This window comes from Psychrobacter fjordensis (genome assembly GCF_904845995.1).
Lineage (GTDB): Bacteria > Pseudomonadota > Gammaproteobacteria > Pseudomonadales > Moraxellaceae > Psychrobacter > Psychrobacter fjordensis.
Genome location: NZ_CAJGYP010000002.1, coordinates 57,672 through 980,417, shown reverse-complemented (window position 1 = coordinate 980,417; position 922,746 = coordinate 57,672). Strand labels below are relative to the sequence as shown.

Below are 922,746 nucleotides of genomic sequence, written 5' to 3'. Positions count from 1 at the left end.
ATTGATTCTTTATGTAAATCAGCTAAAAAACCTTCAACACTACTTTCATTTTTGAGGTAGTTAACGGATATCGGTGGTTTAAGAGAGTTTTCGTTCTTCTGAATCTTTAGATGATTCATTAGTGTAATAGGATTTATTTGAGCCACGTCTCTAAATTTATACCTAATCTGCTCGTTCAGCAACTGAGGGTTGTCTAGTAGATAGCTCTTTAAAATGTTCTTATCAACGACATGTGGATAATGGTGAACCTCAAAAAATTGATTCATCCCAAGCGCTTTAGCACTTAACATCTGAGCAACGGTATGTTTGGGTTGAACGGCTTTACCCGATAATTTTTGTAGAGATTTCCGATAGTTTAGCTTGGCTTGTAAAAGAGCACTTTTTCTCCAATGTCCATAAATAATAATATTGTCATTGTCTAAAAAGTCTTCCTGAATAGCAGGCTGATTAAAGAAAAAATCATCATTCATATATATAAAGTAGTCAGATAGACCTGAGATATTCCATAGCATGGTTTCAATAGATCTGGTGTTGAAGGTCGGCAGAAATTGCTCGTATCCAGAAAATATTTCTTTATGATCGACAATACGTATTTTATCTTTAGCACAAATACCTTGATTGGCAAATTCAGAGATAAGTGCTGGCTGCTGTTGGTCTGTAACCACATAAATATAACGACAAAAAGGAACGTATTTTAAAATAGAGGCAATGTTGTAATAAATCTCATCATTACTAGCGAATCGTGTTGAGCTGACGGCGTCAGAGGCAGCGCTCGTTGTTTTTTGATACTGTGCTCTTTTTTGTTTAAGCGCTGGATCATCACCATCTACCCAAGCAATGACAATATCTATTTGTTTTTCATTATCTGACTTCATGGTTTATCCCCTGTTCGAGCCTATCGCCAATAATCTTTTAGCCAAGGACTTGGCTTAACATGACGATACCATTTGCCGCCACTACCGTTGATGGCATCTGGTGGATTAATCTCACCATGAAAGATAACAATCTTTGCGTTATCAGGCAGAGTAGGTGTACGCACAAAATTGAATGGAATGGGGGCAATGCACTGGTACTTGAAGCTGACACACCAGGTTTTATCCCAGTACTCTAAATGATGATGCTCACGCAAATAGTTGGATAAATAAGCTTGCTCGTGGCGCACTTGTTGACGAATGGTGTCGAAGTTCCGCTCAAAGTTTGCAAGCAAATCAGGATAAGTGCCCATACCGATGTTAAAGCGATACACGGAGCTGTTACCAATCATTCGCCATGGCTTTTTCCAATCACGAATAATCACAACACTGTCTCTATGCGCAGCTTCATAAGTGAAAAAAGCATCGATATTATCGACAATCACAATATCGATGTCTAAAAACAGCGCGACCCCTTTAAGGTCATACAGCTCTGGTTTAAACGTCGTGAGTTTTTTCCAACCACGCTCAGGACCCGCTGGTAGATCCATCTCTGGGATAGGGTGGCACGTAATAGCAGGATCAATGCCCGTACTATCATCGGTGAGACAGACCATTTGAAAATCTAAGGTAAGGTGGCGGCTGACCATATTATAAAGGCGATTGACGTATTCAGGACCGTATTTATCACCCCATTTCATACAGATAACATAACGCTGATCAGCAACTTTAAGCTTTGCTTTCGTGTGGTCTGTCGATGAGGTCTTCGTTACGTCAGTTGCCATAATGCACTCATATTGATTTCAATAAAAAATGGTTAATAAAATAAAAGATTTAAAAGTTAGCTAATATTAGCACGACTACGATTCACCACCTCTCTAAACGCTTAACTGATTGTACGGTTATTACTCATTGCTATTGGATTTGGCCGTATCACTAGCGTTATAATCGTGATGAATAGACTGCTTATTATTGCGAATGAATTTCGCCAAAGTTTCTTCATTGGCGTTATAAGGATTTCCCAATGAGGGAATGCGCTTGAAACGTCGATAGCCCCACATATAGTGACTACATTTGCTCTCAATCATCTGTTGCATGGCTTGGTTCAGCGCATGAGCAGCTGTTTCGGCATTGCGGTCGTAGAGTGCTGGGTCATCGAGTTTATAACAATAGATATCAAACCCATGACCATCTTTACGGCGAATACAAGATATGCCGACTAGCGCACATTTGGTTTTGCTAGCGAGTTTCGAGGCCAGCGTACTGGTCAATGTTTCTACCCCAAAAAAGGGTACAACCACACCGCCCGATGGGTCAGGTACATGGTCAGGAAGCACAATACTAAAACCACCTTGCTTAAGCGTTTTAAAGACAGCTTTGACGCCGCTACCATCAGTAGGAACTAACGTGGCATTGAGCCGTGAACGACCTTGTAAGACGAAGTCATTGGTAATATTGCCCTTGACGGGCTTATACATGATGGTCGGCGAACCAAACTGGTTAAGCCAAGCATTCATCATCTCCCATGTACCGAGATGTGGGACGATTGCAAGCATACCGTTAGGGTTAGCAAGTCCTTCTAATAAAATCTCTTTATTATGGACATCACGAATTTGAGCGATACTCCATTCAGGAGACATTGCCCAGCTTTTGATCGATTCAATACTGGTTAAACACTGGTGATAGATGATTTCTTTGGTTAACGCTTGTTTTTGCGTAGTGGATAATTCAGGGGCAATCAGCGCCATGTTGGTACTGACAGTACGCATAATACTTAAGCTGGGTATCTTTATAATCACCCACGCAACAAAACGTGCCAGCATCTGCAATACAGACAATGGCACGATTCTAAAAATATGATACGGATTCATGACCATTCACACAGTGATGAATCACGTAACCAGTTAGATAGCAAAGAACTAAACATTATTTTAACTATTTACTGTGCAGGTTGATTGGTGTCAGCCTGTGCTTTTTCACGCACACGGATACCAAGCTCACGCAGTTGCTTGCCATCAACGCCAGCAGGTGCTTGAGTTAGTGGGCACTCAGCAGTTTTAGTTTTTGGGAAGGCAATCACGTCACGGATAGAGTCAGCGCCTACCATGAGCATAATCAAACGATCCAAGCCAAATGCTAAGCCACCATGCGGTGGTGCACCGAATTTCAATGCATCAAGTAAGAAACCAAATTTGTCTTCAGCTTCTTGCTCGCCGATACCTAAAGCTTCTAATACGGCCTGCTGCATATCGTAAGTATTAATACGTAAGCTACCACCACCAACTTCTGTACCGTTCAATACCATATCATAAGCGATAGAAAGGGCAGATTCTGGGTTGTTTTTCAACTCATCAACTGAACCTTTAGGCTTGGTGAACGGATGATGCATTGATGTCCAACGACCATCGTCAGTCTCTTCAAACATTGGGAAGTCAGTGACCCAAAGTGGCGCCCACTGGCAGGTAGTCATTTCAAGGTCTAGCCCGATTTTTTGACGTAGCGCACCAATTGCATCGTTCACGACACTGGCTTTATCGGCACCAAAGAAGATAATATCACCATCTTCTGCAGCAGTACGCTCGATTAGGCTGACAAGCACATCATCAGTCATGTTTTTGATGATTGGAGACTGTAGGCCAGACTCTTTGTCCACACCGTTGTTGATGCTGCTAGCGTCATTAACTTTGATATAAGCCAAACCACGTGCACCATAGATGCCAACGAACTTGGTGTAAGCATCGATTTGCTTACGGCTTAACGATGCGCCACCAGGGATACGTAGGGCAGTCACACGACCTTTAGGATCATTAGCAGGACCTGCGAACACTTTGAAGTCGACATCTTTCATCAAATCTGCAACGTCGACCAATTTTAGTGGAATACGTAAGTCGGGCTTGTCTGATGCATAGTCACGCATGGCTTCTGCGTAAGTCATACGAGGGAACTGTTCAAACTCAACGTCCATCATAGTCTTAAACAAATGCTTGATAAGGCCTTCGTTGATATTCATGATTTCTTCTTCATTTAAGAAAGAAGTCTCAATATCCACCTGGGTAAACTCAGGCTGACGATCAGCACGTAAATCTTCATCACGGAAGCATTTAGCGATTTGATAATAACGGTCAAAACCTGACACCATCAATAACTGTTTAAACAGCTGTGGCGACTGTGGCAATGCAAAGAAGTTACCTGGGCGAGTACGCGATGGTACTAGATAATCACGCGCACCTTCTGGCGTCGCACGAGTCAGAATAGGTGTCTCAACATCTAAGAAACCATGATCGTCTAAATAACGACGAATTGTTGAAGTCGCTTTGGCTCGGAACACCATACGTTCTTGCATTTGCGGACGGCGCATATCGAGATAGCGATACTTAAGACGCAAATCTTCTGATACGGTAGTCTTCTCATCGTTCAATGGAAATGGTGGTGTTTCAGACTTGGCCAGTACTTCAATCTCTTTGCCTAGTAGCTCAATTTGACCACTGGTCATAGTAGCGTTTTCAGTGCCTTCATAACGGCGACGTACACGACCAGTGATTTTTAGTACATATTCAGGACGTACCGCATCAGCAGTAGCAAAAGCTTCTGGGGTATCAGGATCGACGACTACCTGCAAGATACCAGCGCGGTCACGCATGTCTAAAAAAATCACGCCACCGTGATCGCGACGACGATGTACCCAGCCTACGACACTAATGGTTTGCTCAATTAAGCTTTCGGTTACAGCTCCGCAATATTCGTCTCGGTATTCGCTATGCGTCATAATATAGTTATCCAGTTGTCAGCCCAATTCGAAATACAATAATGCAGCCATTACTGCGCGATTCAAGCTATTCGCTAAAAAAACGCACAAACAACGCGATTAAGACAAATGGTCATCACGTCGACTGCAGAAAATTTAATGTAAACGCGTATTATGCCTAATCTGCCCTTGTTATACAACCAGCTGAGTCCAATCGAGGTATAGGAATGCTTAGGTATCGGATGTATTTGTGCCCAAACATTTGTATTGGGTTAAAAATTGTCATTTTGCTTGAAAACCTGAGTGACTGTGCCTATATCAAGCTCACTTATAAAATTCTATTGATCCTATTACTACTGATCTTATTAAAGTTATCTTAATCATGTAAGGAATACTGTTCATGCTTTTTCATCCTGCCAAAAATCCTGTTGAATTGCGCGTCATTCATCTAAACAAAAACCAAGAGCAACGCCGTGAAGACTTAATGGAAGCCACGCAAGGTAAAGCGGCGCTCAAGCAGTTCAAAAAAACGATGGCTAAGAAAGCCAAGCAGGCGCTAAAAGTAAAAACCAAAAATAAGAAAAAACATGCTGATGATAAAGCACAAGTTTTTGTCCTTGATTTTGATGGTGATATCAAAGCAACGGCAGTAAAGCATCTACGCGAAGAAATCAGCACGCTTATCAGTGCTACAAATAAAGGCGATGAAGTCGTCGTGCGTCTTGAGTCAGGCGGCGGTGTGGTGCATGGTTATGGTTTGGCGGCAGCGCAATTGGTTCGCTTAAAAGATGCTGGTCTAAAGCTAACTGTCTGTGTTGACAAAGTTGCAGCGAGCGGTGGCTATATGATGGCTTGCGTCGCAGATAAAGTAGTGGCGGCACCGTTTGCTATCATTGGCTCAATTGGCGTGGTCTCACAATTACCAAACTTCCATAAATGGCTAAAAAACCATGATGTAGATTATGAGATGTTTACCGCAGGTGATTACAAGCGCACAGTTACTGTGTTCGGTGAGAACGATGCTGAAGATCGTGCCAAATATCAAGAAGAACTAGAGCAGACGCATGAGCTATTCAAACACTTTGTCAATAACTACCGTCCAACACTCGATGTGGCAAAAGTGGCCACTGGAGAGCACTGGTATGGAGAAGATGCGCTAAAACTTAATTTGATTGATAGCTTGCAAACCTCAGACAGCTATATTCTAGAGCGTATGGAAGACAGTGAAGTGTATGCACTACATTCACGTCAAAAACCAACACTCGCTGAAAAGCTAGGATTGGCGCAAGCAGCTGAGGCAACGTTGAGTATAGGAGTTGATAAATTGCCTGATGCACTCGCACGTTTTGATTTAAACAGCCGCTTAAATATTTTAAAATAATGTTAGATATCATTATGATAGTGAACCTCTAGTACTTTAGAGTTCAAATAGTTTTTTATACATTGTTTGTATTTTGTAAAAGGCGTGGCCTAGCTGGTCGCGCCTTTTTGCTGTTTATTGATAATTGCTGTGATATAAATGTAGCATACAGAAAACAGTATACGTACGTGCACTATAGTCATTTCAATATAAAAGTATTACTGCATTAACCTCGCTTGAAGTATCACATATACATCTTCACTCGGTTGTCTTGTACTACTTTCAAATTGAATCGACTATAAGGTTCTCATGGAGCTTTTTATTAACACTTGATTTAGACGATCAATAAAGAAAAGGAAGTCATTTATGTCTAACGATAATTTAATGTTTACCGCAACAGAACATGGTCAAGCCATGCATGCCAAAGTCAAAGCGTTTATTGAAACGCACATTGAGCCAATCGAAGCACAATTTTGGGAAGATTGTCATAAGAAAAACCCTGATGGTAATTGGGAAAACTGGGAGTGGCCTGAAGCTTACGAAAGCCTACGTAAACAGGCCCGTGAAGCTGGCTTGTGGAATTTATTCTTGCCTGATGAAACGTTAGGTGCAGGGCTTTCAGTCACTGATTACGCGCCTATCGCAGAGTTAACGGGTCGCAGTTTGCTTGCGCCCCATGTATTCAACTGTAATGCGCCTGACAGCGGTAATATGGAACTATTGTGGCGCTACGGTACTAAAGAGCAGCAAGACAAGTGGCTGACACCAATTCTAGAAGGTAAGACGCGCTCTGTGTTCTGCATGACTGAGCCTGATGTGGCATCAAGTGATGCAACCAATATGGAAGCAACCGCTGTAGTCGATGGCGATGAGATTGTCATAAACGGTAGCAAATGGTGGTCATCTGGTCTTGGCGATCCTGCGGTTGATATTCTAATTGTCATGGCATATACCGCTGATGAGACCGCAGACCGTCATCATCAACATTCGATGGTGCTTGTACCAGTCAAAACGGCGGGTGTGAACATCAAGCGTATGCTCAAAGTGTTTGGTGATTATGATGCACCGCACGGACATGGTGAGATTAGTTTTGAAAATGTGCGCGTGCCAGTCAGCCACTTTATTGGTGGACCAGGTAAGGGCTTTGAGATTGCACAAGGTCGTTTAGGGCCAGGTCGTATTCATCATTGCATGCGTTGTATCGGTGCTGCTGAAAAGTCTCTAGAGTTAGCAGTTAAGCGCGGCATGTCACGTACTGCCTTTGGTAAGCCATTGCTACAATTAGGTGGTAACTTTGAGCGTATCGCTGAAGCTCGTATTAAGATTGATCAAGCTCGTTTGATGACCTTATATGCTGCACAGAAGATGGATGCGCACGGCACCAAAGCAGCATTGACTGAAATCTCTGCTATCAAAGTCGTGGCACCAACTGTATTGCAAGAAGTCGTCGATATGGCGATTCAGATTCATGGCGGTATGGGTGTCTGCCAAGACACATTACTACCGAATTTCTATGCGCAAGCACGTGTGCTACGTTTGGCAGACGGTCCTGATGAAGTACACAAAACCATGATTGCCAAACTAGAACTCAAACGTCAGGGCTTTAGCCGTTCGACTAAATCTGACAAAGCTTAATCTTAACAAACGGTTGTGTGAGTCAGTCTTGATCTGCTCATGCAACCTTTATTAGAAACAAGCCAATCGTAATGCTAATTGAAAATTCACTATTAACGACTTAGTAGTGAATTTTTCATCACTACTGATGTTTTATCACTAGGGCGTATCCTCATTTCAAAAATAGTAATAAGCATAAGATAAATTGAATTGAGGGCTAGCTCTCATATCTGTTATAAAAATAAAAGACCACATGATAAGGAATATTTCATGGCAACTGATAATAAAGTATTAGACCAAGGCGGTATGGTACGTGAGGGCGAAGAGCTCGATGCCCAAGCAGTTAGTGAATGGCTTCGAAGCCAAGGTATCGATGTAGTAGGCGAGCCTACCGTCACTCAGTTCTCAGGTGGCGCATCAAACTGGACCTATCGTTTACAGTACGAAGGCAACGACAAAAACCAAGATTTGATACTGCGTCGTCCACCAAAAGGTACCAAAGCAAAATCTGCCCATGACATGGTGCGTGAGCATACCGTTCAAAAAGCCTTAAAAGAAGCCTATCCTTATGTACCAGAGATGATTGCTCTGTGTACCGATGAAGCCGTTATCGGTTCAGATTTTTACGTGATGGAGCGCATGGAAGGCATTATTCCTCGTGCAGAATTACCAGAGGGTATCGATCTAGATCCGGAGCAAACTCGTCTACTTTGTACCAATGTCCTAGATGCCTTGGTTGAGCTACATCAAATAGATTATACCGAGCACCCTGATTTGGTGAATTTGGGTCGAGGCGATGGCTATTGCGTGCGTCAGGTAAGTGGTTGGGACAAGCGTTATGTCAAAGCAAAAACCCCCAATGTACCCAGCTTTGCGCTAGTCAGAGAGTGGCTTGCCAAGCACACACCTGCTGATAGTAAAACCTGTATTATCCATAATGATTGGCGTTTTGATAATGTGATACTTGATGTGGCTGACCCCACTAAAGTCATCGGCGTTCTTGACTGGGAGATGGCAACGCTTGGTGATCCATTGATGGATTTGGGTAGTGCATTGGCTTATTGGATTGAAGAAGATGACAATGTCGTGATGCAGCAGTTCCGTCGTCAGCCCACCCATCTAGAAGGAATGATGACACGTGACGAAGTGGTTGCTTATTATCTAGAGAAATCTGGATTAGAGATAGACAACTGGACTTTCTATGAAGTATTCGGCTTGTTCCGCTTGTCAGGTATTATTCAGCAGATTTATTATCGTTATTACCACAAGCAAACGACCAATTCTGCTTTCAAAAATGCGTGGCTTGCCATACACGTGATGCATGCTAAATGTCTTAAATTAATTGCGCAATACGAAGGTGAGGCGCTGTTTAATGAGTACGTCCAGCCAAATTTAGAAGACATAAGTGTAGATGCTGCTGCTATCGAACAGTTACCAAGCACTGTTCAACAAGTTGTCAAAAGTATTTTACCGAAAGGTTATTTTGCAAAAGCACCTCATTCTCCAGAAGCTTGAGCATTCAGAAAACCGTATTTTAGCAAATATGATAAAAGGTAATAATTTATGACAACCATACTTTTAGCACGTCATGGCCAAGCATCTTTTGGACAAGAAAACTATGATCAACTCTCAGAGTTGGGCGGTATTCAGGCGCAGATGTTGGGTCAGCACTATGCGACAACCCAGCGCCGTATCGATGCGATATTTACTGGCAGTTTGGTAAGACAACAAGACTCTGCACGGCATTTTTTGGCACGTTATCAATTGTCTGTCGCAGCTGATGATATGCCTGTATTGCCTATCATGAATATGAATGAGCCTAATAGTTATATCCTGCCGCAATTTGATGAGTTTAATCACAAAGATGTATTCATTAAATCTGATCCTGACTTCATGAATAAAGGTGCAATCACGGCTGAGGTGGCTAAGTCAGAGATGCCAGCCACGCGTTTGGCTGAGCTATTTGATCAGGCGATGCAGCGCTGGCATGGTGGCAATAACGATCAGGACTATATTGAGAGTTGGCCGCAGTTTAATGACCGTGCACAGCAAGCGCTTGAACAGGTGCGCGCACAAGTAGCAAGTTTAGGGTTAAGTCGTGACAGTACGGTGTTGGTATTCACCTCAGGTGGTGTCATTGCAGCTATCACTGCACAGCTGCTCAAGCAAGGCAGTCAGACGGCTTATCAGTTGAATAAAAGCTTGGTCAATACTGGGGTAACCTCGGTCACATTCAAAGATCAAAGTACTCGCTTGATGTCACTCAATGAATATAGTCATTTATTCTCTGATGGTAATTCTTTTGTGACGTGGCGTTAAGCTAGCAACCAGTAAATAGAGTTAAAAGCAAGGTAAAGCAGTTACTTAAAATAGTTAGCCACCTTTTATTCGATTAAGATTAGCCGTCGTAATTGTTGAGTACTATGAATTTATTTTGATCACTGACAAAATCAACCTATAAATTTGCGATATGATAGATTATTGTTTTGATCTCATGTCGATATGAAAAGGACTGTCCATGCAAAATAGATTGATAAATTTAGTCACTAAAAGCGCTAAACAACGTAAAGACCAGATAATCGGTGCCGTTCAGCCATCACGTTATTTACGAAAATTAAATAAGCAGCAGGTTGGACACGACAAGACTGTACTCATTACAGGGGCGAGTTCAGGTTTGGGTGAAGGTATGGCCAGACTCTTCGCTAAGCTTGGCTACAACCTTGCGATATGTGCTCGTCGTACTGATCGCTTAGAGAGCTTACAGTCAGAACTAGTAGCGGAATATCCTAATATTCGTATTGAGTACCGAGCTTTAGATGTCAGTGACTATGATGCCATATTTGAGGTGTTTGATGCGTTCACTACGGATTTTGGTCATATCGATAAAGTGGTTGTGAATGCAGGTATTGGCGAAAGTCGCCGGATTGGTAAAGGTCGTTTTGAGACGAACCGCCGCACGGTTGAGATTAACTTTATCTCAGCATTGGCGCAATGTGAAGCCGCCATGAATATTTTTCGGGCGCAGAGTAGTGGCCATTTAGTGGTAATATCAAGCATGTCAGCCATTCGTGGAATGCCCAAGCATTTGACAGCCTATGGTGCTAGTAAAGCTGGTTTGGCGCACTTAGCAGAAGGCATTCGTGCTGATATGCTACTAACTAAATTACCTATCAAAGTTTCTACTATTTACCCAGGCTATATTCGTACTGAAATCAATGAAAATGCGAAGCCACTGCCGTTTGAAGTAGATTCTGATACAGGTACCAAGGCAATTGTTGCAGCGATTGAAGCAGGTGTTGACGAAGCTTGTGTACCAAGTTTGCCATGGTCGATCGTGGGACAGGCGATGAGGCATATGCCACTACAGGTGATTAATAAGGTAAACAAGTAGCTAGGGCATGTCATCAATTACCACGTTAGTACATTTAGTGGCCTTAAAATGGCTAAATTTTGCTAAACATCGTCAGTAATTTTGCCAATATGTTCATATTAACGGCAATTTATTCCTTGTTTATCTACAATTTTTCTCATTTTAAGCCTCACAATCTAATTGATGATACGCCCTAAAGTAAACGTATTAAACAGAATAAAAAAAGCCCTTTACCTAATTAGGTAAAGGGCTTTTTTTATTCTTTCTATTTTTAAGTTTACAGCGCTTAAAAATTAAAGGGTTTGAGGATTGTCTGATATATGCTTTTCACGGAGTTTTTGACGCAAGACTTTACCAACAGCACTCTTTGGTAGTTCACTTACGAACTCAATATGACGTGGACACTTATAACCAGTGAGGTTTTCCAATGCAAAATCTTTAATATCACTTTTGGTGACATTATTATCAGCAGGAACGACATAAATTTTAACGGCTTCGCCTTGATGTGCATCAGGAATACCAATGACTGCGCAATCAACGATAGCTTTGCAATCTAGCATGACAGATTCAATTTCGTTCGGGAATACGTTAAAGCCCGAAACCAACACCATGTCTTTTTTGCGATCAAGTAGGGTGATATAGCCTTTTTCATCCATGCTAATAATATCGCCAGTGCGGAAATAACCATCACTGGTAAAGTCATTGCTACTGTCTTTGTTGAAATAGCCTGAAGTGACGTTAGGGCCTTTGATGCACATTTCACCCGCTTCATTTAGCCCCATGCGTTTGCCGTTATCATCGACTACGATGACATCAACACTAGGGACTGGTATGCCAATAGTGCCGTTGAATTTACGGTCAGTGATGACGTTGGCAGTACCTGCAGCTACCCCTTCAGTCATACCCCAACCTTCAACCATAGGACAGCCAGTTACTTCAAGCCAGCGTGCTGCTGTCTGTTCAGTCGCAGCCATACCGCCCGCTTGAGTGATACGTAATGAGCTAAAGTTCAAATCTTTAAAGTTTGGCTGATCAAGCAAACCTTTAAATAGGGTATTTACCGCAGGGAAAATATGGAACGGTTGCTTTGATAAAGTTTTGATGAACCCTGGCATATCGCGCGGATTGGGTATCAATATAAAGGTGTAGCCAGAGCGCATACCGAGCAGACTTAGCATAAACGCAAATATATGATATAGCGGTAGGGCCATCACCATATTGATATAGACTTCATTAATATCTGAGGTAACTGGGCGGTACCATGCTTCTGACTGCATGGCAGCAGCAACGATGTTACGTTGAGTTAAAACAGCACCTTTAGACAGTCCAGTCGTTCCGCCCGTATACTGCAGAATGGCTTTTTGTTGCATGGTGGCTTTTGGTGACTGAACAGGTAGGTGCTTACCTTTTTTGAGTACTTCAGGAAACTTAGTAACATGGTACTTAGGATCATTAAGATTATATTTAGGAACAAGTCGTTTAACTTGACGGATAACCGTATTGACCAAGATACCTTTGAGACCCATCATATCGCCCATTTTTGAGAGGACAATGCGCTTGATGTTGGTCTCTTCGATGACTTGCTCAAGTGCTTGGGCAAAGTTGTCAACCACAAAAATAACCTGAGCGCCCGAATCATTCAACTGATGGCGCAGTTCACGACCAGTATAAAGTGGATTAATAGGCGTACACACGTATCCTGCGCGCAAAATACCAATCATCGTAGGCAAGTATTGTGGAACGTTTGGCATCATCAATGCCACCACGCTGCCTTTAGGAATGCCTTGTGCTTGTAACCATGCTGCAACCGCCATTGAGGCTTTATCAACATCGCCATAAGTATGAGTAACACCCATACAGATGGTCATAGGATGCATACGGAATCGCTCAAAACACTCCTCATACAGCTCTATAAGACTGGTATATTGATCAGGGTTAATAGTTTTGGGTACGTTTTTTGGATATTGAGCAAGCCAAGGTTTATCTACTGTCATACTTGAAGTCCCTAAGTGTTGAAATAAGTTAAGGTTCTATAAAAAAGTAGTCACATCCGTGTCAACAATATTTTATCGCTAAAATAGCAATAAATTGTTGAGTGACATCATAGTGATTCACAGACTGCTAGAATACGGTGGCCTTTACATGTATAAAGTTTTTAACTACAAATTGATTTAACCGCAAAAGGTAAGAATCTGAGTAGATTAAACGGCGGGTTATTTCTTTACTGCCAAAAAAAGTGAAGTAACTTATTTTGGTAATACATTAACATAACTACAATTGATTTCGTTATGACAATACAAGAACTTGATAGTTTATACTTAAATTTGATAAAAATAACAATATATGTTGTAACTAATACTGAGATAAACGGTTAAAAAAACTGATAAACGGTTTATTTTCGAGAAATTTGTTAAATTATTATACCAAGTATCTCTCTGGTAAAACAGTTCGCTACATAATTACTTTGATGTCATTGTTACAATCCTGCAATTTTTTTAATAACAATTATTAGCCCTGCACAAAAAAGCGCTCTATATTGATATAGAACGCTTTCTTATTATAGAACTTCTATCTAAGGTTTCGGATTGTCTGATATGTGTTTTTCACGTAGTTTTTGACGCAATACTTTGCCGACATTACTTTTTGGTAGCTCGTCAATGAACTCGATATAACGTGGACATTTGTAGCCAGTCATATTATCTAGAGCAAATTCTTTAATATCACTTTTGGTGACATTTTTATCAGCAGGAACGACATAAATCTTGACGGCTTCGCCTTGATGTTCATCTGGAATACCAATGACTGCGCAATCAACGATAGCATTACAATCCAACATGACAGATTCAATTTCATTCGGGAATACGTTAAAACCTGAGACTAAAATCATGTCCTTTTTGCGATCAAGTAGGGTGATATAGCCTCTTTCATCCATGCTGACAATATCACCGGTACGGAAATAACCATCACTGGTAAAGTCATCACTACTGTCTCTATTAAGGTATCCAGAGGTGACATTGGGCCCCTTGATGCACATCTCACCCGTTTCATTGATACCAAGATGATTGCCCTCATCATCGACCACAACGATATCGACGCTCGGGAGCGGCAAACCAATAGTGCCATTAAATTTGTGATCCGTCACAATGTTAGCGGTACCTGCTGCCACACCTTCAGTCATACCCCAACCTTCAACCATAGGGCAGCCAGTGACTTCAAGCCAGCGTGCAGCTGTTTGCTCAGTCGCAGCCATACCACCCGCTTGAGAGAGACGCAGGGAACTGAAATTTAAGTTTTTAAAGTTTGGATTATCGAGTAAGCCCTTATACAAAGTATTAACTGCTGGCAATATATGGAATGGTTGCCTTGATAGTGTTTTGACAAATCCTGGTATGTCACGTGGATTGGGTACCAATATAAAGGTGTAGCCGGAACGCATGCCTAACATACTGAGCATAAATGCAAATATATGATATAGCGGTAGGGCCATAACCATATTGATATAAACCTCATTAATCTCTGAGGTAATCGGCCGAGTCCATGCTTCTGACTGTAAGGCTGCCGCAACGATATTACGCTGCGACAAAATCGCACCTTTAGACAGTCCAGTCGTTCCACCTGTGTACTGCAAAAATGCTTTTTGACTTAATTGCATGGCTGGTTTATGGAACGGAAGAACTTTACCTTTTTTGAGCACATCAGGGAATTTGGTCAATTCGTGCTTAGGGTCGTTCAGCTTATATTTAGGAACGAGGCGTTTGACCTGACGGATAACTGTATTGACCAAGATACCTTTGAGACCCATCATATCGCCCATTCTTGAGAGGACAATGCGCTTGATATTGGTTTCATCAATGACTTGCTCCAGTGCTTGGGCAAAGTTATCAACCACAAAAATAATCTGCGCACCTGAATCATTCAACTGATGGCGCAATTCTCGACCGGTATAAAGTGGATTAATAGGTGTACATACATATCCTGCGCGTAAAATACCAATCATCGTAGGCAAGTACTGTGGAACGTTTGGCATCATTAGTGCGACGACGCTGCCTTTAGGGATACCTTGTGCTTGTAACCATGCCGCAACTGCCAGTGAGGCTTTATCAACATCACCATAAGTATGAGTCACGCCCATACAGATGCTCATAGGGTGCAAACGAAAGCGATCAAAGCACTCTTCATATAGGTCTATGATGCTGTTGTATCTATCGGGATTGATCGTCTTAGGCACAATATTAGGATAATGGGCAAGCCATGGTTTATTCGGCGTCATAGTCAGCGTCCTTGAAATTTACTATTTAAAGTTGTGATGTGGCAGTCGTATCCGTGTCAATGATGCTCATCAGCGCTGACGTGATCGTTTGCTGTTGAGAGTGATAAATTCTTATCGATTGACTGACTGATGGGTTTGTTTCATTGTTGTATAATGGAATCTAGCTATCATTCAAAAAAATAAATCATTCGAGAGAATGATTTTTAGAAAGTATAATTTATCATTAAGAGCGTTGAAAAAACAGATGCCTTAATAATAAAAAAGTCTATTTTATATGGTTGAAGTATCCAAAAATAAATAGATATCTATTCAACACATTAGCACGAATGTGGCTTAAGGAAATATTGGTTTGCAGCACTGGTCAGTACATAAATTGAGCTCAAATATATAGCTAATATTAAATATATAGAGGTGTGTTTAAAAAATGAGGTAATTTTAATAACTAGACATTAATACCGCAGTATTTAAGGTAGGATAAATTGATGTTTTTTATTAAAAAAACGTCGATAGATAAGCAATGCATTGATTGTACAACCGAGCGTGCTACTCACACATATCAAAAACATGGTCACAATCTGATAGCGAACCGCTTGAGTAGGATCGGCGCCAGCAAGGATTTGACCTGTCATCATACCCGGTAAACTGACGATACCAACGACTAACATTGAGTTTAACGTTGGCGTCATGCCGTTGATGATCGCGGCACGTATAGGCTCGTGTACGGCTTCAAATGGTCGCGCAGATAAGCTGAGCATCATCTCGATGCGCCCGCGTTGCTCATGAAAGGATTCAATCAACTGGTTGCTGGTCAAAGAAATGGCAGTGAGCGAGTTACCCAGTATTAAGCCTAGTATAGGAATGATGAACTGCGGGGTGTACCAAGGCTGCACCCTCAAAATAATAAGAATTGCGATTGCCGTAACGAATACTGCTGAAGTACTGACTGCGATAAACGTATCGGTGAATAAGCCTTTATAGCTACGCTTGACCCGGTTTTTGGCAGCGCTGCCTGCAATTAAGGTCATGATGGTTAAAATGAGGAGTACTTCATACCATTGTTCACGTGCAAAGATCCATGCCAATATCAAACCGATGAAACTAAGCTGGACCACGGTACGAATAGCAGCGGTTAATAGTATCTTAGTGAGATGCAAGCGCAGTTGCCATGATACGAGAAGTACGATGAGAATTAGACTGCTAGCTAAAGCGACATCCCCATAAGTCAGAACCATCTGCATGTCATCCGTATCACTCATAAGTGCTCATTATTGTAATATAAATATAAGATAGGACCAGTCAGTGAAGATATGAAATGAGGGGAGGTGTTGACTGGGTGCTGGTATTAAAAAACTTCGGTTAATACGCCTGCTTGCATATGCCAATGATGATTGGCGAGTGGCATGATATCTTGCGTATCATGAGTGACCCATAGTAATGTGCGCTGCGTATCTAGTTGTAGCCAGCTCAGTAGTAGCTGTACCAGCTGTGCAGAAGTGTCAATGTCTAACGCGGCTGTAGGCTCATCCAGTAATAATACCTGTGGATTTAACTGTAAAAGGCGTAAGGTATTGACCAGTTGCCGCTCACCACCTGATAAGTGATAGGTATCTTGCTGTAAAAAATCAGCGTTTCGTTGCAAGCGTTCGAGCTGTGCGATGTGCCAATCTATATCAAAATCGAGATGCTGATGAGCTTGTAGGCGATAGGGTGTTTTCAGATTGTCAATGACACTGCCTTCTAGCAGTTGCGGGTGCTGTGCGAGCAGAGCAACTTGCGTGCGCCATTGTGTGGGTAATGTATCGTGAATACTCTGAGACGCATTGACATTTGATGCATCATTTTTTAGGTAGACGTCACCGTTGCTCATTGGCAATAGTCCCGCTAATACTCGTAACAACACAGATTTGCCACTACCAGAAGACCCTGTCAACACCGTGACTTGTCCTGATAGCAATGTACCAGTCACGCCATTTATCAATACTCGCTTATCAGCAGGTAAGATAGGATCTGACCTTACTGTTTTTCTTAGTTTGTCAGACCATTTTTGATAAATATTAGATGGCGTAAAGGGGTTTGTTTGAACGCTAGTGACACTATTAGACACATTGTTAGATGCATTGTCAGAAGAAGATGAGGTCGCTGTACGTCTGCTGTGTACCCAAATATTTTCGAATGTAAGCATAACTTCAAACTCACCCTTATCAACCACACCTTTGTTATGGAGCACGCTCATCTATTAGGATTATTGACTACCCATTTGCTCGCTAATAGCTTGCTCGATAGCACTACGTAATTTCTGTGGCACACGGATAGGGCGCATGGGTGCATTGTTCGCAACGGTAGCATCTGATTTATCATTAGATATAGGCTCTGCTTGAACTTGATTTTGTACACAGGCGATAACGATTTTACCGCTACTTAGTAAACTGTTGCTGCTGTCTGTAGCGGTGCTACCTACCATATGGCGATGAATACTTTGATAAAAAATCATACTGGCAGGTTTCAATTCGACTTTATCGACACGCACGCTGATCACTTCATCTAAGAGAATGGCTCGTTTGTATTGCAAGTCTGCCTGACTCACGACAAAGTGCTGTATATCACCATTGTCCGTCTGTAGAAAATAACCATTCAAACCAAGTTGGCCAAACCAATCACGGCGGCAGTTTTCAAAAAACACCAAATGATTGGCGTGGTAGACTATACCACCGGCATCAGTATGGTTAATATAGACGTTATAATCTTTAGCAAATAATGGCGTCAATGCGGCAGTTGAGTTTTTGCTGTTAGTGGTTGTCATAATCATGCTCAGTATTTTTTATCAGTATAAATAAATAGAAATGGCTCAAAGTTTTTGCTTAATAAAAGAGTAGGGCGTGTCTTCAACTCACTCGTTAGTCATCTAAATGGGCTAAAAATGGCTAAACATCGTCAAATAGCTGGTTAATATCCCGATATTATCTGCGCTATTTTTCTTATTTGACGGCAATTTATCTCATTTTTATCACCATCTTTAAAATGAAGACACGCCTTAGTATTGCCTTTTGAATAAATAACAATACTGCTTTTAATAATAGGGTTTTGACGATAATAAAGCGTCATTCAAAACTATTATAGAAATAACAGTTAATAATAAGAGCTACTCTAGCTTAAGATATCAGGACACGCAATAGTTAGGTTGCTCTGCGTCTGTTATCATATAGTCATTCCACTATAAGAATATTATTGCGTTAACCTTGTTTGAAGTATTTGATATACATCGACACTCGGTTGCCTTGTACTACTTTTAAATTGAATCGACTATAGTGGTTTGTATCTTTTGCCTCTCAACTATTCGTATTAGCACCGTATTTCATCAATCAGTATAGGATAATTTATGACCCGTTTTGTCAGTTTTAATATTAATGGTATTCGTGCTCGCCAACATCAGCTTGAGGCTGTGCGAGACGTCATCGATCCTGATGTGATGGGTCTGCAAGAAACCAAAGTACACGACGAGCAGTTTCCCTTAGAAAATGTAGAAAGCTTGGGTTATCACGTAGAGTATTTCGGTCAAAAGGCGCATTATGGTGTTGCACTCTTGTCTAAAGTCGCGCCTATTTTTGTGCAAAAAGGCTTTCCGGGTGAAGAGGAAGAAGCACAAAAGCGTTTCATTCATGCCCGATATGAGTTTGAAGGTCGTGAAGTCGATGTGCTTAACGGTTATTTTCCGCAAGGAGAAAGCCAAGACCATCCGACCAAATTTCCAATGAAGCGTGCTTATTACGCAGATTTGATGGCTTATATTGATACGTTAAAAGCAGAAGGCCGCTCGCTTGTAATTATGGGTGATATGAATATCGCTCCAGAAGATATCGATATCGGCATCGGTGAAGTCAATGCCAAGCGCTGGCTGAAAAACAGAAAGACTTCATTTTTACCAGAGGAGCGTGAGTGGTATAGTGCATTGATGTCGCGTGAGCTGACAGATACGTATCGTTTGCATTATCCAGAAAGTACTGAGCTCTATAGCTGGTTTGATTACCGCAGTCGTGGCTTCAATGACGAGCCTAAGCGTGGACTGCGTATCGACCATATTCTGTGTACTGCAGACCTAGTTGAAGCATGTGTTGATGCAGGTATCAGCTATGATCTGCGTGCTATGGAAAAACCGTCTGACCATGCACCAATTTGGTCAGCATTTGACTTAAAAAAATAGCAATACGTTTATAGTGGAATGGCTATATATAATTAATCCTCTATAAATTGGATACGGTGTTAGCTTCCTCGTATCCAAATTATATTGAACAGACTATAGTATTTATCAAAACATAGTCTATAAATCATAATAAGACTTGAACAATAAGGATGTAATGATGGCTGTCGGAAATATTGAAGTACCCAATACGATCTATCCTATCGAAGGTATCAAGCTAAGTGCGACTGCAGCGGGTGTGCGCTATAAAGACCGTGACGATTTAGTCGTCATAGAGATAGCTGCTGCTGCGACCACTGCAGTTGTAACCACAAAAAACACTTTTTGTGCGGCACCTGTACGAGTATTGCGCGAACACTTTGCTAAGGCAAGCCCTCGCTACTTGGTGACCAATACAGGCAATGCCAACGCAGGGACGGGTGCTGATGGCAAGCGTCGTGCTGTCGATATCTGTGCTGCATTGGCTCATAAAGCTGGTGTAGATAGCAATACTGTATTGCCATTTTCTACAGGTGTCATTGGTGAGCCACTAAATAGCGACGCAGTGATCGCAGGCTTAGACAATGCACTTGCTACTTTAGCCCCTGACAGTTGGCTTGCTGCCGCGAATGGGATTCGTACCACTGATACCATTCCTAAGCTTGCCAGTCAAAAAGTTGATGTAGCGGGTACCAGTTATCACATAACAGGCATGTCAAAAGGCTCAGGTATGATACGCCCGAACATGGCGACCATGTTGGGTTACGTGGCGACGGATGCCAACATCGCTGCTGACTTGTTACAAGAAATGCTAAGTGCCATTAATGAGCAGTCTTTTAATCGTATCACTGTCGATGGTGATACTTCTACCAATGATTGCTGTGTATTGATAGCCACTGGCGCTGCTAGCTCAGAGATGATCGATAGCCCAGAACATCCACATTATCAGTCAGTATTCACGGCGTTGACAGAAGTGTTTGTGCGTTTGGCGCAATTAATCGTGCGTGATGGTGAGGGTGCAACTAAGTTTATGACAGTGAAAGTCACTGGCGGTCAGACGACGAAAGAGTGCTGCGATGTGGCATATGCAGTGGCACATTCACCACTCGTAAAGACTGCGTTCTTTGCCAGTGATGCCAATTGGGGTCGTATATTGGCTGCGGTTGGTTATGCGGGTATCGAAGATTTAGATACAGAGCAAGTCGATGTGTATTTGGATGATGTGATGATTTGCCAAAGTGGTGGTGTTGCGCCTAGCTATACGGAAGAGGCGGGCAAGGCAGTCATGAGTCGTCCTGAGATTACCATTCATATTAATCTTGCACGCGGCGATGCCAGCGATACGGTATATACCTGTGACCTATCTTATGATTACGTTAAGATAAATGCTGATTATCGTAGTTAGAAGTTGTTAGGTGTAAAATTATTGTTGAACAGGTTTACGATTGAGCCAGAGTGACTGTCACTCTGGCTTTTTGCTGTCTGACGCTTACTCAGTATCAATTTTCCCTACTAGTTAATACGTGTCATTAACATCAGTTGCAAAAGCTGACGTTACTTTACAAAGCAGTTATAGAGGGATAGAGGGCTCGCACCTTATACTAATTTTAGTAAATAACACACGGCAGGGCTCATAAATTTTGATGACACATTTCTTTATGACGAACTTGTAGTGCCGTACTTACTACTAAAAAGATTGGCTATTACAAAGACCAACTATTACAAAGATTAGATGTAAAAAAATAAATTTAAGCAAGCCACTTATAATTAATAATAACTCACTGAGGATTTTATAATGAAAAAATTAGCACTCGCAGCATTGATGACGACTTTTGCACTCTCTGGTTGTTCTACCATGGACAATGAACGTACAATGGTTGTTGAAGGGCAGCCTATGAATGTAAAAGTGGTTAATATTCCAAGTTTTGAAGTAGAAGTTGCACCGCGCAAAGCCGTATGTGATTTGACGGCAACTGATGGCTCTATGGTTGAATCTCAGTGCTTGCAGTATCGTCAAACTTATCAGAAAAACTACACCACCTTAAACGGCAATATCCAAGGCTTTACTTATGAGCCTAACTATCGTTATATGCTCGATATACGCCAAGAAGCAATGACCGAAGAAGGATCTGACGTCGTACAGCCTGTTTGGATCTTAAATAAAGTTATCTCAAAAACTGCTGAGTAAAACTTGCTTGGTTTACTGAATGTTTTGTAACTTCTCTATAAAAAAGACAATAAAAAAGGCCTCTAATAAATTAGAGGCCTTTTTTATTGTCTTTTTTTAATCAATTTTTAATCAATTATTGAGTAGTTTTAACACTGGCTGTAATTAACGGTAAAGCCGCGGGTTGCCGTAGGAATGCGATTGTCTGCATAGACAGCAAGTCCGCCACGTGATGTTTCTTTATACTTATCAAGCATATCAGCACCGGTTACTTTCATCGTCTCGATTACTTTATCTAAAGAAACGAAGTGCTGTCCATTACCGCGGCAGGCAAGGCGTGCTGCGTTCACAGCTTTTACCGCACCCATCGCATTGCGCTCGATGCAAGGCACTTGCACTAGTCCGCCAACAGGATCACAGGTGAGACCTAAATTATGCTCAATACCAATTTCGGCAGCATTGAGACATTTAGCAGGATCGCCACCTAGGATTTCAGCCAATGCCGATGCAGCCATCGCGCAGGCTGATCCAACTTCACCCTGACAGCCGACCTCAGCACCAGATATGGAAGCGTTTTGTTTGATTAAGCTACCGATAGCAGTGGCATTCAATAAAAACTTGCGAGCGCCTTCTATGCTGTAAGTTGATAGGAAGTCACGGTAATAATGCATGACAGCAGGAATAATACCTGCAGCGCCATTGGTAGGAGCGGTCACGACATTACCACCATTAGCATTTTCTTCGTTGACGGCTAGTGCGTATAGATCAATCCAATCCATTGCCGCAAGCTTATCGTTTTTCGTCACAGGTTGATTTTTTTCAGCGCATAGTTGTAGATGCAGCGCTTGAGCACGACGCTTCACATCTAGGCCACCAGGTAATATACCGCTATTTTGACACCCGCGTGTCACGCAATCCTGCATAGAAGCCCAAATAGAATCGAGATAAGCGAATACTTCTGTTTGATTGCGATAGTGACACTCATTGGCCAGTACCAGATCGCTGATGCTTAGACCATGCTGACGGCACTGCTCTAAAAGCTCTCCGGCGCTATTGAATGGGTAAGGAACCACATCAATCGTTGGGCTGGCATGATCTTCATCTGGATTGGTGGCATCTTCTTCATTAATCACAAATCCGCCGCCGACTGAGTAATAAGTCTGCTGATAGTGAGTACCGTCTGTCGATATGGCTCGAAGCATCAAGGCATTGGGATGATAAGGAAGCACCGTATCGTCATACCAATAAATATCGCGCTCCGTATCAAAGTTAATAGCATGAATACCCGATACATTCAATGTCTTGTCAGAAAATATAGGCGATAAATAATTACTGGTCATGCGTGTATCAATGGTGCTAGGAGCGTGTCCAAGCAAACCTAGCAATATGGCAGTATCGGTGGCATGTCCTTTGCCTGTCGCAGCCAAAGACCCATAAAGTTCAATTTCAATCGCTTTAATCGTTGTCAGTTCTTGATGCTTACTTAGTGAAGCCAAAAAAAGATTTGCAGCAAGCATCGGCCCGACGGTATGTGAGCTTGATGGCCCTATGCCGATTTTAAATAAATCAAAAACACTGATCATAATAAGTTACCAAAAGTTTTGAGTGCTTTAGCCTGTTGTATTGATTGCTTTAGGCACTTTTATTGAGAATATGATAGACAGCCACCACCCCTATGCACCGAAAGCAAACGTGTGCAGGGCAACACCTATGAAAGTATTAGCGTAAAGGGGTACAACTGGTGATTGAATAATAACTTTTATTTATTTTGAAACTCCGTTATCATGCTCGGAGTCAACTGCCGTGTAACATCCTGTAAGTTGGTTGTCGCTATAAAGTACGTTGAGTACATAACGGCCGAAATCGTTTTTAGTAGAACATATCCGACCTGATACATCTAGCAAAACATGGTCATCATACCAAATAATACTTTTGGTTTGCCATATTGCAACATAAATGAATGAATTAGGGCGACATATTATAAATGAAAGGATGTGGAGCTTGCTATAGTCATTCCACTATAAAAGCATTACAGCGTTAACCTCGCTTGAAGCATTTGATATACATCTGCAGTCGGTTGCCTTGTACTACTTTTAAATTGAATCGGCTATATTCATCTTTACCTACATCTCTTTGTCTACTGAATTCACGATTTGACTCAGTTTTGATTCCATCATTTATTGTCGCCTATTATTTTAGCTCAGCTCACATAGGATAAGCGCATGCCCTCTCAAAAAGACCCTTCCTCGCATTCAGAAAATAGCGCCCAAGAGCAATCGGCTCACAACGCACTAGAAGCTGCAGGTATTGATTCAGTAGCTATGAGCTATCCAAAAAACCCAGATTTTGAAAATGGGCGCTGGTTCCCAACATGGCGACCTTATAAGGGCGATCTGGATCGTGATCCAGTCGGCATCAATGACTATTTGCCACCATCCAAGAGTATATTACTCGGTGTGCAGCATACGTTTGCGATGTTTGGTGCGACGGTGCTTGCGCCTTTATTAATGGGGTTTGACCCTAACTTAGCCATTCTGATGTCCGGTATCTGTACGGTGATGTTTTTTATGATCACTGGTGGACGCATGCCGAGCTATTTGGGATCAAGCTTTGCTTTTATTGGCCCAGTCATTGCGGTGACCGCTTATGCGGGTGCAGGGTTCAATGCCAATTTGAATGTCGCGTTAGGCGGTATTATGGCCTGCGGTATCATTTATGCATTGATTGGCCTGCTGGTGATGAAAACAGGTACTGGCTGGATTGAGCGTTTGATGCCGCCTATCGTCACCGGTGCCATTGTCATGATTATCGGTTTGAACTTGGCACCTGTGACCATTCAAGGCGTGTCTGCCAATCAGTTTGATGCTTGGATGGCCACTTTGACGGTACTGCTCATTAGTGGTGTGGCGGTGTTTACCCGTGGCATGTTGCGCCGTCTGTTGCTCCTCGTGGGCTTGGTGCTGTCGTACGTTGCTTATTTTGTGATGACCAATATTCTAGGCTTTGGTGCTGCGATTGACTTTAGTACAGTAGCCGCGGCTTCATGGTTTGGCCTGCCAAGTATTCACACCCCGCGTTTTGAGATAGGCGCTATTATCCTGATTGCACCTGTGGCTTTTATTTTGGTGGCTGAAAATTTAGGCCATTTTAAGGCAGTAGAGGGCATGACCAAGGCTCGTGTAACCCCTTATATGGGTCGAGCATTTTTGGCAGATGGTTTGGCCACCACTTTTTCAGCAGGATTTGGCGGTACAGGTGTCACCACTTATGCTGAGAACATTGGTGTCATGGCAGTCACAAAAGTATATAGTACGACGATATTTGTGATAGCAGGTTTGGTTGCTATCATATTGGGTCTGTCGCCAAAGTTTGGTGCCATCATTCAGACGATACCAGCGGCCTTATTGGGCGGCGCTTCTATCGTAGTCTTCGGCCTTATCACTGTCGCTGGGATAAAGATTTGGATCGATAGCCACATTGATTTTAGCAAAAACAGCAATCTGATTATTGCCGCTGTCACTGTCATTATGGGCACAGGTAACTTTAGCTTGCACTTAGGTGGCTTTGATTTGGGCGGTATCGGTACTGCTACTTTGGCAGCTATCGTATTAAATGCTTTGTTTAATCAAAGTGCTGAGATGAAGGCTGCTAATAAATCGTTAGCTAAATAATAGGTTAAGTTTCAGAGTATTTATCGAATATCTGAACTAAACTGATAGTTTTAAAAAAGCACCCATCATGCTATCGATAGCATGGGTGCTTTTTATTGGCCTATAATGTTAGCGCTATTTATATCTACGTTTATAAAAACGTGCAAAAAACCGATAACGGCGTAGGGCGCGTGGTTTGGGCTTTAACGATCCTAAATAAATGGCAAACATGGTCAATAAGGCACCGCTCCATTGTAAGGTGTTGATAGGTTTGTCTAGCCAGCTATAGTCAATTATTAATGCGGCCACCGGCTCACTCAACAGAAGTAGCCCTGTTAGTGCCAGTGACATCTTGGGGATAGAATAAGCAATGAGTCCCCATGCCAAGCATTGCATGACCGCTCCATAAATGAGTATCCACCCAATCTCAGACCATGTGTTGGGTAATATGTGTCCCATATCAAATATGAACATCGGTACAATCATGGCTAATACGCCACCAATACTGACCAATTGCATCAATACAAATATGGGCGTGGGCTCTGTGTCGTGCGTTTTGCGAATAAAGGTCATAGAAGCGGCTAACATGGCTCCTGACAAAATGCCCGTCACAAATCCCCAAATGGCATCTGTATTATGCGCAAATTCAGGGCTACCAATCATGGCTACACCCAACATGGCAAGGCACAAGCTGATCAGTTGCAAAATAGACTGACGCTCCGCAAAATACAAAAATCCGATAGCGGCTAAAAAGAAAATCTGTAAGCTATTAAGCAGGGTTGAAATACCAGGTCCGACCGCATAAATACTCTCATGCCATAGCGCCAAATCTAGCCCCAAAAATGCCCCAGACAACAAACCATAAATGATGGCACGCCTCGAACGTGGCATATGTTGCCCTGTTAGTTTGGCTAGTATGGCAAATATGACACCTGAAATGGCCAATCGCCAAAAGGCCATTGCCCAACCGCCCACATCCACATGAGCCACAATCAAACTACCCAAGCCAAAAATGACACAGCCGATGACCAAGCCGATAGATGCAGAGCGCGAAGAGGTCACTGCCATAAATTATCCTTACTTTAATACTTATGACTAAAGTGATGTTACGTTGGGAGAGTGCTATCATTTATAGACAATAAAATGATGGTTATAGTGCGATGAGCTGGTATGAATAATACTTGATTTTATATAGGCTCCACTGTAAACGTTTTGGCTTAAAAAATGAATGCTTTGCTGAGTAATTAGTAAACATTTTTACAGAAAAAACTAAAAACCTGAGAAAAAATAACATCATGATTTTTTATTTTGACGTCTGCACGATAGTATGGTCATGCGAGCCACCCTAAGTAGCTATTCGCTATTTATCAATGTGAAGGTTTATAATGATCATAAATCATAAGGGTGTGTCATTAATTAGCACATTAATACATTTAGTGGCCTTAAAATGGCTAAGTTTCGCTAAACATCGTCAGTAATTTTGTCAATATGTTCATATTAACGGCAATTTCTTCCTTGTTTATCTACAATTTTTCTCATTTTAAGCCTCACAATCTAATCGATGACACGCCCTAGCGTGTGCTTACTGTATTCACTGGGTGACGGCACTATATTAAGTGTGTTGATCGCATTAAGTGCGATATTAGTGCGAAGTGAATTGTCAGCCAGTCGTGAAGGTTTAAAACGCCACCATACTTTTAGCTTAGGGTTATTTATGCGTCAACGTTCTTTGTCTTTTTTGCCATTACCTGCTTTAGTCCGTTTATGGTCATCTCCAACATATGCGCTTTACCTGTGTCTTGGGGTTTTATTGGCCATTGTGATAGGTATGCCCGCGCATGCTGCAAGTTGTAAATTGCCCAAGAGCTATTATAAAAACGTCTCTTGTACGTCAAGTAGCGGTTATTTTTTGGCAATAAAAGATTTTGGTGCGCCAGTGGCTTTGATTAATAGTAAAGGCAAAGCTGTCGTTGATTTATCACGCTATCAAGAGATCAAGGCAGATAAAATCGCTGGCGGCCTAATTCCTGTCCAACGCAGCAATAAAGTTGGCTATATCAATATGCAGGGCCGCGAGGTTGTGCCGGTTGTTTATGACTTATTGGGCGAGTCTGCAGGCTGGGCAAGAGGGGTTTCGGAAGGCCGTATCGTTGTGAAAAAAAATGGCAACTACGGAGTGATTAACACAGCCAATAAAACCATCGTGCCATTTTCGGCAGCGATTAGTGATATCGATGATTATCGAGGCGGCGTAGCTCGCGTCAATAAAAGCCGAGCAATCAGTTGGTTGGACAAAAACGGCAACACGACCAGTGATCCAAATGGTAAAGATGGTGATGAATCCAATTCATCAAAATCCAATTCTGTTCAATCCGGTCTTGCCCAATCAAAGTCAGCACCTCTCAATCGTTTTACGACATTGCAGCCGAGCCAGCAAGATGGCAAGTGGGGTTTTGTTGATGACAATAACGTGATTATGATTACGTATTCATTTGATGAGGTGCAGTCGTTTTCTGAGGGCTTAGCTGGCGTACGAATTGGTAAAGATTGGGGATTTCTCAGTCTTGGTGGTGAGCTTGTGATTCCTTTTCGTTTTTCTGATAGCGGTGTGTCTGAGAATGATAGTTACAAGGGCAAGCCTGCGTTTGTATTTACGGATGGTAAAGCGTGGATTGGTAATCTAAAAAATGGCAATAAGATGTGCATTGATAAAGAAGGGACTAGTATCAGTTGTTAGAGGCTGCCCTTATGTTTAAAACCCAACATGAAGTATTTAGGTCGTATCCTAGCAATAAAAAAGAGTGTAAGCCTATGAGTCGATAATAGGTTTTACACTCTTTTTTATGTGAAGCAGTCAAGCTACTAGCGTTTTAAAAACTACTTTTCTAATAAGTGCGAGCCAATCAAATCAACCATATATGGCTGGTAGTACTCAGGAATGTCATGTGCCATCCCTTCGATCAAGTGGAACTTGGCGTTAGGAATGGTCTTGGCAACCACGCGACCTTGCGAGGCAGGTAGCAGGCCATCTGCGCTACCATGTAGCACGATGGTCGGTGCTTTGACTTGTTTGCTAAATCGGCTGATAGAGCCTGATGCCAAAATAGCGTTGAGCTGCTGCACCGTACCGAGCGGATGAAAATTGCGTTGATAGCGAATTTTGGCAATTTCACGCACCATACGCACATTGACATGTCCAGGTGTGCCGACAGTCTTCATAAACCAGACACTATGACGTACAATATCACGCTCAGAATGGCTTTCAGGACGATTAATGAGTGTATATAGCTGCTTTGGTTTTGGTGGTTTTAAAAAAGCACGGTTGGTCGTGGTAAACATCAATGCCATGCGTTGTACTAGGCTTGGATAACGTGCTGCCACAATTTGGGCAATCATACCGCCCATAGAGGCGCCTAGAATGTGTGTTTTACCCAACTGCAGTGCCTTAATCAAGCGCACGGTATCCTCTGCCATGTCTGTCAAATTATAAGCAACTTGTGTGCTTTTATTAGAAAGCCCAGTTTGCAAACGCATCATCATTTTTAGCTGACTGATACGTGGTAGACCATCAATTTGAACTTTAGAAGACAAGCCAATATCACGATTATCAAAACGAATCACAAAGAAGCCCGCATCAATGAGGCGTTTGATGAAGTTATCTGGCCAAAATATCATCTGTGAGCCAAGCCCCATAATCATCAGCAGTGGTGGATTATTAGGGTTGCCACCAGCCTCGACACAGAGTTCAATACCATCACCGATGTTAATCATTGACTGATACAGGTGTTTGCTCAAGTCAGAATCGCACCATTGATGCGCGCCAAACTTTTGCCACTCAGCAGTAGGGTAGCTCCCTACGCTGTCATCAAGGCTTGCAGATGGCTTGGCACTTACTTTGGCATTATTGATATCATTTGATATAGTCATGAAGTGTCCTAATTAGCGAGTCGTCTACTACAGCTCAATCATCTCAAAATCAAGCTTTCCTACACCGCACTCTGGGCACGTCCAGTCATCAGGGATGTCATCCCATTTGGTACCTGGTGCGATTCCTTCTTCTGGGCAGCCGAGCTCTTCATCATATATCCAGCCACAGACAATACATTCATAACGTTTCATAAATAGTCCTATCGATCATTACTAGTGTTACAGTGCGCTATTGACACTTATATTTGGGATTACAGTCATTATATTAGACTGCGAAAGCGCACGTAGTTTAGCATATAACCGTGATTTTCGTAGTTAAGTTTACACTTGTATATTGAGATTGCTTTGCTTTTATCAAGAGAGAGATTGGTTCTGTCCCAAAACTGATAAGCGACAAGCCTGATAGCCTAGCCTCAATGCTAATATCGATATGCTATAATGACTGCCACTAAACTCACCGTATTAGCCATCATTTATCGTTGATACATTATCATCCAGTTACTATTCAGTTATTGTCTAAGCCATATAAGCTAAGGGTTGTCCATGAGCACTAGTGCCGCTGCTACATCTACAAACACCGAAAACGAGCCGTCTAATATGCTCAATACCGATCATCCATTTTGGCAAGTTATTCGCACAGTACCAAACTTCCCAAAAGTTGGCATTGATTTTTATGATATTACACCGTTACTGCGCAGTCATATCAACGAGGTCATTGATGCATTACTTGCCGCACTGCCAGAAGGGTTGATGGACGAGGTAGATTGTTTTGGGGCTGTAGAAGCACGTGGGTTTGTGTTTGCAAGTTTGCTGGCAGGCCGTTTGGGCAAGGGTATGATTTTGCTACGTAAACCCGGTAAGCTGCCACCACCCGTTGCGAATAAAGCCTATGCTTTAGAGTATGGTAAAGATACGCTGGAAATGCAAAATAATTTGCCACCTGAGCGTGTATTACTGGTTGATGATATCTTGGCGACTGGTGGTACGTTGACTACGGCTTATGAGCTGTGCCGCTCAGCAGAACATACTGTCGTTGGTGCTTTGGTATTGCTAGATTTGGTTGATTTGCATGGTGAATTTCCAGTACCTGTTTATACGGTGTTGAAAGCTTAGCAGTAGTATTTACAGGCTAAAATACGCCCTAGGTATTTAAAATAAAAAAGCGCGCTGATATTATTCAGCGCGCTTTTTTATTTTAAGCGGTTTCTTTGGCTTGCTCGTAGTTTTCACAAGCTTGTTCTACTAGTGTCCGTCCGACTGTATTGGGCGTCGTGGTTTTAAAGTCCTTGGTGGTTAGTATTGGCTTTTCTGATTGCCAAGAGGCCAATACCTTATCCTTAGCCCCGTAGTTCACATAGGCACGTCTGTAGTAACTGGCATCTTTGCAAGAGATTAGTAGTTGCTGGTCGCTATGATGAATGTTGTCTTTTTTTGCTTTGTCTTTCTTGACGTTATCTTTTTTTGCGTTATCTTCTTTCGGCTCATTCGTTTGTGTAGGATAGGTTCGACGAATAGACACAGTGATATTTTCGACGTCTTTTTCGTCTATGATATTGATGTCGGAGCCTTCGATAGATTCCAAGTCTAAGCTAAAAATTGATCCAGTTTGACTCTCTGATACTTTTGACCAGTCCACTGCATGCGCACTGACTGCGAGAGCACCGCTTACTAATAACATTGATAGCCGCTTCATAATCAAGCCTTGCTTCTGGTTGTTGGAAATGGGCCATAATAGCCAACTTGCTATTAGCAGGCAACTTTCTTTTATTGCCTGTTGTTACAGTTTGCAGAGTATTATCGCTATTAGTGGCTGCGCCAGTGACTGCATCAGTGATTGTGAATCTTAACTTCGTGTTTTAACTTCGTGTCTTAACTACGTATAGTCGCTAGCATCTTAGCAAGCTCATCACGCGCATTGATAAAACCATCGATACCTTTTGGTAGTAAGTCTTGTGTGACCGTATCTTTTTGATAGGCCGCACTGAACTCTTCGTGCGTCAAACTCACGCGGGTCATATCTGCCATATCCAATGACATGCTCGATGACAGCTGCTGCACGACTTCAGTGTCCATCGCTGCAAGCTCATCAATGAGATTAGGTGCAATGGTTAATAGGTCACAACCTGCTAGCGCCAGTATCTGCTCTGTAGAGCGGAAGCTTGCTCCCATGACTTGGGTGTAATAGTCATGCTGTTTGTAGTATTGGTAGATACGCTTCACTGACTGTACGCCCATGTCGTCAGAGGCTGGCACGTTTTGGCGATTCTGTTGGCGTTTTTGCCAGTCTAGGATACGACCCACGAACGGTGATATCAATGTCACGCCAGCATCGGCACACGCAATCGCTTGGTGCTGTCCAAACAATAGTGTCAGATTACAGTGGATATTTTGGGTCTCAAGATAGCGAGCAGCTTCAATACCCTGCCAAGTCGCGGCCATCTTAATCAACACACGGTCTGAGTTGATACCTGCCTTTTGATAAGCGTCCATAAACGCTAAGGCTTTATCAATCGTTGCTTGAGTGTCATAAGACAAGCGTGCATCGACTTCGGTAGATACTCGGCCTTCGATGAGTTCTAGAATATCACAGCCAATCTGAATGGTAAGTGCATCAATCACAGCATCTATATCGCCATTATGGCGGCTCATGGTTTCTGATAGCATGCCTTGATTATCAGGATGGATGAGTGCCTTGGTGATTAAGCTTGGGTTGGTGGTTGCATCGATAGGTTTTAGACGCGCAATGGCGGTAAGGTCTCCGGTATCAGCGACAATGGTGGTCATGGTACGAAGCTGTTGTAATGCGTTCATCTAATATCCTCTATTTTTCAATTTATAATGCCATTCATTAATTGGTTGTTTTCTTATTTATAGTGCTATCTGTTGTTGGTTTTAAACTGTAACACAGTTTTGAGCCAATATTGCCCCATAGTTTGACCGTGCATTTCTGTCATATCTTATAACTTTGCTAATATTCGCGGGTTTACACGTATTTACACATGGGCACTGACCATAGTTTTTGTTATAGTAGAGCGGGTCAGTGGTTTGGCCGCTACATTTGATAGCTGACGTGTCGTTGGCCTGTCGTAACAGTGCTAAACAGGTTTAGGCAGTTAACATGTTTTTGATAAATTATTCGATGGAATTTCATTTATCTTAAGCATTATTGCTAGAATGCTTTATCTTAATAGCGACTACCTAAACATTTATGAATTTTGACGATACGCCAAGCATTTAGAACCAATATATTAGTATTTATTAGCAATACCTAACAGTTATAAAACTCAGTAATAATATTAGAAAAAGGATGGGCGGTAATGAGTGAGCAGTCACCAGAGCAAAATATAGACAACCTAAATCAGGGCATTGCAGGCACTAGCGATACCGCGACTGAAAAAGAGTTTTTGAATAATATCCGTCAAAACATCGATGCAGTAGACTGCGAAATTCAGACGTTGATTAATAACCGTGCCAAGCTGGCTCAGCAAGTGGCAGCAGTTAAGAAAAACCACATTGCTAATAGCTCAGCGACCGAAAGTAGCAATCCTATTTTTTATCGTCCTGAGCGCGAAGCTCAAGTGTTAAAAGCTGTCATGGAGCGTAACGCTGGCCCAATCGCTGATGAAAAGATGGCACGTTTATTCCGTGAAATCATGTCAGTTTGCTTGGATTTAGAAGCGCCGCAACGCATTGCGTTCTTGGGGCCTGTCGGCACCTTTACACATGCTGCCGCGCTCAAACATTTTGGCAAGGCTGCTGATACGGTACCGATGACGACCATTACCGATGTGTTCCGTGAAGTGGAAGCGGGCACAGCGATGTATGGTGTGGTACCTGTTGAAAACTCTTCAGAGGGTGTGGTCAACCATACTTTAGATGGCTTCTTATCGTCTACCTTAAAGATTATTGGTGAAGTTGAACTGCCTATTCATCAGAACTTCTTGGTCGCTGAACACACTAAGGTAGAGGCGTTAAGCCGTATCTATTCTCATCAGCAATCATTGGCACAGTGCCGTCATTGGCTCGATGTGAACTTTCCTAATGTTGAGCGTGTTGCTGTATCGAGTAATGGTGAAGCAGCACGTCGTCTGAAAAACGAATGGCACTCAGCTGCGATTGCGGGTGATGTAGCGGCGGCAGAGTATGACCTACATAAGCTCTACTCAAACATCGAAGACAATCCAAGCAATACCACACGTTTCCTTATCATTGGTCATGAAGCGATTGCGCCATCAGGACAAGACAAGACCTCTATAGTCGTCTCTGCCCATGATAAAGCAGGCGCACTTATCGAGATACTCAAGCCATTGTCTTATCATGGCGTGTCTATGACCAGTATCGAAACACGTCCTGAACGTCCTAATAAGTGGGCATACGTGTTCTTTATTGATATGGACGGTCATATTGACAATCCAAATGTCAGCGCGGCCATCAACGATATCCGTCCATTAGTGAAAGATTTACGTGTATTGGGCTCATATCCAAAAGCAGTATTATAGATCTCATAAGCGCTATCGTTATACGCTATTGTCTTTAAGCTACTGTCTTTAAGCTATCGCCTTTAAGTCGTAGCGTATAACAACTGGCCACCACTAAGATTCACAGGCTTAACCCATAATAGATGCGTTCTCACATCTAAGGATAAATCATGCAATCATCTCAGTCGATAGAGTCAAGCTTGTCACCGCTTGTACCTGCCTATGCCAGTATTTTATCATTGGCACCTTATCAGACAGGCAAGCCAGTAGAAGAACTCACGCGTGAATATGGCATCTCAGATGTGGTGAAGCTTGCGAGTAATGAGAATCCAGTAGGGTGCTCGCCGAAGGTCACGCTAGCGATTACTGAGCAACTAGGTCAGTTGGCACGCTATCCTGATGGTAATGGTTACTATCTCAAGCAAGCATTGGCTGATTTTAATGATGTGAATGTCGACCAAATCACCTTGGGTAATGGCTCTGATGATTTGCTTGATATCTTGGCGCGTAGCTTTGTTGGTGCTGGTGATGCCATCGTTTATAGTCAATATGCCTTTGTGGTGTATTCGATGCTAGCGAAGATGCAGGGTGCTATGGATGTTGAAGTACCTGCACAGCGCTTTGGTCATGATCTAAAAGCGATGAGCCAAGCAGTTCAAGACAATCCTAATACTAAGCTCGTGTTCATTGCTAATCCTAATAACCCAACGGGTACTCAGCTTGCGCATAAAGAGTTGCATGCGTTTGTGGCGAGTGTGCCAAGCTCAGTCTTGGTGGTGCTAGATGAAGCCTATATCGAGTACAGCCCTGAAAGTAACAATCGGGCGCTGCTCGACGAGTTTGATAATGTCGTCATCGTACGTACTTTCTCCAAAGCGTATGGGCTGGCTGGCTTGCGCGTGGGTTACGCACTAAGCTCAGTCGCCGTTGCTGATCTACTGAACCGTATTCGTCAGCCATTTAATGTCAGTCGTATCGGTTTGGCAGCCGCAGCCGCCGCACTTGCGGATCAGGACTTTATTGAAAGAACGCGTCTGATGAATGATGAGCAAATGCGTTGGTTGGAAAAGCAGTTTGATGCGCTAGGGTTAGGGTTTATCAAGTCACATGCTAACTTTATTATGGTAAAAATAGAGGTTGAGATGGAAGATATAACTGCTGCTTCTATCCATGAAGCGTTACTAGAGCAGGGTGTTATCATCCGTCCATTAGCTGCTTATGGTCTACATAACTGGCTACGTATCACTGTTGGTTTAGCAGAAGACAATCTACGTTTGATCGATACGTTGCGCTCTATTTTAACTGACGATTAAATAATAAATACTATCCATGTATTTTTTAAAGTAAGTCAAACTATCCTTAAATTTATAACAAGAACGTGAGTTTTTTCGACACTGATATATCTAAACGGACGTTAATTTGTTCAATGAGAAAAGCCGTGAATAGCCAAAAAGACAGTCAACAAAATAATAAAAAATCGCTTACCAATACCCAGATGCCACGATTCAAGCAAGTTTGTGTCATTGGACTTGGACTCATTGGTGCCAGTCTTGCTCAAGCCATCAAAGACAATGGTCTCAGTGAGCGTTTGGTCGCTGTTGATAGGCACGCGCCAAGCATCGAGGAGGCCATTCAACATGGCTTGTTAGACGCAGGTAGCTCAGCATTGAGTGATGTGGTCGCTGGTAGTGATCTGATCGTCATCGCTGTGCCAGTACAAGCTGTACAAGCAGTGCTCGTCGATATCAAAACTGCGATGGATAACGGTCAACTGGCGACTGAGTGCATTATTAGTGATGTTTGTAGTACCAAGGTCAATATCATTGATGCCGCCAAATCGGTGTTTGGTTCGCTACCGACAGGACTAGTGCCAGCGCATCCGATTGCTGGTGCTGAGAATTCAGGATATCAGGCCAGACGCGCCACCTTGTTTGCCAATCATAGTGTCATTATCTGTGAGCTACCGACGACCAGTATCGTCGCGATAGATAAGCTAAGGCGGTTATGGGAAGCAGTGGGTGCTAGCGTGATGGCTATGGATGCTGAGCATCATGACTCAATCTTAGCGCATACCAGTCATTTACCGCATTTACTCGCTTTTAATCTGGTTGAACAGTTAGCCAGTCATGATGATAATTTAGATATGTTTCGCTATGCAGCGGGCGGCTTTCGTGACTTCAGTCGCATCGCTGCCAGTGATCCTAAAATGTGGCACGATATATTTTTTGCCAACGAAAGCGCGATTGTTAGCGCCCTTGATGAGTATGGCGTCTATCTACAGACCATGCGTCAGCTTATCATTGATAAAGATTCAACCGCCCTGATGGGACTTTTAGGCCGAGCGCAAGCCGCACGGCGACATTTTGGCCATATGTTAGCCAGCACCCCTTATACGGATACTTCTGCCATGTCAGCATCTTATAATATTACTCCTAGCAATACCGTTTCAGGCACCATTACCATCCCTGGTGACAAGTCTATCTCTCATCGCAGCATCATGCTTGGCAGCCTTGCAACAGGTGTCACACATGTCACTGGATTTTTGGAAGGGGAAGATGCACTTGCGACCTTGCAAGCATTTCGTGACATGGGTGTGACGATTGAAGGGCCTGATAACGGCAAATTGACCATTCATGGTGTTGGTATGAATGGACTCAAACCAAGTAAGACACCGTTATATATGGGCAACTCAGGCACGAGTATGCGTCTGCTATCGGGTATCTTGGCGGCACAGTCATTTGATAGCGTATTGACAGGTGATACCAGTTTAAACAAACGTCCGATGGAACGTGTGGCTGCACCACTTCGCGCCATGGGTGCTGTGATTCAAAGCACAGGGCATAGTGGTACCGCACCACTTAGCATCACTGGTCGTGATACGGTCGGTAAGCCGCTGCAAGGTGCGGAATATGATATGCCAGTAGCATCTGCACAGGTCAAGTCTTGCTTGCTATTAGCAGGGCTGTGGGCGGAAGGCACAACGACTGTCATTCAACCTGAAGTCAGCCGTGACCATACCGAGCGTATGCTATCCGCCTTTGGTTATCCAGTGACGGTAGAAGGTAATCGTATCAGTGTCACAGGTGGTGGTCAGCTAACGGGTGGCGATATCGCCGTGCCTGCTGATATCTCCTCTGCAGCATTCTTTATGGTCGCTGCTGCGATTAGCCAAGGTAGTGAGTTGACCTTAACGCAAGTAGGTATCAATCCTACGCGTACTGGCATCATCGATATCCTAAAGCTGATGCAAGCCGATATTAGCCTAAGCAATGAAACGCATGTTGGTGGTGAGCCAGTCGCTGATATTACGATTCGTGGTTCAAATTTGCAGGGTATTGAGATACCAGAGCATCTCGTACCACTAGCGATTGATGAGTTCCCAGTATTGTTTATCGCTGCTAGCTGTGCAAAAGGCCGTACGGTATTGACTGGTGCCAAAGAGTTGCGCGTTAAAGAATCTGATCGTATTGCGGTCATGGCTGAAGGGTTGCACACTCTCGGTATTGATTGTACCGTTACAGAAGATGGGCTAATTATTGAGGGTCAAGGCACAGAAAGTGAGAACGGCGAAGTCAATAACAGCCAGCCTGTATTCGGTGGTGGTCACATTATCTCGCACCATGACCACCGTATCGCTATGAGTTTCGCCGTTGCTAGTTTGCGTGCGTCTGAGCAGATCACTATTGAAGGGGTTGAGACTGTTAATACCAGCTTCCCAGGATTTGCAGAATTGGCCAATCATATTGGTATGTCTATTCAAGTTGATAGCACTAATGGCTAGGCTAGTACGCTAATTGATTGAGCTTTACGTAAAATAGTTTTTTGAAACAGCGTTTATCGTTAGCAATGTGTTGATGCCCAAACTGGTATCAACGCATTGCTTTTTTACTTTTTACCTTATCTGTAGTAACCCTGCGTTCTTGCTTTGATACTTCTATTGTTTGTAGAAGCAGGTGAGATCGCGCTTTGCTCTAACACGTTGTATTGTATTATGACCACCCAAAATGTTGTCAAAAAACCCGTAGTCCCTATCAAAACGACGAGAAGCGGTATCATCACCGCGCTTATCGCTTTCTGTATTTGGGGTGCTTTTCCCCTTTATTTTAAACAACTGGCTGCCTACAATGCGACAGAAATTATCGGTCATCGTATTGTTTGGACGTTTGCATGTTTACTCATCGTAGTGGTCGTGACCAAGCGCTGGCAATGGATAGATACCCTGAAGCAAAATCCAAAATGGATCGCATTAACTTTTATATCAGGTATTATCATTGCGACTAACTGGCTCACATACGTATGGGCGGTCAATCATGACCGTATCCTTGAGGCAAGTTTGGGCTACTTTATTGGTCCGCTCGTTGGTGTCGCGCTATCGATGATTTTGTTCAAGGAGCGCCTGCGACGCTTGCAGTGGGTCGCTATCGGATTTGCACTATTGTCTGTGGTCATTCAAGTGGTCATGATCGGTAGTTTACCATGGCTATCGCTTGTGCTAGCCTTCAGTTTCAGTACTTATGGTACGATTCAGCGTCAAACACCGCTAACGCCTGTCGATGCGATGTTTATCGAAACCACGATGCTTGTCCCTATTTTTCTTTGGTGGTTTTGGCAATCGGATGTGGTCAGTAGCCAGTTGAGTTTTTGGTTTACGTCGGATATTTGGCTGTTAATGATTGCGGGGCCTATTACACTGATACCATTATTATTATTTAATAAATCGACAAAGCTGGTCGCGTTTAGTATTTTAAGCTTTATGAATTATCTGACCCCGACCTTTATTTTCTTTTTGGCTGTGTTCTATTATAAAGAGCCATTTGATTTACATCGTTTAGCGGTCTTTGGCTTGATTTGGCTAGGTCTGCTATTATTCAGCATTGACTTATGGCGCCATCGCCCAAGCAAGGCCTTAAAAGCAGCGCGTTTGCGTGAAGAAGCACTGCAGCAAACTAATTAAAAAAACTGAGTTCAAAACTCTAATTAAACACTTAGCAAGCAAGGATGAGAGCATGTTTCATACTGAATCTGATGTGGTATTTGTAAAAGGTTTAAAAGTAGAGGCCGTCATCGGTGTCTACGATTGGGAGCGGGCGATTACGCAACCGCTGCTGATTGATATCGCGCTTGAAACCGATATCAGCGCTGCTGCTGTGTCAGATGATGTCGATGATGCACTGAACTATAAAGCAGTCTGCGATGATGTCAGCGAGTGGTGTAAAGAGATTAAAGCGAAACTACTGGAGCATCTGGCAGGTCAAATCGCTGACAAGCTACTCACGAAATATGCTTGCCATAAAATAACGTTAAGCGTTGCGAAGCCAACTGCTATTGCACAAGCGGATGCGGTTGGGGTGCAAATCACGCGCTATGCATCAGCGTCAATAGACAAGCTAGCTACTAAAGAAGCTGCCAAAGAAGCGGACAATAGCCAATCTGATGATGCATAAAGTGTCAGTTGATTTGAATGTAGAAATGCTAAAAAAGCAGACGCCTGAACAGCTGCAAGCGCAGTCTGTGACGGCGGTGATGTTGGCACTGGGTAGTAATTACCAAGCCGATAAGCACTTGCCACGTGTTCGTAAGGATTTAGCAGCCCTAGGCGAGATACAGTTATCAACGCCGTTTCAAAATCCTGACTTTACAGCGACTATCGAGCTACCAAAACCTGACTATACCAATCAGTGTGTCTATTTACGTTTGGCAAAACCTGTGACATTGCAACAGTTGCAAGCGTTGTTTAAGCAGATGGAAGGTGAGTGCGGTAGAGAACGTTTGGCAGTAGCAAAAACGTCAGTCAAGAAAGTCACCATGGATATTGATATTCTGTTGATAGAAGTAGTTACTGATAAAAATAGCCTAAGCAAAAATTCGTTTTCTGATCACAAGTCCGAATGGCTAATCATGGCCGATCGCTATCCGTTTAAAGCGCATGAACGCGCAGGGGTTGAGGAGTTAGTTTAGAATCATCTCTAATTCACTGGCTTATTATCTGTACCCCCATGGTTAGTAGCCTGCTACATTCTTCTTGCTTGAAAATCCTCGTTTTTTAAAACAATATCAATTTCATCTGTGTAGTAATCGCAAACTAAAAAACTATACACGTATGTAAACAATTGTTAGTATTAGTTACTAATTATCTCTGAAATTCTTCCGTTCATGCAAAAACTCATTAATTTTCTGAAGATAAAACCAATCATGAGTTTAGCAATCATACTCATGATGTTTACTTTGTCTGCCTGTGATAAATCCCCTTCCGAGCATCTTCAATCCTTGAATGAAGACAAATATCCTGTAGCAAATATGCCGTTAGGACATTCAGTCGTCGTTAATCCCAAGTTAACTAATTTTACCGTTGGTAAACGCCAATTGGACACCCGTACCTAAGGGTTGGACGGTGTTAGATCAATTTAACTCATTAGCATCAGATTGCTCTATGCAAGCGGTATAAACAAGAGTAATAAATCACTCTCATTATTAGAGAAGATATGACATGACATTAAAATCCTTCCTCAAACCCCTGCTACTAGCCCTAACACTACTACCACTCTGTGCGTGTAGCTCTTTGTTTAAACCTGACCGTATGACTATTGAATATGATGAAGAGGTCAAGTTGCATGATGGTGAGATGATATGGGTACATATCACACGGCATTACTTTTTGACAGGTGGTGCATTAGGTGACTCTGCTACGCTAAGCTCGAATTATTTACCAAGCGATGTCGAGATTAGCTGGGATACGGGTTTTGAGGGGGTGGGGCGAAAGTCGGTTTATTTTAAAAGGCAGATATTAACTATAGATAAATTTAATAATGAATGGTATGTCTATGGAGCGACCGAAAGAAATACGACAGGATCATACAATCAGTCTTTTATCTGTAATGATATTGGAACACTATATTTTAACGGAAGTACTTGTTTAGTAAAAATTAGTACTTCAGGAGAGTTCTTAAGAGCTGATAAAGATGAAATTTATAAATTAAAAAACCTAAATATTTTATTTTCAGAAAGTGTTGAAGAAACTAAAAAATTAGATAAACAACGAATAACATGGCAGAAAAAGTTGGACATGCAATACGGAAAATCTAAAGAAGACCAAACAATTAATTTAAAGCTTTTTTCTGAACAAGGTAAATAGTTATGAGTAATTTGACCAATGCGCAAAAAGCTACTTATGCTTTGCTTGCCGACAATGTTTATTGGGATGTCAGATATGGCTATGATGAAAAAACAGGCGACTTTAGCAACTCCAACTGGATACCCTTGCCTGAGGATTGGACGGTATAGGGCCAATTTAACTCATTAGCGTCAGATTGTTCTATGCAAGCGGTGTAAACAAGAATAATAAATCACTCTCACTATCAGAGAAAACATCACATGACCATAAAATCCTTCCTTAGATCCGTGCTAATAGCCTTGTGCTTGCTATATTCTTCTTGCTTGAAAATCCTCATATCAAAAATTTAGTATTAATACGGCTAATATAAATATTACTCGCCTATGATCAAAATCCCTCCAAACACGCGCCGCAATTAATCATTAAGCTTGTCTCCTTTCTTTTTCTTATCTTAGATATACTTTCAATAGCTTCCTACTCAATGATTTCAGTTTCACAAGTGCTATCGTTAGCACTGACTGATATTATTGTATCTGCATTATGATCGAAATCTATAGCGTCAAAATATTGACAGTTAAATGATTGAATTTCGAGGGTGTAGGATCGATGTTTTGGGCTAAGTTCTTTATGAATCTTTCATATTTATATTATATTTTTCAGAAAGGTAAGGTTGAATGACTTTTATATTTAGAGAAATTACGGACGACGACTTAGATTTACTTTTCGCTTCACCAGATGTTAAAGAAGCGCTCTATGGTATATTTTTTGACAGACAACATGCCGAAGACAGAGTTGAAAATGGTGGGAGTATGACCGTAGTAAAGCAAACAGGAGAAATGATTTTTAGTTTAGGTGGTTTTTCGGGTCTAGAGGGAGAATCGCCACGTTACGCTTATCTATTTGAGGGACGCATCTGCACTATGATTGAAACAGCAGAGGGTTATGAGCTGTCCATATATTATTGTTCTTCTATATTGCGGGAAAGCCTGCCTCACATCAAAGAAGTGATGACGCAAGCGCTTATTTATGGTGGAGAAACGCTAACGGGAAACAATCTTAAGGGGTTGCCTGAAGAGATAAAACGTATCGCTATGAGTAGAACTTATACATTTATTGAAAGCAAACAACGGCACTTTCGTTAATCCTAACCACTTTTATTTATACCTATAAAACACATGAGATAAACAATGACTTTTATATTTAGAGAAATTACGGACGACGACTTAGATTTACTTTTCGCTTCACCAGATGTTAAAGAAGCGCTACATAGTATGTTTTTTGACAGACAACATGCTGGATGCCTGATTGATTTTAGCTGGAGAGTAGCTGTCATTGAAGCAACAGGCGAGATGATTTTCAATATAGGTAATTATTCGTCTATGAAAGGAGATACGCCACGTCACGCTTATCTGTTTAATAAGGGTATCTGCACTATGATTGAAACAGCAAAAGGTTATGAGCTATCCATATACTATTGTTCTTCTGCGCTGAGAGAAAATCTGCCTCACATCAAAGAAGTAATGACGCAAGCGCTTATTTATGGTGGAGAAGAGCTAACGGGAAACAATCTTAAGGGGTTGCCTGAAGAGATAAAACGTATCGCTATGAGTAGAACTTATACATTTATTGAAAGCAAACAGCTGTACTTCTCTTAATCCTACCCACTTTTAAATTAATTATTAAAAGAGAACACGGTGAGTGATTATATCTATAGAGAAATCACCAAACGAGATATCGCTCAATTATATGCTTCGAGAGATGCTGAGAAATGGCTAATTCCATACTATCAGGGTCCAAAGACCTACAATGATGTTGGAAAGGAAAGCATAGCAGAACCTATAGCGTCTGAAGAGTGGAAGTTGTTTCGTTTTTCAGAAAATTTCGAACGTTATGATACAGCAGCGTGGTTTATGTATTTAGAGAAAGATGGTTCTTTATTAATTATGCAAGATAGATGGCCATTAGAAAATGATAAACACCCTATGTATCCCAATAGAGAGCAAGAGTTCGTTATTCTTTTTTATTCTAAATCGCTTGAAAATACGATTCAAAAGATTTGTGAGTTGGTGGTTGATATTGCCACCCAAGGGGGCGTCTACTTAACAGGAAAACCCGAACCTGATTATTGGGTTGATCCAATTGTTACTTACAGAATGGCAGAGCCTAATGATACAGGAAGAGATTTATAATGAACATTAACGAGATGAGTAAATATATATCGGGACATTACAGAAGAAGATTTAGACGAACTCTACGCCTCACCAGAGGCTGAAAAGTGGTTAATACAACATTATGATAATAGACGAGGTGCGACTCTAGTAGAACCTAGTGTAGCGAAAACATGGAAGATATTTCGCTATATGGAGAATTACGAAAGAGGAAATGAAATATCAGATTGGTATGTTTACTTGGATAAAGACGGTTCTATGTTAATTATGCAAGAGAGATTCCCTATGTCGCCACCTTATGAAATATATTCAATAGATGATAACCGTGAGCAACAGTTTGTGGTGCTGTATTGCTCAGAAGTCCTTGAAAGTGATATTCAGGAGATTTGTGAACAAGTCGTTGATGTCGCAACGTCATCAGGTGGGAAATACTTAACAGGTGAGTTCGAGTCAGACTTTTGGGAAGACCCTATTATTTCATACAAGATGGCAGCACCTAACGACTACGGGAGATACTACTAATGAATATTAATGAGATGTCAGAGCAGCAGTTAATTGATTATATTAACAATGCTGATAAGCAGTTCAGAGACCATCCTAGATTCTGTGTAACTGCCATTTAGATTAAATGCTTACTAATACGGTCATCAAACATAATCATAAAGCGATTCAAAGCAGACGTCCAGTTACGAATGGGCATCGACCACTTCTTGGATGCCTGCTGGGTTGCTAAATACACCACTTTGAATGCTGCCTGATCAGATGGGAACACCTTACGCTTATTCACCGCTGTCCGAATCACGCTGTTTAGCGACTCTATCGCATTGGTGGTATAAATCACTTTTCTGATGTCTTTAGGATACTCGAAGAACACCGTTAAGCCCTCCCAGTTATTACGCCAAGACTTGATGATATGCGGATACTCCTTGCCCCAAGTCTCATCAAAGTGCTCAAGATTGGCCTCTGCCATCTCAAGCGTATCAGCGCCGTAGATGGCCTTTAAATCAGCTGCTACGGCCTTCTTATCCGTCCACGGTACGAACTTCATTGAGTAACGCACCATGTGTACGATACACAGCTGAACCTTGGCTTTGGGATAAACCGTGTTGATGGCATCGGGGAAGCCCTTTAAGCCGTCGACACAGGCAATGAGGATATCTTGTACCCCGCGGTTTTGTAGTTCAGTGAGAACGCCTAGCCAGAACTTGGCGCCCTCATTTTCTGATAACCACATACCAAGCAGCTCTTTTTTACCATCAAGCCCCACGCCTAGCGCCAGATAGATAGCCTTGTTGATGATCTGCTTGTCTTGACGTACTTTAACGACAATGCAGTCCAAATAGACGATAGGATAAACACTGCTCAGCGGCCGGTTCTGCCAAGCGGTGATGTCCTCTAAGATGTTGTCAGTGACTCTTGAAACTAAGCTGCTTGAGATGTCGACGTCATAGAGCTCTTTGATGGTTTCGACAATCTCGGTGGTGGTTTGACCCTTGGCGTAAAGGAATATGATCTTGTCATCGAGACCTGAGATACGGGTTTGATGCTTACTAACGAGTACAGGCTCAAAGCTGCCACCGCGGTCTCTTGGGGTGGAGATCTCAAGATCGCCTGTGTCACTGCGGACGGTCTTTTTAGTGTGCCCGTTACGCTTATTAGGTTTATCCGCCTTTTCATGCTTGGGATAGCCGAGATGGTCTTCCATCTCAGCTTCAAGGGCAGTATCAATAAAGGATTGCATGAGCTGCTTTTGAAAGTCTTTGATGTCATCAAAGCTGTTCATGCTACCAGCCATTTGCTCGGCCAGTTTTTTAAGGTCAGATTGAGTAGTCATTGCTTATTCTCCGGTTAATGGATTATAAGCAGTTACACAGTTTTTAGGAAAGGCTCGCAGTTCACGATTCAAGAGCTAAAAGACATTGTTCAGCAAGCATCTAAGGCGCCACTGATGATGCAGCATATTAAATAAAACTTACTTCTGCTTAGAACTTCTCTCATCAGTCTCATCTTTACCAATCACATCGAACTCTTCTAAACACAGTTTGTCATATTCTTTTTTACAAAAACTAGGGTCGATTTTGCACATGGCAGCTTGTAATTGATCGAGGCGGTTTTCTGATTGCTGAATGTGTTCTAGCATTTTAGCAAAAGCTTCTGCAACAGGATCTTGTGAGGTTGGATCGATACCATAAGCCTGAAATGCCGTATCGCGTGCAGTAGCTTGTTTTGAGGTCGCTGTTTTTTCTTGTGACTTAGCGTCTGGTGATTTTTCGGCAATCAGGTTGCCTTTTTCATCATGATGATCAGAAATCATACGAGCTGCATTACCAACCATCGTAGCGCCTGCTGGTACCGGTTTTACCACCACCGCATTTGAGCCGATTTTGGCATTTTTACCCACCGTAAATGGGCCTAACACTTTCGCACCAGCGCCAACCGTAACGCCATCTTCTAGCGTGGGATGGCGTTTGCCATTATTCCATGATACGCCGCCAAGGGTAACACCATGATACAAGGTGACATCGTTGCCAATCTCAGCCGTTTCACCAATCACCACACCGACACCATGATCAATAAAAAATCGTTTGCCAATCTTGGCAGCAGGATGAATCTCGATGCCTGTTATGATACGTGAGCCATAAGAGACCACACGTGCGGCCAGTTTCTGTTCGTTATTCCAGAGACAGTGTGCCCCGCGATGTAAGATAAGCGCATGGATGCCAGGGTAGGTCAATATGACTTCGAGACTATTACGCGCCGCAGGGTCACGTTTGAATACCGCATCGATATCTTCTTTTAAATCCTTTTTGATGCTAGTAAGCGTTTTCAACAATTTGGTTGGCAATGACATAAAGCGTCCTATCTATTTGTCGGTAGAGTGTCGTTACTGAAATAGCGATCTCTTTCATTTATAGTTGTTGGATTTTAATCGTTATTAAGTCTGCGTAAGTATTGGGTTTTACTTACGCTAAGGTCTTTCAAGTTATAGCAGTTTTACACGATAAAATATAGTGATGAGCTATTAAATACTCACAAACCCATCGATTAATATGAGTTTGCGAGTATCGATTTTATATTTGGTAGTAGTCCTAGGGCATGTCATCAATTAGCACATTGATACATTTAGTGGCCTTAAAATGGCTAAATTTTGTCAAACATCGTCAGAAATCTTGTCAATATGTTCATATTTACGGCGAGTTCTTCCTTGTTTGACTGCAATTTTTCTCATTTTAAGCCACACAATCTAAATGATGACACGCCCTAGATAAGTTCTCTAGTTTTTTGACAGTTTGGCAATCAATGCACTTAGTAGTTGATACTCTTTTTGATCAAGCTGTATACGCGAACCCAGTCTAGACAGTCGTGACGGCAATGATTTTAGATGTTCGCTATCTGCTAGACCGCGCTGAACCATAAGGTCAGTCATACGCTGAGTCAGTTGTAGTAGTTGCTGCTGGGTGATGGCTGGCTCATCCCATTGCTGACGCAAATGAATATCTAACATTGGCTGAGCAGTTGTACTGACATCGGTATTTGAATGATTAGCAGCCATTTTTGTATGCGTCTGTGCGTAAGCAAAGATAAAGCTGGCGATCACTTGCACTGCTGATGCGACATTCAATACAGGATAAGCAGGATTGGCATCGATTTGAATATGATAATCTGCATAAGCCAACTCTTCATTGGTCAAACCGCGATCTTCACGACCAAATAAGATAGCGATATTTGGTTTACCGTGAACAGCGGTGTCTTGCTGATCAATAAAGTCAAACATGATTTTGGCTGCCTGCGTGGGTGTGACCACAGGACGAGGCAAGTGACGGCTGCGACTACTGGCAGCGAACACGAGCTGGCAGTCTGCAATGGCAGACTCAAGATTTGGGGTGATAGTCGCTGACGAAAGCAGCTCACTGCCACCTGCGGCATGAGAGACACTGGTGTCATCAATCGGCAGTTTGGGCTCAACGACCGTTAGGCAAGATAGCCCCATAGTGTGCATTGCGCGTGCTGCTGAGCCAATATTAGCGGGCAAAGTCGTATTAACCATGACAACTTGCACAGCGTCTAGGTAATCACTCACGCTATGAGCCGACGGTTCTGAGAGAGTTGGTAACGCTTCAGATGATGGAGTCTCGCTACGCATTTATTGCTCCAATCTTAGGTTTATTTCTTTTTCAGCGCGTTCTAATGCGGCTGCGATGTCTTCAATCAGTGCAGCCTGCTCACCGATACAGCGCTCACGGCAGCACTCCTGTAATTGACTGCTAAGCTTGACCAGTTGTGTTGTTCCCAAGTTAGCGCTAGCGCCTTTTAGAGCATGAGCGGTCTCATAACCGTTAGCATGATCGTTTTCTTGCTGAGCGGTTCGCAGCGTTGCGACACGTTTTTTACTGTCTATAAGATACACTTGTATTAGGTCGGCAAAGTCTTCTTCGAGCAGGTCACGCATGTCTTCAAACTGCTCGTGATTAATAACTTCTTCAGTTTGCTGAGTCATATTGTTATTTGGGTTATTTTCCATAATGTTATGTCCAATTGTTAAAAGTTAAAGCAATAAGGTTATAGTCAAATCCTCTATAAAGTGGATACGGTGTCAGCCTCGCTCAGTCTACTATTTGTAGTACTTTAACTTAGCTTCCTTGTATCTAAATTATATTGAACAGACTATAAGATGTATTGAACGTACCTTAATTGATGATAATAGGTTTTTAAAACTGAGAAAGACATTAACTATAATGAAAGTGTAAATTGTCTTCACTAATCATGTTTCTCAACTGCTGTAAATTATCATCGTTAGGGTAGATTCGCCAATGCTCTGATAGTCCCACATTAGCAATACCAAACTCTTCATAAATGCTCAGCCCAAGCGGTAGACAATTATCATTAATAGAAGTGTCCGTATTGCTTAAGGCACTATTAGCATAATTTTGGTCGGTAGGGCTGCCATTGTCTAATGCCAGTAAATCATTGCCGTTTTCATCGTATAAACTGCCGCCTATCGCAGGGTCGTAAGCGCCATTACCACTGTTACTGTCTTGCTCATCCTGATCGCTATTATAAGCCAAGCGCGGTGCAGGTATAATGTCGGCTTGTGCTGATTTGAGTAGTGGTTGTAGATGCATGAGCAACTTAATGTCGCTACCATGAACTTTAATGCTTATTTTTTTGAGCCAACGCAGGCGTGCATCAACCATACTCATGGCACTATCAAGACGGGCAAAGAGACGACCGTCACGCTCACGAATGCTGCCTTTAATGATGACCACTTCGTCGACTTTTAGCTGGTCTTTTACGCGGTTAAAACGCTCCGCATAGCAGCTAACCTCTAACCTTGAGGTCCCATCGTCTAAGGTAATGACGTTGCGAGTACCAAAGTTAGCGATGTCTATAATCAACCCTGCAAAATAGCAGCTACCGTTGTAGCCAGTATCTGTTAGCTTATCAAGTCGTGTGCCTGAGGTATAGCGTTTGAGCTCTTCTAAGTATTCATTGATTGGATGACCTGTTAAGTACAGTCCTAAGGTGTTCTTTTCTGCTTTTAGGCGATGCTTGTCACCCCAGATTAGCTCTGGTGTCATGACGAGTGGCGGTGCGGCGACCACACCATCCATTTCACCAAACAAATCCATCATACCGATTTCACGGTTTTGACGATCTTGTTCAGCGGCCTGTACGGCGCTTGGCAATTGACTCATCAATGCACCACGAATCTCGTAAGCTTCGTCGCTTGGCAAGTCAGGTCGCAAGGTTGCAGCAAAGTCATCAAAACAGCCCGCACTGACCAATGCTTCAAGGGTGCGCTTATTGACTTTTTTAATATCGACACGGCGGCAAAAATCATATAAGTCTTTAAATGGCCCTTCTCGGCGGCGTGCATCAACGATAGACTCAACCGCACCTTCACCAACGCCTTTAATTGCGCCCAACCCATAAATGATATTGGTTGGCGTGTCAGCGACGAAATGCCATTCACTGCGATTGACGGATGGATTCACCACAGTCAATTCAAAGTTTTCGCGGCAGTCATTGATAAAGAACACCACGTTGTCCGTGTTGTTCATATCAGAAGTTAAGACCGCTGCCATAAATTCGGCAGGGTAGTACTGTTTTAGATAAGCCGTCTGATAAGCCAAGACACCATAAGCGGCAGAATGCGATCGGTTAAAACCGTAACCGGCAAACTTCTCCATCAAATCAAACACACCGCCTGAGGTGACTTCGTCGATGCCTTGTGAGGTCGCGCCAGTGACAAAGATATCGCGCTGTTTGGCCATCTCTTCGGGTTTCTTTTTACCCATCGCACGGCGAAGCATATCAGCACCGCCCAAGCTATATCCCGCCATGACCTGCGAGATTTGCATCACTTGTTCTTGATAGACAATAACGCCGTTGGTGTTTTCTAAAATTGGCTCAAGATTCGGGTGATCATAGATGACTTCCTCGCGACCATGCTTACGGTCGATATACATCTCTACCATACCAGCATCAAGTGGCCCTGGACGATATAGCGCACACATGGCGATGACATCTTCGATGTTGGTCGGTTGCAATTTGGCCAGATACTTTTTCATGCCCATACTTTCTAACTGAAAGACGGCAGTGGTTTTGGCATCTTGCAATAGCTTATAAGCTTTTTTGTCATCTAACGGCAAGTCTTCTAGGATCAATGCGTCTTTGCCTTCTTTGGCACGGCGTAAGTTGATGTTCTCAACCGCAGCATTGATGACAGTTAAGTTACGCAGACCCAAAAAGTCAAACTTCACTAGCCCAACGGCCTCGACATCATCTTTGTCAAACTGGCTGACACGGTGACCTTCATCATCACAATAGATGGCGCTAAAATCAGTAATTTTATGCGGGGCAATCAGTACACCACCGGCATGCTTGCCGACGTTTCGGCAGACGCCTTCTAGCTTGATTGCCATCTCCCAAACTTCAATGGCATCTTCATAATCCATATTGTCAGGATTCGAAATTAAGTCTTTGAGCTGTGGCTCTTGCTCGAGTGCCTGACTCAGTGTGATACCGGGTGTTTTAGGGATAAGTTTGGATATTTTATTGGCGAGGAAGTATGACTTACTTTGTACGCGCGCCACATCACGTACCACGGCTTTTGCGGCCATCGTACCAAAGGTGATAATCTGCGAGACTGCGTCACGGCCATAAGTTTGCGCCACATAATCAATGACTCGGTCACGACCTTCGATACAAAAGTCAATATCGAAATCGGGCATCGATACCCGTTCAGGGTTCAAGAAGCGCTCGAATAACAGATCATAATGAATTGGATCAAGGTCGGTAATGTTTAGCGCATAAGCGACCAGCGAGCCAGCACCAGAACCACGGCCCGGTCCAACGGGTACGCCATTGGCTTTCGCCCAGCGGATAAAGTCCATAACGATTAAGAAATAACCCGGAAACCCCATTGAAAGGATAATTTCAAGCTCATATTCTAGGCGCTCGTCATACCTCTGGCGAAAGTCGCTCCAATGTTCAGTACGCTCGGCGACAGGGAAGAGCTTATCCAAGCGATTATTTAGACCACGTACAGACTCTGCCCGAAAGAACGATTCAATCGTTTCCCCTTCAGGCACAGGGAAGTCGGGCAGGACGTTAATGCCCAGTGTCAACGTCACATTACAACGGGTGGCTAAACGTAAGGTATTATCAATAACCTGTGGAATATCAGCAAATAGCTGCTCCATTTGAGCTTGAGTCTTTAGGTATTGCTCATCAGAGTAAGTCTGCGGACGATTGAGATCAGCTAATACATAAGATCCTGCAATGCAGACACGTGCCTCATGGGCATCAAAATCATCTTGCTCTAAAAACCGCACATCGTTGTGCGCGATGATAGAGATGTGGTGTTTGGCACCCGAGTGAATAGCCGCCTGAATAAAGGCATCTTCACCTGAGCGACTGGTACGCTTGATGGCGAAATATAATCGATCAGCGAACTGTGACTGCCACTCGGTAATCAGCTCATCAGCCTTCTCTGGCATCGAGCTAACCAATGCTTGGCCGACATCGGATTTTTCGGTAAATAATACAATCACGCCTGCCGCATGTTCCAAAATATGGCTGCGTTTCACGACTGGTACACCGTGATTGGCATCATCGGCACGCCCTTCGGTAAAGCCAAGGGATACGATACGAGTGATGTTTTGATAACCTTCATTGTCCATCGCGAGTAAGGTCAGTCGTGTGTCTTCATTTTCCATGATGACTTCGCTGCCGATAATAGGCTTGATACCAGCGCCTAGGCAGGCACGGTAGAATTTCACCGTGGCATAAAGGTTGGATAAATCGGTCAATGCCAGCGCGCGCTGATTGTCAGCCGCCGCCGCTTTAACCATCGGCTTAATACGCACGATAGAATCAGTAATTGAATATTCGCTGTGAATGCCAAGGTGTACAAATGCCATAGAAGACTCTTACGGATACGATCGGAAAATAGGCTGATAAGAAATAAATTTTTAATTATCAATGGCTTAAGATTTTAATTTAGTCTGAAAATATGTTGTTCACCGTATTTTCTGGTTTCAAATCAGGTCGTTAATAATAGCATTATTTGCCGCAGACAGCCACTGATTCCAAGCTATTAGGCTAAGTAATAAGGTTGGAAATATTCGTTAGGTATGTGCTATTTCTGTTCCATTAAAAGACCTTCGCTATCTTACTGCAGTGTAATAGACATGATACAGGCAAGATTTTTTGCTAGAGAAAGCATTGTTTTTCTATCAAAAAACCGCTGACATTCTTAACGATGAAAGCGGTTATTTATGAGATATTCAGAAAGAAATATTAATCTGTTTGGAGGTGAATACTTTTTAGAGATTTGAATTATAATCCAGCCCATTTACCTTCAACCCAGACTGGGTTGGCGGAGTTACCCTCTCTATTCATCCATTTATCACCTTGCCAATAACCGATTAGGTAGTCACTTTCTTTACATTGTTTTGCATAATATGTTGAAGTTTCATTACCATAGCATTTTTTGGTATCTTTGTCGGGTGGGCAAAAGCCAGTTTGTACGTCGCAATTGGGTGCTTGTCCAGGTAGGTAAGCTCTACCTTCTTTACAGACATAGTCTACCGTGCCATGAGGTAGGTTATTATAATCCCAAAAATAATCGCCGTCAGAACCCAAAGGACGGTTTGTTACACAGTCTAATGCCCAGCCGCCTTTACTATTCAGAATGTATTCATCAGGCTTTGAGTTATTAATCCCCGCTATATTATCTATACAGCCTGTTAATAGTACTGCGGTGAGTCCGCTGGCGATGAGGTATGATGTTTTCATAAGGTGTCTTATTTTAGTTTTGTATAACAAGTTTTAGAATTGTTTAGACATTTTTTTGCATGAATAACCGCTGACCTCTTAACGATGAAAGCGGTTGTTTATGACATATTCAGAAAGAAATATTAATCTGTTTAGGAGTGAACGGCTTTTAGCTATTTGGGTGATAAACTAAACCTCATATCATCTGTCCTAAATTAGTTGACCCCTATAAGTATATGAGTCTTCTTATTCGAGTATCTCTATATGTCTAGACCAAATTTATTAGAACCATTTATATTCATCCTCTTTTAGTAGACGATAAAAACTACCATGTAAGGGTACATTTTGCTTGGTGACACCATCAACGGTTAGGTAAGCAACCAGCTCACCATCAACAATGTTGACCATTAGTGCTGCAGGCTCTTTGTTTTCCGCAAAAAAAGTTTTAAAAATCTCAAACTGCTCTACATCGCCATCGGGCATTTCTTTGGCACTTGGAGAACTTTGGCTAAAGCGAATAATGGCTTGATACCGTTGGCCCTCGTGTTTAAAGTATAGTCGATACCAAGCAGGCACTGCTTTTTCACTCTTGTATGTGGTTAAGTCTACTTCAGACTGTGGGATAAATGTCGTGTTCCCATTAATCAAGAATTCTGTGTAACCGTATACATCAAGCGGCGTGGAGAGATACCATGGGAACTTTTGGGTATTAAAGGCTTTCCATCTGCCAATAGGAAAGGTACCGTTGGCTGCTTGCGCTTGTATCTCTTCGGGCTGATCCTCAACAAACCCTGATAGATATTCTTCTTCACTCAGGCCTTCAGGGTTAAAATGATTGGCCTGTGCAAAATACTCCCACGGAATATTTATCTCTTCTGCTTGAAACTGTGCCACCTCTACAACTTCTGCCCAACCAAGACGTACAGAGACGAAGCCACCAGGAGCCAGCGCCAGCTGAATCTGCTTAAACTGTTCAGTATCTGGTGTGTCTTCGAAATCCATAGTGAGCTTGCGCTTAAACTTTTTTTCTATCTCTGCTTTGGGCAGTCTGGCTCTGACATGATAGTATTTGCCTTCTATGGGCGCCAGCCACGTGAGATTAATGCCATCAGGAATGCGAGAGCCACCTGACGCATCCGCACCAGCTGTACGCCACCCACCGCCTGCGTGCGCATAAAAACCGCGTCTTGAACCATCGTCATACATCCAAAATGATTCGCCTGCGACTAGCTCGATAGGGTAGTAGCGCGGTGCGTGTATAGCTGTTGTCCAGTTGACTTTTTTTTCAAACATCAATGAGTTTTTGATTCCACCTAATATGTGTCCACTAGGAGATAGACAAGCTGATAATGATATAATTAGAGATTATAATAGTGAAAGTCTGAGTGCATTCATAATCCAAAGTTTCCTTACAGCTCATAGGTAGTACTGTTGCTTTTCAATTAGTGATTCTTATATGATTTTGGGATACCGTTGTGACAATCAAACTCTACTGAACCAACCATTAAATCATGCTTCTTCCAGTATCGACGCAGCTGTGGCGTAGTCAGTGAGTTACCTTGACAGTCTTTGGGCAATAAGGCCTTATCTCCTTCACAGGTAAAGTATAAAGTGCCTTTTGGTAAATTATTATCTCGCCAAAAAAATTTTTCATCAGCTTTAGGTAATGGGGAGAACAGAGGTTTTCCTGTTTGTCTATCTTTTTGAGTAGTACATTCAGTAACTACTCCCAAGTCATTTTCTAAATATTCAGTTTGCATACCAAAGAATTGTGCTGGATGGCTGATACAAGCTGACAGGCCTAATATGCTGGTTAGGAGTAGAGATAGTTGTATTGATTTCATAATTGTATCCTTGTGTTTATGATTAATACCCAACTACCGCTGCATCAACGATACGTGGATCAGACGAGCCGTAAACACCACTTGGCGTAATCATAATAGATTGCGTTGAACCCATTGCTGATTGCGGACTCACCGTGTGCCCCATAGATTCGAGCTTTTTGATGGTATCGATATTCAATGCTTTTTCGATACGGATTTCATCAGGCAACCATTGATCATGAATGCGCGGGGCATGCGTGGCCTCAGCGATATTCATATCGTGATCAATCACGTTAGAGATAACCTGCGTCACGGTCGTAATAATACGACTACCACCGGGACTGCCCGTTACGATATAAGGCTTACTGTCTTTGAACACGAGCGTTGGACTCATAGAAGACAGCGGTCGCTTGTCAGCTTCGACACTGTTTGCTTCACCGCCTAATAGGCCATAACCATTGGGCACACCAGGCTTAGCAGAAAAATCATCCATCTCATTATTTAATAAGATACCTGTGCCATCAGCAATCAGCCCAGTGCCATAAGAAAAATTCAACGTATAGGTATTGGCGACGGCATTGCCGTCTTTATCCACGATAGAAAAATGTGTGGTTTGATCACTCTCGTACGGTAGTGGGTTATTGGCTTTGATGGTAGCGGCTGGCGTGGCTTTGTTTGGATCAATCAGTGTACGCAGTTTATCAGCATACGGTCTGGCAGTGAGACCGCTCACAGGGACATCTACAAAATCAGCATCACCCAAATATTCAGCACGATCTGCATAAGCCAATTGCATCGCCTCAGCCATTAAGTGAATGGTCTGGGCGCTGTTTTGTCCGTAGTCTTTGAGTGGATAGCCTTCTAATATGTTTAAAATCTGAATGATATGAATGCCACCAGAAGAAGGAGGTGGCATAGAGACAATCTCATAACCACGATAGTTGCCTTTGACAGGCGTACGGGCCACGGCATTATAGTTGGCCAAATCCTGTAGGCTCATACGGCCACCTGCTTCATTGACAGCTTTGACAATTTTACTGGCCGTTTCTCCTTTATAAAACCCATCAGCGCCTTGTGCGGCAATCAGCTTTAGCGAGCGAGCAAGCTCTGGTTGCTTTAAACGTTCACCCGGTTGACAGGCACTGCCGTCGGGTTTAAAAAACACCTTTTTAGTACTGGGCCATTTTTGCAAGCGATCGCTTAAGGCAGTGAGCGACTCGGACAATCCTGCTGTGACTTCGATACCGTCCTCTGCCAGTGCAATCGCTGGTGCCATGACTTGCCCGCGGCTCATCGTGCCGTGTTCATCTAACGCTTTGAGCAGTCCTGCCACTGTGCCCGGTACACCAACGGCTAAACCATGATAACGAGATAAGTCGCTGACGGCATTGCCTTCGGCATCAAGATACATGTCACGTGAGGCACTACTGGGTGCTTTTTCACGGTAATCTAACGCCACTGTTTTGCCTTGTTTGGCATCATAAATCATCATAAACCCGCCGCCACCGATATTACCGGCACGTGGCAAAGTAACAGCCAATGCGAAACCAACGGCAACCGAGGCATCAACGGCATTACCGCCTTGTTTAAGAATCTGTAACCCAATATCTGAAGCGAACGCTTCTTGCGTGGCAACCATGCCATTTTTTGCCCATACTGGATGATGAATGGCATCAGCAGAATAAATGGCTTGGTCACTATTTGTGTTATTAGTCGTGTTAGTCGTAGCGGTGAGCTTACTTGATTTGGCGGTCGTAATGCGTTTGGTTTCAGACAGTATGGTTGGGTTATCAGCCATTACGGCTAGGTTTATCGCACTGGTGTTAATTGAGGTGTTATTAATTGAGCTGTTATTAATGGAGTTGGTTGATGCTACTGGTTCCAGCGCATGAGCAGATACAGACAGTAATAACGCCCCTGTAATCAGTAGCGTACTAGGGTTAAGTAATAATTTTTTCTTGACTTTGGGTTGCTGAGTAGTGTGATGTGGATGTGAGGGCATTTGTGACATCGTAAAGTCCTTTTTATGAGAGAGGTTAATCAACAAGTATATAGACAAGCAATAGATAGATTATAGAGAGGTATGTCACGCAAAATAACAGAATAACATGAGAATAGGGAGTTGCTATCTACATATGTCTATAAAAATATGAAGAAATGGTGGTTTTAAAATATATTTTGTTCATTGTGCTACTGCTTTTTATTTTTATAGAGACAGATAGCTGTCTAATATGAGAACTTTTTAAGCGTTCAGTGAATAAATATCATGGTGAAACCCAATGATTTATGGAAACTAAATGAAAAATTGCGCTATTATCGCTAGCTAGTAATGTTTTGTGATATAAATAACGCTACCAATACGATACTTACAATTGTTTGTCAGCTTAGATTAAGGAAGTCTCATGTCACCGCCTATTTTTCGTAAAAATGACCAGCCAACTTTACCTCAATCATCCGCTCACCAGTCATCGAGCACTAGTAAGCGTCAGTCGATAATGATTGCTGGCTGTGCCATTTTGTCTGTGGGTGCGACGACCATGGTGACAGGCTGTCAATCAAACCCGACCGTCTCATCATCTGCTGCCGTATCAGGAAAGATGATTGATTTTGAAACGGCAGATACCGTACAAAGCCAAGCACAGGGCCGTGCATTTAATGCCAGTTTACATGCCAAGTCTGAACGCTATGCCCAGCTGTTTGACCAAGAAAAATATCCCAGTACAGAGAATCAAGCCAAGTCACATTTATTGACCGCTATTCGTCAGCATTTAGCAACGGAGCATGTGTCAGTCTCGCAAGCCAACTATCAAGCAGCCCCTTTTATCAGTCCAGATAGTATCGATGCCGGCGCTAGCAGTTTGTTTAAGACTATTTTAGAGACCTATGTTTATAAAAAAGAAACCTCAGGCGACTATGACTCGGATGACGAAGTCGTCGAAGAATATGCCTACGACTCAGATGACGACTATGTAGATGCTGCAGAAGTCGTCGTCGTAGAAGATGCTGATGAGCCAGATGACAGTGAATACGATGAAAACGGCTATGACGAGTATGGCTACGATTATGAGGGTTACGACAAAAATGGCTATGACGACTATGGCTTAGATCAAAATGGTTATGACTGGTACGGCTATGATGCAGATGGCTATGATGCAGATGGCTATGATGAAAACGGTTATAGTCGCAGTGACTATGCTACAGAAGCCTATGAAACCGATGATTATGAATCGGACAGTGCTTTTTCAAAGTTATCAGAATTAAACCCCAAAAGCATGACAGAACAATATGAAGCCATGCAAGCGGCTAAGCAGCGAGGAGAGACTACTAATGTAGAAGATGAGTTTTCAGGTTCTTCTTCAGCAGCAGGCGTGATTGGCAAGCTACTCAATATGATGAATCGTACGCCTGAGCAGATAGCTGCATCAAATGAATATCAATATAAAAACCTCATGTTCAGCAGTGTCAGTCAATACAATCCTAAGCAGCGACAAATACAAAGCGTCTACAGCTATGATTATGTGACACCAACGATTAGCGCATCGGTACAAATACCACTCGCGCTTGATTTTGACAACAGTCGTATCACGGTCGATCCTTCAGTCATTATGCCCATCATGGCAATTGCCAATCCTGACCATACGCCACTACCTAATGAGATGGCATCGCATACCGTCAGTTTTGGTTTGCCAGAGAGTATCACGGAGCAACTGCCGCCAGCAGTACTTTATGACGCGGCGATTTCTGCGATACAGGACAGTATGGCAGAGCTGGCGCCTGAGCATTTTAGCGCGGTTGATATTCGTAATGATCGGTTTGCCAAAGAAGTCGGTGCTAGCCGAGCGGTAAAAGTATATTTCGGTAGCCAACAAAGCGGTGAGATGATCGGTAAAACGCTGAAGTACATGTCCAAGTCATTACAAGATTATGTCGATGCCAATCCAGAAAAATATCCTGATGGTGCGATGCTAAAAACAGCCATTGAAAAGTTACAGCTATACAATAAGGGCTATCAAAGTGCAGATGTGGGGTCGCTATTACAGTTGATTGAGGCTATCGGTCCTATCTCGTTTAATCAAATAAACTACTACTATTTAGACAGCTCAGACCGTCTGCTTGCCAAGCAGCAACGTATGAATATTGGTGGTGACTTAATGGGCTCTACCACCACCGTACTAAACCAGGTGCGCTACGATAAAACCAGTTTTAAAAATCATGTATTAACGCCTTTATTGGCAGAGTCTTTCGGTGAAAACGCCAAACCTGCTATCGATGGCAATGCGTGGATGGCAGAACAACGTCAAGCAGAAGATAGGCTAGATACTGCCCGTTATGCCCGTTATGATTACGATAGCGATTATGCTGATGCCAGTGACGATTATGCCAGTGATGCGTCAGAGTATGACTCTAGTGATTATGATGACTATGACACTGACTATAGCGAAGACTACAACGATGCTGAAGATGATACGGACAACCGATAGAGCGTCATTAACACTATTTTCGGTTCAAGCCCATGTTTATTAAGGACAAAAAATGAAAACAGTACAACAAGCCATCGTAGGTCGTCTGCCGTCAATGCTCAAAAGCCACACTTTATTCACCAGTGCATTCATAACAGGCGCACTATTATTAACAGGTTGTCAATCTACTAGTCTCGGCCAGTCTACGGCTATCACGGCACAGCAAACGCCAACCGCGGCCAAAACAGCATTGGCAACCGCGTTACAAAAACAGCGTCGCCAATCATTCAGTTACCACGGCAATATTGAGATTAACAACGATCAGCAGATTGCCAATGCAAAAGAGGAAAAGTCGGTCGCGTCAGGTTATATAGATGATTACTGCGAAGACACACACGATCAAGCTTATGCTGACTTAATTTCTCAGGCCGACACGCAAAATAAAGATGTTTTGGATGCGGAGTATGATGCTCAGAGAACGACACTAAAAGACAGCTACCTTGAATGTTCAGACGCGTATGAAGCGTGGGTAGACAGTCAGTATGATAGCGATATTACCGTGCCAGCATCGTACCAGCAGCTGTTTGATAATTATGATGACCAATCAAAACCAGTAGACGTGAAAAAAGCGAAGCTACTAGATGCTTATCTATTAAAGCCGCTGTCTATCAACTCTCAAGGTGTCTATCAGCCAATGGCTGGCAAGGCTACCATGCTCGCTAGTGTGCAGTATCAAGCACGCAATCATCACAGTAGCATCAATCAGCCTATTTATATCGATTTTAAAAATGGTGATATCTATCTATGGGCAGATAACTTTGCGATGTTTAATTCAGATTTATTAGATGACAAGCTCGGTACAAAATGGCGAAATAAGTGGCTAAAGATAGCGATTGACGATGGCACGCTGCCTAAAGGTTTCGGTAGTGAGGTGATAAAGAGCCATTTTGAGGCGTTAGATCGTACCTTTGAAGCCGCACCTGTTAGTCAGTTTGATTATGTCGCGCCCAACACACTGGCATCATTGTCTCCTAAATTACCGGAACATCAGTTACCAGTTATGCAAGCAAGTGCTCAAGTGATTCGCCGTGTGCAAAGTGCTGAGAGCTATGAGCAATTTCATCAAGATTATATGCAGATATTCTACGATCGTATCAGTAAGCAATATCCTGAATTGGTCCAAGATAGTGATGCGTCTTATGAGGCAAGCGACACAGAGACTGATAAATTAACCAGTAAAGCGTTGGTACAGCAAGTATTGTCAATGCTAAAAGACAGTATGAATAAGGATGCTGAGACGGACGAGTCAGAATTATTAGACAATACGACTGTAGAAGAACTGTATGGGTTTGACAAACGTGGTCAGCTCAAATGGCAGCATTCGCGTAGTGCGTTCCCAAGCAAATATCAGTCCGCTGATAATAAGTCAGGCGGCATCGTAATGGACGCTTTGCAGCAGTATTCTTCTATCAGCTCTAAAGACATGGCATTCCCAAATTTGCCAAGTGATGTGCAAGTGCCGAATGCCAGTAATAGTATTGATGCGCGACAGTATGGTCGTGAGCTGATGCAATATTATCGTGATGGCAATGGTACGACGATAGGCAAGATGGTATTTGATAGGTTACTGATGGCTGAAAGATAGTTTGCTGCTATTGAGGATGGTATGGAAAATTGTATTAAATAAGGGAATATATAGTGAACTTTGTGACTATTGATGTTGAAACTGCAAATAGTGATATAGGGTCTATTTGCCAAATAGGGTTGGCTAAATATTTAAACGGTAAGTTGATTGATACCTATTGCACTTTAGTTACACCTCAGACCTCCTTCAGTCGTCAAAATATAGAAGTGCATGGTATTACCAGCAGTATGGTGAAAGATGCCCCATCCATGCATGACATCTATGGAAATATACTGAAGTTTATCGGTGAAAATATTGTGGTTAGCTATACGAATTTTGACCAAAGGGCTTTAAGGCAAAGTCTTGACAACCATAAGTTGCCGGTACCAGAGCTACAGTGGGTAGATGCGACTGTATTAGTGCGTAGGACTTGTCAGCGCTTTGCGGTTCAAGGTTATAATCTAGCGAATGTATGTAAAGAATGGAATTATCGATTTACTCATCACGATGCCTTAGAGGATGCTAAAGCATGTGGATTTATCACCGTAACTATCCTCAGAGAGAATAGTCTATCGATCCGTGATTGGGTAGAAGCTAGTGAGTATAATAGTATTTATCATCAACAGCGACGTGTAAACAATAAGAGTTATCCACGTAATATTACCAAAACTGGAGATGAAGCAGGTCAATACGCAGGACTTAATATTTGTTTTACGGGAGACTTGAGTATTGGTAGAGCAGAGATTGCTGAGATAGCAGCCAAGAATGGGTTTAATGTGAAAGCAGGTGCTTCAAAAAAGCTAGATTACCTCGTGGTTGGTGTTCAAGATTTAACATTGCTGGCAGGCCACGAAAAAAGTAGTAAGCATCGAAAAGTAGAAGAGCTTATACAGAGCGGTATAGATATTAAGGTTTTGGCAGAGAAAGAGTTTTTGAAATTAATTAAAATATCAGATTGATTGAGCCTTTCCTAAAAACTGTGTAACTGCTTATAATCCATTAACCGGAGAATAAGCAATGACTACTCAATCTGACCTTAAAAAACTGGCCGAGCAAATGGCTGGTAGCATGAACAGCTTTGATGACATTAAAGACTTCCAAAAGCAGCTCATGCAATCCTTTATCGATACTGCCTTAGAGGCTGAGATGGAAGACCATCTCGGCTATCCCAAGCATGAAAAGGCGGATAAACCTAATAAGCGTAACGGGCACACTAAAAAGACCGTCCGCAGTGACACAGGCGATCTTGAGATCTCCACCCCAAGAGACCGCGGTGGCAGCTTTGAGCCTGTACTCGTTAGTAAGCATCAAACCCGTATCTCAGGTCTCGATGACAAGATCATATTCCTTTACGCCAAGGGTCAAACCACCACCGAGATTGTCGAAACCATCAAAGAGCTCTATGACGTCGACATCTCAAGCAGCTTAGTTTCAAGAGTCACTGACAACATCTTAGAGGACATCACCGCTTGGCAGAACCGGCCGCTGAGCAGTGTTTATCCTATCGTCTATTTGGACTGCATTGTCGTTAAAGTACGTCAAGACAAGCAGATCATCAACAAGGCTATCTATCTGGCGCTAGGCGTGGGGCTTGATGGTAAGAGCTGCTTGGTATGTGGTTATCAGAAAATGAGGGCGCCAAGTTCTGGCTAGGCGTTCTCACTGAACTACAAAACCGCGGGGTACAAGATATCCTCATTGCCTGTGTCGACGGCTTAAAGGGCTTCCCCGATGCCATCAACACGGTTTATCCCAAAGCCAAGGTTCAGCTGTGTATCGTACACATGGTGCGTTACTCAATGAAGTTCGTACCGTGGACGGATAAGAAGGCCGTAGCAGCTGATTTAAAGGCCATCTACGGCGCTGATACGCTTGAGATGGCAGAGGCCAATCTTGAGCACTTTGATGAGACTTGGGGCAAGGAGTATCCGCATATCATCAAGTCTTGGCGTAATAACTGGGAGGGCTTAACGGTGTTCTTCGAGTATCCTAAAGACATCAGAAAAGTGATTTATACCACCAATGCGATAGAGTCGCTAAACAGCGTGATTCGGACAGCGGTGAATAAGCGTAAGGTGTTCCCATCTGATCAGGCAGCATTCAAAGTGGTGTATTTAGCAACCCAGCAGGCATCCAAGAAGTGGTCGATGCCCATTCGTAACTGGACGTCTGCTTTGAATCGCTTTATGATTATGTTTGATGACCGTATTAGTAAGCATTTAATCTAAATGGCAGTTACACAGAATCTAGGATGGTCTCGATTGATTTAAATATTTATATTAGCAAATAAAAAAGCGCCTCTATCAAATAGGGGCGCTTTTTTATTTAAAACTTATATCGCTAGATAAAAATCATACTTTTCCGGAGTAGATTATTACATGCCTGGTTGTGGACGTTCGCCACGTGGCTCACGATCACCTTTTTTATCATTTTTTCTTTCTTCTTTCATTTGTACAAGTTCGGCACGTTGCTCAGCAGTCAATACTTGAGCAATTGCATGCTGGGTTTGTATACGTTCAATAAAGCGTTGCTTCTCTTTTGCTGCTTGTTGATCAGCCAGACGGCTTACTGCGGTGTTATTCAATGTGCGGGCATTGGTCAATGCTTGAATCTGCTGATGCATTTGAGCGCGTTCTGCTTTGTTTTCTGTACGATCCGCTTTATTATCGCCATGCTGTTTTTGCATGATGGCTTTAATTTGTGTTTGTTGTGCTTCGGTCAGATCCAGTTGTGACAATGGGCCTCTCATACCACCTTTTTTCATGTCGCCCTTTTTCATACCGGCTTTATGCTGTTTTTGCATTTTGGTGGCCGATGGTGTGGTATCCGTGTTTGCATTGACGCTGCTACAGGCGGTGACAGTAAATACGCTAGACAATGCTAATACTGAGCCCAATAGTAATTTTTTCATAACAATACCTTTTATTTGATTGATTTGGTTAAGCAAATATTAAACGGTCATCTAGCAAATATTACTTTTAAGTGCTGTAGATAAACACAATACCTGCTGTTGATAGGTGCTATCTTACGACAGTTGAAGGTTACGAACATTTATGAAGTATTAAGAAAAGTAACGTTTATAGCGAATCGCTAAGCTCTTGCCTGATAATATAGATAACAAAGCGATTCAAAGCTAAAGGAGAAAAATATGCCAAATATATTATTAGGCGACGATGACGAAGAGTTGACTCAATTATTACAAGAGTACTTACACAATCACGGCATCCAATGTGACTGCGTTCATGATGGTGAAGCTGTTATAAAAAAACTGAAAATGGCGAGTACTCAGGCGCCTATTTATGATTTGCTAGTGCTTGATATTATGATGCCAAAAATGGATGGGCTCAGCGTACTGCGCCAATTACCGAATATTATTGATATCCCTGTCATTATGCTGACGGCAAAAGGCGAGGAGATTGATCGTATTATCGGTCTGGAGCTTGGCGCTGATGATTATATTACCAAACCCTGTAATCCTCGAGAGCTGCTGGCACGTATCAATGCAGTGATTAAACGTACCAATGCGGCGGTGTCAGATCACACACCATTACCAGAAGGTCGCTTGCATCTCGATCAAAATCAGCGAAGTTGTCAAATAGATGGTATTGAGCTGCAAGTGACGGGTACAGAGTTTGATCTATTGGTGGCGCTCCTCAAACAAAAAGGCGAGGTAGTCAGTAAAGAATGGCTATCAGAGCATGTATTGCAACGTGAACTTCAACCTTTTGACCGTAGCTTAGATGTGCATGTGTCACGCCTGCGTAAAAAACTTCAACCTTTTCATGACGAGCCAATAAAAGCGGTTCGTGGTAAAGGTTATCAGCTAGTACTTTAATAATGGAATCATCGATGAATACTCCTAAATTTAAGGTGCGAATCACCCTGTTTTGGCGGCTGTTTTTAAGCCTATTAGTCACCATTCTGGTCACTTCTATCTTATCGGTAATGGTAGAGCGTTGGTTGAGTGAAAAAGCGCTCACCGCTCTTATGGATGTGCAGGTCGATACGTTATTGACTAAGCGTCAAGAGATGGTTACGGCACTAGAAGCTGGCGACTTGACAGCCGTCAAGCAGATGTACCATCAAGACCGATGGCTGATGAATCAAATTAGAGTCTATGATGAGCAAGGTGCCATTATATTTCCGCGTTATCGCGATAGGGATGAGCTGAGGCCGGAACTTAGGCCATATGGTCAGCAGGCGATAGAGCCAGACTATTATCGTGATGGAGAGGAGCCAAGACCAAAAAGTAGACCAGAGGGTCAGCAGGCAACAGAGCCACCATCACTAGAGCCAAAGCTGCCAATACAGCCTAGACGTGATAAAGATATGTCGAATGTTCAACCATCGGCATTAAGCTATCTTTTGCCGCCTATGATTCCGAGTAGCGCGACGATAGCTGATTCTGAGAATCGTCCTGAACTGGCTGATGTGACTGTGGCTCTACCAGATGAGCAAACGGTTATTATACAGTTGCGTCCGCATTTACGTTTTTCTGACGTAGTAGAGCGGCAGCATAGTAATTTTCCCATACGTCTGTTATTGATTATTATCTTTAGTATCTTGGTTTGTATTTGGCTCAGTCGTACGATGACTCAGCGTATTCGCCGTGTACAAAACACCGTGCACCGTATGATTGATGGTGACTATCAAGCCCATCCAAATTTATCGAAAATGGGAGATGACGAATTGGGTTTACTTGCTAATGATGTGGTCAAGCTGTCAACACGATTGGCTGAAAGTGAGCTGGCACGCAAGCAGATGTTGAGTGACATCTCGCATGAGCTGCGTTCGCCATTGGCACGTCTGGATGTCGCGACTGAGCTGACTCGAGATTTTGCCCCTAATGCCAGTAGCTATCTAGATCGCATAGACAAAGAGTCAGCACGAATGAATGAGTTGATTGAACAAATCATTCATATCCAGTCACTGCAAATGCAGCAATATACCATCGACAACTTAGAAAACGACACGGTCGATATTGCTGAAATTATCAGTGAGATTGGGCAAGACGTCTGTTTTGAGTTTCAAAATAAAGACGTGCAATGGCAGTGGCAATCGCCCGATTCTGCACTATTAGCAGCGTCAACAACCTCTTTGACAGTGTTAGGCAATCAAGAACAGCTGCATAGCGCCCTTGAGAATATTATTCGCAATGCCTTTATGCATACTGCATCTGGTTCCAAAGTTATTGCTGAAATTAAAGAAATAGAGACAGAGGATAAGACACCTGCGATTCAGATCAGCATAACGGACGAAGGCGGCGGTGTGGCAGAAAAGGATTTAGAGCGTATTTTCCAACCATTTGTACGGCTGGACTCTGCGCGGCATCGTGAAACGGGCGGTTATGGACTAGGACTGGCCATCGTTCATGCAGTAGTGACCGCTCACAAGGGTTATATCCATACTTATAATCGTAAAGATGGGGTACAAGGGTTGGTGGTACAGATAGTATTGCCGATAGGATCTAAAGAGGGCTAAGAAGTCATTATAATTAGCCCTATATAACTTGGATACAGTGTTAGAATTACTTATTTTAAATTTCTATAGTTAAATTCTAAAGCCGTAAACATATTGAACCGACTATCATTAGCATAGTAAAAACGCTCTTATCTTATATCTTTGATATATCGATAAGAGCATATTTTTCAGATAAAAAAGTAGACAATTGTATTTCGTATAGCCTCATACTATCCTTTATATTCATTTTTAGACATATATAAGACAGTCGGTATTAAAGTCAAGACAAACGGCATTGTCTCTCTGTATATATTCGGTAATACTAATATATACAGAGAGTAATAAAGATTTCAAGAAATAAAATGTCTTGTTTTTCAATGATTAACACAAACAATAACCTATAAAGGCCTCATTGCTATAAGCTCATAAATCATTTTATTTCGTCATAACAACTCTCTACAAGATGGATCTTGTCTTTGGTTTTTAATTCTAACCATTCTGTAAGGGAGTACATGTCATGAACCGCATTTATAAAGTCATCTGGAATGAAGCCTTAAGTTGCTTTACCGCAGTCGGTGAGTATGCGAAGGGGCGTGGTAAGTCTTCCAAATCTAGTGTGAACGCTAATGCTACCATCAATACAATATCTAACCTGTCTTCTATTCATACCTTGCGCTTGAGTGCGATAGGTCTTGGGCTGCTTGCGGCTGGTTTTGGCATGCATGCAAATGCAGTAGGCACCTATTTTGCCGGAGATGATCCAGCACGTGAGATTTATACCAATCCTTTTTATCATCAGACTTTGACCATCCAAGGTGGTGAAACAATTATAGGAAGCCCAAACACCAAAAATATCAGTGTCACGGCTAACAAGCATGATAAATCACTCACGATAAAGCTCGATAAAACTGTCGATTTGGGTACTGACGGTAGTCTTAAAACAGGTGATACGCTGGTTGATCATTCTGGTGTCAAGATAGTAGCTAGCAATTTAGTCAATACTGTCATGCTTGGTCATAGTGGGCTAAATAATGGCAATAATAAAATCATAAATGTCGATGATGGTGACATTACAGCAACGAGTAAAGATGCTGTGAATGGTTCGCAGTTAAACAGCTTGACCAATACAGTTGCAGCCAATAAAACCAAATACTACAGCGTAGATTCAAACGCTAGCGGTAATTTAAACAATGATGGTGCAACAGGCTATAACGCCATGGCCATGGGCGGCAACGCAAAAGCAACTGGCAGTCAAACCATTGCGATTGGTAGCTCGGAATCTGGGCAACAGACGATGGCGAGTGGTGAACAATCTATTGCTATCGGTGCAAATGTCGTCTCACGAGGTGGCTCTTCTATTGCCATTGGTGGAGACGATCTAAACCTAGCATCGATATACAATCTCGATGGTACTATCACTGACACCACTCTGAATAGTGGGACAGTAAATACCGCATTTAACGAATATGCTGGTCGAGATTTATTGGATCTAAGCGATCCTTATACTGGAAATACCGAATCGGGTGGTGCAGCTTCCATAGCAATCGGTGTTAAAGCCCGTACAGAAGGTCATCTTGCGACAGCGATAGGTACACATGCTAGCGCTTCTGAAACCGCTTCATCCGCATTTGGTGTGGCATCTTCCGCTACCGAAAAAGGTGCGTTGGCTCTTGGTGCAGGTGCTCAATCTGCTACCCAAAATGGTGTGGCACTGGGATCAAAATCCATTGCTAATGTCGCAGGTGGAGCCGCTGGGTTTGTACCAATAGGAACTTTATTAATTGATGAAAATGCCATTATTGCGACAAAAAGTGTGACACTCGGCGCTGTATCAGTTGGTACTGGGTCAGAAGGCGGTAACCGTCAGATTGTCAACGTTGCAGCGGGCACTAGTAATAGTGATGCAGTGAATGTCGCGCAGCTAAAGGGGCTGCAAAACGGTATCAACAGCACACTTGATAAAGGTATGGATTTCGGCGGTGATACTGGTACTCCTATCAACCGTAAACTCGGTGAACAGCTCATTGTAAAAGGTGGGGAGACGGATAGTGCAAAGCTGTCTAATAGCAATAATATTGGTGTGGTTGATGATGGATCTGATACTTTGACTCTTAAACTGGCAAAAGACGTCACAGGTTTAGATAGTGTTACTACAGGTAATACATTGCTAAACACAGCTGGCGTTAGCTTCCTTGGTGGCAGTACCGTCAGGTTGAGTAGCAATGGCCTTAATAATGGTGGTAATCGAATCACCAATGTAAATGATGGTGAGGAACCTATGGATGCTGTCAATGTTAGACAGCTAGCAGGTGTTACAGAAACAGCCAATAGAGGCTGGGATATCAGTGCGCAAGGTAATAGCGCTACTAAAAGTACTGTAGGACCTGGCGATACAGTTGACTTCAATAGTAAAAACAGCAATATCACTGTCTCTAAAGACACAACCAGTAATGACGTCTCGTTTGAGCTAAGCAACAACCTTGATCTAGGTCATTATGGTAGCGTGAAAATGGGTAGTAGCTCACCCTTTGGACTGGGACCTGTTACGACTGTTAATAAACTGGGCCTTAAAACAGGTAATGCACTGCTTAATACTACTGTTAGTGGTTTAGGTATTGCAGTATCCTCACCTTTATCTACAACTCTTATATCCAGTGATGGTGTCAATATTATTGGTGGTCCAAGTGTCACTAAGAGTGGCGGTATTGATGCTGCTAATAAGAAAATCACAAACGTCGAGGCGGGTACAACTACTCTTGATGCAGTGAACTTTGGTCAATTAGAAGATGTATCAAATGTGGCAGATAGCGCTATACAGAATGTCATTACTCAAATAGATAGTACTGATGTCAAAACACTCAATAAAACTGACAATACCGCCAATTTCCTAACAGGAGATAATATCGTTCTCACCGCTGAGGATGGTGGTATTAAGGTCGCTACAAAAAATGAAGTTGCTTTCACTAGCGTCACTACAGGGGATACATTGCTAAACACAGCTGGTATCAGCTTCCTTGGTGGCAGTACCGTCAGATTGAGCAGCAGTGGCCTCAATAATGGTGGTAATCGAATCACCAATGTAGCGGATGGTAGCGCATTAGGCGACGCCGTTAACATTAGTCAGCTCAACAGCTCATCTGCCGCTGCTAGAACCAAGGTTGTCAAAGGAACCAACGTATCTAGTGTCGATTTTTCAACCAATGGTGTCACAGGGCAAGACGTCTACACAGTCAATGCCAATGGCGTGACTACCTCAGCAGGATCTTCGGCCGTCACAGTTACCGCAGGTGACAAAGACACGGCGACTAATACGACCGACTATGCAGTCGACTTGAGTGAATCCAGCAAAGCCAGCTTAGTGAAAGCTGACAGTGCCATACAAACGGTCATTACTCAAATAGATGGCGCTGAGGTAAAAACGCTTAATCAAACTGACAACACGGCCAACTTCCTCACAGGTGATAACATCGTTCTCACCGCTGAGAACGGTGGTATTAAAGTGGCGACAGCAGATGAAGTTGTTTTCACTAGCGTTACTACAGGCGATACATTGCTAAACACGGGTGGTGTCAGCTTCCTTGGTGGCAGTACCGTTAGATTGAGCAGCAGTGGTCTGAATAACGGTGGTAATAAAATCACTAACGTAGATGATGGTGAGGAAGATACGGATGCTGTCAATGTTGGCCAGTTAAATGCAACCAATAGCACCGTTGATTTGGGTTTGAGCTTTACCGGAGATGATACCGCAGTTGTCGTCAATCGCAAACTAGGTCAGACATTGACGATTCAAGGCGGCGCAACAGAATTAACTGAGAACAATATCGGTGTCATCGCTGATGATGAAGGTAATCTCAATGTTAGATTGGCTGAAGATGTAATGCTTGGCAAAAATGGTAGCGTGAGAATGGAAAACACGGTACTGAATAATGCAGGCATAACCATCACTGATGGCCCTAATCAGACCATTACGCTTAGCAATGAAGGGCTTGATAATGGTAATAATAGAATTATCAAAGTCGCTGAAGGAATTGCACCAAGTGATGCCGTCAACTTTGCACAGCTCACAACGACCAATAATGAAATTGCTAAAGGTATCAAAATAGGTGACGGTAATAGCGACAATGATCAGCAATTTGCATTGGGTGATACTATCAATGTCACAGGTGATAGCAATCTGACTACTATTGCTTCTGAGACCGGTGTTCAGGTTAAGCTAAATAATCAGCTAGACCTAGGGGATACTGGCAGTATGCAAGTAGGTAATAGCATCATGAGTGATGCAGGCTTTACCTTCGTTAATAATGGCTTAGGTAGAATGGTCTCACAGGTCTCATTGAGTAGCCATGGCTTAGACAATGGAGGCAACACTATCCGCAACGTTGGGGAAGGTGTGCTAGATACAGATGCTGTAAATGTTGGGCAATTAAAAGAAGTGACTATTGCCTTAGATCAAGGGTGGGGAGTTACGGCTCAAGGTGATATTGCTACCATGGTCAAACAAGGAGATGCTCTCGATCTGAACAGTAGAGATGGTAATATCAAAGTATCTAGAACATCAGTGAATGATGCCACTGCCTTTGCTGCTAGTACGGGACTACAAGATGCAGCAATACCTACCAATGCTAATGATATTAGCTTTGATCTAAACCCAGATATTATCTTAGATAGTGTAACCACTGGTGATACCATTATGAATGACAATGGGTTGACCATTGCAGGTGGTCCAAGCATCACGAAAAGTGGCATTGATGCCGCTAATAACAAAGTTACTAACGTCCAAAACGGTGAGGTAACAGCCGGCAGCCAAGATGCTATCAATGGCAGTCAGCTTTATGCACAAGGGAGTGGTATCAGCAGCATTATCGGTGGTGACACTGTCTATGATTCTGAGAGTGGTACGTTCACCAATAGCAACATCGGTGGGACAGGTGAGGGCAATATAGATGGTGCGATTGCTTCTATCAGACAAGGCACCATTGAAGTCAATGAAAATGTGCAAGTCAACACCACGAACATTGCTACTAACACAACCAATATCTCCACCAATACAACTAATATTGCTACGAACACTAGTAATATCACGACCAATACAAATGATATCGCTATTAATACTAGCAATATTATGACTACCACCACGAACATTAAAACCAACACGGACAAGCTTGATGCTGGGCTCAATTTTGGTGCAGATAGTGGCGCTAATATCAATAAGCCAGTCGGAGATGGCAGTGTCCTGAGTTTTACAGGTGGTAATAACATAACCACTACCGCAGAGGGCAGTAGTATTAAGTTTGATTTGAACGGTAACATCAGTGTTGATAGTGTCACAGTGGGTACGACGGTTATCAATAGTAGCGGCATCAGCATGCAAGATGGCCCAAGCATGACTGCTCAAGGTCTATATGCTGGTAATCAGCGCATAACAGGTGTCGCTGATGGTGTCGAAGCGACAGATGCGGTCAACTACAGTCAACTGAGCGCGCTAGATAGTAGACTCAATAACAATATGAGCGATCTAGGCTATAAAATTGGTGAAGTCGAAGAGAATGCTAATGCTGGTATTTCAGCAGCAATGGCGATGTCTTCATTACCGCAAGCTTATATCGCAGGCAAGTCAATGATTAGTGGTGGTGTCGGTACGTATAATGGAGAAAGCGCGGTTGCTGTTGGTTTCTCCAAATTATCGAATGATGGTCGTTGGGTCATGAAGATAAATGGTACCGCAGATACTCAGGGCAATGCAGGCGGCGCGATTGGCGCAGGCTTCCATTTTGATTAAAGAGGTCGTTCAATTATGATTGTCAATCAAATATAAAAAAGCAAGACATCGAATGTCTTGCTTTTTTACGGGTAAATAATAGGCGTTTTATGCAATTATTAAGCAGTAAATTCTAAGCAATAAAAAGCGCTTGTACCTTACGTCGTACAAGCGCTAGTACTTATTATAGAAGTCACATTCATATAGTTGAGTTCAAACAATTTCGATACTTTTGATACAAGGAAGCCGAGTGCAAGCTATACATTAGTATGTTTAGCGAGGATGACAATGTAGCGGATTTGTATGGGTTTGACTATACTCTAAACATCGCAGCATTTGGTGTTAGTCCAACATAAGCCATGCCTGCTTGATTCATCCAATGAGGCTGCACGATGCCATGCTGTAAAATCGCATGAATGTCTCTATGCGCTCTTTCTATTTTATGTTGTTTATACAATGAAGCAGTGCCAGCCACCGCATAAATTTCAGATACCATCGCTCGAGCTTCTCTGGCAGCCTCACATGATGCCGCCCAGACATCCGAAAGTTGCACATCGGTAAAGATGTTCTGTTGCTGCGCTTCATTCCACAATGTCTCGACGCTACTATGTAACTGTAAGCGCTTAGATGCTAATAGGGTTTTGCTCTTTGCGATGGTAGCTTGTACGGTGGCGCGGTCGCGTAGATCTGGGTTCTTACCAGGCGTGACTCTCTCAAGACACATATCAATCAAGTCGTCCATCGCAGCATTTAATACACCTAGAGACATGGCAGCGCAACCTGCTGCATTGATACAACCAATAGGTAGGCGACTATAAGTATTATCGATGGCGACAGGACTATCAAACCCAACAGCATAAGCTTCTTTTACAAAGGCATCGTTGATGACTATGTCGTGACTGCCTGTGCCATTCAATCCGCCAACATTCCACGTATCAATGACTTCTACTTCTGTCTTTGGAATAAAAAACAGTTTTAGATTTGCTCCTGGCCCTAAAGTGGTTGGAGAGCCTTCTGAAACCACCAAACAGCGCAGCACAAACCAATCAGCCAATTCACATCCGGATACTAGTGTCCATCGACCAGATACCATATAGCCATTATCGACCACTGTGGCAACGCCCTCGGGACGTGCTGAGTTGGCATAGACGTTGGAGGAGTCGCCGTATATCTCTTTCATACTAGACTCGTCTAAAAACCTGCCAAACGTACACGCTAAATGGTTATTCCAAACGATCCAAGCCACCGAAGCTTCAGCACTGGCTAATGTCTCATATACTTTTAAGGTTTCTACAGGATTGCCTTCCCATCCTCCCAGTGATTTTGGCAACCCCATTCTAAACAAGGCGGATTCTGAAAGCTGTTTGACCACGGTCGGTGCAATTTTTCTAGCGGCTTCCGTGTCTTCTCTAGCGGATACAGCTAATGGAAAAATCTCAGTAGCTGCGTCAGAAGGTAGAAGGTCTGTCTTGTTTAGCGAAGTGTTATCGTCCATTATCCCCAACCTTTTATAATTGATAAAACAGTGTAATTATTTATAATCAATGAATTTTAATTAATTCTATATTTGATATATAAAGTATTTTATCAAAAATATCCAACAGTTGCTCACTATATAATCAATAATTTGCATATATTCCATATTGTATTGAAAGATGAATGATTAGAAGGAATGTAACGATATTGGCTAGTAATCTTTAGCGACTTATTGAGACTTTGGTGCATCAGATTGCTGCATAGGTTCCGCGTCTGCAAAGGCTTTTAGCGTGCGGCAATGCGCATCAATTTCTATAATATTGGGATAAGCGCTGAGCTCTACTTTGAAACGGCGAGCCGAAGCGACTTGCGGAATGAGATAGCAGTCTGCAAACGTAGGGCTGTCACCGTAGCAAAATTTTCCACGAGTTTTATCTTTTGCTAGTATTTTTTCCAAAGCGGTAAAACCTTCAGTTATCCAGCGACTGCACCATGCAATGACATCTTCCTCGTCTACCGAAAGCTCATTACGTAAATATTGTAAGATACGGCGGTTATTAAGGGGATGGATGTCACAGCCAATCATAGCGCTAATGGCACGTACTTGCATGCGTCCAGACGCATTTTTAGGCAATAGGGGGCTTTCAGGATAAGTATCCTCTAACCACTCCAAGATAGCTGGGCTCTGATATAGTAATAAATCGTCGGCTTGTAAGACAGGCACCAATCCCTGTGGATTGAGTAATTTAAATGCGCTTTCTAATTGCTCGTCTTGCGCCAAGTTGACCGCGATGTAGTCATAATCCAAGCCCTTTAAGTTCATCGCAATACGAGTACGGTAAGAGGTGCTACTACGAAAGTAGCCATAGAGTGCCATCATTATGAATTCCCTTTTATTATGGTATGTTGTGAGTGAAATAAGCGGTTATAATTCGTTATAGCATTCTTATTTAATGCAATTAATATAAGTATCTTGATATTAAGTCTTTATTTCAATGATGTTTATTTGAATTAATCTAACAAATCATTAATCGAGCAAGCCATGCCAGCAGCTGAAACCCTTATAGACAAACCTGCTACCACCAATAAAAACCAAGGTGGGGTACAGTCACTTGAGATTGGGCTGTCGATACTAGATGTGCTTATCGACCGCAATGAACCTATGATGCTAAAGGACATCGCTGAAGCCATGCAAATGCATCCGGCAAAGTGTCACCGGTATATGGTTAGCCTCATCCGCAAAAATTATGCTCGGCAGCTAAATGATGGGCGCTATGGTTTAGGCATTCGAGTCAATGCACTTAGTCATAACGGGGTCAGTTCAAATAACATCTTGGAGAGACTGACTCATGCAGCCAATGAGATAAAAGATATCCTCAACTGCGGGGTGCAAATTGCCAAATGGTTCAGCGAAGGCCCCATCATTATTCAGTCTGTTGAGCCAGACAGTCCAATCAGTATCATTACTCGCATTGGTTCACGTATGCCACTGACGACGTCGGCGACAGGTCAGCTGTTTGCTAGTTATCAATCTGATGAGATTATCCAACCATTGGTTATGGCTGAATGGCATGCAAGCAATAAAACCATTAAAGTAGAGCAGTGGCAAAATTTTACCCAGCTACAAGCCAAAATTCGTACCCATGGCTATGCAACTGTCACGGGTGATATGGTGATGGGTATTAATGCCATTACCATTCCTATTATAGTACCTCAGCTGACAGGTGATATCGCCAGTCAGCCTACGGTTACTGCTGAGTCAGCTACTCAGAGCTTGCCATTAGAGTATGCCATTACGGTCATCGGAACCACAGAGCAGTTACCGATGAGCGAGCAACATCATGTGGTCGAACAAATATTAGCGATAGCACAGCGTTATCAACTAGCGTAGCCAGTATTTTGTGCTATAAGCTAAACGGCTATCGCATCGAGAAATTTATTTTCGAACATCATCTAATAATGTTCGTTCTCTAAACCATACAGGCGTTACTGGCCGCTTTTGCTTTTTCGTAAAGCGATAATTAATCAGTCATATGAAAAAAGCTAGCAAACAGAATGATAGGGCAGTTACTCACCGACGGGCGCGATTTCTCTTGCTTCAGCCAACTCTTCACTGTGCAAAAACTGCGTATGTGCTGGCGCGCGTTTGGTACGAGACCACTCATCTAGCATGTCTTGCTTGATGGCGTCTGTAATCATCGAGACTTTGTCTTCTGAGGTTGGGTCATCATAGGTCAGCTCGAGGCGATGCCCATTGGGATCAAAGAAGTAAATCGAGTGAAAGATACCGTGATTGGTCACGCCAATGACGTCAATGCCACCTTGTTCTAAATGCGCTTTGGCAACTAGCAGCTCATCACGGTCCTTAACCTTTAGCGCCAAATGCTGCACCCAATTTGGGGTGTTTGGATCAAAGCCCATCTCAGGTTGATTGGGTACTTCAAAGAAAGCCAATACATTGCCACTACCAGCATTCAAGAAGACATGCATATAAGGGTCAAAGGCTTTGGTTGAAGGCACATGGTCTTCTGCGAATGCTAAGATGAAATCCATATTCAAATGCTGTTGATACCATTCAACGGTTTCTTTGGCATCTTTGCAGCGATAAGCCACATGATGAATTTTTTCAATGGTAAAGCTCATATCAAACTCCTTTTGATAGGGCGTATCGTTAATATCGATAGACAAACTGCCAGTGCTGATAGACGGTATGTCATTATTTTCTGACAGTTTGAATCTACTTTTACGCCTTTTTTATATACGGTTGTTATTTATCAAAATCAAAGCTAAGCGCTGGTAATACTTTGCCGCGAACTTCACCAAAGCCAACACGAATGCCATCTTTTTCGCTATAGCCTTTCATAATGACCGTGTCACCATCTTCGATAAAGCTGCGTGTCTCGCCGCCTTTTAGCGTGACTGGTTTGGTAGCGTTCCAAGCAATTTCTAGCATCGAGCCATAAGAGTCAGGCGTTGGCCCTGAAATAGTACCTGAGCCCATCATGTCACCGACTTCCACTTTACAGCCTGTGATGGTGTGGTGGGTGAGCTGCTGTGCCATTGACCAATACATATATTTAAAATTGGTCTCGCAAATGACGGTCGCTGTTTCTGCATCTTTAGGTAGTAGCTCAACGGACAGATTGATGTCAAAGCTGCTATCGCTCGATTTTTCATTTAAATAAGCAAGGGGCTTGGGTTCTTGTGCTGGACAAGCTGTTTTAAACGGTGCCAATGCATCCATCGTGACAATCCAAGGAGACACCTCAGACGCAAAGGTTTTGGCATTGAATGGACCTAATGGCACATATTCCCACTTTTGGATATCTCGGGCTGACCAGTCGTTGAGCAGCACCATGCCAAAGATATAATCAGAGGCTTCATCCACCGCAATTGGTTGACCGATATGATTGCCTTTACCAACGACAAATGCGGTCTCTAACTCAAAATCAAGACGCTTACAGGCAGAGAAAATAGGGCGGTCGTCAGGGCTAGGCTTTAGCTGGCCGGATGGGCGTACGATATCCGTCCCGCTAACGATGACAGTGCTGGCGCGTCCGTTATAACCAACTGGCATTTCGGTCCAGTTAGGTAGCAGGGCGTTGTTTGGGTCACGGAACATGGTGCCGACGTTGGTCGCGTGCTCTTTAGAAGAGTAAAAATCAGTAAATCCGGGCACTCGAACAGGGAGGTGCATGGTGACTTCTGCTTGCTTAAACAGCGCCTTTTTCTGTAAGTCTGCATTGTCACGTAAGGTGTCATTGTCGCTAGACAGTAGCGTTTGAATGGTCGTACGTGCCTGCGACCAGTTGTCTCGACCAGAATCAATAAAAGCATTCAGAGTGGATTGATCAAAGTATGGGCCACCATCTAAACTTAATAACCCTTCTGTCTCTAGCACAGATAGATCCAGTACGTGCTCACCGATGGCAATGCCTGCACGGCGCTTGTTATTACCAGCAGCGTCTTTGGTATCGCTAAAAATACCGTAAGGGAGATTGTAGATTGAAAAGTCAGAATCAGCGGCGATATTGATAAATGAGGTGAGGGTACTGTCAATCGTTGACATGGTTTGCTCCTTGCTAATATAAATTATTAATTACGTTATAATTAACTACTTACGTATAATGTAATTTATTGACATATCGATTGCAAGTTTTTTGTGCAATGTCTTCCGTAAAAAGCTTCTTTGAAAAGTTATTACCGTTGTTTTGACTACATGGTTTTGACTAGGGCATGCCCTAAATACTGCACACAAAAAAAGGCTGAGCAATCGCTCAGCCTTTTTATTGGTATCTGTTCTTTACTAAGTTACGTTTTTAACGCGTGATTAAATCAGTCTTTTAAGACGTCAACCATTGCATTGGCAACATAATCGATATTGCTGCTGTTCAAGCCCGCAACACACATACGCGAGTTAGATACCATGTAGATACCAAACTTGGTTTGTAGCTGTTCGACTTGCTCAGGAGTGAGGCCAGTAAAGCTGAACATACCGTTTTGATCGGTCAAGTAATCAAAGCTACGACCAGGAATTTTAGCTTCTAATACTGATTTTAGCTTGGTACGCATAGATTTGATACGGTCACGCATCGCGTAAACTTCACCAACCCATTGCTCATGTAACACTTCGTCGTTCATCACGATATCGACGACACGGCCACCATGTGATGGTGGGCTTGAGTAGATGCGGCGCACAGTCGCATTTAGCTGACCGAAGACGCGTTTGGCTTCATCTGCTGTTGGGCAAACGACAGATAGACCGCCGACACGCTCGCCGTATAGCGATAAGTTTTTAGAGAATGAGTTGCTCACAAACAGTGGCAGACCCATATCTACGGCTTTACGGATAGCGTAAGCATCGCTGTCCATGTCTTCGCCAAAACCTTGGTAAGCAATGTCCATAAATGGAATCAATTCACGAGCTTGGATGACGTTTAGCACGGTATCCCACTGCTCACGGGTCAAGTCCATACCGGTTGGGTTGTGGCAGCAAGGGTGTAACAAAATGACGTCGTTCTTGTTCAATGTCTCAAAAAACGCAATCATCTCGTCAAATTTGATGCTACTGGTTGTTTTGTCGTAGTACGGATATTTACCGACTTCAACATCAGAGCCTTCAAAGATAGCAATGTGGTTGCCCCACGTTGGATCACTCACGTAGCACTTGGCTTGTGGGAACCAGTCATGCATGAACTCTGCGCCTACTTTCAACGCACCAGAACCGCCGATAGTCGCGGTGGTCGCAACCAAATCGTCTTTTAAGATTTGAGCGTCTTTACCAAACAGCAATTCCTGACAGCCTTTACGGTGTCCTGGTAAGCCAGCCATCGGTAAGTATGGACGAGGAGATACTGGGTCTGCAATACGCTGCTCAGCGATTTTTACACACTCGAGTACTGGCAATTTGCCATCCTCATCATAATAGACGCCCACGCCTAAATTTACTTTATCTGGGTTGTTGTCTGCTGCAAACTTGTCCATCAATCCTAGGATTGGATCACCCGCATAATAATCGATACGTTCAAACATTTTTTTTCCTTACAAGAGATATAAATTGAGGCGTTAAAAAGAATAGAGCAAATCGGCCGTTAACTCAATATCAGATTCAGTTATTCTGGTGAATTTATAAAATAATTAACGAAGGAATGCCCTCAACTCAATCAATGGCCAGCTAAATGGGTTAAAAATGATCAAATCTTGCCAAACAGCATCAAATAGCCAGTTAGCGTTTCGATATTATCTGCGTCATCTTATCATTTGCTTTACCTTGCTCATTTTCTGAGTCGCCCAACAATAATACTCAAATACGCTGTAAATCGTTAAAGTGGCTCGAAAAATACGTTTGTAAAAACATCTTAAACGCGATGGTCGCTGGTGACAAAGCACGAGACGCCCGTTGATAGATAAAGAACTGACGCATTCTAACAGGCTGTGCCAGTGGCCGCATCTGTAACCCGTTGGCACTTACCCAGTCGATAACTTCGGGCATGTAGGGCAGGCACAGCGTAATACCAAATCCTTGACGGGTCATCTCAAGCGCCGTAGACATAAAATTGACTTTATAGCGCGCTTGCTGAATATGAGTGGTGATACGCTCATCCAGTTCTGCGGTCACTTGTTCTATAAATGGCCCTTGCAGTGTGATGAGTGGAATGTCTAACAAATCCTGCCATGTAATCTCAGTTTTTTGTGCCAATGCATGGCTATCTGGCATGACCACGCAAAATGGCAACTGATATAACAAATCTGCCCTGATGTCATCCTCCGTCTCCGTAAAGTCAAGCTCGGTACCGACTCCTAAATCTACTTCGATATCTTGGATATGTCTCAGTAAGTTCTCTGCAGAGCAATCCACCAACGACACGCTAATCTCGGGATGCTTTTTGGCAAACTGAGCGATGACTGCTGGCATAGAGGAAGCTGCGAACTGGGAAACGGCCAGTCGCACTTGACCTTGCGCTAAGCTAGTCAAGCTACTCGCTTCATTTTCAAACAGTTGCATCTCATTCAAGATGCGCCGTGCTTGTGGCAATAGATGCCGTCCGACTGCGGACAGAGATAGCTGGCGGGTCGTACGGTCGAATAACACGATACCCAGACTAGATTCCAATTCTTTAATCAAACCACTAACGGCAGATTGGGTCAAATGCATCTGATCGCTGGCACGAGTGAAACTGCCATTATCAGCGACTTGGATAAATGCGGTCAATTGGCGAATGCTGATATTCATAAGTAAACCTGATAAATAAATCATAAAAAACAATTAGTCTTATAAATAAAGCTAATCTAATATAAATACAACGTCAACAATAAAGATTGATTACCAATCGTTTTATGGACTTTTACTACTAACCGACTTTTTACCACCAATTGAAATTAAGGATGATTACAATGGCAGATTTATTTGAAAACCCAATGGGACTAAATGGGTTTGATTTTGTTGAATTCGCCTCGCCTAAACCAGACGCTGTCGATGCATTATTTAAACAGCTTGGCTTTGCCCATGTCGCCAATCACCGTTCAAAAGATGTGGCACTCTACCGTCAAGGTGACATCAACCTTATCCTAAACCGTGAGCCAAAAAGCCAAGCCAGTTACTTCGTTGAAGAGCACGGCGCTGGTGCTTGTAGCATGGGCTTTCGAGTACAAGATTCCAAAAAAGCCTACGAGCGTGCTATTGAGATGGGCGCGCAACCAGTAGAGGTGCCAACTGGCGTGATGGAGCTGAGACTGCCCGCAATTAAGGGCATCGGCGGCTCACTGATCTATTTGATTGACCGTTATAAAGATGGTGAGTCTATCTATGACGTCGACTTTGAGTTTTTTGCAGACATCGATAGACGTCCTGTCGGACATGGCTTCAAAGTCATCGATCATTTAACCCACAACGTTTACCGTGGTCGTATGGCTTATTGGGCCAACTTTTATGAGCGCATCTTTAATTTCCGTGAGATTCGCTATTTTGATATCAAAGGTGAATACACAGGGCTGACCAGTAAAGCCATGACGGCGCCTGATGGCAAAATCCGTATTCCGCTAAATGAAGAAGCCAAGCAGGGCGGTGGACAGATCGAAGAATACTTGATGCATTTCAATGGCGAAGGTATTCAGCACATTGCTCTGGCCAGCGATGATTTGTTTGCCAGTATCGATAAGCTAAAAGCGGCTGGTATTCCGCTCATGACCGCACCAAACGCTGCTTACTATGACATGCTGAGCGAGCGCTTACCAAACCATGGCGAAAATGTGGCTGAATTGCAAATGCGCGGTATCTTATTAGACGGTACAACGGAAGGCGGTGCACCGCGTCTACTACTCCAGATTTTCTCTGAAACCATCTTGGGTAGCCCAGTGTTTTTCGAGTTTATCCAACGTAAAGGCGATTATGCAGATGGGTTTGGTGAAGGTAATTTTAAGGCATTGTTTGAGTCGATAGAACGCGATCAAGTACGTCGCGGCACGGTTGGTCAGCCAGAGACTGAAACACCATAAAATCACTCTACACTCAAAAAATTTAACAACTGGACAAGACAAAAGGAGTTTGGCTTGTCCTCATGTACTCTTCAATAGGTACGTTACTTAAAAGCACGAGTATAAATGTCACGAGTGCAAAGGTAACGTACGGATTGCGATAAAAGGAATGCAGGCATGGAACGCCTATCACATATAGACTCTCTCAATACAGCCATCGGTACCAATAGCTTTGCGACTAATAAGCAAAGCGACGATGTGTCTAGTCACCATAACGTGACAGGTAAAAAACAACCTTACATATCGCATCAGCCAGATAGTAATGGTCATATTCACTACAGTGATGATGAAAATGGCATGTGGCAAGCGTTGCTAGCGCGTCAAGCTCAGCATATACCCAATCGCGCTTGCTCAGCGTATATAGAAGGTTTGAACAAGTTAAACCTACCGACCACACGTATTCCACAACTACATGATATTGACGAAATATTACAAGCCACTACAGGTTGGCAGACAGCTGCTGTGCCTGCGCTCATCAGCTTCGGAAAATTCTTCAAATTATTGGCAAATAAGTCTTTTCCGGTCGCAACCTTTATCCGTCGATTCGATGACATGGACTATATCGAAGAGCCTGATATCTTTCATGAAATCGTCGGACATTGCCCACTGTTGACCCATCCTGCGTTTGCGATGTTCAACGAAACGTATGGCAAGCTGGGGCTTAGTGCAACGAAAGAAGAAAGATGGTTTTTGGCACGGCTCTATTGGTTCACCATCGAGTTTGGATTGGTTGGCAGTCGCGTGGAAAATCGTAGAATCTATGGCGGCGGCATTTTAAGCTCACCGTCTGAAACAGTCTATGCGCTCAAAGAGCATTCTGATCAGCAAGGTGAAAGCCTACATCAAGTAGAGCGCCAACCAGAGCATCGTGCGTTTGATTTACTCGATGTGCTCCGTACCCCTTATCGTATCGATCATATCCAGCCGATTTACTATGTGATTGATGATTTGGATACGTTATTTGACATCGTCGATAGCGATATCATGGGGGTGGTCAAAAAGGCCATGTCAATGGGGCTATTTGAGCCAAGTTATACGATATAACATGCAGTAGTGAAGTATAAGCGTCAACATGGACGTACATTTATCTATCAACGAATATAAAAGGACATAATAATGACGACATTATCACAAGACAGCTGCGAAGCCTGCCGTATCGGCGCACCGAAAGTTGATGATGCTGAGGCGCGTGAGCTGTTACAGCAGATTCCTGATTGGTCGTTGATTGAAGTGGATGGTATCAAGCAATTACAACGTCAATATAAATTCAAGAACTTCGTCACGGCAATGGCATTTGCCAATCAGTTGGCAGACATTGCAGAAGCAGAGGGGCATCATCCGGGCATGCTGGTAGAGTGGGGCAAGGTGACCGTCACTTGGTGGTCGCATAGTATCAAAGGTCTACATCGCAATGATTTTTTCATGGCGGCTAAGACCGATCGCTTGCTAGATCAAGCGTAAAACGACTCGTCAATTCGAAAACTAAATTTAACTGGCAACATAAGGATGTGTGATGCCTCCAAGAATTCTCACCTATATCTCCCCTCAGCAAGCCTTCATCATATCAGCCATCGTCATCGCCATCATGGGTGTTACCATGATCGGCTTTGGCTGGGTGCCGCATCTCTCATTGATACTCGCCATCTGTGTCCTACTAGGCATTGGCGTCTTTAAAGGACTGAGCTTTGATGACATGCAAGCACAAATGGCCTCGGGCATCATGCGTGGTATCGGTGCCATCTACCTCTTCTTCTTTATTGGTCTGATGGTCGCCGCTCTCATGATGTCTGGTGCCATACCTACTCTTATGTACTTCGGCTTTCAGCTTATCTCACCAGAGTATTATTATATTTCTGCCTTTGTACTTACTTCCATTATTGGTATTGCCCTGGGTAGTAGTCTAACCACAGCGGCAACGCTTGGTGTGGCGTTTATCGGGATGAGTAATGCCTTTGATGCCAATGTAGCGATAGCGGCTGGTGCCGTCGTCTCAGGAGCGTTCTTCGGCGATAAGATGTCCCCTTTGTCTGATACCTGTACTATTGCATCCTCTGTTGTCGGTATCGATCTGTTTGAACACATTCGCAATATGATGTATACGACAGTGCCTGCATGGATACTGACAGTGATACTGTTTTGGATGTTCTCAGGGCAGACGACCAGTGCGGATCTGAGCCAAGTGACTATCCTACAAGGGCAGTTGATTGATAGCGGCTTGGTGCAGAATTATGCGGTATTGCCGTTTGTGGTGTTGGTCGGACTGGCGGTCTTTCGAGTCAATGCCATCTATACGATTATCTGCACCATTGCTGTGGCGCTTATTATCACTTATATACATAGTAGTCCAAGCTTTGGACAATTGGGTGGTTACCTGTTTGCAGGGTATGCACCGGCTGAGTCATTAGAGCTAGGTGAAGTAGGGGGAATGCTATCGCGCGGCGGTGTACAAAGTATGTTCTTTACGCAGGCGATTGTGATATTGGCACTGAGTCTCGGCGGGTTGCTCACGGCATTGGGTGTGTTACCAGCATTGCTATCTGGTATCAAAGACACGTTGACGACGTCAGGACGGGCGATCTTTGCGGCGGCGATGTCAGCACTGAGTATTAATGTGCTGATCGGTGAGCAGTATTTAAGTATTCTATTGTCAGGGACGGCTTTTCGTTCGACGTTTGAGCGCTTGAACTTACATCCAAAGAATTTGTCTCGTACGATTGAGGATGCGGGGACGGTGATTAATCCGTTGGTGCCTTGGAGTGTGTGCGGGGTATTTATCAGTCAGGCGCTAGGGGTGCCGGTGTTGGATTATCTGCCTTATGCGTTTTTCTGTTATTTGTCTTTGCTATTGACGCTGCTCTTTGGCTTTACAGGGCTGACTATTAGTCGAATAAAGAGCCATTAGGTGTTATCTGCTCACTATTGCTCTGATGCTATTCTTACTATAAAGCTGTCCCAAACAATATTTAGGACAGCTGTTAATACTAGGGCGTGTCTTCAATTCACTCGGAAAATGAAGACACACCCTAGACTTTAGTACCGATTAGAATTTATAGTTGATACCCATGTAAAATGAGCGACCTGCACCGGGAACGGCCGTGCCCCAGTTAGAGCCTGTGGTTAGCTCGTTATTGATACCCATGGTACTGCCTTGACCCATATACGCACCGCCTAGTGGTAATGCGTAGTTCTTATCCAATATATTATCAATACCGGCCTCAACGCTAATCGCATCCCACTGATAACCAGTGCTCAGGTTTAACAAACCGTAGCCAGCTGTTTTAATCTCATTACGCGGTGTCGACACCTTGTTTTTAGCAGCGACGGCAACCACTTCGACTTGGTTCCTCCAGTTATTGTTTTCGTGATTGAGCGCAATGCTAGCATTGAGTGGCATGATGTTGTATAGGTGGGAGCCTGTGTCTTTATTTTTGCCATTGGTATAGCTCAATGAGCCTGTAAGTTCCCAATCACCCCAAGCATTAGATGCCAAGTCACGGTCTGCTGTGATATCTAAGCCATATATTCTTGCATCTTGGTTGGTATAACGCATCACGTTATACTGGTCGCTGGTTTGGGTAGTTGCGGCGGTATTGGTTGCTGAATCCCATTGTATGGCATCAACATAATCATCGATGTGTGAGTAATAAGGCGTTGCTTTGACGCCCCAGTCGTCATCAGCGCCGCGCCAATCGAATGTTAGAGATAGCGTGTTAGATTTTTCTAGACTCAGATCAGGATCACCGAAATAGCCGTTACCATCACCCACGGTATTGTTCATAATCGATGCCATGCCCCATGTCGACCATATATAGCGCTCGTATAGGCTAGGGGTGCGCTCTTTGTGTGCGACTCCTATCTCTATTGATCGCTGAGTGTCGATGTCGTAGCGTGCAATGGCAGTGGCGTCAATATTGTTGTCAATTGTGCTACGGTCGCTTGCGTTGAAAGCAGCACTATCTCGGGCTTGATTGGCCATCATATTATAGCCGCTGACTTCGTCAGCACTGGTACGCACGTTTTCGTAACGAGCACCCAGCTGTGTGGTCCACTTTGGTGCTATCTGTTTTTCCCACTCGCCATAGACACCGATACGTTCGCGTTCGCCATTATTGATATTTTGGAACTCACCAGGCCCCATCATGCCAGTACCAGAGGCTGGCCATAAGTCATCGAGGGTGTAGTCTTGATACTCAGCGCCTACGGTCACAGTGCCTTGGTTAGTCAAATCGATAATGCCTTTGAGGTTAGCACCGATGGTTTCACTGTTGGTATACATAGGCATACCAGGAGCCGTACCGTACAAGAACTGTTTGTCTTCACCAAAGTTCATATAGTGTTCGACGTCTTCATGATACGCCTGTGCTTCTAATTGTCCCCAGCTTAAATGGCCTTTGTATCGTAGATTGATGCGGTCGAGCTGGTTGTCGAGCATGTCCATACGCTGGTTTGGGTAAAGCTCTTCTGGCACACGTTGCCAAAGATAGGTACCTTGCAACAGATGATCGCCATTTTGATAAGCCACATTGACAGACTGAGTCTGGCTTTCAAAGGCAGTCGAACCAACTTCATCTTTGGAGAGTTCTTTGCCGTCGCCACTCGCATCTGTGTAAGACTTAAAGTCACCACCAGCGTCGTAATTGTCTGATTTGGCGTAGCTGCCTTTATAACTGAGGCTTAAAGTATCGTTAGCGATAGTGGTTTCAATGTTGGCACCGTAGCCATTACCATTACTTCGATAGAATGTGCCAACCTCGCCTGACGTCACAACGGTACTGTCTTCTGAAAACGTTGGCTCTGCTGATTCTACTACGATGGTGCCGCCAATACTGTTACCACCGACACTCACGGGCGTGACGCCTGCATAGACTGTGGTTTCTTCCACGGCGCTAGGCGATATGTAGGATAGCGGTGAGTTCATACTGTTTGGGCAAGAAGCGATGGAGTCAACACCGTCCACTAAAATGCGCAGACGATTATCAGCCAGTCCTCTAATGACGGGCAAGTTTGAGATGCCACCAGCACTCTGCACATTTATGCCTGGAATTTTGGTCAATATGGTTGCAGTATCACTGGTTGCTACCTGTTTGTTGTCGATATCATTTTTATTAAGCGTCGCAGATGTACCAAGGTTACTGGCATCTGATGCGGTTGCCATTACTGTAATAGTGGGCAGGTAGGCCATTGGAATATCGTCAGTATTAGAGTGATCCTCTCCATTGTGGGCATAGGCATTACTGATTTGAAACAAAGCCATTGCCAACACGCTAAGCTTTAGAGCAGGGGTCGTACTTTTTAATGGTTGTAACATATTCTTTTCCTGAAAACTTTAAAAAACACATGATAAGAGGATTGTATTTTTGGTGATCAGTCACGGTCAGGCAGCGCATTAATAATGATAATAGCTCGCTGTACGACGCTATATACGGTCGTCAGTTATGCTCTCAACGTTTTATCGTTGAGCGGGTTACCAACTGTTAAATCAGCTGTCAATATTATTGGTAGTGACTGATTAAGCAATCAGGATAAAGGGAGGGGCACGGGAGAATGGTCGTAAGAAGCCAGTTGCATAATAGACCTCTATCGTAGGTGTTATCATCGCTACAATAGTAGTTAGCTCAATGAGATTGAATTCAGGTGATTTGATGATAAGCGGAGTGATAACTGCTGACATGGATGTACAGATGTCACAGCTATTATGTTGTTGCGCGTTGTGCTCAGAATGTGAGGCTGGCTCTGCATGTACAGATATTGCTGCTTCAGAATGATGCTGCGAGTGCATGCTATGATCATGAGAGGCTGATACGACAGGCGCAAGCTCAATACAAATGCCATGACCCAGACTGGCGTTGTCACTCCATAAAGGCGTCAATAATGGAGTAGTGTGCAGCAGCCATGCAAGACATGCCAGTAGCATGCCTGTCCACATCATTGCTGGTGATAATAGTGAATATCGCCGCGCATTATTGGGTTGTTTTAGCGTCATAGTATGTTCATTGCACTAGGGCATATTCTTAATTTAATCGATAGCCTTATCACTGATACAATCAAAAAAGAAAAATTAACAAGACTTATAAGGAATGCTATTCTACGGTAATTACCTTACTCATTACAAGGAATAAAATATTGAAGGTGGTATTGATAAAATGGCAAAAAAATACCCCGATACGTCTTTTATGAGACGCATTGGGGTATCTTGTTTATCTATACTAGAAAGATGTTTTTACGCTTACTTTTCTGCATTTTTGTTCAAGGTTTTTTTCAAAAAATGATCGAATACAAATGGTCCAAAGGGTAAAAATGATCCAAGGACGCCTGCAGGCATGGCCCAGAGTGGCATTTTTATTCTACCGACAGTAATTAGTAGGACAAGGATATAAGCGATAAATAATATGCCGTGTGCCATACCGATATATTTTACCGCTTCGGGCATGCCCATCATATATTTAAGTGGCATGGCAATACCCATTAACAATAAGAAAGAAGTGCCTTCTAGATAGCCGACAACGGTTAATACCTTTAACGATGAATGCTGTTTTTTGCTAAGGCCAGTTGTTTCACTGCTAGTGGGGCTGGTGGTCTGAGCTTGTGACACGTTGTGTTCCTTTCGGTATTATTGAATGCACCATATGATACTGGCTTTGTTCCATGCTTTGAAGGATTGCTTTGTGTCAGTGACTATATAGTCCATTATTAGGGTAGACCCCAGAACATGTTCTCACTCCAATCTCTTCAAAACTTGTGTATCTCTCATCTGCTCAGCATCATTCATATAGACTCAGCTTTTACTGTCTTAGCTTTTATTATATTAGGCTTTAAGCCTGCTTCAGTCCTGACGCCAATAGACTTTAACGACCGCATCAGCGCGCTCTAATGTGAGTCTTTGTTTGAGTAACCGACGCAGTGATTTTGCGGCACCTGCTTCAAGCGCTCCCCAGACCTTATCAATTTTTAGCGGATGCGTGGCTAGATAGTCGCCCACCGTATTGTCTATCAATGTGGCTAGCTCTTTTCCTGAATTTACCTGACCTGTCACTAATGGCAGTACTATAAATTTATTATCTGTATTGCTTTCTATGTCACTGCTCATGTTATCAGTGTTTATTTTGACGTCATTAAAATAAGCCTGATCTTTTTCATCTTGAGTAACACAGAGGATAAGTGGTGGTAGAGGATTGTCCCACAGCTCCAGTAAGCGTGCTACGGTCGGCATCGAAGTCTCATCTGCTACTAGCAGCGCTTGGCCTTCATGCAGATGCTCAACTTTCTCTGGAAACTCGCGCTTACTGATCACGCTATCACCTGCTTGCAATGAGCTCGCCCAATTGCCGCCAGAGGTATCTCCGTGTAGGAACACATCAACCCATGCCTGCATACCGTCCGAGGTTGACCATGCTTTTCTTAATGTGTAATAGCAATGAGAGCGCGAAGGGCGATCATGCTCATCAGTGACGTTATGCTCTAAATCAAATAAGTACGCATAACCTGCTTCATTAACGGGTACCGGATTAGAGGTATTGGTTTCTGGTGCCGTTAAGACCAGACGCAGCATGTTTTCGCTGACCTGATAGCTGTCTTGTACGATGAATTTTTGCTCGGTCAATTTGATGGTTTTTTTGCCGAATTTTTTATCTGCGCGTTGTTTAAGCAAAATGTATTGCGTCTGTAGTTCGCTAAGCTGTGTGATAGGCGCGGTAAAGGGGATAAAAAAATCATGATCTTGAGCGGCTGTATTTTGAGCATTTGCGCGCGGATGCGCTGAATCGTTCGGCTGTACTCGTAACGCGATACCTTCAGCATAAATATCAGTCAACTGTATATCTGCGTTATCCATCTCATCGGTCGTCAGGGAAGTAAACGCCTTCAAAAATCCGAGTAACTCGTCGAAATGCTCTTCATTGATATGAGCAATGGTATGGGCAAGTTCTGGGATATCTAGAGGAGTGTAAACGTTCGATTGAATATCAGGCTCATTTTTAGCAGATGAAATAGAATAGGTCATATATGTACTCACGAACAATTGTGCATGAAAGATTAAGAGAGTTGTATTTTATCTTAATGATAATTGTTTTTATTACGGTTTACGAGTAAAATCGGTTTTTATTGGCTTTCCAATATAAATACCACGACTTAAATTAATGACGAGTATCGCTATGTTACGTGCAAACCAACTGACTATCAGTCGTCAAGGAAACACCTTGCTAGACAATGTGAGCTGTGAGATTGATACCAATCAATTGGTTGCTTTGGTGGGACATAATGGCTCTGGCAAGTCAACTTTGATCAAAGCGTTGGCAGGCGAGATGATAAGTAATGGCGGTAGCGTCAGCTTAGATGATCGTCCTATGAGTAGCTACAGTAGCAAGGAGCTGGCACGACAAATGACATATTTGCCGCAGCAACTGCCTGAGGCTGCTGGGTTTACGGTACGTGAGCTGGTCATGCTGGGGCGTTACCCGCACCAAAAATGGCTACAAAAACCCACTCAGATAGACAAAGATAAAGTCGCAGAAGCGATGCGTACCACACAAGTTGAGGCGTTCGCTGACCGTATTACGGCCACATTATCAGGCGGGGAGCGGGCGCGTGTTTGGCTGGCGATGTGCCTGGCGCAAGACACTCGATACTTGCTATTAGATGAGCCTTTGGCAGCACTTGATATGCATTATCAGCTTGAAGTGATTCAACTGATTCGTCGTTTGGTGGATGAGCAGGGCTTGAGTGTGATCATTATTGTCCATGATATCAATCTGGCCGCGCAGTATGCTGATCGAGTTATCGCACTGAAAAACGGCCAAGTGTGCCACAACGGTGATATCCAAAGCACCATGCAACCAGACATATTACACAATATCTTCAATGTCGATATGCAATTGCTCAGTCATCCTATCACTGGGCAACCTGTCGCCATCGCTTAATATTTGCCTCATCTTTTTTATTCGCCTGTTTCATCTTATTCGCTCAAAAGATAGGTCGCTATGTTCCCTGCTCTTTATAAAAATAATATCTCAAAAAATATCTCAATAAATGCTATCAAACCGTCAATCAGAAACTGCTCACCAGACTCTCCAAAGGTGCGACTAAAGCGGTTGTCTCTTGTCGTCAGCTTGGCATTAACCACTATGCTAACTGCGTGTCAGGAGCCAGTGACTGAGCAAAAAGATGTTCAGGCAACTGCTCAAACAGCTGCTCAGGTAGACGGCGCGCCGCATGTGAAAATTAATATTGCCTCGCCTGATTGGGGCAACGCAGCAACCTTGACGGCGATGGGCTATCCACCGATTGCCACGGGCGATGTGAGAGTATGGGACAGATGGGTAGGGACGCCGACATTACCGCCAGCGACGATTGATTTGGGTATTCGTTATCAGCCTAATGCCGAGTTGGTAGCGCAGTTGCCAGTTGATTTGGTTGTAGACAATTCATTTTATCAACATGCCCGCAATTTATATGGTGATGTCCCTGCTGAATCTGTGATGTTCGCAGCCAAAGGGGATACTGCGACATGGGCCGATTATACTGAGCCAACTCGCAAATTAGGTAAGCTGATTAACGAGCCAAAATTGGCTGAAGATTATATTGCAAAAAGTAATGACGACATAGGTATTGCTGGTGAACGGCTACAACAGCGCTATCCAAATGTAAAAAAATTCGCTGTGGTTCAGTTTGCTGATGCCAATAATATGCGTATGTATGTGGCAAACAGTTTGTTTCAGCCTGCATTAGCGCACATGGGCAAAGAGCTTGATGTGTTAGGTAAGGGCAATCAATGGGGTTTTGTGCCAATACGTATGGGTGATTTGGCTACGTTAGATAATGATACTTGCTTATTGATTATTAATCCTTTGAGTCCAATCACGCGTGCTGAGATTGATGACAGTTTGATATGGCAGCGTCTAAGCTATGGTCATGATCGTTGTGTGGGCGAGTTACCGCCAGTATGGATCTATGGCGGTATGGCATCACTGGTCGGTTTGGCAAATAATTTATCAAATGTCACACTAAAAGGTGGTGCAGCCTCATGAGCATCCATACCGCCGAGCATCCTCATAACCTGCCTGCTGACAATACTACTAATAATGTTGATTCTATGTCCTCACTTTCATCGCCTTCGTTGTCTAAGCCGTTAAAGAACACGAAAAATCCAACAAATCCATTACCCCCATCTCCAGAGTCACCTCGGTCAGATGCCTCTGCTAGCTCATGGCGACTATGGAGCATGTTCATTGTGCTTCTGGCCTTGTCACTATGGAGTGGTTGGACGTTAATCGTGCAAGAATGGACACGACCGATTGGTGATCTGTTGATGCCAAGCTCACAGCTGGATATTGCCAGTATGGCGACACAGCTGCACTTGGTCGCAACCAGTATCGTGGCAATATTGGCAGGTGGACTGCTTGGGGTCGTCAGTATTTTACTCCAGCAATTGGTCAAAAACCCATTGGCATCAGACACCACTTTGGGTGTGGGTGTGGGTGCGCAACTGGCCATGCTAATCGTGACCCTGTTTTTGCCAAGCTTGGCAATTTATGGTGGTATTTATGTGGCGTTTGTCGGTGCGATTATCAGTATGGGCTTGGTATTTGCCTTGTCAGCGCCCAGTCGCTTTAACCCGTTGATTTTAATACTTGCAGGCTTAGTGGTAAATATCTTACTCGCTGCGGTGGCCAATGTCTTGGTGTTATTTTTCGCTGAGCGCAGCAATGGTATGTTGTCATGGGCTGCAGGGTTTTTGGCACAGAATAGCTGGCATACCAGTACGACGCTATCGATAACCGCAGTTGTGATGTTGGTCGTATGCCTGCCACTGTTAAAACCACTGACGCTGATGAGCTTAGATGACTTGCAAGCCAAGCGTTTAGGCGTACCTATTAATAGTATTCGCGCGCTAGTGGTGTTGCTCGTCGCTATCGTAACTGCATTGGTCGTGAGTGAAGTTGGGCTGATTGGCTTTATCGGATTGGGTGCTGCTAGTCTGGTCAATGCGTTGGGTATTTCTTCTATTAGCAAGCGTTTAGTCATCGCCTTCGTATTGGGTGCGCTATTACTATGGCTGACCAGTAATGTTGCGTTATTGCTAGAGCCTATACTTGACATGCAGATTCCAGCAGGTGCAATGACGGGCATCCTCGGTGCTCCGTTAATTATCTGGCTGATTTTGCGTCAGCGCCGTGAGCAGATAGAGACGGTAACCCCAATGATTACCGGTAAGGATAAGCCGGTCGTATTATGGCGCTGGGGTATTGGCGTGGTTGCACTCATCGCGTTGGCATGTTTGTTCGTCCAAGATATCAATGGCTGGGTATTCAGTACCGACTGGGCCATTACTCAGCAATATCGACTGCCTCGCAGTTTGAGCGCGGCGGCAACGGGTCTAATGCTTGCTATCGCTGGTGTACTATTACAAACGCTCACGCGCAATCCAATGGCGAGCCCAGAAGTATTGGGGGTCAGCTCGGGCGCTGCGCTTGGCGTTATTTTAGGGTTTTTGCTGCTGCCTAGTTTGGGGCTGTCCGCAGGTGCGGGTACGTTGCTTATCTCAGGATTGTCTGGTGCCATGGCGGTGTTGCTATTGGTTATTTGGCTGGCACGTCGAGTAAGTTCAGGCTATCTATTATTGGTCGGTATTGGGATCGCTGCCATGATGGATGGGGTGATGCATATGGTGAAGATATCTGGCGATCCGCGTCTAGAAGCGATGCTTAGCTGGCTATCAGGAACGACCTATAGCGCCCAGCCTAGTACGGTTTGGTATCTTATTGCGATTGCCTTTATTCTGTTTGCACTAAGTTTGCTGGTGATAAAACCTTTGCGTATCCTCGGTTTGGGTACAGGCGTAGCTCGTAATTTGGGCGTCGCCGTCAAGCCCGTGACCCTTGCATTGTTGGTATTGGTAGCGGCACTGAGTACGGCCAGTACTTTGGCTGTCGGGCCACTGAGCTTTATTGGCTTGATGGTGCCACATTTGGCGACGTCGCTAGGTGCGATAAAGATTGAGCGTCAATTGCCATTAGCCGCCTTGCTCGGTGCAGGTGTGATGGTGATAGCAGATTGGATTGGGCGTTATGTTATCTTTCCTTATGAGCTGCCTGCGGGTACTGTGGCGGCTATTATTGGTGGCGCATATTTCTTATGGTTGATTCGCAAAGTACCTGTTTCTGCGAGTTGATGGTTCTCGTATTGGTAACTCTGTTCAGTGCTAAAGATATAATGAGTAACCTTTGAGCTTGTATGTTGATATGTGAATAGTATTAAGCCCCATTTTTCTATAAACCAGACGAATGGGGCTTTTTTGTGGGTTTAATATGCCATGCTTTGCTGTATGTCATCTGTTGCGTTTAATGCAACCGCTACGAAAGCGGCAGCCGTTGCACTGTTATTGGTCTGCTTGTATTGGATATGCACGGGTATGTGTGTGCTGACATTGTTTAGCATCATAAAGTGACAGCCCTCGCTATACAGTTTGCGTACGCAATAAGGCGCAATCGCCACGCCTAAGCCTGCAGCTACTTCGGTTACCAATGTCTGCATGTGCTTGGGTTGACTGATAATATTGGGCGAAAACCCAGCTTGTTTACATAGCATGATGGTTTCATCAAATAGACCAACCGCTTCATCACGGTTAAAAATAATAAACTTATCATCTTTCAGCTGCGCCAAGTCAATGGTTTGTTGATCGGCCAATGCATGGCTCTGGTTCACAATCGCCACTAATTTATCGATATAAATACTGTGGCTAACAAAGTCATTAGCAATAGCGCTTGGCAATGGCCTAGAAAAACCAATATCGATGCGGTCATTATTAAACGCTTCTATCTGTTCGGTCACCGTCATCTCAAACAAGGACACATGCACGTGCGGAAATTTTTCTTTATAACTGCGTACCAATGTGGCCATGAAGGTCAGACATGCTGAGCTTAAATGCGCAATATTGAGCGTACCTACCTGTCCGTCATGGGCTCGTTTAACTTGTGTCTTCGCTTGCTCTGCTAAGCTCAAAATAACAGCGGCGTCTTTCAATAGTTGCTCGCCAGCGGGTGTGATAGTCACTTCACGAGAAGTACGGTTAAACAGAACAACACCCAATTCTGTCTCTAACGATGAGATATGGCGACTGATGGCAGGTTGTACGGTATACAGCTCACGCGCTGCTTCCGAAAAGCTCTGGTGCTTGGCCACTGCCATAAAGCTTTTGAGTGTTTTTATATCCATATCATCAATCCCTTTTATTAATATCTTTCATCAAAATCTTGCTCAATCTTAGTTTTTTATCTATACAGTATTTGTATGGATTCAATCATATACTATCATTTTTGTTATGGTTTGATAGGCTCTATACTTGCGGCATGATTTATTAAGCCGAGATAACAATGGATAAGCCAGTACCAGCACTAAACCAATCGTCAAGCCAGTCGTTAAGCAGATTTATTCTACTGTTAATGACCGCCGCGATTGCCGCAACCGCCGCCAACCTTTATTACAATCAGCCGATTTTACCGCTCATTGGCCATGAATTTGATTTGACCGACTCACAACTGGGCAGTATTCCGGCATTGACGCAGTTTGGTTATGCCTTTGCTTTACTGTTCCTCTCACCATTGGGCGATTCGATTGCGCGTAGACGCCTGATTGGTATTCTGTCGTGCTTATTAGTAGCAGCTTGTGTTTTTGCAGCGATATCACCCAGTTTACCTGTACTGCTGCTATCGGTGTTTTTGATTGGTGTCAGCGCCAATATTACCCAGCAGCTCATTCCGTTTGCCGCATCCATGGTATCTCCTGAAAACAAAGGTGCAACCCTTGGTACTCTCATGATGGGTTTGACCATAGGTATTCTGCTATCTAGAACATTAAGTGGGTTTGTAGGGGAGCAATTCGGTTGGCGCAGCGTGTTTGTGATGTCTGCAGCGCTTGCCGCTATCTTTGGGATATTACTGCGGGTATTTTTGCCAACCAACACCCCGCAAACCACACTGCGTTACTTTCCGCTTATCAAAAGTAGCTTGGCACTGTTTATAAAACACAAATCCCTGCAAAAATTCACCCTTGCAGGCGCATTTTGGTTTGCCTCATTCAACGTACTGTGGGCAACACTGGCGATTTATGTCAGCGATGCGCCTTTTAATTACAATGCACAGCAAGCAGGACTATTTGGTGTGATTGCGCTGGCAGGCGTGATAGGGGCTAAATCCTCTGGCAAATGGGTCAATAAATTGGGTTCTAAAACCTTAGTAATGATTGCGTTGGCATTAGCTGCCACAGGCTTCGCTATTACAGGATTGTTCGCAGGTAGTTTGGTATCGCTGATTGTCGGTATTATTTTAATCGATTTTGCTGTATTCAGTGCGCAAGTGGCCAATCAGGTTCGCGTTTTTAGTATCGATCCGGCAGCTCAAAGCCGCATCAACGGTATTTATATGTTGGGTTACTACACAGGTGGGGCATTGGGGTCTATGGCGGGTGTCAAAGCCTTTGCCTTATACCAATGGCCAGGAGTAGTGGTGGTCAGCATCGTCTTTATCATCATCAGCGCAATATTCAATTCATTCGCCAAAAAATAAGTGATATCAGTACAGTTATATTCGTACATGGATATCGAAACGACTAGGGACACATATGAACCAATTAAAAACCGCAGGTAGTTTTACCTTACTGTGTATTGCCAGTTTGACCATTATGGTCGGCACGTTACTGGCACCTGGCTTGGTCAGCATTTCGGCAGGCTTGGGCATTACCGACAACAGCGTGCTATTAATCACCTTGCCGTCATTGGGTGCGGTGGTATTTGCGCCACTGGCTGGCAAGTTAATCGATAAATATGGGGCGTATAAGCTCTTAATAATCGGTTTGTTTTTATACGGGCTTGCAGGTGCCAGTGCTTATCTTTTACATGGGCCAGCACAGGTGTTTAGCAATCGGTTTTTATTGGGCGGTATAACATCGGTTGTCATGGCGAGTTGTACGGTATTAATCTCTACGTGGTATCAGGGTGAAGCACGCCTAAAGATGATTGCTAAACAAGGCATGGCAGTAGAGCTGGGTGGGGTCATATTCTTATTTTTAGGTGGGTTGCTGGCCTCACAGTTCTGGGCATTACCGCTATCGATTTATTTAATGGCGTGGGTATTTTTGGCCATGCTATTACTGTTTGTACCACGGCATCATGCCGCTACAGCAGAGAATACACAGATTGCTGAAGACGATAGCAAAACCGTCATTAGTGGCCTATCTCTAAAAAATGTTTATCTTATCTCAACCTTAGCGATGACCATCTTTTTCACCTCAACCGTGTTATTACCCATCACCATGCATGAGTTGAGCTATAACGAATCACAAATCGGTCAACTATTGGCCTTTATCTCTTTGGTTGCTGTCGTTACCGCAGGCTTTATGCCCAAAATAATCAAATGGTTAAATGAACCCAAAGTATTGGCATTGGCATTTTTAGCATTTGCGTTATCGTATATTTGCTTTACGCAAACCAGCACCTTGCTATTAGTATTAGGCGCGCTATTGATCGGCATTGGCTTTGGTTTTAGTATTCCGTTGTTGAACCACATGACAGTCGAGTTGAGCGCTGCTAACGTACGTGGCCGTAACTTATCCTATTTTACGATGGCAGTGTTTTCGGGTCAGTTCTTCACATCATTTATGGAGTACATGCCGGGCAGCGCACATAACGTGTTTATTATGTGTAGCGTGTTGAGCGTCATCATTAGCATGGTGTTATTTGTGAAAGGCCGTAAAGCTACTTGAGTTAGCACTTATACTTTTAATGAAAGAACATGAAGGAAGCAGCTTAGAGTCATCAACAGACACTGAGCCAAACAATGATGCTCTTGCTCTTTATATTACAATCACAATCACAGCATCAGTTAGCCTGTGGGTCGTGTTAAGCCAGTTGCTTTTTAAGCGTTCTTAAGCGACTTTTAAATTCTGAGCGGTCAACATAACAGCCTTTGAGACGACGCTCACCGACGTTTTCATCAAAGGCATTACGCCCATGCAGGACTCGGCGGTTATCAAAAACCACCATTTGACCAGCTGCTAGTTTTAACTCAATTTTATAGCGATTGTCTTTTAGTCGAGCCATCAGCTCTCGATAAGCGAGATAGTAGTCGTACATAATATCGCTTGGCAAATCAAAAACATCTGCAAGATGCGCATTGTATTTGATTTCGACAATATTGCCAAAGTTGTCTAGATTGATGACGGGGTGGTGCTCACGGATATCATGGGCGCTGTCATGAAAACGAAAGGGGATGGCATATTCTGCAAGCAAGCGAAAATACTCAGGCTGCTCTTTTCGTAACCCTTCTAACACCTTTAACCCATCTACGAAAGTAGATTCACCGCCTATGCTTTCATTACTCAAAAAATGCAAAAATTGATAGCCTGGAGGCAGTTCCTGATTTGGCAAGTCGGTATGCAAAGGTAATGAGAGCGAGGTATAAGCCAAATTAATCGGTGACTTTTCTGATATCACATCAAAGGTCATGCCAAAATTGGTCTGCCGTAAATAATCAACTCGCATGGCTGTCTGCACACCAGCATCAGAGTCATCTGGCATATTATCAATAATGGTAAGTCCATATTTATCCAGCGCACTCATCCACTCATATAAAGCGCTGTCACTGGTCATGATGCTCTGCTGGTCATACATGGGGATGTGGTCAATAAACGTGCCATCCCAACTTTCATAAGGACTGCTATGGTCCTTGGCCAATGCGCTAGAATAACCAAACTCACGTAACCAGCTTTGTTCAAAGTAGCTGATATGCGCTTGTTCTGACCATTCAATCGTCAGCGTTGTCTCATCAAAAGAGACAGATAGTGGATGGATATCTTTTGAGATACTCAGTAAATCAAAGCTACGCTCGCCAGTTTGGGGATGGAAAGCCGATGGGCAGTTATCACGCAGCCAGATATAGTGATAGGTGCTGTCGACACCATCATTCCAGCGTATTTGAATGGCGCGGTCAATGAGCGCAATTGATTCTATTTGATAGTCATTTGCTGCGATGTCTAGAGATGGTGTTGCTTGAGGCGTTTCCATTGGAGCAGACCCTACATATACATGAAGTAAAAATATATTTTACGGTATCTTGTTAGGATCGGTTATTCAAACACTGAATTACGAATCACCTAATAGGTAATATCAATCAACACAGTACTAAACTGCGATTGAGATCTAGTAAGCTGTTTTCTGAAGGGTTTTAAAAAAATTGAGGCTTCGCGAACGAAACCTCAATTGGTAGAAGTGTTTAATTTGTCCCACAGCTGCTCTTAACCAGTATTACGTAAACCCGCTGCCAGTGCATTAATACTACGGATTAATGGGTCTTCAACTTGCAAGTTATTCAGCTCGCTGCTGGCTATATTATCTGATCCATCTGCTTGTCTAGCACGCTTCAACAGCTCAATCTGTATATAGTTAATCGGGTCTAGATAAGCGTCACGCCATTGCAGGGATGAAGCAAGGTTTTGCTGATTGGATAATAAAGAGTCTTGTTCAAGCAGAGAGTTTAAGCCTGAATTGGTCAGCGTGTGTTCATCGGTGACCGCTGTCATGATTTTTTCGCGTAACGGCTCATCATCACACAGTTGGCTATAAGCCTCGGCAATATTCATATTGGCTTTGGTAAAGGCCATTTCGATATTACTGATAAACACGCTAAAAAATGGCCAGTGCTTATTCATCTCTTTCATCAATGCTTCGTCTTTTTTGACGCTATCTAACGCACTACCGACGCCATACCAAGCAGGTAGGGTAAAGCGTGCCAATGACCAGCCAAACACCCAAGGAATCGCTCGCAAGGTGGTTTTACTTGGTAGGCCTTTTTTGCGATGGGCTGGACGTGATCCAATGTTTAATAGAGAGATTTCTTGTACAGGGGTGACCTCGGAGTAGAATTTATAAAACCCTTCGGTATGATCGGTCAGCTCGCGATAGCGTTGTTCACCTGCGTCTGCTAAGCGTGCAAACAGCGCTTCGTAATTTGGTAACTCAGTAGGTTGCACCACAAATCTGGACGAGCAGGCTTTGAGTGTGCCCGTGATACCCATGGTCAGCTCAAACACAGCGGTGTCAGTATTGGCATACTTAGCATATAGCACTTCGCCTTGTTCAGTCACTTTAATCTGACCATGTAGCGTGCCAGCGGGCTGTGCAGCGATGGCATTATGCGTTGACCCACCACCACGGCTCACCGATCCGCCGCGACCATGGAACAGTCGTGTTTTTATGCCATATTGCTCAGCGATATGGTTGATGGTTTGCTGTGCACTATAAAGCTGCCACGCCGAGGTGATGATGCCGCCATCTTTCGATGAGTCTGAGTAACCCAACATGATCTCTTGCGTATTATCGGTATTCTGTAGCAGTCCACGATACAGCGGATTATCTAACACGGCAGGCAAGATTTTATCGATGTTTTTAAGATCTTCGATGGTCTCAAACAACGGTGCGACAGGTAGGTCAGCAGACAATTGACCGTCAGCATCAATCGTACATAAACCTGCAAACCGCATTAATAGCAACACTTCTAGTAGCTGACTGGCATTATTAGTCATTGAAATGACGTAACTACCAAATGTGTCTTGACCAACCAATTTGCGTAGGGTGGCGACTGAATTCATCAGCGCTAACTGCTCGCGTGTTTTGTCTGCTAGGTTGTCAGTATAAATGAGCGGTGTGCCCGGTTTTTCTAGCAAGCGTGTCAGCCACTCTCGACGCTCTACTTCACTGAGCGCTTGATAGTCTGGTAGGTTAGAGGCACTGGCAAAAATATCAGCAATGACTTCGCTATGATAAGACGACTCCTGACGGATATCGAGCGCTGCCAAATGAAAGCCGCAGGTTTTGACCAGACGAACGACATCGAGCAATAACCCATCTGCATGTGCTGTGTCATGAGTATTCACGCTATGACGGATAATGCGTAAGTCTTCTAGTAACGCTTCTGGGTTGGAATACGCATCTTTTTCGGCCTCGATATCCGTACCTTTGCTTTGAATACGGCGATTGGTGGCTTTGACTTTAGTCAGGATGATAGAGAGCAGTCGACGATAAGGCTCGTTGCTGTAATCATCGAGATTGTAGTCAAATACTCGCTGATCGAGTTCATCATAACTTTTGATTTTGGCATACACCTCAGGCTCGACTGTCACGATCGTATCACTGTGAATGAGCTGGCGGCGCAGTTTTTTGATCAATACTTGATAGTGGCGCAACACCGTGTCTGCATGCATCAATACAGCACGTTCTGTGGTTTCAAAAGTCACAAAAGGATTGCCATCTCTGTCGCCACCGATCCAAGAGCCAAAGCTAATAAATGCAGGTAACGGATAATCTGTCAGCTCTGGGTAGATATCGATGATGGCTTTTTTAATATTGCGATACACTTTAGGAATGGCATTAAACAAACTGGCATTAAAGTAGTGCAGTCCATTATTGATTTCATCATAGACCAGTGGCTTACGGGTACGCACTTCATCAGATGACCATAACAAGTCAATCGTTTGTGCGGTTTGGTCTTTTGCCTGCTCGTAAGCGACACTGTTTTTATCCAGATTGTTTAGCGCATCGCTGTGTGTGAATAGGCTTTGTAACATGTTCATCGTCGTGCGGCGACGAGCTTCGGTAGGATGGGCGGTGAACACTGGGATGAATTTTAGCTGATCAATCAGCTCTTGCATTTGGGCAGGTTCGATATTGCGCTCACGGCACTCAAGTAGCGTACGACGGAACGAGCCTTCCCAGCTATGTTCTGACTGCATGCGTTGAGCGTGGCGTTGCTCACGTAAGTAGTTCTCTTCACTTAGATTGGCTAGGAAAAAATAGATAGAAAAGCTACGAATAACATTTTTTAAGGTTTGATTGTCTAGAGAGGCAATGAAGTCGATGAGCTGCTGCTTATTTTCTTCGTTAGGCTCGCGGCGTTGTTGAATAAAACCTTTGCGTAGAGTTTCAATCGTATGAATTGTTTTTTCGCCAGTTTGGCGAGAAATCGCATCGCCTAAAAATGATCCTAATAAGCTGATGCGCTCACGTAATACGTTATTATCTATAGTCATCATTAACCTTCTCATTAAATGGGTTGGCAATATATGAAAATCATGATTTTAATATATTGTTATTGACGGGTATTCATTGGCTGCTTTTATTATTTTGACTGTCCAAGCAATTTACCACATTAACCATAGCAAAACTAATGTGCTACTGGTATAAATTTTTCTCGCGAAATGCATTTAGAATTTATCAAAGTTGTCAAATAACTCACATTAACTCTACGACAGTACTTCAAAATGAATTAACTGTCGTTTAATAAATTTGCTTTAAGATATGAAGTTGCGATCAAGGGTATTGCTCTTGAAGTAGCTGGCTAGTAGCCAATAATCTAGGGCGTATCATCATATAGATTGTGGGTCTTTATATCAGAAAGATGGATGACAGGCCCTAGCGTAGTGCTTTCAGTCTTACCTTTTTCAATATTAACTATTTTTGATGGGTTTACCAAGATCTACGATGGCTTCCGCATCGATAGTAGTAGGGGACTTTGCTTGCTGACGTTTATCCCACCAAGCAAAGATATTTGCCAATACAGAGCCGGATACAGAATGCCAGATACAAGCAACGGCAGCAGCGATGGCTGATTCTGCATTACCAGGGAAAAACTTGGTACTTAGACCTGTGGCTAAACCTGCATTTTGTACACCAACCTCAATAGATATGGTGCGTTTTTTGGCTTTATTCATACCAAAGAGTGCGCCTGAGTAGTAGCCCAATACATAGCCGATGATATTGTGTACGGCAATGGCTAAAATGACGACCAATCCTGATTGTAAAAACTGACTGCCAAATACGGCCGCAACGCCACCGACGATAGCGGCAAAAGCCAAGACAGCAACGCCTGGCATAATGGCACGTACATCATTAAACCAGTGCTTGTTGTGAAATAAAATATTTAGCATAGAACCAATAGCGACTGGTAACAACGTCACTAGAAGCATAAAGCGGAACATGCCCCAGCCATCCATTTCGACTGATTGACCCACCAGATAGTTCAACCAAAGTGGCGTTACTAAAGGCGCAATGATGGTCGAGACAGTGGTCATACCTACTGAAAACGCCACATCACCTTTAGCCAGATAACTCATGATGTTCGAAGACACACCACCTGGACAAGTGCCGACTAAGACCAAACCCAGTGTCAAGCCGGGTGAGAGATCAAAAAGGCGAGCCACGCCAATGGCCAATATTGGCATCACGGTATATTGAATGATAGAACCAATAAAAATATCTAGTGGGCGCTTGGCCAATACTTTGTAATCTTCTTTGCCTAACGTCATACCCATTGCTAGCATGATGACACCCAGCACAATGACTTGGGTATCGCCTGTCACCCAAGAAAAAGTCGCAGGCTCTATAAATGTCACTGCCGCTGCCAAAATAATAACCAATGCTGTAAATCGACTCAATTGCTGACTTATCATCCCTAAAAACTGCATCTCTCACTCCTTCTAAGTCGAAAAATACTAAAGTATAAGTTTAAAGCCGTTGTATTTCCAATAGGTTTGGGGTGTTTTTAGCCAACAATAAGTTGCTATTATGACAACTTTAAATATTTTCCATTTTTGATACAGAGGGGACTATTTGATCAAAATTACGGATAGCTGACCATATCGTTACCTTTCTTTAACTTCCACAATTTTAGATGCCGTTATAATTGCTTATAATTTAGTGTATGTAATCTAAATAACACTTCATTTATGAAGCATATGTATAAGGTGCTATGCAAATTAACGTTATTCTTTGCAGTAGAATTATTTCACAATAGCATCATATTGTTAGTATACTAACAATTAACATGCTAACTAAATGATATCTAATATGCCTAATCAACCTTATCAGTTTCACTTTTTTTTGCATTGTGGTCATCTCATCGAAGAGCGTCTGCGTACCAAACTGACCCCTTTAGAGATTATGCCGCGTCAAGCACGCGTGTTAGATGCACTCGGAAGAATGGGGCAAGCATCACAAGTGCAATTGGCTGACGAGTTTGGATTGTCTGCTGCAAGCATGAGCACGATGACAGCACGTTTATTGACAGCGGGTTTAATCGAAAGACGTGTCGATGAGCATGAGCTGCGCAGTAACATCCTCAAGCTTTCCAAGCACGGGAAAGGTTTATTAACACAGATTTATGAAGTATGGCGCGAATTAGATCAAGAAATATATGAGGCGATAGGGTCTGAAAATGCGACGCAACTTGCCAAAATTACTCATGAGTTACGCAATGCGTTTGGTGGTTTTACACCAGGTGAGAATAGCTCGAATTCAGAAGAATAAGCGCATAGTTAGTTAATTAAGTTCAACACGCCCTAGTATTTTTATAAGAGATTTTTCACCTATTCAGTCTAACCAGCTATCAGGAACCTTACGATGTCGACTTCTATTCAATCACTTGTTCGATCAAAAAGTATTATCAAACACCTATCTTTACTGACGTTACTAACCACGTCTTCTTACGCCTTTGCGCTCGATGTAAATTTTGTGGACAGCAAATGGGATGGAGCAACGATACCCAAGGGGCAACAGTGCCAAAAATTTGATGGGGTCAATCCAGGCACACCCAAGCTGAGCGTATCTGATATTCCGGCAGGGTCAGACAGCGTAGTGTTAGTCTACAGTGACCGCGACTCTAAAAAAATGAACAATGGTGGCCATGGCATTATGAATTACACCCTACCAAAAGGCTCAACTACGGTTCAGTTGCCGATTGTGGCTGGACACAGTTATGAGATGCCAAAAGGGTTTGAGATAATTGGAGAGCATCGCGGTGCTGGCTGGGACAAAGAAGGGGCGTATATGCCGCCTTGCTCTGGTGGTAGTGGTCATGAATATTACGTCACGGTTCAAACCTATAAAGGCAATACGGTCACTGCTGAAACCGTGTTAGAGCTAGGTAAGTTTTAATCAGTAATGTGGTATTGGTTATAAAAAAATTTAATCAACTATTTATATAAAGGGGATACTATTTATGCAACTTTCTACTGCTAAATTCGGCTTAAGCTGCTTAGCCTTGACACTCGCATCGGGCGGACTGTTCGCTTGTAGTAGCGAGGTGTCGAACACTAGTGAAAGTACGTCTAACAGTGTATCTAGCAAAAATGCAGATACCGTCATGCCTTCGGTACAACCGTCTTATTTTTTGAGTGATGGCTTGGTTGAGCCTATTAGTAAGGTGTCATGCTCATTGTCAGATGGCAGCACTGGTGAATGCTATAAAATCGTTACCGAAAATAAGCCAAGTGACGTTGGTATGGGGCCGTGGTGTCCGAGCAATATTTCAGATGATGCCTCAAAAGGTGGGATTTGGCTAGAAGGCGGCGAAGTCCATGATGTTGATGGCGAGTTCGTTAAAAACTTAGCAGAGTTCTATGGCGATAGCAACTGGAATATGTATAACAAAACCACTGGGAAAATTATAAAAACATCAACGCTTGAGGACTGTGTCGCTGCGGCCAACCCCAACGTCGGTGCAGAGTATCGTAACTATTGTGTGGAGTGCTTGCCAGAGTACGCCGCAGATTTGACCGATACTTTCTATATACCAGTGACGCCAAAAGCCTCAGCAAGTATCACTGAGTTCGGTGGCCCAGGCCCTCAATCGAGAGGTCCATCGGTACGCGGTATTGCCTTTAATGGTGTACGTTTTGATGCGCCAGCACCTGTCAGTAATATCTTAGGCGCTTATACGCTTGCGCCGTTTGACGATGCTGGTGGGCATATCAACTCTCATGAAGGTTACCATTATCACGCTGCCACTGGTCTAACGACTAAGATTGAACAAGAAGACGGTCATGCACCAATGATAGGTTATGCACTTGATGGTTATGGCATATACGCTAATACTGATGCAGAGGGTAATGAATATACCGATCTGGATGAAGCACGTGGTCATTATGATGATGTGAGAGGGTATCACTATCATGTGGACAAAGCAGGCAATAACAACTTCATCAACGGATTGCGTGGTGTGTATGCTGAAGACTAGTTTGTCATCAACGACGGTTGCGTGCTTAGCTGCATTTGGACTGAGTATCGTGAGCGTCAATGCGACTGCCCACAACCCCAATACCTCGATTTTTATACTGTCGAAAGCGGCTGATGGCAAATATTTGGTGCGTCTAGATGGTGCTTTAACTGGAGTAGAGGCGCAAATTAACGAAACGTACTCGATCGACGCGTATAAAACGGCGGAGGAGTTTCAGCAGTTAGCCAATGAGCACTTTGTTAAGTCATTGGCTTTATCTATCAATGACCAGCCCATTAAAGTAGTGAACCCCAATGTACAGCTGGGCCACGGCACACAGTTCTCTGCCGAGGCGCAGGGTATTGGCGATACGGTCGAATCTATTGATTTGACCAATACGTTCTTTAAAGACTTGCATGGCAACCGAATGACGGTCGTATTGCTGTCTGATCAATTTCCAAAGACGCAATATACGCTTAGTGATAGCAATGAGCATCATTTAAGTTTACAGTTGGTTGATGGTCAGTGGCAACAAAATAACAGCGATGCATTGCCTATGACAGCTGATGGTGCTCAACCGCATACTCATGATGAAAGTGGTCAAGAGGGAAACCCTCATGATGAAGGCAGCCATGACGAAGACGGCCATGACGTAGATAATCATTCGCATGAATCTGCTGATGATCTAGCACTAGATAGTGTTTTAGATGATGATAAAATAAAATTAGCAAGCACGCCGACATTGGCTGCAGCAGACAAGAGCTTGTTTGGTTCTATCTATGTATTGGGTATTGGTGCTGTAATAGCATTGCTGATAGGTGCAAGGTGGTTTTTTAAGAAAAAACAGTAGGAGCATGGCGTGTGGTGTCAATCTAGACATCACGCCCAGAGCTTTTCCCAAACAATATAAACAGGTCAGCATATTTCAAGGCTATTTAATTGAACACTGTGTCTACGCATCTTTTGTCTACGACTCGTGCGCCATCGAAATCAACACGTCTTAGACATCTGGCTCTTGCATTATCCATATTTTATCTGCTCTATAACGTGACGACTTTGTATAGTGTTTCATTATATAAACTCTACCCATCGACAATTCATAATCTCGCCATGCCGTTCGATAGCGCCATTCCTTTCATTCCAGCTATGATTGTTCCTTATAGCTGGTCGTTGATTTTATTTGTTGTCAGCTTTTTTTTAGTACGGACATCCACGCAATTATCTTTATTGAGTTATCGCCTAATCTTAGCGACCATCTTTGCCTGTTTGATCTTCTATTTTTATCCTGCTCGTTTTTCATTCAGTCGGCCGATACCTGATGATTGGACGCAGTTCGGCTATCAGTTTTTGCAATTGGTAGACAAGCCATTTAATCAATTGCCATCATTGCATGTCAGTTATGCCATATTGCTTGGCGTGTCATTATGGGATATTGCAGGGTCTAGAAAATCATGGGTTTCAGGGGCTTATCGGTTATTGCTTACTGGCATATGTACATTGATTGCTCTTTCCACGGTGTTGACGTATCAACATCATTTGCTAGACATGCTAGGCGGGGCAGTATTGGCCATTTTGGTGCTTATGCTGTCGAATCGAATCCGTAATGCACTGGTAATCAAGTATTTGGCAGTGGGTAGTATCGGGTTTTTGTTAATAGCGATTGCAGGGTTTTACCTTGCCAATATGAGTATGATAGTGTCTGAAGTTGTAGAAAACTTAGCCATTATTATTGCTTCATACTGGCTGATCAGTTTTATAATGTTGGCTTGTGCCTATCAACAGGCCAAGCCAATACGGGATACACGCTGGTTTCAAAAGTCCAATAGTGGAAGACTCACCATATATACTTGGATGAAGTTTGCGCCAATCATTATCATTTATAATGGTATGTCATTTTTGGGACAGTGGTATTTTAAAGTTGCCTCGAAAAGTCAAAGACATCTGCTCACACCATATGCTATTAATGATAGGGTCAAAGTTGTGGCTTCCCCTCGATTGAGGCAGGCTGATTTGCATAGCCATTTAGCGCATTGGCTGTTTGACTGCACTTCATTAGAATGGCCGAGTTTGCCAGAAAAACTGCCGTCCTCAGTTCATTATCAGATTATCGTCATTGATTTAGCTGCTGAGATATCTAGTCATGTTTATCATCTTGAAGTAGCTGCTAACGGTATCACTAAGATGCCTGTTCATTACTTATATTTGCCTTTACTGGACTTGCAGCCATTGAGTGATGTATTGCTTAAAGACTATATTGATCTATTTAAGCGACTTGAAGCTTTGACACAATCAGCAGAAACGCGAGCGATAAACGCTAATAATGAGAGTCAGGTAGAGGGTAGTCAGGTAAAAGATGGTCAGGTAAAGGATAGCCTCACTACGATTATCAATTTCCATTGCGTGATGGGGTTATCACGTAGCATCGGCGTGCAGGTTTTATATTTATTATATTGTGGTACGCTAACCATTCATAGCTATCAATCGTGGATTGAACAGCATTATCCACATGCGCATCTTTCAGAGCATTATCTGCCACAGTCATTGGTAGAAGCGGTGGCCAATTATAAATCTATCGAATATCCAACAACTCCTTAATGCACATTGATGTCAGTGGGTCTGTGTCTACTGGCTTCTCTTTATTTACTCTTTACCTACTGTTTAATTCCTATTCAACTATGGAAATATCTATGAACGCTTCACTGCCTTGCTTGTACTCTTTTCGTCGCTGTCCCTATGCTATGCGTGCTCGTCTTGGTTTATTATTTGCCGAGTTACCGGTAGAGCTACGAGAAATCACGCTAAAGAATAAGCCAGAGCAGATGCTAGCGATTAGTCCAAAAGGTACGGTACCAGTATTACAGCTTTCAGATGGGTCGGTGATTGAAGAGAGTGCAGAGATCATGATGTGGGTGCTTGAGCAAAAAGATCCGCAAGGACTGCTGGATGAAAGCGTTTTATCTCAGGGCAAATCTTTGATGGCACAAAACGACAATGAGTTTAAACAGTGGCTAGATCGCTACAAATATGCCGATCGTCATCCTGAAATGACTCAGACAGAGTATCGACAAAAAGGTGAGGTTTTTTTGCAGGATTTAGAAGCGCTACTGATTAAGAATACGTATCTACTAGGCAATAGCGTGACTGTTGCTGATATTGGTATTATGCCGTTCATTCGTCAGTTTGCCCATGTAGATCGTGATATCTTTTATAGTTTGCCTTATCCGAAATTGCAACTATGGCTAAAAAATTGGTTGGCGCATCCATTATTCATACAAGCCATGACGAAGTTTCAGCCATGGCAAGAGGGAGATGCGGTAGTGGTTTTTTCTTCTTAATATTAGGGCGTGTCCTCAATTCAAACGAGTGTCCTCTAAATGGGCTGAAAACAGCTAAATTTTGCCAAACATCGTCAAATAGTTGGTCAATATCTCGATATTATCTGCACTATTTTCCTCGTTTGACGGCAATTTATCTCATTTTTATCACCATTTTTAAAATGAGGACACGCCCTAGGGTCTGTCATCAGTAGACCCAAAGCTGTAAGTCTAATACAGTCGTGTAAATAGACATGAATAACAGCTCTCTTTACTTATCCATGTTTTCTATCTTGTTCGAACTTACTATCTTTGTGCTTTGTTTTGCTGTCATGATGCGCGTCTTTCTGCTTAGCTTTTTGTTTTGCTCGCAGCTCTGCATCATGCTTGGCTTTTTGTTTCGATTTCAGATCTGAGTGATACTTTGATTCTGCCTTATGTTTAGCTTTGGCTTTAATTTCTGCATTGTGCTTGGCTTTTTGCTTGGCCTCTATCGAATTTTTTTGTTTTTGGGTCAAATGATGCGTATCTGGTTGGGGCGCAGCGTTTGCTTGACCAATCGCAGCAAAGCAAGTAGATACAGCAATTAGTGAGCTGATGGCAATGTTTTTCATGTTGAATTTTTTCATGGTAAAGCCCTTTTAAGCTCATTATAAGCATTTATTAAGTGGTTAAAGAGGTATGAATATAAATTTGCTCTATCGAACGACGACCACTTTTTTTGTTGGATGTTTTGCTTTCGCTACGACAACTTGCTTGGCCTTATGTTTTGCTTTAACAACGACCACTTTTTTCGCTTTAGGCTGGACTTTTTTAACGACTACTACTTGTGTTGCTTTAGGTTTTTCTTTGACAACGATCACTTGTGGTGCGGCATTTGCTGTGCCGACCATTGCAAAGCAAGTAGATACAGCAATTAGTGAACTGATGGCGATATTTTTCAAGTTAATGTTTTTCATAGTAAGGTCCTTTTAATCTCATTATAAGTATGAGTATTTATTGAGTGGTTAGAAATATAAATAGAACGTCGCTCTATCGAATAAGGAAATCATAACGGATTGCAGTGTTACGTACGTTTATGAAAGTTAAAGAAAGGTGACGTTTTCTAGCCAATATTCAATCATTCACACTAACGCACGTGAGTTGTGCGAGTGATAGGAAAATTAGCAATACTCTAGAGAGGATACTTACTCAAGACCCTCACTTTGTTTTCCCCTTTAAGGGTCTGATACATTCTGACAAGCTTGTTAGTTACTCTATTAAGAGACTAAATTATTAATGGATTGTGATACGAATAGAGTTTGCTGTTATGACAGCGAGCAATAAGCTGGCGAATGATATGTTGCTTGGTGAGTATCCAGACCATCATTGAGAGATGAGTCAGACAGCATGTTGGCAATAGGCAGGGGGTACGGAATTTAGAAGAGTTGCTAGCTGATAGTACTAACTTATTATTTATACAAGAAAGCCATGACTGAGTTTCAGCCATGGCAAGAGAGAAGTGATGTGGTGGTTGTTCCTGTTTAGTACTAATTAGCACTGAGTTTTTCTAACCCATCGTTAACGTACCGCCATAATTTAGATGGCTCTCACTTAAATTAAGCCCTCAATAGCTCAACACTGACTTGAAAGTAATAATCATCTTTAATAGTCACGCTGACATTACCTTTATGAGCTTGTGCAATCGTTTGGACGATTGATAACCCTAAGCCCGCTCCTGTGTGCTTGTTATCTGTTTTATGATGACGATAAAAACGCTCAGATAATTTATCTGCCTCTAGCGGGGTCATTGGCTCATCTAAACGATTGGTCATCACGATTTTTAGAGAAGATTGCTTCAATGCAGGTGATGATACCTTTTGTAGACCATTCCTAGTTGTATGCGTCATCGTCGAATCTCCAGTCGAAAAGGCTTCAATAGTGATGCTACTATCACTCGCTGCATAATAAGTGGCATTTGATATCAAATTGGCAAATAATCTCTGCAATAAACTTTCATCTCCCAATACGGCTTGGAAGTTACCTGTCTTTTGAAAGGTAATGTTACGCTCTTCCGCTACCAGCTCATAATAAGAGATAAGGTTGGTCATCATTGACTCGGTATCGATACGATTGAGCTGTGAATCAGACAGCCCTTTTTGGGTTTTTGCGAGTAGTAGCATGTTGTTGATTAGCGCAGATAGTTGCTCGAGGGTGTCATGCTGATGATGCAGTTGTTCGACGTATTCATTACAGCTTCTATTTTTGCTGAGCATCACTTGAGTTTGAGTGCTAAGCGTGGCAAGCGGAGTACGCAGCTCATGCGCGATATTATCCGAAAAGCGAGACAGCGATTCAAAATTGCTTTCAAGGGTTGCCATCATGAGATTGTAAGATTCAGCCAGTGGTCGTAGCTCTCGAGGCATATCAGTAACGATGACCCTTTCATCCAAGCGCTCAGGATTAATGCCTTTCATTTTTTGGACGATGGTAGATAACGGTGCAAAACCCCAGTAGACACTCATGGCGGCCACTGATATCAGTAGCAGTGTGATTATCCCTAAAATAATACTTAACTGACGATTGAAGTGTAATAGGTATTGCTGATGGACATCGATAGGTAAGGCAATCAGTGCCAATGTTTGGTTGTTTTGAATAATAATGGCATGGTAGTTTTTACCGTTCATTGCCAATGAAAACTGTTGCTCATGGTAGGTGTCCCATAATGGCAATACTTGAAAGTCTTCGGGTAAAAAGGCTGAAAATCCGCTAGGGGCGCTCGATAGTAGTTTTCCATTTTTATCAAAAATAAGGGTTTTTATATCGTAATCAAGCCATGAAGTATGCAGGTGGTCCGCATCAGCAGGTGAAGATAATGTCAAAGCATTAGATAGAGTCGTTTGTTCATCAGTGCTATTGACACGTTTGCGCAGGTTGAAGGCGGCATGAGACAGCATTTCAGTATCCATTTGATCGAAATGGTTACTGACAGAGCGCTGAACCCAGATATAGATGATGGCTTGAGAGATAACGACAAATATCGTTAGTAAGAAAATAGTACGCCATAACAAAGGCAAGCGCCGATTGTGGATATTACTCTTCATTGTGTGCGTACTCAGCGTTGTCATTGCTATCGTCGGGTACATCTAACTTATAACCCATACCTCGTACGGTATGAATCAGTTTTATATCAAAGTCATCATCGATTTTTAGACGCAAACGACGAATGGCAACATCAATGACGTTGGTGTCACTATCAAAGTTCATATCCCAGACTTGAGAGGCAATGACAGAGCGCGGTAATACCTCGCCATGGTGCTCTAAAAAGAACTGCAGTAGAGAGAACTCTTTAGCAGTAAGTTTTATGGTGGTGTGACCTCTATTGACTGTGCGCTTGGAGAGATCCATCTTTAAGTCTGCGATTTGCATGATGCTGCTTTTATAATCTGCTTGATTAGCACGGCGTAGCAAACTCTTGATTCTTACAATCAATTCAGCAAAAGCAAAAGGCTTGGTCAGATAGTCATCACCACCAATCTCAATACCTTTGATTCTGTCGCTCAGATCATCTTTTGCTGTCAAAAACAGCACAGGCGTATAGTTTCCAGCCGCTCTATAATTGCGGATTAACTCAAAGCCGCTAATGTCTGGCAACATGACATCCATGACTACCACGCTGAAATCATCCGTCATCAACGCATGATGACCATCTAAACCAGTCATATAGTGGTCTACAATAAAACCTGCTTCGGTTAATCCTTTTTTAATATATTCACCGAGTTTTATTTCATCTTCAACCAGTAGTACTTTCATATTTTCTCTATTTAGTATGATGTGCGTATTTATCACAACTGAAGTGCATGGGCATGAATAGGGTAGATGCCATTAATGCTATCAGGTGTTTAGGATTCAAGTTATATTAGTTTTTGATACGTCAATTCTGTGTGGCAGTATATGTTTGATAGAAATCATACAGCTGACATAATCATAGGGTTTCAACGTCATATTAAAGGAAACGGTCGCGCATTAGAATCCAAAGACACCAACATGACAAAATTGTCATGTTGGTGTCATCTATCAGTCAGAATCAACCGTGTATGCTCCATGCTGATTTAATGGACTGTAATACCAGTCCTATCACTTTTATTAGCATCGAATCAAACCAATAGAACTCCCTGATGTGGTCATTCAAATCAATGGCGGCTTGATTGGTGCATATTGAAACACAAGCATATCTCAATATTAAATTAATCTTGGTACGAAACAAATTAGAGGCGGTCTTATGAGACACGAGAGTAGTACTTATACATATAGGCATCGCAAGATATCGAGTCATATTTTATTAGTGGCGCTGACATCGTTACTCTTTGCTTGTAGCCAACCAAGTACGGATGCACAGAATATACAAAGTATATCAAACGATAAATCTGCCACTACTGACTCGCAAGCAGTACAGACAAGCGCTGCTGAGATAGAGCCAGTCATGACTCCTGTAACCGACTCGTCTACATCACTTAAAAATGTTTCAGCCACTGTCTACAAAACGCCAGATTGCGGCTGCTGTGAGGACTGGATAGAACACATAGAAAGTCATGGTTTGGATGCAAGTGTTCAACACCCTGAAGACTTGTCTTTATTTAAAGATCGTTATGATGTTCCGCAGCAGATGCGTACTTGTCATACCGCTGTTACCGCAGATGGCTACGTCTTTGAAGGTCATGTGCCTGCAAAATATATGGCGCAGTTCTTAGCGAGCCCGCCCGCCCAAGCCATTGGCCTTGCCGTACCGGGTATGCCAGTGGGCAGTCCTGGTATGGAGCAACAAGATAAATTTATGCCGTACCAAGTAATGCAGATGAATAAAGATGGCACAACAGAAGTATATGTTGATATTACGTCTGCTCAGCAGCAACTATAGCCCTGTATAGTGTGATCATTATCAAGTATTAATATCGAGCACCTTATACCTATTATTATTAACAAAACAACCTATTGAAAATGAAATGCTTTAACATCATTTTTGATATCAGTACTATAAATTTAGAACCATGGAGAAATATAATGATGAGCGATACCGCTATGAATGGATCAATGATGAACGGAACCATGATGCAAGGTATGGGCATGGGTGGCATGATGATGTGTATGCTATTTGCACTATTGCTATTTGCAGTACTCATATTAGCTGGCATCGCACTGATAAAACACTTACGCAAGCCAGCAGCAATTGCATAATAAACGACCGTATCTGGCAGCAGGGGATAGAGATAATGTGTCTGTCCCAAGTTGTCAGAGGTTGTTTTAAGCTGATGGTTCTCGACGGAGCGTTTGATTCAGTGTGATATACCATAAATAGAGATGAACAATTTAATAGGGCTGGCAATTTAATAAAATTGCCAGCCCTAATGGTATGGTGATGACGTCATTTAATATATTTTCTAATGCTCTGCTATCAAATGCTTATTAAAGGATTGCCAGTTATAGTCAATCCTCTATAAATTGGGTACGGTGTCAGTCTCGCTTAGCCTACTACTCGTAGCACTTTCACTCGGCTTCCTTGTATCCAAATTATATTGAACCAACTATAGTAAAAAAGGTTATTCAGGGTTGTCATTAATGAACGTAACCAAAAGCTCGCCCAATGTTTCACCTTGATCTTCTTGAAGGAAGTGCCCACCATTAGTAATAATCGTATGGTTTTGGCCTTTAGTTCCCGGAATAAGCTTTTGCATTATCTTATCACCACCGTTAGTGACCGGATCTGAATCGCTGAACAGAGTGATGAACGGTTTTGTCCATTTACTCAGTTCAACCCAAGCCGCACGGTTATTGTTTGAGGCAGGATCATTCGGTGTTGTAGGTACGAGTACAGGGAACTGTCTAGCGCCTTCTTTATAAGACTCATCAGGGAATGGTGCGTCATAAGCGTCGATTACCGCCTGTGATAGCTCTGTGGTAGTACCGCTCTTGATAGCACCGCCTACATTGAATAGTGGCGTTTCTTGTGAGAATTTTTGCCATTTGCGAAAGCCTTCCCCTGGATCATGGTCGCCTGTAGGGAGCATGGTATTACCAGCGGCTACCCGAGTAAATTTATCTGGGTGTGCGGCTACAAGACGAAGTCCGATCAGACCACCCCAATCTTGACAAAACAGGGTAATGTCCTTCAAATCTAATTGATCAAGTACCGATTGCATCCAGTCGACGTGACGCTGGTAGGTATAGTCTTCACGAGACGCAGGTTTGTCTGAACGTCCAAAACCAGGAAGGTCTGGGGCAATCACACGATGACCAGCGGCAGTTAATATTGGGATGACTTTGCGATATAGATAAGACCATGAAGGCTCTCCGTGTAACAATAATACTGGAGCGGCATCTTTTGGGCCTTCGTCGAGGTAATGCACACGTAGTTCACCCCCTTCGCTATCGTCGACCATTAAGTAGTTCGGCTCAAAGTCGTAATCAGATAGGTTCGCAAAACACGAATCAGGGGTTCTAAGTACTTTCATATATCATCCTTGTTATCGTTTAGGTCCATTAAATGTGACTTTAGGGTAGGGCTTTTGGTACGTGATGTAATAACTATACTCTATCTACTTCGACGGGTAGTCATCTTAATCAGCAGAGGTATCTACTATAATGAACAAGCTCGCCTTGTATATTTAAAAAACACTTCAAATAAAGACTATATCTTACATACCTTTGTTCATGCAACATAGAGAGTGCTGAAAAAGGTATGAGTGATATGGCGTATCAATAGGGGTAAATTCAAACTTCATTAATAAATGGATTGTTGTATATAGGCTTTATTATTTATGAACAAGCTTGGTATAGGCTTTACCTAATACCACGCCAAAGACGAGATGTAGCATCAAGGTTGCGATAGGTATCATAAAACCGCTTGGCATATCTAAGCCAAACATTGCTTTGCCCATTATTGGCATCACGGCAACCATCATCACAAGCCAACCTACAAAACCTATCCCGATACCGAGCCCGACGAAGTTTCTATGTAAATTATTACCAGATGCTAATGCGATGCCAATACCGTAGCCGATAGAACCAATCATAAAGTGAGCCACCAAAGCGATGGCTTTACTACCACCCATTTTGGATGCGATCATCGCGATGATGTCAAAATCAGGCATTAGTCCCATCATACTTTTGAACATGAGGAGTAAAGACATGACGATAGTAGCGATAAAGCCTGCAATTATTCCTGCTATATATTTATTCATGATAAATATTCCTTTTTTATAGTTTTAAGGTTATTTTTTCTTCTTTGAGATAATTTGCTCAACCAGTGTGACAAGATCTGACGCTATAAAGTTAGGAGTTGGAACATTAGGCGCGGGTAACATAGCGTTGTAAGGTCTTGTGAGAAAAGCCCCCTGGCAACCAGCTGCTTGTGCACCAATCGTATCCCAAAGATGAGAAGCCACTAGGCACATATCAGACATCTCCACTGATAGCTCGTTTGCCACCATTTGATAGGTCTCAGGTGCAGGCTTGAACTTCGCTACTGTCTCAACGCTAAAAGACTGCTCAAAAAACTCACTCAATCCTGCTTTTTCAAGTGGTGTAGGTGATGTGCTGCTCGCTGAATTGGTCAATGTCACGAGTCTAAACCCTGCTGCACGTAGTTTGGTCAATGCAGGCGCAGCGTCAGGATGAGCGGGCATATTACCCATGCGAGTTTTGAATTCTTGGATATCATCATCGGTGAGTGTGATTTGATGGATATCAGCTGTCATCTGTAATGCGCCAACACCGAGCTCACCGAAAGATGTATAAAGACCGGATAAGGTCATGGCTTGCGAATACAGCACCAACTGAGCGAACCATTCTCTTAATATATTTTCGTTGTCGAACAGACGAGAAAATAAAGGTGTGAGGGTGTCGATATCTAGTAATGTCTCATTAACATCAAATACGATGATTGAGGGAGATAGGTTAGAGGGCATAAAAGCTCCTTTTAATATATAAATATTTTGAATATAGGTGCTTTGCAGTTATAAGTATTAGAGCAACAGCATCAGTAGCTATTACAGTAACTGGACTTAAGCAAGCATTCAAGTTAATTTGAGTAATCACTCAAATTTAATGGTTAAGCTCAATCGAGATTTTTAAATAGCTCGCTTCGCTTAACTTGCTTATATTCTTTCGCTTAGAAGACTTGGTTATATATCACTGAAGAGCATTGCGAAAGTTTTGAAATTCTTCAGATTGATCAAGCAGACTGCTGCCAAGCGAGCGCAAATCATCGACTTGCTCAGGTTGCAAGTGAAAAGTCGTTGGCATTGCATCGAACTTTGCACGTTCGTTTTTATCTTTCACTTGATCAAAGGTTAATACCGAAAAATGCACCTCAACTTGAGGAGAGTCTGAGTCGCGCTGAGCATTCACATGCTCACCCCATTGCAAAAACTCTTTTTTAGCCGATGAGACAGTCTCGTTATTCAAAGTACCTAATGCGACCTCACTAGCAGCGGAAATGGTATCAAGAAAACTAGGATCTTTACTCTCTATTGACCACTCATGCTCTGAGTAGGTTTGTGCATTGGCAATGACGATTAGCACTTGTTTGACCTGACGCAATTTGTCAGGGCTAAATGCACCAGCCATATTCGGGACGTCGCCATATTGAGTCACAGGACTCATCATCGAGCCACGAACGCCTAGATTATCGGTGACACCGCCATCTACCAACCGAAGGACAGGCATGCGATCTGGCTGTGAATATCGGTCTAATGCACGGGCAATTGCATAACTGCGCGGTAGATGATCGTCTTGATTTAAAGCCTTATCCACCCAAGGTTGCCCACGCTCGGAGCAGTCAGAAAAGTTACGTAGGGCGATGGGAGCAAAGATGCCAGGCACAGACGAAGAGGCCATCACTGCATTGGCCACGGGATAGCTCGATAAATCTGAACATAAAAAATCAAACTGTTGCTGAGTGAATGAGAACGTCATGGCGTTATTTAGGTCACTGGCATTGAGGATGACATAAGGCAGTTTACCCCGACCCATATCCGCAAAGGTCTTTTGCTGAAACAGACTGCTGTCTAAGTTATCCGCTACCAGATCGCCTCGATTGTATTCAGAGCTGCTCATAGCGATTAGGCTTTTTGGGCGTAATGCAAGCTTGATCAGCCGAGACTGCCAGTCTTCATACAGAAACTCTGGTGCAAACCGCTTAAAAATATCATCACCAAACAAGCCGTAATAAGCAGCGGTGTAACTACCGCCTGATACTGAGGAGATAACATCCACCTCATCTAACAGTCGGCGCTCGACGCCATTGATAGTCACGGGTGTATCACGCAGTTTTTCGAGCACGCCGTAGCTAAGCGCCGCTGCCCGTGTGCCACCACCAGAAAAGGCGAGCACCACAAAGACATCATCTGAGTTTTGGGGTAAATTATTATCAAAGTCATAACGAGTGGTGGTTTTATCTGCTATGGGTTCGTTCCAGACTCGTTGCGTACAACCCGTCAATAGGCTAGATATAAGGATAAGCATTAAGAGGAAAAGGTTGAAGCGTAATCGAGGCGCAGCTATGTAGTGTGATAGCCTTTGAAGTAGGCGTTCGTAGTAAGTAGATAGATATATACGCATGCAAACTACCTCAAAATATATATAGTTAAATTTACATAAATTCGCTACACCGTCACCCTCGCTAACCATATTAATGTATAGCTTGCACTCGGTTTTCTTGTATCGAAATTAATTGAACTCAACTATAGGTCAGGTCTCTTGTCTCTCAGTTATTTCAAAGCGGCTATCCGTGACACTTTTTATGAATTTCTAGAGAGAGCTTGACGCTTATTATATTGACCTTTCTTATAATAGATAGCTGATGCGTACGGTTTACGGTTGATAAATACGCTTGCTGAATATAAACAGTAACGGCATAGCAATGGTCAGTCAAGATAAAATTAAGCCGTCCTTCAATTTTGATAGCGATGTGTTTAAGATTAACGTATTAAGGAAGTAGATGTTTTCATTTGAATATAGAGATTGTCTGTTTTAAGCAGTGCTAGACAATTATGCTGAAGCCCAAAGTTTGATGATTGAGAAAGGCTGTATATCAGCCGTCGTCAGCATACTTATTCGCTAGGATCGGAGCCAGGTGGAAAGTCATGACGCAGCTGAGATACATTGTCAGTTGTCACTATATCAGTATAGTTATTTAAATCGCTATGCACATATTGAGTAACCGCAGCTATCTGCTGATCATCCATCATGCTATGAAAAGAGGGCATACCGCGTAATCCGTTGATAACAATGCTAATGATGTAATATTTAGACTCCATTTTACTGTTGTTGGCCAATGGTGGGTAGTAACCCGCTCCCTGTGCACCTTCACCTTTGAGCATATGACAGCCTGCACATGAGTCGTCATAAAGCTTCTTACCATTCGTAGCGAAAAACCCAGTTTTGCCTTGTGTACTGCCTTCAAATTTGGCTAGCCATTTTTGCAAGTTAGCATCGTCACTCATTTTTGGTATAGCACTGACATCGACGATATCCATAGGCGGGCGTGTCAGTGCTTCTTTTGATAGATAGACGCCGCCCCAAGCCCCATTATTGCGGCTAGCTTGGTCGTCAAACACCATGGGCGCTGTTTGCTGGCTGGCGATAGTAGCGGCGTTCTCGGTTCTATGCTGACTACAGCCTGACAACGTTATTAACGCTATCGATCCACCAACAACGAGGGTCATTATTGCCTTACCCGAGCTCAGCGGGCTAGATGATTGGATTGGGTTTGATGTCACCATATTCATGATTGTTCCTAATGTGCCTAGTCTCATTGTTATCATTCTTGCTTCAACGCCAGACTTGTTAACCAAAGACTTATTATTTAAAGACGTGCTATCCAAGTTTCTTGGCTTTTTGATGTAGGCGCTTGGCTGCGTCTAGCCCTGATAGGATTGCGCCTTCTTGCCAGGCAGGGATATGAGAGCAATGCTCACCCGCTAATACAATACGATGGTCAATACTGCAAAGCGACTCGTAATACTGCTGACGGCTCGACTCACTCCAAATGCCATAGCAGCCGAGTGACCAAGGAATACGATGCCAAGCGACTGATGTACCTGCACGGAACTCTTTGGTGTATTGCGGATGAATCTGTTTGCCATAGGCGAGAGCCGCACTGATACGTTCTTTTGGTGTTAACGCATTGAATTTATAAGACGCTTCTCCAAAGCCATAAGCACCTAGTAACACGCCTGAACCTGAGGTGAATAAGTCTTGTGAAGGGTAGGAGATTTGGGTAATGGGGAGATCCGTATAAGTGATGCCACCGTATATCCATTCATCTTCTTCCCAAAACCGACGCTTAAACTCAAGACCTACTTTGTAGGAGGTGTCATAAGGAACGGCAGCCATAGCTTGCTTCATTGGCTCTGAGACATTGATGTCAATTTGGGTCAATACTGACAGTGGAATATTGCAAATACACCAATCAGCACGAATACTTTTAACACCACTTGTTAAGTTGCTGCTTTCAGAGTTGCTGCCTTTAGAGTTATTGGCATCGACATAATCAACCGTGACACCCGTTTCATCTTGATGAATCTTAGTTACCTTAGCATTGAACTGAATCATATCGCGGCATTCACGAGTGAAAGCATCGCCGATTTTACCCATACCACCAACAGGTTGAAACATGGCGGGTTGATGCACATGAACCGTATAGTTGTTATAGAGATCAGACCACATGCCTGAACTGAGCAGCTTGTCCATTGGAATGGGCGTAGAGGGTTGGGCATCGGGCATCAGCCCACCACCTGGATAGACGCTATAACCACGATGTTTCCCCGTTTCATGGCTTTTGACATAGCGGTAATCAGTATTGAGCACGCCCCAGCCTTTGAGACCTTCTAACAGTTTTTCTTTGTCTTCTTTAGTCACCGTATCATCCAAGCTGCCTTTATTGACGGCTTTGGATAATAGCTCTGATACATAGCCACGAATATCACTTTGCACGTCACCTAAGCGCTGCGGCGCACCATTGAAATGGTTGGTACGATGCAGATAAGCACGATCATTGGTTTGAATAAAGGGCTGTAATGCCACATTGAACTTTTTGCAATAATGAAAGACCGCATAGTGATGCACAGGCAGTCGCCATGGACCACCATTGAAGTAATTGCCTTTTTCGAAGTCGCAGGTGACTTCTTCGCCTCCTAATTCCGTGTATTTATCCCCACTGTTTAGCGTCCAACTGCGTCCGCCGCCGCGATTCTGGTACTCAAGGACGGTGACTTTATAGCCTGCTTTGCGTAATTCATAAGCCGCTGTCAGTCCACCTAAGCCCGCACCAAGGATTACGATGCTGGCTCCAGCAGGGGCGCCTTTTAGATCTATTTCTTTTTGAAAGCTAGACTCTGAGGCAAATCCCAATGTGGTCATTGCCTGATACATGGCCGTCGCGCCAGCCGTCTTACCAATCATCGAGAGCAGTTGTCGCCGTGTAGGGGAATGCAGCAAATCTTTCATTTAATTATCCTTGTGGTGCTCAATCTCTATATTAGTATAATCAATCCTCTATAAAAGAGTGGCAGCGTTAACCTCGCTTGAAGTATTACATATACATCTACACTCGGTTGCCTTGACTCTCTTTCAAACTGAATCAACTATATAAGAGGCAAACAGTCCGATTTATTTTTGGGGTTAGCCTTTCTCTTTTATGACTCGCTTAACCTCGTCACCACTTACATCACTACTGGATAGACCGCCAAAGTTGATTCGCACATAATTGGTAATACTAGCAATCTGTGCGTGGCTCAAGTCTTTTTCAAAGCCAGGCATCTTGGGTGCGGTATTGAATGCACCTTTTGCCCCAAATGCAATCACGCCAATAAGTGCATCAGGCTTAGCGCGGCGGATGCTACTGAGACCGACGATAGCGGCATAGCGGGCATCAGGTTGAGCGTAACCATCGACACCGTGACAGCTGGCGCAATGAGTCAGATATAGGGATTTTGGTGAATTACTACTTTCTATGCCTCTATTTTGACTGCTGCTTTGATTACTGCTTTGATTACTGCTTCGATAAATAGTGACATGAGGCGTGTCAGCTTTTGCCTCCGCCAAATAATCCTTTTGCTCGAGTAAATCATAGGTGATAGACGTGCTTTTCGGGCTAGGGAGTCGAGCGACATTGACTGGTATGAGGTAATCATCCGTCCTGATTGCTGGGACGACTTTTAGATAGTTAGCCATCGCACTCAAGTCTTCATCAGTGAGATAGCGTGTACTATGTGCTACCGCTTCGGCCATAGGGCCACCGGCATAAGCTTGCTTATCAAGCTTTCCAGTACGCAAATAAGTAACGATGTCACGCTCAGACCAACGCCCAATACCCGTATCGTTGTCAGGTGTGATGTTAGGGGCAAACCATTTACCGAGCGGTGCTCCAGATAGATAGCGATCTTTATCGAGACCTTGGGTAAGATTGCGCGGCGTATGACAAGTGCCGCAATGCTCTAGATTATTTACCAAATATTCACCGCGTTGCTGTACGGGAGTCAGTCCTGAGCGATTTTCGGTAGAGGGTACATTGATGACATTCCATGCCAGCATTAAGCTGCGGATGTTTAATGGAAATGGCAGATGAGTAGTCTTTTCAGGAGGTTTATCAATGATAGGCACTGTCTGGAAATAAGCGAATAAAGCGCTAATGTCAGCGTCAGACATGCCGTGATAGGATGGATAGGGCATGGCGGGATAGATTTGATGCTTTGGCGCACGACCTTTTCGCAGGGCATTTTTAAAATCAACTTCGGTATAGTTGCCGATACCATACTGCGTAGAAGGCGTAGTATTGGTTGAATAAATATTGCCAATAGGCGTCTCTATCGGTACGCCGCCGCTATAGTCTTCACGGTGGCAAGCCATACAATCTGCCGTACGTGCCACATAAGCCCCGCGATTGGCAAGATCACTATTAAGTGGACTAACATTCGGCAGACTAGTTCTAGCAGGCAGAGTCTCTCTTGGGAAACTGACAGTGTCTGCCATCGCCACCGTAGAGATTGAGCTGAGCCCTAGTGTTAGCATTAGCGTTATTGCTGAAGAAAACGACCATGCTGGCATGACTGTAGAAAGTGGCTTCGTAATGTCCTTATAATGCTGATCAATCATTCTTAGTCCCTTTTCATAAGATGTCCGCAAGTCACCGATAGTGTCTACCAAAATAAAGCAAAGTGATAAAAGTTCATATTTTAAAAACGCAATGTCGTAAAATTAAAACTGACTGCTACAGCCTAGCGGCTTCAACTTTAATGTTTAAGTTAAGGTTTTTAGTCAATCCAAACCAGCCAAATTTGTTTATATTCCATTTTGTTCGATCAATCGTCGCAGTGAAGTCGCCACCGCAAACATCTTTTTTGAGGCTGGGGCTTAGATAACAATCAAACTTCGTGGCTGTTAGGCTAATAGGGTGTGTCTCACCATGTAGCGTCAGCTTGCCATCTACTCTTGTTACCTGTGGGCTTCTCTTATTTTGATCAAAATACCATTTCGTCGACTTAAATCGCGCTGAGGGGAACTTTTTTGCATCAAAAAAATCAGGCCCCGTTAGGCTGTTATTAAAAGATGGGTTGCCTGTATTGAGTGAGTCTATCGGTATGATTAATGAGATGTCACCTGTTCTTAGAATCGGGTCATATTGCAATTGACCTTTGATATCATAAAAGCCACCAGTAGTAGCAGAGGTTCTGAAGCGTTCAATGGCAAACCGTATATGAGTGCTGGCAGGATTGATAGCATAACTGGCGGCATGACTGTCATCTATAGTGCTGACAAGCAGTAATGGGATAATTGACAAGGAGTAGAGATGCAGGGGTTTTTGATCAATAAAAAAGAGGCGCATAGCTACATTCCTTTGCGGGCTATTGATATATAAAGCGTTTATCAATGAGCACCATCCATAGTTCTGCTTAACGATAAGGTGGTTATTGTTTATTATTTATACATTATTTTTCAAATGGTTAGTAGTGCTATTTTGGTAAATATATCAGCATCAGTTCCATTTATACCCACAAGCTCATTTTAAGTATTAGATGTTTCAATATCAGACAGGCTGCTGTTGGCATGTCTTTTATTACTATTGGCACTTTTGGCTTTTTTCGTTATCGAGTCTTTAAAGAAAAAGGTGGCGAGCGCACACGCTATGGTCAGTGACAGCAGCATCGACACTAATGTATGACTAAAAAAATGGTCACCAAACAGCATTTTGTACAGCCCCATTGTCCAGCCTAAGACCGTCACGCTCTCAAATATTCTATAACGATATTTTTTTAGGGTGGGTAAAAATGCCAAACCATACAAAGAAAATCCTGCGCTCGCATGTGCGGCTGGAAAGCATTTGGCTGGCGTGTCGGCGACTATGTTTTGCCAAACATTTAGATACGGCAAACTCCCACCAAAGAGTGTTAAATGGTTGGGGCAACTCACATGTGTTACCCCTTTTAGTAACGCAATAAAAGTAGGGACTACGATAAGAATCGTCAAAAGATAGCTTATCTCACGAGTAGATAAAGGAATGATAAGTTTACGGAGCTTACTGCTATTGGTTGTAAAAGTACTATGCAGAGATTGTCTGTATTTCAAGACTAATACGGTAATCAAATAGAGTGCTAGGAGAATCAATAAGGCTTTAGGTCCATCATAAAAGATGAAAGCATAAGGCTGTGCATCCTTTTGGATGAGCCATTGCCCATGGCTATAAAACAGCTCACTAATACGAATATCAAATTGGCTATGCTCAAAAGTTAAAGCCACAATAATCGTTAAGCACAAGAGTTTAAGCCAAACCCAATCCGTTGAATTATCCTCTAGAATCATTTAAAACCTCAACTAGTCCTATAGTCAATTCTCTATAAAAGAGTTACCGCGTTAACCTCGCTTGAAGTATCACATATACATCTACACTCGGTTGCCTTGTCTCTCTTTTAAACTGAATAAACTATACATACATTATGGTAGTGATACTGCTCACCAAATACTGTTTAAGATAAAAAGGTCGATAATGCCATTAGCCACAAAACAAACAATAACAGTAATGCTAGAAACTGAGCAGCTGAACCGACGTCTTTGGCTATTTTTGCTAATGGATGTTGCTCAGTAGAGGTATGGTCGACACTCGCTTCGATACCAGTGTTTATAAGCTCAACGATTAAGGACAAGAAAGAGGCGAACACAAGCATCATTTTGACGCTGATAGCAAAAGGCATAAATATAGTGACTATGAACAGCAGTAGATTGAGCCAAAGAACTTGTCTGAATGCGGCTTCAAACTTATAAGCAGCACGGAAACCATCTATAGAATATCCTGTTGCGTTTAGGAGTCGATCCAAACCTTTTTTACCTTTTGCACTGCTCGCAAAGCTGTCGGATATCACAAGAGTATCAGGGGTGCTGTTATTTATAGAATAGGAATCTATCTGTTGATGCTCGATAGAAATGGTTTCGACATTGTTCATATTGATGGCTCAATCGTTATGGATATTTTGAGTGTATGGCAAGGAGTACGTAGTGCTTTCACTCGCCTTTCTTATCTCTGAAAATATAGAGTAAGTGCAATCATTTCTATAATTATTGTTTTAATGATCCCAGTGTAGGAGGTCACTGGTTAGCACTTGGGTATCAGTATGAGCGGGGCGCTGTTAAGAAAGCGTTAAGATGGGATGCTTTTGCTTTTTTATATTTATGCGATGTACGTATGCGATTGTTAAGTGTAGATGCAATACTTCAAGCAAGGTTAACGCTGTCACTCTTTTGTAAGGGATTGACTATAGAAATAGAAGAGGCTACGTATAATAAATACTAAATGTACTACCCTCAGCCTCATTGGCTTGGTGCGTTAGTTGCCAGTCCATATGAGTCATGATGCGTTGCACGATGCTAAGCCCCAAACCGCTGCCTTCCACTTGGTAGCTAGACTGACCTTTTGACAATAATGTGGTATCCAGTTGTTGGTCATTGTTCTGTTGCTCTAGACGCTCAAATCTTTCATATAGCAAAGGCATCATCACTTCAGGAATACCAAGCCCTGTATCCGTGACTGTGATTTTTTCGGCATCAATCGTAATGACTACCTCGCCATCATCAGTATATTGAAATGCATTTTTTATTAGATTGCCCAATGCCATTTTTAGTAGCTCGGGCCGTACGTACGCGAAATATTCTTGTTCAGCCATTACGGTGCAAGTCACTGCCTTATTGCGTAGCAAGTAACTCAAGCGTGCTACTTCATTTGAGGCAATATCGTTGATGGATGTTTGCGGTGTGTCTAACTTTTCAGGCGCACGAGAGAGTAATAGTAAGGCACTGATAATCTCAGAAGTTTCTTTAGCGGTATTGCTAATGCGGTTGGTAAATTCACTTAAGTGACTGTCATGTTCTAATTGTGAGGCCAGTACCTCTGATGCCCCCATGATAATAGTCAAAGGGGTGCGCAGCTCATGGCTGACATCGCCTGTAAACAACTGCTCACGCTTTAGATATTGCTCTAGCTTATGGTTTTTATCATCGATAGCTCGAGCCAAGACGCCAACTTCTGAAGGCATATGTGTCAGTTGAGATAGGTTTTGATGATCGGTTTCTACGGCTTTTTTTAAATCTAATAGTGGTTTGGTGATTTGCCTAGAGGACAGCTGAGAGAATATCGCTGCGATTAATAAACTCAAAATGACAGCCGCTCTCAAGGCATTGGCAAAAATATCTTCTAAGCTTTCGAATATTTCTAAAACCGGATAATGACTCATTACCATCTCAACCCCTTCTACGTAGGTCAAGATATAAGCTTGCTCACCCTGCTGATCGATAAAAAAATGAAGGTTGGCGTGAGTTTTGCCAGACTCATCGTTGATAGTGACCGATATTTCTTGCACTTTTTCATTCGCCAATGCTTGTAGATTGGCAGGTGCAACATCGTAGCGGTAAATCTTAATACCTGGGTCGGCAGTGTAAATAGGCTGATCGCCGTACTTCTCTTGACTGAGATCAAGCTGCTGTAATAGACGAGCCTTGACCAACTCCTGTTCTATTCTGCTCTCCGCGTACAGAAAAATACTGACGAAAGTTGCGCAAAGCAATAAGGCAAACAAGAAGTAAGAGATTCGAAACTTATTAACGATGGAGTCGATACTAAACATGGTATTTACTTCGTAATGAAAGGCAGAAAGAAAGAGAGAGGTTGTCATACAAATAGCTAAATATTTTTTATCACAAGGACAGGTTGTTAAAGCTATCAGCGAATTTTATACTTTATCTGGATCAATGATTTGATAACCCACACCAGGTATCGTGACTATCATGGCTTGTACAAAAGGTTTATCGACTTGTGCACGTACACCATGCATATGTGTGCGCAGGGCATCGCTACTAGGAATGTCCTCACCCCATACCTTTTCTTCTAGCTCGTTTTTACTGACGACTCGAGGCGAAGTGCTCATGAGCACATTTAGTATCTTAAAGCCTGTTGGCGTGAGTTTTAGCGACTGTCCTTCACGTGTGATGGTGTGCTCTTCCGTGTTTAACGACAGCTTGCCGACTTCTATACTATGCCGGAAGTGGTCGTCTTGATGTCGACGTATAAGGGCTTTGGTGCGTGACTCTAGTTCCACTAGAGAAAATGGCTTAACCAGATAGTCATCGGCACCACTATCGAATCCTGCGACTTTATCTGAAATAGTATCGCGCGCCGTCAGCATGAGTACAGGAGTTTTATTATGTAGCTCATCTCTTAGCTTTTTACACAGTTTTGTACCATCCATGCCAGGTAGCATTACATCTAATAGGATCACGTCATAACGATTATTAGCAGCGAGCGTTAAGCCGCTAATACCGTTATGAGCATTGTCCAACTCAAAGCCTTTTGGCTCAAAAAAAGCATAAATATTGGCCACAATATCAGGATTATCTTCAATAATAAGTATTTTGTACATAGATGTCTCGTGCATAAATGCCAGTCGTGTATGGATTAAAAGGCTAACTGGCCAGCTGAAAAAAGGTGGGTTCTGCTGCCACTTCATCGGTTATGATACCGAAGAAACTGAGTAAAGTGGGCGTAATGAAATCATGTGACACAGGTTGATCAGTCATACGAGCAAGACTATGATTATCAATACTGTTACTAGTAGGCGACCAAATAATGACTGGCACCTGCTTCTGGGCATCGGGTGCAATACTATAGGGTAAACCATGCAAATAAATATTGTTTTCCCCCAAGCTCTCGCCATGATCGCTGATATATACCATCACCACATCATAGTCTTGCTCATAATTTTTTAGCGTATCAATAACGTTATCTAAGAAGTAATCGGTATAACGAATGGCATTATCGTAACCATTGATAACAGACTGGTCATCGCATTTGGCCAGCTCATTGGTCATACAGACAGGGTTAAACTCTTCAAACTCGTTAGGGTAACGCTGGTAATAAGCAGGACCATGATTGCCCATTTGATGCAGTAAAATAAGCGTATCTTTAGGTGTCTCGCCTGATTTGACAAGTTTGTCAAAACCATCGAGCATACCAATATCTCGGCATTCAATATCGCAATTAGGGTTAGTCTCAGCGGTTTTATAATCTTCAAAAGTAACTCTATCCGCTACGCCTTTAGAGCTTGAATTGTTATCACGCCAAATGACGTTGACACCTTGTTTATGTAGCGTGTCCAGTACGTTTTCATTATAGTCTGCATTTTTAGAGTCATAGTTTTCTCTATTGGCATAACTGAACATACAAGGTACCGAGTAAGCGGTAGATGTCCCGCAAGAAGTGGCTTTTTTGAAACTATAAATGTCTGGCTGGCTAGCAAGTAAGGGCATGGTGTCGCGCTTATAACCATTGAGACTAATATGATCGGCACGGGCGGTTTCACCGACGACAAAGACCATCAGCTTAGGTTTTGCGGCATTAGTGCCCGTCGCAGTGACAGGTGCTAGGCGTTTGGCATCGGTCGCATGCAGTATCAACGTGTCAGGCCGACGTAGTTCATCAACGTAATCAGTGCCCAGTTTGATAACAGAATAAATAGGGGTGATGGGGTTGGCGTAACTACGGATTATTTTGTGCTGACGAAAAAAGGTGGCATATTGATCGCCTAAGGGCAAAAGGCATGTGCCTATAAATGCGAGCGACAGTATCAAAGTCATGATGCGTTGTAAGATGGCACGACGTAGAGGACTGCGTTTTATAGAGGTCTTGGCAATAATAAAAGCGGGTATGATGCCCAATAAAATAAGACGAATAAAAAAGCTTGGTGCCATCAGTCCCGCTGCTTCAGCTTGGTCCGTTTCCATACTATTGATCAGCATGTTTGTGTCAAATATCGTCCCGTAAGCATCCGTAAAGTACCCGCATACAGCAGCTATCAATACCATCGCAATAAGCACGATCTTTGCAATTGGTCGATAGCATAATAGCTGAAACAGTAGCCACATGAGTCCGAATAACAGACCTGTGAGGGATGTTATAAAAGCAATATGCGTTCGAAAAGGATAAATATTCAGCACTTGCTCAAAAAAGCCGATATTCGCTGTGGCGACCAAATAGAGCGCAACGATTATAATCAAATAATTGAGATTAATCTCGCGATTAGACACTTTGCTTATTGTGCTTATGTCGCTATTTTTATTATAAGTCTTAGTATCATTGGTGCTCATTAATTGAGGTATTGACATAATCTGGCTTCTCAACAGCGTTATAGGGAATATATTCCTCACCATAACAAGGGGCCTGTTAAGAAGACGTTAAGGTAGCTGAGTTAAATAGTCTTATAAATGATTAGCATTAGGCTTTTGGTCGTATCTAATGCAAGACGCCTTGATTTTAGGTCTTGGTTTTCTTATTCAGAGTAAACCTTGCCACTCTACAGCCAGTAGTTTTCTTGAACATACGCAATACAGAGATTATAAAATGCTTGGGCGGGCGGAGAGATAGATTTATTGGCGAGTTTAAAGATACCGATCTGTCGGTTCAAGGATGGGTCAACTAAATCTATCCAAACCAATTCGGGCTCATTAGCAGGGAAGGCAAGCTTGGGTAGAGTAGTGATACCAAGATCATTACGCAATAAAGAAAATAGCGATGTGATGTTTTCTACTGTATATCTTGCTCTACGATTGAGCGCCTCGGCCGGTGTGTTTTCGAGCAATCTGCAAGTGCCGTTATAGATAAACGGCTGCGACATGAGCTGCTGCCATGTTAGCCCTTGCGATTGATTTAACTCGTTGTTCAGTTCATTGGCTTTAAGGCAGACGACGCCAATGGGGTCTGATATCAATAAGGTGAAATCTATATTTGCTTTATCAATACTGGTGCAATTGCCCAATGCCAAATCTATCTCACCGGCCAATAACCGATTGGCCACACCAACAGAATTGTCATCTATCAATACAATCTCGATATCAGGATATTTCTTTGAGTATTCGACCAACACGCTAGGTAATAATTTAGTCACTAGTGATGGCACGCTTGCAATTCTAATTTTACCTTTATCACCAGATGCAGAGGCTTTAAGATCGTCTTCTAGTGATTGATACACGCCAAGGAATTGCTCGATTTTTGGTAAGGAAGCTTCACCAAAGGGCGTCAGTATCGCTTTGTTTCCAACTTCAAATAAACGCTGACCTAAGGTTTTTTCTAATTCCTTTATCGAGGCTGATAAAGCGGCTTGCGAACGGTTAGCGCGATCAGCCGCCGCACGAAAGCCGCCTTCTTCTACCACAAATAAAAAATGACGTAATTGCTGTAGCTTCATATTCAGACCATCCAAGACTATTTTTCCATAATTTATCTTAAATGATAGATTAAATCTATCAAAACTCAAATTTAATTAGTTAGATTTATCGTTGTTAATTAAGTAGGATAAGTTATATAGCAGCTGGCAATGATTAAATAAATTTCAGATTGCTTACTGCTGAAACCACTTATCAAAGGATCTGACGACATGACGACTCACTCAACCAAACAAGCCATCAAAACCTCACTCTATGCGTCTAAAGCCCCTTTAGAATGGGCGATAACCAGCAATGGTACCTTGTACACTGCCCAAATTCCTATCGATGAAAATGGTGATGTGGTTGCAGGCGGTATTGAAGCGCAAACTCGCCAAACGCTAGACAATCTTAAGCACACGCTAGAATGTGCCAATGTTGGCATGGATGCAGTTCTACAAGTAATGATCTATGTGACCGATCGCGACTATCTAAAAACTGTCAATCAAGTTTATGCTGAATACTTTGAAGCACCATACCCAAATCGGGCAGCGCTGGTGATAGCCGGATTGGCTCGTGAAGAGATGCTGGTTGAGTTGGTCGTATATGCCGCTGTGCCCTAAATTTTGAATGTACTCTAGGGCGTGTCCTCAATTCAAACGAGTGTCCTCTAAATGAGCTAAAAATAGCTAAATTTTGCCAAACATCGTCAAATAGTTGGTCAATATCCCGATATTATCTGCACTATTTTCCTCGTTTGACGGCAATTTATCTCATTTTTATCACCATTTTTAAAATGAGGACACGCCCTAGTCAATAAATAAAATATTTAACACTTTATCAAGGAAGCTCTTATGTCAGCTCACACCGCCCAACAGATATTGCAGCAAGACCCAACCAAATCACTTTACATCAATGGTGAATGGCAGGCAGGCGTAAATACCGTTGCCAATATTAACCCATCTGATATCACTGAAACTCTCGGTGAGTTCGCACAAGCGAGTAGCGATCAAGTCAAAGATGCCATCGCTGCGGCGCGTCAAGCTCAACCAAAGTGGGAAGCGACTCCTTTAGAAAAAAAGCAGTCTATCCTACAAGCGATTGGCGATGAAATGATTGCTCGCTGTGATGAGCTAGGTACGCTGTTGTCTCTTGAAGAAGGTAAGCCGTTTGCGGAAGGTCGCGGTGAGATTTACCGCGCAGGCCAGTTCTTTCATTACTATGCGGCGGAAGTATTACGCCAAATCGGTGATAGCGCTGATTCAGTACGCCCAGGTGTCAAGGTCGAAGTTACCCGTGAAGCAGTCGGAGTGGTCGCGATTATCTCACCTTGGAATTTTCCAACTGCGACTGCTGTATGGAAAATCGCGCCAGCTTTGGCCTTTGGTAACACTGTCATTTGGAAGCCTGCAAATTTAACGCCTGCCAGTGCGGTCGCATTGGCTGAAATTATCCATCGTCAAGGTATGCCAGAAGGTACGTTTAATCTGCTATTGGGTGGCGGCTCGTCAGTCGGTGATGCGCTCATCAATTCTACAGATATCGATGCGGTTAGCTTTACGGGCTCTGTACCCACAGGTCGCAAAGTTGCTGCTGCGACTGCGCCAAACTTTATTCGTTGTCAGCTTGAGATGGGCAGCAAAAACGCCTTGGTCATCGCTGATGATGCTGATCTGCAAGTTGCTATCGATGCGGCGGTGGCTGGTGCGTTCGGCGGTTCAGGGCAGAAATGTACGGCTTCTTCACGCCTCATCGTGATGGACAGTATTCACGATGCGTTTGTAGACGGTGTGATTGCCAAAATGAAAACCTTAAAGGTCGGTCATGCACTTGAAGACGGCATCTTTATGGGCCCTGTCGTCGATGACAAGCAGCTGGCATCAAACATGGACTGGATTGAAAAAGCCAAGCAGTTTGGTGCTCATTTAGCGTTTGGCGGTGAGCGTTTAGAGATGCCGCATGATGGCTACTATATGTCGCCGACGTTGTTTACTGAGACGGATAACAGCTGGGATATCAACCAAGAAGAAGTGTTTGCCCCGCTGGCGTGTGTATTGCGTGTCAAAAATCTAGAAGAAGCGATTGCGATGACCAATGATACGCGCTTTGGTCTGACGGGCAGCATCATCACCCAAAGCTTGCGCAGCAGTGCGATGTTCAAAGAGCAAGTACAAGCAGGCTGTGTCATGGTCAATCTAGCGACTGCAGGTACGGATTATCACGTACCATTTGGTGGCCGTAAACAGTCAAGCTTTGGCCCGCGTGAGCAAGGTCAATATGCCAAAGAATTCTATACCATCGTCAAGACCGCTTATCAAAAAGCGTATTAGAGACCTTCTTGACAAGCATGTTAGCCGCTATCGACGCGACAGGGTGTGAACACGCACTGAATAGCGAATGATAGCGGTCACTTATAAAAGCATTAAAGGGAATTGATATGTACCAAGACCATATCGTCATTGACGGATTACAGTATAGCCATTGGGATCGCGACTATTTTAAGATGCTACAAGCCAGTGGTATCAATGCGGTACATGCCACCTTGGTCTATCACGAAGATGCTCGTCAGACCATGACCCGCTTTAGCGAGTGGCACACACGCTTTGAGCAAAACTCAGATCTTATCTTGCCCGTGTACTCAGTGGCTGATATCAAGATGGCAAAAGAGCAGGGCAAAGTTGGCATCTTTTTTGGCGCGCAGAATTGCTCACCAATCGATGATGAAATTGGTCTGATTAGCGTGATGCGCCGCTTGGGTCTATTGATCATGCAACTGACTTACAACAACCAGAGCTTACTGGCAACGGGTTGTTATGAGCAAAATGATAGCGGTATTACCCGTTTTGGTCAGCAAGCCATCGCTGAGATGAATCGTGTCGGTATGATTATTGACATGTCACACAGCGCTGAGCGCTCAACGCTTGAGGCGATAGAAGTGGCATCGCGTCCGATATGTATCAGCCATGCCAATCCAACCACGGCTCATGAGGCCTTGCGTAATAAATCGGATACGGTCATCAGTGCCTTGACTCAAGCAGGCGGGTTGTTAGGGTTTAGTTTATATCCGTTCCATTTGCCAAATGGCAGCGCATGTACGCTTGATGACTTTTGCACCATGATTGCCAGTTGTGCTGATAAATATGGCGTCGAACATTTAGCGATTGGCAGTGATTTATGTCTCAATCAACCGCAAGCCGTGCTTGAGTGGATGCGCAATGGTCGCTGGTCAAAAGCGATGGATTATGGTGAAGGCAATGCCAATAATTCAGGTTGGCCAGATACTTTGCCATGGTTCGCTGGCAAAGACGGCATGGAAAATATCTATAACGGTCTGCTAAAGCACGGTTTTAATGAAAGTGATGCTGGAAAAGTCATCGGTCAAAACTGGTTCGATTTTTTAGAGCAAGGCTTAAAGCCTTTGTCTTAACCACTCAGTCTGAAAATAGTGTTTCAATCAACGGTTACTCGAAATCGCTATAAGAAGACAGACGTTTTATAGCATAAAACCTTTTGAAGTAGACAGTATAGCGAGGTTGTTTAGATATATCATCATTGCTATGCACCTGATTTAAATAACGAAACGTTAGCATATGGAGCCACATCATGGCCGATTTAAAGGGATTTAATCAAGATGAGCAAGGACGCTCAAGCGCTGCCAATACAGATACAGAGGCGGAAAAGGTCACTAGCACATTAATTTCTACAGATGCTGACACGCTAGGGCTTAAAAACCCTGCATTTTGGTACAGTGGCGGATTTATTACGATCTTTGTGCTCATGGCGATTTTTGCAGAAGCGCAGTTAGCCACGATCGTTGATGTTGGTTTTCAATGGTCGGCTAATATTTTCGGTCCTTTTTGGCAAATTTTGCTTCTTGCCACTTTTGTTATCGCGTTAGCGGTTGGCGCAGGTCGGACTGGCCGTGTCATCTTGGGCAATTTACCAAAGCCTGAAATGGACAATTTCAAATGGATGGCTATTCTGTTTTGTACGTTGCTGGCTGGCGGCGGGGTTTTTTGGGCTGCGGCAGAACCCATTGCTCATTTCGTTTCAGCACCTCCATTATATGGTGAATCACCAGACTTACAACAACGGGCTTTCAATGCCTTATCACAGTCTTTTATGCACTGGGGATTTTTGGCGTGGTCGATTGTCGGTAGTTTGACAGCGATTGTGGTCATGCATCTGCATTATGACAAAGGCTTACCGCTGAAACCTCGTACGCTTCTTTATCCTATGTTTGGTGAGCGCGTACTCACTGGTCAAACGGGCGCGATTATCGATGCTTGCTGTATCGTCGCCGTCGCCGCTGGTACGATTGGTCCTATCGGTTTTCTGGGTCTACAAACCAGCTATGCACTCAATACCTTGTTTGGTATCCCTGATACGTTTACCACTCAGCTCATCATTATTGTATTTGCTATTGCGCTTTATACCTTATCAGCGATCAGTGGGCTTGCTCGAGGCATGCAGTTACTCAGCCGCTTTAATGTCATATTGGCGGTTGCCCTGATGCTCTTTATTCTGATATTTGGGCCGACCAACTTTATCGTGAATGGTTATATCCAAGGTGTCGGTACGATGGTCGATAACTTCATCCCAATGGCGACGTTTCGCGGTGATGAAGGTTGGCTTGGCGGTTGGACAGTGTTCTTTTGGGGTTGGTTTTTAGGCTATGGCCCGATGATGGCCATCTTTATCGCTCGTATTTCACGTGGTCGTACGATTCGCCAATTGATTACCACCGTTTGTATTATTGCACCGCTCGTGACGTGCTTTTGGTTCACTGTCGTTGGTGGTTCTGGTTTAGCATTCGAGATTGCCAACCCCGGTAGTGTCAGTAGTGCATTTGAAGGCTTCAATCTACCCGGTGCATTATTAGCCGTCACGCAGCAACTACCATTTCCTTTGATTACCTCGATATTGTTCTTGATTTTGACGACGGTATTTATCGTGACCACTGGCGACTCGATGACTTATACCATCAGTGTGGTCATCAGTGGCGAGCGTGAGCCGAACGCCATGATTCGCACCTTTTGGGGCATCATGATGGGTGTAACGGCGATTGTTTTAATCTCTCTAGGTTCGGGCGGCGTGACAGCGTTGCAGTCCTTTATCGTGATTACCGCCGTGCCAGTCTCTTTTGTATTGTTGCCTTCATTATGGAATGGGCCACAGATTGCTCAGCAAATGGCACGAGAGCAAGACTTGTATCGTCCCAATAAGGTAGAAACCAGACATAAAATTAGTGAAGAAAAACGTGCTCAGGAAAAATTGGCTGAAAAAATTGATTGAAGCATTGAATCACTAAACGGTAAATATGAGACAGCCATCATCTACACCGCTAATTTTATATTTACCAATAGATATCATCATTGAGATTATTAACGAAGCTGCTGGCTCAGTACATTAGGTAAGGTAGTGAAATTATGAACATGGTTTATGCAAATAACGAAAACAGTAACGTCAAACCACCTTCGCTTAGTACGGGTTTTCGTACTCGTGACGTGATTATGAATGCAGAAAGATTGGGCGCAATGCACCAGACCCGTATTAGCTTTGTGCGCACACTACTACGTAAAATTGACAAAGAAAAATGGACACTCAGTACGCACTTATGGGATTTGGATGAACAAGGTTACGGCAAAGTTATCTATCGCCTCAATACTCCAGAGCACTTGTATCATCTGGTGGTTTTCTGTAATGAGCTGGCTGATGAAGAGCGTAACGATAGGGTGATTGCCCAAAAATGGGATGTGACCTTTGGGCTTGTGTTTGGTGAGATAGGTGAAGAATTATTAGATAATCTCCAAGCCAACGTGCCATTACAAGAAGCAGGTCGCAACTCTAATATGGTGATGGTGCTGGCACGAGCAAATAAGAGCGTCAGGGTCTTTGGTCATATTGTGAGCTCACTCGCTGCCGGTCAGCAACCAGATTTGGATGTACTCGCTCAAGTGGGTTATATCTTGCGTACCACTGCTGTCTATGGCAATGGTAAGTTTGGTATTTATGATTTTAAGCCGTTGGAGCACAGTGAAGACTTTGATCAATCGTTTCGGGCACAGATGTGTGCCGTCTACCTGCTGCGCGAGTTTAGCTTAGATTGGGTTGATTATTTGGCAAAGCAAAAGGGCGGTAGCAAAGCGGTGGCGCTCCATCCAGAGATTAAGCGTTATCTTGGGATTGGTAATGCTACGGGTCTGGGTATGGCACCGTACTTAATCAACCATCCTTGTATCGTTGACCAATGGCTTGCGACGCGTGAAGAGGCATTGCAAGCGACATTGGTCTGTCAGGTGGAACCCAAAGAAACCGCGTATTTTGCGAGTTTAATCAAACGTGCCATTCAGTATTTTAGCGAAATCGTTACTATCAATGAGCAGCAAATAAAACTCAATGAAGCGGTCGTCACAGAGTTAACAGTACTACAAAACAATTTGATGATAAGTATTAATAATTACGCGACATGGGCAGAGTTTTTGCAAGCCCACGATTACCTGAGTTTTGAGAGTCAAGAAGTCATCATATCCTGCTTAATGGAGTTGTATCCTGAGCGTGTCGATGCCTCTCAAAAAAAGGTAAATGCTGATGAAGCTTTGTCGTTACCGAAAGGAAAGGTGATTCAAGATTTAATTGATGTATTAGAGCTGTATTATCAGTGGGCGATTGATATTGATTTTAGCCAGCCTGAAAACAGCTATTGGTTTTGGTATCGTTCAGTGGATAAAGAAGAGCCGCGCATGGGTGTACGCGGGCAAGAGCCTGGCGCTGATCGTGAGCTGGCATTAGACATTGCACGGCAAGCAAATAGGTTGTATTTTGCCCTCAAACAAGCCAACACCCAACAACTGATTTCCGAGTTTATCTTAAATCAGCCCAAATATCGGGCAATTGCACGTCGCGTTTGGACAATGGGGCATAAATCATTGGGTGATATTCAGATGAATGTCTTGCATAAAACCGCATTACCCATGCATCTATTACGGTGTAAATTATCGATGTTTGGTGCGACCAAGTTTGATCCGAGATCAGATCGTTGGGTGCGGATTACCTTGTTTCAAGGTGCGCCTTTATTTGCAGAAGTGCATAGTGATGAATGGCTGTTTCCTCTATTACCCGATTTGTCGACAGAGCAGGGAGGTTTGACTCATGATCGTATCGCATAATGAAATCGTCGCGATGGTATACAAAGCCTTTACTGGGCTGCACCGAGAGGTTGGCGAGGCTGATGTGATTGCCACTATGGTCGCTGAGCTACAGATGGCGGGCTTGGATGGTATCAGACACTTTAATAACGCCAGTCCGTATATCTTGAACGAGGTTGATACGCCAATTAACATCATCCATCAAGAGGAATGTGCTATTCGCTTAGAGTTGCATGGTAATAGTTTGGCTTGTCACTTGCCGACCATCATTGACTATGCGCTTGAAAAAATGGGTGATCTAACGCATTTTCATATTTATTTGCAGAACTGCCATAACCGCTGGCTGGCTTATAGTGAGCTGGTAGGATTGGCAAGCAAGGGTTTTGCCTGTCTGGCTAAATGGGACAATGGCTCTGTACCCAAACAAACGTTATTCACGTTAAATCAAGGTTTTATCTATCCTGATTTATACTTTTTTGATAAAGCACAAGCCAATTATAATACCAATGATATGATTATCGAGATTGCGACTCAAAACTTTGATATTGAAAACGATATTCAGAATTTCGATCGTAAAATATCAACAGATGAGCTGCTTTCAACCCATCAGCGCGCGTGGAAAGAAGGTATCTATGTCGATGATGAGCAATGGACGATACTCAAAACAACAGCCACCGCGATATTGGTCGAAAATAGTGAAGCATCAAGTAAAGGCGCGGGAGGCGTATAGCATACAAAGCCAGATTTCTAATTACTCTATCAAATATCTTTATGTATAGTTGGTTCAGTTTAAAAGAGAGACGAGGCAACCGAGTGCAGAGGTATATGTGATACTTCAAGCGAGGTTAACGCTGTCACTCTTTTATATAAGGTTGGCTAGATATTAATAAGCAATTAGCTATTTGGCGCTTGCGTGATGTGCTCATCCCAATATGGCGGCGCGCCATAATAGTCTGTCATAAAGTCAATAAAACACCTGACTTTATGGGGCAGCAGCTTTCTATGAGCATAGACGGCATACAAGCCCAAAGGGTCGGGCTCATACTCAGGCAACACTACGACCAACTTACCAGTATGTAGTGCATCACTAGCTATAAAAGTCGGTTGTAATATTAATCCTCCACCTGCAATAGCCGCCTCAACGAGTACGTCACCGTTGTTACTGCGGAATATACTATGCTCCTTGAATTGTTTCGTCTTTAGGTACTTATAAATTTGCCCCTTGGTTTCAACATTCATATAGCTGTAATGCAAATAGCGATGCGCTTCTAAATCTTCAAGTTTCTTAGGCACGCCGTGGATTTTTAAATACTCAGGCGATGCGCATAAAACCACGCGAATAGGTGCAATTTGCTTAGCGACGAGTGATGAGCTGTCGAGCTGTCCGATACGCAGTGCAATATCAAAGCCTTCTTCAACGATATCAACTTTCCGGTCGCTTAGCTGAAGGTCAACAGTGACGGAAGGATATTTTGCTTGAAAATCAGTGATCAGTCTTGCCATATGCTTTAAAGCAAATGAGACAGGCGCACTGATTCGCAAGACTCCCTTAGGGTGCTGCTGTAGGCCGCCTAATTGCGCCGCCATTTCATCAATGCTCAATAAAACCTGCTGCGCATGCGTAAAATATTGGCTACCAGCCTCAGTTATACTCACTTTACGGGTAGTGCGATTAAGCAGGCGAGTATGTAGTTCCTCCTCTAGCTTTGCCACATACTTGCTCACCAGTTGCGGCGAGAGCTGCATAGTGATGGCAGCTTTGCTAAAACTACCCTCTGTCACGACTGCTACAAAGGCGCGCATCGCATCGATTCTATCCATGTTTTTTCCTGTATTTATCCTAATATCAAATATATTATAAACAATACATTGATAATTATTCAATATAACTTAGCTTACTCTTTTATATCGTTGATAGTAAAGTGTGCCCATATCATTTCCGACACTATTTATCTTAATCATACATTCTGGAGTAAGCATCAATGACAACATCACTACTAAATAAAATTTTGACATCGAACGCTGGAGCAGCGGCATTAGTTCTTCGTATACCAGTTGGCCTGATTTTGGCAGCCCATGGCGCCCAGAAGCTATTTGGTTGGTTTGGTGGTAATGGGCTAGCAGGTACGGCTCAATGGTTAAGCAGTATGGGTATGGAGCCTGGTTACTTAATGGCGATATTGGCAGGCGGCGCTGAATTCTTCGGTGGTCTTGCTCTGGTATTGGGTTTGCTAACCAGACCAGCCGCTTTAGCCGCAGCATTTACCATGTTGGTGGCTATTTTTTCTGTCCATATCAGCAATGGATTGTTTGCTGATAATGGTGGTTACGAATACGCGTTGACATTGATGGTGGCTTCGCTCGCGTTAATGATACAAGGGGGCGGAAGTTTCAGTATCGACAAAATGCTATCAGGAAAAGTCGAGCAGACTTAATAGCTGTCAGCAGTTTAAAACTTGCGTCATCTAGAGCCATTTCTCAGCTTAAACATTGATATTTATCATTGGATTATTGAGCATTAAAGTGAAGCATAAGGGAGTAGAAGCTAATGGGCAACGAATCGATTTCAGTCACACAGCCAGTATTCTTTATCCCTCATGGTGCAGGGCCGTGCTTTTTCATGGATTGGCAACCGGCTGATACGTGGAATAATATGGCTACATTTTTAAAAAGTATTTCTGATCGACTGCCTGAGCGTCCCAAAGCTATTTTGATGGTTAGTGCGCATTGGCAGATGTCTGAATTTAGTATTACCGCTGGCACGAAACCTGAGCTCATTTATGATTATTATGGTTTTCCTGATCATACCTATCAACTGACTTACACTGCATGTGGCGCGCCAGTATTGGCTGAGCAAATCAGCAGGCTACTGACAGAGGCAGGTATCACTAATGAAAAAAATACCACGAGAGGCTTTGATCACGGGACTTTTATACCCTTAAAGCTGATGTATCCTGAGGCCGATATTCCAGTGGTGCAGTTATCATTACATAATGATCTAGACCCGAAGGTGCATCTGGCTGCAGGCCGAGCGTTAGCATCATTGCGTAAAGAGGGAGTGCTAATCATCGGTAGTGGCATGAGTTTTCATAATATGCGTGGCTACAACGATGCAAACTTTACCGCACCTTCAGAACGTTTTGATGAATGGCTGACTAATACTGTGGAATCGGTAGATTCAGATGAGCGACTTGTAGCCCTTGCGAATTGGTCAAAAGCGCCTCACGCGCTTGATTCACATGTATTGGATGCAGAAGAGCATTTACTGCCGCTTATGGTGATAGTAGGGGCAGCAAGTCACGATGATGGTCGGAAGGTTTATTCTGAACAAGTACTAAAAACGCAAATATCAGCTTTTCAGTTTGGCTAAATATGTTGAAACGTTTAATGCATGGTATTTCAGCGTGGTTGTCAAAAATAAAACATCCTTTGAATCTCAGACTCAAAGGATGTTTTAGATTAATACAGCAATTATTAATGACATATCAAAGTTGTCAAAGTGAGAGATAACGTCGCTTATTATTCGTAGTTTGCCACCACATTATTTCCATCAAGTTTGAATTTATAAGTATTGAGCACAATACTCTCATCATCTAAACACTGACCAGTAGCTAGGTTAAAGCGTTGCTTATAGATGGGCGAGGCCACATAAAGGACTTCTTTTGCTGTTCCTGTATCATCTGTAATCGTGGTGCCACCAATCAAACCTCGAGACAATACATTGGCTTGACTGAATGGATCGTAGTTATCAAGAGCAAATAAATCGTTCTGTTTGGTACGAAAAATAGCAATTTGTTTGCCATCTATCAGGGCGCAGACACCGGTTTCAGGAATGATATCGTCAAGTGTACAAATAGTCTGTTGGTTCATGAGGCGGTATCCTTAGTGATGATAATATTGCTCTGTATGAGTGGTAAATCATGAGTGACAAGCTGCAAGTCACAAAAACATGAGTCAAAAAACAGCGCCTTGCTTTTTGTGATAACTAACAAGGCACTCCTCCTTGGCTAGGCCAATTCAACCAGGTTGATGGTTGCTTTTTCCGCATCAGTCGCTGGGCGAATCTGCTCACGATCAGTCACGAAAACGACATTATCATCGCCTTTCTCACTGTTTACAAAATGACGGAAACGTTTGAGTTTTTCGGTGTCGTTAATCGTCGCCGCCCACTCACACACGTAATTGTCGACCAATAACTGCATTTGTGCTTCGAGCTCATCTGCTATGCCCAAGCTGTCTTCAATAATGACGGCTTTTAGATAATCAAGCCCGCCATCTAAGCTTTCACGCCATTTTGAAGTACGTTGTAGTTTGTCCGCTGTTTTGATATAGAACATAATGATGCGGTCGATATATTTGACCATGGTTTCGGTGTCCAGATCGGTGGCGAACAGCTCGCCATGACGTGGGGTGATACCACCATTACCACAGACAAATAGATTCCAGCCATTTTCAGTCGCAATCATGCCAAAGTCTTTACTTTGCGCTTCCGCACATTCGCGCATACAGCCTGACACACCCATCTTGATTTTGTGCGGTGAGCGTACGCCTTTATAACGATCTTCTAATCTCAAGGCGAGGCCAATACTGTCATCGACGCCGTAGCGGCACCAGTTGTTACCGATACAAGATTTCACGGTACGTAAAGATTTACCATAGGCATGGCCAGTCTCAAAGCCTGCTTGCACCAGTTGCGTCCAAATATCAGGCAATTGCTCCATGCGTGCGCCAAACAGATCGACCCGCATCCCACCAGTGATTTTGGTGTACAAATTAAACTGCTTCGCCACTTGGCCCAGTACGATGAGCTTGTCTGCAGTGATTTCACCACCCGGCACACGCGGTACGACGGAATAAGTGCCGTCTTTTTGGATATTACCTAAGTAGTAATCGTTACTGTCTTGTAGTGGTGTCAGCTCGGTTTTGAGTACGTAGTCATTCCAGCATGATGCCAAAATAGAGGCGACCGTTGGTTTACATATCTCACAGCCATGGCCGCTGCCATGTTCAGTCAGTAACTCATCAAAGGTTTTGATACCGTGCACGCGAATCAGGCTATATAAATCTTGACGAGAATAAGCAAAGTGCTCACACAAGTCATTGTTTACTTCAAAGCCCATGGCAGTGAGTTGATAGCTGACCGTATCTTTGACCATAGGGGCACAGCCGCCACAGCCACTACCAGCACTGGTCATGGTTTTTACATCGCTGACGGAGTATGCGCCGTTTTCAACGGCCGAGCAGATAGCACCTTTGGTCACGTTATAACAAGAACAAATCGTGGCGGTATCTGGCAGATTGTCGATGCCCATCACGGGTTTTTCGACATTGGGTAGTATCAGACTTTCTGGGTGTGCAGGTAGGTCAATGTCATTTAAATACAATTGCAATAGGTTGTTGTAGTCTTCGGTGTCGCCTACCAATACGGCACCAAGCAAGCGCTTGTTATCCGGTGTAGTAACCAGTTTTTTATAGATGCCCTCAGCAGGGTTTTGATACAGATAGCTTAAGCTGCCTTCGCTTGTGCCATGTGCATCGCCAATACTACCCACATCAACACCCATCAGTTTTAACTTGGTGCTCATGTCAGCACCCGTAAATATCTGCTTGCTATCACCAGCAATTTGCGCGGCACAGATACTGGCCATATTGTAGCCGGGAGCCACCAAGCCAAATACTTTGTTGTCCCATACTGCGCATTCGCCTACGGCGTAAACATGATCGGCATTGGTGCGACATTGCTCATTGATCAAAATACCACCACGCCCGCCCATTTCGATACCACATTCTGGGTTGTTTTTAATAAGGCCATCTTGCGGTCTAATACCAGCGCTAAACACAATCATATCGGTCGTTAGAGAGGTGCCACCTGTAAACTCCATGGTTAAATGTTGATCATCACCGTTGGTATCATCAGAGTTCGGCGCAGTATTAGACAGAATCTCTTTGGTGTTTTTCCCCGTCAGCACTTTGACACCCAGTGCTTCTATTTTTCGCTTTAAAATCTCACCGCCAGCGGCATCGAGCTGAACGCCCATCAATTGCGGCGCGAACTCGACCACATAAGTATCAAGCCCTAGCGTCACGAGCGCTTTTGCGGCCTCAAGCCCCAGTAAGCCACCACCAACCACCACGCCTTTTTTAACAGTGGGCAGCTCAGCAATCGCTAAAATCTCATCTAAATCCGCAATGGTTCGGTATACGTGGCAATGCGGATGCTCGCGGCCTGGGATGGGCGGCACAAAAGGATATGAACCAGTCGCTAGCACCAACTCAGAGTATTCAATAATCTCGCCTGCCTCAGTAGTAATACGCTGACTGGCCGAATCGATATCTACAATGCACTGATTCAAATGCAAATTAACTTTTGATAATTCATAAGCTGTTAAATCTACTAGGTTCAGCTTACTGGCATCTTTATGTTCAAAATAGCTCGACAAATAAACACGGTCATAAGCAGGGCGGTCTTCTTCAGCAAATACATGAATGTCAAATTGCTGGTGTAGTCCTTGCTCAATTGCTCGTTCAATAAAGTGATGACCGACCATACCGTTGCCAATCACCACCAAATTGCCTTTACTTTCTGTGCTCAATGCAGTGCTACTCATGCGTCTGTCCTTAGTAATGGGGCTGGTTGGATACGGTCATCGTTTATTTTTTTATCACGCTATAAACGGTTTCGTTTCTCAACAACAGCTGATAAACAGCATTTAATACCTACTATTACAGAGCATTCAATAATCATGCCATGGCACTTTGATTGACTGAGTTTTTGCGCGTTGCTATTAGATAGAAAGGTATGCTTTATCAGGACCAGTCGCTTATGTACAAAGGTTTTTACATGAGTATGGCTAGCTCCATTACTTACCAAAAATCAGGATAGATACCGTTGTTGCCGACTGCAATGTCAGAAGTTAATGCACCAAAATAGATACTGCTGTGCCCCACGTTGGATGTTATTGCTGTTTATAAGGGAGGCTGATGGAGTGTTTTAAACCTGCTGTGTTAATGCTTTATTAGCATAAGCGTCAGGTGTGATGATGGTTATAGACCCGCCAGTAAAGGCGCCTAGAGACTCAATAAGCGTTGGTCTTTATACAGATTTGGCAGCGTACACAAATAACTGGCATAACCATTGCACCGCCTGAAACATTGCTACTTATCATATTTGAATACTGCATTTTTTGAACACTTAGTACCTTTAGTACGTTGTCAGAACCCTGAAGTTAATCATTTGAGGAAGTTGCCTATGTCATCATCAGCCCCCGTTGCACCTAGTAAAGACAAGCTTAATGTTTTGTCATTTACGGGTAAAAATAAAATCCTTCATTTAGGTTGGATGGCATTTTTCCTTACCTTTTTTGTATGGTTCAACCATGCACCATTTTTATCAGCGATTGGAGAAACACTCAATCTGAGTAAAGACCAAATCAAAACGTTACTCATTTTAAACGTAGCATTGACCATTCCTGCCCGTGTGATTATAGGGATGCTGACAGACCGCTTTGGCCCTCGCATTGTTTATACCGCCATTTTAGCCATTGGCGCTATTCCTTGTTTTACCTTTGCGTTCGCGCAGGATTACAACACCTTGGCGCTGTCTCGGTTTTTGCTGGGTTTTGTTGGTGCAGGTTTTGTGGTAGGTATTCGTTTGATGAGTGATTGGTTTCCAACCAATGAATTGGGGACGGCTGAAGGTATCTATGGCGGTTGGGGTAATTTTGGCTCGGCAGCAGCGGCACTGTTATTACCGACTATAGCGATTGGTGCAGCAGCAGTGTTCGGTGGTGATGAAGGGTGGCGCTATGCAACAGCTACATCAGGGGTCGTGATGGCGCTTTATAGCATCATTTTTTATAAGATGGCGCGTAATACACCCAAAGGCGCTACTTATTTTAAACCCAAAAAATCAGGTGCCATGATGGTGACGTCATCAGGTGATTTTTGGTTAATGATGGTTTTTAAACTGCCTATGTATTTGGCATTGGCATTATTGGCATGGAAACTATCACCTGATGGTGTGAGCTTGCTGAGCCAGTCTAGTGTCACCATGGTCTATATTGGCCTTGCGATACTGTATGTTTATGAGTTCATCAGTAGCTACCGCTTTAATAAAGAGGTTTTCACCACGCCTGTACCAGTGGCGCATCGTTATGATTTTAAGCAAGTAGGTATCTTAAATATTTTGTATTTTGCTACGTTCGGCTCAGAGCTTGCCGTCGTGTCGATGCTACCTCTGTTTTACCAAGAAACTTTTAGTTTATCGATTGTGATGGCAGGGGTATTAGCATCGAGCTATGCCTTTATGAATCTCATGTCACGTCCAGGCGGCGGTTGGCTCAGTGATAAGTTTGGTCGCAAAATTACTTTATTGATTTTGACAGCTGGTTTGGCCATCGGGTATCTGTTGATGGGCTTCCTTGACTCAACGTGGCCACTTGCATTGGCATTGTTAATCACAATGTTTTGTTCATTCTTTGTACAAGCAGGTGAGGGTGCTGTTTTTGCAGTGATTCCTCTGATCAAACGCAGTATGACAGGGCAGTTTGCAGGGATGACAGGCGCGTATGGCAATGTTGGATCAGTCGTGTATTTAACGGTGCTGAGTCTGGTGTCTTATCAGGTGTTTTTCTTTGTGATTGCCGCGACAGCAGTGGCTGGATTCTTTGCCTTGTTTTTCTTAAAAGAGCCAGAAGGTATCATTATTGAAGAGATGCCAGATGGTACATTTGCCGAAATACAAGTGAGTCATAGATAGTACGAGGTGAAAACAGATGACGATAGCACACGCAGAAAATGCCAATAGAAACAATAGTCAAAATGCTGATGAGATGGTAGCTAATGTCAATAATTCGTCATCTTTGATAGAGTCAAGTCAGTTTGTTGCTATTGATGAGACTGATGAAAGTAAGAGTATTGATGATGGCAGCACTGCATTATGGTGGCTTGATTTTTTTACTATGGCAGGTCGCAAGACGGAAAACCAAGACAGTTTACTTATCACCACCTGTCTACCATATCAATGTTCAGGTACAGAATCATCTGGTGCCAATCGCCCAATGTCTCACGCAAGATCCTACCCACCCTCATCAGCACCGTTATTGGTGCTCATGGCAGATGGGGTCAGTGCTTGCCAGTTTCCAAAACAGGCAAGTCGAATGGTGGTGAATACCATTGCTCACAAAATTACATTGGGTTTGACCGAATTGGCACACTCACAAGATGAGTCGCCATCCATCAGTTTTGACGATGATCAAGTCGCTAGTATCATCAAAACAGCAGTCAACAAAGCCAACGATATCTTATATTTTCCTCAAGCGTATCAACGGGTGCCGCCGTTGTTATCTACGTTATCAGGCTTGCTCTGTATTGGTGACCGTATTCACCTGTTCCATACAGGTGACTCTCGAATATACCGCGTTGGGGTAGATTGTTTAACAGTATTGAGCAAAGACCATCGTGTGCATCGCGGCCAAGACAAAGGAGCGCTTGCTGCAGCTATCGGTGCAGATAGCCAGTTAGAGCTACAACAATCGGTATTTACCCTTCATCAAAACGAGTGTTTGGCCATCATGACGGATGGGGTTTATGAGCATATAGAGCCCACAGAGTTGCAATTTGAGCTGTGCAGCAGTGCGACTGATATATTTCAGTTGATGGCCACCACGCACAAGTTACCGTTAGGGTTTAATACCAGTCAAGCCGTATGCGAGCAAGCTTTTACTGCAGGCAGTCATGACAATCTAAGCATGGTCATGCTGAGTATGAACACACGCTCAGCCCATTTTACTTCTATCAATAGCGCTAAGAGTACTGGTCATTTTGATGGTATTGACTTTGATAATCTGGATACGGTCATACATGATGTGAATCGCTACCAGCTGCCAACCGATTTACAGATAGGCGATCATATTGACGGCTTTACTGTGATTGGTATCATTGCCCGCACGGCTCGCAGTCACGTGTACTGGGTACAAGATGAATACAACCGCGACTTTGTTTTAAAATCGCCCAGTTTAGACTCTGTTGCCGATGGTCACTATCTGCGTGATTTTTTAAAAGAACGTAAAATTGGTTTGAGCCTATCAAAACATCGCCGCGCGGGTGAGTCGGCTTACAATCAAGCTGACCCCAATCGATTGCCTGTCAATCCTGCATCCAACAATATCGGTCATAACGTGGGTTCTGGCCTCAGTGAGTCGGGGCTACTGCGTTATTATCCGGTACCAGCAAGTACCACATACTTATATCATTTGACTGAATATATCGCTGGTGAGAGTTTACGGGACTTTATGGATCGTCATGCACCTTGTGATGTGTGGCAAACCTTTGATTTGCTAACCAAAATTGGCATGGCGGTTCGAGTCATGCATCGCAACTATCTGTTGCATCAAGACATCAAACCCGAAAACATTCTTTTAACCAAATCTGGCGCCGTCAAACTCATTGATTTTGGTTCCGCCAGCTCATCTATCTTAAAAGACAGCACTCGACCACCAAATGGTGATTTGCACTATGCTGCACCAGAATATTACACCGATGCACCAAAAGGCGTGCATTCTGACTTGTTCTCGATTGCAGTGATTGGCTATGAATTGCTGACAGGACAATTGCCATTTAATACCCAGACACTAATGATGCCAAACCAAACATTACTGATGCCCGCGCAGCCGCTACGGCAGCAGAACGTACCTGACGCTAGCCAACAGGCACTCATGCGTGCGCTGCATGTCAATACTAACGCGCGCTATCAAGCCATTGGTGAGTTTTTACAGGATTTTAACCCCGATAATAAGGCACACAGCCGCGACCCAGAACCACTCATTAAGCGTAACCCTCTACTGGTATGGCATGGCATTTGCTTCATAGAGTTTGTCATCATTTTATTATTGTTGGCATACTTTTCATGACACGCTGTTTTGCATTCAATGCTGCTCCGCGCGGCTAAGGGACTTACTGTTTATGTCGTTATCTATATCGCAAGCCACCACTACGGTAGATACTCATACCAACAATCACGCCTTAGCATCAGGTCATCAAAAAAACGCTGGCATCGTTATTATCGGGGCGGGCATGGCAGGCAGTCGTTTTGCCATTGAGCTTGCTCGCACACAATCGAATGATGATAAATCCCGTTTGCCAATTACGTTAATCAGTAAAGAGCCGCACGTGGGCTACAACCGCATTATGTTGTCACCCGTATTGGCTGGCGACACAGCGTTTGAAGATACTTATTTATATGACAACTCAGAGTATGAGCAGCTGGGTATCACCGTACTGGCTGGGGTTGCGGTAGAGACAATAGATACCAAGTGCCAGTGTATTGAGCTAGATGATGGGCAAACACTCAACTATGCCAAGTTAGTAATGGCCACAGGATCAACTGCCCGAGTCATTCCATTCCCCAATCACACAGCTAAGGGCGTGCATGTGTTTCGAGACCTTGCCGATGTGACCGCTCTGATGGACTATGCCCGCCAAGGAAAAACGGGGTTGGTGATTGGCGGTGGCGTACTGGGATTGGAGGCTGCCTGCGCGTTGGCGGCACAGGGCGCGAGCATGACGGTCATTCATATGGATGGTTATGTACTCAATCGTCAGCTAGACCTGCCAGCCGCCGAGCTTTTGCAAGCTGAGCTCAGTCGCCGAGGGGTTGGTCTCGCGGTTTCTGCCCATACTGAGGCCATTGAGATGAATGATGCAGGAGAAGTATGCGGACTATCTTTAAAAGACGGGCGCACGCTAGCGGCCGATTTTATCGTGATGGCAGTGGGCGTGATACCCAATACAGCGCTTGCTAAGCAAAGCGGACTCGAGGTCAATCGCGGTATTGTGGTCGATAATTTTATGCACACCAGTTGTCCCAATGTTTATGCCATTGGTGAGTGTATAGAGCGAGAGGGCGAGCTATTTGGAATGGTGGCGCCGGTCAATCAGCAAGTGGATACGTTGGTCACGGTTTTAAAAGATGACTTGATAGAAAACAATACAAATATGACAGATAGTAAAACAGCTGTGCCAGATCACTGGGTTCCTTTTGTGAGCAAACCGCTGTCATTAAAATTGAAAGTATCGGGTATGTCGGCATTTTCTGCAGGGCAAATCGCTTTTGATGACGAAGCCGCTGATACTGTTGAAACCCTGGTATATCGTCAGCCTGCCTTAAACCATTATCACTGTCTGTACCTCAAAGAAAACAAACTTATTGGCGCTGTGCTTTATGGGGACACCAGCGACGGTAGCTTTTACAGTCAGTTGATTATAGATAATGTTGATATTACGCCTATCAAAGACACACTCATATTTGGCGAAGCATATTGTCATTTGGACGAAATCACGCTCAACAATTCGCCAACTACGGAAGTAGATGTAGAATTTAATGATACAGACAAGAACGTCAATCATCATAAAGTGGCCGAACTGTTAGAGGATGCATTATGAATGATGCTATTGCTAATCAATCTGCTGCTAGCAAAGTAGTGTCAGCTAATAAATCGAACAATCTGCCTAATAGCATGCAAAAAACAACAGACTGCGTCATTGAAACACATGATATAAGTGCTGCCAAACATATCAAAAAAGCACCGTCGTCATCTAATGGTGATTTGATTGATGCTTCGATCACTACTATCCGCACGACGTGCCCTTATTGCGGAGTGGGGTGCGGTGTGTTAGCGAGCGTGAATGCAACAGAGGTGCTGAGCGTCAAAGGAGATCCTGAACATCCGGCTAACTTTGGTAAATTGTGCTCAAAAGGGAGTGCGCTGGCACAAACATTGGGCACCGCACGCCGCTTGACCGAGCCATATTATCAAAACAAGCAAGCAGCCATGCAACAGCATCAGCCTATGCAATTGGGTAATGATTTTAATGCTATAGACGTATCCGACAAGCCACTGATAGAGCAGACAGACTGGGACACCGTTTTAGATGACGTAGCCAGTCGTTTAAATGACACCATCGCCAAACACGGGCGAGACAGCATTATGTTTTATGTCTCAGGTCAATTACTGACTGAAGACTATTACGTCGCCAATAAATTCATTAAAGGGTTTATTGGTAATAATAACATCGACTCCAACTCTCGGCTGTGTATGTCATCCGCAGTAGCTGGGCACAAACGTGCGTTTGGCGCAGACCTTGTACCGGGTAATTACGAGGATTTGGAGGCTTGTGATTTATTGGTACTGGTAGGCTCCAATATGGCGTGGTGCCATCCTATTTTGTTTGGTCGATTTTTAGCAGCCAAAAAAGCCAACCCTAATAAAAAACTGATTGTGATAGACCCACGCCGTACGGACTCTTGTGAATTTGCCGATTTGCATTTACCAATTGCTGCGGGTACGGATACACATTTATATAATGGGTTGCTACATTACCTAGATCAGAAGGGTTGCCAAGATGATGAATATGTTAGCCAAAGCTTGGGCGTTGATGATGCGGTGAATGCGGCCAAAGCATGGAGCATCGATGAAGTCGCCAGTGCCTGCCAAGTGTCTGCGGATAGTATCCGCCAGTTCTATGAATGCGTTGCCACCACTGATAAAACAGTCACTGCCTTTAGTATGGGCGTCAATCAATCACAAAGCGGAACCGATAAGGTCAATGCCATCATCAATACCCATTTGTTCACAGGGCGTGTGGGCAAAGTAGGGGCCAGTCCGTTTTCACTTACTGGACAGCCTAATGCAATGGGCGGACGAGAAGTAGGCGCCCTTGCTAATCTGTTGGCGGCGCATTTAGAACTAGACAATGCTGATCATCGTCAGCTCGTGGCAGACTTTTGGCAGTCGCCTCAACCTATCTCCCCAAACGTGGGTGTCAAAGCCTGTGATGCTGCCGCTGCCATATTGGATGGTCGTATCAAGGCCATCTGGATTATGGCCACCAACCCTGTGGTCAGTTTGCCAGATGCGGATAATTTTCGCCAAGCGCTTGCTGAATGTAATTTGGTGATTGTCTCTGACTGCTCGGTAGATAGTGACACGGTGAAGTGTGCCGATATTGTATTGCCTGCTCAGGGGTGGGGTGAAAAATCTGGAACGGTCACCAATTCTGAACGGCGTATCTCTCGGCAGCGGACATTAACACCTGCGGTGGGGATTGCCAAACCAGACTGGTGGATACTATCTCAAGTTGCCACACGCATGGGATTAACGGGGTTTGATTACCAACACCCAAGCGAGATATTTAATGAGCATGTGGCATTGACGGCTTATGGTAATACGCATAACCAAAGCGCATCTCATTCCAATAAGACCTATCCTCGCTACCTCAATCTTAGCAAAGACTTGTCTGCTTTAATGACAGATGAGGTGCCAGCCGATAAACCTGTTCAACAACATATTAGCCAGCATATTAATCAGAACGGCAATCAAATACATAAGCCAATCGCACTCAGTCAGCAAGCATACGAAGAGCTGTTACCATTTCAATGGGGTGGTACGCGTATCTCTATGATTGATAAGATAAAATCTTTAGAAAATGAGATCATTAATTCCGAGGCTGCTGTTACCAAGTCACAGTTAATCGCTATTACGCCCTCTGATGAAGCGAGCGTAGCCAATGTGCATCGACGTCAAAGAAGGCAAAAACCCCAACTGATTGGTGAGAGTCAACCGCCCTCTAAACACGAGTTTGAGCATGATACTCAACCTGAAAACCAAGTGGTTCATTTACGCCTGATTACGGGCAGGCTTCGCGATCAGTGGCATACCATGACTCGTACTGGCCTTGCACCGCAGTTAAACCAACATCAGCCAATACCAACACTGACCATACACGCTAACGATGCACAGCAACTGGGCGTTCAAGACAATGACTTTGTGCAACTGCATCGCAGGTATGAAAGCTACGAAAAGTATGAACGCTATGAGAACGGCGTGACCAGTGATGGCATAGTCAGTGATATCGCGATGAGTACGGCTAAGGATAGTAAAGAACCAGTGAGTACCGTAATGGCGCAAGTTGCCGTTAGCGATACGTTGCGGGTTGGTGATGCATTTATGCCTATGCATTGGAGCAATGCTTTTGCTAGCTTCGCTCGTGTAGGCCCCCTTATTCCAACAGTAGTCGATCCGCATTCAGGGCAGCCAGAGCTCAAAAATTCGGCGATTAGTGTCACGCCCGTTCCTATGCAATCATTTGGCAAGATTTTGGTGCATCCTGAGTGGCAAGACGCCGTTATAGTGCAATTACGTACTATTCTGGCCAATTTTTCTGCCAAGGCGTCAGAGAAAGAATTGTCTGAAACAAAATGCGAAGCACGTTCAAATAATATTTTGCCAGAGGCATTACCTGCACTTACTTGGAGTTTGAGTCATCAAAATAATAGTGTATTGATTAATCTCGCTAGCCCGATGGTGGAGGCTAGCAGTACCTTAGCATGTCCCGATTTTTGGCAGCAGTTTATGGCCTCTATGCAATCATTATCACAGCCAAACTTTCAAGAGCGTGTCATGCATACGGCGTTTACGGTCGATAATGTACAGAATCAATTGCGTTTTATTGTGACGCAATCTGCGCCTGAGATAGACTCAGATAACACTGCTATAAATAGTGAAGCATCTGATAATGAAAGGCCTAGCACACAACTGATTATGGCTGTTTATGTTGCCCCAACGCAAAAGCAATTACCGAGTGTACGCTGGCTCGATAGCTGCTTTATGGATACTAGCCAAATACCTGCCAATCAACGATATAAATGGTTACTCGCGGGGCGGCCTGCCAGCGGTTATGTCGATCCAGGACCCTTGGTATGCTCTTGTATGTCAGTTGGAAAAAATATCATTCTCAACGCTATTACGCAGCATGGTTGTACTAGTGCGACGGCAGTGGGTAAGCAGTGCCGAGCAGGTACCAATTGTGGATCTTGTGTGGGGCAAATCAATGCATTAATTGCAGAATGCGCCCCATTGGCGCAAGCTTAAATGATGTTATGGCACGTCGCTTGCAGCCTTTTATATGTAATTACTGGTTGAGTGTTGTGTTATGAACAATAAGCCATTTTAGAGTAGGGGTTTATTGACAACTTTGCTTTTGGTTGCCCATTTTGCTGTATTCACGCTGTTATTAGGAGTCACCATTATGACCAATATATCTGCCGCTACCTCAACGCATGAGACCTATCAGCTAATGGGTCAACACTGCGCAGAAAACGTGCAAACTTGCACCAAAAGAGGCACTGTGCATCTGATTGGCGCAGGATCTGGTGACCCTGAACTCTTAACCTTAAAAGCGTGGCGAGTGATGCAGCGTGCAGAGGTAGTGTTGTATGACAGTCTGGTGTCTGAAGATGTTTTGGATATGTGCGCGACTACGGCTGAAAAAATATTCGTTGGTAAGCGCCGCGCCAACCATGCATTGCCACAAGAGAGTATTAACGAGCTACTGGTCAAACACGCGCTGGCAGGTAAAATAGTGGTTCGTCTAAAAGGTGGCGACCCCTTTATTTTTGGACGCGGTGGTGAGGAGCTACAGGAAGTGGTGCGTCATGGCATTCATTTTGAGTCTATTCCGGGTATCACTGCTGCAAGTGCTGCTGCTAGCCGTGCAGGAATTCCACTAACGCACCGTGACCATGCTCAGTCGGTCAAGTTTGTCACTGCTTGCAAAAAAAATGGCGCGCCTAATAATGATTATAGTGAGCTAATGGACAGCAGTCAGACAGTTGTGTTTTACATGGGTTTGCACCGTTTGCATGAGATGACACAAGGATTGATAGCAAGTGGGCGTGACAGCGAAACGCCTTTTGCCATTATTAGCCATGCCAGTATGCCAACGCAGCAGGTACTTATCGGTACATTAAGTGATATCGCTGATCAGCAAGCTGAAGCAAAACTACCAACACCTGCACTTTTAATCATGGGTGATGTGGTCGCTTTATATCATGAGTTTGCAGGCTACAACCTTGGCAATCTGGATAAAACGTCATTTATAGATGTGAACGAAGTCATAGACAGTGAAGGTTTAGCACCCAGTCTTGCGAGTGTTGTATAAGTGAAGGACGCCTAATAAAACAATCCTAAAAGTGTCTACAGCTAATCATCTCATACTGGGTTAAAACGAGCAGAAAGCTAAAACCAGAATTTGACCCCCGCAGTCAAACTACTGTTATCAACCGATTCATCTTCTTGACGTCGTTGACCACGAGCCTTGCCAAGCGCTGTCTCATAACTAACACCTACATAAGGGGTTAGCTGGCGACTGAACGTCTCATAAGTCAGCCTAACCTCAGCTTCCATCTCATTAAAGCCCTTGGTAATACCATTATCATGATCGTCTTTACTAAAGGCAGTCAATCCCATCTCCGGTATGACCACCCAATGCTGATCCAAACGCCATTCGTACTCTGCGCCCAAATCAAGACGAAGTTGACCATCGGTATATAAGTAGGCTCTCGCATCCGTTTCGATAAAATAAGGCGCGGTGCCGACAATACCTGCCATCACGGCAGCGTTATCGTTTTCAGTATCGTAAGCGACACCAGCTTCACCATTCCAAAAAATGCTCAGTGGTTTCCAATAAGCAAGGGAGCTCAAGCTATCGATTTCTTTATTATCTTTAGTCTGAGCACTACCTTCGGTACGTAGTCTTATACGATTGCTATCAGTACCATACCAACCCGTCGCCTCAAAGTTGATTTGGTCTTCATCAAACTGATAGCCCAAGTCGTCTACTGACACTCCCCATAATGGCATGCTGCCCATCATCATTGGCTTACCATACTGTCCGTAGGGAACCCCATTTGAATAGTCTGGACTGCGAGCATCGGCTGGTGGCTGCCCACCTTGCATACCAGACATATCCATGCCACTGTGATCCATACCAGACATATCGCCCGACATATCCATGCCACTGTGATCCATACCAGACATATCGCCCGACATATCCATGCCACTGTGATCCATACCAGACATATCGCCCGACATATCCATGCCACTGTGATCCATATCAGACATATCACCTGACATATCCATACCGCTATGATCCATACCAGACATATCGCCCGACATATCCATGCCACTGTGATCCATATCAGACATATCGCCCGACATATCCATGCTGCTGTGATCCATACCAGACATATCGCCTGACATATCCATGCCGTTGTGAACCATATCAGACATATCGCCTGACATGTCCATGCCGCTGTGATCCATACCAGACATATCGCCTGACATATCCATGCTGCTATGATCCATATCTGTCATCTCAGCAGCTGTTGCAAAAGATGATGTGAGCAAGACTAGCGATGACAAACCAATGAATGGCAGATTTTTCTTAGATGTTTTCATAATAAGCCTCATATTTGAAGGTTTGTTAAACAACGGCAACTTCTCGGAACATACCGGCTTCCATGTGATAAAGCAGATGGCAATGCCACGCCCATCGTCCAAACTCACCCGTCACATCAAAGCTAATCTTTTGCGCAGGCTGCACCACAATCGTATGCTTACGTACCTGAAAGTCTCCAGATGGGGTTCGCAAGTCACTCCACATACCATGTAAGTGCATCGGGTGATTCATCATCGTGTCATTGACTAAGGTGATACGAACGCGCTCGTTAGGCCTAATATTGACAGGCGTTGCATCTTTAAACATGACACCATCTAAGGCCCAAATATAGCGCTCCATGTTACCCGTTAAATGTAGCTCGATCTCTCTAGTAGGCTTACGCTGCTCTGCAAATATGGCCTCATCGACAGAGCGTAATTGGTCATAAGTTAAAACCTTTCTATCAATCTCACGCAGGTTAATACCGGGGTCATCGAGGTTCATACGTGGACTGTCGACGCGCATATCAGATTTGAAATCATACTCGGTCTTAGCATGCTTTGCTTTGTAGCCTTTATCACCCATCGCACCCATCATATCGGCCATGGTCAGCCATTCGATCTTATCCATAGCAGGTATTGCAGCACGAGCGCCTTTTTTGGTCGCAAGCGTGGTCGCGACATAGCCTGAACGATCGATATTTTGGGCAAATATGGTATGCGCATCTTTGGTCGGCGTGACGATGACATCATAAGTCTCAGCCACCCCAATACGGAAATCATCAATCGCAACGGGCGCGACATCATTGCCATCCGTTGAGACGACAGTCATTTTCAGACCCGGTATACGCACATCGAAGATGGTCTGTGCTGAGCCATTGATAAAGCGCAGTTTGACGGGCTGTCCCGCTTTCACTAGCTGCGTCCAATTGGCTGCTGTGGTCTTACCGTTCATTAGATAGGTAAAGGTTTTTTCACCAGACAAATCCGTGAAATCTGTCGGCATCATGCGCATCTGATTCCACATTTTGCGCTTGTCATGAGCTGATTCTAGATCTGTTGCGGCGATATCAGCCAATAGCTTTTTGAAGTCTGGTAGATGATAATTATCAAAGTCTGCGCGCTGTTTGAGCAGCTTCAGTAGATTGTGCGGATCGCGGTGTGTCCAGTCACTAAGCACAATAACGTGGTCTTCCTCGATTGGATGACGCTCACGGCCTTTGGGCTCAATCACAATGGCACCCAGCATACCGGTTTGTTCTTGGAACCCACTGTGTGAGTGATACCAATAGGTGCCTGATTGCACTAGTTTGAATGTATAGGTAAAGGTGCTGTTCGCAGGAATACCATCGAAACTGATACCTGGCACCCCATCCATCTCAAACGGAACGAGCAAACCATGCCAATGAATAGAGGTCGATTCATCCATCTGATTATGAACACGTATCACTACGGTATCGCCTTCACGCATCTTTAGCGTCGGTGCTGGCAGCGAGTCATTAATGAGTGTCGCCATACTCGACTTGCCATTGACAGTAACGGGCTTCTTGCTGACATACAGGTCAAACTCGTTGCCCGTTAAGATGGGTACGATATGGTCAGCTTTATCACTGTTGACGGCTACATTTTGTTGCCCTTTACCGAGCGCACTATTAGCAATAGACGGCAGCGTAGATAGCATGGATGCCCCTAGCAAAGTAGAAGATCCTGTTAAGAAACGCCTGCGATTGAACATATTCTTGTTCATAATAATTTACCTAACTTAATCCGTGAAATGGGAGTTGAGTTCATATAACTGTTGGCTCATTAATAGAACAGAATGAGCTATTTTAGCCGTCAATCAAAATATGTCTGATGCTGCGGTGAGTCAATAGTTGCATAAATAACTATTGAGATAGCCTTGTTAAGCTGCTTCACTTTATAAGGCATAGACATTTTTTATTTAGCAGCTTTTTACTTAGAGGTCTTGTACTTAGAAGTATTGTATTTAGAATTCTTATATCTAATAGAATTGAGTCTGTGTATGGTCAAAGCAATAGGGGTTTTAATATATGTTGCTTAGTGAACCATAGTCGCATCAGTGAGTGAAACATCTAATATTTCTTCATCGAATCTAGTGGTCAGCATCGTATATTGATCTGTATTCAGTTTGGGTAATTCTCTGATAAAAGCCACCATTGCCCACATTCTTTCATCATCATGAGAGGCTCCCCAAGCTGGCATGCCAGATGCCATAATGCCATGTTTGATGGCCCAAAACCCTTGTCCTGCACCAGCCTCGCTTTGATAGCGCTCAACGATATCTGCATTGGTAAAGTTTGGCGGTTTTGGATAGAGGTTATTACTCAAGTCTGTACTTGTGATACCGGGTGATAAATGACAGCCTGCACACATATCTTTATAGTCTGCGCCACCTGAGCTTATCATTTCTACCTTTTCTAAATTTGGAACCAAGATATCTTTACTTGCGCGTTGAATTGAGTGATTGCGAGCGGTTTCTAACAAGTTGTAGACGATTGGACTGTGTTTTTGATCGGCACCAACGTTGACGATACCACTTGTGATGATAATAAAAATGCCAATTACGATGGCTACAATAGTGAATACTACGCCCAATAAAAATTTCATACGTTCATCCAAAAAAACTATTTTGTCACTCACCACTATCTAATGAATAAAATCGACTAAGTAATGATGAGTGTTGAACAAAGTTATTTCTTAAGAAGCGCTGTTATTGGTAACACAGTGTTTTTTATACATCGCTTTCATTTTTTCCATATTGGCCATCATTGCTTTCATTGATGGATCGTTCATATCCATCTTGCTATGATCCATTTTTTCCATCATCTGCATGTGCTTTTCCATTTTTTCACAATTCATCTGATCTTTTTCAGCATGCATTTTTGGATCATGTGCCATAGCAGAGGTTGAAACGACTAAGGCAATAGCTGTTGCTACGATTGATTTAGATAACCACATAATTAATCCTTTTTTGGTTTGATAATAGTATTGATAGTTGAAGTTATTGAATCTGTCTAAAGTATAAATAAAAGTTTCTGACAGGAGCATGACTGCAAAATGACAATATTGTCATTTTGTAAGTTTTGAACGATGTTAAAAGCGTAGTGGGTTTGGTGAATTTGTGACTTGAAAAAGAATTTGCCATGACCAAAAAGAGATAGAGTGACAGCATTGAGGCAAAACAGACACACACTATTCAGTATTGTGGAGTGTAGCTGGTGAGTATTTGGGTTAGGAAGAGCAAGGAATACGTTATCCAACTGGCAGAATCAAATGATTGGAAGTAAACTATTTGATGGCGTTGCTAGAGCGAAACAGGCTGGCGCACTCTATTACATCTTTATATGCTTTTTAAGGCACAACTATAATAATTTATTAAGGAAAGAATATGCATATCACGGCTAATTTTGATGCAGGTAATATTGATATTATTAATTTAGACGATAAAAAAGACATACAATTAGCGATTCGTCCAGACGTCGGTGAAGAGTTTTTTCAGTGGTTTAACTCTCGTCTGTCCGGTCAGATAGGCGAGCAGTACGTTCTCAATATTATGAATGCAGGGGAGGTATCTTACCTTGAAGGGTGGGAGAATTACCAAGCAGTTGCGTCTTATGACCGTCAGGAATGGTTCCGTTTGCCAACCTCTTATACAGATGGCAAATTAACCATCGTGGCAGAGCTGGAATGCGAAACCATTCAAATTGCTTATTTTGCGCCCTACAGCTATGAGCGTCACCAAGATTTATTGGCGGCAGTACAAACGCATCCATTGGTAACGCTAGAGTATTTAGGCGAAACGCTTGATAAGCGCGACTTGACGCTAGTTAAAATTGGTGATGGGGCTGCTAACAAGCGCAATATATGGATTACCGCTCGTCAGCACCCTGGTGAAACGATGGCTGAATGGTTGGTCGAGGGTTTATTGTATAGCTTGTTAGACAGTGATAATGCGACAGGCAAACAGTTACTAGACAAAGCAAACTTCTACATCGTTCCTAATATGAATCCCGACGGTAGCGTGCGCGGCCACCTGCGTACTAACGCGGTAGGAACCAATTTAAACCGTGAATGGGAAAGCCCAAGCTTAGAGAAAAGCCCTGAAGTATTTCATGTGATTAATAAAATGAAAGAAATCGGCGTTGACCTCTTTTATGATGTGCATGGCGATGAAGCACTGCCGTATGTATTCCTTGCAGGCTCTCAAGGGACGCCCAGTTATAGTGGCCGTCTCGCACATTTACGTGATAGATTTTCAGACGTATTAAAGTTAGCCAGTGCTGACTTTCAGTCTGAAGTTGGCTATGAGATTGATGCACCGAGTACTGCTAATATGACGGTTGCAACCAATTGGGTTGCTGAGCATTTTGATTGCCTTGCTAATACGTTAGAGATGCCATTCAAAGACAATGATAATTTGCCTGATGAGGAGGCGGGTTGGTCACCAGAGCGCTCTGCTAAATTAGGTGAAGCGTCATTAGTAGCTATGCTTGCCGTGGTGGATGATTTGCGTTAATAAAAGCATTAGCGGGCAGTCGGCTTATTTTAAGTCTTAAAAACCAAATGATGATGCAGCTATGATGTTTTAGCTAAAGCCAATAAGAAAGGGTTATTCTGTCAATATGTTGGCAGAATAATCCTTTAATACTTATGCATGAGCGGCAGTAATTTTTTGAATATTTAACAGACTTTAAGCCTTAATAAAAATAGCTTCTTCACTCAAGCGTGACTTAGGTATCTTGGCGTTAAAGTCTTCATCACTGCGGTACCCAAATGATACCACTGCCACGGCAAAATATCCCTTGCTACGTAAGTCGAATTCTGTATCAAGGGCCTGTAAGTCAACACCTTCCATCGGTACGATATCAATGCTTAACAGACCAGCCTTCAAGTACGATTTTACCGTGAGCTTCTCTGTTCTCTAGCATTTGATGGGCATGGCGTAAGTTATTAGCAGTAATCGCACCAAGCTCATGAGCCACCGTGGTTTTTAGTTGACCGGCATCAATCATGGTGGCCACTTGATTTAATAGGCGATGCTGTTCGATCATATCCGGTGTATTAAACATCGACCGGGCAAACATAAACTCCCAATGCAGGCTTAAGCTTTTTGGTTTCAATGCATTGATATCTAAGGCTTTAGGGTCATCAATGAGTCCCAATTTGCCTTGAGGTTTTAGGCATTTGATGATTTCAGCGTAATGCTCTTCGGTGTTGTTAAGGCTCACCACATAATCTACTTCGGTAATGCCTGTATTTTTTAGCTCGTCTGACAATGGATTGCGATGATTAATCACATAATCTGCGCCTAACGTTTTTAACCAATTCACGCTCTCATCTCGTGATGCTGTGCCAATAATCACCGCCTGCGTCTTGGTTTTTAATAACTGCGTCATGATTGAACCCACACCACCGGCTGCGCCAACCACCAAAATAGTCGGACGGCTTTCCGTCGTGTTTGTATCATCAGAATTTTCGCTAGGGGTAACAGGTAATTGCAAGCGGTCAAACAACATCTCCCACGCTGTGATGGTGGTTAAGGGTAGGGCGGCGGCTTCAGAAAACGACAGCGACTCAGGCATATGCCCAACAATCCGCTCATCAACCAATTGATACTCGGCATTGCTGCCTGAGCGGGTCAAATCACCAGCGTAATAGACGCGGTCGCCTACCGAAAACAAGCTAACATCTTCGCCAACGGCTGTGACCACGCCTGCGGCATCCCAACCAATAATGGCAAATTCACCCTCTGCTGTAGGTCTTGCTTCACGGATTTTATAATCGACAGGGTTGACCGAAATGGCTTTTACTTCTACCAAAATGTCACGACCTGAGGCTACAGGCTTGTCTATCGTGATGTCTTGTAATGCCATCTCATTATTGATGGGTAAGTTGTCTTGATATCCGATTGCTTTCATAGTCATAGTCCTAAATGTATGTGTCTGTGGATATGGAAGAAACGTTATAGTGCAGGCGATAATACCTGTTGGGTGTGTTGTATCAGCGTATTAATAGCCGTTTCGTTCAAGGCATCGCTATGAGGTGTGCCAAATTCACCTCTCTCATCACCATGCTCGCCATCTTTAATGTCATTATCAAAATACTGGCCAGTTTGGGTGGTAAACGCATCGTCCGCTGCCAAGGCGACCAAAATATTGGCCCCTTTATCTGCTGGAGACCAATACTGTCCGTAAGCTTCACTGACCATGCGAGTATTGAGCAATGAGCCGGGGTTGACGGCAATCACGTTGATGTTATCGCTCGCTACCTGATCGGCCAGTGCCATGCTCCACATGGTCAATGCCAGTTTGCTCTGTGCATAAGCGTCTTGATCGCTCAGCTTTGTATCTCCTGCCATGGCAGCTAGTGAAACGGTTTGCTGCGCCGCCGAGCTTAAGTTGATAATACGGGCAGGTATGCTGTCGCTAGGTGTGTTGGTAGACTCTTTAACGTCTGATGCACTCATTATAGGCAACAACGCTTGAGTCAATAGGTAAGGGGCAAAGTAGTTCACTACAAAGCGCACATCAAACCCTTCTTGGGTTTGAGAGTTTGCTACTTTAAACACGCCTGCGTTATTGATTAGCACATCTAAGTGCAAGCCTGCCGCAGTAAACTTGCTTATTACTGCATCTGCCATATGTTGAACATCGGTTAATGACGAAAAATCAGCCACGAAGCCATCAACGTCTATTTGCTGATTGGCTTGGGTCGCAGCGGCTTTGGCTTCTGCAATCACATCGGCAAGCTTATTGGCATCTCTACCATGCAGATAGATATTGTGACCCAGTTGTGCAAGTTTTATAGCGGCTAATTTACCAATACCATCGGTACTGCCTGTGATTAAAATAGTCTTTTGCATTTGTTGTCCTTATATATTTTAAGAATTCTTATCCATCTGCTGTTCTTAATGATGACTCATAGTAATGCGTTTGATTAAAGTTAAACAGTAGCCGTCAGCGAAAACACTTTCAATATATTTTTGAAAGTCTGTATATAGTATGCTTGGCTGCTTGTTTTGTTGGATATTGATAACAGAGTTAGGCTGTTTTATAGCATTCACGAAGCGTGTCTAGAGGTGTAGGTAGCCTCTATAGGCACATGCTATCATCATGAATAGGTTTGATAATCAGCAGATATAAAGAAACCGTTATAACCAAAGTGATGACACAATGAAAAATTTGCAGGATTTACGTATTTTTATTGAAACTGCTCGCTTAGGTAGCTTGTCTGCCTGTGCGCGCCACTTAGATCTGTCACCAGCAGTGGTGAGTGCAGCAGTAAAACGCTTAGAGGCCGAAATCGAAACGGTATTGTTCATTCGTTCAACCCGCAGGCTACGTTTGACCAGTAAAGGTGAGCAGTATTTAACACAGTGCAAAGATGCCATGGCTATTTTGGACAACGCTTATGCAGGGTTGCATGATAATGATGCCGAGCTGATGGGCACGATTCGGTTATCTGCATCGTCAGATTTGGGGCGAAATTTGGTGTTGCCATGGTTGGATGATTTTATGCAAATCCATCCAAAAGTGACGGTGCAGCTACATATGTCAGACAGCTATGTCGATCTATATGGACAACAGATTGATTTGGCATTGCGCTATGGTGCGCCAAAAGATTCATCGCTCGTGGCATTACCCATTGTGTTGAATAATCGTCCGATACTATGTGCTTCAAAGGCGTATTTGGACAAGGTTGAGCGTAGTATTGGCTTGCCAAAAATTCCTGAAGATTTAACTCAGCATAATTGCCTGTGTTTGGGACATGATGAAAAATATTTGAGTGAGTGGACTTTTGAAAAAGAAGGCAATACCAAACGTGTGGCCGTGGCTGGTAATCGGCGCAGTAAAGATGGCGATGTGGTACGGCGCTGGGCCGTGGCAGGTCAGGGTATTGCACTGAAATCACAGTTAGATATAGCTGCAGATTTAAAAGCAGGGCGATTGATTGAAGTGGCGCTGGACGGCTGGCAAGTGGCCAACTATCCGTTATATTTGATTTGTCCAGAACGGCGATTGATAGATCCGCTGTTTAATGCGGTTAAAGAATATCTGATTGAGCGGGTAGAGAGAGTGTTGGCTTAGGTTTTTAGACAACATAGCCGTTGTCACAGAATATTTTAAGTGATCTATCCATTGATTCGTTAATGGCACGCTCTAGTGTAAACCGATAAACTTGCTGATACGTAATAATGCGCTAACAAGACAGTTCACGCAGTTTATCCTTTAGTTTTGGAGATGTGAATTCCAAAAAGCTTTTCATCTTTTGTGGCAAATATTTTCGAGTCTTGTGCAGCAAATGTATAGGGATTTCATCAGGTTCAAACTCAGCTAGTATGATATTAAGATCGCTTTCATCTATCGCCTCTTTCACTTGATAATGCAGTTGTTGAGTGATGCCCATACCCTTTATAGCAGCATTAACCGCAGAATCACTATCATTGACCGTGAGTCTTGGTAAAATATCTACATGAGCGGTGAGTCCAGAATTAGGAAGGTTGTAGCTCCAATAGGGAGGTGCCTTTGCCGTGTCTAACAATATGCAAGAGCATTGAGTTAAGTCGTAAGGTGACTCTAATTTAGGCTGTTCCGACAGGAATTGTTGGCTTGCACAGGTCAAGACTCGCATACTTCCTACTTGAGTGCCTATCATTGTGCTATCTGGCAACTTACCTATTCTAATTGCCATATCTACATCATCTTCAAATAAATCAATATTTCTATCCGATAATAGGAGCTGCACGTTTATATTTGGATATAAAGACAAAAACTCAATAATAATTGGTAGTACGTACAACCTTCCAAACATAATAGGGGCTGTTATTACCAAATCTCCTTTTGGCTCTAAGTACTCTCCTTTTGCCCTACCTTCTGCCTCTTCAACCTGTTCCAATATTCTTTTACAAGATTCTATATAGTCGTATCCAGAATCTGTCAAAGACAGCTTTCTGGTGGTTCTATGCAATAAACGAACACCCAACTGATTTTCAAGTTCAGATATCTTTCTACTTAGGGTTGGCAGTGATACCTTCAAATTTTTGCTTGCCGCAGAAAAGCTGCCAAGTTCTACGACTTTAATTAACATAGACATTGCTTGTAATCTATCCATGATTGTCTCATTTATTGAAAATATGATTATCAAATTTACAGTATTATCTTTGAAATGACAAAGTGTCATACTGATCATGTCGAAATCAATAGAAGGACTATCTTATGAGCATCTTATCTCAGGCAAATTCACAGGTTGCGATTGCCTACGATCATGTTGGCATTAGAGTCAGTAATAGACAAGAAGCGGTTACGTTTTATGAGCGTCTTGGATTTAAAGAAACCTATCGCATACCTGAGGGTGAAGCGAATGAAATGGTCACTTCGGCTGGTGTACGGATCAATCTTATTTTTAATGGCGCAAAAACAAAAGATCAAAAAAATGTCCTACTGGATGAACCGATTAAAAGGCCAGGCATGACTCATCCAGCTTTTATCATTCACGACATAGCTGCATTACAGAACTGGCTATTTAAAGAAGGGATAGAAATAACAGAAGGCCCTAAAAAACTAGGTCCAAGAAGGATTACGTTATTCATCCGTGATCCAGATGGAAATGTACTGGAATTTAATCAACTACTGTCTGAGGAAAAAAATTATGAAACTTTATGATTTAGCGCTATCAGGAAACTGCTATAAAGTAAGGCTATTTGCCTCGTTCATCGATACGCCTTTAACGATTGTGCCTGTTGACTTCATGAATGGCGAACATAAAACAGAAGCAATACTTAAATTAAATCCTTGGGGAGAAATCCCAATTTTAGAAGATGGATCCGTCATATTAAGAGACTCACAAGCCATCTTGGTATACCTAGCCAATAAGTATGGTGGTGAAGCATGGTGGCCGAGTGAAGCACATCTGCAAGCTGATGTGATGCAGTGGTTGTCTGTTGCTTCTAATGAGATAAAATATGGTCCCAACGTAGCACGTTTGATTAAGAAGTTCGGTTTGGAAAGTGATTGGGCGCAAGCTTCAGAGCGTTCACATAACATTTTAACCTTAGTAGACAATCATCTTGGTAGTCACCATTGGCTAGCCGCCAGCCGTCCTACTATTGCTGACTGCGCAGTTTATCCATACATTTCAACGGCACACGAAGGCGATATTGATATAGACAGCTATCGCAATATTCAGGCATGGATGAATCGTCTACAGCAATTACCAAATTATATCTCTATGCCTGGGAACTAACCTTGGTTCATGATAAATACGGTGCTGTGTCTTGGATGGCAGTACTCTTTTTTGCCAATACATGGCGAAATTGTTTAACCTAAAATGACTAGGCATCAAAAATTTCACTGCATATTGTCTAAAAAACAGTCACTGCCAGCACCACATTTGAGCACTCAACAGACCCTAGTTATTTTTAGAGCAAGTTACCAATCATCTAGCCCCTTTAAAGCGCAGTAAGCGTAATGCATTTAACGTGACCAATACGGTCGCGCCAGTATCAGCCAATACAGCGATCCATAGCCCAGTAATACCCAGTACAGTAGTGATTAGAAATATGGACTTTAGACCAAGCGCAAACATCACATTTTGATGAATGTTGGACATGGTGGCACGTGATAGGGCAATGAGATGAGCGACGTCCGTGACGCGACTTTTTAATAGGGCGATATCGGCCGTTTCGATGGCGACATCTGTACCGCCGCCCATGGCGATACCAACATCTGCGGTTGCTAGTGCTGGCGCATCGTTAATACCATCACCAATCATCGCTACTTTGCTATGACCTTTCATCTCATTCAACAAGCGCAGCTTGTCTTCGGGCAACAGCTCAGCTTCCCATTCTATCTCTAAATGACTAGCAAGCGCCTGAGCGGTTAGACGGTTGTCACCTGTAAGCATCACAGAGCGCACACCCATCGCTTTGAGCTGAGCCACGCCTGCCTGAGCATCATCTCGCAACTCGTCTCGTAACGCGACCAACCCAAGCACTTCACGGCTCTGCTCATCGAACAGAACGGAGACCGTCTTACCCTCGTTTTGTAGTGCTTCAATTTGTGCATTTTGTTCTAGTGATATCGATGTTTCAGTAGCAGCATAAACAGGTGATCCGATGGCCAGCGTCCGATCAACTACCGTCGCATGTACTGCTTTGCCCGCAGTGACATAAGCCTTGGAAGCTATCGGTATAGAGATATTAGCGGCTTTGGCGTGATCAATGATCGCTTTTGCAAGTGGATGACTAGAGGTGGATTCAACGCTGGCAAACAGCGCTAGTATCTCATTCTGATCTGCAGATCCTATATACTCTTGTACTGATTGCTTCTGTGTAAAGGCAATCACGTTGGTCACCTGTGGCTTGCCTTCAGTCAACGTACCTGTCTTGTCAAAAGCCACAACATTCACGCGACCAATGGTCTCTAAAGCGCTACCGCCCTTGATGAGTAAGCCGCGACGTGTACCGACAGCCAACCCTGACGCGATGGCGGCTGGAGTGGATAGGACGAGTGCGCAAGGACAGGCAATTAGTAACAGTGCAAAACCTCGATACAACCAAGTCGCCCATTCTCCTCCCATCGCTAGCGGCGGTATGATAATAACCAGTGCGGCAATCGCCATCACCGCTGGAGTGTAATAACGACTGAATTTTTCAATGAAACGGGCAGTAGGGGCTTTAGAGGCTTGCGCTTGCTCTACCAGAGTAATAATGCGCGCAATGGTGTTGTCAGCAGCTGTCTTTTCTACGCGGACGTGCAGCACTCCCTCCATGTTGATGGATCCTGCAAATACTGCATCGCCTATCGCTTTAGCAACGGGTATGGATTCGCCAGTGATGGGCGAATCATCAAGACTAGAGTCACCTTGAGCAATGACACCATCAGCAGACACCTTATCACCAGGTCGTACCAGTACCAAATCATTAATCTGCAATGAGACAGCAGGAACATCACGCTGTCCGCCTTGTGCATCAAGCAAAATCGCAGTCTTTGGAACCAATGATGCCAATGCTCTGATGCCAGCGCGGGCACGATCAGCCGCCACACTTTCTAGTAATTCACCGACTGAAAACAAGAAGACAACGGCCGCAGCTTCTTCAGCTTCACCAATGATAAGCGCACCAATTGCTGCGATAGACATCAGCATTTCAATTGAAAACGGGGTGCCTGTCATCGCCAAGGCCATAGATTTTCGGGCAAAGGGAAAAACGCCCACAATGACGGCAATAGCGAATGCCCACATTCCATAATCGGGAAAAATTAGTGCTAACGCGTAGGCGACGCTCATCAGGATACCGAGACCAACCACTTGCTTGCCTTTTCGGGTTTGCCACCAATGCTGTTGCTGCGTATCTAATTGTTTGTCACCAGTGCCATCTTCTGCGATTGCTTGATCAGTAGTGGCAGATATACCAAAACCAAGGCGCTTGATGGTTTTTTCGACATCATTTAACTGAGTCTCTGAATCAGAGGCCAACGTTAGCTCTAACTTTTCAGTCGCAAAATTAAGCTGTATGTCAGAGACACCGGGCATACGTGCTAATGCAGTTTCAATCTTTCTAACGCAACTGGCACAGTCCATACCTTCAATACGATATTGCATAATAATTCGTCCTACTATAAGCGTTCTTTTGATAACGCTATTGTGAACCCTCTAGCGGCTTCAGAGTCAAGGCCATTTATCTGTAATTGTATAAACTTGATTTTCTCAGCACTAAACCTTATAGTTACTTTAATTTTTTCAATTTTGAGATGACTTTGAAATAACTTCAAGAGAACTGTGAGATAACTTTGGAATAACTATGCTAATAAAAATTGGAGAGCTCGCTAAGTGCACTGGTGCCACCGTGGAGACCATTCGCTATTACGAAAAAGAAAAGCTATTACCAGAACCTTCCCGTAGTGAAGGGAATTATCGCTTATATCGTGAAAGCCATATTGAACGTCTACAGTTTATCCTGCACTGTCGCACACTTGATATGACGTTGGATGAAGTACGAACCTTACTGCAGTATTGGGAAGAACCTAACAGAGACTGCGGTGATGTCGATACCTTATTGGATGAACATATTCATGCGGTGGAAGTACGTATAGAGGAATTAAAGCAGTTGAAGCAGCATCTAAATGTTTTGCGGCAGAAATGCGTCAGTAGGGCGCCAGCGAAGTCATGCGGCATATTAAATGCGCTTGCCGACAACTCCTGCCATAACGAATAATATGGATAATAGTTGTTAATGCCAGCGATATTGCCAAATAACTATGTGGATTTATATAGGCAGTAGATTGATCCGCTGTTTAATGCTGTCAGAGCATACTTGATTGGGCGGTTAGAGGGAGTATCCGTAGTCTATTTTAAGTGGTTCCATTATATTGGTCTGTTTTGAGTGGTCTGTTAATAGGTTTGAAGAGTGAAATAGCTAGTTCCGCTAGGGTATGCCTATATCGAACCAGTCAGGTACTTTCACTGCTTCGGTTCCTTAGTGAGAACTTGAACATCCGACTCTATAATATTGCTATCAAGAGTTTAATTTTTTGAGATAGTAAGAGGGCACTTGTTGAAATGGCTGATGTTGTTCAAAGTCACTGCTGCTGCTGCTGCTGCTGCTGCTGAGAAGAAGGAATGGTGAAATTCGTGAAAGCCTTATTTCACTTGATGTAGCGTGCTTTTAGATAAATTTAGTTAGAAAGGTAGTTTTTAATCAATTCAGTGCGTAAACCTTTTTCCCAGATGTCTTTTGCATAGACCTCTGCTTTGCTATCAGCTGTATTTTTAATTAAGTACTCATCTATTTTCTTTATCACCAGCTTAATTTCATTCCTATCCAATCGATAGAATTCGTGATATGGAAAGAATTCAACACATTTACTATCAATTATTTTATTAAAAATTTCTGGATATGGATCCAATATTGCTTCTTCCAGAAGCTTAATAAACCCTCTACCAGCGAACTCACTATAATCGAAACATATACACTCATCACCCTCTTCAGGACTTGTTATATAACTTGTGGAAAAGACTGACATAGTTGCTACCTTTGTAATAAGTTGCTTAATAATAACCTATGCTATCGATTTCGTAATCATGCAATCCATATCTAACATGAGTAGTTCGACTCCTGTATAGCGCACCGAACAGGATTTAACATTAATAAGCTCTATTACAATTAGTGTATTTACGACTTATTAAATCAAATTCATACCAGAAATCCCACATGTATCTATCATCTGCATTGAATACTATCCTAACTCCACGTTCAACTTCCCAACACCAGCTAAATATAAGCTTAAGCTTTTGATAATGCATTTCAACCTCGGGAAATGGGATAGTTAATACATAATTACCTGCTTTATCATATACCTTTGCTACAAAGTCTGTATTTCTAGAGAATGTTTCTTTATTAAAAATCAAAAAGTAATCGAAATTATCCAAAAGCGTAACATCACCATACTCGAAGTCGATTTCAAAATTATTCAGTAGTGCTAATTTTTCGCGATTATTTAAATTCATTTCTCTTCTCCTCTCTTTTAGAGCTAGTTCATTAGTAAAATTTCATAATTTTATGGATAGCTCAAGTGGAAATTAGGTTCGTTATAACAAATCTTAGAGATAATTTTTTTTCGAAAATCTCACATGATGTACATTACCAAGTACACCGCGACTACCTAAGTAACTCAAGATACTGATACCATTAACCTACAGCCAGAGATTCAAGTCCTCACTAGGGTATCGCCCTTGTTACAACAACCCTATGTTTAAGAAAATCAAATATTTTGGTTGTCCTATAGTGATAAACTTAGCTTTGATAAGTATCAAACTAAATTTGTAAGGAATAGATATGGTGACGAGTACAAGTTTATTTGCTGTATTCCTAATAGCATTGGGAATTGTTTTGTCTCCCGGACCAAATATGATGTATCTGGTTTCAAGATCTATATCACAAGGACGTATTGCAGGAATGATATCTCTAGCAGGCATTGGGGCAGGGTTTTTATTCTATATGATTGCCTCAGCTATCGGCTTAGCTACCTTGTTTAAAGCAATTCCAATAATGTATGACATTATAAGAATTTCAGGTGCTATATATTTAGGTTACTTAGCTTGGAACATGATTAAACCGAAAGGTAAATCACTATTTGTAGCTGAAGAGCTTAAACCTCACTCACCCCTAAACTTGTTTTCAATGGGATTCGTCACTAATTTATTAAACCCTAAAATTGCACTGATGTATGCAGCTCTCATTCCACAATTCATTGATCCAGCCAACGGCTCTACTTTTAGTCAATTTATACAGTTAGGTATGGTTCAAATAGTGATAGCTATTACCGTTAATGGACTTATTGTACTCAGTGCTTCTACAATCAAAAATACGATAGTTAAAAAACCCTCTGTAATGCTTGCACAAAGATGGGTATCAGGTACGGTACTTGGTTTATTTGCCCTCAGCATGTTAAGACAGAAATCACCTACTGGCTAAAAAAGTAAATGAGCACTCAAAATAGCCGACTGTTCCCATAAACACACGTTATGATAATTTTTTTTAGCGGAAAAAGTCGGTTTAGGGTGGTCTGATTAAGCTATTGAGATAGTCATCAAAACACCACTAACACTTCGTTTGTACCATCAAGCTTATTTTGTTTGAAAGAATGTTTTAAAGCGCCGGAAGAAGAAGCACAGTTAGCAATATGAAGGGTAAGCATGCGACATATCTTATTTGAAACAATAGGCGTCAAAAAGAAAAGATTAATATGTCATCGAGCACTGTTCTTAAGCTTCTTTATCTATGATTGCTTCGCTTATTTTTTATATATTGTTTGATTGAAATAATAATTAAAGCTATTAAAACTGGATAAATAATGAAAACATCTACTCTTATTATTGCCCCAACTTGTGTTTTAGACCATATATCGATATAAATTTCCCATACAATATATAGGAGTATGGCAACTATCGTTACCATTTGCATTTTGGTTATTTTTTTCACAGGTCTTCTCTCTTATTTACTTTCAAGATATGTTGGAAATGCATAAGTATGCGCAAATACTTTAGCTTGCTCATCCCATTTCCAGTATTTTTACGTTTCTTCAAATACAGTATTAATAGCTGTAGGTTGAATAAAATCCACCTTTGTACAGGCAGTTGTGAATACAGTTAATGCTAAAATTAACTGTATTTCAAAGTTTTTATATAGCACTTGCTTCATTCTATTACCTAGTAAACTTTTAAGAGGTGTTTAAAACTCATTAACCGTGTCAACCACAAACTGACGAGTAGCCTCACCCTCTATCATATGATACTGAATTTGGCGTGTTTTACCTTGTGGATTGGCATTGCTATCGTCTTCTAAATAGAGTGGGAAACGTCTAACCAATACATTCTCAACCAATGCAAACGCATCGTGCCCCATATAACCTTGTTTGAGTGTATCAGTCAGCTCTGGATAAGAGACTTCACTCCATGACAGCCCTTTATTGCTCGAATAAGCAATCACGTCACCATATGAACCGCTACCCACACTTTGAGTGAATACTAGAATTTCAGGATATCCATCGCCATTCATATCACCCACATCGGCACTAACAACAGGATCGCTAATTGGTCGCTCGATAATGTCTTCACCCATGGGCTGAATCTGCAAGATATAACCACCATTGCCGTCAGAGGTACTGGTCACTTGAGTAGAAAAATCACCATAGTTGAGTGCTGTAGCGTATTGCGAGTTGTCCAATTGTTGAGTATCCAGCGTATCGCTTAATTTTTGATATACGCCACCAAGCGTTGCACCGCCGCTACAATAAAAAGCTGTTTTTTGTAGATGTGATGTTTCGCCTTCAATGGATAAGCTATTGTCATCAAAGCGCAAATAAACGGGGTTATTATCTACCCAAAACTGATACCGTCCATCATTCGCTTTATGAAGTACGGTGTCTAATGTACAAGTAGGTTTCTTTTTGTCTATGCGAGAACGAATAGACAAACCAATAGTGTCTGGACCAGCATCACGTATGCTGATCGCAAACCAGTCGTAACCCTCGTTACGTTTTGTATAGCCGTCTGTGACGTAATCGCCCGTTATATTGTTAGTATACTTATCGGTTGCGGTTGTCGTCGGTAGGTCGTTTTGTAAAACCGTTGTTGTCTCGAGGCTCTGCTTATTGGTGTTCTGGCACGCAGTCAGACTTAATATCAGTATGCTGAGCAGTAACGTTTTTCTCATAATAATTTTTAGTCCTTCAGAAGATTGTTATATAGGCAATTCATAATAAATTCATTACAGCCTATATCATTTGGCAATTTAAAAAACCATTATTCATTCTTGGCGTAGAATATTGGTTTGTACCCATTTTTTCTAGATGGGATCTAAGTCAGGGCACTAGGATAGTGGAGTTCAAAGCCTGTGACCGTGTCTATTCAGTAACCTTTTTACTTGTTTATGAAAATTTGATGATTAGGCATAAGCTGCGTTTTATGCTTGGGAGAAGCAGTGATTTTGCATATAAAATGACAATAACGTTGCATTATTTTTTGCTTTCCCGTTGCTAAAATAGAGTAGTACTCGATGCTTTCAAAACGATTCAAATTATCATTCGTAATACATCAGATTTATCTTTACAATCTCCCCTCATTTACACTATCAGATAGATTTAAGGTGAGTATTCCATGCTTTTGAGTATAGTTTACATTATTGGTATTACAGCAGAGGCAATGACAGGTGCACTAAGTGCGGGACGACAAAATATGGATTGGTTTGGCGTTATGCTTATCGCGAGTGTAACGGCGATAGGTGGTGGTAGTGTAAGAGATATCCTACTTGGTAATTATCCCTTAACTTGGGTAGAACATCCTGAGTATTTATTAATTGTTTGTGTGGCTGGGCTTATAACGACCTGGTTGGCGAGATGGGTTGTTAAATTTAATGGTGTTTTTATGCGTTTGGATGCTTTGGGGTTAGCGGCCTTTAGCATTATTGGTTGCCAAGTAGGGCTTAACATGGGACTTCACTATGGTGTTTGTGTGGTTGCTGCCATTGTAACAGGCGTCTTTGGCGGGTTGCTGCGTGATTTAATATGTCGCCAAACTCCATTAGTTTTGCATCATGAGTTATACGCTTCAGTTTCTTTGATCGTTGCGTGTTTATATTTAACACTCCAGTACTTTACTGTTAGTAGCAATATCAGCGTCATTGTTAGTTTGGTTGCTGGTTACTTAATCCGTATGGCAGCGGTTAGAGCAAAGAGGCGATTACCCGTATTCCATTTGTTAGAAACTTCCAAATAAAATAGTGATCCTACCGTTATAAGGGTGTCTACGAGCGAGCTGTGTTATTTTAGAGAGTCGTTACTACCTGTGAACACCTCGTTTTTAACACAGCTATTTAATACAGTCTGGCTGCAATTTATCTCATTTTTATCGTCATGTTCAAAATGAGGACACGCCCGAATACTGCTATACAGTGAGTGTAATTTTACCCACTGCTTTACCTGATTCAAGATGGTCATGCGCGCGTGCTATTTCCCAAATAGAGTAGTTACTATCGTCTATGATAGGCGTGATTTTGCCACTATCAACCAGCTCTGCAATCATTGTCAGGATACGACCGTGCGATTCATGGTTGATGCCATGAAATAATGGAATGAGCACCAAAACACCGTGAAAGGATAAGGCTTTGAGAGCAACTTGCAATGGGTCAGCAATAGGTAAAATAGTGGCGACATGGCCATTGAATCTAACGGCTTGAAAAGATTTTTGAATATTATCACTAGCCACCGTATCGAAAACTTTGTCAAAACCCACGCTGTCAGTATACGTCGCCACATAATCATCAACCTCCGCTGTTGTATAATCCACTAGATAATCCGCGCCTAGTGTTTGTGCTAGTGCACTATTAGCAGGAGAGTAGGTAGCGGTGACTGTCGCGCCAAGTACTTTTGCTAGCTGAACGGCAATATGACCAACGCCCCCTGTTGCACCATGAATCAAGACGTTATCGCCTTCTTTGACATTCATTTTTTGTACGAGTGCCTCATAAGAAGTGAGTGCGACCAACGGCAGGGCTGCGGCTTGCTTCATACTGAGAGTTTTAGGCTTTTTCGCCATTAAACGCACATCAACTAACATGAATTCAGCAAGTGCACCATCAATACCGTTGAGGCCACCAGCCATACCATAAACTTCGTCACCAACACTAAATTCAGTGACGTCGGCACCTATCTCGCTCACAATGCCAGCTACATCACCGTGTAGTATCTCTGGCAAATTCTCCGACCAAGGCAGCTCGACTGAGCGCAGCATGGTATCAATAGGATTCACACTAGTGGCTTTCACTTCCACAACCATATGACCTAGTGTTGCCGTTGGTTTTGGTTTTTCTGCCAATTGAAAAACTGCAGTTGTACCGATTTCTTTAATGATCATCGCTTTCATGTTATTACCCTTTACTGGTGTGGATGTCTTATTGTTTGTTTCAGGACAATCAGTTTAGACGTTGCTAATCCAGCAAACCATTACCTAGTAAACAAATTACTTTTGCTTTTTGAGCAAGCCATGGTTACAGTTAAATGGAATACCTACCAACTTAATAAAGGAGTGGCGATGAGCTCAATAAATCGACTGGCATATTTCAATAGTGTTGTCGAAACCGGTAGCATTTCAGAAGCCAGCCGCATCTTTGATGTACAGCCGTCTTCCATTTCACGGCAGTTAGCAGTGCTTGAGAAAGAGTTGGGGGTACGTCTACTCAATAAAACGACCAGAAACACCAGTTTGACTGAAGCAGGACACAAATATTATGAATACTCTCAGCGAATTGTGTCAGAGTTTGATAATGCCAAAAGAGCCGTTAATGATTTACAAATAACGCCACAGGGTAAGCTTAAAATCAGCATGACAGTCGGTTTTGGTGAAAGCATGGTATTACCGTTAATACCGAAATTTATGTCGTTATATCCAGATATTGATATAAAAATTGAGTTAACAGAACGGGTTGTAGATCTTATAGAAGAAAATATTGACGTCGCTATTCGAAGTGGACGCTTATCTGATTCGACCATGATTGCCAGACGCTTGGTATTTAATGATTTTCTACTGTGTGCAAGCCCCCAATATTTAAAAAATAATGGCACGCCTCGTAGGATTGACGATCTAGCTGATCACCAATGTATCCGATATGGTTATAACGGTTGGAAAGAGTGGTTTTTGATAGCAGAAGATAGTAAAAAGTTGATGATTAATAGTCAGGTTTCAGTGAACTCAGTGAATGGTCAGAAGCAGCTGGTATTGAATCATACAGGTCTGACGCTAATACCACTGTGGGCTGTTAAAGATGAATTGGCGAAAGGGTCATTAGTTCAAGTCATGCCAGATCATATTTTTAGTCCCTATGAAGAACTGAGTGCTACTTACGCTATTTATTTAAAGCGAGATATGGTTTCACCAAAAACACGCGTTTTTTTAGATTTTCTAGTAGAACAGATGATAGTGATTTGAGTTTGGATCTACAGCTTGATCTCACAAGTTTTTATAGTCAACGACCGATAAATTTACTTTCATGAATATTGATATTTTTAAAGACCGAGTATGAATAGTTTATGAAAAAATAGGAGCTCGTCCAATCTGCTTATTATTTCATATACGATATATGCCTAGGCACTCATGACTTGATGAGTGCTTCTAGAATTAAAATAGATTATTACTTTTAACTATCAGCCTATGGAGTTTTCATGACATCTAAATTATTTATCAGTGGCTCAATTATGCTGGCCCTCGCTACACTGTCTGGACTGATGGAAGGCTTATTTTATGGTGACATTGGTGCTGATGGCGTGCTCCAAGAAAGCTTGTTTTTACCTCTGACTTTTATTTTTTTAGCCTTAGCAGTAATTCTTTATTGCTTATCACTAATCATGCAGGTAAAAACAAGCGTGACAGGTACTCACATGAACTAAATGCTTATTCCGCAACCACATTATCAACCAGCGTCATCTCTTCGCCCGCTTTAAACGTCAGAGCATGAACACTAGACCTGACGTTTTTATTTTGGTCGGTTTCTGTTGGGTACTGACGTATAGTGACAAAGATGAATATAATAAATATCAAATACTAAATCAACAGTAACTCTCTTTAACCGTCAAGTATTAACGTTATGTATATTATGAAGTAGCTTACTACTATCTCAACAATTCAAACTATTGGTGTCATTTGCACATAGAGCCGTAGATTCAAGTCCTCACTAGGTTACCAAACCAGTGAAGGCACATGACTGGTTCAACATAGGTATACTCAAAATAACAGATATTAGAGTAGTTTTATCATTCTGACATCTGTTATTTTGGTGCCTTCGTATAGCTCTTCATGACATTGGCCGTCAGACTCAAAACCAAATTTTTCATAGAAATTAATCGCAGATAGATTGGTTTGTAAAACCCATAAAGATAGACTAGAGCAGCTATTACACTGAAAAGCATCAATTAGAGCTGCGTTCATTAACTTAGTACCTATCCCTAAATTTTGATATTGCGGTAGAAGATATAGAGTGGTTATTTCACACTTGGAATCTTTCTTAAAGTAAGAAATAAATCCTACAGTGGTATTATCAGCATCATATGCTATCCATGTGTTCACACCAGAGCTAGGTAATACTTTCCCCCACATCTCCATTTTTTGAGATAAGTTATTTTCCTTGTCTCTATACATTTTGGGTAAAAGCTCCGAATACGTAGCATTCCAACTTTCAAAGTGTATATTAGCAATATCTGATACATCGGTCTGGTTTGCCTTACGTGTAAAAAACATGTAGCACTCCATAGTTGAATGTTAGGATAGTACTACAGCGTAGCAAAAAATACATCATCTGAGGTTTCTAAACAATCCCGAAATTGTCGAAGGCCAAAGCTCCTTCATCGAATCGTATAACAGACGTTATAACAAATGGCTTCCATTCAAAAAATCATCCGTTTGAATGACAGAAAATAGACGAGTACGACAGATATCAAGTAGAAGTATGTATTTAAAAAGAGTATAAAAAGCATTATTTATTTGCTATAACTGTAAAGGCTTTATAAATTCACGGTTAGGAGATGAAAAATGTATAGTGGATAATGAACTAACAGGGAGCAATTTAGCGCGAGCCATGCTGAAGCGTGGTTACAAAAAAATATGGTGTGCTGTCACTGATGAGAACGACCGACAGGCAATCACTTATTTAAATGGTAATGATTTTACAGCTTATATCGTAAAGTTTGAGAATGAATGTTTTTATTGTGATGCCGGAATGGAATGGTTGTACGCTGTACCCATTAAGATAAGGGAAATAACACAGAAAGAAGCAACTTCTATCAAAAAGACCTGCTAGCGACTGCGGGTTTTTTATTGCCTAAAATATACGTCGCATCATGCCAAATATGCACTGTGATTATAGTTAATGTGAGCAATAAGTAAGTCATTGGTAGAAAATTCAAGGCTATCTACGACGAGCTGACGCCACCATAGATATCAATGGTGAAACCTCTTTTTGACACATATTTTTTAGGTGTTGTGCCGATTTGATGCTTGAGATAACGAATCAGATGCGGCTGGTCACTAAAACCAAACTCGAAAGCGATATCAACCCAATCTACCTGAAAATGCTCTTTGCAAGGGAATAGCTACAACGTTAATCACATTATCTAAGATAAGGTAGCATTTATATCGTTGATTCAGTTTAAAAGAGAGACAGGGCAACCGAGTGTAGAGGTATATGGGATACTTCAAGTTAGGTTAACGCTGTCACTCTTTTATGAAGGATTAACTATAGCTCAGCTTTTTATACTGGGTCATAACCATTTATAGGGCTTTATACTGACGCTAATGCCTGCTTACAAGCTTCAGCCAAATACGTATCGACCGTATCCTGTTTGAGCAGCCATTTTAGATATCCCGCACCATCCGAATGGGTAACTAAATCTGCAATAGCTTCACCCTTAAACTTACCAAAACTTAAATGTGTGGGTATGCGTGCCATTTGACTAAAGGTATATAGGCTCTCTACATCAGTAATGACATGACCTTGGCTATTTGCTAAGTCAATTAGGCTGCCAAGTACCAGTTGAGTGAAGTAAATATCATAGATAGCAGCGTGTGCATGCTTTGCTTGAGCACGTGCTGCATCTCGGTGGAAATGATAGAGCAGGGATACCAGTTTATGACTCTCAAGAGTAGGAAGGAGATGATTGGACATTGCATTGGTACAGATTAATTTAGGGGTATGGGTCACGCCCGCATTTTTTAGAACGCCCATATCATAATCAATATTATGACCAATCAAATATTCAACACTACTAGGCAATCTAAAGTCAGTATGAGGTGGCTCATTCACGACGTCTTCTTCACATATATGTGATACAGCCATAGATCCTAAACTGATTTCTTTTAGAGGATTAAAGCGCTTAGACCTTGGTTCTTGGATTACCTCTACGTTACCGTTATTTATATCAATAATAGAGTAGGCGGCTTCAGTCATGTGAGGTTCAACAAGACCTGTGGTTTCGGTGTCGAGTATATATGTGGTCATAGTGTCCGTTTATAGTTTTGAGCTAGGTGTGAGTGGTAAAGGCGTAAAAGCTTTGACATTGATAACAATGACTAAGAGAGTTGTTAGCCATTAACAAGCAAAAATATCAATTGCTAACAGCGATAATTGATTAGATTGCTTGCTGCATAAATAATCGCTAACTATACCAGTCTTAGCGGCTCTAATACATATTAGATTATTAATAAAGAAGTGATCTGCCTGTGCAAAGACAACCGTAAAGATGGCTGAACTAAAAAAAGACCCATACTGAATCTAACCAGTACGGGCATTATACTTACTGTTTTTATGAGTTGAACTGACTCTGGCAACGTTTAATTTACTCTAAGTGATGCACTTCTTGCAGGCCATATACAGGTGTCTCTAAACCTTCCATTCGGGCTTTAATTTGTAGTGATAAGTATTGAGAGTAATGTCGAGACTGGTGTAAGTTTCCACCATGGAACCATAAGGCTTCTTGCTGTGTCGGTTTCCACATGTTTCTCAACTCGCCTTCCCAAGGGCCTGAATCTTTAGCAGTATCTGAGCCCATTCCCCAACACTTACCAACTTTATCTGCTACTTCTTGGGAGATTATTTTTGCAGCCCAGCCGTTCATAGAACCAAACCCAGTGGCATACACAATCAAATCAGCCTCTAGCTCTGTACCGTCAGTTAGTACGACCGATTTGGGTTTGATATGATCAATACTTACATTGGGTTTCAGCTTTATTTTGCCTTCTGCGACAAGCTCAGAGGCACCTACATCGATATAGTAACCAGAACCTCGACGTAAGTATTTCATAAATAGACCAGTGTGATCTTCACCAAAATCGAGCATAAAGCCTGCATCGGTTAGCCTCTTATAAAAATCAGCGTCTATCTCTGCTACTTTGCGATATACAGGCTCATGAAATTCCGGCATGATTTTGAAAGGAATGGAACCAAAAGTCAGATCTGCTTTATAGGTAGTTATTCCGTTTTCAACGGCTTCTTCTGAGTACAAACCACCTAACACCTCATCCATCAGAGTATTAGATTTAATAATATGCGTTGATGAGCGCTGTATCATAGTGACGTCTGCGCCATTTTCCCATAGGGCAGCACAAATATCATGCGACGAGTTATTAGCACCTAAGACAACACACTTTTTATCTCGATATGCTTCACCACCTGGATGCTGGCTAGAATGATGTTGCTCTCCAGCAAAGTCCTTCGCCCCTTTAATTTCAGGAATGTTTGGTAATCCGGACATACCTGTCGCTAAAACCAACTGTTTAGGATGTAATACTAAACGTTCACCCGCTCTATCAACCTCTACATTCCATTGCTGTAACTCTTCATCAAAGGCCGCACTGACACATTCAGTTGATCCCCAATAGTTTAATTCCATAATCTTAGTGTACATCTCTAACCAGTCACCCACCTTGTCTTTTGGTGTAAATACTGGCCAGTTGTCAGGGAAAGGAAGATACGGCATGTGGTCGTACCATACAGGGTCGTGCAAGCATAATGATTTATAACGGTTGCGCCATGTATCACCGGCTCTCGGCTGTTTATCAATGACAATGGTAGGAACTTCTAGTTGTCGTAAGCGAGCTCCTAGACCGATTCCACCTTGTCCGCCACCAATAACCAAGCAATAAGGTTGCTCGCTATAACCAAGGTTTTTCTCTTCAAGCTCACGTTTTTCTTGCCATGTTAAACGATTAGGATCTGCACCGTGTTCAGCCCCTTTTGAGCGTAATTTTTTGCGCTTTTCAGGGAAGTCTGTGAGCTCAGTCATCGTGGTCAGTAATGTCCAAGCTTTGCCATTACGTAGTCGTAAATGTCCATAGCCTTTCGATACTTTGGTCTTAAAAGAGATCCAAGCTTCTATTACGCCATCGTTTTCTACCGCATCTCCATCAAGCTGCCAGTCGTATGGCTCAGTTGTTTCTAATGTATGCGAAAGCATTTCTTTGATTTCATCTTGTCCCTCTAGCGTTTTGATATTCCAAGTAAAAGAAACTAAGTCACGCCAGTAGCCTTCTTTTTCAAAGAATTCAGCAGCTTTGTCGATGTTTTTGGTACGTAGGGTTTGATCGAAATCTTGTAGCCAATTAGTGACTTGTTGGCTTGCGGATAACGTATGGTCTGATTTTTGAGCAGTCATAAAATTCCTCTCCCTGGTTATGTTTATTACTCTACCGCCGAACTCCATGTGCAGCAGTAAAAACTCACAAAATACCAAATAGCATGCTTTACGAATTGAATTAAAAGTCTAACTGATTGATATTATTGAGTGTTATCTCAAAAAATAAAATCACTATACTTGAGAAAAAGCATAGTCTGTAAGGACAGCGTCTCTTTAGAAGAGTGATAGTCCGTAAAGACTATATCTGTTATAAACAGATGTTGTCAATTATGGTGTATGGTTGTTCTCTCAAACACCCTAAGATAATGTACTTGCCGAGCGAAAAAAGGGTGTTGTGTGAATCTTATAATAGGTCAGGGGTCATTATGTCGCATGGGATTAGTGAAAGCACCCCATGATACCTATGTGCGATAGCTTGGAGATGGTCACTTCCCCTCACACATCAATTGAAGAAATTATCGACTTTGATATATCTTTTTAATGGACTTCCAATTTTAGGATCGTATCCAAACACTGATTTTTGCAGCATCATGTAGGAAAAGTATAAGTAAAATTAGAGTTGTTTCGAGCATGCTCCTATATCATCGATACTCTCAATCTCGAGACAACGTTATGTGATTTACCTTATAAATTATATAACATATCAGCATTCACTTTCTTGATACTATAACAACCGAGCACTTACGTATTACGCGACATATATTAGAAAATAGTCAAGCAAATAGCAAAAAATTATTAGAAGGCCAGCCTGTATAAAGCATCAAATAATTGCTTAAATTTACAAGTCTGATTTAATATTTCGAGCAGATACGTTGGAATTGCTTAAATTTATTTGAAATAATTATAATACTTAAAAATAGGAAAAATTTATGAACACTCAAGCGAACAGACCGCTCACCATCGTTGCCACTGTCAAAGCCAAGCCTGAGCACGTCGAACAAGTAAAATTAGAGCTTCTCAAGCTAACAGCAGCTTCACAAACTGATCAAGGTTGTATCCAATATGACCTGCATCAAGACAATGCAAATAATAATGGCTTTATCGTTTATGAGATTTGGGAAAACAATGAGCTGTTGCAGAAGCATGTAGAAAGCCCGCATTTTCAAAACTATGTAACAGTAACAGATGGGATGATCGATGAATTTGTTATAAATGAAATGACTATTATCTCGTAAGTTTTAAAACGCTCAGACTGAAAAAGTCTTTTAAGCTATGATTTATACGGCTTAAAAGGCTTTTTTAGTTTTAAAGAAGGTTGTTGTCATGAGCTATTACATCTAATGTAGAAAAAAGAGCCACTCAGTCAGAGTTAGCAAAATATGGTTGAATAAAATTTCTCTGGTTCCTGCACCACACAACAGGTATAAATTAACAAAAGTAAAAAGAGCACAGGTCAAAATTGGCTATCGCTATTATTACTTACTATAGGTTTCTCAACTGCTCAATCAACCAGCGATGTATACCACTGTCGCTGGTACGTGGATGCCATGCCGCGATGACTTTAAAAGTAGGCGGCAAGGCTTCAACCTCAAGCTCTTTGACTTTGCTGTTCGGCAATAGCCGCGAAGGATAAAACGCAATCATATCTGTTGTGTGCAAAATATCTGGTACGGCCGAAAAGCTAGGCACCGACATCATAATATTTCGTTTTAGACCTTTTTCTGCAAACCATTGATCATGAGAGCCGCGTAAATTAGCACGCGAGGGTGACACGACCAGCTGCGCGTGTGCGGCCACTTGCGCCAGTGTTAATGCCTTTGTTGCAAAGGTATTTTCACAACCCGTAATGCATAAATGCTGCTCTTCAAACAGAGTGACATACGATAAGTTATCTGGGATGAACTCGGGGAAGGTAATCAGTAAATCAAGCTCGCCTGCTGCAATCAGCTGATTGATATTGTCTGAGGCAAAGTCACGGACGATCAGCTTCAGATCTGGCGCGTCGCGTCGCGTTATACTAAACAATTGCGGTAACAATGCCTGCGTCGCATAGTCAGTCGCACTAATCGTAAATACGCCTTTGTATGTGTGCGGCATAAAAACCTCTGGCTCTAACAAATCCTCCAACTGTTTTAGGATATCGTCAAGGGATTGCTCCATCGATAGCGCCTTTGGCGTTGCCACCATGCTATTGCCTTGACGAATAAACAGGCGATCATCAAACACCTCACGTAACTTACGCAGCTGCTCACTGATGGCTTGTTGGGTCAGCCCCATTTTACGTGCGACTTGCGAGAGGTTTTTTAGATCAAGCAGCGCCTGTAATACTCTAAGTTGCTTAATATCGAGCCGATTCATTCCATTCATAATGCATACCATTAATAGTTGTATCTTAAACAATAAGTGGTTGTTTCTAATTGTACCCTCAAAACGCTATGCTGACTAACATTGCTTAAGTAATCATTAGATTGGTTATTAATCATCAAAACAGGCCAAACACCTTTAATAACAAGCCATCAGCTGCTTTAAAAGAGACACTTATGACACCAACCATTCTAAATACAAATACACTATTTTCCTCTGTAGAACTTGGGCCTTATACACTCAAAAACCGTATCGTAATGCCACCGTTGACACGCTCTCGTAGCACGCAACCTGACAATATCTCTAATGACTTAATGGCCAGCTATTATGCACAGCGTGCTACAGCAGGCTTTATGGTGACTGAAGGTACGCAGATTGAACCAAGAGGCCAAGGCTATGCTTGGACACCGGGTATCCATTCACCAGCCCAAGTTGAAGGTTGGAAAAAAGTCACGCAAGCAGTACATGACAAAGGCGGTATTATTTTTGCTCAGCTTTGGCACGTGGGCCGTGTGTCGCACACCAGCTTACAACCTAACGGTGCTCAGCCGGTAGGACCGTCTGATATTACCGCTGATAACGTCAAAGTATTTATTGAAACAGGTCCAGGCGAAGGTGCTTTGGCCGATCCAAGTGAGCCACGTGCACTCAGTACCGATGAAGTTGGTGAGCTAGTAAATATGTATGCGGCAGCTGCACGCAATGCGCTAGAAGCAGGGTTTGATGGGGTAGAGCTGCATTGTGCCAATGGTTATTTGGTCAATCAGTTTATTTCTGAGCATAGCAACACCCGTGATGACCAATATGGTGGGTCATTGACCAATCGTCTGCGCTTCTTAAAAGAGATCGTCGCTGCTGTCAGTGATGTGGTCGGTGCTGATCGTTTGGGCGTGCGTTTTGCGCCATTATTTGCCAGTACCACTGAGACACGTGTGTATTTGGGCTTGGTAGAGTCAGATCCCCATCATACGTATATTGAAGCGGTCAAAGTGCTTGAGCAAGCTGGCATTGCTTACTTGTCTATTGCAGAAGCAGATTGGGACAATGCGCCTGATTTACCAGACACTTTTTATCAAGCGGTCAGAGAAGAGTTTTCAGGCCGTATTATTTATGCTGGCAAGTACACGGTACAAAAAGCTGTGAACATTTTAGAAAAAGGCTACGGTGATTTATTCGCGTTTGGTCGCCCTTTTATTGCCAATCCAGATTTACCAGAGCGTATTGCCAATAACTGGCCATTGAATGAAGCAGACCCTGCCACTATGTATGGTGGTACTGATGTTGGCTATAGTGATTATCCTTACTATCGTTAATCCTCTATAAAAGAGTGACAGCATTAACCTCGCTTGAAGTATCAGATATACATCTACACTCGGTTGCCTTGACTCTCTTTTAAGCTGAATCAACTACATTAATAATAGTGAAGCATTTAAAAAGTGAATGAGATAAGGCCATTGATGGCCTTATTTCTATTTATAAACTTAATGCTTTTATATAAGCAGAGGCTTAATCATCAATCGGTATCATGCCATGAATCAAAATACTAAAGAAAGACTGATACGTATATTGGTAGGGTATGTCGGACTTTATCCAACGCTCCTGATCGTATTGACGTTATTGAAGCCTGTGACTCAAGGCTTAAGCCTACCAGTGGTGGTATTAATTGAAGCTATCATACTCGTTCCGCTGACACAGCTAGTTTCTTTCCCACTAGCAGGTAAGCTGATTGATATGCTAAGAAGAGAGAAATAATCGTTCTTTACATAGCGCATTTACCGCAATACTTGTGTTTACCAAGCTGATTCCTAACGAACCTCTAATGAACTCCAAAGCTTTGTTATACAGGTTTGACTGTAAGGTTATTCTTCTACATATTAAAAAAGACCTTCAATTGCTTGAAGGTCTTTTTGGTTTTATAAGTAATGTGAGCTTTCTAAGCATTTAACATAAAATTCATGCTAACAAATTCTTATGAATAAAGAGCGGTTTTTCATTTCAAAAAGTCAGGTTGCATAAAGGCAGGGTTTGGATAAGTATAAAATCCTTCTCCAGTTGCCGCACCCATTTTATTTTGATCAATCATCTGCTCTTTCAGATATTTAGCGGCCTTTAATCTTGCAGGGTTTTGAGTCGTTTCAGCGGCTAGCTTAGTGATGTTGTAGGCCGTGTTTATACCGATGGTATCCAAGATGCCAAATGGTCCTACAGGCGCACCAGTCACTATCATCCATGTCTTATCAATTGTATGCGGGTCTGCAACCTCTTTGGCTAATAATTGCAGTCCTGCGTCTATAAAGGGCGCTAATAAACTGTTCATTATGTAGCCGGGTTGTTCTTTATACAGCGGCATTGCAACCATACCAATGGCAGTAGCAAAGGCAACAACGTCATTAAACACCTTAGGATCTGTGCCAGGATGTCCCATAATTTCAGCGACATTATGCATCCAAATCTTATTGGCAAAATGTAGGGCCAAAAATTGAGCAGGTCGTCCCGTTGATTCCGAAAACTGGCTAGGGAGTAGGGTTGAGGTATTGGTGGCAAATATGGTCTTCTCTGGCGCTAGTTTGGCAAGCTTTTCATAAAATTCGATTTTAATGTCAGGAATCTCAGGAATGGCTTCAATCATTAAATCAGCATCTTTGACTGCTTCTGCTAAGTCTGAGGTGTAGCTGAGATTATCAAAAGCCTTGTCCAACTGCTCTTGAGTTGCCCTCAAATCCTTTCGAAAAGCTTTGCACATCAATTGAAATTTTGACTTTGCTTTTTCTAATACCTCGTCATTAATATCGTAGACACTGACATTAAAGCCATGGAACGCGGCTTGAAAAGCAATTTGATAGCCTAGGATGCCGCTTCCAGCGACAGTTACATTTTTATACGTCATTGTATTAATTTCCTAAAAGTAGTGGATATAGGTCGCTAGATAAATGTCTAGAACTTATAGATCTATTATTAGACTGTTTTACTTTATTATTCAACCTTCATTTTTATAAACACATTAAAGGTATCCCAAAAGTATTGCTAGGCAAGCATTAGCTAATTTCACACCACTTGACTTATTATTTTGTTAAATAATTCAATAACTTGCTGTTAGTGCTTATATGTTTACACCTGATTATTGTACGATGATTGAAGGTTGTTTTGATATCATAACGGCATTTTTAATGACTACTGATGTCAAAGTATTGTGCAGAAAGTTATAGCAGAGGGGTGGGTGATATATTGGCGGTCATTTATTCAAGCCGTTTCACTTATAGTCAAAGAACTCTAAAATGGGTACAAAGCAGCCGACTGCAGATTGTATAAGTAGTATATCTAAGGAGAATAATGCCGTAGCGGTTTAGTAATTCACCGACTATATCATTCGCTGCTATAGCTACATCACATTGCAATCACACAAGCCTAGTTACCGTCTCGAAGCTGTTTTGCTCATACATAGTCGTAAACATATGAGTAGGGGTTTTTTCTTGTAGCTGCCGGTCACCATTCCAAAAATAAATAACCTGTTTGTATTTGGTCTTTTCTTGTTGAATGGGGAGTTTGATGGTCTTAGCAAAAAGCTTGCTCGTCAGACTGTTTTTATCTTTGGTTTGCGTTTGTTTACTCAAACGTTTACCAAACACATCTGTCAGAGAGGCCGCTGAACGACTATGCAGTGGGAGATTAGTGATGTGTCAAGAAGGGGGGTATGATTTGGCGTCGACACCTTATATGGGGCTTGGCGTTATTGAAGGTTTGAGTGGTATAACACTTGATTTAGAAAATCCTTTTCAAGTTTTTGGTGATTCTCTTGGCTACACTAAAGAAGTATTACCTCATCAAGCAGCTGTTATTGAAGTCGCTGGAAAGCAGGTCAAAAATATAAATATTTAGCATAGAACTGATGGTTTTAGCTAAATAAAAGGAAAAAGCAGTGAGTATATATTCTTCATTACTTAAGTAAGGTCATGAGAATGATATAACCACTGCTTCATGTATCTTAGCCGCCCTCGCCATTTTTACTGACAGGGTTTTACGCTATTTCAGCTGTTCTAATAAATTCTCTAAAAACAAGTCACACTTATTCATTTCAGAGATTTCTACATATTCATTGGGTTTATGTCCTTGTTCCATTGAACCTGGCCCACAAACAAAAATAGGGCTATCAAAGGTTTTAGAAAACAAACCACCTTCTGTACCAAAAGATATTTTCCCAACGGTAGTATCATCGGACAGCAATGACTTTAAGAATTTCAATTCAGGATGCTCATGACTGGTACTCAATCCTGGATAAGCATTCATAAAGTGAATGTTGGCATACTGGCTATAAGCGTGTTTTTGTAGGTTTGCATTGATGATATCGGTAATCGTGTCAATACTGTCTTCTGCTATGTGGCGTATCTCATAATCTATGGTACAGCTGGCTGAAACCTCGTTTAACGCGGTACCGCCTTGGATTTTTCCAACATGAATAGTGGTGTAAGGAATATCATACTCTTCATCACGTTGTCCGCTACGTGCTAATTCATTTTGGCTATCTATTAATGACGTTATCACTTGGGTGGCAACATGAATCGCATTACGGTAATTGGGTGCCATAGAAGAATGCCCGTTTTCTCCACTACAGTGCGCTTGATACACGGCTTTACCTTTATGCCCTAACGCTATTTGCATAGAAGTCGGTTCACCAATCACACAAAACCGTGGCGTCTTCATCAAAGTTGGTAACTTAGGTAAGATATTTCTAACGCCTAAGCAACCAACCTCTTCATCAAAAGATAAACATACATGCAGCGGGATAGTCAGTTTCTGCTGGCTGGCTTGGCACATTATTCGTATTGCACAAGCGATAAAGCCTTTCATGTCCGTCGAACCGCGCCCGTAAATTTTATCATCACGTTCATCAGCGATGAAAGGATCACTCTCCCAGTGGTCTTTATTAGCAGGAACCACATCGGTATGCCCTGATAATAAGACACCATGTTCCCCGATTGGACCAGTTGTAGCAAATAAATTGGCTTTGTTGCCTTCTTCGTTATAATCGACAACTACAGAAATTCCATAGCTGTCGAATAGAGATTTGATGGCTTCGATTAAAGATAGGTTGCTTTTATAAGAAGTCGTGTCAAAACCAATCAGTATTTTTAATATTTCTATGCTGTTGTCTTTCTTTATTAATGACATAAATAACCTCTTAAATTTGAATGTTATTGGTCTTTATTGTTAGGTGTCTTAGGTTCGGGGGGGTAGCCTAGGAATATTGCCATCGTCAACGTATTGCTAATAGTGATAAGCAAAAGGTTATAGCAATACTGCGTTACTACGTTTTGGATATTAAGTGACAACGTAATACTTATTTTTATTGGCATTGGCATCATATGACTTACAAATCGCCAGGCACACCGTAACTTGGTGCAGTCGTTGGATCTACTGCTCTTGCTATGTAGTCATTCATTTGTGGCTCATAAACCTCCCAAGCAGTCGCTAGATCATCAATTGGGTTTTCTGACCAGTCTATCCGTAAGTCAACGATAGGCCACTGTATGTCTTTAGCCATGATCATCAATCCCACCGAATGGACAGGACCAGCTTCGCCGCCAGCAGCTAAACCGGCTTTCATCGCAATCAAAAGACGTTCTGCAAGTTGCCCACTAGCCTGTTCGAACGCCTCAGCAATCGCTTGTGGTACAGAGGTGTTGTCGAGCAAGTTTCCCGCACTAACAATATCTTCACCTATAAAATGCCCATGAACGCCTAACGTATGCTCTCCACTGAATACCGCGCCTTTGTCTCCATTGTTCAAGGCAACCAATTGGCGATACTGTATAAAGTCTTCATTTTCAACCAAGCGCTGAATCGTATTCTCCGGCGTATATCCTTGCTGTAACGCATCAAGAATTTTTTTACCTAGGATAGGGTCAGTAATATTTTGACTCATTACCATGCCAATCCCAGCGCGACCATGTAGACAGCGTGACGCAACTGCAGGTGAAGAAGATGATACTGCACCTCCAATTTGGCCTGTTTTTTTACAGCGAGCAATAATAGAAAAGGTCATGTTAATCTCCAAATTTAATAGTGTTTACTCAATAATCTAAATTAGTCAGGAATGACAGCAGTGGCATCTACTTCTACTAACCATTCAGGCCTTGCTAACGCTGTGACTACGATACCTGTAGAGACAGGGTATACGCCTTTCAGCCACTTGCCGACGACACGATAAACCTCTTCACGATAGCGCGGGTCAATAATATAAATAGTGATTTTGCAGATATCTTCTAGTTCACCACCTGCTTCTTTCAATAGCATGTCGATGTTGTACATCGCTCTTTCCGTTTGTCCTGCTGCATCAGCCAGACAAACACTTTCTGTAGTTTTGAGGTTTTGTCCAATTTGACCTCGTAGAAAAACAGTACGCCCTTTAGCCACGACTGCCTGACACAGATCATTGTCTATATTTTGCTCGGGATAAGTTTCTTTGGTATTGAAGCAGCGAATCCTGTCATGTTTCATATTCTGTACTCTCTAATGATATGAATGAAGAGAATTTAGTATAGGTAAGCGCTGAAACCTTATCTATTCTGATTTTTTGTACTGCTGATTCAGAAATAGTAAACCAGACAAAATATCTGATTTTAGGCCGTGGCATTCACATGCTGTTTTCGGCTGATTTTGTTTTTCTGAATCAATAGTTATTTAAAGAGTTATTTCAATTGTTGTTGTTTCACATAGGATGTAAATAGATATTAATTCACTGGAGAGAACAATGCAGACAACGGATACGTTAGTGATTGGGGGTGGACAAGCTGGTATTGCAATGAGCGAACACCTGTCCAAAGAGGGTATTGATCATATTGTCTTGGAGAAAAACCGTATTGCAGAAGCGTGGCGTACTCGTCGTTGGGATTCTTTAGTTGCCAACGGACCTTGCTGGCATGATCGTTTTCCTAGCATGCCGTTTGAGGATGACCAAGAAGGGTTTATACATCATGACAAGGTTGCTGATTATTTCCAAAAATACGCCGAACATATTGATGCACCTATTCAAACTGACGTTGCGGTGACCAAGGTTACTCCTTTGCAAGGCAAGCAAGGCTACCACATCACTACCTCAAAAGGGGAGCTAGAAGCCAAGCGAATCGTGGTAGCAACAGGGGCGTTCCAAGTACCTTCTATTCCACCGATTATTCCTTCAGCCGCTAATGTGCAGCAAATTCACTCAGATAGTTATAAAAATCCTGAACAGTTACCAGAGGGTGCTGTATTAGTGATTGGTAGCGGTTCATCGGGCGTGCAGATCGCCAAAGAATTAAATTCTGCTGGCAAGACGGTTTATTTATCAGTTGGCGCGCATGAACGTCCACCACGCCGTTATAGAGGTCGCGATAATGTTTGGTGGTTGGGTGTATTAGGAGGTTGGGACAGAGAAAAACCAAATGATGGACCATTAAAAGGCTTTGCTGTCAGCGGTATGAACGGCGGAGAGACAGTTGATTTCCGTAAATTGGCCCATGATGGTATTCACTTATTAGGCTTAACAAAGTCATTTTCTGACGACACCTTAACCTTCAACGATGATTTATTCGACAACGTCAATGAAGCAGAACAAAACTACTTGGCGCTTTTAGATGTGGCAGATAAATACATTGAAGACAATGGTCTAGAGCTACCTGAAGATCCAGAAGCACGGGCGTTCTTAGAGCTACCTGAATCTATCAGCAACCCAACTTTATCAATAGATTTTAGTGAAAGTAACATCACCAGCGTTATTTGGGCCACTGGTTTTAAGTATGACTACAGCTGGTTAGAAGTTGATGTGTTGGATGATGTCGGTCGACCATTGCATAACCGCGGTGTTACCTCAGCAACTGGCATTTATTTTGTTGGTCTACCTTTCTTATCAGGGCAGGGGTCGTCCTTTATTTGGGGTGTTTGGCATGATGCTGGACGCATCGCTGAACATATCGCTATCAAGAAAAAATATCATGAGTATGGTTAGTGACACAACACATGTTAATACACAGTATTTCTATAGGAGTAACTGATGAATACGTATAACGAACTTTATATTGATGGAAAATGGGTAGCACCATTAAACGGAGCCACCATCGCTAGTATTGACCCTAGTAATGAAAGTGTGATTGCAGAGATTGCTAGTGCTACTGTTAAAGATGCAGAAGCTGCTATCAAAGCAGCTAGAGAAGCGTTTGATAACGGTAGCTGGTCTGGACTCACAGGTACACAACGTGCTGAGTATCTGCGAGCCATTGCCAAAGAAATTAACGATAATTTGGATTTTTTGGCAACGCTAGAAGTACAAGATAACGGAAAACCTTTTACTGAAGCTCAGCTAGATATGAGTGGTGTGGTCGCTTGTTTTGAGTTTTACGCCAATCTAGCAGAAGATTTCGATAACAACCAAGAGTCTGAGGTAGAGATTCATAGTGAGGGTTATAGCTGCTTGGTTCGTAAAGAACCGTTAGGTGTCGTTAGTGCCATTATTCCATGGAACTTTCCTTTAGATATGGCTGCTTGGAAAGTCGCTCCTGCTCTCGCAGCGGGTTGTACGATGGTATTAAAACCTTCAGAAGTTACCTCAATGACTGCTATAGAGCTCGGCCGTATCTGTCAAAAAGTTGGATTACCTAAAGGCGTATTAAACATAATCACGGGTCATGGCTCAGAAATAGGTCCTATCTTATGTGAACATCCAGCCGTTGATAAAGTTGCTTTTACTGGTAGTGGCCCAGTCGGCAAGCAGATTATGAGATCAGCCGCAAATACGGTCAAAAACATCAGCCTTGAGCTTGGTGGGAAATCTCCACTGATTATTTTTGATGATGTCGATATTGAAACAGCAGTTGAATGGATCATGTTTGGTATTTTTTGGAACCAAGGCCAAGTTTGTTCTGCAACCTCCAGAGTACTGGTTCATGACAGTATCTATGACGAACTGACAGCACGCTTAGTGCAAGAGGCTGAAAAAGTCGTCATTGGTCATGGTATGGATCAGGACGTTCAGTTAGGCCCTGTTGTCAACAAAAAGCAGTACGATGCCATTATGGCCACGCTTGAACGAGGTAATTTAGATGGTGTCAATGTACTAACTGGCGGCAAACGAGCCAGCGGATTTGATAAAGGGTACTTTATTGAGCCGACCGTTTTTGGAGATGTTCCTGAGGATCATCCTATCTGGACAGCTGAAATTTTTGGACCTGTCGTTGCCCTTCGTCGTTTTAAAGATGAAGCAGAAGCCGTCGCGAGTGCTAATGATTCCGAGTTAGGTCTGGCTGCTGGTGTTATTTCTAAAGATATCGATAGAGCCAACCGTGTCGCTCGAAATCTACAAGCAGGTATTATTTGGGTTAATTGTTCACAGCCTTTATTTTTACAAGCGCCTTGGGGTGGTTATAAACAGAGTGGTATAGGGCGAGAGTTGGGCACTTGGGGTCTTGATAATTACTTAGAAACCAAACAAATCACGACATACCACAATGAAGCTCCGTTGGGCTGGTACTTAAAGTAGGGGTTAATTCCTGTTTAATTCTTTCATTGGGCATACCACGCTTTTTTAACAACATTAACCAGTAATAGAGGCATCTATGAATAATAATGATGGGCCGACGAAAACGTCGATAAGTATGGAAAAAAGAAGCGTTGAGTTTATTCCTTTAGATGAACGTACAGGAAGTTCGCGCGAATTGTTTGGCATCTGGTTCGGTTTTAACATGGTGCCTTTAGCCTTGATTACCGGAGCAATCGGTATCGTTAGCGGATTGTCTTTTTGGTGGTCCGTATTAGCGATTATTATTGGTGGGCTTATCGGTGGAATTACGATGGGTCTTCATGCATCACAAGGACCGAAGCTTGGTGTGCCACAGATGTTACAAGCTCGAGGGCAGTTTGGATCAAGAGGTGCAGGGATACTGACTGTAATTGTTCTCTTGATACTTCTTGGCTTTTTTGTTTCGAACTTGGTCGTTGCTGCACAGGCCTTACAACTGGCCATACCAGGAATACCAGCCTCATATGTCATTTTGTTTGCTACATTGACCAGTTTGGTTATTACTATTGTTGGATACTCGCTTGTTCGATATCTGTCATCAGTTGCCGCTTGGGTAGTAGGGATTATCTTATTATTGATTGCAGCAGAAGCCGTTTTCAATATAGGAGACTACTCAAGTCTTACTGAAGTGGGGAACTTTACGGTTGCTTCATTCTTTATGGTGATGATGATTACTGCGTCTTGGTTGATTGGGTTTGCTCCTTATGTATCTGATTATTCAAGATATATGTCTCCAGATAGTGATGAAGTTGCCGCATTTTGGGGAACGTATTTGGGATGTACCCTAGGTGCTGTCATCGTCATGATAATCGGCGCGTTTTTGGGATCACAGATAGCAGCTGGTGACCCGCTTGTAGCACTAAAAGAGAATTATGGGTTTTTTGGGCTATCTATTCTTGTTGTCATGTTCGCTGCAACCGCAATGGTCAATTGCATTAACTCTTATACCGCCACATTGAGTATGTTGACCGTGTTTAAAGGTGTATTTCCCAAATCGGATATAAGCACGTCAATACGAATCTCTACTGTCGTTATCTTTCATGTGATTGCTTTTTTTATGGCAACGGCAGTGGGTGATGACTTTTTGACCAGCTTTACAAACTTCATCTACCTTCTCATTTACTTCTTAGTCCCTTGGTCCGCAATTAATCTGGTTGATTACTTTTTGATTCAGAAGGGTGAATATCATATACCGTCCTTTTTTGAAGAAGGAGGCGGGATATACGGACGCTGGAATGTTAATGCGATGGTGGTTTACGGGTTAAGCATACTTATTGAAGTACCGTTTATGGGTATTAGTTTATATACCGGCCCATTGTTCGAATTGCTTGGCGGAGTAGATATTGCCTCGATAATAGGATTTATCTTTGCAGGTGCTTTGTATTACTTAGTCAACAAAAACAAGAAAATAGACGTTAATGCATAATTTTTCTATAGAGATGGTTGGTTCAATTTAGGTGTGTTATGTCGTTAATCTGGCTTGTGGTACAACGTGTACGATCTTGACTTGGTAGCTTCACACTTTGGTTGTCTTGGACCGACTATATTTTTTACATATTTTTTAAGAAGGATTTAATCATGACTTATGACTATATAATCGTTGGTGCTGGTTCGGCAGGATGTGTGTTGGCCAATAGACTAAGCGAAGATCCGAAGGTCAAAGTATTGTTATTAGAGGCCGGTACTTGGGATACCAACCCATTAATTCATATTCCAGCAGCACTGCCAGCCGTAGCACCCGATGAAAAATTAAATTGGGGATATATCACTGAAAAAGAAAGTCAACTAAATGATCGTGAACTTGTTTGGCCCAGGGGAAAAGTAATTGGTGGATCAAGCTCTATAAATGGCATGGTATACACCCGTGGCAATGCTGGTGACTACGATAAGTGGGAAGAATTGGGTGCAACTGGCTGGTCTTATAAAGATGTATTGCCATACTTCAAAAAAGTAGAAGCCAATGAGCGTGATGATGATGTTTATCATGGCAAAACAGGCCCTTTACATGTTTCTCGTGGTTTTCGAACATCAGAAATATCTACTTTGTTCGTTGAAGCGGGTAAGCAAGCTGGGTTTAAATTTGCTGATGATTTCAACGGAGACGATCAAGAAGGTTTTGGTGAATTTGATGCGACTGTACACCGAGGCAGACGCTGGAGTTCAGCTACTGCATTCTTGAAACCTATTAAATCAAGAAATAATCTTTCTATCATTACTAGTGCCTTGGCAACTAGGGTGTTATGGGATGGAAATCGTGCTATTGGGGTAGAGTACCAAAGTCAAGCTAAACTACACCAAGTCCATAGCAGCAAAGAGGTCATCTTATCGGGTGGTGCGATTAATTCTCCTCAGTTATTGCAACTCTCTGGCGTTGGTCCAGCAGAACTATTGAATGAACTTGGTATAAAAGTCGTTGCTGATCGTGCTCAGGTTGGTGAAAATCTCCAAGATCATCTTTGTGTTTGTGTGACATCTAGAGTGATTAAGCCGATTAGTCTTTATCGTTATTTGAATCCATTCCGTGGCGCAATGGTTGGTCTGCAATATCTGATGGGTAGGCAAGGCATGGCTGGACGAGCACCACTATCGACAGGCGCATTCCTAAAAACAGATCCAAGTTTGGCTTACCCAGATTTCCAACTTCATCTCACTCCTGCTTTGGTGGTGTCACATGAGGGGTCGTGGCCCACAGAGCATGGATTTACGATTTATGTTAATCATGGCCATCAAAGAAGCCGAGGCTCAATAAAAATCTCTAGTAAAGATCCTAGTGTCCACCCTCGCATTTTTGCTAATTACTTCTCTGATCCAGAGAACGAAGACCTTATTCTTCTTCGTGAAGCTGTAAAAATAACGACCAATCTTTTACAACAGCCAGCATTCGAAGGTATATTAGGAGAAGGCATAGGGCTTACCGATCCCAATGCAACAGATGCTGAGATTGAGGATTTCATTCGTGCCAATGCTGAGACAGAGTATCATCCAGTCGGCACTTGTAGGATGGGTAGCGATGATGAGGCTGTCGTCGACCCTCAATTGAGAGTAAAGGGCGTTGAGGGATTGCGTGTTGTTGATGCTTCAGTAATGCCTTCGCTGATGAATGGCAATACGAATGCGCCGACGATTATGATTGCGGATAGAGCAGCCGATATGATTCTGAATCAAGTGTAGTTTGCATATAAAAAAACCACTCTAACTTGAACAGTTAGGGTGATTTTTTGAGTCCACGTAGTGATATAAGTAGCATGTTAGCTACGTATGTATAGCAAAATTTTGATTTCTTACAAAGACAGAGCTTCTATGAAATACCAACTGATTATAAGAACACCGACACAGGTGATATTCTTAAATAGATATCAGTCATTTTTTCTTTTTCGTACGCCATCTAAAATAAGAGCTTTCAATAAGCTAACTGCCATCAAAATAATGATGAGTGAAAAGGGTATTGCGGCAATAATCATAGCCGAGGTAATAGCACTCAATCCTCCGGCTAATAACAATGCTGCAATAACGGAAGCTAGAGCAAGACCCCACACGATGATGTGTTTTTGGCCATTTTCAACTTCGACCTCACCTCCAGCATTTAGCATATTTACAACTAGCAGAGCAGAGTCAGCAGAAGTAACCAAATAGGTTAATAGCAATACCACCACCATCGCTGATAATATTTTTGCCATCGTTGGCTCTAACATAAAGCCAATAATCTCGAATAGCTGAGCGGTTAACCCTGACTCAAATATTTTGCCACCAGCAATACCACTTAATTCTAAATCGATGCCAGTACCACCAATGAAAGAGAACCAGACAAACAGTGTCAAACTAGGCGCTACGATACCAATCAATCCAAATTCACGAATAGTACGGTTTTTGGAAATACGTGCTAAAAACATACCAACGAATGGTGCAAAAGCAATCCACCATGCCCAGTAAAAAATAGACCAACTGGTTTGCCAGCTACCCAATTCAGTATTGGGTTCCCAGACGGTAAATACCATTGCAGGCAAGTGCACGACGTAGGTGAAAATCCCTTTGCCTAGCATTTCTAGGGCGAACATAGAGGCCCCAAAAATCAAGAAAAAAGCTAAAAGGGAAAATGACAATATCATATTGATATTACTTAACCACTTGACGCCTCGTCCAACACCTGACAAAGCAGAAATCATCGCTAGGCACATGACCACAAACAATGATAGTAATAATGCTCCAGTGGTTGGCTCAGGGTTATTGGTATTAGTCACCAACCAATTAATACCAGTAATACTGTATAGCCCAGAAGCAAAAGAGCTTAAGCCAATACCAATTGTTTGTGCAATACCAAATATCGTGGCAATTACTGCAGATATATCAATGATATGACCCAATAACCCTTCTAAGTGTCTACCAAATAAAGGTGTTAATGCTGAGCGCATTGTTAATGGTAATCCACGAGAATAACTGAAATATGCCAAACAAATACCGACTAAGCAATAAGTTGCCCAAGCACTGATACCCCAGTGAAGAAAAGAGTAGCGAAAGGCTGCGTCTAGTGCTGACTCAGTTTTGGGTAATACTACGCCATCGATAGCAGTTAAAGTACTGGCCGCCACTTGGTTTTGATAAAAATTGAATACATCAGCACCTTGAGGTAGCTTGAGACCATTAGCATTCAACGCTGACATGATTATTTCTTTTGACATAATAGTGTCAGGATTGTTTGCCAAATGCCAGATAGGTTCGGCAGCACTATAGGTGAGTACACCAATACCAATACCTGCCCCAAAAATCATTGAAAACCATGAAAAATTTGAAAATTCAGGTTTCCCATTAGGGTCTGAGCCAAGTTTAGTGCGTCCAAACGATGGCCATAAAATAGCGGTCAGGCAGACAAATATATAAAAAGCGACAGAATACGTATAGTAGCTATTGAGATTGGTATAAGACCAGTTTTTCATATTATCCAGAATCGCACCGGAACGATCAATGTCGCTTAAAATCCAGATAACAACTAATGTCACCAAAATCTTCGATGTTATGGTGACAATACGGTTAAAACCTTTGTAGAAACCTTTGTCATGAGTTTTTATATTTAACTCTGTCAATGGGGGACGAATAGGCATAGTTTCTTCCTTAAAACTAATGTAGTAGATTACATCGAGTGGTTACCTCATGACAAAAGGATTAGCCATCGGCTCCGCCGAGATATTAATCCATGTCGTTTTTGTGCGAGTATACTGAAGTACAGATTCGCTACCAGCTTCACGCCCATAACCTGATTGATTGTAGCCACCGAAAGGTGCTGTAGGAGAGATAGCTCGATAGGTATTTACCCAGCAAATACCTGAACGAATCTGTTGTGAGACACGGTGCGCCCGAGCTAAGTTTTGAGTGAATACACCAGACCCCAAGCCATAGACGCTGTCATTTGCCATAGCAATAGCTTCTTCTTCAGTGTCAAAAGCAACTAAAGACATAACAGGTCCAAACATCTCCACACTTTGTGTTTCAATGTCAGTATTAGGACATTCTACTAAGGTAGGCGTAAAGTAGTTACCGCTAGCTAAAGCAGAGTCAGTAGGCGGCTGGCCACCGAAACGAATGGTCGCGCCTTGTGAGACTGCCTTTTCAAGAGTATCTTTAATACGATCTACTTGAGCCTTAGTGCATAAAGGGCCTACGTGAGTATTGGTATCAAGAGGATTGCCAATGACAATATTTTTGGCTTTTTCTTCTACACGTTTGATAATTTCAGGCAAGATAGAACGGTGAACAAACCCGCGAGATCCCGCCACACAAGACTGACCTGAAGCGCCAAAATTACCAGCAATCAATCCATTGGCCGCACTTTCTAAATCAGCATCATCAAAGACAATAATTGGTGATTTACCACCTAACTCCAAGCTCGTTACCGCAAAGCTATTGGCAGAATTTCTGACTACATGCCTTGCTGCATCGGGCCCACCAGTAAATGCGATTTTGTCTACATCAGGGTGGCTGGTCAATGGAATGGCACAGTTTTCAGCATCACCTGTAATGATAGATACGACACCTTTAGGGAAGCCTGCCTGTTCCACTAGTTCAGCAAAAGCAAACATAGGGCAGGGTGCTATCTCGGAAGCTTTCAAAATGATAGTACAGCCTGCTGCTAGCGCTGGGCCTAGCTTAGTCGCTGTTAAAAACATTTGTGCATTCCATGGCACAACAGCAGCGACTACGCCAATAGGTTCGCGTGTAGTAAACACGTGCATATCCGGCTTATCAATTGGTAGTGTAGCGCCTTCTACTTTGTCAGCCAGTCCTGCAAAGTAACGATAATAGTCGCTGACATAACGTGTTTGAGCCACAGTTTCATGAGCCAGTTTGCCACTATCCGTTGTTTCAATTTCCCCTAGTTTTTCGGCATTTTGCTCAATCAGATCTGCTAAGCGGTACAATAACTTACCGCGTTGGGTGGCAGTCATTTTTGCCCATTCAGGATTATTCAGTGCAGTCTTAGCACCATCGACAGCTCGTTCGACATCAGCAGGGCTAGCACAGGCGAATGTTGCCCATGCTTCATTCGTTGCAGGGTTATAGCTGTCTAGGACTTGGTTAGTGCTCCCTTCGCACCACTCGCCATTGATATAGAGTTGATAATGAGGTTTAGCCATAGTGGTTCTCCAAATTTCTTATTGGGTTATCTGTTTGTCATTTACTAGAAACTAAGTATGGTTATGCAAATGCTGGCATAACGTCATTGATAAAACGGCGCAAGGATGCCTGTTTCTGCTCATAAGTCATACTAGAGTCAATCCAAAATGCAAACTCGTCATAACCCAATTTTTCATATACTTTGAGTTTTTCAATGACCTGATCAGATGTGCCAATAGGCATGTTTTCTAACATTTTTTCAGGAGCATACATGTCGATTTTTGCCATTTCTTCTTCGCTTAATGGCTCAAGTAGCCCTTGATGGATAGGGCGTTCGTTTTTGAACCACGCGCCAAAATAGCAGTAGAAACGGCTGATACATTTTGCCGCTTCAGCAACGTCATTCGCATCACTACCAACGTAAGCATGTTGCAAAAGCATAATTTTCGGGTTTTTACCTTCGCCATGCTCAGCTTTGGCGTTTTTAAAGGCTGTCATTAAATTTTGGATTTCTGCCATGCCTTGCCATAGTGGGGTAACTTGCACGTTGCAGCCATGTTCTACTGCAAAGTTGTGGCTGTGAGGGTCACGTGCTGCAATCCACATGGGTACGCCACCTTTTTGTAAAGGTTTTGGTGCTGAAGTGGTTGATGGAAATTGGGTATACTTGCCATCATGAGCGTAGTCGCCTTTCCATAGTTGCTGTACTGCAGGGACAAGTTCACGCATGCGACCACCTGCTTCCATTGCATCCATACCAGGCATCAAGCGCTCGTACTCAAAATTATAAGCACCGCGAGCAATTCCCAAATCCAATCTGCCGTTGGTGACAATGTCAGTCATGGCCGCTTCTCCAGCCAGTTTAATCGGATGCCAAAACGGCGCAATCACCGTACCAGTACCTAGACGTACGTTTTTGGTGTGATGGGATAGATCAATCAGATTTAAAAATGGGTTTGGGGCGATGGTAAAATCCATACCATGGTGTTCGCCAGTCCAAATAGCATGCATTCCGCCTTGGTCGGCTATTTTTGCCAACTCAATGAAATCATCATGTAGCTGTTGATAGGTTTGTGATTCGTCGAGGCGTTCCATGTGTAAAAATAGTGAAAATTTCATGAGGCAAATCCTTTGCTGTGTATTTTTAATTAAATGTGAAGTTTAGTGGACGTTACCGTGTTCTTCTTGGCCAACATACACGCCATAAAGGCCGTTTTCGCTTTCAGTTGCATAACGTGTCATCATCGAATTCATGGCAGGAGTAGCAAAATCCTGTTCCGCGATATCAAAAATTGAGACGTATTCGCCGAGCCCTTCGGTCTCTGATGAGTTTGCAATAGCGCGATAAAAAATATAATTGGTATTTGTTTTGGCATTCTCATAAATAGAGAAGACCGCACCCAACTGCGCATCAATACCCTTGTCTGCCAAAAACTGTTGGATCGTGCTGACGGCATTGGTATTGTCATCGGTAGTCGTACTGGGTAAGGTAGTCTTACCATCCTTTTGACTGAGTAATACTTTTCCATTGTGCTCTATGATCACACCCACATTGACATGTTTTTCTTGCGTACTGATTTCTGCTGCTTCACGCTCTAATGCTAAGCTAAAATAACCACCAGACGCATACCCTAAGCCATACCCCTCACGAGATGAAAAATCAAGCACCTCACCAACTAGAAGGTGGTGATCACCAGCCTCTAGATTACGATCTGTTTTGCAAGAAAAATGCGTCAAGGCGCCTTTTATGATTGGATTGCCATGTTCATCTTTATGCCATTCAATTTGACTAAAGCGTTCGTCTTTTGAGCCCGCAAAGATATTCGAAATATTCTGTTGATCTTCACTCAAAATATTGACAGCAAAATGATCACAGTTAGAAAATACATCAAAACTGGACAAGGATTTTGCTGGGCATACTAATAGGAGCGGTGGATCCAGTGATACCGACGTAAAGGAATTAGCAGTAAAACCGACAGGTTTACCGTCATTAGATATAGCAGTTATGACAGTAACGCCAGTCATATAGCTGCCAAAGGCATTGCGTAGAGTTTTAGGATCAAGTTGTTTCATGAGAACCTCTTTTTAAAAATAGACATGCTTTTGGATTAAGCAAGCGTCATATTGTGTGAGTCACATTGAGTAAAAAATGTTGCCAATGCAGCGTTAACCATATTCGAATGTGTCATTTGAGTCATATGACGGGCTTCTGGTACGATAACGGCATCAGCATTGGGTAGTATATTTGCCATTGCCAGTGACATTTTAGGCTTAGAATTAACATCCAGTTCGCCTGTTAAAAATAACGCAGGTGCTGTAATGGATCGCAAGTCCACTTCTGCAATACCACGTAAATGTGCAAACATCTGATAGGCTCGTGCATATCCTAAGCGACTGCCATTATCTAACCATTTTTGACACAGCTCTGCCTCTGAGCGGTATTTAGGATTGCCATCAAACCATCTGGCTATCGGTTGCTCAGTAACATTTTGATTGAGATCGTTTATGAGCGATTCAGCTCTAGCTTGTACATCTTGAGCCGCCTCATCTGGACGATTATAAATCGCATTTAATGCAGCGATACCAAGTACTACTTTGGGAGACGATACAGCAGTCTGTAAAGCCATCATCGCGCCTAATGAGTGACCGACAATGATTGCTGGTTGACCCACAACATCATTAATGAATGTTGTTAGCACATCAGCAAAATCTTCCAACGTCAGGACAGAGTTAGATAATAAATCGCTCTCTCCATGTCCTGGCATATCAATCGCATAACAATGATAGTGTTTAGTAAATACAGATAGTTGTTTGTTCCAACTCTCTGCTCGTAAGCCCACACCATGGATAAAAACAATAGGGGTAGATTTTTCATTAACGCTGTCATTGGCACTTATACTGTAATGATAAGCGACTCCGTTGGATGTTTTACGTGACCACTTCATTAGTATCTACTCCCTATACGGCTGCTGGATTATCTAGATCGCGGCCTAAATCTTCTAAGTCTTGATAACGATCACCAATACGATGATGCGGACGGCCACCAGTCGCACCTCCTAAGACGATGACTACCTCATCATCACGAGGGGCATCTGGAATGGCGAATTGAATGGTCAGATAATGTGAGCGTCGACCGACATCATCTTTATCCATCAACGGTACCATGATGGGGGAGTTTGCCCCGCCGCGCATATTAGTAAACGATAAATAACTACTGGCAGACAAAGCTTCACGATAAAAGTTGCCAAAACGCAGCGTATGAATCAGGCCTGAGGCGTGTTCAATTTCACCATTAAGTCCAACGACAGCCGCTTTACCATACGCTTGTATCTTGTCTGCACCACCAGCTAAAGCAATTATTTTATCGGTCATTAGCTTACCCAATATAGGACCGAACGCTTGAATCTCAGGTTTTAAATCTTCGACATATCTTCCAGCCCACGGATTGGTAATCACTGCCGCAACAGCAAACATTCGAAGCGGTATATCAGCTGCCTTGAATCCTTCAATGAACGTTTCTTCTTCAAAAGTTACGATTTTTCTGATTTCTGGTTTTAGCATTATTAGTTCCCTACAGTGATGAATAATCTTTAACAATGTTGGTATACCATAATACGGTATTAAATTAATTACTAGCTTTTTTTTGAAAAAAATATTATGGTATACCGTAGTACTATATTAAAGCGTACTGTTTTTTTGCTTCACAGTCGTTATACTCTGCATTTACATCTTACAAAATAGAGGTCGTATGTTAGAGAAAGTGGAAAAACCAAAAACGTTGAAAGAGACAACACTAGAACAGCTACGCTTAGCGATCATGATTGGACAGCTTGAACCAGGTAAGCGTTTGGTTGAGCGCACAATTTGTGAGCAGTTAGGTGTCAGCCGGACTGTTGTACGTGAATGTATAAGACATTTAGAAAGTGAGCACTTGGTGACGTTTTCTGCGGGAGGATCTTCAGTTGCTGTTTTAGAAAGTGATGAGATTCGCCAAATTTACCATTTACGTACGATGCTAGAGAGCGAAGCAGTTCGCTATTGTGCTGAGCAAGTGACACCTGAGCTAGTAGATAAGTTACAAAACCACTTAGTCCAGATTCGAGAAAACTTACATGCAGGAGATGTGGTGGAGGCACTTGCACATTCTTATTCATTTTACGAGCATTTATTTGTGACGGCTGGTATGACGGTCGCATGGGAGTTAACGGAGAGATTGAATGGACGTATTGGTCGTTTGCGTTTTATGACTTTATCTACACAAGAGCGTGCTGCTAAAGGTCCTAATAACTTGCAAGATATCGTCAATAGTATTGCCAAAGGTGACAGTAAGTCGGCAATCGAAGCTTGTCGAAAACACATTGATGAAGCCTGCCATATGGGGTTGCATCTTAATAAACAGTAATAGGGAGTAGTAATGGACAAACAACGATTTGAATTGGGGCTTACTCAACGCAAAGCCACTTTGGGTGCTGAGTACGTCGAAAAAAACCTACAAGCTGCTGACGATTTTAACCGTCCATTCCAAGAAGCTATGACCGAATGGTGCTGGGGATTTGGATGGGGCGATGAGACGATTGATGCCAAAACCCGTTCGTTAATGAATTTAACTATGATTGCTGCCTTGGGGAAAATGCATGAATGGGAGTTGCATCTAAATGGAGCAATTAATAATGGTTGTTCTGTTGAAGAGATACGCGCTGCTATACATGCTATTGCGATTTATTGCGGTGTACCACAAGGTGTAGAGTGCTTTCGAATTGCCCGTGAAGTGCTGACCACACGCGGATTGTTGTAGTCCTAAAAAACCAGTTGGAGTGAGAAATGCAATTAAAGAATAACGCGTTGTTTAGACAACAAGCCTTTATCAATGGCGTGTGGTGTGATGCTGATAATAAAGGAACCCATGAAGTACTGAATCCTGCAACGGGAGAGCTGATTGGTACTGTACCAATGATGGGAAGTGACGAGACTCGACGCGCCATTGAAGCTGCAGATATCGCTCAATCAACTTGGTCGAAAAAAACCGGTAAGGAACGTAGTAGCATTTTGCGTCGTTGGCATACGCTGATTGCTGAAAATATGGAAGACTTGGCTGTCTTAATGACCCATGAACAAGGCAAACCCATCGCTGAAGCAAAAGGTGAAATACAAAGTGGGCTGGATTACTTAGAATGGTTTGCTGAAGAAGCGAAACGTATCTACGGTGATTTTATCCCTGGGCACATGCCAGATAAGCGTTTAGTCGTGATTAAACAACCTGTTGGCGTCACTGCAGCCATTACCCCATGGAATTTTCCGCACTCTATGATCAGCCGAAAAGCAGGTCCTGCGCTAGCAGCGGGATGCCCGATGATTGTCAAGCCTGCAATGGAAACGCCTTATTCTGCGTTAGCAATGGCTTATCTGGCTCAGAAAGCTGGTGTTCCTGACGGTATATATAGCGTAGTCACAGGTGATCCGATAGCGATCGGAGAGGAGATGACGACAAACGCTTTAGTTAAGAAAATCAGCTTTACTGGGTCCACGCGGGTGGGGAAAATTCTAATGAAACAGTGTGCTGATACTGTCAAAAAGATGTCATTAGAATTGGGAGGTAATGCACCTTTCATCGTTTTTGATGATGCAGATATAGATGCTGCTGTGATAGGCGCAATGATGAGCAAGTATCGTAATAGCGGTCAAACATGTGTATGTGCCAATCGTCTTTTTGTACAGGCAGGTGTTTATGATGAGTTTACCAAAAAATTAGCAGAGCAAGTACGAGATATAAAAATTGGTAACGGTTTAGAAGAAGGAATAACACAAGGACCTTTGATTTCTCAGTCTGCAGCAGATAATGCGGAGGCGCTGGTTGCTGATGCGAAAAGTAAAGGAGCAACTGTATTATGTGGTGGTCAAAGAGTTGAGGCTGGTAGTAATTTTTTTGAGCCAACTATTTTGACCGACGTCAACAACGATATGCGCGTCGCAGATGAAGAAATTTTCGGTCCTATTGCGCCAATTTTTAAATTCGAGACAGATGAAGAGGGTGTTGCTCTCGCAAATCGTACTGAATATGGTTTGGCAGGTTATTTCTATAGCCGAGATATCGGGCGTGTATGGCGTATTGCTGAAGCACTCGAAGTGGGTATGGTCGGAGTCAATACTGGGATGCTGACGACAGAGTTGGCGCCGTTTGGGGGTATCAAAGAATCCGGCTTGGGACGTGAGGGCTCAAAATATGGTATCGAAGAGTATGTTGAGACTAAGTATATTTGTTTAGATATTAATTGATGCGAGGAAAAATACTAAGATTATGATTCTTATCTAGATAAAAACACGTGACTGATAGAGCCTTTTGAGCTATGACACATAAAGCTTGAAAGGTTTTTTGTATTGGGCAATATTGTAATTAAGATAGTCAGAAATTAATAGTTATGACTATTAAAAGATAATGAAAAACCCTCAGCAACTGATGTTACTTGAGCAACAGTAGCTTGTGCCTTGTTTTTTTAATATCAGCAAGTTAAGCCCTCCCATTGCTTAACTACCAATATAAGCGAGGCGATCTAAGACATTGATTGGCGTAGCATGATACATTGTTTTTCGAAAGAGCCTATCCTACCGCCTTGACAGACTCAATACGAACTACAGTTCTGATACCGATTTCAGGTCTTTCAGCTAAAATTTCTTTAGTTAAGTTTAATAACAATCGTTGTGTTTTTAAGCGTTCACCTAAAATCTCGGAAATCTCACTTAGCATATAAAAATCAAACCTAAAATTCATAATTTAATCAATCATATAAGAATGTTAAACCACTATTTCAGCACTTAGTCATTCAAATATGAATGCTTGTTTTTATAAGGCTAATAATTATAAAAAAATACTTGTAATAAGTACCTGTTCTATACATAAGTCCACCACTATAAAAATGGTGGACTTATGTATACAAGTATTTTGAGAACAGATATAGCTGGCCCCACTTTAAGCCTTTTAACGGTCAGTATTGTCAGCATTTGTATGGGTGTCAATGCCAATGCGATCACGCCTGAGCAGTACCAAGAGCAGCGTAGTGAAGCCTTAAAACAGCAACAATTGGTTAAGCCTAATGTCAGTATAAATACTGATACGTATCAACAAGCACCTTCCACTTCTATAATGCCCGCCAGTTCTCAGAACACTGGTTCCGCTTCAACCCCTTGTTTCGATATCGACCATATTTACCTAACAGGTGAGCTGAGCGAAAAATTTACTTTCGCACTTATGCCTTATACCAAAGGTCAATCATCCCTACTGGGTAGCTGTCTATCAGTCAATGATATCAACCAACTGGTCACCAATGTACAGAACCGGATTATCGAAAAAGGTTACGTCACCACTCGGGTATTGGTGCAAAACCAAAACCTCAAATCTGGTCACTTAACGCTTACCCTCATTCCCGGTCGTATTGACCAAATCACTGCCATCGAGCCCAAGCTGATTTCTTTAAGGGGATTAAAACGCTTGGCTCTCGGCTCCTGTAGTACTTCTACCTTGCCATCAATGATATCAATAATAGAGTAGGCGGCTTCAGTCATGTGCGGCTCAATAAGCCCTGTGGTTTCGGTATCGAGTATATAAGTGGTCATAATAGGCCTTGTGCAACAGTGAGTTTTTGATAATTATAATTGATATAGGGTAAGGTGATAAGTAGACATGAAAAAACCCCGCAGCATAAAGTTTTCGGGGTTATATTTGGTATTACGTCATACTAAGGCGTGTCTTCAATTCAATCGATAAACATCTAAGATGAGCTTAGTGAACGCTTTTTTAATCAGGGTCTTGTGCTTGATTTTATTATTTTTAACAACAAATTTCACAAGCGGATTCTACAGCAATTTGTGATTGGGTCAACATATGCATGCAACGTAGGTACTGCTAGCACCACATTTGAATCTCAAACATGCCCTAATATCCGACGGTCTTTATCCTCTTAAATATAATAAATAAGCACTTAGGCAGTCAGCTGTTTTCAAAATAATATTGAAAGTGTTTCCAGTTATGGCTACTGTTTACTTAAGCATGCTTTTATTACAATAGGCGCTATGACGAAGCATCACTGATCAAACAACCAAGCAGGCCATTTATGATTTTATCTGCCAATGAAAATAATGCAATCGCATACTACAAGACAGCCTTCGAAGGCAATCCAAGACAAGCAGTTGCGGACTATGTCGGAGAAGAGTATATCCAGCATAATCCTGTCGTCGCAGGAGGTAAGTCGGGTTTTATTGAGTATTTTGAGCGTATGCAAGCAGAATATCCGAATAAATCAATCGAATTTAAACGCTGTATTGTAGAAGATGACTTGGTTGCCTTGCATACCCATCAAGTTTGGCACAATGCAGATCAAACAGTGGATGAGTACGTCACAATGGATTTTTTTCGATTTGACGAGCTAGGTAAGATAGTTGAGCATTGGGATTCTATTCAGCTCATACCAAAAATATCAGCCAATAGCAATAAGATGTATTAGAGTATTTTTAATGTTCAACAGACCCTAATAGGAGAGAATAAATGAAAACCATATTAATTACTGGAACGTCTTCGGGAATTGGACGAGCAGCTGTTATGCGATTTCAACGTGCAGGTTGGAACGTGGCCGCCACGATGCGTAATCCTGAAAAAGAAACGGAACTGCAAGCGCTCAACAACGTCCTTGTTTTTCCATTAGATGTAACGGATCAAAGCAGTATCAACTTAGCCGTTGAACAAGTGCTTAAAGAATTTGGACAGATTGACGTCCTACTTAATAACGCGGGATATGGACTGGCAGGTCCGTTAGAAGCAGTAGATTCAGCACAACTCGAACGCCAGTTCGCGACCAATGTATATGGTCCAATCTACATGATACAGGCTTGTCTTCCTCATTTTCGTATGAAATCAGCTGGCTTGATAATTAATGTGTCATCGATTGGCGGTCGGCTTACCTTACCATTCAACTCTTTGTACCATGGTACAAAATTTGCGATTGAAGGGATTTCTGAATCCTTAGCACAAGAGCTTGCACCGCAAGGTATTGGTGTAAAAATTGTTGAACCAGGCGGTGTTAGAACTGATTTTGCAGGGCGTTCTCTCGAGTTTATGCAAAAACCTGACCTTCACGCTTATGACAAGTCCATTCAAGGGGCAATGGCTGTTTTTTCTTCTGCTGATCGGGGTAATGACTACTCTGAAGCAAGTGATATAGCTGAAACAATCTATCATGCAGCAACGGATGGCACCAATAGATTGCGTTATCTGGCAGGTGAGGACGCATTAGCCATGTCTGATAATCGGTCTAAGATGTCGGATGAAGAATACATAGAATGGTCTGTTGCTCATTTTAATCTTTGAGGGTGATTATAGCTTAGCATCTGTAGCCCTAAGATGTGTTGAACATCAAAATTTTTGATCTATTCTCAAAAAGCCGTACTCGCAGTAAAACTAGAATTCAAAAGGATTTGGGCTATAAATCGCCAACACAGGTGTGAGCGATTATTATCGTTGAGCTGCGTCACTAAACCCTCCCAAATCCGTAAATTTACCCTGCGTAAGTAAAATATTTATTCGCTTATTTGCACCAGTACCAGTAAAATGCGAGACTGTTTTCTACACGAGTTTATGAGTAACCAATGATACGTTTAACTGAAATTAAATTGCCATTAAATCATGCACCTGAAGATCTAACGACTGCTATAACGACAAAACTTAAAATTTCTGCTGAGCAAATGGCGTCATTTGTGATGTTTAAACGTGGTTATGATGCCCGTAATAAAAGAAATATCCAATTAATTTATACGCTAGACATCACACTGACCGACTCGGATTTAACCCATGATTTACTGGTTCAATTTGATTCAGACAACCATGTTAAAGCAACACCAGACACCAGTTATAAATATGTAGGTGCAGCGCCAGATAGTTTAACTGAGCGTCCTGTTGTTATTGGTTTTGGACCTTGTGGTTTATTAGCAGCACTTACCTTGGCTCAAATGGGTTTTAAACCTATTATCATTGAACGTGGTAATGAAGTCAGACAACGCACCAAAGACACCTTTGGTTTTTGGCGTCAGCGTAAATTAAACACAGAATCTAATGTACAGTTTGGTGAAGGCGGAGCGGGTACTTTTTCTGACGGTAAACTATATAGCCAAGTGAAAGATCCCAATCATTATGGCCGTAAAGTCATGACTGAATTTGTAAAAGCTGGCGCACCAGATGAGATTTTATTTGTTAGTAAACCGCACATAGGTACTTATAAGTTAGTCACCATGGTAGAAAAAATGCGTGCCGAGATCATAGCGCTCGGTGGGGAAGTCCGTTTTGCGACTCGCGTAGACGACTTGCACATCACTGACTCAAAAGTAACTGGCGTGACACTTAATAGTGGTGAAACCTTAAAAACTAGCCATGTTGTTTTAGCTGTTGGTCATAGCGCCCGTGATACCTTCCAAATGATCCATGATAAAGGCGTGTATGTTGAAGCAAAACCTTTCTCGATTGGCTTTAGGATTGAACATAAACAGTCAACCATAGACCAAGCACGCTTTGGCGACAATGCTGGAAACGAGATACTTGGCGCTGCGGATTACAAACTGGTGCATCATTGTAAAAATGGTCGTTCTGTCTATAGCTTCTGTATGTGTCCAGGCGGGACCGTGGTTGCCGCCGCATCAGAAGAAGGCCGTGTTGTCACTAACGGTATGAGCCAATATTCAAGGAACGAGCGTAACGCTAACAGTGCTATTGTGGTAGGCATCGACCCAGAGCGAGATTACCCAAACCACCCACTTGCCGGTATCGACTTACAAAGACAGCTAGAAACCTTAGCGTTTGAATTAGGCGGCAAAGACTACAGTGCACCAGCGCAAACTATTGGCGACTTCTTAAAAGGTAAACCAGACTCAGAATTAGGCGATGTAAAACCCTCTTACACACCGGGCATTACCTTAACCGACTTAAGCAAAGCACTGCCAGACTTTGCCGTAGACGCCATACGTGAAGCCATTCCAGCATTTAATAAAAAAATCAAAGGATTTTCATCTGATGATGGTTTACTCACTGGCGTAGAAACGAGAACATCGTCACCAATCAGCATTAAGCGCAATAAAGAGTTCCAAAGCATTAACACTAAAGGACTATTCCCGGCTGGCGAAGGCGCTGGGTACGCAGGTGGCATATTATCCGCAGGGATTGATGGCATTAAAGTGGCCGAAGCTGTGGCAAAATCGATGTTGAACATAGAGTAAGAGCGGCTCTAAACTGTAAGCAAATACTAATATTAAAACGCTTACCTAGATAAAAATATGCGATCGAAAAAGCCTTTCAAGCTATGAGATATAAAGCTTGAAAGGCTTTTTTGATTTTGGGTAATATGGCAATTAAGATAGTAAGCAATTAGTTGTTAAAAGGCAATAAAGAATCCTTGTGAGAGGCTTACAAGGGTTTAGATAATTACTAATCATATCTTAACTGGTGCGCTTGTTAATAGTAAGCGATGGTCTTAATGGTCTTTTATACCAAGCTGTATTTTACGGAAGTGTTGAAAGTCCATTTCGTATACATGTCTACGGTTAATTCTCTGTAATGGCGAACGGCACAATAAAAACGCTACATCGAACAGAAATATAGCATTTCTGTTCGATGCAGCACTGTGTTGTATGTCTCCGTACCACTCGTACTTTAGCTTAGAAACTGGTTGATATGCTCACCAATTTCATCAGGCTTCTCATCAATTAACCAATGAGCGACATCTTTAATCCAGACAAGCTCTGCGTTTGGAATCGCTTCTGCCAGCTTTGGTGCATATTCCGGTTTCTGGAAAGGGTCTTTATCACCCCACATGATGAATGTCTGATGCGGAAGGTTGCTAAGTTCGTCAGTAATGGCCTGAGTATATTCTTTGTTCAACCGTCTGAGATTGCGAAAAAAGGCATGCTTGCCATCTTCAGTTGACCAAGGTTCGAGATACATCTCAATAAGCTCATTCGTCATGACGCTCTTATCATATACACCTTTTGGTAGGAAGCCTCGCATCATACTTAAAAAGTCCTCTAGACTCATCTCCGACTCAGCACCAGGTTCCTGTAGCGGCTCAAAATCTGGGATAGGCCATGAATCGAAGCAGATGCTATCTATCAAAACAAGCTTTCGAACTTTCTCTGGATAATTGACAGCTATCAACTGAGCAACACCTCCACCAATATCATGCCCAACAATATCTGCTTGCCGCGCACCTAAGACATCCATGAGTTTTACAATCATGTTGCTTTGCGCATTAATGGACACATCTGCGCTTTTTGGTTTTGCAGATTTCCCATAATTGAGAAGGTCGGGGGCGATGACCCGATGTGTTTTTGCAAGTTGTGGAATAATATGTCGCCACATGAGGCTATTTGTTGGAATCCCGTGCAGCAGGATTATTGGACTACCTGAACCCTGTTCCAAAAATGCAATCTTATGCCCGTCAATGTAGGTATGGTTTTCTGTTATTTGGGTGCTCATAGCATCCTCCTAAAGATGAATGTTAATAATCGTGAAATCGTTCTACGGAAAGGGGAGACAGTTTTTGTCAGCTAAGACAAGCCTATAACCGACCCCAACGTTATAATAGTAATGTGAAGGAATTCTTCAGGAAGTATGCGGTCTCAGTGATCAACGGCAACACGGCTATCAAAAATAGCACCAACTGTGTACGGATCTTTGTTTATAAGAAGCTTAGTATAATCCCATTATTTCCTATTCTTCGTGCTCAATAAAAAGCCTAATGCAATGGCTTCATTCAAATAACGCGACTGTATCAAAGACTGTCGTACTGAAAGTTGTACTGAAGTGAGATAAACCAACCTGATGAAAGTGATATTAATCATACATCAATAACAAAAGTATTATGGCATCGGCCGTTATAGGTTTGTACCTCAACCGTTAGTAGTTTGTTGAAAGGTGTAAGAGATTTATAGTGTTAAGGCCTGGCTTAGATTTAGAAAACCACCTTCAGTCCCAGCAACGGTAATAGATATCGAAATTAAAAACATTGATATTGAGAAGAGAAAATTAGCAGATACCGTCAAATTTGAGCAAACCAATATCAGACTGCTGAGCCGGTTATTTCAGGAACGACTCAAAAAATATTTTATATTGTAAAACTACAGATTAAATCGAGGGTTTACTCTGTGTTCTTCGTAGATACAGCGGCATATGTGAGACCTTCATACTCCGTTGAGACAAGAGTACCGCCACCTCCTTCAAGTGTCTGACCAATATTGGTCAGTGAGCCGATAATAGCGGTGTTTCCAGTAGCACGCGCAAACTCGCAAGCCGCTGCAACTTTTGGTCCCATAGAGCCCGCAGGAAGATCAAGCTCACTTAATGCATCTGGATGCGCCTGCAAGATACCTCGTTGTTTGTCAGTCCCAAAGTCTGTATAAACATACGCCACATCCGTGGCAATCACCAATAACTCACATTCAAGGCTACGGGCAAGTAACGATGCGCACAAATCTTTATCGATTACTGCCTCGACCCCTTGTAAAAAGCCGTCTTCATTAAATGCCGTTGGGATACCACCACCACCTGCACAGATCACAATCGCGCCTTTTTCAAGCAGCCACTGTATGGGTTTTAGCTCAAATATTTTTTTAGGCTTAGGGCTTGCAACCACTCGCCTAAAATATTGACCATCGGCTTTAACAACCCAGCCTTTTTGCGCACTTAGCTTTTCTGCTTCCTCTTTTGAGTATACAGGGCCAATAGGCTTGGTTGGGTTGTTAAAAGCAGGGTCTTTACGGTCGACTTCTACTTGAGTGAGTATGGTGGCAATGGATGAGACTCTCGGCAGGACATTCCCAAGCTCTTGCTCGATGATGTAGCCAATCATACCTTCCGTTTCTGCGCCCAAAACGTCTAATGGGTAAGTATCGACTTCAGTGTAAGCCGCGCCTTGCAACGCAAGCAAACCGACTTGAGGGCCATTACCATGAGCAATGACTAACTCGTTACCCTCCGTGACCTTGCTGATTTGTTCAGCGGCCGTCTTGATATTTTGGCGTTGGTTTTGAGCAGATAACGGCTCTCCACGTTTTAATAAAGCATTACCACCTAAGGCAATTAGTAACCTCATGATATTTTCCTACGCATTATCTTCAGTTAACGTCATATCAGTAGCACGCGTTGCTAATGTTATACATTAGATATTACCAAGCGCAGAGACTAGAACGGCTTTAATCGTATGCATACGGTTTTCGGCTTGCTCAAATGCGATGTTGTAAGGTGATTCAAATACCTCTTCGGTCACTTCGATACCATCTGCGAGCTGTGGATATTTTTCAGTAATTTTTTTACCAACCTCGGTATCTGAATTATGAAAAGCGGGCAAACAATGCATAAATTTCACTTTTGAGTTACCAGTGGCTTTTATTAGATCCATATTGACTTGATAAGCCATTAGCGCATCGATTCGCTCAGCCCAGCTCTCAATAGGCTCACCCATCGATACCCATACGTCGGTATGAACAAAATCAACCTCTTCTGCCGCCGTTTTTACATCTTCGGTGATGGTAAGACGCGCACCTGATGCTTTGGCAAAGTCTGCACAGGTGGCCAAAAAATCTGCTTCAGGCCATAAGTCTTTAGGGGCGCAAAGGCGTACGTCCATACCCATCTTAGCGCCCATTAAATATAATGAGCGGCCCATGTTATTACGTGCGTCACCAAAATAAGCATACTTAATCTGATGGATTGGTTTGTCGGTATGCTCACGCATGGTCATTACGTCTGCTAGCATTTGTGTGGGATGAAACTCATTCGTTAGGCCATTAAAAACAGGAATATCTGCATATTCTGCTAACTCATTGACAATCTTTTGACCGAACCCGCGATACTCGATGGCATCATACATACGGCTCAACACACGAGCGGTGTCTTTCATGCTCTCTTTGTAGCCTATTTGTGATGAGTTCGGGCCAATAAACGTCACATTGGCACCTTGGTCATATGCCGCTACTTCAAAAGCACAACGAGTGCGGGTTGAGGTCTTCTCAAAGATCAGCGCAATGTTTTTGCCCAAAAGATGTTTTTGTTCTGTGCCCGAGCATTTTGCTCTTTTTAGGTCACGAGCCATATCCAAAAGATACGTAAGCTCGCGTTCACTATGATGCATAAGACTCAGTAGATCACGATTGTGAAGATTGAAACTCATGATGGTTCCCTAATTTTTAGTATGTGTTTATTTTGGATGGACTATCACTGTATTTGGCACCGCTATGAGCAGGTAGGGTTCAATATGCCCTAATCTGTTGGATCACGAATGATAGGACAAGTCATGCAGTGACCACCGCCACGGCCACGGCCCAGCTCGGAGCTTGGAATCGTAATCACTTCAATGCCTTGTTTACGCAGTAACGTGTTGGTATAAGTATTGCGGTCATAAGAGATGACAACGCCTGGCTCAAGGGCAAGGACATTGTTACCATCATCCCATTGCTCACGCTCAACTTCGTAGCTATTGCCGCCTGTTTCGACCACTCTTAATTTATCGACCCTTGCGGCTTCTTCTATCACTTTCAAAAAATGTCTGTCATCTTCGCGCACATCTATACCGTGTGGCTTGCTTTCATCAGGACGAATATGAAAGGTCGTAATATGATCTGTCACTGCTGGAAACACGCTGACTAAATCAATATCGCAAAACGTAAACACGGTGTCCAAATGCATTGCAGAACGTTGCTTAGGTAGGGCCGCTACGATGACATGGTCAACCGAACCATCGATGAATAAAGTTTTGGCCAGTCTGGTAATCGCTTGTTGTGACGTTCGCTCACCCATACCAATCAGCACGGTTTTGTTGCCGATAGGCATGACATCACCACCTTCTAAACTACAGCCACTGAGATCTTCTTCAGTGTCATCCATCCAAATTTTGAAATCAGCGCCTTTAAAGTCTGGATGAAATTTATAAATAGCAGAAATAAGGAGCGTTTCTTGCTGGCGAGCGGGCCAATACATCGGGTTGAGCGTCACACCGCCATATATCCAGTTTGAGGAATCGCGAGGAAACTGAGTATTGGGCAGTGGTGGCAATACAAACTCAGTCGTACCTGACAGTGCGGATAATTTTTTGAGTGACGCCCCAATATCATTCGGTAACTCTTCAGTGGTGACACCGCCAATTAAAAATGAGGACAGTTTCTTGTGCTCAAGTTTGGTCAACCAATCTCTCACTTCGCCAGCCAATAAAGTACCGACATGATTATCAGTGATTTTATGATCCATAATCCACTGCATGGCATCACTATTATCAAGGGTTTGTGCAAGCAGTTGATGCATCTCAACCACCTCAATATCGCGATCTCGCATCTTTGTGACCATATCATAATGATCACTTTTGGCTTTGCTAACCCACATGACATCATCAAACAATAAATCATCGCAGTTTTGTGGTGTCAGTCTTTGATGGGCAAGACCTGGAGAACACACCATAACTTTGTGTAATTTACCGACTTCTGAATGAACACCTAAAGATTTGTCAGACATTTTTGTATCCTTATGCGGTTTGGGTGCAAGTATCTCACCACTGTTTAGAGGACGAACAATCTAAAAAAGTAACTGATGTGACAATTACGACGAACGGATTTTCTGGTGATTACAACGGTAAGGCATTTTATTTAATAGGGTCACTACAAGCTTAACGTACCGCTGTAGAGGCCATAGGCTGCATAGATGGCACTGACAGTAATGACGGCCAGCACCACTTTTTCGGCTGTATTGAACAGCTGATGCTTGTGCTCTCTGCGTGCTTTTATATAGAGAACCACACCAGGAAGATACAACAAAGCGGATAGTAAAAAGTACTGAATACCAGCGGCATACAACAGCCAAATACTATAAAACAGCGCGGTTACCCCAATAACAATGTCTTTTTTGGCACTCTCGGATGCTTTGTAGCCCTCTTTGCGATAGGCCACCAAAAATCCATAGGCAGCAGAAAAGAAATAGGGAATCAAAATCATGGAAGTGGACAGATAAAAAATATTGTTATACGTGCTTTTACTAAAGTAGGTGATGACTAAGAATAACTGTGTCGCTGCAGAAGACACCAATAGTGCATTTACCGGCACATCAACGGCATTTGTTTTATAAAAGAACCTCGGCATGGTTTCGTCTTTGGCGGCAACGAATAAAACTTCGGCACAGAATAGCGTCCAAGCCAATAAACCACCGAGCAGCGAGACGACCAAACCGACTGAGATAAAGGTCGCGCCCCACGGGCCAACGGCATACTCCAGCAAATAAGCCATCGAAGGGTTTTTCATCGCTGCCAGCTCAGGGAGTGATCTAACACCCATTGCTAAAAAGTTAACCAGCATTAATAGTACTAACGTAAAAATGAACCCCAATACGGTGGCTTTACCAATATCGGAGCGTTTTTTGGCGCGTGCAGAATAGACACTGGCCCCTTCAATACCAATAAATACCCATACCGTCACCATCATCATGTTTTTAACTTGATCAGGGACTGACCCTAGATCCGTCTCTCTGCCCCAAAAGTCGCTATTAAAAAGATCCATATTAAAGACCGTAAAAATAATGACAATAAAGGTGAACAACGGTATCACTTTGGCGATCGTAATCAACGTATTGACTGAGGTAGCCGTCTGGATACCTTTGGTAATCATGAAGTTGTATGCCCACAATAATACAGAGGCACCCACCAATGCCGTTAGGGTATTGCCATCTCCAAACACATTAAAAAAATAACCCAGCGTACTAAATATCAGCACGTAGTAACTGACGTTGCCCAACCAAGCAGAGAGCCAGTAGCCCCATGCAGAGTTGAAGCCCATATAGTTACCAAAGCCTGCCTGCGCGTAGGCATAAACCCCACTGTCAAGTTCAGGCTTGCGATGTGCTAAATTTTGGAACACGAAGGCAAGCATCAGCATACCGATGCCAGTGATGATCCAACCAATCAAGGACGCACCAGGGCTTGCGGTTTCAGCGATGTTTTGTGGTAATGAGAATATACCGCCGCCTATCATAGAGCCTACGACAAGGGCAATGAGTGCAGTAAAGTTTAGGTTTTTTTCGGATGGATTATGCGTTGTTTCAGACATGGTGACGACCTTTTACTCTCTGATTGAGAAATATATGAAAGCAACAAAATAGATATGGCCTTGAAGAATACTTAAAAACATTGTTTAATATATGAAAACCCCATAATATTAGCATGGATTATTATACATTTGCTAGATGAATGATTTTTGCTTGTAATTTCTATGTGTCTATATCAACCAAACAGCCGTGATATTTGACGGCAAAGGTATTTTTCACGGCAGTATCTTTTGTAAAAGCTATAACTCAGATAGGCTAAAGCTCATAAGGTTAGATTTTGTGGAACGTATGATGATTGAGAATAGATTCAGTTTCTGATGGTTTATTGAGGTGGTATCGAGTACCATAACCACAATAAAATTATGGATTTATTGGTATTTCTGACTAGGTCGTGTCCTAATCGGCCCAATATCCGATGAATCAACTGTATTGCCGAACACCTTATATACATCACTCAGCATCCTGCATTAGCGTAAAAAGTGTCTTGTGCTCACAAAGCGCTAATATTGCCCGTCATGGTGATCGACACGAGGTGTGCTTGAGCTGATTTCCTACACTCAACACGCCCTATACTAAAAATCATTAAAATTTTTAAATTGAGGACATGCCCTAATACGGTTAAAAGACGTATGGGTTGGTTATTTTTTGTTTTATTTCCGCATATAAATAATATATAGGAACCGTTATGAAAAAAGCATGGGTTTTGATTCTATTGCTTGTCGTGGCCGCCGCTGCTGGTTGGTATTACTGGCAACAGCAGCAGCTTGCACAAGCCCTGCCGCTAGGAATAGTCAGCTCAAACGGTAGATTGGAGCTTGAGCGGTTTGATATTGCTAGCCTTTATCCAGGCAGAGTCGAGCAAATGCTGGTGGCGGAAGGAGAGGATGTCGAAGTCGACCAGCTGCTTGTGAAGCTGTCTTCCTCACAAAGCGAAAGTCAGTTAGTGGCGGCACAGGCAACCGAGCAGCGTGCACATGAAATGGTGTCGCAGGCACGGGCGGGTCGTAAGCAAGGAGAGCAGGCAATGGCGCGTGCTAACGCCCAAATCGATGCGCAGATTGAACAGCAAAAAATAGCCAAAATGGAGTTGGATAATGCTCGCAAGATGCGCCGCGAAGATTTGGTGTCAGATTCAGAAGTGACCAAACGCCAAGCGGCCTACAATGGCGCGGTTGCGGTCGTGCAGGCGGCGAGAGCAGCGTATGCAGAAGCACAGGCAGCTGTTCAACAAATTGACGCTCAAGTAGCGGAAGCAAACGCTGGTGTCAATCAGGCCAAAGCTCAAGAAAAATCTGCCGCATCGATGAATGACGATATGTTGATACGCAGTCCTAAAGCGGGCCGTGTGGAATACCGAATTGCCGAGGTTGGTAGTGTGATTGCAGCAGGTAGCAAAATGGTCAGCCTGCTAGACACAGAAGATGTATCTATGACTCTTTTTTTACCTAACGGGCAGATGAGTGGCCTACGAGTCGGTAACGACGCGAGAGTCGTGCTGGATGGTCTGGACAGTGTGTGGCCCGCAAAAGTATCGTTTATTGCATCACAAGCACAGTTTACGCCCAAGTCAGTGGAAACACAGAACGAGCGCGAAAAGCTCATGTTTAAAGTGCGTATCAAGTTACCTGTGGCAATAGCCAAAGAATACAAAGGCCTACTCAAAGGCGGCATGACAGGTAATGGTTATGTACGTAGCAATACCGACGTAGTATGGCCGAGTAATCTTGCTATAAACCTTCCCAAAAAAGGCCAATCCTAGTTTCTCACGCTCGAGTATGACAGCAGAAAATGAGGTCATAAATTATTCAGAGGGTTTTACAACCGAAGAGTTATCTTTATGAATAAATTAACGATACAAACTGTGAGATAACGTATGGATAGCCAACATACCGCCGTTGAAATTAACACTGTGTCACATACATATGGCAAGACGGTTGCTCTTGATAATATTTCCCTAAATATTTTAGAAGGGAGCACCGTTGGGCTAATTGGTCCTGATGGTGTCGGAAAATCAACGTTGTTGTCTCTTATTGCAGGGGTCAAGGTCATTCAAAATGGCTCCGTGCAAGTATTCGGTAAGGATATGGCAGAAAAATCTGCACGTGAGGCGCTGTCAAAACATATCGCCTTTATGCCACAAGGCTTAGGGCATAATCTTTATCCAACCCTGTCGGTATATGAGAATGTGGAGTTTCATGCGCGACTGTTTGGATTGAATGCGCATGAGCGCCATGTGCGAATAGCCCGTTTGCTTGAGGCAACAGGGCTAGCACCGTTTCCTGATCGTGCGGCTGGCAAGCTATCGGGCGGAATGAAGCAAAAACTGAGCTTATGCTGTGCGTTGGTGCACAATCCTGACTTATTGATTCTTGATGAGCCAACCACAGGGGTAGACCCTCTATCACGCCGTCAATTCTGGTCATTAGTGGCCTCGCTACAAGCTGAACGTCAAGAGATGACGGTCATCGTGTCGACAGCCTATATTGATGAAGCCAAAAATTTTGAATACCTGCTAGCGATGGATGATGGCAAGCTCTTAGCCAATCAGCGGACGCAAACCGTCATGACAGAGCTGAATGTCACGTCACTTGAAGAGGCTTACATCAAGCTATTGCCACCAGAGAAACAAACGAATGCAGGCGCGTTGGTTATCACGCCATTTGTCCCTGATCCTGATGCACCGCCCGCTATTGAGGCAAAAAATCTAACCAAACGTTTTGGAGATTTTACAGCGGTTGATAATGTCAGCTTTTGTATTGAGAAAGGTGAGATTTTTGGTTTTTTAGGCTCTAATGGTTGTGGTAAATCGACCACGATGAAGATGCTGACTGGATTGATTGATAAAACAGAGGGCTCAGCCAAACTGCTGGGTCAATCTATCGATGCAAATGATATAGCGACAAAAATGCGTGTCGGCTATATGTCGCAGTCTTTCTCGCTTTATGAAGAATTGAGCGTACGTCAAAACTTAGAGCTGCATGCAACCCTTTATCAAATAGAAGGAGAGCGTGGACAGCAAGCTGTAAAGGATGCGTTAGATAAGTTTGACCTCAGTGCTGTGGCGGATACAGCGCCAGCCTCGTTGTCACTGGGTATCCGCCAACGATTACAGTTGGCAGCGGCTTGTCTGCATCATCCGGAAGTATTGATTTTGGATGAGCCAACCTCAGGCGTCGATCCTGGTGCTCGTGATATGTTTTGGCGACAGCTATTGACGCTTTCACGAGAAGATAAAATCACGATATTTATCTCTACTCATTTTATGAATGAGGCCAGTCGATGCGATCGCATCTCTTTTATGCACCGTGGTCGCGTGCTGGTCGTTGGTACACCGACAGAGCTGACACGTAATAAACAAGCAGAGGATCTCGAAGAAGCCTTTGTAGAGTATCTGCTTGAAGATGAGAAAAATAACACTGAACCCACCAGCCCAAAAGACTCGACTGAAAACACACCAACAGAATCAGCGACCATAGCGTCTGAACCTGATAGTCAAACCAACGAAACCGACACGTTTAAGTATTGGTTTACCACTGTTTGGACATTTGCCACGCGTGAATTTAAAGAGCTATTACGCGATAAAATCAGGCTGTTTTTTGCTATTGTTGGACCCATTATTTTGATGGTCATGACTGGTTGGAGTATCTCGTTTGATGTGCATGATTTACCTTATACGATACTCGATCAAGATCACTCTGTACAAAGTCGACAGTTAACGGAGTACTTTTCGGGCTCAGAATATTTTACATCTACGTCACCCGTACGCTCTATAAAAGCAGCCGAATACGCGCTTAGAAGCTCTGAGACGCAATTGGTCATTGATATTCCAGTGGATTATGGACGTGATTTATTGGCCAATAGACAACCAGAAGCGAGCTTTTACATTGATGGGACAGTGCCATTCAATGCGGCCAATATTGAGGGCTATGTAGGAGGGATTATGACGATATATATCACAGACCTTCTTCAAGATACTGGCTTGCCTATTGATTTAGACCCTGCCGCTGAAGTGGTTCCGCGCTTTATGTATAACCAAGACTTTAAAAGCGTGAATGCAGTCATCCCCAGTGTGCTAATGATGATACTCATGTTGATTCCAGCAATGATGACCACGCTGGGAGTGGTGCGTGAGCGCGAAATTGGCTCAATATCAAACCTTTACACGTCACCAGCCAGTGTGCCTCAATATTTGCTCGGGAAGCAGCTGCCTTATGTCGCTCTAGGGCTGATCAATTATCTCATACTTGTGCTCATGGCCATATTTTGGTTTAAAGTGCCTATCAAAGGCTCTTTTTGGGCAATGTCTTTTGGCGCATTGCTGTTGGTCTATGTGTCAACAGGATTGGGGCTTTTAGTGTCTAGCTTGGTTCGCACACAGGTGGCAGCGCTGTTTGTTACCGCTATCGTTACTCTGATACCCACCATTAACTACTCTGGGTTGTTGTACCCGCTATCTAGTATGGACGGCTTCGCTTATGCCATTGGTGTTGGGTTCCCCGCATCTTGGTATCAGCGTATCAGTATTGGCGGCTTTACCAAAGGGCTGGGTTGGTCTAGCTTTTTGACTGAGTATATGGTCTTGACAGCTTTTGCCTTGGCATTTATCACACTTGCCTCTATTTTCCTGAAAAAGCAGGAGGTATAAATGCAGACTTTTAAAAATATCTGGACGTTGACCATCAAAGAATTACGCAGTCTATTTGGAGACAAGATACTGTTTCTCATGATTGGCTTCGTGTTCTCTGTCACTATTTATACTGTGGCAGAAGGCATCAATACGGATGTACGTAATGCGCCTGTAGGTATTATAGATTTAGATCGCACAGCACTGACCAGACAAATTCAGTATGCCCTACAACAACCTTACTTTCTACTTCCTGTCGATGTAAAACGCGAAGATGTTGGTGAATTGATGGACAAAAGTAAGCTGATTTTTGTGTTGGAGTTTCCACCTGGATTTGAAAGAGATGTACTTGCTGGACGAAAACCGCAAGTTCAGCTGCTAATTGATGCGACCACCATGACTCAAGCAGGTATTGGGCAGGCTTATATTATCCAAATATTCAATCAGGAAGTGAGTAATTTTTTAAAACAAGCAGATCCACCATTATTGGTCAAGCCAGTACTAAACATGGTATTTAACCCAAATGGAGACAGCTACTGGTATACACCAGTTATGGAAGTGTGCAATATGATTGCGCTCTTGGCAATAGGGCTGTCTGGTGCTGCCGTTATCCGTGAACGCGAACGTGGCACCATCGAGCACCTTTTGGTGATGCCCGTTAATACAATAGAAATCGTGATTTCAAAAATACTTGCCAATGGCTTGGTGATTCTATGTGCCTCCATGTTATCGATGGTTTTTGTAGTCCAATATCTGCTTGGTATTCCCATTAACGGATCACTGCTTTTATTCGGTAGCGGTGTGGTCGTGTATCTGTTCTCCATATCTTCTCTAGGCATTATGCTGTCAACCATAGCACCGAGTATGCCGCAGTTTGCCTTACTAATGTTGCCCGTCTTGGTCGTATCGTTACTCTTATCTGGCTCTATAGCACCGCGCAGCAATATGCCCGAAGCGGCACAAATGATAAGCGAGTATTGGCCTACGACTCAGTTTGTCAGCTTTACTCAAAATGTTTTATTCCGTAATGCTGGCTTGGACATTGTTTGGCCTGAGCTATTAGTCATGACAGGTATCGGCGTCGTGTTTCTTATTTTTGCTTTAGTACGATTTAAAGCAATGCTTGAAAAGCTAGGATAATGTGCAAAACAGGCTGGCCCAATTTGGCTCAATAAAAGTCAGTTATACATATAACGATATCTTAAGAGACGTTATAGGGCGTGTTTGATATTCGACCATGGCACTGAATTAAAAATAATGATAGAGAATATAAGGAGAAGAAGCGCATGTTTCCATTATCCAAAATTGTGAGTTTGGGAGCATTGGTCTTGATCTTAAGCGCCTGCCAAAGCACACAGGTTGTACGCCAAAGTGACATTTCTATTCCGACAACATTTGACGAAAACAAAGCGGCGAAGGGCAGTCCAGAAATTAGCCACTGGTGGCGACAATGGCAAGATCCGCTATTAAGTCGTCTGATAGAGCAAGGCTTACAAGACAGCCCCGATATCCGTATCGCTGAAAGTCGTTTTGCAGAAGCAGTGGCAATCAGTCGTCTTGCCACTGCTGATCTTGGGCCACAAGCTGGCGTCAATGCTTCAGCGGGCATTATAAATGGTTCGGCTCATCTGTCTGCAAATGACAACCTCAGTCGTCTATTGGGTGCTAGTACAGCGCTGCTGGAGACGCACCAAGATATAGACAGCAGTCATGCTAATGCGGGATTCTCTGCTGCGTGGGAGCCTGATATATTTGGCAGAAAACAAAGTGATGCTGATGCCGCCCATTATGCGGCGTTGGGTGTACAAGAAAAAGTATATGGCGCGCAAATGTTATTGGCAGATCAAATTGCTGATCACTATTTTCAAGCCCGTGCCGCCCAGCAGCGTGAAGTCATTACCGCCCGCAATGTAGAGATATTGACGCGCTTTGAGCGATATATAAAAGGGCGTTTTCAAGCGGGTCAAGTCACCATGTATGAAGTCAATAATGTCCAAAGTAAGCTCAATGCCATGCGTGCGAAAAAAAGCACAATCAATGCAGAATATGCCACACACGTACGTAGCATTGCCGTACTTATTGGGGAAATACCGCAAGGTTTTGAGTTGCCTTCCGCGACTGTAGACATTCTCAATCATCAACCGAGTGCGCCCAGTGGCCAAACGCCACAAGGGTTGCTAGAACGTCGTCCAGATCTGCGTGCCTATGGCGCACAAGTCAATGCCTATTCTGCCAAACTGGCAAGTGCCAAAGCCGATCTGCTGCCACGTTTCTCCATTCGTTTTTTAGGTCAAGGCGGGCGTATTGACGTTGATAGTGATGTGCCAGATTTGAAAGGTTGGGGCAGTATATTGAGTGTGGGTATACAGGTTCCCATTTTTACAAACGGTCGGATTAAGGCCAATATTGACAGCGCAGACGCTCGTTTGCAAACGGCGCTGCTACAGTATGATCGAAGGCTACTGCTCTCGCTTAGTGAGGTGGATAATACCTATCAAGCACATCAGGCACTAGAGCAGCAACAAAAATTGCTGAATAAAGCGTATCAGCAGTCTGTAAAACGAGCAAATGATGCTGAAAAACTGTTTCGTTATGGTTATCAAACGTTAGATGAAGCTCTGACAGCGCAGCTCGACTCGGAACAAATACAAGAAAACTTGATTTACTCGCAGCTTGCTCGAGCACAAATGCTACTGAACCTTTATAAATCACTAGGAGGAGGGTGGATGGAAAATGTCACTGCGGAGGCATCGTAAATTCAGATAGCTTATGAGTGATCTATGTTGAAAAAACTGTAGAACTATCACCAAGACTACAAAACAAGGTTCGAAGCCATCAGCGATATCACTAAAAATGCAGTTTAGTTATTATCGTCTGGCTGCGTAACTATGATTTTCCAAGTTAATGCCTACAAATATAGCCCATAATTTAGTTAGTTAATTTAAATATTTATTTAAGATAAATATTACTTTGTTTAACAATAACATAACTGTCATATAAATTTAACTTAACAATAAGGCAACATATTCTAAACTTGCAAAGGTATCTAATATTTATAGGTCGACACACACAATGATTTTTCAATCATATAAAGGAACGTTAGATTATGCCTTTACACAACCGAAATCGGATAGATCCTATTAGCGAAGACGTTTACGAAGACCCAATGAGTAATACGCTACTCAATAAATTTCAATTGCCTCAAAATAGTACCCAGCCAGAAGTTGTTGCTCAGTTTATAAAAGATGAGCTGCTTCTCGATGGCAATGCCAAGCAGAATCTGGCTACATTTTGTACAACATGGATGGAAGATGAGGTTCATGACATCATGGACTTATGTGTCGATAAAAATATGATTGATAAGGATGAATATCCACAGACTGCTGAAATGGAAGCACGTTGTGTTCATATCTTAGCGGATCTATGGAATAGTCCACAAGCTCATACGACTCTCGGTTGCTCAACTACGGGCTCATCAGAGGCTTGCATGCTTGGCGGATTAGCCATGAAGTGGCGTTGGCGTCAAAAACGCGAAGCAGCAGGATTAGATGCCTCAAAGCCCAATTTGGTCGTTGGGCCAGTACAGATTTGCTGGCATAAATTTGCGCGGTATTTTGATGTTGAGCTTCGCCAAATTCCACTTGAAGGTAATGAGGTTAGTACCAATCCCGAAAAAATAAAAGACTATGTTGATGAAAATACCATTGGTGTCATTCCTACCTTAGGTGTGACTTACACTTGTGTGTATGAAGACGTCGCTGCGATGGCGAAAGAGCTAGATGATATTCAAAGCGAAAAAGGATGGGACATACCTATTCATGTAGATGCCGCTTCGGGTGGATTTATAGCGCCCTTCATTCAACCTGAACTTGAGTGGGATTTTCGTATCGATAGAGTGAAGTCTATCAATGCGAGTGGTCATAAATACGGTTTGGCACCACTAGGTGTCGGCTGGGTAGTCTGGCGCTCAGAAGAAGACTTGCCAGAAGATTTGATATTCTATGTCGATTATCTAGGTGGAAACATGGCAACCTTTGCGCTTAACTTTTCTCGACCAGGTGGTCAAATTGTCGCGCAATACTATAATTTTTTACGATTAGGCTTTGAAGGTTATAGAGGTGTTCAACAAGCCTGTGTAGATACCGCTCAATGGTTAGCAGACGAAATCTCAAAGTTAGGTCCGTTTGAGATGTTTTATGATGGACGAGGTGGTTTACCTGCCCTTAGTTATACCCTAAAAGAAGGAGACTGGGGTTTCAATCTCTATGATTTATCTGACAAAGTTCGCCAGCATGGTTGGCAAATAGCCTCTTATCCACTACCAAACGATCGTCAGGACACCGTCATTCAACGTATTCTAATTCGTCATGGTATCAGTCGAGATATGGCCGCGTTGTTATTACGTGATATTAAAGCCGCTGTTGGATACTATAAAGCGCATCCAGTTTCACACTCTAGCTCTACTCGTACCTTTCATCACACATAGAAGAGCATTATGAGTAATCCTACTGTAGTCGGTCAGATATTCGATAAGATAGAGCCTGTTACTGCTTCAGGCTTACATGGATTTTTTCAACTGCTGGATAATCAGCCCATAGTATTTATCTTGTTATCATTAGCTTTAGGTACTTATATTGGTAATCGTAGCATCAAGAATATCTCTTTAGGGTCAACAGCGGGTACTTTGCTGGTGGGGGTTGTGCTTTCGATGATTGCACAATCTGCTTATGATATTACTTATGCCATACCAGGGGTTCTTTCAACCTTTATGCTCCTTCTTTTTATGTATGCTTTAGGGCTTAAAGTTGGACCTCAGTTTTTTTCTGGATTAAAAAAAGGCGGTTTGGCATTCATTAGTATCGGCGTCATTGTTTGGTCATTAAACTGGGTTATCTGTTTTTTTGGGGCAAAGTTTGCAGGCTTAGCACCTGGATACGCAACAGGACTTATCTCTGGCAGCTATACCATAACGGCCATACTAGGAGTGGGGCAAGGCGCTTTATCAAGTGGTGCCTATATACCACCGTCAGGAATAACCGCGGAAGAAATTGGTGCTAATATGGCCGCGGCCTATGCCGTTAGTTATGTCTTATCCACTGTTGGTATCATTTTACTCATTCGCTATTTACCTAAGATTTTTGGTTACAACTCTGTTGAAGAGGCTAAAGCCGCTGAAGCTGATTATAATGGCGGCGCGACAGACCCTTTACCTGGAGCACCTCAGGCGTTAACGCTGGGTTTTTCAGCGTATGATTTACGCGCCTTTTATGTGACTCACAAAAACATTCTTGGCAAAAGTATTTCAGCGTTAGTCAAAGAATATCCGCAAGCGCCTATCTTACGTTTGGTTAGAAATGGCGCGATTGTAGAGTTGTCAGATGATCCTATCGTTCAACTGAACGATATCGTTACGGTTAGAGCCAATATTCACGATTTGATTTTTGTAGACAATGAGCTCATCGGACCTGAAGCGGATGATCAATTGGCCCGCAATGTTCCTATAGAAGTTGCAGATATTCACATTGGCTCTCATGATATTTCAGGTCAAAATATTGATGACCTCAGCGAGTCTGGAATAGGAGGCGTCACGGTTCAAGCTTTATTTAGAGCAGGTAATGAAATCCCTTTAGGTCCTAAAACACAGATTTCTTTCGGCGATGTGATTAGATTGGCAGGTCCGGATGTGGCCTTAAAAATGGCAGGGAAACGCTTGGGAGGACGAGTAATATTACCAACCATGAAGTCTGAAATAATTTATCTTGCCGTTGCGATGGTTATCGGATATTTAGTCGGTATTATAACGGTGAAAATTTCAGGTATCCCATTTGCACTAGGAACTTCAGCAGGGTGTATTCTTGCTGGGATTGCCGTTAGTTATTTTCGCAGTCGTAACCCTGAGTTTGGTGGTCCGATACATGAAGGCGCAAGAAGTTTCTTGCAAGATTTTGGTTTAAACGTTTTTGTGGCAGTTTTAGCTGCTAATGATGGGCCTAAAGTCATTACAGCCTTACATGGTGACACTCTATTATGGCTAGCAGTAATTGGAATAGCAGGTGCGTTAATACCACCGCTCGTTGCCTTCTGGATAGGGGTGAAATTTTTTAAACTTAACTCAATCATTGCTGATGGTGCCGCCACTGGCGCTAGAAATAGTACACCTGGACTAAATGCAATTATGGAAGGGTCAAAAAGTTCAGTTGCTGCTATACCTTATCCCGTCAGTTATGCGCTTACGACTGTTTTAGCCTTGATTGGTGGTTATATTTCGATGATTTTATCTTGAGTTTTTAGGACTGAAGTTAGTAGAGGATAGTTATTTCAAAACCCCGATATTGATAAGCTTACCTAATAATAAAGGCCTGAGAAAGCTATAGATCTTATACTGAACTGCCCCAAGATTTTTGGAGCATCAATACCCTAAAGAATGAGCGTTGAAATTAACGTTTCAGTATCCTGTTTAAAAGTATGTTCAGATACCTGCTAGAATTCCTTTGAAATGCTTTTATGCAAAAGTATCGTAAGTTATGATTTTGACATATTAAGACATTAAAAAACCCCACAGCGTATAGGCTATGGGGTTTTTTAATGTCTTCTAATATTATTTGATGGTGCGCCCACCAAGACTCGAACTCGGATCGATCGCTTAGGAGGCAACTGCTCTATCCTGTTGAGCTATAGGCGCATTATGGAGTGACATTGTAGAAAAAACCAACTATAAAAGCAATCAACAAAACATAAATAAAGACAATTTATGCTCACTCGCCATTGCTAAGGGCATCAGCGACATTGGTTGATCCAGTTTCCGATACTTGTTGTGTACGTGATGTTGGATTAAATAGATCATTGACGCTGTTTTTATAGCCTTCAATATTATAATAATCGTATTCTTTTAAGATATCTTGTCCTGTGCTTGAAAGTAAAAAGTTGCGGAACGTAATAGCAGCCGTATTATCTGTCAAAATAACCCCTTCAAGCGTTTTCTCATCTTTTAACGCATAGCTAAAAGAATTCAGAGTGCGTGCTTCTATATTAATATTACCCTCAGTATCTCCCTCATCTTCATCACTAAACAGATTTTCTTGACTGAGCTCATCTGCACTGTTGGTAAGGATGTTACTTTTCTTGATTTTATCTTGAGCAGCTTTAAGCTCTGCTTGCAACGGTGCGAGTCTTTCTGTCGATAACCTATCATTAGCGATAATCATATCGACATCAAATATAAATTTTGACGGCTTGCTAGTATCGTTATCTACTAAAGTTAGTATGTCGCTTGCAGGGACGTAGTTTGCCACTACCTGTATGTGAGGATATCGAGACTCGAATCTAGCAATGATATCGTCTAGAGGTATCTGTAGACTTTTTTCCGCTTGCAAATATATAGCACTATCATTCAGTGAATTTGCATCATCTTGAGTAGTGGTAGCTGTCGATTCATTTTTGTTTGCCATGATTGGTAAAGGGTCTGTATTTTTGCGGTTACTGGTATATAACCAAGCAAAGATGGCAATGAAGATGACGAGTAGTAGTAAAATCAGCCCGGCTAGCAGCAGTTTGTAGTCTTTCATGTATGACTGCTCTTTTTTTAATTATTTTACGTTGGGATTAAATAAAAAGTTGTGATGGATTTATAATATATTTTAGATCTTTTGATGCAATACCTCATCCGCTAAATCTGCGAGCATGTCTGCGAAAACATCTGTTTCTAAAGGTAGCGTTGTTTTTTGCTCGTTATTGTCCTTACTTAGCTGGTTCTCTGTGTTTGATGATACAGGAGGGGAGTTTGAAGACGAAACAGATGGATTGTCTGTTGTTCTTGCAGGTGTTGTTTGATGCGCAGCTAAAGGTGACTCACCTGAGATAAGTTTGTCTGTCAGCCATTTAAAGCCATGTGCTTCCCACCATGCTTCAAAGCGTGGTAACGTGCTCCCGCGCACAGCGACTGGTAAGTTTAATGTGCGAAGCTTTTGTGCCAGTATAGGGTCGCTAATGGCTTGATGAATACTAAGATAGAGCGATTTACTATCATCAGTGTAAGGTTGCCTGTTTTGCCATGATCTATCATCAATTTTCATACGTGGCAATTGCCACAGTTCACCGCGATAGTAAACAACGTACAAACGTCGTTTAGGGTGAACAAAAATGGCATCAATAGGGCGCAAGGGCATAATATTTCGTTATCCCGTTGATAAAAAAGGGTGAGGGTCGATAAACTAGAACATTTATTTTGACACAAATGACGATAGTGTTTTTTGATTATTACCATTCGACTGAAAACGACACTAAATGTCGCGAACAGTTATAATGCTAGCATATATACTAGTAAACCATGGCTATCAATGGCACACTAATCATCAGCGTATTTTCATCATTTTTGTGGGTCAATAACCAACGATAGCTGTCGTTATCTTTATAGTATATAAAACCGCAATATTAGCAGAAATAAATGCTGACCACGACTGCAAAATATAGATTAACCAGTGTCGTTCAGTATATCCTTACTTTCGCTTTATATACCTAAATAGTTTTTCAAATCTAAGAATGACATATTTACATGGTTATTATAACAAGTTTATTTTATCTAAATTTTTGCTAAAACGATAGATACCTCAAGACCTCCAAGCAAGATTCGTTCGTTTTGCGCTTCCATACTTCCAATCAGATTAGTGTCTATGTTTACCATTATTCAATCACACCGTACCGAAAACCTTGTAGATCAACTGCTTATACAATACCAGTCTAAGGAACAGCCTGTTTTTGAGCCTTTTATTGTCATTGTACCCTCAATGGTATTGGGGGATTGGTTGGATAAGACGATTGCCAGTCGCGCTGGTATTAGTACATTGGTGCGGACTAAGTTTTGGGGTCAGTATCAATGGACATTGATGCAAGATGTGTTAACCCGCCATAACGCTTCTTTACTAGCGCAAAATCCTGAAACGGAAACTCTGAATGTGCCAGAAGTGGCGGTGTTGTCACCAACGGTAATGCAATGGCGACTGTTCGGGTATTTGACTTATTATCAAGAGTCGATTGTGGCAGATGAAAAACATCCGGTTCATCCATTACTGGCGTCTTTGATTGATGAACCGCAGGCAGGCGCTCAACAAGACAGCTTACAACAGAACAATTTACAGCAAGACAGTGTGCTAAAAGACAATGTGCGACAGGATAAAGCGCAACAAGATGCCCGTATTTGGCAGCTGGCAAGTGATTTGGCGAGGGTGTTTAACCGCTATTTGACCCATCGTGAAGATTGGCTAGCATTATGGTCGCACAACGAGCCGCTGAATGTAGATGAGTTGATAGCAGATAAAGATGCACTGTCACTGCGCTTTGATAAATATGCGCGTGGCACGCCTGAGTGGTTGGTCGAGCATTATGTTGAGTTGGAAGTTGCCCAACGATTCTTGTGGGCGCATTTGTTTGCTGATGTTCATCTACACCGTGTGGCACTGGAGCGTGCGTTCTGGTCGGCTTTAAAAAGTAACAAGGCGAATGAGCGTGACCAGTTGCCAACCATACTACGTATTTTTACCATTCAGCAATTACCACAGACCGAGCTGGACTTTCTACAGCGCTTATCGCAATACATGAATATCACGCTATTACATTACAATCCATCAAAGCTGTTTTGGGCAGATATCGTTGATAAATCATGGTTACAACGCCAGCAGATTATTAATCCCGAAAGCGTGTTTTTGCGTGATTACGGCCACAGCTTGCTGTCGCGCTTGGGTAAGCAGTCGCGTGATGCTTTTGCCATGCTTGCCAACTTGTCGGGTAATGAGCAGTACGACGATGCACTGGTTGAATGGCAAGATAGTTTTGATAGTGGTTTCAATGATGAGGTTGCTGCTGAGTATATTGATGATGCTAGTAGCGCTCAAAATAGTCCAAGTTTGTTAAGGCGTTTACAGAACGATGTGCTGATGCTTGATGAGCAATCGACCCAGCAAGCAACGGCTGCTACAGTCTCGCAAGCAGTGAGCAAGCAACTAGATCCGAGCTTTGATGAAGATAAGCCAGCAACGGCTTGGTATGAAGATGAGGCGTTAGAGAATAAGCGCTTTGAGATAGACCGTTTTTGGGCAATCTCTTCTCAAGATAATAGCCTAAGCATTCATTCGTGTCATAGTTTGCAACGTCAACTTGAAGTGTTGCGTATCATGATTGGCCGCTGGTTGAACGAACCTATCAAACTGGGTGAGAATAAACGCCATATCTCTGACATTGTTGTGCTGCTACCCGATGTTGAACGTCATCATGCGCTGATTGGCTCTATCTTCGTCAATGGTAAGGGTCAAGACGGTTTGACCTTGCCTGCTAAAGTGACGGGTGTTGTCGATGCAGATATTCGCCAGTTATGGGAAGCCATTATCGGTTTTTACAAACTATTGGGTAGTCATAGTGCCCGTTTTGAAGCGGCTGAAGTCTTGGACTGGCTCATGTTGCCTCCTTTATTTGAAAGCTTTGGGCTGACTCATGAACAAATGAGCCGTGGTTGTGACTTGTTGGTAGAGGCAGGCTTTATTCGCGGTTTCGACGAGCTGCATCTTAAGCAAACGTTGGACAGTAATGATTACGACTATCGCTTTAGCTTTGCGCAAGCATTAGATAGATTGACCTTAGGTCTGGTCATGCCAGAGGCTGAGTTGAGCGGCTGCTTGTATCCTTTAGATGAGGATGAATGGCCAAGTACAGCTTTACCAGAAATGACCTTACCGCTACCACAAGTGAGCCTAAATGATGCGCTGATTGTTGAAGCGCTTTGCCGTATTTATACTGGCTTGGTCGCACGACGTGATGACCATACACAAAAAATGAAAGCGGAAGACTGGCTCGAGCAGATTGAGACACAAGTTATCCATCGCTACTTTGGCGATGTGGACCAAACGCGTACCATGCGCGCCATTTACAACGCGATGAATGGTTTTAAATCAAGTCTACGAGCCAATCGTCACTATAGACAGTACGCTAGTGGTGATATCGACAACAGAGAAGTGGAGCAGAGGCTGGCAGGTGTGGAACAATTGCCGCTCAAGCTGAGCTTTATGCTAGACAGTATCGAAGCGGAGCTAGAGAGTCAGCAGGTCAGTGCTGAGCCAACTGGGGTAATTACCTTTGGTCGGTTTGGTGCATTAAGAAATGTGCCGTTTGAGCTGGTGGTTATGCTCAATATGGATCTCTCTGAGTTTCCTGGGCGTGACCGTGACAACCGCTATGATTTGATGAAAGCGACCAATGCCCGCCGCGGTGACAGAGTTAGTGAAGATGATGACAACGGCGCATTTTTAGATGCGCTATTGTGTGCGCGCAGTGCTTGCTGGATGTTTTATAACGGTCAAAGCTTGACGGACACCCATGAGCATCTGCCAGCCAATCCAGTGAGCGAGCTATTACAGTTCTTGCAAGGCGAGGTGCAGTGGCAGGTGAACTCGCTTGAGACATTGCCTGAGAATATTGATCCCACCACCGAAAGTCTCAAGCGCTATTTGCCTAAATTGATTAAGCAGTGGCTAGTGACTGAGCATCCTGCATTGCCTTTTCATGAGAGTCTGTTTGAGACAGAAATGGAAGGCGATGATGTTTTTGAGCAAGCGTCTCCTGATATTGATGCTAATGCTAATGCCAACGTTAATATCAATGCTCAGGAGACTAACCCTGCCGATATGATTGATGAGTTGGATACTTTATTAAATACAGCCATGCGCAAAACCAAACTGGCTCAGAAAAAACAGTTTCCGCCTGCGCCGCTTTGGCAAGCGGTGTTTGATACATTGAAGGGGAGAGTATCTAGCGAGCCTATGCAACTGGTCGGCCTACCCACAAAAGCGCAGTATGAATCAATCGCTCAGGTGCTTGGTCAAGGCTTAGGTCAGCTAGGTCAAGTAGACAATCAAACCTTGTCTGCATTGGCTGAATTGTTGGCGCTAGATACAGCTGTTGATGCTAGCGATGTCAGTAGCATGACGGAAGCGCTCATCCAAGATTTATCTGATAGCGTATTTAACATCGGAGAGATAGATATTGAAGGAGTGTTGGCTTACCAAGTGCGCCATCCTGCCAAAGCATTCTTACGGTCTCAAAAAGTGCATGTGGTGCAAGGTGAAGAAGCGCTGTCGCAGCAAGAGCCGCTATTCTTGGACAGTCTGACTACCTATCAAATCAAAGATCATTTGATTAAACAGTTGGTTACTGATGAGAATAAGAAGAATGATAGTAATGCAGCGGCTGAAACCATCACTCCAATCCTGATGTATCAAAAAATCATGCCCGCTGGTGTCGCTCGCCAGACCACGCTACCCAATCAACAAAAGAAACTGCAACAGCAATGTCTAGACTTCAAAGAGCAGTTAATTGCTAATGGCTTTGATGAGAGCAGTATTCTCAATGAGGGTGAAGCAGATAGCGCCATTATATTACAGCTATTGACGCCAACCGCCGAACATCCTGTTCAGATAGAACTAAAAAATATACTGAGTAGCACTGACAACGAGTCAAGTAATCAGACGAATATAGAGGGTATAGAAACACTGTTTAAGCTGTTGCCGAAAGTCATTAAGATAAAGGGCTCAGTACCAATATCAGCACCCATATCAGTTATTCAGGCAGGCGTGCCTTATGCTCAGCAATCGCCTAAGCAATGGTTAAATATACTGCCCAATTCTGCTAGCCCTAGGCATTTGCTCAAGTTTTGGTTATCACATTTGTATTGGCAAGTGGCCAGAAGTACCACTGCCGAGCAAGTGGCATTAAATGATGGCGTAAGTATTTGGCGCTTCAATAAGGCCAGCTCGCAGGTTAAAAAGTATGACAAAGCAATCGCATTTAAACTAAGCCCAATTGTCTATGAAGACGCAGTAATTGAGCTGATAAAATGGGCGTTTTTTGGCAAGTTAACGGGTCAAGTGCCTATTACGCTATTACCAGAATATGCACTGAATTACCTTGATAAGTGCGCAAAAGTCGAAAAGGGGGTTAGCTATTGGCCAAAACGTGCCGACTTCTCGGACTGGTTAAGACCTAACTATAATTCAGATACGGTATACGATACTTGCTCGCAGCATGCCATTTGGCAATACGTACTGCGTGACCAAGATGCGTTTAAGGCTTTGTCAGCAGCGTTGACTACATTAGCTCAGCCACTGTATGAGCCGATGTTTAATGCGTTAACTAACTTAGATGGTTAGCTCATTATCTAAAGCAGCCCCTAATTAATTTTTGCTATTTTGTTCTAATAAATAATAATTAAAAGTATGCGCCCATATGACAGACTTTACCGACCCAACCAATACCACTGACTCGTCTACACAACCGAATTTATTTGATGAATATTCAGATGAGCTGACTTTATCTGCTGTGCCTGAACGTAAAAATGATGTCATACCGGCAGTTGATGTTGATCTGACGGGTAAACACCTGATTGAAGCCTCAGCGGGCACGGGTAAGACTTGGACGCTGACTGGTATTGTACTGCGCCTACTGATCGAAGCGCGACGTGCGCCAGAGCAAATCATCGCCACGACTTTTACTCGAGCTGCCGCTGCCGAAATGCGTCAACGTATTCATGATCGTTTGGTGGATTTCTATCAGTTATTACAATGGGTCAATAGCCTAAGTGCTGATACTAGCAATAAAGAGAATCTCTATCCCAACATACTGCAAGTTATGCCTGAGAGTAATAAAGACGCAAAAGCAGGCAGTAATTCAGACGTAGACACAAACGTTGATATAGGTATTGATGATTTAAATCAAGTCCTTGCTGCTGATAAGCAAGCGGCGGTTGAGCAACGTAAACAAGCAAAAAAAGATCGTGAAGTTTGGCTGGTTAATCAGGCCAAATATGTGCGTTTAGATGGCATCATGCAAGATCCTATCAACTTGCATCTCGTCGGCTATTTGCTAGATCACGTGTACAGTTACCCCATGGCGGAAGCTATCAGGCGTACTGCATTGATACTAACCACCTTAGATAAGCTGTTCGTAGGCACGCTTGATAGCTTGGCACAAAAATGGCTGACTGAGTACAGTAGCGAGACAGGTCATCAGCAGGGCATGGGGATTATTGAAGACAGCAGTATTGAGCAGGTGACTGGCAGTATTATCCATGATGAGCTGCGTCAGTTTCAAAGCCGCTTATACTATGAGCAGCCCAAACTCTATGCGCTAATGGATCAGCAAGGTAAGCTGACTGCAGTTGGCGATCATAAGAAATATGTGACTCGATCGCTTAATTTTATCTCTGCACCGATTGATGAGATAAGGCATGAGAAAAGCTTTGACTTTGATGCATACGAAAAGCTAATCAACGAGTTTTCCCAGTTAGATTTAGCCGATATCCAGCCTTATTTGAATCCTGATTATAGAAAGTCTCAAGGGTTTCATGGTGGTTCTAATCTAACCAAACAGTTTGCTGCCATTATTGAAGTGCATCAAAAGATATCGCAGTATCAGCTAGCATTTAATAGCTATTTAAATGAGAGCGAGAATAAGATTTTGACATCATTGCAAGATGCCAGATATTCAGATGAAAATGGCAAAATTAAGAACTTTAATAAGAATAAAGAAAAAGAGCATCAGACGCTTTTTGAGCTAGAAACCATTAGTAAGTTAATGGTTCTCTTAGATATGCTAGACAGTTTAAATCAGCATATATTGTTGGTATTGGCCAATCTTAACCGTCATATTGTGCTGGCTGTGCGCAATAGGCTGCCAGTCATTTTAGAAGAGCGCGGCGAGACGACCTTTAGTTTGCAGATGGTACGCTTAAACCAAGCATTGACTGGCCGTCAAGGAGATAAGCTGGCGCGTTATATTCGTCATCATTACCCAGTGGCATTGATTGATGAGTCGCAAGATATCAATGGCGAGCAAGCCATTATGATTGAAAGCATCTATTTGCCAAAGAATAAGCGTAAACAGTCGGACAGTGATAAGCAGGCAACCACTAAGAAAGCAAATCATGAGTTTCTGTTGTTGGTTGGTGATCCGAAACAGGCTATTTATGGGTTTCGTGGTGGCGATGTGGCCAACTATAACTATATGAAAGCCCAATTTGATAAAAGTGCTCTTTGGACGCTTGATATCAATCGCCGTTCGAATGCTGGTGTGATTAACGCATTGAACTGTTGGTTTGGTATGGCTAATGCAACAACTGTTGAGAATAAGCTGTCGCAGTTGGGTACTGGTATTCATTATCAACATATCAAAGCAGCAAAACCGGAATATGAACTATCTTGGTTTAATGCGTCAGATAGCTTGGATGATGTACTGGTGACAGAAGTGCTTTCTGCTCAGCCAGTAAGCTTATTGCACTTGCCTTATGACAAGGACAAAGAGTTTGATTATGATGAGCATGAAATAACAGCTCGCCATATAGCCACTTTGCTTAATAGTGGTCAGACACTTAAAGGTAAACCGATTCAGCCCAGTGATATTGGGGTGCTGGCACGTGCCAAAAAAGATCTGAAAAGGGTCGAAGATGAGCTGGTAAAACTTAATGTGCCGACCTTGACTACCAGTGATGTCAGCATCTTTGAGACTATTATGGCAGAAGATGTGGCGGCGCTACTAAGTGCCATGCTATACCCGTATCGTCATGACATGATTAATCGGGTGTTGACCAGTCATCTATATGGACTGAGTATTAAAAACATCAAAGCCATGATGACGGACCATGAGTCAGGCATTACTGAGGGCAGCAGTACAACAAGCTTCCATTCACAAAACTCTAATTCGAAAGACCTCCCAGCCAATGAAGCTACGGATAATAAAAAGAGCTATCAAGACTTTATTACCTATTTAAAAGAAGGTGCACAGCGTTGGCAGCACTTTGGCATATTATCAGCACTACATTATTTATTAGATAAAAGCCCTGTGCAGCCGCAAGGTGTTTGGCAGGCCTTAGCTGCACATCCAGAAGGTGACCGTCATATTATGGACTTGCGTCATGTGATGGACATTTTGGCGCAGTATGGTCTAGGCATGGGTGAACATGAGCTACTAGCTTGGTTCAGGCAGCATATAGATGCAGCGCCTAATAGTGATTGGGCTAAGCAATATCCGCTACCGACAGAGTCTGGTGTGCAGCTAATGACCATTCATAAGTCAAAGGGGCTTGAGTTCCCTATTGTCTATGTACTGGGAATGGGTGATGCCAGTAGGAAGTCTGGGAATAAGGAAGACTATGGGCTGTATCTATATAACGCGCAACAAGCGCCTTCAGCGCTAGTGCGGCAGTCGATAGAAGTACAGCAGTCGACAGATAATCAATCGGGAAATCAGCGCCGCTTCTCACCACTGCAAGGCTCTGCCACGGTTGAGGATTACTATACTGATATCGAAACACAAGAAGGTTTTGATGAGATAAGACGGCTTGGTTATGTGGCATTTACTCGGGCCAGTGAGCAGCTTTATGTGGTGCTGCGAGATCCGAGTAACAAGACAGGGTTTGAGCTAAAGCCAGTGTTTTATTGGTTTGAATCGCCAGAAGCAAAGTTCGAGCTACCAGATAGGCTCAAAGGCATCGTAGACATGCTCAGAGGGTATAAGGTTAATGAGTTTTATGACAATAACTACGCAAGCAATGATGCCAATTCAGCAGGTATAAATGACAATGTTCAACTGGTCGCCACCAAGTCAAATGCTCATAAGCCTACAACAGAGGCTATTGAGTACGCGCCATTTTCTGAGGTGATGAAAACCAATTATTTTTATGGTTGGGCTAAGACCAGCTTTACGGCTTTGGCACGTCAGCTAGATGAATCTACACAAGCAATGGCGATAGTGGATGAGCGTATTGATGATGCGATAGACATTGATATGACAGAGTCTTCTGTTTTAGACCTCTCTTCACTGAATAGTAAAGAGTCTCTCGAACAAGACAGTGAGCTAAGCCTCAAGTCAGAAGAGGATATCCGCTTTACCTTTGTAAAGGGTGCTAATGCCGGTACGTTCTTGCATGAGATATTTGAACAAATAGACTTTACCAATAAAGCCCAGTGGCCTCAGGTTATTGATAGAGCGATTAGTAGCTATCAGTTGCCGCTTATATATAGCAGTGCTGAACAACAGAGCCGCAGATTGCAAGGCAACAAACAAAGAAATAGCGATGGGTTTGATCTTGAGTCAATAGATACAACGAAGCATGAGGCATTAATTAATTGGATTGAAGAGGTGCTACATGCGCCGCTATTATCTTCTAATCAATCCTTGATTTCTCTTGATAAAGATAAGCGATTTGCTGAGTTAGAGTTCAATATGGGGTTGTCAGAGAACTTCAAAGCCCAGGATATCAGTAGGCTTTTTCAACAGTATTTACCTGATGAGATAGATAAGCATGTCACTCTAGTTCCGCAAAACAAGGCACATCTATATCGTTATCTGCGTGGTGAGATTGACTTAGTGTATGAGCATGCTGGCAAGTATTATGTGGTCGATTATAAGAGCAACTTTTTAGGAAATAGCCTAAGCGATTATAATGAAAATACGCTCAAACAAGCAATGTCTAAAGCGGGGTATTGGCTACAAGCAGCGATTTATCAAGTAGCTTTACATCGGTTCCTTGCGATGAGAATCAGTGATTATGCGGGTAACGAAGATAAGTACTTAGGCGCTGTAGAGTATGTGTTTTTACGCGGCGTGTATGATCCAAATGCTAAAATCGTTGACACTACCTCTCAAGATAATAATAAACCTAGCAGTAACAACTTAGAGAATTATGGCTGCTATGGATTGGTCACTTGGGATATTCCCATCGACTTTGTTAAAGGTTTAGACGCACTATTTGGCACGCCAGATTAATAAACTTTATATGACAATTAGATGGGCAAAAATTGTTATAACATTTAATCAGATCAAAAAGAGACAAGCACACGATGAGTAATAATAACAACAAGAGCAAGTCAGCCATTAGCTTACAAGAGAGTTGGGCCAGTAATCTCAGTGATTATATTTTGCTGCGTCGTCAGCAAACGTATGTAGCGTATAACGTGACAGATATAAAAGTAGAGGCTGAGAGTAAGCATATCGGTAAGACAGAGGATAATGGCTTATTTACGGCTCTATTCATTATGTTGGCCACTCATTTGGAGGAGGGTCATACCGTATTGACCATTGAGACAGCTGAGCATGACACACCGCTACAAGGTCAAATCAATGGTGAGTTGGTCGCACTATGTGCGTGGCAGCAAAACTTACTAGAGATGATGGCAACGCCGATACTCGCATTGATGGATGCTCAAATAGACACGCCATCAAAAGATGATTCTTCAATTGAGCTGCCATTATTTGGCTCATTAGATGCTTTGTTTAGTAAACGAGCTCAGCTATGGGCGCAGCTAGCACTTAGCAGCCATGAAAGAGAAATGATGGTCAAACGGTTTGATACGATAGTTATGCTATATCAGCGCCTAAAAAATACGGACTTAACGACTTTCCTTCAGTTAATTTACGAGCATGAGTTGTTTTCTGACGTCAATATAGATAATAGCAATATTAAAAATAGCCTAAGCAAAAATAAACCTATTATATACCAAATACAGGAAATCGAAGCAGGTAACGAGACGAAAATATCGATCACCTTTTGGTTACACCGTGCTTGGCAAGCAGAGTTTAATTTAGCAAAAAATATAAACAACATCTTAAATCAGCAAGTAAGCCCTTTACAGATAGCAATACCTGAAAATCTTCATGAACATCAAGTAAAGGCGATCAATGTCGCTAATAACAGCGCGTTTAGTATTATTACTGGTGGCCCAGGTACAGGTAAAACCTACACTGTTGCTCAGTTAGTCATCGCGTTGCAACAGGCGACAGAGAGTAGGGGCGATGATCTTGAGAACATTAGATTCAGTACGGACAGTGCCAGTCTGGCATTGGCAGCACCAACTGGTAAGGCTGCTCAGAGAATGCAGGAGTCTCTGCAGGCGGCTCTAGACGCGGCGAATGTTGAGCTACAGTTGCAAGAAGCAAAAACCATTCATCGCTTGTTAGGTATTGGTCGGACAGGCAGGCCGCGTTACAATGCTGATAACCCACTAGGGGAAGATATCATCATTGTTGATGAAGCATCCATGCTTGGGGTTGAGTTGGCCAATTATCTTGTGAGTGCGGTAAAACCGGGTGCAAGGCTGATACTATTAGGCGATGCGAATCAGCTAGCAGCGGTAGATGCAGGGGCTGTACTGGCTGATCTCTGTCGTATTCCACGACTACAAGCCATTCATGCAGAACTAACCGAAAGCCGGCGATTTAGCGCAGAGTCGGGAATAGGAAAGCTTGCCTCTCAAATTAATAAAGCAGAGGTAGATATACAAGCCATTTGGAAGTTGTTAAGACAAGATGAAGCGTTGAGCTTTCAATATGTCAATACGCTGCAAACGGAGTCTATATTAAATGATAAAAAAGAAAATAGCCTAAGTAGTGAAAATTTATTATTAAATATCAGCAAAAATTACCATCCATACGTAAGTAAAATCCAAAATTTACTGGAGAATCCAATAGAAAAATCCATGCCAGAGTCGGTAAAAAATACTATAGCCCTATTAATGAAAATATTTAATCAATTTAGAGTCTTAAGTGCTGGCCATAATGGCGAATGGGGTGATCATTATATTAATAATTATCTCACTCAGTGGCATCTTGCTGAGCTAAAGCTACCATTAGGTCAAAACACATGGTTCCATGGTAGACCCGTTATGATTCTACAAAACAACTATGAACTGGGCTTGTTTAATGGTGATATTGGTTTTTGCTTGCAGACTAGCGATGATAGAAGCCGACTAGAAGTGTTTTTTGAGAATAAAACACAAGGGATTGCGGTCAACTTGCTAAATGAAGAAGTGATTGCCACTGCATATGCGATGACCATTCATAAATCACAAGGGTCTGAGTTTGATCATGTGGCCGTTACTTTTGATAATAGTCATGCAAGATTACTAAGTAAAGAGCTTATATATACAGCAGTGACTCGTGCTAAGAAACAAGTGACCATTTATAGTACCAAACACGCCCTAGAAAAAGCGGTTCAAACCCCAACTGAGCGTCATACAGGTTTGGCATTACAGTTTTAGTCGCTATCGTGAATTGACTTTATTCGTGACACAATATTCATGGCACAATAAAAAAGCATCCGATTCGGATGCTTTTTTAGGACTTAAATGTTTTTAAGTAATTAAGAATAGGACTTAAACTTTATCTTCTTTAATAGCATAAATGCCTGGCAAGTGACGTAAGTAACCATGGAAATCCATACCACAGCCATAGACATAACGGTCAGCGACATTGATACCAACAAAATCAACGTCAAACCCTTCAACTTTACGATCGTGCTCTTTGTTGAGCAAAACGCAAGATTCTAGTGATAAAGGCTTTTCTTTACTTAGTTCTTCAACGACTGTTTTTAAGGTAATGCCTTCGTCAAAAATATCATCAATCAGTAATACGTGCTCACCCTCGATGCTAACATCAGGTTTGTATTTCCAATCTAACTCATTAGTACCTTCGTTATCGCGATAACGTGTCGCATGGATGTAATGCATGCGATGGTAAAAGGTTAGGTGAGTCAATAATTGACCTGCTGGGATAAGTCCGCCATTCATAACGACCATGACGATTGGGTTTAGACCAGCATAATGCAGGTTAAGTTGAGCAGCAAGACGTTCGTAAGCAGCAGCAACTTCGATACTGCTGATAAGGCACTCTGAGTTGCGTAGTGTTTTTTCGATTTCTTGGTTACTGATTTGGGTCATCGGATGCGCCTTCGGTAAAAAGTGCCGCTTATTTTAGCAAATTTTAGTGAAATTTCCCAATAGCATATGACTTTTGGGGCAAATTTAATCTAATACAGGGTCTTATTCTGGTTTTTCTACGATAAAAGGGCGATAGTAGTTCGCTAAACGATTTAATGAGCTATCAGGTAGGTCAGGCAGTAGCTTATTCAGTGCCATACTCATACCTTTATCAATGGCAGCTTTAGCGACTGGCACTGATTTGCGTTTAATCATCCCCAACTTTAAAGTTTCAGCATAGTTACTAATGAAATGCGTCAATGTTTGGTCATTCATTGTTTCAAGTGCTGTTTTAAACGCTTTTACATCTACATGATCAGGGGTGATGGCAGAAAAACCTTTATTAATAATTTGGCCATCTGCCTCAGATAACTTGAAACCTACTCGTGTTATCCCGTCATTATCAATAAAAGTTGCTCTGTCTCTCAAAAAATGAAAGCTAGGGAGTACTTCTTCGTTATTTTCTTTACCGAGCAAAATATTGAGCAGTGTGTCTGCCGTTTTTTCGACGGTAACGACTATCTTCTGCATAGAGGCTTTGCGTTCAGGGTTTGGTGTAATCTCAACCAGTCCAACCAGTAGATTGTCGATCAAATCACGTGCCGTTTGATGGGTGAGTGCATCACGATAAGGGTAGTAGTCTACGGTCTCATTTGAAGCAACGACTTGTTCGGCTTCCTTCACCAATACTTTTAATTTATCTGAGGGTACGAATCCAAAATATTGCGCCATGATGCTTCCTTTGTTCGCTGTTTCGATGGTTGCCTGATGTTATATCTATCATTAAATAAGTACTACTTTTACAGGATGCTTATTTAAACCTGTGCCGAGTATTTACTCAAAATTTATCACAATACGTCTCATTTAGTGACTTTTTATAATTGTACAGTCTAGGTTTTTTAGCTAGTAATCATATTAAAATATCGCTATTATTCTGCTACAACGGGGTGGGCTGCTCGCGGCACACTAATTTATCATATTTTTAATATTTTGATTTAAAAAGCTTGAACTCATAAGGCTATATGCCACTTGTCTAGGGAGAGATAAGATGAATAGTGCTATTGTACTACTATTTGGCGTCGCCGCCATGCTCTGCGGTTACGTGTTTTATTCAAAGTTTATCGCCACAAAAATTCTAGCACTGGATGACAGTCGTCCCACGCCAGCTCATACTATGAAAGATGGTATAGATTATGTCCCCACCAATAAATATGTATTGTGGGGACATCATTTTACGTCAGTCGCAGGGGCAGCACCGATTATTGGTCCTGCTATCGCTGTCATTTGGGGTTGGTTACCTGCCATTATTTGGATTGTGTTCGGCACAATCTTTATGGCAGGCGTACATGATATGTCGGCTATTTGGGCAAGTATGCGTAATAGAGGCCAGTCAATTGGTTCTATCGCTGGTACCGTTATGGGTACCCGTGTGCGCAGTCTGATGATGATCGTCATCTTCTTGTTATTGCTGATGGTTAATGCCGTATTTGGCGTTGCTATCGCTAACATGATGATCAAGACCCCATCTGCTGTATTGCCAGTTTGGGGCGCTTTAGTCGTTGCCTTTATCATTGGCCAGTGTATTTATCGCTACAATATGAATTTGGTTTGGGTATCAATTATCGGAGTAAGTGCGTTATACGGACTTATCTATCTTGGCCCTATGTTCCCTATTGTATTGCCTGAGACTATTTTCGGGTTGCCTGATAATGCAGTATGGATTCTTATCTTGTTTGCCTATGCAGCAGTTGCTTCGCTACTGCCTGTATGGATGCTATTACAACCACGTGATTATATTAATGGTTTACAGTTATTTGTCGGTTTGATTTTATTATACGCTGCGATTTTTATCGCGACGCCTGATATTGTTGCGCCAGCTATTAATACATCATTACCAATGGACACACCTTCACTGATGCCGTTGTTGTTTGTCACGATTGCTTGTGGTGCTATTTCAGGGTTCCATGGTTTGGTCGCGACAGGTACGACTTCTAAGCAGATTGATAAAGAAGGAGACGTCCGTTTCGTTGGTTACTTTGGTGCATTGGGTGAAGGTATGCTCGCACTGGGTGCCGTTTTGGCCGCAACCGCAGGTTTTGCTACGCTTGGTGATTGGGAAGCAGTTTACCAAAAATTCGGCGACGGTTCGATTGGTGCCTTTATTGATGGTGGTGCAACCATCTTGAATGCTGGTGTTGGTATTGATATGGTGCTATCACAGACCATGCTTACGGTAATGGCTGCATTGTTTGCAGGTACTACGATGGATACTGGTGTACGTCTGCAACGTTATATCTTCCAAGAATTTGGTGAGATTTATAAATTGCCTGTACTTAGTAAAAGTATTGTCGCAACATTGCTCGCAGTCGGAACTTGTCTATTATTAGCATTTGGTGCTGGTGGTATTGATGGTGCTGGTGGTATGGTTATCTGGCCACTATTTGGTACAACCAATCAGTTAATGGCTGCCTTAACCTTAATGATCGTAACGGTTATCTTGTTACGTAAAGGCAAACCTGTCTGGTTTACCTTAGCGCCGTTGTCGTTCCTATTGGTCATGACCGTATTCGCACTATTGATTCAGCTTAAAACTTTTTTCACGGATGGAAATTGGCTACTTATCATTATGGACATCATCATTTTGATAGCGACTATTCTAGTCACGTTTGAGAGTCTATCTGTATTGCGCAAAGAATGGTCGTTACATAAAGGTAAAGGCAAAATCGAAGATGATGCCTAATATCTGATACCTAATAAGTGTCAATCATTTAAGTGCCATCGAGTATTTAATTAATAGGCCAGTACATATATTGTAAAAAATAAAAAACGCTAGCAGCCATTGCTGGCGTTTTTTGTATCAAATAGGCATGATAGATAACAAGACGTAGGAGATGAAAAGTTATGGACGATACCAATATGTCAAATAATGCTAAACCAAGCGATACCATATCGAACGATATGCCAGATATTCAGCCATGGTGGAAACGGTTTACTGCTGGGCTAAATGAGTTTTATCATGCGCCATACCGTCAGACGATGGCACGTGCAGCACGTGATGAAGAAGATTTTTTTATGCTACTCATGTTTGCTGAGAGTTTAGGTATTGATAATCCTGCCAGCTTTTATACGCTAGAGTTGCAGCCTTTATTTTTAGAAAACTTCCACGAATGGCATACTAGAATGGGCATGGATAGATGTCCCTTTGACCACGTTGGATGTTGCTAATAGCAGCTATAGTCAAAGAACTCTAAAATGGGTACAAGGCAGCCGACTGCAGATTGTACAAGTAGTACATCTAAGGAGGATAACGCCATAGCGGTTTAGTATTTCACCGACTATATATTGATTAAAAAAGAGAGATAAGCATGGCATTACATTCTTTACAGGCATTGGTAGAGCAACTAGTAACACAACCGATTATATTTATCGGTGGAAAAGGCGGTGTGGGAAAGACTACGACTGCCGCTGCACTTGCCAGTTACTATGCCAGTCAACAGAAAAAGACCTTAATTGTCTCAACCGATCCAGCACACAGTTTAGGCGATGTATTAAATGTTCGACTGAAGAACGAAAAAACAGCGATATCACCTTATTTGGATGCGATTGAGCTAAACCCTGACACTATCGTTGATGAGCATTTTGCACAAGTTGAGCGCACCATTACAGCCTATGCCAATCCAGATATGATGCCCAAGATTCGAGAGCACCTGAAACTATCAAAATCAGCACCAGGCGCACAAGAAGCGGCGATGCTTGAGTCTATGTGCCAGCATTTAGTGAACGCTGCAGATGCAGATTACGATCACATTATTTTTGATACGGCACCAACAGGGCATACTCTGCGGTTACTGGTGCTACCAGAGATGATGGGTGCGTGGACGGACGGACTGCTTGCACAGCAGCGCCGACAGTCTAAATTGCGCTCGGTGGCAAACCATTTAGACAGTCACAATCAAAAAAATGATAAAAATGATGTGGCAAATCCTTTTGCAGCAAAAAAATCCGACCGTTGGGAGCAAGCTGTATCTGTGTTAGAGAAACGCAAGCAGCTGTTTCGTCAGGCAGGAGTACTGCTTCATGACCGTACCCAAACAGCGATTGTATTGGTTATGACCGCCGACGTATTGCCATTGGCTGAGACCAGACGTGCTATCAAACAATTAGAAGAAAGTAAGCTCACACCAGCAGCGATAGTCATCAATCAACTAATAACGCCTACTCAGTCTGATAACTTTTGGCAGCAGCGTGCGGATAGACAACAGCAAATTATGCAAGATATAGAACAAAGCTTTACCAAGTATCCGTTATATCCAATTTATCTGCAGCAAACGGATGTACGCGGCACTGCTGCACTAAGTGCTTTATTGCGACCAGTGCGACCAGTGCGATAGACCTTCAATAATAACAACGCTGGCAGTTCTTTTATTTACCAAGTGTGTAATTATGATCAGTTTGGCTAGTCATTATTATACGACTGCAATTTAGCTGAAAGCGACCATGCCATATCTGCTCGTAATAGTTGCGCTTGTTCGGATTTCCCACTACTAAGTGATGACCATTGCGGCTTGCCACGTGCTTTTTTTAACTCACTTGGTAATTTATGCGTTGGCCATGGCGTCACTAAGTTGTCGTCTTCATTTTGTTCTGATTCAACGTTATTTTTTTCGCCTTTATATATCAGCTGGGTCGCATCTGTGGCAGCATGTCCACGATGACGTAGTGCCGTGAGTAAATCTATCGAGCGAGTGGCTAATAGTGTCAACGTAGCAGGATCAATGTATAAGCGTTTTACCCCAGTAATCCTATCAGCAATACTACTAGTATTAGACAACAACCCTCCTGCAATACCACCAATCGCTGCACCCAACCCCAATGTGGTGCCTAATGCTGCTGCATCAACACCTAAGCCTAATAGTGCGCCGGCTGCTGCCCCAGAAGTCGTGCGTATGCCATAGCTTTTTAGCAGTTCAGGGTCAAATGGGTCTTGCTGGTACGCTTGTAATTCAAGTGGCGTGGCAGCAACTGCATTGTCATAAAACTTATATAAGTTAAGCAAATTATGCTGCATAGCACGCTCGCTTTGGCGAACAGCTTCCTGCATTTGTGCCAACACTGGCATAGGATCGTCGCTGTCATTAATCTCACGAACGAAAGCGGCGACATTGATTAGAAAGTCAGAAATGATAATATTTGCTTCATCACTCAATTGTGCCCAATTTTCCGTTCGGCGCTGCATCAATTGCTCAAGCATTTCAGAGTGGGTGAGCATAGTCGATAGATTTTTCCACAGCCGCATCTCATCTTCAAACTCAAAAGCAACTGAATCAAAACGCGTGGATATATGCAAGTTTCGTCTTGCCAGCATTGTCTGCCATTCGTCGATATTGGCATCTTGACTGTCCGTGAAATTAAAGACAGGCATCACAGGAATAGCGGCCCAAGACAAAATAGCCAGCTCATCTTTATACTTACCTAACACTGGCTCACGCGCATCAACGACATAGATGGCCATATCGCTTGCCAGCAGTTGCCGAATTACTTTGGCTTCTTGGCTATAGTCATAGTTGTCTGAATGGTCTACACCTTGAGCAATATCCGACGCCAAAAACTGCTGCAAGCGTTCAATACCATCACGTCGACTGGCTGTATTATCCTCTAACCAATCCATCAATCCTGAGGCATCTTCTAGACCAGGCGTGTCATATAGTGCCACTAAGACTTCGCCAGTTTGGCTATCTGTCAGTTGCGCCTGCTCGACATGCCGTGTGGTGGCAGCCTCGTTTTTAACTTCACCAAAATCAACGTCACGTAACAAGGTACGCAAAATAGACGTCTTACCGGTATTGGTATGACCAACGACCGCCAGTTTGAGCGCTTCACCACTGGCTACCGTTTTCTTAGTCATCGTGGCATCAGCAGTAACAGCATCAGGCGCTACTGCATACCCTTTATCCGCAAAGAGTCCAGCTGGTTTGTCATTGTTTTTATTATTATCATAATTGTCGTCGTTATTCATAATAGAATCTTATATTAATGAGGAATATTCAAAAGCGTTATGCGGCACTGGGTAGTCTGAGCAATACTTTTAACTTCTGCTTAAATCCTTTGGCACGAAAGACACGCTGCCACATACGATAAAACACTCCAAAGATTAAACCAATAATATTATCGTGACTGGCTTCACCAACTGCGCCGTATTGCACGGGATTATTGATGGTATCTTCTTCTACATAAGTACCAAACCAGCGATCAAAAACAATAAGGACGCCGCCGTAGTTTTGGTCAATGTATTCATCGTTGGTACCATGATGAGCACGGTGATTGGAGGGTGTATCAAAAATATACTCAACCCACTTCGGAAATTTACCAACGGTTTCGGTATGGATAAAAAACTGATAAATAAGATCAAGCGCGTAAAAGAAAAATACCCATACTGGATGTACACCAAGTAGCATCAACGGCACAAAGAATAACCACCAACCTGTGACTGAGTACAATAAACTTTGGCGCATCGCAGTGGATAGGTTCATATTATCATCAGAATGATGCAATACATGGGCAGACCAAAACCAATTCATCCGGTGTGAGGCACGATGGAACCAATAATAGCTAAACTCAACCGCGATAAATATAGGAATAGCCGTTAGCCAAGTGACCTCAATGGTAAATAATCGATATTGATATAACCATAAACAGATGGGTACGACGATAATTGCTTGTACCACCAGCTCAAAACCCAAGTAAGAGCCACCCAAGCTAAAGTTGGTCATCGCACGTCTCCAACTGAAGCTCTGACCATTACCACGCTTAGATTGATAAAACCACTCTGCTAGGAATAATAAGAAAAATGGTCCACCTGCCAGCGGTAATAACCACTCTTGCCAGTGCGCAGGCAAAATACTTGTTAGCATTGGGTGCCATGACTCAGGAGAAATGGTCAAAATCGTTTGATTCAGCGCCTCTTTATAACCATCCAATATCTGACCATATTGACCTAGCGTCATCAGGTCGTTATCTGCTGCTGTCATACTGGACTCCTTTCCATTATGAGTTATCCTTATTCTATCAGCGAGCTTTGAAATACCTTTCTCTAACTCTCAGCATCCACCAAACCGATTTTTCGAGCAGAAAGCGCTGTCTGCCACTGCTGATAGCGAACGCCTTGGTTTTCCACTTGTTGTGATGCCGAAGCATTTGCAATGTTTGAAGTCTCATTATTCACGTGATTGGCAGTCGGGCTAGCATCGCTAAGCAGTTTTACAATCAGTCCCTCTGTTGCATGACTGGCAATCTGATCAAGCTTACGCAATGTGCCACGGTCAGGTAATGCTTTGTTATGAATACCCAGTACAACTTGTACTGGGTGACTGTCTAAATACGTCTTTAACCGTGCCATATCATCACGATCATCTAATATGCCAAAATTTTCCACATCATCTTCAAGTATGTTATCAAGACCTGATTGCCACCAATTATCTTGCTCGGTTGGATATTCAAGTAGCGCAACCAGTTTCTTGCCAGCACTCACGGTGGCTTTTGGCGCGACAGGGGCAGGTGCTTCATTAAAATCATCAGCGTCTACCACATGACGTTGCCAAAAATTAAAAATCTTCTGATAGTAGGGCAGTTTGATATCCAAACGCATTTTTTTACGGCGGAACATCAAGGCACAAAACGCCCAAGCAATCGCTCGTGGTACGATGCCATACATCAGCAAGCTACCAACCAATAACCCCGCCCATTGCCGTGCAACAGATAGCGGCATGGCATCTGTCACCAATCTGCTCTGTGCGATAGCGGTACTGTCCGGCACCCCAAATCCCACCATACTAGGTAGCCAGCCCAATACATGAGTCAAAGTAATAAGCGCCTGATCAGACAGCAAGGTCGACTCCCAACTAAAGCTGTACTGGCGCACAATCAACAAAAACACAATCGCCAGTAGCATACCGGTCAACGTTGCTAGCCACAATTGATGGCTAAATCGACCGAGATACCATCGCATACCACTATGCTGCAATTGACGTTCGTACAAGTTAACAGCTGCCTTAGTCACATCATCCTTGCCACGTATTAGGTAACTGGGACTGACAAAACTGGCAAACCAATTAGAAGATTGCTTGCCTTGATTAATCAGCGTCATGGCCAGCCAGCCAAAGAGCATAATAGTATGAAACCCTAATAGACAAACCAGCACATAAAAGAAGTTAACCACATTAGCCTGTAATAGCGTAAACAGCCCTAAAAATCCTGAAATACACCATACCACGCTCATCACGACCATGATGCCTTTGATACGGCCGTCAATTTTACCCAAAACTTGTGCCAACGCACCGTTACTATCGATACGTGAGGCTCGACGATGCAGCTTTTGGATGGGTTTGCCATCTTCGCCTTGCAGTTTTTCTGTGATGAGTAGCGGGTCAGTGGCAAACACATGCTGCTGTGTCTCAAGCGTGCGTACCAACTCAGTCAATTGGTCTTGGGGTGATAGCATAATGCGATAACATCCGTATAAAAGCGTTGATTTAGAATGGTCATAATTGATTATTGTAGCGTATATATAGGGTCTGTTGAACACTCAAATATTAGGGCTGCTGATTGCTAAAATTGCACCAGACTAGGCGCAAGCCGACGATGATGTCCAGACCTTAGCTAGGAATTGCAACAACGTTTGGAGTGATTTTAGCGTCAGCCCTTTGGGGCAGTACTATTTTTTGCCAATATATGGCGAAATTGTTTTACCTAGAATGACTAGGCATCAAAAATTTCACTGCATACTGTCTAAAAAATAGTAACTGCCAGCACCACATTTGAATGTTCAATAGACCCTAATAACGATAGCCTCTATATCAACGATTTTATTTTTAGAAAAATTGAATCCATAAAGGTCTTATAGTTGGCGGGCTTCATTCGTAACTACCCACCCTTTAAACATTTCCATCATGGTAAAGACCATAAAAGTACGCCAAAATGAACCGTATATACGACAACAAGAACGATAAAGTTTATAAAAGCTCAGTCAAAAATAATCCAAAAAAGGAATCGTCATGAATAATAAAACCTATCTAATTATCGGTGGTACAGGTGGCATTGGTAAAGCCATGATAGAGCAGCTAACCGCCAGTACAACACCGGACACGCTTGTCTTTGCTACTCACCATAAGAATATACCTGATTTTGAAGCACCCAACTTACATTGGATATCGATGGATGTCTGCGATGAGAGCAGTATCGAGCAAGCGGCTGACATCATTAAGCAGCAGACCACTCATATCGATTGGGTCATTAACTGTGCGGGATTATTGCATACTGACACGCAGCAACCGGAGAAAGCCCTACGTCAGATGGAAACTGATTTTTTCTTACAGAATATGCAAGTGAATGCCTTAGCCAGTTTGCTGATTGCCAAGTATATGAAACCACTACTGGCAAAAGCCACACGTAGCCATGACACGCCCGCAATTTTTGCGACGATATCAGCGCGAGTGGGTAGTATCAGTGACAATCAGCTAGGCGGTTGGTATAGCTATCGGATGAGTAAGGCGGCACTCAATATGGGGATGAAGAACCTGAGTATCGAATGGGGAAGGTCGCTCAAAGATGTATGCGTGGTTGTCATGCAGCCAGGAACGGTCAATACGCAACTCTCAGCGCCTTTTCAGAGTAATGTGGCTGACGGACATTTATTCTCGCCAGCCTATAGTGCAGAGTGCTTGTTAGAAGTACTGAGTAATATGACCGCCACTCAATCAGGTAGCTTTGTAGATTGGGCTGGAGAGTCGATACCGTGGTAATTATAAAGATGGTTTCACGAGATTGATTTAGGTCATTAAATATAACAAACCTAAAACAAACAAGGCCGCCATAATCAGTAGTAAAAAGCTCAGCACTTTACTTGTCGTAGAGGACGCACCTGTACTTTCCTTTTTTACTTTAACTTTTTTGACAACATGCAAAACCATTTTTACATGCTCGATATTGTCTTCGAGATAATGCTCACCCTCTGGTACAAACCCTAGAGATTCGTAGAAGCTAATCAAGTAAGCTTGTGCAGAGATGATAATAGGGCGCTTTTTACCGTATTTTTTACGGCAATGCGCAATGGCATGATTCATCATATCTCGTGCTAAACCGTCCCCTCGATGCGCGGCTAACACCAGCACTCTGCCAATAGAGGACATAGAGGTATCGCTTACTTTGGTCGTAGCATCGGATGATGATAAGTTAGACCGTAACTTATTAAATTCAGGCGGGATAATGCGGCAATACGCTACCAATGCCTCGTTCTGATGTGCAATCAGATGCAGACAATCAAAGTCCAGCTCATCCATATCTTGATAAGCACAATTTTGTTCGACCACAAACACTTGTGAGCGAGCTTTTAAAATATGATACAGGTCAACGGAGGTTAGCTCATCGAACGTTTTAATAGAAAAGGTACAGGTCATAATTAAGCAGCTTTTAACGAATTGATTATTGAGGTTAAGTACAATATTAAATGGCGATTAAACATCGGAACGGTTCAAGTAATGCGCATTATAACGATTTAAGTACGTATTAACCATTCCTAACCATGTAGGGTTTGACTGATTTTATCCAAGTTCAAGCTATCAGACATGGCGCTAAAAATCTCAAAATACTTACCACGTTTTTTATACAGCTCTTCATGCGTGCCTGTCTCTACCACTCGGCCATTTTCTATCACCACCAAATCATCGGCATCAATGATTTGCGCAATATTGTGCGATACGATAATCACGGTTCGATCTTCTTTAATTAAATCCAAGCTTTTTTTGACTTGCTGACTGGCAATTGCATCAAGGCTGGCCGTGGGCTCATCCAAAAAAACGATGGGCGGATCCTTTAAAAACATTCTTGCCAGCGCAATACGTTGCTGCTGACCACCAGATAATGATTTTGCCTCGCTCTCATAACCCCGTGGTAGCTGAATGACTTGCTCATGGATAGAGGCTTTTTTGGCAGCAGCTACAATGTCTTCATCGCTCGCACTCATGTCACCATAACGAATATTTTCACCAATCGTACCTGAAAAAATATGGTTACTTTGCAATACAAGCCCAATTTTTTGGCGCAATGCCTGCGTATCATAGTCGTCTAAATTATGGCCATCTAAGCAAATACTGCCCGCATCTGGCGCATAAAACTTCACCAACAAGTTGATAATAGTGCTTTTACCAGCGCCACTTAGACCCACTAGTGCAGTAATACGGTTGGGTTTTATGGCGAAGCTGACATCGGTTAGGGCTTTTGTGCCATTAGGATAGGTAAAATCGACATTTTTAAGTTCGATATGACCTTGCAATTTATCACTTTGTAAACCGCCAAGGGTTTCAATTTGGCTGTCATCTTCTAAAATATCGAAGAAGCCTTCTGCATAAGTTAAGGCATTATTGATTTGGTCATAAATGCGATGCAGCTGACGGATAGGGGCGGCGACATTTTGAAACAACATGACATGAAACAAAATCATACCGATGGTCATCTCACCCTTTAAGACAAAATACGCGGTGAGTAAAATAATGACCACCACGCCAATCTGTTCGATAAAAGTTTTGATGGCATCATAAATAAAGGCAATGCTACGAATACGCAGCTGATTGTCAGTCATGTCTTTTTGAATGACTAAATGCTTTTGGGCTTCGATTGGCTCACGTACAAAAGATTTGACCACGCTGATGGCATTAATCAAGGAGATGACCAAGCCGCTTTTGGCTTCGCGATAGCCGCGCATTTGTCGCCGAAATCCTTGTAAACGATTGGCTTGTTTTTGACTGATAAAGAAATAAATGGGCACAATAATAAGCCCAACCATACCTACCCAAAAATTGGTCGAAAACATGATAACAAGTGACACAATGGCACTGGCAAACAGCGGCAGCATATCAATAAAAAAGTTTTGTACCAAAGTGGTGAGACTACTTACGCCTAGATCGATACGGGTTTGTAGTTTGCCACTGTCGTTATTGCTACTGGTATAAAACGACATGCGATAGGTCAATATCCTCTCGACCACCTTTTGAGACAAATCCCTTGATAGATTGATGCGGATTCTTTCACCAAAATAGCGCTGCCCAAACGAGATAAAAATGGACAGTAGCTCTTTTATAAGTAGCACGGCGCTAATAATACTCAGCATACGTACACCAGCTGCCCAAGGGTCAGCAAGGATAGCGATATCGGTTAAGGTATCTACGGTATAACGCAAAACAAAAGCATTGACCTGCGCGGTAAAAGAGCCGAGTACAGTCAATACTAAGGTCAGTAAGATTAATGCTTTGTAAGGTGCAGCAAACACGGCCAACTTTTTAAGGATAGACCACAGCAAAGCGCCCCGTTCTACTTTATTGGTGGGCGGCTTGTTATTAAGTGGTACACGGCGCGGTGGTGTTGGCATATCGAAAAACAAACCTAACGTTTAGGGTGAATTTTTAATCTAGCTCAGCTCGCAAAAATAAGGTCAGATATCAGTTTGTCATCTTCACACGCTTGCTTAAAAGCTAAAATGAAAGCGCTTAAGGCCTTTTTATCTGAAGAATAAGCCACAAACATGCTGCCCTCCGGATCAAATTTTACTAGATTATCCCATTCAGGATGCTGTTCTTGCAAAAATACAGCGGCTAAACTTTCCCAGTCATAACCATTGCCTTCAAACCCTTCATCTGCACGTGTAGCGAATATATCCGCTTTATAAGAGCCGACGTCACTCAAACATACCGACACGCTATCTTCATGCTCTACCCAAAAAAAAGGGCTGATTTTTTGCTCAAAATCTAGATCACTCATGATGCTATACCTTTTGATATTAAAATCTCAGAATGTATAGCATATTATCAGAATTATCGGAGAAAGAGAGTGGTTCATCCATTTTAGATATGCGATATCATGATTGGCAACCTATTATTATCGATCTAAAATGCATCGGCTGGCACAAAAACCTCACCAACCATTATACGGCGGGCTGAGCGACTCATTGATACTTTTTTTGCCTGCCAGCGGCCGTCGACTTGCTCTGTTTTTCCACCGACCAGCAACGTACCTGATGGGTGACCAAAACGTACTTCATCGAACTTCTGACCACCAGCGGCCTCATTTACTAAGGTGCCTTGTGTGGTTGCCGCTGCTGCAATGGCGACGGCTGCTGTACCCATCATGGCATGATGCAGTTGCCCCATACTCATGGCACGTACCACCAAATCAATCTCGCCAGCATCGACCGATTTACCACTAGAGGCGGTATAGCTCTGTGCTGCGCCTACCCAAGCGACTTTAGGAATGTGTTGACTGGTTTGCGCCTCGCTCACATCTTTAAACAAGCCCATCGCTACACCGCCTTTGGCACGGATTTTCTCAAGTTTGGTAAGTAGCTCGTTGTCACCATTGATGTCACCTTGCAACTCAGTACCCGTAAAGCCTAAATCTTCTGCTTTCAGAAAGATGGTCGGGATGCCTGCGCTGATAAAAGTGGCTTTGACGCTGTCGGTAGTTAAACCGTAGCCAGATACATCGAAGTCATCGACCAAGTTACCAGTGGGGAACATATCGCTAGTGGCATCCACAGGATCAATAAACTCAATTTTGACTTCAGCAGCAAGGAAGGTCACACCATCTAATTCAAAATCGCCCGTCTCTTGAACTTGTACTTTGTTATTTGCGCCTTTATAGACTGGCACATGGGCAATGATGGTTTTTCCGATATTTTCTTGCCAGATACGTACTTCACAAATACCGCTTTCAGCATTGTCATTGATGCTGTTATTGATCTTGTCAGCATCAACCAATCCCATATTAATGGCACAGGCACCAACCGCTGCGGTTAAATTGCCACAGTTTCCCGCCCAGTCAATCATAGGTTTGGCTATATTGACTTGTCCAAACAGGTAATTCACATCGTGATCTGATTTATCAGAGGCCGATAAAATAACCGTCTTTGAAGTGCTAGAGCTACCATTACCCAACCCATCAATTTGTTTGCCGTAAGGGTCGGGGCTGCCTATGACACGTAATAAGAAGTTATCACGTGATTCACCAGCGACTTGGCAACGCTCTGGTAGATCCGATAGTTTAAAAAATGTACCTTTGGAGGTGCCACCGCGCATATAGGTAGCAGGAACGGATAGTTGCGGGGCGAAAGCTGTTTTATTTTTTGAAGTTACTTGGGTCATTACATGGATTCCTTTTTTATGCTTATTAGAGTGATAGTCGTTGATATAGTATTTTTGTGGTAAAATACCACAAACGTCAATATTTTTTGAATATGGAGAATTTTATGTCCACTGCAAGCATACGTCTCAATAAAGCATTGGTTGATAAAGCCTATGCAATATCTAAAGCACAACATCGCACCCCGCCAAAGCAAATAGAACATTGGGCAACCATTGGACAAATTATGGAAGACAATCCTGATCTATCTTATGAATTTGTTCGTCAGCTTTTGATTGCGCAAGCAGAAGTGGATGCTGGTATGGTTGAACCTTACGAATTTGGATAATGTATTTTGGATAAACAATGACTCAGTCTTTAAGTATTGTTCAGTCACATAGTTTTAAAAAAGCGGTTAAAAGATTACATCAAAACCAGAAAGCTGATTTAGATAATGCTGTACGTACCATCATTGACGATCCTGATATAGGTGTGCAGAAAGTAGGCGACTTATCGTCCGTACGTGTCTATAAGTTTAAAATGCTAAAGCAGTTAACATTATTGGCTTATATAATTGATGATGGTCAGCTTGTCCTTACTTTGTTAATGGTTGGCACACATGAGAATTTTTATCGTGATGTTAAATTAATGCTTTAATAATCGCTATAAAGCATTAGTCTCATTATTTGTCACATCTAGAGACTAAAAAACCGATGCCATATCTCCATATAACATCGGCTCTTTGATTACTCAAAACATATAATACTTAGACAATATCTAGCGTACCTTCGATAAACTCTTTAGCAAAACGCTGTAGCATACCGCCTGCATTGTACATTTTGACTTCATCAGCAGTATCAAGTCGGCAGATAATAGGCGTCTCAGTGGTGCTACCATCAGCACGATGGATCACTAGAGTCATCAACCCGCCAGCAGAAACTTCGCCAGTCACATCAAACACTTCGGTACCATCAATGCTTAAGGTCTCGCGAGTAACGCCTTCTTCAAACTGTAACGGTAGCGCACCCATACCCACTAAGTTTTGACGATGAATACGCTCAAAGTCCTCAGCGACGACCACTTCTACACCAGCGAGACGTACACCTTTGGCAGCCCAATCACGGCTTGAGCCTTGACCATAGCCGTCACCTGCGATGATGATGAGTGGCTGCTCACGGTTCATGTAGGTTTCAATCGCTTCCCACATGCGCATGACTTGACCTTCCGGCTCTACACGCGCCAGTGAGCCTTGGATAACCTCACCATCTTCATCGCGCACCATTTCGTTCAATAGTTTAGGGTTGGCAAACGTTGCACGCTGCGCAGTCAAGTGATCGCCGCGATGGGTTGCGTATGAATTGTAATCCTCGGCAGGCAAGCCCATGGTATCCAAATACTCACCAGCAGCTGATGCACCCAAGATCGCATTTGATGGCGACATGTGGTCGGTCGTGATGTTATCACCCAACACTGCCAACGGACGCAAACCTGTTAGCGTATTCTTTTTCGACATTTTACCTTCCCAGTACGGTGGGCGGCGAATATAGGTCGTCATTTCACGCCAGTCATACAGTGGACTTAACGCCTTACCCGTGTCTTTTTTGGCTTCATCAAACATAGGGATATAAACGGCATTGAATTGCTCAGGCTTAACTGCTTTGGCTACAATGGCGTCAACCTCATCATCATCAAACCAAATGTCTTTTAGATAGACATCATTGCCTTGTTGATCTTTGCCCAATGAGTCTTTTTCGATATCAAAACGGATGTTACCGGCGATAGCATAAGCGATAACCAGTGGCGGCGATGCCAAGAATGCTTGCTTGGCATACGGATGGATACGACCGTCAAAGTTACGGTTACCAGATAGCACTGCCGTGGTAAATAAGTCGTTATCGATGATTTCTTTTTCGATATCAGGGTCCAGCGCGCCACTCATACCATTACAAGTGGTACAAGCGAAGCCGACTACATCAAAGCCAATCTCTTGCAATTCTGGCATCAGACCAGCTTCTTCTAGGTACATTTTGACCGTTTTTGAGCCGGGTGCTAATGATGATTTTACCCAAGGCTTACGTAACAAGCCTTTAGCATTGGCGTTACGGGCGACGAGGCCTGCAGCTACCATATTGCGTGGGTTTGAGGTGTTGGTACAACTGGTGATCGCCGCAATAATAACCGCGCCATCTGGCATGAGACCATCTTTTGGTTCTGGTAGCTTTTCATCAGCGCCGTGAGCGATACCTTTAGCAACCAAGTCCGTAGTCGACACACGTGCATGCGGACGCGAAGGGCCTGCCATATTACGTACCACTGCTGATAGATCAAACTCAAGCACGCGTGCGTACTCGGCTTTTTCCATGCCGTCAGCCCATAGGCCAGTTTGCTTGGCATACTGTTCAACCAATTTAATCTGAGCCTCAGAACGACCAGTTAGGCGTAGATAGTCGATGGTTTGCTCATCGATATAGAACATTGCTGCGGTGGCACCATATTCAGGTGTCATGTTGGAGATAGACGCACGGTCACCGACGGTTAATTGGCGTGCACCGTCACCGAAGAATTCAATATAAGTAGACACCACGCCGGCATCACGCAAAAACTCAGTCATCGCGAGTACCAGATCCGTACCCGTAATGCCTTTTTGCAGTTTGCCCGTTAGTTTGACGCCAACGTAATCAGGGAGGCGCATATATGATGGATTACCCAGCATGACGCTTTCAGCTTCTAATCCGCCAACACCGATGGAGATAACACCCAAGGCATCAACCATTGGCGTGTGACTGTCAGTACCGACTAAAGTATCAGCAAACGCGACCTTTTCACCGGCTTTGTTTTGCACCACCTGTACTACAGGCGACATTTTTTCTAAATTGATTTGGTGCATGATGCCATTGCCTGGTGGTACGACATTCACATTATCAAAAGCGTACTGGCACCAGTTGATAAAGTGAAAACGGTCATCATTACGGCGCTCTTCAATCGCGCGGTTCTTCTCAAATGCATCTACTTCAAAGCCTGCGTGCTCAACGGCTAGTGAGTGGTCAACGATGAGCTGAGTTGGCACGATTGGATTTACTTTTGACGGATCGCCGCCTTGTTCAGCGATGGCATCACGTAGGCCTGCCAAATCCACAAAAGCGGTCTGACCCAAGATGTCATGACATACCACGCGGGCAGGGTACCAAGGAAAGTCGAGGTCTTGTTTGCCTTCGATATGCTGCTTTAGTGCATTGGTTAACTCTTCTGGTGGGCAACGGCGAACCAAATTTTCACACAATACTTTTGAGCAGAATGATAGCTTGTCATACGCGCCAGCTTCGATGTTTTCAACAGCCTCACGGGTATCAAAGTAATACAAATCAGTATCGGGCAGTGGCTTTTTAAAGGGTTCATTCATTGGTTGTACTAGTGCATTGTCCATAAGTCACCTTTGGCGGTTGGCTGGTTGGAATAGGAATGTTTTTATTAAAAAATCAGATAGATATTCAGTTTATAGTTACTTGTTGAATCTTTTGTTTATCTCTAATAAATCATATCTGGCATCATTGAAATTTTTTCTAAACCACTGATTGAAAGCTATCAGTACCTCAAACTTATTATCAAAATTTAAGGAAATAAAGCTGAGATATTCATCCTCTGTCAACAGGTACTCTTTATTATCTAAAGTATAAAGGTAACTTTCAAAATCCAAGCTCGTAATAAAACCGATGGCGTAACCAATAACATTTTGCTCAAAAAAACTCAAATTGCTTGGAATACCTAATATTTCAAAAAAATCAGGTATGTAGTCTGTTTCATACCAATCATCTAAGTTTTCATATATTTGTGTTAATGGATAAGGGGGGATTTCAGTAGCCTGCTTGCGAGTTAGATGCACAACGCAGACTTGGTTTGAATGAGTAATCTTAAATAACCAATCATCACCTATACCTTGTGCAAGAGCTTCAACTTCAAATCCATATAGTGGATGGCCTATATAAAGCTCTCTTTCTAGTTCGTCTGTGAAAATCTTCTTAAAATCCTTACTTTCTTTGGTACAAGACCACCAAGTATGCAAAAACGGTGCATCTTTTAATGCCGATTTAATATCGAAAGTATTGTCGAATATCATAGCATTTCAAATGTTTTAAAAGTAATGATAGAGTGCATCAAATCGGTACACTCTACATAGCTTCTATATCAAGAAAAATTAACGCGCACTCATATCCGGTACTGGACGTAACTCTTCACCCGTATATTCTGCACTTGGGCGAATGATGCGGTTGTTAGCACGTTGCTCAAACACGTGAGATGCCCAGCCTGTTAAGCGAGAGCAAACAAAGATTGGTGTGAACAGTTTGGTAGGGATGCCCATAAAGTGATAGGCAGAGGCATGGAAAAAGTCAGCATTACAGAACAGTTTTTTCTCGCGCCACATAACTTCTTCACAGCGTACTGATACAGGGTATAGCACTTCGTCACCAACGTCCGCTGCCAGCTTTTCAGCCCAACCTTTAATCACGACATTGCGTGGATCTGACTCGCTATAGATCGCATGACCAAAGCCCATGATTTTGTCTTTGCGTGCCAGCATAGCCATCATTTCTGTCTCAGCTTCATCAGCTGAACCAAAGCCTTCGATCATATCCATCGCGGCTTCGTTCGCACCGCCATGCAAGTGACCACGTAATGAACCAATCGCGCCTGTGATACAAGAATGAATGTCAGATAAAGTAGAAGCACAAACGCGAGCGGTAAAGGTTGAAGCGTTGAACTCGTGCTCTGCGTACAAGATAAGAGACACGTTCATCACTTTTGTGTGTAGCTCGTTTGGTTTCTCACCTTTTAGCAGATGCAAGAAGTGACCGCCGATGGTTTCATCATCCGTTTCGGTTTCGATACGCACGTTATCATGCGTAAAGCGATACCAGTAGTTGATAATCGATGGGAAAACAGCAAGCATGCGATCGGTTTGATCGTTTTCTTCTGCAAAGTCAGTCTCGGTCTCAAGGTTACCAAGCATAGAGCAACCAGTACGCAATACATCCATTGGATGTGCAGTCGCTGGGATACGCTCTAATACGTCTTTTAGTGATTGTGGCAGACCCCGTAAGCCTTTTAGTTTGGTTTGATAAGCATCAAGTTGGCTCTGACTTGGCAAGTTGCCGTACAGTAGCAAATACGCCACTTCTTCAAAGATGCATTTGTCTGCCAGTTCTGACACGTCGTAACCGCGATAGGTTAGACCTGAGCCTGATTTGCCAACAGTAGATAGTGCCGTCTTGCCAGCGACTTGACCGCGTAAACCTGCGCCTGAAAGTTCTTTTTGTGCTGCCATGATTAAATTCCTTTTGTGGGTAGCTTTTTTGGGTAAAAAACGGTGTTTCTGATAATGAATTTATTGGTTAATAACTGACTATAGCGGCCAGTTGAGCGTTACGCAGGCTGTTCAGGCTGTGGGCCACCTAAGTCGACATTGCAACGCTTAAATTCGGCTTCGATAGGCACGTTTAGCACTTCCATTGCACTGCCTTCGCCTTCTGCATTATTAATCTTCATATACTTAACGCCAAGCGGTGACTCCATAAACGTTTGAATTTCCGTCATCTCTTCTGGAGTAGGTTCAGCCATTGGCGTTGCGATTTCTTCGCCATTCATGACGAGCAATTGCTCATTGCCAAAAGCAATCAACTTTTTCCCCACATCTGATGTATAAAAGTCATCCAACTCTTGCAGCTCTGCATCGGTAAACTGACTCTTATAGAAGCTGTCGACTTCTGCTTTACCTAAGTCTTCATCGCGCGACTCAAGGCAGCTTACTTGCTCTGCGCTGAGTGTACCGCTATTGATAATCGGTGCAAATAATAGCTTGTTGACAGTGTCTAGCGTAATTGTTGTCATTACTAGGTCGTCTTGAGTGGCGGGTGCAGCAGCCTTATCTGTAGCAACGACTTCAGCAGTGCTTGCATCGCTAGTCGTGTCGTCAGCAGTTTCTGGTGTTTTATCACAGCCCGTCGTAAGCAACAACGCAGCGAGCGTGCAGCTAAAAATTGAAGATTTAACGATAGAACTAGGGGTAAAAAATGACATAAATAACCTAAAGGTAAGTGAAGAGGAGTATCGTAAAGATAACAGCAGTAGCAATGTATCTTTTGGCGTTGCTAGGTGCTAATTAAGATCACTAATTAAACTAACTAGCAACTAGCTGCTAATCATTAACTATTTGTTATCAGCGAATAGCTTGTCTAGCGTTTGCTCAGACTCATGATAATTCAAGAAATCATACAATTCCATACGAGTCTGCATGGTATCGACAACTTTGTCTTGTGTACCATCGTTCAGTAAATGCTGATAGACATTCAATGCCGCTTTGTTCATCGCACGGAATGCTGATAGCGGATACAGCACCATGTCAACTCCAACGCCATGCAGCTGATCAGTGGTGTACAAATCAGTCTGACCAAACTCAGTCATATTCGCTAGCACAGGAATGTCTAGTACATCGGTAAACTTACGATACATCTCGATATCGGTTAACGCTTCAGCAAAAATCATATCTGCGCCAGCTTCTTGGAAGGCAACAGCACGTTCAACAGCAGCATCTAAACCTTCTACAGATAAGGCATCTGTACGCGCCATCACCACAAAGTCAGGATCGGTTTTGGCATCTAGTGCGGCTTTTAGACGATCAACCATCTCTGAGATACTAACGATTTCTTTATTAGGGCGATGACCACAGCGCTTTTGCGCCACTTGATCTTCGATATGTACTGCCGCGACGCCTGCCTTTTCCATTTTTCTGATGGTCTGAGCAATATTAAAGGCGCCACCAAAGCCAGTATCAATATCAACCAGTAGCGGTGTATCAACGGCATCGGTAATGCGGCGGGCATCTTCTAGGACGTTATCAAGACTGGTCATACCCAGATCAGGCAAGCCAAATGACGCATTGGCCACGCCAGCACCAGAGAGATACAGCGCTTGATGACCAACTTGGGTTGCCATCATCGCAGTATAAGCGTTAATAGCACCAGCAATTTGTAGTGGTTGGTTGTTATCGTTTTTTTGTTTTAAGGCACTACGGAAGCGCGCGCCAGCAGATGATAAAGTCATGTTGTAATCCTTACTTGGAGGGATGATATTCTCTTTATTGTTATCGATTATACCCAATTATCAGTCACTGGGAAGGGGGTTTTTGCTGTCATTAATTATATAATTTAAATTATGAATTAAATAAAATTAATATTATTTGAATAATAAATAATGGTATCCATAAATCAACGGTTCATATGCATTACTATTCATTTTAGTAAAACGACTTCATTGATTGACCTTTAATATTTACATTTACTTACAAAGATAGGCTAAGTACTTGTCACGCTTTATAAATATTACGCAAGAAAAAAGCCCTGATAGCAAGGCTAAAAGGGCTTTATAAATGATTAGACGTACTCTAGATAAGCGTCTAACCAAAGAGACCGGCAAGATTGGCTAAGAATAACAAGGCAACGCCACCTAGGAACAGTAAGCTTATAATTGAATAAACATTCATACCTGCTGATAGTTTTTTATGTTTTTTGACCAATGAATAATTTAACCAACCAAAAATAGGCGCAGACACAAACGCTGATATCATGGCGAACTTCAGCATGGCACCCAATTGTCCGGTGAAGAAAGTGATAATCACTAGACCACCACCGATGGCATAAGTCGTCCAAAAGGCGACTTGTTTTTTATTAATCTCGCTTTCACCTTTCAGTAGACGCCAGCACTCAGCATTCGCACGGCCATAGCCGTCAGCACAGGTAATCGTCGTGCCGAACATACACATAAAGGCGATAAAGGCGACCAGAAGCCTTGACCATTCACCGATGGTCGCCGTATACATGTTGATGAGCTGATCAATATAAGCGACGCCTGCGGTTTGAATTTCTTGACCAGAACCATACTGAACGAATACACCTAATGATAAAAAGAACAACGCTAAAATAGCAGAAACCAAAAATCCCACATTAAAATCAAGCAAACCTTGTTTGAGAGTGGTGTGGTCAGCTTTTCGCTTTGCAGATGTCCACATTGAGGTAATAGCAGCAAACTCAAGCGGCGCTGGCATCCAACCCATGAGCGCTACTATAAAGCCTAACGTTGCTAAATTCCAAGGAGAGGTAGGAATAAAATCAGGCGTCATCACCGTTGGCTTGCCAGCAGCAATCAGTACTGCCAATACTGTGGCGGAGACCAAAGCAATCATAATCCACTTAGTCACACCATCCAGTAGTTTATAGTGTCCAGCAAGTAGAAAGAACCAAGACACTCCCACTATGATCAATGACAGTGCCATCGTTGATAGACCAAGAGACGCGGGTAGCATAAAGCCCAGTATCACCGCAGCAAGCAGGGTCACCGCTCCTGTACTAATCACCGCAGATAGGATAGACAAGATAAAGTAAATCCACAAATATGCTTTTGAGCGTTTGGCATAACCTGCGATCAAGCTTTCGCCCGTATCATAGACATAGTCAGTGCCGAAGCGAAAGAAAGGATACTTGAATACATTGGCTAAGATAATCATGATAGCCAACTGCCAGCCATAGATAGCACCAGCCTGCGTAGAGGAGATAAGATGCGAGCCACCAATAGCAGCAGTCGCCATTAAAATACCAGGACCAAAAATGCGCCAGCTAAAGCCTTCTTGGGCAGTGCCAGCCATGTCGGAATTGTTGAGTTGTTGTGTGGTCATGAGTCCCTCGAAATAGTTAAATAGCCAGCCATCACGTCCTGTGATGTACTGCCAGCAACCATTACAGCAATGTGTACAAAAAAATAAGCGGTGACTGTATCACACCTTGTACTGCTCGTAATAATGATAATTTTTACGGTCAATACCAATAGATAGTTAACGATTGACCGTTTTTTACTGGGCGTGATAGCGAGATTAGCACTTAACAGTCAAGGTTGACAATACTCACATAAATTTCTGCTGACGATAAGTAATACCGCGCTGCTCATAAACGTGATAAATCGCACTGAGTAAGTCAGGAATACTAGGGTGAACGAAGTCTTTGAGCGTATGTAGATAGATAGGTGAGGTAACATTCTCATGCACCAAGCTTTGATAACTAATTTGCTCAGTGCGCACCGTTTTTAGGCTGGCAGGTACGAGGGTAATACCTTCACCAGCAGCCACCAAACCCAGCGCTACCTGTAAGTCACTTACTGTTGTGGTCATAAATGGTGAAATACCGTATTGTGCAAACAAATGTAGTAATGGCTCGGTAATAGGTGTATTAAGTGTGGACTGCTTGTTGGTTGTACGGTTGTTTTTTGTATGAGCGGTCAACTTTGCGCTCTGTGTGTTCGAAGTCGATACGGTTGTGGCTATTGGTAAATGCGTTTGATGGTATAGGATCAAGCGGTTGTTTGCCAAGTCTATCAAGCGCTGTTCACGGATATGCGCTAAGGCGTGTGCTTTTGGTAGCGCGACGACGTAACGCTCATGACGTAGTAATATCTGCTGAATCCACGGGTCTTTGTGAGCAAAGCGACCAAAGCCGATATCGATTTCACCAGATTTGAGTGCCTCTATCTGCTGATATGAACTGATGTCTTTTAGATTGACTTCGATGTCGGGGCTGGATTGCTTGAGCATCGCGATTATTTCAGGAAGCAAGCCATAAAGCACAGAGGGCACAAAGCCAATGTTTAAAATACTACTTGGTGCAGACAGTCGTTGAGTCATACTGGTAACGGTATCAATCTCAGTCAGTATGGTACTGATTTTATCGTAAAAAAACGCGCCTGCTTCAGTCAAATCTAGCGGCCGATGATAGCGATCGATCAACTCTACGCCCATATCTGTTTCGAGCTGTTTTAAGAGGCGGGAGAGGCTAGGTTGTGACAATCCTGTTTTGGTTGCGGCTGCACTAAAGCTGCGCAAATCTGCGATAGCGATAAATGCATTAAGCTGTTTTAAGTCCATACCCTTAAACCTGTTTTTATATATTGTCTTTATATTCATTAGCATATTGACGATATTATGCTGGATATATTTACAAATATTATTAATATCAAATAAATTGTGCTTGAAGATAATATGGTGAGCAACTATATTGTTTGCTTACGCTATAGTTACAATTTGGTGATAAATATCACAACTCATTCTAGCAGTCATTTAATACCAGTAGAATAAACTGGTTTGGTATTATTCTATGAGCGACAAAAAAACGGATATCGAGACAGATTTTGAAGAGAGGTTGGCGAAAATTGCCAACAAAAAATCGCGTACCCGTACCAACAACGATATCTATGATCGCTTCATCAGTCGTGTTCAAAGCACTGAAGATGACAGCCGTGCTACTGGCAATATAAAGACACGAGAGAAAGCATTAGATATAACCGCGACCGACACAGATACTGTTTTTGATTTCTCAAATTCAAACTCACTTGTAGAAGAAGAAACGTTCAATATCGATGAATCATTAAAGATAGAATCTGATGATACTCATACTCAATTGAATAGTGACTATAACAAAGTCATGGATTCAGAAGCTGAGATGCAATCTGACGCCAAAGCGACTACCTATAATGATGACTGGGCCACTCAAGAGGCGCAGATACAGGAAGTCGTTAATGAGCCAGCAGCAACAGCACAGAACAAGCTGGCAAGTAGCAAAAAACCGCTTATTATTGGTATCGTTTTTGGCTCATTATTAATTGCTGTTATCGTCGCAGTGCTCATTTTCACTGGTGTTCTATCCACTTCAACAAATACCACTATGCCTGATAGTGCAAGCTCAACTCCCAATAATAATGAGACAATTGAGACAGAAGTAACGACAAACAGTATACCTGTTGAAGATATTGAATCGGAAACAAGCGTAGATGAGACAGAGCCAAGTACGGCAGATACGCCAGTAGCAGCTACAAAACAAGGTGAGGCTACTAGCGAGAATCAAAGTAGCACAACCAATCAAACTGAGGTTGCTGAGGCACCATCATCTGCATCTAATGATCCACAGGCTGATACTGCTATCAGTTATGAGGTATTTAGACAAGAATCACAAAATACAGTGTATCGTGAGACCAACGACTAGGTTTCACCCACTATTTCAATAGACGCCTCTCTACACTGCCACACCGAATAAACGTCCAATCATCGATGTGGCTAGCATTGCAATCGCTCCCCACGAAACGATCCGAACGATAGCAGGTATGATGGGCGCGCCGCCCAAACGGGCAGATATCACACCCAACAGAACGAGACCAAGTAAGGTAATAGATGCCAGTGACCAAACCAATGCCTGCGCTGGTAATACTATTACACCAATCACAGGCAATATCGCCCCAGCAATGAACGATAATCCTGAAGCAACGGATGCATGAATTGGCTTTGCTTGGCTAAGATCGGTCAAACCAATCTCGTCACGGGCATGGGCTTCAAGGGCATCATGTTCCGTTAAAGCCACCGCGACTTGATGAGCCAATGTGTGATCAAGTCCGCGCGTCTCATAAATTTTCGTTAATTCAAAGAGCTCACGATCAGCATTATGTGTCAGCTCATACTGCTCTTTGGTCAAATCAGCCTTTTCGGTATCTGCTTGCGAAGATACCGAAATATACTCGCCAGCTGCCATTGATAACGCACCTGCTGTTAATGCTGCCAGTCCGGTCAATAGCATTGTCTGACTACTAGGATTTGCCGCTGCAACGCCAACCAGTAAACTGGCAGTTGAAATCAACCCATCATTCGCACCTAACACGGCTGCTCTTAACCAATGGTTGCGGTTGCTAAGATGAGGCTCGTCATGAATAGAGTGATGCATAGATATCCTTAGAGAGTCGTTAAACACTTGAGACTTAATTATCTACTATTACTCAGTTTTTTATACAGGAATATTTCCTTAGCTTCATCACTAATTATAAATTTACTATCACAACATTAATCAAATTTTTGCAACCAATTTATAGCTCTGATAATGTTTTTTTATGTCTTATATTTCGCAATACATTGTTGTTGGTTTTGACCGTAAAACCCTTCTTGTTCTTAATTTTGACAATATTTTGTACTTCCACACCGGTTGCAACGAGTGGATCAATCATCTTGGCATAATTTTCAAAATATTCGGCGACTTCATTGTGCGGGACGAAACATTCTAGGTTATGAGGAAAGTGCATATTTGGAGAATTGTCATGCCAGCAAAGCCCATTAGCTACTAACGAATCCCATATACGAGTCCTTCATACCTTAGCAATTCTGTTCTTTTCCAAAACTATATGTTCAATACCTAGTTTGCTCAAATACTCACTCATCCTCATACCAGGTTGACCCGACCCAACCACTAGCATGTCTACATTTTTATTGTTGATTGACATACGACCATTCTCTTTCTAAACAAAAATTAATATTTTCAATAGCAACTCTACATAGCTCAAAGTCTCTAAATAGATCATATCTACTAAAGTCATCGTAATTTTTCTTCATATCAAAGGACAATCGTATGTCCTGAACTCTTACCTCAAAAAACCGAATCAGCTTTGATATGGCTGAACCTAATCATTGGAAAGGAAATCTTAATTTGCCTTGAAATCGATTTGCTACATACTGTTTATAAGGCAGTCAAACATAACTTCCCTATTAGATATCGCCCATCTTATTCGAACCTGATATGAGGTAGTCCATGAAACACACACGTATTCGACCCTTTAATACAAAAGATACTTACCCTGAGCAAAATATTGATAATGACTTGTGCCAAGCAGTGGTTGCAAAAGGCAGCACGGTATTTCTAAGAGGGCAAATTGGCCAAAATTTAGAGACCAATGAAAGTGTTTGTATTGGGGATGTAAAAGGTCAAACAGAACAAGCCATGTCTAACATCAATCAGTTACTGAAAGAGGCCGGTGGAGAGCTAGAGGATATCTGCAAAATCACTATCTACATCATAGATCCTAGATATCGTGAAGATGTTTATCGTGTGGTTGGGCGTTGGCTAAAAGGCGTCCATCCAGTGTCTACTGGCATTGTGGTGTCTGCTTTGGCTCGTCCTGAGTGGTTGGTAGAAGTTGATGCTACCGCTGTAATCTAAAACTATATTTCTATTAAGGATAGATGATGACCTTTTCTATTATTGCTCGATGCACAAAAACAGGACAGTTGGGTGCGGCGGTTAGCTCTTCATCACCAGCGGTGGCGTCTAGATGTATTCGTGCTAAAGCAGGTGTCGGTGTGGTAGCGAGTCAAAACATTACTGATCCCAATTTGTCTCAAATATTGATTGAAATGATGCAATATGATTTAACCCCAAATGACGCGGGTCAAGAACTGATAAAAAGCACAGAATTTATCCAATATCGCCAATTAATGGCTTTGAATACCACAGACGCGTCTTTCGTGTTTAGTGGTGAGCACACCTTAGGCACATTTTCTACCGCTCAAGGCAAACACGCTTCTTGTGCTGGAAATATGTTGTCAAACACCTCTATACCAAAAGAGATGCTAAATACTTTTGAAAAAAGTGAGGGGTCGCTTGCCAGCCGACTGCTTGAGAGCTTAGTATCTGGCTATAACGCAGGTGGGGAAGAAGGGGCAGTACATTCTGCAGGCTTGCTAGTGGTCGATAAAACCACATGGCCGATTGTAGACCTTCGAGTTGATTGGTCGGATACTCCCATAGAAGACTTGCAGCAATTGTGGAAGGTCTATGAACCTCAATTGGGCGATTATGTTATGAGAGCTTTCAATCCAACCATGTCACCGAGTTATGGAGTACCTGGAGATTTGTAAATACTATTTAATAAAAAGGATCTATCGTGTTAAGTCGCATCACTCTACGTCAAATGGAATACTTTGTCACCACAGCAGAAAGTGGCAGTATTATTATTGCTTCTGAAAAGATCCATATCTCATCTCCCTCGATATCAGCAGCAATCGCACACATGGAGACTGAGCTTCATGCACAGTTATTCATTCGCCAACATGCCAAAGGGTTGCTGTTAACAGAAATCGGAGAGCAGGTAAAAGATGCTTGCAAAGTGATATTGGCACAATCGTCTGATCTTTATTCTATGTCAGCTGACTTCACAGGCGTCATGCGCGGAAAAATAAAAGTTGGGTGTTTTTCAGCATTTGCCCCTTTTATTTACGCCGAAATCATACATGGATTTTCGAATTTATATAAGCAGGTAGAGTTAGAAGCCGTCATAGAGGATCACCATGAATTATTACAAGAGCTGATAAAAAACACGTTAGATCTTGCATTATTGTATGACTTGCATATCGATGAGAACCTAATCAACTTTACGCCATTAGCAGATTTACCTCCATATGTTCTATTGGCTGAATCTCATCCATTGGCCAAAAACCAAGCAGTTACGTTGGAAGAGCTCACTGAATATCCGATGATACTGCTAGACATGCCATACAGTAATGATTATTTCCTCTCTCTTTTCCGCACTAAGAATCTAAAACCCAATATTAAAGAAACCTGTAAATACTTGGATGTCATTCGTTCCATGGTGGGAAACAATATTGGTTATACCATTCTCAATGTTCGTCCAAAGACGGATTTTTCTGCCGATGGCAAAAAAGTGGTTATGGTCAGAATATCGGGAGATGTACGCCCCATGAAAATCGGTATTGCGACGCCTAAGAACGCCAGACTAACCAATGTTCAACAAGCCTTTTCTAGTCGTTGTCAGGCTTTTATCTCTAATCAATATATACCAGGCATGAGTGTTTCGTATTTTTCGGAAGCTCATATCAGAAGCGAAAAAGAATGAGAAAAGCTCAGTTCCACAGCACTAGAATCGTATTCAATACGGAAGTTGATCCGTTTCACCAGTATTTCGACTCTCTGATTTTAGTTTGTGGACTCAGGCTCAATCGAAGTTACATACTAACCCAATGAATACCTTGCTACTGGCTGATTAAAAGCTCGTAGCAGCCTTCTAAACAGGCATATTGAAACATTATCACAACTCAGTTGTTAACTAATTTTAGAGGATAGATCATGCAATTTGATTGGGTATATACGTTTAGTTTGTTAAAAGACAAAAACTTTTGGCAAGCCACCTTAACCGTTATTGAGCTCAGCGTCTTAGTATGGCTTTTAGGTATAGTGTTAGGCTTTGTATTGGCATTGGGTAAAAAATCTAAAATAAAACCCGTCTCATTATTGAGCAGATCCTATATATGGTTATTCCGTAGCATCCCTCTATTAGTGTTACTAATTTTTATCTATAGCATGCCTCAAGTATTCCCACAAACCAGTGTTATCTTATCATCGTCGTTTATCTCAGGTTTAATTGCATTAACCTTATGCGAGTCAGCGTATATTGCTGAAATTCATCGTGGTGGACTCAATGCTGTACATCAGACCCAAATAGAGGCGGGCAAAGCTTTGGGTATAAAACCAATGGGTATTCAAAGGCTGATCGTGGTACCACAAGCATTAAGAATTGCTTTGCCTACCTTAAGCAACGAGTTCGTGGTCATCGTGAAATTAACCTCATTGGTCTCTGTTATTTCTTTAACAGAAATATTACTGGTTGGGCAACGGTTGTATTCCCAAAACTTCTTAGTGCTTGAGACCATGTTAGCAGTTGCCTTTTACTACGTCCTCATCGTTACCGTCTTTGGATTTTTGATTCAGAGGTTTGAAAAATTCATCGACATCACTCAAAAAACCCCTTCTATTTTAAAAGAAGGTGAGTTGGTCAGTAGCATCTCTGCCAATAAATCTTTGAACAATTACAAGGAAATAAATAACGAAAGAAAAGGCGATTATGCTCTTGAAGCCACTGATATCCACAAGTCATATGGTGAACATCATGTGTTAAAGGGCATCGATCTAAAGGTAAAATGGGGCGAGGTGGTTTCTATCATTGGACCGTCAGGATCAGGTAAAACAACGTTTATTAGAACCTTAAACAGCTTAGAGGCACTGAATAAAGGCACGGTAAACTTGATGGGTAATCCATTTTTGAAAGACACGGTATTAACGGACAAGTCCAAGCCCTTTAAAGAGCAAATTGTGCATATCGGTATGGTTTTTCAGAACTTCAACCTATTCCCTCATAAGACAGTCTTAGAAAATATTATGCTGGCGCCTCAGTATCATAAAATGCATGACAAAGGTATCAACCAACTGACAGCGATTGCAATGTTAGATAAAGTAGGTATGAAAGCACATGCTAAAAAATACCCGCACCAGTTATCAGGTGGTCAACAACAACGTGTCGCTATTGCTAGAGCATTGGCTATGGAACCCTCAATCATCTTGTTTGATGAGCCAACCTCTGCATTGGATCCAGAACTGGTGAGTGAAGTATTAAAAGTCATGGAACAACTCGCCAAAGAGGGCTTAACCATGATTATTGTGACTCATGAGATGAGCTTTGCCTTTAATATTTCTGACAGAGTTATCTTTATGGAAGGTGGTCATATCATAGAGCAAGGATCTCCTAAAGAACTAGAAAACAGTTCAAATGAGAGGTTTAATCAATTTGTACAAAATATTGATCAGTAATCATTAAAATGGGTTGTCTTATCTTGACCGCTATTCAGTCATTTTATTACCATCAAGCAATAGGCCGATATATTGCATATGTCGGCCTATTGCTTGATGGTAAATTAACTTGTATGTCTCGCTAATTTATTTATTCCTCCCTCTCAATCGTAGTCATAGTCAGGTAAGAGTCTGCGGATATCGTAAAACAAAAAAACGAACCAATATTCTTGATTCGTTTTATGAGACAAAGCGAGGAATGACACCGTAAAAAAACTAACATAGTGCTTAATCAATAAAGTCAGGCTCTTGTGCTAACAGCAATCTTTTTATTTCCTCAAAATGTGCTTCGCTAAAATCTTCGATACCTTCCCAATCTTTAGCCGTCTTTTCTGCGATGTCATCAGGAATGATGTTTAATGTCTGATTGGTAGCATAGGCAGTCACCAATATCTGACAAGACCTTTCAATCGTATACATATCATCAAACGCCACACCAATACTATGTGTGCCGATTAATATCCCATGATTTCCCATCATCAGACGACTATGATCACCCAATAATCCAGCCAGTCGCTTACCTTCTGCATTGTTATCAGCCATACCTTGGTAGCATCTATCATAATTCACACGATTGAAATAACGTGCCGTATTTTGGTCAATAGGTTTGATTACAGGATCTTTCAACGTCGATATGGCTGTCGTATAAATAGGGTGCAAATGAAGCACGCATTTGATGTCAGGTCTCAAGAGATGGATTTGACTGTGTATGGCCCATGCGGTTGGGTCAATGTTTGCCAACAGTTCTTCATCAGGGTTATTGGTGTCTAATAATATTAAATCGCTGGCTTTGATGGTTGAGAAATGCTGCCACTTTGGATTTATCAGAAACTTACTACCGTCTTCAGACACTGAAGCACTGAAATGATTGGCAACCGCTTCATGCATATTGATCCTTGCAAACCAGCGAAAACAAGCTGCGAGGTCAATACGTGCCTGCGCTTCAGAGTTCATAGAGCTGCTTATTAAGTTCGTCATAAAATACTCCTATGGGTGTGATTATTACTATACAGAGAGTATTGAAAGCAGCACTGTGTTTTTAAATAGGATTTACAATAGTAGTGCGTAGGTTTTTCAAAATTGCTTTTGATAGGGTATTTTTAGTATAACTAGGTTAAGAGATATTAATGTTATCAACACATCAAATACTGTCGTTCAAACTCACTAACCCTCTAGGAATGAATACGATGAAGCAACTAAAACTTATATTACTCTCTGTCACTGCAGGTTTAATGTTGAATGCTTGTTCGAATGAAGCCCCTTCAAATAGCGACGCAAGTAGTGATACTGCTACGAATACAAGTGTTGATAAACAGGTGATTACGATAGGGTCGGACATGACTTTTCCACCTTATGAATATTTGGATGAACAAGGAAATCCTGGCGGGATAGATGTAGAGATTATGGCCAGAGTGGCTGAGCTTAATGGCGCCATTACGCCTAAATGGGAAGATACAAGATGGGCCAATCTGATTCCTGGCTTAAAAGGTGGCAAGTTTGATGTGCTGTACTCATCAATGTATATCACCAAAGAACGCCTAGAACAAATTGATATGATTCCTTATTATAAAACGGATATTTCTTTGCTCGTACGCGGTGACTCGGATATTGAACCTAAAGGTGCAGACGACTTATGTGGCGAAACGGTCGGTTCAATGAAAGGCACTGCTTTCTCTACTCAATTGGCAGAAATATCTCAAAAATGTATCACACAAAATAAAGCTGCTATTACCATCAATGAGTATGAAAACTCACCTCAAACCACACAAGCGCTATTATCTAGAGCGGTTGATATTCAGTATGATGATGCGGCAGTTATGAAAGAGGCTTCTGCAAAGTTGGGTGATCGAGTTAAGGTGACCTCTACACAAGAGTTCTTTCCCATCGTTGGTGGTATCGGCATCAAAAAAGGCGACACTGAGACCTATAAAATTATTGAAGATGGTATAGAGCAAATGAAGCAGTCGGGCGATCTAGAGAAGATACTAAGTGCCCACGGACTTACTGTTCCAAGCCAAGCAGACATTGATCAAACTATGAATTAACCGATTGTCAATTCGATTAGTAAAAGCAACGGTGTGGCGGATTTATTGGTATTTTACTATAAGCAAATAGAAGGAATTTAAGATGTTAACAAACGAACAAATTCAGAAGTATTATGACGATGGTTATTTGGTTGTAGAAAATGCAATTGAGGCTGCTGAGCTGACAGAACTGTTGGATCAGATAAAATCTTGGATTGATGAAAGTAAGACGCATACCGAAGCGTGGGGAGCGACACTGGATGGTAGAGCAAGGTTTGATGTTGATCCAAAGGATCATAGTGCCGACAACCCTTCTTTAAGACGTATCACATCTCCTACAGAGATATCTGATAAATTCTCTGATATGGCACTTAAATCCACCATGTCAGAAATGGCAGGTGACTTGATTGGCGGCAATGGAACACGCTTTCATCACAGTAAGATAAACGCTAAGCTACCCAATACCACCACCACTGTCAAATGGCATCAGGACTTTCCATTTACACCTCACACCAATGATGACATGCTGACAGCACTACTCATGATTGGAGAGGTCACGATGGAGAATGGACCACTACTGGTTGTTCCTGGTAGTCATAAAGATGAGCTATTTTCGCACTGGGAAAATGGCAAGTTTGTGGGCAAAGTGAGTAACGATGTAGAAAACGAAAAATGCCAACAATTTGTTCCTTGTATTGGAAAACCTGGTTCGATCTGTTTTATGCATAGCAGATTACTGCACTCGTCTGGCCCCAACAAAAGCGAGTTGCCAAGATATTTGTTCATCTCTGTTTATAACGCAGAAGATGCACATGCGCTATCGCCAAATCCTTTGCCAAGTAAGCATGAAGGCTCGTTGGTAAAAGGTATCGCCAGCGGCAATGTCAGATTGACAGCAAATAATATCCAGCTGCCAGAAGTACCTGATGGTGCCTCATTTTTCACTCAGCAGGAACTGGCCACTACTGCTTAATTAAACTATAAATTAAGCAGAAAGAACGATTCCCCATGACCTAATAGCATGATAAAAAAGCAGATACTAATGGTAGTATCTGCTTTTTTATACATTAATAATTGAAATCAGCTGATTAATAACACCCTAGTATGATTCTTCGAGATAATTACACAGCGTATCAATATAATCTGCCCAATCTTGCATCATTTCTACTCTGGTATCTATTTCTTAAAGGCAATTATACGCGCCGCCATGGGTACCTTTAATACGATGACCTAGCTGCTCATAAAACGAGCTTTTATCTCATCCAGTCATTTTTTGTCTCATACTAAATAAATGAATTATTTAGCCATCGCACTTTCTAATATCGTATAGGCCGCTTTGACCCTATCTGCATTAGGATAGTTCTTATTTGCTAAAATGACGATGCCTGATTTTTTGGTAAGGATATAAATGACATGCCCGCCAAACCCATTGGTAGCGCCTATCTTGTTGACCCACACGTTTGTTTAAGACGGATGTCGGATGGTTTCCTTTTAATAATAAACATTAATAAATTTACCTCTGTATCTTTGCTCATATAATATATGCTTCTAGCTAGTCTCTTGAATTGCAATATTAGGCTTTTTAGCAATGTCCATTTCTCAAGGTATTCAATGTTTATTAAAAAATTAAGCCAGATTGTTCTTATAGCTGTGAGCGCTACTCTCATGACATCTTGTATTGGTAGAGCGCCTGCAAACTATATTGGTGATTTAGGTGGTCTCCCCGTTGAGTTGCCAAGAAATATCGTAACTTTCGTTGCGTATAACGGTGACCCTACATTTGGCAAAAAACGAGAGGGTAAAAAGCCCACACGCAGCTATGAATCAGAGATAAATAGTTTTGGCTTTGATCTACGTTATACCGACAACACCATATTCGATAAGAGCAATAAAAGTCATAAATATGCTTATGATAAAGAACAGTACTTGCCTAATGACCCCTGGGTATCAGTCAGAGTCTCCTCTGGCGATAAATATCATGGAGTAGGCGCTATTCACCGTATCGGCGATGGAACAATTAGTGCAAATGGTGTAGACCCTGTTTATACGTATGAACAGCTTGATAACGATCAATACGGATTGGAATTTTATGCACCGCCGGGTATAGACCCTAAGACTGACCGTCCTTATCGTGAAGACAGGTATGCAGAAGATGTGTTTATCCAAAGAGATAAAAATAGCCAAATTACAACCTATATAAGGTGCAGTAATAGAGATGTGCCTAGGCCACCTTGTATTCATAACTTTGATTTAGAGCCAGAAATGGCTTTATATGTCAATGTGCAATATTCACGTCATAACATCACTGACTGGCAACAAATTGAGCAGGTGGTCAGACAACAGATTTTAAACTTCCGCAAAGTATCATAAGTGTTGCTATAAAACTTAAATTATTCAGGTATTCAATGTTTATTAAAAAATTAAGCAAGATTGTTCTTATAACTGTGAGTGTTACTCTCATGACATCTTGTATTGGTAGAGCGCCTGCAAACTATATTGGTGATTTAGGTGGTTTCCCTGTTGATCTACCAAGAAATCTGGTTCATTTAGTTGAGTATGACGGTGATCCTGCATGGGGTAAAAAACGAGAGGGTAAAAAGCCCACACGTAGCTATGACTCAAGGATCAATAGTTTTGGCTTTGATGTGCGTTATACCGATAACACCATATTCGATAAGAGCAATAAAAGTCATAAACATGCTTATGATAAAGAACAGTACTTACCGAATGACCCTTGGGTATCGGTCAATGTCTCCTCTGGCGATAGATATTATGGAGCAGGTACTATTCATCGTATGGGCGATGGAACACTTAATCCTAGCAAAGAAGCAGGTTCTGTTCATCAATATGAACAGCTTAATAACGATCAATACGGATTGGAAGTTTATGCGCCGCCTGGTATAGATCCTAAAACTGACCGTCCTTATCGTGAAGACAGAGATGCGGAAGATGTGTTTATCCAAAGAGATGACAAGGGAGAAATCATAACTTATATAAAATGCAGCAATAGAGATGTGCCTAGGCCACCTTGTGGTCATCGCTTTGATCTAGAGCCAGAAATGGCTTTACATGTCAATGTGCAGTATTCTCGCCATAATATCGCTGATTGGAAACAAATTGAGCAAGTGGTCAGAGAACAGATTTTAAACTTTCGCAAAGTATCGTATGGTTAAAGTGTTTTACAGGACGTAAGGGCTAGGACTTTGATTGTGTAGTCAAATTTCTATAAAACCAAGTCAATAAAAAAGCAGATACCATAATCAGTATCTGCTTTTTTGTATAAATGCTTTCAGGTTTTAATTAAGCCTGAGGCGTGATTAAGTATTTCTCACCTGTTGCTTGTTTGCCATAGGCGGCGATTGACTGTAAGTGTAATACTTCAGCCAATGAAACTTCATGTGTGTAGCTGCTTGCAAATGTGGTTGTGATTTCTTCTGCAACACGTTGGCGCATTTTTACGACGGTTTTGGTGCCCAGTTTGCCTAACGCATTGAACAGTAGGAAACCATTCACACCCCAAGAAAAACCAAAGTTACGGTTTAGCGTGATAGGGCCACGGTTTAATGCGCCATAGATGTACGCTTGTTTGAACGTATTAGAGCCGTAGACGCTGTATTCTTCTACGTCAACATTGATAGCCGCTTCCATGCAGTTCAAAATATCACTGCTTAACTGCCCGCCGCCGATTGGATCAAACGAAATGGTAGCACCTGTTTCAGTAATGGCCGCTGTTAAATCAGCAATGAATGTCTCGCTGCTTGAGTTGACCACATATTTTGCACCCATATCGCGCAATAGCTTTTCTTGCGAGTCTTTACGAACGATATTCACTAAGTCAACACCATCTGCCATACAGATACGGTTTAGCATTTGACCCAAGCTAGATGCCGCTGCTGCATGAACGATGGCTTTGTGGCCTTCAGCGCGCATGGTTTCGACCATAGCTAGAGCAGTAAGGGGATTCACGAAAGAAGACGCGCCTTCTTTAGCTGTGGTGCCTTCTTTTAGCTCTAAGCAGCTCTGTACGTTTGCGCGAAGATACTGACGGTACGTACCACCACCGATCACAGCAACGGTTTTACCCATGAGTGCTTGTGCAGCATCTGATGATCCTGCTGCGACCACTGTACCTGCGCCTTCATTGCCCACTGGCGTGTCTTTACCCACACGAGTTTTGACAGATGGCATGAACTTAGCTGGCACGTCAGCAGTGATAACTGGGTTTTTGTCTGTGCCTGATTGCGCGGCAGTTGACATGTCAGCGACGCTGAAGAGGACGGCTAAATCAGATGGGTTCAATGGTGCGGCTTCAATACGAACAACAACTTCGTCGGCACCCGGTTGTGGCATGTCGATTTCTTGCAAAGCCAAGGTTAGTTTATTGTCTTCGCTGATGGTTGAGGTCAGTTGGATATTTTTATCGGTCATAAGGTTTGCTCCTGCAAATAGTTATTTTTTGGCCAATCACGTGATGGCATTGGCCCTATTTTTTGGTCGTTTAGTTGTGAGTAAGAATTTCAATAGCAATTGTTTTATCGTTAAATACTTTTTAGAATTGAACTTGTTAACATCGAACTAGCCAGCGTTCGCGGCTTTAATTTGGGCAGTCACATGCTGCATGAACTCAGGCATATTCGCTTGGCTATCTGCCTGAACGCTTTGTGCGATGTCGGTTTTACTCATGGCCTTGTTCCATTCTTTCATGCCTTCCACTTCTGCCAGTACATCCCACTCAAGCTGAGTAGATCCAAAAGCGTTGACAATGGTGTTGACATGATGCACATAGATGTCGGCCATGGTGAATTGCTCGCCTGCAATCCAAGGAGAGAATTTACATAGGCGATTCATGGCAATAATACCGCGGCCCAATACTTGACGTACTTCCTCTTTGATTGCGTTAGGTGCTTGAGTACCAGAAAACACATAAGGAATCAGTCGGCGGCATGGTAGCTCAAAGTAAAGCTCTGCTATTTTCATAATCTGACGTACAGCCGCGCGTTCTGCTGCATTGGTAGGGTATAGCGGCTTTTCAGGATAGGTTTCTTCAAGGAAGTCACAAATCACGCTAGATTCCGACAGATTAAAACCGTCAGGCATCGTGATTGCAGGTACTTTACCCACTGGACTGACGGTTAGTAGATCATCACTACCAGCGTACAAAAGGTCCTCTTGGAATGGAATGCCCTTATATAAAAGAGCGTGTTTTACGATGTTGTAATAGTTGCTTGCAGCAAAGCCGTGCAAAGTAATCATAAGTCATTCTTCCATTGTTGACGTAAAGGTTATTTTTAATCGTGTTTTCATTGCGACGTTTAAGTTAACCACATTATTACTGGTTTTAATGTGGTTATATATAAGGAATAACGTGAATCACTATTGCTATTAAGACAATAATAAGGCGAAAATACTCAAATATTTATATAAATGGAGAGGTCAGTTGGATCAATTACGTGCGATACGGTATTTCAGCAAAGTCGTAGAAACAGGCAGTTTTACTAAAGCAGCAAGTGCGTTTAATGTGCCACCATCTTCACTATCTAGACGGGTATCTGATTTGGAGAAAAGTCTGGGCGCGACATTATTAAAGCGCTCGACTCGAATCGTTAAACTGACCGAAGTAGGGCAGGTTTATTACAATGATATGCAGCACATATTGAACCAACTAGAACAAAGTAAAGAAACGGTGCGCAGTTACCAGACCACGCCAATGGGGCGCTTACGAATCAGCTCGATGGTGGGTTTTGGTGAAAAGATACTGCTGCCGTTGTTAGACGAACTTGGTAAGTTATACCCAGAGATTGTACTGGATGTCAGTCTCAGCGATGAGCTATCGGCATTAGGCCGTGACGATGTAGACATTGCGATTCGTGGGGGTTACGCACCCAATGAGCGTGTGATTGCCATTAGGTTAATGGACAATGGGTTTATTCCCGTTGCGTCGCCCAGTTATTTGGAGATGCATGGTACACCCAACCATGTGATGGAGTTAAAAGAACATAAAGGCCTGTATTTCAAAGCGCCAAATGGGCCTACGCCTTGGTTATGTCATGTGGATGATCAGTGGCATGATGTCTCGGGGCCAGCCGTTGCGATCTCAAATAATGGGCCATGGCTCGCCAAAAAGGCTTGTAACGGGGAAGGTATTTTAATGTCTACCCACTGGGCGTTATCGTCATACCTTGAGTCGGGCGCATTACAAGAGATTAAATTTGAGCATCCGTTAGCGATTACGCAACATGCTGATATGGCTGTGTATTTGCTGTATCAAAAGCAGCGTTATCTCGTACCAAAAGTGAAAGCCGCCGTCGATTTCATGATTGAGAGGATAAAGGTAGTTAAAACAGAAATGTAGCGGTTAGTTTATTTAGGGAATGAGAGGTAGTTTTGAAATTTAAAGAGTTGATGAATCTTCATTCAGACCAAGCAGGAAACATAGATATTGACGAACTGACCTTAAAACTGCCTAGTACACCAAAAGATGTGCTAGAGCAATTTTATCAAGATCATGGACGTAAAGATCAGTTTCAAAAGCAATACTCCGAATTAGACATTTCCAATTTAAACTGGGAGCTTATTAGTGTCACTTTTGATGAAATATCATGTGCTACAATTTTTCCTGATTTTCAAGATTGGGTAAATACCTGCTACATAAAATCTTGTGGCGTTTCTATAGGTTCAGACTGGAAGCATATCGGGCATACAAAACCGACTATAACGTACTGGAAGCAGTATCACACGTGGAGAAGAGCACCACTTTTCCTAGCGTTAGATTCTAAGTTGCATTTAGTCGAAGGTCACTCAAGGTTTGGATGTTTAAAAGGACTTGTAAGCAAAGGGTTGATTCCTAAAAATAAAACCCACAAGGTATGGTTAGCAAAAAACGTATAGCAAAATATTCAGACGAAACAATTTTTTTGCTATTATTTTTTCTTAGAGTTGTTACCAAGGTTAATATTTACTCTATCGGAACCGATCTTTTATATTTAACAGACTCTCGTGTGGCGAGCCAGATAAGAGGGATAATGATCAATGCTGAACCTATCAATAAGCTGATATCGGGTATCTCATGGAACCACACAATGCCGATGAACACTGCCCCTAACAGACCCGTATATTCTGCACTAGATATTTTATGGGCTTCCACTGCTCGGTAGACCAGTACGCAGATACCCGCATAAATCAAAATAAACAAATTTGAACCGGCTGCTATCCATAGCGCATACCAACTCAAAGGGGCATTTTCCCAAATGGCCAAACTAAGCCCAAATGGTATTCCGACTAAATTGGTCAAAAACAGTGTTTGTGCAACGGTGTGATTCGAAGGTAATTTTCGCACTAGTAGGTTGTTCGTCGCCATGGTTAAGGCCACTATCAGTGCAAAGATAGCGCCTATATTAATTTGCGTTGGCTTTACAATGATAAGAATACCGACAAAACCCAATATTGCCACAATGATGCTTGGCGCGGTGAGTCTGTCTTTATAAAACAAAAACCCTAACGGCAACATCATCAAAGGAGCGGTATAAAAAATAGCATTCACCGTTGCCAGCGGCAGCGCTTGAATAGATAACACCATAAATACCGCACCAAATAACCAAATATGCCCACGTACAAAATGCCATTTTATATCACTAATCAACTTGGTTTTTTTATTCAAAAAGCAAAAGGGCAGTAGCATCAAAACAGCTGTCAGCTGACGTAGTAGGACAAATTGATAGACCGCTGCGCCATCTGGCAATTCTTTGATCAACGCATCTGATAGGACGGCAATCATATTCCCCACAACCAATAGAATCATGGCAAACCCAACACTCATCTTTGGCATAACAACCCTCAGCGTTACTCTAAAAACAGTTAGAAATTGACATCAAATGACATTCATTTAATACTTGAGTAAGCAGTATATTCATATATTTACATGACGTATAATGATATAAAGCCCTTTAGTATTAGCTGAGATAATAATGAAACTACCGCCATTGCGCGCGATACAATGCTTTGAATCCGTTGCAAGACTGAATAGCTTTTCAAAGGCAGCAGAAAGCCTCAACGTGACGCAAAGCGCCGTGAGTCATCAGGTTCGAACGCTTGAGGAGTACCTTGGAGAAGCATTGTTTTATAGGCAGGGTCGGACACTTTCGTTGACAGAAATAGGGTCGCGTTATTTCACAGAAGTAAATCAATCGCTGACGGCTCTGTCCAATACCAGTCAGGCTATTCGAAATGACCAGCCTGGGCATATTCGCCTAGCACTGTATAGCTCGGTGGCTGTTAATTGGCTGATTCCTCGATTAGAAGACTTCCATACACAACACCCAGAAATTGAGCTCACCTTAAACATGGTGACAGACCAAGACGATTATAATGAGCAATGTTCTGACTGTTTTATAACCGTCCATCCGCCAAAGCGTAACGTGGTCAGTACGTTTTTATTCGCTGAAAAGCTATTCCCTGTCTGTGGTCAAAGGCTGTGGGAGGAAATAAAAGACCAACCGTTGCCTGAGGCGTTATGGCAGCATCCCATACTGTCCGTAAAATACGCTGGAAAAAGCGAAAATGCGGCCAATGATTGGCTAAAGTGGTGCAAAGCAGGTGGGTTCGAGTTACCAAGCAATGTAAAAATCAATCAGTTTAGCCACGTACTTCTTGCAGCACAGGCCGCGCGTTATAACTTAGGTATTACGCTTATCGACAACTATATGATGCTAGAACAAACCCATCAGCAAAATCTCGTTAGAATCCCAATGCATGAATTACTCACTGGCGACAGTTTCTATTTCTTTTATAATGATTTAAAGTCAAATCAAGCTGACATTATTAAATTGAGCCGTTGGTTGGAATCCCAGTGCTATAATAATGAGAATAAAATTCTATGAAAATCGTCATTAACCAGATTGATATCACCGATTATCAAGTGTCGGTAAATGCCGCCTTGATATTGAAATCCATCAATGAGCACAAAGACTGTCAAGGTTTTATGATTTTTCCAGAGCTCGCTTTTACAGGATTTCCGACAGCAGATAATATTGACTCTTTATGCAGTCAGTCACAATCACATTTTGAAGACTTATTAATAGCCAGCAAAAATACCGATTCAACCATCATTGTTGGGCATATTGAAAAACACGATCAACGGTTCTACAACGCATGCTTTTTTATAAAAAACGGCGAAATCATTCATAAGCACCGAAAATCAAAACTTTGGCTTGATGATGTTGGCGTGTTTACCAATGGGGATGAGTTTTCCGTCGTTGAAATTGACAATGTGGTTTGCGGTGCTCAGATTTGTTTTGAGCTAGAGTTTCCAGAAGGTTCAAGAGCACTGGCAAAGAAAGGTGCAAAAATTATTTTTATGCCAAACGGCAACATGTCTCCCTATGCGAATGTCCATTATGTATTGACTCAAGCGCGTGCTATTGAAAACCAATGTTTTGTGATTACCTGCAACGGTGTGGGCGCCGGTCATGGCGGTGAGTTTGTAGGAGAGAGTCTGGTCGTCTCTCCTACAGGAAGCATTATAAAAAAACTTGGTTCGACGCAAGAAATAGCAGTGGTGGACATCGATTTAACAGATATAAAACAATCTGAGAAAAACTACCGCTATATAGACTTAGCTTGATTCAACCATAGAGTTTAATGATTAAATTGAGTGGCAAGGTGATTTTCTGGAATAGGAAACACCTTGTCGTAACTTAAGTTATAGAAGAAGGCATAGACCACATAGAAAGTAGCCATTGCAATATCCATCATAAAGGCCTGCCATAGGCTGATGCCTAAGTACCATGCAATCATTGGTAAGAATAACAACAGTAGGCCCCCTTCAAATAAAAAGGCGTGTAGCAATCGTATTGGCACCGTCTTATGCACATTCCCACGCAGCTTCACCATAGAATGGTCAAACAGTAGGTTATAAAAATAATTCCAAACTGTTGCAATGATGGATCCAGCCACCGCAATCAGACCTATCGCATGAATATCAAAGCCAAATAACCAGCTTGCCAGCGGTACAAATATGATTAAGCCAACTATCTCAAAACCTAGCGTATGGCGAATACGGTCTTTAGTAGTACGCATCGAACTTCCCAATTGAATTAGTGATTTATCGGGCTATTGTATCTGTTAAAATCGGATAACCAAGTTGGGACCTATAGGATATACAGATAGATGAGCTTTTCATTAGAGCAACTAAAAGCCTTTGTAGCGACCGTGGAAACAGGGTCATTCTCAGCAGCAGCGCGGCAACTGGGTAAGGCGCAATCAGTCATCAGCACGGCTGTCTCAAATTTAGAAGTCGATGTAGATAGTAGTTTATTTGTACGCAGTGGCCGTTATCCAACGCTAACGCCCGTTGGAGAGCGGTTACTGGTCGAAGCTCGGGTGATACTTGAGCGTTGTGAGCATTTTCGCGGGGTTGCACAGAGTTTGGGTGAAGGAGTAGAGAGCAGGCTGGTATTAGCGGTTGATGAGCTGTATCCGGAATCCAAACTGGGCACACTAATGGAAGAGTTCTCTCGTCGCTTCCCCAGTGTAGAGCTAGAGCTACTGTTTCCACTGATGGAGGATGTCAGCCGTTTGGTATTAGAAGATCGCGCGGATTTGGGCATTATGTGGCGTCAAGAAATCCTTCCTTCAGCATTGAATTTTCATACGCTTGGCTGGGTATCATTGACATTGGTATGCGCGCCAGAACATGAGCTGGCACATCAGCCAGTCGCATGGGAAGAGCTAAAACGCTACAGACAGCTAATGGTAGCCACACGCAATCACAGCGATGAAAAAGCCCGGTTACGAGTTGCTTCTGATGTCTGGTGGGTGGAGAGTCAGTGGGTAATCGTTGAATTGGTACAGCGCAATCTAGGCTGGGCGTTTGTACCTGAGCACGTGGTTGCTAGTGCCTTAGATAATGGCTATCTGGTCGCACCGAAATTGGATTTCGACGATCATGATTGGCCAGTCGCATTAGAGCTGATTTGGCACAAGCAGCGCTCTTTAGGCAAAGCGGCAACTTGGCTAAAATCAGCAGCGATTGCTTTAAATAAGTAGTATGAGTAAATGCGAATAAAAACATTTGTTGGCCATGTGTATGACAAAGACTGAACATGTGCCCATACCTAGAACCAACCCTTCTTTGACTGTCCTTATTTATGTATCACGTGCGCTTATTTGCAACGCTTACGTCTTGTTATTTTAAAAATGTTCTGCTAGGTTACATAAGGATAATATGATTATTTATATATAAAATATTGTTAAAAAGTACCAACTTCGTACAGATTTTATTAGAGGATTTTTATCTGCTAGCAATGACAAAACGTAAGAGGTTGTAATCATGTTAGATTTAGCAAATATGACGCCACAAGAGGTCAGAGCACTAATTGGTAAGAACGAAATCAACAAGCCGACTTCTGGCATGTGTAAAGGTCACATACAAGCAAACCTAGTCATAGTACCCAAGAAATTGGCCTATGATTTTTTATTGTTTGCACAAAGAAACCCCAAATCTTGTCCTATTTTAGACGTAACAGATGTTGGTAGTTCGGAACCACGACTGATGGCGAAGGGCGCAGACTTAAAGTCTGATGTCCCAAAGTATCGAATATATGAGTTTGGCGAGCTAGTAGCTGAGGTCTCAGACCTAACAGACTATTGGAGAGACGACTTGGTTTGCTTTCTTTTAGGATGTAGCTTTTCCTTTGAGTCTGCCATGCTCAATGCATCCATTCCTGTCAGACATATCGAAGACAGTCACAATGTTCCGATGTATATCACGAATATAGAAACTGAGCCTGCAGGACAGTTTCATGGAAAAATGGTGGTCAGTATGCGACCGATACCTTATCCATTAATCACCAGAGCCGTACAAGCCACCTCTCGATTTCCGCAAGTACATGGCGCGCCTATCCATATTGGAGACCCTAGTGTCATCGGGATCACAGACATTCACTCTCCCGATTTTGGTGATGCATCACTCATAAAGGAAGGCGAAGTGCCTGTATTTTGGGCTTGTGGTGTGACGCCTCAAAGCATCGCAATGACCAGTAAACCAGAACTGATGATCACGCATGCTCCGGGGCATATGTTTATCTGCGATCCAAAGGATGAGGATTTGGCAGTTTTGTAATTTTGGATGGCAACGCTATTTTAAAAAACCTTTTTAGAATGTAAGGGTGTCCAATCTCATTTGCCCACAAAGCTTTCAATAAATAAAAACGTAGTGTTTAACAGTAAGGCCCTATTTATATCAGTTACATCATGTATATCGCACAGATTTTTCATAAAAAATAATTACTTACTTTCACCCTAATGGAATAGCCAATCATATGAATATAAATTTTACGGATCTAGAAAAGCTAATCAAGATCGCAGAAAGCGCTGATATACAATCATTAGAAGTAACCGATGGTGATGCACGCATCTCTATCGTTTGTCAGGCTAATGGCAATACCTCTCACTCAAAAACTGCTCTTCCAGAACCACACACAGTAAGCTCCCACAATAACACTCCTAATAATACCAGTGCAGACAACAGCTCTATGGATGAAACGGTGACGACAGAGGTCACTAATTCATCTAGCTCTTCATCTTCATCCCAAGTATTGGCGCCTATGCTCGGTACTTTTTATCTTCGCTCTGAGCCAACCGCTGAGGCGTTCTTTAAGGTGGGCGATCAGGTAGCAGTAGGGCAGACCCTATGTATTATTGAAGCCATGAAAATGATGCATGAAGTAAAAGCAGAAGCTAACGGTACGATTCAAGAAATTCTGATCGATGAAGGTGACGTCGTAGAATATGCACAGCCCTTATTTATTATAGCGCCAGATAGTTAAAGTCAATCAATAGCCACTCAATATTGTATAGACGCTGCACAAACACTGTATTTGACACTATATTTTTAAGGGAATAAACATGTTCACAAAAATCTTAATTGCCAATCGTGGCGAAATTGCGCTACGTATTATCCGAGCTTGTAAGCAGCTGGGTATTCAGTCAGTCATTGCGCACTCTGAATCAGACAAAGACTCGTTACCCGTACGCCTAGCCGATGAAAAAATCTGTATCGGGCCTGCCAATGCCACACACAGCTACCTCAATCAAAGAGCGCTCGTCTCTGCTGCAAAAATTACCAACGCACAAGCCATCCATCCAGGCTATGGCTTTTTGTCTGAAAACGCAGACTTTGCGGCCTTGATTGAAGACTCAGGTCTCACGTTTATTGGCCCAACGGCTGACAATATCAGAAACATGGGCGACAAGGTTGAAGCCAAAAAACAAATGACGATGGCGGGCGTGCCCTGTGTGCCTGGTTCTGATGGCGCTTTGCCTGCTGATTCAGAGCAAGTTATCAAAATCGCCCGTGACGTTGGTTATCCAGTCATCATCAAAGCAGCAAGCGGCGGCGGCGGGCGTGGTATGCGCGTGGTCGAAAAAGAAGCCGACTTACTCTCTGCGATTTCTATGACGCAAACAGAAGCCAAAGCCAATTTTGGTAGCGCTATCGTTTATCTTGAAAAATACCTACAAGCACCGCGTCATATCGAAGTGCAAGTCATGTCTGATACCCACGGCAATGCGATTTATTTAGGCGAGCGTGATTGCTCTATGCAGCGCCGTCATCAAAAAGTCATTGAAGAAGCGCCAGCACCCGGTATCACCGAAGAGCAGCGCCAAAAAATCGGCCAAGCCTGTGTCACAGCTTGTGAGCAAATGCAGTATAGAGGCGCCGGCACATTTGAGTTTTTATATGAAAACGGCGAGTTCTTCTTTATCGAGATGAATACTCGTGTGCAAGTGGAGCACACCATCACTGAGATGGTGACGGGCGTCGATATTGTGCAAGAACAGATCAGAGTGGCTGCAGGGCTTCCATTGGCATACAAACAAAGTGATATCGCCATTACCGGACACGCTTTTGAGTGCCGTATCAATGCTGAAAACGCGCAGACATTTTTACCAAATGCGGGGCGCATAGACTACTGCCACATGCCAGCAGGGTTTGGTATCAGAGTGGATAGCCATGCTGAGTCGAACTACACTGTGCCGCCATCTTATGACAGCTTAATTGCCAAGATATGTGTACAAGACCGTTCAAGAAAAAAAGCGATAGAAAAAATGCGTGCGGCTCTATCGGAAGCGCAAATTACGGGCATTGATACCAATATTGGTCTGCATCAACGACTGTTTGAAGATGAGGTGTTTTGTGAAGGTCAAATGAGCATTCATTATCTGGAACAGTGGATACAAGATAATATATAAATCAGTTCTTGCCCGCAAAAATGAAAACCAAATCTGATATTAGCGTCAGAAGCGTCAGAATCAAGATATAGTCGGTTCAATATAATTTGGATACCAGGAAGGCGAGTGAAAGTACTACAAGTCGTAGACTAAGCGAGCCTGACACCGTATCCAATTTATAGAGGATTTGACTATAGCAGATAAAAAATAATGGAGTACGTGCTAATGGAACTACAATGGCAACTATGCAGTGAAACCAATCTAGCGTTGTTTTTTCCTAAACCGATCACCTTAGAAAAACAACAAAAATGCTGGGCTTTATCAGACAGTATCCAGAAAATGCCAGAAGTCATCGAAGTGGTGATTGGTATGAATACGCTCAGTGTATTCATCGTGCCATTAACGTGGGCTGAGCTTACTACCTTTAAAGATAGGCTGTCAGATCTGCTCAATGATATCCCTTCAAAAACCATCCAAGGCAAGCACGTCGAGATACCCGTGCAGTACGGCGGTAAGTATGGCCCCGATCTAGCGGCCATGGCGAATGACCTAAACCTCTCGGTTGAAGCCGTTGTTGAGCTACATACCAAAGCCACTTATACCGTTTATTTTATCGGTTTTCAGCCAGGGTTTCCTTATCTTGGCGGCTTGTCTGAGTCGCTGTACTTTCCAAGACACGCCATCCCTAGAACTCAAGTGCCGGCAGGCTCAGTGGGTATCGGCGGCGAGCAGACAGGGGTGTACCCTTTTGAGTCTCCAGGCGGCTGGCAGTTACTAGGCCAGACGGATACTGCTTTATTTGATTTAACCAAGTCTTCTCCGACGTTGCTTAACGCAGGCGATACTTTGACATTTAAAGCGATTGATATCCATCAATAAGCGATAAATAAAAGATGCATGAATCAAAAAGACAAAAAAACAGGTGGTATCAATGAAAATTTTAACCGCAAGTGCCCTTGCCAGTATCCAAGATTCGGGACGACTGGGTTACCGAAGCATGGGTGTGGGTAGAAATGGCGTGATGGACAGCTGGGCGCTACAAGCCGGCAACGCTTTGATGAAAAACGAAGCCAACGAACCCGCTATTGAAATAGCACTGGGTGAGCTAACCATACAGTTTGAAGAAAGCGTCAGCTTTTGCTTAACAGGCGCTTTATACGAGGCTTATCTAGACGACAAGCGCGTTCCTTGTTATTGGCGTATCAATGCAACAGCTGGGCAGACGCTCAAACTTTTGCGCCCGCTACAAGGCATGTATACCTATCTATGTGTGCATGGCGGCTTTGATATCGAGCCAGTATTACAGTCGGTCAGCACCAATCTCAAAGCAGGATTTGGCGGATTTGAAGGTAGATACTTAAAAGCCGATGACAGCTTAACGGTAAAATCCGAATCGAGTCTGCCTGTCATTGGGGTGGCTCGACTTGCCCCAACCGAGGTTATTCGAGTGATAAAAAGCAGTGAATATGACTGCTTCACTGAGTCGTCTCAACAAGCGTTTGAAAATCAGCCTTGGAAACTACAAAGCAGTAGCAACCGTATGGGTTACCGCTTAGAAGGAGCTACAGCGCTTGAATTTAGTAAGCCAGTAGAAATGAGCTCACATGGCGTTGATATTGGCATGATTCAGGTGCCACCACAAGGACAACCGATTGTGTTAATGGCAGATGGGCAGACGACGGGTGGCTACCCTAAAATTGCAACTGTGATTCGAGCAGACATAGGTCTGATGGCACAGATTAGATTTGGCAAAGCCTGTCAGTTCGTCGTTGTGTCGTTAGAGCAGGCGCTGCATGAACAACAGAAAAGACAACATTACATCGATCAAATAAAGGAGTATGCCAATGAAAATTGATTTAAATGCTGATGTGGCAGAAGGCTGCGGGCAAGACGATAAGTTATTGACGATAGTCAGCTCAGCGAATGTCTGCTGCGGCTTGCACGCTGGGTCTTATAGCGAGATGCTAGCAACGTTGCAATTGGCAAAAGCAAACAACGTGAGCGTAGGCGCGCACCCTGGTCTAAACGATAGAGAAAACTTTGGTCGTATTCATCAGCCGTTAAGTGAAGCCGACTATCGCGCGCTATTGGTATATCAATTGGGCGCAACCAAAGCACTTTGTGACTTAGTCGGCGTGACTTTGGACTATGTAAAACCGCATGGTGCGTTGTACAACCAAGCCGCTATTGATGAAGACTTATCAGATATCTTGGTGAGCGAAATCAAACGATTTGATCCAAATCTAAAAGTCATGGGTTTGTCCGGCGGCTATTTGGTCAAGTCAGCTAAGAAACATGGTCTAGAGGCGATATCAGAAGTGTTTGCCGATAGGAACTATGAAAAAGACGGCTCATTGGTCTCTCGTAGCAAAGACAATGCGCTAATAACCGATACGGATGATGCGGTTAAGCATGTATTGCAGATGATAACTGAAGGGACTGTCACCAGTGTCTGCGGTCAAACCGTACCCGTAGAGGCGCAAAGTATCTGCCTACATGGTGATGGTGAACACGCTATTTTGTTTGCGCAAGAGATAAAGAAACAACTAGAGCTCAAAGGTATCACTATATCTGCCCACTAAATATCCGCCCACTAATCATTTGATTAAATAATCCCATATAGCACAAGGATGTTTATGAGCACTATAAAAAAACACAATACCGCCATTTTAGGCGCGGCCTTCCTGATGGCTACATCAGCAGTAGGGCCAGGGTTTTTGACCCAAACGGCCACATTCACCGAAAGCCTAATGGCGAGTTTCGGTTTTGTTATCTTAATATCTATTGTTATGGACATCGGCGTCCAGCTTAACGTTTGGCGAGTAGTCGCTGTCTCCAAAAAACGTGCACAGGAAATCGCCAACTTGGTGTTTCCTGGTGTCGGTTACTTGCTCGCTTTCTTAATCATTGCCGGTGGTCTGGCTTTTAATATTGGTAATATTGGCGGTGCCGGACTTGGCATGCAGTCCATGTTTAATATATCACCCATCACAGGCGCTTTGATCAGTGGTGTGATTGCCGTAGCGATATTTTTAGGCCGAGAAACGGGGCCTATGATGGATAAGTTCGCTCAATTAATGGGCTTTATCCTGATTGTATTGGTCATTTATGTGGTCTTTAAATCTGATCCGCCATTAGCAGAAGCCGTCAGCAAAACGATCATGCCTGACAAAATTGATGCAGTCGCTATCGTGACGTTAGTCGGCGGTACGGTTGGCGGTTATATTACTTTCTCAGGTGCGCATCGCTTATTAGAAGCAGGCGTGAGTGGAGAAGAGAATTTAAAATCAGTGACCAGAAGCTCGGTCTCTGGTATTTTGATTGCCTCTGTGATTCGCGTGTTTTTATTCCTTGCAGTATTAGGCGTGGTATCTCAAGGCTTTGCATTGGATCCCGCCAACCCAGCCATGTCGCCGTTTCAGTACATTCTAGGAAATGCGGGTAAAGTTATTTTTGGTATGGTGATTTGGGCGGCTTCTGTGACCTCGGTGATTGGTGCTGCTTATACCTCTGTGTCTTTTATGACCAACTTCCATCCATTCATTGAAAAGCACAAACGCTACTTCATTATTGGTTTCATCGTGATCTCAACAATGGTGTTTGCCACTATCGGTAAACCGGCCCAAGTATTGGTATTGGTCGGTACGTTAAATGGTTTGGTATTGCCTATTGCCATGGTTATCATCTTAATTGCCGCCTACAGAAAAAATATCGTTGGCAATTATAAGCATCCTATTTGGATTGCGGTATTTGGTTGGTTAATCGCCATCGTTATGAGCATCCTAAGTGTCATGACCATTGCTAAATATCTGGGCATGAGTTAAAAAATTAAGAGAAGGAATGTATTATGGATATAGAGCAAATAGAACGTGTGGTCAAACTAGTTGAAAGCAGTCAGCTGCACGAAGTCACGATTGCAGACAATGGGCAGTCTATTACGGTGGTTAATAATCTAAGTGCGCAGAATAATGTGAGCGCTAATCCTATAGAGGCCACGCCTAATAATGAGCCTGAACAGACTAGTAGTGATGTCTTGCAAGTAGGTGCCACCTACGTAGGGCAGGTATACTTAAGTGAAGACGATGCAACAGACAACTTGGTTAAAGAAGGCGACCACATTCAAAAAGGTCAGACCATTTGCTTCATTGATGAGTTGACCCGTTTGCAGCCAGTGATTAGTAACAAAGAAGGTATGGTCACAGCAGTTTTGGTTGAAAATGGCCAGAACGTTGAATACGGACAACCTATTTTCGAGTTAGCCCGTAGTTAAAAACCGTTAACGTAGTTTTAGTTAAATCAAAATATAAACCCTTTAAGCGTCATCTGTCGCTTAAAGGGTTTTTTATGTGCTGAGTATTTGTATTAGCCTCGTCATGTATTTCGTGCATCTGATATAAGCTATTTGCTCTGTCCTAGATCTTCTAGAATGGTACAATTCGGTGATGCTCTTAAAAGGCCACTGGTGCACTCTGCATTGGTCTGATTCCTACTATCAAGTTAAAGACACTGAGCTTTTAAGTCATAACAAACAAATTAACTACGCTCTTGAAAGCCCATACGCAGTAAGGATGCGCTGGTTATTGAGGCGTTATATTAAGAAGGTAACTCATGAGCACAGAACTAGAGAGTAGATTGGTATTTATTGATACTTCTGCGTATGAAAGCAAAAATTTCCAATTTAATGAACATGCGTTAGGTAAGCTTTGTGATTTTCTTGAATCTGAAAGACTCCATCTCCTTATTACTCAAATTACAATTAATGAAATAAAAGCTCATTTATTATTAAAATCGGAAGAATCAGCAAGAGCTATAAAGAAAATACAAAAAGATGCAATGTTCTTGAGAAATACTCCTAATCTTGCTTGCCATGGAATTTTTGAGAAAGTCAAAGCCGAAGAGATTTACCAAATTGCTTTAGCAAGTTTTGAAGAGTTTCTTGATAAAAGTTCAGCTGAAATTGTTGACATAAAAAATGTTAATGCTTCTAGTGTTTTCGATAAATATTTTAAATCAGAACCTCCCTTCGGAGGAGCAAATAAAAAATCTGAATTTCCTGATGCCTTTGTTCTCGAAGCTGTAGCTAAGGTAAGCAAAGATAGAGGGCATACTTTATATATCATCAGTGATGATGGTGATATGGAGAAATATGCGAACACTTTAGATAATTTGATTCATTTAAGGAGAGTTGATGATCTCTTGGATTTAGTTGTTCGTAAAGAAGAAGAGTTGAAAGAACCTGTCAAATTTGCAGATAGTATTCTTGAGCAGCTGAAAGAAGAATTAATTGAAAATGCCAAAGAGAAAATTGATTCATCAGAATTCTATTCAGACGAGATGAATGAATTTGATGATGAAATATACCAAATAGATATTGAGTCAGTTTGTATAAATCACAAGAATATAATTTCGGTGTCAGATGAGAATGTTGAGTATGAAATAGATTTTGAGGTTGTTCTAAAGGCTTATTATTCAATTGCTGATTACGGTCGCTCACCGTGGGATCCTGAAGATAAAGTTTATATGTTTGTACTGCGTAACGATATTGTGAAGAAACATACTGAAGTTTTTTCAGCCTATGTCAGTATTGATTACATGAGTGGGATAAGAGCTAATGCTGAAATTTTAGAACTAGACTTTACTGACTCAGTATTTGAACTAAATGAAGATAATAGTGAAATAATCAGCGTGAAACATTTAGATTTAAGGGGTGAATAAAAACTCACTTAAGTGAAGTCGTGATATAACAATAGGTTAAAGTTCCGAACATCTGCTTATGGCACTGAAATGACTATTAATATTTGATCTGTGTTAATACTCACTTCTCTTTTAATGATGTGAGAAAATAACATAACCGAGGAGACCATCCTAGATTCTGTGTAACTGCCATTTAGATTAAATGCTTACTAATACGGTCATCAAACATAATCATAAAGCGATTCAAAGCAGACGTCCAGTTACGAATGGGCATCGACCACTTCTTGGATGCCTGCTGGGTTGCTAAATACACCACTTTGAATGCTGCCTGATCAGATGGGAACACCTTACGCTTATTCACCGCTGTCCGAATCACGCTGTTTAGCGACTCTATCGCATTGGTGGTATAAATCACTTTTCTGATGTCTTTAGGATACTCGAAGAACACCGTTAAGCCCTCCCAGTTATTACGCCAAGACTTGATGATATGCGGATACTCCTTGCCCCAAGTCTCATCAAAGTGCTCAAGATTGGCCTCTGCCATCTCAAGCGTATCAGCGCCGTAGATGGCCTTTAAATCAGCTGCTACGGCCTTCTTATCCGTCCACGGTACGAACTTCATTGAGTAACGCACCATGTGTACGATACACAGCTGAACCTTGGCTTTGGGATAAACCGTGTTGATGGCATCGGGGAAGCCCTTTAAGCCGTCGACACAGGCAATGAGGATATCTTGTACCCCGCGGTTTTGTAGTTCAGTGAGAACGCCTAGCCAGAACTTGGCGCCCTCATTTTCTGATAACCACATACCAAGCAGCTCTTTTTTACCATCAAGCCCCACGCCTAGCGCCAGATAGATAGCCTTGTTGATGATCTGCTTGTCTTGACGTACTTTAACGACAATGCAGTCCAAATAGACGATAGGATAAACACTGCTCAGCGGCCGGTTCTGCCAAGCGGTGATGTCCTCTAAGATGTTGTCAGTGACTCTTGAAACTAAGCTGCTTGAGATGTCGACGTCATAGAGCTCTTTGATGGTTTCGACAATCTCGGTGGTGGTTTGACCCTTGGCGTAAAGGAATATGATCTTGTCATCGAGACCTGAGATACGGGTTTGATGCTTACTAACGAGTACAGGCTCAAAGCTGCCACCGCGGTCTCTTGGGGTGGAGATCTCAAGATCGCCTGTGTCACTGCGGACGGTCTTTTTAGTGTGCCCGTTACGCTTATTAGGTTTATCCGCCTTTTCATGCTTGGGATAGCCGAGATGGTCTTCCATCTCAGCCTCTAAGGCAGTATCGATAAAGGATTGCATGAGCTGCTTTTGGAAGTCTTTAATGTCATCAAAGCTGTTCATGCTACCAGCCATTTGCTCGGCCAGTTTTTTAAGGTCAGATTGAGTAGTCATTGCTTATTCTCCGGTTAATGGATTATAAGCAGTTACACAGTTTTTAGGAAAGGCTCTAACCGAGAACGTTTTCATGGAGAAGTGCTCGTTAAAAGCTCTATTTAGCTTGCCCAAGATCCTCTAAGATAGCGCAATCTGCATTATCGTCGCCTGCACAATGATCAAAAGAGTTCTGTAGCGAGTTAACCATTTCCTGCAATTGAGTGATTTTTTGGTTTAACGTTTCGATATGCTCTTGTGTCAGTTGCTTAACATCCGCGCTCTGACGATTGGCATTTTTGCGCAGATACAGTAACTCTTTCATTTGCTTGGATGAGAACCCCAAGTCACGAGAATGTCTTAAAAAACATAAGTCGTCGATATCGTCTTTAGAATACAAGCGATAACCTGAGTTCGAGCGATTTACGGTTTCTAACAAGCCAATCTGCTCATAGTAGCGAATCATTTTGGTAGAGATACCTGATTGCTTTGATGCTTGACCAATATTCATATTTATCCTCCTAATCTAAAAAGGGTTTAAATAACCTGTGTATTTAAACCCTATATGGATATCCTTTACGATTCTACATTCACTCTGTAGCGGTTTAGTAGTTCGCTGACTATGCTTTAAAGTACTTGAGGCGTAATGCATTACCCAAGACGAAAACAGAAGAAAGTGCCATGGCGCCTGCCGCAAAAATAGGTGAGAGCAGGATACCAAAGGCGGGATACAAGACACCTGCGGCAATCGGGATTAAGGCAACATTATAAATAAATGCCCAAGCTAGATTTTGTCTGATATTACTGATGGTAGCTTTACTCAAGGCAATCGCAGTAGGCACGCCTTGCAAGCTACCTGACATCAATACAACTTCTGCGGCTTCAATCGCCACATCTGTGCCTGTACCAATGGCCAAGCCAACATCGGATTGAGCCAATGCAGGGGCATCATTGATACCGTCACCAACAAACGCCACTCGGCCATACTGTTCTTGCAACTGGCGTATTGCATCGACTTTGCCTTCGGGCAACACTTCTGCTACTACCTGATCGATATTCAATTTTGCGGCAATCGCTTGGGCGGTATGGCGATTATCACCTGTAATCATGGCCACTTTTAAGCCTAACTGATGTAGTGCGGCGATGGCGGCATGAGTCGTTTCTTTAATAGGGTCGGCAACGGCAATGATAGCAGCCAACTGCTGGTCAATCGATACATAGAGTGGGGTTTTACCTTCTTGCCCCAAACGTAGCGCATCTTGTTCAAAAGGCGCGACATCAAGCCCCAATTGTTGCATATAACGATCTGCGCCAATGTGAATCACTTGTCCTGTCACGTTTGCTTGAATACCCAAACCTGTCATTGCTTCAAAGTCAGTGATAGGTAGCAGTTGAACATTCTGTTGTTCTGCGGCTTGAACAATGGCCAAGGCAATGGGATGCTCAGATTTTGTTTCAACCGATGCCACCACACGTAAGACTTGTTCTTTCTCATACCCTTGTTGAACTTGGAAATCCGTTAAGGTAGGTTTGCCTTCAGTCAATGTGCCTGTTTTATCAACGGCAACCACGCTCACATCCTGAAGCATTTGTAGCGCTTCACCTTTACGAAATAGCACACCCAACTCTGCACCGCGACCCGTACCGACCATAATAGAGGTGGGAGTGGCCAATCCCATTGCACAAGGGCAGGCTACAATGAGCACGGCAACCGCATTGATTAAGCCAAAGGTCAAGGCAGGGTCAGGACCAAAAATTAACCAAACTATAAAGGTCAATGCTGATAAAAACATCACCGCTGGTACAAACCACATGGTGACTTTATCCACCAATGCTTGAATCGGTAATTTAGAGCCTTGGGCTTGTTCTACCATACGAATGATTTGTGCCAAAACAGAATCTTCACCGATAGCCGTTGCCCGAATATTCACGGTGCCATTTTGATTGATAGTACCGCCGACCACTTGATCGCCTGCTTGTTTTTTCACAGGGACAGGTTCACCCGTAATCATAGATTCATCAATATAACTGTGACCGTCGACGACTTCGCCATCGATAGGCACACGCTCGCCTGGACGAATCTCAACTATCATTTTTGCGGTGACATCTTCTACAGAGACTTCAATGACTTTGCCATCTTGGTGTACACGGGCGGTCTTTGCCTGCATGCCCACTAAATGCTGAATGGCTTGAGAAGTACGTCCTTTAGCCTTTGCTTCAAAATAACGACCTAATAATATCAAGCTCACAATCATGGCAGCGGCTTCGTAATAGACGTGCACCGTGCCTTCAGGTAACGCTTGCGGGATAAATGTCGCTATGAGGGAAAAGCCATACGCTGCGATAGTACCAATCGCCACTAGCGAATTCATATCTGGCGCAAAACGCAATAAGGCTGGCACGCCTTTTTGATAAAAGCGTCGACCTGGAAAGAGTAGTACCAGTGTGGTCAAAACAAACTGTATCAACCAACTTTGCTGAGTACCGAGGTTATTCACTACCCACATATGAAAAGCGGGAATCATATGCGAGCCCATTGCTAGAATGAATACGGGCAGTGATAACAGCGCAGAAAGTCCTAAATCTCGTTTAAGCTGATTTTGCTCCGAGGCTTTTCTATCCTGCCGGTCACTTTGATCTTGTTCTACCAGTTTGGCCTCGTAGCCCGCTTTTTTAACGGCATCAATCAATTCACTCGTTTGTATTTGAGCATCGCCTTTAATCCAAGCGCGTTCAGTCGCAAGGTTTACCGTAGCTTGTTGCACGCCAGCGACTTTGGCCAAGGATTTTTCTACTCGTCCAACGCAAGAGGCACAGCTCATGCCTTCTATAGATAGCTCGATAGGCTTGGTTTCAGTCACCTTATAACCTGCGCGCTCTACCGCTTTGTTTAACTGGGCAACATCTAAGGGCTGCGATGAATAAACAGTCGCCTGTTCAGTGGCAAGATTTACCTCGGCATTTTCAACGTGTTCAATATTTTTCAATTGTTTTTCGATACGCCCAACACAAGAGGCGCAACTCATGCCTTCAACGCTAAGTATTTCTTGATAAATAGGGGCTTTAGTATTTTTTGTTTTCATAACAACCTCTGTCGTTTTTAATTCTATTTTTAATCTATAGTGACAGCATATAGGTTGACATCATGGTAAGGTCAAGCGTATTTCTATAATACTTTCAAAACATTACTCCTGAACCGTGTTGTGATGATGAAGTAAAGGTGCGGAAGGTTAAAATGAGAGGAGTGGTAGATAACAAAGAAAGGTATTGCCGATAACTTATCTCATGGAAACAAGGGCGGTTCCCTAGTGAAGATTTGAATACTTGGCTGTGTAAATGTAGTGAGCTTTTCGATGTTGAATCGCATTACTGCTACTTGTATTAAATAATTTAGCAGGTAGCCTGATAGGTACTACACTAGTAGTCACCGTAATTCATTTTCAAGAGCAATAAAAATGAGTAGCTTAGTCAATTATGATAAAAACATATCCATTCAGCTTGCACCAGTTTCTTATAATGAGTTTGGCGTAATGTGCAGCTTGGAAGTAAAAGCAGAGCTGATATGCTTGGATTTTAAAAATGTTAATGAAGTAAATAGATATATGTCATATGAGAATATAACTTATCTGAAAAAACAACTTACAAAGCTGGATAATTTAGATCAGTTTGAAGATGAGGATGAACTAGTCTTTTCTATCTATCCTATTGATATGTTCTTTACTATGGATATCTTTAAATCAAATGACTACTTGTTGTTTATCAAGCTAAGAGTGCCTGTTGGAGTTTATACAAACGGTAAAATTACAGGATATGACTTTGGTTTGGATTTTTCCGTTAGGGCAAGTGCTTTTAAATTATTTTTAGAGGATTTTCTCAATGAATGCCAAGAAATTTCGATTTCTTAATAATCTATCTGTAAGTGAGGTGTACTTATGGCGAAACAATCATGTGCTTTCACTGGTTTGGTGCGCTATACAGGCATCAAACTATATTATGAAAATTTTCCAAGTCAACTTCTACGAGATTAACGACATGGGTCAGATGTAAGGATAGTTATAATGAAATATATCAAACACTTTGTAAATTCTTATGGAGAGCATACTTGGGATTTTACGTATTACTATCATGAAGTAGTTCCTAAGATCCTTAAACGTAGGGAGGATTTGAGCCCGATTTTATCAAGTGATTTAAACGGAATAGATAATAGAGAGAAGACGCTTAATAAGGGCATAATCAAGACGATTTATTATGATTTAGAAAATGATAGGATTTCGTTGAAGATCGAGCAAAGACAAGGCAAAGATTTAATAGAAATCATCTATTCCGATATTGTGAATGTTAATATCAATTGTTGTATATTACCAATCACAATAATGGTACATGAAGTAGACGTAACGCCTGATAGTAATATCATACATTCACTATTTTTATTAGGTGATACAGAAATAGTTTTTGAATGCAAAAAAATAGAATTAAAGACTATACGTCTTGAAAAAGTCACAAGTTAAGCTAAAAATTAAGAGCCTTTCCTAAAAACTGTGTAACTGCTTATAATCCACTAACCGGAGAATAAGCAATGACTACTCAATCTGACCTTAAAAAACTGGCCGAGCAAATGGCTGGTAGCATGAATAGCTTTGATGACATCAAAGACTTCCAAAAGCAGCTCATGCAATCCTTTATCGATACTGCCTTAGAGGCTGAGATGGAAGACCATCTCGGCTACCCCAAACATGAAAAGGCGGATAAACCTAATAAGCGTAACGGGCACACTAAAAAGACCGTCCGCAGTGACACAGGTGACCTTGAGATCTCCACCCCAAGAGACCGCGGTGGCAGCTTTGAGCCTGTACTCGTTAGTAAGCATCAAACCCGTATCTCAGGTCTTGATGATAAAATCATATTCCTTTACGCTAAGGGTCAAACCACCACCGAGATCGTAGAGAGCATTAAAGAGCTCTACGATGTCGACATCTCAAGCTCTCTTGTCTCAAGAGTCACCGATAACATATTAGAGGACATCACCGCTTGGCAGAACCGGCCGCTGAGCAGTGTTTATCCTATTGTCTATCTAGACTGCATTGTCGTCAAAGTACGTCAAGATAAGCAGATTATCAACAAAGCCATTTACTTAGCGCTAGGTGTTGCTCTTGATGGTAAAAAAGAGCTGCTTGGTATGTGGTTATCAGAGAATGAAGGCGCTAAGTTCTGGCTAGGCGTTCTCACTGAACTACAAAACCGCGGGGTACAAGATATCTTCATTGCCTGTGTCGACGGCTTAAAGGGCTTCCCTGATGCCATTAACACGGTTTATCCCAAAGCCAAGGTTCAGCTGTGTATCGTACACATGGTGCGTTACTCAATGAAGTTCGTACCGTGGACGGATAAGAAGGCCGTAGCAGCTGATTTAAAGGCCATCTACGGCGCTGATACGCTTGAGATGGCAGAGGCCAATCTTGAGCACTTTGATGAGGTGTGGGGTGATAAATACCCGCACGTGATCAAGTCTTGGCGCAGCAATTGGGAGGGCTTAACGGTGTTCTTTGAGTATCCTAAAGACATCAGGAAAGCGATTTATACCACTAATGCGATTGAGTCGCTAAACAGCGTGATTCGGACAGCGGTGAATAAGCGTAAGGTGTTCCCGTCTGACCAGGCGGCGTTTAAAGTGGTGTACTTGGCAACCCAGCAGGCATCCAAAAAGTGGTCGATGCCGATTCGTAACTGGACGGCTGCTCTTAATCGCTTTATGATTATGTTTGATGATCGTATCAGCAGGCATTTAATCTAAAGGGCAGTTACACAGAATCTGGGATGGTCTCAAAATTAACCGCACTGTCTAATTGATTATGTCAATATCAAAGCATATATTTTGGGTTCAACTCATCAAAATATATAGCAAGAAACTTTGACTATACCCCAGCGGAACCAGCTATTTCACCCTTCAAACCTATTAACAGACTACTTAAAGCAGACTGTTAACATGGAATCACTTAAAAAATCCTAATAACCATGGGGGTTTTCTCTATGCAAAACATTAAGAAGCAGACCACAATATCGAGCCTAGACTTTAATAATCTACGCAAACTCATGGATGCCTTAATTAATCTAAAAAAAATTGATGATCTAGATTCTCTTGATGCAGATTACAGTTTTGAATGGCAAGAAGATGCCAACGAGATGATTGATGGTATCAATAAGTATGTAGAGCAAACGTTAGCTAGCCTAGAGGCGGAGAGCTACCAAAATGCCCACTGTAGTCTGACTTCTTTGAAAATACGCCTACAGGATTTAAATGGCACAATAAATGAAATCACTAACGATACTATCTTACTGCACTGTGATGATAAAGAATTCACTTGGCCACCATTGAATGAAGATTGTCGCCTTCTTGAGTGATGGCGCGAGCACTAATACTCTAAACAATCCTTAATTGAACGTTTCTCAAATTGTGAAGCGTCCTTAGATAATTATTTATTAATATTCTAAATTCATAGCATCACCTCATAACTCGTACTACGTCCTGAGGCATCAGATTTTTTTAACATGCCTTTTTCTACCAAGTCATTAATGTCTCTTAATGCCGTATCAGCCGAGCACTTGGTTATCGTTGCCCATTTTTTGGTGGTCAGTTTGCCATAAAAACTCGTTAGTAAGGTATTAAGCATAGCTACTTGTCTTGTGTTTAGAGCTTGTTGACAGTGTGTCTGCCAAAACTTTGCTTTGCTGATAATCTTATTGGTTGTGGTCTGAGCAGATAGCAGTGCTTGCTCTAGCGTCTGTAGAAACCAAGTTAGCCACTCAGTCACATCCGAGTCGCCTTTTTGTGTGCGCTCTAGTATTTTATAATAGTCATTGCGCTGCTGGAGTATCTGAGCCGACATACTATAGAAACGCTGCTGACTATTATCACTTTGCGCTAGCACCCGCTCAGTGATGGCACGAGTTAAGCGGCCATTGCCATCATCGAAAGGGTGCAAGGTGACAAACCACAAATGAGCGATACCTGCTTTGATTACCAGATCTAAATTGTCTTGCTCATCTGCTGCTGTATTGAACCATAACAAGAAACGTTCTAACTCTATAGGCAGCCTCTCAGCACTTGGCGCTACAAAATGAATCTGTTCGCGCCCATAGCCGCCAGATACCACTTGCATAGGGCCCTTGCTATCATCACGGATTTCTCCAGTGTTAATACGGTACAGACCGCTATATCCTGTTGGGAACAAAGCGTGATGCCATCCCAGCAAATCAGTCAGGGTCAGCGGCGATTGATAGCCATAGGTAGCGGCAAGCATCATCTCAACGATAGCATCAATCTCACGCGTCGCGGCTGGCATGTCGTTAGTATCTATACCCAAGTGACGCGCGACAGAGGAGCGTACTTGCTCATTATTCAGCGTTTCACCTTCAATCTCAGACGTTTTAACCACTTCAAGCGTCACCGCATCCAACTGTGCTTCAACGTTTAAGTCAAACCCTAGTGTCGATAGCTGCCCGAGCAGATGGCCTTGTAATATACGCACACGGCTCACCAATGGCAGCAATTGTTTATCTGACCAGTGCCACTGTGTCCAATCTGATCGCTCATGGTTGTATGTCACATATTTCATAACTTTCTCATAGATGCGGTGATTAATAATGCTATTCAATGCATATTATGCGGAGATTATCACGGTTATTCAATGCATTTAGGATAAAGTAAGACGAATATAGGTCAAATACACTGCTTATGTTTACACCATGCAAAGCATTGATGCAAAAAACTCGGTAAGGTTATCAATAACCTTGAAATAGGGTAGGATAAATGACTAAGAATAAGATAAACTGCCTCCGCGAGCGTTGACTCGGTTCATCGCATTTCAGATTGAGCAGCGATATTTTATTACTAGAAAGCAAAACCCCAATAATAAAGAACGTTGATAGCAGTGACAGAGTCAGCTGTCATAAGCATTTTTGCTAGACTAATTATGAAAGCATACTTTATACAAGACCATTGATATTAAGGCACATCACTATGGAAGAAGTACCAAATACTATAGAACAAAGACCCGTATTCATGCCCAAAGTCAACAGTGACAATTTGGTAAAAACAGACATGGTTATGTTTGAGCGACATGTGGGATTTGCGAGCAGACAAAAGAAAAAGTCCATCAATGACCTACAACAAGTCATTCGCAAAAAATATGGATTTAAGCAAGTACTCGAGCTCTCTAGCAAGTCTGGCAATAAACTAAGTTTTCCGCTAAGCCCGTTCAGCTTACAGATTACAGATGAGCATGATGGCAATCCATACAGTGTCGAAAATGCCTTTCAAGCCAGCATGATATTTGAAGATGGTGGTCCTTATCTTGATTTGCTAACAGTAGCGCCAAGACAAGCCCGCAAAGATGAGCGACTCACGACATCAGGTGAGCTCATTGGCTATAATTATTTTGGTATGGAGTGGGGCGTAGAGCCATTGACGACGTTTTATGACTGGCTGTACGTGAATGCTCTAAAGCAAAACCCTCAGCTACATGAGGAAGTGATTCAATATCAAGGGTTCACTGATATTACTTTTAATCCTAAAAAATCCATCCATAGTGCGGCGTATGCGTTAGCGTTATTTGTGGCGCTGCATAAACGAGAGTTGCTCGAAAATATTGAGGATCCGATGACATTTTATGATTTATGCAACGGTTTCAAAGTCAGTAATACTGAGCATCTATTGGAAGATGGTTGGGTTTAATAGTTAGACTACTGCATCCGTTAGTAGTTAGTAGGCATTAGATAGCAGGCAGATATAATAAAAGAGCACAGAATATCTTCTGTGCTCTTTTTTCGTTTATCAATTCAACATTCGCGCTAATTTCCCCTCGTTTGACGGCCATTTATTTTATTTTTGTCTCTATTTTTGGAATGAGAACACACCCTAACATATCGAAAAAACCAATAAGTAGGGGTTGACAGAAAATAATCAGAGGTAGATACTACGCCTCATTAATAATAATGATTATCATTTACATTATTATTCAATATCAATAAGTAGTATTTTAAGAAGTAAACATCAACACTTACTTTTGAATGTTTATCCAAGACGACTGACAATAAATAATAAGGCTGAAGCTATGGACACGATCCTTTTAGACAAACCACTTGATAACGAATGCTACTTACACCGTCAAGAACAATTTGAATCGAAGGTTCGTAGTTATCCACGTAAGCTACCCTTTGCGATTCAGTCTGCAAAAGGCGCATGGATTACCGATGTGGAGGGTAATGAATATATAGATTGCCTATCAGGCGCTGGCACGCTGGCACTTGGGCACAATCATCCCGTAGTTATAGAAAGCATCAAAGCGCTATTAGACAGCAATCTACCGATGCATACATTGGACATTACCACCCCGTTGAAAGACAAATTCAGCGAGTTCATGTACAAGCTACTCGCCACCAATAGCGATGAGTATTGCTTGCAGTTTTGCGGCCCGACGGGTGCTGATGCGGTAGAAGCCGCTATTAAACTGGCCAAACAAGTCACGGGTCGTTCAGGTGTTGTCAGCTTCAGCGGTGGCTATCATGGCATGACACATGGCGCGCTGGCTGTGACAGGGAACTTAGCACCTAAACAAGGTATCGAAGGTCTGATGAGCTCGGTACAGTTCTTACCTTATCCCAATATGTATCGCTGCGCGTTTGGCTTGCCTTTTGAGCAAAGCATCCAGGCCCATATGAGCTACTTTGAAAACTTCCTAAAAGATGTAGAGAGCGGCGTAGTAAAACCAGCAGCGGTCATTTTAGAAGTCATACAAGGGGAAGGTGGTGTTAACCCTGCGCCGATAGAGTGGCTAAAGCATGTGCGCCGAGTGACAAAAGAGCTGGGCATCATGCTGATTATCGATGAAGTACAAACGGGGTTTTGCCGTACAGGACGTTGGTTTGCTTATCAATATGCGGATATTGATCCTGATATGATTGTGATGTCAAAGGCAATCGGTGGTGGTCTGCCACTTGCGGTATTGGGTATCAAAAAACAATACGATGTATGGCAGGCGGGCAATCATTCTGGCACGTTTAGAGGCAATCAATTGGCGATGGCAACTGGCCTTGCTACCCTTAATTACTTAAAAGACAACAATGTTGCTGACTATGTTTTAGAAATAGGCGCATGGTTTATGGCGCAGTTAAAAATACGCCAACAGCGCTATCCAAAAATGGGGCAAGTCAGAGGGCGTGGTCTCATGATTGGCATAGAGATTATCAATCCCAGCCTGCCCAAACAAAATGACGGTAGCTATCCGGCAGACAGTGAGGTGGCTGCCAAAATCCAGCAATCATGTTTTAAGCATGGATTGGTGATTGAAAAAGGCGGGCGTGGTGGCACCGTACTGCGATTATTACCGCCACTCAATATAACCAAAGATGAGTTGCAACAAGTCTTGCAGAGGCTTGATATGGCGCTAGAAGACAATCAATAGTCTTGCCAGCGCTTTAATATGACTCACACATTTATAAAAAAACTCTGATAACGATTCTGATAACAACTTTAATAACAAGTCACTTATTTGCGATTTATACAATCGTAGAATAGACAAGTGAGGACATTTTGCATTTATTAAACCAGCAAACCAGTGAGCAATATGTCACGCATATGCAAAAAACCAGCGCTGTCATAAAACAGTGGCTAGACGACAATAACGTGTATTTGGGCGGCACGCCGCAACAAGTGCAAGCGACCAATGCCTTTAGCATCCGTGAGCAAGGCCGAGACATCGACACGATACTCGCTGATATTCAAAGTAAGTTTTTACCCAGTTGTGTGTCGACGGCCAATGCGAATTGCTTAGCCCACTTGCATCCGCCCACACTAGTCATCGGTCAGATTGCTGAGATGATTATCGCGGCTACTAACCAAAGTATGGACTCGTGGAACCAAAGCCCAGCAGCGACCTATATTGAAAAAGACTTAATCCATTGGCTGTGTCAACGTTGTCAGTTTGGTGATATCTCTGATGCCTTCTTTGATGAACAGACAGACCATAACGCTGGTGGCGTCTTTACCAGTGGTGGTACGCAAAGTAATTTGATGGGATTACTGCTGGCACGCAATCAATTCTATAAGACTAAGGGCGTTGATGTGCAAAAGGACGGCCTGATGGGTCAGCCTAGCGGCAACATCCTATGCTCAGACCAAGCGCACTTTTCTATTGAAAAAAACGCGGCGCTACTGGGCCTAGGCCAACGTTCCGTCATCAAAGTAGCGACTGATGCATCAGGTGCCATGCTGATGTCTGACTTACAACATCAGATAGATAAGCTAGGCGCTTGCAATGTGATGGCTATCATTGCAACGGCTGGCACAACGGATTTGGGTGCGATTGACCCTCTAATCGCTATCGGTAAAATCTGCCGTGATGAAAAAATATGGCTACATGTCGATGCGGCATGGGGCGGGGCATTGCTACTATCACAGCGTTATCGACACTTGATTAACGGTCTGAATCAAGCTGACTCTATCACTCTAGATTTTCACAAGCATTTCTTCTTGCCGATTAGCTGTGGTGCTTTTCTCTTACGAGACAATCGAAATTTCGAGAGCATTCGCCATCATAGCGAGTATCTAAACTCTGCTGATGACGAACAGGAAAACATTCCAAACTTGGTCACGTACTCTTTACAGACCACACGCCGTTTCGATGCCTTAAAGCTGTGGATGGCGCTGGACCTACTAGGGACAGATGGCTATGCATCCTTGATTGATAACTGTTTGGATACTGCTAAGCAGGCGGCACAGCTGATTGATGCAAATGAAAATTTCGTGCTGGTACATGAGCCCATTATCAGCAGTGTTTTGTTTTACTTTACACCTAAAGATACCGCGTTATCTGATGACCAACTCGCTCAGCTCAATCGCCACATTGCTCAAGCGTTACTGGTCAATAATATCGCTAATGTGGCCACCACCCAGTTTGAGCAGCGCCTTTGCCTTAAATTCACCATTCTAAATCCCAATACCCAAATCAATGATATTGCAGACATCATTGAGCAGATGGCTATTGCTGGTTTTAACCGACTCAATTCTGACAACCTCAACGTTGATGGGAAGAAATAACATGATGCAGCACAAAACGCTTGATCGTCTTACACTACAAAATCTAATCAATGCTTACTGTTTTGAGACTGGGCGCGGCGATATTATTGCCGTAGAGCAACAGGATGATATACAGAAGCAGGCCTCACAAAATAAGCCTCTATTAGTGCTAATGCTATTGCCTTCGAACACGGTAATGGTCGTACCTGTCGACAGAGTGAGCCAATTGGGTCAACATCGTTTGGCGGGCACGCCGCTTACATTGAATAAGCAGGTAAGCATACGATCAGACTCGAAGCTAGACACGCAACTGGACGACCCTTTGCAAAACAGCCGATGGATAAAATCCTCTGCTATGAGCCTAGCGTCTTTGATTATTGAAGACATCGTGCATCGTTATAAAGACAAAGCAACGCTAGATGCCAATGGTGTATTAAAGCGCTGGATTGAGAGTTATGAGGGGCTACAGATTATTTTAGAGCATCGCAATGATGAGATTGATGATATCGTTGACTATCAGCAAGACTTCATTCAGACCGAACAAAATCTTATTTACGGTCATGCTATGCATCCTACACCCAAAGGCCGCGCAGGATTTTATGGCGACGAGTGGGCGAAGTATGCGCCCGAGACCAGTAGCAAAACCCAGCTGCATTATTGGCTAGTGCACCCCAGCTGCATTACAGAAGAATTCGTAGATGGCGAGAGCATTACCACAGCGCTAAAATCTAAATTACAAGCTGATATGAGTGGCTATCAACAGCAACTTGTGGATGAGCATCCTGACTATAAACTGTTGCCATTGCACCCTTGGCAAGCAAGGTTTTTGCAGCAGCAGCCGTGGTATCAAAAACTGCTAGAACAAGGTCAATTGTTTGATTTGGGTGAGCTCGGTTGGTATCTACATCCGACTACATCGGTACGCACGCTAGCGGCCTTTGATGCGCCTTGGATGTTTAAACTGTCGTTGTCTGTGGCGATTACCAATTCTGTGCGAATTAACCTGCCCAAAGAATGTAAACGCGGGATGCATGCCTGCCGAATCTGGCGTAGCGACTATGGTACCCAGCTCAAAACCGAGTACCCTACGATTGCGGTATTGAATGACCCTGCTTGGATTGCCTTACGTATCGATGGAAAAATCATTGATGAGACCATTTGTATCTTACGTGACAACCCTTTTACAGAGGATACGCAAGTCACCAATCTTGCCAGCTTAAGCCAAGACCATCCAACCCGTCTTACCAATCGCTTAGAGACACTGTTTAAGTCTATCCATAAACAGACAGATGAACCTTTAGAACAGGTGGCTGTCCAGTGGTTTGACACTTATTTGCAAGTTGGTTTTATACCGCTGGTTCATATGTACTATCAGCATGGTATTGGGTTTGAGGTACATCAGCAAAACAGTCTCATCGAGCTAAAAGACGGCTATCCTACTAAGTTTTGGGCCAGAGACAATCAAGGGTTTGGTTATATTGCAGAGTATGCTACGCCGCTCATTGACGCTTATCCCGAGCTTATTAGCGAAGGAGAGTGTGTCATTCCAGAAGACTTTGCTGACTCACGTTTTGCCTATTATTTAGTTGGCAACAGTATATTTGGTCTTATCACTGCCATTGCCCGCACTCAGCTTGTGAGTGAGGAGACATTAATCACGACGTTTAAAGAATGTCTAATAGCGTTAGAGCAACAATACCCGCATCGTTCGTTATTTGACTTGTTGTTGCGTAGCCCTACATTGCCGTTCAAGGGCAATCTACTCACCAGACTCTATGCACTCGATGAGCTGACCGCGCCTGTTGAGACCCAGTCTATTTATGTCGATATCCCAAACCCTATGGTGACGTAGCAAGTCATATTGAGACGGCAAAGATAAAAGTTAGGGTTCAACAAGAACGTGCATCAGAATTAACGTGACTATCAAATCACTACTACCAAATCACTAAGGGGCGACCGTGTTAGATATTATTGGAATTGGCGTAGGGCCGTTTAATTTAAGTTTGGCAGCATTACTGACAAAGACCGACGTAACCGCCAAGTTTTTTGAGCAAAAAGCTGAGTTTAATTGGCATAAAGGCATGATATTGCCAAACACCACACTACAAGTGCCTTTTATGGCAGACTTGGTGACATTGATAGACCCAACCAGTCCGTATTCTTTTTTGAATTATTTGCATACTCAGCACCGATTGCTCAAGTTTTACTTTTTAGAAGAATTTAAAATTTATCGTAAAGAGTACAATCATTATTGCCAATGGGTAGCAGAGCAGCTGGATAGTCTGAATTTTGATGCGGCAGTGATAGACGTGGCGTTTGACGATAATAATGATGGGTTTGTAGTGACAGTCTCTGAACAAGGCAAACAAAACAACTATCATGCTAAAAATTTAGTCATAGGTACGGGCACACAGGCCACACTACCACCATCATTGCAGGACATTGCCAAACAAGCACCCAACCGCTGTATGCACACCGCCCATTTTGCAGACAATTTTGACTTGGATAGCCTCACTAGTAGCCTTGATCTGAATAGCACCAAGACAGACAACAAGCTGACCAAAATATTGGTGTTGGGATCTGGGCAGTCCTCAGCAGAGGTGTATCGAACGCTGTTTGATCAGCAGTTTGATGGCGATGATAGTACTAATGACGACCCTAAGTTTCAGCTAGATTGGATGACTCGCTCGGCAGGATTTTTTCCCATGGAGTACTCCCCATTAGGTTTAGAGCATTTTAGCCCTGCGTATACAGATTACTTTTATCATTTAGACTCAGCAACCAAACCTCAAGTTACTGCCAAGCAAGATCTGCTCTATAAAGGCATGGGCTTTGAGACCATACGTGATATTTATCATCGTCTCTATGAGCGCAGTATTACCAATCAAGATCTGTATTCGACGTTGCTGTCTAACTGTGAAGTGGTTGAGGCAACGCTGACAACAATGCTAGAAGTGCCAGAGCCGACAGACATCATAAAACTGGTGGGTAGACAGCGTGAACAGAATCAAGATTTTACTGCTGATTATGACTGTGTTATTGCTGGCACAGGCTATCGTTACGGTCTGCCTGAGTGTTTAAACACGATACTGCCTAGCATCGCGCACGATGATTTTGATCAGCCAGTCATTGATAGAGACTATGCACTGAAATATGCACTGACGCATCAAAAAGACATCGCGACTGATGGCAAGATTTTTGTACAAAACCAAGAGGTGCACACACATGGCGTTGGCGCACCAGACTTAGGGCTGGGTGCTTATCGAGCAGGATGTATCATCAATCAGTTAACAGGTGAGCAGACTTACGACACTGACGCCTTAAAAGTATTTCAAAATTTTGGCGCGTAATGTTTTATAAGACTCGTATTTCATAAAAATCCTATTAATCACATAACAATATAACTGTATAACAATCAGGAGTCAGTCATGCCGACCATTACCCAAAACCTACCCGATACCTTTAGTATTGAGGCTTATCAAAAGACGTTTGCGTTGAGACCTGTCAAATATCCAGATGATATGCCATTACTGTATAAATGGATGCATGCTGAGCATGTGGTCGATCAGTGGCAGCTACATCTCCCGATGCCACAACTAAAAACCCATTTTGAAAAAATGCTGGCCGATGATCATCAGCGTCTCTACCTCATACTTTGTGATGATAAGCCGATTGGCTATACAGAGATTTATGAAACGGCTCGTGACCGGTTATCTCATTATTACAAAGCCAAAGAGACGGACATGGGCTGGCATATTTTGCTTGGCGATCCAGCGGTGGTTGGCAAAGGCTATCTAAAGCCAACGGGTTTGATGATCAGCAAGTTTATATTTGAGCATACTGAGGCCAAAAAAATCGTGGGTGAGCCCGATAGCAAGGTTGAGGTGTATCAGTGGGTGGCCGATAGCTTTGCCTATAGAGTACAACGCCTGATTGAGATGCCAGAAAAGACCGCCGTCTTGTATTTTTGCAATCGCGATGAGTTTTTAGAATCTAGAGGTTATCTCAGTTTTTATGGTGTCACTGCTTAATGAGCAAAGCACTTATAAATAAGGCATCTACCAATGAGTCGCCTATAAACGAAGCCTCGAATAGTAGTAATGGCTTGAGCGACAAACAGGTACAGCAGGTGTTATTGACATTACTGCTCGGCGGTACGGTGGTCAGCTTTAGTAATAGCGCGCTCAATCCAGCGATTCCTGTCTTTATGTCGGTGTTTGATGTCGACATTGTGATGGGCGGCTGGGTGCTAAATGCGTATGTATTGGCCATGAGTGTGGGGCTGATGCTAAGCGGCTACTTAAACAAAAAGTTTCCTTTTAAGCATGTTTATTTGGCGGCAATTTTTGGATTTATGCTGGGCTCAGTCATTGGGATGCTGGCGTCTAGTATGAGCTTTGTCATCATTGCCAGAGCCATACAAGGGCTGAGTGGCGGTCTGATTATTCCACTGTCTATTGGCATGCTGTATCAGATTTATCCGCAGCAGCAGCACGGCAGAGTAATGGCGCTATGGGGCATTGTTATTATGATGTCATTAGCGTTTGGCCCTTTGGTCGGTGCTTATTTGGTTGAGCAGTTTGCGTGGTGGACACTGTTTGCCATTACCTTGCCACTCAGTGTGGCGGTCATGGCGATGGTATGGTGGCTAATACCTGACATGCGCTCACATGACAAAAAAAGCCCTTTCGATACCATCGGGTTTATCAGCTTACTCACTTGGCTGCTTGCGATGATGGTTTGGCTAAGCACGCTGAAAATAGATTTTACTGGTAGATTATTCAGCAGTGACGGATTATTAAAGATAGCCACGTTGGGTTTATTGTCTGTTGGATTTTTACTGTCCGCGATGGTTTGGTGGGCATATGAGCGGCGGCAGAAACATCCATTATTAAACGTGCGCTTGTTCAATAATAAGACCTATTTGCATAGTAATATCATTAGCATTAGCCAAACAGTCGGTTTGATGCTGTGTCTCTTGTTATTACCCGTGTTGATACAAGATGTGATGGGTGAGAGTGCCTTATGGACAGGCGTTGTCCTAATGGTCGCGACGCTCGTGGCCAGTATCACCACGCATTACGCTGGCAAGATGGTAGATAAGCAAGGTGCCAGAGGGATTGGCATCGTAGGAATTGCGATTAGTGCGCTGTCTACTTTGATGCTGGCATGGTGCTTGTATCAGCCCACGCTTTGGCTATTAATGTTGATTATGAGTATGCGAGGCGTTGGAGTGGGTCTGGCATACCTACCAACCACTACCGTTGGGTTTAGCAGCTTACCCAAAGACTCTGTCACTGAGGGAGCCGCACTTAATAACATCAGTCGCCGCATCATCTCTACCATATTTATCACGCTGTCCACCCTTTATATAGGCAGTCGAAGTGCGCAGTTATTAGCAGCAGGTAGTAGTGACGGCATGGCAAGCGCGATCCAAGAAATACTGGTGGTCATCGCGGTGATTTTATTATTCACGATTCCTTCAGCGTGCAAATTACCACGATCCCCATAAACAAATACCCCGTATCGGGGTTTACTTTAACTTATTAACGTAAATAATTATCATTCGCTTTACACGCATCTCTAGTGATACATTAACTCGATTCAATTTTCAGACAGGAAGCTTATATCTATGTCCAATAATCTAGCAAACTTTACCAAAAACAATAATAGCAATCATAGTACTGACGTCACTTATGCAACTAAACCGTGGCAATCATCTGTCGATTCTAAAATCATGGCACGCGCTGAGCAACGGGTGATCAAGCAATTGCTACAAGCATTGCTATATGAAAATATCATTGATTTTGAATCTAAAAGTGCGAACAACGCTAATGACAGTGTTAGTAACGAGACGCTGCTGAATTTTGTCATACAAGCAAGTGATGATGTCCGTTATACCGCGCAAGGTTATATTCATTACAGTTTTGACATCATCCGTTTAAATGACTTGAATGTGCAGCGAGTGGTTAACGGTGTTGCCGAAGACGCTATTCTTGAGCATATAATCAGTGATATCTTGCTCAATATTGAAGGTGCAGAACTCAAAGACAGCTTTATCAAAGAGCTGCGCCATACCTTAGTGAACGAAATACAAGCTCAGATACTGATGTCTAATATACCTGTACCTATTGATACGCTCACTTATGAGCAACTCGAAGGCTATTTGACGGCAGGGCATCCTTATCATCCGTGTTTTAAGTCTCGTATTGGTTTTGATTTGCAAGATAACTATGACTATGGCCCAGAGTTTGATCAAAACATCGGCGTGGTGTGGTTGGCGGTCAAAAAAGAGCTACTGGTGAGCAATACCACTACTGGTATCGATATCAATGAATGGGTGAAAGATTATGTGGGTGCTGATGAATTTGATGCACTTAATGCCAAACTCACAGAAGTACTTACAACCACAAATGAGACGGCTAATAATTATTGCCTAATACCTGCACATCCTTGGCAATGGCAAAACACCTTAATTCAAGCATTACAACCATTGATTGCCACGCAAGAAGTTATCTATTTGGGTGATGCAGGTCATCAGTACCGCGCTCAGCAGTCTATTCGCTCATTGACTATGCTTGGTAATAGCGATGACAATGGTAACAATGACACTATTAATGATAAAGCCTACCTAAAACTAAGTATGCATTTGATTAATACCTCAAGCACGCGAATACTAGCAAAGCATACCGTGATGAATGCCGCTGTTGTCACTACGTGGTTAAACCAACTGATTGCAGACGATAAGAGCGCTCAAGCATTACCCATTGCGTTTTTAGGTGAGACCGTTGGCGTTAGTCTAGACCATGAGGCGTTACGCGCGCGTGGCTATCAGCATCCAAATATGTATGGCGGGCTAGCTGCGATTTGGCGAGAAAACGTGAACCAGTATCTATCTAAAGATCAAACAGCATTCCCGCTCAATGGTGTCAGTTATATCAATGCTGACGGCTCGCATCTTATAGCACCTTGGCTTGATAAATATGGCGTAGAAACATGGATTGCGCAGTTAATTAAGGTCACTGTCACCCCTTTATTGCATATCCTATTTGGTTATGGTGTGGCATTAGAGTGCCATGCGCAAAACATCGTCTTGGTACATGAAAATGGCTATCCCATAAAAATATTATTAAAAGATTTGCATGACGGGGTTCGCTATTCACCCACGCACTTAACCCAACAACACTTGCGTCCGGATTTTTATAGCTTGCCGCCTGCACATGCAGCCTTAAATAGAGGCTCATTCATCGAGACCGAAGATACAGATGGCATTCGGGATATGACGGTTGCTTGCTTGTTTTTTGTGGCGTTGTCAGATATTGCGATTTTTATGCAGACGCATCATAACTATGCTGAAGTGGCGTTTTGGCAACAGGTTGCTGACTGCGTGACTGACTACCAAACCTCTCATCCAGAGCATCAAGTACGGTTCGACTTGTTTGATGTATTCGCTGAACAAACGCGCATTGAGTCATTGGCTAAGCGCCGATTATTCGGAGATAAAGCATTCCCAATTAAATATATCAACAACCCATTGTTTAAAAGTCGGGGGTAAGACGATGCATACCTTATTTCCTGTGCAAACTTCTGCGAAAAACAGCCACCTTGATGCAAACCCTGAGCCAGATATAGAGGCCATTCAATGGTCGCTGATTAGTCATTTGGTAGAGTGCTTTCTATTAGAGCAGTGGGTGGATGAGCATTTTATTCAAGTGACAACTACCACTGAGTACTTGGCAAATCATCAGACGACTCAAGCTCAAAATGTACGTCAATCTTTAAAAATGCTATCAGAGCAATATCGAGATTTCTTTGACCAAAATAACCCGTTAATGGTGATGCAAGTTGACCAAGATAGACAGTTATTACTACTGGTCGAGCCTGCTTATTCTTCACCATGGCGATTATCTAAGTCCTGTCTGCCTGTCGTACATAACAAGCATCATATAGATAGCGCTTTGCTAGAGCCAGTAGGCTCAGCACAGCAGTTGTTAAATATCTTTTTATCAATGATGAAGTCTGATGTCGGTGTCTTAAAGTTAAAAGAAAGCTTAGAGGTTTCATTTATAGCGCAGCAACAGTCAGCGGTGGCAAACATCACGACGGCAGTTTGTCAGTATCCGCATTGGCATCAAACCTTGATTGCAGCGGAGCAGTGGGCTTCACTGATGGATCGTCCTTTTCATCCACTGGCAAAAGGTAAATTGGGCTTTACGGCAACAGAATACAAACGCTATATGGCAGAGTTTAACCAGCCCATTACGCTGACATGGGTCGCCATTGCCAAAAGCCATGTCATGGTGGCAGAGCATGTTCAAGACACAACAACGCAAAATCCAGCGAAATATCTTTTGGATACTACGCAGCAGCAGAAGTTGATGCGAGAGCTAGACGATAAAGGTATTACGGAGACGCACATTGCGATGCCCGTACACCCTTGGCAAATGACTCATGTGATTGATGACATGTATGCCGACGATCTTGCCAATGGCACAGTTGTCGCCCTGACTTTTGATGCACTCATCACTTATGCCAGCTCATCCATGCGCAGTATGTTAATTGATGCTGATACGCCAAATAGCATTAAGCTACCTATAGGTGTGTACGCACTAAACTCAAAGCGTTACTTGCCAGCCCTCAAGCTGATTAATGGTGAAAAAAACCAAGCCATATTGATGCAGGCAAGAACGTTAGACCCTGTACTATCAGCACAGCTACGGTTATGGGATGAGCGCCTATGGTGGGGTTATATGTCGCCCTCTCATTTGCATGATAAAAGCGCTATCAATCCTTATTTTTATCAAGAAAAACCCACGCATTTAGGCGCGATGCTACGTCAACTGCCAGAAGATCTGTGTGACGATACGATTGAACTGTTACCGATGGCAAGCTTGGGTATGTTGGTTTACAAACAAGGTGTCAGCCATCATATTTTTGACGGCATTGTTCAGGAGGGCATTCATAGTACTAACCAGAATAGTAGCCAGGACAGCATCCAAGAAGTTGCGCCACAGAATAAAAAAACCGCTGTCATAGCGTGTTTTAAAAATCTTTGTGATGTGTTTTTGGGAACGATGCTGCGCTGTCTACGCCTAGGGTTTGCGCCTGAGATGCACGGGCAAAATATTGTTATTGTATTAAAGGATAATCGTTTCACGAGTCTGTTACTACGAGACCATGATTCCGTACGCATCCATCTACCATGGCTGGCACGCCAGCAAATATCAGATCCTGAATATCTAAGCCCGCCAGATTTTAAAAATCGTCTATATCGCGAGACGCCGCAAGCGCTAATATTTTATCTACAGTCGCTAGGGTTATTAGTTAATATTCGAGCGATTATCGAGTCACTGGTTGAGCACTATCATATTAATGAAGATACGCTGTGGCACGAGGCAATGATAAGTATTGAGGAATCCTTGGTGACTATCGATTTTGATGACGATCAACGTCAGGTTATCCGTGATGAGTTATTGAACGGTTCACATTATCCGCATAAAACATTGCTATTGCCCGTTATTGCCCGTGGCGCTGATCCTCATGGCAGTATGCCAGCGGGAGAAAGTAAAACGATCAATCCTTTCAAGCGTGTCAAGAAAAGTAGTTAAAATTATGAAATACCATGATGAGAACATAATGAATGATATTGATATTCACGACCTTATAGACGGTTATAAAGAGATAGGCACCTCAACCATTGGTCATCTGACTGGGGAAGGGTATTTACCAGATATTAAACCACTCAATCCCTGCACGGCTACCATAGTAGGCCGAGTGTTAACAGTCCAGCTAACCTCTGACAACACTAATGTGATCAATCAGGCACTCATTCAAGCAGCGCCTAATGATGTGTTATGTATTGATGCTCAGGTATTGGGCGTCACCGCGTGTTGGGGAGCACTGCGAACTTGCGCGGCTATCTATGAGAAGCTATCCGCCGTCATTGTCATTGGACAGGCAACGGACTCAGTACAGATTCAACAATTGGGATTTCCTGTATTTGCACAAGGTATCAGTGCTGTGACCACATTTAAAAGCGATCACATACAAGGCACGCTAGCATCCGATATTGTCTATCGCTTTGGTGAGCAGACAACGATTATCCGTTCAGGTGATATCGCTATGATGGATAACGATGGTGTGTTTATATTGCCTGTTGATGTAGCGCAGAAGTTATTACCAGATTGTCAAAAAAAGCACAAAGAAGATGAGGTGAAGTTTCAGATATTTTTTGAGGCTTACCGTAATAATCAGTTGGATAAGTTGTTTGAAAGCCAGTGAAGTTATTAATAATAGAACGACTCAAGCGCACCTAAAATTGGCATATATTACTACTTACAACAAGGTAAAAATTCATCTGGAAATAAAAACAATTATCATTTACAATGCTATTCACAAAGTTAGTACACACAGTATTATTAGCTAAATATAACTGATACCACTATTTGACGACCCAACTAAGTGAAGTAAATATGAAAAGCCATCATCAAGTTGCTCTATCCGTTCTTACCCTCTGTATTAGCCAGCAGTTATATGCACAAACCAATGATAATACGGCATCTGTGGCCGAAGATACTTCAGCAGAGCTGGCGTCGAGTGCGGCATCAACTGATACGCCTAATGTGACTTTAGATACCATTAAAGTCACTGCTAGTGCCAGAACAGGTACTGCACTGGCTCAGAAGATTAGTGAGATGCCTGCCGTCACGCAAGTGATTACTGAAAGTGAAATTCAGATGCAGGCGACGGGCAACCGTACCACTGGTGACGTATTGGCACAGCTGATTCCGAGCTTGGGTACCAGTAGTGGTTCGACCAGTAACTACGGCACTACCATGCATGGCCGTCCAGTACAGTTTTTGCTAAATGGTGTACCATTAAGCGGTTCACGCAGTCTTTCACGTGAGCTTAACAGTATTGATACGTCACAGCTTGAGCGGGTAGAGGTGCTTTCGGGTGCCACTAGTATCTATGGTGCTGGCGCGTCAGGTGGTCTGATTAACCTTGTGACTAAATCTCTGGTGGGTTATGGCCCTATTAGACAAACAAGAGTGGGCGTTAGTAGCAGTCGTGACTTTGATTCAGATTCATTTGGCTATAATGTAGGGCAATCTTTAGGATATGGCGGTGAGCGGGTTTATGGGCGCCTAGATGTTGATTATGAGACCAAAGGTGGTAAGTTTGATAGCAAAGGCGACCGAGTTAGCCCTGATGTCTACCAAACGGATCAACAAGATACCGAATCACTAAGTGTGAACGGCAGCTTAGGTGTAGAGCTAACGGACACCCAACGTCTTGATCTCGCAGTGACTTATTATAAAGATAAGCAAGATACTGACTATGGCCCAGACTACGGTGATGGTTTAGCAGTGTTGAGTGGTGCTAGCCCATCTTTAGTAGCAATTGATGGCGCCAACATAGAAAACCAGCCTTATACCGAAAAAAGCTCAGTAAATTTAAATTATAGTGATGATGATTTTGTAGGATCAGGTTCGAGCTTAAGCTTGACTGGTTACTACAGAAATGAAAAAGGCCGTTTTTACCCTTCAGTTAAAACTGTAGAAGTACTAGACGATTATGTTCCTTACGCAAATGGTAATCCATATTTTATCACTCAGTCAGAAGCAGAAATTGATGTCATGGGTCTGCGTGCCGCCATGCAAACGGAAACTGAAATTGCTGGCAAAAAGACACTGTTTAGCTACGGCGCTGATTTTGAACGTGAAAACAGCGAGCAAACCTACGATGGACAAGACTTTACGGCATTTTATGTTAGCAATGGCTTAACGGCTAAAACAAACGGTCTCACCTACAATGCTGGACCAGATACCACCATTGATAAACTGGGTGCTTTTGTCAATGCAGATGTGGATTTGACTGATAAGTGGCATACCAGTGCTGGCGTGCGTTATCAAAAGCTGTCATCGGATACTGATGCCTTTGTACCGATCTACGAACAAATGATGGAAGAGTATTACGCTAATGATCCTACAAATAATTATGAAGCAGGAACGGTAGAAGCAGGCAGTACCGACCATGACAAAGTACTCTTTAATCTTGGTACCAGCTATCAGATAACACCGAAAGATCAATTATTTGCCAATTTTTCACAAGGTCTTGATACCGCAGATATACAGCGATCTTTACGTGATGTGCGTGCCGGCTACGTGGTTAATTCAGACAATGTTCAACCGATTGCAACCAACAACTACGAGTTTGGTTGGCAGGGCAAACACGGTGATACAGCGGCACGCTTGAGCGGTTTTTATAACGAATCAGATAAAGTAGTACGCTTTACAGACAGCTATACTGTCGAGGTTGTGGATACTGACGAGCGAGTTTATGGCGTAGAAGGCTCACTGACTCATGACCTTAGCGATCAGTGGCAAGTAGGTGGTAGTGTGGCCTATACCCGTGGTCAATATGACTATAATGGCGACTGGTTAGAGCTAGATGCTGTGCGCCTAACACCACTAAAAGGCACCGCATTTGCTCAGTATAACTTTGATGAAGGCAGTAACATACGTCTGCAAGCATTGGCCGTTGGCGGTGATGACAGAGCCTCTAAAGATCAACAAAAAGACCCTGATTCTAGTGCATTGCCAGTTACGGGTTACATGACATTGGATGTGTTGGGACAAGTAGAAATGCCAGTAGGCCGAGTAGGTTATGGTATTTATAACCTACTTAATAAAGACTATTTAACGGTTTACCATCAAACCACTTACGGAGACCTGAACCGCTTACCGGCAGCAGGCACCACTTATGGTTTAAGCTATACCGTCGATTACTAAAAACAGAACGTATAAAAAACCCTTCACGCTATGAAAATTTAGCGTGAAGGGTTTTTTTATGTTTTGATTATCGGACATACTGCTATCTACTCATTGAAAAATCGTCATTATTAATTTTTAGAGCTATTTCGGAGCTCATCTATATAATTTGCCCAATCCTGCATCATCTCTACTCTGATATCTATCTCATCGAGTCTATTGTAAGCACCACCATGCGTGTCTTTGATTCTATGACCCAGCTGCAATTCTGTGACGATATCCGAATAACGTAACTCCGGCTGTTCCATCAGCAATGTTTTAGCCGATGCCCGAAATCCATGCGCACATTGGACGTCCTTGTATCCCAACCGATGAAATATCTGCACCAACGTGGCTTTACTAATATAAGCATTGCTTGAACCGTGCATCGAAGCAAATACATATTCCTTATGGCCTGTGATGGACTGCATGTTTCTTAGACGTGCAATCACTTGTGTCGCCAATGGCACGACTAAATGCGAGACCATATCATCACGACCTTCACCTTTAATAGGGGAGAACGACCATAAATTATTATCCCAATCTATATCACTCCAACGCATAGAGCGTAAATCTATACTACGTACAAACACATAAGGTAATAAGTTCATCGCCTCTAATGTAATCTTACTTGCACCTCTAAAATCAGACATATCTTCTAGCAGAGTCGCAAATTGATCTGGCTTGGTAATGGCTGGCAAATGATTGCCTGAGTTGGCAGGTGCAAGCTCACCACGTGTATCAATCGCCACATTTCTCTCACACAGTCCTCGTGCGACAGCGAATGAAAACACCTTTTCAGTGTATAGCCGAGTGCTTGCACCAACGAAAGTCGCTTGGTTGTCATTGTTTTGAATCGACTCACACACGCTTAGTATCATCTCGCAGGTGATATCATTCATTCTCAAGTCGCCAATTTCACGACACATATATCCGAGACATAAATCCCAAAACTTAAGCGTTGACTCACTAAATGACGGTTTTTTAGATTTGCCTTGTTGGCGACCTGATGTTTTGTGATCTCGCCACGCTTCTGCAATCTCAGCAAACGGTGCGTTTTTTAGGTGCGCATATTTATTGGTTTGCTCTTTTTTCTGAATGGCTTTGGGGTCAGAGCCTTTTGCGACCGTATTAAGGATGGTCTCTGCTTTATACTTAACCTCATGCAGACTGATGTCTTCAATCTTACCCAACATCATCCTAGGGCGTTTGCCATCGATGTGCGGATGAGAATAACGCAGGTAGTATTCCTTTTTGCCATTTGGATAAATACGAAGACTTAAACCAGCCACGCCTGAGACGCTGACCGAATAGTCTTTATCTCGGCATTCAAGTTTGTTGATGTCATTTGCATTGTCGACAGCCATGATGTGTATCCGTAAACATAGTAAGTAAGGTGAATGGTAGGTTTAGGGTTTATAACTTATGAAAAGCGTCTTATCTATAAACATAAAGAACTATTGGACACTGGCATGGACACCGGTATTTATAATAATAATCAAAGAACCCTTTATTTATAGCGGTTATAACACTTAATTATCCCCAAGGTTAACTTGGGGGTAATTATAGCATAATGGTCAAAATAAGGAGTAGACCACGTCGATATTGGCTTACATCTCATTTTTGCTAGTTATTTCGATAGATAATTAAACGTCATTTTAGGGCAGATAGCCCATTGGGTAAGCAGTTGAGAGGGTTTTCAATAAAATCCATGCTCCTGTACTCGCACATAATATAAAAATTAGGGTCATAGTACTATTCTGTGCAAATTTAAGAGAGGTCAATTTAACGAGTAATATATAAAATACATAACAGAAAGAGAAATACGTTAAAAATTATCAATGAATAATTTATTCGCTTTAGAATGGTCTTAGCGATAGGAAGCAAATAGCTCAAACTCATAGAAGCATAAGAAATATTTAAGTCAGCGCTAACTAACACTCTAATCTGGCTTTTAATTGAAATATGAAAAAGGATGGGTACGATGGCTTGGATAGATAATACTCAAGAGCGATATATAACTAATAAGAGCATTCGAGGGATTTATGATATTTAGTGCAATTGTTGCAATTAAACTTAGATTGGTGATATCAGCACATATCCAGATTAATAAATGATAATTACCGTTAATAGGTTATTAAGGTATCCATACTAGGAACTTAGTCAGCGAGTATATCTAATCAATAAATGAGCTAGCAGTCATGATCATGAAGAATAAAAAGCTAACTGTGTGTTCAGATATAAATAGATGGTCGATACTGTAGAGGGTTTAAAATCTCTATGCCTGGTTGTATAAAACTTTGGAATTTAAATGTTTGATAAAAGATAAAAGTGGCCGTTCCAACAATACATATATAAAAGACTTTTGAAAATAACCCTCAACATGCGCGAGCGACAGTCAAAGATATTTCTGAATAATCAAACAGGATGACGTTGGTCGGTGAGAGCTGGGAAACTGGATAAGAATTCGATGATTAAAAATATGATGAGAAGTACATGATTGCTGCGATTTTATAGTTGATACGCCATAAACCTAATGCTCAATAGAGTCTATTTAACATAATATACATTATACGAAAACAAACCAACGGTTTGAAGTGGTTTTGAATAAATATTCTGAACAGCATAAAAATCCTCTTTACTAACTTGTTCCAGTATTTTTATGCTAACGTCTAATCATACCTGATCACATATTTAAGGATATTTTTATGACAAGAGCATCTTTTTCAAAACTGTCCACTATTGGGATTTTAGCGCCAGTATTATTTATCACTGGTTGCCAGTCTTTGACGACAAAATCTGATATTCATAACAGCAGTCATTCATCTGAAAGCCACGCTACACTGGAAAACAACCAACAGACACTGATGCAGCAAGCCACACATATTCAGCAGGCATTAGCGAGTCAAAAATATGCTGCTATCATTGATGATATTCATCCAACACGCGGCGTTCGGTTTTCGATGTACGCTTATGTGCGTCCAGAGACTGATAAAGTCTTTAGTCGTGAACAATATGCGCAGTATCTACAACAGTCCAAAATTCGCTTCACTTGGGGCGAAAAAGACGGCACTGGCGATCTATTAATCACGCCACTACCAGCATATTTAGATACTTGGGTTGCAGCCAACAAGTTTAATAGCGTTACGCCTAGCAGTAATGACCTTAAGTCTCATGGCAATATGATTAATAACATAGACAACATATATCAAAAATCAGATGTTGTAGAGTTCTATCATAAAGGTACAGAAAAATACGCTGGAATGGACTGGCGCGCTCTACGCCTAGTATTTGATGAATATCAAGGAAAACGTTATCTGGTGGCGATTATTAATGACCAATGGACGGTTTAGAGCGTATAAAAATGATTAACTGACCACTTTTGTAAGGCGCGTTTAAAATGGCAGCCTACGTCATCTGATTATAAATACCATATATTCAAATATTAAGATATATTTTGCAACTTATGTTACTTTGTTTTTGGTATAGTTTTTAATGACAAGCTTTTTCATTAGCCCTCTAACGACAGCATATTCATAATCAATTTGATCAGAGTCTCTTTTTGATTGGGGTCAGATTCAGCGACCAATAAGGTTAATGCCGCAAGCCCTGTATTATTGATGACCATGTCGCCTTTATCATTCAGCAGTCGGTGATTACGGTGCAAAAAATCCACGAATAAAAAAGCGCCGCTGCGTTTATTACCATCAGTAAAAGGATGATTTTTTACCATAAAATACAGTAGATGTGCCGCTTTACTCTCGATAGTCGGATACGCAGGCTCACCAAAGACAGTTTGTTGTAAATTACCCAATACACTATCCAAACCATCACCACGAGGCTTGGCAAATAATTCAGTCGCCTCACCCCTATCTATCAGCTGCGCTTTCAAATCAGTTAACGCTGCCATCGCCTCAGTCGTACTTGGTAAGATACCGCCATCTTGTCCTGTAGGATTATCCAGTAAACCTTCATCATAGCGCTGCAACCATAAAAACGTCTGCGTGTAACGACTTATAATCTCAATCAGTCCGCGTCCTTCGTCGGTGTTAAGCTCGGGACTTTGTGCGGTTTTTTTGATTAGTTTTAGCGCTTGTTGCAATTCAATAGAGTTTTTATCGAAGCGCTGTTGATTAAGCGTATAGCCTTGTACCAAGTATTCACGTAAGCGCTGCGTCGCCCAACGTCTAAATTGCACACCTTGAGGAGATTTTATGCGATAACCGACTGATATAACAACATCTAGGTCATAAAAAGTCACCGGACGGTCTGAATTTGCAATATGCATTTTTTGCATATTGCTTTTTTCATCGATTTCTTTATCTTTTATGGCATTGGCGATATGACGAGAAATTACTGATTGATCACGACCAAACAACTCAGTCATTTGTGCTTGTGACAGCCAGACTGTCTCTTTCTTGAAACGCACATCTACTTGCGCCTTTCCATCAGCACTTTCATAGATTTCTACTTTTGCCACATTATCACTTATAGTGTTAATCACCTCATCTTCCTAATTCCAACTTGCTTATGTTGTCTTGAATACAGTTTACTGTCACCATCTCTATAAATATCACTCATAACGGCGTCTGACGAAAGAATTTCACCATAATCTCATAAATATCAGGATAGGCATCGATGAGCTTTTGCGGTGTTTCAAAAAACACTTCACTCAGAACCGCAAAAAATTCCGCAGGATTGGTCGAACCATAACGATCAAGCCCTGATTTACGATGGGTTTGAAAATCTTCAAAATCTCGCGACATAATCTGCGTCCACCGAGCAGGATCCATATCAGGTTGCAGTGGCGGAAAGCCATTGGCACGACCATTCATCATATCGAGTTTATGTACAAACTCATGAATGACAACGTTGTGTCCATCACGCTCACCTGAATGTTTGGCGTCCTTCCATGAGAGAATGACAGGTCCTCGCAGCCATGCTTCCCCGCTACGGTGCTGAGTGCCTTCGTGGACGATACCAAACTCATCTACCGTGGTGCTATCGCTCTTGTACGAGCCAGGATAAATGATGATGGATGACCAGCCAGCATACCAATCGAGACTTAGGTTTAAGATCGGTAGGCACGCTTGCAGTGCAATCGACTGTCTGACAGCATCAGTAATCTCAAAACCTTGTGCACCAGTGATGGACTTATCAGCCAAAAATAACGTTGCTAGCTCAAACAGGTTTGACATCTCATCGGTACTTAATCGATCCAATATGACAATACGCTCAGCTGCATGCATCCAATCGGCATGGGTAAACTCGCTATTATCTAGTATGCGCTGCTCACGCCAATCCTTTATGATGTCAAACATATACGCCACCCCTATTCTTTTAATATTTCGCACACATTGGTATTACTGAATCTGAGTACTGTAGCTGCAATCAGTAATACGCACTTATAATTAATATATTGACATGCATAAGCAAGAAACGCTGCTCATAAATGAATTATTGAGCAGCGCAGGCTTACATTCACACATTGAGATTTAAAATTGATATTGCAAACCTAGTTGTACTGAGCTGTCCTTATCGTCACGCGCAAAGGTGGTATCGCCATTCAGATACGCATAAACGTTTTTATGAACCTTATTACTCACACTCAACTCAAAACGTCCATAGTCGTCATCTTTATCTGTTTGGGTGATGCTAACCTCTCTTGTTTGTCCATCAGCTACAGACGTTGTCGATAAACTGTCTATTAAACCATCATTGATAACATGCACGTAAGCGATTTTACTTTGAAGTTTGGCAGGCGTGCCCATCAAATCAAAGCCATATTGTAACTGGTAACCAAGCTCTGAATCCCATGCCTCGCTAGAGGTGCTATCAACCTTTAGTGCAGTGCGAGAATTGGCATTGCCACTGGTATAACCATCTATATCTGTATCACTGTAATTCAGACCCAAAAATGCACCATGCGCGACGTTTTTCTTGATAAGAAAATTATAGCCAAGCTCATTGTATGCGCTAAACACATCGGCATCCGCATCACCGCGTTCGCTATTGTTGATGATGTTTATGCCGTCATTACCATCCAGTTTTACAGTTCTGTTAACGTCTAAGTCATGTTTAGATAAGCTCAGGGATGTGGTGTTCCACCAAGCCGTGTCTTTTCCGCCCAATAAAGAATATGCCTGAACACCGTAACTCGTATCTTTTTTAATACCGTTTTCTACGGTGTTATTGTTTTGGTTGGCCGCTTGCACACCTGCGCCAACACGCCAGCTCGGCTGTACCATATATTCGCCATATAGACCAATATTGGCGCGAGTGCCCTCTTGCACCTCATCAGCATCCACGTAGCTTTGAGAACCATCTACCCAAACCTGAGTACGCGACTCGGAATCAAAAGACTCCGCATCATCGAGAGTATGTAATGCCAAAGCATTGGCGCGCTCAAGCACCGCTGAGTGCGAGTCGGTGGCATTAATTTTTAACGCAGCACCCATCGTATTTTGCAGATTGAGCGCACTTTTGGTTGATGCGATGATATCAGCATTGGTTTGCTCAACAATCAATCTGCTGATGATACGAGAGTAGTCACGCATTCTTTGCGCTATGCGCTCTTCACCAAAGGCAGCAGTAAGCACTTCTTCGTTATCTAATGCAGGGTTATGCCACGTATAGCCACCTGGAATATCCGGGTTTTCAGTTTGTGTGTAACCATCATAATCAGGCCCAAGGCCCCAGTTAGTAGCCTCAAACCCTACGACCTGCATGACACTATCAAAAGATTCCTGATCGCTACAGCAGCCAACGCCATAAGGCTCGTATGGCTCTGTCTCACCTGGTGCAATAATGGCTGGATTGACTTCTAGTGTAATACCAAGCTCTTTTGCAATGCGCAGTGCGTTTTCACGCAAACTTACATTGGCAGTCACTTCATTGCCATCATTGTCGTAAGCATTTCGGCCTGCATTGGCATACATTTTATCGCCTGTAATCAGACTGTCTAGGTTAATCATGCCCAGTGCTGTTGATTTTTCTGCGTCCGTTAGCTGATCAACAAATGCCTTTGAACCATTGAGACCGCCCTCCTCTGCACCAAATGCTACAAACTGGATATCATGCTCTGTCTCAATGCCAGTCAGGTTTCTGGTCAACTCAGTTAAGACGCCAGACCCAGAAGCATTATCGTCCAGTGCTTCTAGGTTTTCGTAATTTGGATAGGCGACGGCAGAATCATAATGTGCGCCGACAAATAGCGTTCTGTTGGTATCAGCACTGCCCTTTTGAGTCACGACAACGTTATTACTCGTTAACGTTTGACCTCTGAATAAACCACGAGGCGCTACGAAATCAAAAGTTTGACGATCGACTTGGTTGTTACTGCCATCGATTGTCATACGCTGCTGCATATAATCAGCAGCTTGGACTTCTTTATCTGAACCTGTATAACGACCAGCATAGTCACGGGCAAGCGTCAGCGCCGTTTCTGTACCATAACCACCGTACTTGGCCTCTGCAAATACTTGCGAGCCTGTAAGCAGTGTCAGCGCCGCAACCACTGAAATCTTAAGCGGTGATAAGTTAGTATCCAAACTGCTTCTCCTTGGTTAAAGAACTGCAATCAATACTAAAAAATAACCTAAAGCAATGTAGTTTACAAGATAAAAGATATATGTTTGTTAATTAACTTTTTAAGCAAAATGGTGGCCCATCAAAAAGCTCTCTGCATAGCTATAATCAATACTTACGGATCGCTGTTTAATATTAATTTCACCCTCCATACTGCTGATTTATCGGTTCATTTAGGAATGCTTTACTGATGCTTAGCTTTAGTTATGTCAATGGCATCCAATTGTACTTCTACCACTCGTAGCGCCATTGACTTCCAGTCCAAATTTATATCATCAGTAAACACCATGTGGTGACTGATACTCACGTACCCATGTACGATGGCCCAGATATCTAGCGCTATTTGTCTGCGCTCCTCAATAGTCGCACCATCTGGTAGATACGAACCAGCCACCCGTACCAGTTTCGAAAACGCACTGTCTCTAGCAGCAATGGCCTCGATTGAGGGCTGATATCCTGCATCAGACTCCCCAAAAATCAGCCGATAGTGTGCCTCGTGTTGCTCGCCCACATTGAGATAACCCAAGCACGCTTCTAATACTTGCTCTTTACATGCTTTACCCTCTGGAATCACATCCATGGCTTCACGGACTAGGTTAAACCCTTCTATATACAGCGCATCTAGTATACCCTGCTTGCCTTGAAAATGGCTGTATATACCGATGGTGGACAGTCCTGCCCGCTTGGATATACCACGCACGCTTAAGGCATCCCCGCCTCCTTCTAAGAAAAGCTCTGATGCAGCATTTAATATTTTGGTTCTGGCATCCATTAGATTCTCACTAGGTCTTGACAATTATAACAGTGTTATTTTAGTATATAACACTGTTATGTACAAACAGTTATATAAGATTTATATGGATAAATTCAACTTAAGAGTAAGGATGCTATGAATACTCAACACCTAGAAACAGATTACTTAATTATTGGCAGTGGCGCGGTGGGCATGGCTTTTGCTGATGTACTACTCACAGAGACTGATGCCAATATTATTATTGTCGATAAACATCATAAGCCAGGCGGTCATTGGAACGACGCCTATTCATTTGTCACCTTACATCAGCCGTCGTCTTTTTATGGTGTCAGCTCGCGTGAGCTTTGCGGCGGTATGGTTGACGAGATTGGCTTGAACAAAGGCTTGTCTGAGCTGGCATCAGGGGCAGAAATCATGGCCTACTTTGATAGAGTCATGAAGCACACGTTTTTACCAAGTGGCCGTGTGAAGTACTTCCCTATGTGTGAATACAAGGGCGAAGGGAAATTCTCATCCCTCCTGTCTGATACCAGCTATGAGGTCAAGGTCAATAAAAAAATCATTGACGGTACTTATTTCAAAACCTCAGTGCCAGCTACCCATACTCCAAATTTTGAGATTGTTGAAGGCGTTAAGTTTGAACCATTAAATAACCTACCAAGTCTAACCAAACCTCGTGATGGTTACGTCATCATTGGTGGCGGTAAAACAAGTATCGATGCGGTATTATGGCTATTAGAGAACCATATTTATCCAGACGATATAACATGGATTATGCCCAGAGATGCTTGGTTTATCGATCGTAAAAATACTCAACCTTCTCGTGATTTTTTCGTTCATACCATGGGTGCACAAGCCACTCAGGCAGAAGCTATTGCTGATGCTGAAAACATCGAAGACTTGTTTGATCGTTTAGAAAAAGGTGGCGTATTAATGCGTCTTGATCCAAATGTGCGCCCTCAAATGTTCCATGGCGCCACCATTAGTAGTGATGAGCTGACACAGTTACGCCGTGTTAAAAACATTGTGCGTAAAGGCCGTGTGACCCGTCTGGATACTGATAGAATCTATTTTGGTGATGACAGTGTTGCTACTACCACCAATACCATGCATATCGATTGCTCTGCACGGGCAGTACCAGTGACCGAGACGTACGATGTGTTCAAAGGCAATACGGTGGTCATTCAAACGGTGCGTACCTATCAGCCCATATTTAGTGCTGCGTTTACCGCTCATGTCGAGGCCAACTATGATGACGAAACGATAAAAAACGAGTTATGCCGCGTGGTGCCTATACCAAACCATGATACAGACTGGTTGGTTGGTGCTGTGGCACAAATGCAAAACCAAATGCGCTGGTCAAAAGAGCCTGAGCTACGTGAATGGATGATTGGCAATCGCTTAGATGGCTTCACCAAACTGGTACAAGCCAGCGAAGACACAACACCTGAAGAGCTGGCCATCCTTAAGCGTCTAAAAGCAGCAGGGCCAAAAGCCGCTGCTAATATGCCTAAACTGATGGGTGAAGTTATGCAAATAACGGCAGCACGTCAAGCCAACACCGCTAATGCCTAAAAAGTAACTAGTAATAATAATTATCAAGAACAACTGTCAAGGAAGAGACTATGCAAGAATTTCAGACCAACAAAACAAACTTAACCCAAGCTCGCCTACAAGAGACGCCTGTACATACCCTCGGTGATGGCGAAGTACGTGTAAAAGTCGATCGCTTTGCTTTTACTGCTAACAACATTACTTATGCAGTCATGGGTGACCAATTGCGATACTGGCAGTTTTTTGCGCCAAATGGCGATGAACCCGAAAAATGGGGCATTATTCCAGTCTGGGGTTTTGCCGATGTTGTTGAGTCCAATAGTGATGCGCTGCCCGTCGGTGAACGACTATTTGGCTATTTTCCGCCTGCCAGCGAATTAACTATTACCCCCAAGCGAGTCACGAAAACCAGCTTGCTCGATGGTAGTGCCCATCGTGCCGAGCTGCCGCCTGGCTACAATATGTATCAGCGCGTTAACCACGAACCAAACTATGACCGCGCCCATGACAATCAGCGCATGCTACTGTTCGTATTGCACTTAACCTCATTCTGCTTGCATGATTTGTTGAAGCGCAATGACTGGTTTGGCGCAGAACAAGTGGTGATTATCAGTGCCTCTAGTAAAACCAGTATTGGCCTAGCATATGGCCTCACTGATGATAAGGACGCACCGCACGTTATCGGCCTCACATCAAACCGTCATATAGATTTCGTCAATTCAATCAACGCCTATGACAGTGTGCTTAGCTATGACACGCTTGAGCAGATTGACGCCAGCAAACCAACAGTCATCGTAGATATGTCAGCCAATACTGACGTGCTTAGCCGTCTACATAGACACTTAGGCGATAACATGCGCTACACCAGCAATGTTGGTCTTACGCACTGGGACGAGCCACGTCATGTAGACGGTATCATTCAAGAACGTAGCCAGCAGTTTTTTGCGCCCAGTCATGTACAGCAATGCATGAAAGAATGGGGCCCTGAAGCATTCAACAAACGCTCCATGCGCTATATCATGAACAGCACCGCGAAAACCAATGCATGGCTAAAAATTCAAGAGCTTGACGGGGTTAATGGCTTGCTGGAAGTGTATAAAGACATTTGCGAAGGTAAAATAGCCGCTGATGAAGGTTTAGTAGTCATCATAGGCGACAATGAATAACATGACTGGGCTGTAAAGGCCTGACTATAAAATTTGTTTATTCGTCATTAATAAAAAGTAGAGCGTCTATTAACTAGGCACTCTGCTTTTTCCGTATTGTACTCTAGATTCTAGATTCTAGATTCTAGATGCCAAACGCATACGCCCTACTTACACTTTTCAAGGTTAATATTCGCGGCTTAATGTACCCAACCTTCCTCTTTTAAATAACCATGCAATCCTTCGGCGAACTGTCTATAGCCTTCCGCATTGGCATGAATTCTATCAGATTTTAATGCGTCATCTGACAGAATAGTCGACCAGCCATCAGAGTATAGCGGTATGTCTTCAGCTTCCGCAATATCTTCATACAGTGGGTTATCACTGGCTTTTCCAAACAAGGCGCTGGTACTGATATGCGGTTCAGCAATTAGGACAACATTAATATTTTTAGATTGTAAAGTATCGATAGTCGCGATGATATTAGCCCGCGTCGTATCAGGTGCAATGCGCTGCAATACGTCATTGCCGCCCACACCCAATAATACCAAATCAGGACTTTGCTCAGTGATCTCATTCACTCGAGTCAGTACATCTGCAGAAGTGTCACCATTGACACCCGCATTGATAACCCTCCATTTGCTTAGCTCTGCCAGTACCGTAGGGTATGCTGTTTCAGTATTTGCTCCATAGCCATAGGTCAGCGAATCACCAAGTGCAATCACCGTACTGCCTGCAGGTAAAGCCGTTTGCATTGGTTCACTATCACAGCCTGTCATGCCAATAGCTGCAGCAAGTCCTATGCTTGCCAGCGCTAAAAATCTACCACCTAGACTCATATCTGTTCCACTCCTATATTGTCAATAATTGAGCTAAATTTGTTTGAATAAATAGGTCAAACTTGCTTAAAATCTATTATTTAACTTTTGTTGTATATCAATCAGTATACGTTGTATAGTTAATAAAGGAGATAGATTACCTGTTCAGCGCAATACCATTGCTACGCGGCTTAGCATAGACAGTGTATTCATCATAAAGTATAACTTTACCAAGAATACGTGAGGTTTTTATGAATAAAACAGCATCTCAAAGTCAGTCTACCGATAACACCCAAAACAAAGAAAGCTCTGAAAATCAAACCCAGAGTCAATCCATAAAAGCATCTGACTCCAATACCAATACCAAAAACTCTACTTCAAAAACAGTAAAAGACACTTTAGAAAAATCTGAGAAAAAAGCACAAAATAAAGCACAAAGCTTCGACGAGCTACAGATAAGCAAAGGTCAGTATCGCCCAGTGGCAAAGGCCGTTGGAAACTGGCTTGATAACATCAACATGGATGCCCTCAACTACCTCAACGAACAAGCCGAAAATATCTTTTATCGTAAAGGCGTCACCTTTACCGTCTATAGCGATGCCAAAAACATCGAGCGAATGATACCGTTTGACATTATCCCCCGAATTATCGCTGCCAGTGAGTGGCGACAGATAGAGGCTGGTTGTAAGCAGCGCATCACTGCCCTCAATGCATTCTTGCACGATATCTATCATGACCAAGCGATTATGAAGGCCGACATTGTGCCTGCCAGCTATGTCTATGCCAGCGGCTGCTATGAGCCTTGGATGATGGGTATTGAACTGGACAAACCCATCTACTCACACATCAGTGGTATCGACCTGATCCGTGATGAGTCTGGCAAGTTCTGTGTATTAGAGGATAATTTGCGTACCCCGTCTGGCGTCTCATATATGCTTGAGAGCCGTAAAATATCAGAGACGCTCTTGTCTGATATGTTTTCTGACACTCCTATTATGGGCATCAGCGATTACCCCAATCGCCTCAAAGCCTGTCTTGCCAGCTCAACGTCCAAATACGATCCACAAATCGTCATCTTGACACCTGGTCGCTTCAATAGTGCCTACTATGAACATGCTTTTTTAGCACACGAGATGAATGTACCCTTAGTACATGGGTATGATTTGGTGGTTGAGGACAGTAAGGTATACATGCAGGGTATTCGTGGCAAGGTACAAGTCGATGTTATCTACCGACGCATTGATGACCCCTATATCGACCCGCTAGCCTTTCAATCTGACTCGATATTGGGTGTCTCAGGGCTGATGAGCGCCTATCGTGCTGGTAATGTCGTTATTGTAAATGCGCCAGGTACAGGTGTGGCTGATGATAAGAGCTTATATCCCTTTGTACCAGATATGATTAAATTCTATTTGAATGAAGAGCCTATTTTACCCAATATAGAAACCTATCAATGCCGTAAGCCTGATGAGCTTAAATACGTGCTTGATAATTTGGATAAGCTGGTCGTAAAAGAAACCCAAGGTTCAGGTGGTTACGGCATGCTCATCGGTCCAACCTCTACTAAAAAGGAGATTGAAGAGTATCGCCTGCGTCTACTTGAAAATCCAGCTGGTTTCATTGCCCAGCCGACTATCTCACTATCTACCAATCCTACTGCTGTCAGCGATGGCATCGCACCGCGCCACATTGATTTGCGTCCCTTTATCCTAAGTCACGGCGATGGCTCGGTAGATATTGTGCCAGGTGGTTTGACTCGTGTGGCCATGGTTGAGGGCTCCTTAGTCGTCAATTCATCTCAAGGGGGCGGTATCAAGGACACGTGGGTCGTCGATGACAGTCACTTGCAGTCTTCGACTAAAAAACCAAACTGCAATGGTCAAGCTGGCAAATGCTCGCCTTTATCATCAGAGACCAATACCTCAGATCACGCCAACTATTATGATCGTGTGCAGCCTCTAGAAGCGGGCTATGAGATGCTAGATGACGCACCCATGATCCTGCTACTCTCCACTGCCAGTTATCTAATATGGCTGGGTCGATACAGTGAGCGCCTGTATTACTATGATGATGTCATGAAAAAACTGGTCAAAGATGATCTTAAGAAATCACAGCTGAAGCACTTAATCAGCCATTTAGGTTTTGACGCGGACGCAGATGAATCGTTTAAGACCATGAAAGCGCAGATGCTGTCTGATTTGGAACGAAATATCATACCCAACATCGTTCAATCGATAGATGACAATGTACAGGAGGCCAAAGGCGTCATTGGTAAAGATACTGCTGAGTTATATAATTTGATTAAGCGGCTTTCAAGCGCTGGTACTTATCGTGCTGCGACCTTACAGCTACATGCATGTAACGCCGCTATGAAACAAGAGCATCCAACGGTGACTTGTTTCTGGCAATTAGGGCGTCATTTTGAGCAGCTTGAGCGTGCTGTGCTACTGGAAGAGGACTCAATAGAAGTCAGTCTTGAATTTAAGTACTGGATCAATGAGCTACCGGAGAACACGCGCTGGCGTGAGCTGACACGTCTGGCCAATCAGATGATTAGATCGAAGAAATTTAGTGATTTTGAGCTGATTAGCAAAGAGTTTAATATCATCTTGCGTCAAGGTGTCTAGCCGAAAAATGATGACAAGCGCTAATGATACAGTCAATTCGATAGGGTTTGAAAGCAAGGAAGGCGCGTAAAGGCACTAACAATAGTAAACTAAGCGAGCCTGACACTGTATTCGATTTATATGGGATTGACCATACATATGAAATAAACAGAAAAATAGGAAGCTATCATGAAACTTCAAATCAGCCATCAAACCAATTACTACTACGGCGAGCTTGCACAGCGCAGTGTCCAGTATATACGTATGACTCCCATGCAGATGCCGCATCAAATTATTCATGAATGGGAGGTAATGCTCCCTAAAGTGGCGACCAATCAAAAGGATGGCTTTGGTAATGACTGGCTCACGCTAAGCCGTAATGAGGCGCATAATAATTTGCAAATGCAAGCGTCAGGTATCGTGGAGATTGATACAGAGACCCAACGTTTAGAGGATATGGCTCATGTCCCCTATCTGCTGTTTACCGTACAAACGCCATTAACCAAATGTTCACAAGAGATGCGTGAGTTTGCAGCGCCTTATCTAAAGAAACCCACCCATGACAGCCTAAAGGCGATGGCTAATGCCCTCATCATGAAAATGCCGTTCGTAAAGGACGTGACCCATGTAGGTACGACAGCTGCTGAGTCTTTTGCGACGAGCGCTGGCGTGTGTCAAGATCATACTCATGTGTTTTTAGGCTGCTGTCGTGATCAGCATATTCCAGCCCGCTATGTATCAGGCTATCTGTATGACGATACCGAAAACCACATGGCAAGTCATGCGTGGGCAGAAGTGTGGTTAGATGGCTACTGGTATACCTTTGATATATCAAATCAGCTGTTTCAACCAAGCTCTCACGTCTACGTCGCTATTGGTAGAGACTACTTAGATACAGCCCCTGTACGCGGTGTACGTATGGGCGGCGGTTACGAAAATCTTTACAGTCAAGTACTGGTTTCGAGACTATCATAGGCTATTTTTAAGCCTATTCCACTAAGGATAAGTTATGACTTACTGTGCCGCTATACGCCTGAAAGAAGGGATGGTTTTTGCTAGCGACACGCGTACCAATGCTGGGGTTGATCACATCTCAACCTTCAGAAAGCTCTATCAGTATGGCATTGAAGGCGAGCGTTTTATAGTATTGCAAACAGCTGGCAGCTTAGCGACATCGCAGGCGGTCTTTAACAAACTGCAAAACGATATTGATCAGCGCCTTGAGAGTAATCTTAATACAGTAGCCACTTTATTTGATGCCGCCCAAATGGTTGGTGAATGTATGCGTGACATTATGAATCATGCAAAAGCAGTCGCTAATGCTAATGTCGATGGCGCGTTTACCAGCTCTTTTATGCTCGGTGGTCAAATCAAAGGGCAGCCGCCTGAGCTTTACATGATTTATCCTGCAGGTAATTGTATTAAAGCCACTGAAGACACACCGTTTTTCCAATTGGGTGAAAGTAAGTACGGCAAACCAATTCTAGATCGTTCTGTCAGCTACAATACGGATGTGAGGCATGCAGCACGTGCGTTGATGCTGTCATTTGATTCAACCATTCAATCCAACTTGTCAGTAGGCATGCCCATAGATTTTGTACTTTATGACAATGACAGCCTAACCCTGCCTAATGGCCGACGTATTGATGAGAATGATGAATATTTCAATAGCATTCGTCGTCAATGGTCAGAGGAGCTCCGCCGTATTTTGGTTGAATTGCCTAAATGTCCTGATGGTTATTGGGGATAAAAGTTCCGTATAAAATCATATTCTCTGCACTAAAAAGCCCTTTGTCTAATACAAAGGGCTTTTTTATTATCAACTAATAATTAGGCAATAAAAAACCGGAGTATGACTGAATAAACAGCACTACTCCGGTTTTGCTTTAAAGACCTTGAATGCCATCATAGTGATGTCACACTCAATTGTTGTGTAATCTACCTCATGACCTGGTACATGGAAGACTCACTGGACTGCACCTAGATAAAGGCCCTAGTGCATTAGCTCAATCACGATTGCGTGATTGCGCCAGCGAGCTAATGACACTAGGGCCTTTATCTAGGTATTAGCAGGACTGAAACAGTCTTCCTTGGGTAAAATGTAATGGCTTGACTCGTGGACGACGCAACGTCGCCCATCACCGTAAACGGTGAAACGCTAAATCTCACAACCCGTTAAGTGTGCCTCATAACAGTTAGTACTGTCAATACATAATTGCCCACTTTCTTTGCTTGCGACATCTGTTGTCGCCAGCTATTTATTTTGTGACAAAAGTTCTTGATGTTTGTTACAAAACGCGGTTACATAGGGCATACAAATACATCGTAAGCTGACAAAATAAAAATTAAGGCAAATTTCTATGAGTCTGTCCTTCGCACAAATTCAGCAAGCTTGGCAAGCCCAAGACCCTAGCTTGGTTGATAAGTTATGTTTATTAGCAACACAAGTTGATGATATTCCTGAGTCGCCCATCCCCGAGCACGAACTGACATTTGAGCGATTTTTGGACAAAATTCTAAGTCATCAGTTCCGAGAGCAAAACCCCGAAGTACAGTTTGCAGAGCGTGTGGCAATGATTGCCAAGCTTGAGGCAGACGAAGGCGTCTACCCTCTCCCTGATCGCTACAAAATCCATTTAATATTAACCGCACTGTGGGAAGATGGCAGCGCCTATTCTAGAACCATCTTAAAACAAGCAATTACGGCTTTGCCAGTCAGCTATGGTGTGTGGAAAGGTTTGAAGCGTATTTACAAGCAAGCGGAATTTTCTCAAGATTATGAGATATTTGGACAAATTGCCGCCAAGATCGATTTACAACGCTTCAATCAAACCGCTAATTCTACTGTCAGCCTAGCCACCAAAACCTATATGAGCCTCAGAGCATGGCGTTATCTGCGGCAATTGGGTCAGCAGATGCCAATTGGCTATATTGATGCTGCCCTCTCTGTACTCGCCAGCTATGACGAAACCATGACAGCTGGCAGCCCTGAACAAACGAACAGCTGGGTGCTCAATCACATTTGCTTCCACAACAGTCTTGATTATGGCGTCAATCGATTCAGCAGTCGCTCCCCTCGCAAGCTCTTTGATACCAAAGGTCGCGCTTTCGCTGAGGCGTGGCAACGAGACCCTGAACCGCTTATTAAGTTACTGGCTATCGCCAAAAACGAGGCTGTCAGACAGTTCGCAACCGATAGCCTAAAGCACGACTTTAAGACCCAATTACGTGATGTGAGTGGTGAGACGCTACAATATTTATCTGCCGGACAAGCGCATAGCAAAGCACGTGATGAGATGATTGTTTGGCTATTAGAAAACTCACCGCATTTTGAAAAGTCTAAATTTCAAACATTGGGCTTGCATCAAGTGGTGCTACAACTACTCCATTCACACTATCCTGCCGCCTATCAGTATGCGATTGGCTATGCCAAAAGCTACGCTCAGGACTTATCACTCACTGAGCTGATGCTACTGGCCATGTCAGATTATGAGCCTGTTAGAGCATTTGCCATCAACAATATCTTAAGTCATGACCCTGTTTCTGATATCGGTGTCAACGGTTGGGGTCAGCTGTTAGACACAGAGCATCACTATCAAACCGCGAGCAAACAACTTAGCAAACACTTTACAAGGCGCGATTTAACCCCTGAGTGGTTCTTTGAACGATTGACTAGCGGTAGAACACACAGCGTAAAATTTGCGATAAAAAAACTGCCTGAGCTTTATAGCGCCAAAGAGCTAGGGACTGAATACTTTATTCGCGTTGCCCAGCAGTTAGATATACCAGAGCAACAGGACTTCTCTGCTCATAATGGCAGTTACTACAATGCTAGTGATTGCAATGACAGCGACTGCATGGATTTTGCGTTGGACCAGCTCAGACGTTTGGATTTGAGCCAAGTAAACGCTGCCGTATGGCAAACACTGTTATTAAATCCACTGTCGCAAGCGACTATTACCGATTGGTTTGATGAAGATGTACTGTCAGCGGTGACGCTTGATATGAGCTATTGGCATGCACTTGCCTATGAGCCTGATTGGCAAGTGAGTGAATATATTGAACAATCAAAATCTGCTGACACTCCTATTAAAAACTGGCAAAAGCACTTGGCCTTTGATGAATATCTAGCAGGAAACGTGAGGGGTTGGCTATCTGATGTGCGTCGGTTTGCACCGATAGATTTAGGTTTCGACTGGCTTATGAATCTTGCGCATAGCGAACAAGCACTCTATCGTGAATTTGCGATTGAACGCATTAACAAAGGGTTTTTGCCTGCCGACTTTGTCGCTTATCTCGACAGCAATGAAGGCGACTCTACTGACAACGCTTCCAGTAATAGCACTGACAATAAAGACTCAAATAGCGACGCTACTACTGAAGTAGATTTAACCGGACAACGCTATTTATTCACGGGCAAGATGCAAAGCATGACTCGTGGCGAGGCCGAAAAAGTTGTGAAAGCGGCTAATGGTGCCATCAGTGGTGCTGTCAACGGCAAGTTGGATTACTTGGTCATCGGTGATGATGGTTCACCGTTATACGGCAATGGCCGTAAAGGTAGCAAGCAAGTTAAAGCCGAAAGCTTAATCGCTGATGGTGCACCGCTAAAGATTATTTCCGAAACTGCCTTTTTACAGATGCTAAGTGGTCAATCGAGAGAGGTGTCTGAAGACGATACTTTTGCAGGTGCCAATGCACTGTGGCATATGGCAACAGATGACGGTACTGCACCTATCAGTGAGCTTGCGATCAGCTACCTCAGTCATCATCATGAACAGATTTGCATGGCACTGACAGACAGACCAGTCGATCCCGATGCGATTATCCCTTCTTCATTTTTTGATGCGGAGCGCGTCATTCCTTTACTGCAACACCGTAACAGCCAGCTGCGAGCATTTGGCTTATTACTGAGTGAGTATGAGATGGCGACGTGGCAACCAACGCCAGCCCTATGGCTGATGATGGCAGAATCTCCCTATACGGATATCACTCAACTGCTAAAGCGTGCGCTATTGGACAAGCCATCCGTTGCCAATCGACGTTATCACGTTCAGTCAGCACAATTGAATGCTGGCATGCTGAATGCGTTGATTGAAAGCAAAGCGCGAGTCGCTCGCCAAATCGGTATCACCTTGCTACAGCGTCATGCCAATTTCCAAGATGTGCAGTCTCTATATCGATTGACCCAAAGCACAGACCGCGAAGTACGCTATGCCGCCGTGACCATGCTATGGAAACACTATAAGGCGCGTCACGTGTCGCCAAACTGGCAGCCAACCAGTAGCGATAGTAAAGATAAAGATGCTGTACGAGACAAAGACAGCCGCGCACAACCAGTCATAACAGAGCAGTCAGATAAACGTTTGGCAAGCTTGCCTGCAGAGGTCGATCAGCTACTAATGCTACTACGTCGTGGTCTATTCGAGTTACCACCTGGTCGTCTAGGCGGTTCGCAAGAGCCCAATGTTAGTGACAACAGTAAGCATAAACAACAACGCTACTCGGATAAAACCTCATCAGAGCAAACTGAGTCAGATAGCAATATCACGCTAAAACCTATATCTGCGAGTCGTGCCAAACTGGCATTGATTGAGACCTTTCGTGATGTGGCATTGGCTGACAGCACCTTTGCGGCACTCATTATGCCCACACTGTTCACCTTTACGCACTCGGCAGGCAAGATGGAGCGTCATGCGTGTTTGGTTGCTGTCACACGGTTATTGCATCGCTATCCTGAGCTATCTAAAAACCTGCAGCCAGTGGCATCGGCTTAACGGCTTTGGCCGATATAGATAAATAGATACTTTAAAAAATATGACGTCACCTCAACTGAGATAACACCATGAAAACAATAACACTCCCCTATTGGGGTCAAATTATTGGCTTAGTCAGTAAGGCCAATAGTACTCGAGCGGCAACTCAAAAGACAACCAAGCAAGATGGGCGCAGTCTTTTTATTACTCGCCAGCAGCAAGCAGCTGCCACGGTCTTATACGTCCTCGATCAACAAGGTGAGCAATTTAGCTTATCGACAACTGCGCTGCCTTGTGCGATGCAAGCCATCACCAAAATAGATGACAGCACTATTGTGATGATTGGTGATGATGGTCATCTTTACCAAACGGATTGGCAAGCAAAGAAAGTTAAGAAAACCAGTGCTACATCCTTGCTCGATGGACCTGAAAATAATAACAATGATATAGGCCGTGCCGTAGCCATGGCGCCGCTACAAGATGCGCTGGCTATCCTATATCCAAAACACATCGTGGTATGGCCTTATCAGGACAGCCAGGCCAGCAGTACTGTCATTATTGAGCCTTATTCGTCTTCTATAGCATCAAGTAAAGAGTCTGTATTGACAGCGCTAGCAACCTCAAGTGATGGCTCGTGGCTTGTAATAGCAGATAAAGCGGGAGAGGTTAGTAGCTATCAATGGGTATCAGATAAAGCTCAGCTCAATCTAAGTAGTCGCAAACAGCTCCACCAAGGTAAAGTAAACGCGCTTTGTTTTGAGCCAGTCGGTCAGTACTTCTTCTCAGCAGGCGCAGATAAATGCTTATACCGTACTCATGTCCAAGGCGACCTGCACCCTGTTGATAGAGCTAAGTCTAGCCAACACAGCGAAATGATCACGGCGCTTTGTGTCTCAGACACTCGGCTATTCACTGCCGCCGATGACAAGAGCGTCAAATCATGGGCATTTGATAAAGGTCAGCCAAACAGCTGTAAAGAGGATCTAACCAAGTCTCGACAGATCGTCTTATCTTCTTACGCTGAACAACCGACGCTCATCGTCGTCAGTGCCGATCAGAGCCTACGTTTCATACCTATTGACCATACTCAAAGTACGTCAAAGAATAGCACCTCACAAAATAGTACGGCAAAAAATAGCAAGCTGTTACCAGTCAATTATATTATCAAAGACGGTTATCAGAGAATCAGCAAGCTACTTACCGATACGTCAAACAATAATGATGTGTCGTTTAAAGAAGGCTTGGCGCTGCTACAGGCGCAAGCAGATAACCAAACGTTAGAGCTGGTTAAAAAATTACTTGCTGATAGCGACACGCTCACGGCTAACCAAGCATTGCAATTGGTACAGTGGGTTGCTACTACTAATCTTGATAAAACTGCACAGGTTTTAGAGCAGGAACTAAGCTCGGCGCACAGTGCAAACGTACGTCTTGCTGCTTTTCATGCCTTAGCCGACCGTGCAAGTACGGCGAAGAGCCCGCTGCATTATCTAGAAGAAGCCTTTAAAAACCGTTACTACGAAGAAGTGGTGGCTTCTGCGTTACAAGGTTACCTAAAGGTCGCGATGAAGGATGCCACGAGCCAGCGCCGCATCTTACCTATTTTAAGAGACGCGTTGTCACACAGTTTTGCGAATATTCGCAAGCAAGCATTGGCCTCACTTGAGACACTGTTGCCAGAGAACAGTCCTCAAGCAGACTTGATGGCATTAGACTGCAATCAATCAGACATTGTCCAGTCAGGACTGATTCGTCTGTATCAGCGCGGCATGCTAAATCACCTTGAAGTCTCACGTCAATTGATGCTGCTACAGAATCATCGTAATACAGAGATTAGGCAAACAGCGTTTTACGTCTCATTGCTGTCTCAGCCTAAGTTGATAGAGGCGTTGAAACAGCAAGGTGACACGCAAACATTGCATACCCTGACTGACTTTGATGACTTTCGCTTACTACGTGGCACGCTATTAGATAACGCTAACAGCACAGCGGCAAATGATAAGAGTGTTAAAGAATCCGATGAGGCGATCCGTTTAACCTTATCTACGCAAGATTTTATCTCGCAAGCAGATAATACCCAAGCATCTAAGAGTAAGGCTAAAACGGCCAAATCCAAGAAGCCTACTGCTGAATCCATAAATCTAAGCAATGACACGTTAGAGCCTTTATTACAAAGCTTAAGCAATAGTCACGAAGATATCAGTTTCCGAGCGGCTTATGCGCTGGCTTGCCTACAAGACAAACGTGCGTTTGGCACCCTAATTAGTCTGATGAGCCATGAAGACAGTGCCATCATCCGTGCTGGTGTGGCCACCGCGCTTGGTCATTTAAATATAGAAGACGCCAAAGCAGTCCTACCGACATTACTAGACGATAAGGACGCTGGCGTGCGTCAGGTCGCCATGCAAGCCTATGGCAAATTGGCAGACAATGCATTGTCTTGGGCAGCGACAGGTTTTGCGTCTAAACATCAAGATATTCATGAGCAGTCTTTAGCGCTGTTTTTAAAGCATGTTGCACCAGATAGCGCAAATAGTGGTGATAGCAGTGATAAAAGCGTTCAGATGTCGTCAGAGATGACAGACACACTGCTACAGGCATTGAACAACCCTTTTACCAGTATTCGGTTGGAAGTGGTTAAAGTCTTGTTGAACCGCCAATTTGAGCAGTCATCTGACACTATTTCTAAAAATGTTTCTGATAGTGCCATCGTTGACATCATTGAGCTATTGCAACAAAGCCTCTTTGAAGATGTGCATCAAGTTGCGATAGAAGAATGGCAACGACTGCTGCTAGCGATGAATTCGAAGCATAAAACAAATAAAGTTGAAGAAACTGATAGTCAAAAGACCAATCAAGCTGTCTTAACCTTGTTTTTTGCAGATGCGTTTGCCGCTATCCGTAAGCAAGCCTTTGACATCGCACTTAAGCAAAGTAAGCATTTAGGGTTTGCTGACGTAATGCTGAACGCGCTTGCCAGCCCTTATGCGGATACCAAGAAACTGGCTCTTACGACAGTGCAAGCCAGAGCAAATATGACTCAGCTGACACAACTGATGCCAGCGCTCGTGGCCATGTTCGCTGATGACAGTATTGAGCTGCGTAAGCAAGCCTTGACGGGCGCTTTGGCACTGACAGACTTACAGTCTACTATTTTAGCGGATGACAGTAGCCTAGATGATAGTAGCACCGATGATCAATCGAATCATCATAAAGCATTAATTAAAGCCGCCCTCAACAGCCCTTATCCTGATATTCAGCTAACAGTCGCTCAACTACTGGCCAGCCAATCACGCCTATATGCTGATGAAGAACAGGCACAGCGAAGTGATGAACAAGCGTATCAAGTCTTTAAACACTATCTAGAACTGCCTATGCCCTCTCAAGGCAAGAAAAATGACAGCTATAACCAGTGGCACAGTCATGTTAGCCAAGCATTGTCTGGCTTGTCTAAACTGGCATACCCATCAAAGCATGATGCACTAGGTTGGTATGCTAAATATCTACACCACCCTGATGCTGATTTTAAACCTCTTGCACCAAAGATTACGCAGATAGTTTCTTTTTCGGACATTGATCTACTGGTGAAATGGCAAAAAGATGAGCGCGCCATTATCAGTCAATCAGCCAGTTTGTGTTTGGCTATTTTGGGTGACGCTCGCGGGCAGTACTTCCTTACTCATGATATGGGAGACGAAACAGACAATCTGAGTACGCTTGTTGCACCGATGACGCCTACGCATTGGCTACAAGCGCAGCACGGTTTAGGTATTACACATGCACGGCAATTACAGCCTTTGTTTGAGTCAGAGTCCTATGCCATAGCAGCCAGACTGTTATTGATATTTAACGACTTAAAAGTTGGCTTGCAAGGTGGCAGGCAAGTTCCTGAAACGACCGCTACTAGCACTGGTCGACCTAACCGACTGATAGAAGCCCTAAGCTTTGCCGATAATGACACGGCAGTAGTCTACGCCAACATACTCGCTCGTTACCCAAATAACGTACAACACCCTAATAACCAGCAAGCACTATCGTCAACGTGGCAGTACCTAAGTGATTACTTGTCACGTCAATTAGGCAGTGTTTTATCGTCTCACTCTGAAGTCATCACGATGATGATGGATGCTATACCAAACGCGGCAGATAAAGGTGGTGTTAAAGGACAGTCGAATAATACGGCCTCTATCCGAGCAAGTATTCTAACGACGGTGAGTACCGAAAACTTACAACAGCTCGCCAACCTCAGTCGCCATCAGCAGCCATTGGTACGCGCCCAAACCATTAGTGTCATTTGTAACTTATCTGAATTACTCGCTCATGATTATTATGACGATGAGGACGATGTTTTTGAGACATTACAAAAATGGCAACGCAGTTTACAGGCATTGTTAAGTGCTCACCCAGTTACGGCCACCGTTAATATGGCAGGCGATAGCTCTCCTACTGACAAACAAGACAGTTCTGAGGTGCATTATCCATACCAGTCCCTTGCTTTTGGCGCTTGGATTGGCGTCATACGCGCAGGCGATGATTATTATGCTAATAGCAGCACCACAGACCAAGCCATTCGAGGACTGATGTGGCTTGCTGCTCAATCATCGCAGCTTAACACCAATAACAACACTAATAACGATGAGGACTGGCGAGATAGTACCAGTCGCGTGTTGTTGCCACTACTCAACCACAGTAGTTTTGACACTCGTGAGTTGGCTTGGGCATGCTTGTATAAGCTGGACATGCCTGCCAAAAAGCTGGCTGACTATGCCATGAGCACGCCCTACCGTGATATGGTCAAACGCGGCTTGGATCTATTGCTAGATACCGCAAATAACAATGTCGTACAGCAGCAAAGCAAATCATCGGATACAGCTACTGTCAGTAGTAGCGCTGATCAACAACTCATTGATTTGTTAAAAACCAATAATCACACCTTAGCAGAAGAAACCTATCAGCTGCTAAAAGGCCGACTAGGCCATCTACCTGCTAGCTTACTTGGACTACAGACTTATTGTCAGTCGTTACTGCCTCAGATCGTTGCTGAATGGAAACAAGTCATCGTCACGCCCTTTGCAAACAGTCAATCGCCGTCAGTGCAGCGCCAAGACAAGCTGACGTTTTTGCTGCATGCTGTGAAGAGTGATGATTGGAATGCAAAATATCAAGCACTGAGTCAACTGGTCGAGTTTCATGACGTACTCTTTGCGGACAGCACGCTATTTGATGACTTGTTTGATTTTGCTGAAGACGCTCAGTCCAGTAATGAGAGATATCGTAGCTGGAAATTACTTACTGAGGCACTCACGTCGTACCAATTCATCAATAAGAACACTTTAGAGGGTCGTTTAAAGAATGGTTTAGAGAGTAGTTTTGATATTGCGACTGCTGAACAGGTCGCCAATGAAGCGCACTTACGATTATTAGCCTTACTTGATGATCCACATATCAACAAACCTAAGCAGTTTATTTATTGGGATATCGCTGACCTACGTAACACGAATCTCGTGGCGCCATTACTACAGCGTTTAGAAAGTCTGTTTGAGCACACGCCGCAAAAAAATAAAGAAGAGCGTAAATATTTATTTGATACCTTAGTAAAAATCAGTGGTTACGATCAAAACATTGAGGATTATTTGGAGGAGCGTGAAGACACGCGCTGGTTGCAACGTCAGCACCCTAAAGACTCGCAAGTCTTGTTATCGCTGTTTACTACGCTTATGAATCATAGTGATTATGCGCTTGCCGCGCAGCTATTACCGTCACTGGCATGGGTACAATCGGACAACAGTAATTTATCCTCGCGCATTGATACTACTTTAGCGCTAGCCTACGAGCAGATGCCAGCTAACCATACCTTTAAATTGGTCGAGGCACTGGCATATCGAGCCAAAAGACGACATAGCAGCATTGCCTCATTACAAAACGCTCTACGCAATAAAGACGCTGATGTGCAATTTGCCGCGGCTGAAGGATTGGCTAAGTGCGGTCACGCTGATGGGGTCAACATCTTGATGGCCACGATAGATTACAACCCTGATGCTGAATTCCGCAGCTGCAGTGTGTTAGCCATTGGCGAACTACTAGGCAGCAGTGACCATCAAAATCAAAATCAAAGTGATAACTCGCCTAATGCCAAAGCGCCTGTGAACAATGCTGATAAAAACTTACAGATTCATACTTTGTACAAAGCCTATGATAAGTTGATCAAACTGGCCGAAGACGACGAGCATTACCTGCAAGACGTGGCTAGCGAAGCCTTAGGTCGCCTTGCACAAGGTGGTGATTTTGAGCATAGCCCGCATATTTTTGAGCTATTAAAATCACACTTGTCAGACCCCGCAGTCCATTTCACCAATCCCGCCATTGTCCATTGGTTAAATGGACTGCGCTGGCTCAACACAACGCCTGCTTGGGAACAAATCCGCAGCTATATACGCCTTCATCTTGATAAAGCCATATTTTTCCGTCCGCAAAGGCATGCAGTATGGCTATTGCAGATGAATAATAACGATGCCAATAAAGCATTAATCTTAGATATTTTAAAGACGAGCAATTTAGACCGTGCTGTGCTTATGGCGGCTTATACGGCGGCACAGAAAACTTGGGGCAGTCTCGCATCGCAGGTTTACCCTTATGATTGGGCAGCCATTCAAAGCCATAATAATGACTTTATAGAAGAGACTGAGCATTTGAGTCTAAAGCGTATCATTGATAATAGCAGCATCGATGAGCTGGCAGCATTTATCACCCAGCATGGCGCGCACTTACCAGCCGACACCTTGATGGCACTGCAAAATGCCATTATGGCCAAGCAAAACATGCCAACATCGCAGCTTACCGCGTTGATTACCAGTAGTAACATACTGACACAGCATATTGGACTGTGCTATCTGACCCAATATCCGACCACTTATCTTGATAAAGAAATGGTTGCGACATTACAGCAGCGTTTTGACACTGCAAGCGAGCAATGGCATACGCTGATCGATACCATCAACCGCAGTCCAACGACCATCAATAATAGTCAGTGGATTGATATGGTTGAGCAAGTAGGTGGCACCATCAGACAACTGGTTTGGCTAATCATGCGTCATATAGCCATTACAACTGCCAAAGGAACTGTCGATAAAGCAGCTACTAAGCAAATCGCGGCAATGCTTGATTGGCTCAATGATGCTCGTCAACCATTGACCATCAACTCTATTCCACTGCTCTCTACGATGGTTAGCGGTTGGTGGCAGCAAGCGCTGTTAGGACTACTGGCCAGACCAGTCGCTGACGATAAGGTGCTATCAAGTATCTTGCCAACATTGAGCAGCGTATCAACTACGGTTCAATCGCCGCTCACTTATGACAACCAAACCTTACTATCAACGCTACTAACTCGTATTGAACAAAGCGATACATCTACCCAAAAATCCATAATAACTGTAGTAAAGAATGCGCTGAAACATAAAGGCTCGTCTACCGAGATACCAATCAATCAACAGCTGCTACAGTGGATCAAAGCAAAAGACACTGACGCACTTTATCATTGTGCAAGTAATGACAACATGGAGCTGACGGTTCGTATCCGTGCCATCGAAGCGCTTGGACAGCTACATGATCCAAATATTGAACAATGGCTGACGACGCTCATGGCACATGAAAACTCAGACATTCAGAAGCTTGCTTATAAAGTACTACGCCGCTGGCAACGTGCCATGATACGAGCGCAGCAAAAGCGTCCGTTGTCATCTGTCAATATAGAGGCGCAACCTAGCTCGACCATCGCAGCACAAAATAGTCAGGACAGCAGTCAAAAAAGCAATCAGGGTGAAGGAGACAGTCAATGACTATAGATAATCAATTAGACCAAGCATCAGAAACAGAGTCAGAAATAGTGGCAAACACTGATGGCCTGATGATGCAGTTGGACTACGCCGCCCCTAGCCAAATCAGTCAAGTTAACGAATCGTCAGATTCATTGTCGGAGGCGCAAACAAGAGAACACACTCAGCATGTGGCACTATTTGCTCAGCTGAATCGCTCGGAGGTTAACTTCCACGGTAAGGTCAAATCTCCCCTTGTCTTTCGTGACAGTTTGCTAGCGCTGTTTGATGTGGTGAGTAGTGACTACCGTTATGTGCCAAAAGACCGCTCAGCGTATACGGTATTTATGCAGATGCGCCGTGCCAGCAGCAATAAAAACCTATTTACTGCGCAGTGTGATTACTTCACATGGCTATTCGACAATGACCCGCTCGCCTTTTGTATTTTGGACCCGATTATTCAGGTGCATGAGCAAGGTGTTAGCTTTGAGGTATTTAGCCGTGATGAAGGTTGCTATGCTCAATTGACATTGACCAATGAGATTTTTGAGCAAAGTGCTAAACCTACCCTTGGTACCACAAGTATTGATTACAGTGCGGCGTTGTTTAACGGTATTGAGAAAATTCGCGATCATCAACAAACGATATTAGACATTGGTCATGAAGCGGTCGGCTTACAATTACTCGAAACCATGCCAGAGACAGCTGAAGCAGATACTGATAGTACAGTGGCCACGCCCACCGTAAAAAAACAGATCATAGAAAAGCGCATCAATGTGCCCAAAAGCTGGATCAGAGCACTGCTACAAGTACAGTCTGCAGGTCAATTGCCACAAGACACCATTCATCTTGATCCAATCGCATTGTATAACGTGCTATTTGAGCTGCGTATGCATGCTGACATCAAAGGCAAGCGCCGAGGATTGTTGATTGAGCTTAGACCTCAGCAGCTGCCGGTGATTATATTAGAACCTTTTGACATCACTGTCACAAGCCAAGTTAGCCAACAGCAAAAGCCCTATCAAGGTCAACAAGCAAAACTCATTCGCTTATGGGGTCGCCGTCGTCTCAGCCTATTAAAACGCCTGTTGCCACATACTGACAGCGTTTCAGTATCGATACTGGGTCAAGGCATGCCAAGCTATTGGACATTAAAAGGCAAAGGCTTTCATTTCACCTTTGCTATGACAGGCTTTAGCCAAGCTAATTGGTCACAGTCATTAAACTTTGACTTGTTACTACCCAAGCGCCCATTGCGTAATACATTAGCTGCCAGTGAAGGCTTATCAGACAGTAGTAAAGCAACTTTAAATGACAGCAATAATGATAGTAACGATGAGCATAATGGTTTGTCTGTATTAATTAAAACACTGGAAAATACCCCCAGCAATCTAGAAGACTTGGTAAAGTCGCTATCAGCAGATGCTTCATTAACGTCTGTGCCTGTTTCTCACTCACAAGTACAGCAGTGGTTACTGTCAGGTACTCAGCAAGGCTTAATTCGCTATGAGATGGCGACGCAGCTGTATCACTACAGACCTTTGAGCCAAGTGCCGCTTGATATGGCACAGTTCGCTTACCACAATGAAGCAGAAAAACAGGCCTTTGATTTGATTGGCCGTGCGGATGCCGTGCAGAAGTTCTCTGTCGAGACAGTCGCTACTAAAGGCGTGAGCATCAGTGCTGATATCTATGTTGAAGAGGATCGACGTACTTACCACAGTCAGCTACAACTGGGCGATGAAGCACTGGTCAGCCGAGCAGAATGTAGCTGTCCGCAGTACTTACAACACCGACTCACACACGGTGTGTGTACGCATCTCATCGCATTAAGGCTTAGTTATAACAATTACGATAGTACCACTGCCAAAAACGACAGCTGGCATGACACTCGCATATTGAGTCAGCGTGTGCCTGTTCGCCACTCTATTCGCCATTCCACTAACGCTGACACTCAGTATAAAAACGAGGCGATCACAGCACCTTCAGATCTGGTGATGGACTTATCTGCATTGGCGCAGCCCTCAGAACCATCATTAGATAATAAGACAGACAATATCAAAGACAAAGCGATTGCCGCAACAGATGAGACTTGTATCACTTATATCTATCTGACCATCGCACATAAAAAAATAACGATCGAGCAGACCACGGGGGATGACAGTACACATCAGCATTTCGTGTTTAACCAACCTGCTCAAGCCAAAGTGGCTTATTTACAACATATTGCCAGATTTGAAGCCAAAGGCTTTATCGAAAACCAAGGGGTGTAAGGTATGACGACGCAGACAGAGCAGCAGAATGATTATATAACCCCTGTGCCTAATGCCACGCCCTTTGAGCGACAGTGGCAGCAACTATGGCAAGACATTGAGCTGGCAGGCGGACGCTATCAATACGTTCAGCAGCAGCTGGTGAAGAACGGCTTTATGGTAGATCGCCAACCTGTCGATAATATGAGCCCAAAAGAACGGGATCGCTATAAAAAAGCCTTGAAAAAAGAGGCAGCAGAAGAAAGAATCCTCAAGAAATCAGCGTGGCAAGCCTATAAAGCCCATCATATTGTCCATCTTGGTCACCAAGTTTACTGGTCAGATGACACCAGTACCGATAAATGGGATATCAAAGACGCTTCCAATCGGCTTATTGAAAATAAATTGCCACTACTCAACAAGCATACTGAGCTGGCAGACGCAGTTAACCTAACCGTGCCCCAGTTGAAAGGACTCTGCTATCAAAGGGACGTCGCAACCAATCTGGCCTATTCGCATTTCACTATTGCCAAGCGCAATGGAACAGCGCGTCAAATTTGGTCGCCCATACCGCGTTTGAAGTTTGTACAGCGCTGGATTTTGAATCAAGTCTTAAACAACTTAACGACGCATGATGCCGCACATGGTTTTGTTCGTGGCAAATCCATCGTGACCAATGCAGCCGTACACAGCAATAGCGAGCTGCTTATTAAGCTGGATGTCAAAGACTTTTTCCCTAGTGTCAGTTGGCGCCGCGTCAAAGGCGTATTCCGTCATGCCGGTTATCAAGAACAAATATCCACGCTACTGGCGCTATTGTGCACCGAAGCACCCAGACAAATCATCAAACAAGATGGCGTTACCTACTATGTGGCATTGGGTGATAGAGCTTTGCCACAAGGTGCACCTACTAGCCCTGCACTATCCAATATCGTCTGCTTAAATTTAGATCGACGCTTAACGGGACTGGCTGACAAAATTGGCTTGCGCTATAGCCGCTATGCCGATGATTTAACGTTTAGTTTGCCAGTATCCAATCAGAAATCCAACACTGCAAAGAGCGATTCAGACACTAAGCACAACCAATTGATTGGTCAGCTCTTAGGATCAGTGAATAAAATATTGCGAGAAGAAGGCTTTGCACTAAATAATGATAAGACACGTGTGATTCGTAAAGGCAACCAGCAACAAGTGACAGGCATGGTGGTCAATGGTAGCGGCGTGCCAAGGGTATCTCGTCAGATTAAGCGCATGTTACGAGCAGCCGTTCATAACTTAGAGTCAGGCGGCACATTACGCGCCGATGAGACTTTAAATACGCTGTCAGGATATGCTGCTTGGATAGCCTCGGCAGAGCCAGAGTTGGGACATAGTTATCTAGATAGAATTGAGCGTTTGCACGTGCAGCAAGAGACATCTGCATAGATATTTATTTATATTTATAAAAAATGAGTATTAGAAAAATTCTATTTCTAATACTCATTTTTACATCAGTAACATGTAATGATGTAAAGACACTGATATAAATATAGCGCCATTACACCAATAAAAATGGTGCAGTACGGCTGTCTTTTGACTGAGAAACGTCATATGGCGTACCTTTAGCAACAATCATTCCGCCCGCATCTCCTGCCCCTGGCCCGATATCAATGATCCAATCGCTATTGCTCGCCACTTGCATATCATGTTCAACCATAATGACGGTATTGCCCGCATCGACAAGACCATTTAACTGCGTCATGAGCATGGATACATCAGCAGGGTGCAGGCCTGTGGTTGGTTCATCCAATATATATAGCGTGTTACCTCGTTGCACACGCTGTAGCTCTGTGGCAAGCTTGATTCGCTGCGCTTCGCCGCCTGATAATTCGGTGGCGGGTTGACCCAGACGTAAGTAGCCAAGCCCTACTTGTAGCAGTGCCTCTAATGCACGCAAAATAGGTGCCTCATCAACGAAAAACTCATGTGCTGCTTCCACTGTTAAATTCAGTACTTCAGCGATGTTTTTGTCTCGATAAGTGATTGCTAGCGTCTCCTCGTTATAGCGTTGACCATGACAAACCTGACAAGGCGCATAGACGCTTGGCAAAAACAACAGCTCAACACTGACAAACCCTAAACCTTCGCAGTTTGGACAGCGGCCTTTTGTGGTGTTAAATGAAAACCTGCCAGCATCATAGCCGTGTGCTTTTGCTTGTTTGGTGGCCGCAAACAATTTACGTACATCGTCAAACAAGCCAGTATAGGTTGCCAAATTAGAGCGCGGTGTACGCCCAATCGCTTTTTGATTGATATTAATAAGACGGCGGACGTGCTCCATGCCAGAGACGATTTTACCACCAGTTACTGACTCAAGCTCCTGCTCAAGTAAGTCCGCCTCACCGACAGGCGCTTCTGTGACTGTTTTTTGTCCCAATGCTTCATTGATAAGCTCTACCAACGCTTGGCTGACGAGGCTTGATTTTCCTGAGCCCGAGACACCTGTGACACTTGTCATCACCCCAAGCGGAAACTCAACGTCTAGTCCTGTGATGTTATTTCGCTCAATGTTGGCCAGCTTGAGCCAATTTGTCGGCTGCCTTGTGCTAGATTTTGACTGTGCGTTAGACGTAGCATTGGCAAAGAGATATTGGCCAGTATGCGACTGCGTAACCTCACGAAGACCATCTACAGGACCACTATAGACAATCTCGCCACCATGCGTGCCCGCCTTTGGCCCGACATCGACTACCCAATCAGCATGTCTAATAACACTAACGTCATGCTCAACGACAAACACCGAGTTACCAGCCGCGATTAGCTCATCCAACGCCCCTAACAATGCTTGAGTATCAGCGGGATGCAGACCTGCCGATGGTTCATCAAGGACATATACCACGCCAAACAACTGCGAGCGAATTTGAGTGGCTAAGCGCAATCGCTGTAACTCACCAGGAGAGAGTGTCGGTGTGGTACGCTCAAGCGAGAGATAGCCCAACCCTAGCCTTGTCAGCGCTTCAACACGAGAAAGAATGTCACTAGCGATACGCTGAGCAACGATAGTTTTTTCGCGGTTTGGTGTCTCGTTGGCTACCTTGGTACGAGCGGTTGTTTCTAGTTTTTCCGCCATTTCTGTTAGCGTTAGCTGTGATAACTCACCGATATCTAGTCCTGCAAACTTAACCGATAGCGATTCTTTCTTCAATTTTTTACCATGACATTCTGGACACTCAGATATTTGCATAAATTGCGAGACGCGTTTTTTAGTTCGCGGGCTTTGGGTGGTGGCAAAAGAATGCAAAATGAAGTTTTTGGCACTGGTAAAAGTACCCATATAGTTTGGCTTTTCGCCTTTTTCTATCGCATCGCGCGTTTGCTCAATATTGTATTCAGGATAGACAGGCACTGGTGGCGTATCATCTGTAAACAAAATCCAGTCGCGTGTTTTTTTCGGCAATGTGTGCCATGGTTTATCAATATCGTAACCCAATGTGGTCAATATACGGCTGAGGTTTTGACCTTGCCACGCTGGTGGCCATGCTGCAATCGCACGCTCACGGATGGTCTTGGTGTTATCTGGGACCAGTAACTCTTCAGTGACCTCAAATACGCGGCCAATACCTGAACAAGTCGGACAAGCACCATCTGGCGTATTGGGAGAGAACGCATCGGCATATAGTATCCCCTGATCTGCCGGATATTCTCCTGCGCGTGAGTACAGCATGCGTAGACCATTGGATATCGTCGTCACGCTACCCACAGACGAGCGCACTGAAGGTGTACCCCGCTTCTGCTGTAATGCGACTGCTGGCGGCAACCCTTCTATAGAATCAACATCTGGCTCATCGACCTGATCAATGAGTCGTCTTGCATAAGGGGATACCGAATCAAGATAGCGGCGTTGTGACTCGGCAAACAACGTACCAAATGCCAATGACGACTTCCCTGAGCCTGATATACCGGTAAAGACCACCAGCGCATTACGAGGTAAATCAACATCGACGTTCTTCAAGTTGTGTACGCGTGCGCCTCTGACCTGAATGTTTTCTTGGTCAGGGTTATAGAGAGCGTTCTTTACTGTGCTTGTTATACTTGTTTTTTCTTCTAATTTTTTTGGGTTTGCCATAGTGCTACTGTTCCTATTAACTTTTTGTTTATTCCTAACATGCCTATTTGTCTTTATTCAATTAGCAGAAAGGTTAACACGTACTCATGCAAGGCTATGGCTAAGCTTACGTATCAATAGCATAGATAGACAAAACGATAACTCAAGTCACCCAATCATTAATAATAAAAAACCCGCATCAATGCGGGTTTTGTTTAGCAAAAAACACTATTAGTAAAATGACAAATTAGAGATTAAGACACCACCAAACGCATCAATTGGGTGCTGATATAGCCACCAAATGTCCCTACTGCATACCCTAAAATACCTAAGAATACGCCAACTGGAGCCAGTGACGGATGAAAAGCCGTTGCCACAATTGGTGCAGAGGATGCACCGCCAGTATTAGCATTGGAGCCAACCGCCAAAAAGAAAAACGGTGCTCGAATGAGTCGAGCGACAGCAAAGATAATCACGACGTGAATACTCATCCATAACAGACCGATTAGTAATAGTCGCCATTGCGAGACGATACCGGCCAGATTAATTTGCATACCGATCGCGGCGATTAATACAAAGATAAATACCGTGCCTATTTTTGATGCACCAACATGATCAAGCCTGCGAATCTTAGTAAAAGAAAAGATGACGCCTATTAAGGTGATAATCACCACCATCCAAAAGAACGAGCTGGCAAAGCTATACTGGACTGCCCATTTGTATGGGGCAAAAAACCCTGCAATCTGTCCTCCGACGAAATGCGCCACTCCGACCATCGCAAAACATAAACCAAACATCACCATCAAATCATTGATGGTTGCTGGGCGCGCATGATCACGCTCATAGCTCTCGACGGCTTTAATAACCTTATCGATACTACTGGTATCCGCGCGTAGAAAACGGTCTATCTTGTCACTGTGTTTTGCCATCACCAAGATAGCCAATAACCATAATGAGGCATTGGTAGCATCAACCAAAATCATCATACCAAACAAATCATCACTGACCCCGAATAGCTCCTTCATCGCGGCTTGATTGGCTGCACCGCCGATCCAACTACCCGCCACCGCTGAAAATCCGCGCCATAGCGTGTCATCTGTGAACATACCAGGCGATATCCACTTAGCCACTCCTAAACTGATTGGACCGCTGATGACGATGGCGATACTCGCAGCGAAGAACATGGCGATCGCTTTCCAACCTAAGCCCAATATCTTGGGCACATCCATCGATAAGGTCATCAACAGCAAACTTGCTGGCAGTAAATAAGTCGCAGTAAAACCGTAAATCTGTGAGCCAATACCATCAGCGAAAACGCCTAAGCTATTCAGAGTGGCTGGTATAAAGCAGCACAACACAATACCTGGTAGTACCGCATAAAACCGTCGCCAAAACTTACCCGGTAAGCCTTGGGTATAAAAAACCAGACCAATAATGGCCATGATGATGCCAAAAGCTAATGGCAAATTATCAATTGCTAAATTTGAGGTGGCAGACATCAAGGTGCTCCAAGTGTTACAACGGGCAAAAGTAAATCAGTATAGACAAGGCAAAAAACTCATACAAGGACAAATACAGAATTATCAAACGCAAAAAAGCCAGATAACAAGTATCTGGCTTTTCAATGCTGCGTTATACGATTAAATTAAGTGATTTTATTCAGATCATTATTAACCGTTAACGATAGCGTTATTACGAGTTGTTACCACGGTTGCCGCCGTTTGGACGACCTTGGCCACGGCTGTCAGAACGACCAGCTGGACGACCTTGGCTGCCGCTTGGACGACCGCGACCAGTTGCAGCGCGCTCACCACGTGGAACGCCAGTGCTATCACCGCGGCTAGGGCCACCAGTGCGCTTACCTTGATAAGGCTTGCCACCTGAACGCTCATTTGGCTTACCAGATGAATCACGTGGCTTACCTTGATAACCGCTATCATTGCTAGCACGTTGACCAGTTGATGAGCTGTCGCTTGAACGACCACGAGCATTAGCAGGATTACCTTGATAGCCACCGCTTGAACGACCACGGCCTTGACCATTACCACCACCGTTAGAGCGACCACGACCACGGCCACGACCATTACCTTTGTTTTCGCTAGGTACGTAAGTTTTCTTAGGCTCCATGCCTTCGATGATACATACTTCCATTTTGCGATCTAAATAACGGTTGATAGCGTTTAGCTGTGGACGGTCATCCATGCTACATAAGCTGATAGCGATACCAGTACGACCAGCACGGCCACAACGACCGATACGATGGACATAATCTTCAGTTTGGCGTGGAAGATCATAGTTGATTACGTGCGAGATTGCTGGGATGTCTAGACCACGAGCAGCAACGTCAGTCGCTACTAGGATTTTAACTTTACCATTACGCAAATCTTGAACAATACGGTTACGCTTGCTTTGTGGCAAGTCACCATGTAGGAAGCTTGCTTTATGACCAGCTTCTTGTAACTGTTTTGCTAGTTTTTCAGTGCTACGTTTGGTAGCAGCAAAGATAATGATCTGTTCCATATCTTGCTGGCAAACGATTTTGTCAAGTAAACGGTTTTTGTGATCGAAATCATCACAGTAGTACACTTTTTCTTCGATGTGTGCAGATTCTACTTTGATTGATACACGCTCAGGGTTCTTAGTGAAGCTGGCAGCGATTTTACCTACTGGGCCATCCCAAGTTGCAGAACACATGATGGTTTGACGATCAGTAGGAGCAGCGCGCAAGATGTCACTGATGTCATCAGCAAAACCCATGTCTAGCATGCGGTCAGCTTCATCAAGTACCAATACTTCTAGGCTTGATAGATCAACACGACCAGCATTGATATGGTCAAGTAGACGACCAGGAGTTGCAACGATTACTTGAACGCCTTTTTTCAAAGCAGTGATCTGACCATTGTACGGTGCGCCGCCAACTAGTGGTACACAGAACAGACCGCGCATATCTTTAGAGTATGTACGAACGCTGTCATGTACTTGCTGAGCAAGTTCACGCGTTGGCGTTAGGATAAGTGCTTTGGTTAATTTGTCAAAGCTAGTAGCACGGCTCAAACGATCAAGTACTGGGATAACGAATGCGGCAGTTTTACCACTACCCGTTTGCGCTGACAATAAAAGATCACGACCTTCTAGAGCAAAAGGAATAGCTTGTGCTTGGATAGGCGTTGGGTTGGTGTAACCACTGCGATCAAGTGCAGTTAGAATAGGCTTAGCGATGCCAAGATCAGTAAAAGTAACTTGGTTTTCGTCAACAGCGTCAGTAGTAGCCGCTTGAGTGTCAGTGTTTGGGGTGTCAGTGCTTTCGATGATACCGTTTTCAGCGGCGATTGCAGATAAGATGTCAGTCATAGTAATCCTTGGTAAGTATAAGCTGCTGTAAATTCAGCAAACTTGATGCATACCACTGATAACCGTTCACCACGCTGCCTTTATTAAAGAATTACCGGACCACTGTAGGAGTGTCGATAATCAGAAACCCAGCCAATAGAGCTGTCGTTTCTACAATAAATGCGTTCGTGCTGTCTGACGTATTTTGGTGGTAGTGCCGAGTGTCTTATCCTTGCTTGATATACGCGCATTATCGATGCTTTGTCTAAAGCAGATAAAGGCAAACAGCAACCAATCTAATCCATACTTATGGAACAGTAGATAAGATATGAGTCAAAAATAACGGATATTTTAAAAGGTTATTTAAGTACACAAAATCATCGGCAACAATTACTTATGGTCATCCTAGACCCAAAATCGCAGGCGATGTTATCAATCTCATAATTCACGAAAGCTATAAGCTAACGTGGCGACGTAGTATATCATAATAAAAGTACAACTATACCTATTTTTTCACATAATTATTAAATAAGACTTAGCCAATAACAGCTCGATGTTTAAGTATCGATATGATTCAGCAGGTTATCGTTTATATTCAATACTATTTACTTGTTTTAACTTCTGTCACGTAGGTCGGTAGCTGCCACGCCCCACCTGCTTCAATCATGCGGCACAGCCCAGTACTGCTCTGATGGCTTTTTTCAAACGATTTTCCCGTCCATATCCAGTCAGTCTTAGTTAAGCAGTCACCGATACCACGACCTTTTTGTACTGAAGTGACTATACCTTTATCGTAGTCAGTCGCGTTGGTCGTTACCAGTGTTGGATTGTAAGGTTTGGTGTCATTGATGACCCAGGCACCCGCCCCTGTATTATAAGCGCTCGTCCAACAATCATGCTGTGCTATTAATTTCGAGCTGTTCAAGCGACTAACACGCCATGGTGATTTATCTGACAAATTTGGGCAGTCATCATCGACATCTTTGATAGTGCCTTTCATCAGTGCGGCCAATTGCGACGACTTCATGACAAACTTTTTCTTATCATTCACGGCGGCATTTGGTTTAGGTGCGACAAAACGTAATGTGGGTGCCGCTTTAGGTGCTAACACACCGCTATTAGGTTTAACCGCACTAGCATGATCAATAAAAGCGCTCGATGTCCCTACTCGCCCCTGTGCTTCGTCCGCTTTGAGCATAACGGCACTCGCGCCTTTATCAGATAGCTGCCAACGTGAGTTGCGCAGTACCAGTTCGATATTGCTTGATTTGGTCAGCGCCTCTAACAGTGCGGTCACTTGTGTTTTAGTCAATTCGGCACTGCCTGCTGTGGCCGAAAACGGCTGAGTTTCACCGTAGTCTTTGTCATTAATAAACAATGATATACGGTGACGGTTACCCAGTTTCATCAAGGCTTTAGATGAGCTTTCTTTGGCACCGCCAATTTTTACTTTGCCATCCACGCTTGCATTCGCACCTGCGCGGCGTGTGAGTAATACAGATATAGGGAATTCGCTATTGTTTTCTGCTTGATAGCCTGCCAGTCGGCACGTACGGGTGTTATCACAAGCAACTTGCCAATCTTGGCTGGTCAGCTCAACGCCTGAATGTGCCATACTTGCTGTGCTAAATAAGGTGGTGCTGATAGCAGCAAATAAAGATAATCGTATTTTATTTTTTATCATTAATAAGGGTGTCTTTTTTGTTTTTTTAGAATTAAGTCTTAGACGAGTGGTATCGTTCGTTTGTAAGTATGGAGAGACGTTTATATGTCGATAGTTCTGAGCAGCCTTGATCTGAGAATAGCAAACAGCAAAGCGATTATTGCTTGTCTGTAGTGATATATCCATCAGCTTACGGTTGTCGTCATTCATAGTCATTACTCATCAATAGAAGCAGTACAAGTACCTACCCATCAAGGCAGTGTCTGCTATCTTAACGTATCAATGTTTCTGTCTGTTATACTAATGTACTATTATGTAAACGGGCAAGTATATGATTATTTTAATATAACCATATATAAATACAGAATAACTGCGAGTTGAATGGTTATAAATGTCTATAAAATAAGGCTGATAAGCAATCCGCTTATCAGCCTTATTATTACGCTGTGTACTGCTCAACTATGGTCTAAGAACGCTAAAATGGTACAAGGCAGCCGACTGTAAATTGTACACCTAGGAAGGCTAACGCCGTAGCAGTTTAGTCGTTCTCTAATTATAGTTAATCCATTGATTGTAATGGCAACTCTACAGCACGCTTGATCGCTGGTCGCTCAGCAATAGCCTCTGCCCAACGTTTTACGTGAGTATAATCATCTACTTGTAAAAACTCTGCTGCGTCATAAAGCTTACCAAGCACTAGCTGACCATACCATGACCAAATGAGCATATCCGCGATATTGTAATCCGCTTCATCGTTACCACACATGTACTTGTTGTCTTTTAGATGGATATTGAGTACATCAAGCTGACGTTTGGCTTCCATCGTATAGCGGTTGATTGGGTACTCTAATGGTTCGGGTGCATAAGCATAGAAATGTCCAAAGCCGCCGCCGAGAAACGGCGCACTACCCATCTGCCACATCACCCAAGACAGACAGTCGGCACGCGCTTTGCTAGCCGATAAAGGGATAAATTTGCCAAACTTTTCTGCTAAGTACATTAAGATGGCGCCAGACTCAAAGATCGCAATAGGCTCACCGTCGTTTCTGTTAGAATGATCGACCAAAGCTGGGATTTTTGAGTTGGGGTTTATTGTCACAAAGCCAGAGCCAAATTGCTCGCCCTCAGAAATGTCAACTTTATACGCATCGTACTCAGCGCCTTTGACACCAATTTCGGCCAGCTCTTCTAGTAGCATGTTTACCTTGACGCCATTCGGTGTATTCAGCGAATACAATTGTAGTGGCGCATTACCTACTGGTAGCTCTTTATTAAAACGTGCGCCAGCTGTCGGGCTATTGATGTTGGCGAACTTACCACCGCTTTCTTTATCTTGCGTCCAAATTTTTGGTGGTACATATTTATTATTATCCTGACTCATAATTTATCCTCAGTTTATTTTTATAAATGTAGGGAGTGCTTACTATAACGACAACCACTCCCTACATTAAAGTCCTCTCTTGTAATCAATGTAATTGCGGTTAGGTTTTTTATTTTTCCGCTTTGACAGCGCACCGTTACCTTGAGTCACTTTTATTATAACGCTCTAGTCGTTAATATACTTTTTGCTTGTTTTATAATCAGATATCCAATGAGATTTACATGGTAACGCTAACCCCAACGCAAGATAAATACTTACCCTATGTGCTAGCGGTAGCGCTGTTCATGCAGATTTTGGACGCCACTATTTTAAACACGTCCTTACCGCAAATGGCACAGGCGTTGGGTGAGTCGCCACTGAAGATGCAATGGGCAGTGATCAGTTATGCCTTGACCTTGGCTATATTCATTCCTATCAGTGGTTTTTTGGCGGATAAATATGGCACACGTCGGGTATTTCTATCGGCCATCGTCATTTTTTGTATTGGCTCGTTGCTGTGTGCTGCCTCACCTACGCTAGATTTTTTGATTGGCTCACGCATCGTGCAGGGTATTGGCGGTGCGATGATGACGCCCGTTGCTCGTTTGATACTGGTTAAGTCTTATCCTCGCAACAAGCTCTTGACTGTGATGAACTTTGCGGTGATACCGGCATTGGTCGCGCCTTTGGTTGGCCCAGTATTGGGTGGTTATATCGTACAATATGCCAGCTGGCATTGGATATTTTTAATTAATATTCCGATGGGTATCATCGGTTTTATTATGGGCAAAAAACTCGTGCCTGCATTATTTGAGGATACTAAGCGTCTAGATTGGACAGGGTTTTTATTGTTTGCGGCAGCCGCTTGTGGGTTTACGTTGGCGGTAGAGTTCGGCTCACAGGCAGGACGAGAGCTTTATGGGTTATTCTGTGGTTTGGGTGCGGGACTGCTGATAGGTGCTTATATCTGGCATGCCAAAAAGCGGGATGCGCCACTGTTTCCTTTGAGCCTATTTGACATTCGTACCTTCCGCATTGGTATTACGGGTAACTTATTTACGCGACTCGGTATCAGTGCGGTTCCGTTCCTACTACCGCTACTATTACAGGTGGTGTTTGAGTACTCACCATCACAGGCGGGTTGGTTACTGGCCCCTATCGCTGTAGGTGCCATCGGTATCAAGCCATGGGTGAGTAAAATCATTCAGCGTTACAGCTATCGCACTGTTTTGGTTTACAACACCTTTTTTATGGGTTCGCTTATCATCGTATTGGCACAGTTCAATGACGCATCACAATGGCTGTGGTTCATACCCATCTTGACTGTCATGGGCGCTTGTAATTCTATGCAGTTCAGCGCAATGAATACCATTACTATTGGCGACCTTCATGGCACACAGACCAGTAGTGGCAACAGCCTAATGGCGGTCAATCAGCAATTGGCCATTAGCTTTGGTATCGCCTTTGGTGCAGCAGTACTTAATTTGCTGCGTGATAGGTTCGAGCTAGATACCTTGGCTGCATTCCAAACCACTTATTGGATACTTGGTATTTTAACCATTCTCTCAGGATTGTACTTTTTACGCCTAAAGCCTGAAGATGGTCGCGGTCTATATTAAAGAGTACCGGATAGAGTCTGTCAAATTTCAGACATAATAATGCCAGCTCATGTTTTGGTTTATGACCAATCATAGGCTGGCAAGTTTAGAAAATATGATCTATTTATCTATCACATCATCTTATGGTGCGTCGTCATCACTCATTTGTGATTGGATGTATCGTTCCACCCCGACACTCTTAATCAAATCTTCTTGCGTGTCTAACCAGTCTTCATACTCTTCATTACCATCTTTTAAGATGACCAATAACTGGCGAGATACGTAGTCAGATTTTGTCTCACATAACGTGATAGCGTCCGTAATAATTGCAAATTTTTGCTTTTCTAAACGCAAATTACAGTCAATCATTTCAGGCACATCTTCAGCGATGAACATTTTGCCATAATCTTGCAAATTCGGTAAACCGCCTAGCAATAAAATCCGTGCAATCAGATCATCAGACCATTTCATTTCAGCAATAGACTGCTTATAAAAGCTTTCATTAAGGGCTTCTAATCCCCAATGACGTGCAATGCGAGCATGTAAAAAGTACTGATTAATAGCAATCAGCGACTGTCCAAGTACTTTGTTTAAAGCACGAATGACCTCTTTATCCCCTTTCATTATCTTTCTCCCTATTCATTTATTATTTAAGCTAAACATTATTCATCTAATTATCTAGGACACGCCCTAGCATGGTGTTAGATGAGATTAGGAGTGACTTCAGCCATTTGGCTTTGTAGATAATTGGGCAGGCCAATCATATCAATTAGGCGCAGTTGTTGCTCAAGCCAATGAGCATGGTCTTCTTCAGTATCTTTTAGTTGCTCGACCAGCATCTCACGTGTGACATAGTCATGCTCTGCTTCACAGATAGCAATGCCATCCTTTAAATGCTGCTGTACTTGATACTCTAGATTAAGGTCAAGCTGAAGCATTTCGGGAACAGTAGCGCCGATATTGATCGCATCAACCGTCATTTTAGGCGTGCCACTTAACATTAAGATACGGCGAATGATGGCTTGGGCATGCAATGTTTCATCAGCCATCTCATGATGGATGCGATCATACAACTTGCCATAATGCCATTCAGCATACATTTCTGAATGAATAAAATACTGATCACGAGCGGCAAGCTCACCACCTAATAAAAAATTCAAATAATCAATGACTTTTGGGCTACCTATCATAACTTATACTCCCCTATTTATACTTTACTACTCACATTGCATCCATAATTACCCATATAAGGATAGTGTTATTAGCAAACTGAGTAGTAGATATCAAAACCAACAAAATGCCTTACAGCGTCAGACATATATAGTAGCATAACGGCTCTGATATCGCTTGTAACGTTAGGAACTAAGAATAAGATGCTAATTGAGAACAATAATTAGCTAGCGTTAATTCTGATTATTAGAGGTGCTTAAAATAGGTGTATTAGCGAAGTTATACGGACGCTTGCAACTACCCTTTATATATAATAGTTAAAGCGTAAGTGAAGTCTGTTAGATATTTTGTGTGATGCTAAAGCCTATTCTTGATTTTAATATTAAAAGTTGATGCTGCTTAAACGGCGTAAGCTAAGACATCAAGTTTCGCATGGTGCTCTTCTAAGTAATCATTGACCATAGGTTCACAGCAGCCACAGCAAGTCGCTACATCAAGCGTGTCTTTTAAACCATCAAGCGTATCAATGCCTGAGGCAATAGCTGCTTTAATTTGCTTTTCTTTTACGTCGTTGCAGATGCATACGTACATGAACTAACTCCTACGAATATCGCTATCCAATAACTACTGGCTAATCATTTTTACTGCTTGACCTATAATAACGATAACTATTATCATTTTCAATAGTATTTGATATATTTTAATGACAGCGAAGTTTTTTTAAAGGAAAGGTATAACTTGGCAAGAATATTGCAACAATTAATCTATGTAAGCGAATATAAATATTTATGTTATGATATAGATGAATGGTAGTAAATTTACGATAAACTGTAATTTAGCTTATTTTTTAATCGATTTTGTAGATAACTACTGCTATATTGACCATCTATCAACAATAACCCCATAGGGATTATTTTATGTCTGATAATAATTTTACGATACGACCAATTGAATTATTTAAAGTTCTATCCGATCCAACGCGTTTAAAAATATTTCAAATTCTTTTTAATAAACAATCACGTTGCGTGGGAGAGCTAGTAGAAATATTAGATCAACCTCAACCAACGATATCGCGTCATTTAAATCATTTGAAAAAATTAGGTATTTTGAACTGTGTACGTGATGGTACATGGATGTGGTATGAAGTTGCCGATGATTTACCAGAATGGTGCCAAGAGGTTTTAGAGATTACTTATAAGCAAATATCTGCCAATGATGTTGCGCTACCAAAAGCAGGCTAAATGTGATTGGTATTAAGAAAATCTGAGGCATCGTTTAACGCAAAAAAGACCTATTTATCATAGGTCTTTTTTATGTCTGCTAACAATGTGACTATGAGAATGTGGCTGTAATGACATAACTCTAGTAACGTGGCTTTAGCAATATGGCTATGCCATATTCAATTATGTCAGATCTAAAAACTCACTGATAAAGGCACTGGCTGGCTGGTGTATCAGCTCTTCTGATGTTCCTACCTGCTCCACTCGCCCTTGGTTCATGACAACGATTTCATCCGATACCGCACGGGCTTCTTCTTGATCATGTGTGACCATGATACTGGTGATACCTAGCTCATGATGAATATTTTTCAACCAAGTGCGTAGCTCTTTTCGCACCTTGGCATCCAGTGCACCGAACGGCTCATCAAGCAATAATAGTTTAGGCTTCACTGCAAGCGCTCGTGCGAGTGCAATGCGCTGACGCTGACCACCTGATAGTTGGTGTGGATAAGCATTGGCAATTTGTGGCAGCTGTACGAGCTCTAACAGCTCGGCCACACGCTTATTGATGTCAGCTTTGCTTGGTCGCTCATGCTTTGGCAGCAACGTTAGACCAAACGCGACATTATCAGCGATGTTTTTGTGACGAAATAAGGCATAGTGCTGAAACATGAAGCCAATATGACGTTTTTGCACAGGCGTATTGGTCACATCCAGTTCATCAAACAATATTTGCCCTGAGTCAGCATACTCAAGACCAGCGATGATACGCAATAGCGTCGTCTTACCACAGCCTGAAGGCCCTAGTAATGTCGTCAGCTTGCCGGTAGGTACCGTGATATTGATATTGTCTAAGGCGGTAAAATTACCGAATTTTTTATTAACGCTGCGAATCTCGATGCTCATAATAGTATCTCTTATTATATTTTTTGTCGTATCGTGACTTATTTATCACTGCTATTTTTAGTCGTAGCAACCGTAGCATTGGCACTCACTGATAGCTCAGGTATATTGGCCAGTCGCTCAGATTTAGCAAACTTACGCTCTTGTAGCTTAGTCATAACTTGCTGAATGAGTAGCGTCACGAGAGCCAATGCAGCAAGTAAGCTAGATAGGGCAAAAGCGGCGGTAAAGTTATAATCGTTATAAGCAATCTCGACTAATAGCGGCATGGTATTGGTCTCACCGCGAATGTGACCTGATACCACACTGACAGCACCAAACTCACCCATCGCCCGCGCATTGGTCAAAATCAAGCCATATAACAGTGCCCACTTGATATTTGGCAACGTTACATGCCAAAAAGTCTGCCAACCAGTCGCGCCCAACGTTAAGGCTGCTTGCTCTTCACTGTCGCCTTGAGTCTGCATAAGCGGTATCAGCTCACGTGCCACAAACGGAAAGGTGACAAATAATGTCGCCAAGACAATACCAGGAACGGCGTAAATGACTTGGAAACCCATGCTTTCGAGCCAGCCACCAATGGTAGAGTTAAGCCCAAATAGCAATATGAACATCAAGCCTGCGACCACTGGTGACACTGAAAATGGCAAATCAAGTAACGTAGTGACCAACTGCTTCCCTTTAAACTGATAACGTGTGACCAACCATGCAATCGCGATGCCCATCACCATGTTAATCGGCAAAACGATGGCAGCGGTAATTAGCGTTAGCTTAATGGCTTGTAGCGCTTCTGGATCGACCAATGAAGCAACATACAACTGCCAGCCACCCTTAAAGGCTTCATAGAACACCGCTAGCAAAGGTATTACTAGCATTATCACCATGAACAGTACAGCGATACCGATAAAGGTGCGGCGTATCCATGGCGTATCTTTGGTTGCCGCATTACTTTGGTAGTCGTAGCTATTGGATATTTGCATGTTAGCGAGCTCCTACACGGCGCGACAGCTTCCACTGCACAATATTAATGGTTAATAAAATTACAAACGAGATGAGCAGCATAAATAGCGCGACCGCAGAGGCGCCTTGAATGTCAAACTGCTCAAGCTTACTGATAATAATCAGCGGTAAAATCTCAGACTGCATCGGGATATTGCCCGCGATAAAAATAACTGAGCCATACTCACCCGTCGCACGGGCGAACATCATACCCGCACCCATTAATAGTGCTGGTAGCAGCTCTGGTAATATTACTTTACGGAAGGTGGTGAAACGATTGGCACCCAATACGGCTGCCGCCTCTTCAAACTCAACTGATAGCTCAGCGAGTACTGGCTGCACGGCACGGACGATAAAGGGGAAGCTGACCACGACCAGCGCCAACCAAATACCTATCGGTGTAAAGGCCACTTGAATATCAAATTTGGCAAACCACTGCCCCATTAGACCGTTAGGCGCATACAGAGTGGCAAGCGAGATGCCAGTGACAGCCGTTGGTAAGGCAAATGGTAAATCAACCAAGGCATTGATCAAGGACTTGCCCCAAAACTCATAACGTACCAATACCCAAGCGACCAATGTACCAAACACCATATTGGTGAGCATCGCTAAAAATGACATCCATAAGCTCAGCTTGATAGCAGCAGTCACTTGCGGCTGGCTAATGGTTTCCCAAAAACCCGTCCAGCCCATCTGCGTGGTCGTATAGGCCATCATGGCAAACGGCAGCACCACCAATAGCGATAAGCTAAAAACAGTAATGCCCATGCTTAGACCAAACCCTGGCAGCACATTGCGTTGACGCAAGCGTGTCAGCCAACCTTTCTTAGGAAGGGGTTTGCTGGTAGAAGATGTGGGTGCACTCATAATGATATCCTGTTGCCCAACTGATGGTACTTATCGTAAGACCATGTTATATCGAACTTATTATTAGGCCGTGTCTTCATTTCAAAAATGGTGATAAAAATGAGATAAATTGCCGTCAAACAAGAAAAATAGCGCAGATAATATCGGGATATTAGCCAGCTATTTGACGATGTTTGGCAAGATTTAGCCATCTTTAGCCCATTTAGATGACTATCGAGTGAATTGAAGACACGCCCTAGTATGCTTACGGTATAAAGGACATAGTGCGTACGACCATGTCCTTTATGGAATTTCTTATGAATGACTACATCACCTGATTTATAGCAAAGTAATCACCTTTACTAAATCGCTACTCAGTGATCATTCTTGTCTTAGTCATTTGCTACTGCGGTGCATTGATGGCCAGTTGGTCAAACACGCCACCATCGCTGAAGTATGTACCCATGATGTCATCCCATGAACCAAAGGCATCATTCGGACGGAACGTTTCAACTGGTGGTAATTTATCACCATTTTTATCAAGCACGCTTTGCACGCTAGGACGTAGATAAAGATCGGCGGCTAACTGTTGAGCTGGCTCGCTCCATAAGTAATCCAAATAAGCTTTTGCTGCGTCCGTTGTGCCTTTTTTATCCGTTACTGATTTGACAATCGCCACTGGGCTTTCTGATTTAATCGAGTATTTTGGATAAACGATATCGACTTGACCAGCGCCGAAATCAGTTGCTGCAAGGTTTGCTTCGTTTTCAAAAGTAACCAAAACGTCACCGATACCACGCTGAACGAATGTAGTCGTTGCAGCACGTCCACCATTCTCATAAACTTTGACATTTTTTAGCATGTCTTTGACGTAGCCTTTAGCCTTGGTTTCATCTTGGTTAAAAGCATGCAGACCATAGCCATAAGCACCTAAGAACGCATAACGACCATTACCCGTGACTTTCGGGTTTGCCATCACAATCTCAAGACCGTCTTTGGTCAAATCGTCCCAATCATTGATACCTTTTGGGTTGCCTTTACGTACCAAAAATACGATGGTGCTGGTAAAAGGTACGGCGTTGTCAGGGAATTTGCTTTCCCAATCTGATTCAACCAAGCCTTTTTTCTCAAGCAGCTCAATATCAGACCCTTGGTTCATAGTGGCAACATCCGCTTGTAGACCGTTAGCGACAGACAGTGCCTGTTTGCTTGAGCCACCATGTGACTGTTTGATTAGGATGTTACTGTTTGGGTTTTCAGCTTTGTAATGCTCAACGAATAATGGGTTGTAGTCTTTATAAAAATCACGTGCCACATCATAAGAGACATTTAACAACTCGATATCTTGAGTTTCTGTTGCTGCGCTACCACTTGCATCTGTCTGCTCGCTGTTGCTACAGCCGACCAGACCTAAAGTTAATGCAACACCGGCAATACTTAGGACGTTCAGTGTTTTACTCTTTTGTTGATAGCGCACAGCGTATGTCATAAATCCCTCAAAGATATCTGTTAAGTAATGCAAGTATGCTAACAGCGCCATCTTATTATGTTTAATGATGAATATGCGTATGTTATTGCCAAAACGGAATAACAAGAGCGTAACGTTAAACTTATCAATCAGTTGGCAAAATCCTACTAGAAGCGCCTCGTTTATAGAGACTCAAAAGCGGATACGATTGACGGTATTTTTTATCTGACAGCTGGCAAGTTATGCATGACTTTATATATTGCTTTATAGATTACTTTACAGACTACTTTTTCACACTTGCCAGCTGATCGAATCGTCCACCATCGACAAAGAACGTATCCATAATCTGCGTCCAAGCACCAAAGACAGCCACTGGCTCAAAAGTCGTAATCTCAGGCAATGTGTCTCTATGAGCAGCCAGCACTTCTGCATTACTAGGGCGCATATACATCTCTGCCATGAGCTCCTGAGCAGGTACATCCCACAGACCTTGTAAGTAAGCACTTGCGGCATCTGTCTTACCGCTCTTATCCGTAACGGCTGTGACGACCGCCACTGGATTGGCAATCACAATAGAGTAGCTTGGATAAACGATATCGACTTTTCCTTTAGCAAATTCCTTGGCAGCCAAATGTGCTTCATTTTCAGTCGTAATGAGCACATCCCCTAACCCGCGCTGGGTAAAGCTGGTCGTCGCCGCACGCGCACCATTGTCATAAGTGACCACGTTTGCCAATAATTTCTTGATAAAGTCATCGGTTTTGGTAGGCGTTTCCACGCTTTCTTTGAATTGATGCAGACCGTAGCCATAAGCACCTAAAAAGGCATAGCGCGCTGTACCACTGGTTTTTGGGTTCGGTATGACCACATCGATATCATTACGTGCCAGATCTGACCAGTCTTTGATATTTTTTGGATTGCCAGAACGGACCAGTAGCACCATCGTGCTGGTATAAGGCACCGCATTATCCGGAAATGCCTGCTTCCAATCAGTGGCTACCAGCCCTTTTTCTACCAGCAGATTCATATCGCTTTCTTGGTTTAAGGTTGCCACATCTGCTTGCAGACCATTGGCAATAGACAGCGCTTGCTTGCTCGATCCGCCATGTGACTGATTTACCTTGATCTTGCTACCTGGATGCTCTTTTTGATAACTTGCACTGAATAGAGTGTTGTAGTCTTTATAAAAATCGCGTGATACATCATAAGAGACATTCAATAAGCTAATATCTTGCGAGTCTCCTGCTGTCGATGTGTCTTGCGATGTAGATTCATTAGAGTTACAACCTGCTATGAGCACCGTAACGGCCAGTACGCTACCCACTTTTAAGGTAATATTAGACAGTTTTGATTGTATGGCTGATTGCATGATTTTCTTCTTAATAGATGGTTGGGCGTTAGCAAAATAGTGGGCACTTTATTATTAATATTGCAGCCCAACGTATTTCGAAAATCACCCTATGGATAATAAAAGATATGCTAGCAGTTTGTGTACCGGACTCTTAGTGACGAATTCGCTTATCGAGTGGTTAACTTGGCATAAGCAAATTTTTCGACTGCCTTTAACTGTCTGTTTTTACTTAATTTTATAAAAAATATAAAGATATGAGTTTTCTGACTAAGACTTCATAGAAAAGGGACCAAACGATAATCGTATGATCCCTTCCTTTAAAGACAGCTTTTTGGATATCGTTAAATACCGTAGTCAGTCAGATGCTGTTATATAGTCGGTTCACTATAATTTGGATACAAGGAAGGCGAGTGAAAGTACTACAAGTCGTAGACTAAGCGAGCCTGACACCGTATCCAATTTATAGAGGATTGACTATACCGCAGAAGCACCTGTCAACTTAACTTCAGCACGTTCTTCTTTTGCGATACCTGCATAGTAATCACGCAATATTTGTAGCACTTCTGGACGACTGAAGTTTTCTGGCACCACTTCGTCTTCTGATAGTGCTTTACGTAGTTTTGTTCCAGATACTTTGACATGCTCAGAAGCATCATGCGGGCAAGTTTTGTCTGAAGCCATTGCATTACAAGCGTTACACCAGAACGTCCAGCCAATTTTTAATGGTTGAGTAATGAGGTCATCTTTACCCACGTGATCAAAGATGGTCTGCGCATCAAAAGCACCATAATAATCACCAACACCTGCATGATCACGACCCACAATTAGATGGCTACAGCCATAGTTTTGACGGAATAGCGCATGTAACAACGCTTCACGTGGGCCTGCATAGCGCATGTCTAGCGGATAACCGGCTTGGATCACAGTGTCTTGTCTAAAGTAATTATCAATCAAAGTTTTGATCGCTTCTTGACGGACGTCTGCTGGGATATCACCAGGCTTCAATGCGCCCAATAATGAGTGAATCAATACACCGTCACAAATCTCGATGGCAATCTTGGCAAGATATTCGTGTGAGCGGTGCATCGGGTTACGCGTTTGGAATGCTGCAACTGTTTTCCAGCCTTTGGCGTCCAATATTTCACGTGTCTCAGCAGGGGTTTTATAAATCTCAGGATACAGTGTTGGAAACTCGCCTTCGCTTAATACTTCTACACTACCTGCGATATTAACGTCATCTTGACTCAATACTTGCTGTACGCCTGGATGCTCGCTATCAGTTGTCGTAAAGACTTGCTGACACTCATGCGCTTTATCGATGGTATAGGTTTCTTCTACCGTTAAGATTCCCATGACTTCACCATCTTGGGCGACCAATGCGACTTTGTCACCTTGGCTTAAGCTATCGGCAATGGCTTTAGGTGCTGACAACGTAATAGGAATCGGCCAAAACAAGCCTGCGTTGTCGCCACTTTGCAAGCGCATTTTGTCAACGACACCTTGCCAATCCGCTTGATTCATAAAGCCGTTCAGTGGTGTAAAGCCACCAATACCGAACATAATCAAATCACCGCGCTCACGAGAGCTTAAGGTAATGGTCGGTAATGTGCTGGCAAGTGTCAGCGCTTCGCTGCGAGCGTCACCGTTTAATAATAGTGGTTTTAGTACATCGCTGCCATGTGGAGGAACGAGTTGTGATGGCTTTTGATTAGAGATAGTAGATGTCATAGTAATTTTAAAACCTCAATGTATAGAAAAAAGAGTTGAATAACAGCAAGTGAATGGCTTAAAAGGTAACTTTATGAATAAGATGCTAACGATCGTCAGTTAAAATCATGCATTACCAGATATTAAATTTTAGGGGTTAAATTTGATAAGCATAGGCTACCTAACTTTCGTTATGAAAATTTATGCTGTGTTTGGATATGTATATGTCTTAAAGGAATTTATGTTTTGAAGCACAAGCTTATATGATGTAAAGCTGAACGGTACACATTGCGATCGACAACAAAATATATTACACACGCAAATCATTTTCGTCGCTGCTTTTAAGTCTAAAAACAAATTTGAGATTACGTCATGTATCAATATAACTACGCTGACCAAAACTTAGTAGAGGAACGAGTCGCCCAGTTTCGCGACCAAACCGAACGGTTTTTGGCGGGTGAGCTGCCAGAAGAACAGTTTTTGCCACTGCGTTTGCAGAATGGTCTTTATATTCAGCGTTATGCGCCGATGTTACGTATTGCTATTCCTTACGGTCTACTAGCCAGCTACCAGTTGCGCAAATTGGCAGAGATTACCCGTAAGTACGATAAGGGTTACGGACACTTCACGACCCGTACCAATATCCAGTTGAATTGGCCAAAACTTGAAGAAGTGCCAGACATATTGGCGGAGTTGGCATCAGTACAGATGCATGCCATTCAAACCTCGGGCAACTGTATTCGTAACACGACTACCGATCCTTATGCGGGTATTCATCAAGAAGAGATTGCGGATCCACGCCCTTATTGCGAAATTATCCGTCAGTGGTCTACCTTTCATCCTGAATTTGCTTTTTTACCGCGTAAATTTAAGATTGCTGTCGTTGGTACTGCCAATGACCGCGCGGCGACGCAAGTACATGATGTCGGATTACATGTAAAAACCAATGACGCAGGCGAGATTGGTTTTGAAGTATTGGTGGGTGGCGGTCTTGGCCGTACGCCAGTGATTGGCAAAGTGATTAACGAATTCTTGCCACGTCAGCATCTACTTAGCTATCTAGACGCTATTTTGCGCGTTTATAACCTACATGGTCGCCGTGACAATAAATACAAAGCCCGCATCAAGATATTGGTCGAGAGCATGGGCGGTCCTGCCTTTGCTAAATTGGTCGATGCTGAGTGGGAAGCCCATACCAAAGATGGTCCACTGACCTTGAGCGATGCAAACTTTGACACGGCTATTGGCTTCTTTAGTGAGCCTGACTATGTTGGTTTTGATGCGCTACAAGTACAGTCTGACTTGCAACAGCAACTCAATGCGAATAAAGACTTTGCCGATTGGTATAACCAAAATACAGTCGCGCATAAAATAGCAGGCTATCGCGCCGTCGTAATTTCTCTAAAAGCAGGCTTGGTCGATGGAACCTACGTACCATCTGGTGATGTCAGCGAATCACAAATGGATGCTCTCGCTGATCTGTCAGACAAATATAGCTTTGGTGAGTTGCGCGGTACTTATCAGCAAAACCTCGTATTCTCTGATGTGCAAACCAATCAACTATATGAGCTATGGGAACAGTTGGCGGATTTGCATTTAGCACGTGCCAACATAAACACGCTAACCGATATGATTGTTTGCCCAGGTTGGGACTATTGCTCGCTCGCCAATGCCACGACTCACAACATCGCTGAGCAAATCGAAAAGAAATTTGATGATCTCGACTACCTTTATGACTTGGGTGAAATCCGCCTAAATATGTCTGGCTGCATGAACGCCTGTGCTCATCACCATACCGGTGATATCGGTATCTTGGGTGTTGATAAAAAGGGTGAGCATTGGTATCAAATCAGCCTAGGCGGTAACTCTAGCAACGATGCCAAAGTCGGTAAAATATTGGGTAAAGCAGTACCAGCCGAAGATGTGGTAATCACCCTACAAAAAATACTGGATGTGTATTTAGAGCAGCGTGTGAGCAATGAGAACGACGTAGAAGCCTTTAGTGACTTGGTCAATCGCGTTGGCGTGGCACCTTTTAAGGAGAAGGTCTATGGGTAATCATCACGTATTAAATAACAATGGTATCGATATCAGTCAATCCGATACGTGGCTAGCACTCACTACTAATGAGCTACCAGAAGGTATTGCCCTAACCCACACATCACTGCTTGAGCTATTACATAAATCAGAAAAAACAGATGTGCTATTGCCACTTGATGATTTGCTAGACGCTACAGGCAAGATTGCCGGCGGACTATTACAACAAGTACGCGAGTTGTTGTCACAACACACTAGCCGTACAGGCGTTTGGGTGACATCGGACAGTGACACGGATGTATTGGTTGGCTTGTCAGAGTTTTTATTACAGCAAGACTTAATTGTCATTCATGTGCCATTGTTTGTCGATGGTCGCGGCTTCAGTTTTGCACAGACGTTACGCCAAATGGGTTACGAAGGCGAGATTCGTATGGCTGGCAAGTTTGGCCGTGACCAAATCGCTTATCTGTTACGTTCTGGTGCAGATAGCTTTGTGCTCAGTGAGCATGATATGCAATCGATTTCTGATATTGGTCAAGCATTTAACGCGCTTGCCAGTAGCTACGATGGTCGAAACGCTGCTGCATTACCGATGTTTGCTAACGTTTAATTTACCATCCATTATTTATTTAACTTTTACCAAATTTATTGTTAAACCAATCCCATTGTAAGGAATGTATCATGAGTCAATTACACCCAAACCTAGATATCGATCAAGCCAACCAAGAGCTAAACGGCAAGTCGCCAGAAGAGATCGTTTCATGGGCACTAAGCCAAGCTAAAAACCCAATCATTACTACTAACTTTCGTCCTTATGAATCAGCGATTTTACATCTAGTTGCCAAGCAGCGTCCAGATATCACTGTATTATGGGTAGATTCAGGCTATAACACGGATGCGACGTATCAATTCGCTAATAAAGTCATTCGTGACCTCAATCTAAATGTCGTTACTTATATTCCTAAGCAAACCGCTGCGCATCGTGACGCGACCATGAACGGTATTCCTGGTATTGATAATCCGCAGCATGATGAGTTTACTGACCAAGTAAAACTTGAGCCATTCCGCCGTGCATTAGATGAATTGAAGCCTGACGTTTGGTTCAATGCGATTCGTAAAGATCAGACGGAATTCCGTCAAGGTCTTGATGTGCTTAGCCTGTCAAAAGATGGCGTGTTGAAAGTAGCACCATTATTTGAAAAAACAGATGCTGATCTGGACGTGTATCTTGAAGATCATAACCTACCAAATGAGTTTGACTACTTTGATCCAACGAAAGTAGAAGAAAGCCGTGAGTGTGGTTTGCATACTCAGCTGTAATTGTAGCGTTTTCTGAATATCCAAAGCCCTCTCTTAAATTTAAGAGAGGGCTTTTTAATTTTTATAGCCGATTCAATTATTATCTAGCCACTTTGTGCTCGTTTAGTCGTTCTTGTTCAAACTGAGAACACACCCTAGTATCAAATTAACTGCCAACTCCCTTTAGCATCTCTTTTCCCCATTACTGCCAAAACCAACACCAGACTCAATATCAGCAACAGATACCAAGAGCCCAGCTTCCCCCAACCTACCATATGCCATAAATTTTCTTGTGATGGATAACGCCAAATATTTGCAAAAGTAGCAATGTTTTCTGCTAACCAAATCAAAAAAGCTAGAAACAATAGTAATGGTAAAAAAGGTAATTGATATTGTTTGGCATCACGTAATTGCAAATTGGTTTCGTGATTAATTTGAAAAAAAACTCTGGTTTTCCAGAACAAAATTATTGAAGCTATGAACAGTGCATTGCGAATATCGGGTACAAAAAATTTAGTAAAGAAGTTAATATAAGAAGAAACAACCAATAAACTTACCCATATTAAACTTGGCAAATTGGTAAAGGATGCATTAAACAGTCTTAGGCCACGTGCTAAAAAACTACCCACTGCCGAATACATAAAACCAGCGAAAAGCGGGACATTGGCAATTCTAAAAATTGCTTGTTCGGGATAATACCAAGAGCCAATTTTGGGATGGGTTAAAAAAAGCTCTAGGGCCATGGCCATAATATGAAAAATGGCAATAACCCATACTTCACGCGGTGTTTCTAATTTAAAATAAACTAAAAAAACCTGAATAACCAAAGCATATGCCAACAACATATCGTAGCGATAGATACCAGAAATGGACCAGCTCATTTGATGAGTCAGTACAAAAGCCAATAATAAAAGAATGCCAAATACCGCAGACGCCAAACTCAGCGCACCGCTACGTAAAATAATATTCAACACCTTAAATTAGCACTACAATCATGTCGACTACCAATTCGCGTGAAAAATTCATTGCTGTATTATGAATTACTTAAGTTTCAAACAAATGCTAAAAAAATTAATTTTCGGTTGTTTTATATTTATCTAGGAGTATTACTCTTCTTAGATTTTTTAGTATCATAGCTTCTTCTGTTTCTAGTATGCAAGCTAATAAGAAAAGGCAACTCTATAATGCATTCGATTGAATAAATAACGTTTTTTTAACGTCTTGTGGTATAACATTACGTTATTCTATGGTTTATCTTTGAGGGCTGTGCGCCATCATTCCATTAAGCCAACCCTTTCACACCCAATTACGAACGAAATTGCCATCTTTGCAGATAATCACGCGCATCGCGTTACTCAAGACTGGTAATAGTTTTACCGCACTCATCAATATGGATATTTGTTATGCCCTCTATACAAAAAAATGACTCACTCTACGAAAAGCTCCACGATAAATTGCCTCCTGTCGGTAAAGCTGCGTCTTTTCTGACTGGTGCCAGCGTCCTTACTGCCAACAGCATCTTCGTTGGTTTACCTATTTGGACTTTGGGTGCTGCGAAAGTATTAACCAAGTCAAAATACGCCGACGATGCACTCATTGCGATTACTAAGTACTGGATTAATAGTAATAACGCTGTGATCAATCATGCGTTGCCTCATAAAGACTGGCGTATTAATATGCCTGACGATCTGAGCGAGGATAAACAATACCTACTCGTGAGCAACCATCAGTCTTGGGTTGATACCAGTATCGTGCAATACATTAGCCAAGATAGATTGCCTTTGACACGGTTCTTTACCAAGTTTAATTTGATCTATATTCCTGTTATCGGTCAAGCTTTTTACTTCTTAGACTTTCCAATGATGAAGCGCTTTTCTTCTAAAGCGATGGCAAAAAATCCAGAACTTAAAAAACAAAATTTAATCGAAGCTAAGCGTGCGTGTCGCCAATTAAAAGACAAACCCTTTGCGCTACTTAATTATCTAGAAGGTACGCGCTTCACCAAAGAAAAACATGACAAACAAGACTCACCTTACCAGCATCTATTAAAACCACGGGCTGGTGGTCTGTCATTGGCAATCAATGCGTTAGGCGATCAGTTAGATTCGATTTTAGATGTCACTATCGTGTATCCAGATGGCACTCCTGACTATGATGACTTATGGAAAGGTAATATCCGTCGTCTAGGTGTTGATGTGACTCGCCTAAAGATACCTGATGAGCTGTTTGCCGCGATTATGGATGGTGGTTACGACCGTGATGAAGCCACGAAAAAGATGATGTTTGATTGGTTAGAAGATATCTGGCAACAAAAAGATGCACGTATGATTAAAATGCTCAGTGAGTTTGAGTAGGTTTTAGCATAAGACTGCATATATGATTGCGAACATTTTGTAAACGTTATAGCCAGAGCACTTAAGTATATCGCTTTGGCTATAATATTCCACCTTCATTCATACTTACCCTCTACCACCTTTGATTGCTAAGTATCGCGATGTGATTTAGCATTATCAACAACTTAAACAATGAAACACCCTTAAAAAATATTGCTATATACAGATGTATTCATTTTTTTATTTGGTTCATCTATTCCTTTTCCTATCAAAAATCACACCGCTCATATCAAAAACGAATATACTAATGCCAATTCACTGCGTGAGACGTCGCGCACGATACCTCATAATAGTGGTATATTTTACATTGAATGAATTGCTGGTGATGCTATGAACACTTTTCCATTATTTTTTAAATTAGAAGACCGCAAAGTGCTTATCGTTGGTGGCGGTGACGTGGCGCTACGCAAAGCGGATCTGCTTAGTCGTGCTGGGGCGGCAATCACTATCCTTGCCCCCGTTATTAGTGATGAGATACAATCCTTGCTCAATGATAGTAAGCATCAGCTCATCTATGAAAATTACAATAACACCTATATGTCAGGCGCACGCGTCATTATTGCGGCTACTGATGACGAAACGCTGAATCATCAAATCCATGCTGATGCCACTGCACTGAACATTCCAGTCAATGTGGTTGATACGCCGCATTTATGCGACTTTATATTCCCAGCCATTGTTGATCGCAACCCTATTGTGATTGGTATCTCATCTAACGGCAAAGCACCAGTGCTAGCACGTTTGCTACGTGCCCGCCTTGAGACGTTGATTCCACAAGGCTATGGCAAATTGGCCAAATTGGCAGGCGAGTTCCGTACTGAGGTAAAAGCTAAAATCCCTACCTTAACGGGGCGTCGCCAGTTTTGGGAGCGAGCTTTTGAAGGTAAAGTCAGTGAGCTCATGTTTGCTGGTAATGAAGTTCAAGCCACTGAGCAGCTACAAGCCGATTTAGATAGCATTGCTGCGAATGTTGCCAGTGCCAATGAATCACCAACCCATACGACTGTGGTAGCCACTCCTGTAGTCGACAATGATATCTCTGCTGAAACTACCATTCAAGTTGGCGAGGTTTATATTGTGGGCGCAGGCCCTGGTGACCCAGAGCTGCTAACTTTTAAAGCGCTACGCCTGATGCAGCAAGCAGACATTGTCTATTATGATGCCTTGGTCTCGCCACAAGTCTTAGATTTGTGCCGCCGTGATGCGGACAAAGTGTTTGTAGGTAAAAAACGTAGCAATCATGCCGTTGCTCAACTTGGTATCAATGAGCTGTTGGTAAATAGCGCTAAAGAAGGTCGCCGTGTGGTTCGTCTAAAAGGTGGCGATCCTTTTATCTTTGGGCGCGGCGGTGAAGAGATTGAAAGCTTACGGGCACATAGCGTTCCTTATCAAGTTGTACCAGGCATTACTGCTGCCAACGCAGCTGCTAGCTATGCAGGTATTCCACTTACCCATCGTGATCACTCGCAATCGGTACGCTTTGTCACTGGGTTTTTAAAGGCTGGCGCACCAAACAGTAACTTTAAAAACTTTTTGAATACCGATGAGACGGTTGTTTTCTATATGGGTCTGCACTCTTTGCCTCGTTTGACCGAAGGCTTGATTGATGCCGGACGAGCTGATAGCACTCCTATTGCCATCGTATCCAATGCTAGTATGCCCAATCAGCAAGTATTAACCGGCACACTTGCCAATATTGTTGAGTTACAGGAGCAAAATCAACTACCAACGCCAGCGCTACTTATCATGGGAGATGTGGTCGCCCTACATCATGATTTGGCTTGGTACAATCTACAAAATCAGCAGCACAATCAAAACAGTAACGATCTAGCGAAGAACTGGTTACGCGAAGGATCAAGAGGTAAAGTAGAAAAACAATCGATAGACCAGCAAGCACATGCGCTCTCTATGATCTCCAGTTTGGCAACACAGCAAGAAGAAGGTTTGGAACAACTGATTATTGATTAACTGTTGTCTTAGCAATCAAAAAGCCACGTTAATTGTTATTAGCGTGGCTTTTCTATGTCATGAAATCATTGATCGATGGAGTAACTAGCTTCGGTAGCTACTCATAAAATAGTGTTAAGTGTATAGGGCCAAATTTCATCTTTTGGTTCAACCATATACCAATATCTCTCTTCGATTATACTTAAAGGCCTATAAATTAAATGAGCAAAAAAACTGGCATAGAGTAAGCGCGGCTGTAGTAACCCTACAACATCACCCGGTGAAATTTTATGACCGTTAGTAAGTTTAACCCCGTCATAGTTTGAAATAAAACCTGAGCTATGTACAAGTAAGTGATTACGTCTGATCTCAATATAACCCAACAGATAAATTATAGTGAACATTATAATAATATATTTTTTCATTGTTTTTTTACACCGTAATTTGTCTTATCATGACAATCTATAATAGACGCTGCACATTTGATTCACTTCACAATACATGCAGTGCTGCTATGAACTTTAAACAGCCTATGAGCACATTGGTATTAAAGTATCGATTTTAATATATACAGCACCTATGGTAGACAAAAGGTTGTAATTTTTATTTAGTTATTATTATTTTTGCAGTAGGAAATAAGGTTAAATAACCCCTCCAAATACAGAAAAATATAGATTTTCTTGCTAGAATGACAGCTTCCCATTAACTGTCTTTAAGTGCAATTATGTCTACACCTGCCACTTCCAATTCAATGCCCACTCGACCATTAACTATCCTACATACCTCAGATTGGCATTTGGGTCGTAGGCTTTATGGTCGCATGCGCTATGAGGAATTCGAGGCGTTTTTGAGCTGGCTTGAAGAGACAATTAGCATGCAAAAAGTCGATGTATTAATCGTTGCTGGTGATATCTTTGATACCATGACACCAAGTAACAGAGCCCAAGCGTTGTATTTTGAGTTTTTAGGTAGAGTGTCAAAATCATGCTGTCAGCACGTGGTGATAGTCGCGGGCAATCACGACTCCCCTACTTTTTTAGATGCACCCAGTCAGGTGCTTAAGTTCCTAAACGTTCATGTGATTGGTACAGCCTGTGACGATTTAAACAACGAAGTATTGATTTTGGATGATGGAAATAGTTCGCCACATTGTATTATCGCTGCCGTCCCTTACTTGCGTGACCGCGATGTGCGTAGTAGTAGCGTTGGCGAATCTGCGGATAGCAAAGATGCCAATGTCATAAAAGGTATTCGTGCACATTATGATGAAGTGGCTGCCATTGCAAAATCCAAGCAATCTGAACTTATCGAAGCACATAAGCGGCATATTCCTATCATTGCGACGGGGCATCTATTTGCCGCTGGCGGTACCACGACCGATGATGACGGCGTACGCGAGCTTTATGTCGGCTCACTGGGTAAAATCTCTGCTGATATGTTCGATGAAAGCTTTGATTACGTTGCGCTTGGGCATTTGCACGTGCCGCAGCGGGTCGGAGGTTGTGAGCATATTCGCTATTCAGGCTCCCCTATTGCCATGGGTTTTGGAGAGGCCAAGCAACAAAAACAAGTATTGCTAGTAAAGTTTGGTACCACAGATAACTTCGATAATGAAGTCTTAGGGGTAAACGTTACGCCTGATAGTAATACCTCTCAGCTTATCAATACAACCTCTCATGTTAAAACGGCCAAGATTGAACAGCCAGTAGAAAAAACCGCTAAAAAAATAACAAATCAGGCAACGCCTTTTATGGATGACTTGTTTGGTTTTGATGAGCCATCAGCCAATGAGAATAATGATGATATTGTAAAAATTACTGTCACAGAAAACACTCCTGCTCAGCAAGGTCTAAATAATCAATCAGTGCCTATTCCTGCCACCACTACCAATAAAATAATGCATCACGATAATTTGAATCAGATGCAAGTAGTTGCCTTACCCATTCCCAAGTTTCAGAAACTGGCACAAGTCTCAGGTGACTTAGCGTCTATTCATCAGTCTATTGATAAAGCCATTCAATCACTTGATTCAAAAGAATCCGTTTGGCTAGAAGTTATTTATACCGGCGATGATATTGTTAGTGAATTACGTGAGCATATTCAGGCCATGGTAGAAGGCTTGCCATGTGAAGTATTAAAAATTAAGAATACTCAAACTTATAATAAAGTCCTTAACCAACAGCAAACTTCTGAGACATTACAAGACCTAAATGAAGAAGAGGTATTTGAGCGTTGCTTAACCGCTCATAGTATTCCTGATGAGCAAAAATCAACCTTGCGTGATGCGTACGATCAAATCGTCTACAACCTACGTCATGCAGATAGCCATGCCGAATAATATAAGTTATTCAACATACATAGCTTCTAACTTTTAATTGCTAATAACTGATGCCTTTAGCTTTCTCACCTTTCAACACTGCCCTATATCAAAATAAGACCTGCCCATGCGACTGATTGAACTGCGACTCAAAAATTTAAATTCCTTAAAAGGCGAATGGCACATTGATTTTAGTGACCCCGCTTTTCTCAATGAGGGCATTTTTGCTATTACTGGGCAAACAGGTGCTGGCAAGACCACCATACTGGATGCCGTTTGCTTAGCGCTATACAGTCAAACGCCAAGATTGGGTGATATTACGGGTTCAACGAATGAGATAATGACCCAAGGTACGGGTGAATGCTCAGCAGAAGTTATCATTGAAATAAACTCTAAACGTTATCTATGCTATTGGTATCAACATCGTGCCCACAAAAAAGCTAAGGGCAACTTATTACCCATTAAGCATGAGATTACTGATGTTGAAACAGGCGCTATTTTAGAAGAGAAAAAATCTAAAACATCTGCCTATATCCAAGATTTAATCGGCATGGATTTTAATCAATTTACTCGTTCCATCATGTTGGCACAAGGCAGTTTTGCCGCATTTTTGAAGTCTGATATTGGTGATAGAGCCGCTATTTTAGAAAAAATAACGGGTACGGCCATCTATGCCAAAATATCGTTAAACGTGCACGAGAAAAAACGCTCCGAGGAAGAAGTGCTTGGCAATTTACAAGCAGGCGTTAATAGCTTATCCCTATTAAATATTGAAGATGAAAAACGACTGGCTACAGAGTTAGACACTCTGAATCAACAGCAAATCAAACAACGACAAACATTCAAAACCCTGAGTGAACAACTACAGTGGCTGGATAGCGTCTATCAACTACAACAAAACCTCTCGGTTTATCAGACTGAGTTCGCAACAGCGCAACAGGCACAGAAAGACTTTATCCCAGAAGCACAACGCTTAAATATTGCGACTAAAGCCTTAGAGATTGACAGCCAGTTTCGTGCGCTGTGCTATAGCCGAGAGATGGTCAGTAGATTGGATGCTGAACAACAGGAATTGCTTAATAAGATTCCGGCACAGCAAGAAGCGCTCGGGCAAGCTTCTATTCATCTAAATGAGGCGAATACTTTTGAAAAAAACGCCATAGATAACTTACAAACCGCTTTACCCATTATTAAGAAGGTGCGTGAATTAGATGCTGATATACAACAGCAAGCTCATGTTTTATCACATGACAATCAACGTAAAGGCGTACTGGTTAATAATACTCAACAATTACGTCAAGAAATAGCTAGCCATAAACAAACAAAGCAGGATACTAAGACTCAATTTGACAGTATCGAAAAATACTTTAATGACTATCCAGAGGTAAACGATCTCGATACAGATACGGCAACCTTTGATAGCAGCTGTAGCCGATTAAAGGCATTGCTAGAAGACAATGTGCGCTTAGCTGCCAATAAACGAACACATGACCATCAAGCCAGCCAACTACAAGCAAGTTTCGATCAACTGTCTAAGCAGCAAAACGCTGATACGTCATTAATAACACAACAGCGTGAGCAACTTGCCAGCGTACGACAGCAGCAAGCAGCACTCATCCAAAAACAATCGCTGGCTAGTATGCGTCGTGATCAAGAACATGTTGATCAAATTAATAACCAAACTGAGCAGGCTCGCTTCAAGTTACAACGACTGTCTGAACTTACTAGCCAAATAAAAACAACCACGCTTTCGCTACCAGCACTTAGCCAAGCGTTAACGAATTTAGAAGAACTAATTACCAGTCATCAATCAGACATTCAAAATACCAAGCTCAAACGCCAAGACAAACAAGAGCATCTAAATCTATTACAGAAAGTCGCTAAGCTTGAAGACTATATAACAGAACTACAAGACGGATTGCCCTGCCCACTTTGTGGCGCTCATGAACATCCTTATGGTAAACACCATCCGTTATTAGACAATCATATCGACGACAATGCCAACCAAAGCCAACTGTCTGAAATACAAAATATTCAACAGGAAATGGCGGCACTAGAAACTGTTATAGACAATCTTGAGCAGACGGTATCAAAACTGCATATTGAACATGCTACAAAGAAAGAGACGCTCAATAACCAACAACAGCTATTAGCGCCGTTACAGCAAGAGACAGAGACCTTATCTACTGATATTCATGTTTATCTGGCCTCATTACTTGATGATAAAAATAGTTACTCTGAATCCATTGCAGCGACCATTCATCCGCTTACTCAAATTACGGATAACATCAATGGTTCGATTGACGTAGACAGCTCTCTATCTGTATTGGATTCCGCCAAACATAACCTGATTGATTATAAGCAGTCTCTACAAACCATGATGGTCCAATACGATGTGCTGACACAACGTATGGCACATATTAGTACTACAATCGAAACCGATGAAAATCAGCAACAAGTACTTATTCGCGACATCAGTAATTTGGCAACTGATATTAAGCTTAATGCACAGAAAATTGAGAGTATTAAAGAAAGTATCGCTGCCAACTTCTCTGAATTAGCACCTACTATGACCACTGTTTCATCTCTAGCGCATAAATACCCTATAGATAACCATAAAGAGTATTTATCTATAGCTTTTAATGCAGTAGACATTCAAGATGCACTTAAGCAACTAAGTAATAGTGTTACTAAGCAGACTGTAGTAGATAGCTCAGACTACGACCCTCATATCGAAAGACTGCGTCAACAGCGTGGCGCCCTAAGTCAGTTAAAGCAATATTGCCATGAGCAAAAAAATAAACAACAGCAGCTAACCAATACGATAAGCGGCTTAACAGCACAGATTGAAGCCAAACAAACACAGCTTACCAATGACAAAAAATCGCTCGAAGAATTAGAGCGCTTAACTACTAATAAAACCAATACTATCGAGCAATTAAAGCAAGAGAGAAAAAAGCTTTTTGCAGATAAAGAGGTAGATGCTGAGGAGGCTCAATTACGAAGTGCGGTCGATAAAGCTCAAACTAGTAAGGTAACGGCACAAAGGCAGCTAGATACCATTCAGCAGACATTAGAACAATTAAAGGTTAGACAGCAACAGCTAGCAACAGAACTACAATCTGCAACTGGTACGCTCAATATGCAACAAAGTGAGTTTTCTGATTTACTATCAGACTCACAGTTCGTCGACGAAGCTGCTTTTGTAAGTGCTCGCCTGCCTAAAGAAGAACGTGACACACTACACATACGTAAATCGACTATCGACAATGCCTTGCAACAGGTGCAGTCACAGCTAGATAGTACTCAGCAATTATTAGCGCAAAAACTTGCTGCTCCTATGACAGATAAGGATAGAGAAACGCTTGCTGGCGAGTATCATCAAATACAGATAGATATTGATCAACTCAGTCAGAAGATAGGTGCAATTGACCAAAAGCTCAAAGATAATGACAATCAAAAAGGCGAACAAGTAGCACAACTCGTGGCTATCGATGAGCAAAAACAAAAGCTACAAGTTTGGCAGCAGCTACATACGCTAATTGGGTCAGCTGATGGTAAAAAATATCGTACCTTTGCTCAAGGGTTAACGTTTGAAGTTATGATTAGTCATGCCAATACGCAATTGCAAAAAATGAGTGACCGTTACCTACTCATCCATGACGACCACAATCCGCTTGAGCTCAATGTGATTGATAACTATCAGGGTGGCGATGTTCGTAGTACTAAAAACCTCTCCGGTGGCGAAGGTTTTATCATTAGTTTGGCACTCGCATTGGGGCTATCACAAATGGCCAGTCACAACATTCGCGTTGATTCGTTATTTTTGGACGAAGGCTTCGGCACACTGGATGAAGAGTCACTTGATATCGCCCTCGATACGTTAACGAGCTTGCAACAGGAAGGTAAGTTAATTGGTATTATCTCCCACGTGCAGGCATTAAAAGACCGTATCTTAACCCAAATTAAGGTTGAGAAAATCTCTGGTGGCTTTAGCCAAATTAGCGGTCAAGGGTGTCAGAGAGTTGTCGGTGAAAAAGCCTCTTAAATCTGATTTTTCATAATAGAGTTTCTGTAATCAAGAGCTAAATACTCTGACTCTTGTTTAATTAGACAATAAAAAACCACCGTTAATTAATAACGGTGGTTTTTTTGAAACAGTATTTTATTCAGTCAACGATTTATTTAATCGCTCATTTAGTTACTTACTTAGTAACTAAACCACTCAGCTCACTCATCAACACGGATAGTGTAGACAGGCTGATTTGACTGTCTGCATCATTAGCATGAAGCTGATCTAGCTTGCTCATCTCTGATGTGACAGATTCCAGATGATCTAAGTGACGTGAGCGCCACTCGCCAAACGCTTGTTTCGCATCCGGTTTAGATAATATGGCATCCATCAACAGACGCAAGCTACGTGACAGCTCATTCATCAATGCATGGCGTGCACGACGATCCCAGTAATCTTGCTGTGGTAAAGTGGCGATGTTGTCCATCATCCAGTCTAACTGCAAGACATGATAGGCTTCGAAGTATAGCGTTGCAATCTCATCAACAGGACGCTCGTACAGCTCTGCCAACAGCGCAGCATCGAGTGCATCCACATGATAAGGTAGCATAGCAAACAACGCAGCATCGCTATTAGACAGGTCTTCCTGCATCAGGCTGGTCGTATCTTCTTGCAAGTACGCTGCAAATTGTTGCTCAATGAAACCACCTGGTTTCGTTAGCTTTTCAACACTATCACTAAAGCGGCTAATCATGTCAGCGACTTGCAAGTCTTGACCAAAGGCATTGATAAACCACACAACACCGCTCTCAAGTGCGTCACGCAGGCGTAGCTCAAGGTTCAGCAGTAACTTAGCATCGACTTGATTGTCCAACGACTCAAGCGTTTTCCAAGCTTTTGACACATCAAAGACATCACGGCTAATCGCATAGCCACGCACGATGGTGGCTAGTGATTGATCGGTCTCTTCGAACAGACGGAACAGTGCTTCGATACCCAAACGGTTGACCACGCTATTGGTCAGATAAGTACTGATAATCTCACGATGTAAGCGATGCTCTGTCATCTCATCAAAGAAGCGTGACGCTAGCTCATCAGGGAAGTACTTACGTAGCTCGTTGATGAAGTATGGATCATCTGGCAAATCAGAAGACAATAAGTTGTCATACACCCACATCTTGCCGTAAGCCATTACAACGGCTAGCTCAGGATTGGTCAGGCCAGCATTCGATTTTTGACGTTTGGCAATCTCTTCATCTGATGGCAGATATTCGATTGCACGGTCGAGACGTCCTTCGCCTTCTAGCATCTGAATAAAGCGTTGATGATCGCTTAGGTTCGCTGATGCACGAATGTGGCTCAGTTCAATTGCTTGAGGCTGTAGGTAGTTTTGGCGTAGTACCAACTCTGCCACGTTATCGGTCATGCTCTCTAACAACTCATTACGCTGCTTTAAGGTCATGTCACCTTGCTCAACCACTTTACCCAATAAGATTTTAATATTGACTTCGTGATCCGAGCAGTTAACACCGCCTGAGTTATCAATAGCATCCGTATAAATGCGTCCGCCCGTTTGAGCGTATTCAATACGTCCTTGCTGCGTGAAGCCTAAGTTACCACCTTCACCAATCACCGCACAGCGAAGCTCATTGCCGTCGATACGTAGTGAGTCATTCGCACGGTCGCCGACATCAGCATGGGACTCATTAGCGCTTTTGACATAAGTACCGATACCGCCGTTCCAGATGAGATCAACAGGCGATTTCAATAACGCACTGATTAAATCATTGGGTGCGAGACTGTCTTCATGGATATCAAAGATTTCTTTCATCTCGGCACTGATAGCGATTTTTTTGTCTTGGCGTGAGAATATACCACCACCTTGGCTGATTAATGAGGTTTCATAATCTGCCCATGATGAGCGTGGTAACTCAAACAAACGTGCGCGCTCAGCATAAGAGGCCGCAGTGTCTGGATTAGGATCAATGAAGATGTGTAGATGGTTAAAGGCAGCGACCAGTTTGGTATGCGTTGATAGCAGCATACCGTTACCGAATACATCACCACTCATATCACCAATACCGACGACAGTGAAGTCATCACGGTTTTGGATGTCCATACCGCGCATACGGAAGTGACGTTTGACCGACTCCCAACCACCACGTGCCGTGATACCCATCGCTTTATGGTCATAACCTACTGAACCACCTGAAGCAAAGGCATCATCAAGCCAAAAGTTGTATTCTGCTGCTAAGGCGTTGGCGATGTCAGAGAAAGTCGCTGTACCTTTATCTGCAGCAACAACCAAGTATGGATCGTCTTCATCATGTCTGACTGTATTGGCTGGCGGGACAATCACGCCGTCTACGATGTTGTCTGTGACATCGAGCATACCGCGCAAGAACGTCTGATAACAAGCGATACCTTCCGCTTGGAATGCTTCACGACCATCCGCCATGGTTTTGGTTTTGACGATGAAGCCGCCTTTTGAACCAACAGGCACAATCACTGCGTTTTTTACCATCTGTGCTTTGACTAGGCCCAGTACTTCAGTACGGAAATCTTCCATACGATCTGACCAGCGCAAACCACCACGGGCAACTTTGCCACCACGTAAATGCACAGCTTCAACACGCGGTGAGTATACAAATATCTCAAACATCGGTTTAGGCTTAGGCAAGTTCGGAATGTCTGCTGCCAAAAACTTAAACGACAAACGATCTTTACGCTGACCGTCGGTATCAGTCTGGTAGAAGTTGGTACGTACCATCGCGTTAATCAAATCCAAGTACCAACGTAGGATACGGTCTTCATCGAGACTGTCTACATCTGCTAGCGCCGCGATAACTTTTTCTTGCACCTGAGCCGTTTTCTGTTTGCGTTCATCTTCATTGTATTTCGGATTCATGCGAGCATCAAACAGGCTGACCAGTGCCACACTGATATCGCTGTTTTTTACCACAGTTTGTTGAATGTAGTTACTAGAGAATGGTGCGCGGGCTTGCATCATATAGCGTGATAGCGCTCGTAATAACACCACTCCATAAGTATCCAAGTTGGTCGTTAATACCAATTCGTTAAAGGAATCACTTTCAACTTTTCCGGCCCAAATCTGCTTGAGACTGTCTTCGAACTGACCGCGTACCACTTGCATGTTAACGGTATCGACATGTTCTAGCGTCAGCTCATACTCTTGCATCCAAATCGGTTGCTCTGGCAGATCAAACTCATAGGTTTGTGCTGAAATAACCGACACACCAAAGTTTTCAAGAATTGGCAGGACTTTGGATAAAATGACAGGTTTCTCACGACCGTAGAGTTTTAGATGCAACTGGTTGCTTGCATCACCCGTTGATTGGTACAAGTGCCAAATCATCGGTTGCTCTGCGGTCAATACAGCCAAGCGCTTGGTATCTTCAACCGCTGTACGCGCATCGAAACGCTCTTGATATGCAGCAGGGATATAGTTCAAAAAGCGACGGTTTAAGGCGTTGGCATGCTGCTCACCGACGTTATCAAGCAGTACTCTTTGATAGTCATCACTCCATGACTCCATCAATGCTGACAACTTGGCTTCTAGTGCTGTCGTATTGACGTCGTTCACTTGACCAGGCACTGTGCGTACATGGACATGCACACGAGCATGTGCAGATTCATTGAACTCAGTGGTAAATCCTGATGAGGTTCCACCATAAGCATCTTTTAGCACGTTTTGTACTTTGATACGCAGCTCAGTGTTGAACTTGTCACGTGGGATGTAAACCAAGCACGAGACAAAACGCTGATAATGATCAATACGGCTGAATAGACGCAAGCTCTTTTTGTCTTGTAACTGGCTAATACCAGATACGATAGGATATAACTCTTCGACACCGGCTTGGAATAAATCATCACGCGGTAACGTGTTAATCACGTGCATCATTTTATGATGAGCATGACCGTCACGTGGCAACTCTGCCATGGCCATAATCTTATTGGCTTTTTCACGTAATAATGGTATTTGCTGCACGGTAAGCTGATACGCTTGTGATGTCAGTAGACCGATGAATCGATATTCACCAACCAATTTACCGTTATCATCAAACTTATGAATACCCAAAAAGTCCATATATACAGGACGATGCACAGGTGATACACGGCTTGATTTTGATAGCATCAATACGCGTGGTTCAGTCAATAATTGCTTTAACACTTTAGGCAACTGACTAAAGCTTTCTGACAATTTGTCTTCTTCAGCACCGCGCAATAAACCAAGACCACTATTGCCAATGGCAAATAAATCTAAATCCACAGAATCGGTATCAACTTCAACAGATTTTCCACCCTCTAGGCGGTATTCACGATAACCCAAGAAGATAAAATGATCGTCTAATACCCAATCTAAAAACGCTTGAATTTCTTGCTGTGAATAAAACACTTCTGGCAATGGTTTTGTAGACAGCTCTGCTTTAATATCTGTCAGCTTCGAGCGCATTTGCGTCCAGTCACCAACGACTGTATCTAGCGTATCGATTTTAGCCAATAGCATTTGTTGTAGCGCGTCCAAATCTTCGTCATTTTGATAAGCAATCTCGCAATGAATCAAAGACAGATGTGAAGTGGCACTTTCATGTGCGCCTTCGATATGCGTAATATCGCCATCATCGTTACGATCAACGCTAACAATGATATTGTAAGTACGATGTACATCGATACCCTCCGCTTCGAGACTCATCAAAATCGTATCGACTAAGAACGATCGGTCATACGCCACAATTTGGATTACTGTGTGCGAACTGTGAAAATGCTGCTCTTCCGCTTTAGGGTTGAGTACAGTCAGTTGTGGTCTACTGCGGTCATAGGCTTTGAGCAAAGTAAAGTGATGTAACGCCATGCCTGCCAAATCAGCATTACTGATGGCTTTTGCCGTTTCTTGGTGGAGCGGCTGGTAATAGCTATGGATAAAATGATCAAACAACGACTTATCTTTTTGTACATAACTGGTCGCAATATCGCTTATCTGACTGATTCGCTCTGTTGCGATACTAAGAGAGCTTGGCATGTTCTTTATCCTTTTTTATAGATCTAGTCTATCTATTATTTATTTGAGTTTATTAATGAGTAACATCACTGGTAGCGCATAAATATATTGAATACTATTGATGCCGCGAGGCAGTATATCCATATATAAAAATTATTCTAATTATTTCTTACTTTTTTGAGTTTTTCTCCTATATTTACTACTCTTTTTCGATGACATGCAGCAATCAGGATATAACGCCATTAATCTAGTGAAGTGTAACGCAACTAGGGCGCTAGCTGAAGTGTGCAACATCATTTCATGAATCAGCAACATGTCGATAACATTTGCTAATGAGATAAAAGTATACTTTTGCTAGTCTTTGTTATTGATTGGCTGCAGGCAAGTGATACTCATGGTAATCAGTACGACTTTTTTGTTAGAATATGCCGGTATATTTGAGAGTGTGTGACTAACTCATTATTAATTTTAATGCTAAGGGCGAGACGTATGATGAATATTTTGGTAATCGGTTCAGGTGGTCGCGAACACGCGCTGGCATGGCAGTGTGCAAAAGACGATAAGGTCAATAATATCTACATCGCTCCTGGTAATGCTGGTACTGCACTCGAACCTAAATGCCAAAACGTAGTCTTAGAATCTACTGATGATGACGCTAGCGAACATAGCGCAGTGATAGCGTTTTGCCAAAATAATGATATCGACATGGTCATCGTTGGACCAGAAGCACCTTTGGTGACTGGTATCGTTGATGCGTGTCGTGATGCTGGTATCAAAGCATGGGGGCCAACAGCATATTGTGCACAACTAGAAGGCTCAAAAACCTTTGCTAAAGAATTTATGGCGCAAAACAATATCCCAACAGCTGCTTATCAAGGCTTTACAGATGCAACAGCAGCCAAAGCTTATATCGATGAGCAAGGTGCACCAATCGTTATCAAAGCTGATGGTTTAGCTGCTGGTAAAGGCGTCATCGTTGCTGAAACGATCGAACAAGCACATGATGCAATCGACGACATGCTAGCAGACAATAAATTTGGTGATGCAGGTAGCCGTGTGGTTATTGAGCAGTTTTTGCAAGGCGAAGAAGCCAGCTTTATTTGCATGGTTGATGGCGACAACATCTTACCGATGGCAACCAGCCAAGATCACAAGCGTGCTTTCGAAGGTGATACAGGGCCAAACACGGGCGGTATGGGCGCATACTCTCCTGCACCAGTCGTCACTCAGGATGTACATGACAAGGTAATGACTCAAGTCATTCAGCCAGTGGTTGATGCCATGAAAGATGCCGGTCATCCTTATACGGGCTTCTTATATGCTGGCCTTATGATTGATGAAGCAGGCGATCCTTATGTGATCGAATTCAACTGCCGCTTCGGCGATCCAGAGACACAGCCTATCTTGATGCGTTTACAGTCATCAATGGTAGATTTGGTCGCTCAAGGGCTAGCAGGTCAGTTGCCTAGTGATGCTAAATGGGATGCCCGCCCTGCTCTCGGTATCGTTGTTGCGTCTAAAGGCTATCCAGAAACCTCTTCAAAAGGTGACGTTATCGCTGGCTTGCCAAAGTTAGATAGCAGCAATGACAATGCCGTTAAAGTATTCCATGCGGGTACTGCATTTTCTAACGCTAATGAAGCCAGCACTGAGAATGAAGTGGTGACCAATGGTGGCCGTGTGTTATGCGTGACTGCGCTAGCAGACAATATCGCTGATGCTCAACAAGCTGCATTGGCCGTAACAGGTGCGATTAGTTTTGATGGTGCACAGTATCGTCGTGACATTGGCCATCATGCCATTGCTCGTGAAAATGCTCAGTAAATTAATTACCGTAAAATCAGTTAGTCATCTAACTGGGTAAAATCCTTCTATTCTATTATTCGACCTAGCAACATGCTAGGTCTTATTTTTTGATACAGTTTCGTTTTCCAAACACACCCTAGTATCTTTCTACAAAATGACACCCAATAATTTAGCAAAAATTAAATGTTAACATAAGTATTAAAGAGGTTATTCAACCTTAGTATTATCAACAGACTCATCAACCAGATATGCTTTATATGATACAATTTTACCCTTATGCATCGTATCTCCCTTGTATTGTAGGTTCCTAACCCACAAATCAATACCAACCGGATGAATGATTATATTTATGGCAAATGATACGTCTAAACCTTCTAGCAATAAGCAATCAATCGATAACTTAAAAACCTCAGGGTTTGAGCGTCGAATGTCGATTGCCAAAACTTCCTTAAACATTGGTCGTCGTTGGGCAGGTAATAGCGTGTCTGGCATGTTTTTGAATAAAGAGACACGTACAGCGCGTAACCAAGCTTTTATGGAAGAACAAGCGAATTATCTTGCATCAGAGCTTGGTAAGCTAAAAGGTTCTGTCGTAAAGATTGGCCAAATGCTGGCAATTTATGGTGAGCACATTTTGCCACCTGAAATCACACGCGCGCTCCAAACCCTAAACGATGATACGGCCACGTTGTCATGGCCAACGATAGAGCTTACATTACGTCAGTTGTTGGGTAAAAAGTTAGATGAACTAGAAGTTGACACTGTCCCTATTGGAACCGCATCACTTGCCCAAGTACACCGAGCAACAGTCATCGAGACTGGCGAGCAAGTAGTACTGAAAATCCAATATCCAGGTGTGGCTGATGCTATCAACTCTGACCTTTCTCTATTTAAGCAGTTATTAAAAGTTAGTAACATCGTTCCCCAAACTCGCTCACTCGATGCGTGGTTCGAAGAGATACGTGACCTACTTCATCATGAAGTCGATTATGAAGCAGAAGCATCAACCACAGAACGTTTCTATGAGCGCCTAAGTAACGATCCGCGTTATGTCGTTCCTAAGATTAACCGAAGTTATTCAAAGAAGCGTCTGCTGTGTATGTCTTATGAGCCAGGTATTACGGTTGTATCTGATGCCCTACAATTACTCCCTCATGAGCGCCGCAATGCCATTGGTCAAGCTGCTATCGAAATCATGATGCAAGAGATTTTTGTTTGGGGTGAAATGCAGACAGATCCAAACTTTGGTAACTATCTAGTTCGAGTCAGTGATGATGAAAACGATATAGATAAATTAGTATTATTAGATTTTGGTGCGATTCGCCAGTTTGATAATAACTTGTTAACCATTGCCCACGGCTTGTTAAAAGCTGGCTACCGCCATAACCATCAAGCGATGAAGCTAGCAATGACTGGCTATGATTTCTTTGATAGCATGAGTGGCAAAGTACGTTCTGATATCGCCTCGCTATTTCTGTTGGCGACAGAGCCATTCAGTGATCCAGCGATGAATCCTGATATTCCGTCTGACTGTCTAGATGAAGGCAACCGCTATATTTGGGCGAATAGTAAGCTGCACTCGCGCCTTTCTACAGAAGCAACGCGAGCAATGCAGTCTTTCGAATTTAACCTGCCACCAAAAGAATTTATGTTTATCAGCCGCAAATTTATCGGAGCCTACACTTTTTTGACGGTTTTGGATGCTTATACCGATTCTAATAAGCTCGTTAAACCCTATTTATAGTATCGAATAACGACCTATTTTTTGGCCGTCTTTTAGCGACGGTCTTATTTTCAACAAATTTTATTTGCTTAGGCTATTTTATATTTATTAGTTTTGACTATTTCAGTCCCTCTTCATATTCATATTATTTTTACTTAGGCTATTCGCCTTCGCTTATATGGCCAACTTGCCATTCATCAAACCTTGTTTTATACCCTTCTGGCTTACGCATGTTCAGCTCCCAACATGTTTCTCCACGCGCTAGATACTTCACTTCAAAATGTGTACGCTGGCTGTCAGTCGCTACTGTATATCGAGTGTTTGGTAAGCACCATACCTTAGTTGCCTGCCGCTCTGCATTATCCATATACGCTTCTATATTGGTTACAAGTATTACTTCGCCGTTTACCTGCAAGCGTGATAATAAAAACTCAAAAAATGGCATATTTAACCACTGTTGGTTGGGGTTATGCTGTTCAGGATTGGGATAAAGAATAAATATTTTTGCCAAACTGTTCGGCTTGATAGCGTGCACCGTCCATGCAATGGCATCAGCATGAATCGCATCTAGGTTCGGTGAAACTTGTATTGCTGCCAGTTTGGCAAACGCTTCGAATTTGTTGCGTGTACGCTCAATTGCTATTAGATGCTTATCAGAATTTTGTACTGCAAAACCAAGCGCGTGCTTGCCCTTCCCTGCACCAATCTCTAATAACAAAGGCAGATCGTTTTCGTTTTCACCAATGATGCTTGGCAAGATAAAGTCACGTGGTGCTGAGAGTCTCTGTGGTTGAAATGCACGCTCTTGCTGATGCGTAATCTCGATATTGTCAGTCATTTACTATCCTTAAAGTATTTGTCTTTTGCCATTATTCGGCTGCATGCTATTATATAGTCAATCCGCTGCAATAGTAATATGACGACAGCTAGCAATGCTAAAACCGTCTATTAATCATCACGTAGGCAAACCTACTGACTGTCATTCACTATTAATAATTCAAATAAATCGAGGGTGCTTTCACTCTTATTATGACTGACCCTACCCCCAATACACCACCCAAGACTTATCCTTGCCCACGCTGCGGCACCCAAACAGCATGGCAGGATAATAAATATAAGCCGTTTTGTAGTAGTCAATGCAAACTTATCGACTTAGGTTCATGGGCAAATGAAGACTATACTTTGCCTGCGGAAACCACGCCATTCTCTGACGAGCTATAACCAATCACTTTTCTTTTTACTCACTGTTCCTCTTAAGGATGTTTTATATGTCTGCTACTTACCTGATGCCCACTTATAACCGCCAGCCAATCAACTTTACGCGTGGTTCGGGCAGTTGGTTATATACCAAAGATGATACGCCTTATTTAGACGCACTGACTGGCATTGCTGTCTGCGGATTGGGGCATTGCCATCCACAGGTGACCGATGCCATTCAGCAGCAAGCAGCGACTCTAGTGCATACCAGCAATCTATTCGGTATTGACTGGCAAGAGCGTGCAGGAGAGATTTTATGCACAGCAGCTCGAATGGATAGCGTGTTTTTTGCCAATAGTGGCGCTGAAGCAAATGAGGCAGCATTAAAACTGGCAAGACTATACGCACATAAACAAGGCTTTAAACGTCCAAAAGTTATCGTAATGGAACAATCATTTCACGGCCGTACATTGCTGTCGTTGTCTGCCACTGCCAATCCAAAAGCGCGTGAAGGCTTTTACACATTGGATGATGACTTTATTCGTGTTCCATTTGGCGATATCTCAGCTGTTAAACAAGCGGCGCTCGATTATGATGACATTTGCGCTATCTTTGTAGAGCCTATACAAGGTGAAGGTGGTTTGAACACCGCTGCCAACGGGTTTACGTATCTTGAAGAGATACAAGCAGAGTGTGAAGCTAACAACTGGCTATTTATGTTAGATGAAGTACAGACAGGTAACGGCCGTACTGGTAAGTATTTCGCTTATCAACACAGCAATGCGCGTCCTGATGTATTAACAACAGCTAAGGGATTAGGCAATGGTTTCCCAGTGGGAGCCTGTATGGTACGCGGACGTGCTAATGGTTTATTTGGTGCAGGTAGTCACGGCTCAACGTATGGTGGTACGCCATTAGCAAGCCGCGTGGTTCATACTGTCTATGATGTACTCGGCAACAGTGACATAATGGAAAACGCCGTTACTGAAGGGCTATTCATTCGAGAGACGCTAGTCGATACACTTGGACAACACGGCGTGAGCAGTCGAGGTGCAGGGATGATGATTGGTATCGCCTTGCCTGAAGACATGGACTGTAGCCAGCTGGTAGATCGTGCACGTGATGAGCAAAAGCTAATCATCAACATCACTGGTGGTCATGTGATACGTTTGCTACCGCCACTGAATATGAGCCGAGATGAGAGCACACAAGTGGTTGAACGCTTGGTTGATTTATTACAACCGGCTTTTTAGGGTGTGACTGATAAATACCATAGTTAATTCACAATCATTTGAATATGTGCAAGTCAGATTAGCAAAAGCACTATAGATGGCAGACTAAACGATAGCATTTTTAAGACTCTATCCAGTTGATATAGAACTAAATACCATAAAAAAGCCTATAGATATAAACTATCTATAGGCTTTTTGCTGACTGCTGAACTGCTAGCGTGTCGTTAGATTAGCACTCAAGATTTAATTGGCATGAAAATACTTTTTCAAAACTTCTAAACAGCGAGTTATTTTAGCGGGTTGCTGTTCACCATTTAAGGTAACTGCATATAGCACAAAGCTTGGTAACTGATAACCAGTTAAAACTTCAACCAACTCGCCACTCTCAAGCTCTTTCTTGATATCCATTTCCAACATTCTAACCAAACCATGGCCTTCTTTGGCCAAAGTGGTTGCCATAAAGACATTGTTGGTATAAATGCGTGAGTTCATTTTTGTACGGGTTTTTTTACCCGTTTCAGTTTGAACCAAATCAATTTGATTAGCATCTTTCATGATTTCAATACAAATTAGCTGATGATCGGCCAGATCTTTAGGTGTCTGAAGCTTAGTATGTTGACGTAGATATTGCGGTGAAGCAACGAGCATTTGGCGCACGTCTGTCAAAGGATGACTGCTCAGACTAGAGTCATTCATCGATGGGCTCATCCGTATCGCTATATCGATACGCGCGTCAATCATGTCAACATAATGATTGTCTGCCAAATAAGTGATGCTAAGGTCATCATGTGCTGCCATCCACGTAGATAGTGCTGGCAAAATATGGTTCACACCCAGTTCTGGCGTCGTAGCCACGCGTAAGCTGCCTGCTAACTCATCACGCAGTTGATTGACCTTGATTCGGCCTTGTTCAGCCGCACTCACCACATCTTTTGCGGCCTCGTAAAAACTCTCACCCGCTTCTGTTAAGCTCAGCTTACGAGTTGAGCGATGTAATAGCACCACACCCAAATCATTTTCTAATGATCTGATTTGCTGACTCACTGCACTGGTAGTAATACCTAGCTCACGAGCTGAGCCACTAAAAGAACCATGTCCGACCACACTGGCAAACACAGCCATACCGCGTAAATTATCCAACATACTTTCACCTAAGCTACATTTCAATTTTTAATATAACTTAACCACTATAACGAATTTTTAATTTCCTTATGGTAATTAAGCATACTTCTATTATTCAGATTTATCCATTTTATAAGCAATAAAAGTAAAAACATCAAGACGATAGTACAATATCACCTTGATGTTTTGTGTAGTAATTGCGTCTGACAACTATATAGAACTTTAAATAATTTTAACAATATTTTTTCTGACTGCTTAATACAAATGTACTTTACCCATTCTTCCTTCACCACGCTCAGTTAGGTATTGCATCACTGGAGTATTTAGCAGTTTTGACTCTGCTACAGCCTTAGCTTGTACCAGGCGTTTTTGCTGGCGACGTTCAGGTGTTTTATCTTCAGCCATCATGACGCTACCATCAATTTTCAGGTCAATATCTGCATGAGTAAACTGCTGTTGTAGCTTAGCTGCTAACTGTTGAAAGGTGGTTTGTAAGTGACGGCTATCTACACTGGTCACAAAGACTGCCTGACCATCGCATAAACCTGTCATCATGCCTTGGCGAGCAAGCGCCAACTCATCTTGGGCCAAGACATCTGCCTCACGAGCCGTCTGTAACCAATAATCCCATTTCTCTGGTGTCCACTCACCCATCAGCTCTTGTGTCGGGCAACGTAGCAAGGTACGAGGATCATCAATGTGTGAGGTTAACTGAGAATTATTTACGCCAGGCTCAACAACTGGTTCAGGCTCAACAACTGGTTCAGGCTCAACAACTGGTTCAGGCTCAACAACTGGTTCAGGCTCAACAACTGGTTCAGGCTCAACATCGGTTTCAGGCTCAGCAACTGTTTCAGGCTCAACAACTGGTTCAGGCTCAACAACTGGTTCAGGCTCAACAACTGGTTCAGGCTCAACAACTGGTTCAGGCTCAACAACTGGTTCAGGCTCAACAACTGGTTCAGGCTCAACAACTGGTTCAGGCTCAACAACTGGTTCAGGCTCAACAACTGGTTCAGGCTCAACAACTGGTTCAGGCATGATACTAGTTACTGGCTGTGCTAGGTTTTCATCATAACTACTGCTTTGGAGATCATCATAATCTTGTGCTTGATAATCCACATCATATGACTGTAATGGCGGTGCTGAAGCTTCATGCTTGATAGCATCTGTAGACGGTATAGAAGCAACTGTTGCTACAGCTGATATTTCTGTAGAGGATACCTCACTGTCATAAGTGTTGCTCAATACTTCATCGACTGGCAATGGACGAAAGGCCAGTAAACGTAGAATACACATCTCAAGCGCTTGCATAGGTGTGCTAGCAAGCTTCACGCCTTCACGTGCTTGTACCACGATTTCATAGTAAAGTTGCAACACATCTGGATTAATATGCCGCGCCAGTACAGTAATATTCTGTGCCTGTGCTTCATTTACATTGAGCGCGACTTCAGGTAATAACTGTGTCAATGCCAACTGGTGAAGTAGTTCAGCGAGCCCATCAAACATACTGGTGGCATCAACCATCTGTGCACGCATTTGCTCAATATGAGCAGCAACGGCAGATTTATCATGATTGTATATGTCTGTAATTAAACTGACCAAATCAGCTGCATCAATCAGACCAAGCATCGCATTAACAGTGACATCATCTAACGCACCTTGACCAAAAGCGATCGCCTGATCGGTCAATGACAACGCATCACGTACTGAGCCTTTAGCAGCACTTGCCAACTGCCAAATGGCTGGCTGAGTATAGGCCACTTGCTCTTGGGTAAGGACATTTGCCAAGTGTTCGCTAAGTAATGTCTGTGGTAGCGGACGCAGCACAAACTGTAAACAGCGTGAGATAATAGTGATTGGTAGCTTTTGTGGATCAGTCGTCGCTAGCAAAAACTTTACGTGCTCAGGTGGCTCTTCTAAAGTCTTGAGTAGCGCATTAAAACTGTGCGTAGACAGCATATGCACTTCATCAATCAGATAAACCTTATAGCGACCCTGACTTGGCGCATAGGGTACATTATCAAGCAGCTCACGCGTGTCTTCAACTTTAGTGCGAGACGCGGCATCAATTTCGATCAGATCAATAAAACGTCCTTGATCGATGGCCACGCAATTATCACACACACCGCAAGGCGTACTGGTGATACCCATGTCACAATTCAAACACTTGGACAAAATACGTGCAATCGTCGTCTTACCCACACCGCGCGTCCCAGTAAAGAGATACGCATGATGCAGGCGATTATAATCAATCGCATTAATCAGCGCTTGCGAGACATGCGTTTGCCCAATCAACTCGTGAAAGTTTTTGGGGCGATATTTTCGAGCTAAAACTTGATATTGCTGCGTCATAGTAAATGCCAGTATAGGTAATACAAGTAGTATAAATAGAGATAGCGAATTAGATTCAGACTGAGGACACGCCCTAGCGTCTGTTCACTGTAATGTGGATACCAGAAAGGCGAGTAAAGATACGACAAATCGTAACTCGTTTATCAAAGAAACAATGTCAGGCGAACCTGACACTTTCTTTGATAGAGATAAGGTTGGCTATAATTGCGCTTGAAGTTGTGCCAACCGTTCGTGTAAACGCTGAGTATTTACATCAATAAATGCGCCTGTTTGATGAAAAATATCTAAGTACACCTCAGTGTTTACACTGTCTTCACAAGCTCTAAACTCTACGCCAATCAAAAACAGATCATCCATCACTGGCGTTTGCATCTGAGCATTGAGATCCGATAACAAATCTTGATGAGACAAACGAACCTTCTCTGCACTCAACGAGCTACTATCATCTTGCGCATAAAACACCATAAGATAATGACGCCCAAAGACATGATAAGAGTGCTCATGACGAACATAACCATTCCAGCGTGAATCTTGGTCAACCATTCTATATGCTAGTATTTTTTCTACTAGACAAGCATAGGTATACATTGACTCATCTGCCAAAATATCGACCTGCGCAGTAGGCAGTGATTGTCCCGCTTCACGATAACGCTTGAGCAAGCTATTGAATAGCTTATACCACATTCGAGTATTTCTTTGAATCTCAGCCATCAATGCATTGGCAAATTCTACCTGATTGGGTTCTACTGCTTTAAGTAAGCGTGGCTCGATTTGATCGATTAGCTCACCCTCAAGCAACTGCTCTTGAACCCTGATCGCTCTTTTATGAAAGTCAGGAGACTGTAAAAATTGTGTAAGGAGTGTCGATTCATTTTTGAACGATACAAAACTTGTCAATTGATCACGGTGAAAACTTAAAAACGTCGTCAGATCACTTGGTGTAGCCAATTGACTGAGTATCTTGGCAAAGTTTCGATGACTAAATATTTGCAAGACACTCTGTTCATCATCCAAGTCTAGAACACAATCTTCAGCAAAAAACTGACTGCCATATTCATAATCAATAGTATAAGAGGATGATCCTGATTTATCGTCTTGATGATTGATAGAGAGTGAGGTTAAGCCAACAAAATAAACGGCTTTTTGATCTGTCGCTATGTCACCATCAGCCATCAACTTATCGTTTTTCTGATAAAGCTGAGTGTGACGTTTGATTAATTTATTAACAATCTCTTTTTTCCACTCGCGAACTTTGTCACTATCAACATCTTGCTTATTCGCTTCCGTTGTCACATCATTGACAACCAAGTAGATAATGGCACTAGAAAACTCAAAAACAAAATCGTAACCCTGAAACTTTTCAGGATCAGCGCTTACTTTATCATCAGGTAGTTCATACAATGATAAAGAAAATTGTTGAATCATCTGTCGCCATAGTGAAGGCGATGCTTGCTGAGTATCCATAACGCTCCTATAAATGAATTTTCATAAAAAAGCTTACACCCGTTTCATTGAAAGAAGTAAAAGCTTTTTATATTTAGTTGAATATCATTGCGGATTACTAGCAAGCAAATCCACTTTAGCCTTCGTGCTTGCGGCGCATGTGTGGGAACAAAATCACATCACGGATACTAGCAGAGTCTGTCAATAGCATGACTAAACGGTCAATACCAATACCTTCGCCTGCGGTTGGTGGCAAACCGTAAGACAAGGCTTCAATGTACTCTTCATCAAAATGCATGGCTTCATCATCGCCCGCGTCTTTTTCAGCAACCTGACCGCGGAAACGCTCGGCTTGATCAGCAGGGTCATTAAGCTCACTAAAGCCGTTGGCCAGTTCACGACCACCAACGAATAGCTCAAAACGATCAGTAATCTCAGGATTATCATCACTACGGCGCGCTAGTGGTGAAGTCTCAGCTGGATACTCAGTGATAAACGTTGGTTGGCGTAATTGATGCTCAGCAGTTTCTTCAAAGATAATTGTTTGCAATTTACCCACACCAAAACCGTCTTTTACTTGCTGCTTTAGTACCGTTGAGGCGTACTCTGCTAGATATTCACGATCGTTGATGCGCGCCATATCGAAGTTTTCTGCATATTTTGCAATCGCATTAGACATAGACAGACGTTCAAACGGTGCTTTTAGGCTAATGGCTTCTTCTTGATACGTGATTTCAGTGGTATCTAATATATCCAATGCCAATTCGTTAAATAAACGCTCAGTCAAATCCATCAAATCATGATAATCAGCATAAGCCTGATAAAACTCAATCATGGTGAATTCAGGATTGTGGCGAGTAGAGACACCTTCGTTACGGAAGCTACGGTTAATCTCAAATACTCTCTCAAAACCACCAACAACCAAACGCTTTAAGTAAAGCTCAGGCGCAATACGCAGATATAGTGGCATATCTAATGCATTATGATGAGTTTCAAATGGACGCGCAACAGCACCACCTGGAATAGGATGCATCATTGGTGTTTCAACTTCCATGAAGCGCTCATTCAACATAAACTTGCGAATACCGCTAACGACCTGACTACGGATCATGAACGTATCACGAGTCGTCTCATTGGTCATCAAATCAAGATGGCGATTGCGATAGCGAGCTTCTACGTCAGCCAAACCATGAAACTTGTTCGGCATTGGGCGTAGTGATTTAGTGAGAAGGTTGAACTCCTCAATATGTACGTATAAATCACCTTTACCCGAGCGACCGATGTAGCCAGAGATACCAACGATATCACCCAAATCTAATGATTTAATAGAAGCAAGTGTTTCTGGATCCAACTCTTTGCGTGCAACATACAGCTGGATGCGACCCGTCATGTCTTGAATGACAATAAATGAGCCACGATTGAGCATCACACGCCCAGCAATATTAACCTGAGTCTTGTCGCCATTTGCGGCTTTTTCTTCAATCTCTTGCTTAGAGATACCATCAAAATCAGCTTGTAAGTCTTTAGCATAATCAGTGCGCTTAAACTGATTGGGATAAGGCTGTTTACCAGAAGCCGTAATATCATCTAATTTGGCCTGTAATTGAGCAATCAGCTCATTGGCTTCTTCTAGTGTTGGGGCTTGTTCTTCTTGGGCTTGATTATTCTGGTTTTGCTTTGACATAACACTCTCAAATTTTGATAAGTTAAATTGTAGATTTGGAAAATTATATGGTTAATCTATACACCACAACCCTCTTGCTACACTGCTTTGAGTAATCTGACGATAACCACAAGGTTTATCGTCAGCAGCATAGGTTTCAATTAAGTTTTGTCTACTGACTTTATGGTTATCGCTTTACTTACTACTAAAGCTCTATTGATCACCACCGCCGATACTCGCCATTAGATCTGCTTGATGCTCACGTAACAACGCATCAAGAATCTCATCCAAGTCGCCTTCCATAATAGAGTCGAGCTTGTACAAGGTAAGGTTGATACGATGATCAGTCATGCGACCTTGTGGAAAATTATAAGTACGGATACGCTCTGAGCGATCACCACTACCGACCAAGTCACGACGTATAGAGTCAGCTACATCGACCTGCGCTTGCACTTTGGCTTGTTGGATTTTTGAGACCAACATCTTCATAGCATGTGCACGGTTTTTGTGCTGGCTACGCTCTTGCTGACACTCTACCACGGTACCCGTTGGAATGTGGGTTAAACGTACGGCTGAGTCAGTTGTGTTAACGTGCTGACCACCTGCACCACTTGAGCGGAAAGTATCCATTTTTATGTCAGCAGGATTGATATCGACGGTATCATCAATCTCAACTTCTGGCATGACCGCAACCGTACAAGCTGACGTGTGAACACGACCTTGGCTCTCGGTTTCAGGGACACGCTGTACGCGGTGAGCGCCTGATTCAAACTTTAGGCGACCATATACACTATTGCCAGATACACGTGTGATGATTTCTTTATAACCGCCATGCTCACCCTCATTGGCTGACAGCACTTCCACCGTCCAACCTTGAGTTTGAGCATACTTTTGATACATACGGAACAAATCACCAGAGAAAATCGCTGCTTCATCACCGCCTGTACCAGCTCGAATCTCCAAAAATGCTGGCACTTTGTCATTAGGATCTTTTGGTAGCATCATGACATTGAGTGCTTCTTCCATCTCTACGATGGTATCACGCGCGTTATCAATTTCTTCTTGCATCATCTCTTTCATGTCAGGATCTGAAGCATCTGTCAGCATAGCTTCTGCATCGGCCTGATCCGTTTCCGCCCCTACATAGTTCTGCCATAAAGTAGTGATATCCATCAAGTCGCTGTGCTCGACAGACAATTCACGGAATTTATTATTATCGCTGATGACACTAGGGTCTGATAATAAGGCGGTGACCTCTTCATAACGGTCTACCATCTGGTCTAAACGCAGGCGTAAGGATTCTTTCATAAAAGGACTTTTAATTGGATAAGAGGAATAAGATCGTGATTATAGCAAATTTTTCACCGTAAATTAAAACCTCTGAGTAATCTTGTCGTTATTCTAAGCAATCTAGCCATTATATTGCTCAACATCTCCACTTATTCTGAAATACCCTCACTTTGTTTCATTATTCAAGTATTTGCAATATGTATGTCAAAACATTCAGACAAAAAAATAGCCAAGATTGCTCTTGGCTATTTTTATCGTTACAACAGCTATCTAATGACAGTATTAAACCTTACGAACCAATACTGAACCAATCGAGTAACCGGCACCGAATGAGCAAATAACACCCAAATCACCTGATGCTAGTTTGTCTTTGTAGCGATGGAATACAATCATTGGACTGGCTGAACTGGTATTGGCAAACTCAGCGATGACGCTCGGTACGATGGCTTTATCAGCTTCTTTACCGACGACCGTACGTAGGATTAAATCTAGCATATTGGCATTGGCTTGATGTAACCACATCATCTTCACATCACTGGCTTGTAATTCATTCTCAGTCAAATGCTCAGTGATAATCTCTGATACTTTTGGACAGACTTCACGGAATACTTTGCGACCATTTTGAAGGAACAGCTTGTCCGTCACTGGTGCTTTGATATCTGGGTACATTTCAGTCTGTGCGGCTAAATACTCTGAGCGATCCATAAAGCCATATTCGTTTTTGATGTTGGTCGAAAACTGTGTAAATAGCTTAGAGTTCAGAATCTCATAACCTTTTGGCGTGTCCAGATCTTCAACGATAGATGCTGTTGCGACATCACCAAAGATGAAGTGGCTGTCACGGTTACGCCAGTTAAGATGCGCTGAGGTAATCTCAACGTTGACCACAGCGATACGCTTGGCCAGACCAGAAACGATAGAACCATGCGCTTGTGATAGACCAAACGTCGCTGCACTACACGCAACATTCATGTCATAAGCAAAACCGCCAATCATACCAATCTCGTTTTGAATCTCGATGGCGACTGCTGGGTAAGTACGCTGAAAGTTTGAGCACGCAAGGATAATACCATCTAAGTCATTAGCTTCTAGTCCAGCGTCCGCCAATGCATCTCTTAATGCAGCGGCGCCCATTTCTGCCATAACAGACAGCTCTTCACCTAGATTGCGATAAGCAATCACTGGCGCCATGATTTCAGGATTCAAAATACCGTCTTTTTCCATCACATAACGTGATTTGATGCCAGACACTTTTTCGATAAATGCGGCTGATGAAGGCTCGAGCGCCGTAACCGTCTCTGCAGCTATCTCATCAGCATGCTCTGTATTATAATTTTCAACATACTGGTTAAATGAATCAACTAACTCTTCATTACTGATGCTATAAGGTGGAATGTATAGGCCTGTGCCTGTGATACAAGTCGTCATGATAAGCTTCCTTGTCTACTACTATAGTGCTTAAAATAAGCATAAAGGTTAAAAAATAATAGCCATTTACTTTCGGTGAATGACTGTAAACTTAAAATCAGTGGCTTTATTATGCCTGAATATTATAATTTTTCTAATACTTTGTTACAAATAACCTGTTTGTTGCGAAAAACAAGCAAAGATTGCCTGTTTTTTATAGCAGCTACGTTATAATTGGCCCTATTTATGCTTCCAAAACTCACCAAAATACATATACAAGCTAATATTTGGAAATGCTAATGGCAGAACTTCTCAACTGGTTGTTTGGGCAATACGCTGACTACACCACTTTATTCATTGTTCTCGAATTGATTGCTGTTATTTTTGGCGTATCAAGTGTCATTCTCGCCAGAAAAACCAACGTTCTGGTCTTTCCTATTGGACTGGTAAGTACTGCAATATTTGTTTATTTATTATGGAAATGGCAGCTATTCGGCGATATGTTCATCAATGCTTATTACAGTATTATGAGCATCTATGGATGGATTAACTGGTCAAAAAACAAAGACAGCAAAAAAAATCAAGAACAACAGACTCCCACTAGCCAGCAGCAAAATGTGTCGTCAACAGACAGTGATGCTCAGAGTAGCATTCAAGTTGAACGCTTGAGCAAGACAGATATCCCCATATTGGTCACACTAGCTACGGCGACTGTCGCCTTTGTCGCTACCGTTTATTACTTCCGCCCAGTGATTAATAATGGTTTTAGCTTCGACGGTGCCGTCCTCGGTCTAAATTTATTTACCTGGGTAGACTATACTGACATGCTAACCACTGCACTGTTCTTAATGGCAATGTGGCTCATGGCGCGACGTAAAATTGAACACTGGTTACTATGGATCGTCGCCGATGCTATCTCTGTGCCTTTATACTTCTATAAAGGTTTTACCTTTACCGCACTACAGTATGTGGTTTTCACTCTTATCGCAATCTGGGCTTATTATGAATGGCAACGACGCTATCGCACACAACATCGCAGACAATCTCAGACAGCGTACGCCTAAATCGGTCACTAAAATTGCAGTGTTAGGTGCAGAAAGTACGGGAAAGACCACCTTATGTCGCGATTTGGCAGTGCATTTTAATAGCCCTTGGGTACCGGAGTATATGCGCACCTATCTACAAGCCAAATGGGACAGTGAGCAACTGACTTGTACGTGGAATGACCTGCTCCCTATCGCCCAAGGTCAGATAGCGTTAGAAAATAAACTCGCCATACAAGCAGCTGAAACATCACAAGGCAACCACTATCTGTTTTGTGATACCAGTCTGTTTGAATTAATGGCGTATTCCAACTGGTATTATGACGACTGCCCTGCAGCACTGACTCAGGCCGCATTGACGCATCATTATGACTTAATCCTATTAACTGAAGTGGATATCCCGTGGGTCGCTGACGATTTACGAGATAGCCCACATCAGCGTGATGAGATAAGCGACTATTTTGCAAGCCAGCTAACCCATCATCAAAAGCGGTTTCATCGTATCGGTGGTGATAGAGAGCAACGAGTGCAACAAGTGGCTAGACAGCTTGCTCAAATGCATCATATTTGACGTTATACATATATGTATTATAGCCTTACTTTTAGGAATCTTAAGAGATATCCATGCTAAAAAATATTGAATACTACTTAGAAAAAACCATATTTAACAGCCGCTGGATACTGGCGCCTTTTTATTTAGGATTGGTTTTAGGCATTGTTTTATTATTTATAAAATTTATCCAAAAACTTTGGGGTATGTTTGCAGATATTCTTGTCGCCTCTGAAGCAAGTGTGATCGTAGACATACTAGTCTTGGTCGATATTTCGCTGGTTGCTAGCTTACTACTCATCATCATATTCAGTGGGTATGAAATATTTGTCTCAAAAATTGACACGGGCGATCACGTTGACCGGCCTGGCTGGATGGGAAAAGTAGATTTTTCTGGGCTTAAATTAAAGGTCATTGGTGCCATCGTCGCCATCTCTGCCATCGATCTTTTAAAGTCATTTATGGATATCCCTAGTGAACTGAGTGATGCTGAGGCCGACAAGCTTATGTGGAAAGTCATCATTCATATGACCTTTGTGGTATCAGGATTATTGTTTGCCATCATGGACAAGGTGGTTGGCGATACCAAAAAACACTAGCGCTTATTTTTCCACACACTCTCCACTGTTCTTACATATTTTTTCTTCATCCCTCCTCTATCCTTTTCTTTAAACCTGCTGACTGTTGTATTGACAGTTTTGGACTAAAGATTTATATGAGGAGCTCCCATGCAAAAGACACTACTGATTAAATTATCCATCATCGCGGGGCTGTGCGTTCTGTTTGCCATTGGTCTCAACATGATTGGCTCGGTCATCTATGAGAGGCAAAGTTTTTCAGAGTCGGTTATCAGAGAAATCGCTCAACAGCACGTCAACCCGCAAGAAGTCATTACGCCATTTATCGCCATTCCGACCACGGTCACACCTGAATGTGAGATTACAGGGTCCGAAGCAACCAGTAACTGTGCCGCCTCCTACTCAAAAATTGAAACTATTTTTGCCAATCAAACCCAAGCAGCTCAAGATCTTGAGGTAAACACGGACACCTATAAGCGCGGTGTTTATCATGCGACCAGTTATAACGGTGCGCTGAAATTTGACCAAAACTATACTTTTGATTCAACCCTTAGTAGCTTAAACGAGCCTAATAATACGAATAACCAAGCATCAGATTTAGTCGATACCGCTACAAACCCCTTTATCAATAAAATAAAACCTGAAAAAACCATCATTCACTGGAATAAAGCCAAATTAATTATTCCTGTATCAGACCTACGCGGTGTAGCGACACTACCAACAGTGACCATTGATAAAAAATCAATACAAGCAACATATCCGCAAACACCCATGCTGAAAGAGCTGACCTATGTAGAGGTGGCCATTCCTCAAGATTTATTGAATCGTCCAGCGAAACCTATTGCTAGCCCGCAGGATAACGAAACATTATCTGGTACAGACTTGACCAATCAGCCATCCGATACCGAAAGTACTCAAGCGATTAGTATCATAGTAGACTTACCTTTAGCAGGTATTAGTAATTTAAATACGGTGCCTACTGGGCAGAACTTTAGCCTAACCATGCGCAGTAACTGGCATGCGCCCAACTTTATTGGCAAAGCCCTTCCAAATGCCAAAAAGTTCACCACGAAAGGCTTTGAAGCCAATTGGCAGAATCAGTATTTGACCGTCACTAACAACCAATATTTATCACATTGTATCGGCATCGCCAATAATGAATGTGCTGTTACGAGTCAAGCCAGCCTTGATACTAGCAGTCAGTCGATGTCTCGTAATGACTTGATTGCAGTAGAAGGTGGTGCAATGCCTGATAGTATGCGCCTCAGCAGCTTTGGGGTTAGTTTTGCCGAGCCCAATGATGTGTATTTACAAACCCAACGAACCATGAAATATGCGCTGCTATTAATCTTAGTATCGTTTGGCACTTTCTTCTTATTTGAGGTGATTAAATCGAGCCGTATTCACCCGATTCAATATCTATTGGTTGGTTGTGCACTATTCGTCTTTTATGTGTTATTGCTACCACTTGCTGAGCAGATAGTGTTTTGGAAAGCGTATGCCATTGCGGCCAGTGCCTGTGTCGGACTCATTGGCTGGTATACTTACTACGTGTTCGGTGGCGTAAAACGAGCAGCGATATTTACCGTTACACTCGCAGGATTGTACGCATCGTTTTTTGGTATTCTCACCACAGAAGACATGAACTTATTGCTGGGTGCCGTCTTCTGTTTTGTACTGCTCGCCTGCGTGATGGTCATGACTCGTAAAATTGACTGGTATAAAGTCGCCTAAGTTCATTAAAATATCTAGAAAGGATGACACCTTAAATAATTGAAATTTGGGCTGTTCCTATCTGTGTAATAGGTCTGCATAAAAATACAGAGAACAGCCCAAGCATTTTATCATCTCACAATTTCACTCTTCAACGCTGTTGCCCAGTTTCGACAGTCATCCTCACAGCGTATACACAGCTGGTTGGCGTCAGAGATAGTGTCAATATAGCCACAATGCATACAAGCATAATAAACGCCTGACTCTACTTTCTCGACTGGCTGGTACTGCTTGGGGAAAAGTGGCATGCCATAGCCTGTGTTTTCGGGTGGGTATAATAAGATACTAAAGTTGCCATCTGTCTCCAAAAGCCCCGTACGCACTTGACCCAAATGCTCAACGCCTTGTTGACGCATTTCAGCAAAAAACTCATCATGCGACATCTTGCCCTTTTTAATCTTTTCGAGTACCAATAATCCATCTTCGACGATATATAACGACTTACCCTCTAGTAAATCTTCGAACGGCTGAAACTTCATCATGGCCCATGTGCACAGTCGATAGAGAAAGATGACCGTACTCATGATCAATACTGCCTGAATAATTGGCAGATCTTCTGTAAACATTGGATCACCTGCGATAGAGCCCAGTGATAAAATGATGGTTAACTCAAAGATTGACAACTGACGGACACCACGCTTGCCAGTAAAGCGTAAAAATAAAATAATGAGCACAAACATGACGGTGACACGTACTAATATTTCAAGTGCAAATGCCCACGTTGTGTCATAAATAAAAATACTTGCCCAATCCATGTTATCGTTTCCTGCGTATCTTTTTTATTTGATTGATTGACTAGTTGATTGAAACTATTGAAAGGTTGCCGATAGTAATTTTGACCACTTATTTCACTCATAAGCCTTATCATCAATGCAACTATCGTTATTCTAATTTAAAAGAGACTTTTTGTCGCAAGTACGACAAAATATCGTTCCTTGTGAGATAACCATCAATTGGGTTTTTAGAGTCTTAGCCCTCATTTCCGATAAACGATGATTGGCTGTTATAAAAATATATCTAAAAAATTAACGTTAAAATCATCTGCTCGCCTATTTCAAAATCAACTTATTTATTGTAGGAATTATTGTGAAAGCCACGCTTTATACTGTTATCGCATTGATCGCCTTTGCCGCAAATTCTCTTTTTGGAAGAATGGCGCTAGCAGCAGGCTATATAGATGCCTGGAGCTTTACGATCATTCGCTTGGTGAGTGCGGCTGTTTGTTTAGCTATCATCATGATGGTCTATACCTATCGATTACGACGTCAAAAGCTCAATCTAGGTAGCACCTCTTATGAGGCTATTTTGAATGATAAAGGCAGTTGGCTTAGTAGTGCAAGCTTGGTGATTTATGCACTTTGCTTTTCGATTGCCTATGTAGAACTAGATACGGGTACTGGCGCATTGATTTTGTTTTCAGCAGTTCAGCTCACGATGATTGGCTGGGGCATCTATAAAAAAGAACAATTAAGCGTCTTACAATGGGCTGCCTTTATCGTCGCAGTGGTCGGATTTATTTATTTGATGCTACCGTCAGCAGCAGTGCCTTCGTTACTAGCAGCGACGCTCATGGCAGTCAGTGGTGTGGCTTGGGGTATATATAGTATACGTGGAAAATCATGTGTGTCACCGCTACGCGCCACCGGCTTTAACTTTATTCGGAGCCTTGTTGCTGTTCCTATCCTGTTATTAATCGGCATGGTGTATCTCGATAATATCGGCTTGGAAAACATCGATTTAGGTAATATTACTGTCAAAGGAATACTGTTGGCATGTGCATCAGGGGCGATCGCATCGGGTATGGGCTATAGCATTTGGTATATGGCAATGCCGCTGTTAAAAAACACTCAAGCAGCAGTGGTACAGCTGTGCGTGCCTGTGCTTGCAGCCATACTGGGCGTGGTGTTTTTATCTGAGCAATTGACCATGCAATTCGTCGTGGCAAGCGCTGTGATATTGGGTGCGGTGTTGGTATTTATTTTGAATAAAAAGACAGTGAAAATTTAAAAATAGCAATGTGAGCCTATCAAATGTTCACATTGAAAACATGTCTTTTAAAATTGAGCATTTAAAACAGGTCACTGAATACTCACATTTTTATCTAAGCAATCACCAGCATCACATACAATATCGAACCGATAAACCATGTCGCATTCACTGCTATACCTGAGTACCACTTTAGTTTGACCTTTGAATTTTTATTATCAAAAGCGGCTTGGCGCGCTGCGGTGACAGGCAACACGTTATATGGGTTATCTTTTCCATCCCACATGAGCCGACGCTGCACCTCAGGATGTAATGCTGGATTGGCGCTAGATTGATAAATATTACCTTCTGCTAAGTCTAAAAAGCTAACTGTACAGGCTCGCAACCAGCCCATAATCGTCACTTCATGACGCAGACCAGTTAAGCCTTTGCCTTTCTTATCTTGAGCGATGTCAGGACAAGCCAATAGCGAGGTACTGATATCTGTCGGACAAGCGTGAGCGTATCTTGGATCAAGCGGTAGCTCGTCTGCTGGACGTTCCATATAGGTTCGGATAAATGTCCATTGATCGTAGGGGCTGAGCTGCATGTCTTCAAGATTGATGCTTTGAATGGTTTGGTTTGTTTTAGGATCAATCACATGCAGATTCAAGGCTTCAAAGACAACGCCTTTGTTACGTCTAACCGACGCGACAATATCTTTGTAGTTAATTAAATGGAAAATAGGCTCTTGCTTACGGTTGTGTTCATAATAGGCAACTTGTTGGGTCTGTTTCAAAAATACTATTTTGTTGTAATAGGATTTTTTGTTTTTAAGTTGCTTTAAAACTAAGTATGATGCAAAACCTAAAACTATTAAAAATAAGATGAGCATACCAATGGGAAACAAAGACAATACTTCAAATTTCTCAATTATCAAATAATTAAATGTTACTACTAAAAACAAGAAAAGACCTTGCCCAAACAACCAACTAAAAGCATAAGCCATTAAAAAACCAACCAATTGATGCGAGTTAATAATCGGGTGAAACAATAGATAATCTGGGTTTACCTCATGCACATCACGGCTCAGCTTTTCTATACTCGCTACTTTTTCTCGATACGCAGGTATGCTTTCTTCCCAAGGTCGACTCAGGAGATTTTCGATAGGATGAGTATTGTTTGGAGGATTGTAGATCATAGTTATACAGTATTTAGTTAGCCAACAATTTTAGCTAGCTATTATATGCAAGCGTTACCCAATAAAACAAACTAATGTTAATTAATATCACTACTATCCATCTGATATTTACCTGTCAATCCTTGTCATCAAAAGCTAGAAACGTTACCTCATCAATCTCAACGAATGATTATCTAGGATTTGTACACGCGTTCTACTGAGCCAATTAACCACACCATTTAAGAGCACTCTGAAAAACCACCCCTTTCGTCGCAAGAAAAAATAGATAGAATGATCCTAACATGATAAAAAAAGCAGCAACTTTCATAGTGGCTAGCGGCCTATTGACTACCCTAGCCAACGCTATCATCCATTTGGAATCCGCGAACATAAACAAACACAATATTTGCATATAAATAGCATGTAATAACTGTCCATAGATAACTGCTCCACAGGTTTGTTCAACAAAGAGAAAAATGATTATATCTACGACAACAATAATAAAAAATGCATCTCCATTCCATAATTGATAACCTTTGGGGCGCTTTACTCTTTTCTTTTTCATATAATTAGTAGTAGGTTGAATATCCATCGGATTGGTTTCGTTAAAATACCAAATGGTTTGCCATATATCTATAGTCATATCTGGCATGATATTACCTGCTTGAAAGTGTTGCAGCTCTTGACTCGCAGGTGACCACCAATATCCTGTCTGTGGACAGGGGTTATCTGCCTCACAACTTGAGTATTCTGATACTGCACTACTCCCGCCACCACTATCAGCGATGCGCTCAACGAGTATCCACGTAACAGGAGCGTCATCGACAGCATGTGTCGTATCAGGGTCATAACCGACGTGAGCTTCATTTGCTAGCATGCCATCTAGTAACACTTGGGCACTGGCATCTGCTCTATTCGGTATATAAACACCTGCTACAGGAACTACCTCATCTGTCTTAACCGTATATTGTAGGTTTAGACAATAGATGGGCCAAGATTCAGGTGGATTAAGCGGTCCTCTTGATTCAATACTGTAATTTTCTATTAAGCCGTAAAGGCACCAACCAAAATAGCTGGTTATTTCCATGTTAAAAGCGCGTAAGCTTGCCTCTCTCCGCCATTTCTCATAATCCAGTTGTTGCTGCTCAGGCATCCAGTCGAAATCATAATCCATACTGATAGCGCGAAAATCACTCTCAACATTACCGCCATATCTTATCGCCGCTAAATCCCCTTTTAACAGTTTTTGATAGCCGATATTAAGGCTATCTAAGGTGCCGCGTAAATTCGGCAGCATGCGCTGGCCCCAAACAATATCAGGCTGACGATTGATGGGTCTATTACGATAGTCGCTGGGTAAGTCTCTCATAAACAACTTTAATGCTTGTTCAGCCGCCTCTAGCATATGAGCAAAGGCATCACGCATCTCTTTAAAGTAGGCAGATGAACTATAGCGCTCTAACAAATAAATCTCTTGCGGTCGTATTATGTATTTATCCATAGGACAGTTGGTATCCCTTTATAGTCACTCCACTATAAAAATATTACTGCGTTAACCTTGCTTGAAGTATTTAATATACATCTACACTCGGTTGCCTTGTACTACCTTTAAATTGAATCGACTATATCTCTATTTTATACCATCACTTTTTGGGTTGTAACGGCCCCATATTTAGTATTTAACTCGACAATCAAAAGCCCCTGAGTTTCATATAAAAGCTAACAATAGTCAAGTTTAATATAAAGCGTGACTCAGTCTTATTAGAGTTATATAAGCATTGTTATTTTTGCAAAGATAATTAAAAGAACAGCTAACTTGTATATTCAACTTATAACATATATAGTATATTCATTATTATAGAATTATTATAATAACTTTCTCTACATGCCATTATCAAAATACTTTGGGAGAAACTAACATGATTCGTTTAAGCTATACTCTCAAATGCTGGATGCTGGGTATCACCTATTTTTCAGTATTTTACTTCATAGTTGTAATGAGCGACCCTAGCTTTGCTAAGTATCTTTATGCATTAGCACTAAGCACTTTACTCTTCCCTATTGCCAAACGTGCAGTCGATGTGATGGTAGAGTTTTTTGCACCAGATACTGAATTATTCAACGGATTATTACCATCTATCTTGATTAATGTCGTCATCTGGGTGTTTACCCCAGTTATTGTCGCGCTAACCGTAGTTGCCTATGCACTTTATAGCATGGGTGTGATGACAGAAAATATCAGTCATTAATTGTTAGAATGATAAGTCTAAAGCATAAGCTAAAAAACACCTTGAACTCAACACTACACTACTATCAATCTTTGACAAAAGATTGAAGTACTAAATCTTTACCTTAATTAGACTATATTCTGTCTTCAGTTGGTTTTTTACAGACAATAAAAAGCGCCCCTAATTTAGGAGCGCTTTTTTACTGTCTATTCAATAATGTTGTCATCTATAGCTGTTTGGACATAGTCATCATCATAAAGTGCAGAACCTAAACCATGAGAAAGAGCCATTAGATTATTAGGCGTTTCATTATGCTGCATCTTATATTCAACAGCGACTGATTGAGAGTTACCATTAAGATCAACGTTGAAATTCAGATCTAGATTGGTCTCAAACTTGATTTCTTCACCTGCACCTTGGTAGATAGTATTTTCGTAAGTGATATATCCTGCAGGCGCAGTATTGTTTGCGAGTCTACTCCAATAGATAGCTTCATCTAGGTTGTCAATGTAAGTATTACCATCTGGCGCTGTATTGTGGCATCTTGTTCAGCAAACAATTAACCAATAGTACCGCCATAGTCTCTAGATGAGACGGTAGCACCCGTATTTGCAGCATCAACATTATTAGGAACTAGACAACCTGCTTGGGTTGGTGTAGTAAATAATGAGTCAGTAAAGCTTGTTTGTAAACCTATGATAGTAACGGTTTCTTGTTGAACATCAATATTCCAAACCACTGGCTGAGGTGCAGGAGGATCATCTTCGATGATAGCTAACAGCTCATCAGACTTGGCTAATGTATCTGTGGCAGTCACATTTTTAAATACTTCAATAGCAAAATCAACTGACAAAATGCCTTCGATATCGTCACCTTAAGTATGACCTACAGGCGCACCCAACGTGACATTATATCCAAATTGAGGACAGCTGATTTATAAAAAGCAACCCTTCATAGTATGAGACACTAGGCTATGCTGGTGGCTATTTTACTTGTGAGCCTATTCAAACGATACTCTCTTTAATTATGATCGAATATCTATCATCTCCATACATAAAAATAATCTATAAGTAAATAAAGGCTAGCAACCATTCGACGAAGGCTTTACTAAAGCCTTCGTCGAATGGTTGCTAGCCTTCTTATATTATATTCAAATAACCAAAAGCGGACTACGAAATACTACGAATATCATAACGAGTCAAAGGGGCGTTATATCAACCGAACCCCTTAGCCCTGTTTAATAGTTATCGTTAAATAATATTGACATCAGTCTGAATCAGTATTTCATGCACTCCACTTCCATTAACATCTGTAAAGTTATAGACGTCATAGTCTTTACCATCTTGCTGTACAGTAGTATTGGTATTGTTCCAGTCAGTTCCTGTCAACTGTACGGTATCTGTACTATCGCCATTGATGGTAAGACCTTTATTTAAGACAACCGTTTCATCAATGATATCAAGCACATCACTAGTCGTGAGATTGCTCAGTGTTTGTGTACCACTACCCGTCATCTCTATAACCTCAATGCTTCCAAACTTCGTGGTATCGAAAGTACTAAAGTCAATATCGATACCATTATTGTTGATAATTAAGGTATCGGTACCATCGCCGCCATCCATCAAGACATTATCTACTTGGAATATGAGCGTGTCATTACCAGCACCCCCTGTGAGACTATCCGCTCCAGTACCACCACTAATGACGTCATTACCATCGAGTCCATCTAGTACGTTGTCATTGTTATTGCCTAATAAGAAGTCGTTACCAGCAGTTCCTGTAGTCACTGGGAAGAGAATATTCAGTTCTATAGTATTGTTAACGCCGTCTCCATCGTTGTCCAGAACTGAAAAGGTTAACGTCTCAGTATAGGCAGTAGTGGCATCATTTGGTACATCATACTGATAGTTACCTGTGCTGAAATTGACGATGAGTGAGCCACCTGCTGCAGTTGTGATAGTAACGGTAGTAGTCGATTGATCATAACTATAGGTAGATGCGTCAGCGGCAGTTGTAAGCTGACCTGTTGATTTATTAAAGTTATAGTTAGAACCATCGATATCCACTTCACTTAGATAACCACCATCAGCACCAAAACCTGTGTTGGTTGAGCCACCTGCGCTCACTAAATTGCCCGTTGAATTTCTTGCGTCAATACCATCTAATATCGTCTGCTCTAGGGTCGCAGCAGTAACCATGACACCATCAGCATCGACATCATTACGGCCATCATAAGCGATGGAATTCAAAGACGTTTCGGCAGTACTACCAGAGGCGAAGTCAATAATCGATAGCGCTGATGAGTCAATACTATTAGCTTTTAGGAAATCTGTCCAAATAACCTCTTCTGCTGCTTGAATACCATAATCAGCAGAGCCTGTACTTACTGTTCCAGAAAGCTGAGTAGTGTCACCAAGACCTCTATTAGGTACACCATCAGTAATAAAGATAGATTTATTTGTAGGGTTATTGAATGCTTCATTACCCTGACTATCGACGATCGATACTGGTTCAAGCTTACCTACATCGTCAAACGCATCGATAGCGCTACCCAATGCAGCATCATAGTTAGTGACTCCACCAGCAGTTAGAGCATTAATCTGGGTAATGGCATCAGCAGACGACACCCACTCGGTACCAATAGCTTCTCCATTTGAACTAAAGGTGACCAGTCTAACTTTAACATCACCGAACTCTTCATACTTGTCAATAGCTTCTATCAAAGCGTCTTTCGTTGCCTGCAGTCTACTGACACCATTTTCAGTAGTGTTCATACTACCTGACACATCCACAATCAGTAACAAGTTAGTATTAACTGGCTGTAAAAGAATGTCGGTATTTGAGCTACTAGCATCCGGTGTATCGTCTTCTACAGAAATGACAAACGCCGATGAGGCTGAGTCATCTATACCATCACTAACGGTAGCCGTAAAGTCCAAATCCAGACTGTCTTCGCCAGTAGTATTCGGATGGTCTATGGACTGTAGTAAGGTTGTCGTATAGTCAGCTGTATAGTTACCGCCACCATTGTCAGTGAATGCACCAATAGTTACAGTCGCAACATCTACTACTACGCTATCAATCGTCGCTGTACCTGTGAGCGTATCACCGACTTGCGTCCATGTGACAGGCTCGCCTTGTGAAGTAATACCAATAGGACCATTCAATGTCACAGATAGGTCATTTACGCTAGCTAAGTCAGTGTCTGTTACAACGATGGTACCTGTCTGCTGAGCTCTATTGGTAGTATCAGTAAATCCTGCTAACGCATTACTATCAGCAATACCACCTGCTAACCCTTCTTCTGACACAGCAATATTACTAAAAGTGACTATTGGTGCATCGTTAACGGTGATGTCTAAGGTGGTGCTGTCGGTGTTGCCATCAGGATCCGCCACCACGTAGTTGACGGTCGGTACAGTACCATTGAAGTCAGGTGCTGGATCAAAGGTGTAGCTGCCATCAGCATTCAAGGTCAAGTCACCAATCGGAGCGCCAGTGCTGTCTTCGATCGCCGTTGCAGTACCTAGCACCAATGCAACTTGGGTGCCACTACCATCAATGTCTACGGTCGCTGATTGAACCGCTAGTGTGGTGCCATCTTCATCTGTGTCATTAGTAAGGACATTGTCAGTCAATATCGTGTCTTCAGGCGTGATTTCAACTTCAGGATTGGCTTCAATGTCATTCACAGGTGTTACAGTGATGGTTTCTGTGGCGCTCACTGCTGTCGTGCCATCGGTGATGGTGTAGTCAAACTTGACTTCGCCATTAAAGTTGGCATCAGGGGTGAAGCTGATTTCACCTGCCGCATCAATATTCACCAAACCATTTGGTACGGTGATGCTTTGAGCTGTACCTGGGGTCAAAGTGGTCCCATTGATATCAGTGATGGTTAGAACGTCGCCATCAAAGTCGCTGTCAGCGATGCCAGTAGTAAGCGGGGTTAGTACTACGGTGCCGTCTTCTGCTACGATATATGCATCATCGATGGCCACTGGCACATCATCGACTGGCGTAACGGTAATGGTCTCTGTTGCTGTCGCCGTTTCGGTACCATCTGTGATGGTGTAGTCAAATTCGATTTCGCCATTAAAGTTGGCATCAGGGGTGAAGCTGATGACACCTGCGGTATCTATGTTCACTACACCGTTTGGTACGGCGATGGTTTGCACGGTACCTGGGGTTAGGGTGATGCCGTTAATCTCGGTGATGCTGAGGGTGTCGCCATCGAAATCGCTGTCAGCGTTTAGTGGGTCAAGCACTACGGTACCATCTTCCTCTACAGTATACGCATCATCTACTGCCACGGGGGCGGTTGGTGGATAGTCGATAGTGACAGTTGCTTCGTTTGACGTCAATCCCGTTCTGTCATCGACCGTGTAGCTGATTGGCGTTGGGTCATCAGTGAAACCTGTTGTTGGCGAGAAGGTGATAACACCTGTGTCTGGGTCAACACTCCATGAACCTTCACCTGGTACGTCAACTGATTTTCCATCAGCGGCGATGGTGCTGCCTGCTGCTGGTGATTGGGTGATGATGACGGTAGTTGGGTCAAGATCATTTTCAGGATCAGTATCATTGGCTAGTATGTCAACTGATACAGGCGTATTTAAAGGACCTGCTTTTAAATCGTTACTTGCCACTGGCGCAGTTTGCGGATAATCGATGGTAACAGTGGCCTCATTTGAGGTTTCACCAGTATTGTCATCGACCGTGTAGCTGATTGGCGTTGGGTCACCAGTGAAGCCCGCTTCTGGTGTGAAGGTGATGGCGCCTGTGGTGCCATCAACACTCCATGTGCCTTCGCCTGCCACAATAACCGATTTGCCGTCAGCTGCGATGGTGCCACCCGCTGGTGACTGGGTGATAATGACGCTGGTTGGGTCTAAATTGGCTGAAGCTGCGCTGTCGTTATCAAACACAGGGACCACAACTGGACTGCCTGAGGTGCCAGTCTGAAGGTCATTTACCGCTTGCGGATAATCGATGGTAACAGTGGCCTCATTTGAGGTTTCACCAGTATTGTCATCGACCGTGTAGCTGATTGGCGTTGGGTCACCAGTGAAGCCCGCTTCTGGTGTGAAGGTGATGGCGCCTGTGGTGCCATCAACACTCCATGTGCCTTCGCCTGCCACAATAACCGATTTGCCGTCAGCTGCGATTGGCGTTGGGTCACCAGTGACCCGCTGGTGACTGGGTGATAATGACGCTGGTTGGGTCTAAATTGGCTGAAGCTGAAGCTGCTGTCGTTATCAAACACATCGACCACAACTGGACTGCCTGAGGTCTTAAGTCTGAAGGTCATTTATCGCTTGCGGATAATCGATGGTAACAGTGGCCTCATTTGAGGTTTCACCAGTATTGTCATCGACCGTGTAGCTGATTGGCGTTGGGTCACCAGTGAAGCCCGCTTCTGGTGTGAAGGTGATGGCGCCAACACTCCATGTGCCTTCGCTCAACACTCCATGTGCCTTCGCCTGCCACAATAACCGATTTGCCGTCAGCTGCGATGACCCGCTGGTGACTGGGTGATAATGACGCTGGTTGGGTCTAAATTGGCTGAAGCTGCGCTGTCGTTATCAAACACATCGACCACAACTGGACTGCCTGAGGTGCCAGTCTGAAGGTCATTTATCGCTTGCGGATAATCGATGGTAACAGTGGCCTCATTTGAGGTTTCACCAGTATTGTCATCGACCGTGTAGCTGATTGGCGTTGGGTCACCAGTGAAGCCCGCTTCTGGTGTGAAGGTGATGGCGCCTGTGGTGCCATCAACACTCCATGTGCCTTCGCCTGCCACAATAACCGATTTGCCGTCAGCTGCGATGGTGCCACCCGCTGGTGACTGGGTGATAATGACGCTGGTTGGGTCTAAATTGGCTGAAGCTGCGCTGTCGTTATCAAACACATCGACCACAACTGGACTGCCTGAGGTGCCAGTCTGAAGGTCATTTATCGCTTGCGGATAATCGATGGTAACAGTGGCCTCATTTGAGGTTTCACCAGTATTGTCATCGACCGTGTAGCTGATTGGCGTTGGGTCACCAGTGAAGCCCGCTTCTGGTGTGAAGGTGATGGCGTGTTTGCCGTCAGCTGCACTCCATGGTGGTTGGGTGATAATGACGCTGGTTGGGTCTAAATTGGCTGAAGCTGTCGTTATCAAACACATCGACCACAACTGACTGCCTGGACTGCCTGAGTGCCAGTCTGAAGGTCATTTATCGCTTGCGGATAATCGATGGTAACAGTGGCCTCATTTGAGGTTTCACCAGTATTGTCATCGACCGTGTAGCTGATTGGCGTTGGGTCACCAGTGAAGCCCGCTTCTGGTGTGAAGGTGATGGCGCCGTGCCATCAACACTCCATGTGCCTTCGCCTGCCACAATAACCGATTTATCAGCTGCGATGGTGCCACCCGCTGGTGACTGGGTGATAATGACGCTGGTTGGGTCTAAATTGCTGCGCTGTCGTTATCAAACACATCGACCACAACTGGACTGCCTGAGGTGAGTCTGAAGGTCATTTATCGCTTGCGGATAATCGATGGTAACAGTGGCCTCATTTGAGGTTTCACCAGTAAATCGACCGTGGCTGATTGGCGTTGGGTCACCAGTGAAGCTTCTGTCGTTATCAAACACATCGACCACAACTGGACCACAACTGGACTGCCTGAGGTGCTGCACCAGTATTGTCATCGACCGTGTAGCTGATTGGCGTTGGGTCACCAGTGAAGCCCGCTTCTGGTGTGAAGGTGATGGCGCCTGTGGTGCCATCAACACTCCATGTGCCTTCGCCTGCCACAATAACCGATTTGCCGTCAGCTGCGATGAGTGAAGGCTTTATCGCTTGTCGTTATCAAACACATCGGATAATCGATCATTTATCGGTAATCGAGGTAACAGTGGCCTCATTTGAGGTTTCACCAGTATTGTCATCGACCGTGTAGCTGATTGGCGTTGGGTCACCAGTGAAGCCCGCTTCTGGTGTGAAGGTGATGGCGGCGGCTGCGATGGTGCCCCCGCTGGTGACTGGGTGATAATGACGCTGGTTGGGTCTAAATTGGCTGAAGCTGCGCTGTCGTTATCAAACACATCGACCACAACTGGACTGCCTGAGGCCAGTCTGAAGGTCATTTATCGCTTGCGGATAATCGATGGTAACAGTGGCCTCATTTGAGGTTTCACCAGTATTGTCATCGACCGTGTAGCTGATTGGCGTTGGGTCACCAGTGAAGCCCGCTTCTGGTGTGAAGGTGATGGCACAGCCTTCCATGTGCCTTCGCCTGCCACAATAACCGATTTGCCGTCAGCTGCGATGGTGCCACCCGCTGGTGACTGGGTGATAATGACGCTGGTTGGGTCTAAATTGGCTGAAGCTGCGCTGTCGTTATCAAACACATCGACCACAACTGGACTGCCTGAGGTCTTAAGTCTGAAGGTCATTTATCGCTTGCGGATAATCGATGGTAACAGTGGCCTCATTTGAGGTTTCACCAGTATTGTCATCGACCGTGTAGCTGATTGGCGTTGGGTCACCAGTGAAGCCCGCTTCTGGTGTGAAGGTGATGGCAGTGCCTTCGCCTGCCACAATAACCGATTTGCCGTCAGCTGCGATGGGTGATGTGCCCCGCTGGTGACTGGGTGATAATGACGCTGGTTGGGTCTAAATTGGCTTGCCGTCAGCTGCACCCGCTGGTGACTGGGTGATAATGACGCTGGTTGGCTAAATTGGCTGAAGCTGGAAGCTGCGCTGTCGTTATCAAACACATCGACCACAACTGGACTGCCTGAGACCACAACTGGACTGCCTGAGTCAGTCTGAAGGTCATTTATCGCTTGCGGATAATCGATGGTAACAGTGGCCTCATTTGAGGTTTCACCAGTATTGTCATCGACCGTGTAGCTGATTGGCGTTGGGTCACCAGTGAAGCCCGCTTCTGGTGTGAAGGTGATGGCGCCTGTGTGCCATCAACACTCCATGTGCCTTCGCCTGCCACAATAACCGATTTGCCGTCAGCTGCGATGGTGCCCCGCTGGTGACTGGGTGATAATGACGCTGGTTGGGTCTCAAATTGGCTGAAGCTGCGCTGTCGTTATCAAACACATCGACCACAACTGGACTGCCTGTCGTTATCAAACACATCGACCACAACTGGACTGCAATGAAGGTCATTTATCGCTTGCGGATAATCGATGGTAACAGTGGCCTCATTTGAGGTTTCACCAGTATTGTCATCGACCGTGTAGCTGATTGGCGTTGGGTCACCAGTGAAGCCCGCTTCTGGGTGTGAAGGTGATGGCAGCCTGTGCTGGCCATCAAACACTCCATGTGCCTTCGCCTGCCACAATAACCGATTTGCCGTCAGCTGCGATTGGCTGGTGACTGGGTGATAATGACGCTGGTTGGGTCTAAATTGGCTGAAGCTGCGCTGTCGTTATCAAACACATCGACCACAACTGGACTGCCTGAGGCTTAGTCTGAAGGTCATTTATTTGCCACTGGCGCTTGCGGATAATCGATGGTAACAGTGGCCTCATTTGAGGTTTCACCAGTATTGTCATCGACCGTGTAGCTGATTGGCGTTGGGTCACCAGTGAAGCCCGCTTCTGGTGTGAAGGTGATGGCGCCTGTGGTGCCATCAACACTCCATGTGCCTTCGCCTGCCACAATAACCGATTTGCCGTCAGCTGCGATGGTGCCACCCGCTGGTGACTGGGTGATAATGACGCTGGTTGGGTCTAAATTGGCTGAAGCTGCGCTGTCGTTATCAAACACATCGACCACAACTGGACTGCCTGAGGTGCCAGTCTGAAGGTCATTTATCGCTTGCGGATAATCGATGGTAACAGTGGCCTCATTTGAGGTTTCACCAGTATTGTCATCGACCGTGTAGCTGATTGGCGTTGGGTCACCAGTGAAGCCCGCTTCTGGTGTGAAGGTGATGGCGCCTGTGGTGCCATCAACACTCCATGTGCCTTCGCCTGCCACAATAACCGATTTACCGTCAGCTGCGATGGTGCCACCCGCTGGTGACTGGGTGATAATGACGCTGGTTGGGTCTAAATTGGCTGAAGCTGCGCTGTCGTTATCAAACACATCGACCACAACTGGACTGCCTGAGGTGCCAGTCTGAAGGTCATTTATCGCTTGCGGATAATCGATGGTAACAGTGGCCTCATTTGAGGTTTCACCAGTATTGTCATCGACCGTGTAGCTGATTGGCGTTGGGTCACCAGTGAAGCCCGCTTCTGGTGTGAAGGTGATGGCCACAACTGGACTGCCTGAGCCTGAAGGTGTAATCGATGGTAACAGTGGCCTCATTTGAGGTTTCACCAGTATTGTCATCGACCGTGTGGTGCCATCAACACTCCATGTGCCTTCGCCTGCCACAATAACCGATTTGCCGTCAGCTGCGATGGTGCCGCCCGCTGGTGACTGGGTGATAATGACGCTGGTTGGGTCTATGTCGCCATCAGGGTCGGTGTCGTTACCCAATACGTCAATCAATACGGGCTGGTTTAATGGGCCTGATCCTACGTCATCTACTGCAACGGGGGCATCATTCACAGGCGTGACGGTGATGGTTTCTGTGGCGCTCACTGCTGTCGTGCCATCGGTGATGGTGTAGTCAAATTCAACGTCGCCATTAAAGTTGGCATCAGGGGTGAAGCTGATGACACCTGCGTTGTCTATGTTCACCACGCCGTTTGGTACGTCAATGCTTTGAGCCACACCTGGGGTTAAGGCGGGTTGGGTCTAAATGGCTAATGTGTCAGTGATGCTGAGGGTGTCGCCATCCAAGTCACTATCAGCGATGCCAGTAGTAAGCGGTGCTAGTACTACGGTCGTTTACCGTCTTCTTCTACGGTATATGCATCATCTACTGCCACGGGCGCATCATTCACAGGCGTGACGGTCTGAAGCTGCGCTCATGGTTTCTGTGGCGCTAACTGCTGTCGTGCCATCGGTGATGGTGTAGTCAAATTCAACGTCGCCATTAAAGTTGGCATCAGGGGTGAAGCTGATGACACCTGCGGTATCTATGTTCACCACGCCGTTTGGTACGTCAATGCTTTGAGCCACACCTGGGGTTAAGGCAGTGGCCTCATTAATGTCAGTGATGCTGAGGGTGTCGCCATCGAAGTCGCTGTCAGCGTTTAGTGGGTCAAGCACTACGGTGCCGTCTTCTTCTACGGTATACGCGTCATCTACTGCCACGGGTACGGTTGGTGGATAGTCAACCACGATGGTGGCTGGGTTAGATGGCTCACCTGTGATGTCAGAGACTACATAGTCTACTGGCGTTGGATCTTCTGTGAAGCCTGACTCTGGGGTGAAAGTAACGGCGCCAGTGGTTGGGTCAACTTCCCATTCGCCTTCGCCTGGTACGGTTAATGTTGTCACTTCAGAGCCATCAGCCGGATCAATGAGCTTGACGCTGGTTGGGTCTATGTCGCCATCAGGGTCGGTGTCGTTACCCAATACGTCAATCAATACGGGCTGGTTTAATGGGCCTGATCCTACGTCATCTACTGCAACGGGGGCATCATTCATAGGCGTTACAGTGATGGTTTCTGTGGCGCTCACGGCTGTCGTGCCATCGGTGATGGTGTAGTCAAATTCGACTTCGCCATTAAAGTTGGCATCAGGGGTGAAGCTGATGACACCTGCGTTGTCTATGTTCACCACGCCGTTTGGTACGTCAATGCTTTGAGCCACACCTGGGGTTAAGGCGGTGCCATTAATGTCAGTGATGCTGAGGGTGTCGCCATCCAAGTCACTATCAGCGATGCCAGTAGTAAGCGGGGCTAGTACTACGGTGCCGTCTTCTTCTACGGTATATGCATCATCTACTGCCACGGGCGCATCATTCACAGGGGTTACCGTGATGGTTTCTGTGGCGCTCACGGCTGTCGTGCCATCGGTGATGGTGTAGTCAAATTCAACGTCGCCATTAAAGTTGGCATCAGGGGTGAAGCTGATGACACCTGCGGTATCTATGTTCACCACGCCGTTTGGTACGTCAATGCTTTGAGCCACACCTGGGGTTAAGGCGGTACCATTAATGTCAGTGATGCTGAGGGTGTCGCCATCGAAGTCGCTGTCAGCGTTTAGTGGGTCAAGCACTACGGTGCCGTCTTCTTCTACGGTATACGCGTCATCTACTGCCACGGGTACGGTTGGTGGATAGTCAACCACGATGGTGGCTGGGTTAGATGGCTCACCTGTGATGTCAGAGACTACATAGTCTACTGGCGTTGGATCTTCTGTGAAGCCTGACTCTGGGGTGAAAGTAACGGCGCCAGTGGTTGGGTCAACTTCCCATTCGCCTTCGCCTGGTACGGTTAATGTTGTCACTTCAGAGCCATCAGCCGGATCAATGAGCTTGACGCTGGTTGGGTCTATGTCGCCATCAGGGTCGGTGTCGTTACCCAATACGTCAATCAATACGGGCTGGTTTAATGGGCCTGATCCTACGTCATCTACTGCAACGGGGGCATCATTCACAGGCGTGACGGTGATGGTTTCTGTGGCGCTCACTGCTGTCGTGCCATCGGTGATGGTGTAGTCAAATTCAACGTCGCCATTAAAGTTGGCATCAGGGGTGAAGCTGATGACACCTGCGTTGTCTATGTTCACCACGCCGTTTGGTACGTCAATGCTTTGAGCCACACCTGGGGTTAAGGCGGTGCCGTTAATGTCAGTGATGCTGAGGGTGTCGCCATCCAAGTCACTATCAGCGATGCCAGTAGTAAGCGGTGCTAGTACTACGGTGCCGTCTTCTTCTACGGTATATGCATCATCTACTGCCACGGGCGCATCATTCACAGGCGTGACGGTGATGGTTTCTGTGGCGCTAACTGCTGTCGTGCCATCGGTGATGGTGTAGTCAAATTCAACGTCGCCATTAAAGTTGGCATCAGGGGTGAAGCTGATGACACCTGCGGTATCTATGTTCACCACGCCGTTTGGTACGTCAATGCTTTGAGCCACACCTGGGGTTAAGGCGGTACCATTAATGTCAGTGATGCTGAGGGTGTCGCCATCGAAGTCGCTGTCAGCGTTTAGTGGGTCAAGCACTACGGTGCCGTCTTCTTCTACGGTATACGCGTCATCTACTGCCACGGGTACGGTTGGTGGATAGTCAACCACGATGGTGGCTGGGTTAGATGGCTCACCTGTGATGTCAGAGACTACATAGTCTACTGGCGTTGGATCTTCTGTGAAGCCTGACTCTGGGGTGAAAGTAACGGCGCCAGTGGTTGGGTCAACTTCCCATTCGCCTTCGCCTGGTACGGTTAATGTTGTCACTTCAGAGCCATCAGCCGGATCAATGAGCTTGACGCTGGTTGGGTCTATGTCGCCATCAGGGTCGGTGTCGTTACCCAATACGTCAATCAATACGGGCTGGTTTAATGGGCCTGATCCTACGTCATCTACTGCAACGGGGGCTGATTGTATATAGTCAACGGTAATGGTCGCTTGGTTAGATTTCAAGCCAGTACTGTCTGAAACCACATAACTAACAGGAGTTGGATCGCCAGTAAATCCTGTTTCTGGCGTAAAGGTAACCACACCTGTGTCTGGGTCAACGATCCATTCGCCTTCGCCTAGTACGGTTAATGTTGTCACTTCAGAGCCATCAGTCGGATCAATAAGCTTGACGCTGGTTGGGTCTATGTCGCCATCAGGGTCGGTGTCGTTAGCCAAAACATCTATAACTACAGGTTGTCCCACCGTACCGCTTTGGGTTTCACCTATTGCTGATGGTGCGCTATTCTCGTCATTATCATCACTACTATTATAGCTAGCAATCAAACCTACCAAACCGATCCCTGCTGCTGCAGGAATCCACCAAGGTATGGCTGCAGCAATATATTCTTCTCCACCCAAAGCTTGTCCTTCTACGTCACCATTTTCTAATTGCGTGACATAGTCATACGTTTCACCAGTATCTGGAATGTAGTAATAATATTCTCCATCTTCAGCAATACCGACTAATGCACTGTCTGGATTGTCATAAAATCCTTCTATGATGAGATCGCTATCTTCACCATTTTCTTCAAATGAGACATGTAAATCATTCTTAATGCGTTTGGTAATGATGTGATTAGGTGCACGGTTAATCGCGGTATCATGAAACTCGTAATTGACCTTATCTGTCGCTTGGATGACTGTTGGCACGCCATCTTGGGTAACCACTTCTATTTGGTTGATGGTCTTATGCACATCGTTCGTTTTTACGATTATAGTATTCATGTTATTACCTTCTTTTTTTAATTCAGTGATACCGCTTAGTATTTCTAATTAGGCAAGTGTGGTTGCCTATGCATCATTTTTTATTAGCTGCTTGTGCGTTCTTCAACTACTGCAACCACACGGCGGTTAAGCTGTCGGCCTGCTGCATTATCGTTACTGGCTCTTGGCTGAGATTCACCATAACCAATGGCAGTTAAGCGCTCAGGCGCAACTGAGAACTGTGTTATCAACACTTCTTTGACGGCATCTACGCGGCGCTGTGATAAAGCTTGGTTGTAGCTGTCACTGGCACGGCTATCGGTATGACCTTCGATGGTCACGACAGTATTAGGATATTTCACCATAAACGCGGCCAACTCAGATACTTTAGAATAATATTCAGGGCGTACTATGGATTTGTCTGTCTCAAACAAGACTTCAAGTTCAATGGTTACTTTTTCAGCGAGTACAGGTACAGTCGGTTGCACAATAGGTGGCGGTGTTACGACAGGCGCTGGGCAGTTAGGTACCACTCGGCTGATTTGATGCGTTTGATAGCGTTTAGCATCTAGTAATGGTAAGGCACTTTCAGCGGTTATCTGATCAAGCTTACTTTTGCCTGTGTCGTCCATATCTACATAAAAGAAATAGGTTTGACCGCCTACCAGCTGATAGTCTTTTTTGTCTGCTAGTAAGTCATTGTCTTTAAAGCCAGTAGCATGTGCACTAACTTGATTGGTACCAACACAAGAATTGACGACGGTATAGTTACCAGGATGCAAGCTGACTTGGAATCTGTTGTTAATGGATACATTGGCACTGGTTTGTTCTACATCATCATCATTTTTGCGAATAAAGACCAGTCTCGTTTCATCAGTATCAACGTTAGTAGCCAAGATTTTTTGGAAGTCAGTATCCACTTGGTTGTTCCATGTTACGTTACCCACTCGCCGGCTGTCGCCTTCATTATCAACACTACTGTGACCAGTCATGGCGCAAGCTGACAGACTCAATAAAAGGGCTGGCAATACGATAGCCGCTGTCATATTCTTGAATACTCTTTCCATGGTTCATTCCTAATTCATCAATGATTTGTGGGTAACTTTTCTGAGTTTTTCTAACAATACGCTATATTTGAGCTATGAACTTACATTAAGACAGTTTTTTTATGAACATACTTATTCAAAATAAGTATATCCGTATTATATTTGGCAAAAAAATACACATAATTTATGTGTAAGAAAGTAATAATGTATAATTACACATAACTCTGATGTATTGATTATATATCAATACTCACAATTCGTCATGTAACACAGCCAAACATTAGTCTAATTTTTCAAATGAAATGTTCACTCACTCAGGATATATATAGCTTGGCTCGAGAAAAAATTCTTAATATTATCTAATAATTTTTATAAAAATAAATTACTTAACTTTTATTATTCTATTGATTCTTTTTTTCCAACAAACTGCACGACAGCGCTAAGTCCTTGATGACGCTTTCCCTCTGACACCATACGCAGTCGTTCAATACCAATGATTTCCTTAAGCGCTACAAGCTCACTTTGTAAGTTCTCTAACGACCCAAAACGCTCTATTTGACTCGCAGGCGGTCCTCCGACAGCATCTGCCTCAAGCTGTGCTTTGGTATAGGCTTCAACGATAAACACACCATTTGGCTTCAAAGCAGTGACAATCTGCGCATGCATATGGTGACGTAACGCGTCAGGTACATGTGCCCAGATAGAGACAATAGCATCCCATTTATTGGTACCAAAGGGGTAATCAGCCAAATCTGCCACTTGAGTTGTAATTGTCACTCCTCTATCTTTTGCCAATTGCGTCGCTTTTATCAGACCCACTTCGGACATATCCATCGCAGTAACGTTATAGCCTTGCTGCGCTAAGAAAACGGCATTCCTACCCTCGCCCTCTGCCAGACATAATACGTGCCCACCTGTGGGAATCTGCTCAAACGTTTCTCTCAAAAAATCATTAGGTTCTTTACCAAATGCAAATTCTGTGCCGCTATAGCGTTCGTCCCACATGTTTATCATCCTTTTTGTTTGAGATTATCTCTTACTTTGACGGTAGCTTACATAAGATAAGCACAAAGCATTAGTGAAATAATCACTGTCAAATTAGTGGTTTAAAATTCGTCACACTACCAAATTTTAAAAAAATTATGATTGTTTAGCACTATAACTCTCTGACTAACTCACTTTATCCCACATCTTACTTAGACGCTTCGGCGATACTGCCATACGGGTTTTCATAGGTTGGGCGAATAGCTGAATACGATACTCCTCCACCATCCAGCGGTAGTCACTAATGGCGTCTTTGTCCGCACGCCCTGCTAGTCGCTCCATATGTAAATCTAATGCATAGACGCCATCCAGATCCGCATCCAGATTGTGCTCAAGGCGTTCAAGACGAACCTCTAATGCTTCTAGATAACGTGGATACTGTTGCCAATGGCTATAATCCATACGATAGACAAAATCAGCCAAATGTAAATCTTCTAGCTGATCTTCAATATCCTCGATAGACTCACCAAATATCTCCCTATCTAGCATCAATAATCCTTGGCGAATACGCTGCCATCGGGTATAGACGTTTTTCAGGGTTTTTATCACGCTTTGACCAGTCAATAAGAAGTTGCCAGCCACGACCTCTAATGTTTTCTCATACTCTACTGAGGTAAAAGGCAACTCCTCAGCAAGTGCCACTGCAGTATCATCTGCATTTTCAGGCAAGTCTGTACTATGATCGAACAATATATAATGCTCTTCAAGCGCCGCGTCTAATGCCGCATCGATGATGATGGTCTTAAGCTTACCCATATCACCAAGTGGTGCAAATGCCAATTTAAAGATACTGTCAACTTGACTGGTGAGCTGTTTTTTCTTTGCGCCAAGCTTGCTCTTTATTAAGGCTAGTACCCCGATACGATGCGCCTGTAGTGCCGCATTAACATCCGTATATTGATGAATCGATACCGCTTCGCCTGCTTCATCAGCGACCAAAGCCGCAAACTGCTTCATCACCACGCCTGCACTATGATGATTTTTGCTAAAGGCAAAATGTTCAGGGAACTCAGTGTGTGCTCCTTGCTGCTCATTAACGGCTTGACGGGTTTCACTGGCATGTCGAATCTGCAACGTTTGCAGGTCACGACCTTTTTCGATAATACGGTTTTTATCATCGACCACACAGATTTGGGGCTGTAAGTAGCGGTCAATCGTAGACGGATTAAATTTATCTGGTGTCACTGACATAATACCGCGACGATTCAACGCTTGGCAGAGCTGCTTCAATAGTCCTTGTCCACCAGCAGGTTGCAACTCGTCAAACAAACCATCAGCCGTATCAGGAATAGGAACTATCTGACGACGGATATCTTTGGGTAACGACTTAAGTAATTGCAGCACTAGCTCATAGCGCCAGCCAGGCACGCCCCACAATAGCTCGATGGCATCAAGCTGCGGCAACGCGACAAGCGGCACACGAATGGTCACACCATCATCATCACTTGCTGGATCAAAGATATAACGTAGCGGTAGTTTTAAATCACCCAACTTCCATACTTCTGGGAAGTCTCCCGTGGTCGGTGCTTGGCTATTGAGTACGTCATCATCGGTAAAAAATAAATGCTTGGTGTCAGATTTTTCAACCTCAGCGCGCCAATCTTCAAAAGATTTACGACTGGCAATGTGCTCAGGGATTTTTTTGTCATAAAACTGGTACAGCGACTCTTCATCGACCAACAAATCACGGCGGCGTAATTTATCTTCAATACGTTCGATGTCTGCGATTTTATCCATATTGTGCTGTAAAAATGGCGCTTGACGACCCAAGTTACCAGTGACCAGACCATCACGGATAAAGATTTCACGTGACTCGCTTAGATTGACTTGCTCATAATTGGTCAGCTGCTTACTGATAATAATCAGACCAAATAAACTAATCTGTGCGTAGGCTTTGACGCGACCTGTTTTCTTCGACCAATGCGGCTCAAAGTAGTGATACTTCAACAAGTCACCAGCAGCGGAGATAATCCATTCTGGTTCAATCTTGGCCACCGTGCGCATAAATACCTGAGAGGTTTCTACCACCTCAAACGCCATCACCCATGGTGGTATCTGCTTAAATACCGTACTGGCTGGAAATATCTTGGCTTTTTGCTGGCGAGCCGCGAGATATTCGCCACGATTTTCAGTTTTGTGAGCAATAGTAGAAAGTAGACCTGTCATCAACGCACGATGCAGGTTCGCGTACTTAACTGCCTTTAGCTCTTCATCTTCAATCGCCGTAGGGTCGCTAGTAGTAGCCTCTAGCGCCTTGCCCTTAGCAGCAGCTTTGGCATCATTGACATCGGTAAGCTTTAAATCAGTGACCATTTGCACCAGTTGGCGATGCGTCTGATGCCACTCTCGTACACGTGGAAAGCTCAGATAATTTTTCTTAGTAAACTGCTTGCGCTGATTACCAGACAACTTATTGCCGTTTTCGTCTTTTTCAAACAACGCTTTCCATAGGCTTAAATAGAATAGGAAGTCAGAGTCATCTTGACGAAACTCAGCATGCTTTTGATCCGCTTGCTGACGTTTATTAACAGGACGCTCACGTGGATCCTGAACTGCAAGTGCGGCGACAACGATGAGCATTTCACGAATACAATCAAAGTCAGAGCCCGCGACCAACATACGTGCCAGCCTTGGATCGATCGGCATACGTGCCATCTTTTGACCAGTAGCTGTCAAGGCGAGATGATCAAGACCTTTTTTTGGTTTTGGTTTATTGGTTTTATTCGTAGAAGTGGCTGCAGTTTTAGAAGTAATAGCTCCTAGCTCGTCGAGCAATTTATGCCCGTCCGTGACCAAGCGACTGTCAGGTGGCTCGATAAATGCAAAATCATCGACACTACCTAAGCGCAGATTGGCCATCTGCAAAATGACTGACGCTAAGTTGGTTCGTAGAATCTCAGGTTCAGTGAACTCTGGACGACCGCTAAAGTCTTCTTCACTATATAGACGAATACAGACACCCGGCGCAACTCGACCACAACGACCTTTACGCTGATTGGCTGCGGCTTGTGAAATTGCCTCAATCGGCAAACGCTGCACGCGTGAGCGGTAGGAATAACGCGAAATACGCGCAAATCCTAGATCAATAACATAGCGAATACCGGGTACAGTCAGCGCTGTCTCAGCCACGTTGGTAGCGATAACGATACGTCGACCACGACCGGACGGCTGAAAAATACGCTGCTGCTCTTCATAGGTCTGTCGCGCAAACAAAGGCAGCACTTCGGTGTGCTTAGGTCCATGACGCTCTAGGACTTCTTGTGTCTCACGAATCTCAGCTTCTGTCGCGGCAAATATCAAGATATCTGCCTGATCAGCATGTCCTTTGCTTTGTGCATCACTAAAGCATTCTTCTACTGCAGCAACGATGGCACGTGGCAAATTCTCTTCAAAGTCATCATAACTGTCATCATCGGAGCTCGTAACAGGCTCATCAGTGAGTGGACGATAACGAACCTCTACCGGAAAGCTTCGACCTTCGACATTAAAGATGGGCGCAGGGACTTTGCATTTAAGTTTGGCATCGTAATGACTAAAATACTCACTAAAGCGTTTGGTATCTAACGTCGCTGAAGTAATAATGACTTTTAAATCAGGGCGTTTGGGTAGCATCTTTTTCAGATAACCCATAATAAAGTCAATATTTAAGCTACGCTCATGCGCCTCATCAATGATAATCGTATCGTACTTGCTCAAAAACCGATCATGACCCAGTTCAGCCAACAAGATACCATCCGTCATGAGCTTCACAACGGATTGCGCCGATCCTTGCTCATTAAAACGAATCTTAAAACTAATGGTGTTGCCTAAGGGTTCGCCCAATTCTTCTGCAATACGGTTTGCCACACTTCTCGCTGCTAGACGCCTTGGTTGCGTATGCCCTATCTGCCCTTTGATGCCACGTCCTGCCAGCATCGCAAGCTTCGGTAACTGCGTCGTCTTACCAGAACCTGTCTCACCTGCGACGATAATGACTTGGTTATCGATGATGGCTTGAATCAAATCATCAGCACGTTGACTCACGGGCAAATCAAGGTTTAGCTTGGCTGGCAAGTCTGCAGGAATACTATCAATACGTGCCTGTACTGCTTCCTGAGATCGAGTTTTTATTTTGTCGTATTGCTCGCGTTTTTTCGTTAACGCTTCATTGGCTTTTTCGTTATTCTCTTTTTTACTCGACACAACGGCACGTGCCAGCTCTCGCTCTAGACGCGTTAAGTAATAGCTGTCTTTGGCGAGTACTGGCAAATCAGCGGCTATAGGAGATTGAGCAGCTGCTTTATCATTGCTCGGCATGGCACTGTTTGGTGTGGCACTACGCGATGTAATACGTAAATTTTCGTGATTTGTATTATCACTTTTTTTATTCGGATTTATAGTGTTATTGGTTTGACGAGCAGCATCTTCGTTAGATGCTTGTGTGGTATTCTCAGAATTATTGGGCATATTTACTTAGGCTATTTATTATTTAAAAGTGTTTAGATTATGGGGGTAATTTGAGTGCGATTCAAGTTGGTTCTGATGTTTGGTTGGTAACCAAAAAGGCTTTTATTGATTTTCAAAGCGCTCAGCCAAAAGAGACTCAAGCTCGTCAGTCATAGGTTTAAATTTAAAATGCTCTGGCTCCATTTGAGCAATCAAAGCATACTGATCATTTTCAATCGAGTTATTCTCACAAGAAAAATGATTCATCTCCTGACCAGTGATGGCATTAATGATATAAAAAGAGGTATCGCCGTCTTCGTACTGTGTCAAATTATAATAATTATTCGGATCCCGCATAGTGATATCAGTAGAATTGAGGTACTTCACATAATAGGCATCTTCAGTAGCTTGCTGTGCTTCTAGCTTTAAAGGGTTACCTTGTGTAGCAAAATAGTACTTGAGCATATAACCAATATCGCTATTAATCACATCCAAACGTAAATGCTCGCCGTCTTCCGTGACACATTGATATATTATAAAGAGTTCATACACACGTGGATTAGTGGTCGTGTTTTCATCTTTCACACTCTCCCATTCCATGCCCATAATAGGTGCATCTAACATGACACCTCCCTCTTCCATCAATTTATAACCTATCGGTACGTCTTGAGCATTTACTATAGATTGAGAGCTTGATAACTCACTGTTATCTTCTATAGCACTTTCAACCTCGTTACTTGATACTGCTGTAGTGTCATCAGATTTTTCTAGTTCATTCTTATTATTCCAAAACGCTACAGCCACTAGAACAATGAACAGTCCTATTCCAATGCCCATACCTGCAATAACCCACTTAAAAATCCTTTTATGAAATTTTGCAAATCTGCTCGCCCTATTTTGTTTTTGTGAATGAATTATTTATTTAGTCAGCTTGTTAATCATACTTATTAATCATAACGCCAATTTTTTCAAATTCTTGATACTCAAATAGCCAACATACTCTTTATCTGCTAAATCCTCATCTATTGCATTATCGACACCATTAATAGGTTCAATCACTAACTGAAGGTCTGATATTAGATCATTCACGTTATATATATCGTCTATATCTACCTCAAACTTATCATCAATATGTGACGCAGCATCAAAAGGAGAGCTACTGTCTTTAAAAGTAAACTGCTGATAAAAAGCACTCTGTTTTGCTTGTTTGATAGCACCTGCTTGATTGGGGGCAACGATGAGTAACTTATAATGAAATTCTTCAAAACTGCCCTGCTGGTATCCACCGAGATTAATGAAAAACAGCTTTAGGCTTTTACTATGGTCTGTTTGATTGTCAATTTTATTACTGGGCTCAACCAGTTTAATAGCATGACCATCAACGTTGGTAACCGCACGATACGAGTCAATATGCCATTTGTTCTTTACTTCTGGCCAATGGTCATTGATATCTGCGATTAACTCACTCACCTGGTTGGCCACACCAAAGAAAATATCGTGCTGTTCAATCAAGCGACCTTTGGGCCGAGCGCCCAGTTGAATCATATATAGGGTTGGCATAAATTATTGCCTTATAGGTAAAGTTATTAGGATGCACTTTGGCTTTGAACAACTGTCTTACCATTATTATCTTCAGCATATGAGCATGCTGCCAATGATAGAATACTTATGTATATTTTCAAAACTCTAGCTATCATGAGAGTTTTCTCTACATTCTTAATAAAGCGCAATCAATCATAAAGAAGACTCTAGATGAAAAAGTCGTTACCAGTGGTAAAAGTAATGTTTGCAGCAATCATGACTTTGTTAGCACTGTTTCCAATAGAGACTTTCTTTCAGAAAGAGTTAAAACTCACATTTAAGGCCACTTATCACAATATTATTAAAGTCGAGGTTAAGTACCCTGATTCGAAAAATACAATATTGGTTTACGACGTACAACATCATCCTGAAAAAATTACCGCCATAGTCAATGACATAAATAAACAAAGCTACGAGTCATGGATAAAGGTAAATGGTGGTAAAGAAGCAGGCAATATCATCGGAATTTCTTTTTATGACGACTCAAAGCAGCTAGTTACTAGCTTCTCTTTAGCTCCAGATATGCTACTGGAACGAGGAGAAAACCATAGACAGATTGGTGTCAGTGGTTTTTATAGAACTATAAATCTAAAAGACTACCTAGCATTACAAGAAGTCTGGTGCAACCCTATAAATACTAGCACTTACAACAGCTTGGTACGAAACAAACTATGCTGAATACAATGCAAAATATCAATTATTACTCTAAATAACGAGCTTACAGCACACACCCCGTTCTCAGTGCAAATGCCCAATCCTCACGACCATTCTTTGAAGCTGATTGAGCAGCAGCCTCATAATCGTAAGGCACCTTAATATGCTCTGCTTGCCAGCACCTCCCTCGCTCGGTATCAACACATCTAATGATTGCATAACTTGCATGAGGAGAATAGGTCTGCATTCTATGGACATTAGGTAATTCATCTTTATAGGCGGGATAACCAATGCTACCAGTATTGATAACTATTTGATCGGTCGATAGCTTTACCGTACGCGGGATATGGGTGTGGCCACATACGACAACCTTACTATCAATACCATTGAGCAATGCCAGAATATCTGCATCGCTACGTACTCTCGGTTGACCTGTTTCTATATTTTCTAACAGATATATCATGTCATCCGTCGGCGACCCATGACACAGATAAAAGTCTTTGCTTAAATGGCAATCAAAAGGCAAGTTTTGCATCCATTTCATTGCGGCGGCTGGCAAGTTATCGATAATAAAACCTAGCGTTGAATTACTCTCAATATCTGCCGCTGTCGCCTCGTATATCTGTCTATCTTGGTTACCAGAAATAGCAATAATATCGTCTCGATAGGTCATCAGTAGCTCATAAGTTGCTTTCGGCGCAATCGGACCATATAAAATATCACCAAGATTGACGATTTGTTCTACATTGCGCCGCTTTATGTCTGCAAGAACCGCCTCTAGAGCAAAGACATTACTATGAATGTCAGAAATTGCAGCGATGGTATTTATCTGCTGATCATCAAGGTTCATGATATTACTTACCTCTTCTCACCAATAAAGTTTTATACAAATATTAAAAAACAAATATTAAGAACCTCAAAAAGTAAAAAACCCGATGTTTAAGCATCACTTAAAACATCGGGTTTGGTTTCATTACTATATTATTTGCTAAGCTATATTAAGAAAAAATATGCCCACAGCCCCACAACAAAGGTGGCGATAATATTAAGAATGATACCGGTACGAATCATCTCTGTTTGCTTGATGAGACCTGTACCAAACACAATAGCATTCGGTGGCGTCGCAACTGGTAGCATAAAAGCACATGATGCACCAATACCAATGACCAATACCAACACTTCATGTGGCAAACCCATCTGCTCTGCAATAGCAGCAAATACTGGCACCAACAATGCGGCAGATGCTGTGTTAGAGGCAAACTCAGTTAAGAAGATAATGAACGCAGATACCGCAATCATCACCACAACCAGTGGTGCCGAAGACAACGCATTAGCGACCGTTTCACCCAGTACTAGAGATGCACCTGATACTTTCAACACTGTCGACAGCGCAATACCGCCACCGAACAGCATGAGTACACCCCAATCCGTATTGTCAGAGACTTGCTTCCAGGATACCAATCCTAAACTCACCACTGCTGCAGCCGCTGATAAAGCAATAATGGCATCCGTATCAGTGATATCTAGTGCTTCACCAATTTGTTTGGAAAATATCCAACTCAACGCAGTCACAATGAAGACAATAATCGTCACCACACGCGGTTTATTCCAAGCAATAGGCTCATCTTCTACGATCACGATTTTACGATTTAGATTAGGTTTGAGGAACACATACATCGCACCTAATAATAGTGGCAATAGCACCAACATCATAGGTATACCAAACTTCATCCAGTCAATAAAGGCGATATCCAGTGCCTTTGCTGCGATAGCATTAGGTGGCGAACCAACGATAGTACCTAAACCACCCAGACTTGCCGAGTAAGCAATACCTAGTAGGACAAATACAAACGTACCGCGATCTTTCTCACGATCGACTTGTGTCAATATACCAAGCGCTAACGGTAGCATCATCGCCGCAGTGGCCGTATTCGATATCCACATTGACAAAAATGCCGTCACGCCAAATATCAAAAACACAGCGGTGTTTAGCTTACCACCTGACATCGATAAAATCTTTAATGCGATTTTTTTGTCCAATTGCTGTACATGCAAGGCGGCTGCCAAAGCAAAACCACCAAAGAACAAATAAATCGTCGGACTAGCAAAGCTCTCTAAACCAATTTTGGCATCGAAGTCTGGTATACCAATCAGTGCACCCACGACCACGACCAATAGCGCAGTAATGGTAACGTGTACCGCTTCCGTCAACCACAACACGCCAATGAAAAACAACAAGGCTAGCCCTTTATTGGCATTGATATCGAACGGCAACACATTATAGATAATCATAGCGACAATCGCCGCAATAGCGACAACAATCAATCCTTTACCAGTACCCTTTGGAAAGGTATCGGTAAATAAATACTCATTACCATCGTTAGGTAGATGGCTGTCTAGTTTTTGCTCTGACATAAAACGTCCTTATTTCCTCAAAGACAGTGTGAAAATGCCCTACATATGAAGGCGACTATATATAGTATTCACTTTGTCATTAACCCAAAAAAATACGTGGCTATCATAGCAGATATATGACAGAAAAATTAATTGACAAATTACTTAATAAACTTATACCAGAATATTCTTTTAACCATTCTTAATGCTGACGTATTTATTCGCAATAAGTTCTATGTTAACTGTGGCGTAATTATGCCTTTTATCTGTGCGTTAGAAATAGAAATACACTATTTAAAGCCTATATAATTTCTGGTTACATATATTCACTAAACAAGTGTACACCGTATGTATACAAGAGTATAGCCGTCTCTCATACTGACAGTCGAGCCAAATAATAGTAGACATCTCAAAGCCTATCTCTATTAGAAATTTATGCTAGAAATACATAAAAATAAACAGGAGCACTTTATGACAGACGCAAATAAAACTGACTCAACCACGAAGATGGCACCGACAGATATAAATCAAGACGGTCTAGCCAAAGAAGATCAGCAACGTACCGATGACTCTGCATTAGATATGATGCGAGGTATGCACGAACATGAAAACCACAGCGAAGAAGACGATAAATAAATTAACGCTTCATGTTTAAAGCAAAAGAGAATAGGCGCTTATTATGATGATGAGCGCTTTTTATGTCTTGGCAGTCTTTTTTCTGGCAGGTGGTCTGACGCATAGTTATATATAAATGCTGCTGTCAGTACGATAGTGATAGGCACTAGTAACGCGCCATAGCCTACTTTGGCATACAAAAATGCCCCTACTACGCTACCACCGCAAAAGCAGTACCAGATAATAGCCTGAAAACCTAGTGTCGGCTTGCTGATTGAACGACCTGCTAACCAATTACCAATCGCCGCTCCCATGTCTGACGTCAATCCTGTGAGATGAGTCGTACGAATGACGGCACCACTATAAGTTGCCACCATGGCATTCTGTAATCCACACGCCATCGCAGCGGCTAACTGCCCTAAATAATCATGCTGCTGGTATAACCAATAGCTGACTACTAGCAGAAATGCTTCGAGATATAACGCACGGCCATAACGTTTACCCAGCTTTAAAGGCGCTTGTCCAATCACGAAACCACTCAAGACCGCACCCGCTAAAAAAGACAGCAGCAGCGCACCAATATACAAAATACTGTGCACATCTAAATAAGCAATCGCTGATGCAAATAAGCTCACATTACCAGTAACATGAGAGACTGATAAATTAGCAAAGCCCATTAATGCAGCAGTATTGACGCAGCCTGCACTAAACGCAAGCACTGCACCACCCCACAATATCCACTTTGGTAGTTTAGTTATCATATCTACTGCCTGAAGGCTAACTTAAAAATGGCCTCTAGTATAACCAAAAAAGGCAGCCAATTGGCTGCCTTCCTTATTTCTTAAACGCTATTTTTTAAACAATGCTATTAATTACCTAAGAATGCTCTTACTAAGTATAGTTACTTTGGTTCGTCCAGCATCATTAACTGCTCGCTGATGGCAACGGTATTAAAACCTGCATCGACAAACATAATCTCTCCAGTAATACCGGATGCCCACGGAGATAGTAAGAACAATGCAGCATTGCCTACTTCTGTCTGGGTAATGTTACGCTGTAGTGGCGCGATTTTTTCGCTGACATCGAGCATTTTACGGAATGATTTGATACCACTAGCAGCAAGCGTACGGATAGGACCTGCTGAAATCGCATTAACACGGATGCCTTCACCGCCCATAGAGGTCGCAAGATAGCGAACACTGGCTTCAAGACTGGCTTTTGCCATGCCCATGACATTGTAGTTCGGCAATACTGAGATACTACCTTCATAAGTTAGTGTCAGCATAGAGCCGTGACGCATGGCTAATAATGCACGAGCTTCTTTGGCCAATGCAACAAAGCTATAGCTTGAGATATCGTGCGCAATGTGACTGCCTTCACGAGTGGTCGCGTTGACAAAATCGCCGTCGAGCTGATCCATCGGTGCAAAACCAATTGCATGTACCACACCGTCAATACCATCACCCCAATGAGCAGTCACTTGCTCAAAGCAAGCAGCAATAGACTCGTCAGATGCTACGTCACACTCTAGTACCAAATCTGCTTCGAACTTTTCTGCAGCCATATCCACACGTTTTTTTATCTTATCGTTTGGATAAGTCAAAATTAGTGAGGCACCTTCACGGTGTAGTGCTTCTGCGATTGCCCAAGCGATAGAGAGTTTGCTTGCAATGCCCGTTACGACAAATCTTTGTCCTTGAAGTAGCATAGTGTTTCCTTTTGAATCGATCAAATTTATTGATATTAAAAAATTATTTAGAGTTGTTATATATGACAGATAGCCAGTGATAATTAAACACAAATGATAGGTGAACTATTATACACGAATTAATTTAAGTAAACAGTCGTAAACTAGATTTGCCTACAATGGCGTCTAATATTGATTAAACATTGAACTACGAACCACAGCAGTATGAAGTTAAGCAGATTTCAAGTATAATCACAGCCCTTCCCAGCTTGCACAATTTTTATAATAATCCTTTACAACCGTTGTTTGTAAACAAGGATTTAGCGTTAAGCTACACCCACATTTTGGATGGCTGCCAAACTTATGAGTAACACCCTAACAATAACATCAAATTACCAAGAGAGCGCTGAGTCTTATCGCCAATTGATCAGCTCAACTGGTGAAGACTTACACCGCCCTGGTCTTGAAGATACACCCATGCGTGCCGCAAAAGCTTTTGCCCATTTAACCCAAGGCTATCATCAGAACTTAGATGAAGTCGTCAATGATGCGCTGTTCCCATCAAGCAATCGTGAACTCGTATTGGTACAAAATATTGAGTTTTACTCATTATGCGAGCATCATATGTTGCCATTTCATGGTGTTGCACATGTCGGCTATTTACCTAACGGACAAGTCTTGGGCTTATCAAAATTTGCCCGTATCGTTGATATGTTTGCCCGTCGTTTGCAAGTTCAAGAGAACCTAAGCGAACAAATAGCACAAACTATTATGGAAGTCACTGGCTGCCGCGGCGTCGCGGTCGTGATGGATGCAGCACACATGTGCATGATGATGCGTGGTGTAGGTAAACAGCACTCCACTACACGTACGATGTCAATGTTAGGTGAGTTTGTCCATGACAATCAAGCACGTACGGAATTTTTGAGCGCGATACCTAAGCGTCAACCTGCTTTTTAGTTATTAAAATAAATAGTCATTAAATATAGAGTCATTAAATATTCATAAATAAGAAAAGGACGCATTAGCGTCCTTTTCTTTTTTTAGTTCTGTCAAAAGTTAAGAAGCAATTGGTTTTACGTCATCAATCCAATCACCGTAACCTTCTTTTTCCATATCTGCTAATGGTACAAAACGCAGTGCTGCTGAGTTCATACAGTAGCGCTTGCCTGTTGGTGCAGGGCCATCATCAAACACGTGACCGACATGCGAGTCAGCATAGCGACTACGTATCTCGGTACGAACGGAGAATATACCGCGATCTTCTTTTTCAACGACCATATCTGTGCTTAATGGACGAGTAAAGCTTGGCCAGCCTGTTCCAGACTTGTATTTATCACGAGAAGAGTACAGCGGCTCACCTGATATGACATCGACATATAAACCAGGCGCTTTGTTATCCCAATATTCATTATCAAAAGCGCGCTCAGTGCCCTCTTCCTGAGTCACCTTATACTGAATATCACTGAGTGATTTCTTTAATTCACTCTTGGCAGGTTTTACAAAGGTCTTTGAATTAAAACCAGTAGTAGCCGCTGCGGTATTTGAAGGTGTGGTTGATGTATTTACTGTCACACTACCAGCAGCTGGTTTGAACTGACTAAAGTCCAACTCATAGTTTTTACCATATACGCTCTCGATAAACTGGTAACGACCAGAGTTGAAGGTATACGCTTTATAACGAAGTGGGTTCTTTTTATAATAATCTTGATGATAATCTTCTGCCGGGTAGAAGGTGCTGGCAGGAACGATTTCTATCACCACTGGCTTGTCATAGACGCCAGAGTCTTGCAGCGCTTTTTTCGCCGCTTCTGCTGTTTGCTTTTCTTGTTGATTATTATAGAAAATAGCAGGTCGATACTGGGTTCCACGATCTACATACTGGCCGTCAGCATCGGTTGGATCAGCGATACGCCATAATGCTTGTACTATGCCATTATACGTTATTTTCGTCGGATCATAATATACTTGTGCCGCTTCAGTATGGCCGGTGCCACCTGCTGATACCTGTTTATAAGTTGGATTCTGAGTCTCACCGCCTGTATAACCTGATACCACTTCCACAACACCAGGTATCTTCTCATAACCCGCTTCTACACACCAAAAACAGCCGCCAGCGACTGTCGCCACAGCCAAATTAGGATCTGTAGGCGCATAAGGGTTGTTACCAGTGGTTGGTGGCGTGGTCTTCGCAGTATTTTCAGTGGCAGCACAGCCAACAAAGAAAGTACTGCTCGCCGCAACAACCATAGCAGCGACCTTGGTGTTTAGTTTGAGGTTCATTAGAATATCCTAAAAATAATGTTATGGAGTGAAGCTACACAGTTATCATAACCCTTGTGTGTCACTGGAATACACCTAGTTTGTTATAAAAATTTAACGTAGATTAAAAACTCTGTACTTAAACTGAACAATCATCGTCTAATATTTTTGGTTTAAGCTATTTTTTAGGTTTTTACTTTTCGAATAGCGGTTTTTTGAGTATTTATAAGCTAAACCCATACAGCGTAATAACGGAAAAAGAGCACGCTACACTGGTGGTAGCATGCTCTTTTTATACCGCATTTATATATCTTAGGCTACTTTAGTGCTTTCTGTTTTGTCATTCATACAGTGATCACTTGCCTGCTTGATCTTTATCAAGATATCTTTTATTTCAGATGCTGTGAGGTAAAGTGGTACTGCATAGGTATCACTGACTTCTTTTGCAGCGGCTTTAGCAATATTATCAAAATCACTGGTTTGTAAGCCATCAATAGTGGGATCGATATTTAAGTCTGTAATTAGCTCACGTACTTGAGCGATTAGATGATCGGTTATCGCACTGTCAATACTGTCACTTCCAGCTGCTTGATTTGTGTTTACTATGCCAGTTTTTCTAGCCAATGCTGCCAGTCTTTTTTGGCTTGCTTGACGGTTCACATCCAAAACGTAAGGCAATACAATAGCATTTGCACGACCATGAGGAATACGATAATACGCCCCTAACTGATGAGCAATCGCATGCACATAACCGAGGCCCGCTTTATTAAAGGCGATACCACCATAATGAGCAGCCACACCCACCGCTTCTCTTGCTTTCAGGTCGCCACCGTCCTTATAAACTATGGGTAAGTAATGCATAACAGACTTGACCGCAGAGGCCGCATAATAGTCGGTCTCTACACTAGCGTTCACACTCATCCATGCCTCTAATGCATGTGTCAGTACATCGATACCCGTATCAGCGGTAATATGAGCTGGCATGCCTTTCATAATAACCGGATCAATCGCGGCTGCCAATGGCACCATTCTAGGATCAATAGAAAGTGCTTTTTGATGCGTCTTGTCATCAGACACTACCGCACCGAGCGTGGCTTCCGAGCCAGTACCAGCCGTCGTAGGCACACAGTACAATGGGATGGCTGGTTTTCTTGCTTTGAGAATACCAATGAGTTGCTTAGGTTCGCAGTGATTACCCTGCGAAATCGCCATCATTTTGGCAGCATCAATGACCGAACCGCCACCGATGGCGATGATTGCATCGCACTTTGCTGCTATAGACTGGCTTAGACCTTCTTCGATTACCGTAAAAGTAGGATCTGGTGTAACACCATCGTAGACATGATAGCTGATATTTTTTTCTTCTAAATATTCAGTGACTTTCGCAGGTATACCAAGCTTATTTAATACCGCATCAGTGACAATAAATACGTTGGTGCTTCCTTCGTTGATGAGCATATCGCACAGCTCATGACAAGCAGACTCACCGACGAACAGCATTGGTCTTCTGATAGGTATCACATAAGAGACAGCTTTAAGCACTTTGGCACGAGTCTTAGCAACGGCGACATACCCTGCATGTTGCAATCCAGTGCTACCTACTAATTTAGAAATACTATTTTGCTTCTTCATGGGTAAACAGTCCTTTTTAATCATACCAAAATAGTAATAACAACCATTTTAATCAGCGACTAAAAGTCACTATTAAAGTAATAACATATCTATAACGTCAAAGCGTGCCTGAATATTTATGCTGAAAAAACGTTGCTCTATCCTTAGTTTATCACTGCCATCTATATGATATCGCTATTAATATGAACTGCTACAGTCAATTCCATTTAGGTAAGATGTGTTGTCACAACTAAGTGCTACTCGCCTGTAGCAAACGCCTAACATACGGATGTTGCGGATTATGAAAAATATCTTCAGTACTCCCTGACTCTACACACGCACCGTCTTTTAATACCATAATTTTTTGACATAGCGCCCGCACGACTTTTAGGTCATGGCTGATAAATACATAGCTGATTTGCAGTTTTTGTTGAATCTCACGTAGCAGGTTAACAACTGTCACCTGCGTGGTACTGTCGAGCGCGGAAGTCGGTTCATCCAATATTAATAGACTTGGCTGCATGATAAGCGCGCGTGCGAGTGCCACGCGTTGTCGCTGACCACCAGACAACTCATGCGGATAGCGCTGCGAAAACTCAGTTGGTAGATGTACAGTAGCCAAACTATCAATGACCGCCTGCTGACGAGTGGCCTTATCGACACCTTGGACGAGCAACCCTTCTTCAACGATTTGCATCACTGTCATACGAGGATTGATACTGGCAAATGGGTCTTGAAACACCATCTGAATCTGCGAGCGAAAAGTGCGCAGTTCACGTTTCGATAATGCCGCAATATCTTGCCCATTGACAACTATCTGTCCGTCAACACGCGCCGTGTTACCAAGTAACTGACTTAAAGCAAGCGCTGTCGTCGTTTTGCCAGAGCCGGACTCACCCACGATACCCAATGCCTGTCCTTTATGCAGCGTTATATCTAAACCTTTAACTGCTTCAAACCAACGCTTGGTACCGCCAAATAGACTTTTTTCCATTGGGAACTGTACTTGTAGCGTGTTTACTTGCAGTACCGTTGACTGCTCATTTTCATTTTTATTGTCAGTTGAGATAGTCAACGCTTGGCCAAAATCCTGCTGGATAAGCGTGCGGGTGTATTCCGCTTTAGGCTGATTAAATACAGCGGCCGTTTGTCCTTGTTCAATCGTCTTTCCTTGGCGCATAACGATGACATCATCACTATAACGTCTGACCAAGTTGAGATCATGACTGATAAGCACCATCGCCATATTATGCTGACGCTTTAGATCATCTAACAGCTCAAGAATCTCATGTTGCAACGTTACATCGAGTGCCGTCGTCGGCTCATCAGCGATTAAAATATCGGGCTGCTGTGCCAATGCCATCGCAATCATGACGCGCTGACGCTGACCACCTGATAGCTCATGCGGATAGCGATTCAGCTTATCAGCAGGGTCGGTAATATTGACATCATCTAACAAGGCGATACTTTGTTCGCGCCATTGCTTTTTAGGAATACCACTTAGGCGCAGTGACTCAGTAATTTGTTTAGCGACCGTATGTAGAGGGTTAAGCGCCGTCATGGGTTCTTGAAATACCATACCAATACGCTGTCCACGCACAGCACGTAATGCCGTGTTCCGCCCTTTTCCATTAGCTATCGGTAAGGTTGTCATACCTGCTGAATCTGCCAGCTGCACCTTGCCCGTAATAGTTAAGCTATCTGGTAATAATCCCAATAGCGCGAGACTGGCTATTGATTTACCAGAACCTGACTCACCAACGATAGCTAGGGTTTGCCCTTGCGTCAGCTCATAAGACAACTCATCCACCAAAGGCACGCCCCCATCGGTATGAATACTGAGCTTATCTACCGACAGTATGACTGTGTTTGTTGCCTGACCATCATTTTCATTTAATCTATTATTTTTATCAGTCATCATTGTCATATTAAGAGCGCCTCGGATCAAATGCATCACGCAGCGCTTCGCCAACGAAGATGAGTAGCGATAAAATAAAGGTCAAACTGAAGAACCCAGATAAGGCCAGCCACGGTGCATCCAGGTTATTTTTGCCTTGTACCATCAGCTCACCAAGTGATGGTGAACCCGGCGGTAAACCGTACCCTAAGAAGTCTAGTGCCGTTAAGGCAATAATATTCGCCGTTAAAATAAAGGGCAATTGAGATAAACTTGAGGCCAAAGCATTCGGCAAAATATGTCTCAGCATAATCTGACTGTCCGACACACCAAGATTGCGAGCAGCTCGGACATAATCAAAGTTACGCGCGCGCAAAAACTCTGCCCGTACCAAACCCACCAGACCCATCCAGCCAAACAATAACATCAAGGCAAACAGCATGGTGATACTCGGACTGAATAAACTGACCAGAATAATAATCATAAACAGCTGAGGCATCCCGCCCCACACTTCCATAAAACGCTGCCCAATCAAGTCTACCCAGCCACCGTAATAGCCTTGGATGGCACCAACGATAATACCAATCAATGCGCCTGCAAGTGTCAATGCCAAGCCAAACAATAAAGACACTCGCAGCCCATAAAGTATGCGCGCCAGTACATCACGGCCCAAGTCATCCGTACCAAGCCAGTTTTGGGCGTTAGGTGCCGCTGGATAAGGAATGCCTAGCTCTACGTTGGGTGTCTGATCAGCAAATGGAATCGGCGGCATAATATAAAAGCCCTGCTCATCAATCAATGCTTGCACCGCAGGATCTTTGTAATTGGTTTCGGTTTCAAACACACCACCAAAAGTCGTTTCAGGATAAGCCTTTATAACAGGAAAGTAATAGTCACCTTGATACTGCACCAGTAGCGGTTTGTCATTGGCAATCACATTGGCTGCCATACAAATGGTAAATATCAGCGCAAAAACAAATAGCGAGATAACACCAAGGCGATTTTGGCGAAAACGGTTTAGGCGTGCCTGCCAGATAGGATTTAGCCGACGTTTTTTTGGCATAGAAACAGTAGAGTCAGATGAGGGCATTGAAGGTGATGGATGACTTGACATTAGCGCCCCTCAAAATCAATACGGGGATCAATCAGGTGATAACTTAAATCGCTGATTAATTGTAATAACAATCCCACCAAGGTAAAGATAAATAACGTACCAAAGATTACTGGATAATCGCGCTGTTGAATGGCTTCAAATCCGAGCAAGCCTAAACCATCTAATTTAAAGATAATCTCAATCAGAAAATTACCAGCAAAGAAAATACCAACGATAGCGGCTGGAATACCAGCGATAATGATTAACATAGCATTACGGAAAACATGCCCGTATAACACTTGCCGCTCTCCTAAACCTTTGGCACGAGCAGTAAGTACATACTGCTTACCTAATTCTTCTAAAAAGCTAAATTTGGTCAAATAGGTCAAGCCAGCAAACCCACCGACCGTACTTGCTAAGAGTGGCAACGCCAAATGCCAAAAATAGTCTTTCACCTTGCCAAGGGCGCTTAGTTGGTCAAAGTTCTCAGAGGTTAGCCCTTGTAGTGGAAAGATATTCCAATAACTGCCACCCGCAAAGAACACCAGTAGTATGACGGCGAATACAAAGACAGGTATCGCATGACCGATAGCAAGCAGCATAGCCGTTGCTTTATCAATCCCAGAGCCATGATGCATGGCTTTATAGACCCCGAGTGGAATCGCTATCATATAAATTAGCAGGGTACTCCATAGCCCAAGCGAGATTGATACTGGTAGCTTTTCTACAATGAGATCGGTCACTGTCTGACCTTTAAAAAATGACTCACCGAAATCTAGCTGGGCATAATTTTTTAGCATCAGCCAAAAGCGCTCGGGGGCCGATTTATCAAAACCGTATTGCGCATTAATCGCTGCCACCATCTCTTCAGATAGACCACGCGTACCCTGATACGTGCTGTTATTGCTGCCTGCACTGCCTGCGCCAATATTACCAGCTAACGCATTGTCTTTTGCGCCTTGTTCAATAAGCGCCAGCTGCTGCTCAACAGGGCCGCCGGGGGCTGCTTGCACAATGACAAAGTTTGCGAGTAATATCAAAAATAGCGTCGGTAATATCAACAGTAATCTTTTTAAGATATAACGACCCATAACAGCAGCTTCCTAACATAACAAACATGACGATAGAGAAAACGAGCGGTGAACGCAGTTAGAAGTTATTTTTTAACTCACGTAAAGCAGCAAATACGGTCAAAGACTTATCATCGTTGATGCTCATTTTAGCCTTCACACCTGCTATCACACTGGGCTCTTGTGTACGTAAGAATACATTTACCATACGCTCATGCTCTAGGGTCACAGGTAATGTCGGCATACCTTGTGCGGTTTGCGCTTCTGCTTGTGCCAATGCTTGCTGCATTGCCTCATTGGCAGGCTCAATCGATAGCCCAAAATGTAAGTTGCTGGCCGTATATTCATGTGCAGGATACAGTAGCGTCTCAGCTGCTAGACCATTCAAACGCTTAAAGCTGTCATGCAATTGCTCGATTGTTCCGGTAAATACACGTCCGCACCCTGCACTAAATAGCGTGTCACCACAGAAGCAATGCTTGCGCCCATCGATATCCAAGATATAAGCCACATGACTGGCGGTATGACCAGACACATCCCAAACTTGTGCGGAGCAGCCCCATGCACTTACCGTACTGCCATCTTTGATGGTTTGATCTTCATCAACATTATGCTCAGTATGCGCCACTAGGTGCGTCATCGGATAAGACTCTTGTAGCGCTGCGACGCCGCCGATGTGATCATGATGATGATGCGTGGTCCAAATAGACGTTAGCTCTAGATTGTTTTCTTCTAAGTAAGCAATGACAGGTTCAGCCTGACCTGGATCAATGACAATCGCTTGCTTATTATTTTCATTAATCAATGTCCAGATATAATTGTCATTGAATGCTTTAATCGGGTGAATACGAATACTCATGGTAAATCCTTACGAATAGTTATCTTTGTTACTTAATTTTTATCAAACGTTTTTGTGAAACGCTTTAACATTCAAAATTGTTGATTTTTACTTTTTTAAATAGGTATTAATACGAGCTTCTGCTGCCTTGTCCGTCCACCAGTAGTCGATACCAACGGCATTGGTAGGCAGTTTTTCAGTATGGCGGTATTGATTCCAGTAGGCGACATTGGTACCCGACTTTCCATATAGTGGCACTAAATAATGACCAGCACGTAATAAGCGGTCCAGCACTTGGGTATATAACACAATCTCTTCACGGTTCTTAGCGCGGCCCAACTTGTCTATGACATCGTCGATTGCCACGTTTTTAATACCAGCTGTATTTCTATTACCTGCTTGGTCAGCTGCCGCGCCACCCCAAAAGCTGGCCTGTTCAGCGCCAGGTGATAAACTCTGCGCAAATACATCCACCACCATATCATAATCAAAATTGCGCATACGCTCATAATATTGTGGACCATCCACTTGGCGCAAAGTCGTGTCAAACCCTAAACGCTTCAAGTTGCGAATATAGGGCAACAATACTCGCCCCATGGTCTCACCCGTCATCAAAATCTCAATTTGAGCAAGCTGTCCATCAGGTTGATACAGCTTCATATCCTCATAATAGAAACCCGCATCTAGCAATAGCCGCCTTGCCTCTAATAGCCCTTGACGATTAAAACCGCTACCATCAGTAGTAGGCAACTGCCATTCTGCCAATACCGCCTGACGTTGTATGGGTTCAAGTTTGGATAACAAAGGGGTAAGCACTTGCATCTCAGCAGTAGATGGCGTATCCGTGGCAGCAAGCTCTGAGCCATGAAAGAAGCTCTGTAAGCGCTCATATTGCCCATGAAATAAGGTTTTATTCATCCATTCAAAGTCGTAAGCCGCCGTCAATGCCTGACGAACACGAATATCTTGAAAGATTGGCCGACGCATATTCATCACCAGACCTTGCATCGGTACTGGATTTTGACTGCTTATCGTCTCTTTGTTAATCAGCTCCGCTTTTACCGCAGGGAAATTATAACCGGTTGCCCAGTTAGATGCCTTGTTCTCAGGACGAAATCGATATTGACCAGATTTAAACCCTTCAAACGCAATCTCATCACTCTGATAATACACAAACTTAATCATATCAAAGTTATAACGACCGCGATTGACCATCAAATCACGTCCCCAATAGTTGGCATCGCGTATATAGCTGACCGCTCGCCCTGCATCTACACGTCCGAGCTTATAAGGACCACTGCCCATCAATGGCGTTAGACTAATCTTCTCAAAATCAGCATCGATAGAAGATTTGGCAAAGATAGGAAACTGCCCAACCGTTAACAAAATTTCTTTATTCTCATCAGACGCAAAGACAAATTTCACTCGTTGCTCATCCAGAACTTGAACGTCTTTAATATCACCCAAATAACTGCGAATATACATCGGCCCTTTGTTCAATATCGCATCATAAGTGGCTTTAACATCATCGCTAGTGACTGGCGACCCATCCCAAAATCGGGCAGCAGGATTGATATGATAAACAATCCAACTGGTATCGTCAGGATCATACGTCACCTTGCTTGCCAGCTGCGGATACATCGTAAAGGCTTCATTTAATGAGCCAGTCATCAAGGTATCATACAGATAGTCGGTACCAGCCATTGCTACACCAGTGGTCATCCATTTATTGGCAGCATTAAAAGTGCCACGCGCATCGAGCGAGAGCGTGCCGCCTGTCGGTGCATTTGGATTGGCATAAGGCATAAATGGTGCGTCAATATAGTTGGTAGGACTATTATGACCAAGCGCAGTCGTGGTGATTGGCGCTGCGATACTGACAGGTATACAGCTCACTGCGGCAATTAGCATTATGGCTTTTAGCATGGTGTTTTTTATCATAATAAAGTTATAACAAGCCCTTTTGCCAAACTGATGAATATATTTAGAATTTAACTAGGGTCTGTTGAACATTCAAATGTGGTGCTGGCAGTAACTATTTTTTAGGTAATATGCAGTGAAATTTTTGACACCTAGTCATTCTAGGTTAAACAATTTCGCCATATATTGGCAAAAAACAGTACTGCCCTGAAAGGCTGATGCTAAAATCACCCCAAACGTTGTTGCAAACCTAGCTAAGGTCTCGACATTATCGTCGGTTTGCGCCTAATTTGGTGCAATTTTAGTAATCAGCAGCCCTAATATTTGAATGTTCAACAGACCCTAGTGACTGCATGCTAATTGAAAACTCGCTAAGCATGATAAGTTGCACAAAATTTATCATAACAAACTTCAGTTTTTTAACCTAATGGTTTGCCATGCAAAGTGCGTGGTATTACAAACAAGCCACCTATCCATACACCAGCCTAGCAAACAGAGACGTTGATTTTAGACAAAAAAAGACGCAGCTCATAAAGTTGCGTCTTTTTTTCTAAAACTGGTGCTGATTTAAGCGTGCTTTTTTTCAAAGGCAATCATAAAATCAACCAGTTGCTGTACCCAGTCTAGTGATACGGCATTGTAGATACTGGCACGCATACCGCCCACATCACGGTGACCTTTTAGGTTCATCAAGCCTGCGGCGGCTGACTCTTCTAAAAACACTTTATCAAGACTGCTGTCTGCCAAGGTAAACGGCACATTCATAATAGAACGATGTTTAATGGCTACTGGATTGTTATAGAAATCGCTGTCATCAATCGTTTTATAAAGTAAGTCTGCTTTTTGCTGATTAATCTTGCCGATAGCCGCCACGCCGCCTTGCTCTTCTAACCAATCAAAGACCAGTCCTGCCAAGTACCAAGAATACGTCGCTGGCGTGTTTGACATAGACTCTTTTTCAGCCTGATGCTCGTAGTTCATTAGCAGCGGACACCACTCACTAGCCTGCCCCAATAAATCCTCACGAATAATCACAATAATCAGTCCTGCCGGACCAATGTTCTTTTGTGCACCCGCATAAATCATCCCAAATTTAGAGACGTCAATTGGCTGTGACAAAATGCAAGAAGACATATCAACGACAATCGGTGCATGGACTGTTGGCGGCTCAAATATTTGCAAGCCATGAATGGTTTCATTAGCACAATAATGAAAATATGCCGCATTTTCACTTAATTGCCACTCATTTTGATCAGGCACATCAGTAAAGTTGCTTCCTTTACCTGTTGCGACCACGTTAGTCTCGCCCAGACCTAATTTGGCATAGCGATCTGCTTCTTTAATTGCCTTGCCTGACCAAGCACCTGTCGTTAGATAATCTGCGCGCCCACCATTCAATAGGTTTAATGGTATCGCTGAAAACTGCAAGCTAGCGCCGCCTTGTAAAAAGAGCACTTTATAATTATCTGGAATGTCCATCAACGAACGCAATTTTGCTTCAGCTTTTTCCGTAATAGCAATGTACTCTTTACTACGGTGACTTACTTCCATGACCGACATACCGCTTCCCTGCCAATCAAGCAACTCGTCTTGAGCGCGTGATAATACAGCAGTTGGTATCGTAGCAGGCCCCGCTGAAAAGTTAGGCACACGGTTAGGAGCGACGGTATTGATAGTTGATGTGGTGGTCATAGTCATTATCCTAAATATGATGAAATCATCGTTGTTTGTTGGAGCGTAAAAGTTGCCTATCAAAATCACTCTAAAAGTGACTTTCGTTGTTTTTATTTGCTAATGTCTGTTTTTTATGCCGATAGTTTATACAAGTAATTTATGACCGCACCTATGACCAGCTAGCTTAACCAGATAATTTTTCCCAAAGCTGGCGCTTTAAGCTGCTATCAGTAAGCATTTCATCTAACGTAGGCACAGTGGTAAGTGTCGGATGCTCAAGCCCTTCAGGCAACTCAGTCAATGCCACCACTTGTATCTCTTCACTGCGACCAATTTTAAAGACATACCCAGCAAGACTGGCATTGGCGAGCTCTGCGGTATCCATTCCTTCACAAATAGGAAAAGAGGTGGTCTCACAAGTGATTAATAACGCTTGGGTGATATTCTGCCATAGCTTTTGACTGTCATTGTTGAGTGCTTGGATATCAACCAAAACCACCCAGTCGCCATAACGACCGCCTTGCAAGTCGAATGGTGCTATTTTTTTAAAGCTCTCATCGTTGTTTATATGAGCAATAGGGCTCTGCTTGATAGCGGCAGTAGTTTGCTGAGCTATGTTATCTACGAGAGGTCTAACTGCCACATCAGGAGTAGTGGTATCAAAACTATAAGTGACAGGGCTTTGTTCATTAGGTGATTTTAACTCTACATCACTAGCATCATGGTAATAATTGCGCGTGGCGTCATCATCGATGGCCGCTGATACAGAATCAGCAAATGCTATATTTGACATTTCGATGCTCGCGGCATTATTACTTTGCTGCTCTATACTTGGTTGTTCAGTGTTAGTAACAGACGACACAGCCTGAGTAGGCGTATCAATTGTAGAATCAGGAATAGTAGGCGCAGAGATATCTGCCATATTGATAGTGGCGGAGCCTGGCTGCACCCACTGATTGATACCCATCATCGCTAAAATTTGGCGCTGCTGCATACGATGTTGCAATACAATTAGCGGGTCTGCAATGTCACTCATACGTCTTTACTATCCTACTCATCTAAGATGGGTTTACAGAATATCTGTATTAAAAAATGTCAAATAACAACTTAAATCATGCAACTTCTGGCCAGCCCAATACGTGTCAAAAAATGCTTACGCACTTCACTCAGTAACATCACTCAATCATAGTATTCAAAAGAGCTTTCGAACGCCTAACCAGCGCTCTGAAAGCAGCATTAAGCAATCATACTCATCTTGGCTGACTATCGTATCGTGTAACATCACTGTATGCAATGTACTCAGCCATTGCTGATAATTATTGTAGGTGTAACTCTCACCAGTCGTATCATTATAATCTATTTGCTTGAGGCTCTGTTGTCTCTCTTGATAATTATCACTGCGTTTGGCAGCTATTGCAGACGACTTAACGGTAGAGGCTATGCACACAGGCACATTCTCTATCAAGGCCAATAGCTGAATACTATTGAGGTTTTGTGCCATCAACAGCAACCACTGTAGATTGGCATCGCTAATGGCTGCTAAAGCAATATCAATCAAGCGTGCATGGCGGCGCAAGTCCACGATATAGTGGGCCACACTAGCATCGTTATAGTTAAGCATTGAACTATATAGCGCTGATGTCATTTGGCCTTTGACATCTTTTGACAAACGATATGCTAGTAAAATTAGCATCGTTCTCTTAACATCGTTCAGTCGAGCAAACACTTGACCTGAAGGATCAAGTTGAGCATATATACCCTTTGTGCCAGCTCTCAATGTGTGCTGCCATGACTCATATTTTCGTACATGTGACGGCTCATCACTTAGCACCGTAGATAGTACCGGTAACAGCTGTTGTAAATGCAGCGCTTGCCATAATGACAAAATAGAAGGCATCCAAGACGCATCACTTTTGGCGTCAGCTGATTCTGACTGAATACTATGCGTAAGAAAACCTTTATCCGTCATCTTATCCGCTAAGTCTATACTCAGATCAGCAGTTAACTGACCATTAAAGAGTTCAGTGATACCTTGTTGATAGCGGATAAGCATCATACGACATTTTTTTTGCTGACTATAATGCTGATAGCTTTCATTGCTATGGCTACTCTCATGCTTCAGACGTAGCTCTGCAATCACGCTTTCGGATAAATTATGCTGACTCAAATTTTTTATGGCAGTTGTGATTAGCGCACTGTCTAATCGTCGATCAATACTCGCTACGGTTTCTATCAATTTATGGTCGATGGCATGCGGTAGTATTTGCGCTTGGCGATGATCATCGGTTTTATTGGTAGTAACTTCGTACCAAATATCAGCCAAGTCATAAGTGCTCGTCGTTGCTAGGGCTTGACCCTGATGGCATAGCATCACCGCCTCAATCAAAGCCTGTGCGCCTAAGGGGTGGTGACTGTGATTGAGCACATACTGTGGCAGCGAGACTTTTTCAATATCATCAATACTAATCAGCGCTGCCGATGGTAAATCGCTATCAGGTTTTGCCTGCCAAGGTTTTAACTGTTCATGGATATCCATATCTTGCGACGATACCTGCAATCGCCCATCAATGACGACATCTTGCGCTACAACGAAATCTAGCCCTTTCTCTTCTTTCTCTAATTCACTATTCAACGCTTGAGTAGAAAGTAGCTCTGCGTGGGGTAATTGATTGTCAGTATTTTCTTTTTTATTACTACTTAGGCTATTTGTTTTTACTTTACCCACGTCCCCGAGTCGACGCTGCTCATATATTTCTTTTATTTTTTGCTGGTTGATGCGTTTTTCTTTAGCAACTTGTACGGCAAACTTATGGTAAGCATTGGCATTGATAGCACCCATACGCTCGGACAAACTGGGATGAGTCGCAAACCAAGAGACATCCCCCAGGTCTGTGCCACTACTGGCAAAGAAAAAATGACTGAGTCCATTGATATCAGTGATACCTGTCAAGCGTGAACCAAGTGAATCTTGATGAATGGCTTTTAGTGTCTCCATAATCGCAGGAGAGCGCGTCAGCTGCACACTGGTCGCGTCGGCAAGCAGTTCACGCTCACGATTGAAGCTATGTTTGATTAACTGAGCACTGGCCATACTCGAAAAGCTCAACCCATGTAACAACAATGTCCAAACGCTACGAGGCACTTTGCGATCTACTACCGGTTTGTTTTGTAGCCATTTCGACTGACTTTTTGCGGTTGACTGCTGATTTTGCGACTGACTCTGCCAGTACGCCACCCACTCACTATGAGTGGTAAAGCTTGCGGTTTTTGCTTCGGTACTACGAGCATGATTATCGATGGACTTTTGTGATAGAACAAGGTTTTGATTGACGGCATTATCAAAATAATTGCCATTACCGATAGGATCGCTCCAGTCATATAGTATCTGCAAGCCTGCCAACACTACCATCAGCTGCAGATTGAAGGTGGCATCGCCATGGAGGATATGACCATACTCATGACCGATGAGCCCGTACAAAGCCTCATCAGACAACTTATCCAACGCACCTTGCGTCACGACCAGCACCATATCCTGACTATGCCGACCAGCCACGAAACCATTGATGCCTTGCTCATCAGGCAACACATACAAGACAGGCATACTCAAACCTGAAGCAATGGCCAACTGTTGCGCAATTTCATGATAGCGGCGGTAGACTGGTGGAAAGTCACGCTCATCACGAACCGCGATATGACGTGCACTATAGCGAACCTTTTGTACAGGCTCATGCTGATGAGCAATGCCCTCACTGTGCTCCCAAGCGTCTTGGCTATGATCAATAAATAACCTAACAGCACCTACTCGCTGAGCAATAGCACGACCGCCCGCTTTTAGACGACGATACTCTAAAAAACTACCACCAGCGAAGCTACCTAATGTCCAGATAATGACCAGTACTAACGCCCAATAATAAATGCCACCCGTAAATAATGTGAGCAACAATGCCATGACACCGAGCGCCACTGCCATATGCGCAAATACAATGAGAAAAAATAGCCCGTAGAGCAATAGACTGCGCTGAGTACGTGTGCGCTGTTCACCAAAAAAATCCATCTACTTGTCTTACCTAAACTTTATATTGTCTAAACATAGCCGAACGCATGTGAATATCAGCCCATATTGACAACAGGGGCTTGAGCAATCGCCTTTCTATCTTCAAACACCAACTGACTCAATGGGCGAAAGCCAAAAGTCGTGCTAACTAGATTATTGGGAAATACTTCGCGATCGTTATTATAAAACATCACACTATCATTATAGTGTTGACGCGCAAAACCAATCCGATTCTCCGTATTGGTCAGCTCATCCATCAGCTCTTTAATCATACTGTCTGCTTTTAGTTCAGGGTACGCTTCCACGACAGCAGAAAACTGTCCCAAGGCTTTGGACAGCATACTCTCTGCTTTGGCAAATAGTGCCATATGCTCCAGTGAGTCTGGCTGATGCTGGTTAGAGTCTTGCAAGCTTTGGGCATGATTACGCGCGCTGATGACACGAGTAAGCGTTTCTTCTTCGTGCGTCAAATAACGCTTGGCCGTCTCAACAAGATTTGGAATCAAATCATGACGGCGCTTCAATTGCACATCGATCTGAGCAAAACCATTTTTTGCTTGGTTACGGGCGCGTACCAATTTATTAAATATGGATACCCCAAATACCACCACCAACACCACAAAGGCAATAAACAGCCAGACAAACATCTTCATAATCAAATCCTAAAACGTTTCGTATTGATATTAAGGTCTGTTACATACTCCACCATGGCACTGACAGCGACTATTGGTGAATATTCAACACACTCTAATGTTACTAAAAAGTTAATACATTGTATTTTAACTCATATTAATCAATGAAGCTTCGAAATTGATTAATAAATCGAAATATAAATGGATAAAATTCACGCAAAAAAAAGCCCTTTACAATGAAGGGCTTAATACATAATACGAGTGTTTCTGACTGATTATAAAACCAATTATCAAATTTTAGGCAAAAAAAAGCGACTCCAAAAGCACATCCTCGGCACACACTGTGACTATTACCGTTGCTACCTTCCGGTCCTGGCGGGATTCATAGAACAATGTTGCGAGGCTACCAATGGAGCCACCAGTTGCAAATTATACAAGAATTTTTTAATTTTACAACCCCTATCGTAAAACTGTTTTTGTAAGGCAAAAAAATCAGTAACTTAGGTGACAAAATTATCACAGCATCGCGTCTGAATTTTGCTATGTTAGCCTATAAAGCTGAGCATGATGGATAGCAACTAACAAATAAAATGCACCGCTTTTAATAGAGAGAGACAGCGTTTAATGATAGCTTCTCTCTTTATCATTGATATAACTTACTAAGGAGATAGTAATGAAAACCACTCTACTAAACAAAGCAGCCCTAACGACTGGCTCTGCACTTCTATTAACCGCTATGATGGGCAGCGCGCATGCAGAACCAACTGGCTACGACCAGCTTACTTTTCAAACAGAAGTAAAAGAAGAAGCGCAAAATGATGAAGTACGAGCCAGCTTATACAAAAAAGCACAGGCAACTGACTCAAAAGCATTGGCCACCACGCTCAACACCTCTATCAACAATGCCTTGAAAATCGCCAAGCGCTATCCTAGCGTCACTGTCAGCACAGGACAGCAGCGCACTTACCCTAGTTATGATAAAAACAACAAAATCATAGGCTGGACAGGACAAGCCAATATAGATTTGAAGAGTACTGACTTTGCCGCGACCAGTCAGCTCATTGCCGACCTACAAGAAACGCTTGTCATGGAAAATCTCAGCTTTGGTGTGTCAGACACCAAAAAAGATGCGCTAGAACAGAAGCTAATGACCAGTGCCTCTCGCGCGTTTCAGCAACAAGCTAAAAACCTAACTAGCGCATGGAATGCTCGCGGCTATCGCGTGGTGAACGTCAACCTAAATACAGGTAGTAACTACCCGCGTCCGATGTATAGCGCCATGAGCATGAAATCAGACTCACTTGAGTCAGTACCAAGCCAAAGCTTTGAGTCTGGCAACAGTACAATCTCTGTGACGGCAAACGGTACGATTGAGTTGACTAAATAAATCAACTTATACCAGCAGTTGGTTCGTTTATAAATTGAACTATTCATACTAAAAAGGCAAGCACCATTAAGGTTCTTGCCTTTTTTCTTAAGCTGTTATCTATGCTGCCGTTATTCATCAATAAGACAAGCTCTAATCACCTTGACGTAACTTTAGTAATAGTTTTTGGTACAACGATAGATTCTGATAAGCCAACAGCTGCTCTGCCTTTCTTTTATTATCTTGCAAGGTTGTATTGTTTTGGATGACATAAACGGTTCGTGCTACTTGTTGCAGGGTTTTACCTTTATCATTAGTCAAAACTGCTGTGATACTGTGCGATCCCGGTAAAATATCTACCGTTGGGATGGAAGCACTGAGACCCTGCGCCACCTCATTACCATCCAAGTAAATACTCACGTTATCGCCTGCTTGTAAAGATGGCTTTACTTGTACATTTACAGCGATATTTTGGGCAGGTCGACGATAAGCACGCTCTTCGCTAGGCTCAGTGATCGTAAGCTGATAATTGACCGCGGTTTTGACGGTTGAACTATCAGCATCAGGTGTAATCGTCGTCTCTGTGCTAGCAGCTTGAGCAGTACTGCTAGACTGACCACTCGTATTGCTATTGTTACTTGAGTTAAGCGTATCATTTCTAGTCATCACACTGGTCTGAGTGACTTGCTTGTCTGCTTGCTGCTCATAATTCTGTGGACGATCGGTGAAGGTGACTTGACCCGTCTTTTCATCAACGACTTTATAAATAGCAGAGGCATTTGCTAAAGGGGCGTAGAGGCTGGCTGTGAAGACGAGCAAGCCTGTGAATAACATCTTATTTTTTGTATGACTGCGTATGGTCATGGCGGTCTGAATCAAACGGGAATGTTTTGAGAGTGAGTGCATAGTCAGTCAACCTAATAAGTGCGCGTATTTAACAAATATGATAGTACCATTATGGGGTATTTTTCAGCGAATAACACTAGGGCGTGTCTTCAATCTGAGTATTAAACATTGAAAGCTTCATAATAGTGCCTGTTGTTATAATCATGATGGCTGATTTAAGTAATCAGTATTTACTCTATTGGCGATATATTCCACGTTTCTATCAAATCCCATATTGCAGTATCAATTTCCTGCCAGTGTTGTAAGTTGCTAGGATGAAAGTACCATTCGACTTTGATGCCCCCATAGATAGGATCGTATGAAATAGCTTTGATTTTCCCATCATTCAAAAATGAAAAAACTATGCCAGAGACTTGTGGATTAATAGAATTACCAAAGCAGTGTGGTATTCCAATATCATCTCTAGTACGGCAATGTAATCCATACTTTTCTGAAAGCTCTTTTTCGTATTTAGCCTTTACCTCTCTTTCTTCCTTTTCTGTTGCCTCTTTAGTTGTAAGACTAGCTTGATATGAGTTAATCACTACCTTCACCTGATCAGGATGATCTAAAGTATCATTAGACTCAACTACTCTATCCGACGCCTGCACTGTAGAACCATTAAGCATCAGATTAAACTCATATCTTCTGCCTGAGTGCTTAGAGATAGGCATGTCTCTTGCCTCTGACTCGCTTATCTTGTCAAATCCTATAGGCTGATAATCAATAGGAAATTGTCCAAGATAACGCTCATACTGTGGACGATAGAACTCGGCTTCCCCTCTTTTAGAGTGGTTTTCAAGAGAGTGCTCTCGCCTTTGTCCGACTTCAGCTTTTAAAATAAGATGATTATTAATCTTCCAAGTAACGATATCGCCCTCTTTATAAGGATCTTGCTTTTTATCTTGTTGCATACAACTTATTTGAAACAGTGACAAGGTTATTATTACTAAAGAGCTTAACGTTGAAAGCTTCATGGTAGTGCCTGTTGTTATAATTATGATGGCTGATTTAAGTAATCAGTATTTACTCTATTGGCGATATATTCCATGTATCCAGCAATCTCCAAATGGCAGCATCAATCACTTGTGCTTGGTCAAGGTTTTTGCGATCAGCATACCAGTTAATTTTTACACCGTTATAAATGGACTCTCTATATTCAACAAACATTGGAGCTTGCTTAGTTATTGGAATATAAATTTTATAACCTGAAATGAGTGAGTTTTCAGATTGACCAAAACATTTTTGATGGTTATATTCGCCTTTTTCTCCCTTAAACCGATAACAAGTCACTCCATTGTTAGTTTCTGCAGAATCAGCCTCTAACTCTAACATTGTGTAATTATCAAAAGACTGCTTGGTATTCCCCCCTAGAGAATAATTATTTACGATAACTTTCACCTGATCGGGGTGATCTAATGTTTCATCAGATATAACACTTCTATCCGACGCCTGTACCCATGAGCCATTAAGCATTAGATTAAATTCCAAGGCTTGCCCTGGCATAATTGGTGTTACTGGCATCGCTAGCGCTTCTTCTTCGCTAATGGTGTCGAATGCTTTGGGCTGATAATCAATGGGGAACTGACCGAGATAATGCTCTGCGTGTGGACGATAGAACTCAGACTCTCCTCGTTTAGAATGATTCTCAAGCGAATGAGTTCGCCTCTCCCCTATTTCAGCCTTAATTATCATCTCACCCCATAGTAACCAAATAACGATGTCGCCCTCTTTATAGGGGTCTTGCTTTTTTTGTTGCATACAACTTATTTGAAACAGTAACAAGGTTATTATTACTAAAGAGCTTAACGTTGAAGTCTTCATGGCAGTGCCTGTTGTTATAATTATGATGGCTGATTTTGAAACATTGAGCGTTACGACCAGTATTTATTATCGATTATTCATTCTTATAACATTCACAAAAATTAGAGTGGCAAGGAAAACAAGTGCAAGTACTACGCATTGTAGACTAAACGAGTTTGACACAGCTAATCGTATTTTTTGGGTTTGGTATTAATCTCTTATTTTGAGATAATTATTAGGGCGTGTCTTCATTTCAAAAATGGTGATAAAAATGAGATAAATTGCCGTCAAACAAGGAAAATAGCGCAGATAATATCGGGATATTAACCAGCTATTTGATGATGTTTGGCAAGATTTAGCCATTTTCAGCCCATTTAGATGACTATCGAGTGAATTAAAGACACGCCCTAGTTTAAATTCCACAAAAAAAACCAGCTAAGTTAACCTTAGCTGGTTTTTTTGACTCAAAATAACTGAGTGCTTTAGCGACTAATTAGCAGCTGTAGTACATGTCAAATTCGACAGGGTGTACAGTTACATTCAGACGTTGTACTTCTTCTTCTTTCAAAGCGATAAACGCTTCTAGCATGTCTTCAGTGAACACATCGCCTTTTAATAAGAAGTCATGATCGTCACGCAATGCTTGCAATGCAACATCTAAGCTCTCTGCAACCGTTGGGATTTGTGCTTCTTCTTCTGGTGGCAAGTCATACAAGTTTTTGTCAGCAGCTTCACCTGGATGCATTTTGTTTTGGATACCGTCAAGGCCAGCCATCAGCAATGCAGCAAATGCTAAGTATGGGTTCGCTGTTGGATCAGGGAAACGGGCTTCTACACGTACCGCTTTAGGGCTGCTCACGTGTGGAATACGGATAGACGCTGAACGGTTAGATGCTGAGTAAGCCAGTTTAATAGGCGCTTCATAATGTGGTACTAGGCGCTTATAGCTGTTGGTCGATGGGTTGGTAATCGCGTTCAAAGCACGAGCATGCTTGATGATACCACCAACGAAGAACAAAGCTGTTTCAGACAAACCAGCATATTCATCACCAGCGAAGGTATTTACGCCATCTTTAGCGATAGACATGTGCACGTGCATACCTGAACCATTGTCACCAACGATTGGCTTAGGCATAAAGGTAGCCGTTTTACCAAACTGATGCGCAACGTTATGAACAACATATTTCAACTGTTGAACTTCATCTGCCTTACGTACCATGGTGTTAAATGCAACACCAATTTCAGACTGGCAAGATGCTACTTCGTGATGATGTACTTCAACGCTACCTGCACCAACGATGTCTTCGATACGCTCACACATAATTGAACGCATGTCTTGTGAGCTATCGATAGGTGGTACTGGGAAATAGCCGCCTTTGACACGTGGACGATGCGCCATGTTGCCCCACTCATACGTCTCGCCTGTTGACCATGCTGCTTCTTCAGCAGTGATTTTATGGCTAACACCAGACATATCAATTGACCACTTCACGTCATCAAAGATAAAGAATTCAGGCTCAGGACCAAAATAAGCAGTATCACCAATGCCAGTAGACTTTAAGTATTCTTCAGCACGGCGTGCGATAGAGCGTGGGTCACGATCATAGCCTTGTAGCGTTGATGGCTCGATAATGTCACAAGTAACGACAACGGTAACTGAATCAAAGAACGGGTCAACAAAAGCAGTTTCTGGATCTGGGCGCAAGATCATATCTGAGGCTTCAATACCTTTCCAACCAGCTATAGATGAACCATCAAACATCTTGCCGTCTTCCATTACTTCTTCGTCAATGGTATGTGAAGGAAAGCTGATATGTTGTTCTTTACCACGGGTATCGGTAAAACGAAAGTCAACCCATTTAGCATTTGTTGATTTGATAAGGTCTAGTAATTTGTTCGACATAAATAATCTCCGTTGTGTTGATCACGTTATTGCGATTTAAAGTGACTGATGCCATTTACTGGTTCAAGAATATCAGCTGTGTTCTTAATACTAAATAGCGCCTTCAATATTATGCTTATTATCAGCACTGTCAATGTCTTTAGTCAAGACATCCTTTTAATGCTTATTTTTCATTCTAACAACATATAACTCACAATAGTAAATTCTTCCGGCACTTATTAATAATTATTTTTGAATCAATTTTCAGCCATAAATAATCATGAAAGTAGTGATGCAAACGCTGTGCCAACTTATAAAAAAATAATATTTGAGACAATACCCATCAACTTAATTCGCAATTATTACAATTACCTATAACATGATTTATTCTTTATCAAGCATGGCCTATCAACGACCCACTCGCCTATTATTTCTCATTTATAGGTATAAAACATCATATTATTGCACTTTTTCGGTGCTAAAAAATCGCACCATTAACGAACAATGTTCTTTTTTAGTGCATACCTTACAATTAAAAAATATCAGACAAGCCAATAACCAAAGTCTCCTCGTAACTATTTCGTCAAAAGTATTGTGAGGTAAGATAATTTTTACGCATGACTTACTTAGATAGCTTGTACCCTACATTTGATAGACCACAAAATAATGGTAAGATAACCGCGCCTTACAAACGTATGATTCAAGAGACATCTGAATCAAAAAGAACTTGAGTAAAGAGCCTCTAACTATAGATAACTATAAATCTAAAAATACAATCACATCCATAAGTTGAAAACCCAATGATTTTGATGATCGATAATTACGACAGCTTTACGTACAATATCGTACAGTACTTCGGTGAATTACAGCAGGACATCACCGTCTGGCGTAATGATCAGGCTACCATTGAACAAATTCAAACCCTTGCACCAGACGTAATTGTCATTGGTCCTGGCCCATGTGATCCTGATCGAGCTGGCATCTCTTTAGCAGTGATCGAAACATTCAAGGGTGTCATACCGATATTGGGTATTTGCTTGGGTCATCAGGCCATTGGACAAGCATTCGGTGGTCAAGTGGTCAAAGCGGGTGAAGTCATGCATGGTCGGCTATCGGCCGTCTACCATAACGGTCAAGGTGTGTTTACTGGATTGCCTAATCCATCACAAGTCACCCGTTACCACTCGCTCGTCATTGACAAACGCAGCCTGCCCGATTGTCTTGAGCTGACCGCATGGACACAGTATGCCGATGGCAGCATTGAGGAAATTATGGGCATCCGACATAAAACTTTGGCCATCGAAGGGGTGCAATTCCATCCTGAGTCTATTTTGAGCGAGGCCGGTTATCAGTTGCTCAATAACTTTTTGCAAACACATAATTTGGCAGTACTGGCCTCGAACGAATTACCACAAGTCGGCTAAGTATTGTTAAAAAATACATCTAAAATATTAAATTTGAAACCAACTTAATCTAAAATAAACTTATAAAAATAGTAAGCGAGAATATAATGAGTACAACAAGAATAGAGGGTAATCACACTCCAGATAGTATTGCTCAATTGTCTGATGCAGATATTCATAAGTTACTGACGGCATCGTTAGAAAGAATTTTTCAGCACATTGATTTAACCTTTGATGAGATGTATCAAGTAATGCTGATCATCATGCAAGGCAGATGTAGCGACGCCATGATGGGCGCTATTTTGACTGGCTTACGTATGAAAGGTGAATCAATCGATGAGATTACTGCATCGGCCAGTGCCATGCGTGCCTTGGCTTCTAATATCGAACCAAAGAACTGTGATTACTTAGTGGACATCGTTGGCACTGGTGGCGATGGCGCTAATTTATTCAATGTGTCTACCGCCTCTGCTCTTGTGGCAGCAGCGGCTGGCGCGCAAGTTGCCAAACACGGCAACCGCGGCGTGTCTAGCAAGTCGGGTAGCTCAGACTTACTCGAACAAGCGGGTATTAGTCTTGCGCTCACACCTGCACAAGCAAAAGACTGTATCGAAAACCAAGGTATCGGCTTTCTGTTCGCACCCAATCATCACAGTGCCATGCGCTATGCCATACCCGTGCGCCGCGAACTCAAAGCGCGTACGATTTTCAATATTTTAGGACCATTAACCAATCCTGCTGGCACGCCCAATCTGGTCATTGGCGTTTTCACTGCTCAATTGTGTGAGCCTATCGCCAACGTCATGAAAAACTTGGGCGCCCGTCATGTGATGGTCGTGGGTGCAAAAGACGGCTTGGATGAGATTAGCCTTGCTACTTCAACTACTGTCGCTGAATTAAAAGATGGCGAGATATCTGTTTATGAAATGATGCCAGAAGATGCAGGTATTGAATCACAGACCCTGATCGGTCTCGATGTTGACTCTCCAGCACAAAGTCTGGAACTGATTCGTGCGGCACTATCTGGAGCCGACACTCATGACCGCTCTGTACTTAAGGCGCGTGATATGATTGCACTCAATGCAGGTGCGGCAATATACACGGCAGGACTTGCCAGCAACTACGCTAATGGTGTGAGCCGAGCGCAAAAAGCCATTCAAAATGGTGATGCGTTGCTCAAGCTTGAGTCTCTGGCCAACTATACACAGCAATTAGTGGCTCAGGGTTAACTTATAAGCACTCATATGGTGCAAAATTTGCCACCACTGTCTATAGACAAAGAAGTCTAAAACGGATACAAGGCAGCCGACTGCAGATTGTACAAGTCGTACATCTAAGAAGGGTAACGCCGTAGCCATTTAGTAATTCTTTGACTATATTTACATTTAACGATATTCGGATACCAGTATGACCACAACTCACTCAGACATACCTTCAGTATTACAGCGCATTGTTGCAACCAAAATAGAAGAAGTAAAAGCCGCGCGTGAGAGTCTTTCTCTTGAGGATTTACAAGCGCAAGTCGCAGCTGATAATAAACCACGCCGAGGTTTTGCTGCTGCTTTACGAGCGGCCAGTACGAACAAAAACAGTGTCGGTATCATTGCTGAAATCAAAAAAGCATCACCGTCTAAAGGTATTATCAATCATAACTTTGCACCGGCGTTATTTGCCCAACAGTATGAGCAAGCAGGTGCCAGCTGTTTATCAGTGTTAACTGATCGTGATTATTTTCAAGGTGATGATAGCTATCTTCTTCAAGCGGCTAATGCTGCAAGCCTACCAATATTGCGCAAAGACTTTATGGTGGATGTATACCAAATCTATCAATCTTATCTAATGGGTGCAGACTGTATATTACTTATCATGGCTTGCCTTGATGACACACAAGTACACGAGCTGCATGCACTGAGTATCGAGCTAGGTATGGATGTATTGATAGAAATACATATCAAATCTGAGCTTGATCGTGCACTAACATTGCCACGCTCAGCACATAATATTTATGGCATTAATAATCGCGACTTAAATACTTTTGACGCCGATCTGCAAACCACATTAGATCTAAAAAATATTTTGATCGAAGCATTAGCGGTAGACAATACAACCCTTAAACCGCTCGTCGTCACCGAGAGTGGCATTCATAGCAGTGATGATATTCGTTTGATGTTAAGCCATGATATTCAGCACTTTTTAATTGGTGAGCAGTTTATGAAAACGGATCATCCTGGACAAGCGTTACAATCCTTACTTGCGGGCGTCGCAGCAGACGAGTAAAGTAACTAAAATAGCTTAGGCTACGATACGATACGATTCGTAAGCTTATATTAATATAGCACCAGCGACGATATAGACTATCAAGTCATTCATTCATCAACCAACGATACATTAACTTTTATGTCAAATTCTCTGTTTTCAAAAGAAATGCAAGACCAACTTAAAGAGCTAAAAGGCCAACTAAGCAAAGGTCGTGATACCACATCACCTGAAGGTGAGGATCAAAAGCCAACTGAACCTGTGTCATTACCCACGCAAAAGCAAGTCAATAAGACTGTTAAGCAAATGAACAGCGAACATGTTGATGATGATAAAGTGCTGTTTATGCAAGCCATGCATGGCGTCAATCAGCTTGACGATAAAAATGTCCGTTCACCTGCCAATGCAGCAAAAGTGGGCAAACCTGATGCAACCACACTGTCTAAACGTGCGGCTGCTCAAGGTAGTGAAGCCAGTGACTTAGGCGCAGGCTTGTCAGATATGCAAGCGCTGCTCAACCCTGTCGCTGCTGAAGCATTTTTATCGTACAAACAGCCAACCTTGCAAAACAAGATCTTTGATCAACTTAAGAAAGGCAAGCTACGCTGGTATGATGCTGTAGATATTCATGGTTGCACGATAGAAGAAGCTCGTGACGCCATGACGCAATTACTGAGTCAAGCGAAACAAAAAAATGAGACGATGGTAAAAATAGTCCATGGTAAAGGCTCTGAGGCCATTCTAAAAACGTGTGTGAATGGTTGGTTACGTCAATTACCAGAAGTACTAGCCTTCTGCTCTGCCCCGCCTAAAGATGGCGGTAATGGTGCAGTGTTGGTATTGCTCAAAAAGCCTAAAGCTGATGGTGAATAATTTTTATTGCTAGCTCAGTATTAGAAATGAAAAGGACTGCACATGGCAGTCCTTTTTTATATAAATAAATCGTCTATTTCTATAGTAGCAAGCTGTAAGCACATAGCTATACGACTGTCATGCACACATGCAAAACTTTTATTCGAGTGAATCTATCATGAGCATACAAACAATTGAAAGTATTGAAGCACTAAATGAGCATATCACTGCTTTGATTGCTATCGAACCACGATTTGAGCCTGTTCATAAGCAAGTTGACACGCCAAGTCTTAGACATAATACAGGTGGGTTTGAGCAGCTGATGAGAGCAATGGTTGGTCAGCAGTTATCTGTCGCTGCCGCAGCCAGCATTTGGCAACGGTTGGTTGATGCAGGCTTGACGACACCGAATGCAATCATTGAGGCAACAGATGAGACTTTGCGAGCACAAGGACTGTCTAAACAAAAAACTCGTTATATCCGCTCATTGGTCGAGCACGATATAGACTTTAATGCACTAGAGACTATGTTAGATGAAGATGTCATACATACGCTAACTGCCGTCACTGGTATTGGTCGCTGGACAGCTGAGATGTACTTGTTGTTTTCTTTAAAACGCGCAGACGTATTCGCTGTCGATGACTTAGCCATCAAAGTGGCGGCCATGGAGTTGCTAGGTTTAGCAGAGCGACCTACACCGAAACAATTAAAGAACCTGACCCAAGACTGGTCACCACACCGTAGTGCTGCCAGCCTGTTGCTATGGTCGTATTATGGTGCATTACGCAATAAAACTGCAGTGCCTTTATAAAGACCTAGCATTAAAAAAAGTGAGTAAGGCAATCCTTTGAGTCTTATATTGATAGCGACCTCTGTATTTAACACCATTACAAAGGTCTCTTTAATCTTTACCCTAAAATTGGTTCCATATAGAAAAGCTAGGTCTTTTTTTGACATGCTTAAACTTGCTTTTCTTTAATACATGGCTTTTATGTATGAGTCCTTTGAGCGTGTGGCTTTTCTTACTTTTCAATGTTGCCTTCTTTTTTTCATTGAGGGCTTCATCGCTATTAGTACTGTCATTGCCTTTATCTTTATTTAAATCCACAGCAGTATGGTCATCAGAACTGTCATTGCCAACATCAGTATCCTTGCTAATTGATATATCTTTTACCGATTCAATGCTGTTGTTTGCTTGATTATTGCTTTCTTGATTATGGTTTTGATCCTCATTATCAATGTGATCTTCTAGCTCGGCTTGATTGACGATAAGCTGCTGAGTCGGCAATGCATGTTCTACTTTATATTTCGCGACTTTCTTTAATACATCGATAAATAACGTATTTTGCTTGTCATAGAATTCAATGATTCCAGTAGCATTGACATAAGCCTGCAACTGAATGACATAGCAATCTTGACGCAGCTCTAAGATATTGACCTGATTCCACTCTGGGTTGGTTAAATCATGCTCTTTTATGAATTCATCCAAGTCGTTTACCATTTTGAAAATCACATCAAGATCAGCGGTACGCTTCAGATATAAATGATGGAAAAAACGAAACATATCACGAGAAGTAAAGTTTTCAATCTGCATCGATGAAAAGTCACCGTTCGGTACTGTCACGATCGTACGCGTCAATGTCCGCACACGCGATGAGCGAATACCAATATCAATCACCGTACCTTCATAAGTGCCAAATTTACAATAGTCACCGATTCGCACTGGCGAATCTGCTACGACGACGACACTACCGACTAAGTTTTCGATGGTCTTTTGTGCACCCAGTGCCAATGCCAAACCACCCACACCCAATGCGGCAATACCTGTGGTCAAATCAAAACCTAAATTACCAAAGATGACAATCACAGCAAATATCAGCAGCAGCGCTTTAACCACTTTGCGCAGCAGCCCTAAGATTGAAACCCGCTCAGTATAGTTTTTCTTATAGCTCAAATTTACCGCACGAGTAAATATGGCATCGACGACTCGTAGTAGTAACCATGTTATCGCTACCCACGAAGCTATTTCCGTGAAACGATTGACTGGCTCACGCAGGGTCACTGATACGCCAGCGTATACCATTACCTCAGACAGTATCAGTGCCATGATTACCACGGAAAGCGGTAGTATCACCTTATCCGGTAATGGCAATGTCACACCGCGAACATGCGGATAGGTGATTCTCAATAAATGATACAACAGCCAAACCATGATGTAAGTCAGTATAAAGCTACTGACGATCATGGCAAGCGCCGCGACCAAATCAGCCAACTGATAACCGAAAAGCTTTTTGCCGTCCAATGAATCAATGGTATAGCGAGATACCAAAGTTGGTTCAGTGTTCTCTATTACTTCCGGTATCGAGCTGAGCGTATCGCTTGAAAACTGCCAATACTTTTCATTTCTATCAGACGTAACTTTTTCGAGTATCAGTGACACGCTTTTCTCACCAATATTAATCGCACCCACATTTTCTTGATTTGGTGGTAGCTGATCAGTGAGGTTACCCTCAGGCGTATTGCTCAGCTGCAAATCCGGCTGAAAACGTCCACCTGCATCTAGTGCTTGCTTAAATTGCCGTACAATAGTCGTTGGATTGTCAGACTTCGATAAATTTAGATAGTTACTCGCCAGCAGGTAGTCATTTTCACCCAGGGCGCTGATAAACCCTTGCACCGTATTCCTTGGTGTATCTCGCCCGAATGAGTCCGGTCGCGGTGATTTTTCTGACTCTTCACTGCTACTATCACTAATACCCAATGAACTGGCTTCTGCTGCAAAGGTATGAGTTGGCCATAACAAACTCAACAGCAGCACAAGTAAAAATACCATCGCGAGTAATGGTACTTTAATGATTGAGTATGGTGAAGATAACTCGGTGCTGGGAATCAGACGATACTTAGTAGACAAAACAAACCTCTTAGCTTATGGATAGTACAACAGAGAACAATGAAATCCTGACTATGATAGCAATTATTTATCACAGCAGTACTTTTGATTACGCATTTTTGTAGCTATCTATATCAATGACTGCCTAACGATATTGCTTACTAACTTAGCTCAAATCTCTCATAAATATCAGCTTATTTGAAGACCGAAATGATTATCAAATGAATAATTAGCAACTAACCATGAAAGTTACTCATGTTAGCGTGAAGAAAGATTAAGTTAAAGTGGTTTATAAAGTGGTGGTTTTTATAGATAATGAGCATAGTTTTGCTCACTTATTGCTTTTTGTAATTTTTAACCATAGTAGCGTCAAAATGGTTATTTTTTATTTCTGTACTTCTTAATATGATTACTTTGGAATTGACTATGTTTTTACCACGTTCTTCTTCGACTGCCTATCTTCGCTTATGTATTCTGAGCGCACTTGGCGTATTTTCTTTGAATGCAACAGCAGCAACCGATTCTACTGTCGTAAGCAACAACGAAGTACCAGAAGTTGAACTCGATGAAATCGTTGTAACAGCTACCCGCACACCTACTAAGACCAGTAACATCATTGCTCAGACAAGGGTTATTGATAGCGAAGAATTACAGCGTTATCAAGGTCAAACCGTAATTGATGTACTAAAAAATCAATCCGGTATGAATATTGCTCAAAGTGGTGGTACAGGAACCGTCAGCAATTTTTATATGCGTGGGTATGATAGTAAGCAAGTCCTTGTAATCATTGATGGTATTCGCTACAGCTCTATTTCTACAGGCGCGCCTGCACTAAATCTATTATCTGCCGATCAAATCGACCGTATCGAAATTTTATATGGTGCATCAGGTTCTAGTATTTACGGCTCTGATGCGATGGGCGGTGTCATTCAAATATTCACTAAAGGCAATAACGTAGAACAATCTAACGTTTCAACGACCGTTGGTTATGGTAGCAATAATCATTACCAAGTAGGCATAACAGGTCAGCTTAAAAATGAGACTTCTTCATTGAGTCTGGGTGTCAGCCGCAACGAAACAGACGGTTTTAACGCGATTGCTAGTCCTAGTTCTTATGATTACAATGCTGATGATGATGGTTTTAAATCTACCAATGCCAGTCTAGCATTACAACATAAGATCTCAGACTCTCTAAGTGCTGGAATCAGTGCATTATATTCTGACTCTACAACGGATATTGACTCTGCGGGCAACGCTTTTCCAAATGCTTATTCAGATCAAAAAAATGGTAGCGCCAATGTTTTTATTCAACATCAAACACCATTAGCTGTCACTAAATTTAGCTATGGCCAAAGTATCGATAAATCCACTACTCATGATGCTAACTCTATTGATTATCAAGATGGCAGTCAATTCAATACCATTCAACAGCAGGCACGTTCAGAAACAAGTATTAATGCACAACCTGGTACCGTGATTATTGGCGCAGAATGGTTATCACAGAAATTAGATGCATCTGATGTTTTAGATTTTTCAGGTTATCCTGCCCCTGCCACTCAAACTGCTTACGATCCTGAAGATAGAACCGTTAAAAGTGGTTTCGTTGGCTATCAATTATCAGAAGATAATTATGACCTACAAGCCAATTATCGTGTCGATGATAATTCGCAATATGGCAATGAGAACACATATAACATAGGTGCCGCTATACGTCCATTAGATGGCTTGCGTATCGGTGCAAGCTATGCGACAGGATTTCGTGCGCCAACCTTCAACGATTTGTACTACCCTGGTTACAGTAACCCAGACTTAAAGCCTGAGACCAGTAAAAATACGGAAGTGTTTGTAGAGTACAATAAAGGCAATCAAATTTCCCGTCTGACTGGCTATCATACTGACGTTGATGACTTGATTGGTGGTAATACCAACACGAGTGAGGCACAAATCAAAGGCTTAAGTTTGACTTCAGACTGGAGCGTTAGTTCGTTTGTATTTGGTTTGGGTTATGACTATCTAGAAGCTAAAGACAAAACCACCAATAGTGCTAACTATAACAACGACCTTGTATACCGCCCTCAAAATAGCAGTTTGATTTATCTTGGTTATCAGCAACCTGCTTTTGATGTGCGTTTAGAAGCTAAATATACTGATGAAAGATTCTCTGATGCTGCAAATACTACTAAGTTGGATGACTACACTCTACTAAACTTAAGCGGCGTTATCTATCTGACGACCAATCTTCGTGCTAACTTGCGCGTTGACAATATCACTGATGAAGATTACACACTATCTAATCAATTCGGTACAGAATACGCTACTGAGGGCACTAGCTATTTCGGCTCTTTAACCTATGACTGGTACTAAACTGGTCGGAAGTTAACATAGTATTTGCTGCAAACAATAAGAAGGTCATCAATCGATGACCTTTTTTTATGGCCTTAAAAACTTGAAACCAAACATAACACTGCTGTCTATTATTTCTATTAGCCAGTAGGTGACATTTTACCTGTCATCTATTACAATGACACCCTCCGAGAGGTGTTGCGCCATGACCAATAATATTGCATTGAAAGCTAAAATTATGCAAATTATAGGTTGTGTTAGGCTCGGTTAACTGTCGAGTGTCCTATTTTGGTCGCTCACAGCGCAAACAACGGCACCTGCGTTTTTATTCTTTTTATCATAAATTAACCACTGATAGGAGCATATTATGGACGCAGTGTCTAACACCCCATCTGCCCATACGATCGATCCCTCTTTCACTGACTATAAAGTCGCTGACATTAGCCTTGCTGATTACGGCCGCCGTGAAATCACCCTTGCCGAAGCTGAAATGCCTGCCCTTATGGGTCTGCGTCGTCGCTACGAAGCCGATCAGCCGCTTAAAGGCGCTAAAATCGCTGGCTGTATCCACATGACCATCCAAACTGCAGTACTGATCGAGACATTAGTCGCGCTAGGTGCTGAAGTACGCTGGACCTCATGTAACATCTTCTCAACTCAAGACCATGCTGCTGCTGCAATTGCTGCTGCTGGTATCTCTGTTTATGCTTGGAAAGGCGAAACAGAAGAAGAGTATGAATGGTGCTTACGTCAGCAAGTTCACGTTGGCGGCGAAGCATCAGGCCAACTTTGGGATGCCAACCTAATTTTGGATGACGGCGGTGACTTAACTGCTTTGATTCATAATGATTATGCTGAGCTTCTTGATAGCATTCATGGTATCTCAGAAGAGACGACTACTGGTGTACATCGTCTGGTTGAGATGCTTGCTAAAGGCACACTTAAAGTACCAGCAATCAACGTCAACGACGCCGTTACCAAGTCTAAAAACGACAATAAATACGGCTGCCGTCATAGCTTGAATGATGCTATCAAACGTGCTACCGACATGTTCCTTGCTGGTCGCCGTGCTTTGGTTATCGGTTATGGCGATGTGGGCAAAGGCTCTACGCAAAGCTTACGTCAAGAAGGCATGATCGTACGTGTATCAGAAGTCGATCCTATCTGTGCTATGCAGGCATGTATGGACGGCTTTGAAGTATTGTCACCTTACATTAATGGTGACAACACTGGCGGCGCAGAAAACATCAATACGCGCTTGTTAGAAGATACCGACATGATCGTTACCACGACTGGTAACTACCATGTATGTGACAGACATATGCTAGCAGCACTAAAACCTGGTGCAGTTGTTTGTAACATTGGTCACTTCGATACCGAAATCGACACCCAATTCATGCGTGATAACTGGCGCTGGGTTGAGATCAAACCACAAGTGCATCAAATCTTCCGCTCAGACGATGAGAACGATTATTTGATTTTGCTTGCTGAAGGTCGTCTAGTGAACCTAGGTAATGCGACTGGTCACCCATCACGCGTGATGGACGGCTCATTTGCTAACCAAGTATTGGCTCAAATGTATTTGTTCGAAGAAAAATTCGCTGAGCTACCAGCAGACAAGCGTACCGATAACTTATACGTAAAAGTATTACCTGAGAAATTAGACGAAGAAGTAGCCGCTGCGATGGTTGCAGGCTTTAACGGTACTTTAACCAAGCTGACTGAAAAGCAAGCTGAATACTTAGGTGTATCAGTCGAAGGCCCATTCAAGCCTGACGCTTATAAATACTAAAAGGAGCCAGACTGTGAGTAAGCCTGCGTTCTCTTTTGAGTTCTTCCCTGCAAAAACTGAGCAGGGACACGAAAAGCTACTGAGTACTTATGATGAGCTAAACAAGCTGTCACCGAGTTATTTTTCGGTGACTTATGGCGCTGGTGGTTCCACCCGCAGTCGCACCTTAGATATTGTGCAAGCATTATGCACACGTGGTGATACTGGTGTTGCTCCGCATATGTCCTGTATTGGCGATGATAAAAGCGAAATCGCTGAACTATTGACACATTACAAGAGTTTAGGCATCAATCGTATTGTCGCGCTTCGTGGTGACTTACCGTCGGGTCAAGTTGGTATGGGTGAGCTGCCGTTTGCGTTAGACTTAGTCAAGTTTATTCGTGAACATTCAGGTGATCACTTTCGTATCGAAGTAGCCGCTTATCCTGAGATGCATCCACAAGCCCGTAGCTTCGATTCTGATATCGACAACTTGGTCAACAAGTTCCAAGCGGGTGCGGATGCAGCGATTACACAGTTCTTCTACAATGCTGATAGCTATCTATACTTGCGTGACACCTTAGAAAAGCGCGGTGTTGATACGGTTGCTAAACCATTGGTCGCTGGCATCATGCCAATTACTAATTCGAGCAATCTGATGCGTTTTGCTGATAGCTGTGGCGCTGACATTCCACGTTATGTACGTAAGCAATTGGCAGATTTTGGTGATGACCGCAAGGCCATCCGTGAATTTGGCTTTGATGTGGTGTATCGCTTATGTGAGCGTCTCATTAGCGAAGGTGTACCTGCCATGCATTTTTATAGCATGAACAAGGTTGAGCCTAATAAACGCTTAGTCGAGGCCCTAGGTTTGACTGCTTAAACGACCATCCGATTCCTTATCTAATGACTGGCATTCTTCGGAGTGCCAGTTTTTTTGTCAAAATTCTAATAAACAACCATCTATAGCTGTCATAATACAGCTTATCTTATTTAATTTTTAAAAATTTCTTTACTGTGTAATACTGCTATTTTATAACAATCGCTTTTATTAAGAAAAATTCTCATAAAAGAAATGTCTTTAATTGTCTCAAGTGATATTCTATTGAACTAATAATAAGTACGACCAATCAAATAATAGGAATAAGAATACGTGCGACGTTTTTTTTATAGTAGTGACAGTAATGATGATCATAGCTTACTCTCAACTCAACTGGCTACCTTACCGTTAGGTAGTGATATTGAATTGCCAGACAGTATTGTTCATCACTGGTGCCGTGTGCTACGCGCAAACATTGGCGATCAAGGTGTTTTATTCGATGGGTTTGGCGGTGAGTATCAAGTACAGTTACAGACCATTAGTAAAAAGCATGCCACTGTCACTCTATTGGCTCATATAGAGGATGATCGTAGCGCATCAGTACTCACTAAAATTGGTCTGGTAATGAGTCGCGGTGAACGCATGGACTATGCGATTCAGAAGTCAACCGAGCTGGGTGTAACAGCTATTCAGTTACTAAGTAGCCATCACGGTGAGGTCAACCTAAAGCCTGCACAAGTTGAGAAGAAACTGGCACATTGGCAGCAAGTAGCTATTGCAGCCTGCGAGCAATGCGGCCTCAATCGTCCACCGCTCATTCTCGCACCTATCTCTATCCATGACTGGTTAGCCAAAGTAGCAGATAACAATCAAGAGACAGTAGTCAGCCCTATAGTAACCACACTCAGTCAAGACGCCTATTATCATCGGCTACAGCAGCCAGCTGACTTACGTATACAGTTGAGCGTGCCAGCATTAGGACAGCCCGCGATGCCTGAATTGTTACCAGTCACCCTAAAACAGTCGACACCTTATATTGAACTATTAATTGGCCCTGAGGGCGGGCTCAGCGACGATGAATGTCAGCAAGCATCAGAGCTCGGCTTTCATCCTTGGCAAATTGGTACGAGAGTATTGCGTACCGAAACCGCCCCGGTAGTTGCGTTAGCGACCTTACATGCTTTGAGTCATTAGTTATCAAAAGGCCATGTATGTAACCTTATTTATTCTTCAACTTTAATGTTATGGGTCCAATTATGACTAATGCCGCCACTATGCCAATCGCAGACAAGCAACAGTTGCTGGCTCAGTTATGCGAACAACTTGATGACTCTATATTCATCTTAGATGCCAATTTGCGCTATTTATCAGTTAATGCTTGTTATGAGATGACTATTGGTTATACCGAGTCATTTTTACTTGGGCGACCGCTTGGTATCTACGCGGCAGAATTTTTATCAAAAGAAGAGCGAGATATCTTAGCGGATATCACTAGCCACTTAGATACTAATGGTTTTTATGAAAATGACTTTTCGATGGCCAATCGCTATGGAGAGATCGTTGATTGTCATATCACTTATCGCAAACTCTATGTCGAACAGACTGTTTACTATGTTGGTATGCTGCGTGATACCTCTTCTGCCATCAAAGACAAAAAACAATTGGTGCATTTGCTCAATTATGACCAAGTGACAGGCTTGCCAAACCGTAAAGTATTTTTGAGTCAAGTCAGTGACTTGCTATTAGACAGTTATCAAGAGGTCGTCATCGTACGTTTGAATATCGACCGTTATCGCAGCCTTGCAAGCTTACTAGGCCCTGATGGCATAAATGCTTTGATTAACAGTTTTGTCAAACGCGTCAAAAAACTCAAACTCGATAATTTGCATTGTTTTTCCCATTTTGGTGGTGATGATTTTGCCTTATTATTCGAATGCCCTAATGCTAATATCATTCGTCACCAGCTAGACAGTTTAATGCAAATGTGTGAACGGCCCTTTTCTCCAGATAAATCAGAAGCAAAGATATATTGTCACGTATCCATTGGTGTTAGTTACTTTCCTAAAGATGGTGAAGGATTGACAGGGCTGTTGACCAAAGCCGAAAAAGCGCTGCATTATGTCAAGAATCAAGGTGGTGACGATATCTGCTGGTATGACACCGCTATTGATGAAGCCACCACTGATAGTTGGCAGTTAGAGGCTGAACTCAGAGTCGCCGCCTCTGAAGGTCAGTTTATTCCTTATTATCAGCCAAAATTTGAATTAGCGACAGGCGCCATTACTGGTTTTGAGGCATTGGTACGCTGGCAACATCCGACTCGTGGACTGTTGAGCCCAGTACACTTTATCGATGCCATTATCGCTCACAAGCTATCATTTGAGCTATTCTCACAAATGGCCATTCAAATTGCCAAGCAGCTGTCGATTTGGCAAAAACAAGGCTTTCTTCAGCATATCTGTATCAATGCGGACGCCGCGGAATTTAGCCATCCTAATTTTTCTGAGATGGTGAGCAGCCTCCTTACACAGCATGAGATTTCTACGCATCAATTGCATATTGAAGTGACAGAATCTTCTCTCATTCAACGCCATAGCAACGTTAAAAAACAACTGGAGTTACTCAAAGAGTTGGGAATCTGTCTGGCCTTAGATGATTTTGGCACCGGTTATGCCTCGTTAAGTTACTTACAAGAATATCCGTTTGATTTTATTAAAATCGACAAAAGCTTTATCTCTAATATTGAAAATAATCCTACCCAACATGCGATTGTCAAGGCTATTTTAGATTTGGGCAACGCCCTTAATATGCAGGTCATCGCTGAAGGTATCGAAACCGAGGAGCAGCGTGACGTACTATTTGCCATGGGATGCAAGCAAGGTCAAGGCTATTGGCTGAGCAGACCCGTGCCAGCTGACTCTGCAACCAATATGTTAATTCAGCAGTACAGTGTGGTATAACCCAACCTGATTGAACGTCACTTACTTAGTATCACTAATAATTTCATGTGGTTATTCGTCTTTATCTTGAACGCCTAGCTTCGATTACACAACGGATGCAAGGTAGGTTCATGACTTATCAGTCCTGTCACCAAACTTGTATAATCTTCTGTGAAAGCCTATCTTTTATAGTGAATTTGTTAGGTCTTATTCAGCCTCAAGCCGACTCTAACAATCACCACTCTTTTCAATACGATTTTATGTAATCGATAACTTAGTCAATCTGTATTACAGCCTAGCATTTATTTAGGATGTTCAGATTAAAGTGACCAGGACTTTTGCGCTATCTAATAGTGCAGCAACCTACTCTTGACGATTATTGATTATATTCCAAAAAGGACAGGAAGTTATGCAATATAAAGCGCCCTTACGTGATATTCAATTCGTAATGCATGAGTTACTTGATAGCGAAAGCCACTATAAAACTTTACCTGCGTTTCAGGAAGCTGACCGTGAATTGATGGATAGCCTGTTCGAAATGGCTGCAAGCTTCGCTGAAAATGAGCTATCACCATTGAACCAAAGCGGTGATGCTGAAGGCTGTCATTTTGATAATGGCGTTGTTACCACGCCAAAAGGTTTTAAAGAAGCGTATAAAGCGTTTTGTGAGCTTGGCTTCCCTGCCTTGTCTGCTGAAGAAGAGTTCGGTGGTCAAAACATGCCTTTTTCATTATCAACGGTTATCAATGAAATGGTTGGTACGGCCAACTGGTCATTCTCTATGTACCCTGGCCTATCACATGGTGCTATTCAAACCATCGAGCACCATGGTACTGATGCACAGAAACAAACCTATCTCGAAAAAATGATCAGTGGCGAATGGTCAGGTACGATGTGTCTGACTGAAGCGCATGCGGGTTCTGATTTGGGTATCATCCGTACTAAAGCTGAGCCTAAAGAGGATGGCAGCTATAGCATTACTGGTCAAAAAATATTTATCTCTGCCGGCGAGCATGATTTAACTGACAACATTATCCACATTGTATTAGCACGCCTACCAGGCGCACCTGCTGGCACAAAAGGTATCTCATTGTTTATCGTCCCTAAAATGACGGTCAACGAAGATGGTAGCGTTGGTGAAAGCAACAATGTCGTTTGTGGTTCTATCGAGCATAAAATGGGCATTAAAGCCTCTGCCACTTGTGTCATCAACTTTGATGGTGCAACAGGTTACCTAATTGGGCCAGAAAACCGCGGCCTACAGTGCATGTTTACCTTTATGAACGTTGCCCGTATCGGTACTGCTGTTCAAGGTCTAACAGCTGCTGAGTATGCATTCCAAGGTTCACTAACCTATGCAAAAGATCGTCTGGCCATGCGCTCGCTTTCAGGCACTAAAGCACCAGAAAAAGTAGCTGATCCGATCATTGTGCATCCAGCGGTTCGCAACATGCTATTGACTGAAAAAGCCTTTGCTGAAGGCGGTCGTGCATTGGTTTATTACCTCTCACATTTTGCGGATATCGTCGCAAAAGGTGAAGGCGAAGAGCTTAAATTTGCTGACCAAATGTTATCGCTGTTGACACCAATTGCCAAAGCATTCTTGACCGAAACTGGTTTAGAAGCCGCTAATCATGGTATACAGATTTATGGTGGTCACGGCTTTGTGAGCGAATGGGGTATGGAGCAAAACGTCCGTGATACTCGTATCGCTTGTCTATACGAAGGGACGACTGAGATCCAAGCACTTGATTTACTAGGTCGTAAAGTATTAGGTTCACAAGGCAAACTGCTTGGCAACTTTGTCAATATCATTCAACAGTTCTGTGAAGATAACAAAGAAAATGATGAAATGGGTCAATTTGTTCGTCCACTTGTCAAGCACCTTAAAGAATGGGGTGATCTAACGGCACGTATCGGCATGCAAGCGACTGAAAACCCTGAAGCAGTAGGCGGTGCAGCGGTTGATTACATGTACTTCAGTGGCTATGTCACACTAGCTTACTTATGGGCTCGTATGGCACTAGTTGCACAAACTGCTATTGCAGACGGTACTAGCGAAGCCGCATTCTATGATGCCAAAGTAAAAACCGCACAATTCTACTTTGCTAAATTATTGCCACGTACCACCACTCACGTACAGCGTATCAGCACTGGTGTTGAGCCATACATGAGCATGGACGTCGATCAATTTGCTTTTTAATTGAAGACTTTATAAATTAGCTAAGATACATGGTCGGCAACATACTACGGTATGTTGCCGATTTATTTTGTGCCCTTGTTAGTCGCTTTGATATCTTATATCAATGACGGTCTTAGCCCTTGAGAGGTAGTTCAGCATCACAATAGTCGCTACTAACTTTTGGTGCACGCACGATTCACGAAGAAATACACCCGCGCGCAAGCTTATTTGTTAAACTTTAATTATTAATCGCTCAGGTTACATTAGAAAAACAACCTATAACTTTAATACTCTTAACTCTACTCATTTGAACCAAAGGAATGTTTATGGCTGTCTATAATGCCCCTCTTAACGACATGCGCTTTATCTTAAATGATGTGTTTAATGCGCCTAAATTTTGGCAAAATAACGAAAACTTAGCTCATGTTGATATAGAAACTGTCGATATGATTTTGGAAGAAATGGCAAAACTGTCAAAAAACATTCTGTTGCCTATCAACCGCAGTGGTGATGAAGAAGGCGCAACCTTTCATGGTGACGGCGTCGTCACTACCCCAACTGGATTCAAAGAAGCTTATAAGCAATTTGCTGAATCAGGCTGGGTTGGTCTAAGCGGTAACGCTGAGTACGGCGGTCAAGGCTTTCCAAAAATGGTCACTATGTTGACTGAAGAAATGGTTTTTACTGCAAACCAATCGTTTGCACTGTATCCAAATCTGACAGTCGGTGCGACGCTTTGCTTGAACGCTGCTGGCTCTGAAGAGCAAAAACAGACTTACCTCGAAAAAATGTATAACGGTGAATGGTCAGGTACTATGTGCTTGACTGAGCCACATGCTGGTACTGACTTAGGTATCATCAAAACCAAAGCAGTACCTAATGATGATGGTAGCTTTGATATCTCTGGTACCAAAATCTTTATCACTGGTGGTGAGCATGATCTGACTGACAATATTATTCATTTAGTATTGGCAAAAACACCTAGTGCGCCAGAAGGTTCAAAAGGTATTTCATTGTTTGTGGTACCAAAATTCTTGGTCAACGAAGATGGTAGCTTAGGCGAGCGCAACACATTGGCAGTGGGTTCTATCGAACATAAAATGGGCATCAAAGCATCAGCCACTTGTGTGATGAATTTTGACAACGCCAAGGGCTGGATGGTTGGTGCAGAAAACACTGGCCTGTCTTCAATGTTCATTATGATGAACTATGAGCGTGTCACGATGGGTCTACAAGGCCTTGGTGGTTCTGAGCTTGCCTATCAAAATGCCGCTTTATACGCCAATGATCGTGGTCAAGGCCGTAGCGATACGCAACTACAAAGCCCAGAAAAACCTGCTGATGCTATCATTCATCATGCTGACGTACGCCGTATGCTACTGAATGCTAAAGCGAATACCGAAGCTTCTCGTTGTTTTGCCATGTACGTTGCTAAAAACCTCGATGAAGAGAAATTTAGTACAGATCCTGAGTTGGCAAAAGCGGCTGCTGCCCGTGTTGCTCTACTCACGCCAGTGGCTAAAGCATTTTTGACCGATAAAGCGTTAGAGGCCACCGTTGATTGCCAGCAAGTATTTGGTGGTCATGGCTATATCCGCGAATGGGGTATGGAGCAAATTGTACGTGATACTCGTATTGCACAGATTTATGAAGGCACCAACGGTATTCAAGCGCTTGATCTATTAGGCCGTAAAGTCGCTCGTAATAACGGCAAATATGTCACAAACTTCTTGGGTGAAATCCGTGACTTTATCGGTAACATGCAAGCAGATCATGGCATCAAACAAGCCACGTTAGATGCTGCAGATACCATCGAAGCGTTGACTCAGACTGTGCTTGGTAATATTGGCGAGCGTAAAAATGAAGTCAATGGCTGTGCCGTTGATTATATGCATGCCTTTGGCTACCTAGCATATTCGTACATGTTTGCACTGATGGTCGAAGCGGCCAATGGCAAAGAAGGTGATTTTTATACCAATAAAGCCAAGCTTGCTGATTACTTTGTCGGTCGTATATTGCCACGTATCGAGTCTCATGCACAGATGGTACAAGCTGGTAGTGATCCGATGATGAACTTTGATCTTGATTACTTTAATGTACCTGCTAGCTAAGTAATTATCATATAAAATACTCTTAAAAAAGGACAGCCACATTGAGCTGTCCTTTTTTGTGCCAAAATGATTCTCATCATAATTGCTAACAAAATAAGTAACTATCAATGAATGGTTCAGATTAAAATGACGTACGATAAAGCGTTATTTTAACCAAATAAAGAGGTTGCCATATTTTTAGAAAAACGCTTACTGTGACCCATTACATAATAAAAACTACCAAAATAATCATAACAAAGGGTATGACGTGTCAGAAATGAAACACATTTTACAGCAGATTACTGCCTTAAGTGATGTACCCGATAACGCGGTACTAAAGCGTTTAATAGACGAGCTACGGGTAAATGATAAAGAGCCCGCCCTCGCCAACGCAAATATTCAATCACTTATTGACATTCTTCATCAGCATCCAGAATATGCTGATGGACTCTCTAGCTTCGTCCTAAAAATAATCATTCAATACCGTCAAATTGCTCTGTATACCGACACTGGCATCATGTCAGACCAAGGATTCTTTAACAGCTTACGCCGTTTGGTCGGCCATCGTTTTTTACCGATACTACCGCAAGAAGACTCTGTCGTTGAGCTGGTTGGCTACTTGTTTGATAAAAAATCTGATGAACGCTGGCTTGCCAATATCGAAAAAGACAAATGGGATACGTTAATAGAGCTGCTTAAAGTAGAAGAGAAGCATTTAGACTTAGTCGCCACCGTAAAAAACAGTATTTTGAATGCGATTATTATCTTGTCTTATCGCATCAGTGGTATCGGCTTGCATCCTGATTTGATGGACTCTTATCCGCAGATGTTGAATTACTCAGCGTCTTTTGTGGCTCAAAACCAAGAAGCGGTCCTGTTTGTCAATGAATACAGAAAAGCGCATGAGCTTGACACGTTAACGGATATCACTCCTGAACAAGCGGTTGACCCAGCTCCCTTACTCGTGATGATTGAGCAGTGTGAAGATATCGTTGCTACTGTACGCAAACGTATTTACAAAACTGGTATCTCTATTCGACTGACGAATATGATGCTGCGCTTAGATCAAAGCTTACAACGTATGCGCATCTTAACGGAGCTGGTCACAGATGACGATCACAAGCGCGATCGCGCGGTGATTGATTTAATTCAAACGCTGATTACGACTGCCAATCGTCGCTATAGTATTGGTTATTTAATCGATAATAATACCAAGCTACTCTCTCGTAAAGTGACAGAAAATGCTAGCCGCGTCGGTGAGCATTACATTAGCACTGATAAGTCCGGCTACCGAAAGATGTTCAAAAAAGCCTCTATTGGTGGCTTTATCATTGCGTTTATGGCCACGATTAAAATACTGGCTTATCAGTTGGCACTGGCTCCGATAGGTCGAGCGTTCGTTAACAGTATGATTTATGGTTTAGGCTTTGTCTTTATCCATGTCATCCGTGGTACCGTTGCTACTAAGCAGCCAGCCATGACGGCGGCCGCTATTGCCTCTACCATATCTGAAAGCTCTGGTAAAAAATCCCATCAACTGACCAAATTATCAGAGTTGGTCGTCGATATTTTGCGTACTCAGTTCGTTGCCATCATGGGTAATGTGATGCTGGCGATACCCGTTGCTCTCATTATCTCTTTTGCATGGCTGCAATATACGGGTACACCGATGATTGACTCCGAAAAAGCGGGTCACCTACTCCATGATCTAGATCCCTTTCATTCGCTGGCACTGCCCCATGCTGCGATTGCTGGTGTGTACTTATTTTTATCGGGTTTGATTGCTGGTTATTATGACAATTTAGCGGTGTACAATAATATAGGTGCCCGTATCCAACGCCATAAACTACTCATGTACATACTACCGAAATCATGGCTTCAGCGCCTTGGTGGCTTTATAGAAGCCAATTTGGGTGCCATCATGGGTAACTTTTTATTCGGTGTGTTCTTAGGTAGTACTGCGACAATTGGCTTTATATTTGGCTTGCCAATTGATATTCGCCATATTGCGTTTGCCTCGGCGAACTTGGCACATGGTTTATTTAACATATCTGCCGATGAGATAAGTTGGAGCGTTATCTTAGTCTCAATGCTTGGCGTGGCGCTTATTGGTATCGTCAACTTATTGGTCAGTTTTTCACTGGCACTGTTTGTTGCATTACGCTCTAAAGAAGTTCGTTTCTTTGAATGGAGTCGCCTAACAAAATTGGTGTTCGGTCATATTATTAGCCATCCTTCTGACTTTTTCTGGCCACGTGATAAGCCAATGAAATACGCACGTATCGACAGCCAAGGGCATATGATATTTGACGATACCTCAGCGCAAAAAAATGGCAAACATTTACCAAGCAATTATGTCGTACGACGCTTGTCTGATGTCAGAATTTTACCTGAGTCTAAACAAGGTAATGCTCAGTATCCTCAAACAAACACTGATATATATTATGACAATCAACCTGAGGGCGATCATACGCAAGCTCATGCCCCTTCTCACCAAACTGTAGACCTTGACGATGGCTTAATGGATGAAGAGCTCAATAGCATGCCCTACACCAATGATATTCAGTATAATCAAACGGACAAAATGCCGAACAATCATGATTACGATGCTAACAGCGATATCAGCAAAGAACCACATCATGTAGATCCTGATAGTAAAGCAGCAGGCGATGCAAAGACACCTCTGCCAAAACCAAAAAAGCCGCCAAAACTGCCTAATTAATAGGATGGTTTAGGTGGCTTTATACTTGGTTAACTACTGTTCTTATGGCTAATGAGATGGCTAACCATGTTATTTGATACGTCATTGCTCTCACCACCTAAATCTTATCAAGTCACCATAGTTAACCGCTTCGTATGAAATGATGGCATATCTCTGTCGGCTTTGACAACATGAGTCAGCCGAACCAGAACCATCAGTAGCCCTAATATGTACATGTTCAACAGACCCTAACAAGCAAGGCAATCGATTTGAAAATTTTAATGGTGTTGTTTTATGGCCTTAACAAGGGAGCTGGTGTTGAACGCGTAGGTTCTATGATTGCTAACGGTCTATCTGAGGTGGGCCATGAAATAATATTAGCTAGTATTGGACCTTGTGATACACCTTTTTTCCCTCTAAATGAAGATATTAAAATAATTTCACTATCGGATTCTCCGCGCGTTAAGTTAGGTCATACGCCTAATGCTATTTATAAAATAAGAAAGCTGTTAAAAGCAGAGCGTGCTGACATAATAATGGCAGTAGACACAAAGTCTATTCCATACACCTTACCCGCGACTTTAGGCTTGAAAGTAAAGCATATAGGCTGGGAGCATTTTAACTTTGATCCTAGTGAGGGTATTAGCAGAAGCTCTATCGTCAGACATTTAGCGGCACGATATTGTGACTCAGTGGTTACTTTAACCGAAAGAGATAAGGAATATTGGCTAAAAAATACTCGTCATAAATCACAAATAATCGCTATCGCCAATCCTTGTCCGTTTCCTATTCAAGAATATATTGAGGAAAATAAAAAAATAGTATTGGCGGTTGGTCGTCTACATAGAGAAAAAGGGTTTGACTTATTACTTGAAGCTTGGCTTCAGGTAACTACAATGATGCCAGAGTGGACATTAAAAATAGTTGGTGAGGGTGAAGAAAGAGCAAAGCTAACTGAGTTTATTGAAGCAAACCAAATAACTGCGAGTGTGCAATTGGTCGGTGCGACTGATAATGTGGGTCACTATTATAGAGAGGCAGAAATATTTTGTCTGAGCTCTCGCGCAGAAGGGTTTGGTATGGTTTTAACTGAGGCTTTAGCTTTTGGCCTACCTATTGTTAGTTTTGATTGTGGACCTGGCCCCGCAGAAGTTTTAAAAGGTACAGGCTCTATTTTAGTTCCTAAAAATGATGTTGGCGAACTTGCTTCAGCGTTGATTGGTTTGATGAAGAATGATGAGCAGAGAAAAACTATCAGCTTAAGAGGTAAAGAGAAAGTCGAAATTTATCAACCCGCTAATATAATAAGTGAGTGGTTAGATCTACTTAAAAGCTTTGAATAACTCAAAATACTATCTTAATTATCTCTATGACGAGCCTTTCCTAAAAACTGTGTAACTGCTTATAATCCATTAACCGGAGAATAAGCAATGACTACTCAATCTGACCTTAAAAAACTGGCCGAGCAAATGGCTGGTAGCATGAACAGCTTTGATGACATTAAAGACTTCCAAAAGCAGCTCATGCAATCCTTTATCGATACTGCCTTAGAGGCTGAGATGGAAGACCATCTCGGCTATCCCAAGCATGAAAAGGCGGATAAACCTAATAAGCGTAACGGGCACACTAAAAAGACCGTCCGCAGTGACACAGGCGATCTTGAGATCTCCACCCCAAGAGACCGCGGTGGCAGCTTTGAGCCTGTACTCGTTAGTAAGCATCAAACCCGTATCTCAGGTCTCGATGACAAGATCATATTCCTTTACGCCAAGGGTCAAACCACCACCGAGATTGTCGAAACCATCAAAGAGCTCTATGACGTCGACATCTCAAGCAGCTTAGTTTCAAGAGTCACTGACAACATCTTAGAGGACATCACCGCTTGGCAGAACCGGCCGCTGAGCAGTGTTTATCCTATCGTCTATTTGGACTGCATTGTCGTTAAAGTACGTCAAGACAAGCAGATCATCAACAAGGCTATCTATCTGGCGCTAGGCGTGGGGCTTGATGGTAAAAAAGAGCTGCTTGGTATGTGGTTATCAGAAAATGAGGGCGCCAAGTTCTGGCTAGGCGTTCTCACTGAACTACAAAACCGCGGGGTACAAGATATCCTCATTGCCTGTGTCGACGGCTTAAAGGGCTTCCCCGATGCCATCAACACGGTTTATCCCAAAGCCAAGGTTCAGCTGTGTATCGTACACATGGTGCGTTACTCAATGAAGTTCGTACCGTGGACGGATAAGAAGGCCGTAGCAGCTGATTTAAAGGCCATCTACGGCGCTGATACGCTTGAGATGGCAGAGGCCAATCTTGAGCACTTTGATGAGACTTGGGGCAAGGAGTATCCGCATATCATCAAGTCTTGGCGTAATAACTGGGAGGGCTTAACGGTGTTCTTCGAGTATCCTAAAGACATCAGAAAAGTGATTTATACCACCAATGCGATAGAGTCGCTAAACAGCGTGATTCGGACAGCGGCGATGTCCTCTAAGATGTTGTCAGTGACTCTTGAATAAGCGTAAGGTGTTCCCATCTGATCAGGCAGCATTCAGAGTGGTGTATTTAGCAACCCAGCAGGCATCCAAGAAGTGGTCGATGCCCATTCGTAACTGGACGTCTGCTTTGAATCGCTTTATGATTATGTTTGATGACCGTATTAGTAAGCATTTAATCTAAATGGCAGTTACACAGAATCTAGGATGGTCTCTCTATGACTGGTTTATACCTATGGCGAACCAATCTCAGATGCCTTTACTGGTTCTGTCCGCTAATGAGGATTTGGATTTTTGGCTGTAAGCTACTGGTATTAGCGTTCTAACTCACTGAAACAGTCCAAGTGCACTTTACGGTGTACATGAAATGAGCTTTTCGAATATAAATATTAACTAATGACTTTCTGCTAACAAATTATGATAAGTACTGTATTCACATCAAAGATCGATTTCTGGTTAGCACTTTTAATGTTGGGTTTTAGCTCACTGCTCATTTTGGTGCCTGTATGGGAATGGATGTACAACAATAGTTCTATTAAAAGAATAATATTTATCAGTCTTTTTACCATACCAACTGCGTTACTGTTATTGGTACTGTTTTTTAATATAAAGTACACTTTGACAGCTGACACATTGTTAGTGAAAAATGGTTTTTCTACTCAGAGCATTTTATTGAAAGACATTACCAATATCAATCCTACCAGCAGTACTTTATCTGCTCCAGCACTGTCTTTAGATAGGATTGAGATAAGATATGAAGGTGGTAGCATAGTGATATCACCAAAAGACAAAGGTAGGTTCTATCATGCAATACAAGAACGTGTACCAGCATTAAAAACTGATGATAATAATGGTCTGATAAAGAGTTAGCCGATAGTTCTATGCGCTATACAGGCATCGAACTGCTAGTGTTCGATATGAAATTAATAACTATAAAACACACGGCACAGATCACTTCAACATTCAAACAACATTTCTGTTTCTAAGCATGGTGTTTTACTTATAAGAATCATCCAATTAGTTAGTATTTTATAAAAGCTAGAAAAATTCATTGTTTCTTCTAGTTCTGTATCGTCATAACCCCAATAAATTAATACTTCGTCCTTTCTAACCTCTGCTCCCCAAGATTGCCCCCACATGTCATAAAAGTTCAAGCTTCCTTGTTTTACCTTTTTAATTTCTTTAAGCCCTTCATCCATCCAGTTTCTTAGATAGCTCAATCCAAGTCCTCCATCATCATTCAAGAGGTTAAAAATTAGTCCCTTTATATTCGAACTGTCTTCTAAGATTATACCTTCTGGATATAAATCTCCATTATTCCATCTATCAATCCAAAACAACTTAACTAACATACTATTGTCCTTTTAAAAGGGTATACCCCAAGGAAACTAGCTATTTCACCCCTCAAACCTATTGACAGACTACTTAAAATAGACCGTTATAATGGAACCATTTATAACAGACCGCTTATCTAGCCTCTTATATCAAGCTCAGCTATAGCCCTCGTTATAAACTCGGGCACTGCTCGCTTGACGTTATTACATGACCGTCACTGAGACGATAAGCCAATAGACAATTGCCCCACACACAGCCACCGTCGAGTGCGCGCGCATGTGGCAAATCAACCTCACCTTTTAGCGCAGCCCAATGCCCAAATAGTATCTTGCGCGTCCGTGGTACTTGCCATTCAAACCAAGGCAAGAAGCCCTCAGGCATAGGTTCATCTAAACCTGCTGAAAAACCAAACTCAAGCGTGCCATCCTGTTTACATAGACGCATACGCGTAAAATAGTTAGTGATAGCACGCATTTTAGTAAAGCCATTAATATCTGACTGCCAATCATCAACTGACTTGCTATACAAATTCGGTAATAAGCGATCGAGCTGCCATAAGCTGCTTTGTAATTGCGCTTCTACTTGTTGAGCATAGCCTGCTGCTTCATCGATACTCCAATGCGGTGGAATACCAGCATGCACCAGTACAGTCTGTTCATCAGGGTAAGTCAACAGCGGCTGATGGCGTAACCATTCAAGCAACTCATCACAATCATTAGCGGCAAAAATCGGCGCTGTCTTATCCTTCTTTTTGAGCTTCGCCGCGCCGCGCCAGACAGCAATCAAATTGATATCATGATTACCAAGGACTGTTGCTGCCGATCCTTGCTCACATAGCGCCTTGATATGACGCAACGTACTTAATGAATCCTCACCACGTGCTACCAAGTCACCGGCAAACCATAGCTTGTCTTGGGCTGGATCAAAATTCAAGGTTTCAAGTAATTTAAGATAAGCAGCATAGCAGCCTTGCAGGTCTCCAATGACATACTGGTGGCGAAAACTCATAGTACCTCTATGCTTTTTAGATATGAATTGATATAAGAGCACTCTTAAGTGAGTACTCTTATATCAATAGTTTTAGGTGAATAATTTTATGTGAATATTTTGAGAGGTGTTCAATAATAGATTAAACTAACCTTCTACTTTGCGTGCCTGATTGCTCAAATTGACAAAATCTTTCACACTTAAGACTTCAGGACGCGCTTGTGGGTCGATAGCACAAGCCGCGAAATCTTCTTCGCTCAACGTTGGCAATAGCGTAGATTTCTTAAAAATAGCACGTAGTGTCTTACGACGATGGTTAAAGGTTTCGCGTACGACAATCGCAAAATACTCTTCATCTTCTGCCACGACTGGTTTAGTGATATGCGGAGTCAGACGAAATACAGCACTGGTTACTTTTGGTGGCGGATTAAAAGCGCCACGTGGTACGGTCAATAGATAATCTGTACCACAGTGATATTGCATAATGACTGATAAGCGGCCATAAGTTTTACTACCAACATCAGCAGTGATACGCTCGACCACTTCCTTTTGCAACATAAAGTGCATGTCTTGAATCACATCGGCATAGCTGAGTAAATGGAAAAGTATCGGGGTAGAGATGTTATATGGCAGGTTACCGACCACACGTAGCTTGCCACGCTCAGGACTATAAAGCTCGCGATAGTCCACATGCATCGCGTTATCTTTGATAATCTCAAAATTCGGATGACTGTTGGCACCAATACGGATACGCAAACTGTCTGCCAAATCACGATCCAACTCTACTACGGTCATTGCATCAACCTCTGCCAATAGTGGCTCAGTCAACGCACCCATTCCTGGTCCAATCTCGATTAGGTTGTCATCACGCTCTAGACGAATACTTTCAACGATTTCGCGAATGACGCTACCATCATGCAAGAAGTTTTGACCAAAGCGCTTACGCGGTTGGTGTTTGACAGCACGTAGGCTGTTGGAAATAGATTGGGCATCAAACGGAGTTTTGGACATAAAAGAATCTTAATGTGTAAAAGATAAATGGGCGATAATGGCAACAATATGCCAATTATATAATGACAAATTATACCACAGCTCAGAATTAGGCTGTATTGTTGAAACATTATTATCGATAAGCTGCTCATACTTTATCGCAACAGATACAGTGAATTTTTCTCAAACTATTTGCTCTAGCGCCTCTATGACGTTTTTTGGAAGCCTAAAACATGCTGTCTGACTACTTGCTCAATTTGTTGCCAGTCAGCAAGATTGTAGCGAGAATAATGCGCCTCGATAGATATGTTCCTCTGTAGTCCTAGATCAAAAAATTGGGTACAAGGTGGTCTTGGTACGTCTCTGTTAGAGCACTCTATATGAGTTATAATTTGACCCGTTTTATCTCGCTGAATAAAGACATCCTCTGCATATCTATTTTCACGCCACGGTTTATTAGTAACTGGGTCAATATTTGGCGGCGCATAAACCTCCAATCCGAATTGATCATTATCAAGCCGTTCATATTCATGAACAGGACCTGCTTCTTTGCTAGGGTTAAGTGTGCCATAGCCGATACGGTGAGTTGGGTTAGGAACAGTCACTCTGTCGCCTGAGTTGACGCTGACCGATACCCAAGGATTATCTCCTAAGTTTCTTTTATTGTCTCTACGATAAGTGCTCTTAAGGGCTTTATTAGTCGTATCTAGCATAGTATTGTCGGTATAACGCAGATCAAAACCGAAACTGTTGATTTTTGAGTCATAAGTGCGCATGGGTTTTGGATGCTCACGTTTGTTACCAAACGTAGGGTCGCCGTCATACGCAACAAAATGCACAAGGTTTTTAGGCATATCAACAGGAACACCGCCCAGATCGCCAATATGATTCGGGCGAAGCCCTTCACCACAAAAATTAATAATAGGTAGGGATAATACGATGGTTATCATTTGGCTAAATTCTTTAATAAACATGCAACCCCATAATAAAAGAATACTGTCCTCTGACGTCACATCATTAGACATTAATTTGGAAGATTATTATTTGAAATAAGTCTGATTGGCTGTTTTTTTATTAGGATGCACTTCAAATGAACCACACAATAAAACTCGTTAATAAATAGACTGCTATAATCGAACCACTTACATTAGGTCGTATTTTATTATTCCTAAACAGGCATTGCCCACACTAAAATTATCAAGCATTGTGTGAAAAATATCTATAAGGCAATGAATCATAAAAAAGGTATATCAGCTAGTAAGCGACTTATCAGCCATCTCATTAGCCATATTTAACGCTTGATATAAACTGGTGGCACTTGCACCTCCTCGCCCTGCCAAATCAAGTGCTGTACCATGATCAACCGAAGTACGAATATAAGGCAAGCCCAAGGTCAGATTAACCGTATCACCAAAGCCGTGTGATTTGAGCACTGGTAAGCCTTGGTCATGATACATAGCAATCACCGCATCGCAGTCTGCTAAATGCCTTGGGGTAAATAACGTATCCGCTGGCATCGCCTCTGATATATCGACGCCTGCATCGATAAACTCTTGCAATACTGGATTGATAATCTCAATCTCTTCGACACCTAAATGACCGCCCTCGCCTGCATGTGGATTAAGCCCGCAAACTAAGATACGGGGCTGCGTTAAGCTAAATTTCTCTCGCATATCATCAATGACAATCTGCACCGTTTGACGCACATTCTCTGCTGTAATAGCTGCCGGTATGTCTTTTAATGCTAAATGAGTCGTAACAAGCGCCACTTTCATTGCTTGATTGGCAAGCATCATCACGACTTTTTCACAGCCACTTTGCTGCATAAAAAACTCAGTGTGACCGCTAAACATAGTGCCATCTAATAACTCAATGCCTGCATCAATGAGTGCGGATTTTTGCAATGGGCCGGTAACGATGGCGGCGACTGTTTTATTGAATGCTAGCTTATGCGCAATATCTAATTGGTTGGCCACCATGGCTGAATTGCTCGTATTAATTTGTCCAGAGATGACTGGTGCTGCGCAAGGTGTATGAAGCAAGATAAAAGCATCATCACTATGAGTCGTATTCGTTGACATCTGCTCTGAGAAATCATCTGCCTCTATATTTGCGTCTACAGTCTGCCATGATGGGCAGACTTTCAAGATACCGGCAGTAGTAAGCGCCTTAGCACGCTCTGTCATTGCGTCTGCATCCGCAGTTACCCAAATCGGCCGCGAAAAGTCTTGCAACTTATTTTCTGCCGCTAGTAGCAGTACGACGTCCATACCAATGCCAGCAGGTTCGCCTGTTGTGATTAATAACGGTAATTTATTTTGCATCATAAAAATAGTCTCATGTCTTAATTAAATATCTGATTTTATTGTTTTTATAGTTAAATGAACTGGTTTTTATATCTAAAAATCGTAATCCATCTCTTCACTGACCAACCCTAATGGCTTCAGATTTAGTTGCCGTACCCGTCTAAAAAAAGCCCATAATGTGTTAAACTTTCGCATCTGATTGTAGCACTTACTGGCAAGCGTGAGACTGCGTTTTGTGTTGTATCGTAGCAGCACACCGTATTTGCTTTGCTGTATTATTGCCAATCACCAAACACTTATATTAAATATCTATTTATACCCTTTTTCATACCGACTCTTGATACATTAGGCACTCATGGCAGATACCGAAAAAAACGACGACTTGCTCAATCAAACACCGCCGCACAATATCGATATTGAAAAGGCGTTGCTTGCCTCTTTGATGAGTATCGAAGAGGCGTATGACAAGATTGCCGATATCGTTACCAAAGATGACTTTTATGCTGGGCGACATCAATATATCTTTGATGCGATTGCTCATTTGGCAGCGGTCAATGAGCCTTATGACACAGTCATGGTGCATGACTGGTTGGAAGCACAGAAACTACTCAAAGGTGCGGGTGGTGACAGTTACTTGGCAGATATCTTGAGCCAAAGCCCTGCTACCTTATTCAACCTCACAGCCTACGCACAGCGCGTACGTGAGCTATCAACGCTGCGCCAACTGATTACCACTGGTAATGACATGTTGACACTGGCTTATAACCCGAAAGACCAAAGCGTTAGTGACATCTTAGACAGTGTCGAGGGCAAGATATTTAGTATCAATGAACAACACAATAAGCGCGCTGAACAGCGTGGCCCTGTCGGCATTACCTCTGTATTAACCAACGTCATCGATAAAATTCAAGAGTTAAAATCCAATCCTGATGGCATGATTGGTTTGCAAACGCCATTTGCTGAGCTGAATAATAAAACACAGGGCTTGCAGGCAGGCGATTTAATTATCGTCGCCGCGCGTCCTTCGATGGGTAAAACAACTTTTGCGATGAACTTAGCAGAAGGGATTTTATTTAACGAAGACCTACCAGTCGTGGTTTTTTCGATGGAGATGCCCGCAGAGTCTATCGTCATGCGTTTGCTTTCATCGTGGGGCGCGATTAATCAGACGCATCTGCGTTCTGGACAAATGAATGAAGATGAATGGGCAAAAATGATGAATGCCATTCAGCATTTGCAATCTAAGCACCTGTATATCGATGATAGTACTGCCCTGCCACCATCTGAGATGCGTTCACGCTGTCGCCGTATCGCCAAAAATCATGATGGCAAGCTTGGCGCTATCGTAGTCGATTATCTTCAGTTGATGAAAGTGCCAAACCTAGATGGCAACCGTGTTGGGGAAATTTCTGAGATTTCTCGTAGTCTAAAAGCATTAGCACGTGAACTTGAATGTCCAGTGATTGCGCTGTCTCAGCTTAACCGTAGTCTAGAGAACCGTCCTAATAAGCGTCCAATTATGTCAGATTTGCGTGAATCAGGTGCGATTGAGCAGGATGCCGATTTGATTATGTTCATCTACCGCGATGAGGTTTATAATGAAAACTCAGATCACAAAGGTGTGGCTGAAATCATCATCGGTAAACAGCGTAACGGCCCTATCGGTACCATACGTTTGGGCTTTGAAGGACAATTTACTCGCTTTATCAATCTGACGCCAGAATACTATCAAAACGTCAGTTTCGAGAATGACGAATAGTCATAGCTTTAAATATTATGCTTGCTTAGTCTTAGATATTTGATAACAAACAGCTCTCAATAACCATAGCCAGTGCCACATCAATTGGGTTGATGTAGCATTGGCTTTATCACTTCATAACTTTGCTAATAAAGAAGCCAATTATGCGTACTATCACTATCAAACCAAAAGCCATTACTCATAACCTAAACCGAGTCAAGAAAATGGCGCCACACTCTAAAGTTCTGGCCATGGTAAAATCCAACGCTTACGGACACGGGATAGCGGCAGTTTTGCCAGCATTGCAGCAAGCAGATGGTATTGGCGTTGCTACCTTAACTGAAGCATTAGAAGCGCGACAATTGGGCTGGAATAAAACCATTGGTTTGATCGAAGGCGCCTTTACCGCTGATGAGTGGCAGCAGGCCATTGATAGTGATATTAGCTGCGTGATTCATCATACACCGCAACTGCAGTGGGCATTGGAAAATATCCCACCAGCTAGTAGTGCCACTAGAATAGTTTGGATTAAATACAATACGGGTATGAATCGCCTAGGTTTCGATGCCGAGGGTGTGATTGCAGCAGCTAAACAGCTCCATGCAGCAGGCTATCAACTGATTCTCACCACGCATTTTGCCAATGCAGATAACAGCACTCATCCATTAAATGCGATGCAAATACAGCGTTTTTCAAACGTGTTAAACACTTTACAAGAGACTGTTAGCGCTGAGATTAAGGGTTCATTGTGTAATTCAGCTGGCATCGTCAACTTTTCAGAGCATCATTATGATTGGATACGTCCAGGTATTATTTTATATGGTAGCTCACCTGTCGTTGATCAAAGTGCACAGGAATTAGAGTTACAGCCAGCGATGGATTTTAGCGCGCAAATCATTGCTCTACAAACGGTCAATGCAGACCATGCTATTGGTTATGGCAGTCGTTGGATCGCACAAAAAGACACTAGAACGGCTCTGGTCAGTATCGGCTACGGAGATGGCTACCCTCGTGTCGTCAGCGATGACGCTTATGTCTCTGTCATTGACACGAGCAATAATCAAAGCTATCGATGCTCGGTCATTGGACGCGTGGCAATGGATATGATTGTCATTGATGTCAGCACTGCGCCAGAAGACATTGCTTTAGACAGTAAGGTAATGTTATGGGGCGATGCGCCACACGTTGATGAGGTCGCTGCACATGCGGGTACGATTAGCTATGAGCTGCTATGCCGCCTGAGCATACGTCCAAAGCGTGTCCAAGCCTAATAATCATAATACGACGGTGAAATTGCCGAGTACTGGAGTGACTGAAAAATCAGACTAAATTGGGCGTTTACATTAGAAGTAATTGCGCTATACTAAAAGTTTGTTGTCACCCCAGTATACGCACTGATGCGATGCTATTGAAGACTGATAACGTTTCACTGACTGCGATCGACTGCTAGGATTACTATGAGTTTGCGCCATTTTTTGACCCTATCTGATTTAACCAAACAAGAACTAGAAACCCTTATCAAACGCGCAAGCGAATTACGTAAGATGCAACATGCTGGCGAGATATATCAGCCTTTTGTTGGTCGTACGCTGGGTATGATTTTTGAAAAATCCTCGACCCGCACGCGTATTTCTTTTGAAACAGGTATGGGCCAGTTTGGTGGTAGTGCTATCTTTTTGTCGCCAAATGACACACAGCTTGGACGCGGTGAGCCGCTAGAGGACTCTGCTCGTGTGATCTCTAGTATGGTTGATATCATCATGATTCGTACATTTGGTCACGAAAATGTTGAGACATTTGCAGAATACTCAAGTGTACCGATTATCAATGCACTTACTGATGAGTACCACCCTTGCCAGTTGCTTGCTGATATGCAGACCTATTATGAACATCGCGGCAGTATCGAAAACAAAATCGTGACGTGGGTCGGTGATGGCAATAATATGTGCTCCTCATTTATGCAAGCGGCCAATCAGTTTGGTTTTGAGCTACGTGTGGCAGCGCCTTATGGCTTTGAGCCTGATCCTAAGCTGATGGAACGCTTCTCTCATTGCGTCAGCCTCGTCGAAAACGTACAAGACGCAGCAAAAGACTCAAATCTAATCGTCACCGATGTGTGGGCAAGCATGGGGCAAGAGTCAGAGCAAAACACCCGCGCTCGTCGTTTTGCGCCTTATCAAGTGACGCCATCTCTATTAGACAAGGCCGATCCTGAAGTCGTGTTTATGCATTGCTTGCCTGCGCATCGTGGTGAGGAAATCTCTCATGATATGTTGGATGATCCACGTTCAGTGGTGTGGGATGAAGCAGAGAACCGCTTGCATGCACAAAAAGCATTAATGGAATTTTTGTTAAAAGACAAAATCAAAATCTAAAAAATATAGCTATAAGCTATTTATCAACGAATAAACATAAAAAAGGCAGACCACATTGATTGCGGTCTGCCTTTTTATTGCTACTACATAACAAGCTACTATAGCGTTTTTAACGGATGAGTGTCTTGTAACGAGCAAAAAGTTTTAACGAGTTAGTGTTGTCACCCCGTCACTGCTAGCTTTGAGTAATACATCAGCTTGATTGGCAGCGAAGATACCATTACACACCACACCTACGATATTATTTAGCGTTTGCTCAAGCTCTATTGGATTACTCACATCCAAGTCATAGGTGTCTAAAATCACGTTGCCATAATCGGTAACGAAATCTTCACGGTAGACTGGCTCACCGCCTAGACTAACCAATTGGCGTGCAACATAAGAGCGTGCTTGTGGTAATACCTCAATCGGTACTGGGAACTCACGTCCAAGCATCTCAACACTTTTACTCTCATCAACCATGCATATAAATTTGTTAGAAGCCGCTGCCACGATTTTTTCACGAGTGAGTGCGCCGCCACCACCTTTTATCAATTGCAAATGCTCATTCACTTCGTCCGCACCATCGATATAAATATCAAGCGTACCAGCAAAGTTTAAATCAACGATCTCAATACCAAGGGCACGAAGTTTGTCTTCAGTGACCTGTGAGCTAGCGACTGCGCCAGCAAGCTTTACTGTCGGTAATAATTCAATCAAGCAATTGACTGTACTGCCTGTGCCTACACCAAGTATCATGCCATCTTCGACATAGTTTAAAGCAGCTTTGGCTGCGGCTTGCTTTTGTGCTTGCTGATCACTCATCATAAATCCTTGGAAAATAAACGGACAGTCAATTCTATATAAGTTGGATACGGCGTTAGACTCGCTTAGCCTACCACTTGTAGCACTTTCACTCGCCTGCCTTGTATCCAAATTATCTTGAACCGACTATATCATTATAAAAGAGGTAAAATGCGCCGCTATTATACCCGATGAGTTTGATCGATGTCAGCGTAATAACCACGCTAATCACAAGAGATTTACTCAGCCTTTAAAATGTAGACAGATAAGGCAACCACAAGACTAAGGCCAATAGCGTGACCAATAATACTGGCGGCGTAATAATCAGCCCAATTTTCATGTACTGTCCCCAACTGATTTTATAGTCTTTTTCTGCCAGTACATGGAGCCACAATAAAGTTGCCAGACTACCGATAGGCGTAAATTTCGGCCCCAAATCATTACCAATTACGTTGGCATAAATCATAAGCTCACGAGTGGCGTCTGGTACTTGCGCACTATCGATAGCCAGTGCACCAACTAAGGTGGACGGCATATTATTCATGATAGATGCCACAATAGCAGATAGGAATCCCGTTCCCAATGTTGCGATAACGGTGCCTTGCTGTCCTAGCCAATTTAGCATTTGAGCACCATAGGCCGTCAAGCCTGCATTACCCAAACCATAAACCACCAAGTACATACCAATTGAAAACAAGACAATTTGCCAAGGAGCCTTTCGCAAAACATCAGATACTGAAACCACTGCACCGCGTCCACCTTGCCACCAGCGACCTGCGATTGCCATTAGCACTAGCGCAGCAACGCCTGTTACAAACGAGATAGCAATGCCCAATGATTCCGTCGTAAAGTAAGCAACAAGTAGTAATGCTAAAAGCGGAAAAGCCGCCTTAAAAACGAGTGGGTCTTCAATCGCAGTCTCTGGCGCACTCAGCTCAGCAACAGAGTAGTGTTTTGGAATGTGCCGCGCATAGACGACCCATAACACAGTGAGTGTCGCGATGACGGAAACGATATTGACCGGTACCATGACCGCCGCATAACGTCCAAAGCCAATATCAAAGTAATTGGCACTGACGATATTGACTAGATTGGACGTCACTAACGGTAAGCTCGCGGTATCAGCAATAAAGCCTGTCGCGATAATAAAAGCCAAAGCAGATGGCGGCGAGAACTTAAGACGCAGCAAGATAGCGATGACAATCGGGGTTAATAGTAATGCCGCCCCGTCATTGGCAAAGAAAGCAGAAATGAATGCGCCTAAGATCACAATCATAGGAAACAATAAGCGCCCTTGCCCATTGCCCAATCGAGCCACATGCAGCGCCGCCCAACCAAAAAATCCAGCTCTATCTAAGATAAGAGAGATAATAATAAGTGCGACAAAGGTAAAAGTTGCATCCCAAACAATATCCCAAACAACTCCAATATCCGAGATCTGTACCACGCCAAACGCTAAGGCGATCAATGCACCACCCATTGCGCTCCAGCCGATACCCAGTCCTTTAGGTTGCCAAATCACTAAAATTAAGGTGACGATAAATATAGTCAATGCGATCATCGGGTAACCTTTCTAAGCTCAATTATTATAAGAAGCCGTATTAAAAAATACATGATGAGAGAGTAAATTAGAGGGATTTTTGATTGACACGTTTTGATAACTCTTCAGCGCTCTCTACCCGTTCAGAGTAGCGGTCAGTCAGATAGGCAGAGCGCCCACGAGTTAACCAAGTAAATTTCACCAACTCCTCACAGACATCAACAAGACGCAAATACAAAGGCGACTTATCCATGCGATCGTCATCATTAAATTCCAAAAATGCTTTGGGAATAGACGATTGATTGGGAATCGTAATCATCCTCATCCAGCGACCAAGGATACGTAGCTGATTGACCGTATTGAAGCTTTGACTACCGCCACTGACTTGCATCACTGCCAATGTCTTACCTTGGGTCGGACGCACACCGCCTAATGACAGTGGAATCCAGTCGATTTGTGCTTTCATGATACTGGTCATGCTGCCATGCCGTTCTGGACTCACCCAGAGCATGCCTTCTGACCACTGTGCCAGCTCGCGTAGCTCTTGTACTTTGGGATGATCTGCATCAGCGGCATCAGGCAGTGGCAAACCTGTCGGGTCAAATGTCCGAACCTCACAACCATACCAGCGCAGTAACCGACTCGCTTCTTCGCTTGCCAATCTAGAGAATGAGCGCTGGCGTAGAGAACCATATAGCACCAATATCTTGGGTGGATGGCGCGAATCATTTGGACCAATCAACGCTTCAATATCAATCGCTTGAATTTCACTTGCAGAAATATTAGGTAATTCATTTAAATTCAGTACATTATCTAGGCCAGACTGTTCTGTGTTAGCGTTTGCCATGATGAATCACTTCCCCATCTTCTTTAGTAAAACTACTCACTGGATGCTCTAATAACTCAAATACGCGTTCAGACGGTCGGCATAACGCGGCACCTTTATTGGTGAGCACTATAGGTCGGTTGATTAAAATAGGATGGGCAATCATCGCATCGATGATCTGATCATCAGATAATTCAGGATTGTCTAATCCTAATTCATCGTTAATCGACTCTTTGCTTCGTAATAGCTCTCTTGGCGTGATATTCATTTTTGCCAATAGCTCAACTAGATACTCACGGGCTGGCGGGGTTTTGAGATACTCGACCACTTCAGGATGCTCACCTGAAGCATGCATAATGGCTAAAGTATTGCGAGAGGTTCCACATTTGGGATTATGAAAAATTAATGATGTCATAGTGATTTCACTTATTGTCTGAATATGTTGTTTGAATTCTGAATATATTGTTTGAATATAATCAATCAAATTGATTTTGACGTTATGTTTGTCTTACAGATTCGCTCAATAATGGCATTAGATACTGTCTTAAGCTTTATCTCAAATATAGTCTTAAGAGTTATCTTACTTGCTGTTTGAGTCATTAGTATTAATGACCTCACATCCACTTAGACTGTCCATAAGGGACGCACACAATTCTGGATGACCCGCGCAGCAGTCTTGTAATAGAAACTGAACGACAGCTTCCATGTGCGATAGCGAAGCACGATAGATAATCTGTCGGCTTTGGCGTTGCGAAACCACCCACCCTGCTCGTGCCAGCACTGATAAATGCGCTGACATGGTGTTATGGGGCACGGTTAATTGACGGGCAATTTCACCCGCAGGCAGTCCCTCAGGCTCTTGACTGACAAGCAACCTAAAGGCGTTTAAACGAGTCTCTTGAGAGAGCGCAGCAAAGCTTGCGATAGCATTAGTTATTTCCATATGTCCAATAATACAGACATATGGAAATAACTCAATACTTTTTGGACAAAATATTTATATAAACCCAACTTCATCTTTCATCAAAACCTGAAATCACAGCAAAAACTGCAATTGTGTCTTGCAAGAAAGCTAAAATCAGCATAGGCTAATCTATTTCATTTTTATATTCATCTACACACTGTTTAGGGATTACTATGCTGTCACACTGGGTACGAGCCATCTTACAAGCCACTGTCTATGACGTTGCGATTCAAACACCACTTGAAACGGCACCCAAGCTGACCCAACGTTTTGCCAATGACATTCGTTTTAAACGCGAAGATTTACAACCCGTCAAATCCTTTAAATTACGCGGTGCTTATAACCGTATTAGCCAGTTGAACGATGAGCAAAAAGCACGCGGCGTCATTTGTGCTTCAGCAGGCAACCATGCGCAAGGCGTGGCTTACTCTGCGCGCAAACTTGATCTTAACAACATCATTGTTATGCCAACCACCACCCCTGATATCAAAGTAGATGCCGTGAGAGCACTGGGTGGCAACGTTGATTTGCATGGCGACAGCTTCGATGAAGCCAATCGTTATGCAATCAATCGCGCTGAGACCGAAGGCTTAACTTTTATACCACCTTATGATGATGAATTGGTTATTGCTGGGCAAGGCACTATTGGTCTAGAGCTGACCCAGCAGTGGCGAAATATGGATTACGTCTTCGTTGCGGTTGGCGGTGGTGGTCTCATCTCAGGGGTTGCAGCATTTTTAGGCGAAGTGGCACCACATGTAAAAGTTATCGCCGTAGAAGCGGAACAATCAGCTTGCCTAAAGGCCGCACTTAAAGCGGGCGAACGCGTTAAGTTAGAACAAGTTGGCTTGTTCGTCGATGGCGTGGCAGTGGCACAGATTGGCGAATTGCCTTTTGACGTCATCCGTACACAAAAAAGTGATAACTCAGGCCCTATCGTCGAACCTGATGTGATTACCTGCACCAATGATGAGGTCTGTGCCGCTGTCAAAGATATCTTTGAAGAAAACCGTAGCATCGTTGAGCCTGCTGGCGCGTTGTCTGTTGCGGGTATGAAGAAATATATCGCTGCCAATAATATTCAAGGCAAAAACTGTGTCGGTATCATTTGCGGTGCCAATATGAACTTTGACCGTCTGCGTTATATCGCTGAGCGTACCGAAATTGGTGAGAAAAAAGAAGCCATCTTTGGAGTCACTATCCCTGAACAAACAGGCGCATTCTTAAACTTCTGTCGCAGTCTACATGGCCGTAATATCACTGAGTTTAACTACCGTGCTGATAGCAAAAAATCACCAGACTCTATGGAGCCTGCCTCGATATTCGTCGGTATCGCCTTAAAAGAAGGGGATAAAGAGCGTCAAACTATCAGCAATCAATTGACTGCTGATGGCTACACTGCCCACGATTTAACCGATGATGACATCGCTAAATCTCATATTCGTCATTTGATTGGTGGTCATGCGCATGTCGAAAACGAGCAGTTATTAAGTGTGGTATTCCCAGAACGTCCAGGTGCATTACTTACTTTCTTAGAAAAATTGGGCGACGATTTTAATATCACCTTATTCCATTACCGCAATCACGGTGCCGCTGAAGGTCGCGTACTGGTAGGCCTACAAGCCTCAGAAAGCAACTCTCGCCAGCTACAAGACGCACTGCTTGATATTGGTTACGACTGTACGATGCTCAATGACAATATCGGCTATCAATTGTTTTTAAAATAATAAAGCAGGTATCACTTATTCTCTACTCTGTCAGTTTTTTAATCCATTAAAAAGCTGACAATAGCGAGCGGATGGTAGCAACAGTTAGTTTTTAACGGTTATTGGTGAGTATAAAGCCATGATGAAAAATATATTAATGATACTAGTACTGCTGGTTTTGGTCGTTGTGGGTTATAAAATATTTCAACCTGAGAGCGCACCGAGTAGCTCTATTACGGATTCATCCAATACGCCTCCAGTAGGCGCTGCACTAACCACTGCTGACTTTGATGAGATACAACCAACGTATGTCGATTTGGATCCAAATTCAGAAGCAGTCCCAGTAATCACTTCAACAACAAATTCACAGCCAACAACATCCAGCTTTTCATGTGATGGTAGACAACACTGCTCTCAGATGACCTCATGCGAAGAGGCAACTTACTTTACACAACACTGTCCCAATACAAAAATGGACGGCAATCATGATGGCATACCTTGTGAACAGCAATTGTGTAACTGATTTCAATCAACTAAAAATGTAATATATCCCCTATCCAGCCCATCAATCACAAAAACTTATTTGCAAATATAAAATATGCCCTAATCTCATTCAAATTAGCTTATTTTAAATAAATACAGACATCCATATAGAGTAGCTGTTATGCAGAATAATACAAATGACAAAACCCAAGGCTTAGCTAAAATTCGCCTTGATAAGTGGCTTTGGGCAGCACGTTTTTATCGAACACGTACGCTTGCCAAACAAGCCATCGAAGGTGGACGAGTTCACTACGCTGGTAGCCGTGTAAAAACCAGTAAAGAGATTGCGGTCGGAGATGAATTAACCATCCGCCAAGGCTCAGCCACTGCCATGACTGAAAAAACAGTCATCGTGGAAGCGCTAACCACTCAACGTGGTAATGCGAGCGCAGCTGAAGTATTGTATTCAGAAACTGACGAGAGTGAAAATCGCCGTGCCTACTATGCAGAGCAACGCAAGCTTGCCAACCTTGCTCGTCCTGATAACAAACCCAACAAGAAAGAGCGTCGTGACATTCAGCGCTTTAAAAGCAAGCAAGACTAAAATACTGCCCGTACCACACTAAATTATAGATAATATCGCCATCAATATTGTGTCATATGACCATATTGTTCAGCCTATACTCTTGCCATTTACGGCATTAAACGTTACGCTGACAGCCGATTCAATCAATCAATTGCATGCTGATAAAAGCCGCACTAATAATGCTGGTCTCTTATGGCATGTTTTTTTTGTTATACAAGGTCATATTATGCTGATGAAAACCTGTACGCCATCGTCTGTATTATTGGTTTGTTTAGGAAATATTTGCCGTTCACCAACTGCTGAAGAAGTGTTTCGTCAGCAAGCAGCGATTGCTGGATTATCAATAAAAGTGGACTCTGCCGGCACAGGGGATTGGCATATCGGTCATAAACCCGATGAGCGAGCACAGCGTCATGCCAAAGCGCATGGTTATAAAATCAATAAACTCATCGCACGCCAAGTAAATAACGATGACTTCCGCAATTTTGATTTGATTTTGGCAATGGATGCGCAGAACTTAGCCGACCTGCAAGCGCTCAAAAACAGCCTAGCAGATACTGAAAATAGTATGGCCAAGCTGGCATTATTCAGTGAAGAAGATCCAACGTATGGCGGTGATGATATACCTGACCCTTATAAAGGTGATGCTGATGCCTTTGAAGAAGTCATTGAGCGTATAGAATCAAGCGCACAAGCTTGGATTGAGAGCTGGAAAGCTTGCTAGCGATAAAAGCTAGATTTACACGCATTTTGTGTCTCGCATCCTTTATAATGATTACTGTTTAATTTCTTATCTATTTGCCATATGGGTTACGTTATGACCTCAGTTTCATGTCTTGATTTTAGTGATCAACCTGCCACGACAACGGATTCAGCCGTAAGCTTATTGCCTAATGAATCCGTTGATTTATCACACAGCAATACTATGGCACTGACTTGTATCGCTGACTATGGTGTGACGTTGACAGATGAGGCTCAACTTGACACCTTTATGGCAGACTATGCAAAAAACACAGATCAAAAGAAACCATTGTTTGTGCTGTCTGGTGGTAGCAACGTATTATTGCCAACACAACTAAATGCAATTGTGTTACAGCCGAAAATGCGCGGCATCAGCTTGACCGCCCAGACGGATCGTTACGTCGATATTGAAGTGATGGCAGGCGAAAACTGGCATGATTTGGTTGTCCATACGATCAATCAAGGCTGGTATGGATTAGAAAATCTTGCGCTGATACCTGGTCTCACTGGCGCTGCACCGATACAAAACATTGGGGCTTACGGTGTCCAGTTAGAAGACCACTTACAGTATGTCCGTGCTTACTACATCCCTACCCAGACATGGCATCAACTATCAATAGCAGACTGTGAGTTTGGCTATCGCGACAGCATCTTTAAACGGACTCCCAACACATGGCTAATCAGCCGTGTGGGGTTCAGATTACACACAGATATAAGCAAAGTGTTAGCCAGTTACGGTGATGTACAGACAGTGGCACAGCGTTATGCTGAACAGCAAAACCGAAACAAGGCTACTCCTGCTGATGTGATGCACGCTATTATAGATATTCGCCAACAGAAACTTCCGGATCCCAAGCATCTGGCTAACTGTGGCAGTTTTTTTCAGAATCCTATCATTCCCCAAGAGCAATTCATTGCGTTACAAGCCACTTATCCAGCTATCGTTGGTTATCCAATGCCTGATAATAAAATAAAAGTTGCAGCCGGTTGGCTCATCGAACAGGCAGGGTTAAAAGGTGGTGGTATTGCACCCATTGTCACCCATCAGCAGCAAGCACTGGTACTTACCAACCATTCTCCTTATCAAGCAACTCAAGAAGATGTTGCGATAGCACAGCGTTATATCACTGATACGATCTATGAGAAATTTGCGATTCAGTTATCACGTGAGCCAGTTTGGGTAAATACTGACAGCTCTATTGGGCATGATGAGCATGTGGCCTAAAAAGTCACGGTCTAAGCGGCTGTTATCTAAGCGATTATGGCATTACTACTTACGTTCAGCTGAACGTATGATAACGCTGTTTCGTATCATCAATATTACCTTTTTGCTGGGCTCCACGGCCGTTATTTTAGTTCTCATTAGTTTATTCACCCCCCTATTTTCGCAATCGATTGTTTATCTATTTACGCTACTGCCTTTGCCAAATATACCCTCTGGGGCATCGAGCTCTCCACCGACGGCCTATGTAGTATTAGGTGGCGGACTGACCAACGACCAGAACAATCAAATCATTCTAAACAGCTATAGTCTCAATCGTGCTCGTACTGCTGCGGGCGCTTATCACGACCTACCCTTACCTATTGTACTCAGTGGTGCTGAAGCGCCTTGGCTCGGACAATGGCTCATCGAGCATGATATTGATGGACTGATAAGCGAAAACGCCAGTATGAATACTTGCGAAAATGCACGCTTTACCGCAAAGCGTATACCACTACATCACGTCTACCTCATCACTGATAGCTACCATATGGCACGCGCCCGTAGACAGTTTGCGCTAAATGGTATCAATACCACGCCTCTCAGCGCTCCTCTACCAGTTGGTCGAGACTGGGAAAAACCTGCACAGAATCTAACGCATTCACGGCGCGCCGTTTATGAAGTCGCCGCTTATTTACGTGATGTGATACGGCCGCAGATGGATTGTCGTCATGCTAAAGACGTGACATCACAGCAGCTATTAACACCTAGAGGCAATGCTGCAAAGTCACCTACAGAATAAAACTGGATTAGCATTTGAACTGGATTTTATTTAATGATGAGCATAGCTAGCAGCTATTTCACTTTTATGTTCACAGGCAATCACCACATTAATAATAGGTGTATAATGCCACCAGAAATTGCTATCTAAGAGACTCTCCATGCTCAGTATATTTTTATTAATTCCGTTAAGTCTCATGTTATTTGTGGTTGCCATTTGGGCAGTACGTTATGCGGTAAAATCAAACCAATTTGAAGATTTAGACAATGCATCACAGCGCATTATATTAGATGATCGTCAAGAGCGCAGACAAACCATGCAAGCTCATGAGAATGCTACATCTACTCAGCAAACAAATGATCAAACAAACCTTGATGACACAGAGTCCGTCAACCCTTCTAATATTGATAGCAATCCAAAAATATAGCTTCGAGAGATAGTCGGTTCGAGATCATTTAGAGGCAAATAAGACAAATTCAAGTGTTACACATAATAGACTGAACAAGCCTAGCACCTTGTCTAATCAATATAGAACTGACCATATCTTGACTATACGTGACCCACGATTATGTTTCGTCCAATACCATCTATTTAAGTAGATTCAATCTTTCACTGTTTTTAGGAGAATCACCCCATGACCACAGCTTTACTCGTTGCGGCATTACTAATGGGATTTTTTGGTTCACCACATTGTTTGGGTATGTGTGGTGGTCTTGTGACAGCGTTTGGCCTATCGATGAAAGATGCCAGTCCTGCTAAACGCCGCGCCCTTGTCGCCACCTATCATTTAGGCCGTTTGAGCAGTTATGCATTATTGGGCTTAATCGCAGGATTGATTGGAACCACTGTGCTAGCGCCATTAATGATGGGCAATAGTATGCCACGTATTTTATTAGGCTTAGTATTGGTGTTTGTTGGTGTCACTATGCTTGGTGCACCATTTTTGACCAAACTTGAACGTTTTGGTATGCGATTTTGGCAGTATCTAAGCCCACTTCGTCAAAAAGTATTTCCGCTCAACACGTTTCCACGTGCACTAACTGCCGGCTTACTTTGGGGTTTCTTACCTTGTGGATTGGTTTATGGTGCCTTACTCATCGCCGTAGTTGCCCATAATCCACTGAATGGTGCGGCACTCATGTTTGTCTTTGGCTTAGGGACAATACCGATGTTGGTCGCCACGCACGAAACGGTTGGCTGGTTACGTGACAAAATTGGACGCTTTCGCCTAAGACAGCTAAATGGTGCTGTCATGGTCATATCAGGTTTGGCCGTCGCGGTCGTGCCGATGGTCATGTCAAGTATGCATGGTGGGCATGATATGTCTAATATGCATGGCGATCATATGCAAATGAGCGACTCAGAAATGACAGACATGCCTATGGATGCAGACATGGATCACAGCAGTCACCATATGATGCCATCGGATGACAGCACATCTCACCAAAGCATGGATCATAGCATGCATGATATGAGTGATGCGTCGATGGACATGAATCATAATGAGCACTCTGAAACGATGGAACACGCTCAATAGAGTCGTCGACCACAGATATAGTCAGTGAACTACTAAACCGCTACGGCGTTATCCTCCTTAGATGTAATACTTGTACAATCTGCAGTCGGCTGCCTTGTAACCATTTTAGAGTTCTCTGACTATATTATTAAAATATAACATTGCGTGCTATCAAAACTTGCCGTACAAAAAAGCCCTTAACATCAATATGAATGTTAAGGGCTTTTATCATTTTATTCGCTGCACACTATAGTTAATTCAGTTTAAAAGAGAGTCAAGGCAACCGAGTACAGATGTATATATAATACTTCAAGCAAGGTTAACGCTGTCACTCTTTTATAGAGGATTGACTACATAGAAAAACCAGCAGCTTTAAAAGTACTACTCTTGCCATTGCTCAAGCGAAAACTTAGTATCCAAATGCTTTTCTAAGGCTGGTACATTAAACGCGTCATCCTCACTCACGAAGCTAATGCTAATACCTGTTTGCCCAGCACGCCCCGTACGACCAATACGATGCACGTAATCGTCTGGCTGATCAGGCAAAGTATAGTTAACCACATGACTGATATCGTCGACATGGATACCACGCCCTGCGACATCTGTTGCGACCAAAATAGATGCATGACCATCTTTAAAGCGCTGTAGGTATTTTTCACGTTTTTGCTGAATAACATCACCTGACAGCATCACGATTTTGTGGTCTGCACGCAGCTTGTGATATAAACGCTTAACTTGGTCTTTACGGTTAGCAAATACGATGACTTTGTCCACTGCAGGATCACTAATGATGCGCTGTAGGGCTTCTAACTTCTGATCTTCTGTCAATAAGTAAAAGTGCTGATCGACCAACTCACTGGTTTTGTGCTCAGGCTCAATTTCAACAAACTGTGGCTCATGTAACCAGCGATAAGCCAAATTCATAACATCTTGGTTAAAAGTGGCAGAGAATAATAAGCTCTGACGGTCTGTATTGGCTGGCATCCGGCCTACCAGACGCTTGATATCAGGAATAAACCCCATATCTAACATGCGATCTGCTTCATCCAACACCAGTACTTCAACGCGATCTAAATAGACCATGCCTTTATTTGCAAGATCAATCAAACGTCCAGGCGTCGCGACCAAAATATCGACATATTGACGCTCAAGCTCATGCTGCTGGGTTTCATAATTGGTACCACCCATGATACACACGCTATGTAGCGCCGTATATTTGGTCAAAGCGATACAATCATCAAATATTTGCTGGGCAAGCTCACGGGTGGGTGCCATTACAACCGCACGCGGCTCACCTAAATAGCGCTCTTCATCATTGGTAAAAGGACGCTTGAGCAATGCCTCCATGATCGTTAATAGGAAAGTTGCCGTCTTACCAGTACCTGTTTGAGCCTGTCCAATAGCGTCTTGATTTGCCAACGTATGTGGTAGTATTTGTGCTTGGATAGGCGTCAATGCAGTAAACCCTAAATCACTGACAGCACGTAATGTCGGTGCTGAAAGCGGCAAATCAGTAAATGTCGTAAAATTACTCAAAAAAATATCCTTTTTGTATTAATCACTTGTATGTTGTCCATCGTAAGCAAACGCATTATCAAACGTTATAATACTATATAGCGTCACCAATAATCATTGCCACATCAAATCTATAGATAGCGGATAGTCATGCAGACATAAAAAAGCCAAGCCCGATACTTACTCTGACCTAATATGCTGAAATTTACTCAACATAGGTAAGATAAGACGGGCTTGACTCAGTAGTATATCAGTAGTTTGTACAGACATTATAGCTAAACCGCTCTAATGACCGGATAGATTACTCGTCTACTTTTCTGACTTCTTCAGCTTGAAGGCCTTTTTCGCCTTCTACTACACTGAATTCAACCTTTGCGCCATCTGTTAAAGAGCGATAGCCATCACCTTGAATCGCGCGGAAATGGACAAAAATATCTTCTCCGCTATCACGTTGAATGAAACCAAAACCTTTTGAGTCATTAAACCACTTAACAGTACCTTGCTCACGAGCTGACATAATATTACTTCCTAAAAAAGTCCGCTTAGCCCCAAATTCCTTTGCAACATTGCATACAAACGGGATCTAAAATTATGAAATCAAAAAACTTAAGAGTCCTACACTAACCACTATTACTAGCATATAGCTTTTATGATAGACAATTACCTCTATAAACATTCTTTACGCTTATAGAGACGATAAGTGGCTTTCATATCAGCATTACTTTAGCTATAGCAACAAACTTGCAATAATTATTGCATAAAAAATATCATAGCACGGGTTTTTAGCAACATAAAGACTTTTAGCATGCTTTTTTACTTTCAGGTTGATTTTTCATGTAATTTTTTTATAACCACTACTAGCAAGCTGCTATCATAAACAAATAAGCACCATTGGGTGACATAATTCTCTTTTTCTACGACCCTTATGCCTTACAATAAAGAATAAACCAATCCCTTTACCTAATCGCTATAGAGACCAGTATGACGACCTCTTCACAATCTACCGCAGCATCAAAGCTTTCTAGTCAGAGCAACAGCAATACACTCACTCATATGCTGCTGCTGGTTAACGGGGTCAATCTAAATTTATTGGGTAAGCGTGAACCTGATATTTATGGTCATGCGACGCTTGCTGATATCGAAAAACGTTTGATTGCACGTGCTGCTCAGTATGATATCGAATTGATTTGTATACAATCAAACCACGAAGGCCAGCTAGTAGATGACATCCAACATCATGGACTGTTAGCAGATGCCACAGCGCAAGTAGATGCTATTATTATCAACCCTGCTGCATTTACGCATACTTCAGTTGCTCTACGCGATGCATTGCTAGCCACACAAAAGCCATTTATAGAAGTACACTTATCTAATGTTCATGCACGTGAGCCTTTTCGCCATCATTCTTATTTGAGCGATGTCGCAGTCGGTGTGATTTGTGGTTTGGGACAGATGGGTTATCAAATGGCACTAGATTATTGGCTCAACAACCTCTACTCTATCAACCTTACCGACTAACATTTATCGGTTTTTCGAAGTGATGGTTTTAAGTGCTAGCAATGATTGCTTATATGTAATAAAAATGGCTCAGTTAAACGGTAATATAGTTGATTCAATTTAAAATAGTTTGATTAAAATACTAGGGCGTGTCCTCATTTTAGAAATGGTGATAAAAATGAGATAAATTGCAGTCAAACAAGGAAAATAGCGCAGATAATATCGAGATATTAGTCAGCTATTTGACGCCGTTTGGCAAGATTTAGCCATTTTTAACCCATTTAGATGACTATCGATTGAATTGAGGACACGCCCTAGCATTATGGCTGAATAAACAACCCAATATACGGTGATATGAATGGCAAAATCGTCTGGAAAGCGCTTTATGAAACTCGCTGGCATGACTGCAAGTATTGCCGGAAAAGCAGCTAAAAACTCATTTAAGCACCTATCAAGCGATGAAGAGAAACGTCTGCAAGCACGCTCGGAGCTCATGCAAGATGTGGGGATTCAAATAGCTGAGACGCTTGGTGAAATGAAAGGCGCCGTCATGAAAGTGGGGCAAATCGCGTCACAATATAAAGACGTGTTTCCACCTGAGGTTGCCACAGCTCTAGAAAAGCTGCAAAAAGATGCGCCGCCCATGCCATACGCACAGATACAAGCTCAAATAGAACGTGAGCTTAAAGCGCCTGTTGGAGAGCTGTTCAACGAATTTGAAGAAACACCATTTGCCGCTGCCTCTATTGGACAAGTGCACAAGGCAGTATTGCCCTCTGGTCAAAGAGTCGTGGTCAAGGTTCAGTATCCCGATGTGGATGAAAACTGTGATAGTGACCTCAAACAAGTACGTATGGCATTGAAAATCGCTGGCGTGCTCAATATGAGCAAGCAACTACAAGAACAGTTGTTTCATGAGATTCGCCAAAGTTTGCATGATGAGTTGGACTATATTAAAGAAGCGCATAACTTACGCGTATTTGGTGCATTTCATGCAGAGGACGAAGGTCTTATTATTCCGAAAGTTATTAGTAGCCACTCTTCTAAACGGATTTTGACACTGACTGAAGAGATGGGAGAAACTCTCACCGTCGCAGCGAGTTGGGATAATGACATCAAACAAGAAATAGCCAAACGCCTGTTTCATTTTACTGCAGGGCAGCTATTTGGACTGTATCGTATGCACTGTGACCCCCATCCTGGCAACTTTGCCTTTCGCAAAGATGGTAGCGTCGTGGCTTATGATTTCGGCGGTATTCGCAGTTATAGTGACAACGAGGTTCAACTGTTCCGACGTTTCGCTAAACATGCGATTAAAAGTGACGTCACGGCTCTTGAGCAAGATTTGGTGGCGTTAGATATTCGCCGTGATGATGATAAAAACATCCCTGGTGAATTCTATGAAAAATGGCTATCCATTGGCCTAAAGCCCTTCTCTATTGAACCTTATCAAACAGGCACTTTCGATTTTGGTAGTAGTCAAATACACCACGAAGCCATTGCACAAATGCGAACATCTTTGAAGTATTTTGGCCAGTTTCAACCTTCTGCAACGACCATGATGCTCGACCGAACCGTGTCAGGGCAATATTGGAATTTGGTCAATCTGGGTGTAGATATTGACTTATCACCACTTATCAGTGAGTACATCGATATATAGCATGACACGACGTAAAAACTCATATCAAAGCAGCTAGGCCATACTAAACATGCAGCGCATGTCCACAGCGATCACAAAACTCTGCTGCGATGGCGTGACCAAACTTACCACAGTTGGGACAAGTAACAGGATTTAGTTGAGGACGCATATTACGTGCTAGCTCAGAGGTAAAAATACCAGTAGGTACGGCAATGATAGAATAACCCGTAATCATGACCATGCTCGCAATCGCTTGACCAAGCGGGGTCTTGGGTGACATATCACCATAACCTACTGTAGTCATCGTAACGACCGCCCAGTAGATAGACAGTGGAATACTGGTAAAACCGTTTTCTGGTCCTTCTACTACGTAGATAATCGAACCAAAAATCGTGACTAGTAGTACGAGAGATAAAAAGAATACCGTGATCTTTTGCTGACTGGTCTTGAGCGCTGAGGCCAAAAAACCCGCTTGTTGCATATAAGCTTTGAGCTTGAGTACGCGAAAGATACGCAAAATGCGCAAAACGCGTATGACGAGTAGATACTGCACACCTACGAACATCAGGCTTAAGTAACTTGGTAATACGGACAACAAATCCACAACCCCAAAGAAACTAAAAACGTAACGCAAGCGATTGGGGGCTGAAAATAATCGTAAGGCATATTCCATCGTAAATAAAATGGTAAAAAACCATTCTGCGTAAAAGAATATAGTGCCATACTGCAGGCGCATATATAGCACGCTATCAAGCATCACCACAGCCACACTGGCCAAGATTGCAATCAATAATACAATATCAAAAAGCTTGCCTAAACGAGTGTCCGTGCCTTCAATAATGACATGGATACGGTTACGCAAGTGTGTAATGGCTTCGGCAGTGAGTTGCTTCATAGAGTCAGTAACTTCATAAAATCAATGGCTTGATAGCATCCAATGACTTAAAATGTGATGGATAAGGCCAAGTTAGTCAAAATACACAAAACTGGTTTATAATATTGCTCACCTATCACAGTGAATACAATCTATAAGTTGCCACAGTGTAGCAAAAAAGCACTCTCAACAACATACAAATCGTTAACGTGTCAGTAGCTCTATTACGTAAAAAAGATAGACTATCTATCTGATAAGACACGTGACTTAGTATGAAAGATGATTATTAAACACTTTTTTAAGCACAATAAATAGTACGCAGAACTTAAGGATGTTATATGGCAGGCCATTCAAAGTGGGCAAATATCAAACACCGCAAAGCTCGTCAGGATGCGGTAAAAGGTAAAGTATTTACCAAGATTATCCGTGAAATTGTTTCTGCTGCCAAGCAAGGTGACCCCGACCCTGATAAAAACCCGCGCTTACGTGCCGTGATCGAAAAAGCACTATCTGTCAATATGACCCGTGACACGATTAACCGTGCGGTCGACCGTGGTACAGGCGGCGGTGACAATGAAAACATGGAAGATGTTAGCTACGAAGGTTATGGTGTTGGCGGTGTGGCAGTATTGGTCGAAACTATGACTGATAACCTAAACCGTACGGTCAGTGAAGTACGTCATGCTTTTACAAAAAATGAAGGTAATCTTGGCACTACAGGTTCAGTGGCTTATCTGTTTACCAAACGCGGCGAAATCACCTTTAACGATGTAAGCTTAGAGGATGAAGTCATGCTGGCTGCACTAGATGCTGGCGCACTCGATATCGAAAATGATGGTGAAAGCTTACTTGTTATCACTGAATGGGAAAGCTTCGGTCAAGTTCAAGATGCGCTTAATGCAGCGGGTCTTGTTTCTGACAATGCGGAAGTAACCATGTCGCCATCAACCATTGCCGAAATAGACAATGTTGAAGATGCCGAAAAAGTCATGAAAATGATTGATATGCTAGAAGATATCGATGATGTACAAGAGGTTTATAGCAATGTGAACTTCTCTGCCGATGTGATGGCGCAGCTTGAAGGATGATCGATACAGTCTCAAATGTGGCCTATGTTGCTGAACTTTGAGACCTAAATATTAGAAATACCTTTTAGTATTAATCATTTAAACTTTAGAGCCAGACAGTTTCTTACTGTCTGGTTTTTTGTTGTCACAAGCTGCCTTATGGATATTGTTTTTGTGAAAGTTGAGGAATATAATCGCACAAAAACAGTAATAGTTATTATTTGCAATAATGCGAATAATTAAGGACTCTCTATGAGTATTACGATCCTCCCTTCTCAAAGCCCCACTACCGATTCGTCTACTCTTTCTGATAACAAAACCACATCATCTCCTGTCTGTTCATTGCTGGATTTCGATAAACGTCAACCTGCCATCATTGATGAGATTGTCGCCAATAGTCGGTTTGGTGAGATCGATGGTGCTATCAGTCAACGACTAAAAGATTTAGGGTTTTTACCTAATACGTTGATTCACATTGTAGCCAAAGGGTTATTTGGTAAACCACCTTATGCAGTGCAGCTGAGCACTGGCGCACAGTTTAGCTTACGTGCCGATGAACTAATAAAAATACAATGCCGCGCTGTCACATAAAGGCAAATGATAAAAGGCACTAATTGTTGGATGCCCACGTGCTCTATCCAAACGCTTTTTTCATATAGTCTATTCCATTTAAAAGTACTACAAGGCAACCGAGTGTAGATGTATATTAAATACGTCAAGCGAGGTGAATGCAGTAACACTTTTATTAGAATGACTATGCCAGTCCTTTAACAGCGATTCATAAGCTTATGACCTCTTCAGCAACCCTTTCAGTACCAGCCACTCAAACTAAAGCCAGCACTGCTCCTATCACACTGGCTTTGGTCGGCGCACCCAATTGCGGCAAAACAGCTACTTTCAATGTACTTACAGGCTCTAAAGCTAAAGTGGCAAACTACTCTGGCGTCACAGTTGATAAACGCAGTGCTAGCCTACTTGGGCACTCTAATGTCAATATTTTAGATCTACCGGGCACTTATAGTTTAAAAACAGCCAGTCTCGATGAAGAAGTCACTCGTAAAGTACTGTTTGGTCAGATGCCAGGCGAATCTGTCCCTGATGGGATTATATTTGTGGCTGATGCAACCAATCTACGTATGTCATTACGTATGTTGCTAGAGCTAAAAAACTTAGGCTTACCCATCATCGTGGCACTCAATCTAAGTGATGTGGCGCAGAGCCGTGGTTTAGTCGTAGATGAGTCGATACTATCAGATGAGCTAGGCGTTCCTTTCGTACAAACAGTCGCCATTAAACGTAAAGGCTGTGCGAAATTACTCACTTTAGCCGATGAACTGATTGATTATATTGGTGATAGCGAGCAGCCCATACATTTTTTTGAGACTGATACTGATACCCATACGATGTACCAACAGGCTGACGATATTCTCAGCCGAGCCGTGACGGCAGTACAGCGTTTGCCCAAATGGCATGAACGTTTGGACCAATTGACACTTCACCCCGTGATAGGTGTTGTCATCTTATTGATGATTTTATTTGTTATATTTCAAGCAGTATATGCATGGGCCACACCACTGATGGACAGCATTGAGTGGCTAGTAGGCAGCGTGGGAACTCTGTTATCACAATGGCTACCAGATGGAATATTACAAAGCCTAATTGTCGATGGTATCGTGGCTGGTGTGGGCAGCGTCGTGGTGTTTGTGCCACAGATTGCTTTACTGTTTTTATCTTTGTTAATACTTGAAGATTCAGGATATCTGCCCCGAGCCGCTTTTTTATTAGACAATTTATTGGCCAAGATAGGTCTGTCTGGACGCTCGTTTATTCCCCTACTCTCAGGGTTTGCTTGCGCCGTACCAGCGGTTATGTCAACCCGTACTATTCCTAGTCACACAGAACGATTGGTAGCGATTGCTGTTTTACCCATGCTAACCTGTTCGGCTCGTTTACCTATTTATGCACTCATTATTGCCGCTGTTATACCCAATCATACGGTACTTGGCATATTTAATTTGCAAGGCATTACGTTATTTATACTATATGTGGCTGGCACGTTTTCAGCAGCGCTTATCTCTTGGCTGTTCAAGCGCTTCCATAGTACAAAATCAGAGTCTTCGGCTTTTCCTTTATTAATGGAGCTACCCACGTATCGTATGCCCAATGTTAGGCATATAGCGGGTGAGCTTTGGGACAAAGTAAGTGCGTTTCTCATAAAAGCCGGTACCGTTATTTTCACCTTGTCCGTTGTGCTATGGGTGTTGGTTACCTTTCCAGAAGCCCCTACTGGCACCGCTGGACCCGCTATTGATTACAGCTTTGCTGGTATGCTTGGCCATTTGATTGAGCCTATTTTTGCGCCTATTGGCTTTACCTGGCAGATGTGTATTTCTTTGATTCCAGGGCTTGCAGCAAGAGAAGTTGTGGTTGCCGCTTTGGGTACAGTCTATGCCGTGGGCAGTGTCGGTGATGAAGCTATCAATCAAACGCTTATTCCCATCATTCATGCCCAGTGGGGACTTGCGACTGCATTTTCATTTTTAGCATTTTACGTATATGCGCCTATGTGTTTGGCCACGCTGACGGTTATCCGCCGCGAGACCAAATCGTTAAAGCAGACGTTGGCCATCACTGGCTACTTGTTTATATTGGCTTACGTCATGGCTTGGGTAGTTTATCGAATAACAGGCCAAATTTTTGGATTCTAAGGAGTTAATAATGAGTATATGGTTAGAATATTTTATCGTCTTTATAATCGTTGCCATCTCTATTTACTATGTATGGACAAAGGTCATATTTAAGAAGTCACAAGGCTGCTCTGGCTGTAATAAATGCACCAAATAAAAAGCACCAAACCTCATAACAGGTTTGGTGCTCAATCAATTCGTAAAAAGCAGATTTACGATTATGGCTTACATTTGACCCCTTCAAGCGCTAACAAATATTCTTTTTTATCTAGCCCGCCTGTATAACCGCCAAGCTTGCCATCACTAGCAATCACTCGATGACAAGGCACGATAATACTAAAAGGGTTTTTGCTATTGGCATTAGCAACGGCACGAAACCCTTTAGGACTATCAACACGCTTTGCCAATGTAGCATAGCTGATCGTTTCGCCATGATTGATATCTTGTAGTGCCTGCCATACTTGCTGTTGGAATTTAGTGCCCAAGCTCATATCTATCGGCAAATCAAACGCCTGAAGCTCACCTTTAAAATACGCCGTTAATTGCGCGATGGCTTCTATTAACAATGCTTGAGAAGGTTCATTATTGCTTAGGCTATTATTGTCTATAAAGGTAAATTCTTGCTCTGTAAGTTTATAATGCTTTTTGAGTTTGGGAATAGATTTTGAGTGCTGCCAAGAGTTACCTGCCAGCAACCAATTGGCCTCAACGAGCATAGGGTAACCATGCTCATTGACACGGGCGATTAGCGTTAATCGATGTGATCCAAAGGCTGCTGTGGTAACTATCATGGTGTCTACTTCCCAATTGTTTTAAAAATGATTTACTAGGGCGTGTCTTCAATTTAATCGATAGTCATCTAAATGGGTTAAAGATGGCTAAATCTTGCCAAACATCGTCAAATAGCTGGTTAATATTCCGATATCATCTGCGCTATTTTTCTTGTTTGACAGCGATTTATCTCATTTTTATCACCACTTTTGAAATGAAGACACGCCCTAACTGAAAACAGCTATTTTATTCTTTATCATCGGTCTCGAATAACGCAGCAACAAACTGTTTTGGACTAAAGGCACGTAAATCATCAATCGACTCACCCACACCAATATAGCGAATAGGCACGTCTGTCGTTTCAGCAATATTAAAGACTACGCCACCTTTTGCCGTACCATCTAATTTGGTAATCGTAATACCAGTCAATGGTACGATTTTATTAAATAGCTCTACTTGGTTAATCGCATTTTGCCCTGTACCAGCATCAAGCACAATCATGCCTTCATGCGGTGCACTTGGATCGGCTTTACGCATGACACGTACGACTTTCTCCAATTCAGCCATCAAGTGAGTTTTGTTTTGCAGACGACCAGCAGTATCCGCGATTAGCACATCGATGTTTTTGGCTTTGGCAGACTGCATGGCATCGAAAATGACAGACGCACTATCAGAGCCATGACCTTGCGCTACTACTGGTATGTTATTACGCTCACCCCATATCTGTAGTTGCTCTGTCGCAGCAGCACGGAAAGTATCACCCGCCGCCAACATGACTGATTTACCTTCACCTTGTAGGCGCTTGGCAAGCTTACCAATCGTTGTGGTTTTACCCACACCATTGACACCAACGACTAGGATGACAAATGGCTTTTTGGTGCTATCAATCACTAAAGGCGCAACTTTCGGGGTTAAGATATCGACCAGCTCACTTTGCAGTGCTTTATATAATGAGTGTGCATAAATCAAATCTCCACGGGCGGTCTGCTCAGTGAGACTTTTGATAATACGATTGGTTGCATTCACCCCAATATCGGCAACAAGCAGCTGATCTTCCACTTCTTCTAATAGCTCGTCATCAATCTCTTTGCCACCGATCAAGATACTGACCATACCTTCGGCTAGGTTTTTACGTGACTTACTCAGCCCCGTTTTCATACGATTAAACCAACTGCCTTTTTTATTGTTTTCTTGGCTCTCTACTGATTCTGGCGCTGTCTGAGTTACCGCTTGCGTATTGCTACTTGCATTGCTATTGGCATTAATATTAGCATTGCTACTTGCAGCACTAACAGCTGATGTATCCCCTAACTGATCCTGTAATGGCATGGTTGGCGCAGTAGAAATACTACTAGGTGTCGCAGCGTTATGTTTATTAACTGTATCGCTTTCGATTGGCGAGCCCAGAGCGATATTGTCTGCTGCATTGGCGACAGCATTGATACTTGGTACTTCTTTATTTACCGTGCTGTCTTTTTGCGCTGCTGCAACATCGACAGTCTCATCGATAATGGGTACGGATTGTGCCGATAGACTGGGTAAAGTAATATCGTCGTCATCTAAGTCATCAAGATCTCCATCGAGGTTAATGACCACACGGCTATTATTGTTTGGGTTATTCATAAGCTTGCCCTAAAAGTTATCACAATCAGTTATTTGTTTATTTTAAATGGGTTTATCGGTCATGATGTTTTGACCATCGACATGACAAATAATTTTGCCCTAGTTTAGCATAATTCAGGTTGTACTCAGCCCTTACCCTCATAGACTATCGTCAAAATTTATAAGTTTAAGAGATCATATAACCGACTGAGAAAGTTTTGCTTAAGGTTTGGACACAAAAATCTGACTTTACACATGTTAAACTTCACCTACTCTACCAGTCTTACTTCCTTGTTCTAGCTTTTCATTCTATACCTAGAAACCACTTTGGTTATCACCTTTTAGGAGTTACCTATGTCATCACTATCTAACACTTATAAAAAACATGCACAGAAAATAATCAGTATCAGTACCGTAATGCTGATAGCGACCGCCACACTAGCAACAACAGGCTGTAACACCACACATGATATTAAGCCAACTGCTACTGTTATGGTCGGTGCACACACTTCTCTATAGCACTTTATCACGACAACTAAGGCCTATTAGACATTCACAAATTGTCAGTGCTTTTCTAACGTTAAGTCATCTGAAAAGTTAAATCGTCTAAACAATAGCCATTGTCTGTCTATACCATAGCTGAATAGTGAACCTGTCCTAATATATTGTTTAATTTATCAATCATCAGTTTACAAGCTATCATTTTATATGAGTAGAACACATCATGACATTGTCTTTACCACTACCTAAAACCGCTTTACGCATTGCTTGTTCCATCGCAATGATGACGACCCTTGCCGCTTGCCAAACCAATGCTATCGATCCGAAGCCATTGTCTACCGCTCAAATTCCAGCAACTCCGAGCATATTAAACCAAGATAAAGCTGGTCAAAACCAAACGACCAATGACAATCAGTCATCATCATTAACCATGGACATGTCCGGTCGACATGAGTATCAGTTAGAGAACGGTCTGAAAATAGTGATAAAAGAAGACCATCGTGCACCAGTGGTCATGTCTCAGATTTGGTATCGAGTAGGTTCAACTGATGAGCCAATTAACAAGGGTGGTATCTCTCACTTACTTGAGCATATGATGTTTAAAGGCACTACTGACGTGTCAAGTGATGATTATGAGCGCTTAATTGCGAAGTTTGGCGGCGTCAATAATGCCTTTACGAGCTATGACTATACAGGTTATTACGAGCTGTTCCCTGCAAACCGATTCCCCCTAGCGCTTGAGCTAGAAGCAGATCGCATGAAAAATCTACTGTTCAATGAAAAAGAGTTTGTCAAAGAGCACCAAGTTGTCATGGAAGAGCGCCGTCAACGTACCGATGACAATCCACTGGCAAAAGCATACGAGTCATTTCGTTTACTTGCACTGCCTAACAGTCCAAAAGGTGAGTCCGTCATCGGACCCATGAGCGAGCTTGAATCAATAACGCTTCCAGAGTTAAAAGACTGGTATCAAAAATGGTACGCACCAAACAATGCAACCTTAGTCATCGTCGGTGATGTCGACCCTCAAGACGTGTTGGCTCAGGCCAAACGATACTTCGGTGAGCTAACGCCGAGCGCTTTACCGAAACGCCCTACTGTCAGTCAAAAAGGCTTCCGTGGTTATCAGAAAGTCGACTCCGAGCAAGCTGTACAAGTACCGGTTTTATTAATGGGCTATAACGTACCTAGCCTCGTCACAGCAGGTGAAAGTAATGAAAAACAAGCGTATGCGCTCTCACTGGCTCAAGATGTATTAGATGGTGGCTTGTCTGCTCGCCTTGAGAGTAGACTGATACGTGAGCAAGGACTATTGACCACAGTAGGAACGTCTTATGATTTGCTCGATCGCGGTGATGGCCTATTCTTGATTCAAGCAACTCCACGTGAAGGCGTGAGCTTAGAACAAGCTCAGCAAGCTATTATGACTGAGATAGAGAAGCTAAAAACTGATCCAATTGCCGCCGATGAAATCAGCCGTGCCAAAACCAACACGGTGACAGGGCTTGTCTACGCACAAGATAGTATGGAAGGTCAGGCACGTATGATTGGCTCGTTGCAGTCCATTGGACTAGATGACAGACTGCTTGCCGAGCTACCCGCCAAGCTTGATGGCATCTCGATCGCGGACATACAAACTGCCAGTAAAAAATATTTAGTAAAAGACAATTTAACGGTCATGCATATCATACCGCCTAAAGACCAAGTAAACACAAAAAAATAATGGTGTGGTAATTGCGCCGATCATAAAGACGTTACTATTAATAAGAAGAAAACCATGACTCAAAATAATGACTTGTTGCAGACAAGAAGAAAACCTCTAAATCATGCACGAATACCAATGCAACGATCAAATGCTGCATCTAAAAAACTATCTTATCTAGGCATAGGCGTATTGTTCGGTATGACGATATTAACGATACCCGCACAAGCGGACTCAGCGGCTACTGAAGAATACCGCGGCTCAGCGGCTGCCGTAGATACGAGCGCACCCATTGCCGCATTATCGAAATTGACGAGCTTAAATGATGCCAAACCTTTGACCGTCACCGTACCAACAATTCAGCAGTTCAAAACCAAATCAGGTGTACCTGTACGCTTTGTACAAACCACAACATTGCCAATTGTCGATATCGACTTGCGCTTTAATGCAGGTAGCGCACGTGATGGCAGCATCCAAAAAGATGGCTTTGGTATTGCTAGTATGACGGCTACCATGCTGACGCAAGGCTCTAAAAGCTTGGATGAAAACAAATTCACACAAGCAGTTGAAACATTGGGTATCAATCTAGACAGCAGTGCCTATAAAGACATGTTTATCGTCTCATTACGGAGCTTATCTGATGATAAGCATCTACTGCCTGCCATCGACTTAATGACACAGATGCTCAGTGAACCTGCTTTTGACGATGCTATCTTAGCGCGCAATAAAGCACGACTATTGGTCGGTTTGCAGCAGCAAAAACAAGATCCAAATAGCCTTGCCAGCATTGCCTTTGATCAGGCGCTATATGGAGAGCACCCCTATGCTCACCCATCCGCTGGTACGCTTGAAAGCATCCCTAATATCGGCAAACAACAGCTGATAGATTTTAAAAATCGTTATTTAGTTGCGGCTAATGCCTCGCTTGCTATGACAGGAAACCTAACCTTAGTACAAGCGAAAAAACTGGCTGAAGATATCACCGCCGAGCTACCGACAGGTCAGGTAGCACTTGAATTACCTGAGCCAAAATCACTAAGCCAAGCAAAACACATTCATATTCCATTTCCAAGCACCCAAACTACCGTACTGATGGGCCAGTTGGGTAGCAAACGTGCTACCAACACAAAAGATCAGCAGCAGCAAACAAACTTTGCTGTCGGTAACGAAGTGATGGCTGGGGGAGATTTTAATGCACGGCTGATGACTGAAATTAGACAAAATCTTGGTTACACCTACGGCATATCAGGATCTATGAACCCAATGCTCGCAAAAGGCCCATATCAGATTGGGTTTTCAACCCGTAATAATAAAGCTCGTGCTGCCATTGATGCCAGTTTAGAGGTTATCAATGATACTTTAGATGAGGGTATTACCAGTAGCGAGATGCAGCTAACAACAGATGGCCTTAAGAATAGTTTTCCAATGGGGTTTGCGAGTAATGCGGGGATTAATGGTTTACTTGGTATGATGAATTTCTATCAGTTACAAGACAATTATCTGACCAATTACGTCAATCGTATTGACCAAGTAAAGCTATCGGAGGTAAATCAAACAATGCGTGACACGCTAAAGCCTGATGATTTTTTAATTGTCACTGTCGGCCAAGATGACCCTTGGAAAGATAAGAAATCTAAAAAGTAATTGCTTAGCTCAAGAGCGATGCCAGAAATAGCATCGCTCTTCACGTTTATCTTTAGTGATAAAGACAGTTAAGGGCATATTTAATTGGCAATCGTTACGGCAACGTCATAAATAAAATTTTCAGGCTTATAGTCTGCCCCATTATAAGCCAGTCGAATCACGTGCTTGTCGTAAGAGCTTACTTGATAATCACCATTGGCAAAGTTGTGTAATGTAGGGACTATTAATAATGCTTCGATTTGACGGTTGTTAACTTTAACAGAAATATTTTGACCTTCTTGTGGATATAGAAAATAATCACAATAATCATTTACCATAACTTCTGCAGTACGCTCAACAACCTGACTACCCACATTCTCTTGTATCAGTTTTGGACAAACATCTGAACGTTGTGAAGCCAATCGAGCATAAGAGTTTCGAATATTGTCTTCAATCTCTTGCGCCTCTTGTAAGGTTTTATCAGCATTGTTAGCAGTCACCTCTGTCATTGGCATACTGTCTTCAAAAATAGAATCTGGACTGCAAGCACTGATAAATAAAATTGAGAAAATGGCTGAACCAAATAAAACAATGCGCTTGTTATTTAACTTCAAAAATTTTTTGGCGGGCTTACAGGTATTATTATTTTTTGCTGAGTACTGCTTTTTCATAAATTCTACTTATAATAAATTTCTTGCAAAAGTATGGAATTACCAAGATTGACAGGCAAGCTTTACAAGCTATCTAGCGACTCAATCAAGAGATCAAATAAGTGTTACTTTTAGTTATGCGAATATATTTTATCAACATATTCATTAATACCAAAGAAATTTATGACTCATGCGTTTATTTTTTACTTTTGAACTATCTCACAGCTGATATTCTACTCATTGATAAGTAATCCTAATAGCGACAAGGCGAGCCACTACTCGCATGGTTGAACCCCCACTTACGATAGCCATCAGTATCTAAATGAATAGCGCCTGTCGCATATAACCCTAAACCAAAATTATGCCCGCTTCCCTGATATTGCCAAAATTGACACAATCCATCCTGCATTGTACTACGCTGCCATGGGTTATATTCATATTCTGGCACCCAGATGTCCATAGCACTAGCATTCATGTGCTTGCTGCTGTCAGCACCGCCTGCACAATCATTGAGGCCGGGACTACGATATACCGAACGTATTTCACTACTTGCAGGCAAGATGCCCTGCTGCTTGAGCTCACTATACAGACGTAACGTCGGTACAATGTTTGCCCATAATTCTTGCGGAGGCAACTGATAAGGCTCATAGCCACATTTACTCCAGCTACGAGCAGTAGTCAATAACTGTGATAGTGGTGGTACGTTTTTTGCGCCCACTTGCGAGCTGAGATAGCGTTGATACTCTGCCACTTGTTTGGCACGGTAACTGTTATTATTCAGCCAGACATTAAAGTCAACACTGACAGCGTCATTGTCATCATTGTTTCCTGTCTCATGGCCATCATGATTGTGTTCTGTGCCATAAGTAGGCGGACGCCGGTTGATATTGACACGTTTGTTTTCTTCGATAGATAGACGGGCATCCAAATTAAAATCACGCTGTTTTTGAGCAATCAATCCCTGCATGCTATCGCCATTGGTAGCATTGTCGCCACTCAGCATCGTAACACCAGGGCTGTGAATTGAGTTATTTGTGGAAGGTTCAATGTAGACATTACTACCTTGACGTACTTGTATTCGACGTTCACTATTATCACTGGTAAGCGCAGCATGGGCAGAAATACTGCTGGCACACACAAGTAATGCAATCATAGGCTGCTGAATATGCCTATAGTTTCGGGCTGTTATATTGATCATCGCAAGAGACTACCGCTAAAAACGTTTTATCGATACTATCAAATTTTCAGCAAGCAGGCTAAACTATCGCTTCTAATCAGAGGTGTGATATTCGTAATTAACACTTATCCTCATAATTTTTATAATTATGTGACTTTATTGCTTAGGTGTTACTTTTTACGCAACATTGCACTAGGGCATGTCTTCATTTCAAAAATGGTGATAAAAATGAGATAAATTGCCGTCAAACAAGAAAAATAGCGCAGATGATATCGAGATATTAACCAGCTATTTGACGATGTTTGGCAAGATTTAGCCATTTTTAGCCCATTTAGATGACTATCGGGTGAATTGAAGACACGCCCTAGTAAATAACACCCTGTTCTCTCTGAATCTATATCATTAGATAAAACTTTTCTTTTACACCAATTGCCAGACTCACTTTGCCTATGTCTTCTAATCCGCAATATCGTTTTTCACGTCAGAGCCATCACTTCGGCCAAGGTCATGCACCAACGCTATGGCAGCGTATTCATATCGACCCATGGCTAACCCTGCTTTTATTAACGGTTTGCTGCATTGGTTTGACGATTTTATACAGTGCTGCAGCCCAAGACGTTAATATGGTCATACGCCAGATGATCAGCTATGGTGTGGCGTTTACGGTTATGGTTATTATGGCGCAGATACCTCCTAGTATTTATCGTACCTTTACGCCCATATTTTATGTGCTTGGGCTCATACTGTTGGTGCTAGTTGATATCATCGGTGAAGTACGTATGGGTGCTCAGCGCTGGATTAACCTACCTGGGTTTGGTAGTGTTCAGCCATCAGAATTTATGAGGCTGGGCATGCCGATGATGTGTGCTTGGTTTCTGTCCAAACGTGAGCTGCCACCGTCCGCTTCTAGTATCGCTATCACGTTGGGATTAATCATAGTACCTGTGTTATTGATTGCCAAAGAGCCTGACCTTGGCACCTCGATATTGGTAGCAGCCAGCGGTATTTTTGTGTTGTTCTTAGCAGGGCTATCTTGGCGACTGATTTCAGCAGCAGCCATTCTAGCAGTACCTCTTATCGCCTTCGCTTGGAACTTTCTATTACACGACTATCAGCGAACACGCGTCATGACATTGCTAAATCCTGAAGCCGATGTTCAAGGGGCTGGTTGGAATATCATTCAATCCAAAACCGCTATTGGGTCTGGTGGCCTTACAGGAAAAGGCTACTTAGAAGGTACGCAGTCGCACCTGCACTTCTTACCAGAGGGTCATACGGATTTTATTATTGCCGCTTTTTCTGAAGAGTTTGGCTTGCTAGGTGTGTTGCTATTGATGTTTATTTACTCTTGTATCCTCATGCGCGCCTTGTACATTGCCTTTACCCACCCTGATGCCTATAGCAGATTGTTAGCAGGTGCTATTGCCATGTCCTTCTTTGTTTATGTATTCGTCAATGTCGGTATGGTTGGTGGTATTTTACCTGTGGTTGGTGTCCCTCTACCTTTTATCAGCTATGGTGGTACTGCTATCGTAACGCTAATGGCAGGCTTTGGGCTGCTAATGTCTATTCACACCCATAAATCAGGTTAACGCTGATTCGTCAAAAAACACTTAAAGATAACTGGGAGGAGTAAAATAGAATAGCACTCCTCCTATCAAATCTTTTAATCATTAAATTAACGGATTAAAGTAGTGGATTTAGACAGCAGTGAATTTAAAAACAACTGAGCATGAATATTAAACAATCAAATATTAAACCTAACTAATGATTTTTAGTATCTGACTATTTCAATAAAAAATATAATGGCCGTCAAAAAATCACTCATACACGCTATAAAAAACACTTATAAATAGTTGATATATATCACATAAACACCAATTTTATCTTTAATTCCTTTCTCGAGAAATATACCTCCATAAATAGTACTGATAGATTTTAATCCTTGTTTTTTACAAATAATTGCGTTAACCTCGTTCAAATGTACTTTGATACATAACCCGTACAGAGCTACTAAAAAAGTTTTCATTCAATTATATTCTAGTTGTAGCCTAGCCGTATAGTAAGCAGCTCGTAGATTTTGAGCTTTCAAATACACTACTTAATTAACGGTTTAGCCACAAAGTTATACGTAAAGTCATTTATTAGGTAATAGGTTTAGTACTTAACTTTCCTATTTAAGTAATGTGCTTTATGAATATCGTTGACTATCATTTGAGCGTGTCATAAGTACTTTCAGTTAAGTGACTGTAACCGACCTATGATGATGAAAAATTACCCTATATTAAAATCTATAAAAGTCCTATCTGGTATCAATCATTATATAAAAACTAGATTGATAATGCGGCTTCAGAGTGTACGACACAGTTAATTCGAACGGATACTGTGACACTTTATCTAACATGATTAGAGTTAGGTTTTAATGTACATGTTATAGAGGTATCTATGAATAAGCGTTTATCTGGTTTACTTACCGTATCAGCAGTATTGTTTGCTGGCTCTGCAGCCGTTACTAATGCCAATGCTGTAGACTCCAAAACCTCCCTTGCGATGATTTCACAAGATAACGCCTCCCATATCGATCGTGTGCTTGGTGAGCTTAGCCGTCAACATGATGGTGCATCAAGTTTGGTTAAGTCAGCACGTCAACCTACTTCTTTAGCACTTAGCAGTTCACTGTTGGCTAATGACTCAACCCAAGTAAGCAACGATGAAGATGTACTAGAGCGTCTGACAGCCGTTGCCTCTAATTCAGTCAGCAAATTTAAGCAGACTGGCCTAGCGTCTTGGTATGGTCGTAAGTTCCATGGCCGTAAAACAGCCAGTGGCGAAACCTTTGACATGAACGCATTGACGGCGGCACATCGCTCATTGCCATTGAACTGTTATGTTAAAGTTACCAATAAGACAAACGGTAAAAGCGTCGTGGTAAAAGTGAATGACCGTGGTCCATTCCATGGTAACCGTGTATTAGATCTATCTTATGGCGCTGCTAAACGCCTAGGTATTACGAACAAAGGGGTTGGTAACGTTTCTATTGAGCGTGTTTCAGGACCATAGTTCTGCCGCAATAGTTTTATCACAATCGTCCTGCCGCAACCTTTATCTATCTAATAGCTATATCAAACAATAAAAAGCGCCTAACCATGATGAGTTAGGCGCTTTTTTATTTAGCTTAAATTGACTATATCAGAATCAAAGACATAAGACCTTACAATTCAAATGCGCTCTCAATCGCATCATCAAGCCGCTCTACAGCAATGACATTAATACCTTTAAACTGAGGTGCATTCTTAGCAGGCGCATTGGCCTTTGGAATGATGGCATGCTTGAATCCATGCTTCATCGCTTCTTTGAGACGCTCTTGCCCATTAGGTACAGGGCGAATTTCACCAGAGAGTCCTACTTCACCAAAGACCGCTAATGACGATGGCAATGCCCGTTCCTTAATGCTTGAGGCACAGGCCAATAACACTGCTAAATCAGATCCTGTCTCTATGACTTTGACACCACCGACCACATTGACATAGACATCTTGCCCACTGGTATGAATACCACCATGACGGTGCATGACAGCTAACAACATAGACAGACGCTGAAAGTCCAACCCCAATGCCATCCGTCTAGGTGAACCTTGTGAATCATCAACTAAGGCCTGTACTTCTACCAATAGAGGTCTTGTGCCTTCGCGACTGACCATGACAACAGAACCAGCCACAGGTTTATCATAACGACTCAAAAATATCGCTGATGGATTGGCGACTTCTTTGAGACCCATGTCAGTCATACCAAAGATACCCAACTCATTAACCGCACCGAAACGGTTTTTTACAGCACGAATCATGCGAAATTTAGAGTCTGACTGACCTTCGAAGTACAACACTGTATCTACCATATGCTCGAGTACACGAGGTCCTGCTAGCGTGCCCTCTTTCGTCACATGACCCACTAAGAATAGTGCGGTGCCCGTTTGCTTAGCATAACGAGTCAAAATAGCTGCAGACTCTCGAATCTGACTGACACCGCCCGGTGCAGAGTTAATCGCATCTGTATAAATCGTCTGAATAGAGTCAATAATGGCAATGGCTGGCTGCTCTTGCGTTAGAGCCGCGCAAATTGTCTCTACATTGGTTTCAGCAAGTACGCGTAGCCTATCTGCTGGCAAATCCAAACGTTTGGCGCGCATGGCTACCTGCGCAAGTGACTCTTCACCTGTCACATACAGTGCACTGCCTGCTAATGAGTCAGCACGTGCCATATTAGTCGCCGTTTGCAAAAGGATAGTCGACTTACCAATACCAGGGTCGCCGCCTATCAGTACTACAGAACCAGCGACTAATCCACCACCCAGCACTCGGTCGAACTCACCAATGCCCGTAGGCAAGCGCGTGTCTAACGTTACACTGACTGCGTTGAGTGGCATGACCGCACTATGCGTACCTGAATAATTACCCGCAGGTGCACCAGTACTACGAGAAGCGGCACGACTGGCATTAGGCTTAGCTGTATTTTTATTATGATGTGGCATGCTGACATTAGGTGCTTCGACCAAGCTATTCCACTCGCCACAATCGGTACACTGCCCTGCCCACTTGCCAAAATGCGCACCGCAATGCTGACAGACATAACTGCTCTTATTTTTTGCCATAATTTATGAGCCTTATTAAGGTGTTCAATCAGAAATAACTGAGAAAATATCGTGACACTTTATGAGTGCTAGTTAGAGGTAAGTATTGGTTTAAGAATGATTTAGAGATCAATCAGTCATAATCATGATGGACTATGCGTGATAGAGGTGATGGCATCAAATATAGTCAAATCTTTATAAATTCGCTACACCGTCATCCTCGCTAAGCATACTAATGTATAACTTGCACTCGGTTTCCTTGTATCGAAATTATTTGAATTCAACTATAGAGTGATGTTCTGGAAATAAGTAAAATAGCGATAGCAATGGCTGAAGGCATCAATTAAACCTTTTGATTCTAGCAGCCAGCTTAAATATTAGCGTGATATATATGAAAAAGTATCGGTTTATACCTGAAAATCCTTACCTAAATAGACAGACTTCACCAATTCATTATCTAAGACTTCAGCCGAAGTACCTTCCGCAATGATGGCGCCCTCTGAAACGATATAAGCCTTTTCACAAATGGCCAATGTATCGCGTACATTATGATCCGTAATTAAAACGCCAATACCACGATTTTTTAGGGACAGAATAACGTCTTTGATATCGCCTACAGAGATAGGATCAACGCCTGCAAAAGGCTCATCTAATAAGATGAACTTTGGGTCCGCTGCCAATGCGCGTGCAATTTCACAGCGACGACGCTCACCACCTGACACACTCATTCCCAAAGATTTTCGTACATGCTCTAAATGAAATTCACCGATTAATTTTTCAAGCTCTTGCTTTTGCTCACTTTTACTTAACTCTTTGCGAGTTTGCAAAATAGCCAGGATATTGTCTTCGATAGACAATTTGCGAAAAATAGAGGCTTCTTGCGGTAGATAGCCAATACCTGCACGAGCACGCTCATGCATCGCATATTTAGATAGATCCATTTTTCCTAACGTCACACGGCCTTTATCCATGTTAACCAGACCCACCACCATATAAAAACTGGTCGTCTTACCTGCACCGTTGGGGCCTAACAACCCAACGACTTGTCCTTGTTCAACAGAGAACGAGACATCTTTTACGACCCAACGTTTACCATAGCGCTTACCTAGATTTTGCATCGATAATCGCTCAGCAGGTACTGTACTATTACCCGTGGCTAGAGAGTCTATATTTTTACTATCACTCATAACTTACTCATACTGTTGAAGAATCTAAGCACTGGTGCAGACTGGTTTGTATATTGATACATAGACAATTTAACGTCTTAGCGTACGCCACTTTGGCTGCTGCCATTACTGGGTGGGAATACCAATTCTACTCGCTGATTACCACCAGCAGTTGCCTCAACATCGCCTGCTTTTAGGCTATAACGAATGACATTACCAGCAAAACTTGCACCATTCTGAACCAACTTGGCATTACCTGTTAAAGTAATAATGCCAGTAACCGCATTATAATCGATTTTGCTGGCTTGGCCTTTTGCTAAGCCTTTTTCTTGAGTCACTACCTGCTGCATGGTTGCTGGACGTCCGGTCGCTACGGCTGAGTTAATACTTCGTTGCTGCGATAAGTTGACAGTAATATTGTCCGCTGTCATCTTAAACGTACCTTGAGTGATACTGACATTGCCTGAGTAACTGGTCACCCCTGTACGCTCACTATAAGTCGCCTTGTCAGCCAACAGTTTTATTTCTTGATTAGAATCTGATGGTAGTGCATGGCTATAAAGTGGCAATGCTAGCAGCATGACCATTGGTAACTTGCGCAGTTGACGCAAGCTATGTGCTTTTGAATTTGAGCGCAAAGTAGGCAAAAATTTAGATTTCATAAAATCACTCGTTTTATAATGGGTAGTAGAATTTGCAAACTTTATGCTAGCTGCTGTTTTTTTGTATAAGCAATAAGCACCGTTATCATTAGAACAATGCTTTATCTTGGCGTTCAGAAGGGGTAAAAGCAACAGCGACGTGGCCAAACTCATACTCACCTGTTTCAAGATTGGCAGTCATACTAGAAGCTTCAAAACGATTCATCCCTTGCACAACCTGAACAGGCTCGTCACTATATACCTTGCCTGACTTAGTATTACCTTTAAGGGTACTACCTGTCACTTTTATTGGCTCAACCTCAGATGCGCCTTTATCGCCTTTGCTGACAAGTGAGAAGCCACCTGACAAACTAAGCTCACCTGTCTCTTGACTGATAGCAGCAGTACCCGCTTCAATACGATAGCGCTGTTCAGCGGACGGCTCCCAATTCATAGTGATACCTGACATTTCGTCCAAATTGGTCTCTGGATTATGTGTCAAGGACTCAGCCGTCAGCTCATACTCAGTCTCACCTTCATCGTTAGTCTGTACCGCCTTAATTTCTGTTGCCTCATAATCGACATCAGTGGGCGCCATACTAACTGGTGGCGCAACATCACCCTGCTGCTGAAAAAACCAACCTGCAATACCAGCAATAATTAATGCAATAATTACTAAAACACGAGTATTCACGACAAATCATCCTGAGTTTTTACTTCATCAAGCGTATAGTGCGCAATAAAGTCTTGATAGTGTCCATGACCCTTTAAGATGAGATCACATATTTCGCGTACAGCGCCAGTACCACCTGCACGAGTCGTGACCATATCGCTTCGATTGATTACTTCCGCATGTGCATTAGGGACCGTTGCAGCAAATCCGACTGTCTGCATCGCTTTAATATCTGGTAAATCATCACCCATATAAGCACAATCAGCGGCCGTAATATTGAGCGCTGGATCAAGTGTTGATAGTAGCTCATTTAAAGCAATCAGTTTATCATCACGCCCTTGTACCACATAGCCAACACCCATCTCGAGGGCACGTTTATCAACCATAGCGCTGCTACGACCAGTAATAATAGCCGTTAAGATACCATAACGCGCTAAAGACTTAACACCAACGCCATCATGAACTGAAAATGCTTTGGTCTCGATACCATTGACATCATAGATGATTTGACCATTTGATAAGATGCCGTCAACATCCATTACCAGTAATTTTACTTGTCCAGCTTTTTTGATTAAGTCCTGCATCATCTACCTCTTGCTTAGAGCCGTTTGTTAGATTTTATTATGATACGCCGATACCACCAGTCTACTTACTTTACACCAGCTTGCAACAAGTCATGTACCGTAATAATCGCTTCTAAACGATCTTCATCATCAATAATTAACAACTGACTGATACTGTTTTCATTCATCACGCTAAGCGCATCTGAGGCACGCATAGATTTATTAATACGGCGTGGATTACTGACCATCAATTCACCCATTGGCGTTTGTAGATCAATGCCTTTTTCTAGGCCACGGCGCAGGTCGCCATCTGTAAACACACCAATAACTTTATCACTCTCATCAGTCACCACTGTCATACCCAAGCGCCCAGCAGACATCGTAAACAAAGCTTCTTGCAGTGGAGCGTTCTGATGAATAAGTGGCAAATTCTCAGACTGAGTATGCATTAAATCTTCAACTCGTGTTAGCAGCTGACGACCTAATGCACCGGCTGGATGCGACAATGCAAAATCTTCTGAGGTAAAATTGCGAGCATGTACCAAAGCAACTGCCAGTGCATCGCCAAGGGCTAAAGTGGCCGTGGTGCTCGAGGTAGGTGCTAGATTAAGAGGACAAGCTTCCTGAAACTGACCAAGTGTCAATACGGTATCAGCGGCACGAGGCAGCATGCCACGCTTATCACGGCTAATGCTAATCAATGGAATATTTAAACGCTTAACAACAGGCAGTAGCATCTTGATTTCATCAGACTCACCCGAGTTAGAGATAGCAAGTAACACGTCACCTTTTACCAACATACCCAAGTCACCATGCCCCGCTTCACCAGGATGCATAAAAAATGATGGTGTACCAGTAGAGGCAAATGTTGCCGCGATTTTACGGCCAATCAGTCCTGACTTACCCATACCAGTCACTACCACTCGACCTTGACAGGCTAGGATAGTATCGCAAGCTTGTGCAAATCTATCATCTATCTGTTCTGTCAATAATGTTAGCGCAGATATTTCGGTATTAATCGCCTCGATAGCTCTATTGATAAACTGCTTATGGGTCAAATTGGCTTGGGTATTATCCATGAAAACGCTCTATTTTTATGATGAATCAATCAGGTATTTTACTATACTATGCCCGATATTAATAATATTAGGCTACTAATAGCATTAGGCTGTTAATAGCATCAGGCAAAACCTATCGATAGCCATCACGACCTACCTATTGAATCATTATTGTGTGTTTATTTATACAAAAAAAACCCACTATATTAGCAGGTTTTAATTGAATAAGTCATATCTTAACGATGCAGCTTAGGCAATTCACTGAAAGATTTAACCGTTGTTATCATTAGATCCATCATTTGGCTTATCTTCAAAACCTGCATTGTCTGCTGGATTCTCAAAACCACGGTCCTGACCAAATCCACCACGCTCAAATCCGCGTTCTTGACCTTGACCAAAGCTACCGCGTTCAAATCCGCGCTCTTGGCCTTGGCTAAACCCACCACGATTAAAACCACTACGGTTAGAAGCAAAACCACGCTCTTCAAAACCACCCGTGCTAGCAGGGTTACTACCACGCTCGAAACCACCACCTTGATAAGCCGTTGGCGCTGCGCTTTGAGGTTGTTGGGTGCTAGTGCCAGTCGTCGTGCTACTACGAGGATTTCGAGCTGGCACTACGGTCGAGATAGCATGTTTGTATACCATTTGACTGACAGTATTCTTAAGCAAAACAACATATTGATCAAATGACTCAATTTGGCCTTGCAGTTTGATGCCGTTGACCAAAAAAATAGAAACAGGAATGCGGTCTTTGCGCAGCGAGTTCAAGAACGGATCTTGTAAAGTTTGTCCTTTTGACATGAAATCTCTCCTAAATATTATATAGTTATGTTTTGAGCGCCAATTATTTTAAGTGTTGATTTAATTATAATGGCTGAAGGTAGATACAATAATAAGCTATCTTTATAAAACGTATCTAAATAAACCCTAATTGTTGTCAAGTGATTCCACTTTATCGTGAATACATTATTATTGTAAATAATTAAGTAACTACTTGTATCATTGATGATTATTTTCAACAAGCATCAGTAACTAGCAATTAGGAAAGTAGTGTTAAAGCCGTTACTTTCATAGATTTAAATTATAGCAGTTATCTACGTTATAATTTGAAACTAATTGTCACTACTTTCTGATGGCTGTGTAGCGTCTGTTTCTATACCAAATTTTCAGTACGTTACGCTTTACGCGCAACTTACCTTTAAGCTGATAGTCTACTCATACGAGCAATTTTTAGTATAGATACTCTCTTGCCTGCGCCATCGTTGTAAATGACTTTATAATCATACCCGTGTTTATAGAGGTATTCTCATCATTAGGCAAATCAGGCATTTTCACCTCATCTGTCGTAGCATGAGGCAATTGCATGACTTTACGCAACCAAGTGTACTGCCGTTTTGCCAGTTGTCTTGTAGCATATAATGCCTTATTTTGCATTTGCTGACAAGCAAGTGACTCGGTCTCTGCACTGGATATCAATGATTGCGCTGACAGCTCAGCGGTATTATTTGATGCTGCTTGTCCATCTACTGTTTCTGAATATCCTCCAAAAGCATCATAAAACTGCGCTTTGTCCAAGTGCGGTAACTCAAATATTGGATGATTAATATGTACCAAATACTCTAATACCTGTCGATAGCCAACACAGCGCATAGCAGGCAAATTAGGTGTTAATGTATATTGCTCAAGTAAGCCAATCACTTCAGCTACCAGCCCTTCATCCCACATTATATCTAAACGCTGAGCAATACGCGCATGCAGCCATGGACGATCCGGCATAATTGTCAATGCATGCCACTGCTGATTGGGATTATGTGCCAGTGCTTGTTTAGGCTGACGTTGCCAGTCACTGATTGGGATGTTTGTTTGCAGATAAACTTCAATCGCTCGGGTAATGCGCTGAGTATCAGTTGCATTAAGGCGCTCATGACTTATCGGATCAACTTGACCAAGGTAATCATGCAGTGCTTCAATACCTTCCTCTTGCCGCCACTGATCCACACGAGCGCGGACGCTATCATCACTATCAGGCACAGGTGACAATCCATCAAGTAGCGCCATGTAATACATCATGGTACCGCCCACTAGTAACGGTATTTTGCCATTCTTATGACAGTTATCAATCAAACTAGCGACATCTGCGACAAATTCCGCAACACTATAGCTCTGTGTCGGATCAATGATATCAACCAGATGATGCGGATAACGTGCCAGCTCATCAGCTGACGGCTTTGCTGTACCGATAGTCATATCACGGTATATCAATGCTGAATCTACTGAAATTAGCTCGTAGCGCCCTGTATCATATAGCTCATATGCCAATGCAGTTTTGCCACTTGCGGTTGGCGCCATCAAGCACACCACGCTATTATCTGTCAGCTTATGAGATAAACCATCAGACGAATGTCTCATAGAATTGCCTTTAATTATTATTTATAGGTAAGTAATATTTATGGGTGAGTAATTAAAGTGTTGTTGAACTTAGCTTGGTATTGCTTCAGGGGTAGACAAAAGCATCAATGTTACTAGGTGACTGCTACTGATCGTCTTGATAGAGTTTTGAATCAACAACGCTTCAAGATCCGTTATAAATAGCATCGAGTCTTGCGTGGACATCTGCTGGCTCATAGTAATAAGCTGGTGATTTATTTCTCTCGCACTATTGGGCAGCTTGTCTTTATGCAATACCTTACTGCTCAATACCTGTGATTCAAACAGTTGGTTCAACTTTGATTGCCAATCCGCTTCAGCAATGAGAAAGCACTGTCCTTGGTGGAAAAATAACAACCAAGGTAAGGTTTTATCATCAATATCTTTAGCAATATCAGTGCCAAGTGCTAACTTATCTAAACCACTAATAACCTCTAAGCAAATTGGTAAAGGTCTCGTTCCTACCAACACGTTATGTAAAGTATTAGTACGTTGACCGGTAGACTCATTGCTACCTAGTTCTGACTCTGCTGAATATTGAGAGATCGCCTGACTGGCTGGCAGCTCATATGATTGCTCAGCAGTATTTACCTGTCTGTTGCGATTCTGAGATACAACACTGTCGTAAGGCTGATCGGTAGTAACAACATTTACCCTTTCATCACTTGTCAGCTTGTTATCTTCTATTAATGGTTTATCATACTTAGCAGGCTGTTCGTTTACTTCGATATTTTTCAGTTGGGACTGTATCGTATGGTTTAAATGCGCCATGATATTATTTAGGGGGCTAATCTTAATGCGCTGCTTCGATGGATGCACATTGATATTGAGCCACTGGGTTGGTAGGTCAAAATAAAGTGCGTAACCCATACCAGTTAGTTGCGCACTCTGAGCCAATTGACGCAGCTGATTATTAATTAAGGCTTCCTTAACCAGTCGACCATTCACATAGATTAGCTTTGGCAACGCCGATGCTACTTTGGTCTGCTGCTCATAATGTATAGGCCATAACCAACCGCTGATACTGGCTTGACTGCCAAAGTTATTATCATTGCTATTGGCATAATCCATAGTCTGTTGCATCAGACTAGACAGATCGATCGTAACCTTTATGGCGCTATCTATTAATGAAATGCCAGTGGCTTGCTCAAGACGTGATAACGGCAGACGGCTAGCATTTTCGTTGCCGTTTCTATTAGCGCCTATCGTGCTATCATCTATATGCACACTATTTGAAGGCGTTGAACCTACAGATAGTGACGTTGAAGACAATGTATTTGAAGACAGGGTATCTGAAGATAGAGACATGCGTTTTTTATTGTCGTGAAACAGCGTCAGCGATACATCGGCTCGCGCCAAAGCAACTTCTCGCACGATGGTCTCAATATGCCCAAACTCAGTCGCAATAGATTTCAAATTACCGCGACGAGCTGGTACATTGAAATATAAATCTTTGACGGTAATCGTCGTTCCACGATTGTGTACGACAGGTACTAATTTTGGCATATCAGCCAAGATACCAGCGACCTGTAACTGGCGACCAACACCGCTATCATCATGGCTACTCGTCAGAGTCAAACGGGACACCGCAGCTGTTGCTGCCAATGCCTCACCGCGAAACCCCAAAGTGGTGATGCCGTGTAGATTAGCAACATCAGCGACCTTACTGGTTGCATGACGGGTAATCGCCATGACCATATCATCGGGATGGATACCAACGCCATTGTCTATGACTTCTATCATACCCATGCCGCCTTGGGTAATATGTACCTCGATATTGGTAGCGCCAGCATCGATGGCGTTTTCAAGCAACTCTTTGACCACGGCTGCCGGACGCGTCACTACCTCACCCGCTGCTAATTGATTGATTAACAATGGCGACAGTTTTTTGATACGTGTATTAGCGTAATTATCAGACATGAATAAGCATCATATATTTTGGGCTACAGGCGTTTGGTATAACATTAAATTTTGAGCGTTGATAAATCTAAATCTAGCGCTTGTCCTGCTTTCGATAGTCGCAGCTCAACTAGACGAGACTCTTTACCATGATTATTACCATCACCTTGGGTCATATCAATAAACAAAGTCGGCGGTGGTAAATAGCCATCCGCGCGGCTTGCCCATTCGATAATGGCCAGAGCATTTGGCTCATCTAGATACTCATCAAACCCAATGAAAGATAGTTCTTCTGGGTCTTGCAGACGATACAAGTCTGCATGATAAACTGGCTTAATCGAGCCATCACTTTTCTGAATACTATAAGGCTCAACCAAAGTATACGTCGGGCTTTTTACTGCCCCTGTATGACCGAGCGATTTCAGCCAATAACGGGTCAACGTGGTCTTACCTGCACCCAAGTCACCTGCCAGCCACACACTACCCGTCAATGGTAAATCAGCTAATTGCTCCGCCAGTAATTGAGTATCTTGCTCAGAGTTCAGTACCAATGTTTGCGAGTATTTGCCGTCTTTTATAGATTCATCAGTGTGCATCAGTCTGAACCTGCCTGTACTTGCTCAGTCTGTACTTGCATGGTCACTGATGGGTTGATAAAGCGCTCACCGCGAATCAGTTTTGCATACAGTTCAGGGTCATGCCATTCTTTAGAAACTTGATCGCTGAATGCAAATTCTTCCAAAACCAGTTTGCCCATTTGATCATTGGCCACATCATCAGCGAAACACTGCGCATAACCCGTAGCTGTTTCATGCGCGATTACTGAGTAGACACTGACATCCGACTCGCCATTTTGCATTTGAGTCTGGCGTAAAATCTCTTGAGCCCAAAAGAAGATAACACGCGAGAATTGCTCTGCTGACGGTGATACTGGCAAGCTTATCCAGCGTGCACTGAACTTTTTGCAGGCATCAATATATTCAGGATCGTCTTTATTCCAAAAACAGATAGCATGATCAAAGCTGTCGATAATATCTTTGATCGAAGACTTTAACAGACCAAAATCATAGACCATCTGACCATGGTCTAAACGCTTAGCTTCTAGAATCAGCTCAATCTGATAGCTATGACCATGGATTGAATGCTTGCAACGCTCAGAGCTACAATTACGAACAATATGGGCATTTTCAAATTTAAAAAGTTTACGAATACGCATAATAATTTTGACCAAAACAGTAAGCACCACTGTGCTAGATATTAATATCGTCAAATCCACATAAATCCGCTACATCATCATCCTCGCTAACCATACTAATGTATAGCTTACACTCGGCTTCCTTGTATCAAAATTATTTGAATTCGACTATAAATAAGGGTTTGCCGCGTCTATTCATCGGCTTGTCGCTCATTATAGCAAATCGCCATGTATCCGTAAGTAAGCACTTATGAATACTCATATTTATTATACGAATTGACATGACGCAATTTTAGCTAATAGGAGCAATCCATTTAATCGTAGGTGAATTGTGCGCGTGCTATCTATTAGCACCTCTTCAGCTTATACTCATGACAGTGCGCAATATTTGCGTCATTTGTACCAATATATTCCTTGAGGTCTGCTTATTTCGACTTTATGGGTATTGCAGCTTATTTCAAGAGGAAAAAATCATGAGCAAAGGTCAAGACAGTAAAAAGAATGTAAAAAAGAAACCACTTTTGACTGCAAAAGAAAAGAAAGCGGCAAAACAAGCTAAGAAAGAAGACAGCGGCAGTATCTTAGGTAAACACTAATAGTAAATACAACAATATGCCAATCAAGCTTAACCGTTTGATTGGCATTTTTTTGAGTGAGCTACTAATTTTTAATTAGCCACTGCGGGGTGCAAACATAATAATCGCCATTCCTATCAGTGCAACTACCGAACCTAAAATATCCCAAGTGGTTGGACGTATGCCGTTCACTGTCCACAACCACAAAATCGCCATGACCACATATACCCCACCGTAAGCGGCATAGACTCTGCCTAGAGCTGTTGGATGCAATGTCAGCAACCAAACAAAGGCTGCCAAACTCAGTACAGCAGGTATCAGAAGCCAGATTGACTTCCCTTCTCGCAGCCATAGGTAAGGCAAATAACAACCGATAATTTCTGCTAATGCAGTAAGCGCAAACAGCCCAACGGTCTTTAATTCTGTCAAAACTTACTACTCCTTACCCATTACTACTCTACCGTGATAAACCCCGTCAGATATTGTACGGCATTACCAGAGACTAGCACCCTATCCTCGATAACCACGCAATCGAGTACCCCACCGCGACTGGATGCTTGATAAGCAACCAATTCATTTTTCCCTAAACGCTCAGCCCATAATGGCGCTAAACCTGTATGCACCGATCCTGTCACAGGGTCTTCATCGCCACCATTGGCAGGCCAAAAATATCTCGAAATAAAATCGTAATTTTTATAGTCGTCTGATTCAGATTGACATGTCACCACCACATCTAAAGGCGCTAGCTGCTTTAACTTTTCATTATCACGTTCTACATTTAGCACATCAGCTTCAGAATGATAAATCACGAAATACGCTTGCTCATTACGATAAACGTCAACAGGAACGACTGAAAGACCTGCCAACAACTCCTGAGGAATATCGGTAATCTTTTCAGGCTTTTTGTTTGGGAAGTCCATTTGTATTTTACCAGTGTCTGTTTGCACAACGGTCAAAATACCAACGGCTTTGGCTGAGAGTTTGATAGACGTTAGAGTAGGATTTTTCTTAAATAACACAAAGGCAGACGCCAAGGTTGCATGCCCGCAAAAAGCAATCTCAGTAAATGGGGAAAACCAACGGATATGGTAGATATCTGCATCGTCCGTTTTATCTAAAACTAGAAATGCCGTTTCGGATAAGTTGTTTTCCATAGCAATAGATTGCATCAGCTCATCGGACAACCAATTTTCTGTAATAATAACCGCTGCGGAATTACCCTTCAAAACGCTATCAGTGAAAGCATCGATGACATTTATTTCTAGCTGCATTTTATATTCTCAATTTTATAGGTTTTTAGAGATTAACCTTGGTCATCGTTATCTTTGGAAAAATCAAAATACAGAATATTTGACCAAAGTCCAAGGCCGAGAGCGTAGATAGCTTGTTCTGGGTTATTCGCGGACGATGCTTTTGGCGGTGTTGAGCGACGACCGAATAGTTTTGCCCAGAAGCCAATAGGTTTAGGCTGGTCGCTCACTACTGGCGCAGGCAATAACAGTGACTGATACGCTGCCTCTATCTCAGGCTGCAGGTTCTGCACTTGATTGAGAAGTGCCAGATTTTGCGTTTCTACTGGCGTCTCACTCATCTCAAAAATCTCGCCACACTCCAAAATAAAATACTGATTTTGGTTCTCTGGCATTTTTAAAAATTCAAGCGCATCTGTGATTGGGGCCTGAGCAGCAGGTAACGTGATACTTGCTAAGAATGCTTCAAGATTTTGCACACCACTAGCATAATCCCCAATGAGAGCAATCTTTTCAGCGCTGTCCCAAATTACTGATAGACAGGCTTGCGGATTGCCAGAGAGCAGAACTTTAAAGGCGATTGGAATATCATAATTATATTCTGAAATACCAGTTAGCACACGGCTGCTATCATCTTGATTTGGTTCGGGGATAGTGTTGGCCGAATACAAATAACTACGGTTCGCCATAATAATCACTCCAATTTATAATAATTAAATCAATCGCCATACATTCTTTTGTTTACAATAGTATTTAAGACCGTCCATTCGATAGTCGATGTGAGCGTCATTGTCATTGTCCAATATACCCTGATTAAAATGACATGACAGTCAGAATCATCGTAAAATCTATTATATAGTTGAATTCAAATAATTTCGATACAAGGAAGCCGAGTGCAAGTGATACATTAGTATGCTTAGCGAGGATGACGATGTAGCGGATTTATATGGACTTGACTATAGCAAATAAACCTCTTAGAGAACCATCTATCGAGGCCATACCGACACTTTACATAGGAAGTTAGCGTCATGATGCGCATTGGATTATTTTTATTAACCAACTTAGCAGTGATTGTGGTATTTAGCATTGTGTTCGGTATATTGTCGAGGTTTTTTGGAATTGGTGGTGTCCATACAGCAGGCGGTCTTAACTATGTCAGTCTTGCCATTATGTGTGGTATCTACGGTATGGTTGGCTCGATGATCTCGCTATTTCTGTCAAAATGGATGGCTAAGAGATCAACTGGTACGGTGGTGATAGAATCTCCACGCAACGCTACTGAGCAATGGCTGGTCGATACGGTAGCGAGACAAGCAAGGGCGGTAAATATCGGTATGCCTGAGGTTGGTATTTTTAATAATTCGCAGCCAAACGCTTTTGCGACTGGTTGGAATAAGAATAAAGCGCTAGTAGCAGTATCGTCTGGCCTACTACAGAATATGAATCAAGATGAGGTCGAGGCCGTATTGGCGCATGAGATTGGTCATGTGGCCAATGGCGATATGATCACGCTTGCCCTCATTCAAGGCGTGGTGAATGCTTTTGTGATGTTCTTTGCACGCATTATCGGCAGTTTCGTTGACCGTACTGTGTTTAAAAACACCAGTGGTCGTCCAGGTGTTGGTTATTTCATCACCAGTATTGTAATGGATATCCTGCTTGGGTTTTTGGCGTCTGCCATCGTGATGTGGTTTTCACGCTTACGTGAATTCCGTGCGGATCAAATGGGCGCAAAACTGGCCAGCCGCGAAAAAATGATTAGTGCGCTTGATGCGTTGCGTCCTTCTGCACAGCGTCCCGACCAAATGCCAGAGAGTATGAAAGCGTTTGCAATCTCGTCTGGGCAAACGCAAGGCTTTAGTATTGCAAATCTCTTCCGCTCACACCCAACGCTTGATGACCGTATTGCGGCGTTGAGAGCTTATAATCCGAGTGAGGGGTAATAAAAAGATCGATGAATTAACTCCTAATTTGTTACCTCTTAGCAGATTGAGTAACATACTAAAACTTACCTATGATTTATATGTACTGAAGAGATTTTAGACATGTAGTGATTTTCTCTACTATCTCTTCATAACCATCTATCTTCTGTTCAACTTCGATAAAATTTGCACCTGTATCTGTACAATAATTTCTTGCTGCGTTATAGATTGAATCTTGCATTTGATAGTTTTCAATCAAATTCACTGTTTCATCGTATACACGATTTCTTTTTTTCTGCAATGTGCTCCAATCGTCTTTACTTACTTTTATAAATACTAATAAATCGGGAGTGGCCAGTAGTTCTGCATCTAATTCAGCAGTTCTCTTAACAACTTCATAGTAGGCATTTTCTTTTGAAATTAACCAACTAAAAGACGGGTCACTAATATAATATTTAATTAATACATCATAGAAGCTGTCAACGAAGACTAGCTCTTTCTCAGAGATTAATGCAGCTTTCTTATACTCAGGAACTCTAGCAGATCTAAACCAGTTCAAAGCACTAAACTGATCTAGGTTTTCGTCTTTAATCCAACTTGGCCAAAAATCCTCCTCTGGCTCTAGAAAGTACTGACTACTACAATTTTCAGCTATTTTTACTGTTAACGTACTTTTGCCACAAGAAGGCAATCCACAAAAAACAACTAACATGAAGTATCCTTTTTATTGGCTATATACCACATTTCTTCAAATTCAGATAAATACATATCGAATAGTCGACCAGGCTTTTTAATTTCATAAGTAACAGTAGATGAACTTCTAGATCTTTTAATTATTGAATAATGTCCTGTAAATAATATATCTCCTAGACGATATATCATAACTGGCAAACTTTGTTCAATAAATCTAATTTCAACATTTTCAATACCTTCAAAACTGGCTAATATATTCGTACATAATGTTTGGTAATAATCTTTAATGTGTCCTTCGTTAAGAGCTTGACTCTTCGATGCTTCAGTCTTTGGATCAACTAGTAAAATCCTAACGTTTATAGGGTTTTCACCCGCATTTCTTTTTTTTATTATATCTAGAGCTTGATTTGAAAATCCTGATAGCGAATAACCTGTAACATCAATTTCATTAGACGTTTCTAATAATTTTTCATATATACTCACTAAGGCTCTCTGACTATGTATTTCCTTTAAGCCATAGCTCCTAATGTTAGACAGTAATCTATCTTCAGATGTCTTAATAAACCTAACCCACAAGGTGCTAAAGCTTACTAGAGAGCTAGCTATTAATGAAGTTCCAACTGCACGTAGAGTTTCATTGCAAGAAGCAACGAATACTCCCCCTATCACCAATACGATAGTATTTAAGACTAGTAGTGAAGTAGTAGAATTAAATAGCTTACGCATTGTTTCATGTTCATCTAAGTTGAAACTAGCCATATTTGATCTTAATTTTCAATGGTTATTATATTCAAACGTTATACATACTTATAATATTATCAATTTTATCTGCACCCATGACTAAACACTTGCGCATCACAGAATTTTCTAAACCTAGATTATCAGACCATATTTGAATATATTCTTCTCGCATTTCCTTAGGATATAAAATTATATCGCTCGCCTTATTATAAATAGTGGCTAATAATCTTATTTTAATTCCTAAGTCAAGCTCTATAAGTACTGTCTGTTTATTACTATCTTCTAAAATTTTCTCATCAATTTTTTCAATTATATGTTCTATTAAAATTTTATCTTCACTACTCATTTCATTGACGATATCAGTTATATTTGAAGATTTATCAATATAAGAATGTGCTTCAACTAATTTTCTAGCTAACGTTTTCATATACTATTCCTCTAGTATTTTTTTGATAAATGGTGTTATTTCGTTATAAATATTCTGTATAGACTTACGATTATTATATTCATCATATGCCTCAATAAACATTCTATTTTTTTTATTTTCAACACTACTAAAGAAGCTATTCACCTTCACCTGTAGATTTTCATCTTTTTCATGAATATCCGAACTATCTAAAGAGTAACTTCTATCTTTCGAGCCACTTCTTTCTAAGTGTACGCCATCTATGTAATGAGAATCAGGAGCAGTAATAATAATCTCTACATCAGGTTTAGGGAGCTTATATACCTCATATTCTAACCACTGAATAAGATCTACAAGCTTTTCACTTCTATCGATATCTGTTAACTTAGAAGTTTGGAAAGCTATGTTTGATAGGATGTAACGATCACAGAGGACAATAGCTCCACTCTTGAGACTTCCATTAAGAGTATCTTTTGAGATATATCTATCAGCAGCAAAAGCTAAGCTCAAGAATTCAGGTTCAACCTGCCCATGCTTACCGTTTAAGAAATCACCTATCAGATCTGATAGTGGATTCCCTGCCTTATGAGGAAAATCGTAAGTTGATACTTCATAGCCTTTTTTAGTAAGCATATCTTCTATGAGACTATATTGCGTACTTTTACCTAGGCCATCTCCACCTTCTATTACAATCAATTTTCCTATACCGCTATTATTCATATAACTACCTATTTAAGTCTCTTAAGAAGAGATTATTTTGAACATATTTTGACTAATGTAGGTTTATTTGTAGCTGCCCTGTAGAGTTACATCTTTATTGATAAATAAAATTCCAACTCATTAGACTGCTTATATTTCTATTATACAGATATTAGAACGAAAAAGACTTGAGCGGCAATAGAAATAACCTAGACTATGCCAACTTCTCATTCAGTCAGGCAGGCAGACAGGCAGACAGGCAGACAGGCAGACAGGCAGACAGGCAGACAGATAATAGATTATATTAGGACCTGCTCTAATAGTTCTCCAAACACTCCAAGTAAAGCTAAACATAAAAATGATTTATATAAGAGTCAGTTTTTTGAATACTAAATTAACTAATTAAATTTCAAAATCAAGCCCTCTATCATCATTTATAGCTTGAAGATGACTATATTGGAATTTTGCGTATCTATGACTCTAATTATGCATGAGGATTTGATTATTTGAGAATAGGCCTTAGCTACTTCTCTTTTTTAGACGGAAAAAGCGATATCAAACCATCCCCTATTATTCCTCGCCAAGAAAAGTAATCATGCCCTGCACCATATTCTTCATAACGAGTGTCATACCCTTTTGCCAGTAACACATCACGCAGATAACGATTGGTTCCCAATATACCGTTGCTACTACTATTACCACGAGCCGTTTCAAACACGCCTGCACTCAAAAAGAAACGAATGGGTGCTTTATCCATTTTTATCACTTCAGACGCTACAAAGTGCTTATCATCTGCCGTCTGATCTTCTGGCTTCCACCAAAAAGAACCAGACATAGAGATAACATTGCCAAATATATTAGGATGACGTAGTGCGATAGTCGTGGCAGCCAATCCACCATAGCTCGACCCTGCAATGATAGTTCTATCCTTTAATATCGCTATTGGCAGTCGTTTATTTACTTGCGGCACCAGCTCATTGGCCAATACATCTGCAAATACAGGATTGGCAGGTAATTCACGCGCACGAGCATCACCATCAGGATTACTGATAAACACCGCCGTCACAGGTGGAATCTCTCCTGCTGCCATTAAATTATCTAATATCGTTGGTAATCCAACCGTATCGATATATGACTCGGCATCAAAGACGTACAACAACACCGCATCTTCTCTATTGTTCTGACCTTCATCAATAGCAGGAGAATAGATAGTAATGTCTCGGGTATTATCTAATGTGCTACTGGTGAATTTAAAAGTAGAAAGCTCACCTTTAGGGGTTTCTTTTTGCACATCTAGCCAAGGATTTTTTGGTGCATCTTCCAGCGTGACAGTTGATTTTGTCGTGTACTTATCAATTGCTGAATCAGGCCACGGATGGTGATTATAGGGATCAACCTGAGCCACAGCTTTTATGGCAATTCTACGGGCACGCCCAGATAATGGTGGCTGAGGCACATTGGGCGCTATTTGATAAGATAAGTGTGTATCATTTGGCACAATAAAGCTTTTGTACCAGGTATCAGAATCAGCCAGCTGTTGTAGTGACTCGTGGTTGTTGGAAGGTCCGCCCAATAGTTTTACGTTGTTGTAATGTCCGCGTGCCAAAAACGTCATCAAAGTGCCTGAAGCTGTACCTTCTATAAGCGGCGTACCTGATACTTCTACATCTGCCCAAAAACCATCACTACTTTGTCCTTTTTGCAGTGATTCACGTAATGCCGATACTTTTGGGCTGAGTAACGTACCAGAACTTTCTAAATTACTTTCTAAATGATTTTCTAAAGAGCCTTCTAAATCCTGCTCCGCCAAACTGACACGTTGTTCGAGCACTATCTGATATGCACCTATGCCAGACAGTTGCCATGTCTCTGCGCAATTTTCGGCCACTGAATAGAATTTTTGCTTGCCGCTTTTATGGTCAATCAAACGGCGCGATAATTTTCCTGTGGCATCGATGATATCCATCGTCATCGTATTATCACCACTCTCAACATATCCGGCCAGATAGTCACCCTTGTCACAAGGTACGTTGATATCTAACGACTTAGACTGTGACTGCGGCTGAGTGTGTGGCTTGATATTATTATTCTCGCTGTTGGAATAACTTAGCTCCCCTTTCACAGGATTTCCCACTTTTAACACTGGTGTCTCCGAACCAAATGCCGAAAATGACGTCGAATATAACAAACAAGTAAATCCTGCTATCGCCCATTTATTAGAGAAAAAACGTGTGTATGTCATTCATTGCTCCTTATTCTATTCACTGACAAACATCTCACCTCTACAATTACAAGATGTCTAGCCAATGATATAGTCAAATCCATATAAATCCGCTACATCGTCACCCTCGCTAACCATACTAATGTATAGCTTGCACTCGGCTTCCTTGTATCGAAATTATTTGAGTTCAACTATACAAAGCTGAAATACTACCTTATTTTAATTATTAATGATATTGAAAATCATTATCATTTAAATATTTATAAACTGAATGCCTAATAATGGCTTAACATTCTTGCAAACCCGTGAACCTAAAATTTTGTAAAAACAAAAAAAAGCCCCTCTGGCTCAATAGTGAGTCAGAGGGGCTTTCGGATACAGATTACGACTAACTAGATATCAAATTCAAGCTAGATATCAAATTCAAGCGCTCTATCGCCGTTCTCGTCTTTGATACGAGTTGGCAAACCAATCTTGTTCAACAGGTTGATAATTGGCTTGGCATCAAGCTCTTCGACGTTGACCATCTTGCCTGCGTCCCATTCACCAGTAGCAACAAGCATAGCGGCCGCGACAGGCGGTACACCCGCAGTATAAGAAATACCTTGGCTGCCCATGGCTTCAAAGGCTTCTTTGTGGTCAGAGACATTGTAGATAAATACTTCGCTATCCACGCCATCTATCTTGCCTTTAACCTTGTCACCGATACAAGTCTTGCCAGTATATTCTGCTGCTAAAGAACTTGGATCTGGTAGTACGGCTTTCACCACTTTTAGCGGGATGACTTCTTGCCCTTCAGCCGTCATAACAGGCTGCTCAGACAACAAACCTAGGCTTTGAAGCACAGTAAAGACATTGATATAGTGCTCACCGAAACCCATCCAAAAGCGAATGTTTGGCACATCTAAGTTAGCTGATAACGAGTGAATCTCATCATGTCCGCTTAGGTAGCTGTTTTGCATACCAACCACAGGCAGATCGTCCGTACGTTTGACTTCAAACATTTTGTTTGACTGCCACTTACGATCTTGCCAAGAGTAAACCGTACCCGTAAATTCACGGAAATTAATCTCAGGATCAAAGTTAGTAGCGAAATATTTGCCATGGCTACCAGCATTGATATCGATAATATCGATGTCTGTGACCGAGCCTGCATCCATCATGTCATAGCCAAGACGCGCATAAGCGTTGACCATACCAGGATCGAATCCTGCACCTAAGATAGCGGTGATTTTATTGTCCGCACAGCGCTGCTTACGCTTCCACTCATAGTTGTTATACCATGGCGGCGTCTCACAGATCTTACGAGGATCTTCGTGAATAGCCGTATCAATATAAGCAACTTCCGTTTCGATACAAGCTTCTAGCACACTCATATTCAAAAAAGGTGAGCCAACGTTGATGACGATTTGGATGCCTGTTTCTTTTATCAGCTGTATCAGCGCAGGGATATCCATGGCATCGATTTGGTGCGTATGCAAAGTCGCTGGCTGCTTGAAGCTGCCTTTCTCTTGCACACTTTGGGCGATGGCATCACACTTATCTTTGGTACGTGAGGCAATATGAATATTACCGAGCACGTCATTATGCATGGCACATTTATGCGCAACTACTTGAGCGACACCGCCTGCTCCAATGATAAGTACGTCTTTTTTGTTGGTTGTAGCTTGTTGGTTTGTGTTCAATGAACAATCCTCCTTTGTGTCCCTGTCGATACCATTGATAGCGGCTATGCAAAACAGAAACGAGTGAATGATATGCGTGAATTAAAAAGGAAGACCGAGGAAAACCCACGCACCCGTCGGGCAAATGCCATTTTTTACCAATGGATATTTGCCCGAGGCGATTATAACAATTTTTTAATCTCTTTTTGGCAAAAATTCATGAATAAACAGCAATCTTATTAACAATGTAAATATGATGCTAAAACTCCATTCTGAATATTAAGACAAACTTGCCTTATAATCCTGATAATCAAACTCACGCTGCACATCAATCGATCCATCAAGGCGACGAATCACAATCGCTGGCATGTTGACACCATTGAACCAGTTTTTCTTCACCATGGTATAACCTGCAGCATTACCAAAGGTAATCTGATCGCCTATCTGTAAATTACTTGGCAAGTCGTACTCACCAAAAATATCCCCTGCCAAACAAGAACGACCATAAATGAGCGTACTGTCTACCTCACTTTCGAGAATAGGTTCTGACGTCTCAATCACTGAATGACCGATAGGAGCGATATCCATTGCTGTATTGTTGATAGCGGCAATAGGTGCTGACTCGCGGTAAATCAGTAGATCAAGCATGTGCGCCTCGATAGACGAGTCAACCACGGCAAGGTGCTTTTCATTGTGCATGGTGTCTAGTACGGTCGTGACTAGCGAGCCAGCGCCATGAATGCTCGCTTCTCCTGGCTCAAGATAGACTTGCACGCCATACTGTTCGCTAAATCCTTTTAACCTTTCAGCGAGCTTTTCTAGTGGATAATCAGGCGCGATAAAGTGGATACCGCCGCCTAAGCTTACCCACTCTAATTGCGCCAGAATATCGCCAAATCTGTTTTCAATATCTGCCAGACTTTCGCTAAAGGCTTCAAAGCTGTCATTTTCACAATTGTTATGAATCATAACGCCGGTAATGTCACCAAGTACCGCGGTGATTTTATCTTTGTCATGCTCACCCAAACGGCTAAAAGGACGGGCAGGATCAGCGATAATAAATGACGAGTTACTGGTTTTTGGATTTAAACGCAGGCCGACAGGAATGTCTTGCGCACGTGCCTGCTCGCCAAAAGCATTAAGCTGCGAGATAGAGTTAAAGATGATTTTATCCGCGTATTTTAATACTTCAGGGATTTCATCTGCACTATATGCCACGCTGTAAGCATGCGTTTCTTTTTTGTCTTTACTACTCGCATCATCATTATTGCCAAAAGTCTCATAGCCCAGACGGACTTCATTAAGTGACGACGAAGTCGTACCATGCAGATAAGACTGCATAATATCGAACACGCCCCATGTGGCAAAGCATTTCAGTGCTAATAATGCCTTTGCACCGGACAGCTCACACAACCGTGCAATGATTTGCATATTGGCCACGATGGCTGCTTCATCCAGTAAGTAGTAAGGCGTTGGCACATTGATAGACTGGCTGGTAGATTTGGTAAAAGTTGGATTGGTAGACGATGTATTCATGATGGTGCACCCGATAGCATTTGATAACAGTAGCGAATAATATTTTTCGCTATAGTAGACTAAATTTATCATGATTAGAATAGTTTATGGCACTTTCAACCGACTACTCCACCTCGTCCAGTCAAGCCAACTCGGCCCAATTGGATCCAAAAAACATTGATTTGGCCCATCTAGATCCTAATGCACGTGCTGTATTGGACTTTTGGTTTGACCCAAACAATGAGCAATATTGGTTTGCACAAAATGATAACTTTGATAGACAAATAAAAAATAAATTTGGCGATATCTGGCAAGCAGCCAAACAGGGTGAATGTGTGACTTGGCGACTTTCAGAGTCATCATTAGACAGTAATAGCTCAATCACGGCTTTGGCTGGACGCTTGGCAGAAATTATCGTGTTGGATCAGTTTTCACGTAACTTATGCCGCGGGCAAGTCGGTGCCTTTGCACAGGATGGTATGGCAGTCGCTTTAGCACAAGAAGCCAGTCAGCAACCCTATTTTGACACACTGCCGATGGAATGGCGCAAGTTCATCATCATGCCGTTTATGCACTCTGAATCTGCAGTCATCCATGAGCGCTATCTGCCATTATTTGAACAATTGGATGATGCTTACACTTTAGACTTTGAACATCGCCATAAAAATATCATTGAACAATTTGGGCGTTATCCTCATCGCAATAATATGTTGGATCGTGAGTCAACTTACGAGGAAGAAGTGTTTTTGCAGCAGCCAAACTCATCGTTCTAAGTATTTTTGACCATTTAAACTTTATAGTGGTTAAATTAAAAGATGAAAAGCCACCTGCCTATAAATAAGTAGGTGGCTTTTCATCTTTTAATGACAGCATATTTTATAGAAGAAATATGTCGATCAAATCTACTGCCCTTTTAAATACGCCTCCATTAGCTTTCTAGCGCCTTTCTAACAGGTGCAAAGCTACGCCTATGCTCGGATAATACGCCATAGGTGTCAATCGCCTCCATATGTGCACGCGTTGGATAACCTTTGTGTTTGGCAATTCCGTATTCTGGGTACTGTGTATCAAGCGCATACATGGCTTCATCACGGCTTACTTTTGCCAAGATACTGCCCGCGGCAATACTAGTATGACGAGCGTCGCCCTTCACCCATGCTTGGCAGTCGATATTAGCCTGTTCGACCCCGCATTTAGCAAGCTTAACAAAGTCCAACTCTGGACAACGATTACCATCAAATAGTACTTCAACTTGTAACGGTTCAACAGCATCCAATTCCATTTCACAGGCTATGGCAAATTGTTGAGCAATCACTTCTATCAATGTTTCGGTACATAGACGCATCCCTAGCATGGTCGCTTGCAAGATATTGACCTGATCAATCACTGCTGCAGGTATGTCAGCGATGACATAGCCGATTGCATATTGCTTCACCAACGGATAAAGAATGTCACGCTTTTTTTCACTCAACTGCTTGGAGTCTGTCAATATAGACAGCGGCGTACCTGTGAGTGGCTGCTCCTCAATCAGTCCTGACCAAGCGGCAGGCAATATCGCAGCGGCAACATTGACGCTCCCGAGCAAAGGCCCACGCCCTGCTTCATCGATGCCAATTTGTAGCATTGGCTGTGTTAAACCTTGCTGTCTATCTACTGAATATTGAGTGAGAAGCTCAGAGACATTGAGTCGTCCGGACAAGTGAATGGGGGCTGCCAATTGGATATATTGACCTTTAATATCAATGCTCTCAATACTCACTTTAATTGGTATCATTGAGCTGTCGGTACTGTGCTGTTTACTCATAGCGTTGCTGTATCTTTTTATTAAAATAGTGGAAATGTAGCATGCATCAATCTGCGGTATTGTGCATTAGGCTTTGTGGTCTTTTTGAATAAACCATTGCTCAACCACGCTATTGGCTGGGTCGTGGTTGCTTTGCTGTTCTAATGACTGCTTGGTAGCGACAAGGTCTCTCAACTGCTCGGCATAGGCCCGCGGTTGCAATAAACGCATGAGCGTACGGCAAATATTATCCCCGCTTGCCTGCTCTTGAATCAGCTCAGGAACGATGGCCGTACCCGCCAAAATATTAGGCAGCGCCACATATGGCACTTTTACCAAGCGTTTGGCTATCTGATAGGTTAGCTTGTTTAATTGGTAAACCACGACCATCGGCCGCTCTAGTAGCATTGCCTCTAACGTTGCCGTGCCAGACGCTAGCATAACGACGTCTGATGCGGCCATGGCTTGCTGACTAAACGTTGGCTGGCTGTCATCATATACCACGACTATCGCGGCTCGCAGCTGCTCTGAGCGTTGATCAATCACATCTTGGACGATATATTGATGATTCTGATCCACTGTTGGAATGATAAAACATAGCTTTGGATCTAGTAGTATTAGCCTTTGAATACCATCTAGCATCAACGGTAAAATAGCGGTTATCTCTCCGCGTCTCGAGCCTGGCATGACACAAACAAGCTGGCTGACGTCATCAAATCGCTCAATAAAGAACTGCTGCAAACCGTCATTGTGCCAAACCAATTCGCTACGGCGCTGATTAATCGGTGTCTCTAGTAATGTCTGATCAATAGTGCGTAGTAGCGGATGACCGACACATATCGCTGGGTGATTATGGCGCTCATAAACAGGTAGCTCAAAAGGAAATAAGCACAGCACCAGATTGGTCGCGGCCTTAATATTATGAATGCGTGACTCACGCCATGCCCAAATAGACGGACTGACATACTGCACACAAAACACGCCTTTTGGCTTTAGCTTTTTAGAGACTCTAAGGTTGAAATCAGGGGCATCAATACCGATGAACCAATCAATATTAGCGGCTTTGAATGCGCTCAACAGCTCACGGCGGGCTTTAAGCAAGTCAGGCAGTTGGCCCATCACTTCCACCAACCCCATGACTGCCAGGCGCGACAAAGGAAAAATACTTTGTAGCCCCTGCGCCTCCATCATGCTACCGCCCACACCTACCCAGACAATATCATCACGCAAGTTGTTCATTTGTTGCATAAAATCTGCACCCAAACTGTCACCTGATACTTCACCTGCGACGATACCTATCACTAATGGCGTCGATTTTAACTCAGGTGTCTGCTCTGTGAGTTCAGTATGTTTATCAGGTGTAGAAAAATCTGTCATGACAAGCTCTCGATATTAAAAAACACAATGTTATAAAGAATAAAAAATAATTATTATGAAATAATACTTGGGAAATCTACACTAAAATACGGTGATTGATGAGTATTCTCAGCACTCACTATTTTAGCGTCCTATCGTTTATGTTGTCATCATACGTGACGATGATATAAATAGCTAAGTTAGCTGATAAAAGTAGCGTGATATACCTATGAAAAATAACTTAAAATTTCGGTCACTATTTCACTATAGATAAAATATTAAACAGAAATCTTACGTCTATTACGCCCAATATAAGACTGATAATAACCAAGTATAACTAAGTTTTGTTTTTATCATTCCAGTTATGAGTCAATAAACTCGCCGACTACCCTTGTCAACAGCCCGTTTTGTCCGCATAATGATTATTCCTATAAATTAGCTAGACGATATAATCATGACGACACCAGCTACCCATAATGCAGATATTGATGACGTGAACATTGAACAATTCATCCCCCTAATCACTCCAAACGAGCTCAAAACTGAGCTGCCTTTGTCAGAGAAAGCGTATGACACGGTTTTGAAAGGCCGTAATACTATCCAAGACATTTTGGATGGCAAAGACAAACGCTTATTTGTGGTCATCGGCCCTTGCTCTATCCATGATATCAAAGCCGCCCACGAATATGCCGATCGCTTAGCCATATTGGCAAAAGAAATCGAAGACAGCGTTTTCGTTGTGATGCGTGTCTATTTTGAAAAGCCGCGTACCACTGTCGGCTGGAAAGGTATGATTAATGACCCTGATATGAACGACAGCTTCGATATCGAAAAAGGTCTACGTACGGCCCGTAAACTGCTGATTGATCTGAACGAAAAAGGCTTGCCTTGTGCGACTGAAGCATTAGATCCAAATACCCCGCAGTACATGCAGGATTTGATTAGCTGGTCAGCGATTGGTGCACGTACCACTGAGAGCCAAACTCACCGCGAGATGAGCTCTGGTCTATCATGTCCAGTTGGCTTCAAGAATGGTACTGATGGCGGCATGACAGTCGCAGTCAATGCTATGCAAGCTGTAAAAGCGGGTCATAGCTTCTTAGGTCTATCATCAGATGGCAAAGTCTCTATCATCAAATCTAAAGGCAACCCTTACGCGCACGTAGTATTGCGTGGCGGTAATGGCAAACCTAACTATGATCAAACAGCTGTCTCTGAAGTTGAAGATGCGCTGGCTGCAGGCAAAACCAGTAGCAAAATTATGATTGACTCAAGTCATGCCAACTCAGGTAAAGACCCATATCTACAGCCTATGGTCATCAAAAACGTCGCTGAGCAAATTCAGAACGGCAACAAATCTATCATCGGTATGATGATTGAGAGTCACCTAAAAGGCGGCAATCAAAAACTGACTGCTGATTTGAGCCAGCTTGAATATGGCAAATCTATCACTGATGGTTGTTTAGATTGGGACAGTACCGTCGTTGCGCTACACAACTTACGTGACATGGTAAAAGACGTATTACCTAACCGCTAATCGTCATTGGCTTATAATTGATTACTATAAGCCAAGCATAAAAAATCCCGTCCGACATAATAATGTTGGACGGGATTTTTTATGCTTTCAATTCAGTCACAAGGTCATTTAACCTACTTGCTCGCTGCACCTAACACACTATTCAAACTCTCAAGCACATGCTTAGATGAGACTTGCTGCTGCAACTCAAGCAACTGATTGTGCGCCATCTGGCGATGTGATTCAGCCAACGTATTCCAACGTGCCAGCACTTGCAACAAACGCGAGGCCAAAACAGGATTGGCATCATCTAGCTTTTTGATCACGCCTGTATAAAGGCTCAACCCTTCTCCTGTCCACAACGCTGTTGGCTGTGACGTAAAGGCACTGATGACGGAGCGTACACGGTTAGGCGTATTCCAATCAAAATCAGTATGAGAAATCAACGACTCGATAGTCTCAGCCGTGACAGTATCAGCGGACGCTTGCACACTAAACCATAAATCGATAACCAAATCATTGCTGTTAAAGCGCTCATAAAAATCGGCTAAATAAGCATCAGCATTTGCTACCTGATGATTGACCATCACTTTTAGCGCACCGAAACGCTCTGTCATACAGTTGGCATTGTCATACTGCTGCTGTGCCCATGCTGCTGCATCTTCAATTTTGGCCGTTAGTGCCATGTCTAACACCACATTACGTAGCGCACGAGTACCACGTGCCTCAGAGCTATCTTCATAAGACTGCATCGGCAGCTGTTTATAAAGCACTGCCCACTGATCTTTTAAGGTATCTGCCACCAGTTGGTACAAGCCTTCACGTTGCGCTTTCACCAACGCTGGATCGTAATCTTTATGAATAGCAGACGCCAACTCTTGGGCTGATGGAATATCTAGCAAACGTGCTGCCAACATCGCATCTTCAGCTGCCAAGTCAGGCAATGTCTGAGCCAGTGCGCTTAGATAGACATCAGGACTGCTCTTCGATCCTTGGCCTTGTAGCAAGATACGATTTACGAGCATTTGCGTCACTTGCCAGCGGTTAAAACCATTGGTTTCATGCTTGAGCAAAAATGCCAAGTCTTCATCTTGATAATCATAATTGAGCTGTACTGGCGCACTGAAATCACGCAGCAACGAGACTACTGGCTCACTAGTCACATTTTCAAAGGTAAATGACTGTGTTGCTTGATCGAGCAATAACATACGTTCGGCGATGATGTCACCAGAGTCTTGATCAAACAGCGCAGTCGCTACCGGAATAGGCAATGGTTTTGGTGCAGAAAAACCATTGACATGGCGAGTTTGCTGACTAAGCGTAATGGTTAATGTCTGCGCAGCGCTATCATAGCTTTGATGGCCAGAGACCACTGGTGTGCCTGGCTGACGATACCAATCTATGAAGTTTTCAATCTTGCTATCAGTGATACTCAGCGCAGATAAGAAGTCCTCAACGGTCACTGCCTGCCCATCATAACGGCGAAAATACTCATCAGTGCCCTTGCGGAAATCATCAGGCCCTAACGTATTCGCAATCATACGGACAATTTCAGCGCCTTTCTCATAGACGGTCGTCGTGTAAAAGTTATTGATCTCAACGAAACTCTCAGGACGTACAGGATGTGCCAGCGGCCCTGCATCTTCTGCAAACTGATGCGCACGCAATGTTGCGACATCGTCGATACGCTGTACAGCACGCGACTGCTGATCTGCTGAGAACGATTGGTCACGGTAAACAGTAAAGCCTTCTTTTAGACACAGCTGGAACCAGTCACGGCAGGTTATGCGATTGCCTGTCCAGTTATGAAAATACTCATGAGCGATGATGGCTTTGACACTGAAGCTACGTGAGTCAGTCGTTGTCTCTGGGCTAGACAATACGCAGGCCGTATTAAAAATATTCAGGCCTTTGTTTTCCATCGCACCCATATTGAATTGGCTAACCGCCACGATCATATAACGATCTAAATCGTATGGTCGGCCATAATTGACCTCATCCCACTCCATGGCATCTTTTAGCGCTTGCATACCGACATCGCATTTATCGATATCAGCAGACTTGGCATATACCTCAAGCTTGACGTCTCGACCTTCGCTTGTCGTATAAGAGTCTGTCAATACATCTAAATCGGCGACGACACAGGCAAACAGATAGCTTGGTTTATTAGTCGGATCATGCCAGATTGCATAATGGCGGTCTGGCGCATCGGCCAACTCACCAGACTCAACCAAATTACCATTGGCCAATAGCGTTGGGTAGCGCTTATCTGCTTCCAGACGTGTGGTAAATATCGCTAGCACATCAGGACGGTCTGGATAAAAGGTAATCTTGCGGAAGCCTTCAGGCTCACATTGGGTGACAAACATGGTATCGTCACCACTACCTGCCATATATAGGCCTTCAAGTGCAGTATTGGTCTGCGGGCAGATACGTACTTGGATATCTAGAACGACCTCATCAGGTGCATTCGATATTGTCAGTTTGTCAGCATCTTGCTGATAATGCTCAGCAGTCAGTGTCTCGCCATTCATACTAATAGCAAGCAGCTCTAACGCTTCACCAAATAATACGATATCTCCTGCTGTTTGACGTATCATTTTTAGCGTACTGTCTACCTGCGCAAACTCTTCAAACAACTTAATATTTAAATCAACCGTTTCGACATCAAAGCTTGGTTTTTTATAGTCCTTTAGGTTGATTTTACTCGGTGCTTGCGGTGGCACGTCTGGCATATCAGCATTGATGATTTGAGCATCAGTTTCAGCAGTAGACATATAAATTCCTATTATTTTTTATGATATAAATATACGAATGGTATTGGTACAAGAGCTTGTTAGACTTATAACTAAATTGACCTGAACGGCCAAATTTCAAGTGCAGGTCTAAAGATTATAGCATCCAGAAGAAATGCAGATGTATATGTGGTATTTCAAGCTAGGTTGAGACAACTTGTGTTAATCAATCATTGGATAATGATGCTTAAAATGATTTAATAGATTCACTACTGATCACCATTCAATTAACGGCCTATTATATGACAAAGCATACTGCCCGTCGTTCAGACATTACTTTACCATTACTCATAGATTACGTTGATGCCCTACTACCATCGTTAGTGACGCAAGAAGACACACCGGAAATGACTGAACAGCTCAATGATATCACTGAGTTATTATGGGTGGTACAAGACAAAAATGCACGCATGGCATTAAAGACAGAACTAAAAGAATATCTCAGTAATAAAGACAGCAATAATGAAATGGAACAGGTTGAAGCGCTACAGATAGTAACGTTATCAGAGCTTACACAGCAGCAACTGCCTGAACGGTATGAGCTTGCCTGTTTTTGGTTACCTGCATTGTCATCCGAGCTACTACAGCAATATATTCCACTACTGATGCGCTATCGTGATCTGTATGCTGCGCATCTGCTAATCGCACTTGAGAGCAGCATAAGCTTGCAAGCTTATGGCTTTACGCCATTTGATATTTTGAATGAGCAATCTTTAGAGATTGGCTTAATGAATCAAAAAAACTCACCTGTAGCAACAGCAGCCACCCTTTGGCAGTTTAATTTATATGACTATAAACAGCTACCGAATTGGCTCAATGCTGACTACTGGGCCAACCCTGAAAACTGGGGCAAGCATCGATGGTAGTAAGCCTCATATCTATATGTAAATTCTAGAATTATTTACAGTAAAACTAATTACATAAAGTAACATTTAGTATATTATAGATAGCAATTGCCCAAGTTTTATCCTAAGCAGTTTAAAAAAACAATTTAATTAAAATTTTAGGAGCTCAGCATGTCAACTAACTTTTCTAAGATCGCCGTTCTAACTGTATTAGCAAGCGCAATCGCCATTACTACAGGTTGTGCTACCAAACGTACAAACTCTGAAGTTGTGGTTGCCCCACTAGGTATCCCAGGTGGTCAAGCTGGATATAATGGCTCTGTTTCTATGAACAACTCTAGCGCCGTTATGGCTGGTGCTGAGAACCTACAAGCCGTTGTATATTTCGGCTATGATAGCAGCGAAATCACAGCACAATCAGCCAGTGTTTTGAATCAACATGCAAGCTTGCTTAGCTCAAACCCATCAGCTGGTGTTGTTATCGCTGGTCACACTGATGAACGTGGCAGCCGTGAATACAACATCGCATTGGGTGAGCGCCGTGCTCAAGCAGCGCGCAACTATCTTGCCACCCAAGGTGTGTCTACAAATAACATCCGTGTCATCAGCTATGGCGAAGAACGCGCTGCTGCTGCTGGTAACACTGAAGCTGATTATGCACAAAACCGTCGTGCTGAGCTGTCTTACTAAGAGTCGTACAACCAATCAGAATCAAATAAGCTCAACTTGATTCATAAAAGCCCAGTGATATTGATATTACTGGGCTTTTTACGTGTTACTGGGGCATATCTTCAATTCACTCGATAGTCATCTAAATGGGCTAAAAATGGCTAAATCTTGCCAAACATTGTCAAATAGCTAGCTAATATCTCGATATTATCTGCGCTATTTTTCTTGTTTGACGGCAATTTATCTCATTTTTATCACCATTTTTGAAATGAAGACACGCCCTAAACAAAAAACAAACTCATACCAATCGATATAATTAATGATGCCAACCTTACGCCTGACGCATATTCAATTTACTCAGCTACAGCCCATGACCTGGTGTGCTACCGCGCAGGTAAGTGAATCTCCACATCTTAGGCACCAAGACTTGTGGAGCAAATCGTTGGGTCGACTAATTGCTGACGATTCATATATAAATACTGATGAATGGTACAAACGTAGTTGGCAATACCACATATCACCAGATAATTTATCAGTGCGTGATATCGCTCGTGCCCAACGTCAGCGACAGCGTAGAGGCGTACGCCTGTTGTTAGAGCAATTACTGGATAAGCTAGCACTCAGCGATACGTTAGATGAATCCGCATTCCCGTATCGCCTTGTCAAAGGTGGGCACTACGTATGCTTCAGTCATACAGGTGGCAAAAGCAAGACAATTCATGCACCGATGAGCAGTACCGTCGCCGTGGTGATTAGCCCTCACCACCCTATAGGTGTGGACGTAGAGCTCAATAATGTTGCATGGCATGTGGCAAAGCGATTTTACTCAGACAATGAGATTGTGATCTTGCAATCATTACCCGTGATTCAACGCGACACGATCGCCAAGTTGCTGTGGCAGATAAAAGAAAGCTTTATTAAAATTCATCAATACAAACTGGCTCAAGGTTTGGGAACAGATTACTCCCATCTTATTGATGACTTAATAGATGCCAGTAGAGAGCCGTCAGCTTTAACCGTCATAACTGACCATAAATTACCTTATCAAATTGCCGTTTTATCTATACAACAGACGGTCGTTGTTTTTTAGATAAGTGACAATTATATTAATTTAGATAGCGATTATTGTTTTAAACAACGACTGTTACTTTATTTCAGACAAAAAAACGACCCTAAAAAGGGTCGTTTTTTTGCGCTTACTTTTCTTCTAATGACAGCCTTTAGACTGTGATTAGATTAGAAACGGTAAGTTGCACCAACTTTAACAATTGGCATCCACTCTAACCAATCTTTATTTTCAAGCTCAGTTTCAGCAGCTTTAGCAGCAGCAACAGCATTATCGCTAGTACCAGTAGCCGTTACAGTTGCGTCTGTTTTACCCATATAAGCAGCACCTAACTCTCCGAACACACCGAAGTTGTTAGTGATATTAGGACGGAAACCGATAGTAGCATAAGGAGCTAGCTTGTTACGATGCTCGATATTACCTTCTAGAGTACCAACTTCAGCTGAGTCATAGCTAACGTTATCGATTTTATATGAACCATTTTCAGAGTTTGCACGGATATCGATATCGTTATCAGGAACGATAATACCAGCACCAACTGTGAACCAGTTACTAGCAGGACGTAATTGCACGCCTAAGTACGGGTTGCTGAAATCTGAATCTACTTCGTAGTTTACGTCGTCAACATCGAAATCACCGCCGAATAGGTCAGCTGCATCACCACCTGCCCAACCAGCTTGTAACTCAGTTTTCTCATTTAGTGAGTAACCAACGCTAGCACCATAACCCAAAGTACCAGCTTCAGCACTTACAGATGCTGGGTTAATAGCGGTGTTGAAAAGTGTCTTAGTACCACCAAAAATAGCGCCAGTAGTATTACGAACAGCACCCGTAGTTTTACCGACAATACCAGTATTAGTAGGTTCTGCTTCATAGGCGACGGCAACTGGCTCAGCTTCATAAGCAACAGCAACTGGCTCAGCTTCATATACCATTGCATCAGCTTCATCAACAACGATAACTGGTTCAGCAGCAAAAGCAGCAGTTGATGCCATGACAGCAGCAGAAATAGCCGTTAGTTTAATAAATTTCATCAATATTCTCCTAAAGAATGTAATAACTCGCCCGTAAAAAAATGATAATTCAGATTTTGATATCAATCATTTTTGTTGAGGAGATTAAAACAATTTTGGCCTTAAAAGTCATCCCTATAGATGCGCTTTTTATTTGCCATTATGTAAAGATTGCATAGGTATTGTAATAATTACTACACCAATCCGTAAAACTCTGGGTTTCTGTTACACAATACTCTTATAGCTACTGAATAGCGTAAACATTGATATCGAACAGCTTAATGTTCACGTAAGGGTATTACAAAATATGTCATTATAGTGAACGACCTTTCCATTAAACTCAGTGGCTGTTATATAGCTTATTACTACGGTTTGTTGTACTTTGTGAGTTGGTGTAGCCACTGTTGCTTTAAATAGGTTTTTAGACACATTCATTAATCATACAATTGTTTCTATATAGTATGAGCAGATAGCGTACCTAAGACTTGTCTAAGCTCAATATTGTGCTAAATTAGAAGTAGTTAAGAGTATGGCAATAGCCTGCATATTCTCAACCACCTGTCTGATTGATTAAAACATTATGATATTTCCTGCTGTATTATTTTTATTATTGAGCCATCCATATGCCTAAAGTATCGTCGATTACCCGTGTGTTAGAGATTATCGAAGCTGTGTCTTATGCTTCAAAGCCTCTCTCTCCACTTGAGCTGTCACAGGAATTAGACATTCCTAAACCAACCATGCATAGATTGATCCAGAATTTGGTTGATGAGGGTTTTGTGACCGTCGATATTGGAGGTGGCATCATTCCTGGCAAACGAGTACGTAACTTGAGTGTTGAGCTGTGGCAGCAGCGCCAGTTCTTTAATGAACGACAAATGGTTTTGCACAAATTAGTAGAAGAGGTAAAAGAAACGTGCGGGATTGCTATTCCCTATTATATGGACATGCTCTATACCAACCGTGCACAGACCGCTCTACCGCTACAGATTTATCTGCCCGTAGGTGCCAAGTCACCAATGTGGTGTACCGCTACCGGTAAGCTGTATTTGAGTCAGTTATCTGCTACCAGTCGCAACAAGATACTGCAAAGTCTGCCACTAGATAAGTTCACCAAAAACACCATCACCGATATCGATGCGTTAAATAAAGAGCTGGATCATATTGCTGAAATGGGTGTGGGTATCGACAACGAAGAGTTTATCTCTGAAATGGTAGCCGTATCCGTACCGATACTTGATAAAAAGTCGCGCTATCTGGCCTCGCTATATATTCATGCGCCAACCGTACGCCTATCTTTGGACGAGCTACTAACACACGTGCCACGATTACAAGCAGCAGCACAAGATATCCAATCGCTAGTATATGAGCTACAAAGCTAAAGCAGCGACCGTTAAATGACTATCATTAAATGGCTATAATTGGATGTCTATAAAAAGGCCTGCACTAAGATATTAGCGCAGGCCTTTTTATATGGTTAAACACATCTTTCTAATGTCTCAATTACTTTCTCTTGGTGCTAAGAGAGTACCGAACTATCATGACGCGCCATGATGCTAGAAAAATCTCTATCACCATTTTCGACTGTATGCGCTTCATATAACTCTGCAGCCTTAGCACCCATCGGCGTATCAACGTTTGTATTCTGAGCGGTTTGCAAAGCCAGATTAAGGTCTTTTTGCATCAGCTTAGTCATAAAGCCACCTTGATAACCATTGCTCGATGGTACGTTCTCCATTACTTGCGGGTAAGGATTGTACACTTCTAATGTCCAGTTACGGCCTGAACTTTGTAGCATAATATCTGATAACACCTTGGGATCTAAGCCATTTTTGACGCCCAAATTAATCGCCTCTGCTGTCCCAGCCATAAGAATACCTAGCAGCATATTATTACAGATTTTTGCGACTTGTCCGGCACCATGCTCGCCAGCATGAAAGATGTTTTTGCCCATGACTGCCAGTATTGGTTCCGCTCTCGCAAACGCGTCAGTACTGCCGCCCACAATGAAAGTCAAACTGCCTGCAATAGCGCCGCCCGTACCACCGGAGACTGGCGCATCTAAGAACTCTATACCCAGCTTGCTTGCCGCCTCTGCCACGGTCCTTGCATCAGCCGCTGCGATAGTACTGCTGTCAATCACCAATGTGCCCTGTGGTAACTCTGCAAGCAAACCGTTGGTGCCATCTTCACCCAAATAGACAGAATGAACGTGCTTGCCAGCAGGCAACATACTAATGATGACTTGGGCATTGCTTACAGCAGCTTTAGGACTGTCTGCCACCCTAGCACCTGCTTGCTGTAAGCGCTGGGTCGCATCCTCAGACAAATCATAGACAGATAATGCATAACCTGCTTTTAACAAGTTCTCCGCCATTGGCGCGCCCATATTACCAAGCCCGATAAAAGCAATGTTTGGCTTCGCACTGCCACTATCAGCAGTATTTACATCCTGTGTATTCATCTCATCATTCCTTGATGGTTATATAGTCAGCATGACGCACGCTTGTGTTTCGTGTACGTCATGCCATTATGTCGTTCAGTGTGGTATGTCTAATTAATATAAATCAACTGGTTGATTTATATTGTTAGCGCACAAACTTATTGCCTGCTGCTTCAGTACCCAACCAACTGTCTAAAGGGTGCTCACCTGTCGCATAAGGGTTCAAAAAATGCTGTTGGATATATGCCTGCCCCTCTGCATTGAGACAATCGGCTAATGAACGCGACCATTGAGGGCTACGGTCTTTATCAATCAGTAGCGCACGTACGCCTTCTTTAAAGTCAGGATTGGCCGCACAATGTACCGCCACATTGGTTTCTAGATATAAAACTTGCTCTAACGACAGGTCAGCAACTTTGTGATAAAGCGCATAGGTCAAAGCGACGGTAACGGGACAACCATGTCGATAAGTAGCGACTGCTCGCTGCGCCCAACTGTCTGCTGCAAAGTCTGAATGTAACGTTGCTAATGCCTCATCACTTTGCAATATGGCATCGATATCTCCTAAGCCACCGCTGTTCATCAGCTGCTGAATAGGTTGCCAATATTTTGCTAAATTGCTGGCAGGTAACTCAGCAACTGATTGCGTAGCGAGTGCGTGGCTAACGATACTATGCGTACTATTGTTATCGCATTTGTCCTTACTGCTGGCAGCTGGTTGCCAATCGCTCTGTTTTAAACTTTGTATGACCGCATCATAGTCACTACTAGCGACGGCATACTCTGCTAGATTGGCCAATATCGCATCACTACCATTACACATCGCACCCGTTAACCCTAAAAACAGACCTGTTTTGGCAGGCATATTCTGCAAAAACCAACTGCCAGAGGCATCAGGGAATAGTCCGATAGTCACTTCTGGCATCGCAAAGCGGGTACGCTCAGTGACCAAACGATGGCTACAACCTGCCATCAATCCCATACCTCCGCCCATGATGATACCGTCACCCCAGAGTATTAATGGCTTGGCATAAAAATGCATCTGACGATAGAGGCTATATTCATAACTGAAGAACTCTGTCGCATAAGGGTTCGGTAACGGTGCATTGATCGACATACTGTCATACAGCTTACGAATATCACCACCCGCACAAAAAGCCTTATCGCCTGCGCCTTTTAATACCAGAGCGACTATCTGTGCATCACTTGCCCACGCATCTAGCTGCTGTGATAATAATTTGCACATATCAACACTCAGCGCATTGAGAGATTTGGGCGTATTGAGCGTCATGACGCCAATCAGATGACCACAATCTGTCGGTTCAGTATTGAACAATACTGACGCTTCTTGCTCTGTGCTTTCTGTGACTTTTTGATTATTATTCGTTGCGGTTATAGCTGCTGTCATAAAAGGTACCTGCAAAAATTAAAATGAGTAAAACGACTGTTAGGACATCTTACCTACAGCCTATTTATTTTGCCAATTCGGTTTGCGCTTCTCTAAAAACGCTTGCACGCCTTCGCGCTGATCGTTGGTATCGAACAACTTAACAAACGCTTCGCGCTCATGGATAAGGTTTTGTGCAGGCGGGGTATTTCTGGCGGCTTGGATAAGCGCTTTAGAATAGCTGACGGCAACAGGAGACTGCTTAGCCACTTTTTGCGCTAGTGCTTGCGCCACTTTTAATCCTTCTCCTTTGGCCACAACTTCCTCAACCAGTCCGATACGTAACGCTGTCTCTGCATCAACGCGCTCACCGCATAAAATCATACGTTTTGCCCAACCTTCGCCAACGAACCAAGGCAGATTCTGTGTGCCACCCGCGCATGGCAATAATCCCACACCGGTCTCTGGCAATGCCATTTGTGCATGCGCTTCTGCGATACGAACATCACAGGCCAACGCACACTCAAGTCCGCCGCCCATCGCATAGCCGTTGATGACGGCAATACTGACACCGCGATACGCTGATAGCGCCTCAAACGCTTCGCCAAAAGCAATTGCCATGCTGATTGCACGACCTTTATCGCCATCTGAAAAATTGTTTAAATCAGCACCAGCTGAAAAGAACTTCTCGCCATCACCATGAATAATCAAAGCATAAATATCATCATTGGCATTGAGGTCAGTCACCAGCTGTTTGAGTGCTGGCAGACTGTCCATCGTCCACGTATGGGCTGGTGGGTTATTCAATGTCACGGTAGCAGCATGACCATCAATCGATAACTTAAGATTGGTATAATCCGTCATAAATAATCCTTTATTTTATCTGAATCGGGTATGGTTAAATGGTTAGCCATTAGGGCGTGTCATCAATTAGATGGAGAATATGCCCTAATACAATTAACGCAATTGATCCAACGCATCGTCCTGTAATAACTGACGCGAGACAATTACTCGCATAATCTCATTGGTGCCTTCCAAAATCTGATGCACACGCAAATCTCGTACATGACGCTCAAGTGGATACTCATTTAGATAGCCATAACCACCGTGTAGCTGTAAGGCTTCATTGGCGACATCGAAGCACAGGTCAGTAGAGAGACGCTTTGCCATTGCGCAGTAGGTAGACGCTTGGACATCATTGTTATCGACTTTGCTCGCTGCTAGATAAAGCATTTGTCGCGCGCTAATGGTCTGGGTCAGCATATCCGCAAGTTTAAACTGTACCGATTGTAAATTAGCAATCTGGCTACCGAATTGGCTACGCTCTTGCACATAGTTGGTCGCCGTCTCTAATGCTGACTGCGCTGTACCAACAGCACAGATACCAATGTTGATACGACCACCATCTAAACCTTTCATCGCAATACGAAAGCCTTGACCTTCCTCACCGATTAAATTCTCTACTGGAACTTTCACATCTTTAAAGCTTATCGTGCGGGTTGGCTGTGCTTTCCAGCCCATTTTATGCTCGTTTTTACCATATTCGATACCAGCACTATTAGCATCTACCACAAAAGCCGAAATGCCCTTTGCGCCTGCGCTGCCTGTACGTGCCATGACGACTAACACATCGGTAGACCCTGCGCCTGAAATGAATGTTTTCTCTCCAGTTAGTACATAATGCTCGCCTTGCTTATCCGCTTTGGTACGCAGAGAAGCCGCATCGGAACCAGCATTGGGTTCCGTTAGGCAATAACTACCCAACCACTCTCCACTCACCATATTGGGTAAATATTTCTGACACAAAGCATCGCTACCATATTCACCTATCATCCAAGCAGTCATGTTATGAATACTCATATAAGCAGCAACGGCAGTATCACCCCATGCAAGCTCTTCAAACACCATGGCAGAGTCTAAGCGTGGTAATCCCAAACCATCATATTCTGGATTGGTATACAATCCTAAAAACCCAAGCTCGCCTGATTTTCTGATGACATCAACTGGGAAATGCGACGTGCGATCCCACTCTGCTGCGTGTGGCTTTAGCTCTTTTTGGGCAAACTGCCGAGCGGTTTGGCGGAAGGCAATTTGGTCGTCGGTCAATGAAAAATCCATGAGGTCATCCTTGTGCGTGCATAGCAAATATGGTGTAGAGAATTTTATAAATCGTCAGTCTAATATTGTTCATATAGTCTTGGCTATACAGTATAGCAGCGGCATAACGACAATCATAAGATCAGGCTTTGTTAAAATATGCCCTAAGCAGGATTATCGCTATACCGCAAACATGTCGAACGAGCGATTAAATTGAAATGGTGGTATTGACACCACGGCTTGCCTCATCATCAAACCATCGCGCAGTAACAGTTTTGGTTTGAGTATAGAACTGCACGGCTTGCTTGCCATAAGGACCGAGATCACCAAGCTTACTAGCACGTGAACCTGAGAATGAGAACATTGGTAGTGGCACAGGAATCGGTAAGTTAATGCCAATTTGACCGACTTGAATGTCTTGCTGGAATTTATGTGCGGCGGCACCTGACTGAGTAAATATCGCCGTGCCATTACCATGTGGATTGGCATTGAGCATCTCAATCGCTTCATCAAGGTCGGCGGCACGCATGATACACAATACTGGCCCAAAGATTTCCTGCTGGTAAATCTGCATGTCGCTTGTAACGTTATCAAAGATAGTCGGGCCGACAAAGTTACCTTTCTCATATCCTTCAACGGTAATGCCGCGACCATCTAGAATCAGACTGGCACCTTCTTCTACCCCAGTACCAATCAAATGCTCCACACGGGCTTTTGCGGCAGGAGAAATCAGCGGGCCTAGGTCTTTATCATGCTTACCTGCTGATACGATCAACCTTTCTGCTTTGGCTTTAATGTCATCAATCCACTCACCTGCAGTACCAACCAGTACCACCACTGACAGCGCCATACAACGCTGACCGGCAGCACCAAATGCTGCGCCTGCTAGCTGATTAAGCGTCTGTTCTTTATTAGCATCCGGTAAGATAACACCGTGATTTTTTGCACCCATCATGCACTGGGCACGCTTGCCAGATTGACTGGCACGCTCATAGACGTGTTTGCCAACAGCGGTAGAACCGACGAAAGAAACGGCTTTGATATCAGGGTGATCACAAATAGCATCGACGGTAGCTTTACCACCATGAACGACGTTTAGCACGCCTTCAGGTACGCCAGCTTCAATCGCTAGTTCAACCAAACGCATGGTGACCATCGGGTCTTGCTCAGACGGCTTAAGAATAAAGGTGTTACCCGTAGCAATCGCCATTGGGAACATCCATAGTGGAATCATTGCTGGGAAGTTAAATGGTGTGATACCTGCACACACACCTAGCGGCTGCCAGATGCTATAGGTATCAACGCCTGATGCGACGTTTTCAACAAAGTCACCAATCTGTAAGTTTGCAATACCTGCTGCATGCTCGACCACTTCTAAACCACGGAATACGTCACCGCGAGCATCTGCAATCGTTTTGCCTTGTTCAGTGGTCAAAATCCCTGCTAGCTCGTCCATATGCTCGCGTATCAAGGCTTGATACTTTAAGAAGATACGGGCACGTGTGGTGATAGGTGTTTTGCGCCACGTTTGAAAGGCGGTCTGGGCGGCAGCGACTGCTTGGTTAATTTCATCGTCGGTCGTTTGTGGAACTTTTGCGATGACTTCTTGTGTGGCGGGATCGGTGATATCAATCCATTCGCTGGTATTAGAATCGACGAATTGACCATTGATGAGCTGCTGAACGTGGTGCATAAGATATCCTTATCTTTTTTGCGAAACTACCATGTGACGGTATAATCAACCCTCTATAAATTGGATACAGTGTCAGCCTCGCTTAGTCTACTATTTGTAGTAACTTCACTCTGCTTCCTCATATCCAAATTATATTGAACAGACTATATTTTGTATTGATAAAAATTAAATATTCATCAATAACTACCAAACATGGATGATTCTAAAATGATTTATTATGTATCGTTATTGACTATAGCAATAAATCAATTTTAGGGTCAAGCGCTTTATTAAACTTTTATGTTAGGTTATATCCACCAGTAAATATTATGGAAATTTAAAACTAAAAAAGCCCATGATGATTCATGAGCTTTTTACAAAATCGAGTGTCGTTATTGGTCAGCAATCAATAAAGTCACATTCCGCATTGATTAATAATCTTTCATAGACTGTTTGATCGCATCAATCGCGGGTGGATTATCGAGTGTCGACATATCCCCTGTTTCCTTCCCTTCTGCTAATGCACGAATGGCACGGCGTAATATTTTTCCAGAGCGGGTCTTTGGCAACGCTTGCGGGAAATAAATGGCCGCGGGCCTTGCAATACCGCCAAGGGATTTGACCACGGCACCGATGATTTGCTGCTCAATACGGAACCGATTTTCAGTCGTTGCCACCTGCTCATGATCTCTCAGCACACAGAATGCAATAGGCAACTCCCCTTTTAACTGATCTTGAATACCTACAACCGCACACTCTGCCATCTCTGGATGCATGCTGATCGCCTCTTCAATCTCTTGCGTACCAATACGATGACCAGCGACATTAATCACATCGTCTGTGCGTCCTAAGATATAGAAATACCCATCCTCATCAGTTACGGCATAGTCAGACGTTGAGTATTGTTGTCCATCAAACAAGCCGAAATAGCTACTGATAAAGCGCTCGTCGTTACGCCATACGGTAGTGAGACAGCCTGGTGGTAATGGGGCACTAATCGCTAGCAATCCTTTTTCGCCCGCAGCACAAGGCTCGCCTGTTTCTTCATTGATAACTTGCGCATCATAGCCATACATTGGATAACCAGGCGATCCTTGCTTATGCGGTTTATGATTGAACTTTGGCGTATTACTTAGAATAGGCCAACCAGATTCTGTCTGCCAATAATGATCTAAAATAGGGACACCCAGATGCTTAGTTAGCCAATTGGCTGTGGATTCATCGAGCGGCTCACCTGCCAAAAAGAACGACTTAACGCTTGAGACATCGTAGCGTGTCATCCAAGCTTCATCTTGTTTTTTGAGCATGCGCACACCCGTCGGTGCGGTGAATAAGATATTGACCTTATTGGCCTCGACAATCCGCCACCAAATACCTGGATTTGGGCGATGTGGTAATCCTTCATACATGACACTGGTCATGCCAGCTAATAGTGGCGCATAGATCGTATAAGAGTGTCCAACGGCCCAGCCAATATCAGATATCGCCCAAAACGTTTCACCTGCCTTACCGTCATAAATATAATCCATCGATGTTGTCAGCGCTACGGCATGACCGCCCGTATCGCGTTGCACGCCTTTTGGCGTACCCGTCGTTCCTGAAGTATAGAGAAGATACGATGGCGTATTGGACTCAAGCCAAACAGGCTCAACAATCGCGTTGGCTTCACAACTAACACGGCGCTCAGTCGCATAGTCCACATCGATCTCTTGTGGTACAAATGGCAATACGCCTCGGTTGACGACCAACACATGCTCCGGCTTTGTCGTTGCTTTCTCAACCCCTTGATTGACGAGGCTTTTATAGTTAATGACCTTACCACCGCGCAAACCTGCATCCACCGTGATGACCATTTTAGCTTCGGCATCATCCATACGGATCGCCAAGTTATGTGCAGCAAACCCACCAAACACGACCGAATGCACCGCACCGATACGAGCACAGGCCAACATGGCGTAAGCCGCTTCCAGAATCATCGGCATATAAATAATGACGCGATCGCCCTTGCCGATACCATGACGTTGCAATACATCCGCAAAATAATTGACTTCTTTATACAAGTCATTGTACGTCAAACGGCGCTTGGTATAGTCTGTATAAAACTCGACGTTGTTGCCTAGGTCTTTAAACGAATCAACGACGGCGGGGAATGTTTCGATCAGTTCTTGGTTAATCTCTGATGACAACCAAATGAATGCGTCTTGCTCTGCACGCTCTTCGAGGTGGCGATCCACACAGTTATAACAAAGATTGGTCTCACCGCCAACGAACCACTTAGCGAAAGGCAAATTACTGTCATCGAGGATTTGCTCAGGCTCTTTATGCCAGTAGATACGCTTGGCTTGCTCAGCCCAAAACTGCTCGCGATTATTAATGGAGTCGTGATAGATATCAGCAAAATTCTGAGTGGTATCGGATGGCGCTTGAGAGTTTTGAATAGAAACGTGATTGCTGCTTTGATTAGTACTTTTATTGGTGGCTTGCTCGCTCATAATGGCTGTCCTTAGCGTAAACGATGAGTAATAAGATACTACTTTATAATATAATACCATTCACAAAAATTAGAGTCGCAAGAAAAACGAGTGCAAGTACTACCTGTCGTAGACTAAACAAGTTTGACACCGCTAATCCTACTTTTTGGAAATTGCTATAAGCTCTTATTGTATATTCTCATAATACAATACTGGCTATCCTTGCCAAAACTAAAAAACCGATACATTACGTATCGGTTTAAAATGTAGCAGAGCTAATGATAAAGGTCAACTACATAAAATTATACTTCGGTCTGATCAGCATACATCTTACGCATGACTTTTTTATCATGTTTGCCAACGGAGGTTTTTGGCAGATCATCCACAAACTTAAACTGACTGGGCACGCCATACTTAGGAATCATACCTCGCTCTACCGCTTTTTCAGCAATGGCTTTGATATCATCCACATTCGTATCTTGCGCATCAGGTTTTAGAACTATCAAGGCCAATGGACGCTCACCCCACTGTTTATCACGAACACCAATGACTGATACATCCGCCACGGCTGGATGCAGTGATAAAATGGTCTCAATCTCCAATGATGATATCCACTCACCACCTGATTTGATCACATCTTTTAGACGGTCGGTAATACCAATGCAACCATCAGGACGTATGTAAGCGATATCTTGGGTATGCATGTAGCCATTTTCCCATAGCTCCTTACCCGCATCCTCATTTTTCAAGTAGCTTTGGGTCAGCCAAGGCGCTCGCAATACTAACTCGCCTGTATTTTCTTTACCGGTACCAACCGATTTATTATCTGTACCCCACACTTGAGCATCGACCATCAGCACAGGCTTACCAGTCATACAACGGCGTGCGATATCTTCATCATCAGACATCTCAGGCTCGTTGAGACTAAACTCGGTCAAGCTAATAAGCGGCGCGGTCTCTGACATGCCATAACCAGTATAAACTTCGATACCTTGGCTCATGGCTACTTTTGCCAAACCTTCTGTCAATCGTGAACCACCAATGATCATTTTTAGACCGTTAAAGCTCGCACCGCGATCCTGTGCTTCTTTGAGCACCATTTGTAAAATTGTTGGTACGCAGTGAGTGATACTGACTTTTTCATTAATAATCAAATCAAGCAAACTATCAGGGGCATAGCGTCCTGGATAGACTTGTTTTAGACCTACCATCGTCGCGGTAAACGGAAAACCCCACGCATGGACATGGAACATCGGCGTCATCGGCATATAAACATCACCATAGCTAACACCCTGCTTATCAGGGAGCATACCTAAGGTCGCGGCTTCTGCCAAACTGTGCAATACCAATTGACGATGGCTAAAGAACACGCCCTTTGGATCGCCTGTCGTCCCTGACGTATAAAAAGTCGTCGCAATGGTATTTTCATCAAAGTCAGGAAACTCAAACTCGCTATTGGCGGCTTCTAATAATGTCTCATACTCACCTTTCACGCGATTTTGACTACCACCAAAAACGCCTTCATACGACACCCCATCATCATCGAGCCAAATGATGTGCTCAATACTGGAGTTCTCAAACTGATAGTCTTTAACCAACGGCGCAAACTCAGAGTTCAGCATCAGCACTTTAGGCTTGGCATGATTGATGGTATAGAGAATTTTATCTGGTGACAGGCGAATATTAACGGTTTGCAAAATATACTCTGACATTGGCACCGCAAAGTACGACTCCAAATAACGATGACTGTCCCAATCCATCACTGCCACCACATCACCAGCATCAAGCTTTAAATCAGCTAAAACGTTGGCCAAGCGATTGATACGGCTAAACAGCTCTTTATAAGTAAAGCGTTTTTTATCTGCATAAACGATTTCTTGATCTAGCGATACCGTCTTGGCACGGTTTAATAGTTGCTTTACCAATAGTGGATAATCGTAAGCGGACGGTGCACTATTATAAATATTTGACATAAAATTGACTTCCTTGTTGATCAGAGATAAAGCGTTAACGACTCGCATTCTAAAAGAATTTTAACAAATTATATTTTTATGAGCAGCCATTACTGTTGCTCCATTTTTACTAATAGTATTTAAAAAACGCCATCATCGATAGTAAGAAAAAACCCATACTATGTAAAGTATACACGCATAAACACTATGACACTGAGCGTTCGTTTATTCTGGTTTCACGCCTTATCACGTTATGTTAGCGAGCCTATAGATTAGTAGCCCTTAGATTGGTAGACTTTAGATTAACATCACTTAATTATTAGCCTTTATATTAAGCGGCACGTGATTTGGTCTTTACCATACCAAAACTGGCAACGAGCAATGCTAAAACCTGTACAAACACTAGCAACCATACCGTTAGCGACCACTGCCCACGCGCATAGACGATGCCGCACAGCCATGCCCCTAAAGTCCCACCCGTATAATAGCCCAGATAATATAAACCCGATGCGAGTGAGCGGCCTTTCTTCACATTGACCGCGATATAGCTAATGGTCGCCGCTTGGGTAACGAACACACCTGAGGACATGATAGCAAGTCCTACCACCACACCCCATAATGGCGTCACGAGTGTCAACAACACGCCTATCATAGAGATAAAAATAGCAACTCGAACGGTACGTGCTGACCCAAATCGACGTAACAGGTTGGTCGATAACGGTGTAATAACGACCCCTATCAGATAGACCGCAAAAATATTGGCCAGTGCACCCGTACTCAGCTCATAAGGCGTATTGGCCAGATGTAGGTTAATAAAGGTAAAACAGCCCACTAGCGAGAATAACACACACGCCCCAAGCAGACAGGCTGTCACGACATAACGGTTGGTCAAATGCTCTCCAAGCGTCTGTATCGCTGCTCGAAAGTTAGGATTGGCCACAAATTGCTGTGATGATGGTAGCATTTTTCCGACCCACATCGCGCCGACCAGCGTCATCCCTGCCATCACATAATACCCTGCACGCCAGCCAACGATCTCATGCAAATGCCCGAGCAAAAACCGACCAAGGAACCCGCCTAATACACAGCCTGACACATAGAATGACATCAGATCCGTCACTGCTCGCCCTTCAAACTCCTCACCGATATAAGCAATCGTCACGACCGTAATACCTGGCACTGACAATCCTTGCATGAATCGCCATAACCCTAGCCAACCAATACTCGGACTCTGTGCGATTAACGCCGTTGGTATCGCCAAAAACAACAGCGCCCCAACGATAAAGGGCTTACGCCCCACTGCATCAGAGAGCATACCCAAAAATGGCGACATAATAGCAATCGCCATTATCGTCGCGCCAACGATCATACCTGCTTGTACTTCGGTCGCTGAAAAGTCCACCATTAATACAGGTAGCACGGCTTGAATAGAGTACACCTGCAAAAAAGCAAACATACCAATCAAGCCAATCGTGAGCTTTAGCACCCACGATGGTGAACTGGTTTGAGGAGATAACAATGGGGCCTTATTTTGAGTCTGACTGACAGTATTATTCACAAGGATGCTAACTATATTAGGCGTCATGTGGCTGACGTGAGTGATAGAATTAAAATAGAGTCAATTCATTATAAACAGGTTACAGCGTCAACTTCGCTTGAGGGATGACATCTACCTCTGCGCTTGGTTGCTTTGTACCACAATTAAATTGAATTAACCCTATAAACGTCAGCAATGATAATTGCTTTAGGTTTGTAACGACAAGCACATTATGGTATCACAGCCAATCATACGTGCTGATATCAAAATCTAATACAAACAAAAAACGCCATTAATAACAACGTTAGGACATGTCCTCAATTCAAACGACATTCATCTAACTGGGCTAAAAATGTCTAAATTTTGCCAAACATCGTCAAATAGTTAGTCAATATCTCGATATTATCTACACTATTTTCTCGTTTGACGGCAATTTATCTCATTTTTATCTCCATTTTTGAAATCAGGACACACCCTAATCAAAGTTTCACCTTTGTAACAGACTTTGAGTGAGCAAATTGCCATAATCATAAAGCGCTATATAAAGTAGCTGTATAAAATAGCTATATAAAAATAATCTTATAAATTTAAAAATTAATCATTTAAGGAAGCAATTGATGAGCGATAAAATTCATAATTTAGGATCGGGTTTTTGGAACATACGCGGATCATTTCGCATTGGTGGTGTACTAAATATCGGTACGCAATGCTCACTAATAAAGCTAGCATCAGGACGCTTTATCTTCTTGGACAGTTATGCCTTAACAGGTGACGTTCGAGACGAAGTGATGGCATTGACCAATAATGGGGAAAATGTCGAGGCTGTACTGAACGTACATCCATTCCACACGGTACATTGTGCACAGATGGCAAAAGACTTCCCAAAAGCAACCTTTTACGGCAGTAGCCGACATCATAAAAAAATATCAGAAGTACAATGGGCAGATGATTTGGTCGAGAGTGATGCGGTCGCTGAACGCTATCCTGAGCTTAAGTTCTCTATGTCAGAAGGCGTCTACTATATATCGCCTAATGAGATGATTCATGCCGGTTCATTATTGGCCTATCATCCTGCCAGCAAAAGCTTGCACGTCGATGATACCTTTATGAGTCCGCCAACAAAGTTACTAGAGGCGATATTGCCTGAGCTGATACTACATCCTACGACCAAAAAAGCATTGAAAAACGAACCCAGTGCTGGCAAGGAATATTGTGACTGGGCTACCAATCTCGCCCATGAATGGCGTGACACTCAGAACTTTTGCGCGGCGCATTCATATTTGGTCCAGTTTAAAGAAGGCCAGTTTGAAAAAGCACTACTAAAAGCGATTAACAAAGCCCGTCCTAAGTTAGAAAATGCTTAGCTTCTCACAGTTAAAAGTTGAAAAACAGGCTAGATAGGTCATCATTCCAATCGAAAACTACCCAAATGAACTAGAACGAATTTATTCCTCAAAGAAGAAGCTGCCATTTTGGTGGCTTTTTTTAGGATATTACTTCTGACTTAAAGTCACTATTTGCTAAGTAGACATAAATTTGTTATAAAATCCTACTTTCAGATAACACATAATAATCTTAATACAAGAAAATCAACTGTAGGCTTTATATAATTTCGGCATACGATTTTTACGCCGTATCTATTTGATTTTTAAGGTACTATAACTTTATTCAGGCCTATAATATGAATTGTCATTATTTAGCGTTTGCTACCGTAGCAGTAAGCACCCTCGGTTTTTCTGCCTGCACCTCTCAACATCAAGCTTCAAAAGAACAGCTGACTGACACTAGTGCGGCCGTAATGGTATCGCAAGATAGTCATAGTGTTCATCATCCTAAGTGGTCATACGAAGGTAGTACAGGTACTGAATATTGGGGTGACATCGAAGGTGCTAGTACCTGTAAAACTGGGAAACAGCAGTCGCCTATCAATATTACAAAAGTGACTGCCAGTAGCACAGCCACACCCGTCATGGATTATGCTAAATCTACTGACATTCGAATTCATGACAATGGCCATACTGTTGTTTATACACCGACGACCGAAAATAACGCTATTATATTAGACAATGAACGCTATCTATTGAAGCAGTTTCATTACCATACGCCAAGCGAACATCAATTCGGTAGTCAAAACTATCCAGGCGAGATTCATTTTGTTCACGCTAATAGCGAAGGCAATCTTACGGTAGTAGGTGTCATGCTGAAAATTGGTGAGGCCAATAACATGCTGCGCGTGTTGCTAAACGGGACTGAAATCACCACCCAAAATGATGACGAATTTACGGCTAATGATGTTGATTTATCCACCTTAGCACCTGTCATGGCTACTTTCTATCATTATAGCGGCTCGCTAACAACACCGCCTTGTTCAGAAAGAGTCCAATGGTATGTCAGTAAGCAACCTTTAACGTTGACTAGCGATCAGTTTGAGATTATGTCTGATTTATACGAAGGTAATAACCGCCCTATTCAGCCACAAGGCTCGCGTAAGGTAGAACAGCTTAGCAACTAAACTAACCATCATTAATATAATTAAATCAATATAAAAAATATACCGTTAGGGCCTGTCATCATTACCTCTAAATAGGCTAATTGATGATACACCCTAGATAATTATCCACACCATTCCCAAAACCATTATCGAAACAACAAATCTTTCAGCTCGTCTTCATTATTAATAATATCTGCCAATGTATAGCGCTCAAGGACGGTAATAAAAGCCCTTAATGCTTCAGAGAATACACTCTTAAGTTGGCATACTGGCGTAATCACGCAGCCTATCGGTTTATCTGTCTTTTCTTCGATGAAGGTAACTGGCAAATCTTTTGATTGAGAGCCTTCACCTTTACTCACTGGTACGGCAAAGCACTCTACCAAATCAAAATCAGGCTCTATTTGTTTAATCAATATACCCAAATTAATCTCTTTAGGTGCACGTGCCAGTCGTATGCCTCCATTTTTGCCACGCACACTTTCTATATATCCTAACTGACCCAGCTGATGAATAACTTTGGTCAAATGGCTTTTGGAAATGTCATAGCTATTGGAAATGTCACTGATATTAGCGAGCGTGTGCGGCTCCGGTTTGACCGCCAGATAAATCAATGAGCGCAGTGCATAATCACTATAATTGGTCAATCGCATTTACGAACACTCCCATTCTAATTCTCATTATTAATCATTTAACCATTAGCTGCTTAACTACTAGCTGCTTAACCACTATCTACTTAACCAAACAGGCCATCCGGTCTAGGGCGTGCCAGCATCGGTAAGTAGCTGATGCAAAATAACACAAAGCAAGCAATCCATGCACCTTGAGCAATCATAATCCATAATAAGTAATGGCTCATATCTACCAAAGGCAATAGCACGCGACTGACAAACACCAAAACCATCAAACCATACATCAAAGTTGTCGTTTTGGGTGGATTATGAATACTTCGGCCAGTATGCCCAAGCGATACCCGTGTCATCATCGCTACCGTCATCATGCCAATACCCGAAATCGCGAGCCCATGTACCGCCAAACTATGAGAGTAACCCAACCACGGTTGAAATGCGTACAGCATAAAGCTCAAACACATGCCTAAAAACGCAATATACAACGACCAAAGCAGCGGCTTTTGCCAAATACCACGATGATACCAACCTACTAGACGAATGATGTTAACGATTGCCACACCGAGCGCCGTTATAGTCAGTAAATATGGATGAGGATAAAACAGATCAACGATAAAAAAGGCTAAAAATAATAATAAGCTTGCGATATCTTGTACTTTACTATTATACAAGGTGACGGTTTCTGCAACGCCTTTAGCGTTAGTCGTACTAAGACCTCGTTCAATAAAGAATGGTACCACGCGGCGACCAATGGTTAATACTAAGCCAATGATTAAATAAAATCCCAGATACATGCCTGTCTTCATGATGCTCATGTCTGCATTGATAATGCCCCAATAGCACAGTCCATTACCTAACATTAATAATGCCAATTTTGCTAAGATGCCCATCTGCTTATATTGCTTTACTTGCCATACTGCTCGGAAAATAACGAAGGCCATTGAGGCAATAAACAAAAAATCAAACACTGCGGCGGCGTATAGCAACAATGTGCTATTGCCCGCCACCACTATGCCCACGCCAAAAGCGATCCAGCTAAACCGTGCTAACAACCAACAGACAAAGATACCTAGCAATTTGTAGCCGTGCGGCATCATCACCCCTGTCCACGTCTTGACCGCCGTTAATAGAAACCCTGCGACCACTGCCAATGCATAACCATAAATCATCTCATGGCCGTGCCAATACAAGGGGTTTAATACCTGCGCGTCTATATCTGTATGCCCAGTGAACACAAAGGCCCATAACACCATCGTGACTACCGCGAATAATGCAGCAGCACTGAAAAACAAACGGAAGCTCAAATTAAGAATTGGGTGTGGCGAGCTTGGCGGCTTACTGGGTAGGTTAATAGATTGCATAGTGATCTTCTTAGAAAGTATTAATAAAACTGACCTTAAAGATTCATTTTATATGAATGTTATGTGTTACGCAACGTACTTAGCCAGCTATAGTCGGTGAACGACTAAACCGCTACGGCGTTACCCTCCTTAGATGCACTACTTGTACAATCTGCAGTCGGCTGACTTGTACCCATTTTAGAGTTCTTTGACTATATTGTATTGAAAAATAGTTTTGAGAAATAAAAAAGCCACCCATGTGGTCGCTTCTTATTTTTGGAATACTTAGGACATGCTGAGCGAGAAAGGCTATGAAAAAATGACTTAAATTCATCAGTAAATTTAAGGTGAGCTCAGTACATAATCATCAGTATTATCACCTTGCCATTTATGAATAAAGCTACCACTCGGATCATATTGCTGAGTTTGTTTGGCCAAATTAAACTGTCGGCAGCCTCTTGGATCAGCACCCACGCCTGCCAGATACTGCCAATTACCCCAGTTGCTAGCAACATCATAATCGATAAGGTACTGCTCGAAATGAGTCGCCCCATAACGCCAATCTAAACCCAACTCATGGATGAAACAGCTAGCAACTATTTGTCTGCCACGATTGGACATATAGCCCGTTTGCTTTAGCTGATTCATGCAGGCATTGACGATAGGATATGGCGTAGTACCCTCTTTCCACTGCTCCAGACGCCCTTTATCAAAGCCTGTCGTTGGTGACTGTTGGGCAATACCCTTGTACCAAAACAGCTTCTGCTGATGGGTCATGGCATACCAATAAAAATACTCACGCCACAGTAGCTCAAACCATATCCAGTAAGTGGATTCATTAGCCACCACTTCACGCTCATAATGACGCAAGCGGTTCAGCAGCACGTTGACCGAGAGTGTACCATTTGCGAGCCAAGCCGAGAATTTAGTAGAGTATGTCCAGTCATCCAGCGCATTGCGCGTGGTTTTATACGTACTAGGCGCATCAGAATTGAAATAATCGTTCAAATGGCTGATAGCATTGGTTTCTCCACCTTTAAACTCAGAAGGCAGTTGCACATCAAGATGACGTTTGTTGAAGAATAACGAATGGCTATCTGTTGTACCCTTTATTAAATTGTCTGGCATGGGTGGTAGAGATTCTGGCGCTGGACTAATAACTACGTCTGTTTTGGCATTTAATAAATCATGCTCTGATTCGACTTGTTTACGAAACTGCGTGAAGCTTTTAGGTAACGCTTCCATCAGCAAAGACGCAAACAACGTATTGGTTACTTGCTCATGCCAGCGCACCTGTGGATACTTACGTTGCAAGAAACTATAGGCTTGGTTTTGATTATAATCTGCCGTTTGACTGACACATATATCAGTGACCTGCTGCTGATCGATAAGCTGACACAGCTGCGTAAAGGTATCCAATGCGGTCGATGATGTATGCGGCGTTAGATGCAACAATCTATTGCCAAGACGTTGTAGCGATTCATCCAAATCAGACAGACTCTCAGATAAGAACTGCTGACGAGCATCTCCTATTCGATCGAAGTCGTAAGCTTGATCTTTATTTGTCTGACCAATGATATCCACTAAAGCATCCGCATAAACAAGTAACAGCTGCCTATGGTTGTCTTGGGCCAGCATTGCTGCTTTTGCCAATGTTGCATTATCATCTATACGCAAATCATTATAAAATAGTACCAACACTGCTTCTTTATCCGTTGGCTTCTTTGTTAAACTATCTAATTGCGGATCTGACATGTTTTCGACTCCCTAATTGTACTCATACACTTATTAGCTCAGTCCAAACTATAATATTTTAGAATATGATATACGGTACAAGGTATGTTAAATATCTCACTTAAATGTTTGTTATAGTCAAATTCATATAAGTCCGCTATATCGTTGACCTCGCCAGCTATATTAACGTATCAATATCACTGTAGATTGATGATACCTATCTGCGTTATTCTAACTATAAGCCTGACTGCCTACATGATTTATTCCTAGGAGAATAATATGACTGAAGAAAACGCACCAGAAGAAAAACGTAAGCTCATCAACAAGTTTTTGATGAGACTAACGAAAGATCAACCACAGATGTATTACGCCACGACATCCGAAATCTCTCGCAGCATACATACCATGATAAAAGAGCATACCAATCGCCTATCAGTAGAAGAGCAAGCACTTGTCAGGCGTATCACGATTGAAGAGATTGAAGCCCTACTTGGTTTTCATCATAAACAGAAAATTTAAATAAACGCGTGGTGTTTCGAGAATATAAACATTGATACCTACTAATTTTAGACAGTACACCCATAAAAAAGACCGCTATATAAGCGGTCTTTTTTATGGTTCAAATATCAGTTTACAACATTTAAAAGTTAAGCTCTTAGAATGGATATTCGCGTGGCTGATGCTGTACAGATATCCAATGCAGTCTGGTGAACTCTTCTAGTACCCACTCGCCATTGAAACGACCGATACCTGAGTTTTTCTCACCACCGAACGGCGCATTACTGTCATCATTCACTGAGATATCGTTGATATGCGTCATACCAGCTTTGATACCGCGGGCAAAGCGCAGGCCTTTGGCTAAATCTTGCGTGAATACGGCACTTGATAGGCCATACATAGAGTCATTGGCAATAGACAACGCATCGTCTTCATCTTTGGCACGAATAATACCGACTAATGGGCCAAACACTTCGTTACGTGACAAATCCATCTCACGTGTGACGTCAGTGAATATATGTGGCGGTACTACTTGACCCTTTATCTCACCACTTAAGATCATTTTTGCGCCTTCTTCTTGCGCTTTAGCGATTTTGTCTTTTAATGACTTGACTTGTTTTTCGTTAATGATTGGACCGACTGCTGTTTCCATTTTGTCAGGGTCGCCAACTTGCAAGGTTTTGACATGCTCAAGGAAACGCGTCACGAAGTCATCATATAGTGCGTCTTCGACAATAATACGGTTGATCGCAATACAGATCTGACCTTGGTGCAAGAACTTACCAAAGGCAGCTGCTTTTACTGCTTGATCGATATCAGCATCTTTTAATACGACAAATGGGCTGTTACCACCGAGCTCAAGTGCGACTTTTTTGATATACTCGCCACCGTTGGCCAGCTCGCCAATGTGCTTACCAACTGAGGTTGACCCAGTGAATGATACTAGGCTTGGCGTTTTGTGTTCAACAATCGCATCACCTATCTCGCTACCTGAACCGACGACTACGTTGAGCAGACCTTTTGGCAGACCTGCTTCTTCAAACACTTTTGCAAGTAACAAACCACCTGTCACAGGTGTGTCGCTAGCAGGTTTGAGTACCACTGCATTACCAAGTGCTAAAGCTGGTGCGATAGAACGCTGGGTCAAATGCAATGGGAAGTTCCATGGGCTAATGACCGCAACAACACCAATTGGCTCACGGTAAATGAAGTTTTCTTTATCAGGAGTATTAGATGGACGAATCTCACCATGCACACGATTAGGGAACGTCGCAGCTTCTAAGGTAATCGCCCGTGCTGTACTAAGTTCTACAGTCGCTTTAATGCGCGTACTACCTGACTCTTTAATTAACCAGTCGATAATCTCCTCTTGACGCTGGTCCAATATATTGACGACGTTGTACAGTACAGCAGCACGTGCCGCTGGTGTTTGCTTAGCCCACTCTTGCTGCGCCTGACTAGCAGCTTCATAGGCTTCATTGAGCTGCTCTTCCGTCGCTTGTTGAATTTTTACGAGCTCGTCGCCGTTGTATGGGTTTGTATTGGTATTGACGCTATCGTCTTTACCTTTTTGCCATTCACCTGCGATATATTGTAAATGAAAGTCACTGTAAGCACTGGTGTTGGTATTATTCGCTGACATAATGATCCTTATTTTTACTTAGTTATGTTTAAAATTTGGTTTTAAAATTATTATCGAAATATTGAATGAGAAACTTACTTATAAAAGCTTATTTATAAAATAATCGCTTATAAATGGCCTCTTGTAAACAGCATCTTGCAAGAAGTGCCTCTAAACTCATTGTTAAGCGATATATCAGTCTAACGATTTGACTGATAAACGTCTTAATGACTAGCGAGCCTAAAACGTACCTTGATAGACGACTGGTCTAATGCTACCATAGCTATTAATAAAACAAGACTACTTTACCCGTAAATATTGTTGATGAAACGTAACGCACATAAATAAATACTATTAGAATACGTCCTCAATATGACGCTTAAATGAATATTAATCACTCTATTACTATGAAGTTCCAAGGAGAACATCACCTCTATGTCTACTATTACAAATGCACCACCCGTACCTATTGCTACATCAGATACTAGAGCTCACTTGCTCGAAACTGGCTATCAACTCATCGCTAAAAAAGGCTTTACTGCCGTTGGTCTTAAGCAAATACTAGACACAGCAGGTGTACCTAAAGGCTCTTTTTACCATTACTTTGCGTCCAAAGAAGCGTTTGGTGAAGCGATTATTCATCATTACTTTAGCCTATATAAGACACGCCTAGACATCATCGGCGCGCAAAATGTTAGTGCACAGCAAAAGCTATATAACTACTTCCAAAACTGGTACGACACTCAGCAAAACGGCTGCGATCATGAAAAATGCTTGGTGGTTAAGCTCAGTGCTGAAGTAGCGGATATGTCAGAGCCTATGCGCATCGCGTTAAATGCAGGCTACCAACAAACTGTCAACTGGCTTGGTGATCAAATCAAAGCTGGTTGGATAGATGGCTCTGTACCACAGCCTGATAACATTGCTGCTGAGAGCATCGCAAAACGTTGGTACTTTGCATGGCTTGGTGCCAGCTTAATTGCCAAAATCAGCCAGACCAACACCCCACTCGCAGAAGTTTGGCAGATGACGACGTCACAACTCGGACGCTAATGCTCTAGACGCATGTTGGCCATTCTTAGATATTCGCTCCTACATCAACATTTATATGTTACAGACATCATTGGTGTCTCAAAAGCATACCAATAATAATCGCCAGCAATGAATCATTCTTGGTCTCTTGTCATTCTAGTCTTTTGACTGGTTTCTTGAATATCTCAAGCTATCAAGGGTCTAAGAACTATTCACGTTCTAATACACAATCCTCATAACTCTTAAACTCCTACTTAATAATCAAGTTATGAGAGACTTTTGTAAAAAAAACTAGACGACTGGTCTAATTGATGTACAATGCACGCAAATGTAAGAAACGAACTCGCCAATAAATAAATTTGCAGTTCGCACATCCAATCAATATTTAACAAAGTTTAGGAATATTATGAACAACTTCCAATATTACAACCCAGTACGTATCGTTTTCGGTGAAGGTCAAATCGAGCAATTATCAGATCTAGTCCCTACTGATGCACGCGTTCTCATTACTTATGGTGGTGGTTCAGCACAGCGCACTGGTACATTGGACGAAGTAAAAAACGCCTTGTCAGCGAGTGGTAACCGTACCGTATTCGAATTCGGTGGTATTGAAGCCAATCCAGAATTTACCACGTTGCTAAAAGCAGCCGACATGGTCAATGAGCACAACATCGACTTCTTACTAGCAGTTGGCGGTGGTTCAGTGATTGATGGCAGCAAATTTGTTGCATTGGTATCATCACTGACTGAAGAAGATGGCACTGTGTCACGTGAACAAGCGTGGGATGCATTGACTAGCTATTGCAGAGACATCGATTCTGCGGTTGATTTGGGTGCGGTACTAACCATTCCAGCAACTGGTTCTGAGATGAACTCGGGCGGCGTTATTAACTATAGTGAACGTCAAGCAAAACTACCGTTTGGTAACGCACTTGCCTTCCCTAAATTCTCAATTCTAGACCCAATCAAAACGCTTACATTGCCTGAACGTCAAGTAATGAATGGTGTGGCTGATGCATTCGTTCATGTGATGGAACAGTATCTAACCTATCCTGTGAATGCTAAAGTCCAAGACGCTTTTGCTGAAAGCCTGCTCAAAATCCTTATTGATGAAGGTCTAGTTGTTAAGCAAGATTCAGACAATTTAGAAACCCGCAAAAACATTATGTGGACAGCGACCATGGCACTGAATGGCCTGATCGGTACTGGTGTACCACAGGACTGGACAACTCATATGGTTGGTCATGAGCTGACATCGCTACACGCGATCGATCATGCACGTACCTTAACTATCTTATTGCCATCAGTGATGCGTGAGCTAAAAGAAAGCAAAAAAGCAAAACTGCTTCAGTATGCACGTAACGTATGGAATATCACTGATACTGATCAAGACGACGACACAATCATTGAGACAGCGATTGTTTACACTGAAAACTTCTTCCGCGACTTGGGCTTACCTGTTAGCTTCGAAGATGTTGATTTGACTGAAGCAGCGATTGATCCAATCATCAAGCAGCTTGAAGTGCATGGTATGGTCAAGCTTGGTGAGCACGGCACAAACGACTTAGAAGTATCACGTCGTATCCTACAACGTGCTGTTACTAGCAAAGCGTCTTAATAAGCGCTATAGCAAGAACTGTCAGAATAATTATAAGAAAAATCACAACAGTAATAATAAGTACATATCGTTATGCTATTTATAGTAGCTACTCAGCAATGGGTAGCTACTACATTCAATATCAGATTAAACATCACATCAAAGATAAAAATCTTTGAACAAAGAATTTTGTACAAGAAGAACCTTTCATCGAAGGATGTAAAGAGTGTAAATATAGACACTTAAAATCAATAATTAAAAAGGGTAATAATATGAGCTTTGATAATACTCAAAACCAACAACAAAATCGTCAAATCAAACTGGCAAGTCGTCCTCATGGCACACCAACCAGCGACAACTTTGAGCTTGCTACTAGCGATATCCCTACCCCTAGCGACAAGCAGATGCTCCTACGTACCGTTTACCTATCACTTGACCCTTACATGCGCGGCCGCATGAGTGATGCAAAGAGCTACACCGATCCACTACAAATTGGTGACGTCATGACGGGCGGCACAGTGGCACAAGTGGTCGAATCTAATGTCGATGGCTTTGCTGAAGGTGACTTGGTTGTATCAGGTTCTGGCTGGCAGGATTATAGCATCAGCGATGGCGAGGGTGTCCTAAAACTAGATAAAGACATGCCTCATCCTTCTTATGGTCTTGGTGTACTTGGCATGCCTGGTTTTACTGGCTATATGGGCTTAACTGATATCGGTAAACCACAAGAAGGCGAAACTTTAGTGGTAGCCGCAGCAACTGGTCCTGTCGGTGCAACCGTTGGACAAGTGGGTAAAAAACTTGGTGTACGCGCAGTTGGCGTGGCAGGTGGTGCTGAGAAATGTGCTTATGCTGTTAATGAATTGGGTTTTGATGTTTGTATCGATCATCATGCCAAAGACTTCGCCGAACAGTTAAGCAACGCTTGTCCAGATGGTATCGACATCTACTATGAAAACGTTGGTGGTAAAGTGTTCGATGCAGTATTACCTCTCTTAAACGCGCATGCCCGTATCCCAGTATGTGGTCTAGTATCACAATATAACGCCACTGACTTACCTGACGGTAAAGACCGCTTAGGTATGCTAATGGGTCAAGTATTGGCCAACCGTCTGACGGTTAAAGGCTTCATTATCTTTGAAGAATATGGCGACCACTACCCTGAATTCTTAAAAACCATGGGTCAATGGGTTGAGTCAGGCGATATTAAAACCAAAGAGCATCAAGCAGATGGCTTAGCACAAGCACCGCAAGCGTTCTTTGACATGCTAGAAGGCAAGAACTTTGGTAAAACAGTCGTTAAGGTTGCTGACGTTAAATAGTTTATAGTGACTCATAATCGCTATAACTACTTAACAACATAAATACTGACTTTAACAACTGACTATTAAGTCTCAAACATAGATACTGTTAGCAGTCATCATTTGCTATTACAATTTTAAGATGGCTGCTACTTATCTGATAACAGAGTTTTTTATCTATCCACACTAATTTTTAAAACTAATGAATAATAAATAAGGATAACTATGAATATTTTAATGGTACTAACATCACATGACCGTCTAGGTGACACTGGTAAAAAAACAGGTTTTTGGCTAGAAGAATTCGCAGCACCTTACTATGCATTTATCGATGCAGGTGTGAATGTCACGCTAGCCTCTCCTGCTGGCGGTCAGCCACCACTCGATCCTAGTAGTGACAATGAAGACACGCAAACCAAAGACACATTACGTTTCAAAGACGACACTGATGCTCAAGAACATCTTGCTACTACTAAAAAGCTCGCTGACATGAAAGCAGAAGACTTTGATTCAGTATTCTATCCTGGTGGTCATGGCCCATTGTGGGATTTGGCAGTAGATGAAAACTCTATCAATCTGATTGAGACTTTTGTTAAACAAGACAAGCCTGTTGCTTTTGTTTGTCATTCTCCAGCAGCACTCAAAAACGTGAAAGTCGATGGCGAGTACTTGGTTAAAGGCAAAAAAGTGACTGGCTTTACCAATTCAGAAGAAGACGCGGTTGGTCTTACCGATGTCGTGCCATTCTTAGTAGAAGATGCAATGATCGCTAATGGTGGTCATTATGAGAAAGCAGCTGATTGGGAATCATTTGTGGTAGAAGATGGCTTATTAATCACCGGTCAAAACCCAGCCTCTTCAGAAGAAGCCGCTAAACGCTTACTCGCTAAGCTTAAAGGTTAATACTATGATTCGTTTGCATCATCCTAACCAATCACGTTCGTTACGTATTTTATGGCTCCTAGAAGAATTAGGCGAGCCTTATGAAATAATAAGTCATCAACGTGATGCTAAGACGCATTTGGCGCCTGATAGCTTAAAAGCGGTACACCCTCTTGGTAAGTCACCGGTCATCGAAATGGATGGTCAAACATACTCAGAGTCCGGTGCCATTACTGAGCTATTGATCGAACGCTTTGCGCCAGATCGCTTACGTCCTGCCTCTGACAGTACTGACTATGGTCATTACTTGCAGTGGATTGACTTTGCTGAAAGCTCGCTCATGTTGCCACTTATGCTTGAATTATTTACCAAAAAAGCAGGCATTGAGGATAACGAGTTTTTGAACGGTTATATCGAGATAGAAAAGACTAGATTGTTTAAGTATCTAGATACGTCGGTTAAAGGTAAGTCGTTTATCGTGGGTGACCAACTCAGCGGTGCAGACTTTATGCTATCGTTCGACTTAATCATTCTTGCTCAACGTCAGAAACTAGACGATTATCCTCATATTAAGCAATATGCAGAGCAGTTGGCGAGCCTTGATAGCTATCAGCGTGCGATGCGCCTTGAAGCTGAACATGACGAATCAAAACAAGCCTAAACGCACGCTATAGTAAGTGCTCAATAAAAAATATGATAAAATAGCTCAAGTCTATCTTGGGCTATTTTTGTTGTTTGTTACTATCTATCAAGCATATTCTATTGTACGACTATACCGTTGGCAGGCTTTATTAATCAAAGCTTATAGAATCAACCGTCCACCTTCAAAGACAGTCATTCATCCATGAGTACTGAGTATCAATTTAAGCCCCACGAACAACCAATGATGGTCGGCTCACCAGCCAATCCTGACCATCCCGCACGCCGCAAGTTTTTTTACCTGATCATTGGTATTATTATTGGGGTAACAGCCGGTTTTCAAAACGGCTTGCTAGTAGTCAACTTGACCCAAATCCAAGGCGATCTCAGCTTAACGCCTATGGAAGGCGGGTGGATATCGGTTGCTTACAATATGACTAATGCTTGCATCACCATATTGTTATATAAGATTCGTCAGCAATTTGGCATGTCATTATTCAGTAAAATCACCCTGCTCTTTTTGCTACTAGCAACCAGCATGCAATGGTTTGTAAGCAGTGGTCTGGTGACGGCTGCTGATGGCTTATGGCTTGATCCTTATTACTTAGAGATTATAGCGCGTGGCTTGAGTGGTATGGTGGCCAGTGGCATGACCATATTAGGGTTATTCTATTGCTTGCAAGGTATGCCAACCGTCAAACGTACTAGCGGTCTAATATTGGGGTTTGGCTTGGTGCAGTTTGGTATTCCATTATCACGAATCATCTCGCCCTACCTCACCATCGACGGTCAACTTGAAAGCTTATTTCTATTTCAATTTGGTTTGGCACTGATTTGCTTTGGGCTGATTAATATATTAGAGCTACCACCAGGCAATACAGAAAAAGTATTTGAAAAACTGGATTTTTTAAGCTTTGGATTTTTTGCAAGCGGTCTGGCTGCATTGTCTGTCGTTTTAGTACAAGGTAGGATTTTATGGTGGACGACACCTTGGCTTATCTATCCACTTATTATTGCTATCGTCGGGATTAGCATCGCGCTATGGATTGAAACCCATCGCAAAAACCCAATGCTACAAGTGCGCTGGATGCGTAGCCGCAATATTATTGCCTTTATGATTACCGGCGCTGTCATGCGAATTTTGCTATCTGAGCAAAATGTCGGTGCGGCAGGATTACTTGCCAACTTAGGCTATGGTGGCGATCAGCTGATTACTTTTTATGCTGTCATATTAGCCGCCAGTGTATTGGCTTTGGTCATTAGTATTTTTAGTACCAATCCAATAGATTTACGCCGACCCGTTATTTTTGCGGTGGCGTTGATTGCCTTAGGTTCTTGGATGGATACTAGCGTGTCTATTAATTCAGCACCTTATATGTTTTATATCAGCCAGTTTTTGATTGCATTTGCCGCCGTGTATTTTATGGGGCCTTTAGTTTTTGAAGGGTTTTTGCGTGCTATTGCTAGCGGTCCTGCCTATATTATTAGTTTTTCCGTTATCTTTGGCATTTCACAAACGGTAGGCGGATTGGCGGGTGCAGCCGCTATTCAAGCATTTACCACGGTTCGTACGCAGGTTTATTATGCAGATATGGTCAGCTCACTCAATTTTGGTGATCCTGAGCTGGTGGGACAGATAGCCGCTGCACGCAGTACTATATCTACACAAATGACGGACGCCACTCAAACCAATACGGCTGCCGTGCTGCAAGTTCTACAAGGTATTCAGCGCCAAGCCACTGTTTCTGCTTATGGTGATTTGTTTTTCATCATGGCCCTTCTATCGACTGGTGCTACCGTTATTTTACTGCTCAATTATTTTTACTATCGTTATCATAAACGTAACCCATTGGCTAAAGAGCTAGCCGTTATCGCCAAAATGCGTGAACCAAAATAAGATATTTTTAACATCGCTAAAATTGAAGTAGCCTTTTCTTATATAAGTATCAAATTATCTATCATATTAATCCAAACACTTAGGAGCGCGTCATGAGCCAAGAAAAATCCAATGACCCTGACCAAAAAACTCAGACGCCAGCCGACAGCCTGTCTTCTAACAACCTATCTTCTAATGACTTATCTTCTAATACTGGTGAGACAGCAAGTGCTCAAGACAACGAGACCCAAGTTGCAGAAAAAGTAATGGAGAGTGGCGCTGATAATGAAACACCCATGCCACCAACCGAGCCTATTCCTTCTGCTTCAGGATGGAACCCTAAGAAAAAAACGTTTTTTAATATAGGGGTTTTTATTGTCCTCATCATAATTGGTGTATTTCTGATTCTTTATGCTTGGAAACTGCCGCCTTTTACCCCAACGGTACAGCAAACCAATAATGCCTTTGTAAAAGGTCAAACAACCATTATCAGCTCACAAGTATCTGGCTACGTGACCGATGTTGCCGTAGAGGATTTTGCTAATGTGAAAGCAGGTGACCTACTGGTAAAGATAGACGATCGCACTTTTCAGCAGCAGCTTGAACAAGCACAGGCCAATATCGAAGTGGCGTTAACCAATCGATCCAGTAATGCGCAAGACACTCAGTCTAGCCAAGCTCAGATAGAAGCGCGTGAAGCCGATTTATACAGCGCGAAAGTCAGTGTTGATAGTGCACGCGAAGATGTCAAACGCTATCAAGGACTGGATGCTATTGGTGCAGTCTCAAAAGCGGAGGTAGCACATACCAAAGCAGAACTTGCCCAAGCGCAGGCAGGCGTACAACAGGCTGAAGCCAACCTACAAGCTGCACAGCAAGCTAGCAAAAAAACCAGCGGTAGCCGCTCATCACTTGATGCCAATATCCAAAATGCTGAAGCCGGTGCCAAGCAAGCCAAAATCAATTTGGACAATACTATTATCACAGCTCCCGAGTCAGGTCAATTAAGCCAAGTCAGTGTAAAATCAGGACAATACGTTAGTGCTGGTACACAGCTCATGTATATCGTACCGAAGGGCGTGTGGATTATTGCCAACTTCAAAGAAACACAAATCGCGAATATGACAATAGGCGAACCTGCGACCATCCATGTGGATGCACTGGGTGGTGCTAAGTTTCATGGACGTATCAATAATATCTCGCCAGCAACGGGCAGTGAGTTTAGTTCATCAGCAGCAAACCCGACTACTGGCAACTATATTAAAATTGCTCAGCGGATTCCGGTACGTATCGATTTAGATGAAAACCAACCGGAACTGGCCAAACTGCGACCTGGTATGTCAGTTTCTGTCGATGTGGATACTGAAGCAAAGTAAATTCTCACATTTACTATTCGACACTTGCTATAAGTGCGAAAAAGCCCCGCTAGTAAGTTGTTTATAACAACTGCTAGCGGGGCTTTTTATTATCGCCACATCAGTTATGGCAATAAGCGTTTGGTATTCCAACTATCGCCATTTTCTTGAGTATATACAATGCGGTCATGCATACGGTTAGCACGGCCTTGCCAAAACTCAATCTCATTGACCGTAATCTCATAGCCACCCCAAAAGACTGGCGTTGGCACTTGAGTGTCTTCTGGATAATCTGCTTGTAGTTGCTCAAAACTTTGTTCCATTACTTTACGATCAGCAACTTCACCACTCTGTGGCTGGCTAACCCATGCACCCACCTGACTATCGTGTGGACGCTTTTGGAAATAAGCTGCAGATTTTTGAGCATCTATCTTAGCAATGCTGCCACTGATACGGATTTGACGCTCAAGCTCATGCCAAAAAAACAGCACTTCAGCATTAGGATTCTCGGCAATATCTTGTCCTTTAGCGCTTTCGTAATTGGTATAAAAGACAATACCAGTATCTGTAACTTCACGCATGAGCACGATACGTACGCTAGGCTTATTATCAGCACCGCAAGTAGCCAAACTCATCGCATACGGCTCTTGCACTTTCTGCTCTATCGCTTCATTCATCCAAGTATTTAACAACTCAAATGGTGATGTAGGTACTGACTGTTGATCAAGCGCGCCCTTTTCATATGACAGACGTTGATCGGTAAAATCCATACTCATGGTCATTCCTTATTTTAATATTGTTGCCTTATTATATGAACTGATCTTAACCCAATACGGCTTTGATATGATCAGCCAAGTCATTTGCGAGCACATCACATTCTATTTCATCATCTGATTCGACCATCACTCGAATCATAGGCTCAGTTCCTGACTGACGAATCAGTAGACGGCCTCTACCTTCTAAAGTAGCCTGCGCTTTCTCAAAAGCGGTAACCAATTCCTCATGCTCAAACGGATCTTGCATTTGTGACAGACGCACGTTGACCAGTTTTTGTGGCAACACTTCAAACCCCTCGACGAGATCACTGAGCGCGCGCCCACGTGCTTGCATCACAGCCAGTACTTGTAAGCCTGCAATGATAGCATCGCCAGTACGGCTCTTATCTAAGCATAAAATGTGGCCAGATGGCTCACCACCCAATATCCAACCATTCGCTTCAAGCTCATGCATCACGTAGCGATCGCCTACTTTGGCACGCGTAAATGCAATGCCATCTGCTTTTAGTGCTAGCTCTAAGCCCATGTTACTCATGAGTGTACCAACCACGCCTTTAGCCTTGGACTGACCTTGGGTAGCAAGCACATATAAGATGCCATCACCGTCGACCAGATTACCAGCCTCATCGACCATCACAATACGATCACCATCACCGTCTAATGCGATACCAACATCTGCCTCGTGCTCAACTACTGCTTTTTGTAAGCCCTCAGGATGAGTAGAACCACAATCAGCATTGATGTTGAGTCCGTCTGGTGTATTGTTGATGGCAATCACGTTAGCGCCCAATTCACGCATAACTCTTGGTGCCACACTGTAGCCTGCACCATTGGCACAATCTACGACAACTGTCAGATGGCTCAAATCATACTGATAAGGAAAGCTGCCTTTACAGAATTCGATATAGCGACCTTTGGCATCGTTGATTCGATTATTTTTACCCAACTGTGCTGGATCAAGAATAGGCATGACCAAATCATTGTTATTATCACTAACATTGCCACCGATACTCATAATAATTTTTAGCTTATCGTTAATAGCATTTTGCATCTCATCAGTCAGCTTTTTGCCATCCCCTGAAAACAGTTTGATACCGTTATCATAATAAGGATTGTGTGATGCAGAAATCACTACGCCCGCATCAGCGTTAAAACTACGAGTTAAATGAGCAATGGCAGGCGTTGGTAATGGGCCAAGCATATGAACATCGACACCAGCGGCGTTAAATCCTGCTTGCAACGCCCCTTCGATAACGTAGCCTGAAAGACGAGTATCTTTACCGATGACCACACTAGGTCTACGCGCAGGATTGTCATTGTTCTCTATCAATACCTGACCAGTGACATAGCCTAACTTCAAAATAAAATCAGGCGTAATCGGCAACTCACCAAACTTTCCACGGATACCATCAGTGCCAAAGTAGCTCATTATATATGCTCTCCAAGTCTAAAAATTAAAGGCCCAACGCATACGCAGGCGATAATACTATTATAATAATCTGTTTATGTATGTTACAAAAAAAACAGCCAACAATAACAAGGTATTGTTGGCCGTTTTTATCTCAAAGTCAAGGTAGCTCTGCAAACCAGCTTTCGCTAACGTAACACAAAGTTGTCAAAAATTACCTAACTTACTCGATAGTTTGGTGCTTCTTTAGTGATTTGAACATCATGAACATGCGACTCTTTCATACCTGCCGACGTCACTTTAATGAACTGTGGATTGGTACGCATATCTTCGATGGTTGCAGAGCCCGTATAACCCATTGATGAGCGTAAACCGCCAACCAACTGATTGACGATACCAGCGACTGGGCCTTTATAAGGAACACGGCCTTCGATACCTTCTGGTACCAGTTTTTCCACACCATCTTTAGCATCTTGGAAGTAACGGTCTGACGAGCCGTTTGAGCCTGACATCGCACCAAGACTACCCATACCGCGGTAAGCTTTGTAGTAACGACCTTGGAACAATTCAACTTCACCTGGCGCTTCTTCTGTACCCGCCATCAACGAGCCTACCATGATGCACGAGGCACCAGCGGCGATGGCTTTGGCCATATCACCTGAATAGCGAATACCACCATCAGCAATCAATGGAATGCTGTCTTTTAATGCACTAGCGACGTTATCAATCGCTGAGATTTGTGGCACACCAATACCTGCAATGATACGCGTGGTACAGATAGAACCAGGGCCAATACCTACTTTCACGGCATCGGCGCCTGCGTCACGTAACGCAAGTGCTGCATCGCCTGTTGCAATATTGCCACCGATGACTTGTACATTTGGATAGTGCTTTTTGATCCAAGCAACTTTATCAATCACGCCTTTTGAGTGACCATGTGCGGTATCAACAACGATAATATCGACGTCTGCTGCAACCAATGCTTCAACACGCGCTTGAGTATCTGCACCAGTACCAACAGCAGCGCCAACACGAAGACGGCCTTGCTCATCTTTACAAGCATTTGGATTGTTTTCAGCTTTTGCAAAATCATTAACGGTGATAAGACCTTTTAGGCGGAAATCATCATCAATAACGATCACTTTTTCGATACGGTGTTCATGTAGCAAACGTTTGATATTTTCGTTGCTCTCACCTTCATGTACCGTGACTAGCTGACCTTTTGGTGTCATGATTTGGCTAACTGGTAATGACAGATTGGTTTCAAAACGCCAGTCACGATGCGTGACAATACCAACAACTTTATCCGTACCTTTCTCTACGACAGGTACACCTGAGATATTATTGTCTTGAGTCAAGCGTAGTAATTCACCGATGGTCATCTCTGGATGCACAGTGATAGGATCAACGACTGTACCCGCTTCAAACTTTTTGACGCGGCGTACTTGTGTGGCTTGCTTGGCGATATCCATGCTCTTGTGCAAGATACCCATGCCACCAAGCTGTGCCATAGTGATGGCCATTTCAGACTCAGTGACCGTATCCATAGCCGCAGAGATTAGCGGTAGATTTAGCGTAATGTTTTTGGTCAAACGGGTAGAAAGATCGGCAGTTTTTGGCAAGACTTCAGAATAGGCTGGCAACAATAAAACGTCATCAAAGGTTAAGGCTTCATCGACAATTCGCAACATACAGACCCCTAGTGGTGGTTATTTTGATGGGTGGGATTTTAGCAATAAACCAGCGAAACAAAACGCTCGAAAACTGCAAGTGATTGACGGATCATAAGTTTGCACAAATATAGTGCAGTCTTACGCTTAACCACTTATTTATCCCTTAAAAATAACGCCATATTATAACAAATAATGAGACGAATCGCATGCTATATTTGTCAGTTTGTTTTACACAAGTAAGTCTATGTCGATGACGGTCATGCTTTGCATGGTTAGTGGCTCTATTTTGATACCAATAACTTTCTTTTACGGCTTATAGCTCTCTTTTGTAACTATAATTGATTTAGTTCAAAAGAGAATCAAGGAAACCCAGTGAAGATATATATGTGATACTTCAAACAAGGTTAACGTGGTCACTCTTTTACAGAGGATTGACTAGATTGGCTTTCTGTTAAAGTAAAACGCTCTGTCGGTAGATACTTATTTTGCTGCTTATACAAGTAACCTAGCATCTGCTCACGTATCTCACAGGCTAACGTCCATGCTTCTATAGGACCTACCGCTGAAACAGCACCGCGCAGTTGAATGGTGTTTTCTGTCACCTCCACGACAAATATTTCAGGCTCCGTTTTGTTATCCCAAAGCTTGTTGTCTTTGACCATCGAGATAAACTGCTGACGAATAGCGTCAATATCTGCACCATAATCAATATATAAGAAAACAGGACAGGTCTGATGTACTTCTGTATGTGACCAGTTCTCCACCCTATCAGTGATCAATTCACGCATTGGCACAATTAATCGACGCTCATCCCATGTTTTTAGTACCGCATAAGTGTAACGCAAGTCTTCAACGGTGCTAAAATTGCCATCCATTATCACACTATCGCCAATCCGTACTGGCTGAGTTACTGCCACTTGTACCCCTGCGATAATATTACCCAATATTGGCTGGGCGGCGATACCAATGACCACACCTGCGATGCCTGCTGAAGTCAATAAGGTCTTACCAAGGCCTTCCATATTGGCAAACTCACTAAGTCCTATCCAAAAGCTCCCCAAAATCATAACAAAGATAAAGACACGGCGGAATATCGAGACATAAGTACGGCGGCGACGCTCCTTATCGAAATGCTCTTCAGCCAAATTCTCAATCTGCATGTCTTGATAACGGTTGGCAAAGAAGTTAATAATGCGAATACCTAACCACATGGTACTGAATACCAGTCCAATCCAAATAAGGGGACGAGTGGATGAGGCAACTGCATCTAGGTAAGGAAAACCGCCAGAAACTAAGGTGAAAACGAGTGAAAAACTGATCGTAAAGGTCAAAGGTACCGTCAGTTTATTAACCAAATCTGCTACGCCATTGGTGCTACCAACATACATGCTGTACTTTTCATCATCGATATAATGATTGATGATTTTTTCAGTGCCTTTACTGAGTAGCCAGCCCACACTCATGGTTAATAAGAAAAACAGTATGAGCGCTGAAAACTCCCATAGCGCAATCCCGAATGTCTTTATTTTTAACCAAATAGGCAAATAACGTTCAAACTCAGCGGGATGATATTGCTCATAGAGATTATCAATATTGCCAACCGTCTGCGCAGAAAACACCCAAATAGGCGCTCCCTCACCTACTCGCACTCGCTGCAAATAGATAGGAACACGGCGCTCTCGATAATCAATGTATCCAAGCTGAAGAGAGCGTCTAGCAATGCCCATGACACTGCTAGTATTACCAAGTGGTGGCTCAATCAGACCGTCGGGACGATCTGGCATGTCGTCGAACACGTACAGCTCTTTTTCAGATAATAGAAAGTCCAGTCGCTTTGTCAGATCAAGCGCACGGCCACGTTGGCTTTTCTCATCAATCAAGTTCATATTTAACGCATAAGCGGCCAAATCGTACTGCTGCTTCATTACTGCTGATTGAAAAAACTCTAAGGCTGCAAGCGGCGTTTCTAAATTGGGTGGCTCAGACAATGGTGGCAGTCCGACATTCAGCTTATCGAGTATGTAGTAGCTCTCACTATACTCTCCTGTCAGTGCTGAGTCCCCTTGTAGCCTGCCTGCCTGTTCGACCGCACTACGCTCAGTAGGGTCAAATATTTCTTCTACTACACCAGAGAGACCAACACTATCCTCTCTCATATCATTGACTTTTTGAGAAGCATATTCAGCGAGATTGTCAGGTGTGCTTGATGACTGGGCGCTATCTTGCTCACTTGCGCCTTGTTCGCTTGCAGCCTGCGCATTGTCATTAATTGCTGCACTAACAGGTAGGCAAACAGCGCTAATCACAAGAATAAAAAAAGCGAGTAGCAATGACCGCAGGTTATAAACCTTCACGTCAGACGCGGCATTATTACGCTTATTGACATCCATACTGACATCAGTATTAGCAAACACATCAGTGGCTATACTATGGCTACTAGCAGCTCGATTTTTGAGGGTATTCATAGATTAACGGCCAGTAATTTATGTGAGAGTCGCATACAAAGGCTGTCCTTCATGAAGATGATTCTTATATTTTGTTAAGTCTACAAAAAAAGCCAGCTTAAAGCTGACTTAATTTATGACTATCTGTATGGGTATTCTGTAACACAATTACTTTAAGCGCGGCGCCATGTCGTACCAGCACGGCTGTCTTCGAGCTCAATACCAGCTTCTTTTAATTGTTCACGTATCTCATCAGCACGGGCAAAGTTTTTGTTGGCTTTAGACTCTGCACGTTCAATGATTAAACCATCGATAGCCGTATCCGTTAAACCATCATCTGCCTGTTCACCAATCACAGCTTGCAAGAACTGCTGTACTGGCTGCTGTAGAATATTGAGCACTTGCGCCAATGCCTTTAATTGCTGAGCTGACTGCCATGCGGTGTCTATCTCTTCAGCTTTAATGGCTTTGGTGATGTCACGTGCCAGCCCAAACAAGACACTGATTGCGGTTGAGCTATTAAAATCATCATTCATCGCTTTGATAAAATCTTGCCCAGCTTCACTACTGTAGGCTTTAGTAGTCAACGCTTCATCAATTATGAGCGTCTCACCCTTTAACTGTTCTGCCAATTTTAGAACGTTATAGAGCCTGCTTAGGCTATTATGTGCTTCTTCCAACGCACTATCAGAGAAATTGACTTGGCTGCGATAATGGCTCGACAATAAGAAAAATCGCAACGTTTCAGGATGAAAATGGGCGATGACATCACGAATGGTTGAAAAATTATCCAACGACTTAGACATTTTTTCGCCATCGACATTAATAAAACCAACGTGCATCCAGTTACGCGCATACTCACAACCAGTTGCCGCTTCAGATTGAGCAATCTCGTTTTCGTGGTGTGGAAACTGTAAATCATGACCACCGCCATGAATATCAAAGGTATTACCCAAGCACTTAGTCGACATCGCTGAACATTCAATATGCCAACCTGGACGTCCTTGTCCCCATGGAGATGCCCACTGAGGCTCTTCAGGTTTGGCAGCTTTCCATAATACAAAGTCAAACGGATTGCGCTTATCATTTTCAACATCAACTCGCGAACCTGCCTGCATATCATCCAGATTACGCTTGGATAACTTACCGTAGTCAGCAAAGCTGTCAACAGCATAATAAACATCACCGTTGTCTCCTGCGTACGCATAATCACCTTCGACCAACGTCTCGATCATTTGCTGCATCTCATCGATATGATCTGTTGCCCGCGGCTCGGCATTAGGTGATAAGCAGCCAAGTTCAGAGAAGTCTTCATGCATCGCTTTAATAAAACGCTGTGTGAGTGCGCCAATCTCTTCGCCATTCTCAGCTGCACGCGCGATAATTTTGTCATCAATATCTGTAATATTACGCACATAATTAACGTCATAGCCCAACTGTGTTAGCCAGCGTACTGCCATATCAAAGCCAATCATCATCCGTGCATGGCCAATGTGACAATAATCGTAAACGGTCATACCGCACACATACATGCCTACTTTCCCTGCTTTGAGTGGTACGAACTGGCGTTTACCACCAGTCAGTGAGTCATAAATCGCAAGCTGAGACATTGCATCGGCAAGAGGTGTGGTCATGATTAAAAAGCCTTTTAATATAAATAAAATTGATTAGGGCGTGTTGAATATTCACAAATAGGCACTGCTGATTAATAAAACGGTTCCAGACAAGGCGTAAAACGACGGTAATGCTCGTGCCTTAACAAGATTTACAACACAGTATGGAGCCGTTTTAGTATCAGCTCGAAGAGACAGGACTCTTTTTTGCCATTTCATGGTTAAAAATAGACGCTTAGAACAACTAAACTTACTATTTTTAACGTCGAACTGTCTAAAAAATAGTCTCTGTCAGTGCCATGGTTGAATGTTCAACATGCCCTAAATAAAAAGTAAAAAGATTGCCTGCGTTTGATGAACAGGCAATATAAACTACTGTCGTCACAAATATAATGACCGTGATATAAAACTTAACCCATTATCTTAGCGAAAACAGCCATAAAATACTACAATGAGCGCGCAACTAACACTATTCCATCACAAAAATGATTAAGGATTTAGATATGGGCAATCGCTTGAGTAAAATATACACACGTACTGGAGATGACGGCAGCACAGGTATGGCAGATGGTAGCCGTCTCAGTAAAGCTGACGACATATTCAACGTCATGGGTGATATTGACGAGCTTAACTCACACATTGGTCTGGTGCGCGCCCAGTTACAACGCAATAAAGGCCAATCTATTGCAAAGGAATTTTCTGAAGGCTTAATCATTATTCAGCACTTACTATTCAATATCGGTGGTGAACTGGCTATGCCAGAATATGAAGGGGTCAATGCCACTCATATTGAATGGTTAGAGCAACAGATCGATGCCATGAATACCACCTTGCCACCGCTAAAAGATTTTATCTTACCGACAGGTTCTATATTGGTTAGCCAATTACATGTCGCGCGTAGTGTGTGTCGCCGTGCTGAGCGTCAAGCAGTGCTGTTACAGCAACAACGTCCAGAAGCCATTCGCCGTACAGCAGTAAGCTTTATCAATCGCTTGTCTGACTGGTTGTTTGTCGCTGCTCGTTTTTGCACCGACCCCAAGCAAGTCTCTGAAGTACTATGGGACAGTCAGGTATTAAAAGATTTTGCTGAGAAAAAATAGCCACCGTATATTGCCACCGTAAGATACAGAAAAGCCCGCAGCATTAAAGTTGCGGGCTTTTCTGTACTTATCATCTAATCATTTTTTTGGGCTGACTGACTAATTAGTAAATAGCTTAGTAAGTAGCAGTGCTGTCTTCGATGATTATCATATCAATAGATTCATCTTTAGGTACTTCTTTTGGTTTTGCTGGCGTTTTAGGCTCAGACGTAGTCGTTTGATTGTTCGCTGCTGGGCTAGACTGGGTTTCTGCTGGCTTATTGATGGTTGGCGGCGTCGCAGGCTCAGCAGGACGAGTCGGCTCAACGGGCGTGACTGCTCTAGGCTCACGAATCTGTGCTGGCTGACTGTTGTTTTCCTGAGTAGCAGCACGTTGGGCGCGTTGGCTGTCCACTGCTGACTGGAACACAGAGCCTGCCATTACATCAGCAACGATGGTCATTAATGCTGGTTGTCCAGCGATACGTGTACGTACCTGACCACCTTGAGTGCCTACGACATAAGTGAAAGCGTCATCAACGAGCATGTTGTTATTAATACGAATATTGTTTTGTGCTAAACGTGACTGCAAGCTTGGCTGATTATTGGCCGCTTGTACTTGGCTAGCCTGATACAAATCAGCGCTTGGTAGCGTCATGCTAACGCTTGCCTGACAAGTCGTCATACCATTTGCATTGGCTTGTTGCAATACCGCTGCATTCTGTACATCAATCACAATACCGTTCATTTTATCAGTGATGGCACCACTAGCAAGATTGATCTGAGCATCGTTTGCGTAGTTGGCAGCCAACGTTTGTGCCTGCTGACTGAGCGTATTCTTTAGAGCCGATTTGAGACGATCTTGTACCATTGGATCATCACAGCTAACGGCAGTGGCTGATGTGTTTTCAGTAACGGTCGAATCCTGTTCTGTGAGCTCTGCCGCCTCAGTGCTGTCTTCTTTCTCTGAGCGATCACAGCCTGCAAGCGCCAAACTACATACGATACCAATTCCAGCGACTTTCTGCCACTTGCTTAAACTCTTATTTGCTACGCTCATATTGATTCTGCTCCCAATTTACTAATTCGTACCGCCACTGAAGGACAGTGATTGATGTTCAAACCGCAACTCTAGCTGCCATAGGTCTGAAAACCAGATTATTATACGGTGTTTGGATGAAATGGTCATTAGTGTAGCCCATGGATATACAAATAACGTCCCACATAATGGGTAAAACCTACACTTGGTTGCAAAAACATAACAAATACATGCCTACGAATTCAAGGTAAGTACCTCTTTGAATTATTACCGCTGACAAACAAAAGAGAAAACTATCAACTGTCTGTTTTACAAATTTTATTAGACGCTGCTTATATGAGGCTATATGATTACTCATAAAAACAGCTGGCCATATAAATAATGATAAATATAAAAAACACCCGCTTACTCGGTCATCGAGGCGCTCGTGGCGAAGCATTAGAAAACACCTTTATGGGATTTCAGCATGCCCAACGTCTAAATGCTCACGGGTTAACAGGAGTGGAGTTTGACGTGCAACTGAGCGCTGATGGTCATTTAGTCGTGTTTCACGATGATGACTTGGCACGTATGTGTCGTCAGCAATCACGTATCGATCAGCTAAGTATGGTAGAGATTCAACGCCAACGACAGTTTGAACATCAAATCATTCCATTAGCCAGTATGGCGCCTTTGCTGAGTAATTTTACGCACATTGAGCTTGAGATTAAGACACATAGCCGCACCGATTACCCCAAATTAATGAGAGCGTTGACACATAATTTAATTGATAGCCCATTTGCCAATCTTCCTATTGCACTAACCAGTTTTGATATGGAATTGCATGCTCGACTGCAACGCAGCAAGCTATTAATGCATATACCACGCGGCCTGTTAATTGATACAGCTAAAGCGCTGACAGCCGCAACCAATACTGCGCTGCAACTTGGCTGTGGCCAGTTGGGTATTTACTACCCTTTAATTAACCAGTCTGTCATTGAACGTAGTCACCGTTACGGCCTGCCCGTAAGCGCTTGGACGGTCAATGACACGGATATCATTGAACAGCTGATAAAATGGCAAACCGATGTTATTATTACTGATTTTCCAAGCCACTTGCTGTTGAAACCATAAATCTATTTCTCATTTCGTTCATTCAAAAAACCTACATATTTTTAGTGTTACTTACACTTTTCCTTAATGCCTGACAAGTCACAGGTTATTTCTACTAATACATTCTATAATCCATACAAGTTATTGTTATTTAGCAATATTTTTATAGTGTATAAGTGTTCACTTTGTTAGGTTTTTAGGGTACTATAGAGACTTAAATTAATACCGTTAGGGATATTATATGATCGCAAAAAAAGCACTTGGCTTACCGCTGAAAGGCTTACGTTTCGCTATCAGATCTGGTGATACTCTTGTGAAAGCTGCCAGCACTCAAGTCACACGTTTTAAAACGCGTTTTGATGAGAGTAACTTGCTTAATGAGCAGCCAGTTGCAAAGCGCAACTACGCTGACACTGCCGTTCAAATTGATGCTCCTGAAGATAGCAGCATTGATATGCGTGAGTTTGAGTTTACAAAAGCGCCAATCAATTGGATTCCAGCGTCTATATTAGTAGCCACGCCTATTGCTGCTGCTATCATTACGCCATGGTATCTGTTGACTCATGAAGTTAGCGCGCCAGTTTGGGGTGTATTTGGTGCCTTTATGGTATGGACAGGTATCAGTATTACTGCTGGTTATCATCGCCTGCTATCGCATCGTGCTTATAAAGCACACCCGATTGTCAAAAACTTTTTATTGCTAGGTTCCACCTTTGCCGTACAAGGTTCAGCGTTTGACTGGGTTTCTGGTCACCGTACGCATCATCGTCATGTCGATGATCGCTTAGAAGATCCGTACTCAGCAAAGCGTGGCTTTTTCTTCAGTCACATGGGCTGGATGCTACGCAATTATCCTAGTGGTAAATTTGACTATAAAAATATCCCTGACCTAACCAAAGATAGAACGCTGCAAATTCAGCATAAATATTACGGTTTATGGGTTGCGGCATTGAACATCGGTGCAGTCGCCGCGATCGGTTGGTTATTGGGTGATGTTTGGGGTACTTTGGTCATCGTAGGCTTACTACGTCTGGTGCTGACGCACCACTTTACCTTCTTCATCAACTCGTTATGTCATATGTTTGGTAGCCGTCCTTATACTGATACCAATACTGCTCGTGATAACTTCTTCTTAGCTATCTTTACGTGGGGTGAGGGTTATCATAACTACCATCACTTCTTCCAATACGATTATCGTAATGGCGTAAAATGGTGGCAGTATGATCCAACTAAATGGTTGATTGCTGGCCTATCAAAGCTAGGCTTAACCAGTGAGCTACGTACTGTTGATGACACCACTATCAAGCATGCCGAAGTACAAATGCAGTTCAAGGCCGCCCAACAGCAGATTGATACGGTAGCCAGTACTGGCCTTGATCTTCCTCATGCGATGAAGAGCTTCCAAGATCGTATTAAGTTTGAATACGATGCATTTATACAAACTGTCGAAGAATGGCAAGCACTGAAAGCTCAAACAATTGAGTTGAAAAAGACAGAATATGCTGATCGATTGCATGAAGTTGATGATAAGCTAAAGCATGACTATGCCAAGATTGAGCAAAAAATACTTGAGCATAATAGCAATCTAAAAACGGCGTTTCGCTCTATTGGTATGAGTAAAAAAGCAGCTTAATTACCTATAATATAGCGCTGATTTATTTTGATAATTGCAAAGCTTCTCCTTCCCTCTATCCGTCATGGATAGGGGGATTTTTTTCTTTAGTATTACAAGAGATGGACAGAGCGACACGATGTCATATGACGGCTATGTTATAGTAATCCCTTTACTCTGATATTCAAATGGGAACGGCTCATATGCGTTATCAAAATACCTATGTCAACCTAGACACACGCCTCTATCATGAGCAATCGCCAACGGCATTAGATAATCCACGTGCGGGTCATTTCAATACACAAGTTGCACAGCAATTGGGCTGGTCAGAAGATGATGGCTTGATGACTCGTTGGGTTGAGATACTCGGTGGTCAATACGTACCAGCTGAGTTTCAACCGTTGGCTATGGCTTATGCTGGTCACCAGTTTGGACAGTGGGCAGGACAATTGGGTGATGGTCGTGGCCTATTGATGGCGCAAGTAATCGATAGTAATAATCAACCGCAAGACTTACATCTAAAAGGCGCTGGTCTCACGCCTTACTCACGGATGGGCGATGGACGCGCTGTACTGCGCAGTACTATTCGTGAATATTTATGTGGTCATGCGCTTACGCAATTGGGTATTTCCTCCTCTAACGCTTTAGGATTTGTGGTCTCCGATACCAGAGTACGTCGTGAGCGCATAGAAGCTGGTGCGGCGTTGATGCGCGTGGCTGATAGTCATATTCGACTCGGTCATATCGAATGGATCACCAGTTTTGCCCCTGATTTACTCGCTGAATTCACCGACTATATGATCGACACTTATTATCCAGAGTGCCGCGATAGCGAAAAACCTATATTGGCATTTTTGACCGCCGTGGTTGAGCGTACCGCACGGATGATTGCTGACTGGCAATTGATTGGCTTTGCTCATGGTGTTATGAATACAGACAACTTATCTATTACAGGTAGCACCTTAGACTTTGGGCCTTTTGGCTTCATGGAACGATTCAACCCTGCTTGGATCAACAACCACTCTGACCACACAGGTCGATACGCTTATCAAAACCAGCCTGCTATCGGTCATTGGAATCTCAATGCTTGGTTACCACACTTTATGCGTCTAGAGGGTGTCACTCGGGAGGCATTAGCCGATTGTTTGGCGCCTTATGAGGCGACCTTTATGCAGCATTATCAGCAAGGATTGTGCTGTAAACTTGGGTTACCGCACGAGTCCGATAGTCTGAGATTGGCTTTTGAGTGGTTAACGTTATTAGAAGATAACTTGCTCGATTATACCAATAGCTTCCGCGCGCTACTGGGATTAGTCGCACCAAGCGCTCATCCATATGAGCAGCAGCTACTGGTGACCATGACTGCTGAGCTTAACGATGAGGCAACACAAGTATGGCAAGCGTGGTCGACACGTTATGTGGCTCAAATACAGCAACTGCCACTTGAGCAAGTCATCAACGAGATGACCGGTAATAATCCTGTTTATATATTGCGTAATAGTATGGCGCAGCGTGCCATCACAGCGGCAGAGCAAGGTCAGTTTGAAGAAGTCAATCGAGTGTTTAAGTTATTGGCGAACCCCTACCATGTACAAGATATCGCCACCGATTTGGATATTGCACCCCCTCTTCCTCATACGCCACAAGAGCCGATTAGTTGCTCATCTTAATCTAGGGCATGTCCTCAATTCAAACGATAGCCATCTAACTGGGCTAAAAACGGCTAAATTTTGCCAAACATTGTCAAATAGCTGGTTAATATCTCGATATTAACCAGCTATTTGACAATGTTTGGCGGCAATTCATCTCATTTTTATTTCCACTTTTAAAGTGAGGACATACCCGAGTCTATCATTCTGTAATATTTTGAAACATTATGGGGTTAAGGTTGGTATTTGGCTCTGTTTTTTGGCATCATCAATGAGATAAATAATGAATATCATTTTATTATATTGTTCCGACAATTCACGGCTGTTGACTAGGCGTGAATTGTCAATAGTGCTAGAATGATGGTTTTACTAAATTACATTTTTAAGCTTGTCTTTAATCGTTGGTTACTATGTCTGTAATCATTAGTTTTTAATGTCAATGTACCCTTAGATTATGATCATTCCATGATTTTTTGAGGGTAAAACGTTATTTTTTATCTCCATTTACTTTATTCCAATTTATTCCAACCATGGCAATTATTATGAATGACGATACCCATTTGAATACGGATCACCTTACGACAGAAAAAGAGCAGTTTGAACAAGCTGCCTTGCATTACCATGAGTTCCCGCGCCCGGGTAAAATCTCAGTCACGCCTATTAAGCAGCTGGCTAACCAGCGCGATTTAGCGCTTGCCTACTCACCTGGTGTAGCGGTTCCTTGTCTTGAAATTGAAAGAGACCCGACGCTAGCAGCTAAATATACGGCTCGTAGCAACTTGGTAGGCGTCATCACTAACGGTACTGCGGTACTGGGTCTAGGTAATATTGGTCCATTGGCATCAAAACCTGTCATGGAAGGTAAAGGCGTTTTATTCAAAAAATTCGCAGGTATCGATGTTTTTGATCTCGAAATTGCACAAAACGATCCAGATAAATTCATCGAAGCAGTCGCCTCTCTTGAGCCTACTTTTGGTGGTATTAACTTAGAAGACATCAAAGCACCAGAATGTTTCAAAATTGAGCGTGAATTGCGTAAGCGCATGAACATCCCTGTATTCCATGATGATCAACATGGTACGTCAATCATCGTTGCTGCAGCGATGCTCAACGCGTTGTTGATTACTGGCAAAAAAATCGAAGAAATTAAAGTGGTTTGTTCGGGTGCCGGTGCTGCTGCTATTTCTTGTTTAGACATCATTTGCGCACTTGGTGTGAATAAAAACAATATCTTTGTTTCAGATTCACGCGGTATCATCACCACCATTCGTGAAAATCTTGATGAAACCAAACAGCGCTATGCACGCGAGACGACTGCGACCACTATCGAAGAAGTCATGGACGATGTCGATATGTTCTTGGGCTTATCTATGCCTGGTACATTGTCTGAAGATATGGTTCGCCGTATGGCCAAAGACCCTATCGTCTTTGCACTTGCCAACCCAACGCCTGAAATCATGCCAGAATTGGCACATGCCGTACGTCCAGACGTCATCATGGCAACAGGTCGCTCAGACTATCCAAACCAAGTAAACAACGCACTATGCTTCCCTTACATCTTTCGTGGTGCACTAGATGTTGGTGCGACTACTGTCAACGAAGAAATGAAAGTTGCTTGTGTAAAAGCAATCGCTGCGATGGCACACGTTGAAGCAACGCCAACTGCAAGCGTTCGTAACATCGAAAAAATGCAAAGTTTCGGTCGTGATTACTTAATTCCAGGACCTCTAGAGCCAAATCTAATCATTGAGATTGCTTCTGCGGTCGCCCAAGCTGCCATGGATTCAGGCGTTGCCACATTGCCTATCGATGACATGCAAGCCTATCGTCAGCGTTTGTCTGAGTTTGTTTATAACTCTGCGTTTGTGATGAAGCCAATCTTTGCTCGTGCCAAATCTGATCCAAAACGTATTGTTTACTGTGAAGGCGAAGACAACAATATCTTGCTCGCTGTGCAAGTGGTCGTTGATGAGAAACTAGCGAAGCCTATCTTGGTTGGTCGTCCTTCAGTGATTGAAGCCAATATCGAAAAACTGGGCTTACGTCTAAAAGATGGCGAGAATATTACCATCGTCAACGTTGATGATGACCCTCGTTATAAAGACTACTGGCAGGGCTACTACGAGCAAAACAAACGTCGCGGTGTCAGCATCGAGCTTGCGCGCCGTGACGTTCGTCGCAAAACCACATTGATTGGCTCGTTATTGGTCGAAAATGGTGCGGCAGATGGCATGGTATGTGGTACGTTTGGCCATTACCAGTTGCATCTAAAATACGTTGAAAGCGTCATCGGCAAAAAAGAAGGCATGAACGACTTCTATGCGATGAATGCGGTACTCATGCAAGATCGTAACATTTTCATCGCGGATACCTATATTCACGAAGATCCAACGGCTGAACAGTTGGCTGAAATGACAGTGTTGGCAGTTGACCAATTACGTCGCTTCGGTATCACGCCACGTGTCGCGCTAGTGTCTCATTCTAACTTTGGTGCATCAAACCGTACCAGCGCTGTTAAAATGCGCAAGGTATACCAGATACTAACAGATATGAATGTAGACTTTGAGTTTGATGGTGAGATGCAAGGTGATGCGGCGCTGAATGAGCATATCCGTCTAAACGATATGCCATCAAGTCCGTTAAAAGGTGCAGCGAACTTGCTCATCTTACCAACACTTGATGCGTCGAATATTGCCTTCAACCTGCTCAAAACAGCAACTGGCAGTGCTTCTATTGGCCCTATTTTATTAGGTACCAATAAGCCAGTACACATCATGACACCATCAGCGACTGCACGTGGTATCGTCAACATGACTGCACTGACAGTGACTGAAGCTCAAGACTTAGAAAGCGAAAAATAGTCATCTATCATATGCAATATGATTAAGATGGGTTCTATCATCCACTGACAGAACCCCGTCTGCTATACTAAAACCAGTCAATGCGACTTATAAAGCATTGGCTGTTTTTTTTGATCAATGAAAACTGAGCTGATGATAATTTAATCAATACAGCGATAATAAGTACAATGACATTTTGCTAAATAAACAGAGGCTTTTATGCAAATATACCTTGTGGGCGGAGCTGTTCGCGATCGACTCCTAAAGCGTCCTATCAAAGATAAAGACTTTGTGGTTGTTGGTGCAACCGTTGCAGAAATGATCGATGCAGGATTCCAGCAAGTCGGTGCAGACTTCCCTGTATTTTTGCATCCTAACAGTCATGAAGAGTACGCACTGGCACGCACGGAACGAAAGCAAGGATTAGGCTATCAAGGCTTTAGCATACATGCCAGCCCTGATGTGAGTTTAGAAGAAGACTTACAACGCCGTGACTTGACCATCAATGCCATGGCAATAGAAGTCACTAGCCTAAATGATGACACCCCTACCAATGGTGACGTCATTGACTATTACGGTGGACTGGTTGATTTAGAAAACAAAACTTTGCGCCATGTATCCAGTGCATTTAGCGAAGACCCATTACGCGTGCTCCGAACAGCTCGTTTCTATAGTCGTTACTATGATTTAGGGTTCAGTATCGCAGAAGATACCTTGACGCTAATGCGTCAACTGGTCGATTCAGGTGAGCTGACACATCTAAGTAGTGAACGCATTTGGCAAGAGTCCAGCCGTGCAACTATGCAATTATCGCCCCAAGTCTACTGGCAGCAGCTGTTCGAAATCGATGCACTGACAGAATATTTTGCGCCATTGCATCAGGCTTGGGCTACTACTCAGATACGAGAGACGGTACAGACTGCGCTATATTTTGCAGGGCAAATGAAATTGAGTCTGTCACAGCGTTGGGCACTGCTAATGAGTAGCCTTAATCCATCTCTATTTACCTCAGAGCCTATAAACGAAAATGCGAACAAATCAGCCAATATAAAAGATATTAATGAGATTGGCAACATGACTAAGGTACCAAAAGCACACACCCAATTTGCCAATTTATTTGTACAACAATCCGAAAATCTCAGCAAGATAAATAGCCTGAGCGCTGCTGAAAAAATAGACCTTGTACAAACCTGCGGGGCTCATAAAGAGCCTGATAAATTGTCTCAATTACTCGTGTGTAGTCATGTCCTACAACTGGCAGTGCAACATCGTCAGATGATGATCGCGCTAAATAGCTTTCATGCTATCGGCATGACAGATATAGCAGCAGACCTCAAGGGCCCAGCCATTGGTGCGGCATTGCGGCAAGCTAGAATTGAGCATTTACAAGTACAGAACTCACATAAAAAACATTAGAGAGCAGATAGTATCTTAGCTATGAATCAAACCATCGACGCCCTCCAATCAGAAAGCATCAATGCCAAAGCGCCAGTGATGCTCGTCACAGGAAGTGCTAAGCGTATTGGCGCAGCGATTATTAGAGCCGCTCACAGCCAAGGCTATCGAGTCATTATTCATTGTCATCATAGTGAATCAGAAGCCCAAGTATTGGCCACACAGCTGAATAGTCTGCGTGCGGATAGTGCATCGCTTATCATCGCCGATTTAGCCATCGTCGATGATAGCAACGCTTTGAGCACACTCGTCAAAAATATTGTAGAAACCTTTGGCCAACTAGATGTATTGGTACACAATGCTTCTCGCTTTTATCCTAGCCCACTTGGCAGCATTAATCACGCACAGTGGGACGAGCTATTTTTGACCAATGCCAAAGCGCCTTTATTATTGAGCCAAGCACTATTTCCTTACCTTAAAAACCAGCAAGGTTGTATTATCAACCTACTGGACATTCACGCGCATGATAAGCCGTTTAGCAATTATACTGTCTACAATATGGCAAAAGCGGCTCATCGTATGATGGTGCAGTCTTTAGCACTTGAGATGGCACCAGAGGTACGGGGCAATGGCGTCGCACCTGGCGTCAATATCTTACCTGACACTGATAGCGACCAAGCATTGGATCATGATCAGCAACGAAGTATCATCGGCTCAATCCCTATGCAGCGCATAGGTCGACCTGATGAAATTGCCCATAGCGTGCTGTATCTTGTGCAGGCCCATTACCTCACTGGTGAGATTATTACTGTTGATGGTGGTCGCAGTCTAACCCTAGCTGGTGGTCAAGTTTAATAGAAAATGGCACTTCATAAAAAATATCTTGATAATGGCCCATTTTTTGCTTGAAAAATTCAAAAAATCAGGTATCATTGTCCGTCTAGCGTTAGGGCCCATAGCTCAGTTGGTTAGAGCAGAGGACTCATAATCCTTTGGTCGTAGGTTCAAGTCCTACTGGGCCCACCAAATTCAAACCCTTACAGTCATTGACTTGTAAGGGTTTTTTATTGTCTAAAATTTATGCGAACACATTGATGTCATTAATTTTTTGATACTATCTTGATACTTTGACCCGTGCAGTAATTAAAGTATGATAACTACTAACACTATGGTTATTTGCTGCTACATGGGTGATATATGAAGGTTAAACTTACCAAAAAATTTATTGATTCAATAGACTATACCGCTAAAGGTACTGATATCTATATGGATGATGTATTGACTGGATTTGCACTACGTGTAGGTAAGCAGTCTAAACGCTATACATTACATAAGCGCATAAATGGAAAGCTATATCGAGATGAAGTAGAAGAAACACACTTGATTACACTAACCGAAGCACGTGAAAAAGCCAGCATAATGATGGTAAATATAAAAAAAGGTATGCATGTTTATGACGGGCTTCATGAAAACTTGGAAGAGCATAAAGATAAGACTAATAATGTACCAACACTAAGAGATGCCTATACCTACTTTAAATCAGTAAAGACTGAATTAGCTGAAAGTACTATTACTGATTATGATCGTCAAATACTACAGAATCTGAAAGACTGGCTAGATGTATCCTTAAACGATATATCTAAGTCAATGATAAGTGATAAACATAAAGAGATAAGCAAGCATAGTAAAGCTCAGGCTAACGCAACTATGAGAGCTCTAAGGTCAGTTTGGAATTATTGCCGTGATAGCTTTTTAGATGATAACGAAGACTTTTTAATTAAAGAGCAACCAGTACGCATACTTAACGCCAAGAAAGATTGGAATATAGTTAAGCCGCGTACTAAACATGTTGAAGAAGAATATTTAGGTATGTACCTCAAAACACTTTTGAATTATGTTGATAGAAGCTCACACATGCAAGCACCTCATAGCAATAATGCACGAGATATCATGTTGTTTTTTATGTTGACTGGCGTGCGTTTAAACGAAGCGCAGTCTTTAAAGTGGTCAGATATCGATCTCAAAGTTGGTAAAATAACATTCAAAGATACAAAAAATGGGTACAATCATGAGATACCTACTAGTGATATTTTATACGCTATACTTAAAGAAAGGTGGAGGTTAAGCACTGGTAAACGTTGGGTGTTTCCAAGCGCTTTGCAAGCCAGCGACGACCATGTAAAGGATTTGAGTGCCAGTTATAAAGCTATAGATAAACAAATCGATCTACATATCAGGCCACATGACTTACGCCGTACTTTTGGAACGGTAGCTAATAGCTTAAGCATCAGCTATCCAGTCCTTAAACGCTTGCTCAATCACCGCGAAACTAAATCAAGCGATGATGTTACCCTACAGTATGTTCAAGTGTCACAAAGACAGTTAAGAGACGCTTTAAACTCAATAGAGTCCTTTTACTGTGAGCATCTTGGCATGACACAAAGCGATTTCATAAAAGCACTCATATAGATCAAAGCTGCAATTCTTATCAAATTTATAGACCGAACCTAGTCCATAGCTTTTAAAATCTCACTAAAAGATAGCCAATACCATTAACAAATAACCTAGGTATTTGAGCACCCCCGACGAAGCGTAGTAATCATCAGTAATAGCCAAATTCTTATCAGAACGTTTACGCTTTTTCTGCACTACCCTTACCTCATAGCCGTGGAATTTTTCACGAGCACCGACACGTATTGAGCTGTTCAGACTCAAGTCTTTTTTAACATCACTTACAACTTGCTCGCTATATGCCCTAACCTGCCAATGACTGGCATCAATAAGCTGACAACCTATTAGCATAAAACTCTGTAGCGTCTCAAGCTGGGTCTCCTTAATACCAAAATGAATCGATGAGTTATTTAAGTTATGTTTATGTGCAAATATTTCAATAAACATTCTCAACTTCTCAGGATTCTTTGTGGACATCTGATAAGCTCTATCCAATGCTCTAATTATTACTTCTTGATTTTTGTTACCTTTAGGCCTACTTAGTAATAGCCTGTCATCATCAAACAGCTCGCTAGCGCGCAGATATAAACATTTAGATTCATTTAGACTGATACCATGTCTAATAGCAATCTCAGGTAACAGCTCATTTCTAGAGTTGATATTTAACTTCTGTAATTCCTCTAAAAAACCTATGACGTCCGAATATTTAGGATGAATGAAAATTGAATTTGTATTCGACTCTTTAAATCCATTCAAATTATCGTTTAACAGTTGCTGGCTAGCATTATGTTCAGGTTCATCTATATTCTTGAATAATGATACTTTATTGGAAGCTATCTTTTTAAGTAAATATGGTCTTATCTTATTTAGCTGCACCATCTTTGTCGTTGCATCATAAGCAGTTTTATTTTGTCTATATATAGCTGAATAACCAAGCCCTGTTATTAACTCTAAAACGGCTATAGGTAGCTGCAAGCACGCTCTGCTGAGCTGTTCCCCTGCTAGCAAGTGAGCAGTATGAATGTAATGCTCGAAGGTTGTGTCGCACGTTAAATGCCCTGCAAGACTTGCCAGCCCAAACCAAGCGCCCTGCTCTTTGTGATAACCAAGAATTCCTTTCACTATTTTTTCGCACTGGTCGTTATTATAATCCGTCATCACCTGTGCCAATGAAGATTCACGTAGCACTAATGCCAGTTGACTAATAGCAGTATGTCTAAAGCTATGAAATGTGAAGTCGTGCTCTCCTAGCAATCTATCCCAAATTAACTTCATGAGATTGCTAAAAAATACACTGGGTAACGGCTGATCACCTGATCCTTGAGAAAACAAGTAACGTCGCTTCAGTCTTTTCTGCTGATAATATAACTGAATAAATTGTTCCAGCTCGTCTTGCTTAAGTAAGCAATCAACCGGTATAAGCCTACTTGCACTGCTACTTTTCAATCTTCGATAGCGATTCGGTCTTAGCCATATTTGTGGTTGCTCTATTCGTTGTCCATGCTCATCAGCATAGATATCTGCTACATCAGCAACTTTAATACCGATGAGTTCCTTTATTCGCATTCCTGTTCGGTATGCCAGATTTAAGACTACTAAGCAAAGGTTTTTCTGTTCATAGTCTAGATCCGAGGTGACCAGATACTCTTTCATCGCATGATATATACGAGGCGATATCATACTCGCCTTTATAACCTGACGTTTATTACCCCATGGAAAATACACATATGGAGCATCGTAATACTCTATTTGATAATCATGAAATGCTCTCAGGCGACCATAGGTAAATTTTTGAGTATCTTTAAGCTGATCTAAGTAAGATACTTTAATGTCACTTGCCAGCTCATTTAATACGCTTGGGGAATCAGGTACCTCATTTTCGATAATGCCTGCATCTTCATTTATGTTACTTATAGCTTCATCGTTGAAATCAGAATCTTTTTTAAGTAGCGAAGATTTACGACCATCCTTAATCTTACTTTGAATAATCTCCTCATAGATAGCTTCAAAGTCCTCATCCGACCATTCATCAAGAGTCTCATCCATCGTTAGCATCAGCCAATCACGACCAATACAGCCCACGTATTTACTGATGGTATTTAACCTGTTATTGCTAGTGTTCAATAAGCTTCTTACCCACCCTAAAAGACGCATGGCATTCGGTTGAGTGAACTCCTGTTGTAATAACTCTATATGCAAAATAGCTGATACCCTGCTGCATTTGAGAGCATCTTGCACCTTTTTAACAAGATTTTTGCTAAAGCTTGGATAATTACTTTTATTGGTACTTCTTTTATTTGATCCTGAATAACTTGCTACAAACAGCTCTGACCACGTAAGTGGTAGCGGGTTTGAGCTAATCACCTCTTGATTATAATTAATAAGCTTATTTGTAGTTAAGCCAGTCGTTTTAATTTTTCCCTGTCTAACAATAGACAGCGCACTATCTATATCGGCACCCTTCATCTGCCGCCAATGATAGTCAGCGTATTTTATTAACTGCGATAAATGCGGTTTGCTTTTATCTTTATTTTGTAGTTTTAGCTTTTTACAAATATCACTGATAATGGTTTCAAACGACTTCACATCTTCTTTTTCTTTTTTTAACTTTTTATCTTTTAGCGCGTATAAAAAGCAAAGTGTCATATCATCAGGTATGTACTCTATATAGCGCTGTAAGCTTGTAGCAGATACATCCTCTGAGGTATATCCTTGCGTATAAGAACAACCGTAATTGTCATCATCAATACTGAGCAAAATTAGCGCCAAACTCTCGCTACTGACACCTGAACCTGATAATTCATCAGTTGCTGGTAGCTGCAATTGATATATCTCACGTTCGCCTAGCAGCCACTGATAGAGTGCTTTTAGTGCGTCTACGTCATTCAATCCACCATACATCACGCTACAGTAGAGTGCTGACTCAATTAAGTCATTATTTGAGAATCTTCTTTTTCGTTGCCATATTTCAATCATTTGCTGACTAGCAAGGCTTACTTGAGCGCCATTCACCATCCAGTCATAAGAGATGATTAAATTATCGCGCTCAGCTATGACAGGCACAACAGGTTCATCTAAATCAGTACCATTCTTTTTGTTGTAACTTCGAATGAATGCTAAAAAACCTTGTCTAGCTAAATAGTAAGTATGCGCGGTATCAAAGCGCGCCTTAAGCACGTTATCGATTGCTTGATAGCATTCAGTTAGGTCTGTTTCTGTGGTTATGTGATTGTCATCAACATACGACGCTATCAAAACTTTCGCCTCATTTTTGATAGCGTCATGACTTTTGCTTCTGTTTTCTTCTCTTAACTGATGAGCAACGGCATTATCCATATATAGTCACCTCAACTTGTCGTAGGTTAAGCTCAACTGCAACTTTATCTAAGTCAGCAGATAGTTCTTTTAGCTCATTAATCGATAGTGACGACATGGGGTGCATAGCCTCCTGATCTGGATGTTCATGACCATATAAGGCACAGATTAAATTCTCAGGAGACTTATTTGTTAGCATTGAGCGTAATTGATGCCTTAGCCAATTATCTTGATGGCTAAAAAAATGCCTTGTCTGATAACGAATTTTACTAGGCGCAATACCAGAAAACCCTTTAGGATTTTTACTGAAAAGCTGAATGATTGGCTGTTTAGAGTTCAATATGTCGTCTAGTGAGAATTGGTCATTTGGATAAATTGCATTATGGAGGACTGCAAATTGATTGATATATTCAATATAGTTTTGAATGGCTGTGATCAAGAAATCACTTAGAGGAATGAGTCTTCCTTGCCCTTGTCCCTGACGCTCTTCTTTATCGGACACCCATAACAGCCGCTGCCTAAAATCAAACTGATTTAAAAGCCCAGGCGCATGCTTTACGGGTCTAATTCCAGTCTGAATAAATATGATGTGCCATAGCCAGACACCATAAGCATTAAACTGCTCAATATAACGGTCCTGCCGTATATTAATGTTCCGTTTTAATCGACCGTTATAACTCTCAACTGCCTCAGCAAGACCATCAAAGAACCTTTGGCAGATATCAGTATTTAAAGTCATGTCACTACCGATATATTTTTTGTACTGATTACTTTTCGTGCTAGATAGAATAAATGGTCGAACTTCATTCTGAGCGTCCGCTGTACAACATTGGGTCAATAGATGTATAGCATTGCTGTACGTCTGCTCTAAGCTTATCGTCTCAATGCTGGTGTAATATAAAGGTGAACTGTGTTTCACATCAACCCCAGTCAGAATCTCGGCATGGAGTGGCTCATGAAGCTCATTCTTGATAATCGTATATAGACAAGCATCAATATGCTGGTTTGATAATGCTGGTAGATCTAGTTGCATTTTTAAGCTTACTAGCACCTCAGCGACCTCATTACTATTAACCAAAAACTTATGCTCAATAACTGCTTGTAGTCTAATTGGCAGAGGTAATTTAAATTTATTATCATAACTCTGACGATACGGTAATAAGTGACTTCTACGATTCGAGGTCACGTTAATAGTGATGCTCATAGCATAACTATCAGCAGCCGAACTGCTCTCATGACTCAGCCATTTGCGCTGACTTTTATCCAACTGCAGCTCATAAACCACTTCTTGAACCTTACGGCCACTTAGCATTGATAGTAATACAACTGCATAAACCTGACGCTGTTTGTAGCTGACAATGGTAAAAAGTTGCCACACCCGAGCAAATAGCATTTGATAGCTTAATAGGCTAAGTTGACGAATATTGGTGGGGAAATTAAATTGATTGCGACGGGCATGTCGATAGTTATTTTTTAGCTTCCATTGCTGCAACTCTGAGGATTTGGCTGTTGTCTTGGAAGGCTTGAAGTCATTGTCTAAAAGTTTAGGTGGTTCGTCGTCAGCAATATTTTCATCATAAGCAACATTATCATCTTTATGGGTGTTGCCAAATACTGTCGCTCTTAGTGGTTCGTCAGTACTATCAAGGTACAGCGTATTAGAGTGTCCTTTACTAGGCTCATTATCTTTTGAATTGGTATAAGTTTTGCCTACAAAGACTTTGTTCTCTGCAACCACTTCATAAGCAAGTCGTATGTGCCCAATTTTACCCGCCAATTTTTGATTAATGACTTTGCCCAATGCTTCGTCATTTTTTGTCTGAGCTTCATACTGACGTAACGCTGATAGTACGTTTGCCATTGAATCATGTTGAGCATGAATAGTAATTAACTTGTCGACGATTTTAGATTGTGGGTTGTTGTTCTTTAATCCCATTCTAAGACGCACACTTAGCTGATTGATTTTGGCAGAGTGCTCATCTTTACGTGCAGCAATCATAATAATGACTTGCAGGTATGCACTCATAAACTGCCATGCTTCATTATTAATATGTACTTGACCATGTCTCTGGTAAAACAAAACCAGCATATAAGTGACGGCCCAATCCTCAATCCTTTTCTCTTTGATAACTGTACAGGCAATAGCTTCACATTCAGACGGTGTCAATACCTGTGTATCTAGGCTGGCATGTTCACCAATGTGCATGTAAAAGTTTGGATTGATATCCAGCAGATTAACAATCAGATTTTGCACTTTTATATAGTGCGGTGAGTTAGAGGGTACTAGCTGTTCTAGGACTCTCTGTAATTCAGCATTATCAATATCAAATTTATGCATATTCATTAGCGTGCCTCACTCAGCCAGTCCATGCTTTTAGGCATGCCTATGACACGCTCTTCTGATGCAAACTTGCATTGTTGATACTCATAGTTGCTCTGGCTAATACGTGCAAAGCGGCAGTATTCCTTTACGGTCAAATACTTAATACGCATCAACTGACATATAACACTTTGAGGCGCGTTATTTTTCAGTGCCTTGAATAAATCAGGGTGATTGACATCTTTCAAGGAAATCAAACTGACTACGTCTCGCCATGCTAGCTGCTGAATATCATTGATACTTTCAGGGATGATTAAACATGGGTAATCACTATCATTCTCGAATCTTAAGACCTGATCGACTCTCTCGAAATCATTAAAGAAATAAAAAACATCGTTCTTTCCATCAACTAGGCGAAGTGGTGGACGGTAGAAGTTATCCAAAAACTTCATATTGATATAAGTAGTTTTAGGTCTCAGTCTCTGCCAAACACATAAAGCGGCTCTAGCGTACGGATGTACATACAAATCATCCTTACTAGTGTTGGTAAGTTTTTGCCCAACCTTAAACTTATTATTTTTCATCATATACTAAATATTAGTGAATATAATTCATGTTATATAATAACCACTCAGGTGTCAAACGCTTTAGTTTTGTGGGGCTTAAAATCGTAAAATAATTAATACTATTAAACAGTTAGTATTATTTTAGACATAAAAAAACCTCTTAACGCTATAGAAAATATAGCGTTAAGAGGTTATTACATTTTATGCTTTTGTTAGGTGAAAAGGTTAGAATTGGGGTTCGAAGTAAAGTTTCCAGTATCTAAGCAATAAGTGTCCCTGTCAGCTGGTTACCGACCTCTTTAAGCCGCTTAATTGCGGTTTTCTGGGCAGAACAATCCAACCAACAACAGAAAGCAAGGACAGATATGACAATGAATCGATTACTAACAGCGTCACTAGGCGCAATCATGTTATCTAGTGCGTCAATGGCTATGGCTGACGTACATCCCATTTATGATCACTCAGGCAACGTTGATGGGTGCGGATACAAAAACGATGCTGGGAAAGTCGTTGTTGCTGTTGGAACATACGATAGCTGCGGAGAGATGTCAGACGGCATGGCTTATGTCGGCAAAGAAGAACTTGATAGCTCAGAAGAATATAAGGCGAAGCAAGGCTTTATTGATGCTACTGGCAAACTGGTAATACCGATTAAGTATGATGTTGAAAATGGTATGGATGAATATATCTACCAAAGTTTCAGTGAAGGATTGGTTGCAGTGTACAAGTCCAATAAAGATGGCTCTTATGGCGGTGTGTATGGCTATATGGACAAGAAAGGCAAAATCGTCATCCCTTACGCTTATGGCTTTGCTAGTGAGTTTGAGAACGGTGTGGCGATTGTTCAAAAAGACGGAGATTACGGCACAATCGACAAGGCTGGAAAGTCGATTACTAAAGCAAGATACGATCAAATCATGGGTTATTCCGAAGGGTTGGCGATTGTTTCAGTAGATCAGCTATACGGTGCTATCGACCTTAAAGGCAAGCTTGTTGTGCCTATAGAGTTTGATAGACTGGATTATTTTAGCGAGGGTCTGGCTGTATACAACGTGCTCCGAGATCCAAGTGATTATGAAGGCACTTACGGCTATATCGACAAAAATGGTAACAACGTTATTAATGCACAGTGGAGCAATGCCAAACCTTTTGCTGAGGGTCTAGCAGCAGTTCGTTCTGACGACGGTGAGGCTGGCAAGTGGGGCATCATTGATAAGTCGGGCAAGTATGTCGTTAAACCAAAATATAGTGCTGCCTCTATTGAGTTAGAAACAGACCAATATTCATTTGATGACGGTCATTATAAAAACGGCATTATGTACATGTACAACACTTCGCCAAGCGGTGTTACTCGCTACACATTAGATAAGACAGGCAAGGTACTGGCGACCAATAAATTTAAGGATTGGGACAAAGCAGCTGACGATGCCATTAACAAGAAATTAATCGATCTTAATCATGGGTGGTAGCGATTGGTTGCAGTATGTCTTAGCTTGGTGCGAATAACGACTCACCGTAAACGCTAGGTATGCACCACCAGAGCACTTTCAGTCACAGTATGACCTTCTTATTTGCCGTTTAGAGTATTCAAAGGCAATGTAGAGCCATACTGTGCGTTCTGTATAGGTGATAATTGGAGGATCAACCGATGAAATGTCCTGCCGTGTTCAAAAATAATGGTAATAGCTACGTGGTAACCTTTCGTGACGTATCTCAAGCAATAACACATGGTTCAAGCTACAAGGAAGCCTATACATCCAACCATTCACATCAATGTTAGATGGCTAAACACATTCATATCTTTAGCGGTACTTCTAAATAGATGAAAGCAGTTGTAAGAAGTATATGCATGTAAAAAGGACGCAACAGCTAATGTTGCGTCCTTTTCTTTTAGTATTTTTCTGTATTTAAAATCAGCGATGAGTCAGAAATCAAGACTTTAAGAAGTGACTTTGTATAGTACGATACAAAGTCTGAACTGCACCCTGACTTTTAAGGTGAGCGAGAATTAATGAGTGTCTGGGAGAAACTTACCTAAAGCTCAAGGCACAGAGCTGACCTATACTGTCAAATCTATAGACATTGACTTGGGAGATTTTAGTTACGCAGCCTGACGATAAAAGTCAAACCACACCTGTCTTAGCGATTTAAAGCATAAGCTCTTTTGAATCCTCGTTTCACTGCGAGCACAGCTCTTGTCTTGCCTCGCTGCAAAGCAGTTACCTTTAGTGCTCCTTGAGCCTGCAAACTGATGTCGCTTGATGATCTTATGGTAGGAATGACTGCAATACCGGAGTTTTTCAAGCTAGTTGTCACCATCAAGCCCAATTAAGCAGCTTGTAATATCATTTTTATTGCTATTTTTAAAATGAGGACACACCCTAGTAAAACCTATACATGTAAGATAGTGTCGTATTATGATATTTGGTTGACTTACATCGACATGATAGAGATGAACCAAGCGATCTTTAGATGAATAACATTCATTCAAAAAATTAAATAGTGAATTATATTACAATGAATCATGTATCAAACCCTTTATTTTCAGACGCTCTAAAATACAATTATCGTGATTAAACGGTATCGCTGTCACGTATTTTTTTATCTGTACTTTTATGTGAGTGAGTAGTTTAAAGTCAAAGATTGATCTGAAAATACAACGCCCTCCCTTATTGATAATTTTCCAATACTATACTGCTGTGCATTGACTCTGAACTCATCTGGTTCCGAATGCCACTAAAAGCTCTAACTACTAAAAACAGGGGAATGCTAAAAGACTTTCGTTAGACAAACGATCGTTCATCAGGTCTAGAGAATAGCTGTTTTTTGAGTCGCTATAATAAACTCAGCAGCAAAAAATGCAGTCATTCCGGCTCAAATTAAAAACTCATAAAAGGACATAGCAATGAAATTCTCAAAAATACTCATGGCGCTTCCGTTGTCATTACTCTCTGTTAGTGCTATTGCAGGTATGGCCGATATCAATGGTAGTACCAAATGTACCATCGTTGATTCTATTATTAAAAATAAAGCCATCGTAAAAGCTTGTACTTACGAGGGTGCCGTAGGAGGAAGTATGAGTTATGCCATTAGTCAGCTGAATTTCAAACTCTCTAATGGCAGTATCTATCGTACCGTGGATAATGCGACGTTTGACTTTAATAAAAGCGGACAGGTCCAAAATTTAAAAGAGACTGTGTTACTAAATGGTAAGACAGCCGAGGTTGTAAGACTCCATCATAAAACATTTAAAAAAATCTCTGATAAAGACATAGACAGTCGCTATGAAAGCGTAAAACCTGACTTTTCTGATGTTTTACAGTGTTTCAAATACGTTAAGCAAGACGCTGCGTTCTGCCTGTCTTATGAGTTTATCAATAGAATATCTTAATCGTTATTTGGCCATCGTTTATTGATTACGCTACACATTAACCAGATACACTCATCTATTGGAGTCATTATGAAATTAATTCACCTATCCTCTTTGGCGTTGTTAGTAACTGCGTCTTTATTGTCTGCTAATACACTGGCTGCACCTAAACTCTCTAAGAGTATCAGTAGCACTACAAGCAGTGATATGGTTCATGTATTTGGCTGGATGGAGGATGCTTGTGATGGTGAACAGCCACCTTACAAAAAGATTTATGATAAACATGCAGTATTTATAAACAGTATTAGAGGTCAAAGACCTTATGAGGATTTAGTCAAGCCAAAGGCGCAGTGGTCGTCAGAATATCGTAATACGATAAAAGAGGTAAAAATGAACGTCAGTGATATATACACTGAGTATCGAGTCATTTTTAATAAAGGCGTCACTTACCGTGGTCAACCTCTAGAAGAATATATATTTAGTTTTATACCTGAATCATCAGGTGGTCAAAACACTTTAAAGTTCTCATCCAATGCCAGTCTACCTAGTATTATGTCGAACTTTCAAACTCGTCAGGTAGAGTACTGGGGTGAAATGGAAGATCGAGGCGCTATCTACAATCCTAAAAATAAAATGGTGACCTGTGAATTTTGGTAAAAATATCTTTGTGAGCAATGATGACCTGTAGCCTGGTGCGTGTCATCATTGTTATATCAGGCCCACCTGCAAAGCATTGCTGCGAAATTAGTTCGAACACAGAGCTGCTATATGCTACTAAGACAAATTGTCTTAGGTAACGATGGCATCATTTTTATGGTAGCCAATATATCAATATTACATAACTTATCTGAGAGACTAAAGCTATAAAAACCCTTCAAGCCATGCTGTATATGACGTATATTTTTCTCAAGCTTTTATTATTCCTAGGTGAGCTTGTCAAGATCGGGGTTTGTCTCAACTGTCTATTTTTGCATCTAAGCCCTCTACTACGTTCTGTATATTTAATAACTGCTTGCGAATATCTATAGCAGATGCTCCTAAATCCACGGTAGAAAATTGAATCTTATGGTTTTGAATGACAACATACTCATCAATATTTTCGCCTACTGCAGGATGAATAAACAGACCACAAGCATTATCATCTAGAAGGTCATCACTACCCTCTTGAGACCTCAAGTAAGCATACATTTGATAAAGATAGCCACTTCTCAATGTTTGATCTCGATACCAGCCTTTTGTTACGACGGCATTGAATTTAGTATCGATAACGATTCGACATCCCAATTCTGTATTATCGATGATGATATCTGTCTTCATATTAGGGAGAATTTTATCGATGCCAGCACTATTACTGTCAATCTGCCACTTAATTATCTTGCCAGCTTTGACCTGCCAGCACGGTTGTGGAAGAACCGTATCATAAAACCCTGCCACCCCTTTTTCAAAGAGCTTACGAAGCCAAGGTAGATTATCTCTTTCTGGCAAAGACAGCTGCCTTGTACCGGCAGACTCAGTTGGTAAAGCCAAGTTAAACGCCAAATGGGCCACCGTTACCATAGGTTTATCTTCAGCATCATGTCTTCCAAACCTATCTACTGAGACCTCACTACGACTAGGGCGTATTTGGCTGACACCCATACGCCTTAAGCGTGTATCTAATGACCGGCACCTATGAGCCAGTTCTTTACGTTTAACGATTTTAGAGATGACCTCAAGAGCAGCACGCACATATCTATTACGCGGCGTATCGATGGTCAATTCATCAAAGCGACAAGCTACCTGACCGCGCTCAAGCAACCTACCTCTTTCAGTGCTCAGCAAGTCTATCCGCCCCCGGACACGACTGAGCACAGCATCACGAGACTGATAGCTGTAGCTCAAATTTCGCTGAATACGGCGTTCAACCCGTCGACAAAGCATTTCTGCTATTAAGTCTGGAATGTCATCAGGATTGTCTTCGACTGCTACATTAGCGGCATCCAGCTCTCTATAAATATCTGATGCATATAGCATGAGCAACCAAAGATTACGAATAGGTATCTTGCCTATATGCTTAATATCATCACAAGGTTCAGCAAGTACATCTTCTGTAACAGACATATAATTACAAGCCTTTGACCAAAAGTTCTTGGGCTGCTTGAGACTTTTCAAGGTCATCAAACCAGTATTCATCTAGTAAAGGACCTATCTCTGTTTCTACCACCTCACTAAACCATTCTTTAGCATCTGTGATATTCATACCAGTAGCTGGTGTAACATAGCTATGGCCTACTTGAAATTGAGCACCAAGACTTACATCTGCAGTAATTGCATTATTTAGAGCATTCAGACGGCTTTCAATCTCATTCAGCATATTCGAATCAATACTATTTTTAGATTGTACCCAATCGTGCCAAGCTTCACCAAGCGTAGGTTTAAGATCAATGAACGCAAAGCGACGACGTAGCGCAAGATCAACCAATGCGAGTGAGCGATCAGCAATATTCATCGTGCCTACAACATATAGGTTATCAGGTATAAAGACACGCTCACCATCTTCCCTCTTATAAGATAGCTCTAGTGCTTCATCTGGTGTTCTTTTATCCGTCTCAAGTAATGTCAGCATCTCACCAAATACTTGAGCAGGGTTCCCTCGGTTGATTTCTTCAATGACAATAACGTGTTTCGAATCAGGGTCTTTGATGGCGTTGTCGATCATCTCCATGAAAGGACCATCTACCAATGTCAGCTTACCTTCACCCGATGGTCTCCAACCACGGATAAAATCCTCATAAGAAAGATTAGGATGAAACTGTACGGCCCGTACTTTGCTATCGTCTCGATAACCGATTAAAGCAAATGCTAGCCTTTTAGCTAGCCAAGTTTTGCCTGTTCCAGGAGGTCCTTGAAGTATGATGTTTTTCTTAGTATGCAAACGTTTAAGAATCTTTTCAATCTTAATTTCAGGTAGGAAACATCCGTCAGTAATGATGTTATCGATAGAATATGCTTCAATAGGTACTTCGGTCTCAAGCTCAGAATAGGGTTCAGCATGAAGGTCACTGATCATGTCTTCATCTAACAAGCGATACACCCCTTTACTGAGTGACTCCATTTCTCCATCTTTAACCATTTCTTTTAATAAAAACTTAACCCCTCCTCCAATATCTTTCCTATCAGGATATCTTTCTTCAAGATCCTTAGTAAATCTTTCTAAAAACTCATTTACCGTAAATTCATAAGACTGTTTTTCATAACAAAGCTGTTTTACTTGAGATGAGATAATATCTTTCCAATTCTTTTTAGAGATTTCATCAGTCTTACCTGTGCCAGGTGCACCATATAAAACTGTATCTGGTGAATCAAAATCTAATAAGCTATCACGCATCTCATAAACATAAAACATCTTATCAATTACACCGAAGTGTCTATCTTCACTCTCCAAACCAAGCTCATCAAAAATAGTAGAATCTAACTGCTTTGCAAGTTTAATATAGGTTTCAGGATTACTATTATTTTTTCGCAATTTTTCTAAACCAACAAATTTAAAGCCTTCTGAACAATAACCATTGGTCAATGGAAAAGCAGTTGGGAAAATTGGATAGATAATATTGGCAACTATATTGGTGGTAAGCTGGTTCACACTAAAATCCAAGCCTGAATCTAAATATAATTGTCTTGCCTTTTCTTTATTACTTTTATCGGATTGGTATAGCTCAGATAGACATTCGATAAGATGTTTAAGATTAGTAGCAAATTCAATATATTCTATTTTTAGAATATCACTTAAGTCTACATATTTAATGACTCCAAAGCTTCTATAGAATCCGCCAGCAGCAACCGATGACGATGATATATCATGCTCTTTAGGAGGGTTTAAATCTTTAATCTTATCTAAATAACAATCTTTAGCCACTGTCATATGATTTTTTATAACGGCGTTCTTATCTTTTATGAGATCTAGCTTTTTTTCAAATGGAACACCTATACTGAGTTTCAAAATATTTACTATAAAATCTACTGGATGATTATTTATCTCATCATCAGTGGTCTGATTAATATACGCCATTATAAATTCTGCTGAAAGCGTAGCACCTAGCTTTTCAACTTCAATATAATTGAGGTCTTTTGTTCTATCATACAAATTTTGTAAGTTCATTTTTACCCTATTTAAGATTAGTGACTAATTTTGAGTTGATTCTTCTAGATGACAATTTAGTGATCCACAGAGTTTAAGCAGTTTTTTATTGACAGTCTTACTCAATAAATCGACTGAATCAGTTCTTGAGTGAGCTCTACGTTTGGTTTCAACATATCATCAGCAAGACTACGCTTACTTGATAGTAGCTTATCCAGTTTAATCTCAAACGTCTCAAAATCAGTTGCTGCAATAGATGGATAGTACACATAAACCTCTTTATCTTGCCCAATTCGGTAGGCTCTATCAGTTGCTTGATCTTCCTTAGCTGGGTTCCAACTACGTGTATAGTGGATCACATGATTCGCTTTTTGGATATTCACACCAAAGCCAACTGCAACCGTGGATAAGATAATCACATTAAAACCATTCACTTCTTGGAACTGATCAATAATGCCCTGCCGGGTTAAGCCTTTTCTGCTGTTAGTATTTGAATCTCCGTTCACTGTAGTAACGCTTAATCCATATCGCTCAAGGAGAAGGCGTTTTAAAAATAATTGAATATCTCTAAACTCAGTGAAAATAATCACCTTCTCATGTTTTTGTTTTATGGTCTCTAAAGTGTCTATTAACCATTTGGCTTTAGGCGAATCACTGATACTCGCTTGTTGTTGAAACTTTAGAGGATGAGCACAAATCATTCGCATGTCATGTAGCGCTTTTAACATAACGCCTTTGTGGCCTTGCTCAGATAAATTTTTATAATCATTTGATACTTGTTTATAGAGTGTGCGCTGCAGCGTTGATATTTCAATATTTTTACAATCATTAACTTCGTGTTTTTCTGGTAACTCAGCGACATCATGCTTCATACGCCTTAACACTTGAGGCTCAATCAATTGACGAAGCTCATCTATTATCGCGCTATCTTCATCATCTTTCTTTTCAATAGGACGACGATACTCTTTATTAAACTCACTAAGCGAACCCAGTAGATTTTCTTGTATAAAATCAAATAAACACCATAGGTCAACCAGTGAGTTTTCTACAGGCGTACCTGTACAAGCAATCTTAAAATCTGCTTTTTGGGCTTTAGCGGCTTTCGTCACCATGGCAGTAGGCACTTTTATTTTTTGTGCTTCATCACATATCATGACACTCCAATCCACCCTTCCTAAAGAGAACTCAAGGTCTCGCATGGTCTCATAAGTAGTCAGTACGATATCTGCACCATCTAACCAACCTTCTTCAAGCAAATTCGTTATTCCGTAATCATTTCTTAATTGAGAGGATATTAAGTGCTTCGGTATTTTTCGCTGCTTTAAGTCATCGCCATATAAACTTAAGACTTTGCCAAATTTTGCGCTAAAAAACCTTTTTATTTCAGATTCCCAGTTTTCGAGTAAAGAAACTGGCGCTACGACTAATGCAGGTTTTTTAAATTCTGCAGTTTCTAAATACTCACCAATAAAACAAAGTAACTGCAATGTTTTCCCTAATCCCATATCATCTGCTAGCAAGCAACCGCTGACTTGGATTGGTGCATACTGATATAGATTTTGTAGCCAGGCGATACCGTATTCTTGATGCTCTTTTAGACTAAATTCTTGATTTCTAAAACTTGATGGTAATCTGGCCGGAGGTCGATTACTTTCATCAAAAGTCAGAATTTCAGCTCGCTTCTTAGTAAAGTCAGCCTCATCGATATTATTGGCAATCAATAAGGTAGATTTTTTCTTTTTTTCATCAATATCTGCCTGTTCTTGCTCTACATCTTTTTCAGCTGGACTATCATCTTTTGACTCACGAAGTTCATCAAGTAAGTTTTTTGCATCTTCTAAGGCAATAGATACATTGCTGTCTGGGTGTAGAACAAAGTCCTCCCCTTCTGCCTCTGCATGCTGGATACGTTGCTCAAGCAGCTCAGTACTGGCATCAGTATTTTCGGAAGTAAACTGAGATAAGTTGGCTGACTCATCAATAAGGTTCTGTGGTAACCATTCGGATTCTCCACTATCTTTTTGGATAGCTTCAGAACTCAGTTTTTCAGCTTCACCAATACCAATCACTCGATCGCTGTAATTGCTTAAATCTAGTACAGTCCTAGCTTGTAATTCGTCATCATACTGTTGAATTTTTTCTAGATCGCTTTTTAGCGCTTCTATTTGGTTATCTAAGTAGTTGGTTCTATCTATGCTGTAACCTGCCCATAGGAACACAGGTGATGATCGCCCATAGGTCGTAATAAAATGCTGAGCTTGCTCTAGATTTGAAAGTTCCAAAAGAATAGGATCTTGCTCTCGACTCGAGTTTTCATGCAATGTTAATTGAGCCAAACTAAAATGTGATAATTCATCATAAGTTTTATCTATTAGCAAACGATAGCTATAGATTTCTGCTTCTTCTTTGGATTGCTCAAAACCCTCTGAAGAGATAACCTCGACGGCATCTTCTCCTAACTGAGCAAAAGGATTATGCAAAAAGGTCTGTGCACGCTCGCCTGCTATCCGACGATTTGGCATCTTCTTAATTTCATTAAGCACACTTTTAACTTGTGGATCGATGATAACGTGTGCAAGGCCACCTTCTGGTAAACTGATTGTATATTCGTTTTGAACGTCATTATATTTATCAAAAGTTTGTAACCAATTTGAGGGCGAGTCTTTAAAGTCAGGCTGTACCTCTACCACTGACTCAGTACTCACTAAGTTTTTACGAAGATTGAGTTGCAGCTCCTCTGGGGCAAGTACGATGGTTTTACGCAGAAACTCATCTAAGTTCGCTTCACTTTTATTCGCTAAACTGCGTATTTGTGCCCAATACTTTTGGTTTAATGATTTGTTTTTATCCGTGACACGAGAGAATTCTTTGATTTTCTCTAATAGCTTCCAAGTCGCCTCACTCAACAGATGCTCTTTACCGGCAAGACTAATGATTGCCCCTGTACGCTTGACTGAGCCTTTGAACTTAATCTTGTTGTTATCACACCAGCCATCCAAAATAATTTGAAAACCCGAATCACTTATACCATTTTCACTACGAATAATCGGGTATAAATCATTTGATAACGGCAGGTTGAGCAGATCAATAACGCCATCATGCTCAGAGTCTTGTTGGATCTGAAAAAGCTCTTCCCATGGTAAGATATAGTTATCATCCGACTGATAGGCAACCTCCTCATCAGTCAAACTCTCCCAATAGAAATCTGCATCCGTTTTAGCCACAGCTGTATAACAGTGCTTTAAGCCAATATCATCGTATTGCAGCTGTAAAGACACGATACTTGCTACTGCATCTTCTGCAGCAGCAGGCTCAACGGATTTTTTTCTTTTCCAGAACGCTAGTTTCATATCAGCTCTTTAATAACGTTTTTTGTATTTTGGACTACTGGATTGGCTGGCAAAGACGCCCAGCTCAGCGAGTTTTTCATCAAATTTTGCTTCCCAGTTTCCTGAATGACTCAAAGTCGTTGCTCGACCAGAATCACTTTTAAATATTGAATGTTGTTTGCTCTTTAATTCATGAACCGTTATGTTTTTCTTACTAAGATTAAAAGGTAAATCACTATATCCATAGCAAGCATTCCCAGTATCTGAAAAATCAACAATATGGACGTTATCAATTTTTAGTAAAAAAGCATTATTACTAGGAGTAGAACCCGTAATATTTTTTAATCTGCCGCGGTTTAGCTCTCTGAACTTTCTATGCTCAGCATGTCTAGATTGCACAGCGGCTGATCCTAAAAATATCTGAGAAAACGAGATTTTATCAATAAACTTAATCCAGTAATCAAAGCGATCAACATCAGCAGTTTGGCTGAATAATTTGAAGAAAGCTTCTAAGTCGGCTCGGACAAACCACTGAATCACCATTTTTTTAGTGTCTGAACTGACATTTCGCCAGCCTGCTGATGAATCGTATTGCGGATTATCCCATTGCGTCAAACAGACGTGCTTTAAAGCTTCGTGTACGACTGCGCGTTTTGAGGTAGAGGCATAACGTTCAAGTAAAGCTGTTAAAATAGCGGTGGTATAGATTGGATTTCTTTCTAATAGCAGTAAAAAACGTGGAATCACTTTAAAGTAATCCTCTTCTTTCATGGTCTTAACAGACTTGATAGATGTGTTAATCAAACTGTCCCAAAACCAGCTGTTTGGTGCAATACTCAAGCTTTCTAACTGATTACTAACTCTGCTGTCATCGCTATTCTGTAAAAAATCACGAATGAATCGTTTTGAAGGATCTAGTGAAAGCACTTCAAGATGATCAGTTAACGTGGTAAGCCATTTTTTAGGCTTAAGCGTGGCTTGAAATAATGTAGAGCGATTGCTATTTAAGATATTTCTGAGCTGAATCCAGTTATTGGGTCGTTTATTTATCTCGTCTTGTTCTACTGCAAAATAGCCGTACAGCAGCGGGAAATAAACAGGCTTTAGTGACTCAGGATCCATTTTGCTAAAGTGCTCAATAAGCTGGCCACCTATAAAGGTGAAAAGGATTTTATCCTCATAATTTAAAAGCTTTTTACTGAGTGACCAAGCTAGGTTCTTCCAATCACGTTTTGTCAAATAGTCTTTGCCATGCTCTTCTAACTTTAAAATTGAGTTGGCAATCTTTTCTTCGATAGGCTGCGTATTTTCCATATCATCAAACTTACGTTCAATGAGCGCTAATGTCTTCATTAATTTGGTCGGTTTGGCAAATTTATTATGTACTTGGTCGGCTTCAGAAAAACTATCGATACTCCGATTCAGCCTCTGCTTTAATGTAGCGATACTCATCACATTCACCTTGCCAACTGACAGGTTTCAATAGGAGCAGACACAAAAATCGGCTGCGCCTCAGCACTGTCTTTTTCTTTTAAACCATAAAACTGCATCCGTAGCTCTACACGGCGCGAGGCTTCTTTACTGTCTTTTGCAGCATTAAATGACACACCGCCCGCTAGAAACAGCTGTTTTATTTGATTTTTTTGCGTGTCAGTTAAATCCAAATCTTGATTAAATGTGGGATCCAATAAACTACACATCACCCACTCCGAACGACGCAAGCTTAAATTTAGGTTATATAAATACGATCCATCTGTATCTGTAAAACCTTCAATCACGATCTGCTTAAACCATTTTTTACCATTCTCACTATTAGCAGCTTCTAAGACAACGGGCACCAAAGCACTTAGCGCTTTTATGCCCTCTGCATTCAATCGGTAGTCGTTGTACCCAAACCGACCCGCTTCACCAAAATTTATACGGTTTTCTTTGCAGTCTACGGTGATCAACTGACTCTTTAAAGCAGGGTCGTCTTTAATACTAGTACAGATATCTAAGACCTCTGAACTGCGTTCTTTTTCTGCTTGCGTGGCTTCATTAATTTTTTTAGTGACAACCATTAAAGATACTGCCATCACTACCAAAAACAATGTCATTAGCGCTGTCATCAAATCAGCAAATGAAATCCAAAAAGGTTTTTCACCCTCATCTTTTGAACGATGCTTCTTAGCGTACCTATTACCAATCATTAGCGATACACTCCCGAATTAGCGTCTGGTTTTTTGCGTAAGGTCTTCAAGGTTTTCTACCACATCACCTAAACCTTCAACACCAGTTGCCAAACGTTTGACAGCTTGGTCAAGTGTATTATCAAAAGACACTAGCGAATGATTTAGACTGCTTTCAACAGAGGTGCCAAAACTATCGAAGCTCTTCACCAAAACATCACTTACCTCTGATAGATACTCTTGCATTTCCATCTTCACTTTGTCTAAAGCTGTGGTCATATTCTGCATGTCATTAAGCATTTTACTACTCATGCCAGCTTCAGACTTTGACTGCTGAATAAGATTCTCTAGTGTTTCAATGGCAATATTAACGCTGTTTCGAGAGTTCTTATAATCTCGTATCAACTCGATAAGATTGCTGCTAGCACTAGTCATGTTGGTTGAAGTGGTATTAACCTCTGCAATAAGTTCTGAGGTTTTACCAGTCACTGTGATTAGTGAGCTACCAGCCGTCGTAAACTGCTCAGAGGCTAAGCGCATCTTTTCTGCGCCAGTATTCATACCAGTAATACTATCGGTGGTCACTTGAGAGAGTTTTTGGATGTTTTCTTTATGACTCTGAACGGCATTTTGACTATGAACAATCAACTCTTTAATTTCACTGCCTAAGTTATCAATCAATACGGATGACTGCTCATGCAATTTTTGTTGATTATCTAATATTTGGCGATCCTGATCGATACGTTGCTCTGCCACATTTGATAGCAAACCTGACATTGAAGTACCTAAACCTGACACCATTTCTGACACTTTACTATTTAGCTGCTCAACAGCATGCAGCCCTTGATCGCCAATCTTGGCCGAACCTGCATATAGATTTTCTACCATTTCAGTCATTTGGGTAGACATCTCATTTTGCTTTTGATGAATATCATCCATCATTTTTGCCATTTGGGTCTCTAACGTTTTGGTCGAAACTTCACTGTTAGTTTGCATGTCTGTCATTAATTGAGAAAATCCTGACTGCATCTCACGCATAGCCGTGACAGATTGAGTCATCATTTCGCTCATACCTGTCATTTGACCACCAAACGTCGTTTCTAGCTTACTCATAAACGCGGCTAGTACATCAGTCATAAGGTCTTGTACGGCCGATCCTTGGTCACCGCTGACCTGCTGCACGCTTGATGCGATTTTATCTAAAGGATCTTGAAGGCTATCCTTAATCGAATCGCCAATCTGGGTTGCCATCGACTGGCTTGTTTGAGCATAAGAGTCAGTTAACTGAGAGGCGAAGGCCGTCTGATTTCTTTTATTTTCTTCAACTAAGTTAGTCATCATGGCTTTTAAGTCATTAACTAAGCTGTCTTTAAGCTGCCTGGCATTGACCTCATTGGCTTGGGATGACTTAAGTAGCTTGGCTAGATATTCCTCACCACTTTCATCAGCAGTAAAGGCATTATCAATAGCGGTATTCAAGCGTTGTAATTGTGCGTAGCACTGTCTAAGCCATGATTTTTCACGCCAAGTAATAACCATGGCAGTTGCGATAGCTAAGCCAGAGGCCATAAACGCTTCTGCGACACCTGTTAGCAATAACGCTAAACTGTCTTGAACCTTGTCAGGATTGCCAGCAGGATCAAAAGCTAACAAGCCAATTAGCAGACCAAGAAATGTCACGATAATACCGACACCAGTAATAATGCCTGGTAGATGCTTATAAAAATCTACTTTCAACGGTATATCAACAACAATGGATTCCGTGAAAAATACCTCACTTGGCACCGTTGCCCGTGAATAAGCTACTTTGGCTTCGCCATCCACTGTTTCATAAGTATCATGGAAGGTTTTTTTATAGCTTATCCAAGCTTGCTGCAAAGAAGGGTTGCCATCAAACTTTACGTCTAATGAATCTTTATCAAGATTAGCGTTGTCATTAAGCTCGTCTAGTTCATCAGCTAGTTGTGATATTTTACGGTTTAGTTTTTTAGCAGGACTTAAATAATTTAGGGAAAACCGAAAACTGATGTAAACAATAAAGATGAAAATTATTGCAGGGAAAACATAATAGCCTTGCGAAAATTGCGCTACTTTTAACCAATCCATCAATATCACCTATCCCATCAAATAAAAGATTGAAAGTTTTATTATTCAACTTATCAAGTCTAAATATTACTAAATTAATGTCAGCTTAAATTCATGAGGAATAGGTACGTCAACAAATATGTCTGTCGGCATCAAATACCCTTAATTACAAGCTGTAACTTAAAAGATAGAATAGTAACATAAATCAATTATTGTTTATAAAATTTAATCAGACTGAAGGTGACAAACAAATGGTTGGGAAGTTGTTGACAGAATATATTCGTAAAAATATATAGCTTACGGTTAGATTGGAAGGAGCAAGTTAAAAGCCTATTTAAGCAAATTTGGAGAGTTCATATTTGCTCATGCTTATAAAATTGAGTCACTAAACCTTAGGACTGGCAATTTTATCAATCAGATTTTAGATGCACAGATGAGGTTTTCGGTTTGATTTAGAATTGAAACGCTCATCTAAATGAGAATGTTGAACTGTAATGGCAGATTCATAGGATGGCTAACAATTTATTATGCCACTACAAACTCTGTTAATGATGGGTTAAAAACTGTCAGTATATTGGGGTACCGTCATTATCTTAGGCCTCTCAGGCTCTAGCATGAGATGTTCCTTCTCTGCTGTTTCTCTTGCGTCTGTTGGTGGCATTCCACTAGCTCGGTAATCATCGTTTGCTTGCCACATTCTTTCCTGACATACAAATGCCATGTCGTCCAACACTTGCAAATTTCTAAGTCGTTTTGTCATCTGTGGGCTGTCTCGTTTCCAAGTGGCTAATATTTGATGATGCATTTCCCTATTATGTATTACGTCTTCATTCTCATATTTTTTCCGCTCTTTTTTTATACTAGCTACCATCTGTAGGCTCAATCCTTGCCCTGTTGCTGATATATAACTTCTATCACTATGCCCTAATAGTAATTGCTCATATAACTTTCTACTACTGTATACGTCTGTCATGTCTTGAGTATCAAGACCTGGGTAATCTCGTATACCCTCCCAAAATGAAAGCAAGTAGGGCGTTATATTAGCGCCCAAATCATCAATCATGGCTGCGGCATAGTCACCAAAGTCACGAACACCACTCTCAAAATACGTGCCGGCATGAGTTATACCATCAAGCAATAGCTCTTGGTCGAACTGAGAGTTTGGTTGGGTAATTTCGGGCTTTGCGCGATCGTACTCCACTGACCTGTTTTGATATGGATCGACTATATTTTCCTCGTGCTCAGTATGATTCATTTCTAGGTCAGGATATAAAAATTGAGTCAACTCATATATTTCGTTCTCTGCATCCTTACCTTTTTGATCAGGATTTGGGTAGAGAGCTGCAGTAAGAATTAATCGAGGAAGCTGAACATACTCAGCAAATACTCTTTCAAGCTCTTTTCTAAGAAAATCAAACCAAAATGTCATAATTTCTTCGGGCGTATGCGGGTCTGGTATCTTATAAGTAAAAAAATCCGCATTAAGACAATACTCCATACGGAACGCGGCTGCCATACGATCATGCAACCACTGTAAAGTTCTATGATCAAAACATATGAGCTCATCACGTAAGTCGCTCAGTTCAGTGCGAACAGAAACTACCCTTTCAGCTTTACGATGCTTAGCGCTAGCAAAATTAACGATGATATGTAATGCTTCTCCATAGCAACCATGCTGTATCAATCCAATACGGGTAGAGTCACCGTGAAAATAACTACCAACTATCATTGCTAAGCCTCATTAACAAAATTCTAGTCTTAATATTGCAATTGATAAGATCAGAATCATCTTATTCAGAGCAACTAAACCTTTAAATATCCTAAGATAGCGCTATAATTGCACATTAGCCTACTTTTTCATATTAGTAATATCATCTATAGAGACAACCATGGCATTTAACCAAACTCAGTTTTTTGAAGATTTAGAAAAATTAACCACTAAAGTTATTGATAAGAATAAGAAAGAAGACTTTATCTTTGATTTCCTAACGCTGCTAGATGTCTCAAAGTCTACTATCACATCACTCAAAAAAAATGATGGTCGTTTCAACGTCGCCGCCAATCCTGAGGCTGGCGAGGTTGCCAATAAGCATCGTATTTACTTCAAGCCTATCGATGCAGGCCAAGACCTTGCTAAAGCCCTAAGTGAAGTGGCAAGCAGCCCAATCATCAATCAGCACAAAATCCGTATGGTAATGGTGACAGACTTCAACACCGTACTGATCAATGATACTAAGTATGATGAGACGCTCGATTGCGACTTTGCTGATCTTTATAAAAACTATCACTTCCTATTGCCACTTGCCGGCCTAGAGCGTGCTCGCGAATACTCAGAGCATCCGGCTGATGTGCAAGCGTCAGAGAAAATGGGTCGTTTATTTGACCACATCCGCAAGCTCAATGAGTTTAATACTGCTGATGACTTACATGCTCTCAATATATTTTTGACGAGACTACTGTTCTGCTTTTATGCAGAAGACACGGGCATTTTTAAAGCAGATCAGTTCTACGACGTTATTGATAGAACCACCAATATAGATGGCAGTGACGTCGATAGCGTCTTATATGAGCTATTTGAAGTTCTAGACTTACCTAAGTCTAGCGCAGAGCGTCATACAAAGCCTACTCACCTAAGTGCATTTCCTTATGTGAACGGTAGCTTATTCGAATATCAGTTTGCCATTCCGGAATTTGATGCGCGTACCCGTCGTATCTTGCTAGAGTGCGCACGTTTGAGCTGGGCCGAGATTAACCCCGATATTTTCGGTTCCATGTTTCAAGCCGTGATCGACCCTGAGCAGCGTGGCAGCTTAGGACAGCATTACACCAGTGTTAGCAATATCATGAAGGTCATACAGCCGCTATTCTTAGACGAGCTACGTGCAGAGCTAGACACTGTGATAGCACTGAGTCATGACAATCGCCATAAGAATAATAAGGCCGAGCGTTTAGATACCCTGCTTACCCGTATTAGTCAAATCAAAGTATTTGACCCAGCGTGCGGATCAGGCAACTTTTTGATCATTGCTTATAAAGAATTGCGTAAGCTAGAAATTGATGTATTAAAAGCACAACGCGATCTAGTCGTGCGTGGGAAGGAAAATTTACTGGGTTTAGGCTTCGATAGTGTGGTCAGATTAGACAATTTATACGGTATTGAGTACGACGACTTTGCCAGTCAAATAGCGCGTTTGTCACTTTGGCTCGCTGAACATCAAATGAATGTGTTATTCGAGCAAGAGTTCGGTGCATCTCAGCCTATGTTGCCCCTCAAAGACAGTGGGCATATTGTTTATGGTAATAGCTTACGTATCGATTGGAATGAGGTCTGTCCAAATAATGGCAGTGATGAGATTTATATTATTGGAAATCCACCATTTGGAGGTACTGGTAGTCGTAATGATGAGCAATCCAAAGATATGGACTTGGCATTTAAAGGACTTAAAAAATTTAAATCGCTAGATTATGTGGCTTCATGGTTCTGGAAAGGCTCACAATATATTGCTAACTCAAGTGCACAGCTCGCATTAGTATCAACCAACTCGATTGCTCAGGGCGAGCAAGTCGCGATGTTATTTCCATATATATTTGATTTGGGCGTTCAAATTAACTTTGCTTATCAAACATTTCCATGGCGAAATAACGCCAAGCATAATGCAGCTGTACACGTAGTGATTATCAGCTTATCAGCAAAACCCAGTAGCAAAAAATTAATATTTAAACTAATTGATAAAGCTTGGCATAGTGAAACTGTTACTAATATAAGCCCATACTTAATTGAAGGGTCAAATGTCGCTGTTCAAGGCAAACGAACACCCATCCATGATGGATCGAAAATGGTTTACGGTAATAAGCCAGTTGATGGAGGAAATTTAATATTAAGTTCTGAAGAAAAAGACGAATTAATCAGTAAAGAACCAGCATCTGAAAAATGGATAAAAAAGCTACTTGGCTCTGCTGAGTTTTTAAATGCTAAAGAACGTTATTGCCTCTGGTTAGTTAATATATCAGACGAAGAACTAGATAATTTACCGTTGGTAAAAAGCAGAGTGAATAAAACCGAGGAAATGCGCCTAGCAAGTAGAGACGAAGGGGCAAATAAACTGGCTGAAAGACCTCATGAATTTAGGGATACAAGAAATCCTAAAAACTATATTCTTGTTCCTAGAGTATCCTCAGAACGCCGACGTTATATTCCAGTTGGCTTTCTTGATAAATCCACAATATCCTCTGATGGAAATCAAATAATTCCTGATGGCAATATTTTTGATTTTGGCATGCTCACTTCGTTAGCACATAACGATTGGATGCGCTTAGTTGCCGGTCGTCTAAAAAGCGATTATAGGTACTCAGGCACCATAGTCTATAACACCTTTCCTTTCCCGAATGCCATTGACGAGCAGAAAAATAATATTGAAAACCTCGCGGAAGAAATTCTACTTGCCCGCGCCAGCAATGCTGGCATGACTTTAGCAGAACTATACGATCCCGATAAGATGCCTGAGGATTTAAAGCAAGCACATAGCCACCTCGATGATGCGGTGGATAAGCTGTACCGTCCGCAAGGATTTGCTAATACCGAAGAGCGCTTGGCGCATTTGCTGGCACGTTATGAGCAGCTTATCGAAGCGGAAAAGCAGAGTAAAGATAAAAAGAGAGCTAAGTAGCTTGTAGCTAGCCACAGAACTTAAAAAAACACTTCTCTTGTCTATAGTAGAGTAAACCATGTCTCAGCCCGTTAATATTTTAAACCAGACTTACGCCTGTACTGGTCAAAGCAAGACACATAATTCGATGGGCATGCGTGAAATGCAGGCACGTGCGTTCGAGAGGCGTAATAGCCAGTATTTGCTTATCAAGTCGCCGCCTGCCTCTGGTAAATCACGCGCCATGATGTTTTTGGCATTAGACAAACTAATGAACCAAGGGGTAAAGAAAGTCATTATTGCCGTACCAGAGATGAGTATTGGCAAGTCTTTTAAGTCAACAGCGCTCAGTGACTATGGTTTCTTTGCAGATTGGGAAGTGGCAGACCGCTATAACTTATGCTTAAATATTGCTCAAAGTGACACTAGCAAGAGCGCTATATTCTCAGAGTTTATCACTTCAGACGTAGACGACAATTCCCTGCCCCAAGTCTTGGTTTGTACTCATCACAGTTTTAGATATGGCTTTGATAAGATAATTGAGAATGGCGGTAACATTGAGCTATTTAACGATATTCTTATTGGTATTGATGAATTCCATCACGTATCAGCAGGTGAATCAAACCGCTTGGGTGCCATACTAGATGGCATTATGACGCAGACCAGCGCACATATTGTGGCAATGACGGGCTCATATTTCCGTGGTGACTCAGTGCCCATCTTGTCAGACAACGACGAAGAGAAGTTCGATAAGGTAACTTACACCTATTACGAACAGCTGAATGGTTATGAACACTTAAAGTCATTAGGGCTCGGCTATCACTTTTATAAAAAATCATTCTTCAATGCCTTAGATGAATGCTTGGATACCAGTAAAAAAACTATCATCCACATTCCTAACGTCAACAGTCTCACTGCTGAGACAGACAAATATGAGACCGTTGGCCGTATCATAGATGTCATTGGTGAAGTTGAGTCTCGTGATGATATTACTGGTGTTATGACAATACGCACACATGACGGTAAGCAACTTCTACTCGCAGACCTAGTGACTGATGACGCTATGCGAGCTAATACTCAGGCTTATTTAGCTGATATTACCTCTCGCGATCAGATGGATATCATTATTGCTCTTGGCATGGCAAAAGAAGGCTTTGACTGGGAGTATTGTGAGCATGTATTGACCATTGGCTATCGAGGCTCTCTGACTGAGGTGGTGCAGATTATTGGCCGTTCAACACGCGATAGTGATGGTAAACATCATGCTCAATTTACCAATCTAATTGCTGAGCCAGAAGCTGATAAGTCTGAAGTGACAAGCTCTGTTAACGACTTATTAAAAGCCATTACTTTATCGCTACTAATGGAGCAAGTGCTCAAACCTAACATTAACTTTAAACGCCGTAGTGAGCTGGATATATTAGGCACGTTAGACTTGCCGGCAGGTACCATTATCATTGACGATACAGTAAACCCTCCCTCTGATCGAGTCATGAAGATACTTAACCAAGACCGTGATGAGATATTGGCGCAGTTAGCCCAAAATACAGAGAACATCAAAAAGTACATCGCTGCTGAAACCAATAATGTAGAAACCGAAGCCGTATCGGATACCGTCATCCCAAGTATTATCTGTAGTAAGTACCCAGCGCTGGATAGCAATGAAGTACGGCAAGTGCAAGAAGGTGTCATGCAGTATATGGCCATCAACCGTCAAGGCGGTGTGGTTGAAGGTAAGGATATTCCTGATGATGCAGTCATCGAAAATGAACGATTTTTCGTTAAGCAAGGTCATGAGTATCTAGACATTAATACACTGAGTACAGAGCGCAAAAACCAGCTCAATGAAAGTGACATTATAAAAGAGCGCCACCTGCCAGCTGATGCAAAAATTTATAATCCCAAAACCCAATCAAGCAGTAGCAACGACTCTAACCCTAGCAACGGCTTTGTGAAAGTTGGCAGTAAGTTCGTCAATGTGAACAATCTTCCTATCGACCTTGTGAAATCGGTCAACCCATTTCATGATGCTTATGAAGTCCTCTCTAGAACCGTCGACAAAGAAGTACTACAAACAATCAATGACGTCGTGCATGCCAGCCGTTCGACCGTCACTGAGGCGGAAGCCGTACTGATGTGGCCAAAGATAGTTGCTTTTATCAAGAGTAAAGGTCGTCAGCCGAATAGAAACTCAGAAGACGCTATCGAGCGGCGCATGACTGAAGTTATCTCCTATGTCAGAAACCAAAAAGCCAAGCGAGAAGCCAATAGTCATGATTAAACTTGATGAGATCTATCAAAGTCGTGAGTACAAAACGCTAGAAGATATCTTTTCTAACGACAGTACGGGGCTATTAGATGATATAAAGCCTATTACTAGAAGCTCGGGAAATAATAGCGTTTTAGCGCAGCAGTTTGACACTATTAACCATTTTATCGATCAACATGGACGCATACCGAGTAGCAGTGCCAATGACATTAATGAAAAAATAAGTGCTCGCCTCTTAGCTACCATACAAACCAACCACGCAAACTCGCAAGAACTGCTAGCTTTAGATAAACATGGTTTACTAGCTGTTCAAAGTACTGCGCCTACCCTATCTGATAAACCTAGAGTCTTAGATAAAAGCATAAATCATAAAGAAGATAGTACTGCTGAAAAAGAAACCCCTACTAAAGAAGATGAGCTGGTAATCGAAACGATTAGCGAACTACCTGTGATCAATAGTCTAGATGATATTTTCAACAGTGATGACCTAGGTATTTTTGATAACATCCACTCTGAAATCTTAGTCAATGACCATCAGAGCAATACACGTGCCAGCTACGATCAATATAATGACGAAGATATAGCCAGCCGGTTCGAATGTAAGGACTTTTATAAGTTTGAAGCGACGTTTGAACGCATATCTAAAGCTATTCAAACGGGTGCTTTTACTAAAACTAACTTTTCATCAGTGAAAGCAATCAACATCGGCAGTGTCTTTGTTTTAAATGGCATGCTTTGCTATGTGGCTAATATTTATAAAGCAGAGGCTAGAAAGAATGCTCGTAGCCAAGAGAGACTACGCTTAATATTCTCTAATGGTACAGAGTCGAATATGCTCACTTATTCATTGGCTACCGCTCAGTATAAATATGAAAACAGCTATCAACTGTTAATTACTGATCCCGACTGGATGGACGATGAACTGGCCAAAAACTTTGGCGATGATCGGCAACTTACTGGAGTCATTTATGTTGCCAAGTTGACTGAAACCCCAAACACTTTAGCGCACTATAAACACCTTCATAAAGTTGGCTTCTCAACCCTTACAGGTGAGGCGCGAACCAAGCACTCAGTTAGGGATACCGCATTCCTGCAACAGTCCGTAGATATCATTGCTGAGTGGCAGGTTTATGATGCTAATGCCCGAAGCGTGGAAGGTGTATTGCATGCTTTCTTCTACGACCAAAGAGTCAAAATATCCTTAAAAGCAGCAAACGATAACCTCTACAAGGCGACAGAGTGGTTCAATGTTCCTCTTGCTGAAATAGAAAAGGCCATTAACTTGGTTATCGCCGGGGACATTAAAAACTATCGAATGGACGGTGTGGCTGGCAAGGTGGTTCTGAAGTAATGAGCCCTTGCAGCATTAACGTATATCTATATGTTTAAAAATTATCAGATGTGATTACCTACAACATTACGGGCCTATAAATAGTATTTATAGACATACTGATTATCAACCACAATATGAAAACACTATGGTGATAATTCATCTAAGCCTGTTTATATAAAGCTAGCACTACAACTTACTAATCATAAGATTTGTCAGGTGGCTTTGTGAAAATCGGGGTTTGTCATCAGAGTGTTTAAAGATAAGCAAGTTATCAAGGATATAATTAAATGATTGAGCTTAAGCCAATAGCGATTAAAGATATTTCAGAGCACAAATTTTTCATTCGATATTATCAGCGTGGCTATCGCTGGACAGAACAACAAGTTTGCCAGTTATTAGATGATATTGATAATTTTACACCAAGAGAAATCAAGGATACGACACCAGTTGAAAAAACTTTTTACTGCCTGCAACCTATTGTCTTGAAAAATCTATCGTCTAATGCAATACCAGATAGAGTACTTGAAGGTAGCTGGTATGAGGTTATCGATGGACAGCAACGACTTACTACTATTTATCTGATATTAAAATATATTAATGAGTTTTGGACAGGCAAGCAAAAGAAGCCGATGTTCAGCATTGATTACGAAACTCGTGAAAATTGTGTTCAATTTTTATCAAATCTAAAATTTAATGAAGATGATTTAACAGTTGCTATCGATAAAACCAATATCGATTACTATCATATCTCTAAAGCTTATCAAACTATCAGAGACTGGGAATTGTCCTATAGAGAAAAATATAAAGAATCTTTTTCTTCAGAAAAATTTTTAGATAACTTTTTAAACTATTCAAAAATAATTTGGTATGAGGTTGAGCAAGAAGAAAGTAGCATTAAACTATTTGAAAGACTAAACCTTGGTAAAATCCCTTTAACCAATGCTGAGCTTACCAAGGCACTATTTTTATCAACAGATAGTTTTAGTGAGTTAGCGACTGAAACACAAAGAATTAAGCACTACGAAATCGCCTCGCTATGGGACGATATAGAACACAAGCTGAATGAGCAGGATAGGAAGTTTTGGTCATTTATAACGAATAAGAAGCGAGAAGACTTCGATACTAAAATCGACCTGATTTTAGATCTAATTGCAGGAAAATCAGCGAGCGATCTTGACACCTTGCACACATTCCTTTGGTTTTTAAATGAGAGCAAGACTCCTATCACGGATAGCTCAAGCTTATCAATAGCTTGGGAACGAATTGATAATTTTTATCACACGCTTATTGAGTGGAATAATGATAGAGAGCTTTATCACCTTATAGGCTATCTTGTCTCAAGTAGGCGCATAAAAGGCTACGACACACCTTCGCTAAACCAGTTGGTTAAGTATGCAATGAGTCATACCAAAGATGAATTTACAGCTCACATAAATAAGCACATTCAAGACTCAATTAGTTTTGGTTTTACAGAAGATAACGTCACAGATCTTAGTTACGATAAAAACAAGGCTGTACTTTTCAACTTGTTACTCTTATTTAATGTGGAGGTTTATCGTACGTCAAAAACCATAGACGACTTTTATCCGTTTAAACAGCATAAGTCTAACCAATGGAGCTTAGAACACATTCATGCCCAAAGCTCCGAAGGGTTAGATCAAACTAAAAAAGAGCAATGGATTCAATGGTTAGAACTACATTTACCTGTACTAAATGACTTAAAAAACCAACCTGAATTCGAGGTCGATCCTGCTATTAATAAAATAATATCGGAATCTCAAGATTATATTAGCAATAATATTACTTTGAGTTGGGAGCGATTTAATACCTTATTTGAAAAAGTAAATAAATTACTTTCTTCTAAAAACGATCCAAACAACACACAAATGCATGGCCTAGGGAATATGGCATTACTTAGTCAACCTGATAACTCAGTGCTAAATAACTCGGCGTTTGAGGTTAAGCGACGCCAAATTATTAAATTGGATAAAGAAGGCAGTTTTATTCCTATTTGTACCAAAAGAGTATTCCAAGGTTATTATTCTGATGCTGGTTCTTTAGAGCCTAAGTACATTTGGAGTCCGCAAGATCAAGAAACCTATCTTAAAGAGATGCTAAATACCTTGTCTAACTACATTCCATATGACCTTGATAACTCTAATAACATCGCTCTACTATTTGAATTAGATAGCACCACTCTCCTGTCAGAGGACGACCTATGAGTATTACAGAAACGAAATTTATTGATCTGCTTGAACAATACAAGGTCATTATTCCACCTATTCAACGAGACTATGCACAAGGTAGGAATAATGAAGACGTTAGAAGGATTCGTCATAGATTTTTAAATAACATATCTGACGTATTAGCTGAAGATTATAACGATGCGCCTTTGAAGCTTGATTTTATTTATGGCTATTTAGTTAAAGATGAAGGCGAAGAGAATAAAAGAGACAGTATACCGATATTCAAGCCGCTGGATGGGCAACAACGCTTAACCACATTGTTTTTGTTACATTGGTATACGGCAGTAACTGAATACAAAATAACCGATGAAAATCAATCTTTATTAGCCAATTTCTCCTACGCTACTCGTGATAAATGTAGAAAATTTTGTGAAAAACTTATTCACTTTATACCAAACCAAGAAATAGATAGTAAACCAATAAAATTGCAAATTGAAAATCAACCCTGGTTTTTTATTTCTTGGCAAAGTGACCCTACTATTGCCTCTATGCTGGTTATGCTTGATGCAATTGAAACTGTTTTCAATACTAATAGTTTAAAAAATGTTTGGGAAAAATTAATAGGCGATAGCCCAAGAATCGTTTTTTATTTGCTTGAGATGAAAGGTTTAGGACTGCCAGAGGATTTGTATATAAAAATGAACTCTCGTGGTAAATCCTTGACCAACTTTGAACATTTTAAATCTCAATTTTCTGGAATAATCCCAGATAGTATGGTACCTATTTTTAATCAAAAAATTGATAATCAATGGTCAGATCTGTTCTGGGATATTCATAAGGCCAACGAGAGTACTAATATCGATATTGCTGTTGAGGTCGATCAATCTTTCTTAAATTTTTATCAGTACATTACAGACTTGCTGATTACAACCAAGAACATAACAATCGAAAATGATTATTGGCTAGAAGTTGCCAACACTGTATATCGCAATAATGAGGGAAATGTTAAGTGCTTATTTGACGCATTAGATACCTTTGTAAACCAGCAAAAAAATAATCCGCATTACTTCTTTGAATACTTATATGTAAGTAAAACTGACTTTTCAGTTAGTAAGGTAAGGTTATTTTTTAACAGTGCTGAAACAAATTTATTCTACAAATGTGCCCAGGTGTATAACACTGAACAAAGAAATGCTTTCTCTATTGGTGAGCAACTAATGCTATACGCTATGATGCGCCATTTGCAAGAAGATATTGTTGGATTTTCAAATAAAATAAGAAAGATACGCAATTTAATTATCGCTTCTGATGACAATATCAGAAAAGAGTACTTAAAGGTTTTATATAAAGATATAGATAACATTCTTAACGACAAAAATCTTGAGGATGACTCTCAATTTTCAAAACAGCAACTTTCAGAGGAGTCAATTAAGTCGAATATAATTAGTAATAATCAAACTTTAAAGTCTCCTATTTATAAGCTTGAAGACCATAATTTACTTAGAGGCTCAGTATCAATAATGAGGCTTACAGAAGATAATGATATCACTATCTATGCAACTATGTTTGATACTATATTTTCAAAAGATACGGACGAAAGCTATAGGATGATTAGCCGTGCCATGATGTCAATAGACGATTATTCTCAAGACTATAGTTACGGTAAACGGCGCATTGGTAATAACAATGCTTCGATATGGCGAGAACTATTTACAAAGAGCGATAGGCGCAAAGGCTTTGATAATACCCGAGAAATTTTACAACAATACCTAAAAATATTTTTAGATAACCCTGATACTAGTAATCAATCTATTATTAATAACTATTCGCAAGAGTCTTACCCTTGGAACTACTACTTTGCAAAATACAGTAGCTTTAGCAACTTTAAGTCTGGGTACTATTTTTGGGGTCAATATAAACTCAAACCATATGAATGCTTTATGATGAACCGAAAGCAATTCAATGGTCACCATTGGAATCCTTTCCTTTTAGAACTACGTAATCAGCATAAAGACTATTGCAGTATCGATGACTACGGTAACGACCTTCAATTTGCGTATAAAAACTACATTTTGAATATCAGAATGTACAATAATAATTTCGAGTTTTACGCTCCTGAAGAGGACTCAGTTAGTAATATTGCAATATCAAGAATCATTGAACATGGAATACTAGATAAAAATGCAAGCATTGTAGTTCCACAAGATACTGAAGGCTATGATCTAAAGGATCGTATAAGACTATGCTCAAATACTTTACTAGACATAGAAAGATTTTTGATGGATCTTTAAATGCAGATCAAATTAACTATAATTCTGCTTTCTCTAAATCCTAGTCTGACGTAATTGATATTAATAGACTGGACTAGGTTGAGACTTTAATATCTAACCCACTACCCCTCAGCATATATTGCTCTTAACCGAAAAGAGTTAGGCTCATCACTAATACTGGTACAGTAGTACGTATTTAATTTATCAGCTATAACGTTCTTTTCAAGAAATGCCACTATATAAGAAATAGTATCTAGTGAGGGGCTTTCGCTACTCTCTATACCTAACAATAGCCCTTTGACATTAAGGTTTTTAGGGAACTGACCAACCAACTCATTGGCTGCTTTTTTTGCCATATCTATGTCAAATCCATCTGTTATATGAGCTTGAATAAATTTATATGATTTTTCTCTTTCGAATAATTTTTTGATATCGTTAACATCTATACCTATTAAGCCACGTGGACTGATATTCAATAACTTAACTACTTGATTTACATCTTCAGGCTGACACCTAACAATGCCCTCTATAATATCTAAGCGATCAAAATCCATATCATTTATTTGCAATCCCACTAAAAACCAAGCCTCTGACTTCTCTTTTAGCTCTAGCAACGCCTGCTCATCCCAATCTTCGCTGATAATAAAACAACCAATAACAGCCTTAGTGTAACGATCCACAATTCGTTGGTAGAGGAATGCATTAGGTGTGTCATCTATATACGATTCATCCATATGGTATTTCATCGCTATACTCACTGATAATTAATGTTTTTTGGTATGGTTAGAGGTATCAAATTTTAGTGCTATTTAAATCTCACTCGGTTTCATTCACTTATATTTCTGGTCATTGATTTGCCTTAGCATATTGATAGTATTTATATCGTAACTGCCGGCGTAGAACTGGTATAAAAGCTGCTCAAAAATACACTTGTTACCAGTGGCAAAAGCAAATAACGTTAGTGAAGATTGCAGCTTCAAGTTATCAGGTGAACCAAAGATATCTAAAGCACTTTTATCAGGATGCAGTAATAGTAATTCAGCGCACTCTATTAACCGTGCTCCAAGTACCTCATGCTGTAAATACGCTTTTGCTTGCTCTAGACTTTCTATTGCAAAGCGTCGAGACATTTTGCTATGCCCTAACCCTTTCACCTGTGGAAAAATAAACCACATCCAATGCGTACGCTTATGCCCTGCGGTTAACTCTTTAATAACCGATGGATAAATCGTATCTTGAGCTTGGATAAAATCGTCAAACAATTTTTTATTCATAGTGCCACTCCTATGTATTTAATTCTTATAAAGCGCCAATGCACTATACAATCGATCCAAGATAACGTTTTTTAACTCTATAGGCTCAACGACCACGGCCAGCTGAGACATACTTACTAGCCAATCTTGCAAACGAAGTGTATTAGTAACCTTAGCGCTAACTTGGTTCCAAGTATCATCGATAATAGTAATCTTCTGATCTGTCGATAATGGACGCTCATAAAGATGCTGACAGGCATATTTCTGTACTTTTAAAACCAAGTTGATTTCAATATTTTTACCAAACTCTAGCTTGCCTAGCTTCTGTAAGCTATCTAATGTAAAAACATCACGCTCTACCCAGTCAGGTATTGGCTTATTTATGACTACTGCCTTTGTAATACGGTTGACTGCAAAGTTGCGATGCTCCTCTAGCAGTACGTCATCATCAACATGATCATTTACTGGATTGAAGCCTGTGAGATAGATCATATTGTCAATAAAGATAAGTCCTTTAGGATAAATGACACGCTGTGTTGACTGATCATCCCACTTCTTTTGATAGCGGATTTGTAATTGACAACCTTGTAGCAAAGCCTGATGAATGCTGACGAGCACCTCATTATCAAGCGTTGGTGCTTTTACAATACTGGGTAGAGATCAGGTGCTGTTGCCATTGTCCAAGCTGACTTTGGTGAAAGCTATCTTTATCTTGGCGACGCAGTTGAGTGATCTTATCTGTAATTCCTTGTTTAAAAGATACCGGTAAGTAGTTTGCGGTATATTTATCAAGCATCTCCCAAAAGAACACCGTTTGCTCATTGATGATATCGATACTAAAGCTGGGTTCAATATAAAACCGTGCTGTCTTGCCACTGATATTCTGGCCCCATGCTGGCGCCCGGATTAAGGCACTACTATAGAATATATCGTTAAAGATTTGATTTAAGCCAATCAAATCGTTCTCTAAGTTTTTGCGCTCATTTGTATAATTATCAGGATCATCACCGTAGTTTTGCATAAGCTCTGTCAATGACACAGCATCCTCTTCACTCCGAGGAAGGCTTTGATATAAAGCAAATAGACGTGCTGACTTTGTATAGCTAGCGATAGCGTGAGTTGGCATAATCGTCCCTTTTTATGAGCTTATTATTACTTGTTGGCGATCAATTAAACCGAACCACAATAGCCGTCCCATTACCATAGGCATTGCCTTCAGAATCATAGACTTGACCTTTAAGCGTGTTTAACCATGCCTACAAGTCAGTTTCGGCTTTTATCAGCTGCCATTACTTACTAGCTACAAGATCATGAATACCATCAGTACAAACCTCTAGGCAGTCTCTTGACTGAACGTTAATAGTCTGAATACTACTAGGCGGCTCATTACTAATAATCTGCTCTTCAGTAGTTAGTGCAAAGCACTCGGTTATGCTATACAAAATACCCGCCATACCTTCACGGTTATAGTCAGCGAACTTCGCTTGGCGGCCTTGTTCTTTTTCTTGTTTATCTATGAGCTCATTTAATAAGTTATGATCTCGCGTTAAGCAACACCATTGGTTCGCGCTTTTGGGTGAGCAGTAAACTCGACTATCCCCTACATGTGTAATTCTGATGCTAATTGTTGTTTCTGATTACTCGCATTACCCTGGAAGGTAATAGTGCAAGTTTGTACTGAGTAGCTTAAAGGTTTTAAATAGTATTCATCTAAAGAAGCAGTCATAGTAATCAATCTTCTCCATCATAGAGCTCATTATAGTTAACTACCTATAAAATTATATTCTAGGTTGAGAAGTATTTTAATTTTGATGATATTAATAATTTAGAAATTCAACTTTATATGCTTTCATAGATAGACGACACTCGATGTCGTAAGCTGTGTGCTATACCCTTTCTTTTGCTTCTAATTTGCATTATAGTTATTAGGTCAAGAAGAAAATATTTCATATCTTGATTTAGAGATCACCCTCGAAGCGCAATGCTTCATCTTCTAGCTCTAAGATTGATCTGCACTAACCACTACTGTACTAATTATTAACATCAATAAGCCAATACTAAATTATAGCCTATACAAAAATATTGGTGACTAACCTGCTGTTAATAAGAATCAGGCTTAATCAATCGATGACCAATTACTTAAGAAATAAACCCATTCAATTTACCTCTATAACGTTGCTTGAACAGCTACGAAAAAACACGGCTGCCTTAAATTTAGAAATAAAAATAGAAACGCTACTGATTAAATTAAATTAATGAAAGGGATGATAATATGACAAACACAAACTCTAAATTTAAGCAAAAGCGTATAGACAATATGCGATGGTCAGGCGTATCTAGTCTCTCTAACTTACCGTCACTGCCTAATGATGGCAAATCACCGGCACTTAAAATTCCACTGTTTTATCTCAATAGAGTTTCGGTTAACAATTACGAAGACGATATCTACTTTATTAATAATACCGATGAGACGCTGCACTTTGTCGCGCCATTTAGGTTACATCGACACTTAGATGATGCTCGTGCCAAGCTTAGTGATATTAGCGATAAAAATATAAAGAGCATGAGATTTTATAGCGATGATATTGACAGACTATATACCAGCGTTTTACCCAAACAAGCAGTACGTATTGACCGTACACATATTATTTATGACAGTGATGATCTAATACAATACTTTATTCATGTTCCCTTCAAAGGGCTTAATACACATCATGGCATTTGGCGCTTTAACATGGTTGAAAAAGGTGGCGTTAATAAACCTTACCCTCTACTTTGGAATGATTTTAGTAAGCCAACTCACATGGTTAGTTGTAACTGTTTGTTTGAGGATAGTGATATACCTATAGAGCCAACTGTTTACGAGGAGCGCTCTACTCTATTAGATAGTTTGATCGAATCCTTAGGTACATCCAATGCGCTATTTATACTGGCGATTAATGATGTTCTATATCGTTATCGTATAGGCTGGAGCGCGCCTTATAGCGAGTCTGATATACAAGCAAAAGAGATTGCTTTTAAGGTGCAAGAGTCAAATCCGAATGACGCGGAAGCAGTAAAAGAGATTATCCAAGCAGTTTACGATTTCTGGTTTAATGAAGGCTTTGTGAAGAACATTTCATTGCAGGCTTGCGCAGAGATATTTGCACTCTATCAAACGTTCATGACTCATAAGAAAAACATCTAAACTAAAACTTAGATTATAAAAAGAATAATACTTAAAAAGGAGAACCATATGATGTTTCCAATTGAGAACAACGACACATTTTTACTATTTTTTCACGGTTTAGATTCAAGTAATCAGACTAGTAAATATACCTGTATTAAGCGTGAGCCTAAGCACTGTCAGACCGTTAATTATCGGGATGACTTTAAAGGTATTTTTAAGATTTATGAAACGCTGATTCAAGAAAAGATGAAGCAGTACTCTAAAGTGGTATTAGCAGGGCATTCACTTGGCGCATGGTTTGCCAATCATTTCGCGCATAAGTACAACTTACGAGCGCTATTGGTTGCGCCTTGTATCTATCCAAGTGATGTCTTAGCAGATCGTATCCCTGAAGTAGCTAATATGAAACTGTCTTTTCCTACCTCTAATACTAATACGGTACGAGTCATGGTTGAGGTCGATGATGAATGTTTGAATGTGGCCGTCGCAAGACGAACGCTGGTAGATTTGCCCGAGAGCTGGCAGGTGGAGTACTTTGAGCATGGCCATCATCGTATTGCCCGTAGCTCAGATATTTGGTATCACCTAGTTCATCTGTGTGAAGACCCTATCGTGTGGATGGATGAGGCGACGTATCATGGTGAAGATTAACTGAAAGTTAAGTAATGCTAATCGTTTTTATATGCTTATATAATTAGAAATTATTATTAGCGCTTATAAAAACTATCGTGGGTTTAATGGTTTCGTACACACTACAAGCCTTGCAACTTCCAGCACGATATAAAACCACTCTGGTAAAGCGCATGAGCCTGTATTCCGACAAGGTCATCCATGCCTAATTTAAGCCATCTAGCTAGGCTTATCTCATACCTCTATTGTCGGAGTTCAGGAACTATCTATGTCAAATATAAACACTACTCATTCTAAACTTACTAATCGTTATAGTCCTTGTCATTCTTTGGCGAAGGATGCTGTCAATCAAATAGATAAGTTAGAGCTAAAGGCGCAAGATATTGTCAAGGCAATGGGATATTCACAAAAGCACACTACCTTTGCCTGTGACCGTCTACGTCATGTATTGTCTAGCGAAATACTCGGATTGAATAACAATGAAGTTGATACGTACTTCACTGCGCACGAATTTTTAAGAGCCTTACTGATAGTACTGAATATACAATACGAGCCATTTGCAGGTGATATTGCTCAAATCGAATATAACTTAGCGCATTACGCTTATCCGTTACCAAGATATAGCTTAAGAGCCGATGTCGATTTTATATGGAGTGACGGCGCAAATTGGATGTCTCGTGGTGTCGCTAGCAGTAAAGCCAAGGTGTATCTACCTAAGGATATTGCTAAGATGAGTGACGCAGAGCGTGAGCTAGTTATTCAGAACTGTATGCGTGAGCACTATAAAAGGCATAATGGCAACTTGCCGTATAACGGAATTATAAAAGGGTATCTACTGACTATTAGACAGGGTGATGCGGTTGTAGATAAAGCGACTTTCAACTTACCAAACATGGCGGTGATCAACTAATTTATTCACTCCTACTAGAATATGAAACTCAGGTAGCTTGCAGGGTGTTAAGGTTTGTTATATCGGAGACTGTGCAGGGAAGGCTCTGCAGTCAAATAGTCTAAGCAAATCGATGTAACTGTCTCTAGCTGGCAACTATAAAAGATGAACACTAAATGGGGCAGATACAATATCGAGGAAAGGGTAATATTACTTAATCTTGAGTTAGCTAAAAAGCCCCTTCCCTGTTTAGAGTATATTATCGTGCATGAGTTATTACACTTTAAAGAACGACAGCATAGCGATAGATCTAGAGCTTCATTAGATACACACATATCCGACTAGAGATCGAGACATGATTCACTTAATCGCAAGCCTGTAGGTCAAGAGGACTGGCAACAGCGAGAGTAGTATTTTATTGTCTAATCAGATATATAGATTCGCTACTTTTAAGCTAGATAAATGATGTTCGTATATAAATGAAAATATTTACAGCTCTTGGCTGATACTCAAAATCCATTTTGTTTTTAACTAAGTTTAACGCTATAGAGAGATAACTTTACAAGCTGGCTTGAGGTTTGTCAGATGCCAACTACCTCATTAATGCAGTTATAAAAATATTAATATTACAAACTCATATATAGTATGACTGATTTTGATAGAATTCGAAAAAGGTTGCCAACACTTTACTATACATAGTGTTAACTACCTTTCTCTAGGGCATCTCCTCAATTCAAACGATAGTCGTCTAACTGGGTTAAAAATGGCTAAGTTTTGCCAAACATCGTCAAATAGCTGGTTAATATCTCGATATTATCTAGACTATTTTTCTCGTTTGACGGCAATTTATATCATTCTCAGCTCCATTTTTAAAATGAGGACACGCCCTAGTTAGATTTTACTTAGGTGAAGTCGTCAAAATTGGGGTTTGTACACATTGTTTGGAACAGTCTTAGTAATCAGCAATGCCTATTTGTTAATATTCAATACGCTTTAGTAAAAAGATAGAAAACAATCAACTGGATTGCAAAAATTAATGTGTTCAATCGCCTGCTGCGAACAACATCAATATACGCGGTAAAATATGCACCAAATATTTGTTTCCTAGACCCAAGAAACAATGTTACAATGTTTCTTGGGTCTAGGAAACAAAGGATTATTAAATGCATGCTAATTTAGAACCAACTATGGCAGAGCGACTTAAAGAACGTATGAAGGAAAAACGCTTAAGACAAATTGATATATCTAAAGCCATTGGCGCATCTCGAGGAACTGTATCTAAATGGCTATCAGGTGATGCTGAGCCCAACCACGAATATATGTTGCGTTTGGCAGAGGTTTTGGACGTTCATCCAGACTGGATCATAGAGGGTGATAATTACTACGCTACTTATGATGATCTAGATGCCATGGAAAATGCACTTAAAGAAGAAAATAGAGACAGGTACATTAATGATTTAAAACTTAAAAACAATATTCCTTATAGCATTAGATACCTAGAGGAGCTATATCATAATTTTTGTGAAGATCGTTTTAATGAGATGCAACAGAAAATACAACGAGACTATGAAGAAGATATGGAAACATTTGAAGAGTGGTCTAAAGAACCAGATGATTTAGGCTATCTTACGGAAAATCAAAGAAAATCAGCAAATTTTTTATCTAATATTGCAAAAGTAGCTGGTGCAGATATATATAAGACAATTTATGTTACTTTAGAGGATGATAGCATGTCCCCTATGATTCATCGCAAGGCTGAATGTGCCGTAGATACTGGTAAACAAACTATAAAAGACGGAAAAGTATATTATTTCAAACACGAATTGATTCACCGTATTAGAATACTTCATAAAAATCCCGATGGAGGACTACTAATTCGTAGTAAAAACAAAGAGTTTGGCGAAGAAACTATCAATACTAGCGATATAAGTAAAATAAAAATTCTTGGCTGGGTGTATTCATGGACTAATATAGACACATGGTAGATACTACCATTCTTACCTAACACTCAACTGAATAATATGAATTAGTTAACTGTTATTCACAATAATAGATCTTAAGTAAACTTAACGAAAACCACCTAATAGGTGGTTTTTTTACGTATGTATAATCAAACAAACTTTTGCCTACATTTTATAAGTTCTTTTCATTCATTTTTATTTGCTTCAAATATACATTGCGTAGCATTTTCATATGTTGTATATTGTGTTTATACATGTTTATACATGTTTATACATGTTTATTAATCACTATCGTCTAGCAGGAGATAATAATGGCTCAGAAAAAACCATGGTCGCAATACACTGATGAAGAGAAAAGGTCGATGAAAAACGCAGTTGTGAATGCGCCTGCCAGTACCCCGTTTTCTCCAAGTTATGCAGCCTGCTACATTGGAAAAACACCAAGTTCATTACAGTATATGCGCTGCCATAATTCAAACGGAATTGTATACAGTAAGGTTGGCGGGCATGTTATTTATAGAAAAAGGCATCTTGATGAGTACCTTGATAGATGTGAAAAGTCTTTTACAGCTCATTATTAGCTTAAAGGAGTCTGATAACGTATCAACACCCACCCTTCAATTTTCTTTTAAAGAGAATAGAAGTTTTACAGTTATGAACTATATAGTTCATATATCAAAGGAAAGATTATTATGACTAAGAGCAATCAAGATAGTGCAATAGCTTTTGATAAAGATCAAGAGGCCGCTGAGCTCGTTAACTCGGCAAAAGAAAACCTGTCCACTCTGCAAAGTGGACAGGTAAATCAAACGTTACTGACAGATGATCTTCGTAAATCATCTTCTGCTATTGTAGCAGAAGATATTCTTAGTACGCCAGCTATGAAATATGATAAAGGGTACATCAAGCAATGTATCGATGGCTTGTACTATGTTGTTGACAATAAAAATGGATCAAAGCCTAAGAAAGAACAGATTTGCTCCCCTATCAAAGTCGTAGCTCGTAGTCGAGATGTTAACAATTCACAATGGGGTATAGTTTTAGAGTGGTTAGACAAAGCAAATACGTTGCACACTTGGTCAGTACCGATAGAATTAATACAGAGCGATAGTCGTAAGTATCGTAGGGAGGTGGCTCGAAGAGGTTTAGTTGTATCCACGAAAAAGTATCTACAAGATGCTTTAGACTTTTACCTAAACAATCATCCAATTGAAAGCTTGTTTGTTTTTACTAATAAGGTTGGATGGCATAACAACGTTTTTGTTACGCCTGATAGAGTCTATGGAAAAACAAATGAAAAAATCATTTATCAACCAGAGAGTTCATTAAATCACGGATATAGTCAAAAAGGTACTCTAGAAGAGTGGCGAGAAAATTTGTGCTCTCCACTAGGTGCTCAAAGTAGATTAAATTTTGCTATCAGCTGTGCATTTACTGGTCCACTACTCAAAATCTTAGATATCGAAGGCGGTGGCTTTCATATGCTAGGTAAATCTAGCATTGGAAAATCACTTAGTTTATACGTAGCAGCTAGCGTTTGGGGCAAAAGAGGCTATGTTAAAAACTGGAATGCAACTAAAAATGCCGCTGAATACTTAGCAGCTATGTGCAACGATGGTATTTTAATTATGGATGAAATTAGTCAGGCTGAGAAAAACTCCTTAGAGGACATATTTTATATGCTTTCAAATGGAATGGGTAAAAGTAGGAGTACAGCTGATGGAGGTAATAGAGTCGTGAAAACTTGGCGTATCTTACTTTTATCAAGCGGTGAAGAAACACTACAGTCTATGCTCAGGCACTCTAACAAACGACATAACCCTGGTATGGAAGTCCGGTTATGTCATATTGATGCTGAAGCAGGAAAAAATTTAGGTATTTTCGATAGTTTGGTTTTAGCCACTACACCTGAAAAACAAGCAGATATACTAACAAAACTAACGAATCAGTATTATGGGACTGCTGGTACTAATTGGCTAAATTATATTACTCTAAATAAAGATTTCATAATCGCCGAAGCAAACCATATAATTGAAAAATTTATGCATGATTACAGTCATGTTAAATATCAGGCTTACAGAGTTGGCAAACGGCTTGCAGTTGTCGCTGCTGCTGGCGAGCTAGCTACAAAAGCCGGCATTACAGGTTGGCAGGCTGGACAAGCTTCGACTGCAGCAAAAACATGCTTTGACAACTAGATTGATAATTATGGGCATGATGGCAAACAAGAAGACCGAAAGATAATTGGTCAGATTGTTGGTTATCTGGAAAAATATGCAGGTAGTCGTTTCCAGATTGTTGGTAACTGTAGGCAAAAAATCAATAAACAATCTGGCTATTATAAAGAGGATGATGATCTCTATCTTTTTGGCACCGAAACATTCGAAGAGATATGCCTTCCTTATAGCAAACAACAAGTCCTTAATGTTCTAAAAGACCACGACTTAGTTAAGTACAATGAACCAAAACGAGTTACTTTGAAGCTCAACAATAAACATATTAAAATTGGTCGCGCTTATGCTGTTAGAGGTCAAATCTTGCGCTATGATATTTGATATATCTTAAGGTAGTGTTCAATATACTGCTAAGTGAATCATTAGTAAATACTAATACAGTATAAGCACTTAATTTTTTGATTCTCTAAGATTATATCTTAGAGAATCATTTTTGCTATCCGAAATAATTGTTTTAATTTTAGACATTTGTATTACCACCATGTCTTCTTCCCTATTCTTGTTTCCATAATATCTTTTTATTATTATCTATTACCATAGCCCTAATTATTTTATGATGATGACTTATAATAGCGTTTGTATATAGATTGCCGATTTGGTATATATTTCTATAAAAGGACTTTATAGATATCAATACTGATATTATGCATAAATATGCTAGGAACTTTGGGAACTTTGTAAAAACCTCACTTTCTCAAACTATGTATAAACTATGGGAAGCCTTTAATTTCCTACCTTATTAGAGATAATATAACTCTTTCCATCTCACGTAGGTAGTTCCCAAGATCTTCGCTCTAAAATGAGGAACTGAATAAAAAAATTGTGCCCCGTGGTTTATATTGGTGCAAAGTCGCGACTGCCAATATTTGAATTTCCGTCATTACAATGGTATAGCCAATACTTTATTTGCTTTAGTATCTGAACTCAGTTAATGTAAAAGCTCAATATAATTAAAATATTTAACCTTAATTAATAAATGATGAATATACTTCATGTGTAGAAGTATATCGAATACTTCAATAGCGTTATAAAGTTCTTAGAACTATCAGCTTAGAGTTGAAATACTTCTCTACCCTTAGTGACTTGAAGCTATGAGAACTTCAAATAGATTAGTTAGTTGAACCGTTTAAACTTAGAGTTTGCTTAACTAATCAATTATTCTCTACTCACAACCTCTAGTTTCACCTCATGCGCCATCAAAGCCTCTTGAGTGACCGCCAGAAACCTAACTTTCATATCATTCATATATGGCTGTAATACTGAGTCCTTAATAGTAATAGCAGACTGCTTTTCACGCTCTGCTATTTTATTTATCTCTAATAATTTCTGACTGTGCATAGCTTTTTTGGGCAAGATATACCCTGCTGATTCGATACGCTCAGCGATAACTTCCGCAAGTTGCAAGCCTGCTAAATCATAATCAGCAAAGACATACTTAGCGCAGGTCAAACTTGCTATCTCTGTTGCGACACTATAAATGTTTTTATCATCGTGTCCTCTGTAGATAAGCAATACCATTTCATTATTACTTACACCCTCTATTGAGCTTAAATGACCTTCAGTGAACTCAGTAAAAGATGCAAAGTTTTCAATCACTATAATTGTACCTATGTCCCAATTTAAAATATGGTTTATATGCACACCTAAATAAGACCGTAATGGTGTTGATTTATTAGCGAAGTGGTCTGTTGTCTGACTTAGCGTCTCTGCACTACCTAATAAGCGACATAGAACAAACCCCTGCGTTGGCGATCTACTCAATACTTTCTCGTCAGCCATTATGGTGCTATTCTCTAATCTTCCTTTTTGGGATAAATCTTCAATATCATCTGAAATAAGGTGAACGCCCGTTCCAGCTTTCACTAAATTAATAATTCTTTGCCAACCCATATCAGACAGGTATATTTTTTTGCCTGCTGAATATCCAATCGTCTTATCATGCTGACACAACATATAAAAAACATTGTCTTCATTACGATACGCGAATACCTTCGTGCGTTTTAGCAAACCATCACGTAAGGTTTTCAATGTTCGTTTTTGAGCTAACTTATTAGCAAGCCTTGGCTCCATATCATTTCCATACCTTATCCAAACTAGGTTCGTTATCTACTACTTTATATCTTATATAGCGCGCATCGAAAATACGTATGGTATTACAAAGCTCTGATGGTGTCTTGATCTTAAGGTACAGTTTCCATTGATAACCATCTTTGGTATGCACGATGGCATCGTCCCTAAAATTGCTTTTACAAATATGCATAACTAAGGCTAAAAACGATTTAAATTTGATAATACGATTGACTTCAAACCGCTCCCAAAATTGTCTGACAGAAAGATTCTTATTTATATCATCCGTATTGTTATATTTCATGAAGTCATACGCCCAGCGTTGTTCCGCGCTTAGTAGTGGCTTACTCGTATTGTCATTATTGACGTGTAATAAGGGATCATCATAATGATTACTCACACTATCTTTGAGTGCGCGTTTAGGTGGTGACATCTTATCAAGCAAGCCGAGCAATAGGAACTTATCCTCCTCTACGTCAACATTGGTTGGCTGACTCTCAACTGCCATGCCACCGAAGGCTAAGTTATAAGATACCAAGTCATCAAAACTTAATACCACATCTTTAGGATTATATTGGCCGTTACGGATATTCCGATGAAGTCGCCATAACATCTCGTTTTGACGTGTTTGTTCTTTCTTTAACTTATCAATGAGAGTGACGGTTTTATCTAGACTAATCGTTAACTCTTTAATACATTGATCGATAGTACCAAAAAGAAGGTTGTCTAGTATCATAGAAACTTTATAGTTACCGGCATGGCATTTATGCAACTCTTCTCGGCTAAGGCTTTGTACTTTTTCGATTTGTGAATTTATTTTTTGTGTGAGTGTGTCTAGTATTATGCGTTTTGATTTCAGGTTGAACGTGTTGTTTAATTCTGAATTAATCGTGAACTCGATGCTCGCCATCTCTTGGATAAGTGCATCAGCCAATTCATAACTATAATCTTCGATAGTATCTAAGAAACCTTGCTCATTACTCGCCTCATCAACCTCGTATGATGCATTTAGTGCAAGTTTACTATAATGCTCTATATTGCGTTTCCACTCTTCTATATCAGGCATTACGTGCAAACGATGGGATTTTTTTGCCATGATATCGAAGATGCGTCTCATCTCTTTACTAAGCGTTATGGTATCTAGCCCTTCTTGGATGACACCGCAATCACGTAGCGTTCGATAATGCTTGGTTGATTGACTGTCCTCAATAGATAACTCAGACAGATAAGCTTGTAATAACAAGTCGGCGCGGCTTTCGGTCGCTCGGCCTAAATCACGAATTTTTTCCTCGGTTAATTGTCCACCACGGCTCATAGATCAAGTCCCTGTTGAGTGTGTGTTTCACTCTCCTTTTCTAAGTAATTCTCATTGATAAACTCAATAATACGATTAATATACTCCATCTTTCCCGTTACTCGGTATACCTTTTTCTCAGGATTAACCAGGTAAAGAAGTTCGTCTTTTTGTAGTTTATTAAGTAACGCTCCCACTTGCTCATCGTTGGGTTTATTAACACTATTGGTAAACTCTGCCAATTTTTTTAAGCGTGTTGCAAACTCTTGATTGTCGTTAACAGTAATTACCAACTTATCCTGCTTTATTATTTTTCCCATATATAGGGTGTCGCCATCTTCATCAGCACTAGCCAGCGCTGTCAATATATTGATGATGGGATAAATATTGTAATGAATATCTTCGAATTCTTTGACAACTCTTTTTTTATCCGTCTCATCTACGGCAACGTTGATGCCAGCAAAGACGTCACCTTCGCTAAAGGTAGTTAACCTCATACCTAATGGTTCTAAAATAGCTGTCATACGCTCAAGGTTATCAGGCGTTTTTAACCAGTGATAACCCTCTTCGTCCGTAATGAGACAAATAAACTTGTTTTGTAAGAGTTTTCTAGCAATCGTCATCTCAATCATAAGTCAAAGACTCCGTGAGCTTCCATAATGGCTTCTTGAGTTAGGGAGGATAAGTCATCGGTTTGGGACAGTCTATAGGTATTACTTTTATCACGACTACAGGCAATATTATTGGTGAATAAAGGGATAACCGCATCGTCAACAACTTGAGGCGCGGCGCACATAGCAGAGACTTTCTGGCTCTTAAGCAGTTCTAATAGCTCTTGAGTATTTTGTGGATCAAGCACACCGATTTCATCAATAAATAGCTTGAGCTCAGTATTAGTAGCCGTTGAAATCATAGATAGTAAAGACAGGTAAATGATAAGTTGAGCAATGCGCATGGTACCGTTAGATGATAACGCTTTAAATGAATTGGTTTTCGTTGCAGTTCTTGGCGCTTGACCATGTTGCTTGACCATCAGATCCATTGAGAACTGCTGGGCAAATTTAACATTCAATTTATTCTGCCCAATAAAGTGCTGCACTTTATCTAGGCTGGCAAGTAAATACTCACTTGGCATAGGTTGATTAATGCGCTCAGACCCACGCCAATTATCATATGCTTCAGAAAAATCATCGAGCACTTTATACCACTCGTTATCTTTTATGCTTGAACTGATACTCATCTTAAACTCTTCGATTGCTAAGGCATTTAAGTTGTCACAAATATCGGAGCAGTTTTTATTAATATTTCGAGTAAACTTATTTAAGTTATTATCGGCGTTATCTAAGTCATGCTTGAAATTATTTATTTTTTCAGCTTCTACAATATAATGCCCAACGATCATCTCTTTTTTACTTTCATGTTCGTTGTTAATATAGTCCATAAAAAATCTAGACTGTAAAAACCAGTTTGTTTCTGTCGTTCTACCCATAATGTCAGATTGAGACAATAATGCTTGAAACATCGACTCATTATCAAAGAAGGGTTTTTTGATGGTATCAACCAGCTTAACCCCTTGCTTTATTGTAGTGTCTGCCAACTCTATGCTATTTTGTATACCGCGTAAGATGCGCTCTGTTTGCAAATGGACATCTTCTTCAAGTAAGCGACTTTCTGCTTCAGATGAGTAAGTATTCATATCGATTAAAGCAGAGTTTAATGTTAACTCTAGCTTCTTAAGGTGCGAGGTTAAATTGGTTTTATCTGCCTCTAACACACACAGTCTTTCGGCAGTCTTAGTTATTTTTGCTTGTAACTCACTTAGTAATTTCCCGGTCTCCGCAGCATATTTCTCATAAGCATGTTGCTGTGTAGTTAGGCTTTTCTCCAGCTCATTTTTCTTACTTTCAAGCTCTCCTAGCTCGGCATATTCTTTTTCAAGAAATACATGGTAATCATCAATGCGACGCTTTGCTCGTTCAGCAGTTAAAAGCTCCGAATCTAAAAATTCAATATCAGTATTCATGCTATTTATAATACTAGGGTCATAGCCTTCCTTTTCGACTGCCTGATTTTTACGTTCTGTCGCTTCAGCTAAGAGGGTTTTATACTGTTCTTTAGCTTTATCTGATTGGGTTTTTAAATCCTCTAAACGCGCCTGCTTTTCTTGGTTTAATTTATCACTATCAATCGTATGAGTCTCATCTAATGCACTCAACTGATTTTGCTCTTCTAAGTCTAGAGCCTCCAGTTCTGTATTGAGATTAGTTAGCTGATCAGCTAACATTTTTATTTGATTTTGAATCTCTGATATACGCTTTTTCCTCTCGTCTTCTGCTTGAATATGTAGATAGCTCGCATGATCCTCTAAAGCTTCAATTTCATTTTCTATTTTTTGCTCGGTAAGCTGTAATTGAGTTATCTCTTGACCATTTTGTTTTTTGCGTTTATTCAATTTATTGAGTGTATTCTCAAGTTCAGCCAACTCAGCATTGCTTGATTCTATCTGTTGCTCATGGCTCAATATTTCTTGGGCAATGTCAGCATGAGTACGGATATCTGGGGTTGGTATAGCATTAGTATTAAGCCTTAGACCGTACAAGCCCTCATGATCAATATCAACTACGCTATACTCTTCGCCATCTGCCAGCCAATCAGGGTTTAAGTCCGCTCGGTTTAACAGCGTAGGATGAATTGTTTTACGTATTTTATTAACGGAATGATACAGCTTGTCGTTTGCTTCGCTTTGAATCAAAAAGCTAAACAAGGTATCACCTTGTACTAAAGACTCTAAATGTGTCTTACTATCCTGATGCTTGTTAATTGTGGCATTAATGCGACGTTGTTGATTTAGCTGGCTATCTACCTCATCTCTTAGATTAACTTTTTCTTCTTGTCTTTTCTTTAAATTTGTCTGATTTTCTTTTAGCACAAGACGTAAGCTAGCTATTTCGCTAAGGTTGTTATCAATAGCATTTTTTGAGGACTGACTAAATGATAGATTGCTGGTCTCAGCTTGCTTAGTCGCTATCGCTATTTCAATTCGGCTAATCTTAGTTTTGAAGTTTTCACTTTGTATCCGAAATTGCGACTGTAAGCGTTGCTTCTCCTTAGACAATCTATTTTCTATGCTTCGTTGTTTTTCACTGAATTCAAAATCAGTCACGCCCTTGGTTTTATCGATTCTATTTACTGCCTCATCGTACGTTTTTTCAAGGTTGCGGACTTCATCTTTAAATATGGCTTGAATTTTCTCTAAGTTTGTTTCTGCTTCTTTTAATTGCTGTTGATAGACTTTCAAGGTCTGTTGTTTGTTGCTCTTTTGCGATTGCAAACTATCTATTTGCGCAACACGCTCTTTTAACTTAAACATAGGCTCATATTTATACTTATCTTGAGTTCCTTGTTCAAACGCCTCTTTTTTATTTTCAAGATTCACTATCTCATTTGCCGTTAGGTTAATATTCGAGCCTAGTTTACCTTTAGCCGAATACCACATGGTTTCTTTATCATGGGCTTCTCTTTCCACATTATTATATTGATTATCAAGCGCTTTATTTTCTTCATTCTTATCAATGACTTCATTACCAATCTTGGATAATAAGATCGAAGCTTTATGTCTTATGTCAGCAAGCTGCTGTTGATGAGCAATATTGTCACTTAAAGATTGGATTAATGTCTCAAATTTTGGTTTAAGCGCCTCTATTTGCTGCCACGTTTCGCGCTGACGCACCCATTTGGCGGTATCAATATTCACCGCATCTAACTTCAGCTCATCACTACTTAGCATGTCCTGCGTTTTCATAGCTTCTACTAAAAAAGCACATATATCATCAAATTCCAGCTGAGTCTGAAAAACATTATTAACAATAGGCGAAAAACCAAAAAATGTGGCGTGTGGATCTGACGTAAGGGCATAATCAGGACGATATTTCGCAATGGTTCTACGAGCTTGTGCAGATGTTATTTTTAAGCGTTTCATTGGGCAGTTGCTAATAATCGCTTCATACTCTAGCTGACTGATATTACTTGAGACCTGTAGTCCTTGCGACTTAATAGCGTGCATGACCTCTGAGCTTGTTTTAAAGTAGAGCTCATCATTTCTTTTACCGATAAACCAATCATCTTTATAACTACTATTTATGAAGTTAAATATCTGCTTTTTATCCTGACTGCTTAAAATGACACAACGTGATTGACCATCTCGTACGTATTCATAAACGATATAGCTATTATCATAAGGTAGATAAAACTCAATAAAGCTTTTATTTACTTCAGACTTTCTGGCAATAGCACTCAAAGGTACGCCATAAAATGGAGCAACAGCTCCCATTAGAGTCGTTTTACCAGCGGAGTTATGCCCTGTTAAAATACAGTTGTTATCAACATTTAATAGATGCGCTTGACCTTTTAGATAGCTATTAATCAATGCTACACGGAGTAATCGATTAGGTGATTGCTTTTGTGTGTTTGACTGGGTAATAGGCACATATTGATTAACTTGTGTATTATCTGAGAGAACGTTATAACTAGATGCTGATTGAGAAAAAGTATTCAAAGGGAAATCCTCTATGTCTTTCACTTATTAAAGTTTTGATGTTATTTAACTTGTCTTTTTTAGATATAAAATTGTATAAATACTATGTACTCAATAATAGACTTATGACGATTATTTTGCCATAGGTACAGTAATGTTCTTTATAAGCTAGAGGTTTATTTATTTGAAATCTATTAAACTCAAAGTTTTAATACATCATACAGTCAGTATCTCAAAGTACTAAGCAGCCTAACTGGCTGGCTCGTTCCTAAACCACTAACGTTATAAAGCCGATAGGACTAATTAGTCGAAAATTAAAGAAGTACAATTATAAGCACTATGACTAAGGACTTAGAACATGTGATGGTATCCATGGAATATAATTCATAATTAGTACATTTGATAAAGCAGTAGCAAAGTGTGGTAATATTAAACAAGCATGTGCTGAAACTGTAAGCTACTAAAACCATATCCTGCTGTCTTGCACTCGATCAAAGAAGTACTTTGCTAATTCCAGCTCATGGCCTACCATTTAACGATTCTTTAAAATCTCATAGGTTATCTAATTTTAGCTGACGACTACATATAGATGGAGTTGTGAAATTAAGATTAATGTCGGAGACATCAATCAGCTGGAATAGAGTAAATATCAATTTAAAATATAACTTATTAAATGATAGACCCTTCACTACTATAGTGTTAATAATATCTAATAAATCAACTTTACCTCGATAGGTCAAAAAAGCCCTACATGCTAATATTTATATAGCATGTAGGGCTTAGTTATGAGGTTTAATTTTCTTAGGTGATGCTGTTAATGTCAGGGTTTGATGTTGAGATTTGAGATATGCTCAAATCTTCTCACGCTTATAAATGAAGCCTTCTTCATCGTAAATTTGATAAGTGACATCTAATAGCGTTTCCAGTAATTCAGACTTATCGAAATGCCTGACACTCATCACAATTGGCGAAGTTAGTATCCCCTCTTCAAATGGTATATAGGTTATCTCTTGATGACGTAAATGCTCAAGTGTCTTTGGTACGATAGTCAACCCCTCACCTGCTGCTACCAACCCTAGGGCGATATGCAGTTCACGTACCTCCATAAAATAATTCGCTTTCAAATTGCGAGTTTCAAACAAGTCTAATACATAATCAATAAAGCTGGGGCGCGGTGCTGTTGGATACAGTAGTAAGTTTTCGTTTGTTAGATCAATAAGGCTCAAACTTTTGCATTTTTCTTTTGATAAGGGGTGCTCAATAGGAACGGCAACCACTAAATCTTCCTCCCTAAGCACCATTCGCCTAATAGAAGCATCTTCAAATAACAACCTGCCAAAACCTACATCTATCTTGCCTTCTGTCAATGCCTGCGTTTGCTGCCAAGAGTTTAGCTCATACAGCTTAATCTCGATATTTGGATGAACTTCTCTGAAACGGGATATTACTCTCGGCAATATGCCATACAATATAGATGACACAAAGCCTATCGAAAGCGAATTATCGAAACTTCCTTTACGGATAGTCATGGTACGCAGGTCGTCTGATTTTTTTAAAATTTGAATGGCATGATCATAAAAAAACTCACCTGCCTCAGTGAGCTTCAAGGGTCGATGCTCCCTATCGATAAGCGTAACGCCAATCTCTTCTTCTAATTGTTTTATCTGCCGGCTAAGTGGTGGCTGTGAGATATACAAACGAGCAGCTGCCTTATTAAAGCTTTTTTCTTCTGCCACGGCTACGAAATAGCGTAAATGCCTGAGTTCCATTCTTCTTCCTTGATTGACTTTCTGTTGCTTCTATCCTAAGTCGTTCTAATTTCTTCCCTTTTATCTATCACCTGCTTCACATACAGAATATCCATACCTAAAGAACATAACATACTACCTACCTTTCAATAAAATACCTAAAAAGTATTAAAATAAGACTAAATAGGTCTTAGACATGTCGATATTTAACACCTATAGTTCTTATTAAGCATAAGGAAGCCAAAATTTTATACTAAGGACAGATATGATTCGTTCAATTAATACTTTACTAGTACCAATACCTACTATTCGAGCGCATAAACTGGCTTGTACCGTGATGAATGAACAAGTATTGGTTCTGGTACATATCCAAACCGAAGATGGCTACGAAGGTTGGGGCGAAGCAACGACGATTGGCGGTTTAAGTTATGCTGAAGAAAGTCCTCATAGTATCAAAACCAATATCGATACTTACTTTACCCCTCTCTTGATGAAAGAGAAGCCTACAAGCACAGCAAAAGCAATGCAGCTATTGAACACCCACATCAACGGCAATCGTTTTGCAAAATGCGCGATTGAAACTGCTCTACTCGACATCGAAGGCAAAAGACTCAACTTACCTATCAGCGAGCTCATCGGTGGTCGCATCCGTGATCGTATCGAAGTAGCATGGACGCTTGCTAGCGGAAATACTGATACCGATATCGCTGAAGCTCATCAAATGATTGAACAAAGAAAACATCGAATTTTCAAATTGAAAATAGGCAGCAACCCTATTCTTGATGATGTTGCCCACGTGTTGGCTATTAAACAAGCTTTACCCGATTGCCGCATCACCGTTGATGTTAATCAAGCATGGACAGAGCTTGAAGCTATGAAAGGTATTAGTCTGTTGCAGGACGGCGGCGTTGATTTGATCGAGCAACCAGTATCGATGCGTAATAAATCAGCGTTAAAGCGTTTAGCTGAACACTTCGACGTGGCTATTATGGCTGATGAAGTTGTGCAAGATCCATATAATGCGTTTCAATTGGCAGCGGATCATTGTGCCGATGTCTTTGCTGTAAAAATCAATCAAGCTGGTGGATTAAAAGCCGCCTGCCTTATCGGACAAATGGCACATCTAGCAGGTATCGAGCTTTATGGCGGGACGATGCTAGAAGGACCCATTGGTACTGCTGCATCAGCGCATGTGTTCTCTACTTATCCTAGTCTGAACTTTGACACGGAGCTTTTTGGTCCGTTGCTACTAACAGAGGATATTTTAGCTCAACCGCTTGATTATCAAAATTTTGGTTTAATTATTCCAACCGGTGCTGGCTTAGGTATCGAGGTAGATAGCGACAAAGTATATCACTATGCCAGACAAGCAAATTTATCATCCTCAAATCCTATATCGTTAGGAACTTACGTAAGCGACTCTCACGCTGGGGCTTGATAGTGCTTTGCCAAAAGCTCCGTAAAATAAATGCTGATATAGACCAAATATCAGCCATATGACTAACCATAAAATATAAGGACATAATTATGTTATATCACGTCAGAATGGATGTGTTGTTACCGACAGATATGAATGCTGATCAAGTTAATGAACTTAAGCAAGCTGAAAAAGCGCTATCACACAAACTGCAGGAACAAGGTAAGTGGCGTCATATTTGGCGCTTAGCAGGAGAGTATTCTAACTTTAGTATTTTCGATGTCGAAAGTAATGAAGAACTACACGACATTATGATGTCGCTACCACTTTACCCTTATATGAAAGTCGAGGTCACCCCTCTACTTCGTCATCCTTCTTCTATTCGCGATGTTGGTAGTTAGTGCCTTATAACGCTATTACTAGATTTCATTATTACCTTTGATGTTGATCAAATAATAGCGCCTTAACCCATTTTTTAATAATTATTGGTCTATACCAGATCAACGGAGACCTGTTGCCAAAAATAAGTATTAGATGAATAAAATTTGAGTAAGAGTACTAGATATAACTACCTTTTAAATAGTCCTCAACAAGGAGAGAGACATGGAACGCAGCCAAATTGAAGCATTAGCCACTCAGTTCATCAAAGGTAAAATTGACTTTCCTGAACAAGTTAATCCACGTATACAAGCTATTGTCTTACGTATCGTAACCGACCTCATGCAGACCATCAATGATTTGAAAATCACGGCCGATGAATATTGGTCTGGGGTTGAGTTCATTGGTGACTTGGGTAAAGAAGCAGGATTACTCTCCCCTGGTCTTGGTTTTGATCATTTTATGGATTTGATGATTGAAGAAGATCTCAAAGCAGCTGGTCTTGATGGTGGCACTGTACGTACGATCGAAGGCCCTCTTTATGTTGCTGGAGCCCCAGAAGAAAAAGGTTTTGCCCGTTTAGATGACGGCACTGATATTGAGAATGGTACCGTTTTATTCATGCAAGGAGGCGTCTACGACGAAAACGGCCAGCCTTTACCAAACGCCAAGGTTGAAGTCTGGCATGCCGACAGCTTAGGTAACTATTCTTTCTTTGATGAGTCTCAATCTTCTTTTAATCTACGACGTACCATCATTACTGATGAAAACGGCAACTATGCATTCCGTAGCATTGTGCCACTCGGTTATGCAGTACCGCCAGAAGGCATGACTCAAAAGGTCTTAGGCGCGCTAGGACGTCATGGTCATCGTCCAGCACACATTCATTTTTTCGCTAGTGCAGACGGTTATCGTAAACTAACTACCCAAATCAATATCGACGGTGATGAGTACCTATGGGATGACTTTGCCTTTGCTAGTCGTGAAGGATTAGTCCCCAAAGTAAATATGGTAGAAGATGCTGACAAGTTAAAAGAGCATGGTCTGAACAAGCCTTATGCCAGTATCGACTTTGACTTTCACTTAGTAAAAGACATCGATAAGCCAGTACAGGGCAGTGAAGTTGAACGCCGTCGTGCGCAAGCTTAGTTGTTGAATATCCCTAGCTACTGTTAGCAACTACTAAATATTATAAATTTTCGCTTGATATGCATGCAGTTGGCGTATCAAGCGTCATACCCCAACATCGTTTAACACCGTTATTTACAAGGAAGACAGCCATGAGCGAGCGTATTAATCTAATACCTGAAGGATCAGATATCGCTATCGATGATTTTTTAGAAGAAAATGCAGAAAAAGGAATTTATCGCCTACATCGCAGTGCCTTTACCAATGAAGAGCTTTTTGAGCTTGAAATGAAGCATATCTTTGAAAGCAATTGGGTTTATCTGGCTCATGAGACTCAAATCCCTGATAACAACGATTATTATACAACATACATCGGCCGCCAGCCGGTCATCGTTGCGCGTAATAAAGAAGGTGAACTGCATTGTATGATCAATGCCTGCTCTCATCGAGGCGCTCAATTATGCCGTCATAAGAAAGGCAATAAGGCAACTTATACGTGCCCCTTTCACGGTTGGACTTATAACAACTCTGGCAAGCTACTTAAAGTTAAAGATCCACGCGGCGCAGGTTACCCTGAAGCTTTTAATAAAGACGGCTCTCATGATCTAAAGCAAGTCAAACTTGCCAATTACAAAGGCTTCTTGTTTGCTAGTCTTAAAGATGACGTCGAACCGATTGAAGACTGGCTTGGCGGATCAACCAAAATTCTTGACATGATTGTCAATCAATCACCAGAAGGCCTAGAAGTACTACGCGGCACCTCAACCTATACCTTTGATGGTAACTGGAAGCTACAAGCTGAAAATGGTGCTGATGGCTACCATGTTTCAGCTGTCCATTGGAACTATGCTGCGACAACAGCACGTCGCAAAGAGCAAGAAGCAAAAAAAGAAGACAACATCAAAGCCATGAATGCTGGCAAATGGGGTCGTCAAGGTGGCGGATTCTATTCTTTTGAGAACGGTCATTTACTACTCTGGACTCAATGGGAGAACCCGCAAGATCGTCCTAATTTTGCGTATCGCGATGACTATGTTGCCCAGTATGGTGAAGCAATGGCCGACTGGATGATTGGACGCTCGCGTAACTTATGCTTATATCCAAACGTGTATATCATGGATCAATTTAGCTCGCAAATCCGTATGCTGCGTCCAATAGCCGTTGATAAAACTGAAGTCACTATCTGGTGTATCGCACCGAAAGGCGAAAGTGATGAAGCACGTACTCGCCGTATCCGTCAGTACGAAGACTTCTTTAACGTAACTGGTATGGCAACACCAGATGACTTAGAAGAATTCCGCTCATGCCAGCAAGGCTATAACGGCATTAAGCTCGAATGGAACGACATGTGTCGTGGTTCCGAGCACTGGATAGAAGGCGCTGACGAAGGTGCAAAAGCCATCGACCTGAAGCCTTTGTTAAGCGGAGCTAAGACTGAAGATGAAGGATTGTATACCGTGCAACATCGATATTGGCATGAAGAGATGAAAAAAGCCCTAGAGCAAGAACAGCAGCTACATGGCGCAGGCTAATATTAGCTACCTACTTAGACCAGTAACTTGCTAGTTATTGCAGGACGAACAAATATAAAAGGATATCGCTAATGAAAAATGCAACGGTTAATATCGAAGATGTGCGTCAGTTTCTGTACCGTGAAGCACGATTGCTTGATGAAAAAAAATGGGAAGAATGGCTGGCTTGTTATGACGAAGAATGTCCGTTTTGGATGCCTAGTTGGGATGATGATGGCGAGCTAATAAACAACCCGCAACGCGAAATATCTCTGATTTATTACCCTGATCGTCGCGGGCTTGAAGATCGAATTTTCCGTATCGAGACTGAGCGTTCTTCTGCAACCATTCCTGATACTCGCACCACGCATAACTTATCTAATATCGAATTACTTGAAGATAATAACGGCATTGTTAGCGTCCGATTTAACTGGATCAATAAGTCTTATCGTTATCATGAGACCAATACTTACTGGGGATTCTCTAAATACAAAATAGACATGAATCAAGCTAGCCCAAAGATTTTGGACAAATACATCGTATTAAAAGATGATTACGTACACCAAATTATGGATGTATATCACGTCTAGAGTTCGCATGATTTTATTTATGCTTTCCAGCTAGTACAAATAATTAAATTTAAAAATAGCTTGTTGGTAATTTATAAAGTATCAACGAGCCAACCAAAAATATAGTGATGTTAGTCAGTAGCCATATATTGAAAAAGGATGTTTCTCATGGAATACAACATAGCTCTACAGTTTGAAGATGGTGTCACGGGATTTATCAAATGTGAAGATGATGAAACCGTTGCCGAAGCTGCTTATCGCCAAAAATATAATATCCCTGTGGACTGTTTAGATGGCGCATGCGGTACCTGCCGTTGTCATTGTGAGTCGGGCAGCTATGACATGCATCCTGATATGTATATTGAAGAGGCGCTGACCGAAACCGAAGCTAATGATGGCTACGTCTTGACCTGTCAAATGATTCCTGAAAGCGACTGTGTCATTAAAGTGCCAACCTCATCAGAAGCCTGCAAAGTTAGTAAGTCTGTGTTCAAAGGTAAGCTACAGCAGCTAAATGTATTGTCAGAATCCACCATTCACTTCGGCGTCGAAGTGAGCAATCCAGATGCCTTAGTATTTTTACCTGGGCAGTATGTCAACATTACTATCCCTGACTCTGATGAGACACGTTCCTACTCTTTTAGCTCAATGCCTAGTACCAATCAGGCTGAATTTGTCATCCGTAACATTCCAAATGGCAAGATGAGTACCTTTTTATCTGATGTTGCCAAGCTAGGTCAAGATATTGATTTTGAAGGACCGTTTGGTAGTTTCTATTTACGTCCTATCGTACGCCCTACTGTATTTTTAGCTGGTGGTACAGGTATCGCACCCTTTTTATCGATGCTAAAAAGCTTAGAAATATCGGGTGCTCATCATCCTGTCAAGATGGTCTACGGTGTTACTAATGATGCTGATTTGATAGAGATTGAAAAACTGGAAGAAGTGAAGAAAAACCACGATTGGTTTGACTATTATACCTGTGTAGCAAGCGAGGAAAGCGGCCATGAGCGCAAAGGCTATGTAACCAGCCATGTTGAAGCTGATTGGCTAAATGATGGTGATGTTGATGTCTATCTGTGTGGTCCTCTGGCGATGGTCGATGCCGTTAGTAATTGGTTAGATACAAGTAGCCTCAAACCTAGCAATTTTTATTATGAAAAGTTCACACCTAGTGAGCAGTAATATAGCTCAAACAATACAGCGATAGAATACTTTTCTCTAGGAGACAGCAATGAGTAAGCGTTTTGATAATAAAGTATGTGTCGTAACGGGTGCCGCACAAGGTATCGGTCGCGGGGTCGCATTACGCTTAGCAAATGAGGGTGGCAAGATAGTCATGGCAGACGTCTCACCTTTGGTAGAAGACGTGTTAGCAGAAATCACTACAAATGGCGGGCATGCGACGACCATTCAAGCTGATCTTGAGACTTATCAAGGGGCACAGGATGTTATCGGTAAAGCACTTGATACCTACGGTCGTATTGACATATTGGTCAATAATGTAGGCGGTGCAATATGGATGAAACCATTCATCAGTTTCTCTGAGATAGAGATTGAAAAAGAAATTAGTCGCTCACTATTTCCAACATTATGGTGTTGCCATGCAGTATTGCCATCGATGATCAAACAACAATCTGGCACTATCGTTAATGTTTCCTCCATCGCAACGCGTGGTATCAACCGTATACCCTACTCAACTGCAAAAGGCGGTGTAAACGCCATGACTGCATCACTTGCTTTTGAACATGCAAGTGATGGAATTCGCGTTAATGCAGTGGCAACGGGTGGTACTGAAGCCCCGCCTAGAAAGATTCCACGTAATACAAAGCCTTTAACTGATGAAGAGAAAGGCTGGATGAACGCAGTTGTTGATCAAACCATCGACAGCACATTTGTGAAACGTTACGGCACAATAGATGAACAAGTCAATGCCATCGCATTTTTGGCTTCTGATGAATCTTCCTATATCACTGGAAGCACTATCCCTGTAGGCGGTGGTGACGCAGGCTAATCTCTCTCGTCAGGTTATTAAGTAGCATAGCTTTGAACAGAGAATTATCTAATCGCTGCTGATTTGCAAGGAAGCAATATGGCAAACGTAATACACACATTGAAAGATGACTGGTCAATCTCTGCCACCGTAGCAGGTTTTTTGGCCGTACTGATTTCTTATGCTGGCCCCTTAATTATCTTTTTTCAGGCAGCACAAGCAGCGCAGGTGTCAGAAGCGATGATGGCATCATGGATTTGGGGGGTGTCTATAGGTGCCGCTGTCTCAGGTATTTATTTATCCATTAAGTATAAAACCCCTATTATTACCGCTTGGTCAGCGCCTGGTACCGCACTATTGGTAACCGTCTTTCCGAATATGAGTATTAATGAAGCGATAGCCGCTTATATCGTATCAGGGATTGTGATTTTTTTAGTAGGTGCAACTGGCTCTTTTGACAAAATTTTAAGATGGATTCCTAATGGTATCGCTGCCGGTATGATGGCAGGCATCCTGTTTCAATTCGGCTTAGAGTTATTTGTAGCAACCAATACGATGCCGTTTATCGTGTTTAGCATGCTTGGCTGTTACTTAGTGGCCAAACGATTTTCACCGCGCTATACCATGATTTGGGTACTGCTATGCGGTGTCATTTTGAGTGTTCTATTGGGGAAAATGAACCCTGTCGATATAGATTTAGCCATTACCATACCTACTGTGATATGGCCTGAGTGGACATGGAATGCCGTATTCAATCTTGCTGTTCCACTCATTCTTGTCAGCTTAACTGGACAGTTTTTACCTGGTATGGCGATTCTTAATCTTAGTGGTTATGACACACCAGCCAAGCCTATCGTCAGTATTACAAGCCTAGCTTCGTTAGCAGTCGCCTGTGTAGGGGGTATTACGATTGTCCTAGCAGCAATCACCGCAGCACTTTGTACTGGTAAGGATGCCCATGAATTAAAAGAGAAACGCTACATAGCAGGTGTAGCAAACGGTATTTTTTATCTATTAGGGGGACTACTTGCCGGTAGCATCGTGATGGTATTTAGCTTGCTGCCCAAAGAGCTAGTTGCAGCATTAGCCGGTCTTGCACTTATCGGTGCTATTTCTACCAACATTACTATAGCAATGAAAGATGACTCTCAAAGAGATGCAGCGCTAATCACTTTTTTAGCAACAGCATCTGGTATGAGTTTTCTTGGATTAAGCTCTGTTTTTTGGGGCATTCTTATCGGCATGATTGCTTACTATGTTTTAAGCAAAAAACGATTATTACCTCTATTTTCATAAGCAAAAATATACGTCATTTTTATCAATAGAACAGCCCAAACGACAAGACAGTCTCGAAGATGCATAAAACTTAAGTCTCGCAATACCTAATATTACTTTTGTATAGGACATAAACATGATTAATAAAGCTGAAAAAAATATCACGGATGTACTTAGCCAAATTAAAGATGGCGCCACTATTATGATTGGTGGTTTTGGAACTGCAGGGCAACCAGCTGAACTCATTGATGGCCTTATCAATTTAGGTGTTAAAAACCTTGTCATTATTAATAATAATGCTGGAAACGGTGATCATGGTCTTGCCAGATTATTAAAAACGGGCGCGGTACGTAAAATCATTTGTTCTTTTCCTCGTCAATCAGACTCATGGGTATTCGATGAGCTTTATCATGCAGGAAAAATTGATCTGGAATTAGTACCACAAGGTAATTTGGCTTGCCGTATTCAAGCGGCAGGCATGGGGCTTGGAGCCGTATATACACCAACAGGGTTCGGCACTCTACTCGCAGAAGGCAAAGAAACTCGTCATATCGATGGCAAAGACTATGTCTTGGAATATCCAATTAAAGCTGATTTCGCCTTAATAAAAGCAAACAAGGGTGATCGTTGGGGTAACTTAGTTTACCGAAAATCTGCACGTAACTTTGGTCCAATTATGGCAATGGCAGCTGACGTGACTATCGCTCAAGTCTCTCAAACAGTTGATCTAGGTGAGCTTGATCCTGAGCACGTTATTACACCAGGCATTTTTGTGCAGCACGTGGTGCAAGTCCAACCTGCTAGCACTAGTACTGAACTTTCTGATACTGCAGCGTAGCCACCGCTAAATACTGCCAATTATAAGGAGCGTCATCATGAGCCATACCTCTTACAGCGTTTTGACCCGTGACCAAATAGCCGAACGAGCTGCACAAGACATTCCAGATGGAGCCTATGTCAATTTAGGCATCGGACTACCGACTAAAATCGCACAATATTTATCTAATGATAAAGACGTATTTTTGCATTCAGAAAACGGCTTATTAGCTTTTGGTCCATCACCTGCCAAAGGTGAAGAAGATCCCGAACTGATTAATGCTGGAAAGGAATACGTTACTATGCTCGATGGCGGTAGCTACTTTCATCATGGTGACTCTTTTGCCATGATGCGCGGTGGCCATATCGACATTTGCGTGTTGGGTGCGTTTCAAGTAGCTGCTAATGGTGATTTAGCCAATTGGAGTACTGGTGCAGAGGATGCGATACCCGCTGTTGGAGGTGCTATGGACTTAGCCGTCGGCGCCAAAAAAGTTTTTGTAATGACCAATCACATCACCAAAACTGGGGATCCTAAAATCGTCAGCGAACTTACCTACCCTGTGACTGGGAAAAATTGCGTAGATCGGATTTATACTGACTTATGCGTCATTGATGTCACTGATAAAGGACTGCTAGTCACTGAAATGGTCGATGGTATGAGCTTTTTGGACTTGCAAGAATTGACTGGTGCAATGTTAATTGACGCTACTCAATAAAAACAGGTCTTACTCAAAACTTCAAACAACCAAAAATTCAGGATAATCGCCATGACTGATTCAACTGTCTATTTAAACGATGCTTATATTATCGATGCCATTCGCACTCCTTTTGGTCGTTACGGCGGCGGTCTAGCACCTGTACGTGCAGACGATTTAGGCGCTATCCCTATCAAGGCGCTAATCGAACGTAATACTAATGTCGATTGGGTAAAAGTAGATGACGTCATCTACGGCTGTGCTAATCAAAGCGGTGAAGACAACCGTAACGTCGGACGTATGTCGTCATTGCTAGCCGGCCTACCTTATCAAGTGCCTGCAACTACTGTTAATCGCTTGTGCGGCTCGTCGATGGATGCGTTAGCGATAGCGGCGCGTGCGATTAAAGCCGGTGAAGCTCATCTAATTATCGCAGGTGGTGTTGAGAGCATGAGCCGTGCACCATTTGTAATGGGTAAATCAGACAAATCCTTTGGTCGTAGCCAAAATCTTGAAGATACCACCATGGGTTGGCGCTTTATCAATCCAAAACTTGATGAGCTATATGGAACAGAAACCATGCCTCAAACGGCTGAAAATGTTGCAGAGCAATTTAATGTCAATCGAGCTGACCAAGATGCATTTGCATTACGTAGCCAACAACGTACTAAAGCGGCGCAAGAGTCTGGATTCTTCAAAGATGAGATTACCCCTGTCGTCATCCCACAACGTAAAGGCGAGCCTGTCACCATCGATACTGATGAGCATCCTCGTGCTGATACTACACTTGAGAAGTTGACCAAATTACGCCCTATCGTCACCGCAGATGGCACAGTAACCGCTGGAAATGCTTCTGGAATCAATGATGGCGCAGCAGCCTTCCTAGTAGCGTCAGAGCAAGCGATTAAAGAATTCAATTTGAAGCCACGTGCACGTATCGTGGCCTCAACTACGGTAGGCGTTGAGCCACGTATTATGGGCTTTGCCCCAGCACCAGCGATGAAAAAGCTACTAGCGCAAACTGGCCTGTCACTTGATGATATGGATGTCGTTGAGTTAAACGAAGCCTTTGCATCGCAATCATTAGCCTGTACTCGTGATTTAGGTCTGCCTGACGATAGCGCACGTGTCAATCCGAATGGCGGTGCGATTGCCCTTGGTCATCCACTCGGTGCATCAGGTGCACGTTTGATCTTAACCGCTCTCAATCAGCTTGAAAAAACAAGTAAGCGTTATGCCATCTGCTCAATGTGTATCGGTGTTGGACAAGGCATCGCAATGATTATTGAGCGTGTTGAGAGCTGATTAATCGTTCAAAATAAGATAGACACCCAGCTCAATAAGTCAAAAAGAAGACCTTAATCACCCGACAGTTAAAACAAGGACGTTCATCATGCCTGTATTTGAAAATAAAGGTGTCACGCTAAACTATACCACCTTTGGAGATAGCAGCAACCCTACCCTAATATTCTCCAACTCTTTAGGTACTAGCTATCATATGTGGCAACCACAAATCGATACCTTACAAGCCGATTACTTTATCATCTGCTATGACACTCGTGGCCATGGTAAATCATCAGCACCCAGAGGTCCTTATAATTTAAACCAGCTTGGGCAAGATGTGATTGATTTGTTAGATCACCTGCATCTTGATAAGGTGTTTTTTTGTGGCATTTCTATGGGCGGCATGACAGGTCAATGGTTAGCTATCAATCACCCTGACCGCTTCCACCACTTGATGTTATGTAATACTGCAGCGAAAATTGGTAACGAAATAGCATGGACGGAGCGTTCAAAATTGGTACGTGAGCAAGGTCTAGCTCCTATCGCGGCTACAGCTGCTCCACGTTGGTTCACAGCAGATTTTATCGATCATTACCCAGATGTAGTCGCGGCATTTTCTAGCGCTCTTGCGGCTGGCAGTGCAGAGGGCTACGCAAGCTGCTGCGAGGCGTTATCTATCGCTGATACTCGCAAGCAGTTAAAAGATATTCGTGTACCAATTACAGTGTTGGCAGGCATTGAAGACCCGGTGACGACCGTTGCCGATGGTCAATACATGGTTGATCATATACCTAACGCTACGCTTGCGACTATCGAAGCCTCTCATATCTCAAATATTGAACAACCTGAAGTATTTAATGAGTATGTTAGATATTACCTACAATAACGCCAGTAAATGCTTTTAAAAAACACATTTATTAGCCTTGATTAATTAGGCTAATTTAATCTATTTATCTTACATTTTTAATCATCTATATATTTTTTTAGTATATGGATGATTTTCTGCGCATCCAGTATTTTTATATTAGAAATCAATGAAAATTTTTGGTGTTAGTTGTCTTACATACACTCACTGCAAGCATCATTCTTCGTATCTAATACTTTATAAGAGTACTCACTCCTCTAATTAAGATGAAGGCCAACATTATTTCAATAAAGTGTTATATGGAAAGATATACCTTTTAGGTATCGATTAATACCTAGATAGTTTTTGACTTAGCACCTGTAAAACCCTAACTTGTAAAGCACGTATAAGGATATCATCAACGGAGAATATGAATGGAATCTCAAACCTTAAACATCAATAAAGTTATTGATGAAGCCAAATTTTCACCTTTTCATTGGAAAGTCCTGTTTTGGTGCTTATTGATTATTATCTTTGACGGCTACGACCTCATTATTTACGGCGTGGCTCTCCCACTACTTATGGAAGAGTGGTCGTTAACTTCGGTACAAGCAGGTTTTCTTGCTAGCGCAGCACTATTCGGCATGATGTTTGGCGCCATGATTTTTGGCACTTTATCTGACAAGATCGGTCGTAAAAAAACAATTATGATCTGTGTCGCTCTATTCAGTAGCTTTACTTTCTTTGGTGCTTTCGCTAGTGGGCCTATGCAGTTTGCGGCTTTACGCTTCATTGCAGGTCTAGGTATTGGCGGCGTGATGCCAATCTGCGTGGCACTAACATCTGAATACGCACCGAAACGTATGCGTAGTACTTTAGTCGCTATTATGTTCAGTGGTTATGCAATTGGTGGTATGACGTCAGCATTATTAGGATCTTTTTTGGTTCTAGATTTTGGCTGGGAAATTATGTTTTATATTGCGGGCATTCCTACTTTACTATTGCCAATTATATGGAAGATGCTACCTGAATCCTTGATGTATTTGGTCAAAGAAAATCGAGAAGACGAAGCTAAAAATATCGTTCAAAAATTGGCTCCTCAAGAAAAAGTTACACCCTCTACCACTTTAGTACTGGACGAACCCACCAAAGGTGATGATGCCCCAATTAAAGCGTTATTTCTGAATAGACGTGGATTCACTACTATTATGTTTTGGATCGCATTTTTTATGTGTTTGCTGATGGTTTACGCTTTAGCAAGCTGGTTACCAAAGCTAATGATTCAAGCCGGTTACTCGCTAGGTGCTAGTATGCTATTTCTATTTGCACTTAATATTGGTGGGATGATTGGGGCTATTGGCGGTGGCGTACTGGCCGATAAGTTTCATTTAAAACCTGTATTGACTATTATGTTTGTCGCTGGTGCCGTGGCACTAATACTACTTGGCTACAATAGTCCTCAAGTTGTACTGTATACCCTTATTGCGATTGCTGGCGCTACCACTATCGGCTCACAAATTCTGCTCTATACTTTTGTGGCTCAATATTATCCTACCGCTGTACGTACGACGGCTATGGGTTGGGCATCAGGTATTGGGCGTATTGGTGCTATCGTAGGTCCAATCCTAACTGGTGCGCTACTCACCTTAGAGCTGACCCATCAGATGAACTTCTTATTTATTGCTATACCAGGTATTATCGCAGCCATCGCTATCTTCTTAGTGAATCTTACTGCAGCAGTGGACAGTAAACATGGTAGCGTGACACCAGCTACTTTAGATAGACCTATAGCAACCTAGGTCTGAGTCAGACTTTACTTTCGTTCAGATATTCTTTTCTTATAATTATCAGTGTTGAGCGTACTCACAATGTGGGTACGCTTTTTTGATACTTTGAATGAAAGATTAGTCCTCTGCTGTTCATCACTTAAAAGTTTCATTTGTAGATCCTTACTTTTCAAAGAACTGCTAATACTATTGATTTTGATACTCTGAATTTATTGATATAGTCTAATCCAAATAAAACTGGAACAACCCATATCATGAAAGAGTTTAGGTGATACTGTTAGTATTAGGATTTGTGAAAAACCTGTATTTAAGCTACCTCATTAAGAACTTCCAATAAATTGAAGGTACTTTTTTATTGCTCATTATGTTTTACCAATATATAAAAAATAATGAAAATTTTATGATTACATTATTATGCACTGGTATGTAAACAACCCCTTAGAATTAAAGATATTAAAAAAGACGCTAGCCTTTCGGGTTAGCGTCTTTTTATTTGGGTTAAGCGTTTAGCATGCTTCTCACATATCAAAAATCTTACCACGGTTCATGATATTGTTTGGATCGAAGACTTTTTTGACTTCCTTTAGGTACTCAATCTCAGTCTCGCTACGGCTATAGTGCAAGTACGGCTTCTTAGTCATACCAACCCCATGCTCAGCAGACACTGAACCACCATATTTCTGTACTGTCTCAAACACATATTTATTGACGACCTGACACTCAGCAAAGAAATCATCTTTGCTCATATTCTCAGGTTTCAAGATGTTCAGATGCAAATTACCATCGCCGATATGACCGAACCAGCAAACTTCAAAGTCAGGATAGTTGCTGCTGACAATGTGATCAATCTCTTCGATAAAGGTCGGTACATGGCTTATCAGCACCGATACATCATTTTTATAAGGGGTAAATCCTGAGATGGTCTCTGAGATATACTCTCGTAGCTTCCACAGCTCTTCAGCCTGTGTGAGGTTTTGGCTCATAACCCCATCGACGACCCAGCCTTGCTCCATACAATGCTCAAATATGGCCATGGCTTTATCCATGATTGGCTCATAGGGTGCTTCAAATTCTAATAGCGTATAGAACTTGGTACGGGATTCAAACGGCTCTTGTACTTGACCATGTGCCATTAGCTTATCAATCGCTACATCGTCAAAGAACTCAAATGCCGTCAAATCAATTTGTGTTTGAAAAGCAGAGAGTACGTTCATAACGTCATTAAAGCTGTCCATACCAAGCACCATAACGTTTAAATCTTGGGGCTGACGCTCAAGTTTGATTTGTGCATGAGTGACGAGTCCAAGTGTACCTTCACTACCGATAAATAACTGGCGCAGGTCATAACCCGTGGCATTCTTTACCATACCGCGGTTGAGATGCAAGATATCACCTTTACCCGTAACAACAGTCAAGCCCATAATCCATTGACGGGTCATGCCATAACGAATGACTTTGATACCGCCAGCATTGGTACCGATATTGCCACCGATTTGACTAGAACCTGCTGAGGCAAAGTCGACAGGGTAGTATAGGTCTTTAGATTCAGCAAACTGTTGCAGCTGCTCGGTGACCACACCTGCTTCAATCTCGACCATGCGATCTGCAGGGTAAAATTGTCCGATACGGTTCATTTTATCCATGCTCACGACTATCTCGCCATTAGCCGCCACGGCACCAGCAGACAGACCAGTACGGCCGCCACTAGGTGTCAGGACGACGTTGTGCTCATTGGCAAGTAATACGATAAATTGCACTTGCTCTGTGGTCTTTGGAAAGACGATAGCAGATGCAGCTGGAGCAAAGTGCTTGGTCCAGTCTTTGCCCCAATGCTCTAAGCTTTCAGCATCAGTTTTGATTTGGCTGGCGTCGAAATCATGATCTTGTTGCAACTTTTGTATGATAATATCAACCACCCCTTGTGAGAGGTCTGAAAAATTATTCACCGGATATATTCCCTAAGATAGTAAATAAAAACGCATTAATAGCTGCCACTATTTTTATCAATAGTGAGACAGAGGTTTTGCTATTTTGAACCGACTATACGTGTTTAACACTTATGCCATCTTTTGCAAAGCAACAAAACAATCTTGCAGACTCTGAGCTTGGGTCGTCTCATACAAAGCCAATTCATCTTGAACGTGAGTACCCAGTGCTTTTTCAAACTCCTGTTGATTCGAATTTCCCTCATAACTACTTTGTTCAGTGTCACGTAGATTCGACTGAAAAATTCCTGCCGCACTCACAGGTAAAAAATCTTCGTAAACAATAGGCTCAATACGTATCACGTTTTTTTCGATCAGCTCGATAATCGCGGATTTGGACTCAGCCGTCTCCAAGCTCGTGAGTTGCAAGTCAGTATTGCTGTTATCCACTGGTTGATAATAAAAATACGCTAAACCTTCTCTATGTAGCGTTTGATAATCATCAGGGAATTCAGCAAATGTCGCCTCTAAAATCTGATAATACTGTGAGGCATTGGCTTCATTTGGGGTCACACCTAGCTTTTCACGAGCGTCACTCAGCAGTTTGTCATATAGTGCTCGACCCTTTGGCGTCAATGCCACACCGCGCTGCTCAATCTCACCAAAGCGTGCCGTATGTTGGCCTTGCTCATAGCTACTTTGTCCTGCATCGGCCAACGTATTCTTAAAGCGAACCGCTTCTTCTAGTGCCTTAAAGCTCGTTTGTCTTAATAAAATCGGGCAATTTCGTTTTGGTGGCCCTTCGATGATCGCTTTTGGCGGTATCCCTCTTGCTTGCATGCTGTGCTGTACAGTATCAATATCCAACGTTCGAGGTGTTAGGTGGTTGATATGTGGGCCTTTAAACCCGACCACATCAGCGATGAGACCATGTTGCTGCAACAGCTTTTCATACAGCGCTTTTGACACAGGGGTTTTGTCATGCCAGCGAAACGTTTCTAATGCCTCAACGACGAACTGCTGGCCTGCTTGCTTGCTCAAACCACCTTGCACTTCAAAAGACTCAATGAGCTCGATGACAGTATCAGTAAAGATATTGCGGCGGGCCAATGCTGCTACAGCCTCTTCTTTGAGCGCTTCGTTACCAATAAGATCTAAACGTAATAATGACGTAAACACTCGAAAGGGGCTTTTACTCAATGACGTTGCATCAGTCGCTCGAAATGCGGTGGAGTGTACAGGCACACCAGCTGGGGCCAAATCATAGTAGCCCACAGGATACATACCCATCACTGCAAACAATCGACGCATCATACTAAGCTCAGCAGCAGTACCCACTCTAATGGCACCGTGACGCTCCATACTGAGCCTATTCATTTCGCCAGTATGCTCAAGCTGCGCTTTGATATCAGGTTGAGCAGCTAAAACCTCTGTGTTCACGTCAGTGACCAAATCAACAAGATCGCCATATAACGGTACTTCTGCTTGATACATCGCTGACATGGCCATAGAAAACTCATGGCGAATGTCATCACTGCTCATAAAATTGTGATTACTCATAGATATTTATCCTTTTTTACATCTACGGCGGGCTTGAATCCCATTAATAATTAATCTGTATATTTAAGACCACTCGACTGGATTTTGATTAGGAATCGTACGTAATACGTCTCTTAAAATATCAAGGCCAGCTTTTAGCGTTTCAGGCTCAATGGTCAGAGGTGGTAACAATCGAATGATATGACGGTATTTACCACTTGGCATAAGCAGTAAGCCTCGCTTTCGTGCTTGGGTTAGTACGTGAGTCATCACACTAGGATGAGTTTCATATTCCGCATGACGTAGCTCAATACCACGCATCGCCCCTATACCGGTGAGACCATATAGCCAAGGAGAAACACCTTCTGCCTGCCATTGAGCGATACTTGTTTCAATTGCTTGCGCATAGTGCTTAGCAGATGCCCATATCTCATCCTCTTGCATGATGTCTATCGTGGCATTTGCCGCTGCACACGCCACTGGATTACCAGAGTACGTGCCGCCCAAACTGCCTTTAGGCAAGCCATTTATCACACTGGCCTTGCCTACGACTGCACCTAAGGGCAAGCCGCCTGCGATACTTTTGCCCAGTAGTATCATATCTGGCTCAATGCCCAAATGTGAAAAGGCAAAAGGTGAGCCAGTACGTCCATAGCCTGATTGGATCTCATCCATAATCAACAAGATACCGTGCTCATCACAAAAGGCGCGCAGATACTGAGCAAAAGAGGGCGACATTAATTGAAACCCACCCTCCCCTTGTATAGGCTCTGCGATAATCGCACCAATATTATTGATGTCAGTTTCTACTTCAAACAAACGATTTAACGCATCGATTGCCTGTTGGTCACTCACCTCGTTGTCTGGACTTGGGAAAGGAATATGGTAGACATTACTCCCCAAAGGCCCCAATCCTCGCTTGTACGGAGCAACCTTACCATTCAAGTTGACAGCAGCGAGTGTCCGTCCATGGAACCCACCATCAAACGCGATGACACCGACGCGTTGGGTTTTGAGACGGGCAATCTTTATAGCGTTTTCTGTGGCTTCCGCACCAGAATTGGTGAGCATGCCCGATAGCTCACCACTGATAGGGATGAGCTCGCACAATCGTGGCATGAAGGTTTGATAGGGAGTGTGAGCAGCTGCATTGTAGGCATAATGAATGAGCGATTGGGTTTGATTGATAATGGCCGTCACGATGTGAGGGTGGCAATGTCCAAAATTCAAGACCCCTATGCCACCCACAAAATCAATATAGCATTGGTCGTTATTGTCCCAAATTTTTGCATTTTTACCTTTGGTTAAGGTGATGGGATGCACCATCGTAAAAGCATCAGTGACGTTGTATAGCTTATCCATTAAGAGTCTCTTATCTTCCTTAAATGTGACCCTCATTTCAGCAAAACCTGATGCACTCAGCAAACGAATAATAGTTGTGCTTTCATTCCTTTTTGTCATTGTGGTAAAAAATCAAAGCTAAAACAGAAAAGATCTAAGCATAAATATATATTTAATCAATGGCTTATAAATATCCTCAACAGCTTTTATTACGGTGGATGCTTGCACTGATTACTATCGATTAGCGGTAAATATTTATCTGACCAACAAGCACGACTCGTTTTTTAACGGTTCAACCTGCCCTAGGTTTCAAGATAAGCAGATATCCAGTTTATAATGACTTTTATTCTGTGTGACTCACCAAGTGATAATGGATAAGTCATATAGTAAGCTCCTCTTCCTTTTGCAGCATAATCCCATGCGGTGACTAGCGCACCTGACTGCAACTCACGTTCTACCAAGCGTAGCGGTACCAACGCGAGACCATACCCCAATAATGCCGCTGATATACATGCCTGAAACGTATCAAAACGCGGGCCAATAAATGTATTATCAACACTGACCTCTTGTTGTTCAAAGTATTCGTACCATGCATTCAAGCGCGAACTGAGATGTAATAAGGTGTAATTTGCAATACCGCTAATGAAGATCTTTTTATCTTTTAAATAGTCAGGATGACAAACAGCCACACTATATTCATCAAACAGTTTAATCGTCTCCATCCCACCCCAGATACCCGTACCATATAAAAAAGCAATATCGACATTTTGGTCTTCAGAAAAAAACGGCCCAACCTGTTCTTTGACTTCTAAATTAATTAAAGGATACGCTTTATCAAATCCGCTCAAAGCAGGAATTAGCCAGCGTGAACAAAACGTTGGGTGCGAGACAATCCTCAGTACCTCGGTATTGTCATTATGAGACACTAAATTAGTAGTCGCTATTTCAATATGCTTCAATATATCGAGTACGTCCAAATAATAAGTCTTACCAGCAGGCGTCAATGAGATTTTTTGCGGTGTTCGATAAAACAGAGCAATATTTAGCACTTCCTCTAGCTGCGCGACTTGCTTACTAATGGCGCTTTGAGTCATATGCATCTCTTGCGCTGCATTGGTAAAACTTAAGTGTCTAGCCGCTGTCTCAAAACATTGTAAAGCTTTGGTTGAAGGATATTTTCTAAAATCTAGCGAACTGTTGGTATCCGTTTTCATAACTTTTTTTCAAATCCAAAATAGTAATTGTGGTTAGGGCCTGCTGGTATAATCCTGCTTCGCTTGCTGTGTACAAAATACTTCAAAGGCTGCAAAACCTATCCCAACCATCCTGTATCCGCTTTAAATTAATCAACTATATATTAAGTAAAGCGCCTAAGCATTCACTAAAAATAGGCGTGCATTCCTCCCTGAGTAAGAAAAAAAGGAATGCTCGCCATAATTTAATTCGCTTGTCTCAGTGATTGTTGGTGTTTAGTATCCTTACCTTAAGGAAAAATTCTAATATCATATGTCTGAAAACTGACAGCATCCGTATCAATCGAAAAAGTTTGAATCATACAGGACTGGACAATGGAATGTCTAAAATCGAAATATTCTCTTGCCCATCTCGACATATCCTTTCAAAGGTCAGTGACAGATATTGTAAATAACAGGAGATAGTAATGGGAATAATTTGGCGTTGGTATACCAGCATGTCATTCATGGTAAAAATGACGGGCGGCTTTTTAATAGGTATCTTTTTGGCACTGGTCTTAGGCGAGCATAGTAGCTTTCTATCACCGCTTGGAACCCTGTTTTTGAACTTACTAAAAATGGTCGTGATACCTCTTGTCCTTTTCTCTTTGATGGTCGCAGTCAACCATTCCAACCCTAAAGAACTCGGTCGGATAGGACTAAAAATATTCCCCTTTTATATCGTCTCGACTGGTATTGCTGTGGTCGTTGGCATTGTTTTGGCAAAAATGACCAATCCTGGTGCAGGATTTTCGTTGCCGACCGCCGTAACTATGGATACCCCTGCCCGCCCATCTTTCATTGATACCATACTGAATATGGTACCCAGTAATATTTTCCATGCTTTTGCTCAAGGTGATATTCTCGCGGTCGTATTTGTCGCGGTTATCTCTGGATTGGCTATTTTGTTCATGCGCCATTCAGCAGATGAGAAGCAACAAGAGATGGGTGATTTCTTATTCAGAATGCTCGAAGCCTGTAACGAAGTCGTCTCTAAAATACTAAACGGTATTCTATTATACGCACCGATTGGTGTATTGGGCATCACTGCCAATACCTTTGGCACACAAGGATTGGATGTCGTTATTGCGCTAGGTAAATTCATTGGTACTTCATACCTTGGCGTCATCATACTGGTGGGTGTTGTGTTCCCAATCATGTTGAAACTCTTTGGCGTGAAAGTCATTCAATTCTATAAAAACATCAAAGAAGCAGCCTTTACCTCATTTGTGACCAGCAGTAGCCTGAGCACACTACCGATTACCATTAAATGTGCAGAAAAAGCAGGTATTGGTGAGCGTGTTGCCAAACTGACATTGCCTATTGGCGCAACTGTAAACATGAATGGGACGGCATTACGTTTTGGTGTCGCTGTCATCTTTGCAGCAGAAATCATGGGGATGTCACTGTCGGTACCTGAATTGGCCACCATTGTCATCATTGGTACTATGGCCGCGATTGGTACGGCTGGTGTCCCAGGTGCTGGGTTGATTGGTATGTCTATCGTCTTTACCCAAGCGGGATTGCCCATCGAAATCGTTGCGCTCACCGCAGGTATCAATATCCTGGTCGATATGATCTTCACTTTTGGCAACGTCGTTGGTGACTTAGTGGGTGCCAAAATAGTAGATCAGACTGAGAAAAAAAGTAACTTTGGAGACTTAACTGATGCTAATTTGGGACATCAAAATGAGATGCAAAAAGTGATCGCTATTGAATAAATTTTAACTAGAAAAATTAATAATATCTGAATATATTCTAGGATTACTCACATGAGTATTATGCACATCACATAACACTCATGTCGATATTGCCGTTTGCCTATAACGCCGCTTAGAGTGTCTCAAGTTTGCAACATATCAACGCACCTTAAATAAACGGAGTAGTCGCAATAGGACTGCAAACTCAAGGTTGTATGTATAAGGTGTTTGAAAAGCACTAATATTAATTAATGAAGATATTATAGGGTCTGTTGAACATTCAAACATTAGGGCTGATGATCGCTAAAATTACACCAAATTAGGCGCAAGCCGACTATGTCGAGACCTTAGCTAGGCTTACAACAACGTTTGGGGAGATTCTAGCACCAGCCTTTCATGGCAGTACTAATTATAACCATCCTCTTATACTTTTAGTACGAAAAGACCTTTTGATCTTTAGATTTCATAGCTTAGAGTATTTTATCGATTTCATGTTTTTATCTAGGTAAGCTTCTTAATATTGGAGTTTCCTCTATTAATGTTCCATGTCCTCGATCAACACCATAATCTTTAAGTAAATATCTAAAAACTGGTTTTTTCCGCTATCCAAAACTCACTACTAACCATCGTTCTAGCCGTTGTATTGGTTCACGTAACGCAGTTGAATACGTTGCCATACCACCACTTAATCCCATCAGGCAGCCTAATCCAGTATCAGTCAAACGCGCTTGGATAACCGCTTTATAGTTCTGAAGGAGACTGGCAAGTCGCTACCATATTCAGCAATAAATATTGTTAGCGGTGTAATAAACACTACTGCTATAGTCAGTCTACAATAAACTTAGCACAACCCATATCATAGAACAATTCGTCTAAATAACTCTCCATCTATCCTTGGTATAGAAACTCCTCTTGCACCCATTTTTTTCAATAGAGTTTAGATTAGGCTCACTTACGAAGCACTGCTGCTAAGACAGATATTCTTAAATAACAATGGCATAACCTTCATGATAGCTAATATAGCAATATTACATAATCTACTTAAGAGACTATAACCTTCAAAAAATTTTAAGCTAGGTTGTATATGATATATACCTGTCTCAGGCCTTTATTATTCTTAGGTAAAGTTTTCAATATCGGGGTTTACAGAGATGCAAGACAAGAGTTGTTCTCACAGTGGGACGAGCATTTAAAAGGGTTTAAGCTATAGATCGCCAAGACAAATGTAGTTTAACTTTTACCGTCAGGCTGCATAACTAAGATATCCCAAGCTAGTTTCTACTAGTTTTACAGCATAGATCAAGCCCGCCTCTAATATGCTCGGAGAGGGTCACTTAAACTAATTTTAGATAACGTGTGAAGTCCATAGTTTTTTATATGAAAAAATGGTGCAGACATTAATAAAACCTACAATAAGGTTGCGATTTTTAAGTTGCAACCTTAATTTGGTACGTATAAATATTACATAACAACGCCATTATTGACTAAGCTGCTGCTCAACCAAGGTTATCCAGTAATCAATGCCAATGGCTAAAATACCGTCGTTAAAATCATAAAGTGGGTTATGTAGAGCAGTACCGCCACACTCGCCTTCACCATTACCAATCAAAATATAACAACCATCAATCTCACGTAACATAAATGAGAAATCCTCACTGATTGTGTATCGTTCACAATTGCCATTTACGTTATCAGCGCCAACCACTTTTTTTGCCGCTGTGACAGCATGAGTCGTCTCAACTGGAGCATTGACCGTAGACAAACAAGTGCTGTTGAAGTGATATTCATAATCAACTCCTGCAGATATACACTGCCCTTCCACCACACGTTCAATGGCCTTTTCAATTTTACCCAATGCTGAATCGGTAAAACTGCGCGTGTCACCAGTGATCGTAACTTGTGAAGGAATAACATTAACCGTACCATTGGTCTCAAAGTTGGTCACTGAGATTATAGCGGTTTCATCTATGGCACTTAAATTACGCGAAACAATCGTTTGCAATGCAGTAACCACTTGCGCACCAACAACGATCGGATCTGTACCCATATGCGGTAATGCCGCATGCCCACCAGTGGCATTGATAACAATTTTAAAGCTGCTTTCACTTGCCATCAATGAGTTTGGTCTAGTTATAAACTGTCCTGCTGGAACACCAGGGATATTATGCATACCATATATGGCGTCCATCTTCCAGCGGGTGAATAAGCCGTCAGCAATCATTGCTTTTGCACCAGTAGCTCGCTCTTCATCTGGCTGAAAAATGAAATGCACTGTACCATCAAAGCGTTTATTATTTGCCAGTGCGTAAGCAGCCCCTAGCAACATAGCAGTATGCCCATCATGCCCGCAAGCATGCATCACGCCATCATTCTTTGAGGTATGGCTGAACGTGTTTTGTTCATGTATTTGTAGCGCATCTATATCAGCACGTAGACCAATTGAGCGCGCACTAGTACCATTTTTTAAAATGCCAACCACACCAGTGCCACCAATATTGCGATGAACTTCCAGTCCAAACTCTTCGAGTTTATTAGCGACAAATTCTGCAGTCTTAAACTCTTTGGTACTCAGCTCAGGGTGCTGATGTATATGATGACGCCATTCGACTACTTTTTGTTCTAAATTCATGAATATGTCCTTTTATTGCTATTAAAAAAGCTTCCTCATTACCGTTATTCCTCCACCAATATAAGCTTATCAATGGAAATTATTTCTCACCATTTAGCAATTTACCGTAGCCTGAACATTTAGCTGTTTTGCCACAAAGTTGCATAGAATGCCAAAATAGAGCTGAATTACTAGAAATGATAGGAATACCATATTTATCTTCAAGATACTGAATATGTTCTACTGCTCGAAGACTGGTACAAGACATAAATATTGCTTCTGCTCCAGTATCTTTTACAAGGATTTCAATACCCTCTTCAAAACTACTTAATGACGCTTTATGAATCATATTATCATCCATAATCCCTAACCCAATTAATGCGACTAATTCAAAACCAGAATCTTCTAATCGCAGTTTAAGTTGGTAGTTAACATCGGTTGGATAGGGAGAAAATATAGCTATTTTCTTTGCGTTAAGATGTTTAAAGGCTGCTTTTGCAGCAGACCATGGGTTTGTAGTAGGTATATCACCACGCCCTTCTGTCAGCAGGTTGGAGACTTTTTCTTCGCCAATCACAAAGGAGGCGGAGGTACATGCAAATGCCATAACATCCATTGGTAGTCCGTCCGCCACCAGTAACGCAGCTGCACCAATGCTTGCAGCAACTTCATCCAACGCTTCTGGTGTCATGCCGTTTTTTTTAAATACGCGATTGCTGAATAAGGACGCTTGTTCTGCCAGTAAATGTGACCAATCTGTTTCTAAAGTATGATCATTGGCTAATTGCACCAGACCAATATGTACTCTGTCTGGACGAGGTGCAGGCGTAAATGTCAACTTGATCTCAAAATCATTAAATTGCTCAATATTCATATTCATATCCATTGTTATTTCCGTCATAGCAATACTGTATCCATCATATTGCTATATTTAGAATAGTGATAATTGAACGTTTTATCAGTGTTATATCTGAAGGATAATAAAAGAGTGATACTTGGTTAGATAGTCGTCGCAATTTTCGGGCTCTCAACATTAATTTCTTTATCTTTTCTAATGGCATAAATAATTCCTGCAACAAAAGCTAGTCCCGTTACCAGTACAATGTACAGTTTGATAGAAGTAATTGAATTGTATATAAGAATCCCTTGCACCACACCAGCAAGGCCTACTAGCGTATAAAATGCCCATAAAGGAACTTTTTTACCAAACTCTCGCGTTGCCCAAGCATGTGGAAATTTACTAGGCAACATTGCAATTGATACCATCATAAAAATACCAATACAGATATCAGTAAGAATGTAGGTATTTGCGATAGTACTGATATCCCAACCAAGAATGATTGGTAGCATAGAAGCCAGCCAACAAAGCGTTAAAATCTTCCAAGGAGTGCCTCTTCTATTGGTAACAGCGAAGCTTTTTGGGAACCATCCATCATGCGTAGCTGCTTGAATAGGTTGTACATAAGAGGCATAAACACTATTAATGGTTGTCGACAGAGCCATAAATGGTCCGCAGATCATAAAAAACACGAATAATGGTGTTGAGAGAACTTCTCGCGCAACAAGGGTCATAGGCTGGTTAGCAACTTCATCAATAGGAAGAACACCACTGGCTACGACCGAAACGCCAAGATAGATTATAAAAATTGTAGCGGTTGTACCTATCATCGCGAAAGGAATGTCTTTTTTAGGATTTTTGGCGTATTTACTAAAATACATTAGATAGTATTGGGCATATGTTGCAAAAGAAAGTAAGCAAGCTGCTTTAAAGATACCTAGATTACCTTGGGATGCAAAATCTGGATTTGCTTGTGGTGAAAGAAGGCTAAAGTCAACTTGCCCAAAGCCAATTAGAATAAATGTCGCAACACCAACCAACAGCAGAGTTGTCATTATGTTTTGGAATCTAGATAGAGTATCTAGACCAAATAAATTCACAATATAGAATACCGTTAAACCTGCAATGGCACCCGCTGAAGGAGTGACTGAGGGAAGTAAGGAGTTTATGTAAAACCCTAGCGCTAATGCATATATAGCGACCGTAGGAAAATATAGAAAGAAGCTTACAACGTACATGCCCGCATATTTTTTGCCAAGTATTCTACTAATAAGAGCGTAAGGGCCACCATCTAAAACCATCGCACCACTCGCAAATAACATAGGTATGTTATAGAGCAGTCCAAATATAAGTGCAATGCCAAAAGCCAACCACAAAGCATGTCCAGTGAGTCCAATACCTGCACCGACAAGCGAAAACAGCCCAGCACCGACACAAATGCCGATCCCCATGGCTAATAGCGTCCATTTGCCCAGAATATGATAATTTCTGTCTAAAGAATTTGACATCTTATTTTATTCCCTATTAATATTCAGTGGATATATCACTTCCGATATGATTTTTTAGAGCGGTCAAAGTACCTATAGCTGTCCTTTTATATGGGATTCACCTATACACCTCTTTCATCCGCTCTTGATGCTATTAGTCAATAATGATTAATTCAGGTTCAGCTCGTTTTGTCAACCACTCTGCACCATCTTCTGTAATGACAATGTTTTCTTCATGCAACATCATTTTGTCTAACGCATAGGTCATACCTGGCTCTAGAGTAAGCACCATACCTGGTAGAAGAACGGTATTATCCGTGGCGGTATGAGAAGGACGTTCGGTCAACTCCATACCCAAACCATGACCCAGACGACCAATGTCACTTCCTAACGCTCCATTGGCTTCTAATACATTCCACATTGCATTGTAGATATCTGTTGTAGTTGCGCCAGGACGCACGGCTTCAAAGCCTTTAGTCGTAGCCTCATAAGTAGCGCGATAAGCCGCTTTCGTTTGTTCGCTAGCACGACCAAACGCCCAGTTACGATCAAAATCAGAAAAATAACCATCCCAGACGGCGCCAGTATCAATTAACAAGACGTCACCAGAATCGATGACTCGATCAGTGGGTCCCATCAAAATCTCGTAATAACCATCTGGCCCTGACCCTGCAATAACAAAAGGTGTCTCGTCAGCGCCCTCTCTCATCATATCTATACTAAATTGTTTACAGATTTCACGTTCTGTCATGCCCACTTTTGCGTATGTCGGTATTTTGTCAAAACCTGCATTTGTGATACGACAAATTTCACGAGTCTTGGCAATCTCAGCTTCTGATTTGATTTGACGTAATGTATGTACATCAAGTGACACATCAACAAAATCACTGCTTACCATGCTAGTCAGCAATGCATAGTTGTTGATGGGCATTCGTAAATGAGACTCTATACCTAATGTAGCGCCGATTCGTCCATGCTTACGAGGCAGCGTATTAAGAGTATTGGCCAATAGACTAATGCCATCGTCTTCTGGCTGAGGTGAAGCCCAAGTGTATATATCTTCAATCCAAGTTTCTGCCATGCCGGTAGCTCCTATTTTAGGAATAACGGCAATGGGTTTCCCTGCTGCTGGCACAACGACAAACCAAGGACGAGTGGGACTACGCCAGAATTGAGATAAAAAACCAGTAAAGTATCGAACATTTGGTTCAGTAGTAAAAATCATTGCATCGAGTTTGCGCTTATACATCATTTTCTGAGCATTTTCTGTTCTGGTTTCAAACTCTTTTTGAGTAAACCCTCTTGTGAGTTCGTTCATATTTATGACATCCATGTATATTGAAATTTGTTTATATAATCAGATTTTATTTTAAGAAGTGACTGATTGCATGGCCTGCTGTAAATCAAGAATTAAGTCGTCAGTATTTTCCAGACCTATATTCAGTCTAACTAGACGGCCTTCATAATCTTTATTTGGGCGTTCGATAGAGGGGTAAACTAAGGCCAGACTGGTTACACCACCCCAGCTCATACCAATTTTGAATAGCGCTAAAGAATTAATAAAATTTTCAACTTCAAGCGCGCTGACATAGTCTTTGAAAATAAAAGAGAAAACACTGCTAGAGCCTGTGAAATCACGTTTCCAAAACTCATGACCAGGACAAGAAGGTAAGGCGGGATGTAACACTTGCTCAACGTTAGGATTTTCTGCTATCCAGTGGGCAACTGTGAGCGTTGATTTTTCAAGATGAGCAAGTCGAATGGCTAGTGTTTGCAAACCTCTAAGCGCTAAACTACAATCATCTGGAGACACGGCGAGCCCTAACTGCTTAAAAGTGGCACCTACTTTTTCTTTTAACTTTTCAGAATTTACGGAAACAGTACCTAAAAGCAAATCACTATGCCCGCCGACATACTTAGTCAGTGCTTGAATACTAATATCAACATTATGACCAAATGCATCAAAGTGTACTCCTGCTGCATAAGTATTATCTAAAGCAACGATGACGTCACTCTTGTGAGCTTCGACACAAATGGCTGGAATATCTTGTACTTCCATAGTGACGGAACCAGGGCTTTCAACCCATATCAAAGTAGTATTTTCTCTAATAAGATGAGAAATATCAGCGCCTAGCATTGGATCATATGCCTCAACTTCGATACCTAAGTTTTTAAGCATACCTTGCGCCATCTCTTTATTTGGGCCATAGGCAGAATAAGGTACTAAAGCATGACTTCCACTCTGGCAAGTGGCCAAATAAACCAACGCAATTGCAGCTTGTCCTCCTGGAACGGTAAAAGTATGATGTGCATTCTCTAGCTCGGCTATACGTTCCGCTAATTCAATGGTCGTCGGCGTTCCGTATAAACCGTAACTATAACCATTTTGTTTTTGATCCCAGCCATCAACTACGTCCGATTGCTTTTCAAACAAAACAGTAGAGCCTCTATAGGTGGGAGTAACTAGAGACTTAAAACCTGGATTGGATAAAACTTGAGGTTGAGTTAATTTAGTTTGCCAATGCATACTTATTTCCTTTAAGTATTGTTAATTTGTACTTGTAAGTTTAGCTTTTTTGCTATAAGAATAACGGTCTGAATATAGCCATTAAATGGGAAAAATTACCAATGAAGACAGCTGATTTGCTAGATAATTTCGATAAGGAGATATTGCGCGTTTTGCAAGAGGATAATAAAACCTCCTTAAAATTTCTTTCTGAAAAAGTTTGTCTATCTATAGCATCCGTTCAACGCAGAATAAAAAAGATGGAGGACAATGGTGTTATTGCTACTAATACAGCAATCGTTGATCCTATAAAAATCGGGAAACTCATTACTATTGTTGTTGAAATACATATAGAAAAATCTCATTCATCAGATTTAGAAACGCTAAAAAAGTCCTTTTCATCACCGTCGATACAGCAGTGTTACTACGTAACAGGGGATGCGGATTTTATTTTGATTTTGGTGGTATCAAGCATGGAAGAGTATAGTGTTATTAGGAAAGAATTGTTCTATGACAATCCTAATATTAAGTGGTTTAGAACGATGATAGTGATGGATCGCGTGAAATCGACATTGCATCAATTGATATAGCTTCATAAAACTTAGTTAGGGTCTAAACAGGCTGAGATAATATAAAAAAGATTAAAGTACACGCTATTTTCATAACTACTGAAGTGTTGACCTATGCTGTTCATATTTTAATCATTAAATTTATATGTAACGGCTTTATTACCGTATAGCACTCTTATCAGACCTTACAAGAAGAAATTTTGAAATATCGTTGAGTCTAGTAGGATATTTTTGAATAGCTATTAAATTTAAGAGAATACTATGAAAGTTTTACAATTTAGCTCAATTATCGCGTTAGTGACATTAACCACGCTGGCCGGTTGCCAGCATACGGATAAAACGTTAGAGGGTTCACTAGAAATAAAGCCATCCAACGTCATGCAGAAATTGTTTAGTATCAATACGGATGAAGTATTTTATATCACTTTCCCTGACCATAAGAATCAAGTGGAATTGACAAATTTTATCAGCGCCAATGACAGCCAAGGTAGCAAACCATATGTGAGAGGTGTATTAGCAAATAATAAAAATTATTCAGCGTCGCTGGACTATACCAATATCACCGCGTTAAACAGCTCAGAAGATAAAAATGTTTTTAAATTTATCGCTCCTTATACACTAACCAATACTACCCCTGTATCAGATGAAGCGCTGTCTAATTTAGATAATCCAAACCTTCCTAGCAGCTCACTTTATTTAGGATTTTTTGAGCTAGATTACAACACCAATAATATCACTCAACATAATCAACAGCTCTTAGGGAAGTACAGTACGCTGACTGACATAAACTATGATGGACAAGAGACTGTCAATGTCAGCATACGTCAGTACCCAACAGAAACCGACCAAAATAAAAACGTCAGGTCTAGTGTTCATGCTCTGACGTTTAAAGCGGGCGAAGAGATGACGCTGGTTGATAATGTGGTTGCGGAATAAGCATTTAGTTCATGTGAGTACCTGTCACGCTTGTTTTTACCTGCATGATTAGTGATAAGCAATAAAGAATTACTGCTAAGGCTAAAAAAATAAAAGTCAGAGGTAAAAACAAGCTTTCTTGGAGCACGCCATCAGCACCAATGTCACCATAAAATAAGCCTTCCATCAGTCCAGACAGTGTAGCGAGGGCCAGCATAATTGAGCCACTGATAAATAATTTAGATGTCATGAAAACTCCATAGGCTGATAGTTAAAAGTAATAATCTATTTTAATTCTAGAAGCACTCATCAAGTCATGAGTGCCTAGGCATATATCGTATATGAAATAATAAGCAGATTGGACGAGCTCCTATTTTTTCATAAACTATTCATACTCGGTCTTTAAAAATATCAATATTCATGAAAGTAAATTTATCGGTCGTTGACTATAAAAACTTGTGAGATCAAGCTGTAGATCCAAACTCAAATCACTATCATCTGTTCTACTAGAAAATCTAAAAAAACGCGTGTTTTTGGTGAAACCATATCTCGCTTTAAATAAATAGCGTAAGTAGCACTCAGTTCTTCATAGGGACTAAAAATATGATCTGGCATGACTTGAACTAATGACCCTTTCGCCAATTCATCTTTAACAGCCCACAGTGGTATTAGCGTCAGACCTGTATGATTCAATACCAGCTGCTTCTGACCATTCACTGAGTTCACTGAAACCTGACTATTAATCATCAACTTTTTACTATCTTCTGCTATCAAAAACCACTCTTTCCAACCGTTATAACCATATCGGATACATTGGTGATCAGCTAGATCGTCAATCCTACGAGGCGTGCCATTATTTTTTAAATATTGGGGGCTTGCACACAGTAGAAAATCATTAAATACCAAGCGTCTGGCAATCATGGTCGAATCAGATAAGCGTCCACTTCGAATAGCGACGTCAATATTTTCTTCTATAAGATCTACAACCCGTTCTGTTAACTCAATTTTTATATCAATATCTGGATATAACGACATAAATTTCGGTATTAACGGTAATACCATGCTTTCACCAAAACCGACTGTCATGCTGATTTTAAGCTTACCCTGTGGCGTTATTTGTAAATCATTAACGGCTCTTTTGGCATTATCAAACTCTGACACAATTCGCTGAGAGTATTCATAATATTTGTGTCCTGCTTCAGTCAAACTGGTGTTTCTGGTCGTTTTATTGAGTAGACGTACCCCCAACTCTTTCTCAAGCACTGCTAACTGCCGTGAAATGGAAGACGGCTGTACATCAAAGATGCGGCTGGCTTCTGAAATGCTACCGGTTTCGACAACACTATTGAAATATGCCAGTCGATTTATTGAGCTCATCGCCACTCCTTTATTAAGTTGGTAGGTATTCCATTTAACTGTAACCATGGCTTGCTCAAAAAGCAAAAGTAATTTGTTTACTAGGTAATGGTTTGCTGGATTAGCAACGTCTAAACTGATTGTCCTGAAACAAACAATAAGACATCCACACCAGTAAAGGGTAATAACATGAAAGCGATGATCATTAAAGAAATCGGTACAACTGCAGTTTTTCAATTGGCAGAAAAACCAAAACCAACGGCAACACTAGGTCATATGGTTGTGGAAGTGAAAGCCACTAGTGTGAATCCTATTGATACCATGCTGCGCTCAGTCGAGCTGCCTTGGTCGGAGAATTTGCCAGAGATACTACACGGTGATGTAGCTGGCATTGTGAGCGAGATAGGTGCCGACGTCACTGAATTTAGTGTTGGTGACGAAGTTTATGGTATGGCTGGTGGCCTCAACGGTATTGATGGTGCACTTGCTGAATTCATGTTAGTTGATGTGCGTTTAATGGCGAAAAAGCCTAAAACTCTCAGTATGAAGCAAGCCGCAGCCCTGCCGTTGGTCGCACTCACTTCTTATGAGGCACTCGTACAAAAAATGAATGTCAAAGAAGGCGATAACGTCTTGATTCATGGTGCAACAGGGGGCGTTGGTCATATTGCCGTTCAGCTAGCAAAAGTACTTGGCGCGACAGTCACCGCTACCTACTCTCCTGCTAATAGTGCACTAGCACAAACACTAGGCGCGGATTATCTAGTGGATTATACAACAGCGGAGGTTGATGATTATGTGGCGACGTATACTGACAGCGTGGGTTTTGACAAAGTTTTCGATACGGTGGCTAGTGATAATATTCAAAAATCTTTTCAAGCCGTTAGATTCAATGGCCATGTCGCCACTATTTTACCTATTGCTGACCCATTGCAAGTTGCTCTCAAAGCCTTATCCTTTCACGGTGTTTTGGTGCTCATTCCATTATTTCATGGCATCAACCATGAATCGCACGGTCGTATCCTGACAATGATTGCAGAGCTGGTTGATAGTGGCAAAATCACGCCTATCATAGATGATAGTAACTACTCTATTTGGGAAGTAGCACGCGCGCATGACCATCTTGAATCAGGTAAAGCAGTGGGTAAAATTACGCTTACCGTATAGTGGTAAGGTTACCGAATAGACACGGTCACAGGCCTTGAACTCCTCTATCCTAGTGCCCTGACTTAGACCCTATCGAGAGAAATGGGTACAAACCAATATTCCACGCCAAGAATAGATAATGGTTTTTTAAATTGCTAAATGATGTGGGCTGTCATGAATTTATTATGAATGGCTCATATAACGATCTTCTGAAGGAATAAAAATTATGATGAGAAAAACGTTACTGCCAAGCGTGCTGTTATTAAGTCTGACTGCGTGCCAGAACACTAATACACAGGGCCTTGAGACAACAACGGTTTTACAAAACGACCTACCGACGACAACCTCAACCGATAAGTATACTAACAATATAACGGGCGATTACGTCACAGATGGCTATACAAAGCGTAACGAGGGTTATGACTGGTTTGCGATCAGCGTACGTGATGCTGGTCAAGACGCTATTAGTGTGTCTATTCGTTCTCGCATAGACAAAAAGAAACCTACTTGTACATTAGACACCGTACTTCATAAAGCTAATGATGGACGGTATCAGTTTTGGGTAGATAATAACCCCATCTATTTGCGCTTTGATGACAATAGCTTATCCATTGAAGGCGAAAAATCTCATCTACAAAAAACAGCTTTTTATTGTAGCGGCGGTGCAACGCTTGGTGGCGTATATCAAAAATTAAGCGATACGCTGGATACTCGACAATTGGACAACTCGCAATACGCTACATCACTCAACTATGGTGATTTTTCTACTCAAGTGACCAGTACCTCTGACGGCAACGGTGGTTATATCTTGCAGATTCAGCCCATGGGTGAAGACATCATCGAGCGACCAATTAGCGATCCTGTTGTTAGTGCCGATGTGGGTGATATAAATGGCGATGGATATCCTGAAATTCTAGTATTCACTCAAAGTGTGGGTAGCGGTTCATATGGTGATGTGATTGCTCATTCGAGCAATAAAGGGCTGTCGTGGAGTCAAGTCTCTTATCCAGAGCTGACTGATACACTCAAACAAGGTTATATGGGGCATGATGAATTTTTGCTAGTTGAGAATGTGTTAGTTAGACGTTTCCCACTCTATTTAGAAAATGATAGCAATGCCAATCCACAAGGTAAAACACGCCAAATTCAGTATCGTATGATAGAGGGTGAGGCTTCTCGTCAGTTTGTAATTGACACGATTAATGAGTTTTAAGTACTTCTTAACAACTTACTGGATAATAGGATAAAGCAAGTGCTATATAAAAACTTTGAAATACAGTTAGTTTTAGCATTAGCTGTATTCACGACTGCCTGTACAAATACGGATCTTATGCATACTACCGCTATTGATACTGTACTTGAAGAGACGGATCTGGTAAGAGCTAAACCAATAGCTATCGAAGAATCTAATATAAATTTCGACAGTCATCCAATTGCAAAACGTTATAGAACTGTGATTAGTGGGGAATATGCGAAACAGGACGTGAATTTTGCAAACCATTACGTAGTAATAACATGGGGCTGTGGTTCAGGCTGTGTCAGTGGTGCGATGGTCGATAGCCGAAATGGAACGGTTTACCCTTTACCAGAAGATAAAGAATGGGGTGGTAATGGCACATATGTTACATTTGAACAGGAAAGCAATATTCTAACGTCAGTATGGGTAATTCCGACCCCAACAGGCGATACTGAAGAAACGCAAAAATACTGGAGATGGGATGAGCAATCTAAAGTATTTGCACATACTTCTGCATTTCCAACATGTCTTGAGAGTAAATAAGAGAGAAAACCTGTGAAAAAAACTACCAAAGTGCAAATGGCAACGATAATCGCCATAGTCCTTTGTATTGTATGGGAAATTTATATAGGTATATGGTCTAGAACACAAGTTGGAGCGATAATAAGAGTAGATATATTCATTATCTATCCAATTTTGATAGCTCTAATTATTATTTCAATTAGACAATACACAAGAAATAAGCGAAGCAATCATAGATAAAAAGGCTTAAGAGTAGTACGCGATGACATATTAGGCTTTTCTTTTCGACACTCGTTTTCGCAAACAGGACATATGTCATGCTTACTCTTCATATTGCTAACGGCGCATCAGCTTCTAGCACTTTAAAACATTATTCCAAACAAAATAAGCTTGATGGTACAAACGAAGTGTTAGTGGTGTTTTGATGACTATCTCAATAGCTTAATCAGACCACCCTAAACCGACTTTTTCCGCTAAAAAAGTTTATCATAACGTGTGTTTATGGGAATACGTTCTGTGCGTTATACAGGCATCAAACTCTAAGCTGTATACTCAACATTCAGAGTGCTTTTAATAACTGTCTATTAACTCGTAGCGCAACTCACTATTTTTGAGATCTCAGCAACTGATTTGAGAGAGTCACATTATAAATAATAATGTTTATAAAACTAAATTACGATAATTTTTGTCTTTTAAAACATCTTGGCAGTTGTACATTGGTCGAATTTGTTAGCCCATTTAATAAAGCAACGAGTAAAATCAAAACAATACCCATATATTGAATACCTGCTAACACTTGATGCAGGAGCAATACTGCCAAAAATATTGCGGTCAAAGGTTCAAAGATAGTAAATACTGACGCGCGTGTGGCCGGTAATTTTTCTAATGCTTTCATATATAATGCAAAAGGTGCAATCGTACCCACCAAAGATAAGCCCAGTACATATATCCAGCTAACAATGGGAAGCTGTATCAGCTTATAATAAGTTGTATACGTGGTAGGAATGAACAATAATACAATACCACTGAACAAAATTGACGTAAAAAAGACAAGCGGTGCAGAGTGTTTATGATGCATGGCGCGTTTACCAAGCACACCATATAAAGAGTAACAAACGCCAGAGATCAGCCCAACGGCAATACCCCATTTCCCTTCAGTACTACCACCCATCGTAGTCATACCAACGCCAATCACTGCTACAACTGCCAGCAATGCAGCTTTATAAGTAATTCGCTCATCTAACAATAGGTGCGAAAATATCAAGCTAAAGACTGGCGCCGTATAGAGCAACGCAACGGCCGTGCCTGCACCCACATGAAGCACTGCAAATAAGTAGCAAACCGTCATACCTAGTACGCCAATTAGGGATTGTAGACCAAGCCCAAACCATTGACCGAGTGTTAGCCTGCTTAATGGTTTCCAGATCTTAGACAACATCGCTATAGCAATAATAGCTGCCGTTACGATACGCAATATCGTAATCTGCCAACTACTAAAACCTAATTGACTGAGATAAGTCGAAAATATACCAAGTGTGCCCCAACATATGGCCGCCATGACAATTTGTATGGTGCCAATCCATGGCTGGACGTCAACCGCTATAGGTTTGGTGCTCAATGCTTCCACGACTAGTCACCTCTATTATTGAACAGAAAATGTTCGTAATATGATTAAGTAAATATAAAACTGGTACAAAATAACTGAGTGTGAATCAGCATTAGCTTATCTATACAACTCATACTTGCCAGCCTTACTGAATACGTTAACCGCCGAATTTATGACTATCAGTCAGTAAACTCAGCGGTTAACTTAGGCTCTGTTAAGTATTTATAAATATAAGTATCTATATCTAAGCGCTGACAGCTTCTTCTGATATGGCTTTGACTCTATTAGGAACCAATACACTAACGACCACGTAAGTGATGGCTGATGCAGCTGATCCGATAAGAGGTCCCTCTACCCAGCCGACAATACCTGATGTTAAGAGATAACTACTACAAACAGCACCGACGATAATAGAGGCAATAGCAGCCATCGTTGAGCCTTTATAAAAGATAGTCACTAAAAGCACGCCAGATAAAGCTGCCATTAAAGTACCGCTAGAGAATATTCCTAGATAGCTAAGCATCGCTTCAGGTAGGAAGAAAGTAGAAATGAAGGCGATAGCAGCCACAATAGCGACCCACAATCTATTCAGTTTCAATAACTCAGCCTCAGTGCGAGGTTTATTGTCAAATATAGCCAAACGCAAATCATGTGAGGCAGCAGTTGATAAGGTATGCAAGATAGAGTTTGCCGTAGACTTCATAGCGAAGAGAATAAACAAAGTGATCACACTACCCACCACACTTGGAATAGCATTGGCTAAATACCAAGGCATTGCTTCATCGGGATTGATCAGGCCTGGGTTTTTGATACGAACATATAAGCCAACGATAGGCACCAAACTCAAAATACACCCTAGAATGGCCGTATAAAAGCCTGTTTTGGCAATGCTAATATTAGATTTCATCGCCAAAAAACGTACTGACATATAGGGCAATGCAGTACTAAAGATAAGCGCATAGACAAATACTAGAAAAACAGAAGCTTTGGCATTACCATATGGGTTAGAATTCTCTGGATTGACAAGATTTGGATCTATCGCATTCAGCTGCGTCATCATATCTGCTAACGGAATGTCAGTGAACACCTGAACCACTATATAAATGGCAGCAGTGGCCATCCCAATTACCATAAAAGTATCAGTCCAAGCAACGGCGAGCAATCCGCCTGCCATGGTATAAATAGTAATAATCACCAATAAAAGCGCAGAAGCCAGAAGAGGTGAAATACCGAGCCAGCTACTACCCAACATACCAAGCGCTCTAATCTGAGCCGTTAAAAATACGGTTAAAAATATAATCATGCCCAAAGACGTGACAATACGCAAAGTGCGAGCAGATATTGAATTTCGATCATTACAGTGCAAATTGACGATAAATTCAGGAATGGTACTACTACCCATCTTCATGGCTCTATTACGCAAATAGACCGCAAAAAATAATACGGCGACGACCATGGCTGGTGCAAAAAAGAAATTACCTAAAAGCTCAATCGTCCCATATTGGTATGCGGCACCAGGTGAACCCATAAAGCCCCAACCACTAAACCCAGTCGCCACGACAGTACCTGCCATAACAAAAGGCCCTAATGAGCGACCGGCTACTAAAAAACCACTTTCCTCATCTGCTGACATGACTTTTGACGCTTTACTAGCCAATACAATGAGAAGTGCAATTGCTGCTAACAATATCATCCAATTAATAAACATGTCGATTCCTCGTATCGTTTACTACATTACTTGTTATGACGCTCTACGAAGAAATAACTCACTGCCAGTAATAGCGTCAGTACATTAATGGTCAAAAACCAAAATAACGTCCAGCTGTTAAGAAACAGGTCCATAATGTTATTTCCTTAATAAGTAAAATGTGAAAATAATTGCATCGTGTGAGGCGCATCATCATCTATATTGGCGGGCTGAAAATAAGAAATTTATTCATGGTAGGCCCACTCAATATAGATAGTATTTATTGATACCCCCTCCATTAACGACCGATAATATTATGCTCAGGGCCATACTTAAAGCCTGTGATATTATCAGCGCCCGTCTCATTGATGACTAAGATGTCATGCTCTCGATAACCGCCAGCACCTGGCATGCCCTCTGGAATCATAATCATCGGCTCCATAGAGATGACCATACCTGGCTCAAGCACTGTTTCAATATCTTCACGTAGCTCCAGTCCTGCCTCGCGTCCATAATAGTGGCTGAGCACACCAAAAGAATGGCCATAACCAAAGCTGCGTTTTTCTAATAAGTCGTATTTTGCATAAATTTTATTCAGCTCATGTGCGATATCGCAGCAACGCACGCCAGGTTTGATAAGCTCAAGACCTGCTTCATGTACTTCACAATTTATCTGCCAGTATCGTAGTGAATCTGCATCACATTTATCCAAGAACAATGTTCGTTCAAGCGCGGTATAGTAGCCTGCTATCATAGAAAAACAGTTAAGACTCAATATATCACCCGATTGGACACGACGATTGGTCACTGGATTGTGGGCACCATCCGTATTAATACCTGACTGAAACCATGTCCATGTATCCATGAGTTCCACTTGACCAAACTGCTCACCAATAGCCTTCACCATCGCTTGTGTAGATGCCAAGGCAACTTCGTATTCGGGCACGCCATCATAAACAGCCTGTACCAATGCAGCTCCACCAATATCACAGACCTGAGCACCCTTTGTTATTAGCGCTATCTCTTCAGAGGACTTAACCATTCTCATGGTCATACATGCTAGGCTAATATCAATAAACTCTACATTGGGTAAGGTAGCTTTGAGCTTAGCAAAACGATCCATTGGTAAATGATCAAACTCAATACCTACACGTCCGTGATGAGGAATTTGTTGAGCAATGGCTTTGAAATAGTTATCACGCTGCCAATCAGTGTAAACAATATTATTGTCACCCACAGTACGACGCCAAGGCTGTCCACCATCGATATTGGCGGATATTGACACGACTTCTTTTGAAGTAACGACTAGTCCATAAGGTCGCCCAAAAGAGCAATATATGAAGTCAGAGTAGTAATTGATGTTATGTATCGAGGTGAAAAATACCGCTGCAATATTATGGTTGTCTAAATACTCACGAAGTTTCTCATGACGATTTGCATATTCTTGATGACTAAAAGTCGGTTGCACTTTCTGGCCGTTTTTAATTTCGATTAGACTTGGGAGATGCAGATTATCTAATGAGCCATCTAAAGAGGCTAGGTTTAATGAGTTCATCGATTTTCGAGAAAAATCTGTAGAAGATAACGTGCTAGTGAGGTCTTTTAGTGCTGACATGGAATGTCTCCAAAGTAGGTAATAATTAACTGAGAACACGTTCGATAATAGAGGTAAAATTAATAAGGTATTTTTTCATAAGCGACATTTTATGTTTATAATCGGACATATGGACAAACAACTTAACATTAACCAGAATTTGAGGTGTGTTCTGAAGGCGACAAAAGATGACTCAGATAACAAAAAAGATGACAGACAAGCCTAGGCGTATTGGGTTTCTACTAATCAATGGCTTTACCATGCTCGCGTTCAGCAATATCATTGAGCCACTTCGAATGGCAAATTATGTGAGCGAGCAACTCTTATACTCGTGGGTGGTGGCAGGGTTCGATGACAATAAAACCAGTAGTAGTAACGGTATTAAGTTAAGTCATACTGCACCACTCGACTACTTATTAACCTGCGACTTGGTATTTGTATGCGGAGGACACCAAACAGATTACTTGGAGTCTAGTAAGCTCATTACCTTAATTCAGCGATTGGCAGTACGGGATATTGCACTTGGCGGTTTGTGTACAGGGGCGCTAGCATTGGCGGCTGCCGGCTTACTTGAACAGCAAGCAGCCTCACTGCATTGGGAAAACATCAGCGTAGCCCAAGAAAGCTATCCAGGTGTTATTTTTAATGACCAAATATTTACAATAGCACCGCAGCTATACTCTTGTTCAGGTGGAGCTTGCGCATTGGATATGACTTTACATATCATCAATAAGCATCATGGTCATCACATCGTTTCCAAGATACAAGATATGTTTATTATCACCTCTATACGTGAGCCTACTTACGTACAGCATATGCCCAAGCCAAAAATACTGAGCAGTAGCTATACCAATGTGATAGATGCTATTGCATTGATGAAAACCAATCTTGAAGAGCCTTTAAGCGTTAAGGATATTGCCCGTCATCTTGGATTATCAAGTAGACAATTACAGCGCATATTTAACAAAAATTTTAGTTGTTCACCGCAACAGTATTACGTGCGATTGCGCCTTGAACACGCCAAATATATTCTTAAACATACTACGCTACCTATTAGCCAAATCGTACTAGCAAGCGGCTTTATCGATAACAGTGCATTCTCTAGCACCTTCAAAAAAAACTATGGCATGACACCAAGCCATTACAGGCAAGAGAATCAGCTGATATAGCTTATTTTGTCTTGACGCAGTAACTAGGATGGCTTAACGGTATTCTTTGACTACCCTAAAAATATCAGAAAATTACTTTATGATTATGCTTGATGACCGTATTAGTAAGCCTTTAATCTAAACGGCAATTACACAGAAACTGCGATGTTTTCTCTAAATTAAAAAAGCCATAAAAGTCATTACTTTTATGGCTCTACTATTCTGTTGTATATTTTGAAGCTTAGACCTAGCTTTAAGCTAAATGAACTCCTTTAATTCAGTCAGCTTGTCTAAAACTGCATCGGGTGAATATTTCGCTAGCTGCTGCTCATTTTGTGCGCCAGATAACACACCTAAAACCAGCCCGCATCCTGCATTATTACCTTCCTCAATATCGATACCACTATCCCCTGCTTTTAACACCTGCTGTGAGTTATCAATATTAAACTGCTTCATCGCAAGAGTAATCATATCAGGGCCTGGACGACCATTGTCTACATCATCGGCTGTTACTAGTGCATCTACTTGATCTCCCACAGACCACCCTAAGACAGTCAAAATTTTATTAGCAGTCTTAGCATCATATCCTGTATTTAATACCACTTTACGACCGCTCGCCTTTAACTGCTTGAACAACTCTGACATGCCTTCAAACTCAGATAAGGTGTCCTTGCTATAAGCAGTTGCAAGACTGTCTCTAAAGGCTGCAAATGCCGTATCCGTTAACGATTCAATACAAGCATCAGATAAATCTAACCTGTTTAAAATATCGCGGATGGCGTTGCGTTTTTCTTTCCCTGCACCATATTCTAAACATAACTCAAGACTCACTTGCTTATCTGATTTGCCAGCGCTATTCAGTGCTTCATTGATGGCATTACGTACGGTTTTATAGACTAGGTTACCTTCATCTACTGTTGTGCCAGCCATATCAAATACACAGAGCTTAATATCAAAAAATTTATTTTTAATATTATTTATACTATCGCTATGTGAGCTGCTGCTTGTTACATTATTCTTTACTGTATTCATTACTTTGATTCCAATACCAATTCAATTAATTCTTCGCCAAATGCGAAACCTGTTGATGCCCCTGTACCACTGGTGACTGCACCGACCACCACGCCTTTTTCAGGTGATGTCTTAAATACCACGTCATCTGCACTTGGATATACACCCAACCAGTGCTGAGTAATATCTATCTCACCAATATCCATCACCTGCTTAAATTCATTAATGATTAGATCATCAATTCGAGTGTCTCTAAACGGTAGTTCTCTATCACTATAGTCATGACTATCGCCAATGATTAGTGAGCCATCTTCAGACTGAACCACAATTAGGTGGACACCTGCTTGACGCTCTACACTTTGAATATCATCAAGTAAGGTTTTTAGTACCGTAGCTTCAGGTAACTGAGCAAATCCATCATAACGGGCAAAGCTTAAATCTGACATGACAGCGGCATTTAATCTAAATGCTTTTTTGGGCATGACTCGCATCATATTTAGTGTGCACATCTTAGCTTTAGTCTTAGCGAACACGTCTGGATATAAGCCAGTAAAGTCCGCTCCGGGGCAGACCACACAGTGCTCAGCGTTAAGGACACCACGACTGGTATGCACTTTTGGTAATTCCACTGAAGTCACCGTGGTATGATTATAAAAGTCCACACTCTGGGTCTCTTGTAACCAATGGACCAGCTTAGCGACTGCAGTATTGGACTCTACTCTAAGCTCATGCGGACTATATAACACCCCTTCTCCTTTGTTCAGATAAGGCACGGCTTCATTAATTTCAGACTGTGTCAGTAGTCGGCACCCCTCACCCATTTCCGTATCTAAAAAAGCGTGTGCAACATCTACCGCTTCAGGTCGCTGCATTAACATATGCAGACCGTTATGCTCTACCTGAATACCTGCTTTTGGCGCAATCTCGGTCCAAACATTACGCGAGTGCATGGCACGTTGCCAATGCTCACCTTGACGCTGACCACTAACGGTCACAAATCCAAAATTACGAACAGAAGCATCTTTGTTCTGAGATTGGCGTTCTACAACTGCAACACTTAGCCCCTTTTTAACGGCAGCGTAGGCGCTTGCCAGCCCAACGATGCCGCCACCTACGACAACGACATCGTATGTTTTATCAGAAAGTATTTTGCTCATTGTCATATCTGCTCTTCCCATACATCTTTATTAATTAGCCCTCTACTTGCTTAACCTATGAACTAATATAGCTAAGCATGAATGGGCATTATTTTGATTGAACTAAAATTACTCACCATGGAAAAAAGCACGGTGCTTATCTAACAGCTCGGCAGTTAATAGCTCTGGATAGGTCTTAGAATTATCAATCTGATTCTCAGCAGCTACTGTCTCACCGTCATACACAGTATTTGGATAAATCTCTAATAAACCTGGGCGAGCTTTAGTGACAATTAATTCAGCCATTTTCATTGCTTTAGGATTGGTTTTCTCTCCTTTATCAATAACAGCAACCGATTCAGTCAATGTGTAATTACCTTCACTGGGATCCACAAAATCAATTGGTAAACCTTTTGCTTTATTAGCGACTGCCTGATGACGTAGTCCGAAACCGATAGGCACCTCACCTGCCATTACCTTTTTAAGAGGACCAGAGCCAGATAGCTCTAAATTAGGTCCTGCATTTTCACGAATAGCATTCATGATTTGTTGACCTTCAGCATCGGTTCCATATTCAGCAGCAATATCCTGTACAAACAACCAACCGGTTGATGAACCATTTGGATCAACCATAGAAATTTGGTTTTTATAAATAGGATTTGCTAAGTCTTTGGCACTGGTAGGTATGGGGAGATTATTGGCTTCCATCTCTTTGGTATTGAGTAAGATGGCACCCGTAAAGCTGAGTATCGGTGCATAGTAATTAGGCGTCGCAATCTGTGGGTTTGCCGTAAATGCTAACGCTTTAAACATTGGGTTCTTTGCTTGAGCACTTTCGATATAAAACGAGCTCATTGTCACCATATCAGCTTCAATATTTTTTCCTTCTGCTAATAGTCGTCCACCAAGTTCACCTGTTCCGAATGATTGAAATATGTATTGACCTTCAAAGCCTGCCTCATCAAGCACCTCTTGAATAACCTCGACTGCCTCTTCATCAGCATTACTATAAATAATCACCTCCTCGCCAGCCGTATCTCCCGAGCTTTGCGACCCACAACCTGCTACTAAAACTCCGCAAGTCAATCCCGTTATTATCGTTTTAAATAAATTCATTGTTTTCCCTGATTATTTGAGTGATTAAAGGTTAAATTAGTTTTCGTAACATCAACGCCTAGACTGTGTTGAAATATCTAAGCGACCGTCGTTACTGTGGGTTTTTTCACTTTTATTTTTGTTGTGCCATTGATGCTTCTGGTATAAAGGTATCGAACTACTGCGAAGAATATTAATGCCGTGATATTTGTGAGTAGCACCATCAGCGACAAGATAAAAATCTCATCAAAGCGGGCGAAGTGCTGTAATTCAACAATTTTTGTAGTAAGCACCATCGTCTTCGCACCTGAAATGAATATCACTGCACTGATGCTGACCATCGCACTGATAAAGAAGTACGAGGCCACTTCGATAAGTGTAAATATTGAGTTGGGTACAACAATTCGGCGTAAAGACTGTAGCCATGAGTCTCCAAGTAAAGAAGCTGTGGTCTCCCAGCCTAAATTCATTTTTGATAGTGCGTTTTTACTCATGAGATAAGGTGTCGAGAAGTAATGAATGATATTACTAATCACAATAATGAAGATGGTGTTCGATATCGATGAGCCTGAAAAAACCATCAGGTAAGCAATACCAATAACCATACCCGGCACTGTATTGGTTACTAAGGCTGAGCTTTCTATCGTCAGCTTTCCTATCTTGAATAATCCTGAGCGCTCGTATATCAACGCGGCAACATAGGTAATAATAGTTCCAAAAATAGCTGTTAGTGTGGCGACCATAAGTGAGTTCTTATACACTCGCATTAGGTTCGAGGACTCAATCACCTTAGTAAATGTGTCTGTACTAAACGCCATCTCGTAAGGCCATGTCTTAATCCATGGAATGATGAAGATCACAGCAAATACGAATAACAGTGAAATCAAAATGCCACTGGACAACACACCCAGAATCCTGTCTTTGACTTTAGAGGTGGGCAAGTCAAAATGCTCTACTGAGTCATACCTGACATTAAATCGAGCCACATACCAAAGCAGTAGAATGCTCAAGACAGAGGGGATTAGCATAAACAGGGCAACCACAGATCCCTTTTCAAACGAGGGAGATGCACCCAGTATTTGGGTATAAAGCTCAGTGGCTATAACCTTATACTGACCACCAATAGAGGCTGGAATACCAAAGTCAGTAAAGGCTAAAAAGAAGCATTGAATGATAGCGGCTGCAAACGTACCAATTAAAGGACGAATGACCGTCATATCTATCTGGCGTAAGCGTGAATCGCCCATCAGTTCTGATACGATTACGAACTTCTTATCCAAATATTGAAAAGTATTGTTAAGTAGTAAAAAGGCTATTGGCAAGGTATAGATGGTGTAGCCAAGCCACATACCATAGAAACCATATATGTCTTCAAACAACTGAAAGCCAATCATCTTAGTGAGTAGACCTTGCTTACCAAAGGTGTAAATAATGGCAAATCCATAAGTTACTGTTGGCAATAGCATAGGGAACAGTGATGCAAGCTTAATGGTTTGTTTAAAACCCTTTGGCAAGTTAGTCCAGTGCACCGTATAAGCAAGGATAAATGCCAAAAAGGTGGCACTCATCGCACTAACAATGACGACAAAAAAACTATTTAACATCACTTGTCTGAAGTCATTACTGCTGATGATATCGATGTAATGGTTTAGACCTAATCCATCAGCCACATTAAATGACAGCATCAACATTTTGCCTAAAGGCACAAACATAAAGACGATGAATAGCGCACCAATGAAAAGCCATGAAGCTTTCATTAGCAGTGAGTTATTAAGTTTCATAATGACCTACGCGCAAAATAAGTAAGTTTTGAGAGACCAGCGTTGGCCTAGTGCGATTAACTTGTGGAAGTGTCTTTAATGGATTTAGCAGCTGTGCGCTGGATTATGGCGTTGATATCTTCAGTAACTGAGCTACCAGTTGGTGTAGGTCTCATTTGAGTGTATTTTTCTAAAGGGTCAGCTGGCGCATCGTCCGCTTCAAATAGGCTCAAGATATTACGACGTTTGATATTTAGCTGATTTAAGATAAAGCTCTTAACAAAATCATTGGCAGGGTTTTTAATGATTTCTGATGGTTTAGCATATTGAGCTACTTTGCCGTCTGATAACAACAAAATGCGATCAGAGAGTGTCATCGCTTCTTCAGGATCATGTGTCACAATCAAAGTGGTTAGCTTATAACGCTCTGCAATCTCGCGAATACGTGCCTTAATCGTCTCTTTAATAACTCCATCTAAAGCAGATAAAGGCTCATCTAACAATAAAATTTTCGGCTTCATCACTAGAGTACGCGCTAATGCAACACGCTGCTTTTGTCCCCCAGAGAGCTGGCTGATTCGCTTGTTCAAATGAGCCTTAATCTCCAAAAGGTCAACCAGCTCATCAACCTCCGCTTGTGTGCTGACGTTAGGCCTATTGCGCAGCCCATATTCAATATTCTGCTTTACATTCAAGTTAGGAAACAAAGCATAGTCTTGGAATACAATATTGAAACCTCTGTGCTTCATAGGCACACGTGTGATGTCTTCATTATCATAAGCAAGCCGACCAGAACTAATATCGGTTAGACCTAAAATGATATGCAGCAACGTGGTTTTCCCACAGCCAGATGGGCCTAATATTGAAACAATCTCACCCTTATTTACCTTTAGGGAGATATCCTCAAAAATAACTTTGCCATCATACTTCTTAGTCACATTTCTTAGTTCTAACATAATTTTAAGCCCAAACTTATATTCTGGTATTGGCAGTGAGTGATAGCTCAAGCAAATATACTTAGGTAAATTGCTCAACGCTTTAATCGTTTACATGTGACTAATATAAGAGATGAGTATGACAATTTGGTGTCATATATAAGGTTAGCTTATATATTTAATCATTCAGTCTTATTCATCGTGTATAACTTCTCGTACTTCCCAGAGATATGCCTGACAATCTCTGAAACCGATACGAAAAACGGCGGTCATATGACGAAAAAGCCATATACTTATAATCAGCTAAACATCTTAAACTCTGTGCTTGAGGAAGGTAATTACACGCAGGCAGCTAAACGTTTAGGCGTGTCTCAATCGGCCATTAGCCAAGCACTATCTACGCTTGAAAACAATCTTGGGTTTAAGCTATTTATGCAACGTGGCAGGCACCTTGTGCCAACAGATTACTGCTTAGAGCTTGGGTCGTTGACGAGTAAAATACGAGCAGTTGAAGATGATCTAGAGCAGCTGATTCAAAGAAGTAAAATCTTTGAATCGGCTATATTAAAGGTAGCTCTATGCAGCCCATTGCCGGGAACTGAAATTATCAGGCAGTTTAGTAAGCGCTATCCCAAGCTACAAACTGAGATCTATTTTGGTAATTTTTATGAAACGTTCAGTAGAGTAGTTAACGGTCAAGTAGATGTTGGCATTCTTGCAAATGTGCCAAAGGATGACAGGTTGCAGTTTAAGAAATGTGCTACCCAGCGACTCGTTGCCTTATGCTCACCGAACCATCCTTTTGCATCAAGAGAGTCTATAAGCTTAACTGAGCTGGTGTCGGAAACCGTCATATTCCGCACGCACGGCTCTACCACTCAAAAACTTATAAATGAGGCACTGGTAAAAATTAATTTAGAGATAACCCCTACCTATATCGTTAACACTCAAGAAAGTGTTTACGATGCGGTACAGCAAAACTTAGGTGTCGGATTTGCATGGAGCGAAAGCGCAATAAGAAAAGGTGGTTTTATGAAGGTGCCTATTGCGGAGTTGCCTTCAGACTATGATGAGGTGGTTTTTTCACTCAAAAATGTAAACAACTTAGTAGTGACTGCTTTGATGAACTCTTTAGATGCTTCTGGTTAGACCGTGTCAAAAGAGTATCCTAATGCTTTCGTTGTATACGCATTATATGTTATTGATAACTCTAATTATCAGTTAGTGACCCTTGCTGTCAAATCCGTAGACATTAAATTGAGAGATTCTAATCAATAAATGGTCTGGTCAGATCGATGGGACTGTCTGTGGCTGGCAAGTACAAAAGATGAAAACTAAATGGGGTATCTGCGATATCGAGGAATAGCGAATATTACTTAATCTTGAATTGGCTAAAAATCCCTTCTTTGTTTAGAGTATATTATCGTGCATGAGTTATTACACTTTAAAGAACGATAGCACCACGATAGGTTTAAAGCTTTATTAGATACACATATCTGACTGGAGATCAAGATGTGACTTACTTGATCGGTTGCCTGTAGGTCAAAATGGCTGGCAACAGCGAGTGTAGTATCTTATTGTCTGATCAGATATATAGATTCGCTACTTTTAAGCTAGATAAGTGATGTCCGTATATGAATGAAAATGTTTATGGCTCTTTAGTAATATTCAAAATTCGTACTTTCTTTCACTAAGTTTAACGCTATAGAAAAATCACTTCATAGGCTGGCTTGAGATTTGTCAGATGCCAACCACCTCATTAGTGCGGTTATAAGAATATCAATATCATAAATTCATATACGATATGACTGATTTTTATAGAAGTAAAAAAGGTTGCCAAAACTATATTGTGCATAGTGTTAGCAACTTTTCTTTAATTGGTATTTTGCTTAGATGATGTGCTTAATATTGGGGTTTGAAAATAGAGCTACTGCTATTCGTGAATTGAATATTCAAACCTTTCCTGCGGAAGTTGATAAGTCGATCTGACCCCTGCCAAAATCCGTAAAAATACTTGAGGGACTTTAATTCGCAAGTCCAACTACATGTGGACTTTTTTCATACATTGAACGGAAGATATATCCTTTATTGCTAATCACTTAAAAGTTTTATTTGTAGACCCTTACTTTTCAAAAACTTCTGACACTATTCATTTTGATACTATTTTGATACTCTGAATTTATTGATAGATATATCTACTTGTTGACAGATATGTTTATATTACAACCTAAACCCTTATATCAACTGACTTACAACCGGAAATTACAACTATTTATCGCTATATATTGTGTATTGTTGTTGTAAAAACAAGGACTCATAATCCTTTGGTCGTAGGTTCAAGTCCTACTGGGCCCACCAAATTCAAACCCTTACAGTCATTGACTTGTGAGGGTTTTTTATTGTCTAAAATTTAGAAAAACACAATATACAGTTAGTTAAATATAAAATAGATACAGTCCACGTCAAATAAAAATTTATCTAGGGGCTATCCTAGATAAATTATTCAGTTCCTTTTTAACCCATCGTTTTGGCTGATGTAATTGACGTTTTGGATTACTGTCGTTAAAACGCCATTCACATTCCTTTAAAAATAGATAGAAATGCTCTTTTAGCATGCCATTATATTTACGCATATGTCTCTGGCTTGGCCTCTTCGACAGTGCTGAACGTATTTTTCTAAATAGTGCTGAATATATTTTTCTGAATATAATTACCTTACAAACTCGAAAGCAAAACACTTGTTTCGCTATTAAGAATGCCATCAATTTCTCTTACTTGACGCAGTACTTCATCAAATTCTCTTAAGCTCGTCGTGTGTATCTCTCCAACCAAATCCCATGCTCCATTGGTCGTATGTAGCTTAATCAGTTGCGGTATACCTCGTAACTTCCTAATCACTTGTGACGTAGATTTTCCGGTCACTTCAATCATCATCATCGCTTTGACGGTTTCTTTATCTAGTGCTTCATGCACTCGAATCGTAAATCCTAAAATAGCGCCGTTATGCATCAGTCTGTCCAATCTGTTTTGGACAGTGGCACGAGAAACTTTGAGTTTTTTAGCAAGGTTTGAGATGGTTGCACGACCATCTTGTCGCAGTTCAGATATCAGTTCGCTATCTAAAGAGTCATAAGTGTAATACGCCATAAAAATGCTTCCTTCATTGAATTTTGACATTATGCTAAGTAGCACTTAACAATATGTCAAAAATACGTCCATATTTAGTAAGTTATTGACATTTTAACTGACAATTATAATTGGTAGCATATTAATTGTCGGTTCAACAAACAATATTCATGAAAAGGAACAGCATTAATGTCTAAATTTATCGTATCACCCAAGGAAGGCGTGCCATTCGTTAGTGTACAAGCGATGGCTAAAATGATTCATGACTATGGCGTTGAGCAATGCATTACAGATCTAGTGGATGCTTTAGAGCAAGATTATCTGCGTTGGGATCAATTTGAAAAATCTTCTCGCTTTGCTTCGCATTCAAAAGACGGTGTCATCGAGTTGATGCCAGTCAGCGATGGAGAGATGTTTGCTTGCAAATATGTCAATGGTCATCCGATTAATACCACACGAAATCTACAGACCGTAGCGGCGATGGGTATCTTGTCTGATGTCGAAAATGGCTATCCTATTTTACTGACAGAGATGTGTATCCTGACGGCATTACGTACGGCTGCCACATCAGCTATGTTGGCCAAACATTGTGCGCCAAAAGACGTTACAAAACTGGCGCTAATAGGAAACGGTGCTCAGTCTGAGTTTCAAGCCTTGGGTATGAAAGCCATCATGGGTATCTCAGAAGTTCGTTTGTATGATATTGATCCAGCGGCATCACAGAAAACGGCTGATAATCTTGCAGACTCAGGTTTGAAAATCATTGTTTGTCGCACGTTAGAAGAAGCTGTTTTAGGTGCAGAGATCATTACCACCTGTACGGCTGACAAAACCAATGCCACTATTTTACGGGACGATATAATCACAAAAGGTGTTTATATCAATGCGATAGGCGGTGATTGTCCTGGTAAAACAGAACTGGATAGCAATATATTGATGCGAGCAGATCATGTGATTGTAGAGTTTGAGCCTCAGACACGCGTTGAGGGAGAGATTCAAAATCTATCAAGCGACTTCCCTGTTACTGAGTTTCATCGCATCCTGAAAGGTGAAGTGCAGGCTCGAACCTCAGCGGATGATCTCATCGTATTTGATGGCGTTGGTTTTGCCTCAGAAGACTTTACGGCATTGGTCTTTTTACGCGACTTGATCAAAAAGCAGGGCGGGTATGAGATTTTAGATCTGATACCTCAGCAAGCTGACCCTAAAAACTTATATTCGGTAGTGAAAGACCATAGCAAAGATCATAGCCTAGTGACGAATGAAGCTGAATCTGTGGCTATGTCGTAAGTGATTAATGCAACAGTAATTAATACTACAAAACGATAAGTATCTCTTATTTTGTGTAGTGTTTAAAACTAACATTATTTTTTAAGTTTTTTCTATATTTAGTATGGCTCTTGAACAGTTATAGATATGTTTATTTTTTAAATGTACCTGCTAATTTTCAAGAGCTTTCATATATAAAAATGAATTTAATTTAAATGATGTAAAAATTATTTTATTTAATAGAGACAAAATAATGACTGATGTAATGAAAAATATAAGAATAGTAGAAGTTTATTCAGATATTGCAGGCTATAAAAAAGGCGCTTCTCTAGGCATTGATGCATTAAAAGCGTCATCAAAAGAACTCAATGCAGATTATTTTGAAAAATTGCAATTCGACAGTATTGAGGATGATAGTAATAATGAAGGGGAATCACAATTTGCGCATGCAAAGTATGCTGATGTGATTGAACCGATTATCTCTAAGTTAGCACATAAAATAAAAGATATAAGAAATGAGAATAAATTCCCCATTGTCTTAGCTGGAGATCATTCTAGCTGCGCAGGAACGATGCACGGCCTAAAAATGGCGCATCCTGATGCTGAAATTGGTGTGGTCTATATAGACGCACACGCTGACTTTCATTCGCCCTATACCAGTGGATCAGGAAACATGCATGGCATGCCTTTGGCTATGGCGTGTGCCATTGACAATCTAGAATGCCAGCGCAATGAGCTTTCTGAAAAAGAAAAAGAGTATTGGGAAAAATTAAAATTCATGGCATCTGATGAACCCTCAATCAAGCCAGAAAACGTGGTCTTTTGTGCCGTTAGAGACTATCAAGAAGAAGAAATGGATTTAATTAGAAGACATAAAATCCCTTTATATAGTGTTGCTGAGATAACTCAAAAAGGCATCAGTTCTACAGTAGAGGAAATCTTTAAGAAGCTAGAATATTGTGATCACATTTATGTCTCATTTGATGTTGATAGCGTTGACCCTTTATATGTGCCAGGAACCGGTACGCCTGCAATGAATGGTCTGTCATACGAACAAGCAATGCAACTTAACATAGAGCTAATCAAAAATAAGAAAGTATGCTGTTGGGAAATGGCAGAAATCAATCCTTTGTATAACAATTCAAAAGATGACTCAAACAGAATATTTAAAATTTTAGAAAAAGTGACGCAGTCCCTTTTAAAGAATTACTAATATTAAATATTTAAAATGAGTTAAAACATCTAGCCTAAATGTATTTATTGCAAATATTTATTTAGGTTAGTTAAAAAATGGACTGCGAGTAACAATAATATGGACATTATTAAATCTAGTTCTTCAAGTCAAGATGTTAGCAGTATCAGTACCAGACAGTTTTTAAAATTCTTTATACCCTCTATAATAGGTCTGTTACTTTTCGTATTTCCAATCCCCTATGTAGATGGTAAGTTTGTATCATATGCAGAAGGATTTACCATTCCTATCTCTGTGTTAAAGGATTATATACAGGGTTATATGGGTGATGTTTTACCATTGCTTGTTGTAATCTCCATTATGATTACACTGTGTTGCACGCTATATACTAAAATCATGAAGCCTTCATTGATTCTAAATAATGCATTTTTAAACAACTTACTGAACGTGACAACACCTTGGCTTATCATTAGAATGCTTGGTGCGTTTTTTGTTGTCGTTACCTATTTTAAATTTGGGTTTGAGGCAATATATTCAGATAGTATCGGTGGATTGATATTATATGAGTTAATGCCAATACTTTTTATCGTGTTTTTCTTAGCTGGATTATTGCTACCACTACTACTTGATTTTGGCTTATTAGAGTTCTTTGGTGTTTTATTAAGTAAAGTAATGAGACCTTTATTTGGTTTGCCCGGTAGGTCCTCTGTAGATTGTCTGACATCATGGTTGGGTGATGGCACTATTGGCGTGTTATTAACTGATAAACAATTGGAAGGCGGATTTTATACCAAAAAAGAAGCAGCCGTTATTGCTACCAGCTTTTCAGCAGTTTCGATTACATTCTGTTTGGTTGTCATCTCTCAAGTTAAACTAGAAAGCTATTTTCTTAATATGATTGGGGTGGTTGCTTTATGCGGGATTGTTTGTGCGTTAATCGTACCAAGACTATTACCTTTATCTAGAATTGAAGATACGTATGTAGTAGAAAATAGTGATAGAGATCATGAAACCATCCCTGAAGGAAAAACGTTATTTACCCACAGCTTACATAAAGCGGTTCACAAAGCAGAAAAGAGTCCAAGCTTTTCTACTTTCTTAAATGATGGATTAAAGAATATTTTAGATATGTGGATCGGAATATTACCCGTCGTTATGGCAATCGGGACGATGGGCTTAATCGTTGCAGAAGAAACCCCTGTATTTGATTATTTAGGTATGCCGTTTATTCCATTCTTAGAATTATTGAATATACCTTTTGCAGCAGAGATGTCAAAAACCATTATGGTGGGTTTTGCCGATATGTTTTTACCTGCTATTATCGGTTCTTCAATAGAATCAGAGTTAACACGGTTTGTCATCGCTTGCTTGTCAGTCTCTCAATTGATCTATATGTCGGAAGTGGGTGGATTGATTCTAGGCACAAAAATTCCAGTGAGCTTTTTTCAGTTATTGATAATCTTTCTATTAAGAACCATTATCTCATTACCGATTATTGCGTTATGTGCTCATATGATTTTCTAATAATATTAAATTGCAATTTTTGCTTTGCAAGAGGGTTTTCTGAAAGCCAGACTCACCAATCCTGAAAAAATCAGCAAAAAAAACCACCTGTTAAGGTGGTTTTTTGCTATTAACATCAGGCTACTGACAAGAATTGTTTTGCAAAGCCAGCTACCTTCTCCAGCATAATAGGCTCATCAACTCCCTTTTTTATTCAGTATTGTACTTAGATAATTTGCCCAATATTAAGGTTTTTTATATCTAATTTATAAAACTAGAAAGAAGTACGACGATAGTTACGGTATTCAGGTAACCAAAAATTCGCTTTTAACCGGCGTTGTAAGTTCTCCGATGTGATAGGTAGTGCCAACTTATCTTGAGCCGCTTGCAATGCCACTGCATAAGCTATTTTTTCACTGATCTCTCTGATAACTCTAATGGGTGGTAATATGGCACCAGGTGCTTTTTCATATTCCATTGATATATCTGCAAGGGCTTGGCTTGCCGCCGTTAGCATATTATCGCTGATACCCGTCGCACGTGCTGCTAAAACACCCAGACCAATACCGGGGAAAATATAGCTGTTATTACACTGAGAAACCTCAAAAGACTGACCGTTATAAGTAGTATGAGGAAAAGGACTACCTGTCGCAACAATTGCCTTACCTTTACTCCAATTCATGACTTCTTGCGGCGTCGCTTCAACGCGAGAAGTTGGATTTGAAAGTGGTAGTACAATTGGGTGTTCAGTATTAGCACATAGCGATTCGATCACCTCTTGGGTGAACAGACCTTTTTGTCCGCTAACACCAAATAATACGGTAATTTTTGCTTGTTTAACCACTTGTGCTAAGCCGAGTTTCTTACTTTTATCCCAGCTTGCAACAGCTGATTCTTTTTGTACTAACGGTTCTTGGAATTTTTGTAGCTCTGTCATACCATCTGTCAATAAACCATAGCGATCAACCATGAATACTTGACTACGAGCTTGCTCTTCAGTCAACCCTTCGCGCTGCATTTGGCGAATAATATGCTCAGCAATACCACAACCAGCAGATCCTGCGCCTAAAAATGCGATATTCTGTTGGCTAAGTTTTTGACCTTTATTTAGACACGCTGCAATCAAAGTACCAACCGATACCGCAGCAGTCCCTTGAATATCATCATTAAAGCAGCATAGCTGATCACGATATTTATTCAATAACGGGGTCGCGTTTTCCTGAGCAAAATCTTCAAATTGCAATAACACTTCTGGCCAACGGCGCTTAACGGCTTGAATAAATAAGTCCACAAATTCATTATATTCATCGCCAGAGATGCGCGGATTTCTCCAGCCCATATACATAGGATCGTCAAGCAACTGTTGGTTATTGGTACCGACATCCAGCAAAATAGGTAGACAGTAAGCTGGGCTAATACCACCACAAGCCGTGTATAAAGACAACTTACCGATTGGAATTCCCATGCCCCCAATACCTTGATCCCCTAGGCCCAATATACGTTCACCGTCAGTAACAACGATCACTTTGACATTTTGTTTGGTGGCATTTTGTAGCATATCGTCGATTTTGTGACGTTCAGGATATGAGATAAACAAACCCCGTTTACGACGATAAATTTGCGAGAATTTTTCACACGCCTGACCAACGGTTGGGGTATAAATGAGCGGCATGACTTCCTCGATATGCTGCTCAATGAGATGATGAAATAAGGTTTCATTGGTATCTTGTATATTACGCAAGTAAATATGCTTATCCATAGCGTCAGTGAATGAGCTCAGTTGATGATAAGCACGTAATGATTGCTCCTCAATCGTTTCAATATTATGAGGTAATAATCCCGTTAAATTAAAGCTACTACGTTCTTCTGATGAAAAAGCACTACCTTTATTCAGTAAAGGAGTTTCTAAAAGAGCGGGGCCAGCAACGGGAATATATAAAGGACGCTTGTTTGACATAATGTAATCTTCTTATTAAAGGCATATGAGTGAAAGCCATACTGAGTGAAAGCTATGCTAGTGCTGCATTATACATAGCATCGACTGGTATTTAACAATAGATAACAAAATCATTTTGAATAAGTGTGGCTCTAAGCTTGATAACACTGATACATTTACCGAGAAATAATAAAAAAGCACTACCCATCGGCAGTGCTTCCTAGTGCGTATTGAACATTTATAATAGACAAACACTGAACTATTTAGCCACTTAGTGGCTTAACTACTTAACCACTCATAAATAATCAGGCCAATACCAGTTCTAGGTGTCGCTTATAAACAACACGAGCAGTTACGTTTGGTTTTCGACATTTTGCCAATACCCGGATTAAAGGTATTGGTTGGGTCTAGACTTTTATAGAAGTTTTGCAAATCAGGTTCTGCTTCGTATAGATGCCCTACATTATGCTCAGCAGGATATTTTGCCCCGCGGGCGCTCAATAGCGCTAACATCATCTTTTTAACAAGGTGTGCATCACTGCCCTTCTTCAAAATATAGTCTTGATGAAACACATAACAAAAGAAGTGCCCGTAATACAGCTTCATCTCTAAGTGCTTTTCAATTTCTTCAGGTAGGGTTTCAAGCCATTCTAATTCGTTACGTGGTATGGCAATATCTAATGCCAATATATCGCCGACTTCTTTTTCATGCATGACTTCATAGCGTAATGCGGCACCAGCTGCGGCAAAACGATTTAAAAGCGCGCTTTCTGACTCTTCCTGACTACATTCAAAATAGTTACCTGTGTCTGACGCAGCAAAGAACGTCTTCAGAAAGTCTTGAGCCTCTGCTATACCCTCATCACTCATTTTTATGATGAGATGATGTTCATATTGATCGCGATACTCAATCATGCGCTTCGGTAGATGCTTTGGAAATATATTGGCGATGAACTGCATGACTTTGTCAGTAAAATGCTTTGGCATCCATGACCATTTATGGAACTTTGCATCCATAGCGCCTTTGATAGAAAACAATCTAGGTAAGGCATTTGTACCGAGATGCTTAATACTCAGGAATGTGTCCTTGCCATACTTAGCAGATACATCAAATATATCACGGTGCATATACTCACCAACTTCAGGAATATTTTTGAAGTTTGATAGTATCTGCCGTCGCAACTGTGCAAGCTCACCCACACTGTTGGTGCCTATATAAAAGGTTTTCTCTTTTGCCGCTATTGGATAAGTGTCAAGACGTACTGCAAACACGGCAAGCTTGCCAGCGCAGCCACTGGCTTCATACAGTCTTCGCTTATCCGCATTAAAGCGGCTTGGTGTGCTTGCATCAACATCTTTTACTCTAGCGATGTACTCTTTGTCAGATGCTAGCTTGCCAGTGTCAGGCAGTTCTCTTTTATCAAAATTACCTGTTTGTAAATTAGTGAGTATTTCTTCCGGAGTGTCGCCCAATTCTACGTCTAGATGATTGACTAGCACCAGTTGACCGTGTTGGTTTATTTGGGCAAACAGTGCAAGCTCGGTATAGGCAGGGCCTCTTTTAACCAGCGCACCGCCGGAGTTGTTAGAAATACCACCAATAATAGACGCACCTAATGTCGAGGACCCGATGACGGAGTGAGGCGCCCTATTTACGGTATTAAGCTGACTTTGCAACTGATGTAATGTCGCCCCAGGCAAGCTAATCACTTGCTCATTGTCATTCACCAAATACAACTGGTTCATTGCAAGGGTATTAATTACGACAACTGGTCTATCGTAGTCATTACCGCTCGGGGTTGAGCCTTCAGTCAGACCTGTTTTTGCCGCTTGCATGATAATAATGCAGTCGCCTTCCACACACACTTCTAAGCTGCGCCAAATCTCCAGCAGTGTTTGCGGAAACAAAACAGCCAACGCATTGCCGCCACCAGAGCGCCACCCCATTCTATAGTGCTCGTTTTTCTCTGGATCAGCCTGTACATTGCTGGCTCCCAGTAAATGCGTTAGCTTCTCTAACACTAGATCAGGACGGAGTGTGTCCGGATACGTTATATTTGATGAGAAAAGGTTTGATGAAGCCATATGATGCTCCTTAACTTGTGATTGTGTGTCACTCATTATGCTAAAGGCCCTTGAAAACCAAAGAGGTAAATGGCAGCCATGACGATGATGCCACAGAACAACACATAATAGATGGTAGGTAAAATAGTACGCCTAAGTGTGGCACCTTCCATACCGAGTAGACCCACCGTTGCTGATGCAGCCACCACATTATGTATGGCAATCATATTACCGGCTGCGGCACCAACTGCTTGAGCTGCGATGATCAATGAAGGTGAAATATGTAAGCTCATGGCGGCTTCATATTGGAATTGACTGAACATCATATTAGATACGGTATTAGAGCCCGCGATAAAGGCACCTAACGCTCCAATGGTTGCACTGATCAATGGAAAAGCACTGCCAAAAGTACCCGCAAATAACTCTGCACTAGCGACTGGCATACTCGCCACATCTGATAAGTTTACACCTGAATTAATAAAAATCCTAACCATTGGAATCGTGAAAATAAGGACAAATCCAGCCCCTAGTACAGTTTTACCTGACTCTTTGAATGCACTGCTTAGTGCACTGCCTGGTTTTTTGGTTTGAAAAGCTGCAGCAACCAAGGCGCTGATTAATAACAAGCCGCCTGGTAAGTATAAAGGGCTAAAACTAGCACTGATATCTGCCTCACTTAAAATCGAGGTTAGGTCTACTGTTGCGCTGTTAAGCAAAGACTGAAAACCTGTTAATACTCTTGAACACACCAGTAAGAGGGCAACCAGTAAATAAGGAAACCATGCCATAACCACGGACATCTTTTTACCATTTGAACTCGGTGTCAAGTCTTCCTTACTGACCACTAACTTACCAAGCCATTCATTTGGCCAGCTTTTTTTCGGTTCAAAATCCCATGTGGTTTTTGGTACTAAAAAGCCACGTTTTGCAGCATTAACAACGATAGAAATACTGACCAAACCACCGACAAGTGACGGAAACTCGGGCCCTAAGAAGACACCTGTTAGGGTATAAGGAATCGTAAATGCCAAGCCAGCGAATATAGCAAATGGCCAGATTTCGAAGCCTTCTTTCCAGCTTTTGTTTTTTCCAAAAAAGCGCGTAAGCATCATCACCATAAAAAGTGGCATAAATGTACCAATGACACCGTGCATAATAGCGACTTGGCTGGTAATCAGTTGTAAAAAGTCACCCCACTCTAGTCCTTGTTGTGCCAGTTGGGCGCTAATGGCTACTGTATCTAACCCCTTGTTTACTCCAATAACGATAGGCGTACCAACCGCACCAAACGATACCGGCGTACTTTGTATCATCATTCCCATTAACACCGCACCCAACGCTGGAAACCCTATCGCGACGAGTAAAGGTGCTGCAATAGCGGCAGCTGTACCAAAGCCAGCAGCCCCCTCAAGAAAGCAGCCAAAGCACCATGCAATAATAATGGCTTGCACTCGCCTATCTGGCGATACATTGGTAAACCCAGCACGGATAACGGCGATAGCACCGGTATGCTTCAACGTATTCAGTAAAAAAATAGCACCGAATACGATCCACAATACTGAAACGGTAATAACCAAACCCTGAATAATAGATGAGGACACGCGATTAAGCGTCATATCCCATACAAAGAGGGCAAGCGCGGCAGTAACGGCTAAAATAATTGGCATGGTTTTTTTGGCTGACCATTGCAAGCCTATCAGAAAAACACCACAGAGAATGATTGGTAGTAATGCCAGCAGCCCATATATTGTTTGATTCAAAATCATATCCTTTTTATCGTGTAATCTTCCTTGAACAAAGTCATCTAAATATTTATTTTTATGACTTAATGATGATTAGAAAATTTTAAACAGTCATGCACAATGAGTTCTAATAATTGCACCGACTAAATGTTCAAAATTCCCCAAAATATTCTACGCCTTGTCCATACATTGATATATTGCATCAAAGGACAATGTTATTTTCTTTTTTTGCTATAATCCGAAACATATTGCACCAATTGGAGAACAAGTATGGTCAAAGCTGATGATATGGTTTTATTCGTTCAAGTAGTTGATGAAGGATCATTCTCTCGGGTCGCTGAAAAACTGTCATTGACGAATTCAGTCGTAAGCAAACGCATTGCAAGATTAGAAGAAAATCTAAACGCACAGCTACTTTATAGAACCACCAGAAAATTGAGCTTAACCGATGCAGGAAAAACGCTTTATAACAAAGCTAAAATTGCTAAATTTGCCTTTCAAGAAGCGGAAAACGCCGTAACAGGTTACGGTGAGGATATGAAGGGCAACATACGTATCACTCTACCGGTGGTCTCTGCTAATCTAGTATTGAGCGAATCTATTGCTGAATTCTGTAAACAACACCCAGAAATATCAGTGGATTTACAAATTACCAATCGATTGGTTGATTTGATAGAAGAAGGGTTTGATCTGGCCATAAGAACCGCCGAGCTTGAAGATTCATCACTTATTGCAAGGCGCCTTATAGATAGTCAGTGGGTGATATGTACGACGCCGGAATATTTGGAGCAACATGGTACACCTCAGACACCTGAACAATTACAGGATCATAAATGCTTGGTCTATAAGTTTGATAATGCGGCTAATGACGTATGGCCACTATATATAGACGGTACAGAGCAATTGCTTGCTGTAGAGGGTCGGTTTCATAGCAATCATCTTGATGCGATTAAACAAGCGACTCTTAGCGATTTAGGTATCTCTTTTTTACCACAAGCACTTGTTTATAAGGAGCTGCAGCAAAATACGCTCACACAGATTTTGCAACGCTTTACACGAAAAAGAATGGGAATGTATGCGGTTTATCCTAAAGCAAAACAACCGGATCAAAAATTGAAACTGCTTGTTGAGCATCTGCGAGAGTCATTACATGAGAAACAGGCTTATTACTGCTAAATAATAAGCCTGTTTTTCATGTGTATAAGCAAAGATAAATTAAAGCATTGATTATATGTTGATACGTTCAAACTATCGCTACTGCCCTGCAGTATCATAAAATTGGCATCTCCAAGGTCAGCGACTAGGCGTATACTTTCTTTAGGGTTTAGCGCTATACTTTCATAATCATCATAACTTTTACGCAGCTGTCTTAGGAAAATTATAGAGCGACATCTATTTCGAGACTAGAGCCTTACTCTTACCATGGCCCAAAAACCACAAAAAAGCCACTTAGCTATTAAGTGGCTTTTTTGTTGAGAGTGTTATTTGTACTACAGACAAGCTATAAACGCTAACCTAAAGTTGGCATCGAAAACTGCTTATCTTCTCGTATTGCTGCGCTAGGCCAGCGTTGAGTAATCGTTTTTCGGCGAGTGAAAAATCTAACGCCATCTGGGCCGTACATAAATAAATCTCCAAATAATGAGCGCTTCCAACCACCAAAGCTTTGAGAAGCGACAGGCACTGGTAATGGAATATTAACGCCAACCATACCCACCTGAATATTATCAACGAAGTAACGTGCCGCCTCCCCATCTCGGGTATAGATACACGTGCCATTGCCGTATTCATGTTCATTTATGAGCTGTATCGCCTCTTCCATTGTCTGCACACGCATCACCTGAAGCACTGGTCCAAAAATCTCTGCTTCGTAACTGTCCATCTCTTTTGTCACATTGTCTATTAGAGTTGGACCCACAAAGAAACCTTGCTCATGACCTGTCGGTGCTGCACCAGAGCCATCAATTATGACGTTGGCTCCTTGGTCAGTAGCACTTTTGATATGCTCTAAAATTTTAGATTTGTGCGCACCAGTAATGACAGGACCAAAATCATTTTCTTTGTCAGAATAAGCACCTAATTTCAACTGCTGTATGGCTGGCTGTAAGGCTTCAACCATTTTATCAGCTTTATCATCACCGACTGCGACCGCAACAGATAGCGCCATACAGCGCTCACCTGACGAACCAAATGCAGCGCCTAGTAGCGAAGTAACCACATTGTCTAAGTCTGCATCTGGCATCACGATTGCATGGTTTTTTGCGCCGCCTAATGCTTGACATCTTTTGCCTTGAGCCGTGGCTGTCGTATAAATATACTCTGCAATTGGTGTAGAGCCCACGAAACTTATGGCTTCAACATCTGAATGATGCAAAAGCGCATCAACGGCCTCTTTGCCACCATTGACCACGTTCAACACACCATCAGGCAATCCTGCTTCTTTCATCAATTTTGCAATAAACATGGCGGCACTAGGATCACGTTCAGATGGCTTTAGAATAAACGTGTTTCCGCAGACGATAGCCATAGGGAACATCCAAAGAGGAACCATCACAGGAAAGTTAAATGGGGTAATTCCAGCCACTACGCCTAGAGGATGAAACTCACTCCAAGAGTCAATATCTGGGCCAGCATTACGACTGTGCTCACCTTTTAATAACTCTGGTGCACCGCAAGCATATTCAACATTCTCGATACCGCGCTGTAGCTCACCAGCGGCATCATGTGAAATTTTCCCATGCTCTTCACCGATTAGTCGACAGATCTCATCAGCATTTTGTTCTAATAATTCTTTGAATTTGAACATGACTCTAGCGCGTTTCATCGGTGGAGTTTTACGCCATGCTGGAAAAGCGGCCTTTGCTGCAACGACGGCTTCATCAATCGTTTTAGCACCACCTAACGTAACTTGCTTACTCACTTCACCCGTAGAAGGGTTATAAATAGGCTGAGTTTGACCGTCTTCAGTAATCGTATGACCGTTAATAAAATGTCCGATAGTTTGCATAATATATTCCTTTTATAGCATTGAGTTGATAAGTGGATTAAAAGTAAAATTTCCGTTTATTAGCTTGGTAAAACACCATCCGATGCGCTTTCTGTCCATAGCAACGCATAAAGTTGCAGCATTTCCTCTAAGCTAGGTATCCGAGGATTGTTGTTAGGCGAGCCTGAGCCAAACGCTTGGTCACACATCGTATTGACTAGCTCATCAAAGTCTGTTTTTTGGACCCCAAATTGCGCCAATGTAGGCACCTTAAGCTCGGTATTCAAATCCTTTAAGTACGCAATCAGCTTTATATTTGCTTGGTTGTCTGTATCGTGGAGTTCAGCAACACCTAGTGCACGGGCACAGTCTGCATAGCGATCTGGAGTACTTGATATACCAAACTCAGTAATCGTTGGTAATAACATCGCATTTGATAAACCGTGTGGTACATGAAAGAACGCGCCAATTGGCCGACTCATGCCATGTACTAAGGCCACTGATGAGTTGTTAAATGCAATGCCCGCTAACGTAGAGCCCAACATCATCGCTTCACGTGCCGTTTCGTCCTTACCATCGTGATAGGCTTTTTGTAAATTGGGTCCAATCAAACGTAATGCCGCTAAAGCTTGCTGGTCACTATAAGCATTACGTTTTTGACTAACATAAGCCTCGATAGCATGTGTCATCGCATCAATGCCCGTATCGGCAGTAGTGCGAGGGGGGACGGTCATCGTGAGACTATAGTCAATAATCGCTGCGACTGGCATGAACCCCATACCGACACACAATAACTTTTCGTTATTGGCCTCATCAGTGATGATAGTAAACTTGGTAACCTCTGACCCTGTTCCTGCGGTAGTAGGAATGGCAACAATAGGCAAGCCAGCTTCCTTCACTTGACGAGGAAATTTGTAGTCATTAATGACACCACCAAATTTACCCAAAATCGAAATGGCTTTTGCACTATCTATAGGACTGCCGCCGCCCAAAGCAATTAACCCATCATATTCTTGATGTCGTACTTGCTGCACACCTGACTCAATAGAGCTTTCAGTTGGTTCTGGCATAGTATCCGAGAATACATCAGCCGTGATATCAACCTCTTTCAAAATGGCTTGTAGTTTCTTTACATAGCCGAGTTTCACCATCATTTCATCTGTGATAATGAGTGGCTTTTTTATACCCAAGCTATCTAATATTGTCGGTAGCTTTTGACACGCATCACGCCCGACCTCCATTATTCTTGGGAGAAGAATACTATGTGACATATTTACCTATCCTTGTGTTGATCACGATGTTTTTCATACTGTGTGTTTAATATTTTGTGTTTAATCCTGTGCTAAAAAGAACCCATTAACGTGCCTAAAGTTATGACAGCTATAAGTGCTAGCACAGGTACGGCAACAGCCACCACAAAAATATCTTTATAAGATTCTTTGTGCGTGAGCTGACAAATTACCAATAACGTTATCACTGCGCCATTATGAGGAAGCGCATCCAAACCACCTGATGCGATAGACGCTACGCGATGCATTAACTCGGGATTGATGCCAAATTGAGAAGCCAATTGAAGATAATTGTCTCCCATAGTATTGAGGGCGATACTTAGTCCACCTGATGCAGAGCCAGTAATACCTGCCATCACATTGACGAACACAGCTTCTGAAATCAGTGGATTGCCTGGAGATAAGCCTAATAAAAATTCTTTTACAATGATAAATCCTGTCAAAGTAGCGATTACCGATCCATAACCAACTTCAGAGGCTGTATTAAAGATAGGCAGCAGTGAACCAAGCGCACCTTCGCTAAGAGATTCTTTTAAGTTTTTCCAACGTTTCCAATTCAGCAGAATCATCGACCCACAAGATACAACTAAAGCAATGACGATAGCCCAAATACCGAGTACTTTAGCCAGTGGCACAGCACCGAACGCTTCACTCGCCAAATAGCTGTTATCCATGCTAGGTAATAGCCATTTCGTACAAATAAAGTTAATCAATATAACTAAGATAATGGGTAACAATGCCACCAGTAATGAAGGCTTAGCGCTACGATCGGTGACAACTAACTTATCGTTATGGTGCTCACCATAACCCTCCCCTGCATTGAAAGCTTTTTTAGCACGATAATTAAGCCAAACCATGCCACCTACTAGCATAATCAAGCCCGCGATAGCACCAAGACCAGGGGCTGCAAAAGAATCCGTTTTGAAAAATGGCATGGGAATAGCGTTTTGAATGGCAGGTGTACCTGGTAACGCCGTCATCGTAAAAGTCAAAGCACCTAGCGCGATTGCACCAGGAATCAATCTTTTTGGAATATTTAATTCACGAAATAGAGCAGCAGCGATTGGGTATACCGCAAAACCTACTACAAACAACGACACCCCACCGTACGTCAAAATGGCACAAGCCATGACAATAGACAGAACCGCTTGTTTTTTGCCAAGTTTGGCAACCAATGATTCGGATATGCTCAATGCCGATCCTGAATCATCCATCAATTTACCGAATATAGCCCCTAATAGAAAAAGCGGGAAAAAACTGATGATATATCCGCCCAACCCTTTCATAAATACTTGGGTATAGACGCCTAGCATCGTACTGGCCTCACCACTCAACAGCACAGCCAGCATTGCTAATAACGGGGCTAACAAAATGACGCTATGACCACGGTAAGCCAAATACATCAGCAACCCTAGCGACAGCAAAATGGGGAATAAACTTATCATGTGCACTCCTTGTGCGATAACTACATCAAATCCATTTGTTAAAAAATCACATAACGATAGAAAATTTATCGTTTTAAGAAAATAACAGAATATTTTTATAATAACAAGCCTCAAACGGACAAATATTATCGTTATAATGCCTAGAGAGATTTAATGTCATCTGGTTAGGAGGCTACAAAGCCATGGTTAATACTAAAAAGAAGGGCTCTAGTGTTGAGCGGGTTTTGCAGATTGTAGAAATTCTAGCAAGATCGCAAAGACCGATGAGTGTGAGCGACTTAGCGGACACATTGGATGTGCCTATACCTAGTATGTATAGATTATTAGATCAACTACAAAATATTGGGTTCGTACAACTCGACTTACCCGGAAAGGTAACGTCTGGAAAAAGAACCTATAAGCTCGCGATGGATTTGTTGCAGAATAATCATTTCAAGATCGAAAGACTTGCGATATTGCAGCAACTATCATCACAAATAGGGGAAACTGTCGGTATTGCCATTATGCAAGACCTAGATGTTGTCTATATCGATAGGGTTTTGTCTGATTGGCCACTTCAAATATACCTACCCGTTGGGACTCATGTGCCCATTTGGGCAAGTGCTAGTGGTAAATTATTCCTATCACAGCTATCCAATGCAAAATGCGAACGTATCATCGATAAAATTTCTATACATGCATTAACCACCAATACTCAGACGGATAAAAAACGTTTGATGCAGACCATTGCTGAGACTCGAGATACTAGAATAGGCATAGATAATGAAGAGTTTATTCCAGGCATGGTCGCCTGTGCTGTACTCATTCCTAATGATGAAAATAAAGCGTTTGCGACAGTATTTACCCACGGCCCGACAGTAAGAAAAACTTTGGAAGAATTGCTGGAGTACGTACCTCTGATGCGTGAGGCCGCTTTGGAGCTAGCAGTGACTTTTAATCAGGATTATAAATAAGCTTATGAACAAGTGAGCTTAATATCCTATTGACACTGATAGGCATAATAAATAGGAAAAAGAGGAAGTATCTGGGAGACACTTTCTCGAGTACAAGGTGAAATATTATGCTAGAGAAACCACAACAAGTTTATTAATTAACCTTTATTAATTTAGCGTTTATAACGTAGATTACACACATTGATTCATGATTTTCTCAGACAGCCCATAGCATACCTCTCGACTCTCAGCCTCTAACACAATACTTAGATAATGCACATTATCATCCATCTAATAGTTGATTAAGTTAGAGCCTATACCGACCAAGTTACCTGTCTTTAATCCTAGAATATGAGGATGAGAACGCATAAGCTTATTAGTATTGAGCACTCTTTTGCCATTGAATTCAAAATATTTCAACGAACAAAAAGCAGCTATTGCCCCATACTGGCTGATAAATACTTTGGCAAGCTTACTCATGTCTTGAGCCGTCGTATAAGCCTTTCTGTCAAGACCTGAACAACTGGTCCAATGACTGCCTTTTAAACCAAGAAAATATGACTGACGAACCATTTGTGTGACGAAAGTCTGCTCAGTACCAGAGTGCCAACAGGCTAAGGCAAATGCTGCTTCATTAGAGCTAGCGATTAAAGCAGACTCAATAAGTACTATTAACGGTATTTGTTCGCCTTTTTGATAAAACTGATAGTACTCACTACTACCCTTTAATAAGCTAACCGGCATCTCTACCGTAGTCGTGACAGAATCAATCTTATTCTCCATCACTTTATCCCAGACCAATATAACCGTCATTAATTTAGCCAATGATGCCATCATTTTTGGTATTACTGCCTTGTTTTCTATGATAAGACGCTGATCGGTTATCTCATTATTTCTTAATTTAAAACTCTCAACCAATATGGCGGCGTCAGTAACAAAATTATCCATGGCAGTGCCTCCTATATTGTTGGCTCTGACTTCTAATTATATTGAGAATATTTTAACCCTCTATGAATAGCTTATTGAGCCCAATGCCATTAGAGGCTTTAATAAAAACATGGTCATAATCTTTAAGAAACTCATGCAATTGTAAGCTTAAGGCTTGTACGTTTTCAAAGTGATAAAGTGTTATGTCTAGACTTTTAAGCTTATCAAGCAATACTTTGCTTTGACTCCCGACTAAAATCAAAGCTCTGAAATTCATCCTCTCAATGATAGGAGCCAGCTGTAAATGGTACTTACTACTGTCACCCCCTAGCTCCAACATATCACCCAAAATCAATACTTTTTGATGGGTAGGTTCCTGTAACTGTTCAAAGGTTTCGAGTGCTGCCTGCATAGATAATGGATTTGCATTATAAGCTTCATCATAAAGTGTAATTGGTCGGTTTTGATAAGTCGTTTCAAGTACTTGCCCTCGCCCAGTTACGGCTTTAAAACTCTCTAATCGAGTAATGGCGTCACGGATAGGTAAATTATTATGGTTGACCACGGCCAAAATAGCCATCGCATTTAGCACCATGTGCTGACCACGAGCCTGTAAATTCAGCAGATAAGTCTGACCATCAACTGCTATCTGTGCTTGTGCCTCTTTTTGATTATAACTAAGTAGCTTAATTGTCGCATCATCATGTTCACCATAGCTGACCACATGAATACCCCATGTGGTTGCCAAACGCTCAATCAAATCATACTGCTCAATATCTCGGCAAACAATGGCAAGAGAACCTGGCGCCATACCCTCAAAAATACGTGATTTTTTGAGAGCAATAGTCTCAACATTATGATGATACTCAAGATGTGCGGGTGCAATATTAGTAATGAGCGCTATATCAGGGCGGACTAAATTGGTATTGGCAGACATAGAGCCAATCGCCATCTCTAATACCCAACAGTTTATAGAATGAGGCATAGAAGCCAAATTCCATGCAATACCTACCGGTAGATTTGCACTATATTGAGTGTAGCTCGCACCGCCGAAACCATTCAGTACATGTGCCAGCATATGCACCGTTGTGGTCTTCCCAGCGCTACCAGTAATACCAATCACTTGACCATCAAAGACTTGGCGAGCATATCGTCCAATCGCAATAGTCGCTTGACGTATATCGCGCACGTACAGCACAGGAATACTTGAGTTTTTGTATGCTATAACGTCATCAGTGATAATGGCAGAAGCGCCTTTTTTCACTAAAGACTCAATCGACTTTTCAGATAAATAGCCTACCGCCATATTTTTTCTTCGAGCCACGATTAACTGACCTGATTCAAAACTGGGTGGCCAAATGCATAATCCTGTTGCAGACCAATCTACTGGCGGTGTGACCAGCCACTTCCCCTTAGTGGCAAGGACCAGAGAATTGGCGGTTAACACAGGTTGTTTCAAATGCTGACTATCGGATTTTACTGGCTGATTTTTGTCTTCGTTATCTGTATGGATTACATTATGAGTTGGTAGATACTTCTTTGCGGCTAGCTTTGGGTAATTAGCCGTTTTTAAAAAATCAAAGTAACCAATAAGCCCTGATAAATAATGCTCTACGTCATCAATTCGCACTCTAAACGAGTGATGACGGATAAAAAACCCATATAAAATCGTTTGCGGTGACTTATAAAACATGGCCATTTCTGGAAAGAAAAAACCATTTATAAGATGGTTAGCACGCGCATGCAATGCCTGATAAAACCCTTGAACATCAAAACCCGCTAACACATCATGAAACTCAGGATGTTCATCTAGCTTTAATAGCATTTTATGGAACGCCATGGATAGCTCAAGCAATGTCGGAAAAGTAGTGATACGGTTTTTGATAAAGTCGGTATAGCCTGCAATATTATTGACCGCAAACTGAAAATACTTTTTTTCAGGCTTATAAATGATCAGCTCGTTTGTGCAATAAGACAGCCAATGATCATGCGCTTGATGATGCTTGGCTTCAATAAAATAGTCAAAAGCACGAGTGACACAGTCAAGCCAACGCGTATCTTTGGTCAAACCATATAAACGCATCATTGCAAATGCTGCCTCCCCATCATAATAAATGATGCGGTTTTTCGCTTTTAGCGTTAAGTCTTTGCTATGTAGGACATGTACAAAGCTGCCATCGTTTTGTTGCATCGCGATGATGCCTAGCGCTAATTGCTCTGCCAACGCATGATAATCATCTGCTTTTGGTGTGTCTCTAAAGACTTGTAGATATTTAACGATTGCTAATATCGTAACAGCATTTGCGCCTAATTTAATCTCTCCGCCAGTATCAATCACATATGCTTTGTCATCATAGATCTGAATAAGCTTATCAATCAAGTAGTTCATGGCATTATCAATACCTACTTTCGTATTAGCCAAAGCAAGCTTAGCCTCATCGTTGCGGTAGGCGTCAAAACTATGACAAGCTTCATAGCCTTCTATCAGTGCATAGGTACTACTGGCATGACGCAAGCTATTATAAGTATTTATCGTGCGGCCAAAACAAGGAAAATACCCATAGATATACTGGCCAGAAGACTGTACCTGTCTGGCTAAGTAATTCGTAGCCTGCTTAATGATAGGCTGAGTGGTATTAGCCGATAGTGGCAACAACTTGCGGTGACCCTTAAAGCGTGGCTGTGTATCAGGTGATGGTACTCACCTGTGTGCTCATCAATAAACACACCCGCCGTATTAAAACTAATAATGGGCAAGTAATCGCTAAAATCTGGAATTTGGCTACTGCCATGGCGCGCTTTTAGATACACGTTCAGGTTATTAGTATTAACCCCTGCATGAGAGACCGTGTTACCCATATAAAGGCAGGCATTAGCATTCAACTCCATTTCGGTGAGTAGCAGCCAAGGCTCTCGCACTCCTGTAAATGCAATGCCTGATCGGTAATAATTACGCTTAAAGCCTTTTAGACTTTGCTGAAAATCTGACCAAGTAGTAAGTGAGGCTTTATTGATCCACTCAAACCTTAGCCAAGCGATAGGAGCATCAAATTTTTCTGATAACGTATCTACCTTTGCCATTATCACCGGGGATATTTTTTCAAAATTAGAGAAATTACTAGTGTTATCTACTTCCTTTAGTTTCACTAAATCATCAATAACAAAAGTGACTACTTTGGCTTTTTTATGACTATCAGAGACTGACAAGATGAAGGTGAAAGGCAACGTATCTACTGCAGCATCTTGAAAATTCCTAGTGCTATTTTCAGTATTTACTTGGGTAATATGTGTTTGTACCCAGTGTTCGTAAATGGCTGGTAAGTTATTTTTTAAGTGAGTAATTAGGCCATTCATACTGGTGGTTTCGCTCATTTTTTATTGTCCTTTATTATTCACTATTTTTAGTATTTTGGGCACTATCCTATAGACCCTTAAGGCTTATTAACTATAGCTCAAAACGGTTATGTATACCTTGTAAAAAACGCCCCCAGTTTGGGAGCGTTTTAACGTTTGCATTACGATTAGCCGATACTAAGTAACTGATAAGGCTTAAATAACTCAGACAACTGATATCACTTAAATAACATTGGTGATATCAACATCAATATTGACCTGTGTAGCCGAGTCAGTGCTCAACGCCCACACGTTATATTGTTGTCCATCAGCATCGGATGCCGTGGTTTGAGTATTTACCCACGTTGCTGTATTACCAGATCTATCTGTATCACTGAGATCAGTACCAATATTACCTAAATCTACGGTATCATCGCTATCGCCTTTGATATAGATAGGATCAGAGGTTGTAATATCAGCTGCTTGTACGGTTAACGTATTAGCACCAATACCGCTGAGGTCTATGACATCAACTTCAAAGATGTCAGATAAGCTGATGGTTTGATCTTCGCTGTCAAAGCTTAGAACATCAAGCCCTTCGCTTGAGACAGTCAATGATGTATCAGGAATATCTATAGAAGTTGCATCATCAGCAAGTGTAAAGCTACTGGCACTTACGCGACCTGCAGATGCCCCATCACTATTAATAGCTATACTTAGTGCAGCCGTATCGGTATTACCATTACCATCATTGATGGTATAGTCAAAATCGTCTGTTTGACCGATCACACTATTATTTTTAAACGGTGTATAAGTATAATCGCCATTAGAACCAATAACCAAAGTACCATAATCACCATCAATAGTTGTAGAACCATTAATAGGATCGCCATTGACAGCAGTTACTGTTATTGACTGCCCGATACCGTCATCATTGTCAATAACGTTACCAAGGACAGAGTCTCCAGTCACAGTATAATCTGTCAGTGTGCTCGCTGTTGCTCCAATACTTATGCTTGCCAAAGCGCCAAGATTTAAGAGTCCATCATTAGCCGCAGGATTAGTAGCAACGATAAAATATTTCGCACCTTTAGCACCGCCAGTGAAAGTATCAAGTGTCAATGCATCGGCACTCCAACCACCAAGCAGCCCTGCAATTCCTGGGCTGTATTCTAGAAAGTCCTCTTTCAGTTGAACCAGTTCAGCCAGATCACTGCCATCCTCTTGGCGATAAATCTCAAGATCGAAATTATTGTTACCACCAAGGACAGCACTGAGGCTCAAAAGTTGACCTCCACTTCCATCTAAGGTGATCACTTGTGTGTTACCAGCTTCTACACTTACCTCAAATACGTTGTTTTCTTCAAGTAAATCAACGTCAACCAGACCACTAAGAACACCGATACCTAATAGACTATTAACATCTCCATTAAGACCAGCTGTAGATGTTGATACAGTTGATGTTACCTCTAGCTCAGCAAGATTTTGATCATCAACGGCGACTGGTGAAGTTGTATCTACTGTTACCGTCACAGCAGGTGCGTTACCGCTCACATTGTTCACCGCATCTTTGATGTTGTAGCTTAGCTCATACTCAGCATCATCTAAAGGCGTTTGCGGCGTTAAAGTATAGCTGCCATCGGCGTTTTCAGTGATCACTGCATCAACTACGATACCATTTATCACTAACTGCAGTGTTTCACCGTCACTAAGTACACCAGCAGCAATTTCCAGACTTGGTGTATTGTCATTTGTGGTGCCATCATCTGCAATGACTTCTGAAGGTGTTAGTACACCACCGCTGCCGTCATTGACTACGTTGTCTGTAATAATCGCTGCTGTGGCTGGTGCCTCAGGGGCCGTAGAGCTGATATTAATCACCAGTTTAGCGGTATCACTGTTACCCGCTGCACCATTAGAGATAGTGTATTCAAATACCTCTGTTTTACCTGACGATGCATAGTCACCATTGGCCGTGTAGATATAGCCACCAAGCTCATTGATGATTAGGATGCCGTACTGGCCCTGTATGGTAAATACATTAAGACCCTCAAGGATTTCAGATGTCGGCTCTAACAGAGTATTGTCACTATTGATATCAGTTAGCTTAGTATTAGCGGTAATTATGTCTTCACCCAACTCATCCGCTACTGATCCATCAGGATTAATCACATTACCTGTGATTACTACATTTGAGTCAAAAGAATACTCCGTTAATGTGGTGGTCACATCAGTGCTTTCAAGCAATGTTAGAGTATTGCTAAGCAATGCCTCTGCAACCGCATCCAATACTGGGTCAAGCACACCTGCAAGTAAGCCACCTACTAGTGCATTTTCTTGAAGTACAGCAATTAACTCATCAACACTCAGCTCACCAGTTAGCTCTAATGCACTTTCAAGGATACCTCGTACAGTGCTGCCTAATAGTAAAATAGGAGAGCTTGTATTGAGTGAGGTCTCCACTGCACTCAATACAGCATCTTGGTTGTCGGGCCCTAACACCACACCCGCATCGCCTAGCTCTGCTAATGTAAGATCATTGACTAAAGTTTCTAAGGCACTGCGATCATTACGCACAACTACTGTGTAGTTATCTGGCTCTAAACCAGATACGGTTGCGGTCAATGTATCATTACCAGTGACGCCCAATATATCTAGACCAATTAAATCACCTACTAACGGATTACCACCTGTAGTACCAACATAAACAAGGTCACCATTGCTATTGTAGACTTCTATATTAACCGCATCTGCCACTGCGACTAGGGCTACCTGTTGAATATCAATGCTGACCGTACCACTCGCACCTTCACTTACCGTAAAGCCAACAATACCATCTGCGTTGACAGCCCTTGCAACAATGCTATTGCTTTGCACTATGCTGCTTCTCCCAGTGATTCCATTTCCTTCAGTAATACCCAATACGGTGACACTATCATCAGTCACTGATGGATAATTGGTGACTTTTACTTCACCTAAATCTAAATCATCTGTGTCATCTTGAGCGATGATGACAGTGGTATCAACTGTCACGCTAACAGCAGGAGCATCATCACTCTCGTTATTTGCAGCATCTATGATGTTATAGCTTAACTCATGCTCACCATCAGTCAACGGCGTGGTTGGTGTTAAGGTAACGCTACCATCATCATTGGTCACGGCATCTGATGCTACCACCTCTCCGTCGATAACCAGTTGCGGCGTGCCATTAGCCACTTGATCGACAGGAACAATCACACTTGGGGTATTATCATTCGTGACGCCACCATCGGCAATGGTCTCTACAGGGTCAAGCACATCACCGCTGCCGTCATTGGCGACGTTGTCGGTGACAACGGGGGCATCAGTTGGCGCATCTGGTGCGGTGGTGTCAGGCAAAATGCCAGGCGCGGTCCCAGTGGTTGGCGCACTGTCTAAGTCTCCGTCTGTGGCGTTGACCACGGGCGCCGCTAAGGTGCCACCCGCATTCACGGTGTCTGCACCCGCTTGGGTCAAGGTAATCTCACCTGTTGCTGGATCAATGGCGTAGTTCACTGCTGAGTCAGCATCCAGCTCGTAAGTGACCGCATCGCCGTCTGGATCGGTTGAGCCACTGGCGGTGGCCACCGCATCACCCGCTGCTGCCTGACCCAACTCAAAGTTCGCTGAGTCTGAGACGCTTGGGGCTGTTGGGGCAGCATTCACTTCATTGACGATGCCAGGCGCGGTCCCAGTGGTTGGCGCACTGTCTAAGTCTCCGTCTGTGGCGTTGACCACGGGCTGCCGCTAAGGGGCACGGTGTCTGCACCCGCTTGGGTCAAGGTGATGACACCTGTTGCTGGATCAATGGCGTAGTTCACTGCTGAGTCAGCATCCAGCTCGTAAGTGACCGCATCGCCGTCTGGATCGGTTGCGCCACTGGCGGTGGCCACCGCATCACCCGCTGCTGCCTGACCCAACTCTAAATTCGCTGAGTCTGACACGCTTGGGGCTGTTGGGGCAGCATTCACTTCATTGACGATGCCAGGCGCGGTCCCGGTGGTTGGCGCACTGTCTAAGTCTCCGTCTGTGGCGTTGACCACGGGCTGCCGCTAAAGTGCCCCCGCATTCACGGTGTCTGCACCCGCTTGGGTCAAGGTGATGACACCTGTTGCTGGATCAATGGCGTAGTTCACTGCTGAGTCAGCATCCAGCTCGTAAGTGACCGCATCGCCGTCTGGATCGGTTGAGCCACTGGCGGTGGCCACCGCATCACCCGCTGCTGCCTGACCCAACTCTAAATTCGCTGAGTCTGACACGCTTGGGGCTGTTGGGGCAGCATTCACTTCATTGACGATGCCAGGCGCGGTCCCAGTGGTTGGCGCACTGTCTAGTCTCCGTCTGTGGCGTTGACCACGGGCTGCCGTATAAAGTGCCACCCGCATTCACGGTGTCTGCACCCGCTTGGGTCAAGGTGATGACACCTGTTGCTGGATCAATGGCGTAGTTCACTGCTGAGTCAGCATCCAGCTCGTAAGTGACCGCATCGCCGTCTGGATCGGTTGAGCCACTGGCGGTGGCCACCGCATCACCCGCTGCTGCCTGACCCAACTCTAAATTCGCTGAGTCTGACACGCTTGGGGCTGTTGGGGCAGCATTCACTTCATTGACGATGCCAGGCGCGGTCCCAGTGGTTGGCGCACTGTCTAAGTCTCCGTCTGTGGCGTTGACCACGGGCTGCCGCTTCCCGCATTCACGGTGTCTGCACCCGCTTGGGTCAAGGTGATGACACCTGTTGCTGGATCAATGGCGTAGTTCACTGCTGAGTCAGCATCCAGCTCGTAAGTGACCGCATCGCCGTCTGGATCGGTTGAGCCACTGGCGGTGGCCACCGCATCACCCGCTGCTGCCTGACCCAACTCTAAATTCGCTGAGTCTGACACGCTTGGGGCTGTTGGGGCAGCATTCACTTCATTGACGATGCCAGGCGCGGTCCCAGTGGTTGGCGCACTGTCTAAGTCTCCGTCTGTGGCATTGACCACGGGCGCCGCTAAGGTGCCACCCGCATTCACGGTGTCTGCACCCGCTTGGGTCAAGGTAATCTCACCTGTTGCTGGATCAATGGCGTAGTTCACTGCTGAGTCAGCATCCAGCTCGTAAGTGACCGCATCGCCGTCTGGATCGGTTGAGCCACTGGCGGTGGCCACCGCATCACCCGCTGCTGCCTGACCCAACTCTAAATTCGCTGAGTCTGACACGCTTGGGGCTGTTGGGGCAGCATTCACTTCATTGACGATGCCAGGCGCGGTCCCAGTGGTTGGCGCACTGTCTAAGTCTCCGTCTGTGGCGTTGACCACGGGCGCCGCTAAGGTGCCACCCGCATTCACGGTGTCTGCACCCGCTTGGGTCAAGGTAATCTCACCTGTTGCTGGATCAATGGCGTAGTTCACTGCTGAGTCAGCATCCAGCTCGTAAGTGACCGCATCGCCGTCTGGATCGGTTGAGCCACTGGCGGTGGCCACCGCATCACCCGCTGCTGCCTGACCCAACTCTAAATTCGCTGAGTCTGACACGCTTGGGGCTGTTGGGGCAGCATTCACTTCATTGACGATGCCAGGCGCGGTCCCAGTGGTTGGCGCACTGTCTAAGTCTCCGTCTGTGGCGTTGACCACGGGCTGCCGCTAAGGCACCCGCATTCACGGTGTCTGCACCCGCTTGGGTCAAGGTGATGACACCTGTTGCTGGATCAATGGCGTAGTTCACTGCTGAGTCAGCATCCAGCTCGTAAGTGACCGCATCGCCGTCTGGATCGGTTGAGCCACTGGCGGTGGCCACCGCATCACCCGCTGCTGCCTGACCCAACTCTAAATTCGCTGAGTCTGACACGCTTGGGGCTGTTGGGGCAGCATTCACTTCATTGACGATGCCAGGCGCGGTCCCAGTGGTTGGCGCACTGTCTAAGTCTCCGTCTGTGGCGTTGACCACGGGCGCCGCTAAGGTGCCACCCGCATTCACGGTGTCTGCACCCGCTTGGGTCAAGGTGATGACACCTGTTGCTGGATCAATGGCGTAGTTCACTGCTGAGTCAGCATCCAGCTCGTAAGTGACCGCATCGCCGTCTGGATCGGTTGAGCCACTGGCGGTGGCCACCGCATCACCCGCTGCTGCCTGACCCAACTCTAAATTCGCTGAGTCTGACACGCTTGGGGCTGTTGGGGCAGCATTCACTTCATTGACGATGCCAGGCGCGGTCCCAGTGGTTGGCGCACTGTCTAAGTCTCCGTCTGTGGCATTGACCACGGGCTGCCGCTCAGCCCCCGCATTCACGGTGTCTGCACCCGCTTGGGTCAAGGTAATCTCACCTGTTGCTGGATCAATGGCGTAGTTCACTGCTGAGTCAGCATCCAGCTCGTAAGTGACCGCATCGCCGTCTGGATCGGTTGAGCCACTGGCGGTGGCCACCGCATCACCCGCTGCTGCCTGACCCAACTCTAAATTCGCTGAGTCTGACACGCTTGGGGCTGTTGGGGCAGCATTCACTTCATTGACGATGCCAGGCGCGGTCCCAGTGGTTGGCGCACTGTCTAAGTCTCCGTCTGTGGCGTTGACCACGGGCGCCGCTACTGCCCGCATTCACGGTGTCTGCACCCGCTTGGGTCAAGGTAATCTCACCTGTTGCTGGATCAATGGCGTAGTTCACTGCTGAGTCAGCATCCAGCTCGTAAGTGACCGCATCGCCGTCTGGATCGGTTGAGCCACTGGCGGTGGCCACCGCATCACCCGCTGCTGCCTGACCCAACTCTAAATTCGCTGAGTCTGACACGCTTGGGGCTGTTGGGGCAGCATTCACTTCATTGACGATGCCAGGCGCGGTCCCAGTGGTTGGCGCACTGTCTAAGTCTCCGTCTGTGGCGTTGACCACGGCTGCCGCTAATCGTCTACCCGCATTCACGGTATCTGCACCCGCTTGGGTCAAGGTGATGACACCTGTTGCTGGATCAATGGCGTAGTTCACTGCTGAGTCAGCATCCAGCTCGTAAGTGACCGCATCGCCGTCTGGATCGGTTGAGCCACTGGCGGTGGCCACCGCATCACCCGCTGCTGCCTGACCCAACTCTAAATTCGCTGAGTCTGACACGCTTGGGGCTGTTGGGGCAGCATTCACTTCATTGACGATGCCAGGCGCGGTCCCAGTGGTTGGCGCACTGTCTAAGTCTCCGTCTGTGGCATTGACCACGGGCGCCGCTAAGGTGCCACCCGCATTCACGGTGTCTGCACCCGCTTGGGTCAAGGTGATGACACCTGTTGCTGGATCAATGGCGTAGTTCACTGCTGAGTCAGCATCCAGCTCGTAAGTGACCGCATCGCCGTCTGGATCGGTTGAGCCACTGGCGGTGGCCACCGCATCACCCGCTGCTGCCTGACCCAACTCTAAATTCGCTGAGTCTGACACGCTTGGGGCTGTTGGGGCTTCGTCTGCATCAGCATCAGCATCAGCATCAGCATCAGCATCGGCGTCAGCGTCTGCATCAGCATCAGCATCAGCATCAGCATCAGCATCAGCATCAGCATCAGCATCAGCATCAGCATCAGCATCAGCATCAGCATCAGCATCAGCATCAGCATCGGCGTCAGCATCAGCATCAGCATCGGCATCGGCATCAGCATCAGCATCAGCATCAGCATCAGCATCAGCATCAGCATCAGCATCAGCATCAGCATCAGCATCGGCATCGGCATCGGCATCGGCATCGGCGTCAGCATCGGCGTCTGCGTCGGCATCGGCGTCGGCATCAGCATCAGCATCAGCATCGGCATCGGCATCGGCGTCTGCGTCTGCGTCGGCATCAGCATCAGCATCAGCATCAGCATCGGCGTCTGCGTCGGCATCGGCATCAGCATCGGCATCGGCATCGGCATCGGCGTCTGCGTCTGCGTCGGCATCAGCATCAGCATCGGCATCGGCATCGGCGTCTGCGTCTGCGTCGGCATCAGCATCAGCATCAGCATCAGCGTCTGCGTCTGCGTCGGCATCAGCATCAGCGTCAGCGTCAGCGTCAGCGTCAGCGTCAGCGTCAGCGTCAGCGTCAGCGTCAGCGTCAGCGTCAGCGTCAGCGTCAGCGTCAGCGTCAGCGTCAGCGTCAGCGTCAGCGTCATCTATTTCTGGTGCAATGATGCTAGTTGAATTGCTCTCATTACCAGCAGCATCAGTAACCGTTGCTGTCACTGTTTCGCCATCAATTAATGGTGCTTCGCTAGTATCAATGACATAGTTACCATTGTTGTCTACTTCAGCAGTGTAATCAGGTACACCATCACCATTAGTATCAATTTTAATCGTCGAATTAGGCTCGCCTACTCCAACAATCTCATTACCGTTTTCATTAATTTCAATAGTTGGCGCATCTGGCACCATCGTATCCAAACTGATATCTTTGGTCGCAGGGGCACTAACGTTACCAGCAGGGTCAGTTGCTGTTACCGTTAGTTGCTCTGCGCCTTCACTCATTGCAGTGACGTCTGTTTGAGTCACAGCCACACTCCACGTGCCATCTGTACCAACGGTCACTGGCGACCCGATTTGATCACCTGCTTCATTGGTTAAGGTGATGGTGTCGCCTGCAGTACCAGTGCCTGTGATGGTGAAGCCAGCTGTCGCTTCAGCACCATTGACGATGTCGTCGCCTGTGATCGCATCAATGATTGGCGCAGCTGGTGCCGTAGTGTCGCCATTATCAGAACCACCGCCAGAAAGTGCCGCACCTGCTAATCCAAGACCTGCCAATCCAGCTAGCCAAGGAAGAGCATTAAAAGCTGCGGTCGCACCTACCCACCAAGGTGTAGCATATTCCTCTCCACCCAACGCTTGCCCCTGTACTTCACCCAGTTGTAACTCAGTGACAAAATCTGTTACTTCTCCAGTATTGGGAATGTAGTAATAATAGTTACCATCTTCAGCGATACCGGTGAGTGCACTATCGATACCATCATAAAACCCTTCCATGATAAGTTCAGAATTTTCGCTACTCTCTTCAAAAGAAACGTGAAGGTCGTTATTCACCCGCTTAGTGACAATATGATGTGGAGCATAGCCCGTTGATTCATCAAGAAGTTCGTAGTTCACTTTATCGACAGCTTTTATTATTGTAGGTTTGCCGTCCTGTGTAATAACTTTGTGCTCAGAAATAGTTTTTACTGTGTCATTTACTTTTACAACTATGGTATTCATAACATCATCCTTAATTAACTCTAAGTCAATAAATATCAATATAAAATTAGGAGTTAGTTTAATTAATCCGCTTAAACAAATATATAAATATCGCTATGCGCTTTTTGATTTATTACTCTTTATATCGATAAAATATCCTTTATATTCGTTATATTCACTAAAGTGGTTTTATCGTACTTCTTTTAAGAAATATCGTTAAATAAAGATTTTTATTCTCAAAAAAATTTAAATAGACTGTTTTTTTAGCTTTTTATTTAAATTATTACAATCTGATGGCACTCGACTGATTTGATGATTTTGACGAGTACTGGTCTTCATTAATAGCAATGCTTCATCAGCGGGTACCTGTTGAATAACAGGGCTACCTTCTTTTGATGAAGCAATTTGTAGATAAGTCGTCGTTTGAGGGCTAAGTTGATACTGTTTAGAGTAAGTAGTAATTTTGCCAGTTTTTTCGTTTACTACTTTGGCATTGATAAGTTGTAATCCGTTACAGACTCTAATATCTGAATAGTGTCCGTTTGTCAGGCTCGTCTGGAACGCACTACTAGGGCCCATGCCTACATTGATATTACGTGGATTAATACTACTTGATGGGGCAGCATTATTGGCATTACGGAAGAATACGATTCTACTTTCCATTTCTTGTAAGGAGTCATCAGGCATAACTTTAAACACTTCATGATTTTTTGCCCAATTGGTCTTGATTTTGCTATCAGAGAGAGTTGATCGCTGATTCTCTTTTATGGTCTGACAGCCTGTTACGCTCATAGCTACAAACAATGTAGCCGATAATAATATTTTTCTTTCCATAGTACTTTCTCCTTTTAAAAAACAACCTAATAAATGATAATTAATCTTATTTCCTGCACATCCAATAGACTTATATAAAAAATTATTATAGTTATTTCGCTAATGCATAAACATTACTAACGCAACATTGCATTTATTCAAAAATATACATAAAAATTAACTTTATTAAGCTAAATAAACCACAAAAAAACATCTTATATATAAATATATAATAGAGCTGCAATAAAGACAACGTCTGTCATAGGATTAATTATTACATTTATTTTCATCGACTATTATTAATATTTATTTTTCATTAAAATTAATTTGAATGATTGCTCAAAATCAATTTTTACTAGAAAAATATTTTTCTATTCATAACAAATCACGATAAATTTTTTTAAAAAGTACTGGCGTTTTCTATACCACAGACTTTGGTCATCATTAGTTACCACGATATAATCCAATTCAGAGCGTTTCTGTACAAGAAATTCTAGTTTGAATACTATATGTGCAGCATACTAAGCGAATAGATACCTGTAATAAGCTTATAAAGGCCTTATCATTAATACCGATATAAAGAACTCCTACAGTCCACCCTATACGAGTTATAGTCAGCGAACTTCTAAACCGCTACGGCGTTACCCTCCTTAGATGTACTACTTGTACAATCTGCAATCGGCTGCCTTGTAGCCATTTTAGAGTTCTTTGACTATAGATAAGGTTTCAGGCTTTCTTAGCCTATTATTTATCTTACTTACCTTCGCCTTTCTTGTATTTCAATCAAATTGAACGAACTGTAAACTTTAATGAATTAATATAAGGAACGAATCAACATCAGAAAAGATGTCTTAGGAGGTTTTGAATACAAAAAAAAGCTACGATACACGTTGGCATCGTAGCTTTTAGATGAGACAAGTATTTTATTAGATTAAGATTTATCTATAACGGCTCTTAGCGCTCGCCTAAGCCCTCTGAGAACGTCTTGGTAATGGGTTTGGTCAGATAAGACAATACAGAACGCTCTTGCGCTTTGATATCAACGGAAGCCGTCATACCTGGTTTAATCACAATTTCTTCACGGCGACCGGCAAACTCAGCACCTGTGATTTTTATCTGCACGCGATAATAAGGCTCTTCCCCTTTAGGCGTCTGCTCCATTAGAGTATCAGGACTGATATAGATCACATTACCATTCATTGCACCAAAGATAGAATAATCATAAGCGTCTAACTTGACACTAGCAGCCTGTTGCTCTTTAACATAAGCAATGTCTGCCGGACTGACCTTTGCCTCAACGATAAGATCACTACTGGTTGGTAGTATCTCCATGATAATCTCACCGGGCTTCACAACACCACCAATAGTGGTAATAAGAATATTATTGACCTTACCATCTGTAGGAGCGAATAGGTTTTTCTCTTCTAGTACTTGTGAATGATCGCGCAACTGCTCAAGCTCAACATCCAGCTCTTCTTGCGACTTAGTCATCTCTGACTGCGCTTCCTCAAAGTACTTATTACGCTTGTTTGTAATCTGCGCCTGAATCTCAGCAACTTGCCGGCGCAACTTAATCACATCGGCTTGACTGACATCACCATAAGCTAACAACGGCTCATTCATACTCAGTTCTTGTTGTGCCAGTACCATCATTCTCTGTAATGAGTTAACATCTTGATCAATCGCTTGGCGACGACGATTATATAGCTGCGTTTGGTTTTCGATATATTCGCTATAATTTTTGATACCCTCTGGGAAAACCAGTGGTCGTTCAAATATTTCAGCTTCTAATCGTGCTATTTTCGCTTTTAATGCAGCTATTTTTGATCCTGAGTTGGCCACTGCTGCTTGTGCGCGCTCTTCTTCTAGTCTGACTAGCAGCTGACCTTTCTCAACTTCTTCGCCTTCTTTGACTAATATGTCAGTCAGCACGCCACCTTCAGCTGCTTGAATGTCTTGCGTACGAGCGCTAGCAATGACCGTAGCAGAAGCTCTGGTTACTTGATCGATTTGAGCAAAGTATGCCCAGACAATCAACACCAAAATTCCGAGTAAAGCGCCCCAAATAATAATGCGTGTGCGCCCAACTTTTGGATCATGAGTTTTATGCTGATAGTTATTCATGGTCGTTTCCTAGATTGTCGCTGTTATCGCTATTGTCATTACTATTCGTTGACGTCTTTTTATTACTGATGACCGTCACTTTAGGGTTACTCACTTTAATGGAAGTTTTATTTGCTTTTTGTTGTGTATCGTTACCTTGTAATTTTTCTAACACTTGTGCTTTGGGGCCATCCATAACGATTTGTTGATTGTCCATAATAATGATGCGATCAACCAACTGCAGAAGAGGCATTTTATGTGTAGCAACAATCAAAGTCTGCTCATCTCTAAACTCTTTTTTAAGGACATCAATACACTGCAACTCTTGGCGATTGTCCATCGATGCGGTTGGTTCATCCATGAGTAGTATAGAAGGCTTGGTTAATAGTAGACGAGTAAAGGCAACCAATTGCTTTTGCCCACCTGACAGTCCTTTACCACCTTCACTAATCGGCAAATCCAAACCGCTAGAGTGGCTGGCCACGAGTTTTATCAAACCCGTTTTGATAAGAGCATCACGCATGACATCATCGCTAGGTGCAGGCAGTCCAATCAACAGGTTTTCGCGCAATGTGCCTTCAAATAGCCTGTGGTCTTGTTGTAGATAACCTAACTGCTCACTCATTGACTCACGACTAATCTGCTGGATATCCAGACCATCTAACAATATACGACCTTGCGTTGGCGCATATAACCCTGATAGCACTTTGAGCAGCGTTGATTTACCAGAACCAATTGGCCCCAGTACCGCAATTCGCTCGCCTGCTTTTACATTAAGCTTATTGATAGCCAGTGCTGGTTGGTCATTGTTTTGATAGTTAAAGGTGACTTTATCTAGAATAAAGTTACCAGCAATCCGGCTAGGTGACAGTGGATGACTGACACCATGGTTGTCCTGCTGCAGTGAAAACAGTTGCTCAATATTAAGCTTAGCTGCTTTAGCATGTGAAGCTTGCACTAACAATCCTGGAATGCTCATGACCGGTGCTAAAATACGCCCGCCCAAAATAGAACACGCTATCAAGCCACCCATCGTCATGTCACCAGACATCACCACAAATGAGCCAACAATGACGATGCCGACATAACTGGTCTGCTGAATCATCTGCGATAAATAACTGAGATTATCGTTAGCATGCTTCATATCTAGATCGTTTTTGGTCGTGATATTCATCACATCTAGCCAGCGCGACAGAAACTTCCAATTACCTGCGCCTGCCTTAATGGTCTCGACACCTTCTACCGTCTCAACCAAAATACCTGTCTTACGATAAGAGGCTGATGCGCCAATCGATGCGATATTGTCGATTTTTTTGCGGGCACTCAAACCCAATATAATGGCTATTATTGCCGCTATGATAGGCACCAAAGCTACTAATGGATTACCGATCACGACAATCAAAGACACAAAAATAATGGACATCGGTATATCAACGAGACCAAACAAAGTACTGGCGGTATAAAACCCTCGGACTTGTTCGTAGCCACGAAGCTGCGCCGCCATCGAGCCGACCGATCCTGGCATCTGATCAATACGTACATTTAATAAGCGCTGAAATACCTCACGTGACAAGTACTGATCAAGATTGACCACCACTTTATCCATAATCTTTGAGCGTGCAAACTTCATAAACGTTTCGAATAAGATGACCAGTCCTACACCGCTTGCCAAGATAATTAGGGTGTACTCACTACGCGTCGGAATCACTCGGTCATAGACCTGCATGGAAAACAGCGACACAGCGAGCGCCAGCATGTTAATCAAAAATGAGGCGACCACTGCTTCGACGATGATACCGCGGTAGTTTTTGAGGTCTTTTTTGAGTAGCTGATCAAATGAAGATTGCTTGCGTTTGCTAGGCTCTTCCTCTAAACGAACCCGCAACGAATGCACAAAATCAGTCCCTGAATGTGCGGTAACATTATCAAACTGCTTAAAATCCCATTTTCCTTGCGGATTAAGTTGCTGAATGATACCCCAACCTTGTGTAGGATGCAGGGCCAATAATGGCAAAAACGCGGCGTCGGGTACGGGTAGAGACTCAGGTAATTGCTCAATACCTAACTGTCCTAATACTTGAATAATGTCTGAAAGCGTTGATATACTTGGCTGCTGATAGATAACACCCTGCAATCTGACATTATCGATAGGATAACCTTGCTCTGTTAGCAAGGTACGTAATGCGTCTGCCAACGATAATGCATGTGTATCTAGAGGATCATTGGGCGTTGTTATCGATAGTTGTGTTGTAGCATCTGCCATCAGCTCACTATCCGATGTTTTGTCATTAGAGGCTGGAACCGGTGTGCTCATGATAAATATATCCCATGGATTAAACTAATAATAAATAATGAAACAATACGTAAAAATAAATGCGTAAAAATGATTGTTTATGACTGCTTATGAATAGGTGGCTTGCCAGCCTTTTATGGAATATCTGTGAGCAGCCCTGTGTCACTAGCGCTACTACTAGGATAATCATAGGCATCATAAGAATCGTTCATAGGATACGTCACCATGTCTTTATCTTTCATAATGATAGGCTGTATGGCGGAGTTCTCTGTTCGCGGCGTTGTACTCTCCTGACTCTTCAGCCAATTTTTGACAGGATCTAGGGGTCTATATAGCGATTGTGACTCACGGCTCTTGCCATACTGTTGCCAAGACATCAGACCAAAATCAACTTGCAGCTTATAGTAAGCGGCGATAATAGAGGTTTGAATTTCAACCAGCTGTGCTTGATATTGAGAATGCTCACGTACCGCGTTGAGGACTTCTAGCCAAGATTTTCGACCCGCAATGAACTGACGACGATAAGAGCTGACAACAATCTGCGCGCCTGCAACGGCTGCAATCAACGAACGCTCTTGATCTTTTGCACTGGCGAATTGCTGATATTGTGTCTGTATGGTTTCGAGCACAAGTCGCCTTGACGCCTCTTTTGACTGCTCTAAGCTATTCACCCGAGAGGCTGAGGCTCTTGCTAGTGCTAAGCTGGAAAACCCTGCACCAGGATTGTAGCTAAGCCCTACTGAGAATTCACCTTCACTATTGTTGTTATCCTCGTGATAATAGTCATACGCATATTGCGCATATAAGGTCGGATAGCTAGAGGACTGCTGTGACTTAACACCTTGCTTGGCAGCCTCGACTTGATACTGTTCTTTGACGACGGTAGGATTATAAAAGCTGGCTTGATCGAAGGCCATTTTTTCAAAATCTTGCGAATAGCTCTTAGCACGGCCAACGAGCTCAGTTAAATTCTGTGCAGGCAATTCGTTAGCTGATATTCTACGACCAGTAATTTGCTGTAATCTCGCGATGGCGATACGCTGCTGCTCAACCGTACCTTGATAAGAGTTTTGCTCCTGTAGGATACGGTTAGACACCAAATCCATATCGATACGAGCAGAGACGCCTTGACTCACACGGCGTTTCATCATTTCCTCAAACTCTGCCAACAACTGCAGATTATCATAATAGACCTGCTGTTGAGAGACAGCGGTCATATAGCTTTGCCATGCCTCAATCGTGGTTTTGGCAACTTCATTTTGTTTTTCGTAGACAGTTTCTGTTGCTGCCTTGTCATCAAATATCGCTTGGTTAATATCGGCAGTCAGCTTGCCTCCAGTCCATAATGACTGGCGTATTTGTAACTGCGATATCTGGCCATCGTCGTTATCATAACCTGATGAAACGCTAGGCTCGGGCAACATATTGAGCTTCGCTGCGCGTATACTCTCTGTGGTTGCTTGTTGCTCTGCACGTGCTGAACCAACTAAAGGGTGCGTCTGAATGGCTTGGCTAATAAGCGTATTCATGTAACCATCAGATTCTGCTGCGAATGCTGCACTCGATAGAGACATTAGCAACAGACTGAATGCCACGCCATAGTACCTACGTATTGCTACAACTACCATATGGGGCAGCCCTCTTTTCAATGGGTCATAATAATAAACTTTCATTTAGTTTGGCTCAGTCCTGCTTTAATAAAATAAAGAATTGCAATGCTTTACAAGCGGAAGTCTGTCATTATTTGCTAAGTATTATTGCTATCACTACGCTGTAGTTTATACCATGTCTATAGATAACTAAACCATCATATTGATTGAACACGTCTCTATAGTATCTATAATTTTAAAAACATCTGACAATAATACTTTAGAAAAGATTAACTAATGTCCAATATTTAGTTTCAATGTGGGGATCAAAAACCATGACACAACGCTTGCCATCACCTACCCCGCCTACCAAACCAAAAGACAAATCAATGCTCGCCATTGTGTTAGCTGTGCTGCTACACATTGTGATAGCTATCATCATCTATTTCACTGTTTTTGATGACAATACCTCAAAATCGACTGACTCAACATCTGCACTTGAGTCTTCAGAGTCGCTATCTATCGTAGAAACAATCGAAAAACCACCCTTATCAGCATCTGATGAAACAGCAGCAGCCGATACTACGAAAGAAGCAACGACACAATCTGGAGCAATATCGAAACAAGCATCATCTGACAATGCTAAAACGGCAGCCATCACCAACAATAATGTCGCTACTAAAAACACGGCTGCTATAAAAAAACCATCATCGACTCAAAATAATACACCAAAAACTAATGACAACTTGAGAGCAGAACAAGCACTCTCTGATGAGAATCAAACTCGCCTAAAATCCACCATAGACAATCAAGACAGCACACCTGAATACACGCTCAAAAAAACCAAGGAATATGAATCGTTAGATACAGAGATCGATAAAGACAGCGAGCAACTGGCCAAACTCATTGACGAAGTCAAAAAACGCAATCAACAGCAGATCGAACAACAGCGAACAAATACGTTAGGCTCGCAGTCGATACCCAATTCTGTACCAAAGCCAGCGGCCATAACCTCTGAGCAACGACCTCAGAGTAAAACGGATACTACCTCACCACCGTCCAATGGTGACTATCCTATTACGCCTATCAAACCGATTACTAAGTAATAATGGATATAACCTGTCCACAATAAAACCACTGCGGTGTTAAACTCGCCTCGCAAATCACACTAATATATCACTTGTAATCAGTTGCCGTATATCTAGTCCAGACTCCCTCTAACCAACGATATCAAACACGACATAATAAAAAAGCCATAATGAATTATGGCTTTTTTACATTTAGTTAACGAATAGATATTAAAGCAAGTGCCTGTTAATCAGTGCAACTAGATTACCGTCGTAGTGATATCTGTATCAATATATAGTGCAACGCTTGAGTCCGTCGTACTTTGATACAGGTTATATCCGGCTTGATCTGACGTTTGCTGCTTCACAAACTCCGATGTTAGTGATACTTGATCGTTATTATCACCACTGACGAATAGCTGATTATTGCTATCGGTCGCGTTAATGACATCGCTAGTGCTCAGATTGGTCAATGATTGCGCGCCATTGCCTGTTATATCGAGAACTTCAAAGTTATCAAGCACTGATGAGTCAAAGCTACCAAAATTTATACTAGTATCAGTAATCAGGAGTGTGTCACTGCCATCGCCACCATTGATGAGTAGGTCAGCAGCATCAAACACGATGGTGTCATTACCCGCACCGCCATCTATCGTATCAGCATCTGCACCGCCACTGATCGTATCATTCCCTTCACCACCATTAATAACATCATCACCTGCACCGCCATTAATAGTATCATTACCCGCGCCGCCGTCAATAGTATCCACACCAGCACCACCGTTGAGGGTATCGTTACCTGTGCCGCCACTAATAGTGTCATTACCACCGCCACCAGTAATCGTATCATTGCCGGCGTTACCCGTCAGGATGTCATCTCCGGCATCGCCATTTAGGGTGTCTTTACCACTACCACCGATAAAGGTGTCATTACCAGCACCACCAGAATAGGTAACTGCTGAAGTTTGATTGACTGAAATCAAGACATCATCTTCAGTGGTACCGTTAAAAATTAAAGTCGAACCAATATTAACAGAAAGATCTGCTGTAGCCGTGGTCAAAGAACTCTGATTGGCTGACTCAACCGTCTGTAGGCTGATCTGTAACGTACCCGTATATGGTGTGGCTCCTTTTACAAGCAAATCATTCAATTGCTCTGGTGTGACACCTGTAATGGTATACGTGCTATTAGCTGCATCCCATACAACATCTACAACAGATCCGCTTTTAGTTTTAACGTCGAGCACATTACCATACAGGTTAGTGCCCGTCAGTATCACATTGACCGTTTCACTACCATCAATATCGACCATATCCGCATTCAAATTAAGCGCTGTCCACTTACCTTGAGAACCAAGTACAGAGGTAGGGTTGAACTCGATAGCATCAGCAACAGGAGTCACATCTAGATCTATAATTAATGGATCACTGGCCATACCGCTATTATTAATTACTGCCATCTCAATACCAGTAACGACGCCACTGACATCGGCAGGAGGTGCAATAAAGATATTATCCGTCTCACCTGTGGCACCGCTATTAACATTTGCCAGCTTACTGGTGTCAATTGACCATGCATTGTTGCCATTGCCATCTGAGTCACCATTATTGCTGGCTAGCACCACATCGCCAGATGTATTGGTGTAATACACCAAATAACCATTAGGCACTTCATCAATCGTAATCGCAGCAGCCGTATCATTTTCATCAACAGCATTTATTTTGTAATCTATCGGAATTTTGGTATCTTCATCGCCAATAGCTATTGCATCTACACCATCATAAGCAATGGACAGATTATCAGGCTGCGCCGCAACCGTAATGTCATAGCTGTGCTCATAGGTTAGTGTCCCGCTATCATAACCACTGATATTGTTGACCTCTGTGTGCGTTGTATAGACCTTGACAATAGCCGTGCCGTCTTCGTTGGCGGCAGGGGTATAGTTAACGGTGATGCTATCAGCAGGGTTCACACCATCAATGGTGGCGTCTGTGTCTGCGACATCTACCACGTAATACGTACCAGCCGGAATACTACCTATCTCTCCATCTGCTAAAGTAACGGCAACTAATGCCGTGCCAGTACTGTCAGTCAATACACCAGTGGTGCTATTAACATTGGTTAGGCCAGTCTCATCGAGTTGCAAATAAAGCTTACCATCGACGAGAGAAACATAGTCCCCATCGGCATCATTGGTCAAATTGATATTAATAGCGACAGAGGTGTCTTCATCTGTTGAAACCGTTGTCTTCTCGCCATCATTATTCATTAGATCTGTAACTGGTTTTATTTCGACACTGACATCGATATCATCACTGGTTTCTAGCCCTACATTGTTTAGTGCTGTAAATTCCACACCAAAATTCAGATTTTGACTGGTGTCTGAATTATCGTTGGTACTGAAATCTACAGGTGGTGTCAACGTCACCGCAGCGAGCGCTTCATTAGGTGTTAGACCATTGGCATTGTCAACACTGACCAGCCATTGGCCACCAATCTGTTGCACCGTGACAGCTGCGTTTGTACTGCTCAACAAGACACCATCGGGTAAATCAGTTAATGAGAAAGTGTAAGAGCTGACAGTGCTCGCTGTGCCCGTCTTTAATGTTGCATTTATCACATCAGACAACTTAAAAGCGACATCTTCTTTCTGAGACAGTGGCGGTATAGTCTCAAGCGGCGCAATCAAATCAGGATCGATAGGATTCTCACCTGTACCATCTCTATCTAAATTGAGCACAAAGATATCAGATACACGTGCTTCACTACCGCTCAAGCCTACTCCGTTAATATCTTGAGTAATACCAGTGACCGTCACTGTGAAATCGCCCTCAGGAATATTGGCGGTATTTGGATCGCGGGTGAGTTGGAGCGTATAGCTTGGTGCAGTGGGACCAGTGATCGCTGGATCTGGAACATCCACATACCACGTACCACCAGATAAAATACCACCCTCTACAATCACACCCGCTGGCACACCTGTGATCTCCAAGCGCGTAAATGACTCTGAGCCATCTTGATCATCTGACGATAGCGACACAATAACCTCAGCATTATCATCATTAGCACTGCTAATAACGATAGTATTGTCAGTTACATCTAATTCAATACTAGGCGCATCCGTCACTGCTTGGAAAGTAACATCGATATTGGCACTGCCCGTTATCGATGTGCTACTAATCGTCGAGTTATCCGCTAATGACGCCGTATCAGTATAAGTGTAATCAAAAGGTATCGTGACATTGGCATCGCTATGACGCTTGTCATCATCGTATATCATCTCGATAACTTGGTCTGGCGTAAACGTCAAAGATGGCGGTGGATTAGTAGTTAAGTCAATCTCGACATTGTCGACACGTAAGATGATATCTTTAGCCAGCAGGTCAGCTACTGATAGCGTGACACTTTCAAGCGCTTCTTGACCTGTAGTTAAAACACCCTGATCTGTCGTCGTAAAGGCTGATTTAAAGTCAATGGTCGACCATGTATCTTCTACAGCGAGCACTTGCGGATCATTGACCTCACCATCAGCGGCATCTGGCGTAACAACAAGCGATACGGTTTGGGTATCGTGCGTGGCGCTATTACCAGAGACTGTTTCGGTCGTGGTGCCTGTGATAGTGAAATCTACTTCACCAGCAAAATTATCAGGGGTGACCAGTTGCGCGCTACCATCTTGTAGAGACTCTAAAGACACAGACCAACTACGAGACTCACCACTACCGCCTAAGAACACTGCACCTGTGATATCAAACCCAATCGGCACGCCTGTCACTTTATAAGTGACTTGCTCTGCCGCTGGAATATCAACGTCATACGGCGTAATCGCAGCAGCATCAGAGAAAAACTCTGATAACGCTATCAGGTTATTGGTATCTAGTATGTCTTCTGCGATAGTATAGGTGTAAGCTTTACCATTGACATCAACGGTTGCCAGTTCATCATTTAAGATAAGATCCGCTTGACCGAAAACACGAATAGGCAAGTTCAGTACCGCACTAGACGCGCTGGTATTGCCATCACTTTCTACACTCACTGCAGATACTTTCAAGTTGACAGTACCACCAAAGTTTTCAGCTGAGACAAAGTATAGGTTGTCTACTACATTAGTATAATCTGATATTGTCACTGAACCACTGCTAGTATCTAACAGCGTTACGGTGCCATTATCATCAACATACAGCTGCGCGCCTGCTGGAATATCATCGATAGTCACATTATAAACTTCTGATCCATCGTTATCACGCGAGCTTGGGCGAATATTTAGCTTAATGCCATCTTCAGGAGTGACAACAGCTGGCATAACTGTACCATCACGTTCATTCTTACCGACGATTGCTTGATCTTCAAAACCGGTTGCAGGATCAACGCCCAACGAGACAACATCTGCAACTCCTTTAACGGTAAAGGTCAGGTAGCTCTCACCACTGGTTGTCGTCACACTACTATCCGTATCTTCATCATAGTCGGTGGTGATAGCTTCTACCTTAACCGCTGTACTGGCTGTGGATGCCACATTGTATTCGCTATAATCATCAGGCGGTGTAACCGTTACGCTATTGAGGTAAGCCGCTGGAATATCCACACCACTACCGCTATCAGTCAGACTAACCGTAACACCTGCACTATCAATATAAGTAAATACAGCCCCTTCGATAGCAGTAAAAGTACTGCCATCTTTGTTACCAAACGTTAGGTGAGCTTCTGTTTGCTCAGAATCATTAGCATCAGTGGTATGGCTTTCTGTTCCAAAATCGATTGAATCATCTTGATTAGACCAGCCATCTATTAGGTTAAACGCACCATCAGTACCCAAGTTAAAGGCCGCATCTTCTTGCGCCGCTGTTGTGTATACATGGTCCGGATTGATGGTTAGGTCAATTGTGCTATCACCATCCATATCGCTACCGACAACTTCAGCAACAGGTGTAATGGTGACCGTTTTGGTCAATGTTGTTGTGGCAATATCGACATTGAGATCGTTATCATCATCAAGATCCGTACTAACCAAATCAAAAGTGATGTCAGTATCGGTTGACGATTGAGCAGTTGGTGTGAGTAAAAATCCACTCAAATCAGGGGAGTTAGTCATATTAATGGTAATAATATTACCAGCCTCCACCGCTATACCATCAGTATCGGTATAGGTCCAACCTGCTGGTAATTCAAACTTGATTTCAGTAACAATTTCTGGCACTGCATTACCTGACTGGTCATCACCAACTCGGAAATTAAATTCGGCAAGCGAAAACGAAGTATCTTCAGTGGTGCTAACATTATTCGCTGCTACTACTCCAGCAACTGGCGTCACGGTCATATCAACCGTAACAGTACTGATTATCTCAACCGTTTTGTTTGCTGGGGTCGAATCAGCATCGTGGTCTTGGGTATATAGAGATACAGTAATACTATCCATATCTTGTGAGTTATAGTCAGCTGACTTAATACTAATCTTAGGTTCTGAGCTACCACTCACAGCCAACGTAGTAGAGGTAGGTGACGCAGAATCCAAACCAAGTAATACCTGACCATTACTATCAACAGTATACTCAGTCGCCGTACTGCTACCAGCAGGTGTGAATGAGACAACAGCATCTGGCTGTAAGCCGCTAATAACGAATCCATAGGTTTCTGTACTACTATTACCTGCTGACACCAAATCGCCAAATGCAGTAGTGATTGGCAAGTTAATATACTCGCCTTCTTTAGCACTAATAGTATAAGCACTACCAGCCACAACCCCGGTATCACCTACCACTGTCGTATAGCCAAAGGTACTGACATCATCGCCAGTGCCATTATTGTTACTGCTATCGGTTACTGCTTGTACGTTGACACTAATGGTCATATTGGCAGTAACCCCTGCTACCCCTGAGACGATAGCACCCGTACTATCGACCTCATACTCAGTAACAGACATTCTAAACGAGATATTAGTGGCACTATCTGTAGGTGGGGTTAGCGTCATCGCTTCAAACTCAGCAGTAGTCATGGTAATGGTTGGTGTACCAACACTGCTAATGACATTAGCATCACTAAGCAAAATAGTGATATTACCGCCTGATGCAGTAATGCTACTGCTGCCATAGTTCAAAGTAACACCAGTAGGAACGCTCCTCAAGGTGATCAATCCAATACGTTCTGAGCTATCATCTGTATTACTGGTAAGATCAACGCTGTCTGAAATAATTGGTGCTGTTAACCCTAGTGCCACAGTTGTGTCTTCATTAGTCGTTACTGAAACACTAGACAGCGTAGGCCTATCTGAAACTGGAGTAACGGTAATATCAAGAGTCTCAGAATCTGCAGATCGACTGGCATCACCTACTGGTAAACCGTTCGATACGTTAGCGGTAATGGTTGGAACAGTACCACTATAATTTGCCGTTGGTACAAAGGTATAGCTACCATCACTGTTGACTGTGAGCTGACCTATTGTGTTTCCATCTATTGTAACGGCCGTTGCAGCATTAGTTCCTGCTGTGACTGAAACTGTTGTACCATTAACCTCATAACTCTCTACGGTCAGCGTTTCTCCGAGGTCAACATCGTCGATATCATTATCGAAAATATTACCAGTTAATGTGACATCTTCCTTAACCGTTTTAGTGTCGTTAACGAGTGCAATACCATCATTGGTACCAATAATGGTCACTTCAACGTAGCGAATTTCACTAGTGCTGATTTCGTTACCATCAGCAGCTGTAGTAACACCTTCATTATCGTTAACTTGTACAGCGTAACGAATAGTGATGGTTTCTCCTTCAGGAAGGAAGTCAAGAACCGTTGCAGCAGCATCAATACTCCAGTTACCCGCCTCAAAACTGCCTGCATCATTTTCTGCAGTAAATATGCTTGATAAGGCTGCTTTCTGAGCAGCTGACAATGGATTAATATCTGTAAAGGTCGAATTATTTGGACCATACACGTAGATGTTTTCTGCAGCTAGTTCAGTAATCGTCGGCTCATCACTGTCATCAGCATCCGTAAAGCTGATGGTACCAGTTCGAGTAATAGCAATATCATCAGCCTGCTCGGTTATTGCGGCAGCTGTTTCAATAATATTATTACCATTAGCGGTGTTGGTGATGACAGGTCTGTCATTAGTACCGTTGATCGTAATGGTGAGCGTTGTCATACTACTATCGCCATCAGCATCTGTGATGGTGTAGTTGAACGTTTCGGTTAAGCTTTCATCTACAGCAAGATACTGTGCTGCATCGTTATCGAGATCATAACTATAGCTACCATCAGAATTAAGCGAAAGCACACCATAGTCGCCTTGTGTATTGCCACCTACTGTACCCGCCACCGTGGTAGATGTGACTGATTCTATCGCCGTAACAAGTGTTGCGTCTGCCGCTAAACTGTCGGCGACATCTGTTGCAGCTGCACCAGTAGCCGTGAGCACGTTACCTGTTACTTTGTCTGTTTCTTCAGTAAGACTATTAATATCTGGATTGGCTGTAGGCGCGGTATCAATGATTCGAATATCTAGCGTGTCAGATGAAGTTCCACCTGCACTGTTGGTAAGATTGACGGTAAACTGGTCTAATACATTGTCACCAGCGGTATTATGCGTTTCGGCACTGCCATCTTCAGTATATGCATAAGTGAGCGCGCCTGTGGCCGAGTTGTAACCAGTAATAACCAGTTGTCCTTCGCTACCATTGATAATGACAGGGTTAGCAGTAGTGGCTGTGGTCACATCCGTGTTATTTATAGTTAAAGCTGTAACACTTTGCGGGTTAGTGATGTTGATAGCGCCAGTCACAGTGTTACCTGTGCCTTCAACCACGCTGTTATCTTGTGGTGTTGTGGCTGCGTCAGTATCTTCAATGGTGATGGTTGGTGCTATATCATTGTCAGTAATGGCGGTAGTAACACTGGCTTGCGTGTTATCAATACTGGCATTCAGTGATGCGTTGGATAAAGCAATTGTATAGTTTTCAGAGTTTTCAAATAGATTATCGTCAGTGATGCTAACCGTAACCGTTTTGGTTACCTCACCTGGTGCAAAGGTGATGGTGCCTGAGTTTGCAACATAATCAGCCCCAGCCGTTGCCGTACCATTATTGGTCTCATAATCAACCGTCACAGCAGTTGATGACGGGTTGGTTAAGCTAACGGTGTAAGTGACCGTACCGACATTTTCATTAACTACGACCGCACCATCAATCGAAATAATGGGTGCGTCATCGTTGTCAATGATGTTACCTATTGCTGTACTTGGTGTGACTTGTCCGCTTGCACTTGCTGTAAGCGTGATAGTCTCATTCGGTTCATCAATATTGTCATCAATCGTAGGGACACGCACGATAATACCATTTGTACTATTGGCTGGAACATCGACACTAAAAGTGCCATCTACAGCAACAGTAACCGTGCTGAAAGTGTTGCCACCATCTAAGCTTACTTCGACAGGCGTGCCAGTATCTGTACCCAGTACCGCTGTACCATTCGCTAACGTCAGCGCTACTGTGGTATCAGACTCAGATACATTGCTTAAATCAACCGTGAACTCAAGAGCGTTGCCCTCAGTCACACTGTCTCCAGTAACGATCGCCGTAGGTTTATCACCTTCTTGAGGGGTACCATCTGCCGCGTCTTCATCTAATATGCTGCCCGTGGCAACGGTACTATCAATCTCTGCATTGTCAGCACTCGTGATCACAAAGCTGAGCTGTTCACTGTTTTCATAAATATCATCGTTGTTGGTGGTAACCGTGATAATAGGTGCAGCTGTACTGCCTGTAGGTACTTTGACGTCAAGCACCGTGGTGCCATCAAGTACCGCTTGAATGGCAGTACTACCAGTGATGGTCACTACGTTACCAGAGGAATTGGTATAAGTAATCGAAGCAATGTCGGATGCTTCTATATCACTGCTAGAATCAACAGAAACTTGTACTGTGGTGTCAAAGTTACTTTCATTATCTTGCTCAACCGTGTAGCTCAAGACATTGTCCACTCCTTCAATCGCCTGTGCATCAGTGGCGGTAATGCTAACGGTCGGTTTGTCGCCCTCGTTTACGGTGCCGTCTGTCGCGTCTTCATCGAAGATGGTGGCGCTGTCGGTGGCGGTGCCAATGCTGGCATTCAGCGCATTACTGATGCTCATGCTCAGCGCTTCTGAGACCTCATAGATGGCATCGTCATTTGGGGTGATGGTAAAGGTTGGCAGGATGCTGCTACCCGCTGGGATGCTCACACTAACCCCAGCAATGGCGTCAGCCACGCTGATGGTTTGCGTGCCATTGGCATCCGTAAAGGTGATGCTGTCAATGTCACTGGCATCAATGTCGCCAAGGTTTAAGGTAGCGGTGACGTTGCTATCTTTATCGGTTGCCCCTGTTTGGCTGATGGCAAAGACGATGCTGTCGCCTACACCTTCGGTGGCGCTGTCGGTCGTCGCTTCAATGTTCACGACAGGAATGGCGTCACCAGCATCATTAATGGTGCCAGTCCCTATCACGCCGCCAATCTCAAGCGTGGTGGTTTCATCGTTCTCTAAGATGGCGTCGTTCAATGCCGGATAGCTGACGGTAAAGTCAGTGACCCCAGCAGGAACGGTGATGGTGCCGGTGGCAGCGTCATAAGTGACGCCATCACTAAAGACTGGGACGTTGGTAAAGTCGGTCACCTCTGTGGCGCTATTACCCGCCAAGTCAAAGTCATAGGTGACGTCGGCTTCGGTGACGCCATTGACGGTGACACTGTGCACGAGGGTATCGCCCTCGATGGCACTGGCGTCGCCAACTGTGACGGTCGGTTTGTCGCCCTCGTTTACGGTGTTAGTCTGTCGCGTCTTCATCGAAGATGGTGGCGCTGTCGGTGGCGGTGCCAATGGCGGCATTCAGCGCATTACTGATGCTCATGCTCAGCGCTTCTGAGACCTCATAGATGGCATCGTCATTTGGGGTGATGGTAAAGGTTGGCAGGATGCTGCTACCCGCTGGAATGCTCACACTAACCCCAGCAATGGCGTCCGCCACGCTGATGGTTTGCGTGCCATTGGCATCCGTAAAGGTGATGCTGTCGATGTCACTGGCATCAATGTCGCCAAGGTTTAAGGTGGCGGTGACGTTGCTGTCTTTGTCCGTCGCCCCTGTTTGGCTGATGGCAAAGACGATGCTGTCGCCTACACCTTCGGTGGCGCTGTCGGTCGTCGCTTCAATGTTCACGACAGGAATGGCGTCACCAGCATCATTAATGGTGCCAGTCCCTATCACGCCGCCAATCTCAAGCGTGGTGGTTTCATCGTTCTCTAAGATGGCGTCGTTCAATGCAGGATAGCTAACGGTAAAGTCGGTGACCCCAGCAGGAACGGTGATGGTGCCCGCTACTGGATCATAGGTGACACCGTTGCTAAAGAGGAGATCAGCAGGGTCGCTACTGTAATCACCAGCGGTTGCACTGCCATCCGTTAAATCAAAGTCATAGGTGACGTCGGCTTCGGTGACGCCATTGACGGTGACACTGTGCACGAGGGTATCGCCCCGATGGCACTGGCGTCGCCAACTGTGACGGTCGGTTTGTCGCCCTCGTTTACGGTGTAGTCTGTCGCGTCTTCATCGAAGATGGTGGCGCTGTCGGTGGCGGTCCAATGCTGGCATTCAGCGCATTACTGATGCTCATGCTCAGCGCTTCTGAGACCTCATAGATGGCATCGTCATTTGGGGTGATGGTAAAGATTGGCAGGATGCTGCTACCCGCTGGAATGCTCACACTAACCCCAGCAATGGCGTCCGCCACGCTGATGGTTTGCGTGCCATTGGCATCCGTAAAGGTGATGCTGTCGATGTCACTGGCATCAATGTCGCCAAGGTTTAAGGTGGCGGTGACGTTGCTGTCTTTATCGGTTGCCCCTGTTTGGCTGATGGCAAAGACGATGCTGTCGCCTACACCTTCGGTGGCGCTGTCGGTCGTCGCTTCAATGTTCACGACAGGAATGGCGTCACCAGCATCATTAATGGTCTCAGTCCCTATCACGCCGCCAATCTCAAGCGTGGTGGTTTCATCGTTCTCTAAGATGGCGTCGTTCAATGCAGGATAGCTAACGGTAAAGTCGGTGACCCCAGCAGGAACGGTGATGGTGCCCGCTACTGGATCATAGGTGACACCGTTGCTAAAGAGGAGATCAGCAGGGTCGCTACTGTAATCACCAGCGGTTGCACTGCCATCCGTTAAATCAAAGTCATAGGTGACGTCGGCTTCGGTGACGCCATTGACGGTGACACTGTGCACGAGGGTATCGCCCTCGATGGCACTGGCGTCGCCAACTGTGACGGTCGGTTTGTCGCCCTCGTTTACGGTGCCGTCTGTCGCGTCTTCATCGAAGATGGTGGCGCTGTCGGTGGCGGTGCCAATGCTGGCGTTGATCGCATTGCTGATGCTCATGCTCAGCGCTTCTGAGACCTCATAGATGGCATCGTCATTTGGGGTGATGGTAAAGGTTGGCAGGATGCTGCTACCCGCTGGGATGCTCACGCTAACCCCAGCAATGGCGTCAGCCACGCTGATGGTTTGCGTGCCATTGGCATCCGTAAAGGTGATGCTGTCAATGTCACTGGCATCAATGTCGCCAAGGTTTAAGGTAGCGGTGACGTTGCTATCTTTATCGGTTGCCCCTGTTTGGCTGATGGCAAAGACGATGCTGTCGCCTACACCTTCGGTGGCGCTGTCGGTCGTCGCTTCAATGTTCACGACAGGAATGGCGTCACCAGCATCATTAATGGTGCCAGTCCCTATCACGCCGCCAATCTCAAGCGTGGTGGTTTCATCGTTCTCTAAGATGGCGTCGTTCAATGCCGGATAGCTGACGGTAAAGTCAGTGACCCCAGCAGGAACGGTGATGGTGCCGGTGGCAGCGTCATAAGTGACGCCATCACTAAAGACTGGGACGTTGGTAAAGTCGGTCACCTCTGTGGCGCTATTACCCGCCAAGTCAAAGTCATAGGTGACGTCGGCTTCGGTGACGCCATTGACGGTGACACTGTGCACGAGGGTATCGCCCTCGATGGCACTGGCGTCGCCAACTGTGACGGTCGGTTTGTCGCCCTCGTTTACGGTGCCGTCTGTCGCGTCTTCATCGAAGATGGTGGCGCTGTCGGTGGCGGTGCCAATGGCGGCATTCAGCGCATTACTGATGCTCATGCTCAGCGCTTCTGAGACCTCATAGATGGCATCGTCATTTGGGGTGATGGTAAAGGTTGGCAGGATGCTGCTACCCGCTGGAATGCTCACACTAACCCCAGCAATGGCGTCCGCCACGCTGATGGTTTGCGTGCCATTGGCATCCGTAAAGGTGATGCTGTCGATGTCACTGGCATCAATGTCGCCAAGGTTTAAGGTGGCGGTGACGTTGCTGTCTTTGTCCGTCGCCCCTGTTTGGCTGATGGCAAAGACGATGCTGTCGCCTACACCTTCGGTGGCGCTGTCGGTCGTCGCTTCAATGTTCACGACAGGAATGGCGTCACCAGCATCATTAATGGTGTTAAGTCCTATCACGCCGCCAATCTCAAGCGTGGTGGTTTCATCGTTCTCTAAGATGGCGTCGTTCAATGCAGGATAGCTAACGGTAAAGTCGGTGACCCCAGCAGGAACGGTGATGGTGCCGCTACTGGATCATAGGTGACACCGTTGCTAAAGAGGAGATCAGCAGGGTCGCTACTGTAATCACCAGCGGTTGCACTGCCATCCGTTAAATCAAAGTCATAGGTGACGTCGGCTTCGGTGACGCCATTGACGGTGACACTGTGCACGAGGGTATCGCCCTCGATGGCACTGGCGTCGCCAACTGTGACGGTCGGTTTGTCGCCCTCGTTTACGGTCGTCTGTCGCGTCTTCATCGAAGATGGTGGCGCTGTCGGTGGCGGTGCCAATGCTGGCGTTGATCGCATTGCTGATGCTCATGCTCAGCGCTTCTGAGACCTCATAGATGGCATCGTCATTTGGGGTGATGGTAAAGGTTGGCAGGATGCTGCTACCCGCTGGGATGCTCACACTAACCCCAGCAATGGCGTCCGCCACGCTGATGGTTTGTGTGCCATTGGCATCCGTAAAGGTGATGCTGTCGATGTCACTGGCATCAATGTCGCCAAGGTTTAAGGTGGCGGTGACGTTGCTGTCTTTATCGGTTGCCCCTGTTTGGCTGATGGCAAAGACGATGCTGTCGCCTACACCTTCGGTGGCGCTGTCGGTCGTCGCTTCAATGTTCACGACAGGAATGGCGTCACCAGCATCATTAATGGTGCCAGTCCCTATCACGCCGCCAATCTCAAGCGTGGTGGTTTCATTGTTCTCAAGAATGGCATCAGTAAGCGCAGGATAGCTGACGGTAAAGTCAGTGACCCCAGCAGGGACGGTGATGGTGCCGGTGGCAGCGTCATAAGTGACGCCATCACTAAAGACTGGGGCGTTGGTAAAGTCGGTCACCTCTGTGGCGCTATTACCCGCCAAGTCAAAGTCATAGGTGACGTCGGCTTCGGTGACGCCATTGACGGTGACACTGTGCACGAGGGTATCGCCCTCGATGGCACTGGCGTCGCCAACTGTGACGGTCGGTTTGTCGCCCTCGTTTACGGTGCCGTCTGTCGCGTCTTCATCGAAGATGGTGGCGCTGTCGGTGGCGGTGCCAATGCTGGCATTCAGCGCATTACTGATGCTCATGCTCAGCGCTTCTGAGACCTCATAGATGGCATCGTCATTTGGGGTGATGGTAAAGGTTGGCAGGATGCTGCTACCCGCTGGGATGCTCACACTAACCCCAGCAATGGCGTCAGCCACGCTGATGGTTTGCGTGCCATTGGCATCCGTAAAGGTGATGCTGTCGATGTCACTGGCATCAATGTCGCCAAGGTTTAAGGTGGCGGTGACGTTGCTGTCTTTATCGGTTGCCCCTGTTTGGCTGATGGCAAAGACGATGCTGTCGCCTACACCTTCGGTGGCGCTGTCGGTCGTCGCTTCAATGTTCACGACAGGAATGGCGTCACCAGCATCATTAATGGTGCCAGTCCCTATCACGCCGCCAATCTCAAGCGTGGTGGTTTCATCGTTCTCTAAGATGGCGTCGTTCAATGCCGGATAGCTGACGGTAAAGTCAGTGACCCCAGCAGGAACGGTGATGGTGCCGGTGGCAGCGTCATAAGTGACGCCATCACTAAAGACTGGGACGTTGGTAAAGTCGGTCACCTCTGTGGCGCTATTACCCGCCAAGTCAAAGTCATAGGTGACGTCGGCTTCGGTGACGCCATTGACGGTGACACTGTGCACGAGGGTATCGCCCTCGATGGCACTGGCGTCGCCAACTGTGACGGTCGGTTTGTCGCCCTCGTTTACGGTGTAGTCTGTCGCGTCTTCATCGAAGATGGTGGCGCTGTCGGTGGCGGTGCCAATGGCGGCATTCAGCGCATTACTGATGCTCATGCTCAGCGCTTCTGAGACCTCATAGATGGCATCGTCATTTGGGGTGATGGTAAAGGTTGGCAGGATGCTGCTACCCGCTGGAATGCTCACACTAACCCCAGCAATGGCGTCCGCCACGCTGATGGTTTGCGTGCCATTGGCATCCGTAAAGGTGATGCTGTCGATGTCACTGGCATCAATGTCGCCAAGGTTTAAGGTGGCGGTGACGTTGCTGTCTTTGTCCGTCGCCCCTGTTTGGCTGATGGCAAAGACGATGCTGTCGCCTACACCTTCGGTGGCGCTGTCGGTCGTCGCTTCAATGTTCACGACAGGAATGGCGTCACCAGCATCATTAATGGTGTTAAGTCCCTATCACGCCGCCAATCTCAAGCGTGGTGGTTTCATCGTTCTCTAAGATGGCGTCGTTCAATGCAGGATAGCTAACGGTAAAGTCGGTGACCCCAGCAGGAACGGTGATGGTGCCCGCTACTGGATCATAGGTGACACCGTTGCTAAAGAGGAGATCAGCAGGGTCGCTACTGTAATCACCAGCGGTTGCACTGCCATCCGTTAAATCAAAGTCATAGGTGACGTCGGCTTCGGTGACGCCATTGACGGTGACACTGTGCACGAGGGTATCGCCCTCGATGGCACTGGCGTCGCCAACTGTGACGGTCGGTTTGTCGCCCTCGTTTACGGTGCCGTCTGTCGCGTCTTCATCGAAGATGGTGGCGCTGTCGGTGGCGGTGCCAATGCTGGCATTCAGCGCATTACTGATGCTCATGCTCAGCGCTTCTGAGACCTCATAGATGGCATCGTCATTTGGGGTGATGGTAAAGGTTGGCAGGATGCTGCTACCCGCTGGAATGCTCACACTAACCCCAGCAATGGCGTCCGCCACGCTGATGGTTTGCGTGCCATTGGCATCCGTAAAGGTGATGCTGTCGATGTCACTGGCATCAATGTCGCCAAGGTTTAAGGTGGCGGTGACGTTGCTGTCTTTATCGGTTGCCCCTGTTTGGCTGATGGCAAAGACGATGCTGTCGCCTACACCTTCGGTGGCGCTGTCGGTCGTCGCTTCAATGTTCACGACAGGAATGGCGTCACCAGCATCATTAATGGTCTTAAGTCCCTATCACGCCGCCAATCTCAAGCGTGGTGGTTTCATCGTTCTCTAAGATGGCGTCGTTCAATGCAGGATAGCTAACGGTAAAGTCGGTGACCCCAGCAGGAACGGTGATGGTGCCCGCTACTGGATCATAGGTGACACCGTTGCTAAAGAGGAGATCAGCAGGGTCGCTACTGTAATCACCAGCGGTTGCACTGCCATCCGTTAAATCAAAGTCATAGGTGACGTCGGCTTCGGTGACGCCATTGACGGTGACACTGTGCACGAGGGTATCGCCCTCGATGGCACTGGCGTCGCCAACTGTGACGGTCGGTTTGTCGCCCTCGTTTACGGTGCCGTCTGTCGCGTCTTCATCGAAGATGGTGGCGCTGTCGGTGGCGGTCGCCAATGCTGGCGTTGATCGCATTGCTGATGCTCATGCTCAGCGCTTCTGAGACCTCATAGATGGCATCGTCATTTGGGGTGATGGTAAAGGTTGGCAGGATGCTGCTACCCGCTGGGATGCTCACGCTAACCCCAGCAATGGCGTCAGCCACGCTGATGGTTTGCGTGCCATTGGCATCCGTAAAGGTGATGCTGTCAATGTCACTGGCATCAATGTCGCCAAGGTTTAAGGTAGCGGTGACGTTGCTATCTTTATCGGTTGCCCCTGTTTGGCTGATGGCAAAGACGATGCTGTCGCCTACACCTTCGGTGGCGCTGTCGGTCGTCGCTTCAATGTTCACGACAGGAATGGCGTCACCAGCATCATTAATGGTCTTAAGTCCCTATCACGCCGCCAATCTCAAGCGTGGTGGTTTCATCGTTCTCTAAGATGGCGTCGTTCAATGCCGGATAGCTGACGGTAAAGTCAGTGACCCCAGCAGGAACGGTGATGGTGCCGGGTGGCAGCGTCATAAGTGACGCCATCACTAAAGACTGGGACGTTGGTAAAGTCGGTCACCTCTGTGGCGCTATTACCCGCCAAGTCAAAGTCATAGGTGACGTCGGCTTCGGTGACGCCATTGACGGTGACACTGTGCACGAGGGTATCGCCCTCGATGGCACTGGCGTCGCCAACTGTGACGGTCGGTTTGTCGCCCTCGTTTACGGTGCCGTCTGTCGCGTCTTCATCGAAGATGGTGGCGCTGTCGGTGGCGGTCGCCAATGGCGGCATTCAGCGCATTACTGATGCTCATGCTCAGCGCTTCTGAGACCTCATAGATGGCATCGTCATTTGGGGTGATGGTAAAGGTTGGCAGGATGCTGCTACCCGCTGGAATGCTCACACTAACCCCAGCAATGGCGTCCGCCACGCTGATGGTTTGCGTGCCATTGGCATCCGTAAAGGTGATGCTGTCGATGTCACTGGCATCAATGTCGCCAAGGTTTAAGGTGGCGGTGACGTTGCTGTCTTTGTCCGTCGCCCCTGTTTGGCTGATGGCAAAGACGATGCTGTCGCCTACACCTTCGGTGGCGCTGTCGGTCGTCGCTTCAATGTTCACGACAGGAATGGCGTCACCAGCATCATTAATGGTGCCAGTCCCTATCACGCCGCCAATCTCAAGCGTGGTGGTTTCATCGTTCTCTAAGATGGCGTCGTTCAATGCAGGATAGCTAACGGTAAAGTCGGTGACCCCAGCAGGAACGGTGATGGTGCCCGCTACTGGATCATAGGTGACACCGTTGCTAAAGAGGAGATCAGCAGGGTCGCTACTGTAATCACCAGCGGTTGCACTGCCATCCGTTAAATCAAAGTCATAGGTGACGTCGGCTTCGGTGACGCCATTGACGGTGACACTGTGCACGAGGGTATCGCCCTCGATGGCACTGGCGTCGCCAACTGTGACGGTCGGTTTGTCGCCCTCGTTTACGGTGCCGTCTGTCGCGTCTTCATCGAAGATGGTGGCGCTGTCGGTGGCGGTGCCAATGGCGGCATTGAGCGGATTGCTGATCTCAAGCACCAAACTTTCTGATTGTTCATAAACCAAGTCATCAACTACAGTAAAGGTAATGGCTGGTGCAGACGTGCTGCCCGCTGGGATTGTGACCTGAATACCTTCATCGAGGAATGTCTGAATATCTGTTACATTATCTAAAAATATAACCTTACCATTAATATCGGTATAGCTGATTGATGCAATATCAGCCGCTTCTATTGTGCTATCCGCTAACTTGACATCTACAGTCGTAGGAAATTCGCTTAAGTTGTTCTGAGATACTTCAAATACCAAACCATTACTAACACCTTCAATGGCTTCCGCTTTAGTCGCTGCGATATCAACCACTGGTTTGTCGCCACCCAAAGCTGGATTATTAGGATCCACAGGTGTACTGCCGTCAGTAGTGCCATCATCATAGATGGTCGTACTTACGGTGTCATCGTCAGTACTAATAGTTGCTGTTCCTGATGTGACTGCAACGACCTTAACGGTAAAGTTTTCTGGGCCTTCAAACACATTGTCATCAGTGATTGGTACAGTGACATCCACTGAGGTTTGTCCTGCTGGGATAGTAATATCTTGTGTCACAGGCGTTGTGTAATCAGCTGACCCTTCAGTACTGCCATCACTAATAATAACAGTAACGATCGTATCTTCAGTGCTCGGATTACTTAAGCTAACGGTATAAGTCGCTTCATTTGCACTGCCATCAGCAGCCGTTTCACTCAAGGTTTTAGTACCACTAATGCTCACAACTGGGGTGTCATTACCTACCGATAGATCAGTAGGATCAACTGGTGTGCTACCGTCAGTAGTACCATTATCATAAATGGTAGTTGTGACACTATTAATATCTGGTCCAACAGAGGCTGTACCGGATATGACTTCAGTTACCGTAACTATAAAGTCTTCTGGGCCTTCAAACAAATTGTCATCCGTGATCGGTACAGTGACATTCACTGACGTTTGACCTGCTGGGATAGTGACTGTTTGAGTTATAGGTGCTGTATAGTCCTCACTACCTTCAGTGCTACCGCCACCAATCGTAACAGCGACCACAGTGTCTTCATTGCTTGGTTTGCTAAGATTAATCGTATAGGTTGCTTCATTCGAGCTGCCATCAACAGTCGTTTCGCTCAAGCTCTCGGTGCCTGTGATACTAACTATTAATGGATAGTCTGCGGTGATAGTCGCTTGATTCGACTGCAAGCCATTGGTGTCAGATACTACATAGTCAACTGGTGTTGGATCAGTGATAAACCCCGACTCTGGTGTAAAGCTAATCTCTCCTGTCGCGGGGTCAACTTGCCAAGTACCTTCACCATCTACCACTAAGCTGGTGAATTCATTGCCTGTAACAGGGTCGATTAATTTGACGGTCGTTGGATCTAAGTCATTTTCAGAATCACTATCATTTGCCACGACATCGATGGTGATTGGTTGACCTGTTTCACCTAAGACAGTGTCATCTTCAGCAATAGGAGCAGTTTGTGGATAGTCAATAACGATGGTCGCTTGGTTCGACTGCAAGCCATTGGTGTCAGATACTACGTAGTCAATTGGTGTTGGATCAGCGGTAAAACCTGACTCTGGTGTAAAGCTAACCTCTCCTGTCATAGGATCAACTTGCCAAGTACCTTCACCATCTACCACTAAGCTGGTGAATTCATTGCCTGTAACAGGGTCGATTAATTTGACGGTCGTTGGATCTAAGTCATTTTCAGAATCACTATCATTTGCCACGACATCGATGGTGATTGGTTGACCTGTTTCACCTAAGACAGTGTCATCTTCAGCAATAGGAGCAGTTTGTGGATAGTCAATAACGATGGTCGCTTGGTTCGACTGCAAGCCATTGGTGTCAGATACTACGTAGTCAATTGGTGTTGGATCAGCGGTAAAACCTGACTCTGGTGTAAAGCTAACCTCTCCTGTCATAGGATCAACTTGCCAAGTACCTTCACCATCTACCACTAAGCTGGTGAATTCATTGCCTGTAACAGGGTCGATTAATTTGACGGTCGTTGGATCTAAGTCATTTTCAGAATCACTATCATTTGCCACGACATCGATAGTGATTGGCTGACCTGTTTCACCCAATACAGTGTCATCTTCAGCAATAGGAGCATTATCGTTATCGTTATCGTTATCGTTATTATCATTATCATCACTAGCGAGACCAGCAATCAAACCAACCAGTCCCAATCCAGCCGCGGCAGGTATCCACCAAGGTATGGCCGCTGCAATATACTCTTCACCGCCAAGCGCCTGTCCTTCTACATCACCGACTTCTAGTTGAGTCACATAATCGTAGGTTTCGCCAGTATCAGGAATGTAGTAATAGTACTCGCCATCTTCAGCAATACCGACTAAAGCACTGTCTGGATTATCGTAGAAGCCTTCTATAATCAGATCGCTGTCTACCCCTTCTTCTTCGAATGAGACATGCAAGTCGTTTTTTAGGCGCTTAGTAATAATATGGTTAGGAGCATGGCCAATAGCTGTGTCAAAAAACTCATAGTTGACGTTGTCGGTGGCAGTAATAACTGTTGGTATACCATCTTTAGTAATAACAGATACTTGGCTGATAGTTTGAGCGGCGTCATTAATTTTAATAATAATAGTATTCATTTTTTTACCTTTAATTTTAAATATTTCAGCTAAATTGTTTTTATATCAGGCAACTTCAGTTACCAAAGGACAATAAAATTATCAATGACGCACACCTTCTTCTACAACTGCGACCACACGGCGGTTGAGCTGACGGCCCTCTACAGTATCGTTACTAGCTCTTGGCTGTGTCTCTCCATAACCAATAGCACTTAGACGCTCAGCGTCGATGTCAAATTTCGAAATCAAACTCTCTTTGACAGCATTTACTCGGTGCTGTGATAAAACTTGGTTATAGCTATCACTACCGCGACTGTCAGTATGACCCTCAATGGTCGCTATTGTATTTGGGTATTGCGCCATAAAGTCCGCTAGTTCAGCTATTTTTGTATAGTATTCGGGTCGTACGACCGCTTTATCAGTCTCAAACAATACTTCAAGATCAATTGTCACCTTTTCAGCCAATATGGCAGGTTGCTCCACGACTGGTGGCAGCGTTACTGACGGTGTAGTAGCAATTACGGGTGCAGGACAGTTAGGAACGACTCGACTGATTTGATGCGTTTGATAACGCTTATTTCTTAGCAATGGTAATGCGCTATCTGTCGTTATTTGATTTAGCAGACCTTGGCCATTTTCATCCATATCTACATAAAAAAAGTATGTTTGACCACCAACTAATTGGTAATCTTTCTGCTCCGCCAACAAATCATTATCTTTAAAACCAGTTGCATGAGCACTTAGTTGGTTTGTGCCCACACAAGAATTGACCGCTGTATAATTGCCTGCATGCAAACTGACTTGAAATCTATTATTGATCGCAATATTGGCACTGGTTTGCTCAGGATCATCATCATTTTTGCGCACAAATATCAGTCGAGCTTCATCACTCGCAACTTGTTTCGCTAATACAGCACTGATATCACTGTCAACTTGATTATTCCATACAACATTATCAACACGGCGAGTATCTCCATCATTACCGATACGGCTGTTAGCCGTTGTGGTCGCACAGGCAGTCACCCCCAATAGCGTGGTTACTAGTGCCACTTCAACGATGATTTTTTTGAATACTTTGCCCATGATAATTTCCTGAGTAACCGTTTATTAAGCTAATATTGGTTAAATATATTGAGTTTTTGAATTAATTTCTGTATAAAAGATATATCGTATACTACGAATATAGTCCTTGATAACTTTTTGATAGCCTTTAACTTGGCAGAGCAACCTTCAAATGCTGCAAAAAACTAGGTGTTTGACGGATCACCCAATAGAAATACCATATAAATAACAACCAACTTCTGTTCCATCAGGCTCTATAAAAATTATACAGTTGTAGATATAACCTATATGGTTTACCCCTGTCAAAAAAATCAAATCCAAACACGATAAACGGCATATATTTTATGACCAGTTACCATTAAGTATGAATGTCTGCTGTCAATTTCGTAGTCATTAATTTAGAAGAACATATCCAATAATCTAACGACAAAAATCAAGCTAAATCTATTGTACGCTCTTATCTTTTAAGAGTTCCTAAGACTTTATCTCACCACACTCTTAGCGCTCATCTTACCTTAACATCAATACAAGATAGTCCATCGTCTTATTTTCTTCACTTAATAGCTTTTGTTCTTCTTTAAGGGTTTTAATTACCCTTTGAACAGTATACTTACTTTAATTTTTCTCATGATCTCATATTTATATCACTCTGTACCGATCGGCTTATCTTGATTCGATTTTTTGCTGGTTAAATAAAACTAACCCGATCATATAGTCGATTCAATTTAAAAGTAGTACAAGGCAACCAAGTGTATATGTGATACTTCAAGCGAGGTTAACGCAGCAATACCTTTATAGTGGAATGACTATCCCTAGCTGTCGAGCGGTCTTTAATATATTACATTGTTATCTACTATCTTTTTGACCACTGCTACCTTGGATTTCATACTACCGTTTTACCTATTCTTAACCATCATAAATTCCTATCGATACGATGAAATCAATCGAGCTTGTGTTCTATCATTTTCTCCGTATCATTTGAAACTGGGTAATACATTATTCGGCACTCCCTCTTACGGTCACAAACACGTTGACACATATACAGATTGACGTCACAATATTGTAAATATTAATGGTTATCAATAACATCTAAAGTTCATCTGACTTGTCTTGCCTACCTTCTTCTATTCCACGCATATCTATATATCTTCTGCTGTCTTGATAAGATACCGCCGAATATCATTCATAAAGGTATGGTAAGTAATGTCAGCAACCCTCAAGTTATAAGCCGCACTGATTGAGCCCTACTTATACAAAAATCAGGCTTTGCCTAACAATCTTTTTCTGCCATCACACATACGACTATTATCATAACGAGCCATTATGTCTTCACGCACTACCACTTCTTTGTATAATATGATTTGGGCGCATTATCGCCTGCCTTTTCTCAAAGTTATTCTGCTTAATTTGGTAAATGCGGCTGTCAGTGTGGGCATCATTGCTTATATAAATCATACCTTTATCAGTCAACCTGTCTTTGATACTTTATCATTGCTCAGCTTAGGCTATTTTGCTGCCTTGATTGCACTACTATTAGTCACTACTTTTTTATCACAGTACGCGTTGACACGTCTGGGCCATCAGTTTGTGTACGAGCTCAGAACAAAACTGGTCAAACAAATTATAGATACCAAAGTGCCGCAGATAGATCACTTGGGTAGTGCGCGCTTAATTGCCAGCTTATCTTCAGATATCCAGTCTATTACGACTGCATTTGTACGCATGCCAGAGTTGGTTCAAGGCGTCATTTTATCTGCGGGGGTTGCCCTTTATTTAGGATGGCTGTCATTACCGCTATTGTTTATCATCATGTTTTGGATTGTCATGACAATCTGGATAAGCACCATTTTAGTCAAGCACGTCTATACTCATTTGATAAAACTCAGAGCGATTAATGATTTTTTATACCAAGATTATCAATCTATTATAGAAGGCCGTAAGGAGCTTGCGCTCAATCAGTACCGCGCTGAAAAGTTATATTCAGACGACTTTTTGTCTCATGCTAAGTCGTACCAACAAACCGTCATAAAATCTGACACCTTTCACTTATCTGCGGTAAACTGGTCCAATATCATGATGTTTGCCTCGATTGGTGTGGTGTTTGCGGTATCGAATTATCTGAATATACCGATGGGTGTCGCCACCACGTTCTCCCTAACGATTCTATTTATGCAGTCACCCATTCTGCATGCAGTTGGTGCGTATCCCACCCTACAAACTGCCCAAGTGGCACTAGACAAAATACAGTCTCTAGAGCTGGCTGACTATCAAGCAGCATTTATGACTGACCACGTGGCAAAAGACTGGCACTCTATCTCACTGACTGACGTTGGTTATCGCTATGGTGGTATCAATACGCAGACACAAAATCTAGCTGGTGACGCAAATAACCCTGATGATATCTTGAAGTCGGTCAATCTTACCGTGAGACGTGGCGATGTGGTGTTCTTAATCGGCGCCAATGGTAGCGGTAAGTCTACCCTCGCCAAAATCATCACGGGGATTTTCACCCCTACCACAGGCTCTGTACAAGTAGACCAAGGCATCGTCGATTCAGAGAATAATGCCGATTATAGACAGCTGTTTTCTGCTATTTTTAGTGATCAGCACCTGTTTAAACAACTAATAGGCAATCGGGGCAATGAGCCTGATGCGGCCCTAGTGTCTGACTGGCTGCATAAGCTCAATCTACAAGACAAAGTAAGTGTGGCTGATCATCAGCTCTCTACAGATAAGCTGTCGCAAGGTCAACGTAAACGATTGGCCATGCTACTCTCAGTTGCTGAACAAAAAGACATCTTATTGCTTGATGAATGGGCAGCTGACCAAGACCCTGCTTTTCGCCGTGTGTTCTATCAAACGCTAATACCTGAGCTAAAAGCACTGGGCAAAACGCTGTTTATTATCAGTCATGACGACAGCTACTTTGAACACGCTGACCGCTTATTATTGATGAAAGAAGGCCGATTGATTGAATTGAATGCCGAAGAACGACAGCGCGCCAGTACAGATGCAATCGCCATGTTGCAATAAATATGACTTGTTATAGATGAAGACGGTCACGAAAAAAAATGGGGCGACTTATGATAAGTCGCCCCATTATGGTAGAAAGAACCACGCTATCGCTATAGTCGGTGAAATACTAAACCGCTACGGTGTTACCCTCCTTAGATGTACTACTTGTACAATCTGCAGTCGGCTGCCTTGTATCCATTTTAGAGTTCTTTGACTGTATATAAATCAAAAGTATCTAGACACTCAAAAACTTGTCTAAGCCGTTTGCTTACTTTAATAGTTTCTGCAAAAAAGCACTACGAGATATCACCAAAAAGTCCAATAAGGCGATAACAACGATTGCGATAATGGCGGTTGGAAATATAATCGCGATTATCAGTAAAGGAATAGCAAGCGGCCACCAAACAGAAAGACGCTGACCACTTGCTGGCGGGTTTAATCCATTACTCTCATTGGTATTGCTAGGGCGACGTTGCCACCACATGATATAGCCGCTCACACTAATTACGATAACAAATAAGCAAAACAGCACGTTAGCCAGCACGCTCCACCATCCGAGCGTACCCATATGCAGCGCGATACCAGCCGCCATAAATTTGCCAAAAGTATTATAATCATCGAAATGAATATCAGCCAAGACATTACCCGAATAGCGATCGATATGTACCGTGCGATCTGCTGTCGGACTTTTCATATCGTAGCTCATTGAATCTTGGCTAATGGTCCAGACGCCTGTACTGCCCTGTGGTAGATTCAATTGATAACGGCCTACAAACCCAATTTCACGAGCGTAGCGGTCTACCGTATCAATCATGATAGGTATGTTAGGTGCGATACCATCCTTACCCATCGTCGTACCTGATACTGGCATCGGCGTCAGCTCAAGCACCCAAGGAACTTCCTTGGTGTCGCCCGAGTTTAAGACACTGCCGTGCGTGGGTGCTTCACTATGTGCTTCAGACGCTGCCGCACCGTGGACGTGAGGTGCAGCCATTGACTCATGCATTGCGTTGCTGTGTTGACTATGATCAATTGATACCGGCATAGGCGCCACGCCCCATTTACCTGCAGGAAACTGACTCCATGCTTGTACCATTCTTTCGCCCCACACACCTGCCCACGCCATACCTGATATACAGAAAAACAGCAGCAGAATCGATATCCAACTCCCCAATGTCGCATGAATAGTACGGATAAAAGAGCGTTTTTTCTTGTTGGCTACCACCTCGTTAGGTATCAGCATGGCTTTCACTGATTTGCGTTTTTGCCACCAGAGATACCAACCCGATAAAATCATCAAGATGGTCAATGAGGCAGCCGTTTCTAGCAGATAATCTCCTGCTTTACCGATTAGCAAATCACTATGGATATTATTAAACGTATCATAAAGACCGCCGCTAGCAGGTGCGCTATTGACGACATCAGCTGTATAGGGGTTCACTGCCACCATATTGGTCTGGCCTTCTGACTGCACCTGAAACAAAGCGACCGTCTCTGCGTCACGGGGTGCAATATATTTGATCAGGGCGCTATCGGGTAAAGTACCGAGCGCGTTTTTGGCTTGTATAGACACTGGTGCTTGGACAGTCGACTCTGGAGTCGTGACAGTTAAGCGATCGTTATCTCTACCTGCTGTGTTGGACATAAACAGCATACCCAGTGCGGTGACCGCCAAAACAATCAAAAAAGGCGCGACAAACATGCCAGCATAGAAATGCCAGCGCCATACCGTAAAATAACGCTGCGTGTTAGGTGACCGACTGCTGTCTCTGTTCATAAATACGACCTTTGATAATCTCTGATTGCCCAATTAACAACATAAATCTATTCATAATGTAATATCGGCTGCATCATACGAGAAAACTCCTGAAAAAACCACTACCCCTCTAGTCATATATCAACAATATTAATGTAAAGAAGCCGCACTAAACCATTTAGAACCGCGTCCAATATTTCTATAAAGCGTTAACTGTAACTTTTTAATGATAACAATAATCATTAGTTTTATTATTATTTCCGTTATTTATCTTCCTAAATTTAAATCCAACATATTCAACGAATATTATTGAACAGGAAATATGATGCGGCTTCTTTTAACCTCTGAATCTATCCGAAAAAAAACATCTGGCCATAGCAGTACAAATTGGCTTAGCAATGAGCATCAGTCATATCGCTTATGCTGAGTCAGCTGATACTGAGGGCACGCTAAGCAATACCCAGACAGAAAATTCTGAGACAGCGACACCATCAACGACCTTAGATACGATAACTGTCTATGCCGATAGTTACCGCAGTACAGGCACAAAAACCGCATTAGACCCTGATGATGCACCGATGAGCTATACCAGAATCGATCAAGACCTATTGCAAAAACGCCAAGCTGACAGTGTCAACGCTGCCCTACGCTATGAGCCCGGTGTTAGCTCTGAGAGTCGCGGCACGGTATCTATCTTTGATGAGTACAGAGTTCGTGGCTTTAAGACCTTATCGAATTTTTATGATGGATTGCGACTGCCTTACGATGGTGCTTGGAACCTCATGCCGCAAGTAGACATCTATGCAACCGAAGCCGTAGAAGTCGTGAAAGGGCCAGCCTCTTCCCTGTATGGTTATACAGCCCCTGGTGGTATGGTCAATCAAATTGCCAAGACACCCAAAAGCACTCAAGAAACTGAAGTACAGCTACGACTAGGTACTCAAAACCTAAAAGAAGTGGCCATCGATACAACCGGGACGCTCACAGACAGCTTAAATTATCGTTTTGTGGCATTAAAACGCAAAAAAGACGGCCAGATGGAGACCACGGAAGAAGAGCGCACCCTGCTCAACCCATCGCTTGAATGGCAAGCGACAGACAATGTGTCCGTACTTGCTAATCTATTTTATCAAGATGATCCAGACATGGTGCCCTCTACTCCACTGCCTTCGGTAGGTACTGTCTATAACGCCAGTTACGGCAAGTTGGATAGCGATGCCTATGCGGGTGACGAATGGAATAAATTTAGCAAAGAAGTGTTTATGCCGAGTGTCACCGTAAACTGGGACATCAATGACCAACTAACCTTTAAGCACATACTGCGCTATACCGATGCTGAGGCAGAGCAACGCAATATGTATAATAGTGGAGGGTTTGTCAGCGGTAGTGATACGATATTGAACCGTGTGGCCTATACCACTGATGAAACCATGAAAAACTGGACCACAGACAACCAGTTGGCTTATAAATTCGATACAGCCAATACCTCGCACAATTTATTATTTGGTGTCGAGTATCAAGAGACGGATAGCACTGCCGCGTACTATGATGCTGGCGCGGATGGTACGCCAAACCTTGACTTGTCTGACCCTGATTTCTCTCAAATCAATACCGACACGCTGCCATTAGATGTCTACAGTCAATATGAAGACATCGAACAGAGCCAGCTTGGTTTTTATGTGCAAGATGAGATGAAATGGCAAGACTGGACAGTGGTTGCAGGCTTACGACATGATAAATTTAAGAGCATCACCGATCAAACCAAAGCCTCGGCGGGTGTGATGTATAGCGACAAAACCATTAATAATGATGCGTCAGAAACCAGTGGTCGTCTGGCTGCTATTTATGATTTCGATAACGGTCTATCGCCTTATGCGAGCTACTCACAATCGTTCCAGCCAGTCGTTGGCAGTAACTTCGTGACCGATGAGCCATTTAAGCCTACGACGGCTGACCAACTAGAAGCCGGTATTAAATATCTCTCGACAGATGGCGGAACCAAGGGAACACTGGCAGTATTCGATATTAAACAACAAAATGTCGTGGTGTCAGATTACGTCAACTATAGAAGTCAAACCCAAACGGGTGAGATTGCGTCTAAAGGATTTGAAGTATCCGGCAGTCATATGCTCAATGACTGGGTGGATGTCGCGGCGAGCTACAGCTATACCGATGCTGAGATTACAGAAGATGAGTTCAACCCTGATGTGGTCGGTAACACGCCAGCGCAAACAGCGAAACATAAAGCCACGCTATGGACAGACTACTACGCCACAGATAAGCTGACGCTCAATGCGGGTGTTCGCTATGAAGGCGGCATGCAGATCGATAAACAAAATTCAGATAAGTTGCCAAGCGTGACATTGGTAGATATCGGTGGCAATTATAAAATTAATCCTATGCTCACTGTCGGTGCCAGTATCAACAACCTCTTTGATAAAACCTACGTCGGTTCTTGTTATGACATCAATAACTGCTGGATGGGACCAGAGCGCCAGATGACAGTCAGTCTAAAGGCCAATTTTTAATCACAAAAAACTGGCTATTGTAATAATAGCCAGTTTTTATTAAATGATAGAAAGTATAAGATGCACATTTACAACACCAAGGTAGAAAATAAGGCAGAAAATTATGCAGATAGATAAACAAAATTCAGACGAGCTACCAAGCGTGACACTGGTAGATATTGGCGGCAGCTATCAAGTCAACCCGACGCTCACTGTCGGTGCTAGTGTGAATAATCTGTTTGATAAAACCTATGTTAGCTCCTGTTACGACAGCAATAACTGCTGGATGGGACCCGAGCGTCAAATAACAGTCAGTGTAAAAGCCAATTTCTAATCATAAAAAACTGGCTATTGTCATAATAGCCAGTTTTTATCAAATGATAGATGAAAGTATAGGGTGCATATTTATAACACCAAGGTAGAAAATAAGACAGAAAATTCAGGTGGCTTGGTCAATTGCCAATCACAGACCAATCACTTGTATTAGATGTCCTCTCTTAACATATACCGTGGCGCCTTCTAACCCTGCTTTTATTTTCGACTGCTCACCTACTGGTAGACGTATCCAACTATCTCGTTGATATACCTTATCACCATCTAATAGGCTGCCCTCTACAACCAGTAACTCTGCACCGCCTGCACCTACACCACTAATGATATCTTCGTCGAATAATACGTCGCCTGCTGTGAGACGTTGCAAACTCACCTGCTCACCATCATCAGAAAAAAGCGCACAGACATCACGATTGCCTTGGCGTGTCCAATTGCCATCATCGTGAGTATCAATAGCAACATAGCGGTCTTCATCAGACGGCATCTGTCTGAGCTTCACAAAGATCACCGCACCTTCGTCACTATAAGGGGTGTGACCTGATGACGGTGGGTTACGCAAATACCAGCCTGCTGGATAGTGCTTGTCATCTGCAGAAAACGTACCTGACAATACCAAAATCTCTTCACCACCTGGATGCAAGTGATGCGGAAAATAAGAATTAGGCGCGTAACGCACCAGACTGGTGGCTCGGGCTTTCTCTTCGCCAACGCGATCTAGCATGATACGCTCTACACCACTCTGCGGTGAGTTTACCCATTGTTGGTCTTCAACTGCAAGTGCGGCGCGACTAGAGAAATCTGCATTAATAAGCATAAGATTATGTCCAAAAATAGTAGTGTGCAAGGCAACTAAATACTCTCTTATAAAGTATCTGGCATCATTTATTGAGCCTTATTCATAATTATCAATCATTTTTTAAGAATCATTAGAGATAGATAACAAATGCACCAGTTTTATAAGACGCCCCGACCTTTATTGCACTTATCGCACTAAAATGACTGGCGACAATGTACTGGCAATAATCTCTGTTGTCGTACTACCGAGAAACAGTTGCTGCAATTTAGAGTGACCGTAAGCACCCACGACCATGATATCGATGTTATTTTCCGTTTGAAAAGCCAACAAACCATTGACCGCATCAGCCGCTGACAAATGATGAGCGGCCACAATAAACCCAGCTGCTTCTAATTGTGCTGCTGCGGCACTCAAGCTCTGCTTAGCGGCATCATTGTGGCTTCCTATCATGACGATATGACCTTGCAGCCCTTTTAGCACTGGGCTTCTTGCAACCATCCATGCTGCTTTGATAGCGGTTTTGCTACCATCAAAAGCGATCATGTACGAGCTTGGCGCTTTGAATGTCTCTGAGCAAATCAATATAGGAACATCGGATGCACGGGCGACTGTTTCGATTTGACTACCGATATTGATACGACTGTTTTTGTGATCTTCTCCGCGTCGACCCATGACAATGGCACGATTTTCTGTTTTAAAATGCTCAATGGCAGGTAGCAGCTTGCCGCGGCGTTGATAGATGCGGATAGCGACATCACCGAAATCACTTTGGATGTGGCTTTTTGCATCTTGAACCAAGGCATTACTATAACTATTGACCACCTTCGCCCTTTGCTCATCCATCTGGGTCAGTTCCTCTAACAAAAACTGACGACTGTTCACCCCTATCGCGCCCGACAGATCGCGTCTGGTCGATGCAGGAACCTCACTGACATGCAACAAGCCAACAGGTAAATTCAACTTACTGGCATACCATGCTGCATAGTCACAAACCGATTCAGTCACTGCTGAACCATCAATACAAGCTAAAACGTGCTGTGATGTTGTCATAATATGTCCTTAATTTTAATTATTTAGGGCGTGTCCTCATTTTAAAAATGGTGATAGAAATGAGATAAATTGCAGTCGAACAAGGAAAATAGCGCAGATAATATCGAGATATTAGTCAGCTATTTGACGCCGTTTGGCAAGATTTAGCCATTTTTATCCCATTTAGATGACTATCGATTGAATTGAGGATACGCCCTAGTTCCATATAGCGTCCAATGCTCATTCCAAATGCTCTGGGAGAATCCTTCCCATTACTTTGATAGTAACCAATTTGGCTGACTTCATCCAGTGATGTGTGCCTGCCTCTACAATAATCTTTATTCTGCTATCTTTAGCATTGCGCAAGATTTAAAAATGCATGGCTTTACCGCATCAACAAAGTCTTGTCATCGTCTAACAACATGCCCTAACAAATTTTGCTACAATGTATTTTTTAGCATTTATGATTTAAATATCGTTATTTAGGTGATGGAACTATGGCAAAAAATGCCCTACAGGCTCAACTACTCAAAGCGGGATTGGTAGATAGCAAAAAAGCCAATAAAATCAGCAAGCAAAATCAGCATGCCAAGCGTACTGGTGACTCAGAAAGTCTAGAAGCAAAAAAAGCATTGGCAGATGCACAAGCAAAAAAACTAGAAAAAGATCAGCAGCTCAATCAAGAAAAACAACGCGCTTTAGAAGAAAAGGCACTCAAGGCCAATATTATCCAAATGATTAAGCAGCATCAAATCACTGATATCAGTGGTGATGTCAGCTATCAGTTTGTCGATGGCTCTAAAGTCAAAAAAATCTCTATTACCCAAAAACTATATGACCAAATTGTCGCCGGTCATGTCGTCATTGCGCGGTTAGAAGAAGGCTATGCATTACTTCCCCGTCCGTTAGCAGATCGTATAGACTCAAAAATGGAAGGCTTCATGGTCGTATCAAACGATACATCAGAAGACGTACTGGCAGAAGATGACCCTTATGCCGCCTATGTGATTCCAGATGATTTGATGTGGTAAACACTTGGTATTTATAATACTTGCTTTGTTAACTTAGACACCCTTTGTAGAATACTTGCTTCTACAAAGGGTTTTTTATTGTATAGAAAATAATCACCTTTAAGCTAGCGTTACAGGTTTTATTGAAAAAGGTAACAAATCGCCATAACCCTGCCATACATGGCGATGCGAACTTGAACAGCCATTCAATAACAACTACAATGCGATTTCTTGACCTATTTAGCGCTAAGGCTTGCTCGAAATTGAGCAATCACTCAAGAATTGAACACATTTTGACTTTTACTAATCATATAACAAAAGCCAATATCGGCACCCTAATCAAGAAGTTTTGAAAAGGCTTTCAAAATTTCTCAAAAAGAGATTTCTCATGCCAAAACATCTGCCACTTTCACTCTTATTGCTTCGACTTGGTATCTTCACAGTCTTTTTATTTTGGACGCTTGATAAATTTATCAATCCTGACCATGCCGCAGGCGTTATGTCTAAGTTTTATGGAATGGAAAATATGGGTGATTCCATATTCTATGTTATGGGCGCTGTTCAGTTGATACTCATCATACTGTTTGTCGTCGGGTTATTTAAAACCTGGACTTATGGTATTTTGCTGCTGGCTCATGCAGGCTCAACTTTTTCGACCTTTGCTTTATATCTAGAACCATTTGATAACCTATTGTTTTTTGCCGCATGGCCAATGCTGGCAGCATGTATTACTCTCTTCTTGATGAGAGACTGGGATACGTTGACACTGGGCAAACGCACCGTGGGCAAAACTGTTCCTTTGACATAGATATAAACAGAGTCTATCGTTTGACTATGGTCAAATCTAAATAAATTCAGTACCAGCAATCCAAGCGTAGACCGTACAGGTGGTACGTCAAATGCAGGTGTTGCCGTAGCAAAGCTATAGAGGTTAATTGGTGCAATAATATAAATGCTAGCTAAAATGGCTTAAGCTATATATTATTAAAACTAACAACTTAGCTGTTTTATTGCAGGTAAACGAATAGATTATTCAACAATTCAATGTAATTGCCACCATCACTAAAACAGCAAAAGTTTTTTGATCATAGTTTTAATTATAGAAAGATGACTATGAATGAAACCTTTGCTTTACTATCAGGCCGAATCTTTCATGATTAAGAGAATATTTCTAATACTGTTAATAGTGCTATTAGCAGTGGGGTTTTTCTACTTTGACCTCAACCAACTGTTGACGCTTGAGGGCTTAAAGGGCTCGATGGCGCAGTTCAACGACTATAAAGCAGAATCACCGTTACTTATTATCGGTGGGTTCTTTTTACTATACGTCGTTGTTACTGCCCTCTCGCTACCTGGCGCTGCTATACTGACATTGGCATCTGGTGCTTTATTTGGTCTATTTCAGGGCTTAGTCATTGCCTCATTTGCCTCAAGTATTGGCGCGACACTTTCGTTTTTAGCATCACGTTATTTACTACGCGATACCATCAAACAGCGCTTTCCTGAACGCCTTGCCGCTATCGATGCTGGCGTCGAAAAAGAAGGTGGCTTTTACTTATTCACATTACGTTTAGTCCCTGTATTTCCCTTCTTTTTAATCAATTTACTCATGGGTGTGACCGCCATTAAGTCATGGACCTACTACTGGGTAAGCCAAGTAGGTATGTTGGCAGGTACTTTTGTATTCGTTAATGCGGGTACGCAACTTGCGCAAATAGAAAGCTTGTCAGGTATTTTATCGCTCAATTTAATTTTATCGTTCGCTTTATTGGGCATATTCCCGCTTATTGCTAAAGGAATCTTAAACGTGTTTAAAAAACGTCGCGTCTATAAAAACTACTCGAAGCCCAAACAGTTCGATCGCAACATGATTGTTATTGGTGCGGGTGCTGGCGGCTTGGTAACGAGCTATATTGCTGCTGCTGTTAAAGCAAAAGTGACATTAATCGAAGCTGGTGAAATGGGCGGTGATTGCTTAAACTATGGTTGTGTCCCAAGTAAAGCCGTGATTAAAAGTGCAAAAATCGCAGATCAAATTCGCCATGGTGAAAACTACGGCCTTGAAAATGCATCACCGCAGTTCTCGTTCAAAAAAGTCATGGCACGTGTACATGATGTCGTGGCTGAGATTGCGCCGCATGACAGTGTTGAGCGTTATACCGATTTGGGCGTCGATGTAGTAAAAGGCTATGCCAAGCTCATCGATCCATGGACGGTAGAAATCGCCCTAAATGATGGTGGCACACAAAAACTAACTGCGCGTACTATCGTCATTGCGACTGGCGCACGCCCATTTGTACCGCCATTACCTGGTATTGAAGAAACGGGCTACGTGACCAGTGATACCATATGGAACAAGTTTGCAGAACTAGACGAAGCGCCTAAAAAGCTGGTCGTACTGGGCGGTGGTCCTATCGGTAGTGAGTTGGCGCAGAGTTTTGCACGCTTGGGCTCAAATGTGACTCAAATTGAGATGAGTGAGCGCATCATGATCAAAGAAGATCTTGAAGTGTCTACCTTTGCACACCAAGCGTTGGTTGAGAGCGGCGTAAACATTTTGACCTCACATCAAGCACTACGCTGTGAAGCTCGTGATGGCAAAAAGTACATTGTCGTTAAACACAATGATACTGAAATCGACATAGAGTACGATGAGCTATTATGTGCCGTTGGTCGAAGCGCTCGCCTTACTGGTTATGGCCTTGAAGATTTAGGTATCGAAACCAACCGTACCATCGTCACCAACGAATACTTAGAAACGCTGTATCCTAATATTTTTGCAGCAGGTGATATCGTAGGTCCTTATCAGTTTACTCATGTCGCAGCTCATCAGGGTTGGTACGCCGCAGTGAACGGCTTATTTGGTAACCTGAAAAAGTTCAAAGTAGACTACCGTGTGATTCCGTGGACCACGTTTATTGACCCAGAAGTCGCTCGTGTGGGCTTAAATGAGCAAGACGCGATAGACAAAGGTATTGAGTACGAGATTACTCGCTTTGAGTTTAAAGAGCTGGACCGTGCCATCACTGACAGTGCTGCTAAAGGATTTATCAAAGTCATTACCCCTAAAGGGAAAGATAAAATACTTGGTGTGACCATCGTATCTGAACATGCCGGCGACTTGATTGCTGAGTTTGTATTGGCGATGAAACATGGCTTGGGACTGAACAAAATACTTGGTACTATTCATAGCTACCCGACTTGGGCGGAAGGCAACAAATATGTGGCCGGTGAATGGAAACGTGACCACGCTCCTCAGCGCATATTAAGCTGGCTAGAAAAATACCATACTTGGCGTCGAGGTTAGCCCATCAATGCACGTTCTTAAATCCTTGCCAGCATTAAAAAACGTCATGCGCTATAGCTCTTATGCTATGGCGCTAAGCGTTTGTATCGGTATCTCTGCTAGCACTGCCTCCCCTAATATAGGCAGCAGTGATGGCAAGGAATCACCTTGGCAGCAGGTTGAGTCTCAGGGTAAAAATCAAGACGTTTACTTCTATGCGTGGGGCGGCGACCCTCAAATCAATGCCTATTTACAATGGGCAGCCAAGCAAGTTGATGAGAAATATAACATCAACTTGGTCCATGTCAAACTCACAGATACCAGCGAAGCGGTTAGTCGAGTATTGGCAGAAAAGTCAGCCAACAACAATGACCAAGGTAGCGTAGATCTGATTTGGATTAATGGCGCAAACTTTGCCACCATGAGTGAGAATTCACTATTGCTCAAACAGTGGGCAAACAAGCTGCCTAATTTTACCCTCACTGACCCTGATAACAACCCTGCTGTTACCTTTGATTTTGGTGTACCGACCAATGGTATGGAAGCACCATGGGGACAAGCGTCACTGACTTTTTATTACGACAATCTATCCGTCAAAAAGCCACCCACTACCTTAAAAGAACTAACGACTTGGACAAAACAAAATCCCGGTCGCTTTAGCTATCCAAAACCACCTGACTTTTTAGGCATGAGCTTTTTGAAATATGCCTTGGTCATGCTGCATGAGCAACACGATGCTGATACTGGCGAGAATACCAGCGCTCAGCTCAATATGCCTGTCACTGAGCAAAATAGAGCGATTGTCCTCGACCCACTATGGGCATTCTTAGATGACTTGCATCCGACGCTTTGGCGCAGGGGTGAGCAGTTTGTACAAACGGGTGCGCAAATGCGTCGGTTGGTCGATGATACCGAACTTAGTTTAGCGTTCAGCTTTTCAGCCCCTGAAGTTCCAGCAGCTGTGCAGCGTTATGACTTACCTGAAAGTATTCGTAGCTATGCGATGAGCGATGGTAGCTTGAGTAATACTCACTTTGTGGCCATTCCTTATAATGCCAGCCATCCACAAGCAGCACAGCTCGTCGCTAACTTTTTGATGAGTCCAGAGGCACAAGCCAAAAAACAAACGCCTTCTGTATGGGGTGACAAAACCGTACTCGTCCAGTCTACCCTCACCTCTGAGCAGCAAGCCTTGTTCAAAACCAACAAACCCCATCCCAGTGCCCTGCCGTTTGATAGTATTACACGCACAGTGAGCGAGCCACACCCAAGTTGGGTTGAAGCAATCATGGAAGGCTGGCAAGCACGCTACGGGGTTCGCCCATGAATAAAGATTTGAATGACAAGGCCGCTCAAAGCAGTGTCAATATAAATGATATAAATAAAGGCAGCGTCAATAATTGTACGGCAATTGCCACTCCTTATAAAAAAGACCTATTTACGCGCATTGCCATATCTAGTCCAAAGCTTTTATTGCTGATACTGGTGCTACCGGTACTCGGCGGACTGATTAGTGTGTTATTGCCTGCGTTTAGCTGGGTGCCCGCGCTTGACCAGACGACCATCAGTCTACAAGGGTTTAAAGATCTTTGGATGACGCCAGGTCTTACCCAGATGGTGGCGCTTAGCCTGGCAACTGGACTCATCAGTACTCTGCTCGCTTTTGTCATGACACTTATGATACTGGCAGCGTTTTTCAATAGTGTTTGGCTCACGCGTATCGAGCATTTGCTAAGCCCCATTTTAGTGATTCCTCATGCCGCAGCGGCGATTGCCGTTGGTTTTCTCATTGCGCCTTCTGGTATGTTTTCACGATTAATTTCACCATGGTTAAGCGGTTGGGAAATGTCACCAGAGGGGATATTTCCTCATGACCCCTACGGTATCAGTATCATTCTGGGCTTGACGTTGAAAGAACTGCCTTTTTTATTATTAATCGCATTGGGTGCTTTGGCACAACCAGAGCTTGGTAAAAAACTGCGTCAACAGTATAAAGTCGCATTAAATCTGGGTTATTACCCGATTGCCGCCTTTTTTAAATCGGTATTTCCTCTGCTATATCCATTGCTGCGTTTGCCGATTTTGGCAGTGCTTGCCTATGCCAGTGCCAGCGTAGAGATGCCATTGATATTGGGCCCGAATACACCGCCCACACTTGCAGTCACTATCATGCAATGGTTCAATGACGTGGACCTGAATTTACGTATAAAAGCATCAGCAGGGGCACTATTACAGCTGGCATTGACGGGTGGCTTGATCGCTTTATGGCTTGGCGGTGAGCAAATAGTAAAAATACTATTCTGTAGCTCACTAACCAATGGTAAACGCAATTATGGAGATGCTGTCTGTCAGAGAATCACGGCCACTATGACTACTGTGGTCATTGGCTTTATGTTCATGTCACTCATTGGTCTTGCCATGTGGTCAGTGGCTGGGTTTTGGCGGTTTCCAGACGCTTTGCCAGAACAGTTTGTATTGCTACATTTCCAAAGCGCCTTTATGCAAATGGGTACGCCACTCTTTAATACCATTGCTATCGGCCTAGTGAGCACACTCTTTGCTATTGTACTCACATTATTATGTTTGGAAGCCGAGCAATTAAGTGCAAAGCGACTTTCAAACTTTACCAGCTTAATCATTTACTTGCCGCTGCTGGTGCCTAGCATCGCTTTCTTGTTTGGCTTGGTTTGGCTACAGCAGTTGGTTAATAACCAAGCGGCGTTTTTTAATGTGGCATTTACACATTTATTATTTGTACTGCCCTATGTGTTTTTATCGCTGGCTAGCAGCTATCGACGCTTAGACCCACGTTTTGCGAATGTGGCAGCAAGCTTAGGTTCGACACCTATAAAAGTGTTTTTTCAGGTTAAACTACCACAACTGTTTACGCCCATTTTGATTGCCGTTGCACTGGGCCTAGCGATCAGCTTCGGCCAATATTTACCGACGTTATTGGCAGGTGGCGGACGTATTGCAACCATCACTACAGAAGCCGTGACACTCGCGAATGGGGCCAGTAGGCGCACTAGTGCGGTCTATGCCATCATCCAAATGGCACTACCGCTGATTGGTTTTATACTGGCAAGTCTGCTCCCTAAATATATTTTTAGAAGTGGCAAAAACAACACTCATTAACACGCCCTACATAAGCCAATAATGACAATACGAATAAAGGGGTTTTGATGTCACCATCTTTAGAGATAAGAAACTTAGAGCTATATCGAGAAGACACGCGTCTACTAGGCATAGATGAGCAAATTTTTGGCGGTGATATACTCACCGTTATGGGGCCATCTGGTAGTGGTAAATCGAGCTTTTTGAACTGGCTAACAGGTACATTGCCCAGCGGTTTCCATGCCACGGGCGAAGCTTGGTTAAATGATGAAAACGTGTGCCAACTTCCGCCGCATTTACGCCATATTGGGGTGCTGTATCAAGACCCTTTGCTGTTTTCACATTTATCCGTTGCCGGAAATATCGCCTTTGCTATGCCCAAAGGTAATAAAAAACAGCGTTTAGAAAAAATCGAACAAGCATTAGAGCAAGTTGGATTGGCAGGCATGGGTAGTCGACATCCTGATAACTTATCAGGGGGACAGCAAGCACGAATCGCCCTACTACGAACCTTGATGAGTGAGCCAAAAGCCATATTGCTCGATGAGCCATTTAGTAAGTTGGACACACAGCTTAGAGTCGATACACGTCAGTTGGTATTTGAGCAAATTCGCACGTTCAAACTGCCTGCGATTATGGTGACGCATGACCATAGCGATGCCGAAGCAGCAGGCGGCAAAGTTATTCATTTAACCTGATTGTCTTAGACATCAACGCGATTTACAGAAGGCCATTCGCATGCTCGACAAATTTATCACGCCCATCATCAAACCAATACTGACCTCTGTGGTTGTCGTACTGCATAAGCGCGGTGTCACAGCAGATCAACTCACGATGATGGGGTTTTTGATTGGCATGCTAGCCTTACCATTACTCGCGTTTGAGTTTTGGTATGGGGCGCTTGCAGCCATTGCAGTGAATCGCGTTTTTGATGGTCTGGATGGTGCTCTGGCTCGACATGCCAACCAAAGCTCAAGCGCTGGTGGCTATTTGGACATTACGCTCGATTTTTTATTTTATGCAGCCATACCGCTTGGCTTTATTTTGGCAAATCCTGAACAAAACGCCATTGCAGGCTCGATATTATTAGCCACTTTCATTGGTACTGGCTCAAGCTTTTTGGCATTTGCCATTGCAGCAGAAAAGTTCAATCTGGACAAGCCGCAGTTTAAGTACAAGAGTTTCTACTATCTAAACGGCCTGACTGAAGGAACCGAAACCATCGCGCTGTTTGTGGCGTTTTGTCTTTGGCCGCAGCACTTCTCACTCCTTGCTGGTATCTTTGCGACTGCTTGTGCCGTCACAATATTCACCCGCATCCATGGGGGCTACCATACACTCAAACAGCTAGAGACTGACGTTCATCAAAAACCATATCCATAAAAACAGTGAAGAGTTAACCAATGACAAATGAAGTATGGTGGAGACTTGGCGTTTTTTTTAGCGTCTTAGTCATCATGATGATGCTTGAATGGCGTATGCCTGCACGTAAATCCCCAATCAAAAGTAGTAAACGCTGGTTTGCTAACTTTAGCTTGGTGGTTGCAGCTTCTATTGTCACACGGTTGGCCGTACCTATTGGTCTGACAGCTGTAGCGCTATACAACCAACAGCATGGTATCGGCTTATTTAATATCATTGAATTACCAAGTATTGTAGTCATCATACTGAGCTTGCTATTGCTTGACATCGTTATCTATTGGCAGCATCGACTGTTTCATCGCGTCCCTATTCTATGGCGCTTACATAGAGTACATCATGCCGATGCGCACATTGATACCAGTACGGGGCTGAGATTTCATCCTATAGAAATCTTATTGAGCATTGTAGTGAAGCTTATTGCTGTCACCTTGTTGGGGGTGCCTGCAATCGCCGTGCTGATTTTTGAGATTGCCCTAAATGGACTGGCGATGTTCAATCACGCCAATATTCGCCTAGCACCTGCGATCGAAAAGCCCTTGCGCTTAATATTGATGACCCAGATTTTGCATCGTATCCACCACAGTAAACGTGTGAGCGAGACCAATTCAAACTACGGTTTTAGCGTTATTTGGTGGGACAAGCTGTTTGGCAGCTATAAGAGTGAAGCAAAGAAATCTGACAGCGAGTTAGATATTGGTCTAAAAGAGTATCCATTACCCGAGCAAAATGCATCGTTATGGAATTTGCTCATCATGCCATTCAAAGATAAACCTCCCAAAGGTAAGCCTTCTAAAAGCAAGTAAACTTATCGGTCAATCGTAAAATGACCAAACTCACCTGTGACCTTATCTAAAATTCACTTTTAGGTAGGGTAAATTTTTTAATATCTATTGTGTTTGTAAACCCTTATCTATCAAAGCCTTCACAATCATTACTTTATTAACCCGTTCTAAATGTAAACGAAATTTACAAATAACTTGAGCAATCGTTCAAATAATATTTGAACGATTGCTCAAAATGAATTATAGTGGTTGCAGTTGTTAAGCGACTCACGAAAATATCATTTATTAATATGAGTGTTCGCTCAAATAAATGTTTGTTTCTTTAGTCACTTGCACACTTACTTTACAACAATTTATTAATAATGAATAAAAGGTTTTAATATGACTGATTTTACTCTACACGACAAAGACACAGCCCCAGCAGAAAGCAAAGACTTACTTGATTCTTCTATCAAAGCATTTGGTATGGTACCTAACCTACACGCTGTAATGGCTGAAGCACCTGGCTTGCTCGAAGGCTATCAACGTCTACATCAACTGTTTTTAGACAGCAGCTTTGATGATGAAGAAACCACTGTGGTATGGCAAACTATCAACGTTGAACATGCTTGCCATTACTGTGTACCTGCACATACTGGTATTGCTAAGAGCATGAAAGTAGATGACGCTATCACTGATGCATTACGTGATGAAACGCCACTACCAACTGAAAAATTGGAAGCATTGCGTACCTTCACACTATCTGTAGTCCGTAATCGTGGTAACGTTGATGACAGCGCTGTTCAAGCGTTTTTAGATGCAGGCTACACTAAGCGTCAGATTCTTGAAGTTATTCTTGGTGCTGCTCAAAAAGTAATGAGCAACTACACGAACCACCTAGCTAATACACCAATCGACAAACCATTCCAAAAATTTGAATGGCACAAAGCTGACTAATACGTTTTTCAGCTAACGCTGACACAGTTCATTTGATGTTTTCATACTGTTGTTCGAAACATCTTCGGGCAGCAGTTTTTCATTTTAATTTATCGCTAATGAGAGATACTATGGAACAGGCAAAAAAACCCTTACGAATAGACATTGTGTCAGACGTTGTGTGCCCTTGGTGCGCTATCGGTTATAGTCAACTAGCCGAGGCATTAAAACAGACCAACACTCCGCACGAGATTCACTGGCACCCATTTGAGTTAAATCCTAATACGCCGCACGAAGGACGAAACTATCGTGAGCATATTATGGAGAAGTATGGTACAACTGCTGAGGACATTAAAGAGAACCGAGCTAGAATGACAGCAGCAGGTGCAGAAGCTGGGTTTAATTTTCAGTTTACCGATGAGTTTCGTACTTACAATACTTTTAATACGCATCAGTTGCTGTATTGGGCCGATCAGCAAGGACGTATGCACGACCTAAAACAAGCATTGTTCGTCGCACACTTCGTCGATAATAAAAATGTAGCTGACAGTACCGTACTTGCAGATGTTGCGGCCGACGTTGGGTTGGATCGCAGCGAAGCATTAGCAGTCTTAGAAGATCAGCGTTTTGCTGCAGCAGTAGAAAAAGAAAAACAACACTGGCAGCAACAAGGCATTCAAAGTGTGCCATCTATGGTTTTCAATGAGCGTCACCTCATCAGCGGTGCTCAAGGTATTGAAAATTATAAGAGTATTTTGCAACAATTGGCTGACATGCCAGACTAAGTCATCTAAATGATGGTTGGTTTTATAACATTAAGGGTTGTAGAGGAATTGTGTAGCCCGAGACTACACAGTTCCTCTACAACCCTTTTTTATAGTGTTAACTTCTAGTGATATTAGTTTTTAGTGGTATCAATTTCTAGTAATATGAATTTCTAGTGAAATCGATTTTAACGATATCAGTTTTTAATAGTATAAAGATTAAACAGTAGCATGTTCATCGATACGTAGCGCTTCTATGGAGAGTGCCATGTCTTCAGCCAATGCATGTACTGCCGTACTGTCTACATCACGCTGCGCAAAAGCCCGTAGCCCCATCACTTCGGCCTGTAAACGGCGTGCTAGTCTCGTCGGATCTAGCTCGCTATCCATCTCACCTAGACGCTGCGCTTCGGTAAAGTAACCTACAAAACGTGTCTCCATACCTGCCAGCAACATCTCTACTTTTTGTAGTGCCGCTTGCTCACGGGCACCCAGTTCTAACAAGCTTTTGACTAACATACACGCTCGACTCGGTAGCTCTTTGTCACGAATACCACCAAGCTGACGTAAGTAAGCTGCCAATCCCAACAAAGGCGATGGCTGCTGACTCAATATACGTTCAAGCTCAGTCAACCCTGAGCGAGCATAATAATCTAAAGCTTCTTGGAACAAGCCATCTTTACTACCAAACGCGGCATAAATACTGCCCGGCCGCATATCGAGCGCTAATTCTATGTCTTTTAAAGAGGTAGCATGAAAACCTTTTTGCCAAAAAAGCTTTAAGGCTCGTTCTAAGGAGTCATGACGATTATAAAGTGCAGTACGTGACATAGTTTTTCCATTGCAACAGCCATGGCTTCATATAAGTATGAGCACAGCAATAAATTTGAATGATTGCTCAATTTTATCTCGAATGATGACTCTAGTCTAGTAAAGTTACTTTACGCAATAAAAATTAGGCTAATGATTAATCGTTAGCCTGAAAAATTCCACTTGTTTAATCAAGCAATGCTAATACGGCAATAACACATGTTTGCTTTTCTGATACGCAGATAAGCCATCTACGCCTAGCTCACGTCCAATACCACTTTGTTTAAACCCGCCCCACCCAGTTTCAGGCAACACGATTTGTTGCTCATTAATCCAGATATGACCTGCTTGAATTTGTAATGCCATCTCCAATGCTTGAGTTTCATCAGCACTGACAATAGAAGCTGCCAAGGCAAACTTACTGTCATTAGCTAAGGCGATCGCTTCTGCCTTCTCTGTAAAGGTTTTACACACCAATACCGGTCCAAATATTTCTTCTATCCATAACTGACTGGTTACTGGTACGTCTGTATAAATCGTTGGGGTTGCAAAGTATCCTGACCCCTCTACTATCTCACCGCCCGTCAAACACTCAAGATTTTCATTCACTGCAATATCAAAGTATTTTTTGACCTGATTTAACTGTTGCTCGCTAACCATTGGCCCCATTTGTGTATCCACAGCGAAGCCATCACCTATTTTGAGGCTTTCTGTCTTAGCCTTCAACGTTTCAAACAATGACTGAGCAATGTTTTCATGAACAAGCAACCTTGAAGTCGCTGAACATATTTGACCAGCATTGGTAAATATACCACCGATGATTAAATCACAAGCGTAGTCGATATCTACATCAGCACATACGACAATGGCCGACTTACCACCAAGCTCTAGGCTGATATCTTTGATACCTTTTGCCGCTTGGCTCATGACCTTTTCACCGACTACATTGCTACCGGTAAAGGAAACTTTATCAATTAGCGGATGACTGGTCATGGCAGCCCCTACTTCGGCTGCACCAGGTAGGATATTAACCACCCCTTTTGGCAGTCCTACCTCAGATAAAATATTGCCCAACATCAGCTCTGGTAATAGTGTCACCTCAGATGGTTTTAAGATCACAGTGCAACCTGCTGCTATGGCTGGCGCTACCTTCCAAGCAGTCGTGACCATTGGAAAATTCCAAGGTACGATGAGTGAGCAAATACCAACAGGCGCATAGGTTTTTAGCAAGCGTATGCTCGACTCACTGGTAAGCACCTCAGACAAAGTCGCTTGTTTTATGATGAGATTGGCATAATAACGATAACAGGCAATAGCATCGCTCACATCTATTTTTGCTTCTTCGATTGGCTTACCATTATTTAATACAGACAATCCAACCAATGTATCGAACTGCTGCTCCATTGTATCTGCAATGGCATTGAGATAACCCGCTCGTTCGTCTACCGTGGTTTGTGACCAAGACGGATATGCTTGGCTAGCAGCGTTGACTGCCGTATCTACATGAGCTTGGGTACACAAACGAATGGTGGTAATGATGTCGCCAGAATGTGAATCATACAAGGCATAGTTGTTTGTTTCATCAGAGCCAGTTTCATCAGCGTTGGTTTGTTTAGAGTCGGCAGTAGACGCTTCAATCGCAACCCAGTCACCATTGATATAAGCGGCGTTCAGCATCACTTCATCTTGAACCGTTTGTATGGCGCTTTGTCTGGTTATACCCTTAGAGTTTATCGTTTCCATCATGGTTAATTGCCTTGTATTTTTTTATAAATATGTCTTCATCTGCCGCAACATTAGGGCGTGTCATCAATTAGCATGTTTACAAATTTAGTGGTCTTAACATGGGGAAGTAATCGGCTTATCTGACTATAGAAAAACCGATTACTTGTAAATTATAGTTGGGCTAGATGCTTGATTAGTATGGGACGCGTGACTAATAAAGCAGATGCGCCACAGACGTTATTACTACCAAGCTGATAATGGTACGAAGGATAAAGATTAAGAATAGCTCTAAGACATTAAGCTTAATATTAGATTTTAAAATCAGTGCACCTACTTCAGACATGTAGATAATCTGAGTAATTGAGGCAGCACCAACGATGAATCGTGTCATCTCACTCTCGATACTTTTACCCACCAATGCTGGCAAGTACATATCCGCAAAACCCATAATCATGGCAGGTGCCGCTTTTGCTGCCTCTGGAATCTGTAACCATTCAAGTACTGGCACTAACGGTGTCGCTATCCAGTTAAAGACAGGCGTGTACTCTGCTAAACCAAGGCCAATCGTACCGATAGCGAACGTGACTGGAATTAGCCCCAAGTAGATATCAAACAGATTATGGACGCTGCGTTTGAACACTTGACCTAAGCTAGGCATAGAATGCGCGCGAGTGACGGCACGGTTTACAGCCCATTGATACGTTGTATATTCAGCAGGAATGCCTTCATCAAGCATGCTTTTTCCCGAGTGATACGTATCAGGCTTGAGCGATAATGGCGGTATGCGCGGCATAATAATCGCAGCGATGAAACCGGTTAGCGCAATGGTCAGATAAAAGAAGACGAAGTTATTGTCTACGCCGATGGTTTTGGCAACCACATAGGTAAAGGCGATAGAAGTAACTGAAAATGTGGTCGCGATAACTGCAGCTTCACGTTGGCTGTAGAAGCTTTTATCATACTCTTGCATAGTGACTAGCAAGCCGATAGACGCTGCACCAAACCAAGAAGACATTGCATCAACAGCAGAACGGCCAGGTAGTTTGAAAAGTTTGATAAATACTTTACTGGCTAAAGTACCCAAAAACTCCATCAAACCAAAATCAGTCAAAAATGGCAGGGATAAAATGGCAAAGAAAAACAATGGAATCAAAACAGGAATCAAATCTTCAAAAATGACACCGCCCGTATTACGGTTGATAATAAACTCAGGACCGACCTGTAGAAAAATCATCCAGACAAATGCCATACCTAAAAACCGAATAGCAAGCCAAAACCATTCAATATCAAAGAGTTTTTTGGCAAGCGAACCTTCACTCAGATTGGGCTTCAATACTTTAACTGCTAGCGCACCGATAAAGGATATCGTCACGAGCGCCATCGTGATATAGGTCACAAAACCACCTAATGCGGTTTGTAGCGTATCGGTCAACACACCCAATAAAATCGTGACTTTGCCATCCCACTCGAACGGTATGATAAATAACGCAATACCCAATGCTGAAAATAACAAAAACTTCCACATTGCCGCACGCCACTGTCCTGCTTTTGGCGTTTCTGGATCGACCGTATTATTCCCTAAAATCGGCTGCTGCGACTTATCCATGTAACTCGTCATTTAATTTCTCCTTAATGGGCGATGATTGCCAGTTTTTCCATTTTTCTGTCTGACCAATACCTGGGTTGAGCGAATTGGTTGGGTCCAGTTTTTTATAAAAATAATGTAGTTCCGTTTTTGCAGGGTATACGTGCCCCACATTGTGCTCAGCAGGATACTCGATATGGCGCTGATTATAAAACGCCAGCAGGTCTTCCTTGAATTGCTTGGCATTGGTCTTCGGTTTCAATAAATAGTCTTGGTGCATGACATGGCAGAAAAAATGTCCCAAATAAAACGTTTTACTGACTTGTTCTTTTAAGTGATGAGGTAAAGTCTCATCCCAATCTGTGGCGTTACGTGGCAAAGCAATGTCAGTCGATAGTAGCTCACCAAATTGGGTGTGATTGAGATTGTGATAACGGAACATAGCAGCCGTGGCAGCACTACGAAACACCAATAACGCTTGCCCTTCTTGTTCAGTACAAAGATGCAATGCGCCCTCATGCTGCTGCATATGCAACTGTAAAAATGCTTGCGCTGCGGCAATATGTTGATGACTGGCACTGGTGCTATCATTGTTATTGTTAAAGTCATTGTCACAACCATTAGCCACTTTGATAATCAAATGATAACGGTATGATTGCGACTGCTCAGCCAAAGGCGCAGGTAATGATGGCGGCATAAACCTTGATGCTATTTGTAATATTCGATCTGGCAGTGTCTTAGGCAAGTGCCATTTAGTCAGATAATAGCCAATTCTCGCTTGTAGATGGTACAGCGCCCCTATCTTGCTAGCAGGGAGCTTTCGCATACTTAAGCAAGTATCGCGACCATAACGCATGGTAATGTCGTTATAGTCTTTGTGCATATACTCTGCCAATACAGGCAGGTTCAATGCACTTTTTAGCCACTGTTGCCTGAGCGTGGTCAAGGTATCTGCGTCGTTGGTCGAGATATAGAATGTTTGCTCTTGAGTTGGTTTGACAAAGGTCGCTACCCTCACCGCAAATACGATGACCTTGCCTGCTGAACCCGATGCTTCATACAGCCCATTGGGGTCATTGTTAAATCTAGCAGGCGTGTCCGCTTCGCAATCACGTACTTTGTGTTGATAATGGTAGTTGGTACAGGCTTTACTGTTCGTACTATTCAGATTTTCATTGAATGTACCAGCCTGTAGAGTTTCAAGCATCTCCTCTGGATGCGTTCCCAAATCCAACCCTAAGTGATTGATTAACTCGAACTGCCCTGAGGTATTACGTTTGGCAAACAGCGCCATCTCGGTATACGCAGGACCACGCTGCACCAACATGCCGCCTGAGCTGTTGCAGATTCCACCAATCACCGAAGCACCAACACAACTAGAGCCTAAAACTGAATGCGGCTCACGCCCTAAAGGTGCAAGCGTGTACTCTAATTGCTGAAGGGTCGCCGCTGGCAAAGCGATCAGCTCTCTTGCCTCATTGAGCAAATGAATACCGCTCAATGACTGCATCGAAATAACCACTAGCGGTCGATCATACTCACCGTAAGGTGTTGAGCCACCTGTCAGTCCAGTGTTGGCCGCTTGGGCGATAATAATCGTATCTGCTGCTGCACAAAGATTAATGACACGCCATAGAACCACTAAACTGTCTGGTGTTACGACAGCCAACACATTATCCGTATTCGCTTCTATGGCACCTTGTACATAAGACTGCTGTTGGCTTGGCTTTGTCATTACATTGGGCGTGCCAGCCACGGCCATTAAGTCTGCTAACAAACTCGCCTGCGATGCATTCAAACTATTAGACGAGTGGTTAGCATTTAACATTGCAGACGTTTTCCCTTGAGTGACCAGCCTTTAATACATTTAAGTCGCTATCGTTACCATAAGTCATTAACTTATGTCATTACTATTAGCTAAAGCAGGTAAAGCTCTGCCCCATCTCAGTGATAAATGCATCTGTCTCATCAATCTCATAAATAATCGGCTGCTTGCCGTTGATGTCTTTTTTCAGAGCTTCTAGCAATTGCTGTTTGTCAGTAATTCTGCGATATCCAGCACCAAATCCTGCTGCTAAAGGTTCAAAGTTCGGTGTCTTAATATTGACACCAATCAATGGTAGTCCGCCCTCTTCCATATAGCGGCGGATTTCACCATAACCTTGGTTGTTCCATAGCAGGACAATCAATGGTAGCTCAAGCTCGGCGGCGCAGATGAGTTCTGCAATGGTAAATTGAATACCGCCATCACCCATTAGGCTGACGACAGGCGATTTTGAGCCCACCATCGCACCAATAGCAGCGGGTAAGCCATAACCTAACGTGCCAAATCCTGTCGATGAGTTAAACCATCTACGGGTCGCCAATGCCTCAAAGCCAAGATTGCCGCTATAAACAATCTGTGTCGAGTCACCAACGAAGATGACGTCTTTGACTTCATCGCGAATAAGTTGAAGCAGTGCATTTTGACCAGCAAAATCTGGCGTCATATCTGCTAACAATGCCTGCTTCGCCTCAGCGACTCGCACTGATGCTTGATTATTCAACTCCTGACTTTCTAAGCGTGTGCAGAGTCCGCTAATCGCCATTTGCGCATCGGACAATACCGCGATGTCAGCTCTAAAAGGACGATGCAGTTGCTGAGCATCGCAATCGATACGAATTAACGTGCCATTAATCTTAAACTCGCCATTAAAGAAAACATCATAGTCAGTCTCTCCAAGCTCAGTGCCAATGGCCAATACCAAGTCAGCCTCGGTGATAACGGCTCGACCTGCCTCTAATGACTGGTTACTGCCTAAACTCAACGGATGAGCAGGTGGTAGTAGACCTTTAGCATTAATCGTCAAAAACGTTGGCGCATCGATCAGCTCTGCCAGTTTTTGTGCCGAACTATCGACATCAACACAGCCGCCACCATAAAGTAACACTGGATTCTTTGCTGATTTTAACGTCTCAACGATCAAATCAAGCTGCGCAGGATTAGGCAGTGGTCTCATAACTTGCGGTAGCGTCAAAGCGATATTACTAGCTTGGCTAGCTTTAGAGCCGTTTGTGCTAGAAGCAGAGTTGCTTACGCTAGGCGGTTTGGCAACATGGCTGGCATCGGCAGTGATGACATCAATTGGTAATTGAATATGAACTGGTCCCGGACGCGCACCATTAAATAAAGCAAAGGCTTCTGCGATGACTTTCGGTAGCGACTCAGGTTGCCAGATGGTCTTACTCGTGAGTGCAACTTTACTGACCATGCCTTGCTGATCATGTAATTCATGTAAGTGCCCTTCCTCACTACCCGTGTCTTTGACTTTATTGACACTAGATATCACCAGCATCGGTATAGAATCAGCCAATGCCTGTGCCATCGCCGTCATGATATTGGTCATACCAGGGCCAGTAATAATGAAACAAACCCCAACCTTTCCAGAAGCACGATAGTAGCCATCCGCCATAAACCCAGCACCTTGCTCATGACGCGGTGTCACGTGACGAATATCAGTATTGGGCAGGCCGCGATACAGCTCTACTGTGTGCACACCGGGTATACCAAATACGGTCTCTACACCATAATATTCTAGCCATTGTACTAGCAACTCACCGCAAGTTAGAGATGGGACTGTAGATACGTCAGAAGGTATTTGGGTCAGTTGAGTCATGAGTTTTTCATCCTGAAAAATGTAATAAGTATTAAGTATTAAGTTAATATTTTTATATTGGTTAGCTGTTTTTTTAAATATGTCTTAAATGCTCTCAATCATAAATCATGATGTCGTAACCAATCATCAATCATGATATTTAAACGTTTACCTGTAAAACTAGGAAAATGACCGCCGTGGACAACACGTACAGGCAATGCATTTAAGCGGCGCATACTCTTGGCATAATCAGACATATTGCTGTGCCATGTATCTTCGATTAATGGACCGTCATAGATAAGATCACCAGAAATCAAAGTTTCGCTAGCCGCTTCCCATAAGGCGATACCACCTGGGGAGTGACCGGGCGTATGAATCACTTCAAATTGACGATTGCCCAAATCAATCATGTCACCATCCTCAAGTTGCATGATTTTCGCTGGTGCAGCGATTTTATAGCCGCAATGAGCGTAAGGCTCAGGAGGTAGCGCATCAAACATCTCATCGTTGACAAACATATCAGCCAAGGTGCGAGCATTGTCTGGCTCAGCAAGAATATGGGCTTCAGCAGAATGTACATGACAGCAGTCAAACTCATTTGCCGCGCCAATATGGTCAAAATGCGTATGGCTAGCAACACCAACGATATCGCGATCAGCGAGCAGAGCGACGTGGCGGCGCAATGGTACAGCACCTAAGCCAAAATCTACTAATAAATCGCGCTGACTGCCTCGCACGTGCCACAGATTACAGCGAAAAAATGGCTTGATCCACGGCTCATCGATGAGCGTAATACCATCGCTGAGTGTGGTTGTTCGATACCAGTTTTCTGGTTTGATACGCGGTAATGATTGCTCACTCATGAGTCCGCTCCATTAACGACATGAGTATCTTTAAGAACACGCAAGTCCTTAAGATAGTTTTGGTGCGTGCGACTCTCATCAATGCAGGCGAGATCGATATCTACTATCATGCTGCCAGCTGCTAAACCAAGTCGGCCAAAAACCTCACCATCAGGACCAGCAACGATGCTATTGCCACAGTAGTGGAGCGTTTCTTCCACACCTGAGCGGTTGATACAAGCAACAAAACATTGATTGTCCATTGCTCGCGCGCGGATTTGTAGTACCTGACGTTCTGCATTCGGCAACATATTTGCCGTAGGTGACAATATGATTTGCGCCCCTGCTTGCGCCAGCTCTCTTGCTACTTCTGGAAACTCATTGTCATAGCAAATCATCAATCCTAATTTACCGAATCGAGTATTAACCACACAGGATTTCTTGCCTGCAACAAAAAACTCGTTTTCGCGATCCCATAGGTGACGTTTATGATAAGTCGCAAGGTGCTGTCCGTGATCGTCTAGCAGTATGGCAGCATTGCTAAACTCACCATTAGCACCCTGCTCAGCCAGACCAAACAGCAAATGCAAATTGTATTTATCAGCAAGCTTGCTGGCTTCGGTGACGATTGGACCATCGATCTCTTCAGCTAGACCATCAAGGCGATCAAAGATATTGTAGCCTGTGAATGCCAGCTCTGGCAGCGCCAATAAGTCTACTTTGGCTTCTGCTGCTAGTCGACAGAGTGACTCCAATGCTTCTAAATTAACAGTAGGCTCAGCCCATAAAGGGTCCGTTTGAGATATCATCAATCTCATAATGAAGGCTCCTTTTGAACAGAAGGGATAGCACTATTAGGACGAGTGAATAAAGTAGCACCTAACCAGTAAAGTCCACCAGTGATGATAAAGACGGGTAGCGAGGCTCCAAAAGATGGCGGTGCTATCAAGGTCCAGTAAGCGGCAAGCGCTGCACCCATTATGTAAGCCACGATAGCAATTTTTGCAGTAGGACGGCCCAATTGCTTAGTAGAATTAAGCAGCTTTTCCGTATAGCCTTCTTGACCAACTAGATAGTAATCAACAATCATGACTGAGAATGCTGGGATGAACAATGCACCAACGATTAACAAGAAGTTTTGGAATTGATCTAAAATACCGGGAATTAGTGCACCAAAAATAGTGACTAAACCAATGATAAGTGCAGGTTTCCAAAAGCTCATATTAGGCGCTATGTTCATGCATGATAGCGTGGCGCTATACACGGCCATCACATTGGTTGTCATGACTGAGAAGAAAATAACCAGTGCGGCTGGCAAACCAAAACCAAATTCAGCGAGCAAGCGAGTCGGATCGTAAGTCTGCTCCATGCCGTTTAGGATAGAGAGCCCTGAGATTGTCGCACCCAAGCCCATAGCAACGATGGCCGCTATGATATAACCAAAGTAAGTACCCCAGACTGCAATTTTAGATGTCTTACAATTGCGATTGTAATCGGCTGCCGAAGACATCCAAGAAAATGCAGTGGCGATGACGATATCAAAAGCGATACCTAACGTAATACCATTACGCGACTCAACTGGCATCTCAAATAGTGTAGAAACGTCATAGTGCTGATTTAGCTGATAGAGCACCACGACGGTAAGACCTGCCATTGCTAGTGCTGCCCAGCGTTCAACAAGTTCAATACCAAGATGACCACGTAATACAATCAACACCACGACTGTCTCACACAGAATGACAAATAGTGGCAGATTGCTATAACCTGTGGTGGCTTCAACGGCATAGTTAAGGCTCATGCCAGCGAGCAAAGCCTGAATACAGCTCCACGCGATGAGCACACCCATGTTTACCAGTGAAATCAACTGACTACCCAGTGGCCCATAAGCTCTACGCGTTAGTGCCATTGATGGCAGACCAGTACGCTGCCCCATCAGACCAACTAGGAGTAAAGGAATTGCACCGATCAATGAGCCAATGAGTACTGTCGTTATAGCGGTGGTAAACCGTAAATCAGGTACCAACAACATCCCAGTTAAAATAGTCGTGACCACTATATTTGCACCGAACCACAGCGCAAACGTACCAATCGAACCTAAACTGTGTCCAGCCTCATTTGGAGAGAGTGTATCTTGACCAAAAAATGAAGAAGGTTTACTCATGAGCGTCTTCCTTAACCGAGTTGTATTAATACCAGCAAGCCAATTGCACTGGTGACGATGCAGCTATCCGGTCATATACCATATTTGGATAGCTACACTATGTTCCCAATTTAACCAATAAGAGAGAGCTACTACCCCATCCCTTTGTGGTTATCATTGCGAGATACTCCTATTAGTAAACAACTTAGACCTTATCGTCATAGCGCACACCCGGTAGAATACATAGCATCTCAAACAATAAGTTCGCAGCCAGTACAGAGGTGTTACCAAATGGATCATAAGGTGGTGATACTTCAACCAAATCACCGCCGACTACATCTAGACCCCGCATACCACGAATGATTTCGATACCTTGAGTTGAGGTCAAACCACCGATTTCCGCAGTACCAGTACCAGGTGCAAATGCAGGGTCAATACCATCAATATCAAAGCTTAGATAAACAGGACCATCGCCTAGCTTTTCGCGTACTTCTGCCATCAATGGAGCCAATGACTTGTACCAGCACTCCTCAGCAGGCACAACGCGAAAGCCCTGCTCGGTCGACCAGTCAAACTCTTCAGCACTATAACCTGTACCGCGCAGACCAATCTGAACCACACGGTTGCCATCGATTAGGTTTTCTTCGACAGCACGGCGAAACGGTGTGCCGTGGGCGATTTTTTCGCCAAACATATCATCATTGATATCCGCATGAGCATCGATATGCACCATACCGACAGGGCCATGTTTTTTGGCAAGTGCGCGTAAGATAGGAAGTGCGATGGTATGATCGCCGCCCAACGTCAGTGGAATCGCGCCGTGTTTAACGATTTTATCGGTATAGAATTTTTCGATGATATCGACGCTTTTTAGGAGGTTAAAAGTATTGATGGGTACATCACCAATATCAGCGACTTGTAATGACTCAAAAGGAGCAGCGCGAGTGGCCACGTTGTAAGGACGAATCATGCGTGACTCATCACGAATCTGTCTAGGGCCTAGTCTCGCACCGCTACGGTTCGATGCACCGATATCCAAAGGCACGCCAACAAACGCCACATCTAGTCCTTCGGCGTCGGCTTGAGTTGGCAAGCGCATCATAGTGGCGAAACCGCCAAATCTTGGCATCTCGTTACCGCTTAGTGGCTGATTGAAGCTCATAAATTACGTCCTTATTATCTGTTAATTAAAATACACAATTTGCTACATACCCTTGACAATACCTAAATATAAGATGGCAAACCATGGTAAAATTCAGAAGTAAACTTCTAAATTTTCGTAGTAAAACAGACTTATACGTTATTAGCAGAAGTTTGTTGAAGAGAGTATTTATCGGAGGATCGTTCTTGATATTAGATGAGTTGATAAAAATAGACGTAAAAACCCTACGTAGCTTTATGGCCATCGTAGACTGTCAAGGGGTGACAGCAGCTCAGACGCGCCTAAACGTCACCCCTTCGGTGATTAGTGGTCATTTAACGCATCTAGAAGACCGGTTGGGCATGACCTTATGCCATCGTGGTCGCGCAGGATTTAAGCTGACAGAGGATGGTGCAGCGGTTTATGAGGCTTGTGTCGCCTTTACCGAATCAGTCGCCAACTTTCAACATCAGCTACATTATATTCAGCAGCTAGACTCTGTTCATGGCGGGCACATTAGACTGTGCCTAACCGATCAAATGCCCAAGTTTTTTTATGACGTACTCAGACAACGGCTGGCTAACAGCTACCGTAATAACCCATTGATACACTTTTCTATTGACGTGCAAAGTCCTGAAAGCATGATAGAAAAGCTCTTAAGTAATGAGAGTGATATTGGGGTTGGTTATTTTGGCAGTTTTCCACCATTACTGACGTTTAAGCCAGCATTTGTAGAGAGACAGGTCGTGTGCTGCGGACGCGAGCACCGGTTATTTTATAATTCAGAAGGTTTGACATTAGAGGACTTAGAACAAAACCATCCGTGGATAAAAAGAGGCTATATTACTGATGTCAGCATCCATCATGTACGTCCCAAAACATTAAGCGCCACGACGTATCATATGGAGGCAACTGCGCAGCTTATCCTTGCAGGCCACCATGTTGGCTACTTGCCTCGTGACCTAGCCATGCGCTACGAAAGAGAGGGTTTGATGAAAATATTACTGCGGGAAGAAGCCAGTTATGCCGTCGAGCACCATTGGGCGTATCGGCAGAACCAGCACAAACACATTGCTGACTTTTTGAATAAAATGATGAATTTATTATAAAAAATCACTGCACACAACTAAACTGCTGTTGGTAGCTCTCGGTGTTTTAAGCCAATGGTTCGCAGTCTGCCTTTGTCATCGACTTCTTTGATGACCAGTGACCACTCATCGCTTATGACAACAGTGTCACCAGAGACTGGTGCAGTATCCAAACGTTGCTTAACATACTCAGCGACTGTCTGGTCCCACATGCTTTTTGAGCCATCTTTAGGTTTTGGTTTTAGGTTATCCACTAGAGATTCGGACGTCATCGCGCCAGTAAAAAATGGCAAATCACCGAGTTTGACACTGGGTGATAACAGCCAATCTCCATAAAAGTCGTCAATCGCTTTATGATTCAAAGTCGTGTCATTAAAGATTTTGGCAATCTTGCTGGCATGATTGCCTCGCATTGCATACCAAACGCTATCACCAAATTTGAGCTTCGTCTCTTCATCAGTAACGACAATCTGCTGTCCACGTACCAACGCAAAAATACGAATCTCATCAGGGTTGACACGTTTAGATATCTCTAAGGGATGTCGACCGATAGCGAAAGCGCCTGATTTAACTTCGAACTCATATAAAGTAATACTGGCTTTATCGGATACCCAAACTTCGTGTTCTTCTTTTGGGTCTTGGTTGGTTGGAATACGTACCTTAAACAAATTCGCCATGATAGGAATGGTCGTTCCTTGTAAAATCAAAGACACAACGACCACGCCAAAAGCAATATCGAACAGCATAAAGGCATTGTCTATGCCTGCCATCACCGGTAAGAGAGCTAATGTAATAGGTACTGCACCACGCAGTCCAACCCAAGAAATAAAGCCGATCTCTCTGTCTTTAAATTTAAATGGTTTGACGCTGGTATATACGGCGATAGGACGAGCAACGAAGATCATAAAGGCTGCTATCGCTACTGAATAGTGCCAGACATTGAGAACATTCGATGGTGTGACTAGTAGCCCTAATACGACAAAAAGCACCGCTTGTGATAACCATGCAAAGCTATCCATGACTCGCATCACATGCTCAGTCGAGCGCACTTTATGATTGCCAATCATGACACCCGTGAGATATACCGCCAAAAACCCACTACCGCCCAACATGTTGGTAGCCGCAAAAACGGCCAAGCCCGCAGACAGTATCAAAATAGCATACATACCCTCTGCCAAATGCACCTTGGGCAATAGCCGCGATAGCAAATAACCAAAGAGCAAACCCATACCCAAACCAACGCCCAACTGCTGCAACAGCAAACCCAAAAATCCAAGTACGCTCTGACCATTCGGATCAACATTTAAGGCTATCAAACCAGTGACCAATAAGATAGCCAATGGATCATTACCACCGGACTCCAGCTCAAGCGTGGCTTGGACACGATCGTTAAGCTTGACGCCGCCATTTCGCAAGAGAGAAAATACCGCTGCCGCATCGGTCGAACCAACAATGGCTGCCATGAGCAAACCAAAGCGCCAATCGACATCGAGCAACCAAGTGACGAACACCCCTAGCACCATGACCGTGGCTAGCACGCCCCATGTGGCTAGCGTAATCGCTGGCTTGAGTCCGACTCTAAATGACTTAAAAGAAGTACGTAGACCACCATCTAGCAAAATACAGGCTAAAGCTGCCTGCCCGACAAAATTGGCCAACGCATATTGAGAAAACTCAATCCCTAAGATACCTTGCTCGCCAGCCAACATGCCTACTATCAAAAACAATAGTAACAAGGGAACGCCCAAGCGCGCGGACAATGTACTGGCCATGATACTGGCAAAAATTAACAATGCTCCTACGAGATATAGGATATTTAAGGTATCCATCTTTTTTTAAGCCCTATTTTTATCAATGGTGATGAATTAAGTTGGTGCGAAAATATTACAATTTAATCTTTTAACTTTACTATTAAGATCTAAATATAGTTGATTCAATTTAAAAGAGAGTCAGGGCAACCGAGTGTAGCTGTATATGGGATATTTCAAGCGAGGTTGACGCCGCCATTCTTTTATAGAGGATTACCTATACTAAAAATATCATTAAGAATAACATCTACTATCATGTCTATAAAAACTATCTATAAATATTTTTACTAGCATTTTCTTTCACTTTAATCATGATTATATAAGTGAGTGTGATGACACGTCTTAAGGACTTTAAATACAGTTGGAACTGTTCTGCATACTATTTTAGAGACTCTCTTCAATACTGACTACGCTTGTATATATTGCCACGTAAGCACTAAGATAGCGGCAGCAATCATCCAAGCGATCACCCCTAGCATCAATGCTTTATATAAGCTGACATAGCCAATGCTAAAAAATACTACTAAAGTATAGATAAGATGAGGTATGACGCCGAGCATGCTAAATATCAAGGCGACTTTTAAATCAGCAGGGCTACGCTCGGTGCCAACAATGAAATGGCTGATCAAAGTAAACGTGGGAAAAAGCGGCGCAAGTGCCGCCAAATAGAAAAATCGAGTTTGTGCAAATAACTGAATCGCCAATACCATCAAGGCACCAATAAGCATTTTTAGCCAAATCATGATGCGTTCTCTCCTGTCGCATATCAATCGCTTAATTTATCACGATAATGAACGCACAGAACAAAATAGCTGATAATAAATAATGAGAATCCTAAAATACAAAAAAAGCCCTACTTAGCATTGTGCCAAATAGAGCTTTCACTGTCTAAAAACTAAAAAAAATTGATATAAAAGTTAATTTCCTTTATGCACTGCTATTCATTTAAGAAGGCTTTAGTGCCGCGCTGATGTCTGCTAATAATGGCGGGATATCATGCTTGTCTGCGATGACTTCTAGCATCACCAACTTATCCGTGGTCACTGCTGCTTTTTCGAGTGCTGCTTTCAACTCGCCAGCGGTCTCTACTTTGATCATCAAGCTGTTTTCTTCAGTCGCACCAAAGGCTTGTGGCATCAACTGCCAATTACATTTAGGAATATCATTGTAAGCTTGATTTTCACCATGAATTGCACGCTCTACCGTGTAGCCATCATTATTAATCAACACAATGACTGGATTGGTACGCTCTTGGATCATCACCGCGATTTCTTGAATAGTGAGTAAGGCAGAACCATCACCAATCAGCAATACACTACGCTTGTCTGGCGACGCAATGGCAGCACCCAAACTTGCGGGCAGCGTGTAACCAATCGAGCCCCACATTGGTTGCCCATAAGACGTAACACCCTGTGGCAAACGCACATCACTAATACCAAAGTAAGCCGTACCTTGTTCAGAAAAAACCAAGTTATTATGATCTAAATGGTCTGCAATAATGTGCCACAAATCGTCTTGGCGAATGGCTTCATCGTCTTTGCCGTTTTGCTCATGAGGATTGACAGGCTCACAGAAAGGTTTTGGCACGATTTTGATACCAGAGGTCATGACTTCATGCAAGACTTGCAATGCATCTTTTAGCGCAATCGGTGCAAAATTCTGACCACTAATTGACGCACGCTCATAATGCAAGTCTACTACTACATCTTCGTTGATATCTTGGCTAAACCCTGCCGTAGTTGTATCCGTATATTGCACGCCTATTTTGATCAGGCACTCGCAGTTTTCTACTACGTCCTTGACCACAGGACGTGACGCGACGCCTGCATAGGTTCCTGCCCAACGATTACTGTTTTCATCAAGTAGCGTTTTACCCCAAGACAGCGTGGTATAAGGAATATCCGTATCAGCAATCAGTGCTTTAAGCTGATTTTGCAACCCCAAACGATGCACCATCAAATCTGCCATAAGCGTCGTGGTTTTGTTCGGTAAAAACGCTATAAGTGCTTGCTTGAAATCCGCCAATGCCGCTTGGCTGGTAATATCTTCTTGGCTGTCAATCAGCTTCGTGGTTGGTGGGTAAATGGGCATTTTTGCTACATCAGGTGATAGCAGCAGATAGCCAGGACGATGTTTCTTGAGAATCAAGCGGATGACACGGTCAATCTCTGAGGCCGCGTTTTCTGGTGTGATTTGCGCCCGTGCCACGGTCACTGGCTCCACCATTTTAATAAAGTGATTGAATACGCCGTCACCAAGCGAGTGATGAATACGGCGCTTTGAGTCTTGTAGAGCGGTACTTGGCGCTCCCACAACATGCAATACAGGCGCGTACTCAGCAAAAGAGCCTGCCGTCGCATTAATCGCTGACAACTCACCCACACCAAAAGTCGTGACCATCGCCGCAAACCCACGCTCACGAGCGTATCCATCTGCAGCATAACCAGCATTTAGCTCATTAGTATTACCCACCCAACGCAATTTATCAGAGGCAAGAATGTTATCCAAAAAAGTTAAATTAAAATCACCAGGGACACCAAATATCTCCGATGCACCCGCTTCTGCGATGCGATCAAACAAATAATCAGCGATGGTATATTGTTGACTCATTTTATATCCTTATGACTTATCATTATAAGTATTGACGATTGTTTATATAATTGAAGTAAATTATAAATCGTATTCCAGCCTATTTATTCAATGCAAAGCTTTTGGAATAGTTTTTATAAGAAACTGTTATAACATATCTATGCAGTTGGATGACATGCCTGTTTTACTAACTTTACTTTTTTTTAACGTAAGTGTTGACAGGTAAAAAAAACTGCGTATAATACGCCTTCATCAACTGACGATAGTTAATTGATAATTAGCGGGAATAGCTCAGTGGTAGAGCATAACCTTGCCAAGGTTGGGGTCGAGAGTTCGAATCTCTTTTCCCGCTCCAAATATGGCTTGAAAGAGCACTAAAATCCTTACTTCTTAAACAGGAAGTGAGGATTTTTTTTGCCTGACTTTCGGGCTTTTAGAGAAATTCTCGAAATATCTTTTTAAATATAGTTAAGTCTAACTATTCAAACAAAAACCCCGTTTTCATGACGGCGCCCAAACTGTGCCCTACCCTAAAACCTCACATACATAACCGACCATACTTTGGCTATACCGGCTATTAAGCATAATGTGATGAATGTAAAATTCCTATAACTTCTCTTAAATACAGTTTGAGTTTAGTGGGCTAATAAATTGCGCTCGAAACAGATACTATTAAGATTTTATATGAGATTATGATTTTTTAATCATTTAACCTCTTACATTACTGCACACTATTAATGAAAGCATCTGTCTTCATATAATCTTCTAGGGCCGTTGTAAACCTTTCAATGGCTTTCAATCTACTTGACTTAGGATAGCGATTCGTCACTTGATAACAAGTATATTCGGGTGCAAGTACGCTAAGCTCAGATATTTTAACAGGGTGGATTCTTTCAAATACACGTGCAATCCAAACAGGGACGATAGCCCATTTTTCTTCAAAGTCAAAAACAGTGAATAATAGTGAAACCGTATCAACACTAGAATACTCATTCTGATTTTTTTCCCACCAAAAATTATGCCATATATGGTATTCAGACACACTTGAAAAAAGAATTTCATCAGCTGTATCTAAGTCATGCGGGTGAACCAATCTAGCGTATTTTGATGAGATGGAAGAAATAACAACTCCTCTAGATTTAAATAAAGGTTTAGATATAGCATTTGGATATTTTAATGAATTAAGTGTGAAGCCGATATCGATATCGTTATTCTCAATGAGGTCATAAATAGTTTTGCTCCAGTGAGAACTGACATTTAAAGTAATCCCATTGCTGCTTTCACTAGCTTTCTTATCATCTGTATTATTGTTATTAATCAATTCTTTATATAGATTTGAAAACACACAAGTATTTAAACTATCAATACTAGCTACACTTAAGTTCATTTTAGACTCTTGTAATGCCCATATTTTCGTTTCCCGCCATAACGCTTTCCAACGCATTGCTATTTCGACAAACTCCTCTCCCTTTTGTGTCAAGGTGACTAGCTTTTCACCACGTCCACGTATGAATAACTCACAGTCAAGATGTTCCTCTAGAGCGCGCAAGCGATGACTAACTGCCGATTGAGAGATGAACAGATTTTTGCTCGCTAAAGATAAGTTCTTTGTTTCTGTGATCATCAAAAATGTTTCTATTTGCTCAGTCTTCATTAGATTACCTCATGTTTATATATTAATAGTTTGAATATATCTAACCGCTTTAATTCATTATTATAATATTAACTGTAATGGTAGATTTAGGAGTGGATAAATTTTGTACCAATAGTTGCAACATTGTTCCTACAGCATTAACTAGCCTTGCAGGTTAGAACCTCACATGAACGTAACACATAGGAAGTGTCATTATGAGAAAAAAAAGGATGCAACTAAGTACTAAAGTATTCATTGGATTTGCCATAGGTATAGCCGCAGGTATCTTCTTTAAAGAACAAGCGCTGATCGCAAAGCCCATTGGAGATCTGTTCTTAAACCTAATCAAGATGATAGTTGTACCACTCGTGGCTTTCTCAATAGCAAGTGGTATCTCCAATATGGGAGACATACAGAAGTTAAAACGTGTGGGTAGTAAAACGTTACTATTTTATGTCGTAACCACTTTGTTATCAGGAGTCATTGGACTTATTGTTGCAAATTTATTGATGCCTGGACAAGGTTTTGAGATGACTATTATTTCAACAGATCCAGTTGTAATAAAAGAGATGGCTAGTGTCTCTGAAACTCTGCTAAGCATGGTACCGACCAACCCTATTCAAGCGCTCGCTGAGGGTAACTTAATGCAAATTATTATCTTCTCCTCCTTTTTTGGTATTGGAATGACAATACTAGGCAAACAAAGCGAGCCCTTCAAGAAAGTTGTTGATAGTGGAACGGAAATAATGCTTAAGGTTACTGACATTATTATGGGATTTTCTCCTTATGGTGTTGCTGCACTAATCGCGGCCTCAGTTGGTGAGTATGGCTTGGAGATATTTGGACCGTTGGCTAAATTTATTTTGGCTGATTATGTAGCGATGATCTGCGTTGTTCTATTCTTATATATCTTCCTATTAAAGTTCGTAGCTAAAGTAAGCTTAAAAGAATTTTTCAAACATATCCCTGCCGTTTGGGCTATCACGGCAAGCACAACAAGCAGCTCAGGTTCTCTTCCAGTCACTATGAAAGTAGCAGAAGAAAAATTTGGTGTGACAAAAGAGCTAGCAGGTTTTTCTCTTCCTCTGGGTGCAACGATTAATATGAATGGCGCAGCCGTTTATTTCGCCGTTGGAACTATGTTTGTTGCTCAGATATATGGCATTGAGATGACACTCTTTCAACAATTTATGACCATCACTATGGCAACGCTAATAGCAATTGGTTCGCCGGGAATTCCAGGTGGTGGCATCGTGATGATGGTTATTCTATTGGACTCAATTGGGTTACCTGCTGATATTATCGGCTTAATTGCGGCAATCTACAGAATAATTGATATGGGACATACCACACTCAACGTAACAGGCGACATGGTTTCAACACTTTGTATTGCCAGAATAGAAAACTTATTTGAAGACGAAATTGAATCAAATCAAGAAGTAAAATTAGCTAAAACATAACTCTCTTACATTAAGCAATAGAGCTAAAACTATTAAACAAAGCAGAGAATACGGTGTTGTGACTTTATTATCTGCTTTGCTTGCGCACTCTTAATTTTAAAAAAATAATAGGATAATCGTCATGAAATACAACATTGAACAAGGTGAACTTTTTAGTGAGTCCTTGAGTGAGATGATTAAAGACAAATTTTATCACGTAGATATCGACCCAATTAATAAAACAAAAAGGCTTTTTTTTGATAACTCAGGTGGCTCGTTCAGATTGAAAGCGGCCAGTAATATTTTTAAAGAACTAGATGAATTACCAGACTGTCCGGAACATGGCAATACAACTGCGAAATGGCTAATGGATATCCAAGAAGAAGGGTATCGTTCCATAGAAACCATCTTAAATATTGATAAAGGCAGTATCGTTACATCGCTCACTGCCTCTATGGTCATGTTTGATATAGTCAGAACTGTGATGGAGAATGTACCTGGCCGTAATGTGGTGACAACCTTGTTAGAACACCCTTCGGCTTATGACGCAATGGCTTCTTATGCCAAAGCGACAGGGAAAGAATTAAGAGTGGCTAAGACTAACCCTGTGACAGGTGGCGTCGATGTTGAGGACGTGATCAAACTGATTGACCAAGATACCTGTCTATTAAGCTTTATGTATGCATCAAATGTGTCTGGTGCCTTGTTAGATGAAGCCAAAATAGTGGCCGAAGCAAGAAAGATTAAACCTGATCTGTATATTGTGGCTGATGCCGTACAACATGCACCACATGGGATTATCGATGTGAGCAAAGTCCCCGTTGACGGTATTAACTTTGCGCCTTATAAGTTTTTTGGTCCACGTGGTTTTGGGGTTGGTTATGTATCAGAGCGATTGGCGAAATTACCACACAATAAGTTAATTGCGAAGCCACACGATTATTGGCAACTTGGTAGCCCTGCCCCAGCACATTTTGCAGCGTTAACTGAAGTCGTCAATTATGTGTGTTGGTTAGGAGAGCAGTTCATTACGTCAACGAAAAGAAGAGATCTTTTTGTAGAAGGTATGACCCGTATCAAATTGCATGAAAGAGCTTTAATGCACGCAATGTTAGAAGGCACTGAAAATGTACAAGGATTAAGACATATAGACGGCGTAAATGTATATTTAGATTGCAAAGACTTGACCCAAAAAGACTTTATTATGGCGATTGGTTTTGACAATTTAGAATATAAGAAAGCGGTAGAGCATTATGAAGCAGCAGGGGTAGTCACTTTCGAACGTTTACTATCAAGCCCTTACTCATCAAGAATGTTGGAATCATTTGGTTTGAAAGGTTCAATTCGTGTATCACCCATCCACTGCCATAATCTACAAGATATAGAGGAGTTTTTAGAAGTCACCAAAACACTTTGTCAGATGCAGTAATTTAACTTAGCTTAAAGGCTTTTAATAATTCCGACATATAACAATTTTGACTAAAATGAGGTGATATTATTCACCTCATTCTATTTAAAATATAGCTAATACAACGAGTTTGCCAAGTTTTCTTGTATACCTTTTTTAATATAGAACGACATAGGTTGCGCAATATTTATATCGTTAGTATCATTTCAGTTTTGAAATGACTCAATTATAACTAGGAAAACCTTATGGCAGAATTAGAATCAAACATCGAATTAGAAGCTGCGGCATTTCGTCGCTTACTAGCTCATTTAGACGAGCGTAAAGATGTACAAAATATTGAACTGATGAACCTTGCTGATTTTTGTCGTAACTGCTTATCCAAATGGTATAAAGCGGCTGGTGAAGAGCGTGGTATTGAAATCGAATACGAGGATGCGCGCGAACTTGTGTATGGCATGCCTTATGCTGAGTGGAAAGAGAATTATCAACAAAAAGCCACACCAGAGCAGTTAGCACGTTTTAACGAGATTGAAGCTGCTAAGAACAAGGCGGATTAAAGCTGACAGTGATGGCTCAAATAAAATAACCCATCACTAGGGCATGTCCTAAATAATCATATCAAAAAAGCCAATACTGCCGCTAATCTAGCGGCTTTCTATAGATTTGAGTATGCTACTAAACCCTATGGTTCCTTGTTTCTGCATTTGACGGTCAAATAGGCGACCGACTAATGGCAATGGTACCGTCAATCGACCCTCAGATACCCAAGTCACGTGTGTGGTTCCATCGCCCAAGTCTTTTAAATCAATAACGCCTTTATCATGTTGCATTTTTATAGGTCTAGATTTTTCGATTTGGTATTGCATGTGAATAGGACGCTCAAACGCCGTAATTCGCTCCCAAAACTTAACAGGTCCCGATTGAATGGTACGTAAAGCCCCAACGCCATTGCGCTCCTCGTCACCTTCATCTACTAACTTAGCTACACCTACCGCTTTAAATGATCCATAACTGGCGTGGTCACTCAGTGCCTCAAATACCTCATCAATCGGTTTTTTGACAATGCGTTCTACTTTTATTTTAAACATAATATTATCCTGTTAAGGTCAAAGTTAAAATTATTTAGCTTACGGACATTTAAAAAATGAAGAAAGCAGTCGCACGTTAAAAACTTATGATCGCGAAACTACTACCGCTTAGACCCTCGGCCTTTTGAAGGGCGCCTGCCATTGGTAGCAGGTTTGCCATTGCCTCCAGACTTACCATTACCCCCTGACGGCTTACCACGACCAGCAGGACGTCCATCTCTACCTTTAGAACCTGCTGGTTTTCTAGCATCATCCTTAGCGTATTTGTTACGCCCCTTTGCTGCACCTGCCGATTTTGAAGACGGTTTTGACTTTGATGAGGCATCAGTACGAGGTTTTTTTCGTGGCGCATTACTAGATTTCTTAGGTGACTTATTGTCTTGCGAAGAAGAGTCTTCTACAGATTTAAGTAAAACAGACAGCTCTTTTGGCGTCAAATCTCGCCAGTCTCCAACGGGCGTACCCTTGAGACTTACATTCATAATCCGTGTACGCTCAAGTTTTACGACTTCATAACCAAAATGCTCACACATACGGCGAATTTGACGGTTTAGACCTTGAACTAGCGTGATGTTAAACATATTGGGCGCTACTTTAGTCACTGGGCATTTTTTCGTCATCTTGCCAAGCATCGGCACACCGCCCGCCAAACCTTCAATAACACTATCGGTTAACGGCTTATTGACCGTGACCAGATACTCTTTTTCATGGTTATTACCAGCACGTAGCACCTTGTTGACCAGATCGCCATTATTGGTCAAAAAGATTAACCCTTGGGAATCTTTATCCAAACGTCCAATCGGGAAAATACGTAAACTATGTCTCACAAAATCGACAATGTTATTTTTCTCAGAGCTTTCTGTGGTGCTCACAATACCTACCGGCTTATTCAAGACAATAAAAACAAAATCATCAGGCTCTCGTGGCTCAATCAACTGCCCATTGACCTTTACTGCATCACCAGCGACCACCTGATCACCCACCGAAGCGCGCTTGCCATTGATGTACACATTACCTTGTTCAATAAAGCGATCAGCATCTCGCCTGGAGCAGATACCGCTTTCGCTGATGTATTTATTTAAACGAGTCGAGGAAGCGTTGAACATAGAGCACCGTTTTACCTGAGGAAAAGCTTTTTTGCTCAAAAAGCCTAAATTAAATGGATTATCAATAACGAAATAGCTCTCATTATATAGGAAATTCAGTGTCCCTTTGAGGAGAGATGAGTGAAGAGTTAGAAAAATATCCAGAGTTGTGTTAATCAGAATATAATCGATCCTCTATAAAAGAGCTACAGCGTTAACCTCACTTAAAGTATCACAGTTACATCTGCGCTCGGTTGCCTTATATCTCTTTTAAACTGGATCAACGATGGCGTCAAAACCACTTCTTTATGATCTCAAAGGTTTAAAAAATGGATAAGCATTGAAAAACGTGGGACGGATTGAGCTTGTCTCTTCATTTTCTGAACTTAATGCACTTTGACCTATGCTATTCATTCCGTGATGCGTTTTTCTAACTCAGCTAACAGCTTATACGCACTTGAGACTCAAGCAATAATAATAGAATAAAAAACGCAGAGCACCACTTGATGCCCTGCGTGTTTTAGATTAAACAGTATCTACAGAATACTGCGTCTAAATTGTAGATAGGCCGCTGTGATCGCCGTCGCATCCTCTATCTGCGGATAATGACCTAGCATAGGCATATTGGTTATATCAGCGCTGGGTATCAACTGACGATAACGATCAATCATATGCTGTCCTGAGATGGGATCTTTGGCACCAGCAATCAGTTTAACTGGTACGGTACTGTTGATAATGGCCCCTACCCATCGCTTTCGGTACTGCTGCCGTTGAGGCATGTAATTAATCAACTTATGCATCACACCCAACCCATCATTGTAACTTAACAACTGCCATAGCGTGTCTATCACCTCTGACGTAGGCTGTATATCGGGGCCAAATATCCGTTGTAGACTGCCCGCAAATTTCCGTTTATTAATTAACTTTGATACCAAAAAACCCAATGGTGATAGCAGTAGTTTCTGCACCAAGATAGGTTTATGGGTCTCAGGAAATAGACCACCGTTTAAGAAGCATACGCTAGCAATGTGTGGCTCAGCACTCCCTTCGACTTGTCTTGCCAGCAACTCCTGAGCCACTGTATCACCATAGTCATGCGCTAAGATATGATAATCACTGATGCCCATTTTTTGCAAAACAGCTTGATAAATATCGGCCTGCTCACTGATTAGATAGCGCGCGTTTTTTGGTTTATCTGACAGCCCAAACCCTAGCATATCAAGCGTAATAACATAATAATGCTCGGTTAGCGCATCCCACATGCCCTCCCAGTCCCAACTGGCACTAGGATAACCGTGAATCAATAGCAATACAGGTGCACTTTTATTTCCTGCATACCGAGTGAATATTTGGTGTCCATGGATTGATTCATATTGTCCCTGCCGTTGCCACTCATCAAGAGTTATCATTAGAGATTTACTCCTCAAATGATGGGTCAGTGCGGCGCAGTTTTCTTAGTAATGCAGGCCAGGCGATATCGCCATTCGCGCCTCTGGTGACTTGCTCTGATACAGCTTGGATACCGGCCAAGATTTGTGCTGGTATCGGTGTCAATACACCGCCCCCACTCTGCGCTTTGATCTGAATCTCACAAGCTCTTTGCATGATATACATGTACAAAAACGCGTTGGCAACCGTATCAGCACAAGTGAGCAAACCATGGTTACGCAAAATCATGAAGTGAGCATCGCCTAAATCAGCAACCAAGCGTACTTTTTCTTCAGGGTTTAATGCGACGCCTTCGTAGTCGTGGTATGCCAAGTTAGAAAGTGGAAATAATGATTGTTGCGAGATGGGCAGTAAGCCTTTTTCTTGCGCTGAGACAGCAACGCCATCATTTGTGTGCAGATGAATGACGCAGTGCGCATCATCGCGAGCTTCGTGCACAGCACTATGAATGATAAATCCAGCTGGATTCACGTCAAACTCTGATGGTGCTACTTTCTCGCCTACTTTATTGACCTTAACCAGACTGGATGCTGTAATCTCTTCGAATAACATGCCATACGGATTTATTAAAAACTCATCCTCAGTACCTGGTACGCGTGCAGAGATATGAGTGAATACCAAATCGTCCCAGCCATAAGAGGCAATCATTCGATAACAGGCGGCAAGATTTACTCGCATCTGCCACTCTTGTTCGCTCATATTATGGTGTACACTCGATGATGAGTCCATTGATGTATTGGTTTGCATAGCTGTTTGCATGGTGTATTCCTTTACTGTGTTAGATATCCTGAATGATTACTTTACACCATTTCATCAAACCAAATCTGTCAAAAACATTACACTTATGAATATTAGTCATTATTTAAATAACGACCCATGGTTTAGTCAACTACCAGCCATTGTGCAGCCGCTACTGGCAGGCGATGCGGTGCTAAAGGTATACCAAAAAGGTCAAATGATTCATGCCATCGGTGACAACGATGATGCCGCTCTACACTTTGTTGTGTCGGGTACGATTAGAGTGTGTAATGTGAGCGCTAGTGGCCATGCCATGACATTGACGCATCTATCTAGTGGCGAGTGGTTTGGTGAGATATCTATCATAGATGACAATCCTCGCACCCATGATGCGTGGACGATTAACAAAGTAACGCTCATCTCCATCCCTAGAAACCTAGTAATCCAGACAGCGCAATCGCATCCGATTTTATACAAGCATCTAGCCCTTATTACTTGCCAGCGAATCCGCCGAGCATTTGATTGGATTGACGATGCTACCTCACTCAACACCTCAGCGCGACTGGCTAGCATGCTGATTGGGCTCATCGATATTTATGGTAAGCAGATGGGAGATGATATCAAAATAGATCTGCGCTTATCGCAAGAAGAGCTTGGCTTTATGCTAGGCACTACCAGACAAACTATCAATAAAATCATCCAATCGTGGCAAAAACAGAGCCTTATCGATATGCACTATGGTTTTATCACTATAAAAGACAAAACTCAGTTGATGGCAATGATGAATCCTGCATAGTTTGAATATGTATTACATCTCAGCGAGCTAAACAATACCTAGCTTATTATAATTAACTATGTAGCCGATATTAAATAAAATGAATACACGACATCACAATGCGTGACAGGTACAAATTGTTCTTTCTTGCTATGCCTACGCAGACAGATGATACAAAAAATTTATATTAGTCATTCTGTGTCTTTTTTATATTGACCTAACTATACTCCCCACATTTTATAAACTTACCCCATATACATAAAAAAAGCATATAAACCTCCAGCAGTTTGAAGTATACCTAAGTGCTCATAAGTACCATCAATACAAGTAATGTACTGCTTCGCAGCAGCAAAATCTATCTCAATGGACTTCAAATCTTTTATAAAGTAATCAGAGCGCTGCATAGAGACCTCAGAGACTTTTCTTGAAAAGTCAATGCCAACTTCTTGCAAAATATTTATTGACGATAAATACTCATTAACGTCTTCTTCGAAAGTTTCTTCATCATAGAAATTATTTACAATCCAGTCTTTTAAGCATGATAGAAAAAAGTCATCGATACTAAGACTAGTACTACGATATATACAATTTATAAGAGATTCACCGTAGTGCTCTTCAAGTCGAATAACAGGAAGTGCTTCGCTAACTTTTTTAAAGTTTTCATAATTAAGGTTATCCCTATTCATTGAAGGTACTCTCTATTTAGGTTATTTATCAAAATCACTATGTAAAAAGACAAAGGCGTGTTGAACGTTCAATAATAGCCCTGACATCAGCTATCTGTGAATGCTCAACACGCCTTAGACACAGCTCATATAGTGTGCCGCGACAGCCTACTCTATAGGCTTATCTTTCATACTACTCGGCATCATCTAATAACTTGTTCAGTGCCTCTACCATGGCATCATCTATGATGTTGTCTTCTACATAGTTAACTATCTCATCTATCGTCGACAGATCCATTTCACGAATGCCTAAGCTGGCTAGCTGCTCATTGATAGATTCTAAGCTTTCATTATCTTCAGCGTCATCCAATAGATGCTCTTCGAATCTACCTCTGACGAACCAATACATTTTTTCTAACAAGCTTTCTTTTTTGGTTAACGTAGAATAGCCATCACCATAAATAAATAAATTGAAATGATAAGGTACCTCTACATCATTGATGAAAAAATCACGTTTACATTCTAGTGTGTAAGCTTGAATGTCTTCGTTTTCAACACCTTCGTTATCTTTATTGTCTTCATCATACTCAATCGCTTCTTCTATCAACCCACCTAGTATTTGATAGTCGCCTACTTTGATTTTGTGATTGTAAATAATACTTGATTCCGCGATGGCTTCAAAAATAATAGCACTGATGTCTAACGTATTATTATCAATGTCATAAAATCTTTTTAGTGCTGGCAAAAACTCAGTCAGCTGCTCTTCAGGTACTTTAATGAGAAACTGCTGTTCGTATATTTTAATCATGTCTTCAGGAGCATAGGCATTAGCACTATCAGTCTCGTTCCTACCGATAGGCTGCAAGGGTAAAAAGTTAAACGGGTTATCATTGGTCATTCAGAACTGCCTTTTTTATTTGGATTAACGTTGTTAAGTGTGAGCCATTACTTATTTGTAATAGCTTATAAGTGCACGACTATTTGCAATGTCACAGTGCCTTAAAATCTATGGGCGTATTGTCTCTTATTCAGACACTTTTAGATATATATGCGGCTCAAAATATAAGTATTTATAGCAGGTTAAAAGTCTACCTTACCTCGCAGCGCCTTGGTCTTACCTCGCTGGGTTTTTTTATCTACACGTTTACGCTTGGCATTTCTACTAGGCCTTGTAGGCTTTCGGTTTTTGCTGATAGAAGTGGCTTGTATGATAAATTGTTGCAAGCGCTCAATAGCGTCTGCCTTGTTTCTTTCTTGCGTGCGAAATTGCTGCGCTTTTAGTACAAACACACCTTCTTTACTAATACGGTTATCATTACTGGTCAATAGACGCTCTTTTTGCGGAGCGCTGAGACTTGAAGTTGTTATATCAAAACGCAGATGAATGGCAGAAGAGACTTTGTTGACGTTTTGCCCGCCAGCACCTTGCGCACGTATGGCGCTAATATCTACTTCGTGGTCATTGAGCCGGATGGTATTGCTAATGAAAATCATGATTTTCTTTTATATAAATAATCCATAATGTCTGCTTATCATAAATCATTATCGACAAAGCAGCTACTTATAGTCAATTCTCTATAAAAGGGTGACCGCGTTAACCTCGCTTGAAGTATCACACATATATCTGCACTCGGTTGCCTTGACTCTCTTTTAAACTAAATCAAATATACAATATTAATAATGACAGCAAGCGTTAAAGAGTGACGTTTTAAAGCTCTCTGGCATTAAATATTGCTTAGAATTTTGAGATTATATTGACCTAAAGATTAATAAGACCCATTAAAATAAGGTAGGACTCTACAGTCAAATAGATTGCTAGGTTTTTAAAAAGTAGTTACAATCGGTTAATAATCCCGCCATATTTACGACAAGGAAGTCGATATGTCTCATCATACACCTCGTGCTGTTATTGAACGCACTACCCTAAAAACCCTTACTCAGAGCATACTAGCCATTACACTATGTACGGCCGGACTCGCTCATGCTAATGACTATAGTAGCGTGACATTTTTTGGTGACAGTTTAACTGATGGTGGATACTTCAGCCCACTTACCCAAGGTGTCTTTGGACTAGAAGAATCAGGTCAGTTCACCACCAACCCTGACAATACATGGGCAACCTCATTCGCTGAACAACTGGGTACAACCGCTGTTGCCAATACCTATGATGGTAGTCAAACGGGTAATAACTATGCCATTGGCGGTGCAAGAGCAGGCGTAGACGTCACTGCTTTTGGCATTCCAGTGGCTTCTGCCAATAGCCAAGTCGATAGCTATGTCGCCAATAACAAAGTAGATCCTAATGGACTATATGTTGTTTGGGCAGGCGCAAATGATTTACTTGCTGCGGCTGAAGATCCTACTAATGCTCAAACCACGATACTTGGTGCAGTGGCTAGTCAGGTCGACACCATCAATACACTAAAAGACAATGGTGCAAACTATATTTTAGTACCCAATATTCCTGATATCGGTCTAACACCTAGAGCTATCGAGCAAGGAGCTGTGGCACAAGCGCAAAGTACTGGTGTAGCCAGTCTATATAATCAATTTATGCTCAGTGGTGTGGCAAATACTGGGGCTAATATCATACCGTTAGATATGTTTAGCTTATTGCAAGAAGTCGCAGACAACCCTACCGCCTACGGCTTTACTAATATCACGACACCTGCTTGTAATACAGACAGCTCGCTCACTTGTGGATCAAGCGACTTAGTCACCCCAGATGCCAACGAAACCTACTTTTTTGCGGATGGCATACATCCGACCGGTAGTGCGCATCAAATGATTGCTGACTATGCAAATGCTGTTGTCACTGCACCTAGCCTAATCGGTGTCCTGCCACATATTGCAACTACCACAGGACTGGCAACCAATGAGCGCTTACAATCTCACGTCAACCAAATCCAAAGCAGTGAGCAAAAGCCTGACCGTACGTTATGGGCGGTAGGTGAATTTGAAGATCAAGACATCGCAGGGTTTGATAGTGATAACAATACACAAGTACTGTTCGGCGTAGACTTTGCTCATCCCAATTCAGCAAACGCAGTCACTGGCTTATATGGCAACATTACTCAAAAAGAATTTGATAATTCAGGTGTCGCTACGGGTTTAAGCAATATTGAATTAGATGAAGTAGGGTTTGGTGTCTATCATAGCAATACGCTAGACAATTTTGGTGGCGTACAAATTAATGGTGCTGTTGGTTTTGGCAATATGGATGTGGATGTCACACGCGCCGTCACGCTTGGTAGTAATAAACAAGAATTTAAATCAAATGCTGATGGCAAACGTTTTTATGCCAACGTACAAGCCGGCTACCCAATGCAAGTAAGTAGCGTTGCTATCACCCCATATATCGGTGCAACTGCTAGCCGTGTAAAGATCAGTGAGCTTGAAGAACAAGAAAACTCTGGCATCGCCATGCAGTTCGATGAGCAAAAATATACAACGACTTATGGCAAGCTTGGGGTCAAAGCCAATCATAATGTCATGGAAAAACTAAACGTGTTCGGTGATATCCATTACCAAAAGCAGCTAAGTGACAATCGTGAAGCCGTAACAGCACGCCTAAACACATTGTCTAACATTAGCTTTAGCACACCAATGGCACAAACTGACGACGACAACTTTGCAATGACACTGGGGCTATCTAGGGAATTTGGTCAACTTAGTGCCAATGCAGGTGTTACACATTCGCAAGGTGATGATGATAAATCAACGAGTTTATTTGTTGGGCTTAGCGGCGCATTTTAAATAACTCCATCATTAAAGCCTAAAATGTAGAGTGTAAAGTGTAAAATCACTACATTGAAAATCTTATAGAACCGTCTAATGCAAAGAGCATCAGACGGTTTTTCTCTGTGTGTCTGAGACTATTTTCAATAGCTACTCTCTTCCATTAATTACATATTCATCATACTCATCGTCTTCTAAGACATATTCGGTCAGTTCTATTTACCAAACCATAACCTATAGACATACTTAGATGATAAAGGTATCATTAACGATTATCATTTATACTACGGTTTCATCATTATGTTTAAGCGCCATACTTTATCTCGTACTTTGCCCTACTCTCGTTTGTATAGCGCCATTCTAACCACCCTACAGACCTCTAAAAAAGCACCTATGGTCCTAGCTGTAGGAACGTTATTGCAATTCAGTCCAGCATTTGCTGACACAACGATTGGTACCGACCAAAGTGTTCAGCCAAGTGTCACGCTTGATCCTATCGTGGTGGTTGCCAACCAAACACCAAAAGCAATCTCTGATATTCCGGCGACTGTCTGGTATATCGATGAATACAAAGTCGATGAAGCGGCACGTACGGGTAAGCGTTTAGGCGACTTTATCGCTCAAGAAGTACCCTCTCTCGATTTGGGTAGCGGCGGTCGTACGAGCGCAGGTCAAAACTTGCGTGGGCGTAGTATGCAAGTAATGATTGATGGGGTGTCACTCAATTCATCACGTGCTATCAGTCGTTATCTAGACTCGATCAGCATGGAAAATATCGAGAGTATCGAAGTATTGTCTGGTGCATCAGCAGTCTATGGTGGTGGCGCAACTGGTGGTATTATCAATATTAAGACCAAAAAAGCACAAGCTGGTGAGCCACAAATCACCACTTCTATACAAGCAACATCAGGTTTCCAAGATGATGATGACATCTCTTACAAAGGTCACGCCTCAATCGGTGGTGGTACAGAAAATATCAAAAGTAAGCTAGCCGTCACTTATGAACAGACCGGCTCTTTCTTTGATGGCAGTGGTAAAATGCTCGTTCCTGATACCACTCAGGGTTCGTTGCAAGACAATGAGACCATTGATATCTTGGCCAGTACACAAATACAGATTGATGAGAAGCAAACCTTAGACTTGTCAGCACAGTACTATAATAGTGAGCAAGACACAGATTACGGTATTCAGTATGATCTAACCACCCGTCCATTCGGTGCCGAGATTAGTGACGGTTTTGAGAGTGATCGTCAGGCCAGTACGGAACGTCAGCAATACAATGCCAATTACCACAATACTGAGCTATTCGGTCATGAAGTGTATGCTCAACTATCACATCGTACCGAAGAGCTGAGCTTTATTCCATTCATCTATGGCACTTACTTTGCCGCTTCAGAGCAGTCAACTGACGTAACTTCAGCACGTGTCGCACTAAGCAAGGATTGGACTGACAAGCTCAAATTAACCTATGGTATCGATGGCTATCAAGACAAACTTGACAGTAATAAAATGATATTTAATCAGGGTACGAGCATTGCTACTGGTGGTCTGGTCAATGATGAGTTTGCCACCGTTGGACGCTACCCTGGTACTGAGGTAAATTCTATCGCTGGTTTCATTCAAGGTGATTATGAGCTGACCGATAAGCTAAGCGCGACAGCTGGTATGCGCTACCAACACCTAAACAATAAAATCGATGATTTTGTCTCTAGCACAGTACAGACTGATATTGCTTTAGGCAATGCCACGGGTGGTGACGCGATCCCTGGCGGTAGCACTGACTATAATGTCAACTTATTTAATCTGGGACTTAACTATAAACCTACCAGTAACCTACGCTACTTCGCAAACTTCTCACAAGGTTTTGAGTTGCCTGATCCTGCTAAGTTTTATGGTCAAGGCATCTATGCAAAAAATGCAGCAAACTATTATGAGCTTGTTAATGGCTCTAATGTCTCTGGTACCGAACTTGATGGCATCAAAACTGATAGCTACGAGTTAGGCACGTCGTTCAATCACAACAATTTGACGGGTCAGCTGACTGGTTACTATAGCGTATCGGATGGCAGTATCGATTATGATCGCAGCACACTGCTGATCACTCAAAGTGATAATAAAAAGCGTGTGTATGGTGTTGAAGCAAAGGGCGACTATGCGATTAATGACAATGTGAGCATCGGCGCACTGGCACATTGGGTCAAAAGCGAGACGCAGGTTGATGGTAGCTACGAAGATACTGTCGTGACTGACACCAGCCCAGCCAAATACGCTCTGTGGACACGCTGGGAAGATGACAACCAAGCGCTTAAGCTACAAGCAAATATGATGCGTGACGTCTCAGGTTATGATTCAAGTAGCGACTCTACTCAAGAGCTAGATGGCTATACTACGGTTGACCTTGATTACACTTACTTCTTACCTTCAGGTGAGTTTAGTCTAGGTGTTCAAAACTTATTGGACAAAGATTACACCACCGTTTGGGGGCAACAAGCGCAGATATATTATGGTAGCTACGCACCTGCATCAGCATTTGATTACAAAGGTCTAGGACGTACTTATACGGTTGGCTATACCCATCGTTTTTAAGTGATAGGTCAGTTTATATCATATAGATAATGTAGACCAAAAAAAGTCCCTATTCATGTGAATAGGGACTTTTTTGTTTTACAACATCTAATACTTGCTAATCGTTAAGATGTTAAATCATTAATTCTATAGAAGCTTTTGTATTCAGACATTGCTAGATTTTGGCAATCCATATGCTATGGTCTCAACCACTTCATTGTTCTGCTCAGCAATTAGTTGATAACCCTTGATCACACCATCATAGGGCAAACCGCTCACATACTGCTGATAATGATCATAGATAGCATCTTTTATGATCGATGTGCGTTTTGCTTTATTCATTTCAGCAAAATCATTAGGTAGACGTATATGAGCCAAACGCGATACTCCGCAACGAACCATCCAATTCGCATTCACAAACTCAAAATCTATCTCTGCTCGTAAACTATATGTACATAAAGACTTTGGAGGATTAACTAAATCGTGTTTGATCTGAGCAATATCTTCTGCGAATGGCTGATAAGGTATATCGAGCACTGAAAATAGCGTCGCTAAAAATTCGTCAGCGGTGAAATATTTATCAATATAGCTGCCATCAAGCCCAAGGAACTTGCTCGACAATACATGACGCAGGCGCTCACACGCAGGAATGGTATGCTTTAGCGGATAACCCATCTTTTTGATAATATCTTGCGAACGCAGCTCAAGCGTGTCTATTTGATTGATCACGTATTGCGCTAAAAGATGATGTGGGTGATAACGACGGGTATATTTGGATTGGTTGGCAACGTGGCTCATGAGATTAAACACCTTAGACTCCTGTAACTCCGACAAAAAAGTATGATATAAGCCCATATGGGCAAATAAAATCAGGCACAAATGAGGATGTCGGAGTACAGGCTCATGCGCTTTACCAGAGTTCTTTTATATCGTGCTGGAAGTTGCAAGGTTTGCACACCACTGCTATTACAAGAATAGTCGGTGATGACAAAACTGTTAAACCCACGATAGACAACGCAATAATGATAGCATATTAAATGATAAAAAATAAATACCGATATGTGTGCCCGTTTGTGAATAATTGTTTTTCACTTTAAGCACTCAATCTTCGATATTTCTATATATCATTTGTTCATATGCTAGTAAGAAGCTAAATCTTTAAACGTTAGTATTAAAAAATTAGTATGGAAACGCTAGTGTTAAAGCACTAAAGATATTACTTATACCTTAACGATTTACATCAACGACTATTCGACCACGAATTTTGCCATCTAACAACTCACTTGCTGTTGGAATGACTTCGCTCAGGCCAATCTCTCTTGTGATTGCATCCAATTGTGTCATATCCAGACTCGTACTCAAGCGCTTCCAAGCTTCTATACGCTCATCATAAGGTCGCGTCACGCTATTGATACCAAGCAAACTAACACCGCGCAAAATAAATGGCGCAACAGTAGCAGGGAAATCCATACCTTGAGCCAGTCCACAAGTAGCGACTAAACCATCTTCACATATACTGGCACAAACATTGGCAAGCGTGTGACTGCCGACAGAATCGATTGCAGCGGCCCATCTTTCTTTACCAAGCGCGCGTCCCGGACTGCTTAATTCCGCTCGGTCGATGATCGTCGTTGCACCAAGGCTTTTTAGGTAATCTACTTCCTCTAGGCGACCCGTAGAAGCCGTGACAGAATAGCCTTGGTTTGCCAAAAGTGCGATGGCAAAACTACCAACGCCGCCGTTAGCACCAGTCACAAGTACTTCACCGCTATCTAGTGTCAGTCCATGACGCTCCAATGCAATTAGACAAAGCATCGCGGTATATCCTGCTGTGCCAATTGCCATCGCTTGACGTTCAGTCATCGACTCAGGGAGCGGGATCAGCCAGTCACCGTTCAATCTGGCTTTCTGTGATAGACCACCCCAATACTTCTCGCCCACGCTCCAACCATTCAACAGCACCTTGTCGCCAGCTTTGTAGCGATGATGGTTGCTCGTTTCGACAGTGCCTGCTAAATCAATTCCTGGAACCATAGGAAATGTGCGTACCACAGGGCTACGACCAGTAATGGCTAATCCATCCTTATAATTGAGCGTGCTAAATACCACACGAACCGTGACATCTCCTTCTGGTAATTGCGTGTCCTGTATCTCAGTCAGACTAGACCGATAAACATCATCATTTTTTTCAATTAATATTGCTTTAAACATAACAGCTCCTATTTAGACCAATCGTCTATAAATAAGTAAAAAATAATTTAGACCGGTCGTCTAAAAATATAGATAAAAAATTACTTCTGTAGCCCTGCCACAAACCCTCGGAAAAAAGTATCCAACGGATGGACATCTTGCACCAACTTAGCACGCAAAACAGCACCTTCCCAACCAATCCAAAAGTAAGCAGCAAGCTCATCACAATCACTATTAGAATGTATTTGTTCTTGTTGTACTGCAAGACGCAAGCAAGCCGCTAAACGCTCCTGCCAATCAAGCAATATGTTTTCTAACTCACAACGGAAACTGTCAGGCAATACGACAATCTCTTGACCTAAGTTGCCTACTAAGCAGCCGCGTCGAAATTCATGCTTAATCATGCCCGACTTAGCATCCTCAACAAAGTCACTAATACGCTGCATAGGAGACACGTGCTCATTCAAAAAACAATGATCTAGCTTACGAGCGAAATATAACGCGTATTGCCGTAATACTTCCTGTCCAAATGCTTCTTTGTTTTTGAAGTAATTGTAGAAGGAACCTTTAGGCACACTGATACGTTTGAGTATGGCATCGATACCAGTGGTCGCAAAACCTTGCTCTGTCAGCATTTCCATCCCAGATCTCAAAAGAGCCTCACGGGTATCCGTAAACTCTCGTTCAATATTGGGTGGACGCCCTCGACGGGCTTTTGGCTTAGTCATTGTCATGCATAGATATTATGACCGATCGTCTTTAATGTCAATAAATTATTTGTGAGACAGACATGCCTATTATTTTTTGATTTAAGCTTTCCTATCAACTAATTAACAATCCTTATCAAAAAAGCCCTTTAACTAATGCCGTTGACTTGGTATCTTGCCTCGCCACGCTTGTATTATCAAAAATTGCTTACTCTACTATTGGCTAATCATTTTGCATTAGCACCTTCTTTGTATTGGATCTTATGAAACATACCATTGAGGCGAGCTCTGATGCTCGCCGGACTCAGTATTTTCAAGTATTCTTGATGGGCGTCAGTGCCTTTATTATGAATACCACCGAATTCGTCCCTGTCGCCTTGCTGAGCGATATTGCCCAAGACTTCTCTATCACTACAGCAGAGACTGGCTGGATGCTGACACTTTATGCTTGGATTGTCGCGGCCATGTCATTGCCACTGATGCTGCTCACCAGTCGTTTTGAGCGTAAACGTTTGCTCTTGGGACTTTTTGCGGTATTCATTGCCAGTCATGTGCTTTCCGTATTTGCGTGGAGTTTCGATGTTCTTCTCATTAGCCGAGTCGGCATTGCGCTATCGCATGCGATATTTTGGTCCATCACAGCGGCAATCGCTATACGTGTGGCACCTGAAGGCAAAAAGGCCCTGGCGCTTAGCGTGCTTGCGACTGGTACTTCATTGGCGATGGTATTAGGGGTGCCTTTAGGGCGCTTGGTCGGTCAATGGTTTGGCTGGCGAGCGACATTTGGCGGTATTGGCGTGATTGGTTTTATCGTATTTGTACTACAAGCGAGACTCTTACCGACGCTGCCTAGCATGTTTGAAGGGTCTTTTAGAAAGATTCCAGAGCTGCTCAAAAACCCATTGTTGGTCTGCTTATACTTGCTCATATTGCTTGTTTTCACCGCGCACTATACGGCTTATTCGTATATCGAACCCTTCATGCGCCACGTTGGCTCAATCAGTGAAAACTCCGCAACGCTTGTATTACTGCTATTCGGTATCGCAGGGATTATCGGCAGCGTGATATTTAGTCGCTGGGGCGATAGGTTCAATACCAGATTGATGCTGATATCGACGATACTGATGCTCGTGTCTATGCTCACACTATTGCTAGCAGTAACATCCGTATGGGCGCTCAGCTTTATTTCCTTACTTTGGGGCGCGGCGCTCATGCTGCTTATTATTTCGATGCAAGCCAAAGTCATTATGGTCGATGTCAATGCGCAAGACATGCTGATGTCGATGTTTTCCGGCATTATCAATTTGGGTATTGGTACTGGTGCGCTATTCGGTGGTTATGCTGTGACTCATATTTCACTATCAAGCGTTGGATATGTCGGTGCAGCTATCGCTGTTGTAGCGCTGCTACTGATGCTATTTATGATTAAGCGCTTTCCTGAGCTGAGTAAAAGACTCGGCTAGCTAAGCAGACGATGTCAAAAAATAGCAGTCAAAATGCCAGCCACATAAGTGAGCTGGCATTTTCTTTAATGTTGCCTACAAAATCATTTTAGCTATTTGCTTAAACACCCATTGAACGAACGTTCAGGTAAGGCTATACTGATTTTTATTGGACATAAGTATGCTTAGACTATCAATATGGTTAGGCCATAAACATAGTCGATGAAATACTGACAGGGATTAAGCACAAAAGGATGCGTGTGAAATGGATAATATTCAAAACAAGGAAGTCGTCTTCGGTCTAAATACAGCTACGATGGCTATCAAGAATTTTAGACTTGTTGGAGGTTCATGATGGCTGATGAAATGATTCAACAAGACAATGAAGATCGAGAAAATCAGGATAGCACCGCACCTCTCAAGCTAGGCAAGTTACATTATGCTTGGATAGTCGCTGCGACAGGTTCTGTGGCAATGTTCTGTGGACTTGGGTTGGGAAGATTCGCATTTGGTATGCTACTGCCGTCTATGTCATCTTCTTTGGGATTAAATTACACTCAAAGTGGCATATTGGGATTCACTAACCTAATAGGCTATCTCGTTGCGGTGCTTTTAAGTCCATTCATTCTACCTAGGTTTGGTACTCGAGCTACGGCGACAGGCAGTCTTCTCTTGATCGCTGTCTCGATGCTCGGTATGGCTTTTACCACCAGTTTTCCCATACTCTGCACACTCTATGTGCTAACGGGTATCGGTAGCGGTGGCGTGGTCTTACCGATGATGAGCGTCATGTCGCACTGGTTTTTCCCTTCGCATCGTGGACTTGCTTTAGGACTGGTCATGGCGGGGCCTGGGTTTGGCATTATTCTATCGGGCTTTGTCGTACCCAAACTTTTACCCATGTCCACTCTACTGTCTTGGCAAACAGGTTGGTTAATTTTTGCTGTGATTAACATCGTGGTGGCTTGTCTTACTTTTACGTTGATTCGAAATCATCCAGACGATGTCAGTCAAAACCCTTTTGGGCGCGCACCTACTCTGCCTGTCAAAAACAAGAAAAAGCTAGAACGCAGCAACATTAAATTACTCGTGCATTTAGGTATCATATTCGCCATTTATGGTGCTACTTACATGGTTTACGTCACCTTTATTGTCACCAGCATGGTTGGCTCATATCAATTGAGTGAAGCGACTGCGGGTGGTATTTGGGCATGGATTGGACTGCTTAGCGTCTTCTCAGGCATGTTGTTTGGCTGGATTTCTGATCACATTGGCAGACGTCTTGGTCTTGCTTTGGCCTTTGTTTTCCTTGCTATTGCTTATCTCTTAGTCGGATTGACTGATTGGCATTCAGGACTGTATTTGTCCATTATCTTGTTTGGCTTAGTGGTCTGGAGTGTGCCTGTCATTATGGCTGCCTCAGCGGGCGATTATTTCGGGCCTGCAGCAGCAGCAAGTGCACTCGCGGCGCTGACTTTTGCCTTTTCAGGTGGACAGGCTCTCGGGCCAGTGGCAGCAGGCTATCTCGCAGAAATAACTGGAGACTTTAGCATCAGTTATATGGTATCTGGCATCGCCGCTTTTGTCGCGCTTGGACTTTCCTTATTATTACGTCCACAAAAATCAGCTTAATGAAGACCCTTTTGCTCTTACTCTAAGCCGTGAGATAACGAACGACTACAAATAAACTTGAACGGTCGTTCATTTTTGTTTATAGTGGCTCTAACAAAACGATATTTATATAATCTAAACCCGTTCAGATCTACGACCCATACTTCAATATCATAAGGATAAGATAATGCTTAAGTTCTATTTTCACCAGACCCCCAACCCTCTGAAAGTCGCTCTATATCTTATGGAGACAGGCTTACCATACGAGTTAGTACCAGTAGATACGCTAAAAGGTGAACAGCATACGCCTGAATACCGCGCTATCAATCCTAATGGTAAAGCCCCTGCTCTCGAAGATGATGGCAAACGTGTCTTTGATTCAACGGCTATATTGATGTACTTGGCCGAAAAAACAGGTCAGCTAGCAGGCGCGCCAGAAGATCGCGGTGAGATGTTGTCATGGCTCATGTTTGTAGCGACAGGTTTAGGTCCTTTCTCTGGTCAATCAGTACACTTTAGTCATAAAGCGCCAGAAAAAATTCCTTATGCCATCAATCGCTATCTTCGCGAAGCAGAGCGTCATTACGAAGTGCTAGATAAACACATGGAAGGTCGTGAGTATTTGGTTGGTGACGACTACTCTATCGCTGATATTTCAGCATGGGGCTGGGTTGATAAGGCCGCGTTTATATTAGGCGAACCAGGTTTAGATAACTATCCTAACCTGAAGCGTTGGTTTGCTAGCATCAACGCTCGCCCTGCCGTAGAAAAAGCACGAAATATTGCTAATGGCGTTGAGTTCAAGTCTGACTTTGATGAAGTCGCTGCACGTGCACTATATCCACAAAACTTCGCAAAAGACGCATAATTGCGCTAGGAGTTATAAAAATGACAGACCAATACGTACCACCAAAAGTTTGGACACATGACGCAGAAAGTGGCGGCAAATGGGCCAGTGTCAATCGTCCCGTTTCAGGCGCTACTCATGAGCAAGCGCTACCAGTAGGCGAGCATGAGCTACAACTGTATTCTATCGCCACCCCTAATGGTCAGAAAGTAACGATTATGTTAGAAGAGTTACTGGCACTGGGCAAAGCGGCAGAGTATGATGCCCATATGATTCAGATTGGTGAAGGCGACCAGTTCGGATCGGGGTTTGTAGACGTAAACCCTAACTCGAAAATTCCAGCCCTAGTTGATCAAAGTGGTGAAGATTCTGAAGCTGTATTTGAATCTGCGTCTATTTTAGTATATCTTGCTGAAAAATTTGGCGTACTACTGCCTGAGAAAGGTAGCGAGCGTACCAAAGTTTTTAACTGGTTATTTTGGTTACATGGCTCTGCACCGTATTTGGGTGGTGGTTTCGGTCACTTTTATGCTTACGCGCCTGAAAAGTTCGAATATGCGATCAATCGCTTTACGATGGAAACCAAGCGCCAGTTGGATGTACTAGATAAGCAATTGGCAAAAAATGAGTTTATCGCTGGTGACGAATACAGCATTGCTGATATTGCCACTTGGCCTTGGTATGGCAATTTAGTTGTGGGTACTCAGTACGATGCGCAAGAATTTTTGCAGGTTGATGAATACCCTAATGTTCAGCGCTGGGCAAATGCGATGTTAGCGAGACCAGCCGTACAACGTGGCCGCATCGTCAACCGCACTTGGGGCGAAGCATGGGAACAACTAGAGAATCGTCACAGTGCCCAAGATATTGATAATGTATTAGCATTAAAACCAGAGTAGATTTTCTTACTAAATCTATTCTGACCATAGTCAATTTAGTCTGAAATAGTGAATTGACTATAAATATTTGTTTTGACAACCATCTGTTCTGACTAAAACATCAGTTTGAATACAGATAACACATAAAAACCAAGTTACATCATTATCAATGAAAACGATAATAGTGTTACTTGGTTTTCTAATTAATAAAGCTATATAGTCAGAGAACTACTAAATGGCTACAGCGTTACCCTCCCTAGATGTACTACTTGTACAATCTGCGGTCGGATGCCTTGTATCCATTTTAGACTTCTTTGACTATAGTTCTAAGACAACCGCTTTTAAGGTGAAAATTATGAGTGCACATGCGAAGTTTAATCGTGATGACGTAATCGAAAAAGCCAAAGACCTCTATTGGGAAAAGGGCTATCACGCTACATCGATGAGAAATCTACAAGATGTGGTTGATATGCGTCCTGGCAGTATTTATGCGGCTTTCGGCAATAAAGACAGCCTGTTTAAAGAGGCGTTAAATCGCTATGCTGAGCAAGGCGCTACAAACCTTGCCAACAGTATTGCACAAGAAAAAACCAAGCTTGAAGGCCTAAAGCGCTTCATTCACAGCGTGACTATTTGCAATAAAAGCACTACCCCGAGTGGCATGTGCATGATTGTCAAAACAATCAGTGAGCTGACACAAAATGACAGTCCAGACTTGCTTACTCATGCGACGAATATTCTAGAGAATATTGAAGCTTCTTTTGTCAAAGTTTTTCAGCAGTCCATTGATAATGGTGAGATTAACACAGATGAAAGTGCCGAGGAACTCGCCCGCTATTTTCAAATTCAAATGATCGGCTTGAGAACGTATTCGCAAGTAACGAATGATACGGGTGCAGTAGAAAAGTATATTGATGATATATTTGCAAAGTTTCTGTAGCGCTACTCTGAGATATTAGGATTCAGCTCTATTAACATTTAGCGAATCACTTTCGATAAGACCGTCTACCAGATTGATAGTCCGATCACAGGATGCGGATAAACGTGGATCATGGGTAACCAATAACACACCGCAATCACGCTCACGGTTGACTTTACGAAACAGCTCGAACACTTCGGCAGCCGTTACCGTATCTAGATTACCTGTGGGCTCATCAGCTAATAACAATGCAGGCTCTGTGATGAGCGCGCGAGCAATAGCCACTCGTTGTTGCTGACCACCTGAAAGCTCATTTGGCTTGGTATTAGCGAACTTCTCCAGACCCACCGAAGCCAGTAACTCACGCGCTTTTTGTATGGCAGATTGATTTGGGCGACCTTTAGTCAGCATCAGCGGCATCAACACGTTATCTAACGCGGTAAATGCCTGAATAAGATGATGAAACTGAAATACAAAGCCAATACTATTGCCTCGCAGTGCCGTGCGACCAGCATCATCCATATTACTCGTTACCTGCTCGAGCAGGTACAACTCACCACTGGTGGGCTTATCAAGCAAGCCAAGCACATTCAACAAGGTGCTTTTCCCAGAGCCAGAAGGACCAATGAGCGCGGCAAAATCATTATTATCGATGCGCAAGTCAATACCATGTAGTACTTCAATCTCATTGGGCTGACCAATATTATAAGATTTTTTTAGTGCCTCTAAACGCAGTACTTCATGAGAGTTATTATTAGACATAACGAATAGCCACCACGGGATCCAATGCGGCGGCTCGGCGCGCTGGTATAGCAGCAGCCAATACACCGGTTATCGTCGCTAGCAGCATTGCCAGCAGGATAAGCTCTATAGACACTGGAATATAAAACAAACTTGGGCCAAAAGTGTTAAATACCCACACTAGCACGTAACTCACCGCACTACCCAAAACAGAGCCCAGTAAACCAAACACAGCACCCTGAATCAAAAATATCCATAAGATTTGCTGACGAGTCGCACCAGTGGCACGTAAAATTCCAATTTCTCGAGTGCGTTGTACCACACTGACAGACAGTACGCTCGCAATACCAAAGGCTACCGATATACCCACAAACACAATAATCATATTAGTAGACAAGCTCTGCGCTGATAGTCCACTCATTAACTGTGCATTGGTCTCGATCCAACTCTCTGCCTGCAAAGAGGTCAGACGTCCTACTTGCTCAGCAATATTGTCCGCCTCAAAGATATCGGCAACCGTGAGGTCAATCACGGTGACGCCTCCTGGCAAACTGAGCAATGACTGTGCTTGCTTTAAGTCTAGATAGACGTAACGTGCATCCAGCTCACGGACACCCAACTCAAATATCCCAGCGACATTTACCACGGTATTGTCCTGCTCACCAGTGTCTAATCGCAGCTTGCTACCCACTTGAACACCGAGATTGTTGGCAAGCTCACTACCGATGAGTACATTATCAGCACCGACTCGCAGATCGCCACTAACTAGATACTCATCAAGCGGTATGATTTTCTGGTATCGTTCGAGTTCTGTTCCGACTAATACGACCGACTCTAAAGCTTCTCCGCGCCGAACAAACGCAGGTCCTGATACCACAGGTGATACTGCTGTCAGTAATGGTAGTTTATCTAAGGTAGCGGTAATCTGTTGCCAGTTATTGATAGATCGTAGCCGTTGAGGACGCTTGTCTTCTTGTATCAGCTGTGCGGTTCCTGCTGCTACTGGTGCCACTAGATTAACTTCATCTGGTGATACCAATTGAATATGAGATTGGCTACCAAGCGTTTTATCAATTAAATTGGTTTGTAAACCTTGAATCAAGGCCGTGATAAATACGATAACAGCCACACCAATAGCCACACCTAATGTAATCATCAGCGACTGTACCCGTCCCTCGCGTAAAAAACTGATCGCAATGACTGCATCGATCCATAAGCGCCCGAACAAATTTTTCACTTGGATGTTACCGCTGGTTCATTACGGGTTGTTGACTCATCAGTACGCACTCGCTCACCATCGACCAATGGCGAAGTCGCATCAACCAGCACTTGATCTCCGTTATCCAGCCCTGCAATGACTTCCGACATCGCCAGACCACGAAGCCCTAGCATTATTTTTTGACGCTGTACTTTACCATCACGTAGCAACCATACTTGAGCCGTATCCTTTTGGATATTCGCTAAAGCATCATTGGGAAGCACTAAAGCCTGCTCACGGCGACCTGTTTCGATATTTACTGAAACAGTCATGTCTTGTCGTAGAAACTCAGGTACTGGATCAACCGATAGCCGAACCTCCACAGTACCTCGCTGCGAATCGATACTCGGTGCTATGAAGTCAATACGAGTAGGAAAAGGCTGATCTGGATACGCATCAGCGATAGCAAGTGCTTCTTGTTGCAAGGCCAATCGTGATAAATTGCGCTCATCAAGCGGTACATGTACCTCTGTATTACCAGCAAGTGCAATGGTAAATAAAGTTTTACCTGGCTGTACCAGATCGCCCGGCTCCACGTCACGAGTCAGTACCGTGCCGGCAACCTTGCTGCGTACTTCTGTCTTGGCCAATTGAGCCTGCAATGCCGCAATGCGCTCACGTAGTAGGGCCTCTTCAACACCACCAGACGCCAATGCCTTTGCTCTTAAACGCTCAGCTTCCAAATCATTGCGCGCTTGGCTCTGGGACTGCTCCGCTTGCTCCATCTCTTCATTGGATATCGCTGAAATTGCTGCCAATTCACGTCGACGTGCTACATTACGAGTCGCCTGTGCAAGCTGCACTTCAGCTTTTGATAGGTCAACCTTTGCTTGTGGGCGTCTGCTGGTCACAAGCTCAGCTAACTCGGCCTCTGCTTGACGTACTTGTGCAGCCACATCGTCCGAGCTGAGTACCAATAATAAATCACCTTTTGCCACTTGGTCGCCTTCTTGTACCAAGCGCTCAAGCACGACCCCCGTCACCTCACTACCAATTTGAGTACGTGATGTCGTCACGACACGTCCGGTCGCCACCACCGTTTGTACTAATGGCATAGATGACACTGTATAGCTAGGCAACAGCGGTCCTCGCCACCAACGAAAGATAGCAAAGCCCACTGCAAGCCCTAGCAGAACAATCACAATCAAATACTTATAGTTGACAGCTCGCAATGAGTTTCTCCGATTTTGAGTAAGAGCGTCTGATACTGACGGGCAATATGGTCTATGTATAGTCAATCCTCTATAAATTGGTACGGTGTCAGGCTTGCTTAGTCTACGAGTTGTAGTACTTTCACTCGCCTTCCTTGTATCCAAATTATATTGAACCGACTATAGAAATATTTTATGCACAATAATATCGAGTGAGAGAATCATTATATCAATAATAATAGTGTTGATTTAACAAACTTTACCTACTTATCTAACAGTTGACGACTGCGCTCAATCACTGGTGCATCGACCATCTCGCCATCTATCTTGAATACTGCCTGTCCACTGCGCTCATACTCCTCGACCACACGCTGAGCAAATGACAATGCTTCATCTGTTGGTTGTAATGCTTGCTGGACGACAGCCACTTGCTTAGGATGAATACAAAGCATTCCAGACATACCCATCTGTGACCATAAATTTACTCGCGTGCTTAATCCTATCTCATCATTGAAGTCAGGATAGACCGTATCAATCGGTGGCGATAACTGGTGCACTTTTGACGTCAGGATTAATTGGTAGCGGATTTGGTTGGCGATGATATCGGCGGCAAGTGTGCCTACTTGTACTCGCAAATCATTGCACAAATCCAAAAATCCATAACTAAACGCGGCCAACCCGACTGCTTTTGCCATACTGTCGATTTGATACAATCCAATGGCACTCTCAATCAATGCAATCACAGGTAAGTTGGTGAGCTGATATACGCTCTCTATATCAGCGACTTGCTCGGCTTTGGCCAGTAACACGCCGGCTAAATTTGGCATTTTCTGACAGAGCACTATGTCTTTGAAAAATTCTTCGCTGCCTGCTTTATTAATACGTAGCCAAATCGGCTGATAGTCTGCACTATCATGATATTGTTGTAATGCTTTTCGGGCATTTGCTTTATCCTCTGGTGCCACAGCATCTTCTAAATCGACAATAACCGCATCTGCACCACTAGCAAAAGCTTTCGCTACTCTGTCGATGCGAGTCGCTGGCACGAATAGCCATGTTGTATTTTGAGAAATCGTTTTTATTTTATGATTGGTCACTGAATTCATGCTTAATTCCTATATTATTCAAGTAGCGGTTAGCAGCTTTATTATGCCACTATACAGATGGTGCTCATTTAAAATTAGCAATTTATTCGATAGCGCAAAACCAAAATTACTTAGACATTCCATTAAAAAACCAAATCAAAAAAAACCGCATGAAAATTAATCTCATGCGGTTCTTAAGTAACTTTTCTTAAATTTGTATTCTAAGTTTTCTGATCGGCTAATTAAGCCAGCATACCACCATCAACAACGATCGTTGCGCCTGTGGTATAACTTGAGGCATCAGACACCAGATACAACACGGTGCCAGCCATTTCATCAGGATTCGCAACACGTCCTAGTGGAATAGCATGTAGTGCCATTTTTAAGACTTTATCATTGGTCGTCAGGGCAGAGGCAAACTTGGTATCGGTTAAACCTGGTAATAGCGCATTGACACGGATATTTAATGGGCCACATTCTTTAGCAAACGCTTTGGTCATGCTAATGACTGCCGCTTTGGTGATTGAGTAGATACCTTGTTTGTCTCCCGCTACTAAACCGTTGACCGATGCAGTATTCAAGATGACACCACCGCCCTGCTCTTTCATCATTTTGCCAGCAGCTGTCGACATAAAGAAGTAACCACGGATATTAACTTCAACGGTCTTATCAAAAGCTGCTAAATCTGTATCTAAGATATGGCCATAGTAAGGATTAGCTGCTGCGTTATTGACTAAGATATCGATTTGGCCAAATTCACTTTTGATATGCTCAAAAATTGCGTCAATCTGCGCCATCTCACCCACGTGACAAGCAAAAGCACTGGCTTTGTGACCATCAGCGACGATGCTATCAGCGACTGCTTGGCAGGCATCAATCTTACGGCTAGAGACGATCACATGCGCACCTCTTGATGCCAATAAACGAGCAATAGATTCGCCAATACCGCGGCTAGCGCCAGTGACCAAAGCAACTTTACCGGTTAAATCAAATAAGTCTTTCATCATTATTCCTTATATTTTTATAAACTGTCTATTCTCAAACAATCATTCTTTAACACTGAATTCATGTATCTAAAATTGGATAACTAAACGCAGATAATCGCTGTCATATCTAACAGCGATTATCGAGCACTAGCAAATGAATAATGAGCGCCCGATTGTCACAGTTACGCCAGCATACCACCATCGAGTGTAAAGGCATGACCATTCATAAAGGTACTCTCATCGCTGGCTAGCCATGCAATCGCACTAGAGATTTCATTCACATCTCCTAGACGGCGCAGTGGACTGGCCTTAATCGTTGCTTGCTGCGTACGCTCATCCATGGTTGCCATGGTATTGCGGACCATTGGCGTATCAATGAAGCTTGGGCATACCGCATTAAAACGGATATTGGCGCGAGCATACTCATGGGCAGCAGATTTGGTCAGACCCATAACCCCATGTTTAGCCGCGCTATAGGCTGAAATCATCGGTGCTGAACGCAGACCAGCAATAGATGCCACATTAATCACATGACCACCGCCATTAGGTATCATACAATTGACCGCAGCACGCATACAGTGCCACACACCTTTTAAATTCACTGCAATATTGCGATCAAAGTCCTCATCACTCAGCTCATGCATCGGCGAAGGCTTATGGTCGATACCAGCATTATTTACCACAACATCTAAACCGCCAAGCGTCTCTACTGCAAAGTCGAACAACGCACGTACTTCATCACCACTGGTCACGTCTACTTTTTTGAAGACGATACTTTTGCCAGCATCTTGACCTTGTTTAGCAACTGCTTCGCCCATCTCTTCTGCCATATCCCCAATCACGACTTTTGCGCCGCGACTGGCTAGCAATAATGCGCTTGCTGCCCCGATGCCTGATGCACCGCCCGTGATTAAAATTCGTTTACCCGTTACATCTGATGCAATTCCGTTTGTATTCAGTGTCATGATCTATCCCTCTACCTTAAGTACTAGTTTGCCGAAGTTTTCACCTTTAAAGAGCATCATCAAAGTATCTGGGAACGTCTCGATACCTTCAACGATATGGTCTTTCACTTTCATATCACCTGACTGAATCCAGCCAGCGATATCTTTCATGGCAATTGGATATTCTTTGATATTGTCAAAGACAACGATACCTTCCATGCGGGCACGGTTGACCAATAATGATAGATAGTTCGATGGACCTTTGACTTCTGTGGTGTTGTTATACTGACTAATCGCACCGCAAATGACGATACGCGCATGCAGGTTTATTTGTGTGAGGACGTCATTTAAGATATCACCGCCTACATTATCAAAGTACACATCGACGCCGTCTGGACAGGTTTTCTTTAGTGCTTTTTTCACATCTTCATTTTTGTAATCAATCGTCGCATCGAACCCAAGCTCGTCGACTAAGAATTTACATTTCTCAGCACCGCCCGCGATACCAACGACGCGGCAGCCTTTAATTTTGGCAATTTGACCAACCAAGCTACCAACAGCACCTGCTGCGCCAGAGACGACCACGGTCTCGCCAGCTTTTGGTTGACCAGTTTTTAATAAACCAAAATACCCTGTCATACCTGGCATACCGAGTACGCCCAAGTAATAAGACAATGGTGCCAGTTTTGGATCAACTTTATACAGATTAGCACCATCACTGACCGCATAGGACTGTACGCCGTCGTGACCTGCGACATAGTCACCTACTGCAAATTTTTCATGTTTACTTTCTATCACTTCGCCCACAGTGCCAGCACGCATGACCTCACCAATTTGTACTGGCGCGATATAAGATTTGGCATCGTTCAACCAACCACGCATTGCCGGATCGATAGAGATGTATTCAACCTTAATCAGCAACTGACCATCGGTAATCGTCGGCATTTCTGTCTCGGTATAATCCCAAGTCTCGGCACTAGGCTCGCCTACCGGTCTTGCTTTTAATCGCCACTGTTTATTAATTTTTGTCATGTCTCTTTCCTTAGAGTTGTCCTTAGAACCATTCCGTTTGCATATCAGTGCAAACCGAGTTGGTGTTGGTTAATAATTCGATGTCGCGTTTAACTAATGGTAGTTCCCAATCAATGAAGTATTTGGCCGCTTGTATCTTGCCTTTATAGAAATTCTGTTGCTCAGCATCTTGCGTCGTACTTAGTAGCTGCTCAGCTTTACTCGCTTGACGAATCCAAATCCAGCTCAGTACAATTGAGGCAAAGATATTCATCAGTGCTTGAGCGTTGCCCGTCAATGTCACGGCTTCTTCGGTTTGTAAAACTTTGCTGAGATGCACCAATACTTCATGCAAGTGACCCATGTAAGACATCAGCTTACCTGCAAGTTGCGCGCTCTCAGGTGTAGTGATGCTTTCCAAATCTTTTGTTATTTCACGTTTTAGGATTTGAATACCCAAACCACCTTTTTGCCATAACTTACGAAATGACAAATCCAATGCCTGCACACCATTTGTGCCTTCATGGATAGGATTTAGGCGATTGTCACGCCAAAACTGCTCGGCTTGATACTCACGCGTATAACCTGCACCGCCCAATACTTGGATGCCCAAATCATTGGCTTTTGGCCCATACTCAGATGGCCATGCTTTTAATACTGGGGTGAGAAGATCTAATAATTCTGTCAGCTCATTTTTTAGCGTTTCGTCTTCACAGGTGTTGATACGGTCAATCAGGTTTGAACCATATAGACATAATGAAATCCCGCCTTCAGAATAGGCTTTTTGCGCCAATAGCATGCGCTTTACGTCACCATGATTGATGATAGCAGTTGCCGCATCTTCAGGTTTATTGTTCGGGGCGATTCTGCCTTGCGTTCTGTCTTTGGCATAATCAAGTGAATACTGATAACCGCGATAACCCACCATCGATGCGCCAAAACCGACAGCGATGCGCGCCTCGTTCATCATTTTGAACATATAGCGCAGACCGAAATGCTCTTCACCGATTAGATAACCATGGCATGCGCCTTCGTCACCAAAGCTCAGTGCCGTAGACGTTGTGCCTCTATAGCCTAGTTTATGAATGAGTCCTGTCAGATGTACATCGTTGCGCTCGCCGACCGATGTATCCTCATTTAAGCGATACTTGGGCACAGCAAATAAAGAGATACCTTTTACGCCACCTGGACCACCTGGCACTTTGGCCAATACTAAGTGGACGATATTGTCAGACAGTTCGTGATCGCCGCCTGAGATATAAATCTTGCTACCTTTGACGCGGTACGAGCCATCGTCTTGTTTTACCGCAGTGGTTTTGATATCAGCAAGTGACGAACCTGCATGTGGCTCTGTTAATGCCATGGTTCCAGTGAATTCACCTGTCAGCATGCGCGGCATAAAGGCAGCTTTAATCTCATCGCTAGCAAAATGTGAGATGACATTGATGGCCGCTGTGGTCAAAAATGGATAAGCAGTGGTTGATGGATTGGCAGCCATAAAGTAGCCTGCGACAGCTGTCATCACTGTTTCAGGCAGCTGCATGCCGCCGTCTTCAAAACTATAACGACCTGCGATAAACCCTGACTCACGGAATGCATCAAAAGCGACTTTTACATCACTTATCATGCTGACCTTTTTGCCATCAAACTGTGGCTCATTCTTGTCCGCTACATGGTTGTGCGGTAAAAACAACTGGGTCGCAATTTTATTAGCCGTATCCAATACAGCATCAAACGTTTCGCGGCTATGCTCTGCAAACTTAGCATGCTCGGTTAAATGTTCAGTGCCCAATACATCATATAATTGGAACGGTAACTCAAAGTCATTGATAAGCGTATCTGCTGCCATAGTATTCTCGTTAGCTGATTAAATTTGGTTGTCAATCGATATTAAGCTAATTTAACGCCTTACCGTATTGTCATTTATGACATAATTATGGTCAAATACGACATAAATAGCACTTATATTTAGAAAATTCAGATAAAAAATTGATATTTTTGGTCAGCCAAGTAAAAGGAGAATAGATACCCATGCCCTATTTCAAACCGTTTAAAGTCATTATTATTGGATTCGATGGTGTGCTCGGCAGTGCATTGACAGGTGCGTTAGATTTATTTTCGTTTACTGGTGTCAGTTGGCAACGATTTTTAGATGAGCCAGTAGAGCCTAGATTTAATGTGCAGATAGCAAGCGTTGGTGGCGTGGATATCAGATGTAGCAATCGCTTAATCATGCAAGCGCATTGCGATATTCAGGAAGTGGCGGAATGCGACTTGCTATTGATTCCGACTATTGGTGATTCAATCGATAAAGTATTGAGCCGAAATGCAGAATTAATACCACATTTAAAGCGGTTGGCAGATACCAAGTCAGATATTGCCAGCAACTGTAGCGGCGCTTTTTTTCTGGCAAAAGCAGGATTATTAGATAATAAAATCGCCACTACGCACTGGGGTTACGCCAGTAAGTTTAAGGCAGACTTTCCACTGGTGGACTTACAAGAGAATCAGTTTGTTACTCATTCAAAAAGCAACTCAACAAACCAATCGGGCAATATATTTTGTGCAGCAGGTGGTAGTGCATTTTATGATTTGGGATTGTTATTAATAGAGCGCTACTGCGGACGTGAGATTTCTACTCAAGTCGCTAAAACCCAAATCATTGATAGTAAACGAGGCAATCAAAACAGCTATACCAACGTAACGTTGCACAAACCGCATTCAGACCAATTGGTCAAACAAGTACAAGAATTCATTGAGGAAAATTTTTATCAGACTATTCAGGTGAGCGGATTGGCTGCCATGGTCAATATCACCCCACGGACTTTAAATAGGCGTTTTCAGTCCTCTGTAGCCATGCGCCCGATTGAGTATATTCAAGCCGTCAGGATTGAGCAGGCAAAGCGCCTGCTTGAATTGGGAGATGTAACGATTAAATCGCTTGCCGAGCAAGTTGGCTATGATGATATCTCTTCGTTCACGCGTTTGTTCAAACGTGCGACCGAGCTAACACCGAAAGAATATCAAGATAAATTTTCACGGTTAGCGATTTAGCACGGTTCTATAATGGCTATTTTTTATAAGGTTTTACGAATGGCTAAACCGCTTGCCACAATCCTTCAGCATGGATGGTTTCAGACTTGATGGTTGGATAATCGGTAAATGCTAACTGATAGCCTCCCCCTGTATTAGGACTCAGCTGGCAAGTTACTCCCAGTGGAAAGCTGTATTTTTGTCCAATATGGCCAAAGCGCATGCCACTATAAATGGGCAATCCCGTCAATTCATGCAGCTGACGAATCACGGTGGCGACATCATAGCGCTTGTCATAGCTGTCCTCACCTGCACCAGATAATGCGCCAAACACAATCGCTTGCTGCCCTTTGAACACACCCGCTAAATACAAATCATATAACATGCGCTCAATACGATAGGCCTGCTCGCCGACATCTTCTAAGAATACAATACCGCCATCAATGCGCGGTAAATACTCACTACCTGCCAGCGCCGATACTACGCTCAAGTTACCACCCCAGATAGTGCCAGTCATGGTTTTTGGCTCAGCACTGGTCAAAATACTGGGTAAGCTAGAGCTGGTTAAAGAAGCGTCTGATATATAAATAACCAGATTAGGATTGGTTAGTGCTTCAGCAAATTGTCGACAGCTGACCTCGTCAGGTTTGGTCTTGCCAAATTCACTATAGAGCATTGGCGCGGCAAGCGAACTCATATCTCCCTTTGCCAGCAATGCGCACTGAATAGCGGTCACATCACTGAAACCTGCGAGTATCGTGCCACGCTCCTTCATAATACGTCCTAGCGTCGACCAATCAACCATTGGTAACAAACGCATGGCACCATAGCCACCACGTACCCCAAGTAATAACTTGGGCGCTGCGATAGCACCCGTAGCGAGGTTCTGTAAGTCACTCGCTCGCTGCGAGTCTGTACCAGCAAAGCGTAAATACTGCCTATTGGTAATCGTAGGATTATTTACTTTAAAACCTGCACACGCTACACGATCTAATGCCAATTGGGTGCGGTCGTCACTACCACCAACATTAGAGCTGGCAAAAAGTCGTGTCTCAATCGTAGGCACAATACAGCTGGTCTGCGTTAGTGACGTTTGTGACGCTTGTGACGCTTGCGATAATGAACCATCATCCATTAGCGCAGACGGCAGATCATCTTTAGTCAGTTGCGTACTACTTGAATCCATAGTATTAAAGGCCAGTGCTTGAGTGATACTGTGAGTCGCTAACAACCCTGCGCCTGCACTCATGCCAACTTGACGCAAAAACTGGCGGCGATTCAATCCAGATTTCGTTTCACTTACTATATGGCCATTTTTATTTTTGTCGTCTATTAATGACTGTATCTTGGCACCCATATCTCGCTACTACCTTATCGTTTTTATTTTAATATACTTTTGCATCATCTTTATTTTGCAGTCTACTTGCTCAAACCGCACAGCAGCATATTGTAGACGTTTTTTTGGTGATGATAGTTGCCCAACCCTTGCCCATATTTACTTTTTCGCTACCGTATTAGCTGAATATTAAACTCGCCACTACTACTCAATATTGGCACACACACCTTACTTTGTTATATAGTTAATCACTCTATAAAAGAGTGACAACGTTAACCTCGCTCGAAGTATCACAGTTACATCTTCACTTGGTTGACTCTCTTTTAAACTGAATCAACTACAGTATGAAAATACTGACTATGCTCAAATAAGGATAATAATGGCTAATAAAGCAACCAATAAACAGAAAAAAGAAGACATCTTAGATGCCGATCTTAAGTATCTCATCCATGAAGAAGACAAACTCCAAGAGAAGATAAAAGACAGCAGTCACCTTGAGCGCTTTGCTAAAGACTTAATGCTATTCATGAGTCTGCTTAAAGATTACTACAAAGGCAATTATCGCAAGGTTCCGTACAAAACCATTTCAGCAGGCGTGGTCGGTCTAATTTACACTCTCAATCCCATTGATATCATTCCAGATTTCATACCCTTCATCGGTCATATCGATGATGCGCTAGTGCTGGGTTTTTGCTTAAAATTGATCGAAAAAGACCTAAAAAAATATCAGATTTGGAAAAATAGCCAGTCAGCTACTACTAAAAAAGCGGAAGTAAAGAAACAAGCTTAACGCCCTACATCAAACATCGTAAACAGTAAAAAGCCACGACTGACATATTGATTATCAGTCGTGGCTTTTTACTGTCAGTCCTTTATGCTATCTCATTAGTCTGGCACTTCATAATTGGCTTTTTCGGGATTAAGACCGAACGAACAAACAAAGGTAGCAACCAAACTATTGATAATAATAAAAGGAAAATCTATGGCAGCATGTCCCAATGCATAACGACCAATCAGCCATGAGACAATCAGCATGATAATAAAAAATCCGCCCAGATACGCCAAGATGGCTGGATGCTTGAGATTATAAGGCTGCTCAGGTTCGGGCTTTTTATCGAGTATATATACTCTTATTGCCCAACCAGCTGCATAAGAAAACCCGCCCAACACCACATAACTAAAAAAATTCATATTGCCTGACTCTGATCATATGGATGACCTAACTGTTTATAAAAAATGACTTGTTATCGCTTTTACCACAAGGCAATAAAGAAGTATTGATAGAAGATCATTGATAAACTTGTCTAGCTGCTCTCATTGACATTATCAATAATAATATTGGCATGTGGATTGGCTAAGATATCCGTATTCACCTCATCACACTCCACACGATAGATAGTATTTGCTCCTCGATAAATATAGGACAAATACTCACTGTCTAGTAGCGGATCGATATTGGCATAAACAGGTTTGACATGAGCCAGCACTAGCACTCTGTCAGGGCGGCCAAGGACAGCATCGACATTATCAGGATCAATAGAGAAAAACTTTGGTATCTCGCTGTTTTCTATCAACTCTAACGGCTCAGCATCATCCCAAACACGCTTCGCATTTGCAGGCTCTTTCATTTGCATGACCCATGCGCCATCCTGTTGGCTAACTCTAATCTGTGCAGGCTCTTCACTGCTGACCGTATAACACCCTTCAAACACAGAGAGATCTACTGGCGCAGCTACTTCCTTATCCAGTTGCGACCCACCATCATTACAAGCCGTCAAAAATAGCGCACTGCTCACAGCGATACCGACCGTTAGGTTTGTCAGACTTTTATAAAAAACGTTTGAGCGTAAGGACATAATAGGATTATCCTGCATTCATGCATTAGACTTTTATGAGAAAAATTACCGTTAAACAGCGATGGCGGATAGCTTAAACTGGTTTTGAAAAAAATTTTAGCGTCACGTAGCGAGGTCAATAAACAGATATTTATTCAGTCAAATAGCCGAGACCTTAACGCTAGCCAGCCTATTTTAACAGAAAACGGAAAGGTTACTATTATGATATGTGGTTTTGCGATTTTGTGCATTACGACTGCCCATCTTAATGATAGATTTGCTATACTCAATACCAGCATATGGAGTGATAGCCAGAACAAAACGGTAGCAAAATCTCTGTGCTTTGCACTCATCACTTATTAGGTTAATAATTTTTTATGTCAGACAATCTCACCTCAGTACCCTCATTTAATACCAATAACGCGGTAAATCCATTAGCTGCCAAACCAAACACAACGGTTGCCTATACAGATGGTGCTTGCAAAGGCAATCCAGGTGCTGGTGGTTGGGGTGCACATCTTATTTTTAGCGATGGACGCACACAAGATTTATATGGCGGCGACAAAGAGACAACCAATAATCGTATGGAGCTGATGGGTGCGATACAAGCGCTGACTCATAGCACGCACGAGCACAACCTTGAGATTTGGACAGACTCCAGCTATGTTAAAAAAGGCATCACTGAATGGATTGAAGGCTGGAAAAAAAGAGGCTGGAAAACAGCGAGTAAGAAACCAGTCGCCAACCAAGATCTCTGGCAACAACTAGACAACCTATGCCAACAGCGAGAGGTTGACTGGCACTGGGTAAAGGGCCATGCTGGACATGCCGGTAATGAAAAAGCAGATGAACTGGCAAATCTAGGGGTTACCTCACGCAGTGCAGACATATCGGATACAGACCTACAAGATACGGCTAAAAAAAAACTCAAATAATGACTGATAACACACAAAAACCATCTAATGATGACTGGCTAAGTTTCGACCCATTAGGTTTAGATATAATGGATGACGAAGAGCTTATAGATGACGAGTTTAGAGATGAAGGGTATCTCGACGAAGAACCACTAGACAATCATGACGATAAAAATCATGATAATCATACGATTAACCAAGATGCCACTATAGGCACGAATGACCATCATGATAATGCTAGTAAACCGATGAGTAATACAGATATGCCAGAAGCTCAAACGCCTATGACTGATACAACGATGAGTAACATTACGCCAGATACAGACATGCGTATAGATGCTGATGCACCAAAATTCGATGGTGATACTAGCCGTGCCAATCCACATTTTAAGCCATTGCTACCCAAACCAATAAATCGCCACGAGTCTGATCGCCAGCTCATTATGGATACCGAAACCACAGGGCTTGATCCGCTAAAAGGCGATCGAATCATTGAAGTCGGTATCGTTGAGATGATTGGTCGTAAATTCACGGGCGAAAAACTACATGTTTATATCAACCCGCAGCGCGGTATGGATGACGAAGTTATTCGCATTCATGGTATTTCTCCAGCGTTCTTAACAGACAAGCCCACTTTTGATCAAGTGGCTCAGTCACTATATGACTTTATGGACGGGGCCGAGATCATCGCTCACAATGCCTCGTTCGATATGAATTTCTTAAATATGGAGTTTGCGAAAGTCGGTATGACTGACTTTGCCGAACGAGTCCAAGTGACTGACTCCTTATTCATGGCAAAGCAGCAATATCCTGGACAGAAAAACACCCTAGATGCGCTTGTACGACGTCTAAACGTTGGTAAGCAGGACCGTACTTTTCACGGGGCCTTACTGGATTCAGAGATTTTAGCAGAAGTTTATTTGGCGATGACGGGTGGACAGGTCACGCTCGCTATCGAAGAAGACACGCAAACAGATGGCGGACAGACAGCACATGCTAACCTTGCCAATCTAGCGTCTTTACTACTGGCATCACCCAGCGATGAAAATACCAATCAAAATTGGTATGCATCGCTGTCAGAAGACTACCCTGCTCTCAAAACCTATATGTAGTCGTCATTTAAATGACTTGCGATATCGACATTTGTACAATATAGTCTTGATTATTGTTATATAAAGCGTCAAAAAATTATTAATAAATGCTTTTTTAATCGTCATTCAAACCATTGCTATTCTCATCAGTACATTATGGAAACTCCTTATGGACCAGTCTGCGCAAATGAAATTAACCGCCCCAACGCTTAGTGTCACTGACTTCAACCTGCCGTCACTGCATCTATTGCATGATGAAATCATCGTAACTCTTAAAGATACTGAGATTCACCTAAGTGAATTTAATGATGATAATAGTCAGGCGCCTCTGTTATTAGACTCTATCATTGTGCTAAAGCAGCTGTCCTGTATTTTTAAGCTGATCTCTCTGGTTGGTGCAGAAGCATTGAATACTGCCATCGTAAACGGTTTACAGCGACTGTATGATAATGGTGATAATAACGATACCTATCTGATTATGGATTTGTCAGAAGCCATCATGACACTAGAACGCTACATAGAGTTTGTACTCTTGACAGAGTCGGTCGAGCCAACCTTGTTACTGGATATTATTAACAAGCTCAATGCTCATGGACAACATGCAGCTATTACATCAGACTACTTCTCTGCTTTTGGTAGCAGCAGTGTCGTTATCGCCAATCCTGAAAAAAACTTTCAGCCACTTAACGAGCTTAATCTAGACAGTGAGTTATTAACTTACGCTTATCGCAGTGGCCTTGGTGTTGCATTGCTTAATCAAGATGGCAATATTAGCCCAGACGATCAGCAGAAACTTGATGGTATGAGTGCAGCTTGTGCCTTGATAGCGGCAAATACCAGCAGCCTGTTTTGGCAAGCAGCCAATGCAGCGGTTACTGATATCGCCACGATATTACCGCTGAACCTTAACCAAAAACATACCCTTATTTATTTAGAGCAGCAATTCCAAAGCTACTTACCAGTGATGGATAAACGCTTTGCTGACTTGGTCAGTTTTGCATGCCAGCGCGATAATGAAGCAGCACAACAGTTGCGTGAGCAGTATGCTAAAAATCAGTTGGAAGCCCCTCAGTTTGAGCAAATGAAACGCTTTTTATTCGGCCCTAATCGTGAGCTGACCGATACATTAAATAGCATCATTCAAACCCAAATCAACACCATTAAAGAAAATGTCGATAGCTATACGCGCGGTGATTCGATCAATCCTGTTGATGCACAGACAGCCCAGATTATTGAAGAGCTAACAACGTTGAGCTCGGCGCTGTGCTTGCTTGGTCTATCAAATTCAGCCAATAGTCTCAGCACAGCAGCAGCAGCTGTAGGCAAGTGGCAAGCACCGTCACCTGACGATTTTGATCATCTGCTACTGGCATTGATGCATGCTGAAAACGCTGCTATTGCGATGGCAGAAATGCATACGCCAGGGGCGATTTATTTGCCACTTAACAACCCTCATATCTCGTTGCATCAACTCAATACGGCACACGATACATTGATACAAGAAAGTCGTAGCGCGATTGCCAGTGCTGAACAAGCCATCAATGATTATTTGGCTGAGCCAGAGCGTGATATGCTTAATATTCAAAATATTCCTGAAATGATGCGCCAAGTCTCAGGAGCAGTGCGCTTTTTACAACTACCCACACCAGCAAGCATGCTAGGCCAGCTAGCAAATTATCTAGAGCAACGTATCGAAGACGGACAACGTATAGAAGATCATACGCTAGCGTGTATCGCAGATGTAATGATGGCAGTCGACCATCATTTAGATGGGTTTGAGCACAATCGTCCTGTTAGCAAGCAAGCACTTGATGTAGGTCAGCAAAGCTTGAGTCATCTACTACTCGCTGCCTAGGCATTCAACTCTTTAATAATTAAATCGATACCTTTGTAGCCGCTTCTTTGCGGCTACAAATCCTCATTTATATCTCTCACTGTAAGCCAGTGTGTATCTATATGGATACGTACTGGTATCGAACTGTTTGGAACTCTATATGACCAACGCTTTTGTATTTAATGACGATGCCGTTTTATGCCGTCAGACCCCTAATGGTTGGTGGCCTCTACAGCTTCAATTACCACCATTCAACAATAAAAATGCAGCAGGCGATGACTATCAGCAAGCTTATCAACTGGGGCGTGTAACCCTAGTCCCAAGCCTAGCACCAAGTCATTGGCAATCAGCAGATCATGCCAGTGGCTCTAAAGATATTCATGAAAATACTTATAAAAGCCCTCAAGAAAATACCAACAAAAGCGCCGAGAATTTAGTCCATTCCGAAATAGAGAATAAACATACCTTTACTGCACAAGCAGCCAGTGCGATTACTTATGATTATGCCGTATCATATAATATTGCACTGCCTATTATCGATGAAAGCAGTGGTAACGCCTTTGTTCCTTATCGTCAGCTAATGACTCATCTGCCAGTTGCTTTATCAGATCAGATTAGCCAAGCGATACAGCTCTTAAGCTGGCAAGCAGATACACAGTTTTGTAGTCGCTGCGCAAGTCCTACTGTACATGCTGACCAAGGTGAACGTGCCATGGTCTGCCCAGTATGTCGATTACGCCAGTATCCTCGTGTGCAACCCTGTGTCATTACTGCCATTACCCGACCAAACCCAATGACAGGTGAAATGCAAATTTTGCTCGCGCACCATCATCGTCATGGTCAACCAACTATGGTGCCTATGTACGGTTTGATTGCAGGCTTTGTGGAGGTTGGAGAAAGCCTTGAGCACGCAGTCGTACGTGAAGTCGCAGAAGAGGTAAATATTAGCGTATCAGATATTAGCTATGTGAGTAGCCAGCCATGGCCGTTTCCTTCTAACTTGATGCTGGGTTTTCGTGCCTCTTATGCCAGTGGTGATATCATCATTCAAGAAGAAGAGCTGGCCCATGCTGACTTTTTCGATGTCTCTAACCTGCCTAGAATACCGCCAAAAGGTAGTATTGCTCATGAGCTCATTGCGCAAGTTATGCGCGAACAAGGTATGCCACTTTAACTTTTTATTCTTTAACGCTGACTACAGTCAAGACCTTTTACACCGCAACCATTTACAAGTGCTTTGACTGTATTTATTCTAATACTCTTTACAAAACTCAAATTAGCAAAGAAAACGAGTGCGGGTACTATGCATTGTGCATTATAGACCAGACGAGTTTGACACGGCTGATTGTTGGGTTTGGTATAATGTCTGCACTTATCACTGATAGCAAGGTCATTAATTCAATGCAAAGTAGCACCACTATCCGCTTAGTCAACTTACCCATATTGTTTGATACATTAAGCTTAGAAACACTACCTGCGGATATACAAGCACAAATCTCGCATATTGATGCCTGTCTACCACAAACACAATGTGGGCTTTGCGAGCATCCAGATGGTTGCTTGCCATATGCCGCTGCTATCGTGCTAGATGGTGAGTCGTATAATAAATGCGTGCCTGGCGGTCAACCCGTTACTGATGCAATTGCTCAAATTATCGATATCAATAGTGATGAAGCGACACTTAGCGCTGCGCCTTCTCAGTGGCCAACAGATGCTACCTCTGAACGCCCAACCGAGGTACGTGCTGTTATCCGTGAAGACGATTGTATTGGCTGTACCAAATGCATCCCTGCTTGCCCAGTGGATGCCATCGTCGGTACTGGCAAGCACATGCATACTATCTTTACTGACTTGTGCACGGGTTGTGAGCTATGTATCGCCCCTTGCCCAGTCGACTGCATCGACTTAGTCACTGTTGAACGTGACATCTCTGAGCCTGAACGAATATCAGAGCAAGAAGATTTAAGACAGCGGTATCACACTCACTTAAGACGCGTCACCGAACAGCTTGCTGATAGTAGCAACAGTAGACCCGTGGTCAGTATGGTCGAAGCAAAGCTAAACAATGCCGCCAGTCAGTCTTTAGACATCAGTGAAGCACAGGCAAAAAACACCATTGCAGCAGCCAAGATACGTAGCAAAATCAAAAAGCTCGAAAAACAGTTAAGCGTTCGTGCGAATGATCAAAAGCAAGCCGATCTTGAAGCGCTACAAGCTGAACTGTCACAGCTTTAATCGTGCAACAGGTGATTCATACAATAGCGTGGATGATATATGGTATAAAGCATGCACTACATACATCTCGTAAATAAATCGATAGCCAACAGTTTGAATAACTGACCGCCAAAATAGTAGTAAAGATACCATGAGTAAAACCGTCAAACATAAAACTGCCGATACGCCGCCATCAAGACGAATGCCCAATCGTGTCGTGCGCCCATTTTTTGAGAAGCTGGCAGCTACCATTGACGAACCCGTCACCGAACTCAATTATGACAGTAACTTTGAGTTGCTGATTGCGGTGACATTGTCCGCACAGGCAACGGATGTGAGTGTCAATATTGCTACCCAGCAGTTGTATCCGGTAGCGAACACGCCTGAAGCAATATTGGCGTTAGGTGAAGACGGTCTAAAATCTTATATCAAAAATATTGGCTTATATAATGCCAAAGCCAAAAACGTTATCAAAACGTGTAGTGATTTGATTGAGAAATTTAATAGCACCGTCCCCGATAATCGTAAAGATTTAGAATCACTAGCGGGCGTTGGGCGTAAAACCGCCAATGTGGTGTTGAATACTGCATTTGGCCAACCAACTATGGCGGTCGATACTCATATTTTTCGAGTAGGAAATCGCACTGGTCTGGCTACAGGCAAAAACGTGCTAATTGTCGAAAATAAGTTGGTTGAGCGTATACCAGACGATTTCATCGTTGATGCACACCATTATCTTATTTTACACGGACGTTACACCTGTCAAGCGCGCACACCGAAATGTGGTGCCTGCCCTGTCTATGATGAATGTATGTTTAAGGATAAGGCCGCGTTTTTAGAGTTATAAAGGTAAGTCTATAACGCTGTCTATCTTTTAACGAATGTCAGAGGTTTTTATGCATACGATTACCGCGCTAGTGTTTGATGATTTTGAAACCTTAGATTTGTTCGGACCTATCGAGATGTTTGGGAGCTTGCCTGAGCATTATCGTATTCAATTTACCTCGATAGCTGGTGGCATCATCCGCAGTAAGCATGGCGTACCTATGCAAACAGTCGCTGTCAGCGAGTTAGCATATCAGACGGATATTTTTTTAGTACCGGGCGGGCCTGGTACGCGGCAGCTGGTCTACAACCCCTCCTTTTTGCAAACGTTAACAACCCTAACTGATGAGGCTGATTGGGTACTTAGCGTCTGTACTGGTAGCGCCTTGTTAGCGAAAAGCGGTGTATTAAACGGTAAGCGAGCCACCTCTAATAAAATGGCATGGCAATGGGTAATATCTCAATCTAATAAGGTCAATTGGGTAGCGCAAGCACGCTGGGTTGTTGATGGAAAATTCTATACTTCATCAGGTGTGAGCGCTGGTATGGATATGGCGCTTGGCTTTATCGCCGATAGACACGATATAGACACCGCACGTCAAATCGCTAACCATACCGAATATCGGTGGCAAGAGAATAGTGGTATGGACGAATTTTACCGCGCTTAATCATTATCTGGTTACCTCATAACACCATCCATTGCTAGAGTTTTTCCTCGATACACGGTAAAATACGATAATTTTTTGATTCCTTTTCGTCTTTTCATTTAGATATATTTAATAATGACTGAGTTCGTAGACTACAGTCCCTGCAATTAAGCGACCCTTTTATGCGTGAATACAACTTATTTACCTCAGAATCTGTAAGCGAAGGTCATCCTGACAAAATGGCTGACCAAATCTCAGACGCCATCCTTGACGCTATTTTACGTGAAGATCTGCATGCACGTGTGGCATGCGAAACCTTAGTGAAAACCGGCGCTGTGATACTCGCAGGTGAAATCACCACGACAGCAAATATCGATTTAGAGCGTCTTGTGCGTGACACCGTAAATGGCATTGGCTATCACCATTCAGATCTAGGTTTTGATGGCGAGACTTGCGCAGTGATTAACATGCTCGGCAAACAATCTCCTGAGATTGCCCAAGGTGTCGATCGTAGCGACCCTGAAGAGCAAGGTGCAGGCGATCAAGGCTTGATGTTCGGTTATGCCAGTAATGAAACCGAAGTATTGATGCCAGCCCCTATCGAATATGCGCATCGTTTGATGGAGCGTCAGTCTGAGCTGCGCCGTGCAGGAGATCTGCCTTGGTTACGCCCAGATGCCAAAGCACAAGTTACGCTAAAATACGATGGTAATAAACCTGTAGCGATTGATGCAGTGGTATTATCAACGCAACATGATCCTAGTATTTCACAAGCCGATCTACAAGAAGCGGTGATGGAATCTATCATCAAACAAGTACTACCTGCTGAGCTTTTACATGCCGGTACACGCTATCATATCAATCCAACTGGTAAATTTGTGATTGGCGGCCCTGTTGGTGATGCAGGTCTAACTGGCCGTAAAATCATTGTCGATACTTACGGCGGTATGGCTCGTCATGGCGGTGGTGCTTTCAGTGGTAAAGACCCTTCAAAAGTGGATCGCAGTGCAGCTTACGCGGTACGTTATGTGGCAAAAAACATCGTCGCAGCAGGTCTCGCTGATCGCTGTGAGGTTCAGGTCAGCTATGCCATTGGTGTCGCTGAGCCGACTTCTATCTCTGTCAATACGTTTGGTACCAGCAAAATCAGTAACGATGAAATCATTCGTCTGATTCGTACGCATTTTGACTTGCGTCCTTATGGTATTACCCGCATGCTGAACTTATTACAGCCAATGTATCAGCAAACTGCTACCTTCGGTCATTTTGGTCGTCAAGGTTCAGAAACTGCCTTTACATGGGAAAAAACAGACAAAGCTGAAATCTTGAAAGCAGATGCTGGTTTATAAAATCCTTGCTTTAACTTATTTACAAACCGTTTTTAGAAATTTAATTTACTGATACTTATTAGGAGCAGCTCATGTCTCAAGACACGACTCAAGGCAACGAAGTTGATACCAACGTTGAGATTACCCCTGAAATGCAAGCATTTTACCAACGTGCTGATGCCATCATCGGTATTGCAAACAGCCAGCTAGGTCCTGAAGCACATTCAGGACAAGTAGGCGCTTCTTTATTGTATGCAGCCGCCCGTTATAGCGCGTCAGTCGCTTCTATCGGTTTTGTCAAAGGCGATGATTTTGCCAAAGAAAAAGACGATATCGTTGAATTTTATGTGAAGCAATATCGCCAAATGCTGAGCGACAACCTAACAGATTATGCGCAGAACTTTGATAAATATGTTCAGCTTAATCAAGATGACAAAGCAGCCAAATAGCACAGTAGCGTATCGCTAAATCTCGCAAAGCGATGAAAGCTATTATAGTAATAAAAATTAAACCCAAACTTATGATTAAGCTTGGGTTTTTTGTTCATCATGATTTAGTAGCTGACTGCTCATAAATAGGCTACTATGGATTGAAACCACTTGATTCATAACATGGTTGAAGCTGACTATCGATAACAGGGATTTATCGAACTTTATCTTCTATAAGGACATATTATTATGAACCACTTACTCAAATCATGGCGATCGTGCGTGTCATTATTAGGCTTATCCGCAGCCGTCGCGTTAACTGGCTGTAGCAACATCCAAGGCATTGATACGCCTGATACAGCCACCTACCCTATTCATAGCACTGAGCATCACCAACCGATGTCTAGCGACAATCCTTTTACCAAATGCCCACCCTATAATCCTGATCAAACGATGTGTACCGCACAATACGATCCTGTCTGTGTCAAAGTGAAAACTGATTCAGGATTTAATTATCGTACTGCGGGCAATTCATGCTCAGCATGCGGTACAACGACGGCATTAGGCTATGTGAAAGGACAATGCTCATAACCTTGCAGATATAATCAATCCTCTATAAAAGAGTGACAGCGTTAACCTCGCTTAAAGTATCACTTATACACCTGCACTCGGTTGCCTTGTATCCAAATTATATTGAACAGACTATAGATAATTTGGATTAAAATTAAAAACAGCTGAATGATATAAAAAGCCCCCACTTAATCATAAGTGGGGGCTTTTAAATATTACTTTCGATTAACTTATTATTTAATTTTTAGAGTCTTCAAGATCAAGCGGGCCTGTTAGCAAGTCTTCATCACGGAACTCGTTGGCTGAGTTATGCTCTGCTGACTCTTCGGTGACGAACCATTGCTGATTACGGTATAGTATCAGACGATCTCGACTCAAGCCTCGTAGCAGCGAATACATCATAACAACGATGACGATAGCGAAAGGAAAACCTGAAACGATAGAAGCGGCTTGCAGCGCACTCAGTCCACCTGCTGTCAACAATACGGCTGCAATAACACCTTCTGTACCCGCCCAAAACAGACGCTGAATCTTTGGTGGATTAGCATCGCCACCAGAGGTTAGCATATCAATCACAAAACTCGCCGAATCTGACGACGTCACAAACCACAATACAATCATCACAACAATGAGTAAGTTCACGGCTGAAGTTAATGGATAAGATTCCATTAGCTTAAAGATAGCGCTGCCAGTATCGGTTTGTACTGCTTCAATAAGACCAGGACTCACCATACTAGGGTCCGCTGCGGCCATCAGTTCCATATGCACCGCTGAACCACCGAAAGCGGTAAACCACAAGAACAAGATGGTAATAGGGATCAACAACACCCCTAATATAAACTCGCGAATGGTACGGCCACGTGAAATACGAGCAACGAATACCCCAACGAATGGTGACCAGCTGATCCACCATGCCCAATAGAATATCGTCCATGAAGACTGCCAGTTCTCTTCACCTCTATAAGACTCAGTCCAAAGCCCTAAGGGTACAATTTCATGTAAATAGTTGCCGATGTTTTCGACAAAACTATTAAAGATAAACTGCGTAGGGCCTAAAATAATCACAAAGCTCAGCAGCACGACGGTGAATAAAATATTGATATCACTCAAACGCTTGATACCTTTATCCAGTCCCATAAACAGTGACAATCCTGATAACACCGTAATCAAGCCAATGAGAATAATCTGCACGGTCGTGTTATTAGGAATACCAAATAAAGTCTCAAGACCTGAGTTAATCTGTAGTACACCTAAGCCAAGCGTCGTCACGACACCAAACATCGTACCGAATACGGCTAGAGTATCCACCGTATGACCCCATCCACCATATATTTTTTTGCCTAATATAGGATATAGGGTTGAGCGGATGGCTAGTGGCAAACCCACTCGGTAATGAAAGTAAGCCAATGACAAAGCAACCATACCGTAGAGCGCCCACACATGTAAGCCATAATGTAGAAATGATATATTCATCGCTTGTTTCGCGGCAGCAACCGTTTCAGCTTCTCCTAATGGCGGCGCCATAAAATGGTACAACGGTTCAGCTGTTCCCCAATAAAGCAGCCCGATACCGATACCGGCTGAAAACAGCATGCCAATCCAAGATATTAGATTGTATTCTGGTTTCTCGTTTTGATGACCAAGCCTGATATCGCCATAACGACTAAATATCATATAGATGCTCATCACCAACGTTAAGTTGACAACCACAATAAAAAACCAGCCAAAGCGTAAAGACACAAAGGCTTTTGCATGGCCAAAGACCAGCTCCGCCTGCTCACTAAAAAGAGCACCGAAGATAATAAACGCAAGAATTAACAACGCTGAAGTTAAAAACACGGGTTTACTTACCCGCGGAAAAGGGCCTAATCGACCAACTTTCACATGATCCATGTCGTAATCTCAATTTTTTGGGGTGGCTACCTTAACAAGATATGCACAAACTATCAAATCTAAGCAGATATTCATTACAATTGAAAATATAAAAAACCCCAAGATACCTGCGTATCTTAGGGTTTTTTCGAACGTCACTAACAATCGGTACAAGTTAATCTATAATAAATTCTGCAATAATTATTGATTATCTTTGATTATCAGTCGCCTTTTACAATTTTAGGCGGTCCTTTTAGTAGATGCTCATCAGCGAATTCATCTGCCGAGTTATGATCTGCTGACTCTTCAGTAATATAATGCTGCTGCGCTCTATATAGTATCAGTCGATCGCGACTCAAACCACGCAGTAGCGCATACATCATTGCAAATATAACCACAGCAAATGGCAATCCTGCTACGATAGCTGCTGCTTGTAACGCGCTCAATCCACCAGCAGCCAGCAAAACAGCAGCAATGACGCCTTCAGTGCTTGCCCAAAATAAACGTTGAATCTTTGGAGGATTGGTATCACCACCTGCGGTCAGCATATCAATGACAAAACTTGCTGAATCTGATGAGGTCACGAACCACAATACAATCATAATTACAATCATGAACGTGATAGGTTGGGCCAATGGATAGTACTCAACCAATTTAAAAATTGCACTACCAAAATCTGTTTGTACCGCCTCGACCAATCCGGGACTAACCAACGCTGGATCAATAGCAGCGAGAAGCTCCATATGAATAGCAACGCCGCCGAAAGTTGAAAACCAAAAGAACAATATGGTCATAGGGATAAGTAATACCCCAAGTAAGAACTCTCTAATCGTACGACCACGGCTGATACGAGCAATAAACACGCCGACAAATGGTGCCCAACTTACCCACCATGCCCAATAAAATATCGTCCATGCTGACTGCCAGTTATCTTGACCTTCATAAGACTCACCCCACAGACCTAATGGTACAACTACTGAAAGATAGTTGCCGATATTTTCTAGGAAGCTATCAAAAATGAAAAGCGTCGGCCCTAAGACGACCATAAAACTAAGCAGAATAGCCGTTAAACCGATGTTCACATCGCTTAGACGCTTGATACCCTTATCCAAGCCCATCATGACAGAACATGCGGCTAAAACAGTAACAAAGGCAATCAGAGCGATTTGTATTGTGAGGTTATTAGGAATACCAAATAATTTCTCAAGCCCTGAGTTGATTTGCATAACTCCAAGACCGAGTGACGTCACCACACCAAACATCGTACCAAACACGGCTAAGATATCGACGGCATGACCCCACGAGCCATATATTTTTTTACCTAATATAGGATAAAGAGTTGAGCGAATCGATAGTGGTAAGCCACGGCGAAAGTGGAAGTAGGCTAAAGATAATCCTACAATCGCGTACAATGCCCAAGCATGTAAGCCCCAATGTAAAAAGGTAATATTCATCGCCTGCTTGGCGGCTTCTATCGTCTCCTTTTCACCGAGTGGCGGTGCCATAAAGTGATATAAAGGCTCTGCTGTACCCCAGTAGACAAGTCCAATACCGATACCAGCAGAGAACAGCATGCCAATCCACGAAAATAGACTGTACTGTGGTGTTTCAGTTTGAGCACCAAGGCGAATATCGCCATAACGGCTCATAGACAAATAAACACAAAGTCCTAAGGCCACATTAACGAGAATAATGAAAAACCAACCAAATTTATCGGTAATAAAGCCTTGTAAAAAACTGAATAGCGTACCGGCAGCTTCAGTAAAAAAAACGCCAAGAACAATAAATATAATAATAAGTAATGCTGAAGTCAAAAAAACAGGTTTACTTACCCGCGGAAAAGGGCCTAACCTGCCAACTTTTACATGATCCATAGGTATATCCCCAAAAAATAGCGTAACCATACCAAGGTATGAACGAATCACTAAATATAACATCATGTAAATACTGCCGAATGTATAGAAATCGTAGTAACATTGCAGTAATAATCTTTCAACAATCCGAATTTTTTCTGAATAAATTTAAATATCTTTACCCAATAAAGAAGCCCCAATTTAAAAATAAATTGGGGCTTCTTCTATTAAAAGCTTAAGTAGCTGTCTTGATGCTATCTACTTCTTAGTCACCTTTAACAATCTTAGGTGGCCCTTTTAGCAGATGCTCATCAACGAATTCATTCGCTGAGTTATGGTCTGCTGATTCATCCGTAATAAAGCCTTGTTGCGCTCTGTATAGAATCAGACGATCGCGACTTAAACCACGCAGTAACGCATACATCATGACAAAGACCACTAAGGCAAACGGTAGTCCCGCTACGATCGCTGCCGCCTGTAGAGCAGACAGTCCACCAGCCGCTAGCAAAATAGCAGCGATAACGCCTTCTGTCGTTGCCCAAAATAAGCGCTGGATTTTTGGTGGGTTGGTATCGCCACCAGCAGTCAACATATCGATGACAAAGCTAGCAGAATCTGACGAGGTCACAAACCATAGCATAATCATGACGACAATCAGTAGCGTAATCGGTTTTGCTAATGGGTAGTACTCAACCAACTTAAAGATGGCACTACCAGAATCCGCTTGTACTGCTTCAACCAATCCTGGACTAACACCTGACAAAGCAGAAGCAAGCTCCATATGAACAGCAACGCCGCCAAAGGTGGTAAACCAGAAGAACAAGATAAGCATTGGGATCAACAACACCCCAAGCGTAAATTCACGGATAGTACGACCACGAGAGATACGGGCAATAAAGATACCAACGAATGGTGCCCAGCTAACCCACCATGCCCAATAAAATATCGTCCAACTACTCTGCCAATCTGTCCCGCTATAAGACTCGCCCCACGTACCTAGTGGCACAATCACGGTCAGATAGTTGCCGATGTTTTCGATAAAGCTATCAAAGATAAACAGCGTTGGTCCCAAGATGACCATAAACGCTAATAAGACGATAGTGAAACCAATATTGATATCACTTAAACGCTTAATACCTTTATCCAAACCCATCAAGACTGAAGCTGCCGCGAGCGCTGTAATGAAAGCGATCAAGCCAAACTGTACGGTAAGACTATTAGGCATACCAAACAGCTTTTCGAGTCCAGAGTTGATCTGCATAACCCCAAGCCCAAGCGAGGTAACCACACCAAACATCGTACCAAACACAGCCAAGATATCGACCGTGTGTCCCCAACGACCATAGATCTTTTTACCAAGTAAAGGATACAAAGTAGATCGAATCGATAGTGGTAGGCCGCGACGGAAATGGAAATACGCTAAAGATAGCGCTACAATCGTATAAATCGCCCAAGCGTGTAGACCCCAATGCATAAATGAGATATTCATTGCTTGCTTAGCGGCTTCTACTGTCTCGGCATCGCCCATTGGTGGTGCCATAAAGTGATACAGCGGCTCTGCTGTACCCCAATAAACCAGACCAATACCAATACCTGCAGAGAATAGCATGCCAATCCAAGAGAACAGATTGTACTGTGGTTGCTCAGTCTGGTTGCCCAGTCGAATATCACCATAGCGACTCATTGCCAAATAAATACAAAGCACGAGCGAAGTATTGACTAGGATAATAAATAGCCAGCCGAATTTATCGGTAATAAAATTTTGTAAAAAACTAAAAACAGCCCCTGCTGTTTCGGTGAAAAACGCACCGAAAATAATAAAGCCAATAATCAGCAGTGACGATGTAATAAACACAGGTTTACTTACCCGTGGAAAAGGTCCTAATCTGCCTACTTTTACTTCTTCCATGTGCAAGTCTCAAATTTCAAGGAACGTTACCTTAACAAGATAAGTCTTAACTATCAATCTATTACAAAATAAAACTTGATAAAACTATTAAATTACTCTAAAAGATTTAAATAGTTTTATTAAAATAATTAAATACACAGGTAGGTAAATACGTCGTTAATTCGATGTTGTTTCGATGTTATTTGGGCAATAATCTGAGTAATTGTGCATCATTACCGTCTTCAAGTGTCCACACTTGCCCATCTACTGCTAGCACACTGCGTATACGCTCATCCATGTCATAGCGATAATGCTCAGCGGCGGTATTGTCTTCACTTATGCCCACTACGATAAGCGCTTTAGACGATAAACCACTAATCAGCATATTGCCTTGCCACTCTGGAAAGTCATCCACTGTACCCGCAGAGTAAACACTCATCGATGAAGGTGATATGACTGGGGTCCATGTAATCTCAGGTGCTTCAAACTCAGGCTGAGTATCATGATCAGGGATATCAACCCCCGAATAATTTCGGCCATTAGACACGAGCGGCCAGCCATAGTTTTTACCTTTTTTAATCAGATTAAACTCATCACCGCCTCTTGGGCCCATCTCGTGCGCCCATAACTGTCCGCTGTCATCGAATGCCATACCCAATATATTGCGATGACCTATCGTCCAAAACTGCTTGGCAATATCATTTGTATCATTCGAAAATGGATTGTCTGCTGGGATAGATCCGTCAGCATTTAGACGTATAATTTTACCTAGATTGACACTCATATCTTGCGCTGGGGTTTTTTCTTGGCGCTCGCCTGAACTGACGTATAAATATTGCCCATCAGGTGAAAATAAGAGGCGATGACTGTAATGACCTTGCCCTTTTACTTTTGGAGATTGCTCCCAGATTGGCATAATGGCTTGCAAACTTGGCGTACTGGTATCTAAACCTATCAATGTTGCCTTGATGACTTTCGCACCAAATTTACCACTATCAGCACCTTCCCCTGCTTCAACATAGCTAACATATATGTTATTGGTACTAGCAAAATCTGGTGCAATAATGACATCACCCAGTCCTCCTTGCCCGCCATAAGCGACTGCTGGTACGCCAGTCACTGCTGTCTTCGCACCTGTTGTGGTATCAACTATAAATAACTCACCTGTCTTTTGTGTCACCAAGATCTTTTGTGGTGAATTATCTGCTTTAGGTAACGCTGTCATCGCCCAAGGTTCATCAAAAGTAGCAATGATTTCAGTGGAAAATTCTGGTTTATCAGCGCTCATAGAAGAATGAGCATCCGAGGTTTTGGCGTCCTTGTATTCTGCCAGATCTTCATTGGTATTGACTACTGACTGATTGGAGCAAGCAGACGTGCTCATCAGCAATGTCACTAATATAATTGGTAAAGTTAATGGTGCACTTAGATATTTTTCGTTGATTATCGCCATGTTGTCATCTCCATTTATTTTACATTCGTCTTATGAGTACTTAGGTTATTTATAACATAGTAAAAGCATGAAAACGGTAAATAATAATAGCCCACAACATAAAAACCCCTTATTTACCTATATAAAATATAGGTAAATAAGGGGCTAGTTTTATCAAGAAAACGGTCTGTTTGTCTTAGATCTTAGCTCATTCTAAGCTTATCAAAAGTTAGCTTGTCATCGGCACCTACATCGACTTTGATGATATCTCCTGCCACAAAATCACCCGCCAATAGCTTCAATGACAATGGGTTTTCAATCTCTTGCTGAATGGCACGTTTGAGCGGGCGCGCACCATACACAGGATCATAACCGACCGCGACCAACTTGTTCATCGCATCCGCTGATAGCTCGATATCCATTTCACGATCATGCAAGCGTTGACGCAAACGATCTAACTGGATAGAAGCAATTCCTGCCATTTGTGACATACCAAGTGGATGGAAGACCACAATCTCATCGATACGGTTGACGAACTCTGGGCGGAAATGCTGACCAACAGAATCCATCACCTCAGCTTTGATATCCTCGTAGCTTTCACCGACCATTTCTTGAATCTTATGCGAACCCAAGTTACTGGTCATAATAATCACCGTGTTCTTGAAATCAACCACACGACCTTGTGAGTCAGTCAAACGCCCATCATCCAATACTTGTAATAATATATTGAATACGTCAGGATGTGCTTTCTCAACTTCATCAAACAAAATCACACTATAAGGCTTACGGCGAACAGCCTCAGTCAACGCACCGCCTTCTTCGTAGCCAACATAGCCTGGAGGTGCACCAACCAATCGACTTACACTATGTTTTTCCATGTACTCACTCATGTCGATGCGTACTATCGAATCTTCACTATCAAACAAGAAGTTCGCCAATGACTTAGTCAGCTCAGTTTTACCGACCCCTGTAGGCCCAAGGAATAAGAACGAGCCAGAAGGACGGTTAGGATCAGACAAGCCAGCTCGGCTACGGCGTACCGCATTTGCTACCGATTCGACTGCTTCATCTTGACCAATCACACGCTCATGGAGTTTTTCTTCCATTGCCAGCATTTTTTCACGCTCGCCTTGCATCATTTTGTTGACTGGAATACCTGTGGCAGCCGCAACTACTTCCGCAATCTCGTTGTCTGTCACTTTATTACGAAGCAATTTAACACCACTACCTTCGCCTGTTTGCTCTTTTTGTTCTGCCAAGTCAGACTCAGTGATACGGCGTTCTAGCTGCGGGATGGTTTCGTATTGCAACTTGCTCATGGTCTCGTAATCGCCTTCACGACTGGCTTTGTCATACGCAATACGGGCTTTATCTAGCTCGTCTTTTAGCTGCTGACTGCCTTTGACCAGCGCTTTTTCTGCTTGCCAAATTTCATTTAGATCCGCGTACTCTTTTTCTAGCTCTTCAATTTGTGCATTCAGTACTTTACGCTCTGCTTGCGCTCCAGCGTCTTCTTCGTTCTTGAGTACTTCACGCTGCATTTTTAACTGAATTAAGCGACTATCGAGCTTACCTAGGGCTTCAGGCTTACTGTCCATCTCCATACGCAGACGACTGGCCGCTTCGTCAATTAAGTCAATCGCCTTATCTGGCAACTTGCGATCGGTAATATAGCGGTGGCTCATGCGTGCAGCCGCAATGATGGCGCTGTCTTGGATGTCGACCCCATGATGCAGCTCATAGCGCTCTTTGAGACCTCGCAAAATCGCAATGGTGTCTTCAACCGTTGGCTCATCGACCAACACTTTTTGGAAACGACGCTCAAGTGCCGCATCTTTTTCGATGTATTTGCGATACTCATCTAATGTCGTCGCACCAACGCAGTGTAGCTCACCACGTGCCAGTGCAGGTTTTAGCATATTACCTGCATCCATCGCGCCTTCTGATTTGCCAGCACCGACCATCGTATGCAGCTCATCGATAAATAAGATGACATTACCTTCTTGCTTGGCCAAATCGCTCAATACACTTTTGAGTCGCTCTTCGAACTCACCGCGGAATTTTGCCCCTGCAATCAAAGCGCCTAAGTCTAATGACAATACTTCTTTGCGGCGTAGACCTTCTGGTACATCACCATTGATGATTTTTTGTGCCAAGCCTTCAACGATAGCCGTCTTACCAACGCCCGGCTCACCGATGAGCACAGGGTTATTTTTAGTACGGCGTGAGAGCACCTGAATGGTACGGCGAATCTCTTCGTCACGGCCAATCACTGGGTCCAGCTTGCCAAGCTCTGCTTGTTCAGTCAGATTAATGGTGTATTTATTTAATGCATCACGCTGATCTTCAGCATTTTGATTATTGACGGTGTCATCACCGCGCAGCTGCTCGATCACCACTTTTAATTTGCTAGCCGTCACGCCAGCACTTTCAAATATCTTTTTGGTTTCGCCTTGCTCAGACAATGCCAACATTACCCATTCAGTGGCAATAAAATCATCGCCTTCTTTTTGCGCTTGGCGATCTGCCAAGTTTAAAATCTTAACTGAATTTGGGTTTAGATTGACATCACCTGTTGGCTCTGAAATCGTTGCTTGACCGTCAAGCGCCTTTGCCACGCCATTTTTTAGAGCAGGAATAGAAGCACCTGCTTGTTGGCAAATAGACAAGTTAGACTCATCTTGTAGCAATACGGCAAGCAAATGCACAGGATCGATGCCTGTATGGTCGCGGCCTAATGCTAGGCTTTGTGCTTCTTGAATGGCGGATTGCAGTTTTTGGGTAAACTTCTCAAATCTCATATTCACATCCTTTTATAATTAGTATTTACAGTAGATGCTTTATAGTCTAGCGACTACTGTTATCTGTCATTTATATAAGGTATATATGTTCTTATTTCAAGCCAATTATCAAATAAAACCTTACTATTAATGATGATATATCATACCACTTACTAATTAATATAATTTAATTATATTATTAATATAAATTTAAAAGTTTTTTAGAGTAGATGCATCATTAAATAGATATAAATAGACACAGCATAACCATGCAAAAGCATGATTAGTACAAGATTAAATATGGATAATGGGTAGTTGCTTTAAGATTAGCTAGTCAGTTGAAGATAATACGGATATAAGGAGAATGAGTAGAAGTACGTAGTAGTATCAAAGAAAGAAAGTATCAAAGAGTGAAAGCAATGCAGACAGTAAATAGAGTATTCCTGACACGTTCTCTGATTTATACAGGATTGACTGTATCAGAACACAGTGAACAGCCCTACTCGACAATTTCGATAGAAGTACCAAGCGTTACTGCTGCCATAATCTCATCCATCTCGCCATCGGTAACGGCGATACAGCCATCGGTCCAATCATATTTTTGATTGATAGCAGCCAAATGACTAAAGCCATTCATCTGTCCATGAATCATGATATCTCCGCCCGGACTGACACCCAATTGCTGAGCATGTGCCTTATCAGCTGCATTGGGATAACTAATATGGATTGAGCGATGGGCAATAGAGTTCTCGTTTTTATAATCTAATGTATAAATGCCAACTGGGGTACGCTGATCACCCTCTTGTTGCTTGTGACCTACGGGACTGTCACCCAATGCAATATGATACGTACGAATGACGTCGTCACCACTCAATAACTGCAAACGGCGTTCGGATTTATCAACGAACACCTTATCAATCACCACGTCAGCGATAGGCTGGTTATTTTGATTATCAAAGGTACTGCTATTAGCAGACGCACGTGTCATGTAATTAAAAACGCTGCTGCTAATAATCGTAACCACTCCAAGGCCAATCAAGATAGGGAATAGACGATGAATACGATTACGCAAGAATGCCATGAGTTGACCCTTTATGATATTGATACAGTTAATCATAATCTATCAAAGCATGGCGCCTACTACTGTGTAAATAATATGGAAAATGACGATCATCCTGTCATTCACTCAGTCATTCAAAACAGATAACTACACCATACGAATCGCACCATCTAAGCGAATGACTTCTCCATTTAGATAGGCATTATCAATGATATGGACCGCCAATTTAGCAAATTCATTTGGGTTACCCAAACGCTTAGGATAAGGGACACCTGCCTCTAGCTGCTCACGAGCTTTTTCAGGAATAGTGTCCATCATCGGTGTGGCAAATACACCAGGTGCGATAGTCATCACGCGAATACCATGACGAGCCAACTCACGTGCTAACGGTAAGGTCAAACCGACCACGCCCGCTTTAGATGATGAATAACTGGCTTGTCCAACTTGCCCATCGAAAGCAGCGATAGACGCGGTATTAATAATAATGCCTTGATCTGCATTATTTTCTCCATGTTTGCCTGCGCTGCTGTCATTAGCCACGCGCTTGGCAATACTGGCAGCAACCAAGCGTGCAACGTTAAACGAACCGACCAGATTGATGTTAACACCGCGGCTGAACGACTCAAGGTCTGCCGGATTGTTCTCACGATCCAGCAATTTTTGTACGACAGCGATACCTGCACAGTTGATAGAACCCTGTAAGCCGCCAAATTCCTTTTCAGCCATATCCACAGCTGCTTGCACCTCATCGCCACTGGTGACATCACAACGTACAAAGCGTGCATTATCGCCCAATTCTGCGACCAAAGACTGCCCAGCTGACTCGTTTAAGTCAGCGATAACGACGTTGCCGCCTTTCGCTACGATAGCACGAGCCACTGATTCACCTAATCCTGACGCACCGCCCGTCACTAAAAAGCTGTGTTTTTCAATTTGCATAATTATTCCTTTAATTAGTATTTTTATTGAACGTTTTCTGCAGCCATCCCAAAATTTTGCATAGCATCATACTGATCTTGAGAAATCTCATACGTTCTAGTGCTTGATGTATCATAATGCGATGTATCATAATGAGTAGTATCGTTGGAATATTACTTGCTTAATCCGATAGGTATTCCTGATTCGATAGGAACAAAGCCATAATCACTTGTGTCATAATTATTTACCTACATGCTGTTTACTAAAAATGAATTCTAAACCAAAATTATTTAGATAAGGATCTGTTTCAAGGCACTCAATGGTTATGGTATAGCGGCCTTGTTGAAGCCCTCCGCTATACCCGTATTTCTGTATATAAGCTCTTCTACCATAGTAAGAGCCGCCGCTAAATGGATGGGTGCTCACTGTTTCCGTAACTTTTTCCCCCGTGTCGCTATTGACAGTGGTAATCTTAAATGTCGACGGTAAATCGACATCATCTTTAAAGTAGTCATAGAATTTTTCTTGGCTCACTTTCGACTTTCTACGTTTTGGAGAATACACCAAAAGTGATAGCTCGTAAGATCCCGATCTTTCTACAGTGACATCAAGAGTGTATATATCATTCTTAGCTAACGCGTTAATTCCAAGCGTCTGTGGTTCTACATTGGTGCTATAGGGATAGCAAGCTACTATAAAACTCGATAATAAAACCAGTATTAGTAGATGAGTTTTTTTCATTTATCTTCCAGTTTATAAATACGAACCACTTTACCTTAATAGGCGACAGTAGTAAGCTTATATAAATCTTTATTCATTGATGATATGCAACGACTCCAAAAGTATAAATAATATTATGGCTGGTATTCTAGAAAGTATGCTGGCGATAAAAACTAATAAGGAATCTATGCTAAGTTCTCTGATTCTATAGGGCTTGCAAAGCTTCAAAAATTGTTCAGATTTTAATCAGCATACTTTTTGATACACCACTCATTTTTTTAATAAATTGATGCATCAATACTTAATCTTCAATTCAGTCACCAAAAGTTATTGTAAACACCGTTATCGCTAAGCCAATGACAAACTACGCAGTAAAAAGCGCTGAATTTTACCACTTGGCGTCTTCGGTAATGCTGCTACAAACTCAACCTCGCGCGGATAGGCATGGGTTGATAGACGTTTGCGTACGAGCTCTTGAATTTCTTTGGCAATATCATCACTACCCTTGATGCCGTCTTTTAGTACCACATAAGACTTGATGGTATGCCCACGCACCTCATCTGGCACGCCTACCGCTGCAGACTCTGCAACAGCTTCATGCTCTAACACAGTGTTTTCAACATCGGTTGGCCCCACTCGATAGCCTGCAGTAATAATGATGTCATCATCCCGTCCTGAGAACCAATAACTGCCATCACTATGGCGCTCGACCACATCGCCTGTCAGATAGTAATCATCTACAAAGGCTTGTTTTTCGTTCCAGCTATAGCCGCGGAAATAAAATGCAGGTGATTGACTAACCACAACGGCCAGCTGCCCTTGCTCACCATCCGGCAACACTTGCATATCATCATCTAATACGACAAGCGTATGCCCCGGTAGTGCCATACCCATCGAGCCAACTGGGCTCTCATGTACCAGTGCATGATGTGCGCAGCAAGTCATGCCTGTCTCTGTCTGTCCATACTGGTCTTTTACTTGGCAGCCCAGATAGGTTTCTAGCCAGCTGACGACTTCGGTATTGAGTGTCTCTCCTGCCGAGTTCGCACAGCGTAGAGATAGCTTGGCATTGGCATCACTATATGAATGCTCAAATACACCACTAGACTTCATCATACGAAAAGCAGTTGGTGAAGAGGCTAAATTGGTAATCTGATGACGCACCATAAAGTCGCGTGTATGGGTAGCATCAAAGCCCGCTTCGTTGAAATAAGTAGTGATACCTAACAATAAGGGCCCCGTAATGGCATAGTACAATCCATATGCCCAACCGGGATCGGCCATGTTCCAATATTGATCATCTTCGCGCAAATCAATCGCATAGCGCATATAGAGATAGAAAGCTGATAATGCGCCTAGTGGTACACTCACGCCTTTTGATTTACCCACGGTACCTGAGGTAAACATTTGCAAGAATGGTGCATCCGTATCGAGCGTCACGGATTCTAGAGTTTGCGGCTGCGCTGCCATTGACTGGGCATAGTGATCATCACCCCAAGTCTGAGCATCCTCTACGCTACCTACCATGACCATCTTGGTTTGATCGGCCAAATCTTCAAATTTGCCACGATTCTCTTGATTGGTAAAAACAACTTTGGTATTGGCTTTATCCATTCGATACTTAATTGAATCATAACCGAACGCGGTGAATAACGGCTGATACACTGCCCCAATACGCCAAGTCGCTAGTACAACGGTGAGTAATTCAGGTGTACGCGGTAGCATGGTCGCGACTTGGTCACCGACTTGTACGCCATAAGACAGTAGTAAGTTAGCGACTTGCGCACTCGCCGCATCTAGCTCAGCAAAGCTCATATGAGTCACGTTGCCAGAGGTATCTTCATGTACTAGCGCAATGTTATCACCGCGACCGTCACGTACATGACGACCACAGCATGCCATATAAGCATTCAATCGATCGTCTACCTGCGTGCCAAAGATTTCTGACAGCAGCGCGTTCATGTCGAAGTTATTGTAATAATCAGTATAGTTTTTTGGTGTGATGGTAGCGTCTACATCAACGATCGTAGCAGTTTGACAGGCGGTGTTCATAAGCTAATCCTTTAGCAATAACAGATAACTGGTAAAATGGTGGTTATGATTGTAAAACGGTCACATCCTATAGACCGTTCAATATCTTCATATTTATCATGTCCTATTAGTAACGCATTTTTACGTTTATTTCAATACATAACGTATCATTTTTACGATAAATACCAACTTTTAAATAAGTGCATTCTTTAATTAATCCACCACCACGTCGATAAAAAAGAAACGAACATGAGCCATGCTTGAGTATGGTAAACAAGATGAAAGGTATAATAGCTCTATAGTGAGCAGACTATTCTGTGCTTAAAAACTCCAGTAGCGCTTTTTCTTCACGGCTTTGATATTTTTTGGCACGTCCACGATGGGCACGTTTGTAAGGTTCAAAAAACCGACCTGCTAAAAACTGATCGATAACGACGGGATGAATATAAGATGCGCGGCATACCGTGGGCGTATTGCCCAATTCTGCTGCCACACTTTTGACCATATCAACGACCAGTTGTTGGCGCTCAGCGCTTTTAGGCTCACTGGCTAATATTGTGTTTCCATATTCTGTTTGTAGCTCATCATATAAATGACTGGCTGCGAGGATACTCGCCATCCAAGTCCGGAAATCCTTAGCACTATACATATTGCCAGTGCCATCACTACAGCCAGTATGGGTGCGTATATACTCATTAATATCGGCACTGTCGACGATTTGTTTGTGCCCGTTGTCGTCTAAGTATTTAAATATCTGATAGCCAGGTAATTCAGAACACGCTTGTACAATGTCAATCAAGCGCTCATCCTGCAATTCAATATGGTGCTCTTTTGCACTTTTTCCGACAAAATCAAACGCCAGTCCATTATCAGTTTCATTCACATGCTTGCTGCGTAGCGTGCTTAGGCCATAGCTTTTATTTAGCTTCGCATAGCGGCTATTGCCAATACGGATTAAAGTAGTCTCTAACAGTTTGACCACCGCAGCGAGTACATTAGCTCGTGACAAGGGCTTGGCATCTAGGTCTAACTCAACCTGAGCACGTAGATTCGGTAGCGCCTCTGCAAAGCCAATCATGGCATCAAACTTCGCTCGGTCACGTACACGATCCCACTCTGGATGGTACAAATATTGCTTGCGCGCTTTGTCATCACGGCCTGTCGATTGCAAATGCCCTGTTTCATCTTGGCATATCCAAACGTTCGACCACATCGGTGGTATCACCAACGCATCAAAACGCTTGCGCAAAGCCTTGTCTTTGACCGTTTTACCAGTGGCATCCTTATAAGTAAAACCGCGACCCCAGCGTCGGCGCTCATAACCAGGCTCATTATCACTCACGTAGCGCAAATTCGCCAAACTAGCCAGATGTTCATAGTTATGGCGCACATCTACTGCTTTATCTGTCTGATGGTTTGGCTTAGCCATAAAAATATCCGTCTTATAAAATAGTCGTTTTAGCATAATTAATGATGGCTATTTTTACTGTTTACTTGCCACGGGCAAAGTGTAATCGATGTGTAAAACTAAGCGGATGGCAGGGTTCCCAATTATTGAATTTTAGGGCATAATTTAATGACTATCAAAACTTAAGTTGAATAAAACACAATGAAAAACCATTCTATAAAAATCACTCCATTATCTAATGCAGATTACGACTTTTGGTTAATATTGTGGCAAAACTATCTAACCTTTTATGAGACCAGTTTGCCCATGAGCACGACTGATGCGACATGGCACAACTTGCTAGATAGCAATATAGCTATTTATGGATTTGGCGCATGGCAGGATGGTACATTGGTAGGCATCACTCATGTGGTATTACATCCCAATACCTGGAATACCACGGAATGTTGTTATTTAGAAGATTTGTATGTTAGTGAATCTATTCGCGGGCAAGGTGTCGGGCGAACCTTGATTGAATATGTGTATGACTTTGCACGCCAGAAGAAATGCAACCGTGTGTATTGGACGACGCAAGAAGGTAACACAACGGCACGCACTCTATACGACACCATTGCCACTCAAACAGATATGGTGCAGTATCGTAAAAACTTATAGTTTTCTATAGTTCAGAAATAAAAAACACCAAGTGTTATTAAACACTTGGTGTTGATTGTCTAAAAACAACCTTATACTAAATACGCTTTCTAAAAATTTTATTTACCGTATACACATAAGTATGCTGTTTTAGCATAATTAATGACGGTAGTTTTTGCTGTTTATTTGACACAGACAAAGTGTAATGCTGTGTAAAACTAAGCGGATGGCAGGGTTCTCAATTATTGAATTTTAGGGCATAATTTAATGACTATCAGAACTTAAGTTGAATAAAACACAATGAAAAACCCTTCTATAAAAATCACTTCATTATCTAATGCAGATTACGACTTTTGGTTAGCATTGTGGCAAAACTACCTAACCTTTTATGAGACCAGTTTGCCCATGAGCACGACTGATGCGACATGGCACAACTTGCTAGATAGCAATATAGCTATTTATGGATTTGGCGCATGGCAGGGTGATACATTGGTAGGTATCACTCATGTGGTGCTGCATCCCAGCACTTGGACCAGTACTGGATGTTGCTACCTGCAAGATTTGTATGTTAGTGAATCTATTCGCGGGCAAGGTATTGGAAGGGCCTTGATTGAATATGTGTATGACTTTTCTACTCAAAAAGGCTGCAACCACGTCTATTGGAAAACACAAGAAAGTAATGCTGATGCACGCCAACTATATGACAAAGTCGCAAGCTTAACGGACATGGTGCAGTATCGTAAAAACCTATGATTTGTACTATCTGTCTTATGATTTACAATGAATGAGCAAATAAAAAACGCCAAGTGTTAAACACTTGGCGTTTTCTTATCAATACGGCTTTAGGTTAAAGCAGCTTAGACATTATTTACCGTAAACGCATAGATATGCTGTTTCGACGTCTACTTTTACTTGGAACTTTTGATTGGCTTCAACCGTAAACTGCTCGCCAGCATTAAAAGTCTGCCACTCGTTAGCTTCTGGCAATTTAACGGTCAACGCGCCGCTCACCACGCTCATGGTTTCAAATTCGCTAGTACCAAACTCATACTCACCAATTTCCATGACGCCCACAGTAGCAGGCTTAGTGGCGGTTTGAAAGGCAATAGAAGTCACTTTATCATCAAAATAATTATTAACGCTTGGCATAATTTTCCTTAATTAAATGTTAGTTGCTATTTTAAAACGGTTGCTTGTTTAAAACGGCTGCTTACAATCCTGCTTTTAGACTGGCTTCAATAAACTGATCGAGGTCACCATCTAACACAGCACCAGTGTTAAAGGTTTCAACACCAGTACGCAAGTCCTTGATACGTGAGTCATCAAGCACGTACGAGCGAATTTGACTGCCCCAGCCGACATCAGACTTACCATCTTCAACCGCTTGTTGTGATTCCATACGTTTTTGCATTTCTAGCTCATACAGCTTAGCACGTAGCATTTTCATCGCAGTGGCTTTGTTACCATGTTGACTACGCTCGTTCTGACAAGTGACGACCACACCACTTGGCTCATGGGTAATACGTACCGCAGAATCTGTCGTGTTCACATGCTGACCACCCGCGCCAGAAGAGCGATAGGTATCGATACGCAAGTCAGCCGGATTGATATCAATCTCGACATTATCATCGATTTCAGGCGAGACAAATACCGCAGCAAACGAGGTATGACGACCATTATTACTATCAAATGGTGATTTACGCACCAAACGGTGAACGCCAATCTCGGTACGCAACCAACCAAAAGCATAATCGCCTTTGATCTCAATCGTGGCTGACTTAATACCCGCGACGCTACCAGATGACACTTCAATCACGTCAACTTTAAAGTTATGCGCCTCTGCCCAACGTGTATACATACGCAGCAGCATCTCAGCCCAATCCTGTGCTTCGGTACCACCACTACCTGATTGAATATCCAAGTAGCAGTTATTTGGATCCATCTCGCCACTGAACATCCGGCGGAACTCTAAGTCAGCCACACGTTTTTCAGCATTATCCAGCTCGGTCTGTACATCAGCGAGCAGTGATTCATCGTCTTCTTCTACCGCCAGCTCTAGCATAGCAGATGCATCTTCTAATGTCGTTTCAAGCGACACTACCACATCGATGACACCGTCAAGATGGCTTTTTTCTTTATTAATCTTAGTCGCACGCTCTGGATCGTTCCATAGCTCGGGGTTTTCTAACTCTAAATTGACTTCTTCTAAGCGCTCTTGCTTACCATCGAAGTCAAAGATACCTCCGCAAATCCTGCCCACGCTCAGATAAATCTTTGATTTGCTCTTGATACGGATTGATTTCCATAAATGTTCCTGTTTTTTTAAATAAATATCTAACGGATATGCCGTCATTTTAAATGAGATTGAGGCTAAATAGTTGGCTAATTAGTACCGCTTATATATTAAATAGCGTTAAACAACCTAAATCGACCAATCTTCTACTGCCCAGTGATGCGCTAACGCATGAGCATGTAGCGCATCGTCCGGCGACACACAAATTGCCACATCCGCCCACTCAAGCAATGGAATATCGTTTTTAGAGTCTGAATACGCATACGTCTTTTCAAAGGTAACCCCAGCCAATTGCTGCTTATTCACCCATTTGTCTAGATGATATATCTTACCTTCTTTAAAATTGGGCTTGTCCGCTAACTTACCCGTATAACGCTCATCTTTTATCTCAAGCGGTGTTGATAACACATTGGCGGCTTCTATACCGAAACGTTTGGCAATGGCAGACACCACAAAGTCATTGGTCGCAGAGATAATAACCACGTCATGGCCCTTCTCAATATGCTGACACAACACTTCCATCGCTTTTGGACGAATATGCGGTTCGATTTCGCGTTTAATATAATCTTCACGCAGCTCATGCAAACGCGCCAAGGGTAATGTGGTCAAAAACTGAGCGACAAATTCGTTGTACTCGGTGGCATCGAGCGTGCCTGCTATATATTGCTCATAAAATTCTTGATTGGCTGTGCGATACTGCGCCTCATCGACCAGCCCGTTATTAACGATATATTCACCCCACAGATAGTCGCTGTCGACATCGAGTAAAGTATGATCTAAATCAAATAGTGCCAGTTCTTTTTGAGTGTTTTGGACAGTAGACGGTTGCATAGTAAAGCCTTATTATTTTTTGAAAAATTTAATGGTGAGTAGGATTAATGGTCATTAAGGGTTATATCGACCGTATTTGCTCTAAAGCCTTTATTATAGTCGGTTTTATGGATATAACGTTTACTCAGTAAATTTGCTAGAACACTACTGTTTGCTAGACATAATTATGGTAAATTATTTCTTTAGCCCATTTTATAACGGGTCTAGAGGACTTAATAAGCAACCCAGAGAACCTTATGAAAGCATATGATAACAAAACCAGCTTACCTAATAGACCGCACCGCCCAGCTCGCTCTATCAGAGAAATCAGACAACGTCGATTAGGTGATGCTTATCAATCACCTTTAGACCGTGTGTTCTATGCGCTCTTGAATGGCTTGATGTATGGCTTTGGTGGATTACTTATCGACCTTGCCATTGTTGTCATTCGCTCAATAGCTGGTCTTGGTAATGGTGAAATTTTTTGGCTATTCACCCCATTTATGCTCGCGCTTGGCGTATTGATAGGACTCATCGTTGGCAAAAACGCAGGTGCTGAGAGCGTCAACGCATTACATATCGACGAAACTGCTAACCATAATCCCTATCTCGATGACACCTCTATCAGTCATGATATTTTTCGTGGACTCATTATAGGTATTATCATCTTTGCCGTTATTTGGCTGGTTATGATGCTCATGGTATAACCACTGGCAACATATTATAAGAATATAAAAAGGATGGAACAATAGACTACCATCCTTTTATTTTTATTCACTACTGATCGCTTCCACTGTACTGAGCTGATCCTTCGCCCCGTACTAATTAATCAGGCATTGCGATTTCTTTTAAGCCTGTTTTAAACTTCTGACAACGTTCCGCATAATGCATCGCTGACAATTTCAGCATCGAAGCTTGCTCATCTGTTAATGTTTTCACCACTTTTGCTGGTGCACCCATCACCAATGAGTTGTCCGGAATAACCTTACCTTCCGTGACCAATGCTTTGGCACCAATGATACAGTTCTTACCAATTTTGGCATTATTCAATACCACTGCACCGATACCAATCAAACTGTTATCACCGACTTCGCAGCCATGCAGCATCGCTAAATGCCCAATGGTGACATAATTGCCGATTTTCACCTCAATACCTGCATCAGTATGAATCACACTGTTTTCTTGCACGTTGCTATAGTCACCGATATGAATCAGTTCATTGTCACCGCGGAGTACCGCACCAAACCAAATATTGGCTTGATGTCCTAAGTACACATCGCCGATAACTTGCGCAGAATCTGCTACCCAGCCATTAAAAGGCACAGCGAACTTAGGCACCTTGTCTAAATATTGATAAATCATAACCACTCCTTGTTATTGTTTTTTATACCAACCTAATGATAGACAGCTGTCATTCTATATCAGTCAATAATACCCTCTATTGTGGCAAAGCCTTCTATCAAAATCTAGTGCTATTCACCCCAGTATGATGGTTGTACCAGTCACCGTAAGAAGTATCTAGTTCTACTTAGGCTATTATGACCGTTGTAGCTACTTATTTAGAACAAGTTATCACTTAGAACAAATCACCCTTTAGACCGTAAGAATAGAAAAATCACTCGTCGCAATTAGAGTGCTGATTATCATATACTGTTTTTCATATATTGTTTTTTAGAAATCTTTTATAAACAATTATTTAACAGATAGTATATTGTATATTTACGGTAGACAAGGAATCCGTGTCCGTTAAGTTAGAAAATCGACTGGCTATCTGCGTGTATATTGTATATAATGCGCAAAATCTGTGCCTAAGCGAGCGGACATGATGCAAGTTACCTATTCACTATCTAGTGGGTTTTGTAGTTTCCATCAATAATGTCTTCTCGCTTTTTTGTGGAAAAATTTTGGGTTTAGCTGTTTTTTATTCTTAATTAATAGTCATTATCGAGATATGAAAAGCTGCGTTCAATCCGAAATTTAATCATAAGAAATTACGGCACTCACCAATAACAGCGGAGGCAAACCTTGAATTCATCGGCAGAAATACAAGCAATTTTGGCATTAGCAGACGGTACGATTTTTCGCGGTGTGAGTATCGGCAGTCTCGGTCATCGTGTCGGTGAGGTGGTGTTTAATACAGCCATGACAGGGTATCAAGAAATCCTAACTGACCCCAGCTATGCTCGTCAGCTAGTGACCCTAACCTATCCGCACATCGGTAATACTGGTACCAATAGCGAGGACACTGAGTCTGGTAATGGTCATCAAGTATGGGCAGATGGTCTCATCATTCGTGATGCCACTATGGTTACTTCAAACTTCCGTAACTCAGAATCATTGAGTGACTACTTACAGAAACATAATACCGTCGCAATCGCTGAGATTGACACCCGTCAATTGACTCGCCTATTACGTGATAAAGGCGCTCAAAACGGTTGCATCATGACGGCCTCTAATGGTGAGACCATTAGCAGTGATGACGAGCAAAAAGCCATCAAATTGGCGCAAGAGTTCGCTGGTATTGAAGGCATGGATCTGGCAAAAGAATGCTGTACTAAAGAGACGTTCGAATGGACAGCAGGTACATGGGATTTATCAGATACCCTACTTAACCGTGATGCCGTTGGCAGTCATGATAGCGGTACAGGCGGATTCTTCAAGCAACTTGGCACGCACGTTGAGCACAAATTTAATGTAGTCGCCTATGACTTTGGTACCAAGACCAACATCTTGCGTATGCTCGTCGATCGCGGCTGTCATGTAACGGTCGTACCAGCACAAACGCCTATCGCTGACGTGCTAGCGATGAATCCAGACGGTATCTTCTTATCGAATGGTCCTGGTGACCCTGCCGCTTGTGGCTACGCTATTGACAGCGTGCGTCACATCATTGAGAAAACTGACGTGCCAACCTTTGGTATCTGTTTAGGCCATCAGCTGGTCGGTCTTGCCAGCGGTGCAAACACCATCAAAATGAAAACTGGCCATCATGGTGCTAACCATCCAGTACAAGATGTGGCAGCTGGCACGGTTATGATTACCAGCCAAAACCATGGTTTTGCCGTTGATGAAAACACGCTACCTGATAACGTCAAATCTACCCATCGCTCATTATTCGATGGTACCAACCAAGGTATCGAACTGACAAATAAGCCAGTATTTAGCTTCCAAGGTCATCCAGAAGCCAGTCCTGGTCCACATGATTGCGCGCCATTATTTGATAAGTTTGCAGATATGATGGCGAAGGCTAAGGCTTAATGTATAAATCAATCAAAAATGCTTTTTTAATTGCAGCAAGCGTAGCATGCACCTCTACGCTTGCTGCCAGTCAAAATGAAAAATTTTCGACTGCACCCAGTTTAATTGAAACACCAGAACAAAAAGCGCAAGTTTTGACAGAGAAAGCTTTAAAAGCTGATTTGATTTACTCCGATTTCCAAGACAAAGAGTTTTTAGAGAGTACGATCTTTACTATTGACAATAGTCTTAACAAGTCTGAGATTGAATGTGCCGTCAATAAGGCTGACTTTAATTACAAGCGAAATCTTTATGAAGTCTTGCTAGAGTATGTAAATAAGTATCCAGAAGAAGCTACTGATCTATGGTTGGAAAATTTAGATTTTTTAGCACGAGTTAATAGTAAAATTGTCAACTACCCAGATGTTGTTGATTTTAACATTGATGATCTTCCAGCTTCTTCTGCCTTAAATACAATGACTGATGAAGAAAGTTTAAAATTGCAAAGTGTAATTTTAGATCCACGTTTTTCGAAATTATTACCATTCCTAGGTCTGCCAACACTTGATAAAAATAATCAACTGGTTAATTCCTTCAGTCTCTCTGTCTTATATTCTGCTGCAATAATGAAAGCTTCAACAGATGAGTGCAAGGGAAACTCAATCACTTAAAAAGATCGAGTATGTAATATCTCTAATGGATTCTAAATACCTAATCATACAAATTCCAAACCGCCAAAATAGGACTTAAAAACATTATGCCAAAACGTACCGACATAAAAAGCATTCTTATCATTGGCGCAGGCCCTATCGTCATCGGCCAAGCATGTGAGTTTGACTACTCAGGCGCGCAGGCGTGTAAAGCACTAAAAGAAGAAGGTTACCGCGTCATCTTGGTCAACTCAAACCCTGCGACCATCATGACCGATCCTGTCATGGCAGATGCCACTTACATCGAACCAATTACTTGGCAGACGGTTGAGCAAATCATTGCCAAAGAACGTCCTGATGCTATCCTGCCAACGATGGGCGGACAAACAGCGCTAAACTGTGCATTAGATTTAGACAAGCATGGCGTACTGACTAAGTACGAATGCGAGCTGATTGGGGCAACTAAAGACTCAATCGAGATGGCAGAAGATCGCAACTTGTTTGATAAAGCCATGAAGCGTATCGGCCTTGAATGCCCACGTGCTGAAACTGCCGAAACCATGGAAGAAGCATTTGCTACCCAAGAAAAAATGGGCTATCCATGTATTATTCGTCCTTCATTCACGATGGGTGGTTCAGGTGGTGGTATTGCGTATAACCGTGATGAGTTCATTGAAATTTGTGAGCGCGGTTTTGACTTATCTCCTAACCATCAGCTACTTATCGATGAGTCGTTAATCGGTTGGAAAGAATACGAGATGGAAGTGGTTCGTGACAAAAACGACAACTGCATCATCATCTGTGCCATCGAAAACTTTGATCCAATGGGCGTGCACACGGGCGACTCTATCACGGTTGCACCTGCGCAGACTTTGACGGACAAAGAGTACCAAATCATGCGTAATGCTTCATTGGCAGTACTGCGTGAAATTGGTGTAGAAACTGGCGGTTCAAACGTACAGTTCGGTATCAACCCTGATACAGGTCGCATGGTCGTCATCGAGATGAACCCACGCGTATCGCGTTCATCAGCATTGGCATCAAAAGCCACTGGTTTCCCGATTGCTAAAATCGCGGCAAAACTGGCGATTGGTTATACGCTAGATGAATTGCAAAATGACATCACTGGCGGCAAAACACCAGCAAGCTTTGAGCCTGCGCTTGACTATGTTGTGACCAAGATACCTCGTTTTAACTTTGAAAAATTCCCGCAAGCCGATAGTGTTTTATCAACGCAGATGAAATCAGTCGGTGAAGTGATGGCGATTGGCCGTAACTTCCAAGAATCTATGCAAAAAGCATTACGCGGCATGGAAACTGGTAATGATGGTTTTGATGAGCAGATTGACTTTGCCGCTATCAAAGACGGTAGCCTTGGTACTGACAAAGCCCGTAGCGAGATTCATAATCGCTTAACCATTCCAACGCCTGAACGCATTTATTATATTGCTGATGCTTTCCGTATCGGTATGAGCGTCGATGAGGTCTTTAATCTTACCAAAATCGATCCATGGTTCTTGGTACAAATCGAAGACATCGTAAAAGCTGAAGCACAAGTTAAAGCGTTAGGTTTTGGCGGTTTAACTGAAGACAACTTGCGTCGCTTTAAACGTAAAGGTTTATCAGATTTACGTCTGGCCAAATTGCTTGGTGTCTCGCAAAAGCAACTGCGCAAAAAGCGTTGGGACTTAAACGTGTATCCAGTCTATAAACGCGTGGATACTTGTGCGGCAGAATTCTCTACCAGTACCGCTTATATGTACTCAACATACGACAGCGAGTGTGAAGCCAACCCAACCAATAACAAAAAAATCATGGTTATCGGTGGTGGTCCTAACCGCATCGGTCAAGGTATCGAGTTTGACTATTGCTGTGTACACGCTGCCCTTGCGATGCGTGCAGATGGCTATGAGACCATCATGGTCAACTGTAATCCAGAAACGGTTTCAACTGACTATGACACCTCAGACCGTCTATACTTTGAGCCAATCACGTTAGAGGACGTACTAGAAATCGTCCGTATCGAAAATCCTGATGGCGTCATTGTACAGTTCGGTGGTCAAACGCCGTTGAAATTGGCTCGCTCTCTTGAAGCCGCTGGTGTGAAAATCATCGGTACTAGCCCTGATGCGATTGACCGTGCTGAAGACCGCGAACGCTTCCAGCATATGATTCAGCAATTGAATCTTGTCCAGCCAACCAATGCATTAGCGACCAGCTTAGAAGACGGCTTGGTTAAAGCAAAAGACGTTGGCTATCCATTGGTTGTACGCCCATCTTATGTACTAGGTGGCCGCGCGATGGAAATCGTCTATAACGAAGATGAGCTAAGACATTATCTGCGCACTGCGGTACAAGCATCAAACGAAGCGCCAGTATTGCTAGATCGCTTCTTAGATGACGCCATCGAAGTCGATGTGGACTGTGTCTGTGATGGTACTGACGTCGTGATTGGCGGCATCATGCAGCATATCGAACAAGCAGGTGTTCACTCTGGTGACTCAGCCTGTTCGCTACCGCCTTACTCACTATCTAAAGAGTTATGCGATGTGATGCGCGCACAGACCATTGCTATGGCGAAAGAGCTGGGCGTTATTGGCCTGATGAACGTACAGTTTGCCGTAAAAGGTGAAACTATTTATATTCTTGAGGTCAATCCACGTGCTGCCCGTACCGTACCATTTGTCTCTAAATGCATTGGTACCTCATTGGCGCAAATCGCTGCTCGCTGCATGGCTGGCACGTCGCTCAAAGACCAAGGATTTACCAAAGAGATCGTTCCTGCATTCTATGCCGTTAAAGAAGCGGTCTTCCCATTTGCTAAGTTCCCTGGTGTCGATCCAATCTTGAGCCCTGAGATGAAATCAACAGGTGAAGTAATGGGCGTGGGTAAAACCTTTGGTGAAGCGTTCTACAAAGCCATCATCGGTAGTAATGAGCGTCTGCCAGGTCTACCGACTGAAGGCGAAACCAAGACCGTCTTTATCTCAGTACGTGACAGTGACAAAGCGCAAATCGCTCCTATCGCTCGTCAGCTTGTAGACTTTGGCTTTGACATCGTGTCTACCACTGGTACACAAAAAATACTGAGCGATGCTGGTATCGAATGTAAGCAAATCAACAAAGTTACTGAAGGCCGTCCACATATCGTCGATGCATTGAAAAATGGTAACATTGACCTTATCATCAATACGACTGAAGGCAAGCAGGCACAAGAGGATTCGTTCTCTATCCGCCGCAGCGCGCTACAAGGTAAAGTATTCTATGTCACGACATTGGGCGCCGCAGATGCGATTTGCAAATCTTATTCGATTGACTTGCCATTCGAAGTTTATAAGCTACAAGATTTACATGAACAAGCAAAGACTATTGCCTAGCTCTATTGACTTGGCTGAATAATTTCAGTAGATTAAGCATAACAGTCAGGCTTATGTAAAAGCTCATGCGAAATTGGTTTTTATATGACAGTAATGCTCTAATCAAACAATACCTTTGAAAAGACAGACCCAAAAAGCATAGTGGCTAAACTGCGACTATGCTTTTTATTACGTAAGGTTAAGTGTGCATTAGTAGAGCATAAATACGCTCATACATAACCACTCGTATGCTAGTTATGCAGCCTAAACCACTCTCTTTTTATATTTTATACCCATTGCAATAATCCCAACACCATCTCACTATTCACTAAGAGTAGGAGATGGTGTGGTGTTATTGGTTTAAGGAAAAAACATGCAACGTTATCCCATGACTCCGCAAGGACATGAGGCTCTAGAAGCCGAATTAAAACAGTTAAAAAGTATCGACCGTCCACGCATTACGGCTTCTATTGCTGAAGCTCGCGAACATGGCGATTTAAAAGAAAACGCTGAATATCATGCAGCACGTGAGCAGCAAGGTTTTTGTGAAGCACGTATCCGTGATATCGAAGCCAAGCTTGGCGGCGCGCAAGTTATCGATCCTTCGACGCTACCACAAGAAGGTCGCGTGGTATTTGGTGTGAGCGTTATCATCGAAAACATGGACACCGAAGAAGAAAAACAATACCAAATCGTTGGTGATGACGAAGCAGACTTTAAAGCGGGTAAAATCTCTGTCAACTCGCCAATCGCTCGTGGTCTTATCGGTAAATCAGAAGGCGATGAAGCCCGTATTGAAACGCCAAAAGGCGTGGTCGAATATGAAATTATGAAAGTCATATACAACTAGTATCACTCCATCATTTGGCCTAACATCTTATGAAAAACAATGATGGCTGAATGATTGACCGTGGCTATTATAAATACTGATACCCTCGTTATTTGACATGCGCTATAGTGTCAAATAACGAGGGTTTTTTCTTTACACGTTATCTACTGCTTCACTTACTATTACTTTAAAGGAGTCTTTTATGAATATGGATTTTGCAACATCACTGGTTATCACCAAAAAAATAGCGGTTCAAAAAACATCAATAGCCACTGCTATCTCTTCGATTGTTGCAGGCACTTTACTTGCCGTATCCTCAGCACATGCTGCGCCTGAAATAAGCATTAATCCGTCTGCTAGCGGCAGCACAACTGTGGTTGAGCAGTACTCTGATGGTAACACCGCGACTATCACTGCAACACCTAATGGCATCACCATGCAGGACGGCATGCCTTATGCTGTGACTCAAGTAACAACGACTCCAAGCTATGTCGTTCGTCAAAGCGCTAACGATACTATCATTTCTCAGGCCAGCACCACCGTCACTAGTGTGCCTGTGACCAATCAGGGAACCAACGCCGTCACCAAAGTGAACGTTATCACTACACCACTTAATAACGTAAAGCAAGTCCTACCTGTCGCGTCTGCTACTCAATTGCCAGTGATGAATACATCAACTGCCATTCAAGTCATGACCAGCTCATCAACGTTTAATCAATCCACGCTTAACCAGCCAGCGATTAGCCCAACCTTTACCGATCAAACTGCTAAGACAGTTTCTTTAGAGACCCTACAACTGACCCCAAGCTTTAGTAAGCCTGATGTCGTCAATGCACAAACCAAGGTCATGAAAATATTAAAGAACAAAGAAGGCCGTGAGATAGCGGTGCCTGCCAATCATATTGCTCAAGGTGATATTATTGAGTACCACACCACTTATACCAATACCACCAATCAACTAGTAAACGGTATCAATGCGATGGTTTCGCTACCGAATGGCATTCAGTTGGTATCGCTAAACAGTTTACTGCCAACCCTTGCAACCACGGATGGCAACAGCTATCAAGTGATTCAACCAATGAGTAATACGGCCGCGACGCAAGTGAATTACTCTGGTCTTAAATGGGACTTGGTCAATCTAGATGCCAATGCAACCCAGACCGTAGTGATACGCGCTAAGGTACAATAGAAACTAGGCCGTGGTTGTTTAATAAATTTTATGAGGTCTTGTGGGCTAACTCTCTAGCCGGCAAGACCTCCTTTTAAATTTCCAAGTTTTCAATCATTAAGGAACATAAATAATGAGCGTACTGTCCATTAGAATACTCTTATTCCTTATTGTTCCCGTGGGCATATTTACAGTATTCAAAGCAATAAAAATGCTGAGAAACGCATTCAATGGTGACGTATTATTAGCGCTGCCCTACCGTGATAGCGTTGGTAATTTCACTATCACTAAATCCGGTATTTATGCTATTTGGCATAAAGGCCCTGTGTTTAAAAAAACACCACTGGCTCAGTTCCGACCTCATATCTCAAGTACAACTACTGGCAAAGAGATTCAGCTTAATCCCTCAATACTGTCTCCACGCTCAAATAACTTTGCCACTGGCAGAATGGAGCTTTTCACCTTTCGAGCGGAAGTTGGTCATTACGAGCTGAAACTAGTATCAGGATCAAGCACCTCAAGACTACAAGCAATTGTAGGCAATGCCATACCTTTGGCAGATATTGATTTAAGCCTCTATTCTATCGAGGTTAAAGAAAGCCAATCACAGATACTAACGATACTGGCTATTCCCCTCCTGTTGCTTGGTATTTTGGGTATTGTAGGTGGCTTGGTGCTTGAGTTATTGGCTGAGCAATTTTTTGTATAAACTATAGCCAATCTCAATATAGACGTACTAGAAACTAGAATTTCATCTAAAAAATTATCTCAAAATACACATAGGTAAGCGACAACCGTTGTCGTTTACCTTCTTAATTTTAGCTATAATTACAATGACTTAACGCTAATTTTGTTAAAATAGCCTTTCATTAATGCATTGGTAAATACCGCTTATGGCAACCATCAATTATGAACGACTACAAGGCAAACTAAACATCTTAGCGGACGCTGCTAAGTATGATGTTTCCTGCTCTTCCTCTGCTGGTACACGCAAGAACCAAGGCGGCGGTCTCGGTGATGCCTCAGCGACAGGTATCTGCCATAGCTATACCGAAGATGGCCGCTGTGTCAGTCTACTCAAAATCCTGCTGACCAATCATTGTATTTATGATTGTGCTTACTGTACCTCACGCAAAAGCAACGACACCCCACGTGCTGCCTTTAGTGTCGAAGAAGTCGTCGATTTGACCATGCAGTTTTATCGCCGTAATTATATCGAAGGGCTGTTTCTCAGCTCAGGTATCTTTAAAAGTGGCGACTACACGATGGAGCGATTGGTTGAGGTCGCTAAATTACTGCGCACCCGTGAGCGATTCAATGGTTACATCCATCTAAAGACCATTCCAGGTGCGTCAAAGGAACTACTGCTAGAAGCTGGGCTGTATGCTGATCGCTTGAGCGTTAATATTGAGATTCCGACCAAATCAGGATTGGCATTGCTCGCGCCAGAAAAATCACATGAGCAATTAAAAGCGCCTATGGAGACGGTAAAAGAAGAGATTATCACCATCCGTGAGAGCCGTAAAACCCATAAAAAAGCGCCAAAATTTACGCCAGCCGGTCAAACCAGTCAAATGATAGTCGGCGCCAGTAATGAGACCGACTTACAAGTGATTCAGCTATCGAGCCACTTCTATAAAACTTATGATCTCAAGCGTGTTTACTACTCTGGTTATGTACCGATGCTGTCTGATAATCGCTTACCAGCGATTGGTACGCCAGTACCTATGGTGCGTGAAAACCGCCTTTATCAGGCAGATTGGTTAATGCGTTTTTATGGGTTTGGTGCGCATGAAATCGTTGAGCCGGACTCGCCATTTTTAGATTTGGACTGTGATCCAAAACTGGCTTGGGCGATTCGCCATCGTGAGCACTTCCCTGTCAATATTCAAACTGCAACGTATGAAATGATTGTGCGCATACCTGGTATCGGTACCAAAACGGCTAAAAAGATAGTAAAAGCGCGCAAGTTTAATCAATTAACCTTATATCATCTCAAAAAGATGGGAGCGGCTGTCAATCGTGCCAAATACTTCATCGCAACGACGGGTAAAAACGAGCATCTTGCCCACTTGACCCGTGACAACTTCCGTCAATATGTGCTGGCACAGACGCAGACCAAGTTTAAAGATCAGCGTAGCGGGCAGCTGGCCTTATTTTAAATGTGCGAGTAAAGTTTATTCGTAAAATGGATTCTTAAAATAAGCCACTACACGTCAACTGTTTTCTGAGGGCAGCTAATGTCAGTACTTGTTCAAAACAAAACTTACTCTGTCGGTCAAGTAACGCCTAGTATTGTGCTTTATGAGCCAAGTTTGGAAGGTTGGCTTAGTGCGGTCTATTACGCCTATGAGTATAAACTACAACACGATTCCGCATTACAGCTCATAGCGCAAGATTGTTACGTACCTTCATTAATTGCTCAAGCAACCAGCGTGGCAACTGATGAAGACAAAGCCGAGCGTGTTCTCACAAAACTGAATAAGCTATTGGGGCGCTCAGGTATGCGCAATATACTTTGGGGATTTCTATCTGAAAAGGACCATATCGGCACCACTCTGTTTCAAGTAGTTAAATACGCCATCGATTACCCTAGCCGTTCTATTATGCAAGATTTGGGTAATTTAGAGGTCCTTGAATTGGTACAGACGGTCAAATCTGTGGGTCGTGAAAAGCACCGCATGGAGGCATTTGTGCGTTTTGAGCATACCACTGATGATATATATTTTGCGCGAGTGGAGCCTGATTTTAATGTATTGCCATTGATTGGTGAGCACTTCCGTCAACGTTATCAAGACCAGCATTGGGCCATTTATGATATCAGTCGCGGATTTGGGATTTATTATGACAAAAGCCAAAGCACACCTACGCGTCCTGCCGCACTGCAAACCATTACTGACCTTGATGATGCGGTATTGCGTAACCCTGCCAGTATCCATAGCGAGGACGAGCAGCGTTACCAGAAGTTTTGGCAAGGCTACTTCACCAACGTCAATATCAAAGAGCGTAAAAACCCCCGTTTGCACAAGCAGTACCTGCCGCAGCGCTATTGGAAGTATTTGAGCGAAAAACAAGTACTGCCTAATGCTGAACATCTACAAAAACGTCGCTAAACGTTTCTAGCGTTGTATCTACGGCAGACTTACTCCTCGCTCTAAAAAACAAACGCTTTAACTTTACCTTGATGGTTGAGTTTTTACCGCTTTTAACTGACAATAGCAACTTGATATTACTAACCTGTGATCGACGCTATTATGAAAGTTATGCGCTTACTGTCGTCTTTGAAGCATGATGAATCCGAGCGCGGTATTTTTCATCTTGGGCGCGCATTGGTCAAAAATGGACATACCTCCATCATTGTCTCAAGCGCCGATGAAGACAATGATTTGGTCAGACGCCTCAAGCGTGACGGCAATATCTATCACCAGTTGCAAATGAATAAAAAGTCTTGGTTATCACTACTCCAAGTTGCCCCACTGCGCCATTTGATTGAAAAATACGAGCCCGACGTCATTCATGCGCACTCGCGTACCCCCGCATGGATTGTTCATTTAGCCTTACGCCGTGCACGTGTGAAACGCATGCCTAAACTGGTCTCGACCATGTATGGCTTTTATCCTATCAATAGATATTCACAAGCACTGCTCAATGTCGACACACTGATTACCGTCTCTGACAGTGTCACTAACTATCTAAAACACCGACTACGCCGTGAAGATACCGCACCAAAAATTATCAAACGTATCTATCGAGGTATCGATACTCGCCGCTATCCCTATCGGCATAATCCATCAGTTTATTGGCTACGTCACACATTTGCAGAATACCCAGAGCTTGAGCATAAAAAATGGCTAATATTTCCAACCATTATCGGCAATGAATATGGTCAAGAGTGGTTGATTGATATTTTGGGTAATCTACAAGAGCAGTTCCCTAACATCCATGTCATTATCATGGACGATGATTATAAAGATGGCGATGTGGCGCATGAAGACTTTCGCCAACGCACCAATACCTTAGGTCTGGCGGAACGCATCACTTATGTGGGTAGCAAGCGCAATGACATGCGAGAGTGGCTATCGGCGGCAAATATCGTGATGGCACTGGCCAATGAGCCAGAGTCTATTGGTATCAATGCGCTGCAAGCGATTCACTTAGGGACTCCTGTCATTGGTTGGGATCAAGCGGCCTTTAGCGAAATCCTACAACCACTCTATCCGCAAGGACTGGTCAAAAAATACAATGCGACCTCACTCTGTAAAGCGGTTAGAAACCAGTTGGAAAGCGTCACTCGTCCTGAAATGACGAACAAATTCACGATGCGTGAGATGATTGAGGAAACCCTCAAGGTTTATCAGAATCTAAGTGATATGGCGCTGGCAGAAGAGCAAGCGGAAGCCGATGCAGCAGCAGTAAGAAGAATTAAGAAGTATTTGAAACCTACTGCCAATACGACAAATAATAAAGCCAAAATTTATGATGCTAGGGCAAAACATAGCGATTCGCTAGCAAACACAGAACCTGCTAAAAAAAGGCTTTCTGAAGCAGCCAACCTCTCAAAAGAGACAGATACTTAGAAAGCCTGTTATAAATATTCAGATATCTACTGACTGTGCGCCTATAGATAGTTCCGTGCCCATTCTTACCAGCCTCCACCCTTTTAATCAATATGTCGCTGGGGTATGCGCGCTGACGATGCGAGTGATGGCATTGCTTGGATTGATAAAAGTATGCGGATGACAGGTTTTAATCACGTAGCTATCGCCTTCATTTAATAGGTAGGTAGTATCATCGATACGAATAATAATCTTGCCTTCGATGACCGTACCAATCTCCTCACCTTCATGAGAAATCCTATCTTCAGTCGAACTGTTCGGCTGATAAACCTCAATCAAAAACCCTAAATTTTTGATCGGACTGCCATTGAACACCTGTTTGATGGAGACTCGACTGTTTGGCTCACTAATCTCTATGAGGTCTTTTGGCGTAACGACGACTCTGTCCTTACGCTCTTTCCACTCGTCACTAAAAAAGGTATTGAGGTCAGAATCCAGCACCTGCAAGATCGCTTTTAGCGTGTTGACAGCAGGGCTAACCTTATTACGCTCGATAGCACTGATTGACGTATTGGTCAGTCCTGCTAGTCTCGCCAACTTACGCTGTGAGAAGCCTTTGGTAAGGCGTAGTTGATTGATTTTTTTACCGATATTCTCTTCTGGCTTTTCAACCGATTCAGGCGCCTCCTGTTCTTCAACAGAGATTACCTCGTCATTTTCTGGGATATCGTTATCAGGATTTTGTTTGACTGGCATAGTGAATAAATTCCGTAAATAAAAATTTGGAAAAACCATCTTGTGCATAATTCAGCTCAGGATGCCATTGTACACCAATCATAAACGGATGTTCTATTAAGCTAATCGCCTCTACCAGTCCGTCACGTGCCAGCGCTTCTACAAACAAACCCTCACCCACTTTATTGATGGCTTGCTTATGTAACGAGTTAACGTGCCACTCGTCACCAAATGCTGCAAGCTTGCCTTCAGGCTGGATAATAACATCGTGTACTGGCTGATATTGCACTTCGAGCGGCTGGGTATTGTCTTCTAAATGCTGCTCATAGAACCCTTCGACTTCACGCCAATCTGGGTGTAGCGTGCCATTGAAATGCACATTCATCTCTTGCAATCCTCGGCATACTGCTAGTAAAGGTGTGCCAGATTCCGCTGAATAAGCCAGTAGTTTAAAGCTCAGCTCATCACGATTTAAATCCTGCTTTTCTTCCACATGCGATGCGCCATAACGCATCGGCGCGACATTACTATAACTCCCTGTCAAGACAATACCATCTGCCAGCGCGACCAATGCATCGAAATTCTCGCTGTCAGCAGCCGTATAGGGAAGCAATATTGGATTGCCACCATAATGTTGAATAGCATCGATGTATTTTTGATATACCGCTTGGGCTGGCTGGCCGTCCACCATTTTGTGACAGGAGACGATAGCGATGATAGGTCTAGAAGTAGGCATGTGTTTTTCCCTAAATGTGATATCTGTACCTAGATGTCCAGATACTGCGGTATTTAACTTAACTAAAATTTATCATAACTACCTAGTAAATGTAAACTATAAACTTCATTGTCTATTAAATTGGTTAATACGAGTTATATAAATTACTTTTAGGTAATTAAAAATAAATATTGACAACTATAACCTTCATCCATATATTAAAAGACATCTTTATGACAAAGAACAATTTTTATACATTTAGAAAGCTGATAGACAGTATCCCGAAATACGTTAAGTGCTTCATATCGTGAACAAAATCAGCAAGGCCAACCCAAATATTTCAAAAACTGACAGGGATGAACAACATGACGACGACCAACGGAACCATCACATCTGCAAGTAAAACTGAATATGTATATGTTGCAGCAGGTGATATTAACGGCTTACTTCGCGGTAAACGTATCCCATTTAACCAAATGGACAAAGCACAAGCTGGTGGCATCCGATTGCCTCTATCTATTTTAGGCGTCGATATTTGGGGTGCAGACGTCATCGAGTCCTCTCAGTGTAATGGTGATATCGATGCCATTGCTCGTCCTACAGGTCGTGCCGCTTATCCCCTTCTTAATACCAGTGCAGCCTCATCGCTATTACCTGTTTGGCTTTATACCGAAGACAATGAACCGTATTACGGTGATGCCAGACACGTTTTGGACTACATCAGCAAAAAATTCAAAGCGCTTGGTTTGACGCCGGTCATGGCGACTGAGCTTGAGTTTTATTTGGTGGACTACACAGAAGGCGAGACGCCAAAACCACCTATTCGTCCGAAAAGCGGCCTGAGATTAAACAAAACCTCTATTCTAAGCATCAATGATTTATTACAGTTTGATGAGTTTTTAGACGAAGTCTATGCTCAGTGCGAGAAACTCGATATTCCTGTTGATGCGGCATTAGCTGAGAATGGCTGTGGTCAGTTTGAGATTAACCTACTCCATGTTGATGATCCGTTAAAAGCCGCCGATGATGCCATCCTATTCAAACAAGTTGTCAAAGCAGTAGCAGCTCGTCGCAAGCTAACCGCCACCTTTATGGCAAAACCGTTTGGTCTACAGTCAGGCAATGGCTTCCATGTACATTGCAGCTTATTAGATAAAGATGGCAACAATGTCTTTGATGATGGCTCAACAGAAGGCTCAGATATATTACGTCATGCCGTCGCCGGGCTATTGAAGACCATGTCAGATTGCACGTTATTGTTTGCACCACATGTCAACTCTTATCGCCGTTTTGCACCAGGTACATTGGCACCGAACAATGTGTCATGGGGCTATGAAAACCGCACAGCAGCCGTACGTATCCCAGGTGGCGATCCAAAAGCGCGCCGTATTGAGCATCGCGTCTCTGGCGCTGACGCCAACCCTTATCTCGTCTGTAGTGCGGTGCTGGCAGGCATGCTGTATGGTATCGAAAACAAACTGGAAGCACCTGAACCAATCAATAGCATTACTTATAATGAAGAAGACCTCAAAACCTTACCGTTAGATTGGCTCTCAGCCATTCGTCAGTTTGAAAACAGCGACGTCATTGATGCGTTATTCCCAAGCGAAATGATTGAACTGCTGATTGCGGTTAAAAAACAAGAAGCCAAACGCTTCTCTCAGCAAGTCACCAATCTTGAATACCTCACCTATTTACAGGATGTCTAATATGTCAAATAGCAAACCGTCTAATAACACGCGCAATATCCCGCATTATTCAGATAAAGGACAGTATCCTGATAGCTACTATGCTGCCAGTCGCAATCCTAAACCAGATAGACCAACGCTAGAAAATGACATTCATGTTGAGATTTGCGTGGTCGGTGGTGGCTACAGTGGCCTATCAACGGCACTGCATCTCATGGAGACAGATCACGAAGTGGTCGTGCTAGAAGGCGCACAGATTGGTTGGGGTGCATCGGGTCGCAATGGTGGTCAGATTGTCAACGGTCTGAATGCCAGCTTAGAAAAAATCAAGAGCTCTTATGGTCAACAAAACGCCGATTTTGTCGGTCAGCTCGTCACACGTGGTGGCAAAATCATTCGCCGACTAATCCAAGACTACGACATCAGCTGCGATTTGAAAGAAAAGAATATCTTTGCCGCCTTAAACAACGGGCAGTTAAGAGACTTGCAGAAAACACATGCACTGTGGGAAAGCCACGGTATGCATGATCGCGAAATGCTAGACAAATACGGTATGCAAGAGCACATCAAGTCAGAAGCCTATGTAGGCGGGGTTATCGATCATTCAGGTGGACACTTTCATCCGCTAAATCTTGCACTTGGTGAAGCGGCTGCCATTGAATCACGTGGCGGCACTATTTATGAAAACACCTTAGTCGTCGATGTTGAATATGCTGATGATCATATCAAGGTCATTACTGAGTTTGGTACGGTCACTTGTAAGCAAGCCGTTATGTGCGGTAACGCTTACTTAAACAAAGTCATTCCTAAGCTAACTGACCGAGTCATGCCCGTATCGACACAAATTATCGCCACCGAACCATTAGGTGACTTAGCAGATAGGCTGCTCCCAACTGACGTCTGTGTCGAAGATGTCCGCTATATCCTTGATTACTATCGCCTGTCAGCAGATAAGCGTATGTTGTTTGGTGGTGGTACAGTCTACGGTGGTCAAGATCCTTCTGATATCACTGCCAAAATCAGACCCAACATGAATAAGATTTTCCCAGAGCTGCGCGATGTAAAAATTGATTATGCATGGAGCGGTAACTTTGCGTTGTCTTTTTCACGGGTACCGCAGATGGGCAAGCTACATGATCGCGTGTTTTTTGCACACGGTTATAGTGGACATGGCGTGACAGGCTCGCATCTGTTTGGACAGATATTGGCTGATGCTATCAATGGCAATACCAAAGAGTTTGACACGTTTGCAAAAATTCCATGGATTCCTTTCCCTGGTGGTCGCGCACTACGAGTACCTTACTCTATGATGGGATCATGGTGGTACGCGCTAAAAGACACGACTGGCTTATAAGTAACGTAATGGCTTCAATTTTCTGCTTAATGATAAGCAAGACTTTGAAGCCATTAATGCAACAGATTGTTATTACTAACTCGACAGGAAGTCCACTCGTACTTCCTATCGATCATCACCTTAAAAACAGGATCTTTTCTATATAAGCCATAATGTCACACAAGGAACGTCACCATGAACATGAAACTCAATGACGCTGTTGAAGGACAGTATCATAACAAACGAGTATTTCTCACTGTCGTAGTGGGAATAGCTATCTATCTTGCCTTTGTCTGGTTATCATCCACCCGCGATGCATCAGAGTCTTGGGGAATCCTCTCCTTACTACCTACCATGCTGGTACTCATCATTGCCATCGTCTCCAGACGCCCCTTTGAGTCAATGATCGCAGGCTGTATTGCTGGCCTTGTCATGCTCAATCCTTTCGATCTAGTCTCCCCTTTTGCAGATAATATCTCAGCCGTACTCGGTAACGAAACCATCATTTGGATTGTTCTCGTTTGTGGTCTCATGGGTGGTCTTATTCAATTGCTCGAAGTGAGTGGTTGCTTAGATGGTTTTAGTGAATGGCTCAAAAAAATTATTAAATCACGTAGACAGTCGTTACTCGCGACTTTCGCATTGGGCGTTGTGGTCTTTATTGATGATTATCTAAACTGTTTGGCCGTTTCTACCTCCGTAAAAAAACTGACGGATAATTATGGTGTCTCACGTGAAAAGCTTGCTTACATTGTGGATTCTACCGCTGCACCTATGTGTGTAATCGTTCCTATCTCTACATGGGCGGTCTACTTTTCAGGCTTGTTAGAGGAAAATGGCGTGGCAGCAGACGGCGCTGGTATGTCGATTTATATCAGCTCTATACCTTTTATGGCCTATGCTTGGTTTGCACTACTTATCGTGTTCTTGGTGGCTTACGGTATCTTAGGCGACTGGGGTCCGATGAAACGTGCAGAGAAACGCGCGAAAGAAGGTAATCCTGTTCCAGAAGACTTTGTCGATGAACAATTGGTTTCAAATGTTAAAGCCAAACGTACGTTATCATTCAAAGCCAATATTTTTAACTTTGCATTCCCAATGATTTTGCTTATCGTCTCAACTATTTACTTTGAAGTGGATTTATTAAGAGGCGCATTGCTTACCTGTTTTGTGACCGTGATGGTCTATTGGGCACAAGGTCTTTTAAGTTTTGAGACCCAAGTAGAGTCTATTTTTACAGGCTTTAAAGTCATGTTATATCCATTATCGACCGTTATTGGTGGTTTCTTTTTGAAAGCCATTAACGACGAGCTTGGTATGACCATGTATGTCATTGACGCTATCTCACCGCACATGACGATTATCATCTTCCCTGCTGTTATTTTCGCTGTCATGGCTTTCTTAACCTTTGCAACCTCATCAAGCTGGGGCCTATACGTCCTTGCCATGCCGATTGTATTCCCAGTAGCAGCTGCACTAGGTGTTAGCACGCCATTGGTCATCGGTGCTTTGTTATCAGCGTCTTCATTTGGTAGTCATGCTTGTTTCTTTAGTGACTCATCATTATTAGCAGCACAAGGTGCCGGTTGTTCGCCCATGCAACATGCCTTCACACAGTTCCCTTACGCGATGCTTGGTGCTGTGTTGTCGGTTGCTACCTTCTTAGGACTTGGTTTTATGATGGCTTAACGCTAGATAGTGAGTAAAGAAGCTGCTACTGCTACTCTCACTGCTAAATAACTTCTTAACCACAATACGGTTTAAATACATCACTATTTAAGCCGTTACTATGACCAAACCTTACTTTTATGACGCTTTATTTTATTCATACAAAAGACAAATTATAATCAAGGAGCTACACCATGCGATCCGTTACTGTCGCCACCACTCAAATAGCCTGCACTTGGGACAAACAAGAAAATATCGAAAAAGCCACAGCCTTAGTCACTGAAGCTGCGAAAGCTGGTGCCAATATTATCTTGCTACAAGAGTTATTCGAAACCCCTTATTTCTGCCAAGTGCATGATTTTGAATATTTCAACTTGGCTACCGAAGTCGAGCACAATACAGCCATCAATCATTTCAAAGAACTGGCAAAGTCGCTTGAAGTGGTACTGCCTATTAGCTTTTATGAAAAGTCAGGCAATTCGATGTTTAATAGTGTGACCATCATCGATGCTGACGGCGAAATACTGGGCACCTACCGTAAGACGCACATTCCAGATGGTATCCCTTACGCAGAGAAATTCTACTTTACGCCTGGTGACACGGGATTTAAAGTTTGGAACACTAAGTACGGCAAAATCGGTGTGGGTATTTGCTGGGATCAGTGGTTCCCTGAGTGCGCTCGCAGTATGGCTCTCATGGGTGCAGAGATGCTGCTATATCCAACTGCCATTGGTGATGAGCCAACCCTAAACATCAACTCAACGGGCCACTGGCAGCGCTGTATGCAGGGTCATTCTGCGGCTAACCTTATGCCTGTTATCGCCTCCAACCGTATTGGAGAAGAAACCATCAGCCAAAATGGTACTGACAGCACCATGCAATTTTATGGCAGCTCTTTTATCACTGATGGACGCGGTGAGATAATACAAGAAGCCTCAACCGATAAAAGTGAATTTATCATGGCCACCTTTGATCTGGATGAACTGGCGGAACAGCGTCGTCAATGGGGCGTCTTCCGTGACCGTCGCCCCTCAATGTATGGCACATTGCTCACGCACGGCTAACCCATTCTCCCTATTTTTATAACCGCTTGAGTGCGATAAGGTGACTTTATGTCCAAATTACTGACAGGTTCGACCCCCAAACAAGACGGCTTTTATATGCCTGCAGAATTTGCACCGATGCAAAAAGTCTGGATGGTATGGCCGTATCGAGAAGATAATTGGCGACAGAAAGCCGTCCCTGCACAAGCAGCATATGCAGATGTTGCTACTGCCATCAGACAGTTCAGTGAGGTTGGCGTTTTGGTCAATGCTAATGACTTTGATGCTTGTCGTGCGCAATTGCCCGATAATATCGATGTGATATCTATGCCAAGTAATGATGCGTGGGCGCGTGATACCGTTCCGACATTCTTAATCAATGATGCTGGTGATATACGTGCGTGCGATTGGACATTTAATGCATGGGGCGGCGATTATGATGGCCTTTATACGCCTTGGGATGATGATGACAAGCTCGCCGAGAGACTTTGTAAACATTTGAATATTGAGCGCTATCGTACCGATGGCTTCGTGCTAGAAGGCGGTGCATTTCATGTTGATGGCGAAGGTACGGTATTGACCACACGCATGTGCTTGCTCAGTCCTGGGCGCAACCCTCACTTAAACGAAGCGCAAATTGAAGACATGCTGAAATCGCATCTGAATGTTGAAAAAGTGCTGTGGATTGATGACGGTATTGACCCCGATGAGACTACTGGGCACATTGATGATATTGCCTGCTTTGCGCGACCTGGTGAAGTGGTGTGCTTATTTACTGATGATACTGAGCATCCCTTCTATGAAGCCACTCAAAAGGCTTACCAGCAGCTTTCAGAGATGACTGATGCCAAAGGTCGGCAGTTAAAAGTGCATAAGCTGTGTTGTACCAGGCATTCCGTAACTCTGCCTGACAATGCAGATATTACTCAGTCTGAAGATGCCAAGTCTCGTAATACGGACGATATTTGTATCGCCTCTTATGCTAACTTTCTTATTTGTAACGGCGGTGTCATTGTGCCACAGTATGATGATATTAATGACAGTTTGGCGATTGAGCAGCTTGAAAAAATCTTCCCTCAGCATCAGGTAGTTGGAGTACGAACGAAAGAGATTGTGTTTGGCGGTGGCAATATCCACTGTATTACTCAGCAGCAGCCAATCGCTAAAGCACAATGACAAGATTTATGTATTTATACATGGCTTTTTAAATTTAAGCTTTTAAACATAACCAAAAATAAAATGTAAACAAAAGGACTTTTTATGAGCGATTATCAAGTAAACAACCCAGCCACAGGCGAACTCGAAGCTACCTACCCTACGGCAACCGAACAAGATATCCAACAAGTGATTGAGCAAGCGGACACAGCTTATCAAAGCTGGCGTCATGTTCCACTAAGTGAACGCAGTGCGCTACTCCATAAAGTCGCGGATATCTATCTTGACCGTCAAGAAGAGCTAGCACGTATCGTCGCCAATGAGATGGGTAAACCAGTCGCTCAAGCAAAAGGTGAGATTGGTCTGGTCGCTGACATCTATCGCTATTATGCAGACAATGCTGAGCAACTATTAGCCCCTAACACCATCGACGTTGATACAGGAGCAGCTTCTGTAGAAAAACGCCCCGTAGGCGCACTACTAGGCATCATGCCTTGGAACTATCCACATTATCAAGTAGCTCGCTTCGTCGCGCCAAACGCCATGGCGGGTAACACTATTATTCTAAAGCATGCACCGCAGTGCCCTAAGACAGCCGAAATTATCGTCGATATCATGAAAGACGCAGGCATGCCTGATGGTGTTTATAACAATATCTTTGCGACCAACGAGCAGTCAGCGACCATCATCAATGATACCCGCGTACAAGGTGTTTCATTGACGGGTTCTGAGCGTGCAGGTCAAGCGGTTGCAAAAGAAGCTGGCGGCGCACTCAAAAAAGTTGTCTTAGAACTTGGTGGTTCTGATGCCTTTATCGTTACCGCTGATGCAGACATCAAAAAAGCCGTACAGGGAGCCATCTCAGGTCGTTTTGGTAATGTCGGACAGGCCTGTAATGCGGCTAAGCGCTTGATTATCGTCGATGACGTGTATGATCAATTCGTTCAAGCATTCACTGATAACGTACGTGCCATGACATTGGCAGACCCATTAGAGGAGCAGACGTTTATGGGACCAATGTCTTCTAAAGCGGCTGCTGATGGTCTTCAAAAGCAGCTAGATAGCGCCATTCAAGCAGGTGCTACTGTTTTAGTAGAAGGCGGCATAGTAAAAGATAAGCCAGGTGCTTGGTTTGCCCCAGCTGTACTAACGGATGTGACGGAATCAATGGATGTCTATCGTCAAGAGCTATTTGGCCCTGTCGCCGTCATCTATAAAGCTCGTGATGTCGATCATGCCATCCAAATCGCTAACGATGTGCCATTTGGTCTTGGTGCTTCTATCCAGACTCAAAGTCCAGAACTTGCTGCAGAAATCGCAGAGAAATTAGAAGTGGGCATGGTGACTATCAACTCTCCATCTGGTAGTGAAGCCAATACACCATTCGGTGGTGTTAAACGCTCAGGTTTCGGTCGCGAGTTAGGTACACTAGGTATTACTGAATTCTTAAACTATAAGCTGATTCGCAATAAAGCTAGCGCATAAAATAAATGCATTAATCTAAACATTCTATTCCTGTCCTAAAACAGAAAAAGCCTAACATTGATGTTAGGCTTTTTTAATGGCTATTTTAAATAGATTTAACTCTTTGGTGGGTTGTCTTTCAACCACAGCTGATTCACGATTTTTAATTCGCGCAACTCTTCTGCCATGATGGCTTCACTTTTGCCAGGGTACTTAATGGTTGCATAACCATATAGCGCCACACCCAACACCGTCCAACCAAAGAAAATCCACCACTCGATAACGGTAAGCGCAGATGGCATACCTGGCATGTATAGTGCCAATAAGCCAAAGCTTAGTGTAATCGTTATCATACCCACCAGTTTACCTGCAGGTATCTTGAATGGACGTACCATATCAGGCTCACGGTAGCGAAGTACTAAGAAAGATATAGCAACACAAGTATAAGCAATGACGATACCAAAACCACCAGCATCAACAATCCATACCAGCATTTTTCGGCCAAATAACGGCGCGAGCGTTGCTAGACCACCAATCAATAAAATCGCATTAACAGGTGTGTTGTATTTTGGATGTAATTTACTTAAGAATGCTGGCAACATATGCGCTTTTGACATTGCATACAGTAGACGACTACCACCAATCAAGAACGCATTCCAGCTTGATAAAATACCCAATACGCCGCCAATAACCAGTAAAATACCGGCCCATTTGCCATGCCACGCATTGGTCATCGCATCAGCGGTAGCCAAGGTAGAGTTTTCTGCTTGAATCAATGGCAATGTGGTACCGACACTCCATGCAACTGCGATGTACCAAAGTACTGCAATCGTTATTGATACGATTAGGAATTTGCCGATATTAGGACGGGTTAAATCAATCTCTTCAGCTGCCTGTGGAATCACATCAAAGCCGACGAACATAAAGGGAACCATTACGATAACTGCCATCACGCCAGCAGCACCACCGATAAACGCTGGGGCTTGTATCGCAGTCGATGTCGCAGGATTATATAATGCTGCACCAATGAACAGTAATATACCGACAAACAAGATCCCTACAACCGCTGTTTTTTGGAACCATGCACTGACTTCCATGCCTCGTATATTCAGCCATGTCACAATCACTGACCCCAGCATCCCCACACCAACCCAAGTGGCATAGACATCCCAGCCTGCGATCGTCCAAAGATAACCCTGATTATAATTGGGAATAAAATATTCAACCACTGTCGGCAAGGCGACTGCCTCAAATGCGACGACTGAGAAATAACCAAATAGAATACTCCATGAGCAGATAAAGGAGACATTGACCCCTAGTGCTCGGTGGGTATAAGTATGCTCACCGCCCGTAATAGGCATTGATGAAGCGAGCTCAGCATAAGTCACACCAATCAGTATCACTGCCAAACCACCCAATAAAAACGCTAACATCGCGCCCCACGTACCAGCAGATAAAATCCAGCCGCCAGCCAGTACTACCCAACCCCAACCTACCATAGCGCCAAATGCTAAGGCTATGATATCAAACATCCCCAGCGATTTTTTTAGTCCAGACATAACTTACTCCTTGTCTATGTGTCACCCAGATTAACTCGTCAAAGCTAAACTGGCTTTAGTGTATTCGGGCATAGCCCATTATCGTTATTTTCCGTACTTACCCTCTCATAGGGCATACCTATGAATGGGGTTAAATCGCTTTCTTCATTCCCTGTATTGACCTTGTATTTCGGTCATAATAAAAAGCCCGCTCAAAAAAATAACGGCGTCTTGTCATGCAAGGCGCCGTTATTTATTCAATCACTCAGAGTAAGTACTCTTAATTACTCTCAGGACAGGCTTACCATTGCTTTTAAATAACTGCCTTTTAAAACATTGCTGTTCAAATTAAGCAGTTAATATGCCACCAATGATATCAAGACCTTCTTGTAGGATTTCATCTTCGACCGTCAATGGCACCATTACGCGGATCGCATTGCCATACATACCGCAAGACGCTAATAGCAAGCCTTGCTCAAAAGACTTCTGTTTAAGGTTCGCAGTTGCGGCAGCATCTGGCTTGCCTTCGCTGTCAACCAAATCAAATGCTAGCATGGCACCTTTATAACGAATGTTGCCAATGCTGCTTAAATTTAAGCCTTTTAAAAATTCGGCAATGGTATCGCCAATCACGACACTACGCTCAAGCAAGTTTTCTTCTTCAATCACTTCTATGACAGCCAATGCTGCCGCCAACGCAATCGGGCTACCAGAATACGTACCACCCAAACCACCTACTTGCGGTGCATCCATAATGTCGGCACGACCAATAACTGCTGATACAGGATAGCCACCAGCCAAACTCTTAGCCGTGGTCATCAAGTCTGGTTCAACACCTAACTGCTCGCCTGCAAACAAAGTACCCGTTCTGGCAAAGCCACACTGGACTTCATCAAAAATCAAGACAATGCCATGCTCATCACAAATCTCACGTAATGCTTTGGCAAATGATGGGGTTACTTGATGGAAACCACCCTCGCCTTGAATAGGCTCAATGATCATTGCCGCTACTTCGCTTGGATCGATGTCGGCTTGGAAAATCATATCAAGGCTATGCAGTGCTTGTGCTTCTGTGATGTTTAACTCTTCAGCAGGGAACAATGCATGGAAGACAGGACCAGGCATTGGGCCAAAGTTCTTTTTGTATGGCAATACTTTACCAGTTAAGCTCATGCACATCATGGTGCGACCATGCCAGCCACCAACGAAAGAGATGATGCCTGGGCGACGGGTTTTCGCACGAGCGATCTTGATGCAGTTTTCGACGGCTTCAGCACCAGTGGTCAAAAACAATGCTTTGGTTGGACCGCTGATAGGTGCTTTTTCACAAAGTTTTTCTGCAAGGTCGACGTAGCTTTCATAGCTAACAATTTGTGCAGCAGTGTGCGTGAATTTGTCTACTTGCTCATGCACACGTTGGGTAATCTTTGGATGACTATGACCAGTATTTAATACCGAGATACCACCAATAAAATCAATATAACGCTTGCCTTCAACGTCCCAAATCTCTGAGTTTTTTGCTCTTTCGGCAAAGATAGGAAACGCGATACCAAGGCCGGTAGGTAAAACAGCTTTACGGCGGGCAAGTAATGCTTCGTTAGTGGTTTGGGTGTTCGTGGTCATCAGAATGTCCTTTTTTCATGTGGTGTTGGTTGTATTAAATTCATTACTATCAATAGTATTACTATCGATGTCATTGCAATTGGTACTAGTATCTTTAGTACCATCACAATGGCTACCATTAAAATGGGTATTACATTTTAGTGATCGTTATATAGTCGATTCAATATAATCGATTCAATATAGTGGAATGACTATATTAGCTAACGTCAGAACACCAGTACTTGGTTACTACGTAATCTTCGATGCCATATTTTGAGCCTTCACGACCAAAGCCTGATTGCTTCACACCACCAAACGGTGCTACTTCTGTAGAAATCAAACCAGTGTTGTGACCGATGATGCCGTACTCCAAGCCTTCCGTCACACGCCATGAGCGAGCATAATCACTACTGTAGAAATAAGCCGCTAAGCCATAGATAGTGTCATTAGCAGCACGAATAACTTCTGCTTCGTCTTTGAAGGTAAAGATGGTAGCGATAGGGCCAAAAATTTCCTCAGAAGCGATATCCATATCACTACTGATATCCGTAATAACGGTCGGATTGTATGCCAGCTCTGAGGCACCGTTAGTGCTACCGCCAGTGATAAGCTTTGCACCTTTATCTAATGCATCTTTGAGTAGCGCTTGTACTTTATCTAGGGCTTTTTTATTGATGAGAGGTCCAATATCGACACCTTCATCCATACCGTTACCAACGTTTAGCTCAGCTACTTTTTTGACAAAGATGTCTAAAAACTCATCTTTGATACTGTCTTGAACATAGACACGGTTGGCACAAACACAAGTCTGACCAGCATTGCGGTATTTAGACGCAATAAGACCTGCCGCTGCTTTTTCAAGATCCGCATCATCAAAAACGATAAATGGGGCATTACCACCCAATTCTAACGACAGTTTTTTGATGGTTGGTGCACACTGAGCCATCAACGTACGACCCACTTCTGTAGAACCTGTAAATGACAGCTTATGAATACGTGCATCACCCGTTAGAATTTCACCAATCACCGAAGATTTTCCAGTCACTACCTGTATAACACCTGCTGGAATACCCGCTTCTTCTGCTAATGCACCCAGTGCCAATGCAGAAAACGGCGTTTCAGTCGCAGGTTTAATAATAATCGTACAGCCAGCTGCCAATGCAGGAGCGGCTTTACGGGTAATCATCGCTGCTGGAAAGTTCCAAGGCGTAATAGCAGCGCAAACACCGACTGGCTGCTTGAGCACGACATGACGTAACTGTGTGCTATTGGCAGGAATTACGTCGCCATAGACGCGCTTACCTTCTTCTGCAAACCAGCGAATGAAGCTATTGGCATAACCAATTTCGCCGCGTGATTCAGTCAAGGGCTTACCTTGCTCAGCCGTCATAATGATAGCGAGATCTTCTTTGTTAGCATCGATTAGGTCTGCCCATTTTTGCAACAGCTCTGAACGCTCTTTTGCAGTCTTGGCTGCCCAAACAATTTGCGCTTCATGAGAATAGGCAACAGCGTCATTGACGTCTTCGGTGGTAAGGCTTGGCACTGTACCAATGAGTTCATCATTAAAAGGGTTGGTTACATCGAGGGTCGCGGCATCGCTAGAACCATGCCAACCGTCTTTGGTTAGACACTGTTGTTTAAGCAAGTCTGGATTAGATAGTTTTATATTTGCTGTGGGCTTTGTCATAGTAATGCTCCTTGTCGGCAAGCTCATTGCCAATTTATAACTCTTAATAAGATGACCACTTGATAGAGGAGTAAAACAGTTATTGATAAACGACTTATTGTTCAATATACTGTACAACAATTCCATATGTGAGACATCATTATAGGAATGATACGAGACACTTTGCAACCCTTATTCCTTTTTTAATTGAAATTTTTGCTATTATCCTAATTATGTTTCCCTCACTTCACTTTTTGGTTACTTTATGAGCACAACTGCCGTTCCAGCCTTGGACAAAACGTTTCAGATTTTAGATTTAATTACAGATAGCCCTCAACCATTAACTGCTGCTCATATTGCTAAGCAACTTGAGCTACCTCGTAGCTCAACCCACAATATCTTGCAAAGTCTGCTAACCAAACATGTCATCTATAAAGACGTTGATAATCGCTTTCATTTAGGCTCGTATCTAATGTATTGGGCGGGCAAGTACGAGCAGCAGCAAGGCGTCATCCAGTTATTTAAAGACCTTATTACGCAATATCCTGTGCTACTCCAACATACGGTGACGTTGTCAAAACTGGACTTGGGAGAAGTGGTATTTTTGGCGTGCCATGAATCACCCGCCCCGCTCGGCTTTACTTTCCGTGCGGGTGTGCGTGTGCCTGCAGTTTTCTCTGCCACGGGTAAAGCCATGCTCTCAACCATGTCGATGAACACCATAAAATCACTGTATGAGGATGTATTTCCTGAGCCATTGAACCACAACTGTGTGTCTGACTTTGAGTCATTGGCAACTGAAATGACCAAGATCAATAGTAGCCGCATCTCATTGGATGATGGGCAATTACGTGATGGCATGTATTGCTTAGGGACCTATATTCGTAATGCATCAGGTGTTGCGATTGCTGGTATGGCGGTGAGTTTTTTACAAGGAGAGTATGAAAGCAAACGCGAGGAAGTGAGTGCGGTCTTAATTGAGTTGGCAGAGCAAATTGAGCAGCGTTTGGGGTTAATTACTCATTCATAAGCAGTAGATGCAGGGTCTGTTACGACGAACCCTGCAACCAATTTTCTTGCTCTCTAACGCTGATGAGCTTTTAATAATTTCAGCGCTACTCTGCAATAAGCCCCGATAAAAATGCTTGCAAATTATCATTGAGCTTTTGAATGTAATAGCCACCCTCAACTAAAACAATCAATGGCTTGTTTAGCGCTTTCATCCTCTGTGCCAACACCTTGAAGCCTTCCGTACTCACGGCGCATCTCGCTTCTGGGTCATTCTCATAAACATCAAACCCCAAGACATGAACTATCACATCAGGGTCAAATAGTGTCATTGCCTCAATAGACTTATCAACATATTCAAAAAAGCCCGCTTCATCGGTGCCATGTGGCATCGGGAAATTGATATTGTAGCCCCCACCTTCGCCTATACCTTTTTCAAATGCATGGCCAGTCACTGCTGGATAAAAGTTAACAGGATCACCATGTACTGAAGTATAAAGCACGTCTTTACGGTCGTAAAATATCTCTTGGATACCCTGTCCATGGTGCATATCCGTATCAATAATGGCTATCTTTGCGTATTTCTGGCGTAGATGTTCAGCGATGATGGCGGCGTTATTCAGATAACAAAATCCACCCGCAGCACTTTTTCGAGCATGATGACCAGGCGGCCGTGAAAAGCAAAGCTGTATATGACTGTCGGCACGCTCTGTTTCTGACTTCTCATCATTTAACAGTACTTCAGCCGCATTGAGCGCAGTCTGTGCCGACCAATAAATAGAGGTCCAAGAGTGCTCACTGATTGGTGCGCTATCATCTGCCTGATACTTTGCTGCTTTTGCCATGATGCCAATACCAGGATTGTCATAAGGCACAAAAATACCTGTCTGCACCTGCGCACCCAGATCTTCCTCTACGGCCATCCATTCATCATAGCCATTTTTGAGAAACTCAACATAACCAAAATCATGTACCGCTAATATTGGCCCGATGCCAACATCGATAGCAGTCGTCACTTCTAGGCCTAAAGCCGCTGGCGCTTTTAACAGTTCAACCATACGCTCAGGTATTTCTAACGGCTCGTGCATTTTGCCATAAGAAAAATAAGGTAACGGTCTATGCAAACTTAGGTTTTCATGGCTGTATATTTTCATGCTTAACATTCCTTGTTTGACACTACTTGGTTTTAGATTATTTTGTTTAAGAAACTCTATTTTTTAGCTGTTGTCTTTATCATTTCTCATTGTAAATATATGGCTGCCGACGCTACTTTAAACAATTCCATCGGCTTTCAATTTAGCAATCATCTCACTGTTATAGCCCAGTTCAGCAAGCATACTATCAGTATGTTCGCTTAACTGCGGTGGCGGCGTACGATAGCTGACTGGTGATGCGGACAATTTGATAGGGTTACCAAGTGCGCGTACTGGACTGCCTTGCTCAGTGAAATTAACAATCATCTCACGGGCTTGCGCTTGCGGCATGGCCAAGGCCTCAGCTACGTTATGAATCGCACCGCATGGAATACCTGCTTGATCTAAAACTTCTAACCAATAAGTACGTGGTTGCTTGGCAAAATGCTTAGTCAGATCGCTGCACAGTAGCTCGCGATTAGCAACACGGTTAGGATTGGTCGTAAAACGTTCATCCATATGCCAATCGACTGCGAGCACGTCACACAGTTTGGCAAACTGACTGTCATTACCACAGGCTAAAATAAAATGCTGCTCGCCCCCGCCAGCAAACACTTGATACGGCACGATATTAGGATGCTGATTGCCCAGTCTTGGCGGTATCTTATCTGAAGCCAAATGATTCATGCCGACATTGGCCAGCATGGCGAGTGCACTATCAAGCAATGCCACATCGACGTGTTGTCCAAGTCCAGTATTTTGGCGCGCCAGCAGTGCCGCTTGAATACCAATCGTCAGCTGTAAACCTGCAAACAAATCGACGACTGCCACGCCAACTTTATGCGGTTCACCATCACTCGGCCCTGTGATGCTCATCAGTCCTGATAACCCTTGGATAATATAGTCATAACCGGGACGCTTGGCATCTGGCCCTGTCTGACCAAACCCTGTCAATGACGCATAAACCAGTCGTGGATTGGACTGTTTTAGGCTGTCATAATCCAAGCCGTATTTTTTGAGACCGCCGACTTTAAAATTTTCGACCAAAATATCACTCTCAGCGATTAGCTGCTTAATGATAGTTTGCCCTGTTGGCGTAGTGATATCTACCGTCAGCGATTTTTTATTTCGGTTAATCGTAGCGTAATAAGCGGAGGTGTCATCGCTGAATGTTGGCGGTGCCCAATGACGAGTCTCATCACCGATATGAGGACGTTCAACCTTGATAACTTCGGCACCCAGATCGGCGAGCACTTGCGTACAAGAAGGTCCTGCCAACACTCTCGATAAATCGAGCACCTTGATACCATGCAATGCGCCCTTTGGCATATTAGCCATATCAATCATATCAATCATATCAATCATATCTGTCATGAGATTCCCTTACTCTGTCGCGTATTCTTCGATTTTCTGATTAGAAAATTGTTATTCAGGATGTAATTACAAAGTAGTTAAATCATGAATAACAACTGAAAAACGTACGCTACTGTTAATGCTCTTTTGATAAAAAGCCAAGCAGTAACGTACGTCATAAAATACAGTTGTACCAAAAACTATTAGCTAAAAACGCTTAGAAGAACGCTTGAATGCCTGTCTGTGCACGGCCTAGGATAAGCGCATGAATATCATGTGTACCCTCGTAAGTATTGACGGCTTCCAAGTTCATCACGTGACGAATGATATGGAATTCATCAGAGATACCATTACCGCCATGCATATCACGAGCGATACGAGCGATATCCAGTGCCTTACCGCAGTTATTACGTTTAATGAGTGAGATCATCTCAGGTGCTGCATTGTCCTCATCCATCAAACGACCCACGCGTAGCGCCGCTTGTAGACCTAACGTGATTTCAGTCTGCATATTGGCAAGCTTCAACTGTACCAGCTGCGTTGCCGCTAGCGGACGACCAAACTGCTTACGATCGAGCGTGTACTGACGAGCTGCTTTCCAGCAGAATTCAGCCGCACCCATCGAACCCCAAGCGATACCATAACGGGCTTTATTCAAGCAGCCAAATGGTCCTTTTAGACCACGGATATCTGGGAAAGCATTGGCTTCAGGAACGAATACTTTGTCCATGACGATCTCACCCGTGACTGATGCACGTAATGAGAATTTGCCTTCGATTTTCGGCGCAGACAAGCCCTTCATGCCTTTGTCTAAAACAAAACCACGAATCTCGCCAGCATCATCTTTTGCCCACACGACAAACACGTCAGCGATAGGGCTGTTGGTAATCCACATTTTATTACCCGTCAGCTCATAGCCACCGTCCACTGCGCGTGCACGAGTAGACATTGATGAAGGATCTGACCCCGAGTCTGGTTCAGTCAAACCGAAGCATCCTACGTACTCACCCGAAGCAAGCTTAGGTAGATAACGCTCTCTTTGCTCTTCTGTACCATATGCCCAAATAGGATGCATCACTAGGCTTGACTGTACGCTCATCGCTGAACGATAACCCGAGTCTACTGCTTCCACTTCCTTGGCAATCAGACCATAAGCCACACTTGATAAACCAGCACAGCCATAACCTTCAATCGTGACACCCAGCAAACCCATTTCACCCATTTGACGCATGATATTACGATCAAAATTCTCGTTGCGATTGGCTTCAACGATACCCGGCATTAGCTCTTTTTGAAAAAACTGACGGGCGCTGTCTGTAACCATGCGTTCTTCTTCAGTAAGCTGGTCACGTAGTAAAAAAGGATCTTCCCAATCAAAGCGTGGGCTGGTAGATGTTGCCATGTGGATCTCCTTGGTATCAGTCATCCTGACTGACGAATAGTGATTGATACATCATTTGGTCTAACAAGTCATTGACTTCGTTATTCCGCTGTGCAAAACTTAGTTTCATAATTTAAAACTATTAAAGCAAACTTTCGCTGCGCTGTAAACCTTTATCAAAAAATATCGCCATCAAAAGAGATAGGAATAAAATGACAAAACCATCATCGACAGTTACGCCACTATTAGAACGCATGCATGGCGTTATGAGTCAGAGCAAAGAAGAGAACGACCGACAGTTTGTGACTGCATTGGCACGGGGACTGATCATACTGGCGGCTTTTGAGCATCATGAGCGGCTCACCCATCAGCAGCTGTGTCAGATGACAGATCTGCCAAAAGCAACCATTACCCGTCTTATCCATACCTTAACTACGCTTGGGTTTTTACGTGTCACTGAGCACGGACATTATCAATTGGGCAGTAGTGCTGTACGTCTAAGTGCGACCGCGTGGAGTCGCCACGATATGGTCGCAGCGGCTGAACCTTTACTGCGACAGTTTGCTAGTGAGAATGAAGTATCAGTGAATTTGGCAACCGAAGTCGAAGGAGAGATGCGCTATCACGCCTGCTGTCGTAGCCCTGCTCGCCTGTCAGTTAACTTGCAAGTTGGCTCAGCTGTACCCGTCGCACGTACTGCCATTGGACGTGCTTTTTATGCGGCAAGTACGCAAGCGAGACAGGCTGTGATTCAGAGTAATTTACAAGAACAGTTATCTATCGAGGATTATAACCACGCGCAAACTGCCCTAGCCAGCGCGGCAGAGCATTATGAAAAATACGGCTATACCGTGTCTGATGGGGAGTTTTCTACCGATATATTGGCAGTAGCCATTGGCGTGTTTGATGTCGCCACTGGGCAATATACCTACTCGCTCAATGCCAGTGTGCCAAGTGCCAACTGGAAAGTAGATGACTATGCTGCGATGATAGTGCCAAAATTACAGGCGTTGGCGGAGCGGATTGGTTCGGGCGTTTAAAAGAGAATAAACCATAAAACTATAGTATAAGTATCTTGACTTAGTTGATGGGTTTTATCTTATGGAAGATACTTCATTTTAACTCATCAAACCTAAGCCCAAACTTTAGCAGATACTTACGCAGTCTATCGCTATCATTCGGGCTTTTTAGTTTATCGCGCGAATTCGCATATAGATAGCGGCCTGCTGCTGCTTGGTTTTTATGGTTAATACAAATCTCAATCACATACGCCAGTTGCACTGCATCAAATGGATCAATAGTCGCAAGAGTCTGCTCATCGAGATATTGGCGCAAAACATTATGGCTACCATGCTCAACGGTTTCACTATTTAAAGTAGCATCGGGGCCATTACTGCTTAGGCTATTTTTAGTCGCTTTATTACCTTTACTATCACTGCCTAACCTATTCAATCCATTCAAGCTGTCAGGCAATTCCCAAAGATGCGTTAAGCGCTCAATCTCCGCTTGTACATCATCATTGCGAATGACTTTACTTTCAGCCAGCGTGGCCAGGCGAATCATACTGGCAGTCAAATCACGAAAGTTCCCCTGCCATGTCGCATCTTGACTCATTGCAAAGCTTTCATACAGCTGCCTTGATTCTGGGGTGAATCGATATTGCTGCTGCTGCTCGCTACCGAGGCGCGCTAGCTCATAGTCGATATTGGCAGGTAAGTCCTCTAACCTATCTTTCAGCGATGGCAGAAAAAACGTCCATGTATTAAGACGCGCAAACAAATCCGCTCGAAACTCGCCATTGGCGACCGCTTGCCGCAAGTCTTTATTGGTGCCTGCCATTAGCTGAAACGACACGCTAATCGATGTATCACTACCGAGCGGATAAAAGCGCTGCTCCTCCAGTGCGGTTAATAGCATCGCTTGCTCATCAAGCCCTAATTCACCGATTTCATCTAAAAATAATAAACCTCCATCAGCTGACTTTAGCAACCCATCCCGACTCGTCGCAGCGCCCGTAAATGCCCCTTTGACATGACCGAATAACACACTCATGGCCGTGTCACCACGTAGGGTGGCGCAGTTTACTTCCACGAATGTATCAAGCGTATTTTTGCCTTGCGTGCTGCTGGCTTTGGCTTTTTTGAGCGCGTAAATTTGGCCTGCCAGTTGCGACTTGCCCGCCCCTGTTGCGCCCATCAATAGTATGGGTGCGGTTGAGCGAGTAGCGACCTTTTCGATATCAGAGATGAGCTTTTGATAAGCGGCATTTTGTGTGACTAAATTGGCTTGTAAGGTTTGCCAATGTTGCTGTTTTT

The 922,746-nt window shown here is 42.6% G+C and carries 711 protein-coding genes, 3 tRNA genes, 1 other RNA gene and 9 pseudogenes (2 of these 724 running past the window's edge); 336 read left to right on the top strand and 388 right to left on the bottom strand.

Annotated features, from left to right (window positions below; all coding sequences use genetic code 11):
- The 4 genes from JMW61_RS12490 to aspS all read right to left on the bottom strand — a co-directional run.
- Positions 1-875 carry the 5' portion of a Stealth CR1 domain-containing protein gene (locus tag JMW61_RS12490; RefSeq protein ID WP_201551721.1) on the bottom strand. It extends 124 nt beyond the left edge of the window, so 875 of the gene's 999 nt are visible here — the first part of the coding sequence; its start codon is at positions 873-875; its stop codon lies off the left edge, out of view.
- Between the two features lie 20 nt (positions 876-895).
- Positions 896-1,612, bottom strand: coding sequence for a glycosyltransferase (locus JMW61_RS12485; RefSeq protein WP_406947663.1), 717 nt, complete (start codon positions 1,610-1,612; stop codon positions 896-898).
- A gap of 204 nt (positions 1,613-1,816) precedes the next feature.
- A complete protein-coding gene (locus JMW61_RS12480) occupies positions 1,817-2,782 on the bottom strand; it encodes a lysophospholipid acyltransferase family protein (protein ID WP_201551719.1) in 966 nt (321 codons plus the stop codon).
- A gap of 68 nt (positions 2,783-2,850) precedes the next feature.
- Positions 2,851-4,677 (bottom strand): aspartate--tRNA ligase, encoded by a 1,827-nt coding sequence (gene aspS / locus JMW61_RS12475; protein WP_201551717.1) that lies wholly within the window; start codon positions 4,675-4,677, stop codon positions 2,851-2,853.
- 379 nt (positions 4,678-5,056) lie between these two features.
- Between aspS and sohB the strand changes: the two genes are divergently transcribed.
- The 5 genes from sohB (at position 5,057) to JMW61_RS12450 (ending at position 11,021) form a co-directional block, all read left to right on the top strand.
- Positions 5,057-6,037, top strand: a complete 981-nt coding sequence (gene sohB, locus JMW61_RS12470; RefSeq protein ID WP_201551715.1) for a protease SohB — start codon at positions 5,057-5,059, stop codon at positions 6,035-6,037.
- 363 nt (positions 6,038-6,400) lie between these two features.
- On the top strand, positions 6,401-7,651 hold the full coding sequence (locus tag JMW61_RS12465) for an acyl-CoA dehydrogenase family protein (RefSeq protein WP_227687497.1): 1,251 nt from the start codon (positions 6,401-6,403) through the stop codon (positions 7,649-7,651).
- Between the two features lie 249 nt (positions 7,652-7,900).
- Positions 7,901-9,145, top strand: coding sequence for a phosphotransferase family protein (locus tag JMW61_RS12460; protein ID WP_201551711.1), 1,245 nt, complete (start codon positions 7,901-7,903; stop codon positions 9,143-9,145).
- Positions 9,146-9,193: 48 nt separating this feature from the next.
- Entirely contained in the window at positions 9,194-9,949 is a 756-nt protein-coding gene (locus JMW61_RS12455) for a histidine phosphatase family protein (RefSeq protein WP_110922905.1), read from the top strand.
- Positions 9,950-10,148: 199 nt separating this feature from the next.
- Positions 10,149-11,021 (top strand): SDR family oxidoreductase, encoded by an 873-nt coding sequence (locus JMW61_RS12450; RefSeq protein ID WP_110922904.1) that lies wholly within the window; start codon positions 10,149-10,151, stop codon positions 11,019-11,021.
- 272 nt (positions 11,022-11,293) lie between these two features.
- Here JMW61_RS12450 and JMW61_RS12445 read toward each other — a convergent pair whose 3' ends face one another.
- From JMW61_RS12445 to JMW61_RS12425, 5 genes are all read right to left on the bottom strand, one after another.
- Entirely contained in the window at positions 11,294-12,994 is a 1,701-nt protein-coding gene (locus JMW61_RS12445; RefSeq protein ID WP_201551709.1) for an AMP-binding protein, read from the bottom strand.
- Between the two features lie 578 nt (positions 12,995-13,572).
- Positions 13,573-15,270 carry an AMP-binding protein gene (locus JMW61_RS12440; protein WP_201551707.1) on the bottom strand — a complete coding sequence of 566 codons (1,698 nt, stop codon included), beginning with the start codon at positions 15,268-15,270 and terminating at the stop codon, positions 13,573-13,575.
- A gap of 464 nt (positions 15,271-15,734) precedes the next feature.
- A complete protein-coding gene (locus JMW61_RS12435) occupies positions 15,735-16,526 on the bottom strand; it encodes an ABC transporter permease (RefSeq protein ID WP_201551705.1) in 792 nt (263 codons plus the stop codon).
- Between the two features lie 86 nt (positions 16,527-16,612).
- A complete protein-coding gene (locus JMW61_RS12430) occupies positions 16,613-17,497 on the bottom strand; it encodes an ABC transporter ATP-binding protein (RefSeq protein ID WP_201551702.1) in 885 nt (294 codons plus the stop codon).
- A gap of 15 nt (positions 17,498-17,512) precedes the next feature.
- Entirely contained in the window at positions 17,513-18,070 is a 558-nt protein-coding gene (locus JMW61_RS12425) for a thioesterase family protein (RefSeq protein WP_181416260.1), read from the bottom strand.
- 576 nt (positions 18,071-18,646) lie between these two features.
- On the opposite strand from JMW61_RS12425, the gene xthA reads away from it, so the two are divergent.
- The 3 genes from xthA (at position 18,647) to JMW61_RS12410 (ending at position 21,632) form a co-directional block, all read left to right on the top strand.
- A complete protein-coding gene (gene xthA / locus JMW61_RS12420; protein ID WP_201551700.1) occupies positions 18,647-19,468 on the top strand; it encodes an exodeoxyribonuclease III in 822 nt (273 codons plus the stop codon).
- A 157-nt stretch (positions 19,469-19,625) separates the two neighbouring features.
- Positions 19,626-20,849 (top strand): bifunctional glutamate N-acetyltransferase/amino-acid acetyltransferase ArgJ, encoded by a 1,224-nt coding sequence (argJ, locus tag JMW61_RS12415; RefSeq protein WP_201551698.1) that lies wholly within the window; start codon positions 19,626-19,628, stop codon positions 20,847-20,849.
- A 390-nt stretch (positions 20,850-21,239) separates the two neighbouring features.
- Entirely contained in the window at positions 21,240-21,632 is a 393-nt protein-coding gene (locus tag JMW61_RS12410; protein WP_197100332.1) for a DUF4377 domain-containing protein, read from the top strand.
- A 128-nt stretch (positions 21,633-21,760) separates the two neighbouring features.
- Here the strand turns inward: JMW61_RS12410 and JMW61_RS12405 are convergent, their stop codons facing one another.
- A complete protein-coding gene (locus tag JMW61_RS12405) occupies positions 21,761-23,194 on the bottom strand; it encodes an L-serine ammonia-lyase (protein ID WP_201551696.1) in 1,434 nt (477 codons plus the stop codon).
- 738 nt (positions 23,195-23,932) lie between these two features.
- Here JMW61_RS12405 and JMW61_RS12400 point away from each other — a divergent pair.
- Positions 23,933-25,282, top strand: a complete 1,350-nt coding sequence (locus JMW61_RS12400; protein ID WP_406947847.1) for a solute carrier family 23 protein — start codon at positions 23,933-23,935, stop codon at positions 25,280-25,282.
- 114 nt (positions 25,283-25,396) lie between these two features.
- Here the strand turns inward: JMW61_RS12400 and JMW61_RS12395 are convergent, their stop codons facing one another.
- Positions 25,397-26,329, bottom strand: coding sequence for a DMT family transporter (locus JMW61_RS12395; RefSeq protein WP_201551692.1), 933 nt, complete (start codon positions 26,327-26,329; stop codon positions 25,397-25,399).
- Between the two features lie 646 nt (positions 26,330-26,975).
- Between JMW61_RS12395 and JMW61_RS12390 the strand changes: the two genes are divergently transcribed.
- Complete coding sequence (locus tag JMW61_RS12390; protein WP_201551690.1) at positions 26,976-27,998, top strand: WG repeat-containing protein; 1,023 nt, start codon at positions 26,976-26,978, stop codon at positions 27,996-27,998.
- Between the two features lie 140 nt (positions 27,999-28,138).
- Here JMW61_RS12390 and JMW61_RS12385 read toward each other — a convergent pair whose 3' ends face one another.
- Together JMW61_RS12385 and JMW61_RS12380 are read right to left on the bottom strand one after the other, a co-directional pair.
- Entirely contained in the window at positions 28,139-29,188 is a 1,050-nt protein-coding gene (locus JMW61_RS12385) for an alpha/beta fold hydrolase (RefSeq protein WP_201551688.1), read from the bottom strand.
- Between the two features lie 27 nt (positions 29,189-29,215).
- Positions 29,216-29,380, bottom strand: coding sequence for a rubredoxin (locus tag JMW61_RS12380; RefSeq protein WP_110922890.1), 165 nt, complete (start codon positions 29,378-29,380; stop codon positions 29,216-29,218).
- A gap of 405 nt (positions 29,381-29,785) precedes the next feature.
- Here JMW61_RS12380 and JMW61_RS12375 point away from each other — a divergent pair, with 405 nt between their 5' ends.
- A complete protein-coding gene (locus JMW61_RS12375) occupies positions 29,786-30,301 on the top strand; it encodes an adenine phosphoribosyltransferase (RefSeq protein WP_406947846.1) in 516 nt (171 codons plus the stop codon).
- A gap of 82 nt (positions 30,302-30,383) precedes the next feature.
- Here JMW61_RS12375 and JMW61_RS12370 read toward each other — a convergent pair whose 3' ends face one another.
- Both JMW61_RS12370 and JMW61_RS12365 read right to left on the bottom strand, forming a co-directional pair.
- Positions 30,384-30,881: a hypothetical protein gene (locus tag JMW61_RS12370; RefSeq protein ID WP_197100339.1), complete on the bottom strand. Its 498-nt coding sequence runs from the start codon at positions 30,879-30,881 to the stop codon at positions 30,384-30,386.
- 176 nt (positions 30,882-31,057) lie between these two features.
- Positions 31,058-31,999, bottom strand: coding sequence for a transaldolase (locus tag JMW61_RS12365; protein WP_110922887.1), 942 nt, complete (start codon positions 31,997-31,999; stop codon positions 31,058-31,060).
- Positions 32,000-32,505: 506 nt separating this feature from the next.
- Here JMW61_RS12365 and pheA point away from each other — a divergent pair.
- The 13 genes from pheA to JMW61_RS12300 all read left to right on the top strand — a co-directional run bounded on the left by pheA (position 32,506) and on the right by JMW61_RS12300 (position 43,467).
- Positions 32,506-33,687 carry a prephenate dehydratase gene (gene pheA, locus JMW61_RS12360; protein WP_110922886.1) on the top strand — a complete coding sequence of 394 codons (1,182 nt, stop codon included), beginning with the start codon at positions 32,506-32,508 and terminating at the stop codon, positions 33,685-33,687.
- 149 nt (positions 33,688-33,836) lie between these two features.
- Entirely contained in the window at positions 33,837-34,979 is a 1,143-nt protein-coding gene (gene hisC / locus JMW61_RS12355) for a histidinol-phosphate transaminase (RefSeq protein WP_110922885.1), read from the top strand.
- Between the two features lie 113 nt (positions 34,980-35,092).
- Positions 35,093-37,447, top strand: coding sequence for a bifunctional prephenate dehydrogenase/3-phosphoshikimate 1-carboxyvinyltransferase (locus JMW61_RS12350; protein ID WP_201551686.1), 2,355 nt, complete (start codon positions 35,093-35,095; stop codon positions 37,445-37,447).
- A 210-nt stretch (positions 37,448-37,657) separates the two neighbouring features.
- On the top strand, positions 37,658-38,620 hold the full coding sequence (gene rarD / locus JMW61_RS12345) for an EamA family transporter RarD (RefSeq protein WP_201551684.1): 963 nt from the start codon (positions 37,658-37,660) through the stop codon (positions 38,618-38,620).
- Positions 38,621-38,672: 52 nt separating this feature from the next.
- Positions 38,673-39,110, top strand: a complete 438-nt coding sequence (folB, locus tag JMW61_RS12340) for a dihydroneopterin aldolase (RefSeq protein ID WP_201551682.1) — start codon at positions 38,673-38,675, stop codon at positions 39,108-39,110.
- Entirely contained in the window at positions 39,103-39,624 is a 522-nt protein-coding gene (locus JMW61_RS12335) for a 2-amino-4-hydroxy-6-hydroxymethyldihydropteridine diphosphokinase (RefSeq protein ID WP_201551948.1), read from the top strand. The genes folB and JMW61_RS12335 overlap by 8 nt, the downstream gene beginning before the upstream one ends.
- 234 nt (positions 39,625-39,858) lie before the next feature.
- The gene (locus tag JMW61_RS12330; protein ID WP_201551680.1) at positions 39,859-40,047 is read left to right on the top strand and encodes a hypothetical protein; all 189 of its coding nucleotides are present in this window, start codon (positions 39,859-39,861) and stop codon (positions 40,045-40,047) included.
- 106 nt (positions 40,048-40,153) lie between these two features.
- Entirely contained in the window at positions 40,154-40,798 is a 645-nt protein-coding gene (locus JMW61_RS12325) for a hypothetical protein (protein WP_201551678.1), read from the top strand.
- A 2-nt stretch (positions 40,799-40,800) separates the two neighbouring features.
- A complete protein-coding gene (locus JMW61_RS12320; RefSeq protein ID WP_201551676.1) occupies positions 40,801-40,947 on the top strand; it encodes a hypothetical protein in 147 nt (48 codons plus the stop codon).
- Between the two features lie 504 nt (positions 40,948-41,451).
- Complete coding sequence (locus tag JMW61_RS12315; protein WP_201551674.1) at positions 41,452-41,919, top strand: hypothetical protein; 468 nt, start codon at positions 41,452-41,454, stop codon at positions 41,917-41,919.
- Positions 41,920-41,964: 45 nt separating this feature from the next.
- A complete protein-coding gene (locus JMW61_RS12310) occupies positions 41,965-42,432 on the top strand; it encodes a hypothetical protein (protein WP_201551672.1) in 468 nt (155 codons plus the stop codon).
- Between the two features lie 39 nt (positions 42,433-42,471).
- Positions 42,472-42,966: a hypothetical protein gene (locus JMW61_RS12305; protein WP_201551670.1), complete on the top strand. Its 495-nt coding sequence runs from the start codon at positions 42,472-42,474 to the stop codon at positions 42,964-42,966.
- A gap of 237 nt (positions 42,967-43,203) precedes the next feature.
- The gene (locus JMW61_RS12300; protein ID WP_201551668.1) at positions 43,204-43,467 is read left to right on the top strand and encodes a hypothetical protein; all 264 of its coding nucleotides are present in this window, start codon (positions 43,204-43,206) and stop codon (positions 43,465-43,467) included.
- A 97-nt stretch (positions 43,468-43,564) separates the two neighbouring features.
- Here JMW61_RS12300 and JMW61_RS12295 read toward each other — a convergent pair whose 3' ends face one another.
- The 9 genes from JMW61_RS12295 to ggt form a co-directional block, all read right to left on the bottom strand.
- Entirely contained in the window at positions 43,565-44,779 is a 1,215-nt protein-coding gene (locus JMW61_RS12295) for an IS256 family transposase (protein ID WP_201551320.1), read from the bottom strand.
- 138 nt (positions 44,780-44,917) lie between these two features.
- On the bottom strand, positions 44,918-45,757 hold the full coding sequence (gene cysE, locus JMW61_RS12290; RefSeq protein ID WP_406947845.1) for a serine O-acetyltransferase: 840 nt from the start codon (positions 45,755-45,757) through the stop codon (positions 44,918-44,920).
- Positions 45,758-46,219: 462 nt separating this feature from the next.
- The gene (locus JMW61_RS12285; protein WP_201551664.1) at positions 46,220-47,089 is read right to left on the bottom strand and encodes an RNA methyltransferase; all 870 of its coding nucleotides are present in this window, start codon (positions 47,087-47,089) and stop codon (positions 46,220-46,222) included.
- Complete coding sequence (locus tag JMW61_RS12280) at positions 47,090-47,467, bottom strand: Hpt domain-containing protein (RefSeq protein WP_201551662.1); 378 nt, start codon at positions 47,465-47,467, stop codon at positions 47,090-47,092.
- Positions 47,468-47,672: 205 nt separating this feature from the next.
- Complete coding sequence (gene dnaE / locus JMW61_RS12275) at positions 47,673-51,371, bottom strand: DNA polymerase III subunit alpha (RefSeq protein ID WP_201551660.1); 3,699 nt, start codon at positions 51,369-51,371, stop codon at positions 47,673-47,675.
- Between the two features lie 418 nt (positions 51,372-51,789).
- Positions 51,790-52,248 (bottom strand): hypothetical protein, encoded by a 459-nt coding sequence (locus JMW61_RS12270; RefSeq protein ID WP_201551658.1) that lies wholly within the window; start codon positions 52,246-52,248, stop codon positions 51,790-51,792.
- A 261-nt stretch (positions 52,249-52,509) separates the two neighbouring features.
- A complete protein-coding gene (locus tag JMW61_RS12265; RefSeq protein ID WP_227687463.1) occupies positions 52,510-53,520 on the bottom strand; it encodes a DUF2931 family protein in 1,011 nt (336 codons plus the stop codon).
- A 149-nt stretch (positions 53,521-53,669) separates the two neighbouring features.
- A complete protein-coding gene (locus JMW61_RS12260; protein ID WP_201551656.1) occupies positions 53,670-54,071 on the bottom strand; it encodes a hypothetical protein in 402 nt (133 codons plus the stop codon).
- A 22-nt stretch (positions 54,072-54,093) separates the two neighbouring features.
- Positions 54,094-56,061 (bottom strand): gamma-glutamyltransferase, encoded by a 1,968-nt coding sequence (gene ggt / locus JMW61_RS12255; RefSeq protein ID WP_227687462.1) that lies wholly within the window; start codon positions 56,059-56,061, stop codon positions 54,094-54,096.
- A gap of 391 nt (positions 56,062-56,452) precedes the next feature.
- Between ggt and JMW61_RS12250 the strand changes: the two genes are divergently transcribed.
- From JMW61_RS12250 to JMW61_RS12235, 4 genes and pseudogenes are all read left to right on the top strand, one after another.
- Positions 56,453-58,531: a hypothetical protein gene (locus JMW61_RS12250; protein WP_201551654.1), complete on the top strand. Its 2,079-nt coding sequence runs from the start codon at positions 56,453-56,455 to the stop codon at positions 58,529-58,531.
- 52 nt (positions 58,532-58,583) lie between these two features.
- Positions 58,584-60,155, top strand: a complete 1,572-nt coding sequence (locus JMW61_RS12245) for a hypothetical protein (protein WP_201551652.1) — start codon at positions 58,584-58,586, stop codon at positions 60,153-60,155.
- 53 nt (positions 60,156-60,208) lie between these two features.
- A complete protein-coding gene (locus tag JMW61_RS12240) occupies positions 60,209-61,093 on the top strand; it encodes an exonuclease domain-containing protein (RefSeq protein WP_201551650.1) in 885 nt (294 codons plus the stop codon).
- 58 nt (positions 61,094-61,151) lie between these two features.
- A pseudogene (locus JMW61_RS12235) lies at positions 61,152-62,362 on the top strand (IS256 family transposase).
- Positions 62,363-62,508: 146 nt separating this feature from the next.
- On the opposite strand, the gene JMW61_RS12230 reads toward JMW61_RS12235, so the two are convergent.
- Positions 62,509-63,045, bottom strand: a complete 537-nt coding sequence (locus JMW61_RS12230; RefSeq protein ID WP_201551648.1) for a Spy/CpxP family protein refolding chaperone — start codon at positions 63,043-63,045, stop codon at positions 62,509-62,511.
- A gap of 237 nt (positions 63,046-63,282) precedes the next feature.
- On the opposite strand from JMW61_RS12230, the gene JMW61_RS12225 reads away from it, so the two are divergent.
- The 3 genes from JMW61_RS12225 to JMW61_RS12215 all read left to right on the top strand — a co-directional run bounded on the left by JMW61_RS12225 (position 63,283) and on the right by JMW61_RS12215 (position 71,373).
- Positions 63,283-63,969, top strand: coding sequence for a response regulator transcription factor (locus JMW61_RS12225; RefSeq protein WP_201551646.1), 687 nt, complete (start codon positions 63,283-63,285; stop codon positions 63,967-63,969).
- Between the two features lie 14 nt (positions 63,970-63,983).
- Positions 63,984-65,615 (top strand): ATP-binding protein, encoded by a 1,632-nt coding sequence (locus JMW61_RS12220; RefSeq protein ID WP_201551644.1) that lies wholly within the window; start codon positions 63,984-63,986, stop codon positions 65,613-65,615.
- Positions 65,616-66,111: 496 nt separating this feature from the next.
- Positions 66,112-71,373: a YadA-like family protein gene (locus JMW61_RS12215; protein WP_201551642.1), complete on the top strand. Its 5,262-nt coding sequence runs from the start codon at positions 66,112-66,114 to the stop codon at positions 71,371-71,373.
- 292 nt (positions 71,374-71,665) lie between these two features.
- Here JMW61_RS12215 and JMW61_RS12210 read toward each other — a convergent pair whose 3' ends face one another.
- Entirely contained in the window at positions 71,666-72,847 is a 1,182-nt protein-coding gene (locus JMW61_RS12210; protein ID WP_201551640.1) for an acyl-CoA dehydrogenase family protein, read from the bottom strand.
- A gap of 210 nt (positions 72,848-73,057) precedes the next feature.
- Entirely contained in the window at positions 73,058-73,705 is a 648-nt protein-coding gene (gene maiA, locus JMW61_RS12205) for a maleylacetoacetate isomerase (RefSeq protein ID WP_201551945.1), read from the bottom strand.
- A gap of 165 nt (positions 73,706-73,870) precedes the next feature.
- Between maiA and JMW61_RS12200 the strand changes: the two genes are divergently transcribed.
- Complete coding sequence (locus JMW61_RS12200; RefSeq protein ID WP_201551639.1) at positions 73,871-74,719, top strand: IclR family transcriptional regulator; 849 nt, start codon at positions 73,871-73,873, stop codon at positions 74,717-74,719.
- Between the two features lie 176 nt (positions 74,720-74,895).
- On the opposite strand, the gene JMW61_RS12195 is transcribed toward JMW61_RS12200, so the two are convergent.
- The 4 genes from JMW61_RS12195 to JMW61_RS12180 form a co-directional block, all read right to left on the bottom strand.
- Positions 74,896-75,471 carry a VOC family protein gene (locus JMW61_RS12195; RefSeq protein WP_201551637.1) on the bottom strand — a complete coding sequence of 192 codons (576 nt, stop codon included), beginning with the start codon at positions 75,469-75,471 and terminating at the stop codon, positions 74,896-74,898.
- Positions 75,472-75,595: 124 nt separating this feature from the next.
- Positions 75,596-76,897 (bottom strand): fumarylacetoacetase, encoded by a 1,302-nt coding sequence (gene fahA, locus JMW61_RS12190; RefSeq protein WP_201551635.1) that lies wholly within the window; start codon positions 76,895-76,897, stop codon positions 75,596-75,598.
- Positions 76,898-77,163: 266 nt separating this feature from the next.
- Entirely contained in the window at positions 77,164-78,360 is a 1,197-nt protein-coding gene (locus JMW61_RS12185) for an amino acid aminotransferase (RefSeq protein WP_201551633.1), read from the bottom strand.
- A gap of 271 nt (positions 78,361-78,631) precedes the next feature.
- Positions 78,632-79,561: a LysR family transcriptional regulator gene (locus JMW61_RS12180; RefSeq protein WP_201551631.1), complete on the bottom strand. Its 930-nt coding sequence runs from the start codon at positions 79,559-79,561 to the stop codon at positions 78,632-78,634.
- 161 nt (positions 79,562-79,722) lie between these two features.
- Between JMW61_RS12180 and hppD the strand changes: the two genes are divergently transcribed.
- The 4 genes from hppD (at position 79,723) to nhaC (ending at position 83,764) form a co-directional block, all read left to right on the top strand.
- Complete coding sequence (gene hppD, locus JMW61_RS12175) at positions 79,723-80,823, top strand: 4-hydroxyphenylpyruvate dioxygenase (RefSeq protein WP_197216003.1); 1,101 nt, start codon at positions 79,723-79,725, stop codon at positions 80,821-80,823.
- A gap of 156 nt (positions 80,824-80,979) precedes the next feature.
- Positions 80,980-81,906 carry a phenylalanine 4-monooxygenase gene (gene phhA / locus JMW61_RS12170; RefSeq protein WP_201551629.1) on the top strand — a complete coding sequence of 309 codons (927 nt, stop codon included), beginning with the start codon at positions 80,980-80,982 and terminating at the stop codon, positions 81,904-81,906.
- A gap of 72 nt (positions 81,907-81,978) precedes the next feature.
- Positions 81,979-82,323, top strand: coding sequence for a 4a-hydroxytetrahydrobiopterin dehydratase (locus tag JMW61_RS12165; protein ID WP_201551627.1), 345 nt, complete (start codon positions 81,979-81,981; stop codon positions 82,321-82,323).
- Between the two features lie 52 nt (positions 82,324-82,375).
- Positions 82,376-83,764 (top strand): Na+/H+ antiporter NhaC, encoded by a 1,389-nt coding sequence (nhaC, locus tag JMW61_RS12160; RefSeq protein ID WP_201551625.1) that lies wholly within the window; start codon positions 82,376-82,378, stop codon positions 83,762-83,764.
- Between the two features lie 138 nt (positions 83,765-83,902).
- Here the strand turns inward: nhaC and JMW61_RS12155 are convergent, their stop codons facing one another.
- From JMW61_RS12155 to JMW61_RS12140, 4 genes are all read right to left on the bottom strand, one after another.
- Positions 83,903-86,170 carry a TonB-dependent receptor gene (locus JMW61_RS12155; protein WP_201551623.1) on the bottom strand — a complete coding sequence of 756 codons (2,268 nt, stop codon included), beginning with the start codon at positions 86,168-86,170 and terminating at the stop codon, positions 83,903-83,905.
- 201 nt (positions 86,171-86,371) lie between these two features.
- A complete protein-coding gene (locus JMW61_RS12150) occupies positions 86,372-86,845 on the bottom strand; it encodes a DUF2946 family protein (protein ID WP_201551621.1) in 474 nt (157 codons plus the stop codon).
- Between the two features lie 243 nt (positions 86,846-87,088).
- Positions 87,089-87,454 (bottom strand): DUF3817 domain-containing protein, encoded by a 366-nt coding sequence (locus JMW61_RS12145; RefSeq protein WP_201551620.1) that lies wholly within the window; start codon positions 87,452-87,454, stop codon positions 87,089-87,091.
- 231 nt (positions 87,455-87,685) lie between these two features.
- Complete coding sequence (locus JMW61_RS12140; RefSeq protein ID WP_201551618.1) at positions 87,686-88,861, bottom strand: siderophore-interacting protein; 1,176 nt, start codon at positions 88,859-88,861, stop codon at positions 87,686-87,688.
- 151 nt (positions 88,862-89,012) lie between these two features.
- Between JMW61_RS12140 and JMW61_RS12135 the strand changes: the two genes are divergently transcribed.
- Genes JMW61_RS12135 through fhuB form a run of 3 tightly spaced genes read left to right on the top strand, consistent with a single transcriptional unit; the run spans position 89,013 to position 93,028 of the window.
- On the top strand, positions 89,013-89,777 hold the full coding sequence (locus JMW61_RS12135; protein ID WP_201551616.1) for an ABC transporter ATP-binding protein: 765 nt from the start codon (positions 89,013-89,015) through the stop codon (positions 89,775-89,777).
- 60 nt (positions 89,778-89,837) lie between these two features.
- Positions 89,838-90,884 carry an ABC transporter substrate-binding protein gene (locus JMW61_RS12130; RefSeq protein ID WP_227687460.1) on the top strand — a complete coding sequence of 349 codons (1,047 nt, stop codon included), beginning with the start codon at positions 89,838-89,840 and terminating at the stop codon, positions 90,882-90,884.
- Positions 90,881-93,028, top strand: coding sequence for a Fe(3+)-hydroxamate ABC transporter permease FhuB (gene fhuB, locus JMW61_RS12125; protein WP_227687459.1), 2,148 nt, complete (start codon positions 90,881-90,883; stop codon positions 93,026-93,028). The genes JMW61_RS12130 and fhuB overlap by 4 nt, the downstream gene beginning before the upstream one ends.
- Positions 93,029-93,159: 131 nt before the next feature.
- On the opposite strand, the gene JMW61_RS12120 is transcribed toward fhuB, so the two are convergent.
- A complete protein-coding gene (locus JMW61_RS12120; protein ID WP_201551614.1) occupies positions 93,160-94,071 on the bottom strand; it encodes a LysR family transcriptional regulator in 912 nt (303 codons plus the stop codon).
- A gap of 158 nt (positions 94,072-94,229) precedes the next feature.
- Between JMW61_RS12120 and JMW61_RS12115 the strand changes: the two genes are divergently transcribed.
- On the top strand, positions 94,230-95,420 hold the full coding sequence (locus JMW61_RS12115; RefSeq protein ID WP_201551612.1) for an MFS transporter: 1,191 nt from the start codon (positions 94,230-94,232) through the stop codon (positions 95,418-95,420).
- A 55-nt stretch (positions 95,421-95,475) separates the two neighbouring features.
- Complete coding sequence (locus tag JMW61_RS12110; RefSeq protein ID WP_201551610.1) at positions 95,476-96,615, top strand: MFS transporter; 1,140 nt, start codon at positions 95,476-95,478, stop codon at positions 96,613-96,615.
- 136 nt (positions 96,616-96,751) lie between these two features.
- Here JMW61_RS12110 and JMW61_RS12105 read toward each other — a convergent pair whose 3' ends face one another.
- The 3 genes from JMW61_RS12105 to JMW61_RS12095 form a co-directional block, all read right to left on the bottom strand.
- On the bottom strand, positions 96,752-97,915 hold the full coding sequence (locus tag JMW61_RS12105; RefSeq protein ID WP_201551608.1) for a TauD/TfdA family dioxygenase: 1,164 nt from the start codon (positions 97,913-97,915) through the stop codon (positions 96,752-96,754).
- A gap of 230 nt (positions 97,916-98,145) precedes the next feature.
- A complete protein-coding gene (gene ppc, locus JMW61_RS12100; protein WP_201551942.1) occupies positions 98,146-100,935 on the bottom strand; it encodes a phosphoenolpyruvate carboxylase in 2,790 nt (929 codons plus the stop codon).
- Positions 100,936-101,352: 417 nt separating this feature from the next.
- Positions 101,353-102,369 (bottom strand): bile acid:sodium symporter family protein, encoded by a 1,017-nt coding sequence (locus JMW61_RS12095; RefSeq protein ID WP_194196379.1) that lies wholly within the window; start codon positions 102,367-102,369, stop codon positions 101,353-101,355.
- Positions 102,370-102,751: 382 nt separating this feature from the next.
- Between JMW61_RS12095 and JMW61_RS12090 the strand changes: the two genes are divergently transcribed.
- From JMW61_RS12090 to JMW61_RS12065, 6 genes are all read left to right on the top strand, one after another.
- Positions 102,752-103,210 carry a MarR family winged helix-turn-helix transcriptional regulator gene (locus tag JMW61_RS12090; RefSeq protein WP_201551600.1) on the top strand — a complete coding sequence of 153 codons (459 nt, stop codon included), beginning with the start codon at positions 102,752-102,754 and terminating at the stop codon, positions 103,208-103,210.
- Positions 103,211-103,303: 93 nt separating this feature from the next.
- Positions 103,304-103,837 (top strand): hypothetical protein, encoded by a 534-nt coding sequence (locus JMW61_RS12085; RefSeq protein ID WP_201551598.1) that lies wholly within the window; start codon positions 103,304-103,306, stop codon positions 103,835-103,837.
- 64 nt (positions 103,838-103,901) lie between these two features.
- On the top strand, positions 103,902-104,918 hold the full coding sequence (locus tag JMW61_RS12080; protein ID WP_201551596.1) for a YHYH protein: 1,017 nt from the start codon (positions 103,902-103,904) through the stop codon (positions 104,916-104,918).
- Complete coding sequence (locus tag JMW61_RS12075) at positions 104,905-105,747, top strand: hypothetical protein (protein ID WP_201551594.1); 843 nt, start codon at positions 104,905-104,907, stop codon at positions 105,745-105,747. Before JMW61_RS12080 ends, JMW61_RS12075 begins: the two co-directional genes overlap by 14 nt.
- 98 nt (positions 105,748-105,845) lie before the next feature.
- Complete coding sequence (locus JMW61_RS12070) at positions 105,846-107,492, top strand: phosphatase PAP2 family protein (protein WP_227687494.1); 1,647 nt, start codon at positions 105,846-105,848, stop codon at positions 107,490-107,492.
- Positions 107,493-107,584: 92 nt separating this feature from the next.
- On the top strand, positions 107,585-108,232 hold the full coding sequence (locus JMW61_RS12065; protein ID WP_201551590.1) for a glutathione S-transferase: 648 nt from the start codon (positions 107,585-107,587) through the stop codon (positions 108,230-108,232).
- A 254-nt stretch (positions 108,233-108,486) separates the two neighbouring features.
- Here the strand turns inward: JMW61_RS12065 and JMW61_RS12060 are convergent, their stop codons facing one another.
- The 4 genes from JMW61_RS12060 to JMW61_RS12045 all read right to left on the bottom strand — a co-directional run bounded on the left by JMW61_RS12060 (position 108,487) and on the right by JMW61_RS12045 (position 112,003).
- Positions 108,487-108,840, bottom strand: a complete 354-nt coding sequence (locus JMW61_RS12060) for a hypothetical protein (RefSeq protein ID WP_201551588.1) — start codon at positions 108,838-108,840, stop codon at positions 108,487-108,489.
- Between the two features lie 69 nt (positions 108,841-108,909).
- Positions 108,910-109,170 carry a hypothetical protein gene (locus JMW61_RS12055; protein WP_201551586.1) on the bottom strand — a complete coding sequence of 87 codons (261 nt, stop codon included), beginning with the start codon at positions 109,168-109,170 and terminating at the stop codon, positions 108,910-108,912.
- 639 nt (positions 109,171-109,809) lie between these two features.
- A complete protein-coding gene (locus JMW61_RS12050; protein WP_201551584.1) occupies positions 109,810-111,294 on the bottom strand; it encodes a histidine kinase dimerization/phospho-acceptor domain-containing protein in 1,485 nt (494 codons plus the stop codon).
- Entirely contained in the window at positions 111,284-112,003 is a 720-nt protein-coding gene (locus JMW61_RS12045; RefSeq protein ID WP_201551581.1) for a heavy metal response regulator transcription factor, read from the bottom strand. The genes JMW61_RS12050 and JMW61_RS12045 overlap by 11 nt, the downstream gene beginning before the upstream one ends.
- A 469-nt stretch (positions 112,004-112,472) precedes the next feature.
- Here JMW61_RS12045 and JMW61_RS12040 point away from each other — a divergent pair, with 469 nt between their 5' ends.
- Positions 112,473-113,108 carry a DUF411 domain-containing protein gene (locus JMW61_RS12040; protein ID WP_194196394.1) on the top strand — a complete coding sequence of 212 codons (636 nt, stop codon included), beginning with the start codon at positions 112,473-112,475 and terminating at the stop codon, positions 113,106-113,108.
- Positions 113,109-113,251: 143 nt separating this feature from the next.
- Positions 113,252-113,425, top strand: coding sequence for a hypothetical protein (locus JMW61_RS12035; RefSeq protein ID WP_201551579.1), 174 nt, complete (start codon positions 113,252-113,254; stop codon positions 113,423-113,425).
- A gap of 362 nt (positions 113,426-113,787) precedes the next feature.
- Here JMW61_RS12035 and JMW61_RS12030 read toward each other — a convergent pair whose 3' ends face one another.
- The 14 genes from JMW61_RS12030 to JMW61_RS11965 form a co-directional block, all read right to left on the bottom strand.
- Positions 113,788-114,699, bottom strand: coding sequence for a haloalkane dehalogenase (locus tag JMW61_RS12030; RefSeq protein ID WP_201551578.1), 912 nt, complete (start codon positions 114,697-114,699; stop codon positions 113,788-113,790).
- A 300-nt stretch (positions 114,700-114,999) separates the two neighbouring features.
- Entirely contained in the window at positions 115,000-115,428 is a 429-nt protein-coding gene (locus JMW61_RS12025; protein ID WP_201551576.1) for a DUF6789 family protein, read from the bottom strand.
- 30 nt (positions 115,429-115,458) lie between these two features.
- Positions 115,459-116,154: a haloacid dehalogenase type II gene (locus JMW61_RS12020; protein WP_201551574.1), complete on the bottom strand. Its 696-nt coding sequence runs from the start codon at positions 116,152-116,154 to the stop codon at positions 115,459-115,461.
- A gap of 223 nt (positions 116,155-116,377) precedes the next feature.
- Positions 116,378-117,712: a patatin-like phospholipase family protein gene (locus tag JMW61_RS12015; protein WP_201551572.1), complete on the bottom strand. Its 1,335-nt coding sequence runs from the start codon at positions 117,710-117,712 to the stop codon at positions 116,378-116,380.
- A 587-nt stretch (positions 117,713-118,299) separates the two neighbouring features.
- Complete coding sequence (locus JMW61_RS12010; RefSeq protein WP_201551941.1) at positions 118,300-118,914, bottom strand: c-type cytochrome; 615 nt, start codon at positions 118,912-118,914, stop codon at positions 118,300-118,302.
- A gap of 151 nt (positions 118,915-119,065) precedes the next feature.
- Positions 119,066-120,697 (bottom strand): flavin monoamine oxidase family protein, encoded by a 1,632-nt coding sequence (locus tag JMW61_RS12005; protein ID WP_201551570.1) that lies wholly within the window; start codon positions 120,695-120,697, stop codon positions 119,066-119,068.
- Positions 120,698-120,871: 174 nt separating this feature from the next.
- Complete coding sequence (locus tag JMW61_RS12000) at positions 120,872-122,296, bottom strand: cytochrome c (RefSeq protein ID WP_227687493.1); 1,425 nt, start codon at positions 122,294-122,296, stop codon at positions 120,872-120,874.
- Positions 122,297-122,459: 163 nt separating this feature from the next.
- Complete coding sequence (locus JMW61_RS11995; protein WP_201551566.1) at positions 122,460-123,074, bottom strand: YceI family protein; 615 nt, start codon at positions 123,072-123,074, stop codon at positions 122,460-122,462.
- A gap of 179 nt (positions 123,075-123,253) precedes the next feature.
- Positions 123,254-124,048 carry a PAP2 family lipid A phosphatase gene (locus tag JMW61_RS11990; protein WP_201551564.1) on the bottom strand — a complete coding sequence of 265 codons (795 nt, stop codon included), beginning with the start codon at positions 124,046-124,048 and terminating at the stop codon, positions 123,254-123,256.
- Between the two features lie 164 nt (positions 124,049-124,212).
- Positions 124,213-124,686, bottom strand: coding sequence for a diacylglycerol kinase (locus JMW61_RS11985; RefSeq protein WP_201551562.1), 474 nt, complete (start codon positions 124,684-124,686; stop codon positions 124,213-124,215).
- A gap of 327 nt (positions 124,687-125,013) precedes the next feature.
- On the bottom strand, positions 125,014-126,408 hold the full coding sequence (locus JMW61_RS11980) for a sensor histidine kinase (protein WP_320158106.1): 1,395 nt from the start codon (positions 126,406-126,408) through the stop codon (positions 125,014-125,016).
- Positions 126,409-126,465: 57 nt separating this feature from the next.
- Positions 126,466-127,152, bottom strand: coding sequence for a response regulator transcription factor (locus JMW61_RS11975; protein WP_201551559.1), 687 nt, complete (start codon positions 127,150-127,152; stop codon positions 126,466-126,468).
- 43 nt (positions 127,153-127,195) lie between these two features.
- Positions 127,196-128,893, bottom strand: a complete 1,698-nt coding sequence (locus JMW61_RS11970; protein WP_201551557.1) for a phosphoethanolamine transferase — start codon at positions 128,891-128,893, stop codon at positions 127,196-127,198.
- A gap of 188 nt (positions 128,894-129,081) precedes the next feature.
- Positions 129,082-129,972, bottom strand: a complete 891-nt coding sequence (locus JMW61_RS11965) for a LysR family transcriptional regulator (RefSeq protein WP_201551555.1) — start codon at positions 129,970-129,972, stop codon at positions 129,082-129,084.
- 189 nt (positions 129,973-130,161) lie between these two features.
- Between JMW61_RS11965 and JMW61_RS11960 the strand changes: the two genes are divergently transcribed.
- The 6 genes from JMW61_RS11960 (at position 130,162) to JMW61_RS11935 (ending at position 137,806) form a co-directional block, all read left to right on the top strand.
- The gene (locus tag JMW61_RS11960; protein ID WP_201551553.1) at positions 130,162-130,551 is read left to right on the top strand and encodes a RidA family protein; all 390 of its coding nucleotides are present in this window, start codon (positions 130,162-130,164) and stop codon (positions 130,549-130,551) included.
- A 231-nt stretch (positions 130,552-130,782) separates the two neighbouring features.
- Positions 130,783-132,258, top strand: a complete 1,476-nt coding sequence (locus JMW61_RS11955; protein WP_201551551.1) for an aldehyde dehydrogenase family protein — start codon at positions 130,783-130,785, stop codon at positions 132,256-132,258.
- Between the two features lie 107 nt (positions 132,259-132,365).
- Positions 132,366-133,355, top strand: coding sequence for a membrane dipeptidase (locus JMW61_RS11950; protein ID WP_201551549.1), 990 nt, complete (start codon positions 132,366-132,368; stop codon positions 133,353-133,355).
- A gap of 176 nt (positions 133,356-133,531) precedes the next feature.
- Entirely contained in the window at positions 133,532-135,223 is a 1,692-nt protein-coding gene (locus tag JMW61_RS11945; protein ID WP_197100469.1) for a BCCT family transporter, read from the top strand.
- Between the two features lie 134 nt (positions 135,224-135,357).
- Complete coding sequence (locus JMW61_RS11940) at positions 135,358-137,097, top strand: hypothetical protein (RefSeq protein ID WP_265090123.1); 1,740 nt, start codon at positions 135,358-135,360, stop codon at positions 137,095-137,097.
- Positions 137,081-137,806, top strand: a complete 726-nt coding sequence (locus JMW61_RS11935) for a DUF3726 domain-containing protein (protein WP_201551547.1) — start codon at positions 137,081-137,083, stop codon at positions 137,804-137,806. Before JMW61_RS11940 ends, JMW61_RS11935 begins: the two co-directional genes overlap by 17 nt.
- A 164-nt stretch (positions 137,807-137,970) precedes the next feature.
- Here JMW61_RS11935 and JMW61_RS11930 read toward each other — a convergent pair whose 3' ends face one another.
- Positions 137,971-138,897, bottom strand: coding sequence for a LysR family transcriptional regulator (locus JMW61_RS11930; RefSeq protein ID WP_201551545.1), 927 nt, complete (start codon positions 138,895-138,897; stop codon positions 137,971-137,973).
- A gap of 161 nt (positions 138,898-139,058) precedes the next feature.
- Here JMW61_RS11930 and JMW61_RS11925 point away from each other — a divergent pair, with 161 nt between their 5' ends.
- The gene (locus JMW61_RS11925) at positions 139,059-139,511 is read left to right on the top strand and encodes a DoxX family protein (RefSeq protein ID WP_201551543.1); all 453 of its coding nucleotides are present in this window, start codon (positions 139,059-139,061) and stop codon (positions 139,509-139,511) included.
- A gap of 113 nt (positions 139,512-139,624) precedes the next feature.
- Positions 139,625-140,446: a DODA-type extradiol aromatic ring-opening family dioxygenase gene (locus JMW61_RS11920; RefSeq protein WP_201551541.1), complete on the top strand. Its 822-nt coding sequence runs from the start codon at positions 139,625-139,627 to the stop codon at positions 140,444-140,446.
- 149 nt (positions 140,447-140,595) lie between these two features.
- On the opposite strand, the gene nirD is transcribed toward JMW61_RS11920, so the two are convergent.
- Both nirD and nirB read right to left on the bottom strand, forming a co-directional pair.
- Entirely contained in the window at positions 140,596-140,946 is a 351-nt protein-coding gene (gene nirD / locus JMW61_RS11915; protein WP_191115282.1) for a nitrite reductase small subunit NirD, read from the bottom strand.
- 137 nt (positions 140,947-141,083) lie between these two features.
- Complete coding sequence (gene nirB, locus JMW61_RS11910; RefSeq protein ID WP_201551539.1) at positions 141,084-143,684, bottom strand: nitrite reductase large subunit NirB; 2,601 nt, start codon at positions 143,682-143,684, stop codon at positions 141,084-141,086.
- A 527-nt stretch (positions 143,685-144,211) separates the two neighbouring features.
- Here nirB and JMW61_RS11905 point away from each other — a divergent pair.
- The 5 genes from JMW61_RS11905 to cobA all read left to right on the top strand — a co-directional run bounded on the left by JMW61_RS11905 (position 144,212) and on the right by cobA (position 154,074).
- The gene (locus JMW61_RS11905) at positions 144,212-145,834 is read left to right on the top strand and encodes a NarK family nitrate/nitrite MFS transporter (RefSeq protein WP_406947835.1); all 1,623 of its coding nucleotides are present in this window, start codon (positions 144,212-144,214) and stop codon (positions 145,832-145,834) included.
- Between the two features lie 16 nt (positions 145,835-145,850).
- Entirely contained in the window at positions 145,851-147,986 is a 2,136-nt protein-coding gene (locus tag JMW61_RS11900) for a protein kinase domain-containing protein (RefSeq protein ID WP_320158105.1), read from the top strand.
- A 52-nt stretch (positions 147,987-148,038) separates the two neighbouring features.
- The gene (locus JMW61_RS11895; RefSeq protein ID WP_201551537.1) at positions 148,039-149,517 is read left to right on the top strand and encodes an NAD(P)/FAD-dependent oxidoreductase; all 1,479 of its coding nucleotides are present in this window, start codon (positions 148,039-148,041) and stop codon (positions 149,515-149,517) included.
- Positions 149,514-153,005: a nitrate reductase gene (locus tag JMW61_RS11890; RefSeq protein WP_227687457.1), complete on the top strand. Its 3,492-nt coding sequence runs from the start codon at positions 149,514-149,516 to the stop codon at positions 153,003-153,005. Before JMW61_RS11895 ends, JMW61_RS11890 begins: the two co-directional genes overlap by 4 nt.
- A 157-nt stretch (positions 153,006-153,162) precedes the next feature.
- Positions 153,163-154,074 carry a uroporphyrinogen-III C-methyltransferase gene (gene cobA / locus JMW61_RS11885; protein ID WP_194196422.1) on the top strand — a complete coding sequence of 304 codons (912 nt, stop codon included), beginning with the start codon at positions 153,163-153,165 and terminating at the stop codon, positions 154,072-154,074.
- 77 nt (positions 154,075-154,151) lie between these two features.
- Here the strand turns inward: cobA and JMW61_RS11880 are convergent, their stop codons facing one another.
- The 4 genes from JMW61_RS11880 to JMW61_RS11865 form a co-directional block, all read right to left on the bottom strand.
- Positions 154,152-155,372: a copper resistance protein B gene (locus JMW61_RS11880; RefSeq protein ID WP_201551535.1), complete on the bottom strand. Its 1,221-nt coding sequence runs from the start codon at positions 155,370-155,372 to the stop codon at positions 154,152-154,154.
- A gap of 25 nt (positions 155,373-155,397) precedes the next feature.
- On the bottom strand, positions 155,398-157,098 hold the full coding sequence (locus tag JMW61_RS11875; protein ID WP_201551533.1) for a copper resistance system multicopper oxidase: 1,701 nt from the start codon (positions 157,096-157,098) through the stop codon (positions 155,398-155,400).
- 311 nt (positions 157,099-157,409) lie between these two features.
- Positions 157,410-157,979 carry a c-type cytochrome gene (locus tag JMW61_RS11870; protein WP_201551531.1) on the bottom strand — a complete coding sequence of 190 codons (570 nt, stop codon included), beginning with the start codon at positions 157,977-157,979 and terminating at the stop codon, positions 157,410-157,412.
- A gap of 90 nt (positions 157,980-158,069) precedes the next feature.
- Positions 158,070-158,330 carry a hypothetical protein gene (locus tag JMW61_RS11865; RefSeq protein ID WP_201551529.1) on the bottom strand — a complete coding sequence of 87 codons (261 nt, stop codon included), beginning with the start codon at positions 158,328-158,330 and terminating at the stop codon, positions 158,070-158,072.
- Positions 158,331-158,760: 430 nt separating this feature from the next.
- Between JMW61_RS11865 and JMW61_RS11860 the strand changes: the two genes are divergently transcribed.
- A complete protein-coding gene (locus tag JMW61_RS11860) occupies positions 158,761-159,888 on the top strand; it encodes a M14 family metallopeptidase (protein ID WP_201551527.1) in 1,128 nt (375 codons plus the stop codon).
- 174 nt (positions 159,889-160,062) lie between these two features.
- Here JMW61_RS11860 and JMW61_RS11855 read toward each other — a convergent pair whose 3' ends face one another.
- The 3 genes from JMW61_RS11855 to JMW61_RS11845 are packed head-to-tail and all read right to left on the bottom strand — an operon-like array spanning position 160,063 to position 162,234.
- Positions 160,063-160,263, bottom strand: coding sequence for a nitroreductase family protein (locus JMW61_RS11855; protein WP_201551525.1), 201 nt, complete (start codon positions 160,261-160,263; stop codon positions 160,063-160,065).
- Complete coding sequence (locus JMW61_RS11850) at positions 160,238-161,290, bottom strand: zinc-binding alcohol dehydrogenase family protein (protein WP_201551523.1); 1,053 nt, start codon at positions 161,288-161,290, stop codon at positions 160,238-160,240. Before JMW61_RS11850 ends, JMW61_RS11855 begins: the two co-directional genes overlap by 26 nt.
- Positions 161,291-161,334: 44 nt before the next feature.
- Positions 161,335-162,234 (bottom strand): SDR family NAD(P)-dependent oxidoreductase, encoded by a 900-nt coding sequence (locus tag JMW61_RS11845; protein WP_201551521.1) that lies wholly within the window; start codon positions 162,232-162,234, stop codon positions 161,335-161,337.
- Between the two features lie 310 nt (positions 162,235-162,544).
- On the opposite strand from JMW61_RS11845, the gene JMW61_RS11840 reads away from it, so the two are divergent.
- Complete coding sequence (locus JMW61_RS11840) at positions 162,545-163,459, top strand: LysR family transcriptional regulator (protein WP_201551519.1); 915 nt, start codon at positions 162,545-162,547, stop codon at positions 163,457-163,459.
- Between the two features lie 112 nt (positions 163,460-163,571).
- Here JMW61_RS11840 and JMW61_RS11835 read toward each other — a convergent pair whose 3' ends face one another.
- Entirely contained in the window at positions 163,572-164,483 is a 912-nt protein-coding gene (locus tag JMW61_RS11835) for a LysR family transcriptional regulator (protein ID WP_201551517.1), read from the bottom strand.
- A gap of 104 nt (positions 164,484-164,587) precedes the next feature.
- Between JMW61_RS11835 and JMW61_RS11830 the strand changes: the two genes are divergently transcribed.
- Both JMW61_RS11830 and JMW61_RS11825 read left to right on the top strand, forming a co-directional pair.
- Positions 164,588-165,034: a VOC family protein gene (locus tag JMW61_RS11830; RefSeq protein WP_201551515.1), complete on the top strand. Its 447-nt coding sequence runs from the start codon at positions 164,588-164,590 to the stop codon at positions 165,032-165,034.
- Complete coding sequence (locus tag JMW61_RS11825; protein ID WP_201551513.1) at positions 165,021-165,614, top strand: glutathione S-transferase family protein; 594 nt, start codon at positions 165,021-165,023, stop codon at positions 165,612-165,614. Before JMW61_RS11830 ends, JMW61_RS11825 begins: the two co-directional genes overlap by 14 nt.
- A gap of 192 nt (positions 165,615-165,806) precedes the next feature.
- On the opposite strand, the gene JMW61_RS11820 is transcribed toward JMW61_RS11825, so the two are convergent.
- Complete coding sequence (locus tag JMW61_RS11820) at positions 165,807-167,972, bottom strand: heavy metal translocating P-type ATPase (protein ID WP_201551511.1); 2,166 nt, start codon at positions 167,970-167,972, stop codon at positions 165,807-165,809.
- 199 nt (positions 167,973-168,171) lie between these two features.
- Here JMW61_RS11820 and cadR point away from each other — a divergent pair, with 199 nt between their 5' ends.
- Complete coding sequence (cadR, locus tag JMW61_RS11815) at positions 168,172-168,585, top strand: Cd(II)/Pb(II)-responsive transcriptional regulator (protein ID WP_227686352.1); 414 nt, start codon at positions 168,172-168,174, stop codon at positions 168,583-168,585.
- A gap of 460 nt (positions 168,586-169,045) precedes the next feature.
- Here cadR and JMW61_RS11810 read toward each other — a convergent pair whose 3' ends face one another.
- On the bottom strand, positions 169,046-169,393 hold the full coding sequence (locus tag JMW61_RS11810) for a hypothetical protein (RefSeq protein ID WP_201551509.1): 348 nt from the start codon (positions 169,391-169,393) through the stop codon (positions 169,046-169,048).
- Positions 169,394-169,514: 121 nt separating this feature from the next.
- The gene (locus JMW61_RS11805) at positions 169,515-169,877 is read right to left on the bottom strand and encodes a hypothetical protein (protein WP_110923362.1); all 363 of its coding nucleotides are present in this window, start codon (positions 169,875-169,877) and stop codon (positions 169,515-169,517) included.
- Between the two features lie 328 nt (positions 169,878-170,205).
- On the opposite strand from JMW61_RS11805, the gene JMW61_RS11800 reads away from it, so the two are divergent.
- Positions 170,206-170,844 carry a LysE family translocator gene (locus tag JMW61_RS11800; RefSeq protein WP_197102603.1) on the top strand — a complete coding sequence of 213 codons (639 nt, stop codon included), beginning with the start codon at positions 170,206-170,208 and terminating at the stop codon, positions 170,842-170,844.
- A gap of 756 nt (positions 170,845-171,600) precedes the next feature.
- On the opposite strand, the gene JMW61_RS11795 is transcribed toward JMW61_RS11800, so the two are convergent.
- Entirely contained in the window at positions 171,601-172,584 is a 984-nt protein-coding gene (locus tag JMW61_RS11795; RefSeq protein ID WP_201551507.1) for a hypothetical protein, read from the bottom strand.
- 443 nt (positions 172,585-173,027) lie between these two features.
- Here JMW61_RS11795 and JMW61_RS11790 point away from each other — a divergent pair, with 443 nt between their 5' ends.
- A complete protein-coding gene (locus JMW61_RS11790; protein ID WP_201551505.1) occupies positions 173,028-173,645 on the top strand; it encodes a trimeric intracellular cation channel family protein in 618 nt (205 codons plus the stop codon).
- A 168-nt stretch (positions 173,646-173,813) separates the two neighbouring features.
- On the opposite strand, the gene JMW61_RS11785 is transcribed toward JMW61_RS11790, so the two are convergent.
- Positions 173,814-174,791, bottom strand: coding sequence for a zinc-dependent alcohol dehydrogenase family protein (locus JMW61_RS11785; protein WP_201551503.1), 978 nt, complete (start codon positions 174,789-174,791; stop codon positions 173,814-173,816).
- Positions 174,792-174,959: 168 nt separating this feature from the next.
- On the opposite strand from JMW61_RS11785, the gene JMW61_RS11780 reads away from it, so the two are divergent.
- Complete coding sequence (locus JMW61_RS11780; RefSeq protein ID WP_201550872.1) at positions 174,960-175,853, top strand: LysR family transcriptional regulator; 894 nt, start codon at positions 174,960-174,962, stop codon at positions 175,851-175,853.
- A gap of 233 nt (positions 175,854-176,086) precedes the next feature.
- Positions 176,087-176,311, top strand: coding sequence for a hypothetical protein (locus JMW61_RS11775; RefSeq protein WP_201550874.1), 225 nt, complete (start codon positions 176,087-176,089; stop codon positions 176,309-176,311).
- Between the two features lie 349 nt (positions 176,312-176,660).
- On the opposite strand, the gene JMW61_RS11770 is transcribed toward JMW61_RS11775, so the two are convergent.
- The 4 genes and pseudogenes from JMW61_RS11770 to JMW61_RS11760 form a co-directional block, all read right to left on the bottom strand.
- Positions 176,661-177,158 carry a GNAT family N-acetyltransferase gene (locus JMW61_RS11770; RefSeq protein ID WP_201551501.1) on the bottom strand — a complete coding sequence of 166 codons (498 nt, stop codon included), beginning with the start codon at positions 177,156-177,158 and terminating at the stop codon, positions 176,661-176,663.
- Positions 177,159-177,829: 671 nt separating this feature from the next.
- Positions 177,830-177,973: pseudogene (locus tag JMW61_RS14445) on the bottom strand (hypothetical protein); the annotation flags it as partial.
- Positions 177,974-178,197: 224 nt separating this feature from the next.
- Positions 178,198-178,914 (bottom strand): 3'-5' exonuclease, encoded by a 717-nt coding sequence (locus JMW61_RS11765; RefSeq protein ID WP_201551499.1) that lies wholly within the window; start codon positions 178,912-178,914, stop codon positions 178,198-178,200.
- Positions 178,915-179,251: 337 nt separating this feature from the next.
- A complete protein-coding gene (locus JMW61_RS11760) occupies positions 179,252-181,066 on the bottom strand; it encodes an NAD(P)/FAD-dependent oxidoreductase (RefSeq protein ID WP_201551497.1) in 1,815 nt (604 codons plus the stop codon).
- Positions 181,067-181,917: 851 nt separating this feature from the next.
- Between JMW61_RS11760 and JMW61_RS11755 the strand changes: the two genes are divergently transcribed.
- Positions 181,918-182,223 (top strand): putative quinol monooxygenase, encoded by a 306-nt coding sequence (locus JMW61_RS11755; RefSeq protein ID WP_201551495.1) that lies wholly within the window; start codon positions 181,918-181,920, stop codon positions 182,221-182,223.
- Positions 182,224-182,470: 247 nt separating this feature from the next.
- Here the strand turns inward: JMW61_RS11755 and JMW61_RS11750 are convergent, their stop codons facing one another.
- Positions 182,471-183,355: a LysR family transcriptional regulator gene (locus tag JMW61_RS11750; RefSeq protein ID WP_201551493.1), complete on the bottom strand. Its 885-nt coding sequence runs from the start codon at positions 183,353-183,355 to the stop codon at positions 182,471-182,473.
- A gap of 173 nt (positions 183,356-183,528) precedes the next feature.
- Between JMW61_RS11750 and JMW61_RS11745 the strand changes: the two genes are divergently transcribed.
- Complete coding sequence (locus JMW61_RS11745) at positions 183,529-184,665, top strand: alkene reductase (protein ID WP_201551491.1); 1,137 nt, start codon at positions 183,529-183,531, stop codon at positions 184,663-184,665.
- Between the two features lie 217 nt (positions 184,666-184,882).
- Positions 184,883-185,104: a hypothetical protein gene (locus JMW61_RS11740; protein WP_201551489.1), complete on the top strand. Its 222-nt coding sequence runs from the start codon at positions 184,883-184,885 to the stop codon at positions 185,102-185,104.
- A 238-nt stretch (positions 185,105-185,342) separates the two neighbouring features.
- Here the strand turns inward: JMW61_RS11740 and JMW61_RS11735 are convergent, their stop codons facing one another.
- Positions 185,343-186,239, bottom strand: coding sequence for a 3-hydroxyacyl-CoA dehydrogenase (locus JMW61_RS11735; protein ID WP_201551487.1), 897 nt, complete (start codon positions 186,237-186,239; stop codon positions 185,343-185,345).
- A 508-nt stretch (positions 186,240-186,747) separates the two neighbouring features.
- Complete coding sequence (locus JMW61_RS11730) at positions 186,748-186,963, bottom strand: hypothetical protein (protein WP_201551485.1); 216 nt, start codon at positions 186,961-186,963, stop codon at positions 186,748-186,750.
- Between the two features lie 61 nt (positions 186,964-187,024).
- On the opposite strand from JMW61_RS11730, the gene JMW61_RS11725 reads away from it, so the two are divergent.
- Entirely contained in the window at positions 187,025-187,228 is a 204-nt protein-coding gene (locus JMW61_RS11725) for a hypothetical protein (protein WP_201551483.1), read from the top strand.
- A gap of 144 nt (positions 187,229-187,372) precedes the next feature.
- Here JMW61_RS11725 and argE read toward each other — a convergent pair whose 3' ends face one another.
- The 3 genes from argE to JMW61_RS11710 form a co-directional block, all read right to left on the bottom strand.
- Entirely contained in the window at positions 187,373-188,518 is a 1,146-nt protein-coding gene (gene argE, locus JMW61_RS11720) for an acetylornithine deacetylase (protein WP_265090122.1), read from the bottom strand.
- A gap of 199 nt (positions 188,519-188,717) precedes the next feature.
- Positions 188,718-189,392 (bottom strand): DUF1028 domain-containing protein, encoded by a 675-nt coding sequence (locus tag JMW61_RS11715; RefSeq protein WP_201551481.1) that lies wholly within the window; start codon positions 189,390-189,392, stop codon positions 188,718-188,720.
- A gap of 41 nt (positions 189,393-189,433) precedes the next feature.
- Positions 189,434-189,847: a RidA family protein gene (locus JMW61_RS11710; RefSeq protein WP_201551479.1), complete on the bottom strand. Its 414-nt coding sequence runs from the start codon at positions 189,845-189,847 to the stop codon at positions 189,434-189,436.
- A 253-nt stretch (positions 189,848-190,100) separates the two neighbouring features.
- Here JMW61_RS11710 and JMW61_RS11705 point away from each other — a divergent pair, with 253 nt between their 5' ends.
- From JMW61_RS11705 to JMW61_RS11690, 4 genes are all read left to right on the top strand, one after another.
- The gene (locus tag JMW61_RS11705) at positions 190,101-191,333 is read left to right on the top strand and encodes a flavin-containing monooxygenase (protein WP_201551477.1); all 1,233 of its coding nucleotides are present in this window, start codon (positions 190,101-190,103) and stop codon (positions 191,331-191,333) included.
- A gap of 45 nt (positions 191,334-191,378) precedes the next feature.
- Entirely contained in the window at positions 191,379-192,860 is a 1,482-nt protein-coding gene (locus JMW61_RS11700) for an aldehyde dehydrogenase family protein (protein ID WP_201551475.1), read from the top strand.
- A gap of 76 nt (positions 192,861-192,936) precedes the next feature.
- Complete coding sequence (locus JMW61_RS11695) at positions 192,937-194,325, top strand: purine-cytosine permease family protein (RefSeq protein WP_201551473.1); 1,389 nt, start codon at positions 192,937-192,939, stop codon at positions 194,323-194,325.
- A 152-nt stretch (positions 194,326-194,477) separates the two neighbouring features.
- Entirely contained in the window at positions 194,478-196,070 is a 1,593-nt protein-coding gene (locus JMW61_RS11690) for a GMC family oxidoreductase (RefSeq protein WP_201551471.1), read from the top strand.
- A 185-nt stretch (positions 196,071-196,255) separates the two neighbouring features.
- On the opposite strand, the gene JMW61_RS11685 is transcribed toward JMW61_RS11690, so the two are convergent.
- From JMW61_RS11685 to JMW61_RS11660, 6 genes are all read right to left on the bottom strand, one after another.
- The gene (locus tag JMW61_RS11685; RefSeq protein WP_201551469.1) at positions 196,256-197,995 is read right to left on the bottom strand and encodes a BCCT family transporter; all 1,740 of its coding nucleotides are present in this window, start codon (positions 197,993-197,995) and stop codon (positions 196,256-196,258) included.
- Positions 197,996-198,037: 42 nt separating this feature from the next.
- Positions 198,038-199,525: an aldehyde dehydrogenase gene (locus JMW61_RS11680; protein ID WP_201551467.1), complete on the bottom strand. Its 1,488-nt coding sequence runs from the start codon at positions 199,523-199,525 to the stop codon at positions 198,038-198,040.
- Between the two features lie 61 nt (positions 199,526-199,586).
- Entirely contained in the window at positions 199,587-200,624 is a 1,038-nt protein-coding gene (locus JMW61_RS11675; RefSeq protein ID WP_201551465.1) for an LLM class flavin-dependent oxidoreductase, read from the bottom strand.
- A gap of 42 nt (positions 200,625-200,666) precedes the next feature.
- Entirely contained in the window at positions 200,667-201,578 is a 912-nt protein-coding gene (locus JMW61_RS11670) for a flavin reductase family protein (RefSeq protein WP_201551463.1), read from the bottom strand.
- 35 nt (positions 201,579-201,613) lie between these two features.
- Positions 201,614-202,450 (bottom strand): alpha/beta fold hydrolase, encoded by an 837-nt coding sequence (locus JMW61_RS11665; protein WP_201551461.1) that lies wholly within the window; start codon positions 202,448-202,450, stop codon positions 201,614-201,616.
- 13 nt (positions 202,451-202,463) lie between these two features.
- Positions 202,464-203,066, bottom strand: a complete 603-nt coding sequence (locus tag JMW61_RS11660) for an amino acid synthesis family protein (RefSeq protein ID WP_201551459.1) — start codon at positions 203,064-203,066, stop codon at positions 202,464-202,466.
- A 187-nt stretch (positions 203,067-203,253) separates the two neighbouring features.
- On the opposite strand from JMW61_RS11660, the gene JMW61_RS11655 reads away from it, so the two are divergent.
- The 7 genes from JMW61_RS11655 to JMW61_RS11625 all read left to right on the top strand — a co-directional run bounded on the left by JMW61_RS11655 (position 203,254) and on the right by JMW61_RS11625 (position 210,755).
- Complete coding sequence (locus tag JMW61_RS11655; protein WP_201551457.1) at positions 203,254-203,907, top strand: GntR family transcriptional regulator; 654 nt, start codon at positions 203,254-203,256, stop codon at positions 203,905-203,907.
- A 12-nt stretch (positions 203,908-203,919) separates the two neighbouring features.
- Positions 203,920-204,300, top strand: coding sequence for a carboxymuconolactone decarboxylase family protein (locus JMW61_RS11650; RefSeq protein ID WP_102091459.1), 381 nt, complete (start codon positions 203,920-203,922; stop codon positions 204,298-204,300).
- Positions 204,301-204,326: 26 nt separating this feature from the next.
- Positions 204,327-205,778, top strand: a complete 1,452-nt coding sequence (locus JMW61_RS11645; RefSeq protein ID WP_201551455.1) for an NAD-dependent succinate-semialdehyde dehydrogenase — start codon at positions 204,327-204,329, stop codon at positions 205,776-205,778.
- Between the two features lie 649 nt (positions 205,779-206,427).
- Entirely contained in the window at positions 206,428-207,048 is a 621-nt protein-coding gene (locus JMW61_RS11640; RefSeq protein WP_201551453.1) for a ShlB/FhaC/HecB family hemolysin secretion/activation protein, read from the top strand.
- A 562-nt stretch (positions 207,049-207,610) separates the two neighbouring features.
- The gene (locus tag JMW61_RS11635) at positions 207,611-208,000 is read left to right on the top strand and encodes a nuclear transport factor 2 family protein (protein ID WP_201551451.1); all 390 of its coding nucleotides are present in this window, start codon (positions 207,611-207,613) and stop codon (positions 207,998-208,000) included.
- Positions 208,001-208,041: 41 nt separating this feature from the next.
- On the top strand, positions 208,042-208,860 hold the full coding sequence (locus JMW61_RS11630; protein WP_201551449.1) for an SDR family oxidoreductase: 819 nt from the start codon (positions 208,042-208,044) through the stop codon (positions 208,858-208,860).
- Positions 208,861-209,138: 278 nt separating this feature from the next.
- Positions 209,139-210,755, top strand: a complete 1,617-nt coding sequence (locus JMW61_RS11625) for an NAD(P)/FAD-dependent oxidoreductase (RefSeq protein ID WP_201551447.1) — start codon at positions 209,139-209,141, stop codon at positions 210,753-210,755.
- A 433-nt stretch (positions 210,756-211,188) separates the two neighbouring features.
- Here the strand turns inward: JMW61_RS11625 and JMW61_RS11620 are convergent, their stop codons facing one another.
- The 5 genes from JMW61_RS11620 to arcD form a co-directional block, all read right to left on the bottom strand.
- The gene (locus JMW61_RS11620) at positions 211,189-212,010 is read right to left on the bottom strand and encodes an alpha/beta fold hydrolase (protein ID WP_201551445.1); all 822 of its coding nucleotides are present in this window, start codon (positions 212,008-212,010) and stop codon (positions 211,189-211,191) included.
- Positions 212,011-212,671: 661 nt separating this feature from the next.
- Positions 212,672-213,625, bottom strand: coding sequence for a carbamate kinase (gene arcC / locus JMW61_RS11615; RefSeq protein ID WP_201551443.1), 954 nt, complete (start codon positions 213,623-213,625; stop codon positions 212,672-212,674).
- A gap of 66 nt (positions 213,626-213,691) precedes the next feature.
- Positions 213,692-214,702, bottom strand: a complete 1,011-nt coding sequence (locus JMW61_RS11610) for an ornithine carbamoyltransferase (RefSeq protein WP_201551441.1) — start codon at positions 214,700-214,702, stop codon at positions 213,692-213,694.
- 89 nt (positions 214,703-214,791) lie between these two features.
- Positions 214,792-216,036 carry an arginine deiminase gene (gene arcA, locus JMW61_RS11605; RefSeq protein WP_201551438.1) on the bottom strand — a complete coding sequence of 415 codons (1,245 nt, stop codon included), beginning with the start codon at positions 216,034-216,036 and terminating at the stop codon, positions 214,792-214,794.
- Positions 216,037-216,179: 143 nt separating this feature from the next.
- Positions 216,180-217,616 carry an arginine-ornithine antiporter gene (gene arcD, locus JMW61_RS11600; protein WP_201551436.1) on the bottom strand — a complete coding sequence of 479 codons (1,437 nt, stop codon included), beginning with the start codon at positions 217,614-217,616 and terminating at the stop codon, positions 216,180-216,182.
- A 683-nt stretch (positions 217,617-218,299) separates the two neighbouring features.
- Here arcD and JMW61_RS11595 point away from each other — a divergent pair.
- From JMW61_RS11595 to JMW61_RS11570, 6 genes are all read left to right on the top strand, one after another.
- The gene (locus JMW61_RS11595) at positions 218,300-219,373 is read left to right on the top strand and encodes an HlyD family secretion protein (RefSeq protein ID WP_201551435.1); all 1,074 of its coding nucleotides are present in this window, start codon (positions 218,300-218,302) and stop codon (positions 219,371-219,373) included.
- 114 nt (positions 219,374-219,487) lie between these two features.
- The gene (rbbA, locus tag JMW61_RS11590) at positions 219,488-222,259 is read left to right on the top strand and encodes a ribosome-associated ATPase/putative transporter RbbA (RefSeq protein ID WP_201551433.1); all 2,772 of its coding nucleotides are present in this window, start codon (positions 219,488-219,490) and stop codon (positions 222,257-222,259) included.
- On the top strand, positions 222,260-223,378 hold the full coding sequence (locus JMW61_RS11585) for an ABC transporter permease (RefSeq protein ID WP_201551431.1): 1,119 nt from the start codon (positions 222,260-222,262) through the stop codon (positions 223,376-223,378).
- A 146-nt stretch (positions 223,379-223,524) separates the two neighbouring features.
- Positions 223,525-224,994 (top strand): efflux transporter outer membrane subunit, encoded by a 1,470-nt coding sequence (locus tag JMW61_RS11580; protein ID WP_201551429.1) that lies wholly within the window; start codon positions 223,525-223,527, stop codon positions 224,992-224,994.
- A 350-nt stretch (positions 224,995-225,344) separates the two neighbouring features.
- A complete protein-coding gene (locus JMW61_RS11575) occupies positions 225,345-226,724 on the top strand; it encodes a glutamate decarboxylase (protein ID WP_201551427.1) in 1,380 nt (459 codons plus the stop codon).
- 9 nt (positions 226,725-226,733) lie between these two features.
- Complete coding sequence (locus JMW61_RS11570) at positions 226,734-228,521, top strand: aspartate:alanine exchanger family transporter (RefSeq protein WP_201551425.1); 1,788 nt, start codon at positions 226,734-226,736, stop codon at positions 228,519-228,521.
- 323 nt (positions 228,522-228,844) lie between these two features.
- Here the strand turns inward: JMW61_RS11570 and JMW61_RS11565 are convergent.
- The 3 genes from JMW61_RS11565 to JMW61_RS11555 form a co-directional block, all read right to left on the bottom strand.
- Positions 228,845-228,920 (bottom strand) — tRNA-Arg (locus JMW61_RS11565).
- Between the two features lie 73 nt (positions 228,921-228,993).
- Positions 228,994-229,803, bottom strand: a complete 810-nt coding sequence (locus tag JMW61_RS11560) for a hypothetical protein (RefSeq protein WP_201551423.1) — start codon at positions 229,801-229,803, stop codon at positions 228,994-228,996.
- Between the two features lie 72 nt (positions 229,804-229,875).
- Positions 229,876-230,403: a hypothetical protein gene (locus JMW61_RS11555; protein ID WP_201551421.1), complete on the bottom strand. Its 528-nt coding sequence runs from the start codon at positions 230,401-230,403 to the stop codon at positions 229,876-229,878.
- A gap of 504 nt (positions 230,404-230,907) precedes the next feature.
- On the opposite strand from JMW61_RS11555, the gene JMW61_RS11550 reads away from it, so the two are divergent.
- The 3 genes from JMW61_RS11550 (at position 230,908) to recD (ending at position 242,310) form a co-directional block, all read left to right on the top strand.
- A complete protein-coding gene (locus JMW61_RS11550; RefSeq protein ID WP_201551419.1) occupies positions 230,908-235,428 on the top strand; it encodes an exodeoxyribonuclease V subunit gamma in 4,521 nt (1,506 codons plus the stop codon).
- A gap of 76 nt (positions 235,429-235,504) precedes the next feature.
- Positions 235,505-240,040: a UvrD-helicase domain-containing protein gene (locus JMW61_RS11545; RefSeq protein WP_201551417.1), complete on the top strand. Its 4,536-nt coding sequence runs from the start codon at positions 235,505-235,507 to the stop codon at positions 240,038-240,040.
- 74 nt (positions 240,041-240,114) lie between these two features.
- Positions 240,115-242,310: an exodeoxyribonuclease V subunit alpha gene (gene recD, locus JMW61_RS11540; RefSeq protein WP_201551415.1), complete on the top strand. Its 2,196-nt coding sequence runs from the start codon at positions 240,115-240,117 to the stop codon at positions 242,308-242,310.
- A 114-nt stretch (positions 242,311-242,424) separates the two neighbouring features.
- On the opposite strand, the gene JMW61_RS11535 is transcribed toward recD, so the two are convergent.
- Together JMW61_RS11535 and JMW61_RS11530 are read right to left on the bottom strand one after the other, a co-directional pair.
- Positions 242,425-242,988, bottom strand: a complete 564-nt coding sequence (locus tag JMW61_RS11535) for a hypoxanthine-guanine phosphoribosyltransferase (RefSeq protein ID WP_194196491.1) — start codon at positions 242,986-242,988, stop codon at positions 242,425-242,427.
- A 102-nt stretch (positions 242,989-243,090) separates the two neighbouring features.
- Positions 243,091-243,759, bottom strand: coding sequence for a hypothetical protein (locus JMW61_RS11530; protein ID WP_201551413.1), 669 nt, complete (start codon positions 243,757-243,759; stop codon positions 243,091-243,093).
- Between the two features lie 316 nt (positions 243,760-244,075).
- On the opposite strand from JMW61_RS11530, the gene JMW61_RS11525 reads away from it, so the two are divergent.
- The 3 genes from JMW61_RS11525 to JMW61_RS11515 all read left to right on the top strand — a co-directional run bounded on the left by JMW61_RS11525 (position 244,076) and on the right by JMW61_RS11515 (position 247,418).
- Entirely contained in the window at positions 244,076-245,767 is a 1,692-nt protein-coding gene (locus tag JMW61_RS11525) for a carbon starvation CstA family protein (RefSeq protein ID WP_197129930.1), read from the top strand.
- A 218-nt stretch (positions 245,768-245,985) separates the two neighbouring features.
- A complete protein-coding gene (locus tag JMW61_RS11520; protein WP_194196816.1) occupies positions 245,986-246,252 on the top strand; it encodes a cory-CC-star protein in 267 nt (88 codons plus the stop codon).
- Between the two features lie 140 nt (positions 246,253-246,392).
- Positions 246,393-247,418, top strand: a complete 1,026-nt coding sequence (locus JMW61_RS11515) for an ArsA family ATPase (RefSeq protein WP_201551411.1) — start codon at positions 246,393-246,395, stop codon at positions 247,416-247,418.
- 65 nt (positions 247,419-247,483) lie between these two features.
- Here the strand turns inward: JMW61_RS11515 and JMW61_RS11510 are convergent, their stop codons facing one another.
- The 3 genes from JMW61_RS11510 to JMW61_RS11500 form a co-directional block, all read right to left on the bottom strand.
- Positions 247,484-249,043 (bottom strand): DUF3482 domain-containing protein, encoded by a 1,560-nt coding sequence (locus tag JMW61_RS11510; RefSeq protein ID WP_201551409.1) that lies wholly within the window; start codon positions 249,041-249,043, stop codon positions 247,484-247,486.
- 37 nt (positions 249,044-249,080) lie between these two features.
- Positions 249,081-250,055: a sterol desaturase family protein gene (locus JMW61_RS11505; protein WP_201551407.1), complete on the bottom strand. Its 975-nt coding sequence runs from the start codon at positions 250,053-250,055 to the stop codon at positions 249,081-249,083.
- A 62-nt stretch (positions 250,056-250,117) separates the two neighbouring features.
- Positions 250,118-251,524, bottom strand: a complete 1,407-nt coding sequence (locus tag JMW61_RS11500) for a DUF2868 domain-containing protein (protein ID WP_201551405.1) — start codon at positions 251,522-251,524, stop codon at positions 250,118-250,120.
- A gap of 553 nt (positions 251,525-252,077) precedes the next feature.
- On the opposite strand from JMW61_RS11500, the gene JMW61_RS11495 reads away from it, so the two are divergent.
- Positions 252,078-252,824, top strand: coding sequence for an SDR family oxidoreductase (locus tag JMW61_RS11495; protein ID WP_194196498.1), 747 nt, complete (start codon positions 252,078-252,080; stop codon positions 252,822-252,824).
- 27 nt (positions 252,825-252,851) lie between these two features.
- On the opposite strand, the gene JMW61_RS11490 is transcribed toward JMW61_RS11495, so the two are convergent.
- The 4 genes from JMW61_RS11490 to prpF all read right to left on the bottom strand — a co-directional run bounded on the left by JMW61_RS11490 (position 252,852) and on the right by prpF (position 257,213).
- Positions 252,852-253,478: a GNAT family N-acetyltransferase gene (locus tag JMW61_RS11490; RefSeq protein WP_197101051.1), complete on the bottom strand. Its 627-nt coding sequence runs from the start codon at positions 253,476-253,478 to the stop codon at positions 252,852-252,854.
- A 119-nt stretch (positions 253,479-253,597) separates the two neighbouring features.
- On the bottom strand, positions 253,598-255,445 hold the full coding sequence (locus tag JMW61_RS11485; protein WP_201551403.1) for an ABC transporter ATP-binding protein: 1,848 nt from the start codon (positions 255,443-255,445) through the stop codon (positions 253,598-253,600).
- A gap of 44 nt (positions 255,446-255,489) precedes the next feature.
- Positions 255,490-255,834, bottom strand: a complete 345-nt coding sequence (locus JMW61_RS11480; RefSeq protein WP_201551401.1) for an Imm51 family immunity protein — start codon at positions 255,832-255,834, stop codon at positions 255,490-255,492.
- Positions 255,835-255,959: 125 nt separating this feature from the next.
- The gene (prpF, locus tag JMW61_RS11475; RefSeq protein ID WP_201551399.1) at positions 255,960-257,213 is read right to left on the bottom strand and encodes a 2-methylaconitate cis-trans isomerase PrpF; all 1,254 of its coding nucleotides are present in this window, start codon (positions 257,211-257,213) and stop codon (positions 255,960-255,962) included.
- Positions 257,214-257,317: 104 nt separating this feature from the next.
- On the opposite strand from prpF, the gene JMW61_RS11470 reads away from it, so the two are divergent.
- Together JMW61_RS11470 and JMW61_RS11465 are read left to right on the top strand one after the other, a co-directional pair.
- Positions 257,318-257,539: a TA system antitoxin ParD family protein gene (locus JMW61_RS11470; protein WP_068404729.1), complete on the top strand. Its 222-nt coding sequence runs from the start codon at positions 257,318-257,320 to the stop codon at positions 257,537-257,539.
- A 17-nt stretch (positions 257,540-257,556) separates the two neighbouring features.
- Complete coding sequence (locus JMW61_RS11465) at positions 257,557-257,847, top strand: type II toxin-antitoxin system RelE/ParE family toxin (protein WP_201551397.1); 291 nt, start codon at positions 257,557-257,559, stop codon at positions 257,845-257,847.
- Positions 257,848-257,956: 109 nt separating this feature from the next.
- Here the strand turns inward: JMW61_RS11465 and acnD are convergent, their stop codons facing one another.
- The 7 genes from acnD to JMW61_RS11430 form a co-directional block, all read right to left on the bottom strand.
- A complete protein-coding gene (gene acnD / locus JMW61_RS11460) occupies positions 257,957-260,590 on the bottom strand; it encodes a Fe/S-dependent 2-methylisocitrate dehydratase AcnD (RefSeq protein ID WP_201551935.1) in 2,634 nt (877 codons plus the stop codon).
- Positions 260,591-260,689: 99 nt separating this feature from the next.
- Positions 260,690-261,304: a hypothetical protein gene (locus JMW61_RS11455; RefSeq protein WP_201551395.1), complete on the bottom strand. Its 615-nt coding sequence runs from the start codon at positions 261,302-261,304 to the stop codon at positions 260,690-260,692.
- 78 nt (positions 261,305-261,382) lie between these two features.
- Complete coding sequence (prpC, locus tag JMW61_RS11450; protein WP_201551393.1) at positions 261,383-262,510, bottom strand: bifunctional 2-methylcitrate synthase/citrate synthase; 1,128 nt, start codon at positions 262,508-262,510, stop codon at positions 261,383-261,385.
- A gap of 98 nt (positions 262,511-262,608) precedes the next feature.
- Positions 262,609-263,262: a DUF2059 domain-containing protein gene (locus JMW61_RS11445; protein WP_201551391.1), complete on the bottom strand. Its 654-nt coding sequence runs from the start codon at positions 263,260-263,262 to the stop codon at positions 262,609-262,611.
- A gap of 129 nt (positions 263,263-263,391) precedes the next feature.
- Positions 263,392-264,285, bottom strand: a complete 894-nt coding sequence (gene prpB / locus JMW61_RS11440) for a methylisocitrate lyase (protein ID WP_201551389.1) — start codon at positions 264,283-264,285, stop codon at positions 263,392-263,394.
- Positions 264,286-264,637: 352 nt separating this feature from the next.
- Positions 264,638-265,912: an NRAMP family divalent metal transporter gene (locus tag JMW61_RS11435; protein ID WP_201551387.1), complete on the bottom strand. Its 1,275-nt coding sequence runs from the start codon at positions 265,910-265,912 to the stop codon at positions 264,638-264,640.
- Positions 265,913-266,137: 225 nt separating this feature from the next.
- Positions 266,138-267,151, bottom strand: a complete 1,014-nt coding sequence (locus JMW61_RS11430; RefSeq protein ID WP_201551385.1) for a LysR family transcriptional regulator — start codon at positions 267,149-267,151, stop codon at positions 266,138-266,140.
- Positions 267,152-267,380: 229 nt separating this feature from the next.
- Between JMW61_RS11430 and JMW61_RS11425 the strand changes: the two genes are divergently transcribed.
- A complete protein-coding gene (locus JMW61_RS11425; protein WP_201551383.1) occupies positions 267,381-268,265 on the top strand; it encodes a RodZ family helix-turn-helix domain-containing protein in 885 nt (294 codons plus the stop codon).
- Positions 268,266-268,295: 30 nt separating this feature from the next.
- On the opposite strand, the gene JMW61_RS11420 is transcribed toward JMW61_RS11425, so the two are convergent.
- Both JMW61_RS11420 and JMW61_RS14440 read right to left on the bottom strand, forming a co-directional pair.
- Positions 268,296-268,994: a VIT1/CCC1 transporter family protein gene (locus tag JMW61_RS11420; protein ID WP_201551381.1), complete on the bottom strand. Its 699-nt coding sequence runs from the start codon at positions 268,992-268,994 to the stop codon at positions 268,296-268,298.
- Positions 268,995-269,409: 415 nt separating this feature from the next.
- A complete protein-coding gene (locus JMW61_RS14440) occupies positions 269,410-269,517 on the bottom strand; it encodes an FAD-dependent monooxygenase (RefSeq protein ID WP_227687490.1) in 108 nt (35 codons plus the stop codon).
- A gap of 332 nt (positions 269,518-269,849) precedes the next feature.
- Between JMW61_RS14440 and JMW61_RS11410 the strand changes: the two genes are divergently transcribed.
- The 4 genes from JMW61_RS11410 (at position 269,850) to JMW61_RS14465 (ending at position 273,698) form a co-directional block, all read left to right on the top strand.
- The gene (locus tag JMW61_RS11410) at positions 269,850-270,257 is read left to right on the top strand and encodes a RidA family protein (protein ID WP_201551377.1); all 408 of its coding nucleotides are present in this window, start codon (positions 269,850-269,852) and stop codon (positions 270,255-270,257) included.
- Positions 270,258-270,283: 26 nt separating this feature from the next.
- Entirely contained in the window at positions 270,284-270,955 is a 672-nt protein-coding gene (locus tag JMW61_RS11405; protein WP_201551375.1) for a DUF1028 domain-containing protein, read from the top strand.
- 26 nt (positions 270,956-270,981) lie between these two features.
- Positions 270,982-271,950 carry a LysR family transcriptional regulator gene (locus JMW61_RS11400; protein ID WP_201551373.1) on the top strand — a complete coding sequence of 323 codons (969 nt, stop codon included), beginning with the start codon at positions 270,982-270,984 and terminating at the stop codon, positions 271,948-271,950.
- Positions 271,951-272,180: 230 nt separating this feature from the next.
- Positions 272,181-273,698 (top strand): amino acid ABC transporter permease/ATP-binding protein, encoded by a 1,518-nt coding sequence (locus JMW61_RS14465; RefSeq protein ID WP_201551371.1) that lies wholly within the window; start codon positions 272,181-272,183, stop codon positions 273,696-273,698.
- Positions 273,699-273,965: 267 nt separating this feature from the next.
- On the opposite strand, the gene JMW61_RS11390 is transcribed toward JMW61_RS14465, so the two are convergent.
- On the bottom strand, positions 273,966-274,715 hold the full coding sequence (locus JMW61_RS11390) for a class II aldolase/adducin family protein (RefSeq protein ID WP_227687456.1): 750 nt from the start codon (positions 274,713-274,715) through the stop codon (positions 273,966-273,968).
- A 209-nt stretch (positions 274,716-274,924) separates the two neighbouring features.
- Between JMW61_RS11390 and JMW61_RS11385 the strand changes: the two genes are divergently transcribed.
- Together JMW61_RS11385 and JMW61_RS11380 are read left to right on the top strand one after the other, a co-directional pair.
- A complete protein-coding gene (locus tag JMW61_RS11385) occupies positions 274,925-275,782 on the top strand; it encodes an ABC transporter substrate-binding protein (protein WP_201551369.1) in 858 nt (285 codons plus the stop codon).
- Between the two features lie 82 nt (positions 275,783-275,864).
- Positions 275,865-276,734 carry a phytanoyl-CoA dioxygenase family protein gene (locus JMW61_RS11380; protein ID WP_201551367.1) on the top strand — a complete coding sequence of 290 codons (870 nt, stop codon included), beginning with the start codon at positions 275,865-275,867 and terminating at the stop codon, positions 276,732-276,734.
- 323 nt (positions 276,735-277,057) lie between these two features.
- Here JMW61_RS11380 and JMW61_RS14435 read toward each other — a convergent pair.
- Positions 277,058-277,216, bottom strand: a pseudogene (locus JMW61_RS14435) (class C beta-lactamase); the annotation flags it as partial.
- A gap of 156 nt (positions 277,217-277,372) precedes the next feature.
- On the opposite strand from JMW61_RS14435, the gene JMW61_RS11370 reads away from it, so the two are divergent.
- Together JMW61_RS11370 and JMW61_RS11365 are read left to right on the top strand one after the other, a co-directional pair.
- Positions 277,373-278,131: a hypothetical protein gene (locus tag JMW61_RS11370; protein ID WP_227687455.1), complete on the top strand. Its 759-nt coding sequence runs from the start codon at positions 277,373-277,375 to the stop codon at positions 278,129-278,131.
- Positions 278,132-278,220: 89 nt separating this feature from the next.
- On the top strand, positions 278,221-278,934 hold the full coding sequence (locus JMW61_RS11365) for a hypothetical protein (RefSeq protein WP_201551365.1): 714 nt from the start codon (positions 278,221-278,223) through the stop codon (positions 278,932-278,934).
- Between the two features lie 127 nt (positions 278,935-279,061).
- On the opposite strand, the gene JMW61_RS11360 is transcribed toward JMW61_RS11365, so the two are convergent.
- Both JMW61_RS11360 and JMW61_RS11355 read right to left on the bottom strand, forming a co-directional pair.
- Complete coding sequence (locus tag JMW61_RS11360; RefSeq protein ID WP_201551363.1) at positions 279,062-280,189, bottom strand: zinc-binding dehydrogenase; 1,128 nt, start codon at positions 280,187-280,189, stop codon at positions 279,062-279,064.
- Positions 280,190-280,336: 147 nt separating this feature from the next.
- Entirely contained in the window at positions 280,337-281,014 is a 678-nt protein-coding gene (locus JMW61_RS11355) for a glutathione S-transferase family protein (RefSeq protein WP_201551361.1), read from the bottom strand.
- Between the two features lie 184 nt (positions 281,015-281,198).
- Between JMW61_RS11355 and JMW61_RS11350 the strand changes: the two genes are divergently transcribed.
- Together JMW61_RS11350 and JMW61_RS11345 are read left to right on the top strand one after the other, a co-directional pair.
- A complete protein-coding gene (locus JMW61_RS11350) occupies positions 281,199-282,113 on the top strand; it encodes a LysR family transcriptional regulator (protein WP_201551359.1) in 915 nt (304 codons plus the stop codon).
- A 32-nt stretch (positions 282,114-282,145) separates the two neighbouring features.
- Positions 282,146-282,649 carry a hypothetical protein gene (locus JMW61_RS11345; RefSeq protein ID WP_201551357.1) on the top strand — a complete coding sequence of 168 codons (504 nt, stop codon included), beginning with the start codon at positions 282,146-282,148 and terminating at the stop codon, positions 282,647-282,649.
- A gap of 67 nt (positions 282,650-282,716) precedes the next feature.
- Here JMW61_RS11345 and JMW61_RS11340 read toward each other — a convergent pair whose 3' ends face one another.
- Complete coding sequence (locus JMW61_RS11340; protein ID WP_201551355.1) at positions 282,717-283,586, bottom strand: DMT family transporter; 870 nt, start codon at positions 283,584-283,586, stop codon at positions 282,717-282,719.
- A 139-nt stretch (positions 283,587-283,725) separates the two neighbouring features.
- On the opposite strand from JMW61_RS11340, the gene JMW61_RS11335 reads away from it, so the two are divergent.
- Positions 283,726-284,637: a LysR family transcriptional regulator gene (locus tag JMW61_RS11335; protein ID WP_201551353.1), complete on the top strand. Its 912-nt coding sequence runs from the start codon at positions 283,726-283,728 to the stop codon at positions 284,635-284,637.
- Positions 284,634-285,380: a carbon-nitrogen hydrolase family protein gene (locus JMW61_RS11330; RefSeq protein ID WP_201551350.1), complete on the top strand. Its 747-nt coding sequence runs from the start codon at positions 284,634-284,636 to the stop codon at positions 285,378-285,380. The genes JMW61_RS11335 and JMW61_RS11330 overlap by 4 nt, the downstream gene beginning before the upstream one ends.
- A gap of 14 nt (positions 285,381-285,394) precedes the next feature.
- On the opposite strand, the gene JMW61_RS11325 is transcribed toward JMW61_RS11330, so the two are convergent.
- Positions 285,395-285,835: a PACE efflux transporter gene (locus JMW61_RS11325; protein WP_201551348.1), complete on the bottom strand. Its 441-nt coding sequence runs from the start codon at positions 285,833-285,835 to the stop codon at positions 285,395-285,397.
- A 90-nt stretch (positions 285,836-285,925) separates the two neighbouring features.
- Between JMW61_RS11325 and JMW61_RS11320 the strand changes: the two genes are divergently transcribed.
- The 10 genes from JMW61_RS11320 (at position 285,926) to JMW61_RS11275 (ending at position 295,705) form a co-directional block, all read left to right on the top strand.
- Positions 285,926-286,804 carry a LysR family transcriptional regulator gene (locus tag JMW61_RS11320; protein ID WP_201551346.1) on the top strand — a complete coding sequence of 293 codons (879 nt, stop codon included), beginning with the start codon at positions 285,926-285,928 and terminating at the stop codon, positions 286,802-286,804.
- Between the two features lie 283 nt (positions 286,805-287,087).
- Positions 287,088-287,879, top strand: a complete 792-nt coding sequence (locus tag JMW61_RS11315) for a putative hydro-lyase (protein ID WP_201551344.1) — start codon at positions 287,088-287,090, stop codon at positions 287,877-287,879.
- A 199-nt stretch (positions 287,880-288,078) separates the two neighbouring features.
- Positions 288,079-288,585, top strand: coding sequence for an acetyl-CoA carboxylase biotin carboxyl carrier protein (accB, locus tag JMW61_RS11310; RefSeq protein WP_201551342.1), 507 nt, complete (start codon positions 288,079-288,081; stop codon positions 288,583-288,585).
- A gap of 79 nt (positions 288,586-288,664) precedes the next feature.
- Positions 288,665-290,011 carry an acetyl-CoA carboxylase biotin carboxylase subunit gene (accC, locus tag JMW61_RS11305; RefSeq protein ID WP_201551340.1) on the top strand — a complete coding sequence of 449 codons (1,347 nt, stop codon included), beginning with the start codon at positions 288,665-288,667 and terminating at the stop codon, positions 290,009-290,011.
- 204 nt (positions 290,012-290,215) lie between these two features.
- Positions 290,216-290,869, top strand: coding sequence for a 5-oxoprolinase subunit PxpB (pxpB, locus tag JMW61_RS11300; protein ID WP_201551338.1), 654 nt, complete (start codon positions 290,216-290,218; stop codon positions 290,867-290,869).
- 52 nt (positions 290,870-290,921) lie between these two features.
- Entirely contained in the window at positions 290,922-291,845 is a 924-nt protein-coding gene (locus tag JMW61_RS11295) for a 5-oxoprolinase subunit C family protein (protein WP_201551330.1), read from the top strand.
- A complete protein-coding gene (gene pxpA / locus JMW61_RS11290; RefSeq protein ID WP_201551328.1) occupies positions 291,835-292,572 on the top strand; it encodes a 5-oxoprolinase subunit PxpA in 738 nt (245 codons plus the stop codon). Before JMW61_RS11295 ends, pxpA begins: the two co-directional genes overlap by 11 nt.
- 54 nt (positions 292,573-292,626) lie before the next feature.
- Entirely contained in the window at positions 292,627-293,814 is a 1,188-nt protein-coding gene (locus tag JMW61_RS11285) for an NRAMP family divalent metal transporter (RefSeq protein ID WP_201551326.1), read from the top strand.
- Positions 293,815-293,837: 23 nt separating this feature from the next.
- Complete coding sequence (locus JMW61_RS11280) at positions 293,838-294,260, top strand: acetyl-CoA carboxylase biotin carboxyl carrier protein (protein WP_201551324.1); 423 nt, start codon at positions 293,838-293,840, stop codon at positions 294,258-294,260.
- Positions 294,261-294,598: 338 nt separating this feature from the next.
- Positions 294,599-295,705, top strand: a complete 1,107-nt coding sequence (locus JMW61_RS11275) for a PIN domain-containing protein (protein WP_201551322.1) — start codon at positions 294,599-294,601, stop codon at positions 295,703-295,705.
- A 172-nt stretch (positions 295,706-295,877) separates the two neighbouring features.
- Here the strand turns inward: JMW61_RS11275 and JMW61_RS11270 are convergent, their stop codons facing one another.
- The 3 genes from JMW61_RS11270 to JMW61_RS11260 form a co-directional block, all read right to left on the bottom strand.
- Positions 295,878-297,092: an IS256 family transposase gene (locus JMW61_RS11270; protein ID WP_201551320.1), complete on the bottom strand. Its 1,215-nt coding sequence runs from the start codon at positions 297,090-297,092 to the stop codon at positions 295,878-295,880.
- Positions 297,093-297,189: 97 nt separating this feature from the next.
- Positions 297,190-297,582, bottom strand: a complete 393-nt coding sequence (gene cueR / locus JMW61_RS11265; protein WP_194618463.1) for a Cu(I)-responsive transcriptional regulator — start codon at positions 297,580-297,582, stop codon at positions 297,190-297,192.
- Positions 297,583-297,691: 109 nt separating this feature from the next.
- On the bottom strand, positions 297,692-300,154 hold the full coding sequence (locus tag JMW61_RS11260) for a heavy metal translocating P-type ATPase (RefSeq protein ID WP_201551318.1): 2,463 nt from the start codon (positions 300,152-300,154) through the stop codon (positions 297,692-297,694).
- A gap of 372 nt (positions 300,155-300,526) precedes the next feature.
- On the opposite strand from JMW61_RS11260, the gene JMW61_RS11255 reads away from it, so the two are divergent.
- The 4 genes from JMW61_RS11255 to JMW61_RS11240 all read left to right on the top strand — a co-directional run bounded on the left by JMW61_RS11255 (position 300,527) and on the right by JMW61_RS11240 (position 303,470).
- On the top strand, positions 300,527-300,976 hold the full coding sequence (locus JMW61_RS11255) for a hypothetical protein (RefSeq protein WP_194196530.1): 450 nt from the start codon (positions 300,527-300,529) through the stop codon (positions 300,974-300,976).
- A gap of 153 nt (positions 300,977-301,129) precedes the next feature.
- Positions 301,130-301,579 (top strand): hypothetical protein, encoded by a 450-nt coding sequence (locus JMW61_RS11250; RefSeq protein ID WP_194196531.1) that lies wholly within the window; start codon positions 301,130-301,132, stop codon positions 301,577-301,579.
- A gap of 68 nt (positions 301,580-301,647) precedes the next feature.
- Positions 301,648-302,862, top strand: coding sequence for an IS256 family transposase (locus JMW61_RS11245; protein ID WP_201551316.1), 1,215 nt, complete (start codon positions 301,648-301,650; stop codon positions 302,860-302,862).
- A 236-nt stretch (positions 302,863-303,098) separates the two neighbouring features.
- Positions 303,099-303,470, top strand: a complete 372-nt coding sequence (locus JMW61_RS11240; RefSeq protein WP_201551314.1) for a hypothetical protein — start codon at positions 303,099-303,101, stop codon at positions 303,468-303,470.
- Positions 303,471-303,562: 92 nt separating this feature from the next.
- On the opposite strand, the gene JMW61_RS11235 is transcribed toward JMW61_RS11240, so the two are convergent.
- Complete coding sequence (locus tag JMW61_RS11235; protein ID WP_201551312.1) at positions 303,563-304,684, bottom strand: Fic family protein; 1,122 nt, start codon at positions 304,682-304,684, stop codon at positions 303,563-303,565.
- A 404-nt stretch (positions 304,685-305,088) separates the two neighbouring features.
- Between JMW61_RS11235 and JMW61_RS11230 the strand changes: the two genes are divergently transcribed.
- The 11 genes from JMW61_RS11230 (at position 305,089) to JMW61_RS11180 (ending at position 321,938) form a co-directional block, all read left to right on the top strand.
- A complete protein-coding gene (locus JMW61_RS11230; protein WP_201551310.1) occupies positions 305,089-305,802 on the top strand; it encodes a DarT1-associated NADAR antitoxin family protein in 714 nt (237 codons plus the stop codon).
- Positions 305,803-306,181: 379 nt separating this feature from the next.
- Positions 306,182-307,531, top strand: coding sequence for a diaminobutyrate--2-oxoglutarate transaminase family protein (locus tag JMW61_RS11225; protein WP_201551308.1), 1,350 nt, complete (start codon positions 306,182-306,184; stop codon positions 307,529-307,531).
- Positions 307,532-307,659: 128 nt separating this feature from the next.
- Entirely contained in the window at positions 307,660-309,165 is a 1,506-nt protein-coding gene (locus JMW61_RS11220; RefSeq protein ID WP_201551306.1) for a pyridoxal phosphate-dependent decarboxylase family protein, read from the top strand.
- Between the two features lies 1 nt (position 309,166).
- A complete protein-coding gene (locus JMW61_RS11215; protein ID WP_201551304.1) occupies positions 309,167-310,996 on the top strand; it encodes an IucA/IucC family protein in 1,830 nt (609 codons plus the stop codon).
- Between the two features lie 106 nt (positions 310,997-311,102).
- Entirely contained in the window at positions 311,103-312,494 is a 1,392-nt protein-coding gene (locus tag JMW61_RS11210; protein ID WP_201551302.1) for a lysine N(6)-hydroxylase/L-ornithine N(5)-oxygenase family protein, read from the top strand.
- Positions 312,495-312,572: 78 nt separating this feature from the next.
- Positions 312,573-313,175 (top strand): GNAT family N-acetyltransferase, encoded by a 603-nt coding sequence (locus JMW61_RS11205; protein WP_201551300.1) that lies wholly within the window; start codon positions 312,573-312,575, stop codon positions 313,173-313,175.
- Positions 313,175-314,656, top strand: coding sequence for an MFS transporter (locus JMW61_RS11200; RefSeq protein ID WP_201551298.1), 1,482 nt, complete (start codon positions 313,175-313,177; stop codon positions 314,654-314,656). Before JMW61_RS11205 ends, JMW61_RS11200 begins: the two co-directional genes overlap by 1 nt.
- Before the next feature lie 120 nt (positions 314,657-314,776).
- Positions 314,777-316,699, top strand: coding sequence for an IucA/IucC family protein (locus JMW61_RS11195; RefSeq protein ID WP_201551296.1), 1,923 nt, complete (start codon positions 314,777-314,779; stop codon positions 316,697-316,699).
- 4 nt (positions 316,700-316,703) lie between these two features.
- Entirely contained in the window at positions 316,704-318,752 is a 2,049-nt protein-coding gene (locus tag JMW61_RS11190; RefSeq protein ID WP_201551294.1) for an IucA/IucC family protein, read from the top strand.
- Between the two features lie 28 nt (positions 318,753-318,780).
- Positions 318,781-319,425, top strand: a complete 645-nt coding sequence (locus JMW61_RS11185; RefSeq protein ID WP_201551292.1) for an RraA family protein — start codon at positions 318,781-318,783, stop codon at positions 319,423-319,425.
- A 191-nt stretch (positions 319,426-319,616) separates the two neighbouring features.
- Positions 319,617-321,938 carry a TonB-dependent receptor gene (locus JMW61_RS11180; RefSeq protein WP_201551290.1) on the top strand — a complete coding sequence of 774 codons (2,322 nt, stop codon included), beginning with the start codon at positions 319,617-319,619 and terminating at the stop codon, positions 321,936-321,938.
- Between the two features lie 110 nt (positions 321,939-322,048).
- Here the strand turns inward: JMW61_RS11180 and JMW61_RS11175 are convergent, their stop codons facing one another.
- A complete protein-coding gene (locus JMW61_RS11175) occupies positions 322,049-323,323 on the bottom strand; it encodes a tyrosine-type recombinase/integrase (protein ID WP_201551288.1) in 1,275 nt (424 codons plus the stop codon).
- 1,341 nt (positions 323,324-324,664) lie between these two features.
- On the opposite strand from JMW61_RS11175, the gene JMW61_RS11170 reads away from it, so the two are divergent.
- Complete coding sequence (locus JMW61_RS11170) at positions 324,665-325,309, top strand: hypothetical protein (RefSeq protein WP_201551286.1); 645 nt, start codon at positions 324,665-324,667, stop codon at positions 325,307-325,309.
- 158 nt (positions 325,310-325,467) lie between these two features.
- Here JMW61_RS11170 and rhuM read toward each other — a convergent pair whose 3' ends face one another.
- From rhuM to JMW61_RS11150, 4 genes are all read right to left on the bottom strand, one after another.
- Entirely contained in the window at positions 325,468-326,460 is a 993-nt protein-coding gene (gene rhuM, locus JMW61_RS11165) for a RhuM family protein (protein WP_227687454.1), read from the bottom strand.
- Positions 326,461-326,533: 73 nt separating this feature from the next.
- The gene (locus tag JMW61_RS11160) at positions 326,534-327,277 is read right to left on the bottom strand and encodes a M90 family metallopeptidase (protein WP_201551284.1); all 744 of its coding nucleotides are present in this window, start codon (positions 327,275-327,277) and stop codon (positions 326,534-326,536) included.
- A gap of 174 nt (positions 327,278-327,451) precedes the next feature.
- Positions 327,452-329,506, bottom strand: coding sequence for an autotransporter domain-containing protein (locus JMW61_RS11155; protein WP_201551282.1), 2,055 nt, complete (start codon positions 329,504-329,506; stop codon positions 327,452-327,454).
- A 221-nt stretch (positions 329,507-329,727) separates the two neighbouring features.
- Positions 329,728-330,315, bottom strand: a complete 588-nt coding sequence (locus JMW61_RS11150) for a TetR/AcrR family transcriptional regulator (RefSeq protein ID WP_201551274.1) — start codon at positions 330,313-330,315, stop codon at positions 329,728-329,730.
- 117 nt (positions 330,316-330,432) lie between these two features.
- On the opposite strand from JMW61_RS11150, the gene JMW61_RS11145 reads away from it, so the two are divergent.
- Both JMW61_RS11145 and JMW61_RS11140 read left to right on the top strand, forming a co-directional pair.
- Positions 330,433-331,872, top strand: a complete 1,440-nt coding sequence (locus JMW61_RS11145) for an NAD(P)-binding protein (RefSeq protein ID WP_201551272.1) — start codon at positions 330,433-330,435, stop codon at positions 331,870-331,872.
- A gap of 50 nt (positions 331,873-331,922) precedes the next feature.
- A complete protein-coding gene (locus JMW61_RS11140) occupies positions 331,923-333,017 on the top strand; it encodes a DUF2855 family protein (protein WP_201551270.1) in 1,095 nt (364 codons plus the stop codon).
- A 179-nt stretch (positions 333,018-333,196) separates the two neighbouring features.
- On the opposite strand, the gene JMW61_RS11135 is transcribed toward JMW61_RS11140, so the two are convergent.
- The gene (locus JMW61_RS11135; RefSeq protein WP_201551268.1) at positions 333,197-333,835 is read right to left on the bottom strand and encodes a GDSL-type esterase/lipase family protein; all 639 of its coding nucleotides are present in this window, start codon (positions 333,833-333,835) and stop codon (positions 333,197-333,199) included.
- A 230-nt stretch (positions 333,836-334,065) separates the two neighbouring features.
- Between JMW61_RS11135 and JMW61_RS14380 the strand changes: the two are divergent.
- The 7 genes and pseudogenes from JMW61_RS14380 to JMW61_RS11100 form a co-directional block, all read left to right on the top strand.
- Positions 334,066-335,658 (top strand): annotated as a pseudogene (locus tag JMW61_RS14380) (circularly permuted type 2 ATP-grasp protein); the annotation flags it as partial.
- Between the two features lie 951 nt (positions 335,659-336,609).
- Positions 336,610-337,395 (top strand): transglutaminase family protein, encoded by a 786-nt coding sequence (locus tag JMW61_RS11125; RefSeq protein ID WP_201551264.1) that lies wholly within the window; start codon positions 336,610-336,612, stop codon positions 337,393-337,395.
- Between the two features lie 34 nt (positions 337,396-337,429).
- Complete coding sequence (locus JMW61_RS11120; RefSeq protein ID WP_194196558.1) at positions 337,430-338,170, top strand: peptidase; 741 nt, start codon at positions 337,430-337,432, stop codon at positions 338,168-338,170.
- A 610-nt stretch (positions 338,171-338,780) separates the two neighbouring features.
- Complete coding sequence (locus tag JMW61_RS11115) at positions 338,781-342,197, top strand: BRCT domain-containing protein (protein WP_201551262.1); 3,417 nt, start codon at positions 338,781-338,783, stop codon at positions 342,195-342,197.
- A 68-nt stretch (positions 342,198-342,265) separates the two neighbouring features.
- Complete coding sequence (locus JMW61_RS11110; RefSeq protein WP_201551260.1) at positions 342,266-350,011, top strand: HEAT repeat domain-containing protein; 7,746 nt, start codon at positions 342,266-342,268, stop codon at positions 350,009-350,011.
- Positions 350,008-352,260 carry a hypothetical protein gene (locus tag JMW61_RS11105; protein WP_201551258.1) on the top strand — a complete coding sequence of 751 codons (2,253 nt, stop codon included), beginning with the start codon at positions 350,008-350,010 and terminating at the stop codon, positions 352,258-352,260. Before JMW61_RS11110 ends, JMW61_RS11105 begins: the two co-directional genes overlap by 4 nt.
- A 3-nt stretch (positions 352,261-352,263) precedes the next feature.
- Positions 352,264-353,664 (top strand): reverse transcriptase family protein, encoded by a 1,401-nt coding sequence (locus tag JMW61_RS11100; protein ID WP_201551256.1) that lies wholly within the window; start codon positions 352,264-352,266, stop codon positions 353,662-353,664.
- A 112-nt stretch (positions 353,665-353,776) separates the two neighbouring features.
- Here JMW61_RS11100 and uvrA read toward each other — a convergent pair whose 3' ends face one another.
- The 5 genes from uvrA to yghU (JMW61_RS11075) all read right to left on the bottom strand — a co-directional run bounded on the left by uvrA (position 353,777) and on the right by yghU (JMW61_RS11075) (position 362,697).
- Positions 353,777-356,344, bottom strand: coding sequence for an excinuclease ABC subunit UvrA (uvrA, locus tag JMW61_RS11095; protein ID WP_201551254.1), 2,568 nt, complete (start codon positions 356,342-356,344; stop codon positions 353,777-353,779).
- A 233-nt stretch (positions 356,345-356,577) separates the two neighbouring features.
- The gene (locus JMW61_RS11090; RefSeq protein WP_197101159.1) at positions 356,578-357,822 is read right to left on the bottom strand and encodes a DUF819 family protein; all 1,245 of its coding nucleotides are present in this window, start codon (positions 357,820-357,822) and stop codon (positions 356,578-356,580) included.
- Between the two features lie 193 nt (positions 357,823-358,015).
- Positions 358,016-359,674 (bottom strand): DEAD/DEAH box helicase, encoded by a 1,659-nt coding sequence (locus JMW61_RS11085; RefSeq protein ID WP_201551252.1) that lies wholly within the window; start codon positions 359,672-359,674, stop codon positions 358,016-358,018.
- Between the two features lie 580 nt (positions 359,675-360,254).
- Positions 360,255-361,526, bottom strand: coding sequence for a DUF1176 domain-containing protein (locus tag JMW61_RS11080; protein WP_227687453.1), 1,272 nt, complete (start codon positions 361,524-361,526; stop codon positions 360,255-360,257).
- A gap of 349 nt (positions 361,527-361,875) precedes the next feature.
- Entirely contained in the window at positions 361,876-362,697 is an 822-nt protein-coding gene (gene yghU, locus JMW61_RS11075; RefSeq protein WP_201551250.1) for a glutathione-dependent disulfide-bond oxidoreductase, read from the bottom strand.
- A 221-nt stretch (positions 362,698-362,918) separates the two neighbouring features.
- On the opposite strand from yghU (JMW61_RS11075), the gene JMW61_RS11070 reads away from it, so the two are divergent.
- On the top strand, positions 362,919-364,295 hold the full coding sequence (locus tag JMW61_RS11070) for a DHA2 family efflux MFS transporter permease subunit (protein ID WP_201551248.1): 1,377 nt from the start codon (positions 362,919-362,921) through the stop codon (positions 364,293-364,295).
- 120 nt (positions 364,296-364,415) lie between these two features.
- Here JMW61_RS11070 and bfr (JMW61_RS11065) read toward each other — a convergent pair whose 3' ends face one another.
- The 3 genes from bfr (JMW61_RS11065) to JMW61_RS11055 all read right to left on the bottom strand — a co-directional run bounded on the left by bfr (JMW61_RS11065) (position 364,416) and on the right by JMW61_RS11055 (position 366,035).
- A complete protein-coding gene (bfr, locus tag JMW61_RS11065) occupies positions 364,416-364,898 on the bottom strand; it encodes a bacterioferritin (protein WP_197101164.1) in 483 nt (160 codons plus the stop codon).
- A 77-nt stretch (positions 364,899-364,975) separates the two neighbouring features.
- Entirely contained in the window at positions 364,976-365,464 is a 489-nt protein-coding gene (gene bfr, locus JMW61_RS11060) for a bacterioferritin (RefSeq protein ID WP_197130171.1), read from the bottom strand.
- 379 nt (positions 365,465-365,843) lie between these two features.
- A complete protein-coding gene (locus tag JMW61_RS11055) occupies positions 365,844-366,035 on the bottom strand; it encodes a (2Fe-2S)-binding protein (protein WP_110923492.1) in 192 nt (63 codons plus the stop codon).
- A gap of 326 nt (positions 366,036-366,361) precedes the next feature.
- On the opposite strand from JMW61_RS11055, the gene JMW61_RS11050 reads away from it, so the two are divergent.
- The gene (locus JMW61_RS11050; RefSeq protein ID WP_197101166.1) at positions 366,362-366,685 is read left to right on the top strand and encodes an ArsR/SmtB family transcription factor; all 324 of its coding nucleotides are present in this window, start codon (positions 366,362-366,364) and stop codon (positions 366,683-366,685) included.
- Between the two features lie 162 nt (positions 366,686-366,847).
- On the opposite strand, the gene JMW61_RS11045 is transcribed toward JMW61_RS11050, so the two are convergent.
- The 6 genes from JMW61_RS11045 to sat all read right to left on the bottom strand — a co-directional run bounded on the left by JMW61_RS11045 (position 366,848) and on the right by sat (position 373,959).
- Positions 366,848-367,570, bottom strand: a complete 723-nt coding sequence (locus tag JMW61_RS11045) for a sulfate/molybdate ABC transporter ATP-binding protein (protein WP_194196572.1) — start codon at positions 367,568-367,570, stop codon at positions 366,848-366,850.
- 38 nt (positions 367,571-367,608) lie between these two features.
- Positions 367,609-368,547, bottom strand: coding sequence for a sulfate ABC transporter permease subunit CysW (cysW, locus tag JMW61_RS11040; protein ID WP_201551246.1), 939 nt, complete (start codon positions 368,545-368,547; stop codon positions 367,609-367,611).
- Position 368,548: 1 nt separating this feature from the next.
- Positions 368,549-369,433, bottom strand: coding sequence for a sulfate ABC transporter permease subunit CysT (cysT, locus tag JMW61_RS11035; RefSeq protein ID WP_110923496.1), 885 nt, complete (start codon positions 369,431-369,433; stop codon positions 368,549-368,551).
- A 382-nt stretch (positions 369,434-369,815) separates the two neighbouring features.
- Entirely contained in the window at positions 369,816-370,901 is a 1,086-nt protein-coding gene (locus JMW61_RS11030) for a sulfate ABC transporter substrate-binding protein (protein WP_201551244.1), read from the bottom strand.
- Between the two features lie 262 nt (positions 370,902-371,163).
- Positions 371,164-372,249, bottom strand: a complete 1,086-nt coding sequence (locus JMW61_RS11025; protein ID WP_201551242.1) for a sulfate ABC transporter substrate-binding protein — start codon at positions 372,247-372,249, stop codon at positions 371,164-371,166.
- Between the two features lie 456 nt (positions 372,250-372,705).
- Complete coding sequence (gene sat / locus JMW61_RS11020) at positions 372,706-373,959, bottom strand: sulfate adenylyltransferase (RefSeq protein WP_201551240.1); 1,254 nt, start codon at positions 373,957-373,959, stop codon at positions 372,706-372,708.
- Between the two features lie 351 nt (positions 373,960-374,310).
- Between sat and JMW61_RS11015 the strand changes: the two genes are divergently transcribed.
- The 3 genes from JMW61_RS11015 to JMW61_RS11005 all read left to right on the top strand — a co-directional run bounded on the left by JMW61_RS11015 (position 374,311) and on the right by JMW61_RS11005 (position 377,295).
- Positions 374,311-375,996, top strand: a complete 1,686-nt coding sequence (locus JMW61_RS11015; protein WP_201551238.1) for a nitrite/sulfite reductase — start codon at positions 374,311-374,313, stop codon at positions 375,994-375,996.
- Positions 375,989-376,585, top strand: coding sequence for a DUF934 domain-containing protein (locus JMW61_RS11010; RefSeq protein ID WP_201551236.1), 597 nt, complete (start codon positions 375,989-375,991; stop codon positions 376,583-376,585). Before JMW61_RS11015 ends, JMW61_RS11010 begins: the two co-directional genes overlap by 8 nt.
- Positions 376,586-376,656: 71 nt before the next feature.
- Positions 376,657-377,295, top strand: coding sequence for a phosphoadenosine phosphosulfate reductase domain-containing protein (locus tag JMW61_RS11005; protein WP_201551234.1), 639 nt, complete (start codon positions 376,657-376,659; stop codon positions 377,293-377,295).
- 140 nt (positions 377,296-377,435) lie between these two features.
- On the opposite strand, the gene JMW61_RS11000 is transcribed toward JMW61_RS11005, so the two are convergent.
- Positions 377,436-378,248 carry a DUF817 family protein gene (locus tag JMW61_RS11000; protein ID WP_201551232.1) on the bottom strand — a complete coding sequence of 271 codons (813 nt, stop codon included), beginning with the start codon at positions 378,246-378,248 and terminating at the stop codon, positions 377,436-377,438.
- A gap of 429 nt (positions 378,249-378,677) precedes the next feature.
- Between JMW61_RS11000 and JMW61_RS10995 the strand changes: the two genes are divergently transcribed.
- From JMW61_RS10995 to JMW61_RS10980, 4 genes are all read left to right on the top strand, one after another.
- Positions 378,678-379,628 carry an acetyltransferase gene (locus JMW61_RS10995; RefSeq protein WP_201551230.1) on the top strand — a complete coding sequence of 317 codons (951 nt, stop codon included), beginning with the start codon at positions 378,678-378,680 and terminating at the stop codon, positions 379,626-379,628.
- Between the two features lie 369 nt (positions 379,629-379,997).
- Positions 379,998-381,635 (top strand): siroheme synthase CysG, encoded by a 1,638-nt coding sequence (cysG, locus tag JMW61_RS10990; RefSeq protein WP_201551228.1) that lies wholly within the window; start codon positions 379,998-380,000, stop codon positions 381,633-381,635.
- A 703-nt stretch (positions 381,636-382,338) separates the two neighbouring features.
- Positions 382,339-383,952 carry an exonuclease SbcCD subunit D C-terminal domain-containing protein gene (locus JMW61_RS10985; protein WP_227687451.1) on the top strand — a complete coding sequence of 538 codons (1,614 nt, stop codon included), beginning with the start codon at positions 382,339-382,341 and terminating at the stop codon, positions 383,950-383,952.
- A gap of 106 nt (positions 383,953-384,058) precedes the next feature.
- The gene (locus tag JMW61_RS10980) at positions 384,059-387,979 is read left to right on the top strand and encodes an AAA family ATPase (protein WP_201551226.1); all 3,921 of its coding nucleotides are present in this window, start codon (positions 384,059-384,061) and stop codon (positions 387,977-387,979) included.
- 157 nt (positions 387,980-388,136) lie between these two features.
- Here the strand turns inward: JMW61_RS10980 and JMW61_RS10975 are convergent, their stop codons facing one another.
- A complete protein-coding gene (locus JMW61_RS10975) occupies positions 388,137-392,984 on the bottom strand; it encodes an NAD-glutamate dehydrogenase (RefSeq protein WP_201551224.1) in 4,848 nt (1,615 codons plus the stop codon).
- A 471-nt stretch (positions 392,985-393,455) separates the two neighbouring features.
- Here JMW61_RS10975 and purD point away from each other — a divergent pair, with 471 nt between their 5' ends.
- Together purD and JMW61_RS10965 are read left to right on the top strand one after the other, a co-directional pair.
- Positions 393,456-394,787, top strand: a complete 1,332-nt coding sequence (gene purD, locus JMW61_RS10970; protein ID WP_201551929.1) for a phosphoribosylamine--glycine ligase — start codon at positions 393,456-393,458, stop codon at positions 394,785-394,787.
- 331 nt (positions 394,788-395,118) lie between these two features.
- Positions 395,119-396,513: an ABC1 kinase family protein gene (locus JMW61_RS10965; RefSeq protein WP_201551222.1), complete on the top strand. Its 1,395-nt coding sequence runs from the start codon at positions 395,119-395,121 to the stop codon at positions 396,511-396,513.
- 139 nt (positions 396,514-396,652) lie between these two features.
- On the opposite strand, the gene JMW61_RS10960 is transcribed toward JMW61_RS10965, so the two are convergent.
- Positions 396,653-397,330, bottom strand: a complete 678-nt coding sequence (locus JMW61_RS10960) for a class I SAM-dependent methyltransferase (RefSeq protein ID WP_201551220.1) — start codon at positions 397,328-397,330, stop codon at positions 396,653-396,655.
- Positions 397,331-397,521: 191 nt separating this feature from the next.
- Between JMW61_RS10960 and JMW61_RS10955 the strand changes: the two genes are divergently transcribed.
- Both JMW61_RS10955 and JMW61_RS10950 read left to right on the top strand, forming a co-directional pair.
- A complete protein-coding gene (locus JMW61_RS10955; protein ID WP_110923510.1) occupies positions 397,522-397,713 on the top strand; it encodes a DNA gyrase inhibitor YacG in 192 nt (63 codons plus the stop codon).
- Positions 397,714-397,760: 47 nt separating this feature from the next.
- Positions 397,761-398,942: an aspartate aminotransferase family protein gene (locus JMW61_RS10950; RefSeq protein ID WP_201551218.1), complete on the top strand. Its 1,182-nt coding sequence runs from the start codon at positions 397,761-397,763 to the stop codon at positions 398,940-398,942.
- A 222-nt stretch (positions 398,943-399,164) separates the two neighbouring features.
- Here JMW61_RS10950 and JMW61_RS10945 read toward each other — a convergent pair whose 3' ends face one another.
- The 6 genes from JMW61_RS10945 to JMW61_RS10920 form a co-directional block, all read right to left on the bottom strand.
- On the bottom strand, positions 399,165-400,064 hold the full coding sequence (locus JMW61_RS10945) for a LysR family transcriptional regulator (protein WP_110923512.1): 900 nt from the start codon (positions 400,062-400,064) through the stop codon (positions 399,165-399,167).
- 234 nt (positions 400,065-400,298) lie between these two features.
- A complete protein-coding gene (gene dnaX / locus JMW61_RS10940; RefSeq protein WP_201551216.1) occupies positions 400,299-402,398 on the bottom strand; it encodes a DNA polymerase III subunit gamma/tau in 2,100 nt (699 codons plus the stop codon).
- Positions 402,399-402,596: 198 nt separating this feature from the next.
- Positions 402,597-403,862 (bottom strand): hypothetical protein, encoded by a 1,266-nt coding sequence (locus JMW61_RS10935; RefSeq protein WP_201551214.1) that lies wholly within the window; start codon positions 403,860-403,862, stop codon positions 402,597-402,599.
- A gap of 115 nt (positions 403,863-403,977) precedes the next feature.
- Complete coding sequence (gene lysS / locus JMW61_RS10930) at positions 403,978-405,525, bottom strand: lysine--tRNA ligase (RefSeq protein WP_110923515.1); 1,548 nt, start codon at positions 405,523-405,525, stop codon at positions 403,978-403,980.
- 192 nt (positions 405,526-405,717) lie between these two features.
- On the bottom strand, positions 405,718-406,812 hold the full coding sequence (gene prfA / locus JMW61_RS10925) for a peptide chain release factor 1 (protein ID WP_201551212.1): 1,095 nt from the start codon (positions 406,810-406,812) through the stop codon (positions 405,718-405,720).
- Positions 406,813-407,076: 264 nt separating this feature from the next.
- Positions 407,077-408,222, bottom strand: coding sequence for a beta-ketoacyl-ACP synthase III (locus JMW61_RS10920; RefSeq protein ID WP_201551210.1), 1,146 nt, complete (start codon positions 408,220-408,222; stop codon positions 407,077-407,079).
- A 278-nt stretch (positions 408,223-408,500) separates the two neighbouring features.
- On the opposite strand from JMW61_RS10920, the gene pnuC reads away from it, so the two are divergent.
- The 4 genes from pnuC to creD all read left to right on the top strand — a co-directional run bounded on the left by pnuC (position 408,501) and on the right by creD (position 412,106).
- Positions 408,501-409,265 carry a nicotinamide riboside transporter PnuC gene (gene pnuC / locus JMW61_RS10915; protein WP_201551208.1) on the top strand — a complete coding sequence of 255 codons (765 nt, stop codon included), beginning with the start codon at positions 408,501-408,503 and terminating at the stop codon, positions 409,263-409,265.
- Positions 409,204-409,815: an AAA family ATPase gene (locus tag JMW61_RS10910; RefSeq protein WP_201551206.1), complete on the top strand. Its 612-nt coding sequence runs from the start codon at positions 409,204-409,206 to the stop codon at positions 409,813-409,815. The genes pnuC and JMW61_RS10910 overlap by 62 nt, the downstream gene beginning before the upstream one ends.
- 53 nt (positions 409,816-409,868) lie before the next feature.
- On the top strand, positions 409,869-410,393 hold the full coding sequence (locus JMW61_RS10905; protein ID WP_201551204.1) for a TIGR00645 family protein: 525 nt from the start codon (positions 409,869-409,871) through the stop codon (positions 410,391-410,393).
- Positions 410,394-410,522: 129 nt separating this feature from the next.
- A complete protein-coding gene (gene creD / locus JMW61_RS10900; protein ID WP_201551202.1) occupies positions 410,523-412,106 on the top strand; it encodes a cell envelope integrity protein CreD in 1,584 nt (527 codons plus the stop codon).
- 110 nt (positions 412,107-412,216) lie between these two features.
- Here the strand turns inward: creD and JMW61_RS10895 are convergent, their stop codons facing one another.
- Positions 412,217-412,900 (bottom strand): DUF421 domain-containing protein, encoded by a 684-nt coding sequence (locus tag JMW61_RS10895; RefSeq protein WP_201551199.1) that lies wholly within the window; start codon positions 412,898-412,900, stop codon positions 412,217-412,219.
- A 331-nt stretch (positions 412,901-413,231) separates the two neighbouring features.
- Between JMW61_RS10895 and JMW61_RS10890 the strand changes: the two genes are divergently transcribed.
- Complete coding sequence (locus JMW61_RS10890; RefSeq protein ID WP_201551197.1) at positions 413,232-414,152, top strand: DMT family transporter; 921 nt, start codon at positions 413,232-413,234, stop codon at positions 414,150-414,152.
- A 94-nt stretch (positions 414,153-414,246) separates the two neighbouring features.
- On the opposite strand, the gene JMW61_RS10885 is transcribed toward JMW61_RS10890, so the two are convergent.
- Together JMW61_RS10885 and JMW61_RS10880 are read right to left on the bottom strand one after the other, a co-directional pair.
- Complete coding sequence (locus JMW61_RS10885; RefSeq protein ID WP_201551195.1) at positions 414,247-415,311, bottom strand: DUF6708 domain-containing protein; 1,065 nt, start codon at positions 415,309-415,311, stop codon at positions 414,247-414,249.
- A gap of 205 nt (positions 415,312-415,516) precedes the next feature.
- Positions 415,517-416,791 (bottom strand): hypothetical protein, encoded by a 1,275-nt coding sequence (locus JMW61_RS10880; RefSeq protein WP_201551193.1) that lies wholly within the window; start codon positions 416,789-416,791, stop codon positions 415,517-415,519.
- Positions 416,792-417,209: 418 nt separating this feature from the next.
- Here JMW61_RS10880 and JMW61_RS10875 point away from each other — a divergent pair, with 418 nt between their 5' ends.
- Positions 417,210-417,539: a hypothetical protein gene (locus tag JMW61_RS10875; RefSeq protein ID WP_110923524.1), complete on the top strand. Its 330-nt coding sequence runs from the start codon at positions 417,210-417,212 to the stop codon at positions 417,537-417,539.
- A gap of 538 nt (positions 417,540-418,077) precedes the next feature.
- Here JMW61_RS10875 and JMW61_RS10870 read toward each other — a convergent pair.
- The 19 genes and pseudogenes from JMW61_RS10870 to JMW61_RS10790 all read right to left on the bottom strand — a co-directional run bounded on the left by JMW61_RS10870 (position 418,078) and on the right by JMW61_RS10790 (position 438,835).
- A complete protein-coding gene (locus tag JMW61_RS10870) occupies positions 418,078-418,371 on the bottom strand; it encodes a hypothetical protein (RefSeq protein WP_201551191.1) in 294 nt (97 codons plus the stop codon).
- A gap of 397 nt (positions 418,372-418,768) precedes the next feature.
- Positions 418,769-422,683, bottom strand: a complete 3,915-nt coding sequence (locus tag JMW61_RS10865; RefSeq protein ID WP_265090129.1) for a beta strand repeat-containing protein — start codon at positions 422,681-422,683, stop codon at positions 418,769-418,771.
- 126 nt (positions 422,684-422,809) lie between these two features.
- Complete coding sequence (locus tag JMW61_RS10860) at positions 422,810-423,007, bottom strand: Ig-like domain-containing protein (protein WP_265090120.1); 198 nt, start codon at positions 423,005-423,007, stop codon at positions 422,810-422,812.
- A 14-nt stretch (positions 423,008-423,021) separates the two neighbouring features.
- Positions 423,022-423,684, bottom strand: coding sequence for an Ig-like domain-containing protein (locus tag JMW61_RS10855; protein WP_201551185.1), 663 nt, complete (start codon positions 423,682-423,684; stop codon positions 423,022-423,024).
- Positions 423,681-423,863, bottom strand: coding sequence for an Ig-like domain-containing protein (locus JMW61_RS14430; RefSeq protein WP_227687485.1), 183 nt, complete (start codon positions 423,861-423,863; stop codon positions 423,681-423,683). Before JMW61_RS14430 ends, JMW61_RS10855 begins: the two co-directional genes overlap by 4 nt.
- Positions 423,864-424,151: 288 nt before the next feature.
- Positions 424,152-424,349, bottom strand: a complete 198-nt coding sequence (locus JMW61_RS10850; protein WP_406947844.1) for an Ig-like domain-containing protein — start codon at positions 424,347-424,349, stop codon at positions 424,152-424,154.
- An 11-nt stretch (positions 424,350-424,360) separates the two neighbouring features.
- A complete protein-coding gene (locus JMW61_RS14460; protein WP_201551181.1) occupies positions 424,361-424,654 on the bottom strand; it encodes a hypothetical protein in 294 nt (97 codons plus the stop codon).
- Complete coding sequence (locus tag JMW61_RS14455) at positions 424,655-424,963, bottom strand: hypothetical protein (RefSeq protein ID WP_201551179.1); 309 nt, start codon at positions 424,961-424,963, stop codon at positions 424,655-424,657.
- Entirely contained in the window at positions 424,947-425,135 is a 189-nt protein-coding gene (locus JMW61_RS10835) for an Ig-like domain-containing protein (RefSeq protein ID WP_227687483.1), read from the bottom strand. Before JMW61_RS10835 ends, JMW61_RS14455 begins: the two co-directional genes overlap by 17 nt.
- Positions 425,136-425,380: 245 nt before the next feature.
- Positions 425,381-425,473, bottom strand: a pseudogene (locus JMW61_RS14415) (hypothetical protein); the annotation flags it as partial.
- Between the two features lie 143 nt (positions 425,474-425,616).
- The gene (locus JMW61_RS10830; RefSeq protein ID WP_201551175.1) at positions 425,617-425,844 is read right to left on the bottom strand and encodes a hypothetical protein; all 228 of its coding nucleotides are present in this window, start codon (positions 425,842-425,844) and stop codon (positions 425,617-425,619) included.
- Between the two features lie 161 nt (positions 425,845-426,005).
- Positions 426,006-427,253, bottom strand: coding sequence for a tandem-95 repeat protein (locus tag JMW61_RS14365; RefSeq protein WP_201551173.1), 1,248 nt, complete (start codon positions 427,251-427,253; stop codon positions 426,006-426,008).
- 107 nt (positions 427,254-427,360) lie between these two features.
- Entirely contained in the window at positions 427,361-427,411 is a 51-nt protein-coding gene (locus JMW61_RS14410; protein ID WP_406947843.1) for a hypothetical protein, read from the bottom strand.
- Positions 427,412-427,418: 7 nt separating this feature from the next.
- On the bottom strand, positions 427,419-430,781 hold the full coding sequence (locus JMW61_RS10815; protein ID WP_201551171.1) for an Ig-like domain-containing protein: 3,363 nt from the start codon (positions 430,779-430,781) through the stop codon (positions 427,419-427,421).
- 83 nt (positions 430,782-430,864) lie between these two features.
- Positions 430,865-431,827 (bottom strand): OmpA family protein, encoded by a 963-nt coding sequence (locus tag JMW61_RS10810; RefSeq protein WP_201551169.1) that lies wholly within the window; start codon positions 431,825-431,827, stop codon positions 430,865-430,867.
- Positions 431,828-432,202: 375 nt separating this feature from the next.
- The gene (locus JMW61_RS10805; RefSeq protein ID WP_201551167.1) at positions 432,203-432,811 is read right to left on the bottom strand and encodes a class I SAM-dependent methyltransferase; all 609 of its coding nucleotides are present in this window, start codon (positions 432,809-432,811) and stop codon (positions 432,203-432,205) included.
- Between the two features lie 165 nt (positions 432,812-432,976).
- Positions 432,977-437,146 carry an ATP-dependent RNA helicase HrpA gene (gene hrpA / locus JMW61_RS10800; RefSeq protein WP_201551927.1) on the bottom strand — a complete coding sequence of 1,390 codons (4,170 nt, stop codon included), beginning with the start codon at positions 437,144-437,146 and terminating at the stop codon, positions 432,977-432,979.
- A gap of 252 nt (positions 437,147-437,398) precedes the next feature.
- Positions 437,399-438,112, bottom strand: a complete 714-nt coding sequence (locus JMW61_RS10795) for a hypothetical protein (protein ID WP_201551165.1) — start codon at positions 438,110-438,112, stop codon at positions 437,399-437,401.
- Positions 438,113-438,226: 114 nt separating this feature from the next.
- Entirely contained in the window at positions 438,227-438,835 is a 609-nt protein-coding gene (locus JMW61_RS10790; protein WP_201551163.1) for a DUF1543 domain-containing protein, read from the bottom strand.
- A 192-nt stretch (positions 438,836-439,027) separates the two neighbouring features.
- Here JMW61_RS10790 and JMW61_RS10785 point away from each other — a divergent pair, with 192 nt between their 5' ends.
- Entirely contained in the window at positions 439,028-439,534 is a 507-nt protein-coding gene (locus tag JMW61_RS10785; protein WP_201551161.1) for a hypothetical protein, read from the top strand.
- 40 nt (positions 439,535-439,574) lie between these two features.
- On the opposite strand, the gene JMW61_RS10780 is transcribed toward JMW61_RS10785, so the two are convergent.
- On the bottom strand, positions 439,575-440,360 hold the full coding sequence (locus JMW61_RS10780) for a metallophosphoesterase family protein (protein WP_201551159.1): 786 nt from the start codon (positions 440,358-440,360) through the stop codon (positions 439,575-439,577).
- Positions 440,361-440,503: 143 nt separating this feature from the next.
- The gene (locus tag JMW61_RS10775) at positions 440,504-441,925 is read right to left on the bottom strand and encodes an SLC13 family permease (RefSeq protein WP_110923844.1); all 1,422 of its coding nucleotides are present in this window, start codon (positions 441,923-441,925) and stop codon (positions 440,504-440,506) included.
- 450 nt (positions 441,926-442,375) lie between these two features.
- Here JMW61_RS10775 and JMW61_RS10770 point away from each other — a divergent pair, with 450 nt between their 5' ends.
- On the top strand, positions 442,376-442,540 hold the full coding sequence (locus JMW61_RS10770; RefSeq protein WP_201551157.1) for a hypothetical protein: 165 nt from the start codon (positions 442,376-442,378) through the stop codon (positions 442,538-442,540).
- A gap of 41 nt (positions 442,541-442,581) precedes the next feature.
- On the opposite strand, the gene JMW61_RS10765 is transcribed toward JMW61_RS10770, so the two are convergent.
- Complete coding sequence (locus tag JMW61_RS10765; RefSeq protein ID WP_110923843.1) at positions 442,582-443,280, bottom strand: YoaK family protein; 699 nt, start codon at positions 443,278-443,280, stop codon at positions 442,582-442,584.
- Between the two features lie 140 nt (positions 443,281-443,420).
- The gene (locus tag JMW61_RS10760; RefSeq protein ID WP_110923842.1) at positions 443,421-444,227 is read right to left on the bottom strand and encodes an enoyl-ACP reductase FabI; all 807 of its coding nucleotides are present in this window, start codon (positions 444,225-444,227) and stop codon (positions 443,421-443,423) included.
- A gap of 342 nt (positions 444,228-444,569) precedes the next feature.
- Between JMW61_RS10760 and folE the strand changes: the two genes are divergently transcribed.
- Positions 444,570-445,166, top strand: a complete 597-nt coding sequence (folE, locus tag JMW61_RS10755; protein WP_227687449.1) for a GTP cyclohydrolase I FolE — start codon at positions 444,570-444,572, stop codon at positions 445,164-445,166.
- Between the two features lie 99 nt (positions 445,167-445,265).
- On the opposite strand, the gene msrB is transcribed toward folE, so the two are convergent.
- From msrB to ffs, 12 genes are all read right to left on the bottom strand, one after another.
- Positions 445,266-446,489, bottom strand: a complete 1,224-nt coding sequence (gene msrB, locus JMW61_RS10750) for a peptide-methionine (R)-S-oxide reductase MsrB (protein ID WP_201551153.1) — start codon at positions 446,487-446,489, stop codon at positions 445,266-445,268.
- Positions 446,490-446,780: 291 nt separating this feature from the next.
- Positions 446,781-448,100, bottom strand: coding sequence for an iron-containing alcohol dehydrogenase (locus JMW61_RS10745; protein ID WP_201551151.1), 1,320 nt, complete (start codon positions 448,098-448,100; stop codon positions 446,781-446,783).
- A 229-nt stretch (positions 448,101-448,329) separates the two neighbouring features.
- Positions 448,330-450,000 carry an ABC transporter ATP-binding protein gene (locus tag JMW61_RS10740; RefSeq protein ID WP_406947842.1) on the bottom strand — a complete coding sequence of 557 codons (1,671 nt, stop codon included), beginning with the start codon at positions 449,998-450,000 and terminating at the stop codon, positions 448,330-448,332.
- Positions 450,001-450,007: 7 nt separating this feature from the next.
- Positions 450,008-451,039, bottom strand: coding sequence for an ABC transporter permease (locus tag JMW61_RS10735; RefSeq protein WP_201551926.1), 1,032 nt, complete (start codon positions 451,037-451,039; stop codon positions 450,008-450,010).
- 50 nt (positions 451,040-451,089) lie between these two features.
- On the bottom strand, positions 451,090-452,160 hold the full coding sequence (gene yejB, locus JMW61_RS10730; RefSeq protein WP_110923836.1) for a microcin C ABC transporter permease YejB: 1,071 nt from the start codon (positions 452,158-452,160) through the stop codon (positions 451,090-451,092).
- 58 nt (positions 452,161-452,218) lie between these two features.
- Positions 452,219-452,998, bottom strand: a complete 780-nt coding sequence (gloB, locus tag JMW61_RS10725; protein WP_197101428.1) for a hydroxyacylglutathione hydrolase — start codon at positions 452,996-452,998, stop codon at positions 452,219-452,221.
- Between the two features lie 87 nt (positions 452,999-453,085).
- Positions 453,086-454,918 (bottom strand): extracellular solute-binding protein, encoded by a 1,833-nt coding sequence (locus JMW61_RS10720; protein WP_201551146.1) that lies wholly within the window; start codon positions 454,916-454,918, stop codon positions 453,086-453,088.
- Between the two features lie 546 nt (positions 454,919-455,464).
- Positions 455,465-456,589: a 3-phosphoserine/phosphohydroxythreonine transaminase gene (gene serC / locus JMW61_RS10715; protein ID WP_201551144.1), complete on the bottom strand. Its 1,125-nt coding sequence runs from the start codon at positions 456,587-456,589 to the stop codon at positions 455,465-455,467.
- Positions 456,590-456,755: 166 nt separating this feature from the next.
- The gene (locus tag JMW61_RS10710; protein ID WP_201551142.1) at positions 456,756-457,607 is read right to left on the bottom strand and encodes a hypothetical protein; all 852 of its coding nucleotides are present in this window, start codon (positions 457,605-457,607) and stop codon (positions 456,756-456,758) included.
- 156 nt (positions 457,608-457,763) lie between these two features.
- Positions 457,764-460,625: a M48 family metalloprotease gene (locus tag JMW61_RS10705; RefSeq protein ID WP_201551140.1), complete on the bottom strand. Its 2,862-nt coding sequence runs from the start codon at positions 460,623-460,625 to the stop codon at positions 457,764-457,766.
- Between the two features lie 56 nt (positions 460,626-460,681).
- Entirely contained in the window at positions 460,682-461,278 is a 597-nt protein-coding gene (locus JMW61_RS10700) for a LemA family protein (RefSeq protein WP_201551138.1), read from the bottom strand.
- Between the two features lie 294 nt (positions 461,279-461,572).
- Positions 461,573-461,669: signal recognition particle sRNA small type (gene ffs, locus JMW61_RS10695), an RNA gene on the bottom strand.
- Between the two features lie 261 nt (positions 461,670-461,930).
- Here ffs and JMW61_RS10690 point away from each other — a divergent pair.
- Entirely contained in the window at positions 461,931-462,644 is a 714-nt protein-coding gene (locus tag JMW61_RS10690; RefSeq protein WP_201551136.1) for an SIMPL domain-containing protein, read from the top strand.
- A gap of 132 nt (positions 462,645-462,776) precedes the next feature.
- On the opposite strand, the gene JMW61_RS10685 is transcribed toward JMW61_RS10690, so the two are convergent.
- The 4 genes from JMW61_RS10685 to glnA all read right to left on the bottom strand — a co-directional run bounded on the left by JMW61_RS10685 (position 462,777) and on the right by glnA (position 467,214).
- Complete coding sequence (locus tag JMW61_RS10685; protein ID WP_201551134.1) at positions 462,777-463,529, bottom strand: DUF4124 domain-containing protein; 753 nt, start codon at positions 463,527-463,529, stop codon at positions 462,777-462,779.
- A 170-nt stretch (positions 463,530-463,699) separates the two neighbouring features.
- Complete coding sequence (locus JMW61_RS10680) at positions 463,700-464,485, bottom strand: hypothetical protein (protein ID WP_201551132.1); 786 nt, start codon at positions 464,483-464,485, stop codon at positions 463,700-463,702.
- Between the two features lie 49 nt (positions 464,486-464,534).
- Positions 464,535-465,332 carry a hypothetical protein gene (locus tag JMW61_RS10675; protein ID WP_201551130.1) on the bottom strand — a complete coding sequence of 266 codons (798 nt, stop codon included), beginning with the start codon at positions 465,330-465,332 and terminating at the stop codon, positions 464,535-464,537.
- 472 nt (positions 465,333-465,804) lie between these two features.
- Positions 465,805-467,214, bottom strand: a complete 1,410-nt coding sequence (glnA, locus tag JMW61_RS10670; protein ID WP_110923825.1) for a type I glutamate--ammonia ligase — start codon at positions 467,212-467,214, stop codon at positions 465,805-465,807.
- Between the two features lie 779 nt (positions 467,215-467,993).
- Here glnA and JMW61_RS10665 point away from each other — a divergent pair.
- The 5 genes from JMW61_RS10665 (at position 467,994) to JMW61_RS10645 (ending at position 472,515) form a co-directional block, all read left to right on the top strand.
- Positions 467,994-468,617: an anthranilate synthase component II gene (locus tag JMW61_RS10665; protein ID WP_201551128.1), complete on the top strand. Its 624-nt coding sequence runs from the start codon at positions 467,994-467,996 to the stop codon at positions 468,615-468,617.
- Between the two features lie 86 nt (positions 468,618-468,703).
- Positions 468,704-469,825: an anthranilate phosphoribosyltransferase gene (gene trpD / locus JMW61_RS10660; protein WP_201551126.1), complete on the top strand. Its 1,122-nt coding sequence runs from the start codon at positions 468,704-468,706 to the stop codon at positions 469,823-469,825.
- A 178-nt stretch (positions 469,826-470,003) separates the two neighbouring features.
- Positions 470,004-470,873, top strand: coding sequence for an indole-3-glycerol phosphate synthase TrpC (gene trpC, locus JMW61_RS10655; RefSeq protein WP_201551124.1), 870 nt, complete (start codon positions 470,004-470,006; stop codon positions 470,871-470,873).
- 120 nt (positions 470,874-470,993) lie between these two features.
- Complete coding sequence (locus JMW61_RS10650) at positions 470,994-471,725, top strand: Smr/MutS family protein (protein ID WP_197217373.1); 732 nt, start codon at positions 470,994-470,996, stop codon at positions 471,723-471,725.
- 157 nt (positions 471,726-471,882) lie between these two features.
- Entirely contained in the window at positions 471,883-472,515 is a 633-nt protein-coding gene (locus JMW61_RS10645; RefSeq protein WP_201551122.1) for a DNA-3-methyladenine glycosylase family protein, read from the top strand.
- A gap of 102 nt (positions 472,516-472,617) precedes the next feature.
- Here JMW61_RS10645 and JMW61_RS10640 read toward each other — a convergent pair whose 3' ends face one another.
- The gene (locus JMW61_RS10640; protein WP_201551925.1) at positions 472,618-474,537 is read right to left on the bottom strand and encodes a mechanosensitive ion channel family protein; all 1,920 of its coding nucleotides are present in this window, start codon (positions 474,535-474,537) and stop codon (positions 472,618-472,620) included.
- Between the two features lie 483 nt (positions 474,538-475,020).
- Here JMW61_RS10640 and JMW61_RS10635 point away from each other — a divergent pair, with 483 nt between their 5' ends.
- The 11 genes and pseudogenes from JMW61_RS10635 (at position 475,021) to JMW61_RS10585 (ending at position 492,802) form a co-directional block, all read left to right on the top strand.
- A complete protein-coding gene (locus JMW61_RS10635; protein WP_201551120.1) occupies positions 475,021-476,958 on the top strand; it encodes a TonB-dependent receptor in 1,938 nt (645 codons plus the stop codon).
- Between the two features lie 346 nt (positions 476,959-477,304).
- On the top strand, positions 477,305-478,729 hold the full coding sequence (gene ahcY / locus JMW61_RS10630; RefSeq protein ID WP_201551118.1) for an adenosylhomocysteinase: 1,425 nt from the start codon (positions 477,305-477,307) through the stop codon (positions 478,727-478,729).
- Between the two features lie 13 nt (positions 478,730-478,742).
- A complete protein-coding gene (gene metF, locus JMW61_RS10625; RefSeq protein WP_194196630.1) occupies positions 478,743-479,591 on the top strand; it encodes a methylenetetrahydrofolate reductase [NAD(P)H] in 849 nt (282 codons plus the stop codon).
- Between the two features lie 270 nt (positions 479,592-479,861).
- Entirely contained in the window at positions 479,862-480,722 is an 861-nt protein-coding gene (locus tag JMW61_RS10620) for a 16S rRNA (uracil(1498)-N(3))-methyltransferase (protein ID WP_201551116.1), read from the top strand.
- A gap of 62 nt (positions 480,723-480,784) precedes the next feature.
- Positions 480,785-482,488, top strand: coding sequence for a putative bifunctional diguanylate cyclase/phosphodiesterase (locus JMW61_RS10615; RefSeq protein WP_201551114.1), 1,704 nt, complete (start codon positions 480,785-480,787; stop codon positions 482,486-482,488).
- Between the two features lie 388 nt (positions 482,489-482,876).
- Complete coding sequence (locus JMW61_RS10610; RefSeq protein ID WP_110923814.1) at positions 482,877-484,670, top strand: acyl-CoA dehydrogenase C-terminal domain-containing protein; 1,794 nt, start codon at positions 482,877-482,879, stop codon at positions 484,668-484,670.
- A gap of 305 nt (positions 484,671-484,975) precedes the next feature.
- Positions 484,976-486,760 carry an acyl-CoA dehydrogenase C-terminal domain-containing protein gene (locus JMW61_RS10605; RefSeq protein WP_201551112.1) on the top strand — a complete coding sequence of 595 codons (1,785 nt, stop codon included), beginning with the start codon at positions 484,976-484,978 and terminating at the stop codon, positions 486,758-486,760.
- A 247-nt stretch (positions 486,761-487,007) separates the two neighbouring features.
- On the top strand, positions 487,008-489,461 hold the full coding sequence (locus tag JMW61_RS10600; protein WP_201551110.1) for a site-specific recombinase: 2,454 nt from the start codon (positions 487,008-487,010) through the stop codon (positions 489,459-489,461).
- Between the two features lie 248 nt (positions 489,462-489,709).
- The gene (locus tag JMW61_RS10595; RefSeq protein WP_227687446.1) at positions 489,710-490,783 is read left to right on the top strand and encodes a glycosyltransferase family 4 protein; all 1,074 of its coding nucleotides are present in this window, start codon (positions 489,710-489,712) and stop codon (positions 490,781-490,783) included.
- An 87-nt stretch (positions 490,784-490,870) separates the two neighbouring features.
- Positions 490,871-492,116: pseudogene (locus tag JMW61_RS10590) on the top strand (IS256 family transposase).
- A 233-nt stretch (positions 492,117-492,349) separates the two neighbouring features.
- Complete coding sequence (locus JMW61_RS10585) at positions 492,350-492,802, top strand: PH domain-containing protein (protein ID WP_201551108.1); 453 nt, start codon at positions 492,350-492,352, stop codon at positions 492,800-492,802.
- 86 nt (positions 492,803-492,888) lie between these two features.
- Here the strand turns inward: JMW61_RS10585 and JMW61_RS10580 are convergent, their stop codons facing one another.
- The 5 genes from JMW61_RS10580 to pdxA form a co-directional block, all read right to left on the bottom strand.
- Positions 492,889-493,284, bottom strand: coding sequence for a hypothetical protein (locus JMW61_RS10580; protein WP_201551106.1), 396 nt, complete (start codon positions 493,282-493,284; stop codon positions 492,889-492,891).
- A gap of 154 nt (positions 493,285-493,438) precedes the next feature.
- Positions 493,439-494,275, bottom strand: a complete 837-nt coding sequence (locus JMW61_RS10575; RefSeq protein WP_201551104.1) for a symmetrical bis(5'-nucleosyl)-tetraphosphatase — start codon at positions 494,273-494,275, stop codon at positions 493,439-493,441.
- A 126-nt stretch (positions 494,276-494,401) separates the two neighbouring features.
- On the bottom strand, positions 494,402-495,265 hold the full coding sequence (rsmA, locus tag JMW61_RS10570) for a 16S rRNA (adenine(1518)-N(6)/adenine(1519)-N(6))-dimethyltransferase RsmA (RefSeq protein WP_110923808.1): 864 nt from the start codon (positions 495,263-495,265) through the stop codon (positions 494,402-494,404).
- Between the two features lie 185 nt (positions 495,266-495,450).
- Positions 495,451-496,218, bottom strand: coding sequence for a hypothetical protein (locus JMW61_RS10565; RefSeq protein WP_227687445.1), 768 nt, complete (start codon positions 496,216-496,218; stop codon positions 495,451-495,453).
- A 276-nt stretch (positions 496,219-496,494) separates the two neighbouring features.
- Complete coding sequence (pdxA, locus tag JMW61_RS10560) at positions 496,495-497,568, bottom strand: 4-hydroxythreonine-4-phosphate dehydrogenase PdxA (RefSeq protein WP_201551922.1); 1,074 nt, start codon at positions 497,566-497,568, stop codon at positions 496,495-496,497.
- Between the two features lie 337 nt (positions 497,569-497,905).
- Here pdxA and dnaB point away from each other — a divergent pair, with 337 nt between their 5' ends.
- The 3 genes from dnaB (at position 497,906) to argF (ending at position 501,663) form a co-directional block, all read left to right on the top strand.
- Positions 497,906-499,309, top strand: coding sequence for a replicative DNA helicase (gene dnaB / locus JMW61_RS10555; RefSeq protein WP_110923805.1), 1,404 nt, complete (start codon positions 497,906-497,908; stop codon positions 499,307-499,309).
- A gap of 143 nt (positions 499,310-499,452) precedes the next feature.
- Positions 499,453-500,559 carry an alanine racemase gene (gene alr / locus JMW61_RS10550; protein WP_201551102.1) on the top strand — a complete coding sequence of 369 codons (1,107 nt, stop codon included), beginning with the start codon at positions 499,453-499,455 and terminating at the stop codon, positions 500,557-500,559.
- Between the two features lie 186 nt (positions 500,560-500,745).
- Positions 500,746-501,663 carry an ornithine carbamoyltransferase gene (gene argF, locus JMW61_RS10545; protein WP_110923803.1) on the top strand — a complete coding sequence of 306 codons (918 nt, stop codon included), beginning with the start codon at positions 500,746-500,748 and terminating at the stop codon, positions 501,661-501,663.
- A gap of 144 nt (positions 501,664-501,807) precedes the next feature.
- Here the strand turns inward: argF and rpiA are convergent, their stop codons facing one another.
- The 5 genes from rpiA to JMW61_RS10520 all read right to left on the bottom strand — a co-directional run bounded on the left by rpiA (position 501,808) and on the right by JMW61_RS10520 (position 505,755).
- The gene (gene rpiA / locus JMW61_RS10540) at positions 501,808-502,467 is read right to left on the bottom strand and encodes a ribose-5-phosphate isomerase RpiA (protein ID WP_201551100.1); all 660 of its coding nucleotides are present in this window, start codon (positions 502,465-502,467) and stop codon (positions 501,808-501,810) included.
- A 229-nt stretch (positions 502,468-502,696) separates the two neighbouring features.
- Positions 502,697-504,007, bottom strand: a complete 1,311-nt coding sequence (locus JMW61_RS10535; protein ID WP_201551098.1) for an arsenic transporter — start codon at positions 504,005-504,007, stop codon at positions 502,697-502,699.
- 67 nt (positions 504,008-504,074) lie between these two features.
- Positions 504,075-504,833: an arsenical resistance protein ArsH gene (gene arsH / locus JMW61_RS10530; protein WP_201551096.1), complete on the bottom strand. Its 759-nt coding sequence runs from the start codon at positions 504,831-504,833 to the stop codon at positions 504,075-504,077.
- Positions 504,820-505,227, bottom strand: a complete 408-nt coding sequence (arsC, locus tag JMW61_RS10525) for an arsenate reductase (glutaredoxin) (protein ID WP_201551088.1) — start codon at positions 505,225-505,227, stop codon at positions 504,820-504,822. The genes arsH and arsC overlap by 14 nt, the downstream gene beginning before the upstream one ends.
- A 165-nt stretch (positions 505,228-505,392) precedes the next feature.
- Complete coding sequence (locus JMW61_RS10520; RefSeq protein ID WP_201551086.1) at positions 505,393-505,755, bottom strand: ArsR/SmtB family transcription factor; 363 nt, start codon at positions 505,753-505,755, stop codon at positions 505,393-505,395.
- Positions 505,756-505,949: 194 nt separating this feature from the next.
- Here JMW61_RS10520 and ilvA point away from each other — a divergent pair, with 194 nt between their 5' ends.
- From ilvA to JMW61_RS10480, 8 genes and pseudogenes are all read left to right on the top strand, one after another.
- Complete coding sequence (gene ilvA, locus JMW61_RS10515) at positions 505,950-507,503, top strand: threonine ammonia-lyase, biosynthetic (RefSeq protein WP_201551084.1); 1,554 nt, start codon at positions 505,950-505,952, stop codon at positions 507,501-507,503.
- 361 nt (positions 507,504-507,864) lie between these two features.
- A pseudogene (locus tag JMW61_RS14260) lies at positions 507,865-508,005 on the top strand (excalibur calcium-binding domain-containing protein); the annotation flags it as partial.
- Between the two features lie 141 nt (positions 508,006-508,146).
- Complete coding sequence (locus JMW61_RS10505; protein ID WP_201551080.1) at positions 508,147-508,569, top strand: RNA-binding S4 domain-containing protein; 423 nt, start codon at positions 508,147-508,149, stop codon at positions 508,567-508,569.
- A gap of 208 nt (positions 508,570-508,777) precedes the next feature.
- Positions 508,778-509,275 carry a low molecular weight protein-tyrosine-phosphatase gene (locus JMW61_RS10500; protein ID WP_201551078.1) on the top strand — a complete coding sequence of 166 codons (498 nt, stop codon included), beginning with the start codon at positions 508,778-508,780 and terminating at the stop codon, positions 509,273-509,275.
- Between the two features lie 93 nt (positions 509,276-509,368).
- Complete coding sequence (gene murB / locus JMW61_RS10495) at positions 509,369-510,517, top strand: UDP-N-acetylmuramate dehydrogenase (protein WP_201551076.1); 1,149 nt, start codon at positions 509,369-509,371, stop codon at positions 510,515-510,517.
- On the top strand, positions 510,507-511,295 hold the full coding sequence (locus JMW61_RS10490) for a YdcF family protein (protein ID WP_201551074.1): 789 nt from the start codon (positions 510,507-510,509) through the stop codon (positions 511,293-511,295). Before murB ends, JMW61_RS10490 begins: the two co-directional genes overlap by 11 nt.
- A 139-nt stretch (positions 511,296-511,434) precedes the next feature.
- Positions 511,435-511,701: a cbb3-type cytochrome oxidase assembly protein CcoS gene (ccoS, locus tag JMW61_RS10485; RefSeq protein ID WP_201551072.1), complete on the top strand. Its 267-nt coding sequence runs from the start codon at positions 511,435-511,437 to the stop codon at positions 511,699-511,701.
- A gap of 207 nt (positions 511,702-511,908) precedes the next feature.
- Positions 511,909-512,811 carry a sulfite exporter TauE/SafE family protein gene (locus JMW61_RS10480; protein WP_201551070.1) on the top strand — a complete coding sequence of 301 codons (903 nt, stop codon included), beginning with the start codon at positions 511,909-511,911 and terminating at the stop codon, positions 512,809-512,811.
- A gap of 360 nt (positions 512,812-513,171) precedes the next feature.
- On the opposite strand, the gene JMW61_RS10475 is transcribed toward JMW61_RS10480, so the two are convergent.
- Together JMW61_RS10475 and JMW61_RS10470 are read right to left on the bottom strand one after the other, a co-directional pair.
- Positions 513,172-514,326, bottom strand: coding sequence for a DEAD/DEAH box helicase (locus JMW61_RS10475; RefSeq protein WP_110923793.1), 1,155 nt, complete (start codon positions 514,324-514,326; stop codon positions 513,172-513,174).
- 280 nt (positions 514,327-514,606) lie between these two features.
- A complete protein-coding gene (locus JMW61_RS10470) occupies positions 514,607-514,822 on the bottom strand; it encodes a cold-shock protein (RefSeq protein ID WP_110923792.1) in 216 nt (71 codons plus the stop codon).
- A 464-nt stretch (positions 514,823-515,286) separates the two neighbouring features.
- Here JMW61_RS10470 and aroQ point away from each other — a divergent pair, with 464 nt between their 5' ends.
- Both aroQ and JMW61_RS10460 read left to right on the top strand, forming a co-directional pair.
- Positions 515,287-515,823 (top strand): type II 3-dehydroquinate dehydratase, encoded by a 537-nt coding sequence (gene aroQ / locus JMW61_RS10465; protein ID WP_201551068.1) that lies wholly within the window; start codon positions 515,287-515,289, stop codon positions 515,821-515,823.
- Positions 515,824-516,160: 337 nt separating this feature from the next.
- Positions 516,161-517,462 carry an ABC1 kinase family protein gene (locus tag JMW61_RS10460; RefSeq protein WP_110923790.1) on the top strand — a complete coding sequence of 434 codons (1,302 nt, stop codon included), beginning with the start codon at positions 516,161-516,163 and terminating at the stop codon, positions 517,460-517,462.
- Between the two features lie 43 nt (positions 517,463-517,505).
- On the opposite strand, the gene JMW61_RS10455 is transcribed toward JMW61_RS10460, so the two are convergent.
- Positions 517,506-518,336: an ion transporter gene (locus JMW61_RS10455; RefSeq protein ID WP_110923789.1), complete on the bottom strand. Its 831-nt coding sequence runs from the start codon at positions 518,334-518,336 to the stop codon at positions 517,506-517,508.
- A 317-nt stretch (positions 518,337-518,653) separates the two neighbouring features.
- Here JMW61_RS10455 and JMW61_RS10450 point away from each other — a divergent pair, with 317 nt between their 5' ends.
- The 3 genes from JMW61_RS10450 to feoB all read left to right on the top strand — a co-directional run bounded on the left by JMW61_RS10450 (position 518,654) and on the right by feoB (position 522,090).
- Entirely contained in the window at positions 518,654-519,403 is a 750-nt protein-coding gene (locus JMW61_RS10450; RefSeq protein ID WP_194196659.1) for a YebC/PmpR family DNA-binding transcriptional regulator, read from the top strand.
- A gap of 231 nt (positions 519,404-519,634) precedes the next feature.
- Positions 519,635-519,973 carry a FeoA family protein gene (locus JMW61_RS10445; protein ID WP_201551066.1) on the top strand — a complete coding sequence of 113 codons (339 nt, stop codon included), beginning with the start codon at positions 519,635-519,637 and terminating at the stop codon, positions 519,971-519,973.
- A gap of 197 nt (positions 519,974-520,170) precedes the next feature.
- Positions 520,171-522,090 carry a ferrous iron transporter B gene (feoB, locus tag JMW61_RS10440; RefSeq protein ID WP_201551064.1) on the top strand — a complete coding sequence of 640 codons (1,920 nt, stop codon included), beginning with the start codon at positions 520,171-520,173 and terminating at the stop codon, positions 522,088-522,090.
- Between the two features lie 197 nt (positions 522,091-522,287).
- Here the strand turns inward: feoB and JMW61_RS10435 are convergent, their stop codons facing one another.
- Both JMW61_RS10435 and ftsY read right to left on the bottom strand, forming a co-directional pair.
- Positions 522,288-522,860: a methylated-DNA--[protein]-cysteine S-methyltransferase gene (locus JMW61_RS10435; protein WP_201551062.1), complete on the bottom strand. Its 573-nt coding sequence runs from the start codon at positions 522,858-522,860 to the stop codon at positions 522,288-522,290.
- A gap of 226 nt (positions 522,861-523,086) precedes the next feature.
- On the bottom strand, positions 523,087-524,463 hold the full coding sequence (gene ftsY, locus JMW61_RS10430) for a signal recognition particle-docking protein FtsY (RefSeq protein ID WP_227687444.1): 1,377 nt from the start codon (positions 524,461-524,463) through the stop codon (positions 523,087-523,089).
- Positions 524,464-524,796: 333 nt separating this feature from the next.
- Here ftsY and JMW61_RS10425 point away from each other — a divergent pair, with 333 nt between their 5' ends.
- From JMW61_RS10425 to JMW61_RS10415, 3 genes are all read left to right on the top strand, one after another.
- Positions 524,797-524,961 (top strand): hypothetical protein, encoded by a 165-nt coding sequence (locus tag JMW61_RS10425; protein WP_197101362.1) that lies wholly within the window; start codon positions 524,797-524,799, stop codon positions 524,959-524,961.
- Between the two features lie 205 nt (positions 524,962-525,166).
- Positions 525,167-526,666 carry a M16 family metallopeptidase gene (locus JMW61_RS10420; RefSeq protein WP_406947831.1) on the top strand — a complete coding sequence of 500 codons (1,500 nt, stop codon included), beginning with the start codon at positions 525,167-525,169 and terminating at the stop codon, positions 526,664-526,666.
- Positions 526,667-526,783: 117 nt separating this feature from the next.
- The gene (locus JMW61_RS10415) at positions 526,784-528,289 is read left to right on the top strand and encodes a M16 family metallopeptidase (protein ID WP_227687443.1); all 1,506 of its coding nucleotides are present in this window, start codon (positions 526,784-526,786) and stop codon (positions 528,287-528,289) included.
- Positions 528,290-528,369: 80 nt separating this feature from the next.
- Here JMW61_RS10415 and JMW61_RS10410 read toward each other — a convergent pair whose 3' ends face one another.
- Complete coding sequence (locus JMW61_RS10410) at positions 528,370-528,939, bottom strand: hypothetical protein (protein WP_110923783.1); 570 nt, start codon at positions 528,937-528,939, stop codon at positions 528,370-528,372.
- Between the two features lie 232 nt (positions 528,940-529,171).
- Positions 529,172-530,071, bottom strand: a complete 900-nt coding sequence (locus tag JMW61_RS10405) for a D-Ala-D-Ala carboxypeptidase family metallohydrolase (protein WP_227681388.1) — start codon at positions 530,069-530,071, stop codon at positions 529,172-529,174.
- 473 nt (positions 530,072-530,544) lie between these two features.
- Here JMW61_RS10405 and rodA point away from each other — a divergent pair, with 473 nt between their 5' ends.
- Positions 530,545-531,687 carry a rod shape-determining protein RodA gene (gene rodA / locus JMW61_RS10400; RefSeq protein ID WP_197101499.1) on the top strand — a complete coding sequence of 381 codons (1,143 nt, stop codon included), beginning with the start codon at positions 530,545-530,547 and terminating at the stop codon, positions 531,685-531,687.
- An 853-nt stretch (positions 531,688-532,540) separates the two neighbouring features.
- Complete coding sequence (locus JMW61_RS10395) at positions 532,541-533,155, top strand: septal ring lytic transglycosylase RlpA family protein (RefSeq protein ID WP_110923780.1); 615 nt, start codon at positions 532,541-532,543, stop codon at positions 533,153-533,155.
- Positions 533,156-533,306: 151 nt separating this feature from the next.
- Here the strand turns inward: JMW61_RS10395 and radA are convergent, their stop codons facing one another.
- The 11 genes from radA to JMW61_RS10340 form a co-directional block, all read right to left on the bottom strand.
- Entirely contained in the window at positions 533,307-534,743 is a 1,437-nt protein-coding gene (gene radA, locus JMW61_RS10390) for a DNA repair protein RadA (RefSeq protein ID WP_197101352.1), read from the bottom strand.
- 386 nt (positions 534,744-535,129) lie between these two features.
- Positions 535,130-535,840 carry an LPS export ABC transporter ATP-binding protein gene (gene lptB, locus JMW61_RS10385; RefSeq protein WP_455233763.1) on the bottom strand — a complete coding sequence of 237 codons (711 nt, stop codon included), beginning with the start codon at positions 535,838-535,840 and terminating at the stop codon, positions 535,130-535,132.
- Positions 535,841-535,986: 146 nt separating this feature from the next.
- The gene (lptA, locus tag JMW61_RS10380; protein WP_227681408.1) at positions 535,987-536,475 is read right to left on the bottom strand and encodes a lipopolysaccharide transport periplasmic protein LptA; all 489 of its coding nucleotides are present in this window, start codon (positions 536,473-536,475) and stop codon (positions 535,987-535,989) included.
- Positions 536,476-536,638: 163 nt separating this feature from the next.
- The gene (gene lptC, locus JMW61_RS10375) at positions 536,639-537,223 is read right to left on the bottom strand and encodes an LPS export ABC transporter periplasmic protein LptC (protein WP_201551056.1); all 585 of its coding nucleotides are present in this window, start codon (positions 537,221-537,223) and stop codon (positions 536,639-536,641) included.
- A complete protein-coding gene (locus tag JMW61_RS10370; RefSeq protein WP_201551919.1) occupies positions 537,220-537,786 on the bottom strand; it encodes a KdsC family phosphatase in 567 nt (188 codons plus the stop codon). The genes lptC and JMW61_RS10370 overlap by 4 nt, the downstream gene beginning before the upstream one ends.
- Before the next feature lie 65 nt (positions 537,787-537,851).
- Positions 537,852-538,844, bottom strand: coding sequence for a KpsF/GutQ family sugar-phosphate isomerase (locus JMW61_RS10365; RefSeq protein WP_201551054.1), 993 nt, complete (start codon positions 538,842-538,844; stop codon positions 537,852-537,854).
- 249 nt (positions 538,845-539,093) lie between these two features.
- Positions 539,094-539,627 carry an RNA chaperone Hfq gene (hfq, locus tag JMW61_RS10360; RefSeq protein ID WP_110923773.1) on the bottom strand — a complete coding sequence of 178 codons (534 nt, stop codon included), beginning with the start codon at positions 539,625-539,627 and terminating at the stop codon, positions 539,094-539,096.
- Positions 539,628-540,056: 429 nt separating this feature from the next.
- A complete protein-coding gene (miaA, locus tag JMW61_RS10355; protein ID WP_201551052.1) occupies positions 540,057-541,235 on the bottom strand; it encodes a tRNA (adenosine(37)-N6)-dimethylallyltransferase MiaA in 1,179 nt (392 codons plus the stop codon).
- Between the two features lie 69 nt (positions 541,236-541,304).
- A complete protein-coding gene (mutL, locus tag JMW61_RS10350; protein WP_201551050.1) occupies positions 541,305-543,173 on the bottom strand; it encodes a DNA mismatch repair endonuclease MutL in 1,869 nt (622 codons plus the stop codon).
- A 44-nt stretch (positions 543,174-543,217) separates the two neighbouring features.
- Positions 543,218-543,748, bottom strand: a complete 531-nt coding sequence (gene tsaE / locus JMW61_RS10345) for a tRNA (adenosine(37)-N6)-threonylcarbamoyltransferase complex ATPase subunit type 1 TsaE (protein ID WP_201551048.1) — start codon at positions 543,746-543,748, stop codon at positions 543,218-543,220.
- Positions 543,748-544,368 carry a 6-pyruvoyl trahydropterin synthase family protein gene (locus JMW61_RS10340; protein WP_201551039.1) on the bottom strand — a complete coding sequence of 207 codons (621 nt, stop codon included), beginning with the start codon at positions 544,366-544,368 and terminating at the stop codon, positions 543,748-543,750. The genes tsaE and JMW61_RS10340 overlap by 1 nt, the downstream gene beginning before the upstream one ends.
- A gap of 452 nt (positions 544,369-544,820) precedes the next feature.
- On the opposite strand from JMW61_RS10340, the gene JMW61_RS14360 reads away from it, so the two are divergent.
- Positions 544,821-544,943 (top strand): hypothetical protein, encoded by a 123-nt coding sequence (locus JMW61_RS14360; protein ID WP_265090119.1) that lies wholly within the window; start codon positions 544,821-544,823, stop codon positions 544,941-544,943.
- A gap of 75 nt (positions 544,944-545,018) precedes the next feature.
- On the opposite strand, the gene JMW61_RS10335 is transcribed toward JMW61_RS14360, so the two are convergent.
- From JMW61_RS10335 to JMW61_RS10325, 3 genes are read right to left on the bottom strand one after another with little or no spacing between them, the layout of a single operon-like run.
- Positions 545,019-545,351 (bottom strand): YnfA family protein, encoded by a 333-nt coding sequence (locus JMW61_RS10335; RefSeq protein ID WP_201551037.1) that lies wholly within the window; start codon positions 545,349-545,351, stop codon positions 545,019-545,021.
- Positions 545,352-545,374: 23 nt separating this feature from the next.
- Positions 545,375-546,193, bottom strand: coding sequence for a PhzF family phenazine biosynthesis protein (locus JMW61_RS10330; protein ID WP_201551035.1), 819 nt, complete (start codon positions 546,191-546,193; stop codon positions 545,375-545,377).
- Positions 546,194-546,225: 32 nt separating this feature from the next.
- Positions 546,226-546,861, bottom strand: coding sequence for a DUF7822 domain-containing protein (locus JMW61_RS10325; protein ID WP_201551033.1), 636 nt, complete (start codon positions 546,859-546,861; stop codon positions 546,226-546,228).
- A 339-nt stretch (positions 546,862-547,200) separates the two neighbouring features.
- Between JMW61_RS10325 and htpX the strand changes: the two genes are divergently transcribed.
- Positions 547,201-548,115 (top strand): protease HtpX, encoded by a 915-nt coding sequence (htpX, locus tag JMW61_RS10320; protein WP_201551031.1) that lies wholly within the window; start codon positions 547,201-547,203, stop codon positions 548,113-548,115.
- 76 nt (positions 548,116-548,191) lie between these two features.
- Here the strand turns inward: htpX and JMW61_RS10315 are convergent, their stop codons facing one another.
- The 7 genes from JMW61_RS10315 to JMW61_RS10285 all read right to left on the bottom strand — a co-directional run bounded on the left by JMW61_RS10315 (position 548,192) and on the right by JMW61_RS10285 (position 556,054).
- Positions 548,192-548,806: a hypothetical protein gene (locus tag JMW61_RS10315; RefSeq protein ID WP_201551029.1), complete on the bottom strand. Its 615-nt coding sequence runs from the start codon at positions 548,804-548,806 to the stop codon at positions 548,192-548,194.
- Positions 548,800-549,546, bottom strand: a complete 747-nt coding sequence (locus JMW61_RS10310) for a hypothetical protein (protein ID WP_201551027.1) — start codon at positions 549,544-549,546, stop codon at positions 548,800-548,802. Before JMW61_RS10310 ends, JMW61_RS10315 begins: the two co-directional genes overlap by 7 nt.
- A 31-nt stretch (positions 549,547-549,577) precedes the next feature.
- Positions 549,578-549,955, bottom strand: a complete 378-nt coding sequence (locus JMW61_RS10305) for a hypothetical protein (RefSeq protein ID WP_201551025.1) — start codon at positions 549,953-549,955, stop codon at positions 549,578-549,580.
- Positions 549,956-549,958: 3 nt separating this feature from the next.
- Entirely contained in the window at positions 549,959-550,654 is a 696-nt protein-coding gene (locus JMW61_RS10300; RefSeq protein ID WP_201551023.1) for a dTMP kinase, read from the bottom strand.
- Between the two features lie 502 nt (positions 550,655-551,156).
- Complete coding sequence (locus tag JMW61_RS10295) at positions 551,157-552,875, bottom strand: alpha/beta hydrolase (protein WP_201551021.1); 1,719 nt, start codon at positions 552,873-552,875, stop codon at positions 551,157-551,159.
- A 389-nt stretch (positions 552,876-553,264) separates the two neighbouring features.
- Positions 553,265-554,539: a saccharopine dehydrogenase family protein gene (locus JMW61_RS10290; protein WP_201551019.1), complete on the bottom strand. Its 1,275-nt coding sequence runs from the start codon at positions 554,537-554,539 to the stop codon at positions 553,265-553,267.
- A 258-nt stretch (positions 554,540-554,797) separates the two neighbouring features.
- Positions 554,798-556,054 (bottom strand): carboxynorspermidine decarboxylase, encoded by a 1,257-nt coding sequence (locus JMW61_RS10285; RefSeq protein WP_201551017.1) that lies wholly within the window; start codon positions 556,052-556,054, stop codon positions 554,798-554,800.
- A gap of 86 nt (positions 556,055-556,140) precedes the next feature.
- On the opposite strand from JMW61_RS10285, the gene JMW61_RS10280 reads away from it, so the two are divergent.
- Entirely contained in the window at positions 556,141-556,806 is a 666-nt protein-coding gene (locus JMW61_RS10280; RefSeq protein ID WP_201551015.1) for a DUF924 family protein, read from the top strand.
- 155 nt (positions 556,807-556,961) lie between these two features.
- On the opposite strand, the gene JMW61_RS10275 is transcribed toward JMW61_RS10280, so the two are convergent.
- Both JMW61_RS10275 and lpxB read right to left on the bottom strand, forming a co-directional pair.
- Complete coding sequence (locus tag JMW61_RS10275; protein WP_201551013.1) at positions 556,962-557,837, bottom strand: ribonuclease HII; 876 nt, start codon at positions 557,835-557,837, stop codon at positions 556,962-556,964.
- 66 nt (positions 557,838-557,903) lie between these two features.
- A complete protein-coding gene (gene lpxB / locus JMW61_RS10270) occupies positions 557,904-559,193 on the bottom strand; it encodes a lipid-A-disaccharide synthase (protein ID WP_227687442.1) in 1,290 nt (429 codons plus the stop codon).
- A gap of 433 nt (positions 559,194-559,626) precedes the next feature.
- Here lpxB and JMW61_RS10265 point away from each other — a divergent pair, with 433 nt between their 5' ends.
- Positions 559,627-560,709: a 3-deoxy-7-phosphoheptulonate synthase gene (locus JMW61_RS10265; protein WP_110923758.1), complete on the top strand. Its 1,083-nt coding sequence runs from the start codon at positions 559,627-559,629 to the stop codon at positions 560,707-560,709.
- Between the two features lie 113 nt (positions 560,710-560,822).
- Here the strand turns inward: JMW61_RS10265 and pepN are convergent, their stop codons facing one another.
- Complete coding sequence (pepN, locus tag JMW61_RS10260) at positions 560,823-563,465, bottom strand: aminopeptidase N (RefSeq protein WP_201551011.1); 2,643 nt, start codon at positions 563,463-563,465, stop codon at positions 560,823-560,825.
- Between the two features lie 260 nt (positions 563,466-563,725).
- On the opposite strand from pepN, the gene JMW61_RS10255 reads away from it, so the two are divergent.
- The 3 genes from JMW61_RS10255 to JMW61_RS10245 all read left to right on the top strand — a co-directional run bounded on the left by JMW61_RS10255 (position 563,726) and on the right by JMW61_RS10245 (position 566,087).
- The gene (locus tag JMW61_RS10255) at positions 563,726-564,349 is read left to right on the top strand and encodes a DUF6231 family protein (protein ID WP_201551009.1); all 624 of its coding nucleotides are present in this window, start codon (positions 563,726-563,728) and stop codon (positions 564,347-564,349) included.
- Positions 564,350-564,499: 150 nt separating this feature from the next.
- Positions 564,500-565,018, top strand: coding sequence for a peptidoglycan-associated lipoprotein Pal (pal, locus tag JMW61_RS10250; RefSeq protein ID WP_201551007.1), 519 nt, complete (start codon positions 564,500-564,502; stop codon positions 565,016-565,018).
- Positions 565,019-565,316: 298 nt separating this feature from the next.
- Entirely contained in the window at positions 565,317-566,087 is a 771-nt protein-coding gene (locus JMW61_RS10245; protein ID WP_201551005.1) for a 4'-phosphopantetheinyl transferase family protein, read from the top strand.
- 146 nt (positions 566,088-566,233) lie between these two features.
- Here the strand turns inward: JMW61_RS10245 and JMW61_RS10240 are convergent, their stop codons facing one another.
- Entirely contained in the window at positions 566,234-567,097 is an 864-nt protein-coding gene (locus JMW61_RS10240; protein ID WP_201551003.1) for a hypothetical protein, read from the bottom strand.
- 602 nt (positions 567,098-567,699) lie between these two features.
- Between JMW61_RS10240 and JMW61_RS10235 the strand changes: the two genes are divergently transcribed.
- Complete coding sequence (locus JMW61_RS10235; RefSeq protein WP_110923752.1) at positions 567,700-568,458, top strand: IclR family transcriptional regulator; 759 nt, start codon at positions 567,700-567,702, stop codon at positions 568,456-568,458.
- Between the two features lie 137 nt (positions 568,459-568,595).
- On the opposite strand, the gene mmsB is transcribed toward JMW61_RS10235, so the two are convergent.
- From mmsB to JMW61_RS10195, 8 genes are all read right to left on the bottom strand, one after another.
- Positions 568,596-569,540 (bottom strand): 3-hydroxyisobutyrate dehydrogenase, encoded by a 945-nt coding sequence (gene mmsB / locus JMW61_RS10230; RefSeq protein WP_201551001.1) that lies wholly within the window; start codon positions 569,538-569,540, stop codon positions 568,596-568,598.
- A gap of 124 nt (positions 569,541-569,664) precedes the next feature.
- Entirely contained in the window at positions 569,665-570,927 is a 1,263-nt protein-coding gene (locus tag JMW61_RS10225; RefSeq protein WP_201550999.1) for an enoyl-CoA hydratase/isomerase family protein, read from the bottom strand.
- 60 nt (positions 570,928-570,987) lie between these two features.
- On the bottom strand, positions 570,988-571,770 hold the full coding sequence (locus JMW61_RS10220) for an enoyl-CoA hydratase (protein WP_201550997.1): 783 nt from the start codon (positions 571,768-571,770) through the stop codon (positions 570,988-570,990).
- A 93-nt stretch (positions 571,771-571,863) separates the two neighbouring features.
- Entirely contained in the window at positions 571,864-573,024 is a 1,161-nt protein-coding gene (locus JMW61_RS10215; protein ID WP_201550995.1) for an acyl-CoA dehydrogenase family protein, read from the bottom strand.
- 187 nt (positions 573,025-573,211) lie between these two features.
- The gene (locus tag JMW61_RS10210; RefSeq protein WP_201550993.1) at positions 573,212-574,696 is read right to left on the bottom strand and encodes a CoA-acylating methylmalonate-semialdehyde dehydrogenase; all 1,485 of its coding nucleotides are present in this window, start codon (positions 574,694-574,696) and stop codon (positions 573,212-573,214) included.
- A gap of 410 nt (positions 574,697-575,106) precedes the next feature.
- The gene (locus JMW61_RS10205) at positions 575,107-577,167 is read right to left on the bottom strand and encodes a propionate--CoA ligase (RefSeq protein ID WP_227687441.1); all 2,061 of its coding nucleotides are present in this window, start codon (positions 577,165-577,167) and stop codon (positions 575,107-575,109) included.
- A gap of 281 nt (positions 577,168-577,448) precedes the next feature.
- Positions 577,449-579,119, bottom strand: coding sequence for a fatty acid--CoA ligase (locus tag JMW61_RS10200; RefSeq protein ID WP_201550991.1), 1,671 nt, complete (start codon positions 579,117-579,119; stop codon positions 577,449-577,451).
- Between the two features lie 310 nt (positions 579,120-579,429).
- Positions 579,430-580,683: an MFS transporter gene (locus JMW61_RS10195; RefSeq protein WP_265090118.1), complete on the bottom strand. Its 1,254-nt coding sequence runs from the start codon at positions 580,681-580,683 to the stop codon at positions 579,430-579,432.
- A gap of 569 nt (positions 580,684-581,252) precedes the next feature.
- Between JMW61_RS10195 and JMW61_RS10190 the strand changes: the two genes are divergently transcribed.
- Entirely contained in the window at positions 581,253-581,999 is a 747-nt protein-coding gene (locus tag JMW61_RS10190) for a hypothetical protein (protein ID WP_197217459.1), read from the top strand.
- A 317-nt stretch (positions 582,000-582,316) separates the two neighbouring features.
- The gene (locus tag JMW61_RS10185; RefSeq protein ID WP_197217460.1) at positions 582,317-583,147 is read left to right on the top strand and encodes a carbonic anhydrase; all 831 of its coding nucleotides are present in this window, start codon (positions 582,317-582,319) and stop codon (positions 583,145-583,147) included.
- 125 nt (positions 583,148-583,272) lie between these two features.
- Here JMW61_RS10185 and JMW61_RS10180 read toward each other — a convergent pair whose 3' ends face one another.
- From JMW61_RS10180 to JMW61_RS10170, 3 genes are all read right to left on the bottom strand, one after another.
- Positions 583,273-583,779, bottom strand: coding sequence for an Rrf2 family transcriptional regulator (locus tag JMW61_RS10180; RefSeq protein WP_197217462.1), 507 nt, complete (start codon positions 583,777-583,779; stop codon positions 583,273-583,275).
- Positions 583,780-583,862: 83 nt separating this feature from the next.
- The gene (locus JMW61_RS10175) at positions 583,863-585,116 is read right to left on the bottom strand and encodes an NnrS family protein (protein WP_197217464.1); all 1,254 of its coding nucleotides are present in this window, start codon (positions 585,114-585,116) and stop codon (positions 583,863-583,865) included.
- Positions 585,117-585,437: 321 nt separating this feature from the next.
- Positions 585,438-586,850, bottom strand: coding sequence for a DASH family cryptochrome (locus JMW61_RS10170; protein ID WP_201550989.1), 1,413 nt, complete (start codon positions 586,848-586,850; stop codon positions 585,438-585,440).
- Between the two features lie 258 nt (positions 586,851-587,108).
- Between JMW61_RS10170 and JMW61_RS10165 the strand changes: the two genes are divergently transcribed.
- The gene (locus JMW61_RS10165; protein ID WP_110923741.1) at positions 587,109-587,348 is read left to right on the top strand and encodes a hypothetical protein; all 240 of its coding nucleotides are present in this window, start codon (positions 587,109-587,111) and stop codon (positions 587,346-587,348) included.
- A 136-nt stretch (positions 587,349-587,484) separates the two neighbouring features.
- Here JMW61_RS10165 and JMW61_RS10160 read toward each other — a convergent pair whose 3' ends face one another.
- The gene (locus tag JMW61_RS10160; protein WP_201550987.1) at positions 587,485-588,969 is read right to left on the bottom strand and encodes an aldehyde dehydrogenase family protein; all 1,485 of its coding nucleotides are present in this window, start codon (positions 588,967-588,969) and stop codon (positions 587,485-587,487) included.
- 414 nt (positions 588,970-589,383) lie between these two features.
- On the opposite strand from JMW61_RS10160, the gene JMW61_RS10155 reads away from it, so the two are divergent.
- The 7 genes from JMW61_RS10155 to JMW61_RS10125 all read left to right on the top strand — a co-directional run bounded on the left by JMW61_RS10155 (position 589,384) and on the right by JMW61_RS10125 (position 597,651).
- Entirely contained in the window at positions 589,384-590,001 is a 618-nt protein-coding gene (locus JMW61_RS10155) for a TetR/AcrR family transcriptional regulator (protein ID WP_197101296.1), read from the top strand.
- 385 nt (positions 590,002-590,386) lie between these two features.
- On the top strand, positions 590,387-591,598 hold the full coding sequence (locus tag JMW61_RS10150; RefSeq protein WP_201550985.1) for an iron-containing alcohol dehydrogenase: 1,212 nt from the start codon (positions 590,387-590,389) through the stop codon (positions 591,596-591,598).
- Between the two features lie 251 nt (positions 591,599-591,849).
- On the top strand, positions 591,850-592,899 hold the full coding sequence (locus tag JMW61_RS10145) for an NADP-dependent oxidoreductase (protein ID WP_201550983.1): 1,050 nt from the start codon (positions 591,850-591,852) through the stop codon (positions 592,897-592,899).
- A gap of 204 nt (positions 592,900-593,103) precedes the next feature.
- Positions 593,104-593,781, top strand: a complete 678-nt coding sequence (locus tag JMW61_RS10140; protein WP_201550981.1) for a type 1 glutamine amidotransferase domain-containing protein — start codon at positions 593,104-593,106, stop codon at positions 593,779-593,781.
- Between the two features lie 4 nt (positions 593,782-593,785).
- Positions 593,786-594,421 carry a glutathione S-transferase family protein gene (locus tag JMW61_RS10135; RefSeq protein ID WP_201550979.1) on the top strand — a complete coding sequence of 212 codons (636 nt, stop codon included), beginning with the start codon at positions 593,786-593,788 and terminating at the stop codon, positions 594,419-594,421.
- Positions 594,422-594,604: 183 nt separating this feature from the next.
- Positions 594,605-596,296, top strand: coding sequence for an MFS transporter (locus JMW61_RS10130; RefSeq protein WP_201550977.1), 1,692 nt, complete (start codon positions 594,605-594,607; stop codon positions 596,294-596,296).
- Positions 596,297-596,388: 92 nt separating this feature from the next.
- Positions 596,389-597,651, top strand: coding sequence for an HlyD family secretion protein (locus JMW61_RS10125; RefSeq protein WP_201550975.1), 1,263 nt, complete (start codon positions 596,389-596,391; stop codon positions 597,649-597,651).
- A 104-nt stretch (positions 597,652-597,755) separates the two neighbouring features.
- Here the strand turns inward: JMW61_RS10125 and pdxH are convergent, their stop codons facing one another.
- The 5 genes from pdxH to cysS all read right to left on the bottom strand — a co-directional run bounded on the left by pdxH (position 597,756) and on the right by cysS (position 605,565).
- A complete protein-coding gene (gene pdxH / locus JMW61_RS10120; protein ID WP_197217581.1) occupies positions 597,756-598,400 on the bottom strand; it encodes a pyridoxamine 5'-phosphate oxidase in 645 nt (214 codons plus the stop codon).
- A 52-nt stretch (positions 598,401-598,452) separates the two neighbouring features.
- Complete coding sequence (glmM, locus tag JMW61_RS10115; RefSeq protein ID WP_110923731.1) at positions 598,453-599,835, bottom strand: phosphoglucosamine mutase; 1,383 nt, start codon at positions 599,833-599,835, stop codon at positions 598,453-598,455.
- Positions 599,836-600,032: 197 nt separating this feature from the next.
- Positions 600,033-601,505 (bottom strand): IMP dehydrogenase, encoded by a 1,473-nt coding sequence (guaB, locus tag JMW61_RS10110; protein WP_110923730.1) that lies wholly within the window; start codon positions 601,503-601,505, stop codon positions 600,033-600,035.
- A 395-nt stretch (positions 601,506-601,900) separates the two neighbouring features.
- On the bottom strand, positions 601,901-603,952 hold the full coding sequence (locus tag JMW61_RS10105; protein WP_227687440.1) for a mechanosensitive ion channel family protein: 2,052 nt from the start codon (positions 603,950-603,952) through the stop codon (positions 601,901-601,903).
- A 152-nt stretch (positions 603,953-604,104) separates the two neighbouring features.
- Positions 604,105-605,565, bottom strand: a complete 1,461-nt coding sequence (cysS, locus tag JMW61_RS10100) for a cysteine--tRNA ligase (protein WP_201550973.1) — start codon at positions 605,563-605,565, stop codon at positions 604,105-604,107.
- Between the two features lie 482 nt (positions 605,566-606,047).
- Between cysS and JMW61_RS10095 the strand changes: the two genes are divergently transcribed.
- Positions 606,048-606,644, top strand: a complete 597-nt coding sequence (locus JMW61_RS10095; protein ID WP_201550971.1) for a cob(I)yrinic acid a,c-diamide adenosyltransferase — start codon at positions 606,048-606,050, stop codon at positions 606,642-606,644.
- Between the two features lie 115 nt (positions 606,645-606,759).
- Here JMW61_RS10095 and JMW61_RS10090 read toward each other — a convergent pair whose 3' ends face one another.
- Entirely contained in the window at positions 606,760-607,683 is a 924-nt protein-coding gene (locus tag JMW61_RS10090; protein ID WP_201550969.1) for a hypothetical protein, read from the bottom strand.
- Between the two features lie 360 nt (positions 607,684-608,043).
- On the opposite strand from JMW61_RS10090, the gene JMW61_RS10085 reads away from it, so the two are divergent.
- The 8 genes from JMW61_RS10085 to JMW61_RS10050 all read left to right on the top strand — a co-directional run bounded on the left by JMW61_RS10085 (position 608,044) and on the right by JMW61_RS10050 (position 618,719).
- Positions 608,044-608,775: a glycerophosphodiester phosphodiesterase gene (locus JMW61_RS10085; protein ID WP_201550967.1), complete on the top strand. Its 732-nt coding sequence runs from the start codon at positions 608,044-608,046 to the stop codon at positions 608,773-608,775.
- A 433-nt stretch (positions 608,776-609,208) separates the two neighbouring features.
- On the top strand, positions 609,209-610,387 hold the full coding sequence (locus JMW61_RS10080; protein WP_197217585.1) for an acyl-CoA desaturase: 1,179 nt from the start codon (positions 609,209-609,211) through the stop codon (positions 610,385-610,387).
- A 182-nt stretch (positions 610,388-610,569) separates the two neighbouring features.
- Positions 610,570-612,036: a protein adenylyltransferase SelO gene (locus JMW61_RS10075; protein ID WP_197217480.1), complete on the top strand. Its 1,467-nt coding sequence runs from the start codon at positions 610,570-610,572 to the stop codon at positions 612,034-612,036.
- A gap of 521 nt (positions 612,037-612,557) precedes the next feature.
- A complete protein-coding gene (locus JMW61_RS10070; RefSeq protein WP_197217482.1) occupies positions 612,558-614,876 on the top strand; it encodes an NADP-dependent malic enzyme in 2,319 nt (772 codons plus the stop codon).
- Positions 614,877-615,074: 198 nt separating this feature from the next.
- Positions 615,075-616,271, top strand: a complete 1,197-nt coding sequence (locus JMW61_RS10065) for a tRNA nucleotidyltransferase (protein ID WP_201550965.1) — start codon at positions 615,075-615,077, stop codon at positions 616,269-616,271.
- Positions 616,272-616,292: 21 nt separating this feature from the next.
- Positions 616,293-617,105: a pteridine reductase gene (locus JMW61_RS10060; protein WP_201550963.1), complete on the top strand. Its 813-nt coding sequence runs from the start codon at positions 616,293-616,295 to the stop codon at positions 617,103-617,105.
- A 94-nt stretch (positions 617,106-617,199) separates the two neighbouring features.
- Positions 617,200-617,276: transfer RNA gene (locus tag JMW61_RS10055), tRNA-Ile, on the top strand.
- 171 nt (positions 617,277-617,447) lie between these two features.
- The gene (locus tag JMW61_RS10050; RefSeq protein WP_201550961.1) at positions 617,448-618,719 is read left to right on the top strand and encodes a tyrosine-type recombinase/integrase; all 1,272 of its coding nucleotides are present in this window, start codon (positions 617,448-617,450) and stop codon (positions 618,717-618,719) included.
- A 63-nt stretch (positions 618,720-618,782) separates the two neighbouring features.
- Here JMW61_RS10050 and JMW61_RS10045 read toward each other — a convergent pair whose 3' ends face one another.
- Genes JMW61_RS10045 through JMW61_RS10035 form a run of 3 tightly spaced genes read right to left on the bottom strand, consistent with a single transcriptional unit; the run spans position 618,783 to position 624,923 of the window.
- Entirely contained in the window at positions 618,783-622,037 is a 3,255-nt protein-coding gene (locus JMW61_RS10045) for a site-specific integrase (RefSeq protein ID WP_201550959.1), read from the bottom strand.
- Positions 622,030-624,360, bottom strand: a complete 2,331-nt coding sequence (locus JMW61_RS10040; protein WP_201550957.1) for a hypothetical protein — start codon at positions 624,358-624,360, stop codon at positions 622,030-622,032. The genes JMW61_RS10045 and JMW61_RS10040 overlap by 8 nt, the downstream gene beginning before the upstream one ends.
- The gene (locus JMW61_RS10035; RefSeq protein ID WP_201550956.1) at positions 624,360-624,923 is read right to left on the bottom strand and encodes a hypothetical protein; all 564 of its coding nucleotides are present in this window, start codon (positions 624,921-624,923) and stop codon (positions 624,360-624,362) included. Before JMW61_RS10035 ends, JMW61_RS10040 begins: the two co-directional genes overlap by 1 nt.
- 350 nt (positions 624,924-625,273) lie before the next feature.
- On the opposite strand from JMW61_RS10035, the gene JMW61_RS10030 reads away from it, so the two are divergent.
- The 3 genes from JMW61_RS10030 to JMW61_RS10020 all read left to right on the top strand — a co-directional run bounded on the left by JMW61_RS10030 (position 625,274) and on the right by JMW61_RS10020 (position 628,929).
- Entirely contained in the window at positions 625,274-626,371 is a 1,098-nt protein-coding gene (locus JMW61_RS10030) for a WG repeat-containing protein (RefSeq protein ID WP_201550954.1), read from the top strand.
- Between the two features lie 1,436 nt (positions 626,372-627,807).
- Positions 627,808-628,293 carry a hypothetical protein gene (locus JMW61_RS10025; protein WP_201550952.1) on the top strand — a complete coding sequence of 162 codons (486 nt, stop codon included), beginning with the start codon at positions 627,808-627,810 and terminating at the stop codon, positions 628,291-628,293.
- A 69-nt stretch (positions 628,294-628,362) separates the two neighbouring features.
- The gene (locus tag JMW61_RS10020) at positions 628,363-628,929 is read left to right on the top strand and encodes a hypothetical protein (RefSeq protein WP_201550950.1); all 567 of its coding nucleotides are present in this window, start codon (positions 628,363-628,365) and stop codon (positions 628,927-628,929) included.
- A gap of 297 nt (positions 628,930-629,226) precedes the next feature.
- On the opposite strand, the gene mcrC is transcribed toward JMW61_RS10020, so the two are convergent.
- The 7 genes from mcrC to JMW61_RS09985 all read right to left on the bottom strand — a co-directional run bounded on the left by mcrC (position 629,227) and on the right by JMW61_RS09985 (position 641,700).
- Positions 629,227-630,372 (bottom strand): 5-methylcytosine-specific restriction endonuclease system specificity protein McrC, encoded by a 1,146-nt coding sequence (mcrC, locus tag JMW61_RS10015; RefSeq protein WP_201550948.1) that lies wholly within the window; start codon positions 630,370-630,372, stop codon positions 629,227-629,229.
- 4 nt (positions 630,373-630,376) lie between these two features.
- On the bottom strand, positions 630,377-632,410 hold the full coding sequence (locus JMW61_RS10010; RefSeq protein WP_201550946.1) for an AAA family ATPase: 2,034 nt from the start codon (positions 632,408-632,410) through the stop codon (positions 630,377-630,379).
- A gap of 101 nt (positions 632,411-632,511) precedes the next feature.
- Positions 632,512-635,739 (bottom strand): DEAD/DEAH box helicase, encoded by a 3,228-nt coding sequence (locus tag JMW61_RS10005; protein WP_201550944.1) that lies wholly within the window; start codon positions 635,737-635,739, stop codon positions 632,512-632,514.
- A 9-nt stretch (positions 635,740-635,748) separates the two neighbouring features.
- Positions 635,749-637,170, bottom strand: coding sequence for an EH signature domain-containing protein (locus tag JMW61_RS10000; protein WP_201550942.1), 1,422 nt, complete (start codon positions 637,168-637,170; stop codon positions 635,749-635,751).
- A 5-nt stretch (positions 637,171-637,175) separates the two neighbouring features.
- Positions 637,176-637,907 carry a type I Zorya anti-phage system protein ZorB1 gene (zorB1, locus tag JMW61_RS09995; protein WP_201550940.1) on the bottom strand — a complete coding sequence of 244 codons (732 nt, stop codon included), beginning with the start codon at positions 637,905-637,907 and terminating at the stop codon, positions 637,176-637,178.
- A gap of 18 nt (positions 637,908-637,925) precedes the next feature.
- A complete protein-coding gene (gene zorA / locus JMW61_RS09990; protein WP_201550938.1) occupies positions 637,926-639,992 on the bottom strand; it encodes an anti-phage ZorAB system protein ZorA in 2,067 nt (688 codons plus the stop codon).
- 535 nt (positions 639,993-640,527) lie between these two features.
- Complete coding sequence (locus JMW61_RS09985; protein WP_201550936.1) at positions 640,528-641,700, bottom strand: hypothetical protein; 1,173 nt, start codon at positions 641,698-641,700, stop codon at positions 640,528-640,530.
- 160 nt (positions 641,701-641,860) lie between these two features.
- Here JMW61_RS09985 and JMW61_RS09980 point away from each other — a divergent pair, with 160 nt between their 5' ends.
- From JMW61_RS09980 to JMW61_RS09960, 5 genes are all read left to right on the top strand, one after another.
- Positions 641,861-644,638 (top strand): class I SAM-dependent DNA methyltransferase, encoded by a 2,778-nt coding sequence (locus JMW61_RS09980; RefSeq protein WP_201550934.1) that lies wholly within the window; start codon positions 641,861-641,863, stop codon positions 644,636-644,638.
- A gap of 58 nt (positions 644,639-644,696) precedes the next feature.
- Entirely contained in the window at positions 644,697-646,898 is a 2,202-nt protein-coding gene (locus JMW61_RS09975) for a DEAD/DEAH box helicase (protein WP_201550932.1), read from the top strand.
- Positions 646,852-648,237 carry a GIY-YIG nuclease family protein gene (locus JMW61_RS09970; RefSeq protein WP_201550929.1) on the top strand — a complete coding sequence of 462 codons (1,386 nt, stop codon included), beginning with the start codon at positions 646,852-646,854 and terminating at the stop codon, positions 648,235-648,237. The genes JMW61_RS09975 and JMW61_RS09970 overlap by 47 nt, the downstream gene beginning before the upstream one ends.
- A gap of 269 nt (positions 648,238-648,506) precedes the next feature.
- The gene (locus JMW61_RS09965; RefSeq protein WP_201550927.1) at positions 648,507-650,441 is read left to right on the top strand and encodes a DUF262 domain-containing protein; all 1,935 of its coding nucleotides are present in this window, start codon (positions 648,507-648,509) and stop codon (positions 650,439-650,441) included.
- Positions 650,438-652,696, top strand: a complete 2,259-nt coding sequence (locus tag JMW61_RS09960; protein WP_201550925.1) for a DUF262 domain-containing protein — start codon at positions 650,438-650,440, stop codon at positions 652,694-652,696. The genes JMW61_RS09965 and JMW61_RS09960 overlap by 4 nt, the downstream gene beginning before the upstream one ends.
- 101 nt (positions 652,697-652,797) lie before the next feature.
- Here JMW61_RS09960 and JMW61_RS09955 read toward each other — a convergent pair whose 3' ends face one another.
- The 4 genes from JMW61_RS09955 to JMW61_RS14245 form a co-directional block, all read right to left on the bottom strand.
- Positions 652,798-653,409: a hypothetical protein gene (locus tag JMW61_RS09955; RefSeq protein ID WP_201550923.1), complete on the bottom strand. Its 612-nt coding sequence runs from the start codon at positions 653,407-653,409 to the stop codon at positions 652,798-652,800.
- A 96-nt stretch (positions 653,410-653,505) separates the two neighbouring features.
- Complete coding sequence (locus JMW61_RS09950) at positions 653,506-653,949, bottom strand: DUF1810 domain-containing protein (RefSeq protein ID WP_201550921.1); 444 nt, start codon at positions 653,947-653,949, stop codon at positions 653,506-653,508.
- Positions 653,950-653,967: 18 nt separating this feature from the next.
- A complete protein-coding gene (locus JMW61_RS14250; RefSeq protein WP_227687439.1) occupies positions 653,968-654,546 on the bottom strand; it encodes a helix-turn-helix transcriptional regulator in 579 nt (192 codons plus the stop codon).
- 7 nt (positions 654,547-654,553) lie between these two features.
- Positions 654,554-655,054, bottom strand: a complete 501-nt coding sequence (locus JMW61_RS14245; RefSeq protein WP_227687438.1) for a hypothetical protein — start codon at positions 655,052-655,054, stop codon at positions 654,554-654,556.
- 1,146 nt (positions 655,055-656,200) lie between these two features.
- Between JMW61_RS14245 and JMW61_RS09940 the strand changes: the two genes are divergently transcribed.
- The 7 genes from JMW61_RS09940 to JMW61_RS09910 all read left to right on the top strand — a co-directional run bounded on the left by JMW61_RS09940 (position 656,201) and on the right by JMW61_RS09910 (position 662,775).
- Complete coding sequence (locus JMW61_RS09940; protein ID WP_201550919.1) at positions 656,201-657,115, top strand: hypothetical protein; 915 nt, start codon at positions 656,201-656,203, stop codon at positions 657,113-657,115.
- Positions 657,116-657,163: 48 nt separating this feature from the next.
- Positions 657,164-657,748 carry an alpha/beta hydrolase gene (locus JMW61_RS09935; protein WP_201550917.1) on the top strand — a complete coding sequence of 195 codons (585 nt, stop codon included), beginning with the start codon at positions 657,164-657,166 and terminating at the stop codon, positions 657,746-657,748.
- Positions 657,749-657,995: 247 nt separating this feature from the next.
- Positions 657,996-658,637 (top strand): hypothetical protein, encoded by a 642-nt coding sequence (locus JMW61_RS09930; protein WP_201550915.1) that lies wholly within the window; start codon positions 657,996-657,998, stop codon positions 658,635-658,637.
- A gap of 144 nt (positions 658,638-658,781) precedes the next feature.
- On the top strand, positions 658,782-658,961 hold the full coding sequence (locus tag JMW61_RS14405) for a YgjP-like metallopeptidase domain-containing protein (RefSeq protein ID WP_201550913.1): 180 nt from the start codon (positions 658,782-658,784) through the stop codon (positions 658,959-658,961).
- An 818-nt stretch (positions 658,962-659,779) separates the two neighbouring features.
- Positions 659,780-660,601 carry an XRE family transcriptional regulator gene (locus tag JMW61_RS09920; protein WP_201550911.1) on the top strand — a complete coding sequence of 274 codons (822 nt, stop codon included), beginning with the start codon at positions 659,780-659,782 and terminating at the stop codon, positions 660,599-660,601.
- Between the two features lie 287 nt (positions 660,602-660,888).
- A complete protein-coding gene (locus JMW61_RS09915; protein ID WP_201550909.1) occupies positions 660,889-661,158 on the top strand; it encodes a MerR family transcriptional regulator in 270 nt (89 codons plus the stop codon).
- A 111-nt stretch (positions 661,159-661,269) separates the two neighbouring features.
- A complete protein-coding gene (locus JMW61_RS09910) occupies positions 661,270-662,775 on the top strand; it encodes a DUF927 domain-containing protein (RefSeq protein ID WP_201550907.1) in 1,506 nt (501 codons plus the stop codon).
- Positions 662,776-663,966: 1,191 nt separating this feature from the next.
- Here the strand turns inward: JMW61_RS09910 and JMW61_RS09905 are convergent.
- From JMW61_RS09905 to JMW61_RS09885, 5 genes are all read right to left on the bottom strand, one after another.
- The gene (locus tag JMW61_RS09905; RefSeq protein WP_201550905.1) at positions 663,967-664,881 is read right to left on the bottom strand and encodes a DUF7281 domain-containing protein; all 915 of its coding nucleotides are present in this window, start codon (positions 664,879-664,881) and stop codon (positions 663,967-663,969) included.
- A 1-nt stretch (position 664,882) separates the two neighbouring features.
- On the bottom strand, positions 664,883-666,193 hold the full coding sequence (locus JMW61_RS09900) for a hypothetical protein (RefSeq protein ID WP_201550903.1): 1,311 nt from the start codon (positions 666,191-666,193) through the stop codon (positions 664,883-664,885).
- Positions 666,190-666,804, bottom strand: coding sequence for a hypothetical protein (locus tag JMW61_RS09895; RefSeq protein WP_194196733.1), 615 nt, complete (start codon positions 666,802-666,804; stop codon positions 666,190-666,192). The genes JMW61_RS09900 and JMW61_RS09895 overlap by 4 nt, the downstream gene beginning before the upstream one ends.
- Complete coding sequence (locus tag JMW61_RS09890) at positions 666,801-670,727, bottom strand: ATP-binding protein (RefSeq protein WP_201550902.1); 3,927 nt, start codon at positions 670,725-670,727, stop codon at positions 666,801-666,803. Before JMW61_RS09890 ends, JMW61_RS09895 begins: the two co-directional genes overlap by 4 nt.
- 830 nt (positions 670,728-671,557) lie before the next feature.
- Positions 671,558-672,475 (bottom strand): LysR family transcriptional regulator, encoded by a 918-nt coding sequence (locus JMW61_RS09885; RefSeq protein ID WP_194196735.1) that lies wholly within the window; start codon positions 672,473-672,475, stop codon positions 671,558-671,560.
- Between the two features lie 244 nt (positions 672,476-672,719).
- Here JMW61_RS09885 and JMW61_RS09880 point away from each other — a divergent pair, with 244 nt between their 5' ends.
- The 13 genes from JMW61_RS09880 (at position 672,720) to JMW61_RS09820 (ending at position 686,166) form a co-directional block, all read left to right on the top strand.
- Positions 672,720-673,892, top strand: coding sequence for a muconate/chloromuconate family cycloisomerase (locus tag JMW61_RS09880; protein WP_194196736.1), 1,173 nt, complete (start codon positions 672,720-672,722; stop codon positions 673,890-673,892).
- Between the two features lie 89 nt (positions 673,893-673,981).
- Positions 673,982-674,272, top strand: coding sequence for a muconolactone Delta-isomerase (gene catC, locus JMW61_RS09875; RefSeq protein ID WP_201550900.1), 291 nt, complete (start codon positions 673,982-673,984; stop codon positions 674,270-674,272).
- A gap of 202 nt (positions 674,273-674,474) precedes the next feature.
- Positions 674,475-675,398 carry a catechol 1,2-dioxygenase gene (gene catA, locus JMW61_RS09870; RefSeq protein WP_194196737.1) on the top strand — a complete coding sequence of 308 codons (924 nt, stop codon included), beginning with the start codon at positions 674,475-674,477 and terminating at the stop codon, positions 675,396-675,398.
- A 131-nt stretch (positions 675,399-675,529) separates the two neighbouring features.
- The gene (gene benA, locus JMW61_RS09865) at positions 675,530-676,909 is read left to right on the top strand and encodes a benzoate 1,2-dioxygenase large subunit (protein WP_201550898.1); all 1,380 of its coding nucleotides are present in this window, start codon (positions 675,530-675,532) and stop codon (positions 676,907-676,909) included.
- A gap of 62 nt (positions 676,910-676,971) precedes the next feature.
- Complete coding sequence (gene benB / locus JMW61_RS09860; RefSeq protein ID WP_370463018.1) at positions 676,972-677,478, top strand: benzoate 1,2-dioxygenase small subunit; 507 nt, start codon at positions 676,972-676,974, stop codon at positions 677,476-677,478.
- 138 nt (positions 677,479-677,616) lie between these two features.
- On the top strand, positions 677,617-678,642 hold the full coding sequence (gene benC / locus JMW61_RS09855) for a benzoate 1,2-dioxygenase electron transfer component BenC (protein WP_265087435.1): 1,026 nt from the start codon (positions 677,617-677,619) through the stop codon (positions 678,640-678,642).
- A gap of 49 nt (positions 678,643-678,691) precedes the next feature.
- The gene (locus tag JMW61_RS09850; RefSeq protein WP_194196740.1) at positions 678,692-679,471 is read left to right on the top strand and encodes a 1,6-dihydroxycyclohexa-2,4-diene-1-carboxylate dehydrogenase; all 780 of its coding nucleotides are present in this window, start codon (positions 678,692-678,694) and stop codon (positions 679,469-679,471) included.
- A 78-nt stretch (positions 679,472-679,549) separates the two neighbouring features.
- The gene (benE, locus tag JMW61_RS09845) at positions 679,550-680,746 is read left to right on the top strand and encodes a benzoate/H(+) symporter BenE (RefSeq protein ID WP_201550896.1); all 1,197 of its coding nucleotides are present in this window, start codon (positions 679,550-679,552) and stop codon (positions 680,744-680,746) included.
- Positions 680,747-680,861: 115 nt separating this feature from the next.
- A complete protein-coding gene (locus JMW61_RS09840; protein WP_194196742.1) occupies positions 680,862-681,563 on the top strand; it encodes a 3-oxoacid CoA-transferase subunit A in 702 nt (233 codons plus the stop codon).
- 37 nt (positions 681,564-681,600) lie between these two features.
- On the top strand, positions 681,601-682,260 hold the full coding sequence (locus JMW61_RS09835) for a 3-oxoacid CoA-transferase subunit B (RefSeq protein WP_194196743.1): 660 nt from the start codon (positions 681,601-681,603) through the stop codon (positions 682,258-682,260).
- 51 nt (positions 682,261-682,311) lie between these two features.
- Positions 682,312-683,544 (top strand): 3-oxoadipyl-CoA thiolase, encoded by a 1,233-nt coding sequence (gene pcaF / locus JMW61_RS09830; protein WP_201550894.1) that lies wholly within the window; start codon positions 682,312-682,314, stop codon positions 683,542-683,544.
- 88 nt (positions 683,545-683,632) lie between these two features.
- A complete protein-coding gene (gene pcaD / locus JMW61_RS09825) occupies positions 683,633-684,409 on the top strand; it encodes a 3-oxoadipate enol-lactonase (protein ID WP_194196745.1) in 777 nt (258 codons plus the stop codon).
- A 392-nt stretch (positions 684,410-684,801) separates the two neighbouring features.
- Complete coding sequence (locus JMW61_RS09820) at positions 684,802-686,166, top strand: MFS transporter (protein WP_194196746.1); 1,365 nt, start codon at positions 684,802-684,804, stop codon at positions 686,164-686,166.
- A gap of 506 nt (positions 686,167-686,672) precedes the next feature.
- Here JMW61_RS09820 and JMW61_RS09815 read toward each other — a convergent pair.
- The 4 genes from JMW61_RS09815 to JMW61_RS09800 all read right to left on the bottom strand — a co-directional run bounded on the left by JMW61_RS09815 (position 686,673) and on the right by JMW61_RS09800 (position 692,173).
- Complete coding sequence (locus tag JMW61_RS09815) at positions 686,673-688,070, bottom strand: FAD-binding oxidoreductase (protein ID WP_227687479.1); 1,398 nt, start codon at positions 688,068-688,070, stop codon at positions 686,673-686,675.
- Between the two features lie 141 nt (positions 688,071-688,211).
- Positions 688,212-689,639: a 2-oxoadipate dioxygenase/decarboxylase HglS gene (gene hglS, locus JMW61_RS09810; RefSeq protein WP_194196748.1), complete on the bottom strand. Its 1,428-nt coding sequence runs from the start codon at positions 689,637-689,639 to the stop codon at positions 688,212-688,214.
- A 63-nt stretch (positions 689,640-689,702) separates the two neighbouring features.
- A complete protein-coding gene (locus tag JMW61_RS09805; protein WP_201550890.1) occupies positions 689,703-690,980 on the bottom strand; it encodes a 2-aminoadipate transaminase in 1,278 nt (425 codons plus the stop codon).
- Between the two features lie 281 nt (positions 690,981-691,261).
- Positions 691,262-692,173, bottom strand: a complete 912-nt coding sequence (locus tag JMW61_RS09800) for a LysR substrate-binding domain-containing protein (protein WP_194196750.1) — start codon at positions 692,171-692,173, stop codon at positions 691,262-691,264.
- A 446-nt stretch (positions 692,174-692,619) separates the two neighbouring features.
- Between JMW61_RS09800 and JMW61_RS09795 the strand changes: the two genes are divergently transcribed.
- On the top strand, positions 692,620-693,912 hold the full coding sequence (locus tag JMW61_RS09795) for a dicarboxylate/amino acid:cation symporter (RefSeq protein WP_201550888.1): 1,293 nt from the start codon (positions 692,620-692,622) through the stop codon (positions 693,910-693,912).
- Between the two features lie 1,456 nt (positions 693,913-695,368).
- Here JMW61_RS09795 and JMW61_RS09790 read toward each other — a convergent pair.
- The 5 genes from JMW61_RS09790 to JMW61_RS09770 form a co-directional block, all read right to left on the bottom strand.
- Positions 695,369-696,520, bottom strand: a complete 1,152-nt coding sequence (locus JMW61_RS09790; protein WP_201550886.1) for a M20 aminoacylase family protein — start codon at positions 696,518-696,520, stop codon at positions 695,369-695,371.
- A gap of 79 nt (positions 696,521-696,599) precedes the next feature.
- Complete coding sequence (locus JMW61_RS09785; protein WP_201550884.1) at positions 696,600-697,373, bottom strand: maleate cis-trans isomerase family protein; 774 nt, start codon at positions 697,371-697,373, stop codon at positions 696,600-696,602.
- 125 nt (positions 697,374-697,498) lie between these two features.
- Positions 697,499-698,845, bottom strand: coding sequence for an APC family permease (locus tag JMW61_RS09780; RefSeq protein WP_201550882.1), 1,347 nt, complete (start codon positions 698,843-698,845; stop codon positions 697,499-697,501).
- A 133-nt stretch (positions 698,846-698,978) separates the two neighbouring features.
- Positions 698,979-700,142, bottom strand: a complete 1,164-nt coding sequence (locus JMW61_RS09775; RefSeq protein WP_201550880.1) for a M24 family metallopeptidase — start codon at positions 700,140-700,142, stop codon at positions 698,979-698,981.
- 51 nt (positions 700,143-700,193) lie between these two features.
- Entirely contained in the window at positions 700,194-701,351 is a 1,158-nt protein-coding gene (locus JMW61_RS09770; RefSeq protein WP_201550878.1) for a cystathionine beta-lyase, read from the bottom strand.
- Between the two features lie 101 nt (positions 701,352-701,452).
- Here JMW61_RS09770 and JMW61_RS09765 point away from each other — a divergent pair, with 101 nt between their 5' ends.
- Both JMW61_RS09765 and JMW61_RS09760 read left to right on the top strand, forming a co-directional pair.
- Positions 701,453-701,920 carry an Lrp/AsnC family transcriptional regulator gene (locus JMW61_RS09765; RefSeq protein WP_194196756.1) on the top strand — a complete coding sequence of 156 codons (468 nt, stop codon included), beginning with the start codon at positions 701,453-701,455 and terminating at the stop codon, positions 701,918-701,920.
- 240 nt (positions 701,921-702,160) lie between these two features.
- Positions 702,161-702,835: a hypothetical protein gene (locus JMW61_RS09760; RefSeq protein ID WP_201550876.1), complete on the top strand. Its 675-nt coding sequence runs from the start codon at positions 702,161-702,163 to the stop codon at positions 702,833-702,835.
- Between the two features lie 4 nt (positions 702,836-702,839).
- On the opposite strand, the gene JMW61_RS09755 is transcribed toward JMW61_RS09760, so the two are convergent.
- A complete protein-coding gene (locus JMW61_RS09755) occupies positions 702,840-703,064 on the bottom strand; it encodes a hypothetical protein (protein WP_201550874.1) in 225 nt (74 codons plus the stop codon).
- Between the two features lie 233 nt (positions 703,065-703,297).
- Entirely contained in the window at positions 703,298-704,191 is an 894-nt protein-coding gene (locus JMW61_RS09750) for a LysR family transcriptional regulator (protein WP_201550872.1), read from the bottom strand.
- 168 nt (positions 704,192-704,359) lie between these two features.
- Here JMW61_RS09750 and JMW61_RS09745 point away from each other — a divergent pair, with 168 nt between their 5' ends.
- The 3 genes from JMW61_RS09745 (at position 704,360) to JMW61_RS09735 (ending at position 707,096) form a co-directional block, all read left to right on the top strand.
- Positions 704,360-705,337, top strand: coding sequence for a zinc-dependent alcohol dehydrogenase family protein (locus tag JMW61_RS09745; RefSeq protein WP_201550870.1), 978 nt, complete (start codon positions 704,360-704,362; stop codon positions 705,335-705,337).
- A gap of 205 nt (positions 705,338-705,542) precedes the next feature.
- Positions 705,543-706,529 carry a hypothetical protein gene (locus JMW61_RS09740; RefSeq protein ID WP_201550868.1) on the top strand — a complete coding sequence of 329 codons (987 nt, stop codon included), beginning with the start codon at positions 705,543-705,545 and terminating at the stop codon, positions 706,527-706,529.
- A 39-nt stretch (positions 706,530-706,568) separates the two neighbouring features.
- A complete protein-coding gene (locus JMW61_RS09735; protein ID WP_201550866.1) occupies positions 706,569-707,096 on the top strand; it encodes a hypothetical protein in 528 nt (175 codons plus the stop codon).
- A gap of 652 nt (positions 707,097-707,748) precedes the next feature.
- Here the strand turns inward: JMW61_RS09735 and JMW61_RS09730 are convergent.
- From JMW61_RS09730 to JMW61_RS09720, 3 genes are all read right to left on the bottom strand, one after another.
- Positions 707,749-708,702: a DMT family transporter gene (locus tag JMW61_RS09730; RefSeq protein WP_227687437.1), complete on the bottom strand. Its 954-nt coding sequence runs from the start codon at positions 708,700-708,702 to the stop codon at positions 707,749-707,751.
- 223 nt (positions 708,703-708,925) lie between these two features.
- Positions 708,926-710,389 carry a sodium:solute symporter family protein gene (locus JMW61_RS09725; RefSeq protein WP_194196763.1) on the bottom strand — a complete coding sequence of 488 codons (1,464 nt, stop codon included), beginning with the start codon at positions 710,387-710,389 and terminating at the stop codon, positions 708,926-708,928.
- Between the two features lie 277 nt (positions 710,390-710,666).
- A complete protein-coding gene (locus JMW61_RS09720) occupies positions 710,667-711,923 on the bottom strand; it encodes a M24 family metallopeptidase (RefSeq protein WP_194196837.1) in 1,257 nt (418 codons plus the stop codon).
- A 227-nt stretch (positions 711,924-712,150) separates the two neighbouring features.
- On the opposite strand from JMW61_RS09720, the gene JMW61_RS09715 reads away from it, so the two are divergent.
- Positions 712,151-713,131 (top strand): GlxA family transcriptional regulator, encoded by a 981-nt coding sequence (locus JMW61_RS09715; RefSeq protein WP_194196764.1) that lies wholly within the window; start codon positions 712,151-712,153, stop codon positions 713,129-713,131.
- A gap of 237 nt (positions 713,132-713,368) precedes the next feature.
- Here the strand turns inward: JMW61_RS09715 and JMW61_RS09710 are convergent, their stop codons facing one another.
- The 5 genes from JMW61_RS09710 to JMW61_RS09690 form a co-directional block, all read right to left on the bottom strand.
- Entirely contained in the window at positions 713,369-714,142 is a 774-nt protein-coding gene (locus JMW61_RS09710) for a phosphonatase-like hydrolase (protein WP_194196765.1), read from the bottom strand.
- Positions 714,142-715,284: a TIGR03364 family FAD-dependent oxidoreductase gene (locus JMW61_RS09705; RefSeq protein ID WP_201550864.1), complete on the bottom strand. Its 1,143-nt coding sequence runs from the start codon at positions 715,282-715,284 to the stop codon at positions 714,142-714,144. Before JMW61_RS09705 ends, JMW61_RS09710 begins: the two co-directional genes overlap by 1 nt.
- A gap of 102 nt (positions 715,285-715,386) precedes the next feature.
- Positions 715,387-716,373 carry an ABC transporter substrate-binding protein gene (locus tag JMW61_RS09700; protein WP_194196767.1) on the bottom strand — a complete coding sequence of 329 codons (987 nt, stop codon included), beginning with the start codon at positions 716,371-716,373 and terminating at the stop codon, positions 715,387-715,389.
- A gap of 77 nt (positions 716,374-716,450) precedes the next feature.
- On the bottom strand, positions 716,451-718,133 hold the full coding sequence (locus JMW61_RS09695) for an ABC transporter permease family protein (protein WP_194196768.1): 1,683 nt from the start codon (positions 718,131-718,133) through the stop codon (positions 716,451-716,453).
- Between the two features lie 56 nt (positions 718,134-718,189).
- The gene (locus JMW61_RS09690; protein WP_265087437.1) at positions 718,190-719,146 is read right to left on the bottom strand and encodes an ABC transporter ATP-binding protein; all 957 of its coding nucleotides are present in this window, start codon (positions 719,144-719,146) and stop codon (positions 718,190-718,192) included.
- Between the two features lie 174 nt (positions 719,147-719,320).
- On the opposite strand from JMW61_RS09690, the gene JMW61_RS09685 reads away from it, so the two are divergent.
- Complete coding sequence (locus JMW61_RS09685; protein ID WP_201550862.1) at positions 719,321-720,196, top strand: LysR family transcriptional regulator; 876 nt, start codon at positions 719,321-719,323, stop codon at positions 720,194-720,196.
- 1,325 nt (positions 720,197-721,521) lie between these two features.
- Here the strand turns inward: JMW61_RS09685 and JMW61_RS14240 are convergent.
- Positions 721,522-721,692 (bottom strand): annotated as a pseudogene (locus JMW61_RS14240) (IS1595 family transposase); the annotation flags it as partial.
- 70 nt (positions 721,693-721,762) lie between these two features.
- Positions 721,763-722,194: an Lrp/AsnC family transcriptional regulator gene (locus tag JMW61_RS09675; protein WP_110923720.1), complete on the bottom strand. Its 432-nt coding sequence runs from the start codon at positions 722,192-722,194 to the stop codon at positions 721,763-721,765.
- A 168-nt stretch (positions 722,195-722,362) separates the two neighbouring features.
- On the opposite strand from JMW61_RS09675, the gene JMW61_RS09670 reads away from it, so the two are divergent.
- The 3 genes from JMW61_RS09670 to JMW61_RS09660 all read left to right on the top strand — a co-directional run bounded on the left by JMW61_RS09670 (position 722,363) and on the right by JMW61_RS09660 (position 726,158).
- A complete protein-coding gene (locus tag JMW61_RS09670) occupies positions 722,363-723,463 on the top strand; it encodes an ornithine cyclodeaminase (RefSeq protein ID WP_197217552.1) in 1,101 nt (366 codons plus the stop codon).
- Positions 723,464-723,695: 232 nt separating this feature from the next.
- The gene (locus JMW61_RS09665; protein WP_197217554.1) at positions 723,696-724,655 is read left to right on the top strand and encodes an arginase; all 960 of its coding nucleotides are present in this window, start codon (positions 723,696-723,698) and stop codon (positions 724,653-724,655) included.
- Positions 724,656-724,754: 99 nt separating this feature from the next.
- Positions 724,755-726,158, top strand: coding sequence for a YjiH family protein (locus JMW61_RS09660; protein ID WP_197217557.1), 1,404 nt, complete (start codon positions 724,755-724,757; stop codon positions 726,156-726,158).
- 253 nt (positions 726,159-726,411) lie between these two features.
- Here the strand turns inward: JMW61_RS09660 and JMW61_RS09655 are convergent, their stop codons facing one another.
- The 3 genes from JMW61_RS09655 to JMW61_RS09645 all read right to left on the bottom strand — a co-directional run bounded on the left by JMW61_RS09655 (position 726,412) and on the right by JMW61_RS09645 (position 731,897).
- Complete coding sequence (locus JMW61_RS09655; RefSeq protein ID WP_197101272.1) at positions 726,412-728,094, bottom strand: NAD-dependent malic enzyme; 1,683 nt, start codon at positions 728,092-728,094, stop codon at positions 726,412-726,414.
- 312 nt (positions 728,095-728,406) lie between these two features.
- Positions 728,407-730,158, bottom strand: coding sequence for a D-lactate dehydrogenase (gene dld, locus JMW61_RS09650; RefSeq protein WP_201550860.1), 1,752 nt, complete (start codon positions 730,156-730,158; stop codon positions 728,407-728,409).
- A 35-nt stretch (positions 730,159-730,193) separates the two neighbouring features.
- Positions 730,194-731,897, bottom strand: a complete 1,704-nt coding sequence (locus JMW61_RS09645; RefSeq protein WP_227687436.1) for an L-lactate permease — start codon at positions 731,895-731,897, stop codon at positions 730,194-730,196.
- A gap of 252 nt (positions 731,898-732,149) precedes the next feature.
- Here JMW61_RS09645 and JMW61_RS09640 point away from each other — a divergent pair, with 252 nt between their 5' ends.
- Positions 732,150-733,055, top strand: a complete 906-nt coding sequence (locus JMW61_RS09640; RefSeq protein WP_201550856.1) for a LysR family transcriptional regulator — start codon at positions 732,150-732,152, stop codon at positions 733,053-733,055.
- Positions 733,056-733,389: 334 nt separating this feature from the next.
- Here the strand turns inward: JMW61_RS09640 and JMW61_RS09635 are convergent, their stop codons facing one another.
- From JMW61_RS09635 to JMW61_RS09625, 3 genes are all read right to left on the bottom strand, one after another.
- Positions 733,390-734,886, bottom strand: coding sequence for a CoA-acylating methylmalonate-semialdehyde dehydrogenase (locus tag JMW61_RS09635; protein WP_201550854.1), 1,497 nt, complete (start codon positions 734,884-734,886; stop codon positions 733,390-733,392).
- A 59-nt stretch (positions 734,887-734,945) separates the two neighbouring features.
- The gene (locus JMW61_RS09630; RefSeq protein ID WP_201550851.1) at positions 734,946-736,136 is read right to left on the bottom strand and encodes an iron-containing alcohol dehydrogenase; all 1,191 of its coding nucleotides are present in this window, start codon (positions 736,134-736,136) and stop codon (positions 734,946-734,948) included.
- Positions 736,137-736,207: 71 nt separating this feature from the next.
- Positions 736,208-737,599, bottom strand: a complete 1,392-nt coding sequence (locus JMW61_RS09625) for a GntP family permease (RefSeq protein ID WP_201550849.1) — start codon at positions 737,597-737,599, stop codon at positions 736,208-736,210.
- A gap of 182 nt (positions 737,600-737,781) precedes the next feature.
- Between JMW61_RS09625 and JMW61_RS09620 the strand changes: the two genes are divergently transcribed.
- Positions 737,782-738,552: an IclR family transcriptional regulator gene (locus tag JMW61_RS09620; protein ID WP_201550847.1), complete on the top strand. Its 771-nt coding sequence runs from the start codon at positions 737,782-737,784 to the stop codon at positions 738,550-738,552.
- A 270-nt stretch (positions 738,553-738,822) separates the two neighbouring features.
- On the opposite strand, the gene JMW61_RS09615 is transcribed toward JMW61_RS09620, so the two are convergent.
- From JMW61_RS09615 to JMW61_RS09550, 14 genes are all read right to left on the bottom strand, one after another.
- Complete coding sequence (locus JMW61_RS09615) at positions 738,823-739,479, bottom strand: D-alanyl-D-alanine carboxypeptidase family protein (protein WP_201550845.1); 657 nt, start codon at positions 739,477-739,479, stop codon at positions 738,823-738,825.
- Positions 739,480-739,531: 52 nt separating this feature from the next.
- A complete protein-coding gene (locus JMW61_RS09610) occupies positions 739,532-742,114 on the bottom strand; it encodes a UDP-N-acetylmuramoyl-tripeptide--D-alanyl-D-alanine ligase (RefSeq protein ID WP_201550843.1) in 2,583 nt (860 codons plus the stop codon).
- The gene (locus JMW61_RS09605) at positions 742,054-742,830 is read right to left on the bottom strand and encodes a hypothetical protein (RefSeq protein ID WP_201550840.1); all 777 of its coding nucleotides are present in this window, start codon (positions 742,828-742,830) and stop codon (positions 742,054-742,056) included. Before JMW61_RS09605 ends, JMW61_RS09610 begins: the two co-directional genes overlap by 61 nt.
- Before the next feature lie 204 nt (positions 742,831-743,034).
- Positions 743,035-746,547 (bottom strand): beta strand repeat-containing protein, encoded by a 3,513-nt coding sequence (locus tag JMW61_RS09600; RefSeq protein WP_201550838.1) that lies wholly within the window; start codon positions 746,545-746,547, stop codon positions 743,035-743,037.
- Entirely contained in the window at positions 746,520-746,852 is a 333-nt protein-coding gene (locus JMW61_RS09595; RefSeq protein WP_201550836.1) for a cadherin repeat domain-containing protein, read from the bottom strand. Before JMW61_RS09595 ends, JMW61_RS09600 begins: the two co-directional genes overlap by 28 nt.
- Before the next feature lie 9 nt (positions 746,853-746,861).
- Positions 746,862-747,095: a cadherin repeat domain-containing protein gene (locus tag JMW61_RS09590; RefSeq protein ID WP_201550834.1), complete on the bottom strand. Its 234-nt coding sequence runs from the start codon at positions 747,093-747,095 to the stop codon at positions 746,862-746,864.
- Position 747,096: 1 nt separating this feature from the next.
- A complete protein-coding gene (locus JMW61_RS09585) occupies positions 747,097-747,483 on the bottom strand; it encodes a cadherin repeat domain-containing protein (protein ID WP_201550832.1) in 387 nt (128 codons plus the stop codon).
- Positions 747,456-748,421, bottom strand: coding sequence for a hypothetical protein (locus tag JMW61_RS09580; RefSeq protein WP_201550830.1), 966 nt, complete (start codon positions 748,419-748,421; stop codon positions 747,456-747,458). Before JMW61_RS09580 ends, JMW61_RS09585 begins: the two co-directional genes overlap by 28 nt.
- Positions 748,351-749,382 carry a hypothetical protein gene (locus JMW61_RS09575; protein ID WP_201550828.1) on the bottom strand — a complete coding sequence of 344 codons (1,032 nt, stop codon included), beginning with the start codon at positions 749,380-749,382 and terminating at the stop codon, positions 748,351-748,353. The genes JMW61_RS09580 and JMW61_RS09575 overlap by 71 nt, the downstream gene beginning before the upstream one ends.
- Positions 749,291-751,978: an Ig-like domain-containing protein gene (locus JMW61_RS09570; RefSeq protein ID WP_201550826.1), complete on the bottom strand. Its 2,688-nt coding sequence runs from the start codon at positions 751,976-751,978 to the stop codon at positions 749,291-749,293. Before JMW61_RS09570 ends, JMW61_RS09575 begins: the two co-directional genes overlap by 92 nt.
- Before the next feature lie 225 nt (positions 751,979-752,203).
- Positions 752,204-752,791, bottom strand: coding sequence for a hypothetical protein (locus JMW61_RS09565; RefSeq protein WP_201550824.1), 588 nt, complete (start codon positions 752,789-752,791; stop codon positions 752,204-752,206).
- A gap of 933 nt (positions 752,792-753,724) precedes the next feature.
- Positions 753,725-754,894 (bottom strand): HlyD family efflux transporter periplasmic adaptor subunit, encoded by a 1,170-nt coding sequence (locus tag JMW61_RS09560; RefSeq protein WP_110924439.1) that lies wholly within the window; start codon positions 754,892-754,894, stop codon positions 753,725-753,727.
- Positions 754,887-757,187 (bottom strand): type I secretion system permease/ATPase, encoded by a 2,301-nt coding sequence (locus JMW61_RS09555; protein WP_201550822.1) that lies wholly within the window; start codon positions 757,185-757,187, stop codon positions 754,887-754,889. Before JMW61_RS09555 ends, JMW61_RS09560 begins: the two co-directional genes overlap by 8 nt.
- Positions 757,188-757,300: 113 nt before the next feature.
- Positions 757,301-758,794: a TolC family protein gene (locus tag JMW61_RS09550; RefSeq protein ID WP_201550820.1), complete on the bottom strand. Its 1,494-nt coding sequence runs from the start codon at positions 758,792-758,794 to the stop codon at positions 757,301-757,303.
- A gap of 296 nt (positions 758,795-759,090) precedes the next feature.
- On the opposite strand from JMW61_RS09550, the gene JMW61_RS09545 reads away from it, so the two are divergent.
- Positions 759,091-759,861 carry a hypothetical protein gene (locus JMW61_RS09545; RefSeq protein WP_201550818.1) on the top strand — a complete coding sequence of 257 codons (771 nt, stop codon included), beginning with the start codon at positions 759,091-759,093 and terminating at the stop codon, positions 759,859-759,861.
- A 221-nt stretch (positions 759,862-760,082) separates the two neighbouring features.
- On the opposite strand, the gene JMW61_RS09540 is transcribed toward JMW61_RS09545, so the two are convergent.
- The 9 genes from JMW61_RS09540 to JMW61_RS09500 form a co-directional block, all read right to left on the bottom strand.
- On the bottom strand, positions 760,083-769,679 hold the full coding sequence (locus tag JMW61_RS09540) for a Calx-beta domain-containing protein (protein WP_201550817.1): 9,597 nt from the start codon (positions 769,677-769,679) through the stop codon (positions 760,083-760,085).
- Entirely contained in the window at positions 769,618-770,310 is a 693-nt protein-coding gene (locus tag JMW61_RS09535) for a Calx-beta domain-containing protein (protein ID WP_201550815.1), read from the bottom strand. Before JMW61_RS09535 ends, JMW61_RS09540 begins: the two co-directional genes overlap by 62 nt.
- 61 nt (positions 770,311-770,371) lie before the next feature.
- Complete coding sequence (locus tag JMW61_RS09530; RefSeq protein WP_201550813.1) at positions 770,372-772,387, bottom strand: beta strand repeat-containing protein; 2,016 nt, start codon at positions 772,385-772,387, stop codon at positions 770,372-770,374.
- Positions 772,384-772,587, bottom strand: coding sequence for a hypothetical protein (locus JMW61_RS09525; protein WP_201550811.1), 204 nt, complete (start codon positions 772,585-772,587; stop codon positions 772,384-772,386). Before JMW61_RS09525 ends, JMW61_RS09530 begins: the two co-directional genes overlap by 4 nt.
- Complete coding sequence (locus tag JMW61_RS09520; RefSeq protein WP_201550809.1) at positions 772,538-774,556, bottom strand: beta strand repeat-containing protein; 2,019 nt, start codon at positions 774,554-774,556, stop codon at positions 772,538-772,540. Before JMW61_RS09520 ends, JMW61_RS09525 begins: the two co-directional genes overlap by 50 nt.
- A gap of 34 nt (positions 774,557-774,590) precedes the next feature.
- Positions 774,591-775,319, bottom strand: coding sequence for a Calx-beta domain-containing protein (locus JMW61_RS09515; RefSeq protein ID WP_201550796.1), 729 nt, complete (start codon positions 775,317-775,319; stop codon positions 774,591-774,593).
- A 34-nt stretch (positions 775,320-775,353) separates the two neighbouring features.
- Complete coding sequence (locus tag JMW61_RS09510) at positions 775,354-775,764, bottom strand: Calx-beta domain-containing protein (RefSeq protein WP_201550794.1); 411 nt, start codon at positions 775,762-775,764, stop codon at positions 775,354-775,356.
- Positions 775,709-776,083 (bottom strand): hypothetical protein, encoded by a 375-nt coding sequence (locus JMW61_RS09505; protein ID WP_201550788.1) that lies wholly within the window; start codon positions 776,081-776,083, stop codon positions 775,709-775,711. Before JMW61_RS09505 ends, JMW61_RS09510 begins: the two co-directional genes overlap by 56 nt.
- Positions 776,084-776,117: 34 nt before the next feature.
- Complete coding sequence (locus JMW61_RS09500; protein WP_201550782.1) at positions 776,118-776,255, bottom strand: hypothetical protein; 138 nt, start codon at positions 776,253-776,255, stop codon at positions 776,118-776,120.
- On the opposite strand from JMW61_RS09500, the gene JMW61_RS09495 reads away from it, so the two are divergent.
- Positions 776,233-776,529 (top strand): hypothetical protein, encoded by a 297-nt coding sequence (locus tag JMW61_RS09495; RefSeq protein WP_201550780.1) that lies wholly within the window; start codon positions 776,233-776,235, stop codon positions 776,527-776,529. The two genes, JMW61_RS09500 and JMW61_RS09495, sit on opposite strands and share 23 nt — an antisense overlap.
- Here the strand turns inward: JMW61_RS09495 and JMW61_RS09490 are convergent.
- Positions 776,468-779,911 (bottom strand): Ig-like domain-containing protein, encoded by a 3,444-nt coding sequence (locus JMW61_RS09490; protein WP_201550778.1) that lies wholly within the window; start codon positions 779,909-779,911, stop codon positions 776,468-776,470. The genes JMW61_RS09495 and JMW61_RS09490 overlap by 62 nt on opposite strands.
- 81 nt (positions 779,912-779,992) lie before the next feature.
- Positions 779,993-780,973 carry an OmpA family protein gene (locus JMW61_RS09485; RefSeq protein ID WP_110922842.1) on the bottom strand — a complete coding sequence of 327 codons (981 nt, stop codon included), beginning with the start codon at positions 780,971-780,973 and terminating at the stop codon, positions 779,993-779,995.
- A gap of 1,302 nt (positions 780,974-782,275) precedes the next feature.
- On the opposite strand from JMW61_RS09485, the gene JMW61_RS09480 reads away from it, so the two are divergent.
- Positions 782,276-783,985: a multidrug ABC transporter permease/ATP-binding protein gene (locus JMW61_RS09480; RefSeq protein WP_201550776.1), complete on the top strand. Its 1,710-nt coding sequence runs from the start codon at positions 782,276-782,278 to the stop codon at positions 783,983-783,985.
- Between the two features lie 250 nt (positions 783,986-784,235).
- On the opposite strand, the gene JMW61_RS09475 is transcribed toward JMW61_RS09480, so the two are convergent.
- Positions 784,236-785,744: a PepSY-associated TM helix domain-containing protein gene (locus JMW61_RS09475; RefSeq protein ID WP_201550774.1), complete on the bottom strand. Its 1,509-nt coding sequence runs from the start codon at positions 785,742-785,744 to the stop codon at positions 784,236-784,238.
- 377 nt (positions 785,745-786,121) lie between these two features.
- Here JMW61_RS09475 and JMW61_RS09470 point away from each other — a divergent pair, with 377 nt between their 5' ends.
- Together JMW61_RS09470 and JMW61_RS09465 are read left to right on the top strand one after the other, a co-directional pair.
- Complete coding sequence (locus tag JMW61_RS09470) at positions 786,122-788,251, top strand: TonB-dependent siderophore receptor (protein ID WP_227687435.1); 2,130 nt, start codon at positions 786,122-786,124, stop codon at positions 788,249-788,251.
- A 103-nt stretch (positions 788,252-788,354) separates the two neighbouring features.
- Positions 788,355-788,564 (top strand): TonB-dependent receptor, encoded by a 210-nt coding sequence (locus JMW61_RS09465; RefSeq protein WP_197135234.1) that lies wholly within the window; start codon positions 788,355-788,357, stop codon positions 788,562-788,564.
- 129 nt (positions 788,565-788,693) lie between these two features.
- Here JMW61_RS09465 and JMW61_RS09460 read toward each other — a convergent pair whose 3' ends face one another.
- Entirely contained in the window at positions 788,694-789,377 is a 684-nt protein-coding gene (locus JMW61_RS09460; RefSeq protein ID WP_197135235.1) for a cupin domain-containing protein, read from the bottom strand.
- A gap of 168 nt (positions 789,378-789,545) precedes the next feature.
- Positions 789,546-790,409: a universal stress protein gene (locus JMW61_RS09455; RefSeq protein WP_197135236.1), complete on the bottom strand. Its 864-nt coding sequence runs from the start codon at positions 790,407-790,409 to the stop codon at positions 789,546-789,548.
- A 476-nt stretch (positions 790,410-790,885) separates the two neighbouring features.
- Here JMW61_RS09455 and JMW61_RS09450 point away from each other — a divergent pair, with 476 nt between their 5' ends.
- The 10 genes from JMW61_RS09450 to JMW61_RS09405 all read left to right on the top strand — a co-directional run bounded on the left by JMW61_RS09450 (position 790,886) and on the right by JMW61_RS09405 (position 801,702).
- Positions 790,886-791,419, top strand: a complete 534-nt coding sequence (locus JMW61_RS09450; protein WP_110922836.1) for a DUF2058 domain-containing protein — start codon at positions 790,886-790,888, stop codon at positions 791,417-791,419.
- 367 nt (positions 791,420-791,786) lie between these two features.
- Entirely contained in the window at positions 791,787-792,206 is a 420-nt protein-coding gene (locus tag JMW61_RS09445) for a hypothetical protein (protein ID WP_201550772.1), read from the top strand.
- A gap of 345 nt (positions 792,207-792,551) precedes the next feature.
- Positions 792,552-794,705 (top strand): FAD-dependent oxidoreductase, encoded by a 2,154-nt coding sequence (locus tag JMW61_RS09440; protein ID WP_201550769.1) that lies wholly within the window; start codon positions 792,552-792,554, stop codon positions 794,703-794,705.
- Positions 794,706-794,712: 7 nt separating this feature from the next.
- Complete coding sequence (locus tag JMW61_RS09435; protein WP_201550767.1) at positions 794,713-796,011, top strand: ABC transporter substrate-binding protein; 1,299 nt, start codon at positions 794,713-794,715, stop codon at positions 796,009-796,011.
- Entirely contained in the window at positions 796,008-797,819 is a 1,812-nt protein-coding gene (locus JMW61_RS09430; RefSeq protein ID WP_201550765.1) for an ABC transporter permease, read from the top strand. The genes JMW61_RS09435 and JMW61_RS09430 overlap by 4 nt, the downstream gene beginning before the upstream one ends.
- 47 nt (positions 797,820-797,866) lie before the next feature.
- Positions 797,867-798,496, top strand: a complete 630-nt coding sequence (locus JMW61_RS09425) for an ATP-binding cassette domain-containing protein (RefSeq protein WP_110922831.1) — start codon at positions 797,867-797,869, stop codon at positions 798,494-798,496.
- A gap of 40 nt (positions 798,497-798,536) precedes the next feature.
- A complete protein-coding gene (locus JMW61_RS09420; protein ID WP_194196788.1) occupies positions 798,537-799,181 on the top strand; it encodes a CDP-alcohol phosphatidyltransferase family protein in 645 nt (214 codons plus the stop codon).
- A 20-nt stretch (positions 799,182-799,201) separates the two neighbouring features.
- Positions 799,202-800,023 (top strand): sterol desaturase family protein, encoded by an 822-nt coding sequence (locus JMW61_RS09415; RefSeq protein ID WP_194196789.1) that lies wholly within the window; start codon positions 799,202-799,204, stop codon positions 800,021-800,023.
- A gap of 360 nt (positions 800,024-800,383) precedes the next feature.
- A complete protein-coding gene (locus tag JMW61_RS09410; RefSeq protein WP_194196790.1) occupies positions 800,384-800,938 on the top strand; it encodes a carboxymuconolactone decarboxylase family protein in 555 nt (184 codons plus the stop codon).
- Positions 800,939-801,048: 110 nt separating this feature from the next.
- The gene (locus tag JMW61_RS09405) at positions 801,049-801,702 is read left to right on the top strand and encodes a DsbA family oxidoreductase (RefSeq protein ID WP_201550763.1); all 654 of its coding nucleotides are present in this window, start codon (positions 801,049-801,051) and stop codon (positions 801,700-801,702) included.
- 198 nt (positions 801,703-801,900) lie between these two features.
- Here JMW61_RS09405 and JMW61_RS09400 read toward each other — a convergent pair whose 3' ends face one another.
- From JMW61_RS09400 to speB, 9 genes are all read right to left on the bottom strand, one after another.
- Complete coding sequence (locus JMW61_RS09400; protein ID WP_201550761.1) at positions 801,901-802,512, bottom strand: TetR/AcrR family transcriptional regulator; 612 nt, start codon at positions 802,510-802,512, stop codon at positions 801,901-801,903.
- 180 nt (positions 802,513-802,692) lie between these two features.
- Entirely contained in the window at positions 802,693-804,237 is a 1,545-nt protein-coding gene (locus tag JMW61_RS09395; protein WP_227687434.1) for an aldehyde dehydrogenase family protein, read from the bottom strand.
- Between the two features lie 190 nt (positions 804,238-804,427).
- Positions 804,428-805,834, bottom strand: a complete 1,407-nt coding sequence (locus tag JMW61_RS09390) for a YjiH family protein (protein ID WP_201550759.1) — start codon at positions 805,832-805,834, stop codon at positions 804,428-804,430.
- Positions 805,815-807,629 (bottom strand): D-lactate dehydrogenase, encoded by a 1,815-nt coding sequence (dld, locus tag JMW61_RS09385; RefSeq protein WP_201550757.1) that lies wholly within the window; start codon positions 807,627-807,629, stop codon positions 805,815-805,817. Before dld (JMW61_RS09385) ends, JMW61_RS09390 begins: the two co-directional genes overlap by 20 nt.
- An 85-nt stretch (positions 807,630-807,714) precedes the next feature.
- Entirely contained in the window at positions 807,715-809,457 is a 1,743-nt protein-coding gene (locus JMW61_RS09380) for a 5-guanidino-2-oxopentanoate decarboxylase (RefSeq protein WP_201550755.1), read from the bottom strand.
- A 98-nt stretch (positions 809,458-809,555) separates the two neighbouring features.
- Positions 809,556-810,299, bottom strand: a complete 744-nt coding sequence (locus tag JMW61_RS09375) for an MBL fold metallo-hydrolase (RefSeq protein WP_201550752.1) — start codon at positions 810,297-810,299, stop codon at positions 809,556-809,558.
- Positions 810,296-811,096, bottom strand: a complete 801-nt coding sequence (locus JMW61_RS09370; RefSeq protein ID WP_201550749.1) for a carbon-nitrogen hydrolase family protein — start codon at positions 811,094-811,096, stop codon at positions 810,296-810,298. Before JMW61_RS09370 ends, JMW61_RS09375 begins: the two co-directional genes overlap by 4 nt.
- Positions 811,093-812,439, bottom strand: coding sequence for a purine-cytosine permease family protein (locus JMW61_RS09365; protein WP_201550746.1), 1,347 nt, complete (start codon positions 812,437-812,439; stop codon positions 811,093-811,095). The genes JMW61_RS09370 and JMW61_RS09365 overlap by 4 nt, the downstream gene beginning before the upstream one ends.
- 184 nt (positions 812,440-812,623) lie before the next feature.
- Positions 812,624-813,580, bottom strand: coding sequence for an agmatinase (gene speB / locus JMW61_RS09360; RefSeq protein ID WP_197217766.1), 957 nt, complete (start codon positions 813,578-813,580; stop codon positions 812,624-812,626).
- Between the two features lie 185 nt (positions 813,581-813,765).
- On the opposite strand from speB, the gene JMW61_RS09355 reads away from it, so the two are divergent.
- Positions 813,766-814,668, top strand: a complete 903-nt coding sequence (locus JMW61_RS09355) for a LysR family transcriptional regulator (RefSeq protein ID WP_227680805.1) — start codon at positions 813,766-813,768, stop codon at positions 814,666-814,668.
- Between the two features lie 17 nt (positions 814,669-814,685).
- Here JMW61_RS09355 and JMW61_RS09350 read toward each other — a convergent pair whose 3' ends face one another.
- From JMW61_RS09350 to JMW61_RS09340, 3 genes are all read right to left on the bottom strand, one after another.
- Positions 814,686-816,476 carry a potassium/proton antiporter gene (locus JMW61_RS09350; RefSeq protein ID WP_201550744.1) on the bottom strand — a complete coding sequence of 597 codons (1,791 nt, stop codon included), beginning with the start codon at positions 816,474-816,476 and terminating at the stop codon, positions 814,686-814,688.
- 386 nt (positions 816,477-816,862) lie between these two features.
- Positions 816,863-817,198, bottom strand: a complete 336-nt coding sequence (locus tag JMW61_RS09345) for a GlpM family protein (protein ID WP_201550742.1) — start codon at positions 817,196-817,198, stop codon at positions 816,863-816,865.
- A 202-nt stretch (positions 817,199-817,400) separates the two neighbouring features.
- On the bottom strand, positions 817,401-819,065 hold the full coding sequence (locus tag JMW61_RS09340; RefSeq protein WP_201550740.1) for an alpha-keto acid decarboxylase family protein: 1,665 nt from the start codon (positions 819,063-819,065) through the stop codon (positions 817,401-817,403).
- Positions 819,066-819,324: 259 nt separating this feature from the next.
- On the opposite strand from JMW61_RS09340, the gene JMW61_RS09335 reads away from it, so the two are divergent.
- Positions 819,325-819,399, top strand: a tRNA-Gly gene (locus JMW61_RS09335).
- Positions 819,400-819,765: 366 nt separating this feature from the next.
- Here the strand turns inward: JMW61_RS09335 and JMW61_RS09330 are convergent.
- Complete coding sequence (locus JMW61_RS09330; protein ID WP_201550738.1) at positions 819,766-820,698, bottom strand: LysR family transcriptional regulator; 933 nt, start codon at positions 820,696-820,698, stop codon at positions 819,766-819,768.
- Between the two features lie 194 nt (positions 820,699-820,892).
- On the opposite strand from JMW61_RS09330, the gene JMW61_RS09325 reads away from it, so the two are divergent.
- The 3 genes from JMW61_RS09325 to JMW61_RS09315 all read left to right on the top strand — a co-directional run bounded on the left by JMW61_RS09325 (position 820,893) and on the right by JMW61_RS09315 (position 824,081).
- Positions 820,893-822,137 (top strand): dicarboxylate/amino acid:cation symporter, encoded by a 1,245-nt coding sequence (locus tag JMW61_RS09325; RefSeq protein WP_201550736.1) that lies wholly within the window; start codon positions 820,893-820,895, stop codon positions 822,135-822,137.
- A 121-nt stretch (positions 822,138-822,258) separates the two neighbouring features.
- Entirely contained in the window at positions 822,259-823,545 is a 1,287-nt protein-coding gene (locus JMW61_RS09320) for an aminotransferase class V-fold PLP-dependent enzyme (RefSeq protein ID WP_201550734.1), read from the top strand.
- A gap of 224 nt (positions 823,546-823,769) precedes the next feature.
- A complete protein-coding gene (locus JMW61_RS09315) occupies positions 823,770-824,081 on the top strand; it encodes a DUF1244 domain-containing protein (protein ID WP_201550732.1) in 312 nt (103 codons plus the stop codon).
- 87 nt (positions 824,082-824,168) lie between these two features.
- On the opposite strand, the gene JMW61_RS09310 is transcribed toward JMW61_RS09315, so the two are convergent.
- The 4 genes from JMW61_RS09310 to JMW61_RS09295 all read right to left on the bottom strand — a co-directional run bounded on the left by JMW61_RS09310 (position 824,169) and on the right by JMW61_RS09295 (position 827,905).
- The gene (locus JMW61_RS09310) at positions 824,169-824,612 is read right to left on the bottom strand and encodes an SRPBCC family protein (protein ID WP_201550730.1); all 444 of its coding nucleotides are present in this window, start codon (positions 824,610-824,612) and stop codon (positions 824,169-824,171) included.
- A 101-nt stretch (positions 824,613-824,713) separates the two neighbouring features.
- Entirely contained in the window at positions 824,714-825,718 is a 1,005-nt protein-coding gene (gene rluF, locus JMW61_RS09305) for a 23S rRNA pseudouridine(2604) synthase RluF (protein WP_201550728.1), read from the bottom strand.
- A gap of 515 nt (positions 825,719-826,233) precedes the next feature.
- Entirely contained in the window at positions 826,234-827,106 is an 873-nt protein-coding gene (locus tag JMW61_RS09300; protein WP_201550726.1) for an alpha/beta fold hydrolase, read from the bottom strand.
- Between the two features lie 7 nt (positions 827,107-827,113).
- Positions 827,114-827,905: a class II aldolase/adducin family protein gene (locus tag JMW61_RS09295; protein WP_227687433.1), complete on the bottom strand. Its 792-nt coding sequence runs from the start codon at positions 827,903-827,905 to the stop codon at positions 827,114-827,116.
- Between the two features lie 85 nt (positions 827,906-827,990).
- Between JMW61_RS09295 and JMW61_RS09290 the strand changes: the two genes are divergently transcribed.
- Positions 827,991-828,680 carry a Crp/Fnr family transcriptional regulator gene (locus tag JMW61_RS09290; RefSeq protein WP_201550723.1) on the top strand — a complete coding sequence of 230 codons (690 nt, stop codon included), beginning with the start codon at positions 827,991-827,993 and terminating at the stop codon, positions 828,678-828,680.
- A 224-nt stretch (positions 828,681-828,904) separates the two neighbouring features.
- On the opposite strand, the gene JMW61_RS09285 is transcribed toward JMW61_RS09290, so the two are convergent.
- The 3 genes from JMW61_RS09285 to arfB form a co-directional block, all read right to left on the bottom strand.
- Positions 828,905-829,345 (bottom strand): hypothetical protein, encoded by a 441-nt coding sequence (locus tag JMW61_RS09285; protein WP_201550720.1) that lies wholly within the window; start codon positions 829,343-829,345, stop codon positions 828,905-828,907.
- Between the two features lie 172 nt (positions 829,346-829,517).
- A complete protein-coding gene (locus JMW61_RS09280) occupies positions 829,518-830,222 on the bottom strand; it encodes a hypothetical protein (protein WP_201550717.1) in 705 nt (234 codons plus the stop codon).
- A gap of 182 nt (positions 830,223-830,404) precedes the next feature.
- Entirely contained in the window at positions 830,405-830,818 is a 414-nt protein-coding gene (gene arfB / locus JMW61_RS09275; protein WP_194197357.1) for an alternative ribosome rescue aminoacyl-tRNA hydrolase ArfB, read from the bottom strand.
- Positions 830,819-831,205: 387 nt separating this feature from the next.
- Between arfB and JMW61_RS09270 the strand changes: the two genes are divergently transcribed.
- Both JMW61_RS09270 and JMW61_RS09265 read left to right on the top strand, forming a co-directional pair.
- The gene (locus JMW61_RS09270) at positions 831,206-833,080 is read left to right on the top strand and encodes an autotransporter domain-containing protein (RefSeq protein WP_201550714.1); all 1,875 of its coding nucleotides are present in this window, start codon (positions 831,206-831,208) and stop codon (positions 833,078-833,080) included.
- A gap of 282 nt (positions 833,081-833,362) precedes the next feature.
- Positions 833,363-835,648 carry a TonB-dependent receptor gene (locus JMW61_RS09265; RefSeq protein ID WP_201550711.1) on the top strand — a complete coding sequence of 762 codons (2,286 nt, stop codon included), beginning with the start codon at positions 833,363-833,365 and terminating at the stop codon, positions 835,646-835,648.
- 144 nt (positions 835,649-835,792) lie between these two features.
- Here the strand turns inward: JMW61_RS09265 and JMW61_RS09260 are convergent, their stop codons facing one another.
- The 3 genes from JMW61_RS09260 to acuR form a co-directional block, all read right to left on the bottom strand.
- Positions 835,793-836,425, bottom strand: a complete 633-nt coding sequence (locus tag JMW61_RS09260) for a hypothetical protein (protein ID WP_197217736.1) — start codon at positions 836,423-836,425, stop codon at positions 835,793-835,795.
- Positions 836,426-836,854: 429 nt separating this feature from the next.
- Positions 836,855-837,838 (bottom strand): acrylyl-CoA reductase (NADPH), encoded by a 984-nt coding sequence (gene acuI / locus JMW61_RS09255; RefSeq protein WP_201550708.1) that lies wholly within the window; start codon positions 837,836-837,838, stop codon positions 836,855-836,857.
- 80 nt (positions 837,839-837,918) lie between these two features.
- Entirely contained in the window at positions 837,919-838,545 is a 627-nt protein-coding gene (acuR, locus tag JMW61_RS09250; protein ID WP_265090117.1) for an acrylate utilization transcriptional regulator AcuR, read from the bottom strand.
- Positions 838,546-838,787: 242 nt separating this feature from the next.
- Here acuR and JMW61_RS09245 point away from each other — a divergent pair, with 242 nt between their 5' ends.
- The 5 genes from JMW61_RS09245 to JMW61_RS09225 all read left to right on the top strand — a co-directional run bounded on the left by JMW61_RS09245 (position 838,788) and on the right by JMW61_RS09225 (position 844,242).
- A complete protein-coding gene (locus JMW61_RS09245; protein ID WP_227687432.1) occupies positions 838,788-839,987 on the top strand; it encodes a sugar transporter in 1,200 nt (399 codons plus the stop codon).
- Positions 839,988-840,317: 330 nt separating this feature from the next.
- Entirely contained in the window at positions 840,318-841,598 is a 1,281-nt protein-coding gene (locus JMW61_RS09240) for a YbfB/YjiJ family MFS transporter (protein WP_201550702.1), read from the top strand.
- 166 nt (positions 841,599-841,764) lie between these two features.
- Positions 841,765-842,445, top strand: coding sequence for a glutathione S-transferase family protein (locus tag JMW61_RS09235; RefSeq protein ID WP_201550699.1), 681 nt, complete (start codon positions 841,765-841,767; stop codon positions 842,443-842,445).
- A gap of 20 nt (positions 842,446-842,465) precedes the next feature.
- Positions 842,466-843,323 carry a glutathione-dependent disulfide-bond oxidoreductase gene (gene yghU, locus JMW61_RS09230; RefSeq protein ID WP_201550697.1) on the top strand — a complete coding sequence of 286 codons (858 nt, stop codon included), beginning with the start codon at positions 842,466-842,468 and terminating at the stop codon, positions 843,321-843,323.
- A 334-nt stretch (positions 843,324-843,657) separates the two neighbouring features.
- Positions 843,658-844,242, top strand: a complete 585-nt coding sequence (locus tag JMW61_RS09225) for a TetR/AcrR family transcriptional regulator (RefSeq protein WP_201550695.1) — start codon at positions 843,658-843,660, stop codon at positions 844,240-844,242.
- A gap of 15 nt (positions 844,243-844,257) precedes the next feature.
- Here the strand turns inward: JMW61_RS09225 and JMW61_RS09220 are convergent, their stop codons facing one another.
- From JMW61_RS09220 to JMW61_RS09185, 8 genes are all read right to left on the bottom strand, one after another.
- Positions 844,258-844,983 carry an ABC transporter ATP-binding protein gene (locus JMW61_RS09220; protein WP_201550693.1) on the bottom strand — a complete coding sequence of 242 codons (726 nt, stop codon included), beginning with the start codon at positions 844,981-844,983 and terminating at the stop codon, positions 844,258-844,260.
- Positions 844,976-846,199, bottom strand: coding sequence for an ABC transporter permease (locus tag JMW61_RS09215; protein ID WP_201550690.1), 1,224 nt, complete (start codon positions 846,197-846,199; stop codon positions 844,976-844,978). The genes JMW61_RS09220 and JMW61_RS09215 overlap by 8 nt, the downstream gene beginning before the upstream one ends.
- Complete coding sequence (locus JMW61_RS09210; protein WP_201550688.1) at positions 846,196-847,392, bottom strand: efflux RND transporter periplasmic adaptor subunit; 1,197 nt, start codon at positions 847,390-847,392, stop codon at positions 846,196-846,198. The genes JMW61_RS09215 and JMW61_RS09210 overlap by 4 nt, the downstream gene beginning before the upstream one ends.
- A gap of 242 nt (positions 847,393-847,634) precedes the next feature.
- On the bottom strand, positions 847,635-848,477 hold the full coding sequence (locus JMW61_RS09205; RefSeq protein WP_201550686.1) for an HpcH/HpaI aldolase/citrate lyase family protein: 843 nt from the start codon (positions 848,475-848,477) through the stop codon (positions 847,635-847,637).
- Between the two features lie 221 nt (positions 848,478-848,698).
- On the bottom strand, positions 848,699-849,463 hold the full coding sequence (locus JMW61_RS09200) for an SDR family oxidoreductase (protein WP_265090116.1): 765 nt from the start codon (positions 849,461-849,463) through the stop codon (positions 848,699-848,701).
- Between the two features lie 161 nt (positions 849,464-849,624).
- Positions 849,625-850,407: an SDR family NAD(P)-dependent oxidoreductase gene (locus tag JMW61_RS09195; protein WP_201550684.1), complete on the bottom strand. Its 783-nt coding sequence runs from the start codon at positions 850,405-850,407 to the stop codon at positions 849,625-849,627.
- A gap of 3 nt (positions 850,408-850,410) precedes the next feature.
- Entirely contained in the window at positions 850,411-851,418 is a 1,008-nt protein-coding gene (locus JMW61_RS09190) for an NADP-dependent oxidoreductase (protein ID WP_201550681.1), read from the bottom strand.
- Positions 851,419-851,440: 22 nt separating this feature from the next.
- On the bottom strand, positions 851,441-853,246 hold the full coding sequence (locus tag JMW61_RS09185; RefSeq protein ID WP_201550678.1) for an acyl-CoA dehydrogenase: 1,806 nt from the start codon (positions 853,244-853,246) through the stop codon (positions 851,441-851,443).
- A gap of 182 nt (positions 853,247-853,428) precedes the next feature.
- Here JMW61_RS09185 and JMW61_RS09180 point away from each other — a divergent pair, with 182 nt between their 5' ends.
- On the top strand, positions 853,429-854,451 hold the full coding sequence (locus tag JMW61_RS09180) for a GlxA family transcriptional regulator (protein WP_201550676.1): 1,023 nt from the start codon (positions 853,429-853,431) through the stop codon (positions 854,449-854,451).
- A gap of 43 nt (positions 854,452-854,494) precedes the next feature.
- On the opposite strand, the gene JMW61_RS09175 is transcribed toward JMW61_RS09180, so the two are convergent.
- On the bottom strand, positions 854,495-855,679 hold the full coding sequence (locus JMW61_RS09175; protein WP_406947841.1) for an LD-carboxypeptidase: 1,185 nt from the start codon (positions 855,677-855,679) through the stop codon (positions 854,495-854,497).
- Between the two features lie 466 nt (positions 855,680-856,145).
- Here JMW61_RS09175 and JMW61_RS09170 point away from each other — a divergent pair, with 466 nt between their 5' ends.
- Positions 856,146-856,556, top strand: a complete 411-nt coding sequence (locus JMW61_RS09170; RefSeq protein WP_201550656.1) for a YkvA family protein — start codon at positions 856,146-856,148, stop codon at positions 856,554-856,556.
- 95 nt (positions 856,557-856,651) lie between these two features.
- On the opposite strand, the gene JMW61_RS09165 is transcribed toward JMW61_RS09170, so the two are convergent.
- Together JMW61_RS09165 and JMW61_RS09160 are read right to left on the bottom strand one after the other, a co-directional pair.
- The gene (locus JMW61_RS09165; RefSeq protein WP_201550654.1) at positions 856,652-856,957 is read right to left on the bottom strand and encodes a hypothetical protein; all 306 of its coding nucleotides are present in this window, start codon (positions 856,955-856,957) and stop codon (positions 856,652-856,654) included.
- 113 nt (positions 856,958-857,070) lie between these two features.
- Positions 857,071-857,622: a hypothetical protein gene (locus JMW61_RS09160; RefSeq protein WP_227681437.1), complete on the bottom strand. Its 552-nt coding sequence runs from the start codon at positions 857,620-857,622 to the stop codon at positions 857,071-857,073.
- A 356-nt stretch (positions 857,623-857,978) separates the two neighbouring features.
- Here JMW61_RS09160 and dnaQ point away from each other — a divergent pair.
- The 9 genes and pseudogenes from dnaQ (at position 857,979) to JMW61_RS09115 (ending at position 867,473) form a co-directional block, all read left to right on the top strand.
- Positions 857,979-859,627: pseudogene (gene dnaQ, locus JMW61_RS09155) on the top strand (DNA polymerase III subunit epsilon).
- A 148-nt stretch (positions 859,628-859,775) separates the two neighbouring features.
- Positions 859,776-861,461: a hypothetical protein gene (locus JMW61_RS09150; protein WP_201550651.1), complete on the top strand. Its 1,686-nt coding sequence runs from the start codon at positions 859,776-859,778 to the stop codon at positions 861,459-861,461.
- 139 nt (positions 861,462-861,600) lie between these two features.
- The gene (gene nudC, locus JMW61_RS09145; RefSeq protein WP_201550648.1) at positions 861,601-862,614 is read left to right on the top strand and encodes an NAD(+) diphosphatase; all 1,014 of its coding nucleotides are present in this window, start codon (positions 861,601-861,603) and stop codon (positions 862,612-862,614) included.
- 227 nt (positions 862,615-862,841) lie between these two features.
- A complete protein-coding gene (locus JMW61_RS09140) occupies positions 862,842-863,675 on the top strand; it encodes an RnfABCDGE type electron transport complex subunit B (protein ID WP_201551909.1) in 834 nt (277 codons plus the stop codon).
- 130 nt (positions 863,676-863,805) lie between these two features.
- Positions 863,806-864,501, top strand: a complete 696-nt coding sequence (nth, locus tag JMW61_RS09135) for an endonuclease III (protein ID WP_201550645.1) — start codon at positions 863,806-863,808, stop codon at positions 864,499-864,501.
- Between the two features lie 49 nt (positions 864,502-864,550).
- Positions 864,551-865,147 (top strand): DJ-1/PfpI family protein, encoded by a 597-nt coding sequence (locus JMW61_RS09130; protein WP_201550642.1) that lies wholly within the window; start codon positions 864,551-864,553, stop codon positions 865,145-865,147.
- Between the two features lie 161 nt (positions 865,148-865,308).
- Positions 865,309-866,475: a methionine adenosyltransferase gene (metK, locus tag JMW61_RS09125; RefSeq protein ID WP_110922765.1), complete on the top strand. Its 1,167-nt coding sequence runs from the start codon at positions 865,309-865,311 to the stop codon at positions 866,473-866,475.
- Positions 866,476-866,546: 71 nt separating this feature from the next.
- The gene (locus JMW61_RS09120; RefSeq protein WP_110922764.1) at positions 866,547-866,903 is read left to right on the top strand and encodes a DUF3144 domain-containing protein; all 357 of its coding nucleotides are present in this window, start codon (positions 866,547-866,549) and stop codon (positions 866,901-866,903) included.
- 228 nt (positions 866,904-867,131) lie between these two features.
- Positions 867,132-867,473: a hypothetical protein gene (locus JMW61_RS09115; RefSeq protein WP_201550640.1), complete on the top strand. Its 342-nt coding sequence runs from the start codon at positions 867,132-867,134 to the stop codon at positions 867,471-867,473.
- A 216-nt stretch (positions 867,474-867,689) separates the two neighbouring features.
- On the opposite strand, the gene JMW61_RS09110 is transcribed toward JMW61_RS09115, so the two are convergent.
- The 10 genes from JMW61_RS09110 to JMW61_RS09065 all read right to left on the bottom strand — a co-directional run bounded on the left by JMW61_RS09110 (position 867,690) and on the right by JMW61_RS09065 (position 883,435).
- Positions 867,690-869,345 (bottom strand): BCCT family transporter, encoded by a 1,656-nt coding sequence (locus JMW61_RS09110; protein ID WP_201550637.1) that lies wholly within the window; start codon positions 869,343-869,345, stop codon positions 867,690-867,692.
- 200 nt (positions 869,346-869,545) lie between these two features.
- Entirely contained in the window at positions 869,546-871,198 is a 1,653-nt protein-coding gene (locus JMW61_RS09105) for a BCCT family transporter (protein ID WP_201550634.1), read from the bottom strand.
- 244 nt (positions 871,199-871,442) lie between these two features.
- Positions 871,443-873,086 carry a BCCT family transporter gene (locus JMW61_RS09100; protein ID WP_201550631.1) on the bottom strand — a complete coding sequence of 548 codons (1,644 nt, stop codon included), beginning with the start codon at positions 873,084-873,086 and terminating at the stop codon, positions 871,443-871,445.
- 178 nt (positions 873,087-873,264) lie between these two features.
- A complete protein-coding gene (locus tag JMW61_RS09095; protein ID WP_201550629.1) occupies positions 873,265-874,518 on the bottom strand; it encodes a PQQ-dependent sugar dehydrogenase in 1,254 nt (417 codons plus the stop codon).
- 182 nt (positions 874,519-874,700) lie between these two features.
- Complete coding sequence (gene clpB, locus JMW61_RS09090; protein WP_201550626.1) at positions 874,701-877,298, bottom strand: ATP-dependent chaperone ClpB; 2,598 nt, start codon at positions 877,296-877,298, stop codon at positions 874,701-874,703.
- 478 nt (positions 877,299-877,776) lie between these two features.
- Positions 877,777-878,358, bottom strand: coding sequence for a L,D-transpeptidase family protein (locus JMW61_RS09085; RefSeq protein WP_201550624.1), 582 nt, complete (start codon positions 878,356-878,358; stop codon positions 877,777-877,779).
- 126 nt (positions 878,359-878,484) lie between these two features.
- Complete coding sequence (locus tag JMW61_RS09080; RefSeq protein WP_201550621.1) at positions 878,485-879,276, bottom strand: SDR family NAD(P)-dependent oxidoreductase; 792 nt, start codon at positions 879,274-879,276, stop codon at positions 878,485-878,487.
- A 219-nt stretch (positions 879,277-879,495) separates the two neighbouring features.
- A complete protein-coding gene (locus tag JMW61_RS09075; RefSeq protein ID WP_201550619.1) occupies positions 879,496-879,996 on the bottom strand; it encodes a DUF5625 family protein in 501 nt (166 codons plus the stop codon).
- A gap of 327 nt (positions 879,997-880,323) precedes the next feature.
- Positions 880,324-882,027 carry an AMP-binding protein gene (locus JMW61_RS09070; RefSeq protein ID WP_201550617.1) on the bottom strand — a complete coding sequence of 568 codons (1,704 nt, stop codon included), beginning with the start codon at positions 882,025-882,027 and terminating at the stop codon, positions 880,324-880,326.
- Between the two features lie 289 nt (positions 882,028-882,316).
- Positions 882,317-883,435 (bottom strand): DNA topoisomerase IB, encoded by a 1,119-nt coding sequence (locus JMW61_RS09065; protein WP_201550616.1) that lies wholly within the window; start codon positions 883,433-883,435, stop codon positions 882,317-882,319.
- A 180-nt stretch (positions 883,436-883,615) separates the two neighbouring features.
- On the opposite strand from JMW61_RS09065, the gene JMW61_RS09060 reads away from it, so the two are divergent.
- Both JMW61_RS09060 and JMW61_RS09055 read left to right on the top strand, forming a co-directional pair.
- A complete protein-coding gene (locus JMW61_RS09060) occupies positions 883,616-884,068 on the top strand; it encodes a GNAT family N-acetyltransferase (protein ID WP_201550614.1) in 453 nt (150 codons plus the stop codon).
- A 279-nt stretch (positions 884,069-884,347) separates the two neighbouring features.
- Positions 884,348-884,800 (top strand): GNAT family N-acetyltransferase, encoded by a 453-nt coding sequence (locus JMW61_RS09055; RefSeq protein ID WP_201550612.1) that lies wholly within the window; start codon positions 884,348-884,350, stop codon positions 884,798-884,800.
- 111 nt (positions 884,801-884,911) lie between these two features.
- Here the strand turns inward: JMW61_RS09055 and ppnP are convergent, their stop codons facing one another.
- The 3 genes from ppnP to JMW61_RS09040 all read right to left on the bottom strand — a co-directional run bounded on the left by ppnP (position 884,912) and on the right by JMW61_RS09040 (position 887,171).
- Positions 884,912-885,196: a pyrimidine/purine nucleoside phosphorylase gene (gene ppnP / locus JMW61_RS09050; RefSeq protein WP_201550610.1), complete on the bottom strand. Its 285-nt coding sequence runs from the start codon at positions 885,194-885,196 to the stop codon at positions 884,912-884,914.
- Positions 885,197-885,257: 61 nt separating this feature from the next.
- Positions 885,258-886,353 (bottom strand): peptide chain release factor 2 gene (gene prfB, locus JMW61_RS09045; RefSeq protein WP_110922751.1). Its coding sequence is split into 2 segments (ribosomal slippage): positions 885,258-886,280 and positions 886,282-886,353, totalling 1,095 coding nucleotides; the frame shifts between segments, so codons are not numbered across the junction.
- A 116-nt stretch (positions 886,354-886,469) separates the two neighbouring features.
- Positions 886,470-887,171 carry an HAD family hydrolase gene (locus JMW61_RS09040; RefSeq protein ID WP_201550608.1) on the bottom strand — a complete coding sequence of 234 codons (702 nt, stop codon included), beginning with the start codon at positions 887,169-887,171 and terminating at the stop codon, positions 886,470-886,472.
- Positions 887,172-887,407: 236 nt separating this feature from the next.
- On the opposite strand from JMW61_RS09040, the gene JMW61_RS09035 reads away from it, so the two are divergent.
- A complete protein-coding gene (locus JMW61_RS09035) occupies positions 887,408-887,857 on the top strand; it encodes a hypothetical protein (protein ID WP_201550605.1) in 450 nt (149 codons plus the stop codon).
- Positions 887,858-887,975: 118 nt separating this feature from the next.
- Here JMW61_RS09035 and JMW61_RS09030 read toward each other — a convergent pair whose 3' ends face one another.
- Positions 887,976-888,512, bottom strand: a complete 537-nt coding sequence (locus tag JMW61_RS09030) for a gamma carbonic anhydrase family protein (protein WP_110922748.1) — start codon at positions 888,510-888,512, stop codon at positions 887,976-887,978.
- A gap of 663 nt (positions 888,513-889,175) precedes the next feature.
- Between JMW61_RS09030 and carA the strand changes: the two genes are divergently transcribed.
- From carA to JMW61_RS08985, 9 genes are all read left to right on the top strand, one after another.
- Positions 889,176-890,408, top strand: a complete 1,233-nt coding sequence (carA, locus tag JMW61_RS09025; RefSeq protein ID WP_201550602.1) for a glutamine-hydrolyzing carbamoyl-phosphate synthase small subunit — start codon at positions 889,176-889,178, stop codon at positions 890,406-890,408.
- A complete protein-coding gene (locus JMW61_RS09020) occupies positions 890,408-891,058 on the top strand; it encodes a hypothetical protein (protein WP_201550588.1) in 651 nt (216 codons plus the stop codon). Before carA ends, JMW61_RS09020 begins: the two co-directional genes overlap by 1 nt.
- A gap of 86 nt (positions 891,059-891,144) precedes the next feature.
- A complete protein-coding gene (gene carB, locus JMW61_RS09015) occupies positions 891,145-894,414 on the top strand; it encodes a carbamoyl-phosphate synthase large subunit (RefSeq protein ID WP_201550586.1) in 3,270 nt (1,089 codons plus the stop codon).
- A 352-nt stretch (positions 894,415-894,766) separates the two neighbouring features.
- Complete coding sequence (gene greA, locus JMW61_RS09010; protein ID WP_110922744.1) at positions 894,767-895,243, top strand: transcription elongation factor GreA; 477 nt, start codon at positions 894,767-894,769, stop codon at positions 895,241-895,243.
- 181 nt (positions 895,244-895,424) lie between these two features.
- Complete coding sequence (locus JMW61_RS09005) at positions 895,425-896,411, top strand: hypothetical protein (protein WP_227687429.1); 987 nt, start codon at positions 895,425-895,427, stop codon at positions 896,409-896,411.
- Positions 896,412-896,601: 190 nt separating this feature from the next.
- Positions 896,602-897,099, top strand: a complete 498-nt coding sequence (locus tag JMW61_RS09000; protein ID WP_201550578.1) for a hypothetical protein — start codon at positions 896,602-896,604, stop codon at positions 897,097-897,099.
- Positions 897,100-897,283: 184 nt separating this feature from the next.
- Positions 897,284-898,552, top strand: a complete 1,269-nt coding sequence (locus JMW61_RS08995) for a putative DNA modification/repair radical SAM protein (protein WP_197100088.1) — start codon at positions 897,284-897,286, stop codon at positions 898,550-898,552.
- Between the two features lie 78 nt (positions 898,553-898,630).
- Complete coding sequence (locus JMW61_RS08990) at positions 898,631-899,503, top strand: TIGR03915 family putative DNA repair protein (protein WP_201550575.1); 873 nt, start codon at positions 898,631-898,633, stop codon at positions 899,501-899,503.
- A gap of 141 nt (positions 899,504-899,644) precedes the next feature.
- The gene (locus JMW61_RS08985; protein ID WP_227687428.1) at positions 899,645-900,967 is read left to right on the top strand and encodes a glycosyltransferase; all 1,323 of its coding nucleotides are present in this window, start codon (positions 899,645-899,647) and stop codon (positions 900,965-900,967) included.
- Between the two features lie 87 nt (positions 900,968-901,054).
- Here JMW61_RS08985 and JMW61_RS08980 read toward each other — a convergent pair whose 3' ends face one another.
- Positions 901,055-901,702 carry a cupin domain-containing protein gene (locus tag JMW61_RS08980; protein WP_227687427.1) on the bottom strand — a complete coding sequence of 216 codons (648 nt, stop codon included), beginning with the start codon at positions 901,700-901,702 and terminating at the stop codon, positions 901,055-901,057.
- Positions 901,680-902,417, bottom strand: a complete 738-nt coding sequence (locus tag JMW61_RS08975; protein WP_201550571.1) for a gamma-glutamyl-gamma-aminobutyrate hydrolase family protein — start codon at positions 902,415-902,417, stop codon at positions 901,680-901,682. The genes JMW61_RS08980 and JMW61_RS08975 overlap by 23 nt, the downstream gene beginning before the upstream one ends.
- A 344-nt stretch (positions 902,418-902,761) precedes the next feature.
- On the opposite strand from JMW61_RS08975, the gene JMW61_RS08970 reads away from it, so the two are divergent.
- The 6 genes from JMW61_RS08970 to JMW61_RS08945 all read left to right on the top strand — a co-directional run bounded on the left by JMW61_RS08970 (position 902,762) and on the right by JMW61_RS08945 (position 910,768).
- Positions 902,762-904,105, top strand: coding sequence for a glutamine synthetase family protein (locus JMW61_RS08970; protein ID WP_194197303.1), 1,344 nt, complete (start codon positions 902,762-902,764; stop codon positions 904,103-904,105).
- 1 nt (position 904,106) lies between these two features.
- Complete coding sequence (locus JMW61_RS08965) at positions 904,107-905,438, top strand: NAD(P)/FAD-dependent oxidoreductase (RefSeq protein WP_227686665.1); 1,332 nt, start codon at positions 904,107-904,109, stop codon at positions 905,436-905,438.
- A gap of 174 nt (positions 905,439-905,612) precedes the next feature.
- The gene (locus JMW61_RS08960; protein ID WP_201550569.1) at positions 905,613-907,106 is read left to right on the top strand and encodes a Na+/H+ antiporter NhaC family protein; all 1,494 of its coding nucleotides are present in this window, start codon (positions 905,613-905,615) and stop codon (positions 907,104-907,106) included.
- A 173-nt stretch (positions 907,107-907,279) separates the two neighbouring features.
- A complete protein-coding gene (aguB, locus tag JMW61_RS08955) occupies positions 907,280-908,149 on the top strand; it encodes an N-carbamoylputrescine amidase (RefSeq protein WP_201550566.1) in 870 nt (289 codons plus the stop codon).
- 48 nt (positions 908,150-908,197) lie between these two features.
- Positions 908,198-909,304 (top strand): agmatine deiminase, encoded by a 1,107-nt coding sequence (aguA, locus tag JMW61_RS08950; protein ID WP_201550564.1) that lies wholly within the window; start codon positions 908,198-908,200, stop codon positions 909,302-909,304.
- A gap of 84 nt (positions 909,305-909,388) precedes the next feature.
- Complete coding sequence (locus tag JMW61_RS08945; RefSeq protein ID WP_201550562.1) at positions 909,389-910,768, top strand: NAD-dependent succinate-semialdehyde dehydrogenase; 1,380 nt, start codon at positions 909,389-909,391, stop codon at positions 910,766-910,768.
- A 95-nt stretch (positions 910,769-910,863) separates the two neighbouring features.
- Here JMW61_RS08945 and JMW61_RS08940 read toward each other — a convergent pair whose 3' ends face one another.
- From JMW61_RS08940 to JMW61_RS08930, 3 genes are all read right to left on the bottom strand, one after another.
- A complete protein-coding gene (locus JMW61_RS08940) occupies positions 910,864-912,306 on the bottom strand; it encodes an APC family permease (protein WP_201550560.1) in 1,443 nt (480 codons plus the stop codon).
- Positions 912,307-912,633: 327 nt separating this feature from the next.
- Positions 912,634-913,908: a 4-aminobutyrate--2-oxoglutarate transaminase gene (gabT, locus tag JMW61_RS08935; protein WP_197100077.1), complete on the bottom strand. Its 1,275-nt coding sequence runs from the start codon at positions 913,906-913,908 to the stop codon at positions 912,634-912,636.
- Between the two features lie 196 nt (positions 913,909-914,104).
- Positions 914,105-915,604, bottom strand: a complete 1,500-nt coding sequence (locus tag JMW61_RS08930; RefSeq protein WP_201551906.1) for an NAD-dependent succinate-semialdehyde dehydrogenase — start codon at positions 915,602-915,604, stop codon at positions 914,105-914,107.
- Positions 915,605-915,821: 217 nt separating this feature from the next.
- Between JMW61_RS08930 and JMW61_RS08925 the strand changes: the two genes are divergently transcribed.
- Complete coding sequence (locus tag JMW61_RS08925) at positions 915,822-916,586, top strand: IclR family transcriptional regulator (protein ID WP_201550558.1); 765 nt, start codon at positions 915,822-915,824, stop codon at positions 916,584-916,586.
- A gap of 85 nt (positions 916,587-916,671) precedes the next feature.
- On the opposite strand, the gene JMW61_RS08920 is transcribed toward JMW61_RS08925, so the two are convergent.
- The 3 genes from JMW61_RS08920 to JMW61_RS08910 form a co-directional block, all read right to left on the bottom strand.
- Positions 916,672-917,718 carry a histone deacetylase family protein gene (locus tag JMW61_RS08920; protein ID WP_197100075.1) on the bottom strand — a complete coding sequence of 349 codons (1,047 nt, stop codon included), beginning with the start codon at positions 917,716-917,718 and terminating at the stop codon, positions 916,672-916,674.
- 117 nt (positions 917,719-917,835) lie between these two features.
- On the bottom strand, positions 917,836-919,071 hold the full coding sequence (locus JMW61_RS08915; RefSeq protein ID WP_227687426.1) for a CaiB/BaiF CoA transferase family protein: 1,236 nt from the start codon (positions 919,069-919,071) through the stop codon (positions 917,836-917,838).
- Positions 919,072-919,267: 196 nt separating this feature from the next.
- Complete coding sequence (locus JMW61_RS08910; RefSeq protein ID WP_010198628.1) at positions 919,268-920,452, bottom strand: acyl-CoA dehydrogenase; 1,185 nt, start codon at positions 920,450-920,452, stop codon at positions 919,268-919,270.
- Between the two features lie 191 nt (positions 920,453-920,643).
- On the opposite strand from JMW61_RS08910, the gene JMW61_RS08905 reads away from it, so the two are divergent.
- On the top strand, positions 920,644-921,471 hold the full coding sequence (locus JMW61_RS08905; RefSeq protein ID WP_227687425.1) for an IclR family transcriptional regulator: 828 nt from the start codon (positions 920,644-920,646) through the stop codon (positions 921,469-921,471).
- A 73-nt stretch (positions 921,472-921,544) separates the two neighbouring features.
- Here the strand turns inward: JMW61_RS08905 and rtcR are convergent, their stop codons facing one another.
- Positions 921,545-922,746: the 3' portion of an RNA repair transcriptional activator RtcR gene (gene rtcR / locus JMW61_RS08900; protein WP_201550556.1), read on the bottom strand. It continues 514 nt past the right edge of the window; the window shows 1,202 of its 1,716 coding nt (coding positions 515-1,716); its start codon lies beyond the right edge, outside the window — the gene reads right to left on this strand; its stop codon occupies positions 921,545-921,547.

Excerpts from the sequence above, each read along its gene's own strand:
- JMW61_RS12485 (WP_406947663.1), bottom strand. The coding sequence starts at position 1,612 with ATGAAATGGGGTGATAAATACGGTCCTGAATACGTCAATCGCCTTTAT.
- JMW61_RS12480 (WP_201551719.1), bottom strand. The coding sequence starts at position 2,782 with ATGAATCCGTATCATATTTTTAGAATCGTGCCATTGTCTGTATTGCAG.
- aspS (WP_201551717.1), bottom strand. The coding sequence starts at position 4,677 with ATGACGCATAGCGAATACCGAGACGAATATTGCGGAGCTGTAACCGAA.
- sohB (WP_201551715.1), top strand. The coding sequence starts at position 5,057 with ATGCTTTTTCATCCTGCCAAAAATCCTGTTGAATTGCGCGTCATTCAT.
- JMW61_RS12465 (WP_227687497.1), top strand. The coding sequence starts at position 6,401 with ATGTTTACCGCAACAGAACATGGTCAAGCCATGCATGCCAAAGTCAAA.
- JMW61_RS12460 (WP_201551711.1), top strand. The coding sequence starts at position 7,901 with ATGGCAACTGATAATAAAGTATTAGACCAAGGCGGTATGGTACGTGAG.
- JMW61_RS12455 (WP_110922905.1), top strand. The coding sequence starts at position 9,194 with ATGACAACCATACTTTTAGCACGTCATGGCCAAGCATCTTTTGGACAA.
- JMW61_RS12450 (WP_110922904.1), top strand. The coding sequence starts at position 10,149 with ATGCAAAATAGATTGATAAATTTAGTCACTAAAAGCGCTAAACAACGT.
- JMW61_RS12445 (WP_201551709.1), bottom strand. The coding sequence starts at position 12,994 with ATGACAGTAGATAAACCTTGGCTTGCTCAATATCCAAAAAACGTACCC.
- JMW61_RS12440 (WP_201551707.1), bottom strand. The coding sequence starts at position 15,270 with ATGACGCCGAATAAACCATGGCTTGCCCATTATCCTAATATTGTGCCT.
- JMW61_RS12435 (WP_201551705.1), bottom strand. The coding sequence starts at position 16,526 with ATGAGTGATACGGATGACATGCAGATGGTTCTGACTTATGGGGATGTC.
- JMW61_RS12425 (WP_181416260.1), bottom strand. The coding sequence starts at position 18,070 with ATGACAACCACTAACAGCAAAAACTCAACTGCCGCATTGACGCCATTA.
- xthA (WP_201551700.1), top strand. The coding sequence starts at position 18,647 with ATGACCCGTTTTGTCAGTTTTAATATTAATGGTATTCGTGCTCGCCAA.
- argJ (WP_201551698.1), top strand. The coding sequence starts at position 19,626 with ATGGCTGTCGGAAATATTGAAGTACCCAATACGATCTATCCTATCGAA.
- JMW61_RS12410 (WP_197100332.1), top strand. The coding sequence starts at position 21,240 with ATGAAAAAATTAGCACTCGCAGCATTGATGACGACTTTTGCACTCTCT.
- JMW61_RS12405 (WP_201551696.1), bottom strand. The coding sequence starts at position 23,194 with ATGATCAGTGTTTTTGATTTATTTAAAATCGGCATAGGGCCATCAAGC.
- JMW61_RS12400 (WP_406947847.1), top strand. The coding sequence starts at position 23,933 with ATGAGCTATCCAAAAAACCCAGATTTTGAAAATGGGCGCTGGTTCCCA.
- JMW61_RS12395 (WP_201551692.1), bottom strand. The coding sequence starts at position 26,329 with ATGGCAGTGACCTCTTCGCGCTCTGCATCTATCGGCTTGGTCATCGGC.
- JMW61_RS12390 (WP_201551690.1), top strand. The coding sequence starts at position 26,976 with ATGCGTCAACGTTCTTTGTCTTTTTTGCCATTACCTGCTTTAGTCCGT.
- JMW61_RS12385 (WP_201551688.1), bottom strand. The coding sequence starts at position 29,188 with ATGACTATATCAAATGATATCAATAATGCCAAAGTAAGTGCCAAGCCA.
- JMW61_RS12380 (WP_110922890.1), bottom strand. The coding sequence starts at position 29,380 with ATGAAACGTTATGAATGTATTGTCTGTGGCTGGATATATGATGAAGAG.
- JMW61_RS12375 (WP_406947846.1), top strand. The coding sequence starts at position 29,786 with ATGCTCAATACCGATCATCCATTTTGGCAAGTTATTCGCACAGTACCA.
- JMW61_RS12370 (WP_197100339.1), bottom strand. The coding sequence starts at position 30,881 with ATGAAGCGGCTATCAATGTTATTAGTAAGCGGTGCTCTCGCAGTCAGT.
- JMW61_RS12365 (WP_110922887.1), bottom strand. The coding sequence starts at position 31,999 with ATGAACGCATTACAACAGCTTCGTACCATGACCACCATTGTCGCTGAT.
- pheA (WP_110922886.1), top strand. The coding sequence starts at position 32,506 with ATGAGTGAGCAGTCACCAGAGCAAAATATAGACAACCTAAATCAGGGC.
- hisC (WP_110922885.1), top strand. The coding sequence starts at position 33,837 with ATGCAATCATCTCAGTCGATAGAGTCAAGCTTGTCACCGCTTGTACCT.
- JMW61_RS12350 (WP_201551686.1), top strand. The coding sequence starts at position 35,093 with ATGAGAAAAGCCGTGAATAGCCAAAAAGACAGTCAACAAAATAATAAA.
- rarD (WP_201551684.1), top strand. The coding sequence starts at position 37,658 with ATGACCACCCAAAATGTTGTCAAAAAACCCGTAGTCCCTATCAAAACG.
- folB (WP_201551682.1), top strand. The coding sequence starts at position 38,673 with ATGTTTCATACTGAATCTGATGTGGTATTTGTAAAAGGTTTAAAAGTA.
- JMW61_RS12335 (WP_201551948.1), top strand. The coding sequence starts at position 39,103 with ATGCATAAAGTGTCAGTTGATTTGAATGTAGAAATGCTAAAAAAGCAG.
- JMW61_RS12330 (WP_201551680.1), top strand. The coding sequence starts at position 39,859 with ATGAGTTTAGCAATCATACTCATGATGTTTACTTTGTCTGCCTGTGAT.
- JMW61_RS12325 (WP_201551678.1), top strand. The coding sequence starts at position 40,154 with ATGACATTAAAATCCTTCCTCAAACCCCTGCTACTAGCCCTAACACTA.
- JMW61_RS12320 (WP_201551676.1), top strand. The coding sequence starts at position 40,801 with ATGAGTAATTTGACCAATGCGCAAAAAGCTACTTATGCTTTGCTTGCC.
- JMW61_RS12315 (WP_201551674.1), top strand. The coding sequence starts at position 41,452 with ATGACTTTTATATTTAGAGAAATTACGGACGACGACTTAGATTTACTT.
- JMW61_RS12310 (WP_201551672.1), top strand. The coding sequence starts at position 41,965 with ATGACTTTTATATTTAGAGAAATTACGGACGACGACTTAGATTTACTT.
- JMW61_RS12300 (WP_201551668.1), top strand. The coding sequence starts at position 43,204 with ATGTTAATTATGCAAGAGAGATTCCCTATGTCGCCACCTTATGAAATA.
- JMW61_RS12295 (WP_201551320.1), bottom strand. The coding sequence starts at position 44,779 with ATGACTACTCAATCTGACCTTAAAAAACTGGCCGAGCAAATGGCTGGT.
- JMW61_RS12285 (WP_201551664.1), bottom strand. The coding sequence starts at position 47,089 with ATGCGTAGCGAGACTCCATCATCTGAAGCGTTACCAACTCTCTCAGAA.
- JMW61_RS12280 (WP_201551662.1), bottom strand. The coding sequence starts at position 47,467 with ATGGAAAATAACCCAAATAACAATATGACTCAGCAAACTGAAGAAGTT.
- dnaE (WP_201551660.1), bottom strand. The coding sequence starts at position 51,371 with ATGGCATTTGTACACCTTGGCATTCACAGCGAATATTCAATTACTGAT.
- JMW61_RS12270 (WP_201551658.1), bottom strand. The coding sequence starts at position 52,248 with ATGAAAACATCATACCTCATCGCCAGCGGACTCACCGCAGTACTATTA.
- JMW61_RS12265 (WP_227687463.1), bottom strand. The coding sequence starts at position 53,520 with ATGTTTGAAAAAAAAGTCAACTGGACAACAGCTATACACGCACCGCGC.
- JMW61_RS12260 (WP_201551656.1), bottom strand. The coding sequence starts at position 54,071 with ATGAAATCAATACAACTATCTCTACTCCTAACCAGCATATTAGGCCTG.
- ggt (WP_227687462.1), bottom strand. The coding sequence starts at position 56,061 with ATGTCACAAATGCCCTCACATCCACATCACACTACTCAGCAACCCAAA.
- JMW61_RS12250 (WP_201551654.1), top strand. The coding sequence starts at position 56,453 with ATGTCACCGCCTATTTTTCGTAAAAATGACCAGCCAACTTTACCTCAA.
- JMW61_RS12245 (WP_201551652.1), top strand. The coding sequence starts at position 58,584 with ATGAAAACAGTACAACAAGCCATCGTAGGTCGTCTGCCGTCAATGCTC.
- JMW61_RS12230 (WP_201551648.1), bottom strand. The coding sequence starts at position 63,045 with ATGAAAAAATTACTATTGGGCTCAGTATTAGCATTGTCTAGCGTATTT.
- JMW61_RS12225 (WP_201551646.1), top strand. The coding sequence starts at position 63,283 with ATGCCAAATATATTATTAGGCGACGATGACGAAGAGTTGACTCAATTA.
- JMW61_RS12220 (WP_201551644.1), top strand. The coding sequence starts at position 63,984 with ATGAATACTCCTAAATTTAAGGTGCGAATCACCCTGTTTTGGCGGCTG.
- JMW61_RS12215 (WP_201551642.1), top strand. The coding sequence starts at position 66,112 with ATGAACCGCATTTATAAAGTCATCTGGAATGAAGCCTTAAGTTGCTTT.
- JMW61_RS12210 (WP_201551640.1), bottom strand. The coding sequence starts at position 72,847 with ATGGACGATAACACTTCGCTAAACAAGACAGACCTTCTACCTTCTGAC.
- maiA (WP_201551945.1), bottom strand. The coding sequence starts at position 73,705 with ATGGCACTCTATGGCTACTTTCGTAGTAGCACCTCTTACCGTACTCGT.
- JMW61_RS12200 (WP_201551639.1), top strand. The coding sequence starts at position 73,871 with ATGCCAGCAGCTGAAACCCTTATAGACAAACCTGCTACCACCAATAAA.
- JMW61_RS12195 (WP_201551637.1), bottom strand. The coding sequence starts at position 75,471 with ATGAGCTTTACCATTGAAAAAATTCATCATGTGGCTTATCGCTGCAAA.
- fahA (WP_201551635.1), bottom strand. The coding sequence starts at position 76,897 with ATGTCAACGATTGACAGTACCCTCACCTCATTTATCAATATCGCCGCT.
- JMW61_RS12185 (WP_201551633.1), bottom strand. The coding sequence starts at position 78,360 with ATGTTTGAACGTATCGATTATTATGCGGGTGATCCAATCCTAGGATTG.
- JMW61_RS12180 (WP_201551631.1), bottom strand. The coding sequence starts at position 79,561 with ATGAATATCAGCATTCGCCAATTGACCGCATTTATCCAAGTCGCTGAT.
- hppD (WP_197216003.1), top strand. The coding sequence starts at position 79,723 with ATGGCAGATTTATTTGAAAACCCAATGGGACTAAATGGGTTTGATTTT.
- phhA (WP_201551629.1), top strand. The coding sequence starts at position 80,980 with ATGGAACGCCTATCACATATAGACTCTCTCAATACAGCCATCGGTACC.
- JMW61_RS12165 (WP_201551627.1), top strand. The coding sequence starts at position 81,979 with ATGACGACATTATCACAAGACAGCTGCGAAGCCTGCCGTATCGGCGCA.
- nhaC (WP_201551625.1), top strand. The coding sequence starts at position 82,376 with ATGCCTCCAAGAATTCTCACCTATATCTCCCCTCAGCAAGCCTTCATC.
- JMW61_RS12155 (WP_201551623.1), bottom strand. The coding sequence starts at position 86,170 with ATGTTACAACCATTAAAAAGTACGACCCCTGCTCTAAAGCTTAGCGTG.
- JMW61_RS12150 (WP_201551621.1), bottom strand. The coding sequence starts at position 86,845 with ATGACGCTAAAACAACCCAATAATGCGCGGCGATATTCACTATTATCA.
- JMW61_RS12140 (WP_201551618.1), bottom strand. The coding sequence starts at position 88,861 with ATGACCTATTCTATTTCATCTGCTAAAAATGAGCCTGATATTCAATCG.
- JMW61_RS12135 (WP_201551616.1), top strand. The coding sequence starts at position 89,013 with ATGTTACGTGCAAACCAACTGACTATCAGTCGTCAAGGAAACACCTTG.
- JMW61_RS12130 (WP_227687460.1), top strand. The coding sequence starts at position 89,838 with ATGTTCCCTGCTCTTTATAAAAATAATATCTCAAAAAATATCTCAATA.
- fhuB (WP_227687459.1), top strand. The coding sequence starts at position 90,881 with ATGAGCATCCATACCGCCGAGCATCCTCATAACCTGCCTGCTGACAAT.
- JMW61_RS12120 (WP_201551614.1), bottom strand. The coding sequence starts at position 94,071 with ATGGATATAAAAACACTCAAAAGCTTTATGGCAGTGGCCAAGCACCAG.
- JMW61_RS12115 (WP_201551612.1), top strand. The coding sequence starts at position 94,230 with ATGGATAAGCCAGTACCAGCACTAAACCAATCGTCAAGCCAGTCGTTA.
- JMW61_RS12110 (WP_201551610.1), top strand. The coding sequence starts at position 95,476 with ATGAACCAATTAAAAACCGCAGGTAGTTTTACCTTACTGTGTATTGCC.
- JMW61_RS12105 (WP_201551608.1), bottom strand. The coding sequence starts at position 97,915 with ATGGAAACGCCTCAAGCAACACCATCTCTAGACATCGCAGCAAATGAC.
- ppc (WP_201551942.1), bottom strand. The coding sequence starts at position 100,935 with ATGACTATAGATAATAACGTATTACGTGAGCGCATCAGCTTATTAGGA.
- JMW61_RS12095 (WP_194196379.1), bottom strand. The coding sequence starts at position 102,369 with ATGCAGTTTTTAGGGATGATAAGTCAGCAATTGAGTCGATTTACAGCA.
- JMW61_RS12090 (WP_201551600.1), top strand. The coding sequence starts at position 102,752 with ATGCCTAATCAACCTTATCAGTTTCACTTTTTTTTGCATTGTGGTCAT.
- JMW61_RS12085 (WP_201551598.1), top strand. The coding sequence starts at position 103,304 with ATGTCGACTTCTATTCAATCACTTGTTCGATCAAAAAGTATTATCAAA.
- JMW61_RS12080 (WP_201551596.1), top strand. The coding sequence starts at position 103,902 with ATGCAACTTTCTACTGCTAAATTCGGCTTAAGCTGCTTAGCCTTGACA.
- JMW61_RS12075 (WP_201551594.1), top strand. The coding sequence starts at position 104,905 with ATGCTGAAGACTAGTTTGTCATCAACGACGGTTGCGTGCTTAGCTGCA.
- JMW61_RS12065 (WP_201551590.1), top strand. The coding sequence starts at position 107,585 with ATGAACGCTTCACTGCCTTGCTTGTACTCTTTTCGTCGCTGTCCCTAT.
- JMW61_RS12060 (WP_201551588.1), bottom strand. The coding sequence starts at position 108,840 with ATGAAAAAATTCAACATGAAAAACATTGCCATCAGCTCACTAATTGCT.
- JMW61_RS12055 (WP_201551586.1), bottom strand. The coding sequence starts at position 109,170 with ATGAAAAACATTAACTTGAAAAATATCGCCATCAGTTCACTAATTGCT.
- JMW61_RS12050 (WP_201551584.1), bottom strand. The coding sequence starts at position 111,294 with ATGAAGAGTAATATCCACAATCGGCGCTTGCCTTTGTTATGGCGTACT.
- JMW61_RS12045 (WP_201551581.1), bottom strand. The coding sequence starts at position 112,003 with ATGAAAGTACTACTGGTTGAAGATGAAATAAAACTCGGTGAATATATT.
- JMW61_RS12040 (WP_194196394.1), top strand. The coding sequence starts at position 112,473 with ATGAGACACGAGAGTAGTACTTATACATATAGGCATCGCAAGATATCG.
- JMW61_RS12035 (WP_201551579.1), top strand. The coding sequence starts at position 113,252 with ATGATGAGCGATACCGCTATGAATGGATCAATGATGAACGGAACCATG.
- JMW61_RS12030 (WP_201551578.1), bottom strand. The coding sequence starts at position 114,699 with ATGAAAGTACTTAGAACCCCTGATTCGTGTTTTGCGAACCTATCTGAT.
- JMW61_RS12025 (WP_201551576.1), bottom strand. The coding sequence starts at position 115,428 with ATGAATAAATATATAGCAGGAATAATTGCAGGCTTTATCGCTACTATC.
- JMW61_RS12020 (WP_201551574.1), bottom strand. The coding sequence starts at position 116,154 with ATGCCCTCTAACCTATCTCCCTCAATCATCGTATTTGATGTTAATGAG.
- JMW61_RS12015 (WP_201551572.1), bottom strand. The coding sequence starts at position 117,712 with ATGCTTATCCTTATATCTAGCCTATTGACGGGTTGTACGCAACGAGTC.
- JMW61_RS12010 (WP_201551941.1), bottom strand. The coding sequence starts at position 118,914 with ATGACCCTCGTTGTTGGTGGATCGATAGCGTTAATAACGTTGTCAGGC.
- JMW61_RS12005 (WP_201551570.1), bottom strand. The coding sequence starts at position 120,697 with ATGAAAGATTTGCTGCATTCCCCTACACGGCGACAACTGCTCTCGATG.
- JMW61_RS12000 (WP_227687493.1), bottom strand. The coding sequence starts at position 122,296 with ATGCCAGCATGGTCGTTTTCTTCAGCAATAACGCTAATGCTAACACTA.
- JMW61_RS11995 (WP_201551566.1), bottom strand. The coding sequence starts at position 123,074 with ATGCGCCTCTTTTTTATTGATCAAAAACCCCTGCATCTCTACTCCTTG.
- JMW61_RS11990 (WP_201551564.1), bottom strand. The coding sequence starts at position 124,048 with ATGATTCTAGAGGATAATTCAACGGATTGGGTTTGGCTTAAACTCTTG.
- JMW61_RS11985 (WP_201551562.1), bottom strand. The coding sequence starts at position 124,686 with ATGAACAATGTCGAAACCATTTCTATCGAGCATCAACAGATAGATTCC.
- JMW61_RS11980 (WP_320158106.1), bottom strand. The coding sequence starts at position 126,408 with ATGACAACCTCTCTCTTTCTTTCTGCCTTTCATTACGAAGTAAATACC.
- JMW61_RS11975 (WP_201551559.1), bottom strand. The coding sequence starts at position 127,152 with ATGTACAAAATACTTATTATTGAAGATAATCCTGATATTGTGGCCAAT.
- JMW61_RS11970 (WP_201551557.1), bottom strand. The coding sequence starts at position 128,893 with ATGTCAATACCTCAATTAATGAGCACCAATGATACTAAGACTTATAAT.
- JMW61_RS11965 (WP_201551555.1), bottom strand. The coding sequence starts at position 129,972 with ATGAAGCTACAGCAATTACGTCATTTTTTATTTGTGGTAGAAGAAGGC.
- JMW61_RS11960 (WP_201551553.1), top strand. The coding sequence starts at position 130,162 with ATGACGACTCACTCAACCAAACAAGCCATCAAAACCTCACTCTATGCG.
- JMW61_RS11955 (WP_201551551.1), top strand. The coding sequence starts at position 130,783 with ATGTCAGCTCACACCGCCCAACAGATATTGCAGCAAGACCCAACCAAA.
- JMW61_RS11950 (WP_201551549.1), top strand. The coding sequence starts at position 132,366 with ATGTACCAAGACCATATCGTCATTGACGGATTACAGTATAGCCATTGG.
- JMW61_RS11945 (WP_197100469.1), top strand. The coding sequence starts at position 133,532 with ATGGCCGATTTAAAGGGATTTAATCAAGATGAGCAAGGACGCTCAAGC.
- JMW61_RS11940 (WP_265090123.1), top strand. The coding sequence starts at position 135,358 with ATGAACATGGTTTATGCAAATAACGAAAACAGTAACGTCAAACCACCT.
- JMW61_RS11935 (WP_201551547.1), top strand. The coding sequence starts at position 137,081 with ATGATCGTATCGCATAATGAAATCGTCGCGATGGTATACAAAGCCTTT.
- JMW61_RS11930 (WP_201551545.1), bottom strand. The coding sequence starts at position 138,897 with ATGGATAGAATCGATGCGATGCGCGCCTTTGTAGCAGTCGTGACAGAG.
- JMW61_RS11925 (WP_201551543.1), top strand. The coding sequence starts at position 139,059 with ATGACAACATCACTACTAAATAAAATTTTGACATCGAACGCTGGAGCA.
- JMW61_RS11920 (WP_201551541.1), top strand. The coding sequence starts at position 139,625 with ATGGGCAACGAATCGATTTCAGTCACACAGCCAGTATTCTTTATCCCT.
- nirD (WP_191115282.1), bottom strand. The coding sequence starts at position 140,946 with ATGAACCAACAGACTATTTGTACACTTGACGATATCATTCCTGAAACC.
- nirB (WP_201551539.1), bottom strand. The coding sequence starts at position 143,684 with ATGAGTAGCACTGCATTGAGCACAGAAAGTAAAGGCAATTTGGTGGTG.
- JMW61_RS11900 (WP_320158105.1), top strand. The coding sequence starts at position 145,851 with ATGACGATAGCACACGCAGAAAATGCCAATAGAAACAATAGTCAAAAT.
- JMW61_RS11895 (WP_201551537.1), top strand. The coding sequence starts at position 148,039 with ATGTCGTTATCTATATCGCAAGCCACCACTACGGTAGATACTCATACC.
- JMW61_RS11890 (WP_227687457.1), top strand. The coding sequence starts at position 149,514 with ATGAATGATGCTATTGCTAATCAATCTGCTGCTAGCAAAGTAGTGTCA.
- cobA (WP_194196422.1), top strand. The coding sequence starts at position 153,163 with ATGACCAATATATCTGCCGCTACCTCAACGCATGAGACCTATCAGCTA.
- JMW61_RS11880 (WP_201551535.1), bottom strand. The coding sequence starts at position 155,372 with ATGAAAACATCTAAGAAAAATCTGCCATTCATTGGTTTGTCATCGCTA.
- JMW61_RS11875 (WP_201551533.1), bottom strand. The coding sequence starts at position 157,098 with ATGAACAAGAATATGTTCAATCGCAGGCGTTTCTTAACAGGATCTTCT.
- JMW61_RS11870 (WP_201551531.1), bottom strand. The coding sequence starts at position 157,979 with ATGAAATTTTTATTGGGCGTAGTATTCACTATTGTAGCCATCGTAATT.
- JMW61_RS11865 (WP_201551529.1), bottom strand. The coding sequence starts at position 158,330 with ATGTGGTTATCTAAATCAATCGTAGCAACAGCTATTGCCTTAGTCGTT.
- JMW61_RS11860 (WP_201551527.1), top strand. The coding sequence starts at position 158,761 with ATGCATATCACGGCTAATTTTGATGCAGGTAATATTGATATTATTAAT.
- JMW61_RS11850 (WP_201551523.1), bottom strand. The coding sequence starts at position 161,290 with ATGAAAGCAATCGGATATCAAGACAACTTACCCATCAATAATGAGATG.
- JMW61_RS11845 (WP_201551521.1), bottom strand. The coding sequence starts at position 162,234 with ATGCAAAAGACTATTTTAATCACAGGCAGTACCGATGGTATTGGTAAA.
- JMW61_RS11840 (WP_201551519.1), top strand. The coding sequence starts at position 162,545 with ATGAAAAATTTGCAGGATTTACGTATTTTTATTGAAACTGCTCGCTTA.
- JMW61_RS11835 (WP_201551517.1), bottom strand. The coding sequence starts at position 164,483 with ATGGATAGATTACAAGCAATGTCTATGTTAATTAAAGTCGTAGAACTT.
- JMW61_RS11830 (WP_201551515.1), top strand. The coding sequence starts at position 164,588 with ATGAGCATCTTATCTCAGGCAAATTCACAGGTTGCGATTGCCTACGAT.
- JMW61_RS11825 (WP_201551513.1), top strand. The coding sequence starts at position 165,021 with ATGAAACTTTATGATTTAGCGCTATCAGGAAACTGCTATAAAGTAAGG.
- JMW61_RS11820 (WP_201551511.1), bottom strand. The coding sequence starts at position 167,972 with ATGCAATATCGTATTGAAGGTATGGACTGTGCCAGTTGCGTTAGAAAG.
- cadR (WP_227686352.1), top strand. The coding sequence starts at position 168,172 with ATGCTAATAAAAATTGGAGAGCTCGCTAAGTGCACTGGTGCCACCGTG.
- JMW61_RS11810 (WP_201551509.1), bottom strand. The coding sequence starts at position 169,393 with ATGTCAGTCTTTTCCACAAGTTATATAACAAGTCCTGAAGAGGGTGAT.
- JMW61_RS11805 (WP_110923362.1), bottom strand. The coding sequence starts at position 169,877 with ATGAATTTAAATAATCGCGAAAAATTAGCACTACTGAATAATTTTGAA.
- JMW61_RS11800 (WP_197102603.1), top strand. The coding sequence starts at position 170,206 with ATGGTGACGAGTACAAGTTTATTTGCTGTATTCCTAATAGCATTGGGA.
- JMW61_RS11795 (WP_201551507.1), bottom strand. The coding sequence starts at position 172,584 with ATGAGAAAAACGTTACTGCTCAGCATACTGATATTAAGTCTGACTGCG.
- JMW61_RS11790 (WP_201551505.1), top strand. The coding sequence starts at position 173,028 with ATGCTTTTGAGTATAGTTTACATTATTGGTATTACAGCAGAGGCAATG.
- JMW61_RS11785 (WP_201551503.1), bottom strand. The coding sequence starts at position 174,791 with ATGAAAGCGATGATCATTAAAGAAATCGGTACAACTGCAGTTTTTCAA.
- JMW61_RS11780 (WP_201550872.1), top strand. The coding sequence starts at position 174,960 with ATGAGCTCAATAAATCGACTGGCATATTTCAATAGTGTTGTCGAAACC.
- JMW61_RS11775 (WP_201550874.1), top strand. The coding sequence starts at position 176,087 with ATGACATCTAAATTATTTATCAGTGGCTCAATTATGCTGGCCCTCGCT.
- JMW61_RS11770 (WP_201551501.1), bottom strand. The coding sequence starts at position 177,158 with ATGTTTTTTACACGTAAGGCAAACCAGACCGATGTATCAGATATTGCT.
- JMW61_RS11765 (WP_201551499.1), bottom strand. The coding sequence starts at position 178,914 with ATGACCACATATATACTCGACACCGAAACCACAGGTCTTGTTGAACCT.
- JMW61_RS11760 (WP_201551497.1), bottom strand. The coding sequence starts at position 181,066 with ATGACTGCTCAAAAATCAGACCATACGTTATCCGCAAGCCAACAAGTC.
- JMW61_RS11755 (WP_201551495.1), top strand. The coding sequence starts at position 181,918 with ATGAACACTCAAGCGAACAGACCGCTCACCATCGTTGCCACTGTCAAA.
- JMW61_RS11750 (WP_201551493.1), bottom strand. The coding sequence starts at position 183,355 with ATGAATGGAATGAATCGGCTCGATATTAAGCAACTTAGAGTATTACAG.
- JMW61_RS11745 (WP_201551491.1), top strand. The coding sequence starts at position 183,529 with ATGACACCAACCATTCTAAATACAAATACACTATTTTCCTCTGTAGAA.
- JMW61_RS11740 (WP_201551489.1), top strand. The coding sequence starts at position 184,883 with ATGAATCAAAATACTAAAGAAAGACTGATACGTATATTGGTAGGGTAT.
- JMW61_RS11735 (WP_201551487.1), bottom strand. The coding sequence starts at position 186,239 with ATGACGTATAAAAATGTAACTGTCGCTGGAAGCGGCATCCTAGGCTAT.
- JMW61_RS11725 (WP_201551483.1), top strand. The coding sequence starts at position 187,025 with ATGTGTCAAGAAGGGGGGTATGATTTGGCGTCGACACCTTATATGGGG.
- argE (WP_265090122.1), bottom strand. The coding sequence starts at position 188,518 with ATGTCATTAATAAAGAAAGACAACAGCATAGAAATATTAAAAATACTG.
- JMW61_RS11715 (WP_201551481.1), bottom strand. The coding sequence starts at position 189,392 with ATGACCTTTTCTATTATTGCTCGCTGTAAAAAAACAGGCCAAATTGGA.
- JMW61_RS11710 (WP_201551479.1), bottom strand. The coding sequence starts at position 189,847 with ATGAAACATGACAGGATTCGCTGCTTCAATACCAAAGAAACTTATCCC.
- JMW61_RS11705 (WP_201551477.1), top strand. The coding sequence starts at position 190,101 with ATGCAGACAACGGATACGTTAGTGATTGGGGGTGGACAAGCTGGTATT.
- JMW61_RS11700 (WP_201551475.1), top strand. The coding sequence starts at position 191,379 with ATGAATACGTATAACGAACTTTATATTGATGGAAAATGGGTAGCACCA.
- JMW61_RS11695 (WP_201551473.1), top strand. The coding sequence starts at position 192,937 with ATGAATAATAATGATGGGCCGACGAAAACGTCGATAAGTATGGAAAAA.
- JMW61_RS11690 (WP_201551471.1), top strand. The coding sequence starts at position 194,478 with ATGACTTATGACTATATAATCGTTGGTGCTGGTTCGGCAGGATGTGTG.
- JMW61_RS11685 (WP_201551469.1), bottom strand. The coding sequence starts at position 197,995 with ATGCCTATTCGTCCCCCATTGACAGAGTTAAATATAAAAACTCATGAC.
- JMW61_RS11680 (WP_201551467.1), bottom strand. The coding sequence starts at position 199,525 with ATGGCTAAACCTCATTATCAACTCTATATCAATGGCGAGTGGTGCGAA.
- JMW61_RS11675 (WP_201551465.1), bottom strand. The coding sequence starts at position 200,624 with ATGAAATTTTCACTATTTTTACACATGGAACGCCTCGACGAATCACAA.
- JMW61_RS11670 (WP_201551463.1), bottom strand. The coding sequence starts at position 201,578 with ATGAAACAACTTGATCCTAAAACTCTACGCAATGCCTTTGGCAGCTAT.
- JMW61_RS11665 (WP_201551461.1), bottom strand. The coding sequence starts at position 202,450 with ATGAAGTGGTCACGTAAAACATCCAACGGAGTCGCTTATCATTACAGT.
- JMW61_RS11660 (WP_201551459.1), bottom strand. The coding sequence starts at position 203,066 with ATGCTAAAACCAGAAATCAGAAAAATCGTAACTTTTGAAGAAGAAACG.
- JMW61_RS11655 (WP_201551457.1), top strand. The coding sequence starts at position 203,254 with ATGTTAGAGAAAGTGGAAAAACCAAAAACGTTGAAAGAGACAACACTA.
- JMW61_RS11650 (WP_102091459.1), top strand. The coding sequence starts at position 203,920 with ATGGACAAACAACGATTTGAATTGGGGCTTACTCAACGCAAAGCCACT.
- JMW61_RS11645 (WP_201551455.1), top strand. The coding sequence starts at position 204,327 with ATGCAATTAAAGAATAACGCGTTGTTTAGACAACAAGCCTTTATCAAT.
- JMW61_RS11640 (WP_201551453.1), top strand. The coding sequence starts at position 206,428 with ATGTATACAAGTATTTTGAGAACAGATATAGCTGGCCCCACTTTAAGC.
- JMW61_RS11635 (WP_201551451.1), top strand. The coding sequence starts at position 207,611 with ATGATTTTATCTGCCAATGAAAATAATGCAATCGCATACTACAAGACA.
- JMW61_RS11630 (WP_201551449.1), top strand. The coding sequence starts at position 208,042 with ATGAAAACCATATTAATTACTGGAACGTCTTCGGGAATTGGACGAGCA.
- JMW61_RS11625 (WP_201551447.1), top strand. The coding sequence starts at position 209,139 with ATGATACGTTTAACTGAAATTAAATTGCCATTAAATCATGCACCTGAA.
- JMW61_RS11620 (WP_201551445.1), bottom strand. The coding sequence starts at position 212,010 with ATGAGCACCCAAATAACAGAAAACCATACCTACATTGACGGGCATAAG.
- arcC (WP_201551443.1), bottom strand. The coding sequence starts at position 213,625 with ATGAGGTTACTAATTGCCTTAGGTGGTAATGCTTTATTAAAACGTGGA.
- JMW61_RS11610 (WP_201551441.1), bottom strand. The coding sequence starts at position 214,702 with ATGAGTTTCAATCTTCACAATCGTGATCTACTGAGTCTTATGCATCAT.
- arcA (WP_201551438.1), bottom strand. The coding sequence starts at position 216,036 with ATGTCTGACAAATCTTTAGGTGTTCATTCAGAAGTCGGTAAATTACAC.
- arcD (WP_201551436.1), bottom strand. The coding sequence starts at position 217,616 with ATGTCTGAAACAACGCATAATCCATCCGAAAAAAACCTAAACTTTACT.
- JMW61_RS11595 (WP_201551435.1), top strand. The coding sequence starts at position 218,300 with ATGAAAAAAGCATGGGTTTTGATTCTATTGCTTGTCGTGGCCGCCGCT.
- rbbA (WP_201551433.1), top strand. The coding sequence starts at position 219,488 with ATGGATAGCCAACATACCGCCGTTGAAATTAACACTGTGTCACATACA.
- JMW61_RS11585 (WP_201551431.1), top strand. The coding sequence starts at position 222,260 with ATGCAGACTTTTAAAAATATCTGGACGTTGACCATCAAAGAATTACGC.
- JMW61_RS11580 (WP_201551429.1), top strand. The coding sequence starts at position 223,525 with ATGTTTCCATTATCCAAAATTGTGAGTTTGGGAGCATTGGTCTTGATC.
- JMW61_RS11575 (WP_201551427.1), top strand. The coding sequence starts at position 225,345 with ATGCCTTTACACAACCGAAATCGGATAGATCCTATTAGCGAAGACGTT.
- JMW61_RS11570 (WP_201551425.1), top strand. The coding sequence starts at position 226,734 with ATGAGTAATCCTACTGTAGTCGGTCAGATATTCGATAAGATAGAGCCT.
- JMW61_RS11560 (WP_201551423.1), bottom strand. The coding sequence starts at position 229,803 with ATGAAAGACTACAAACTGCTGCTAGCCGGGCTGATTTTACTACTACTC.
- JMW61_RS11555 (WP_201551421.1), bottom strand. The coding sequence starts at position 230,403 with ATGCCCTTGCGCCCTATTGATGCCATTTTTGTTCACCCTAAACGACGT.
- JMW61_RS11550 (WP_201551419.1), top strand. The coding sequence starts at position 230,908 with ATGTTTACCATTATTCAATCACACCGTACCGAAAACCTTGTAGATCAA.
- JMW61_RS11545 (WP_201551417.1), top strand. The coding sequence starts at position 235,505 with ATGACAGACTTTACCGACCCAACCAATACCACTGACTCGTCTACACAA.
- recD (WP_201551415.1), top strand. The coding sequence starts at position 240,115 with ATGAGTAATAATAACAACAAGAGCAAGTCAGCCATTAGCTTACAAGAG.
- JMW61_RS11535 (WP_194196491.1), bottom strand. The coding sequence starts at position 242,988 with ATGACCCAAATCAGTAACCAAGAAATCGAAAAAACACTACGCAACTCA.
- JMW61_RS11530 (WP_201551413.1), bottom strand. The coding sequence starts at position 243,759 with ATGGCGCAATATTTTGGATTCGTACCCTCAGATAAATTAAAAGTATTG.
- JMW61_RS11525 (WP_197129930.1), top strand. The coding sequence starts at position 244,076 with ATGAATAGTGCTATTGTACTACTATTTGGCGTCGCCGCCATGCTCTGC.
- JMW61_RS11520 (WP_194196816.1), top strand. The coding sequence starts at position 245,986 with ATGCCAGATATTCAGCCATGGTGGAAACGGTTTACTGCTGGGCTAAAT.
- JMW61_RS11515 (WP_201551411.1), top strand. The coding sequence starts at position 246,393 with ATGGCATTACATTCTTTACAGGCATTGGTAGAGCAACTAGTAACACAA.
- JMW61_RS11510 (WP_201551409.1), bottom strand. The coding sequence starts at position 249,043 with ATGAATAACGACGACAATTATGATAATAATAAAAACAATGACAAACCA.
- JMW61_RS11505 (WP_201551407.1), bottom strand. The coding sequence starts at position 250,055 with ATGACAGCAGCAGATAACGACCTGATGACGCTAGGTCAATATGGTCAG.
- JMW61_RS11500 (WP_201551405.1), bottom strand. The coding sequence starts at position 251,524 with ATGCTATCACCCCAAGACCAATTGACTGAGTTGGTACGCACGCTTGAG.
- JMW61_RS11495 (WP_194196498.1), top strand. The coding sequence starts at position 252,078 with ATGAATAATAAAACCTATCTAATTATCGGTGGTACAGGTGGCATTGGT.
- JMW61_RS11490 (WP_197101051.1), bottom strand. The coding sequence starts at position 253,478 with ATGACCTGTACCTTTTCTATTAAAACGTTCGATGAGCTAACCTCCGTT.
- JMW61_RS11485 (WP_201551403.1), bottom strand. The coding sequence starts at position 255,445 with ATGCCAACACCACCGCGCCGTGTACCACTTAATAACAAGCCGCCCACC.
- JMW61_RS11480 (WP_201551401.1), bottom strand. The coding sequence starts at position 255,834 with ATGAGTGATCTAGATTTTGAGCAAAAAATCAGCCCTTTTTTTTGGGTA.
- prpF (WP_201551399.1), bottom strand. The coding sequence starts at position 257,213 with ATGACCCAAGTAACTTCAAAAAATAAAACAGCTTTCGCCCCGCAACTA.
- JMW61_RS11470 (WP_068404729.1), top strand. The coding sequence starts at position 257,318 with ATGTCCACTGCAAGCATACGTCTCAATAAAGCATTGGTTGATAAAGCC.
- JMW61_RS11465 (WP_201551397.1), top strand. The coding sequence starts at position 257,557 with ATGACTCAGTCTTTAAGTATTGTTCAGTCACATAGTTTTAAAAAAGCG.
- acnD (WP_201551935.1), bottom strand. The coding sequence starts at position 260,590 with ATGAATGAACCCTTTAAAAAGCCACTGCCCGATACTGATTTGTATTAC.
- JMW61_RS11455 (WP_201551395.1), bottom strand. The coding sequence starts at position 261,304 with ATGATATTCGACAATACTTTCGATATTAAATCGGCATTAAAAGATGCA.
- prpC (WP_201551393.1), bottom strand. The coding sequence starts at position 262,510 with ATGGCAGCACAAAAAGAACTTTCAGGCGCAGGTTTACGCGGTCAAGTC.
- JMW61_RS11445 (WP_201551391.1), bottom strand. The coding sequence starts at position 263,262 with ATGTCATTTTTTACCCCTAGTTCTATCGTTAAATCTTCAATTTTTAGC.
- prpB (WP_201551389.1), bottom strand. The coding sequence starts at position 264,285 with ATGACTTTATCATCTGCTGGCGCGCGCTTCCGTAGTGCCTTAAAACAA.
- JMW61_RS11435 (WP_201551387.1), bottom strand. The coding sequence starts at position 265,912 with ATGACCACACAACAACTCAACAATTCCGACATGGCTGGCACTGCCCAA.
- JMW61_RS11430 (WP_201551385.1), bottom strand. The coding sequence starts at position 267,151 with ATGGACTTAAAACAGCTTAATGCATTTATCGCTATCGCAGATTTGCGC.
- JMW61_RS11425 (WP_201551383.1), top strand. The coding sequence starts at position 267,381 with ATGAGCGACAAAAAAACGGATATCGAGACAGATTTTGAAGAGAGGTTG.
- JMW61_RS11420 (WP_201551381.1), bottom strand. The coding sequence starts at position 268,994 with ATGCATCACTCTATTCATGACGAGCCTCATCTTAGCAACCGCAACCAT.
- JMW61_RS14440 (WP_227687490.1), bottom strand. The coding sequence starts at position 269,517 with ATGCTAGTGGTTGGGTCGGGTCAACCTGGTATGAGGATGAGTGAGTAT.
- JMW61_RS11410 (WP_201551377.1), top strand. The coding sequence starts at position 269,850 with ATGAAACACACACGTATTCGACCCTTTAATACAAAAGATACTTACCCT.
- JMW61_RS11405 (WP_201551375.1), top strand. The coding sequence starts at position 270,284 with ATGACCTTTTCTATTATTGCTCGATGCACAAAAACAGGACAGTTGGGT.
- JMW61_RS14465 (WP_201551371.1), top strand. The coding sequence starts at position 272,181 with ATGCAATTTGATTGGGTATATACGTTTAGTTTGTTAAAAGACAAAAAC.
- JMW61_RS11390 (WP_227687456.1), bottom strand. The coding sequence starts at position 274,715 with ATGACGAACTTAATAAGCAGCTCTATGAACTCTGAAGCGCAGGCACGT.
- JMW61_RS11385 (WP_201551369.1), top strand. The coding sequence starts at position 274,925 with ATGAAGCAACTAAAACTTATATTACTCTCTGTCACTGCAGGTTTAATG.
- JMW61_RS11380 (WP_201551367.1), top strand. The coding sequence starts at position 275,865 with ATGTTAACAAACGAACAAATTCAGAAGTATTATGACGATGGTTATTTG.
- JMW61_RS11370 (WP_227687455.1), top strand. The coding sequence starts at position 277,373 with ATGTTTATTAAAAAATTAAGCCAGATTGTTCTTATAGCTGTGAGCGCT.
- JMW61_RS11365 (WP_201551365.1), top strand. The coding sequence starts at position 278,221 with ATGACATCTTGTATTGGTAGAGCGCCTGCAAACTATATTGGTGATTTA.
- JMW61_RS11360 (WP_201551363.1), bottom strand. The coding sequence starts at position 280,189 with ATGACCGATAAAAATATCCAACTGACCTCAACCATCAGCGAAGACAAT.
- JMW61_RS11355 (WP_201551361.1), bottom strand. The coding sequence starts at position 281,014 with ATGATTACTTTGCACGGCTTTGCTGCAAGCAACTATTACAACATCGTA.
- JMW61_RS11340 (WP_201551355.1), bottom strand. The coding sequence starts at position 283,586 with ATGCCAAAGATGAGTGTTGGGTTTGCCATGATTCTATTGGTTGTGGGG.
- JMW61_RS11335 (WP_201551353.1), top strand. The coding sequence starts at position 283,726 with ATGAAACTACCGCCATTGCGCGCGATACAATGCTTTGAATCCGTTGCA.
- JMW61_RS11330 (WP_201551350.1), top strand. The coding sequence starts at position 284,634 with ATGAAAATCGTCATTAACCAGATTGATATCACCGATTATCAAGTGTCG.
- JMW61_RS11325 (WP_201551348.1), bottom strand. The coding sequence starts at position 285,835 with ATGCGTACTACTAAAGACCGTATTCGCCATACGCTAGGTTTTGAGATA.
- JMW61_RS11320 (WP_201551346.1), top strand. The coding sequence starts at position 285,926 with ATGAGCTTTTCATTAGAGCAACTAAAAGCCTTTGTAGCGACCGTGGAA.
- JMW61_RS11315 (WP_201551344.1), top strand. The coding sequence starts at position 287,088 with ATGTTAGATTTAGCAAATATGACGCCACAAGAGGTCAGAGCACTAATT.
- accB (WP_201551342.1), top strand. The coding sequence starts at position 288,079 with ATGAATATAAATTTTACGGATCTAGAAAAGCTAATCAAGATCGCAGAA.
- accC (WP_201551340.1), top strand. The coding sequence starts at position 288,665 with ATGTTCACAAAAATCTTAATTGCCAATCGTGGCGAAATTGCGCTACGT.
- pxpB (WP_201551338.1), top strand. The coding sequence starts at position 290,216 with ATGGAACTACAATGGCAACTATGCAGTGAAACCAATCTAGCGTTGTTT.
- JMW61_RS11295 (WP_201551330.1), top strand. The coding sequence starts at position 290,922 with ATGAAAATTTTAACCGCAAGTGCCCTTGCCAGTATCCAAGATTCGGGA.
- pxpA (WP_201551328.1), top strand. The coding sequence starts at position 291,835 with ATGAAAATTGATTTAAATGCTGATGTGGCAGAAGGCTGCGGGCAAGAC.
- JMW61_RS11285 (WP_201551326.1), top strand. The coding sequence starts at position 292,627 with ATGAGCACTATAAAAAAACACAATACCGCCATTTTAGGCGCGGCCTTC.
- JMW61_RS11280 (WP_201551324.1), top strand. The coding sequence starts at position 293,838 with ATGGATATAGAGCAAATAGAACGTGTGGTCAAACTAGTTGAAAGCAGT.
- JMW61_RS11275 (WP_201551322.1), top strand. The coding sequence starts at position 294,599 with ATGAGCACAGAACTAGAGAGTAGATTGGTATTTATTGATACTTCTGCG.
- JMW61_RS11270 (WP_201551320.1), bottom strand. The coding sequence starts at position 297,092 with ATGACTACTCAATCTGACCTTAAAAAACTGGCCGAGCAAATGGCTGGT.
- cueR (WP_194618463.1), bottom strand. The coding sequence starts at position 297,582 with ATGAATATTGGTCAAGCATCAAAGCAATCAGGTATCTCTACCAAAATG.
- JMW61_RS11260 (WP_201551318.1), bottom strand. The coding sequence starts at position 300,154 with ATGAAAACAAAAAATACTAAAGCCCCTATTTATCAAGAAATACTTAGC.
- JMW61_RS11255 (WP_194196530.1), top strand. The coding sequence starts at position 300,527 with ATGAGTAGCTTAGTCAATTATGATAAAAACATATCCATTCAGCTTGCA.
- JMW61_RS11250 (WP_194196531.1), top strand. The coding sequence starts at position 301,130 with ATGAAATATATCAAACACTTTGTAAATTCTTATGGAGAGCATACTTGG.
- JMW61_RS11245 (WP_201551316.1), top strand. The coding sequence starts at position 301,648 with ATGACTACTCAATCTGACCTTAAAAAACTGGCCGAGCAAATGGCTGGT.
- JMW61_RS11240 (WP_201551314.1), top strand. The coding sequence starts at position 303,099 with ATGCAAAACATTAAGAAGCAGACCACAATATCGAGCCTAGACTTTAAT.
- JMW61_RS11235 (WP_201551312.1), bottom strand. The coding sequence starts at position 304,684 with ATGAAATATGTGACATACAACCATGAGCGATCAGATTGGACACAGTGG.
- JMW61_RS11230 (WP_201551310.1), top strand. The coding sequence starts at position 305,089 with ATGGAAGAAGTACCAAATACTATAGAACAAAGACCCGTATTCATGCCC.
- JMW61_RS11225 (WP_201551308.1), top strand. The coding sequence starts at position 306,182 with ATGGACACGATCCTTTTAGACAAACCACTTGATAACGAATGCTACTTA.
- JMW61_RS11215 (WP_201551304.1), top strand. The coding sequence starts at position 309,167 with ATGATGCAGCACAAAACGCTTGATCGTCTTACACTACAAAATCTAATC.
- JMW61_RS11205 (WP_201551300.1), top strand. The coding sequence starts at position 312,573 with ATGCCGACCATTACCCAAAACCTACCCGATACCTTTAGTATTGAGGCT.
- JMW61_RS11200 (WP_201551298.1), top strand. The coding sequence starts at position 313,175 with ATGAGCAAAGCACTTATAAATAAGGCATCTACCAATGAGTCGCCTATA.
- JMW61_RS11195 (WP_201551296.1), top strand. The coding sequence starts at position 314,777 with ATGTCCAATAATCTAGCAAACTTTACCAAAAACAATAATAGCAATCAT.
- JMW61_RS11190 (WP_201551294.1), top strand. The coding sequence starts at position 316,704 with ATGCATACCTTATTTCCTGTGCAAACTTCTGCGAAAAACAGCCACCTT.
- JMW61_RS11185 (WP_201551292.1), top strand. The coding sequence starts at position 318,781 with ATGAATGATATTGATATTCACGACCTTATAGACGGTTATAAAGAGATA.
- JMW61_RS11180 (WP_201551290.1), top strand. The coding sequence starts at position 319,617 with ATGAAAAGCCATCATCAAGTTGCTCTATCCGTTCTTACCCTCTGTATT.
- JMW61_RS11175 (WP_201551288.1), bottom strand. The coding sequence starts at position 323,323 with ATGGCTGTCGACAATGCAAATGACATCAACAAACTTGAATGCCGAGAT.
- JMW61_RS11170 (WP_201551286.1), top strand. The coding sequence starts at position 324,665 with ATGACAAGAGCATCTTTTTCAAAACTGTCCACTATTGGGATTTTAGCG.
- JMW61_RS11160 (WP_201551284.1), bottom strand. The coding sequence starts at position 327,277 with ATGTTTGACATCATAAAGGATTGGCGTGAGCAGCGCATACTAGATAAT.
- JMW61_RS11150 (WP_201551274.1), bottom strand. The coding sequence starts at position 330,315 with ATGGATGCCAGAACCAAAATATTAAATGCTGCATCAGAGCTTTTCTTA.
- JMW61_RS11145 (WP_201551272.1), top strand. The coding sequence starts at position 330,433 with ATGAATACTCAACACCTAGAAACAGATTACTTAATTATTGGCAGTGGC.
- JMW61_RS11140 (WP_201551270.1), top strand. The coding sequence starts at position 331,923 with ATGCAAGAATTTCAGACCAACAAAACAAACTTAACCCAAGCTCGCCTA.
- JMW61_RS11135 (WP_201551268.1), bottom strand. The coding sequence starts at position 333,835 with ATGAGTCTAGGTGGTAGATTTTTAGCGCTGGCAAGCATAGGACTTGCT.
- JMW61_RS11125 (WP_201551264.1), top strand. The coding sequence starts at position 336,610 with ATGAAACTTCAAATCAGCCATCAAACCAATTACTACTACGGCGAGCTT.
- JMW61_RS11120 (WP_194196558.1), top strand. The coding sequence starts at position 337,430 with ATGACTTACTGTGCCGCTATACGCCTGAAAGAAGGGATGGTTTTTGCT.
- JMW61_RS11115 (WP_201551262.1), top strand. The coding sequence starts at position 338,781 with ATGAGTCTGTCCTTCGCACAAATTCAGCAAGCTTGGCAAGCCCAAGAC.
- JMW61_RS11110 (WP_201551260.1), top strand. The coding sequence starts at position 342,266 with ATGAAAACAATAACACTCCCCTATTGGGGTCAAATTATTGGCTTAGTC.
- JMW61_RS11105 (WP_201551258.1), top strand. The coding sequence starts at position 350,008 with ATGACTATAGATAATCAATTAGACCAAGCATCAGAAACAGAGTCAGAA.
- JMW61_RS11100 (WP_201551256.1), top strand. The coding sequence starts at position 352,264 with ATGACGACGCAGACAGAGCAGCAGAATGATTATATAACCCCTGTGCCT.
- uvrA (WP_201551254.1), bottom strand. The coding sequence starts at position 356,344 with ATGGCAAACCCAAAAAAATTAGAAGAAAAAACAAGTATAACAAGCACA.
- JMW61_RS11090 (WP_197101159.1), bottom strand. The coding sequence starts at position 357,822 with ATGTCTGCCACCTCAAATTTAGCAATTGATAATTTGCCATTAGCTTTT.
- JMW61_RS11085 (WP_201551252.1), bottom strand. The coding sequence starts at position 359,674 with ATGACTGACATCTTATCTGCAATCGCCGCTGAAAACGGTATCATCGAA.
- JMW61_RS11080 (WP_227687453.1), bottom strand. The coding sequence starts at position 361,526 with ATGAATGACGACAACCGTAAGCTGATGGATATATCACTACAGACAAGC.
- yghU (WP_201551250.1), bottom strand. The coding sequence starts at position 362,697 with ATGAGTCAGGATAATAATAAATATGTACCACCAAAAATTTGGACGCAA.
- JMW61_RS11070 (WP_201551248.1), top strand. The coding sequence starts at position 362,919 with ATGGTAACGCTAACCCCAACGCAAGATAAATACTTACCCTATGTGCTA.
- bfr (WP_197101164.1), bottom strand. The coding sequence starts at position 364,898 with ATGAAAGGGGATAAAGAGGTCATTCGTGCTTTAAACAAAGTACTTGGA.
- bfr (WP_197130171.1), bottom strand. The coding sequence starts at position 365,464 with ATGATAGGTAGCCCAAAAGTCATTGATTATTTGAATTTTTTATTAGGT.
- JMW61_RS11055 (WP_110923492.1), bottom strand. The coding sequence starts at position 366,035 with ATGTACGTATGCATCTGCAACGACGTAAAAGAAAAGCAAATTAAAGCA.
- JMW61_RS11050 (WP_197101166.1), top strand. The coding sequence starts at position 366,362 with ATGTCTGATAATAATTTTACGATACGACCAATTGAATTATTTAAAGTT.
- JMW61_RS11045 (WP_194196572.1), bottom strand. The coding sequence starts at position 367,570 with ATGAGCATCGAGATTCGCAGCGTTAATAAAAAATTCGGTAATTTTACC.
- cysW (WP_201551246.1), bottom strand. The coding sequence starts at position 368,547 with ATGCAAATATCCAATAGCTACGACTACCAAAGTAATGCGGCAACCAAA.
- cysT (WP_110923496.1), bottom strand. The coding sequence starts at position 369,433 with ATGAGTGCACCCACATCTTCTACCAGCAAACCCCTTCCTAAGAAAGGT.
- JMW61_RS11030 (WP_201551244.1), bottom strand. The coding sequence starts at position 370,901 with ATGACATACGCTGTGCGCTATCAACAAAAGAGTAAAACACTGAACGTC.
- JMW61_RS11025 (WP_201551242.1), bottom strand. The coding sequence starts at position 372,249 with ATGCAATCAGCCATACAATCAAAACTGTCTAATATTACCTTAAAAGTG.
- sat (WP_201551240.1), bottom strand. The coding sequence starts at position 373,959 with ATGACATCTACTATCTCTAATCAAAAGCCATCACAACTCGTTCCTCCA.
- JMW61_RS11015 (WP_201551238.1), top strand. The coding sequence starts at position 374,311 with ATGTATCAATATAACTACGCTGACCAAAACTTAGTAGAGGAACGAGTC.
- JMW61_RS11010 (WP_201551236.1), top strand. The coding sequence starts at position 375,989 with ATGGGTAATCATCACGTATTAAATAACAATGGTATCGATATCAGTCAA.
- JMW61_RS11005 (WP_201551234.1), top strand. The coding sequence starts at position 376,657 with ATGAGTCAATTACACCCAAACCTAGATATCGATCAAGCCAACCAAGAG.
- JMW61_RS10995 (WP_201551230.1), top strand. The coding sequence starts at position 378,678 with ATGCCCTCTATACAAAAAAATGACTCACTCTACGAAAAGCTCCACGAT.
- cysG (WP_201551228.1), top strand. The coding sequence starts at position 379,998 with ATGAACACTTTTCCATTATTTTTTAAATTAGAAGACCGCAAAGTGCTT.
- JMW61_RS10985 (WP_227687451.1), top strand. The coding sequence starts at position 382,339 with ATGTCTACACCTGCCACTTCCAATTCAATGCCCACTCGACCATTAACT.
- JMW61_RS10980 (WP_201551226.1), top strand. The coding sequence starts at position 384,059 with ATGCGACTGATTGAACTGCGACTCAAAAATTTAAATTCCTTAAAAGGC.
- JMW61_RS10975 (WP_201551224.1), bottom strand. The coding sequence starts at position 392,984 with ATGCCAAGCTCTCTTAGTATCGCAACAGAGCGAATCAGTCAGATAAGC.
- purD (WP_201551929.1), top strand. The coding sequence starts at position 393,456 with ATGAATATTTTGGTAATCGGTTCAGGTGGTCGCGAACACGCGCTGGCA.
- JMW61_RS10965 (WP_201551222.1), top strand. The coding sequence starts at position 395,119 with ATGGCAAATGATACGTCTAAACCTTCTAGCAATAAGCAATCAATCGAT.
- JMW61_RS10960 (WP_201551220.1), bottom strand. The coding sequence starts at position 397,330 with ATGACTGACAATATCGAGATTACGCATCAGCAAGAGCGTGCATTTCAA.
- JMW61_RS10955 (WP_110923510.1), top strand. The coding sequence starts at position 397,522 with ATGACTGACCCTACCCCCAATACACCACCCAAGACTTATCCTTGCCCA.
- JMW61_RS10950 (WP_201551218.1), top strand. The coding sequence starts at position 397,761 with ATGTCTGCTACTTACCTGATGCCCACTTATAACCGCCAGCCAATCAAC.
- JMW61_RS10945 (WP_110923512.1), bottom strand. The coding sequence starts at position 400,064 with ATGTTGGATAATTTACGCGGTATGGCTGTGTTTGCCAGTGTGGTCGGA.
- dnaX (WP_201551216.1), bottom strand. The coding sequence starts at position 402,398 with ATGACGCAGCAATATCAAGTTTTAGCTCGAAAATATCGCCCCAAAAAC.
- JMW61_RS10935 (WP_201551214.1), bottom strand. The coding sequence starts at position 403,862 with ATGGATACTCAGCAAGCATCGCCTTCACTATGGCGACAGATGATTCAA.
- lysS (WP_110923515.1), bottom strand. The coding sequence starts at position 405,525 with ATGTCAAAGCAAAACCAGAATAATCAAGCCCAAGAAGAACAAGCCCCA.
- prfA (WP_201551212.1), bottom strand. The coding sequence starts at position 406,812 with ATGAAAGAATCCTTACGCCTGCGTTTAGACCAGATGGTAGACCGTTAT.
- JMW61_RS10920 (WP_201551210.1), bottom strand. The coding sequence starts at position 408,222 with ATGACGACTTGTATCACAGGCACAGGCCTATACATTCCACCTTATAGC.
- pnuC (WP_201551208.1), top strand. The coding sequence starts at position 408,501 with ATGGCAGAACTTCTCAACTGGTTGTTTGGGCAATACGCTGACTACACC.
- JMW61_RS10910 (WP_201551206.1), top strand. The coding sequence starts at position 409,204 with ATGAATGGCAACGACGCTATCGCACACAACATCGCAGACAATCTCAGA.
- JMW61_RS10905 (WP_201551204.1), top strand. The coding sequence starts at position 409,869 with ATGCTAAAAAATATTGAATACTACTTAGAAAAAACCATATTTAACAGC.
- creD (WP_201551202.1), top strand. The coding sequence starts at position 410,523 with ATGCAAAAGACACTACTGATTAAATTATCCATCATCGCGGGGCTGTGC.
- JMW61_RS10895 (WP_201551199.1), bottom strand. The coding sequence starts at position 412,900 with ATGGATTGGGCAAGTATTTTTATTTATGACACAACGTGGGCATTTGCA.
- JMW61_RS10885 (WP_201551195.1), bottom strand. The coding sequence starts at position 415,311 with ATGATCTACAATCCTCCAAACAATACTCATCCTATCGAAAATCTCCTG.
- JMW61_RS10880 (WP_201551193.1), bottom strand. The coding sequence starts at position 416,791 with ATGGATAAATACATAATACGACCGCAAGAGATTTATTTGTTAGAGCGC.
- JMW61_RS10875 (WP_110923524.1), top strand. The coding sequence starts at position 417,210 with ATGATTCGTTTAAGCTATACTCTCAAATGCTGGATGCTGGGTATCACC.
- JMW61_RS14460 (WP_201551181.1), bottom strand. The coding sequence starts at position 424,654 with ATGACCTTCAGACTGGCCTCAGGCAGTCCAGTTGTGGTCGATGTGTTT.
- JMW61_RS14455 (WP_201551179.1), bottom strand. The coding sequence starts at position 424,963 with ATGACCTTCAGACTTAAGACCTCAGGCAGTCCAGTTGTGGTCGATGTG.
- JMW61_RS10815 (WP_201551171.1), bottom strand. The coding sequence starts at position 430,781 with ATGAATACTATAATCGTAAAAACGAACGATGTGCATAAGACCATCAAC.
- JMW61_RS10810 (WP_201551169.1), bottom strand. The coding sequence starts at position 431,827 with ATGGAAAGAGTATTCAAGAATATGACAGCGGCTATCGTATTGCCAGCC.
- JMW61_RS10805 (WP_201551167.1), bottom strand. The coding sequence starts at position 432,811 with ATGTGGGACGAACGCTATAGCGGCACAGAATTTGCATTTGGTAAAGAA.
- hrpA (WP_201551927.1), bottom strand. The coding sequence starts at position 437,146 with ATGCCGAGCAATGATAAAGCAGCTGCTCAATCTCCTATAGCCGCTGAT.
- JMW61_RS10795 (WP_201551165.1), bottom strand. The coding sequence starts at position 438,112 with ATGGGCATTGGAATAGGACTGTTCATTGTTCTAGTGGCTGTAGCGTTT.
- JMW61_RS10790 (WP_201551163.1), bottom strand. The coding sequence starts at position 438,835 with ATGCCAACCCTATATATGATTCAACTGGGCGCTCGGCCCAAAGGTCGC.
- JMW61_RS10785 (WP_201551161.1), top strand. The coding sequence starts at position 439,028 with ATGAAAAAGTCGTTACCAGTGGTAAAAGTAATGTTTGCAGCAATCATG.
- JMW61_RS10780 (WP_201551159.1), bottom strand. The coding sequence starts at position 440,360 with ATGAACCTTGATGATCAGCAGATAAATACCATCGCTGCAATTTCTGAC.
- JMW61_RS10775 (WP_110923844.1), bottom strand. The coding sequence starts at position 441,925 with ATGTCAGAGCAAAAACTAGACAGCCATCTACCTAACGATGGTAATGAG.
- JMW61_RS10770 (WP_201551157.1), top strand. The coding sequence starts at position 442,376 with ATGACAGACGCAAATAAAACTGACTCAACCACGAAGATGGCACCGACA.
- JMW61_RS10765 (WP_110923843.1), bottom strand. The coding sequence starts at position 443,280 with ATGATAACTAAACTACCAAAGTGGATATTGTGGGGTGGTGCAGTGCTT.
- JMW61_RS10760 (WP_110923842.1), bottom strand. The coding sequence starts at position 444,227 with ATGCTACTTCAAGGACAAAGATTTGTCGTAACGGGCATTGCAAGCAAA.
- folE (WP_227687449.1), top strand. The coding sequence starts at position 444,570 with ATGAGTAACACCCTAACAATAACATCAAATTACCAAGAGAGCGCTGAG.
- msrB (WP_201551153.1), bottom strand. The coding sequence starts at position 446,489 with ATGAACCTCAAACTAAACACCAAGGTCGCTGCTATGGTTGTTGCGGCG.
- JMW61_RS10745 (WP_201551151.1), bottom strand. The coding sequence starts at position 448,100 with ATGAAGAAGCAAAATAGTATTTCTAAATTAGTAGGTAGCACTGGATTG.
- JMW61_RS10740 (WP_406947842.1), bottom strand. The coding sequence starts at position 450,000 with ATGATGACTGATAAAAATAATAGATTAAATGAAAATGATGGTCAGGCA.
- JMW61_RS10735 (WP_201551926.1), bottom strand. The coding sequence starts at position 451,039 with ATGCCAAAAAAACGTCGGCTAAATCCTATCTGGCAGGCACGCCTAAAC.
- yejB (WP_110923836.1), bottom strand. The coding sequence starts at position 452,160 with ATGGGTCGTTATATCTTAAAAAGATTACTGTTGATATTACCGACGCTA.
- gloB (WP_197101428.1), bottom strand. The coding sequence starts at position 452,998 with ATGAGTATTCGTATTCACCCGATTAAAGCATTCAATGACAATTATATC.
- JMW61_RS10720 (WP_201551146.1), bottom strand. The coding sequence starts at position 454,918 with ATGATAAAAAACACCATGCTAAAAGCCATAATGCTAATTGCCGCAGTG.
- serC (WP_201551144.1), bottom strand. The coding sequence starts at position 456,589 with ATGACCACCACATCAACTATCAATACCGTCGCTCCTAACCGTGTGCCT.
- JMW61_RS10710 (WP_201551142.1), bottom strand. The coding sequence starts at position 457,607 with ATGAGTGACATTGCAGACCCGCTAATTGTATTGCAACATCGTATGCAG.
- JMW61_RS10705 (WP_201551140.1), bottom strand. The coding sequence starts at position 460,625 with ATGGATTTTTTTGGTGAACAGCGCACACGTACTCAGCGCAGTCTATTG.
- JMW61_RS10700 (WP_201551138.1), bottom strand. The coding sequence starts at position 461,278 with ATGAAGATGTTTGTCTGGCTGTTTATTGCCTTTGTGGTGTTGGTGGTG.
- JMW61_RS10690 (WP_201551136.1), top strand. The coding sequence starts at position 461,931 with ATGAAAACCACTCTACTAAACAAAGCAGCCCTAACGACTGGCTCTGCA.
- JMW61_RS10685 (WP_201551134.1), bottom strand. The coding sequence starts at position 463,529 with ATGCACTCACTCTCAAAACATTCCCGTTTGATTCAGACCGCCATGACC.
- JMW61_RS10680 (WP_201551132.1), bottom strand. The coding sequence starts at position 464,485 with ATGAAGCTTTCAACGTTAAGCTCTTTAGTAATAATAACCTTGTCACTG.
- JMW61_RS10675 (WP_201551130.1), bottom strand. The coding sequence starts at position 465,332 with ATGAAGACTTCAACGTTAAGCTCTTTAGTAATAATAACCTTGTTACTG.
- glnA (WP_110923825.1), bottom strand. The coding sequence starts at position 467,214 with ATGTCGAACAAATTACTAGACCTTATCAAATCAACAAATGCTAAATGG.
- JMW61_RS10665 (WP_201551128.1), top strand. The coding sequence starts at position 467,994 with ATGATTTTGATGATCGATAATTACGACAGCTTTACGTACAATATCGTA.
- trpD (WP_201551126.1), top strand. The coding sequence starts at position 468,704 with ATGAGTACAACAAGAATAGAGGGTAATCACACTCCAGATAGTATTGCT.
- trpC (WP_201551124.1), top strand. The coding sequence starts at position 470,004 with ATGACCACAACTCACTCAGACATACCTTCAGTATTACAGCGCATTGTT.
- JMW61_RS10650 (WP_197217373.1), top strand. The coding sequence starts at position 470,994 with ATGTCAAATTCTCTGTTTTCAAAAGAAATGCAAGACCAACTTAAAGAG.
- JMW61_RS10645 (WP_201551122.1), top strand. The coding sequence starts at position 471,883 with ATGAGCATACAAACAATTGAAAGTATTGAAGCACTAAATGAGCATATC.
- JMW61_RS10640 (WP_201551925.1), bottom strand. The coding sequence starts at position 474,537 with ATGGTATTTTTACTTGTGCTGCTGTTGAGTTTGTTATGGCCAACTCAT.
- JMW61_RS10635 (WP_201551120.1), top strand. The coding sequence starts at position 475,021 with ATGTTTTTACCACGTTCTTCTTCGACTGCCTATCTTCGCTTATGTATT.
- ahcY (WP_201551118.1), top strand. The coding sequence starts at position 477,305 with ATGGACGCAGTGTCTAACACCCCATCTGCCCATACGATCGATCCCTCT.
- JMW61_RS10615 (WP_201551114.1), top strand. The coding sequence starts at position 480,785 with ATGACTAATGCCGCCACTATGCCAATCGCAGACAAGCAACAGTTGCTG.
- JMW61_RS10610 (WP_110923814.1), top strand. The coding sequence starts at position 482,877 with ATGCAATATAAAGCGCCCTTACGTGATATTCAATTCGTAATGCATGAG.
- JMW61_RS10605 (WP_201551112.1), top strand. The coding sequence starts at position 484,976 with ATGGCTGTCTATAATGCCCCTCTTAACGACATGCGCTTTATCTTAAAT.
- JMW61_RS10585 (WP_201551108.1), top strand. The coding sequence starts at position 492,350 with ATGATAAGTACTGTATTCACATCAAAGATCGATTTCTGGTTAGCACTT.
- JMW61_RS10580 (WP_201551106.1), bottom strand. The coding sequence starts at position 493,284 with ATGTTAGTTAAGTTGTTTTGGATTGATAGATGGAATAATGGAGATTTA.
- JMW61_RS10575 (WP_201551104.1), bottom strand. The coding sequence starts at position 494,275 with ATGAGTTTTCGCCACCAGTATGTCATTGGAGACCTGCAAGGCTGCTAT.
- rsmA (WP_110923808.1), bottom strand. The coding sequence starts at position 495,265 with ATGTCCAAAACTCCGTTTGATGCCCAATCTATTTCCAACAGCCTACGT.
- JMW61_RS10565 (WP_227687445.1), bottom strand. The coding sequence starts at position 496,218 with ATGTTTATTAAAGAATTTAGCCAAATGATAACCATCGTATTATCCCTA.
- pdxA (WP_201551922.1), bottom strand. The coding sequence starts at position 497,568 with ATGCAAAATAAATTACCGTTATTAATCACAACAGGCGAACCTGCTGGC.
- dnaB (WP_110923805.1), top strand. The coding sequence starts at position 497,906 with ATGGCAGATACCGAAAAAAACGACGACTTGCTCAATCAAACACCGCCG.
- alr (WP_201551102.1), top strand. The coding sequence starts at position 499,453 with ATGCGTACTATCACTATCAAACCAAAAGCCATTACTCATAACCTAAAC.
- argF (WP_110923803.1), top strand. The coding sequence starts at position 500,746 with ATGAGTTTGCGCCATTTTTTGACCCTATCTGATTTAACCAAACAAGAA.
- rpiA (WP_201551100.1), bottom strand. The coding sequence starts at position 502,467 with ATGAGTGATCAGCAAGCACAAAAGCAAGCCGCAGCCAAAGCTGCTTTA.
- JMW61_RS10535 (WP_201551098.1), bottom strand. The coding sequence starts at position 504,007 with ATGATCGCATTGACTATATTTATCGTCACCTTAATTTTAGTGATTTGG.
- arsH (WP_201551096.1), bottom strand. The coding sequence starts at position 504,833 with ATGGCAAACGCTAACACAGAACAGTCTGGCCTAGATAATGTACTGAAT.
- arsC (WP_201551088.1), bottom strand. The coding sequence starts at position 505,227 with ATGACATCATTAATTTTTCATAATCCCAAATGTGGAACCTCTCGCAAT.
- JMW61_RS10520 (WP_201551086.1), bottom strand. The coding sequence starts at position 505,755 with ATGGAAATAACTAATGCTATCGCAAGCTTTGCTGCGCTCTCTCAAGAG.
- ilvA (WP_201551084.1), top strand. The coding sequence starts at position 505,950 with ATGCTGTCACACTGGGTACGAGCCATCTTACAAGCCACTGTCTATGAC.
- JMW61_RS10505 (WP_201551080.1), top strand. The coding sequence starts at position 508,147 with ATGCAGAATAATACAAATGACAAAACCCAAGGCTTAGCTAAAATTCGC.
- JMW61_RS10500 (WP_201551078.1), top strand. The coding sequence starts at position 508,778 with ATGCTGATGAAAACCTGTACGCCATCGTCTGTATTATTGGTTTGTTTA.
- murB (WP_201551076.1), top strand. The coding sequence starts at position 509,369 with ATGACCTCAGTTTCATGTCTTGATTTTAGTGATCAACCTGCCACGACA.
- JMW61_RS10490 (WP_201551074.1), top strand. The coding sequence starts at position 510,507 with ATGTGGCCTAAAAAGTCACGGTCTAAGCGGCTGTTATCTAAGCGATTA.
- ccoS (WP_201551072.1), top strand. The coding sequence starts at position 511,435 with ATGCTCAGTATATTTTTATTAATTCCGTTAAGTCTCATGTTATTTGTG.
- JMW61_RS10480 (WP_201551070.1), top strand. The coding sequence starts at position 511,909 with ATGACCACAGCTTTACTCGTTGCGGCATTACTAATGGGATTTTTTGGT.
- JMW61_RS10470 (WP_110923792.1), bottom strand. The coding sequence starts at position 514,822 with ATGTCAGCTCGTGAGCAAGGTACTGTTAAGTGGTTTAATGACTCAAAA.
- aroQ (WP_201551068.1), top strand. The coding sequence starts at position 515,287 with ATGACGACCTCTTCACAATCTACCGCAGCATCAAAGCTTTCTAGTCAG.
- JMW61_RS10460 (WP_110923790.1), top strand. The coding sequence starts at position 516,161 with ATGGCAAAATCGTCTGGAAAGCGCTTTATGAAACTCGCTGGCATGACT.
- JMW61_RS10455 (WP_110923789.1), bottom strand. The coding sequence starts at position 518,336 with ATGAAGCAACTCACTGCCGAAGCCATTACACACTTGCGTAACCGTATC.
- JMW61_RS10450 (WP_194196659.1), top strand. The coding sequence starts at position 518,654 with ATGGCAGGCCATTCAAAGTGGGCAAATATCAAACACCGCAAAGCTCGT.
- JMW61_RS10445 (WP_201551066.1), top strand. The coding sequence starts at position 519,635 with ATGAGTATTACGATCCTCCCTTCTCAAAGCCCCACTACCGATTCGTCT.
- feoB (WP_201551064.1), top strand. The coding sequence starts at position 520,171 with ATGACCTCTTCAGCAACCCTTTCAGTACCAGCCACTCAAACTAAAGCC.
- JMW61_RS10435 (WP_201551062.1), bottom strand. The coding sequence starts at position 522,860 with ATGATAGTTACCACAGCAGCCTTTGGATCACATCGATTAACGCTAATC.
- ftsY (WP_227687444.1), bottom strand. The coding sequence starts at position 524,463 with ATGAATAACCCAAACAATAATAGCCGTGTGGTCATTAACCTCGATGGA.
- JMW61_RS10425 (WP_197101362.1), top strand. The coding sequence starts at position 524,797 with ATGTCATCACTATCTAACACTTATAAAAAACATGCACAGAAAATAATC.
- JMW61_RS10420 (WP_406947831.1), top strand. The coding sequence starts at position 525,167 with ATGACATTGTCTTTACCACTACCTAAAACCGCTTTACGCATTGCTTGT.
- JMW61_RS10415 (WP_227687443.1), top strand. The coding sequence starts at position 526,784 with ATGCAACGATCAAATGCTGCATCTAAAAAACTATCTTATCTAGGCATA.
- JMW61_RS10410 (WP_110923783.1), bottom strand. The coding sequence starts at position 528,939 with ATGAAAAAGCAGTACTCAGCAAAAAATAATAATACCTGTAAGCCCGCC.
- JMW61_RS10405 (WP_227681388.1), bottom strand. The coding sequence starts at position 530,071 with ATGATTGCATTACTTGTGTGTGCCAGCAGTATTTCTGCCCATGCTGCG.
- rodA (WP_197101499.1), top strand. The coding sequence starts at position 530,545 with ATGTCTTCTAATCCGCAATATCGTTTTTCACGTCAGAGCCATCACTTC.
- JMW61_RS10395 (WP_110923780.1), top strand. The coding sequence starts at position 532,541 with ATGAATAAGCGTTTATCTGGTTTACTTACCGTATCAGCAGTATTGTTT.
- radA (WP_197101352.1), bottom strand. The coding sequence starts at position 534,743 with ATGGCAAAAAATAAGAGCAGTTATGTCTGTCAGCATTGCGGTGCGCAT.
- lptB (WP_455233763.1), bottom strand. The coding sequence starts at position 535,840 with ATGCAAAATCTAGGTAAGCGCTATGGTAAACGTTGGGTCGTAAAAGAT.
- lptA (WP_227681408.1), bottom strand. The coding sequence starts at position 536,475 with ATGGTCATGCTGCTAGCATTGCCACTTTATAGCCATGCACTACCATCA.
- JMW61_RS10370 (WP_201551919.1), bottom strand. The coding sequence starts at position 537,786 with ATGCAGGACTTAATCAAAAAAGCTGGACAAGTAAAATTACTGGTAATG.
- JMW61_RS10365 (WP_201551054.1), bottom strand. The coding sequence starts at position 538,844 with ATGGATAATACCCAAGCCAATTTGACCCATAAGCAGTTTATCAATAGA.
- hfq (WP_110923773.1), bottom strand. The coding sequence starts at position 539,627 with ATGTCAAAAGGACAAACTTTACAAGATCCGTTCTTGAACTCGCTGCGC.
- miaA (WP_201551052.1), bottom strand. The coding sequence starts at position 541,235 with ATGAGACATTCGTCTGATGGTTTATCTCATAAGCTGACAGATAATAGC.
- mutL (WP_201551050.1), bottom strand. The coding sequence starts at position 543,173 with ATGTCTGATAATTACGCTAATACACGTATCAAAAAACTGTCGCCATTG.
- tsaE (WP_201551048.1), bottom strand. The coding sequence starts at position 543,748 with ATGCACACTGATGAATCTATAAAAGACGGCAAATACTCGCAAACATTG.
- JMW61_RS10340 (WP_201551039.1), bottom strand. The coding sequence starts at position 544,368 with ATGCGTATTCGTAAACTTTTTAAATTTGAAAATGCCCATATTGTTCGT.
- JMW61_RS14360 (WP_265090119.1), top strand. The coding sequence starts at position 544,821 with ATGAGCAAAGGTCAAGACAGTAAAAAGAATGTAAAAAAGAAACCACTT.
- JMW61_RS10330 (WP_201551035.1), bottom strand. The coding sequence starts at position 546,193 with ATGCAGCTAGAAATAAATGTCATCGATGCTTTCACTGATAGCGTTTTG.
- JMW61_RS10325 (WP_201551033.1), bottom strand. The coding sequence starts at position 546,861 with ATGGCGAACCGTAGTTATTTGTATTCGGCCAACACTATCCCCGAACCA.
- htpX (WP_201551031.1), top strand. The coding sequence starts at position 547,201 with ATGATGCGCATTGGATTATTTTTATTAACCAACTTAGCAGTGATTGTG.
- JMW61_RS10315 (WP_201551029.1), bottom strand. The coding sequence starts at position 548,806 with ATGTTAGTTGTTTTTTGTGGATTGCCTTCTTGTGGCAAAAGTACGTTA.
- JMW61_RS10310 (WP_201551027.1), bottom strand. The coding sequence starts at position 549,546 with ATGGCTAGTTTCAACTTAGATGAACATGAAACAATGCGTAAGCTATTT.
- JMW61_RS10305 (WP_201551025.1), bottom strand. The coding sequence starts at position 549,955 with ATGAAAACGTTAGCTAGAAAATTAGTTGAAGCACATTCTTATATTGAT.
- JMW61_RS10300 (WP_201551023.1), bottom strand. The coding sequence starts at position 550,654 with ATGAATAATAGCGGTATAGGAAAATTGATTGTAATAGAAGGTGGAGAT.
- JMW61_RS10295 (WP_201551021.1), bottom strand. The coding sequence starts at position 552,875 with ATGACATACACACGTTTTTTCTCTAATAAATGGGCGATAGCAGGATTT.
- JMW61_RS10285 (WP_201551017.1), bottom strand. The coding sequence starts at position 556,054 with ATGAATACATCGTCTACCAATCCAACTTTTACCAAATCTACCAGCCAG.
- JMW61_RS10280 (WP_201551015.1), top strand. The coding sequence starts at position 556,141 with ATGGCACTTTCAACCGACTACTCCACCTCGTCCAGTCAAGCCAACTCG.
- JMW61_RS10275 (WP_201551013.1), bottom strand. The coding sequence starts at position 557,837 with ATGAGTAAACAGCACAGTACCGACAGCTCAATGATACCAATTAAAGTG.
- lpxB (WP_227687442.1), bottom strand. The coding sequence starts at position 559,193 with ATGACAGATTTTTCTACACCTGATAAACATACTGAACTCACAGAGCAG.
- JMW61_RS10265 (WP_110923758.1), top strand. The coding sequence starts at position 559,627 with ATGACGACACCAGCTACCCATAATGCAGATATTGATGACGTGAACATT.
- pepN (WP_201551011.1), bottom strand. The coding sequence starts at position 563,465 with ATGTCTACTGCTGAAACTGATGCTCAAATCATCAATGCTGATATGCCA.
- JMW61_RS10255 (WP_201551009.1), top strand. The coding sequence starts at position 563,726 with ATGACAAAGCATACTGCCCGTCGTTCAGACATTACTTTACCATTACTC.
- pal (WP_201551007.1), top strand. The coding sequence starts at position 564,500 with ATGTCAACTAACTTTTCTAAGATCGCCGTTCTAACTGTATTAGCAAGC.
- JMW61_RS10245 (WP_201551005.1), top strand. The coding sequence starts at position 565,317 with ATGATGCCAACCTTACGCCTGACGCATATTCAATTTACTCAGCTACAG.
- JMW61_RS10240 (WP_201551003.1), bottom strand. The coding sequence starts at position 567,097 with ATGAAATTTATTAAACTAACGGCTATTTCTGCTGCTGTCATGGCATCA.
- JMW61_RS10235 (WP_110923752.1), top strand. The coding sequence starts at position 567,700 with ATGCCTAAAGTATCGTCGATTACCCGTGTGTTAGAGATTATCGAAGCT.
- mmsB (WP_201551001.1), bottom strand. The coding sequence starts at position 569,540 with ATGAATACACAGGATGTAAATACTGCTGATAGTGGCAGTGCGAAGCCA.
- JMW61_RS10225 (WP_201550999.1), bottom strand. The coding sequence starts at position 570,927 with ATGACAGCAGCTATAACCGCAACGAATAATAATCAAAAAGTCACAGAA.
- JMW61_RS10220 (WP_201550997.1), bottom strand. The coding sequence starts at position 571,770 with ATGACGGATTATACCAATCTTAAGTTATCGATTGATGGTCATGCTGCT.
- JMW61_RS10215 (WP_201550995.1), bottom strand. The coding sequence starts at position 573,024 with ATGGATTTTTCATTGACCGACGACCAAATTGCCTTCCGCCAAACCGCT.
- JMW61_RS10210 (WP_201550993.1), bottom strand. The coding sequence starts at position 574,696 with ATGCACCACGTTCAGCAGCTCATCAATGGTCAATTCGTCGATTCTAAT.
- JMW61_RS10205 (WP_227687441.1), bottom strand. The coding sequence starts at position 577,167 with ATGAGCGAGCAAGCCACCAATAAAAGTACTAATCAAAGCAGCAATCAC.
- JMW61_RS10200 (WP_201550991.1), bottom strand. The coding sequence starts at position 579,119 with ATGTCAAATATTTATAATAGTGCACCGTCCGCTTACGATTATCCACTA.
- JMW61_RS10195 (WP_265090118.1), bottom strand. The coding sequence starts at position 580,683 with ATGACGCCTAATATAGTTAGCATCCTTGTGAATAATACTGTCAGTCAG.
- JMW61_RS10190 (WP_197217459.1), top strand. The coding sequence starts at position 581,253 with ATGAGCGATAAAATTCATAATTTAGGATCGGGTTTTTGGAACATACGC.
- JMW61_RS10185 (WP_197217460.1), top strand. The coding sequence starts at position 582,317 with ATGAATTGTCATTATTTAGCGTTTGCTACCGTAGCAGTAAGCACCCTC.
- JMW61_RS10180 (WP_197217462.1), bottom strand. The coding sequence starts at position 583,779 with ATGCGATTGACCAATTATAGTGATTATGCACTGCGCTCATTGATTTAT.
- JMW61_RS10175 (WP_197217464.1), bottom strand. The coding sequence starts at position 585,116 with ATGCAATCTATTAACCTACCCAGTAAGCCGCCAAGCTCGCCACACCCA.
- JMW61_RS10170 (WP_201550989.1), bottom strand. The coding sequence starts at position 586,850 with ATGTCAGATCCGCAATTAGATAGTTTAACAAAGAAGCCAACGGATAAA.
- JMW61_RS10165 (WP_110923741.1), top strand. The coding sequence starts at position 587,109 with ATGACTGAAGAAAACGCACCAGAAGAAAAACGTAAGCTCATCAACAAG.
- JMW61_RS10160 (WP_201550987.1), bottom strand. The coding sequence starts at position 588,969 with ATGTCAGCGAATAATACCAACACCAGTGCTTACAGTGACTTTCATTTA.
- JMW61_RS10155 (WP_197101296.1), top strand. The coding sequence starts at position 589,384 with ATGTCTACTATTACAAATGCACCACCCGTACCTATTGCTACATCAGAT.
- JMW61_RS10150 (WP_201550985.1), top strand. The coding sequence starts at position 590,387 with ATGAACAACTTCCAATATTACAACCCAGTACGTATCGTTTTCGGTGAA.
- JMW61_RS10145 (WP_201550983.1), top strand. The coding sequence starts at position 591,850 with ATGAGCTTTGATAATACTCAAAACCAACAACAAAATCGTCAAATCAAA.
- JMW61_RS10140 (WP_201550981.1), top strand. The coding sequence starts at position 593,104 with ATGAATATTTTAATGGTACTAACATCACATGACCGTCTAGGTGACACT.
- JMW61_RS10135 (WP_201550979.1), top strand. The coding sequence starts at position 593,786 with ATGATTCGTTTGCATCATCCTAACCAATCACGTTCGTTACGTATTTTA.
- JMW61_RS10130 (WP_201550977.1), top strand. The coding sequence starts at position 594,605 with ATGAGTACTGAGTATCAATTTAAGCCCCACGAACAACCAATGATGGTC.
- JMW61_RS10125 (WP_201550975.1), top strand. The coding sequence starts at position 596,389 with ATGAGCCAAGAAAAATCCAATGACCCTGACCAAAAAACTCAGACGCCA.
- pdxH (WP_197217581.1), bottom strand. The coding sequence starts at position 598,400 with ATGGATTTTACCGATCAACGTCTGTCATATGAAAAGGGCGCGCTTGAT.
- glmM (WP_110923731.1), bottom strand. The coding sequence starts at position 599,835 with ATGAGCTACTTTGGCACTGATGGTATCCGTGGAAAGTTTGGTGAGTTG.
- guaB (WP_110923730.1), bottom strand. The coding sequence starts at position 601,505 with ATGTTGCGAATTGTCGATGAAGCCTTAACCTTTGATGACGTTTTATTG.
- JMW61_RS10105 (WP_227687440.1), bottom strand. The coding sequence starts at position 603,952 with ATGAATACCCTCAAAAATCGAGCTGCTAGTAGCCATAGTATAGCCACT.
- cysS (WP_201550973.1), bottom strand. The coding sequence starts at position 605,565 with ATGACCACACCTCTTGCCGATGCAATGTCTCAGCTTGCGATTTATGAC.
- JMW61_RS10095 (WP_201550971.1), top strand. The coding sequence starts at position 606,048 with ATGGGCAATCGCTTGAGTAAAATATACACACGTACTGGAGATGACGGC.
- JMW61_RS10090 (WP_201550969.1), bottom strand. The coding sequence starts at position 607,683 with ATGAGCGTAGCAAATAAGAGTTTAAGCAAGTGGCAGAAAGTCGCTGGA.
- JMW61_RS10085 (WP_201550967.1), top strand. The coding sequence starts at position 608,044 with ATGATAAATATAAAAAACACCCGCTTACTCGGTCATCGAGGCGCTCGT.
- JMW61_RS10080 (WP_197217585.1), top strand. The coding sequence starts at position 609,209 with ATGCGTGAGTTTGAGTTTACAAAAGCGCCAATCAATTGGATTCCAGCG.
- JMW61_RS10075 (WP_197217480.1), top strand. The coding sequence starts at position 610,570 with ATGCGTTATCAAAATACCTATGTCAACCTAGACACACGCCTCTATCAT.
- JMW61_RS10070 (WP_197217482.1), top strand. The coding sequence starts at position 612,558 with ATGAATGACGATACCCATTTGAATACGGATCACCTTACGACAGAAAAA.
- JMW61_RS10065 (WP_201550965.1), top strand. The coding sequence starts at position 615,075 with ATGCAAATATACCTTGTGGGCGGAGCTGTTCGCGATCGACTCCTAAAG.
- JMW61_RS10060 (WP_201550963.1), top strand. The coding sequence starts at position 616,293 with ATGAATCAAACCATCGACGCCCTCCAATCAGAAAGCATCAATGCCAAA.
- JMW61_RS10050 (WP_201550961.1), top strand. The coding sequence starts at position 617,448 with ATGAAGGTTAAACTTACCAAAAAATTTATTGATTCAATAGACTATACC.
- JMW61_RS10045 (WP_201550959.1), bottom strand. The coding sequence starts at position 622,037 with ATGGATAATGCCGTTGCTCATCAGTTAAGAGAAGAAAACAGAAGCAAA.
- JMW61_RS10040 (WP_201550957.1), bottom strand. The coding sequence starts at position 624,360 with ATGAATATGCATAAATTTGATATTGATAATGCTGAATTACAGAGAGTC.
- JMW61_RS10035 (WP_201550956.1), bottom strand. The coding sequence starts at position 624,923 with ATGATGAAAAATAATAAGTTTAAGGTTGGGCAAAAACTTACCAACACT.
- JMW61_RS10030 (WP_201550954.1), top strand. The coding sequence starts at position 625,274 with ATGAATCGATTACTAACAGCGTCACTAGGCGCAATCATGTTATCTAGT.
- JMW61_RS10025 (WP_201550952.1), top strand. The coding sequence starts at position 627,808 with ATGAAATTCTCAAAAATACTCATGGCGCTTCCGTTGTCATTACTCTCT.
- JMW61_RS10020 (WP_201550950.1), top strand. The coding sequence starts at position 628,363 with ATGAAATTAATTCACCTATCCTCTTTGGCGTTGTTAGTAACTGCGTCT.
- mcrC (WP_201550948.1), bottom strand. The coding sequence starts at position 630,372 with ATGTCTGTTACAGAAGATGTACTTGCTGAACCTTGTGATGATATTAAG.
- JMW61_RS10010 (WP_201550946.1), bottom strand. The coding sequence starts at position 632,410 with ATGAACTTACAAAATTTGTATGATAGAACAAAAGACCTCAATTATATT.
- JMW61_RS10005 (WP_201550944.1), bottom strand. The coding sequence starts at position 635,739 with ATGAAACTAGCGTTCTGGAAAAGAAAAAAATCCGTTGAGCCTGCTGCT.
- JMW61_RS10000 (WP_201550942.1), bottom strand. The coding sequence starts at position 637,170 with ATGAGTATCGCTACATTAAAGCAGAGGCTGAATCGGAGTATCGATAGT.
- zorB1 (WP_201550940.1), bottom strand. The coding sequence starts at position 637,907 with ATGATTGGTAATAGGTACGCTAAGAAGCATCGTTCAAAAGATGAGGGT.
- zorA (WP_201550938.1), bottom strand. The coding sequence starts at position 639,992 with ATGGATTGGTTAAAAGTAGCGCAATTTTCGCAAGGCTATTATGTTTTC.
- JMW61_RS09985 (WP_201550936.1), bottom strand. The coding sequence starts at position 641,700 with ATGATAGTTGGTAGTTATTTTCACGGTGACTCTACCCGTATTGGATTG.
- JMW61_RS09980 (WP_201550934.1), top strand. The coding sequence starts at position 641,861 with ATGGCATTTAACCAAACTCAGTTTTTTGAAGATTTAGAAAAATTAACC.
- JMW61_RS09975 (WP_201550932.1), top strand. The coding sequence starts at position 644,697 with ATGTCTCAGCCCGTTAATATTTTAAACCAGACTTACGCCTGTACTGGT.
- JMW61_RS09970 (WP_201550929.1), top strand. The coding sequence starts at position 646,852 with ATGTCAGAAACCAAAAAGCCAAGCGAGAAGCCAATAGTCATGATTAAA.
- JMW61_RS09965 (WP_201550927.1), top strand. The coding sequence starts at position 648,507 with ATGATTGAGCTTAAGCCAATAGCGATTAAAGATATTTCAGAGCACAAA.
- JMW61_RS09960 (WP_201550925.1), top strand. The coding sequence starts at position 650,438 with ATGAGTATTACAGAAACGAAATTTATTGATCTGCTTGAACAATACAAG.
- JMW61_RS09955 (WP_201550923.1), bottom strand. The coding sequence starts at position 653,409 with ATGGATGAATCGTATATAGATGACACACCTAATGCATTCCTCTACCAA.
- JMW61_RS09950 (WP_201550921.1), bottom strand. The coding sequence starts at position 653,949 with ATGAATAAAAAATTGTTTGACGATTTTATCCAAGCTCAAGATACGATT.
- JMW61_RS14245 (WP_227687438.1), bottom strand. The coding sequence starts at position 655,054 with ATGCCAACTCACGCTATCGCTAGCTATACAAAGTCAGCACGTCTATTT.
- JMW61_RS09940 (WP_201550919.1), top strand. The coding sequence starts at position 656,201 with ATGACAAACACAAACTCTAAATTTAAGCAAAAGCGTATAGACAATATG.
- JMW61_RS09935 (WP_201550917.1), top strand. The coding sequence starts at position 657,164 with ATGATGTTTCCAATTGAGAACAACGACACATTTTTACTATTTTTTCAC.
- JMW61_RS09930 (WP_201550915.1), top strand. The coding sequence starts at position 657,996 with ATGTCAAATATAAACACTACTCATTCTAAACTTACTAATCGTTATAGT.
- JMW61_RS14405 (WP_201550913.1), top strand. The coding sequence starts at position 658,782 with ATGAACACTAAATGGGGCAGATACAATATCGAGGAAAGGGTAATATTA.
- JMW61_RS09920 (WP_201550911.1), top strand. The coding sequence starts at position 659,780 with ATGCATGCTAATTTAGAACCAACTATGGCAGAGCGACTTAAAGAACGT.
- JMW61_RS09915 (WP_201550909.1), top strand. The coding sequence starts at position 660,889 with ATGGCTCAGAAAAAACCATGGTCGCAATACACTGATGAAGAGAAAAGG.
- JMW61_RS09910 (WP_201550907.1), top strand. The coding sequence starts at position 661,270 with ATGACTAAGAGCAATCAAGATAGTGCAATAGCTTTTGATAAAGATCAA.
- JMW61_RS09905 (WP_201550905.1), bottom strand. The coding sequence starts at position 664,881 with ATGGAGCCAAGGCTTGCTAATAAGTTAGCTCAAAAACGAACATTGAAA.
- JMW61_RS09900 (WP_201550903.1), bottom strand. The coding sequence starts at position 666,193 with ATGAGCCGTGGTGGACAATTAACCGAGGAAAAAATTCGTGATTTAGGC.
- JMW61_RS09895 (WP_194196733.1), bottom strand. The coding sequence starts at position 666,804 with ATGATTGAGATGACGATTGCTAGAAAACTCTTACAAAACAAGTTTATT.
- JMW61_RS09885 (WP_194196735.1), bottom strand. The coding sequence starts at position 672,475 with ATGGAACTCAGGCATTTACGCTATTTCGTAGCCGTGGCAGAAGAAAAA.
- JMW61_RS09880 (WP_194196736.1), top strand. The coding sequence starts at position 672,720 with ATGATTCGTTCAATTAATACTTTACTAGTACCAATACCTACTATTCGA.
- catC (WP_201550900.1), top strand. The coding sequence starts at position 673,982 with ATGTTATATCACGTCAGAATGGATGTGTTGTTACCGACAGATATGAAT.
- catA (WP_194196737.1), top strand. The coding sequence starts at position 674,475 with ATGGAACGCAGCCAAATTGAAGCATTAGCCACTCAGTTCATCAAAGGT.
- benA (WP_201550898.1), top strand. The coding sequence starts at position 675,530 with ATGAGCGAGCGTATTAATCTAATACCTGAAGGATCAGATATCGCTATC.
- benC (WP_265087435.1), top strand. The coding sequence starts at position 677,617 with ATGTTTCTCATGGAATACAACATAGCTCTACAGTTTGAAGATGGTGTC.
- JMW61_RS09850 (WP_194196740.1), top strand. The coding sequence starts at position 678,692 with ATGAGTAAGCGTTTTGATAATAAAGTATGTGTCGTAACGGGTGCCGCA.
- benE (WP_201550896.1), top strand. The coding sequence starts at position 679,550 with ATGGCAAACGTAATACACACATTGAAAGATGACTGGTCAATCTCTGCC.
- JMW61_RS09840 (WP_194196742.1), top strand. The coding sequence starts at position 680,862 with ATGATTAATAAAGCTGAAAAAAATATCACGGATGTACTTAGCCAAATT.
- JMW61_RS09835 (WP_194196743.1), top strand. The coding sequence starts at position 681,601 with ATGAGCCATACCTCTTACAGCGTTTTGACCCGTGACCAAATAGCCGAA.
- pcaF (WP_201550894.1), top strand. The coding sequence starts at position 682,312 with ATGACTGATTCAACTGTCTATTTAAACGATGCTTATATTATCGATGCC.
- pcaD (WP_194196745.1), top strand. The coding sequence starts at position 683,633 with ATGCCTGTATTTGAAAATAAAGGTGTCACGCTAAACTATACCACCTTT.
- JMW61_RS09820 (WP_194196746.1), top strand. The coding sequence starts at position 684,802 with ATGGAATCTCAAACCTTAAACATCAATAAAGTTATTGATGAAGCCAAA.
- hglS (WP_194196748.1), bottom strand. The coding sequence starts at position 689,639 with ATGAGTAATCACAATTTTATGAGCAGTGATGACATTCGCCATGAGTTT.
- JMW61_RS09805 (WP_201550890.1), bottom strand. The coding sequence starts at position 690,980 with ATGGATAAGCTATACAACGTCACTGATGCTTTTACGATGGTGCATCCC.
- JMW61_RS09800 (WP_194196750.1), bottom strand. The coding sequence starts at position 692,173 with ATGAAAACGGATACCAACAGTTCGCTAGATTTTAGAAAATATCCTTCA.
- JMW61_RS09795 (WP_201550888.1), top strand. The coding sequence starts at position 692,620 with ATGGGAATAATTTGGCGTTGGTATACCAGCATGTCATTCATGGTAAAA.
- JMW61_RS09790 (WP_201550886.1), bottom strand. The coding sequence starts at position 696,520 with ATGAATTTAGAACAAAAAGTAGTCGAATGGCGTCATCATATACATCAG.
- JMW61_RS09785 (WP_201550884.1), bottom strand. The coding sequence starts at position 697,373 with ATGAATATTGAGCAATTTAATGATTTTGAGATCAAGTTGACATTTACG.
- JMW61_RS09780 (WP_201550882.1), bottom strand. The coding sequence starts at position 698,845 with ATGTCAAATTCTTTAGACAGAAATTATCATATTCTGGGCAAATGGACG.
- JMW61_RS09775 (WP_201550880.1), bottom strand. The coding sequence starts at position 700,142 with ATGAACGAACTCACAAGAGGGTTTACTCAAAAAGAGTTTGAAACCAGA.
- JMW61_RS09770 (WP_201550878.1), bottom strand. The coding sequence starts at position 701,351 with ATGCATTGGCAAACTAAATTAACTCAACCTCAAGTTTTATCCAATCCA.
- JMW61_RS09765 (WP_194196756.1), top strand. The coding sequence starts at position 701,453 with ATGAAGACAGCTGATTTGCTAGATAATTTCGATAAGGAGATATTGCGC.
- JMW61_RS09760 (WP_201550876.1), top strand. The coding sequence starts at position 702,161 with ATGAAAGTTTTACAATTTAGCTCAATTATCGCGTTAGTGACATTAACC.
- JMW61_RS09755 (WP_201550874.1), bottom strand. The coding sequence starts at position 703,064 with ATGACATCTAAATTATTTATCAGTGGCTCAATTATGCTGGCCCTCGCT.
- JMW61_RS09750 (WP_201550872.1), bottom strand. The coding sequence starts at position 704,191 with ATGAGCTCAATAAATCGACTGGCATATTTCAATAGTGTTGTCGAAACC.
- JMW61_RS09745 (WP_201550870.1), top strand. The coding sequence starts at position 704,360 with ATGAAAGCGATGATCATTAAAGAAATCGGTACAACTGCAGTTTTTCAA.
- JMW61_RS09740 (WP_201550868.1), top strand. The coding sequence starts at position 705,543 with ATGATGAGAAAAACGTTACTGCCAAGCGTGCTGTTATTAAGTCTGACT.
- JMW61_RS09725 (WP_194196763.1), bottom strand. The coding sequence starts at position 710,389 with ATGTTTATTAATTGGATGATATTGTTAGCAGCAATTGCACTTCTCATT.
- JMW61_RS09720 (WP_194196837.1), bottom strand. The coding sequence starts at position 711,923 with ATGAACTCATTAAACCTAGCCTCTTTAGATGGCTCATTAGATAATCTG.
- JMW61_RS09715 (WP_194196764.1), top strand. The coding sequence starts at position 712,151 with ATGACTCAGATAACAAAAAAGATGACAGACAAGCCTAGGCGTATTGGG.
- JMW61_RS09710 (WP_194196765.1), bottom strand. The coding sequence starts at position 714,142 with ATGAATACAGTAAAGAATAATGTAACAAGCAGCAGCTCACATAGCGAT.
- JMW61_RS09705 (WP_201550864.1), bottom strand. The coding sequence starts at position 715,284 with ATGACAATGAGCAAAATACTTTCTGATAAAACATACGATGTCGTTGTC.
- JMW61_RS09700 (WP_194196767.1), bottom strand. The coding sequence starts at position 716,373 with ATGAATTTATTTAAAACGATAATAACGGGATTGACTTGCGGAGTTTTA.
- JMW61_RS09695 (WP_194196768.1), bottom strand. The coding sequence starts at position 718,133 with ATGAAACTTAATAACTCACTGCTAATGAAAGCTTCATGGCTTTTCATT.
- JMW61_RS09685 (WP_201550862.1), top strand. The coding sequence starts at position 719,321 with ATGACGAAAAAGCCATATACTTATAATCAGCTAAACATCTTAAACTCT.
- JMW61_RS09675 (WP_110923720.1), bottom strand. The coding sequence starts at position 722,194 with ATGGCGTATTACACTTATGACTCTTTAGATAGCGAACTGATATCTGAA.
- JMW61_RS09670 (WP_197217552.1), top strand. The coding sequence starts at position 722,363 with ATGTCTAAATTTATCGTATCACCCAAGGAAGGCGTGCCATTCGTTAGT.
- JMW61_RS09665 (WP_197217554.1), top strand. The coding sequence starts at position 723,696 with ATGACTGATGTAATGAAAAATATAAGAATAGTAGAAGTTTATTCAGAT.
- JMW61_RS09660 (WP_197217557.1), top strand. The coding sequence starts at position 724,755 with ATGGACATTATTAAATCTAGTTCTTCAAGTCAAGATGTTAGCAGTATC.
- JMW61_RS09655 (WP_197101272.1), bottom strand. The coding sequence starts at position 728,094 with ATGTCAAACAAGCGTCCTTTATATATTCCCGTTGCTGGCCCCGCTCTT.
- dld (WP_201550860.1), bottom strand. The coding sequence starts at position 730,158 with ATGGCTTCATCAAACCTTTTCTCATCAAATATAACGTATCCGGACACA.
- JMW61_RS09640 (WP_201550856.1), top strand. The coding sequence starts at position 732,150 with ATGGTCAAAGCTGATGATATGGTTTTATTCGTTCAAGTAGTTGATGAA.
- JMW61_RS09635 (WP_201550854.1), bottom strand. The coding sequence starts at position 734,886 with ATGCAAACTATCGGACATTTTATTAACGGTCATACGATTACTGAAGAC.
- JMW61_RS09630 (WP_201550851.1), bottom strand. The coding sequence starts at position 736,136 with ATGTCACATAGTATTCTTCTCCCAAGAATAATGGAGGTCGGGCGTGAT.
- JMW61_RS09625 (WP_201550849.1), bottom strand. The coding sequence starts at position 737,599 with ATGATAAGTTTATTCCCCATTTTGCTGTCGCTAGGGTTGCTGATGTAT.
- JMW61_RS09620 (WP_201550847.1), top strand. The coding sequence starts at position 737,782 with ATGGTTAATACTAAAAAGAAGGGCTCTAGTGTTGAGCGGGTTTTGCAG.
- JMW61_RS09615 (WP_201550845.1), bottom strand. The coding sequence starts at position 739,479 with ATGGATAATTTTGTTACTGACGCCGCCATATTGGTTGAGAGTTTTAAA.
- JMW61_RS09605 (WP_201550840.1), bottom strand. The coding sequence starts at position 742,830 with ATGAGCGAAACCACCAGTATGAATGGCCTAATTACTCACTTAAAAAAT.
- JMW61_RS09575 (WP_201550828.1), bottom strand. The coding sequence starts at position 749,382 with ATGCGGGCAGTAGCGGCGCCCGTGGTCAACGCCACAGACGGAGACTTA.
- JMW61_RS09570 (WP_201550826.1), bottom strand. The coding sequence starts at position 751,978 with ATGAATACCATAGTTGTAAAAGTAAATGACACAGTAAAAACTATTTCT.
- JMW61_RS09565 (WP_201550824.1), bottom strand. The coding sequence starts at position 752,791 with ATGGAAAGAAAAATATTATTATCGGCTACATTGTTTGTAGCTATGAGC.
- JMW61_RS09560 (WP_110924439.1), bottom strand. The coding sequence starts at position 754,894 with ATGAATAACTATCAGCATAAAACTCATGATCCAAAAGTTGGGCGCACA.
- JMW61_RS09555 (WP_201550822.1), bottom strand. The coding sequence starts at position 757,187 with ATGAGCACACCGGTTCCAGCCTCTAATGACAAAACATCGGATAGTGAG.
- JMW61_RS09550 (WP_201550820.1), bottom strand. The coding sequence starts at position 758,794 with ATGGTAGTTGTAGCAATACGTAGGTACTATGGCGTGGCATTCAGTCTG.
- JMW61_RS09545 (WP_201550818.1), top strand. The coding sequence starts at position 759,091 with ATGACACAACGCTTGCCATCACCTACCCCGCCTACCAAACCAAAAGAC.
- JMW61_RS09540 (WP_201550817.1), bottom strand. The coding sequence starts at position 769,679 with ATGCCGCCATTGGCACCGCCACCGACAGCGCCACCATCTTCGATGAAG.
- JMW61_RS09510 (WP_201550794.1), bottom strand. The coding sequence starts at position 775,764 with ATGCGATCAACGCCAGCATTGGCGACCGCCACCGACAGCGCCACCATC.
- JMW61_RS09495 (WP_201550780.1), top strand. The coding sequence starts at position 776,233 with ATGGTGCCGGGTGGCAGCGTCATAAGTGACGCCATCACTAAAGACTGG.
- JMW61_RS09500 (WP_201550782.1), bottom strand. The coding sequence starts at position 776,255 with ATGACGCTGCCACCCGGCACCATCACCGTTCCTGCTGGGGTCACTGAC.
- JMW61_RS09490 (WP_201550778.1), bottom strand. The coding sequence starts at position 779,911 with ATGAATACTATTATTATTAAAATTAATGACGCCGCTCAAACTATCAGC.
- JMW61_RS09485 (WP_110922842.1), bottom strand. The coding sequence starts at position 780,973 with ATGGGCAAAGTATTCAAAAAAATCATCGTTGAAGTGGCACTAGTAACC.
- JMW61_RS09480 (WP_201550776.1), top strand. The coding sequence starts at position 782,276 with ATGTCTTCACGCACTACCACTTCTTTGTATAATATGATTTGGGCGCAT.
- JMW61_RS09475 (WP_201550774.1), bottom strand. The coding sequence starts at position 785,744 with ATGAACAGAGACAGCAGTCGGTCACCTAACACGCAGCGTTATTTTACG.
- JMW61_RS09470 (WP_227687435.1), top strand. The coding sequence starts at position 786,122 with ATGAGCATCAGTCATATCGCTTATGCTGAGTCAGCTGATACTGAGGGC.
- JMW61_RS09465 (WP_197135234.1), top strand. The coding sequence starts at position 788,355 with ATGCAGATAGATAAACAAAATTCAGACGAGCTACCAAGCGTGACACTG.
- JMW61_RS09460 (WP_197135235.1), bottom strand. The coding sequence starts at position 789,377 with ATGCTTATTAATGCAGATTTCTCTAGTCGCGCCGCACTTGCAGTTGAA.
- JMW61_RS09455 (WP_197135236.1), bottom strand. The coding sequence starts at position 790,409 with ATGACAACATCACAGCACGTTTTAGCTTGTATTGATGGTTCAGCAGTG.
- JMW61_RS09450 (WP_110922836.1), top strand. The coding sequence starts at position 790,886 with ATGGCAAAAAATGCCCTACAGGCTCAACTACTCAAAGCGGGATTGGTA.
- JMW61_RS09445 (WP_201550772.1), top strand. The coding sequence starts at position 791,787 with ATGCCAAAACATCTGCCACTTTCACTCTTATTGCTTCGACTTGGTATC.
- JMW61_RS09440 (WP_201550769.1), top strand. The coding sequence starts at position 792,552 with ATGATTAAGAGAATATTTCTAATACTGTTAATAGTGCTATTAGCAGTG.
- JMW61_RS09435 (WP_201550767.1), top strand. The coding sequence starts at position 794,713 with ATGCACGTTCTTAAATCCTTGCCAGCATTAAAAAACGTCATGCGCTAT.
- JMW61_RS09430 (WP_201550765.1), top strand. The coding sequence starts at position 796,008 with ATGAATAAAGATTTGAATGACAAGGCCGCTCAAAGCAGTGTCAATATA.
- JMW61_RS09425 (WP_110922831.1), top strand. The coding sequence starts at position 797,867 with ATGTCACCATCTTTAGAGATAAGAAACTTAGAGCTATATCGAGAAGAC.
- JMW61_RS09420 (WP_194196788.1), top strand. The coding sequence starts at position 798,537 with ATGCTCGACAAATTTATCACGCCCATCATCAAACCAATACTGACCTCT.
- JMW61_RS09415 (WP_194196789.1), top strand. The coding sequence starts at position 799,202 with ATGACAAATGAAGTATGGTGGAGACTTGGCGTTTTTTTTAGCGTCTTA.
- JMW61_RS09410 (WP_194196790.1), top strand. The coding sequence starts at position 800,384 with ATGACTGATTTTACTCTACACGACAAAGACACAGCCCCAGCAGAAAGC.
- JMW61_RS09405 (WP_201550763.1), top strand. The coding sequence starts at position 801,049 with ATGGAACAGGCAAAAAAACCCTTACGAATAGACATTGTGTCAGACGTT.
- JMW61_RS09400 (WP_201550761.1), bottom strand. The coding sequence starts at position 802,512 with ATGTCACGTACTGCACTTTATAATCGTCATGACTCCTTAGAACGAGCC.
- JMW61_RS09395 (WP_227687434.1), bottom strand. The coding sequence starts at position 804,237 with ATGATGGAAACGATAAACTCTAAGGGTATAACCAGACAAAGCGCCATA.
- JMW61_RS09390 (WP_201550759.1), bottom strand. The coding sequence starts at position 805,834 with ATGACGAGTTACATGGATAAGTCGCAGCAGCCGATTTTAGGGAATAAT.
- dld (WP_201550757.1), bottom strand. The coding sequence starts at position 807,629 with ATGTTAAATGCTAACCACTCGTCTAATAGTTTGAATGCATCGCAGGCG.
- JMW61_RS09380 (WP_201550755.1), bottom strand. The coding sequence starts at position 809,457 with ATGACTCAACTGACCCAAATACCTTCTGACGTATCTACAGTCCCATCT.
- JMW61_RS09375 (WP_201550752.1), bottom strand. The coding sequence starts at position 810,299 with ATGAGTGAGCAATCATTACCGCGTATCAAACCAGAAAACTGGTATCGA.
- JMW61_RS09370 (WP_201550749.1), bottom strand. The coding sequence starts at position 811,096 with ATGAGATTGATGATATCTCAAACGGACCCTTTATGGGCTGAGCCTACT.
- JMW61_RS09365 (WP_201550746.1), bottom strand. The coding sequence starts at position 812,439 with ATGAGTAAACCTTCTTCATTTTTTGGTCAAGATACACTCTCTCCAAAT.
- speB (WP_197217766.1), bottom strand. The coding sequence starts at position 813,580 with ATGAGCTTCAATCAGCCACTAAGCGGTAACGAGATGCCAAGATTTGGC.
- JMW61_RS09350 (WP_201550744.1), bottom strand. The coding sequence starts at position 816,476 with ATGGATACCTTAAATATCCTATATCTCGTAGGAGCATTGTTAATTTTT.
- JMW61_RS09345 (WP_201550742.1), bottom strand. The coding sequence starts at position 817,198 with ATGATTTGGCTAAAAATGCTTATTGGTGCCTTGATGGTATTGGCGATT.
- JMW61_RS09340 (WP_201550740.1), bottom strand. The coding sequence starts at position 819,065 with ATGAGTCAACAATATACCATCGCTGATTATTTGTTTGATCGCATCGCA.
- JMW61_RS09330 (WP_201550738.1), bottom strand. The coding sequence starts at position 820,698 with ATGAAGACTGAGCAAATAGAAACATTTTTGATGATCACAGAAACAAAG.
- JMW61_RS09325 (WP_201550736.1), top strand. The coding sequence starts at position 820,893 with ATGAGAAAAAAAAGGATGCAACTAAGTACTAAAGTATTCATTGGATTT.
- JMW61_RS09320 (WP_201550734.1), top strand. The coding sequence starts at position 822,259 with ATGAAATACAACATTGAACAAGGTGAACTTTTTAGTGAGTCCTTGAGT.
- JMW61_RS09315 (WP_201550732.1), top strand. The coding sequence starts at position 823,770 with ATGGCAGAATTAGAATCAAACATCGAATTAGAAGCTGCGGCATTTCGT.
- JMW61_RS09310 (WP_201550730.1), bottom strand. The coding sequence starts at position 824,612 with ATGTTTAAAATAAAAGTAGAACGCATTGTCAAAAAACCGATTGATGAG.
- rluF (WP_201550728.1), bottom strand. The coding sequence starts at position 825,718 with ATGTTCAACGCTTCCTCGACTCGTTTAAATAAATACATCAGCGAAAGC.
- JMW61_RS09300 (WP_201550726.1), bottom strand. The coding sequence starts at position 827,106 with ATGATAACTCTTGATGAGTGGCAACGGCAGGGACAATATGAATCAATC.
- JMW61_RS09295 (WP_227687433.1), bottom strand. The coding sequence starts at position 827,905 with ATGCAAACAGCTATGCAAACCAATACATCAATGGACTCATCATCGAGT.
- JMW61_RS09290 (WP_201550723.1), top strand. The coding sequence starts at position 827,991 with ATGAATATTAGTCATTATTTAAATAACGACCCATGGTTTAGTCAACTA.
- JMW61_RS09285 (WP_201550720.1), bottom strand. The coding sequence starts at position 829,345 with ATGAATAGGGATAACCTTAATTATGAAAACTTTAAAAAAGTTAGCGAA.
- JMW61_RS09280 (WP_201550717.1), bottom strand. The coding sequence starts at position 830,222 with ATGACCAATGATAACCCGTTTAACTTTTTACCCTTGCAGCCTATCGGT.
- arfB (WP_194197357.1), bottom strand. The coding sequence starts at position 830,818 with ATGATTTTCATTAGCAATACCATCCGGCTCAATGACCACGAAGTAGAT.
- JMW61_RS09270 (WP_201550714.1), top strand. The coding sequence starts at position 831,206 with ATGTCTCATCATACACCTCGTGCTGTTATTGAACGCACTACCCTAAAA.
- JMW61_RS09265 (WP_201550711.1), top strand. The coding sequence starts at position 833,363 with ATGTTTAAGCGCCATACTTTATCTCGTACTTTGCCCTACTCTCGTTTG.
- JMW61_RS09260 (WP_197217736.1), bottom strand. The coding sequence starts at position 836,425 with ATGAGCCACGTTGCCAACCAATCCAAATATACCCGTCGTTATCACCCA.
- acuI (WP_201550708.1), bottom strand. The coding sequence starts at position 837,838 with ATGTTTAAAGCAATATTAATTGAAAAAAATGATGATGTTTATCGGTCT.
- acuR (WP_265090117.1), bottom strand. The coding sequence starts at position 838,545 with ATGACTAAGCCAAAAGCCCGTCGAGGGCGTCCACCCAATATTGAACGA.
- JMW61_RS09245 (WP_227687432.1), top strand. The coding sequence starts at position 838,788 with ATGAAACATACCATTGAGGCGAGCTCTGATGCTCGCCGGACTCAGTAT.
- JMW61_RS09240 (WP_201550702.1), top strand. The coding sequence starts at position 840,318 with ATGATGGCTGATGAAATGATTCAACAAGACAATGAAGATCGAGAAAAT.
- JMW61_RS09235 (WP_201550699.1), top strand. The coding sequence starts at position 841,765 with ATGCTTAAGTTCTATTTTCACCAGACCCCCAACCCTCTGAAAGTCGCT.
- yghU (WP_201550697.1), top strand. The coding sequence starts at position 842,466 with ATGACAGACCAATACGTACCACCAAAAGTTTGGACACATGACGCAGAA.
- JMW61_RS09225 (WP_201550695.1), top strand. The coding sequence starts at position 843,658 with ATGAGTGCACATGCGAAGTTTAATCGTGATGACGTAATCGAAAAAGCC.
- JMW61_RS09220 (WP_201550693.1), bottom strand. The coding sequence starts at position 844,983 with ATGTCTAATAATAACTCTCATGAAGTACTGCGTTTAGAGGCACTAAAA.
- JMW61_RS09205 (WP_201550686.1), bottom strand. The coding sequence starts at position 848,477 with ATGAATTCAGTGACCAATCATAAAATAAAAACGATTTCTCAAAATACA.
- JMW61_RS09200 (WP_265090116.1), bottom strand. The coding sequence starts at position 849,463 with ATGATGAAAGACTTATTTGATTTAACCGGTAAAGTTGCTTTGGTCACT.
- JMW61_RS09195 (WP_201550684.1), bottom strand. The coding sequence starts at position 850,407 with ATGACACTGAATACAAACGGAATTGCATCAGATGTAACGGGTAAACGA.
- JMW61_RS09190 (WP_201550681.1), bottom strand. The coding sequence starts at position 851,418 with ATGACAAAAATTAATAAACAGTGGCGATTAAAAGCAAGACCGGTAGGC.
- JMW61_RS09185 (WP_201550678.1), bottom strand. The coding sequence starts at position 853,246 with ATGGCAGCAGATACGCTTATCAATGACTTTGAGTTACCGTTCCAATTA.
- JMW61_RS09180 (WP_201550676.1), top strand. The coding sequence starts at position 853,429 with ATGCCCTATTTCAAACCGTTTAAAGTCATTATTATTGGATTCGATGGT.
- JMW61_RS09175 (WP_406947841.1), bottom strand. The coding sequence starts at position 855,679 with ATGAGTGCAGGCGCAGGGTTGTTAGCGACTCACAGTATCACTCAAGCA.
- JMW61_RS09170 (WP_201550656.1), top strand. The coding sequence starts at position 856,146 with ATGGCTAATAAAGCAACCAATAAACAGAAAAAAGAAGACATCTTAGAT.
- JMW61_RS09165 (WP_201550654.1), bottom strand. The coding sequence starts at position 856,957 with ATGAATTTTTTTAGTTATGTGGTGTTGGGCGGGTTTTCTTATGCAGCT.
- JMW61_RS09160 (WP_227681437.1), bottom strand. The coding sequence starts at position 857,622 with ATGTCCTTACGCTCAAACGTTTTTTATAAAAGTCTGACAAACCTAACG.
- JMW61_RS09150 (WP_201550651.1), top strand. The coding sequence starts at position 859,776 with ATGGACCAGTCTGCGCAAATGAAATTAACCGCCCCAACGCTTAGTGTC.
- nudC (WP_201550648.1), top strand. The coding sequence starts at position 861,601 with ATGACCAACGCTTTTGTATTTAATGACGATGCCGTTTTATGCCGTCAG.
- JMW61_RS09140 (WP_201551909.1), top strand. The coding sequence starts at position 862,842 with ATGCAAAGTAGCACCACTATCCGCTTAGTCAACTTACCCATATTGTTT.
- nth (WP_201550645.1), top strand. The coding sequence starts at position 863,806 with ATGAGTAAAACCGTCAAACATAAAACTGCCGATACGCCGCCATCAAGA.
- JMW61_RS09130 (WP_201550642.1), top strand. The coding sequence starts at position 864,551 with ATGCATACGATTACCGCGCTAGTGTTTGATGATTTTGAAACCTTAGAT.
- metK (WP_110922765.1), top strand. The coding sequence starts at position 865,309 with ATGCGTGAATACAACTTATTTACCTCAGAATCTGTAAGCGAAGGTCAT.
- JMW61_RS09120 (WP_110922764.1), top strand. The coding sequence starts at position 866,547 with ATGTCTCAAGACACGACTCAAGGCAACGAAGTTGATACCAACGTTGAG.
- JMW61_RS09115 (WP_201550640.1), top strand. The coding sequence starts at position 867,132 with ATGAACCACTTACTCAAATCATGGCGATCGTGCGTGTCATTATTAGGC.
- JMW61_RS09110 (WP_201550637.1), bottom strand. The coding sequence starts at position 869,345 with ATGGATCATGTGAAAGTTGGTCGATTAGGCCCTTTTCCGCGGGTAAGT.
- JMW61_RS09105 (WP_201550634.1), bottom strand. The coding sequence starts at position 871,198 with ATGGATCATGTAAAAGTTGGCAGGTTAGGCCCTTTTCCGCGGGTAAGT.
- JMW61_RS09100 (WP_201550631.1), bottom strand. The coding sequence starts at position 873,086 with ATGGAAGAAGTAAAAGTAGGCAGATTAGGACCTTTTCCACGGGTAAGT.
- JMW61_RS09095 (WP_201550629.1), bottom strand. The coding sequence starts at position 874,518 with ATGGCGATAATCAACGAAAAATATCTAAGTGCACCATTAACTTTACCA.
- clpB (WP_201550626.1), bottom strand. The coding sequence starts at position 877,298 with ATGAGATTTGAGAAGTTTACCCAAAAACTGCAATCCGCCATTCAAGAA.
- JMW61_RS09085 (WP_201550624.1), bottom strand. The coding sequence starts at position 878,358 with ATGGCATTCTTGCGTAATCGTATTCATCGTCTATTCCCTATCTTGATT.
- JMW61_RS09080 (WP_201550621.1), bottom strand. The coding sequence starts at position 879,276 with ATGCAAATTGAAAAACACAGCTTTTTAGTGACGGGCGGTGCGTCAGGA.
- JMW61_RS09075 (WP_201550619.1), bottom strand. The coding sequence starts at position 879,996 with ATGAAAAAAACTCATCTACTAATACTGGTTTTATTATCGAGTTTTATA.
- JMW61_RS09070 (WP_201550617.1), bottom strand. The coding sequence starts at position 882,027 with ATGAACACCGCCTGTCAAACTGCTACGATCGTTGATGTAGACGCTACC.
- JMW61_RS09065 (WP_201550616.1), bottom strand. The coding sequence starts at position 883,435 with ATGGCTAAGCCAAACCATCAGACAGATAAAGCAGTAGATGTGCGCCAT.
- JMW61_RS09060 (WP_201550614.1), top strand. The coding sequence starts at position 883,616 with ATGAAAAACCATTCTATAAAAATCACTCCATTATCTAATGCAGATTAC.
- JMW61_RS09055 (WP_201550612.1), top strand. The coding sequence starts at position 884,348 with ATGAAAAACCCTTCTATAAAAATCACTTCATTATCTAATGCAGATTAC.
- ppnP (WP_201550610.1), bottom strand. The coding sequence starts at position 885,196 with ATGCCAAGCGTTAATAATTATTTTGATGATAAAGTGACTTCTATTGCC.
- JMW61_RS09040 (WP_201550608.1), bottom strand. The coding sequence starts at position 887,171 with ATGCAACCGTCTACTGTCCAAAACACTCAAAAAGAACTGGCACTATTT.
- JMW61_RS09035 (WP_201550605.1), top strand. The coding sequence starts at position 887,408 with ATGAAAGCATATGATAACAAAACCAGCTTACCTAATAGACCGCACCGC.
- JMW61_RS09030 (WP_110922748.1), bottom strand. The coding sequence starts at position 888,512 with ATGATTTATCAATATTTAGACAAGGTGCCTAAGTTCGCTGTGCCTTTT.
- JMW61_RS09020 (WP_201550588.1), top strand. The coding sequence starts at position 890,408 with ATGTATAAATCAATCAAAAATGCTTTTTTAATTGCAGCAAGCGTAGCA.
- carB (WP_201550586.1), top strand. The coding sequence starts at position 891,145 with ATGCCAAAACGTACCGACATAAAAAGCATTCTTATCATTGGCGCAGGC.
- greA (WP_110922744.1), top strand. The coding sequence starts at position 894,767 with ATGCAACGTTATCCCATGACTCCGCAAGGACATGAGGCTCTAGAAGCC.
- JMW61_RS09005 (WP_227687429.1), top strand. The coding sequence starts at position 895,425 with ATGAATATGGATTTTGCAACATCACTGGTTATCACCAAAAAAATAGCG.
- JMW61_RS09000 (WP_201550578.1), top strand. The coding sequence starts at position 896,602 with ATGCTGAGAAACGCATTCAATGGTGACGTATTATTAGCGCTGCCCTAC.
- JMW61_RS08995 (WP_197100088.1), top strand. The coding sequence starts at position 897,284 with ATGGCAACCATCAATTATGAACGACTACAAGGCAAACTAAACATCTTA.
- JMW61_RS08990 (WP_201550575.1), top strand. The coding sequence starts at position 898,631 with ATGTCAGTACTTGTTCAAAACAAAACTTACTCTGTCGGTCAAGTAACG.
- JMW61_RS08985 (WP_227687428.1), top strand. The coding sequence starts at position 899,645 with ATGAAAGTTATGCGCTTACTGTCGTCTTTGAAGCATGATGAATCCGAG.
- JMW61_RS08980 (WP_227687427.1), bottom strand. The coding sequence starts at position 901,702 with ATGCCAGTCAAACAAAATCCTGATAACGATATCCCAGAAAATGACGAG.
- JMW61_RS08975 (WP_201550571.1), bottom strand. The coding sequence starts at position 902,417 with ATGCCTACTTCTAGACCTATCATCGCTATCGTCTCCTGTCACAAAATG.
- JMW61_RS08970 (WP_194197303.1), top strand. The coding sequence starts at position 902,762 with ATGACGACGACCAACGGAACCATCACATCTGCAAGTAAAACTGAATAT.
- JMW61_RS08965 (WP_227686665.1), top strand. The coding sequence starts at position 904,107 with ATGTCAAATAGCAAACCGTCTAATAACACGCGCAATATCCCGCATTAT.
- JMW61_RS08960 (WP_201550569.1), top strand. The coding sequence starts at position 905,613 with ATGAACATGAAACTCAATGACGCTGTTGAAGGACAGTATCATAACAAA.
- aguB (WP_201550566.1), top strand. The coding sequence starts at position 907,280 with ATGCGATCCGTTACTGTCGCCACCACTCAAATAGCCTGCACTTGGGAC.
- aguA (WP_201550564.1), top strand. The coding sequence starts at position 908,198 with ATGTCCAAATTACTGACAGGTTCGACCCCCAAACAAGACGGCTTTTAT.
- JMW61_RS08945 (WP_201550562.1), top strand. The coding sequence starts at position 909,389 with ATGAGCGATTATCAAGTAAACAACCCAGCCACAGGCGAACTCGAAGCT.
- JMW61_RS08940 (WP_201550560.1), bottom strand. The coding sequence starts at position 912,306 with ATGTCTGGACTAAAAAAATCGCTGGGGATGTTTGATATCATAGCCTTA.
- gabT (WP_197100077.1), bottom strand. The coding sequence starts at position 913,908 with ATGACCACGAACACCCAAACCACTAACGAAGCATTACTTGCCCGCCGT.
- JMW61_RS08930 (WP_201551906.1), bottom strand. The coding sequence starts at position 915,604 with ATGAGCTTGCCGACAAGGAGCATTACTATGACAAAGCCCACAGCAAAT.
- JMW61_RS08925 (WP_201550558.1), top strand. The coding sequence starts at position 915,822 with ATGAGCACAACTGCCGTTCCAGCCTTGGACAAAACGTTTCAGATTTTA.
- JMW61_RS08920 (WP_197100075.1), bottom strand. The coding sequence starts at position 917,718 with ATGAAAATATACAGCCATGAAAACCTAAGTTTGCATAGACCGTTACCT.
- JMW61_RS08915 (WP_227687426.1), bottom strand. The coding sequence starts at position 919,071 with ATGACAGATATGATTGATATGATTGATATGATTGATATGGCTAATATG.
- JMW61_RS08910 (WP_010198628.1), bottom strand. The coding sequence starts at position 920,452 with ATGGCAACATCTACCAGCCCACGCTTTGATTGGGAAGATCCTTTTTTA.
- JMW61_RS08905 (WP_227687425.1), top strand. The coding sequence starts at position 920,644 with ATGACAAAACCATCATCGACAGTTACGCCACTATTAGAACGCATGCAT.